This is a genomic window from Sagittula stellata E-37 (assembly GCF_039724765.1).
In the GTDB taxonomy this organism is placed as follows: Bacteria; Pseudomonadota; Alphaproteobacteria; order Rhodobacterales; family Rhodobacteraceae; genus Sagittula; species Sagittula stellata.
Genome location: NZ_CP155729.1, coordinates 1807501 through 2718226, shown reverse-complemented (window position 1 = coordinate 2718226; position 910726 = coordinate 1807501). Strand labels below are relative to the sequence as shown.

The window sequence follows — 910726 nt, the reverse complement described above, 5'->3', positions numbered from 1 at the left end:
CGGGGGCACACCGGCGCGGATTGCAGCCTCGGCCATCAGCCTGCCGGGTCGTGTGCCGGGATGCGTGTTGCCGCAGGTCATGTGGAGCCGGTTCACCCGTCCATTTCTGTAGAGCTCCACGCCGGCAGCGACCCTCATGGTCGTGTCGGGCGTCAGCCGGTCGGGTGCGCTACCGCCGCCCAGAACGATCGCGACATCGCGCGGCGTGGTCATTGTCGAGCAGGCAGGGAGGGCGAGTTGAGAGATCGCCGTCAGCAAAACGCATAGCGCGACATAAGCCACGGCAAGGCGCAGCGCGGTCCGCACGACGCGTTACCTGTCCTGCTGCAGCGTCAGCACCTGCAGCCGGCCACTTTCGCTGTCGTACCAGATGTGCGCACGCTCCGGTGCCTGGATCACGCGCCACCATGCGGTCTGCCGGGCAATCGCCTGTTTCCAGCGCAACTGTTCTTCAAGCTCGATGCAAGCGGACAGCTTTGCGTCGAACAGGCGCCCCAGACGTGTCCAGTCTTCGGTCGCGCCTGGCGGGGCACTGGCGATGAAGGTGGCGCGCTGGCAGTTGAAGCGCTTGGATTCGGACGACAGCGTTTCAGTTACTGTGAAATCCGCGGGAATTAGCGATTGCAGGTGATCCACGTCAACTCGGCAGGCCGCGAGTGCAAATGGGAACAGCAGGACGGACAGCCGGAAAGCGAAACGAGTCATTGAAATATCTTTGGCAAAGGCCGCCGAAGCGGCGTTTGCTGCAAGAGTGTCGGCGTTTCATGTCACATTCAAGCGTGACTTCGGCATTTGGCGCACGATAACGCGCCCCGGGGTCACTCCAGTTCGATTGTGCCCGGCGGCTTCGAGGTCGTGTCATAGAACACGCGGTTGATGCCCTTCACCTCGTTGATGATCCGGGTCGAAGTCTCGCCAAGGAAGTCGTGACTGAAAGGGTAGTAGTCCGCCGTCATGCCATCGACTGACGTCACGGCCCGCAGCGCCAACGCATAATCGTAGGTCCTGCCGTCGCCCATGACGCCCACGGTGCGCATTGGCAGGATCGCGGCGAAGGCTTGCCAGATCTCGTCATAAAGCCCGTGCTTGCGGATCTGGTCGATGTAGACGGCGTCCGCCTTGCGCAGGATTTCGAGCTTGTCTCGGGTGATCTCACCGGGACACCGGATCGCGAGACCAGGGCCGGGGAAGGGGTGGCGTCCGATGAAGGAGGCGGGCAGACCCAGTTCATGACCCAGCGCGCGGACTTCGTCCTTGAAGAGTTCGCGCAGCGGCTCGACCAGTTTCAGACCCATCTTCTCAGGCAGGCCGCCGACATTATGGTGCGACTTGATCGTGACGGACGGCCCGCCGGAGAAGGAAACGGATTCGATCACGTCGGGATAAAGCGTCCCCTGCGCGAGGAACTCGGCCCCCTCGATCTGGTCGGCGTACTTCTGGAAGACATCGATGAACAGTTTGCCGATGGTCTTACGCTTGATTTCCGGATCTGAAACGCCTTCGAGCGCACCAAGAAAAAGGTCGCTTTCGTCGGCATGGATCAGGTTCAGGTTGTAGTTGTCACGGAACATCTGAACGACCTGCTCGGCTTCATTCAGTCGCAACAGACCGTGATCCACGAAAACGCAGGTCAACTGGTCCCCGATGGCCTCATGCAGCAGGATGCCGGTGACAGAGCTGTCGACACCGCCGGACAGGGCGCAGATCACCTGCTTGTCGCCGACCTGTTCGCGGATCTTGGCGATCATTTCCTCGCGGTAGGCGGACATGGTCCAGTCGCCATTAAAGCCCGCGAGCTTCACGAAGTTCTCGTACAGCGTCTTGCCGTTCGGGGTATGGTGAACCTCGGGGTGGAACTGTACGGCATAGAACCGGCGGTCCAGGTCTGCGGTCATCGCGAAGGGCGCCCCGGTCGAGGTCCCGTACACTTCGAAGCCCGGCGCCAGCTCTGCCACGTGGTCGCCGTGCGACATCCAGACCTGTTCGCGGCCCGACCCGTCAAGGAACCAACCGTTGAAAAAATCTGTCGTCCGCTCCGTCGGCATGACGTAGGCGCGCCCGAATTCGGCAGTGTGGCTTTGTCCAGCCTCGACGCGGCCGCCGAGGTCCTGCATCATCACCTGCTGGCCGTAACAGATGCCGAGGATCGGCACGCCCAGGTCGTAGACGGTTTTAGGTGGACGCGGAGAGCCATCTCGGGTCACCGAATCGGGGCCGCCTGAAAAGATGACGGCTTTGGGCGTGAAGTCCGCCAGGAACGCATCGGTGACGTTCTGGTAGGGGTGGATTTCGCAATAGACGTTCAGCTCCCGCAGGCGGCGCGCGATGAGCTGCGTCACCTGGGACCCGAAGTCGATGATGAGGAGGCGGTCATGCTGGGCTTGGGTCATGCGCTCCTGTACGCAGGGGCTGCGAAAGTTTCAATATCGCTCGGGAGGCGTGATGCGGGTTTTGACGGAATACGGGATGGGCACGTCGTTGCGGCGCGGCGACCAGACGGAGGCTGCGGCGCGCGGTTTGCGAGATGCGCTGTGGCGCAATTCCATCCGCGCGGCGGAGGTGTTCGGACGCAACAGGTCAGAGATGCGGCTGGCAGTGAAAGTCGGTGTGCCGGCGCCGGAGGGGGTCGATCTCGCTGCCCTGCGCGCGGTCTTTCCTTATGGCACACCGGACTTCGACGTCGTCGAAGGCGGACTTTCCGTGCCGCATCCGACCGGTGACGGCGAAGCGCTGATCATGGCGGCGGTCTCGATCACCGTTTCCTTCGGGAAGGACACATGATGGAACGGCTGATCATTCGCATGGGGCTCGGGACCGGCGAGACGGCGCAGGATGCATCCGAGGCCGGGCTTCGGGACGCGATGGGACGGGCGGTTGTTCATTCAGTGCCCAAGGGAGGTGTCTTGCGGGTAACCGTCGGTGTGCCGGACGCGACAGAGGTGTCGGAAACGACGTTGGTCGCGATGTTGGGCCGGTCCGCTGAAGTGACCTGCAAAACCGGCGGATTGTCGGCGGGCGGACGTTTCGTGGCGACCGTGGCGCTGGAGCTGTTTGTGGCGGTCACCGCCGATTGAAGCGGTGCAGAGGTGTCGGGCAGACATCGTGTTGCTGTTTTCGGGCCTCAATTGATCGGTGCCAGCAACTCAGGCGCGGTAACGATCTGGCGGACACCGTGGCTGTGATCTTCCTCGAAGACGTTGCCCTCTCGGGCCCATTCGTGAAGCGACGACACATTCAGTCGGGCGCAGTTCGGTCGGACGGACCACGTCACCTGCAAAGGTGAGCAGACGGCTTGCGAGTACTTCGGTCCGGTGGTCGAGCCCAGGAATTCTATTGGGCGGCCAGTTCCGCTGGGGATCGCCTTTGCCCGATGACGGCCATTGACCTCGCCCCCGTATACATAGTCGAGGAAGTTCAAGGCGTTCGGGTCGTTCACCACCAGAAAGACCTGAGTTTCCACGCGCAACTGCGGATTGGCGCAGGCATCGGACAGACACGATCCCAGGCCGGGACCAGGTGCCACGTCGCAGGACGAGTGGACCCAATGCACCTCGATCGTATCGCCGGGCTTCACCCCGTGATAGGCGCCATGGCCGTGAAAGGGATCCTCAAGCTCCGCCCCAGACAAACGCTCGCTTTGGTTGCATTTCCAGCCGCCATGCTCTCCGGGTCCGGCGGAGACGAGGAAACCGGGCCCGCGATGTTCCGCGTTGGTATGCGTGTGGATGTTGCACAGGTTCATCGTGTCGTGCGGCGGAGCAAAGTTGAAGACCCTCGAATTGATACCGATGTGGCTCGTCAGGTCGCGCGGGGTTTGGGGGCCGTAACCCCGGCACAGCGGCTCCTCCGCTAGGACGGGCAGGGCGGCTAACGTCGCCACAAGGCACAGCGCGATCTGCAAGTAATGCCATACCCCTTGCTTGGGGGATCGGAGTGTCGTGCGCATGCCGATTGTATCCCAGGATGTTCCGAATACCTTTCGCCGCCGTATCGGCGCTGTCCTGTCTTGGATAGGGCGGAACACCTTAATCCCCTGCTAAAGCCTGTGGGATAGAACATTCCGCAATCGAACGGTCGGTCATGTCACGGCGGCGGGTCGCCTGCATGGTCTGGTATGTCGTATTTTCGCGTCAAGCGCCGCTAACGCGCCAATCCCGGCGTGCTTCAGCGGCTATGCAGGCGGAAACCGGGACGGGCGCGGAAGGCGTGCCCCGAGAAACGCGAGGATGGATCGATGGCAGAAGCGACGGCACGCAGACGTGCGCGCGGTACGGGCGGCGGGGCCGCACGGCGGGCGGAGCGCACCTCCACCGCCGTGGAGACGGCGAAGTTTATCGAACGCAACATCCCGAACTTCGAGGTCCTCACCACTGAGGCCCTGGAAATCATCGAGCACAACGCCGAAACCGTCCTTGAGGAGATCGGCGTCAACTTCGTCAACAACCCCGGCGCTCTCGCGCGCTGGAAAGAGGCGGGTGCCGACGTGCAGGGCGAACGGGTCCGCCTTCCGCGCGGGCTGGCACGGTCGCTTTGCGCCACCGCGCCGTCGCAGTTTACTCAGCACGCGCGGAACCCCGAACGCAACGTGGAGATCGGTGGGCGCAATCTGGTGCTTGCCCCGGTCTACGGCCCACCCTTCGTGCGTGACCTCGACGGTGGCCGCCGCTACGCCACGATCGAGGACTTCCGCACGTTCGTGAAGCTGGGACAGATGTCGAAATGGCTGCACCACTCCGGTGGCACGGTCTGCGAACCGACCGACATCGCGGTGAACAAGCGGCACCTGGACATGTTGCTGGCTCACATGACGCTGTCGGACAAACCCTTCATGGGATCGGTCACGGAACCGTCGCGCGCCGCCGATTCCGTCGAAATGTGCGAGATTTTATTCGGGAAACAGTTTGTTTCCGAGAACACCGTGCTGACGTCTTTGGTCAACATCAACTCGCCGCTGACCTTCGACGACGTGATGATGGGAGCGCTCGAAACCTATGCAGCCGCCGGTCAGGCGTGCATCGTTTCCCCCTTTATCGTGGGCGGTGCGATGGCGCCGGTATCGGTTGCCGGCACCCTCACTCAGGTGCTGGCAGAGGTGCTGGCGGGCGTGGCTTACAGCCAGTTGATCCGGCCCGGTGCGCCGGTGATTTTCGGCGCGTTCGTGACCTCGATCGACATGAACTCGGGCGCACCCACCTTCGGTACGCCGGAAGCCGCGCATATCACTTACGGCGCCGGTCAGCTTGCGCGGCGGTTGGGCCTACCCTACCGATCGTCGGGGTCGTTCTGTGGCTCGAAACTGCCCGACGCGCAGGCCGCCTACGAGACCGCGAACTCGCTCAACATGGGGCTGTTGTCCGGGGTCAACTTCATGCTCCACGCCTGCGGCTGGCTGGAGGGCGGTCTGGTGTCCTCGTTCGAGAAATTCGTGATGGACGCCGATCAGCTCGGCACGCTGCACCACCTGGCCAAGGGTGTCCAAATCGACGAAAACGCACAGGCGATGGATGCCATCCGCGAGGTGGGTCCGGGCGGTCACTATCTGGGCTGTGCGCATACCCAAGCGAACTTCAAATCGGCCTTCTGGCGCTCGGAAGTGCTTGATTACAAACCATATGAGACCTGGTCGGAAGATGGTGCGCGCGACACCGTGGCGTTGGCGCAGGTCCGGATGCGGAAGCTGCTGGACGCCTACCAGAAGCCGGCGATGGACTTGGCCGTCGAAGAGCAACTGAACGATTATGTCGCCCGCAAGAAGGCGTCCATGACCGACAGCTTCACCTGAGATATAGCGGCCCGCGAACAAGTGTTCTGCGGGCCGTCTTCAGCTTGCCGGCGATTGACGAGCGGCTGTCGCGAGGTCGGTGGCGGCACGCAAGACGCAAGCTTCTCCCATCATAGCGGTCAGCACCTCGACATGGCGGCTCACACTATAGGTGGCATCGCCGCTTCGACGCCTTTCGTCCAGTTCGGCCTCGATCTCCAACAGGCGCATCAATGCGACGCCTGAACGGGGCAGGACCGCGTCCCCAAGAACCCGTCGCAAATGGGGGGATCTGCGGTACTCCTGCGCGCCTATGCGGGCGGCGCGGATCAACAGGCGCGGGCGGCGCAAATCGTTCAGAATTCCCAACACGTCCTTCATCAGTCCAACCTCCTACTGGAAACCGAAATCGCTTCGTCGGTGGAGAAACAGAAGCACACCCATGAAGGGTGTTGCGTGGCACCGAACGGTCCCGCACGAGCGATTTACCCATGATTATCTATTGTTAGGAAAGATCGCCCCGGATGTGCCTGTTAACGAAAGAGTAACCAGCACACGCCAAGGTTGCGACTGTTCGAATTGGGGATAAATCTGTGTACAACCTGTCCCGCCGCATAGGTCACGCATGATCGAAGCGCCGCCCTGCAACGCCGCGGGCACAGTGCCCGTCTGGATGCCCGAACGGGTGCTCATGTATCTGGCGCATGTAGAGGGGGGGCAGTCCATCCGTGCACTTGCGCGAGAGGCGGGATGCCACGCCTCGACCGTCCTGCGCCAGATTCGCAAGATCGAGGCGCTGCGGGACGACCCTTTGATCGACGCAGCCTTATGCACCATGGGACCAGCCGGCACGGGGGCGCCGGCTACATTGACCAGAAAGGACGATGAACCGATGACTGCTGCCATCAACACTCCGGTTCCGCCGGACGAGACGACGCTTGCGCGTGAGGCGCGGCGGGTTTTGCGCCGCCTGTGCGAACCAGGCGCCGTGCTGGCCGTGGCGGCCGAGATGGAAAAGGCCGTGGTGGTGCGCGACACCGGAAGCGGAGGCAGTGCCCGCACCGCCGTCGTCGAAGTCGCCATCGCCCAGGCCATGGCTCTTCGGGAGTGGATCACGTGCGACGCCCCGGCGCGTATCTCGAAGTACCGGATCACCTCAATGGGCCGTGTCGCGCTCAACCGATTGGTCGCGGAACAGGAGAACCGGGTGCGCGGCTTTGCCGAAGCGCAGGCCGGGTTCGACACGGGCCGTGCGGCAAATGCCGCGCTAGAGGAAGTCGAACGCGACCCCAGGCTGCGCAAGGGGCATTTCGCCCTGGCCGAAAGCCCGCTGACGACCCTTGGACGGCGACGGGACAAGGACGGCACACCTTTTCTGACCGATGTCCTGATAGCCGCCGGAGAGCGTCTGCGCGAAGACTTCGAGCTTGCGCAGATGGGGCAGCGCACGACGCAGAACTGGGACCATTTCCTGACCGCCGGCGTTTCGACCCGTGCCGGAAACGCAGGCGCAAGTGCGACCGACGCGCAGGCGAGGCTTCAGGCAGCGCTGCGAGATCTCGGCCCCGGGTTGGGCGACGTCGCGCTGCGGTGCTGCTGTTACCTGGAAGGTCTGGAGAAAGCGGAGAAGCAATTGGGCTGGTCGGCACGCTCGGGGAAGATTGTTCTGCGCATCGCCCTGCAACGTCTGCGCCGCCACTACGAAGAACGCGGCAAGGGTGGGGGCGATCTGATCGCCTGACTGTTCCCGCACGAAAACCGGTGTTTTCTGCACGAAACGGCCCCCGCGACGCAGCGCCGGGGCCGATCCTGTTTCAGCACAAGTGACGCGCTACTCCGCTGCCTTGATCGGTGTATCCGGCGTGACGGGCAGGGCGGGTGCGCTTTCCGCTGCGTCCCTGACACCTTTGGCGTAGTCGGGGTGCACCCGTTCCAGCACCGCGTACCAACGCTCCTTAACGCTGTCGGAGCACGGCGCCATGGCGCCGGCCATGTTCTGGTGGAGGCGTGTCCGCCCCTCGTCCGACAGCACCTCCTTGTAGAGCGCGCGGGGCTGGACGAAGTCGTCGTCGGTGACTTCTTGAGGATGGCGATAGGCCTCGGCGTCGATGCGCATCGGCGGCTCCATGACCGACGGATCGGGGCGCGGTGCGTCTTCGTACTGGTTGGGCTCGTAATAGGCGTTGAAGTTACCGGTGTCGTTCCGGAAAAACCGCATCGCCCCGTCCTTATGGTAGTGCGCCACGGGCGCCTTGGGGGCGTTGGCGGGCAGGGCTTCGTAGTGCGTACCGAGCCGGTAGCGGTGCGCGTCTGCGTAGGAAAAGATCCGGGCCTGCAGCATCTTGTCGGGAGAGAAACCTATGCCCGGTACCACGTTCGACGGCGAATAGGCGGCGTTTTCGACCATCTGGAAGTAGTTCTCGGGGATGGTGTGCATTTCCAGCTCGCCGACCTCGATCAGGGGGTAGTCGGCATGCGGCCAGACCTTCGTCAGGTCGAAGGGATTGAAAGGGAACTTGTCCTCCTCGCCTTCCTTCATGACCTGAATGAACAGCTTCCACTTCGGGTACTTGCCCTCTGATACCATGTTCCAGAGGTCTTCCTGAAAGCTCTCGCGTGTCTCGCCGATGATCTTCTTGGCTTCCTCGTTGGTGTAGTTCTCGATGGGCTGCTGGCAGCGGAAGTGGAACTTTACCCAGTGCCGCTCTCCGGCGTCGTTCCACATCGAGAAGGTGTGCGAGCCGTAGCCGTGCATATGCGCGGGGTTCTTGGGGATGCCCCGGTCGGACATCAGGATCGTCACCTGATGCACCGATTCCGGTTGTCCGGCCCAGAAGTCGAACATCGCCTCGGGCGACCGCATGTTGGTCTTCGGGTGCCGTTTCTGGGTGCGGATGAAGTCCGGGAACTTGTAGGCGTCGCGCACAAAGAAAATGGGGGTGTTGTTGCCCACCATGTCCCAGTTGCCTTCCTCGGTGTAGAACTTCAACGAGAAGCCGCGCACGTCACGTTCGGCATCGGCCGCGCCCAATTCGCCCGCAACGGTGGACCAGCGCGAGAGCACGTCGCAGGTGTTGCCGACCTTCGAAAACAACGCCGCGCGGGTGTATTTAGTGATGTCGTGCGTCACGGTTAACGTGCCCTGAAGCCCCCATCCCTTGGCGTGGACGGCGCGTTCGGGGATGCGCTCGCGGTTCTGGTGGGCCAGTTTCTCGATCAGCTGGTAGTCTTCGAGCAGAAGCGGCCCGCGCGGCCCGGCAGTCCGCGAGGTTTCGTTTGTCGGGACGGGGGCGCCCGCGGATGTTGTCTGACGTTTGGACATGAAGCCTCTCCTTGCTGATCTTCACGATCAATGCGCCGCTCCATCGCTTGGTTGCATTGTTTGATACTCTGTTTTCGATGGCAGGGCTTATCACCGGCCTTTGCGATGACGCCCATGCGCTTTGCCCGGCATGCATGGCAACGGGGTGGATTCGCTGGCCAATCAGGCGTAGGAGAGATGAAAGCCGTTGTTGCAAAAGGTCAGTGACATGCGCGATCTGAAGATCCCCGGGGAACGTCATCCCGAAAAGGCACACCGGGCCGACAATGCCCAGCCGAAGAAACCGTCCTGGATTCGCGTCAAGGCACCGGGCGGGCAGGGATACAACGAAACCAAGCGGATCATGCGCGAGCATAAGCTGGTGACGGTCTGCGAAGAGGCCGGCTGCCCAAATGCGGGCGAGTGCTGGAACCTCGGGCATGCCACCATGATGATCATGGGTGAGATCTGTACCCGCGGTTGTACCTTCTGCAACGTGGCGACCGGGCGCCCCGATGTGCTCGATGTGTTTGAACCGGGGCGCGTGGCGGATGCCGTCCAGAAGCTGGGTCTGAACCACGTGGTCATCACCTCCGTCGACCGGGACGATCTGGAAGATGGCGGGGCAGAGCATTTTGCGCAGACGATCCGAGCGGTGCGGCATCGCTCACCCGGCACCACGATCGAGATCCTGACACCGGACTTCCTGAAGTGCGGGCCGGAAGCGCTGGAGATCGTGGTCGCCGCGAAGCCCGACGTCTTCAACCACAACCTCGAAACCGTGCCGGGGCTTTACCCCGAAGTCCGCCCGGGCGCGCGCTACTTCCACTCCCTGCGCCTGTTGCAACGGGTGAAGGAACTCGACCCGGGCGTCTTCACGAAGTCCGGCATCATGGTCGGTCTGGGCGAAGAGGCACAGGCCGTGCGGCAAGTCATGGACGACATGCGCGCCGCCGATGTGGATTTCCTGACCATCGGTCAATATCTGCAACCGACGCCAAAGCACCACCGGGTGGACCGTTTCGTCGAACCGTCGGAATTCGCGGCTTATGAAAAGGCGGCGTTCGGCAAGGGCTTCCTTATGGTGTCTGCCACGCCGCTGACGCGGTCGTCGTATCATGCGGGCGACGATTTCGCCCGGCTGCGCGATGCCCGTCAGGAGAAGCTTGGCCGGGCCTGACGCCAGGGCCTGACTGGGCACATGCTCAGTCGGCCACCAGCCCGCGGACCAGGCGTCTGCCCAGAGGCTCAAAGGCTCCGGCCATCCTTAGAACGGTTTCTACTGCGCTCCGTGTAAGCGGAGAGGTCGCCTGCAACATCCTGCGGCGCTTCTCGGATTGCTCGATCACATGTTTGCCCACGAGGTGGCGGCTTTCGCCGTACTCGTCCAGATCATTCTCGACGATGCGTTGGGCGGCCTCTGCGGCGTCGGCAATGCCGAGGTTCATGCCACGCCCGCCGACCGGCGAATGGCAGTGGGCCGCATCCCCGGCCAGCAGCACCCGCCCCGCGCGATAGTCTTCCGTTTGGCGTATGGATATCGTGAAGCGTCCGGCGCGGTGCACCTTTGTCACGTCCATGTGCACCGGAAGTGCCTTCAGCGCGTCGGGAAGGGAAGCGATCACCCGAAAGCGCGCCTTCTCCATCGGGACGACCACGGCGACGTTGCCGCCCGACAGCATGTAGCCATGCAGCATTGCCGGATCGGGCCAGTCGCGTGCGTTTACATCGGCGATAGACCATTCCCCCGGCAGGTCGTGGCCATGATACTCCAGACCCAGAGTGTTGCGCACCGTGCTGCGCACACCGTCGGCCGCGATGGCGAAATCGGCTTCGATCGGGCCGTTGGGTGTGGCGACCTTCACACTTTTCGCATCCTGAGACAGGCCGGTGCAGGGGCGATCCATGTGCATCGTGCCGCCAAGCCTGTGGAACGCCTCGGTCAGGTGATGCTCCGTCCGGTCCTGTGCCAGAGCCCAGACTTGCCCCCGGTCACCTTCGGGTATGCTCAGCCGCGCCAGCGGACGGCTGTCCGAGTGGAAGATCACGCCGTCAAGGCGGATGGCCTCGGCCTTCAGGGCGTCCGATACCCCGGACGGCGCGAGGATCTCCATGGAGGCACGCGAAATGCCGACGGCGCGGGAAAAGTTGGACGAGGCGGCGCGTTTCTCGATCAGGGTGACCGTTGCGCCCCTGCGCAAGAGTTCGACAGCCGCGGTCAGACCAGTTGGTCCGGCACCTATAATGCAGACATGAGGCATGAATGTATCTTTCAATTTGCAGGTACCGTACGACAATGCGAGGCAAATTGAAAAGGCGCGGCCTGGAATTGGCGCCGCGCCTTTACGCGTTCTGAACGCGCCGCCCAAAATCAGGGCGCGGGAAGCGCCTTGACGTAGGCGGCCACGGCAGCGCGATCCTCTGCTGGAAGCTTCGAGAAGTTGTCGACCACCTCGGCCATGTGCCCACCGACGCTGTCGAAGTCCGGAGTGAACCCGGTTTCGAGGTAATAGGCCACGTCGGTTGCAGACCACGTCAGCTTGTCGGGGGTCAGTGCCGGTATCGTGCCCTGACCCGAGGGGTTGGGTGCACCGGCCAGCCAGCGCCCCTTGTCCAGACCGCCAAGCGCATTGCGCGGCGTATGACATTCGCCGCAATGGGCAAGGGTCTCGACCAGATAGCGGCCACGTTCATTGTCGCCGGCGGGCATCACGTAGTCGTCTGTGAAGAACAGCAGTTTCCATCCGCCAAGCGACCGCCGGATATTGAACGGAAAGCCGACGTCGTGCGGCTTGGACGCGGCGTCGGATGGCTCAAGCGACATGATGTACGCGTGAAGGTCCGCTACGTCCTGATCCTCCATCTTGGTGTAGGAGGTGTAAGGGAAGGCCGGGTACAGGTGCTCTCCCTCCGGTGACACGCCCTGAGTCACGGCATTTGCGAGATCGACGATGGACCAGCCGCCGATTCCCTCCTCCGACGGCGAGATGTTGGGCGCGTAGAACGTGCCGAAGTCCGACGGGAAAGCCTGTCCGCCCGCCAGCACCAGCTTGTCTTCACTGTCGGGGGCGTGGTGACAGGATGCGCAGCCGGCTGCGGTGAAAACCGTTTCACCACGTGCGGCATCGCCGGTGAGCGCCTCGAATCGTGCGGCATCGACCCGCGTCGGCGCGGTCAGCCACAAACCGATTCCGACCGCGATGACCGCGATCGGGACCAGAACTTTCAGAAGACGGCGCATTTATTCCGGCGCGCGGTACGTGTCGTGGCACGCCTTGCAGGCGCCGCCGACCTTGCCGAGCATCGGGCCAAGCGCCTGTTGGCCGGTGCCCGCGGCAGATGCCATCTCGGTCGCTGCCGCGCCCAGATCTTCCCACTTGGAATGGAAGTCGTCCATTTTTTCCCAGATGACAGGCTGGGCACGGGTGCCGTCGATGGACATGCTATCGGTGCCCTCCGGCCACATCGCCGCCTGGTTCAGACTGGTGATGGCGACAATGTTGTCCGCTGCGGCCTGTGCGGCCTCGGCGTCGTAGGGGACCGCGCCTTTTGCCATTCCGCCCAGCACGCCGAGGTTCAATGCGAGGATGTTGAACTGCCCCTGCCGTGCCTTGACGGGCTGCGGCAGATCCTGCGCGGTTGCGGCTGTGGCGCAAACGGCCAGCGCTGCGAATACGGTAATGGTTTTCTTCATTGGGTATCTCCCTGTTTCAATGCGGACAGCTTAATGGTGCTGCGGGTGGTGACAAACAAATTCTGCGTGTGCGTAAGAGCAGGGGCGTGGTGCGCTTCCGCGCAGGCGGCGGCACTGTCTTTCGATGGAGGTCGGATCGTGCGGCTTTCACGATTCAGTCAGGCGGTCCCTGACGCTTCGCCGGCAAACCGGACTTTGCCGATAAAAGGAAGGTTGCGGTTGCGTTGCGCATAATCGATTCCGTAGCCGACCACGAATTCGTCCGGAATCTCGAACCCGATCCAGTCGGCTTTGAAGTCGACCTCGCGGCGGGCGGGCTTGTCCAGCAGAGCGATGGTCTTCAGCCGCGCCGGATTGCGGCCGCGCAGTAGGTGCATGACATGATGGAGCGTGTGACCGGTGTCGACGATGTCCTCCACCACCAGCACATCGCGCCCTTCGATCCCCGACCTGAGATCCTTCAGGATCCGCACTTCGCGGCTCGATTCCGTGGCGTCGCCGTAAGAGGACGCCTCCAGGAAATCGACCTCCACGGGCAGGCGCAGTTCTCGCACGAGATCGGCGATGAACACGAAACTGCCGCGCAAAAGGCCGACGACAACCAGTTTTTCGGTGTCGCCAAAGGCGCGCGTTATTTCCTGCGCGAGCGCCTCGATCCGTGCGGCAATGGCCTTGGCCGAGATCATCTCGTCTACGACATAAGGACGCTCTGACATCACAACCCCTTGATTTCCTGTGCGCAGCATACGACATCCATCGCCAGTGTCACCTGATACGAGCGACCCTGACGGAGACTCATGCCAACCCATTCCGAGACCCGCAAACTCCCGTACACCGCCCAGCAGATGTACGATCTGGTCGCTGACGTGGCCAATTACCCGAAGTTCCTGCCCTGGACGGCGGCGGCCCGGATTCGGTCGCACGAAAAGGAGGGCGACCACGAGGTGATGCTGGCGGACCTCGTGATTTCTTTCAAGGTGTTCCGCGAACGGTTCGGATCGCGTGTGACGCTTTGGCCGGATGACATGCGGATCGACACGGAATACCTCGACGGCCCGTTTCACCACATGAAATCCAAATGGGGTTTCACTGATGTCGATGGCGGCTGTGAGGTTTCATTCTTCGTGGACTTCGAATTCCGCAACCGCATCCTGCAGGGCGCGGCCGGCATGTTCTTCTACGAGGCGATGCAGCGGATCGTTCGCGCGTTCGAGCGCCGGGCGGCAGAGCTTTACGGCTGACGGGCAAATCTTCTGCCCGTGTGAACCGGCGGTTAACCAGTGCGGGCGAATCCGGGCCGATCCGGGCGGGATTGCCGCCTTTTGGCCCGATTTTCAGGTCATCCCTTTGGAGTAGTTCTTAGAGACTAAGAAGGGACGAACGAAATGCCCTCAATGTTTTCCATATCGGCCTTCGCGCCTGGGGCCTCTGTTGCGCCACGCCCGGTGTCGGAGGTCGATGGCACCCCCGCCTCGCAAAGCCGGACAGCTCCGGGCGGCACGTCCTTCGGCACTGCGCCGCAAGGGGCGGGCGCGCCCGTCGCAACTGGCGCGACGGTCCGGCCCTCCGCCGTCCAACCTGTGCCTGCCACTCCTCCGCCGGTGTCCACGTCGCAGGCCGCGCGCCTTGCGGAGGTCACCATCGAATTGCAGGCCGAACAGAAGGCGGAGGACGCCGCAAGCAAGGCCGCCGAAACAGAATCCGCCGATGCCGAAGCCGTGCGCGAAAGCGCGGTCCCGCGCGGCACGGATCAGACCACGCTTGCACGCCTCGATACGCGCGAGGACCTGCGCGGAAAGGACGAAGTTTCCCGCAGCATCGCCGGCGGCGCAGTGGACACCGATCCGGCCCGCGAAGCGGCGGACAAATACCGCGATGCAAACGAGACGACGTCCGCCGCGGAACCGGCACGTCTGTTGATGGACGCCTGACCGGAAGCCCTTGGCTTCCTGCTCGGAGGATGTTTCCCTCTGCACATCGACGTGCCGGGAGGAGCCATGTCCACAACCGATCAGATCCTGAACGCTGCCATCGCCGCGTTGGATCATCCTGACGCGCGCGAGATCATGCGGCTGTCCACTGCGGATTGGGTCGCTTGCGGCATCGCCGGGCGCGACGAGCCTGTGGCCCGAAGCGTCCGCGCGTTGATCGAGAGCGAGTGCGGACAGGGCCAGGCGACCTTGTTCGGATCGGGCAGGGCACCTGCACGCGGGGCGGCCCTGTTGAACGGCGCGGCCTCACATGCGCTCGACTACGACGACACCCACTTTGCCCATATCGGCCATCCATCGGTCGCCGTGTTGCCCGCCGCCCTCGCCGTCGGGGAACTGCAAGGCGCGCGTCTGTCCGAGGTGATCGACGCCGCGCTCGTCGGTTGTGAAGCATCCATCCGGTTTGGCGTACTTTTTGGCCGATCCCATTACCAGGCCGGTTTTCACCAGACTGCCACGGCGGGCGCTTTCGGCGCGACGGTGGCCGCCACGCGCCTGCTCGGTCTCTCGTCCGAGAGCACCGGGCACGCGCTGTCGCTTGTCACAACCCGGGCGTCCGGCCTGAAGGCGCAGTTCGGCACGATGGGCAAACCTTTCAACGCAGGGATGGCCGCAGCCAACGGGGTGGAGGCCGCCCTGCTGGCCAAAGCAGGCCTCACCTCAGCGCCACAGGCCCTTGACGGCGTGAACGGTTTCCTCGCAACGCACCACTGCGACGGCACTGTGAACCAACAGGCGGCGCCCTGGATGCTTTCGATCAGCCACAAATTCCACGCATGCTGCCACGGGCTGCACGCCACTCTGGAAGCCCTGGCCAGTTTGCCGGTCCCGCACCTTTCCGAAATCGAAGCGATACAGATCTTCACGCACCCGCGCTGGCTGACCGTCTGCAACCTTCCGGAACCGAAGACCGGATTGCAATTGAAGTTCTCCTATAGGGCTATTGTCGCCGCTGCGCTCCTGGGGCACGACACTGCACGGCTGGACACCTACACAGACGCTCTCTGCCACGATGCTGATCTCATCGCATTGCGGGATAAGGTCGAGGTGCGCGCCGATGAATCCCTGGTCGAAACTGAAGCTCTTGTCCGTATCGAGACCGCCGATGGTGTCTTCGAAGCGCACCACGATCTGTATGCGCCCTTGTCAGCCGAAAGCCGCAAGGCACGGATCGCCGGCAAGGTGGCTGCATTGGTCGGGGGCGATGTGGCAAATGCCATCTGGCAAGCCATCGACGACGACGATCTGCCTTCGTTTGTCGCTGTGTTGTAGAAAACGTCCACGCAGTGCCGGTTATCGTGCTTCAAACGCCGCAAGCCAGCCGTCGGTGCCGTTTCAGGTTTGCCTTCGTCAAGCGGCTCCGCTCCGTTGCAGTGCACGCACGTTGCGGTGGCCCCGGTCCACCGTGGGTTTTCCCGAATAGCACAAGATCACCTTCACGGAACGCGCTTTTCGATCTGGGCCACATCCGGCAAAAAATGCTCCGGAGTAAACGGTTAGTAAGCCTGCATCACGCATTCCGGCGGTCAGGACAGCGCCGCCAGAAGCATCGCCAGCGCATGTTCGGTTGCCGCTGTACGGACCTTGTCCCGCCCCAAAGCGCCATGTTCAACTGTCTCCGATCTGGTGCCGGAGGCGTCGGCGAGGGCGTAACAGACCCGGCCTTCCGGCTTGAACTCGGACCCGCCAGGACCGGCGATGCCGCTAATGGCTACGGCAACATCGGCGCGCGCAGCACGGCGTGCGCCCTCGGCCATCTCGCGCGCGACTTCCTCGGACACCGCGCCATATGCGTCTAGGCTTTCGGCACGCACGCCCAGCATCTCCTGCTTGGCGAGGTTGGAATACGTGACGAATCCGCGTTCGAAGATCGCGGAAGAACCCGGCACATCGGTGATCGCCGCAGCCACCTTCCCGCCCGTGCAACTTTCCGCGGCGGTCACGGTCCTCCCGGACGCTTTTGCCTGCTCAAGTATTTCAGATGCGAGGTTCACAGCATCGTTCCATGGTAGAGTGCGGCCAGAAAGACAGACACCAGCGCAGCGAAGACCCCTGCGATCACGTCATCGAGCATGACCCCAAGCGCGTCGCCGCGCCGGTCGGCACGGCCCACCAGCCAGGGTTTCCAAATGTCGAACAGCCGGAATAGCACGAAGCCAGCGACCCAGCCGGGCCACAACCGCCAGACGTCGATGCCCATCATCCCAGCGCCGAAGCTGACCGGCATGATCGCGATCCACTGGCCAACGACCTCGTCGATGACGATCCACGACGGATCGTGGTCGCCCGTGCGGGTCAGCGCCTCTGTCGCTTTCAGGCCAGCGAAAAACACCACCACGCCAAGCGCCAGCAAGAGCCAGAAGCCGCCGACCAGGTGGATGGCGTAGGCCATGGGCAGCGCCGCGAGCGAGCCCCAGGTGCCGGAGGCGGGGCGCAGGAACCCGATGCCGCCGACGGAAGCCAGCCACTTCATGACGACACCAGCGTTGCCGTGGCGATAGCGGCGATACCTTCTTCGCGCCCAGTAAACCCAAGGCGTTCGGACGTTGTCGCCTTGATCGAGATCCGGCCGGGGTCAAGGTTCATGATGCGTGCCATTTCCTTTGTCATTTCAGAGGTATGCGGACCGATCTTTGGACGCTCGCAGATCAGGGTCAAGTCCACGTTGCCGATCCGGAAGCCGCGTGTCCGCGCCAGTTCGACCGCATGTTCCAGAAATATCTCGGATGCGGCGCCTTTCCACTGCGGATCGCTGGGCGGGAAGTGGCGGCCTATGTCGCCCTCTGCCAGCGCCCCGTAGAGCGCGTCGGTCACAGCGTGCATGCCCACATCGGCGTCGGAATGCCCCTTCAGCTTTCGGTTGTGCGGGATGCGCACACCGCAGAGGATGACGTGGTCACCATCCTCAAATGCGTGAACATCGTATCCATTGCCGGTGCGTACATCCATGGTGCCTCTTAACATGTTGCTTGCGCGAGAGAAATCCTCTGGCGTGGTGATCTTGATGTTGCGTTCGGAACCCGGTGTGACGCGCACGTCGATCCCGTAGGCGCGGGCCACCTCTACATCGTCCGCGGCCACGCCAGCGAAGGCGCGATGCGCGGCGAGGATGGTGTCGAAATGGAAGCCTTGGGGGGTCTGCGCGCGGAACAGGCCATCGCGGTCCCGGGTGCCGCTGACGTGGCCACCAGCGGCTATCCACAGTGCATCGGTCACGGCGAGCGCTGGCGCCGCGGCCGGTGCGGTAATCAGCGCGTCCAGAACGGCTTGCACGGTTTCGGGAGGGACGCAGGGGCGCGCGACGTCATGGATCAGCACGGCGTCGAAACCGTCGCCTTCCAGCGCCTCAAGTCCATTCCTGACAGAGACTGAGCGGTCCGCACCGCCATGGACCAGCCTGACGTTCAGCCCGGTGCAAAGCGCCCGGGCCCGGGCCTGGTCGTCGGGGTGGATGACCATGATCAGGTCGCCGAATCCCGCCATGGCCTCAAGCGTCCAGCGCGCCACCGGACGTCCGGCGACGTCTTGCCACTGCTTCGGCAGCGTGCCACCGGCACGAGTCCCGCGACCGGCTGCAACGATGAGGATTGCTGTGCGCATACGTCTGAAATCCTTTGTCTTCCTTGTCATAAGGAGGGGCCGGGGCGGTTGCAATCGTCCGGTCTGAGTGCCGTTTTTTTAGGCAACTTCCGGCAAGCTCCGTCGAAAGGGCGTCGGAAACATTGAAGGAATACAATACAGAGGCTAACTCCGACCGGAGATGTGCTTTACTCGCGTACGTCGCACAAGGACTAGGCATTTGGTGCTTTCCATCGGAAAACGACAAATTCAGCCGCCGGTGCTGCTCGCACCGCTGGCGGGAATCACGGACCTTCCGTTCCGGACATTGGTGTCCCGGTACGGTGCCGGACTCGTGGTTTCGGAGATGATCGCGTCGGGCGAGTTCCTGACGGCGAGACCCGGAACTCGCGAAAAGGCGGAACTGGGCGCTCAGGTCGAAAACACGTCCGTGCAGATCGCCGGACGCGAACCAGAACCGATGGCCGAAGCTGCCCGGATGGTCGCCGACATGGGCGCAAGGGTGATCGACATCAACATGGGATGCCCGGCCAAGAAAGTGACGGGCGGCTGGTCGGGATCGGCGCTCATGCGGGTGCCCGACCATGCCCTGAGGTTGATCGAGGCGGTGGTTGCCGCGGTCGATTTGCCGGTGACGCTGAAGACCCGGCTGGGCTGGGACGACACGGATCTGAACGCGCCGGAGCTTGCAAGGCGGGCCGAGGGGGCGGGTGTGCGGATGATCGTGATCCATGGCCGGACCCGCTGCCAGTTCTACAAGGGGCGCGCAGACTGGGCGGCGATCCGTCCCGTGAAGGATGCGGTCTCGATCCCGGTCGTCGCGAACGGCGATATCACGGACGCGGATACGGCGCGCCGGGCGCTCGACCTTTCGGGCGCCGACGGGGTCATGGTTGGCCGAGGTGCGCAGGGCGCCCCATGGATGCTGGCCGAGATCGCGTCGAAGTTGCACGGCGCCCCAGCGCCGGAGATACCGGAAGGCACGGAGCTTGCCGATCTCGTGGCCGAACACTACGAGGCCATGCTGGATTTTTACGGGCCGACGCTGGGCAACCGCGTCGCCCGGAAGCATCTGGGTTGGTACATGGATCGCGCGGGCACCCCGGCGGCACTGCGCAAGACGGTCCTGACGGAACGCGATCCGGCGCGCGTCCTCTCCCATCTGCGCGAGGCCATAGTACCACAAGACAAGGACGCGGCGTGATGATGGATGACCGCGATATGATGATCTGGTCCTCTCTGCCGGTCCCGGCGGTGCTGATCGACCCGAACGAAAGGATCGGCGACCTGAACCCGGCGGCGGAGGGGTTCCTGAACAATTCGGCCAAGTGGCTGCAGGGCCAGCCGATCTGGGACCGGCTCGCCATAGATGCGCCTCTCGAAGAGAGCCTCATCCGCGCCCGGGAAAACGGCACCGCGCTCTTCGTGAACGACGTGGACGTCGGCACCGGAAGCCGCCCTCCGCTTGTGTGCAACCTGCAGATCGCGCCGCTTCAGGGGCGAGAAGGCTGGATGGTCATGCTGATCTCGCCGCGCGAACTCGCCGGTCGCATGACGCAGAGCCATTCGGTGAAATCCGCGGCGAAATCCGCGATCGGCATGGCCGAGATGCTGGCCCACGAGATCAAGAACCCGCTGGCCGGGATCACCGGGGCCGCGCAGCTCCTCAGCATGAACTTGCCCAAGGAAGATCTTGAATTCACGGATCTAATCGTCGCCGAGACACGGCGGATCGTGAAGCTTCTGGAGCAGGTCGAACAGTTCGGCAACCTTTCCGCACCTGACCGGCGGGAGGTGAACATCCACGACGTGCTGGATCGTGCGCGGCGTTCGGCGCTTCTGGGGTTCGGCGCGCACATGCGTATCCACGAGGAATACGACCCCTCGCTGCCCATGGCCTGGGGCGATCCGGACCAGCTGCTGCAGGTGGTGCTGAACCTGGTGAAGAACGCCTCGGAAGCGGCCGATCCGATCAATGGCGGCCACATCACGCTGCACACCTACTACGAACACAGTTTCCGCCTGCGGCGCGCCGATGGCTCCGGCCAGACGCTGCCCTTGCAGATCGAGATCATCGACGACGGTCCCGGTCTGCCGGAGGCGATCAAGGGCGACATCTTCGATCCCTTCGTTTCGGGCAAGGAGAACGGTACGGGGCTGGGCCTCGCGCTGGTGTCGAAGATCATATCGGACCACGACGGCTGGATCTCGGTGGACTCGGTCCCCGGCCGGACGGTCTTTCGCATTTCGCTGCCCCGGGCCCCCCGGGCGAAGAAGGAGACCAAGTGATGGACGGCACCGTTCTTGTCGCTGACGACGACCGCACGATCCGCACCGTGCTGACCCAGGCGCTCACGCGCGCGGGATGCAAGGTGCACGCAACCTCTTCTCTGACCACGCTCATGCGGTGGGTCGGCGAGGGCAAGGGGGATGTCGTGATCTCCGACGTCATGATGCCCGACGGAAACGGGTTGGAAATGCTTCCGAAAATCTCCGAGGACCGGCCCGGCCTTCCTGTGATTGTCATATCGGCGCAGAACACGATCATGACGGCGATCCAGGCTGCCGAGGCGGAGGCCTACGATTATCTGCCGAAACCCTTCGACCTGCCGGACCTGATGAAGCGCACGGCCAAGGCGCTAGAAAACCGCAACCGTGCGCCCCGGCGGGAAGAAACGGTGGTGGGTGCCGATGAGCCCGATGAGCTGCCACTGGTGGGCAAGACCCCCGCGATGCAGGCGCTTTACCGTCTTGTTGCGAGGGTGATGAACACCGATCTTTCCGTGTTGATCACCGGCGAAAGCGGCACGGGAAAGTCCCTGATTGCCAAGGCCCTGCATGACTTCTCCGACCGGCGCACGCTGCCGTTCGTCACGGTGACGGCGGGCGACCTGCAGGACCTCGACGGTCCGGCGCGTGTGCTGGCGCGTGTGAAGGGTGGGACGCTGCTGATCGACGAGATCGCGGATGTCCCGGACGAGATCCAGGCCCGGATCGTGCGCATGATGGATGTGCCGGGCGATCACGTCCCGCGCTTCCTTGCCTCCAGCCAGATGGATCCGCAATCGCTGATCGAGGGCGGCAAGGTGCGTCAGGATCTGTTCTACCGGCTGGACGGCGCGGCCATCGCGGTGCCTTCGCTTCGGGAACGGGTGGAGGACATCTCGCTCCTGACCGACCACTTCCTCGGACGTGCGGAACGTGAAGGCGCGTCGAAGCGCTGGCTGTCCGAAGGTGCGGCGGATCTGTTCAGGGTCTATTCCTGGCCCGGCAACGTGCGCCAGCTCGAGAATGCCGTGCGGCGCCTGTCGCTGACATCGCGGTCCGAGGAGATCACCCGGGCCGAAGTCGAGGCAGTGTTGGGCAACCAGCCCGAGACCGGTCCGGTCCTGCGCGGCGGTGACAGCGACAAGCTGGGTGAATCCGTGGCGCGTCACCTGCGTCGCTACTTCGACCTGCATGGGGCGATGCTGCCGCCGCCGGGTCTGCACGGGCGCATCATCCGGGAAGTCGAGGCCCCGCTGATCGAAATTGCGCTGGAGGCAACCGGCGGGAATCAGGCAAAATGCGCCGACCTTCTCGGAATAAACCGCAATACTTTGCGCAAGAAGATCACGGATCTGGATATTCGCGTGACACGCCGCCGGAAGTTGATGTAAAAAGACCACATAGGTGTGACCCCGCCGCCATGATCCGCGTTAACGCGGCGTCATGGGGTGAGAAGGTCACCAGATATGGCGGTTTGCGTTGTGATGACCTCAATAATGAGGCGGGCTGCGCTACATTGACGAGGTTTGGCTGTGGCCACGCGGGCACGTATCACGTTCCGATCGCCGACATGGGCGCTGCTCGTTCGGCTCAGGCGGCGTCGATGGTTTTCGAACCTGATGGCCTTCCTGCTCGTGGCGCTTGGGCCGGTCCTCGCGTTGTCCACGTTCCTCGTGCTCGGCCCGCTGGATCAGGGATCGTCGACGTCCAGCCTGCGCATCGTGCTGCTGGCCGACCTGGTTTACGTCCTTCTTCTGGCGGCGCTCGTTTTGATGCGGGTCAGCAGGATGGTGTCGGCGCGGCGGGCGCAATCGGCGGGATCGCGGCTGCACCTGCGGCTGACGACCGCCTTCGTCTTGATGGCGCTGTTGCCGACGATCACGGTTGCCGTCTTTGCGGTACTGACGATCAACATCGGTCTGGAAACGTGGTTCTCCACCCGTGTGCAGAACGTGGTCAGCGCATCGCGGGCAGCGGCTGAAGCCTACGACGAACAAAGCCGCGAAGGTCTTGTCCAGGACGCGGAGGCGCTGGCCGACTTCCTCGATTCCAGCCGCCGTGCGGCCTTCATGATCGACGATGGGGCGCTGCGCCGGCTGCTTGGCCAGGGGCAGGGACGAATTCAACGTGGCCTTCGCGAAGCCTATGTGATCGACGGAACAGGAGAGATCCGGGCGCGCGGCGAACGCTCATATCTCTTCGACTACGAGAAGCCGCTGGTCTCCGATTTCGCCGAAGCGGAAGAAGCCGGCGTCGCGATCATCCCGGACTACGACAACAACGAGTTGCGCGCGCTGGTGCCGCTCGAAGCCTTCGTGGACCGTTACCTCTATGTCAGTCGTGAGGTCGACGGCGCGATCCTGAACCTTTTGGACGAGACGCAGGAAACTGCGCGTTTCTATCAGCAACAGGAAAGCGAGCGGGGCAGGCGGCTGTTCGACTTTGCCGTACTCTATCTCGGCTTTGCGGTGCTTCTGATCCTCGCCGCGACCTGGGCGGGGCTCTGGTTCGCGGAACGGCTGTCGCGTCCGGTCGGACGCCTGGCCGGGGCGGCGCAGCAGGTCGGCAAGGGCGACCTCGACGTGCAGGTGATCGAGGAAGAGACGGACGACGAGATCTCCATGCTCGGACGTCTGTTCAACCAGATGACCCGCCAGTTGAAGGCGCAGCGCGAGACCTTGCTGGAGAACACCCGCCAGATCGAGCGGCGTCAGCGGCTGTTCGATTCCGTGCTGACCTCTGTTACGTCCGGTGTGGTCGGGCTCGACCCCGACGGGACCGTGGCCTTTGTGAACCGCTCTGCGGAACGTCTGTTGGGCTGGCATGAAACCCACCGCGCCGATCCGATCATGGTGGCCGTGCCTGAGTTCGGCGAGGTGTTCGATCGGCTGCGCAACGAAGGCCGCGAGGTCGTGCAGCAAGAGGTCAAGGTCATCCGCGAAGGGCGGCTGGAACATCTGTTGGTGCGCCTGTCCACACGCCGCCGGTCGGACGAGTCGCTCGAAGGATACGTGGTCGCCTTTGACGATGTGACCGACCTTGTCAGTGCGCAGCGCATGGCGGCCTGGGGCGATGTGGCGCGGCGGATTGCGCATGAAATCAAGAACCCGCTCACGCCGATCCAGCTGTCGGCGGAACGGATCAAGCGGAAGTTCGCGCGCCAGCTGGACGAGGCCGACGCCGAGAAACTGGAAGAGATGACCGGCGTGATCGTCCGGCAGACGGATGGATTGCGGAGAATCGTCGACGAGTTCTCCAAGTTCGCCCGCATGCCGGAACCGGAGCGCCGCCCGGAGGATCTGGGCGATCTTCTGCGTGGGGCCATTCTGTTGCAGGACAGCGGCCAACCGAACGTGACCTTCCGCACCGCTCTGCCGAAACAGACGATGCCGTCCGAGCTTGACGCGGGCATGATCGGGCAGGCCTTCACCAACCTGATCAAGAACGCGGGCGAGGCCACCGAAAGCCTTGTCCAGAAAGGCGCCCCCGATGGATACAAGCCGGAGATCCGCATCGAGGGCGAGGTGGATGGCAACGACGCGGTGATCCGCATCATGGACAACGGGGTCGGTTTGCCGGAGGACCGGGCGCGCCTGTTCGAACCCTATGTCACCACCCGCAACGAAGGCACGGGCCTTGGCCTGCCCATCGTCAAGAAGATCATCGAGGAACATGGCGGCACCCTGCATCTCGACGATGCTCCGTCGTTTACAGACGGCGGGCACCGTGGCGCGATGGCAGTCGTCCGGCTGCCGCTGAGACCCGCGGCCGAGCAGCCGCAACCGGAATTCAATAACGAAAACATGGAGAAGACGGCATGAGCGACATTCTGATTGTCGACGACGAGCGTGACATCCGCGAGCTGATCGGCGACATCCTCGAAGACGAGGGATACACCACCCGGCTGGCCGGAAACTCGAACGATGCCATGGCGGAAATCAATTCGGAACCGCCCGCGCTCCTGATCCTCGACATCTGGTTGAAGGACAGCAAGATGGACGGGATCGACATTCTCAAGACCGTCAAGCGCGACAACCCCGATATCCCCGTGGTCATCATTTCAGGCCATGGCAACATCGAGATCGCCGTGGCGGCGATCAAGCAGGGGGCCTACGACTTCATCGAGAAGCCGTTCAACATCGACCAGCTTCTGGTGGTGATCCGGCGCGCGATGGAGGCCTCGATGCTCAGGCGCGAGAACCAGCAGCTGAAGCGCGGCGAAGTCCGGCAGGCAGAGATGATCGGTGAAAGCGCGTCGTTCCGCACGCTGGTTTCGCAGCTTGAAAAGGTGACGAAATCCAACGGCCGCGTGATGCTGACCGGCCCCGCAGGCTGCGGCAAGGAAGTGGCCGCGCGCTACATCCACGCCAATTCCAACCGCGCGCAGGCGCCCTTCGTCACGGTGAATTGCGCGGGTGTCGAACCGGAGATGATGGAGGCCATGCTGTTTGGTCGCGAAAGCGCCAAGCGCGGGATCGAACCTGGTTTGCTGGAACAGGCTCATGGTGGCGTCGTCTATTTCGACGAGGTCGCGGACATGCCCGTCGGCACACAGTCCAAGATCCTGCGCGTGCTGGTTGACCAGCAGTTCCAGCGTGTCGGCGGCAACGACAAGGTGCGCGTGGATTTGCGCGTGATCTCTTCTACCAACCGCGACCTGCAGGAGGAAATAACCCTCGGACGGTTCCGCGAAGAACTGTATCACCGCCTCAACGTTGTGCCGATCGCCGTACCTTCGCTGGCGGAACGTCGCGAGGATATCCCGGTTCTGGCGCGGCATTTCATCGAGGGCTGCAACCTCTCGCAGGGCCTGCCGATGCGGGAACTGACCGAAGACGCCATCGCGCTGATGCAGACCATGACGTGGCCCGGCAATGTGCGCCAGCTCAAGAACCTGGTTGAACGTGTGCTTATTCTCGGTGACGGTCACGGCCCCATCGAGGCGCGCGAACTGCCGCAGGAAAGCGTTCCGGGCGAGGATGGCGAGGGGCGCGTGGTCCTGTCGGGCACGCTGGCGACGCTGCCGCTGCGCGAGGCGCGCGAAGCCTTCGAACGCGAATACTTGCTGACCCAGATCAACCGGTTCGGCGGGAACATCTCGCGCACGGCGTCGTTTGTCGGTATGGAGCGGTCGGCGCTGCACCGGAAGCTGAAGTCTCTCGGTGTGGTGACGTCGGCCAAGTCCGGCGGGCGGGTGGCCCGGGTGGACGAGGACCGCATGTCGGAAGCGTCCTGAGCGGCGCGCGAAAAAGGCAGACGAGGCAGTGATGAAACGGACAGTGGTTGCGGGCCTGTGCCTGCTGAGCATGGGGCTGGCAGGCTGTGGCATGCCCGCCGACCAGCGTGTGCCCGCGGAGGCAATGAATTTTGCCGCGACGCAATCGGCGGAAGCCGCCAAGATCGCTTCCCTGAAGCGGGACATCCTGGCCCTCGGCCCCGGCATCGACCCCGCCGAGGCAGAACGGGTGGCCGAGGTCGCGGTCAGGGAACCGCTGGTCTGGGCTAAGGAATGGGGCGTCGTCGATCCTCCGCTGATCCACAACATGAAGGTAAACCACGGGCTGAAGCCGCGTGGTTTGTGCAAGGACTGGGCGGACGACCTGCAACGCGCCATGTGGCGGCTGGACCTGAAGACCATCGACCTGCACCGCGCCATCGCGAATTCGCGCAATGTCTCGCTGGAGCATTCGGTGCTGATCGTGTCGGCCAAGGGCGCAAGCTTTGAGCAGGGTATCGTCCTGGATCCCTGGCGGCAGGGCTTGGGCCGGCTGTGGTGGAGCAAGACGTTGGAAGACCCGCGCTACCACTGGGATTCGCGTGAGGAGGTGTTCGCCTGGAAACGTGAATGGAAGGCCCGGGTCGCCGAAGGACGGTGACCCCTTGTGCGGCGTTTCCGCACCGATGAGGATGTACAGGATGGGGTGCCGCGCCACGCGCCCAAGACGTTGACGAGGTGTCTTGCGCGTGTCATGCCGGTTGAAAACCTGTGAGGGCGGGCCATGAAGGTCATCATCTGTGGGGCGGGCCAGGTCGGTTGGCAGATCGCGCGACACCTGTCCGGTGAGCGCAACGATGTGACCGTTGTGGACAGCAACCCCGATCTCGTGCGCCGCGCCACCGACTCGCTCGACGTGCAGGGCATTGCCGGTTTCGCCTCCTATCCCGATGTTCTGGATCGCGCGGGGGCCCGCGACGCCGACATGGTTATCGCCGCGACTCATTCGGACGAAGTCAACATGGTCACCTGTCAGGTGGCGCATTCGGTCTTTGCCGTGCCGCGCAAGGTCGCGCGGCTGCGGGCCGAAAGCTACCTGACCGCCATCTATTCCGACCTTTACCGGCGCGACCACATGCCCATCGACGTGGTGATCTCGCCCGAGCGCGAGGTGGCGGAGGCGGCGCTGCAACGGCTTGCCGCGCCTGTCGCCTTCGATACGGAGAAATTCCTGGACGGGCAGGCGCAGCTCATGGGGTTGTCCATCGACCCGGAGTCGCCCGTTATCAACACACCCCTCAGGCAGTTGACCGACCTGTTTTCGACCCTGCGCGCGGTCGTGGTCGGCGTCCGGCGCGAGGGCACACTGTTCGCGCCGGAAAGCGGCGACCAGCTATTTGCCGGGGACAGCGCTTATGTGATGGTGCACGCCGACGACATCGGCCGGACACTGGAGATCTTCGGCAAGACCTACCGCAAGCAGGAGCGCGTGGTGATTGTCGGCGGCGGCAACGTCGGACTGGCGGTGGCGAGGCGCCTTGAAAAAAAGACCGAACGCATCCGCGCCAAGGTCATCGAACGCGACCGCAAGCAGGCCGAACGCGCCGCCGAGGAACTGGAACGTACCATCGTCCTGCACGGCGACGGGCTCGACCGGGCCTTGCTGTCCGAGGCCGGTGTGGAACGCGCCGATGCCGCGCTGTTCGTGACGGACGACGACAAGGTCAACATGCTGGCTGCGGTGCGCGCCAAGGCGGCCGGCTGCCCCATGGTGATCGTTCTGATCAACGACCCGACGCTTGTGCCGCTGATGGAACCGCTCGGCATCGACGCCTACATCAACCCGCGCTCCACCACTGTGTCCTCGATCCTGCGCCATATCCGCCATGGCAAGGTGCGCACGGTCTATTCCATCGGCGATGCCGAGGCCGAGGTGATCGAGGCCGAGGTCCTGTCGACCTCGCCCATCGCCGGGGCGATGATCCGCGACATCGACTTCCCCGAAGGGGTGCTTGTGGGGGCGGTCCGCAAAGGCGACAAGGTCGTGAAGCCCACGGGCGGCCTGCGGATCGAGGACGGCGACCAGATCGTGCTCTTCAGCCTGTCGGGCGACGTGCCGGAGGTGGAACGCCTTCTGCAGGTCTCCATCGACTTCTTCTGATCCCATGACCCGCCGCGCGGCACATCCCTCTGATCGGCGACCGGCAGAGACTGGCGCATGACGGTTCTCCTGCGTCTGCCGCTGTTCCTTCTGCTGATGGGCATGACGTCGGTCTCGATGTTTCTGCCCGCTGCCTATGCACTGGCGATCGAGGAATTCCACGACTCGCGCAGCTTCTTCTACGCCGGGATCATCGGGCTGGTGCTGACGACGCTGATTGCCATCGCCATGGCCAACCGCGAGCACAACAAAAGCGCGATGCGTCAGTTGCTTGCACTGGCCGCCGGCTTCCTGCTTCTGCCGCTGATGATGGCCGTGCCGTTCTATGAAGCGGTGCGCACAACCACCTTCGACAGCGCCTATTTCGAGATGGTTTCGAGCTTCACCACCACCGGAGCCACGCTGTTCGACCCGGCGCGCCTGTCGGGGCCGGAACACCTGTGGCGCGCGCAGGTCGGCTGGCTGGGGGGGATGCTCATGTGGGTGGCGGCCTCTGCCATTCTTGCACCGCTGGCGCTTGGCGGGTTCGAAGTGACGGCGGCGGGCGAGCCCGGTCAGGCCATCCTGCCGGGCGTGGCGCGCAGCACGACGTCGAACCCGGGGTTCCGGCTGATGCGCAGCGCCGAGGCTCTGGTGCCGCTGTATGTCGGGCTGACACTGGCGTTGGCTGTGATGCTGCTGGTGGCGGGCGACACGCCGCTGGTCGCCCTCACACACGCCATGTCGGTCATGTCGACCTCGGGCATCTCGCCCGTCGGAGGCGTCGAAAACGCGCCCAGCGGCATGTGGGGTGAGGCGATCCTTTTCCTGTTCCTCGCCTTCGCCCTGTCGCGGCAGACGTTTTCGTCCGACACCCGCAACGAGCGGGGCCTTTACTACGATGCCGAATTCCGGCTGGGTCTTCTTATCATCATCGTCGTGCCCCTGGTCTTGTTCGCGCGCCACTGGGCGGCAGCGTTCGACATCGGGGACGAGCAGAACGCACTGGCCGGGCTCAAGGCGCTGTGGGGCGGGCTGTTCACCGCCGCCAGCTTCTTGACGACAAACGGTTTTCTCAGCTCCGAGTGGGCCACGGCTCAGGATTGGTCGGGCCTGTCGACGCCGGGGATAATCCTGATGGGGCTGGCGTTGCTGGGCGGCGGCGTGGCGACGACAGCGGGCGGGGTAAAGCTGCTGCGGGTCTACGCGCTGTACCTCAACGGCCAGCGCGAGATCGAGCGGCTGGTGCATCCTTCCTCGGTCGGCGGTGCCGGGCTGTTGGGCCGTAGGATGCGGAGGGAGGGCGCGTTCATCGCCTGGGTCTTCTTCATGCTGTTCGCAGTGACGCTTTCGCTTTTGACAATGGTACTGGGGCTTTACGGGTTGAACTTCGAGCAGGCGACGGTGCTGACCATCGCCACGCTGGCCAACACCGGACCCTTGATTGACGTAGCGCCATCAATCCCCATAGACCTCGGGCTCTATGCGTGGCATGCAAAGGTGATCCTTTGCGGTGCGATGGTGCTCGGTCGGCTTGAGCTGCTGGCCGTGATCGTGATGCTTAGCCCGGAGAGTTGGCGTGGATGACACAGAGGCACCGCGGGTGCGAAAAACCTTGAAATTGCGTCTGGAAACTCCGGAAGTGGCAACGCATACTCCCGAAGACGTGGGCGGCCCCGAGGGACGGGCCAAAGGCAAGAACAAAGGCAAACCAATGGCTTCCGACAGACAGAACCTTCAGGACGCATTCCTCAATCACGTACGCAAGACCAAGGTGCCGGTGACGGTGTTCCTGATCAACGGCGTGAAATTGCAGGGTGTCATCACCTGGTTCGACAACTTCTGCGTTCTGCTGCGTCGTGACGGGCAGTCTCAGCTTGTGTACAAGCACGCGATTTCCACGATCATGCCGGGTCAGCCGATCAACCTGTACGACGGGGAAGACAACTGAGGGAACATGACCCTCATGTGACCCGCGCCTGGGTTCTGCATCCCAACATCCGTACTCCGGACCGGCGCCGCGATCCCGAAATGGCGCTGGAGGAGGCGGTGTCGCTGGCGCGCGCGCTCCCCGACCTGGAGGTTGTGGGCGAAACGGTCGTGCCGTTGCGCGATCCGCATCCCGGCATGTTGTTCGGTTCCGGAAAGATCAGCGAACTCAAGGAGTTGATCCTCGAAAACGAGGTGGAGCTGGTGCTGGTCGACGGCCCGGTGACGCCGGTTCAGCAACGCAACCTGGAACGCGAGTGGAAGGTCAAGCTGCTGGACCGGACGGGGCTGATCCTTGAGATCTTCAGCGACCGGGCGGCGACGCGGGAAGGTGTGCTGCAGGTGGAAATGGCGGCGCTCAGCTATCAGCGGACGCGGCTGGTCAGGGCCTGGACCCACCTTGAGCGCCAGCGCGGCGGATTGGGATTCGTCGGCGGTCCGGGCGAGACGCAGATCGAGGCGGACCGGCGCGCCATCGACGAGCAGCTTGTGCGGTTGCGCAGGCAGCTTGAGAAGGTGGTCAAGACCCGCGAACTGCACCGCAAGGCGCGGGCCAAGGTGCCCTATCCGATCGTTGCCCTCGTTGGTTATACGAACGCCGGAAAATCCACACTTTTCAATCGGTTGACCGGGGCGGAGGTGATGGCGAAGGACATGCTTTTCGCCACGCTCGACCCGACCATGCGGGCGGTGCGCCTGCCGACTGGCGCGGATGTGATCCTGTCGGACACGGTGGGATTCATCAGCGACCTGCCGACCGAACTGGTGGCGGCCTTCCGGGCCACGCTGGAGGAGGTGCTGGCAGCGGACGTCATCGTGCACGTGCGCGACATTTCCCATCCCGAGACCGATGCGCAGGCAGAGGACGTGCGCACGATCCTGGACGGATTGGGTGTCGATGAGGGCACGCCTCAGATCGAATTGTGGAACAAGATCGATAGGTTGTCGGGCGATGTTAAAGTCGCGACTGAGGCCCGCGCGGACCGGGACGCGGGTATCTTCGCGGTCTCTGCCGTGACCGGAGAGGGGCTGGACGGCTTCCTTGACGCGGTGACGGAGGCGCTCGGCGAGGAGCGGCGGACCGAGGCTCTGACACTTGCGTTCGACGAGGGGCGCAAGCGGGCGTGGCTGTTCGAAAAGGGGTTGGTGGAGGACGAGCGCCAGACCGAGGACGGCTATGCGCTGACGGTGACATGGTCGGCGCGGGACCGGGCGCGTTTCGGTCAGCTTTAGGCGTTAACCCTGTCATCCTTAACGGCGCGCGCGGCGGGGTTAAGACGCCGCGCGGGGGCGATGCAACGGGCAGGTCTTGTGCGACAGCCCCGGCAGCTCCACAACGATTTCCGGTTTTTTCAGCAAGGTTTCCGGCCTGTAAGGGGTGAACCGGCCGTTTCGGGGGGCCGAACCGGCCGGTTGGTAACCTTTGGCCCGCGACGCTCGGAAAACGTGGTTAACGCGGCAATCGGGCGCGGTTGGGAGGTGGCTGAGGCACGGTGGCCAACCCGGCCCTGCGGGCCGGAACGCCCACCCTACGCGAACGGCGCGCCGGTCCCCGGCGACTGGGTGAAGACCGGCTGTCCGGTGTCGAGGTGGCTGCGTGCCACCGCAAGCCGGGCGGCATGCCTGCGCGAGGGGACGGACGGCGTGTTGGCCCAGACCCAGTGGCAGAAACAGCGTTGCAGAAAAGCATGGACCGGCGGCGCGGTGTGCGTGTCGGCGTAGGCCGCGACCAATGGGTCGGGGCCGTGCGGACCGGGGAGCGTGGAGAGGTCGAGCGCGAGGGTGAAGAGATCGCGCAGCGGTTCGTCTTCGCGCGTGTTCTCCACGTCGATGCCCCAGGTCACGTGGCCGTCGTGCAGGAGGTTCGACAGCGTCATGTCGCGGTGGGTGACGGCGCGGGTGGCCTTCTGCTTGCGGGCGCCCCCGGCCATGGCCTGCGTGTGGCGCACGGCGTCGATGAAGGCGGGCAGGTCGGGGATGGCCCTGTCACCGGCCTGCGCCTGCTGGATCAGACGGTCGAGCCAGTTGACGTGCCCCGCCGGACGGAAGGGGAAGCGGCGGCGGGTGAGGCCGTGGAAGGCGGCGAGCCAGTGACCGGCCAGCGTGCCCGGATCGTTGCCGGGGTCCGAGGTGTCCGACGCTGCCGCGTGCAGCGTGGCGAGGTCGGCGCCGTCGATCCACGGCATCACGAGGGTGGCATCGGCGCAGGACAGCACCGGTGGCACGCGGTGGCGGCCCTGGCCCATGGCCTCGGCCAGCGCCTGCTGGCGGGTGGCCTGCCGCAGGGCGCGATCGGCGGCATCGGGGCTGTAGACCTTCACCAGAAGCGTGCCGGCGCGGAAGAGCTGAGCCTGTCCCGGCGCGGCGTCGGGGCGCAACGGCTGGGGGCCGGCCCTTGTCCCTAGGGCCCTGAGCGCGGCTGCGGCCCTTGGCTCCGCCTCCGCCGGGGAGATCACGGCTTGACGAGCCGGGTGATGCCGCTGGCCGCCGCGCGGGCGAGGTCGATGTCCAGCGACATGGGGATGTATTCGCCGCGCCGCCAGAGCTGTCCGAGGTCGTCGTAGTGCCGCGACAGCGGGTGGCCCGACTGCCCCGTCGACATGATGAAGACCGAGCTGTCCGGATCGGCGAAGTCGTAGACGCCACGGTAGCCCGCCGCGTGGACGTTGGCGAAGGGTTCCGACCCGGTGCCGGCGGTGCGCCCGCGCAGCAGCGTGAAGTCGCCGCCCGAGGTGTTCTGCCGGATGTTGACGAAGGTGCGCACGATGGGGATGTCGCCCAGCACAGGGTGCCGGTGGATCGCCACGTGGGCGTCGCCCCAGCGCAGCGCCTCGAGCTGGGTGCCGTAGGTCTCGTCGATCCAGACAAGGGCGTCGTCGAGCGCCAGCCGCGCGATGTCGGAACAGCTTTCGATCTTGGCTGAGCGGATCACGTCGCACCACCACGCGGCGCCGTCGATGTTGCGGAAGACCCGTTCGATGAAGAGCGGTTCCACATGGGTGTATTCGTCGGCAAGCGGGCCGAGGTTGTCGCGGATCAGCCGTTCCTGAAGGGCGCGCAGCCACGCCGCGTAGATCAGCGGTTCGGGCATGTGTTCGTTCATCTCGCCGTTCCATTCGGCGAGCAGCGCCAGCGCCTGCTGGCGGCGGCGTTCGGGCGTGCCTTCGGGGGCGGCCTCCGTGGTGTACCACAGGTCGCGCCCGATGAGCGGCAGGAGGGTGCGCGCGGCGGGCGACACGGTGTCGAGCTGCGCCTCGATGAAGCTGTCGCGGGTGTGCACCTTGCGGCCCTGCATCAGCGTCTTCCAGCGCTGGATGCGCTGGCTGTCGCCCCATTCGAAGGAAACGTGCTCGGGAAAGGGCCGGTCGACGATCTTGTTGTTGGTGTTGCCGACGATGCCGCCGCGCGGGGCGAGGAATTCCGGGTTCTGGGAATAGGGCAGGTTGCCCTGCCAGCGGTTCTCCGCGATCCAGCCGGGCGAGGGCAGCCGGCCCTTGCTCTGGTGATTGGGGTCGCGGCGGGGCATCTGGCCCACGAGCTTCATCGCGACGGTCGTGTCGTCGATCACCGTCAGGTTCTGCGAGGGCGCGACATAGGCGCGCGAGACCTCGATCGCCTCGGACACGTCCTGCGCCATCATCAGCCCCACGGCGGCGGAGATCGAGGTGTCCTCGGCCGAGAGCGCGGTCCAGTTGAGCGAGACGACGTGCCCCGGCGGCGTGATGGTTTCGAGGTCGAATTGCGACCCGGGCAGCACGGGGCCGTTTTCGGTGAAGCGCAGGGTGATGGTGATCGGCGCCTCGTCCTTGATGTCGACGATCGACTTGCGCGTGCGGAACGGCTTGTAGCCCTCGGGGGTCAGGACCTCTTCGGGGTTGTCGGGGTTCAGCTTCTCGATGTGCAGGTCCTGGTCGTCGAGGTAGGACGAGGTGAGACCGAAGGCGATGTGTTCCGACCGGCCGACCATGATCGCGGGGATGCCGGGTATGGTGCCGCCGATGACCCCGCCGGACTGGAGCTGCATCCGCGCCAGATACCAGATGGAGGGTGCAGTCAGCCCGAGATGCGGGTCGTTGGCCAGCAGCGTGCCGCGCGCGGCGGAGCGTTCCGGCGCCGCGGCCCAGGCGTTCGACGCTCCCGAAAGGCCGCGCGGCGGGACGGCGGGCAGGAACGGATCGGGCGGCGTGCTTTCGGCGTAACGCGGCAGGGGGCTGTCGGGAAAAAGCGCCGCGTATTCCGGCAGGGCGGCGATCGCCTCTCCGGGAATGTCGGGCAGGATGTCGGAAAGCCGCGTGTCGTCGTCCAGCATCAGGGAGGTGCGGGCGCGCAATACCTCGTCGCCGATGTGACCGGTCAACTGGAGGGCCATCAGCTTGACGATGGCGATGCTGTCGGCGGGCTGCCAGGGCGCCAGGCTGGAGTCGAACAGGAAGAACTCCGGCGCGCCGCGCCCGAGCGCCTCGGCGTTGATCTCGGAAATGCGAGCGTTGACACCTGCGGCATAGGCCTCCAGCGCGTCTAGCGTGCGGGGGTCCTGGTGCGCGACGGAGGCGACGGACAGCGGATAGAGGTCGAGACGGCGCAACAGAGTATCGGTGCGCACGGTCTTCGCCCCGAAGATCTCGGACAGGCGGCCCTGCGCGGTGCGGCGCAATAGCATCATTTGCCACAGGCGGTCCTGAGCGTGGACGTAGCCCAGCCCGAAAAAGGCGTCCCGGTCCGACAGCGCCATGATGTGCGGCACGGCGTTGTTGTCGCGCACGATCTCGATGTCGGCGGTGATCCCGGCGGTGGGGCGGGTCTTGTCGTACTCGGGCAACGACCGCACGGCGAGATGGCGGGCCAGCAGTATCCCGACCAGCGCAAGGATCAGCAGCGCGGTGGTCAGACGGAGGAGCCAGCGGAACAGAGTGGCCATTTCCTTCTCCTGCCGTTTCGGGTTACGTGGACCGGGACGGGACTTAACTTGACCGGCGGCGCTTGCCAAGGGGCGGTGCCGCGACCGGCAAAGGGAGGCTGAGCATGGCGAAAGTTGCATTTCTGGGGTTGGGGGTTATGGGATACCCCATGGCGGGGCACCTGGCGAAGGCCGGGCACGAGGTGACGGTCTACAACCGGACGGCCGCCAAGGCAGAGAAATGGGTGGCGGAACATGGCGGTGCATGGGCGCCGACCCCGCGCGAGGCAGCGAATGGCGCGACCTTCGTGTTGTCCTGCGTCGGCAACGACGACGACCTGCGCTCGGTCTGCCTGGGCGATGACGGCGCCTTTGCCGGAATGGACGCGGGCAGCATCTTCGTCGATCACACCACCGTGTCCGCCCAGGTCACCCGCGAACTGCACGCCGCAGCCGGCGAACGGAACGTGGCCTTCGTCGATGCGCCGATCTCGGGCGGTCAGGCCGGCGCGGAGAATGGCCAGCTTGTCGTCATGTGCGGCGGCGAGGAAGGCGCATACGGCGATGCGGAGACGATCATCGACGCCTATACGAAGCTCTGCAAACGGCTGGGCGAGAGCGGCGCGGGCCAGCTTTGCAAGATGGTGAACCAGATCTGTATCGCGGGGTTGGTGCAGGGCCTGTCCGAGGGGCTGCACTTCGCCGAGAAAGCCGGCCTCGACGGGCGCGACGTGGTCGACGTGATCGGCGGCGGCGCGGCCGGGTCCTGGCAGATGGTGAACCGGTATGAGGCAATGCTCGACGACCATTTCGAGCACGGCTTCGCCACCGACTGGATGCGCAAGGACCTGGCCATCTGCCTGAAGACGGCCGAGGAAAACGGGGCTTCCCTGCCGGTCACGGCACTGGTCGACCAGTTCTACAAGGACGTGCAGAACATGGGCGGCGGCCGATGGGACACCTCTTCGCTCATTGCCCGCCTGCGCAAGCTGGGCTGAGATTCGTCGCCGGGCCTCCGGCCCGCCGACCCACCGGGAGAGGCTCTGCCTCCCCCGGACCCCCTCCGAGGTATTTGGACCAAGATGAAGGGGAGGCTTTCCAAGGCCCGCGATGGCTGGTGGGCGGCTGAAACCGCCCTTCATCTTGGCTGAAATACCTTCGGGGGGTCCGGGGGGCGACGCCCCCCGGCGTGTCGGCGCGCGGCAGCGCGGCGAAACTCAGTCGGGAAGAGCCTTGGCGATAATGTCTTCGAAGTCGGCGGCGGTGCGGACGCCGGACATGTCGGAGGCGTCGACGGTGATACCCCAGTTGGATGCCATGGCTTCGTAGAGCGGTTGGCGGTGGGCCAGGGCCTGTGCGTAGGTCCAGCGGATGAAGGCGTCCGGGTCGATCCCTTCTTCGGACGTCCCGGTTGCGTCGAGGTAGCGCGTCCATGCGGAGGACAGGAAGTCGGGTCGGTATGCCATGGGTTTCGGGGCGCGGTCGAAGCGGCGGATGAGGTCTTCGGTATGCGCCTCCGATCCGCGCACCCAGACCATCAGCGCAACGGAGGAGAGGGCCGTCAGGATCGGGTCTTCGGCGTCCTGCGGGTCCACCCATTCGCAGATCGAGCCGCCGGTGTCGCAGACGAAGTGCGGATAGCCGTAGAGGTCCTGGGCGCGGTCGATGAAGTACTCGGTATCGAGCAGCGCCAGGCGTTCGGCGCGCTCGAACTGTCCCTGGCGGCGGACGTATTCGTGCATCGGCAGGCCGCCGCGGTCCGGGTCGCCCGGTTTGCCGAGGTAAGTGGAGACCGGCGTCAGGTTGTTGAACGAGATGTTGGAGCCGATGTAGATCGAATCCGACAGCAGGAGGTCCCTGAGAAAGGGCACCTGCATCGCCTGCCGCTTGGCATTGTCGACGATGTATTCGCCCATGTAGCGGGTGCCGATGCGGTAATCGATGGAGTAGTGGAACCAGTCGCCGGCCTGCCGCAGGATGTTGGACACATGGGTCTTGCCCAGCCCCGACATGGCGAACAGCACGACACGTTTGTTCGGCGCGTCGCGCCAGGCCTGGGCAGTGGGGTAGAGCATCGTGGGTCCTTCGCGCCGGTGTTCCGGCCCCGAGGCTTACGCGCGGCGCGAACGCGCGTCAAACCCCAAGACCCTCCCGTCCAGCACCACCAGCCCGGCTGCCAGAAGTCCGAGGCCGGCGTAGGCGGTGGGGGCCAGCGTCTCGCCCCGGACCCAGGCGCCGAGCAGGATGGCGACCGGGGGGATCAGCAGGGTCACGAGCAGCAGGTTTCCCGCGCCAGCCATCGCCAGGACGCGGTAGTAGAGCAGGTAGGCCAGCGCCGTGGCCACCAGCGCGTAGTAGAGCACTCCGGTCCAGCCCCGTGTCGAGAGGGCGAGGTCCGGAAGGCCTTCGACCGCCAGCGCAAGCGGCGCCATCACCAGCGTCGCGCCGGTCAGCATGCCGCAGGCGTTGACTAGCGGCGGCAGCGTGCCAAGCCGTGCCCGCACCCAGGCCGAGGCGCAGGCGTAGGACAGCGTGCCCGCAACCACGGCCAGTTGCGCCAGCGAACCGGGGTCGATGTTCATCAGGTCCCGCGGGCCGATGGCCGTCGCCACACCGGCAAAGCCAAGCCCCACGCCGATGCCCTTGCGCGCGGTCAGTCGTTCGTCGGCGAAGACCAGGGCTGCGACGAGGACTCCGAAGATCGCCGTGGTGGCGTTCAGGATCGACGTCAGCCCCGTGGGGATGTGCAACTGGCCCCAAGCCATCAGCGAGAAGGGGATCGCGTTGTTGAGGCAGCCCATGACGAGAAGCGCGCTCCACGTCCGGGCGGTGCGCGGCAGCGGCAGGCGGCGCCAGAGCACCACGGGCCAGAGCACCGCCGCTGCGAGGCCGGTGCGCAGGAGGACGGCTGTGAGCGGTCCGATCTCGTACAGCGCGGTGCGGATGGCGAGGAAGGAGCCGCCCCAGATCAGCGCCAGGAGCAGGAGTTCGGCCCATGCGCGGGTGGAGATCGTGGTCTGCTTCATGCCTTCGGTCATAGCGGCGGGCGCCCGTGGTCGCGATCCGAAGCTTGCTCAAAACCGGTTTGGGGCGTTGTGTCCGTTGCGTGCGGCCTTTGGCACTTGGGACCGGCACTGTGTAGGCAAGCATGGCGGGCCTTGTCGGGTCGGTTTCAAAAGATCGGAAGGGTTGTGGCTATTAGCTATTTGCGCCTGGGTGCGGACGGCGGCGCGTGTTGAGAAAGGAGAGCGATGTGAAGGACCGATTCATCCTGCTGACGGGCTGTTCGGGCGGCGGGAAGTCGACGCTGTTGGAGGCGCTGGCCGCGCGCGGTTTTGCGACCGTGCCGGAACCGGGGCGGCGCATCGTGGCGGAGGAGATGGCCGGGGACGGCCGTGCCTTGCCGTGGGTCGATATGACCGCCTTTGCCGGGCGCGCCGTCGCGATGGCGCGGCAGGATCTGGACGCCGCGCGTCATCTCGAAGGGCCGGTGTTTTTCGACCGGGGATTGATCGACGCGGCGGTCGCCCTGGAGCATGCCGGTGGGCCGCCCTTACGGGAGACGCTGGGCGCGGCGCAGGTCTATGCGCAAGAGGTCCTTGTCGTGCCGCCCTGGCCAGAGATTTTCGCGGGCGATGGCGAACGCAAGCATGGGTTCGACGCAGCGGAACAGGAGCATTGGCGCATCGTCGAGGCCCTTGGCGCGCTTGGCCAGACCGTCAGGGAGGTGCCGCGCGTGTCGGTGGCGGAGCGGGTGGCGTTTGTGCTGGCGACGTGCGGCGCGGGCTAGCGCGGGGACCTGCGTCAGCCTCCGGTCCGGATCGGCCTTGTCACGCAAGGCGGCGGGGCGCGGCTGTCATGGTCGGCGAAACCGGTGTGTCGGCGGTGGGCCGGTCCGCACGTGGTTTCGGAGCAGCGGCCTGACCGCGATGCGGGCGATCCGACGGTTCCGCACTAGGCAACGAAAAGCCCGGAGCGCGGGACGCTCCGGGCCTTTTCATGCGCGCGGTGTGCGGATCAGAAGGTCAGCTTGGCCGAAAACCCGATGCCCAGCGCGTGGTTGTCGGAGAAATCCGTGACCGGGCGGCTGGCGACCTCTGCGGTGGCGTCGCCCAGCCACGAGTAGTTGATCCCGCCGGAAACCTGCAGCGGGCCGTCGGTCCAGCGACCGCCGAGCGAGATGCCCTTCAGCCCGTTGGTCGGTCCGAGCGGCGAGACGAGATCCCCGGTCTCCGGTTCGTAGATGAACGTTGCGGACCCGGCCAGCTTGTCCGAGAAGCGCCGCGCCACGCCCAGCGTGTACCGCTCCTGATCGTCGAGGTTCACGAGGTCGGATTGCAGGAAGTCCGGAACGAGGTCCACGGCGGAGTATTCGACCCAGCGATAGGAGGCCGTCAGCAGCGTGCCCTCGGCGATGCCGGTCTGCGCTTCGAGGTTGAAGCTGCGCGGGGTCACGAATTCGACCGATCCATTGGTGGTCGTGCCGAGGACGTTCTCGACCGTGTCGGCCTTGTGCTTCGTCTCGAACCGGTAGGTTCCGGAAACGCGCAGGCCGATTTCCTCGATCTCGTAGGCGGCGCCGATCAGGTAGTTCGGCTCCGTCGTGGCGTCCATGTCGAAGTTGTAGCCGCCGGTGGCGTTGAAACCGGTCACGGCGTTGGCGAAGTTCGTCACCAGCGCATTGCCGGCGGCGGGATTGCCGGTGGGCGCGTAGCGGGTGTTGAGCGCTGCGATGGGGGCGAAGTTTCCGGCATTGGCCGCGGCTGCGGCGCCACCGACCTCCTGCGCGGTGACGGGCGGCAGGCCGGTCCCGGCGATCATGCCGTTGAAGGTGCGCGCGGTTCCGGCGGCAGAGATCGCCTGCGCGTAGGCCTGGCCATTGAGACCGACGGAGGCGTCGATGCGCTGCACGCCCATTCCGGCGAAGACGCTGATGCGGTCGGAGACCTTGTAACGCCCGACGAAGGTGGCCGCGATGGAGTTCAGGTCCGCCTTGGTGCCGCCCAGCATCGTGGTCAGCGGATCGCTGTCGTAGTTGATGTCGACGCCGTAGGGATGATCGAAGATCACCGAGAAGTTGAACTTCTCGCCCGCGTCCTTGGTGAAGGTGACGCTGCCCTGCGAGTAGGTCACGCCGGCGTCGTAGCTGCCGCCGCCGCTGATGTCCTTGCCGGTCAGTTTCGGTACGACGACGCCGAAGCTGAGCGACGTGGCACCGTCCGCGTCGAAGATCGACGAGATGCCCTGGTTCGAGCGGTCCAGTCCGGCGGCATACGCGGATGTGGTGCCGAGGGCCAGCAAGGCTGCCCCGGTTGCGAGTGTCTTCATTTTTCTCCTCCTCCCAGAGTGCGGGAAGTTCCCCGGGAAGACGGTAGACAGTCGCGGTGTATTCTATCAATCAGTGACGGAACGTCACATAATCCTTGGCCAACGCAGCGTCACGAATATGTAACAGGTCCGTGCGCTGGACAGGGTTCCCGCCGTTGGCGCAAGGGGTTAGCCGGGCGCGCGGCGGGCGGATTCGGCGCGGTTGGCGCGGGTTTCGAAGCGGATGTTCAGGTAGTTTGCGCTGAAGATGACCGCCGCGCCGATCAGTACGAATGGGTCGAGTGGCTCGGCGTAGAGCAGCGCGCCGACCAGCGCGATCACCGGCAGGCGGGCGAAGTCGATCGGCATGACGACGGTCGCGGGGGCAAGCGACAGCGCGGTTGTCAGGCAGAAGTGCGCCACAAGTCCGGCGAAGGCGATGACCACGACCCAGGGCCAGCTTTCGGCCTGCGGCAACGCGATGTCTCCGTCGAAGCCCGCGCAGACAAGCCCGAAAGCGGCCTGCATGACGGTCAGCCAGAACAGGATGCAGGTGATGCTTTCGGTGCGCGTCAGCAGCCGGGTGAAAACAGCGGACCCGGCAAAGCCGATGGCCGCCAGCGCGGCGGTGAGTTGGCCGAATTCCAGCGTCTCGGGCGCGGGGCGGGTGACGATCAGGATACCGATGAAGCCTGCGGCGGCGGCGAGAATGCGGTTCTTCGTGAGCCGCTCGCCAAGGACCAGCGGACTCATGAGCATGACCCAGAACGGCAGGGTGAACTCAAGCGCGAAGACCTGCGCCAGGGGGATCACGGTGATCGAGTAGAACCACAGGTTCTGTCCGGCAAAGTGGCAGATGTTGCGAATGCCGTGCAGGTGCATCGACCGCGTGGTGATCTGCTGGCGGGTGCGGGCGAGGCTGGCGACCGACAACACGATGACGATGCCGATTATGGACCGGAAGAGCATGATTTCGAAGGTGTCGAGATCGAGGCTGACGGCACGCCCGGCAATGGCCATTGTCGTGAAGGAAGCGATTGCCCCTGTCATCCACAGGCAGCCGCGCAGTGTATCGTTCATCGAAGCCTCCCAGCGTTGCCCGCATCTGTGCAGAGCGCGCAGGGATTGTCCATGCCCGGGGCGGATGTATCGCCTGTCCCTGCAGGCGCTTTGCCGGGGGTTGGGCGGGCGTGCTGGCCGGAGGATCGTGCGGATCGGGGCGCCGTGCGGACGCGACGCGGGGGATCAGCGGGGCCGTGGATCAGCCAGCGCGACGGCAGGCGGGCAGCGCGTCGTCCGGCGGCGCATCGACCAGCGCGTCGAGCGACCAAAGATCGTGCGTGCTGCGCCGGAGCGGGGCAGGTGCCAGGATGGCACGGCGGATGTCGGCTGCGGCGAGCGCCAGTTGCAACACGTCCGGCGCCCCGATGTAGAGCGGTCGCCAACGCGGCGCGAAGCTGGCCTTGAAGCGGGTCAGGCCTGCGCAGCCCTTCAGCCGCCCGGGGAGTGCCGGGTGGGGCAGGGCGGCCAGGCAGACCTCGGCGATGCCCTGCTTGCGGGCGTGGCCGATGACCGCCTGCACCAACCCGTGCATGGTGCCTTGTGGCGTCTCCGCCTCGTGCCGGACGAGGTCGAGGCTGAGCGTGCCGCCGGTCTGCAGCCAGCTTGTGAAGGCGATGAGGCGCCCCTTGTGCCAGGCACCGAAGAGCGGCTTGTCCGACATGTAGAGCGGGCAGAAGCGGCCCATGGTCAGCCCGCGCTCTGCCCCGTGACTGTCCTCCCAGGCGCTGTGTATTTCGGTCATGCGCTCCCAGTCGGGTGCGGCGATCGGGCCGAAGGTCAGGCCCGCCTCTTCGGCCTTGCGCAGAAAGCGGCGGAGCTGGCGATAGTCCGGTCCGCACAGGTCGTGTCGGGCGGTGTCGATCACCGCCTCCACCGCGAAGGCGGCCATGTGCCAGCCCGCGCGGCGGGCCGTCACGGCGTCGCGGCCGGTCAGCTTGTAGAGGCAGGGCAGGCGGTTCTCGTCCCTTGCGGCGCGGTGGAGCGCGGGCAGGAGCGGCGCCAGCGGACCCTCGACCGCGCCGAGGAACAGCGTCAGGGTCTGCGGCGTGCGCAGCGCCGTCCCCTCGGACTGGAGGGTGGCGATGGCACGGTGGTCGGCCTGTGCGGCGATGGGCAGTTCGGCCCGGGGGCCAAGCGACAGCCGGGGCCTGAGGGCCGGGGCGGGGGGCTGGCGGTGGGGCGGGGCCAGCAACGCGTAGCTGGCGCCGAGGATGCAGGGCACGGCGTAATACACCATGCGGAAGGCGATCAGCGCGGCAGCCAGTTCCGGCGTGGCGGTGCCGGGCAGGAGCGTGACCAGCGCCAGTTCGAACGGGCCGACACCGCCGGGCGTGCCGCCGATCATGCCCGCGCCAAGCGCGAGGGTGAAGGTGGCGATCAGCACCGGCAGCGCAGGCGCGGTCTCCGGCGGCAGCATCAGGTCCAGGGCCAGCCCGGCAAAGAGCACGTCGCAGCCCGCCAGCGCCACCATCTGCAGGAAGGCGGGAATGCTGGGCAGGTCGCATTGCCGTCCGAGCACGTTCAGGTGCGGAAAGGCGAAAAGCAGGGCGGAAACGGCGGCGAGACCGAGCGGCAGCAGCGCGAGGCCCAGCCAGGCGTGCCCGGCCAGCACCGGCACCGCCAGTGTCAGCGCGATCGTCCCCCAGGCGGCAAAGAATCCCAGCGTGACGAAACCGGTGATCCTGAGGACGGTGCCGCGACCGAGGTCCGGCATCAGCCGCCAGCGCAGCGCCGCCCCGACGGCGGGTCCGAAGCCGGTGGTCTGCCCCACGGCGATGGCGGTGGCCCCGGCCCGCCGCGCGGCAGTGTCGGGCCGCCCGGTGCGGAAGTGCCGGTGCGCGGTCACGTCGTACTGTGCCACGGCCCAGAAGCTGATGGCGGCGGCCATCGCGGCACCGACCCAGCGCCACGGCGCGATTGAGGTGAAGGCGTCGGCGACGGCGGCCCAGTCGAGCGCCTGCGCCTTCTGCCAGAGCAATCCGGCCAGCACCATGCCCAGCACGAGGGGAAGTACGCGGCGCACGGCATCCGGCGCGCGCAAGAAAAGTCGGTTCACTGTGCCTGCTCCACTCGCCCCCGGGTGTCACGCTGGCAGCAGTGCTAGACGCAAATCCTTAACGTAGCCTTCGGACCCACGCCGTTCGGGTCAATTGCCCGGTGCTTTCCAGAGGCGGCCGGTATCGGCTCTGACCGGAGCGTGCACACGTCGAAGGCGCCCTGGCAAAGCGCCGCAGCAAAATACGAAAAGGGCGCGCCGGTCCAGACCGTGCGCGCCCCTTTAAGTCGGCGTGAAGTCGCCCGGAAACCGGGAGGGGCCGTCAGTCGACCTCTTTCATGATCTGGTCCTTGGCGACGGCCACGAGGGCGGCGCGCTTGGCCCGGATCTCGTCCTCGGTCGCCTTGTCGCCCAGATCGGCCACGACCTTGCGGATCACGTCGTCATGTCCCGCTTCCTCGAAATCCGCCTTCACGACCTCGATGGCGTAGCTGTTGGCATCGTCGCCGGTCTTGCCCAGAAGTTCCGCCGCCCAGAGACCCAGAAGCTTGTTGGTGCGCGCTTCGGCCTTGAACTGCATTTCCTGATCGTGGGCGTACTTGTTCTCGAACGCGTTCTCGCGGTCTTCGAAGGTGGTCATGGCTCTCGCTCCCTTGGGGAAAGTTGGTCGGGAACGGGTATGCCGTCCCGCGTGCTCCGGCGCAAGCGGCAGTTGGTCTCCGAAGCCCCGGTTTTGCGCAATCGTCCGCCCGTGCGTACCGGACGACCGACCGGACGTGCCCGATCCGGCGGTGCGCCTCGCGGCGGGCATGCCGTCTCGGCCCCGGCCTCTGGCCGTGTGCCTCGGGCGGTGCGGCGGAGAGTATGGCGGACAGGGGCGCGGCCCGTCTCCTTTGCGGCGAGGCTTGCGGCGATGGCGCGGGCATCGTATGAGGGCGTCAAGCACCGCGCCCCGAGCGCGGTTTTCCCGTTTCTGAAAGGGGCCCCATGGCACGCCGCAAGAAGATCTACGAAGGCAAGGCGAAGATCCTGTATGAAGGCCCGGAACCGGGCACCATCGTCCAGTATTTCAAGGACGACGCCACCGCCTTCAACGCGCAGAAGAAGGACGTGATCGAGGGCAAGGGCGTGCTGAACAACCGCCTGAGCGAGTTCTTCATGACCGGCCTCAACAACGTCGGCGTGCCCACGCATTTCATCAAGCGGCTCAACATGCGCGAACAGCTCGTCCGCGCGGTCGAGATCATCCCGCTGGAAATTATCGTGCGCAACTACGCCGCGGGTTCCCTGTCGAAACGGCTGGGGATCGAGGAGGGCACGGCGCTGCCCCGTCCGATCGTGGAATACTGCTACAAGGACGACAAGCTGGGCGATCCGCTGGTCACCGAAGAGCACATCGCCGCCTTCGGCTGGGCCAGCCAGCAGGACATGGACGACATCCTCGCGCTGGCGCTCCGGGTAAACGACTACCTGTCGGGGCTGATGTACGGCGTCGGCATCAAGCTCGTCGACTTCAAGATCGAGATCGGACGGGTCTACGACGGCGATTACCAGCGGTTGATCGTGGCGGATGAGATCTCGCCCGATTCGTGCCGCCTGTGGGATCTCGAAACCGGCCAGAAGCTCGATAAGGACGTCTTCCGGCAGGATCTCGGCAACCTGGCCGACGCCTACACCGAAGTGGCGCGCAGGCTGGGTGTCATGCCGAAGCAGAGCACCCACATGCCAAAACCGAAGCTGATCAACTGACGCCCCGCTAACAGAAAGGGCACAGGTCGGACGACATCGCTGCAGGGCGGCCCCGAACGGGCCGCCCTTTTCCTTGCCCGCGTCGTCCCCGGAACCCGGCGCGCCTGTTTCTCTGCTTTGAAAAATACTCCGGGGGTCCGGGGGCAGCGCCCCCGGCGGGTCGCTGCCGCAGGCAGCGAAACCGCAAGCCCCACCCGCAAGCTCCGCCCGCAAAATCCCGGTATTCCACCCTTGGCCGCGCCGCACGGGCCGGGCTAGCCTGTCACACGCCATTTGACCGGACCCGTTTTCATGCCGCAGCTCATCCGCCTCGCCGCCGCCCTCTCTCTCTCCCTCGCAGGTATGGCCGCTCCGGCGCAGGAAGGGCCCGCCGCTTTCGATCCGGCGGACTTCGGGCGTATCGTCATCCAGCCGCGGCAAAGCACCGGCGGACCGGTGCTGGAACAGGCCTTCGGCAACTACCAGAACGAACCGGTGATCGGCTATGGCGCGGCCAGCCCGGTCGTGCGGCTCGGGCGGCCCGTGGGTCGGCTCGACATGAAGTTCCGCGACGGGAAGACCGGGTTCTGCACCGCCTTTCTCGTCGGCGGCGGGCATATCCTCACCAACCACCACTGCGTGCCCGGGATGGACGGCGATCCCGGCGGGGCGGACAGCGGGCTGGCGGCGGCGCAGCTCGTGCTGGGCTACGTCGACCCTGGCAACGTCGAGCGGGTGGAGATATTCGAGGTCGCGCCCGAGATCGTGGAGACGAGCCGCGCGCTCGATTATTCCGTCCTCACCGTGCGCGGCGCACCCGAAGACCGCTACGGCATCATGGAACTGGCCGACGCGGACCCGGAAAGCGGGGAGTTCCTGTGGATCATCGGCCATCCGCAGGGGCAGGCGCAGCACATCTCGCGCGAAGGCTGCGCCGCCGCGACGCCTGCAGTGTCTCGGGAAGGCAAGCTCATGCACTCCTGCGACACGCTTGGTGGGAACTCCGGTTCTCCGGTCATGCGGCTGACGGACAAGCGGGTCGTCGGGCTGCACCACGCGGGCGACAGCCGAAGCGGGTACAACATGGCGATCCCGATGCGCGCGATCCTCGCCGCCAGCACCGTTCTGCAGGCGGCCGAGGGCACAAGCGCGCCGCCAGTGTCTGCCACACGGGACGAGGGCGCGCAGTGCAGCACCCTCTGGCGGGAGGCGCGGTCGATGGGCTGCGCGGGATACGAGGCCTATCTGGACGCCTGCAGCAGCCATGTCTTCGCGGGCATGGCGCGGCGGCAGGTGGCGCGAGAGTGCGCCGCCGCCGCCCCGGCGCCCGCTCCGACGGTTTCTGGCGCGCTGGTGGTCGATGCGGCGGGCCGCGGCGGCTACACCGATCTGGCCGAGGCCGTCCATGCCGCCCCCGAAGGCGCGGTGATCGAGGTGTTCCCCGGCACCTATCGCGGCGGGATCGAGGTCCGGCAGGCGGTTTCCATAGTCGGGCGCGGCGCGCCGGGCGAGGTGGTGATCCTCGCCGAAGGCGGACCGGCCGTGCTCTGGTCGGCGGAGGGGGGCGGTCTGGACGGGGTGACGATCCGGCATCGGGACGGCAGGTCGGTCGCGGTGGAGGTGACGCGCGGCGCGCTGACGCTGGAGCGCGTGACGCTCGACAGCGACGGTCTGGCGGCGGTGCGCCTGCGGGACGACCGGGGATCGGTCCTGCGCCGCAACGACGTGTTGCCGGGCGCGGCGCGCGGTTTTCTGGTGGAGGGCGGCGCGCCGGTCCTGGAGGACAACGAAGTCAGGGGCGCGCGTGTCGCGGGGCTGGAAGTGGCCCGCGATGCCCGCCCCGACGTGCGCGGCAACGCCTTTCGTGACGGGCGTGGGTCCGGCATCCTCGTGACCACCGGCGGCGCCGGTCATTTCGAGGACAACCGGATCGAGGACAACGCCCTAGCCGGGATCGAACTGGTGGGCAGCGCCCGGCCCGATCTGCGCGGCAACGTCATCCGTGGCGGCGGGCAGAGCGGCATCACCGCGACCGAGGGCGCCACCGCCCGGATCGAGGGCAACCGCATAACCGGCACCGCCATGGCCGGGGTGGAGATCCGCGAGGGCGCAGCCCCCGAGGTCTTCGGCAACGACATACGCGACGGCGCGCAATCGGGCATCTACGTGCATTCCGGTGGCGGCGGTGTCCTGCAGGACAACCACATCGACGGCAACGCCTTTCACGGGCTCTCGGTGAAGGGGAAGGGACGGCTGATCGTGCGCGGCAACACGTTCCGGGGCAATGTCCACGCCGCGATCCGTATCCGCGAGGGCGGTGGCGGCACCTACGAGGGCAACGACCTTGCGGGCAACACGGGCGGCGGTTTCGTCATCGAACCCGACGCCGGCACGGTCCTGCGGCAGGGCAACCGCGAATGAGCCCCTTTCCTGCTTGCATTTCCGCCCGCGATGTCGTTCCACCCCCGCAAGGTCGGGCGGAGGTCCGGACCAAGGCCACATGAGGGGATGACCGAGATGAAGGTGCGCGTGTTCGTGATGCTCAAGACCGGGGTTCTGGATCCGCAGGGCGAGGCGGTGCGGCACGCGCTTGGCGCGCTCGGCTTCGACGGCGTGCAGGGCGTGCGCCAGGGCAAGGTCATCGAGCTTGAGCTGGCCGACGGCACTTCCGAATCCGTGGTCACGGAGATGTGCGAGAAGCTGCTCGCCAATACCGTGATCGAAAGCTACCGGTTCGAGGTTCTCTGACCGAAAGCGCGGCGTTTCGGCGCCGCCGGGGCGATCTGACACATTTTTTTCGAATTTTGTCGGCGTCCGGAAGGCGCCGGCAACGTCAGCTTAAAGGTTTGCGTGCAATCCAGCCATGGCATCCACCAGGCTGGAGACAGACATGCGCAGGCTTAGCAAATCCTTGAGAATCACTCTGGCCGCGGGCTTTACCGCGTTGCTTCTGATGGTCTGCGGGGGGCTGTTCCTCGCCTTCGAAACCCAGAGCCGGGACAGCGCGGTGGAAGCGGCGCAAACCCGCCAGAGCGCCTCTCTGCGGGTGTTGGTCTACGAATTCGCGGACGAATTCCCCGGCATCGAGGTCGAGCTTGCGGAAGACGGCAGCATCGAGACGGTGCGCTGGGACGGCTTTGCGGCGCCCGAAACGCACCAGCTGATCGACATGGCGGCGCGTATCTCGGGCGAGACGGCGACGCTGTTCGAATGGGTGCCGGAAGAGGGCGACTTCATCCGCCGCACCACCAACATCGTGAAGCCGGACGGGACGCGTGCGGTGGGCACGTGGCTGGGCAAGGACAACCCGGTGCACGCCCGCATGATGGCGCGGCAGACCTACCGGGGCGAAGCGGTGATCCTCGGCAATCCGTACTATACAGTCTACCAGCCGATCCTCGACGCCGATGACAACGTGGTCGGCATCTTCTATGTCGGCGTCCACAGCGGCGCGGTCGCGAAGGAAGTGGCAGAGCGGATGATGCTGGGCATCATCCTGTCCGCGCTGGCCGTCGGCCTCGGCATGGTCGCGATGCTGGGCGTGATCGGCTGGGCCTTGCGCCCCGTGTCGCACATCACCGCGCGGCTCGAAACGATGGCCGAAGGTGAGCTGGAGGAGCCGGTGCCGCATACCGACCGCCCCGACGAACTGGGCACAACGGCGCAGGCGGTCGAGAAATTCCGCCAGCAACTGAAGGACGCCCGCGCCGCCGAAGCCCGTGTCGCGGAGGTGCGCGACATACAGGACCGGGTCGTGGCCGCCATGCGCCAGGGGCTCGAGACGCTGTCGAAGCGCGACCTCACTGCGCGGTTTGCCATGGACGCGATGCCGCCGGAGTATGCGCCGCTGCGCCGCGATTTCGACGACGGGATGAAAAGCCTGGCGGAGGCGCTTCAGCAGGCCGACGCCGTGGCGGCAAACGTGCGATCCGCCGCATCAGAAATCGGCACCACCTCCGATGAACTGGCGCGCCGGGTCGAGTTGCAGGCCGCGACGCTGATGCAGTCTGCCGAGGCGTTGAACAGCCTGACGTCCAGCAGCCGCGAGATCGCCGACAACGTCGAACAGGCGAACGGGCTGGCCGCGCGGTCGCGCGAACTGTCGGACGAAAGCGGGCAGGTGGTGCGCGATGCCATCGCGGCGATCAACCGGATCGAGGACGCCTCGGACAAGATCAACCAGATCATCACGGCGATCGACGATATCGCCTTCCAGACCAACCTTCTGGCACTAAACGCCGGGGTGGAGGCGGCGCGGGCCGGGGAGGCGGGCAAAGGCTTTGCCGTCGTCGCCTCGGAGGTGCGCGGGCTTGCGCAGACGGCCGCCAACTCCGCGCAGGAGATCAAGGCGCTGATCCTCGCCTCCGGTGCTGAGGTGAGCGAAGGCAGTCGGCTGGTTCAGAAGACGGGCGCCTCGCTCAACGAGGTTCAGGAACAGGTCGAAAGCCTGGGCAAGCTGATCGCCAACATCGCCGGGGCGGTGCGCGTGCAGGCGGACGGTCTGGCGGACATCAACGAGGGCGTGCAGCGTCTGGAAGGCGCGACCCAGGAAAACGCCGCCATCGTCGAGGAACTGAACGCCGCCGGGCAGAGCCTGAACATCGAGGCAGAGCAATTGTCCGACAGCATGGGGATGTTCCACCATGGCGGTCCGCGCCACGGCGCCAAGTCCGCGGAAAAGCCCGCAGCGACGGAGCCGACACCGAAGCCAAAGCCGAAACCGGCCGCGGTTGTAGCCGACAGCTCGGGCACATGGGATGACGCGGCCCCGCAGGCCCCGAAACGTCCCGCGCCCGAAGCGCCCAAGGTGGCGGTGAACGAAGGACGGGCACATGGCGGATCGGGTACTCCCGTTGCCACCAGCCAGGGCTGGGAAGAGGAATTCTGACGCCCCATTGGGCCTTGGCGGGGAAACCCTGCGCCCGGGACGTGCGAAGGCCGCGTCCCGGGCATTCCATTGTCCGGCGATTGTGCTAGGAAGCGCGCGAACCAGAGTGGCCGGACCGCCGAGTCGGCGCCGCGCCCTGTCTTTCAGAAGGGTCCGCGCGCCGGACCCGGCCCCGCGTGGAAAGGACTGCCGATGAAAGCCGCCGTGATCGTCTTCCCGGGATCGAACTGCGACCGCGACATGGCCTGCGCCTTCGAGAAGGCGGGCCTCGCGGTGGAGATGGTCTGGCACAAGGACACGGCCCTGCCGCAGGGCGTCGACATCGTCGGCGTTCCGGGGGGCTTTTCCTTTGGCGACTACCTGCGTTGCGGTGCCATCGCGGCCAATGCCCCGATCATCGGTGCGGTGCGCGTCCACGGCGAACGCGGCGGCTATGTGCTTGGGGTCTGCAACGGCTTTCAGGTGCTCACGGAAACCGGCCTGCTGCCCGGCGCGCTGCTGCGCAACGCCGGGCTGAAGTACATCTGCCGCACCATCGGCCTGCAGGTCGAGGGCGAGAGCGTGTACACCGAAGGGTACGGCACGGGAAGCACGCTGGCGCTGCCGATCGCGCACCATGACGGCAACTACTTCGCCGACGACAGCACCCTCGACATGCTGGAGGGCGAGGGCCGCGTGGCCTTCCGCTACACCGACAATCCCAACGGTTCGGCCCGCGACATCGCCGGCGTCCTGTCGGAGAACCGTCGTGTGCTGGGCATGATGCCGCATCCCGAACGCGCGGCGGAAGCCGCCCATGGCAACGAGGACGGTGCGCGCCTTTTCGCCCATCTGACCGGTGCCCTGACGACGGCCTGACTTGAGCGGACTACCGCGTCAGCCTATCCTGCCCTTCATGGCCGACAAGGACACTTCTCCGACGCTGCGCCGCGCCGGTCCGTTTTCGGGCCGGGCGCGCATAGCCCTCGTGCTGCTGCTGATGGGGGCGGTGGGCACGGTTTGGGTGACCAACTGGCTGTTAACCGAACGGTTCACGGAAACCACGCGCAACCGGGCGGAACTGCGGCTGGCGCTGTATTCCGGAAACCTGATCTCGGAACTCAGGCGAAACGCCATCGTGCCGGAGCTTCTGGCGCGCGACAAGGCGCTGATCGACGCGCTGAATGCGCAGGATTATGCCCAATCGTCGCAGCGGCTGATCTCTTTCGTCGACGAAATCGGCGCCGCGTCGCTCATGCTGCTGGACCGCGAAGGGCGCAGCGTGGCCGCGACCGACCGCAACCGGCTGGGCGAAAGCCACCGGACGGCGCCCTATTTCCTTGACGCAGTGCGCACCAACGCGACCGTCTTCACCGAGATCGAGCGTGAAGCCGGTGGCTTCCGGTTCACGTATTCCCGCCGGATGGAATCGGGCGGCGACACGGTGGGCGTGATCGTGGTGGAGGTCGACCTCGCGAAGTTCGAACGTGCCTGGGCCGGGATCTCGGACGCCGTCATGGTGACCAATTCCAGCGGCGTGATCGTCCTGGCGACGGAGCCGCGCTGGCGCGGTATGACCCCCGAAGAGGCGCTGGAACAGCAGAGCGACGACGGCGCCATCGAACGGGCCATCGCCGCCGCAGCCGACTGGACGGCCAGCACGGCCGACGCCTACCTGCGCGGCGATGCCGTGCTCAGGATCGACGGCCGCATTCCGTTCCGGGGCTGGACGCTGTCGACCTTTACCACCTATTCCAGCGTGCGCGAACGGGTGAACGCCGTTTTGGCGTTGGAAATCATGGGCTTCGCGATCCTCGCGGCGCTGGTCTTTTACGCGTTGTCGCGCAAGACCGCGCTGCGGATGGCGCTGTTTCAGCGCGACGCGAACGAGTTGCGCGCCCTGAACGCCCGGCTTCAGCGCGAGATCGCGGAACGCGAGAAAGTGCAGAAGAACCTCGCCGTGGCGGAGCAGTCGCTGGCGCAGTCCTCCAAGCTTGCCGCCCTGGGCGAGATGTCGGCGGCGGTCAGCCACGAGTTGAACCAGCCGCTCGCCGCGATGAAGACCTACCTGGCGGGGGCGCGGCTCTTGTTGCGGCGCAACCGGCCCGACGAGGCGCTGACCGCCTTCCACCGGATCGACGACCTGATCGAGCGCATGGGCGCCATAACCCGGCAGCTCAAGGGGTTCGCCCGCAAGGGGCAGGAGACCTTCAGCCCGGTCGACATGGGAGAGGCGCTGGCCTCTTCGCTGTCGATGATGGAACCGCAGCTCAAATCGCGCCGGGTGAAGATCACGCGGCTTCTGCCGGACACGCCCGTGAAGGTCATGGGCGACCGGATGCGGATCGAGCAGGTCCTGGTGAACCTCTTGCGCAACGCGCTGGACGCCACCAAGTCAGTGGACGATCCGCAGGTCGAGATTATCTTGGCAGCAGGAGAGACCGCGACACTGAGCGTGCGGGACAACGGCGACGGGATCGAGGATCTCGATGCCCTGTTCGAGCCGTTCTATACGACCAAGGCGCCCGGCGACGGTGTCGGACTTGGGCTGGCGATCTCGTCGGGGATCGTGTCGGAACTGGGCGGACGCCTGACCGCGCGCAACGGCGAAGACGGCGGCGCGGTGTTTGAAATGCAATTGCCCGTCCTGAACGCGGCATCGGAAGCAGCCGAATGACGGGCCATCCGTCAGCGGCATTTGAAGTGAGGTGTACATGGCCAACGCGATGAAGATCGCCATCGTCGACGATGAACAGGATATGCGGCAGTCGATCAGCCAGTGGCTGGCGCTATCGGGCTATGACACGGAGACCTTCGCCTCTGCCGAAGAGGCGCTGGGGTCGGTCGGAGCGGATTACCCGGGGATCGTGATCTCGGACATCAAGATGCCGGGGATGGACGGCATTCAGTTTCTCAAGAAGCTGATGGGCACGGATTCCTCCTTGCCGGTCATCATGATCACCGGCCATGGCGACGTGCCGATGGCGGTGGAGGCCATGCGCATCGGCGCTTTCGATTTCCTTGAAAAGCCGTTCAACCCGGACCGCATGTCGGAACTGGCGAAGAAGGCGACAAACGCGCGGCGGCTGACGCTGGACACGCGGCAGTTGCGCCGGGAGCTGGCCGAGGGCGGCCAGATCATGAAGAAGCTGATCGGCGCCAGCCCGGCGATGGAGCGGCTGCGCGAAGACATCCTCGATCTGGGACAGGCCGACGGCCACGTTCTGATCGAGGGCGAAACCGGCACAGGCAAGACGCTTGTGGCCCATGCGCTGCACGCGGTCGGCGCCAAGACCGGGAAGAAGTTCACCCTGATTTCCTGCGGTGCACACGACGAGGATGCGCTGATGAAGCGGCTCTTCGGCCCGATGCAGCCGGACGACGTTCGCCTGCCTGCGATGGAAGAGGCGCGCGGCGGCACGCTGGTTCTGGAAGATATCGAGGTGCTGTCGGACGCGGCGCAGGCACGGCTTCTGTCGGTCATCAACGATCAGGGCACGCCGCCGGAGACGCGGATCGTCGCGATCTCCAACCTGCAGGAAGAGGGTCGCACCTGCGAGCAGGCGCTGCGGCCTGATCTCTATTACCGGCTGGCGGCGCTGAAGATCACCGTGCCGCCGCTGCGCGCCCGCGGGGAGGACATCCTGACGCTGTTCACCCGCCTGTCCGAGCAGTTCGCCGACGAATACGGATGCGACGCGCCCAAGGTCTCGGCTCAGGAGGCCGCGCAACTGTTGCAGGCCCCCTGGCCGGGCAACGTGCGACAGCTCATCAATCTGGCGGAGCGCGCAGTGCTGCAGTCGCGGCGCGGGCAGGGCACGATTGCCTCGCTTCTCATGAGCGACCACGACCAGATGCAGCCGGTCATGACCACCGAGGGCAAGCCGCTGAAGGAATACGTCGAGGCATTCGAACGGATGCTGATCGACAACACCATGCGGCGGCACAAGGGCTCTATCGCGTCGGTGATGGACGAGCTCTGCCTGCCGCGCCGGACCTTGAACGAGAAGATGGCCAAGTACGGTCTGGCAAGGGCCGACTATCTTTGAGCGGCCTTGCCGGCTGTTTCCCGAGCCACGCGCCACGGGCGGCCGAAAGGGGTGATACCCGCGAGGCCCGGATCGACGACAGGCCGTGACAGTCGCGTTCTGATGGCTGGGCTGCGAAAGCCCGGCCTTCAAGGTCGGCGCCGAAGTCACTGGCGCCCCTGACTTTTCCCGCGAAAGACGATGCGCCGCTGTTGCCTTTGCGAACGCGCGGGCGCAGTCTCCGCGCGGGAACGGGGGACGTCTGGCATGGAGTTTGCAGAGGCGCATCTGGCAGGATTGCTGTGGGCGGCGGCGGCGCTGATCCTCGGCGGCATCCTCAAGGGGGCGACGGGCGCGGGGGCACCGATTGTCGCGGTGCCGGTGATCGCGCTGTATTTTGACGTACCGACCGCGGTGTCGGTGATGGTCCTGCCGAACTTCGCCACCAACCTCATCCAGTCGTGGAAATACCGCGCGTCGCTACCGGAAGGCGCCTTCCCGTGGCTGTTTGCCGGCGGCGGTTTTCTCGGGGCCTGGCTGGGCACGATCATGCTGGCTCATGCGGCGCCGAAGCTGCTTCTGGCGATGGTGGCCTGCGTCGTCTTCCTGTACATCGCCTTCCGCCTGATGCGCCCGGACTGGGCGCTGCCGATGGCGGCGGCGCGGCGCGTGGTGCTGCCGGTGTCGACGGTGGCGGGCGTGCTGCAGGGGGCGACCGGGGTCAGCGCGCCGGTGTCGATCACCTTCCTCAACGCGATGAAACCCGAGCGGTCAGTCTTTGTTGCGACGATCTCTTTGTTCTTCCTGTCGATGACGCTGGTGCAGATCCCGGCGATGATCTGGTACGGGTTGCTCACACCCCAGCGCGCGGCGGGCAGCGGGCTGGCGCTTTTGCCGCTGCTGGCGGCGATGCCCCTGGGCGCAGCGCTGGCGCGGCGCCTGCCGAAAGAGGTCTTCGACAAGGCGATCCTTGCCCTTTTGGCAGTCGTTGCGGCCCGGCTGGCGTGGAGCGCGCTGGCCTGAGGCATCACGGGGCTGGCGTCCGGCGATGGCGGCGCTAGGGTCGGGCGCGTGAAGGCAACGAACGGAGGCATCATGACCATTGCTCTCGAACCCGATCTGGAGGACCGTCTGGTCCGCTATTGCGCCGTCGACACGCAGAGCGACCTCGACAGTCTGACGACGCCCAGCACCGCCTGCCAGCTCGACCTGTCGCGCATGCTGGTGGCCGAGCTGGAGGCGATGGCCGCGGAGGACGTGGTGCTGACCGAATACGGCGCGGTTCTGGCGACGGTGCCGGGCAATGCGCCGGGGCCGACCATCGGTTTCCTCGGCCACGTCGACACCGCGCCGCAATTCAACGCCACCGGGGTCAAGCCGCGCGTCATCCGGGGCTACAACGGTGGAGAGATCACATATCCCGACGATCCCGCCTTGGTTTTGTCGCCCGAGGTGGACAGCTACCTGGGCAAGAAGGTGGGCGAGGACATCGTCTGTGCCTCCGGGCTGACGCTGCTGGGGGCGGACGACAAGGCGGGCGTCGCCATCGTCATGTCCGCCGCGCAATACTTGCTGGAGCATCCCGAGGTGCCGCGCCCGACGCTGCGTCTGGCCTTTACCCCGGACGAGGAAATCGGTCGCGGCGTGCACGGCGAACTGCCGACCGATCTGGCCGTGGACTTCGCCTATACCTTCGACGGCGGGGTCGAGGGCGAGATCGTCTACGAGAGTTTTTCGGCCGATCAGGCGGACGTTGTGGTGAAGGGCGTGTCGATCCATCCGGGTTATGCCACCGGGCAGATGGTGAATGCCGCCTACCTGGCCGCGAAGATCCTGCAGGCGCTGCCGCTGTCGACCATGACGCCCGAGACGACCTCGGGGCGGGACGGGTTCCTGCATGTGACCAACATGGACGGCGGATCGTCGGAAATGCACATTCGCCTTATCCTGCGCGATTTCGAGCGCGAAGGGCTGGCGGCGAAAGGCGACCTGCTGCGGCAGGTCTGCGCCGCCGTGCAGGCCGGAGAGCCGCGCGCCAAGATCGAGGTGGAGATCACGCCGACCTACCGCAACATGCGCTATTGGCTGGAGGACGACATGACGCCGGTGGACCTTGCGCGGGAAGCGTGCCGTGGCATCGGGATCGAACCGTTCAGCCAGCCCATCCGCGGCGGCACCGACGGGTCGCGACTGACGGAAATGGGGGTGCCGACGCCGAACCTGTTCACGGGCATGCGGCAGATCCACGGGCCGCTGGAGTGGGTCTCGGTGCAGGACATGGGCAAAGCGGCGCAGCTGATGCTGGGGATCGTCGGGCTGGCGGTTCAGAAGGGGGCCTGAAAAAGGGGGCCCATAAACCGAAAAAGCGCCGTCAGATGACGGCGCTTTCCCCGGTTCGTGCCTTGAACGACCGTTTCAGTGCAGCAGACGACCCATGGCTCCGGCCACGTCGGCCATCCGTGCAGAGAAGCCCCACTCGTTGTCGTACCACGCCATGACGCGGACCATCCGCTTGCCCACGACCTTGGTCTGGTCGGGCGCGAAGATCGAGGAATGGGTGGTGTGGTTGAAGTCGATGGAGACCTTCGGCTCGGGATCGTAGGACAGAACCGCGCCCATACGGCCGGCGGCGGCTTCTGCCACGACCTCGTTCACATCTGCCAGCGTCACGTCGCGCGAGGCATAGAAGGTCAGGTCCACAGCCGAGACGTTTGGCGTGGGAACGCGCACCGAGGACCCGTCGAGCTTGCCCTTCATGTTGGGCAGCACCTCGCCCAGGGCCTTGGCGGCACCGGTCGAGGTCGGGATCATCGCCATGGCGGCGGCCCGTGCACGATAAAGGTCCTTGTGGCGACGATCGAGCGTCGGCTGGTCGCCGGTGTAGCTGTGGATCGTCGTCATGATCCCGCTTTCGATGCCGATGCCCTCGTCCAGCACCTTGACCAGCGGCGCGAGGCAGTTGGTTGTGCAGGAGCCGTTGGAGACCATCACGTCGCCCTTCACCAGGTCGCGGTGGTTGACCCCGTAGACCACGGTGCGCTGCACGTTCTTGGCGGGCGCCGAGATCAGCACCGACCGGGCCCCGCGCGCCAGGTGCGCGTTGGCCTTGTCGCCGTCGTTGAACTGGCCGGTGCATTCCAGCACCACGTCGCAGCCGCCCCAGTCGAGTTCTTCCAGATCGTAGGAGGACATCACGTCGATCGGACCGCGCCCGAGGTCGATGGCGTTTTCCTTGACCTTCACCTCTCCGGCGAAACGTCCGTGCACGCTGTCGTACTTCAGCAGGTGCGCGTGGGTTTCGATCGGGCCGGGGGCGTTGATCTTGACCACCTGGACATCGTTGCGGGCGGATTCGGCGATGTGCGCAAGCGTGCAGCGACCGATGCGGCCGAAGCCGTTGATGCCGACGGTGACGGTCATGGACTACTCCTGAAAAAGCCAGTGTTAAGCGTCGTATACGAAGGGATGCTGACTCGGGAAAGGTTGAAACGCCTTTTTTGTCAGTATGTTAGCGATAAAGTTCCCCGGTGGCGCTAACGCTTGCCGCTTGTTTGCGTTAACGATTTGAAAGCGCTGTGAATGGAGGCTGAAATGGAACGTGCCGATGCCCTGGCGACCCTTGTCGGGCGGCTCTTGATCGCCGCGCTATTCGTTGGCGGCGCGGTTCAGAAAGCCCTGGACCCGGCCCAGGTGGCGGACATGCTGCGCGGCTGGGGGCTGCCGGGAGGGCTGGTCTGGGCCGCACTGGTTTACAACGCGGTGGCAGCGCTTGCGCTGATCATAGGCGTCGGCGCCCGGCTGGCGGCCCTGTCGTTGGCGGGCTACTGCGGGCTGACCTCCTTTTTCCACCTGATCCCGGAGGACCCCTGGCAGATGACTATCTTCGTCAAGAACTGGGCGATTGCCGGGGGCTGCCTGATCCTCGCCGCACATGGCCCGGGCCGCTGGTCCTTGAGGAATCCGTCTGGTGGCTTAGCTTCTCAACGGCGCAGATATGGGACGGATGAATGAGCGGACTTCTTGCACTTCTCGATGACGTAGCGGCCATCGCCAAGGTGGCGGCGGCCTCGATCGACGATATCGGGGCGGCCGCGATGCGCGCCGGTTCAAAGACGGCCGGCGTGGTGATCGACGACGCCGCAGTGACGCCGAAGTACGTGCACGGGTTCGAACCGGCCCGCGAATTGCCGATCATCTGGCGGATCGCGCGCGGTTCGGTGATCAACAAGCTGGTGTTCCTGATGCCGGCGGCCCTGTTGATGGCGGCTTTTGCACCGTGGCTGGTCTGGCCGCTGCTGATCCTCGGGGGGTGTTATCTCAGTTTCGAAGGGGCCGAGAAGATCGTCCATGTGCTGATGCCCCACGACGCACATGCGGGCGGGCCGGACGGCAGCCATGCAGTGAATGACCCCACGCACCTTGAAGAGACCAAGGTCAAGGGCGCGATCAAGACCGACTTCATCCTGTCGGCGGAGATCATGGTGATCCTTCTCTCCAACCTCGACCTGCCGAACTTCTGGATGCAGGCGGGGGCGCTGGCGCTGGCGGCCGTGATCATCACGGCGGCGGTCTATGGCGCGGTGGCGGTGATCGTGAAGATGGACGACGTGGGTCTCTGGCTGTCGCAGAACGCCAATCTCGGCGTGACGCGGGCACTGGGACGCGGCATCGTGCGGTTCATGCCGTGGCTGCTGAAGGCGCTGACCATCGTGGGCACCGCGGCAATGCTGTGGGTCGGCGGGTCCATCATCGTGCATTCGCTGGCAGAGATGGGCTGGCACCTGCCGGAAGAGACGATCCACCATTGGGCAGAGGCCGTGGGCAAGGGCAACGGCGCGCTTGAGTGGAGCGTCACGGCGGCGGTCGACCTTGTGCTGGGCTTCGTTGTCGGCCTGGTGCTGATCCCCATCGGCACGAAGATCGTCGCGCCGATCTACGCCAGCCTCTTTGGCGGGAAGGCGGAGGCGCACTGAGAGGCCAAGGCCTTTCGCGTATCGTTTCGGTCGCTTGATGCAAGAAAGGCGCGCCCGGGGGCGCGCCTTTGGCATCGAAACGGTCGACGCTTCTTACTGGGCGTATTCCTGCGCCGCGTCGAAGGCGGCGGTGAATCCGGCCAGCGACATGTCGACAGTGACCTTCTGATCGGGCGCCAGCGCCGGAACGATGGTCACCTGCGCCTTGGCACCGGCCTTGAAACGGGCGATGTCTTCGGCGGTGAAGCCGACACGCGCGTAGCAACCGATCTGCGCACAGAAGGAGAAGTCGTACTTCCGGGCGGAGCCGCCGTCGACGGTCACGGTCAGCTTCTGTGTCAGCAGGGTTTCAAGCGGCACGATGAACGTGCCGCCGGCCACCGCCTGGCCGCCGTTCTGAAGCCGGAAAATGCTGACTTCTGCCACGCTGGCGCCCTGGCCGTCGTTCAGAAGCTGGTACATCTGGCAGATCTCGTCCTCGCGCTGGGGGACCTTGATGCACTGCAGCGCCCAATCGGAAAAGGTTTCCTTGATGTAGGGCTGCGGCTGTTGCTGCTGGGCGGGCTCATCGCCGGTGCCGAGGTCAAGATCTCCGCCGACCGACGGGGAGGAGGGCTGTTCCTGATCCGTTTCCGCGGCAGGCGCGTCTGCGGGACCGGCGGTGTCGGTGGTCTGCGCGTAGGCAGGCGCGGCCGCAAGCGCCGCGATCAGGGACAGGAGAAGAGCCGGGTTTTTCATGGAATTCCTCTGGAAATCGAACATCGCTGGGCGTTCGCTTAACACGAGGAGGAGACGGTGTCAGGGAGGAATTCCTGTCTTGTGATGACAGATGAGCGATTTGCTGCAAGCCCCGTTCAGGGGCGTTCCGGCCTGTGGATAAAGGAAAGGGGCCAGACGGCCCCTTTCCATTTCACTCCCTGTCGGACCGGCCGACTTTGTCATTGGACAGGACGCTACGAAAAGGGAACGCCGCGGTCAACAGGGTTTTGCGGGTATTTTCATTCTGCCCGTCCGGGGCGGTCAAAGGATACCGTTCGGCAAGGAAAAGCCTGAAAAAACGGCCCGGAAAGGCGCCGCATGTGCCGAAAAAAGCCGCGCCCGAAGGCGCGGCCAGTCTGACAGGGAGGAAGTCTGCCCGGGGCAGGAGAGGACATGACGCCCCGGACCGACAATGACTATGGCATTGATTAGTTAAGGATGTATGGTCACCTGCGCAGAAAAGGGAAGAACACATGGCGACTGATCTGTTTGTTGGCGGCGGCGGTCCGGACTACGGTGAAAAGCAACACCTGACCCTGGGATATGCCAATCGTCACGGCCTGATCGCAGGCGCCACGGGCACCGGCAAGACGGTCACTCTGCAGATCCTCGCGGAGGGCTTCTCGAACGCGGGCGTGCCGGTCTTCATGGCCGACGTGAAGGGGGACCTGTCCGGCCTGGCAAAGGCCGGCAGCGCGGATTTCAAGCTGCACGGCGCCTTCACCGAGCGCGCCGGCAGGATCGGTTTCGATGACTACGCCTACCAGGCCTTCCCCGTGTGTTTCTGGGATCTGTTCGGCGCCCAGGGCCACCCGGTGCGCACCACCGTGGCAGAGATGGGGCCGCTGCTACTGTCGCGGCTCCTGGAACTGTCCGACGCGCAGGAAGGCATCCTCAACATCGCGTTCCGATTGGCGGACGAGGAGGGGATGGGCCTGCTCGACCTTGAGGACCTGCGCTCCATGCTGGTCTGGCTGGGCGAGAACCGGGCCGATCTGTCGCTGCGCTATGGAAATATCTCGACGGCTTCGATCGGTGCGATCCAGCGGCGGCTTCTGGTGCTGGAGAACCAGGGCGGCGCGGCCTTCTTCGGCGAGCCTGCGCTGGACCTGAAGGACATGATGCGCGTGGATGCGGAGGGGCGCGGGCAGGTCAACGTGCTGGCGGCGGATGCGCTGATGGGTGCGCCGCGGCTCTATGCGACGTTCCTTTTGTGGCTCCTGTCGGAACTGTTCGAGGACCTGCCGGAGGTCGGCGATCCGGAGAAGCCGAAGTTCGTCTTCTTTTTCGACGAGGCGCACCTGCTGTTCGACGATGCGCCCAGGGCGCTGGTGGACAAGGTGGAGCAGGTGGCCCGCCTGATCCGGTCGAAGGGCGTGGGCGTCTACTTCGTCACCCAGTCGCCGGACGACATTCCCGAGGACATCCTCGGCCAGTTGGGAAACCGCGTGCAACATGCGCTGAGGGCCTTCACCGCGCGCGACCGGAAGGCGCTGCGCCTGGCGGCGGAGACCTACCGCGAGAACCCCGCCTTCGACATCGAGACGGCGATCCGCGAGGTCGGCGTGGGCGAGGCGGTGACCTCGTTTTTGGAGAAGAAGGGCGTGCCCGGGATTGCAGAGCGGACGCTGATCCGGCCGCCGTCGTCTCAGCTTGGCCCGATCACGGCCGCGGAACGGGGCGGCGTGATTGGCGCGTCCGATCTCAGGGGCAAGTACGAAGCCCGGATCGACCGGCGCTCGGCCCATGAGATGTTGCGGGAACGCGCCGAAGCTGCGGCGAAAGCGGCCGAGGCCGCCGAGCGCGAGGAAGAGGAGATGGCCGCGCAGGAACGGGAGTATCGGTCTGCCCGGCGGTATTCGGGAAAGCGCGTGACACGCTCGACCTCCGGGGCCTCCACCCGACGGGATCGGGAAAGCCCGAGTTTCGGCGAGGCGATGGGCAAGATGATCATGAAGGAACTGAGCGGAACGACGGGCCGGAGGATCGTGCGCGGCGTTCTGGGCGGGTTGTTCAAGGCGCGCTGACGCGGCCCGCCCAGAGGGCGACGATTTTTCCTCGAAAAATCGTCCGGACCCACGGCGGACGGCAGGGCATTCCGGCCCGAACGCGCGTGGAGACGCAGGGTATTGGCGATTTGATCGGGCCGGACGGTGGGGAGATTTTTCGTCGAAAAATCTTGCGCCGCTCAGACCGTGGCGCGGTGGGTCCGGCGGCCCAGGACAGGCGCCAGCGCGGCGATCATCAGGGCGACGCAGCCCACCAGCAGGAACGATGCGCGCAGCGACGTCGCTTCGGCCACGAAACCGATGGTCGGCGGTCCCAGCAGCATGGCTCCGTATCCCAGCGTCGCGACGGAGGCGATGGCCTGTCCCGGCGGCACGTCCGGGTCGGCGGCGGCGCGGCTGAAGGCCAGCGGGATGACCGCCGCATAGCCCAGCCCCATCAGCACGAAACCGGCGAGCGCCGTTGGCAGCGTGGCAAAGGCGGTCGCCAGCAGGTAGCCTGCGGCGGCGGTCAGGCCGCTGAACCGCGCCACCGCAACGGCGCCGAAGCGGGTGATCAGGCGGTCGACGTTCAGGCGCATGACCACCATCGTGACGGAGAACACCGCGTATCCCAGCGCGGCCTGCGACGGGGTCGCCTGGATGACGTCGGCGAGGAAGACCGCGCTCCAGTCTGCGGCGGCGCCTTCGCCAAGGCCCGCGCCCATGGCGATCAGTCCGACCAGCACCAGCGCGCCGCGCGGTAGGGCAAAGACCGGCCCCTTGGCCTGCGGCGTGGTCCGGGTCGAGGTCCACTGGGTGTGCATCAGAGGGCCGAAGATCACCATCGCGACCAGCGCGGTCACGGCAAAATGGGCATCCAGAGGCAGATCCTGCCGGGACGCCAGCCAGCCGCCTCCTGCGCCGAGCCCGGCACCGAGGCTCCACATTGCGTGGAAGGACGACATGATGGAGCGGCCCGCGTGGCGTTCCACTTCGGCGGCCCAGCTGTTCATCGTCACGTCCATGGCGCCGTGGCCCACCCCGAAGAGGAAAAGCGCCAGCGCCAGCACGGTCGTGTCGGGGGCGAGGCCGATGGCCACGATGGAGACGAGGTAGACGCCCGCCAGCACCTTGGTCACCGGAAAGGCGCCGTACCTGTCGGCCAGTCGTCCGGCGAGCGGAAAGGACATCAATGCGCCGATCCCCATGACCAGCAGCAATATGCCCAGCGTGCCTTCGGAAAGGTCGAACCGGTCGACGACGGCGGGCACGCGCGCGGCCCAGGCGCCCAGCAGGACGCCGTTCAGGGCGAAGGCGGCGCTGACGGCCAGGCGGGGCGAGGGGAAGGTCTCAGACATGGCGTATCTCCAGCCCGGATGCCGCAAGCGGGGCGGTCAGGTCGTCTGCGGCATCGGTGATCAGAAGGTCGAGGTCGGTGCAAGGGGCGACGCGGTGGCGCGCGCGCAATCCCAGCTTTGCGGCGCCGGTCAGGGCCACGGTGCGGTGTGCGGAGGCGATCATCGCCCGCTTGACGTGCGCCTCGTCCGGGTCGTCGGCGGAGAGGCCGAAACCCGCGTCCAGCCCGCAGACACCGATGAAGGCCATGTCGGCAGCAATGCCGTCGAGCGCGGTCACCGTCTCATGGCCGACCGCCACGGCGCCGAAGGCCGAGAGGCGCCCGCCGACGAGGTGCGTGGGAATGCCCGCGGCCAGCGTCGCCAGCGCCACGGCGGGCGCGGGTGTCACCACGAGGCAGTCGGGCAGGTGGGGCAGCCCCTGCGCCAGCGCCAGAACCGAGGTGCCGCCGTCCATCATCAGGACCATGTCGTTCCCGATCAGCGGCAGCGCGGCGGCGGCCAGTGCGGCCTGCTCGGCGCCGTCATGTCCCAGCCGGTCGAGGGTGTGGGCGGCGGGGCGGCTCACCGGCAGCGCGCCACCGCGGATGCAACGCGCATGGCCCTGCGCCTCCAGCGCCTTCAGGTCGCGGCGGATACTGTCGGTTGAAACGCCGAACTCCTCGGCCAGTGCGGCCAGGTTCAGCGGCTGGCCCCGGTCGAGGCGGAAGCGCAGCGCGTCCTGGCGCGCTTCGGGACTGTTGGGGGCGAAGGTCATGGCTGCGATTCCGTATTTTGCGGAAACTTGCAGCAAACTGCGACATTTTGCAAACCGGCTTTTTGGCCCTTGGCGGATCGGTGCCGTACGCGGCGTGTCACATGCTGTGCCGTTGCCGGGCACGTGCCGTCAAGCCCACCCCAACACGTAAAACGCCCGGGGTCACGGGGACCCCGGGCGTGTCAGCCTTGAGCAGGGAGGAGGTTACTCGGCCGACGCCAGTTCCTTCGGCAGGCGGAACGTCCAGACCATGCCGCCCTGGTTGAGGTAGTTGACCTTCTTGGCGACCTCGCCGCCCCAGAGCGGAACAGCGCCGCCCCAGCCGGACACGACAGAGACGTACTGTTCGCCGTCCTTTTCCCAGGTGATCGGCTGGCCGACGATGCCGGAACCGGTCTGGAACGACCAGAGCTCTTCGCCGGTCTCATCGTCGAGCGCCATGAACTTGCCTTCGGGGGTCCCGAAGAACACGAGGCCGCCGGCGGTGGTCATCACGCCGCCCCAGAGCGGCGCGTCGTTCTTGTATTCCCACTTCCATTCGCCCGTGGCGGGATCGATCGCCTTGAGCGAGCCGATGTGGTCCTCGTAGTTCGGCTTGATGGTGAAGCCGGAGCCGAGGTAGGCGGCGCCCTTCTTGTAGGTGATCGGCTCGTTCCAGATGTCCATGCCCCATTCGTTGGAGGGCACGTAGAAGTTGCCGGTCTTCTGGCTGAACGCCATGGGCATCCAGTTCTTGCCGCCGAGGAAGCCCGGGGAGGAGAAGACCACATCGCCCTTCTCGCCATCGGCCGAGGCGGTGGGATCGCCGGGGCGGTTGTCCTCGTTGTAGATCGGGCGGCCGTCGTCGCCGATGTCGGAGGCCCAGGTGATGTCCTTCACGAAGGGATAGGCATCGACAAAGGCGCCGTCTTCGCGGTTCAGAACGTAGAAGAAGCCGTTGCGGTCGGCGGTGGCAAAGCGCTTGTTGCCCTCGCGGTCGGTGTAGGCGACCACTTCGTTCACGCCGTCGTAGTCCCAGCCTTCGCGCGGGGTGGTCTGGTAGTGCCACTTGATCTCGCCCGTGGCGGGGTCGATGCCGAGACGGCTGGCGGCATAAAGGTTGTCGCCCTTGTTGCCTTCGGTCGGCGTGCCCGCATTCCGCAGGTGGCTGTTCCAGGGCGCCGGGTTGCCGGTGCCGAAGACCAGCGTGTCGGTCTCTGCGTCGTAGGAACCGCCCAGCCAGGTGGCGCCGCCGCCGGTCTTCCACATGTCGCCCGGCCAGGTCGCGTTCAGCGTGCCGGTCATGGTGGATTCCTTGCCGTTGAGCGTGCCCATGTGGCCTTCGATCACCGGGCGGGTCCAGACCATCTCGCCGGTGTCGACGTCGCGCGCCTGCACTTCGCCCACGATGCCGAATTCACCGCCGGAGTTGCCGGTGATGACCAGCCCGTTCACGATCAGCGGGGCCGCCGTGTAGGAATAGCCTGCCTTGTAATCGGCGATCTTCTTGTTCCAGACGACGTCGCCGGTCTTGGCATCCAGCGCCACGAGCCGTGCGTCGAGCGTCCCGAAGATCACCTTGTCGCCGTACAGGGCCGCGCCGCGGTTGATGACGTCGCAGCAGGGCAGGATGCCTTCCGGCAGGCGGGCGTCGTATTGCCAGAGTTCCTTGCCGGTCTCCAGGTCGATGGCATACATCCGCGAGTACGACCCGGTGATGTACATCACGCCGTCGTAAACCAGCGGCTGGGTTTCCTGCCCGCGCTGCTTTTCACCGCCTAGGCTGAACGCCCACGCGGGGACAAGGTTCTTGACGTTGTCCTTGTTGAGGGTATCCAGCGGCGAATAGCGCTGCAGGTCCCGGCCCATGCCATTGGTGACAACCTGGTTGGTCATCGTCTGGTCGTTGGCCAGCATGTCTTCGGTCACCTCGGCCTGCGCGCTGATCGCGAGCAGGGACAGGGTGACGGCGGCGACGAACTTGTTCATCAGTCTCCTCCCATGAACGGTTTAGATGGTCGTTCCCCCGGCGCCGGGCGGGTGGCCTCTGCGCCGTCTGGATCGAAGTATAGAAATCGGAGTCCGGGCCGATAGACGGCGAAAGTCGTACGACCATCGCCGACTTGACATGTGGATCGCGGCGGCCATCGGCACCGCCGCCCCCCCCGGTTCCGGGTGTTTGGCTGCGCCGACGGCGGGCGCGGTCACTCGCCGTCGACGGCGGTGTTGTCCTGCGGGCTGATCGACGCGAGATAGGCCAGGATGAAGTCCTGAACGGTGCGGTCCTCGATGCCGACGTGGCGCATCTTGGTGCCGGGCATGAAGCCGTCGTTGTCCTCCATCCAGGCACGCAATGCGGCGGGCGTCCAGACGATTCCCGAGGCCTCCAGCGCGATGGAATAGTCGTAATTTCCGACACTTCCGGCGGCCCGGTTCAGGACGTTCTCAAGTGGCGGGCCGTAGGACGGATCGGTGGCGTTGGGGGCGTGGCAACGTCGGCATTCGGCGTCGAACAGCGTCTTGCCGGCCGCGACCTTCACCTCCTCGAAGGTGTCGGCGAAAGCGGGGGCAGCTGCCAGCAGCAGCGCGAGGGTCGGTAGAATGCGGGCCATGTCGGTCTCCTTTGCAAGGTTCGGAGACAGGGTAGGTCCGCGCAATTCGCCCGGACTTGATGCACGTCAACCGGAAGGGGTGCCGCGCCTCGTGCTTTGGTCGTACGACCTTTTGCGCCCGCAGGTGCGGTGTGGGAAACGCGGGGCGGTATTTGCGCGGCAAGCATCCACCGCCATGTCCAATGGCCTCAGGCCGCGCATCGCCACTTGTGCGTCGGCTGTCAGCATTGTCCGGTCATTGAACCTAGGACGGGCGCGTGAACGTCCCGCGCTCCGATCCGGTCACGATTTGCGCCGGATCAGCCCGCGCGCCGGATCGTATCCCCAAAGGGCGAACAGGGTGAAGACGGCCGTTGCCACTAGCGTCCACAAGAGCGCCCACGGCGAAAAGTCGACATGCAGCGCGAACCGGATCAGCTCCACCGCGTGGGTGAACGGGTTCAGGCGACAGATCCAGTACAGCAGTTCCGAGGATTCCTGCATCTTCCAAAGGGGATAGAGCGCGGAGCTCAGGAAGAACATCGGGAAGATGACAAAGTTCATCACGCCGGCGAAGTTCTCCAACTGCTTGATGAAGGACGACAGCGCCAAACCCAGCGACCCCAGCATCAGCCCCGCCAGCACCAGCGCGGGCAGGATGGTGACATAGCCAAGCGGCGGATGGTCGATGCCGAACAGCACGGCGATGACAAGGAACGCGTAGCACTGCAGAATTCCTATGAACGTCGCCCCACAAAGCTTTGAAAACAATAGATACCACCGGGGCAGGGGCGCCGTCAGCAATAGCCGCATTGACCCCATCTCCCGGTCGTAGACAAGGCTCAGCGACGACTGCATCCCGTTGAACAACAGGATCATTCCGCACAGGCCGGGCACGATGTAGGTCTCGTAGGTGATGTAGGTCTGGTACGGCGGGATGATCGACAGCCCGAGTGCTGCGCGGAACCCGGCGGCAAAGACCAGCAGCCAGACGAGCGGGCGCACCAGCGCTGCCAAGAAACGCTCCCGCTGGTGCACGAACCGCAAAAGCTCGCGCGCGGCGATGGCGCGGAAGGCCGGCCAGAGCGGGATGCGGGGCGGCGCGCTCATGTCTCCCCCTCCGTGGCGGCCAGGAACCAGTCCTTCAGCGGCGAACCCTCCGTCAACGTCTCGGCCCGGCCACGTGCCCGGATCCGCCCGCGATGCAGAAGGATCACGTCGTCCAGGGGGCGCACCTCGTCAGTCAGATGCGTGGCCCAAAGCACGGTCAGCCCGTCCGCGGCCAGGTCGTGCACGTGATCGGTGATGGCCGAGCGCGCCTGCGCGTCCAGCCCGACGGTCGGCTCGTCGCAAAGCAGGACGGCAGGGTCATGCACAAGGGCCCGCGCGATTTCGGTCCGCCGCCGATGGCCGCCGTTCAGCGCCCGCACCTTTTCGCCCGCCCGCTCCAGCATCGAAAGCCGGTCGAGCGCCGCCGCGATCCGCGTTTCGGCGTCCTTGCCGGACAACCCGTGCAACGCCGCGAAATAGACGAGGTTCTGCCGCACCGTCAGATCGAGGTCGAGCGTCGGCTGCTGGAATACCACACCCATCTTGGCCAGCGCCGCGCGGGGTGCCGCCGCCATGTCATGGCCCGCGATGGAAATCCGCCCGACCGAAGAGGTGAACAGCCGGGTCATCAGCGCGAACAGCGTGGACTTGCCGGCACCGTTCGGGCCCAGAAGGGCGGTGAACCGCCCCGGCTCCGCCGAAAAGCTCACGGCATCGAGCGCCTGCCTGGCGCCATACGAAAAGGAAAGATCGGAAACGGTCAACATGGTGGGCAGAATGATAGCCTCCCGCACCCGGTTGCAAGCGCGACCCTCGTATCACCCGCGCACGGCCCCGCCTTCATCTTGGCCGAAATACCTCGGGGGAGCGCCGCAGGCGCGGGGGCAGCGCCCCCTCCTTGCCCGCCACCCGCTCCGGGTCCTAAAACCGTCCAGGACGCGGGCAACGCCCGCGCCGGGGCGGCGCTCCCCGTGTCCGGAACGCTCATTGCGTGGGGCGGAAGGCCGCGCCCCAGGGGAAACGGCCGACCTTGATGGTCTTCAGCGCCTTGCGCGCTGCCACGTCGACCACCGTCACGTCGCCCGACACGCCGTTGGTCGTGAACAGGAGCGACTTGTCGGCGTTGAACGCCATGTGCCAGACCCGGCGCCCGACGAGGATGTAGTCCTCGACCTCGTAGGTCTCGGCGTTCACCACGGCGAGGTGGTTCGCCGGCCCCAGCGCCACGAAGGCGTGGCTGTCGTCGGCTGTCAGTTCGAATCCCACGGGCTGGATCTTGTCGGGGTGCACGCCCTTGATCTCGAACCCGAACTTGGCCTTCTCCGTCTGTGTCGCCACGTCGAAGACCGACACGGTGCCGCCGATCTCGGCGCTGACCCAGAGCTCGGTCCCGTCCTTGACGAACTCTGCGTGACGCGGCCGGGAATCGACCAGCGTGTTGGCGAAGAGCATCTGGGTTTCCGTGTCGATCCAATGCGCCATGTTCGTCGTCTCGGATGTGGTGATGGCGATCTTGCCATCGGGCGAGACGGCCATGCCCTCGGGTTCGATGCCGACGTTGATCTGGGCCACGACGGAGCGTGTCTCGGTATCGACGACCGTGGTGATCGCGTCGTCCTCGTTGGCGATGTAGAGGTGGCGGTTGTCTGGATGCAGCACGAACTGTTCCGGGTCCTCGCCCGAGGGCAGATCGTGCAGGACCTCGCCCGAGACGGGGTCCATCACCTGCACCGAGTCGCTGTCGGAGGCGCAGATGTAGACCACGGAATAGTCGTGGCTGAAGGTGATGCCCCGCGGGCGCTCGCCGGTGGGGAGGGTGCGCGTCACCTCCATGGTCGAGATGTCGATCACGGAGACCGTGTTGTCCTTTTCGTTCGTTACCCAGATCTCGTCCGCCGTGGCGGGATGGGAGAGCAGGAGGGTTGCGAGGAGCGGTGTGTACTTCATGGCGGTATCCTTGCGGGGAATGCGTGAGGCGGGCGCCCCTGCCGGAAAGGTGTCTAGGGCGGCGGCGTGGCGTTTCAGGTATTTCAGCCAAGATGAAGGGCGGGCGCGGCGCCGGGATGGCCTGGGTATGCGCCTTACGGTCACTTCGCGAAGGCGGCGCAGCCGCTTTCGGGAGCGTCGAGGCCCAGCGTGTCGAGTTCCGAGATCGGGTGCAGGAAGCCGTCGAGCGGGGCATCGGCGACCAGCGCACCGCGGTGGGTGAGCGGGATGGACTGGCGCAGCTGGCCGTTCCACGGGCGGAAGGTCAGCGGGCGGCCCTTGAAGCCGCCGAGTTCGAAAGCGCCGGACAACATATAGGACCTGAGCTCCGGCGCGGTCGTGGCGCCCGAGCGGGTGACCGCCTCGCCGATGGCGCGCACCGCGGCCCAGGCAGCGTAGTCTCGCGGTAGCATCGCGCGCCCGGTGGCCCTGGTGAAGCGGGACTGGAGCTGGGCCGCGCCCCACTGTTCCACCGCCGGGGACCATGCGGCGGGCCTCAACCCCTCGCTGCCAGCGACCGGGCGCGGCATCCAGGTGTTGTAGGGGATGTAGCGGGCGAAGTCGTTGGCTTCGTCGGCGGCGATCAGCACGTCGTACTTGCCGAACTGCTGGGTCAGGAGCGGTACTTCGGCGGCGGCGCTGCGGCGCAGGTCGGCGTCGAAGGTCCACTCGGCGGTGCGCCGGATCGACAGGCCGAATTTTGCAGCCGAGGCCCGATAGCTTTCGGCCAGCGCCCTGTCGCCGGGTTTCGGCCCTTCGATCATCACCAGCGCGGTCCAGCGGCGCATCACGAAGAACTGCATGAGCGCATCGGTCAGCATGGCGCGCGAGGGCAGGGTGTGCAGCACGTTGGCGCGGCAGTCGGTGCCTCTCAGCGGCGTTTCCGGCGCGGCGGTGTTGAAGAGCAGCGCGCGCGCGGTGCCCGGCATGTCGGCGGCCCGGAGGAGCGCGTCGGCGGAGGCGTCGATCACCAGGAGATCGGTCTCGGCCAGCGCCGCCTCCACCGCGCCGGCGAAGTCGCCGTCTGGCGCCACCGCGTGTTCCGTCAGCGTCCAGGACTGGCCCATGAAGGTGCCCGTGGTGGCGTTGTCGGCGATCCCCAGGCGTGCGCCCGCGACGCCGAGATCGTCGGGCATGGGGTCGAGGTTCGACAGGGTCGGGGGCAGGGCGATCTCCTGCCGGACCCATGCCACGCGGATCTCGTCTGCCCGGATGGGCCCCGCCGCCGCCAGCAGGATTGCGGTCATCGCTGCCAGGATCGTGCGCATCCCGTCCTCCCTCAGTCGCTCACGTGGGAAGGATCGGAGGTGCGGGCCGCGCACTCAATACGACCAAGGTCTCGCGGGGCCGTCCGCCGCGCCACGAAAGTCCAATGGTGCGGCGGCGCAGCGCTGGCTTATCACCTTTGCCAGACGCGATGCGATCACCCCGAACGGGAGGAGGAAACGATGAAGACCTTTGCGATGACGGCTCTTGTGAGTGTTTTGCCGGTGCTGGCCCTGGCCCATGGCGACGTGGCGCCGCAGGCCGTGGACACCACCGGGCTGCCGAATGTGGGCGAGGAGTGGCTGACCGAGAACCCCTACCGTGCGGAGGCCGCGGGCGAGGAGGTCTGGTCTAAGGCGGTGAAGATCGGCGCTTCGGGCTACAACCAGAACTGCGCGCGGTGCCATGGGCTCGAGGTGATCTCGGGCGGGCTGGCCCCCGACCTGCGCTTTCTCGAGGCGGAGGAATACGGCGACGAGTGGTTCGTCGAGCGGTTCCGCCATGGCTATACCCAGAACGGCACCACCAAGATGCCCGCCTTCGGCGAGCTTCTGGGACAGGAGGCGGCCTGGGCGATCCGCACCTATATCGAAACCCGCCCCGACGACGAGTCGATGGCCGAGGTGGCCGATGAGCTGAAGGGCCTGCGCGATCAGCTGGATGCGCTCTCGACCGGGTCGGGCGATGCGGACGGTGAGCTGATCAAGGCGGAGCTGACGGAGATCGCCGCCGGTATCGAGACCGTGTCCGGTGCGCCGGTGGCGGACAGCGCCGCGAGCCGGGCAGCCGCCTTCATCGACGGCAGTGAAGAGGGCTATCGCCATGCGGCAGAGGCCTTGACCATCGGGCTGTCGGCTGCACACTGAGCGCGAACGGCCTTCGGGGAGGAGTGGCATGGTTCGACACGCGGGTTTTCTGAACGCCGCCGGCCGGGGTCTGCGTGCCCTTCTGCCAGCCCTGCTGACCGGCGCGCTGCTGGCCGTCGGGGCCGGCGGGGTACGGGCCGCCGATCCCTGTGCCGACTACGTGCCGCAGCCCAAGCCGCAGAACGCGGGCCGCGACATCGTCGGGCAGGATCTCGACACGATCCGCGCCCGTGGGTCGATGACCTTCGCGGTCTACGAAGATTACGCGCCCTATTCCTGGGAAGAGGACGGCGAAGCGAAGGGCATCGACGTCGACGTGGCGAAGCTGGTGGCGGAATTCATCGGCGTGACGCCAGTAATCCGCTTCGTTGCCGCCGGAGAGAACCTCGACGCCGATCTCCGGCATAACGTCTGGAAGGGCGGGATCGTGGGCGGCGCGGTGTCGAACGTGATGATGCGCGTGCCCTACGACACGGCCTTTCGCTGCCGGGTGGAGCAGGTGGTCTTCCCCGGCCAGTACCAGGAGGAACACATCGCCATCGCCTATCGGGTGGCGGAGTATCCCGACGGCGGTCCGGTTCCGGCCTACTTCCGCTTCGACACCGTGGCGGTGGAGAACGATTCGATCTCGGACTTCTATCTGACGAGTTTCGCGGGTGGCCAGACCGCGGCAGGCGTGCGACGGTATCCGACGATGGAGGCGGCCATGGCGGCGCTGAACGCGGGGGAGACGATGGCGGCGATGGGGCCGCTGGCCCAGCTCGAATTCTACCGGGGCGAGGGCGTGGCGATCCACGAACCGCCGCTGGCCGGACTCGCAAAGGCGCATTGGCCGATCGGAACGGCGGTGCATTTCGCCTGGCGGCCCTTGGGATATGAAGTGGAGGATGCGATTTCCGCGGCGATGGCCGATGGCCGGATCGCGGGGATCTTCGAGAGATACGGACTGACGCACAATCCACCGGAATGGTGATGTTATCAATTGGTCTAATATGCCCGACGGGCGCTGCGCGCCTAGGCTGGCGTCGGAGAGAGAGGACAAACCCATGCAAATGAGCGATTCCCGCACGATCAAGGCCCCCCGCGAGGTGGTCTGGGAAGCGATCCTGAACCCGGAGGTGCTGAAGGCCTGCGTGCCCGGCTGCACCGAGATGTCCGGCTCTGCCGAAGAAGGGTTCGAAGCGACCGTCGTTCAGAAGGTCGGCCCTGTGAAGGCGACCTTCAAGGGCAAGGTCAACCTTGAAAACATGGACGCCCCGAACACCGTGAAGCTGGTGGGCGAGGGCAAGGGCGGCGCGGCCGGCTTTGCCAAGGGCAGCGCGGTGGTCAAGCTGGAGGACGCCGAGGACGGCACTCTGCTCACCTACGACGTGGATGCCAGCGTCGGCGGCAAACTTGCCCAGCTCGGCAGCCGCATCATCGACGGTTTCGCCAAGAAGATGGCCGACCAGTTCTTCTCCAACTTCCAGGAGGCGGTCGAAGGTCCCTCCGATCCGGAAGAGGCGCCGGAGACGGAGGCCGACGACGGCAAGAAGAAGGGCTGGTTCAAGCGGATGGTGTCCAACTGATCCGCCGATTTGATCTGCACTCCGGGGTGGGTGCATTCTGTGACAAACGATTTTCCAGGGAGGGAAACGATGGTTGAAGTGACGATGAAGGTGAACGGCAAGTCCGTCACCAAGTCGGTCAAGGGCAACACGCTCATGACGGAGTTCCTGCGTGAGGAGCTGCGCCTGACCGGGACCCACGTGGGCTGCGACACCTCGCAATGCGGCGCCTGCACGATCCATGTGAACGGTTTGCAGGTGAAGGCCTGCACCATGTTCGCCGCCGAAGCCGATGGCGCCGAGGTCGGCACGATCGAGGGTCAGGCAGACGCGGACGGTTCGCTGAACGCGATCCAGCAGGCGTTTCAGGACTATCACGGTCTGCAGTGCGGTTTCTGCACGCCGGGCATGGTGATGGCGGCGGCCGCGCTCCTGAAGAACAACCCCAAGCCGACGGAGGCCGAGGTGCGCCACCACCTCGAAGGCAACATCTGCCGCTGCACCGGCTACCACAACATCGTCCGCGCCATCCTGGCGGCGTCCGGACAGGACGTGCCCGCCGTCGCGGCCGAGTAAGCCATATCAGTCGGGGCGGAGACCGTCCGCCCTTCACACAGTCCGACAGTTTGTAGGGCGGAGATTCTCCGCCCCCCCTTCAGGGAGGAAGAAATGCCGAAGGATCATGGCATCGGCGCAAGCCAGAAGCGGCGTGAGGACGTCCGCTTCCTGACCGGAGCCGGTCAGTACACCGACGATATCAACGTCTATAACCAGGCGTATGTCTATTTCCTGCGCTCCGACGTGGCGCACGGGAAGATCTCCTCGATCAACACCGAAGCGGCTGCCGCCATGCCCGGCGTCGTCCGCATCTTCACCGGTGCCGACTTCGAGGGCGTCGGCGGTCTGCCCTGCGGCTGGCAGGTGACCGACAAGAACGGCGACCCGATGAAGGAGCCGGCGCACCCGGTTCTGGCTCAGGGCAAGGTCCGTCACGTGGGCGATCCGATTGCCGCGGTCGTGGCGGACTCGCTGGAAGAGGCGCGCACCGCCGCCGAAGCCATCGAGGTCGATATCGAGGAGCTGCCCGCCGTGGTGAACATGGCGGCCGCGCTTGAAGGCGGGTCCGCCAAGGTGCACGACGACCTGTCGGACAACCTCTGCTACGACTGGCAGTTCGGCTCCGACCCGGCAGAGACACAGGCGGCCTTCGACAGCGCCGCGCATGTGACGACGCTGGAGCTGACCAACAACCGTCTTGTCGCGAACCCGATGGAACCGCGCGTGGCCGTGGGCGAGTACAACCGCGCCAACGACGAAAGCACGCTCTACACCACGTCGCAGAACCCGCACGTGATCCGTCTGCTGATGGGCGCCTTCGTCCTCGGCATCCCGGAGCACAAGCTGCGCGTCGTGGCGCCGGATGTGGGCGGCGGTTTCGGCACGAAGATTTTCCACTACGCCGAAGAGGCCTTCGTCACCTTCGCCTCGCGCCAGATCAACCGGGCAGTGAAGTGGACGTCCTCGCGCTCCGAGGCGTTCATGTCAGACGCCCATGGTCGCGACCACGTCACGACCATCGAACTGGCGCTGGATGCGGACAACAACTTTACCGCCGTGCGGACCAATACGCTGGCCAACATGGGCGCCTACCTGTCGACCTTCTCGTCGTCGGTGCCGACCTGGCTGCACGGCACGCTGATGGCGGGCAACTACAAGACGCCGAACGTGCTGGTGAACGTGAAGGCGGTCTTCACCAACACCGTGCCGGTGGACGCCTACCGTGGCGCGGGCCGTCCCGAGGCGACCTACCAGCTTGAACGGATCATCGACAAGGCCGCGCGCGAGCTGGGCGTCGATCCGATCGCGCTGCGCCGTCAGAACTTCATCACCGAGTTCCCGTACCAGACACCGGTGGCCGTGGTCTACGACACCGGCGACTACGTCGCGACGATGGACAAGATGGAAGAGCTGATGGACCTCGGCAACTTCGACGCCCGTCGCAAGGAGTCGGAAGCCAAGGGCAAGCTGCGCGGTCTGGGCGTCAACTGCTTCATCGAGGCCTGCGGCATCGCGCCGTCGAACCTCGTGGGTCAGCTTGGCGCGCGTGCCGGGCTTTACGACGCGGCCACCGTGCGGGTGAACGCCACGGGCACCATTTCGGTGCTGGTCGGCGCGCACAGCCACGGGCAGGGGCACGAGACCGCCTTCCCGCAGGTCGTGGCGGAGATGCTGGGTATCGACGAAAGCATGATCGACATCGTGCACGGCGACAGCGCGAAGATCCCGTTCGGCATGGGCACCTACGGGTCGCGCTCCATCGCGGTCTGCGGGTCGGCGATGGTCCGGGCGACCGAGAAGATCATCAACAAGGCCAAGAAGATCGCCGCCCACCTGCTGGAGGCCGCCGAGGCGGACATCGAGCTGAAGGACGGCCAGTTCTCGGTCGCGGGCACCGACAAGTCGGTCGCCTGGGGGGATGTGACGCTTGCAGCCTACGTGCCGCACAACTATCCGCTGGAGGAGATCGAACCGGGGCTGGAAGAGACGGCCTTCTACGATCCGTCGAACTTCACCTATCCGGCGGGCGCCTATGCCTGCGAGGTGGAGGTAGATCCGGAAACCGGCGAAGTCACCATCGAGAAATTCGTGTCCGCGGACGACTTCGGCAACGTCATCAACCCGATGATCGTCGAAGGCCAGGTGCACGGCGGGATCGCGCAGGGCATCGGGCAGGCGCTGCTGGAGAACTGCGCCTACGACGAGAACGGCCAGCTGCTGAGCGCGTCCTACATGGACTACGCGATGCCGCGCGCCGACAACCTGCCGATGCTCGACAGCTACCTTGTCGACCACTCGTGCCAGACGCCCTGCACGCACAACCCGCTGGGTGTGAAGGGCTGCGGCGAGGCCGGGGCCATCGGCTCTCCGCCGACGGTGGTGAACGCGGTGATCGACGCACTGCAGTCGGGTGGCCACAAGGTGGAGCACATCGACATGCCGGTGTCGCCCGGCCGCGTCTGGGCCGCGATCAACGGCTGAATGGAGAGCGCCGGGGGGCTGTCTGCCCCCCGGACCCCCCGAAGGTATTTTTGCCAAGATGAAGGTGGATGGCCTTCATGAGCGGCAGAGGAGGAAACAAGATGTATTCATTCGATATCGTCCGGCCGACGTCCGTGGCCGATGCCGTGTCGGCGCTGGGGCAGGAAGACGCGCAGCCTTTGTCCGGCGGCCAGACCCTGATCCCGACCCTGAAGCAGCGCCTGGCGATGCCGTCCGTACTGGTGAGCCTGTCGGCCATCGAGGACCTGAAGGGCGTGTCGTCCGACGGCGGCGTTCTGACCGTCGGCGGCGGCACCACCCATGCGACGGTGGCGGCGGAGGCCGGGGCCTATCCCGCGTTGGCGGCGCTGGCCAGCCAGATCGGCGACCCGGCGGTGCGCAACCGCGGCACCATCGGCGGATCGCTTGCCAACAACGATCCCTCGGCCTGCTATCCGGCGGCAGCGCTGGGAACGGGCGCGACGATTGTCACCAACACGCGCGAGATCGCTGCGGACGATTATTTTCAGGGCATGTTCACAACTGCGCTGGACGAGAACGAGATTGTCACCGCCGTCAAGTTCCCGATCCCCGAAAAGGCCGCCTACATCAAGTTCCAGCAGCCGGCGTCCCGGTTCGCGCTGGTGGGTGTGTTCGTTTCCAAGGGTGCGGACGGGGTGCGGGTTGCCGTGACCGGTGCGTCGGAAGACGGCGTGTTCCGCTGGAGCGAGGCGGAAGAAGCGCTGTCGGGCGACTTTTCGGCCAGCGCGGTTGACGGGCTGTCGGCGCCATCGGGGGACGGGATGATCTCCGACCTGCACGGCAGCGGCGCCTATCGTGCGAGCCTTGTGAAGACCCTGACCAAGCGGGCGGTGGCCAAGGCCAACGGCTGAGGGTGCACGTCTTTGAGTTATGGAAGCTCCCGGTCGTCTGGCCGGGAGTTTTCTTTTGAAGGCCTGTCAGAGAGTCCGAAGGTTGCCGTCGTGGTCCACCAGTGTGATGCGATGGAGGTCGGCATCGGTCTTGAGGCGTTCGAGCCGTGCGGTGTCCATGAAGACCGCCGCCGTTGACAGCGCGTCGGCGGTCGTGGCGTCGCGCGCTTCGATGCTGACTGTCGACCAGAGGGGACGTTCGCCCGCGGGTCCGAGGATGTGCGCTTGTGTTCCCAGGTGGAGAGCGCCGGGACTTGAGGTGGCGCGGGCGGCGTTTTCCAGCGTGAGATGCCCGAGAGAACCGTGCCCGGGATCTTCGAGGGCGAGGCGGAAGGGACCGCCGATGGCCGCCTGTTCGCCTATGTCGACCAGCGCACGGGTAAAGCCGCGCGCGGTGAGGGAAGCACGGATCAGGTCGGTGGCAAAACCTTGAGCGATGCCATTCAGCGTGAGTTTCTGATCACGATCCAGGTACATGCCCCGCGTGGTGCGGCGGATCCGCTGCCAGCCGATAAGCGCGCGGGCCGGTGCAGGGTCGCGCGCTTCGGCCAAAGCGCGCCAGAGCGGTTGGACAGTCGGGTCGAAAAGGCCGCCGGTCACGCTGTGGGCCTTGGTGCAGGCGTCGATCAGCGCATCGAAACGGGCATCTGGTGCAAGAAAGCCGGTATCGTTGAGGCGCGAGAGGGTCGAATTTGGGCGGTACAGGCTGAACAGGTCTTCGATGGCATCGAGCTGCGCCGGCAGATCGGCCAGAGCGGGCTCCGTTTCCGATCGCGGGCCGGTCAGGGTGACGGAAACCTCGGCCCCGAGCGCGCGCCCCTGCCAGCTTGACGCAAAGGCGTGACGGGGCGCGCAGGCGAAGGCGGCGGCGAGGGTCAGGAAACGGCGGCGCTTGAGGCGGGGCAAGGTCATTCGGCGGGCACCTGGTTGGGATGGCCAGTAACGCGCGGCGGGCGTTTCGTGGAGCGGGCCTTCAGGATCAACGGCACACATTGCCCGGCGTCGTCGTGTATCTTGACGCAATCAAGACACTGGAAACACTCGTCGTACTGGACCGTACCGGTCTTGCGGATGGCACCGTAATTGCACTTCACCGCGCAGAGCTGACAGGGTGAGCCGCACTCCACGCGACGGGGGATCCATTGGCGCAGACGCAAGGCACCCCCGATCGCCATGAGCGCTCCAAGCGGGCAGAGATATCGGCAGAATCCCTTGAAGGTGAAGAGCGCAAGGATCAGCCAGAAGGCGGCGTAGGCGACATAATACCATTCGCGCAGGAAGATGGTGGTGATGGCGGTCTTGAAGGGTTCGATCTCGGCCGCCTTGTCCATGTGGGCGGGCGAAATGACGGTTACAGCGACCAGTCCGGCCAGCGCCAGGTATTTCAGTCTTTTCAGGCGCTGGTCCCATGTGCGGGACGGTTCCCACCGGGGAAGATGCAGCAAACGACCGATATGATGCGCAAATTCCTGCAAGGCACCAAAGGGACAGAGCCAGCCGCAGAAAAGGCCACGGCCCCAGAGGACGAAGCCCAGGATGACGGCCGCCCAGATCAGGAGCGAGAAAGGATCGTAGAGAAGGTAGGCGAAATGCCGGGTCGATAGTGCCGCCTGAAGTGTGGCGAGGGGCGTCACGATGGACAGTTGCCCCTGGCCCCACCAGCCGATGAAACCGGTGACGAAGGCAAGGATTGTCAGCCGCACCGGGGTGAAAAAACGGAACCCGGCCAGACGGCTTTGCGCGAAGAACAGGACGGGCAGGAGGACGGCGAGGAAGACCGCGAGCACAACAAGGTCGTCTGCACGGTTGCGGATGGCCTCTTCGAATGGGGACAAGCGGCGTGCCTGACCCGGCCGGGTGAAGAAACGTTCGTCGGTCGCGACCTGCGCTTCGATGGTGACGGAACCGACCTGCGGTTGAAAGACGCCGTGCTCGCGGATCGCCTTCACCGCAAAGGTCCAGGGTGCGGCGGGATCGAACCCAAGGCGCCGGTCGGTGCGAAGGATCATCGCGGTGCCGTCGTGCAGCGCCTCCGGCACTTGGTCGGAGAGCCGGACAAAGAGATCTGCGTCGCGCAGGGCGACCGGAAACCCGTTCTGTTCGGCGCCAAGCCAGTCCGGCGCGGTGTTGCGTATGAAGTCGGGGGAGACGAGTCCGTGGCGCGCCGTCTCGATCACGAGGATAGGTTCATCGAAGGTGGAAATCTCGCGGAAGCGGTCGAGTTCGCGCAGTGTATCTTCGGACAGCAATGCGCGGGCGATGGACCTTGGGCCGATGTCGGCAACCCATAGATCGAGGTAGGGCGCATCGGGATCGGCGCTGGCCTCCGGATCGTCATGCGCCCAACGCGTCCCTTCGAACAATGCGTCGATTTCCCCGTTTGTGAGGGTCTTGTGCGTCAAAAGCCCGTTTTCGTTCAGCGACGCCCACGTCAGGTCTTCGTCGATATCGGGGTTCGGGAACGCGGGCGGACCGGCACTGATGCCGCCCATCTTTTCACGTGCGACCTGCAGCGCGGCGGCAAGGATCGATTCATGCGCGATACGGACCGAGGCCGTCGCTTTCGTCACGCCGTCGAGATAGACCAGACCGCTGCCGTCGGAGGCGCCGCCGTAGGGCGTTCCGACCACGAGGCTGTCGGAAATGGAATGGCCGCGGTATTGCTCCATGAAGGCGTGGAACGGAGCCTCGCCCAGGCCCGAGACGAAGATCGGTTCGTTGTGGCTGAGAAGTTGCACGTCGAGAAACCGGCCGTCCAGGTCGAGCACCACGAGCGCATTTATCGGCGCGCCGGAAAAGCCGGGCAGGGGCGCCATCGGTTCGGTCTGAAAGACATACCCCGTCTGCGCGCCGCCGGAATTCAGCAGTTCATAGACGCCGTTTTCCGAGATCCGTGCGCCCATGGACATCGGCGCACGGATATGCGTGGCCATTTCCTCGGGCGAGAGCACCTCTGCCAAGGCGATGACCGCACTGGCCAGCCAGAGCGCGGCGGCGATGATGAAACGTTCTCCCATGCGCGGCACGTTAGGCGCCGTGCGGGCCATGCGGAATGCGACCTTCGTGGGGGATCGGATGGATGACTGGTAGGCCCGGCAGGACTTGAACCCGCAACCAAGGCGTTATGAGCGCCCTGCTCTAACCAATTGAGCTACAGGCCCACCGTGGCAGTCTGAGTAAGCGCGGGGCGCGGGGGCGTCAAGCACGGGAACGCGCTGAGGGAGATAAGCATTGAACGGCATGGGCAGATGGAGCGCGCGATGAAGAACTATGGCGAAGGCGAAAGGGTCGAGTGGGACTGGGGCAGCGGGACGGCGTCGGGCAAGGTGGTGCAGAAATACACCCGCAAGATCACGCTGAAGATCAAGGGCACCGAGGTGACGCGCGACGCGGACGAGGACAATCCGGCCTACCGTATCGAACAGGAAGACGGGGGCGAGGTCCTGAAGAAGGGCTCGGAACTGCGGAAGGCGTGACGCAAGACCTGCCCCTGCGGGCCGCTATTTCAGCAGGGAAATCAGCGTGCAGACATCGCCGAGCGCGCCGTTGGCGTAGCGCGGACGATAGACGATCTCGACACGTTTGGCGCTGGCTGCGATGCGCCAGGTATGCAGCACGAAATCGCCCGACGGGTCGATTTCCGCGGCGGTTGTGAGGTTGTTCCAGAGAATCTGACCGACCATCGCGGCACCGTTCAGGGACAATGCGCCAAAATCCACGTCGTCGAGGTCGGTGGCATCCACCAAGGGCTCGATCGGGTGGTGGTCGGCGGTGACCTTCTCGATCATGACGCCCCATGTCGGATCGCGGAAAACGTCGAGCCCGTCTTCGGCGGGGATCACGAAGGGAATCGTCTGGTGTCCGTTCCAGTCGGTATGGGTGGAAACGAAGCTGCGGGTCATGGGTCTTCGGTCCTTGTCAGGCGTTGAGTGGTCGGCCGGGGCAGAGGCCGGATGTGTCGCTTACGGCGTGTACTGCGGAATGTCCCACGCACCGTATTTCTGTCGCTGCGGCAGGCCCTTGGCTTCGCGGTGTTCGTTCTCGGCGGCCGCCGCGGCCACTTCGCGCTTTTCCCGCGTGTCACCGGACGCGCCCTGCGTGTATTCGTAGGTGTGATAGGCTTCGTGCGCCAGCGAAGACTCAGGGTCGCGGTCGACCCCGTCGCCGTATGTTCCCTTCTTGTTGGGATTGAACTTGATCGTGCCTTCCGAACCGGTGCCGTCCTGCGAATCCGACCGGCTGTCCGGGCTGGCGCTGTTGCCGGCGGGGCCGACCTTGATCGTGGTGGTCTTGTCGCTGTTCTCAAGCGCCTCCATCGCCTCGACGGTCTTGGGTTTCGAGCCGTCGGGCAGGCGGCGCTTCTTGGCGTCTTCCCATTGCTGCTTGGCTTTGGCGAGATCCTCGTCGCTGGCGCCGGGCTGCTTTTCCCAGACGACACCGCCGCCCTCGGCAGCCGCGCAGCCCTTGGTGGCGCCGGGCTTGTTCTCTGTCTTCTTGCAGGCGTCGTCGTTGGCCTCTCCGCATTGGCACATCTCAGGCAGCCTCCCCGACGCTTTCGCCCAGGGCGGTGATCATCGTCAGTGCCGCCTTGCGCAGCGCTTGCGTTTTCGGTGCGGGTGCAGGCCCCTTGTCATAAAGCGTTGCGTGGATCAGCGGCAGTTGCGGTTCGGCGTAGTAGTAAGGGCCGTACATCAGCGCGAGCGCGGCGCAGATGTAGCCGCCCAGCGGTTGGTCCAGGCCGAAGGCCTCCGATTGCGACATCGCATCGCCCAGTACATGTCCGGTCTGGTCCGAGGCTGCGGCGCGCTGCGGAAAGGCCGCGCAGAGGGCACCCACCGGATCGGCCGGCGCATCGCCCGTCTCAAGAACTTGATGCACCTGACGGAGGCCGCGCACCGCCGCCCGGCCATCGCGGCCGTTGGTCTTGCGCAGGTGAAGGAGGGTGCGGTCGTTCAGCTGGTTGATGCGGTGAATCGGTTCCCGGATAGTCGGATCGGCCAGTTTGTCCGACGCCCAGGGCAGCAGGGGATTCTCGTCGTATCGGCTGCCCAGAACCGGCATGAAGGTCGCGAACATGTAGATGCTGCGTTCGGTCACGAAGCCGTAGTGCCGGGCGCGTGTGTGGGCGAAGGTGGCAAGCGTCATCGCGCTGCCGTCCGGCCAGAATGCCTTGCCCCACGGAAAATGGGTTTCGAGATGCTCAGCCAGACCGGTTTCGAAAGATCGAAACTCCATGGCATCGAATGCATCCATCTGTGCATTTGATATCGAAAGCATGGGTTAAGAACGCCGTAAATGAAATATGCAGCGAACATAGACCAGAAATGGATTTGTTCACAGTGATGATTTCCCTACCGGGCGGGCTGCGCGTTGCAGGCGCGAAGCCTTTGCGGTAAGCGCCTCTGCAATCAAGCGGCCAACCTCTCGGAGAGCGACATGAGCGACGGCAAGAACGGGCTGACCTACGCGGCGGCGGGCGTGGACATCGACGCGGGCAACGCGCTGGTCGAACGGATCAAGCCGGCGGCGAAACGCACCAGCCGCCCCGGCGTCATGTCCGGGCTGGGCGGTTTCGGCGCGCTGTTCGACCTGAAGGGCGCGGGCTACGAGGACCCGATTCTCGTCGGCGCGACGGACGGCGTGGGCACCAAGCTGCGCATCGCCATCGACACCGGGCTGGTGGACGGCGTGGGCATCGACCTTGTCGCCATGTGTGTGAACGATCTGGTGTGTCAGGGCGCGGAACCCTTGTTCTTCCTCGACTACTTTGCCACCGGCAAGCTGGACACCGACACCGCGGCCCGCGTGATCGAGGGCATCGCGGAGGGCTGCGTGCGCTCCGGCTGCGCGCTGATCGGTGGCGAGACGGCGGAAATGCCGGGCATGTACCCGGCGGGCGACTTCGACCTTGCGGGGTTCGCGGTGGGCGCGATGGAACGGGGCGGCGAGCTGCCCTCGGGCGTGGCCGAAGGCGACGTTCTGCTGGGTGTGGCGTCGAACGGCGTGCATTCCAACGGCTACAGCCTGGTGCGGAAACTGGTCGAGCTTTCGGGGCTGGACTGGGACGCGCCGTGTCCCTGGGGCGAAGGGACACTGGGCGAGGCGCTGCTGGCGCCGACCACGCTTTACGTCAAGGGCGCCATCGCGGCGGTCAAGGACGACTGCATCCACGCGCTGGCCCATATCACCGGCGGCGGCCTGACCGAGAACCTGCCGCGCGTCCTGCCGGACGGCCTCGGCGCCGAGATCGACCTTGGGGCCTGGGACCTGCCGGGCATCTTCAAGTGGCTGTCCGATCAGGGCAACATCGAAGAACGCGAGATGCTGAAGACCTTCAACTGCGGTATCGGCATGATCGCTGTCGTGGCGCCGGACAAGGCGCAGGCGGCGCGCGCGCATCTGACCGACGCCGGACACGAGGTGCATCAGATCGGCACGATCGTGGCGGGCGAGGGCGTCTCTTACCGGGGCACCCTGTGAAGCGCATTGCCATCCTCGTTTCGGGCGGCGGCTCCAACATGGTCAAGCTGGTCGACAGCATGACCGGCGACCATCCGGGCCGCCCGGTGCTGGTGGCGTCGAACGATCCACATGCCTCGGGCCTGACGCGCGCGGCAGAGCGGGGCGTGCCGGTCGCGGCGGTAGATCACAAACCGTTCCGCGGCGACCGCGCGGCCTTCGAATCCGAACTGCGCCGCCACATCGACGCGGCGGAGCCGGACGTGCTGTGTCTTGCGGGCTTCATGCGCATCCTGACGCCGTCCTTCATCGCGGCCTACGAGGGCCGGATGCTGAATATCCATCCCTCGCTTCTGCCGAAGTACCGTGGCCTGCACACCCACGCCCGCGCGCTGGAGGCCGGCGATACCGAAGCGGGCTGCACCGTCCACGAGGTCACGGCGGAACTGGACGAGGGGCCGATCCTCGGGCAGGCGCATGTTCCGGTCGAGCCCGGCGACACGCCCGACACGCTGGCGGCACGGGTTCTGGGCATGGAACACAAACTTTATCCGGCGGTGCTGCGCCGCTTTCTCGAAGGCCGCCGCACACCGCTGATCCTGACCTGATGCAGGCCGTTTCCCATTTGCGCAAAATGGGTTATGACGGGGAAACGCGCCGCAGGGTCAACACCAACAACAGAAAAGACTGCGCATGCAGACATTGACGACGACCGAAGAGCTTTCCGATTTCTGTGCCCGTGCAAAGGGCCAGCCATACATCACCGTCGACACGGAGTTTCTCCGCGAACGGACCTATTACTCCAAACTGTGTCTGATCCAGCTCGCGCTGCCCGGCAAGGGTGACGAAGACGCCGTGCTGGTCGATCCCATGGTCGACGGCCTGTCGCTGGACCCGCTGCTGGAGCTTTTCCGGGACGAGAGCATCGTGAAGGTGTTCCACGCCGCCCGGCAGGATCTGGAGATCTTCTTCATCGACCACGGGGTGATCCCGCAACCGCTGTTCGACACGCAGGTGGCGGCGATGGTTTGCGGCTTCGGCGAACAGGTCGGCTACGAGACGCTGGTCAAACGCATCGCCAAGCAGCAACTGGACAAGTCCTCGCGCTTTACCGACTGGTCGCGGCGCCCGCTGACCGATGCGCAGAAGTCCTACGCGCTGGCCGACGTGACGCATTTGCGGGAAATCTACGAATTCCTTGCCGCGAAGCTTGAGGAAAGCGGACGCTCGCGCTGGGTGGCGGAGGAACTGGGCGTCCTGACCGATCCCGAAACCTACATCACGCGCCCGCGCGAGGCCTGGAAGCGGGTGAAGACACGGTCGAACGCGCCGCGTTTTCTGGCCATCGTCCGCGAACTGGCCGCCTTCCGTGAGACCTACGCGCAGGAGCGCAACATCCCGCGCAACCGGGTGTTCAAGGACGACGCGCTGGTCGAGCTCGCCTCGACCAAGCCGGCCTCTCCGAACGACCTGTCCCGCTCGCGCCTGCTGCTGCGCGAGGCCCGCAAAGGGCCCATCGCGGACGGCATCCTGGAGGCGGTGAAAGCTGGCGTGGACTGCCCCAAGGGCGATCTGCCCGAATCGGACACGGTGCGCGACAAGCTGCAGGTGAACCCGGCGCTGGCCGATCTGCTGCGCGTGTTGCTGAAGGCCAAGACGGAGCGCTTCGGCGTGGCGTCGAAGCTGATCGCTCCGGCAACCGACCTCGATGCGATCGCGGCGGGAATGCGGGACGTGCCAGCATTGTCCGGCTGGCGGCGTGAGGTCTTCGGAGAGGATGCGCTGCGTCTGTGCTCTGGCAAGATCGCCCTGGCGGCGCGCGGCAAGAACGTCGACGTCATCGAACTCTGACGGGTTCACCGTCGGACGGGTCTATCCGACAAGCGGGTCGCGGGACAGGCCAATCGGCCCGTGCGACCTGTCGCTCAGGACCGTCAGCGGCCGGTTGTACGGGTGTTGTTGCGCGCCTTGACCACGATGCTGCGCACCTGAGCAAGTTCATTGTCGGTCAGCCACGTGGCAGCGGTCACCGTCCGGGCAGAGGCGGGGCCGGTCTGGCCGACGTACTGTTGCGCCCGCAGCGCGTAGACCAGAGTTTCGGCGGTCGTCTCGTTCTCTACCTCGACCAGCTTGACGTTGTAGGCGCCCTGGTAGCGGGTGACGCCGGTGGCGCGGACCAGTGCTCCGCCGGGGCGGCGTTCGACGTAAAGCCCCGTGACGTCGTCCACCGCGATGCCGCGGTAGCTCTCGTCCTTCTTACGGCGGAAGATCGACTCTTCGCGCACCGGGATCAGCGGATTGAAGGCCGGATCGTCGGCACGGACATCTGTGCGGACCGAGGTGCTGCCGCCGAACCAGTTGAACGGATTGAGGCGGGACTCCCGCACACCGCCGCAACCGGACAGAACGAGGCCTGCAAGGACCAGAACGGAGATCTGTTTGTGCATCTTGTGCCTCTTGCCTGAGTGTTCCCCGGTTAACCCATCCGGAGGCGCTTGAAAAGCCTGCGAGGCGCTGGACCTTTGCGGCGCGGGCGCTTACCTGCGGGGGAAAAGGAGTGGTGTCATGGCCCAGGAGGCATTCGAAGAGGTGGTTGAGGATTTCGAGTTCCTCGAGGATTGGGAAGATCGCTACCGCATGGTGATCGAGATGGGCAAGGCGATGGAGCCGATGTCCGACGCGCTGAAGGTGCCCGCGACGAAGGTGGACGGTTGCGCCAGTCAGGTCTGGCTGCATATCGCGCCGGAGGACGGTCGGTTCCGGTTCCAGGGCGACAGCGACGCCATGATCGTCAAGGGGCTGATCGCCCTGTTGCACAAGCTATACGATGGGCTGCCGGAGGGCGAGGTCGCGGGCGTCGATGCGCGGGCGGAACTCGGTCGCCTCGGCCTGCACGACCATCTGTCGGCGCAGCGGTCCAATGGCCTGCGGTCGATGATCGAACGTATCCGCGAGTCCGCGGCCTGACCGGGGAATGGACGTCGGGCTGAACCGGGACAGGAGGGCCGCACGGCACGCGCCGTAACGCCCCGACCGTCCTCGTGTTCAGCTGTTGCCGTTGCCGGTAAAGCGTGCCGCGTCCGCCGCCGCGCGCCGGATGGCGTTCGACTTGTGCACGGTCTCCATGTACTCGGCCTCTGGGTCGCTGTCGTAGACCACGCCGCCACCCGCCTGGATGTACAGTTTCTGGTCCTTCACAATGGCGGTCCGCAGGGCGATGCACATGTCCATGTCGCCACCGGCGCTGAAATACCCTACGCCGCCGCCATAGACACCGCGCTTTTCCGGCTCCAGTTCGTCGATGATCTCCATCGCGCGGACCTTCGGCGCGCCGCTGACCGTGCCCGCAGGCAGGCCCGCCAGAAGGGCGGAGAGGGCGTCGTGCTCCTCCGACAACTCGCCTACCACGTTCGAGACGATGTGCATCACGTGGCTGTAGCGTTCGATGATGAACTGTTCGGTCGGGCGGACGGTGCCGATCTTCGACACGCGGCCAGTGTCGTTGCGCCCGAGGTCGAGCAGCATGAGGTGTTCGGCCAGCTCCTTCTTGTCCGCCAGCAGGTCGGCCTCCAGCGCGTTGTCCTCTTCAGGCGTGGCGCCGCGTGGACGGGTGCCCGCGATGGGGCGGATCGTCACCTCGCTGCCAAACACACGGACGAGGATCTCGGGCGATGCGCCGATCACCTGGAAGCCACCGAAGTTGAAGTAGAACATGAAAGGCGACGGGTTGGTGCGCCGCAGCGAGCGATACAGGGTGAACGGCGGCAGTGGGAAGTCCTGTGTCCAGCGCTGGGACGGCACCACCTGGAAGATGTCGCCCGCCTTGATGTACTCCTTGGCCTTGTCGACTGCGCCCTTGTATTCCTCTCGCGTGAAGTTCGAGACAGGCTCACCCAGATCGGCGGCTTCGCCAAGGTCACGGCTGGCCTGCGGCATGGCGCGTTCGAGGTCGCGCACCGCATCCATCACACGTTCCGCCGCCTGCGCATAGGCGGCGCGGGCAGGGACACCGTCCTGCACCCATGCGGGCGAGACCACGGTGACTTCGCCCTTCACACCGTCCAGCACCGCCACGACGGAGGGGCGCATCAGAACCGCATCGGGCAGGCCCAGCGGGTCGGGGTTCACGTCCGGCAGACGCTCGACCAGTCGGATCATGTCATAGCCGAGATAGCCGAACAGACCGGCGGCGGCCTGCGGCAGGTCCTCCGGCAATTCGATCCTCGATTCCGCCAGCACGGCGCGCAGGGCGGTCAGAGGGTCGGCCTCCATCGGTTCGAACGCGTCGGGGTCGAACCGGGCATGACGGTTGATCCGCGCCTTGTCGCCATGACACTGCCAGACGAGATCCGGTTTCATGCCGATCATCGAGTAGCGCCCGCGCACCTCTCCGCCAGTGACGGATTCGAGGACGAAAGTGTCCTTGGCCGCGCCGGTCAGCTTCAGCATCAGCGACACGGGCGTGTCGAGGTCGGCGGCCAGCCGGGTGTAGACGATCTGGTTCTCCCCCGCCGCGTAACGGGTTGCGAAGTCGTCGAAGGCGGGGGTGAGCGTTGGCATGGGTTCGGGCGCCTTACTGGAAGTTGGCGAGGACGGCGTTGACCGCCGCCTGGTCGATCTCGACACCGGCGCGGGCCTGGATGTCCTGCGCAAGCGCCCGGAACAGGTCCTGGCTCACATCCTGATCGGCCTGTTGCGCGAAAAGCTGGCGGAACTGGCGGACGGTCTCGTCTTCGGGGTCGACCTCGATGATGTCGTCGAGGCGCACCACATAGGCCGTGCCCGCGCCCTTGACGGCGGCGGCATCGCCTTCGGACATGGTGAAGACCTGTGCCAGCACCGCTGGCGGCACGTTGTCGTCGTTTGCGTTGCGGGTCAGGCCTTCGGCAACGGTCCTCGAACGAAGGTTCAGATCGTCGAACCCGGTGTCGCCGGACAACTGGTTGGCCAGTGCCTCGGCCTGATCGGCCAGCGCGGTGGCGCGGGCGTCGGCCTCCCAATCCTGTTCGACACGGGCACGGACGTCGGCGAACGGGTAGGGGGCGGCCTCCTGTATCTCGTCCAGGCGCAGCGCAAACAGTCCGCCGTCGCCCAGTTCGGCGATGGCCGGGTAATCGCCGGTCTCCGCCTCCGCCGCAGCCGTATTGAAGGCTTCGTAGCCCGCGATGCCGTCGCTGCTGGCCGAGGTCCAGTCGATCTGCCCCAGCTCCATCTCGGTATCGCCGGCAAGGTCTTCGAGCGTCGCGCCCGCGGCCAGTTCGTCGTCGAGTTGGTTGGCAAGCCCCTCGATCACCCGGCGGGCCTGCGCCAGCGCCAGCGTGTCGCGCATCTGCGGAATGGCCTCTTCGAAACTGGTATCTTGCGCCGCCAGAACGGCGTTCACCCGGTACAGCGCCGGCCCGAGGTCGGACGGCGCCTGCACGACGTCCCCCACCTCGGCGGCAAAGACGGTTTCACCCGCCGCGCCCAGCGAGGCCTCGGTCACGTCGCCCATGTCGGTGTCGGCAATGTCCAGCCCGCGCTCCCTCACCAGCGTCTCGAACGGCACGTCGCCATTGGCGACGCGCGCGGCGGCGTCCTGCGCGGCCTCTTCGGACGAATAGACCAGCCGTTCCACGAGACGCCGCTCCGGCAGGTTGAACTCGGACGAGCGCTCGTCGTAGGTCGCGCGCAGCATGTCCTCGGGCACCTCGACGGTGTCCACGATCATCGCCGGCGTCAGCCACGCATAGGTGATCTTGCGCGTCGTCGGACGGGTGTAGCGGTCGATGTTCTCGTCGTAGAACGTCTGCAGTTCTTCGTCGGTCGGGATCGGAAGGCCGGTCGACAGCTGCTCGGACCCGAGCTCGGCCCAGGTGAAAGCGCGGCGCTCGCCCGTGTAGGACACCAGCGTCTGCGCATAGACCGGCGGCAGGGCAACCCCTGCCTGGATCGCGTTTTGCAGCAAGGTCGAGGCACTCTCGGCACGAAGCTGTTCCTCGAATTCGCGCTCCGAGAAGCCGGCACCCTGCAGGGCCAGCCGGTAGGACTCGCGGTCGAAGCTGCCGTCGATCCCCTGGAAGGCGGGGATTTCTCGCAGGTCCTGTGCCAACCGTTCGTCGCCGACCGAAATGCCAAGCTGCGCGGCTTCGTTCTCAAGCGCGGCCGTGGTGACCACGCGGCTCAGAACCATGTCGGGAATGCCCATGGCGCGCGCCTGCTGCATGCTCAGCGCCTGACCGGTCTGGGTCTGCACGGCGCGTATCTCCTGCTGCATGGCGCGGAAATAGTCGGAGGCCGGGATCTCCGCCTCGCCGACCTTGCCGATGCTGGACACGCTGCCGCCGAAATTGGTGGCCCCGAAACCGCCCAGACCGAGGAGCAGCAGACCCAGCAGGATGTACCCGCCTGTCCTGCCGACGCCGCCTTTTTTCTTGCTCATGGCCTAACCCCTCCGCGCTGGTTCGGGAGTGTCTAAACCGGGGTCACAGGGGCTGCAAGGGGGGCAGGTCCAGTGCGGCCAGCCGCGTGCAGAGGGCGCGCAGGCTGTCGGCTCCGGCATTGGCGAAAGCGATGCGGAAATGCCGGTCGCCAGAGGGGTCCTCCGGCGGCGTGAACATGGTCGCGGGCAGGATCAGCACACCCGCCTCTCGGACCAGAAGCGGCGCCAGTTCGGCGGCGCCCATGGCAAAGGGATGCTCGACATAGGCAAAGTACGCGCCCAAGCCCTTCAGCCGCCAGCCCTTCGCCTCCAGCGGGCCGAACGCCTCGGCCAGAGCGGCGCGGCGGGCGAGGATCTCGTCGCGCTGTTCGGCCTTCCATTGCGCCAGCGTCTGCAACCCGTGCAGCGCCGCCATCTGGCCCAGCGAAGGCGCGCAGATTGCCACGGTGTCCTGGAACTTCTCGATCTGGTGCAGCAGGTCCGCATCGCCGATCACCGCGCCGACGCGATGGCCGGTCAGCCGGTAGGCCTTTGAAAAACTGTAGAGCTGGATCAGCGTATCGGACCAGTCGGGGCGGGACAGCAGGTCGTGCGGCGCGCCGGTCCGTGTCGCGAAATCCCGGTAGGTCTCGTCCACGATCAGCCTAATCCCGGCCTCGCGGCACAGGTCGAACAGCGCCGAGAGCGTCTCCGCCGGATACTCAACCCCGGCCGGGTTGTTCGGCGTCACGATGGAAATGGCCCTCGTGCGTGGCGTGATAAGCGCGCGGGCGGCCTCCGGATCGGGAAGAAGCGTGTCGTCGGTGGGCAGCGGAACAGCCACCACGCCCGACATGTCCAGCCACATTTTATGATTGAAATACCAAGGGGTTGGGACGATGACTTCATCGCCTTCCGTGGTCAGTGCCGACAGGGTCGCGGCGAAGGCCTGGTTGCAGCCTGCGGTGATGCCCACCTGGGCTGCCTCGACCGTGCCGCCGTAATGGCGCGCCCAGTCCTCTGCCAGCGCGGCGCGCAGGTCCGGGTGTCCCAGAACTGGCCCGTAAAGATGGCTCGACGGCACTTCGATGAACTCCGCCATGGCGCGCCGCAACGCGGACGGCGGCGGATCGGCGGGCGCGGCCTGTGCGAGGTTCAGCAAGGGCCGGTCGGCGGGAAACTCCACGCCCCGCAGCCAGCGCTGCGCCTCCGGGATCGGCGGAAAGAATGTGGCTTCGGTACGGGTGGTCATGGTGCGCCTGCGATTGTTCGCGGCAAGGCTAACAGGCCGGACCGGAGGCGCAAGCGCGGCCGTGGCGCGGAACCCGACCGAGACCGTCACAGCCCGTTTCGACAGCGCCCGCCGCCCGTGTCAGTCGTCGCCGCGATAGGGTTTGACGTATTGCAGGGCCATGTCCCACGGGAAGAAGATCCAGGTGTCCTGGCTGACTTCGGTGATGAAGGTATCCACCTGCGGGCGGCCCTGCGGCTTGGCATAGACCGTGGCGACATGCGCCTTGGGCATATGGCTGCGCACCACTTCCAGCGTCCGGCCGGTGTCCACCAGATCGTCGACCACCAACACCCCGGTGCCGTCTCCGATCACGTCCATGTCGGGCGACTTGATGACGCGCGGCTCGGCCTGGGTCTGGTGGTTGTAGCTTTTCACGCTGATCGTATCGACCATGCGGATGTCGAGTTCGCGGGCCACGATCATCGCCGGGGCCATGCCGCCACGCGTGATCGCCACGACCGCGCGCCATGCGCCTTCGTCCGGGCCTTGCCCCTGCAGGCGCCATGCCAGTGCGCGCGCATCGCGGTGCAACTGGTCCCAGCTGACGTGAAAGCCTTTCTCATGGGGCAGACGGTCGTTCATGGCGGACTCCTCGGGATGCGGTCTGGGCCGCGTCATAGGGCAGGGCGGGGCCAAAGGGCAAGCCTGCTATCGCCTGTGACAGCGTGGCACGACCGCCAAACGCGAACGGGCGCCCTTGCGGACGCCCGGCCAACATCGGAAACCCTGCGGACCTCAGCCCTTCTGGATGTCGGGTGCGTCCACCGCCTTCATACCCACGACGTGGTAGCCGCTGTCCACATGGTGCGTCTCGCCGGTCACGCCGTTCGACAGGTCGGACAGCAGGTACAGCGCCGATCCGCCCACGTCGTCGATGCTGACATTGCGGCGCAGCGGCGAGTTGTACTCGTTCCACTTCATGATGTAGCGGAAGTCGCCGATGCCGGACGCGGCCAGCGTCTTGATCGGCCCGGCTGAAATCGCGTTGACCCGGATGCCGTCCTTGCCAAGGTCCTCGGCGAGATACCGCACGGACGCTTCCAGCGCCGCCTTCGCCACACCCATCACGTTATAGTGTGGCATGATCCGTTCGGCGCCGTAGTAGGTCAGCGTCACGGCAGCACCACCGTTTTTCATCAGCTTCTCGGCGCGCTGCATCACGGCGGTAAAGCTGTAGACGGAGATATCCATCGTCATGGTGAAGTTGCCGCGCGTGGTGTCCACATAGCGACCGCGCAATTCGTTCTTGTCCGAGAAACCGATGGCATGAACGACAAAGTCGAGCCCGCCCCATTCTTCTTCCAGGGCGTTGAACAGAAGGTCGATGGAGCCTTCGTCGCCCACGTCGCAGGGCAGGACGATCTGGCTGCCGAGTTGCGCGGCCAGCGGATCGACCCGCTTCTTCAGTGCTTCGCCCTGGTAGGAGAAAGCCAGCTCCGCACCGGCTTCGCTCAGCGCCTTGGCAATGCCCCAGGCAATAGACTTGTCGTTCGCCAGACCCATGATGAGACCGCGTTTCCCAGCCATCAACCCGTTTGACATGACAGTCCCTTCCACCAGATCGACAATGGATGGTCGTGTAGGCGATACAAATCGCGCCATCAAGGGCGCATGAACGGGAAATCCCGACTTGTGGCGACCTCCGGGCTGCGCCAGAGCGGATCGGATACGGTCCGGAGTGCGCCCTCACGGGCCTTTGGGCGTTGGCGCATCGAAAGACAACAGAAGTAAAAAGGGGAACTTCGGATGAGCGACAGAGACGGTATTTTCAAGGGCGACGATCCCTTCGAGCTGACGCGGCGCTGGCTGGCCGAAGCGGAGAAGACCGAGGTCAACGATCCAAACGCCATCGCCATGGCGACGGTCGATGCCGACGGTCTGCCCAACGTTCGGATGGTGCTGCTCAAGGAGATCGAGGACGACGCCTTCGTCTTCTATACGAACTATGAAAGCGTGAAGGCGTCCGAGATCGAAGGGGCGGGCAAGGCCGCCTTCGTGATGCACTGGAAATCGCTGCGTCGCCAGGTCCGCGTGCGCGGCACGGTCACCCGCGTAGAGGGGCCCCAGGCCGACGCCTATTACGCCTCACGCTCGCTAAAAAGTCGCCTCGGGGCGTGGGCCTCGCACCAGAGTCAGCCCCTGGCGAGTCGCGCCGCACTGGTCGCCGAAGTCGCCAAAGTCACCGCCCGGCACGGCACGGACCCCAAGAGACCACCCTTTTGGGGGGGATATCGTATACGTCCGAGCGAGATAGAATTCTGGGCAGATGGTGCATTTAGGCTGCATGATAGATTTCGCTGGATAAAGAAACCCGGGCAACGTGAATGGGAGACAACGCGGTTGAATCCATGACAAATGTCTGACAGTGAAGGGGCATTTCACGTGACGTCAAATGCTCTGACGGTCAACTTAACGTGGAAATCAGGGGGAACTGACACAAATCAGCCTTCTGCGTGCCTTGAATGTGACTCAGTGTTTGCTCCAAGAATCTGGCTGTTGCCGTGAGATGCGTTTGGGAAGAAGAGTTGGAAAACAAGCCAAGTGACGACGGGCATGTCGTCGGGAAAGTGAAGTGGTTCGACCCGGTGAAGGGGTTCGGTTTCGTCGTGTCGGACGCCGGCGGCCCCGACATACTGCTGCATGCCAACGTTCTGCGGAACTTCGGACAAAGCTCTGTCGCCGATGGCGCCCTGATCGAGATCTTCGTTCAGCGGACCGACCGCGGCGTTCAGGCCACTCAGGTACTGTCGATCGAACCTCCGGAAACGACCGAAGGTGCCCCGCTTGCCGATTTCGAACATCTCGATCCCGAGATGATGAAAGCCGCCGAACTCGAACCCGCGCGCGTGAAATGGTTCGACAAGGCCAAGGGATTTGGCTTTGCAAACGTGTTCGGAAAACCCGATGATGTGTTCATTCATATTGAAGTTCTCCGCCGTTCCGGTTTGTCGGATCTGCAACCGGGCGAAGCTCTTGCGATCCGGGTGATCGACGGACGGCGTGGACGCATGGCCATGGAAGTGAACGCATGGGAAGCTGCTCTGACCCAATGAACCGGGCGTCGTCGCCCCGATGCATCCTGCGCCGTGCCCGGTCCGTTCTGGCCGCCGTGTTTGTGGCGCTGGCCGCTCTGGTCGCCATCCTTCCGGGAAGTGTGCGCGCCGATGGCGCCCCCGCCTGCAGCGACGGGACGCTCTATCTCAGGGGCGACTTTGGACAGGCGCGCTTTTCAATCGATCTCGCCGCAACCCCGAAAGAGCGCAACCGGGGTCTGATGTTCGTCAAGAAGATGCCCGCCAGCTACGGCATGCTCTTCGTCTACGACCGCCCGCAGCGCGTGGCCTTCTGGATGAAGAACACGCTCATCCCTCTGGACATGATCTTTGCCGACGCGCGCGGTGTGGTGCAGAACGTGCACGCGAATGCCGTCCCGGGCGACCTGACTTCGATCCCGGGCAAGGGACAGATCCAGTACGTGCTGGAAATCAACGGCGGCATGGCCAGGATGCTGGGGATCGGTCCCGGTACCGAACTGCGTCATCCCGCCATCGCGGACGCCGCCTGGCCCTGTAACTGATACAATCTGCGAACGGTCCAGATAGGGGCTTTTCTTTGCTGCGGGGGATCGCTATTCCCCTCGCTGTCGGGGCGTGGCGCAGCCTGGTAGCGCGTCTGTTTTGGGTACAGAAGGTCGTGAGTTCGAATCTCGCCGCCCCGACCATTTCGCCCCGCTGCGTCGCTGCGCACAGGGCGCCAGCCCCCCTAGATATGCTTTACCACAAATCGCCGCGCGCCCGCGAATTGGCGGCGTACGCGGCCCTGTGCATGAGTCGCTGTCCATTCCCCCGCGTCACGCGCTTGCACGTCACATAGGTGCCACACCAAAACACGTTAACTTAGGTTAAAAGAGCGTAAACTTGGGATTCCAAGTATGTCGGCCGGGTTATCCCCCGCTCTGTGGATAACTTTGTGCAAACAAACACGGAATCGCTGATTTCGGAGTTAAGCCAAGATTAACGCGTTGTGAGTGAATCGGGGGATGCCCTTGTACAGATAACTGCCAGTAGTAGGTGCCCGCATCGTCAACACAAAATATATGACGCTTTGGCGAAAAATGGCGTTGACGACTCTGTCCAGTATTGGTCATTTTGTGCAGGCCGGACGGTAGCGCCACTACATGTAGTGGTCGGGGCGGCTCAGGGACAGAACAGCCATACAGCCTGATGGGGGGGACACCCCGGAACGTGCGATCTGCACGCGGCGGCTTTTTTTCCCTGATGCCCCGTCTTTCCGGCATGGGACCAAGAACTTTGCGACGGGGCAGAACGCGATGAAGATCGAAAGAAAATACACAAAGGCAGGACAAGACGCTTACGCCGAGGTGCCCTTCGTCACCACGAGCTCGGAAATCCGCAATCCGGACGGCACCATCGTGTTCCGGCACGACAGCCTCGAAGTTCCCGCCAAGTGGAGCCAGGTTGCGTCCGACGTCATCGCGCAGAAGTATTTCCGCAAGGCAGGCGTGCCCGTCGAACTGAAGAAGGTCGCCGAAGAGGGCGTGCCCGAGTTCCTGTGGCGCTCCGAACCGGCCGCAAAGGACACCAAGCGCACCGGCGAAACCTCGGCCCGTCAGGTCTTTGACCGCCTTGCAGGCGCGTGGGCCTACTGGGGCTGGAAGGGCGGCTACTTCACCACCGAAGAAGACGCGCGCGCCTATTACGACGAAATGCGCTACATGCTGGCGACTCAGGTCGCCGCGCCGAACAGCCCGCAGTGGTTCAACACCGGCTTGCATTGGGCCTATGGCATCGACGGTCCCGGCCAGGGCCATTACTACGTCGATTACAAAACCGGCAAACTCGTCAAATCGAAGTCGGCTTATGAGCATCCGCAGCCGCACGCCTGCTTCATCCAGTCGGTTTCCGATGACCTGGTGAGCGATGGCGGCATCATGGATCTGTGGGTCCGTGAGGCGCGGCTTTTCAAATACGGATCCGGTACAGGCACGAACTTCTCCTCCCTGCGTGCCCAAGGCGAGGCCCTGTCAGGCGGAGGCAAGTCCTCCGGCCTGATGGGGTTCCTCAAGATCGGGGATCGCGCAGCCGGTGCCATCAAATCCGGCGGCACCACGCGCCGCGCCGCCAAGATGGTGATCTGCGACGCCGACCACCCGGACATCGAGGAATTCATCAACTGGAAGGTCAAGGAAGAGCAGAAGGTCGCGTCCATCGTCGCCGGGTCCAAGATGCACGAGAAGATGCTCAACGGCATCTTCGACGCGATCCGCGCGTGGGACGGGACCGAGGCCGACGCTTATGAGCCCACCGCCAACACCGCGCTGAAGAAGGCCGTCCGCACCGCCAAGCAGGCGATGATCCCGGAGACCTACATCAAGCGCGTGCTGGACTACGCGCGTCAGGGCTATGCCTCCATCGAGTTTCCGACCTACGACACCGACTGGGACAGCGAAGCCTACGCCTCCGTTTCGGGTCAGAACTCCAACAACTCCATCCGCGTGACCGATGCCTTCCTGAAGGCCGTCCGCGAGGACAAGCCGTGGGAGCTGATCCGCCGCACCGACGGCTCGGTCGCGAAGACCATCGATGCCAAGGAACTGTGGGAACAGATCGGCCACGCCGCATGGGCCTGCGCCGACCCGGGCATCCAGTTCCACGACACCGTCAACGCCTGGCACACCTGCCCGGAAGACGGCGCGATCCGTGGTTCCAACCCGTGCTCCGAGTACATGTTCCTCGACGACACGGCCTGCAACCTCGCGTCGATGAACCTGCTGACCTTCCTCAAGGACGGCGTGTTCCAGTCCGACGACTACATGCACGCCACCCGTCTGTGGACGCTGACGCTGGAAATCTCCGTGACCATGGCGCAGTTCCCGTCGAAGGAAATCGCGCAGCTCTCGTACGACTTCCGGACGCTGGGCCTTGGCTATGCCAACATCGGCGGCCTGCTGATGAACATGGGCTACGGCTACGACTCCGAGGAAGGCCGCGCGCTGTGTGGTGCGCTGACCGCCATCATGACCGGTGTGTCCTACGCCACCTCCGCCGAAATGGCGGGCGAGCTGGGCGCGTTCTCGGGGTACGAGCGCAACGCCAAGCACATGCTGAAGGTCATCCGCAATCACCGCAACGCGGCATGGGGCAAGACCACCGGCTACGAAAAGCTGGAAGTGAAGCCGGTCGCGCTCGATCACAGGAACTGCCCGGACGCCACGCTGGTGGAGCTGGCCATGGCGTCCTGGGACGAGGCTCTGAAGCTGGGCGAGCGTCACGGCTACCGCAACGCGCAGGTCTCCGTGATCGCACCGACCGGCACCATCGGCCTGGTCATGGATTGCGACACCACCGGGATCGAGCCGGACTTCGCACTGGTGAAGTTCAAGAAGCTCGCGGGCGGCGGCTACTTCAAGATCATCAACCGCTCCGTTCCGGCGGCGCTGGCGAAGCTGGGCTACGGGTCCGCGGAGATCGAAGAGATCATCGGCTACGCCGTGGGCCATCAGACGCTGGGCAACGCTCCGGGCGTGAACCACACTGCACTGATCGGCCACGGCTTCGGCCCGGCACAGATCGAGAAGGTCGAGGCAGCGCTTGCCACCGCCTTCGACATCCGGTTCGTGTTCAACCAGTGGACGCTGGGCGAGGCCTTCTGCACCGACGTGCTGGGCATCCCGCAGGCCAAGCTGAACGACCCGACCTTCGACATGCTCCGTCACCTGGGCTTCAAGAAGGCCGAGATCGACGCGGCCAACGACCACGTCTGCGGGACGATGACGCTGGAAGGCGCACCGCACCTGAAGGAAGAGCACTACTCGGTCTTCGATTGCGCCAACGCCTGCGGCAAGAAGGGCAAGCGTTACCTGTCGGTCGAGGCGCACATCCGCATGATGGCGGCGGCGCAATCGTTCATCTCGGGCGCGATCTCCAAGACGATCAACATGCCGAACACGGCGACGATCGAGGACTGCCAGAAGGCCTACGAACTGTCGTGGTCGCTGGGCACGAAGGCCAACGCGCTTTACCGTGATGGCTCCAAACTCTCGCAACCTCTGGCCTCCGCTCTGGTGGAAGACGACGAGGACGCCGCCGAGATCCTGGAAACCGGCAACGCACAGGAAAAGGCGCAGGTGCTGGCCGAGAAGATCGTCGAGAAGATCGTGGTGAAGGAGATCATCAAGTCCGAACGGACCAAGATGCCCGAGCGCCGCAAGGGTTACACCCAGAAGGCCATCGTCGGCGGTCACAAGGTCTACCTGCGCACCGGCGAATATCAGGACGGTTCCCTGGGCGAGATCTTCATCGACATGCACAAGGAAGGCGCGGGCTTCCGTGCGATGATGAACAACTTTGCCATCGCCGTGTCCGTGGGTCTGCAGTACGGCGTGCCGCTGGAGGAATTCGTCGACGCCTTCACCTTCACCAAGTTCGAACCGGCGGGCATGGTGCAGGGCAACGACTCGATCAAGAACGCGACGTCGATCCTCGACTATATCTTCCGCGAACTGGCCGTGTCCTACCTCGACCGCACCGACCTTGCCCATGTGAAGCCCGAAGGCGCGGCCTTCGACGATCTGGGCCGGGGCGCCGAGGAAGGCGTGGCCAACGTCAAGGAACTGTCGGAAACCGCCGCGTCGCGCAGCCTAGAAGTGCTCAAGCAGATCAGCTCCACCGGCTACCTGCGCAAGCGTCTTCCGCAGGAACTCGTCGTGCTGCAGGGGGGCGTGACCCAGGCGACCGGCACCGATCCCGTGGCCACGCTCAGCACGATGGCGCCCGATGCGGGCAAGGCATCGGCGGCGGCAACGTCGACCATCGCGGTGGCTTCGGGCGCCATGTCGATGGATCAGCGTACGAAGGCCAAAATGCAGGGCTACGAAGGCGAAGCCTGCGGCGAATGCGGCAACTACACCCTTGTCCGCAACGGCACCTGCATGAAGTGCAACACCTGCGGCTCCACCAGCGGCTGCAGCTGATCGGACGGCCCGGGCGGCTCTGCCGCCGCCCGGGCCCGACGTTACCCCGGTGGGGGGTGGCGCGTCGCATGTCCCTGTGGCGCGCCGGTTGTGGATGGGACTGAAGCCATCCGTTTCTGGGGCCGGTGCGCTGGCCCTGAGCGTGAACAAGGACGCAGGCAGAAAAACACTCGGGCGGTGAATCATCGAGCCTTGTTCGCGAAACTCAAAAGGGCCCCGGTGGGGGCCCTTTTTCTTTGGTCTCGACAGGCGGGATCAGTCGCCCGCGCCGACGAGGTCGCGCACCCGGATGGGAAAATTCCGGACCCGCCGCCCGGTGGCATGCCGTATGGCGTTGGCGATCGCGCCCACTGTCCCGGAGATGCCGATTTCGCCCACGCCCTTGATGCCGAGCGGGTTCACGAAGGGGTCGTCCTCATGCACCGTGATGACCTCAAGGCCCTGAACGTCGGCGTTCACCGGCACGTGGTAGCCCGCGAGGTCCCCGTTGACGATATGCCCGCGCCGGGGGTCCTGTTTCGCCGCTTCGTGCAGCGCAAAGGACAGCCCCCAGATCATGCCGCCCATCAACTGGCTCTCGGCCAGCTTCGGGTTGATGATCCGGCCCGCGGCAAAGGCGCCGACCATGCGCGTGACCCGCACCTGACCCAGAGACGGATCGACCTTCACCTCGGCAAAGACCGCGCCGTGGGAGTACATCGCGAACCTTTGCGCATGTTCCGCGGCGCGCGCGGCGCTGCCTTCGCCCGTGACCTCGACGCAGCCGTTGCGGGCGAAGATATCGGCAAAGCTGTCGCTGCGGCTGTCGTCGCCCTCCACAAACAGCCTGCCGTCCCGCGCCACGAACCCGGCGTTGCCCGCCCCGAACAGCGGAGAGCCCGGGTCGGCGCTGGCGATTTCGCCCAACTGCCGCAGCACGTCGCCACCTGCCGCATGAAGCGCACCGCCCGCCGTCGCCGTGTGGCCGGAGCCGCCCGCAACCCCGCCATTTGGCAGGGAGGAATGCCCGGCCCGGAACTCCACTCTGTCGAGCGGCAGGCCAAGGCTGTCCGCCGCGATCTGCGCCAGCGCGGTCCAGGCGCCTTGCCCCATGTCGGCGGCAGAGGTCTCGACCAGCGCGCTGCCATCCGCGCGCAGTGTGGCGCGGGCGTCGGCGGCGAACATCGGGCAGCCGAACAGCGCGGTGCCCATGCCCCAGCCGGTCAGCATCCCGTCGCTGTCCCGCATCGTGCGCGGTTGAAGCGGCCTGTCGGCCCAGCCGAAGCGCGCCGCACCCTGTTCATAGCACTCGCGCAGCGCCTTCGACGAATAGGGGCGCCCGGTGCCTGGCTCGGCCTCTGCGTAGTTCTTCAGGCGGAAGGCCAACGGGTCCATGCCAAGCGCCTCCGCCATCTCGTCCATCGCGCCTTCCAACGCGGCAGAGCCCGATGCCTCGCCCGGCGCCCGCATCGGGCCCGGCGTGCCCACGTCGAGCCGCGCCATCCGGTGCCGCGACCGCAACGCCCCGGCGGCATAGAGCCCTTGCGTGGCGTTCGGTGCCGGTTCGACAAACTCGTCGAAGCTCGACACTGCCGAGATGCCCTCGTGGTCGATGACCTTCAGCGCACCTTCGGCATCCGTGCCAAGACGCAAACGCTGCAGCGTGGCGCCACGGTGGCCGACCGGCCCGAACATCTGGTTTCGAGTCAGCATCAGTTTGACCGGCCGCCCCGTGTCCCGCGCCGCGAGGATCGCCAGAAGCTGCGGCCCGGTGGTGAAGGCCTTCGACCCGAAACCGCCGCCAAGGTAGGGGCTGCGGAGGGTCACGTTCTCCGTCGGAATGCCCAGGAAATACGCGTAGGCCTCGCAGGTCAGCATCAGTGCCTGGCTCGGTATATCGAGGGTCAGGCGGTCACCGTCCCACTGGGCCACGACGGCATGCATCTCCATCGCGTTGTGATACTGCGCGGGCGTGGTGTAGGTGACGTCCACGGCGGTGTTGGCGGCGGCATGACCCGCGCCGGGATCGCCATGCGTGGTGTCCGACGGCTTGCCGAAACCCGCCCCCTCGATCTTCAGTGCCGGCTCGTCCGCCAGCGATACGCGCGGCACCTCCGTCTCGTAGCGCGGTGCCAGCAGGCGCGCGCCTTCTGTTGCCGCCTCCAGCGTCTCGGCCACCACCAGCGCGATGGGCTGACCGGCATAGCGCACGGTGTCGTCCTGCAACGCCTCGATCCGCATGGAGAACATGTTCGGCTTGTCGTCCGGGCTGCCTTGCAGCGGGGGGCGGTTGGCCGGAGTGTAGACCTTTGTCACGCCAGTGTGCGCCTCTGCCGCCGCAACATCCAGCGACGCGACACGACCCCGCGCGACGGTGGCGGGGACGTAGACCGCATGCAGCAAACCGTCGGGCAGGTTGTCGGCGGCAAAGGTCGCGGCGCCGGTGACCTTGGCTATGCCGTCCCGCCGCGTGACGGGCTGGCCGGCGTTCGATCCGAAACGGACCTGGGGGGAAAGGGTGTCAGGCATGTTGGGCCTCCTTGGTCGGTCCGAAGGGTGATGCGGGCAGGGCGGGCATGCGGTCCGGCGTACCTTTGGCCGCAAGTGTCAGCGCGCGCGCGGCGGTGCGGATGGCCAGGTCGATCTTCCAGCCGTTGTCGCCCGACGGCGCAGCCCCAGCCATCGCCGCGCCCGCCGCCCTGTCGAACAGCGCGGCATCCGGCGCCTGACCGGCCAGCATCGCCTCGGCCTCTGCCACGCGCCACGGGCGCGCCGCCACGGCGCCAAGCGTCAGCCGGGCCTCGGCGATCACGCCACCCTCCATCCGCAGCGCGGCGGCGGCAGAGGTCAGGGCAAAGGCAAAGGACGTCCGGTCGCGCACCTTGAGATAGCGGGCATGGGCTGCAAACGCCTCGGCACCGGCGGGCAGCCTCAGGCCGGTGACAAGCTCATCGGCATTCAGCGCTGTGGTGCGTTCCGGCGTGTCGCCCGGGAGGCGTAGGAAATCCGCAAGCGCCACGTCGCGTGTGCCTTTCGGGCCCTCGATCTCCACCACGGCGCCAAGCGCCACCAGCGGCACGCAGAAGTCGGACGGGTGGGTCGCGATGCAGCCTTCCGACCAGCCCAACACCGCGTGGCCCTCGTTCAGTCCTTCCCGGGCATCGCAGCCCGATCCGGCATGACGGCGGTTGCAGGCCGCGTTCGGGTCCTGGAAATAGGCGCAGCGGGTGTGCTGCAACAGGTTCCCCGCCACCGTCGCCGCGTTGCGCAACTGCCCCGACGCACCGGACAGCAGCGCCTCCGCCACCATGGGGAAACGCCTGGCAAAGCCTTCGTCGCGGGCGAGGTCGGCGTTGGAGACCAGCGCACCGATCCGCGTGGCGCCGTCCTGCAATACGTCGATGCCGCGCAGGCCGGGCAGGCGGGTGATGTCGATGACCGTGTCGGGTGTGGCCGCACCGGTCTTCATCAGGTCGACAAGGCTGGTGCCGCCGCCCAGCCAGACCGCGCCGGGATGCCAGGCGCCAAGCGCCTCGGACAGCGACGCAGGTTGAATGAAATCGAACCGTTTCATGCCGCACCCTCCGTCTTGTCCGCCATCCGGCGTGTCGCGTCCTGCACCGCCAGCGCGATGCCGTGGTAGGCCGCGCACCGGCAGATGTTGCCGCTCATGCCTTCGCGGATGCGGTCGGGATCGTCGCCCGCCGCGCCCTCGGCGATCAGACCCACGGCGCTCATGATCTGGCCCGGCGTGCAATATCCGCACTGGAACCCGTCATGCTCGACAAACGCCGCCTGTACCGGATGCAAGGCGCCGTCCTGCGCCAGTCCTTCGATCGTCGTGACCTCGGCGCCGTCCAGTGTGACGGCCAGCGTCAGGCAGGCATTCATCCGTTTTCCGTTCACCAGCACCGTGCAGGCACCGCATTGCCCGCGGTCGCAGCCTTTCTTGGTGCCGGGCATCGCCAGCCGTTCGCGCAACAGATCGAGAAGCGTGACGCGCGGATCGTCCAGCGCGACATCGCGTGCGACCCCGTTCAGGGTCAGCGAGATGGAGTAAGACATCCGTCCCTCCTTTGTGATGATTTTATGAAAGCCGGTCCCTCGCACCCGGGCGAGGAAGTCCTTAAGGTCCGTATTGGGAAGGCACCGCGCCCATCCCGTGCTACAGTTATACGGAGGATGCCTCCGTTTATCAAGAGGAGAGCGTGCGTTTGTGTGAAACGCGCAAGAGAAAGCCGCGTGCGGATGCCGCCCGCAACCGCGATCTGCTGATCGAGGCGGCCAAGGGCGTGCTGGGGCAGGGTGGTCCGAACGCCAGCCTGGAGGCTGTGGCGCGCCGCGCGGGCGTGGGAATCGGCACGCTTTACCGCCACTTTCCGAATCGCGAGGAACTGTTCCACGCGGTCTTCCGCCGCGAGATGGAGCAACTGGCCGACCTGGCCGAAGGGCTGGATGGCACCAACGACCCGGTGGCCGCGCTGCGCGGCTGGCTGCATGCCAACGTGGCGATGGTGGAAACCAAGCGCGGGATGCTGGGCGCCCTGTCGATGGTGATGACCGAGGACGCCAAGCAGACATACGCAGAGCTTTCGGCCCGCATCACCGGATCGGTCAACGCCCTGATCGCCAAGGGTCAGCAGGCGGGCCTTCTTCGGGACGGCGTCACCGCCGAAGATCTGCTACAGGCGATGTACGCGCTCTGCTATGCGCGCGAACCCGGGCCGGACTGGCGCGCGCAGGTGTTGCGGCTGCTCGATATATTCGTCGACGGACTCAGGGCATGATCGGGGTCTGAACTGGTCCCGATCTGGACCCTGATCTGAGCCTGAGACCTACCAGCCGCGTCGCTCCAGCCGCGCAAGCTGCTCCTGCAACGGCGCGAAAAGGGTCAGCGGGTCGTCCGCCTCGCCGGCAAGATAGGCGTTGACGGCCGCCGACCAGCGGTCCGACACAAAGGTGTAGCTGCCCCGCAGTTCGGCGTTGGGCCGGTTGATCGCGGTTTGCAGCGCCGCGAAGATCTCTCCGAAGAAGTCCGACATGTTGCGGATGTCGGGGTTGGAATACAGCTCTGGCCGCGTCGGGTTCACGCTGCTGAACAGCGCGCGCTGAAGTTGTTCGTTCTTCGAGGTCATGTGCATCACGAGATCGGCAGCGATTTCGGGATGCGCGCTGTCCTGCGACACGCCCAGATACCAGCCGCCGCTGGTGCCCGCGCCAGAGCCTGCTTCGCCGCCGGGCAGGGTGGTCACGCCGACCTTGCCTTTGACCTTGCTCCAGTCCTCTTGCGCCAGCGCCCAGACATAGGGCCAGTTGCGCATGAAGACCGCGCCGCCGTTCTGGAACATCTCGCGCGCGCTCTCGTTGTTGAGCGTCGTCACTTCGGGCGGGGCGATGTCGCCGATCCAGCCCTTGACCCGGCGCAGCGTGTCCATGGCGGCGGGATCGTCCACCGCGACGCGGCCCTCGCCATCCAGGATCTGCGCCCCGCCCATGGTCGCCAGCCATTCCATCGCGTTGCAGGTCAGCCCCTCACCGGCGGCGCCGTCAAAGATGTAGCCCCAGATCCGGTTGCCCTCAGCCCGCTCCGCCGCCTGGATCTGGCGCGCGACGGCCTCCATTTCGTCCCAGGTGCGGGGCACAGTGGCGCCGTGTTTCTCCAGCAGGTCCTTGCGGTAGAAGAACAGCCCCACCCCGGACCAGAGCGGCATCGCCTTCAGCTCGCCCTCGAAACTGGCATTCTCTACCAGGGCCGAAAAATGCTGAGTCTCGGCGCCGTCGGAATAGGGGCGCAGGTCCAGCAGGTATTGTTCGACGAAGTTGACCCAGATCGTGTCGATCTTCACCACGTCGATCACCTCGCCGCTTTCCGGTCGGGCCAGGCGTTCTCGGAAGAAGGTCAACTGGTCGTTGGTCTGCTGCGGCGTCGGCACGATGCGCACGGTATGGCCTGTGCGGCGCTCCCACCGGTCCACCGAATCCTGGCAGACGTTGTACTGCGCACCGATCACCCCGCAGGACAGCGAAATCTCGACGGCGCGCGCGGGAGCGGCCAGCACGAGCAGGGCAAGGCAGGTCTGGATCAGTCGGGTCATGTCGGTCGTCCTTTGTCCTGTGGTCCGGCCTCACATCTCGCGCAATACGCGGAATCCGATGGTGTCGGACCGGAAATCGGGATGTTCCCAGTTGCGGTTAGACGTGCTGAGCGAGGTCAGCGGATCGCTCCACCCGCCACCCCGGACCGAGCGCCGCTCGCATTCCTCGGCGCCCTCGATCAGGATCAGCGACCGTGGCAGCATCGCCTGCGGATGGTCGGTGTAGCAGTTTTCGGCCCACTCCCAGACGTTGCCCAGAAGGTGATACAGACCGAAGCCGTCCGGTTTCAGCGACCGCACCGGAAAGGCGCCGCGGCCAAGCGCATCCTCGCAGCCGAAGTTGCGCCAGCTGAACGGCGCGCCGTAATCGGCGATGTTCACAATGTCGCAGACACCCCGTCCGTCCAGCCGCTCTTCGAGCGAGACGTTGAAATAGAGCGCCTCGGCCAGGTACTCGTGCTCGATCTCGTTGGGCAGGCGATAACGTTCGCCGGTCTTCGCGCTCAGCCAGTCGGCATAGGCCTTGGCGTCGGTCCAGCTGACGCAGGTGACGGGAAGGTCCGGGTCCTGCGGCACATCCTTGCGCGATCCCATGGAAGGCAAAGCATCGTCGCCGGCGGTGATCAGGCAGGCCTCGGGCCAGTCGTGGCCCGTGTCCCGCACGAAAGCGTCGAACTGCCCCTGCGATGTCTCCGTCACCGCGACGGCAATCGGTCTCTGGCCCACCGACAGACGCAGGGCAGGGCGCTCGTCATACTGCGCCCGCACCACCGTGTCGGGCGTGCCGTAGATCAGTTCGGAGCCTTCGATCTCCACCATTTCGGGACAGCTGTCGCAGTCCCAGAACCGTTGCAGGATCACCGGCGGCACGGGTTCGGCGTAGAAGGCACGCAGCTCCGCCTCCGTCGGTTCGGCCTGCGCGGTCTCACGGGCGGCACGGGCGCGTCGCAGCCGGGCCTCTGCCTCCGGCGCGAAGCTGCTGTCGGGGAACCGTTCCAGGAACCGCTCCAGCAGATCGACACTGCCGCTTTCGCCGATCAGGTCCCAGAACTCCGCATCGAGCGCGCCCGTCTCCGCGGGCGGCGCGGTGGGGTCCTTGGTCAGCACAAGTTCCTCCACCAGCGAGGAATTCTCCCACGGGACCTGTCGCCCGCCGGTCAGGTCCAGCACGTCGCGCCGCACCTTGATCATCGTACGGCTGATCGGATCGCCCGGCGTACCGAGATGCCGGGCCAGCGCCGTGGTAAACGGGCTGTTCTGAAAGTCGCTGCCCGCAACCCGGTCCAGTGCCACCTCGCCCGGCGCCGCGGCGAAGGAGATCAGCGTGTTGCGCTGCGCCGCCACACGCGCCAGCCCGCGCGTGTCCGGGTCGCTGCCGCGCGTTGCCTCGAACGGGTTGTTGCGGCAAGCGTCCAGAAAGACCATCGACACCTGCGCGCCCTCGTTCAGGATGCGCGTCACCGTGTCGAGGTCGATCGCCTCGGCGTTGAGGAAATCGGTGTTGCCCGGTTCCACGTCGGTGGGCAGCAGATAATTGGTGCCGCGCAACTGGACGCCGTGCCCGGCAAAGAAGAACAGCCCCATGTCTGCGCCGTCCACCGTCTCGCGGAACTCGGTCATGGTGTCCAGAAAGCCGCGGCGCGTCAGGTCGGTGCGGAACATGACCTCGAAGCCGAGGCCCTCCAGCCGGTCGGCAATCAACCGCGCATCGTTCACCGCATTGCCCAGTGCGGGCACCTGGACGTAGCGCGCGTTGCCGATCACCAGCGCGACACGGCGCGGCTCGGCCCCCTGTGCGAGAAGCCCGCCGGCCACCCCCAGCCACAGCAGGAGAGCCACCCCGATCGTCCCGAGGAATCGTGCCGTCAAAATCATAGTTCAACCACTTCGAATTGAAATTCGGACAGGGATACCAGTGACTTGTTCAAACCAGCCGCACCCCTCGAAAATCCGGGGTCCGACTGTCCGGAGTGGACCCCATGCACGCAAAGCGGGTCACCCAGCGTCTGCGTGCTTGAGATTCCGGACAAAATTAAGTATGCGTCAAATATTGGTTTTCGAAAAGGGTTTGCACCATGAAGTCGCGTCTTGGCAGATTGATGGCCTTCGCAGTCACCGGCTTCGGCCTGATCGGCTGCCTCCCCGCCGATACCCACAAACCCCGGCTTTGCGAACCCGGCAGCACGACGCGTGGACGCGCCATCGACTGCGGTCCCCGCGTCTACACACCGGCAACCGTGCCTCATCGTGTCGCGGTGCCCACGGCGACACCCGTCACCACGACGGCACCCCGGTCGACGAGAACCGTCAACGACCGCGCCCGCTTCAATTACTGAGGGACGCAGGTCAGGCAGATGCTCGGTTTCGGGCAGAAGACCGGCGCTGCGGTCCCGGACCCCTCCGACGAACTGGCGCTGTTGCCGGACGACGTGTCGGTCATCATGGTCTTCACGCTCGACATCGAGGCCGCCTCTCTGCCGCCGGTGATCGCCCAGCTTGGCCGACGATTTGCCCGCCACAAGCTTGTATTCGTGCATTCCGCGCTCGACTTCCGCCCCTTCATGGAGTCGAAGACCGCCTTCGAGGTGCTGCCCTCCTTCGACCAGATGGCCGCATTCCCGGATCTGGTGAACTGGCCGCGCTACCTTGAGGATCGGCGCGCGTTGCTGCTTTCGAAATGGCGGCCACGCCGGGCCATCGCCTACGGATACGACCTGCAGGGCTACGCGGACGAGGCGGCGCGCCGCTTCGGGGGGCGGGCCTGACGGTGGAGGATCTCGATCTCGTCTACGTGCTCGACCCGCGGTTCGAAGGGGGGGCCTCCACCGCCGTCGCCGCCGAGCTCGACGGGCTGGCACAGGCGCCCAACCCGCCGCGCACCGGCATCATGATGGTCAAGGCGCACCTGCTGGGTCTGCCGTGGCCGTCGCATCCGGGCATCCGTCGGCATATCGAAAGCGGTTTCCTGCGCGTTGTCTGGCCATGGGAACGGCTGACCGCGCAGATCGCCTTGGTCCACCACCCGGTGGTCTTCGCCAACCTGCCGCGCGCACGGCTGCCATTGCGTGCGGCGCGGGCGGTGCTGGTCCTGCACCACCCGATGGTCGATGCCAAGGGCACACGCCAATATGACCTCGACACGGTGTGCGAGGTCATCGCCGCGACGCTGTCGCCCGAGGTGCTCGTCACCCCGGTCAGCCCGGTCGTGCGCCGGTCGTTGCGGGCGCGCAAGGGCAAGACCGGCGTGCTGGTCGAGGAGGACTGGATCAACCTCATCTCGCCGGAGGACTGGCCGTTTGATCCAGACCGCATCGCACCCGATCCGAAGACCATCGTGCTGGGACGTCACGCGCGGCCCGACCCCTCGAAATGGCCGGACACGCTGGAAGATGCCGCGCTGATCTACGGCGCGGGCGAGGACGACATAGAGGTGCGCGTACTGGGCGGCGGAGACTTCCTGCAGGCCAAGTACCAAAAGCCCGTACCGGGCAACTGGCTCATGCTGCCGTTCGACTTCGACGGCGTGCAGGACTTCCTCGCCGGTCTCGACTTCTACGTCTACTACCACGACAGCGCCTGGAGCGAGGCCTTCGGCAGGACTGTCCTCGAAGCGCTTGCCATGGGCTGCGTCGCCATACTGCCGCCGCACTTCAGGGAGCTTTTCGGCGAGGCCGCGCTTTACGCCGAACCGAAAGAGGTGCTGCCGCTAGTGCGCGCCATCGCCGCCGATCCCGACCGCTGGCGGTCGTTGCGCCGAGCCGCCCGCCGCTGGGTGCTGGAAAACCACGCCGTGACGTGGCGCGCCGCGGAACGGGCCAAGCTCTTCGGCCTGACCGACAGTTCTGTATCGAAAGACCCTGCGCCGCAACGCCCGGTGCCCAAAATCGTGCAGGAAACGCCCGCGATCGACCGCCGATCGCGCGCGCCGGTCCTGTTTGTATCCACGAACGGCATCGGTGTCGGACACCTGACACAGCAGATGGCCATTGCCGACCGGCTGCCCCGCGACGCGCTCCAGCCGGTCTTTGCCTCCATGAGCTTCTCGCTCAAGGTGGCCTCCGATGCGGGTTACCCGGTGTTCTACCTGCCGCACCACCGCCATCTGGGCGCGGGGCACGAGACATGGAACACCGTGTTTGCCGAGGAACTGTACGACCTGATCTGCCACCTGCAGCCCGCGCTTCTGGCCTATGACGGGACGGCGGCCTTCGGCGGGCTGATCGATGCGCTCGACGCCTTCCCGGATCTCGTCTCGCTCTGGGTGCGGCGGGCCATGTGGCGCGAGATCCACCGGGATTTCCTGAACGTCTCCGACGCGTTCACCGGCGTCATCGAACCCGGCGAACTGCCCGGCGACCTCGACTTCGGGCCGACCCGTGACCAGCGTGGCAATACGCACGTCACGGAACCCGTGCTCCACATCGACCCCGCCGCGCGCCACGACCGCGCCGCCGCGCGCCGTCACTACGGTTTCGACGACGACGACCTTGTCGTGGCGCTGCAGATGGGCTCGGGTGCGAACTTCGCGACGGAGGACCTGCGCGCCGAAGTGATCCGCCACCTTCTCCGCCACGCGAAGGTCCGGGTGCTGGACATCGTCTCGCCGCTCGCCAAACGGCCGCCCTTGCCCGAAGGGACGGAGGGGCGCGTCCACCAGCTCCGCGAATTTCCCAGTTACCTCAACAGCCGTGCCGTCGACGCCGCCGTGGGGGTCGCGGGGTACAACGCCTTCCATGAACAGCTTTACGGCGGCATCCCCACGCTCTTCATCCCCAACGAGTCGCCCGAGATGGACAGCCAGCTTACGCGCGCGCAATGGGCCGAGATCATGGGCCACGGCCTCTGCCTGCGCGCCCGCGACGCCGCGGCCCGGCTCGACACGAAGATTGCCGAACTGCTCGACCCCGGCGCCCGCGCCGCGATGCGCTCCAGGATGGCCACGCTGAAACCCAGCAAGGGCGCCGCCGAACTGGCCGGGCTCGTCGCCGACCATGCGGGCATGGTGCGCACCGACCGTTTCCCATGGGACGCCTACCCGCGATGACCGGGGACCTGACCCAACCCGCGCGCGACAAGCGGATGCTGGTGGTCTTTTCCGGGCCGCGCGCCGGATCGAACCTGCTGGTCGACATCCTTGGTCAACTGCCGGACGTGCTGGCCCTGTCGGAGGTCTTCAACCCAGCAGGCATCTACGGGCTGAGCCTGCATCCCGAGCTCGAAGCGGAACTTGCGGACCGGGCCGGCGGTCCGCAGGTTCTGGCCCGGCTGTTCCGGATGAACCCTCCCGAGGCGCTGGCGCTGCTGGACGCGGCAGTGCCGCAGGACAAGGCCATCGTGCTGAAGATCCTGCCGCACCAGGTGCACCTCGCCGCGCTCCGCGAGTGTCTGAAGACGCAAGCCCTGGGCGCGCTTATCCTGACGAGGCGAAGGCTGGACCAATATGCCTCCTACCTGAAAGCGCGGGAGACCGGCGTCTGGTTCGGCGCCAACACCTCTGCTCTGGGTCCGGAGGGCCGGGCAGAGCAGGCGCTGGCCTTCGCGGGCATGCTCGATGCCTGGCTGGCGGACGTGGCGCGGCTTTGCGACGGGGCAGGGGTGGCGCGCGCGACGGTGGACTACGACCGCGACCTCCTGCCGGGCACGTCGGACGACCGGGCACGGCACCTGTCGCGGCACCTCACCACGCTGGGCTTCGACGTGCCGGCGTGGGAATTTCCTTCCGCCTCCTACTTCCAACGGCAGGACGGAACAGAGGACGCGCTGGACAAGTTCTGCAACGGGCTTGAACTGGGGAAGGCGCTGCGCGGCCTGGATGCGCTGGACCACCTCATGTCCGCCTACCGCCCCTGGCCCGCGCCGGGCAGCGCGCCCGACGACGACTGAGACCCGTCAACCGCGCGTTTCGAGCACCGCGGACTGCAATCCCAGGAATATCTCCGGCGCAGCCTCGCGCCGCCTGACAAGGTCCTGCAGGAAAACGTCGAGCGTCTCTGTCACCTTGCGCACCCCGTCGAACAGCGGCGCGCGCGTGTGGAAGACCACCACCCGCGACCGGCCGATCACGCTGTCGTCGACGCGGAAGGCGACGCGGGTTTCCGCCCGCGCCACGGCCTCCGAGAACGCCACCCGGACACGCCCGTCCTCTGCCGTCTGACGCAGGGCGGCCACGGCGTGCTCCGGCGCAAGGCGGTTTGGCAGCAGGTTGTAGACGACGCCCTGCACGTCCACGAGGATCACGTGCAGGTAACCCTCGGTCCCCTCCGGCAGAGCGACGTCGATGGTCGGGTTGTCGCCGGGGCGGAACAAGCCGTCGGGCCGCGACGCGCCGTCATCGCCGGACCCGAAGACGACCTCCATCCCCTCGGCAGGCAAAGCGGGCAGCGCCTCGTCGATGCGGCAATGCATGTCGTTCAGCACACCGGCGTCGATCTGCAAGGAGCGGCTGCCGATGCGTTCCGTCAGGGATTTCTCAAGCTCCGCGCGACTGGCGTCGGCGGCGAAGGTGCCGCTGATCCGCAGCGTGTCGCCAAGCGCAAAGCTGTCGCCCTGTGGCGGCTGAAGAGTCAGCGCCCCGCAATCGGCCCAGAAGTCGATCACGTCGGCCAGATCGTCGGGCGTCAGGTCGCGCGGCCCCAGCAGCAGGTCGGCCTTCACGTCCAGCCCGGGATAGAGCGCGCCGTCCAGCCCCTTCGTCGCGGCATCGAGCGTGGCGCGGTCCTCTGCCAGACCCGTGACCTCTGCCCGGTTGTCGCTGAGCGCGATCTCGAATTCTTCCAGCGTGGCGGCAGCATCCAGCATCGATATCACACCCTGGGGCCAGGTCTCGGCCAACGCGCCGCTGCCCAGCGACAATTCCGCCGTGCCGCCCAGGGACTCCACCCGTTGGGTCAAATTCGCCAGAGCCGCGGGCGAGGGGACAAATCCCGTCGCGGCCACCGCGCCGTCTGCCCCGCGCGAGACGGTCAGTTCGAACGGCGACTGTTCCGGAAAGCGTGCCCCGCCCGGCCCCTGCAACACGTACCAGGCGCCGCCCGCCACGACAGCCGCAACCAACAGCCCCGCACCGATCAGCGCGCCCTTGCCGCGTTTCACGGGTGGCTCCGGCACCGCCGTCCCGCCATGCGCGGTGCCGTCGGGCGCCACCGTCCATGTCCCGCCAGACGGCGGCACAGTCCCCGGCGGCATGGTGCCCGGTGGCATGGTGCCCGGAGGGACCGTACCTGGGGGAATTGTCCCCGGCGGCATGGTTCCGGGTGGAATCGTGCCTGGCGGTACGGTGCCCGGCGCCGTCGTGTCCCACCCGTTGCTCAGCGGCGGAACGGCCCGCACGGTTGGCGACTCGGTCACCGTCAGCTCCGGCGGGCCGTCCAGTATGTACTGCAGCGGTGTCCCGTTCTGCGCCCGCTTGAACGCCTCCACCGCCTCGTCCGCCGTCTGGAACCGCTTCTTGGCGTCGGGCTCCGTCATCCGCCGGATCAGCATGCACAACGGCTCCGGCACGCCCTCGGTGTCGAGCGGCTGCATCTTCTTGGGCAGCACCTCCATCGGCTGCTTGCCCATGTTCGGCTTCTTGCCGAGGTAGGTCGCCAGCAGCGCGGCCCCCAGCGCGTAGATGTCGGAGCGGGGATCGGTGTGGCCGCCGAACTGTTCGGGCGCGGCATAGCCCAGCTTGCCCGCAAAACCCTCGCCGACAATGGTCACCGCGTCGGGCGTCGTGTCCTTGGCGATGCCGAAGTCGATGATGACCGCCTGCCGGGGATCGCCCGCGCGCAGGATGATATTGTCCGGTGCTATATCGCGATGCACGATGTTGTTGCGGTGCGCGTCCGCAAGCCCGGCCAGCACACGTTCGCCCACGGCCAGCACGTCCTCCACCGACATGCCGCCCTCGCGCAGGAACATGTCGAGCGCCTTGCCCTCGATGTAATCCATCACGAGGTAGACGATGCCCTCCGGCGTGCGCTGGGTGTCGAAGTAGCGCACCACGGCGTCGTGCCGGATCTCGCGCACGCCTTCCTCGCGGGTGATGAGCGAGGTGTAGCTGTCGTTGTCGGAAAACTCGGCCCTGAGCGCCTTGATCGCCACCACACGCCCCGAGATCGTGGAGCGTGCGAGGTAGACCTCCGACAGGCCGCCACGGCCAAGGACCGCCTCCACCCGGTAGGTGTTGTTGAGGAGCTGGCCGAGCTGGAAGATGTCTTTCGCCCGGGGGTCCTTCATGCACGCATCCGATGTGGTCTCTGGTCAGACCCGACCTTAGCACCGCCAAGTCTGGGCGTCGATTGCAAGCCGCGCGTGTTCCGCTTTTCGGCACAGGGGCGTGCCGGGTGTGGCAGGCTTGCCCGAATGGCCGGGCAGGGGCCTCGTACGCGCCTTTCCCGCCCGATCCGACGGCCCCCCGCATCCGCACCACAAGGACGGGTTCCCGTTGACCCGACGGCCGCGCGCTTCCAGCGGCGGCGCGGCGCCTCTTGCCCCGCCCCGAACCGGCGGAAGACGGCCAACCCATTGGGATCAGGCCTTGAATGGCGATCCGCCGCGCAACCGAAATGGCCGTTTGGGCGGCGTTCCGCGCTGACATGCGGCTTGCGTCCGGCGGCCCTCGAAAGCGCCGCGGACCGCCCCCAGATCCCTGTCATCTTCGAACCAACCCGAAGGAGGAAAGAAGATGAAAACCGCAGCCCTGACCGCCGCCGCCCTCGCGGCCCTCACGCTTCCGGCCTTTGCGCAGTCCACCACGATGGACAGCGACATGGGCGCCGAAAGCCCCATGCCGGGCGCCGATGTCGCCGTCATGGAACAGATGGACGCCGACGCCGACGGTTTCGTCACGCTGGCCGAGGTCCAGGCAGTCTTCCCCGACGTGCAGGCCGAAGTCTTCGACGAGGCCGACGTCGACGCGGACGGTCTCCTGAACGCCGACGAGGTGGTGATCGCACAGGCCGACGGTCTCCTGCCCGAAGAGCCGGTTGACGACGGTTCCATCAAGGGCTGACACGCCCCACCCACAGGCCGCGCCCCGTCTTCTCCCCCGGACAGGGCGCGCGCCGGCCGCCACCGATGGGCGGCCCCGGCCAGCGCGCGGCTGACCTCCCGTGCCCCGCGCTGGCCGGCCGACTGTGGGTCAGGAACTGTGGGTCAGGATGTGCCGTTTCTGTCGGCCATGTCCGGGCCATGCCGGGCGGCACCCGACAGACGCGCGCAGAAACTACTGCGACCGCGCGATGTACCTGTCGCCGCGATGATTCACCGTGATCATCAGGTTGAGGATCACCGCGCCCAGCAACGACGTGGCCGCGACGTCCCAAGGGAACAGCGCGAAGGCCAGCGCAAAGACGCACAGATCGAAGGCCAGTTGCACGTTGCCAGCAGGAATGCCCCGCGTGTCCTGCAGCCACAGCGCCACGATGCCGACGCCGCCCAGCGTCGCCCCGTGCCGGAACAGCACGATCAACGCAACGCCACCCAGGACACCGAACACCACCGCAGCCACCCAGGGCTGCAATGCGGTCAGCGTCAGCCCCAGCGGCAGCAACTCGGTAAAGAGCGACAGCAACGCGACCGCCACAAAACTCTTCACCGTGAACTTCAGCCCCATGCGCCTCAGCGCCAGCAGGAAGAACGGCAGGTTCAGGACAAAGAACACCGCCCCAAAGGACCATCCGGCGGCATAGGACAGGATCAGCGACAGCCCCGCGATCTGCCCGGTGATCAGCCCGCCCGCGCGCAGCACGTGTACCGCAAGCGCCATCAGCAGCGTTCCGACAAGCAGGCCGACGATATCTTCGGAAAGCGTGTGACGGTCGGCGGGGGGAAGGTGCAACAAGGTGGGCATGCTCAGCCGATGCCCCATTACGCGGGCGCGAACAAGGGGCAGGGTGCGCAGGCGCAAGGCTCCCGGTGCACAATGATGAAACTCGGGGCGCTACGCGGTTGAAAGTCCCGCCGCGCCGCGAAACAGTGGCGCAAATGCAGATGCACGGCGTCGAAAGGGCCTCCATGCGCATAGCCTGCCTGACCATGGTCCACCGCGATCACTGGGCGCTCTCGCGCTGGTACGCCCACCATGCCCGCCAGCTGGGCGCCGCGAACCTCTTCGTCGTGGCGCATGGTCCCGACCCCGAGATCGCCCGCATCTGTCCCGGCGCCTCGGTCCTGACCATCCCGCGCGACCGCTTCGACAACTTCGACAAGGCCCGGGCCGAGATGCTCGACGGCTTCCACGCAGGTCTGGCAAAGGTCTACGACTGGGTGATCCGCACCGATGCCGACGAACTGGTGGTGATCGATCCGGCGCGATGGGACAGTATCGCCGACGCGCTGGCCGCCTGCGACGTCCCGGTCGTCACGGCCCTGGGGTTCGACCTTGCCGAACGTCCCGGAGAGGCGCCGCTCACCGATGCGGCGGTCTTCGGTCCCCGCCGCGCGCTGGCCTTCTCCGGCCACTATTCCAAAGCCGTCGCCGCCCGCCGTGCCGTAAGCTTCCAGCTTCACGGCACGAAGGTCGCCCCCCGCAGGCTCGACGGATTCCCGTTCCAAATGCCGCAGGGGCTCTACCTCGCGCATCTGAAATACGCCAACCGCGCCGTGCTGGCCGAAGGCAACGCTATCCGCATGGCGGTCGCCAGCGCCCCGGGCAAGGGCCTGCCCGGCGGCGGCTGGAAAGAGGCCGAAGACGACGCCCTGAAGTTCTACGACACTTTCGAGGCGCGGCCGCACCTGCCGTGGGATCAGGCCGAACCCAGGGCCCATGCCACGCTCTCGGTCAAACCCGCCCGGCTCGAACGTTTCAGCGTGGTAAAGACCCGGGCCCTGAAACTGCCGTTCAGGACCGACCTGCCAGACCGCTTCTTCGGACAGGGCTGATCCCGCGCGCATTGGCGGCCAGACCCGCCAAAGCCGCGCCCAAACCGCAAACGACGCCGGGCAAAACGCTCCCCTTCATCTTGGCACAAATACCTGCCGGGGGTCCGGGGGGCGGCGGCCCCCGGCGGGCAGGGGTCCGGGGGGCGGCAGCCCCCCGGCGGATCGCCGCGCGCCAGCGCGGCGAAACCGTCAAGCCGGAAGGCCGCAACCGACGGTTGGCCGGCCCACGCCCCGGCCTCAGCCCGCCAGCGCCTTGTTCAGCCGCTCGTCGATCTTCTCCAGAAATCCCATCGTGGTCAGCCAGCCCTGATCGGGACCCACCAGCAGCGCCAGGTCCTTGGTCATGTAGCCGGCCTCCACGGTCTCGACGATCACCCGCTCCAGCGTCTCGGCAAAGTCCTGCAGCGCCGCGTTGCCGTCCAGCTTCGCGCGGTGCTTCAGCCCGCCGGTCCAGGCATAGATCGACGCGATGGAGTTGGTGGAGGTCGCCTCGCCCTTCTGGTGCTGACGGTAATGGCGCGTCACCGTGCCGTGCGCCGCCTCCGCCTCCACGATCCGGCCATCCGGCGTCATCAGTTGCGAGGTCATCATCCCCAGCGACCCGAAGCCCTGCGCCACCGTGTCCGACTGCACGTCGCCGTCATAGTTCTTGCAGGCCCAGACGAACTTGCCGTTCCACTTGAGCGCGCAGGCCACCATGTCGTCGATCAGCCGGTGCTCGTACCAGATGCCCTCCGCCTTGAACTTCTCGGCAAACTCCGCCTCGTAGATCTCCTGGAACAGGTCCTTGAACCGCCCGTCGTAGGCCTTGAGAATGGTGTTCTTGGTCGACAGGTACACCGGCCAGCCCAGCGTCAGACCGTAGTTCAGCGAGGCGCGGGCAAAGTCGCGGATCGACTCGTCCTGGTTGTACATGCCCATGTAGACCCCGGCATCGGGCGCGTCGTAGACCTCGCGCTCGATCACCTCGCCGTTGGCGCCTTCCCATTTCATCGTCAGCTTGCCCGCCGAGGGGAAGTGGAAATCCGTGGCCTTGTACTGGTCGCCGAAGGCGTGCCGGCCCACCACGATGGGCGAGGTCCAGCCCGGCACGAGGCGCGGCACGTTGCGGCAGATGATCGGCTGGCGGAAGACGACGCCGCCCAGGATGTTGCGGATCGTGCCGTTGGGCGACTTCCACATCTTCTTGAGACCGAATTCCTCGACACGCTGCTCGTCCGGGGTGATCGTCGCGCATTTGACCGCGACGCCAACCTCCTTCGTCTTTTCGGCGGCGTCGATGGTGATCTGGTCCCCGGTCCTGTCCCGCTCCTCGATCCCGAGATCGTAGTAAAGCAGGTCCAGGTCGAGGTACGGCAGGATCAGCTTTTCCTTGATGAAAGCCCACATGATGCGGGTCATCTCGTCGCCGTCCATCTCCACGATCGGATTGTCGACCTTGATACGGGTCATCGGCTTTCCCCTCTGCGATGAGTCGTTTGTCCGCTGTCTAACGCATGCGACCTTGCACGGAAATAAAGTATACAGTCGCATACCGAAAAATTGTCGCCAAGACGGGCGTCCGCAGGCCATTTCCCGCAGGCTCTGCCCGCATTTGCGGCACTTTTTAAATAACTGAAATTTAGGAAGAAATTCCGAAGCGTTAAACGCCCGGTAATCTCCGTGGCCCTAGGCATGCTTCATGAAAACCCTCGTTCGACATTTCGCCGGAATGGCGGTGCTGGTGGCGACGCTCCTGCTGGTGACCGGGGTGACCCTCGTGATGACGGTGTCGGCCCTGCCGCCGCGGGACGGGGCACCGGTGGTGGTGATCGCCGCGCCATGGTCGCCGGGGGCCAGCGCCATGGTGCGCGCCTCGGGCGGGCGCACGATCACGCCGTGGCCGCAACAAGGGCTCGCCGCCATGGCAGTGTTCGACGGACGTGCATCCGCCGACCGCCTGCACGGGCTCGGGGCCTGGGCGCTGGTCGACGGCGCAGGCATCGCCGCTTTCTGCGGGGTGTCGTGACATGTTTGCCCTTCCGTCCTGGGCCCGGCGGCCCGGATTCCCGGCTCGCCGCCTTGCCTTCAGCGTGCTGTTCCTGCCACTGATCCCGCTGGCCAGCCTGTACGCCGGGACGCCATTCGTGCCCGCGCTCATGGGGGCGATGGCGCTTGCCCTTGCCATGGCCCTGGGTTCCGCCATGTCCTCTGGCCTGCGCGACTACGTGATGGCCACGGCGATCATGGGGCAGGCGATGATGATGACCGCCGTCTTCGCCGGGCACCCGTTCCAGATCGACACGCACATGCTGTTCTTCGTGCTGCTGGCCGTGGTCGCCATACCGGGGCGGATCGACGTTCTGATCTACGCCTGCATCATCACGGCTGTGCATCATTTCGCGTTCACCGTCGCCCTTCCTGCATTGGTCTATCCGACAGGCGACCTGATGACGAACGTCGCGCGCACCGCCCTGCATGCGGCCATCGTCGCGCTCGAAGGGGTGGTGCTGGGCCTTGCGGTCCACGACCGCAGTGCCACCCTTGCCCGCGTGCACAACAAGTCGCGCGCACTGGAGGTCGGCACCCGGATGGCGGAGGATGCCAGGCTTGACGTTCAGGCCGCGCACCAAAGCGCCAGCCGCGTGATCGAGGAAATGCGCATCGGCCTCAGCCGGCTGGCCGGACGCGACCTCTGCTTCGGCATCCGCGATCCCTTTCCCGCGCAGTACGAAATCCTGAGGTCAGAGTTCAACGTCACGGTCAGCATCCTGCGCGACGCCTTCGCCAACGCCAGCGCGGTGGTCGATGGCTTCTCGACCGACTCGCAAGGCCTGTCGCAAACCATGAACGAACTGGCCGCCCTGGCGGAGGTGCAGTCACGCGCGCTGTCGGAGATGACCGCAGCCACCGAAACGCTGGTCGACGCGCTCTCGAAGACCGCCGAACAGGCCAGGGATGCCGCCCAGAGTTCGGGGGAAGCGCGTGACAGCGCCGTCGACGGCACCGAGGTCACCGCCGCCGCCATCGCCGCGATGCGCGCGATCGAGGAAAGCTCCCGCCAGATCGGCACCATCGTCGATCTTATCGACGACGTGTCCTTCCAGACCAACCTGCTGGCGCTCAATGCCGGGGTGGAGGCGGCGCGCGCCGGGGAGGCGGGCAAGGGCTTTGCCGTCGTCGCCGCAGAGGTGCGGCAACTGGCCAAGAGCACGTCCGAGGCGGCCAGCGGCATCCGTCAGCTGATCCACGACAGCACACGGCAGGTCAGCGAGGGCGCAACCCTGGTGGACGCCGTGGGGCGGCGCCTGCAGGATATCGAGGACAAGATATCCCGCGCCAGCGACCTGACCGCCGCGATCTCCAACCGCAACGTGGAACAGGTCGGCGCGGTCTCTCAACTCCACGAAAGGGCGCGCAGCACCGAAGACAAGACCCGGCAGACCGCCGCCATGGGCGAACGGCTTGCCGGAATGAGCCGCCGCATGTCCCTGTCCTCGAAACGGCTGTCCTGCGACATGGAGGCGTTCACCCTTTCGGAGGATGATCTCAAGGGCGCGGCCGGGCGCGACCGGACCGACACCGCGTCCTAGACCGGCAACTTTCGGGGGTCATCCGCCGGGTCAGGCATCCTCGATGTGGCGCAACCTGCGCATGACGAACAGGGCGAGCGAGGCATAGATCAGCACCCCGGCGACCAGCGGCAACGGCGTGCCGTTGAACAGCAGCCCGATGGGAATGGCCAGCACGACCGAGGCCACGGTCGCCAACGCGCTGATGACCGAGGCGGCGGTGCCCGCGATATGCCCCATCGGCGCCATGGCGATGGCGTTGAGGTTGCCGAAGGTCAGACCGGCCTGGAAGAACTGCACCTGTTGCCACACGAGGAAGGCCACAAACAGCGTAAGCCCACCGGGGTTGAGCAGGATCACAACCAGCATGCCGGTGCTGACAAAGATCTGCACCACCAGGATGGAGGTGATCAGCCGCCGCATCCCCAGCCGCATCACGAGCCGCGCGTTCACGTAACTCGATGACGCCGCCAGGATCGCGGTCAGGCAGAACCACATCGGGAAGGTCTCGGCCCGGCCCAGCCAGTCCTCGTAGATCGGCTGGATAGACGAGATGACCGAGAACAGGCAGGCGAAGGCCAGCGTCATCACCACGATCGGCAGACGCACGTCGGGCAGGGCCATCATTTCGGTCAGGGCGGCGCGGATCTGGCGCGGATGGAACTTGCGGCGTCTCGCCTTCGGCAGCGTTTCCGGCAGGCGGATCGTCACCCAGGTCGCGGCGACCACACCGAAGACCGCGAAGGCGAGGAAGATCATGTGCCATTCCGAGATCCGTATGATTTGCTGGCCCAGCAGCGGCGCCATTGCGGGCACCAGCGCGAAGACCATCATCACGAAGGACATGATCTGCGCCATGCCGCGCCCCTCGTACAGATCGCGCGTCACCGCCATGACCACCACGCGCGGCCCCGCGGCCCCCAGCCCCTGGATCAGCCGCGTCAGCAGCAACCACCACAAGCTGTCCGACAGCACCGAGGTCAGAGCCCCCAGAACGTAGACCGCCACGCCCGCCACGATCACCGGCTTGCGCCCGAAACGGTCGGAAAGCGGGCCGGTGAACAGCGTGCCGACCCCAAGACCCAGCACGAAGCTGGTCAGCACCAGTTGCGCGGCATTGGGCGCGTCGGGGCTGAGATCGCTGGCGATATCGGGCAGGGCGGGCATCATCCCGTCTATGGAAAATGCCACCATCGCGGTCAGCATCGCCATCATGGTGATGAACTCGAACCGCCCCGGCAGGACGTAGTCGGGTGTGGAAGGCACTTCGGTCGTGTCGGTACGGGAGGTCATACCGTCGCCTCGCAGGCGTCAGCGGCGGTCCGGCGGGTCATCATCATTGGCGGGTTTCTCATCACTGGTGTCGAGCCGCGCGATCAACCACTCCGTGTGCTCTTCGCGCTTGCGCATGGCGTATTGCCCGAATTGCTGGACCGCAACCGCGAAAACGCCCAGACCGACGAGGATAAAGACCGTGGTCCCGATCTTGCCGACCGCCGTGGCGGGGACGAGCTCTCCGTAACCCACGGTCGACAGCGTCACCACCGTGAAGAAGTAGCTGTCCAGCCAGTTCCAACCCTCGACATGGTGGAAGAAGACCGTGCCCGTGGCGATGATCACCACGAGCGTCACGATCAGGGTCAGCCAGCGCAGCTTCTGCATCACGCGCTCGGGTCGGCCCCGCTGCGCAGTTCCTCGATCACCTTGGCCCACAACTCTGGCGGCTGTGCGCCCGGCACCGCATGTTTCTGGGCCACCACGAAGGTCGGGACGGATGTCACGCCCATGCCGCGCGCCGTGGCGTCCTGCTCGACGATCTCCTTGCGGTCGGCTTCGGAGTTCATCAGGCGCATGACCATCGCGGCATCCATGCCCATGCTGTCGGCGATATCGGCCAGCACCTCGCGGTCGCCGATGTCGCGGCCGTCGACGAAATAGGCCCGGAACAGCGCCGAAACCACCGGCGTCTGACGCCCTTCGATCCCGGCCCAGTGGATCAGGCGCTGCGCGTCGATGGTGGACGGGGTGCGCGCGATCCGGTCCAGGTTGATCGTCAGCCCGGCCTTCTTGGCATGCTCTTCCACCGGCAGGTAGGCCTTCACCGCGCCCTCCTGTCCGCCGAACTTGTCTTCGAGGTAAGCGCGCCGGTCCATGCCGCCCTCGGGCATCGCCGGGTTCAGCATGAACGGCAGCCAGCGGACGTTGAACGGGTGATCGGGATGCGCCTCCATCGCCCGGTCGAGATAGGCTTTGCCGATGTAGCACCACGGGCAGATCGGGTCGGAAAAGATGTCGAGTTGTACCATGAGACCTCCAGTCCCGGTCTCTTAGCAGGCGCGCGCTGCGGTGGCGAGACCGTGATTCCCGCCATATGGACGCGCCGCTTTCCGGTCCGTCCAAGGCCGGGTGCCGTCGACACGCCCGCCCGGACCGGGCCCTTTCAGGCGGGATCGGGCCGTTTCAGCGCCTTGCGGATCAGCTTGCCGTTGGGATTGCGGGGCAAGGCGTCCAGCCGGATGAACGCGCGGGGGCACTTATAGCGCGCCAGCCGCTCCGCCGCCGCGGCTTTCAGGCTCTCTTCGTCCAGCTCTTCGGCGGCGGTGTAGAAAGCGGCGATCACCCGCACGTCGTCCTTCACCTGAAGGTCGGTGACCGCCAGTTCCGTCACCCCCGGCAGACCGGCCAGCGCCGCCTCCACCTCCAGCGGCGAGACACGGTAGCCGCCCGCGTTCATCATGTCGTCCGAGCGCCCGAGGTACGAGATCTGGTCGTCATCGTCCATCGCGCCAAGATCGCCGGTCAGAAACCAGTCGCCGGCGAACTTCTCTGCCGTGGCGTCTTCGGCACCGACATACCGCAGCATCAGCCCGGGGTCGTCGCGATGGATGGCGATGGTGCCGGGCATGCCCCGCGCCACCGGCGCGCCGTCTTCATCGACGATGGCAAGGTGACGGCCCAACTGCGGACGGCCCAGCGTGCCCGGCGCCGAAGGCCGCGCAGGCGCGTTGGAAATGAAGGTCGAACACTCCGACATGCCGTAGGCCTCGAAGATTTCGGTCCCCGTCGCCGCGCGCCAGCCGTCGCGGATCGTTTCCGACAGTTTCTCGCCCGCGGCCAGCCCGTGCCGCAAACGCGGCATCGGCGCGACCGGGAACTTCAGGATCTGCCTGTAAACACCCGGCGCAGCGGCGAAAATCGTCACGTCATTGCGCTTCATCAGAAGCGGCAACTGCGCCGCATCTGTGCCCGCCGCCGGGATCAGCGCCGTCGCCCCCACGGTCCAGGGGTCCATCAGCCCGGTGCCCAGCGTGAAGGTCCAGTTGAACGCGCCCGCGTGCAGCAGCCGGTCCTCCGCGCCCAGCCCGTACCAGCCGTCCATCATCATCTGCCGCGCCCAGATCGCCCGGTGCGCATGGCCCACAGCACGCGGTGTCCCGGATGTACCCGATGTGTAGACGATGTAGGCCAGCCGCTCCGGGTCGCCCATGGCGTAATCGGCGGGCGGCAGATCGTGCCACCTCTCGTAGACCTCCGGTCCGAAGACCGGCACGGCGGTGTCGGGGCAGGGCACGCCGTCTGCCCTGAGGATCGCCGCCGGCGACAGGTGGTCGAGGATCTTCTGCACCTCCGGCGCCGTCAGTTGCGACGAGGACGGCACCGGCACCACACCGGCAGCAATTGCGCCAAGGTAGGCGATCGGGAAATCGACCGTGTTCCCCAGCCGCATAAGCAGCACGTCGCCCGGGCGCAGGCCGGCCTCCAGCAGCCCTGTGGCCGTGCCACGCACCGCCGTGATCAGCCGCCCGTAGGACCAGCGTTGCGCGCCGGTGGGCCTGACCACCGACAGCGCGATCTTGTCCGGGGTCGATGCGCCCGACGCCAGCACATGTGCCGCAAGGTTGAACGGCGCGGGGCAGGGCGCAAAGGCCCCTTCATCGAAGATCGAAGCTCTCATGCCCGATGGAGTAAGTCCGCCGCCCGCCGCTTGCAAGGGTGGCCCCACACGCATATAGAAGAGCGCCACGAGAGAGGGCGCCAGCACAGCCATGTCCAACGACCCGAAATCCCTGATCCGCATCGCGCGTGAAACCGGCCCCGACACGGTGGCGGAACCGCTCGACCTCGGGCTTCGGGTGCGCGAACTCAGGAAGGAAAAGGACTGGACCCTCGAACAGGCGGCGAAGAAGGCCGGGCTGGCCCGGTCCACGCTGTCGAAGATCGAGAACGGGCAGATGTCGCCCACCTACGACGCCTTGAAGAAGCTGGCCACGGGTCTGGAAATCTCTGTCCCGCAGCTCTTCACGCCCCCCGTGCAGGCGCAGGCCAACGGCCGCATGGCGGTGACCCGTGTCGAGGAAGGCCGGCACCTCGCCACGGCCACCTACGAACACGACCTCCTGGCGGAATCGCTCAGCCGCAAGAAGATGCTGCCCTACCGTGCCCGCGTCCGTGCCCGCACGCTCGAAGAGTTCGACGGCTGGGTGCGCCACGACGGCGAGGAATTCCTCTACGTGCTGACCGGTGTGATCCGCCTTTATACCGAGTTCTACGAACCGGTGGAGATGAAGCGCGGCGACACCGCCTATTACGATGCGACCATGGGGCACAACGTGGTCTCCGTCTCGCCGGAGGATGCGACGATCCTTTGGGTCACGTCGCTGGGCTGAGCGCGGATAGACGTCGATGCAGCTTGTCTTTCCGCCGCCTCGTGCCACCTCCTGCGCACAACCGGAGACAAGATGACCCCGCTTTTGACAGCCCTTCTCGGTGGCGCCGTCGCCGCGTTTGCCACCACCGCCGGCGCCATCCCTGCGGTGATCGGCAAGCGGATGAGCCGCGCGACATCCGACCTGATGCTGGGCTTTGCGGCCGGTGTGATGCTGTCGGCGGCCTATTTCTCGCTGATCCTGCCGGGGATCGAGCGGGCGGAAGAACAGACCGGCTCCGTCTGGCTGGCCGCGGCCATCGCGGCGGCGGGCGTATCGCTGGGCGCGGGTTTCGTCTGGCTTCTGAACGCCAAGATCCCGCACGAACACTTCAAGTCCGGCCCCGAGGGCGGCGCGGATCAGGCGACGATCGCGCGCATCTGGCTGTTCATCCTCGCCATCACCATCCACAATTTCCCCGAGGGCCTGTCCATCGGCGTGGCCTTCGGCGTCGATCAGGCGAAGGGCCTGTCGGTGATGACCGGCATCTCGCTTCAGGACATCCCCGAGGGGCTGGCCGTCGCCGTCGCCCTGACCGGCCTCGGCTATTCCCGCTGGAAGGCGCTTGCCGTCACGGCGATGACCGGCGCGGTCGAGATCGTAGGCGCGGGCATCGGCGCTGCCGCCGTCAGCGTCTCAGCCTCGCTCCTGCCATGGGGGCTGACGTTCGCGGCGGGGGCGATGCTGTTCATCATCAGCCACGAAATCGTCCCCGAAACCCATCGCCACGGCCATCAGGACAAGGCCACGCTGGGTTTCATCGTCGGACTGGTGCTGATGATGTTCCTCGACGTGACACTCGGATAGCGCCGGAGCGGGGCGGCAGCCTCAGCCCGCCGGCTAGGGCACCTCAGCCCGGCGCCGGTGCGGCCTCGGCGTCCGCTTCTGCCTCCCGTTCCGCCTCCGCCTGTTCGGCGGCCCAGACGCCAGCAGCTTCGACCGCCACCGGAGAGGCGGTGGGCAGGACGCCGAGGTAGCTGTCGGTATCCGCGACCGGCGTCACCGCGCGCTGCGCCATGCGGTAAAGCGCGTACAGCGCGACCGCCCCGAAGGTCACCGCCAGCACCAGCCAGAAGGCATAAGGCCCGAAGACCTGCATTGCGTAACCCGTGATCAGCGGCCCGGCGATGGCACCCAGTCCGAAGGTGAACACCAGGCCGCCCGACGCCGCCGGCATCTCCTCGGTCGAGAGGTAGTCGTTGGTGTAGGCCAGAAACAGTGCATAGAGCGGCGTCGTGACGCCTCCGGCAAGGAAGGCCGCGACCATCAGCGCCCGGCGGTCGGCACCGTAGAGCCAGCCCAACAGGCAGGCCGCGCCGCCCAGCACCGCCGCCCCGAAAATCAGCTTGCGGCGGTCCATGCGATCCGACAGCCAGCCGAACGGATATTGCAATACCAGCACCCCGCCGAACAGCATGGCGATGAACAGCGAAATCAGGTTGGCCGACATGCCGACCTGCGTGCCAAAGACCGCGCCCATCCCCGACTGCGTGGCGTAAAGCCCGCCCAGCAGGAAGGTGCCCACCACTCCCAGCGGCGAGCTGATGAACAACTGTTTCAGCGACATGGGTTTTGCCACCTCGATCACCGGCGCGGGCGAGATGCTCAGCAGGATCGGCGCGAAAGAGATCGACACGAGGATCGACGCCCCGATGAACAGCGTCGCCGTGCCCGCGTCGCCCAACGTCAACAGGCCCTGCGCGCCGATGATCCCCAGCGTCTGCGCGATCATGTAGGCCGACAGCACTTTGCCGCGCGTCTCGTTGGTGGCGGCGTTGTTCAGCCAGCTTTCGGCGGTGACGTAGATGCCGGACATGCAGAAGCCGAGGATCACCCGCAGGATCGTCCAGGCCCAGGGTTCCGCCAGCAGGGTCAGGGCGATCAGCCCGGCGGACATGAAGCTGCCAAGCGCGGCGAACACCCGCACGTGACCGACCCGCCGGATCAGTACCGGCGCGAACCGGGCGCCCGACAGGAACCCGACGAAGTAGCTTGAGGTGACGACCGCCAGTTCGCCGGCCGTAAAACCCTCGATTCCGCCGCGCAGGCCGATCAGGGTAAAGTGCATGCCGTTGCCCAGCATGATGAGGACGATGCCGATCAGGAGTGCCCAGATCGTTGCCAGCACTTGAAACATGAATGGACCTTTCGTCCGTCGGAATTTAGATTTTCCGGCAGACTACAGATCGAAACTGGCCGACGCGAAGAATTCATCGTCGCGACGGCCTCTGTTTACGACAAAAGCGTTCGCTTGCTGACTAAGGCGTCACCGTTACCGTTCGGGCAGAAGCCCCCTCGGGCTGAATCGCAACACCAGCAGCAGGATCACCCCCATGGTCAGCAGGCGCATGTGCTGCACCGAATCCAGAAGGTGCCCTTTCAGCCAGGACCCGTCCGACATGCCCGCGGTTAGGAGCGTCATGAACGCCTGTCCCAGCGGCTCGACCTGCACCCAGAAGAACCAGATCAGCATGCCACCCAGCACGGCGCCCAGGTTGTTGCCCGAACCCCCGACGATCACCATCACCCAGATCAGGAAGGTATAGCGCAGCGGCTGGTAGGTGGTGGGCGTCAGCTGCCCGTCGAGCGTGGTCATCATCGCCCCGGCGATCCCGCAGATGGCAGAGCCCAGCACGAAGACCTGCAAATGGCGGTAGGTCACGTCCTTGCCCATCGCGCGGGCCGAGACCTCGTTGTCGCGGATCGCGCGCATCATCCGGCCCCAGGGCGAATTCAGCGCCAGTTGCGCCAGCACCAGCAGCACGATCAGCACGGCGGCGAACATCAGCGAATAGCCGAGCTTGACGTAGATCGTCGATGCCGTCGCCGGGTCGAGCCCAAGGCCCACCGCGCGCTCCACGAAGGTGGGGTCGGCCTGCAGCGCGGTCTCGTAAGGGACGGGCCGGGGCAGGCCGTTGACGTTCTTCACGCCGCGCGACAGCCACTCCTCGTTCTTCATGATCGCGATGATGATCTCGGAGATGCCCAGCGTCGCGATGGCCAGGTAGTCGGACCGCAGCCCCAGTGCCGTCTTGCCGATCACCCAGGCCGCGCCCGCCGCCAGCAGGCCGCCCATCGGCCAGGCCAGCACCACCGGCAGGCCCAGCCCGCCGAGGAAACCGGTGCCCGCCGGGTTCACCGCCTCGATGGCGTTGACCGCGTCGTCCCGCACCCAGCGGTACAGGAAGAAGCCCGCGATCAGCACCAGCACCACCAGCCAGCCCTTGCGCGAACGCTTCCACAGCATGGCCGAGACGGCGATGACCGCGGTGCCCACGACCAGCGCCAGCAATGCGCGCGGCCCGCCCGCGGCCCAGGCCTCCGGCACCGGCGAGACGGAGGTCAGAACCACCGCCAGTCCGCCCAGTGCGACGAAGCCCATGACACCGACGTTGAACAGCCCGGCGATGCCCCATTGCAGGTTCACCCCCAGAGACATGATCGCGCTGACCAGCCCCATGTTCAGGATGACGAGCGCGGTGTTCCAGCTCTGGTAGAAGCCGGTGAACAGGATCAGCGCAGCCACCAGCGCGAAGAGAAGGACGGTTTTCAGCGACTGGTTCATACCGATTTCCCCTTGAACAGGCCCGTGGGGCGGAACAGCAGGACGATCACGAGGATCATGAAACTGACCGCGAACTTGTATTCGGTGGCCAGAAGCTGCACGAGCCCGGACGGCTCAAGCGCCTCGGGCATCATGTAGCCCAGCACCTTCTTCCACGCGTAGGTAATGCCCACCTCGCTGAACGCGATGACAAAGCCGCCCGCGATGGCCCCCAGCGGCGATCCCAGACCGCCGACGATGGCCGATGCGAAGATCGGAAGCAGAAGCTGGAAGTAGGTGAAGGGCTTGTACGACTTGTCGAGACCGTACAGCACGCCCGCCACGGTGATCAGCCCGGCGACGATCAGCCATGTCACCATCACCACCCGCTCGGGGTTGATGCCGGACAGGAGTGCCAGGTCCTCGTTGTCGGAATAGGCGCGCATCGACTTGCCGGTGCGCGTGCGGTTCAGGAACCAGAACAGCACCGCCACCACGAGGATCGCCACGATCACCGTGATCGCCTGCGTGGTCTTCAGGCCCAGCCCCTCGGCCAACCCGGTGGCGCGCTTGAAGTCGCCGGCCGAGATGATGAACCGCTCGCCGTCGGAAAAGATCTGGTCGTCCGCCCCCAGCACGAAGCGCGTCAGCCCGTTGTAGATGAACATCACCCCGATGGAGACCATCACGAAGATGATCGGCTTGGCCTTCTGCGCCCGGTAGAAGCGATAGACCACCCGGTCGGTCAGCAGCACCAGAACCGCCGTCCCGGCGATCCCGAAGGGAATGGCCAGCAGCGCCGTGGGCAGCGGACCCAGCCCGATCCCCCAGCTCTGGAACAGCCAGGTGACAAGGATCGTCACCATCGTACCGAAGGCCATCGTGTCGCCGTGCGCGAAGTTCGAAAACCGAAGGATGCCATAGATCAGCGTCACCCCCAGCGCGCCCAAGGCAAGCTGGCTGCCGTAGGCGATGGCCGGGATCAGCACGAAGTTCGACAGCGCCACCAGCGCGTTCACAAAATCCATCTAGCTCTCCTCGCAGCGCAGGCGGTCCACCGTGACGGTGCCGTCCTGCCTGTCGGTCTCGGCCAGGATCAGGACATCCCCGACCGTGGCGATCAATACATGGTCGCGCGCCGCGTCCCGCCAGAACCACGACCCGCGCGCCGAATTGGCCCGTGCCACGGCGCTTGTCCCGTCCAGCGTGATCTCGGTCCGCAGCTCACCCTCCGCGCCGCGCGACAGGGGCGCCAGCACCAGCGGCACCTGCCGCGTGACCCGGTCCGGGCCGCAGCCGTCTTCCGGGCATTCCGGCGTCAGCTCGCAACTCAGCGCAAGGCGCGCGCCCTCTGCCGCGACGGGGGCCGGGATCAGCGCAAAGGCCGCCAGCCCGGCCAGCGTCAGGCAGGGCAGGGAGGTGTCGCGCAAGGTCTTCGCAATCTCCCGCATCTCACCCCCCGAGAAAGCTTTTGCGCACTTCGGGGTCGGACAGCAGTTCGCGCCCCGTGCCGGTATAGGCGTTCGCGCCCTGCACCAGCACATACCCCTTGTCGGCGATCTCAAGCGCCTGCCGGGCGTTCTGTTCCACCATGAGGATGGAGATACCGGTGCGCGCCACCTCGATGATCCGGTCGAAAAGCTCGTCCATCACGATGGGCGACACGCCCGCCGTCGGCTCGTCCAGCATCAGCACCGTGGGCTTCGTCATCAGCGCGCGGCCCACCGCCACCTGCTGACGCTGACCGCCCGACAGCTCGCCCGCCGGCTGGCGGCGCTTCTCGTGCAGGATCGGGAACAGTTCATAGACCTGCTCCATCGTGCCCCGGTAATCGTCGGTGCGGATGAAGGCGCCCATCTCGAGGTTCTCCTCCACCGTCATCGATGTGAAGATGTTCGACGTCTGCGGCACGAACCCCATGCCCCGCGCCACCCGGTCCTGCGGCGTAAGCTGCGTGATGTCGTGCCCGTCCAGCCGCACCGCGCCAGACCGCACGTCCAGCATCCCGAAGACCGCCTTCATCGCGGTCGACTTGCCCGCGCCGTTGGGGCCGACGATCACCGCGATCTCGCCCTTGTCGACGGCGATGGTGCAGTCGTGCAGGATGTCCGGCCCCTTGCCGTATCCGCCCGTCATGCTGTCGCCGATCAGGAACGGCCCGCCGGGCGCATCGCTCACCGCGCCGGAGCGCCGGGTCGGATCGACCGTGCCCTCACCGCCGCGCCGGGTGATCGACGCATCGTGGTTGCCCCGGTCGTCGTGGTAGAACCCGTCCTCGCCGCTCATGCGCGCACCCCGTCTCTTGCTTTGTCCGTCCGGCCCGCGCCGGGCGTCCTCCCGTCAGCGGCCCTCATTCCTGCGCCACCTTGTCCTTGTTCTTCAGGCCGGTGCCGAGATAGGCCTCGATCACCGCTTCGTTGGCCTTGATCTCGTCCAGCGTGCCTTCCGCCAGCTTCTTGCCCTCGGCCATGACGATCACCGGCTCGCAGATACGGCCGATGAAATCCATGTCGTGCTCGATCACGCAGAAGGTATAGCCGCGCTCCCGGTTCAGCCGCACGATGGTGTCGGCGATGGTGTTCAGAAGCGTGCGGTTCACGCCTGCGCCCACCTCGTCGAGGAAGACGATCTTGGCGTCGACCATCATCGTCCGCCCGAGTTCCAGAAGCTTTTTCTGGCCACCGGATATCGCCCCGGCGGGATGATCCGCCAGATGGGAAATGGTCAGGAAATCAAGAACTTCGTCGGCCATCTTGCGCAACGCCCGCTCTTCTTCGGCGATGCGCTTGCGGCCGATCCAGGTGTTCCACAGTGTCTCGCCCGACTGACCGCCCGGAACCATCATCAGGTTCTCCCGGCAAGTCATGGAGCTGAACTCATGCGCGATCTGGAAGGTCCGCAGCAGCCCCTTGTGGAACAGCGCGTGCGGCGGCAGCCCGGTGATGTCCTCGCCGTCCATCGTCACCTTGCCCGACGTCGGCGGCAGCGCGCCCGCGATCACGTTGAACAGCGTGGTCTTGCCCGCGCCGTTCGGCCCCACGAGGCCGGTGATCGACCCCTTGGCAATTTCCAGCGAAGCGCCGTCCACGGCGCGGAAGGCACCGAAATGACGGTGCAGGTTCTCCACCTTTATCAATGAACGTCCCCCGTGGCGCGCACATGAAGTGCGCCCCATAAAGCATTGAAGCCGCCCGGAAAATCCCGGACGGCCCCAAATTGCGTGCTGGCTTACTTGAACTCGACGGTCTCTGCCGCGCCATCGGTGACGGTGTAGTAGCGGTACGAACCCGCCGCTTCGCCTTCGCCGATCAGCTCGACGCCCGATGCGCCGACGTAGTCGATGTCGCCACCGTCCTTCAGGATCTCCAGCGCCTTGCCCAGTTCACCCGGCAGGATCGGCTCGCCCGGGGCGTTGGCCACGTCCATCAGGTTCGCGGCGACGGCTTCGGAGGTCGCCTCGCCACCCTTCGCCATCGCCAGCGCGATCAGCGCCGCCGCGTCGTAGGATTCGCGGGTGTAGGAGGACGCCGCGTCGATGCCCGCATCTCCGGCCACCTTGTCGAACATCTCGGCGCCTTCACCCTGTGCCCACGGCGAGGTGCCGATGGAGCCTTCCAGCGCGTCCGACTGCTCGGAGAACAGCGTGTCGCCGTACATGCCGTCACCCATGATGTACATGTCGAAGGCGCCGGTGTCGTAAGACGCCTGGATCATGCCCTTGCCGCCCTGGTCGGTGTAGCCGAACACGGCCAGCGCGTCGCCGCCGGCAGAGGCCAGCGCGCCGATCTCGGCCGAGTAGTCCGCCTTGCCGTCGTCATGCGGTGCCGACAGCGTCACTTCGCCGTCGAAGTTTTCCGCGAAGGCATCGGCCAGACCCTTGCCGTAGTCGTTGTTGGTGTAGGTCACCGCGACCGAGGAGATGCCTTTTTCCTTCAGGATCTCGGCGATCACCGCACCCTGGCGCGCGTCGGACGGCGCGGTGCGGAAGAACAGGCCGTTGTCCTCGGCGGTGGACAGTGCCGGAGAGGTCGCCGACGGGGACACCATCGGGATACCGTTCGGCACGGCCACGTTCGACAGCACGGCGCCGGTCACGCCCGAGCAGTCCGCGCCCATGATCGCCACGACACCCTCGGAGGTCACGAGACGTTCGGCGGCGGCCGTCGCGGCGGCGGCGTCGACACAGGTCGAGTCCGCGCGCACCGGCACAAGTTTTATGCCGTCGAGGAACATGCCGCTGTCGTTCACTTCGGTCAGCGCCAGTTCGGCGCTGTCGGCCATGGCGGGTGTGATGGATTCGATCGGACCGGTGAAGCCCAGGATGATGCCGATTTTGACTTCGGACATGTGGCTCTCGGCGTGGGCGGCCCCAGAAGCAAGGGCGGCGGCCGACGCGGCAAGAAGCAGTTTTTTCATTATTCAACTCCCGTATTGGATCTGTTGTCCATCGCTGAGGCTATGCGGCGGATTGGCAAATGAAAAGCCCCGCCGGAGGGTCACGTATCGGAAATCGCTGCAGGGACGGCCTTGTCCGGACCCGGAAACGCCCCGCTTCGAACCCGAGGCCCAAGCCGGGGCTGCCGCCCATGTGTGCGTCGACCCAAACCGGCGGTCTGAACCTGATTCTCTGCCGTCCCGCGCCGGCCCGGGCGGACACCACCGCCGGTCCCTTGACCGTGCAGCCCGTGGGGCAGGGGCCGGACGTCCTTCTGTGGTCCCCCTCGGAACACGAGGGCGGTCTTTACAGGCTGTTGGCCGAAGGTCGATCCGGACGATCCGGACGGTCGAGGCGGTAATATGCCGTATCCGTCCATTCGACCCCGCCATAGAGGAAGTTCTTTTCCACCACGCCGGTGCACACGAACCCCAACTTTTCCAGCAACCGGGCAGAAGCCGCGTTGCGCGGGTCCAGCTCCGCGGTCAGATGTGCCTGATCCGGCCACCGACCGAAGGCGCGCGGCAGGATCGCCGACAGCGCTTCGAAGGCGAAGCCGCGCCCCCAGAAGGCGGGCACAACCATGTAGCCGACCTCCGGCTTGTCCCAGACCCCGGCCTTCCCGATGCAGCGGCCCCGATAATCGAGGACGTATTCTTCCTGCTTGCCGGGGTCCGGATGGATCAGCGTCCGCAGGATGCGTTCGGTCTGCGCGATGTCGTGATGCGCCGGACCGCTCCAGTACCGCATGGCGCGCGGGTCGGAAAACGCCTCGTGCAGCGCTTCGAGGTCGTCGGGCCGCGCAAGGCGCAGGGTAAGGCGGTCTGTCCGGATCATGGCGATTTCGAGCTACATTTCAAATTTTGAAAATAAGACGGTCGCACCGGTTTTCAATTTCTGGAAACTGGATGGGCTGTAACATCTTCAAAAGCAAGAGGTCAGCCTCCCCTTGACACAAAATGTTGTTGTAAATCTTGTAAATTTGGCTGTCCTGCAACAACTTATCACACAAATTTGAGGCCGGACTTATAGATTTGGGTGATGCGGTAGAATCACGGTTCCCTTGACGTGTCTACGTCAAACGTCAGCAGCCTGGGGGGGCTACTCAATGAGGACTGAAAGGGAAAGACCGCATGGCAACGCATTGGAGCTGTCATACGGAAAGAAATTCCAGCTGAAAGTTCGTGATAATTGGATTGTGTTGGCCTTTTTTGCGGCTGTGATCATTTGGCTGATTGCCTTCGAAGGCGAAGGTGGTGACTTGGCACCGTCAACGAAGGCGGCTGGGCAGAACGAACCTTCTGAATGACTCAGAACGACAACCGTGCGGCGTGGGTGCCACGCTCGCGGTAGGGGGTCGTCTCGTAATGCGCGCGGTAGCACTTCGAGAAATGCGAGGGGCTGGCAAAGCCGCAGGCCAGCGCCACGTTGATCACGCTCATGTCGGTCTGCATCAGCAGGTTGCGCGCCTTCTGCAGCCTCAGCTCCATGTAATAGCGCTTGGGCGAGCGATTCAGGTAGCGCCGGAACAGCCGCTCCAGCTGGCGGGTCGACATGCCCACGTCCTTGGCCAGAAGCGCCGGGGAAATCGGCTCTTCTATGTTGGCCTCCATCATCTGGATGACCTCGCTCAGCTTCGGGTGGCGCACCCCGATGCGCGTCGGCACCGAAAGCCGCTGCGTGTCCTGGTCGGTCCGGATCGAGGAATAGATCTGCTGGTCCGCCACCGCGCTTGCCAGTTCCTCGCCGTGATCGTTGGCGATGATCTGCAGGAACAGGTCGATGGAAGACGTCCCGCCGGCGGTCGTCATCCGCGTTCCGTCGATGGCGAACACCGACTTGGTCAGGAAGACATCCTCGAATTCCTCCGAGAAGCTGTCCTGGTTCTCCCAGTGTATGGTGGCCTTCTTGCCGTCCAGAAGTCCAGCCTTTGCAAGGGGATAGGCGGCGGTGCACAGGCCGCCCACGTTCAGCCCGCGCCGCGCCTCGCGCCTGAGCCACGAAATCAGCCGCTTGGTGGTGGCCTTCTGCACATTGGCGCCGCCGCACAGAACGATCGTGTCGTCGCGGTGCATCTCGTCGAGGTCGCCGTCAAGCTGGAACACCGTCCCGGTGGAGCAGGAGACGGTTGTCCCGCCTTCGCCGATCACCCGCCAGTCATACAGCTTTTTCGCCGACATCCGGTTCGCCAGACGCAGGCAGTCCATGGCCGCGGCAAAGGACAGCAGCGTGAAGTCCTCCAGCAGCACGAACACGAACCTGCGCGGCTTGGCAGGCGCGTTTTCGATTTCGACGATCTGTCGCTGGGTGGGCGGCAGCATGGAGAGCCTCTTGAGCATGGGGCCGGACCGCGTGCCCGGCTTGGCCCGGGTCCCGCGGAAACGGTGCGGATCAGATGGGCAGAAGGGATCGGCAGCGTCAAGACATGTCGCAAAAAACACGGCTGGCCAGAGGCGGATGGCTCGCCTATAACGCGGAACCGTCAAATGCAGACCGTTCAGGGAACGAAAAAAACCGGAGTAAGACACATGACCGAGTGGCAGAAATCGAACTGGCGCGCACTCCCGCGGGTTCAGATGCCCGAGTATACGGACGCCGAGGCGCTGCATGCCGTCGAGGCACAGCTGGCAAAGTATCCTCCGCTGGTCTTTGCCGGTGAAGCCCGACGCCTGAAGTCCCTCTTGGGGGCCGCGGGCCGTGGCGAGGCGTTCCTGCTTCAGGGCGGCGACTGCGCCGAGTCCTTCGAACAGTTCAGCGCGAACGCCATCCGCGACACCTTCAAGGTGATGTTGCAGATGGCCATGGTGCTGACCTTCGGCGCCAAGGTGCCGGTGGTGAAGGTGGGCCGCATGGCCGGCCAGTTCGCCAAGCCGCGCTCCGCCCCGACCGAGGTGGTGGATGGCGTCGAGCTGCCGAGCTACCGTGGCGATATCATCAACGATCTGCCCTTCACCCCGGATGCGCGCATCCCCAACCCGCAGAAGATGCTGCAGGCCTACACGCAGGCCGCCGCCACGCTGAACCTGCTGCGCGCGTTCTCCACCGGCGGTTACGCCGACGTGCACCAGGTGCACCAGTGGACACTGGGTTTCACCGAGGGCGAGAAGGCCGCGAAGTACCGCGACATGGCCGCGCGCATCACCGACACGCTGGACTTCATCCGCGCGGCGGGCGTCTCGAACGAGCAGGCGCACACCCTGCAAACGGTCGAATTCTACACCTCGCACGAGGGCCTGCTGCTGGAATACGAAGAGGCGCTGACCCGGATGGATTCGACCTCCGGCAAGTGGCTCGCGGGTTCCGGCCACATGGTCTGGATCGGCGACCGCACCCGTCAGCCCGACGGCGCGCATGTCGAATTCTGCCGAGGCATCATGAACCCGGTCGGCCTGAAGTGCGGCCCGACCACCACCGCCGACGACCTCAAGGTCCTGATGTCGAAGCTCAACCCGCAGAACGAAGAGGGCAAGCTGACGCTGATCGCGCGCTTCGGCGCCGGCAAGGTGGCCGAGAACCTGCCGCGCCTCGTCAAGGCCGTGCAGGAAGAGGGTGCCAAGGTGACATGGGTCTGCGATCCGATGCACGGCAACACGATCAAGTCGGCCACCGGCTACAAGACGCGCCCCTTCGACAACGTCCTGCGCGAGGTCCGCGAATTCTTTGGCGTGCACGAGGCAGAGGGCACCGTGCCCGGTGGCGTGCATTTCGAGATGACGGGCCTCGACGTGACCGAATGCACCGGCGGCGTGCGTGAAGTGACCGAAGAGAATCTCAGCGACCGCTACCACACCGCCTGCGACCCGCGTCTAAATGCGTCCCAGTCGCTGGAGCTGGCATTCCTCGTGGCCGAGGAACTGACCGCCCGTCGCGAAAACGCCGCCGCTGCCGCGCACGGCTGATCGCGCCAGACGTCTGGCCGAGCATCTGGCCAGACGCTTGAAACAACGAAGGCCGGTCCACCGGGGCCGGCCTTTTCATGTGTGGTATCCGCCTCGGACCGGCGCGCAGGGATGCGGTGTGTCCGGTCCCTTGGCACTTGCCCGTCAGTCGTTGTCCACGATCAGGCGCAGGTGCCCGCGCTGAACGACGGGCTGCGCCTCGTCAGACGTCCCGACCGGGGCAGGGGCCGGGGTGAACGTCCGCTGCTCTTCGCGAACCTCGAATGCCGGGCGCGCCGGCTTCGGTGCCTCCGCGGCGGCCAGGCCGGGCGTGGCCGGTGTTCCGCTGACCGCAGCCGAAATGTGCATCCGCACGACCTGGAACCGGCGCGGCGTCCGGCCGACCCGACCATGGCTGATCAGCGCACCCAGTCCGCGGGTCATGTCGCCGAAGTCCGACCGCAGCGGCAGAAGGATAAGGCTCGCTTCCAGTTCGGGCTTGCCGAAGCCGCCTTCGGCCCGCAGGTCGATGCGCACGATCGCCGGATCGGCGAACAGCGCCGTGACGCCCTGGCCGAACCGTTCGCGGTCGCCCGGCGCGATCAGGCTCGACAGCGGCATGCCGGCCACCTGCATGCCCATCAGGTCATTGAGATGCGAGCCCGCCACCCGGATCTTCGCCATCGACGGTGCGATCCGTTCCAGCAGGAACGCGTTTTCCAGCGCGCTCTCCATGCCTCTCGGATCGACCTGGCTGCGAAGCGGGACAGAGGTCCCGTCGCACAACCCGCGCCAATAGGTTTCCACCTGGCGCAAGGGCGCTTCGCGCCGTGCCTTTTCCCGCTCCGTCATCGAAACGATCCCTTGTCCGTTTCCGCCCTTGCCAAACATGTGTCCGCTCCTTTTGGTTCCGGATGCGATCTGGCAGAGCCCCCTGCCACCATGTTCGCGTGTCAACAATCCTTATAGAATGATTACTACCAGAACGCCGCCCGAATTTCGCCCCATTTCTGGCTCAACGGTTAACGTCTTGCTAAGAATTGTAGCGAACTGCCCACTGGAGGGGCGCAGCGCGGCCCGCCCTCGGCGCTTGCCATGGGCCGCTCCGGGCTTTACCCGGAACCCATGACAGGAGAGACAGACATGCGCCAGTCCATGACCGGCTTCGCGAATGTGCAGGGCGCGGCCTTCGGCCTGTCCTGGGCGTGGGAACTGAGGGGCGTCAACGGCAAGGGGCTGGACCTTCGCCTGCGCCTGCCCGACTGGGTCGAGGGGCTCGAAGCCCAGGTGCGGGCCCTTGCGGCCAAGGCAATTGTGCGGGGCAACGTGCAGATCGGGTTGCGCCTGACCGCCCAGGCGGGCGAGGGCGCGCTGCGGCTCGACGAAACGCAACTGACCGCCGTGCTCGACGCGATGTCGCGGATCGAGGCGGAGGCGATGGAGCGCGGCCTGTCGCTGGCACCGTCCACCGCCGCGGAAGTGGTGGGCCTGCGCGGCGTGCTGACCTCGGAGGCCGCAGAAGTCGACCAGGAGGCGCTCCGCAACCTGCTGGTTGCCGACTTCTCCCGGGCGCTCGATGCCTTTGTCGGAATGCGGCAAAGTGAGGGCGCGGCTTTGACAGAGATCGTGATGCGCCAGCTGGCGGAGATCGAGTCTCTGGTGACAGAGGCCGAGGCCGCCATTGCCGCCCGGGCCGAGGCACAGGTCCAGCGCTTCCGCGCCCAGCTTGCGCGCGTCACCGACAACGTGGACGGCATCGACGAGGCACGCATCGCGCAGGAACTGGCGCTGATCGCGGTGAAATCCGACGTCACCGAGGAAATCGACCGCCTGCGCGCCCACATCGGCGCCGCCCGTGACCTCATGGCCACCAAGGGCGCAATCGGCCGCAAGCTCGACTTCCTGTGCCAGGAGTTCAACCGCGAGGCCAACACCCTGTGTTCGAAGTCGGGCGATGCCGAACTGACCCGCATCGGCCTGAGCCTCAAGACCGCCATCGACCAGATGCGCGAGCAGATCCAGAACGTGGAATGACCGCAATGACCGACACACTGCCGAACCGCCGCGGTCTGCTGATCATCCTGTCCTCGCCCTCAGGCGCGGGGAAATCCACGCTGTCGCGGCGCCTGCTGGACTGGGACCCGTCGCTCAGGTTTTCGGTCTCGGCCACGACCCGCGCGCCGCGCCCCGGCGAGGTGGACGGCCAGCACTATCACTTTCTCGCCGAAGAAGAATTCAAGCGCACGGTCAACGATCAGGGGATGCTGGAGCACGCCCATGTCTTCGGCCACTTCTACGGCTCGCCCCGCGCGCCGGTGGAGGCCGCGATCGGGCAGGGGCGCGACGTGCTCTTCGACATCGACTGGCAGGGCGCGCAGCAGATCGTGAACTCCGCACTCGGGCCGCACACGCTGTCGGTCTTCATCCTGCCGCCCTCCATCGCCGAACTGCGCCGCCGCCTTGTCGGGCGCGGACAGGACTCGCCCGACGTGATCGCCAAGCGGATGCAGAAAAGCTGGGACGAGATCTCCCACTGGGGCAGCTACGACTACGTGCTGGTGAACGACGATCTCGACGCCGCGTTCGACCGGCTGAAGACCATCGTCTCCGCCACCCGTCTGCGCCGCCTGCAACAACCCTGGCTGGTGGACCACGTCCGCAGCCTGCAATCCGAATTCGAGGAACTCGCATGACCATCTACGCCCTGGACGACATCGAACCGCAACTGCACGCCACCGCATGGGTCGCGCCCGGCGCGCATGTCATCGGCCGCATCGTGATGGAAGAGGACAGCTCCGTCTGGTTCGGCAGCACCCTGCGTGGCGACAACGAGGAAATCCGCATCGGCCGTGGCTCCAACCTGCAGGAGAACGTCGTCTGCCACACCGACATGGGCTTTCCGCTGGTGATCGGCGCGGGCTGCACCATCGGCCACAAGGTCATGCTGCACGGCTGCACCATCGGCGACAACACCCTGATCGGCATGGGCGCGACGATCCTGAACGGGGCGAAGATCGGCAACAACTGCCTGATCGGCGCCGGCGCTCTGGTGACCGAGGGCAAGGAGATCCCCGACGGCAGCCTCGTCATGGGCATGCCGGGCAAGGTCGTGCGCGAGCTCACCCCGGAGGCCATCGAGGAGCTCAAGCTGTCCGCGCTTGGCTATCAGGCCAACGCACGGCGCTTTGCCAAGGGTCTGCGCGCGCTCTGAGCGCACCCTGACGTCACACGGAAAATCGCGCCTGCCCGAGGGTTTGCGCGATTGACAGCCCCTGCGCGTGGTGATCCCTCTGTCGCCATCAGAAGACCCGCTAGGAAAGACGCCATGAAACCCACGCTGCAACGCCCCGTCACCGTCCCGCCAAGCCTGTCGACACCGGTCATCACGCCGCTGATGCCGTCGGTCGTCTACGCTTCGACCACGCCGGACGAACTCGATTCGCAGTACGAGGGCAGGGCGCAGGGCTACACCTACGCGCGTGAAGGCCACCCCAACGCGGACGTCCTGGCCCGCCGCATCGACGCTCTGGAAGGCTGCGAAGGCGGCATGGTGCTGGGGTCCGGCATGGCGGCGGTGGCGGCTGTGCTGCTCGGCCTGACGAAAGCCGGGGACCACGTTGTCGGGGGCGACCAGCTTTATGGGCGTTCGCTGCGGATGCTGACCGAGGACCTGCCGCGCCTCGGCATCGCGACCACCATGGCGCAGGTGACCGACGCCGCCTCGGTCGCCGCCGCGCTGCGTCCCGAGACGAAGATGGTGCTGATCGAGGTCGTCTCCAACCCGACGCTCCGGCTGGCCGATCTCGACGGGATCGCCGCGCTTTGCCGCGAGAAGGGCGTGCTGCTGGTGGTCGACAACACCTTCACCACCCCCGCCACGGTCAAGCCGTTCGAACACGGCGCCGACATCGTGCTGCACTCGGTGACCAAGCTGCTGGCGGGCCATTCCGACGTGACGCTGGGCTGGATCGGCGCGACGGACCCCGACCTGATGGCCAGAATGCGGATCTTTGCGGTGACCACCGGCATGACGCCCAGCCCGTTCGACTGCTGGCTGGCGGAACGCGGGCTGCACACCTTCGCCCTGCGCCAGACGCGCGCGCAGGACACCGCGCGGCGGCTGGCCGATCACCTCGCCGGGCAGGCCGGCATCGCGAAGGTTCTTTACCCGACGCGGCCCGACCATCCCGACATGGCGCGCGCGCAGGGGCTGCTGCAGGGGCAGGGCGGCAACATGGTCAGCTTCGTGCTGGACGGCGGCCGGGCCGAGGCCAACGCCTTCGCCGAAGCCGCCAACGGCGTGGCCTTCGCGCCGACGCTGGGCGACGTGGGCACCACGCTGTCGCACCCGGCCTCCTCCTCGCACCGGGCCCTGACGCCCGAGGGACGCGCGGCACTCGGCATCACCGAAGGGTTCTTCCGCGTGTCCGTGGGCCTCGAAGACCCCGATGCGCTGATCGCCTGTTTCGATGCGGGTTTTGCCGCCGCGGGGAGCGCCTGAGATGACGGAGGCCGAGGCGGGCTTCGTCGAGGCGATCCCGCTGCCTGCCGTGATGATCCGCCGGGACGAGCGGATCGAAGCGGCCAACGGTCCGGCCCTGGACCTGCTGGGACAGGCGATCCGCGGCCGTCACTTCATCACCGCGCTGCGCCAGCCCGGTCTGCTGGACGCGATCGAGACCTGCCTGCGCGACGGCTCGCCCCGTGCCGCCGACTACCTGACCAACGACGGGCGGCAGGACACCACCTACCGCGTGACCGTGCGCGCCGTGACGCTGGAAAGCGGACGCGGCGTGCTGGTCTGTTTCGAGGACGTCACCCCGATGGAGCAGATCGGCCAGATGCGCCGGGACTTCGTCGCGAACGTCAGCCACGAACTGCGCACGCCTCTGACGGCGCTGATCGGCTTCATCGAGACGCTGAAGGGACCGGCGCGCGACGATCCGGTGGGGCAGGCGCGGTTCCTGTCGATCATGGAGTCCGAGGCCGCGCGCATGAACCGCCTGATCGGCGACCTGCTGTCGCTCAGCCGGGTGGAGGCGGACGAACGGGTCAGGCCCACGACCCGGATCGATCCGGCGGAGATCGCCCGCTCGACGCTGCACGGCCTGCGCCCCATCGCCGAGGAGGCGGGCGTGAAGCTCGACCTCTCGGTGCCCGCCACGCCCGTGACCATCCCGGGCGACGAAGACCAGTTGCGCCAGGTGCTGACCAATCTTCTGGAGAACGCCATCAAGTACTCCGGGCGGGGCGCGACGGTCACCGTGGCGCTGAACGCGGTCGAATACGAACCGCGCGTGCGCGGGCGTGGTGTGCGGCTGACCGTCAGCGACACCGGCCCGGGCATCGACCAGATTCACCTGCCGCGCCTCACCGAGCGTTTCTACCGCGTCGACAGCCACCGCTCGCGTGAGATGGGAGGCACGGGTCTGGGGCTGGCCATCGTCAAGCACATCGTGAACCGGCATCGCGGGCGGCTGCGCGTGGACAGCGAACTGGGGAAGGGGACGACCTTCACAGTGATCCTGCCCGCCACCTGAGCCGAACAGCATGAACAAAGCCGTCACAAACCGGCGAATCCGGTAAACGCCGCGTCACGATTCGACACGGTCGGCGCGCCGTCCGGGAATCTGGCTTGAGTGACCAAGGGGCACCCGTCATTTCAGTCGCTCGACGGCGGGGACTGGCATGACACCCCGTAAGCATCTGTAATAAATTACAAAACCGAGATTACTTCACGACTGAAGTACGCTCATCGGCGACGTCTGCCCACGCACGCCCCGCTCTCATTGCGTGAAAATTCGCGAAATCGCCCATCGTCATGAAACTGTTACGTCGCCGTCACAAAAGCATTGCGCGCTGGCCTTAGCGAAGGGCCCGACGGTCATCACTGGGGATGATCGATTCCTGACCTAGGGAGCAAACCTGATGAAATTCGTGAAACTGACCGCCTCTGCTCTGGCGCTCGCTTCCGCAGCCTCCGCAGCCTACGCACGTGACAACGTGCAGGTTGCAGGCTCCTCCACAGTTCTGCCTTACGCCTCCATCGTGGCCGAAGCGTTCGGCGAAAACTTCGACTTCCCGACCCCGGTCGTGGAATCCGGTGGTTCCTCCGCCGGCCTCAAGCGCTTCTGCGAAGGCGTGGGCGAGAACACCATCGACATCGCGAACGCGTCCCGCGCGATCCGCGAAAAGGAAATCGCCGCCTGTGCAGACGCCGGCGTGACCGACATCATCGAAGTCCGCATCGGCTATGACGGCATCGTCTTCGCCTCCCAGATCGACGGCCCGGCCTTCACTGCCTTCGAACCGGCGGACATCTACAACGCCCTCGCGCCGAAAGTGGTCAAGGACGGCGAGCTGGTCGACAACCCGTACACCATGTGGTCCGAGTTCAACGGCGACCTGCCGGAAGCCGAGATCATGGCCTTCATCCCCGGAACCAAGCACGGCACCCGTGAAGTCTTCGAAGAGAAGGTCCTGGCGGCTGGCTGCGAAGCGACCGGCGCCCTGCAGGCGATGCTCGACAGCGGCATGTCCGAAGACGACGCCGAAGACGCCTGCATCGCGGTTCGCACCGACGGCCGTTCGGTCGACATCGACGGCGACTACACCGAGACGCTGGCCTCCATCGACTCCAACTCCAACGGCATCGGCGTGTTCGGCCTGGCGTTCTACGAGAACAACACCGACAAGCTGAAGGTCGCGACCGTTTCCGGCATCGAGCCGAAGACCGAGACCATCGCATCCGGCGAATACCCGGTGTCGCGCCCGCTGTACTTCTACATCAAGAAGGCACACCTCGGCGTCATCCCGGGCCTGAAGGAATACGCGGAATTCTTCGTCGCGGACGAGATCGCAGGCCCCGACGGCCCGCTCTCGGCATACGGCCTCGTGGCTGACCCGGAACTGGCACAGACCCAGGAAAAGGTCGCGAACGAGACCACCATGGCCGACGAAGGCATGTAATCGGACCCTCACGGGACCGGATACCTCTCCGACGGGGCGGCCCTTCCCGCCGCCCCGTCGTTCATTCAGCCAAAGACCAACAGAAACAGGGACTTCGGGGGGCACATGCCATTACTCTGGCTCATCGTGATCGTGCTTGCGCTGGCCGCCATCGGCTACGTCGCAGCGCGCGGCCGCGCAATGAAGAGCGCGGGCGGCGACAGCCGTCACCTTCACTCGCTGCCGTCCTATTACGGCTCGAACGCGGCGATCAAGGTCGTCGTACCCGCCTTCCTGCTGCTGATCGTCTGGCTTCTGGCGCAGCCGCTTTACGTGAACGCGGTGGTTTCCGGGATGATCCCCGACACCGAGGTCGCCGAGGGCAGCAACCTGTCGCTGGTGATGGCCGAGGTCCGCCGCGCCGCCGACGGCATCGACAACGCCATAGCGGCTGGTCTGATGCGGCCCGACGCCGTGGCCGACCTCGGCGCGTCCGACGTCACGCAGACGCTGAAGGACGCCGGCCAGATCGTCACGTCCGAGCTGACCCCCGCCGTTTTGGACGCCGCGCGCAAATTCCGCGTGCTCAACAACAGCGGCACCCTCTACATGACCGTGGCCGTGATCGTCCTGGCGCTGGCCGGGCTGGGAATCGCCCTGCGCGAGACCAACAAGGACTTCCGTGCCCGTAACGTGGTCGAGACCTCCATCCGCTACCTGCTGATCGCGGCCGCCTCCATCGCGATCCTGACGACCGTGGGCATCGTGTTCTCGCTGATCGGCAACACCATCCGGTTCTTCAGCCTCTACCCGGCGGGCGACTTCTTCGGCTCGCTCACCTGGTCGCCCTCCTTCGGCGGCGGGTCCGAGCTGGGCATCTGGCCGCTGCTCTGGGGTACGCTCTACATTTCCTTCGTGGCGCTGCTGGTCGCCGTGCCGATCGGGCTGTTCGCCGCCGTCTACCTGTCGGAATACGCCGGCCCGAAGATGCGCGCCTTTGCCAAGCCCGCGCTCGAAGTTCTGGCCGGTATCCCGACCATCGTCTACGGCCTCTTCGCGCTGCTGACGGTCGGCCCGCTGCTGCTGTCGGTCTTCGGCAGCGACGGTCTGGGCTGGATGCAGGGCACCCGCGCCGTCATCACCGCCGGCATCGCGATGGGCATCATGCTGATCCCCTTCGTCTCCTCGCTGTCCGACGACATCATCAACGCCGTACCGCAGGCGATGCGTGACGGATCCTACGGGCTGGGGGCGACGAAGTCCGAGACCATCAAGCAGGTGATCCTGCCCGCAGCCCTGCCGGGCATCGTCGGCGCCATCCTCCTGGCGACCTCACGCGCCATCGGCGAGACGATGATCGTGGTGCTGGGGGCAGGGGCCGCGGCCAAGCTGTCGCTCAACCCCTTCGAGGCGATGACCACCGTGACCACGCGGATCGTCTCGCAGCTGACCGGCGACGCCGACTTTGCATCCCCCGAGGCTCTGGTGGCCTTCGCCCTCGGCATGACCCTCTTCATCCTGACGCTGGGGCTGAACGTCTTCGCCCTCTACATCGTGCGCAAGTACCGGGAGCAGTACGAATGACTGACGCATCCATGGACACCGCCGATGCACCGCGCGGCAAGATTTCCCTGACCGCCGCCGACGCCCGCACGAAGCACCGCAACGCCGCCGAAAAACGGTTCCAGATGTACGGCCTTGCCGCCATCGGCACCGGCATCTTCTTCCTTGTGGTGCTGCTCTGGGCGATCCTGGCGAACGGCCTGACCGCCTTCCAGCAGACCTTCATCGAGGTGCCCGTCTACCTGGACGAGGCGAAGCTGGACAAGAACGGCAACCGCGACATCGAGGACATCAAGAAGGTCTCGACCTTCGGCTACCAGCCGCTGATCCAGCAGGCGATCCTCGCACAGGTGCAGGACGAGGGCTTCGACACCCCGCTTGAGGACGCGAAGGACATGAAGGCGCTGATCTCCGCCTCCGCCGCGGCACAACTGCGTGACTACGTGATCGCCAACCCCGACCGGATCGGCCAGACCATCGACTTTCGCATCCTCGCCTCCTCGCGCGTGGACGGCTACTTCAAGGGCCGGGTCAAACGCGACGACCTGGCGCGGGACAAGAACATCGACGCCGAGCATCTCGACCTCGTGGACCAGATGCGCAGGGCCGGCCTGATCCAGAAGTCCTTTAACACCGAGTTCATCTTCGGGGCCGACGCCTCCGAATCCCGCCCCGAACAGGCCGGGCTGGGCGTGTCGATGCTGGGTTCGTTCTTCATGATGCTGGTGGTGCTGGCGCTGTCGCTGCCCATCGGGGTCGCCGCCTCCATCTACCTTGAGGAATTCGCGCCTCAGAACCGCTGGACCGACCTGATCGAGGTGAACATCTCTAATCTCGCTGCCGTGCCGTCCATCGTCTTTGGTATCCTGGGTCTTGCGGTCTTCATCCAGTTCATGCACCTGCCGCAGTCGGCGCCGCTGGTCGGTGGCCTGGTGCTGACGCTGATGACCCTGCCGACGATCATCATCTCGACCCGCGCCTCGCTGAAGTCGGTGCCGCCGTCGATCCGTGACGCGGCGCTCGGGGTGGGCGCGTCGAAGATGCAGGCGGTCTTTCACCACGTGCTGCCGCTGGCCATGCCGGGGATCCTGACCGGCACCATCATCGGTCTGGCGCAGGCACTCGGCGAAACCGCGCCACTCCTGCTGATCGGCATGGTGGGCTACATCGCCACCAACTATCCCGACGGCATCGCCGAAGGCTTCATGTCGCCGAACTCCGCCATGCCCGCGCAGATCTACGAATGGGCCAAGCGCGCCGACCCGGCTTATTACGAACGCGCCTGGGGCGGGATCATCATCCTCCTGGTCTTCCTGCTGACCATGAACATCATCGCCATCATCCTGCGACGCCGCTTCGAGCGCCGCTGGTAAGCCGGAGACATCCGGCCCCACCGCCAAGGCCCGGCATTCCCGACGGGCGGCCAAAACGCTAGGATAGGACCCATGAACATGTACGACGCATCGCATACGGAACGAGACGTGACCCAGACCGAGAACAAGATCAGCGCCCGTGGCGTTCAGGTATTCTACGGCGACACCCATGCCATCAAGGACGTGGACGTTGACATCGAGGACAAGACCGTGACCGCCTTCATCGGTCCCTCGGGCTGCGGCAAGTCCACCTTCCTGCGCACGCTCAACCGCATGAACGACACCATCGACATCTGCCGCGTCGAGGGCAAGATCGAGATCGACGGCGAGGACATCTACGACAAGCGCGTCGACCCGGTGCAACTGCGCGCCAAGGTCGGCATGGTCTTCCAGAAACCGAACCCGTTCCCCAAGTCGATCTACGACAACATCGCCTACGGCCCGCGCATCCACGGTCTGGCCAAGAACAAGGCCGACCTCGACGAAATCGTCGAGAAGTCGCTCCGCCGCGGCGCCATCTGGAACGAGGTGAAGGACCGCCTGAACGCCCCCGGCACCGGTCTTTCGGGCGGCCAGCAGCAGCGCCTCTGCATCGCCCGCGCCATCGCCACGGAACCCGAAGTCCTGCTGATGGACGAACCCTGTTCCGCGCTCGACCCGATCGCCACCTCGCAGGTCGAGGAACTGATCGACGAGTTGCGTCAGGACTACTCGGTGGTGATCGTGACCCACTCCATGCAGCAGGCCGCGCGCGTCAGCCAGAAAACGGCCTTCTTCCACCTTGGCAACCTCGTGGAATACGGCGAAACCGGCCAGATCTTCACCAACCCCGAAGATCCCCGCACCGAAAGCTACATCACCGGACGGATCGGATAATTCAATGACCGAACTGAACCAGCACATCGCCTCGGCCTTCGACCGCGACCTCGAAGGCATCCAGGCCCGGATCATGAAGATGGGCGGCCTCGTCGAAGAGGCGATCATCTCCGCCGCCATCGCGCTCGAAAAGCGGGACGAGGAACTGGCCCAGAAAGTCCGCGAGGGCGACAAGGCCATCGACGCCATGGACGAAAGCCTCAACGAGGAAGCCGCCCGGGTCATCGCGCTCCGCGCGCCCATCGCCTCCGACCTGCGGGTCGTGCTGTCGGTGATGCGCATGTCCGCAAACCTCGAACGCATCGGCGATTTGTCGAAGAACATGGCCAAGCGGACCTCCGTCCTGTCGCAGATGCAGCAGATCGGCGGAACCGCCGCCTCGCTCCGCCGCATGGCCCGCGAGGTCGAGCTGATGCTCAAGGACGCGCTTGATGCCTATATCCAGCGCGACGAGGCGCTGGCGCTCGACGTGATCGAACGCGACCGCGACGTCGATCAGATGTACAACACGCTGTTCCGCGAGTTCCTGACCTTCATGCTGGAGGACCCGCGCAACATCACCGCCTGCATGCACTTGCATTTCATCGCCAAGAACATCGAACGCATGGGCGACCATGTGACCTCGATTTCCGAACAGGTGGTGTTCCTCGTCACCGGCCAGATGCCGACGGAGGCGCGGGTGAAGCACGACCGCACGTCGACGGACTTCCGGCTGTCGTCGGAATTCACCCAATCGGACAAGGACTGAGCGCGATGGCGGCGGATCAGCCCACGGTATTGCTTGTCGAGGACGAGCCGGCACAACGCGAAGTCCTGTCCTACAACCTGGAGGCCGAAGGCTTCCGGGTGGCCAGCGCCGGCAACGGCGAAGAGGCGCTGCTGATGATGGCGGAGGAAAACCCCGACATCGTGGTGCTCGACTGGATGCTGCCCAACGTGTCCGGGATCGAGGTGTGCCGCCAGATCAAGACCAAGCCGGAAACCCGCAACGTGCCGATCATCATGCTGTCGGCGCGCTCGGAAGAGGTGGACCGGGTGCGCGGTCTGGAAACCGGCGCCGACGACTACGTGGTCAAACCCTATTCGGTCGTCGAACTGATGGCGCGGGTGCGGGCGCAACTCCGGCGCGCGCGTCCCTCTGCCGCCGGTCTGCGGCTGGAGTACGAGGACATCGTGCTCGATTCCGAAACCCACCGCGTCACCCGCAACGGCAAGCCGCTGAAGCTGGGCCCGACAGAGTTCCGCCTGCTGACCACCTTCATGGAAAAGCCGGGCCGCGTGTGGTCGCGCGAACAGCTTCTGGACCGGGTCTGGGGCCGGGACATCTATGTCGACACCCGCACCGTCGACGTCCACATCGGACGCCTGCGCAAGGCGCTGAGCCAGCACGGCGGCCAGGATCTCCTCCGCACCGTCCGCGGCGCGGGGTATGCACTGGGGTGAGGCGCGGTTCCGGCGCAGCCGGATGAAGTGTCCTGCGGACCTTTCAAGCGACGAGCGGGCGAATCCCCAAGGCGGCCATGCCGCGTCCTGAGCGTGGCGAACCGTCAGCGGGACGGTTCGTGCCAATCACGGGCGAAGCCCCGGGGCAAGGGAACGGTTCCGGCGCATCGTCCGGACCGTTGCAGAGCGCAGGTGAGGCGCGACGTCCGACCGGCGGCAGCACAAGGGGCAGGGCGCCCGCGCTTGAATTGTGCCTGCCCGGCCCCAACCTCCATTTCACAAGGGAGGACACACCATGCTCATCAGATCCATCGTCGCGGGCGCGTTGCTCAGCACGCCGCTGCTGGCCGAAGAGGTCAACATCACCCCCGACACGCCCTCGGTCACGGTCGAGACGGCGGGAGGAACGGCCACCATCAGCCGCATCCAGGACCAGACCAACGAGCTTGACGGCGAATGGGCGCAGACCTCGCGCGCTTGCCCGCCGTTCTGCATACAGCCGATGACGCCGGCACCGGGCGTGACGACCATCGGCGAGCTTGAGCTTCTGGACATGCTGCAAGACCCCGACGCCATGGTGATCGACAGCCGCACCGAAGACTGGTTCCGCACCGGCTCCATCCCCGGCGCGGTCAACATCCCCTACGCCTACGTCATCGACGAACTGGCGCAGCTTGGCTGCGAGCCGGACTTCGACGGGTGGGATTGCGCAAACGCGCGGCCGGTCGCGCTGTTCTGCAATGGCATGTGGTGCGGGCAGTCGCCCACCGCGATCCACAACATGATCGAGGCAGGCTATCCGGCAGACCGCATCTTCTACTATCGGGGCGGCATTCAAAGCTGGCGGATGCTCGGGCTGACGGTGACCGACAAGACCGGCTGACCGTTCCCCGCATCTGTCAGAGCATCAGGCGGGCAGGGCACGTGACGCGACGTTTCCGGGCGGATTAACGAAAAATATTCCTGCGCAACGGTTTAGCGGCACAGATTCGTGGAAAAGATTAACAACCGGCCGGGAATCGGGGGCGAACCGGCCGGTTCGCACCTTAACGCGCGGATCGAATTATTAAGATCTGTTAACCCGTTGTGGTGTCGTCTTTTTCGAACCGCTGCATGTTGTATGTCCTTGGGCCGCACGCTCCGTTACCCTTCCGCGCGTGCCATTTATTCGTCCGGGGCATGCTATGGCAGGTTACCGGCGTACGGTTGGGCCGCATCAGCCCTTGATCCCATCGGACATTGCGTCATCATGGTTCGAAAATGCCGCCACGGAGACCTCCATGATCCGCGCCCTTGCCGCCCTTCTTGCCAGCCTCCTGTGGCTCACAACCGCCGCCGCCCACGAGGTCCGCCCAGCCATCGGCGACCTGACGACCGATGGGTCCGACCTGTCGCTGGTGCTGCGCCTGTCGGCGGAGCCGCTGCTGGCCGATGTCGATCTCGAAGGGCTGGAGGACACCAACGCCTCCGACAAGGCAGCCGAGGTCGATACCCTGCGCGCGCTGTCTCCCGATGACCTTCGGACGCGCATCCAGACCGAGTCTCAGGCCATCCTCGCACCGGTCACGATAACGACGCAGGACGGCACCGACGTGCCGCTGTCGCTGGGCAACGTCGAGGTCGAAGACGTGCCCAACATCGAACTTCCGCGCGAAAGCCGCTTGTTTTTGAACGGAAATCTGCCGTCCGGCACGCAGTCGTTGACCGTGTCCTGGCCGTCGGAATACGGCACGCTGATCCTGCGGCAGATGGACGTCGAGGACGGATATACCGGCTACCTGACCGGTGGCCCGTCCGATACGATCACCCTTTCGGGCGGAGACGCCCAAGGCTGGTTCGCCACCTTCGCCAGTTACATCCCCGTAGGCTTCGAGCACATCCTGCCCATGGGCCTCGACCACATCCTCTTCGTGCTGGGGCTGTTCTTCCTGTCCACCCGGCTCGGCCCGCTGCTTTGGCAGATCTCCGCCTTCACGCTGGCCCACACCGTGACGCTGGCACTTGGCGCGCTCGGCTATGTGTCGATCCCCGGCAGCATCGTGGAGCCGATCATCGCCGCCTCCATCGTCTACGTCGCGGTCGAAAACATCGTCTCCGACAAGCTCCACCGCTGGCGGCCACTGGTCGTATTCGTCTTCGGCCTGCTGCACGGTCTCGGTTTCGCCTCGGTCCTGCAGGAGTTCGGATTGCCGAAAGGCCAGTTCATTCCGGCACTTATCGGCTTCAACGTGGGTGTGGAATTCGGCCAGCTCACGGTCATCGCCCTGGCCTTCCTGCTGGTTGCCCTGGCCCAGCGGACCGACCGCATGAAAGCCGATCAGCGCATGGCGCAGGTGGTCTACGGTGTGCTGGCCATCGTCTTCGTGGCCGCGGGATACCTGCTGAATGGGCCTGGCTTCACTGCCGCCATGGGCGCAGAGGCACCGATCTTCCTCTGGCCGCTGGCGGCCCTGTCGGTGGCCTGCCTGTTGTCGGCGCATTTCGTGGACCACCTCCACGCCTACCGCCGCTACGTGGCCATGCCGGCCTCTGTCGCGATTGCCTGCGTCGGCGCCTACTGGTTCGTGGAGCGGGTTTTTCTCTGACAGGGCCATCTTTTGAACGTCAGCGTTTTCAAAAGGTTCAGCGGCGCACTTGAGGGGCGCCGCACCGGTCGATCCCGGAACGCGCCCACCCGAACCAGACACGGGCGTTTGTCCAGACGCCTTGCGTGATCGACCGGTGCGACATGCGCAAACCGCTTTGGGTCTTGCCATGGTGGTGAAACCTCTGTAATGGCCCCTCACGAACCCGCAGGCGGGGGCGGGCCTTATGGGGGAGACATCCCCATGGGTCCACCGGTTGGCCCGGAATGATCCGGACAAATCCCCCGCCGAGGCTAAACCGGAAAGGATAGAAGGCATGGCTCTTCCCGAGTTCACCATGCGTCAGCTGCTTGAAGCTGGCGTTCACTTCGGCCACCAGACGCAGCGCTGGAACCCCCGCATGGGCGAGTTCATCTACGGCGCGCGCAACGGCATCCACATCATGGACCTGACGCAGACCGTCCCGCTGCTGGACCAGGCACTGCAGGCGATCCGTGATTGCGTTGCCAAGAACGGTCGCGTGCTGTTCGTCGGCACCAAGCGTCAGGCTGCCCAGCCGATCGCAGAAGCCGCTGAAAAATGCGCTCAGTACTACATGAACCACCGCTGGCTCGGCGGCACGCTGACCAACTGGCAGACCGTTTCGCAGTCGATCAACCGCCTGCGTTCCATCGACGAGCAGATGGAAAACGGTGCAGAAGGCCTCACTAAGAAAGAGCGCCTGAACATGGAACGCGACCAGCAGAAGCTGCAGGCGTCCCTGGGCGGCATCCGTGAGATGGGCGGCGTGCCGGACATGCTGTTCGTCATCGACGTCAAGAAAGAGGCGCTGGCCGTCGCTGAAGCCAACAAGCTGGGCATACCGGTCGTCGCGATTGTCGACACCAACTGCTCGCCCGATGGCATCGACTACATCATCCCCGGCAACGACGACGCGGCCCGCGCCATCGCGCTTTACTGCGATCTGGTGTCCCGCGCGGCCCTGGACGGCATGACCGGCCAGATGGAAGCGGCAGGCGTCGACCTCGGCGCGCTCGAAGAAGCCCCGGCAGAAGAGCTGCTGGCTGGCGGCGAAGCCAGCTGAGCCACGTCCGGGCAGGCCTGTCGCAAAAGCGATACCTGCCCGTGACATGAGGTTCGCGATCCGGCGCGGGGCAGGGGACTGCAATGCGCCGGTTTGAAGGGGCCCAGGCGCCCCACCAAGATGACATGAGGAGAGCCAAGCGATGGCGATCACTGCTGCACAGGTGAAAGAACTGCGCGAAATGAGCGGCGCAGGCATGATGGATGCGAAGAAGGCTCTGGTCGAGAACGACGGCAACATGGAAGCCGCCATCGACTGGCTGCGCACCAAGGGTCTGGCGAAAGCCGCCAAGAAATCCGGCCGCACTGCGGCTGAAGGTCTCGTCGCGGTGAAGGTCGAAGGCGGCCAGGGTGTCGCGGTCGAGGTCAACTCGGAAACCGACTTTGTCGCCAAGAACGCCGAATTCCAGAACATGGTGTCGGGCATTGCAGGTGCCGCGCTGACCGTCGACTCCGTCGAGGCGCTGGCCGACGCACAGCTGAATGGCAAGCCGGTATCGGAGAACATCACCGACGCGGTTGCCAAGATCGGCGAGAACATGACCCTGCGCCGGATGGAGAAGATCTCGGGCGAAACCGTGTCCACCTACGTGCACAACGCTGCCGCCGACGGCATGGGCCAGATCGGTGTGCTGGTTGCGCTGACCGGCGGTTCGGAAGAGTTCGGCAAGCAGGTCGCGATGCACATCGCTGCCACCAACCCGGCCGCCCTGAACGAGACGGACCTCGATCCGGCTGTTGTCGAGAAAGAGCGCCAGGTGCAGATCGACATCGCCCGCGAGTCCGGCAAGCCGGAGCAGGTGATCGAGAAGATGATCGAAGGCCGCATGAAGAAGTTCCTCGCCGAGATCACTCTGGTCGGTCAGCCGTTTGCGCTGAACCCGGATGTGACCGTCGCGCAGGCCGCGAAGGAAGCAGGTGCAGAGATCACCGGCTTCGTCCGCATGCAGGTCGGCGAAGGCATCGAGAAGAAGGAAGAGGATTTCGCAGCCGAGGTGGCGAAGGCCGCTCAGGGCTAAGATCCCTCACGCACGGCGCTGTCGTTACAGGCGGCGCCCTCACGCGACAGTTCAAGTTTGCGCCGGTTCTGAAAGGGACTGGCGCTTTCGTTTCCTGAATATGGGAAATGGTGGGGTCCCCGGTGAGACATTGGGGATGAGACCGGGGACCCCTATTGGGATGCCGGCCAACGGGGCGGAAATTACCCCGCTGGACCAGCGCCGGTTTGCACCGGAAGATCGACAGGGCCCGGAAATACACGGGGTGCCGCTCCTTCGCTCCATGGCCAAAGCCACCACTCACGGAACGACGACACAGTCGCAATTTACCCATGGTAAAGAAAGTCGGGATTTCCTGACCAACAGGTAAAAACGGAAAATTAACGATCTTGCGTCGGCAGATTTCGAAATCTGAAATCTTGGCATAACATAAATGGAAGAAACCGCGCTCAGTCGAAAGCCGATTGCCCGTTTCCGCATCATTTTGACGCCACAACGAAGGTGCGGCGCAAGAGGCGCGTGGAATCAGGCCTCGATAATGTACATCTGGTTGTGGAATGCCGCCTTTGCGACCGCCTGTGCCGTGGTTTCCACGTTGAGGGTCTCGCGTGCGAGGCGCAGGTGCTTTTCGATGGTGGCCTGTGTCAAACCCATGATCTGCGCAATGTCCTGCATGGTCTTGCCGTCACCGACCCACTCCAAAGCCTCGCGCTGGCGTGGTGTCAGTGTCTGGTTGTGCAGCGGAACGGGCAGGGTGAGGATCTTCAGGTGCACAAGGTTGTTCAGCAGGACGATGTCCGGCCCGTGCTCTGCCCAGACCGCATCCGCGTCGTCTTGTGTCATCTCGGCCCGCGCCGTCAGGGAAATCGCGCCCTTGGCGCGGCTCGACACAGACTTGAAGCTGATCGTGTAACCGGCCTGAACCTTGTGCGCGACGTTGAAAGCCACGACTTTCTGGGCCTTTTCCGAAAGCGCGCCGGTGGTGATCTGTTCCGCCAGAACGCGCCATGAACAATGGCCCTCATTCTCCAACGCCCAGCGAACCATCGGTGCATCGCGGTACAGCCCACCTTCGACAAAACCTTTACGATAGGCCGGTAAGTGGTTGCTGAGAATGACGAAATCGTTCGGGTCGCCCATCGAGTTCGGCGTCAGGAACCGGGTGAACCCATAGATCAGACGGTCGAACCCGTAGGCGTCCATCAGGTTGCAATGTTCCGCCCACAGGACTTCGACACGGTCGACGTTGGTCAGTTCGATCAGCTTGTTTCGTAAGTCCGGCGTCACGGATCAGCCCTCCAGATGGCCCAACAGGGCGTCGATAGCCAAAGTATAGCCTTTGGCGCCGAATCCCGCCATGACCCCGATTGCGACAGGGCTGATGTAGGAATGATGGCGAAAGGCTTCGCGCGCGTGCACATTCGTTATGTGAAGCTCGATCGTGGGCATCTGCGTGCCCTTGATCGCATCCATCAAAGCCACCGAAGTATGTGTGTATGCGCCGGCGTTCAGGATAATGCCGTCATGCACACCGCGCGCTTCGTGGATCCATGTCACGAGCTGGCCTTCGAAGTTGGACTGCAGGCACGTCACCTCGACACCCTTGGTCGTACCGTGTGCGCGGCACATTTCTTCGACATCGGCGAGCGTGGTTGATCCGTAGATCTCGGGTTGACGTGTGCCAAGCAGGTTCAGGTTCGGACCATTCAGCACGAGAATAGAAGGCATGTTGGGACTCCGGTAGTGAGGTCCGCGAGTTAACGACTGGTCAACCTGCTTGTCCAGCCTCATGCGTGTGTCGGTTGTGAACTGTGTGGTTAGCTGCGCGCAGTAGTGGAAGCGCAAACACCTGGGAGCACGCATTGATCAGCCGCATTGGCTACGGCTGTTTTAAACATAATACCGATTATAAGATGGATGACCGCACTAGGCGATCTCACAAACGAAGTGCAAGTTTGTATCAAACCAGATGCTTGCACGGAGACCATGAATGGCCCGTTGCCAATGCTGTCCTCACCTGCGCAGTACGACCAGTCCGACAACCCTGATCCCAAAGCGGTTGAGGGCCACGTGACGCAAAGCGCCAATCAAAGCAAAACCTTTCTGTGAAATCAGTGCCCTGCGCGCCACTTTTCATGTTTTCACTGGGATCTTTCACGCATCGACCGTAACTGGCCACTGCGTGCACGTTGAGGTGTGCCCGGCAGCCGCAGCGCCGGGCACCGCGTATCAGAAGAACGCCTGAAGCCCGGTCTGCGCCCGCCCGAGGATCAGCGCGTGCACATCATGGGTGCCCTCGTAGGTGTTCACCGTTTCAAGGTTCATCATGTGCCGGATCACCTGGAACTCGGCCGAAATGCCGTTGCCACCATGCATGTCGCGGGCCATTCGCGCGATCTCAAGCGCCTTGCCGCAGTTGTTGCGCTTGAGGATGGAAATCATCTCGGGCGCCCCGCGGGCCTCATCCATCAGGCGTCCGACACGCAGGCAGCCTTGCAGGCCGAAAGCGATTTCGGTCTGCATGTCCGCCAGCTTCTTCTGGAAAAGCTGGGTGCCGGCGATGGGTTTGTCGAATTGCTTGCGGTCGAGGCCGTAGGCACGCGCCGCGTGCCAGCACGCCTCGGCGGCGCCCAGAACGCCCCAGCTGATGCCGTAGCGTGCGCGGTTGAGGCAGCCGAACGGCCCCTTCAGCCCTTGAACGTGCGGCAGAAGCGCGTCTTCTCCAACCTCAACGTTGTCCAGCACGACCTCGCCGGTCACCGAGGCGCGCAGGCTAAGCTTGTTTTCGATCTTCGGCGCGGTCAGGCCTTTGGCGCCCTTTTCAAGGACGAAACCGCGGATCTTGCCGTCATGCGCCTCGGATTTCGCCCAAACCACGAAGACGTCCGCGATGGGGCTGTTCGAAATCCACATCTTCGAGCCGTTCAGCCGGTAGCCGCCTTCGGTCTTCACTGCCCGTGTCTTCATGCCGGCAGGGTCGGAACCTGCGTCCGGCTCCGTCAGGCCGAAGCACCCAATCCACTCGCCCGTGGCGAGTTTGGGCAGGTATTTGCGGCGCTGCTCTTCCGAGCCATAGGCGTAGATCGGGTACATCACCAGAGACGACTGCACCGACATCATCGACCGGTAACCGGAATCGACGCGCTCGATCTCGCGGGCGATCAGGCCGTAAGACACGTAGGACGACCCCAGGCCGCCGTATTCTTCCGGGACCGTGACACCCAAAAGGCCCATGCCGCCCATCTCTGCGAAGATGTCCGGCGCGACGGTTTCTTCCAGGAAGGCCTGGGTCACGCGGGGCGCCAGCTTTTCGGCGGCGAAGGCACGCGCACCCTCTACCAGCATACGCTCTTCTTCCGACAACTGGTCCGTCAGCCGGAAGGGATCTTCCCAGTCGAAGGCCCCGAGATCGGGGGCGTCCTTGGCCTTCAGCGCCGGTTTCACATCCTTCATTTCGTTCATGGTTCCCTCCGGAGTTTGGCCAAATCATACGCTTTCCGGCGCGGGCCGAAACCCCTCACCGTACGGATTTGATCAAACGATGCCACGATTGAGCCGCGCCGGCGGAATTTGGTTGCCGCGTGGTGCGCCATGGCTCCTCTTGCGCCGCGCGGATGAACCCGCCAAAAGGCACGCATGACACGGGCCCCGGATATTCTATGCATCGGTTCCGTCCTCTGGGACGTGATCGGGCGCGCCAACCTGCACATGACGGTCGGGTCCGACGTGCCGGGGCGGATCACACGCATTCCCGGCGGAGTTGCCCTGAACATCGCCATGACACTTGCGCGGTTCGGGCTGCGCCCGGCGCTGCTGTCCTCGGTTGGCCGTGACAGCCAGGGCGACGAGCTGCTGGCCGAATGCCGGGCCCTCGGGCTCGACACCGACCATGTCTACCTGTCCGAGGACCTGCCGACCGACCGGTACATGGCGATCGAAGGTGTCAACGGGCTGATCGCCGCCATTGCGGATGCGCATTCGCTGGAAGCTGCCGGCAAGAAGATTCTGCGGCCGCTCATCGACGGGCCGCTCGGGACCGCCGACGCGCCCTACCCCGGCGCCGTCGCGCTGGACGGCAACCTGACCGAGTCGCTCCTGTCGGAGATCGCGGACGCCCCGGCCTTCGCCGCTGCCGACCTGCGTATCGCCCCCGCCAGTCCGGGAAAGGCATTGCGGCTGATGCCCTTCCTGCGCGCAGGCCGGGGCACGCTTTACGTGAACCTCGAAGAGGCCGGCCTGCTGTGCCAGCAGACCTTTGCCGATGCACCGGAGGCCGCAGCGGCTCTGCTGGCGCGCGGCGCCTCGCGCGCTATCGTGACCCACGGCGGCGAAACCTGCGCCGACGGCACCTCTGAAGGCGTGATCCGGGCCTGCCCGCCAAAGGTCCTCGTGACTCGCATTACCGGTGCGGGCGACACGTTCATGGCGGCTCATATCGCGGCAGAGCGCGCCGGCAAAGACCGACCGTCTGCCCTGTCCCATGCTTTGAAGGCGGCCGCCGCCTACGTTTCCGGAGACATGCCATCATGATTACGCTTTCGCCCGAAGTTCAGGCCGCAATGGACGCCAAAAAACCGGTCGTCGCGCTTGAATCGACCATTATCACACATGGAATGCCCTATCCGCAGAACCTCGAAACCGCCCGCCGGGTGGAGGAAGAGTTGCGCACTGCCGGTGCCGTGCCCGCCACCATCGCGGTTCTCGAAGGGCGCATCCATGTCGGTCTGACCGACGAGCAGCTTGAGCGCCTCGCCCAGGCGAAGAACGTGGCGAAGCTGTCGCGTGCCGACCTTGCGGCGTGCCTTGCCAGCGGCGGCACCGGGGCAACCACGGTCGCGGCCACCATGATCGCGGCGCACCGCGCCGGCATCGACGTGTTCGCGACCGGCGGTATCGGCGGCGTGCACAAGGGCGCGGAAGAGAGCTTCGACATCTCCGCCGACCTACAGGAACTGGCGCAGACCCCCGTGACGGTGGTGGCGGCGGGTGCGAAGGCGATCCTCGACCTGCCCAAGACGCTGGAAGTTCTGGAAACGCTCGGCGTGCCGGTCATCGCGGTCGGACAGGACCAGTTGCCGGCCTTCTGGTCGCGCAATTCCGGCATGAAGGCGCCGCTGCGCATCGACACCGCAAAGGGCATCGCCCTTGCCCACAAGATGCGCCGCGACCTGGACCTCCCCGGCGGACAACTCGTGACGAATCCGATCCCCGAAGCAGACGAGATCGCCGCAGAAACGCTTGCGCCGATCATTGCCCGCGCGACAGAAGATGCGACGAAACATGGAATCACAGGCAAGGCGGTGACACCCTACCTGCTGCAGCGGATTTTCGAATTGACAGAAGGCCGCTCGCTGCGAGCCAATATCGCACTTGTCCTCAACAATGCCCGTCTTGCGGCTGGCATTGCTCAGGAACTCGGCAGATTGTCCTGACTTTTCGCTTGAACGTGTGGCGCCCCATTGTGGCGCCGCATCCGAGTGCATACTTTCGTCGGAAACCTTTTCAGACGGATCATCGATGAACGCGCCTTTCGAACCAGAGCCGAAGAAACGTGGACGCCTGTTGGCGAACCTTCGGAACTCTTTCCTGACGGGCATCGTCGTGATCGCGCCCGTCGGTCTGACCGTCTGGCTGATCTGGACCGTGGTTGGTTGGGTCGATGGTTTCGTCTGGCCCTTCGTGCCCGAACGTCTGCAGCCCACCGCGCTTCTCAACAGCTGGATGGTGAACGCCGCCGGTGACCCGCGTATCCCGTGGCTTTTCGACTTCCTCGACCGCAACAACGACGGACTCCTCGAGGTCAACGTCCGCGGGCTGGGCGTGGTCGTCTTCTTGTTGTTCACGATCGTCGTCGGCTGGATCGCCAAGGGTCTGATCGGCCGCTCGATGATCAGTTTCGCGGAAAGCCTCGTGGACCGCACGCCCGTCGTCCGGTCGATCTATTCGGGGATCAAGCAGTTGGCCGAGACGGTCTTTGCACAGTCCGAGCGCAGCTTCGAAAAAGCCTGCCTGATCGAATATCCGCGCAAGGGTATCTGGGCCATCGGCTTCATCTCGACCGACGCCAAGGGCGAGATCGCGCGCCGTACCCCAACTTCTGCCGGGCTGACCTCGGTCTTCCTGCCGACAACGCCGAACCCGACCTCGGGATTCCTGCTGTTCTTTCCGGTCGAAGACGTGATCGAACTGGACATGACCATCGAGGATGCCGCCAAGCTGGTGATCTCGGCGGGGCTCGTCTACCCCAACGGACAGGACGCCAAGCAGGCGGTGGAGGAATGGGCGAAGGCGTCCTGACGCAGTCTCACTCGAACATCGCCCGCAGGTCCGCGGTCTGGCATGTGCCGACATCGTCGATGTGATCCGCGAGGAAGGCACCCGCCGCACGGCGTCCGGCCTCCTTCAGCTGCGCCAACACCGACGGCACGGCAACAGTCTTTGTCGCGACGGATAGCGCGTTCATCAGCGTATCGTCCGAGATCATATGCACCCGCACGTCCTTCATCGTGCCCGGCGCCAGCACGCCCGAGCCAAGCAGCCGCTGGACGAAGTCGATGGCCCTGAGTTCCCTCAGCAGCGACGAGTTGAAGCTGATCTCGTTGATCCGGTTCTGGATCTCGGGTGGCGTCACCGGCACCTTCTCCCGCACCAGAGGGTTGATGTTGATAACCACGATATCGTCCGGCAATTCGGCCTTGAAGAACGGATAAAGCGCGGGGTTGCCGGTGTAACCGCCATCCCAGAACGCCTCCGACACACCGGTTTCAGGATCGTCCATCTCCACCGCCTGGTACATCGTCGGCAGACAGGCAGAGGCGAGGATGGCGTTTGTGTCGATCCGGTCGCCCTCGAAGATGCGGATTTTTCCCGTCCGGACCAGCGTGGCGCACACGAAGAATTCCGGCGAAGCGTCGGCACAGACCGAGTCGTAGTCCAACCGCGAGACGATGGCCGCCAGCGGATTGCGGTAGAGCGGGCCCCAGGCGTAAGGCGACATCATCCGGCTGACGGTGTCTCCCACCATGTACGGCAAGGAATACTCTATGCTCTTGGACACATGCCCGGGGTCCGGAAACCAGGCCGAGAACCAGTCGGGCAGCATCGAGGTGTCCAGCGCGCCGATTTCGCCCCAGACCCAGTCGAGGTTGGCCCGCGCCATTTCCGGGCCGCCGACGACCAGCCCAGCTTTCAGTGCAGCGCCGTTCAAGGCCCCGGCGGACGTGCCGGATACGCCCGCAATCTCCAGCTCCGGCTCTTCCAGCAACCGGTCGAGCGCGCCCCAAGTGAAGGCACCATGGGCACCGCCGCCCTGCAGGGCAACATTGATCCGTTTCTTCATGAAAAGCCGTTCTCCCTTACCTGTGCCGTCGCGTCGAAAGCATGCGTTCGGGCCGGAAGTGTAACGCCCGGCCCGAGGCAACCTCTTGGTCAGAGCGCCGTCCAACCGCCGTCGACCGAGATCGTCGTGCCGGTGATCTGGCTTGCCGCGTCCGAGCACAGGAACACCGCCGTGCCGCCAAGCTGCTCGACCGTGGCGAACTCCTTCGACGGCTGGCGTTCCAGCATGACCTTCTCGATCACTTCTTCCCGGCCCATGCCGTATTTCTCCATCGTGTCGGGGATCTGCGCCTCGACCAGGGGTGTCAGCACGTAGCCCGGACAGATCGCGTTTGCGGTGATCGGTTCTTTCGCGGTCTCCAGCGCCACGACCTTGGTCATGCCCACGATGCCATGCTTGGCGGCGACATAGGCGCTCTTGTACGGCGAAGCGGTCAGGCCGTGGGCAGAGGCGATGTTGACCACCCTGCCCCAGCCAGCCTTGCGCATCAGCGGCAGCGCGGCGGCCGTCGTGTGGTAAGCCGAGGACAGGTTGATCGCGATGATCGCGTCCCACTTCTCGACCGGGAATTCGTCGATTGGGGCCACGTGCTGGATGCCCGCGTTGTTCACAAGGATGTCGCAGGCGCCGGCCTTCTCGATCAGGGCACGGCACTCATCGCCCTTGGACATGTCAGCCTTGATGTAGCGGACCGTGACGCCGTGCTGTTCGGCGATCTCTTTCGCGAGGGCGTGGTCCTCGTCGCGGTCCGTGAAGGAATTGATGACCACGTCTGCGCCGGCCTTCGCCATTTCGTGCGCGATACCGAGGCCGATGCCGGAATTGGAACCGGTGATCACCGCCGTCTTACCCTTGAGGGTCATGTCTCTGTCTCCCTGCGAGTTCATGCTGTCCTGCAGCATCCTAGTCCTTGGCGAATGACGCAACAGGGGCAATCCGTCTCGGACCAGAGGATTTTCAGTGGCAGGTCTCGCACCTTGCCGGACGGACCGGCTGGAAAGCGCCGCCGGGCCCGGACCCCGGCGCCTTCGAATTGACCGGCAGCCGCGAGCGCTCTACGTCACGCCATGGCGCGTTCCTCACGTCGGCACCGCCCTTCCGGTTTCCGCAACTTCAGTCAGGCCAGAGCCACTCGATCAACGGGCAGAAAAAAACCCCGGCCGAAGCCGGGGTTCAGTCATTGAGGCAGGTTTCATACAGGCAAGAAACCTATCGAGCAGTGCACTCTGTATAAGCAATTCGCCGCGCGAGTCCAAGCTAAAAGTTTGAAAAGGCGTAAAAGCGACGGTACGGTCAGAGCCAAGAAAACAAGGGCAGACAGGGATTGTAGCCGAAATGAACATAAAATCTTTCCGGATTTCGGGGCGGTTTCGGGACCGGATCGGAGTGACCGCGAGCGCGATTCTTTGCGCCTCTGCGCTGATGGCGGAGCCGCAGCACGGCATAGCTATGTATGGGGAGCCCGCGCTTCCACCTGATTTTGTGTCCCTGCCCTACGCCAATCCCGACGCGCCCAAAGGCGGCAAGATTGTCCTGGGCGAGGTCGGCAGCTTCGACAGCCTCAATCCCCATATCCTGAAAGGCACGCCGCCCTGGCAGTTGCGTTTTCTTGCGTACGAAAGCCTGATGGGCCGCAGTTACGACGAGCCCTTCACGCTTTACGGCGTCCTGGCCGAATCAATCGAGGTCGGACCGAATCGCGAATGGGTCGAATTCACCCTCAGACCGGAGGCAAAATTCTCTGACGGCAGCCCGGTGACGGTCGAAGACGTGATGTGGTCCTACGAAACGCTCGGCACAAAGGGGCACGGGCGATACCGCGGTTTCTGGGCCAAGGTCGACAGCATGGAGCAGACCGGCGAACGTTCTGTCCGTTTCATCTTCAACGAGGATAACCGCGAACTGGCCCTGTTGGCGGGGATGCGTCCTATCCTGAAGAAAGCGCAATGGGACGGCGTGGACTTCGAAAACTCCGGCCTCGACGTGGTTCCGATCACATCGGCGCCGTATCAAATCACCGATTACGAACCTGGCCGTTTCGTCGAACTGACTCGCGATCCAGATTACTGGGGCAAGGACGTGCCATTCAAGGTCGGCACCGACAATCTCGACACGATCCGGATGGAGTTCTTTGCCGACGCTACCGCGCATTTCGAGGCATTCAAGGCCGGTGTTATAACGTCGCTGCGCGAGACCAATGTCGAAACGTGGAACTCGCAATACGATTTCCCCGCCGTTCGGAATGGCGATATCGTCAAATCGGAAATCGGCCACCAGCGGCCTACCGGGATATACGGTTTCGTCATGAACACCCGGCGCGAGCTGTTCGCCGATTGGCGCGTGCGGGATGCCATGCTCCATGTGTTCAACTTCGAGTACATCAACGACGTCCAGACCGGCGGCGTGCAACCGCGGATCACCTCCTACTATTCGAACTCCGAACTTGGGATGCGCGACGGCCCAGCAGAGGGCAAGGTGCGCGAGCTGCTGGAACCCTTCGCCGACGCGCTTTTGCCCGGCGCACTGGAGGGCTACAGCCTGCCGGTCGCCGACGGCACGGTGCGCAACCGGGCGAACACGGCACAGGCGCTCGACCTGATGGCAGAGGCCGGTTACACGATCGAGGACGGTGTCATGACCTCGCCCGAGGGCGAGCCCGTCACCTTCGAGATCCTGATCCGTCAAGGCCAGACCGACAACGTTTCCATCGCCGAGATCTTCTCCACCTCGCTCAAGCGGCTTGGCATAGATGCGACGGTGGTCATGGTGGATTCCGCCCAGTTCGAAGACCGCACGAAGTCCTACGACTTCGACATGGCGTATTACGAACGTGGCCTGTCGCTGAGCCCTGGCAACGAGCAGTACCTCTACTGGGGCGCGGCAGGCGTCGACACGCCCGGGACCGGCAACTGGATGGGGATGAACAGCCCGGCCGCCGATGCGATGATCGGCGAGATGCTGACCGCCGACAGCCACGACGACTTCGTCTCGGCTGTGCGTGCTCTGGACAGGGTGCTCACGACCGGCCGCTACGTGATCCCAATAATGTACCGCTACGATCTCAGCCGCATCGCCCATGCAAAGCAACTGAAGTATCCGGAAAAGCTGCCGGTTTACGGCGATTGGCTGGGCTTCCAGCCTGATGTATGGTGGTGGGAAGAGTGATCGGATCGGGCCTCTCGGGGCCCGACCCTGCCCCTCAAACCGGCGACATGACCGGCGGGGCCGACGAGGCAATGAAACAGGCAAGAAAGAAGAGCGAGGTTTCCATGAGAACGTTCCTGATACTGGCGCTGGCCGCGGGGCTGGCGGGCTGCGGCACAGTCGAGGGGCTGGGCCGCGACATTTCGGGCGGCGCCCGCACGGTCCAGAGCTGGTTCTGAAAACCGCTCGGCCTTTGATCCCCTGACCTGATACGGGGCACCCGATGCCCCTGCCCGGCCGCTTCCGGCAGCCGGGTCATTGCGTTTGGCAGCGAAACGTCTTGATCCTCGGCCGACCAAACTTGGACAAGCGTTCCGGCGCCAATGGGTCTGGTCTCGTATCCTGCGGCGGGCATGGCGGGCTATGAGACTTTTCGGCAAGAGACCCGAGACGCGGCAACGCCTATTCTGGTAGCGTCATCAAGAAGGCACGGACGAAATGAGTATGCCCGCTGAAGTACAGTTGCGCGATCCGGAAAAGGCGCTGGTGGTCGACGATCACCCGCTCTTTTGTGACGCGCTGACGCTGACCCTCCAGTCCATCGCCGACTTCCAGGAGATCCGGACCGCCGGCACGCTGGAACAGGCGCTTGAGGTCATGGCGCAGGACTCGGCTATCGGGCTGATTGTGCTGGACCTCAACCTGCCGGACGTGAACGGGCTGGACGGCCTTGTTAGACTGAGGAACGCGGCGCCTCGCGCGGCGATCCTTGTCGCCTCCTCCATGGCCGACAACGGCATGATAAGCCACGCGCTGAAGGCAGGGGCGGACGGTTTTGTGCCAAAGCACTCGCAGCGATCGGTTTTCCGGCGCGCTTTCGAGGCTGTGACCTCGGGCCGCTCCTTCGTGCCGGACGGATTCATCGACCCGACCGGCGGGCAGTCGTCGGAGCCGGACGATGCGCTCGCGCGGCTGGCGTCTCTGACCAACCAGCAGGCGCGTATCCTCCACCTGATCTGCGAAGGCAAACTGAACAAGCAGATCGCGTTTGACCTGTCCATCGCCGAGACCACGGTGAAAGCCCATGTGACCGCGATCATGCGCAAGCTGGGGGTGCACAGCCGCACGCAGGCCGTGCTGGTCGCGCAGGAAGCGCGGTTCTCCAATGCGGCGGACAACGGTTTCCGGAAGGACTTGCCAACCGGAATGTGAATACATAATCCTCGGGTGTCGCACAAAGAGGCGACCATAAGGAACACCTGGAGTGGACGGAGCGCAAGAACGTTCCGCGCGGGAGGAAAAGACCGGGTCAACGGCTCTGCGCACCGCACAGGTGCACTGCCTGAACGACGATCCGGTCACTGAACTGGCAAAGGCCCTGGGGAACTCTCCCCTTGAGCTGGTTTGTCTTTTCGCTTCACCCGACGCGGATTTCGCCGCCTTGACGCGGGACGCCGCCGACGCCTTCGGCGGGGCCGACGTGTTGGCCTGCACCACGGCCGGGGAACTGGGCAGCGCGGGCTACGAGGACGGCCAGATCGTCGCCATCGGGTTTCCCAAGTCTCATTTCGAAGTCATCACCTGCGCCGTTGAAACGCTCGACCGGTTCGACGAACAGGGGTTGATCGACCGCCTTATCAACGACCGGCTGGAACTGACCCGGCGCGCGCCCGAGATGGGTTCGGAGTTTGCCTTCACGCTGGTCGACGGCTTGTCCCTGCGCGAAGAACAGCTGACCGCCGTTCTGGCCACCGGGCTGGGTCCGGTCCCGCTGTTCGGCGGTTCGTCCGGCGACGGCACCAATTTCGGCGCCACCTTCCTGTCGCGAAACGGGGTCGTCCTTCAGAACGCCGCTCTTGTTGCCATGGTGCGCACGCGCTGCCCGATCAAGGTGTTCAGCCTCGATCACCTCGTGCCGACTGGAATACGAATGGTCGTTACCTCTGCCACGCCAGAGATCCGCGTCGTCCATGAAATCAACGCAGAACCGGCCGCGCAGGAATACGCGCGGCTCCTCGCCAAGGACCCGAACCAGCTTGGCCCGTTTACGTTCGCGGCGCACCCGGTCGTGGTTCGACTGGGCGACAGCCACCATGTCCGCGCCATCCAGCGGGTCAACGATAACGGCGACCTCGTATTTTTCTCGGCGATCAACGAAGGGATGGTGCTGACGCTGGCCAGCGACCAGGACATCGCCCAACACCTCGAAGCAGGGCTGAAGGCCATGGCAGAGGATTGCGCGCCCGATCACATTCTGGGCTTCGACTGTCTTCTGCGTCGCATTGCGGCGGGACAGGTTCAGAAAACGCGGGAAATCTCTTCCCTTCTGCGGCAACACCGGGTGGTGGGATTTTCCACGTATGGTGAACAGATCGGAGGCCTGCACGTGAACCAGACCCTGACCGGCGTGGCCATCTACCCGCCGGACGACGAACCGGCATAACGCACATGTCGCTAGTCAATCCGAACGACAGCCTCGAACGACAGAACGAGAAGCTGCTGCAGATCGCACAAGCGCTGATGAAGCGTGTCGAATACGGCGCCGAGCAATCCGGCGCGGCCTATGCGCAGTTCGAACGCGCCGCACTCCTGGAAAAGCGGGTGCGCGAACGGACGCTGGAACTGCAACGCACGCTCAACCTGCTGCACGAATCGAACGCACAGTTGTCTGAGGCGAACGCGCAGGCCGAGGCGGCCCGCCGCAACCTCGCCGACGCGATCGAGGCAGTTTCGGAGGGGTTCGCCCTCTTCGATGCCGACGAGCGGCTGGTGATGTGCAACACGCGATTTTGCATGGATTTTCGCGACACCACGCGCGACCTGTCGCCGGGACTGTCTTTCGATGGCTACGTGGCGCGGATCAGCCGCTCGGCCTATCTGGTCCTGCCCGACGGAGAGACCCCGGAAAGCTGGTCCGCGCGACGCATCCGCAGGCATCAGAACCGGCACGTCATGTTCAACGTGCAGGTTCGGCCGGGCCGTTGGCTTCAGGTGTCGGAACATCGTACCGCCAACGGCGGCACAGTGGTGCTGCAGACCGACGTTACCGACCTTGTTCGGATCGAACGGGCTGAACGCGATCGGCTGCGCGACAAGCAGGCGGTCATGGTCCGCGCGACGCTGGACCACCTCAACCAGGGTGTCGGAATCTTCGACGATCAGGGCCGGCTTGTGGGCTGGAACGGCAAGCTCGGGTCTTTGCTGACACTCGATGCGCGGCGGTTGCAGATCGGGGCCTCATTCATCGGATTGATCGAGCGGCTGGCACTCGACGTGGAGTTCACGCAGGGCATAGACCGGGAAGGGTTCCAGCGTTGGGCCATGAGCCGCGATTACCGTGCACCGATCTCGTTCGAGGTTACGCGCGGTGCGCGGACGGTGCTGCAGGTCTTTGGCCGCGGCATGCCGGACGGGGGCTTCGTGGTCTCTGTGACGGATGTGACGTCCGAACGCGAAGCGGCGCGCAGACTGTTCGAGATGAACGAGGTCCTCGAACAGCGCGTTATGGAGCGGACCCTGGAGCTGGAAGATGCATTGTCGGCGGCAGAGAGGGCCAATGCGTCAAAATCGCGCTTCGTGGCAGCGGCCTCTCATGACCTCTTGCAGCCCTTGTCGGCGGCAAAGCTCTATATCTCTTCGCTTGCGGATCGTTGCCAGGGCACCGCCGAACACAGCGTTCTGGAGAAAGCGGAATCGGCCCTGAACTCAGCGGAACAGATCATCGACGCGCTGCTGGACATTTCGAAGCTCGACTCGGATGGCACCCACTTCAACGTGCGTTCGGTCATGATGTCCGAGATTCTGCGCCCCCTGAGCGACGAGATGAGCGTGCTGGCCGAGCGCAAGGGGCTTGAGCTGACCATCGTCGATTGCAATCTGATCGTCGAAAGCGACCCGACCTATCTGCGCCGCATCGTTCAGAACCTTCTGGGCAATGCCATCCGCTACACCGTGCAGGGCAAGGTGCTGGTCGGCGTACGCCGCAACGGAGGCTCCGCCCGGATCGAGGTCTGGGACACCGGCCCCGGCATTGCCGAAGAGGACCAGAATGCCATCTACGAGGAGTTCCGCCGCCTCGACACCAAGGCGTCCAGCAACGAGGGCCTCGGGCTGGGTCTGGCCATCGTAGAGCGGGCCTGTGCGCGACTGGGGCATCCGCTGGGGCTCTGGTCCGAAGTCGGGCGCGGCAGTTGCTTCATGGTCAATGTGCCAATTGCCGGCCACGCTCCGGGAACGGCCGATGCCCGTCCGCGCAGCGCCCGCCCGGTAAAGCTGTCCCACGCCGGTTTGATCGCGCTTATGGTTGAGAACGACCCGACGCTCCGGCGCGCGCTGTCGATCATGCTGGAAAGCTGGGGCGTCAACGTGATCGAAGCGGCAGACGCGGCGTCTGCCCTCTCCTTGCTGGACGATCTGCAACTTCGTCCCGACGTGCTTCTGCTGGATTACCAGCTTGGACCGGGGGCGAACGGGATCGGCCTGTATCATGCCATCAACGACGGGGCCGCGCGGCCCCTGCCCTGCGCAGTGATCTCGGCCGACCGCTCGCCGCAGTTGCGGCAGGACTGCAAGTCGCTGGGGATCGAGTTGCTGGCCAAGCCGCTGGACAGGCACAAGCTTGGCCGGTTCCTTGAAGAGGTGGCGCGCGAGATGAACTGACACGCCAGGGCGCGCGGCGAACGTTTCCCTTCACCACCGTTGGACACGCCCCGGCCCCTCTCGGGCCGGGAAAAACGCCCCGGTATGCACCGACGCTTGCGGACGTATTCGCGTAGGCGATCGACACACGCCCGACCGCGCGGGTAGGACAAACTGTCAGCGCATCCCGCTACACTTGCCGCGCGCAACGCCCTTGCCCACATGGTGCGGGTTAAGCACGAGGATCCAGCGCGGCGGATATCCAGGCGCCTGTGTCCGTCGGTAAGTGCACCCTTCGGGCGTGGTCATGTAGTCGCCACCCTGCGGCGCGACATAATTCTGCGCGAGGTACGGCTGCGCCTGCGCGAGGATCATCTGCTTGGGCGTCTCCGCCTCTGATGCGGTCAGCGATGCCAGTCCCAGCGTTGCTGCGGCGAATGCGGTGAAGGCCATTTGGCAATATCTCCCTCGGGGTTGATCTGCGGCGCATGAAGCGCATGGCCGGACAGTCCCCCCGATACCCGACCGCCACGTGAACAGAACGCGGCAAATTCGTGTCCCGAGCCTCGCATTTGAATATTAGTGATTTCTTTACAAAGACCTGCGCGCCACCGTTAAAGCGCGATCACGATCTCGGCGCGGAGGCCACCCAGGTCGTCGCTTTCGCCAAGCCTCAGCACACCGCCGTGCGACCGGGTGATGTCGGCGGCAATCGCCAGGCCAAGACCCACACCGGACCCCTTGTTCTGGTTGCGGGCCGGATCGAGCCTGACGAAGGGCTTCAGCGCGCTCTCCCGGTCTTCCGGCGGGATGCCTGGTCCGTCGTCTTCGACCCTGATGCGCAGGGACCGTTCCGTCATGTTGGCCGAAACCCGGCACTGCGTGCCGTAGCGCGTTGCGTTGCCGATCAGGTTCTCGATTGCGCGGCGCATCGATCTCGGCCTCAGCGCGGCCTCGCCCTGCCCGTCCAGCGCACCGAGACTGACATTCTGTCCCGCCCGCTGCGCATCCTCGACGATGGATGTGATCAGGGCCATAGGATCGACCGGCTCAGGTGGACCAGCCTGCGCATCGCCCCGCGCGAAATCGAGGAAGGTGTCGATCAGGCGCTGCATCTCCTCCACGTCGCGCTCCAGCGGTTCGCGATCCTCGTCATCCAGGAGCGACAGCCCCAACCGCAGCCGGGTGATCGGGGTCCGCAGGTCGTGGCTGACCCCGGACAACATCATGGTGCGCTGTTCGATGTGCCGCTCGATGCGGCTTCGCATATCCAGAAAAGCCCGCCCCGCGGCGCGTACCTCGGTCGCACCCGCAGGCGAATACCGCACGATCCGCCCTTTCCCGAAGGCTTCGGCCGCTTCGGCCATGCGCGTGATCGGCCGCAACTGGTTGCGCAGGTAAAGAAAGGCGATCAACGTCATCAGAATACCGAAGAACATCATGTTGACGAACAATTGGTGCGCATTGGCCGCCGAGCTTCGGGTCCGGTCCACCGACACCAGCCAGAGTTGCCCGTTGCGCCGGATGTAGAGACGCACGATCTTGTCGTCCGGCAGTTCGACCTTCTCCAGCCCGCGCACCCGCGCGTCCAGTGTACGTATCACGATAATTCCGGTGAAGTCGTACCATCGGCGCAGGTTCTCCGCCGGCTCTGCCGCGTCGTCGACGGCCCGCGGAAAAACTCCCAGCACGCCGTCGATGCCGGTGGCCACGGCCTCGTCCACCGCAAGGTTGACCGCCCGCGACAGTTCCCGGCTCAGCTGTTCGGTGACGTCCTCGAAATGTCTCTGAACGAAGACAATCGACACCACCAGTTGAAGCGTCACCACCGGCAGCACCAGGATCAGTGCCGCGCGCCCAAAAAGACTGCGCGGCATATAGCGTTTGAGCCATTGGAATGACATTGTGCCCTCCGGACAAGCCGCATGCGCGGCGTCGATGGAGAGGCATGATGCAGGACCCACAGCCGGACTTCCAGCCGGTTCCAGGCAAGCCGGAGGAATTGCTGCCGGGCGTCCGCCGTCTGGTGGCCCCGAACCCATCGGCCATGACGTTCCGTGGCACCAACAGTTATCTTGTCGGCACAAGAGGTCTCGCACTGATCGACCCAGGGCCGGAGATGGGCAAGCACCTCGACGCGCTTCTTGCGGCAGTCGGCCCCGGTCAGCACATCAGCCACATCCTGGTGACGCACGCGCACCTCGACCATTCTCCGCTGGCTCGGAAGCTGTCCGACGTGACCGGTGCACCGGTGTTTGCCTTCGGAGACGCACTTGCCGGCCGCAGCGCCGTCATGACCCGATTGGCCGAAGGCGGTCTTGTCGGCGGCGGCGAAGGCGTCGACACGGCCTTTGCGCCCGACCACCGCCTTGCAGACAGAGAAACCGTGGAAGGCGACGGATGGTGCCTGGAGGCGTTGCACACGCCGGGCCACATGGCCAATCACCTGTCCTTCGCTCTCGACGACGTTCTGTTTTCCGGCGACCTCGTCATGGGCTGGGCCACCTCTCTGGTCTCACCTCCGGATGGCGACCTTACGGCCTTCATGGCATCGCTCCGCAGGCTGGCCGAACGGCCCTGGGCTTGTTTCCTGCCGGGACACGGAGACGTGGTGTCGCAACCCGCCGCACGCATCGCCAAGCTGCTGTCCCACCGTGAAAGCCGCGAAACCTCGATCCTCGCGGCACTGTCGGATGGCCCGGCTACCGCCTCGGAGCTTGCGGCCCGCATCTACATCGACACCCCCCCGGCTCTCCTGCCCGCCGCCACGCGCAACGTCCTGGCCCATCTCATTGATCTCGTTGAAAGAAGCGCCGTCGCCCCAATCGAGGAAATGGGCTCCGAAGCCCGATTTTCCCTGTCCTGATACCGGACTGTCAGGTTTTCCGAAAAAAGTGCCGAAACCCTCTGGACGACCCAAATCGCCATTGCTATACGGCCCACGTGTTCCGGCGTAGCTCAGCGGTAGAGCAGTTGACTGTTAATCAATTGGTCGTAGGTTCGATCCCTACCGCCGGAGCCAAAATCCCCTAAGTGGTTGATTTCATTGGTTGAGCCCCGACCGGAGTCGGAGCCACGCGTGCACGTGCACAAATAGGTGCAGAAACGCGTGCCCGAACCGGTGCACGGATCCCGACTCCCGGATGCCCTGGAACCGTTTTCGGAGCACCTGCCATGGCCGGAGTCGAACACACCCCCCATCTCGAAAAACGCCCCTCGGGCTACTTTTTCCGGCGCCGTCTGCCGAAGGCCTGGGTCGAGATATCGAACCCTGGTCAAAGTTCGGCCATCTGCCTCTCGCTACGGACCGACGTCCTCTCCGAAGCGACATGCCGCGTCCGCGCCCTTACGGCACTCACGGACCTGGCCGTCGCGCTGACGACGGAGAGACCGGTGGACCACCTGAGCGCCGAGCACGTGACATTGCTGACTGAACTGGCCCGCTGCCAGATCGCTGCCCACGAGGCCCTGCGGGCCTGCACCGAGCCGCGTTCGGAGGCGGCGGCGAATTTCGCGGCGCAAACGGAGCGCGCGACTCAGGACATGCTGCGCCGGGCCCTGGCGCTCGGCGACCGAACGCCGGTTACAGAGCCCTTGCGCGAGATGGCGCGGCAGTTCGGCGTGACCCTCGACGAGACCAGCTCGGACTGGCGTGCCCTCGCCTTCGAGGCTCTGCGGGTCATGCTCGACGTGTCCCGCGAACGGGAACGGCGCGAGGTCGGGACCTACGAGGAAGCGACCCCGATCTTCCGGTCGGTCATGGCAAGCCGGTTGGCTTCCCCTGCCACCGCCCTGCCCGTGGCTGCCTCGGATTCGTCCGCCCCGCCCTGGCCATCCCGGCAGCAGCCGCGCCAATCGCGATTTCCGTGCCGGTGTCAACGATGCCGGCGGCCACCACACCGGCCGAACCAAAGATGGCCTGTCCCGTTCAGAACCAAGTCGAGACGCTCGGCGTCGAGCCCGAAACCGCAGCGCTCAATTTCGAGAACAATAGCTCCCGTGCGCCATCTTCCCAGGAACGCGCCCTCGTTCCCGCCGCCCAGGCGCAGGAGACGGCGCCGATGCGCTCCGTAACGTCACGGGAGGAGCCCCAGATCCTGATCGATCAATCGCTCCTCTCGGACGAGGCGCGCACCGCCCTGGCGAAAGGGCCCAACATTGAGCTTCGCGAGGCCTTCGATCTCTATTTCGAACTCAAGGAGCTCGGATATGGAGATCTCTTCGGGACCCGCCAAAAGCGCTTCCCGGATAAAGGCAAGGACTGGAAACGGACGTCCGGTGGAAACGCCAGAAAGGGCCGTGATATCTGGGTTGATGTCCTGGGCAACCAGCCGTTCCACCAGATCGAGTGGACCGAGGTCGACGGCGTCCTGAACGTCATTCGCCGGATCCCCAAATACCACGGCAAGAAGAAGAATCTTCTCAATACGAAAGGTTTCCGCGACCTTGTCGAGCGTGCCGACGAGCAGGAACTCGCGGCGGCGACAGCCGCAAAGGAGTTGCTTGCCGCTCGTGGGAAGGCGACGCCGGCCGAGCTCGAACGCGCGGACCTCGATGCGAAGATCCCCAGGCTTCGTGTCGCCACCTTCCTCCGCCATGGCCGCATGGCGAACCGAGTCGGCAAGATGCTGAAATCCATGAAGCTGATCGAGAGGAACCCGTTCGAGATCTGTTCCTGGACCAACGACGAGGCGAAGGACATGAAGGCGAACGAGGAAGACCGGTCGCGCATGCTCTGGGACGACAGGATTCAGAAGCTCTTCGCGTCTCCGGTCTATCAGGGGCAATGCGAGGGAAAGGATTACCCGCTGTTCTGGGGCCCTCTTATCGCGCGCCTTGCCGGCTGTCGCGCCGAGGAAATGCTGCAACTCGCACCAGAGGATTTCGGGTCGGAGAACGGCGTCGCTTATTTCACGGTCCGCAATGTGACCGGCAACCACGTGAAATCCACCGCCGGGGAGCGCCGCATCGCCGTGCACCCGAAGCTCGTCGAGCTCGGACTTCTCCACTTCGTGGAGATGCGGCGGGGGCAGAAGCAGTCGCGCCTGTTCCCGAACCTCAACCGCGGCCAGACGAAGGAGACGTTTTCCGAACTCTACAGCAAGACCTTCGGCTATTACCGCAAGACGAACGACTGCTACTGGCCGGGCCTCGACTTCCATGCCTTGCGCACGACCTTCCACAACGACCTCGGCAACCTGCTCTGCCCCGATATGGTGCGCCGGCGCCTCATGTGGCACGAGAAGCCGGTCGACGAGGGTGACGGGTCCTACACGCGCGAGATCTGGGTGAAGACGCTTCACGAGGTCATCAGCCGGATCGATCTGGATATCTCGAGGATCAAGAGCCCGTTCGCCGCGTCCGAGGCCGCAGCTCCCGAGACCGTGCCGACCCAGGTTCAGGGCGATCACGGTAATGTCGTCGGGTTTCGTCGCCGGCCGGCCTGAAATTCCGAGTCGGCACTGCCCACCGCGGAGACATTCGACCTCACGAAGGCGTGATGCATCATGGGAGATAACGATCCGAAATTTTGACTTGGATCAACTGTTTCTCGCGTATCCGGGGCATAGGGGCGGCATTCCACCACTCACGGAGATACAGGAAATGCGCGATAACCTCGCCACCCGAATTGACACGGAAATGCCTCAGGAAACCACCACCTGGCAGACACCTCGATCCCTTCTCGAGGCCGCCAATATCACTGAACAATCACGCGCCGTCCTCGACGGGGAAATGCAAATCTGCCTCGAGACGGCCTTCGAGCTCTTCATCAACGCACGGTCGCTGGGATATCGGCCTGGTGCCCTGCGGCTCGATGCCGCTCGTGGTGAACACTGGCACCGGATCAGCGGTGCGAATACGCAGAGTGCGAAGCGTGTATGGACGCGGGCCCTCGGGAATCCGTTCTTTTCCGATATCGAGCGGGAAGATATCGTCGTTGCGTTGGAAAAGATCCGGAATCTGCCGAAATGCCACGGGAAACGCAGCAGCAGTGGCACCGATCATGAAAGTGGGTTGGGAAAAGAAACTTCCGCTCGCGACCGCATCGGGATTTCGACATTCCTGAAGTTCGGGCGGACGGCACGGCAGGTTGGCGATCTACTGGTCGAATTGAACCTCGAAGACGCGAACCCGTTCGACATCTGTTCCTGGTCGACGGCCGAGGAGGCCTGTCTACGGCAGCAGGAGCGCCCATCCGAGACCCGTGAATGGTCTGAGGCAGTAGAGAGCTACCTGTCCTCGCCGATATTCAAGGGAGACATGAGGGATGCCGGGGACCCGTTGTTCTGGATCCCGCTCTTGATGTGTCTCGGGGGTCTGCGGCTCGACGAAGCCGTCCACCTCACGACCGAGGATCTGCAGTTTCGTCACGGTATGCCGGTCATCTGCATTGATCGTGACGGGAAGACACCAGCGGCTTGCCGGGAGATCCCTGTCACTCGGAGGCTGCAGGACCTTGGCCTCGTCGAATTGTTCGAATTGCGGCGGGACCAGAATGAAGCATTGCTCTTTCCGCAACTCGCGGCGGATCGGCCCGGAACTGCCACAGCGCGGTTTCGAAAGGATTTTATTCGCTACTGCGAGACGCACGGGATCGATGCTTCGACGCTCCACGCTCAGGATTTCCGGAGAGCCTTGCATCATGCGCTGCTCGACCAGGAATGCCCGGATCACGTGGTCAGAAACGCCATGGGTCAGATGTCTCGGGATACGTGGGGCAGGTTTCTCGACGACAGCCTGCTTCAAACCGTCCAGCAGGCACTAACCGAGGCAGGCGCGGGTCTTACGGATATCGTCGGCCCGAACCGCTGAACCATAACAAAGAGAAGGCCCGGGCATATGCTCCGGGCCTTCTGCATGATTTCGTATTATTTCCGTCTACGGCAACTCCTTGGCGCGACGAGCCCCCTTCTCCGAAGCCAGGCCAACGCACGTAGGGTCTCATGTGCGGAAAGCCGCCGGGCGAATATGAACGCGGTTGGATAGTGCGCATACCACCTTGTCGGGGCTTCGAGATAGCCGAGCGTGCCGAGTGCCTCGAGGGACGTCTCCCGTATGACACCACACTCGAAATACCACTCGGTTTCCTCGATTCCCGGTTCGACCCCGAAGCGACCATCCCCGAGATCGAAAACCCCTCCGACAAGGGTGAATGGCCGGAGATCAGGATGAACATATTCGCACCATGCCCAGGCCATGCCCATGTGGTCGGCAATCCTGCGGCGGTCTCCGGTGAACGGGTCATTCCTACTCACCATGGGAGCTTGCGCCGAACCCCGAGGCGGTAGGCACGCCGAAACGCGCTTTCGTGCTGTCACCGGTATGCATCAGCCCGCGAACCTGCGATTGACCATCCGCTCGCCACGGAGACGCGCGTCGAGGATCCGCACCATGCGCGCGAGGTAAAGAAGCTTGTTGGACCAGACCTCGATCGCTTCGCCACGGTCCGAGAGAACCCTGTGCCTGTAGACCGCGCCAGTCGCTCCGTATTCGGGATCATTCTCCCCCTCGAACACGTCCTCGTAGCCCAGCGTCTCCGTCTCGCGTTCCGCTCGGAGAATGTCCGCGAGCAGACCGACGGACTGCAGCGCACGCGGACCAGCTGGATCATCTCCAGAGATGTCGTTCAGCAGGCCGCGGATATGACGGTGCTGATGTGCATCTGAGCACAGTAGGTTCACGGGCAGGTCCTCGGCAAGAGCCCTGCAGGCCACGATTGTCCGCGCGGCAAGCTCTTCGATTGGCATCACATAGAGTCGTATGTCGTTCATCCAGTCTCTCCAGAAATCGGTCACTGGCACCGCACAGCGCAGTGCCTTCAAGAACCGGCCCATAGGGCCGGGGAGAGAGATCAGGCGGCGACGCGGGCACCTTTCGCGGGCAACGGCGTGGCCGCAGGCACCGACGCATCCGGCAGAGCACACAGAACCTCGGTCATTGCGTCCCCAAGGCGGCAAATTCCGGTGACCACGAGATCCTCGGGATGGATGTCGCAGAAGTGGCCAGGATCGGTCGCATCCGGATCGCCGACCAGCTCGAGGGTCAGCACCCCATGGAGCCAGCGGATCTCGCGCCGCAGGTGGGGCCCGAGTCCGGACGCGTGTCGAAGCCGCGAAACCAGGCGCAGAAATCGGCGCTGCGCCGCCGGCCCGCCGAGCAGCAGTGATGCCTCCCAGAGATCTGCGCGATGATCGGCGACAAACCTCCGTATTGACCATAGGGCAATTGCACCTGCAGACCGGGCGGGGGTGATGTTGGGCATGGGTGAGTTCCTTCTGTCACGGACAGTCCGTGTCCGCTTCAAGCGCCCTGATTTCTCCTTTCTTCGGGGCGGGATGCGGGGCTCGACTCTCTTCGGTAGCAGCCAGGAGAGTGACAGTAGTATCGAACCCGTTCCTTCTGTGTTGGCGCGCGAGGCGCAGGCGGCGCGCCCTCACGCAGAGGGGCGCGCAGTCCGACGGCTCGTGCACGAATATCTTGCTGCGTCTTGTCGCTCGCGGATCCTGCGGGACTGCCAACCGACACCATTCGTATCGCGTCTCGTGCGGCAGCTTTCATGCCGATCAGCTCGGCCTCGTCGATCGCGGCCTCACCCGGATGGCCGCGATCGATCGGGGACGATCCGCTCTTCCAATTCTTGCGCGCTTGCCGCCAGGCAGACACCGTCGCGAAGCTACAGATGCGTCGCGCGGGCCCGAGTCTTGCGCTTGCCGATTGAATTTTTCGACTGCGCCGCAATGGTCTTTCGCGCCACTTGCCAGATCGCCTCCCCCGCCGCCCCTTCGCACTCGGCCCGATAAGCCTTGCCGGCTTTTCGCGTGCCATGCCCCAGTTGGGTCGCAATGACATCGGCGGCACGTGCCGGGTCGTGACGACGCATGTAGTCCGCGGCAAGGGTCCTCAGATCGTGTGAGGGGACACCAATCGCAGCCTTTGTAAGTTCGGTCGGCAGATTCCGGTAGGGCTGGCTGTGATCGAGCGATAACCAGTTGCTGCCGACAAGCTCCTGGTAGCGGATATGGATAAGGCGATCGGGCCGTCCGTCGAGGATCCACTCGTCGAGGATTTCGCAGATCTCGGGCCAGATCGCCCCCGTTTCCGCCTCGGCCCGGGTCTTCTCCTGCGCCCACTCGGCGCGCCAGGTTCCGTCGATCTCACGGACGATCTGATGACCGAAGCGCCAGGATACGAGATCGCCCTTGCGCGGCGGCTTGTTCATGATGACCGCGCAGACGACCGCCTGCTGCATGCAGCGGCGTCGCGCTGCGCTATGTGCCGGCAGGTCATGCGCGCGTTCCCTGAGTTCGCGGATCCGGTCGGCGACATGAGCATAGCCTCCGCGTTCCATGAGTCGCGACAGCCGTTCATACTTGTTCTGCTCAGCCAGTTCGGCCTGGTCCCGGAGGTCGCGCGAGATGACCCGCATGGCGGTCAGGCTTTCGTTTGCAACCCCACCTTTCGCGCCCAAGGCAATCAGGCCGTCGAGGTAGTTCGCGGCCGAGACCGGCTTCACGCGCCGTTCCGGGTCGGGGTGGAACAGGAACGCTTCCGACAGTTCGCACGCCGCGACGAAGCCGTGCACGTCGGATGCGAGACCTTCCGCGACGATCGTGGCGCATCGATCAATGCTGGCGATGTAGCGCTGCCTGGTGCTGGCCTTGATACGTGCGTCGTCGAGGTCTGACTTCATCCGCCGCCACGTTTCGGGCCAAGCCGCGCCGATGATCGTCTCAAAGGTCGGCGCGACCTTCAAGGCGGGCTTCGGTCGCCGGGCATACCATTCCGCGCTGACGACCTTGGCCAAGGCGGTCGAAACATGCGGCGCGTATCGCGCGAGTGCGCGCAGCAGGCATCTAAATGTCGATTCCGAAGCGGCCGCGTGCCGGTATGCCTCCGTGGGCGGCATGGCGAGACTGCCCTTGCCTGCCCTGACCGCCGACCAGAAACGACCCATCACCTGCGCCGCACCCGGCTCGAGTTGCGGCGCGTCTTCCAGCATGGCACGGCGGATCGCGGCCGGCACATCTTTCAGTTTCGCGTCGAGCTTGGCTTTCATATCATGTTCTCCTTTGCATGCGCGCAAAAATGTCCGGGTGCCGCTCAGATGGGCTCAGACTTGGTCATCGATGCCGGGATCGAAAACGCCGCCTTGGACAGCGCCGTCACCGACACTCTTTTCGAGGAAGCCGTCTCGCCGCTCGGTGCACTCTCCCTGTTCCGGCTCCTGATCGGGTTGCCATTTTAGTCGCCCTCCGGACAGGCATAAAGGGACCCGATCAGACGTCACACGGCGGCCCAAAGTGCTGCATCGCAGCGGTCAGCTGCCCCCTTCGCATCGCTGCTCGAAATGCTGGTCCGGGACGCGGTGCCCGCGTGGAGCCGCGACCATCTCGGCATGCTCCGGCAAGGCGACCTTCGCCGCCCGTTCCACGGCTTGCCGCGCGAGGCTGCTGATAGTGCTTGATCTGGTGCCCGATGTACGACACGACTCCGGGCACATCTTGGAGTCCATCCGGAGCCGGTGCACGGTCGCGTCGGAAATTCCTTTGAAATCAAAGGGACTTGGCTGCGCGGAGAGGCCCCTACCGCCGGAGCCAAAATCTAATAGAGATTACAATACGATAAAGGCCGCCCTTCGTCGTTTTCGGTAGGCTATGCAACAACTATACAACCTTAGGCGGTTGCGCAACGGAAAGGCCGCGCCCGAAGGCGCGGCGAGGGTTTCAAAAGAGTGCGTTGCGGCAGGTTAGGCTCAGGATTCATAACCAGTAGATGACGAGGGCGGCGAGGGCGCTGGCCGAAAGGAAGACCTTCGGGCACCGGTCATATCGGGTGGCCACACGCCTCCAGTCTTTGAGTCTTCCGAACATGATCTCGATGCGATTGCGCCGCTTGTATCGGCGCTGGTCCACTGCCCGGCAGGGCATCACGCAGTGATGGCCCGAGAGGGGTATTTGACCGGCGTCTTGCGTTTCTTTCGGCCTGGGATACAGGCGCGTATCCCCTTGTCCTGCAAAGCTTCTCTGAACCAGTCAGCGTCGTAGCCCCGATCCCCGAGCAGCCATTTGACGTTTGGTAGGCCGCTGAGCAGCGCCCGTGCTCCGATGTAGTCGCTGACCTGTCCCGCGGTGACGAACAGGTCGATCGGTCGTCCCTGACTGTCGCAGATGGCGTGCAGTTTGGTGTTCATGCCGCCCTTGATGCGACCGATCAGGTGACCGCGCCCCCCCTTTTTTGCGGCCATGCTGGTCGCCGGTCTATGTGCTTTCAGATATGTCGCGTCCACTGCCCGGCAGGGCATCACGAAGTGATGTCCCGAGAGGGGATCATCACGGTCTTCTCTTCGCCGTGCTCAGCGGCCAGACCTGCCATCATCCGGGCGAAGATGCCCTTCTCGCTCCACCGCTTCCACCGGCTGTAGAGCGTCTTATGCGGACCATACTCCTTCGGCGCATCCCGCCAACGCAAGCCATTGCGATTGATGAAGATAATCCCGCTCAAAACACGCCGGTCATCAACACGAGGCTTGCCGTGGGACTTCGGGAAGAAAGGGGCCAGGCGCGCCATCTGCACGTCGGTCAGCCAGAAGAGATCGCTCATGTCATCGCTCCGTTTTCGAAGCCGTGAATCATGCTGTTCGCGCGAAATCAATGCAGCCTGACCCTAGGGTCAGGACTCGTTCTCTCTCAAAGCCAGAAGATCACGGTCGCAGCGAGTGCGATCGCTGAGAAGAAGGTCTTTGGGCATCGGTCATAACGGGTCGCCACCCGTCTCCAATCCTTGAGCCTGCCGAACATGATCTCGATCCGGTTGCGACGCTTGTACCTGCGCTTGTCGTACGGGACGGGCGTCTTCCGTTTCGTCCGGCCCGGGATGCAAGGGCGTATCTTCTTGTCTTGCAAGGCTTCTCTGAACCAGTCGGCATCGTAGCCGCGATCTCCGAGCAGCCATTTCACGTCTGGCAGCCCGCCGACCAGCGCACGCGCCCCGATGTAGTCGCTGACGGGGCCGGCAGTCAGGAACAGGTCGATGGGCCGGCCATGGCTGTCGCAGACGGCGTGCAACTTCGTGTTCATGCCTCCCTTCGTCCGGCCAATCAGCCGTCCACGCCCCCCTTTTTCACGCCCAGGCTGGACGCCGTGCGATGGGCCTTCAGATGAGTTGCGTCGATCATCACGGTCGTCTCCTCACCATGCTCGCCCGCCAGCCCGGCCATGATCCGGGCGAAGACGCCTCTATCGCTCCACCGCTTCCAGCGGTTGTAGAGTGTCTTGTGCGGGCCGTATTCCCTTGGCGCATCTCGCCACCGCAATCCATTGCGATTGATAAAGATAATACCGCTCAGAACGCGCCGGTCATCAACCCGGGGCTTGCCGTGCGACTTGGGGAAGTAAGGCTCCAGACGCGCCATCTGCGCATCGCTCAACCAGTAGAGATCAGACATGTTCACCGCTCGTTTTCGAACGGTGAATCACGCTCGCTCAACCAAATCAATGGGTCCTGAACCTAGGCACTAAACCATGACCGCCCGAGCGCCCGTCTAATGTGCGTGTGGCCGGTTCTGGCACAAACGGTATTGGCGAAACGAAAACACCACACGAGATCGACGCACTGCCCGGGCGCTTTACCAGTAGCCCTTGAGCGGCACTTGCCCGATGTGTGCGCCGACGCTGCGGTGATCGGATAGCCACAGCGCCAGCGCGGCGGAAACGGCAAGGTCCGCGTGGCCGAACTTCGTGCCCCCTTCGATCCTCACGCGCCCGCTCGATCCCACATCGGCCTCAAAGCTCTCAAGCTCTTGGCGCATGAGGCCAAGGTCCGCGAAGTTGCCGATGGAAAGGTCGCCCGTGTGGATTGCCCAGTTTAGCGCCGACAAGATCCGGGTTCGCCCCACGTTGTTGAAGGTGCGCCCGCGTTCGGTGGTTTCCGTCTCGTTCTCCCGGGCCACCATCTGAACGCGGGTGTGCTGGACCGGCTTCGTGTCGAGCAGGTCGCAGAATGCCCGCCTGACGCCAGAGGAATCCACGACGAGATAGGCTCGGCCCGCGATGGACGGGTCCACCATCAGGTTCCGGGTCACGATGGCGAGGTCGGCGTATGACATTGCGGGCAGATGGTCCGCCTGCACGATCTCGCGGCGGCGTTTAGTCAGTTCTTGCCGTCCGTTCGCATCGTAGTTTGGCATCCGCTCGTCGATCCGAACCAGCTGCCGCAAGTGATCGGGGACGGCCACCCGGAACCGGCAAACCTGTCGTGTCTCGAATGGATGCGAGGCAACCAGACCACGGTGTCCGAGGACCGCGGAATCTTCCTGCCGATGTCGCGCCAGATGCATCCCGACCTTTGTGCCTATGTCTCGGATCAATTCTATGCAGGCCGCCTGAGCGCCCATGACACCGCCGCCGCCCCTTCGGTTCAGGTCGAAGGTATGCCCGAAACCGGCGCGTGGTGGATCGATGTCGCGCATGAGGGCAACACCCAGATTGAATACGAGGAAATCTCCGCGATCCGGGACTGCATTGCCCGGTTGATCCGTGGAACTTGGCGAGACGGCCCGACCCGGCGCCCTTTGCGAGGATCGGATACCATCGTCGTCGCGCCCTTCAACGCCAAGGTCAATGCACTGCGCGACGCCTTGCTCGCTGAGGTGCGCGGCGGCACGGTAGACAAGTTCCAAGGTCAGGAGGCGCCTGTCTGTCTCGTCTCGATGACCGCCGCCAGTGCAGAAGAGCCTTCACGCGGCATGGATTTTCTTTTCTCCCGCAACCGGATGAACGTTGCCGTCTCCCGCGCCAAGGCGCTGGCCTTGGTCTTTGGCACGTCTCGTCTGCGCGACAGCCGTTGCGAAACGGTCGAACAGATGCGTCTTGTGAATGCACTCGCCGCGCTGCCTTGCAAGATCGCGGCAGGACAACACGCCCCTGACGCATACCGAACGGCACGCGATCCTGCACCGCACCGGGAAAAAAGCCCCGTGCGGTAAAACGCATTTTCCCGGTAGTCTCAAGCTACCCGAGATCTTCAACCGAAGCTGCCCCAATCGCCATGCACCGAGCACTGCCAACAAGGGTTAAATCAACCGAACTCCGGTAGTGGGCCTTGCCTTGTCCCCAAGCCGGTGAGCCTCCAAGCGGGACAGGCGAGCAAGCATGCGGCTGAGTACGGTAGGCTCGAAACCGGGCATTTTGGATTCCCCCGGACCTTGGACGCTTCAGCAAACCCACCGTTGTATCCAAGCAGCGTGCGAACCAATACGCTTTTCGGACACCACCCGCACGGTCAAAAGGCCCGCCCCAACTCGGCGGGCCTTGATGATTGGCATACAAGGCGATTTGGCCTAGGCTGCGGTCGGGTCGCCCTTCAACGGCCTGAACGGATTTCAGAATGACTTTTAAACTGGCCTTTTATCGCCCAGAACCATGCGGGAGAACTCGATTGAAACACACATTTTCCGTATTGAGCGGCGTGCTCCTTCTGGCGCAGGCAGCCCCAGCTCAGGATCTGCTGATGTTCGACGCCAGCACCTTTGGAAATGCCGTTCTGTCGCGCAACCAGTCCGCCCTTGCCGGAGCCGAACTGGAGGCGCAGATCGGTGACTACAACAACGAGTTCATCTCGAACTATGGTGCGACCTCTGTCTTTGCCCGCACGGGGAGGCCGGTCGGGCGGCTGGATATCCTGACCGACAAGGGCCACGCGCCCTGCACCGCCTTCCTGGTCGACGGCAACCGATTGGTGACCAACCACCACTGTGTGCCCGGAATCCTTGACAATGACCGGCTGGGGGCCAGCGCGATTATCGCCGTCCAGATCCGCCTTGGCTATGTGCGCGACGGGATCGAGGACGGCACCCGCATGTTCCACGTCAATCCAATCCCTCTGGAGACGAACAAGGATCTCGACTACTCGGTGCTGCAAGTGGTCGGGGGCGATGCCAATGCCGAATTCGGCGCGCTCGATCTGTCGGCCGCGCTGCCCGGTGACCGCGACCCGCTATGGGTGATCGGCCATCCCATGGGCGAGGCGCAGCGCATCAGCCGCGAGAAATGCCAGACCGACAGTCCCGCCGTCGCCTCGGGTCGGTTGCGGCACACCTGCGATACCTTGCCGGGCAACTCCGGCTCTCCGGTGATCGATGCCGACCTCAAGCAGGTGGTGGCGCTGCACCATGCCGGATCGCGCGCCGGGGCGGTGAACTTTGCCGTGCCCATGGCCGACATCCTCGCCACGTCCAACTTGCTCAAAGCGTCGGTGCAGACAGACGTTGTGCGCGACGACATCGAGGCAGAGCGCGCGCGCCTCGCGGCGGAAAAAGCGGCGCTGGCCGATGAAAAGGCCCGCATCCTCGCCGAAGCCGAGGCCGAGCGCCAACGACTGGCCGCCGAGGCAGAGGCCGCAAGGGCCGCGGCCGCCCGTGCAACCGCCGAGCAGGCCGACAGTGCCGCCGCCCGCGCCACCGTCGCGCGTGAGAGCCGCGCCAACACCGCGCTGCTCGCCGCCTTGGGTGTGGCTGACAGCACCGCCCGCTCCGCCGCCTTGCAACAGGTCATCCAGGACCACCCCGCCACCATGGCCGCACAAGCTGCGCAACTGGCCCTGACCCAGCTCGACAGTCCTGCACCCGCGCCGCGGGCCACCAAGCCCGAGCCCGCCTCCCGAGGGTCGGACAACCGCTTTGCCGCATTGCTGAACACACCGGTGCCCTCTCCCGACACGGCCCCCGAACTGTCGCCCGAAGAGGCTGAGGCCGCGCTGGCTTTTTCCCGCGAAGAATACCGCGACATCCAGCACACGCTGGACGCGCTTGGCTATGGGCTTGGGGAACCGGACGGGCTGTTCGGCCCGGCCTCACGTAGTGCCGTCCGCGCCTTTCAAAAGGAAAACCTGATCGAGGAAAGCGGCTATCTGTCCGCCAGCCTGCTGGACCGCATCGCCGACGAATACAACGGCGCGCCCGCCACACTGGATGGCACTTATCGCATCTTCATCCGCCGCCGCTGGGACGACGCTTATCACCGGCGCAAGCCCGACCCCGCCTATCGGCCCGGCAAGATCGAGACGATCGGGTCCGTTGCAATCCGGGTGGAAAATGGCCGCACCGACGTGCTGGGCTTTCAGGATCTGGCGCGCGTCGAGAGCGATGCCTACAAAGACCTGCGCGTGTCGCTCTCGCCCGACGGTAGGCTGAAGCTGCGTTCGACCATCAACTTTCTGTTCGGCAAACCACGCCCCAAAGTGCTGGACCTGAACGAACAGCTGGCGAAACGCTGGACAACCGGCCGCGCGATCACTTTCGAGGATGGCGAATGGGACGAAAGTTTTCACATCAATATCCGGGTGATGCGTCAAGAATAGGTGTTTGCTCCCCGCGAACTGTTCGACGTTCTGGGTGATGCGACCTGATCAGCCGACGCGATTTTCGGCTTAGCTGACGGCGACATCGTCGGAAACAATGACGCATTCACTAGATGATCTCGACGTCCTCTTTACCCGGGATATAATGCTGACCCATGGCCGCACACACCCGGAGCACCTTCGGCACAAACGCGGCACACAAATCCAGCCTTCCGGCGTGAGAATTTCGGCGGGGCACAGAACCAAATCAATGGCTTAAGAGGTATCGGCGAAAATGGCTCCGCACCCCACCGTCGGATCCAAAATCTCATATAGATTACAAAACGATACAGGCCGACCGCGGAGCGGCCTTCGTCGTTTTCGGTAGGCTCTGCAACAACTCAACAACATTGGGCGGTTCACAGTGAGCTGCCCCCCGAAATTCGGACACTGACATAAGCTACGATTTGCAGTCTGCTGATCTTCGACGAGAAGGAGATCAGAGATGTCGAAACGCAAGCAGCACGCGCCTGAGTTCAAGGCAAAGGTCGCGCTGGAAGCCCTGAAGGGTGAAGAGACAGCGGCCGAGCTGGCGAGCCGGTTCGGGGTGCATCCAACGATGATTCATCAATGGAAGCGTGCCCTGCTCGAAGGCGCGTCGGGCGTTTTCGAGCGCGGGAGCCGCAAGAAGGCCGAGATTGACGAGGAGCAGGTGAAGGAGCTCCACGCCAAGATCGGGGAGCTGGCGGTGGCCAACTCTTTTTTGGAACGAAAGCTGAAGCCTTGGGGCGGGAAGTGAGGCGCGGCATGATCGAGCCTGACCACCCGGACCTATCGATCGGCCAGCAGTGCAAGCTGCTGTCGATCGCGCGCTCGTCTTTCTACTACACCCCCAAGGGCGAGACCGAACAGAACCTCTGCCTGATGCGGGGGATCGACGAGCAGTTCTTGGAGACCCCGTTCTTCGGCGTCCGGCAAATGACTTGGCACCTGCGTAACGACGGACACCCGGTGAACGAGAAGCGGATACGGCGGCTGATGCGCCTGATGGGGCTCATGCCGATTTACCAGAAACCCAACACCAGCAGGCCAGCAAAGGGCCACAAGACCTATCCATATCTGCTGAGAGGGCTGCGGGTGGAGCGTCCGAACCAGGTCTGGTGCTCGGATATCACCTACCTACCCATGCGGCGCGGGTTCCTCTACCTCGTGGCGATCATGGACTGGCACACCCGCAAGGTTCTGTCTTGGCGGATCTCGAACACGCTGGAGGCCGACTTCTGTGTCGAGGCGCTGAACGAGGCCATCCACAAGTTCGGCCCGCCCGAGATAATGAATACGGATCAGGGTTCTCAGTTCACGCCCTTCGCTTGGACGGATCGGCTCCGCCGGTCGGGCGTGAAGATCTCGATGGATGGGAAAGGCCGGTTTCTCGACAACATCTTCATCGAGAGGCTGTGGCGCACCCTGAAATACGAGTGCGTCTACCTGCATGCCTGGGAGACAGGATCGGAAACGAAGGCGGTGATCCGGAAATGGATGACCTTCTACAACCACCAGCGCCCTCACTCAGCCCTCGGCGGCAAGCCACCGGCGCTGGTCTATTGGCAGAGAAATGATATCAACCAACCCGGTCAGCAGGTGCAACGAGTAGCTTAATTTACGCCAGATACTGTCCAAGAGATGGGGAGTAGCTCACACCTTCGCTGCGGCAAGGCCGCTGCGCAGAACGTCGATTTGCTCGATGGTATGGCAGAGCGCCCACGGCGACTGCCGCTCTTGGTCGATCAACTGCGCTGCGGTCCGAGAGCAAGCCGTTGGGTCGGCCTGCCATGGAACGCATCTCGGTCACGCAGCGTCTCTTGCAGTTGCTCGCGCAGTTTCGCCGTCGCGCGGGTCTGATCGTGGTTCATGCCGACACCTCGCTATTCTGGACGGCTTCGGTCAAGTAGGGTCAGGACCAATTGGTTTGGTTTGGTTTGGCGTGGATGATTCACCGTTCGAAAATGGGTGGTTACCATGTCTGATCTTATCTGTTTGAGCGACGCACAGATGGCACGTCTAGAGCCTTGCTTTCTGATGTCCGATGGCGAGCCCCTAGTTGATGATCGATGTGTTCTGAATGGCATAACCTTCATTAATCGCAACGGTTTGCGTTGGCGCGACACCCCAAGGGAGTATGGCCCCCACAAGACGCTCTAAAACCGTTGGAAACGTTGGAGCGAGAACGGCGTCTTCGCCCAGATCATGGCGGGTCTGGCCCTAAGCCGGGAACTGGGCATCAACCCGAAGACGGTGGCCAAATGGCGGAAACGGGCGACGGTCGGGGACCTGAAGACCAACCTCGACTTTGGCGAATGGCCTTCCGTCTTTGGCCCCTCTCGTGACAATGCTTCGCAATGCACTGCCGGGCAGTGCATGCCAAGATGACCACGGCTCTCCTCGACCGCCTGACACAGCACTGTGACATCGTCGAAACTGGCAACGAGAGCTGGGGCTTCAAGACCCGCGAATGACCACGCCCCCGCTGGCCCGATACGGCTGCGCTGCATATGGGCTACACCGCATCGGGCCAGCTTCCGTGGTACCACAAGGGGAAATTTTTGGGCACCGATAGGAGGGCCAGTTTTCTGAACCTTTTGAAGGTCCCGACATGGCACCCAGCGCGCCTTCGGAAATCCACGAACGCCTTCACTGCCGCGTCGATCAGGACAAAGTGAAGCGCGGGATGGCGGTCTGAGGTTTAGTCCGGAGCATGTATGAGGCGCGTGGCAAGCCGGTTCCAACTGTCAGCACCGGCCGCAGCTTTCAGCCCTAGCAAGGGCGTACTGGACATTCAGACGGCTTCGAATTCTACGCTTGAGACCTGTCAGGCCGATCTGCGTCATCCGGCACACAAGAGCCTGCCGTTCTCACTCTCGATCACACCCTGGTCTCACCCGCGGTGCGCGCCCAGATGGCCGTCGACCAGGGCACGGCTGTACACGTCCTCTGTCCTGCGAATGTGAATATTCAGTGCGGCGTCGAAGGCTTCCAGATCGCCATCGGCCAGCAGCCGGGTCATTGTCACGTGTTCAGCCATGGATTCCGCACGTCGTTCCGCATAGGGCGCCGTGATGTTGGCACGCAGCGCGGCGATGCGCCCCGCCACAAGCGTGTTGGCATCGCGCAGATAGGAATTGCCGCAATGGGTGAAGGCGGCGTTGTGAAACTGCGTGTCCAGCCGCCCGTAGGTGTCGGCGTCGTCCCTGGCCAGGGCGTCTTCCATGGCCGTGACCACCGAGGCCAACTCGTCGAGATAGGGGTGTCGCGCGACCCGCAACGCAACCCGCACGCCTTGGGTTTCCAGAAGTTCGCGGTAATCGCAGATCGCCTTGATATCCTCCGGCGAGGTCTGGAACACGAAGGACCCACGCTTGGGGCGCACCACCACCAGACCTTCACGCGCCAAGAGCGCCATGGCGTCGCGGACCGGCGTGCGCGAGACGCCGAGCCGTTCCACCAGCCGATCCTCGGAAATGTTTTCCCCCAGCCGAAACGCACCCGACAGGATGGCGTCCCGGATTTGCGCAGCGGCGGTTTCGGCCAGCGACTTGGCCGGTCTTATCCGTTCGAGCGTCACTTCGCGGCCCTGCGCCGGAACAGCCACATCACCACCGGAGTGACCCAGACAAGCAGGACAAGAAGGGCAAGTCCTGCCGCGATGGGACGTTCCACGAAACCCGGTGCCATGCCGTCGGCCTTGATCAGCGATGTGACGAAGTTGCGTTCCACCAGCAGCCCCATGACGATCCCCAGGATGGCGGGCGCGACCGGAAAGCCGTTTTCCTCCATCACATAGGCAACGATACCTAGAACCAGCATGATCACAATCCCCGAGGCCGAGGAGTCGATGGAATAGGAGCCGACGATGCAGAAGATCAGGATCAGCGGTGCAAGTGTCAGTTTCGGCACCCGCAGTACCTGCGAGGCCAGCGCGACGGCCAAAAGACCCAGCGGCACGATCAGCAGGTTCGCGATGAGAAAGACCAGGAAGATCGCCATGATCTTGTCCCCCGACGTCAGGAAGACCATCGGGCCGGGGTTCAGTCCCTTGACGTAGAGCACACCGATCACGATTGCCGTGATGCTGTCCCCGGGGATCCCGAACACCATCGCGGGCACGTAGGCGCCGGATAGAGCGGAATTGTTGGCTGCGCAGGCTTCGGTCAGGCCGGTCTCGGTGCCCCTGCCGTACTTCTCCGGTGTTTTTGAAAAGCGTTTCGATACCGCGTAGGAAATCCACGAGCCGATGTCGGACCCGGCTCCGGGCAGAATGCCGATCACGGTCCCGATGGTCGATCCGCGCAGCAGGCCTGTCTTGGTCTTCCACAACAGGCTGCCGATGCCTTTGAACATGGCCAAAGGGTTGCCGATGGGCGCCACCGGGGGCACCTCATCGCGGTTGACGAAGGTGCGGATCAGCTCGGGGATGGCGAACATGCCGATCAGTGCGGGCACGAAGGCCACGCCGCCCAGCAAGGCGTCGATGCCGAACGTGAAGCGCGGAAAGCCCGATGTCGTGTCCATGCCGACGCTGGCGATCAGCAGCCCGAACAGCAGCGACAAGAGCGATTTCAGGATCGACCCGGTGCCCAGCATGACTGCCGCCGACAGGCCCAGGAGCGCCAGCCAGAAGTATTCGAAGGATGTGAAGTTGAGCGACACCAGCGCCAGTTTCGGGGCTGCGAGCATCAGTACGAGCGAACCGAAAACGCCGCCGATTGCCGACGCCGTGACCGAGATTCCCAGTGCCCGGCCGACGCGGCCTTCTCGGGTCAGGGCATTCAGGTCGTCGATATAAGCGGCAGAGGCGGCTGTGCCGGGGATGCGCAGCAAGGCCGCAGGAATATCCGACGCAAAGATCGCCATCGCGGCGGTGGTGACGATGGCGGCAATAGCGGGAACCGGGTCCATGTAGAACGTGATCGGCACAAGCATCGCTGTGGCCATGGTTGCCGAAAGCCCGGGCACCGCCCCGACGAACAAGCCGAATGCCGCACAGGCCAGCATGACAAACGCCATGTGCCAGTTCAGCACCAGCGGAAGGGCCTCGGACAAATGGGAGAGCATTAGAACACCCCTTTCAGAACGCCCGGTGGCAGGGGCACCTGCAGGAACCGCGTCAGAAGTACATGCACGAGGCAGACGAAGACCACCGCCACCGCGATCCAGACCGGGTGGCGTTTGCCGGAAACCAGGAAGAGCACGGCCAGCAGCAGACTGCCACCGAGGGGAAAGCCGACGGTTTCAAACTGGGCGGCCAGCACACCGGTGCCTACGATCATGACGAGTGCGGTGAGAAGCCGGTCGTGTCGTCGCCAGCCGGGATGAAGCGCTGCGATCGCCGCGCCGCTCCGCAGCCCCGCCACGACCATGACGGCTCCGCCGAGCGCACAAAGGGTGCCGAGAACGACCGGGAATGTGCCCGGCCCGATGGGCTGGCCGGTCAGTCGCGGAAAGCCCGAAGCCGTCAGCGCGACCCAGGCGCCGAACATCACCAGCACGGCGCCGATGACGCTGTCATGAATTTTCATGCGTATTCCTCCCCCCTGTTCCTCCCATGGTACAGAGTGTGTCTGGCGCCCGAATATTTCCGGCGCCAGACGGATTGCCAATGCGCGGTCAGATCAGTTGGACAGGCCAACCGCCTTGAGCGTGTCGCTCAGCGCCGCGTCGGAAGACTTCATGAAAGCCTCGAAATCAGCGCCGGTGGTCCATTGCATCGCGTAACCGCGATCCTGCATAAACTTGGTGTATTCCGGATCCTGCAGGACATTGCCCAGAGCAGCGGTCAGCTTGTCGGCGACCTCGGGTTCCAGACCGGCCGGAGCGACCAGCCCACGCCACGACCCGAGCGCGAACTCATGTCCTGTCGCCTCGGTGAACGTCGGCACGTCGGGTGCGATGTCCAGCCGCGCGTCCGAAAAGACCGCCAGCGGACGGATCAGCCCGGCCTGCATCAGCGCGGCCGCTTCGGGCAGCGAGGCAGTGGCCATCTCGACCCCGCCCGCCGCCAGGTCCTGAAGTCCCGGCGCCGCTCCTTCGGAAGGCACCCAGGCGACGCGCTCGGCGGGCATTCCGGCGGCCATCAGCATGCCGGCAAGGGCAAGGTGATTGACGCCGCCCTGAGCGGAACCGGAGGCCTTGAACTCGCGGTTCTCGGAGCCTTCGAGAGCGGTCAGCAGCGCCTCGATATCGTCGTAACCGCTGTTGGCGTTCACGAAGATCGCGGCTGGGTCGGAGTTGTAGAGGCCAAGCGGCGTATAGCCGGTGTAGTCCAGTTCGGTCAGGCCCAGGTTGTGCATGGTGCCGATCTCCAGCGTTGCCACGCCGATGGTCTGGCCGTCGGGGGCTGCGTCCGCAATGGCGCTGTGGCCGATCACGCCGGAACCGCCGGTGCGGTTTTCAACCGGCACGGGCACGCCGATTTCCTTTTCCAGCAAGGATGCGATCATCCGCGCGGTCGCATCGGTGCCGCCGCCCGCACCCCAAGGCACGATCATGGTCACCGGCCCGTCGGGCCAGTCCTGTGCTGCGGCGGGCAGCGCGCTTGTCGTCATCAGGGCTGCCATCGCGGCCAGCAAATGCCGTTTTGTCAGGGTCATAATAAGTCTCCTCCTCTGCAGTGAACGCCTGCCCGGAAGTGTCACCGGCGTCAGGCGGTGGTCTTTGCGATCAATCGAAGATCTTCGTGGGGTTCATCAGGCCCTTCGGATCCAGCGACGTCTTGATCTGCCGCATCAGGTCCAGTTCCGCGGGGCTACGGCTGAGCGGCAGATAAGGTTTCTTGAGCGCTCCGATACCGTGTTCGGCCGACACGGTGCCCTTCATTTCGCCCACGATGCCGTAGACGACTTCGCTGGCCGCGCTCAACGGCTGTGGATCGGCGCCCGGCACCCAGGCGACGACGTGCAGGTTACCGTCGCCAACATGGCCATAGTAAACCGAGTGGCAGCCAAGCCTCTCCATCAACGCGGCCTTGGCACGGTTGGCGAACTCGTCCATGCGCGCCACGGCCAGACCGACGTCGAAGCTGATGTGCGGGCCGATGATTGCGGGGTTGGCGAATTCCGCGGCGGCGTCCCGGGTTGCCCAGAACGCCGCGATGTCGCTCAGGCTTTGGGCCACCGCGCCATCCTGAACCAAACCCTCGTTCATCAGGTGTTCCAGCAAAGCCTCGAAGCGCGGGCCGTCGATGTCTTCGTCCAGCCCCTGCATTTCGATCAGGATCGCGTGGCTCCCCTGCCCCATCGCCACGGGCGCACGAAGCCCTGTACGCTCGGTCGCCTGGTGCCAGTAGTCCGCCCACATCACCTCGAAGGCCGACAAGAGCGGGCCAAGCCGTTTGCGGCTGGCGGATAGCACCGAGAGCACGGTGTCGTAATCGGGCACGATGCAAAGCGCCGCACTGGTGCAACCCGGCTGCGGGTAAAGGCGCAGGACGACGCGTGTGATGACCCCAAGCGTCCCTTCCGTCCCCAGGAACAGTTGCTTGAGGTCATAGCCCGCGTTGTTCTTGATCATCCGGTTCAGCATCGGCAGCAGGGTGCCGTCAGGCAGAACGGCCTCGACCCCCAGAACCAGATCGCGGGTCATTCCGTAGCGGATTACCCGGTTTCCACCCGCGTTGGTAGAGAGGTTGCCGCCGATGGCACAGGAGCCGCGCGCACCGAGGTCGAGGGGAAAGAAGAGCCCCGCTTCGGCTGCGGCTTTCTGGATGGTTTCCAGGGGCGTGCCCGCGCGGACCGTCATCGTCATGCCGTCCGGGTCCAGATCCTCGATCCCCGCCATACGTTCCAGAGACAATGCGATCCCACCGTCCAGCGGGCGTGCGCCGCCGCATAGGCCGGTCAGCCCGCCCTGAGGCGTGACGACAATATCGTGTGCGTGGCAGTGTTGCAGGATCGCGACCACTTCATCCGTAGTCGTCGGGCGCAGAACGGCGACGGGGTTTGCAGGAGGAAGAAAGCTCCAGTCGGTGCGGTTGCGCGCTGGCAGATCCGCCCCGGCAAGGTAGCCTGCAGGCCCCAGCAGATTGCGCAGCGCCGACAGGGTGTCGGTTCCGGTGCTCTCGTCTGACATCTGCTCCTCCCCGAACTGATGTATGTTACGTATAACGAGCGGTGAGAACTGGCAATTGATTTCTTGCAAGGCGCATTGCCATGAATCGGTGGGACATGGTTGTCCGGGGAAGAGACGGATCGGAACGTCTGTTGTCCTTCAGCGGCGGCCTGCATGCGCAACCCGCAGACTATGACCGATGCCAGTAGATGAAGACGGGTGGCGCTGCGCTTCTGGGCAGCACCATGAGCGGTGCCGCAATCACCCCGACAACGGTGTCATCGACCAATCGATGATCCAGATTTTGCCGCACGGGAATTGTTTGGAGCGAGCCAGGCTATCTTCCGTAATCTGGGCCGCGATACCCCCGATCAACAGAGATGCCAGCGGACACCAGCCAAATTCCGGCGCCGTGGTGCGAATGCCCGGCAGGATCAGCAGTTCTGTGAGTTGTCCCGCCCGATCCATACGGCTGGCGGATCACGGGCGCGATGGCGCCGCCCTCACGACGGGAACTGCACGGGCTTCGTATCGCGCGACTGCTGTCACTCGCCTCCTTCTTCCTGAGCAGCAAGAACGGGGCGTCGAGCATGGCGACCGGCGTCATCGCCAGCAAGAAGAAGCCGGGGCACAAATTCAGGTCTGTCACCCGATGCAAGACGCGGCATCTTGAACAGTGAGCCCTTGCGAAAAGCCGCCATTACCAGGCTCACCGGCGTCATCATAAGCGGCTTGGAGACATAGCACGCACCGATCTGCGCGGTATGCTCCAGCGGATGGAAAAAGGGCACCACGGACGACAGGTCCGTGGCAATAACCACCCGCATGTTTCGCTCCGCCTGTGCGCGGGCTTCAAGGAACCGGCTGGTTTTTTCCCCGGAACTGAAGGATGCTGAATCAGGGAGGATTGTTTGCCGATATGCGTCTGCTTCTGGTCGAAGACACAGCGGATGTTGCGGATGCCATCGTTGCGAGCTTCGGGCATCGCGGCGATGCAGTGGATCATGTGAATTCGGTCGAGGACGCTTTGGGCGCACTGGCTGTTCAGGACTACGACGTGATCATCCTCGATATCGGCCTGCCCGACGGACTGGGAACCGACATTCTGTCCAGCCTCCGCAGCCGCGGCACACCCACGCCCGTGATGATGCTGACCGCACGTTCCAACATCGAGGACCGCGTCGCGGCGCTCGACAAGGGGGCCGACGACTACCTGATCAAGCCCTTCGATCTGCGCGAATTGCACGCCCGCGTCCGCGCGATGTTGCGCAGGCAGGACGTGGACCGCTCGGGCGTCATCGAGTTCGGCGACATCACCTTCGACCCGGCCGGCCTCACGGTGGAGGTCAAGGGTCGCCCGGTGGCGCTGGTCCGCCGTGAGTTCAACGTACTGGAGATCCTGCTCGCCAACCGCGAACGGGTGGTTCCGAAGGACAAGTTGCTCGAACGTATGTATGCCTTCAACGACGAAGACGTCAGCCCGAATGCTGTCGAGCTCTATGTCGGCCGCTTGCGCAAGAAGCTCTGCAATAGCCAGATCACGATCAAGACACTGCGTGGGCTCGGCTATCAGCTGGTCGATGGGGACTGAGCCGCTGAACGGAACACGGCTGCACGGATCTCTGAGTTTCCGGCTCGGCGCGGCACTGGTTCTGGTTCTCGCCATAGGCGGTGTGGCCGTGTCGCTGGCGGCCTATGCCTACGGGCGCAGCGCGGCGCAGCAATCGTTTGACAGGCTGCTGATCGGCGCGGCCAACCAGATTGCCGGATCGCTGGGGCTCAGGGACGGAGAGGTGATCGTCGATATCCCGGTATCCGCTTTCGAACTTCTGTCGCTGGCCCCGAGGGATCGAGTGGTCTATGCGGTCTTCGACAATGCCGGACGGCTGGTCACCGGCTACGACAGCGTGGTGCTGCCCGAGCGCGCCGGAGGTTTTTTCAACGGCAGTTTCGCGGGCGAACCAGCGCGATACGTACATGTCAGACGGCAGATCGCCGAGCGCTCCTTCCTGGGCGCCGTGGACGTTGTCGTCGGCCAGACCACCGAGGCACGCCGCGAGCTGGCGCAACAGATCACGCGCAACGCACTGCTGGCGGTGGCCGTTGTCGGACTGGTGATTTCAGCGCTGGCCGTTCTGGCGGTAAACTCCGCCCTGCGTCCCCTGCGCCGGATCGAGCGCGACTTCGCTGCCCGCTCGAGCCGTGACCTGACACCCGTCGATGTCGAGGTGCCGCAGGAGATTGCCAGCCTGGTCGCGGCACTGAACCGGTTTATCGGACGGATCGACCGCCAGCTTAGGGTCATGCGCACTCTGATCGCCGATGCGTCGCACCAGCTTCGCACGCCGATTGCGGCGCTCAGGGCACAGGCCGAGCTGGCCCGCGAGGAGACCGATCCCCAGGATCAGCTTCAGATCGTCGAGAAGATATACGAAAGGTCGCGGAACCTCAGCCGATTGACGGACCAGCTCCTGAACCACGCGATGATCATTCACCGTGCCGACAGTGTCGACATGGCGCCCGTGGATCTGCGGGTGGTTGCCAGCGACGCCGTCGACCAGTTCGACCAGACCATGCCAGGCGCGGAGGCCGTCGTGCGTATCGACCTGCCCGAGGCACCGACGGTCTGCGACGGAGACGCGCTATCGCTGGTCGAGGCCTGCAAGAACCTGATCAACAATGCTAATGCCTATGGCAAGCCGCCGATCACCGTCTTCGTGCGCGACGACGGCGCAACGCTTTGCCTCGGCGTGCGCGACAGGGGCTATGGAATGGCGGAAGAGATGTGGAAAGATGCGGGTAAACGCTTTGCGAAACGCTCGGGCGTGTCCTCCACCAGCGCCGGGTTGGGACTGTCCATTGTCAGCGCGGTGGCCCAGGCGCACGGCGGACGGATGACGATCCAGCGCCCCGCCGCAGACCGGTTCGAGGTATACTTGGAGCTGCCGAGTGTGAGGGGCACAGAGGCATGAGGCTGCTAGGTCTGGCGTTTACCATGTTGCTCGCTGGCGGGGCGACCGCCCAGCCGGTGCCCGAAGCCGTCAAGTCGTATGGCCCCATCGAAGCGACGCGCGATCTTCTGGTGCGTGGCACAACCGATATCGCCCGCTTCGAGGCGGTGTTGAACCTTTTCGCGTCGCGCCCGGGCAGCCCGCGGATACTTTATGAGCAATGGGGCTCCAACGATTTGTACGAGATAACCCGGGCGGAATGCCAAAAGGGCGCACAAGCCGCCGACATGGTGATCAGCTCTGCCGTCGATCTCCAGGTCAAGCTTGCCAATGACGGCTGTGCCACGGCGCACCGCTCGACCGCGACGGCCCGCCTTCCCCAGGTCGCCAACTGGCGTGACGAGGTCTTCGGCATCACCCGAGAACTTGCCGTGATCGTCTACAACAAGCGTCTGCTCAGCGGGTCCGAGGTGCCGCGTTCGCGGTTCGACCTGATCGACCTCTTGCGGCCGGAAGACAGCAGGTTTCGTGGACGGGTCGCCACCTACGACATCGAGGCCTCGGGGTTGGGGTATCTTTTCGCCTTCGCCGACGCGCAGCAGGCGACGACGTTCGGCAGCCTGATCGAGGCCTTCGGACGCAGTGGGGCCATAGCGACCTGCTGCTCGGCCGAGCTGATCGACGGTGTGGCAAACGGCACCTACTTGATCGCCTATAATGTCCTTGGCTCGTACGCGATGGCCCGGGCGGAGGAAAACCCGGACATCGTCGCTGTTGCGCCAGACGACTACACGCTGGTCCTGTCCCGTGCCGCATTGATCCCCCGGCGCGCCAACGAGCCGGAGTTGGCCGGGGCGTTCCTGGATTTCCTGCTGTCCGCTTCCGGTCGCGCGTCCTTGCGTTCGGAACATCTGATTGCGCAGACCGACCAGGAAGACCCCGAGGCGCTGCGCCTGCTGGAAACGCCGGAAACCAGCCTCCGGCCCATCGCGCTTACGCCATCGTTGCTGGTCGGTCTCGACCAGCACAAGCGGCGGGAATTCGTCGCCCTCTGGCGGTCGACCTTCCCGAATGAGAACGGCGCCGCCGAAGTCCCGCCGGAATGACCGCGACCGCAGCCATGGGGCGCGTATCGGTCGCGCGACGATCATCCCGATGCAAGGTCGGGACTGCAAGCCTGTCCACATTCGGGGTGACATTGCATCGGGCCACAGCCTAACAGATGTCCGACACGACCGCGCCGCGCCATGCGGGACACGCCACCGGAGGCACGATGAGGTTCACCTTCCGTCAGATCGAGTATTTCATCGCCGCCGCCGAATCCGGGTCGATAAAACTGGCGTCCGAACGGATAAACATTTCGCAGCCGTCGATCTCCACCGCCATTTCCCAACTCGAACGTGAACTGGGCGCGCAGCTTTTCCTGCGCAGGCACGCGCAGGGACTGTCTCTCACGCCGGTCGGGCGGCAGGTGCTGGCGGAAGCAAAGCTCCTTCTGGACAAGGCGAACCGGCTTTACGAGACCGCATCGGAAGCCACCGAAACCGTGCGCGGGACGCTGGCGCTCGGATGCCTCGTGACGCTGGCGCCGATGATCCTGCCAGAGGTGTCGCAGAAATTCACCGCTCGCTATCCGGGCACCCAGGTGCTGCCAGGCGTGGCAGACCAGGAAACCCTGTTGAACAGGCTGGAGAGCGCGGAACTGGACGTGGCCCTCGGCTATGACCTGATGGTCCCTGACGAGTTCGAATTCGAGCCGTTGGCCGAACTGCCCCCCTACGCCATGGTGGCGCAGAGCCATGCCTTGGCAGATCGGCCGTCGGTCAGTCTGGAGGACCTCTCCGGTCACGGGCTCATCCTTTTGGACCTGCCACTGTCGCGCGATTATTTCATGGGACTGTTTGCGCGCGAGGGTTTGACCCCGCGCATCGTGGCGCGCATTCCGCATGCCGACGTGATCCGGACGCTGGTGGCCAACGACTTCGGCTATGCCATTGCAAACGTGCGCCCGCGATCCACACGGGCAATGGACGGGCACGACGTCTCTCTGCTGCGCATCGAGGGGGACCCGCAGCCGATGCGGATCGGCTTGCTGCGGATCGCCCGGCGCCAGCCGACCCGGCTGGTCTCGACATTCCGTGCGCATTGCCGTGCGTTGTTCGCAGACGACCATGTACCGGGCATGGACGCGCCGCCGCCAATGGCTTGAAAAACAGACGTCCTTGCCGAGACCCAAATGCACGCGCCGTCCGTCGCCTAGGGTCAGGACTCGTTCTCTCTCAAAGCCAGAAGATCACGGTCGCAGCGAGTGCGATCGCTGAGAAGAAGGTCTTTGGGCATCGGTCATAACGGGTCGCCACCCGTCTCCAATCCTTGAGCCTGCCGAACATGATCTCGATCCGGTTGCGACGCTTGTACCTGCGCTTGTCGTACGGGACGGGCGTCTTCCGTTTCGTCCGGCCCGGGATGCAAGGGCGTATCTTCTTGTCTTGCAAGGCTTCTCTGAACCAGTCGGCATCGTAGCCGCGATCTCCGAGCAGCCATTTCACGTCTGGCAGCCCGCCGACCAGCGCACGCGCCCCGATGTAGTCGCTGACGGGGCCGGCAGTCAGGAACAGGTCGATGGGCCGGCCATGGCTGTCGCAGACGGCGTGCAACTTCGTGTTCATGCCTCCCTTCGTCCGGCCAATCAGCCGTCCACGCCCCCCTTTTTCACGCCCAGGCTGGACGCCGTGCGATGGGCCTTCAGATGAGTTGCGTCGATCATCACGGTCGTCTCCTCACCATGCTCGCCCGCCAGCCCGGCCATGATCCGGGCGAAGACGCCTCTATCGCTCCACCGCTTCCAGCGGTTGTAGAGTGTCTTGTGCGGGCCGTATTCCCTTGGCGCATCTCGCCACCGCAATCCATTGCGATTGATAAAGATAATACCGCTCAGAACGCGCCGGTCATCAACCCGGGGCTTGCCGTGCGACTTGGGGAAGTAAGGCTCCAGACGCGCCATCTGCGCATCGCTCAACCAGTAGAGATCAGACATGTTCACCGCTCGTTTTCGAACGGTGAATCACGCTCGCTCAACCAAATCAATGGGTCCTGAACCTAAGCGACGACATCTCGGACAGTCCACTTTCTGCTGCGAGAGAAACCCTCAACGCCAACAGGCGCCGCGCACCTGTCGGCATAAATACCGGTCTTCTGAACGGCAAGCCAGCCGATCAAACCGACTGACCGGCCCAACCCACAAGTTTCCCTGATCGATGACACGTCCAAACCAAAGCTCTCCGGTCGCGCCGTCAAAGGTCACTGATCGCCGGGCACTCCGTAAGATGGCGCTTCGCGCGGGTCGAGCGCTCTTTGCACGTAGGCGTCTAGCTGCGGTTTGTAGACGTCCCACGCGGCAGCGACGGCTTCGATCGGGCAGTCTTCCGTCCAGTCGCAACGCAAATCGGCTACAGGCCAGGACACCGTGTCGACGATCTTCAGCCCGGAGGAATGCACGGGGCCAGCCTCGCCGCCCGCGGCCAGTCCGGCGCGCACGCGGTGATCAGCCTGTCGCCGATGTGGCCAGTCGCATTGGCGTAGGCTTCTACCATCGCGCGCGGTATGCCGTCGTTCGCCAGAAGGTTGCCGCATGCCGCCGCGTCTTGCGCCTGAGCCTCCGTCCAGATTCCCAGCGCCCGGGACCCCGAATGGATCGCGGTTCCGCCCTTGGCGTCCACGGCCAGAACTTGCCGGTAATCCATGAAAGATCCGTCCCGTCGTACGGTCCGGACGGCCTCTGCCGCGCTGCTGCCAGAGGCCACCGCTCCAACGCCCGCCCGGGCATAGGAACACCGCGCCGCAACGGCCGGTGAAGACGAAGAGATCACGATACCGAACATGCCGGTTTCGGCGCAGCGGCCCACCAGGGAAAACGTCATGACCTCAGCCCTCTTCGTCGGGAATGACTGCGATGCCGTCGATCTCGACCAGCCACTCGGGCCGGGCAAGCGTCTGTACCACGAGGCCGGTCGACACCGGGTGGACACCCCTCAGGCATTCGCCCATCGTTCGATAGACGGCTTCGCGATGCCGAACATCGGTGATGTAGACGACCACCTTCACCAGATGCGCCATCTCACCGCCCGCCTCTTCGATCAACTGGCGGATGTTCTGCATGACCTTGTGCGTCTGCTCGACCGGGTCGTGGCTGTCGATGTTCTGCGCCGTGTCGAGGTCCTGCGGACACTGGCCGCGCAGCCAGACGGTCCGGCCGCCGCGTGTCACGACAGCCTGACACAGATCGTTGTCCAAAGACTGCTCCGGGTAGGTTTCGCGCGTGTTGAACTTGCGTATGCGGGTATGGGCCACCTTGCGGGTCCTTCTCATTCTTCCGCCGCGCCAAGGCCGCCGGCCTGCGCGTCATAGGTTTCGTAGGCGCTCTGAATGGCGATCTGGTCGGCCACATGCGTCACGTCGTGCCAGACACCCCAAATGAAGCTCGATCCGCGCCGGGACAACCACGGCAATCCGACATAATACAAGCCGCGCACCGACGAAACACCGCGCTGATGGCGGGGTTTCCCGGTGTCGTCCAGAACATCCACGTCCAGCCAATTGTAGTCGAGCGCATAGCCCGTCGCCCAGATCACCGTGCCGACGCCCGCCTGTGACAGGTTCAGCTCGGTCAGCGGATTGGTCATGCAGTCCGGGTCATTCGGAAAGACACGCGCCTCGGGCTCTTCCGGCAGATCGAGACCGTTTGCGGTCACGTATGCGTCGGCCTCGTCAAGGAGCGAGAGCAGGTTGGCATCGCCGCGCGCGATGTTCGGGATCAGATCGGGCGCGAACCGCAGGACGCCGTCCTCACAGCTTTCGGTGCGCCCGACGAGGGTCAGCCCGTCATGCGCCAGCCTGCGGAAATCGGCGGTCTCGCCACCGCGCGCACCGCTGACTGCGATGGTCACATGATCGGTGCCCGGCGCTGGCGCCGCCATGTCCCACTTGCCCAGCACGCCAAGCCACCAGACGAAGTCGCGACCACGGTAGCGGCGCGGCGGCCGGTCGTGCGGGCCGACCGAGAGATAGACTTTGCGCCCTGCAATGTTGAGCTCATCCGCGATCTGTACACCCGACGATCCGGCGCCGACCACCAGCACTGCACCTTGTGGAAGGGCGTCAGGACTTCGGTAATCGGCGGAGTGGATCTGCTGCACAGCCGTCTGTTTGGGGATCACGGGCGGGATCACAGGCACTTGGAACGGTCCCGTCACGCTGACGACGGACTGCGCTTCGTAGACGCCATGTGTGGTCTCGAACCGAAATCCCGTGCGGCCCTCCAGACGCGAGACTCGCCTCACCTCGACCCCGCATGGGACGGGCGCCTGAATGCGTGTCGTATAACGTTCGAAATAGTCGGCCACGCTGTCCTTGTGGACGAAGGCCTCTCCACCCTCGTCGAGGGCCATACCGGGAAAGCGATCATGCCGGGCCGGACCATTCGCAACGAGCGAATCCCAGCGGCCTGTCCGCTAGCGCTCGGCGATCCGGTCCATTTCGAGAACGACATGCGCGATATCGTGACATGACAGGTGTTTGCTCATGGCGACGCCGGCCTGTCCCGCGCCGATGACGAGCGTGTCGATGCTCTCAACAGTCGTCCAGTGTCCTTCTGTCCGGGTGCGTGCCTGCGTCGGGGCACATGGCTTCGCGTCACAATACGTTCGAAATGGGTTCGAATAATTATTCAATCCGTTTCCGTTGCTTTGGCTTTTCCGACGCAACGCATGTGACTGCAAACCCGGCGTCACAAAGGCGGCATCGCCACTCGTGAGACATCGCAACGCGGATTGTACGGCATGAGACGCCGGAATTGCGCAGCGAAGAGACCGCGTTTCTTAAGATTACAGGTTCGAACCGGATGTTTCTGGGCATGTACCAGTCCGCTTTGCTGTGCCCAGCAAGCACGAACGGAATTGGACCATTCAGGTCCACGAATGCACCCCAATTACCCAGTCGATTTCATGGCATGCACAATGCGGGGATGCCGGGATGGCAACAGACATGCCGCCACAGGCGATGTGCGCCATCCAAGACGACCACTCCAGAAGAATCCGGACACCAGCCGCCGGCATCCGGGCGAGCGAAGTCAGCCGCCTTTCAGTCTTTGCATCAGGTAGATCTCGTTGTCCGGCGTGATCTGCTGGTGGCGTGACGTGGTCATCTCGCCGTCGATGACAACGGAGACGCCGGCATCCAGTACAGGTTTGACGCCCGGATGCGCCGTCGCCAGCGCATCCAGTGCCTCGCCCACGGTCGAGGCCTCGACCTCGACCGTTTCGGCGCCGTCCGTCAGGCGCCGCAGGCCGGACCACAGGTGGACCGTCACCTGCGCCATCAGCGCGACTTCAGCGCAGCAAGGAGCTTTGGCGGGCTGATCGGGAGATGCGTCATCCGCACCCCCACGGCGTCCGCGATGGCGTTGGCGATGGCTGGCAGCGGCGGGGTGATACCCGTCTCGCCAACACCGCGCACACCGAACGGATGGCCGGGGTTCGGCACCTCGACAATCACCGTGTCGATCATCGGCAGGTCAGATGCGACCGGCACCCGGTAGTCGAGGAAAATGGGGTTCGCCAGACGGCCCTTGTCGTCGTAGACGTATTCCTCGTTCAATGCCCAGCCGATACCCTGCGCAGCGCCGCCTTGGTACTGGCCCTCGACGTAGGACGGGTGAATCGCCCGACCCGCGTCCTGCACCACGAGGTATCGCAGGATGGTCACGCGCCCGGTTTCGGGATCGACCTCCAGATCGACGGCATGGGCCCCGAAGGATGCGCCGACACCGTCAGGCACCGATTCATGGTGACCAGAGATCGGGCCGCCCGTGCTGCCCATGTTGCCCGCGATTTCCTTGATGGTCATCGGGGGGAACTTGCCGGCATTGGGTCCGGCGGGCTGAGCGGCACCGTCCACCCACTCCACAGCGTCCTCGTCGATACCCCATTCGGCGGCGGCGCGGCGGCACATTTCCTTGATGGCGTGGCCCGTAGCCTCGACCGCGGCCTTGCCCGTGGCAAAGGTGGCGCGGCTGCCGTGGGTCGGTTCGTTCACGCCAAGCGCGCCGGTTTCCACAACGTTGACGCGCACGTCCTCGTAGGGGATGCCGAGCGTCTCGGCGACCATGAGCGACACAGAGGCCCGGCTGCCGCCGATGTCCGGCGTACCGATAGAGACCTGCGCGGTGCCATCCTCGCCGATCGCCATGGAGACCGAGGTTTCGCCGTTGTGATTGAACCAATAGCCCACGGCAAAGCCACGGCCCTGATTCTCGCCTAGTTCGGCCTGCAGGTTCGGATGGTCCTTCAGCGCGTCGAGGACCTCGACAAGGCCGATGGAGCCGAACTTCGGACCGTAGGAGGCCTTGTCACCGGACCGGACCGCGTTTTTCTGACGGACGGCGATGGGGTCAAGCTCAAGCTCGGCGGCCATCTCGTCGACAAGGCTTTCCACGGCGAACGCACCCATGGGCGAGCCGGGCGCACGGTAGGCCGCACACTTCGGGCGGTTGGCCAGCACGTCGTAGCCGATGTGTTGCACGTTCTCCAGCTTGTAACCGGCAAAAGCGCAGTACAGCGCCATGTCCACCGGGGCGCCCGGAAAGGCGCCGCCCTGCATCCGGAACTCGGCCCGGGCGCCAGTGATGGTGCCGTCCTTCTTCATGCCGATCTTGACGTCCATGCTTGCCGACGCTGTCGGACCCGTGGCGCGCAGCACCTCGGACCGGCTCATGACGATCTTGACCGGACGCCCGCCCGCCTTGCGCGACAGTGCCAGCGACAGCGGTTCCATGAAGATCGTGGTCTTGCCGCCGAAGCCGCCGCCGATCTCGGACGGTGTCACCCGCAATTGCGACGCTTCGACGCCCAGAACCGCGGTGCACATCTTGCGGATGAACCATTGGCCCTGGGTGCAGACCCACATCTCGCCTTTGTCGTCGCGCCCCATCTGCCCGACGCAGGCGTGCGGTTCGATGTAGCCCTGGTGAGTCGCCTCTGTCTTGTAGGACTTCTCGCGGACGATGTCGGCCTCGGCAAAGCCCTTCTCCACGTCGCCGTGCCCGAACTCCATGTACTTCACCACGTTGGGGTGGAGCCCTTCGGGTACGGTCGGATCGGCCGCGCCTTCACGGATCACCGGCGCGCCCTCGGCCATGGCATCGTCAACGTCGATGACATGCGGCAGGACTTCGTACTCGACTTCGATCAGCCGCGCCGCGTCTTCGGCGATCAGCTTCGACGTGGCGGCGACGGCGGCGACGGCATGGCCATCGTAAAGCGCCTTCTCGCCTGCGATGGTGTTCTCCTGAAGGTCCCAGTCCTCGCCGCTCAGTCCTTCGGGGAAGTCGGCGCGCGTTACCACGGCCTTCACACCTTCCATCGCCAGCGCCTTCGTGGCGTCGATCTTCACGATCTTCGCATGCGCATGCGGCGAGCGCACGACAGCGCCCCACAGCATTCCCGGCAGCGAGAAATCCGCACCGTAGCGCGCCCGGCCCGTCACCTTGTCGAGACCGTCGGGACGGTCAGGACGCGTGCCGACCAGCTTGAATTCGTTCAATCCGTCTTTCGCCATCACGCCACCTCCTGACGCATTTCAGCCGCCGCATCCATCACGGCGCGCACGATCTTGTCGTAACCGGTGCAGCGGCACAGGTTGCCCGCCAGCCAATAGCGGGTCTCTTCCTCGGTCGGGTCAGGGTTCACCTCCAGCAGCTTCTTCGCCGCAACAAGGATGCCCGGAGTGCAGAACCCGCACTGCAGCGCCGCGTGTTCGATGAACTTGCGCTGGAGCGGATGCAGATCGTTGTCCGATGCCATGCCCTCGATGGTGGAAACCGACTTGCCGTCGGCCTCAACGCCCAGCACCAGGCAGGAGCACACCAGCGTCCCGTCCAGTTCGACGCTGCAGGCGCCGCAGTCGCCGGTGCCACAGCCCTCCTTGGAGCCGGTCAGCCCGACCTTGTCGCGCAGACAGTCCAGCAGCGTCTCGCGCGGGTCGGCGAGGAATTCGACCGGATCGCCGTTGATCGTCGTTGTCACATGGATCTTGCTCATGCCTGTTCTCCTTTCGCGCGGGCGTAGGCGATGCGCGCGGCACGTTTCGCCAGAACACCCGCGATCTCCACGCGGAACTCCGAGGTGCCGCGCTTGTCACTGATCGGTTTGGCAGCGCTTTTGGCCACGGATTCTAGCTTCGCTATGGCGGCGTCGTCGAGCGTGGTGCCGATGATGGCCTCTGCAGCCTCCGGGACGAGGATCACAGTGGGCGCCACGGCCCCCAGGGCGACGCGCGCGGATTTGATCGTGTCGCCGTCGAGGGTCAGGTTGACCGCACAGCCGACCACGGCGATGTCCATCTCGGTCCGTGGAATGAAACGCAGGTAAGCGTCGCCACCGTGCTGTCCGCGCGGCGGAAGCAGGATCGCGCTGACCATTTCGCCTTTTGCGAGGTGCGTCTTGCCGGGGCCCGCGGGCAACTCTTCCACCGGGAGGGTCCGCGTGCCTTCCGGGCCGGTGATCTCGACCGTTGCACCGGCCGCCACGAGACCCGGCACGGAATCCGCAGCGGGCGAGCCGTTGCACAGGTTCCCGGCCAGCGTCGCACGGCCCTGGATCTGGGTGGAGCCCACCAGTTCCATGCCCTCGACCACACCGGGCCAGTCTGTCTTAAGCCCCGCGTTGGCCCCGAGGGCAATACCCGGCACCGCGACGCCGATTCGCCAGCCGCCGTCATCGGTGCGGGTGATGTCGCCAACCCCGGGGATCTTCTTGAGGTCGATCAGGTCGTCGGGTTGCACCATGCCCGCCCGCATCTGCACAAGGACATCCGTACCGCCGGCCAGAAACCGCGTCAGCCCGGACGCCCCCGCAGCAATGCCTGCGGCGTCCGTGAAACTCGTGGGACTGTGATATCGCATGTGACCTCCTTGCGTATGGCGGCGGCGTCCGATCCGCCCGGGCTCTTTCTGCCCTGAGACCGGGTGTTTGCGCCACCCCCTCTGGCCCATCTTGTCGCGGTTCATTTTCTGATCCGAGAGCCGGCCCCAGGGGTGTCGAGCGCGTACGGAACCGGTCGCGCAACCCGCCACACATTGAGCACCGATCCCGTCCGCCTGCAAACGCATAATGGCAGGGGCCGCCGTACGCCCCTGTCCCGCCGTCGCGAAAATGACGGGAGCCGACGGTTTCGCGCTGGCATCTCCCGACACAGCCGCTAGGCTGGCCGCGTTCTCAGGGCGGGGTGAAACTCCCCACCGGCGGTAAAAGCCCGCGAGCGCCCCTCCACAAGGAGGGGGTCAAGCAGATCCGGTGGAACTCCGGAGCCGACGGTCAAAGTCCGGATGGAAGAGACGCGACGGACGGGACCGCACGGTTCCGTGCGGCCGTAAGCCTTGGGACCTTTTGTATCAAACGGAGGGTTCCGACATGACCGATTTCACAGACAAACGCATCGCCTTCATCCGCGCGCGCTGGCACGCCGACATCGTCGACCGGGCGCACGAGGGTTTCCTGGCCGAGGCGAAGACGCAATTGCCCGGCGCGCAGGTGGACGCCTACGATGTGCCCGGCGCTTTCGAGATGCCGCTGCTGGCCAAGCGGCTGGCCCATACCCGGCGCTACGACGCGGTGGTCGCCGCGGCCTTCGTCGTCGATGGCGGCATCTACCGGCACGACTTCGTCGCGGACGCTGTGGTCAAGGGGCTGATGGACGCGCAGATGCAGACCGACGTGCCGGTGTTCAGCGTATCGTTGACACCCCACAACTATCAGGAAACAGAACTGCTGACTGCGTTCTACCGTGAGCATTTCGTCACCAAGGGCGCGGAAGCGGCGCGCGCCGTCCGAGGCGTGTTCGACATCGCCCTGCCCCGTCCCGAGCTGGCTGTGGTGAACGGCTGAACCAAGGTCGTCCCCGGCGTCTCGTCGGGGACATCTCGCCGACTTCTTCGGCGGTGGCGCCATTTCGATGACGCGGCTGGCTGGCATCGCGACCGACGTCGACTCGATCCCAGAAAAATCCCCCGCTACGCGGCGCGCGTGATATGCGGCGGTTTGACGGGTAACCCCTGCCCGTTTCGACAAGAACGGAGCGCCCATGCTGACCCTGCCCCACGACACGCTTTCGAAGGCGCCGATCCTGCCTGCCTGCCTGCCGGGGGACGGCGTCGGGCGCATCGTCAACGCGCTTGCCCACGCCCTGCCCGCCATCGCCGCGCGCCTTGCGGCGGGCCGGCTTCCGGGCGACCCTGCGGCGCTTGTCGGCACCAATGACAGTGGCGATGCGCAGAAGGCTCTCGATGTCGGCGCCCACGACCACATCCTTGCGGAGCTGCGCGGGTGCGACGTCCGCCACATGCTATCGGAAGAGGCGGAGGCGGTCGAAACGCTCGATCCCGAGGGCTGCTACGACATCGCCATCGACCCCATCGACGGATCCGGGTCCATCGGGATCGGCGCGCCTCTGGGGATGTTGTTCGTCATCTACCCCACCGGCCCCAAGACCTTCGCGCGTCCCGGTTCCGAGGCGGTCGCGTCCGGGTACGCGTCCTTCGGGCACTCGCTCGACTTTGGATACACGCTCGGAAAAGGGATACAGGTTTTCACATATGACGGGCAGGACTTCCGGGAAGCGGCGCGCGATCTGATGCTCAGGCCCACGGCGTCGACCATCGCTTACAACGCCTCGAACGAGCGGCACTGGCCGGACAGTCTGCAGGCCTGGGCGCGAGATCTGCGGCTTGGCAAGGACGGCCCGCGCGGACGGGATTTCAACATGCGCTGGCTGGCAGCCGCAGTCGGCGACCTGCACCGCATCGTCCTGAAGGGCGGCGCGTTCCTGTATCCGGCAGACCGGCGCAAGGGATACGAGAATGGCCGCTTGCGCCTTGCCTACGAAGCGGTGCCCATCGCCTTTCTCATGGAGGCCGCAGGTGGCAAGGCGACTGACGGCACGCGCCGCATTCTGGACCTGGTCCCCTCCCACCCGCATAAGAATGTGCCGCTCGTTTTCGGAGCGGCGGAAGAGGTGGACATCATCGCGCGCTACCTGAACGGTTGACGCCACCGACCGTCCCAGGCCGATGGCCCGCACAGAGCAAGTGCACCGCACGCCATTTACCCACCCGCAACGCGCGCGTCGGGAATGGCATTCCAGTAGCCATCGTGGATCACCCGGCCCATGGCCTCCCGCGCAGCCTCCGGCGTCCCGGAGGCGATGGCCGCCGCGATGGCCCGGTGACGCTCGGCCACGCCTTCCCGCCGGTCGGCATAGTCCCGGTTCGATTCGGACATGAACAGCGAATAGAGCGCCGTCTGCACCAGATCCCCCAGCGACTGCAGGAAACGGTTGCCCGACATCTTCAGGACCTGCTTGTGAAAGGCATAGTCCGCCAGCGCGAAATCCGCGCGGCTGGTGGCTGCCGCGATCTGGTCGCATAGGCGGTAAAGCTCTTCGCATCCAAGCTGGTTCACCCGTCCCGCAGCCTGCGCCGCCGCGGCCGGTTCAAAGATCATGCGGATCTCGAAAAGCTCTTCGTAGAACCGGGTCGGGTTCTTGACCGCCGCATGCCAGCGCATCACGTCCTGGTCGAACATGTTCCATTCGTCGGCGGGCCGCACATGCGTGCCGACCTTGGCCTTGGACTGGATCAGGCCTTTGGCGATCAGGGTCTTCTTGGCCTCGCGCACGACGGTCCGCGAGACGCCGAACATCTCGCACAGGTCGGGGTCGAGCGGGATCATGGTGTCCGCCGGGTATTCCCCGGCAACGATGGCCCGCCCCAACTGTTCCACCACGAAGGCCGTGTGGTTCGACGCGCGCTCCGCCCCGCCGCCGGCCTGCATCAGGGTCATGAGAGAGCGGCGGAGCCAGTCGCTGTTCGTCGTCTTGCCCGGGTCGCCTTTGCCTGCGTTGCCCACGTCAGTCCTTTCTGCAGGAGGATGAATGCGAACAGCAGCCCTCCGATCACGATCTTGGTCCACCAGCTCGACAGGGTGCCGTCGAACACGATGTAGGTCTGGATCAGACCCATGATGAGGATGCCGAAGAACGTGCCCCCGACAAAGCCGTATCCTCCGGTCAGCAAGGTGCCCCCGATCACCACCGCCGCGATGGCGTCGAGCTCGACGCCGACCGTCGCCAGAGAATACCCCGCAGAGGTATAGAGCGAGAACACAATACCAGACAGCCCCGCGAGGCAACCGGATGTCGCATAGATGCCCACTGTGGTCATCGCCTGCGGAACCCCCATCAGCCGCGCCGCCTGCTCTCCGCCGCCAAGGGCATAGACATTCTGTCCGAACCGGGTGCGGTGAGCCACGACAATGCCGACGATGAATGTCAACACCATGATGCCGCCAATCAGCCGGAACCGCCCGCCTCCCGGCGCCTTCCAGTAAAGGCCCTGCAGCGTGTCGTAGAACTCATGCGTGATCGGCACGCTTTCCGTCGACAGCACGTAGGCTGCGCCACGGGCAAGAAACATACCCGCCAGCGTGACGATGAACGGCGGCATCTCCAGGTAGTGGATCGTGGCCCCCATCGCCGCGCCGAACCCGGTGGTGATACACAGCACGAGTACGAAGGCCAGAAGCGGGTGCATCGACGTTTCGCGCAGCACCACGGCGAGGAAGACGCCGGTGAAGGCGATCACCGATCCGATCGACAGGTCGATCCCGCCGGACAGGATGACGAAGGTCATGCCCACCGCCGCGATCCCGAGGAAGGCGTTGTCGGTCAGCAGGTTGGACATCACCCGCGTCGAGAGCATCGCCGGATAGGCTGCGGCGCACAGGGCGTAGGCCAGGACCAAGGTCGCCAGTGTCACCAGTAGGGGCAGATGTGTCGAGCGGATCATCGTGCCGCCTCCTTTTTAGGTAAGGGCGGCCGGTCGGGCTGAGGTTGCGGCCCGGACGCGCGCAGGATGTAGATCAGGTTCCCGATCCGTGGCGACTGGATCACCAGGATACAGAGGATCAGCACAGCCTTGATGACCAGGTTGAACTCCGGCGGCATACCCGACAGCAGGATGACGGAGTTGACCGACTGGATGATCAGCGCACCGATCAGCGAGGCGAGGATAGAGAACCGCCCGCCCAGAAGGGAATTGCCGCCGATAACCACGGCCAGGATCGCGTCGAGTTCCAGCCAGAGCCCCGCGTTATTGGCGTCGGCCCCCTTGATGTCGGCGGCGACGATGACACCGGCCAGCGCGGCACACAGACCCGAAACGGTGTAGACGCAGATCAGCAGGACGCGGCTGTTGATCCCGGCCAGCCGCGAGGATCGTTCATTGATCCCGATGGCCTCGATCAGCATCCCCAGCGCCGTCTTGCGCACGGCCCAGGCCACCAGCAGGCCCAGCGTCACCCAGATCAGGATCGGCGTGGGGATTCCGGCCACCACGCCTGCGCCGAGGTGGATCAGCCCCGGGTCGGAGAACGTCAGGATCTTGCCCTCCGTCACAAGCTGCGCGATGCCACGCCCGGCCACCATCAGGACCAGCGTCGCGACGATGGGCTGAATGCGCAGGACCGCAACGAGGAACCCGTTCCACAGCCCGCAGACACCACCCGCCGCAAGCGCGGCCAAAAGGGCCGTGACCCAGCCGTGCCCGTCGACGACAACCGACGCCGCGACAGCACCCGCGATGGCCATGACCGCGCCCACCGACAGGTCGATGCCCCGCGTCGCGATGACCAGCGTCATCCCGATGCACAGCAAGGCCACCGGCGCGCCGCGGTTCAGCACGTCCACGACGTTGCCGAACAACCGTCCATTGCGGAAGTCGATGTGGAAGAACTCCGGGAACACCAGTACGTTCAGCGCAAGCGCCGCAGCGAGGATCAGCAACTGAGGCATCACCCGTTTCAGTGTCGAAGGTTTCGGTCCCATCACGCTGCCTCTCCTTCATCCGCAATGGCCCGAACGATGTTTTCGGGCGTGATCGCGTCTCCCGTCAGCTCCGACACCTGTTGCCGGTCGCGCAGGACGACCACGCGGGTGCTGTAGGCCACCAGCTCCTCCATCTCCGACGAGGCGACCAGAAGGGCCATCCCGTCCGCACGCAATTGTTCGATCAGGGCGATGATCTCGGCATGGGCCCCCACGTCGATGCCCCGGGTCGGTTCGTCGAGGATCAGGAAATCCGGGTTGGTCGCCAGCCAGCGTGCCAGGAGCGCCTTCTGCTGGTTGCCCCCCGACAACAGCCGGATCGGCATGTCGAGAGAGGCCAGCCGGATGTCCAGCGCGCGCACATAGCTTTCGGCGATCTCGTTGACCTTGGCGCGCGGAATGGGCCGCATCCAGCCTTGCCGCGCCTGCAGGGCCAGGATGATGTTGTCGCGCACCGAAAGGTCGCCGACGATGCCATCCACCTTTCGATCTTCCGGGCACAGGGCAAAGCGATGCGCGATGGCGTCTCGCGGACGGGACACGGAGATTTCCTTTTCCCGCAACAAGATGCGCCCCTGATCGGCTTGCACTGCGCCGAAAATGAGATTGCAGGTCTCCGTCCGGCCCGAACCAAGTAGCCCGGCAAGCCCGACCACTTCGCCTTCGCGAATGTTCAGCGAGAACGGCTCGATCATGCCGCGCTTCGCCAGCCCCTCGATGGCGACCAGTCCCTTGCCTGCCGGACCGACCTCGTGGCGCTGGACCCGGGCCTCCAGCTGGCGGCCCAGCATCATCGTGATGACGTCCCGCTGGGACACTTCGGACATATTGACCGTGCCCACGACCCGGCCATTCCTCAGCACGGTCGCACGGTCCGATATATCGAAGACCTGGTCGAGGAAGTGCGTGATGAAGACAACCGCCAGCCCGCGCGCGGTGAGTTGCCGGATCACGCCGAACAGCAGTTGCACCTCGTCCCGGTCTAGGCTGGCCGTCGGCTCGTCGAGGATCAGAACCTTGCCCGACATCTCGACTGCGCGGGCAATGGCTATGACCTGCTGGATGGCGACCGAATAAGCAGTCAGCGGCTCGCCCGGATCGACGTCCAGTCCGTAGCCCGCCAGAACATCCCGCGCCTCGCGGTTCATCCGCCTCCGCGCAACGAACCCCGCGCGCATCGGCTGTCGGCCAAGGAACAGGTTCTCTGCAACGGTCAGGTTCGGCAGCAGATTGACCTCCTGGTAGACCGTGCCAATCCCCAGCTTCTGGCTGTCGGCGGTGGATTGCGGCTCAACCTCCTGCCCGTCCAGTTCGATCAAGCCTGCGTCACGGCGGTAGGCACCGGTCAGACACTTGATCAGCGTCGACTTTCCCGCGCCGTTCTCGCCCAGAAGCGCATGCACCTCGCCGGGCCGAAGCGCGAGGTCCACATCGTCCAGCGCGATGGTGCCGGGGAAGAATTTCGATACCCCGCGCGCCCGCAGCACCGGGCGGTCATCGGGTGTCAGCGTGTCTTTCATTGGAAAACCTTACCGGCGGCGCCGGGATATGCCTAAGGAAATGCCGCCGGACCCTGAAACGGCCCGGCGGACAAGGGAGAGCATCGCGGCTCTCTGCAGCACTCAGTAGCCCAGGTCTTTCTTCATATCGTAGATCGCCTGGTTATCGTCTTCACTGGTGAACAGCTTGGATTCGGTCTGAATCCACTTCTCGGGCTCGGTGCCGCTGGCGAGGTAGGCCTCCAGTGCATCGAGCGCGGGCCCGGCCATGTTCGGCGTCAATTCGATGGTGGCGTTCATCTCGCCCTCGGCAATCGCCTTGTGCGCGTCCGGCACGGCGTCGATGGCGACGATCTTGATGTCCTCGCCCGGTTTCAGGCCCGCTTCCTTGATTGCCTGGATCGCGCCGACCGCCATGTCATCGTTATGGGCATACAGCGCGCAGATGTTCTCGCCACCTTCCGCTTTCAGGAAGCTCTCCATGACGACTTTGCCCTGCGCACGGGTGAAATCACCCGTCTGGCTGCGCACGATCTGAAGGTTGTCGTGTCCGGCGATGCCTTCTTCGAAGCCCTTCTTGCGATCGATTGCCGGCGACGACCCCGTGGTGCCCTGCAGCTCGACGATGCGGCAATCCTGATCGCCCATCTCGCTCACCAGCCATTCACCGGCCACCCGGCCCTCGTGCACGAGATCGGAGGTCACAGCGGTCAGGTAAAGCGACTTGTCCGCATCGACGGTGCGGTCGAGCAGCACGACCGGGATGTCGGCGTCCTTGGCCTCTTCCAGAACCTCGTCCCAACCGGTTGCGACCACGGGTGCCACGAGGATCGCGTCGACGCCCTGTGCGATGAAGCTCCGGATCGCCTTGATCTGGTTCTCCTGCTTCTGCTGCGCATCCGCGAACTTGAGGTCGATCCCGCGCTTTTCGGCTTCTTGCTTGGTCACGGTTGTCTCTGCCGCGCGCCAACCGGATTCCGATCCGATCTGGCTGAACCCGATGGTGAGATCGGCGGCCATTGCGGCGATCGGGGCAATAGCGAGCGTGGACGCCAGTAGCGTTGTCTTGAATGTCATGATGTCCTCCCTGTCGGAGCCTTCTGACGCTCCGCGATTCAATTAAGTATTATTTTATCACTTTTGTAAACCGGCGAGTTTCGCAGATGCCGGAGATCAATTTTTGTAAATAGTATCAGTATACTCCGTGATGTTTCTCATCTCGAAACGCGCCAGTCGCGGTCAAAAACCGAGCTCCGGGATCTGGACATGTCGCAGCTCCCTTGTTTGCCAAGGGCTGGCCTTGCACCCTCCCGCATGTTTATCGGACAGGTCGAAAACGCGGGAAGACCGTCGGGAACGATTGAACAAATCGGTCGCCACCGCACGTGAACGACGCTTCTCGCTAATTTGGAGACGCAGGTCTGCGGATGCATTGGAATCGGTGCGCTTTAAGCTGCCACAGAGACGCGCATCGCCGGTAAAGGCCTAGGCTGGCTCCGATACCTCGTCCAGAGACAGCAGCCGTGACGCCGTGAACCGGTCCGTCACCAGAAGATCCAGAACCCCCGCCCGCAACGCACCGCGAATGGCCTCGGTCTTGGATTGACCGCCGGCAAGGCCGATCACACGCTCGACCTTGGACAGCTCATCCAGCGACATGCCGATCACACGCTCGTCCAATGGCGTGCGGACCGGCTGTCCATCCTTGTCGAAGAAGCGCAGGGACATGTCGCCGACGCCTCCTGCCTCCGTCACCTCGGCCAGTTCGCGGGACGAGAACACGTTGCCTGACCGCGCGAGCATGGACGACGGTTCGACGGCACCGATGCCGACAATGGCAAGGGTGATCTTGCTGAACAGGTTCATGGTCTCTCGGACATAAGGGTCACCCAGCAGCACCAGTTTCGCCTCGCGCGACTGTGCGACCCCGGGGGCGGACAACAGACGGGCCTCGGCGCCGGTCAGCCGCGCCAGCCGCGTCGTCAGTTGATTGGCATGGGTCTGCACTGCCGGGTCACCCATCCCGCCAAGCGTCTGCACGACGGCACGTGCCTTGCCGGACTTCATCGGATGGATGTTGTCGACCATGCGCAGGATGGTTTCCGACCAGCTCGACACGCCGATGATCTCGCCGGGCTGCAACGTCGCTTCGAGGAAATGCGCCGCCGCTTCGCCGATGCGCGCCATGATCGCGCCATCGCGATCCTCCGAGCATTCGACTACGATGGCCTCTGACAGGCCAAACTGTTCGCGCAGGCCGGCTTCGAGGTCGGCATAGACCCCGGACGGCGCGACGACCGTGGTGCGCACGATGTCCTCTTCCTGGGCCTTCTTCAGCATCCGCGAGACCGTTGCCTGCGAAATCCGCAGGTGTCGGGCTATATCCGCCTGCCGCTGGCGTTCGACGTAGTACATCTGAGCCACGCGCGCGATCATGCGCAGCTCGTTCAGGCGGGACATGTCCGGACCCTCCAGGCCATTCCTCGGAGTGAATTTTTATTCACTACACGGCGCAGACTGTGCGGGCAATTGCCTTGTGCCAGGCCGCCTTGCGCGCCTCGCGTGTCCCGGGCGGCATCTGCGGCGCAATATCGGCGTCGCGGTCGGCCAGTTGCGTCAGCGCGGCGAGGTCGGGCCAGATGCCTGTGGCAAGCCCGGCCAGATGCGCCGCGCCGAGGGCCGAGGCCTCCGTGCTGCGGGCGGGCGTGACGGCGTGGTTCAGGATGTCCGCCACCAGCCCCATGAGAAACCGGTTGCGACTGGGGCCGCCATCGACAGAAACACGGCCGATCCCGCCCGCCGCGTCGGCCATGATCGCGAAGACGTCGCCGACCTGGAAAGGGATACTTTCAACCGCCGCCCGGGCGATCTGCGCAGGACCCACCCCGAAGGTCAGACCGGAAATCAGACCCCGCGCCTCCGTGTTCCAATGAGGAGCGCCGAGGCCGACGTGCGCGGGCACCAACGTGACGCCCATGCTGTCGTCCGTCGACTGCGCCAGTTCCATGAGCGCATCCACATCCGGCAGGCCCAGCATCGTTGCCGTCCACGGCAGGATAGAGGCGGACACCAGGATGTTGCCCTCGAAGGCGAAGGTGCTTTGGCCATTCATCGACCAGGCGATGGTCGTCGTGATGCCCTTGGGCGGCACGATGAACTCGGGGATCGTGGTCATGACGGACGACCCGGTGCCGAAGGTGATCTTGCCGTCGCCGGGATGGAACGCGCCGTGACCGAAGAGGGCCGCGTGCGAATCCCCGATGGCCGAGGCGATGGGGATGCCATCCGGCAAGACGCCCGCGCCTTTCGTCCGGCCGAAGACATGCGCGCTGTCGTGCACGTCCGGCAGCAGTGCCTTGTCGACACCGAAGAGCGCACAGAGGTCGTCGTCCCACACGCCGCCCGCAAGGTTGAAAAGCTGGGTGCGGGCGGCGTTCGACCGATCCGTGGCGTGGACAGCGCCGCCCGACAGGTTCCAGATCAGCCAGCTGTCCACGGTGCCGATACAGATGTCGCCCGCCGTGGCGTGATGCTGCAGCAACCAGGCGGCCTTTGTCGGTGGAAACATCGGATCGATGGGCAGGCCGGTTCGGGCGATGACCCCTGGTTCATGCCCCGCCGCCTTGAGCGCCTCGCAGGCGTCGGACGTGCGGTGGCACTGCCACGTCACCACCGGCCCTAGCGGCGCACCCGTCGCACGGTCCCACATCAGGATCGATTCGCGCTGGTTCGAGATGCCGATGGCCACGACCTCGACATCCTGTGTCTGCGCGAGGCAGGCGGCGATTGCCTCCTGCGTCGCCGTCCAGATGGCGGACGCATCCTGCTGCACCCACCCCGGTTGTGGGTATTGCGTCGGAACAGGGCACGAGCCGCTGGCCACGATTTTCCCGGAAAGGGAGACCAACACAGCCTTCGAATTCGTGGTGCCTTCGTCGATTGCCAGGACGGCCCGTTCCATGCCCTTACCCCTTCCGCTTCAGCAGGGTCACTGCGCTGTCGACGATGGCCGAGGGCGCCATACCGAAATCGTCGAGCAGCTGTTCCGCCGAACCGGTGTGCGCGAAGACACCCGGCACACCCAGCCGAGCCATCGGCACGGGCGACTTGTCCACCACGACTTCGGCCACGGCAGAGCCCAGCCCGCCGAACGTGGTGTGTTCTTCCAGCGTCATGATCGCACCGGTCTCATTGGCCGCGGCGACGATGGCGTCTTCGTCGATGGGGCGCACGGTGGCCATGTTCAACACACGCGCCTTGATGCCCTTGTCCGCGAGCATGGCGGCGGCAGTCATGGCGCGATGCGTGAGGGTGCCGTTGGCGATGATTGTCAGATCGGACCCGTCCTGCAGCAGGTTGGCCTTGCCCAGTTCGAAGACATGGCCTTCGGGCAGCAAGTCCGGCACACCGACTCGGGAAAGGCGCAGGAAGCAGCCACCTTCATAGTCAGCAGCCCAGCGGATCACGGCGTCCGTCTCGATCCGGTCTGCCGGCGCGATGACCGGGACGTTGGGCAAGGCACGGACCCAGGCAAAATCCTCGATGGAATGGTGGGTCGGCCCCAGATCGCCGTAGGCCATGCCCGACGATATCCCGACCAGTTTCACGTTGGTCTGGCTATAGGCGACGTCTGCCTTGATCTGCTCCAACGCGCGGCCCGTCAGGAAGGGCGAAGCAGCACAGACAAACGGGATCTTGCCGCCGTTTGCCAGCCCCGCGCCCACGCCGACCATGTTCTGCTCGGCGATGCCCACGTTGATCAGGCGTTCGGGATACTTCTCCTTGAAGCCGCCCAACTTGGAAGAGCCAACGGAGTCGTTGCAGACGGCGACGATGTCGGTGTTGGCTCCGGCGAGATCTTCGAGTGCGGCAACGAAAGCGTTGCGGCAGTCGTGCAGCTTTGCGTCCTTGAACGGCATGTTCATTGGATGGCCTCCTGAAGTTCTGCCATGGCCTGCTTGTACTGTTCCTCGTTCGGCACCTTGTGGTGCCACGCGACGTCATCGGACATGAAGCTGACGCCCTGCCCCTTGTTGGTGTGCGCCACGATACACTTGGGCTTGCCAGCGGTGACCGTGTCGGCCGAGAGCGCCCTAGTGATCTGCTCCATATCGTGACCGTCGATTTCCTCGACTGCCCAGCCGAAAGCCTCGACCTTGGGCGCGATGGGCGCGAGGTTGTTCGTATCCGCGAGCCGCGCGCCCTGCTGGAGCCGGTTGTGGTCGACGATAAGCGTCAGATTGTCGAGCTTGAACTGTGCGGCGGCCATGATCGCCTCCCAGTTCGAACCTTCCTGCATCTCGCCGTCGCCCGTGATGACGAAGGTGCGCCAGGACGCTCCGTCGAGCTTTGCGGCCTTGGCCATGCCGACACCCACAGGCAGGCCGTGGCCAAGCGGACCTGTGTTGGTCTCGACCCCCGGCACTTTTACCCGGTTCGGGTGACCGTTGAGGCGCGAGTTGTGCTTCAGGAAGGTCTCGATCTCCTCTTCGGCGATGAAACCCTTCTTCGACAGCGTGATGTAGAGCGCCAGAGCCGTGTGGCCCTTGCTCAGCACGAGGCGGTCGCGATTCGGGGCAAACGGGTTCGCCGGGTCGACGTTCATCGTATCGAAGTAGAGCGCGGTCAGCAGGTCGGTGACGGACAACTCGCCACCGATGTGACCGGCCCCTGCCTCGTACACGGCGCGGACATCGCGCTGGCGGATCTGGTTCGCCATGCGGCGTAGATCTTGCGGTTCCATGTTACCTCTGCATAATTATTCGCAGCCATATAAACATGCGGTCAAAGTTTATGTCAAGCGGATGTGCGTTGATCTGGAGGCAACTAATGCAGCTAAGGTGTATAGCGCTAGACGCAAATCCGATCCTTGACAGCCCCGAACAGGTCAATTAGGCATTTTGCATCAAACGTGAATATTTATGCATTAGAGCGTGAAATATGAACGTTAGGAATGACCGGGAGGAGGATCGGATGACCATGACCCATTCCACAACAGCGGAGAGGCCCCGTCTTGCCGACCTGTTCTCGCTCAGCGGCGCGACCGGCCCGCTGATCGGCCTGGTGCTGCTTTGCATCTTCCTGTCATTCGCGACAGACTCCTTTTTCACGATGCGTAACCTGCTGAACGTGCTCGACCAGATCACGGTGCTGGGAATCATGGCAGTGGGCATGACGCTGGTCATTTTGATCGGCGGTATCGACCTTGCGGTGGGATCGGTTCTGGCGCTGGCCATGATGGTGATGGGGTACGTCGCCAACGTCGCGGGCTTCCCCCTCGGGCTGGCGATCATTGTGGCCCTTGCCTGTGCCGCCGCCAGCGGCGCGGTGTCGGGTCTGCTCATCACACTCTTCAACGTCCCTGCCTTCATCTCGACATTGGCGATGATGTCCATCGCACGCGGACTGGCCAACATGATCACCGACGGTCAGCAGATCGTGGGCTTTCCGGCGTGGTTCTCGATGCTGGCCTTCATCCGCCACTGGGGCTTCCTGACCACCACCGTCGCCGTGATGCTGATCGTCTTCGCGCTGGGGTGGTTCTTCCTGCGCTACACCTCGGCGGGCCGCAGCCTTTATGCCATCGGCGGCAACCCCGAAGTCGCACGCCTTGCCGGGATCAACGTCAGCCTGATGACCGTCGGCGTCTACGTCGTCTCCAGCCTGCTGGCCGGTCTCGGCGGCGTGGTGCTGGCGATGCGGCTGGACTCCGTGCAACCGACCGCCGGTTTCACCTATGAGCTCGACACCATCGCGGCGGTCGTCATCGGCGGCACCAGCCTCAGCGGCGGACAGGGCGGAATCGTCGGCACCATCATCGGCGTGCTCATCATCGGCGTGTTGCGCAACGGTCTGAACCTGCTGGGCGTCTCGCCCTTCACCCAAGCGGTCGTCATCGGTGTCGTCATCGCGTTGGCCGTGGCCGCCGAGGCCTTCAAGAAACGCTGACTTTCCGGCGGTTCGCCCGGCGGCGGACCGCCTCAAACCTGTCCGGGGCGACCCGGACACCCAAGGGGCCAATGCATGGACCCCAGCCCAACCGGAGGAGAAAGACATATGAAACTCAAGGCAACCCTGCTGGCAGCCACCGCGCTCGCCGTGACCGCGCTGTCCGGCGCACAGGCCGAAGAGGTCAAGCGCCTCGGTCTTGCTGTCACCAACCTGCAGGCCGACTACTTCAACCAAATCAAGATCGGCGTCGAGGAATATGCCAAGGAACTTGGTATCGAGGTCATCACCGTGGACGCCAAGAACGATGGCGCAACTCAGGTGAGCCAGGTGCAGGACCTGCTGACGCAGGACATCGACGCGCTGATCTACCTGCCCGCAGGTGCCGCCGCCGCGACCGTTCCGGCGCGTCTGGCGAAGGCGCAGGGCATCCCCGTCGTCAACGTCGACCGCAACGCCGAAGGCGAGCCGGGCGACACCTTCATCGCCACGGACAATGCCGCCTCCGCCTACGAGGTCTGCAACCACATCATCGGTCTCGCCGGTGGCGAGGGCAAGATGATCATGATCCACGGCCAGAAGGGCACCACCCCCGAAGTGGAGCGCACCAAGGGCTGCATGAAGGCCATCGACGAGAACCCCGGCGTCGAGCTGGTGGCCCAGCAGTGGTCGAACCAGTGGTCGCAGGCCGAAGGTCTCGACATCTCGCAGAACCTGCTGCAGGCGAACCCCGACGTGAACCTGATCTTCGGTCAGGCCGACGGTCTGGCAATGGGCGCCATGCAGGGTGTGAAGGTCTCGGGCGTCGAGCAGCGCGTCTACATCGGCGGTTTTGACGGCGACACCACCGCCCTGCCCGTTCTGGCCGAAGGCGGCTACGACGCCACCGCCACCCAGCAGGTGCGCGGGATCGGTCGACTGGCCGTGGACAGCGCAATCAAGCTGGCGGCGGGCGAAGAGCTTCCCGCCGAGCAGCTGCTGCCGGGCTTCCTGACGACCCCGGAGAACGCTCAGCAGTACGTTGAAGAGCATCCCTGATCCCTGAGGGGATCAGAGCAGGCCGACACCGATCCTCCCCGGTGTCGGCCACCCCTGACCGGACGTACCGAAAGGCCCCGCCATGACCAATGCCGCCGCTCCCATCCTGTCCTTGCGCAACATCCGCAAGTCCTACGGCCCCATCGAGGTGCTGCACGGGATCGACCTGGACGTCCGCCCGGGCGAGGTGGTGGCGCTTCTGGGCGAAAACGGCGCGGGCAAGTCGACCATATCGAAGATCATATCGGGCACCACGCCGCAGTCCTCGGGTGAAATGACGTGGCAGGGCAAGCCTTACGCGCCCTCCTCGCCGCGCGAAGCGATCGACGCCGGTGTCGGCATGATCCACCAGGAGCTGATGCTTCTGCCGCATCTGACCATTGCCGAGAACGTCTTTGTCGGTCGTTATCCGCGCCGCGCAGGCCTTGTCGACCGGCAAGCGATGAACGATCAGGCGCGCAGCGGACTTGAACGTCTGGGGCTCAACATCTCGCCCGCGCGCAGGGTCGACGGTCTGTCCACCGCCAACCAGCAGCTCGTCGAGATCGCAAAGGCCCTGACGCTGAATGCGCGCCTGTTGATACTGGACGAACCGACCGCCGCACTTGGCGGCGAGGAGACCCAGAAGCTCTTCGAACAGATCGCGCGCCTGAAGGCGGACGGCGTCGGTATCATCTACATTTCCCACCGTCTCGAAGAGATCCGCAAGGTGGCCGACCGCATCGTCGTCATGCGCGACGGCTCCAAGGTCGAGGAGTTCGACAGCGCCGACATTCCCGTGCGCCAGATCGTCGAGGCCATGGTGGGTCGCCAGCTCGAACGCATGTTCCCTGCCCTGCCCACCCCCTCGGATGAACCGGTGCTGGAAGTGCGCAATCTCACCTCTGCGCGCGGCGATTTCGAGGACATCAACTTCACCGTCCGCCGGGGCGAGATCCTCGGCATCGCGGGGTTGGTCGGCGCAGGCCGGACGGAACTGGTGCGCGCTATCGCGGGGGCCGATCCCATCGCCAGCGGAACGGTTCTGCTGAAGGGCCGCGACATAACTCCGAAGTCCCCGCGTGACGCCATCCGCAACGGGATCGTGCTGGTCCCGGAGGACCGCAAGTTGCAGGGCCTCGTGCTTGACCACACCATCGCCGAGAACATCGGCTATGCGAACCTGACAAAGGTTTCGACCGGTGGGATCGTCACCACCGGCAAGGTCAATGCCTTCGCTGACAACAATATCCACCGCTTCGGCGTAAAGGGGCGCGGTCCACAGAAGGCCAACGAATTGTCGGGCGGCAACCAGCAGAAGGTCGTCATCGCCAAATGGCTGGCGCGCGAACCAAGCGTCGTCGTCCTGGACGAACCGACCCGTGGCATCGACGTCGGCGCCCGGTCGTCGATCTACGACATCATCGTCGGGCTGGCGCAGGAAGGCGTGGCCGTGATCGTGGTCAGCTCGGACCTCGAAGAGGTGCTCGGCGTGTCAAACCGCATCATGGTCATGGCTGCCGGTCGGCAGTCGGGCATCCTGGATCACGCCGACGCGAATGATGTGTCGGTCATGGAACTGGCGACCGCCTGAGGCGCGCCACAATGGGGAACGCAATGCAACGCTTTGAAAACAAAACGGTCGTAGTAACCGGCGGCAACAAGGGCATCGGCCTTGCCATCGCGCAACGGTTTTCGGACGAGGGCGCGAACGTCGTGCTGGCTTCGGTCGAAGAGCAGGTGATGGAGGCGGCCAAGTCCCTGCCCCGGGCCATCGGCGTGGTCTGCGACGTGACCGACAAGGCGGCGGTGGTCGCGCTCTACGACAAGGCCCAGGCGGCGTTCGGCGCGGTCGACATCTCCGTCCAGAACGCCGGGATCATCACCATCGCCAAGGTCGAGGACCTAACCGAAAGCGAATGGGACGCCACCATGGCTGTGAACACAAAGGGCGCCTTCCTTTGCTGCCAGGAGGCCATCCGCCGGATGCGTAGGAACGGCGGCGGTCGGCTGATCAACCTCGCCTCAGGTCAGGCGCGCGACGGCTTCATCTACACACCGCATTACGCCGCTTCGAAGTTCGGCGTCATGGGTATGACGCAGAGCCTTGCCAAGGAAGTCGCGCTGGACAACATCACCGTCAACGCGATCTGCCCTGGGATCATCAAGACCGATATGTGGGACTACAACGACCGCGTGTGGGGCAAGATGCTGGGCGACTATGGCCCGGGCGAGCTCATGACCTCGTGGGTCGAGGGCGTCCCGATGAAGCGCGCGGGCGAAGGCAAGGATGTCGCCGGGCTGATCGCCTTTCTCGCCAGCGCCGACGCGGATTACATCACGGGCCAGACCATCAACGTCGATGGCGGCCTGATCATGTCCTGATCGCAGGGCATCAAGGAAGGAGAGCCTATATGGCCGAGATCACCCTCAACGCGCCGCAGATGTTCGATCTGTCCGGGCGCACGGCATTCGTCACCGGTGCGGGCAGCGGCATTGGCCAGCGCATCGCCATGGGCCTTGCCCAATGCGGCGCGGACGTGGCGTTGGTGGACCGGCGCACCGACGACGGGCTGGCGCAGACCGCGGACTTCATCGCAAAGGCGGGGCGTAAATCGTTGCAGATCGCCGCGGACGTGACTTCCGCCGACGCCATGGCCGATGCGGTGGCCAGGACCGAAGCCGACCTGGGCCCCCTGACGCTCTGTCTGAACGCGGCAGGCATCGCCAACGCCAACAAGATCGAGGAGATGGAGGAAGACCAGTACCAGACCCTCATGGACATCAACATGAAGGGCATCTGGCTGACTTGCCGCGCGCAGGGCCGCGCGATGATCGCCCACGGCAAGGGCGGCTCCATCGTCAATATCGCCTCCATGTCCGGTGTGATCGTGAACCGTGGACTGAACCAGGCGCACTACAACGCGTCGAAGGCCGGTGTGATCCACATGTCCAAGAGCATCGCCATGGAGTGGGTCGGTCACGGCATCCGGGTCAATACGATCTCTCCGGGCTACACGGCAACGCCGATGAACACCCGCCCCGAGATGGTGCACCAGACCCGCGAATTCGAGAGCCAGACACCGATGCAGCGCATGGCATCGGTCGACGAGATGGTCGGCCCGGCGGTCTTCCTGCTGTCGGACGCATCCACCTTCGTCACCGGCGTGGACCTGCTCGTGGACGGCGGTTTCTGCTGCTGGTGATGGTTCTCTTGGCCGGTGAGCGTACGACCAAGGCGCCCTCCGGCCAATGCTTCGCGGGCGTGTCGACCGTTTAGACGACGGAGCATGGCCTGTTCGCGGGCGCATACCCCTTTGACCGCGCGCGTGTACCGTCGGACGACATACACATCCGCATGAATGCTCAGGGCGTCAGGATGGCCTCGGTTCCTGCTCGGCGCGCCCTTGAAGCAGAACGAGGTCCGCTTCGCGGCTCTCCGACCTGACTGTCCGCCCGTTCGGCAGATCGTTGTCCTCCAGCTTCGCGCGGATCTCGTCCTCCGTCAGCTTGTAGTGCACCCAGCGGCGCCGCAACCGGCGGGCCAGTTCCTGTTCGGGCACGTCGATCATCACTTCCAGATCGAAGCGCCCCGCCAGCCGATCCCAAGGCGCGCGGTTCAACAGCAGGTAGTTGCCCTCGCAGAGGATCAGCCGCGCGTCCATCCCAATGAGCCGCGCCGACCCGCGCGAGATTTCGAGCTCACGGTCGAATACCGGCACCGCCACCGTGTCGTCCGCGGGTTTCAGGCGGTCCAGAACCGACGCAAGCCCGCCCACGTCGAAGGTGTCCGGCGCGCCTTTCCAAGGGCGACGGTTCATCGCGTGGAGTACCGCGTCGTCGTAATGGAACCCGTCCATCGGCAGGATCGCCGCGACACCGGGATGCGTAGCCTCCAGCGCATCGAAGAGCCGTTCGACCGTTGTGCTCTTGCCCGACCCGGGCGCGCCCGCGATTGCCACGAACCGCCGACCGGGGCGGTCGAGCAGCGCAAGGGCCTCCGTCCGGAGGCCCTCCATATCGACGGTGCGCCCCATCAGATCAGCCGGTATTGCTTGGCCTTGTTGCGAAGGAAAGGCAGGCCCTTCGACATCACCTCGTCGTGGTCCTTTGCCACGGGCCGCCAGACGGCCAGGCCAAAGCCCACCTCGGGCGGCATGTTGATGAAGCTCTCCATTGCGAGTCCCCCCTTGAAGTCAATGGCCTTCAAGGTTGCAAAGATCTCGTCCCAGTCGCAAGTGCCTTCGCCCGGCGTACCGCGGTCGCTTTCGCTCAGGTGGATATACTTCAGGTAGTCGCGCGCATCGAGGATACCGTTGCCAGCGCCCTTCTCCTCGATGTTCATGTGGTAGGTGTCGAGGTGAATGAAGATATTGTCCGACCCCACGCGCTCGATCATGTCGCGCGCCTGCCAGCCCGTGTTGATCAGGTGGTTCTCGTAGCGGTTGACCGGTTCGATTCCGAACAGCAGACCGACCTGTTTCGCATATCTGGACGCGGCATCGAGCACCGTGGCGATGTTGTCGTATTCGCCCTGCGTCGGCCATGTGCCGGTGCGCTGGCCGATGCCGCCGAAGGTCACACCAGACAGCGCCTCGGCGCCACAGGCCTTCGTCTTGTCGATCGACAACTTCAGGTAGTCAATGGCCCCCTCGGGGTTCACGGAGGCCCAGTACTGCTCGGGCAGACCAAGCGAGCAGATCGCCCGCAGGCCGTTCTTCTCGATCAGGTCGGCGGTGTGGGCCGTGTCCACCTCCGACGGGCGCAGCATCGGGATCTCGATGAAATCGACACCGTATTCCTTGGCCCCGGCAACGGCGCGCTCGGCGCCCTCCCGGTCCCAGTTCATCGTCCACATGCTTGTGTGTACGCCAAAGCCTTCCATTTACGTGTCCTTTCGGGAAAATCGGAATGTCCGTTTCAGCCGGTCGGATCGCATCACCATGACGGCGATCAAGAACAGGCCCCAAACGGCGGTTGCAAGATGCTGGTTGGCACCGATCAGGTTCAGCCCGGAGGACAGCACCTGGAGGATGACCAGCGAAAGGATGACGGGGGCCACGCGGCCATGCCCGCCGAACGGATCGATGCCGCCAAGGAAACAGGCCAGCACCGTGATCAGCAGCATCGCCTCTCCGTGGCCCACGCGAACGGAGTTGAAGCGCGCCGCCATGAGGATCCCCGCGATGGCGCAGAGGATGCCCGAGAGCGTGTAGATCAGCACCAGAGTACGGCGCGCATTCAACCCTGCGTATTCAGCCGCGCGCATGTTCGACCCGGTCATATACACCGAGAACCCATGCGGCGTGCGACGCAGCAGGATGTGCCAGGCCAACGCAGTCACCGCGAAAAGGATCAGGGGCACCGGTATGCCCGCCAGGCTGCCGTGCCCGAGAACGTTCATGTAGCCCGGGAAGCCCGAGATGTCGCCGCCGCGTGTCAGGAACTCTCCCAGGCCGCGCAGGAAGATCATCATCGCGAGCGAGACCAGGATCGGGTGTGCCCCGATGTAGGCGATCACCGCACCCATCGTGGCCCCCGCGATGGCGCCGACGATCAGCGCCAATGCACAGCCGAGGATGAAAGCGGGGATCCCCGCTTCCGGACCGCCGAACTGCATCAGTGTCCAGGCTAGCGTCAGCCCGCTGATATTTGCGGTATAGACGATGGCCAGATTCAATCCGCCGGACACGATGGGGGCCAGCATGGCCAGCGTCAGCAGGCCCAGAAGCGGCATCTGGAACCCCATCGAGCCGAGGTTTGCCCCAGTCAGGAACCTATCCGAGGTCAGCGAAAAGGCCACCACCAGCACGGCAAGCATCGCCAGAAGCCCAAGGTTTTCCTTTCCGATCAGAGCCTTGCGGGGCTCCTTCGGGACAGCGGTCGAGGTACGGGCCATCATGCGCGGGCCTCCCTTTGACCAAGGCGCAGGATGCGGCTCAGGTCGATGTTCGATGTCGAGATCGCGATCAGGATCGCCGCACCGATGATCATCTGGAACGCGAAGGGCGAGACACCCAGCAGGTTCAGCCCGTTCTGGGTGACAGCCACGAACATCACGCCGAGGATACAGCCGAGGATCGTGCCCTTGCCGCCCCCCAGTCGCGCGCCGCCCAGCACCACCGCCGCCAGCACGTCCAGTTCACGTCCGTAAAGCGCGTTCGGCACGACCTCCTTCACGATGTTGACCTGACACAGGCCCGCGATCCCGGCCATCAGCCCCATCCAGCCAAAGGCGATACCCTGCATGACAGCGATGTTGACGCCGGCGCGGCGCGCGCCCTCCGGGTTGTCGCCGAAGGCGAACAACTGCCGCCCGATGTTGGTCCGGCGCAAAAGGATCCACGTGGCCACGACGCAGCCGATCATGATGCCGACGGGCAACGTCAGCTCCGACCAGATCCCGTCCGCGCCCTCATGCTCGAAGATGAAGATGCGTGCCGTCCACCAGTCCGGAAGGTTGTAAATGTTGCGCCCGCCGGTGAAGAACATCAACAGGCCGAAGAAGGCGTTGAAGGTGGCGATGGTCACGACAATGGAGATGATCCGGAAACCGTGGATCAGCCATGCATTGAGCAGCCCCAGCAGGATGCCGATCGACCCACAGAACAGGAAACCCAGCACCCAGTTGCCACCCCCCATGGAGATCAGCAACTTGGCCGCGATGTACTGGACGACCGAAGACGCGACGGCGAAAGAGATGTCGATGCCCCCCGCGACCAGCACGACAAGCAGTCCCACGGCCCAGATCAGGTTGACCGCGCTGTTGTTCAGCAGCGATGTCAGGTTTGGCAGCGTGGCGAATTGCGGCGCGGCAATGGACAGGCCCGCGCAGATCAGCGCAAGCACCACCGCAAGGCGGAGTTCGACCGTGTGGTTATGCATAGATACGCTCCTCCAGTTCGGGGACGGTGATGCGGCGCGGGTCGACCTCCGAAACGATACGCCCATCCGCCATGTGCAGGATGCGGTCCGCGTTCTGCATGACTTCCGTCACCTCGTCCGAGATCAGCAGGATCGCCAGTCCTTCGTCGGCCAGAGCCCGCACGATGCGGAAAATCCCCGCCCGTGCGCCCACGTCAACGCCCACCGTGGGGCTGTCGAGGATCAGGAGGCGCGGCTCTGTCGCAAGCCATTTCGCCAACACAACCTTCTGCTGGTTGCCACCCGACAACGTGGAGATGGCATCTTCGGGAGCACCGATCTTTACGCCCAGCTCCTTGATCCAGTGACGCACCAGTTCGGCCTTGCGCCTGTCCGAGATCAGCCCCGTCGCCGTGGTCAGCCGCTTCAGCACGGAAATCACGGTGTTGTCGGCGATGCTCTGCTTTTGCAGCAGGCCCAGCGACAGGCGGTCCTCAGAGACATAGGCCATGCCGCGGGCGATGGCCTCGCGGATGGAGCGGGGATTGTATGGGCGGCCCTCCAGCATCATCTCGCCAGCGTCGGCTCCGGTCATGCCCATCATGACATGCGCCAACTCCGTCCGCCCCGCGCCGATCAGCCCTGTCAGGCCCAGCACCTCACCCGCGCGCACCTTGAGCGACACGTCCCGGAAGTCGCCCCGCCGCGTCAGCCCCTCGCAGGCAAAGACCTCTGCCGCGTCCGGCGATACGTCGCGGGCCGAGACCGTATCGTCGATCAGATGGCCGGTCATCAGCTCACCCAACCGCGCCTGCGTCATGCCCTCCGTCGGGTACACACCGACGAGATTGCCGTCGCGCACGACGGTCACCCGCTCTGCGATCTCCAGCACCTCCGCCAGCCGGTGCGAGACGAAGACAACCGCCACGCCATCCGCCGACAACTTGCGAACGATATCGAGCAGGCGGTCGGTTTCGGCTTGCGTCAGAGAGGCCGTCGGCTCGTCCATGAAGATCAGTCGCGCGTCGTTCATCAGGGCGCGGGCGATGGCCACCACCTGCCGCTGCGCGATGGGCAGCGCCCCCAGAGGGGACCGCAGATCCAGCGTCACGCCCAGACGGTCCAGCACGGCACCCGCGCGCGCCGCCATGTCGCGGTATTTCACCGGGCGGGGTGTCAGGCCCACCAAGTCGTCGAAAGCGATGTTCTCGGCCACGCTCATGTAGGGAAACAGCGCGAGGTCCTGCCAGATCACCGATACGCCGCGCGCCCGCGCCTGCACCGGGTTTATCTTCGACACCCGTTCACCGAACAGCTCGATCAGGTCGGCGCTCTCGGGTGTATGCACACCGGTCACCACCTTGATCAGCGTGGACTTGCCGCAACCGTTCTCTCCGGCGAGGCAATGCACCTCTCCGGCGCGCACTTCGAAATCGACGGCCTTGAGCGCCTGCACCCCGCCGAAGGCCTTTGAGACCCGGTGAAGGCGCAGGGCGAACCGATCTGCCTCGGCAGTCATTGCTCACCTCTTGTCAGGAATGCGCGGGCGGGGACACGCTGGCCACCCGCCCGCAGGGAGGAGCCCTTACAGACCCTTGTCCGCCAAGTCGTCAACGGTATCCGCGTTGATCTCCAACAGGTTGTCGGTGATGATGTCCTTGTTCTCGACATCCGGATGCACAACCCCGAGGCCGGGAATATCCATGCCGTCCGTGATCTCTTCACCCTTGGCCAGCATGACGCCCAGCGTGACGAAGACCTCGCCCGCCTGCGCGGGGTTCCACATGTAACCTCCTGCCAGGACGCCCGAGTGGATCATCTTGCGCCCCTGACCGGGGGAGAACGGCCCCATGACCTGGATCTCGCCGATCTTGCGACGCTCTTCCACGGCACGGCCTGCGCCGATCGGCCCCTGCGATCCGAAGGCGAGGAAGCCTTTCAGATCCGGGTTCGCCGCAATCAGGTCGAGCGCGGTCGAGCGCGAGTCGTCCACGTTCTCGGCCACGCCGTAACGCTCGCCGACGATCTCGATATCGGGGCGGTTCTCCTTCATCCAGGCGATTGCAGCATCGGCCCATGCGTTGTGCAGCGGCACAGTGAGGGAGCCGACGTAAACCGCGTACTTGCCGCCCTCGGGGGTCATGTCAGAAAGCAGCTTGGCGTGAGCTTCGCCGAAGCCCTCGGCGGAGGCGAGCTCAAAGTTCCAATCGACGTTTTCGAGCCCCGGTCCCTCGTGGCTGATGACAACGATGCCGGCGTCGCGCGCCTTCTTCAGCACCGGCTCAAGCGCGGCCTCGTCGTTCGGAACCACGCCGATGACGTCGACGCCCTTGGCGATCAGATCTTCGATGGCCTGCACCTGCAGCGCGGGGTCGGCGGAAACCGGGCCGATCATCTCGGCGGTGACGCCCAGTTCCTCGGCGCGGCGCTTGATGCCATCTTCCATCGCGTTGAACCACGGAATGCCGCCGATCTTCACGACGACGCCCATGGTGGTCTCTGCGGCCGCGCCGGTAGCAAGGCCAACCGTCAGCGCCAGCGCGCTGACAAGTCCTGTCAGTTTCTTCATGTCATCCTCCCGAATGGCGCTTCGCGCGCCAGCTCCTCAAAATTGCGCAATCGTTTGTGCAACATGTCCGAAAAAATCCACGACCTCTTTCGTCAGGGTCATGGCCTACGGGTTAACGGGGTGCACAATCGATGTTGCAAACAAATAACGACTCCGTGCATCCTGTCAACACTTCCTTGCGTCCGTTTGCATGGGTAGATGCAACCATATGTCCGAGAACCAGAAAAAGACGATCTATGACATCGCGCAACGGGCGGGCGCTTCGGCCTCCACCGTGTCCGCCGCCTTGAACGGCACCTGGAAGAAACGCCGCATTTCGGAGGCGACCGCGCAGCGCATCATCGAGATCGCCCGCGACCATGGGTATTCCGCCAACCTTCAGGCACGGGCTCTGCGCACGTCGCGCTCCGGCCTCGTGGCGCTGCTCCTGCCGGAGTACAACCGCTTCTTCTCGCAGATCGCACAGACCTTCTCGCGCGAGGTGCGGGCCCGAAATCTCTGCCCGGTCATCATCGCCACCGAGCGTGACCCGGAGGAAGAGCGCAGCACGGTCGCCGACCTCACCTCATGGGCCATAGACGCGCTTTTCTTTGTCGGCACCGTCGCACCGGAAGACCTGAGCCGCCAATGTGAGGCGGCCCGGATTCCCCATGTCTTCGTCGACCAGCCCTGCGCGCGCGCGCCCTCTGTCGTAACCGACAACCGCACCGGGGCGCAGGTCCTCACACGCGAAATCCTGGCCTCGATGACGGCGCTCGGCGGGGTCGGCACCGGTCCGCGCGAAACCGTCTACTTCATCGGAGGCGACCGACGTTTGCCGTCCACGGCCAATCGGGTCGAAGGTTTCTCGGAAGCGCTTTATTCCCACGTCGGCCGCGTCGCCCCTTCTCAGATCATCGCCGAGACCTACGACATCGATGCGGCGACAGAGACGATCGCCGCGCTCTACGCACGCCTCGGGGGTTTGCCGCGCGGCCTGTTCATCAATTCCGATTCGGTATTCGAGGGCGTGCTGCGCTTCCTCGCCACCCTGCCCGAACACGAACTGGACGCCTGCGCCTTCGGGTGCTTCGACTACGAACCCTTAGGGCAGTTGCTGCGGTTTCCGGTGCACATGATGCGCCAACGGCACAAGATGCTTGTGCGGCGCGCATTTGCCTTGCTGGGCGAGGATGGAAAGCCGGTCATCGAGCAGGTGCAGCCGGAACTCTACCGCGCGCCGGTACGGAACCGACTGACCTAGACCCTGTCACGCAGTTTGTTCAGCGGTCCCCGCAAGCTTTGCACACCGAAACCGATCAGCGCGGCGGCCGGGATACGCCCAGGCGCATCATGCGGCCAGAGCCGGGCGCCCTCGGCCCGATCCACAAGCGTCGCGGCCAGTGCGCGCCCAAGCGCCATCGTCGTCGGTACACCCCTGCCCGAATACCCGGCCAACGCCCAAAGGCCCTCATTGATCTCGAAGATCGCCGGCCGCTGTCTGGCCGAGATACCCACCATGCCCGACCAGTGATGGGTGAACCCCAGCCCTTCGAGTTCCGGGTAGAGCCGCGCCAGCCGCCTGCCCGCCTGCGCCACGGTTGGTCCACCAAGCCGCCCGCGCCGCAGTTCGACCAGCCCACCGGTTATGATGCGGCCACTCTCGTCGACGCGGAAGAACATGGGATCGCGCCGGGTGTCGCTGAAATTCACGCCGCCGGGCAGCACGGCACGGCGCTGGTCGGGCTTTAGGGGGGCCGACGCAATGGCGTAGGAGCGCATGGGCACGAGGCTCCGCCTCAGGCGCGGCGGGATCGCAGCGTCCCCGTATGCGTTGACCGTCAGGCCCACCGCGCGGGCCGAGATGTCGCCACGAGGCGTCTTCAGCAGCCACCGGCCGCCCTGCCGCGAGATAGCCGTCAGAGGTGTGCGCACGTGCAGCGCCGCGCCTGCCGCCTGTGCGGCCCCGGCAAGGCCACGCACGTAAGCCAGAGGGTTCAGATGACCGCCGTCACGATGTACCCAGCCGCCGAGATAGCCGCGGACGCCGCTCAACGCCTCCACCTCGTCCGGTCCGAGGAACGCCCCCGCCTTTCCGAGGCCTGCGTATTTCGCGTGGGCTGCACGGGCACGCTCCAACCCAGCGGCATCGTGGGCGGCGTTCAGCCATCCCTTCTGCACCGGTTCGCACGCGATCCCCAGTTCTTCGATGGTCTTGAAGACCTTGCGCCCGGAATCGCGCAGCAGCACAAAGCCTTCGGGTGGCAAGGTTTTTTCGTCCAGGTAGCCGAAAACAGGAATGCACTGCCCGTGGTTGCGCCCGGATCCGCCGTGGCCGACCTCCGCCGCCTCTATCAAGGCCACTGAAACACCGCGCCGCGCCAGCATGAGCGCCGCTATCGCGCCACTGAACCCGGCGCCGACCAGGGCGATGTCCACCTTCAGACTGCCCTCCAAAGGTTCCGACAAGGAGGCTGGCGGCGCGCTCAGGGCATAGGGTGTGTCGGTTGTCAGGGTCATGTGCGGGCGCTCGTCGGGACTGTCCGTTGCAAGGCACGGGCAAGGTGATCGGCCCATGCCGCCTGCCCCGCGCGGGTCTCGACCAGGTCGTTGGACACTTCCAGTCCGCACGCCCGAAACCCCGTGCCCCAAGTATGTCGGTCGACGGAATAGATGCCACCACGGCCGGAGTAAGGCTGGTTGTCGCCCAGCACGCCACAGCCGTCCAGGCCGGACAGCAAAGCCTGAGAGAGCGCGGGGGATTCATTCCAGATCGTACCGGCATCCCAGGGCCTGCGCTGCCCGTCCATGTGCCGCGTGCAGGTGTGCAGGGCGAGAAAGACCGGATCCGCATGACGCGCCTGCACCTTCTGCCACAGCAGGTCCAAAGCGATATGATACGGCCAGAAGATGCCATCCTGCCGTGAGGCGCGCCCCTCGTCCGACAGAACGTTCCCGGGGATCGGCACGTCCTCGACCGCCCGCAAGATCGAGCGCGGATCGGCAATCCAGCGGTTGAGGTCCAGCACAAGCCGGCTGACCGTGCCGAGGATGACCGGCGCCTCCAGCCGGTCGGCAAGCATCCGGGCCATCGGCTCGACCCCGATATCGTAGAAGTGATGCGTCTCGTGCCATTCGGGTGCCAGTCCCAGTGCATGCCCTTCTGGCTCCTCGGTCCCAGCGTGGTCCACGACGATCAGACCGGGAAAACCGCCCTCGCGGTTCAGGATCTCGAACGGCTCACGCATCGCCTTGTCCATCCCTGCGCAGCGCTTCGATCCGTTCCAGCCGCCGGCGCGCCGCATCCCGGTCGCGCGCCACGACTGCGGCAACCAGCGCCTCCACCTGCGCCGTCGCCACCACCCTCGAAGCGAATGGCGAGGGGGACTCATCCGGCGAGATAAGTACCGCCTCAGCCAGTTCTGCCACGGGCGAGCGTGACAGATCGGTCAGCAACACAATCCGCGCCCCCTGCCCCCACGCAGCCTTTGCGAAGGCCATCAAGTCCTGCTGGTATCGGCGATAATCGAAGACAACCAACAGATCCCTCGGTCCGATGTCGACCAGCGGGTCGAAGGCGAACCCAAGCGGTCGCTCAATCAGTGAGACCTGCGTGCGCACCTGCCCCAGGTGCAACACCAGTCGCTGCGCGAGGTTGCGGCTGTAGCGGCCGCCGAGCGCGCGGATTGTCAGCTTCGGGTCGGTCAGCAGATCGACGATGCGGTCGAACTCCGCCGGGACGGCACGGTCCGCAACACGGCGCAACGCCTCGGCCTGCATCAGAAGCGTCCTGCGATAGAGGTGCTCGCCGCCGTCCTGCGGTTCCGAAGGGGTCGCCATCTGCACCGCCGGAGACCCCAGTTGCCGGTCGAGTTCCTGCATCACGGCCGCCTGGAAATCGGCGAAGCGCGAAAAGCCCAGCTTGTTGACATAGCGCAGAACGGTCGGCCCACTGACGCCTGCGCGGTTGGCCAGCACCTCCACCGTTCCGAGCGCGCCGGTCGGGAACGTTTCTGACAGAGCGGCTGCGACCTTGCGTTCCGCGCCCGACTGGGCACCGTTGCGCAAACGCGCCAGGAGGTCCTGTGAAGAAGTCATCGTCGCGTTCCGGATTCTGTCATCTACTGGCATGTACTGTTTATTACATCTTGACTGAAGATTCACGCTCTCGCAACATATAATACATGACATGAGGGGCACCCCCGCCACTGGGTTCAAACGTCCCGACACCGACAGGAGAGCTTGATGAAGACCCTTTCGACCCTATTGGGAACCGCGCTTGCGCTGTTGCCAATCACCGCCAGCGCCGAACGCGGCAGCGACGGAGAGCTGCGCATCCTTTATTGGCAGGCTGCGTCTTCAATGAACCCCTACCTTTCGGGCATTGCCAAGGAAGTGGAGGCCGCCTCGCTGGTATTGGAACCGCTGGCTCGATTCTCGGAAACCGGTGAATTGGTGCCGATCCTCGCCAGCGAGATCCCGACGGTCGAGAACGGTGGCGTGTCCGAGGATCTGACCTCGATCACGTGGACGCTGCGCGATGGTCTGAAGTGGTCCGACGGCACACCGGTGACCTCTGCCGATGCGGTGTTCACGTGGCAATACTGCGTCGACGAAGAGAGCGGTTGCGCCGCCCTTCAACAGTTCGACGGCGTGGCAGAGGTCGTCGCGATCGACGACAGCACCATCGAGGTCCGCTTCACCGAACCGAAACCCTACCCCTATTCCGCCTTCGTCAGTTCCGAGTCTCCCATCCTTCAGCGCGCACAGTTCGAAAACTGCACAGGGGTGCGCGTCTCGCAATGCACCGAGGAGAACACCCATCCCATCGGCACTGGCCCCTATGTGGTCGAGGATTTCCGCGCCAACGACATCATCACCTACTCGATGAACCCTGAATACCGCGACGCCGACAAGCCCGCCTTCTCGCATGTCACGATCAAGGGCGGCGGCGATCCGAACGCCTCTGCGCGCGCGGTGCTTCAGACCGGCGAAGTCGACTACGCCTGGAACCTTCAGCTTGCACCCGACGTGCTCGCCTCCATGAGCGGCGGTCCCGGAGAGGTGATCACCAGCAACGGCTCGGCAGTCGAATTCCTGTTCCTCAATCAGACCGACCCGAGCCCGGATCTCGAGGATGCCCGCTCTACCGTCGCAGGCGGCCCGCACCCCTTCCTGACAGACCCGCGCGTCGGTCAGGCCCTTTCGATGGCCATCGACCGTCCGTTGATCGCAGAGAACCTGTACGGCGATTCCGGTATTCCCGGCTGCGCAGTCGTGCCCGCGCCCGACCTCTACAAGTCCGACGCGCATGACGATTGCGTCACACAGGACATCGAGGCTGCAAAAGCTCTTTTGGACGAAGCCGGCTGGACAGACACGGACGGCGACGGCGTGCGCGACAAGGACGGTCAGAAGCTGTCGATCCTCTACCAGACGTCGACCAACGGCGTGCGCCAGGACAGCCAGTCGCTCATCAAGTCGTGGTGGGGCGAGCTCGGCGTCGAGACCGAACTGCGCAACATCGACGCGTCCGTCTTTTTCGGCGGCGACCCGGGTTCCCCCGACACCCGGCAGAAGTTTTACGCCGACGTGCAGATGTACACCGACAACTCCAAGGGCCAAGACCCGGAGGCGTTCCTGGGCAACTGGAGCTGCGCCAACATCCCCAGCCCCGAAACCCAGTGGCAGGGCAACAACATCCAGCGCTTCTGCTCCGATGATTACGAGGCTCTGATCGCGGAGTTCCGCACCGCCGCTTCGCTGGAGGACCGCGGACGCATCGCGCGTGAGATGAACGACATGCTGATCGAGTCCTACACGATCATTCCCCTGATCCACCGCAGTATCATCTCAGGCAAGGCCAAGACACTGGAAGGTGTTCGGATGAACAGCTGGGACAGCCAGATCTGGAACATCGCGGACTGGCACCGCGCCGACTGATACGGCTGAGCCCAACGAAGCCCCGGGTCAACGCCCGGGGCTTTTTTCATGCCTGCTGGTCAATGGTGGCGCTTCCTCAGCTCCGGTCGAGGCGTGACCCGTCCACGGCAATCTCGGACGGCGGGATCAATCCGTCTTCCGTGGCCACGTAGGAGAAGTCCCCGAGTCCGGCGAACCGAGCCGGGCGGACCGTCCCGAACTTCGACCGGTCGGTGACCAGCACACTACGCGCCGCGCGCCGCATAGCCTGCCGCTTCAGCGCCGACTCGCGGAAGGTGGTGCAGGTCACGCCAAGGGTCGTATCCACCCCCGCCGCCGACATGAACGCAAGATTGAGAGCATAGGCGTCGAACGTCCCGTCCTCCTCCACCGGATAGAACGAGGCCGTTGCCGGATGGTAGACGCCGCCCAGCAGGACCAGCTTGATGTTCGGCTTGCGCACCACCAGATCCGCGATGTTCAAGGCGTAACAGATTACTGTCATTTCCCAATCTGGCGGGATGGCATGGATCAAGTGCGGCAGGGTTGTGCCGCAGTCTACGAAGATCGTGGCCTCAGGCTCCAGAAGCGACAGGCAGGCATCGGAGGCGGCGCGCTTGGCGTCCTGGTGCACCTCTGCCGCGTCCGAGAGGTCATAGGGCGCGCGCCGCACCGCGTCCTGCGACAGGACGATGTGCCCCCCAAGAAACTGCAGCATTTCCGGGTTTTCGCGCACGTCGCGGCGCACCGTCATCTCGGAGACATCCAGGCTTTCCGCTGCATCGCGGACGTGCAGAGGCCCATGATTCATGACCGCTTCCCGAAGCCACGATGCACGGGCCTCCTTGCGGCTTGCGGGCAACCCGCGGGAGTCGGTTTGGGTCATTGTCAGAACCTGCATATTCACAATGTTAAGATCGTAACAAAATGGGGTTGCGGAAACAACAGTATCCACGCATCCTGATCGAAAGTCGCCATCGAGATTCGCGGAAAGCGGACACGTGGAGACATCGGAGGGAAGATCGTGAAGACAGAGGTGACCACCCTGCCGGCATCGACGCCGGTGGCGCATCCACGCAACGACGGCATGGCGCTCGACCTGGCCGCCGTGCAGGCGGTGCAGGTCAACACCGAAGCCAGCATCCGCCGCGCCGCCAGTCTGCCGGGCCGCCGGGCCGTCAAGGGAGATGCCCAAAGCGCGTGGCTCTTGAAGGCGGTGACATGCATCGACCTGACCACGCTCAATGGCGACGACACCGAGGGCCGCGTGCGGCGGCTCTGTGGCAAGGCCGCGCAGCCGATCCGCGCCGACCTGCTCGACGCGCTCGGCATGGCGGATCGCGGCATCACCACCGGCGCGGTCTGCGTCTACCACCGCTTCGTCGCGACCGCCGTCGAGGCGCTGAAGGGCACCGGCATCCCGGTCGCCGCCGTCTCGACCGGCTTTCCGGCGGGTCTGGCGCCGCATCACACCAAGCTGGCCGAGATCGAGGCCTCTGTCGCCGATGGCGCGCAGGAGATCGACATCGTCATCACGCGAGAGCATGTGCTGACCGGCAACTGGCAGGCGCTGTACGACGAGATGCGCGACTACCGCGCCGCCTGCGGCGACGCGCACGTCAAGGCGATCCTCGCCACCGGCGACCTCAAGACCCTGCGCAACGTCGCCCGCGCCAGCCTTGTCTGCATGATGGCGGGCGCCGATTTCATCAAGACCTCGACCGGCAAGGAGGGCGTGAACGCCACGCTGCCGGTGTCGCTGACCATGGTCCGGGCGATCCGCCAGTACCGCGAGATGACCGGCGTCAAGGTCGGCTACAAGCCCGCCGGTGGCGTGTCCAAAGCCAAGGATGCCCTTGTCTACCTTGCGCTGATGAAAGAGGAGTTGGGCCTCGACTGGGTGCAGCCGGACCTTTTCCGCTTCGGCGCCTCGTCGCTTCTGGGCGACATCGAGCGCCAACTCGAACACCGCGTGACCGGCGCCTACAGCGCCGCGCAACGCCACCCGATCGGATGACCCAATGACAGTCGCGAGCTTCTTCGACAGCATGGATTACGCCCCCAGCACAGAGGACGACAGCGCCGCGCGCGCATGGCTTGCCTCGCATGACGCGCGCTTCGGCCATTTCATCGACGGCGCCTTCACCAAGCCAGCCGAGGGTTTCGACACCCTTGAGCCCGCGACCGGCAACCCATTGGCGCAGGTCTCTCAGGGGGTGACGGCGGATGTGGACGCGGCCTTCAAGGCGGCGCGCCGCGCGCAAAAGGGCTGGGCCGCCCTGCCCGGTCACGAACGGGCGTTGAAGCTCTATGCGCTGGCGCGGATCATCCAGCGCAATTCCCGCCTGATCGCGGTGGTCGAGGCGCTGGACAACGGCAAGTCGATCCGCGAGACGCGCGACATCGACATTCCGCTCGCCGCGCGACACTTCTACCACCACGCGGGCTGGGCGCAGCTGCAGGACAGCCAGTTCGCGGGCTACGATCCGGTGGGCGTCGTGGGTCAGGTGATCCCGTGGAACTTCCCCTTCCTGATGCTGGCGTGGAAACTGGCGCCCGCCCTGGCGCTGGGGAACGCGGTGGTTCTGAAGCCCGCCGAGGCGACGCCGCTGACCGCGCTGCTGTTCGCCGAACTGGCGCAGGCGGCGGGGCTGCCCGCGGGCGTGCTGAACATCGTCACCGGCGACGGAGAGACCGGCGCGCTGATCGCGGCCCACGAGGGCGCGGACAAGGTGGCCTTCACCGGCTCGACCGAGGTCGGGCGCCGCATCCGCGAGGCGACAGCAGGCCAGGGCAAAAGCCTGACGCTGGAGCTGGGCGGCAAGTCGCCCTTCATCGTCTGCGAGGATGCGGACATCGATGCGGCGGTCGAGGGCGTCGTGGACGCCATCTGGTTCAACCAGGGGCAGGTCTGCTGCGCGGGCTCTCGGCTGCTGGTGCAGGAGGGCGTTTCGGACGTCTTCCACGCGCGACTGGCCGAGCGGATGAAGACGCTGCGCATCGGCGGATCGCTCGACAAGACCATCGACCTGAGCGCGGTGATCGACGGCGCGCAGCGCGACCGCATCGCCGGTATGGTGGACCGCGCCGTCGCGGCGGGCGCCACGCTGGTGCAATCGGGGGACGTGCCCACGACGGGCAGCTTTTATCCGCCGACCCTCCTGCGCGACGTGCCCGCCACCTGCGAGGCCGCGACCGAAGAAATCTTTGGCCCCGTCGCCGTGTCGATGACCTTCCGCACGCCGGAAGAGGCAGTGCAACTTGCCAACCATACCCGCTACGGCCTTGCCGCGAGCATCTGGAGCGAGAACATCAACCTTGCGCTCGATCTTGCCGCGAAGGTTCAGGCGGGCATCGTCTGGGTCAACTGCACAAACGTCATGGATGCGGGCGTCGGTTTCGGCGGCGTCAAGGAAAGCGGCTTTGGCCGCGAGGGCGGACGCGAGGGCTGTTACGACTACCTCAAACCACGCGCCTTCGCCAAGGTGTCCGAGCGCAAGGCCGCCTCGCCCATGGCGGCGAAGGGCTTCAGCCTCGACCCCGTCGACCGGACGGCCAAGTTCTACATCGGCGGCAAGCAGGCCCGTCCAGATGGTGGCAACGCGCGGGCCGTCGTCGGAGCCAAGGGCGCGGTGCTGGGTGAGGTCGGCGAAGGCAACCGCAAGGACATCCGCAACGCCGTCGAGGCGGCGCGCGGTGCGAAAAGCTGGGGCGGCAAGACCCAGCACAACCGCGCGCAGGTCCTGTATTACATGGGCGAGAACCTCTCGGCCCGGGCCGAGGAATTCGCCGAACGCATCAGCGCGCAGACAGGGGCCAAGACCGACAAGGCACGCGCCGAAGTGGCGGCCAGCGTATCACGGCTCTTCAGCTACGGCGCATGGGCCGACAAGGTCGAGGGCACCGTCCACATGCCGCCGATGAAGGGCCTCGCGCTGGCGGTGCCCGAGCCTATCGGCGTCGCGGGCGTGATCTGCCCCGAGGAAAGCCCGCTTCTGGGTTTCGTCTCGGCGGTGGCGCCGCTGATCGCGACCGGCAACCGCGTGGTCGCAGTGGCGTCCGAAGCGCATCCGCTGTCCGCGACCGACTTCTATCAGGTTCTAGAAACCTCGGACCTGCCCGGCGGCGTGTTGAACATCGTCACCGGCAGCACCGAGACGCTGGGCCGCGAACTGGCGAAGCACAACGACGTCGACGTGCTTTGGGCCTTCACCACGCCCGCGCTCTCGGCAGAGATCGAACGGCTGTCGGTTGGCAACCTCAAGCGGGTCTTCACAGACCACGGACGGGCCTGGGACTGGACCAGCCCCGAGGCCGAGGGCGAGCACTTCATCCGGCAGGCGACGCAGGTCAAGAACATCTGGGTGCCCTACGGGGAATGACGATCGCGCCGCCCGGGGAGGGGTTGGCGCAAGGGGGAGGACATCATGGCAGAGCAGACGGGCATCGCGATCCTTGGGATCTATGTCGCCGACACGGCCTATCTTGCGGCGCGGATGCCGGTGAGTGGCGAGACGATCATGGGCTCGGGGTTTTCGCTGGGACCGGGCGGCAAGGGGTCCAACCAGGCGGTGGCGGCGGGTCGCGCCGGGGCGCAGGTCAGCTTTATCTCGAAGATCGGCGACGATCCCTTCGGCAAGATGGCACTTCAGATTTACGAAGAAACGGGTGTGACGCCGAAGGTCGAGGTCATGCCCGACATGCCCTCCGGCGCGGCCTTCATCTTTGTCAACGACCAGACAGGTGAGAACGCGATCATCGTCTACCCCGGCGCGGCGGGCACCATTTCCGCCGCCGACGTGGAGGCACAGCGCGACGTGATCGAAGGCGCCAAGGTCTTTGTCACGCAGCTTGAACAGCCCGCCAAGGCGGCGCTGGCCGCTTTGCGGATGGCAAGAGCGGCGGGCGTGATCACGGTGTTCAACCCTGCCCCGGCCAATTCCTTCGACGACGCCTGTTATGCGCAAACCGACTACTTCGTTCCGAACGAGAGCGAAGCCGCGGCCCTCGTCGGTTTCGAGATCAAGACAGAGGAAGACGCGCGTCGCGCCGCCGAGATCTTTGTAGAACGTGGCGTCGGCACGGCGCTGATCACGCTGGGCGACAAGGGCGTCTACATCCACGGACAGGGCATCAGCACCCGCATTCCCGCCATGACCAACGCCGCTGTCATCGACACGGCAGGCGCGGGCGACGCATTCATCGGCGGGTTCGCCACCTCGCTGTCCGAAGGAAAGGGTGTCGAGGATGCGGTGCGCATGGGCTGCGCCACGGCAGGCATCGCAGTGACCCGGCGCGGCACCGCCCCCGCCATGCCATCCCGGGCGGAAATCGACGCCCTGCTGGGAGAGACCGCATGACGCGCGACGATCCGGTCAAGCACCTGTTCCTCTGGCCGGCGTTCCTCGTGGTACTGGCCATCGCGATCTTTCCACTGATCTACTCGCTTGCGAACAGCTTCATGTCTCTGCGACTTGTCCCGCCGATGCCTTCGCGGTTCGTGGGCGTCGACAACTACACCGACCTGTTGGGCAATCCGCGCTTCTGGCAAACGGTCAAGACCACCTCCATCATCGCCTTCACCTCGGTCGCGCTGCAGTTCGTGATTGGCTTCGGCATCGCGCTGGCACTGGCCAAGCGGGTGAAGGGGGTGGAGTTCTTCCGCGTCACCTTCCTGATGCCGATGCTGGTGGCCCCGGTCGCCGTGGCATTGATCGCGCGCCAGATCCTCAATCCCACCATGGGTCCGCTCAATCAGGTGGCCACGTTCTTCGGCTTCCCGAACCTGCCCTACCTGACCGAGTCGCACTGGGCGCTCGGATCGCTGATCGCCGTCGAGATCTGGCAGTGGACGCCCTTCGTTATCCTGCTGCTGCTCGCCGGTCTGCAGGGCCTGCCCGACGACGTCTACGAGGCGGCAGAGCTTGAGAACGCCTCACCTTGGCAGCAGTTCTGGGGCATCACCTTCCCGATGATGCTGCCCATTTCGGCGGCGGTGATCTTCATTCGTATCGTGGAGAGCTTCAAGATCATCGACACGGTCTTCGTGATGACCGGCGGCGGCCCCGGCGTGGCCACCGAGACACTGACCCTTTTCGCCTATCAGGAGGGCTTCAAGAAGTTCAACCTTGGCTACACCTCGGCGCTGTCCTTCCTGTTCCTCGCGGTGGTGCTGATCCTAAGCCTCGTCTATCTCGCCCTGCTGAAACCCTGGCTGGAGAAATACAAATGAGCGTGCGCGACCTGCACGGCCCGCGCCGCTGGGTGGCCTTCGCCCTGTGCTGCGCGTGGTTCGCCTTTACCGTCTTTCCGCTGTACTGGGTCGCGATCACCTCGCTGAAGACGCCGCCCGATGTCGTGGGCGGGCCGACCTACCTGCCCTTCGTCGACTTCCAACCGACATTGAAGGCGTGGAGAGAGCTGTTCTCCGGCATCCGGGGCGAGTTCTATTCGAACTTCTGGTCCTCGACCATCGTCGCCGTTTCGTCCTCGGTGCTGGCCACTCTGCTGGGGGCCATGGCGGCCTATGCGCTAGTGCGCTTTCCCTTCCGGGTGAAGCTGTTGTCTGGCGTGCTGTTCTTCGTCGTGGCCATGGGGGGCTTTCTGCTGGGCCGTGACGTTCTGGGGCTGCCCCCGGCAACCGCCTCCATCATCGCCTTCACCGTGGCACTAGCCCTTTCGGTCTTCGCCAACCGCTTCCGGCTGCCGGGCAAGGTGATGAAGAACGACGACATCGTTTTCTGGTTCGTCAGCCAGCGGCTGTTTCCGCCCATCGTCGTGGCCTTCGCGCTGTTCCTGCTCTACTCGGAAATGGGCAAGCTGGGGTTCAAGCTGACCGACACCTACCTCGGGCTGACGCTGGCCTATATCGCCTTCTCGCTGCCCATTGTGGTCTGGCTGATGCGCGACTTCATCTCGGCCCTGCCGCTGGAGGTCGAGGAAGCCGCGCTGGTCGACAACGTGCCGCAGTGGCGGATCTTCTTCGGGATCGTGCTGCCGATGTGCCGCCCCGGCCTGATTGCCACCTTCGTCATCACGCTGGCCTTTACCTGGAACGAATTTCTCTTCGCGCTCTTCCTGACCAACTCGGAGTGGCAGACCCTGCCCGTCCTGATTGCCGGTCAGAACAGCCAGAGGGGCGACGAATGGTGGGCCATATCTGCCGCCGCGCTGGTTGCCATCATCCCGATGGTGGTGGCCGCCGGGCTCTTGGGGCGCCTGATGCGCTCGGGACTGCTGAGCGGAGCGGTCAAGTAGACTTAACAAAGGCCCCGGAGGAGGGGCAGATTTCCAAGGGAGGAAACATCATGCTGAAATCGTTGAAACTCTCGGTCGGGGCGCTGGCCCTGTCCACGGGTGCGGCGCTGGCCTGCTCGCCCGACTACACGGGTGTCGAGATCACCGCGACCACCCAGACCGGCCCATACATCGCCTCGGCCCTGACACAGGCCGCCGAAGCCTGGTCCGAGAAGACCTGCGGCACCGTGAAGGTGGTCGAGTTCCCATGGTCGGAGCTTTACCCCAAGATCGTCACCACGCTGGCGGCGGGCGACGACTCCTTCGACGTGATCGCCTTCGCTCCGGCTTGGGCTCCCGACTTCACGCCCTTCCTGACCGAGATGCCGGCCAAGTTCCAGGAAGGCGAGGCATGGGAAGACATCGCGCCGGTCTATCGTGAACAGTTGATGGTCTGGAACGACAAGGTCCTGTCACAGACCATGGACGGCGACGTTCACACCTACACCTACCGCATCGACCTGTTCGAGGACGAGGCGAACAAGACCGCGTTTAAGGAGAAGTACGGCTACGACCTCGCCCCGCCGAAGACGTGGACCGAGTACCTCGACATCGCCGAGTACTTCCAGGACAACGTGGACGGTGTCTACGGCACCGCCGAAGCCTTCCGCCGCGGCGGTCAGCAGTTCTGGTTCCTGTTCTCTCACGTGGCGGCCTACGCCAGCCACCCGGACCTGCCCGGTGCCATGTTCTTCGACCCGGACACCATGGACGCCCAGGTGAACAACCCGGCGTGGGTGCGTGGCCTCGAAGAGTACATCCGCGCTTCCAAGCTGGCGCCGCCGTCGGCGCTCAACTTCTCCTTCGGTGAGGTCAACGCGGCTTTCGCAGGCGGTCAGGTGGCACAGTCCATCGGATGGGGCGACACCGGCGTGATCGCCGCCGACCCGGAGCAGTCCACCGTCGCGGGCAATGTCGGCTCTGCCGTGTTGCCGTCCTCGACGGAGGTCTACAACTACAAGACCGGCGAATGGGACACCTTCGACGAACCCGTGGACACCTCCTTCATGGCGTTCGGCGGCTGGCAGGCTGCGGTTCCTCAGTTCTCCAAGAACCAGGAAGCGGCGTGGGACTTCATCTCGACCCTCTCCAGCCCCGAAGTCTCGGGCGAGGCCACCGTCACCGGCGGCACGGGCGTGAACCCCTACCGGATCTCGCACACCACCGACATGGAGCGCTGGTCCAAGCTGTTCTCCGAGCGTGAGGCGACCGAGTACCTGGGCGCGCAGCGCGACGCCGTGACCGCGGACAACGTCGCTCTGGACATGCGTCTGCCCGGCTACTTCTCCTACACCGAGATCCTTGAGATCGAGCTCAGCCGCGCGCTGGCTGGAGAAGTCACCCCGCAAGAGGCACTGGACACCGTGGCCGAAGGCTGGAACGAGCTGACCGACCAGTTCGGCCGCGACGCACAGCTTGCCGCCTACCGGGCCTCCATGGGCCTGCCGCAGAAGTAACCCGACGGGGCGGCCCCACGGCGGGCCGCCCCTATCGCGACATTCGGAAAGACCCCCACATGGCAACCATTTCGCTGAACGGCGTGACGAAATCCTACGGCGACCTTCAGGTCATCCCGCCGATGGACCTGGAGATCCGCGACGGAGAGTTCGTCGTGCTCGTCGGGCCTTCGGGCTGCGGCAAGTCCACCACGCTGCGGATGATCGCGGGCCTCGAAACGGTGACCGGCGGCGCCATGCACATCGGCGACCGCGAGGTCACGCACCTGCGTCCCGGCCTGCGCAACTGTGCCATGGTGTTCCAGAGTTACGCCCTTTATCCTCACATGTCGGTGCGCGAGAACATCGGTTACGGCATGAAGGTCCGTGGTACGCCGAAGGCCGAGGCCGCCGAGGCCATCGACAACGCCGCACGCATCCTGAACCTGACCGACTACCTCGACCGCAAGCCCGCAGCCCTGTCCGGGGGGCAGCGCCAGCGCGTCGCCATCGGGCGGGCCATCGTGCGCGATCCCGACGTCTTTCTCTTCGACGAACCGCTATCCAACCTCGACGCCAAGCTGCGTGTCGAGATGCGGGTGGAAATCAAGCAGCTTCACCGACGGCTGAAGACAACCATGGTCTACGTCACCCACGATCAGGTCGAAGCCATGACCATGGCCGACCGCGTGGTGGTGCTGAAGGACGGCATCATCGAACAGGCCGCCGACCCGATTACGCTGTACGAACGGCCCGCCAATGCCTTCGTCGCCGAGTTCATCGGCGCGCCCAGCATGAACATGCTCGAAGGACGGATCGAGGGCACGGGCGACACTCTGCGCTTCGTCGGGACGGAGGGGCTTTCCTTCGACATTCCCGCCGACCGCACCGCCACGCTTGCCCCGCTTGCCGGAGAGGACTGTCTGCTGGGCATCCGGCCAGAACACACCGCCGAGGGCGAAGGCGGTATCGGCGTGACGGTCGAGGTCGTGGACATCGAACCGCTCGGGCCGCATACGCTGGTGATCGGACAGGTTGGCGCGCGCAAGTTCACCGGGCAGGCCCGCGCTGATACGCCCACCCGTCCCGGCGACCGTGTACCGATCCGGTTCGATCCCGCCAAACTCCACTTCTTCCGCGCCAGCGACGGCGCAGCCATCCGCGAGGACACAGCATGACCGCTTCCATCGACAGGTTCATCGCGCTTGAGGCTTTCGAGCACGTGCACCCCGACCGCGTCGCCGACTACGAGACCGCAAGCCAGGCCATCGACGACAAGGTAAAGGAGACCGAGCCGGGGATGCTGGTCCACGCCCTGACTGTCGCCGCCCGCGCCGACGACCGCGTGACCTATCGCTGGCTGGAGGTCTTCACCGATTTGGCTGCGCTTGAGGCGCATTTCGCCAGCCCCCACGTCAAGGCCCACGGCGCGCATCTGACCGGCGACGGTATCCTGCTTTCGCCGGTCGAGATCGTCCTCTATGTCGACTGGTCGGAGGACGAGAAGGCCGAGATCAACCAGCGGCTTGGCGGCGCGCTCACCTTCGCCGAGGTACGGTCGGGCTTCTACCGCCCCGACTGAGGGTCACGCCTCAGACCAACCCATCCATGTCCGCCAGGATCTCCTGCGCGCTGTCGTAGAGCCGCGCGTAGACCGGCATCATGCGGTCGTAGACTTCGGCCCAGGCGGGATCGGGCTGCACCTCGTCGGCAAAGCGCACCATCTGCGCCGCCGCCGCGTTCAGGTCCGGGGAATCCCCCGTCGCGACTGCCATTAGCGTCGCCGCTCCCACGACGCCGCATTCCAGCTCTTCGGGGACAAGATAGGGCACGCCGTACATGCTTGCCTTGATCTTTAGCCAGAGCGCGTTCTTCGCGCCTCCGCTCGCTGCCACGATCCGCTCTGGCCGCCCCTGCCCGCCTTGCAGTCCGTCGAGCCGTTGTCGCACGGAAAACGCCACGCCTTCCAGCACGGCGCGGTGCAGTTCCGGCAGACCGTGGCTGGCCGTGAGACCGAAGAACTGCGCGCGGCTGCGCGGGTTGAAACGTTCGCCTGACAGATATGGCAGGAAGAACAGCGCATCCGATCCGACCGCCGCCTGCGCCGCGTCTTCAGCGATCCGGGCATAGCTGCGGTCGTTGTCGTGAAACGCGCGCCGCGCCCACCGAACCGCATCGCCCCCGGCATCCAGCAGCGTCATGGCCCCCCAGTCGCCGCCCGCGGACAGAACGTTCGAGATTTCCGGATCGATGACCGGCGCGTCGTGCGTCAGGGTGATGATCGTCGAGGTGCCCGTCACGTCCGAACCCATGCCGGGCCCGATCACGCCGGACCCGAGCAACGCCATCGGATAATCGCCCGCGCCCACCAGCACCGGAATGCCTGCGTCGAGCCCAAGCGACTGACCAACTTTCGGCAAGAGCGGGCCGAGGATGTCTCCGGCGTCGTGCAGCGGCGGCAGGAGCGCGGGATCGATCCCGGTCAGCCGGCACAAGTCGTCCGACCAGTCGCGGCTGCGCCAGTCCATCAGGAAAGAAAGCGAGGCCTCCGTCCTGTCCTGCGCAAGTATGCCCGTGAGGCACAGGTTGATCCAGTCCTTCGGCATCAGAACCGCCGCCGTGCGGGCCATGGCCTGCGGGTCGTTTTCGGCGATCCAGGCAAGCTTGAACGCGGGCCAGGCCGTCGCCGGCATGTTGGCGGCAATGTCGAGGTATGCGCCCTGCCCGTTGCGGTCAGCGAACGCTGTCACCTGCGGTGCGGTGCGCTTGTCGTTCCAAAGCGGCGTGGTCTGTCGGGTCAGGCGACCGTCCCCGTCCACCAGAACCGTACCGTGCATCTGGCCACAGGTGCAGATCGCCGCAACCCGCTCGGCAGATCCCTTCACATCGGCCAGCACCGCGCGGATGGTCTCCTGCGTGCCCCGCCACCAGTCGGCGGGACGCTGTTCCGACCAGCCGAACTGCGGGACGATCTGTTCGTGCTCGCGGTGCGCGAAGGCAAGGATGCGGCCATCCCGCCCCACGAGGGCCGAGCGCAACCCGCCGGTGCCGACATCGATGGCCAGATACAGGTCGCGCATGGTCTCTCCTCCGAATGGTTCGCTTGCCGGGCAGAGTGCCGACAGGACGTCCAACGCACAAGCCCTACGTAATAAAACTACACCGCCACACTTGCCTCCGTTGCTGCAGGGAATATTTTTTTGGATACCCCCCCTACAAAGCTCGAAAAAGTGACCAAAGGGCGCCGCCCAATCGAGCCGTGCCGACAAGCCACCTTGCCAAAAGCACCTCAGGCCCTTAACACAATGTAGTTAAACTACCAAAAACGCGAAGGCCCGACGATGTACCAGCCCCCCACCGCCCATGTCATCGACCCGTCGACCGGTCACCTGAGCGCCGCGACCGGGCGGTATGAAAAACGCTTGTCCGATCTCGCGGGCCTGTATGCAGACACCGGCGCTTTCGAAACTCTGACAGCAGAGAACCCTGACCGCATCGTCTACGTCGTCCACGAGGTCCGCCCGCAGCAGGAAACCGGTGACTTGATCTTTGGCACGACCTGGATGGAACCGGGGCGCGTCGGACAGGAGTTCTTCATGACCCGCGGCCATATCCACGCCACCGGCAACCGCCCCGAGACCTACTACGGCGAAAGCGGTGAAGGCGTCATGCTGCTGGAAAGCCCCGAGGGCGAGACACGGGCCCTCGAAATCCGTCCGCGCGTCATGGTCTACGTGCCGCCGATGTGGATTCACCGGTCGGTCAACACCGGCCCTGAGCCGCTGGTGATGAGCTTCTGCTATCCCAGCGACAGCGGCCAGGACTACGGCATCATCGAACGCTCGGGCGGCATGGCAAAGCGTATCGTCGCCGGTCCCGAGGGATGGGAAGCGATCGGGAACGCGGCCTACCGCCCGCGCACCCGCGCCGAAATCGACGCCGTGCTGGCAACAGCGGCCTGACACTGCACAACTCCCCAAGAGCGAGACACCATGACCCCGGCCGATAAACCGACCTTTTACTTCATCGGCGTCACCACCGGCGCATCGTCCATCATGCGGGTTTTCCCGAAATGGGCCGCCCACCTGCGTCTGGGGGATGTCGCGATCAAGGGCATCGACCTGAAGCCGCACGACACGGTGGACAACTACCGGGCCGTGACACGTTTCATCAAGGAGGACCCACTCAGCCTCGGCGCGCTGGTGACCACGCACAAGCTGGACCTCTACGCCGCCTGCGCCGACCTCTTCGACGAAATCGACCCGCACGCACGGCTGATGGCGGAAACCTCCTGCCTGTCGAAGCGTGACGGGCGGTTGATCTGTCATGCCAAGGACCCGATTTCCTCGGGCCTGGCGCTTGACGGGTTCCTGCCCGCCCACCATTTCGCTGAAACCGGCGCGGAGCTGTTGTCGATGGGGGCCGGCGGCTCGACCATCGCGCTCACATGGCATCTTGCCCAGCCGTCGCGGGGCGCAAACCGGCCCGCGCGGATCGTCGTCACCGACCGGACTCGATCCCGGCTCGACCACATCCGCGCGATCCACGAGTCTTTCGGCTGCGACATTCCCTGCGACTACGTTCTGGCAGACCGGCCCGAGGTCAACGACGCACAGATGGCGTCGCTGAAACCCGGCTCGCTCGTCGTCAACGCCACCGGGCTGGGCAAGGATGCCCCCGGCTCTCCGTTGACCTTCGACGGCGCCTTTCCCCAAGACGGCATCGTGTGGGAGCTGAACTATCGCGGCGACCTCGTCTTCCTCGATCAGGCGCGGGCGCAGCAGGACGCCCGCGACTTGCAGATCGAAGACGGCTGGACCTACTTCATCCACGGCTGGACGCAGGTCATAGCCGAGGTCTTCGACGTCGCCATCCCGACCTCCGGCCCGGATTTCGATGCCATCTCGGACATCGCGGCAGAGGCGACGGGGCGCGTGCAGGCGAAATCCTGACAGCCGCCAGCACGTTTGACCACAGCGACCGGGGAAGGAAGGCCACGATGCACAACGCGCAGACGCCGAACGACAATCTGCTGGAAGAGATCGTCCGGCATCGCGACGAGCTGCGCAAGTCCGACCGACGGGTGGCCGACGTCATCCTCGACCGCCCCGAAGAGGCGGTCGCCATGACGCTCGCCCGGCTGGCCCGGGCGTCAGACGTCTCCGAACCCACGGTCATCCGCTTTTGCAACGCGATCGGCTGCGAGGGTTTCCGCGATCTGAGGGTCCGACTGGCACGCAGCCTGGCCTTTGCGCGCACGACTTCTCACACCGCGATCAGCGACGCCGACGACCTTGCCGGCATCGTGACCAAGATCTTCGATTTCAACCTCTCGAACCTCAACTGGGCGCAGTCCCGGCTGGACACCGCACGGATCGGGGACGCGGTGGATCTGCTGGCCACGGCAACGCGCATCGAGTTCTTCGGCTTCGGCGCTTCCGGTATCGTGGCCCGTGACGCCCAGCAGAAGTTTCCGCTGTTCGGGGTCCCCTGCGGCGCGCCATCCGACGCCCACCAGATGTTCATGACCGCCGGGATGCTCCGGCCGGGCGACGCGGCAGTGGCGATTTCCAATACCGGCCAGACACGCGAAGTCGTGGCGGCGATGGCCACCGCACAGGAGCGCGGCGCGGCGACAGTGGGCATCACCGGACAGGCGGACAGCCCGCTTTGCCGTCATTGCGACGTCACGCTGATGGTCGAGACGCTGGAGAACACGGATATTTACACGCCCACCGTCTCGCGGCTGTCGCACCTCGTCGTCATCGACATCCTGTCAACCGCCGTCAGCCTGCGCCGTGGCGAGGCCCATCACGACAGGGTGGCCCGGATGAAGACCGAGTTGGCCCGGCTGCGCGGCACACGCTGAAGCGGGCTCATGCGAGGCGACATTGCCGGGACGTGGCATCTGCCGTCTTCCGACGGGCCAGAAGACAGGGTTCCAAACGCATTTGCGGCGGTAAGAAACCGGCCTGCCGGTTTTTCATGCGTTTTCATCGACATCACCTGAACGCCGATGAAGCTCTGACAGCCGCCATAGACCGCGGCGGGGCCTGCGGCACTCCGGCAGATGGCGCGCTCATGAAACCGATGCCGGTTCTTGGCGACCGAAAAGCCGGCGATGCACTTGTGTCTCCGGCGGCCGGCCCTGTTCATACGGAGACCGAACAAGGCTTCACCCACTTGGAACGCCGCCACGAATATGGTTCTCTGCACCCTCCGTGCCGTACCGGGAGGGCGGGCAGTGTCGCATGGGCCGCAACAGGTTCTGCCCCCTGCCCAAAGCTGGGATCCGTTCCCGCAACGGCAAGGGGCACCTAACAGGAGCAGGCGATGGCATTCCGTTTCATCCACACATCCGACCTGCACATCGGACGGAAGTTCGCCAACATCCCGCAGCCCGGCGACGGCAACATACGGGGCCGCCTGATGGAAGCCCGCCACGCGGCGATTGCCAGGCTGGCTGAGGCCGCGCGCGCACGCGGCGCCGGCCATGTCCTTCTGGCCGGCGACACGTTCGACACGGCCACGCCCTCGGCCCCGGTGATCCGTCAGGCGCTGGCCGCCATGGCCGAGGCGGAGGGCGTGATCTGGTGGCTCCTGCCCGGCAACCACGACAACATGCGCGACGCCGAACCGCTGTGGGACACGATCCGCAAGGACGGCCCCGCGAACGTCATCCCCGTCACCGAAACCGCGCCACGACACATGAGCGATGAGGCGGTCCTTCTGCCCTGCCCCGTCGCCTACCGCGCCCCGGGCAGCGACCCGACGGCGGCGCTGCCTTCCATGGCCAGCGAAGAAGGACTGTTGCGCATCGGTCTGGCGCATGGCGGCGTCACGGATTTCACCAACTCCGGGGACACCATCGCGCCCGACCGGGACCGCAGTGCCCGTCTGGACTATCTTGCGCTCGGCGACTGGCATGGCAGGCTCAGAGTGTCGGACCGGGTGCACTACAGCGGCACGCCGGAACAGGACCGGTTCAAGCACGGTCAGCGCGGGGTCTGCCTCTCTGTCACTCTTGACAGACCGGGCGCAGTTCCGGACATCGAAGAGGTCGCGACGGGATCGTTCCTCTGGCAGGAGACACCCTTGCCCCTCACCGCTCGGCAGGACGCCGCCGCGGCATTGACCGAGGTTCTGCCTGCGACGGGACGTCGAGACATCCTCCTGCGGGTCGCCGTCTCCGGCTGGGCGAATCTGCCGCAGCAGGTCGCTCTCCGCAATGCCGCAAGCGACGCCGCCCCCGACTTCGCCCATTTCGAGTTGCGGACCGACGCGCTCGGCGCGCTGTTCGAGGCCACCGACCTCGATGCCATCGACCGGGCGGGCGCGCTGCGGCTGGCGGCGGACGGGCTGATGGCGGAGGCCAACGCGGACGACCTGTCGCAATCGGAACGGGACGTGGCGGCCGATGCTCTGGCCCGGCTGTACGCCTATGTGCGCGAGGATATGGAATGAAACTGCGCAGCATCACCCTGAACAATGTCCGCCGGTTTACCGAACCGGCGCGGGTCGACGGGCTTGGCGACGGGCTGAACGTGCTCTGCGAACCAAACGAGCACGGTAAGTCGACCCTCTTCGATGCCATTCAGGCCCTGTTCTTCAAGCCACACGGCTCCCGCGACAAAGAGGTGTCATCGCTCCGCCCCCACGCGGGCGGCGCGCCCGAAGTCACGGTCGAGCTGGAGACCGCCGATGGCCGTTTCACCCTGACAAAACGCTGGTTCCAGAAGGCGACGGCGACGGTGCATCAGGGCGACCGGCTGATCGCGCAGGCAGATGCCGCCGAGGCCTGGATCGCGGACCTGCTGGGCGGTGACGCCGGCGGTCCGTCCGGGCTGATTTGGGTGCGTCAAGGGGTCACCGACCTGACGGCCGGCACCACGAAGGAACGGCAGGCCGCGCTCGAGGCCCGCCGCGATCTGATGACTTCCGTCGGGGACGAAGTGGAGGCAATGACCGGCGGACGGCGCATGGACAGGGCGCTGGCGCGATGCCGCGACGAGTTGGCGGCACTCGCCACCGGCACCGGCAAGCCGAAGACCGGCGGCGCATGGAAGGCGGCCATCGACACGGTGGAGGCGCTGACTGCGCAGGAGCAGGACCTTGCGGCAACGGCGCGCGACCTTCATGACGCGCTGGCGGAACGCAAACGTGCACGGCGCGACCTTGCCGAGTGGGAAGCCCCGGACGCGGTGGCCGAGCGCAGCGCAAAGCTGGACGCCGCCCGCGCGGCCCACACCGCCGCCGTGCGCCATGCAGAGGAACTCGACGCGGCGGCCCGCAAGGTCGAAATGGCCCGCCTGACGGCAGAGGCGGCACGCGGGAAGCTTGCGTCCCTGCGCGAGGCAACCGCTGAACGGACAGAGGCCGCGCGCCTCGTCGATGCAACCGGCGCGGAGAAGGAGGCGGCGGGCGCGGCGCGGGACAAGGCGCAGGCCGCCCGCGATGCGGCACAGAAGACATTCGACGCGGCAGAGGTCGCGCTATCGAAGGCCGAAGGCACCCGAACTGCCGCGCAACGGGCGGAGGCCGCGCGCGAAGGTTCCGAACGTCGCAAGGAGCTTGAGACCCGCATCGCGCAGGCCGAAGAGATGCGCCGCAGGATGGAGACCGCCGCAGCCGCCCGCTCCGGTCCCGACGCCACGGCCCTTCGCCGGATCGAGACACTGTCCAATACCCATGCCGCCGCCGTTGCCGCGCACGACGCCACGGCCACGCAGGTTGTGGCCCACTACGCGGCAGGATCCCAAGGTGCGATCCGTTTCGGTGACGCCCCGCTGCCGGACGGTCAGGCGGTCCCCGTCGCCCGGACCACCCGCTTCGACATAGCCGGTGTCGGGCAGTTGGAGATCCGCCCCGGCGACACCGGGCGCGACGCCGACACTGTGGACGCTGCGGCCCGCGCCTTGCGTTCGGCGCTTGAGGCCATCGGAGCCGCGACCCTGGAAGAGGCCCGTGACGCCGCCGCCGCCCGGACCGAGGCGGAGCGGCAGCATGCCGAAGCGAAGGCCGTGCTGCAAAGCCTCGCCCCGGATGGCATTGAACAGCTTCGCGCGACGCACGCCCGCATCCCTGTCCCGGTTGAGGATGCGGACATGCCCGACCTTGCGCAGGCAGAGGCGGAACTGGTCAGCGCGCGCGAAGAACGGGACCTTGCCCGCGGCGCGCTCGACGCCGCCAACGAACGGCTGGCCGATACCCGGGCTGAGGTGCTGCGCGCCGAAACCGCCCTGACTTCGCTCAAGGACCGTCTGAAGCGCGCCGAAGACGCGGTGGCGCGGGCTGGCGGCGCGACAGAGGACGATCTGGCCGCGACCCTGTCAAGGATGGAGGCTGCTCTTGCCGAGGAGCAGGCCAAACATGCGGCCAAGGCCAAGGACGCCCCCGACACCGCCAATACGCGCGCAACGCTGACTCGGGCGGAATCCGTGGAAACCCGCGCACGCGACGAAAGCGCCCGTCTGAAGCTTCTGCTCGCCCGGCTCGAAGAACGCATCAGCCGCTCTGCCGGTGACGCGGTCGAGGAAAGGCTGGCCGAGACGGTGGAAAAGCTGACATCGGCCCGCGAGACCCTGACGCGGATCGAGCACGAGGTGGCTGTGCTTCGCAAGCTCGAACAGGCGCTTGAAAAAGCCCGCAACGAAGCCCGCGAACGCTATTTCGCGCCGATCGCCCGGGAACTGAAACCGCTCCTGCACCTGCTCTGGCCGGACGCCGAGCTGACATGGGGAGAAGAATCCCTGCTGCCCGATGCGCTTTTGCGCGACGGCCAGAGCGAGCCGGTCGACATCCTCTCCGGCGGCACGCAGGAACAGGTGGCATTGCTGGTCCGGCTGGCCTTTGCGCGCATGTTGTCCCACGCGGGGCGCACTGCGCCGGTGATCCTCGACGACGCGCTGGTCTTCACCGACGACGATCGGATCGAGCGGATGTTCGACGCGTTGCACCGCCAGGCGGGCGACCTTCAGATCATCGTGCTGACCTGCCGCCAGCGCGCCTTCCGCGACCTGGGCGGCCATGCGCTGAGCATCGCGACAGTGGCTCCGGAAGACGCCTGACGAGCCCTCGCTCGGAGGGCCCAACAGTGGACCACACATCTGTCCGGTCCCTGCTCCGCGCTTCACAAATTAGCAATTGACCGGGCGCGCGCTTTTCTGGCAAGGAAATCGCATGTCCGGTTCCGGAGTTTTCACGCTTCGGAGGAAAGAGGGAATGCAGTGCGGCACGCGAGTGCCTACCCTGCAGCTGCCCCCGCAACTGTAAGCGGCAAGCAGGGCTGATATGCCACTGGAGAAATCCGGGAAGGCCAGTCCAGATGCGATGACCCGCGAGCCAGGAGACCTGCCGGACTGGCGCCTCAGGAAGAGGCGCTTTCAACCGGACGCCGGGGTGCGCGTCTGGCCTCGTGCGCAGGCGGGTCATTCCGCCGCGCGGATGGGGTCGAGTGTTCCCCGCGTCCAGAAACGACGCGCGCCGGGTGTGGCGCAGTGGACAAGGACGGCTTCATGAAACTCACTTTTGGTGCACTTGCGGCGTGCATCGCGTTTCCGGCGATGACACAGGCGCATTTCCTTCTCGAATATACGACGGACACGATCATCGACCGACCGGGCGACGTGCCGGTCAAGCTGATCTTCTGGCACCCCTTCTCAAACGGCCACGTGATGGAGATGGAAACACCCGAGGAATTCTTCATGGTGCATCACGGCAAGCGCACCGATCTTCTGGACACCCTCGAACCGACGGCCTTCACGGGGTCCGCGAACGAGGCGGCGGCCTTTCTGGGCAACGTCCCGGTCAAGCGGTCGGGCGATTATGTCCTCGTGACGGTCCCGCAGCCCTACTTCGAGGAATCCGAGGACACGTACATCCAGCAGTACACCAAGGCCTTTCTGAACCGCAGCGAATTGCCCACCGACTGGATGAACCCTGTTGGCCTGCCCGCAGAGATCCTGCCGCTGAACAAGCCCTACAACGTGTTGGCGGGCTCCACGTTCACCGGACGCGTCCTGTCCGACGGCCAACCCGTCGCCGGTGCCGAGATCGAGGTCGAGTTCATGGCGGCAGAGCCGGACATGGAACGTGCGCGCGCCACCGACCCGGTGGTCAGCCCCCCGCCCGGTGGCGCGGTCGTCGTCATGTCCGACGACAACGGGTACTTCACCTTCGGCATTCCCAGGGCCGGACACTGGGGCTTTGCCGCGCTCGGTGTCGGTCCCGCAACCGAACACAAAGGCAAGGAACTCAGCCAGGATGCCGTGATCTGGATCCGCGCCTGGGAGCTGGAGTAACGCCATGCACATCGTGGACGGAGCCCTTTCCAACCCGGTCGTGATCGGCGGGGCGGTGCTGGCGGCCGGCGGCATCGCCTATGGCCTGCGGTCGCTGACGATGGAACGCATCCCCGCAGCCGGTGTCCTGTCGGCCAGCTTCTTCGTGGCCTCGCTGGTGCATGTGCCGATCGGCCCGTCCTCGGTGCATCTCATCATGAACGGTCTTGCCGGGCTCGTGCTCGGCTGGGCCGCCTTTCCGGCCCTCTTCGTGGGCCTGCTGCTTCAGGCCGTGTTCTTCGGCTTCGGCGGACTGACCGTGCTCGGGGTGAACACACTCAATATCGCTTTGCCAGCGGTGCTGGCGGGACTGCTGTTCGGGCGTCTCATCTCGCGCGGGACGCCGCTGACCGGAGCCGTCTGGGGCGCGGTCGGCGGCACCTTCAGCATCGCCGCGACAACCGGCTTGGTGGCCTTGTCGCTGGCCTTGTCGGGCGATGCCTTCATCCCGGCGGCCAAACTGGTGTTCATCGCCCATATCCCGGTGATGATCATCGAAGGGCTGCTGACCGGGTTCGCCGTCCTCCTGGCTCGCAAGGTCAAGCCGGACCTCTTCCACGCCCTGCAACGGAGTGCCGCATGAAACGCCTTGCCCTGATTGCGGCGCTTCTGGCGTTGCCCCTGCCCGCTCAGGCCCACAAGGTCATCGCCGCCGTCTTTCCGTCCGGGTCCTCCATCGAGGGCGAGATCGGCTTCTCCAACGGCGACATGGCTGTCGGGGAAGAAGTGATCGTCACCGCCCCCGACGGCACCGAACTGGGGCGCACGGTCACCGATGCGGACGGCTTCTTTGTCTTCACGCCGGAAAAGCCGGTCGAACATCGTTTCCGCGCCGATCTGGGCGCCGGACACGTGGCGGAGGCCACGCTGCCCGCCGAAGAGGTGGCTGCCATCCTCGGCAAACCGGTCATCGAAGCCGCGCCGCCCGCCGTGGCCACCGACGCCTCCGAGCCGGTCGCCGTCGCCGGACTGACGGCAGAAGAGCGTGACTTTATCGCCGAAACGGTTCGGGACGAGATCCGCCCCCTGCGCCGCGAGATTGCTGCCTACAAGGAGAAGAACGACTTCCAGACGATCCTCGGCGGACTGGGCTACATCCTCGGGCTGTTCGGGCTGGCGTTCTACATCGCGGCCCGCCGCAAGATGGCGGCCTGAGCCATGGGCCACGTTCTGACACAGGCACAAAAGACGCTGGCTGGGACCGGGACACCGGCCCTGACCGCAGTGAACCGTCTGGACCCACGCACCCGCATACTCGGCGTCTGTGTCTTTGGCGTGGTGGTTGTGGCGCTGTCCTCGCTGGGTGCTCTGACGGCGGCCCTTGCGGTGTCCGTCGCGTTCCTGCTGGTCTCGCGCCTGCCGATCCTGCCCACGGTGAAGCGCATGGCGGCGATGGACGGTTTCATCATCTTCATGCTGGTTCTCTTTCCCTTCACGGTGCCCGGCGACACTATGTTCACCATCTGGGGCTTCGATGCGACCTGGCAGGGCCTCGGGCAGGCCGTCGAAATCGCGCTGACCGCCAACGCGGTGATCCTCGCGCTCATGACGCTGGTCGGGTCGATGGAGCCGGTCACCATGGGGCATGCGCTTTACCGGCTGCGGTGCCCGGAAAAACTCGTGCACCTGATGATGTTCACCATCCGCTACATCGAGGTGCTGCGCGAGGAATACCTTCGCCTGCGCGCCGCGATGAAGGTCAGAGCCTTCCGTCCCTCCACCTCGTGGCACACCTACCGCACCTTCGGCTACCTCGTGGGCATGATTCTGGTGCGGGCGATTGAACGGTCCGAGCGTATCCTCGCCGCGATGAAATGCCGGGGTTTCTCGGGACGTATCATGCTCTTGCAGGACTTCGCCTACACCCGTCGCGACGCGGTATTCGGCGTGGTCCTGATCATCGTGTGCGCCGCGCTCTTCCGGCTGGATGCCACATGGCCCTGATCGACATTGAAGACGTCCACTTCGGCTATCCTGGCCAGGACCCGGTTCTGAAAGGCGCGAACCTGCGACTGGAGCCGGGCCAGCGCCTGTCGCTGACCGGAGCGAATGGCGCGGGCAAGTCGACGCTGCTGCGGCTGATCCTCGGGCTGCAACGCCCCGACAGCGGCACCATCCGCATCTTCGGCATCCCGCGCGTGAGCGAGGCGGATTTCCACGAGGTGCGTCGCCGGGTCGGTCTGGTGTTCCAGGACCCCGACGATCAGCTTTTCTGCCCAACCGTGACGGAGGACGTCGCTTTCGGCCCCCTGAACCTCGGCCGCAGCCGTGAAGAGGCGCTGGAGATGGTCGACCGCGTCTTGCGCGACCTCGGCCTGACCCACCTTCGCGACCGGATCACCCACAAGCTGTCCGGGGGCGAAAAGCGGCTGGTCACGCTGGCGACAGTGCTGGTGATGGAGCCCGAGGCGCTGCTTCTGGACGAGCCTACGAACGCGCTCGACCCACGCAACGAGGCACGTCTGCTGGAAATCCTCGACGCCCTGCCCCAGGCCATCCTTCTGGTCAGCCACGATCCCCGCTTCCGCGACAGGCTGGCCCCCGATTCCGTGGAGTTGAGCGAGGGCAAATTGATACCCGCCTGACGAGGCGGTCTTCCTACCTTCAGGATCTTCTCAAAAAAAATGCAGAGCGTTAAGAATTCTGCGGAACAATTGCAGTGTTTCTGCGTTGTACGATTCTGGAATTCCAAGGAAGGTAGACTGACGTTGATTTTATTAGCAGATGTATCGCTGTCCGGGGGACAGGATACGCTGTCTCTCCGGCACAGGATTCGCAACGACACCCGGTTGGACCACGCCCGTGTCGAACAAAGTTTTGACCACGTTCTCCAAGATCCCCATGCCAATCTCAACGAGTTCCTCCGCGCACAACAAGCGGCCGTTCTGGCGCTGTGCAATCGCACCATAGACAACAGGGCGCTTCTCAGCCGGGACATCATCGTGGACCTGCTAAGGCGGCTGTTCAGCGATGTCGGCCCCGGGTCGACGCAAGGTCAAGCTGGCCAGCCTCTGCATCCTGTGGCAATCGACTACATTGTGCTGGGATCGCGGTTGGGAACTGAGGTGATCCGGCGCAGGCTGGTCAAGGCGGAACCGAACATCGCCGTGCCACGCTATTTCCTTGCCGCTCCGGTCGGACCGGTCTGGCAGCGCCATTGCGCTGTCCTGGACCAGATGGCCGCGCGCAGTCCGGAGGCGGACCGCATCGTCGCGGACGCTATGGAAGCGTTTAGGATTTTCGAACGCGCAGCCGCAGCGCATGCCTCTTGAACCAACCGGACTGAAAGGGTCGCCTATATGAAAATCGCAAGGGCTTCGGGCCCCGGCAGCGACAGCGTGGATCTCACCAATTGCGACCGCGAACCTATCCATCAATTGGGCCGGGTACAATCCTACGGCGCACTGCTGGCGGTAACGACGGACTGGATCGTCCAGCACGCCTCCGAAAACCTCGGCGATATCCTCGGAATTGACCACGGCGACGCCATCGGTCGCCGGCTGCAGGAACTGATCGTCCACGACGCGTTCGAACGGATGCGGAAAAGCATGCATCTCACCGACACGCCGGATGGAGTCGTGAGGCTGTTCGGCGTGACCGTGCTGAACGACAACCGCAGCTTCGACGTGTCCCTGCACGGCAGCGGACGCCACATGATCGTCGAGTTCGAGCCGCGCTCCGTCTTGCGTGGCAGCGACGTCATGTCTGAGGTCTATCCGCATATCCTTCAGCTTCGCGGCTGCGTTGACCTCGAAACCCTCGCCCGCCGGGCGACCGTCGCGCTTCACAAGCTCTCCGGTTTCGACAGCGTCATGCTCTACCAGTTCCAGGCCGACAAGTCCGGCAAGGTGTTGGCCGAGACCCGGAGCGACGGCGGTCAGAAGTATCTGGGCCTGATGTTCCCGGCATCCGACATCCCGGCACAGGCCCGGGCGCTCTACAAGCGCTCGCTCCTGCGGTTGATCTCCGATGTCGACGATCCGGGCAGCGCGATCTGTCCGCCCCAGACCGTGGACGGCACACCGGTGGACTTGTCGCTGTCCGTGACGCGCGCGGTCTCTCCCATCCATATCGAGTACCTGAAGAACATGGGTGTCAGCGCCTCCATGTCGGTGTCGATCATGAAGGACGGTGAGCTTTGGGGACTGTTTGCCTGCCACCACCACAGCCCGTGTTACATCGACTACGAACGGCGCACGGCGTTTGAGATGTTCGCGCACATGTTCTCTTACGAACTCACGCGGTTCGAAGACGGGCAGCGCAAGATCGCCGAGGTGAACACCAACCGGCTTCAAAGCCGGCTGATGACCCACATGGTTGACGGTCAGGAGCTGGCCGAAAGCCTGCTGGCGGTCAGCGACGACATCCAGTCGGTCCTGCCGCACGACGGCCTCTGCCTCTACGACGGAGAGTCCCCGACTTGCATCGGCGCGACGACTTCGGCCGAGGAATTCCGGAGCATCGCGCGTTTCCTCGACCGCTCCATCGGTTCGCAGAACTATCACACCGATTGCCTCGGCAACGTCCATGAACCCGCGCGCGACTACGAAGACCGCATTGCCGGCCTTCTGGCCATTCCGATTTCCAAGCGTCCGCGCGACTATCTGGTGCTCTTCCGTCGCCCGATCAACGATACCGTGTCCTGGGCGGGCGACCCGAACAAGCCTGTCACAGTCGGCCCGAACGGCGTGCGCCTGACGCCGCGCAAGTCGTTCGACGTCTGGAAAGAAGCCGCGACCGGCCGTTCCGCACCGTGGACCACCCAGGAAGTGCACGCCGCCAACCTGCTGCGCACCGTCCTGCTTGAAGTCTTCCTGAAAGTGACGGATGCGGCGAACCTCGAACGGCAACGTGCGCAGGAACAGCAAGAGCTGCTGATCTCCGAACTCAACCACCGGGTCCGCAACATCCTGAACCTGATGCGCGGACTCCTGTCGCAGTCGCGCGCATCCGCGGCCACTCTGGAAGAGTTCACCGCCAACCTCGACGGGCGCATCCATGCGCTCGCACGCGCGCACGACCAATTGACGGCGGATCACTGGGAACCAGCCTCGCTTCGGGAGCTGATCCTCTGCGAATTCGCGGCCTACGCCAACGGCAAGTCGGAGCGTGTCAACGTAACCGGTCCGGATGCTCTGGTGAAACCGCAGGCTTACACGACCTTGGCACTGGTCCTGCACGAGATGGCCACCAACTCCGTCAAGTACGGCGCGCTTTGCGACAGCGGCGGACGCGTGGATATCCACATCTCGCGGGACAATGCGGGCGGCCTGCTGATCGACTGGCTGGAACGGGGTGGCCCGCCGGTGTCGCCGCCGGAACGCCGCGGTTTCGGAACGGTCATCATCGAGACGTCTATCCCGCATGAACTGAAGGGCGATTCCCGGATCCACTACAAGATGACCGGGGTCGAGGCGCACTTCCGGTTGCCGCCACACATTCTGGCCGGATTGATCGAAACCGTGGCCGCCGCGCCGCAGACCCCCGCACCGGTCAAGCAGGAGGCCACCGCAACCGATTTCGGCGGACCGGCCCTGGTGCTGGAAGATTCGCTGATCATCGCGATGGATGCGGCTGCCATGCTCGAAGACATGGGCGCTTCCCCTGTCGAGATCGCCTCGTCCGTCGCCGATGCGATGGCCTGGCTGGAGACGGTGACGCCCAATCATGCCGTTCTGGACGTGAACCTCGGTGACGAGCAATCGCTGCCCGTCGCCGAAAGGCTCCACGCCCTCGGGGTGCCCTTCGTGCTGGCGACCGGCTACGGCGACAATCAGGCGCTTGTGGAAACCTACCCCCCTTGCGAGATCGTCCAGAAGCCGTTCACCGACGCGGCCCTGCAATCCGCGTTCGAGCGCCTGGCGGACAGCAAGCCGAAGGGCTGAAAGAGTGCGTCACGGTGGGCAGATCCTGTCGTGACGACACATCGCGCAGGCCGTGGACCCTGAACAAGTTTCCGGGTTGGCCAAGAATCGACCAAGCCCGGCCCGGCGCAAAAACGTGCCGAATTCGTGTCGGTTTCCCCCTTTGCAAGCGGCCCGACGGCGCCTATATCAGAGATGTTCCTCAGGGAACTATGGGCATAAACGCGCATGTAATAAACGGATCGGACCCGGGGGCGGTACCCGGCGGCTCCACCAAACATCCCTTCGTTGGGGGAAAATGGGGCCGAAACAGGATCGACGAACGCGTAAAGATGTAGCTTTGTCCCGGTGAGATACCACCGTTATCGGTTCACAAAGTACAATTGCCAACGACAATCGTGCTCCGGTTGCAGTTGCTGCGTAAGCAGTGACGAGACCGAAATCTAAGTCCTTGCGCCTAGCAGCGTAAGGCGGGGTTCGCAGGCACCTGGCAACAGAAGCCTGCACTTCACCTTTCGAGACATATCCATATTGCATCTGGTGTTTCGCGCCTCTCCCGGACGCAGGACCGGCGACGCCGAAACGCAGACCGTCCGGAGTTCCGCCATGCGCCCGCTGCTTTCGCTGATCGTGATGTCGCTCATCGCCGCCTGTGGCGCGCCTGTGCATCAGAACGACAAGCCCACACAGACGACCCAAACGCGGTTCGACGTGATGGAAAAAGCGCGCGAGCTTTCCCTGGGCGGCCAACACCATAGAGAGCCGCCGATCTATGGCACACCGGGTGACACGCCGCACACGACACCCGGTCCAGCACCCTGCAACGAACGTGGCCTGGGCGATCAACGCTGCCCCTGAAGCGCCTGACCGCGCTCCGCCGGTCGCAAGACAGCGTCATCGCGCCGCGCACTCTTGCCGCAAAGCACTTGTCCGCTACGTCCGTTCGCACCAGCAAGGCGGACCCGGATGACAGACCTGCTCAACATTCTCATTGCGCTGATGACCATCGCCTTCGGTGGCATGGCCTTCGTCAGCCCGCGCTTCGCCGCGAAGGCCCTGGACCTGAAGACCGCCGACAGCACGATGGGTCTAAGCGAGTTGCGCGCCTCTGCTGGCGGCCTGTTCGTCGCCGTGGGGCTCTGCTGCCTCGTCGCCGGCGCGGATTTCGCCTATGCCATGCTGGGCATCGCCTATGCCGGCGCGGCTTCCGGTCGCCTCGTTTCCATGGTCATGGACAAACCGCCGCAGCCCAAGGCCTTTGTCTGGTTCCTGCTGGAGGCGCTGCCCGCCGCATGGCTGATCGCGATGAACTGGCCAGCGCCCACTGCCTGAACGCCTGCGCGCCTCATCCGTCTTGTGCCCATCCGTCTTGTGAACGTCACGAAGCCCGCCTAAGCGTTTGGGCATCATGACGCCCTACCCTCTCCTGACCCGTGTCTTTGCGCGTATCGGCCTGCTGTCGTTCGGCGGACCGGCAGCACAGATCGCCGTCATGCATCGGGAACTGGTTGAACAACGCCCCTGGCTGACCGAGGCGCAATTCCTCCGGGCGCTCTCTTTCTGCATGCTGCTGCCCGGTCCCGAAGCGATGCAACTTGCCACCTATGCCGGCTGGCGCCTGCGCGGCATAACCGGCGGCCTGATCGCGGGGGCGCTCTTCGTGCTGCCCGGCGCGGCGGTCATCGCGGTCCTCGCGTTGCTGTACGCCCAATACGGCGCCCGGCCCGAGACGGAGGCCCTGATGCTCGGCGTCAAGGCGAGCGTCATCGTGATCGTCGTGCAGGCGCTCCACCGGCTGTCGTCTAAGGCGTTGAAAGGGTCTCCGGACTTCATGGTTGCGGTGGCGGCCTTCCTTGCCCTTTTCGCGTTCAGCCTGCCGTTCCCGCTTGTCATCGCGCTGGCCGCGGCCTGGGGCGCACTGCGTGGCGGAGGCGCGGCGGACGGGCCGTCCGACGCCCCGGCGGAACCGCCCCGAAACAGCACCGCCCCGGCCACGATCCTCTTGTGGCTGGTCCTCTGGCTGCTGCCGCTCCCGGTCCTGTACCTCTCGGGACAGACGCTTCTGTTCGATCTCGCGGCCTTCTTCGCGAAACTGGCCGTCGTGACCTTCGGCGGCGCCTATGCGGTCCTTGCCTACATGGCGCAGGATGTCGTGGAAATGCGTGGCTGGCTGACCGCGCCGCAGATGGTCGATGCCCTCGGGCTGGCCGAGACGACCCCCGGCCCGCTGATCCTGGTCACCCAGTTCGTCGGGCAGCTTGCCGGACACAGCGCGGGCGGCGTCCGCATGGCGCTGGCTGCGGGCGCGCTGACGCTCTGGATGACCTTCGTGCCGTGCTTCCTGTGGATCTTCGCCTTTGCCCCGCATGTGGAGACGCTGCGCGCCCGCCCGCGCCTGCAAGCCGCCCTCAGCGGTATCACCGCCGCAGTGGTGGGCGTCATTGCCAACCTGTCGCTTTGGTTTGCGCTTCACACGCTCTTTGCCCAGACGGTCACGATCGACAAAGGCCCCTTGTCGCTGTCGCTGCCGGTGCTCTCGACCCTGCGTCCGGAGGCCCTGCCGCTGATCGCGCTGGCCGCGCTGATGTTCGCGCGGAAGGCACCGGTGCCGCTTGTGCTGGCCGTCTGTGCGCTGTCCGGCTGGGGGCTGGCGCAGGTCTGACTCCCCCCTTCCATTCTCCGTCCAGAGCAATATGGTGGGCGCAACGAAAAGAAAGCCGCGATATGTCCGATACTATTGATTACGGAAAACTCATGCACCGCGCGATGCGCGGCCTCATCCAGGAGGTTCTGACCGGCGTGTCGGAGCATGGGCTTCCCGGCGATCATCATTTCTTCATCACCTTCGACACCCGCCACCCGGAGGTCGAACTCGCCGACTGGCTGAAACAGCGCTACCCCGGCGAAATGACCGTGGTGGTACAGAACTGGTACGAGGATCTCGAAGTCGGCGATGAGGGTTTTGCCATCACGCTGAACTTCGGCGATGCGCCGGAACGGCTGTCGATCCCCTACGACGCGATCCGCACCTTCGTCGATCCGTCCGTCGAATTCGGGCTGCGCTTCGAAAGCCAGGACAGCGAGGAAGACGAGGGCGACGACGATCCGACCCCCGACGGCGACGGTCCCGGCAAGCCCGAGGCACAGCACCACGACGCAGAGGTCGTCAGCCTGGACCGCTTCCGGAAGTGAACCTTTCCTAAAGGGTGATTGCCGTAACGTCCGAGGACTGTCCTGTCTTGGTATCGGGCGACATTGGGATGAACCCTCTGAACTTCGCCATTCTCGATTTTGTCGCTGTGCCGATATTCGTTCTCCGCCCCGATGCGGAGGGAGCGCCCGTCTATGCCTTCTGGAACCGCGCGGCGGAGCGTCTGGGCGCCCGCCCGCGGCATGAGGTTCTGGGCCGCACCGCGGTCGAAGTCTACGATGACACCTTGGGCAACGCCGCCTATCAGCGCCACATGGAGGTCATGGCTTCGCGCACGGCACAGACCTACGATCTGGTGCTCGACATCGACGGGGCGGAAACCGAAGTGCAGACCACCCTTTCGCCGATCCTTGGACATGACGGACAGGTCATCGCCATCGTCGGAACATCGGTGATCCTGACGCCGATCCGGGCCGCTCAGAAGAAAGACATTGAAACGCTGGCAAGGGTCGAACGCGCCCGCTGCGAGATGGAGCAATATCTTGCGTTCGCCGCCCACGACCTGCGCGCGCCCATGCGCCGGATCCTCGGACTGTCGGAACTGATCCGCGATGAGCTGCCTGAAGACGCAACCGAAGCGCGTGAAATCGCCAATCTGATGTCCGAAGTCAGCGAAAAGGCGCAGGACCTGATCGGCGAGGTGCTCGACTTCAGCGAGGCCAGCAATGCCGAGGCAAGGATCGAGAGCTTCGAACTTCACCTGCTCTGCCGTGACATTTTCACCGTTCTCGACCCGCGCGGGCTGCACGACCTCCACGCCGAAGAGATCCGCCTGACGGCCGACCGGACCGCGCTCCAGATCATCCTGCGCAATCTCGTCGACAATGCTCTGAAACACGCCGGCAAGGACCGGGTGCATGTCCGCGTCTGCGCCGGCGCCACCCCCGACGGTCTGGACGTCCTGGTGGAGGACGACGGCAAGGGCCTGCCCGGCGGAACGCTCGACTTTCTCGACGGCAAGCCTTTCGAATACGGCCATGGCTTCGGGCTGCTCGGGCTTCGCCGGCTTCTGGGGATGCGCAAGGGCCGGTTGTCTGCCACGCAGGCCAAGGGCGGTGGCAGCCTCGTACGTGTGCATCTGCCCGGAACGCGGCGGGCCGACGAATAGGCCGTTCCGCTGGGTCAATTCGTCTCTAGGCGCGCGGCACTGGCCTTAGTAAACCTTGGCGCGATTGCACGATTGCCCAGCATCCCGCTTTCCTTTATCCGGCATGCAATCGCATACAAATGCAGGAGTCACCGATGACCGCCACCCGTACCGAGACCGACAGCTTCGGCCCGCTTGAAGTGCCCGCCGAAAAGTACTGGGGCGCGCAGACCCAGCGGTCGATCATGAACTTCCCCATCGGCTGGGAAAAACAGCCCGTGCCGATCGTACGCGCCCTTGGCGTCATCAAGAAGGCCTGTGCAGAGGCGAACAAGACGCTCGGCACAATGGCGCCCGAAGTCGCCGACGCGATCATGGCCGCCGCTCAGGAGGTCATCGAAGGAAAGTTCGACGACAACTTCCCGCTGGTCGTCTGGCAGACCGGCTCTGGCACACAGTCGAACATGAACGCGAACGAGGTCATCTCCAACCGCGCGATCGAGATGCTGGGCGGCGAAATGGGGTCCAAGTCCCCCGTCCACCCCAACGATCACTGCAACATGGGCCAGTCGTCGAACGACACCTTCCCGACCGCGATGCACGTCGCAATCGGCATGCAGGCGCGTGACGTCCTGCTGCCCGGCCTGAAGAAGCTGCACGCCGCCTTGGAGGCGAAGTCCAACGAATTCAAGGACATCATCAAGATCGGCCGGACCCACACCCAGGACGCCACGCCGCTGACGCTGGGCCAGGAATTTGGCGGCTACGCGCACCAGGTCAAGAAGGGCATCGAACGGGTCGAATCCTGCCTGCCCGACATCTACGAGCTGGCGCAGGGCGGCACCGCCGTTGGCACCGGACTCAACACCAAAAAGGGCTGGGCCGAGATGGTCGCCGGCAACATCGCCACGATCACCGACCTGCCCTTCGTCACCGCCCCCAACAAGTTCGAGGCGCTGGCCGCGCATGACGCCATGGTCATGTTCTCCGGTGCGTTGAAGACCGTCGCGGCGAGCCTGTTCAAGATCGCCAACGACATCCGTCTGCTGGGCTCTGGCCCCCGTTCCGGCCTTGGCGAACTGATCCTGCCGGAGAACGAGCCCGGCTCCTCCATCATGCCGGGCAAGGTGAACCCGACTCAGGCCGAGGCGCTGACCATGGTCTGCGCCCATGTCATGGGCAACGACGCCGCCGTCGGCATCGCGGGGTCTCAGGGCCACTTCGAGCTCAACGTCTACAACCCGATGATGTCCTACAACGTCCTGCAATCCATGCAGCTTCTGGGCGACTCGGCGTCTGCCTTCACCGACAACATGGTGGTGGGGATCGAGGCGAACGAGGCGCGGATCGAGAAGCTGATGAAGGAATCGCTGATGCTGGTGACGGCGCTGGCACCGACCATCGGCTACGACAACGCCACCAAGGTTGCCAAGACCGCCCACAAGAACGGCACGACCCTCAAGGAAGAGGCCATCGCGCTCGGTTTCGTGGACGAGGAGACCTTCGACCGTGTCGTCCGTCCCGAGGACATGATCGGCCCGAAGGACTGATCCTGCGCCAACGCTGAACGACACCGACGCGCGCCCCACCCGGGCGCGCGTTTTTTGTCCGCCCACGGTCTGACCCGCGCAAACGTGAGAGCTCCGACCGTTGACCTCGGGCGATTCCCTCCGATTTCAGGAGGATGCAACGCCGAACACTCCTCGCCTCTGCCCTGTCCCTGCCATTCGTCTCCCGCGCGTGGGCCGAGGACGATCCGTTCGCGGCCTTCGCAGGGGCGCACGACCAGTTCCACGCGATCCTTGTCCAGAAGGGCGATACGCTGATCCACGCACGCGCCTATGGCGGCCCCGGCCTCAACGCGCTGGCCAACATCAAGAGCTGCTCGAAAAGCATGGTCTCGTTGCTGTTGGGCTGCGCCATCGACCGCGAAGAGGTCACGCTGGACGCGACCCTCGGCGACGTGGCGCCCCGGCTGATCCCGACCGACGCCGATCCGAAGGTGGCCGATATCACGCTGGGCGACCTCGCCAGCCTGCGCGCCGGGCTGGAGCGGACCTCCGGCCCGAACTACGGCGCATGGGTCGCCTCCTCCAACTGGGTGCGCAACGCCCTCTCGCGTCCCATGGTGGCCGAACCGGGCGGACGGATGCTCTATTCCACCGGCTCGACCCATGTGCTCGGCGCGGCGCTGGCAGAGGCGACCGGCCTCACCCTGTTGGAACAGGCGCGCACACGGCTGGGCCGCCCGTTGGGAATCGAGATCCCCCCGTGGATCCGCGATCCGCAGGGCTTCTACCTCGGTGGCAACCAGATGGCGCTGACGCCCCGCGCGATGCTGCGCGTTGCGCTGACGATGCGGGACGGCGGCCGGTGGGAGGGCACACAAGTCATCCCCTCCGACTGGGTCGACATCTCTGTCCAACCCCTGACCCGTTCGCCCTACTCGGGCCTCTCCTACGGTTACGGCTGGTTCCTGAATGCCACCGGCTGGGCGCTGGCGCGCGGCTACGGCGGACAGATCATCGCCTTCCACACGAACCGGGACATTGCGGCCGCCATCACCTCCGACCCGACCCGGCCAGCCCGCTCCCAGGGGTACTTCGGGGCGCTGATGGACCTGCTCGACGGCCCTGTCATGTCCGCCTGAAACCCATGGAACGTCACACCGAAGCCAGCTAGGATCCCGTCATGAGCAAGGTCGTCAACCTGAACCGTTTCCGCAAGCAGAAGTCCCGCGACGACAAACGCCGCGAAGGCGACGCGAATGCCGCGCAGCATGGCCTGACGAAGGCGCAAAAGGCATTGGCCAAGGCCCGCACCGACAAGGAGCGGCGCGACCATGAAGGGCACGAACGGGAATGACAGGCCGCCCGGTCAAGCGGTCGCTGACCCTGAAAGGCCACCGCACGTCCGTCTCGCTCGAAGATGCCTTCTGGTCGGAGTTCCGGCGCATCGCCGCCGAGATGGACAAGCCGCTCAACGCCCTCGCCTCCGAGATCGACGAGGCCCGAGACCCCGAGGTTGGACTGGCATCGTCCATACGGGTCTACATTCTTCACAAACTGATTGAAGAACGGACTCCAACGCAATGAAATCAAATTAGTTTTTCCCGATCACTGGAAAAACGAAACAGCGGTCGCGCCGCAGGCTCAGCCACATGGGCGTGCCCGGCTTCGGCAGGAAAACGTTGGGCACCGTCGCGATCAGCTTCTGCCCGTCGTGATCCATCACGAACTCGACAAGGCTTTCCGACCCCATGAAGCGCGCGCGCTGCACCACGCCGCGGGCCGGGGTGCCGGCGATCTCCGTAGGGTTCGGCCCCTTGCCGGCGCGGTCGAAGTCGATCGACACGTGCTGCGGGCGGAAAACGATCTCTACCGCGCCGCCATCCGCGACGCCCGGCGCAAGGAACCGGCCAAAGGGCGTGTCCACCAACGCCCCTTGAACTTTGCCCTCCAAGACATTGACGTCGCTAAAGAATGCCACCGCGTCGCGGTCAGCCGGCGCATTGTAGATGTTGTACGGCGCGCCTTGTTGTACGATCCGTCCGTCCCGCATCAGCGCAATCTCATCGGCCATGCGCATCGCCTCTTCGGGTTCGTGCGTGACCAGCAGGACCGCCGCGCCTTCTTCCTTCAAAAGGTCCAGTGTCTCGTCCCGGATACCGTCGCGCAACCGGTTGTCGAGGCCCGAGAAAGGCTCGTCCATCAGCATGATCTTCGGCTGCGGCGCCAGCGCCCGGGCAAGGGCCACGCGCTGTTGTTCGCCGCCCGACAGATGGTGCGGATAGTGGTCGATGTAATGCCGCAGACCGACTCGATCCAGCAGCCGTTCCACCGTGGCGCGTTTTTCGGACCGTCCGCCCTTCAACCCGAAGGACACGTTCTCTCCGACGCTCAGATGCGGGAAAAGCGCGAAATCCTGGAACATCAGCCCGATGGAACGCCGCTCTGGCGGCACGCGAAAGACCGTGTCGCAGACCAGCTTGCCGTCGACGTGGATCGTGCCTTCGTCCTGCATGTCGACACCCGCGATCATCCGCAACGTCGTCGACTTGCCACAGCCAGAGGGCCCAAGCAGGCAGGTCACCTGCCCCGGCGCAATCTGCAGCGACACATGATCGACCACGGTCTGCCCGTCGAAGCGGCGCACGAGGTCGCGTATCTCTAGCCTTGGCGGTGTCGTCACGTCTGCCCCAAAACGTCCGAGGGATTTTATCGGGTTTCAGGCACGTCTAGACCGAGCCGCCCGGTTCTGCAAGGGCGCGCGGCCCGCCGCGACAGCCAATCTCAGGCCAAGGCTTTGGCAAGACGCGGCAAACGGGCCTTTTTCAGGAGCGCCCGCATCTCCCAGTCGTCGCCGGACAACCGCCGCGCTTCGGCCAGCACCTGCTCGGCCACACCTCCGACAATCTCGGGCGAACCCTGCCAGAACCCCAGAAGAAAGGCGTCGGGATCGGTGCGGCTCAGCCCCTCCTCGGACAGCACGTTGCGCGGGAAATCGGAGGCGTTCATCGTCACGATCACGTCGGCGCTGCCCGAGACCGCCGCCGCCAGCACATGCACGTCCGCCGGATCGGGCAGCCACAAGCGGCCCTCAAGCGACGGCGGCCATGTCACCTCTGCCCGGGGCCATGCGGCGCGGACCAGCGCGATCTCGCCGCGTGCCTGCGTCTCTCCGCCCGGGCCCAGCTTGCGTGCCGCGCGAGCCCATTCCTCAAGGATCCGTTCAGACCAGAGAGGCGTGTAAAGACCGGCGCGGGCGACGCCCAGCAGGACCTCGCGCATCACTGTCGGGAACAGGACGCAGGTGTCGAGGACAACCTTCACAGCCGGAAGAACAGCGCCTTCAGGTAGCCCGACTCCGCCAGTTGCGGCAGAAATGGATGGTCCGCCCCTGCCTGCCCGGTGTGGATCAGGACCGCCCGCCGCCCGGCGCGCCCGATGCCACGCAGGCAGGCGCCGGTAAAGGCCGTCATGTCCGCCGCGTGCGAACACGAGCAAAGCACGAGATAGCCGTCTTCCGCCACCAGCGCCGCCGCCAGCCGCGCGATCCGCTCGTAGGCGCGCAGGCCCTTGTCCAGTGCCTGTTTCGACGGTGCAAAGGCGGGCGGATCGCAGACCACCACGTCATAGCGCGCATCGTCCTCCTGCAACGCCGTCAGCGTGTCGAAGGCGTCGCCCTGCCGGGTGGCAAAACGGTCGGCCACGCCCATCGCATCGGCCCCCGCCCGTGCCAGGTCGAGCGCCGGAGCAGAGCCGTCGACGCACAGAACCTCTCGCGCGCCGCCCGCCAGAGCCGCCAGCCCGAAGCCGCCGACATGGCTGAAGACGTCGATCACCGAAGCATCGGCCGACAGCTTCGCGGCAAAGGCATGGTTGTCGCGCTGATCGTAGAACAGGCCGGTCTTCTGACCGCCAGTCAGGTCGGCCATGTAGGTCGCGCCGTTCATCACCACCGGCACCGGCGCCTCGGGCGCGGCCCCCATGAGAACGACGTCGGCATCGTCCAGACCTTCCAGAACGCGTCCTCGCCCCGAGGCGTTCTTGAGGACATTGGCACAGCCCGTCACCTCGGCCAGCACCTCGGTCAGCACCGGCAGCAGCGCATCGGCCCAGGCCGCGTTCGGCTGCACCACCAGCGTGTCGCCGAAGCGGTCCACGATCACGCCCGGAAAGCCGTCCGCCTCCGCGTGGATGAGCCGGTAGAACGGTGCATCGTACAGCCGTTCGCGCAGCGACAGCGCCTTGGCAACCTTGGCCCGCAGCCATTCCGTGCCGATCTCGACGATCTCGCGATCCAGCACCCGGGCCACGATTTTCGAGCCGGGATTGACCGCCACCGTGGCCAGCGGCGTGCGCTCGTGGTCCTCCAGCGTGGCGATGGTGCCCGGCGCGATGCCCCGGGTGCGGCGATCCATCACCAGTTCGTTTTCAAAGACCCATGGTGCACCGCGGCGGATGGCGCGGGCGTTGGCCTTCGGCAGAAGGCGCAGGACGGGACGGTGGGATGCGGAGCCGGAATCAGGCGAGGCGGAGGTCGTCATGACCCCCGCCTTACCCCGCTTTCTCCCAAGAATGAAGCGGTTGAAACTCAGATCTGATTAAGCGCCCGGGTCAGTTTCCGGCCCTTGTCGCGCCACCCTCCCGCGGTCGACACCTCGGCCGCCATCACCCGGTCCAGATGAGCCATCAGGCGAACCTTCATGCCCAGGCCCTGACGCTCTGCCAGCATGGCACGGCGGCCGCCATAGCCTTTGAGGTCGGCACGCGTCTTGCGGCCATCGACCAGCACCGCACCGGTTTCGGCGTCGACGATGGTCGTGTCGAACACCACAGTGTGGATGCCGCCGGTGGTGTAACGAGCCTTCTCCGTCAGGGAATGGAACTTGTGCAGCGTGATGATCGCTTTGACGGGGCGCCCGTTTGCAGGCGCATTGGCGCGGGCTTTCTCAAGGCTCGACCGGAACATCGCGGCGACCTGCTGCTTGCGGTTGCCGTATGCGTCGCCACGCCAGACGATGTCGGCGATCGGCAGATACAGGTTGGCCTCGGACACGCTCAGCGCTTCGGGCACGCGGAATTCGTAGGCCACAAGCTTCATGCTGCCCTGCCGGACCGGAGCCTGCATTCCGGGCAACGGCGTCACCGGACGGTCCAGGGCCGAGGCCGCCGCGCGGCTCACCTCTCCGCCCGGCATCGCTTCGAAAGGTGCCTTTCCGGGCATCTCGCCGCAGGCCGCAAGCGCCGCCACCAGGCCGATCCCAAGAACAAACCGTGCAATCCGCATCTTTTTCGTCCTCCTGTCGCGCTTCGCTGCTCTCAAAGCGCCGTTCTGCCCTGTCGCAGCCCGACGGCTGCTGTTAACCTTGTCTTGCTCCGGAACGTGGCGCCATTGGGGCGACAGATGGACCTTTCGTCGACGCGTCAACCTGATGGGCAGCCGGGATGACGGGGTTTACCGTTAGCGCTAACTGGTCTATGTATCGCGAAGGACCGGAAACCGGAGCCGGAAAGGACTCGTTCCATGACCCTCAATCAGACCATCGCCGACGTCACAGCCCGTATCGAGGAACGCTCCTCGGGGATGCGGGCCACCTACCTCGACCGCATGGCCCGCGCCGCCGAAGAAGGCCCGCGCCGCGCCCACCTGACCTGCGGCAACCAGGCCCACGCCTATGCCGCCATGGGCCAGGACCAGGATCGGCTGGCCACCGAGCGCGCGCCGAACATCGGTATCGTCAGCGCCTACAACGACATGCTCTCGTCCCATCAGCCGTTCGAACGCTTCCCCGACCTGATCCGCCAGGCGGCGCGCGCGCAGGGCGCCACGGCGCAGGTTGCGGGCGGCGTTCCGGCGATGTGCGACGGTGTCACCCAGGGCCAGGTCGGCATGGAACTCTCTCTTTTCTCCCGCGACGTGATCGCGCTGGCGGCGGGCATCGCGCTCTCGCACAACACCTTCGACGCGGCGGTCTACCTCGGCGTCTGCGACAAGATCGTGCCGGGGCTGATCATCGCCGCCGCCACCTTCGGCTACATCCCCTCGGTCTTCCTGCCCGCGGGCCCGATGCCCACCGGCCTGCCCAACGACGAGAAGGCCAAGGTCCGCCAGATGTTCGCCACCGGCGAGGTCGGCCGCGAGGAACTGATGAAGGCCGAGATGGCCTCCTACCACGGACCGGGCACCTGCACCTTTTACGGCACCGCCAACACCAACCAGATGCTGATGGAGGTCATGGGCCTGCACCTGCCCGGCGCCTCATTCGTGAACCCCAACACGCCGCTGCGGGATGCGCTGACCGTCGCCGGCACCGAACGCGCGCTTGAAATAACCGCGCTCGGCAACGACTACCGCCCGGTGTCCGAGATCCTCGACGCCAAGGCCTTCGTCAACGGCATCGTCGGGCTGATGGCCACGGGCGGCTCCACCAACCTCGTGCTGCACCTGCCGGCCATGGCCCGCGCCGCGGGCATCGCGCTCGAGGTGCAGGACTTCGACGACATCTCGTCGGTGACGCCGCTGATGGCCAAGGTATACCCCAACGGCCTGGCGGACGTGAACCACTTCCACGCCGCGGGCGGCCTGCAGTTCATGATCGGCGAACTGCTGGACGCGGGCCTGCTGCACGAGGAAGTCAAGACGGTGATCGGCGACGGCCTGCGCCCCTACACCCGTGAACCCGAGCTGAAGGACGACAAGGTGACCTGGCGCGACGGGCCGACGCAGACCCACAACGACAAGGTCCTGCGCCCGGCAACCGACCCGTTCCAAACGTCCGGCGGCCTGAAACAGCTCAAGGGGAACCTCGGCCATGGCATGATCAAGGTCTCCGCCGTCGCCCCCGAACGCCATGTGATCGAAGCCAGGGCCCGCGTCTTCCAGGACCAGGAAGCGGTCAAGCAGGCGTTCAAGGCCGGCGAGTTCACCGAGGACACCATCGTCGTCGTCCGCTTTCAGGGCCCGAAATCCAACGGCATGCCGGAACTGCACGGTCTGACACCGACGCTTGCGGTCTTGCAGGACCGCGGCCTGAAGGTTGCGCTGGTGACCGACGGCCGCATGTCCGGCGCCTCGGGCAAGGTGCCCGCCGCGATCCATGTCTCGCCCGAAGCGGCGGACGGCGGCCCGCTGGCCCGCGTCCGCGACGGCGACATCCTCCGCCTGGACGCCACACAGGGCACGCTGGAAAACCTCGCCTCCGATTTCGACGGCCGCGAACCGGTAACCGCCGACCTGACGGGCAACGGCCACGGCGTCGGACGCGAGCTTTTCGCGGCCTTCCGGGCCAACGTGGGCCTTGCCTCGAACGGCGCGGCCGTGGTCGTCTGACACCGGCGCGCCCGCATCCCTTCCGGGCGCGCGCGCCTGTTTCTCTGCTTCAAAAATACTCAAAAGGACACCGCCCATGACACCAGCCGCCGCAAGCCGCGAAAGCGAGCGCCTCTGCCGCCTCGCCCCGGTGATCCCCGTCCTCGTGATCGACGACGCCGCGCAGGCGCGCGGCCTTGCGGAGGCGCTGGTCAAGGGCGGGCTCCCGGTTCTCGAAGTTACGCTGCGCACGCCCGCGGCACTCGACGCGATATCGGAGATGGCCAAGGTGGAGGGCGGCGTGGTGGGCGCCGGCACGCTCCTGACGCCCGAGGACGTCGAGAAGGCCGTGGCCGCGGGAGCGAAGTTCGGTGTGTCTCCCGGCGCGACCGACCGCATCCTCGACGCCTGCGAGGCCGCAGACCTGCCGCTTCTGCCCGGTGCCGCCACCGCCTCCGAGGCGATGAAACTGCTGGAGCGTGGCTATACCGTGCAGAAGTTCTTTCCCGCCGAGGCCAACGGCGGCGTGCCCGCCCTGAAGGCCATCGGCGCGCCGATCCCGCAGGTCCGCTTCTGCCCCACCGGCGGGGTATCGATGAAGAACGTCGGCGACTACCTAGGCCTGTCCAACGTGCTGTGCTGTGGCGGCAGCTGGGTGGCGCCGAAGGACATGGTGTCATCCGGCGACTGGGCCGGGATCGAAGCTCTGGCCCGCGAGGCCGCTGCCCTGCCGCGCCGGTCGTGAAGACAGGGGTTTCGGATCGGCTGACGCCGATCCGATCCGCCGGGGCTCTGCCCCGGACCCCGAGGTATTGTTGCCAAGATGAAGATGAGGCCTGCGCTCAGCTGCGGGGGCGTGCGCGCCAGCCCCCCCGGCGTTTCGGGGCGGCCACGCCGTGCCGTCCTTCGCGCAGGACCTCCGTCATCGGGTGGCCCTCCTGGCCGTACCGGTCCAGCAGAGCGGCGATCAGAACGCCGGTGTCGGCATCGACCGGCAATGTCAGCGCCCAGTCGAAGAAGATCGAGCGGCATTCCTCGATCGTGATGCCGTCGATCCGGTAGGCTTCCCGGATCAGTCCTTTCGGGTCCGCGTCGTTCATGTCTCGTCTCCTTCGGGCAGAAGCGCCCGGATGATGTCTGCCGCGCGCGTCGTGCGTGCGTCCAGGTCCTCGCGCAGGGCGTCAAGGGTATCGTATCCGGTCAGCCGCAGCAGGAAGGCACAGCCACCGGTGCCCAGCGTGTCAGGGTCGAGCGGCTTGTCGCTGACCAGCCGCGCACCGATCTGCAGCGCCCACGCCAGTTCGTAGGCCGCCACCAGCGGGCCGCTGTCGAGCCAGTCCGCCGCTCTCAGCGCCCGGGGCGTCTGTCGCACGGGCTTGCCCGAGATCAGCGCCGCCGCCTGCCCCATCAACTCGATTTCCTGCATGCGGCCCGGCCCGATCTTGGCGTCCCACGGACCCGCGCCGCCTTTTGCCGCCCCGATCCGGCGCAGCATGCCGGCCACCTCCGACAAGACCTTTGCGCGGTCGCGGGGCACGGACAGCAGCTCCTGCCGGAAGGCCTCCACGTCCTCGGCAAAACCGCGCGGACCGGCCATGACGCGGGCCCGGGTCAGGGCGAGATGCTCCCAGGTCCAGGCCTCTTCCTGCTGGTAGCGCTGGAACGACGTCCAGGAGGTCGCCACCGGTCCCTGGTTGCCGGACGGCCTGAGACGCATGTCGACCTCGTAGAGCCGTCCCTCCGACATGCGCGCGCTCATCGCCGTCACCAAGGCCTGCGTCAGCCTTGCGTAATAGGTGCGGGACGGCAGCGGTTTTCGCCCGTCCGACGTCTCCACGTCCTGCGGATCGTAGATCACGATGAGATCGAGGTCCGAGCGCGCGTGCAGCCGCCCGGCCCCGAGCGATCCCATGCCCAGCACCACGGCGCCCCGCCCCGGCGGCGGCCCGTGTTTCAGCGCGAACTCTGCCTGGACCACCGGCCAGATCGCCGCCAGAACAGCTTCGGCAAGGTCGGCATAGGCCCGGCCCGCCTCTTCCGGCGCCATCAGCCCGCGCAACAGGTGAACGCCTGCGCGGAAGTGCCATTCCTTGGCCCAGCGGCGCGCGAGGTCCAGCCGCCGCTCGTAGTCCGGTTCGGCCTCCAGCACGCGCGACAGATCCTCCGCCAGGCTGGTGCGACCGGGCCATGGGCTCCAGAAATCCCCGGCGATCACTGCATCCAGCACCGAGGCGTTGCGCGCGAGGTAGACGGCCAGATCGGGCGAGGTGCCGACGATGTCCACCAGAAGGTCGGCCAGCTGCGGGTTGGCCTCGAAAAGCGCGAAAAGCTGGACGCCCGCCGGCAACCCCTTGAGGAAGCCGTCGAAGGCGGCCAGCGCCTCTTCGGGGCGGGCGGTGGCGGCGAGGCGACGCAGGATTTCCGGCCGCACGCGCTGCCACAGTTGCTGGGCGCGTTCGGAGCGCAGGCAGGGATAGGTCGTCCAGCGGCGCGGCAGGTCGCTGTCCTCGAAGACCTCCGGTTCCGAACAGGGCGCGGAGGCGTCGGGGGCAAAGAACCCCTCCGTCAGGGCATGCACTTCGGTCAGGCGGTCGACGACCTCGGTCTCCAGCTTGGCCAGGTCGCGACCCATGAGGCAGGCGATGCGGTTCAGGCCCTCCTCGCTTGTCGGCATGTCGTGGGTCTGGGTGTCGTTGACCATCTGGATGCGGTGTTCGACCTCTCGGTGGGCGCGGTAGTGGCGGGCCAGCTTCTCCGAGACGTCCTCCGGCACCCAGCCCTTCGCGGTCAGCGCGCGCAGCCCCTCCACCGTGCCGCGCAGCCGCAGATCCGGGTCGCGCCCGCCGGCGATCAGCTGGCGGGTCTGGGTGAAGAACTCGATCTCGCGGATGCCGCCGCGCCCCAGCTTCATGTTGTGCCCGGCCAGCGTCACCGGCCCGTGCAGCCGCTTGTGCGACCGGATCCGGAGCCGCATGTCGTGCGCGTCCTGGATCGCCGCAAAGTCGAGATGTTTGCGCCAGACGAAGGGCTTCAGCGCTTCGAGGAACCGTTCTGCCGCCGGAATGTCCCCCGCCGAAGGCCGGGCCTTGATGTAGGCCGCGCGCTCCCATGTGCGCCCGAAGCTCTCGTAATACCGCTCCGCCGCCTCCATCGCCATGATGACCGGCGTCACCGAAGGATCGGGCCTCAGCCGCAGATCGGTGCGGAAGACATAGCCCTCGCCCGTTGGATCGTTCAGCATCGACGACATCTTGCGCGTCGCCCGGACCAGGGCCGAGCGGGCCTCGAAATAGTCGTCGGGGTCGTAGCGGGTTTCGTCGAAAAGGCAGATCAGGTCGATGTCGGAGGAATAGTTCAGCTCGCCCGCGCCCATCTTGCCCATGGCCAGCACTGCCGCGCCACCCGCCGTCCGGACGTCGTCGGCGCCCATGCCGGGCAGCTTGCCGCGCCGGATCTCATGGCCCACGGCGGCCTGCAGCGCCAAAGTCACCGAGAGGTCGGCGAAATCGGTCAGCGCACCCGTCACCGCCTCCAGCTCCCACGCGCCGGCCAGATCGCAAAGCGCGGTCAGCAGCGCGACACGTCGCTTGGCTTGCCGCAGCGCGCTGCCTAGCGCATCCGGCGCCACCTCTCGCAGACCGGCGTGGACCGCGTCCAGCGCCGCCTCCATGTCGCCCGCGGCCTCTTCCAGCCAATCGCACTCACGCGCGATCAGGCCTTTGAGATAGGGCGACGAGCCGCCGGTGCCGCGCAACAGGTCGGCAACGGCGCCGGTGGCCCAGGGGGCGCTCGACAGGGCTTCCTCTCCCTGCTCGGGATCGAAGGGGCGTGGCAGGCGGGTGATGCGGCTTTCCAGCGTCATGTCTGGCAGATGCTCATGACATCAGCGGCTTGGCAAGCCCCGCGCGCTCTGAGAGAAGACCGCCATGCGTCTGCTCATGGTCATAGCCCACCCGCTGAAGGACAGCCTCAGCCACCGGTTCGCGGATCGCCTGTCGCGCGACCTGACACGGCGCGGGCATGACGTCTCGGTGCGCGATCTGTATGCCGAAGGCTTCGCGCCTGCGCTGACCGCGGACGAGCGGCGCGCCTATTACCGGACGCCGTTCGGCGACGACGCCGGGCTGAAGACCTTCGACGGGATGGTCCTGCTCTTCCCGACATGGTGGTTCGGCCTGCCCGCGATCCTCAAGGGCTGGATCGACCGCAGCTTTCTGCCCGGTGTGGCCTATGACCACGATCCCGCGCTCGGGACGTTGCGCCCCGGCCTGCCAAACCTGAAAGCCGTGCTGACCGTCACCACCATGGGCGCCCCCGCCTGGTACGACCGGCTGGTGGCCCGCCGACCGGTATATCGCGCGCTGAAATACGGCGTGTTCAAGCCCTGCGCGCCTAAGGCCCGTTTCCGCTTCCTCGCCCTCAACGGGGCCGAGAAGATCACAAAGCCGCGCCTGGACGGGTTCGAGAACCGCCTCGCCCGCGTGGCCACACACCTCTTTCCGAAGGAGCCCTGAATGAGCAAGAGCCTCAAACGTGTCCACGCCGCCATCGAAGCGGCAGGCCTAACGCCCGACATCCGCGAAGTCGGACAGGCCCGCACCGCGCAGGAGGCCGCCGACAGCGTCGGCGTGCACGTCGACCAGATCGCCAAGTCGATCATCTTCCGGGCCGAAACCTCGGGCGAGGCGGTGCTGTTCCTGACCGCCGGCGGCAACCGCGTGTGCGCCGACAAGGCAACGGCGCTGGCGGGTGAACCGCTGGGCAAGGCAGACGCTGGCCTGATCCGTGCGCAGACCGGCTTCGCCATCGGCGGTGTCGCCCCCGTCGGCCACCTGAACCCGATCCGCGCCTGGCTGGACCCGCGTCTGCTGGAGTTCGACGAGGTCTGGGCAGCGGCGGGCACACCTCGGCACGTCTTTCCCATCGACCCAAAGCGCCTGCCCGAACTGACCGGTGCGGAGCCCGCCGACTTCACGCTTTGACACACCTCGTTTGCCGGCCGGCACCCGCCGGGCGGCCCGTTCCCGGAGATATTGCCGGGCTTTTCGACCCCTGAGTTACCGCCCGAAAACCGCGACCGGCGATGCAAAAGGCGTGCCGTGTGGCCCTGCTCTCCATGAGGCCAGCGCGCGCAGGACACCCTCAAACACCTGATTTAAATTACAAAAGCGCCCTGCCCTGCATCCCTCCGCCCGAAAATGTAAAAAACATTCACATCGCCCCTTGATAAGCCAACCGGCAATCACGATCTCTTGTCATGTGAAAAGCATTCACATTAACTTCCAAACGGAGAGAGACATGACCACCGCCGCTTATCAAACGACCCATCTGCCCGCCAACGCAGGCTGGCTGACCCGGGCCGAGGCGTGGCTCGATCACAAGGGCAAAGGCGCCTGGATCGCGGCCATGGTCCTCGGATTTATCTTCTTCTGGCCCGTCGGCCTCGGTCTTCTGGCCTACATGATCTGGAGCAAACGTATGTTCGGCAAAGGATGCGCACAGCGCAAGCAGCACTTCCAATCGCACCGCCACACCGCCTGGGCGGCAATGAAACCCTCGGGCAACATGGCCTTCGACTCCTACAAGCAGGAAACCCTGCGCCGTCTGGAGCAGGAGCAGGAAGCCTTCGAATCCTTCCTGGAGCGTCTGCGCGAAGCCAAGGACAAGTCGGAGTTCGACGAGTTCATGAACGAGCGTGAGAAGCGCGCCGCCGCATCCGCGAAATCGGTCGACGAAGACGCCTGAACGTCCCCCACGGCCATCCGGAAGCGCCCCCTCGGGCGCTTCCCTTTTGTCCCCATTCCATCGCTGGTAATATGATGACCGATCTCACCCTGCAGGAGCCCCGCATGTACACCGAACCGATGTCCCACCTCCCCGACCCGGAGCGTCAGGCCGGTTTCTACGACGGGGTTCTGGTAAAACGCTTCCTCGCCTGGATCGTCGATGTGGTGCTGATCGCGCTCGTGACGCTGGTGATCTCCACAGTGACCATCGTCGGCCTCTTCATGATGCCGCTGATCTTCCTCACGGTGGGTTTCCTCTACCGCTGGATGACGCTGGCAAGCGGATCTGCGACCTGGGGCATGCGCCTGATGGCGATCGAGTTCCGCAATGCGTGGGGCGAACGGCTCGACGGCGGACAGGCCTTCCTGCATGTCTTGGGCTACACGATCAGCATGTCGACCTTCATCATCCAGATGGTTTCCGTGGTGCTGATGGCGACATCCGAACGCGGCCAGGGTCTGACCGACATGGTTCTGGGCACCGTTGCCCTCAACCGCCGGGCGTAACGGACCCGCTTCCGGGCCTCCTTCGCGGGGTCCGGAAGAATCACTCCGACACCACCGTACCGGGCGCGGAACCAATTAACCTTCGATTAACCAATTGATCGGTAAAGATTGTCCTAAACCCTTTCCCGCAATAAGTGGGGGTTGGCTGACAGCTTTATCGTTGTTACCGTTTCGCTAAACATCCCGGAGTAATGGCACCACCATGCGCCACTCGCTGCCGCTTGCACCGCAATTCTATGTCACCGCTCCGCAGCCCTGCCCTTATCTGGAGGGCCGGATGGAGCGGAAACTCTTTACCGCCCTTCAGGGCGAAGGGTCGCAGAAACTGAACGACTCGCTGTCGAAACAAGGTTTCCGGCGGTCGCAGAACGTGCTGTACCGACCGTCCTGCTCCGAGTGCGCAGCCTGCCTATCGGCGCGCATCGACGTGCAGAAGTTCACGCCGTCGCGGTCGCAGAAGCGCACGCTGAAGCGCAACAGCCACCTCGAACGCCGCGCGACCAGCCCCTGGGCCACGGAGGATCAATATGACCTGTTCCGCCGCTACCTGGACGATCGGCACGCGCAGGGCGGCATGGCCGACATGGATGTTTTCGAATTCGCCGCGATGATCGAAGAGACGCCGATCCGGTCGCGGGTGATCGAATATGTCGACCACAAGACCGGCGATCTGATCGCCACCTGCCTCACCGACATGCTCGATGACGGGCTGAGCATGGTGTACTCGTTCTACGACCCGACGCAGTCGAAAAACTCTCTCGGGACGTGGATGATCCTCGACCATATCGAGATCGCGCGCGAGGCGGGCCTGCCTTACGTCTATCTGGGCTACTGGGTGCCGGGATCGGACAAGATGGGCTACAAGGCGCAGTTCAACGCGCTGGAGATCTATCGCAAGGGCCGGTGGGAAGACCTGATCGACCCCACCGCCTATGAGGCGGAGACGCATCCCCTGTCCACCGATCCCATCGCCGAACAGGTCGCCAACATCTCCTTCCCGGACGGGCGCGGCTGACCCTTCAGCCCAGCAACACCGGGATCGCCGGTGCCATGAGGATGCCCACCGCCAGCAGGATGACACCGCGCGCCGCCAGTCTGGCTGCGGCGTTGAACCCCGTAGAGGGTGCCATCAGCCATGCGGCAGGGTCGTCCATGTCCATCAGGTGGCTGTCGTGACGCGCGGTGCCGCGGCGGTGTACAGGACCGGTCAGGTCGCCTGCGCGAACCGGCCCCTTCCCGTGGCGCGGCGCCTGCGGCGTCAGGACTGTCCGCCGGGCCGGACCTGCGATGCGCGATGCGTACATGGGCGTTTCCTTCGTTTGTGACGTCGGCCCGGGTCTGCGCCCGGATCGATGCCAGCGTGGCACCCGATTGGGAAAACAAGACGCTCACATTCATACAATTTCATGGCGAAGACGGACCCGCGCCGGCGGAATGTGTCCGACATGGCGCGGCGCCCGACATGCGCCGTAACAAAAAACGCCCCCGCGGTGATCCACGGGGGCGCCTGTTTCAAAGGCCCTGTTTCAAAGGCATGGCCAGTGGCGTCAGCCACCCAGCAGCGTCGGGATAATCGTGACCACCCCCGGGAAGGCGGCCAGCAGCAGCAGGCCCACCACCTGGATCAGCACGAAGGGGATCACACCGCGATAGATGTGACCGGTGGTGACTTCCTTGGGTGCCACGCCGCGCAGGTAGAACAGCGCAAAGCCGAAGGGTGGCGTCAGGAACGAGGTCTGCAGGTTGACCGCGATCATGATCGTCACCCATTTCGGATCGAAGTGCGCGCCGTAGATCACCGGGCCGACGATCGGCACCACGATGTAGATGATTTCGAGGAAGTCGAGCACGAAGCCCAGCACGAACAGCACCAGCATCACGATGATGAAGACCGTGCGCACGTCGTCGAAGCTCTTGAGGAACTCCTGGATGTAATGCTCCCCTCCGAAGGAGATCACCACGAGGTTCAGAAGCTGCGAGGCGATGAGGATGGTAAAGACCATCGACGTCACCTTGGCCGTCTCCCGCACCGCCGGCGTCAGCACGCCCGAGGTGAACAGCACCCAGCACGAAAACAGCAGGCCGAACAGCGCGTACAGCCACAGCGCGTAGGTGAAGACGAAGGCGATCCACGACTCGATGCTGACGCTTTCGGTGTTGATGCGCAGGTCGAAGTTGATCCCCATCAGGATCATCCCGATCACGGCCAGCGTGGTCCAGATGATGACCTTCGGGCTGCGGCCTTGGTCGCCCAGCTTGCGGTAGGCCGCCAGCATGATGGCCCCCGCAGCCCCCAGCGCCGCGGCGGGCGTCGGGTTGGTGATGCCGCCAAGGATCGAGCCCAGCACCGCCACGATCAGCACCAGCGGCGGGAAGACCACGCGCAGCAGATCGTTCTTCGACAGCAGCTTGAAGGCATAGGCGACGCCGAACAGGGTGATCGCCCAGGGGATCGCCATCAGCAGCACCGTCACCCCGGCCGAGGTGGTGGGCCGCAGCAGCAGCCAATCCACCAGAAGGCCCAGCACGATACCCGCCGCACCGATCTGCAGCGGACGCGGGCTGGAGGACGGCGACACGCCACGCGCGACCGCCAGGATCAGCCCGAAGATCACCGCCAGTGTGGCGATGCCGGTTCCGATGGGCGCCGCGTTGGAGATCATCCCGGCCCGGATCGCCTCGATTTCCTCCGGGGTACGCCGGGTGCTTTCCTGGACGCCGCCCGCCTCGTCGATGGCTTTCTGTTCGGCCACCGCGCGGTCCCATGCCTCCTGCCCGTGCAGCTCGATCATCGAGGCCTTGCAGGCATCGCCGACGTTTGTGCGCAGGGACGCGGTCGCCGCGGTGTCGGAGAAGCTGTTGACCGTGAAGGACTGGCTGCCGACAATGTTGAGTTGGCCCAGCACCATAGTGCCCGCGATCAGCAGGATCGGAACCCCGAGATACCAGGTGAATGCCTCGCCGCGTGTCACCGGCTCGCCGTGGCTGTCCTCCGAAACGACCGCCGGGGCCTTGTGCGGGTTCAGCATCGCGTAGCCGAAGGCAAAGGCGGCATAGAGACCGGCCAGCAGGATGCCCGGCAGCAGCGCCGCCTGGAACAACGTGCCCACGGAAACCACCGCCGGTTTGCCGAGGAAGGTCAATGCGTCGGTGCAACCCGCCGCCTGCGCCCGGGCGTCCTGTGCGGTGGCGTAAAGGTCGCCCGCCAGTGTGCCCAGAAGGACGATGACGATGGACGGCGGGATGATCTGCCCCAGCGTGCCGGACGCCGCGATGACCCCCGTCGCCAGTTCCGGCGAATAGTTGTTGCGCAGCATGGTCGGCAGGGCCAGCAGCCCCATCGTCACCACCGTCGCGCCGACGATGCCGGTCGATGCGGCAAGGAACGCGCCGACCACGACGATCGACACCGCGAGGCCACCCGGCAGCGGGCCGAATACGCGCGCCATCGTGGTCAGCAGGTCGTTGGCGATCTTCGAGCGTTCCAGCACGATCCCCATCAGCACGAACATCAACACGGCCAGCAGCGTCTCGATGGACTGGCCCGCGATGACCCGTTCGTTGATGCGGTTGGTGATGCCCGCGACGGTGCGCCTCAGGCCCTGTTCCCAGCCGCCGGCGGGAAAGATCGAATCCGTCGCCACCCGTGGCAGGTCGGGGTATCGGAAGATGGATATGTTGGATGGATTGACGCCCGAGGCGACAAGATCCCGGTATTGCTGCGAGGACGTGTCCATCGCCTGGTGGATCAGGATCCCGGCGCTGTCGAGCGCGGCGATGATCCCGAAGGAAATGACCCCCGCGCCGCCGATGGCAAACGCCACCGGAAAGCCCGAAAGGATCGCGGCAAAGAGCGTCAGAAAGACGATGATCAGTCCGATCTCGACGCCATCAAGTCCGAATAGCATGGTGTTCGATCCTTCAGAATTCGGCGTGGTCGTAGGCTTCTTCGCCCGTTTCCACCTGGTCCCTGTCGAGGTACTTGCCCTCCGACTCCTCTCCTTCGACGAACTCGAGGTACGAGCGGAAGAAGAAGGTCCATGCCTGGATGAAGATCATGCCGACCATGATCACCATCAGGATCTTGAACAGGAAGTAAGCGGTGAAGCCGTTGGGGCTGAACCCGATGGTCTCCACGTTCCAGCGCAGCGCCCGGGCCTTCATCTCCATCCGGTCCAGCGGATCGGTGGGATTGACCGGCGGCACGATCAGCGACCGCCACTGGAAGTACCAGGTGTACAGCCAGATCAGCGTCGCCATCGGGATCATGAAGAACAGCGACCCCAGCATGTCGATGATCCGCTTGGTCCGGAAGCTGACGGCGGAATAGACGAGGTCGACCCGCACGTGGCCGCCCTGAATGAACGTGTAGGCCAGGCAAAGCGCCACGACCATCGCGTTGAAAAGCTTCAGCTCTTCCGCCCACCACGAGATGTCGAAGCCCACCGGGATACCGAATCCCAGCACGATGTCCGGACGTGCGAAGATGCGCTGGATGAAGACGATGACCACCTGTTGCAGCACCATCAGAAGGCCCGCCCAGGCGAAGAAACGTCCGACCCAGTTGCCGAAGAACTCCAGCCCGATCACCACGCCCCACAGGAACGACCGCTTCCACAGGCCGATGGCGAAAAGCACGAGGAAGAAGGTGACGACGATGAACCACAGCTCTACGGAGGCGCCGTAGTAGATGAAGCGCATGACGGCCGTCGGATCGCTCCAGTCCAGCCAGCTGGCCGGATGGGTGATCGCGTATCCAAGGTTGTAGAAAGACATGGCGATGTTCTGCAGGACCCAACCGATCCCGCTGAGAATCCCGCCGCCTGCCGCGGTCTCGTCCATGATGACCCCCAATTGTCCCGGTGGCCGCCGGCCCTTTCAGGGTCCGTGCGGCACGTCGGGCGCAGCGCGCAAGGCGCAACGCCCGGATTCGGAAACGGAGCCCCCCGTGGAGGACCCCGTCACCCGTTCGGTATCGCTTACTGACCCAGCACGCGGACGCGCTGCTGGACGTAGAAGCCGTCCGACTTGTTGATCCAGCTTGCGGAGGTCGCGAGGCTTTCCTCGAACGAGATGCGGATCTTGGCGAACAGCTCGTCGTTCATGTTCTCGTCCATCACCTCTGCGGACGCCTTGCCGAAGGCATCCCACACGTCGTCGGAGAACTGCAGCGTCTTCACGCCCTGCGCCTGCAGACGGGCCAGCGCCGCACCGTTGTTGGCCAGAGTCTCGGCCAGCTGGTAGTGCGTCGTCGCCATGGAACCGTAGTTCAGGATCGCCTTCTGCTTGTCGGTGAGGTCGTTCCAGACGTCGAGGTTGACGTTCGCAGACAGCGCGGAGCCCGGCTCGTGGAAACCGGCGGTGTAGTAGATCTTCGCCACTTCCTGGAAGCCCGCGCGCTCGTCGGCGAGCGGTCCGACCCACTCCAGACCGTCGAGGGCACCGGAGGACAGCGCCTGGTACAGTTCGCCGCCCGGGATGTTCTGGACGGATGCGCCCAGCTTGCCCAGCACCTGGCCGCCAAGGCCTGGCATGCGGAACTTCAGGCCGTTGAAGTCGTCCGCCGACTTGATCTCGTTGCGGAACCAGCCGCCGGACTGCGAACCGGAGTTGCCCGCCATCAGGCCCTTCAGGTTGAAGATGGAGCCGAGTTCGTCATGCAGGTCCTGGCCGCCGCCATGGTAGTACCAGTTCACCATTTCCTGCGCGGTGCCGCCGAAGGGCACGGCGGTGAAATAGGCAAAACCCGGGTGCTGACCGATGAAGTAGTAATCCGCCGCGTGGTACATGTCGGCCTGGCCCGAGGACACCGCGTCGAACACTTCGAACGCGCCGACCAGCTCGCCCGGGGCCTTCAGGTCGATGGTCAGATCGCCGCCGGACAATTCGCCGACGAATTTCACCAGGTATTGTGCCGCGTCATCGAGAACCGCGAAACCGCGCGGCCACGAGGTCACCATGGTCAGCGTGCGCTGGCCCTGAGCATAGGCCGGAGCGGCAAGCGTGGACGCAGCCGCGGCGCCCGCGCCGACAGTGGACGCACGAAGGAAAGAACGACGATCCATTGAAATCCTCCCAGATTGTTCTTGATGCGCAAAGCTCCCCACCTTGCACGGATCGTTGAAAGTGCAGGCACCGTAGGTACGAATCTCAGGGTTGGAAATACCCACTACTGCGCAGATCGGCGGGATAAATGCCCGAAGCGTGGGCGCCCCAACGTCAAACTGACCCCGAAATACAACCTATGGTTAATTCGACCCGGCAGTCACCTTCCCTCATACGGGAAACCGTGCTAGGTCTCGATGTATTGGAGTGATACATTTGCGGCGCATGAACTCTCGGACGAGACCGTTGATCCGCTAAGACTTTTTTGCTTGCCCCGCCGCACACGCCGCCGCGGCGTGCTTCCGGTCCAGCCTCCGCTTCCCCTTCGACGTCTGGACCGGGGTATGCCGCAACGCCCACCACTCACAGGGCGGCGCGTGCCTGTGGGCACTTCCAGCCGTCGCACGACGCGCGGCGGGAACGACCGGCCGCCATTGCTCATCTCCCCGGTGGCGGCCGGCCACCTTTCCGGCAGCGCGGCCATATAAGCGTCGGCGCCAACCGCCCCCCCGACCGCCCCCTCCGCGCCATCGTAAATTGGCTCGTCATACACGGCGGCATCATGGCGATCCGGCACGGGTTGGCCATGCGCCACCTGCCGGAGGACTGCGGTTACGATATAACCTCTCACGGCGATGGCGCGCCCGGCACAATCACCCTCTCGCTGCCGCTGGCACCGTGGCGGTCAGTCGAACCGCAGCCGTGCCAGCGCGTAGACCAGCAGCCCCGCGCTGACCGACGCGCCCAGCAGATAGGGCGCATGCAGCGCCGCCGTCCGGCCAAGGGTCGGCTCAAGCACCGACACCAGCGCCCCGGCCCCCATCGCCCCCAGCGGCATCGCGCCCCAGCCAAGGAAACGGTAGACCGAATTCACCCGTCCCAGCAGCGTGTCCGGGATCAGCCGCTGACGATAGCTCACCGTGACCACATTCCACAACATGCCGCCGAGCGCCTCGGTGAACAGCGCTAGCCCCGCCACCACGGGCGAGGCGAAGAGTCCCAGCATCAGGTGCACCGTCACGAAGAGGACGAGCGCCACCAGCAGCGCCGCGCGCATGCCCAGCCACGCCGCGACGCGTGGCGCCGCCAAACCGCCCAGCACTCCGCCGCAGGCGCCCAGTGTCAGAAGGATGCCGTAACCCGCCGAGGACAGGCCAAGCACCTCCTGCGCGTAAAGGACCAGCACCGTCATGCCGCCGATGAAGACCGCATTGATGATGCCCAGCATGACCGCCAGACGCAGCACGGTCGGTTTCGCGCGCATCCACGACAGCCCCTCCACCAGCGCGGGCCAAAAGCGGGCCATCTCGCCGCCGCCGCGCTTGGGTGGCAGGGCGATCAGCCAGACCAGCGCCGCCGACAGCGCATAAAACGACGCGTCCGCCCCGAAGGGCAGCGCGATGGACGAGGCGATCAGCACCCCGGCCAGCGGCGGTCCGATGAACTGCCCGGTGACCTGCTCGGCGCTCCACATCTGGCCGTTGGCGCGCTCAAGCGCCTCGTGTGGGACGATCGAAGGCAGCATCGTCTGCGCCGCGTTGTCACGGATGACCTCCGCCGTGCCGAAAAGGAACGCGATGAGCGCCAGCGCCCAGATGCCGCCCGCCTGCACCGGCGCCAGCACCATGCCGAGCGTCAGCGCCATCAGCACCACCCGCACCAGATCGGCGCGGACCATCAAGAGCCGCCGGTCGGCCCGGTCCGTCCAGACGCCGGCGGGCAGCGCGAACAACGTCCACGGCAAACGCTGCGCCGTGGCCACGGCGGCGATCAGCACCGCGTCCTGTGTCAGAAGCGTCGCGAGCCACGGCAGCGCCACCATGCCGATTCCGTCGCCGAGGTTCGACACAGCGCTGGCCGAAAACAGCAGCCGGTAGTTGCGGTTTTCCCGGATCAATGCGCCCGCCATGTCATGTACCTCCTGCCGATCTGCCCGAAGGCTAGTCCGCGGCGCCCCCGACCGGAAGCCGTAAACGCCGCCGCCCTGCCCCGCGCTTCACCGATGGCCCTTTTCCCCGGCCCGATGCTCTGCTTTCATTGCGCCATGGGCCCGATGCAACGCCTCCGCCTCTCTTACGGTCAGAAACTCTTCCTGCTGGCCTCCCTGCCGCTGATTCTGGCGGTGTCCGCCATCGCGTTGCTGGTGGCGGGACAGTCGAGCATACTGGCCGACCGGGAGATCCGCGGCCTCGAAACCCAGTTGATCGAGGCGAAGAAGCGCGAACTCAGGAACTATGTCACGCAGGCCCGGAACGGCTTCTATTTCATCTACGGCTCCGCCCCGCCCGACGACGAGGACGCCAAGCGGCAGGTCATGCAGATCCTCGCGGCGATGATCTACGGCGACGACGGCTTTTTCTTCGTCTACGACTACGACGGAACGAACCTCGTCTCGCCCCGCCAGACCGAGATCATCAACACCAACCAGTGGGAGATGCGCGACGGCGAAGGCACGGCGGTGGTGCAGGAGTTCATCAACACCGCGCGCGCCGGCGCGGGGTACGTCGAACACCTCTGGCCCAAGCCCTCCACGGGCGAGGACGCGCGGATGATCACCTATGTCACCTCCTTCCCCTCGTGGCGTTGGGCGGTGGGCACCGGCGTCTTCATCGACGACGTACGGCAGACCGTCGCCGCCGCCCGGGCCGAGGTGGAGGCGCGCGTCCAACGCACCTTTTTATGGATCGGCGCCATCACCCTTTCGGCGCTGCTGCTGGTCTTCATTTCCGGGCTGCTCATCAACATCCGCGAACGCCGCCTTGCCGACACCAAGCTCAAGCATCTGACCCAGCGCGTGCTCGACGCGCAGGAGGATGAGCGTGGCCGTGTCGCCCGCGAACTGCACGACGGCATCAGCCAGATCCTCGTGGGGGTGAAATACGCACTCGACGTCGCCCGCCGCCGGGTGTCCTCCGGCGACCCGCGCGCCGAGGAATCGCTGGCCAAGGGCGCAGACAACCTGTCACGCGCGATCACCGAGGTGCGGCGCATCTCGCGCGATCTGCGGCCCGGCGTGCTGGACGACCTCGGCCTCGGTCCGGCGATCAAGGCACTCACCGACGATTTCCGCACCCGCACCGGCATCGACACGCAGTTCGAAACGGTGGTCTTCCGCAACCGCCTGTCGCAGGACGCCAAGATCGCGCTCTACCGTATCGCGCAGGAGGCGCTGACCAACGCCGAACGCCACTCCGGCGCGACCGAAGTGTCCATCGACCTGCGCGGCCACCGCTCCGGTGCCACGTTGCGTGTTTCCGACAACGGATGCGGGCTCGGCGACCGCGGCCGCCCGACCACCGGAATCGGCCTGAGAAACATGCAGGAGCGGATGGATCAGCTCGGCGGCACGCTCAGGGTGCTTTCCTCGCGCACCGGGACCGTGGTAGAGGCACAGGTCCCCCTCTCGCACCTGCTGCCGCCGGAAGAAGGCGCGCCCAAACGGAAGACCAAAGGATGACGACGCGCGTGACCATCGTCGACGACCACCCGCTGGTGGCCGAAGGCATCGAAGCCATCCTGGACAGCTACGACGACATCTCGGTCGTGGCGACGCTGTCGGACGGGCAGTCGATGATCGACCGGCTGGACGAGCTGAACCCCGACGTCATCCTCATGGACCTGAACATGCCGGGCCTCGGCGGACTGTCGGCGACCGAGATGATCCTCGAACGCGCACCGGACACGCGCATCCTGGTCCTGTCGATGCACGACACGCCGGAATACATCTCGACCGCGTTGACCCACGGGGCGCGGGGCTATGTGCTGAAGGACGTGCCCACCGACGAGATCAAGCATGCCATCGACGCCGTGATGCGGGGCGAGCGATATCTTTGCACCGGCGCGTCGGGGGCGCTGACCCCGATCAACACCGGCGGCCGCGACCCGCTGACCAACCGCGAACAGACCATCCTGCTGCAACTGGCGCAGGGCAAGTCCAACAAGGAAGTGGCCGTCGCGCTCGACATCTCCGTGCGCACGGTGGAAACCCATCGCAAGAACATCAAGCGCAAGCTGGGCATCGCGACCACGGCCGGTCTGACCCGCTACGCGCTGGAACACGGCGTCCTTCAGGGCACGGGCGTCAACTTCTGACGCCGCCGACCGGACCCTCGCGGCCTGCACCGCACCCGCCTGCACCACACCTGCCAAAAAAAACCGGCTCCCGAAGGAGCCGGTTGAGGTAACGTGCCTTGGGTAGTTCTTGCGTCAGAGGTTGACGCCAGTCTCATGCGGATCGCAACCGAGGTCTGGAGCGGACAGAACCGCCGGGATCAACAGCACCGTTTGAATGTCCGCCGCTTCGGCCATGTCGGGCTCCGCCTTGGGTACGCCGCCCAACACCAGTGCCGCCCCGATCAACCCAACCAGGGCCGCCGCCTTGCAAAGGGTGAAATCGCGGTAGAAGACATTACGAGTCATCGCTGAAAATCCCTCGGATCTGCTCGGCGCTCTTCGATGCCGCCTGACCCGACAGTGCGGCAAAGCGTTCTTCCGATCAACTCACGAATTTGAGCAGAAATGTTGCAGAATCGGCACTGCACCCCATGACGCACCGAAAATTCATCCGGCAAACCATTGAAACCCTTGGCCGCAGTCACATTGCAAGCGCCTTGATGCCGACACCTCTGCGAAGATGCACATCTGCTCCGCAAGACAGGATATCGGCGCATCTCCGCTCAAATAGCGCGCAACACCGGTGATGAAAGTTCCAAGAACGCCCTCCGTGGCGCAACAAATGGAAAATTACCTGTCCGAAATCCCCCTTCCCAAGGCTTTCTGCGGTTGACGGCCCGGCGCACGGCTCATACAACTGCCGGCGCAAGAAGGAGCCTCTGGCATGATCACTCTAGTAGTCATCGTAGGAGAAAGGCGCATGGGCCGCTAACGCGGACACCCTACCAGGTCCCCATGCGCCCCCGTCAGCCGAACGGGGGCTTTTTTTTGCCCGCTGCCCACGTGGCGCGACCAAGACCGAACCCGGGCAATCCCGCCCAAGTGTCAAGATCGGAGACAGTTATGACACGTCAGATGACCGGAGCGAAAATGGTGGTCCAGGCCCTCAAGGATCAGGGCGTGGAAGTCGTATTCGGCTACCCGGGCGGTGCGGTTCTACCGATTTATGACGAGATCTTCCAGCAGAACGACATCCGTCACGTTCTGGTGCGTCACGAACAGGGCGCGGTGCACATGGCCGAGGGCTACGCACGCTCGACCGGCAAGCCCGGTGTCGTGCTCGTGACCTCTGGCCCCGGCGCCACGAACGCCGTGACCGGCCTGACCGACGCGCTCATGGACTCGATCCCGCTCGTTGTGCTCACCGGCCAGGTGCCCACGTTCATGATCGGCTCCGACGCCTTCCAGGAGGCCGACACCGTCGGCATCACCCGCCCCTGCACGAAACACAACTGGCTGGTGAAAGAGACAGAGCGCCTGTCCGCCACCATCCACGAGGCCTTCCACGTCGCCACCGCCGGCCGCCCCGGCCCGGTGCTGATCGACATTCCGAAGGACGTTCAGTTCGCCTCCGCCGCCTACCAGCCGAAACCCTCGGTCTCGACCCGGCATTACCAGCCGCAGGTCAAGGGCGACATGGAGATGATCGAGGATCTGGTCGAGGCCATCGAAACCGCCGAGAAGCCGGTGTTCTACACCGGCGGCGGCGTGATCAACTCCGGCCCGGCAGCTTCGCAACTGCTGCGCGAACTGGTGGAGGCCACCGGCTTCCCGATCACCTCCACGCTGATGGGTCTCGGCGCGTACCCCGCGTCGGGCAAGGCGTGGCTCGGGATGCTGGGGATGCACGGGCTTTACGAGGCCAACCTCGCGATGCACGGCTGCGACCTGATGATCAACCTCGGCGCGCGCTTCGACGACCGGATCACCGGCCGCATCGACGCGTTCAGCCCGGACAGCCGCAAGGTGCACGTCGACATCGACCCGTCCTCGATCAACAAGGTCATCAAGACCGACATCCCGATCGTCGGCGACATCGCCCATGTCCTTGAGGACGTGCTGGCGCTGTGGAAGTCGCGCGGCCGCAAGATCAACCGCGAGGCACTGGCCAAGTGGTGGAAGCGCATCGACGAGTGGAAGAAGGTCAACTGCCTGTCCTACAAGAACTCCGACAAGACGATCAAACCGCAGTACGCGCTGCAGCGTCTCGAAGAGCTCACCAAGGGCATGGACCGCTACATCTGCACCGAGGTGGGCCAGCACCAGATGTGGGCCGCGCAGTTCCTCGGCTTCGAGGACCCGAACCGCTGGATGACCTCCGGTGGCCTCGGCACGATGGGCTACGGCTTCCCGGCCTCCATCGGTGTGCAGATGGCGCATCCCGAAAGCCTCGTGGTCAACGTGGCGGGCGAAGCCTCGTGGCTGATGAACATGCAGGAACTCGGCACCGCGTCGCAGTACCGCCTGCCGGTCAAGCAGTTCATCCTCAACAACGAGCGCCTCGGCATGGTCCGCCAGTGGCAGCAGCTCCTCCACGGAGAGCGATACTCCCACTCGTGGTCGGAATCGCTGCCCGACTTCGTGAAGCTGGCGGAGGCCTTCGGCTGCAAGGGCATCTCGATCTCCGATCCCGCCGATCTCGACGACGCGATCATGGAGATGATCAACTACGACGGACCGGTGGTCTTCGACTGCCTGGTGGAGAAGCACGAGAACTGCTTCCCGATGATCCCCTCGGGCGAGCCGCACAACAAGATGCTGCTCGGCGACGCCAAGGCCACCAACGCCATCGCCGGCAAAGGCGCGGTGATGGTGTGATCCATCGAAGGGGCCGGTCGCCAGCGCGGCCGGCCCCTGACACACGGCCCCCCGCGTTTGCGTCGGGCCTTCCCTTTCCGTCAACCGTCCCAGAGCCCTCCATGACGCCCGCGTCCATCCCTTCAGGCCGCAAAGGTCCCTCCGCCGTCCGCCCGGTTCCGGTGCTGGCCGAGGCGCGGGCACTGGTGGCGTCCGGGACGCGCGACCGGGCCGGGGCGCTCCTCAGGGCGCACCTGCTGCGCAACAGCCGCGACGCCGAGGCGCGTCGGATGCTGTCCAGCCTCGGCCCTGACGCCCGTCCGCCCCTGCGCCTGACGCCCGACCAGCGCACCGCGCTGAAGCAGATGCACAAGAGCTTTGCCGCCGCCGACTGGGCCCGGGTTCTGGCGACCGGCGGCCCGCTCCTGAAGGCGCAGCCACTGCTGGGCGAAGCCGCCAACGCCGTGGGCGTCGCGCTGAAGGCGCTGGGACGCGAGAACGACGCCCTCAAGGCCTTCGACCACGGCATCCGGCACGACCCGGCCCTGCCCGACTCTTACGTGAACATGTCCGTCCTGCTGACGGAAAGCGGTCAGCCCGACGCCGGTGAAGAGGCCGCGCGCGCTGCCCTCGACGCCGCGCCGGATGGCGCGGGCGGCCACTTCGCCCTGGGCCGCGCGCTCATGGCGCTGGACCGCACCGAGGAGGGGCTGGACCACCTGCGCACCGCCACAAAGGCCGAACCGGCGGATGCCGCCGCCCATGCCGAACTGTGCGTCGCGCTGGAACGGCTGGGCCGTCTCGACGCGCTCGACTCAGCACTTGCCGCCGCCGATGATGCGGGGACCGACAGCCCTGCCCTCGCGCTTCTCAGGGGTATGGCTCAGGTCCGGCGCGGCGCAATGGCCGATGCGCTCACCACGCTCGACACCATCGACGAGGCCCGGCTGGACCCGCGCAGCCGTGCCCAGCTTGCCGCCACGCGCGGCCGGGCGCTGGACGTGCTGAACCGTCCCGACGAGGCATTCGCCGCCTTCACCCGGATGAACGAGGTGCAGGCCCGCCTGCGCAAGCTGACCGGCACGCCGCCATACCTCGACATGCTCGCCGCCAGGCTGGCCGCCCCCGCACCGGGACCCTGGCCCGCCGCTGCGGAGGACGACGACGGCTGGACGCCCGCCTTCCTTCTGGGGTTCCCACGTTCCGGCACCACGCTGGCCGACGCCTTCCTGCGCGGCCACCCGCAGGTTGCCATCACCGAAGAGCAGGGCTTTTCCCTGATCTTGCGCCGCGACATCCCCCCGCACGCAGAGGCCGAAGCCCTCGACGCGCTCGACGCACAGGCCCGGGCGACACGCCGTGCCGCCTACCGCACCGCCTTCGAGACCCGAATCGGTGGCCCGCTTGGACACCGCACCGCCATCGACCGGATGCCGCTCGACCTGATCGAGGCAGCGGTGATCGCCCGCCATTTCCCCAATGCCCGCCACATATTTGTGCAGCGCCATCCGTGCGACGTGGTACTCAGCGCCTTCATGCAGAACTTCGGCGCCAATCCGGCGACCAACAGCTTCCTGACACTGGAAAGCACCGCCATCGCCTACGACCGGGCGATGACGCTTTGGCACGATGCGGCGGACCGGCTGGCGCTTTCCCGCGTCACGCTACGCTACGAAACGCTGATCGCCGATCCGCGCGAGGCGCTTGGCCCCGTGCTGGACCTTCTCGGTCTCGACTGGCACGAGGCCATGACCGATCACCGCCAGAACCTGCGCACCCACGTGCGCACCGCCAGTTACCGGCAGGTCGGCGCGGCGCTCAACCGCAATGCCGAAGGGCGGTGGCACCGCTATGCCGACCGTCTCGAACCGGTCATGCCGCTTCTGACCCCCTGGATACACCGGCTGGGCTATGATGCCCCGGCCCCAGCCCCTGAACACCTCTGAGAAAGGCCTGCACCATGTCTGCCCTGAAGATCAAAAAAGGCTCCTCGAAGCACTCCGCCTACAACCTGCGCCCGAACTTTTCGGACGTGACAGAGACGCACACGCTCGCCGTCCTCGTGGAAAACGAGCCCGGCGTGCTGGCGCGTGTCATCGGCCTGTTCTCGGGCCGCGGCTACAACATCGAAAGCCTCACGGTTGCGGAAGTCGACCATCAGGGCCACCTGTCGCGCATCACCATCGTCACCAAGGGCACGCCCCAGGTAATCGAACAGATCAAGGCGCAACTGGGCCGTATCGTGCCGGTCCACGAGGTGCACGACCTGACGGTCGAAGGCTCCTCGGTGGAGCGTGAACTGGCGCTTTTCAAGGTCAAAAGCACCGGCGACAAGCGCGTCGAGGCACTGCGCCTTGCCGACATCTTCCGCGCCCAGGTGGTGGATTCGACGCTGGAAAGCTTCGTCTTCCAGCTGACCGGCGCGCCGGACAAGATCGACGCCTTCGCCGACCTCATGCGCCCGCTGGGCCTGATCGAGATCGCCCGCACCGGTGTCGCCGCCCTGGCACGCGGCGCCGGCGCCTGAGCCGGTCGCCCCTTCCTGAAACACCAAAGGCGCGCCTCATCGGGCGCGCCTTTTGCGTCAGGTGGTCAGTGCGGAAAGATCAGATCAGGACGCCGGGGAACGGCACGACGTTGTCGCCTCCCGTGGCCCGTCGCGGCTCGGGACGCGGCGACACGACATCCGACGCCCGTCCGCGCAGGTTCCGTGCCAGTTCGGGCGCATAGCCCTGCCCTACGCGTTTGGGGTTGTCCGCTCGCCGGAAATCCGCGCACTCGCACAGTTCGAATTGAATCAGGTCGCCCGCATCGAGCGTGGGGCCTTCGTGGATGTGTTCCTCGGCTGCAGTATAATACGCCAGATTGCCGTGATCCTCACACCAGATCACTGCCTTCGTATCGCTGGCATCCGCCCAAAGAACGACTCCGTACATACTTTCTTGCATCACGCCACACCTGCTGATGGTTTCGTTATCACCGTGCCGGAAACCATTCGGACAGAACACGTCTTTTTCGGCGTCGGCTTCTTGATTTTTGTGCCGTGAACCGGCAGTTATGCCTCTAGTAAGCATCACATGTGACGCCAACTAGAGTCAGATCAAGCAACAGCTTGTGGTCATATCTTCCAATAGGTAGTAATTCAATGCTACCACTCAACGATAACGAGAATATCTATGAATAAGGATGGCGGCAAGATGCGTCCACGCAGCCCCTCTCCGGCAGAATTGCGCAATATGCTGGGTGACAACCTGCGTCAGTTGTCGCAACAGGCCTCGTCAATCTCTGCTTTGTGTCGGGAGCTCGGCATAAACCGGACACAGTACAACAGGTATCTCGCCGGAGAGAGCTTCCCCCGGCCCGATGTGCTGCATCGCATCTGCTCGTACTTCGGCGTGGATGCACGCATCCTTCTGGAACCGGTGGAACGAGTCGTGGCGACGGACAACAGCGTGCTGCTGAACCCGGCCGTGGCGGAATACCTCGGCGGCACCGCGCGCCCCGTCCCGGAAGAGGATTTCCCCTCCGGCTTCTACCGCTTCACCCGTCGCAGCTTCATGGATGACAAGGCGTTCGTACAGGGCGTGATCTACGTCTTCCGCAACCGGGGCGGCACCTTCCTCAAGGGGTTCGAGGCCAAGGACGCCATGCGCGCGCAGGGCCTCTCGGTCGAGCCGCGCAACCGCGAATTCCGCGGCACGGTGATCCCGCAGGAAGACGGCATCGCGGCGCTGGTCAGCCGCAAGGGGGCGACCACCACCTCCTTCAACTACCTTGCCCGCGTTCCGACGTTCGAGAACAACTTCTGGGTCGGCTACGTCACCCGCACCGTGCGCGAGAACATCGCCGGCCGGCGCGTCGAACGTCTTGTCTACGAACACCTCGGCAGCAACCTGAAAGAGGTCCTGCCCGCCGCGCGCAACGCCGGGTTCTGCAAGGCCGAGGATCTCGTGCCCTATCACCGCAACCTGCTGAAAGTGGGCGAGACCTTTTTCTGACCGGCAGGACCACGCTCCGCCGGTCCAACCACCAGTTCCAATTACCGCCCGCCAGCCATAGCGCGCCAGCCAGCGGTCCTGACCTTCCGAATTGCGCAGGCTCAGCGCATTCCCACCGCCTCGGCAGTGGACACGAGGCCGCGCCGGGTGCCGTAGGCCAGCATGTCGTACAGGTGCCACGTGGCGTGGCCCAGCACCGGCAGAACGATCAACAGACCCAGAAACGCCGGCAGCATGGCCACGAATGTGGTGGCCGCGATGAATGCCGCCCAGCCGAACATGGCCACCGGCTCGCGCTGGACATAGCCGAACGAAGCGATCATCGCCGTCACGAAGTCGATCTCGCGGTCAAGCAGCATCGGCAGCGCCAGCACGGTGATCATGAATAGAAGCGCTGCGAATCCCGCCCCGATGCCAGTGCCCACCGCCAGCATGGTCAGCCCGTTGGGCGTCAGGAAGATGTCGTAGGACGAGGACACGTTGGTCATCGGCGCCAGCCCCAGAAACAGGGCAAAGATCATGTGGGCGAGGAAGAACCAGAACAGGAAGATCACGAGGATCACCGCGCTGATCGACGGCAGCTGCCGTTTCGACTGCCGCACGATCACGCTGGAAATCTGCATCCAGTCCAGCGGCCGGCCCTCCTCCAGCCGCCGGCTCACGTCGTAGAACCCGACCGCTGCGAAGGGGGCGATCAGCGGAAAGCCGATGGCGGCGAAGACCAGCCAGTAGCTCTGCCCGGTGATCCAAGTGACCCAGGCCATCAGCCAGCCCGCCATCACGTAAGGCCCGGCAAAGACCAGCGCGAAACCGGGGGCACGGCACAGGTCGCGCCAGCCGCGCCGCAGCGCCTCGCGCAGCATGTCGGCGGATACGGGCCCCAGTTCGGGAACGCCGGGTTTCGGTGTGTCGGGCATGGCCTCTCCTCCTTGGGGTCAATCCCGTTGCGCGCGGTGGCATTCACTAAAGGCGATATGTTGCCGACGGACAAGATTCGTCTCTTATTAACGTTTTACTTCTACGCCTGTGATCTACCATTGGCTGTGGGAGGACCCTTCATGACACACGCACCCGACCCGATCCGGCGTGGCGACGACGGCAGGATTCGCAACATCGACGTTCCCGCGCTGGTCCGGCGCCCGGACGGTTTCGCCCGGCTGCGCGCCGCACTGACGGAGCTGTCGGACAGGATGCCGGCTCCGCGCCAAGTCTACGACGAACCGCCCTGGAAAATATGCCCCGATGTGCCGAGGGGCAGCATCGCGTGGCACACCTCCGGCGGGGAAACCGCGATGTCGGGCTTCATGTCGTGGTACAGGGCGCAGAGCGTGGACCACCAGGCCCGTGTCCGGGCCGACCATCCCGAACCGCCTGCATGGCGCGGCTTCTATGAAACGCTGATCTGACGGAACGGGCCGTCTCGCGCGCCATCCGCCGCCGGACGCCGTGATTATTTCGTCGCGGGGACATGCCCGCCCGCGCGCGGTGCCGTAGGGCGGAGATTCTCCGCCCCTCCGCCCGGTCACATCGCGATCCGTCCGGACGTCAGTCCTCGCCGCGCGCGTCGGCCCGGCTCTTGCCCGACACCTGTAGCGCCAGCGTCGCTTCCATGAACGGATCGAGGTCGCCGTCCAGAACGCCCTGCGTGTCCGCCGTCTCGTACTGGGTGCGCAGGTCCTTCACCATCTGGTACGGCTGCAGCACGTAGGACCGGATCTGGTTGCCCCAGCCGGCATCGCCCTTGGCCTCGTGCAGCGCGTTCACCTCGGCGTTCCGACGGTCGAGTTCAAGCTGGTAGAGACGCGACTTCAGCGCCTTCATGGCGATGTCACGGTTCTGGTGCTGCGATTTCTCCGACGACGTCACGACGATACCCGTGGGATGGTGGGTGATCCGCACGGCAGAGTCGGTGGTGTTCACGTGCTGACCGCCCGCGCCCGACGACCGGAAGGTGTCGATCCGGATATCGGCGGGGTTCACCGTCACCTCGATGTTGTCGTCGATCACCGGATAGGCACCGACGGCCGCAAATGACGTTTCGCGCGTGCCCTTCCCGAAGGGCGAGATCCGGACCAGCCGGTGCGTGCCGCTCTCGGACTTCAGCCAGCCGTAGGCGTTCTTTCCCTTGATCTGGTAGGTCGCCGACTTGATGCCCGCCTCGGCGCCCGCCTGCTCTTCCTGCAGGTCGACCTCAAAGCCGCGCTTCTCCGCCCAGCGGACGTACATCCGCGCCAGCATGTTGGCCCAGTCGCAGGCCTCCGTGCCGCCCGCGCCCGCCTTGATTTCGAGAAACGCGTCGTTGCCGTCGGTCTCTCCGTCCAGAAGCGCCTCCAGCTCTTTCTTGGCAGAGGTCTCGACCAGCGCCTTCAGCGCCGCCTCGGCGTCAGCGACGACCTCCGCGTCCTCCTCCATCTCGCCCAGTTCGATCAGCTCGACCTGGTCCTCAAGCTCCTGCTTGAGCGACGTGTAGGACTCGAGCGCATCGACCAGCGACTGCCGGTCGCGCATCAGCTTCTGCGCCGCTTCGGGGTTGTCCCAGAGGTTCGGGTCCTCGACCCGCGCGTTGAACTCTTCCAGCCGGTGCTGCGCCGTCTCCCAGCCAAGCCGTTGCTTGAGCAGATCAAGCGACTTCTCGATCTTCTCCACGTGGTTCTGGGCTTCGGCGCGCATGGGGGACTCCTCGTACTCTCAGGCCCCGCGTGATACCAAGGGGCCGGAGGACGGGCAAGGTGGGGAATGGGGTGGAACGACGTCTGGAAACGCCCCTCGCGGACGACGGCGTTCGGCCCTACGAGATCCGCACAGCCCACGCCCGCGCCATCCCGAAGCTCTGGCCCGCCGGTCACGCCGGGAACGCGGCAGCGAGCGCCCGGCCGATGCTGGCGTGTGACAGCCCGCACATGGTCCGCATCCCCGGCGCCCGCGCCGCAGGCGCGCCGGGTGGGCGACAAAATGCGCCCATTGCATCGCAACGCGCTCGGCCCGAAGCCGACCCGGAGCCCGGCCTTCTCACTGCGCTGCTGGCGGAAACCTAAAGCGTCGCAAGGATCGTGTTGCGCACCACCGGGTAGATCTCCTTTTCCCAGCGGCGGCCATTGAAGACGCCGTAATGGCCCACGTTGGCCTGCAAGTGATGGCGCTTCAGATGCGGACGCAAGGACGCACACAGGTCATGCGCTGCACTCGTCTGGCCCAGCCCGCAGATGTCGTCGCGCCCCCCCTCGACGGTCAGAAGCGCCGTGTGCCGGATCGCCGCCGGGTTCACCCTTCGGCCCCTGTAGGTCATCTCGCCCCGGGCAAGCTGCGCCTGCTGGAACACCCGGTCGATCGTCTCGATGTAGAACTCTTCGGTCAGATCCAGCACGGCGAAGTACTCGTCATAGAAATCCTTGATCTTCGCCGCCTCCTCCGTGTCGCCATCGGCCAGCAACTGGTACATGCGCTTGTGCTGTGCCATGTGCCTGTCCATGTTCATCGTCATGAAGGCGGTAAGCTGAAGGAACCCCGGATAGACCCGCCGCCCCGCCCCGGGATACCTGAACGGCACCGAGGCGATCACGTTATTCCGGAACCACGACAGCGGCTTGCCGAAGGCCAGTTCGTTCACTCCGGTGGGACTTTCGCGCACATCCACCGGCCCCGCCATCAGTGTCATCGACAGCGGCGTCGCTGGGTTGCGGTCCTCCGACATGATCGCCACCGCCGCCAGCGCCTGTACACAGGGCTGGCACACCGCAAGGACATGCCCGCCCGGCCCGATCTCTTCCATGAAGCGGATCACGTACTCCACATAATCCTCGACACCGAACTTGCCCGCGCTGCGGGGCACGTCGCGGGCGTTCTTCCAGTCGGTGATATAGACGTCGTGGTCGCGCAGCATGACCTTCACCGTCCCGGCCAGCAGGGTCGCGAAATGCCCCGACAGCGGCGCCACCACCAGCACCTTCGGCTGCGGCGTGTCGACCTCGCGCTTGAAGTGCAGAAGCTGCCCGTAAGGCAGATCGCAGACCACCTCCTCCGTCACCGGCACCGTGCGGTTGTCGATGGTCACCGACCGGATCCCGTAGGGCGGCCGTTCATGGCTCAGCTTGAACCGCGACAGCATTTCGAGGGAGGCCATGTTGCGTCGCAGCATCGGTGCAAAGGCCCCGGCCCTTTCCCCTCCAAATGACAGGCCCATCAGGGCGGACGTTCGCAAAGGGGCGAAAAAATCATCGAAACCTTGGTAGATGGCATACTGCATGGCGTTCCCTGCCTCTGTCTGCTCACAAAACGCTAGTCAGCCCCCCGCCGCAGTGCGACAACAAAATGCGAATTCGCTGCACTGCCGCGACAGGGGGGAGACCATGGCCGACGCCACGCTTACGATTTCATCGAAAAACTATTCCTCCTGGTCGCTGCGTGGCTGGCTGCTCTGCAAGATGTCGGGAATCGACTTTGCGGAAGCGCCGGTCGACCCTGACGATGCCGACAACCGGCAGGAACTGCTGCTGCTGTCGCCATCGGTCCGCGTTCCACGGCTGGAACACGGCAAGATCGCGGTCTGGGACACGCTCGCCATCGCCGAGTACCTGAACGAGACTTTCCCGAAAGCCGGCCTTTTCCCCGAAGATCCGGTGCATCGCGCGCATTGCCGGGCCATCTCGGGCGAGATGCACTCCGGTTTCCACAACCTGCGCTCCGCGCTGCCGATGAACCTGAAGTCGCGGCACGCCGCGTTCAAGGTCTTCTCGGGCGCGCGTCCCGACATCGAGCGGGTCAAGACGATCTGGCAAGAATGCCTGGATACCGGCAGCGGGCCGTTCCTGTTCGGGGAAAGGCCGACCGTGGCCGATGCAATGTACGCGCCGGTCTGCACCCGGTTCCGCACCTACTCCGTCGCGCTCGACACGACGCTTCAGACCTATGCCGATCATGTCCTCGGCTGGGACCTGATGCGCGAATGGACCGATGCCGCGCTGGCCGAACCCGAAGCCATCGTCGAGCTCGAAGTTGAATTCTGACGGATTAATCCTTTCTGACGCTGCGTCACGCGCGGGCCTCGGCAAAAGGTTACCAACCGGCCGGTTGGAGGGGTCGAACCGGCCGGTTCACCGGTAACGGCGCGGTCATCGTCGTAAAGATCGGATGAATCCCCCTGTAGTGCGGGTTTCGACACCCCCAGATAGGCGAAGCGCGCGCCGGGTTAACCCCAACGCGCGCTCCGTTTACCCGGATGCCCAACCCGAAGGGTTAAGCGTGTCGCCTGCGATCCCTCAGTACAGGCCGCCCGACGACAGCGTGCCGAACCCGGCCTTCGGACCCACCACGGCCTTGCGGCCGGTCGATGTCGTAACCTCCCGCGCGACCGACCCGCCTTCGGGGCGGATCAGGTCGAAACTGCCGGAAATCGCAAAGCCGCCGTCCAGCTGAATGCCCCAGACACCGTTCAGCAGATCGTCCTCACGGAAACACTCGGCCACGACGTTCGGACCCGATGCGCCCGCGCCAAGACGCGCGCCCGAGAAACGGTCGATGTTCACAAAGTTGCATGTTTCCGGGACCTTGAAGGGTCCGCCGCCGTATTTCTTGACGGCCTTCTGCATGAACTGGGTGAACACCGGGCCACAGAACCCGCCGCCCGACGCGCCACGGCCCAGGCTGCGCGGCTGGTCGTAGCCGATGTAGCAGCCCGCCACGATGTTCGAGGTGAAGCCGATGAACCAGACGTCCTTCGCATCGTTGGTCGTGCCGGTCTTGCCCGCCGTGGGCACCGGCAGGTTTACCGTGCGCGACGCCGTCCCGCGCTCGACCACGCCCTGCATCATCGAGGTCAGCTGGTAGGCGGTGATCGCGTCCATGATCCGCTCCCGGTCATTGACGATCCGCGGGCTCCGCCCCGGCGGAATGTTCGGGTCGGCACAGTCCACACAGACCCGCCGGTTCCCCTGCGCGGCATCATGGCTGTAGACCGTGTTGCCGTAGCGATCCTGCACCCGGTCGACCAGCGTGGGTTCCACCCGTTCGCCGCCGTTGGCGAACATCGCATAGGCCGAGATCATCCGCATCAACGTCGTCTCATCGGCGCCGAGCGCGTTGGCCAGAACCCGGCCCATGTTGTCGTAAACCCCGAACTTTTCGGCATAATTCGCAACGACGTCCATACCGACCTCCTGCGCGAGGCGGATGGTCATCAGGTTCCGCGACCGTTCGATCCCGGTGCGCAAAGGGGTCGGACCGTAGAACTGGTTCGACGCGTTCTTCGGACGCCAGACGCCCTGCGGCGTGTCGATCTCGATCGGCGCGTCGACCACGATGGTCGCCGGCGTATAGCCGCTGTCCAGCGCCGCCGCGTAGACGAACGGCTTGAACGAGGACCCCGGCTGACGTTTCGCCTGTGTCGCGCGGTTGAAGACGGAGTTCTGATAGCTGAACCCGCCCTGCATCGCGATCACGCGCCCGGTGTTCACGTCCATCGCCATGAACCCGCCCTGCACCTTCGGCACCTGCCGCAGCGTCCAGCGGATGAAGTTGCCGGAAGCGTCCTCCGTCATCTCGCGCACGTGGATCACATCGCCCGGCTCGAAGTTCTCGAACAGGTTGCCGGTGAACCAATCGGTGTCCGAACGCGGCACTTCCATGCCCCGCGGGTCGTCCAGCGGCACATCCTCGATCCCGATCAGCAGAGAGTTCTCGCGCACCTCGCGGACAACGGCCACGCGCCATTTGCTTTCCAGCGTGACATCGCGCGTCACGCGCACCCCGGCCAGCGCCTCGCGCCAGGCCGCCTCATCCCCCAGCAGACCCGCATCGATTTTCTTGCCGGTGCCGCGCCAGCGGCCCAGCCCCCGGTCATACTGCTCCAGCGCACGCTGGAGCGCATGGGCCGCCTCGGTCTGCATCTCAGGGTCGAGCGTCGCGCGGACGGAATAACCGCCGGAAAAGAACTGATCTTCGCCGAAGTCGCGGCTCAACTGGCGGCGGATTTCATCGGTGAAGTAATCCCGCGGCGGCAGCGCCTGGTTGTAGGGTTCGAAGTCGCCGTTCTGAACGGAGCGCAGCGGTTGCTTGACCTCGTGCTCGTACGTCGCCTTGTCGATGTAGCCGTTCTCGTACATCTCCTTCAGAACGAAGTCGCGGCGCTGGGTCAGCCGCTCCTTCCGGCGCACCGGATGATAGTCGGAAGGCGCCTTCGGCATGGAGGCGAGCATGGCGGCCTCATGCGGCTCAAGCTCGGACAGGGTCTTGTTGAAATAGGTCTGGGCCGCGGCGGTCACACCGAAGGAGTTCTGCCCGAGGAAGATCTCGTTCAGGTACAGCTCAAGGATCTTGTCCTTGTCGAGCGCCCCCTCCACGCGTGAAGCGAGGATGATCTCCTTGATCTTCCGCTCTGCCCGGCGGTCACCGGACAGGAGGAAGTTCTTCATCACCTGCTGCGTGATCGTCGAGGCGCCGCGCACATCGCGCCCGCCGGACTGCACAGCCTGTACGCCCGCCGCAACGATGCCGCGCACGTCATAGCCCTGGTGCGTGTAGAAGTTCTTGTCCTCGGCCGAGATGAACGCGTTCTTCACGAGGTCTGGGATCTCGTTCGCAGGCGTAAAAAGCCGACGTTCCTGCGCGAACTCGTCGATCACGCGGCCCTCTTGCGAGTAGATCCGGCTGATCGTCGGCGGCGTGTATTGCGCCAGGTGTTCGTGGCTGGGCAGGTCCCGCCCATACATCCAGAAGATCGCGCCGATGGTCAGCGCGATCATCATGGTGCCCATGGTCACCACTGCGAAAATGCCGCCGAAGAAAGAGAAGATGAACCGCGTCACGCGTGGCCCCTTGTGGCAAGTGCTCGATTTCAAACCGTCGCATATACTGTAACGCAGCGCCGGTCAAAACACATCCCTGTTGCGAACAGCGCCGCTCCGCCCAAGCTTTTGAATGCGCGTGTTATTGCCGGCGCAGGCGCGACAGGGCCTTGTCCTCGATCAGCCATTGGGCCAGCCCGTCGCGGATACCCGCCGCCATGCCCGCGCGCCACGCCGGATCCTGCAGGTTCATCAGATCCTGCTGGGAGGACAGGAACCCGAGTTCCACCAGTACCGAAGGGATGTCCGCGGATTTCAGAACCGAAAAGGCCGCTTGCCGCAATGGGTCCTTGTGGACCTTGCCATCGTTGTTGCGGATCCCCGCGACGAGGTTCTTCGCCAGTGCCTGGCTGCGCGGGGTGTTGTCCTGGCGTGCGAGGTCCAGCAGCACCTGCGCCACGCGGTCGTCGGACCCGGACAGGTCGATGCCGGACAGGAGATCGTCCCTGTCGTGCCGTTCTGCCAGCGCGGCGGAGGCCGCGTCCGAGGCGTCTTCCGCCAGTGTGTAGACCGCCGCCCCCTTCGCGCCGCCGCCCTCCAGCGCATCGGCGTGGAGCGAGATGAAAACGTCGGCGCCCGCGTCATGCGCCGCCGCGACACGGCCTTCGAGCGATACGAAAACGTCTGAATTCCGCGTCAGCCGCACATCGTAATTCCCGGAGCGCAGCAACACGTCCCTGAGTTCACGTCCGAACTGCAGGACGAGGTCGGCTTCCTTAACCCCTGCCCGTTCCGCGCCCGGGTCGATGCCGCCATGCCCCGGGTCCAGCACGATGATCAGCGGCGCACCGGGCGCTTGCGGCGCCGGGCGGCGCGCCTTGGGTCGCAGCTGATCCCAGCCCGGATCGCGCGGCACGCCAGCCTTCGCCGCGAAGGAGGCCGCATCCGTTGGCGACAGGATGACCGTGAGCTGCGCGCTGCCACCGTCCTTTGACACCGTGAGGCTTGCCGTGTCGACCGACAGCGGCTCTGCCAGGTCGGCGACCATGCGCGACCAGCCGGGTCGGAAACTGCCCACGCGCACCGCGCCGATCCGCCTGGAGGCGTCCAGACCGCCCGGTGTGGCACCCTCCCAGTCGACCTCGCGGAAGTCGATGACCAGCCGCAGCGGATCGGCGACAGTGAACAGCCGCCAGGGCACGCCCTGGCTCAGGTCCAATGACAGTTCCGTCGTGCCGCCGAACCGCCGGTCGGTGAACCCGCCCCCCTCATAGCGCGCAAGGCCGGAGCTTTCCTCCTGCTGCTGCGCCGCTGCGGGCGCGACGCAGAGCATGGCGATGAGAAACGCGAAGATCCTGTGCATGGCTGCTCTTTCCCGATTGGCGGGCCCGCTTTGCGGGTTCTCGTTGCGGCCAAATCTAGCAGGTGCGCGGCCTTTCGCCCAGCCCCGTGCGATCACGATGCGCGCCGTGCCATGAACGCCTTGAGCCGCGCCAGCCCTTCCTCGATGTCAGCCGTGCTGCCCGCATAGGAAAAGCGTAGCGTGCCGCTGCCGCGCTGCGGGTCGAAGTCCAGCCCCGGCGTTACCGCGACACCCGCACCGTCGAGGATCTCCTGCGCAAAGGCGCGGCTGTCATCGGTCAGGTCGCTGACGTCGGCGTAGACATAGAACGCGCCGTCCGGCGGCGCGATCCGGTCAAATCCTGCGTCCGGCAGGCCGGTCATCATCAGCGCCCGGTTCCGGGTGTAGACGGCGAGGTTGGCTTCGGTTTCGTCCTGCGCATCCATGGCAGCCAGCGCCGCGACCTGCGCCGCATGGGGCGCACAGATGAAAAGGTTCTGCGCCAGCCGCTCCACCTGCCGCACATTGTCTTCGGGCACGACCAGCCAGCCAACCCGCCACCCAGTCATTGAAAAGAACTTCGAGAACGAGTTGATGACCACAACGTCGTCGCTAATCTCCAGCGCGCTGACCGCCTTTCGGTCGTATTCGATGCCGTGGTAGATCTCGTCCGACAGGAAAGCCGCGCCTTTCTCTGCCGTCACATCGATCAGCTCCGACAGCGCCTGCCGGTCCAGCATGGTCCCGGTGGGATTGGCCGGTGAGGCGACCATCAGCCCTTCGAACTCCTGCCCGCGCAGGTCCGAGGGCACAGGTTGATACCGGTTGGCCGGGGCGGTCTGCACCTCCAGCGGCACAAGGTCAAGCGACTTCAGGATCTGGCGGTAGGACGGGTAACCCGGCGCGCCGAGCGCCACCCGTTCGCCCGCGTCGAACAGCGCGGTAAAGGCGAGGATGAAGCCGCCGGACGAACCGGACGTCACCACCACGCGCCCCGGATCGAGGTCGAGGTCGTACCATTCGCCGTAAAGCCGCGCGATGCGGGCGCGAAGTTCCGGAAGGCCAAGCGCCACGGTATATCCCAGGGAATGGCTTTCCAGCGCACGCCCCAGGGCCTCGCGTGCATGGCGTGGCGCCGGAGTGCCGGGCTGGCCGACCTCCAAGTGGATCACCCGTTTTCCCTCCGCTTCGCGGGCGCGCGCCGCCTCCATGACGTCCATCACGATAAAGGGATCGACGTCACCGCGTCTTGAACTCCGCATGCCTGCCTCTCTAGTCTGCCGTTCGAACCCGAGGCTTACGGCTGCGACCTGCGAGACGTCAATGATCCTAACCCGAGCGATGGCCGTGCTGCTTGCGGCGACCCTTTTCCTGGCGCAGCCGGTGCGCGCAGCGACTTTCCTGCGCGACGCGGATATGGAGTACGCGTTGGGACAACTGGCTGCGCCGATCCTGACAGCCGCCGGTCTTAGCCCGAGCCAGGTGCAGATCGTCGTGCTCGATGACAATTCGCTCAACGCTTTCGTGGCCGACGCCCGCCATATCTTCCTGCATTCGGGCCTTATCATGAAGGTCGAGAGCGCCGCCGCGCTGCAGGCAGTGATCGCGCATGAGGCCGCGCATATCGCCAACGGACACATCACGCGCCGTCTGGGCAACATGCGCAGCGCGCGCAGCGCCGCCGGGATGGGCATGCTGCTGGCCCTGGCCACGGGATTGGCGGGCGCCGATCCCAGTCTGGCCGCGGGCATCGCCTTCGGATCCCAAAGCTCCGCTCAACGCCGCCTTTTCAGCCACACGAGGGCCGAGGAAAGCTCCGCCGACATTGCTTCCATCAGATACCTCAAGCGCGCGGGCCTCGACCCGCAAGGCGCGGTGGAGGTCATCAGGATCTTCGCCAATCAGGTCTCGCTCGCCGAATCCCGGCTCGACCCCTACGCAGTCACCCATCCGCTGTCCCGCGACCGCCTGCGCGCTTTGGAGGCGCTGGCCGTCGCCGCCGGTCCCGGCAAACGTTCGCCCGAAGGCGAATACTGGTTCGCCCGCGCCAGGGGCAAGCTGAGCGCCTTCAAGCGCGCGCCGTCCTGGACCCTGCGGCGCAGCGGGTCTGTGCCCTACAAGGACGTGCGGCTGATGCAGGAAGCCGTGGCCTGGCACCGTCAGTCGAACCTGAAGAAGGCGCTGGCCGCCATCGATGGCGCCATTGCGACCCGGCCCGGGGACCCGTTCCTGCTGGACCTCAAGGGCCAGATCCTGCTCGAATCCCGCCGGTTCGGTCCCGCCGTTCAGGTCTACGAGGCGGCCGCCAGCCGCGCCCCGCGCGAACCGCTGATCCTTGGCGGGCTGGGGCGCGCCCGGTTGGCCGCGGGCGATCCGCGTGGCGCGCTCAAGGCGCTGGAGGCTGCGCGAGGACGCGACTTCTCGGACCCCGGCGTGCTGCGCGACCTCGGCGTGACCTACGCGAAACTCGGCAACAACGCGATGGCCTCGCTGGCGACCGCGGAACGGTATGCCTTGCTTGGACGGCTGGAGGATGCCGAATTGCACGCGCGCCGCGCCGCCGATCAACTGCCGCGCGGTTCCGCCCCGTGGCAGCGCGCGCAGGATGTGCTAAGTGCCGCCAAGCAGGCAAAGCGCCGGTAAGTGCATAACGAGACAACACCATAACGGAGAGCCCCATGACACGAACCCTTCTCAAAGCCGGCGCCGCCGTGATGTGCCTTGCCGCGGCCCCCGCCTCGGCACAGGACACGCTCGACTTCGGTGCCATGAGCGACGACCAGAAGACCGCGTTCGGTCAGGCCGTGCGCGACTACCTGATGGACAACCCGCAGGTCATCATGGATGCGGTTGCGGTGCTGGAACAGCAGGAAGCCGCGGCGCAGGATCAGAACGACAAGACCCTCGTCGAGACGCACCGCGATGCGCTGATCGACGACGGCTATTCGTGGGTCGGCGGCAATCCCGACGGCGACTTCACCATCGTCGAGTTCATGGACTACCGCTGCGGATATTGCCGCAAGGCACAGCCGGAAGTCACCGAACTGGTGGAGAACGACGGCAACATCCGTCTGATCGTCAAGGAGTTCCCGATCCTCGGCGACGCCTCCACGATCTCCTCGCGCTTTGCCATCGCCACGAAGATCGTCGCGGGCGACGAGGCATACGGGCAGGTGCACGACGCCCTGATCGCCCTCGAAGGCAACCCGACCGAAGCCGCTCTGAAGCGCGTAGCCGATACGCTCGGACTGGACGGAGACGCGATCATGGCCGAGATGGGCAGCGAAGAGATCACCCGCCGCATCAACGAAACCCGCGCCCTGGCGCAGGCCATGCAGATCAACGGCACACCCTCTTTCGTGTTCGGAGACGAGATGGTGCGCGGATACGCGCCGCTGGCAGCCATGGAGCAGATCGTCGCCATGGGCCGCGCCGAGTGAAACACCTGCTGATCCCGGCGCTGCTTCTGGCGGCGCCGGTCCATGCCCAGTTCGCCCCCACCGCCGAGGAACGTCTGCGCGCGCTGGTGGCACCGCCCCCCGTCGACATCTATCGCGAGGAAAAGGACGCCGACCTTCTGCTGATCGAGGAAAGGGCGGCACAGCTCTTTGGCACCGGCGAGGCCGCCGCCATCGCCCTGTTCACCGGCCCGGGCTGCGAAACATGTATGACCGCCGAGACCGAGCTGCAGGCCGTCGTCGAACGCCTTGGCTTGCGCATGCATGTCTTGGACACGTCCGAACCCGGCGCGCAGGCGCTATTCGAGGAGCTGGATTTCGACACCCTGCCCGCCTACGTCATGCCCGACAGGCTGATCCGGGGCCACATGCCGGATTTCGTCCTGGAGGATTACCTGGCGCCTTGAGGCGCCGGGACAAAGATCACTCTGCCGCCTGCGCCTCGGTTGCGCCGCTCTCGATGGCTTCGGCGCGCTTCTCGACCTCTTCGACGATGTGGTCGATCATCTGGTCGTTGGACATCTTGTGGCTGGCCTTGCCTGCCAGATACACCATGCCGGACCCGGCGCCGCCGCCGGTGAAACCCACGTCGGTCATCAACGCCTCACCTGGACCGTTCACCACGCAGCCGATGATCGACAGCGACATCGGGGTCTTGATGTGCTCCAGCCGCTTTTCCAGCGTTTCCACCGTCTTGATGACGTCGAAACCCTGTCGCGCGCAGGAAGGGCAGGAGATGATGTTGACGCCCCGGTGGCGCAGGCCGAGCGACTTGAGGATCTCGTACCCGATCTTCACTTCTTCAACCGGGTCCGCCGAGAGCGAAACCCGGATCGTGTCGCCGATCCCCATCCACAGAAGATTGCCGAGGCCGATGGCACTTTTGACGGTGCCCGAAACCAGCCCGCCCGCCTCGGTGATACCGAGATGTATCGGGGCGTCCGTCTGCTCGGCCAGTTGCTGGTAGGCCGCAGCCGCCATGAACACGTCGGACGCCTTCACGCTGATCTTGAACTCGTGGAAGTCATTGTCCTGAAGGATGCGGATATGATCCAGCCCGCTTTCCACCATCGCGTCGGGGCATGGCTCGCCGTATTTCTCCAGCAGGTGCCGTTCCAGCGACCCGGCGTTCACGCCGATGCGGATCGAGCAGTTGTGGTCCCGTGCCGCCTTGATCACCTCGCGGACCCGCTCCGGGCTGCCGATGTTGCCGGGGTTGATACGCAGGCAGGCCGCGCCCGCTTCTGCCGCTTCGATCCCCCGACGGTAGTGGAAGTGGATGTCCGCGACGATGGGCACAGGGCTTTCGCGCACGATCTCTTTCAGCGCCTTGGCCGACGCCTCGTCAGGAACAGAGACACGCACGATATCGGCCCCTGCGTCTGCCGCTTTCTGGACCTGTGCGATTGTGCCGGGAATATCGGTCGTGACCGTGTTGGTCATCGTCTGCACGCTGATCGGCGCGCCGCCGCCCACCGGCACCGATCCGACCATGATCTGACGTGATGTGCGGCGGTAGATGTTCCGCCAGGGGCGGACGTGGTTGATGCTCATGACAGCTATCCCGTTAAGATGACACGCGGTCGAGCGACCTGCTTGCTGACCATGACCTGTGCGCGTGACAGCCGGATTGCAACCCGCAAACCGATATCAGCGCCCGGGTCCGTCCGCCGATTGGAGACGCAGTTCTGCAACGACCCGAGCCAGAGTCTGGTTGGCACTCAGGTCCGCCACCTGCAACTGCTGCTGGATGGAGTCCGCCGACAGGGCCAAATTGCGCCCGAACTGGCCGGTGGTGCCATAGGGCCCGAATGTCTGGCCGTTGACCGCAAAGAACACGCCACCGGCATTGCCCGAGAAGATGGTCGGCGGCTGATCGGTCTGCGGCACCTCGTAGGTCTGCCCTGCCTGCAAGGTCTGCGCGAACAGCTTCTTGCCGGAGGGCGACGTGACCTCGACCCAGGTTTCCTGTGTCGCGACCACCGTGATGCCCGGGGGCGTATCGGCCAGCACCCGCGGCGAATTCGGAACGGCGTCCTGCCGCGCGGCTGGCGCTTCGGCCAAGCGTTGAGTTTGCTGAGCCGGTTCCCGGGTGGCCGGTGCACCGTAAAGACGCGGCACAGACGCGACGCGCGATGCCACGGGGGCGGAAGGCGACCGGGAAGAAGCGACATTCACCGGCTCGGCCGCGCGCTTCATGTCGAGTTCGACCAACACCGCCAGAAGATCGTCGTCGGCGCCAGGCTGCGCGGGGTTGAAACGGTCGACGAGATCCGCCGCCGCCAGCGACACATCCTCGGTCACAGCGCCACGGCTTCCGGCGGGACCGTAAGTCTCACCCTCAATGTTGAAGTAGATCGCTCCGGATTCACCGATCTGGATCTTCGGCGTGCCCGCGTCGCGGGGCACCGGGTAGGCGTCGCCTGCATTCATCACACGCGAATAAAGGACAGTGCCTGCCTCATCCTTGATCTGAACCCAGGCCGGACGCACCGCCACGACCGTCACGCCGGAGCCTGCCGTCACGGGCACAGCCCCGGTAGACGCCTGATCGATCAGCCCCTGTGCAAGAGCCGCCGCCGCAAGGGAACTGTCGTCCACGCGCGGCAGGGACGGACCTCGGCCCGAATACAGGCCGCCGCTGTCCGGATCGAGCGTCGATATGGGTTCATCCCGGGCCACCAGAACCGGCACGTCCAGCGCCTGTGGACGGTAAAGGCGGTCGAACGCCTCGGTCGACGGAGGCGTGAAGACACCTGCCATCTGCTCGGTCCCGGCGCTGTCCGGCTGCGCCTTCCCGGCCTTGGCAGCGTCGAGCGGGTCAAGTTCGCTCAGCACGACCGGGGTCTGGTCGACCGGCGTGACCTGAACGCGCTGAATTTCCTGCAAAACCGTCCAGCCACCGTATCCGATGCCGCCGATCAGAGCGATCAGTACCAGCGACGAGCCGATGGCGCGCGGTTCGATCTGGCTGAAAAGGCTATCGGACGCCGGCGCGAAGGGCATCTTCGGTTCGGCCAGCGGATTGCGCGCACGTGGCTTGGGCGCCTCCTCGTCATGCGCCTTGCGGATGACAGAGGCTTCCTGCGACATACCATGCGCGACGGAGAAACCGCTCTCCTTGCAGAACCCGGCGAATGCCTCGTCGGGGTCCATACCAAGGTATCGAGCGTAAGAGCGGACGTAACCGGCTATAAACCCGGGTGTGTCAAAAGCAGAGGGGTCGCAGTTTTCGATCGCGGAGATATAGCTCGCCTTGATCCGCAATTCACGTTGTACGTCCAGCAGCGATTTGCCGAGCGTCGCGCGTTCTCCGCGCATGACGTCGCCCAATCGCAGTGCGTAGTCGTCGAACCCCTGCACCGAGGGGTCCGTTACACCGTTATTGCTATGGGTTTTGCGCCCGATCATACGAGACTGCCCCACTTCACTGTCTGTCCGCAACCTGCCCGCCCGGACAATCACGATTCGTGCAGCCCGGTTATTGCGACAACGTTACCATATCGCAAGACAATTGACAGACGTCCCGTGGTTTACCCCGCCAATTCAGCACGATTCAGCGCACAGTGGCTCCAGAGTTCATCCATCGCGCGAACAAGATGGTCCATCTCGCCGGGTCCGTGGACGGGCGACGGAGTGAAGCGCAGCCGCTCGGTTCCGCGCGGCACCGTGGGGAAGTTGATGGGCTGCACGTAGATGCCGTACCCCTCGAGCAGCATGTCCGACAACATCTTCGTGTGCACCGGATCTCCGACGATCACCGGCACGATGTGCGACCCATGATCCACGATTGGCAGACCCATTCCCTTCAGGCGCGTCTTGAGGATCTTTGCCTGTGTCTGGTGCTTGTCCCGCAAGGCCTGGTCACGCTTCAGATGTGCCACGGACGCGGCGGCACCGGCAGCCACGGCCGGCGGCAGCGAGGTGGTGAAGATGAAGCCCGGCGCATAAGAGCGCACGGCATCGCACATTTTCGCCGTCGCGGCGATGTAGCCACCCATCACACCATAGGCCTTTGCAAGCGTGCCGTTGATGATGTCGATGCGGTGCATCAGGCGGTCACGTTCCGCGACACCGGCGCCGCGCGGGCCGTACATGCCGACAGCGTGCACTTCGTCGATGTAGGTCAAGGCGCCAAATTCGTCGGCGAGATCGCAGATCGCCTCGATCGGGCCGAAATCGCCGTCCATCGAATAGATGGATTCAAAGGCGATCAGCTTCGGTGCCGCCGGATCGTCCGCTTCCAGTTTGGCCCGGAGATCGTCCAGATCGTTGTGCTTGAAGATCCGTTTCGCGCCACCGTTGCGACGCACACCTTCGATCATCGAGGCGTGGTTCAGCTCGTCGGAGTAGATGATGAGACCCGGGAAGAGCTTCGGCAGGGTCGAAAGGGTCGCGTCGTTCGCGATATAGGCAGAGGTGAACAGCAGCGCCGCTTCCTTGCCGTGCAGGTCGGCCAGCTCGGCCTCCAGCCGCTTGTGGTAAACCGTGGTCCCGGAGATGTTGCGCGTTCCGCCGGAGCCTGCGCCGGTGGCATCGATCGCCTCGTGCATCGCTGCGAGCACGACAGGATGCTGACCCATTCCAAGGTAGTCGTTGCCGCACCAGACCGTGATCGGCTTTTCGGAGCCGTCCGACTTCCGCCAAGTGGCATGAGGGAACTGGCCCTTCTTGCGCTCGATATCGATGAAGGTCCGGTAACGGCCTTCCTCATGCAGACGGTTCAGTGCGTCGTCGAGTTTCGCGGTGTAGTCCACCGGGCTCCTCCTTGGTCATTGTGGGGACGCCGAAGTTTGCGTCCCTTGTGCGGCTCCGGGCTGCATTCAAGTTCGTGAATGAATAATGCGCGCGGCTTCATGTGTCTACCGTTTAGGTTCGGACCTTCCGTCGCATCTTTGACAAAGATCAAAGGCCTCAAAGAAATATCTCCGTTCCACCTTTCCCACTCGGAACCTTTGTAGTGGATCGGAAACCTCTTTGACCACCTTCCCGCCTACCGACGTTAGGCTGAGGTCAGGAATTCCATACTTCGCCGGAAATGGTTAATCGCCTACCCTTCAAGCCATTATTTTCCATGACATTTTCAAAAACTAACAACTTAAAGGCTTGCCAGTGCTCACAATTCAAAACGTGTTCAACAGCACCCTGCCGCTCATCCTCATTACGGCTTTCGGCTACGTCGTGGCGACCGTCGGGATGAAAGGCGCCGCCAGCGGGATGCTCCTGCCGGGAATCGCACTTGCCGTCTTCGGGTTCCTCATGGCCTTCGCCGCCGAGGTCGCGCTGATGCGCCAGACGCACCTTTCGGTCATCTACATTCTCGTCTTGGGCGTGGAAACCGTGATCGTCCTGGGATTCGCCTTCGGTATCGGCGAAGGCTTTACCCTCAGACAGGCGCTGGGGGCACTGGTCGTGCTTGGCGGATTGGCCATCGTCGCGGTCTGAGCCGTCTGGACACCGACCGCTTTGCCGCTAGGCTCCGCCAAAAGGCCGATGCCGGCCCATGGCAAAGGAGCACACATGTCCCTCAAACCCGTTCTCGACCAAATCGATTCCGATCTCGACGCCGCGATGGAGCGTCTCTTCGACCTCCTCCGCATTCCGTCGATCTCCACTGATCCGGCATTCAAAGGGGACGTGGACCGCGCCGCCGACTGGCTGGTCAGCGACCTCGACAGCATAGGGATCACGGCGACGAAACGCCCGACCACCGGTCATCCGATGGTTGTCGGCCACGTTGAAGGCAACGGTCCGCACGTTCTTTTCTACGGCCATTACGACGTGCAGCCGGTCGATCCGCTGGAACTGTGGGACCGCGACCCCTTCGATCCCGCCATCGAAGAGACGCCGAAAGGCCGCGTGATCCGGGCGCGTGGAGCATCGGACGACAAGGGCCAGCTCATGACTTTCGTCGAAGCTTGCCGCGCGTGGAAAGCCGTGCACGGCGAGATGCCCTGCCGCATCACCTTCTTCTTCGAGGGCGAGGAGGAAAGCGGTTCGCCCTCACTGATTCCCTTCCTGAAAGAGAACGCGGACGAGTTGAAGGCCGACATCGCGCTGATCTGCGACACCGGCCTTTTCGAAAGCCGCGCGCCGGCCATCATGACACAGTTGCGCGGCCTCCTGGGTGAAGAGATCGTCCTGACGGGCCCGTCGAAGGACCTGCACTCCGGCATGTATGGCGGCGCCGCGATGAACCCGATCCGCGTGATGTCGCGGGTCCTCGCCAACCTGCACGACGACACGGGCCGCATCCAGGTGCCGCATTTCTACGACGGCGTTCCCGACCTGCCGCCTGAGATCAAGGCGCAATGGGATGGGCTGGGCTTCGACTACGCCGGGTTCCTCGGCGACGTGGGCCTTTCGAAACCGGCCGGCGAACAGGACCACACGGCCCTGGAAATGATATGGTCCCGCCCCACCGCAGAGATCAACGGCATCAAGGGCGGCTACACCGGCGACGGTTTCAAGACGGTGCTGCCCTCGAAGGTCTCGGCCAAGGTCAGCTTCCGCCTCGTCGGCCAGCAGGACCCCCACGCACTGCGCGAGCACTTCCGCGAATGGGTCAAGACGCAGCTTCCCGAGGATGTCACCGCCGAGTTCCACGCGCATGGCGCCTCTCCCGCCAGCCAGATGTCGACCGATCATCCGGCATTCGAACAGACCCGTGCTGTGCTGGGAGAGGAATGGGGCGAAGAGGCTGCCTTCACCGGTTGCGGCGGATCGATTCCGGTCGCGGGCTATTTCAAAACGTATCTGGGCCTCGACACGATGCTTGTCGGCTGGGGTAAGGACGACGACCAGATCCATTCGCCGAACGAAAAATACGACGTCGAAAGCTTCCACAAGGGCATCCGAAGCTGGGCCCGGATTCTGGACGCGATCCGTTGACGGATTTACCTGAGTGGGCCGGTCCTTCCGGGATCGGCCCACAGATGGTTGAGTTTGCACCCGAAGACTTGGACTGACGCAAGGTCGATTCGTACTCTTACATTTGCAACCCAGACGGTACGCCGCCCAATGGCGCGTCTGTGTCTTCAACTCATGGCCAAAAAACTAAAACACTATTCATCTGAGGGTTCGATTGTGACGGTTTCGCCCGAATTCACCGTGATTTCGCCCAACTCCACGCTTAGACAAGTGGCATGAGCACAGCGATCCGAAACCTGACCCATGCAGATTTTCGTCAACGCATCTCACGCGTTGACAAACGCTTTCATCGCCTTGGCGAAGCCGCCTACGCCAAGGACGCCACGGTCCCCCGCCCCTTTGGATCGACTCTTACGGGATTCGCCTGGATCTATGTCGTCGTCGCCGTTTCGACCAACCGTGAGTTGATCGCGTCCTCGCTTCGGCAGGGGTCTCTGCCCGCCGAATACCACGACTGGATCTTCAACGGCCTCGCCGCGATGATCGTCGCGTCATTCGTCATGCTGGCCCTCCATGTCTTCCGCTACTTCGTCAAATCCGGTGGCAAGAGGACGAATTCAGGCGGCGTGCTGGTCGGCGCGATTGGCGCGCTGGTCCTGTTTTACGCCCCGTCGGATGTGTGGAGCACCGGGTTCGGGATGCTCGACGGCCACAGCCAGAACGCCCTGATGACCGCAGGCGCCGCAATCGAAGGCACCTTCCCCGGCCTTGCCGTTCAGGACCTGGCCTTTGTCTCCTCCGCCGGGAACTGACGCCCGGCGCCAACGTCAGATCACACCGAGGAAACGATCCGGAACCACGTACTGCTGTTCGTACTCCGGGCGGGCGAAAGACCAAAAACCCGTCTCGCCTCTCGGACCCCAGCTGCGGTGCATCCGTTTTCGCACCCAGCCCAAGTCGAACCCGGCCTTCATCTCCAGATCCGAGAATGCCTCGAAGACTGCGCGATCCTCGCCGCGTGCCTCAGCAAACCAGTGACGCCCGATGGACGATGTCTGTACATCGGCGCCGACGCTCTCCGTCACCGCATTCCGGGCATTCATCACTTCGGTGTAGTTGCGAAAATCGCAGAACTTCAAGTGAAACAGATACAACTCGTCCGGCGCGTGTATCTTGTCGTATTGGCTGAAATGGCCACCCCTTGCGATCTTGGCACCATGGCTGACGATGCAGGGTTTCGAGTAATGCGGGGCAAGGCGCACATGCCGGCGGGGACCAAGGATGCGGTCGGATATCTCCTCTTTCTCCAGGTCGATACGGTGGATCACCTCCAGCCCGAGGGGCGTCAGGAACCGGCGCGGTCTGGCCTCTCTCAGATACTCCAGCAGGGTGCGCCCATCGCCCGGATCCACGACAACCAGTTCGTCGACGTCGCCAACGACCACATGCGTGTAGTAGCAGCGCAGTCCCTGCACGAGGTTGTTCAGCAGCCGCCAGCGCTTCATGTCAAAGTTCGGATGGGGATCGCCGGGGATGCCGATCACATTGCACCCGTCGGCCAGCGCGGCCACCTCATCGCCCCGGCCGTGGTTGACGATATAGCAGTTCTCGCGCCCGAAAATCCCACCGTAGTATCGCAACCAGGCTTTCAGGAAAAAGGCATCGTCCCGCACCATGGTCAGTGCCGCAGCAACCGATTGCATCCGCTCGTACCCCTCGTAACGCCAGCTTCCGTGGCCTTTGCGCTGCAGGATATCGCAGGACCTCCAACATGAGAATCGCATTCTGCCACCCGCCTCACTAGGGTTGCGGAAAAGAGACCCGCGAGGCGAGAGCATGATCTCAGACGAGTTTTCCCGGACAGGATGGCAGATCGTTCCCGGCCCTGCCCCCGTGCGCCGCTTCCAGGTGTTCGGCGAGCGGTCTTCAGGCACCAACTTCGTCAAGCGGCTGATCGGGCGTAATTCCGTCCTGCAACCGACCGAAGCGCTCGGCTGGAAACACGGGTTCCCGCACATGACTGCGATACCGGCCGACACGGCGGTGGTCTGCTGTGTCCGGGATGCACGCACGTGGAGCCTGTCGATGCATGCCAAACCTTGGCATACGCCACCAGCGATGCAGGCCATGGCGTATTCCGATTTCGTCCGCGCCGAATGGGCCACCATAGCCGACCGAAAGCGTTACTTCCCGCAGGTACAGGAAATCGGCGGTGAAGGCATGCCGCTCCAGCACGACCGCCACCCTGTGACCGGTGCAACCTTTGCCAACCTGTTTGCCCTGCGCCGGGCGAAGCTGGAGGGTCTGTTGTCCTTTCTCGTGCGCGGTTCAGCCGTGGTTCTTTGCCGTATGGAAACCGTGCAAGCGGACCCTGAGGCCTTCTTGCATGGGATACACGATGGCCTTGGCCTGCCCAGGCAGGACGGCGACTACCGACCCGTCATGAAGCGACTTGGGTCGAAGTTCGCGCCCGCCATCGCCGATCGCCCCGACACGCCCCGCGACGTACCGCAAACCGACCTGGCCCTACTGCGCGAAACCCTGGACCTGACGATCGAGGCGCGGCTGGGGTATATCTACTGACCCAGCTTCACCTCACCCCTGAGATTCGACGAATATCGCCCTGAAATCGTTGACGTTTGTGCCAGTCGGGCCAGGCGCATAGATATCGCCGATAGCATCGAATGCGCCGTAGGGGTCCTGCCTGCGGACGAACTCACGCGGGTCGTGTCCCGCCTCGCGCAGACGCGCCATGCTCTGGCCATCGCAAAAGGCCCCGGCGTTGTCTTCGGTTCCGTCGATGCCGTCGGTGTCCGCCGCCAGCGCGCTGATCGGCATGCCCTCCGTTCCGAGCGCGAACCCCAGAAGGAACGCCGTGTTCCGCCCACCGCGGCCGGGGGCCTCTCCCAGAGTCACCGTAGTTTCCCCACCAGACAGCATGACCACCGGCGGCTTGAACGGACGGCCGCGGCGGGCGACTTCGCGGGCGATGGCCGCGTGCACCGAACCGACGTCCACTGCCTCACCCTCGATCGCATCCGACAGGATAACAGGGGTAATACCGGCGGCCTCTGCCTTTGCTGCCGCCGCTTCGAGCGAAAGGCGGGCCGAGGCCACAACCCGCACGACGTTGCGCTCAAAGGCGGGATCCAGCGGCGACGGTGCCGCTGCGGCCTCGGTCGCGATGTGGGCCATGACCTTCTCGGGCAAGGTGATGTTGCGTGCCCGGATCATTGCCAAAGCATCCTCGCGCGTGACCCAATCGGGCACCGTCGGACCAGAGGCCACCTGCGCCGGATCGTCCCCGGGAACGTCGGAGACGACCAGAGACACCACCTGCGCGGGGGCTGCGGCGGCGGCAAGACGACCGCCCTTGACCCGGCTCACGTGCTTGCGGATCGCGTTCATCACACCGATTGGCGCACCGGAGGCCAGAAGCGCCCGGTTCAGCGCCTGTTCGTCCTCAAGCGTCAGCCCCTCCGGCGGAGCGGGCAGCAGTGCCGACCCGCCGCCGCAGACCAGCGCCACCACAAGGTCCCCGGGTGTCAGGCCGGACACGGCCCTGAACACCTCTTCGGTCGCGGCGAGGCCAGCGGCATCCGGCACAGGGTGGGCGGCTTCGATCACCTTCAGATGCTTGCAGGGCGCGGCATAGCCGTAGCGCGTGACAACGACGCCCTCCACCGGATCGCCCCAGAGGTCCTCGAAAGCGGCGGCGAGTTGCGCGGCCCCTTTGCCAAGCGCGACGACCACAGTGCGGCCCGGCGGTTTCGGCGGCAGCACGTCGCGCAGCGCCTGCAGGGGATCGGCGGCGGCCACGGCGGCCTCGAACAGGTCGGTCAGAAAGGCCTTCTTATCCATCTGCCATCTCCTCTTGTCCGGCATGCGCGGCAGCGAGCCGTTCGACTGCCTTCAGGACATGCGGCTGAGGCGGACAGGACCGGCGCGTATCAAGGGAGACGTGCAAAAGGAACTGATTGCAGGTCGACAGCATTGCATTATCCGAAGACCGCTTCATCTCGTGCCAGAGCCGCAGTTTCTTGCCCTCCCCCTGCATGACGCGAGTTTCCACGTAAAACTCTTCTCCAGCAAGGGTTTCGGCCAGATACTTGATGTTGTTTTCGGCGGTAAAGTAACTGTGTCCGGCCTCGATGTACGCACGGTCGGCACCGACGTGGGTCATCAGTTCCTCCGACGCGTCGGAGAACACCTGACCATAGCGGCCCTCGTTCATGTGGCCGTTCACGTCGGTCCAGTCCACCGGCACGGTCCGGCGGACGGTCACCAGCGGCACGCCGTCGCCAAGGGCGCAGCGCAGAGTCGCATCGTGTTCGAGGATCAGCTTGCCCGCCGCTGCTTCCCGCCCCTTGAGCGCCCGCAGGATCGCCACAAGATTGTCGTCCCTCTGACGTTCCAATTCGCGGATGGAATACTTGCCCGACTGCGCGTCCGACTGGTCGGCGATCAGGTCGATCAGGTCTTCGGTGAACTCGGGCACATCCATCAGCTTGGTCCAGGGCCACGACAGGCACGGGCCGAACTGCGCCATGAAGTGCCGCATCCCCGCTTCGCCGCCCGCCACGCGATAGGTCTCGAACAATCCCATTTGTGCCCAGCGAAGACCGAAACCGTAGCGAATGGCGTTGTCGATCTCCTCGGTGGTGGCGATCCCGTCTTTGACCAGCCACAGCGCCTCGCGCCAGACGGCTTCGAGGAAACGGTCCGCGATATGGGCGTCGATCTCGGCCCGTACGTGCAGGGGGAACATGCCGATCTCGGTCAGGATGGTACGCGCACGGACCACCGTGGCCTCGTCCGCCCCGCCCGGCACCAGCTCCACCAGCGGCAGGAGGTAGACCGGGTTGAACGGGTGGGCGACGACGATCTGGCCGGGCCGCATGGCCCCTTCCTGCAACTCCGAGGGCTTGAACCCGCTGGTGGAGGACCCCAGAACCGCGCCTTCCGACGCATGGGCCTGGATCTCGCGGATGACTTTGTGCTTGAGATCGAGCCGCTCGGGCACGCTTTCCTGGATGTAGTCGGCGCCCGAAACCGCTTCGCCCAGATCGGCGTGGAAGGTGATCGTGCCGCGCTTCGGCATCGGCGCCTCGTAAAGCATCGGCAGGGCGCGGGCGGCGCCGGCGACGACCTCCGCAATCTTGCGCTCGGCCTCGGGATCGGGATCGAAGATGCGCACATCCCAGCCCATCAGTGCAAAGCGCGCGGCCCAACCGCCGCCGATCACCCCACCGCCGACGATGGTGGCTATCTTCGTCATGTGACGCTCTCCCTCATTTCATCACCCGGCTCAGGTCGTATCCGTACCACCCAAGGATGTCGCGTGCTGCGTTCAGGCGCTCTCCCGGGCGGCCCGTGCGGTCGAGGATGGCGAACCACGCGCCATCCGGCGTGCCCATGGCCACCGTCCGGTCGTCGTCGTCGAGCCAGTGCACCCAGACCTCCGTGTCGCCCGAGGCGAAACGGCCCTGCCCCCTGGCGACAAACGCCTGTGCATCCGACCCGATCTGCAACGCGCCGTTGCCGATCCGGACCGGCGTTCCGGCCACAGCCTTGCTGCTTTGCACTACGACCCACTGACCTTGCACTCGCGCGGGATCAGCGTTGACCTGCGACGCCACCGCTGTTGTCGGGTTGCGGACCGGGACTGGCGACAGCGGTGCCTTGGGCGCAACCGAACAGGCCGCCAGCATAAGGATCAAGGGGAGACCACGGATCAAGACAGACGCGCCCGGACTGCGGGGGCCAGCGCCTGTCCCAGCGCGATGTGCGACTCCGGCTCCCAATGGACACCATCCTTTGGCGACACGGTTGCATAGTGCCCCGCATCGAAGAACCCTATGCCCTGACGCTCCGCCATTTCTTCCAGCCGCTCGGACAACCCTGTCTGACGGGCCTCCGCCCCGAGGTACGGCGCTTCCAGAGACCCGCATTCGCGCACCGGCGCCGGCGCGATGACCATGAAATCCGAAACCACGGCCTCTGCCCGGCTCATGATGACAAGCCGCTCGACCGAGCGCGCGATTTCCCATGCCGTGACCGAGAACCGGTTCTTGAGGTCGTTGGTCCCGAGCATGATGAGCATCAGGTCGATGGGCCGGTGGGTGTGCAGGATTGCGGTCAGGACCGCCTGTCCGTTCCGGCATCCGCCTTCGACCGGATCGTCATGCACTGTGGTTCGCCCGGGCAGGCCCTCTTGGATGACTTCGTGAGCGTTGCCCAGTTCGGATGCCAGCACGTCGGGCCAGCGCTGGCCCTTGGGATGGCGCGCCTGACCGCCCGGCCGGTCCAGCGGAGCCGTGCCGTGCGTGTTGCTGTCGCCGAAGCATAAAATGACTGCCATGGTGCCCCCTTTCGAAGCAGTGAGACCCGCCGCGCGGGCTTGGTCAATCCCCATGCCACCAAATCGCACCGCGACCGTCTTGGAATCGCCCCGGTCCCATGCAATTGAACCTGAGGGGAACCCTTCTGCCGGGGTATTTACGTGACCTTCTCGACCGCCACTCACGAACCGGATCAGCGCTCGGCCCGCCACGCGCGCCTGTTCGACCTGTACCGCCAGACGCAGCCCCCGAAGGAGGCGAGGTCCGATCTGCTTTGCGCGGAAGACAGCCTGCGTATTCAGAAAAGCGCCGCTCAGTCCCTCAGCGCCGGACCGCGGCGAGGGCCGAAACTCCTGCTTGTTTTGTTGCGCCGGTTCTCAGCCTCTAAAGCCGGTGGCTACGACGAACTTTTCCGATGAATCGGACCGGCTTGCGGGCGGCTTGAAGTTTGCCACCTTGGCGAACCGCCTCTTCAAGGTTGCCTGGAGCGTGCCCTCGGCACCGCCTGCCAGCACCTTGGCCACGAACGTTCCGCCCTCTTCCAGCACGTCGAAGGCCAGTTCCGCCGCCGCCTCGCACAGGGTGATGATGCGCAGGTGGTCGGTCTGCTTGTGGCCGGAGGACGCCGCAGCCATGTCCGACATCACCACATGCGCGCTGCCGCCCAGCCAGCCCTTAACCTTGTCGTCCGCCCCGTCTTCCAGGAAGTCGAGCTGGTGCAGTTCCACGCCGGCGATCGCGTCAACCTCCTGCAAATCGATGCCCAGAACGAAGCCCTGCGCCTTTCCGGGCTTTTCACCCAGCGAGTTGACGCGCCGGGCCGCGACCTGACACCAGCCGCCGGGCGCACAGCCAAGATCCACCACCCGCGCCCCGGGCACGAGAAAGCGATATTTCTCGTCGATCTCGAGGATCTTGAAGGCCGCGCGGCCACGGTAGCCTTCTTCCTTCGCCCGTTTCACGTAGGGATCGTTCAACTGCCGTTGCAGCCAGAGGGTCGATGACAGCTTGCGTCCCCGCGCGGTCTTGACCTTGACCTTCAGATCGCGCTGCCCGCGTCCGGATGAGTTCTTCGGCCCCTTCGCCATCGTGTTGCGATCCTGTCCTTTGCGTGCTGTGAAACCGGCCCGGGCCTCTGGTCAGGCCCCGGCGCACTGTTTCCGAGAAACCGTCTATAGCGGACCGTCTTCCAGAACGCCATCCGCCGACATCTGCGCGTACAACAGCCCCTCTCTCAGGCCGCGGTCCGCCACGCTCAGCCGGTCCGTCGGCCAGAGCCGCAGAAGCGCCTGAAGGATCGCCGACCCCGACATGATGAGCGCATGCCGATCTGGACCGATGCGAGGATCGCGACGACGTCCTGTCGGCCCCATTTCAAGGTAGTTCTGGATTACCGCCTCGATCTGGTCGGAGGACATGCGCAGCCCGTCTACCTTTGTGCGGTCGTACCGCCGCAGCCCGAGGTGCGAGGCGGCCACCGTGGTCACGGTCCCGGACGTGCCGACGATCTGGAACCCCTCGCGCGCCTGTTCGTCCTGGTAAGGTGCGAATTCGGCGAGGTTTTCCTCGAAGTACCAGCTCATGAGTGCGTAGCGCGCGGCGTCGTCCTGCACGTCCGAGAACTGGTCGCGCAATGTCGCCACGCCAAGCGGCACGGAAATCCAGTCGACCACCTTGGCGGAGGGAAACGGCGAGGACGGCGGATGAAACCCCGCGTGCAACCGCATGATTGCGCGCGGCCGCTCGCGCGGCTCGACCGCGCTGAGGTCGATCCACACAAGTTCCGTTGAGCCCCCGCCGATGTCCACAACCAAAAGCTGCTCCGTCTTGGTGGAGACGAGCGGCGCGCAGGAGATCACCGCAAGGCGGGCTTCTTCCTCCGGCTGGATGATCTCCAGCGTCAGGCCGGTGTCGCGGCGCACCTGTCGGATGAATTCCCTCGCGTTCTTGGCGCGCCGGCACGCCTCTGTCGCGACAAGACGCATGCGCTGCACATTGTGGCGTTCGATCTTCTGCTTGCAGACGCGCAAAGCAGATACCGTGCGCCCCATGGACGCACGGCTTAGCCTTCCGGACATCTCCAGCCCCTGCCCCAACTGGACAGACTTGGAGAAGCTGTCGACCACATGAAACTGGCTGCCCTTCGGCTGGGCAATCAGCATGCGGCAACTGTTCGTTCCCAGATCCAGAGCCGCGTAGAGGGCATTCGGATCCGGGTCTGTCGGCGCGGGACTCTCAACCGGTCTAGGGAAAGCGCCCGCAGCCTTGGGACGCTTGGGCGCCATGATGATGCGCCTCTTCCGATCTTAACTTGTTTTCAGGATACGCCTCAGTTCCGTATCGCGCAAGCCGCATGTATCTTCGATCCGAAGGGGTTCCGGAAGTAGCCCTTCAGCAGCGCGTACTCCTGTTCGAGGAACGGCCGGATCGCATCCACCGTTTCATCCAGAAGATCGTCGAGCACCAGCTTGCGCTTCGTCGCGTTGGCGTGCGGCACGGCCAGGACCCGGCCGGTGCGCACCGAGAGGTCGTTGCCCAGTTCGTCGATTTCAGACGTCCTGTAGACGCGGTCGAAGTCCTTTTCAGGCTGCGTGCCGATGAAAAATGCCGCGCTCATGCAATGATGTTTCACAAGCGAGGAATGCGTCTTGTAGGCGTCGAGGTTGAGGAAGAAATAATCCGGGTCGGGATCGACGGGATAGCGCTTCGACTTACGCAGGCGCGGGCTGTTGGACATCTCTTCGCGATTGGCCACGATATCCGTGTAACACGACATCAGCCGCTTGACCGGATCGCGGACGACGCAGAAGCGGAAGTAGTCGGCGTATCGGACCCAGCGGTCGCTGCGGAACCGGCGCGTCGGGTACACTTCATGCCAGACCTGCACCTCCGGTGTGTCGTCCTTGGCCACGTCGGGATCGACCTGCGCCAGTGTCCGTTTGACCGATGTGCAGGCCGATTTCGGCAAAGGCATGAATGCCAGCCTGTATGCGTCCACCGTGATTGCCATCGCCCCGTCCTTCCCTCTGCAGCTTCCGCTTGAATGGTTAAGCAACGGTTTGACCGGACATTGTGACGTCAGTGGGTCAAAACTCCTCAATCATTTCATCATTTTCCTGAAAACTTTGGGGCAAACGTGCCGTTCACCTTCCGGTCTGTTTCCCGTAGGCTGTCGCTCATGGTGCGCCACGGGTCGAAAACCGACGCCGTGCGGCGCATCCCTGCGGGTAGAGAGACCTTCAGGCGAACAGGGGAATCGACGTTGATGAGCACGGAACTGACCATTGTCTACTGGCGGGACATCCCGGCGCAGGTGATCGTCGGCAAGGGCCGTCGCGGAGCCAAGGCACAGTTGCCGGAGCGGTTCGAGCAGGCGATCGACCGTGCCGCGATGAAATCCGGCGCGGCGGAAACCGACGCATACCTGGCCGAGTGGCGCAAGGCCCCCTCTGGCGAGGTAGCGGGCGATCCGCAGGAAGCGGCGGCTGACGCGGCCGCGCGTCTGGATGCGGAATACGACACCGAGCGCCTCAAGACCCTGATCGCAAATGGTGGCTGGGCCGATGTTTCTGCGCAGGCGGAAAACCAGGCCTGAACTTGATGACCCTGAAGGAGGCTCTCATGGCATTGTTCCAATTTCGTAAACGCGAAGACCGCCCTTTCACCGAGACCCCGGGCAATGCCGCCGTGGAGGCCTTCCTGAAGGGCTATTCCATCGAGGTCATGCCGCGCACGGCCGCCAAGGTGGACAACTTCCGGGACCTGCTGCCGGACGGCACCCGGGTCTACATCGCCCACATCGACGGCACCCCCATCGAAGAGATGGTAGCCACCGCAAAGCGTTTGTCCTCCGAGGGTTACAACGTGATGCCGCACTTCCCCGCGCGCATCATCAAAGACGCCGCGACGCTGGAAAACTGGATCGCCATGTACCAGGGCGAGGCGGGCGTGGAACAGGCGCTGCTTCTGGCCGGTGGCGTGGCAGAGCCTCAGGGCGACTTCCATTGCTCCATGCAACTGATGGAGACCGGCCTCTTCGACAAGGCGGGCTTCAAGCGGCTGCACGTCGCGGGCCATCCCGAAGGCAACAAGGACATCGACCCCGACGGTTCTGACCGCGCGGTGATGGAGGCGCTGCGCTGGAAGCAGTCGTTCTCGGAGCGGACGGATGCGCAGATGGCGCTCGCCACACAGTTCGCGTTCGAGGCAAAGCCGATCATCGCATGGGTCAACCGCCTGAACGCAGAAGGAATTTCCCTGCCGGTCCACATCGGGATCGCAGGCCCCGCCAAGCTGCAGACGCTGATCAAGTTCGCCATCGCCTGCGGCGTCGGCCCCTCGCTCAAGGTGCTGCAGAAGCGCGCTATGGACGTGACAAAGCTGCTGTTGCCCTACGAGCCGACCGAGGTGCTGACCGAACTGGCCGCCTACAAGGCGGCCAACCCGGACTTCGGCATCGCGCAGGTGCATTTCTTCCCGCTGGGCGGTATCAAGACCAACGCACAATGGGCCATCGACAACGGCGGCGACGCGGCGCGCCCGGCAAACGGATGACCAAACCCGCGCTGCTCTTCGACCTCGACGGCACCATGCTGGACACGGACGCGATCCACGCCCGTGTCTTCGCCGACATGATGGCCCCCTACGGCATCGAGGTGACGCACGAGTTCTACATAGCCAAGGTGCATGGCCGCCTGAACGTTGATATCTTTGCGGAAATCCTGCCCGACCTGGACGATCCACAGGGCCTGTCGGAGGCGAAGGAGGCGGAGTTCCGCAACCGGCTGCCGCGTCCCTATCCGGGGATGCCGGGGGTGCAGGCTCTGGTGCGCGCGGCAGAGGCGGATGGCTGGCGGCTGGCGGTGGTGACCAACGCCATGCGCGCCAACGCGGAAGCGATGCTGCAGGCAATCGAGTTGAGGAACGCCTTCGAAGTCATTGTAATCGGGGAAGAATGCGAGCGCGGGAAGCCCGATCCGATGCCCTACCTTGAGGCGATGCGCCAGCTTGGCGTCACGCCCAGCCACTGCATCGCGTTCGAAGACAGCCCCTCGGGGATGCGGGCGGCGGCGGGGTCCGGCGCCTATGCCATCGGCATCCGCTCCAGCCTCGACGATGCCACGCTGCGGGCCGCCGGCGCCCGAGAAACACTACAGGATTTCAAGGACATATCGCTCGACGCTTTGTGCGCGCGATTGAAGGGAGAGACCACAACATGACCCGTACCGTCGTCGAGTCGAAGACCAGAACCGCGATCATCGGATTCGACCAGCCGTTCTGTGTGATTGGCGAACGCATCAACCCGACCGGGCGCAAGATCCTCAACGAGGAGCTGGAGCGCGGCGATTTCTCGCGCGTGGAGGCGGACGCCATCGCGCAGGTCGCGGCGGGTGCGACGGTGCTCGACATCAACTCTGGCGCGGTGTTCTCCAACAAGATGGCCGAGGACCCGCGTTATGCCGACAACAACTTTGTCGAGCCGGAGCTGATGCGCCAACTTGTCGAGTGTGTTCAAAAGGTTGTGGACGTTCCTTTGTGCATCGACTCCTCCGTTCCCGGCGCGCTGGAGAACGGCCTGGCGGCGGCAGAGGGGCGCCCGCTCCTGAACTCCGTCACTGGCGAGGAAGAGCGGATGGAACTGGTTCTGCCGCTGGTGAAGAAATACAACGTGCCGGTCGTGGCGATTTCCAACGACGACACGGGCATCAGCGAAGATCCGGAGGTCCGGTTCGCGGTCGCCAAGAAGATCGTGGAACGCGCCGCCGATTTCGGCATCCCGGCACACGATATTGTGGTCGACCCGCTGGTGATGCCTATCGGTGCGATGGCCACGGCTGGTCACCAGGTGTTTACCTTGGTTAGGCGCCTGCGCGAGGAACTGGGGGTGAACACCACCTGCGGCGCGTCCAACATCAGCTTTGGCCTGCCCAACCGGCACGGCATCAACAACGCCTTCCTGCCGATGGCTATGGGCGCGGGCATGACCTCCGCGATCATGAACCCGGTGGCCTTGCCGATCAACGCGGCGAAGATTGCCGAGAAGAAACAACAGGTTGAGGCCGCAGGCATCATCCTGCGGGAGGATATGGACGACGAAACCTTCGTCACGCTGTTCGGGATGGGCTCGACCAAACCGCGCGCCGGCAAGGAGATGGAAGCCATCCGCGCCGCCAACCTTCTGACCAACCACGACGACGGTGGCGCGGCCTGGATCGCCTTTAACAAACCCGCCGGTGAGGCCGGTGGCGGTGCCGGTGGGCGCCGTGGCGGGCGTCGTCGCCGGGCCTGAGCGTCCACGAAACGCCCCCGAAACCGTCAAGACATACGGCGCGCGGTCCCTTAACCGCGCGCCGTTTACGTTTTCTAAAGGTGAGTCCCGGCCGGTTTGGCCCCCTGAACCGGCCGGTTGTTAACCCTCCCGCCGCCTCCAAACAGGCCGAAACGCCGGAAGGCGCCTTCAGCCAGCCGGATATCGGGCGCGGAGCAGGAAAACGGCTATATTGCCCTTCACGACCGCGTGAACATCGGGGCCAGGATGCCGGTTTTCTTCAGCAACGGGACCGGCAGAGGTTTTCACAGGGGATGCCGTCATGGTCGCCGTCGCGTTTCGACTGCCCGCATTGGATCAGCTTGAAGCAGGCCTCTTCGCAGGACCGCAGCCGTTTGCAGCTCACGTCGCGACAATCGTACGCCTGGGCGGTCTGATACGGCGTCAGCCGCGCACGCAAGTCGGCGGCGGAAAGCGGCTCTGCCGTGGCAGAGGACGCGGCGGCGATGAGAAGGACAATGGAAAGGACTCGCATGACATACACCCGTTAACGTTTCGTTCAGGCACGTTAACGAAACCGGCGCATCCGCCAAACGGGAAACGTCACGGCGCCACCTAAATTCCGGCGCGGGGGTCTGTCCCTGTCAGGCCTTCTCGGTGCGTTTTTTCAGTGCGCCTGCGTGCTCGGCCAGATCGCGGGCGATGGCGAAGGCGCCCTGGATCTTGTCGCGGTCCTTCTTCCAGTCGCGGCGGACGACGATCTTGTTGTCCTTGATCTTCGCCAGCCCGTTCTGGGCGTTGATGAAGGCCACCAGCCCCTCGGGCGAGGCGAACTTGTCGTTGTGAAACTGGATCGTCGCGCCCTTCGGCCCGCCGTCCAGCTTGGCAATGCCCGCCCGCTTGCACATCGCCTTGATGCGCACGACCAGCAGAAGCGTGTTCACCTCACGCGGGAGCTTGCCGAAGCGGTCGATCAACTCGGCGGCGAAACCTTCCAGCTCGACCTTGGTGGTCAGCGACGACAGGCGACGGTAGAGACCCAGCCGCACGTCGAGGTCGGGCACGTAGTCTTCGGGGATCAGGACTGGAACGCCGAGGTTGATCTGCGGCGCCCATTGGCCGTCTTCCTCGGTCAGGCCCTCCATCTCGCCGGAGCGGATCTTGGAAATCGCCTCTTCCAGCATCGACTGGTAAAGTTCGTACCCCACGTCGCGCATCTGGCCGGACTGTTCCTCGCCCAGCAAGTTGCCCGCGCCACGGATGTCGAGGTCCTGCGAGGCGAGGCTGAAGCCCGCGCCCAGCATGTCGATGGCCCCCAGCACGCGCAGGCGTTTTTCGGCGGTGGCGGTCAGTTTGGCGCGCGGCTTGGTCGTCAGGTAGCAGTAGGCGCGGGTTTTCGAGCGGCCCACCCTGCCCCGGATCTGGTAAAGCTGGCTGAGCCCGAACATGTCCGCGCGGTGCACGATCATGGTGTTGGCGGTCGGGATGTCGAGGCCGGATTCGACGATGGTGGTGGCCACCAGCACGTCGTACTTGCCGTCGTAGAACGCGTTCATCCGCTCGTCGAGGTCGCCTGCCGCCATCTGGCCGTGGGCCACCACGTAGGTGCATTCGGGGACCTGCTCCTTCAGGAACTCCTCGATCTCCGGCAGGTCGGTGATCTTCGGCACGACGATGAAGGACTGCCCGCCGCGATAGTGTTCGCGCAGCAGCGCCTCGCGCACGGTGACCGGGTCGAATTCCGAGACGTAGGTTCGGATCGACAGGCGGTCGACGGGGGGCGTGCCGATGATCGACAGGTCGCGCACGCCGGTCAGCGAGAGTTGCAGGGTGCGCGGGATCGGCGTGGCGGTCAGGGTCAGCACGTGAATGTCGGAGCGGAGCTGTTTCAGCCGTTCCTTGTGCTGCACGCCAAAGCGCTGTTCCTCGTCGATGATGAGCAGGCCGAGGTTCTGGAAGCGGATGGTCTTCGCCAGAAGCGCATGGGTGCCGATGGCGATGTCGACGGTGCCCTTGGCGATGCCCTCGCGGGTCTTGGCGGCCTGCTTCGCCGGGACGAAGCGCGACAGGGCCGCGACCTCCAGCGGGAAGCCGCGAAAACGTTCGGCGAAGGACTTGTAGTGCTGGCGGGCCAGCAGCGTGGTGGGCGCGATCACCGCCACCTGCACGCCCGACATGGCGGCGACGAAGGCCGCGCGCATGGCGACTTCGGTCTTGCCGAAGCCCACGTCGCCGCAGATCAGACGGTCCATCGGCTGGCCGGACTGGAGGTCGTCCATCACGTCTTCGATGGCGGCAAGCTGGTCGTCGGTTTCCGAGTACGGGAAGCGCGCGGCGAAGCTTTCGTAGGCGCCCGGCGGCGGGTCCAGCATCGGCGCCTTGCGCAGGGCGCGTTCGGCGGCGATCCGGATCAGCCGGTCGGCCATCTCGCGGATGCGTTCCTTGAGCTTCGCCTTCTTCGCCTGCCACGCGCCGCCGCCCAGCCGGTCGAGCAGACCTTCGTCATGCCCGTACTTGGACAGCAGTTCGATGTTCTCGACCGGCAGGTAGAGCTTCGCGTCCTCGGCATATTGCAGCAGCAGGCATTCGTGCGGGCTGCCCGCGGCGGTGATGACCTCCATCCCCATGTAGCGGCCGATGCCGTGGTCGACGTGCACCACGAGGTCGCCCGGAGACAGCGACTGATGCTCGGTCAGGAAGTTCTCGGCCTTGCGGCGCTTCGCCGGTTTACGGATCAGCCGGTCGCCCAGCACGTCCTGTTCCGAGACAACGGTGATCCGGCCCTTGTCGCCGGCGGCCTCCCACGGGGCCTCGAACCCTGTGTCGAGCGCCCAGACCGCAAGGTGCAGCCCGCGTTTGCCCACGCGGGTGGCGTTCGGGATCGGGATGACCTCGGCCAGGCCCTCGTCCTCGATCAGGCCGGTCAGGCGTTCGCGCGCCCCTTCGGACCACGACGCGATGACCACCGGCCCCTGATCCAGCTTCTTCTTCACGTGGTCGGCGAGGGCGGCAAACAGGCTGATGTTCTCCTGTTGGCGCTCGGGGGCGAAGTTGCGCCCGATGCGCCCGCCCGCATCCACCACGCCCGGCCCGGTGGCCTGCGGCAAGGGATGGAACTGCACGCGGCGGCGGTCGCCAAGCGCCTCTTCCCATGCGCCGTCGTCGAGGTACAGAAGGTCCGGCGGGACGGGCTTGTAAACCGTGCTGCCCAGCGTCTTCTTCTGCGAAAGCGCGTGTTTGCGGGTGTCGTACTGATCGGCGATGCTGTCCCAGCGCGACAGCCGCGCGGGCGTCAACTGGTCGTCCATCAGCACCGGCGCGCCGGGCAGGTAATCGAAGAGCGTTTCCAGCCGGTCGTGGAAGAACGGCAGCCAGTGTTCGATCCCGGCGTGTTTGCGGCCCGCGCTCACCGCCTCGTACAGCGGGTCGTCGGTACCCGCCGCGCCGAACTCGATCCGGTAGTTCTGGCGGAAGCGCAGGATCGCCGCCTCGTCGAGGATGACCTCGGACACCGGCGCCAGTTCCACTACGTCGAGCTTTTCCGTCGTGCGCTGGGACGCGGCGTCGAAACGGCGCGCGCCCTCCAGCGTGTCGCCGAAGAAGTCGAGCCTGACCGGGCCGCCCTCGCCCGGCGGGTAGATGTCGATGATGCCGCCCCGGATGGCGTAGTCGCCCGGCTCCGTCACCGTGGGCGCCTGGCTGAAGCCCATACGCACGAGGAAGGCGCGCAGGGCCTCCTCGTCGACGCGGTCGCCAACGCGGGCGGTGAAGGCCGCCTCGCGCAGCACCTCGCGCGCGGGCAGACGCTGCATGGCCGCGCCCAGCGTGGTCAGCAGGACGAAGCGCTCCGGCATGCCGTGCGCCAGCCCCGCCAGCGTCGCCATGCGCGCCGCCGAGATGTCGGCATTGGGCGAAACACGGTCGTAGGGCACGCAGTCCCAGGCCGGGAAGACCACGACCGGCATGTCGGGGGCAAAGAAGGCCAGCGCATCGCGCATCGCCGCCAGCCGCTTGTCGTCCCGGGCGATGTGCACCACCGGCCCGCCCACCTTCGCCACCTCGCCCAGCACGAGCCGCGCGTCAAAGCCCTCGGGGGCGCCGCCGATGATCACCTGTCCAGCCATGCCGCCTCAGATGGCCCGACCGTGCGGCGCCGTCAAGCACGACCTCTCGCCGCATCCGATCCCGCGCCGCCCTCCGGCAAGAGCGCCCGAAGCACCCCATCCCCCGCGGGCTTTCTTCCGGAGCCGTCCGTCGCCTGGCGACGCCACGACGGGGACGGCGCACCGGGACAAGCCAAATCGCCGAGGGGCCCCCGCAAGGGGGATGCGGCTATTTTGCTTGGCGCGGGGCTGCGGCCCTGTCAGGCAAGGCGCGGGCGAGGGACGGAACCGGAGGAAAGCGGGCTTTCTTCTGGTGAGTCCCGGAGCCGCCGCCAAGGATCGTCGCCCGCAGCGGGGCCACAAGCGACACCATCCCGTAGGGCGGGGCTTTGCGCCGCCCTGCCCGCCGGTCAGCCTCCCAGAACGCCGACAGAGAGGTTCTGGAACATTCCCCAAAGGGCGGTGACGAAGATCGACACCAGCCCGATCATCTGGGTGACAACGCGGTGCAGGCGAAGCCGCCGCCACAGCCGTTCTCCGGCTTGTTCGCCCGCCCGGATACGTCGCGCGGAATAGACGCTCAGCAATCCCACCAGCGTCATCGGGAAGCCCAGCAGGAACAGCGCCTGCGCCAGTTCCACCCCGTACCAGAACCCCAGGATCGCGGCGCCCGACAGGAAGGCGGAGGTCAGCGCCGACAGGAACAGTCCGGATTCGTCGACGATGTAGAGAAACCGGTTGGTGTTGATGCGCACCAGGTCTTCCAGGTCCTGCTCCGCCTGACCGCCGCTGCGGCGCGCGCGGGCGACCATGTCGAAGGGCACGCCCAGCACCCAATGGCTGGTCGACGACCAAAGGACAGCGAGCACGATCCAGAACCAGAGGTTGGAGAAGGACCGCATGTCGATCACTTCGAAAACCGTGCCGTACCAGTCCATGCCTGCCATTTCCCTGCTGCCGTTCGGACTTACTAGCGCGCGTGCACGGAAATGCCCAGCGTCAAACAGTCGGGTTCCGCAGGCCGGGGGGCCGTCGCGGCCGGTCCCAATTCGTCGCGGGCGGGCCACTGGACAAGCGGGGACGGCGGGTGCATCCCTTGGCGCGACGCCAAAGGAGATGCCCGATGCACAGCCCCGCCCCCTTCCCCGCCCTGCGACTCCGCCGTCTGCGCCGCACGCCCGCGCTTCGCGCGCTGGTGGCCGAGACGGTGCTGAGCCCGGCGGACTTCATCTGGCCGGTCTTCGTGCGCGACGGCGAGGGCGTGTCGGAGCCGATCCATTCCATGCCCGGGGTGAACCGGCTGTCGGTCGACAAGGTGGTGGAGGCCGCGCGCGAGGCACATGCGCTGGGTATCCCCGCGATCTGCCTCTTTCCCTACACCGACCCCGCGCTGAAGACCGAGGACTGCGCCGAGGCGTGGAACCCGGACAACCTGTCCAACCGCGCGACCCGCGCGATCAAGGCGGCGGTGCCGGGCATCGCGGTGATGACCGACGTGGCGCTCGACCCCTACAACATCAACGGCCATGACGGCTTTGTCGAAGACGGTGTGATCGTCAACGACCGCACGGTCGAGGCGCTGGTCAAACAGGCGCTCAGCCAGGCCGAGGCGGGTGCCGACATCATCGGGCCGTCCGACATGATGGACGGGCGCATCGGCGCGATCCGCTCGGCCCTGGAAAGCGCGGGCCATCAGGACGTCCTGCTGCTGAGCTACGCCGCGAAGTATGCCTCGGCCTTCTACGGGCCGTTCCGCGACGCGGTCGGCGCCTCGGGCGCGCTGCAGGGCGACAAGAAGACCTACCAACAGGACCCCGGCAATTCCGACGAGGCGATGCGGCTGGTCGCCCGCGACCTGGACGAAGGCGCCGACATGATCATGGTGAAACCGGGGATGCCGTATCTCGACATCTGCCGCCGTGCCAAGGACACCTTCGGCGCGCCGACCTTCGCCTACCAGGTGTCGGGCGAATACGCGATGCTGGCCGGTGCCGGCGAACGCGGCTGGGTCGACGGCGAGAAGGTCATGATCGAAAGCCTGACCGCCTTCAAGCGCGCGGGCTGCGATGGGGTGCTGACCTATTTCGCCCCCGCCGCCGCGCGCCTGCTGAACGGCTGAGGCGCTGTACACTCACCCGGGGCGGGTCAACGATTTCAACGCCTTGCAGAGGGCCGCGGGCTGACGTTGCGTCGGCGGCCCCACGCGGGGCGCAGGCGATCGTGCCCGGCCGCAAGGCACCTGCCCCAATCAATAGCGGGTCTTTGCCCATCGACCACAAGTTGAGGTGACAATCCCCGCACGCGCGCGTATAAGCGGGGCAACCGGCGGCAAAGCCGGACGAACGAGGCATCGGCAGAAAAGAGCACACCATGACACATACGCGACGCGACGTATTTCTCGGCCTTGGGGCCGTCGGGCTTCTGGGCGCCTGCGCCAATGGCGTCGGCGGCAGAGGCGGAGCGACCATCGACGCGAGGGTCGACGCCACGCTTGCACAACTTTACCGCGACTACCCTGCGACCCGGCAACTGGCGGACAAATCCGCGGGTCTGCTTGTCATGCCGCTGGTGACGGAGGCGGGCCTGGGCTTTGGCGGCGGCGGCGGCAACGGCGCGCTGCGGATCGGTGGCGCGACGGTCGATTACTACAACATGGTCAAGGCCTCCGGCGGTCTGCAGATCGGTGTCCAGCAGTACAGCCATGTCCTGTTCTTCATGACCGACGACGCGCTGCAGACCTTCCGCCGTTCGGGCGGTTTCGCCGCGGGCGCGGGTATCGCCTATGCCACCCCGCAAAAGGGCGAGGCGCTGGCAGCCGAGACCACCACCTCGCTTGCGCCGGTGATCGCGGTGATCTTCGGCCAATCCGGTCTGCGGGTCGGCGCGACGCTGGAAGGCGTGAAGTACACGCGCATTATCCCCTGATAGACCCGATCTGAGCGCATGACGGACGGCGCGGCCCATTCGGCCGCGCCTTTGGCATTTTTTGCACCTGCGGGGAACGGGACAGGGATTTGGGCATTGGTCCTCCGACAGGAGAGACCAGAATGACCACCGAGCAGACGTCACGGGACCGCGCGTCCACCTCCCGCAACGCCATCCGGCATCACGGCAAGCAGCTTTTGGGCGGCGCGCACAGGTTTGCGTCCGGCGCCGGGCGCAGGCTGCGCCGGTCCGGGTGGAAGACCCGAACGGCGCTGGCACTGGGCACGGTCGCCCTGCTGGGGGCCGCAAGCGTCTCGGTGGCCGTGGCCTCGCTGGACGATCTCGACGCGCTCGAAGCGCGGCGCGACCGGCCTCTGCGGCTGGAGGACGCCACCGGCGGGCCGCTGTTCATGCGCGGCGAAAGTCCCACCGACTATGCCACCATCGACCGCATTCCCGACACGCTGGAAAACGCCGTCATCGCCATCGAGGACCAGCGGTTTCGCGACCACGGCGGGCTGGACTACCGCTCCATCGGGCGGGCGTTCTGGACCAACGCCGCCGCCGGAGAGATCGTCCAGGGCGGCAGCACCATCTCTCAGCAGCTCGTGAAGATCAGCTACCTGGAGCCGGAGCGCACCTATAAGCGCAAGCTGCACGAGGCGCTTCTGACCCGCGAACTGGAATCGGCGCACAGCAAGGACGAGATTCTCGAGATGTATCTCAACCGGATCTACCTGGGTAGCGGGGCCTACGGGATGCCGTCCGCCGCGCAGGTCTATTTCGGCAAGCGGATCGAGGATCTGAGCCTCGCGGAAAGCGCGCTTCTGGCGGCCTCGATACAGGCACCTTCGGTCGTCAACCCGCGCAACGACATGGACGCGGCGCGCGACCGGGCACAGGTGGTGATCCGCGCGATGGTGTCGAGCGGCAGCATCGACGAGAACGCCGCCAACGCCGCCCTGGCCGAGCTGACCGTGATGGCACCCTCCTCGGGCGAGCGGCCCTATGGCGGCTGGTTCGCGGACATCGCGGCGCGCGAGGGCGCGTCCCTTGCGGCGCGTTTCTCGGGCGCGTCGGCGCTGCGCACGACGCTCGACCCGGAGCTTCAACGGCTGGCAGAGCGCGCGGTGCAGGACCGGATGGCGGGCCTCCCGATGGAGGCGGCGCTGGTGGCGCTGCGCCCCGACGGCAGTGTCGCGGCGCTGGTTGGCGGCAAGGACTACCAGGTGAGCCAGTTCAACAGGGCCACGCAGGCGCAGAGGCAGCCGGGATCGACCTTCAAGACCTTCGTGTACCTGACCGCGCTGGCCGACGGCTACCGCCCGGGCACGAAGATTTCCGACCGTCCCATCGACATCGACGGCTATGCGCCCGAAAACTTCGGCGGCCGGTTCCACGGCGACGTTCCGATGGCCACGTCGTTTGCGAAGTCGATGAACGCGGCGGCGGTTCGGCTGGCCATGGACGTGGGCATCGGCAATGTGGTGAAGACCGCGCGGCTTCTGGGCATCGACGCCGAATTGTCCGAGACCCCCTCTGTCGCGCTTGGCGCTTCGGGTGTGTCGTTGCTGGAGCTGACGGCAGCCTATGGCGCCATAGCGACCGGGCGCGCGCCGTTCGAGACGCATTTCGTCAGCGGGATCACGGCGGGCACCGACCGGACCTACTATCCGCTGAAATGGAAGATACCGGAGACGACCGGGCGCACCGCAGAGTTGATGAACGCACGCGCGGACATGGCGGGTTTGCTGCGGGCCGTTGTCACGGACGGCACCGGCAAGGCGGTGGCGGACGTGCCCGGCGCAGTGGGCAAGACCGGCACCAGCCAGAACTTCCGCGACGCGCTGTTCGTCGGCTGGAACGATGCGCTGATCGTCGGCGTCTGGGTCGGCAACGACGACAATTCGCCCATGGACGAAGTCACCGGGGGGTCGCTACCGGCGGAGATCTGGTCGGACTTCCTGACGGCGGCGCAGGGCATGGACGTCCGCCTTCCGCAAGTGGCAGAGCCCCCGGCGACCTCGGGCTCGGACGAAACGGGCGCGCCGGCGGTTGCCGCAGCCGTGCGGCCCGTGCCGCGCGATACCGAAGACGCGTCGCGTTCCGAACTGGAAACTGTGTTGGGGGCCGCCCTGTCGCGGATCGAGGCCGACGGACAGGTGCGGGGCAAGGACATCGACGACCTGCGCCGCACGATGGAGCGGGAACTGCGGACCGGCGACGTCAGCGGGTTGCGCGACCTCATGATCCGGTCGTTGGCGGATACCGCCGGGCAGACCACCGCGCAGCAGCAGTGCGACGTCCGAGCCTGTAAACGCGCCTACCGGTCGTTCCGGGAAGCCGACTGCACGTTCCAGCCCTATGGCGGCGGACCGCGGGAAATCTGCACGCAGTAAAGGTTGAAGCGTTATGGGGGTTGGGCGGTCGCGTGCCGCCCGTCTGCCGGTCCTAGTGGTAACGGAACTCGCCGACCACGTTGCGCCATTCCCCGGGCGAGATCATCTTGCGGTGGGTGAAACGGATGGAATGCAGCGGACCCTCTATGCTGTCCTGCCAGAACTCGATGAAGCCGAACAGTCTGGGATGGTCCGGCGCCAGATCGTAGTCCTGCCAGACGAAGGTGTTCAGCACATTGCGGTAGTCCGGCATGCGATAGAAGATCTCTGCCGTGGTCAGCCCGTAGCCTTTCAACATCATTTCGGTTTCGGTCATCTGCATCTTGTTTGCCCTTGGAGTTTGCCGTAAGAGCATGGTGCCGAGGGCGTTATTACTTTTCAATGAAAACAGTGTGTTAGCAGTCATATCCAGTGGCTGCCAAAACCACCGCCCCCGGCGGCATTGCACCCCATATCCTGCATCTGATATAGATGCGCCAACAAGATATGGCAGAACGACGGACAGGCCCCAGACGTGACCGATACGCCCGAACCACCTGAAAACGAAGAAGAAAATCGTCCGAGCCACAGCGGCCCCTCGATCTCCATCGAAAACGAGATGAAGTCGAGCTATCTCGATTACGCGATGAGCGTGATCGTGAGCCGGGCGATTCCGGATCTGCGCGACGGTCTAAAACCTGTGCACCGGCGCATCCTCTTTGCCATGCACGAAGGCGGTTACACGCCCGACAAGTCGTATCGGAAGTCGGCGAAATCCGTTGGCGAGGTGATGGGCAACTACCACCCGCACGGCGATTCCGCGATCTACGACGCGCTGGTCCGCATGGCGCAGGACTTTTCCATGTCGCTGCCGCTGATCGACGGCCAGGGCAACTTCGGCTCCATGGACGGCGATCCGCCGGCGGCCATGCGTTACACCGAAAGCCGTCTGGCCAAGTCGGCGCTGCAACTGCTGAGCGACATCGACAAGGACACCGTCGATTTCCAGGACAACTACGACGGCAAGGAACGCGAACCGACGGTCCTGCCCGCGCGCTTTCCCAACGTGCTGGTCAACGGCGCCGAGGGTATCGCCGTCGGTATGGCGACGCGCATCCCGCCGCACAACCTTGGCGAGGTCATCGACGCGACGCTGGCGCTGATGGACAACCCCGACCTCAGTTCCGAAGATCTGATGGAGTGGGTCAAGGGTCCGGACTTCCCCACCGGGGGCCTCATGCTGGGCCGGTCCGGTGCGCGGAAGGCCTACCTCGAAGGGCGCGGGTCGGTCATCATCCGGGCCGCAACCACGGTCGAGGAGATCCGCAAGGACCGCTATGCCATCGTCATCAGCGCCATCCCCTATCAGGTGAACAAGGCCACGATGATCGAGCGCATCGCCGAGGCGGCGCGTGACAAGAAGATCGAGGGCATCGCGCACGTTCAGGACGAATCCGACCGCGACGGCGTGCGGGTTGTGGTGGAGCTGAAGCGCGACGCCACCGCCGAGGTGGTACTGAACCAGCTTTACCGCTTTACGCCGATGCAGACGTCCTTTGGCTGCAACATGCTGGCGCTGAACGGCGGCAAGCCGGAGCAGTTGACGCTGCGCGGGTTCCTTTCGGCCTTCCTCGACTTCCGCGAAGACGTGATCGCCCGCCGCACCGCCTACCTGCTCCGCAAGGCGCGGGAGCGGTCGCACGTGCTGTGCGGTCTGGCGGTGGCCGTCTCCAACGTCGACGAGGTCGTCGCGACGATCCGGTCGTCCGCCGACGCGCCGGAGGCCCGGCAGCGGCTGATGGAGCGGCGCTGGCCCGCGCAGGACATCCTACCCTACATCGCGCTGATCGACGATCCGACCCACAAGGCCAACGAGGACGGCACCTACAACCTGTCCGAAACCCAGGCGCGCGCGATTCTCGACCTGCGGCTGCAGCGCCTGACCCAGATCGGTGTCAAGGAAGTCACGGACGAGCTGGAAGACCTGGCCGCCAAGATCAAGGACTACCTCGAAATCCTGTCCAGCCGCGAGCGGATCATGGGCATCATCCGCGAGGAGATGACCGCCATCCGTGAAGAGTTCGCCGTGCCGCGCCGCACGGAGATCGTCGACTGGGCCGGCGACATGGACGACGAGGACCTGATCGAGCGTGAGGACATGGTCGTGACCGTCACCGCGGGCGGCTACATCAAGCGCACGGCGCTGGCCGACTTCCGCGCGCAGAAGCGCGGCGGAAAGGGGCTGTCCGGCGGCGGGCTGAAGGAGGACGACGTCGTCACGACGCTGTTCGTCGCCAACACGCACACGCAGCTTCTGTTCTTCACCACGGACGGCATGGTCTACAAGCTGAAGACCTGGCGCCTGCCGCTGGGCGGGCGCACGTCGAAGGGCAAGGCGATCGTCAACATCCTGCCGATCCCGACAGGCGTGTCGATCGCCGCGATCATGCCCGTCGACCGGGACGAGGACGAATGGGACGATTTGCAGATCGTGTTCGCGACCTCCAAGGGTTCTGTCCGGCGCAACCGGTTGTCGGATTTCACCAACGTCATGCGCAACGGCAAGATCGCGATGAAGTTCGAGGGCGAGGACGAGAACACCCGCCTGATCAACGCGCGCATCTGTTCGGAGGAGGACGACGTGATGCTGGTCACGAACTCCGGCCGGGCGATCCGCTTCCCGGTGCCGGAGGTGCGGGTCTTCAATTCGCGCAATTCCACCGGGGTCCGGGGCATCCGTCTGAAAAACGGCGACGAGGTCGTGTCGATGTCGGTGATCCGCCACTTCGAGGCGGAGTCGGACGAACGGGCCAGCTATCTGAAGATGCGCCGCCTGATGGCCGGCGTGACGGAGGACGAGGGCAGCGACGAGGACGGCAATGCGGATGCGCCTCTGGAGCAGGAGCGCTACGCCGAGATGTCGGCGGCGGAGAACCTGATCCTGACGATCACCGCGCGGGGCCTGGGCAAGCTGTCGTCGTCGCACGACTACCCTGTGCGCGGACGTGGTGGCCAGGGTGTCACGGCGTGGGAGAAATCCATGCGCGGCGGCGACATCGTGGCCTCTTTCCCGGTGGAACAGGGCGACCAGATCATGCTGGCGACCTCGACCGGCCAATCGATCCGGGTGCCGGTGGACGGCATCTCGTTCCGGTCGCGCAGTGCGGGCGGCGTGCGGGTGTTCAACACGGGTGCAGAGGAAACGGTGGTTTCGGTGGCGTGGATTGCCGATCAGGCCGACGAAGAGCCCGAGGCCTCCGGCGACGACTGACGCCCCGTCCTTCCACCCCTTCCTGACTCTGCGAAAACAGATCGCGGCCCGGCCCTGCGCCGGGCCGATTTTCGTTCAGGTGCCAGCCGTTTAAGGAGCAGATTCAACCTATGGGCGTAGTTAACACTACGTTAACCTTTGGAGTGCAGGTGGTTTGGATAATGAAATCAGCCACATGAACCTATACTTTCGAGACTGATCTCGCCCCCTCTTTTCGCAAGCTCGTCATTGCGTAACTGGCATGATCTACCTAAAGGTTAATAGGCGCCCGCCGTCTTGGCTGGAGTGTTTCCTGCACCCGGGTCGATATCCCGCATCTTGTCAGGCTTACCTTCGGGGAACTGCTATGGAAAATTGGGACGACCTCAGGTTTCTGGTGGCGCTGGCCCGCACCGGCACCATGAAGGCGGCGGCAATGATGCTGGGCACCAACACCGCGACGGTGTCGCGCCGCATCGACAGGCTGTCCGAGGCGCTCGGTGAAGCGGCCTTCGTCAAGACGCCCGGGGGTTGGCAGCCGTCCGAAGCGGTGAAGGACCTGATCCAGGTCGCCCAGACGTTCGACGGCCAGATCCAGACCGCGTTGCATGCCAAGGTCGGCAAAGACACCGCGCCGGTCCGTGTGAAGCTGGGTGCCGTGCCCTTCATCGCGCGCCACATCCTGATCCCCGGCATGGGCCGCTACAACGACCTGCTCGACGGCATCGAGCTGCACCTGACCGACCGTTTCTTCAAGGACGGTCTCGGCGATCATGACATCGTCGTCCAGCTGAACCGTCCCGCCGACGGCCGCGTCGTGACGCGGCGGATCGGGCGGCTGGCGGCCCGTCTCTACCGGCCGGTCGACGTGCCGGAGCCGCAGCATTGGGCGGGCTACAGCGCGCGGCTCGACAATGTGTCGTTCCAGCGCTTCGGTTTCGACGCCTTCGACAAGCCGCCGAAGGTCCGGTTGAGCGGCGCGGACGCCGTCGCGGGGGTTATCAAGTCCGCGGGTTACGCCGGCCCCCTGCCCGACGTGATCGGACTGCACGATCCGGAGCTGGTCGTCTTCGATCCCGACAGCCCGCCGCACATCATCGAAGTGTGGATGTTCTACCACGAGACCCGCCGCGACGATCCTGTGATCCGCAACACCGTGGATTACGTGCTGGGCTGTTTCCAGGACAACGAGACAACGCTCTCCGAACGCGCCGCCGCAGAGTAATTTCATTTCTGCAACGTCGGGTTTACTCATCCTGCAGTTGAAAACACGCTAAAGATGATTCAGTGTTTTTAACAAAGCAATAAATGCGAGCAGGCAGAATTCATGGCAAAGAGCCTCGACGGTTTGATGTGCGGTTTGCGCATCTCACTGGCAGGTGCCTTGGCGTATACCGCGTCCGAGCACTTCATCCTTCCCCCGCAATCGCCTGACGCCCTTTTGCTGCAGGGCGCCCATGCCCCTCTGGTCGCGACGATCCTGTCCGGCCTGCTTTGGCTGATCGCCGCCTCGCTGATGTTCGGCGTGCGGACGCGCATGGTGGCGGCCTTGGGGCTGACGACCTATGCCGCAATGGCGCTGCTGCTGCCCGGTCTCGACCGGATGACGGCGCAACCCTATCTGAGCGCCGCCATCGTGGCGTGCCTCGCCCTTCCCGTTATTCTTGCCGGTGGCGGCGACCACAGCCTTGTGCGTGGTGGCTGGCGCGCGGCGCTCTAGGAGATTTCAGAAAGCATTTCACTGTACTACTACTGCACTACTCTGACTGAAGGTGGCTTTTCGGAGCCACCTCTTTTTTTGTCTTAACCCGACTGAAAGGCAAACGGGTGCACTCCTGCACGGTCGGAGGAGATGCGATGAACCTGTACACATGTGCAATCGACCTGAAGAACGATGCCAAGGCGCTTGTCTTTGCCAAGGCGGTGGACGACTGGATGTCCCACTTGCGCGGCATCGGCGCGATCGAGGACTGGAGGCTGCTGCGCCGCAAGCTGAACCTCTCGTCAGGCGCGCACCGCGATTTCCTGTTGGAGATCGAGGTGAAGGACATGACGCAGCTCGACACGGCGTTCCGGGCGCTTGGCGCACATGACGACACCGTCGAGGGGTTGTATCGCACCGTGCATGAACTGATCGCGGTGGCCGACACGGGACTTTACCGCCCCTTCCCCGATCCGGAGCGGGCGGAGCGCATGGCGCTGATCTGAAGCGTGGCGCTTTTGGCCGGGCACGGGCGCGCCGGTTGCGGCACGCCCGGATGCCCGGCCGGATCTCTGACCGGATCTCTGGCCGGATCTCTGGCCGGAAGGATCGGCAGACCCGGCCCGGCGCCTATAGGTCGTAGAGCGCGGTGAACTTCGTTTCGAGATACCGCAGAAGCGGCTCTTCGGAGGGCGCGCTGCCGGTGGCGTTCTCGATCAGGGCGCGCGGCTGGTAGAGACTTCCGTGCTGCTGCAGGTTGTCCCGAAGCCACGCCGTCGCGGCAGACGTATCGCCCTGCGCCAGTTGCGCGTCGAGGTCCGGCACCGCGGCGGTCAGCGACTTGTGCAGGCAGCCGGCGTAGACATTGCCAAGCGTGTAAGTCGGGAAATAACCGAACAGGCCCGCCGACCAGTGCACGTCCTGAAGCACCCCGTTCGAGGGCTTGTCCACCTCGAACCCGAAGTCGGCCAGGAAACGGTCGTTCCAAGCCGCCTCCAGGTCGATGGCCTCCAGATCGCCCGCGACCAGCGCGCGTTCCAGATCGAAACGCAAGAGAACGTGCAGGTTGTATTGCAGTTCGTCCGCCTCGGTCCGGATGTAGCCGTTCCGCACCTGGTTCACCGCACCGTAGAAGGTGTCCTCGTCGGGGATGCCGAAGTCCCCGAAAGTGTCCCGCATCTGGCGGTACAGCCAGCCGCAGAACGCACGCGAGCGGCCAAGCTGGTTCTCGTAGATGCGGCTTTGCGATTCATGCACGCCCATCGACACACCCTGGCCAAGCGGCGACAGGCGATAGGACGGATCGACATTCTGTTCGTAGGCGGCGTGGCCGACCTCGTGAATCGTCGAGTAGAGGCAGTTGAACGGATCGAGCGGCACGGTGCGGGTGGTGATCCGCACGTCATCGCCCGAGCCGGAGGAAAACGGGTGCACGGCCTTGTCGACGCGTCCCCTGTGGAAGTCGTAGCCGAACGTCTTGGCCAGCAGGCGGGCCAGCTTCATCTGGCCCCGCTCGTTGAAGGATTGCGTCAGCCCGGGCAACGCGGGCTTCGACAAGACCGCCTCGCGCAGCGCCACCAGCCTCGGGCGGAGCGCACCGAACATCGCGACAAGATCTTCGCCGCGTGCGCCGGGTTCGTATTTGTCCAGCAGCGCATCGTAGAGATTGCCACCGCAGGCCAGGGCCGCAGCCTCTTCCTTGCGCAGGGCGAGGATCTCGGACAGCACCGGCGCGAAGGCGGCAAAGTCGTCGTCTGCACGTGCTTCCGCCCATGTGACATGGCCCCGGCTGACGGTGCGGGCGATCTCTGTCGCCAGCCGTTCGGGCACCTTGGCCGCGCGGTCGTGGTCGCGGCGGATCAGCCGAAGCTTGGCACGGTCGTGTTCGGACAGGTCGTCGCCGGGGATCGCCTCCAGCCAGTCGCGCACGCGGGGGTCGATGCGGCGCTGGTGGAGCACCGCCTCCATCGCCGCGCGTTCGTCGCTGCGCTGGTCGGCGGCGCCGCGCGGCATCATGGTTTCCTGGTCCCAGGACAGGCGTCCGGCGATCTGGGCCAGCGCTTCGGTGTCGCGCTGGAAGGCCATCAATTCGTCGAATGCTTGCATGGTCACACCTTTCCCCTGACAGACTGCGGCATCGGGTAACGCGCCGCAAAGCGGGCGCGCAGGATCAGAGCCCAGACAAGCACCGCACCGAACTGGTGCAGGATCGCGATGTGCAGCGGTGCCATATACACAACCGTAACGATACCGATGACAACCTGGAGGAGCAACATCGCGAACATCGCATTGTAGCGGAATCGGGTGTCGGCGTTGGCCGAGCGGCGACCGCGCAGCCAGACCACGACCCCGAACGCAAAGAGCAGGTAGCCCGCCATGCGGTGCATGAACTGCACCAGACCCGGGTTCTCGAAGAAGTTCCGCCAGACCGGGGTTTCCACGAACATGTCCGACGGCCAGAGCCCGCCTTCCATCAGCGGCCAGCTTGGAAAGTTGCGTCCCGCGTCGATGCCCGCCACCAGCGCGCCCAGCAGGATCTGCAGGAAGGCGAAGTGCAGCAGGCCGGTTGTCATGCCGAAAAGCTTCGCCTCGCCCAGCCTGCGGGCCTGTATCAGGTCCCGCTCCGGACGGGCGAGCGCATAGGTGTACCATGCGATATAGCCCAGGATGACGAAGGCCACGCCAAGGTGGGTCGCCAGCCGGTAGGACGCCACGTCGAGCCGCTCTCCGGACAGGCCGGAATGCACCATCCACCAGCCGACCGCGCCCTGCAGCGCGCCGAGCAGGCCGATGAACAGCAGGCGCGGGATCCAGTCGGGCGCCTCCTCGCGCATGAAGCCCAGTAGGAACACCACCAGCGCCGCGATCATCGCCGCGACAAGGCCGTTGGCGTCCAGCGGCAGCAGGCCCGCGATGCTGCCGGCGATTGCCAGCGCACCGATGCCGAGCGCGGCAATGCCACCATACAGGGGTCCGATGCCCGACGTGCCGCGCGGCATCCGCCCGGCCAGCAAGAAGCCGAAGAAACCAAGCGCCCAAACGAGGCCGATGACCCGGCCAAGCTGCCGGTGCCCCCATTCCCACCAGTAGATCGCCTTGAACTCGGACATCGACATGCCCTTGTTCTGCAACTGGTATTCCGGGATCTGGCGATACTTGTCGAACTCGGCCGTCCAGGCGGTCTCGGACATCGGCGGCAGCGCCCCGGTGACCGGCTTCCACTCGGTGATCGACAGGCCGCTGTCGGTCAGCCGGGTCAGCCCGCCCACCGCGATCATCACCACGACCAGCGCAAACAGCACCATCAGCCAGATCCGGATCGCGCCGCGCGCGCCGCGGCTTGCCTTGTCGATCATTCCGCCGGTGGGGGCCTGTTTCGGCGTCTCGGCGCCAACCTCCTCGAAGAGCTTGCGTTTCTCGGCCATTCCGGTCTCCTTTTTCGCTTCGCCAACATAGCCGCGTTCGGGCGGGCTTCAAGCGCTGCAGCCGCGCCCGATTGCCCCGCCGACGCCGCTGGGACAAGGCGCCGCAACGTCAAGGCCCGGGTCGGGTATTCCACCAGTCAGGACTTCCGGACTACGCGATCCGCGGCGGGGGGCCTACCTTAACGTCAAGCGGCCAGGCGCCGAGAGTTCATGACCAGCACATGAGGTTGCCACGATGAAGACGATCCTGCTTTCCGCCGCCTTGGCCATCGCCAGCCTCGCGGGTGCGGCGGCTTCTGCCGACCAGGTCTGGGTGGGCGGCAGCGCGCTCAACGCCCGCAGCGGACCGGGCACGCACTACGCCAGGGTCACGACCTTCCCCGCCTGCACCGAGCTCAACGCCGTGGCCTATTCCAACGGCTGGGCCAAGGTGTCGTGGCACAACGCCTATTACTGGGTGTCCGCGAAGTACCTGCGCGGACAGGCCTGCGCGCCGCAGTCCACCTACCCGAGAAACACCTACCGTCAGCCCAGCTACCGGCCCAACGGCTACAGCTACTGACAGGTTACGACGTCCCCAGCAGGCCGGTTTCCTCCCTGTCCGGCCCGGCTGACTGGCCGGCTGATCCCCCCCAAGGATCAGCCGGCCTTTTTGTTGGCCCACCGCACCATCTGGCGCATCATGCCATGCAGCATCTGCACGTCGGCACGGGTCAGCGGCATCCGCGACCACATGTTGCGCAGGTTGACCTTCATGCCTTCCGCCTTGGTCTCCGGAAAGAAGAACCCCGCCTCGTCGAGCTGCTGCTCGTAATGGCGGGCCAGATGTTCGACCTCGTGCGCCTCGGCAAACTCAGTCCCCGCCAGCGCTTCGGCCTTCGGCGCGATGTCCGCCGTGGCACGCTGCCATTCGTAGGACATCAAGAGCACGCATTGCGCGAGGTTCAGGGAATAGAACTCCGGGTTGACGGGCACGGTGACGATGGCGTTCGCCTGCGCCACGTCCTCGTTTTCCAGTCCGGCGCGTTCGGGGCCGAACATCACGGCGACGCGCTGGCCCGCGGCGATCCGGCGGGCGGCCTCGGCCATCGCCTCGCGCGGCTCGTAGACGGTTTTCGTCAGGTCGCGCGACCGCGCCGTGGTGGCCAGCACGAAGTGGCAGTCCGACAGCGCGTCGGCCAGCGTGTCGGTGTGCTGCGCCTCGTCCAGCAGACGCCCCGCGCCCGAGGCCATGGCCACCGCCTTGGGGTTCGGCCAGCCGTCGCGCGGCCCCACCACCCGCATCCGGTCCAGCCCGAAATTCCACATCGCCCGCGCCGCGGCGCCGATGTTCTCGCCCATCTGCGGGCGGACCAGCACGATGGCCGGCTGCTCTGTCCCTCGGGTCATGGCCCCTCCGTGTCAACCGCCCCCGCCTAGAACGCCCCGCACCGCAGCACAAGCCCCCGCCGCGGGCACGCCGCGCCCCGCTCCGGCACATTCGCGGGAAACCCCGCCACAAATCCCCATGGCCAACGGGAAAATCCCGCGCTAAGAGGGCCTCCGTCAGGAGAGGACCCGATGACCCAGCCCGAGACCCCGCAGATCTACCTCGTCACCCCGCCGGAAATCGAGCTTTCGCGCTTTCCGGACGCGCTGAGCCGCGTGTTGAACGGGGCCGGGATCGCCTGCCTGCGCCTGTCGCTGGCCACCCGCGACGAGGACCGGCTGATGCGCGCAGCCGACGCAGTACGCGAAATCGCCCATGCCGCCGACGTGGCGCTGGTGATCGACACCCACGTGGTGCTGGCGGAACGGCTGGGCCTCGACGGCGTGCACCTGCCCGACGGCGCGCGCGGCGTCCGCGCCGCCCGCAAGACGCTGGGGCCGGATGCCATCGTCGGCTGCCACTGCGGCCAGTCCCGGCACGAGGGCATGACCGCGGGCGAAGCCGGCGCGGACTACGTGGCCTTCGGCCCGGTGGGCGGCGCGCTCGGCGACGGCGCCCACGCCGAAACCGAGCTCTTCCAGTGGTGGTCCGAGGTGATCGAAGTCCCGGTCGTCGCCGAAGGCGGTCTCGACACCGACCGCATAGCGACACTTGCGCCCTTCACCGATTTCTTCGCCGTGGGCGAGGAGATCTGGAACGACGAGGATCCGCTCGCCGCTCTGAAACGCCTGCAATCCGCGATGACCCCCGCCTGAGGCGACGCCTCTCCTTCATCTTGGCCCAAATACCTCGGGGGTCCGGGGGCAGCGCCCCCGGCGTGTCGCCGGGCCGAAGGCGCGGCGACACGCCTGCCAGCCCGCCCCCGAACCGCCCGTCACCTCCTCTTCGCCAGTGCAGCGGCATGGCCTGCACGCACCTGCGCCTCCAGCGCATGGGCCAGACTCTTGCGGTTGGCGAAGCCGTCGACCCGCAGTGCCGGGTGGCACACCACCTCCACCGTTCCCTGCTGCCGTTGTGCCAGCACCCGCGCCAGCGACGGCGCGAAATCCATGTCACCCCACCAGCCGTAGAAGCGCGGGTCGGCGCCGTCGGGCGCGCGGTAGGCCAGGCTGACCGCCTGCACGGACGTCTCGTGCACCAGCGCGTCGTCGAAAAAGGCGGCGAACAGCGGCGTGCGGAAGGTCAGCACCCGCCGTCCGTCGGTCGATGTGCCTTCGGGAAAGAACAGCAACCTGTGGCCGTGGATCAGACGTTCGCGAAACAGCGCGGTCTGCGCCGCGGCATCGCGGCGGTCGCGGGTGATGAACACGGTGCCGGTGGCCCGCGCCAGAAGGCCGATGCCCGGCCAGCCCGCAACCTCCGCCTTCGAGACGAAATAGACGGTCTGACGACTGTTCAGCACGAAGATGTCGAGCCAGGAGGAATGGTTCGCCACCAGCGCGCCGCGCGTGGCGGGCGGGCTGCCGCTGGCGCGCACCTTCAACCCCATGATCCGCAGCACGATGCGGCAGACCGCGCGAGTGATGTGCGGCGTCCACGGGCGGTCCATGCCGTGCATCGGACGCTCGACCAGCCGCAGCAGCATCATCAACAGCAGGCCTATGACCAGCACCAGCGCGATCAGCGTGCCACGCCACGCCACACGCAGCCGCTCACACAGGGTGAAGGGCGGGTGCGACGGCGGCTCGTCCCCTGCCCAAGTGTAGCTCATGTCGCCCGTTCCCGCGTGTAAAGCGCGCGCTGGCGCTCGGTCATGCGGGCGGTGTCCATCACGAGGCACACGTCGGTGGTGTTGAAGGCGTGGTCGACATAGGCACCCTCGCCCACGCAGCCGCCGAGCCGCAGGTAGGCCTTGATCAGCGCCGGCACGTCCAGCATGGCGCTCACCCGGTCGATCCGCGCTTCGGGCACGAGGTTCATGTCCTGGAAGTTGCGCGCGCGCACGCGCAGTTCCGGCGGCGCGAGGTGGCGGTGGTGCAACAGCGACAACGGCTGCGCCAAACGCGCAATGTCGGTGCCGTGGAAGCTGGCCGTGCCGAACAGCACTTCGATGCCGTGGTCGGTCACATAACCCGCCAGCCCTTGCCAGAGGTGGAACATCGCGGCCCCCCCGCGATAGTCGGGGTGCAGGCACGACCGCCCCAGCTCCAGCAGCCGCCGGCCCGAGCGGCGCAGCGGCCCGAGGTCGTATTCGTCCTCGGAATAGAACTGCCCGGCCTCCGCCGCGCGGTCGTCGCGCAGAAGCCGGTAAACCCCCACCACCATGTCGCCCCGCGCGGGGTCGCAGACCAGCAGGTGATCGAAGAACGGATCGAAGCGGTCGCGTTCCAGCCGGTTTTCGTGATCCACCAGCGGGCCGTCGCCGCCCAGTTCGGCCACGAAGACGTCGTAGCGCAGCCGCTGCGCCGCTGCCACGTCCGCCGCGTCCCGGGCCAGCCGCACTGTAAAGCTGTCGCTCATGTCTACCGTTCCGCCGGCCGCCCGGCGCCCTGTGCCACCCCGCGTTCGGGCGCCTTCTAGAGCATGTCGCCCCGGTTTGGAAACGCCCAATCGCCCGGCTGGCGCAAAGGCGGCAGGGTTTGCGGACGCCGGGAAACGGTTAACGACCGGCTCTCCGCCACCGAACATTGGTTAACCATTTGTCAACCGCTGACGCCCTAGTTTAGGTTTCGAAAACGGGAACGAGCGCGACGACCGAGCCGTCGAGCACGACCTTGCCTTGTTCCCGGAAATTGACGGTGATGCGCCCGTCGATGTTGGACTGGACCTGACCCAGGCCCCAATCCGGCTGATCCGGATGGCGAACGATCTGGCCGGGCTCCAGCAAGGCATTGATGTCGTTCATGTCCGTTCGTCCTTGTGGAGATAGAAATGCAGAATGTCAGCGCCACGCTCGCAGCACTTGTGGGGTCGCGTCTGTGCCACGACCTTATCAGCCCGATCGGTGCGATCCAGAACGGACTTGAACTGATTGCCCTGTCGGGGGCCGACCAGTCCAGCCCGGAAATGGCGCTGATCCAGGAGAGTTGCGACAGCGCGGCGGCGCGGATCCGGTTCTTCCGGGTGGCCTTCGGCGCGCCTGGCGAGACGCAGATGATGTCGCGGCGCGAGGTCTCCGCCATCCTGTCGGGCGTGACCAAGGGCGGACGCCTGAAAGCGGAGTGGGTGGCCGGCGAGGACCAGTCGCGCCCCGAGGTACAACTGTGCTTCCTGGCCTTCCAGTGCTGCGAAAGTGCGCTGCCCATGGGCGGCACGGTGCGGATCGAGAACGACGCGGCAGGCTGGACGGTGCGCGCCTCGGGGACACGGATCAACGGCGACCGGGTGTATTGGGATCACATCAACGGAGCGGCCCCGTTGGAAACGCCGCCCGCCGACAAGGTGCATTTCGCGCTGTTGCCGATCCTGGCCGCGGCGCGCGGGCGGCAATTGCTGGCCACGCTCACCGGCGATTCGATCACCTTGAAGATCGCCTGACACCGGTACTGACACTGCTACAGACCCTGGCAATGCCACAGGCATTGGCCGCGACCATGACCCCGATACGGGCCGGCGGGCCGCCCGGCCCGTCCGGGGGAAGGCGGCGCAAAGCCCCGCCCTACGTCATGTCGCGCAGGGCGGGCGATGTCACTTGCGGAGGATGCCGTCGCCTTCGACCAGGTACTTGAACGAGGTCAGCTGCTCGACGCCCACCGGGCCGCGCGCGTGCATCTTGCCGGTGGCGATGCCGATCTCTGCGCCCATGCCGAACTCTCCGCCATCGGCGAACTGCGTGGACACGTTGCGCATCAGGATCGCCGAATCGAGCCGCTGGAAGAAGCGCGCGGCGGCGGCATCGTCCTCGGTGATGATGCAGTCGGTGTGGTTCGACCCGTGGCGGCGGATGTGCGCGATGGCCGCGTCGATGTCGTCCACCACCTTCGCGGCGATCACCATGTCGAGGTATTCCTTGCCCCAGTCGGACTCGGTCGCCTCTTCGGTGCCGGCGATGGCGCGCAGCGTTTCGTCGGCGCGCACCTCCACCCCGGCGTCGATCAGAGCCCGGATGACGCCCTGGCCGATGTCGTCGACCACGTCGCGATGGATCAGCAGGCATTCGGCGGCGCCGCAGATGCCGGTGCGCCGGGTCTTGGCGTTCTTGACGACCGAGAGCGCCTTCACCGGATCGGCGTCCTTGTCGATGTAGATGTGCACGATGCCTTCGAGATGGGCGAAGACCGGCACGCGGGCCTCGCGCTGGACCAGACCGACCAGCCCCTTGCCGCCGCGCGGGATGATGACGTCGATATAGTCGGTCATGGTCAGCATCTCGGAGACGGCGGCGCGGTCGCGCGTCGGCACCATCTGGATCGAATCCTCGGGCAGGCCCGCCTCTTGCAGGCCATGCACAAGGCTGGCGTGGATCGCGGCGCTGGAATGCAGCGATTCAGAGCCGCCGCGCAGGATCACCGCGTTGCCGGATTTCAGGCAAAGCGCGCCCGCGTCCGCGGTCACGTTGGGCCGGGATTCGTAGATCACGCCGATCACGCCGAGCGGTGTGCGCACGCGCCGGATATGCAGGCCGGAGGGCTGGTCCCATTCGGTGATGACGCGGCCCACGGGATCGTCCTGCCCGGCCACGGCGATCAGGCTGTCGCGGATGGCGGCGATGCGGTCCTCCGTCAGGGTGAGGCGGTCCGTCATGGCGTCGGACAGGCCCTTCTCGCGCCCGTAGTCGAGATCCTTGGCGTTCGCCTCGACGATCGCGGCGCGGTTCTCCCAAAGGTGGGCGGCGGCGGTTTCCAGCGCCTTCTGCTTGGCGGCGGCTGGTGCGAAGGCGAGATCCGCTGCGGCGGCACGCGCGCGCGTGCCGATGTCCTGCATCAGGGCGGGGATGTCGGTGAGATCCTTCATGGGCCTTGCCTTCGTGGTTGGGGTTCGAGGGGTATTTTTACAGGGGATACGTGCGGGGCGCCAGTTCTTCGGACGCCCGCGTGCCGGGTCAGAGCGCCATGTCGTCGCGATGGACAAGCACGGCGCGGCCCGGGTAGCCGAGAATCTGCTCGATCTCGGCGCTGTGGTGACCGGCGATCTGGCGCGCTTCGGCGGCGGTATACCGTGCCAGCCCCTGCCCCAGCGTCGTGCCGTCAGGGGCGCGCAGCGTCACCGGGTCGCCCCGGCCGAACGTGCCCTCGACACGGGTCAGACCGGCGGGCAGCAGGCTTTTGCCGCGGGCCAGCGCCTGCGTGGCGCCCGCGTCGATGACCAGCGTGCCTTGCGATTTCATCGCGGCGATCCAGCGCTTGCGCGCGGCATGCGGGTCCATGTCGGCGGTAAAGAGCGTGTGCGCCGCGCCGCCCAGCAGACGCTTCAGCGGATGGTCGTCGGCACCGTGCATGATGACCATCGCGCAGCCCGAGGCCATGGCGGTCTTGGCGGCCATCACCTTGGTCTTCATCCCGCCCTTCGAGAGGCCAGAGCCCGCGTCGCCGGCCATCGCCTCGATCTGCGGTGTTATATCATCCACGGTGTCCAGGCGCTCCGCCTGCGGATCGCTGGCGGGGTTGCCGGTATAGAGCCCGTCCACGTCCGACAGCAGGATCAGCAGGTCGGCGCCGGTGGTGACGGCGATCTGCGCCGCGAGGCGGTCGTTGTCGCCATAGCGGATTTCGTCGGTGGCGACGGTGTCGTTCTCGTTCACGATGGGCACCGCGCCGTGGCTGAGCAGCGTCGCCAACGTGGCACGGGTGTTCAGGTAGCGGCGGCGGTCGGCTGAATCCTCCAGCGTCACCAGCACCTGCGCGGTGGTCAGGCCATGGCGGGCCAGCGCCTCCGCCCAGGCGTGGGCGAGGCGGATCTGTCCGCAGGCGGCGGCGGCCTGCGCCTGTTCCAGCGGCAGCGTCGTCTGCGGCAGGCCCAGCAGCCCGCGCCCCAGCGCGATGGAGCCGGAGGAGACAAGGATCACGTCCTTTCCGGCGGCCTTCTGTTCGGCAATGTCTTCGGCTATGGCCGCAAGCCAGTCCCGGCGCAGGTCGCCGGTTTCCCGGTCGACCAGAAGCGCCGAGCCGATCTTGACCACCAGCCTGCGCGCGGCGGTCAGGGTGTCCAAGGCGTGTCCTCCTCGTCCTCCGGATCGGCGGGACGGTCGGCGGCGCGGCGGGCGTCGACATGTGGCCTGAGGGCGCGCAGCACCTCGGTCACGCCCTCCTTGGTGGCGCCGGACATCAGCATCACGTCCTCGGCGCCGGCGGCTTCGAGTTCGTCCTTGAGGAAGGCGCGTTCCTCTGCGTCCATGGCGTCGATCTTGTTCAGGACGGTGACGCGGGGCTTGTCGCTCAGGCCCTCGCCGTAGGCATCCAGTTCGTCGCAGATGGTCTGCCAGTCCTCGATCAGCGTCCCGGAGGTGCCGTCGATCAGGTGCAGGAGAACCGCGCTGCGCTCGATATGGCCGAGGAAGATGTCGCCGAGGCCACGGCCTTCGTGCGCGCCTTCGATCAGGCCCGGAATGTCGGCGACCACGAATTCGGTGTTGTCGACCTTCACCACCCCGAGGTTCGGGTGCAGCGTGGTGAACGGATAATCCGCGATCTTCGGCCGGGCGTTGGAGGTCGCGGCGAGGAAGGTGGATTTGCCCGCGTTGGGCAGACCCACGAGGCCCACGTCCGCGATCAGCTTCAGCCGCAGCCAGAGCGTGCGTTCAATGCCCTCCTGCCCGGAGTTGGCGCGGCGCGGTGCCTGGTTGGTCGAAGTCTTGAACCGCAGGTTGCCCCAGCCGCCGTTGCCCCCCTTGGCCAGGAGCACGCGGTCGCCCAGCGTGGAGAGGTCGGCGATGACGGTTTCCTCGTCCTCGTCGATGATCTCGGTGCCCACGGGCACACGCAGCACGATGTCATCGCCATTCTTGCCGGTGCGGCCACGACCCATGCCGCCCTGCCCGTTCTGGGCGAACCAGTGCTGCTGATAGCGGAAGTCGATCAGAGTGTTGAGGCCGTCCACGGCTTCGGCCCAGACGGAACCGCCGGTCCCGCCGTCGCCGCCATCGGGGCCGCCGAACTCGATGAACTTCTCCCGGCGGAACGAGACCGAGCCGTTGCCGCCCGAGCCGGAGCGGACATAGACCTTGCAGAGATCGAGGAATTTCATCGGAACGTGCTTTCGAACTGGGTGGCCGGGATGTAGCGGGATTTGGCTACGGGAACAAGCGATCCCGGCGTTTGGAAAGGGCAGAGCGCGCGCGGGCCGTACCTTTGCGCAGACGGGGCATCACGGGCGCGCCGGGTTGGCGTCTGCTGTACCATGCAGCGGCTGAAATGGTGCATCGGCGGGCAGGATGACCCGCTCTACCGTCACCGGGCGGCCGTGGAAGAAGGCGTGCCTTTCTTCGGTATGTGTCGGGCCCCGGAACCCAAGCTTCGCCAGCACCGCAGCAGAGCCTGCGTTGCCGGTGATCCAGCCGCTGTGGATGGTCGCGGCGTGTTCGGCGCGATGCTGACCAACGGCGGCCATGGCGGCTTCGGTCATCAGCCCCCTGCCCCAATGGTCCCGGCGCAGCCAGTAGCCCAGTTCCCAGTCGTCGGGGCGGTCGTCGGCGAAGCGGTTGGAGGGTTCGATGGTCAGGACGCCGCAGGGCACGTCGTCCGCGACCAGCGCAAGTGTGCCGGGCCGTCCGGCGAACCGCGCGACGAATTCCGCCCCGTCCGCTTCCGTGTAGGGGTGCGGCACGGAGGTGAGCCAGCGGTGCACCTCCGGGTCGGTGATGTGGGGGATGATCCAGTCCTCGTCGCCGGCGCGAAGAGGCCGGAGGACCAGCCGCTTCGTGCGCAACATGGAAAGGCTCCTCAGCTCAGTTTTTTCAGGTATGTCCAGGTCGGGACCTTGGACTGGCGCGCGACACAATAGGATTCCGCGTCGCCGATGTACTCGAAGCCGCAGTTCACCAGGACCTTGGCCGAAGCCGGGTTGTCCTGAAAGACAGAGGCGAACATCGTCTTGTTGTTCAGTGGGTTGGCGTCCACGAGGGCGCGCACGGCCTCGGACGCGAGGCCGGTGTTCCAGAAGGCGGGCGCCACCCAGTAACGGATCTCGGACTGGTGGCGGTCCAGCCGCATGAGCTTTATCACGCCCATGAACTCGGATCCGCCGGCGCGGGTGCCGTCCATCGCCCAGATGTCCCATTCGCGGTCCGGCGCTGCGGCACGGGTCACGAAGGCCTCTGCGGCGCCGGGGGGAACCGGATGCGGGATCGTGGGTGTCATCGTGGCCACGCGCTTGTCGGAAGCGTAAAGCTCCCACAGGCCCATGTCGGACCGGCGCACCGGGCGCAAGTCGAACCGTTCCGTCTCCACCACAGGAAGGTCGTTCGTCAAATCAAGGCCCATCTGCACTCTCCTCTCGTGCATCCCTCGCAATCACGAAGGTCTGGGATAGCGGACATACATGTCCGATATAAGGCCGGGCCCGGTCGCTCAAAAGGCGAAGGGGACCGGCCGGTTGGCCGATCCCCCGTCTGAAAATCGCAGACCTGAAAACCGGCTTACTCGGCAGCCTCCGCTGCCGGCATTACGGAAATGAAGGTGCGTCCTTTCAGTCCCTTGTGGAACTGAACGGCGCCTTCGACCGTGGCAAAGATCGTGTGGTCACGGCCCATGCCGACGCCTTCGCCCGGCCAGAATTTCGTGCCGCGCTGACGCACGATGATGTTCCCCGGGATAACGGCCTGACCGCCATAAAGTTTCACGCCGAGGCGACGCCCTGCGGAGTCGCGACCGTTGCGGGAGGAACCGCCTGCCTTTTTATGTGCCATGTGTCTCTCTCCTTACTATCGGTTACGCGAGGGTCTTCGCCTGCTCGACCCACTCCGGCTTCACCTTGGTGGCCTCGAAGGTTTCCGGGTCGACGGCGGCGAGCTGTGCGTAGGACGTGATGCCTGCTTCGTTCAGTTTCTTGGCGGCGGCGGGGCCGACACCGGTGATCTGGGTCAGGTCGTCGCCTGCGGCAGCCGGTGCGGCTGCTGCGGGCGCGGCTGCGTCGTTGGACGCGGCCTTCGGAGCGGAACCTGCGCCGATTGCGGCCTTCACGCCGGTCTTGTCCGCGCCTTCCGACAGGATCTCGGTGATCCGCAGGACGGTCAGCTGCTGACGGTGGCCCTTGGTCCGCTGCGAGCTGTGCTTGCGGCGGCGCTTCACGAAGTGGATCAGCTTCTCGCCTTTGACCTGGTCGACGACCTCGGCCTGCACGGCCGCACCCGACACGAAGGGCGCACCGACGACGACGGAGTCACCGCCGAGCATCAGGATGTCGTTGAACTGAACGGTCTCGCCAGCGTCTGCGGCCAGCTTTTCCACCCGGAGGGTGTCGCCGGCTGCGACCTTGTACTGCTTGCCGCCGGTTTTCATCACCGCGAACATGCGCGTCTTCCTTTTCTCTGCCGCGTCCTTCGGCCCCCGATCCGGGCGTTGGCGGGGCGCCTGCCCCGGCCTCGAACTGCGCGTCTTTCCCAAGACGTTGGTTGATGTGCCCTGCATCGGGCGGGTATCTCAAAAACGAAAGGCGGGGCCTGAGCCCCGTCCTTTGGTCCGGTGCCTATACGCGCGGGCGAGAGGCCTGTCAAGCGTTGCGCGCCCGGCCATTGCTCACCCGGCGCGGCCTGCGCCTAGAGTTCCTGAGTCTGCATCTGCTCCGCCGCCGCAAGTCCCAGCGCGTATGACACCTCGTCGTACATCGCATTGAACCCGGCAAAGAGCGCGCGGTTCAGGAGCCGCCCTTCCGGCGTGGCGGACACCTCGATGTAGCGGTCGAGTTCCGCATCCGAAAGCGGCTCGTAGGCCAGCATCAGGAAGGCGTAAAGCCACTCGCGCGTGTCGTTGCGGGTCTCTTCCTCCTGCCCCCAGACGTCGGCAAGGATGTCACCCTCCGTCATCGACAGACCGCCACCGTCGACCAGCCCGCGGTAAAACTGGAAGGACGCGTTGAGCGCGCCGGCCACGTTGGCCTCGAGCAAGTCGTTCACTTCGATGAAACGCGTGAGCTGCTGCATCCGCGGCGCGTCGAGATCGGCGGCAAGGAAGGCCTGGCGCGCGGTGTCCTCGACCTCGTCGTCGATCATCGCCCGGCGTGCCGACAATTCGAGCTGCACAATGCGCGTGCCCGTGTCGGACGAGAAGAACGCGACCAGCGGCCCGGTGTCGGTGCCGTCCAGAAGCTCGGCGAAGTGGTTGCGCATGACCACGTGCATCTTCGGCACGTCGTAGATCTGCGACAGGAGCGTCTGCCAGCGGGCGTTGTGTCCGCCCTGGAACATGTCGTCGCCAAGGTCGGCCCCGTAGGCCAGCCCTTCGACGCGCATGATCTCGAGCATGGAATCGATCTGCAACGCGTCCAGCAGGTCGTCCATGCTGTCGCTGGCCGGATCGGCGCGCAGCGGCAGCGCGGCCACGAGGCACAGCATCAATGCGGCGGCGATGCGCAAGACCCCCGCCCCCGCGGGAAGCTGCGCGAATCTAGAGGCGATGGCCATGGGGTTGTCCGGGTCCTCGTGCGTGTTTGGTGCACTACAGGTAGCCCGGCGTGCGGGCGGCAACAACCGTGTTGCGCGGCTTGCGCGGCGCTCCGGCGAAATTCCGTTGTTTTGGCTGTTGCGCCCGCCTTTTGAATTGTCTAAACGCCCCTCTACCCAGACCCCCGCGGAGAGGTGCCGGAGTGGTCGAACGGGGCGGTCTCGAAAACCGTTGACCCTTCACGGGGTCCCAGGGTTCGAATCCCTGTCTCTCCGCCACTTGCCTTCGATTTCGTCCAGAAATCCGGCAAATGTCCCAAGCTGTTTGTTCAGTATGTCGCTGTCTTGGTGCAGGTCTGTCGGTGGACGTTTTTCGCTCGCGGCAGGCTTCGTTCGGCACGTGGGAGAGCGCAAGAGTTTGCATCGGATGCTGGCCCGCGATGCGAGGGGACACTCTGACGCAAGAAGGTTGCCTGCCTATTTTGGTCAAATCATCGTCATGGGTGCATGGAATTCGCGGACCGGCGAGATGGCTTGTCAAAGGCGTCTGGACGAAGCCGTGGCGGTTGGGCGGAAGCCCCGCAGGGTCTCCCGTCAGGACCGACACGGCGGCATGGTCGAGGTCTCAGTCCGCCACCGTTCAGAACTTCGTTGCCATCCTGGATGCTTGCGCGACGGGGAACCGGCTCCATATCTCATCCATTCCCCACGGACGGGTTACGGAGGCTAGGATGGGCTATGTAAAGACAGCGATGCTCATGGCGGCGATGACGGCGCTGTTCATGAGCGTGGGCTACCTGATCGGCGGCTCGGGCGGTGCGTTGATCGCGTTGTTGGTCGCGGCGGCGATGAACGTCTTCACCTGGTGGAACTCGGATCGGATGGTCCTGCGGATGCACAACGCGCAGCCGGTTGTGCGCGGCGACCGGTTGGGCCTGCACGAGCTGTCGACGGAGCTTGCGCGCAACGCCGGTCTGCCGGAGCCCAAGGTCTACCTGATCGACACGCCCCAGCCCAATGCCTTCGCCACCGGGCGCAATCCTCAGAATGCCGCCGTGGCGGTGACCTCGGGCCTGGTGCGCAGCCTCAGCCGCGAGGAACTGGCGGGGGTGATCGCGCACGAACTGGCACATATCCGCAACCACGACACGGCGATCATGACCGTGACGGCGACCTTCGCCGGGGCGATATCCATGCTGGCGAACTTCGCGCTGTTCTTCGGCGGCTCGCGCGAGAGGCTGGGCCTGATCGGCACGCTTCTGATGATGTTCCTCGCACCTATGGCCGCGGCCCTTGTGCAGATGGCGATCAGCCGGACGCGGGAATACGCCGCCGACAAGGCCGGCGCCGAGATCTGCGGACACCCGCTGTGGCTGGCTTCGGCGCTGGAGAAGATCGCCGTGGGCGCGGCGCGCATCGACAACGACGCGGCCGAGCGGAACCCGGCGACGGCGCACATGTTCATCATCAACCCGCTTCACGCCCACAAGCGCGACAACCTGTTCGCCACCCACCCGGCAACGGAGAACCGCATCGCCGCCCTGCGCGCGATGGCCGGGCACACAGGTGGCGGACGGGTGCGGCAGGCGGCGCCTGTCTCGACCAGCCGCGTGCCGAAGACCGGCCCACGCCACCGGTCAGGCCCGTGGTCGTGAGGTCGGCGGGCGCTAGGTGAGGCGCACACGGGCGGGCGCGGCGCCTGCTGGCCGCGCAGTCCCATGAGACAGGACAGTCCGGCCGCAGTCCGGGAAAGGCAGGTATCGCTCCGCCTCGGCCTTCGATAAGGTGCCGGAAAACAGAGAGGTTCAGATGGAGCTTATTGCAAAAGCCACCGCCCTGGTGGGCGGCACCGTCGCGTTTGTCCGCCGCATGGGGTCTCCGGGTCATCAGGCGTTCGGCGCGCAGCCCGAGATTCCGGAGGCCCGCGCGCAGGGCATCATGACGCTGAAGATGCCGGTTGCCGAAGGCTGGAATAACGGCCGCCTGCCGACATGTGCACCCGGCCTCAAGGTCAATGCGTTCGCCACCGGGCTCGACCATCCGCGCTGGATCGAGGTGCTGCCGAACGGCGATGTCCTCGTGGCGGAGTCGAAGGAACAGGCGGGGCCGCCGAAGACGCTGATGGACCACGCGGCACAGGCGACGATGCGGCGCGTAAAGGCGATCGGCAAGAGCGCCAACCGTGTCACTTTGTGGCGCGACACTGATGGCGACGGCGTGGCGGAGATCCGCAAGGTCTTTGTCGAGAACCAGAACCAGCCCTTCGGCATGGCGCTGGTGGGGAACCGCTTCTACCTCGGCAACACCGACGGGATAAAGATCTTCGACTATGCCGACGGCGACGACGCGCTTGTGGGCGACGGAGAAAAGCTGGTCGACTTCAAGCCGCACGGCCACTGGACGCGCAGCCTGCTGGTTTCGCCCGACGGCACAAAGATCTATGCGGGGGTCGGGTCGCTGTCGAACATCGGCGACCAGGGCATGGCGGCAGAAGAAGGCCGGGCGGCGATCTGGGAAATGGACGTGGCCACCGGCTCGGCGCGCATCTTTGCATCGGGCCTGCGCAACGCCGTCGGCATGGCGTGGGAGCCGGTGCAGGGCAAGCTCTGGACCGTGGTGAACGAACGCGACGGACTGGGCGACGAGACACCGCCCGACTATCTAACTTCCGTCGAGGATGGCGGGTTCTATGGCTGGCCCTACTGTTATTGGGGCAAGACGGTGGACGACCGCGTCCCGCAGGATCCGCAGATGGTCGCGAAGGCGATCACGCCCGATTACGCGCTTGGCGGCCACACGGCGTCGCTGGGCCTCTGCTGGATGCCCGATGGCACCCTGCCCGGCTTCGGCGCTGGCATGGTCATCGGCCAGCATGGATCTTGGAACCGGTCGAAGCTGAGCGGCTACCGGCTGATCTTTGTCCCCTTCGAGGCCGGCAAGCCGAGCGGCCCGGCGCGCGACATCCTGTCGGGCTTCCTGTCGGAGGACGAGAAGCTGGCCTACGGGCGTCCCGTTGGCGTCACGCTCGGACCCGATCGCAAGTCGCTGCTGATGGCGGATGACGTGGGCGACGTCATCTGGCGGGTGACGGCGGCGGACTGAGGATCGTCTCGCGGACAGTCGCGATGGCTGTCGTCACCGTCCCTTTTCCGGGGCGGTGACTGCCGCGGGCATCAATGCGCCGGGCAGGCACCGCGTCAACCCGATGCGACGCTCTCTTTGTCCCGCCACTTGGACACCGGGCGGGCCGTGCAGCCCGACTTTCGGCAATCAGACAGGCACCTGTCGCGTGTGCTTGATCCGCCGGAGGGCGAAGATCGTCGATGTGCCCGCCACGCAGTCGAGCTCCAGCAGGCGGCGCATCAGGATGTCCTCGAAATCGGCGATGTCGCGGACGACCATGTGCAGCATGTAGTCCCATTCGCCGGTGACCGAATAGACCTCCATGATCGCGGGTTCGTCGTCGACCGCCTGCTGGAAGGCCGCCCGGGCCTGTGCGTCCTGAGACTTCATCCGCACCTGGCAATAGACATCCATGCCGCGCCCGACCTTCGCCGGGTCCACCAGCCGCACCGGCGGGCCGATCACGCCGCGCTCCTCCAGGCTGCGGATGCGGCGCCAGACCGTCGCGGCGGAGCTGTTCGCCGCCTCGGCCAGATCCGCCACAGAGAGCGACGCATCGCGTTGAAGCATCGAAACCAACTTGGCCTCGACAGCGGACAGGAGATCGGTTTCGTTCATCATCGCGCCCCTCGTGAAATGAATCGCTCATATTGGACCCGCATCGCCGGTGCGTTGAAAGCCCTTTTCAGCCGAAACCGCGTATCATCTCCCCCAAGCGACACATGTCCGCACCGGGAGGAGACCGATGACAGACCAGACGCCGATCCTGAAGGATTACGCCCTGAGCGACCGTTACACGCGGACCGAGGGCCGGGTGTTCATGACAGGCACGCAGGCCATCGTGCGTATCGCGCTGGACCAGGCGCGCCGCGACCGGGCGCGCGGGCTCGACACACGGGGATACATCTCTGGCTATCGCGGCTCTCCGGTGGGGGGGATCGACCTGGAGATCGGGCGCAACGCCGACATCGTGCGCGACGCGGGCGTGACCTTCCTGCCCGCCGTGAACGAGGAATTCGGCGCGACGCAGATGATCGGCACCCAGCAGGTGGAAACCGATCCCGACAAGGAATGTCTCGCCGTCTTCGGCCTGTGGTACGGCAAGGGGCCGGGCGTCGACCGCGCGGGTGACGCGCTGAAGCACGGCAACGCCTACGGGTCCTCGCCAAACGGTGGCGTGCTGGTTGTGGCGGGCGACGATCATGGCTGTGTGTCCTCGTCGATGTCGCACCAGTCGGATGTCGCCTTCATGAATTTCTTCATGCCGACGCTGAACCCCGCCAACGTGGCAGAATTCCTGCCGTTCGCCGAATGGGGCTACGCGCTGTCGCGGTTCTCCGGCATGTGGGTGGGCTTCAAGGCCATCTCCGAGACGGTTGAATCCGGCATGTCCTTCGAACTGACGCCGGACCGCACCTTTGTCACGCCGGACTTCACGCCCCCCGCCGACGGCCTGCACTACCGGTGGCCCGACCTGCCCGGACCGCAGATCGAGGCGCGGCTGGAGCACAAGAAGAACGCCGTGATGGCCTTTGCCCGCGCCAATCCGATAGACCGCTCCGAATGGGGCCACCCTGCCCGCTTCGGCATCGTCACCACCGGGAAATCCCATCTCGACGTGCTGGAGGCGCTGCGCCTTCTGGGCATCGACCGGGCGCGCGCCACAGAGCTGGGCATCGACCTCTACAAGGTCGGCATGGTCTGGCCGCTGGAGCACGATGGCGCGCTGGAGTTTGCCCACGAAAAGGACGAGCTTCTGGTGGTCGAGGAAAAGCGCGGCATCATCGAGAGCCAGCTCAAGGAGTACTTCTACGACTTCCCCGGTCGCAAACCGCGCCGCATGGTGGGCAAACGCGACGAGACCGGGCAGCGGCTGATCCCCTGGACGCAAGAGCTTGGCCCGGTGATGCTGGCGCGGCACATCGCCGACCGGCTGGAACGCAACGGCATCGCCGACCTGCGGGACCGCGCGGCTCATGCGACCGACACGCCGCATCCGATCCATGTCGAGGGCGCGACCCGCACGCCCTACTTCTGTTCGGGTTGTCCGCACAACACCTCCACCAAGGTGCCCGAAGGCTCTCAGGCCTTTGCCGGGATCGGGTGCCACTTCATGGCCTCCTGGATGGGCCGCAACACCACTTCGCTGATCCAGATGGGCGGCGAAGGGGTGAACTGGGTGGCGCGGTCGAAATTCAACGGCAACCGGCACGTGTTCCAGAACCTCGGCGAAGGGACCTATTATCACTCCGGGTCGCTGGCCGTGCGGCAGGCGATTGCGGCGGGCACCAACATCACCTTCAAGATCCTGTTCAACGACGCGGTTGCGATGACCGGCGGGCAACAGGTGGACGGGCCGATCTCGGTCGAGGCGATAGCCCGGTCGGTGCTGGCCGAGGGGGCGAAAAAGGTCGTCCTGGTCAGCGATGAGCCGGACGGTCTGCCGCGCATTTCCGGTGTGAGCGCCTTCCACCGGCGCGACCTGGACCGCGTCCAGCGTGAGCTGCGCGAGATCCCCGGCACCACCGTGCTGATCTACCAGCAGACCTGCGCGACCGAGAAACGCCGTCTGCGCAAACGCGGCCTCATGGACGATCCCAAACGCTTCGCCGTCATCAACCCGCTGGTATGCGAGGGCTGCGGCGACTGTTCGGTGGAAAGCAACTGCCTGAGCGTCGAGCCGCTGGAGACGGAATTCGGCCGCAAACGCAAGATCAACCTCAACACCTGCAACAAGGACTTCACCTGCCTGAACGGCTTTTGCCCCAGCTTCGTGACCGTCGAAGGCGCGACGCTGAAGCGCGGCAAGGGCGCGGGGGATGCGGCCTTCGACCGATTGTCGGAAAAATTGACGGACCCGGAGGCGCCCGCGCTGGACCGGCCCTGGGACATCGTCGTCACCGGCGTGGGCGGCACGGGCGTGGTGACGGTGGGCCAGGTGATCGCCATGGCCGCCAATCTCGAAGGCAAGGGCGCGTCGGTGCTGGACTTCATGGGATTCGCGCAGAAATTCGGCCCCGTCATCAGCTACATCCGCATGGCAAAGACGACAGAGGCCGTGAACCAGGTGCGGGTAGAGCCCGCCTCTGCCGACGCGCTGATCGGATGCGACATGGTGGTCAGTTCCTCCCCCAAGGCGTCGCATACCTTCCACGCCGGCACCCGTGCCGTGGTGAACACGGCCGTGATGCCGACCGGCGACCTCGTACAGAACCGCGACGCGGACCTGAACGCGGGGCAGCGGTTGTCGGCGATTGCCCAGGCCGTCGACGCGCGCCGCCTGAAGACACTCGATGCCAACGCACTGTCAGAGGCGCTTCTGGGGGACACGGTCTTTGCCAACGTGATGATGCTGGGCGCGGCATGGCAGGCAGGCCTCGTACCGCTGTCCCACGAGGCGCTGATGCGCGCCATCGAACTGAACGGCGTCAAGCCCGACCTCAACAAGCGCGCCTTTGCCTGGGGGCGGATCGTGGCGACCGACCGGTCCGGAGCGGAGTCCGCCGCCGGGTTGACCGCCGCGCCGGTGATGACGCTGGACGAGATGATCGACCGCCGTGCGGCCTTCCTGACGGACTATCAGAATGCCGCCTGGGCCAATCGGTATCGCGGCGTGATCGACCGGGTGCGCGCCGCAGAGACCGCCGCCTGCGGCGCGCCCGGCCCGTTGACGGAGGCCGCGCTGAAGGGGCTTTTCAAGCTCATGTCCTACAAGGACGAATATGAAGTCGCCCGCCTGCACAGCCAGACGGGATTTGCCGAGGGGCTGAAGGACCGTTTCGACGGCGACCTTGTCGTAAAGCACCACCTCGCGCCGCCCATGCTGCCGGGCAAGGATGCCCGGGGACGCCCGCTCAAGCGCAGTTTCGGACCGTGGATCGGGCCCGTGTTCCGCCAGTTGGCGCGCATGAAACGCTTGCGTGGCACGGCGCTCGACCCCTTCGGCCATACGCGCGAACGGCGCATGGAGCGCGCCCTGATCGGCGAATACACGGCGCTTCTGGACCGGCTGATCGCCGGGCTCGGCCCCGATACAGTCGAAGACGCGGCGGAGATTGCAGCCATGGTCATGGAGATCCGTGGCTTTGGGCCGGTGAAGGAGGCGGCGGTGGACCGCGTCCGTGCGGATGTCGCCGAAGCCCTCGACAAACGGGGTCTGTGACCGCAGGCGATCGGATAACCTCCCGCCACGGCGCCCGTCACGGCGGTTGCGCGCGTTGATCCCCTGCCCTGCGGCAAGAACGCAGCCCTCTTTTTTAAGTGCTGGCGGCACGGCCCCGTCAGGCGGCCTTGCCGGTTTTCGTCTCGACGGGCTCCTCCGGCCGGGTCGCGAACCGCGAGACGAGGTCGTTAAGGCTGTCGGCGTCGCTGTTCAGCATCCGCGCGGCGGCAGTCGACTGCTCGACCATCGCGGCGTTCTGCTGGGTCACGCGATCAAGATTGGCGATGCCGGTGTTGATCTCGTTCAGGCCCTGCGCCTGATCGTCGGCGCTGGAGGCGATCCCCTCCACCATGCGGGACATGTCGGCCACCTTGTCGAGGACGTCCTGCAGGGCGGTGCCCGCCGCCTCCACCAGCCGCACGCCGTCGCGGACACGTTCGCCGGATCCCTGGATCAGGTCCTTGATCTGCTGGGCGGCTTCCGCGCTTCGCTGAGCAAGGCCCTGCACCTCTGAGGCCACCACGGCAAAGCCCTTGCCCGCTTCCCCGGCCCGCGCGGCCTCCACTCCCGCGTTCAGGGCAAGGAGGTTGGTCTGGAAGGCAATGTCGTCGATGACGGTGGTGATCTCCGAAATCTTGCCGGAACTCTTCTCGATCTCGCCCATGGCGCCGACCGCGGATTTCATCACTTCGCCATTGCGTTCGGCGATCTCGCGGGTGCTGTGCGCGGTCGCATTGGCGTCCGAGGCGTTCTTCGCCGCGGATCGCACGCTGTTCAGCATCTCCTCCATCGCGGCGGCGCTTTGCTCGAGGGTCGCGGCCTGTGTCTCTGTCCGGCGCGACAGTTCGCCCGAGGCGGAGGCGATCCGGTCAGAGCTTCCCAGAATGCTTTGGGCGCCCTCCTTCACCTCTTCCACAACCTCGCGCAGCCGGTCGACCGCGCGATTGTAATTGTCGCGCAGAGACGTGTATTCTTTGGGGAATTCCATCTCTATCCGGCGGTGCAGCATCCCGTGGGCGAGGCTGTCCAGCGCCTGCCCCAGTTCTTCCACGACCCGGATCTGCGACGCCATCTTTTCCGCGCGGCTTTCCTCTGCGGCACGTCCGGCGCGCAACACCTCCAGCAGACTGTCAAGGTTACGGGCAATGCCGCCGATCTCGTCCTTGCGTCCGCTCATGCCGTGCTGCGTGTCGTAGATACCCTCAGCCACATCCGAGACCGCCGAGGAGAGCGCTTTCAGCGGTCGGCCCAGAGCGCGGGACAGCAGGTAGAGCGTCAAGGACATCATCACTACGAAAGTGACCGCAGCCAGAACGAACATCCAGCGCGCCAGGGTCCAGACTTCTTGCATCTTCGCGTCGTAGGAGACCGTTAACCCGAAGACACCGATCACCGGGCCATCGGCACCGGCCATGATCGGGACCGCCCGCACGCGTCCGCCGTCCGCCGTCGAAACCGTCCCGGACTCGAGGACATCCGCAACGAGCTCCGACAGAGCGGCCTGATCGTCCTGAATGCCAATTTCCACCACCATGTCCCCTTCGGCGCCGAACACCACGGCGGCACCGGCGCTGTCGCCGACGCTCTCGAAAGCTTGGGTCGCAAGTTCGCCGATCTTGTCCGCCACATTGAACCGCAACGGCTTGGCCAGGTCTTCGGCTGCCTTGACGGCGGCGCGTTCCCCCTGAACGTTCACTTCGGCGACAGCCATCCGTTCGAGAAGGCGCATGGCATTGACGGACAGAACACCCGCGACGACGACGGTGGTCAACGCCATGATCGCGGCACAGCGGACGAAGATGGAGTGGCGGGCACCGGCCTGTCGGCCGTCTGAAGCTTGTTGCTCGGACATCGCATTTCTCTCAGGTTTTTCCCGATTTTTCCGCGCGGCGGGTGGGCCCACCGCGCGTCGATTTGGCTGGCGGAGGCTTACATCAGCGCTTCGGCGTCGATTCCGATGGTCATGGCGCCGATCGGGGCGCCGGTGTCCGGGTCGCTGAGGGTGATGGAGACCTGCACCTGGTAGGTCTGGCTGGATTCGTCGAACTCGATCTCCGAGACATGCACCGCGCCAGAACCCACGCTGTAGGTCTGCTGGTACTTGTCCTCGTCCCCCTGCCAGTAGTCGGAGGTGGCCTGCGAGGCGGCGACGTTCAGTCCTTGGGCATCCATCACGAACACTTCGGTCATCATGCCGCCCGATTCCGCCACCCGGGCGCGCAGGAGGTCGGACGCCGGGTTCATCAGGACCCCGTCCACCAGTTCGGACGCACCGGTGCCGACCTCGGCCCGCCATGTCTGGTCCATGGCCTCGATCATGGCGGCGTCGTAGTCCGCCGTATGCGCATTTTGTGCCGCCACCGCCGAAAGGATCGCCGGGTCCTGCGCCCACGGCGCGATTTGCGTGTCAATGAAGGCCTGCACGTTGGCCTCCGGCTCTGCCGCGAAGGCCAGTGTGGCCGACAGGCCGAACATGGCTGTGATGAGTGCTGAGCGCATCGGGTCTCTCCGGTATCTGTGTCTGGTGGCGCGCAGCCTACGACCGTGAAAGCAACCAGTCCGTAAAGGCACGCACCCGTTTTCCGGTCAATTTTCGCGACCCTTGCCCGGCCCTCGCCGAAAACGACGCGATGTCGCATTCGGCGCAGACGGCACGGCGCCAAAGCGGCCAGCATCGCGGCATGTCCGTAGCAGACCAGCCAGACGGAGACCTTTCGAGATGAACGCGCCTCTTACCCGGCGGGGCGGTGGTCGCCGTGCCCGTGTCGCTGCCAGATCCGCCGCCCTGGCGCACGACTTGCGGCCGGTGCGCGCCGGGCTGACCGGCGGGCGCTACAACCCGTTGAGCGACGCGGAGGTGCTGCGCATTCACCGCGCGGCACTGACGGCTCTGGAAGATATCGGCCTTTCCGGCGCGCCCGAGAGCGGGGTGAAAACGATGGTTGCGGCGGGGGCCCGGCTTGGGGATGACGGCCGTCTGCGCTTTTCGACCGCGCTTGTCGAGGACATGCTGGCCAGGGCAGCCCGGAACATCACGCTTCACGGACGCGACGCGGATCACGACCTCGACCTCTCGGGCAGCCGCGTGCACTACGGCACCGCGGGCGCCGCCGTGCACATGGTCGATCCGGCGGGCCGGTCATACCGAGAGAGCACGGTTCAGGACCTGCACGATGCGGCGCATATCGTCGACGCGCTGGACAACCTGCACTTCCTGCAGCGCCCCATGGTGGCCCGGGACATCCCAGATGCGCTGGAGATGGACCTGAACACGCTGTACGCCTGCTGTTCGGGCACGACGAAACACGTCGGGACTTCCTTCTCCGACCCGTCGCATGTCGACACGGCGTTTGAGCTGCTGCACCTGATCGCGGGTGGAGAGGCGGCGTGGCGCGCGCGGCCCTTCGTGTCGAACTCCAACTGTTTCGTCGTCCCGCCGATGCGCTTCGCCACGGAAAGCTGCCAGACGATGGAGGCCTGCATCCGCGGCGGCATGCCGGTGCTCCTGCTCAGCGCGGGCATGGCCGGAGCGACGGCGCCCTCGACCATCGCCGGGGCCATCGTGCAGTCGGTGGCCGAGTGTCTCGCGGGCGTGGTCTATGTCAACGCGCTGGCACCGGGGCATCCGGCGATCTTCGGAACCTGGCCTTTCGGGCTGGACCTCAGGACGGGTGCGATGAGCGTGGGCTCCGGAGAGCAGGCCTTGCTGACGGCGGGCTGCGGTCAGATGGCACGGTTCTATGGTCTGCCCGGGGGCTCGGCGGGCGGCGCGTCGGATTCAAAGCTGCCCGACATGCAGGCCGGGTGGGAGCAAATGTGCTCCAACGTCATGGCCGGGCTTGCGGGCGTGAACATGATCTACGAGGCGGCGGGCATGCACGCCTCCCTTCTGGGGTTCTGCCACGAGAGCCTGATCCTCGGCGACGACCTTGTCGGACAGGCGCTGCGCTGCGTGCGCGGGATCGAGGTCGATGACGACACCCTTGCGCTGGCCGAGATGCGGGACTTCTGCCTGAACGGTCCGGGGCACTACCTTGGCACCGACCAGACGCTGGGACGGATGCAGAAGGACCACGTCTACCCGTCGCTCGGCAACCGCATGTCGCCCAAGGAGTGGGAAGAACGCGACAAGCCGGACCTGCAAGACGCCGCGACACGCCGCAAGGAGATGATCCTGTCCATACCCTCCGCCGCCCGCTTCCGCGTCGATCTGGATCGCGATATCCGGGCGCGGTTCCCGATCCACCTACCGGCGTATTGACCCCACGGCCCCGGCACGTAGACCGGGCCGGAGCCAAGCGGGAGTCGCCTCATGCCCTATCTCATCCTCATCCTCGCCGTGGTGGCCGAAACCATCGGCACCACCGCGCTGCAGGCCAGCCAGCAATTCACGCGTCCCATGCCTTCGGTCGTGGTGGCCGTGGCCTACGCCGCGGCGTTCTACCTGCTGAGCATGGTGCTGAAGGTCATGCCCGTGGGTGTCACCTACGCGATCTGGTCCGGGCTGGGCATCGTGTTGATCGCGGTCATCGGCCGGGTGGTCTTTGGCCAGAAGCTCGACCTCGCGGCCGTGCTGGGCATGGGCATGATCCTGGCCGGGATCGTGGTGATCCACCTGTTCTCGCGCGCGTCGCCGCACTGAACGCCCCTGTCCCACCGTGCAAACGAAAACGCCCCGGACCATTCGGCCCGGGGCGCATCGTCAACAGACGGGACCGCGATCAGAAACGGAAGTTGCCGCGCAGCGAGAGGCTGTCCTGCTGCAGGTCGGTGTTGGTGGAGCCGAGGTCTTGGAAGTCCTCGTTCAGGTATTCCGCGCCGACGCTGAACTTGTCGGTCACTTTGTACTCCATGCCGAGGCCGTAGACCGGCGAGGTCGCCTCGCCGATGCTGGTGTTCACCTTGGACACACCGGCGGTGCCGTACACCAGCGCCTGGCCGAGATCGTAACCCATGCGGGCCTTGGCGCGGGACACGTTGTCCACGTCGAAACCGTTGACGCTCAGGTCGTTGTTGCCCTGGAACTCGGCTTCACCGCCCAGCACGATGCCGTTGCCGAACTGGTAGTCGTAGCCGCCGTGCAGGCCGTAGATCATGCCGCTCTCTTCGGAACCGCCGGAAGACGCCTGTGCGCCGCCGAGGCTGAGACCGGTATAGCCACCTGTCCAGTTGCCGACCGGAGCGGCCGGAACGACTTCGACCGGCGTCATTGGGGCCGGCTCGACCGGAGTGACATCGAGGCTGCCTGCGGAAGCGGCGGTGCCCAGTGCTGCGATCGCGACGGTCATGGTCAGGATGTGCTTTTTCATTTCCTTCGTCCTTTCTTTTGTTTTCACGCCTCGTTCCGGTTTTTCGGCCGGTCTGCTCGGGCGCTCGACAGCCATGTGGCCATCTCGTGTGCCCTTTCAACGGCTCTACCCCCCGTTTCCGTTCCCGATTTCGTGTGCGATTTCCGTCGTCTGGCCATTCTTGGCCAATCGGTGCCGATGACGTGAATGCACCCGGCCAATCCCCGCCTGTTCCGCGCGCGAAAACGTGAGGTGTGATCCGTCACATCCATGCAACAGGGGGGTTTGCGACCGATTGGCACTGGTGTTTTGGCCCGACTGTCGCTACGCGGGCGGCAATCCGGACAAGAGGAAACAGACATGCAATTGCGCAACGTCGCGATCATCGCGCACGTCGACCACGGCAAGACGACCCTCGTCGACGAACTGCTGAAGCAATCCGGCGCCTTCCGCGCCAACCAGGCCGTGGCCGAGAGGGCCATGGACTCGAACGACCTCGAACGCGAACGAGGGATCACCATCCTTGCCAAGGCGACGTCCGTCGAATGGAAGGGCACGCGGATCAATATCGTGGACACCCCCGGCCACGCCGACTTCGGCGCCGAGGTGGAACGCATCCTGTCGATGGTCGACGGCGTGGTGCTGCTGGTGGACGCGGCCGAAGGCCCGATGCCGCAGACCAAGTTCGTGACCTCCAAGGCGCTGGCCCTGGGCCTTCGGCCCATCGTGGTTCTGAACAAGGTCGACAAGCCCGACGCGGAGCCGGATCGCGCACTGGACGAAGTCTTCGACCTGTTCTCGGCCCTCGACGCCGATGAGGACCAGCTCGACTTCCCACACCTTTATGCCTCCGGCCGCTCGGGCTGGTGCGACACGGAACTGGACGGCCCGCGCAAGAACCTCGACGCGCTGTTCCGCCTGATCGTCGACCACGTCCCTGCCCCGAAGCAGGTCAAGCTGGTGGACGACGATTTCCGTATGCTGGCCGTCACGCTGGGCGCCGACCCTTTCGTCGGCCGCCTGCTGACCGGGCGGATCGAATCCGGCCACGTCAAGGTCGGCCAGACGATCCAGTCGATCAGCCGCATTGGCCAGAAGATCGAGCAGTTCCGTGTCACCAAGATCCAGGCATTCCGCGGGTTGCAGTTGCAGGACATCGACGAGGCCTTTGCCGGTGACATCGTGTCGGTCGCAGGCATGACCAAGACCACCGTGGCGGATACGCTGTGCGCGCTTGCGGTGGACCAACCGCTGGAAGCCCAACCCATCGACCCGCCGACGATCACCGTGACCTTCGGGATCAACGACAGCCCGCTCGCCGGTCGTGACGGCAAGAAGGTGCAGTCCCGCGTGATCCGCGACCGCCTGTACAAGGAGGCGGAGACCAACGTCGCCATCCGGATCAAGGACACCCCCGGCGGCGAGGCCTTCGAGGTGTCCGGCCGCGGCGAACTGCAGATGGGCGTGCTGATCGAGAACATGCGCCGCGAAGGATTCGAACTGTCGATCTCGCGCCCGCAGGTGATCATGAAAGAGGTCGACGGCGAGCTCATGGAGCCCGTCGAGGAAGCGACAATCGACGTGGACGACGAGTACTCGGGCGCGGTGATCGAGAAGATCACCGGCGTGCGGAAGGGCGAGTTGGTGGAGATGCGTCCCGCCGGTGCGGGCAAGACCCGGATCATCGCGCATGTCCCCTCGCGCGGCCTGATCGGCTACCACGGCGAGTTCCTGACCGACACCCGCGGCACCGGCGTGCTGAACCGCGTGTTCCACGGCTGGACGCCGCACAAGGGCGCCATCCCGGGCCGCCGCCAGGGCGTGCTGATCTCGATGGAGAGCGGCGAGGCCGTGGCCTACGCGCTGTGGAACCTGGAAGATCGCGGCAAGATGATGATCGGCGCACAGTCCCCGGTCTACACCGGCATGATCATCGGCGAGCATTCCCGCGACAACGACCTGGAAGTGAACCCGCTGAAGGGCAAGAAGCTGACCAACGTGCGGGCGTCGGGCACCGACGAGGCCGTGCGCCTGACGACGCCCATGTCCCTGTCGCTGGAAGAGGCCATCGCCTACATCAACGACGACGAGCTGGTTGAGGTCACACCGAATGCCGTACGGCTGCGCAAGCGCTTCCTCGACCCGCATGAGCGCAAGCGGGCGTCGCGCTCTGCCTGAACGGGTTTCGCCCTCTTGCGAGGGCGACCCGCCGGGGGTTTCACCCCCGGACCCCCGAAGGTATTTTCGCCAAGATGAAGGAAAGGGCCGGGACGCACCGGCCTTTTTCGTTTTGGGACGGTGGCGCGGCTTCAGTCGGCGGACACGGGTTCCAGCTCTTCGCAGCCGCGTGTCTGAACGCATTCTCCCGATGGCAGCGGCTCTGCCCTGCGCAGGACGCGCTTCGTGCAGTTGACTTCCCTGAGCAGCACATAGGCCGGTGCGATGAGGGTCTTTTCCTCGATGTAGATCGCCGGGTAATGCGTCATGGTGATCTGCCCCTTGTCGTTCTCGTCATGCACGAGACGTGCCTTGCGAACGAGACGCCGGGAATAGTCGTATTTCGCCTCGACGCTGATTTTCTTGTAGCAGCGCGGACCGGGCAGCCCGTCGATATCCGCCGCCGCTGCGGAGGAATTGGCAAGACACGCCAATGCCATTGTCCACGCCAAGACGCGTCCCATGTTGCCCCCTGTTTCAGCCCTGCCCGGGACTCTTCAATATTTCCGGCGCGTTGGCAAGTTTTCCACAGGCCGTGTCCGGAGAATTTCCGGGCCAGAAACACAAAGGCCACGGCAAGCAAAAAGGGCGCGGGTTGGCAGCACCCCACGCCCTTCGATTTCTTACCTCAGAGGAGGATTACTTGCAGGCGGTCTTCACGGCCACGTAGTGACCGGGGGCTGCCAGCGTCTTGTTCTCCTTGTAGACCGCCGGGTAGTGCATCTGCACCATCTGACCGTTGGCTGCGTGCTCCCACTCGGTGTGAGCTGCCATGATCAGGGTCTTGGAGGTGTTGTACTTGGCGGGGACCCAGACTTTGTCGTAGCACGCCACGACCTGACCTTCCCAAGCGAAGGCCGGAGCTGCGAGAGCTGCAAGAACAGCGGCGCCAGCAAGAACTTTTTTCATGATCTTTCTCCCAAGAAAAATTGTAGGTGAGAGAACCTTAGCCAAAGAAATTCAGGTGGCGCGACAGGAATTCCGTACTTGCCGCAGCAAATTTGACCTAGACCCCCGGATTCCCCCGGAAAATCGGGAATCTGTGGCCTGAGTGCCATATTTTTGCAACGGTTTCGCGATGTTGGCACGCCTTGGGCGCTTTCATTAGCGGAAACAATTCCAGATTCAGAAAAGGTTACTGTGGATAACTGCGCAATAATCTCAGTTTCCCTCGAATCAGCCACGTCTCAAAGACGGGCCAAAGGCCGGAATCCGCCTATGGCAAACCATCGCTCACACTGCGGTAAATTTCGGGCGGGAAGGCGCCGAACAGGGATCAAGAGCTGTGGATAACCCTGTGACCAACTTCAATTTCGCCGGATACGAGCACTTTGGCGCACCACCCGCCGTGGCCACGCATCGCGGTGTAGCCGCCCTGCCCCAGAACGGTTTCCATCCGCGAGCACGGGGCGCAGGGTGCGGTGATCTCCAGCACGACCTCGCCGATCTTCAGTCCGAATTCCCGCGCGGCCGTCAGGTTGAGCCCGGAGACGACAAGGTTGCGACGCAGCATGGCCGCCGTGACCTCCTGCCCGCAGAGGGCCGCGATGACAGGGATGTGTTCGGCCTGGATCAGCGTGACGGCGCGTTTGCCGCCGCGCCCATGGTCGCCGTCCAGACCGTTCTCCGAAACGGTACAGCGCGAAACGGACAGCGACGGCGCAAGGCGCGCAGGGCGGAGACCGATCCAGTCGATCCGCCCCGGCCCGGCAAAGCTGCGGCGAAGCTCCGCCAGCGGGATCACTCGGTGATCTCGACCACCATGAGGTCGCGTTCGGAGGCGCCACGTGCGTGTTCCAGCGCCGCCTGGTAGGCGTCCGAGTTGTAGCACTCCACCGCTGCCTCGACGCTGGCAAAGCGCGCGACCACATTGCGCGGTCGGTCGCGGCCTTCGAGCTGCACGTAACGCCCTCCGCGCGCGATGAATTCTCCGCCGTGGGCGGCGATGGCGGGTCCCGCCAGTTCGGCGTATTTTCCGTAGGCCTCGGCGTCGGTCACCGAGACATGCGCGATCCAGAGTGCTGGCATCTCATTTCCTCCAAAAAGAACTGGCCCCGGCGGGTGTCCGGGGCCATCTGGTTTGAAACGGTCTGCCGCCCCGGGGTCAACCCCGGGCCGTGCGTCATCCTGCAATCACGGCCCGTGCCGCCGCAATCGCGGCCTCGGCATTCGCGACCGAGGCGCCGCCGCCCTGGGCCATGTCGGGACGTCCGCCGCCCCCCTTGCCGCCCAGCTCCGGCACCGCGGCTTTTACCAGATCGACAGCCGAGAGCGTGCCCTTCAGGTCATCGGTGACGCCTGCGGCCACGGCAGCCTTGCCCCCGGCGTCGGCGATCAGCAGCACCGCACCGGAGCCGAGCCGGGACTTGTGCTCGTCGATCAGCGGCGGCAGGTCCTTGCCGGTCACGCCGGTCAGCACCTGGGCCAGGAACTTCACGCCGCCGATCTCTTCGGCTTCGGGACCCGCGCCTTGCCCGCCACCGGACATGGCCAGTTCGCGACGCAGGCTCGCCACCTCGCTTTCGAGCTTGCGGCGTTCCTCCAGCAGGGTGCGGACGCGGGCCGGGACTTCCGAGGCCGGTGCTTTCATCTCGGCCGCGACGGCGGCCAGCGTCTGGCCCTGCTGTGCCAGGTGGTCGAGCGCGAGCTGCCCGGTGAGCGCCTCGATACGGCGCACGCCGGCCGAAGACGCGCTGTCACCTAGGCAGACGAAGGCGCCGATGTCGCCGGTCTGACGGACGTGCGTGCCGCCGCACAATTCCAGCGAATAGGTGGCGCCGTCGGCCCCCTTGCCGGAACCGGGCTTTGCGCCCATCGAGACCACGCGAACCTCGTCGCCGTACTTCTCGCCGAACAGCGCCTGCGCCCCGATGGCGCGCGCGTCGTCCGGTGTCATGAGGCGCGTCGACACCGGCGTGTTCTGCCGGATGTACGCGTTCACGTCGCGTTCCACATTCTTGATTTCGGACGCGGAAAGCGCCTTGCCGTGGCTGAAGTCGAACCGCAGGCGATCCGGCGCGTTGAGTGACCCGCGCTGTGCGACGTGATCGCCAAGCGCTTCGCGCAGCGCCTCGTGCAGGAGGTGAGTGGCAGAGTGGTTCGCCCGGATAGAGGAGCGGCGGCCATGATCGACCTCCAACGCCAGCGCGTCGCCCTTGGCGAACGTCCCCTTGTTCACCTTAACGAGGTGGGCGAAGACCTTGCCACCGCCCATTTTCTGGGTGTCCTCGACGGTCGCGATCTCGTGCTCGTCTTCGAGGCGCCGCAGCCAGCCGGTGTCGCCCACCTGACCGCCGCTTTCGCCGTAGAAAGGAGTCTGGTTAAGGACGATCCAGCCCTTTTCGCCTTCAGCCAGTGACGTGACCAGCGCGCCATCCTTGACCAGCGCCAGGACCTGGCCCTCTGCCTGCTCCGTGTCATAGCCGAGGAAGTCGGTCGCGCCATGGGTCTCGGCGATGTCGTACCAGACAGCCGTGTCCGCCGCATCGCCCGAACCGGACCACGCTGCCCGGGCGCGCGCCTTCTGTTCGGCCATGGCGGCGTCGAAGCCTTCGATATCGACCGACCGGCCCTTTTCGCGCAGCGCGTCCTGCGTCAGGTCGAGAGGGAAACCGAAGGTGTCATACAGTTTGAACGCGGTCTCGCCGGGCAAAGCCGCGTCATCGCCAAGGCCCGACAGTTCCTCGTCCAGCAGTTTCAGCCCGCGATCGAGCGTCTGCTTGAAGCGGGTCTCTTCGCTCAGCAGAGTCTCTTCGATCATTGCCTGGCCGCGCGACAATTCCGGGTAGGCAGTGCCCATCTGGCGGACAAGCGCGGGGACCAGTCGGTGCATCAGCGGATCCTGCGCGCCCAGCAGGTGGGCGTGGCGCATGGCGCGGCGCATGATCCGGCGCAGCACATAACCGCGCCCGTCGTTGGACGGCATCACCCCGTCCGCGATCAGGAAGGAGGTCGAGCGCAGGTGGTCGGCGATCACCCGGTGGTGCATCTTGCCCGGCCCGTCCGGATCGACAGAGGTGGCCTGGGCGGATGCCTCAATCAGCGAGCGCATCAGGTCGGTATCGTAGTTGTCGTGTTTGCCCTGCAACAGCGCGCCGATCCGCTCCAGCCCCATGCCGGTGTCGATCGACTGCATGTCCAGCGCCTTCATCGAGCCGTCCTCGAACTGCTCGTTCTGCATGAAGACGACGTTCCAGATCTCGATGAAGCGGTCGCCGTCCTCTTCCGGCGATCCCGGAGGGCCGCCCCAGACCTCAGGCCCGTGGTCGTAGAAGATCTCCGTGCAGGGACCGCAAGGCCCGGTGGGGCCCATTTGCCAGAAGTTGTCCGACGTCGCGATCCGGATGATCCGGTCCTCCGGCACGCCGACTTTCTTCCAGATCTCGAAAGCTTCGTCGTCGGTGTGATAGACGGTGGTGTAGATCCGGTTCTTGTCGATCCCGAATTCGCGCGTGATCAGCTCGTAGGCAAAGGGGATCGCCTCGGACTTGAAATAGTCGCCGAACGAGAAATTCCCGAGCATTTCAAAGAACGTATGGTGCCGCGCGGTGTAACCGACGTTGTCCAGATCGTTGTGCTTGCCACCCGCGCGGACGCATTTCTGCGCGGTCGTCGCGCGGTCGTAGTCGCCCTTCTCGACGCCGGTGAAGCGGTTCTTGAACTGCACCATCCCCGAGTTGACGAACATAAGCGTCGGATCGTTGCGCGGCACGAGCGGGCTGGACGGGACGATCTGGTGCCCCTGCTTCTCGAAGTAGTTCAGAAATGTGGAACGGATGTCGTTCAGGCTTGCCATGTCTCGGGGCCTCTTTGCGGGCTATCAGGTCTAGTGGCCTGATGTATCTGCCGTGTGCGCATCTGTCCATGGCAACAAAGGGTTCGGTCCTGCCTTTGAGATATGCCGTCGCTTCGCCATGACATGGTATTCGCGGCTGGTGCGCACGATCCCGTCGATGGCAAAGCTGCCGACCCATCCAGTGGCCGCGTCGGGGCGGTTCCATCGGCCGCTCGGGCGACGACATATCACGTGGTTTGTGCCGCCAAGGCCGCCGAAGGAAGACGCGCTAGCGAAAAGCGGCCGCGAGGATCATGCTGAAAAGGGTTTCCACCTCTTTCTCCGCTTCCAATCCGGATGGCCGTGGTCGCGTCTCTTTCGGGCTGTTCCAGATGTGCGACGCGGCGGGCCGCGCCTTTCCTGGCGGGAGGAGCTCTTGTCCGGTCCCGACACCCACATGTCAATCGGTCGGACCGGGGCGGCCATCGGGGCCCCTTCGGGTAAAGGTGCAGGCGTTCGGCACGACAAAGGGCGCCCCGCAGGACGCCCTCGATTGACTTTCAGAGACGAACCTAACCCCTTGGTCTGGAGTAACTATTCGTCGTCATCGACCATGTCCGGATCATCTTCCGGCATGTGGAACTCCAGCCCGTGCGCTGCGCGGATCTTGTCCTCGATCTCCAGCGCGACACGGCTGTTTTCACGTAGGTAGTTCTTGGCGTTCTCGCGGCCCTGCCCGATGCGTTCATCCCCGTAGGAGAACCAGGCCCCGGACTTGTCCACGACACCGGCCTTCACGCCGAGGTCCAGAAGCTCACCCATCTTGGAGATGCCCTCGCCGTACATGATGTCGAATTCGACCTGCTTGAACGGCGGTGCGACCTTGTTCTTCACCACCTTCACGCGGGTCTGGTTGCCGACCACCTCGTCCCGGTCCTTGATCGCACCGATACGGCGGATGTCGAGCCGCACGGAGGAATAGAATTTCAGCGCATTGCCGCCGGTCGTGGTTTCGGGCGAGCCGAACATGACGCCGATCTTCATGCGGATCTGGTTGATGAAGATCACCATGCAGTTCGACCGGCTGATCGACGCGGTCAGCTTGCGCATCGCCTGGCTCATCAGGCGGGCGTGCACGCCGACAGAGCTGTCGCCCATGTCGCCCTCAAGCTCGGACTTCGGCGTCAGCGCCGCGACCGAGTCGACGACCACGAGGCTGACCGCCCCGGACCGCACCAGCGTGTCGGTGATCTCAAGCGCCTGTTCGCCGGTGTCGGGCTGCGAAATCAGCAGCTCGTCCAGATCGACGCCCAGCTTGCGCGCATACTGCGGATCGAGCGCGTGTTCCGCGTCCACAAAGGCGCAGACGCCGCCCTTCTTCTGTTCCTCGGCCACGACGTGCAGCGTCAGGGTTGTCTTGCCCGACGATTCCGGGCCGTAGATCTCGATGATCCGGCCCTTGGGCAGACCGCCGATCCCCAGCGCGATGTCGAGACCAAGGGAACCGGTCGAGGTCGCCTCGATATCCTTGATCGCGTTCTCGCCGCCCAGCTTCATGATCGAACCCTTGCCGAACTGCCGTTCGATCTGGGCCAGGGCGCTGTCCAGCGCCTTCTGCTTGTCCGCGTTGCGCTTGCTGTCCATACTGAGAAGATCTGCCGTTGCCATTCTTTGGCTCCTTATTCCACACGCACTGCGGCGCGGCAATCGCTGCTTTCGTTCGCCTCTTGTTCTCGTGAACATGAGCACAAAGGCAGAACATTACAAGTCATTTCTTTCCTTCCGCAGCTTGCGTTCTCAGGGTTAAAAGAACGTTGAGCAAACTGAGAGACTTACGCGAATGCTGGTGTTCTGGAAGCAACGACTGGTGATGCTGGCGGTGCCGAAGACCGGGACGTCGGCCTATGCGACGGCGCTTGGGCCGCTGGCGTCGATGGTCGTGTCCGACCCGCCAGAACTGAAACACGCCCCTGTCTACCGCTACAACCGCTTCTTCCGCCCGATGTTCGAGAAGGTCGGCGGCGCGGACATGGAGCTTCTGGCGGTCATCCGGGAACCGATTTCATGGCTCGGGTCGTGGTATCGCTATCGGCAGCGCGGGTTCCTAGACGGCAGGCCCACCTCGACCCGCGACATGACCTTCGACGATTTCTGCCAGGCCTACGCGCAGGGCGACCGCCCGCCCTTCGCCAATGTCGGCAGCCAGGCCAAGTTCGTGGAGCCGCGCCCGAACGGCGTGTCGGTCACGCATCTTTTCAAGTACGAGAATCAGTCCGGTCTGATCGGCTTTCTGGAGGACCGTCTGGGCGTCACGCTGGATCTTCCGCGCGAAAACGTGTCGCCGCGGCGCGACACCGATCTCTCCGCCGCGACCGAGGAAAAGCTGCGCCGCAAATGCGCCGAGGATTTCGATGTCTGGGAACGCGCGATCTGACGGCAAGGGTTTGTCCGGCCGATCAGCGACTTGCCGACGTCAGTTCAACTGCTCGTGCACCGTCTCTGTCAGTTCCGACAGCGAAAATGGCTTGGGCAGGAAGACGGAGTTCGGGATCGCCTCAGACCCTTCACCAAAGGCATCCTCCGCATAGCCCGAGACGAATACGACCCGCGTGTCGGGGCGGCTTTCGCGCGCCTTGCGCACCCATGTCGGCCCGTCCATGCCCGGCATCACCACGTCGGTCACGAAGATGTCGACGGCCAGCTTGTCGTCGTCCAGCGTCCGCAGCGCATCTTCCGCCGTCTCGGCCTCGATCACCGTGTAGCCGCGCAGACGGAGGGCGCGGGCCGCGAAGGCGCGCACCGGCGCTTCGTCCTCGACCAGCAACACCACGCCCGACCCCTTCTGCGGCAGGCGCGATTCGTCTTTGACCGCCGCCGGCAGCGCCTTTTCCGCAACGACGTCATGGGCGGGCAGCATCAGGGTAAAGCAGGTGCCCTGCCCGACCACACTGTCCACGAAGATGAAGCCGCCGGTCTGCTTGACGATGCCGTAAACCGTGGACAGGCCCAGCCCCGTGCCTTCACCCGTCCGCTTCGTGGTAAAGAACGGCTCGAACACTTTCTGCAGCTTGTCGGCGGGGATACCCACGCCCTCGTCGATCACCCGGACAGACACATAGGTGCCCGGAGCCACCACCGCGCGGTCGCGCTTCAACGGTTCACGCAGCAGGCGGCGCTCTGTCTCGACCAGGATCTCTCCGCCTTCGGGCATCGCGTCGCGAGCGTTCACCACGAGGTTCATCATCACCTGCTCAAGCTGCCTGCGGTCGCCCCGGACCGGCGGCAGCGCCGGATCGTGGCGCAGCGTCAGGCGCACCTTCTCGCCCACCAGCCGGTTCAGAAGATGCGCGAGGTCCGACAGCGTGTCCCGCAGGTCCAGCACTTCGGGCTGCATCGTCTGCTTGCGCGAGAATGCAAGCAACTGCCCCACCAGCGCCGCCGCGCGGTTGGCGTTCTGGTTGATCTGCACGAGGTCGCCATAATCCGGATCGCCCTGGTCATGGCGCAAGAGCAACAGGTCGCAATGCCCTGAAATCGCTGTCAGAAGGTTGTTGAAGTCATGCGCAACACCGCCCGCAAGCTGGCCGATGGCCTGCATCTTCTGGCTTTGCACGAATTGCGCTTCGAGCGTCTTGAGCTCTGTCGCGTCGTTCAGGACCGCGACCAGCCGCTTCTCGCCGTCCTCGGTCACGCGGTTGAGCGTCACCTGGACAAAGACCTCGCGGTCCGCGCGGGTCAGGCGCAGAAACTCCGACCGGTGCAGGCCGCGTCCGTCCGCCGCCTCCTGCAACCAGTCCTTGATGGCGCGGCCCAGCCCTTCCATGTGTTCGGCAAGCTGGCCGGGCGCCGTCGTGCTGCCCAGATCGAGCATCCGCCGCGCTTCCGGGTTGGCCCGCAGGATGGCCCCGTCGGGAGACACCTTCAGGAGGGGCACGGGCAAGCCGTCGAAGGTGCCGACGCTGTCTTCCGGCTCAGCCTCTGCCGCGATGGGAGAGAGCACCAGTTCGATCCGCCCCGCCCCGATATCGGTGGACTGCACCAGCACCCGTTGTTCACCGTCCGCATTGCTGAGGTGGTGCACGCCGCCTGACCGCAATGGCAGATCGACGAACACATCTTCAAGCCGCTTCGCCCGTCCGCCGACAAGACTGCGCGCGGCGGCGTTCATGTAAAGCACGGCACCGTTCCGGCCCAGCGACATCAGGGCCAGATCGCTGCGCATCGTTCCGGCGCTGCGCTGCGCCTCCGATTCCAGCCGCCAAAGCACCGCCTCGCGAGAGAACCGTTTGACGTATATGCGAAATCCTTCGGAGTGACTGGTCACATCTTCCATGGCGAAGCCGTTTGTCAGGCTCTTCTGCCAAAGCCGGTAGAGGATGCCCTCGCTGCTCGCGAAGACGTCGCGAAGCAGTTGTGACAGCGCCTCTCCCTTCGCGGGCTGGAAACGGCTGCGGGCGGCGGCGTTGGCGTGCCGCAGTTCGCCGCTGTCGTCGCAAATGAAGCAGAAGCCCGGCTCCGTCTCCGTGAATTCGGCAAGACGCGCCAGCATGCGGCGGTTCCGGCCGGACTGGTAGAGGTCCAGGGTCAGCCAGATCAGCGCCACACCGGACAGGGCACATGTCACGGCAAGGGCGGCCACTTGCACCTCTTGCGCGCTTGCCCATTGCGAAACCCAAAGCGCAAGGGCCGCAATGGCGATAAGGATCACCGCCCCGATAATCGGGCTCAGCCTATGCAACTTGTTGCCGGAACGGGCGATGACGTCCTCCACAACTGGCTTTCGCCTCGAATCGCTTTCATACATTCGACTGCGGAGAAGTTAATGCCGAATTAACCGCGACAGGAAGCGAGGCGAAATTCAGCTTCAGATTGCGGAATTCAGGCGCGACCGGAGATCAGGCAGCAGACGAAGAACCCGTCGCCACCGTCCGAAGGCAAGAACTGGCGCGACGGTCCTCGGCGCCAGCCCGGTCGTTCCGCGAGGAACCGGGCCACCTGAGCCTCGTTTTCGGCGGCCAGCACCGAACAGGTGGCATAGGCCAGGCAACCGCCGGGCGCGACAAACGATGCACAGGTGGCAAGGATGTCAGCCTGGATGCTCTGCAAATCCGTCAGGCGATCTTCGGTGAGGCGCCATTTGCCCTCGGGCGCGCGGCGCCACGCGCCGCTGCCCGAACAGGGCACATCGGCAATCACGAGATCGAAGGCCCCTTCGGGCTGTCGGGTCACCGTGACCTTCGCTCCGGCCCGCGCCGCCCGCTGCGGCAGGTCGGACATCCGGCCCGGATCGGCGTCATGGGCAAAGAGAGCGGCCCCGGGGAGCCGTGCGGCCAGAGCCAGCGTCTTGCCCCCGCCCCCGGCGCAAAAGTCGAGCACGCGGCCCGCCCCCTCTGGGGGAATCAGGTCGACGACCGCCTGACTGGCGGCGTCCTGAAGCTCCACCCAGCCGTCGGTGAAGGCCCCGGTGCGCACCAGTCCCCGCGCACAGGACAGGACCTCCAGCGCGGTGGGCGACAGTGTGTGTGGCGCGGTCTCTACCCCTTCGGCCGCAAGACGATCCCGCGCCGCCGCCAGAGCGCATTTCAGGGTGTTCACGCGCAGGAAGACCGGCGCCCGTTCGCGCAGGGCCAGCGCGGTGGGACCGGCGGCTTCGCCCAGATCCGACCGGAACCGGTCCGCCAGCCAGTCCGGCAAGTCCCAGGCATCGGCGCCGTCCGGCATGCGACCGGCGGCGCGCTCCGCCTCGGTCAGCGGGGCCGGTGCATGGCCCTTGCCGTCGAACAGTGTGTCGGGATCGATGCCGCGCAGGCGCAACAGCCCGAGCATCCGGGCGCGCCCATGTTCTCCGCCGCCCTTGACCGCCGTCGATCGCCACATCCGCAGCACGTCGAAGACATGGTCGCGTACGGCGGCACGGTCCTTCGACCCGGCAAAACGCGACGTCCGGCCCCATGTCGTGAGCGCCTTCTCGGCGGCCTCGCCCGCGACGATCCGGTCGATCAGCTCTGCGGCGGCCTGTATGCGGGCCGCCGGCGTCACAGGGGCACCCGCGCGAAGCCGCCCCTGTCCCGCGTGAGCCGCGCGAATTTCCGCGGGCCCAGCATGTGGCAGCCGGACCAGACCGATCCCTCTGCGGCGACGCGGGACAGCGCCTCCCGCCGCGTTGCGGCCGCCTGCACCGGGTCAACGTCATAACTCGGTGCCAGATCCGGGTCGGGCAGTTGCAGCGCCTCGGAATGCACGATGTCCGCCACGATCACCAGCCCGCCGATGCGCAGGCCGCTGTGGCCAGGCGTGTGCCCCGGCAGGTGCCAGAGCCGTATCCCGTGGCCAAGATCGGCACCGTCGTCCAGCGGCACGAGCCGCTTCGCCTCTGCCACGAGGCGGCCGCCGGGCGCATCCTTGCCGCGCCAGTGGTCCGCCTCGGCGCCGTGCATGAGGATCTCCGCCTGCGGAAAGATCAGCCCGCCTTCCCCGAAGGCGCCGCCGACATGGTCGCCATGCAGGTGCGTGAAGATGATCCTGTCGACGTCGTCCGGCGCAATCCCGAGCTCGGCCATGATGCGGACCGTATGGCCCGCGTCCGCGCCCACCAGCGAACCGCACCCCGTATCCACCAGGTCGATCCCGCCCGGGTGGCGCAGCAGATATGTGTTGAAGGCGATGTCGATGTCCCCAAGACCCCACGCCTGAAGGCGCGCACCGCGCGTCTCCGCGTCGAGCGTCGGGAAGATCTCCGGCGGCAGAACCTTGCCGCCGTCGGTCAGGCAAAGGACTTCGACATCGCCGGAGACGAAGCGATCCACCGACGGGTTCAGCGCGTCGTCCATCAGCCGATCCGGTAGTTGGGCGACTCGCGGGTGATCTGCACGTCGTGCACGTGGCTTTCCTTCAGGCCGGCGCCTGTGATCTTCACGAAGGTGCAGTTGCGCCGCATGTCCTCGACCGTCGCGTTGCCGGTATAGCCCATCGCCGCGCGCAGGCCGCCCACAAGCTGGTGGATCACCGTGCCCGCCGGGCCCTTGTACGGCACCTGCCCCTCGATGCCCTCGGGCACCAGCTTGTCGGAGGCCGCGTCCTTCTGGAAATACCGGTCCGCCGAACCGCGTGCCATGGCGCCAAGCGACCCCATGCCGCGATAGGCCTTGAACGACCGGCCCTGGTACAGAATGACCTCGCCCGGGCTTTCGTCGGTGCCCGCGATCATCGAGCCGACCATGGCGCAGGAGGCCCCGGCGGCGATGGCCTTGGCGAAGTCGCCGGAGAACTTGATGCCACCGTCGGCGATCACCGGGACGTCGCCCGCCGCCTTGGCGCAGTCCATGATGGCCGTCAGCTGCGGCATGCCGACACCCGCCACCATCCGCGTCGTGCAGATCGAGCCCGGTCCGATGCCCACCTTCACCGCGTCGGCGCCCGCGTCGATCAGCGCCATGGTGGCCTCTGCCGTCGCCACGTTGCCCGCAATGACCTGCACTTCGTTCGACAACCGCTTGGCCCGCGACACGGCCTCCAGAACCCCACGGGAGTGGCCGTGCGCGGTGTCCACGACGATGATGTCGACACCGGCGTCGACCAGTGCCTCCGACCGCTCGTAGCCCGCATCGCCGACGCCCGAAGCCGCCGCGACCCGCAGCCGCCCCAGCGCATCCTTGCAGGCGGTCGGGTTCAGCACGGCCTTCTCGGTGTCCTTCAGGGTCAGAAGCCCGGTCAGCTTGCCGTTCTTGTCGGTGACAAGCAGCTTTTCGATCCGGCGTGCACGCATCAGGCTGATCGCCTCCTCGCGGTCGGCAGGCTCGGTCAGGATCGCCAGCCGCTCCGTCGTCATCATCGCCCGGACCGGGGTCTCGTCTTTCTGGGCAAAGCGCATGTCGCGGTTGGTCACGATCCCCACGACGCGATGCTTCTCGTCCACCACCGGGAAGCCGGAAAAGCCGTAACGCTCCGTCAGCGCCTTGGCGTCCGCCAGCGTCTGTTCCGGGGTCAGGGTGACGGGATTGTAGACGATCCCGGATTCGAAGCGCTTCACCCTGCGGACCTCGCGGGCCTGCGTCTCCACATCGAGGTTCTTGTGGATCACGCCGATGCCGCCAGCCTGCGCCATGGTGATCGCCATCCGGCTTTCGGTCACGGTGTCCATGGCCGAGCTGAGCAGCGGAATGTTCATCTTGATCGACTTCGTCACCCGGGTACGCGTGTCCGCCGTGGACGGCAGCACCACGGATGCGGCGGGAACAAGAAGAACGTCATCGAAGGTGAGCGCCTCGCGAATCTCCATTGGAAGTCTCCTTTGGGAGGGGATCGGTTGGCACGTCCCTATTGCATGGCCCGTGAGGGAGGGAAACCCCCAAACCGCCGCCACGTCATGAGGCCAAGGCGAGGCGCGGTGCGGGCATGTAGCGCCCAGCGCCCCGACCAACCTGGCCTGTCTTCGGCCGCGCCCGGACCATGGGAGGGCGCGGGATGCGGAAGCCGAAGGCACCTGCGCCCAAGGACAGACCCGCCGCCCGATCCCGCTTGCCCGGTCTCGTTCACCGTTGCAGGGTCGCGCAGAGAGGAGATCCCCATGACACATGGCTACGATTCCGGCCGCCTGAACCTGCCCTTTACCGGCATCTGCACCTTTGCCCGCAGCCCGTACCAGCCGGACTGGAGCGCGCTCGACGCCGATGTCGCGATCCTCGGGGCGCCCTACGATGCGGGCACGCAATGGCGCGCGGGTGCCCGCTTCGGTCCGCGTGGCGTGCGCGAAGCGTCGACCCTGTTCAGCTTCGGCCATGCCGGCGCCTACGACCACGAGGACGACGTCACCTACCTCGAAGGGGTGCGGATCGTCGACATGGGCGACGCCGACATCGTGCACACCGACACGGAGACCAGCCACGCCAACATCCGCAAGGGCGTGGAGGCTGCGCTGAAGGCAGGCACCCTGCCCGTCACCATCGGCGGCGACCATTCAATCAACATTCCCTGCATCGAGGCCTACGAGGGCCAAGCGCCTTTCCACGTCCTGCAGATCGACGCGCATCTCGATTTCGTCGATGTCCGGCACGGCGTGACGCGCGGCCACGGCAACCCGATGCGCCGCGCCTCGGAAAAGCCATGGGTCAGCGGGTTGACGCAGCTCGGCATCCGCAACGTGTCCTCAACCGCGCGCGAGGGATACGAGGACGCGCGCGCAAGGGGGTCGGACATTCTGTCCGTGCGGCAGGTGCGCAAGCTCGGGCCGGAGGCGACCGCCGCCCGCATTCCTGAAGGCGTGCCGGTCTACATCACCATCGACATCGACGCCTTCTGCCCGTCGATCGCGCCGGGGACGGGCACGCCCAGCCACGGCGGTTTCCTCTACTATGACGTGTTGGAGGTCCTCCAGCAGGTCGCGCGGTCCCACAAGGTCGTGGGCATCGACCTGGTGGAGGTCGCCCCGGACTACGACCCCACCGGCTCCACCTCCATCCTCGCGGCGCAGGTGCTGCTGAACCTCCTCGGGTTCATCTTCGCCAAGGGCTGAGCGACACAGGAACCCGCGCCGGGACAAATGCGCGCGCCCCGTCTAGCGCGCGGCCCGTCCGCAGCGGAAAGATCAGCCATCCTCCGCCGCGTCGCAGCGTCCTTGCGGCAAAAGCCCTTGCCGTCACGGCCCCGTCGCGGTTTGCTGGCATCCGAGCAGCAGACATCCGGAGGCACGACAATGACCGCCCCACTCAAAGGCTACACCATCCTCGACCTGAGCCATGTCCTCGCGGGGCCCTTCTGCACCGTGACCCTGGCCGACATGGGCGCCACCGTCATCAAGGTGGAGCCACCCGAAGCCGGCGACGACACCCGCGCCTTCCCGCCCTTCAAGGACGGCAAGTCGGCGTATTTCGCCGCGATCAACCATGGCAAGAAATCCATCGCGCTCAACCTCAAGGAAGACAACGACCGCGCGATCTTTGAAAAGCTGCTGCCGCGTGCCGACGTGATCGTCGAGAACTACCGCCCCGGAGTGATGGAACGGCTGGGCTACGGGTGGGAGACCCTGCACGCCACATACCCCCGGCTGATCTATGGCGCTGTCTCCGGCTTCGGCCACACCGGTCCGGACGCCAAGCGCCCGGCCTACGACATGGTCGTTCAGGCGCGTGGCGGTGTCATGTCGATCACCGGCGAGAAGGACCGCGACCCAGTGCGCGTCGGGGCATCCATCGGCGACATCGTGGCGGGCATGTTCCTGACGCAGGGCATCCTCGCCGCCCTTCTGGACCGCGACCGCACCGGAAAGGGCCGCAAGGTCGACGTCGCCATGCTCGACAGCCAACTCGCGATCCTGGAACACGCCGTGGCGCTGACGACCGTCACCGGCAAGGCGCCCGGCCCGTCCGGTGCACGCCACCCCTCGATCACCCCCTTCGAAACCTTCCACGCCTCCGACGGGCTGTTCGTGATCGCCGCCGGAAACGACCGGCTGTTCGAACGGCTCTGCATCGCGCTGAACCTGCCGATTTCCGACGACGACCGCTTTGCCACCAACCCGGCACGCTGCAAGAACGCCCGCCTGCTGAAACGACTGATCGAGGCGGTGACGCTGGAAAACACGCGGGCACACTGGATCGCCAAGCTGACAGCGGCGGGCATTCCGACCGGCCCCATCCAGTCCATCGACCAGGTGCTGAAGGACCCGCAGATCCTTGCGCGGAACATGGTTGTCGATGTGCTCGACAAGAATGGGCGGCAGGCGTTCAAGGCCGCAGGCAATCCGATCAAGATGACCGACGCGCCCGATCCGACCTCACGCGGTCCGGCCCCGGACCTCGACGGGAACCGTGGCGAAATCCTGCGCTGGCTGGAGCAATCCTGACCCGCCCCCCTCCTGTCGGGCCGGCGCAGTGCGAAACCGTTGACTTATTCATATATTCGTAAATGATATTTCGAGAGTCCGTATGGGCTCGTGAACGGCTGCGGGGGCAGGAGGACACCCCCCGCACCAAGGGAGGACAACCAATGAGACTAATCGCAAAGGCGCTTTTCGCGCTGACGTTCGGTATTTTCGTTTTGGCCCAGCCCGCGCTGGCGAACGAGCGCTACGGCACGCAAAAGGTCGTCTACCACATCAATGGCAACGGCGGCAAAGACAGCAAGGCCTACATGGGTGCGATGCGCAACATCCAGAACCACATCAACGCGGTGGGCGCCGAAAACCTCGACGTCGTCGTGGTGATGCACGGCAATGGCGTGGGCCTCGTGATGAACGCGAAGGACGACGACCGGCTGCAGACCTCCATCGGTTCGCTCAAGAGCCAGAACGTCGCCTTCCACGTCTGCAACAACACGCTCGAAGGCCGCAACATCAACTACAGCGACGACCTCTACGACGTCTGGGAGGAAGACATCGTGCCGTCCGGCGTGGCAGAGCTGTCGCGACTTCAGGCCATGGGCTACACCTACATCAAGCCCTGAGACGCACCGTTTCGGTTGACGGCAGACGGCGGGGCCCACGGGGCGCCGCCGTTCGCATTTCAGGCCCTCTCCGCCGCAATCCCGCCGCCCCATGCCGCGATCCGGCCTTTCGCTCGCCCGCGCAGCCGCTATGTTCCGCGACGACGGACCCAGACTGTACGCGGAGCGACCATGGCCCAGGACCCCCTCGTGATCTTCACCCCTTCGGGCAAACGCGGTCGTTTCCCGGTGGGTACGCCCGTGCTGACCGCGGCACGGCAACTGGGGGTCGATCTCGATTCGGTCTGCGGCGGGCGCGGCATCTGCTCCAAGTGCCAGATCACACCGTCCTATGGCGATTTTTCCAAGCACGGGGTGCACGTCGCGCAGGACGCGCTGTCCGAATGTAACAGCGTCGAGGAACGCTACGACCGCGTGCGCGGGCTAAAGACCGGGCGTCGCCTCGGTTGTCAGGCCACCGTGCAGTCCGACGTGGTGATCGACGTGCCGCCCGAAAGTCAGGTGCACCGCCAGGTGGTCCGCAAGGCCGCCGCCGACCGCGTGATCGAGATGGACCCGGCCACCCGCCTCTTCTACGTCGAGGTGGCAGAGCCCGACATGCACGATCCGACCGGCGACCAGCAACGGCTGGCAAAGGCGCTCTCCGAACAGTGGGAGGTCGACGACCTGGAGGTCGATCCGAAGATTCTGCCCGTCCTGCAGAAGGTCCTGCGCAAAGGCGACTGGAAGGTGACGGTCGCGCTGCACCGTTCTCATGCCGAAGCCCGCCCCCGCCTGATCGCCCTCTGGCCCGGCTTGCACGAGGCCGGGATCTTCGGGCTGGCCATCGACCTCGGCTCCACCACCATCGCCGCGCACCTGACGAACCTCGACACCGGGGCTGTCGTCACCTCGGCGGGCATCATGAACCCGCAGATCCGCTTCGGCGAGGACCTCATGTCCCGCGTGTCCTACGCGATGATGAACCCCGGCGGCGAACGCGAGATGACCGCCGCCGTGCGCGAGGCCATCGACACTCTGACCGCCGACATCGCGAAGGAGGCCGGGATCGACGCCGGGCTGATCCTGGAGACGGTGTTTGTCTGCAATCCCGTGATGCACCACCTGCTGCTGGGCATCGACCCGGTGGAACTGGGACAGGCGCCCTTTGCGCTCGCGACCTCCGATGCATTGCACTTTTCGGCGGTGGAACTGGGCCTGACCGCCCTGCCCGCACCGGCGCGGATCTACATCCTGCCCTGCATCGCCGGGCACGTTGGCGCCGACGCCGCCGCCGTGGCACTGGCCGAACAGCCCGGCAAGTCCGAAGACCTCGCCCTGATCGTCGATGTGGGCACCAACGCCGAGATCCTGCTGGGCGATACCTCGCGGACGCTGGCCTGTTCCTCGCCCACGGGTCCCGCCTTCGAAGGCGCGCAGATTTCTTCCGGCCAACGCGCCGCCCCCGGCGCGATCGAGGCGATCCGCATCGACCCGGCGACCAGGGAACCGCGCTTCCGTGTCATCGGCTGCGATCTCTGGTCCGACGAAGACGGCTTTGCCGACGCCACCGCGCAGACCGGCATCACCGGTATCTGCGGTTCCGGCATCATCGAGGCGGTGGCCGAGATGCGCATGGCCGGGCTGCTCGACCCCTCGGGCCTTATCGGCTCGGCGGAGGCGACGGGCTCCGAACGCTGCCTGCCCGCGGGCCGGACGCACGAATACCTGATCCATGACGGCACCGCCGGCGGCGGCCCGAAGATCACCGTGACCCAGGGCGATATCCGCGCCATCCAGCTTGCCAAATCCGCACTCTACGCCGGGGCGCGGCTTCTGATGGACACGCGCGGCGTCGACAAGGTCGACCGCGTGGTGCTGGCCGGGGCCTTCGGCGCGCATATTTCTCCGAAACACGCCATGGTGCTGGGGATGATCCCGGACGTGCCGCTGGACAAGGTGACATCGGCAGGCAACGCCGCCGGAACCGGTGCGCGCATCGCGCTATGTTCGCTCAAGGCACGGCGCGAGATCGAGGCGACAGTACGCCGGATCACCAAGGTCGAAACCGCCATCGAACCGAAATTTCAGGAACACTTCGTCGCCGCGAACGCGATCCCGCACGCCACCGATCCCTTCCCGGAACTGAAGAAGGTGGTGCCCCTGCCCCAGGTGTGCTTCAACGCGGGCGGAGACGGATCTGGCGGCGGGCGCAGGCGGCGCCGCGGCTGAACTCCGGCGCGCCGACGCCACCGCGATCGAGGCCCTGTCCGGCAGTGCGGCGGCCTCCGAATTTGGCTTGATCCCTCCAGGGAGTTGAGATAGCCAATCCGTCGCGGCGGGTATGATGTAATGGTAGCCTGTCAGCTTCCCAAGCTGAACGCGCGGGTTCGATTCCCGCTACCCGCTCCAGTCGAAACCCCTCGCAAAACGTTGATTTAATTCGGAAATACCGCTTATTTCTGCGGCATGATGCGCGGCAAATTGCAGGCCCGCAGGGAATAATTCGGAAGAACAGGCGACGAACATCCCGAAGAGTCCCGAAGAAAGTCCCGAAGGATGTTCACGATTCGAGCGCGACGGAACCGGACCGCGTTACAGGTCCACATCAGTCCGCCGCTTGTCATCCTTATCAAGATCGGCCGACGGCATAAGCGCAGGTTACAGAATGGGCGGAGAGCCGGCTTTCGCTGCGACTATGTTGAATGGCTGCTGTGCGCAGAAAGCCGGCAGAAATAATCCTCAACTCCTCAACTGCATAAGGAGATAATATTAAAGCGGCCGCGCTACTGATTTAGTCAAGCCGCAAGCATATTTCGTCTGGCAAGAAAATATACGCAGCGACTCAAAAGAACATGCCCGATAGAAGTTCATATAAAGCGCTGCCACCTGCACCTTGAATGACGCTAATTCCATTGCTGGATGCGAAATCCATTACGCGAGCCGCCCTGCTTGAACTTGCTGGCCTTCCATTTGGTCGAAGAATCCTTTCCAGTTCAATCAGCCTGGCTTCATTGAGTCTGGAAACCTCCCCAATTAGCTTGCTATAATCTTCAAAGTCAACCCCGAGTCGAGAAAGCTTTCTTTTATCAACCGAAATGCTGAGGAGGATCTCCCCAATTCGAATCGTGTCTGGTATGCTGCCTCCATAATTTTGATTGTAGTCGATTAAATTATTCCTCTTTATCCCCTCCAATATGTGGTCGATTTCCACGTCCTCTAGGCTATGCTTGCACTCGACGCGAAATTTTCTTTTCTCTCTAGCCCTCTTCAAATAGTCAAAGCTATGGTAGTAGCCGGCGTCACTTTTACGGCATGCGAAGCAAGGGCAGGGTAGCATTTCTACAACCCGCGGATTGTTGAGGGAATTGTGAATTGCAGCCAGTTCGCGGCGAATAATTGCCAGAAGGTGCGACTTATTACCTTCCGAAATGGTGATAATAAGCTTCCGCTGCAGTGGCTCGCTTACGACACTTGCAATAGCCCCCTCCCTTTGCAGCACAACCCCCGTACGCCAAAAAAAATCACCCTTTATGATATCATTACACCTTACAATAAACCTTGAGATGATTCCGGCCGGCATGAAATCATAATGATACTCAAATCTAAGAGGGCTGTCCACTTCAGCTATGAACGGCTTCCGATGACTTAAAAGCTCAGGGATAATGAATCTACCAGTATCGCCCACCTCAAAGCAGAGCTCAAAGCGCTTCATCAGCTCAACAAGATAAAGGTGGTTGCGATCCCCGAACCCGCGCCAATGTCGCTTAAGGTCGTCAAATGAAAATTTTCCGAAATTCTCTTGAACCTCCCTTACGTCAACAAGGTGATAGACTGCACCAGTAGCCCACTCCGGATCTAGGAATACGATCTGCTCAAGGATTTTATTGTCGGAAAAATGAAGAAAAACCCCCAAATCATGGTAATATTGACCCAAGTATTCAGCCGACTTTTTGTCAATGCCCTCCCTGAGACATATTTCCAGGTATTGTTCTTTGTAAATAAATTTTTCGCCCAGAGCCTCCAGTTCGGCGCGCACCCTATTCCAGCTTTCCGGCAAGACATCGCCAATGTGATCAAGCTTTCCTACTTCGCCAAGAATCCTTCCTCTGAGATCAATGATGCCTTGCCCCGTTGCAGCACTCACATTCTCAAATGAACGAACATTAGGAAATTTTTTGACAATCGAGTCTTCATCAATTGTCGTCATACGTTCATCAATCTTATTTTGCACACAAATTATAGGAGATCGCTCACTAAGCAGAGAAACCACATTCATCCAGTAGTCGAAATTCAGGATATTGTCCTCTTTCCGCGCGTCCCAGATAAATAGATAAAGGGACCTCTTGGTAAGGAAAAATTGATGAGTGCTGTGATAAATCTCCTGACCGCCAAAATCCCAAACGTTCAAGGTTAGAGGTTTCTCACTCTCGCCCTTAATGGGCCAAGAAACTATTTCAATACCCTCCGTGGTCTCCGTGTCCTCATCAAAAACATCTCTAACCAGCCTCTGCATTAAGGCGGTTTTACCTACCGCCCCCTCCCCCACGATTATTAACTTCGCTTCTCTCAGCTCTATCGTATTGCCTCTCTCTCCAAATGCATGCAGGTAGTTTATTATTGCGCCAGGGCCTCTATTGAGTATCTCTATTGGAACGTTTTTTATTTCGAGATTGTTTACCACCAATCTCTTTAATGATGTCATTCTTACAAAGCTGTCCGGAATTTCGGCAAATAAATTTCCTGAAAGATTCAGCGTTTGCAGAGACTTAATGTCCACTACGCATTCAGGGAACTCACAAAGGTCCAGATTGTCAGCAATAAGGGTCTTCAAGCTGCGCAATGCGGCCAAAGAGGAGGGAAGGCCATTAAATTCGTTGCTGCCCAACCTCAGGTAACTTAGGTTCGTCAATGACCCGAGCTGATCTGGAATATAGTTGAGTTTGTTCATCCCAACGTCTAAGTTTTCCAGATGGTGGAGGTGGCAAATTTCATCCGGCAAGTGCAGCAGTGCATTGTTGGCCACTGATAGGGAGCGAAGATTAATCAGCCCCTCCACGAGCCTCGGAATTTCACTTATGCCATTATTATTTAGGTTCAATTCCCGTAAGTGTGTCAGGCCGAAAACTGCAGGGGGAATCTCCTTGAGATCAAGCCCGCTCAGTCTAAGAGATCCAGTCAAAACGTTTCGCTCAAGATCAATGAGCTCATCGACGGTTAAGTTTTCGGAGTTTTTCATTCTTACCCTTTACGTTCAAACCAGTCAACTCAACCCAAGCTGATTCCTTGACGTCAATATGGTCACCATTGGGGTCGCTCCTGTCAATTTCTGTTTCCCTTCCAAGCAATTCGTCGCTCAACTCTTGTTTGAGGTATCATGCCTTTTTGATGAATTGGTTGCGTGGGATCGATTAGCGACTATTTGGTGGGTGGGCGCACATCTTTTCGCCGGTAAGGGCTGACACCGGTCATCCGCTGCACCTGGCTTCAAGGTCGGCTTTGGGCCGGGAGCGTCGGCGGCGTTCTCATCTACACGAGGGGCGGGAAGCGGTCCTCCGCTGCACTTGGCGCGCATGACCGCTCTGCGCGGAGAGCGGAATTCATCAACGTTTCTTACCTCATGACAAATTCAAATCACCGCAAAATGAACTGAGTTGAAACGGTTCGGATTCGGGTTTTCGCAAAGAAGATATTGGCACGCGAAGACAGTCCGCACGCGCGTCTCCTCCCCTTGCCCAGAGATTCGCTGCGCGTGCATCTTTCGCTGCGCGGCTTGGCGTGAACGCGCCCGGAGCGGGGAGAACGCAACGCACACAACTCAGGGGTTAGTCACGCTGTTCACCTCAGGGTATACGTGAATTTTGCAAAGAAAATTCGTGAGTTTCCATTTAATGTTTCTCGAAACGCTTGCCTCGAAAGGATAGTCTGACGCATTTTCGCCTGAATATATCTTTCGATTTTTCGGCGCACCCCGGTTGTGTTTCCGCGCCTCCCCTAGAAGGGCTTCATTTTGACGACGATTACCCAGGCTCAGATCGACGAGCTCCGCAGCAGCGCATCCTCCGCACTCAACGCATTCAGCAGCGCCTATGCCACGCAGGCCCTGGCCGAGACGCTGCCTCTGATCGGCACCAGCCTTGGCGGATCCGCCAATGACGCGACGCAGGTGGTGGGCGACGTGCGCACGGCGCTGCTGGCGGCGCTCGATACGCTGTCCGGGGCGGCGGATTACACCGCCGCGCAGCTGGAGATCGCCGTCACCAACCAGCTGTCGTCGCTGGGACTGTCGGGCGTCGTGGTCTCGGCCAACGTCAACGGCGATACCGTCACGCTGACGCTGGGCGCGTCGGGCGAGGAAACCGCGTCGATGGCCATTGCCGGCGATCTGGCGATGCCGGGGATCGACATCTCTGTCTCCGGCACGACCGAGGTCGCCGCCGCAGCAGCGCTGGCCCTGACGCTGGGCGTCGACACCTCCGGTTTCTTCATCGAAACCGCGACCTCGGGCCTCGACCTGTCGTTGGGGACGACCTCGGTCAGCTACGGGGCGACCGCCTCGCTGGGCATCCTGAACTATAGCGTGGCGGACGCCGGGACCGACCTTTCGCTGGACTTCGACGTCAACCTGATCGACCCGAACAAAGACGGCAAGCTGCGCCTGTCCGAGCTGGGGCAGGACTTCCTAGACGTGTCGCTGACCGGCGACGCCGATATCGTCATGGACCTGACCGCCGATTTCGGCACGGGCGCCCTGCCCTCGGTCTCGGCCACCTTGGACGTGGACTGGCAGTTCATCTCGGCCGAGGTGAATCCGACCGACCAGAACATCACCTTTGGCGAGCTGCCGACGGTCGTCATGCGCGACGTGACGCTGGACCTTGGTACTTTCCTCGAAAACGTGATCCTGCCGATCTTCGACGCGATCGACCCGCTGATCGAGCCGGTCAAGAAGGCGCTCGACGTGCTGACGGCCGAGATCACCTTCCTCAAGTACTTCCCCGACTGGCAGACTTGGCTGGATTTCAACGACGACGGCACGGTCAACCTGCTGGACCTGGTCGAGCTGGCCGCGCCGAATATCGACCTGCAACCGCTGTATGAATTCATCGACCTGGCGCAGGACGTGGTGGACTGGGCCGCCTTCCTGTCGGAGGCCAACCTCGGCGAGGCCGGTCTGAATTTTGGCGACCACGAGCTGTCCACCGGGCAGGACATGCGCGCGCTGGCGTTCAAGCTGGCCGATGCCGGGTTCGACCTGCAAGGCACGGCAGACAACCTCGTCGAGGTGGTGGATTCCGTGTCCGGCAACGGCTGGGGCGTCGCGGGGGCGGACGGCACCACCCCGCAGGAGATGCTGCAAGAGATGGTCAACGGCGCGACCTTCTCGCTGCCGATCCTGCAAGACCCGACGCAGGCCCTGTCGCTGCTGCTGGGCGGCGACGCCGACCTGGTCGAGATCTACTTTCCCAAGGTCGGGTTCGGCATCAGCAACGACAGCATCATCAACCTGCCGATCTTTCCCTTCGTCACCGTCAACATCGGCGGCGAGATCGGAGCGGATTTCGACCTGGCCTTTGGCTACGGCACGCGCGGCCTGACGCAGCCGGGCGCGACGCTGCTGGATGCGCTGAACGGTCTCTACATCATCGACGGCACCGGGCCGGAAGCGTCGGTCCGCGCCTCCGTGGATCTTGGCGTGTCGCTCGACGCCTATTTCGCCAGCCTCTATGGCGGCGGGCATATCACCGGGACGATCAACCTCGATATCGCCGATGACATCCAGTCGGAACAGGGACGCCTGTACTACGACGAATTCCTGGTGGCGGTGACCTCGAACCCGTTCAGCGTCTTCGACGCCTCTGGGTCGATCACGGCGGGGTTCAAGGTGGCGGCGAAGATCCTCGGCGGCGACGTGGGCCGTCTGGAGACGCCGGAATTCACCTTGTCGAACTTCAACTTCTCTGGCCGGTCGGAACTGTCCTCGACCGCGGCGCCGCTGGGTTTGGCGGTGCTGTCGGGCAGCACCCTGACGCTGAACGTGGGCGCGCTAGCGGGCAACCGTCTGGTGGGCACGGCCACGGACGGCGCCGAGATCGTGCTGGTCACCGATGCCGGCGGCGGCATGATCTCTGTCACCGTGGACGGCTACACCGAACTCTTTGCAGCCCCGGCGCTGGTCGTGGCCGATGGCGGGGCCGAGGCCGACCAGATCATCTGGAGCGACACCCTGACGCTGGCGGCCTCTATCGCGGGCGGTGACGGCGACGACATGCTGGCGGGTGGCGCGGCGGCGGACACGCTGGACGGCGGCGACGGGGTCGATACGCTGTTCGGACGCGACGGCGATGACGTGCTGCTGGGCGGTCTGGGCGACGACCTGTTCTACGGCGGCGCGGGCGGCGACACCATCGACGGCGGCGGTGGCGAGGACATGGTGACCTATGTCCTGTCCGGGGCGGCGGTGAACGTCGACCTGACTGCGGGCACCGGCACGGGAGGCGAGGCCGAGGGCGACGACCTGACCTCCATCGAGGTGCTTCAAGGGTCGAACCATGACGACACGCTCTCGGGCAGCTCGGCGAACGAGATGTTCATCGGCCTCGTGGGCAACGACGAGGTGTTCGGCGCGGGCGGCGACGACGTTCTGCTGGGCTCGGAAGGCGACGATACGCTCGACGGCGGCGAAGGCGCCGACATCATGGTCGGCGCCACGGGCAACGACATCTACTATGTGGACGACACCGGCGACGTGGTGGACGAGGACCGCTATGGCGAGATCGGCACCGGCGGCGACGGCGGCGTGGACGAGGTCCGCGCGGCGATCAGCTGGTCCATCGCCGCGGGCACCCAAGCCAGCCAGATCGAGAACCTGACGCTGATCGGCGCTGCCATTTCCGGCACAGGCAACGACAAGGCCAACGTGCTAACTGCGAACCAGCTGGGGCTGGAAGGCGGCTCGCTGTTCGGCGGTGGCGGGAACGACACGCTGATCGGGTCCGAGGCCGGGGAATACATGGACGGTCAGGCCGGGGCGGACAGCATGACCGGCTTTGGCGGCGACGACCAGTATGTCGTGGACCATGTGGACGACGAGGTGATCGAGGTCGCAGGCGGCGGCAACGATGTGCTCCATTCAAAGCTGCAAAACTTTGCGCTGGACGCTTTTCAGGACATCGAGGTCCTGCTGGTCGATCTGTCGGTGACGGACGGCGACCTGACCGGCAACCAGCTGGACCAGACGCTGTTCGGCGCGCTGGGCGATGACACGCTCGAAGGCAAAGGCGGGGCCGATGCCTTTATCGGCGGTCAGGGCCGCGACCGGGTGACCTATCGCAGTTCGGCGGCCGCCGTGGCCATCGACCTGACGCTTGCCACGCAAGCGGGCGGCGAGTCCGAGGGCGACAGCTACAACAGCATCGAGGAAATCGAAGGTTCTGGTTTCGACGACACCCTGACGGGCGACGCGAACGACAACGAGTTCTTTGGCCTTGTGGGCAACGACACGCTGTTCGGCGCAGAGGGCAGCGACACGCTGTGGGGCGGCACCGGCGCGGACAGCCTCGACGGTGGCGCGGGCGTGGACACGCTGGTGGGTGGCGACGGCGACGACACCTATGTGGTCGATAACGCCTTGGAACAGGTGACGGAACTTGGCACCGGCACCGATCTGGTCGAGGCCTGGGTGGACTGGACGCTGGACACGCCCAGCCAGCAGCAGGTCGAGAACATGAGCCTGTTCGGCGATGCGCGCGTCGGCACGGGCAACGCGCTGGACAACGTGCTGACCGGGACAGACGGCAATGACCGCCTGAACGGTCTGGCGGGCGCGGACACCCTGAACGGCGGCAACGGCGACGACACCTATGTCGTCGACAACGCGCTGGACCTGGTGCAGGACAGCGACGGCCATGACCTGATCGAGCTCCTGTCGGCGGGCACCAACACGTTTGACATGGCGGCGCAGGCCCCCGGCGTCGAGGACCTGACCGTCACCGACAACGCCCGCGCCGTGACGATCACCGGCAATGCGCTGGACAACGTGATCACCGGCAACGGCTACGGCGACACCATCAGCGGCGGGCTTGGCAACGATACGATCATCGCGGGCGCGGGCGGGTCCGAGCACCTCAGCGGCGACGAGGGCGACGACGACCTGCGCATGACGCTGGCCTCGCGCGGGACGCATTACATCCACGGCGGCGACGGGGCCGCTGACATCATGCGCATGGACTGGTCCACCGCCACCAGCGCCATCACCTACAACGAGACGTCAACCTCCACCTATTACCGCGTCTACCAGAACAACGCCTATACCTACGCCTATTTCGACGGGATCGAGTCCTTTGACCTGCGCGGCGGCACGGGCGGGGATTCCCTGTACGGCGCGGCGCTGGACGACACGCTGCACGGCGGCGCGGGCCATGACCGGCTGTACGCCTATGCCGGGGCGGTGGATGCCTCGGGCGGCAGCGGGCATGACCTTGTCGTCAGCACGTTGCTGACCGCCGCAGGAGCGGACCTCGGCCTCGATTTCGAACTGCGCCTGATCGACACGCAGGCGGGCACCGTGACCACCAACGCAGGCACCGCCATCGAAAGCCACTGGGAAGGGATCGAGCAGATCCGCCTGACCACAGGCGCGGGCAATGACCTGCTGGATACGCGCGGAGTCGCGTCTTACAGCACCTATTTCAGCACCTCGAACCGGTTCGACGCGGGTGCAGGCGACGACACATATGCCACCGACTTCCTCGCGCTGGGCAGCGCGAATTTCATCGCGGGCGAAGGCTATGACACGCTGATCCTCGACTGGGGCGATGCCACGGGGGCGGTGGATTACAACGCCACCAACGGCTACTACCGGACCTACAAGAACGGCTACAACTGGATCTACCAGAGCTTCTCGGACATCGAGGAAATCGACATCACCACCGGCGCGGGGGCCGACCTCGTCTATGCCGTCGGCGGGCGCGACCGTTTTGTCACCCAAGGTGGCAACGACCAGATATTTGGCACCGACAAGGGCGACACGATCCTCGCGGGCGACGGCCACGACTGGGCCGACGTCGACCTGCGCTTTGACGCCACCGCGGGCGAGACCGACCCGGTCGAGGACATCACGCTGGTGCTGGCCGCTACCCAGTCCGACGCGGCGGTGTTTTTTGCGGGCACCGAGAACGAGACCCACGTGCAGGGGCTGGAGCAGATGACCCTGCGCACCGGCGCGGGCAACGACACCTTCGACACGCGCGGCGTATGGTCGTACAGCAGCTACTGGGGGCGCTCGAACCTGTTCGACGCGGGCGCGGGTGACGACACCTACGCCACCGACCGCCGCGCGCTGGGCAGCGCGAACTTTGTCGCGGGCGAAGGGTACGACAAGCTGATCCTCGACTGGTCCACCGCCACGGGAACCGTGGATTACAACAGCGCCAATTCCTACTACCGGACCTATTACGAAGGCTACAACTGGATCTACCAGAGCTTCTCAGACATCGAGGAAATCGACATCGAGACCGGCTCGGGCGCCGACAGTGTCGAAGCGGTCGGTGGGCGCGACCGGTTCGTGACGCAGGGCGGTCACGACCGCATCTTTGGTGCCGACAAGGGCGACACCATCCTCGCGGGCGACGGCCACGACTGGGTGAACCTCGATTTGTCCTTCGACGCCGCCGCCGGCGAGGTCGAGATCGTCGAGGATATCGTGGTCAACGTGCTGGCCCTACAGACCGAGACGGCGGTCTACTTCGAAGGCACCGCGTACGAGACCCACCTGCAAGGCATCGAGCAGATCAACCTGACCACCGGCGCGGGCAACGATACCTTTGACGCGCGGGGCGTGGCCTCCAGCAGGGCCTATTGGAACTACTCCAACCGCTTTGACGCGGGCGACGGCGACGACCGCTACCTGACCGACCACCGTGCGCGCGGGGCGGCGAACTTCCTCGCCGGGGCGGGCTATGACCGCCTGACCATCGACTGGAGCGGCACCGACCACAGCACGGAACTGCTGGGCAGCGGCGCCTACTACCGCACCTACATCAGCGGTTACGATTACATCTACCAGTACTTCTCGGACATCGAAGAGCTGGACATCACCACCGGCAACGGCGCGGATGACGTCTGGGCCGTGGGCGGGCGTGATCGGTTCGTGACCAATGGCGGCGACGACCGCATCCACGATGCGGACAAGGGCGACACCATCCTCGCGGGCGAGGGCCACGACTGGGTGCGCCTCGACCTGCGCTTTGATCCTGCGACCGAAACCGAGGTGGTCGAGGACATCATCGTCGACCTGTCCGACCTGCAAACCAACACGGCGACCTTCTTTGCCGGGACCGACTACGAGACCCAGCTGCAAGGGATCGAACAGGCGCACCTGTGGACCGGGTCGGGCAATGACGTCTACGACACGCGGGGCGTCTATTCGACCGTGTCGCGCTTCAACTACTCGCAATATTTCGACGCGGCCGACGGCGACGACCAGTACCTGACCGACCACCTGTCGCGCGGCAACGCGTTCTTTGCGGCGGGCGACGGCTACGACAAGCTGACCATCGACTGGAGCGGCACGGACCACGCGACCGAACTGTTCACCCCCTCGGGCGGCGCGCAATATTACCGCACCCACATCAGCGGCTACGATTACATCTACGTCCGCTTCACCGATATCGAGGAACTGGACATCAAGACCGGCAACGGCGGCGATGACGTCTGGGCCGTGGGCGGGCGCGATCGGTTCGAGACGCAGGGCGGCAACGACCGCATCCATGGCGCGGACAAGGGCGACACCATCCTCGCTGGCGACGGCCACGACTGGGTGAGCCTGGACCTGACCTTCGACGCGGCGGCGGGCGAGGTCGAGATCGTCGAGGACATCGTGGTCGACCTCTCGGCGCTGCAATCGACCACCGCGACCTTCTTTGCCGGGACAGAGTTCGAAACCCAGTTGCAGGGCATCGAGCAGGCGCATCTGTACACCGGGTCGGGCAATGACGTGTACGACGCGCAGGGCGTCTATTCGACCGTTTCGCTGTTCGGCTATTCCAACTACTTCGACGCGGGCGATGGCGACGACGCATACCTTGGCGACCACCTGTCGCGCGGGACCTCGTGGTTCGTGGCGGGCGACGGCTATGACAAGCTGACCCTGGACTGGAGCGCCACGGGCAGCAGTACGGAGTTCTTCAGCAACGCCACCAACACCTGGTATCGCACGCATATCAGCGGCTACAACTACATCTACCAGTACTTCTCGGATATCGAGGAGCTGGACCTCACCACTTCGGACGCGGGCGACGATGTCTGGGCCGTGGGCGGGCGCGACCGCTTTGTCACCAACGGCGGCAATGACCGCATCCACGGCGTCGACAAGGGCGACACGATCCTCGCGGGCGACGGCCACGACTGGGTGCAGCTGGACCTGACCTTCGACACGGCGGCGGGCGAGGTCGACCCCGTCGAGGATATCGTGGTCAATCTCGGCTTCCTTCAGGGCGCGACGGCCACCTTCTACGCCGGGACCGAGTTTGAGACCCAATTGCAGGGCATCGAGCAGGCGCATCTGTACACCGGCGCGGGCAACGACACCTACGACACGCGCGGCGTCTATTCGACGGTGGGGTACTTTGGCTATTCCCACTATTTCGACGCGGGCGACGGCGACGACCGTTACCTGTCGGACCACCTGTCGCGCGGGACTTCGTGGTTCGTGGCAGGCGACGGCTACGACCGTCTGACGCTGGACTGGAGCGGCTCGGGCAGCAGCACGACCCTGCACACCAGCGGGTCCAGCACCGGCTACCGCACGCATATCAGCGGTTACGATTACATCTACACCTACTTCTCGGATATCGAGGAACTGGACCTCACCACTTCGGACGCGGGCGATGACGTCTGGGCCGTCGGCGGGCGCGACCGCTTTGTCACCAACGGCGGCCACGACAAGATCCACAGCGTCGACAAGGGCGACACCATCCACGGCGGCGACGGGCGCGACTGGGTGCAGCTGGACCTCACCTTCGGGGCCGGGGAAACCGAGGTGGTCGAGGATATCCTCGTCGACCTCTCGGCCTTGCAGTCCACCACTTCGACCTATTTCGCGGGCACCGATTACGAAACCGAGCTGTCCGGCATCGAGCAGATCCACCTGTACACCGGGTCGGGCGACGACACGCTGGACGTGCGCGGCGTCTATTCGCACCAGACGACGCTGGGCTATGCCAACTACTTCTCGGCCGGGGACGGCGACGACGCCTACCTGACCGACCTGAACGCCATCGGCAACGCGACCTTCGCCGCCGGTGCGGGCTATGACCGGCTGACCATCGACTGGTCCGGGGCCTATTCGGCGGTCACCAACATGAGCGCGACCAGCTACCGGACGCACATCAGCGGCTACGACTACATCTACCAGTATTTCTCGGATGTCGAGGAACTGGACATCCGTTCGGGCGCGGGCAACGACAACCTCGTGGCTCTGGGTGGCCGCGACCGCTTCGAGACCGGCGCGGGCCATGACCGCGTCGAAGGCGCGGACAAGGGCGACACCGTGCTGCTGGGCACCGGGCAGGACTGGGCCTCGCTTGACCTGCGGTTCGACCCGGCGACCGAGACCGACCCGGTGGAGGACATCACCATCGTCCTCGCCGACCTTCAGGGCACCGAGGCCGTATTCTTTGCCGGAACTGCGGACGAGACCCGGCTGGAAGGCGCGGAACAGCTGTGGCTGTATACCGGAGCGGGCAACGACACCTTCGATGCGCGCGGCGTCTATTCGCACACCAACACGACGGGCAAGTACAACTACTTCCTCTCGGACGCGGGCGACGACAGCTTTGCCACCGACCTGAACTACGTCGGCTCCGCCTATTTCTACGCGGGCGAAGGCACCGATACGCTGACGATGGACTGGAGCGCCGCGACCAACGGGATCTCGCGGGGAACCACCTCGGGCGGCACCCCCTACTACCGCGTCGTCCATGCCAGCGACTACCGCTACATGTATTACACCGATGTGGAACGCTTTGACCTGACGGGCGGCAACAGCAGCGACGATCTCGTTGGCGCAGCTCTGAACGACACGCTGTCAGGCGGCGCGGGCCACGACACGCTGACCGCGGGCGACGGCGACGACCTCGCACTGGGCGGCGCGGGCAACGACCGAATCCAGCTGGGGCTGGGCAACGACACGGCGACCGGCGGCGCAGGCAACGACTCGATCTACGGCTCTACCGGAGGCGATCTGAACGTCGCCACCTATGCCGACGATGCCTCGGGCATCTACGTTTTTGACCTTGGCGGCGGCGTCTTCGAGGTGCGCACGGCGACCGAAGGCACCGACCGGCTGGAGAACATCCAGGTCCTGCGGATAGGAACCAATGGCACAGCCACCGACCACCTGATCGCCGACTTGGTCAACGCCGCGCCGGTTCTGGGGGACGACACAACCGTCCAGATCCAGCAGGACGGCGGCGGCGCGATCTTCACCGCCATGGCCACCGACCCGAACGGCCATGCGCCCAGCTACAGCCTCTCCGGTCCCGACGCCGCATTGTTCACCATCGACCCGGCCACCGGGGCGATCACTTATGCCGGGGACCTGTCGCAGCCTCTGCCCGCCAGCGCCGCCGGCACGCTGGAGTACAGCCTGCTGATCACCGCTACGGACGGATACCTGTCCGACACCCAGACGCTGACCGTGACAAGCGTTCCGAATACGGCGCCGGACGCAATGGACGACACGGCCACGACCTCTCAGGGCTATGCAATTAGTATCGACGTCCTGGCCAATGACACAGACCCAGAGAACGAAATACTGGTGTTCCGCACCATCGAGAATGCAGCGCATGGCAGCGTCGTGGAAGTCGGAGGGGCACTCGTCTACACCCCGGATGTCGGGTTCTACGGTTGGGACAGTTTCGTCTACGAAGTTGCGGACAGCGGCGGCAACACCGACGCCGCGACCGTCAATATAACTGTCAATCGGATGGAGCTCGTCACGGACATCGGTGACGACCATGGCTGGCAGAGCATCACGCGCATCTATTCGCCCGCCGGACACATACTATCGAGCGTGCTCGTGTTCGACGACGGGCGCATGGCAACCACCTTCTTCACCGGTGGAGTCCGGTCCTCGATGATCCAGACCGACCCGCTGAACGCCCAGACCTGGGTCGATCAGGCGAAGACCTACGACGCCGAGGGCAAGTTGGTCTCGCGCGTGGTGACCTATGATGACGGGCGTCTCAAGACGATGGATTACATCGGCGGTACCCGCTCGGCCTATGCCATGGACGATCTCGGCGACGCCTTTGACTGGACCCGGATGGAGCGCGACTACGACGAGACCGGCGCGCCGGTGGAATACCGCAAGGCCTTCGACGACGGGCGCATGGCAACCACCTTCTTCACCGATGGTGTCCGGTCCTCGATAATCCAGACCGACCCGCTGAACGCCCAGACCTGGGCCGATCAGGCAAAGACCTACGACGCCGAGGGCAAGTTGGTCTCGCGCGTGGTGACCTATGATGACGGGCGTCTCAAGACGACGGATTACATCGGCGGTACCCGCTCGGCCTATGCCATGGACGATCTCGGCGACGCCTTTGACTGGACCCGGATGGAGCGCGACTACGACGAGACCGGCGCGCCGGTGGAATACCGAAAGGCCTTCGACGACGGGCGCATGGCAACCACCTTCTTCACCGATGGCGTCCGGTCCTCGATGATCCAGACCGACCCGCTGAACGCCCAGACCTGGGCCGATCAGGTGAAGACCTACGACGCCGAGGGCAAGTTGGTCTCGCGCGTGGTGACCTATGATGACGGGCGTCTCGAGACGACGGATTACATCGGCGGTACCCGCTCGGCCTATGCCATGGACGATCTCGGCGACGCCTTTGACTGGACCCGGATGGAGCGCGACTACGACGAGACCGGCGCGCCGGTGGAATACCGAAAGGCCTTCGACGACGGGCGCATGGCAACCACCTTCTTCACCGATGGCGTCCGGTCCTCGATGATCCAGACCGACCCGCTGAACGCCCAGACCTGGGCCGATCAGGTGAAGACCTACGACGCCGAGGGCAAGTTGGTCTCGCGCGTGGTGACCTATGATGACGGGCGTCTCGAGACGACGGATTACATCGGCGGTACCCGCTCGGCCTATGCCATGGACGATCTCGGCGACGCCTTTGACTGGACCCGGATGGAGCGCGATTACGACGAGACCGGCGCGCCGGTGGAATACCGCAAGGCCTTCGACGACGGACGCATGGCAACCACCTTCTTCACCGATGGCATCCGGTCCTCGATGATCCAGACCGACCCGCTGAACGCCCAGACCTGGGTCGATCAGGCGAAGACCTACGACGCCGAGGGCAAGTTGGTCTCGCACGTGGTAACCTATGATGACGGTTCGGTTTCGTATTGGGCAGACATTGGAGATAGCATTTTGTGAACGATGTATTTGGGGGGCATACAAGACCCGCTGCGTTTCACGCAATGCAACCCGGAATTCGGAAAGCCCACTCCACTGCGGAAAGTGACGGGCGGCAAATTTTGCTTTGCAGAAAATGTAAAGATGGGCTGGGACCGGTCATACGCTGCACCTGGCTTCAAAGTCGGCTTTGGGCCGTGAGCGACGATGGCTGCGGCGCGCCAGGTGCTCGGCTCGCGGCGCCGCCGCAAGTCGGGTTCGAGCCCTTTACGGACGGTAGCCCAAGTCCTTAGCATCAGCAAAGCCTGAAAAAGGAGATGGCGATGCCCGAAATTACTGTGCTTTTGACTTACCTTGCAGTTCTGGTCGGCTTCGTCTTCTTCCCGGGGCCGTCGATCCTGCTGACTTTGGCACGTGCCTCAACCTCGGGGACACGGGCAGGAGTAGCGACGAGCCTCGGTATTGGCCTGGGAGATGTAATACACACCGTTCTGGCCGTCATAGGGGTGTCAACCATCGTCATGGCGTCAGCCAATGCTTTTCTGGCAGTGAAATTGCTGGGCGCTGGATATTTGATCTACATCGGCCTCCGTAGCATTTTTGATCGGACGTCTCTCCAGGGCCAGCCTGATTTGCCACTGATCACTCCGCGCCAAGCATTTCGTCAGGCATGTCTCGCTGAAGTGCTGAACCCGAAATCGGCCATGTTCTTCTTGGCGTTCCTGCCGCAGTTCGTTGTTCCCGAACAAGGAAATGTCGCCCTGCAGCTCTTGGTGCTTGGCCTGCTGTTCGTAGTGGTAGGGACCGCCGCCACGCTTTCGGTGGCGGTCGGCGCAGGCGCTATCGGAGCAACCTTGCGCAGCAACCCCGGGGTACAGCGTTGGCAAGGAAAAGTAGTCGGCACCCTGTACTGCGCTCTGGGTATCCGACTTGCATTTCAGCCGCGCTGATCACTGTCTGCTTTGTCCGCTCAGCCGACCTTACGATCCCGCCAGGGTTCGCACGCGCGGCGAACGGCAGCTTTGACGGGCTGCGCCGCGGCATTCTGATCCAGGGCATGCGGCCCACCAACCTAAACCGCCGTGCCTCCCCTCTTGCTGATCATGTGTATCGCTGGCTGGGTGATCGTCGCAGCGCCGCTTCTTCTCGTGTCCTGGCGACGCGTATTAACTCGGCCTTAACCTCCAAACGGCTACTGTCTTCTTGATGCCAGTCTGATGCAAAAGGGCATCCCCTAAAGTTATCAACCCATTGAAGCTTTACGCGAGGCCTCCGATCCCATGGGTCGGAGGCCTAACCCCGTCCCCAAACGCAACAAGCCCCGCCCGGCTGTCACACCGGGCGGGGCTTTGTCGTATCTGATGCCTGATGGCGGGTTCTACTGGGGACACCCTCAGTGATCGCAGGCGCGGTGCAGTCCCCCGCTGTTAACTATTTGTTAAACACTCATTGTTACGTCGCTGCCATGACCCCCGCCAACCTGAACCGCCGCCCCTACCCGCTTAAAGGCCGCGCAGTCGATGCGATCATGTTCATACTGGGTTGGGCGCTCATGATTTTGCCTGTCTTCTTGCTGATTGGATAGGCTGCGGCAACGTCCGAAGGCTCAAGCATTGTCGCCACGAACCCGATCGCGGCTAACGCAAGAAGCACAATGCACATGGCGACGAGCACGTAATTGAACCAAGAGTGATTGTAGAAGGGGGTGGGCGCGTAGCAGCGGCCACAGCGCATGGATCCGAATCGCAATGAGTGATTGCATACGCGGCACGAGAACAACCTCAGGACTTTCACCTTTTCACCTCTTAAACTGCGGCACTGAGACGGAACCAAACTGCTTTAAGTTGAGTGACGCACCAAGGGCTGCAACGACGGTCTAGAAGCAACGAGTAACGATTTTGCGCCAGCTTCCGGCGCTGCCGCATCGCTGTGCGACGTAAAGACAAATCTCGCCTTGGCACCATGCGACCTGCGATCTGGTCGCGCTGTTTGGCGTTGCCCTACGGCGCCGGCCACCCCGGACACGCGGCCCTGTAGTCTCCGATCTGCGCGATCAGCCTCTGGGCCGTGTCGGCAGTGTCGGTCCTGGACGGCAGGAACAGCCCCTGCCCCCAGATTTGGCAGAGCGTCTTCTCAGTCTCGGTACCGGATGTCGGGCGGTCGAGCCAGGCGGCGCATCCGCTCACGGTCAACACGAGTGCGCAGGTCAGAGCTGCGGCGGAGATCCCTTGCATCGGCCTTGTCCTTTGCGGTCCGGCGGCCGCGACGGGCGCCCAGGTGGAAGAGCAGCAGGCCCGCGATCAGCAGGCCCAGGGTGTGGGTGAAGGCTTGGCCCAGGGCGGTGCCGGCAAGCCCGCGCATCACCGGCCCAGGTGCGCGCCGGTGCGCGCGTCTTCGAGGCGGGCGGCCTTCATCTGCCGGATCAGGATGTAGCCCAGCCCGAGCGCGCCGAGCGCCAGCAGGACCGGCCAGTTCTCCTGCAGGGTCGGCAGCAGGCCTTGGGTTTCCGCGAGGAGATCCCGCAGGACCGGCACCGCAGCCAGCAGCCCGCCCCCGGTCAGCGCAACCTCGGCCGCATCGCCGCCCTTCATCGTGCTGGAACCTTCCGCCCGGAGATCCGCGGGCGCGATGTCGCGCAGCGGACGGGGCTGGGCCCGGGCCAGCGCCGCCCAGGTCAAAGCGCCTGCCACAGCATCGGTGGCAAGGCCGTTGTCCGCCTGGAACGCCAGCAGCGCCGCGCGCGTCAGCGTGTCGAACCTGCCGTCACGCCGGCCGGCGAAGTAGCGCAGCCCGGCCAGGTCCTCCTGCAACACGCGCACGTCCGCGCCCCGGTCGCCGAAGCGCAGCACAGGCCGGTTGCTGGCAGGGGCTGCCTCGCCCAGGAGCGCCTTGATCTTCGCGCGCAGGTAGTCGCCCACGGGATAGGCGCCCACCACGTCGGGCTTGTAGGGCAACCGGGTGATGTCCCACTTGCCCAGCTGGCGCACGCCCAGCGTCGGCTGCACCTCGGCGTGGGTCAGCACCGTCTCGCGGGTGACCGGGATGCCGTGCGCCCGGCAGAGTTCTGCGACCAGGGCGCAGGCCGCATCCACCTGCACTTCCGTCAGCGGCGACGGACCCGCGCTGAACGGGACCTCGATCGCGTCCCGCATCCCGCACAGGGCGACGCCGATCGAGCCTGTATTGAGGTTGCGGGTATGCGCGGCATAATCGCCGTCGCTGGTCACGATGTTGTCGGCCAGCGCCTCGGTGCCGGGAACGATCCGGCCGTCGTGTTCCACCAGCCGGTGATAGTGCTGGCGGTCGACGGCGCTGGCCCGGCCGCCGCCGGCCGTCCAGTGGAGGATGATGCGATTCAGTCCGGTCATGGGACAGTCCTTCTTGCTAGGGTCGGCGAACGAATACCCGCCAGGCGGCCGACCAGATCAGGCCGTGCATCCCGAGGGAGACGGCGATCCAGCTCAGCGCGCGGGGTGGGCGGTAATCGCGGATGAACTGGACGTGCTCGGCCGCCTGCAGCAGCAGCGACACGGACATCAGCGCGGCGAACAGGCGCATCATGAACGTGATCCGCAGCGGGCGGCACAGCCGCATCACGAGAACCGCCAAAAGCATGGCGGAGACCACGTTGACCGGCACCAAGACATAGCTGACGGCGATCATTTGCGTGGCTCCTGATTGCTGCGCATCCGGGCCATTTCGCGCAGCAGAGCCACCAGCCAGTCGTTGGACGATAGCAGCCGCGCGATCACTTCTAGCACCCACCAGATCACGAAGCCGGTAAGCGCGCTGCGCGCCAAGACAGCATCGAGGTCTTCGCCTGCCATCCAGCCCATGAATGGCAGGCTGTCCGCCAGAGGCGAGAAGATCACCCCCATCGTCACGCCGACGAGGGCGCGATACAGGGCAGCCCGCGTGCCCTCCGGTGCGACCATGATCAGCGACGCCAAGACGCCGACGAGTGCGCCGATCACACGGACGGCTGCGCCATAAACCCACTCGTTATCAGGTGGCATGGTCAAACCTCCGGTGCACAAAAAAAGCGCGCAGAGCGCGCGGCAAGTCGTCGGTGGTCATTCGACCCCCGTATTTTCGGTCCCTGACACCCGGTGCTAGAGCCAGCCACGCAGCGCCGACTGCCACGCGGTGAAATACCGCGAACCAAATGTGCGCTGGGACGCAGCATTGAAGTGGGCGAAGTCTTGTCTCACCAAGCCGCTGGATGACGCACACGCCGTGTGGATCAGACGGCCAGGCAGTCCAGCGAGCGCCGCGTTGATGGTGTCGCGCAGCGGGAATGTGCCAGTGTCGAGGTCTTGGGCAATCTCCCCGACCACGAAAGGCGTCTGGGCCGACGCTCCGACGATCGACGTGCGATAGCCGCCAATCGCTTCGTCCAGCAGATCGGCGAAGTTGGCGGTCGAGTTCTCTGCGTCATCTTCACCGTCGTGGTGCAGGATGCCACCAAGCACGCATTGCGGGTATCGCCGCATCACCTCATCGGTGCGTCTCACCGCAGCCAGATAGAGGTCATCTCCGATACCCCAGCGCCCCAGTTCGACGCCACCCTGCAAGTTGCCAAAGCCGTAGCCCGTTCCGCTTACAGCGCAGGGGACAAAGATCAGTTGCGCATTCGGGAATTCGGCAGCGAAGTCGATTGCGAACTGTACCGACAGACCCATTTCTCCGGCATCGCTGCTCAGATGGTCCAGATGTGCCGTACACGCTGCCAAGCTTCCGGCCTGTAGCCACTGCTTGTAGGTGGCGGGATGACCTGCGCCGCCGTCAAAAACGCCCTGACCGACCATGTTCGACTGGCCAATAAGCGGAAGCACAATAGGCGATGCGCCAAGCATCAGCGCGCCGTAAAGCCGTCCCTGCTCGGTGTAGCGTCCGCGCAAGGCCAGCGACGGCAGGCCAAGCCGCGCCTCCTTAACCTCTTCTGCAAGATTGGTCGTGCCGGTTGCGCTCTCCTGCCAGACAGCCATTGCCTCAAGGTTGGCGGACAGCGCGTCCGCGTCGGACAACGCGCTCTCGATCACAGAGACGGCGCCGATTTTGCCGTTAAAGAAATTGGCCGGACTGCCACCGTTCCGGAAAGCGCCGATCATGGCGACCGCCGCCGCACCGGTCACACTCCGCGCGCCGCCCTTCACGACACGCTGTCCGTTCAGCCACGCGGAGAATGTGCCGCCAGACCACGTGACAGTGATCGAGGCCGGTTCATCCGTGACAGGGCCAAGAATGTTGCCACCAGGCCCGACAATGTAGTTTCCAGAGGTGGTGCCAATGTAGATTTTCAGCGCGTTGCTGCCATCTACCAGCGACAGCAGCCCGGCGGCGGCGGTCAGCAGCCAGGGCGTCGGTTGAACGGTCACAGTAGCCGTGAAGCCCGCGGAAAAGTCCCCGACCATTGCACCCAAGGCTGCGCTGTCGAGATAGTCATCGGACCCATCGAATTGCAGTGCGGGTCCGTGTCCAATCCACGACAGGCGCGGGCGCGCGGCATCTGCGGGCGCGGCCATGTCGTAGCTGTTGGCGCTGTCAGCAAGCGTCCCGACCAACTGCCCGACTTCCGAAGCTGTCGCTGGCGCCGTGCGCTCCACATATACTTCCGCCAGATCGTAGTACGCACCGTCTGCTGCCGTGATCGCATCTGTCACAACGTTGGCGGTGTAGTCAGGCCCCTGCACGGCGCCCCGAAGATCTTGCAGCTCCGACACCGCCGGGAACAGGCCGGTGCCGGAAACCTCGACGGCGGGCTGATAGGTGTTTGCGGTGCGCGCAAGTATGTCTCCCACGTCGGGCAGTGTAGCTGGGCTGATGGAAAAGCTGTCGGGGTCCGTCCCCAGCGCTCCGCGCCGCACCGATCCACCGGACGCACGGCGCCAGCCGTAACATGCCCCTGCGGGAAGCACGAAGGCCGCCGGCGCAAGGGCCGTCTCGCCAGCACCCGCGACCGTGAGCAGTTCGGAGACATAGCGGATTTCACCGACGGGGGTTGCCACGATAAGGTTGCCCGTCCCCGCCCCGGTAAGATTGACCGAGACGCTCGTTACATAGATGTCGCGCGCGGTGTCGGGCACCACAAAATATGTCGTGATGTTGGCGCCGAAGTTGCTGTCAGCCAGAGAGGCGTCGCCGTCCGTGATGGCCTCTCCGCCGTCGAACACCTGGCTGATCTGGTCAGAAGTGACGGTGCCGGCAACCGCCGCGCCAACAAAGGCCGTTGTCGCAATTTGCGTCGTCGAAGTACCCGCGGGCGCAGTCGGTGCCGTGGGCGTGCCAGTAAAGGCCGGGTCTGCCAGCGGTGCCTTTGCGTCCAGCGCGGCCTGCTGAGCTGTCGATACCGGCTTGTCCGCGTCCGGAGTATTGTCGACATTGCCCAAGCCGACATCCGACTTGGTCAAGACCACCGCACCGGTCCTGCCTGCGACGGACGTGACGGCGCCCCCCTCCCGCTTGAACCAGTCCCCGGCGTACGTCGAGGTGCTGGCATTGTCGATCAGCGCGATGATCTGGTCACCGGCGACAAACGACACGCTGTCGATTGTTCCGGTATCCGTGGCTTCCCAGTAGTCACCGGTCTGCGCAGTCCCGCCGCCGGGAAAAGAGCCTCCCGAGGGTGCCCAGGCGCCCTGCGGAGTCTCGGCGCCGGACGTCGCTTCCAGCGTGGCGATCCGCCCGCGCTCGACTTCGAGCGCGGTGGCCCTCGCATAGTCAGATTCGATGTCCGAGACGCGGTCGCTGATGGCGGTGACACCCGCAACGCCCTCCTCGATCTCCTCCATCCAGTCGCCAAGGTCTGTCTGATCGACCTGATGATCGGACGCGGGCGGATTGCCCTGCGCGATCGTTCGCCCAGGTAGAGCCATGGGTGACACCTCTCGTGTGAGTGTTAGACGATTGTTTCGGTCTCGGGACCGGACGCAGGGCCCGCGACACCCGAGGCGTTCACAGGAACGGCCCAGAAGTAGTAGGTGCCAGCCGCCAGCCCCGCGTCCTCGTAGGTGCTGGACTGGTTCGGACCGATGTAGTCGGTCGCAATGAGCATGGCCGTCCCGAAATCGGAGACTGTGTTGCGATAAATCCGGGTGGCATAGTGGTTCGGATCGTTGGCCGTGGTGAAGTCTATGGTCACATCGCCTGCGGCTTCGGTTACGGAGAAGGCCGCGAGAGACGCAGGCGCCGTGCTACTGCCAACCGTGACAACTTCCGCCGCAGGCTCAGGCGTCCAATCGCTCGGGTTGCTAAGAAGACCTGCGTATGCGTTCCGGCCCTGCACCTGATAGGTGGTGCCATCCAGAAGGCCGGTGATGATGAGCTCCGTAGCTCCATCGGTGATGGTCTGGCTCTGCCACTGTGTCGCCGCCACCGCCTTCCACCTGACCTGCTGCCAAAGGTAATCCTCCTGCACCCCCCACTCGGTGACAATGCTGCCACCGTCCCCTGCCGTCGCAGTGAATCCGGTCAGATGCTCACTTGCAAACGCGCTGTCGATGGCCTCGAACTCGGGGCGATCAGGCTCCTCCGTAGAGGCGTCAAAATCGAAGTCCTCCGGCTCCACCGAAATTGCCGTCAACTCGAAGAGACCCGAACTGGCGCGAACAAGGGTTCCGACCTCGAAATATTGAGCGATGCCCATCCCGGTGTGCGTCAGGGTAAAGAACCGCTGCCCAATCAACTCGTATCCCATCAGGCCGATGGTGCCGGAAAGGTGATATTGCGGGCGCCGCGCCTTGGCGATCCGCTTTGCCAGTCGGGAGGCTTGATTGTGGTTACTGACGAGGTAAAGCTCGGGCTCGTCCTTCACTACGTTGACGCCGGCATCTTCCACCCACGTCCCAGAGGGACTTTCCCTCCATGCATTGTCTGGCTCGACAAATTTTACCGACACCTCTGTCGGAGCATCGGCGCCCCATTGGCCTTCCGTCACTTCAAGATCGAGAAAGTCAGAACCGCTCAGGGTGACGGTTGGCGCGATCCACCGGCCAACCTTGAAGCCCACCTTCCCGTCCGTACGTTCGTAGACGAAGGCGTCACATGCCCCGGCCATCTGCGCGCGCTGTGTCTCGAACTCCTGGTCGTCCGAGATCGTGCCGTTGATCTCCCACCGCGCCAGCTGTTCGCCCTCCGCGTTCAGGACAACCTCGTCGCAGACGTCGGCCTCCTCCGCGACCTCGTCCCAGTCCACCTGCCCGCCCAGCACCTGCGTGATCCAGTACGCCATGCAGAGCGCCGCGTTGGCGGTATACTTGTAGGTGTCGTCGCGCGGATCGTAGATTTGATTGAGCCCGTCGATCACCGGCGCGTAGACCCACTGCCGCCCGTTCGGATAGACGCTGCTGAAGTTCTGCGGCGAGCTCCGCGCCGCCCAGACCACGGCGCCCGCCAGCCCCGCGAAGTCGAAGTCCTCGGTGATCTCGGTAAAGGTCGAGACCAGGCCGGCGTTGGCGGTCTGCCCGGCCTCCCCCCGGAACACCTCGATCCGCCCATAGGTCTTGAGGATGTCCGGCGCGGTATGCCCGCCGCCATCCCCATTGGTCAGGAAGTTGGACGACCCGAAGTCCGTCACGGCACCGTCGAGCCCGACGGTGTATTCGTCGATCCAGTGTTCGGCGATGCCCTCGATCTCATGCGCCGCCAGGATCACCACGTAGTGGCGACGGCTGCCCGATGCCTGCGTGAAGCCGAGCGGCCCGCCCTTCCGCGTGCGCCCGAAGACCCATTGCGCATAAGACACCGGCTGGGCGAAGTTGCCCATCTGCGCCGAGGGTTCCGGCACGTTGAACCTCGGCACGTCGAACTTCGGCGTGAAGGACCCGGCCAGGGCCGAGAGCCCGACCCCCAAGAGGGCGCGGCCCAGAACCGATCCCCCGATCGCGCTGCCGATGGCAAAGCCCGTCGAGTAGCCCACCGCGCCAAGCTGGCCGAGGATCCCCGCCACCGGGAAGAGCGCCCCGCCGGTCAGACCCGCCACCAGCGCCGCCACGGGCGGCATGGCCCGCGCTTCGGTCGGTGTCAGCCAGGTCGACGCCAGGAGCGCCACCGCCAGCGATCTACGCCGCATGGTCCATCCCCCAACAGGCCAAGGGCCGCACCAGGGTCGGTGACAGCGTCGTCGCCCCCTCCGGCCCCTTGCAGCCCCAGCAGTCCCCCAGCCAGAGCGCCCCGGCCGGCAGGGGCCGCTCCTTGCGCGGGATGACGATCACCGCCACGTCGCCGACCTCCGGTGCCACGACCCGCGGCAGCCCCCCGACACGGGCCAGGCAATCCTCGATGACCTCGACGGGACGGGTGAACCAGCCGCAGAGCTGCTGGCAGGACACCGCGTCGCAATACGCCCCGCGCAGCGCCGCCGCGGGATCCTCGCCGCCCTTCACCAGCATGTGCCAGTCCGCCAGCCCGAGGCAGCAGTCGCTCTGCCCCCAGACAAAGGGCGTGGCCATCCAGGTATGCATGATCCGGTAGACAAGTCTCATGGGGGCGGGCCTCATCCGAAGAGCTTCTCGGTTTCGAAGTCGACCGTCGGCATGTACTTGAGCGACGGGTTTTCGGACCCGGTCAGCGCCTTGTGGCCTTCGGTGTTGAGCGCCGTGCGCCGCGCCGCGCGGCGCCCCTCGGACCACGCCTCGAACGACAGCGTGATGCGGCGGTCCTGCGCCCCGGAGAACGTGTAGCTCAGCTGCCGGCTGATCCGCGTCATGTAGCGCACCGGCGCAAACCGCGGCGCCTGGAACTCCGCCACATCGCCGATCGGCTGCAGGTAGAAGCGGACCTCGCGGCCCTTGACGTAGTCGACCCCCAGCGCCTTCATCTGCCGGACCACGTCGTCCATCACCGGATCCTGGAAGTAGGACATCGACAACGAACCTGACGGGGCGATGCCGCCGATGGCGCTTTCCAGCGCCGTCACCGACCCGAGCGCCGAGCCCAGCCAAACGGTCCCGTTCACGTCGGTGAACCGGCCGTCCTGCCCCAGCAGGAAGCGGCAGGGGCCGTCCGCCGTGTCGATCTCCACGAGGCTCAGGAAGCCCAGGACGCCCGCACGCGGATCGAAGCCCGCCGGGAAGAAGCTCATCGGCCAGGCACCTCCATGAACCGCAGCTCCGGCATCGCCCGATGGCTGCGGTCGTAATCGATGCGCCCCATCCCGCTCTCGGCCGCCTCGAAGACCCCGACACCGCGCAGCTGGAGGATGTCGCCCTGCGCGATCGCGGCCCGCAGCGGCATCTGCACACCGAGCTCGAACACGGCGCCGCCCCGGGCGCGCACGTAAGTCACCTGGAACGGCCAGGACGCATGGCTCATGATCTGGCCCACCACCGGCACAAAGCCGTTGCACGACGTGACATCGACGCGGATCGCCTCGGCGCCCGCGGCATGGTCCCCGGCCGCCAGCGCAAAAGGCGCATACTCCCAGCCCCTGCCGTTCGTGAACAGGTTCCCCGCGGCAGACGGCTTGCCCTGCGCGATCACCGTGCCGCCGGCGCCTGTCGCCGAGATCGGGAAGACCGCAGGGTCGTCCATGCGGATCCGGTAGATCCCCCGGCGCCCCTGCGCCATAGCCCGGATGGCACGCCATTGGCCCAGCTGGGCGCGGCCCAGCTTGACCTTCGGCGCCCCGATCCAGCGCGGGAAGCCGCTGAACTGCGTGCGCGTCGTGCCTTCGTTGAAGTCACCCAACGACGTCTCCCGCCAGTCGATGTCCCAGTCGACGTTCAACACCCGCAGGAACGCCGGCGGCAGGGTCACGATGGGGCGCTGCATCACGACGTCCCCCGCGCCTGCACCGCGTCGAGCTGCCCGCTGAAGCCGCGCTGCAGGCTCTGCATGCCCGCCCCCAGCATGCGCGCCGTGACATTGCCGGACACGCGCTCGATCACCGGAACAAGCGCCCCGCTCCCATCCATGCGCACCGCGACCTCGACCCGGCCGCCCCCGCCCTGCCCGGCCCCCGGTCTGGTCAGGTCGTCGACCCGCTCGTTCGGGTGCATGACCGCCATGAACCCGCCCTTGCCGTCGAGGCCTCCCGAGCGCGGCCCGGGCGGCGTGTAGCCGCCGCCGTCGAAGCTGAAGACGCTGGAGACCACGTTGCCCAGCAGGCCCTTGAAGCCGCTCCCCTTGCGGGCGAAGCCGCCGGTGCCGAACAGCGCATATTCGATGGCCGCGCGCTTCAGCGCCACGCGCAGCTGGTCGGCGGCGTTCTTCTGCCCCATCAACGCGTTCACCAGCGCATCCTTCACCGGCTGGGCAATGCCCATCAGCTGGCGCTGCGCCTCCGTCGCCTTGTCGAGGTTCACTTTCAGCCGGGCCAGTTCCCGGTTGTGCGTCACGGAGCCGATCAGGCCTTTCTCGCGCAGCATGTTGGCGCGCGCGACCTCGGCATTGTAGCGCTCCAGTGCCGTCTGGTTCGCCTCCGTCATCCGGGCGGCCTCCTGCATCAGGCGGTTCTGTTCCTTCAGCGCCGCGCTCTGGCCGCGCCCGCCACGCGCCGCCCGCGCGGCTTTCGGCGGTGTCCAGTTCTCGAGGAACTGCGCCGCGTCCCGGGTTTGCCAGTCGTAGAAGCTGCCGCCCATGGCACGCGGATCGCCGCCACGGCCGCCTTGCGGCGGCGCGGTCCCGGGCATGCCCTGAGGCCCCCAGGAGGCAATCCCGCGCGCGAGATCGAGCCCCATCCCGAGGTTGCGCACAAGTGCGATGGACTCGTCCACCGCCGAGCGGATACCGGCCCCCACGTCGGTCTTGCCCAGCGTCTCGCCGTTCTTCGAGGCCTCCAGCAGCGCATCCACGAGGTCCACCGCCTCGTCGCCACCGCGGCTCAGTTGTGCATTGACCAGGTCGAGCTGCGCCTGCTGCTCGCGGATGGACAGCACCAGGTCCTCGTTGGCGCCAAGCACCTGCCGAACAACCGCCAGGCGGTCCCGTTCCAGGGCCGTGTAGGTCGCCTGCGATCCCAGGTCGCCGGCGGGTTGGTTCATCGCCTCGGCGCGCAGCTCCGCAATCCGTTCGACCTGCAGGAGCGCGTCCGCGAGTTGTGTGTCCAGCGCCGCCCGGTCAGCGGCAAGAGACGCCTCGACATCGCGCCTCTGCCGCTCGAGCTTGGCCTCTTCCAGTCTGGCCAAGGCCTCCCGTGCCCGGGCCTCGAGGCTCAGGCTCCGCAGGATCGACGGCGTGACAATGTCCTGGTTGGTCTTGGACAGCAGGATCGCGGCGTTGTAGCGCCGCTGCGCCTCTGCGGCCTCTTCCAGCGCAGTGCGCGCGGCCCCATAGGCCTCCTGCAGCCTGATCTTCAGGTCCTTCGCCGCATCGCCCGATTTCATCAGGTTCGGCAGGAACGCCGTCGCAAGACCCGCAGCCGCACCGATAACCAGCGGTGCAATGCCGCCAAACCCCGCCAGGATGTCCGGCAGCTGGATGGCCACCGCCCCCATCAGGTTGCCCGTCGCCGTCGCCTGCTGGCCGATCTGGTTCACCTGCAACAGCGCGTTGCGCAGCCCGTGGTGCGACCGCACCGTCGCGCTGTCCATCAGTTCCATGGCGCTGGCAGTGGCCCGGGTCCGCACCTCCATCTGTTTCAGCACCTGCGCCGCCTCGCGCTTCGACACCACCCCGAGCGCGACCGCGCGCGCCACCTGCGCCTCCGCGCCGGCGTAGCGAATCTGCGCGGCATAGGCCGGATCGACGCTGGCCTTCAGCGCGCGGAAGCTGCGCTCCTCCGCCCGGATCCGCCGCTCGAAGACCTCCGCCGACCGGGCCGCGGACTTCGACGACGTGTCGATCCTCTCGTGGGCCTCCTTGCCCGCCTGGCCGATACCCCGGAACTCGGACTTGACGCGCGCGCCGCCCTCGAGCTCCGCGCGATAGGTCACCTTGCGCTGCGTCACGCCTCCCCTCCTTCAGACGATCGGTCGTTCAGCGCAGCCGTCATGGCACGCTCGATATGCGGCATCAGCACGGCCGTCGCCATCGGCGGCACACCCATCGCCCGCCCCATGGCCATGACCGCCGTCATGTCGTAGCCGACCACCTGGCCCGGCACCGCGCGCACCTGGCCGCCGCAATGCATCGCCAGGTCCCAGACCTGCTGCCCCTCCACGGTTTGCGGCGCCTCGACCACCATCGGACAGGTCTCGCAGCGCTCTAGGCAGCTGTCGCAGTAGCCGGCGCTGCCGAAGTGCCACTCGGCGCGCCGGAAGAGCCGTTTCCCTCCGCGTCCGCCAGCAGCGCGGGCATCAGCACACGGTCGCGGAACGCCGTGTAACACAGGTCGTCGTCCAGCATGGCAGAGAGCCACTCCGCGTCCGGCGGGACCGGATCGCCGCTCTCGTCGGCCACCCCCTCCCAGTCGAGCACGACCCGCGGCGCAAGCGCCTTGCACCAGTCGACGAAGGTGATGACACGGGTCTCCTCTGCCTCGGTCTCTTCCGCTTCGGCCTCCGCGTCGCCGGTCTTGCCGAACAGGTCCTCGCGGACCGCTTCCATCTGCGACGAGGTGACCGGGCAGCAGAGCACACGCACGCCACGCGCCAGGTCGTGCCAGGCCGGATCGGGGTTCAGCTTCAGGCGCAGCATCAGTAGGTCTCCACTTCGTTCACAAGGGTTGCGGTCAGCATCGGGTCGCCGTCGGCCTCCCGCCCGGCCATCCACTGGAACTCGGCCTCGATGCCACCCGGCCCTTCGATCGGGCGGCCCGGCACCGACAGCTTGACCCGGCCAAGCGCCAGCACCAGCGAGGCTCTCGCGCTCTTCGTCCACTCCAGCGAGATCGCCTGCGCCGTCCCGGCCTTCGCCGCGGCAAAAAGCGTCTCCGAGAAGAAGCGCAGCCGCATCGTGCCGCTGCAGGCGGACCGCATCGGGTCGAGCCCGCCGATGAACCCGTCACCGGTGATCGTCTCCACCGGATCGAGATTGTTGTTGTACTCGAACGACAGGCCGACAACATTCGCGGCCGCCGCGCCGTCGATCTTGGCCACGCCCTCGCGCTGCATGAAGCGCGACGGCACCTCGCCGAAGCTGCCGGGCGTCCCCGCCGCGGTCGCCGGTGTCGGCGTGGCCGCACCCTGCGCAATGACGCCGACGGTGCCGTTCAAGCGCCCGCCGCGCTGCATCTCGATCTGCAGCCGGTTCGCCCGCGCCCCCGAGAACATCTCGAACGACGGCACATCCGGCACCTGCCGCTCCAGCGACATGCTGGGCAGGCTCCAGGCCCCGGACCGGAACACATGGCTGTAGACGCCCGTGGCCTCGCTGGTGGTCGGATCGCCCAGCAACGCCTTCAGCCAGAAGCCGGTGGCGTCGACATCGATCGGGATCGCGATGTCGCCGTCACAGACCGGGTTGTCGAGATCCGGATCGCCGGGATCGCGGCTGCCGACGATGTCGTCTTCCAGCAGGCCCTCGCGCCGCGCCAGCCCGTTGGTCATGTACGGCAGGTAGACGAACCCGCTCGCAGGCGTCGTCTTCTCGACGCTCTCGAACACGCCCGCCATGGCCGAGCGCTCACCTCTTCCTCGCGCCATGGCGCACCTCCTGTCAGGTCAACGGATCGGCCACGCCGTAACTCAGCGTGGCCACGATGGTATCGACGCGGAGCGTCTCGCCGCCCTCGACGCGAATGTCGTCGCTGCCGGTGGGCTGCGCCTCGACCCAGTCGCAGAGACCGTCCAGGCCACGATCCGCGTGGATCGCGGCGCCCAGCTCCTGGCGGATCACATCCGCCAGCGTCTCGCGGTCCTCCGACGCCTGCGTGTAGATCTCGAACGCGACCCGGTGGTCGTAGTGGTACGTGAGCGGCAGCGTGACCTCGGCGAGGTCCGGCACGCCGTCGCGCATGATCACCAGGCCCGCGCCCGGGATCGCCTGCGGCAGGACCGCGTTGCGCAGCACGCCCGGCGTCACGGCAGCCGCAACCGCCCTGTGCAGCGCCGCGAGGCGCGTCTCTATTGCGCCCCTCACAGCACCCAAAGGCATGCTCAGCCCTCCAGCCAGCCGGCCAGCAGGCCGGGAATGCGGTCGGTGACGGCCTCCGCCGCCGGCACCAGGTCGGTGCGCTTGCGCAGCGTCACCTGCGGCACCAGCAGGAACACCGGCACGGTCTGCGCACCCGTCAGCACGCCATCCTTGCGCCGGCGCCCGCCCTTGCGGCGCGCCTGGCCACGCTTCGTCAGCCGGGCATCGTCCACCACCAGAAGCGCCGAGCGGCGGTTCTGCCGGTAGACAAACCGCAGCCGCTGGCCCGTCCGGCGCTCGAAGTCGAGCGGCGTCATCCGCCGGCCAAACCGACCCCGTCCCGCCGCCTCCAGCGGAATGGCCAGCCAGAACCCATCCCGCGACCCGATCGTCGCGCCCTCGTCATGCGCCGCGACGATCTCCGGCGCCTTCGTCCAGACCAGCGCCGCCGCGTTGAGGCTGTTGGTGCCTTGCGGATAGCTCTCCGACCGCACGGTGTTGCCCAGCCGGTTGCCCAATCCGCCCGCGGCGATGTCCTGCCGCCAGGCGGACTTGAGGTCCCGTGCGACAGACCGCATCGCCCCCATGTGCGCGCGTTCCATCCGCTCCAGGTCCCGCGCCATCATCTCACCCACGTCGACGTCCGGGCGAACGGTCAGTCTCATGCCGGACGGGTGTCCAGTGACCACGACAGTCTCTCGACGTCCTGGTCCGGCTCACCCTGAACGATACGCGTCTCCCCCCGCCACAGGATCACGTCCCCGGGCCGGGGATTCTCCACCGCCGAGACCGCAACCTCGAGCACGACCGTGGACGCATGGACCTTTGCCAAGCCGAACCCCACCTCCACGTCCGGTGCCGTGGCGATCGCCCGCACCGTTTGCGCCAGCCCGGTGGCCAGCGGCGTATAGGTCACGTCCTCGGCCATGTTCGCATCGGCATGGAGCACACCGAGACCCGCTTCGAAGGCGTTCATCGCCTCAGAACGACCCGTTCAGCCGCACCTGGCCGGTGGTGTCGCCGGCACCGGACCCGACAGCCGCCATGGCAACCCCGATCAGGGTGTTGCTGCTCACGACAGTGGTGGTCCGGAAGTTGGTGTTGTCCCAGTAGACCTTAGCACCCACGGTCCAGGCCTGCGACCCGACCTTGGCGATGTCGACCACGCCCGTCGTCACCAGGACGACATCCGCGCCGCTCTCCGCATCACCTTCCGCCACGCCGAACATCGATCCGACCAGCGCGCCTTCGCCCGAGGTCAGCGCCCGCGGGGCCGCCACGACGACCTTGTCGCCATCCTGCACATAAGATTTCATGGTGTTTCTCCGAACACATGGGATTGCCATGACCGGGCGGACCCGCCCGGCCTCCGACGGCCGTCAGGCCGCAATCGCGTCACCGCCCGGGATCAGGCCCCGGCGTTCTTGTACATCGTCCGGAAGTCGAGCGGCGCGACGCCCGCATCGATGCGCACCTTCAGCTCGACACCGTCCGAGGTCCAACCCGTCTTCTGCTCGATGTACGGCGACTGGACGCCATCGAGATAGGCAACCTCGATCGTGTCGAAGGCCGCGGGGTTCGCCGCCAGGTACCACGCGGTCGCGCTGGCATCGTCGAGCCGCGCATCCGAGATCACCTCCGCCATGCCCGCCACCGGGTTCTTCGCATGCCCCTTCGTCGCCGTCGGATCGACCGTCGAATTGATCAGCTGATCGAAGTCGGTCTCCAGCGCCGCTGGCGAGAGAATATAGGCCGGCCGGATGTTCAGCGACGGACCGCCCTCCCGTTCCTTCTGGGTCTTCATCGCCGTGCGCCCCGCCGACAGCGTGGCGATGGACGGCGCAGCACCGGACCCTGCAAGGTTGTTGTGGTCGGCGTGGAACAGCGCGGTCCCGTCCGACATGTTCGGGTTGCCGGTCAGCACGCCGTACACGAGGTTGCCGATGGTGCGGCGTGCCGCACGGCCCCCCTTCATCGGGATCGAGCTCAGCATCGACAGGTCGTCGTTGATGATCGCCTGGCGGGTGATGCGGAACAGCCGGCCATAGGTGGCCAGGGTGATCGGCTCCCCCCGGTCGCCCACGGTGCCGTACGTGTAGTTGGCGCCCTCGACAACTTCCGGCAGCGCGTCGAGCAGCCCCAGGCCAACCCGCGTGGTCGGCTTGAAGTCGGTAAGCGTGCCGACAGAGGTCCAGAGTTGGAAGGTCTCCTCCGCCTCCTCCCAGCCCTTCAGCGCAGCCTTGCCCGCGATCGAGGACAGGATATGGGCAAAGTCGCTGGTCGTGTGGCTGCCCGCCTGGGTGAACGCCATCCCCACCATGTCAAGACGGCTAGCCGGGGACCGGATCCCCAGCAAGTCCAGCGACTGCCGCGCCAGTTCCGACAGCGTCAGGCCGGTGAACTCGTTGCGCTCGCCACCAAGGCCCGCACGCGCCATCACGCCGAGCTCCGCACCCTGCACGAACTTCTCGCGCGCATCGGCCTGCACCGTGGCGGTCTGGCGAGCGCCGCCAATGCCCCGGGTGTCCGCCTGGGCCTTCGCCGCAAAGGCATCCACCGCGGCCGTGCGGAAGGCGTCCACGCTCATGCCATCCTCCTTCGCCTGCGTCACAAGCGCCTCGTCGGCACCGAGCTGCTGCGCCACGGTGTCGATCCCGGCAATCCGGGCCCGCTCATCCTGCGCCGCCTGCTGACGGATCGCCGCCGCGTCGACGGGGGTCGGGGTGGGCGCCACGGGGGCGGCGCTCTGCGTCTTGTCAGCCATGTCGGTCTCTCCTTTGATGGCATCCTCTGCGGCGTCCGCCGCCTGCACCTGCGCCGCAACCGGTGCAGGCGTCTCCTGCGCGGACGGATCCGCGGTTTCCCCGGGGCGATACACCTGGCCGAAGGACAGCGGCGGACCCGCGTCCGACTGCACGCGCGACCCGCGGTCCGCCGGCACCGCACACATCGAGATCTCGACCACGCGGATCTTCGAGAAGTGGATCACCTCGATCTCGCCACCGCCGTCCAGATCTTCCGTCCTGGCCTCCTGTTCCAGCACCTCGAAGCCCGCACTGACGTTGCGGAGGATGCCTTGGGAGACGCGCTGCCAGATCGGCTCCACGTCCTCGGTGTCGGCGAACCGGATCACGGCACGGCCCTCTCCGTTCTTCACCCAGGCATCCTCCACCACGCCGATCACGGCGCGGCTGTCCCAGCTCTGGTGGCTGTCGAGCACCGGCCCCGATGCCTTCAAAAACGCCAGGTCGATGGCCTCGGGCGTGACATCGATGCGCGTCGGCATGCGCCTCACGTCCCCCTTGTGCCAGACCCAATGATTGACCAGCGCGCCGGTGGTGAACACCACCTCGACGGTGCGGGCTTCAAGGTCGAGCGTCTGCAGCGCCGCCGCCTGGATCATCCGCGCAGGCACGCCCGCCTCTCCGCCACGTGTCGGTGTCGTCATGCCTCGTCTCCTGTGCCTGTCGGGGTTTCCCCCGCGATCCCGGCGCGCATCCCGCGCCAGCGCTTCTGACCCGCCATCACCTCTTCCGGCGTCTTGCCGGTCGCCTCGATCACCGCCTCGGGGTCCGCGATGAAGTTCTCGATCTCCAGAACCGCCGCAGAGACGTCCTTCTGCGGATCGACCCATGGCCGCTTCGGCGCGATGTACTTCGCCCGCGGCGTCAGGCGCGTTGTCAGCTCACCATTGATCGATGCCGCCTGCATCACGCGCCGCCAGGCCGGACGGCCGCTCTGCTGGACCATCAGGTCGGCCTGCCAGCTGTCGACCAGCCGGTTGAACTCGATCCGGCCCTCGCGCATCGAGCTGTAGTTCGCCCGCGACATGTCGCCGGTCATCTGCATGTACGTCACGCCGATGCCCGCCGCGACAGCGTGCAGCCGCTCCTTCATGTGCTCCACGAGCCCGGGGCTGGCCGGCGGTGCGTTGAACTCGACACCCCAGCCCGGCCGCGCCTCCAGCACCATGCCGGGCTGCATGCGCTCGATCGGCGATCCCGATGCACTGCGCAATGGCACCGCCGCATCCCCCGTCGCAGGCGCGATCGCCGCACCATCGGGCGCCGCGTCCTCATGCGCGTTGTGCACGACCATCGAGATGCAGGCCTCGAGCTTTTTCCGGACAACCTCCGCCTCGGCCAGGTCGTCGAGATCCCGCAGCACCGTGGCAACGGGCGCAAACCACGACACCCCCCGCACCTGGCCCGGCCGCAAGACCTCGAAGATGTGGTCGACGTACTCCGCGGACACGCGCCGTGTCGTCTGTTTCCAGCCCGTGGCGGCATAGCTGTCGCCGGGGTGCCCCTCGAACAGGTGATAGGCCACCCGCCGACCCAGCGCGTCGAACTCCACGCCCTGCACCACCCGCCCGCCACCGGGCAGATCCTCGTTGCGCTGATGATCCAGCAGATCCCCCTCGACGATCCGGCACCGCCAGAACAGCCGCCCGCGATCCGAGACCGGGAACCACAGACGCAGCGCCTCTCCCCCCTCGGCCACCGTGCGCATCACCAGGCGCTGCTGGCCGTAGAAGTCCATCTGACCCTCCGGGTCGCAGTTCTCCTGGAACCGCTCCCACTGGTCCCGGGTGATCCGCTGCAGCGCTTCGCGCGCCTCAAGACCCGCGATCTCGTCGGCCAGGCGCGGGCGCACCCCCGAGCCCGCCACATGCGAGGCCACCACCCGCACCGCGCGGCTGGCGAAGGGGGAATTGCGCACCAAGTCGCGTGCCCCGGCCCGCAGGAACGGCAAGGCCCCCTGCAGTTCCGTGGCCGCCGAGGTGTGCGGCCGCGACCAGCCCGCCATCCGCCCGCCGACACGCGCCGCGTCATAGGCCTGGATGACCTCGGCCCGTTTCTCCGCACTCACCCGCCGCAGGTCAGCCTCCGCCCGGCTCGCCTGCAGCCACGCGCGAACGGTCCCGATCCCCAACATCCGCTCAGTCCCTGTAAAACGCGCCGATGCTGACGCCGACAGCCCCCCGCCCCGCCGCAGCACGTTTCCGGGCGCGCCAGTACGACAACGCGCGCTCCATCTCCGCCTGGCTCTGGTAGGTCACCTTGCGCCCGTCGCTGTAGGTGACATCGCGCACCCCCTGCGCCATGGCCGTCTCCAGCGTGTCGATGGCACTGTCCGGTGTTACAGCCATTCGCTTCCCCTGCCGTTCAGCCAGTCATCCTCCGGGGCCGCACTCTCGCGCGCCTCGGGTTTGGGTTTCTCGGGCGTGCTCCGCGGTGTGTCTGACGGCGCCACAGGCGCGACCACCGGGACGGTTCCGTCGAACAGGTCCGCCTGCACCTCCTGGGGCTGCGCGCTGCGCTCCGCCTCAAGCGCCGCCCACTGGTCCGCCGTCAGCGACAGCCAGCCCTTCCGCCGTGCCGCCGCTTCGGCGTAGAGCATCGTGTCGAGCCCCTCGTTCCGGCGTGTCGGCTCGACGAGCTCCCAGCGGGCATTCACCACGCCGGACGCGCTGCGCCGGAGCACCCGGACCTCCGAGGTCACCATGCGGTAGTATTCGTCGCCCAGCCCCCGGGCGAAGTGCACGTAGCCGCGCGACAGCGGATCGTCCTTGTCCAGCCAGCCGTAGAAGTCGCCCTTCAGCTGGCTCACGTTCAGCATGAACGCGCGCTTCTGCCGGCGCCGGGCCTTCCCGTCCGCCCGGCGCTCGAACTTCTGCGGCACCATCGTCGGCCCGTTGGCACTGTTCGACCCCTTGACGATGATCACCCGATCCCAGGGCCAGCGCCGGGCCCAGGACCAGACCGCATCCGTGTAGGTGCCACCGTCGATGGCCAGCATGTCGAGAGGCAGGCGCAGGCCGCGCTCCGTCCGCCACGTCGCCTTCAGGTGGCCGTCCAGCGCCGACCAGCACGCCTCGTCCGCGATGTGATGCGGCACCACGATGTAATCCACCGGCCACCGCTGGTGGTTCGGCCCGTGCGCCACGATGTGGATCTCGGTGCGGTCGCCCTGGCAATCGACACCGGCGGTCAAAATCACGCCCCGGGCCGGCACGATGCTGCGCGGCAGGCCCTCGCCCTCCGGCCGGTTCTCCACCCGGTCGCGCAGCTTCTCCCAGTCCGGGCCCTTGCTCGCGACCGCATAGGGCAGGCCCAGAACGTCGTTCCAGAAGGTCTGTTCCGTCTCCGCCTCGACGGTGTGGGCCATCGCCTCCTCCGTCTCGCCCGTCAAAGACAGCTGCGTCCAGCCCATCACCCGCGCATATTCCACCGCGATCGACGCCCAGTCCCGCTGCGGCACGTAGGCCCGCCACAAATGGAACCCCGGGTGATCGCCACCCGGGTTCGTGGCCACCCACCGTCCCTGCCCGACGATCCGTTCCTTCTCCGCGTGCCCGATCACCCCACCGCAGTCGTCGCAGGTGAAGCATGCGGCGTGCAGGCGCTCGGGATCGAGGTTGCGCCGGAAGTTCTCCCAGGTCAGCGGCGCCATGTGGCCGCAATGCGGGCACGGCACATGGAACAGCCGCTTGTCGCTCCGCTCATACCGCCGGGTGATCCTGCAGGTGCCGACCAGCTGCGCCGTCGAGATCGCGAGGATCTTCGCATCCTCGAACCCGCTTGCCCGGCTCTCCGCCAGTTTCTCCGGATCCCCCTTCGGCGTCATCTCGAACTTCGACAGGTCGTCCAGCGCCACCAGCCGCCGCGACGTGCCGGCAAGGTCGTCCGGAGAACCCGCCGAGGTCACTTTCAGCGACCCGTTCCGCGTCAGGGTCTCCTGGTTGAACTTCGCGTCCTTGTTGTCGCCGCCCCGCCCGTCCCCGAAGAGCCGCCTCAGGCTCGGCGCCTGCCGGCGCATCGGCAACCACTTGTTGTCGACCCACTCGGTGGCCGCACTGTGCGTCGGATGCACCACCAGGCTGTCGAGCGGTCCGTACTCGTGCCACGCTCCGATCACCGGGTTCAGCACCGACACCGTCTTGCCCCATTGCGCCGATCCCCGCACGCTCACCTCGCGGCACGGATGCTCCGGGCTCAACACCTCGTGGATCTCGCGCAGGAACGGGAACCGCCCGATCCGGAACGGCCCCGGCATCGGCGAACGCTCGTCGAAGACGATGTTCTCCTCGCACCACCGCGTGATGTCCGGCGGCGGCGGCGGTGCCATCGCCTCCGCCAGCGCCGCGGCGATCACCGCCTCCGCAGAGGTCAGGAAGCCCATGTCAGAAGTCCGCTTCCCGCTCTTCGTCGCTGGCCCCGGCCGCCGCCGCCACGCCCGTCAGCGCCTCGGACCTCTCGCCACGGTGCGCCCGCCACTGGTCGATCAGGATCGACCGCACCTCGCGGTAATCCACACCCATCACGTCCGCCACCCGCCGGGCCGCGTCGCGCAGCATCGTCTCGACCTGCGCGATCTCCTGCGCCAGCTGGCGCTTGGCCTGCCGCGCGGCCTCCTCGGCCAGGACCATCGTCCCCTCGTCGAGGACGTTCTGACGCCGCAGGCGGCGCGCCTCTTCCTCGACCTTCTGCGTCCGCGCCAGCTCGTAGCGGTCCGGATCCCGCGCGGGAAGGACATCGCCGCCCGGCTTGCGCGCCGGCGCTTCGGGGGGCGCTTCGGGGAGCGCTTCGGGGGGCGCCTCGCCCGCCTCGATCCCGCGCAGGGACCGCCGCGTCGCCGCGCCGTTCCCCATCATCTGCCCCTTGTCCAGCCGCCGCCCCAGCGCCTCGGCCGCCTTCACCAGGTCGAACCGGCGCGCCCGCCCGTCCCCCTGGTAACACCCCTCAAGCTTGCCCTCGCTGACGTACTGGCTGACCCGGCCCTTCGTGACCCCGAGCTCCTTGGCGAGCTCCGTCGTCGTCAGTCCGGCCATGCGCCGCTCCCCCTGAACATGGTCCCCGTTGTTTAGGCGCGCCCCGAGTTTAGGCTTCCCAACTCGTTTACCCGCGCGACCCCTCTGCGCTTCGCCCGCCCGTATACATTCAGCCGCCGGAAGGACCCGCCCGGTTGCCACCCGTCGCCCTTTGACGGCAGGTGGCCGCGAGCAGCGCCCCAACCGGAGAGCCCAAAATGTTTGCAGCACTCAGCGGCTTCGCAGCCATGATGCTGTCGGCCTACGCGGCAACGATATTCGCCAGGGGCGGTCTCTACCTGCACGCCTCGGCCTGCGTCGTCGCTGGCCTCTGCACGTTCGCCCTGCTCAAGACCCTCGCCGACATCGCCGGCCATCTCGAAGCCCTCGGGCGCGATCTCAAATAGAAACGCCCGGCGCCATCTCTGGCCCGGGCGTACTTGGTGATGATGACATAGTGCTACGTCCCGGGTGACTCGGCTGTCAAGACGTTTCGCGAGGCACGGCCAGCCCGAAGCCCCGCATCCGCTCCAGTGCACCCGCCAGCTCCCGCTTCAGGATCTCCACGATCCGGCCGTTCTTCGCCCAGCCATGACGCCGGGCAACCTCGGCAAGCGTCATCTCCTCCACGCACACCGAGCGGACCAGGTCAGCCACCCGGATCGTCGACCGCATGCCCCCCTTGCTGGGCCGCATGCAATCCTTCACCACTCCGGCGCCCACCCGCCGCTCCAGCACGCGCAGCCGGGCCATGTCGCGCGAGACCGCCTCCGACACCGACAGACCGGTGCCCGGTCCACCCCGGCCGGTCCTCTCCAGGCTGCAGCACCTGACCCCGGACGCCGCAAGACGCTCCACCAGCGCCGCGTAGTCCCGGCCCATCTCCACCTGCCCGACCGTGAAGGGCGGCACAAACACCGGGCGTCGGACACCGCGACCCTCGACCGGCAATCCCTTCGCCCGGCGCTCCGCCTCCCAGCGCCCCAGCCGCGCCGGAAACGACCGGCGCGCAGCGCTGTGCATCCGATCCCACGCGTCGAGGCGATGCACCCGCAACCCGCTCGACCTGTCCGCGTAAACCCGCGGCCCGCTCGGGGTCATCACCGCCTCCGTCGGAACGGCCGTCCGGCAGGCGCCACGCGCCGGCGCGATCGGGATCTCCGGGCTGGCGCCCTCCTGCGGCGTGGCCCGTTCGAGAACCGCCGCGCAGGACCGGCGCTCATCCTCCAACCGCCACCGGTACGGATACCGCGTGAACGCCGTCCCGATGGAGTTCACCCAGATCACGCTCATGCCACCTGCCCCACTGCGATCTGCTGGCAGAGCACTTCCTTCTCCTCCCGGCGATAGAGCCAGGCCGCGTCCGCATCGCTCAGGCACCCGCCGGTCTCCTGCCGGCGCCGCAGCGTCGCCGCCCGCTCGACGTCACCGCGCGCCTGCGACCGCACGAACGCGCACACGTCGTCGTTCGGGAACCGCCGCGTCTTGCGGACCTGGTCGAGCAGCTCCGGCGCCCAGCCCTCCGCAAGCGCGCTGCGCCCGGTGCGATGCGCAAAGACCGACCGGATCAGCGGCGACGCCCCCGGCTGCGGCGGGCTGATCTCGCGCGCCCGGTCGAGGATCCACGGACCACCCGGCCAACGGTCCTTCCCCGCCCCCGCCGGGTTCGTCTCCACCACCTCGCGCAGCGCCTCAAGGTCCACCGCCGACATGTAGGCCAGCCGCTGGCACAGGCTCCGCTGCATGTCCCCGAACGCATCCACCTTCAGACCCGAAGGCCGCATCAGCCCGATCCGCATCAAGGGCTCGATCAGATGCTCCCTCACCCGCGCCTCTCCCGCCCTTTGCTCCGCCTCGTCCATGTCCATGCCTTTCTCTGCAAGATCCCGAGTTATCCACAGGTGCGACCGGTCTGGTGTCCGGCGCCGGTAATTATCATTTTCGTGTCCTTATCCTTATCGATGTGGACACTAACTTAGTGTCGCGGACTGTCCGCTAATGTCTGCCGGACACTAACGGACAGTCGCTTCGCCTACTGAGGGAACCCTCCCGATCGCGCTTTCTGCATGCAGGCCTGGATCGCGAGGTGCAGATCCTCGACGTTCCGCCGCTGGCCGCCGCGCTGCGACACGCGATTGTCTATCTCGTTCGAGATCCACCGGATTTTCCGGGGATCCTTCGCCACCTCCGGCGCAACCTGGCCCACATCCTCGGTCAGCCGCTTCAGCTTCCGCGCATGTGACGCCGCCTCGGTACGCGCCGCGCTGTTCGCACGCGACGCCAGGGCCGAGAGCACGATCCGGGTCACCACAGGATGCATCAGCCGGACGTCATCCCCGCAGCGGCACCGGTGCCACCCGTGCAGGGGACCAAACGGCATGCTGCACAGGCGTTCGAAGTGGCCTGGATCCACGCAGGGCTGCACCATACGCGCCAGCCGCGCGAGATCGTCCGGCAACGTGCCGACCGGCGTCTCGCCATGCGCCACGTTCACCAGTTCGAAGAAGATTGACTTGGATTCATGACTGCCGTGCCACCGCATGTCCGATGACAGCCATCGGCGGAACTCCCACATCAGAAAGCCATGCGAATCCAGACGCTCGCTCGGATCGACCGGGTAGTCTTCGAGCGTGCCAACGTCGACCGGACGCAAGTGCCGCGCGCTCATCCAGGCCTCCTGGTCCAATCCGGGCAGTGAGGCCTGAGCCGGCGGCCCGGCGCGTGCAGCGAGGTGCCGGGGCCGGACGAAACGGCGGCCAGCGTCAAAGCAATGTCCCTTCCGAAAGATGCCCGGTGGCGGGCGTGAGACCCACGCACCGGGCAAGGTTCAACAGGGAGGTGGCAGGCGTGACCCGGCCTGCCAGCGGGAGGGAAAGGACCGCCGGGGCGCGCCCGTGCGAGGGGACAGTCGCGCGTCCCCGGCGGTCAAGATGGCCGGGTCGCAACGGACCCGGCTCAGGCTTCGCCACAGGCACGGCGAAACGATTGGCGCCCGGTCTGCACCCACCTCCGCACCGGGCAGGGAGGGTGCACATCGCGGCGGCCCGAGGATCGACCAGCCGCAACGGGGTTGTCTGGCGGGCGCATGCCATGACGGCAACGCCCGCCACCGGCCCCGTGAGTGTGGAGCGGCCGGAACTCATATCTGCACCCCGTCGGAGGCGTACTGCGTCTCGAGCGATTGGACGAGCTGCGCCATCGCCTCCGCCGCCTCGCGCGCCTCCTGCAGCGCACGGACCTGCCCCCCGGCATCGCCGGACTGGGCAGCGACAACCGCCGCGGAAATCGCCTCGCCCGCCTCGCGCGATGCCGCGCTGGCGGCATCCAGCACCCGCAGGCCCGCGCGGGCGGCCTCCGAAGGCGCACCGGACCCGCGCAGCCGCGACACCGGGTAGCGCCCCGCCGCATCCTCCAGCGCCCAGATGTAGACCGCCGGCCACTGGTGCTGCCCGGACAGGATCTTCGACAGCGTCCCCTTGGACACCGACGTGCCCAGCCGGGCGTTGATCGTTTCCGCCGCCGCGTCCAGGCACCCGAAGGTCCCGTCGATCAGCGCCGACATCGCCGCGTTCACCTGACGCGCATCAAGCATCCTCAACCTCGTTTCCTTGGAAGGACGACCAACTGGGCGCAGTCTCTAGGGATGACCAACCCTGCAGCATATCAGTGCCCCTCCCCGGCCATTTGCGGATCACGCGAACGCGCGGTTCCGGGTACAGCCAGGCTCGGGGCGGACAACGCCATACGCGCGGGGAAGTCGTCGTCCTGGATGATGCTGAAGCCCCCCTCGTCCCTCGCGTCGAGGTGGTCCGCCAGGCGGCGCAGCAGCCTAGCCAACGTATGCGCAGAATGAACCGTGGCTGAGGCGCCGGGATATGCTTCGCGCGGCGGATCATGCTGCCTTGCACCGCCGGCGTCCGTCATGAGCGCCCGCCAGTTCCTCAGGAGTGACCTTGAAGCCGCGTTTTGCCGCTCCCTCTACCAAAGCCAGCCAGAATTTGCTCGGAATGCTGTTCCGAGAAAACCAACGGTGAACAGCGACCATCTGAATCTTTTGATCAACCGTCAGCACATCAGCGTGGATGGACGCTCTATCCGGCCAGCGACTTAGGATGTTTATCGGAGACAAGTCACGCATGGCCGACAGGGATATGACCGAAACGGTCATTCGTCAATCCGCCAAATTGGAAATTGAGACCAAATCGGTCACAGCGCACATTTGCGCCATGGCAAACGCTGCACCGCAACAACTACCCGATGAGGTTGTAAAGGAGATGCGCCCAGAGCGGATCGGCTATCGCCTACGCCTATTGCGGGAAGCTTTAGGGCTGTCGCCATCCGAGATGGCCGACATGCTCGGCATCGAACGAACCTACTGGTCTCGGTTTGAAAACGGACGCCGGGCCATTAATGACACAACAGCCGCACTACTGGTCACCACTTTCGGCGTCACACTCGACTTCCTAATTCTCGGCCGAGCCGACAAATTGCCCGTCGATCTCGCCATGCGCATCCGCCAGGTTTCCGAAAAGTAAACCTCATCCACAGTACACCCCAAGTCGCACGCAAGGATTGCCGCCTCGCGCAAAAGTTGATTCGTCGTCCAGTACATTCACCCCACCACAAGCACTCTACGTGACCCGCTGACCGACAGGCAGCAGACGGCCATAAGGTTAGTTTTGACCATTTTGGTCACTATCCAGATTGACAGTGACCGATTTGGTCACAATATTGACCCTCGTCAAACCCGATGGAGGTCCCTCCCGTGTTCACCGAGTCTCTGGAATTTTGCCCCACCCGATACCGTCGGATACTGGCATGACACGATCAATCATGCACATACCCAGTGGCCGCCCTGCGACATCCCTAGCGCCGCATGAGGCCGCCGCGCTGATCGTTGGCGATGCTCGTCCCAACCCGATCATCGCGGTGCACACTTGGGCCACGCTGAAAGCAAGACAGCGGCTCGAGGACGACACCTCCGCCCGCATCGATGATGCCCGCGCCCATCGCCTAAGCGTCCTGCGCGCCCGTCATCCCGAATGCTGGGCGCCGATCCCAGCAGCGCGGGACCATCGCACGGTGGCTGAGGCGGTTACCGCCGCCCTGCCCGCCATCCGCGCCGCCGTCGCCCGTCACTCCGCGCAAGGCAATGCAACATGAGCCGCGCCCGCGACCGACTGGTGATCGACCTGCACATCGCCGGGTTCCGGGTCGAGCCGCGCGGCTTTGCCAAGAGCTTCGGCGCGCCCGAGCCGGATCTGCACACCTACGACATCCGCCGCCAGGACGGCGCGCTGGTGACACGGATCATCGTGCACGAACTCGGCGAACAGGGCATCGACACCTTCTACCTGTCGACCGCCGAGACGGTGACCGAGGATGTCACCCGCATCATCGACATGGCCGCCCGCCAGATGGCGGCAGAACGGGCGGTGGTCGCATGAGAGCTCCACGCCAACTCGCACGGCTGCTTACCAGTGATGAAGCCGCGGAGTATCTGAGGGTCTCGACGAAGACGCTTCGCAAGCTGCGCCGTAGCGGTCTACCCTTCGCCGAGATTTCTCCCGGTTGCCACCGCTATCGAGAGGACGATCTGGCCGCCTACGTCGCAGCGAAAGTGATCTCGGAGACACCGCCATGCCGTACCGCCCCAAAGGCTCGCGCTTCTGGCACTACGACTTCCAGATCCGGGGTCGTCGATTTCACGGAAGTTGTGGCACTGAAGACTTCGAAGAGGCGAAAGCCGTAGAGGCAGCGGCACGCGTCAAGGCGAAGCACGCTCCACAGATCACCGGACGTTTCACCCTGTCGGAAGCCTTCGGCACCTACTACAGCGACGTCTGCGCCCACCAGCCAAGCGCGCGCACCGCAATGAGCCACTTTCGCTCCGTTCTGGGCGTCATCGACGGCAAGACCCACCTAGACGCACTCAAGCAATCCGATCTGACCCGGTTCCGGTCCGTTCGCCGCTGGCATGTCTCTGGCGCGACGATAAACCGAACATTGCAGGCGATGGGGCGAGCGCTGCGCTACATGGAAAAGCACCATGGCGCGAAGTTGGCCGAGCTCGACTTCAAGGCGGTGAAACTGGCCGAGCCGAAAGAGCGCGTCAGGTCCTTGACGCTTGCCGAGCAAGGGCGTCTGTTCGAAAAGCTGCGGCCGGATCTTCTGCCACTCGTGAAATTCGCTCTGATGACCGGAGCGAGACAAGCGTCAATCTGCAATCTACGCTGGCGGGACATCGACCACGACGCCGCACGGATGACGCTTCAGATGAAGACGGACAGCAAAACCGAGGCCAAAACCATGGCCTTTCCGATGAGCCGGGAGATAAAAGCACTGATCGGCGCCCTACCCCGCGCCGAGCATCCTCCGCACCGAGATTATGTCTTCACCTTCGAAGTGCAGAACAGGAAAAAGCCTGAGCGCCGTCGCATCATCCAGAACTCGACGGCGTTCGAGCACTTCGCTGCGGCGGTCAACGCCGCGGGGATTGAGGACTTTCGCTTCCACGATCTGCGCCACACCTTCGCGACGCGCATGCTTCGGCAGACCCAGAACCTCAAACTGGTGAGCCGTCTCCTGGGACACTCAGAGATCACGACGACAAGCCGGTACGCACATGTTCTGGACGACGATCTGGCTTCTGCGCTGGATGGGTTCTCGGCCCTCCAGAATGACGAGTCCCGAAGATTCTCCCGAAGACAAAAGAAAAGTGCAGATAATTCATAACGTTGCTAAGGATGCGCTTGGCTTCCCAAGCTGAACGCGCGGGTCCGATTCCCGCTACCCGCTCCAATCTTCCTGACAAGACCGAACCGATGCGCCTCAGGTCACAGATCCGTGACCGCGCGAAACCGTCCGGACCGATCCTCCGTGGCTTTGACATCGCGGCGCACTGGTTGCCGCTGTCCAAAGAGGAGGACCTTCATGAAACGCCTTTCCACATCCGTCGCAGCCACCGCACTTGCCCTCGTGCTGGCCGGACCCGCCCTTGCCGAAAGCCACGCGATGGAGAACCCGATGGTCGGGGGCGCCGCCATGTTCGCCGACAAGACCATCGTCGAGAACGCCGTGAACTCGGCCGATCACACCACGCTGGTCGCGGCCGTGCAGGCGGCGGGTCTTGCCGAGACACTGAGCGGCGAAGGTCCGTTCACCGTTTTCGCCCCCACCAACGCGGCGTTCGACAAACTGCCCGACGGCACCGTCGACACACTGCTGATGCCCGAAAACAAGGATCAGCTTACCAAGGTCCTGACCTGTCACGTGGTCGGCGCCAATGCCATGTCCGACGCGATCGCAGGAATGATCGCCGACGACGGCGGCACCCACCCTGTCCCCACGCTTGGCGGCTGCACCCTGCAGGCGAAGATGGACGGCGACATGATCACCCTGACCGACGAACAGGGCAACGTCGCCACCGTGACCATCGCCGACGTCAAGCAGTCGAACGGCGTGATCCACGTCATCGACACGGTCATGCTGCCTGCCGCCGAAGAGAGCATGGACCAGGGCATGGCCGGACAGGACACGACCCAGACCGCGATGGCGGACGCCCCCATGGCCTCCGAGACCGATGTGCCGATGGTGGGCGGTGCGCCGATGTACCCGTCGAAGACCATCGTCGAAAACGCGGTCAACTCCGCCGATCACACCACACTGGTTGCCGCTGTGAAGGCGGCCGACCTTGTCGACACGCTCAGTGGCGAAGGTCCCTTCACCGTCTTCGCCCCCACCAACGCGGCGTTCGACAAACTGCCCGCCGGCACCGTCGACACGCTGCTGAAGCCGGAGAACAAGGACCAGCTCACCAAGATCCTGACCGCCCACGTGGTGGCGGGCAACTGGTCGGCCCAGTCGATCCGCGAAGCGGCCCGCAGCCAGAGCGACGGATTCTATCACTTCAATGCCGTTTCGGGTGACGCCCTGTCGGCCAAGGTGACGGCCTCCGGCAATATCTTCATCTTCGACGAGAACGGCGAAGCCTACGAGATCACGCAGGCCGACGTGAACCAGTCGAACGGCGTGATCCACGTCATCGAAGGGGTGCTGCTGCCGCGGTAACCCCGCTTCCTCGGCAGAACCGCACGGCCCGCGCCCCCCCGGCGCGGGCCGTGTCACATGCAGGCGCCCTCAGAGCACGGCCCTCAGCCGCGCCTTCAGCACCGCCACGTCCGACCGAAGATCGTCCCGCACCGGCCCCTCGCGCGGCGCATCGGCGAGCGTGGTCAGCAGCGTCTCGTCCGGGATGCCCTTGCGGTGCCAGTGCAGGGCGCGCAGAACCGCCTCTGCCGCGTCCGGCAGCCGGTCTGGCGCCACCTCCCCCGCCAGCGCGCCCCATACGGCGGCCCAGCAGCGCGCCGTGCTCCACGGGTTGTAGCCGCCCCCGCCCGAGACGATCAGGCGCGGCGCAAGCGCCCGCAGCGCCAGCGCCGTCGCCACATGCGCGCGGTTCGACAGGGCCAGGCGCGCCAGCGGATCCTCGGCCAGCGCATCCGCCCCGCATTGCAGAAAGATCGCGTCGGGCCGGAAATCCGCCACGGCGGGCAGGATCACCTCCTCCAGCACCAGCGCGAACTCCGTATCGTTGAATCCGCGCCCCACGGGCAGGTTGAAGGCCGCGCCCCCCGCGTTGTCCCCCAGCGCGCCGGTGAAGGGCCAGCGCCGCGCTTCGTGAACAGAGATCGTGCGCACCCGCTCGGACCCCGGAAAGGCGGCCTCCACCCCGTCGCCGTGATGCGCGTCGATGTCCACGTAGGCCACGCGCTTGAGCCCCATCGCCAGCAGCCTGCGGATGGTCAGCACCGGCTCGTTCAGAAAGCAGAACCCCTCCGCCCGATCCGGCATGGCATGATGCTGGCCGCCGCCCGGATTGTGGACCACGCCGCCGTCGGCCACCAGTTCCGCCGCCAGCATGCCGCCGCCCACCGCTGTCGCCGGGCGGCGGTACATCTCGGCGAAGACCGGGTTCGACAGCGTGCCCAGCCCGTGCCGGTCGCGCACCTCGGGCGACACGTGCTGCGCCGCCTCCGCCGCCATCAGCGCCGCGACGTAGCGGGACGTGTGGAATCCGGTCAGCGCTGCGGGCTTCGCACGGGGCGAGGTCAGCATCCGTCCGGGCCCCAGCCACCCCAACGTCACCGCGAGATCGGTCACCGCCGGCACCCGCTGAATCGAAAGCGGATGCCGCGCGCCATAGACAGATCCCCGGTAGATCCGCGAGGTGATGAAACGTGCCCCTGTCATGCGTCCGTTCTAGCCTCCTGTGTTGCAACGGAAAAACCCGGCAACCGATTGCCCCGCCGTCAGCGCGGGTGTATCGGATGCGCCATGTACTTGCCCAAGATAACGCTCCGAGTCGTCCTGCAAACCGCGATGATGCTGGCCATAGGAACCATCGGCGGTCTTCTGGCCTACTGGGTGCACTGGCCGATGCCCTGGATGTTCGGCGGGCTGTTGGCGGCGGGCGTGACCGTGCGGCTGGTGCAACCGAAGGTGATTTCCGACTACGCCTTCCCGATGAACTTCCGGACCTTCTTTGTCGCGCTGATCGGCGTGATGATCGGGACGCAGGTGACGCCGGACCTGCTGTCGCTGGCGGGCGAGCTGCCGATCACGCTCTCTGCGCTGGTCTTCTTCGTCGTGGCGGCCCACCTGGGCAACATGACGATCTTCCATCGCATCGGCGGATACGACAAGGCGACGGCCTTGTTCTCCGGCACTCCCGGAGGGCTGATGGAGAGCATCTTCATGGGCGAATCCGCAGGCGCCGACACGCGCGTCCTGACGGTACAGCAGTTCCTGCGGATCATCCTTGTCATCACGCTTCTGCCGGTCGGGCTGTCGCTGTGGATCGGCCACCCGGTCGGCAGTGCCGCCGGGTTGACCATCGGCGGGGACAAGCCGCCGGTCACGCCGCTGGCACTGGGGATGATCGCGATCACGGCGGTGCTGGGCCTGTGGATCGGACGGCGTATCCGCCTGCCCGCCCCGCAACTGACCGGGCCGCTCTTGCTGGCGGCCACAGCCACCATCACGGGCATACTGGACCTGCACCTGCCCTTCTGGCTGATCGCCACGGCGCAGCTCGTGATCGGGGTCAGCCTCGGGATGCGGTTCAAGGGCGTGGATGCGGGCCTCCTGCGCCGCTCGCTCTGGCTGGCGGCGCTGTCGGTGTCCTACATGCTGGTGCTGGGGATGACCTTTGCCATCGTCCTGCAGCACCTGACCGGCATCGCCTTCCTGCACCTCTTCATCTCCTTCGCGCCGGGCGGCGTGGCCGAGATGTCGGTGGTCGCGCTCTCGCTCGCCGCGAACCCGGCGCTGGTCAGCCTGCACCACGTGGTGCGTATCCTCATCACCGTGGTCGAGATGCCGCTGGCCGCGAAGGTCATGGGACTGCGCACAAAGCCGTATTGACCCCCGAGCCAGACGACGCCTCGCGATAACATACCGGCCGTCTCAGCCCTCTGCCTTCTCCATCAGCTCCAGCCACTCCTCCTCGGACGCGGCCAGCACCTGCTGACGTTCGACCAGGGCTTCCGTCGCCTTCCTGAACTTCAGCGGCTCCTTCGTGAAAAGGTCCGGCGCGGCAAGGAACGCCTCCAGCTTGGCGATCTCCGCGCCCAGCCGGTCGATGACCCCGGGCAGTTCCTCCAGCCGGTGCTTCTCGGTGAAGCTCAGCGCCGGTTTCTCTGCCGGTTTCGACGACTGTACGGGCTGCGCGGACTGTGACGCCTCTCCGCCGCCCTTCTTCTTCGCCTTCTCGCGCCCGCCCCCTTCGGCCTCGCGCTTCTGCGTCCGGTAGTCCGACCAGCCGCCGGCATAGACCACGGCGCGCCCGCCGCCTTCCATCGCCACCGTCGTCGTCGCCACCCGGTCGAGGAAATCCCGATCGTGCGAGATCAGGATCACCGTGCCGTCGTAGTCGTCGAGGATCTCCTGCAAAAGGTCCAGCGTCTCCACATCCAGATCGTTGGTCGGTTCGTCCAGCACCAAAAGGTTCGATTCCCGCGCCATCAGCTTCGCCAGAAGCAGCCGCGCCTTTTCGCCCCCCGACAACGAGGCGACCTTCGCCCGCACCTGCCGTTCGTCGAAAAGGAAGTCCTTCAGATACCCCACCACGTGCTTCGGCACACCCCGCACCATCACCTGATCCGACGAACCGGAGACCCGCATGTCCTTGTCGGTGGTCAGCGAATCCCACAGCGACTTTTCGGGGTCGAGTTGCGAGCGGGTTTGGTCGAACACCGCCGGCACAAGGTTCGTGCCCAGCGTCACCGTGCCTGCATCCGGCGCGATCTCTCCCATCAGGATACGGATCAGGGTCGTCTTGCCAACGCCGTTCGGCCCGACAAAGGCCACACGGTCGCCGCGCTGCACCTTCAGGTCGAAGCCCTTCACGATGGACTTGTCGCCAAAGGCATGACTGACGCCCGTCGCCTCGATCACCTTCTTGCCCGACTTGGGGCCAGAAGCGAGGTCCATCGCCGCCGTCCCCTGCCGCCGGATCTGGCCCGACCGGTCCGCGCGCATGTCCTGCAGGCGCCGCACCCGGCCCATGTTCCGCGTCCGCCGGGCGCTGATGCCTTCGACCGCCCACCGCGCTTCGGACTTGATCTTGCGATCCAGCTTGTGGCGGGCGATGTCTTCTTCTTCCCAGGTCTTGTCGCGCCAGGCCTCGAAAGCGGCAAAGCCCTGCTCTTGCCGCCGAACGGCGCCCCGGTCGATCCACAGCGTCGCGCGCGTCAGCTCGGTCAGGAACCGCCGGTCGTGCGAGATCAGCACGAACGCCCGGCGCGTGGCCTTCAGCTCGTCCTCCAGCCATTGGATCGCCTCGATGTCGAGGTGGTTGGTCGGCTCGTCCAGCAGCATCAGCTCCGGCTCCTCGGCCATCAGCTTGGCCAGCGCCGCGCGCCGCCGCTCCCCGCCCGAGGCGGTGGCGACCGGACGGTCGGGATCGAACTTCAGCCCTTCGGAGGCGCGCTCCACCCGGTACATCTCCGACGCCTGGAGCGTGGAGGCCGCAAAATCGCCCAGCGTCTCGAAGCCCGACAGGTCCGGTTCCTGCTCCATGTAGCCGACGGAGGTGCCGACGGGCACGACCCGGTCGCCCCGGTCCGGCTCTACAGTCCCGGCCATGACTTTCAAAAGGGTGGATTTGCCCGACCCGTTCCGCCCCACGAGCGCGACCCGGTCGCCGGGCTGGACGTTGAGGGACAGGGCGTCGAAGACCGGCTCACCACCGAAGGTGAGCGACACGTCTGAAAGCTGAAGAAGCGGTGCAACCATGCGCGCGAGCTATGCCTGCCCGTCCGCCCCGTCAAGCGTCGTCAGGCGTCCTCCGGTCCGCCCGCCACGATCAAGGACCCGGCGATGGTCCCGGTCATCCCGCGCTGCGCTTCGGCCATGAAAGGCGACAACGGCCGTCTGGCCTCCGTCCCCCGGTCATACCGCCACGCCTGAACGCCGCACCACCCGACGTAGGGCGGGGCTGGGCGCCGCCCTGCTACCCGGCCACAGCGCGCAGCAGGCGTTTGCGCGCCTCGGGAATGCGGGCGATCTCCACCCCGGTAAAGACGTGCAGCGTGTTCATGTCGCGGTCCACCACCGCGTGATCCGACACCCAGCCGCCCATCAGCAGATATGTCCGCAGCAGCGGTGGCATCCGCATGAGCGCGCTGCGCGGATCGGGCTTGCGCCGCAGCAACCTGGCAAACGGATAGACGTCCTCCGCCTTGACCCGTGGCAGCCAGCGGGCGGGCGCCAGATGCCGCGCCTTCAGCATGGCGAACGCATCGGAATAGGCGCGCGCCTCCGTCCCGGCGAAGGAAGCGCATCCAAACAGCATCTCCACCCCCTGCCCGTCGACATAAGCCGCCATGGCGCCCCAGGCCACGCGCAGCACGTCCGGATCGTGCACCTCGGGATCGACGCAAAAGCGGCCCATCTCGACCATCGGCCCCTCGAATGCCTCCAGCCGCGAAAGATCGTAGAACTGAGCGGCGTAGCTGCGCCCAATCTCCCGCCCGCTGTCCAGACGCAGAAAGCGGAAGCAGCACACAAGCCGCCCGCTCCTGAGGTCCTCGACCAATACGTGATCGCAGATGGCGTCGAAACCGTCGGCATCCGGCCCGGCACCCTCGCCAAGGAACGCCCGTCCCCGCAACGCCTGCGCGGCGGCCACGTCACCGGGCGCGGCGGCCAGCCGGGCGGCATATCGCCCCCGGGCCAGAAGGATAACAGGAAGGGTCATCGCGCCGGCGTCGGCATGGGCCTCCGCCGCCAAGCCCTCCCCGGGCACCGCGACGTCATGACAAGGATGCGTCGCGCCGGGCTGCGCTGCCCGGCGGTCAGGATCACCCGCCCAGCATGTCACCCAGGTTGATCCCGCCGATGTTGCCAAAGAGCTTGCGGATGAAGCTGATGTCGCCGTCGGATGTCTGTGTCACGCGCTTGGTCAGCGGCACCACGCGGCCGTCTTCCAGCCCGTAGGTGACGATATTGTCGACCACACCCGCCTGGTCGAAGGTGATCGCGACGATCTCGCGCTCCGTCACCGTCGGCCGCTGCCAGGCGAAATGCTTCACCTCGGACTGGATGTAATAGAAGCCGGAGTCGTTCAGCACGCCCGAGGCATTGGGCACGCCGACCACGTCCTCGACCGTCGCGCGGGTGTCCACGCCGGGCACGATCTGCTGAAGCACCTCTTCCGAGGGCACGTATCCGTGGTTGCGGTAGCGTGTCTCACAGCCCGCCACGCCGACCAGCGCAATCGCCAGAACGGCCCACTTCAGCGATGTCCCGATGCCGTGCATGTTCCGGCCCCTCTTGTATTGGTGTCCGCAGACTCTTATCCCGATTAGAGAAGTTTACCCATCCAAGCAAGGTCAGGAAAGCCTGCAGTCATGACGCAACCCGCCCCCCGCCGCCCCACCGACCGGCCGCGCCTCCGGGTGACGGAACTGCGCCAATCCGGTGAAACGCCTTTCCTCATGGAACCCGACGCAACGGCCCGCGCCGAACTGGCCACCGCGCTGGGGATCGTCGCCGTGCGCAAGCTGCGCTTCGAAGGCACGCTGGCGCCGCGCGGCAAGGACGGCTGGCAGCTCGAGGCAAAGCTGGGCGCCACCGTCGTGCAGTCCTGCATCGTCACGCTCGATCCGGTGACCACGCGCATCGACACCACCGTGCTGCGCCGCTTCGTCCCGGCCCGCTGGCTGGAGGATCCGGAGGCCGGGTCCGAAACAGAGGTGCCCGAGGACGACAGCCTCGAACCTTTGGGCGAGGTGATCGACCTCGCCTCCGTCATGGAAGAGGAACTGGCCCTTGCCCTGCCGCCTTATCCGCGCAAGGAAGGGGTGGAGCTGGGCGCGGCCCAGTTCGCCGAGCCCGGCGTCACACCGATCACCGACGAAGATGTGCGGCCTTTCGCCGGTCTGGCCGACCTGAAGAAAAAAATGGACGATACGGACGGGAACAACTGAGAATCTGCTTGCCATTCGGGCGATCCTGCGTATTTTCGCGCGCTCATGAGCATGGCAGGCACCCAGTTGACCAGGGCCATATCAGGACCAGGAACCGGGGCCGTACCGGGGGTTCAAGACACCCCCTTGCGACGCCACCAAAAGAGACACACGGCAGGCAGATCCCTGCCCTTCGAGAAAGGTTGAGACATGGCTGTCCAACAGAACAAAGTTTCGAAGTCGCGCCGCAACAACCGCCGCGCGCACGATGCACTGTCCGCCGCAAACCCGAACGAGTGCGACAACTGCGGCGAGCTGAAGCGCCCGCACCACGTGTGCCCGTCCTGCGGCCACTACGCGGAACGGGAAGTGATCGCGCAGGCAGACGAGATCGACCTGGACGAAGACGCAGCTTGATTGCTGCACGGCGGGACACCGCGGCATGACCTCTCGTGACGACAGGAAGGCCACGGACGCGGACCGCGTCGTGATTTCAGTGGACGCCATGGGCGGAGACCGGGGACCGGCGGCAGTTGTCGCCGGTATTGCCGCGTCTGCGACCAAGAATCCGCAAATCCACTTCATCCTGCACGGCCCCGAGGCAGAGCTTGAAAAGCTCGTCGCCAAGAAGAAGGGCCTGCCCGAACGCGTGACGCTGAAGAACGCCGAGGGCGTGGTCAGCATGGACGACAAGCCCAGCCAGGTCATGCGCCGCGGCAAGGGCACGTCGATGTGGTCCGCGCTCGAATCGGTGCGCGACGGCGATGCCACCGTGGCGGTCTCCTGCGGGAACACCGGCGCGCTGATGGCATTGTCGATGATTCGCCTGCGCAAGCTTCCGGGCGTGAACCGCCCCGCCATCGCCATCCTCTGGCCCTCGCGCAATCCGCAGGGGTTCAACGTGATGCTCGACGTGGGCGCCGACATCCGCGCGGACGCACAGGATCTTCTGCAATACGCGCACATGGGCGCGTCCTACGCCCGCAACGGGCTGCACCTCGACCGGCCCCGCGTTGGCCTGCTGAACGTCGGCACCGAAGAGCACAAGGGCCGGGCCGAGCTGAAGGAAGCCCACGACCTGATCCGGGCCAGCGCCGACAGCGGCAGCTACGACTTCGTCGGCTTCGTCGAAGGCGGCGACATCCCCGGGCGGCGCTGCGACGTGATCGTGACCGACGGCTTCACCGGCAACGTCGCGCTGAAGACCGGCGAAGGCACCGCCTCGCTGATCGGCGACCTCCTGAAGGAGGCCTTCGCCTATTCCCCCCTCTCCCGCATCGCCTCGCTTCTGGCACTGACCTCGCTCAGCCGCCTGAAAAAGCGCATCGACCCGCGCCGGGTGAACGGCGGCGTCTTCCTCGGGCTGAACGGCACGGTGGTCAAATCGCACGGCTCCGCGGATGCCACCGGCATCTCCGCCGCGGTCAAGCTTGCGTTCCAGCTGGCCGAAACCGGTTTCGGAGAGCGGCTGGCCGCCCGCGTGGCCACAGTGCTCGACGAAACCGACCCGCCGGGTGTTGCGTCTGGCGACGCTGCGGCGCAGGATGCGGCCGGGCAGAAGGACATCAACTGAAATGACACGACGCGCGACCGTTATCGGGGTCGGACACTACCTTCCCGATAGAATCGTGGAGAACGCCGAATTCGAGACCGGGCTGACCGGACTGACCCCCGAACCGATCGTTCTCGAAACTTCCGACGAATGGATCCGGGCGCGCTCCGGCATCGAACGGCGACACATCGCGGCCCCGGGCCAGACGACGTCGGACCTTGCCACGCGCGCCGCCCGCGTTGCGCTGTCCGATGCGGGCATCTCCGCCGACGACATCGACGCCATCGTCCTCGCGACCTCCACCGCCGACCTGACCTTCCCCTCCGCCGCAACCATGGTGCAGGCGGAACTCGGCATGACGAAGGGCTTTGCCTTCGACGTGCAGGCGGTCTGCGCCGGGTTCATCTATGCGCTGGCCAACGCCAACGCGCTCATCACCTCGGGCCAGGCCGAACGCGTGCTTGTCATCGGGGCGGAGACGTTCAGCCGGATCATGGACTGGACCGACCGCTCGACCTGCGTGCTCTTCGGCGACGGCGCGGGCGCGCTGATTCTCGAAGCGCGCGAGGGCGAAGGCACCAACGCCGACCGGGGCATCCTGTCCTGCGACCTGAATTCCGACGGGCGGTTCCGCGACATCCTCTACGTCGACGGCGGCGTCGCGACGAACACCACCGGTCACCTGCGCATGGCGGGCAAGGAAGTCTTCCGGCACGCGGTCGAAAAGCTGGCCTCCACCGCGAACACCGCGATGGACAAGATCGGCATGCCCTCGTCCGAGGTCGACTGGGTCGTGCCCCACCAGGCCAACATCCGCATCATCGCCGGCACCGCCAAGAAGCTGGGCCTGCCGATGGAGCGGGTGGTCGTCACCGTGCAGGACCACGGCAACACCTCTGCGGCGTCGATCCCGCTGGCGCTGTCCGTGGGGCGGGCGCGCGGCCAGATCTCCGAAGGCGACGTGGTCGTCACCGAAGCCATCGGCGGCGGCCTCGCCTGGGGCGCGGTCGTGCTGCGCTGGTAACCCACCCGGACGATTACATCGCCAGAAGACCATGGCTTCATTGCCGTGGCGGCATCCGTTTGCTATCCGGCTAGGGAAGACCTTGCCGGAGCCTGTTTCCATGTCCGCTATTAAATCGTTGATTTTGTCGTATTGTTTTGAAGGCGTGCAAGACGGCCCGGCGGACCGGGTCACCCGATGCTGAAGATCTCCTCATCGCAGTTCGACGGTCTTGCACAGAATGCCGTGCACGCCTTCTACACCGGTCTCGGAGCCGAGCTCATGACCTTCATCGAGCACGACATGCCCGAAGAGATCGCCCCCGACCAGCGCGTGCCGCGCATCAACCACGCCTTCGAACTGTGCCAGTTCTACGGGATCGAGACGGAGGCCGACATCGCCCGTCTCAGCCATATACTGCTGGCCTTCCCGCCGGATTTCTTCCAGCAGCCCGATTATCAATGGGCGCATGACATCCTGTCCTCGGGCGAACCCGCCAGCGACCGCGTCGACCGGCTTGAACACATCCTTCTGACCTGACGCGCAAGTCCCGACGATGCCACCGAAACCCGAACGGAAACCGGCCGTCCACACGGTCAAGCGCGGCGAAACGCTGTCCCGCGTGGCGCGCGAGAACGGCACGACTCCGTCCGCCATCGCCCGTGCCAACGGCCTGAACCGCAAGAAGCCGCTGAAACAAGGGCAGAATCTGGTGCTGCCGCCGCCCGCAGGCGCGCCGCCGGCCCCGCCGAAGAAACCGCCGAAAGGCAAGACCGCCGCCGCCGCCGGTCAGGCGTCCGGCGCAAAGAAGAAGAAGGCCGCGCCCGGCCAGGTCGTCCTTCCCTGCGGCGCGCTGAAACCGGTCAAACCCGAGATCCACGCCGCCTGGAAAAACGACAAGGCCGAAGCGCTTTACGTGGAGGTCTCGCAGGACAAGTCCTCCAAGGCCACGTTCGAAGGCAAGGTCGGCGCCGGGCTGTTCCGCGTCAAAGCGGGCAACATGGACGAGTCCGACAAACGGCCCGTCACCGCCGATTTCGGACTCAATGTCGCCACGGCCGAGGTCTCTGCCCATCACGGTCCGGGCGGGCTGAAGGCGGATGCGTCCGCCAGCGGCATGAAAACGGCCTTCGCGGTACAGGCCAACATGCCCCACAACGCCAAGGCCAAGCTGGGCACAGAGCTGGAACTCGGCTCCGCCGAAGCCAAGATCGACATGCTGAACGGCAACGACGGCAAGCGCTCCGGCTTTTCGGCAGGCATCGGCGCCAGCGCCGCGGCGGCCAAGGCCGATGTGGAGGGCGAGATCACAATCCCGATCCACTGGCTCTCCCCCGTCACGGAATTCTTCGGTCTCGGCAAGCTGACGGACTGGACGGTCACCGCGAATCTCAAGGCCGGGGTTTCGGGCGGGGCCATCGGGGCCGGCGGGCGCATGCACGCCTACAAGGACCTCGAAACCGGCCGCTACACCATGGGCAGCGGCGGCGAACTTGCCGTCCTCTTCGGGGGCGAGGCAGACTTCGACCTCAGTATCGGACCAAAGCTGAAACCCGGCGGGCCCTGACCGGGCCCCGCCCCACCCGCACAAACGCCCGCACCAACGTCCGCCGACAGAAAGGACCCGACCCATCATGGCAGACGACGCCATCACCCTGCTGGAACGCCCAATCTCGCCGCAGTCCGACCTCGAACGGATCTACGTCGACACCATCGTGCGACAGGGCATCTTTCCCGCCGGGCACTTCTCAATCGCCCTGCCACGGAACTGGCTGGCGGAACCCGCGGGCGAAAACGCCGTGCCCGGCCCCGACAACCCGGTCGTGATGCTGGTCCGTTTCACCCCCGATGCACCCGACATCTACGGGGCAGAGATCGGCGCCAAGGTCATCGTCGTTGCCGCCTTCCTGCCGCGCGTCATCAACGGGTCCGACTGGCTGCGCACATGGCTGACCGCCCAGGGCCACGACGTCCACGCGCTTGAGGAGCTGCCCACCGCCTACGGCCTGATGGGCGAGGCACTGACCACCGATCCGGCCACCGGCCGCCTGCACCGGATGATGACCGTCAAGGACGGCGACCTGATGTACCTGATCGACGGTTCGGTCGACCATCGCGGCCGCCCGGATTGGCCGCATTTTCAGGAAATCCCGCTGATGGCGCTGATCCGCTTCCAGCTTCTCGACCCCTCCGACGAACCCTACGCCGAACCCATGGCCGACCTGGAAATGACGGCGTCCGAGGCCAGGGCCAGCTTTTCCCTGCCCGTCAGCTGGCTGGAGGTCGCGCCGGGCGACACGATTCCCGACGGCGACGTCCGCCAGATGATCCTGCCCCATGGCGACACCGTCGCGGGCACGCTCGTTGCCATGCTGGGCGCTAAATACGACCGCGCGCAGGATTTCGAGGACAATCTCACCGCCAAGCTGACCAATCAGGGCATGAGTTTCGAGGCACCGCAACAGATCCTCAGCGCCACGAACGCCGGCACCTTCATGGAGGCGTTCTTTCGCCGCGGCACGTCGCAGGGAACGGCGGTCACACTGCTTTGCCTGCGCGCCGTCACGGCCTCCGGCCCGCTGTCGCTGTGTCTGCTCGGACCTGCCGCCGATGCGGATTTCGAGAAATGGGCGGTCAATCGCCGAGTGTTCGAAATCGCGATGGAGACGCTGTCCATCACCCCGACCTGACACCGGCGCCGCTTTGGCGCCGGATCGGACTTCGCGGGCCTCTTTTTCAATATGCGACAAAAGGCAACTTGCCGTCTTGGCATGCCATCTAAAATCCCCTCTCCAAGCCATTGATATTGACTTGGGATTTGGCACGCGCATAAGCTGCACCAGGACAGCGGAGGGAATGAGTATGGGGGAAAAAACCCTGACGCGTATGGACTTGAGCGAAGCGGTATTTCGCGAGGTTGGTCTGTCGCGGAACGAGAGCGCGGAACTGGTCGAGGCAGTGCTTCAGCACATGTCGGACGCGCTTGTCGAAGGAGAACAGGTCAAGATTTCGTCCTTCGGCACGTTTTCCGTGCGCGAGAAGGCCGCGCGTGTGGGGCGCAACCCCAAGACAGGTGAAGAGGTTCCGATCCAGCCGCGCCGCGTGCTGACCTTCCGGCCCTCGCACTTGATGAAAGACCGCGTGGCCGCGGGCAACAAGCGCTGAGGCGCGTAACGCATGTCGAAGTCGCCTGACGCCTTCCGCACCATCTCGGAAGTTTCCGAGTGGCTAGAGACCCCTGCGCATGTTCTGCGGTTCTGGGAAAGCAAGTTCACCCAGGTCAAACCGGTGAAACGCGCGGGCGGGCGTCGGTACTATCGCCCTGCCGACATGGAATTGCTCGGCGGAATCAAGAAGTTGCTGCATGAGGACGGGCTGACCATCAAGGGCGTCCAGAAGGTGCTCCGCGAACAGGGCGTGCGGTATGTTTCCGGTCTGTCGCCACAGGTCGGCGACGAAGACGAGGACGCCGCCCTGATCGAGGATGCGCCCTACATCGAGGTCGAGCAGACCGACGACGGCGTCGTGGCCTTCCCCGGCAGGTCTGCAGAACCTCCGCAGGACACGCCGGAGACCGGTCAGGAGGGCGCTGTCGAACCGGCGGCTTCCGCCCCCGAAGACACACACGAAGCGGCAGCCGAAGCGGCGGAAACGGACGAAGATCTGCCCTCCCTGCCACCGCTCGACCCGTTCGACACCCCCGACGAACCCCTCGCCCCGCCCGCGCTGAAGCCCGCGCCCGTCGCACAGGACGACGCCGTCTCCCTCGCGCCACAGCCTGCGCCCATGCCCGCCGACGTTCCCTTGTCAAATGACGCTACGGCAGAGCACACCGCCGTGGCCGCAACGGATGCGGGAGAATCGGTGACGGAGGACGACGACATGGCCCGCCTTGCAGAGGACACGCTGCAGACCGCTTTCGCTTTCGATCTTCCGGACGCCGCTGGCATTCCCTCGCCCGGGGAAACGCCCGACGACACGGCATCCGACCCCGACCCCGACTTGGCCGCACCCGCCGAAGACCCCATCGTCGACGCCCCCGAAGCGGCGGACGTGATGGACGACGCGCAGGACAGCGATCCGGACGGCGATCCGGAACCGGTCGAGGCGGAAGCAGACGCGGAAGCAGACGTTGCCCTGCCCGCCGAACCGGATGCAGAGCACGACCCGGCGCACGTCCCGGACATCTCGGTGCAGGACGCGCCGGTGCGCGCGACCAACGCCCTGAACCTGCCCGACTTCGCACAGCCGGAAGATTCCGGACCTCCGCACGCCGGCCCCGGTCTCCTCGCCCGGGCGGCATCGCTCACACTGCTCTCGCCAGAGCAGGCAAGGGCCATCGCCGCGCAAATGCCGGTCCTGCAGCAGCGGCTCGATCGCCTGAATGGCGCGGGTCAGGACGACGTCTGATCGGCCTCTCTGAAATCCCCCGAAAATTGCTGCGGCGGGGGGTTGCCCTTGCCGCAGAAAACGGTAATTAGGCCGGACAAGTCGGGCTATGGCGCAGCCTGGTAGCGCGTCCGTCTGGGGGACGGAAGGTCGCAGGTTCGAGTCCTGCTAGCCCGACCAATTCACACCCCGCCAAGCATCCCCATGCCGTCGCGCACCGCGCGTCCGGTGGCTTGGCGCACCGTGTCTGCCGCTCCCGGAACATCCGCAATCGCCGCACCGGGGCACACGTGCCCCCGCGTCGCTTTTCGTCTCCCCCTTCGCGCCGGGGCTTGTTAAGACGACTCCCGACAAGACGGAGACCCCCATGACCGGCGTACTGGCCAGCCAGCAGATCCAGACCCTGATCTCCACCGGCGCGCTTGCGGCGGACGACCCGTTCGCCCCCGGCCAGTTGCAGCCCGCCAGCCTCGACCTGCGGCTGGGGACGCGCGCCTACCGGGTCCGCGCCTCCTTCCTCGCGGGCAAGGGCCGGACCGTCGCGTCGCGCATCTCCGAGTTCGAAATGCACGAGATCGACCTCGGCCCCGGCGCCGTGCTGGAAAAGGGCTGCGTCTACCTCGTGCCGCTGATGGAACGCCTCAGCCTGCCGGACGACATCACCGCCATCGCCAACGCCAAAAGCTCCACCGGGCGGCTCGACCTGCTGACCCGCGTCATCACCGACGGCGGGACGGAGTTCGACCGCGTGGCTCCGGGCTACGACGGCCCCCTCTGGGCCGAGATCTGCCCGCGCAGCTTTTCCGTCCTCGTGCGCCCCGGCATGACACTGAACCAGATCCGCTTCCGGCGCGGTCAATCCGTGCTCTCCGACGCGCAGCTCACGGCGCTGCACGAAGAGGTCGGACTGGTGGCGGGCGGTCCGGCGGTGATCGACGCAGGGCTTGGCTTTTCCGTCGACCTCGAACCCGGGCCGCAGGGCATCGTGGGCTACCGCGCCCGCCCGCACACCGGGGTGATCGACCTCGCCAAGCTCAACCACTACGACCCCGCCGACTACTGGGACCGCCTGCGCTCCGACCGCAACCGGCTGATCCTCGATCCCGGCGCCTTCTACATCCTCGTGAGCCGCGAGGCCGTGCACATACCGCCGGGCTACGCCGCCGAGATGGCCCCCTTCCTCGCCATGGTGGGCGAGTTCCGCGTGCATTACGCAGGTTTCTTCGACCCCGGCTTCGGCCATGCGGCGGCCGGCGGCGCGGGCGCGCGCGGTGTGCTCGAAGTGCGCTGCCACGAGGCGCCCTTCGTGCTCGAACACGGGCAGACCGTGGGCCGCCTCGTCTATGAACGCATGTCCGAAGTCCCCGCCCAGGTTTACGGTCAGGGGATCGCCTCGAACTATCAGGGACAGGGCCTGAAACTTTCGAAACATTTCATGACCGCCTGACGCGGGAACCTGCGCCTTTCCGCGCATTCCCTGCGGGCCTTGGCGGCGCCTTGCCGGATGGCGCCACGTCAACCGACGGATTTTCCGTTTCACCGGAACCGGTTGGCCCATTCTCCTGTTGTCGCTCCAAGGATCGGGCACGCCGTCCGATACCGGAAACCACGACAATGGAGCATATCAATGTTCAAGAAAATCGCAGCCTCCGCCATTGCCCTCACCGCCGTGACCGCAGCGCCGCTGTTCGCGCTCGACGCCGCCACCACGACCGAGCTGAACCTGCGCGAAGGCCCCGGACCGCAGTACGGAGTGGTCAGCGTGATGCCGCAGGACGCGATGGTCTCCGTCGACGGCTGCACGGCCTCCGACTGGTGCAAGGTGTCCTTTGACGGCGCCGAAGGCTGGGCCTACAGCCCCTACCTGCTGAACACCACCATGCCGGAACCGACGGTGATCTACCAGAACACCGATGCCATGGACGTGAAGATCATCGAACAGGAGAAGGACGGCACCGAAACCGCCGTGAACGCGACCGCGGGCGCAGGCTTTGGCGCCGCGACCGCCGCGCTTCTGGTCGGTGGCCCCGCTGCCGTCGCCGCAGGCGTTGTGCTGGGGGCCGCAGGGGGCGCCGCAGCCACCCCGGCAGAGACCACCGTCACCTACGTGTCGCAGAACCCGGTCGAGCCGGTCTATCTGAACGGCGAAGTCGTCGTCGGCGCCGGTATCCCGGACGGCGTGACGCTCTACGACGTGCCGGAAGCGGACTACACCTACGCCTACGTCAACGACGCGCCGGTCATCGTGAACCCGGAGAACCGCCGCATCGTCTACATCGTGCGCTGACGCTGATACGGCCAGACACAGGAAGGCCCTGCCACACGGCGGGGCCTTTTTTGGTGCGGTCAGCCTGAGGGCGTGGCGCAGACGCGTACCGGATCGCGCTCAGGACTGTCCGTCGCGCCGCGCCTGTCGAGCCGCGCGGCGGGCCTGCCGCGCCTCGCGCTGCGCCTGCCGGTCCGGCTGCTCCGCACCCCGCCCGTCGTCAAAGCTCTGCGCCATACCGTCGCCGCGCATCCGGTCGCCGCGTTGCCCGCCACGGCCCTGCCCGAAGGCGCGGTTCATACCGGCGTTGACACCCCGGCTCACGAATTGCCGCACCACCTGATTGACGATCATCCGAATGATCTGGTCCATGCTCCTGCCTGCCTCCTCTCGGACGCGGCACGCTGGTCCGCATCCCTTGGATTATGTAGCTGCCCGGGCAGCGGCCTGCACCGCGCCCCGTTTCACCAAGAACTTACCAGACCGTAACGCGCAATTGCGTCCAATCTTGGGCGCACACGGGGAATTGTCCCTAGTCCTCGAACAGTTCCGACTGGCCTTCGCCGGCCTCCATCTCGTCCGGGTCTCGCTCGTCGCCCATAGGCCCGATCGGCGACGGGCGGCTCTCCAAAAGCCCCGCCGACCGCAGTTCCGCCAGCCCGGGAAGATCGCGCGCCGATTCCAGCCCGAAGTGATCGAGAAAGCCCTGCGTCACCACAAAGGTCACCGGTCGTCCCGGTGTCATCCGGCGTCGTCCGAAACGGATCCAATCCATCTCGATCAACTGGTCGACCGTGCCGCGCGACACGGCAACCCCCCGGATTTCCTCGATTTCCGCGCGCGTCACCGGCTGGTGGTAGGCGATGATCGCCAAGGTCTCCACCGCCGCGCGCGACAGCTTGCGGGTCTCCACCATCTCGCGCTGCATCAGGTAGCCCAGGTCGGGGGCGGTGCGCATCGCCCAGGCGTCGCCCACGCGCACCACGCGCACGCCGCGCCCCTCGTAACGCTTGCGCAGATGCACCAGCGCCTCCGCCGGATCGCAGCCGTGGGGCATCCGGTCGCCCAGGTCCTTCACCGTCACGGCCTCGGCGCTGGCGAACAGGATCGCCTCCACCATGCGCTCCTGCTCGCCCATGGGCGGCGCCTCGAACAACGACTCGCGTATCGGTTCGGCGACGTCTTCGGCCCCCTCCTGTCCGGTCTCCGGCAGATCGTTCATTCCCGGCCCTCCCGGCGGCGCAGCTGGATCGGCTCGAATGTGCCGCTCTGCCGAAGCTCCACCTTGCCCTCCTTCACCAGTTCCAGCGAGGCCGCGAAAGTCGCCGCCGTGGCCGAGCGCCACATCACAGGGTCTTCGTTCCAACCGTCCGGCAGATAGCCCTGAATGTCCGTCCACTGGCCCGCAAAGCCGATCATGCCGCGCATCCGGTCCAGCGCCTGTTCCATGGTAAACACCTTGTCCCGGTCCATCACGAAGGGCCGGAATTCGTCCTTGGTGCGGATGCGCGCGTAGCCCTGCATCAGGTCCAGCAGCGAGGCGGTGTAGACCACCTTCCGCACGCGCTCCATCTCTTCCGGCACGCCGCGGGCAAAGAAATCGCGGCCCAGCCGGTCGCGCGCCATCAGCTTGGCCGCCACCTCGCGCATCGCCTGCAACCGCTCAAGCTGAAAAGCCAGATGCGCCGCCAGATCCTCGCCCGAGGGGCCTTCCTCCGTCGGGTCGGGCGGCAGCAGGAGGCGCGATTTCAGGAACGCGAGCCAAGCCGCCATCACGAGGTAGTCCGCCGCCAGTTCGATCCGCAGCGCCTTGGCCTTCTCGACAAAGACGAGGTACTGCCGCGCCAGGTCCAGAACGCTGATCTGGCGCAGGTCCACCTTCTGCGTGCGCGCCATGTTCAGAAGCAGGTCGAGCGGTCCCTCGAAGCCCTCGACGTCCACGACCAAAGCTTCCGCCGCCATGCGATCGGCGACGGAAAGCGGCAGTTCCGGCTCTGTGTCGGTATCGTCCATCGGACACTCTTCACGCGGTCAAGGCGTCAAACTCAGCCTCCAGCGCCGCGATGTCAACATCGTCGGGCGCGCGGCGGGCGGCCAGCGCCGCCTCTGCGCGGGTCTGTGCCGCCGGGGTCATCTCTCCGCAGCGGTCCCAGATCGACACCATCTCATCGAAGGCGCCGTTGCAGTGCAGGACAAGGTCGCAACCCGCCGCCAACGCCGCGGCACAGCGTTCGTCCACCGTGCCGCTCAACGCCTCCATCGAGATGTCGTCGGTCATCAAAAGCCCGTCAAATCCGATCTCTTTACGGATCACCTTGACCATGATGTTCGATACCGTGGCCGGTTGCGGGTCGATCTCTTCGAACACCAAATGTGCCGTCATGGCCAACGGCAGGTCGTTCAATGCACGAAACGCGGCAAAATCGGTATGGTCGAGCACATCTCGCGGCGCGCCGACGCGCGGCAGGTCCTTGTGACTGTCCAGTGTGCCAAGCCCGTGGCCGGGCATGTGCTTCATCACCGGCAGAACACCGCCCGCGAACAGCCCATCCGCCACGGCGCGGCCATGGCGGACCACGGTCGCCACGTCGGTGCCGTAACAGCGGTTGCGCAGGATCGGGTGCGTCTCGTCCCGCGCGACGTCCAGCGTCGGGATGCAGTTTCCGTCGATCCCCATGGACCGCAGTTCGTGCGCGATCAGACGGGCGCGCAGCCAGAAGGCCCGCGGCCCCAGCGCCACGTCGTCAAGCGGCGGCCGGAATTCCTTTGCCAGCGGCGCGCGCAGGCGCTGCACGCGCCCGCCTTCCTGGTCGATGAACACCGGCGCGTCGAAACCGGCGGCTGCGCGCATCTGGTCACACAGCGTCCGGACCTGGTCGGCGCTTTCGATGTTGCGGGCAAAGAGGATGAAGCCGAAAGGGCGCACGTCCCGGAACAGCGCCCTCTCGTCCGCCGTCAGCGCCTGCCCCGCGCAGCCAAGGATGGCCGCGCCGAAGCGGTTCATCGCGTGACCACCGGGATGCAGTCCACCTTCTCGGCGACAAACGCCGCGCAGAACCGCCGCGCATCCGACAGGTCGACGAAGCCCTCGGCCCGCAGGCGGTAGAACGTCCGCCCGCCCGATGTCGCCTGCTGGATCACCCGGCCCTTGCCGTCCATGAAGTCGCCAAAGCGGGTCTCCAGACGTGTCCATTCGGACCGCGCCGTCTCGGCGCTGTCGAACGCGCCGATCTGCACCAGCCGTGTGCCGGCGGGCAGAGTCGCGGGGTCGATCTCCTTGGTGACGCTGGCCACGGCGGCGGCGATCACGTCGGCATCGACCGGCCCGACCGACGCCACCTGCAAGCCGGAGGGCCGCAGCCTGGGCCTGAGCGACCGGCCAAGTCCGGGACCGGGCTTGGGCATCTCGGCCTCTTCCTCGTATTCGTCTTCCGGGAAAAGATCGCGCGCGCCCGAAGACGACACGTCCTGCACCTCTGTCACCACGGGGTTGTCTGCGCCGGGCGCCAAAGGCGTCAACGGCTCGCTTTCGGCCGCGATCTGGGCCGCCAGTGCAAGAATAGGGTCGTTTTCTGCATTGTCGCCGGATTGCGTCGACAACACCGCCGGCGTCGCGCCATCCTCCGCCGCGGTGGCCATCGCTTCTGCGTCCTGCTGCAACGCCAGGGACAGTGCCCCCGTGGCCACGTCTTCGGAGGCAAGCCCAGCCGGGCGCGGTGCCAGGACAAGCTGTTGCGCAGGCCCTTCGGCAGACCCCTGCCCCGCCACGGCGTTGACCGCCAGCCCCTGGTGATCGGCCAGCGTACCGCCCGGATCTTCGGGCGCCACCCGCATCGGACCGGAGGCCGCGCGCACGACCGGCACGCCGCTGACGTCCCGCGCCATCACGCCGTAGCCCCAGATGCCGACACCAACGACCAACGCCAGAGACGCCGCAGCGCCCAGCAGGTTGGTCATCGAAACCGTCCGGACCTGCGCCGCCGCGCCATAGTCCTGAGCGCCGTAATCGGCAGCGCGTTCGCCGTCGTACCGTTGGCCACCGTGCTGAAAATGCCCGGAAACAGGCGCAATGCGCCCCGCGTCATAGGAATAGTCCGCCATGTCTGCCTCGTGTTCCCCCGCCAGTACATTGCCGGCAAGGTGATGCTGCTCGTCCTTCATGAAGACGCCGCCGGCCCGTAGGACCAGCCCAATCGGATTGGATAAGCGCCTGTCGGACCCGGCGGCGCGCGCCTTATGTCAGCGCATTTCTTCCACCGGGGTCACGCCCAAGATACCAAGGCCAGCGGAAATCACAACTGCCGTGGCGCGTGCCAGCGCGATTTTCGACTGTGTTGCAACAGGGTCATCCTGGAGGAACCGCAACGCCGGTTCGTCGTTGCCCCGGTTCCACAGCCCATGCAGGTCCGCCGCCAGTTCGCCGAGGTACGTCGCCACCCGGTGCGGTTCGTGTGTGCGCGCGGCGATCTCCACCAGACGCGGCCATTCCGCCAGCTTCGCGGCGAGGTGCAGCTCGGCCGGATGCGTCATGCCGGACAGGTCCTGCGCCGCCAGCGTCGCATCGGACACGTCGATGCCCTCGGCCCCCGCCTTGCGCAGCACCGAACAGATCCGCGCGTGGGCGTACTGCACGTAGAACACCGGGTTTTCCTTCGACTGCTCGACCACCTTGTCGAAGTCGAAGTCCAGCGTCGCGTCGGATTTCCGCGTCAGCATGTGGAACCGCGCCACGTCGGCGCCCACCTCGTCCACGAGATCGCGCAGCGTGATGAAGGTCCCTGCCCGCTTCGACATCTTGAACGGCGCGCCGTTCTTGAACAGCTTCACCAGCTGGATCAGCTTGATGTCCAGCGGCACGCGATCCTGGCTCAGCGCCTTGACCACCGCTTTCAGCCGCTTGACGTAACCGCCGTGATCCGCGCCGAAGATGTTGATCAGCAGATCGAACCCGCGCTGCACCTTGTCGTAGTGATACGCGATATCCGGCGCGAAATACGCCCAGGACCCATCCGCCTTCATCACCGGGCGATCCTCGTCGTCACCGAAATCGGTCGACTTGAACAGCCACTGCTCGCGTTCTTCCCAATCTTCTTCCGCCTTGCCCTTGGGCTTCGGCAGGACGCCCCAGTAGATCAGCCCCATCTCTTTCAGCGCGTCGATCGCCGCCTCGATCCGGCCGGTGCCGTACAGCGACTTCTCGGAGAAGAAGACATCCATGTGCACGCCAAGCGCGGCCAGGTCGTCGCGGATCAGGGCCATCATCGCCGCGGTCGCGAACTCACGGACCTCCGGCAGCCAGACCTTCTCGGGGGCTTCCAGCCAGACGTCGCCCACCTTGTCCTTCAGCGCCTCGCCGACCGGGATCAGATAATCGCCGGGATAGCTGCCTTCGGGCCAGTCGACCGACAGATCGTGCGCCTCCTGGTAACGCAGGTACACGGACCGCGCCAGCACGTCGACCTGCGCGCCGCCGTCGTTGATGTAGTATTCGCGGGTCACGTCGTAGCCGGCATAGGCCAGCAGCGAGGCCATGGCATCGCCCACGATCGCGCCGCGCGCGTGGCCCACGTGCATCGGCCCGGTGGGGTTGGCCGAGACGTACTCGATGTTGACCTTCTCCCCCTTGCCCATGTCGGACCGGCCATATGCCGTGCCGCCGCCCAGGATCGCCTTAGGAAGGGCTTGCCAGACCGACGGCTCCAGCCGCAGGTTCAGAAAGCCCGGGCCCGCCACCTCGGCACTGGCGACACGCGGGTCGTCTGCCAGCTTGACCGCCAATGCCTCCGCGATGTCGCGCGGCTTCTTGCCCGCCGGTTTGGCCAGCACCATTGCCGCGTTCGTCGCCATGTCGCCATGCGCCGGATCTCGCGGAGGTTCCGTCGTCACGGCATCGGTGTTCAGACCGTCAGGCAGCACACCCTCGGTCACGAGGGTCGTGATGGCATCGAGGACAAGCGCGCGGATATCGGCAAAGAGGTTCATGTTCAGGCTCCAAGGATTGGCGCCTCCTCTATCACTTTGGCCGCGCGCGTCAAACGTGTCGCTTTGCCCCTCAGGCCTCCCGCCGTTCCTCCCGCTTCTCGGTGAAGGACAGGATGCGCGTGCCGGGCCGGTCCTGCGGGTCTTCGTCGGGCGCAAGGAAGCGCAGCCGCCCGCCCGGCGTCAGCTCTGCCACCGCCACGGCGCCGTTCAGCATCTCGCGCCAGTTCTCCAGCTTCCATTCCTCCGACAGGGTGCTGACGCGGAACTCGTAGCCCTCGGCAATCGCGGCGTTGGCCTCGAAGTAGGTTTGTTGCGGCGCCAGCGGCCGACCGCCCAGCGTGGCCGGCAGCGCGTGGCGCGAACTCGTCTCCTTCACCCGCTTAAGCTGAAAGACGTTGTCGCGCCCGAACTCCGGCGCGAGGTCGGTGGCGACCAGCGTGTTGTAGGCATCGTTCTCGGCGGCGCAGATCAGCTTCTCGTAGGCGATCAATTCCACCCGTTCTTCCGCCGCCTCCGACAGGATGTCGCCAAAGAACACGTCGATCCCGGCCTCGCGCGCACCGCGCAGCCGCGCATGATTGGGATCGGCGATCATCACCGGCAGGCCGGTGGATTTCTTCACCTCGCCCTTCTCGCCCTTCTTTTCCACCTGCCCCATCTTGCGCAGCGCCAGCGCCAGCTCCACCGACCAGCGCGATCCGCCGAGGATCAGCACACCCGGCTTCTCTCCGGCGCTGAGGCCAAGGAACCGCGCCACCGGAGACAGGGTGAAACCGTGCAGCACCACGGTCGCCGCCACCAGCGCGAAGGCCAGCGGCGCCACGCGGTCGCCGTCCGGGATGCCAAGCTCCACCAGCCGCTCGCCGAACAGCCCGGCGACGGCGACCAGCACCACACCGCGCGGACCGGTCAGGGCCACGAGGATGCGCTCCTTCGCGGGCACGTTGGTAAAGGCCAGGGCGATCAGCACCGGCAGCGGGCGCGCGATCAGGATCACCACCGCGACGAAGACCACCGCCCGCCAGTCCAGAACCATCAGCCGGTCGAAACTCATGCCCGCCGCCAGCAGGATGAACACCCCCGAGACCAGCAACACGGTCGCGTGTTCCTTGAAACGGTAAAGCTCGGTGAAGGACGGCAGCCCGGCATTGGCGATCCACAGCCCCATCAGGGTCACAGCCAAGAGGCCGCTTTCGTGCAGCACCGAATCCGCAACGGCGAAAACCGCAAGCAGAACAACGAACAACACGGGGACCTTCATGTATTCCGGCACATAGGCGCGGCGGAAGGCGGCCGCCAGACCCGCGCCCCCGGCCAGCCCAAGGGCGCTTGCCACGCCGATCCCCATGGCAAGCTGCCAAACGGCATGGCCCGCCCCGGTGGCGGTCTGCAGCACGACGACGACCTCGAAGGCCAGGACCGCCGCCAGCGCGCCCACCGGGTCGTTGACGATCGCTTCCCACTGGAGCAGCGCCGCCGGACGTTTCGCCAGCTTCGCCTGCCGCAGAAGGGGCGCGATCACCGTCGGGCCGGTGACGATCATGATCCCGCCGAAGACCGCGGAGGTCTCCCACGACAGGCCGGCCACGTAGTGCAGCGCGCAGGCCGACATCAGCCACCCCAGCGGCGCGCCGATGATCACCAGCCGGCGCACGCCGGTCGCCGCGTCGCTCAGATGATCGACGTCCAGCGTCAGCCCGCCCTCGAACAGGATGATGGCCACCGCGATGGCGATCATCGGCGACAGCATGGTGCCGAACTGGGCGGCCGGGTCCAGAAGCCCCAGCACAGGGCCGACGATCAGCCCCGCCGCCAGCATCAGCACGATGGCCGGAAGCCGCATTCGCCAGGCCAGCCACTGACTGCCCACGCCAAGCGCGCCCACCAGCGCAAAAGCCAGAACGGGGTCCAGTGCCCCCGCCGATTCAGCTACCGCCATTCGTCCCTCTCCGTATCGTCCCGGTCAGACCTAGGACGGTTCCGGTGTCCAGTCGACTTTTCTTGCATCGCCGTTCACGGCATCGCCCGTGCCGAATGGCTTCAGCACCACGTCCCCGGCGGACACACACTGCGCATCGGACCAAGCCTCCGGCTCCTTCCGCACCCGCACCGCCATGCGCCTCACGGGACTTGGCAGGCTCAGAAAACGGTTGAGGATCGCCTCATAACTGATTGCTTCATATGATTTATCATCGGATGAAACACCCTCCGGAACGACCAATGTCGCGCAGCCTTGCGCGGCAGTCAGGCCACGCTCCAGCGCATCCGTCAGCGCCAAGCTCAGCGCAAAGACCTCGCGCGATGCGCCGGCGTTTCCGGCCACGTTCAACAGCATGCAGTCGATGAAACAATCCAGCGGCTCGCCGTTCCAGCTTCCCCTGAGCAGATCGACCACGTTGTGGGGCATCCCGCCCAGCGTCAGCGTCTGGATCAGCGCGGGCCGGAACCCGGCGACCTCCAAAAGGGCGTCATGTTCGCGGCCAAGCGCCACCACGCGACCGCCCCCACCGGCGATGCGCCGGCACAGGGACGCCGCAAGGGGATGCTCCGCACCCGCCACCACGGCGACCCTGCCCTCGAACTGACCTGACATTTCCAATGGACCGCACACCCTTCGACGAAAGATGTGACACAGAGATCACTGCCGCGAAAGCCCGGTTTCCCAATGTCCGTCCAGAATGTCGGTGCCGGTCAGCTTGGCGTGCTGCTGCAAGGCAAAACGGTCGGTCATGCCCGCAATGTAATCGGCCACCAGACGCGCCCGCGTGGTTTCGTCCTGCGCCGCTTCCACATCCTTGTGCCACCGCCGCGGCAGCAGGGTGGGATCGTCCATGAAGATCGGAAACAGGTCGTCGACCGCCTGCGTCACCCGCCGCCGCTGGTCCATGACCGTCGGCGCACGATAAACCCGGGTGAACAGGAACTTGCGGAACTCCGAGATGTCCGCCGTCATCCGGTCGGAAAAGGCGATCACCGGATACCCCAGCTCGCGGATGTCCTGCGCCGACCGCGCGCCGCTGTCCGAAAGGATCTGCCGCGACACGTCCAGAAGGTCGGTGACCATGACGCCGAACACCCTCCGCAGCGCCTCGTGGCGGCGGCGATACCAGTCGGTGCCGGGATACAGCCGGTCCACTTCGGCATAGGCCTCGCCCACCATCGGCAGCTCGGCCACGGCCTCCTCGGTGAACAGCCCGGCGCGCAGCCCGTCGTGCAGGTCGTGGTTGTTGTAGGCGATGTCGTCCGACAACGCCGCGACCTGCGCCTCGGCGCTGGCATGGGTGTGCAGCTCCAGGTCGTGCAGATCGTTGTAGGCCTTCAGCGCATAGGGCAGATCGTCGCCCGGATCGTCCGGCCCCGAGGTCAGCGGCCCGTTGTGCTTGGCGATGCCCTCCAGCGTGTCCCAGGTCAGGTTCAGCCCGTCGAACTCCGCATAATGGCGTTCGAGCGAGGTCACGATGCGGATGGTCTGGGCGTTGTGGTCGAACCCGCCGTAGGGCTTCATCAGCGCGTCGAGCGCATCCTCCCCGGTGTGGCCGAAGGGCGTATGGCCCAGATCGTGGGCCAGTGCGACCGCCTCCGACAGATCGATGTTCAACCCAAGCGTGTTCGATATGGTCCGCGCCACCTGCGCCACCTCGATCGAATGCGTCAGACGCGTCCGGTAGAAATCGCTCTCGTGCTCGATAAAGACCTGCGTCTTGTGCTTCAGCCGGCGGAACGCCGACGCATGGATGATCCGGTCGCGGTCGCGCTGGAAAGAGGACCGGTGCGCGCTCTCCTCTTCCGCGAAAAGCCGCCCGCGTGCGGTTTCCGGATCGCTTGCGTAAACTGCGCCCATCCGGCCTGTCTCCCATAAAATCTGACGCTGGTCTCTTAGCGCCTCGGGCCAGCGATAACAACAAGTTGTCTCGACAGCTGCCCGGCCGCCGCGACAGGGCCGCAGACCGCACCAAAACGTAACACAGATGCACAAGCCGCGGACCAGAAAGCCAAGCCCCGTCTTGCCCCCGCGCCCGCCCGCACTTAAGTCTGTAAGGACCGCAACCGAGGACCGATCCATGCAGCTCCCGCCGAAAGTCACAGAACGCGCCTTCGAACGCTTGTCCGAAATCGGTGCCGCCGACCAGGGCAAGGCCCTGCGCGTGGCGGTCGAGGGCGGCGGCTGTTCCGGCTTCCAGTACGACATCAGCCTCGACGCGCCCGCCACGGACGACCTCGTGATCGCCGAAGGCCCGGAAAAGGTGGTGGTCGATCCGGTCTCCCTGCCCTTCCTGTCCGGCGCCACGATCGACTTCACCGACGAACTCATCGGCGCGCGCTTCACCATCGACAACCCGAACGCCACCAGTTCCTGCGGCTGCGGCACGTCCTTCTCGATCTGAGCGCGCACCGCCACGCCACGCGGTGCCGAACGACAAAAGGGGCCGACCGGCCCCTTTTGTCGTCATCTCTTCATTTCCGTCATGTCTTCATCTTGGCGAAAATACCTCGGGAGGGGTCCGGGGAGGGCAGCGCCCGCCCCGGCCTGTCGGCGGCCCAGCCGCCGACCCGCATGTTTCACCCTGTCGGCGGCGCAGCCGCCGACCCGCTTGTCTCACCCTATCGGCGGCGCAGCCGCCACCCCTCAGGCCTTACTCCGCCGGAACAATCCGCGCGGCCCGGGCCCGTCCGATATGCTCTTCCAGCACCAGCCAGGCGCCAGAGCCCACAACCAGCATGACACCCAGCACCGTCGCCGCCGTCGGCACTTCTCCGAAGCCGACAAATCCGATGACCACCATCCAGACGAACTGCAGGTTCATCAGCGGCGTGGCGACATAGGCCGGCAGCAGGCGCAGCGCCTCGGCCACGACGTAGCGTGCTCCGAACAGCGCGCCGGCATAGGCCGCGACCCAGATGAAATCGTTCAGACCCATCGGCTGCCAGACGAAAGGCAGCGCCACCGCCATGGACACCATCAGGGCAAGGTTCGGCCAGAACACCTGCGCCAGCGGCGCGCGTTCGACCTTGGCGATCACCCGTGCGGCCAGCATGGAGCCGGTGCCGGAGACGGCGGCCAGCAGCGCCCAGGCATGGCCCGCCTGCATCCCGGACACGCCGCCCGGCATCAGGAACAGCACGCCGCAGGCACCGACGCTCAGCGCCGCCCAGGCCAGCGGACGCGGCGTCTCGCCCAGGATCGGGCCGGACAGCACCGCCGCGATCAGCGGGATCAGACCGATGAACAGGAAGACGTCGGCAAAGGGCAGATGACGGAACGCCATGAAGAACGCGACCGAGGCGACCACCGTCAGAACCGCGCGGATCAGCATCGCCGCGCGCGACCGCACGCGCAGCCCCGCGACGACACCCTGTCCGCCGATGCGCGCGCCCCCGACCGAAAAGGCCACCACCAGGAACGACGACAGCACGAAAAGTTGCGGCGCGGCGTAGGACCCGGCGATGAACTTGGTGATCCCGTCGGCCGCCGCCATCATGCCGGTGTAGACCACCACCAGCAGCGCCCCCACACCGGCGCCACCCAGCGCCATCCACATCTTCGACATCCGGTTCATGCGGCACCTGCCCGGGCGAAGCCCGCAAAGTAGTCGGGAAAAAGCGCGCAGCTTTCGCTGGCCACGGTCAGGACCTCAAGCGTGGTTTCCGACAGCGCCGGCAGGATCATGGTGCGCATCCGCTCCCAGTCACCGCTCCGCCGCTCCATGCCCAGCATGGCCTGGCTGATCTCGCGCAGCGCGGTCGACCGGCGCCCGTTCTTGGAATAGGTCATCCGCTCGGTCTCCAGCGGCTTGCGGAACACCGGCGCGCCGATCACCGCCTGATGCCAGTTGCAGACCAGGAATTCGTGGTAATCGTCGTTCAGCGGCAGCCCCTCGCCGTGGTCGACGGTGTAGGCGGCGGTTTCCTCTTCCAGCCAGGCGCTCCAGGCGATCGGAGGTTCCTGACCGGCATAGACCAGCGCGATGCAGACCTCGGCAAGCAGGTCGGCGTTCTGGTCCAGAAAGGCGGTCAGCCCGGCAAAATGCAGACTGATCAGGGCGTCGTCACCGAGCCGGGGATCCCGGCGGCCGTATTCGGACAGATAGTAGACGATATGCGTCAGCTCGTAGGCCGCCTTCTTGTTCGGCAGCGCAAAGGTGGCGGTCCGTCCGCAGAAGGCGCGCAGCCTGTCGTCAAGCCCTGCGTCCCGCACCGGATCGACCCCGCGGCGCATCATCAGGCGCCGGGCCTCGGCCCTCTGGAGGTCGGACAATTCTGCCTCCGGGAGGCGCTCTGACGCGGCAAACTCAACCATGCGCTGACCAGAGTTCCCCGAAAAGCCGAGATCCTCAAGATCCAATGCAATTGAGAGTAGAAATCTGTAGTACTGTGGGAAGAATGTCAGCCTGTCTTCGGCCTGCGCATAGAACGCTTCGTGCACGCTCAGCGCCTCCGGTGCGACCGGCTGCCCGGTGCATTCGAGGATATTCAGCAGTTCGGCGTTTTCCTTCAGCCAGAACACGTCGTCACCGGTACGGCGATGATCGGCGAAGGAGCCCAGAAGCGCGGTGATCCGCGCTTCCAGAGGCGCAATCCGGGACGGGACGGTCAGTTGGATGACATTTGGCATTTGGTCTTCTCCTCTGTCATTGGCAGAGCGTCACGCCCCGCCCGGGTTCGCAGGTTGTCAGTCGCGGTCAGGCTCAGGCCTTGACCGACCAGCTGGTGAAGGCCTCGACCGCATCGCCGGCTTCGCGTTCGCCCGCCGCCGGACCGGACCACGAGGTGAACGCTTCGACATTGTCGCCGGAGATCTTGTCGCCTGCCGCCGGACCGGACCACGAGGTGAACGCCTCGACACTGTCGCCGGAGATCTTGTCGCCCGCCGCCGGACCGGACCACGAGGTGAACGCTTCGACATTGTCGCCGGAGATCTTGTCGCCTGCCGCCGGACCGGACCACGAGGTGAACGCCTCGACACTGTCGCCGGAGATCTTGTCGCCCGCCGCCGGGCCGGACCACGAGGTGAACGCTTCGACATTGTCGCCGGAGATCTTGTCGCCTGCCGCCGGACCGGACCACGAGGTGAACGCCTCGACACTGTCGCCGGAAATCTTGTCGCCTGCCGCCGGACCGGACCAGGAGGTGAACGCCTCGACATTGCCGCCCTGGGCTGCGGAACCGGTCACCGGGCCGGACCAGGAGGTGAACATCTCGACAGCGGACCCGTCACGCAGGTCGCCGCGGGTCGGGCCGGACCAGGACGTGAACATTTCAACCGAATCACCGGCGATTGCGCTTGTTTCGCTGCCGGAAACGATTTCTTCAGAGAGATTGGTTTTGATGAGTGCGGACATTGTCGTTCTCCGTTGAGGAAGTGCGTTGTTGACCCCCTAACGCTGCCCGCAAAAAGCGTTTGCAAGAAAGTTAATTCCTGTTAAGGTTGTTTAATCAATTATTTTTCCACAGGGACCGGTGGATACATCTGTCTCTGAATGCGAAACAATAGGACTTATCCCCAGACCGATAAAACTTGTGGAAAAGTGGAATCGAAGCCACGCAACACAACTTTGCAGGGTTGCAAAGTCTGGAAAGGCGATTCGAGTCACTGAAAATTTCGGTTGAGCGGCGGAGTTTCGCTCAACCTAAAGGCGATCAAACGCCTCGGGATTCGACACAAAAAATGCAAAAAATGACGTTGCCTGACGTCACTTAGCACTGTTTGGCGTCACCCCCTGTCCAACATGCCAAACCCCCGCGCTTGACCTCCGACACGATCCACGATCCACCTGAACCAAAATCGGGGGATCGAATGAAAATCGCGACGTTCAACATCAACGGCATCAAGGCGCGGATCGGCGCCCTTTCCGATTGGCTCCAGTCTGCAAACCCCGACGTTGTCCTGGCGCAGGAAATCAAGTCGGTGGACGAGAATTTCCCCAGGGAGCATTTCGAGGATATGGGTTACGCCGTCGAGACCCACGGACAGAAAGGCTTCAACGGTGTTGCCATCCTGTCGAAACTGCCGCTCGAAGACGTCTCGCGCGGCCTGCCCGGCGACCCGGACGACGAACAGGCCCGCTGGATCGAGGCGACGGTGATGGGCGACACCACCGCCGTGCGCCTCTGCGGTCTCTACCTGCCCAACGGCAACCCCGCCCCCGGCCCGAAATACGACTACAAGCTCGCCTGGATGGAGCGCCTCCACACCCGCGCCGAACAGCTCCTCGCCTCCGAGATGCCCGCGGTCATGGCCGGCGACTACAACGTCATCCCGCAGGCCGAGGACGCCGCGAAACCCGACGCCTGGACCGACGACGCATTGTTCCTCCCCCAGACCCGGCAGGCCTTCCGCCGGATCGTCAACCTCGGGTTCACCGAAGCCTTCCGCGCCCGCACGCAAGGTCCGGGCCATTACTCCTTCTGGGACTACCAGGCCAATTCCTGGCAACGGAACAACGGCATCCGCATCGACCACCTGCTGCTGACACCGCAGGCCGCCGACCTCCTCAACGACTGCTGGATCGAAAAGGACGTCCGCGCCGCCGAAAAGCCCTCCGACCACGTCCCCGTCTGGTGCGACCTCGCCGCCTGAGCGCCGCCGCCCCCCTCTTCACCTGGACGAAAATACCTCGGAGAGCACGAGAGGCAGCGCCTCTCGTCGGCCGCAGGCCGCACCGCACGCCCTTGCACAGCCCCACCGGGCGGTCTAGATTCCTGACAAAAGCCCCCGGAAACAGCCGGACCACCAGAGACACGAGAGCGGAGCCCCATATGCCAATCCATGCCCAGGACCTCGAGGACCTTCTGCGCCAATCCTTCCCGGACGCCAAGATCGTCGTCGAAGGGGACGACGGCGTGCACATGTCCGCGATGGTCGTCGACGAAAGTTTCAGGGGCATGAACCGCGTCCAGCAACAACGCGCCGTCTACGCCGCGCTCAAGGGCAAGATGGACGGCCCGTCCGGCGAACTGCACGCCCTCGCCCTGACCACCCGGGCCCCCGACTGACCCGACCCGGCCCCGTCCCTGCCGGGCCATGCACCCCCGGCGCGCCCGCCCGGCGCGCGCCCCCCGACAACGGAGACAGACATGACCGAAACGACCGACGCAAAGACCCGTATCGCGGACACCGTGAATGCACACGACGTGGTGCTCTACATGAAGGGGACCAAGGCGATGCCGCAGTGTGGCTTCTCCTCCCGCGTGGCCGGGGTGCTGAACTACATGGGCGTGGACTTCGAAGACGTGAACGTCCTCGCCGACGACGCCATCCGCCAGGGCATCAAGGACTACTCGGACTGGCCGACCATCCCGCAACTCTACGTGAAGGGCGAATTCGTCGGCGGCTGCGACATCATCACCGAGATGACGCTGTCCGGCGAACTCGACGGCCTCTTCGAACAGAACGGCATCTCCTTCAACAAGGACGCCGCCGACAAGATCCGCGAAGCCAACGCCTGAACCGCCGGGCACCGGCGCGGGCCAGAGGCCCTGACAGCGCCTGAGGCATGTGCGAGACATCACGGGGCGGCCGCCAACCAGGCCGCCCCACTTCATTTCGGACAACACATTTTTCAAACAGGACTTTCAGCATGGGCACCATGACTGTCGCCGCATTCCTCGTCATCGCCGCCCTGGCAGGCTCCGGGATCGTCTTCGCGGCCTTCCGCAACAACCGTAAATGGCGGGCCGACCTTCGGGAACTCGCCTCCCGCGAAGGCTGGCGGATCGAGGAGACCGCCGCCTCCGGCCAAGACGGCATGCGGATCGACATCTCCGATCCGGCGAGGGGCTGGACCCTCACGCTCTACAGCCTCGGCCATTCCACGTCCGGCGGCAGGTCGGGCACCACCCGCTGGACCCGGTTCACCGCGCCGGATCTCGCGCTCGGCGACGGTCTGGCCGTACTTGGACCCGACATGCCCGACGGCGCCCGCATCCGGTTGGAAAGCGCGCTCGGCAGCACCGGCGGGATCGGCCACATGATCCTCACGAAACTCCTCGGCGCGCTGGGCCCGGACATGTCCCGCCTGCAGGCCGTGCCGGACGAAGGCGCAGGCACCCTGCTGGCGACACCCGGTGCCGAAACCGCTCTCATGCCGATCCGCGATGCGCCGGATCTGGCCTCCGCCCGCCGGGGCCGCAACCCCGCGCAACAGCCCGTGGCGATCCGCGACGGCCAGGGCTTTGCCCTGCGCCACAGCGGACTCATGCGCAAACCGGACGACCTGCGCGCCTTCGTGGCCCTCGGGCACAGCCTCGCGGAACGTCTCAGGGCCGCCGCCTGAGGCGCGGCATCCCGTAGGGTGGGCGTTCCGGCGCAGCCGGGTTGGCCACCTGCCCTGACCGACGCGCCGACCGCGACCCGGAAAGACCGCGCCCCTGCGCCTTCAGGCGCTCGGATTCTCCCCTGCCTTCAGGCGCCCGGTTCTCGTCTGCCGTCAGGCGCCCGGCATCTCGCCTGCCGACAGGCGCCCGGCATCTCGTCTGCCGTCAGGCGCCCAGCTTCTCGTCCGCCGTCTCGGCCAGCGATTCCGCCCGCGCCGCGAGTTCCGCCAGCGCATCGGTCACGTCCGAGGGGATCACCGCCACCTCGACCTTCTCCGGCGCCGGTGCGGGCTTCGCCTTCAGCTCGGCGATCTCCGCCTTCATCGCGCCCAACTGCTCCTCGGCATCGCGCAGCTTCTCTTCCAGCCCCGCGGTCTTGTCGGCCAGCATCAGCCCGGCCATCAGCAGCATCCGCGTCTCTGGGATACGGCCGATCTGCTGCACCAGCACCTGCGCCTCCGCGTCCAGAAGCGACGCGGCGGACAGCAGGAACTGCTGTTCGCCCTCCTGGCAGGCGACCTCGAAGGTGCGTCCGCCGATCCCGATCTCCACTTCGATCTGGCTCATGAGTTGGCCTCCTGTCCGTCAGGTCCTGCGGCGTCGAGCAGCGGCGTCAGGGTCGCGATCAGCGCCTCCGTTTCTGCCGCGTCCACCGCGCGCGCGGCGCGCAGCCCGTCAAGCTCCACCTGCATCGCCTCGTTGATAAGCGACGCATCGCCCACGCCCTGCGCGTTGGCGGCCCTGAGCGCGGCGTTGCTTTCCGACAGCGCGGCGTTGGCCGCACGCAGCCGTTGCACCTCCGCGTCCAGCCCCTCGATCATCTCCGCCGGGACACCGCCCGCCTCGCCCGCGCCACCGGCCCCGGCTTCCGCCTCGGCCAGCCGCGCCTTCAGGTGGCGCATCCGTTCCTCAAGCTGGGCATTGGCGACCTTCTCGTCCTCCAGCGCCTCGCGCAGGGCCGTCAGTTCGGCCTCGATCTCGCCCCGGTCGGCGCCGTCGTCCGCTGCCGCTTCGGCCGGACCGTCACCCGCGCCCGCCGCGGCAACCGCCGCTTCCGCCTCGGCGCGCACGGCGGCGATGACCGCGTCACGTTCCTCCGCCGCCTTTTCAAGCGCCTGCGACACTGCCAGTTCCTGCTCGGCCGCAGCCTCGCCCCGCAGGGTGGCCAGCGCCGAGGCGTGTTCTTCCGCCAGTTCCAGCCGTGCCGCCTCGATGGCGGCCGCGCGCTCGGTCTCCGTCGCCTCCGCCGCTGCGGCAGCCCGGGTTTCGGCCTCCGCCAGCGCGGTCTCGGCCTCCGTCAGCCTGGCCGTCAGCGCCTCCAGCTCCGCGCCGTCCGGCCCGGCTGTGTGGGCTTCCAGCCGCTGGCCAATGCGATCCAGCGCACGCGACAGGCGCGTCTGCAACTCGTCGATCTGGGTCATCTGCCCTCTCGCCCCCGTATTCTCGCCCGTATGCCGGGCCGTCCCGTCTTTCGGGTCTTGTGCCGGCACGACCGCAACGCGAATCGCCCCTGGACCCTTTCGTGAAACTCTAGCAAGCGAAAAGGGAAAATGCGCCCCCCTGTTTACCAGCGCCTTCCCAAGCACTTGGACGGCGGTTTTCATCCGCGTTTCCGCGCCCCGCAGGTCCGCGACCTTGCCATTTGCCCAGCGACTGCTATTCAGCGCGAAACGCTGCAACGCAAGGAACCTCACGGTGGACATTTCAGAGCTTCGCAACGCCAATCCCGACCACTGGATGCGCGCAACCGCGATCCGCGCGCTGGCCCTCGACGGTGTGGCCCAGGCCAATTCCGGCCACTCCGGCATGCCGATCGGCATGGCCGACGTCGCCACCGTCCTGTTCGGCAATCACCTGAAGTTCGACGCCGCCAACCCCGAGTGGCCCGACCGCGACCGTTTCATCCTGTCTGCCGGCCACGGCTCCATGCTGATCTACTCGCTGCTCTACCTCTGCGGCGATCCGGAGGTCACGCTCGACCAGCTCAAGAACTTCCGCCAGTGGGGCTCCAAGACCGCCGGCCACCCGGAGAACTTCCTGCTGAAGGCGGTCGAGACCACCACCGGCCCGCTCGGCCAGGGCATCGCCAACTCCGTCGGTTTCGCCATGGCCGAAGAGATGCTGCGCGCCCGCTTCGGCAAGAAGCTCGTCGACCATAACACCTACGTCATCGCCGGTGACGGCTGCCTGATGGAGGGCGTCAGCCAGGAGGCGATCACCCTCGCCGGCCGCTACGCGCTCTCGAAGCTGGTCGTCTTCTGGGACAACAACGACATCACCATCGACGGCAAGGTCTCGCTCTCGGACCGCACCGACCAGGTGGCACGCTTCAAATCCGCCGGCTGGCACGTGCAGGAGATCGACGGCCACGACCCGGCAGCCATCGACGCCGCGATCACTGCCGCCAAGGCCTCCGACCAGCCCTCGATGATCGCCTGCAAGACGCACATCGCCCTCGGCCATGCCGCGCAGGACACCTCCAAGGGCCACGGCGCGCTGACCAACGCCGACCAGAACATCGCCGCCAAGGAAGCCTGGGACTGGCACACCGGCCCGTTCGAAGTGCCTGCCGAAGTGAAATCCTGGTGGGAATCCACCGGGTCCCGCGGCGCCGCCGACCGGACCGAATGGGAAGCGCGCCTCGCCGACGCCTCCGACGCGCGTCAGAAGGAATTCGCCCGCGTGATCGCCGGCGACGCGCCGAAGAAACTCTCCGCCACCATCAAGGCGCTGAAAAAGCAGATCTCCGAAACCCAGCCCAAGGTCGCGACCCGCAAGGCGTCCGAAATGGCGCTTGAGGTCATCAACCCGATCATGCCGGAAACCGTCGGCGGCTCGGCAGACCTGACCGGCTCCAACAATACGCTGACCGGCGATCTCGGCACCTTCGACATCGACAACCGCAAGGGCCGTTACGTCTACTGGGGCATCCGCGAACACGGCATGTCCTCGGCGATGAACGGCATCGGTCTGCACGGCGGCCTGCGTCCCTACGGCGGCACCTTCATGGCCTTCACCGACTACGCCCGGCCGGCCATGCGCCTCGCCGCGCTGATGAAGACGCCGACCGTGTTCGTGATGACCCACGACTCCATCGGCCTCGGCGAAGACGGCCCGACCCACCAGCCGGTCGAGCATCTGGCCATTTCCCGCGCCACGCCGAACACGCTGGTCTTCCGCCCCGCCGACGCGGTGGAAACCGCCGAAGCCTGGGAAATCGCGCTGTCCCAGAAGGCGTCGCCCTCCGTGCTGTCGCTGACCCGCCAGAACCTGCCGACCGTCCGGACCGAGCACAAGACCGCCAACCTGTCGGAAAAAGGCGCCTACGTGCTGGCCGACGCCGAAGGCAAGCGTCAGGTCATCCTGATGGCGACCGGCTCCGAGGTGGAAATCGCGCTGAAAGCCCGCGAGGCGCTTCAGGCCGAGGGCATCGGCACCCGCGTCGTCTCCATGCCCTGCTGGGAACTGTTCGAGGCACAGGACGAAGCCTACCGCCGCAAGGTCCTGCCCGCAGGCCCGGTGCGCGTCGCGGTCGAGGCCGCCGTGGGCTTCGGCTGGGACAAGTGGCTGTTCTCCGAGCGCGGCAAGCGTGACAAGGGCGCCTTTGTCGGCATGACCAGCTTCGGCGCCTCCGCCCCCTACGAGACGCTCTACGAGAAGTTCGGCATCACCGCCGAGGCCGTGGCCGAAGCCGCCAAGGGCCTTCTCTGACACCCTGGCCATCGTGCCGGCAGACCGAACCGAAAGGCCCCCGCCATACCCGGCGGGGGCCTTTTCACATGCGCACGGCCACCGTCGCGGATGCCCACCCTTGCCCTCCGGCCCGTCGGGTTGCATGTGTCGTCCCCGACAAGACCCGACCAAGACCCGACACCACGGGATCACAGCCCCGGAGATGACCATGCCCGAACAGACACCACCCACGCTGCACATGATCTGCGGCAAGATCGCCTCCGGCAAATCGACGCTGACCGCCAGCCTCGGGCGCGAAGCAGGCACCGTCGTCATCGCAGAAGACGACTGGCTGAATGCCCTGTTCGGGGATGAGATGACCTCGGTCGCCGATTACGTCCGCTGCACGGCGAAACTCCACAAGATCATGGCGCCGCACGTGGCTGCGGTGTTGCAGGCGGGCGTGTCGGTCGTTCTGGATTTTCAGGCGAACACCGTCAAGGGGCGCAACTGGATGCGCGGCATCTTCGAACAGGCGGGCGCCTCGCACGTGCTCCATGTCCTCGATGTCCCCGACGAGGTCTGTCTGGAACGTCTGCACGCGCGCAACGCGCAGGGCGACCATCCCTTCACGGTCTCGGATGAGCAGTTCCGCCAGATTTCGAACCACTTCGTACCGCCCTCTCCGAACGAGGGTTTCAATATCGTCCTGCACCGTTGAGGTCCGAAGGCCGCCTCCGTCATCGAGACGAGGGAGCATTCCAACCGACGTGTCTTGGCCGCACGATCGGACGTCCGATCCGCCTTGCCCGCGGTCACGACACGGCACGACAGACAGGGCGTCCGCCAAAGCGTTAACCTTAACAAAGCGTTGAATTCGCAAGTGTTAACAACCGACCGGTTGGAGGGGTCAAACCGGCCGGTTCACCCCTTTCAAAACCGTTAATCCGGCACGGAAAGCGGGTTAACCATTTTCCGGTCTATGCAACGGGCACGTCCGCGCCCCCATATCCTGTATGCGAGCGGTGCATTAACCAACGTACGACCGTTAACAAACGGCCCGATCCTGTTAATTCACAGACCTTTAAGAACTGCGCGCGCCGCTCTTAACCCTGGCTCCTCGCCGTCGCGACCAAGCCGCTCCATGGTCAGATCCATCGCCCGAAGTTGCCTTTCCGGCGAATCCAGCACGTCGAGCACGGCTTGGGAAATCGCCTCTGGCTTGCAATTTTTCCCAATGAATTCAGGTATATCTCGTGTCTCGCTGACAAGGTTCACCAGCGTCACGGTATCCACAAGCAGCATCCGCCCGATGACCTGACGGCTGAGCCAGGACATGTCATAGGCGATCACCATGGGCGTCGCATTGGCCGCCAGCTCCAGCGACACCGTGCCAGAGGCCGCAAGCGCCACGTCCGCCGCCCGGAATGCCGCCAGCTTATCTCCATTTTTTCCTTCCGGATCAATGACTTCCACCGGAACCTTCCATCCGGAGACGGCTTCTTTCACCGGCCCCACCACCTGCCGACCGGCAGGCAGCACGAAACGCAGGCCCGGTCGGGCGATACGCTCCACGACCTCTTGAAAAACAGGCAACAATCGCGCTACCTCGGACCGCCGCGACCCCGGCAGCACCAGCACCATCTTGTCGCAGCTGTCCCCCTTCCACGCCGTCGCCTCCTCCGCCGTGGCAACAGGCTCCATGACCACCGGGTGCCCGACAAAATCACAAGCGATTCCAACGGCTTCCATGTACGGCGGTTCGAACGGCAGCAGCGCCAGCACCTGGTCGACGACGCCGACCATCTTCTTCGCTCGGCCCGGTCGCCACGCCCAGACAGTCGGCGCGACATAGTGCACAACCCTTTGATCCGGCGCAGCTTTTTTCACCAGCCGGTTCACGCGCAGCGAAAATTCCGGCAGGTCGATGGTCACCAGCACGTCGGGGCGCCAGTCCAGGACCGCCTCGGCGGTTTCCCGAATGCGCGCCTTCAAGTGCCTGTATTCCTTGAGAATCTCCGAGATCCCCATGATCGAGATCTCGTCCATCGGGAACAGGCTCTTCAGCCCTTCGGCCTCCATCAGCGGCCCGCCGATGCCGCGAAACTCCACTTCGGGGCACAACTGCTTGAAACCCCTCATGAAAGCGGCGCCCAGCTTGTCGCCCGAAGCCTCACCGGCAGTGACGAACACCCGCATCACGCGCCCCTTTCCCGAACCCAGAGAAACAGCCCCGTCTCCGCGATCAAAGTCCGCACTAAGGGCTGCTCCAGCACCATGACCCCCTGCGCCTCGATCACGATACCCGCCAGCCCCGCCGCGGCGGCGCGCCGCAGCGTCTCCGGCCCGATCACCGGCAAGTCGGCCCGCCGGTCCTGCCCAGGCTTGGGCGCCTTGTACAGCACGCCACCCTCGGCATCGCCCAGCTTCGCCAACATGGCATCCGTCCCCTCAACCCCTTCACGTTGCAGGACATTTCCATCGCGCAGGACGCAGGCCTGGCCCAAGTCTTCTGCCGCCTGACGGTCGCTCACGGTGTCGCCCAGCCGGGCCAATTCGACGACGCCCGCCGGAACATCGCCCCACGCGCCGACAGGCGGCAACAACGCCGGCGCTGCCTCATGCGCGGCCACGACGCGAAAACCCGACTCCTCGAAGAGTGCGATGAAGATCCGCAATGCGCCGTCATCCCCCCGCCGCAGCGCCCGCAAGACGCGCGGCACCAAGGGCCATGTCCACAGGTCCACCCGCGCCAGCGACACAGGCGGTCGGGTCACCGATCCGCAAAGGCAGACCTCCGTCACGCCCTGCCGCCGTAGCCAGCGCAGCAAGGTCCCCAAGGTCTCCAGTCGAAAGGTCCGGTCCACCGGCAGGTCTGGCGGGCAGTGCTCCAGCGCGCAGACAACAACCGTCCCGCCGTGCGCCGCGGCAACGGCCCCGGGCAAAGCGCCTGTCCCGGCGATCAGCGCCAGCACGGCCTCACCCCGGGGTCAGGAACGACCGGTCGCTGTCGCCCAGGATAAACGCAACGATTTCCTTGACATACTGGCTTGACGTCTCATCCCCGAGCCGCCGCGCCCGGTCCTGAAAGGCGCCCTCGCCCTGTGCCAGCATCTGGAACGCGGCGCGCAAAGCGGTGATGTCGTCGCGCTTCACGCCCCGGCGTTTCAGCCCCACAAGGTTCAGACCGTCCAGCTTGCCTCTGGGCGCCTGGACGAGGCCGTAGGGGATCACGTCGTTGGTCACCATGGTTACCGCGCCGATGATGGCTCCGCGCCCGATGCGCACCCATTGGTGCACACCCGACAGACCACCGATGATGACGTCGTCCTCGATGATGCAGTGTCCTGCGAGCGCCGCGTTGTTGACGATGATGACCCTGTCGCCCACCTGCGCGTCATGTGCAACGTGGCAGCCTGCCATGAACAACCCGTCGTCCCCGACCCGTGTCACGCCGCCCCCGCCTTCGGTGCCGGTGTTCATCGTGACATGTTCACGGATGCGGTTGCGCTTGCCGATCACCAGCCGCGTCTTCTCGCCCTTGAACTTCAGATCCTGCGGGATTTCACCGATCGCCGCAAAAGAGAAGACCACCGTTTCTTCGCCGATCTCCGTGGCGCCGGTCACGACCACATGGCTCTTCAGCTCGACCCGGTCATGCAGGACCACTTCGGGCCCGATGTGGCAAAACGGGCCGATGACGACGCCGTCGCCGATGCGCGCGCCCTCTTCGACAACGGCTGAGGGGTGGATGGAGGCGCTCACGACGGCAGATCCATCATCGCCGTGAACTCCGCTTCGGCCGCCATCTCGCCATCGACCTCAGCCACACCGCCGAACTTCCAGACCTTTCCGCCGGGCTTGCCGCGCAACGTCGTCAGGTTCATCCGGAGCTGATCTCCGGGCACCACCTTCCGGCGGAACTTGCACTTGTCGATGGACATGAAATAGACCTTCATCTCCTTGTCGGCCATCTCCAGCGTCGTGCCCACCATGACAGCCGCCGTCTGTGCCATGGCCTCCACGATGGTCACACCGGGCATGATCGGCATACCGGGAAAGTGGCCCTGAAAATGCGGTTCGTTCATCGTCACGTTCTTGATGCCCGTGGCGCTTTGCGTGCCGTCGATGTCGACCACGCGATCCACCAGCAGGAACGGGTAGCGGTGGGGAATGATGCGCTGGATAAGCTGGATATCTGCGGATTTCAGGTCGCTCATCTGGTCTGGCCTTCACGTTGATCTCGTGACCGCGTCCCTAGCAAGCCGTGCACCTCTGGGCAAGCTCGGGCCTGGGACGCAGGTCAGGGTTGGGTGGGCGCGACAAGCGCATCCGGTGTGACATCGTCCTGCGGCGCGACGTCCTGGGCAGGCTCAGCAGGGCCCCGTGCGGGGTCCGGGTCAACCTGGGCATCAATCCGCTCAATCGCCCGGTCGGTGATGTCCACGGCATCCACGGCCACGAGCACCGACCGCCGTTCGAGGATAACGGCCGCCCCGGTTTCGCGCATCAGCCTTTCGAGCACGGGACGTGCGGCCTGAAGAAACTCGATCCGGCTTTCCTCGCCGCGCGACCCCAACGCCTCAGCCTTGGCGTCCTGCTCGGCGCGGAGACGCTGGACCTTCTGGTCGAAAGCATCGGCAAGGGCGCGGAACTGGTCCGGCGGCATGTCGGCGCGCTGATCCGTGAGACGCTGTTCCTCGGCGGACAGCTCTGCTTCGATCCGGCGGTTTTCTGCGACGATGGCATTGCCCTCGCGCTCCACCTCTTCGTTCAATCGCCGACCGAACGCGCTCTCGGCGAAGGCGCGTTCGAAGTCGATCACCAGCACCGGGCTTTGCACCCCGTCTTGCGCCCGGCTCTCGAACGCGACCCCGACGCAGAGCGTCAGGACCAGCAGCCATTGAACCAGCCGGAACACGGGATCAGAATTTGGTCGAGATGGTCAGGTTGAAGTTCTTCTCCTCATCGTACTTCGATTTCTGAAGCGGTTCGGAGAAGTCGAGCCTGAGCGGACCGAGTGCGGAGTCCCAGAAGATCGAAAAGCCGACCACGTGCCGGGCATCGAAGTCCGCCGACACGATGCTGCCACCGGCGACGTTGCTGGTTTCGCTGTTCACGCCCCAGACAGAGCCGATATCGTAGAACAGGCCACCGGAGATGCCGTATTCCTCGGGCAGACCGACGGGGAACTCCGCTTCGAACTTGGCCACGGCGTAGAAGTTGCCGCCCAGTGCGTCGCTGTTGCCACGCCCGTCCACTTCACGAGGACCGATGCCGCCGTACTCGAACCCGCGCATCAGGTTCGGGCTGAGAAGGAACCGGTCGGTGACCCGGCTTTCGCCCTTGGAATAGTGGAGCGCGCCGCCTTCGATTGTGGCCCTCAGGGTGACTTCCTCAGACAGGACCTTGGTTTGGGCAATCGCCTTCACGCCGGTCTTGATGAAGGTGGTATCGCCGCCGACACCGCCAAAGTCCTGGCTGAATTCAAACAGGTACGTGTTCTTCGGGTCGAGCCCGGCACGCCGGGTGTCCCAGCTGTAGGTATATCCCAGCGAGCTGTCGATGCGTTCGCCTTCTTGGGACTCCGCGTCGATCACGCCCCCCGCAATCGCGCCGGAGCTGCTGACGTCCGTCAGTTTGGCGGTGTAGCGCAGCGACAAACGGCCGTTGTCGGAGACCGGGAAGGACAGCGACGGCTGGAAGATGCCCGACGTCGTGTCATAGTCGCCGCCCAGTTTGTTGGTCTGGGCGTAATTCAGGTTGAGCCCGAAGGCGAGATCCTGACCGAACACCGCCGGTTCGATGAAGTTGAAGCCATAGCTCTTGGACGCCGACGCGGTGTTGATGGTGAAGCCCAGCGTCTGGCCCCGTCCGAGGAAGTTACGCTCCGAGAAGGAGATCGCCGCGCCGAAGCCGTTGGTGGACGAATAGTTCGCACCGAAGGAGAGCGAGCCGGTTGGCTGTTCCTCGACGTCGACGTCGATGATGACCTGCTGCGGAGTCGACCCTTCACGGGCATCCACGTCCACGTTCGAAAAGAAGCCGAGTGCCCGGATGCGTTCCGCGCTTTCACGAATGGCGCGCGGGTTGAACGGATCGCCCTCGACAGTGTCGAACTGGCGGCGCACGACCCGGTCCATCGTGGTGGTGTTGCCTTCGATGTCGATACGCTCGACGAAGATGCGATCGCCCCGGACGAGGTTGAAGCTCACGTCCAGCGTCAGGTCCCGGTCGTTGCGGCTGATCTGAGGATCGACGCGTACGAAGTTCAGGCCCTCACGGATCGCAAGACGCTCCAGCCGGGCGATCTCGTTCTCGACGCGCATCGGCGAATAGACCACGCCCGAGCGCAGCTTCACCGCGCGCTGGAACAGTTCGGTGTCGACGTCCGGCAGATCCGAATTCACGGTGACGGCCCCGACCCTGAACTGCTGACCTTCCTCGACATTGAATGTCACGAAGAAGCCGTCACGCTCGCGCGCCAGTTCAGCGTTGGTGCCAGTGATGCGGAAGTCGACGTAGCCGCGCGCCATGTAGAAGTCGCGCAGGAGCTGCTGGTCGAACTGAACGCGGTCCTCGATGAAGGTGTCCTTCCGGATGAGGGCGCGCAGCAGGCCGGCCTGCTTTGTTTCGACCACGCGGCGGAGACGACGGTCGGAATAGACCTGGTTGCCGACAAAGCCGATGCGCTCGACCTCGGACACGCCACCTTCGAAAATCTCGAACACGAGATCGACGCGGTTCTCGTTGCGGCGGATCACCTTGGGCGACACGCGGGCGGCGATCCGCCCCTGCACCACGTAAGCCTCGGAAATCGCCTGCGCATCCTGCTCGGCCACGCGGGGGTTGAAGACCCGGCGCGCTTGGCTCTGGATGATGGGTGCGAGATCCTCGTCCTTGATCCGCCGGTTGCCTTCGAAGGCGATACGGTTGACCGTCGGGAACTCGACCACGCGGATCACGAGGGTGTTGCCCTGCGGTATCAGATCGACACTTTCGAAAAGGCCGGAGCCGAGGATGCGTTGGTAGGCATCGTTAAGCTGGCCCGCGGAAACCTGCTGGCCCCGTGCAATCCCGGCATAGGACAGGATGGTCCCTGCCTCCACACGCTGGTTGCCCTGAATGTCAACGCTGCTGAAGGCATAGTTCTGTGCGTAGGCGGCCTGCGGAATGACCGCGACCGTCCCGGCGCCAGCTCCGAGTGCCATAGACAGGCAAACGGCTTGAACAACCTCGCTCAGGCGTTGAATTTTCTTATCATTTTGCGCGCCTTGCGCGGAAATGACCTTTGCCATTCTCGCAATCCACTTCGACATCCCACGGATTGTCACTAGCTGGATTGCCCTGGCTTGTCAAAACCATGACGCGGATTTCCTGAAGGTGTCGCCAGCACGCCGCGACGGGCATGCCTAGGCGACCCGCTCAGTACATGAAGGTCCCGAGGTACGCGCCGAAAAAGAGAGCTGTGATGATCGTGAAGATGTACAGTAATCTGTCGAAGTTGATGCTGACGAGCAGGCTCATGCTGCGGTAGCCGTGCTGGATGTGCTGCATGGAATCGGTCCTTGGGTCGATCATGGGGGATCGGATACGTTTACCCAGCCTTATACCCCTAGAATCGGGCGGGATTTGGGCGGCCGCTGAAAATTCTATTGCCGCTCCGTAAACAGAAAGATCCCCGAGGCGGGGATCTTTCGCTTTCAGTTTACGGAGCGACGTCTGCGATCAGGGACAGAACAAGTCGTTTGTCAGACCGAAGACCATGAGCCCCAGTACCAGCGTCAGGCCTATGGACATCAGCACCTTCAGGGCCTTGTCACTCGGCGGACGGCCGGAGACCGCCTCGTAGGCGTAGAACACCAGGTGTCCGCCATCCAGCACCGGGATCGGAAAGAGGTTCAGCAGGCCGATGGCGGTCGACAGGACTGCAATCAACCAGATGAAGTTCGTGGTTCCCTGGCTTGCCATGTCGCCCGCCGTCTCGGCGATGCCGATGGGGCCAGAGAGGTTGCACGTGCTGATCGCGCCGGTCGCCATGTGCCAAAGGCCGGAAACGGACCCGCGCATGATTTCCCAGACCTGGGCGACGCTGCCGACGACCGCGGTGCCGAAGCCGGGGGTCTCGGTGGCGGGTTCAAAGGCCACCCCTCCAACGATGCCGATGCGGTAATAGGTCTTGAAACCGCCCTCTGCCTGCGGTTCGTCCACGCGCTTGGGCGTCAGGTCGAGGTCCAGCGTCTCTCCGTTTCGCCAGACAGTCAGGGCGAGGGTCGCGCCGTCGGACCCTTCGACCTTTTCCTTCAACTGATCGAAGGCAAAAATGTCTTCGCCGTCAACGGCGATGATGACATCGCCCGGCTCCATCCCTGCGTCGCCTGCGGCCGACCGCGGGGCGATCTGTGTGGCCAGCGGCGGATATACGTACGGGCCGGTCACGTCGATGTCGCGTCCGTCGCGTTTCACCGTGTAATCCAGCGTCGGCTCGTGCGGGAGCGCCTTCATGAAGGCCTCATAAGCCAGCGCCTCGTCCGATCCCGGAGGCGCTTGCCCCTCGATCGCAACCAGAACGTCACCCTCCATCAGCTCCTGCTGAACCGGCAGCGAACGCAGCTCGCCCACGGTCAAGGGTTGGGTGATCTCGCCCCGGAAAAGAAAGATACACGTGAAGATCAGGATCGACAGGGCGAAGTTGAAGAACGGCCCAGCTGCCACCGTGGCCGCCCTTGCCCACAAGGGTGCGCCTATCATGGTCGACCGCTTTTCCGCGTCGTCCAGACCCTCCATCGCCCCCTCTTCGGCGATGGCGCCGGAGGCATTGCCGTCGCCCCGAAACTTCACGTAACCGCCGAAGGGGATCGCGGCCAACTGCCACTTCGTCCCGTCGCGGTCCGTCCGGGACCAAATCACCGGGCCGAAACCGAGACTGAACACCTCCGGGAAGATCCCGGACTTTTTGCCGACGATGTAGTGGCCGTATTCATGGATCGCGATGATGACCGACAGGGCCACGATGAAGAACAGGGCCGTCCAGAGGAAACCGCCGAAAGTCGAGGTCAGTGTGGTCAGGTCCAAAATGCGCCCCTTCTAGGTACTGCTGTCAATTATGTCACCCGCCGCTACCCGTGCGACATGGTCGGCCTCGACCACCATATCAAGGTCAAACTCGTCATCAATAAGGCCCGGCTGGGACGAAACCCGGGTGAGCACGTCCTCCACAACGCCCGCCATGCGCGTGAACTTTATGCGTCCGTCAATGAAGGCGTCGAGCGCCACCTCCTTTGCGGCGTTGAAAACGGCGCCTGAAAGCCCGCCCGCATCCATGACCTCGCGCGCCAGTCGCAGCGCGGGCCAGCGGACCTCACAGGCGGGGCGGAAGGTCAGCTGACCAAGCTTCACAAGATCGAGACGTTCGACCGGAAGCGTCCGCCGTTCGGGCCAGTGCAGGGCGAAACCGATGGCATGGCGCATGTCGGGGGGACCCACGTGGGCCATCAGCGCACCGTCGTTGAAACCCACCATCGCGTGGATCATGCTTTCGGGATGCACCACGGTCTCGATCATGGCCGGGTCGAGGCCGAAGAACTCCCGCGTCTCGATAAGTTCGAGCGCCTTGTTGAACATCGAGGCGCTGTCGATGGTGATCCGTTGCCCCATTGCCCAGTTGGGATGGGTCGCGGCCTGCTCGGGTGTGGCCTCGTCCAGCCGGTCCAGCGGCCAGTCGCGGAAGGCGCCACCCGAGGCCGTGATGATGACCCGCTCGACCGCGGCGATGTCTTCGCCGATGAGGGCCTGGAACACCGCCGAATGCTCGGAATCGACCGGCAGCAGCCGCCCGCCGTGGGCCGCCGCCTCGCGCAGCATCAGGCGCCCGGCACAGACCATGCTTTCCTTGTTGGCCAGCGCCAGCGTGGCCCCCTGCCTCAGCGCGCGCAGCCCCGGCTCCAGCCCGGCGGCGCCCACGATGGCGGACATCACCCAGTCAGCCGGGCGGTCCGCAGCCTCCAGCAGCGCATTGCGCCCTGCCCCGGCCTCGACCCCGGAACCGGCCAAGGCAGCCCGTAGATCGGGCAGCAGCGCCTCGTCGGCGACCACAGCGACCTCGGCCCCGAGGCGCACAGCGTCGGCAGCCAACTGCGCGACATTGCGACCGCCGGTCAAAGCCACCACCCGATAGGTCGCGGGATCGCGACCGATCAGGTCAAGCGTATTCTGTCCGATGGACCCCGTGGCCCCGAACACGGATACACGCCGCATGAAACCTCCTCCGCCTGCCCGGTCAGCCAATGCCGGGCGGGAATGCCACCAACTGGTCGGCGAACACAAGGAAGACCGCAGCCCCCAGCATCCCGTCGAACCGGTCCAGCAGACCGCCGTGCCCCGGGATCAGCGAGGAGGAATCCTTCACCCCCGCTTTCCGCTTCAGCGCGCTTTCCGCGATGTCACCGATCTGGCTGGCCATACTGAGTGCGATGGAAATCCCCATCAAGCCGATCCCCGCCCCGGCGAACCAGGCAAAGAAGGCGCCCACGGCGGCGGCGGCGATCCAGCCCGCAACGGTCCCGGACCATGTCTTCTTCGGCGACACCTTCGGCCAGAACTTCGGCCCACCTATGGCACGGCCCGCAAAATAGCCGAAGACGTCCGTGACCACGACCACGGTGATCAGCCAGAGCATCCAGACCAGGCCCAGATCGTCCCGAAGGTCCATCATGCCGTAGCCGGCGAACAGGATCAGCGTCGTGAAAACGGCGTAGCGGGTGCCCCCCTGTTCCATCCGAGTAAAGCCCAGCATCGCGGGCGCCATCAACAGCGGAAGGGCAAAGGACGGGGGTATCATGTTGGCGGCCAGCGCCACGAAGAAGGTGGCCGCCCCAAGAACGTATTGCGATTTCGTCCGACCGGTATCCAGAAGGCAGACCAGTTCCCAGACCATCACCCCGGATGCCACCGCAATCAGCATGTGGAACACCCAGCCACCGGCCCAGACCCCGATCACCCCGACGGCGATCATCACGACGGCCGAAGCCAGCCGCACTTTCAGGTCGTCCCAGCGGTGTGCACTCATGCCTTCACGGCCCCATACCTCCGGTCGCGCCGACCGTAGGCGCCGCACAGGCGCGCGAACTCCTCGGGCGTGAAGTCGGGCCACAGCGTGTCGACGAATTCATATTCCGCGTAGGCCGACTGCCAGAGCAGAAAATTGGAGATCCGCGCCTCTCCGCTGGTGCGGATCACGAGGTCCGGGTCCGGCAGCACACGGGTGTCGAGGTAACGCGGCAGGGTCTCCTCCGTCACGTCGTCGGAACGCAGTTTCCCGGCAGCCACGTCCTGCGCCAGCCGCTTGACGGCGCGCGCAACCTCGTCCCTGCCGCCGTAGTTCAGAGCGATGGTCAGGTTGGTGCCGGTACAGTGGCCTGTGATGGCCTCCGCTTCGTCCATCAGGCCGCGCAGCTTTGCGTCCAGCCGCGGCCGGTCGCCAATGAATCTGACACGGACGTTTTCCTTCACGAAGGCCTGCATCTCTTTCATGATGTAGCGGCGGAAAAGGCTCATGAGCCCGGCCACCTCGACCTGCGTGCGGCGCCAGTTCTCCGTCGAGAAGGCAAAGATCGTCAGGTAGTCGACCCCCGCGGCCGGACAGGCCTCAACAATCTCGCGCACCCGTCGGGCGCCGGCATGGTGACCGAACAGCCGCGGTCTGCCACGCATGGTCGCCCAACGGCCGTTGCCGTCCATGATGATCGCCACGTGTCGCGGACCATGGGACTGGCTTTCGTCACGGCTCATTCGAGGCTCCTTCTCCGGCATCGGCCACGTCTGCGGGTTTCATAGCCGATCCCCCCGCCCTTGCCAAAGAGATAGTCGTGCAGGTTTTCGGCAGGAACCGCTCGCGTTGCGTGTCAGTATCGCCCGCCCCTCGTGCCGCCGGTTTCAAAGGCATTTCAAATACGTGAAAGACCAATGTACCGCGTCCCGCCGGATTCCGGTGCGATGTTCGGGTGAAATGAAAAGGGGCGGTCACCCGCCCCTGAAATCCCCGGTCGCCGCACAGCGATCAGACCTGCATGATCTCTTCCTGCTTGGTCTCAAGCGCGGCGTCGACCTTCTTGATATAGCTGTCGGTCAGATCCTGCACTTCGCTTTCCCAAAGCTTGGCATCGTCCTCGGACATGTCGTCCTTGTGCTTCTTGATCTGGTCCATACCGTCGCGGCGGATGTTGCGGATCGAGACGCGGGCGTGTTCGGCGTATTGACCGGCCACCTTGCTCAGTTCGCGGCGGCGTTCCTCGTTCAGTTCCGGGATCGGCAGCATGATGATGGTGCCGTTGAGCTGCGGGTTGATCCCAAGCCCCGACTCGCGGATCGCCTTTTCGACCTTGCCGACCAGCGACTTGTCCCAGACGTTGATGGTGACCATGCGCGGCTCCGGCACGTTCACGGTGCCAACCTGGTTGATCGGGGTCATCGCGCCGTAGGCATCGACCATGATCGGCTCAAGCATCGAACCGGACGCACGCCCGGTGCGGAGCGAGGCGAATTCCGTCCTCAGAGAGCCCATGGCCCCCTCCATGCGCCGGGTGAGATCATCGGTGTCGAGTTCGAATTCGTCGGACATGCGCGTCTTGCCTCGCTTCGCTGAGCCTTTGTCGGTGCGCAGGCTTATTACGTCGCCGCGCTCAGATCAATCGCTGTTGCCCGGTCCGCTTGCCTGAAACCGGCCTCAGGGGCGTCCACACATTTCCTTAAGACCCTGCATGCAAGACATGTCTGAGCGCCATCATCCGCCCCGCACCGACCGAATCCACGCAGGAAACGCCCTGCCGTCCCCCCGACCCGAACCACACTTTTGCGAACCGCCATGCATGTCTGCCTGATCCTCTTCCCGCACTTTCCCATTCTGGGTTTCGTCCTGATCCGCGAAGTGCTGGACATGGCCAACCGGATCGCGGGGCAGCCGCTCTTTTCCTGCCGCATCCGGACGGTGACCGGACAGACCGTTGCTGCCTCCGACGGGACAAACATAGCGGCGGAAGCGCAGGACTGGGAAGGTGCGCAGGGCTTCGACCTTGTCGTGCTCTGTGCGGGGCCGCACCCGCTGGATCACCTGCCCATGGGCTTGCGCGGTTTCCTCGCGCGGGCAGAGGCCGCGGGCGCGACACTGGCCGGACTGGACCAGGGCGCGCTGATCCTCGCCCGTTTGGGACTGCTCGACGGGCGGGAGGCGGTGCTGCCGCCCGATCCCGACCGGACCTACCCGGAGGTCGCCCAGTCGGAACGGCGTCACACGTTCGACCGACAGCGTCTGACCTCTACCGGTGGCCTTGCCACGGCCGAGGCGATGCTGGACTGGATTGCCCGCAGCCACGGACCGGCCCTGGCCGCACGCACGGGCGAGGCGCTGGCGCACGGCCGGGTCGCACAGGCAAGCCGGTCCCTGGCACTGGCCGCCCGTGCGGGTCATGGCGATCCGCTGATGACACGCATGACGGCGCTGATGGCGGCGCATCTTGATGCGCCCTTGCCTCTTCCGCAAATCGCCGACGAACTGGACATGAGACTGAAACGCCTGCGCCTGCGGTGCCGCAAGGCTCTGCACAGAACCCCGGCAGAAGTCTACCTCGACCTGCGCCTGAGGCGCGCGGCACAGCTTGTCGAAGAGACCACCCTGTCCGTGGCAGAGATCGCGGCGGCCACCGGTTTTGCCTCTCCGTCCGCCTTCACACGGAGCTACGGGAAACACTTCGGCAAAGCGCCACGGGCACAAAGGACACTGCGGACGCAGCGCGAAAAAACCACGGACGCGACCGGCTGGGCGCGGGCAACAGAGGCCGCCCGCCCGTCAGGGCAGCGTCAACCGAATCATCAGGATCAGGGAATGACGCGCGTGTAGGTCCCTTCGCCTGCCATGATGCCTCGGAAGCCGCCCGGCTCGTTGAGGGAAAACACCAGAAGCGGCATCATGTTGTCCCGCGTCAGGGCGATGGCCGACGCATCCATCACCTTCAGATTGTTGCGCAGCACGTCGTCGTAGGTGATCTCGTCATAGCGCTTGGCATCCGGGTTGGTCTTCGGATCGCAGTCGTAGATGCCGTCGACGTTCTTGCCCATCAGGATCGCCTCGCAGGCCATCTCGTTCGCCCGCAACGCCGCGGCGGTGTCGGTGGTGAAATAGGGGTTGCCCGTCCCGGCGGCAAAGATACAGATCCGCTTCTTTTCCAGGTGCCGCACGGCGCGGCGGCGGATATAGGGCTCGGCGACCTCGTCCATCCGGATGGCCGAAATCACCCGGCAGTAGGCGCCCAGCCCTTCCAGCGCAGACTGCATGGCCAGCGCGTTCATCACCGTGGCCAGCATCCCCATGTAGTCCGCCGTGGTGCGCTCCATACCCTGCGCGGAACCGGCCAGCCCGCGGAAGATGTTGCCGCCACCGATCACCATGCAGATCTCGACGCCCATGTCGTGCACGGCCTTGATTTCGCGCGCGACGCGTTCGACGGTTGGCGGATGCAGGCCATAGCCCTGATCGCCCATCAGTGCCTCCCCCGAAATCTTTAGCATGACGCGTTTGTAGGTTGTGGCGGGCTTGCCGCTCTCGCTCTCGCTCATGTTGCGCTCCGTGTTTGCCGGGGGGTAATGTCGGGCACCTTCTGGCGGAAAAGACCGCCCTCCGCAATGCGGCAGCGCAGGAACAGGCGCGACGAGGACCCCGAACCGGATGCCCATGACCAAAAATATGGCCGAGCGCCTCGATGCTCTCGATCCGGTTGCACCGGTGCTGATCGCTGGGCCGACGGCCTCCGGCAAGTCGGCCCTGGCACTGGAGATCGCCGCGCGTCAGGGTGGCGTCATCGTAAACGCCGACGCCATACAGGTGTTTTCCGACTGGCGCGTGCTGACTGCACGACCTTCCGCGGGGGAAGAAGCCCGCGCGCCGCACCTGCTATATGGACATGTGCCCGGCACGCGCGCGTACTCCGTGGGCGATTGGTTGCGCGATCTCGCGCCCCTGCTGGACGGCGAAAGGCCGATAATCACCGGCGGTACGGGCCTCTATTTCACCGCCCTGACGGAAGGTCTGGCCGAGATACCCGATGTGCCTGCCGCCGTCCGGGCCGAGGCGGACCAGATCAGGACCACGCGCGGCCTTTCCGCGCTTGTCGAACAGCTCGACGCGCCCACCGCTGCCGCCATCGACCTGAGAAACCCCATGCGTGTCCAGCGTGCTTGGGAGGTCCTGCACACCACCGGGAAGGGAATCACCGCATGGCAGGCCGAAACTCCGCCCCCCCTTCTGGCGCGCGCCGAAGCGCAGCCCTTCCTTTTCGACGCGCCGAAAGAGTGGCTGACCCCGCGGATCGAGCGGCGCTTCCGGCAAATGCTTCGTGACGGAGCGCTGGACGAAGCGCGCGAGAATATGGGCACATGGTCGCCCGACCTGCCTTCTGCGAAGGCCATCGGTGCGGCCGAGCTGATCGCTCACCTGCGGGGGCAGATGACGCTCGACGCAGCGATCGAACGGGCGACGATCCTCACACGGCGATTTGCCAAGCGGCAGCGCACGTGGTTCAAATCGCGCATGTCCGATTGGCCACGTGTCACTCCGGAGGACCTGACCGCATGAACCGCCCCGGTTTCCTAAAAAACCCGATGCCGCCTGCGCCCGAACGAACACGCGGTCCGGTCCGGTGCGGATCGTTCATGCTGGAGCTTCAGGGCGCGCCGTGGCGTTACCAGCTTGCCCACGACCGCGAAGACAACACGCTGTTGTGGATCACCAAGGGCCAGGGCCGCGTGATGGTCGCGGGCGTGCTGCGCGGCGTGTCGATGCACCACGCACTATGGCTGCCCGCGGGCACGCTCTTTGCCATCGACTTGCCGCCCGGCACGCAGGCGCTTTTTGTACATGCCCCCACCGGCCTTGCCCCGAAGGAGCCGGACACGCCGATGCTGCTTCGGATCCGCGACAGCTTTGCCCAGGCCGAACTGACCGGCGAGATCGACGCCATGCACCGCGAACTGACGCAGAAACGTGCACTGATGCAGGACAGCCTCGAAGCGCGTGTGCGCCTGCTGGGCATATGGCTGCACCGCCAGATCGAAAAGGGTGCCGCCGAAACACCTGCGGACACCGCCGCACAACGTCTGGCACGCAGGTATGCGCAGGCACTGGTCCGCGACTACCGGACGGCACAACCCATGGCCGCCTACGCCGACGCGCTGGACGTGACGCCCACGCATCTCAGCCGCATCTGCCGCCAGTGCTGCGGCAAGACGGCGGCAGACCTTCTGACCGAACGCAAGCTGCACGCCGCACGTGTCGCTCTCGAAAGCCCGCGTCCACCGGTGCAGGATGTCGCGAAGGGACTGGGGTTTTCCTCGGCCGCCTACTTCACGCGTTTCATCCAGACACACACGGGCAAGTCCCCATCGCGCCTGCGCAGCGACGCCCGGAAGACACTGACGGCCCGGTCCTGATAGCAGGCCCGCCCTTTCCGACGTGCCTCGAACGCAACGCTTGCAGCGCCGCCAACGTCGCATTTGAATATTTCGCTGTTCGACACAGATACGCGGATACCGAGCGTTGACCGTTCAGTCGCGATGATGCGCTATGGTGTGGAAACAATGGGTGCACCGGACAGACCGGGACAGCACGAAGACGTCTGGGACGCCACCTCCAGCATCATGGCCAACACAACGAGTCACAGGGAGATGAGGATGACATCGAAGGAAACCCTGCAACAGGTCCACCCGGCTGCGCAGATGTATGCGCGCGAATTCAAGGCCGGCCAGCTGGACCGTCGCGAATTCCTGACCCGCGCCACGGCGCTCGGTGTTTCCACGGCGACGGCATATGCGATTGGCGGCCTCGGGAGTCCGGCGCAGGCGGCGGCCCATGCCCAGTCGGGCGGCACGCTGCGAATCCAGCAGGAGGTGCGCCCGCTGAAGGATCCGCGCACTTACGACTGGCCGCAGATCGCCAACGTCTCGCGCGGGTGGCTGGAGTACATGGTGGAATACAACCGGGACGGCACAGTGCGTGGCATGTTGCTGGAAAGCTGGGAAACCAACGACGACGCGACCGAGTACACGCTGCACGTCCGGCCCGGAGTGACCTGGAACAACGGCGACGGCTTCACCTCGGCCGACGTGGTACGGATGTTCGAATACTGGTGCGACAAGACGGTCGAGGGCAACTCCATGGCGGGCCGCATGGCCACACTGATCGACCCGGGCACCTCGAAGATGATCGAAGGCGCGGTGACCGCCACGGACGACTTGACGGTCTCGGTCAAGCTGCCGGCGCCCGACATCGCCATCATCGTCGGTATGGCCGACTATCCGGCGGCGGTCGTGCACAAGAGCCATGACCCCGACACCATGCTGTCCAACCCGATCGGCACCGGCCCCTACCTGCCCGAAAGTCTGGAACTCGGCGAAAATGCGAAGGCCGTGCTGGTCAAGAACACCGATCACGCCTGGTGGGGCGCGGAGGCCGAGGGCTTCGGCGGCGCCTACCTCGACCGGATCGAATTCATCGACTACGGCACCGACCCGGCGTCGTGGATCGCGGCGGCCGAAGCCGAAGAAGTCGACATGCTCTATCAGAACGTGAACGAGTTCATCGAGATCGCCGACGCCATCGGCTGGGAGAAGTCCGAGGTGGTCACGGGCGCGACGGTGGTCCTTCGCTTCAACCAACAGACCCTGGTCGGCGATACCCCTGTCTATGAAAATGCCAAGTTGCGTGAGGCGCTGGTCAAGGCCGTCGACAATTCGATTTGCCTTGAATTGGGCTATGACGATATGGGCATCGTCGCCGCGGACTTCCACGTCGCGCCGGTGCACCCGGAATACGCCGACATCGGTCCAGCCGCATATGCGCCGGACGAGGTGGCCGCGCTGCTGGAAGAAGCCGGGATGGCGGATTTCGAGCACGAGCTGATCTCGCTCGACGACGGGTACACGAAGAATACCGCCGACGCGGCCGCCGCTCAGATGCGGGATGCGGGCATCAACGTGCGCCGAACGGTCCTGCCGGGTTCGACATTCTGGAACGACTGGGCGACGTACCCGTTCTCGACCACCGAGTGGATCCACCGGCCGCTGGGAGTTCAGGTGCTGGCGCTGGCCTACCGCTCCGGCGAGGCATGGAACGAGTCGGGCTATTCCAACCCGGAATTCGACGCCAAGCTGGCCGAAGCCATGTCGATCTCCGATGCGGACACGCGCCGCGAGGTGATGAAGGATGTGGAGACCATCCTGCGCAACGACCACGTCATCATCCAGCCCTATTGGCGGTCGCTCTACCGGCATTTCCGGCCAGGCCTCGTGGGCGCAGAGATGCACCCGTCGTTCGAGATCCACGTCTACAAGCTGGGTCTCGCCGCCTGACGCGACGCCCGATCGGCGATACCCTGCCGAGAGGATGGCCTCTTAGGTCCGCTCGGGCCCCCCCGCGCGGTGCCGGACACCCCCGAAAAAAGGGGCCCGGTACGCCCCTCGGCACCGAAGGCGAGCATCCCTAACACCTTCTGTGCGGCGACAACCTGGCCACGACGTGTTCAGCCGGGTCGTGGCCGGGTCGACTTTCGTCATAGCCATAGCTCTGGCGGCGCTGTTCGCCTTCGCCGCGGCGATCAGGTAATCCCCCCATTTATGCGGGGGCTTAGGCGTAGAATTTACGCGGCCATTCTCAGTTTCTGGGCGGGCGTCATGCCGCCGTTGCCCATGTTGGGGCGCTCGTTGTTGTAGGACCAGAGCCACTCGGTGGCAATCTGCTGCACCTCGTCGATGGTTTCGAAAATGTGGCGGTCCAGCCATTCGTGCCGGACCGTCCGATTGTAGCGCTCGACATAAGCGTTCTGCTGCGGTTTCCCGGGCTGGATATGGGCCAGGGCGATGCCCTTGTGTTCTGCCCATTCCATCAAGGTTCCATTGACGTACTCAGGGCCGTTGTCGACCCTGATCCTCTTCGGAACGCCACGCCATTCGATGATCTGGTTCAGGGCCCGGACAACGCGTTCGGCGGGCAACGAGAAGTCGACCTCAATGCCCAAACCCTCACGGTTGAAATCGTCCAAGACGTTCAGCAGCCGGAACTGGCGCCCATCTCCAAGGCGATCCGCCATGAAGTCCATGGACCAGACCTCATTCGCAGCCTCCGGAACCGCCAGCGCGTCAGGCTTCTCCCGTTTCAGCCGCTTGCGCGGTTTGATCCTGAGGTTCAGCTCCAGTTCGCGGTAGATGCGGTGGACGCGTTTGTGGTTCCAGCCATGACCTTGGACATTCCTCATGTACAGGAAGCATAGGTCGAAGCCCCAGGTCTTCTTCGCCTTCGTCAGCCCAAGCAGCAGGTCGGCGATCTGCTCGTTTTCATCGTCCAGCTTCGGGCTGTACCGATAGCAGGTCTCGCTGACCTCGAAGGCTCGACACGCCAGCGCGATGCTGACGCCCCTTGTTGCCACCGCTTTCTCGGCCAGCGCGCGGCGGTTCGCTGGCCGTGTCACTTTTTTCCCAAGGCCTCCTTGAGCAAGTCGTTCTGCATGCGGACGTCGGCATACATGCGCTTAAGGCGCCGGTTCTCCTCAGCCATGGCCTTCATCTCGCTGATGAGGCTGGCGTCCATCCCGCCATACTTAGCCCGCCATTTGTACAGCGTCGCACTGCTCATCCCGTGCTCGCGGCACAGCTCGGCAGCGGGCACTCCGCCTTCCATCTGGCGCAGCACACCCATGATCTGGGCCTCGGTAAATCGTGTCTTCTTCATCGGAATCTCCTCGTTCATCCTGCCGAGAAAATTCTACTTCCGCATCCCCCTAAGATCGGGGGGGATTACCCCATCGGATAGTCCGGGTTGGCGCATCACGATCAACGAGGGGCGGCGCGAGGAAGCTGTGCGTGACTGAAGCCGGGGAACCGGGGGCCAGCCCCCGGACCCCCGAGGTATTTTTCGCCAAGATGAAGGCCTGATCCGGAGAGGGACGAGGTGACTGTCAGCCACGTATCGATCCCGCGGCCTTTCTATTTCGTTTTTTGTCCGACTTGGAGAGGTCCCGACCGTGATGGATTTCTCGGTCAGGGTGATGCCGGTGGAGGCGGTGGGGCGTGTCGGCGACGCGGGGGGCGGCAAGTCGGCGGTGGCGCCGTTCCATAGTGCGACATCCGATCTATGATGAAAGCGCCGCCGGGCTGCCCGTTCCAGACATGCAGCAGTTGGGACTCCAAGGTCCATGGGGGGCTTGTGCCAGCAGGAAGTGCCACCGTTCAGACTATTGGCCAAGGGATACCAAGTGTGATGCCATCTCTCCGATGCGGAGCTCGCAGGCATGGAGTCGGACGTCACCGTCACCGCGGTGTAAACGGGCTGGCGGTTGCCTTCCGGGCCGCGGATCGAGAAGCGCCGCCACTCCGCGACGGATAGCGCTTTGCGGGCTTCCGGGGTCGGCCACCGGCGAAGTGCGGTCTGCCAGCTCGATGTATCCTTGCCGGCAGCGGTTTCAGGTTTCCTTCGGCTTGGCGTTCGGCAACGGGGGATCCTGTTCCTGTCGTGCGAGGTGAAGAGTGCTCTCCTCCCCGCCATCGTGCGACCTGCGGACATAATACGGGGAAATCGACGAGAGCGCGAGGATCTCGGCCTGCAGGCGCAAGGTGAGGGGCGCGTCGAACCGGCAGTCGACGACGTGATCGCGGACCATACTCATCCGGCCGTCGAAAGGGGCGCATTGTCCGACCTGCAGTCGGAACGGCACACCAGTATCGGCGCCCCCGACCAGCAACGCCTCCATATCACGGGGATGAAAACGGAAACCGCCACGGCCGAGGGTCAGGATCAGGCCGTGCACCTCCGCCTCGCCGAAGGTCAGGATGGCCCCGACACGGCAGGCGCGCCGATTGTGGACCAGCGCAAAGATCCAGCGGATGGCAAGATCGACCCCGAACAAAAGGCCAATGAAGACCACCATGATTGCGAGCACGACGCCTCCGCTGACGACCTTGTTCTCCTCCAGCATCTTCTCGACCTCTTCCCAGTCGATCCGGCCTTCGGTGACGGCGTCGCGGAAAGTTCCGGGACCGTCGGCGTCGCTTTCTTCGCTGATACTGTTGCAGGCAAGGGTCGACTGATGCTCGAACTCCGCCAGCATCGCGCGCAGGTGCCGGGGATCGTAGGGCGCCGCCGCGTAGGAGAGCCGCTCCCCTTCCGCCATCAGTTCCAATGCGATGCCGCTCAATCCGTCAAGACTGTTGCGTTGCAGATCGGTCAGAATGCCGAACTCCGAAAGGTCCGCCATCTGTGTGCTGATACGCTCCGCCAGGAGAGTATCGACCGCTTGCTGTTTCTGCGGCAGGGCGGAGAGCGTGCGGGCCAGTGTGACGAGACCGGCGGGCAAGTTGCATGCTTCGGCCCTGACCGCGCCGGGGGCGAGGCCGATCACGATCATTGCGGCCACGACGAACAGTCGCGCGCAATGCGCGGCGATAACCGTCCGCTTGCCGACCTTCGCGCGGCCCATAGCTTTCTATCCCTTGCCACGGTTGTTCGCATGACAAGGTGACAGCAAAGAAATAACCCGGGATTAAAGTGCGAGCGCGGCGTCGCGCGGAAGGTCCGGGGTCAGCTGCCCCAGATCACCTTCACGTAGTTTTTCGTCTCGCGGTAGGGCGGTACACCCTTGTGCTTTTCGACCGCTCCGGGGCCCGCGTTATAGGCCGCGAGCGCCAACCGCCACGATCCGAACTTGCGGTACTGGATCTTCAGATAGCGCGCCCCACCATCGAGGTTCTCGGCCGGATTGTGCGGGTCCACGCCTAGCGCCTTGGCCGTCGCGGGCATCAGTTGCGCGAGCCCGATGGCCCCCTTGTGGGACAGGGCCTTCGGGTTGAACCGCGATTCCTGCATCACCAGCCGCAGGAACAGGTCCTCTGGGACACCGTGCTTCTGGGCCGCGACCCGCGCGAGAACGGCGTATTCGCCGTTGTAACGGCCCCGGTACTTCGGGACGGTGCCGTTGTCGGCACCTTCGACACCCCACTTAGTGGGCGTCACCACCTTGGGCGGCTGAAGCCGCACGGAACTTTTGTATTGTTGTGCTGCGCGATTGTCCAAGACCCCCGTCTGCGAGGAGAAAAGGTTCGCGCGGTTCTTGGTCGAAAGAATTTCGGCCCCTGCACTTCCGGCTGTGATCGCCAGGAAAATGCCCAGGCCGACTCCCAAGCGTGCCCCCGCCATAGTTCGTCCCTTGTTCGTTGCCGCCGTGTTGTTCTGTTGGTCTTTGCGCGCGACTATACCCAAAAATCGCTCAATCGGAACCCCTGTGGTCCGGTCTGTTTGCCCCCTCTTTGCACCGCGTGTAGAAACGGCAGACATTCGCCGATGCGATTCTAGGTTTCGAGAGGGAGAAACATGGCCGGTTCCGTCAACAAGGTGATCCTCGTGGGCAATCTCGGGCGCGACCCGGAGGTGCGTACCTTCCAGAACGGGGGCAAGGTCTGCAACCTGCGGATCGCCACGTCCGAGAACTGGAAAGACCGCAACACGGGCGAGCGCCGCGAACGCACGGAGTGGCATTCGGTCGCCATCTTCTCCGAACCGCTGGCCCGGATCGCCGAGCAATACCTGCGCAAGGGATCGAAGGTCTACATCGAAGGCCAGTTGGAGACGCGCAAGTGGCAGGACCAGTCCGGTCAGGACCGCTATTCGACCGAGGTCGTCCTGCGCCCCTACCGTGGGGAACTGACCCTTCTCGACGGCCGTGGAGATGGCGGCGGTAGCGGTGGCGGCGGCTCCTACGGCGGTGGCGGCGACAGCTATGGCGGCGGTGGCGACAGCTACGGTGGCGGCGGCGGTGGCTACGACGACCGCGGCGGCTCGGGTCCTTCGCGGGCGCCGTCCCGCGATCTCGACGACGAGATCCCGTTCTGAGGCAAGCCAACGTTCTGCAAACGAAAACCGCCGCACATCCTGCGGCGGTTTCTTTTTTCGGCCCGGTCTATGGCCGCCTGTCAGTCCTGCCGTTCCCCTGCCCCCAGCGGGCGTTCGTCCGGCGCCATGAATCCGCAGCCGACCAGAGCGCCCTCCAGCGCCTCTTCGGCATTGATCAGCGGAAGGCCCATGACCATGCCGCCGCGCTGGCTTTCGATCACCACGCCCTTGCCGCCGCGCATCGCGCGGATCAGCGGTTCCTCCGGGACGACCGTCGCCGTGACGCCGTTGGTGATCGTGCGGAACGTCTTTTCGAACGTCTGGCCGTCCACGGTCAGGTAGAAGGTCTGCTGACCCGGCGGCGTCCCGGGGATCAGGAGGTCGCTGATCCCGCCCTGCTGGCAGAAGTAGTACAGCCCCGACTGCCCGTTCTGCGTGTCGATCCCCGCCCAGAGGATCGCACCATCCTGGATCGCCCCGCCGTTCCACGTCGGGATATGCGTCGAGGGCTGGACGTGGTTGGCATTGCACAGGCGCCGGATGCAGGCGTGGTAGCTGGGGGTGTCCCCCTCGCTTGCAAGGCAGTTGCCCATGCAGGAATTGGTCTGTGCCACCGCCCCGCCGGACAGTATCGCCAGCGCCACGGATAACGCCGCTGCAAAAGACTTCATTCAAATGCCCTCCAGAAAAACGCCTTAGGAATTACGGCCACAGCCCCCGAGTCGGCGCAACCCTTGTTCGGCGGCAAGGCTTGGCCTATGTCTGCCCCTCGCAATCACCCTCAGGAACCAGACCCATGCCCATCCGCCTGCCCTCGGACCTTCCCGCCTTCGACGTGCTCACGCGCGAGGGCGTCATGGTCATGTCCGAGGAACAGGCGGCGCGGCAGGACATCCGCCCGCTGCGGATCGGGCTTCTGAACCTGATGCCGAAGAAGATCCAGACGGAGAACCAGTTCGCCCGCCTGATCGGCGCGACGCCTCTGCAGATCGACTTCCAGCTCATCCGCATGACGGAGCACCAGACCAAGAACACCGCGGCCGAGCACATGGAGGCGTTCTATCGCCCCTTCGCCGAGGTGGCCGACTCGGGCGAAAAGCTGGACGGTCTGATCATCACCGGCGCCCCAATCGAACACCTCCCGTTCGAAGAGGTCACCTACTGGGAGGAGCTGACCCAGGTCTTCGACTGGACCCAGACCCATGTGCATTCCACCTTTGGCGTGTGCTGGGGCGGGATGGCGATGATCTACCATTTTCACGGCGTGCCCAAGCACATGCTGGATGCCAAGGCCTTCGGTGCGGTTCGTCACATCAACCAGGCCCCGACGTCGCCCTACCTGAACGGGTTTTCCGACGACATGGTCATCCCCGTCTCCCGGTGGACAGAGATGAACCGCGGCGAAATCGCTGCCGCCGGCCTGCCCATCCTGATCGACAGCGAGACGACCGGTCCCTGCCTTGTCGAGGACCCGGCGCATCGCGCGATCTACATCTTCAACCACCTGGAATACGATTCCGGCACCCTGAAGGAAGAGTACGACCGCGACGTCGCCGCCGGGAAGCCGATCAATGTGCCTGCGAATTACTATCCCGGCGACGATCCCACAAAGCCACCGCAGAACCGCTGGCGCAGCCACGCGCATCTCCTTTACGGCAACTGGATCAACCAGATCTACCAGTCCACACCTTACGAGCTGACCTCCATCGGGTCATGAGCGACACGACGGAGGGAAGGTGAAACCGCTGATGTGGGCTGCTTACGTTCTGGCTTTCGCTGCGGCGGCGTGGGGGCTGAGCCATCTGCGCGCCGGTCTGCGCGAGCGCGCGGCAGGAGCCGCCTTTCCGCCGTCCGGCCGATTCGTCGAGGTCGGCACCACGCGTGTGCACTACGTGACAAGGGGCGAAGGCCCCGACGTGGTCCTGATCCACGGCATGTCGGGCAACCTGCGCGACATGACCTTTTCGCTGGTCGACCGGCTGGCGAAGGACTTCCGCGTCACAGCCTTCGACCGGCCCGGCATGGGCTACACCGACCGGCTGCATGACGGCGGTGAAACCATCGTCGAGCAGGCCGCGCTGCTCTCTGCCGCGAGCCGGGCGCTGGGACTGGAGAAGCCGGTGCTGATGGGGCAGAGCTATGGTGGATCCGTCGCGCTGGCATGGGCCGTGGAATTCCCCGAGACGATCTCTGCCCTCGTGCTGACGGCCAGCCCGTCCCACCCGTGGGACGGCGGCATGTCGTGGCTCTACAAGGTGAACTCCCATCCGATCCTTGGGCCGCTCGCCATCCCGTTCGAGGCAGCTTGGGTTCCGTCCGGCTACGTACAGGGCGCGGTGGAATCCGTCTTCGACCCGCAGGACATGCCCCCCGGCTACGACAGCCACATTGGCGCCCCCTTGACTATCCGCCGCGCGGCGCTCAGGACAAATGCCCTGCACCGCGCAGGTCTGCTCGATCAGATCGCCGAGCTGGAACCGCGCTATGATGTTCTATCGTCCATGCCGGTGGAGCTGGTCCATGGGACCGCCGATAAGACGGTCGGCCTGCACATCCACTCCGAACCGCTGGCGGAGCGGTTGCCCCATGCACGGCTCACTGTGCTGGATGGCATCGGACACATGCCGCATCACGTCCGTGAAGGAGCCGTGGTCGAAGCGATCCGGCGCGCGCTTGAACGCGCCGGGAAGCGAGACTAGGGCTGACCTCAGCCCGCGTTGATCGCATCCTCGGCCAGTTGCACCACATCCGACGGCGCTCGAAGGTATTTGCCCGTCTCGCTCTCGTTCAACACGATCACCCGCGCGCCGTTCTTCACCTGCTCTGCAAGATGGATGATGTCCTGGTTGAACAGCCGGATGCAGCCCGACGAAACCGCGTGCCCGATGGACGCGGGGCTGCGCGTGCCATGAATACGGTAGAGCGTATCCTTGCCGTTCCGGTAGAGGTACAGGGCGCGGGCGCCGAGCGGATTGTCCAGCCCGCCCTCCATGCCGTCCTTGAACTGGTTGTAGACCTCGGGCTCGCGCCGGATCATGTTCTGCGTCGGCGTCCATGTCGGCCAGTCGCGCTGATAGGCCACTTTCGCCTCGCCCTGGAAAGCGCGCCCCGCGGCGCCGACCGCCACCGTATACTGCATCGCCCGATCGTTGCCCTGAATGTGATACAGTTTGGTGGCCACCGGATCGACGATGATCGTGCCGGCCGGATACGGCGCGTAGTAGTCGACAAGCTGGCGCTTCTTTTCCTCGCTAAGGTACTTCTCCGGTACGGCAGGTATCGTCATGCCGTTGTCCTGCGTCGACATGTACATCGAGCGCGTCGCGGGCCGAAGCGGACGCTTGCGCGGCGGCTCCGGCGGCAGAACCTCGACTTCGGCCAGATACCCGTTCTCTGTCATCGCCACGTTGGGTGTCGGCTGTGGCTGGACCTGCGAACCGTCCGAAACCGGCGGAAGCGGACGTGCACAGGCCGCGACAAGCGAGAGAAGTACCAGTCCGGCGACCGGTTTGGGGACGTATGTCATCAGGGGATGCCTTTCCAGTAGTCTTCGCAAGGCAAACGGTTGTTCTGGCTGGATTGTTCCGACGGGCAGGCGCAGTTTGCCATCCTCGACCCGGAAAGCCATAATCACGGCAGCGAAACGGATGGAAATCATGCCTCAAGACCTGCCTTTCGACGGTGCCATATCACGATACGCCGAAAACGATGCACCAAAGGACGTGCAGGCGTCCATTTCATCGGCGGACAAGAAAGATATTCTGGATGCGGGCTATCCCTACGCCGAGCAGATGTCCGGCAAGGATTACGACAAAGAGCTTGAGGCGCTGCAGATCGAACTGGTCAAGATGCAGGCATGGGCCAAGCAGGAAGGCCATCGCATCGCCATGGTCTTCGAAGGCCGCGATGCTGCTGGCAAGGGCGGCACCATCGCTCGGTTCCGCATGAACCTGAATCCGCGCGGCGCCCGTGTCGTTGCTCTGCCCAAACCGACCGACCGGGAGGCGACGCAATGGTACTTCCAACGCTACGTCGACCACCTGCCCGCCGCCGGCGAGATCGTGTTCTTCGACCGTTCCTGGTACAATCGCGGCGTCGTGGAACATGTCTTCGGGTTCTGTACCGCCCAACAGAGGGAGCATTTCTTTTCACAGGTGCCGGACTTCGAGAAGATGCTGGTCGACGAAGGCATCCACCTCTTCAAGATCTGGTTGAACGTAGGCCGCGCCGAACAGCTCCGCCGGTTTCTGAAACGCGAATCCGATCCGTTGAAGCAATGGAAACTGAGCCGGATCGACGTCGAAGGCCTCAGCCGGTGGGATGCCTATTCCGCCGCAATCCAAGAGACGCTGCATCGAACGCATACCGCCAGCGCGCCTTGGACGATCATCAGGTCCGACGATAAGAAACGCGCTCGCCTGTCCGCCATCCGTCATGTGCTGACGCATCTCGACTATTCCAGGAAGGACCAGCAGGCGCTTGGCCATCCGGACCCGGCGATTTGCGGTGGACCCGACCTCTGGGACGCCTGAACCCTTTCCCTGCCGCCCTGCGCAGGCTAAGTCCCTGAGAAACGGAGGTGTCCCCGGAACATGGGCAAACGCGGCTACCATCATGGCAACCTGCGGCAGGCGCTGGTCGAAGCGGCCCTGCAACTGATCGAAGAAAAGGGCCCGACCGGCTTCACCCTTTCGGAGGCGGCCAAGCAGGCCGGGGTCACACCCGCGGCCGTCTACCGCCATTTCGCGGGCCGCGAAGACCTGATCGCCGAGGCCGCGCGCCAGGGCTACGAGATATTCGCCGACGTGATGCAATACGCCTACGACAAGGGTCAGCCGTCCGCGCTGTCGGCGTTCGAGGCGACGGGCCGCGCCTACCTTGCGTTCGCTAGGCGGTATCCGGGACACTACATCGCGATGTTCGAAAGCGGCGTGTCCGTGAACCACTCTCCGGAACTGGCGCAGATCTCGGCCCGCGCGCGGGGCGTCCTGGAACGCGCCGCCGCCGAACTGTCACAACATATCCCGCCGGAAAAACGCCCGCCGCCGCAGATGTTCTCTGCCCATATCTGGGCCTTGTCACACGGTGTCGTCGAACTGTTCGCCCGAAACTCGCCGGGCACACAGTCCCCCTTCCCCCCCGAGGACCTTCTGGAAAGCGGCATCGGCGTGTATCTTCGTGGCCTGGGCCTCTTGCCGCCGGACAACTGACCTGAAACCCCTGATCGCCCGACACTGCCGGAGGACGCCATGACCCCGATATTCTACCTCGGCCTCGGTGGCCAGAAATGCGGCTCTACCTGGATACAGGCCTATCTGGCGCGGCAATCAGGTTCGGATTTCGGGCGTTTGGGGGAATATCAGATCTGGGAGCACACCTTGGGCGGCGTCTTTGCCCGCTACAAGGTTGCGGCGCGTTCCCCTGTTGAACGACTGCGCGCCAAGGCCAAGACAGGCGTCGGCGCATCGGAGCCGGCCCAACATCTGCGCTGGCGTCTGCAATCGGACCCAGACGCGTATTTCGACTACTTCGCCCGGCTGCTCGACCGTCCCGGCACCGTGCGGACCGGCGACATCAGCCCGTCTTACGCAGCCCTGCCGCCCGAGACTCTGACCCGGATCAGGGACGGTTTCGATCGGCGTGGAATCGCAGTCAAGGTTCTATTTTCAATGCGCGATCCCGTGGATCGCATCCGGTCGCACATGCGCATGGAAATGGCCAAGGGCCGCCTGCCATCCTCCGAAGACAACACCGAGCCGCTTCTTGCCTTCTACGCCGGCGCAGAGGCGGAGGCACGCACACGTTACGACCGGACAATGGCCGCCATCTCGCAGGTTTTCGAATCGCGGGACAGCCATCTCTGCCTGTTCGAAGAGCTGTTCACGCCGAAGGGAATCGCCGCACTGGCCGAGTTTGCCCACGTGCCGGTCGACGCGGATGCCGGCGGTCAGGCGGTCAATGCGCGGGCCAAGGGCAGCGGCGTGCCGGAGGAGGTGCTGGCCGAGATCGCGGCGCACTATCGCCCGGTCTACGAAACCGTGGCCGTCCGTTTTCCGCAAATCGCGACGCTGTGGCCGTCGGCGAAATACGCGCTTACCACCGCATGAGGCCCGCCGCGACGAGTTGCTCTGGCCCCTCGTAGGCCACTGAATTCCCGTCGAGAAACCCATCGTCCACACCGGCCATCTTATCGAGAAGTTCCGCGTAGTACCGGTACTTGGCAGCCCCGTTGGCATGCGCCCCCCACGCCGTCGCCCGGGCGATCTTTTCGGCGAATTGCGCGGTGAAAACGAAATGCGCCACGCACAGCAGGACATCCGATGACGGCGGCTGATTGGCGTAGTGCGAACCGGTCAGTCTTGTCTGTGCATCCCGCCGCACCAGCGGCGTCTTGTGCCGAGCGGACTTCTGGAACCGCTGCGCTTTCTTGGCCCTGGACGACATCCAGACCCGTTGCCAGCCGCTTCGAACCACTTTGGGTTCGACAGAGAAGGCATTGAAAAGGCGCGTTGTCTTCGCCTTCCCGACAAGCCTTGGCTGGGCGCCGGGAATGAGATCGACCAGCTTTTCCGCCTCGAAGTACGGATAGGCCGCGAACAATCCGTTCAGGGTCTGAGGAACGGCGCCGCTGAGGCCGGAGACGGAGGCCGGGAAGTACTCGACCACCGAGGCCACGACTGATGGCGCGCCTTCGCGGTTCAGCCGTGCCACGACCTCCGAGATGGCAGTCACACCGGGCGGCAGCAGCAGAAACTCGTCCGCGTCGACATAACCCACGTATGCTCCGTCAAAGAACAGGTGCGGCAGCGCGATCTTGAAATAGGTGCCGACGCGGTCTTCCCTCTCGACGCCATCCGGGTCCCGGTACAGCACGGCATCCCCGAACCCCAGTTCGGATTGCATGACGACCACGTCGTCCTGCGCCGACAGGTATTCGAACGACCCATCGTCCGAGGCGTCGTCCCAGATCAGGAACTGATCGAATCCGATGGACCGGTGATGGGCCAGCCACGCGGGCAGGAAGGCCATCTCGTTCTTCATCGTGGAAAACAATGTGAGACGGGACGGATCGACCGTCCCGTGTACGACACGCGCAAGATCCCCGGCGTCTTCTATCGTCACCTTCAACATGCGCCGAGGCTTACCCCACCCCGCGCGACGCGGGAAGCAGCAAAAAGGGCGACCCAAGGGGCCGCCCTTTGCATTGTCCACAAGGTGCGTGACGCACCCGGCAAGAAACTTAACGCTTCGAGAACTGGAACGAGCGGCGCGCCTTGCGCTTACCGAACTTCTTACGTTCCACCACACGGCTGTCACGGGTCAGGAAGCCGGCGGCCTTCAGTGCGGACCGCAGTTCCGGGTTGTAGAGCTGCAGCGCCTTGGAGATGCCGTGCTTGACCGCACCGGCCTGACCGGTTAGGCCGCCGCCCTTCACGGTGGCCATCACATCGAATTCGCCTTCGACGCCGGCAACCTGGAACGGCTGGCGGAGGATCAGCTGAAGCACAGGGCGCGCGAAGTACACGTCCTGGTCCTTGCCGTTCACAATAACCTTGCCGGAACCGGGCTTGATCCAGACGCGTGCGACAGCGTCCTTCCGCTTGCCGGTGGCGTAGGAGCGGCCGAGTTCATCGCGAACCGGCTCACGCGGGGCTTCTTCGACGCCCTGGACTGCACCGATATCGTCGGTCACGGCCTTGGCGAGGTCATCAAGAGAGTTGATCTGTTCAGCCATGATTACACCCGGGTGTTCTTGGAGTTCTTGGTCTTGACGTCCAGAACTTCGGGGTTCTGGGCATCGTGCGGGTGCTCCGCGCCTGCATAAACACGCAGGTTGGTCATCAGCTGGCGCGACAGGCGGTTGCCCGGAAGCATGCGCTTGACGGCCTGAAACACGACGCGCTCGGGGTGTGCGCCCTCAAGGATCTGTGCCTTCGTGCGGGACTTGATGCCGCCCGGGTGGCCGGTGTGCCAGTAGAAGTTCTCTTCGCGCTTCTTGCCGGTCAGCTGGACCTTGTCGGCGTTCACGATGATGACGTTGTCACCCATGTCCATGTGGGGGGTGAAGGACGGCTTGTGCTTGCCGCGCAGCCGTGTGGCGACGATCGCAGCGAGGCGACCGAGAACGATGCCTTCGGCGTCGATCACGATCCACTTCTTGTCGATGTCTGCCGGAGTTGCAGAGAAGGTTTTCATGTGTGTCGTCCGTTTCGATAGAGAAGGGCCGAGGTGACCCCCGGCCCGAAATTCGATGGAAGGTTCATAAAGCCGCCCCCGAGTCACGTCAAGCGCGCTTTGTCCTATTTTTCAATTATAAATCAATGTCTTAGAATTACGGTATCTATTTACCCCATAAAATCGCGACGATCTAGCCGCCAGCATTGCCGCAGCCCCCTTTTGCCCGCCAAAACAAGCTCTGCCGTTGTCACCAGCCGTGCGCCCAGCTTGGCCGTGGCGCGTTGGGATCGCACGTTGTCCGGGTCGATGTGCAGCCACACGTGGTCCTGCCGTTCGAAAGCCCATCCCAGCATCAGCGCCTTCAGTTCCCGGTTGGCCGCACCGCCCCAAGCCTCGCACACGAGGAAGGTGGAGCCGATGGCGATGCCACCCGGCGTCTCCGGCGGTTCATAGAAGCGTGAACAGCCAATGACCTGCCCGCCGTCTCGTTTGCGCACGACGAACGCCCCGCCGGAGGCCAGGAGGTGGTCGAAATAGCTGGTGAAGGCCGCATGTTCATGGCGGTTGCTGGCCGGGTGCCCCGCCCAGATCCCCGGATCGGAGGCTGCCTTGAACAGCTCGTCACGATCCGCCTCGGTCAGCGACCGCAGTTCCAGCGTTGCGCCGACGATACGGGTCGGCAGGTCCGCGACCCAGGTCATACGGTCATCCGTTCGGGCGGGTTATCCAGCATGTCCCGCAGACGCGAGATTGCCGTTTCGAAGGTCTTGAGCGACAGTTGGGCGTTCACGCCGATCCGCACGGCGTGGGGCACAAATCCGTCGCGTGGGACAAATTCCTCTGCCGCGCGGATGCGCACGCCCTGCGCCTCGGCTGCCTGCGCAAAGGATCCCGCGCGCCAGCCCTGCGGAAGTCTCAACCAGAGGAATGGCACCTGTTCGTTCCAGGTCAGGTCATATCGCCCGAGCACGTTGACGGCGACACGGACGTAACGGGCGATCTCTTCGCGGGCGCGGATCGTTACCTCGTAGGTCTCGTCCCGCTGCAACAGATCCTCTACCAGCATGGCCAAGGGTTCTGACAGCCCGAAGAACCCGTGTTCCGCCGTCTGTCGCAACCGCCGCGCCTGCGACGGCGGGGCGACGACGAACCCGATCCTCAGGCTGGGCGCCAGCGTCTTCGACAGCGAGTTCACGTACCAGCCGAGATCCGGCAGCAGCGCGCGGTAGGTCGGCGCGCGCGACGGGCCCAGCCGGTAGCAGTCATCTTCCAGCACGTTCAACCCGTGGCGCGCGGCAACCTTCGCGATTTCGGCCCTGCGCTCGGGCGGCGTGAACAATCCCGTCGGATTGTGCACTTCGGCACTGGTACAAAGCACCTGCGCATCGTGCTTCTTGCACAGTTCATCGAGCGCAGAGGGGATCAATCCGTACGAGTCCATCGGCACCGGCACAACCTCCGCCCGCGCCAATTGTGCCGCGCGGCGGAAGCCGGGGTAAAAGACCTCCTCTACCAGCACCACCGGTGACGGTCCGCGCAACACGGCCTGCATCACCAGCGACACGCCGGACTGACCGCCATGCGACAGGACGATCTGGTCCTCGTCCGCAGGCCCCAGAACCGCATCGGACAACCAGCGCAACACAGCCCTGCGGGCCGGCGCGTAGGCTTCGGCAGAGGGATAGTCCATCAGCGAATGGCGCGGTTTGTCGGCGAGCCGGCGCATGCCGTCGCTGATCAGGGCCACCTGCCCCACGTCCGGCGGCCGCGAATAAAAAAGGTTGATGTTGTCAGGCGTCGTCTCGTCGAAGCTCAGCAGCGGACCGGGCGGTTGCGGCCGTGTCCGGTCGGCGACAAAGGTGCCACGACCGACCTCGGCCACGAGAAGGCCCTCGTCCGTCAGGATGGTGTAGGCACGCGCGACCGTACCGGGGGTGATCTTCAGTTGCCAGGCGAGTTCGCGGACAGGGGGCAGCCGGTCACCGACACCGAGATCGCCCTGCGCAATCGCGTCTTTCAGTGCGCCCGCTACGGCCCGATACTTGGGACCTGCATCCTGCAACCCATAGAGATCTGAAATTGTATCCATCACAATAATTGTCTCGACCCTCATGAAAGCGCATTGTATCAATAAAAATACCAAATACAGGTACTTTGTGTCAATACAATTGAAAGGGATACCCATGACACAGATCGTCACGCGTGAAGCACTGACCTACCTCGACAAGAGCCGCCCGCTCCCGCTGGTGGCAAGCGTGGCGCTGCGTGTTGCGGTCGTCTCGGCGAAATGGGCTGAGCAACGGCGCACGCGACAGGCGCTGGCCGATCTCGACCCGCATATGCTGAAAGACGTGGGTATCGACGCGCTCACCGCGCGGCAGGAAGCCAACCGCAAGTTCTGGCAGTAACCCCGCCAGACAAAGCCCCGGACCCCTCGCTCCGGGGCCGCCGGCGGGCATCACTCCCGTCCGCCGGCATAATCTTTCGCACCCGCAGAATTGCCACTTGATCGACGCGTCCCCACCCTTTAGGTGAGATGGACTTTCGGGACCGATCCCAACCCTGCCGGTCAGGGGGGCGCTAAGGAACCGACTGGAACGCACTACTGGCTTGAGGAGGCGAATGTCATGAAGGACATCAACCTCTTCCAACTGGGGTACGGTCTGGAGACTGGCGCCCACGAGGAAGACACGACCGGGACATGTCCCGAAACCACCGCGCGCGACGTGTTCGACGAAAGCCGCGATGACCACTTTATCCGCCGCGATGGCGCCGTCTTTGCCGGCACCCACCTCATCATCGAGGTGGTGAACGGTGTCGGACTCGACGACGAGTCGCGCATCCAGCAGGCTTTCCGCGACTGTGTGGACACCTGTGGCGCCACGTTGCTGCACATCCACACGCACAAGTTCAGCCCCCAGGGCGTGAGCGGCGTGGCCGTGCTGGCGGAAAGCCACATCTCGGTCCACACGTGGCCTGAAATCGGCTACGGCGCATTCGACGTCTTCATGTGCGGTGACGCGAAGCCATGGCTGGCCGTCGACGTTCTGGCGAAGGCCTTCGCAACCGGCGATGTCCGTGTCCGCGAACTCAAGCGCGGCGAAGGTGTCGTCGCCGAGGCCGGTATCGCAGCCTGACGCAACCGGGTGTCCCCGACAGAATACCCGACACGCCACCCCTGTCGGCGTGTCGGCCCGGGCCGACGCGCCCCTTTACGTGCGCTCACATTCGTATTCCCCGGGGCAGCCTACGGCGTCGGCGCCATTGTGGAATCATGTGGTTGCGCTAATTGTGGGCCAAGGGGAGGGAGGAGACCATGGACGACACACCGCTTTGGATGCGAGAACAGTTGCACGGCGATTACGCTCAGGCGATGCGGGTCGACGATGTTCTGTACGACAGCCAGACCGACCATCAGCGCCTGCGTGTAATACAGAATGAAACCTTCGGTCGGGTGCTGACGCTCGATGATGTCGTTCAGGTTACCGAAAGGGACAACTTCATCTACCACGAGATGCTGACGCATGTGCCGATCTTCGCCCATGGCGCGGCAACCCGGATCTGCATCGTGGGCGGCGGCGACGGTGGCATGGCTCGCGAAGCACTGCGCCACAAGACGGTCAAGCACGTCACGATGGTCGAAATCGACCCCGGCGTGGTGGAGTTCTCCAAACGCTACCTTCCCACGATCAGCAACGGTGCCTTCGACGACCCCCGGCTGGATCTGGTGATCGCGGACGGTGCGGACTTCATGAAGACCACGACGGGCGATTACGATGTCATCATCGTCGACTCCACCGATCCGATCGGTCCCGGCGAAGCGTTGTATGCCAACACCTTCTATGCCGATGCCCGCAAGGCTTTGAAGGACGGCGGGATCATCGTCACGCAGAACGGTGTGCCCTTCATGCAAGGGGATGAGCTGACCCGGACGATGCGCGCCTTCCAGGCGCTGTTTGCCGACGCCACATGTTACCTTGCGACAGTGCCCAGCTACGCAGGCGGACCCATGGCATTCGGTTGGGGAACCGACAGCGGTGCCCGCCACACCGACGTGAACACCCTTCAGACCCGCTTTTGCGCCAGCGGCATCCGTCCGCAATACTACACCGCAGAGGTCCACAAGGCGGCCTTCGCCCTGCCCGGCTACATCCGGAAACTCATCCCTTGACGATAAAGCCCCGCTTTTGCCCCGGGCCCAGACCAACCGGGCAGCAAAAGGGCGCGCCTGACCAGACGCGCCCGGATCGCCTCACTGCGAGATGAATCAGAGCTTTTTCTTCGCCATGCGCTCCAGCCCGCGGGCGACCTGAGCCTCGGCGCTGCGGTGATGACCATGAGTGCTGTGGCCACGGTAGGTGTCATGCGTGCGCGACCGTGCGAAGGCGCCAACGGCGCGGCGAATAAGTCCTCCAATATTCATCTCGTGTCTCCTTTCAACAGTGCGACGGTTTGCGGCGTCGCTTGTGGAGGGTAAACGCGAAACCAAGCGCGGCGTTCCCGCAACACGGCACTTGGCGTCACCCGTGGCGTGCGCGCCACAGAGCGGTCAAGCCGACGGACGGGGTGGAATCGAATAGGTCAGGCTGGCGTGGGCGACGGGTTTGTCGCTTCCTTCGCTGAAAAGAAGCACGTCGATCACAGCCAGAACCTTTCCCATCTTCAACACCCTTGCCTCGGCCAGGAGGTCCACGCCCGACGCTGGCTTGCGCATGAAGTCGATGGAGCAATGCGTCGTCACGGCCAGAGCCTGCCGGCCCACGTTGGCCAGAACCGCGACATAGGCGGCCACGTCCGCCAGGCTGAACATGGCCGGGCCGGACACCGTACCACCGGGCCGCAGGTGCTTTTCGTCGTTCACCAGACGCATGGCGATCCGGCTGTCGCTCAGCTCGTCGATGCCGAACATGCCCCTGACCTGCGGAAACACCTCGTCCAGGAATTCCGTCATCTCTTCGGCGGTCATCACAGGCATTCGCTTTCCTCCATCTTTCACCGCAGCTAACCTTGCCGCAAAAGGGAGGACAAGATGCCCATTCTGGAACGCCACGACACCGGTCACATCGCCCATCTGCGTCTGAACACACCGCAGAACCTCAACGCCCTGTCGGACGAGATGCTCGCCGCCCTGCAGGAACAGATCGACGCTCTGGCCGAGGACCACGAGACGCGCGTGGTGATCCTCTCCGGCGAGGGCCGGGCCTTTTGCGCGGGCCACGACCTCAAGCAAATGCAGGCGGCGCGACAGGCCGACGACGACGGGCGCGCCTATTTCGCCGACCTGTTCCAGCGTTGCGCCTCTGTGATGACCGGCCTGACCCGCCTGCCCCAGCCCGTCATCGCACAGGTCCACGGGATCGCCACTGCCGCCGGCTGCCAGATGGTCGCCTCGTGCGACATGGCCGTGGCGGCGCAGGGCACGCGGTTCGGCGTCAACGGCGTCAACATCGGGCTGTTCTGTTCGACCCCGATGGTCGCCTTGTCACGCAATATCGCGCGCAAGAAGGCCTTCGAGATGCTGAGCACCGGCCGCTTCATGACCACGCAAGAGGCCGAGGCCGCAGGCCTGATCAACGCCGCCGTACCCGAAGCAGAGCTGGCCGACGCGACAAGGACCCTTGCTGAAACCGTCGCCTCGAAACTCTCTGCGGCGGTCAAGATCGGCAAGTCCGCCTTCTACGACCAGTTGGACATGCCCCTGGACGAGGCCTACGCATTCACCGGCAACGTCATGGTCGAGAACATGCTTTGGCGCGACACCGACGAGGGGATCAACGCGTTCCTCGAAAAACGTGCGCCGGACTGGGCCGAATAACAGGCGGATTTCCGTAAAGCCCACTTGGAAATGCCGGAGACTTCGCCTACCTCCCGCGCATGGCAAAGACAGATACACTCCACATCGTTGGCGGCGGCATGGCCGGGTCGGAAGCGGCCTGGCAAGCGGCGAACATGGGCGTCTCCGTGGTCCTCCACGAGATGCGTCCCCAAGTCAAGACTTTCGCGCATCGCACTGGCAACATGGGAGAAATGGTCTGTTCCAACTCCTTCAGATCGGACGATGACGAACAGAACGCCGTGGGTCTCCTGCATTGGGAAATGCGGACCGCCGAGGGGTTGATCATCTCGACAGCCCACCGGCACCGGCTGCCCGCCGGCGGGGCGCTCGCCGTAGACCGCGATCCGTTTTCCGAAGCGGTGACGAAGGCGCTGACCGACCACCCAAATATCGCGATCAGCCACGAGGAGGTGTCGGAACTGCCGTCAGAGGGGCATTGGATCTTTGCCACCGGCCCGCTGACCTCCGAGAAACTCGGCGCTGCCATCCAGACAGAGACCGGGGCGGACCGGCTCGCCTTCTTCGACGCCATCGCGCCCATCGTCTATGCCGAGAGCATCGACATGGACGTCGCCTGGCGCCAGTCGCGTTATGACAAGGGCGAAACGGAGGAAGAGCAGAAGGCCTACATCAACTGCCCGATGACCAAGCCACAGTACGAGGCTTTCATAGACGCGCTTCTGGCCGCCGACAAGACCGAGTTCCACGAGGGCGAAACAGCGACATATTTCGACGGCTGCTTGCCGATAGAGGTGATGGCGGAACGTGGCCGCGAGACTCTGCGCCACGGCCCGATGAAGCCGGTTGGCCTGACCAATCCGCACAAGCCCGAGGAAAAGGCGTACGCGGTGGTTCAGCTTCGACGGGACAACGCGCTTGGTACACTCTACAACATCGTCGGCTTTCAGACGAAGATGAAGTACGGCGCGCAAGCCTCTGTTTTCAAAATGATCCCCGGGCTTGAGGAGGCGAGCTTTGCCCGCCTTGGCGGCATTCATCGCAATACCTTCCTGAACTCACCAACCCTGCTGGACGCGCAGATGCGCCTGCGGTCGAAGCCGAATATCCGTTTTGCCGGTCAGGTGACCGGGGTCGAGGGTTACGTCGAATCCGCCGCGATGGGACTTCTGGCCGGTCGCATGGCCGCCGCCGAGATCCTGGGCCGGTCGCTGCCTGTCGTGCCCCAGGACACCGCCCATGGCGCGTTGGTTCACCACATCACCGGCGGCGCCGAAGCCAAGACCTTCCAGCCGATGAATGTCAATTTCGGCCTGTTCCGCCCCCTCGACGGGCTGCGCGGCGGTCGCAAGGGGCGCCGCGAGCGCTACAAGGGTTACACAGACCGCGCCAAGGACGAATGGAGCCGCTGGCTCGCCACTCAAAAGGAGCCCGCATGAACTACGTCCTCGCCCTCTTCCTGCCCCCGCTGTCGATCCTCCTGCTCGGTCGGATCATACTGTCGATTGTGGTCTTTATCATCTGGGTTCCCGCCATCATCTTTTCCGGCGGTCTCACTCACCCGATGTTCATCCTCCTTGCGTGGATCCTGATTTACCAGGCCGGGGAAGAACGCCGTGCGCGCCGGTATGGACGTCGCGACGACTGACAGGACTTGACGCGACCCGTCCTCTACGCGCACGCTGGCAGTACGCTTGCGCGTTTCCCCCGCGGTCACGGGCAATCGTAACACCACTAGCGCGCTGCCTATATGTCACCCAAGGACGACAAGCACGCCCTATAATGACTTGAAGTAAGACATTTAACCATCTGAAATGACGTGACATTCAGAACACGATTTGCGCCCAGTCCGACCGGTCCCCTTCATCTCGGGCACGCCTATTCCGCACTGCTTGCTTTCGACAAGGCCCGCGCCGACAATGGCGCGTTTCTTCTGCGCATCGAGGACATCGATACCACCCGGTCGCGCCCCGAATGGGAGGACCGGATCTATGCCAACCTCAAGTGGCTGGGGATCGCGTGGGACGAACCCGTCATGCGGCAAAGCGATCGGCTGCCCAACTACATGAAGGCTCTCAGGGCCCTGTGGGACAACGGGGTGCTCTATCCCTGCACGTGTACACGCCGTGATATTGCCGAAGCCGCCAGCGCCCCGCAGGAAGGCGCGGAGCCAAAGATCGGACCGGATGGCCCGGTCTATCCCGGAACGTGCCGCCCCGCCACACCGCCGACGGGGCCGATGCCCAAGGGCGTGGCGCTACGGCTCGACATGGCGCGTGCCCTGGCTGGCCGACCGGTGTTCGGCTATCTGGAGACCGGCGTGAACCCCGGTCCGAAACATGTCTCTGCCGGGCACCTGATCTCAGGTGTGGGAGATATCGTCCTGTCCAGAAAGGATTTTCCCGGATCTTACCATCTGTCGGTCGTGCTCGACGATGCGGCACAGGACATCACCCACGTGGTTCGCGGAGAAGACCTTGCCGATGCCACACAAATACACTTGCTGCTGCAATCACTGATGGACCTGCCGACGCCCGTCTACCACCACCACCGGCTCATTCGCGACGAGGCGGGCAAGCGGCTGGCCAAACGCGACGACGCCCGCGCCATCGCCACCTACCGCGACGAAGGCAAAACGCCCCAGGATATTCGCAGACTCGTCGGGCTCTAGACCATCGGCGACATCAACTCGGTCTCCGTCTCGCCCGTGACGGAGGTGTAAAAGCACGACCGGCGATTCGTGTGGCAGGCGGGGCCCTCCTGACGGACCACGGCCAGCAAACAGTCCCGGTCGCAGTCCACACGCAAATCGACCAGCGCCTGCGTGTGACCGGATGTCTCCCCCTTCACCCAGAACGCTTGACGGGAACGCGACCAGTACGTCACGCGCCCGGTCTCAAGCGTGCGGGCGACGGCATCGGCGTTCATCCAAGCCATCATCAGCACTTCGCCGGTGCCCTCCTGCTGGGCGATGCAGGGGATCAGGCCGTTTGCGTCATAGACCAAGGTCGCAGGATCGAAGGACATGGAGGAAAAACCTTTTGCTTGCCACGCTCGGCCCCCTATGTATTGGGAACCCTAGGCAAGCGAAAGCCAAAGGCATGACTGCAGAAACCGACCTGATCAAACTGTACTCCGGGCGCATCCTCGAACTGGCGGCCGACATCCCTCACCTGGGGCGTCTCGACGCGCCGGGGGCGACGGTAAAGAAACGCTCTCCGCTGTGCGGGTCGACGGTCACCGTCGATCTGACGATGGAGGACGGGCGCGTGGCGGATTTCGCGCAGGATGTGAAGGCCTGCGCGCTCGGTCAGGCTGCGGCGTCTGTCGTCGGCGGTGCCATAGTCGGGCGCACGGCCGACGAGATCGACACCGCACGCGATGCCCTGCGCGAGATGCTGAAACATGACGGACCGACGCCGCCCGCGCCTTTCGATGGCCTTGAGGTTCTGCGTCCCGCCGCCAGCTACAAGAACCGGCATGCCTCGATCATGCTGACGCTCGACGCGGCCAGCGAAGCCGCGCATCAGGCAGAGGCAGCCCGCACCGCTTAAACTTCTGTTCGTATTCCGCTGATAGGGCTGGTCCGTGCAGGAGGCCCCTGATGCAACACGATCCCGATTTGAAAACACCGGACGCCGCGGACGAGCTGACCAGGCTCACTGCAGCCGCAACCGGTCTGGGCCGGGAAACGGTCGATGTGGCCGGTTTCCTGTCGGACCTCGATGAGCGCTGCCAAGGACAATTGTCCGACCTTAGCGCCATCGGCGCGCGTACGGCGGATCTGGCGACCTCCAGCGCACGAATGTTGGCGGCGGTCCGGCGCATGGCAGAACTCTCTGACGTTGCGCTCGAAAAAACGCAGGAGGCCAGCACCTTCATTCATGAGACCGGTCAAAGCTCTCAGACGCTGGCGGAGTGGGTACGGTCCGTGGACGCCGACGGCCAAGTGGTGGAAGACATGCTCGGTGCGGTCAAAACTTCGAACTCGGTGATCTCCGACATTGCGTGGCAGGTGCATATCCTCGCGATCAATGCCAAGATCGAGGCTGCCCGCGCGGGACAGGCCGGCAAGCGGTTCTCCATCGTCGCCGAAGCGGTACAGGACCTCAGCCAAAAGACCGCAAGCGCCGCCGAAACCATCAACGGGACCGTGGCGCGCCTGTCGGACTGGATGTCGAACCTGCAGACCACCGCCCGCGATACGGCGGACAAGGCGGAGCAGGTGCTGAAACGGAACGCGGAAAACGACAGGGCCCTGGGCGATATCCAGAACGGCATCGAACAGATCCGGCAGGAATCGCGGTCCCTTTCGGAAGACGCGCGCACCACGAGCTCTGCCGTTTCCATGACGGAACGGGCGGCAGATGACATCGCCGCATCGATCGCGTCCGTGGCGGAGGGCGTGGACGAAGCGAACAAGCGCTGCCTGACCCTGATCGACACGTCAGAGGCGATCCTCCAGCACGCGGCGGCCCTTGGCGGCAATGGCGAGGACAGCGCCATGATCACGCTGGTGCAGGACATCGCCGGGCGCATCTCCGCGGCGATGGAGCGGGCCTTGGCCGACGAAAGGATCACGCTCGACGACCTGTTCTCCGAACATTATCGGCCCGTGCCGGGAAGCGATCCCGAACAGGTGATCACGCCGTTCACCGCGCTCACTGAGGAATTGCTCCCCCCGATTCAGGAACCCGTGCTGAAACACGACGACCGCATCGTGTTCTGCGCGGCGGTGGACAGGAACGGATACCTTCCGGCGCACAACCAAAAATTCTCGAAACCTCAGGGCGACGATCCCGTATGGAACGCCGCGAACTGTCGCAACCGCCGCATCTTCGCAGACCGGGTCGGGCTCAAGGCGGGTCGGAACGAACATCCGTTTCTGCTGCAGGTCTACCGTCGGGATATGGGTGGCGGCACGTTTGTGCTGATGAAAGACCTCTCCGCTCCGATCTGCGTCGCGGGCCGCCACTGGGGCGGTCTGCGCCTGGCCTACAAGATATAAAAAAAGCCGCCGCACTCCGGGACGGGAGGCGGCGGTCAGGAGCGTGTCAGGGCCGGTCGGGCGAATTCGGTCACAGGCAGGAAACCGAAGGGGACAGGCAGTGTGCGTCGGGACAGAGACGCAACAACCCGCACCGGCACACGCGGGCAGAAACTCAGATCAGGGACGGAAGGTGAAGCGCCCCGAGAAGGATCACCGCAAGGCTGATCGCACCCAGGGTGTCCTGCCAAAGCGTTCCATCCTGTCGGTCGAGCGCGGTCTTGACGATGTCGAACATTGGGTCACTCCGTGTTCCGTTGTTGACCCTTTGTTCTCATATTCTTAACCGTGAGTAAAGAACTAAATGAGAACAAAGTGTGAATTAACTGGAACGCGCTCCGTGGAGGTCGTCAGCCGACCTCGATCAACCGTATCGCCTCGTCCTGACGCATCAGCCAGAGCAATGACCGGGCGGCCTGTCCGCGCGGGCTTTCCAGGGTCGGATCGTCCGCCAGAAGACGCCGCGCATCCGACTGCGCAACCTCCATCAGGGCCGCCTGCCGTTCCAGGTCCGCGACCCTGAATTTCGGAAGTCCCGACTGCGCCGTTCCGATCAGGTCCCCGGCGCCGCGCATTTCCAGATCCACTTCCGCGATGCGAAACCCGTCCTCGGTTTCGCGCAGGGTCGTCAGCCGCTTCATCCCCGTTTCTGACAAGGGCGGCTGGTACATCAACAGGCAGGTGGAGGCCGCGGTGCCACGCCCCACCCTGCCCCGCAACTGGTGCAACTGCGCGATGCCGAAGATCTCGGCCCGTTCGATCACCATGATGGAGGCATTCGGCACATTGACCCCGACCTCGATCACCGTCGTCGCCACCAGCACGCTGGTCTCTCCCGAAACGAAGCGCGCCATGGCTGCGTCCTTCTCGGCCGGTGGCATCTGCCCGTGCACCAGCCCGACAACGCCCTCCCCCAGGGCCGCACGCAAACGCTGGAACCGCGCTTCGGCGGCGATCAGGTCAGAGCTTTCGCTTTCTTCGACCAGCGGGCACACCCAGTACGCCTGCCGTCCCTCCGCCACCGCCTTGCGCAGATGGTCGACCACCTCCGCCATCTTCTCGGTCGACAGAAGCGCCGTCTTCACCGGCGTGCGTCCCGGGGGCTTCTCGTCCAGGATAGAGACGTCCATGTCGCCGTATTGTGACAGCGCCAGAGAGCGCGGGATCGGTGTCGCGGTCATCACCAGCACGTCGGCGCCAGCCCCTTTCTTGCCCAGTTCAAGCCGCTGACGCACACCGAAGCGGTGCTGTTCGTCCACGATGGCCAGACGAAGATCGGCAAAGACCACGTCCGCCTGAAACACGGCGTGAGTACCGACGAGGATCTGGATGTCCCCCTGCGCCAGTGCGGCCAGCTTCGCCGCCCGCTCCGCGCCCTTGTCACGCCCGGTCAGGATCTCCAGCACGACGCCCGCGCTTTCGGCCAAGGGCCGCAGACTGTCGAGATGCTGGCGGGCGAGGATCTCCGTCGGAGCCATCATGACACCCTGTCCGCCCGCCTCGACGGCGTTCAGCAAGGCCATCAGTGCCACCAGCGTCTTGCCCGCACCCACGTCGCCCTGCAGCAACCGGTTCATCCGCTCGGGGTGCGCCATGTCTGCAAGGATCTCGCCGATCGCCCGGGTCTGTGCTCCGGTCGGCTGGTACGGAAGAGCGGCCAGCACCCGGGCCTGCAAACGCCCATCGCCCTTTGTCTCGATCCCGCGCCGCTTTCGCCGCGCCGCCCGCGCCAGCGCCAGCGTCAACTGGTGCGCCATCAACTCGTCATAGGCGAGCCGTGCCCGTGCCGGAGCGGTGGGCGACATGTCCTCCGGGCCGTCCGGCGCATGCACGCGCGCCAACGCCTCGGCCCAACCCGGCCAGCCTTCCTTTTTCATTTGCGCGGCGTCGATCCATTCCTCCAGATCCGGCACCCGGGTCAGCCCGTCGGCAATCGCCCGCACCATCAGCTTTTGCGTGACGTTGCCGGTCAGATGGTAGACCGGTTCGAACGACGGCAGGCTGTCCGCCTCGTCGACGGGAAGGACGTGATCGGGGTGGACCATCTGCGGCACGCCGTCGAACAGTTCGACCCGACCGGACACCAGCCTGCGCTGACCGGTCGGAAACAGCTTCTGCTGGTATTCCGAGTTGCCGCGGAAAAATACCAGCTGGAACCGCACCTTGGCATCGTCGACCTCGATCCGGTAGGCGCCGCCGCGCGTGCGGGGCGGCCAGTGGCGGCCGATCAGCACCTCCACGGTCAGTGTCGCCGGCAGGTCGGCGCCCTGCACGGTGTCGCGCGCGCGCCGGTCCGTCACGCTGTAGGGCAAGGTGTACAGCAGGTCGCGCGGGGCCTCGACCCCGGCACCCGCCAGCGTCTGCGCCGTCTTCGGCCCGATCCCGTCGAGGCCCTTCAGATCGGCGAACAGCGGCCAGAGAGGTTCCGGCCGCCCGCTCATCCGCCGATCAACTCCAGCCAGGCGTCTTCATCCAGCACGGTCAAGCCAAGTTCACGCGCCTTCTTTTCCTTCGAGCCGGCGCCCGGGCCGATCACCACGATGTCGGTTTTCTTCGACACGCTGCCGGACACCTTGGCGCCCATCGCTTCTGCGCGCGCCTTCGCCTCTGCCCGCGTCATGCGTTCGAGCGAGCCGGTGAACACCACGATCTTGCCCGCAACGGGGGATCCATCGGTGTCGGGACGCACCGCCTCCTCAACGTCCAGATGTGCGACGAGCCGGTCCATGGACGCGCGCTCTGCCTCCTGGTTCATCGCGGAGACCAGCGATTGCGCCAGCACCGTGCCCACCCCGTTGATCGACAGGAGGTCGTCCCAGGCTTCACCCTCCATCGTCGCGGCATCCTTCATCGCCGCCTCGAAGATCGCCCAGGTCCCGTAATGCCGCGCGAGAAGATTCGACGCGCTTTCGCCGACATGCCGTATGCCGAGGCCAAAGATCAGCCGTCCCAAAGGGATGTGCCGCCGCTCGTCGATTGCACTGAACAGATTCAGGGCGGATTTCTCGCCCCAGCCCTCGCGATTCTTCAACTGCTGTATGCCCGACCCGTAGCGGTCGCGCAGCGTGAAGATGTCCACCGGTTCCCTGATCCAGCCGTCGGCGTAGAACTGTTCCACCTGTTTCGCGCCCAGCCCCTCGATATCGAAGGCAGACCGCCCGACAAAGTGCTTCAGCTTCTCGACCGCCTGCGCCGGGCAGATGAGCCCGCCCGAACACCGTCGCACCGCGTCGCCTTCCTCGCGGATCGCATCGGACCCGCATTCCGGGCATTTGGTCGGGAAAACATAGGGTTGAGCGTCTTCTGGACGCTGCGACAGATCCACGTCGGCGACCTTCGGGATCACATCGCCCGCGCGGTAGACCTGCACCCAATCGCCGATCCGGATGTCCTTGCCGCCGCGGATCTCGTTGCCCGAACTGTCACGCCCGGCGATGTAGTCCTCGTTGTGCAGCGTGGCGTTGGACACCACGACACCGCCAACCGTCACGGGGGTCAGACGCGCAACGGGCGATAACGCGCCGGTCCGCCCGACCTGAATGTCGATGGATTCCAACCGCGTCCAGGCCAGCTCGGCAGGGAACTTGTGCGCAATGGCCCAGCGGGGTGTCGTTGATCGGAACCCCAACCGTTCCTGCAGCGCCAGATCGTTGACCTTGTAGACCACGCCGTCGATGTCATACCCCAGCGTGGCGCGCTGTGCCTCCACCTTGCGGTAGTGGTTGAGCATTTCCTCCGGCCCATCGCACAAGGCTGTCAGCGGATTGGTCTGGAATCCCAACGCATTGAGGCGGTCGATGGCGCCTTTCTGCGTCTCGGCCAAGGGATCCGACAAGACCCCCCAGGCATAAGCGAAAAACTTCAGCGGCCGTTCGGCAGTGATCTTGGCGTCGAGCTGGCGCAAGGACCCGGCGGCGGCGTTGCGCGGGTTGGCGAAGGTCTTGCCACCGCGCGCCGTCTGCCGTTCGTTCAGCGCCTCGAAATCCGCGTGGCTCATGTAGACCTCGCCACGCACTTCCAGCACCTCAGGCGCGCCGGTCAGATCTGTCGGGATGTCGTCGATGGTCCGGGCGTTGGCAGTGACATCTTCCCCTTCGGACCCGTCACCACGGGTTGCTGCGCGCACCAGCTTGCCATTCTCGTAACGCAGCGCCAGCGACAGGCCGTCGATCTTGGGTTCCGCGGTGAAGGCCAGCGGAGCGTCCGTCCCAAGGCCAAGGTAACGCCGGATACTGTCGTCGAAATCGCGGATGTCGTCGTCGTCGAAGGCGTTGGCCAGCGACAACATTCGCACCTCGTGCCGCACCTTGGAAAACCCGTCCACCGGCGCCGCGCCCACCTGTTCCGACGGGCTGTCGGCCAGCTTGAGTTGAGGAAACCGCGCTTCGATCTCCGCATTGCGGCGTTTCAGGCGGTCATATTCGGCGTCCGTCAGTTCCGGCGCATCCTCGGCATGATACGCACGGTTTGCCTGCCCCAGAATGTCGGAAAGCGCGCGAAGCTCTTCGCGCGCCTGGTCTTCGGTCATCTGACCGACCTCTGTATCGTTCATGCCCAGTTCCTCGGACGCCCTGTCGTCCATGGAGTGATAGGGCCGGTCAGACCCGAGGTCCAGCCGATCAGCCGTTTGCGGCGATGGCCTTCGCTTCGTCCTGGGACGGCTCGGGATCGCGCAGCACATAGCCGCGGCCCCACACCGTCTCGATATAGTTGTCGTCGCCGGTGGCCTCCGACAATTTCTTCCGCAGCTTGCAAATGAAGACGTCGATGATCTTCAACTCCGGCTCGTCCATGCCGCCATAGAGGTGGTTAAGGAACATTTCTTTCGTCAGTGTTGTGCCTTTCCTGAGCGAAAGGAGTTCCAGCATCTGGTATTCCTTGCCGGTCAGATGGACGGGTTTGCCGGTCACCTCCACCGTCTTCGCATCAAGGTTGACCGATACCTTGCCGGTCCGGATCACCGATTGCGAATGCCCTTTCGAGCGGCGAATGATCGCATGAATCCGCGCCACCAATTCATCCCGGTGGAAAGGTTTCGTCATGTAATCGTCGGCCCCGAAGCCGAATCCCTTGATCTTCGACTGCGTGTCGTCCTCGCCGGTCAGGATCAGGATCGGCGTATCGATGCGGGCCACGCGCAGCTGTCGCAAAACCTCGTGGCCATTCATGTCCGGAAGGTTCAGGTCAAGAAGAATAAGGTCGTAATCGTATAGCTTTGCAAGATCGATGCCTTCCTCGCCCATGTCGGTGGAATAGACATTCAGGTTCGCATGACTAAGCATTAACTCGATGCTCTTCGAAGTGGTCGGATCGTCTTCCACCAACAAAATGCGCATGTGCAGTCTCCAGGGTGTACTTGGGCTGCGGATAACCTGAGCCAAAAAGGTTAACGCCTTGTTACCATACTCCGGCCCCAGAACAATTCGTACTTTCCGCTAGCGATACTTTTGGACGCGCGTGACCTTCAGCGCGTCTTCCCCGAACTGGGTTGCGGCCTTCACCCATTCCAGCAGTTCCTCATCGCTCAGCGCGTAACGGTCTTTTGCCTGGTCCTGCGTCAGAAGCCCGTATTGAACGGCCTTGACGACCGCGGCCTTCCGCGACGCCACCCAGCGGCGCGTCGACGCAGGCGGCAGGTCGGCACGTGTCATGGTCGAGCCATCGGGCAGCTTCACGGCACGCGGGCCATCGATCTTCTTGAGATACATCCCGTTACCTCCGTACCAGGGCTTCAGGACTTAAACCCTTCAGGACTTAACGACGGCTGAAACGATCCCTTGAGAGTATTTCGATTTTTCCTATATTCCGGCCAATCACCGGAGATCGTCCAATGCCCAAAGACGCCCCCCTCAACAGCCTGGGGCTGCCCAAACCGCCGTCCGAGACGCGAGTCGTCGTTGCCATGTCTGGCGGCGTCGACAGTTCCGTCGTGGCAGCAATGCTGAAGGAAGAGGGCTACGACGTGGTCGGCGTCACTCTTCAGTTGTACGACCATGGCGCCGCGCTCGCCAAGAAGGGCGCCTGCTGCGCCGGGATCGACATTCACGACGCACGCCGCGTGGCCGAGGACATGGGCTTTCCGCACTATGTCCTCGACTACGAGAACATCTTCCAGGAAGCCGTGATCGAGGAATTCGCGGACAGCTACCTCGGCGGCGCCACGCCCGTGCCCTGCATCCGCTGCAACGAACGGGTGAAGTTCAAGGACCTGCTGGAAACCGCGAAAGACCTGGAGGCCGACTGCATGGCGACCGGCCATTACATCCAGCGCAAGACAGGCGCGCGCGGGCCCGAGTTGCACTCCGCCGCCGACGCCGCCCGCGACCAGAGCTATTTCCTCTTCTCCACGACGCCGGAGCAACTCGATTTCCTGCGTTTCCCGCTGGGACACCTGCCGTCCAAAGCCGCGACGCGCGAACTTGCCGCGCGCTACGGGCTGGCGGTAGCGGACAAGCCCGACAGCCAGGACATCTGCTTCGTTCCGGACGGCAACTACGCGAAAGTCATCGAGAAACTCCGCCCCGGCGCGGCGGAGCCCGGCGAGATCGTGCACATAGACGGCCGCGTCCTGGGCCAACATCGCGGTGTCATCCACTACACCATCGGCCAGCGGCGCGGCCTCGGCATCGGCGGCCTGAGCGAACCGCTCTACGTGGTCCGGCTGGACGTGGAAACGCGGCAGGTCGTCGTCGGCCCGAAAGACCTGCTCGCCACGCGGACCATCCCCGTGCGCGAGATCAACTGGCTGGGCGACGCGCCCTTCACCTCGCAGGCGGAATGGCAGCTCGACGTGAAGGTCCGCTCCACCCGCCCGCCGAGAGAAGCGATCATCCGCCCCCTGTCGGAAACCACGGGAGAAGTCGAACTGGTGGTGGCGGAAGAAGGGGTAAGCCCGGGACAAGCCTGTGTGTTCTATGCACCGGACAACAGCCGGATCTTTGGTGGCGGCTGGATCTGGCGCGGCCACTGAGCCTGCCATCGCCTAGGTGCGATCACGCCGGTCGCCGCCGTCAAACCGGCCGCTCCATGACCATGGCGTGAGCCTGTCGCCTTCCGGCTGTGTCCGCGCCAAGGGTGCAATCCGCGCCCCGGACCCGCCTGTTCCCCAGGACCCGTGGCGACAAAAAGGCCGGCTGCATCGACAGCCGGCCTTTCGCTTGTCTTCAACGAATTCTCCACACTCCGGAAACGGTTCGGGCCGCCTGAAAAGGCAGCATCACCTCCGGAAGCAGAGAGAACGCTTCATTCCGCTGCGGCGCGATTCACGTCGCCCATCGCGATGCCAGAGAAGTGACGGTCGCCGGAGTAGGCCGCATCCAGCATGCCGCCCAGCGTCTTCGCGTCGTCGAGATGCTCCAGCCGGTTGGCAAACGCCGCGCAGCAGCCGTAGCCCGCAATCGCATAGTGTGTCATCCGCTGGTACTGCGTGATGATCATCGCGTCGCGCACCGCACCGTCGCCGAACTCCGCGTCAAGCGCATGTGCCCGCGCCTCGGCGACAAGCCCTTGCATGCCCTTGCAATGCTCGCCTTTCGGATCGGCACCATGGGCCTTGATCATGCCGGCCAGTTGCGCACGACCGTCCGAGATCCCGCTCTTGCCGTGCTCCAGCGCGGCCCGCAGCTCCTCGCTCTCGGCCTTCGCGGTCAGATCGTCCATCACCTTCTGCGCCTGCTCGCAGGCACTGTACAGGTCCTGCAGCTGATCGACGTAGACGTCCTGCAATGTGTCGAGAGACATGTCGTTCTCCTTCAAAAACGTTTCGATTGAAGGAAAAACGCAAGGCCAGGCACATACGTTCCTGAACCTGCTTCATCTTGGCCCGAAATACCTCCGCCGGAGGCGAACACCCGAGGAGAAGGCCGAAGGCCGCCGACGAGACATCCTGCGCGCGCGCCAGCGCGCTCCGTCCGTCAGCCGCTCACGCCCGGCCCAGCACCAGCACCGCGTTCAGCCCGCCGAAGGCGAAGGCGTTCGACAGGACCACGTCCACCCGGGCCTCGCGCGCCTCGTTCGGCACCACTTCCAGCGCACACTCCGGATCGGGCTCTTCATAGCCGATGGTCGGCGCGATCACGCCGTCGTTCAGGGCCATGAGACAGGCCAGCAGCTCGACCGCGCCCGTGCCGCCGATCAGGTGCCCGTGCATGGACTTGGTCGAGGACATCATCAGGGCGTCCGCGTGGGTGCCGAAGACATCGGCCACCGCGGCGCATTCGGTCTTGTCGTTGGCGGCCGTGCCCGTGCCATGCGCGTTGATGTAGCCCACCCGTGTCATGTCGACCCGGGCATCGCGCAGCGCGCCGGAAATCGCCCGGGCCGCGCCCTGTTTCGACGGCATCACGATGTCCGCAGCGTCAGAGGTCATCGCGAACCCCAACACCTCGCCGAGGATCTGCGCCCCGCGCGCCCGCGCATGTTCGTATTCCTCGAAGACGAAGATGCCCGCACCCTCGCCCTGCACCATGCCCGAGCGGTTTGCGCTGAACGGTCGGCAGGCGTCCTTCGACATCACCCGCAGCCCTTCCCAAGCCTTCACACCGCCGAAACACAGCATGGATTCCGACCCGCCGGTGATCATCGCGTGGCACATGCCAGACCGGATCATCTGAAACGCCTGCCCCATGGCGTGGTTCGACGACGCGCAGGCGGTCGAGACGGTGAAGCTGGGGCCGCGCAGGTTGAATTCCATCGACACGTGGCTGGCGGCGGCGTTGTTCATCAGCTTCGGCACGACGAAAGGGTGAACGCGGTTCTTCCCTTCTTCGTAAACCGCGCGGTAGTTCTCGTCCTGGGTCAGCAGCCCGCCGCCGGAATTGCCCAGCACCACGCCGGAACGGTCGGCCATCTCGCCGGAGAACTCCAGCCCCGACTGCCGCACCGCCTCGCGCGCGGCCAGCAGGGTGAACTGGGTGAACCGATCGTAGAGCGACAACTGCTGGCGGTTGAAGACAGCCTCCGCCTCGAACCCCTTCACCTGCCCGCCGATCCGTATGGCCAGCCGGTCGACGTCACGGAACTCCAGCGGACCGATGCCGCACCGGCCTTCGCGCATGGCCTCATAGGTTGCGGCCACGTCCTGCCCCAGCGCGTTGACCGTTCCCGCCCCGGTAATGACGACCCGTTTCACGCGGTCTTCTCGGCCACCAGCCGCTCGATCCCGGCGACAATGCTGCCAACCGAGGAAATGTCGAAGTCGGAGGCTTCCGGCTCATTTGCATTGAAGGGGATGGAAATGTCGAAGGTCTCCTCGATGGCGAAAATCGCTTCGACGAGGCCGAGGCTGTCGATTCCGATGCTTTCCGGCGTGCTGTCCAGTGTAATGTCCGAAGGTTCCAGCATCGCCTGTTCGGCGATGATCGCGATCACCTTGTCCTTGACGTCCATAGTACCGGTCCCGTTTCCTCAGGTTGGCGGAGATTTAGTCATTCCCCGTCAACTTTGAAACCGCTTTCTTGAGGTCCGCGACATCCCGGAACAGCCGTGGCAGGCGTCTCAGGCCCTTGTAGCTTTCGACATGGCTGTCCATCTTCATCGCCGGATAGCCCAGCATTACCCGCCCCTCGGGCACATTCGACAGGACCATCGTGCCGCCGCCCAGGATCACCCGGTCGCCGATCTTCAGATTGTCGGAAACCCCCGCGCAGCCGCCCACGACGACATTCCTGCCCAGCACCGTCGATCCCGCGACGGCAGCCCCGGCGCAGATCATGCTGTCACGTCCCACGCGCACGTTGTGGCCAATCTGCACGAGGTTGTCGATCTTCACGCCCGACCCGACCTCGGTATCGCGGACCGACCCCCGGTCGATACAGCTGTTGCAGCCGATCTCCACATCGTCGCCCACCGTCACCGCACCAAGCGAGGCGATGCGTGCCCAGGATTGCGCGCTGTCCGTGCCCTCGACGCCCAAGCTAGCGCGGGCCTTCTCGACGCCGGATGGTTCCGGCGTCACGAAAGAGAACCCGTCGCCGCCGATCACCACACCGGGGTGCGCGATCAACCGGGCCCCGATGTTCACGCGCGCCATCAGCCGGACGCCTGTGTGCAGAAGCCCGCCCTCGCCCAGGGTCACGTCTTCACCGATATAACATTGCGGCCCAAGGGTACTGCCCGCGCCGACCCGCGCCCCTGCCCCGATCACGCAGAACGGGCCGATGGATACGTCCTCGCCGATTTCAGCGGAGGGATCGACCACTGCCGACGGGTGCACGCCGGTCGCGTAACCCTGCCCCGGGTCCATCATGCCAGCCAGCCCCGAGAGCGAGAACCGTGGCCGGGGAGAGGTCAGCGCGGCCTTCAGGCCCAGCCCCTGCCAGTCCGCCCCGTCCCAGAGCACCGCCACTTGTGCCCGGCCCTCGCCGATCAGCGCGGCATACTCGGGTCGCATGGCCAAAGCGATGTCGCCCGGGCCGGCGGACTGGGGTTCCGCCACGCCGCCGACTTTCAGCGACACGTCGCCATGTGCCGCCATGCCGACCGCCGCCGCTATCTCCTGGATGGTATAGGCCATGCCCGCTCCTGCCGTTCCATGCGGCCAGCGCCGCCGCCGCAGGTGTAGAGGCTGCGCGCCCCCGGGTTCAACCCTGCTTCGCCCTGCCCGTGTCGCGCCCGTCCCGCGCGCGGCACCAGCCCTTTCCCCATGACCTGCTCCGGCGCACCCGCAAACGCAAAAGGCGCGTCCGGACGGGCGCGCCTTCTGTCGTCACTCCATGGCGGGCACGAGTGCCGCTCAGCTGTCCCAATGGGTCATCAGCGACACACCTTCGTTCTGCAGCGCGCGCCACAGGATCTCGTCGCGGCCGTAGACGTCATTGCGATAGTTCACGTTGCCTTTCGCCTGGGTAAAGGCCGTGCGGTAGATCAGGTGCACCGGGATCGGCTCTGCCAGAGGCACCTTGGTGTTCTGACCGGATCGCAGGATCGACTGGAAAAAGTTCACCGGATCGCGTTCCTGCCGGGACAGCAGCGCGTAGGCAAAGTCATGCGGGTCGTTCAACCGGACGCACCCATGAGAAAAGGTCCGCACCTCGCGCGAGAACAGGCTCTGCGACGGCGTGTCGTGCAGGTAGATGTTGTACTTGTTCGGGAACATGAACTTGACCGTCCCCAGCGCGTTGCGCGGCCCTGGACGCTGGCGCATCGAATACGGGAAGCTGCGGCCGGAATACTGCGCAAAGCTCTGCCCCCGGCTGACCACCCGGCCGCGACCGTCGATGATTTCCAGATGGCCCGCCGCGCCCGGGTTGGAGCGCAAAAGCGGCAGGTATTCGTTCACGATGATCGAGCGCGGCACATACCAGTACGGGTTGATGACCATATGCTCCATCGTGTCGGAGAATTCCGGCGTACGATGCGTCGACTGGTTCTGACCGATCACGGAACGGGTCTCGAAGGTGACCTTGTCGTCGTCGATGATCTGGGCGTGGAAGTCCACGAGGTTCACGAGAACATGCCGCTTGCCCCGGCCTTCCGGGCTGTTGAGCCAGCGCTCACGCTCCATGGCGACCATGATCGACTTCAGCCGCTCTTCGGGAGCGGCGTTGATCGCCCTGAGCGTCGATGCACCGGCGACCCCGTCGACATTCAGGCCGTGATCCTCCTGCACCGCGCGCACCGCGGCGGTCATGTCCTCGTCGTAGCGGGTGGTGAGCGACGGCTTGAGATAGTTCATCGCGACAAGCCGGTTGCGCAGCGCGACCACGGCCTGGCCGCTCTCCCCGGGTTCCAGGCTCGACGCCTGCACGACCGGCCCCCAGCCGCCATGGCGGATACGATGCTCCAGCATCAGCTTGGCGCGCATCAGACGAGAGTATTCGGCGGTCGGCGGCACGAGGCTGCGGAACACCGCGTCGGGACGCTCGGTGGTCAGGCGCGACAGGAGTTCCTCGGGTGCGCGGCGCGGGACCTCCCGCTTGATATCGGAAATCACGGCGCCCGGGTCGTCCAGCACGCCGGTCTGCAGATCGTTGGCGAAACTTATGAACAGCTTCGAAAGCTCGACCTCCAGCAGGCCACGGTCGCGGCCGGACGTGGCGGCGGCAAGCTGCGCGCGCAGGGTATGTTCATTGTAAAGCCGGGTCGGCAGGCCGTGCACATCCGCCATCGCGAACGCTTCCAGCAATGCGACGCGACGGGCGCGGTCCTCATCGGACGGGCCGGTCCAGATCGGTTCGAACCCGCGTGCACGGTAGAAGGCCGCGATGCTTTCGTTCTGCCCCACATGCTCGGCCACAGCCTGTTTGAAAGCCGTCACCTTGAAGGAAAATTCCTCCGCCGAGCCGACGGTGGGCATGGTCGCAGCCATAGCACCGGCCAGCAAAAGGGCACGCAGCCCGACCTTCGCAACTTTCATTCCGCGTCCCTCATTTCTTTTGTCCGTCCCTGAATTAAACTTGTCTAACAATGTCATAACCCTGTAAACTCACAAACGCGGCAGACAGGCTCCGATGTGTTCCGGGAGCCCGATACGCGCATTTGCGCCACAGTTTTCCGACCCTGCGCGAGATTCTGCCACTTGCCTCTTGAAGGATAAAATTCATCACAAATCGCACTTTCTCCATTGTGCGATTCGTGCAATACAGATTCCGACATCTGGGGATAGATGGCAGAGCACACCCAACGAGGTGTGCACACACAGGTAACAGCGACCAGGGACAGGCGCTCATCATGGCAGATTCGACAACGGGCAGCTTCACGCGCCGGGGTATCCTCGGCGCCTTCGCAGCAACGACACTCGCAGCTGCGCCCACCTACTCTAACGCAGCGGGCTTCCTGCGCGGCGCGGGCGACATCAGACGCCTCCGTATGTACTCCGGCCGGACCGGGGAACGCATCGACATGATCTACTGGATCGAAGGCCAGTACCTTGCCGACGCAATCAAGGAAATCAACTACTTCATGCGCGACTGGCGCACGAACGACATCAAGAACATCGACGCCCGCACAATCGACATCTGTACGGCTGCGCATCGGCTTCTCGACTGTTCCGAACCCTACATGCTCATTTCCGGCTACCGTTCGCCGAAGACCAACGCGATGCTGCGGTCCAGGTCGTCCGGTGTCGCCAAGAACTCCCGCCACCTGCGCGGCGAGGCGGCTGACCTTCGGCTCTCCAGCCGGTCCGTCAACCAGATGGCGAAAGCTGCGATGGCCTGCCACGGCGGTGGTGTCGGTCGTTACTCCGGCTCCAACTTCGTACATATGGACTGCGGCCCCGTGCGCTCTTGGGGCGCCTGAGGCTTACCCCTATACTACTCCACCAAGAAGGCGCCCTTTGCGGCGCCTTTTTTGTTTCTGGCACAGATCGCGGGGGATTGGCAGTCAGGTATTCCCGACATGTCGCGATCTGCATCCTCGGTGAAGACCACAGCGACGAGGCCTTCATGCGGGGTAAACGACGCGGCTGCCGGTTCGGTTCCGACGGGAGTCAGATTTTTTGGAAAAAAGCGCAGGAGCGCGGCCCCTGTCCTCAGGCACAATCAAAGGTTTCACTGAGAGAGGAAAATGGCGCGGTTGACGGGGCTCGAACCCGCGACCCCCGGCGTGACAGGCCGGTACTCTAACCAACTGAGCTACAACCGCGCTTTGTGGGGGCAGATAGTCCGCCGTGCACCGGGTGGTCAAGCGGAAAAGCGAAGGACGCTGGCGGAAAATCACGGGCGATCCGTTCTGCTCGCAAGACCGCCGCACTTTGGCGAAGCCTTTGAAAACACATGTCCGAAAAGCAAAAGCCCCCGCCAAAGCGGGGGCTGTTCTGACGCCGTTTGATCGGGCAGCGGTGGCGCGGTTGACGGGGCTCGAACCCGCGACCCCCGGCGTGACAGGCCGGTACTCTAACCAACTGAGCTACAACCGCTCACTGCCCGCCCGAAGCTGTCTGCCTCGTGGCGTGAGAGGCCTTCTATGGGCTGCACCCACTGCCGTCAAGCGGTTTCCCACCAGCTTTTTCGCAAAAAAACGGATGACGTTTCGGAGGCCGCTGGCGTCCATAATAATGTGCCTGTCCGTTCTGCCTGGATCACCCCCGCGCACGTCGCCGGTCGGGCCACAACACCTGCCACGCCATCGCACGGGTTCCAGCCGGATACGATCCAAACGGCGTGTCCCGAAGATCGAAGCCGAACCGGCGATCGGCATCGCCCCTACCTGCTCCAAGTTGCCCAAGTGCCGCATACGTGAAGCGAAGACATCCCGCCCTGCCATCAAAAGGGGCCGCAGTGCCTTGGCTGCGCTATCAACCTGAGCGCAGACAAACCTCGAATCATCCCTCGCTTGCCCTGTTCGACCGGCTCTGACAGCTGCCGGTCCGGCGCGGTTCGCGACAGGAGACTGCTGCCGCCATTCAGTTCCGACACCAGCGCCCCGAACGCTTCTGACAGATTTCCACTTGAAAACACTGTGTCATTTCAACACCTTTCCAAGACATGGCGATTTGGGCCATCCTTTGACAATAGATACTGATAGTTGCCTAGTAACCAATACCCAAGGGAAGTCGCCCCGTGGATCAGATCCTCAGACAGACAGTCGCCTTCTTCGATCCCTTCGGTGAGCGCTATGAGATAAGCGCAGCCGAATACATCTCGCTGTTGCAGGGTTCGGGAACTCAAATCTACCTGCTCTGCGCCTACGGGCTTCTGGTGGCGACGGACGCTCCGGGCGTGATTGGCAAGATGAGTCTCGCCGCGACGCTCGGGCTTTGGGCCATCGTCGTGGCGATCTTCCTCATCAGCCACGGTCTGGTGATCTTCGGTGTGGCCGCCCTGCAGACGAAGACGGGCCGCTTCACCACGCCCGGCTTCATCGTTGTCCTGCTGGCGCTGACGCCCACAGTGCTCATCGGCGAATGGCTGGCCGACACTGCCAGCCGGGGGCTCGTGCCCTTTTCGCTCTGGCCGAGAGTCCTGTTCTATTTCGTGATCGCCGAGATGTTCATCCTCATCTACATGCGATACGTGCGCCCGGTCGTCAGCCAGCCGCAGATGACGGAGCCGCAGGTCACCGAAGTGGCGGAGCCGCCCGAGGACGCAGAGGAAGACGACAGTCGTCGCATCCTGATCGGGGCGGAGCCTGTCCCCCTCGCCCGTCTTCGTCACATCCAGGCGCGTGAACACCACGTTCATGTCGTGCTCGACCGCACGACCATCACCCAGCGCGCCCGTCTTTCGGACATCGTCGCACAGACCGAACCCGATGACGGAATCCAGCCGCACCGGTCGTGGTGGGTGGCGGCACGGGTGGCGCGCGGGCTGTCACGCGACGGTCAGAAACATGTGCTTCAACTTGACGACGGGACCTTTGTTCCAGTGGCTCGTTCAAGGTTGACGGAAGTCCGCGAATGGCTGGCCAAGCGGGCCTGAACCGGAACCGCCCGGCCCTTTCCTGACGCAATCGTGAGTGCTGGACGCCGTCCCGCTGCCTTGGTAGGCCGGAACGGTACATGCCGCCCAAGCGACGAGAAGGAGCCACGCCAGCATGACCGACACGCCCGAAACGCCGACGGACATGATCCGCTTCGGCTGGGAGGAATGGGTCTCGCTGCCCGATCTCGGCCTTCCGGCGCTGCGCGCCAAGGTCGACACCGGCGCCCGGACGTCCGCCTTGCATGCCTTCGATATCGAGACCTTCGGATCGAACAACGCCCCGAAGGTGCGTTTTACCGTCCATCCCGTGCCGGGGCGCGAGGATCTGGTGATTCCCTGCTCTGCCCGCATCGTCGACCGGCGACAGGTAACCTCGTCGAACGGCGAGTCGGAAATGCGCTATGTCATCGCCTCCACCTTGCGGGTGGGGGACGAAAGCTGGCGGATCGAGCTGACGCTGACCGACCGGTCCTCCATGGCGTCGCGGATGCTGTTGGGCCGCGAGGCGCTGAAGGACCACATCACGATCGTGGCCACAGACCGCTTCCAGCAGCCGCGCATGTCCTACGACGTCTATACCACGGCCCGCGTGCGCAGCGCTGCGCCCAACCGCTCCCTGCGCGTCGCGGTGCTGAGCCGCGAGGACAACTATTCCACCCGCCGGCTGGTGGAAGAAGGCGAAAAGCGCGGACATACTGTCGAGGTCATCGACACCACCCGCTGCTACATGGCGATCAACGCCATGGCGCCCGAAGTCCATTATGACGGCAAGCGCTTGCCGCGCTACGACGCCGTGATCCCGCGCATCGGCGCCTCCATCACCTCCTACGGCACGGCTGTCATCCGCCAGTTCGAGACCATCGGCACCTTCTGCCTGAACGGCTCCGACGGGATCGCCGCGTCGCGCGACAAGCTGTACGCCCACCAGCTCATGGCGCGGCACAAGATCGGAATGCCGAACACCGCTTTTGCCGCCTCGCCCAAGGACACGCAGTCGCTGATGCGGCTTGTGGGGACGGCCCCGCTGATCGTGAAACTCCTGGAGTCGACGCAGGGCAAGGGCGTTGTGCTGGCCGAAACCAAGAAGGCGGCGGAATCGGTGATCGACGCCTTCCGCGGGCTCAAGGCGAACTTCCTGGTGCAGGACTTCGTGAAGGAAGCCGCAGGAGAAGACATCCGCTGCCTCGTCGTCGGCGGCAAGGTCGTGGCCGCGATGAAACGCACCGGGGCAGAGGGCGATTTCCGCTCCAACCTGCACCGGGGCGGCCAGGCTTCGGTTGTGCGCATCTCGAAAGAGGAACGCGACACCGCGCTGCGCGCCGCCCGCGCCTTCCGCCTGAACCTTGCCGGTGTCGACCTCCTGCGTTCGGAGAACGGCCCCAAGGTGCTGGAGGTGAACTCCAGCCCCGGCCTCGAAGGCATCGAGACAGCGACCCGAAAGAACGTGGCCGAGAAGGTCTATGACCATCTTGAGGCGAAGGTGCGCCCTGCCCCCGTCCGCCGCCGCATCGAACCCGAGGACTGAGACCCGACCTGCCTAGGGCTGCCCGAACAGCCGCAGGAGCAGTCGGATCATCCAGACCCAGAACAGCACGCCTGAAACCGCGAACGGCAGGATCCACCAGCCGGCAAACCGGCGTCCACTGGGGACGTGGGCCCGCAGATACCGAATTGTGGTGACGATGGTTCCCGTCATTGCACTTCCTTGCCGCATGCCGAAACGACGCACGCCCCCATGAACGGGTAACGTGACCAGTGTTAATATGGCGTTTGCGAATTGTTTCGGCGCCGCAGCACGCCATCGCCCGGCCCTTTACCCTGACCGCCATATTTCCTATATGTTCGGTCAGGTTTGAAAGAGGATCCCCATGAGCGAGCAGAACCCCCCGCTTGAAGGCGCGCCGCTGGTCGCCCCCTCCAGCACCGACCACCCGCTCTACGACACCGTGGTGGAGGCCTGTCGCACGGTCTACGATCCGGAAATCCCGGTGAACATTTACGATCTGGGCCTGGTCTACACCGTGGACATCAACCCCGAGAACGAGGTGAAGATCATCATGACCCTCACCGCACCCGGATGCCCCGTCGCGGGCGAGATGCCCGGCTGGGTCGCCGAGGCGGTGGAACCGTTGCCCGGCGTGAAACAGGTCGATGTCGATCTGACGTGGGAGCCGCCCTGGGGCATGGACATGATGTCCGACGAGGCCCGGCTGGAACTGGGCTTCATGTAAGACGCGGGGGCCCTGCGCCCTGCCCTGTCGCAATTGCCTGACGCCGCCCGGAACGCCTTTTGTCCGGGCGGCGTTGTCTTGCCGATGCGACAGTTTTTCGACCTCGGCCTCATGGCCCTCGCCGCGCTCTGGCTTCTCCTGATCGGGGGGATCGCACATGCGCAGACGCCCTCGCCATGGTTCGAGGTCGAATCCCTGAACGACGGGCTTGGCCCCGCGCCCGACTGGATGGACCGATCCACCCCTCGCGCGACGATGGAGTTGCTGATGCGGGCCGGGCAACGGCGCGATACCCTGCCCGAACCTCCGGGTCAGCTTGGCCATCTTTTGAACCTCAACGACCTTGAGCCGAGCGTTCAGCGCGCGGCGGGCGACCGGTTGGCGCGCGACCTCAGCACAGTGATCGCCCGGCGCGTCATCGTCGACTGGGGACAGATCATCGACCGTCCGGACGGGCTCGACGCGCTTGAGACGTCGAACGCCGCCACCGCCGGAATGCCGCGCCGCTCGCTTTTGTTATGGGAAATCGACCTCGACGGCGTGCCCTCCGCCATTCGCCTCGAACGGGTGAAGCCCGAAGGCGGCGATCCCGTCTGGGTGATTTCGGGCCGCACCGTGCAGAACATCGCCCCGCTCTACGCCGCCTACGGCCCGACCGGGTTCGAGAAATGGCTGCCAGACTCGCTGCGCGAACCCGCCTTCTGGCGCCTGATGTGGTGGGAGGTGATCGGCGTCCCGCTGCTTATCCTGCTTGCCCTCCTGTCGGGCTGGGCCATGTCGCGGTTGCTGAACCGCGTCGGACGCCTGGCCAGCCACCGCGTCACCTCGGCCGTCTTCCGGTCAGCGCGTATTCCGTTGCTGATCGCCACCGTCGCGCTCGTGTTGTCCGTGGGGATGCAGACCATCTTCGTCTTCTCGGGCCGGCTGAACAGCGTGCTTTCGCCGCTCGTCGCCGCGGGTTTCGTCACAGCCGCGCTGATGCTGATCGTCAATGTGATCGAGGTCATCCTCGACGAGATCACCGGGTTCGAGCAGATGGACCTGACCCGGCAGCAGTTCGACGAAACCCGCACCCGCGCCACGCGGATCGCCGCCGTGCGCCGCCTGCTTGTCATCGTCGTGTTTCTTTTCGGCTTCGGCATCGTGCTGTCGTCGGCCAACCTGTTCCGGACGTACGGCTTTTCGCTTCTCGCCTCGGCCGGGGTTCTGACGCTGATCTTTGGCTTCGCGGCACGTACGATCCTGTCCAACATCCTGTCGTCGCTGCAAATCGCCCTGAACCAGTCCGCCCGCATAGGGGACCGCGTGGTCTACAAGGGCGCGCTTTGCCATGTGGAGCGAATCAACTTCACGTACGTCCAGCTGCACAGCTGGGACGGCACCCGGCTGGTGGTCCCGGTCAACGAGTTCACCTCCACCACCTTCGAGAACTGGACGCTGAAAGAGCCCGAGATGCTGCGCGTGCTGAAGTTCAAACTGGTTCCCTCCGTCGATGTGGACCGGCTGCGAAAGTGCCTGGACGAGGTGCTCGACGAGCTGGATCAGGAAGAACTCGACGACCGCGACAAGGCTTCTGTCAGCGTCACCGGACAGGACGCCTTCGGCATCGACGTTTGGTTCATGGTGCCCTGCCGCGACCCGAACACCTCATGGGACGTGGCCTGCAACGCCCGTGAACGCCTGTTGGCCCGCCTCGCCCGGATCGAGGAAGAGGGCACGGCGGTTTTCCCGGACGTGCCCGCGAGAGAGGCGGCCTGAAAGGGCGCGCCCGGTCAGGCCGGGCGGCAACCTCCGACGCCGCCGGGGTGGACGGGTTCCTCGATGTCTGGAGGTAGGCGAAGCATCGGCCGTGGACGCCGGCGCAGGATGTAACCTGAGCGCTGGCGCACAGTGGTCCGATGCGCCCGACCTTGAGATCGGGGCGCCGAAGCATTAGGTTGAGTGCACGCGAAAAGGACCCCTGCAAAGGAACCCCGATGTTCGGCATACCCGGCAAATCCCCCGTGACGATCACGCCCAAGGCGGTCAGCCAGATCCGCAGGTTGATGGAGCGCGACAACCGCTTCGGCCTGAAGATCGGCGTCAAGAAGGGCGGCTGCGCAGGAATGGAATACACCATGGACTACGTCGACGAAGCGGAAGGCGCGGACGAGATCGTGGAACAGGACGGCGCCCGCGTGCTGATCGCGCCCATGGCCCAGATGTTCCTCTTCGGCACCGAAATCGACTACGAGACTTCGCTGCTGGAAAGCGGCTTCAAGTTCCGCAATCCCAACGTGGTCGACGCCTGCGGTTGCGGCGAGTCGATCAAGTTCAAGGACGTCGAGGAGATGGCCGCGGAACGCGGAACCCAGGGCTGATGGCGCTTTCGGAAGAGGACCGCGCCTACGCCCGCGACCTCTTCTCCGGCCTGGGAGACGTCACCACCCGCCGCATGTTCGGCGGCATGGGCATTTATTCCGGCGGCACGATCTTTGCCCTGCTGATGTCCGACGGCACGCTGATGATAAAGGGCGCCGGGGCGTTTGCCGACCGTCTGGAAGAGATGGGATGCGAACGCTGGCGCTACACCCGAAAGGACGGCGGCGGGGCAGCCATGCCCTACTGGACCTTGCCCGGCGAGGCCCTCGACGACCCCGATGAAGCGGTCGACCTGGCCCGCGAGGCCCTTCGATATCTCTGAGCCGGCATGTGCCCCTGTCTGGGCGCCGCCGCCCCGCATAGGCCTTTCCCGCCAATGGTGTGGCGCGCGACTGTCCCGTGTTTTCGGCGTGGTGCCACTGTCTCACGCCTTCGGCGTGACGGTACTAACTCAAGCCTTCGGCTTGACGGGGGCTCTGCCCCCGCGCCCCCGAGGTATTTTGGCCAAGATGAAGGAGGCGGGTCTGTCTTCAGGGAATGGCGGCCGGCCCTGGGTCGGTGGACCGCTTGAGGTTTTTGCAGTTGATGATACGTTTCATTGAAGCGCCGCGCCAGATGATCCCCGGCGAGGATCGACTTGCCAGAGCCCAAAGGCACGACGTTCGTGTCGGGGTTGGGGTTGAAGAACAGCGGGACAGCAATGTGCCCTTCACCCGATTTGCCGTGGCCTTCACCCGGCCTTCAGTCCACATTTCAAACATTTCATTCACCGAAGTTGATGACAAAGATACCTGGTCCGGCCTGTACGGGGTGCCACACGTCGTCACGGCCCAAGACTCCCGTCCGATCCCAGTAGCGTCACGCAGCCTTGATCGGTGTGGCCGGCGATACCGAAGTCCTTTTTGCCCGCGCAATCCGGGCGCGGCGGATCGTAGTTGCCCCGCATGAGCGCCATCGGCCGGACGAGCCGCGTGTCGAAGCAGTGCCGGTCAGCGCCGATCGCCTCCGCGATGCCGCGCAACAGGTCCAGAGCGCCCGCCATGGCGTTGCGCTAGTAGGCCCCGATCACCTCTCCCCCTTCCGGACGGTCCGGCCAGAGGTTCCCAGTATAGACCGGCAGGCCGGTCTCAGGCGCCCCGCGGCGCAGCGCCGCAAACGTATCGGGATCGCGTCCGGCGATCTTTCGGGCATCGAGAACCGGGAATATGGGCACTTCGAAAGGGGGGGCTGAAACGGTCGGTGCGACTGTTTCCACGCACCCGCTTGGCGCGCAACCGCCCTTGACCTCGCCGCCCCACTCGCGAAACTGCGCGCAAGCAGCAAAAGGATGACACCATGCGCACGAAACTGGCCGCCGGCAACTGGAAGATGAACGGCACGATTGCCAGCCTGGACGAACTCGACGCCATGGCTGAGGCCGCGAAAGGCGCTGCCGAAGTGCTGATCTGTCCGCCAGCGACGCTGATTTCAGCCGCCAGCGCCCGTGCGGAGAACGTCGCAGTCGGCGGGCAGGACTGCCACGGCAAGCCCTCCGGCGCGCATACCGGCGATATCGCCGCCGAAATGCTGAAGGATGCCGGCGCGAGCTACGTCATTCTCGGCCATTCCGAGCGACGCACCGACCATGACGAGCGCAACGACACTGTGCGCGACAAATGCGATGCGGCCTGGGCCGCCGGGCTGACCGCCGTGGTCTGCGTCGGCGAGACACTGGATCAGCGCGAGTCCTCCAACACGCTCGACATCATCGGCGGCCAGCTGGCCGGGTCGATCCCGGATGCGGCCACGGGGCACAACCTCGTCGTCGCTTACGAGCCGGTCTGGGCCATCGGCACCGGCAAGGTTCCCACCACCGATCAGATCGGCGAGGTGCACGACTTCATCCGCGCCCGTCTGGAACGCCGGTTCGGCGAGGGCGTGGGCCGCTCCGTCCGTATTCTGTACGGCGGCTCGGTCAAGGCCGCGAATGCCGAAGAGATCTTTGCCACCTCTAACGTCGACGGGGCGCTGGTCGGCGGCGCGTCGCTGAAGGCCTCCGACTTCGTGCCGATCATCGAGGCGCTGAACGCCAGCGCGGACTGAGCGCGCGCTGAAGCCCGAGCGACATTCCACGGGGCATTGCGCGCCAGGAACACGGGCAGGAAACATGGTAGGGAGGGGTTTTGCGCCACCCTGCCCTTGGGTCTGAACCTTGGCGGGCGGGCGGTTTCGGCCCGGGGCACGCGCCCGGCCGTCCTCCGCCGAAGGTTGGGTATTCCGGAATACACGCCAATCGTCCGCGATGTTATCGGTTAACACACCGTTGATATCGATTTGCGACGGCGATTGCGGCGATTGTCCGCACAGGCGATTCTCCCGGCTGCTCGGGGGTCAGCCGTGGCACCGCCACGCCCATTCCAGAAAGGAAATTTGAAATGTCTGCCCAGAAGTCTGCCAAGATCCTCACCTCCGCCATCGCAGCTGCCGCCATGGTGCTGTCCCTCTCGGCCGCTACCCCGGCCGCCGCGCTGAACCAGCACGAACGCAACGTCGTCGGCGGCGTCGTCCTCGGCGTGATCGGAACGCTCGCCGTGCAGGGCGCGCGCAAGAACCAGAAGCAGCGCACCTACACCACCCGCGTCTGCCACGACCCCTACCAGACCTACCGCAACGGTCACCTGGTCACCGTCTGCCGCTGACCCTGACCCGGCCCGAACCGTTGCAACGCCCCGCCACAGCCGGCGGGGCGCATGTCGTCCGGCCTCAGGGGCGCAGCGCCAGCACGCTGTAGGCCGCCATGAAGACGAGCCCCAAGGCCCCCTTGTCCCACAGGTGCGCCTCCGCCCCCGCATAGGCCGCCGCCATCACGCCGTACATCGCGTGGTGACAGGTCATCCGCTCGGCCGCCGCTTGCAGCCATTCCATCACGATCCTCATGTCATTTCCTTTCGAGGCTTGATGGCTGGCCAGCCGGGTTCAATGATGCCTCCGAAGACATCCCCAAGGTGCAGCATCGCGGCAGATGAGTGTGAGGACGGCTCAGGACGGGAGCGGACTTTCCCGGCGTCTTCCGGACGAATGAGGACGATTGGGTGCAAAGTTTCGGTGAATTGCTGGGTGAGGAAATCTGCGAAGAGCGCGAAACGCGCGGCTGGACGCAAGTGCAGCTTGCCTTGAAAGCCTTTGGGGACGAGGACGCGGTCCGGCGGATTCACAACTATGAAAAGGGCAAGGTCGCCAACCCGCAGGCGCGGACCTATCAGCCGATCTGCGAAGCGCTCGGGATCACCCGAGACCGGATCAAGGCGCTCAAGGCACAGGCCTCCAACGCGGCGACATTGAATGACGACGAGGTCGGCAGTCTCCGCGCCTCCAAGGGATCGCTGTAAGAAGCCCTGGATGACAGCAAGAGCCTGACGCGGTCGCAACTGGTCGCACTTGCGGAGATGTTCGACCACGACAATCCCGGTGAGGCGGCGGATGCCGTACTGGCGGAATACCTGAATCGGAAAGCCCAAGACTACCGCGCCCTGCGGGCGGAGATCGAAGGGATCGACGAGGGGCTGAAACGGCTTTCGAACCTGAAGGCCGCCGCCTTCGGTGCGATCGAGGATGGCGATCTGGAGGAGGTGGAGATCCTGCTGGAGCGGGTGCAGGAGGTGGAGCTGGAGGAAGCCGCGAAGACGGCGGAACTGCGCGCCGACAACGCCCTGCTGCGCGGCAAGACGGAGCAGGCCTTTCGAATCCTGTCGGCGGCGGCGGACAGTTTCGGCGCGGTCGATCCCGATTTGCCAGCGGACAAGCGGCACGCCTATATGCAAGTCCTTTACTATCATGGATTGCGCTACGGTGGTGAAGGACTGCCGATGTCTGTCCAGATGACGAAAGATGCACTGGCCCTGACACCGAACAATCCAAGTCTGCTTTCCGCGAAATTGCAAAACGCTTTGGCCAATGCCCTCCTAGAGCAAGGCACCCGCACCGGCGGCGCGGCGAGCGCGGCGCTGCTGGCGGAGGCCGTCACGGCCTATCGCGCGGCGCTGGAAATCCGCACCCGCGATGCGCATCCGGTGGACTGGGCCATGACGCAGAACAACCTCGGCAATGCCCTCCAAGCGCAAGGCACCCGCACAGGCGGGGCGGCGGGCGCGGCGCTGCTGGCGGAGGCTGTCACCACCTTTCGCGCGGCGCTGGAGGTCCGCACCCGCGACGCGCATCCGGTGGACTGGGCCGCGACGCAGAACAACCTCGGCATTGCCCTCCAAGAGCAAGGCAAACGCACCGGCGGCGCGGCGGGCGCGGCGCTGCTGGCGGAGGCCGTCACCGCCTATCGCGCGGCGCTGGAGGTCACCACCCGCGACGCGCATCCGGTGGACTGGGCCGAGACGCAGGAGAACATGGCACTCGCGGAAAAAGCGCGGGCTGATCATGAGACATGCGCCGATTCCCGGCCCCACCTGCGCGCGGCATTGGCGCATGTGGAGGCGGCGCTGGAGGTCTATGACCCGGAGCATATGGCGTTCGACTACGGAACAGCGACCGCGCTGAAGGCGCATTTGGAAGTACGGATCGCCGGGTCGGGGTGAGCGTACCGGGCGCGCGCCGGGCGAAGCCCCCTCTCTACGAAAAACGCCCCGCCAGTCCGGCGGGGCGTTTTGCTGTTTTCCGGGTGTGGCGCGGATTACTCCGTCGCCGCAGCTCCGCCGAAGCCGCGGGCTTCGCAGAAGGCGCGTTCCAGCGGCTCGGACGGCAGCGATGCCCCCTCGCAGCGGACCTGCGGTCCCATCACCCGGTCCGGCACCCAGGTCGAGATCGCCGGGATGTAGGTCACCATGATCAGGAAGACGAAGAGCACGGCGAGGAACGGCAGCGCCGCCCGGACCACGCGCATCATCGGCATCCCCGCCACTCCGGAGGTCACGAAGAGGTTCAGACCCACGGGCGGCGTGATCATCCCGATTTCCATGTTCACCACCATGATGATGCCGAGGTGGATCGGGTCGATGCCCAGTTGCAGCGCGATGGGGAACACCAGCGGCGCGACGATCACCAGCAGGCCCGAGGGCTCCATGAACTGGCCGCCGATCAGCAGGATGATGTTCACGATCACCAGGAACATGATCGGTCCGAAGCCCGCGTCCAGCATGGCCGCCGCGATCTGCTGCGGGATCTGCTCGTCGGTCAGCACGTGCTTCAGGATCAGCGCGTTGGCGATGATGAACATCAGCGTGACTGTCAGCTTGCCCGCCTCAAGGAGCGTGTGCTTCGTGTCGCGGTGGAAGAAGGCGGTCACCAGCGCGATGGGCTTTTCCCACAGCGCCTTGTGGTTGCCATCCGCCATGCGCAACGGGCCCATGTCGCGGTAGACGAAGTTGGCGATCAGGAAGGCGTAAACGGCAGCCACCGCAGCGGCCTCGGTCGGGGTGAAGACACCGCCGTAGATGCCGCCGAGGATGATGACGATCAGGCCAAGACCCCAGATGGCGTCGCCGCCCGATTCCATGACCTCGCCCCAGCCGCGCCATTCGCCCTTGGGCAGCTTGCGCACCACTGCGATGCCGAAGATCGTGGCCATCAGCATGCCGCCGGCGATCAGGCCCGGGATGACGCCTGCAAGGAACATCCGGCCCACCGACACGTCGGTCGCGGAGGCATAGACCACCATCACGATGGACGGCGGGATCAGGATCCCCAGGGTGCCCGCGTTGGCGATGACGCCCGCCGCGAAGTCCTTGGAATAGCCGACCTGGCGCATGCCCGCGATCACGATGGAACCGATGGCGACCACGGTGGCCGGCGACGACCCCGACAGCGCCGCGAAGAGCATGCAGGCGAAGACCCCCGCGATGGCAAGCCCGCCCGGCAGGTGACCGACGATGGCGATGGAGAAGCGGATGATCCGCGCCGCCACCCCGCCGGTCGACATGAAGGACGACGCGAGGATGAAGAACGGGATGGCCAGCAGGGTATAGTGGCCCGCCATCGCCTGGTAGAAGCTTTGCGCAACGGAAGACAGCGAGGTCTCCGACAGCACCAGCAGGAAGACGATCGACGAGAAGCCCAGCGACACCGCGATCGGCACGCCGACCAGCATCAGCCCGATCACCATGAGAAACAGAAGTACGACGTCCATGGGATCAGTCCTTGTTCATATGCGCGACGTCTTCGACCGCGTCTTCGGCTTCGTGGCTGACAATCAGGCTGTCGGAAGAGCCCTTCCAGATCCGTACGGTCGCCTGGATGAAGCGGAACAGCAGCAGCGCGGCGCCGAACGGAAGGATGACGTAGGGAATGAACCGCGGAATCTTCTCGTAGGCATCGCCCTGGTTGATCAGCGGCTCGATCCAGCGCAGCCAGGACGGCATCGGCGTGTCGATCATCTCGTACCAGGACCGGTATGAGGTGCGGGTCATGTCCTCGAAGCCCGTCGGGAACCAGCGCCCGGTGGTCTGCGGCAGGTTGGCGAAGTTCGCCCAGTAATCCCACGCGCCCTTCATCAGAAGACAGGCGTAGGCGATGCAGACCACGCCCGCGAACAGCGCCATGATGCGGCGGCCGGCGGGCGGCACGAGGTTCGTCACCGCGTCCACGCCAAGATTGGCGGTGGTCTTGACCGCGTAGCTCACCCCGAAGAGCACAAGCCACGCAAAGAGGATGGACGTCATCTCCAGCCCCCAGATCAGGCCGGTGTTGAAACCGTAGCGCAGCACGACGTTGATGAATGTGATGATGGTCATCAACCCCAGGATCAGGGCGATGAAACTCTCCTCCAGCTCGTTGACGAAACGTCCGAGCATGGAGTCCGAGACGGTATGGTCGGACATGTCCCCCTCCAAGAAATCTGGCCCTTGCCGCGGCCTCCGCTCCTTATGGTGTCCTGGCCCGGATCGGATGGGTCGGACGGGCCGCAGTTGCCGGAGGGTGCCGCCCCGAGGGCGTGGCGGGGACGCAGGCCACTTCCTGGCCGCGTACCCCGGGTGTGGATCCGGCGGCGATATCGAATGTCGCCGCCGGAAAAACTTGCCTGTATGGTCAGGCGCTTACATCGAGTTGTTGATCGACTGCGCGGCGTCGATGTTTTCCTGGCCCACGTCGTCGGTGAACTGTTCCCAGACCGGCTTCATGGTGTCGAGCCAGGCCTGACGCTGCTCGGCCGTCAGCTCACGGATCTCGCCGCCCGCGTCCAGCACCGCCTGGCGGGCCTCGGCGTCGACTTCACCCACGGCGGCGTTCCGCTCCATGCTCACCTCGTGCAGGATGTTGCCCAGCTGCTCGCGCACGGCCGGATCGAGACCTTCCCACCAGTCGACGTTGGTCACGACCAGGTAGTCGAGCACGCCGTGGTTGGTCTCGGTCGTGCCGTCCTGCACTTCAAAGAACTTCTGGCCGTAGATGTTGGACCAGGTGTTCTCCTGCCCGTCGACGACGCCGGTCTGCAGCGCGCCGTAGACCTCGGAGAAGGCCATCGGCTGCGGGCTGGCATCCAGCGCCTCGAACTGTGCCTTGAGCACTTCGGAGGGCTGCACGCGGAACTTCAGCCCGGCGGCGTCGGACGGCATCACCAGCGGCTTGTTGGCCGAAAGCTGCTTCATGCCGTTGTGCCAGAACTCGAGGCCCAGCAGGCCGCGGCGCGTCATGGATTCCTTCATCGCCTGACCGGCATCGGAGGCCTGGAACGCATCGACCGCGTCGATGTTTTTGAACATGAAGGGCAGGTCGTAGATCCGGAACACCTTGGTGAACTGCTCGAACTTCGACAGCGACGGCGCCGCCATCTGGACGTCGCCCTGCAGCATCGCCTCAAGCACCTGGTCGTCGTTGTACAGGGTGGAGTTCGGGTAGACCTCCATGCAGGCGGTGCCATTCATCTCTTCGTTGACACGCTCTGCCAGCAGGGTGGCCGCGATGCCTTTCGGATGCCGGTCGGTGTTGGTCACGTGGCTGAACTTGATGACCATTTCGCCTTCTTCGCAGGATGCCTGCGCAGAGGTTGCACCGGTCACGGCAAGGGCGGCCGCCGCGGCGGTCATGAGAAGCTTTTTCATCGGTATCCTCCCAGATACGGCTAGGTTTCTCGCCCGGCGCCCTCTCCCCGGGCACCGAATGCACTTACATGACCCCCGCCCGAGAATCGGATCAAGCGCGTTGAACGTTCGCGCCGAAAACAGCGAAAAATCCATTTTTGGCAGATACTTGCTTCTTTCCATGCAGCGACCGCATGGCACCCCTGCACTTTCGCTGTGCGGTTTTCCGCACGACCGTTAGCGCAGGTTGTGCGAAAAACCGCACAGCTGCGGAAGTCGATTCGTCCCCGTGTGTGGCGATTCCCCGCAAATGCGCGCCACACGCCCCCACCCTTCATCTTGGCAAAAATACCTGAAAGACGACCGGCACCCCCGGCGACCGCAACGCGCCCCGGCCCCATGGGCGGGGTCTAGCGCCGGAAGGCCTCGGGCTTCAGCCCGTATTTCGCCAGCTTGTCGTACATCGTCTTGCGCGGCAGCTTCAGCGCCCGGGCGGCCTCGGCGGCCACGCCGTTGTGCCGCCCGAGCGCCGCCGCAAGCAACGAGCGTTCAACCTGCGCCATCTGCTCCGCCAGCCCCAGCTGGCTGGTCTTCGACAGGTCCTCCGGCATCCCCAGCACGAACCGCATCGCCGCCGACATGAGCGAGCGGGTATTGCCCGGCCACTCCTGCGCCATCAGGCCCGCCTCGTGCTCCGGCGTGATCTCTGGCGGCTGGATGCCCGCCTGCTCCGCGGCCTGTGCCACGTAATGCCGGAACAGCACTGGTATGTCCTCCGGCCGTTCGGCAAGTGAGGGGATGCGCACTTGTGCCACGTCCAGCCGATAATAAAGGTCGGCGGACAGCCGCCCCTCCGCCACGACCTGCTTCAGGTCCTGCGTGGTGCCCGCGATCAGCCGCGCCCCGCCGCGCTCCAGCGCGTCGGTCAGCGCAAGCTGCGTGTCCGAGGGCAGCGCGCCGATCTCGTCGAGGAACAGCGCCCCGCCTTGCGCCGCCTCCCAGGCCGCCTCGAACCCGGCGCGGTCGAGCCCGGCGGCGGCCCGCTTCACGAACGGCCCTTTCGACTGGGCGGAACTCAGGTGCACCACCTCGGATACCTTCGAAATGCCCGATCCGGGCGCCCCGCGCACCAAAGCCTCCGTCCCCGCGCGCGCCGCGGTGCGCACCTGCTCCCTGAGCCGCGCCGCCGGCTCCGACAGGCCGAAGATCATCCGCGCCGCCGGATCGCCGGCCTCGAGTTGCGCCTTCATCCGCCGGTTTTCCAGCACCATCTCACGCGTCTTCAGCGCCCGCCGCACAAGGGCTGCCAGTTCCGCCGGGCTGCAGGGTTTTTCGAGAAATCCGAAGGCGCCCTGCGACATCGCCCGGACCGCCATGGGAATGTCGCCCTCGCCGGTCAGCAGGATCACCGGCAGTTCCGTGTCGCGTCCCTGGGCGTAATCCAGCAGGTGGAAGCCGTCCCGCCCCGGCATCCTGATGTCCGACACGATCACGCCCGCAAAGGACGGCCCGATCAGGTCCTTGGCCTCCACGAAAGAGCCCGCCGTCACCGGCTCGAAGTCGTTCAGCTCCAGCGTTTGTCCCAGCGCCTCGCGCACGGCCAGATCGTCGTCGACCAGAAGCACCTTGCAGATCATGCCGTCCCCCCTCCGGCCAATGACGCATCGGCCCGAACCGACATCGGACCTGACACCGCCGGGAAAGAGCACAGGCCACGGGACGGGACGGCGGGCGGGGCGACATGCGCCGCAGGCGCAGGAGCGCCGGACCCCGTCACGCCGCCGCCTCCGCCTGCCAGCGGTCCAGTTCCACGGCGAACTCCGCCCCGCCATCCGTCACGTTGCGGCCCCGGATGTTGCCCCCGAAACTCTGCACCAGACCGTAGGAAATCGACAGCCCAAGCCCCATGCCGCCGCCCACCTCCTTCGTGGAATAGAAGGGCTCGAACACCTTCTCCGGATCGGCGATGCCGGGGCCGGTGTCGCGCACCCGCACGACCAGCCGCTCGCCCGCCTCCACCCGGATGACGATCCGCTTCACCGCCTGACCGGCCATGGCGTCGGCGGCGTTGTTGATCAGGTTGACAAAGACCTGCCCCAGCCGCACCTCGCCGCCGATGGCGTAAAGCGGCCCGGCCGGACGCGCCCATGCGACCTCGACCCCTTCCGTCTCAAGCCGCGTCTCGGTCAGCTCCACCGCCTCGTCGATCACGGCACACAGGTCGACGCGCCCCATCGGCTCGCTCTCGTTGCGCGCGAAGGCGCGCAGGTTGCGGATGATGCGCGCCGCACGTCCGGCCAGCGCCGCGATCCGCGACAGGTTGTCGGCCGCCCGCTCCGGCTGCCCCTTGTCCAGGAAGGCACCGCCGTTCTCCGCGAACTGCCGGATGGCCATCAGCGGCTGGTTCAACTCGTGACTGATCCCCGCCGACATCTGTCCCAGCGCCGACAGTTTGCCCGCCTGCACCAGGTCGGCCTGCGCCCGCCGCAGAGCCGCCTCTGCTTCCTGCCGCTCGCCGACCTCGTGGCGCAGGGCAGTGTTGGCCTCCTCAAGCTGCTGCGTCCGGGCCCGCACCCGCACTTCCAGCGCCGAGTTCGCCTCGGTCAGCACGCGGCGGCGCTCCGCCAGAAGGAACAGCACCGCACCGAATCCGAGGCAGAGGATCGCCACCACCGCCGTCTGCAAGGCCGCCAGCCGCCGCGCCGGCCCCACGTCCACCAGCGCTTCGCCCACCAGCCCCACGACCGGCAAGGCCTGGACCAGATGCAGGCCCCTGGCCGGCACGTAAGGCGACAGCGACTGCCGCCAGATCTCGTACCCGCCGACAAAGCGCCGCGTGACATCCGCCACAGCCCCGTCCGGGTCGATCACCGCCTCCGGTGTCAGCCGCCAGAACAGCAGCTCGGAGCGGTTGGTCACCAGGATGTCCCCCTCGCTGTCCGTGAAGAAGACCGAGGGGCGCGAGCCGCGCCATTCGCCTTCGATCCCTTCCAGATCGACGATCATGACCAGCACGCCCTGCACCCGCCCGTCCGCCCCGAACGACGGCGCCGCGTGCACGTAGATCCGCTCCGAATCGTCCGGACCCACCCGCGCCCCCGCCCCCAGCGCTCCGTCCAGAGCGCGGCGGAACCAGTCCGTCCCGGCAAAATCGCCCGGCACATCGCCCTGCGTCCGGGCCAGCACCCGCCCGTCGGTGTCTGCGTAGAAAGCCAGCGCCGCGCCGGTGCGATCGACACTGCGCTGCAAAGATACCGCGGCGCGCCGCGCCGCCGCAGCCCCCGACACGCCCTCGTCATGCAACGTGTCGAGCACGGGATGATCCGCCAGCAGCACCGCCGCCGCGCGATAGCGCAAGAGCCCGGTGACCAGCCGGTCCGCCGCCAGCGCCAGGTCCGCCTCGCCGCGCGCGCGCACCTGCTCCAGCGCCTGCCCGTAGCCATAGGTCCAGACGCCGTACGACAAAGCCGCCACCCCCGCCAGGAAGGTGATGTTCGTCAGGAACCGGTGATGCTGCCTCGTCATCCGCCCTTCTCCAGCCGCCTCTTGCCAAGCGCGCCACGCCGACCGATTGTCGGGGCATGCTGCGCCTATCGCAATCCCCAACCGACCCGGACTTCGTCCAGAACCCCTACCCGTTCTACGACCGCCTGCGCAACGGCGGCGACCTCGCGTGGTGGGAAGACTACGGCCTGCCCTGCGCCGTTTCGCACCGCGCCGTACAGGCGCTGCTGAAGGATCGTCGCTTCGGCCGCGAGGTCCCCGCCGACCTTGCGCCAGCGGTCCCCGACCATCTCGCGCCGTTCTACGCGATCGAGGCGCACTCCATGCTGGAACTGGAACCGCCCCGCCACACCCGCCTGCGCGGACTGGTGCTGCGCGCCTTCACCTCCGGACGGATCGCGGCGATGCGCGACGACATCGCGGCCCTCGCCCATGACCTGATCGACGCCCTGCCCGACGACGGCGCCGACCTGCTGCCGGCCTTCTGCCAGCCACTGCCGGTCATCGTCATCTGCCGCCTGCTGGGCGTGCCCGAAACCCATGCGCCGCAGCTTCTCGACTGGTCCAACGCCATGGTCGCCATGTATCAGGCCCGCCGCGACCGCGCGGTGGAGGACGCCGCCGCCCGCGCCGCGACCGAGTTCCAGGCCTTCCTGGCCGACCTTGTGGCCCACCGCCGCAGGCACCCGGCGGACGACCTCCTCACCCGCCTGGTCGAGGCAGAGGCCGAAGGCAGCCGCCTCTCGACCGACGAGCTGACCGCCACGGTGATCCTGCTGCTGAACGCGGGCCACGAGGCGACGGTCCACAGCCTCGGCAACGGCATCAAGGCTCTGCTGGACCACCAGACCCCGATCGCACCCGAGACCGCCGACCGCACCGTGGAAGAGATCCTGCGCTTCGACCCGCCGCTGCACATGTTCACCCGCATGGCCTACGAAGAGGTCGAAATCTTCGGCCACACCTTCGCGCGCGGCGACCGCGTAGCGCTCCTGCTCGCGGCGGCGAACCGGGACCCGGCAACCTGGCCGGACCCCGCCAGCTTCGACCCGACGCGCCCGCCCGCGACCCATACCGGCTTCGGCGGCGGGCTGCACTTCTGCGTCGGCGCACCGCTCGCCCGGCTGGAAATGGCGATTGCCCTGCCGATCCTCATGCAGCGCCTGCCCGGTCTGACGCTGTCGGAGCCTCCCCGCTACGCAAACCTTTACCATTTCCACGGGCTGGAGGCGCTCCGCGCCACTTGGTGACCCGCAAACCGCGCAGTCCCGACGCCCCGGACCCCGGACCGCCCCCGGTGTTTCTCCTTTTCAGAAATACTCCGCCGGAGGCACCCGCGCGCACAGCGCGCAAAGAAGGACGGGCGCGCGCAGCGCGCTGAACCTGCATGCGCAGCACACCGCGAGGTCACGCCAGCAGAGCCACGCTTTCGGGGCCAGACTCTCAGGGCAACGGGCGGCAACCGGAGGACCGCCTACAGCGGCAGCGCCACCGTCGCTTTGATCTCCTCCATCGACAGGAGCGCCGTGACGTTGTGCACCTTCACCTCCGAGATCAACGCCTGGTAGAAGGCGTCATAGGCCCGCGCATTCTTCACCCTCACCTTCAGGATGTAGTCGATGTCCCCGGCCAGGCGGTGCGCCTCCTGCACTTCCGGCCGTTCCTGCAAAGCCTTCAGGAACCGGTTCTGCCAGTCCGCTTCGTGCTCAGACGTGCGGATGAGCACGAAGAAACAGGCCTCGAACCCCAGCGCCTCGGCGTCCAGCAGCACGGTCTGCGCGCCGATCACCCCTGCTTCCTTCATCTTGCGAATCCGGTTCCAGACCGGGGTCTTCGAAGACCCCACCGCCTTGGCGATCTCGTCCAGCGACTGGCTTGCGTCCTGCTGCAGCTGCACAAGGATTTTCCGGTCTGTATCGTCGATCTTCATCGTTTTCCCTTTTTGCCGCGAAATCCGAAACACGGCTCCTTTCAGTGAGAGAAGGTAGAACAACCTTCCTTATTCAGACAAGGGCATAGCCCCTTGGCAGGATAATTTCCTATATTGAGGGGGAGTCACAAGAGGTCCGTCATGCGTCACTTCCCGATCTTCCTCGCGCTGCGCGACACGCGCGTCGTCCTCTCCGGCGGCGGCGATGCCGCACTTGCCAAGCTGCGCCTGCTGATGAAGACCGAGGCCGAACTGCATGTCTTCTCTCCCCTCCCCGCGCCCGAAATCGAAGGCTGGGCCGCCGAAAGCCGCCTGACCCTGCACCGCCGGGCGCTGCGCGACGGCGACCTTCCCGGGGCCGCGCTCGCCTATGCCGCCGACGAAGACCCCGAACGCGATGCGCGCACCGCGACACTTGCCCGCGCCACTGGCGTCCTTGTTAACATCGTTGACAACCTTGACGATAGTGCCTTCATCACGCCAGCGATCGTCGACCGCGATCCGGTGACCGTCGCCATCGGCACCGAGGGCACCGCCCCCGTGCTCGCCCGCGCCATCAAGGCCCACCTCGAGGAGCACCTTCCCGCCGCCACCGGCCCGCTCGCCCGCATCGCCAGCGGCTTCCGCAAGGTGGCCGAGAAACTGCCCCATGGCCGCGCCCGCCGCGACTTCTGGCGCGACTGGTTCTTCGCCGCCGGTCCCCGCGCCTATGCGCAGGGCGACACCGCAACCGAAGAGGCGCTGAACCACCTCCTCGACACGCATCTCCACCGCCCGACCCGCGCGGGCTTTGTGTCCTTCGTCGGCTCCGGCCCCGGCGATCCGGACCTCCTGACGCTGAAGGCCCGCCGCCTGCTCGACGAGGCCGACGTGGTGCTCTACGACCGGCTCGCGCCCCAGCCGATCCTCGAACTCGCCCGCCGCGAAGCCACAATGATCGAGGTCGGCAAGACCGGCTTCGGCCCCTCCACCCCGCAGGAGACGATCAACGCGCTCTTGGTGGAACACGCCGCGACCGGCGCCCAGATCGTTCGGTTGAAGGGCGGCGATCCCACCCTCTTCGCGCGCCTCGACGAGGAAATCGACACGCTGGCCGCCCATGACATCGGTTACGAGATCGTACCGGGCATCACCGCCGCCTCCGCCGCCGTCTCCGCCATCGGTCAAAGCCTGACGAAACGCGGCCGCAACGCCTCGGTCCGGCTGATGACCGCACATGACACCGAGGGCTTCGCAGATCACGACTGGCGCACGCTTGCCGCGCCGGACCAGGTCGCCGCGATCTACATGGGCAAGCGCGCCGCGCGCTTCCTGCAAGGCCGCCTGCTGATGCACGGCGCGGCCCCCGACACACCGGTCACCTTGGTCGCCAACGCCTCGCGCGGGGATCAGGCGGTCCTGACCTCGGCACTGGCCACCCTCTCCGCCGATCTGGACGACTGTCCGGACGGCCCCGCGCTGATCCTCTACGGGCTCGCCCCGCGCGACGCCCTGCCCACCCTTCAGTCTTCCGGCCTGACAGCCGTCCCATCCCGCCAGCAGGAGGTCTCCTGATGCCCCGCGAATTCACACCCAAGGTCGTCACCGCCAACGCGCTGCTCTCGGGCGAGGTCGTCTACCTGACCGCGAACGACGACTGGTCGCCCCGCCTGTCGGAAGCCGAGATCCTGACCGACGAGGCGCATGCCCAGCTCCGTCTGATCGAGGCCTCCGCCCGCCAGTCCGAGATCGTCGGCGCCTACCTCGCCGACATGGCTCAGTGCGACGACGGCCCCCGCCCCACCCACTTCCGGGAAGAGTTCCGCCGCACCGGCCCCTCGAACTACGCGCACGGCAAGCAGGCCGACCTCTGACGCCGACTTCTGACGCCGACTTCTGACAAGGGCCCGGTTTCCCTGCGAAATCCGCAGCCCGAAAGGACGACACGATGTACAGCTATTCCGACTTCGACCACGCCTTCGTCACCGAGCGCAACCGCCAGTTCCGCCAGCAGGTTGAGCGCCGCATCGACGGCTCCCTGACCGAGGACGAGTTCAAGCCGCTCCGCCTGATGAACGGCCTCTACCTGCAATTGCACGCCTACATGCTGCGGGTGGCGATCCCCTATGGCACGCTCTCCAGCCGCCAGATGCACCGCCTGGCCGACCTGGCCGAACAGTACGACAAGGGCTACGGTCACTTCACCACGCGGCAGAACATCCAGTACAACTGGCCGGAACTGCGCGACATTCCCGACATGCTCGACGCGCTGGCCGAGGTGCAGATGCACGCCATCCAGACCTCCGGCAACACCATCCGCAACGTGACGGCGGACCACTTCGCCGGTGCCGCCGCCGACGAGGTCATGGACCCGCGCCCGGTGGCCGAGCTGATCCGCCAGTGGTCCACCGATCACCCGGAATTCCAGGCCATGCCGCGCAAGTTCAAGATCGCCGTGACCGGCAGCGCGAACGACCGGGCCGTCATCAAGGCGCACGATATCGGGCTCAGGCTGCACGAAAAGGACGGTGTCGCGGGCGCCGAGGTCGTGGTCGGCGGCGGCATGGGCCGCACCCCGATGATCGGCAAGACCATCGCGGACCACGTGCCTATGGCCGACCTTTTGCCCTATCTGGAGGCCGTGGTCTCGGTCTGGAACCTGCTGGGCCGCCGCGACAACAAGTACAAGGCGCGCATCAAGATCACCGTGCATGAACACGGCATCGAAGACATTCGCGCCCGCGTCGAAGAGGTCTACGCCCTGATCCGCCCGACCTTCACCGGGGTCGACCAGACCCTGTATGACACGATCAAGGCCCAGTTCGCCGCGCCATCGTTCACGAAACGCCCGGTTTCGGCTTTCGACGACCACTACGCCAAGGACCCGGTCTTCCGCGCCTGGGCCGACACGAACCTGCATCCGCATCGCGCCGAGGGCTACGCCATCGCACAGATCAGCCTGAAGGCGCATGGCGAAACCCCGGGCGACGCCACGGCGGAACAGATGCGCGTCATGGCCGACATCGCGCGTGACTTCGGCCATGACGAACTGCGCATCTCGCACGAACAGAACGTCGTCCTGCCCCACGTCCACAAGGCCGATCTGCCCGCGATCCACGCACGGCTCAAGGCGCACGGGCTCGCCACGGCGAACATCGGTCTTGTCTCCGACATCATCGCCTGCCCCGGCATGGACTACTGCGCGCTGGCCACGGCCCGCTCGATCCCGATTGCACAGCAGATCGCCACTCGCTTCGACGAACTGAAGCTCGAACACGAGATCGGTGAGCTGAAGATCAAGATTTCCGGCTGCATCAACGCCTGCGGCCACCACCACGTCGGCCACATCGGCATCCTCGGGCTGGACCGCGCCGGGGTGGAGAACTACCAGATCACCCTCGGCGGCGACCACACGGAGACGCTGGCGCTCGGCGAACGCACCGGCCCCGGCTTCTCCGCCGAAGAGATCGTGCCGGCCATCGAACGCCTCGTCGGTGCCTACCTCGACCACCGCGCGGACAGGGACGAAACCTTCCTCGCCACCTACCGCCGCCTCGGCATGGCGCCTTTCAAGACCGCCCTTTACGGCGAACAGACAGCGAAACGGTCGAAGGCCGCATGAGACACATGCTTCTCCTTGGTGAAAATACCTCCGCCGGAGGCGCGGACGCCGCCACGCGCGACGATCTCGCCGAAAAGCGCGCCCGCGTGGCCACGCTGAACGCGCGCTATCGCCACCATTCGGCGACGGCGGTGCTCGAAGGGGCGCTGAAGGATCCCGAAGCCGGGAAGATCGCCATGGTCTCCTCCTTCGGGGCCGAAAGCGTGGCGCTGCTGCACCTCGTGGCGATGGTCAACCGCAAGACGCCGGTGCTGTTCATCGACACCCGACTGCTTTTCGCGGAAACGCTGGCCTACCAGCAGGAAGTGGCCGAACGGCTGCATCTGCAGAACGTGCGCGTTCTGCGGACCGACGAGGCCGAGGTCGCAAGGCAGGACCCCTATACCGCGCTCAACCTCTCCGACCCGGACCGCTGCTGCGCCCTGCGCAAGACGCTGCCGCTGGAACAGGCGCTCGACGGCTTCGACGGCTGGATCACCGGGCGCAAGCGCTACCAGTCCTCGACCCGCGCCGCGCTCGACTTCTTCGAAGTGGAAGAGGCCACCGGCCGCATCAAGGTCAACCCGCTCGCCCACTGGAGCAGCGCGGATGTGCGCGCCTACATGGACGAAAACCGCCTGCCTCGGCATCCACTGGTGGCGCAGGGTTACCCGTCCATCGGCTGCGCGCCATGCACCTCCAAGGTCGCCCCCGGAGAGGACCCCCGCGCGGGCCGCTGGCGCGGTCAGACCAAGGACGAATGCGGCATCCACTTCGGCGCCGACGGCAAGGCCGTCAGGGCCGGATAACGAAACACCCCCGTAGGGTGGGCTTTCAGGCCACCCTGCGCGCAGACACAAGCGCCGCGGCCCCCGCGCCCGCGCAGACCGACAAAGGAACCCGACCGATGACCATCATCGTGCGCGACGACGGCTTCCACGCCGACGACCGGACCGACTTCCTCGACCTCGCCTCCGACACAGATCCGGCGACGCTCGACCCCGCGACCACGCAGCCCATCCGCATCGCCTTCCCCTCCAGCGCCGACGGCCGGGGATTCTCGCTGGCGCGGCTGCTGCGCCTCAGGGGCTACACCGGCAGGCTTCGGGCGCAGGGCCACGTGCTGGCCGACCAATATGCAATGGCCCGCCGCTGCGGCTTCGACGAGGTGGAGATCGACGACACTCTCGCCGCACGCCAGCCGGAAGATCAGTGGCTGTTCCGCGCCGACTGGAAGGCGCAGAACTACCAGTCGCTGCTGCGGGGCGCCTGAACGGGCCCCGAACACGCCCTCTAAAGCGCCTTCCCGACGGCTGCCTGCGCCGCAAGACCGCAGTCGGGCGCCGCAGCCTTTCACCTGACCCAGATCAAAGCTAGATATGAGAAGCCGGTTTACCCAGACCGGCAATGGACACCATGACCGAGATGACACCCGTGACCGATGCAACCGCCGCAGCCACCGCCCCCGCCAAGAAGGCCGTTCCCGACGCGCAGACCGTGACGGAGGTCCGGCACTGGACCGACCGGCTGTTCTCATTCCGCTGCACGCGCCCGGCCTCGCTGCGCTTCCGTTCCGGCGAGTTCGTGATGATCGGCCTGATGCAGACCGATCCGAAATCCGGCAAGGAAAAGCCGCTGCTGCGCGCCTACTCCATCGCCTCGCCGTCCTGGGACGAAGAGCTTGAGTTCTACTCGATCAAGGTTCAGGACGGCCCGCTGACGTCACGGCTTCAGCACATCCAGCCCGGCGACGAGATCGTCCTGCGGCCCAAGCCCGTGGGCACGCTGGTGCATGACGCGCTGCTGCCCGGCAAGCGGATCTGGTTCTTCGCCACCGGCACCGGCTTTGCGCCCTTCGCCTCGCTCCTGCGCGAACCGCAGACCTACGAGGATTACGACGAGGTCATCATCACCCACACCTGCCGCGAGGCCGCCGAACTGCACTACGGCGCCGAGCTGATCGAGGGTCTGAAGACCGACGAACTGCTCAACGAAGTCATCGGCGAAGGCTTCTGGAAGAAGATCAAGTATTACCCGACCACGACCCGCGAAGAGTCGCCCAAGATGGGCCGCATCACCGACCTGATGCGCTCGGGCGAGGCGTTCCGCGACCTGGGCGTCGATCCGATCAACCCCGACACCGACCGGGCGATGATCTGCGGCAACCTCGCCTTCAACCTGGAACTGAAGGCCATGCTCGAAGAATACGGGCTGGAGGAAGGCGCCAACTCCGACCCCAAGCAGTACGTTGTAGAAAAGGCCTTCCTGGACTGACGTCCCGGACCTGCGCGCGCCTCACGGCACACAGGCTTTCCCGATACCACCCCAAAACGCCGCGCAGCCCCCTGCGCGGCGTTTCGCGTAACGTTACCCTGCGCCAAACCGGCAGCACACCCGGACCCGCAAACGAAAGGCGCCGCGCGGGATCTCCGCACGGCGCCGAACCTGTCGCTTGCCGAAGGGGCCGGATCAGAGACCCAGAAGCTCCTTGACCTTGTCCAGCATGCCTTTCAGCGTCTCCGGATCGGCGTCCTTCGCCTCTTCCAGGACCTTGGCGGAGGCCTGTTTTGCCAGCGCCGTGGCGTCCGAGTTCTCGATGTAGGCCACGACCTTGTCGTAGTCGAACCCCTCGACGGTCAGCAGTTCCTCGATGGTCACGTCGCCTTCCGCATCGGGACCGGAGGCCGCATCGGCGGTTTCCTCGGCCACGGACCCGGCAGAGCCCTCGGCGGCAGCGGCTGCGTCCGCCACGGCCTCGACCGCGGCATCCGCCGCTTCGGTCGCGGCCCGCGCTGCATCGGCTGCGGCATTTGCTGCGGCGTCGGTGGCATCTGTCACCAAGGCCATCGCGTCGCTGGCGGTCTGCCCGGCATCCTCGGCGACCGACTCGCCGGCCTCTTCGGCGGCGATCATCGCGTCTTCGGTCGCGGCCTCGGCGGTCGCCATGGCGTTGTCCGCTGCCGTTGTGGCCGCATCCGCCGCTTCGTTCGCCGCATTTGCCGCTGCTTCGGCCGTGTCGGCGGTTGTCTGCGCCACCTCGTCGGGGGTCGCTTCCGCCGCAGCCGCCGCGTTCTCGGTCGCCGCTGCCGCGACATCCGTGGCTTCTTCCGCCGCCGCACCGGCGGCATCCGCCGTCTGGCGCGCCTCGTCGGTCAGTTCCACGGTGTCGGCGGCGGCGGTCTGCGCGTCCTGTGCCGAGGACTCTGCGATCTCCGCGGCCGTTTCGGCCTCGTTCGCGGCGGCCTGCGCGGTCTCGACCGCCGCATCGGTTGCCTCGCCTGCCGCCTCCGCGGCGTCGCCTGTGACCTCGGCGGCTGCATCCGCTGCCGCGTCCGCCGCTTGCTGCGCCGTCTCGGCGGCACCTTCCGCCGCCTCTGCGGCCTGCGCCGCGACATCCGTACCGGCCTCTTCGGCCATGTCCTGCGCCGCATCGGAGGCATCCGCCGCGGCATTTGCCGCCGCGTCTGCCGAGGAGGCGGCGGTCTTGGCGGCATCCGCCGCGGCTTCGGCGGCGTCGATGGCCGCGTTTGCCGACTCTTCGGCACCTTCGGTCACGGCATCCGCCGCCGACTCGGCGGCTTGCTGGGCCGCCTCGACCGCGGTTTCCGCAGCGCCTTCGGCAGCCTGTGCCGCCTCGTCCGCCGCGTTGGCCGCCGCCGCCGCTGCTCCCGCTGCCGCAAGCGCCGCCGCGCCGACGACCGCCTTGGACGCCTCGCCTGCCTCTTCGGCTGCGTTCTGGGCCGCGATCACCGCGTCGCCCGCTGCTGCCTCTGCCGCCGCCAGCGCATCTTCCGCCACGGTGCCCATGGCCTCCATCGCGGCGGCCACGTCCTCGTCCGCCGCATTGGCAGCCTTTTCCGCTTCTGTCACAACCTCTTCGGTCGCGTCTTCGACAGTCTGCGCCGCGTCGTCCGCAGCCTCTTCCACCGCATCGCCGGCGGCTGCCGCGGTCTCGGAGGCCGTGTCCGCCGCCGCCTCAGTGCTTTGCGAAACAGCCTCTGCCGTCGCTTGCACGTCGTCTTCCGGTCGTCCGGTCGCCCAGATATAAGCCACGACCGCAGCAACTGCGGCCACAACCGCAATGACCTGTTTTCCCATGGCGATGCCCCCTCTTCATCCAACTCGCATTCCGGGCGCCACAGGGCGCCCGTTCCAGAAGTGCCGCCGCGATGCAGCATCCGCAAGCGAAAACGGCGTGGAAACCGCACTTAGGCCTTTATTTGCCGCTTGAAAGGCCGCCCTCCCAGGTTTACCTTGCCGGCCTGACGAGCAAATCCAAAAGGAGCCTTCCCATAGCCCGCAGACCGCACAATGCGCCGCCCACCCGCGACACCGGACCCCGTGTGAACGACCGAATTCGCGCCCCTGAAATCCGACTGATCGGAGCAGAGGGTGAGAATGTCGGCGTCGTGACACCCGCCCGTGCGATGGAGATGGCAGAGCGCGCCGGCCTCGACCTTGTCGAGATTTCGCCGAACGCCACCCCGCCCGTTTGCAAGATCATGGACTTCGGCAAGTTCAAGTACGAACAGCAAAAGCGGGAATCCGAGGCGCGCAAGAAGCAGAAGATCATCGAGGTCAAGGAAGTCAAGTTCCGGCCCGGCACCGACATTCACGACTACCAGGTCAAGATGCGGAACGTGATGAAGTTCCTCGAAAACGGCGACAAGGTGAAGGTCACCCTGCGGTTCCGTGGCCGCGAGATGGCGCACCAGAACCTTGGCCGGGAACTGCTGGAACGCGTGGCCGACGACGTCAAGGAGATCGGCAAGGTCGAGAACATGCCGAAGATGGAAGGCCGCCAGATGGTCATGATGATCGGGCCCGCTCCGGCCAAATAAGCGACCCTGTCGCGACGCTCACGGCCCGCCCTTTCGGCGGGCCTTTTGCGTTCGGGCCCACGGTGCGGCGCCCCGCGCTTCGGGGGGGCATGCCATTCCCCGAACGCCACGCCAGTCGGGAAGCGCAACCCCTGCGGGTATGTTTTTTGGAACATTCCTGAGAAAACCATCGTTCCCCTAGGAAATGCAGCCGCGCAAGGGGGACAAGCCGTGCATGCTCTGGCAGAAAAACTGCGCCTGAAGACCGACCCGACGATCTTCTTCATTTCCGCTTCATTCACCCTGATCTTCGTGCTGGCGCTGGTGGCCTTCCCCGATCCGATCGGAGAGGCCTTCGCAAACGGCCGCGCGTGGATCGTCACCAATCTCGGGTGGTTCTTCATCCTCGGCGTGAACGTCTGGCTCGGATTCCTCATCTGGGTCGCCGCCTCCCGTCATGGCCACATCCGCCTCGGGCGCAAGGGGTCGCGCCCCGAGTATTCCAACCTGAGCTGGTTCACGATGCTTTTTGCTGGGGGCATCGGCACGGTGCTGATGTTCTGGGGCGTGGCCGAGCCGATCTCGCATTTCTCCACCCCACCCCTGCCGGGCGTCGAACCCTACAGCCAGGAAGCCGCGCAGGATGCCATCTCGGTCGCGATCTATCACCTCGGCCTGCACACATGGGCGATCTTCACCCTGCCCGGCCTGGCGTTCGCCTATTTCATCAACCGCTACGAGCTGCCGGTGCGCGTCAGTTCAGTGTTCTATCCCCTTCTGCGCGAAGGCATCCACGGACCCGTAGGCAAGGCCATCGACATCACCGCGATCCTCGGCACGCTGTTCGGGGTGGCGGTCTCGCTCGGGCTGGGGTCCAGCCAGATCGCCGCCGGTCTGAACGCGCTCTACGGCACAGGCGACGGCGCGACCGTGCAGGTGCTGATCCTCGCCGTGCTGACCGCCGTGGCGGTGACCTCCATCGTGGTGGGTCTCGACAAGGGGGTAAAGCTCCTGTCCAACCTCAACATCGGCATGGCCGTGGCGCTGATGTTCTTCGTACTGGTCTTCGGCTCCACGCTGTTCCTGCTGCGCGGCATCGTCGAGACCTTCGGCCTCTACTTCGAGAACCTGCCGCGCCTCGCCTTCTGGAACGACATGCTGGCCAATACCAACCCCGACAGCGGGGACTGGGGCTGGCAGGGCAGCTGGACGGTGTTCTACTGGGCATGGACCGTGACGTGGTCGCCGTTCATCGGCCTCTTCGTGGCGCGCATCTCCCGCGGGCGCACGATCCGCGAATTCGTCTTCGGCGTGCTCATGGCGCCGTCGCTCTTCACCCTGATCTGGTTCGCGATCTTCGGCTGGCAGGCGATGGAGTTCGACGGCATCGGCGCGGCGGCGCGCGCGGCCCTGGGCGACCAGGCGGGGCAGATCTCCGAAGCGGTGGCCGACAGCGTGCCGCTGGCGATGTTCGCCTTCCTCGAACACTTCCCGCTGACCGCCTTTATCCAGGGCTTCGCGGTGGTGATCGTGGCGATCTTCTTCGCCACCTCGTCGGACTCCGCCTCGCTGGTGGTCGACATGCTTTGCACCGGCTCGCCCACCCCCGGTCCGGTGCACCAGCGCGTGTTCTGGGGCGTGGCCGAAGGTCTCGTGGCCGCCATGCTCATCATCCTCGCGGGTGAGGCCGGGCTTTCGGCGCTGCAACAGGTGATCACCGTGGTCGGGCTTCCGATCTTCGTGCTGGTCAGCATGATGATCCCCTCGCTGGTGCGTGGCCTCGCACAGGAGGACATCGACCACATCACCATCGGCACCCGCCCCGCGCTGGAGGACTTCCACCGCGACAAGGCCGAAACCCCGGCGGAATAGGGGAAAGCTCCGGGCGGCGTATCGCAGGCGCCGCCCGGACACACGTCGGGGCTATCCCGCAAAGCCCGGCCCGCAGGCCCGGATCACCCTCTCCGGTCCATGGCCATGAACGCCCCCTTACGCCTCGCGCAGGCGGCCCCTCACCGGGATCTCCTTCAGCAGTCCACCCACGCCCATGCGGGCCACGTCGCCGGGGCGCAGTTCGACTCCGCACAGCAGCCGCTCCAGCACCCAGTCGGCCCCGTTCAGCGCGGGCGAGCGGGCGCAACCGGGCAGGCCGATCACCGGCCTCTCGCCAAGACGTCCGTAGAACAGCAGGTTGCCCGGATCGACCGGCATCCCGAAGTGCGTGACCTCGCCCCCGGCGGCGCGCAGCGCCTCGGGCGCCACGTCGCGCGCATCGGAGGTGGCAGAGCCGGTCAGGATCAGCACCGCCGACGCATCCGTGGCGCGGATCGCCTCTGCCAATGCGTCGATGCGGTGTGGCACAACCTGCTTTTCACCCAGGCTGACCCCCAGCCGCTCCAGCCGATCGGCCGTCACCGCCTGCCCCTTGTCGCCGCTCTCGTCCTCCGTCACGGCGGTCTGGATCAGCTTGGCCGTGTCGTGCACCACCCGCCGCAGGCGCAGCGCGCCTTGACCCGCGTGGCAGGCAGCCTCCAGCGCCGCCGAGGGCACCGCGTAAGAGATGATCTTGACCGTCGCCACCATGCTGCGCGGCCCGACCCGCTGCCATTCCGGCACCGTCGCCACGGTGATCATCGGATCGACCGCGTTCAGCGCGTGGATTCGGTCGGCCAGCACCTCGACAACGCCCGGCGCCTCCGCGTGGATGTTCACACGCCCCGTGGCGGCCCGGCCAAGCCGCAGTCCCGCGCGCTCCGGATCGGGCACAAGCGCCTGCGCCAGCCGCTCTGCCGCCGCGTCCTCCGACATGTCGTCGGGGTCAAGCCGCGCCGCCAGCACCTCGGAAAACCCCTCCGCCTTCAGCGCCGCGATGTCCCGTGCGCCCAGCACCGTGCCCTTCTTCAGCCGCCGTCCCCCGGCGGGCTGGGAGTTGGCAAGCACCGCCCCCTCCGCCTCGTCCAGCGACGTCGGCCCGAACCTCATGCGCCCTTCCTCAGGACCCGAGTCATCTCGGCGATGATCGAGACGGCGATTTCCGCCGGACCCGCCGCGCCGATGTCCAACCCGATGGGGCCGTGGATGCGTCCGATCTGCTCTTCGGTGAAGCCCTGCGCCTCCAGCCGGGTGATCCGCTTGCCGTGGGTGCGCGTCGACCCCAGCGCGCCGATGTAGAAACATCCCGACGCCAGCGCCTTCTCCAGCGCCGGATCGTCCAGCTTCGGATCGTGGGTCAGCAGCACCAGCGCCGTGCGCCCATCGAGGCCAAGCGTCTCCACCGCGTCGTCCGGCCAGTCGTTCAGGATGCGTTCGCCGGGAAAGCGCGCCTCCGACCCGAAGGTTTCGCGCGGGTCGACGATGATCGGGTCATAGCCCGCGATCCGCGCCATCGGCACCAGCGCCTGCGCGATGTGGACCGCGCCCACCACGATCAGCCGCAGGGGCGGGTTGTGGATCGCCACGAAGGTGCGGCCGTCCTCCTCGAAGCCCGAGCGGTCCATGCGGAACCGCGTCTCGTAGCCGGCGCGCACCACCGTGCGCCGCCCGCTGTCCAGATCGACCACGTAGGCCACCGGTTCACGGGCCGCGCGCGCCGCGCACAGCTCGGTCAGCAGGCCCTCGGGCATGACCTTGCCCACCGGTTCGACCAGCACGCGGATCGTGCCGCCGCAGGCCAGACCCACCGCAAAGGCGTCGCCGTCCGACACGCCGAACTCCAGCTCGCGCGCGTCGCCGTCCTCCAGCGCGTCCAGCGCCTCCACGATGACCGCGCCCTCGACACAGCCGCCCGAGACCGATCCCTCGATCAGCCCCTCCCCCGAGATCGCCAGTTGCGACCCCACGCGCCGCGGAGCAGAGCCCCATGTCTCCACCACCGTGGCAAGGACCGCGCCCTTGCCCGCACGGTGCCACGCCAGCGCCTGTTCCGGAATTCCGTCGGTGCGTTCCATTCAGACCCCCTTTTTCCCTGTCGGGACCTTAATCCCCTCGTCGCGGGACGGCCACAGGACAAACGTCGGTCCGGCGGGCGGGAATTTCCAGTCGTCCGGCGCCGGAATTTTCGCGAACCGCTCGAAGGCTCAGGTCAGCTCGGTCACGTCGTAGCCGTAAAGCCAGTCGAACTGGTGCAGCATCCGCCCGGGCGCCAGCCGACCGGCCACCCCCAGCCCCAGATGGGCCACGCCGCGCACCAGCGGGTTGCTCAGGTGGTATTTCCACGCATTGCCATTGGCCGCCGCGATCACACGGGCCACCCGGTCACGCCGCCACTGCTGGTAAAGGTCGAGCCTCGGACCGCCCTCGCGCATTGCCGCCACCGCCAGCGCCCAGGCATCCTCCAGCGCCATGTTCGCGCCCTGCGCCAGAAACGGCAGTGTCGGATGCGCCGCGTCGCCCAAGAGCGCCACCCCCTCCGCGTGCCAGCGCCGCGCCACAGGATGCCGGAACAACCCCCAGAGGCCCGGCGTCTCCACCGTATCAAGCAGTGCGGGAACGATCCCGCCAAAGCCCGCGAAGGCGCGCCGCAGGTTCGCCGGGTCGTCGGTGTGGCTCCAACCCTCGTCGACCCAGCCTCCGCGCTCTTCGACCGCCACGATGTTCACCGCCGATCCGCCGCGCAGCGGATAGCTGACCATGTGCCGCCCCGGCCCCATGTGGACCCGCGCCTCGGCGGGATGATCGACGACGTTCGGCACCACCGCGCGCCACGCCACCTGCCCGGTAAAGAACGGCTCCGCCGCGCCGTTCAGCGCCGGCCGCGCGACGGAGTGCAGGCCGTCCGCCGCCACAACCAGCGGCGCCGTCACCTCGTCTCCGGTGCACATCACCACCCGCGCCATCGGGCCGGGCACAACGTTGTAAACCTTCTGCAGAAGCCGGATGGCCACGCCCCGGTCGCGCACGGCGCGGGCCAGCAGCTCGATCAGGTCGGCGCGGTGCACGAAGCGGTAGGACTGCGCATCGTCCAGCCGCATGAGATCCAGCCGGGTGACCTCGCGCCCGTCGCGGCCGTCGCGCAGGCTGACCGCCTGCCCCCGGACGCTGATGTCGCGGAACGCCTCTCCCAGCCCCAGCGCCTCCAGCACGCGCAGCCCGTTGGGGCTGATTTGAATGCCGGCGCCGACCTCGCGGATCGCTTCCGCCTGTTCCAGCACGGTCACCTCGGCGCCCCGCGCCGCAAGGCAGAGCGCCGCCGCAAGACCGCCGATGCCGCCGCCGACCACAACCACCGACCGCCTGCCCGAAGCCCCCACCGTGCCTGTCCTTTCGTCCGTTCAAAGAAAAGCGCCGGGGACGGGCCCCGGCGCAATCACTCAGGTCACGGTCATCGCCGCGATCCACATGCCCCGTCTGGCGGAAGTCCGACCGCACGGAGGCGAACGCTCCCCGTCCCCCGCCGATCATCGCCAGTCCGGGTTCCGCCGGTGATCGGTCACTTCCGATCCAACGGGGTCAGTCGTTCCGTAACCCGCAGGGATCAGTTGTCGCCGGTCCCGCAGGGATCAATCGTCGCGATGCACCTTCTCGCGACGCTCATGCCGTTCCTGCGCTTCGAGGCTCATCGTCGCGATCGGACGTGCGTCCAGCCGCTTGAGCGAGATCGGCTCGCCGGTCACTTCGCAGTAGCCGTACTCGCCCTCGTCGATCCGCCGCAGCGCCGCGTCGATCTTGTTGACCAGCTTGCGCTGACGATCCCGGGTCCGCAGTTCGATCGCACGGTCGGTTTCCTCGCTCGCGCGGTCGGTGACATCGGGAATGTTGCGCGTCCCTTCCTGCAGCGCCTCGATGGTGTCGCGGCTGTCGGCAAGAAGATCGGCTTTCCAGTTCAGAAGCTTGCGGCGGAAGTACTCCGTCTGCCGCTCGTTCATGAAAGGTTCGTCTTCGGCGGGACGATAGTCCTCGGGTAGAAAGGTTTCAGGTTTCATTTCCGCTCCCTCATCAACGCCAATACCCGTCATTTTGAAATTCCTAAGATATCTGGCACCCCTGCGGGCAGCACTTAAACAAAACGGTTCGCCTTGTCACTACACAATAGCGGGGTGGCGAACGGCTTTTGTTGGCCCGTTTGCAACGAAAAGTGACCATGCCCGGTGCATGTGCAGGCGGTCTCGAAGGGGGCCGCGTGACGTAACGTTATCCACAGATTCCACCTTGACGCGTCATGGGCCGCCCAGTGCGCGCGAGGCGCGAAAAGGCCCCCTTGCAAACGTCGCATGGCCCCGCCCCGACACCTGATGACAGCCCCGCGCGACGGCCCGGAACCCGCGCCCCTTTCCGTTGCGCGACACGTCATCCCGGGGCGGCACGGCACACCGCCGACCGCTGACGCTGCGTCTGCGGCAAGGCCCCGCAGAGCGCCCCTGCCCGCCGGCCGACACGCCCGCGCGAAAGGATCGGGCAGGGATCGCGCAGTTGCACGCCTTGTCCGCCCGCCGCACCCCGAACGGCCCGTCCATCGCTTGCACAGGCTCCGTCCCGCCTGTACCCCTGCACCGACCGATCCGGAGGACACCCATGCGCTTTGACGGCACCGACGCCTACGTCGCCACAGACGACCTCACCATGGCCGTGAACGCTGCCATCACCCTCGAACGTCCGCTGCTGGTGAAGGGCGAGCCGGGCACCGGCAAGACCGAACTGGCCCGCCAGGTGGCCGGGGCGCTGAACCTCCCGATGATCGAGTGGAACATCAAGTCCACCACCCGCGCCCAGCAGGGGCTTTACGAATACGACGCCGTGAGCCGCCTGCGCGACAGCCAGCTTGGCGACGAGCGGGTGCACGACGTGGCGAACTACATCAAGAAGGGCAAGCTCTGGCAGGCCTTCTCCGCCAAGGAAAAGACCGTCCTGCTGATCGACGAGATCGACAAGGCGGATATCGAGTTCCCGAACGACCTGCTGCAGGAACTCGACCGGATGGAGTTCCACGTCTACGAGACCGGAGAGACGGTCCGCGCCGAAACCCGGCCCATCGTCATCATCACTTCGAACAACGAAAAGGAACTGCCCGACGCCTTCCTGCGCCGGTGTTTCTTCCACTACATCCGCTTCCCCGATCCCGAGACCCTGCGCGCCATCGTCCGCGTGCACTTCCCCGACATCAAGGACCAGCTCCTGACCGTGGCGCTGACCCAGTTCTTCGAACTGCGCGACCAGCCCGGCCTGAAAAAGAAGCCCTCCACCTCCGAGGTGCTGGACTGGCTGAAGCTGCTGCTGGCCGAGGACCTCTCGCCCGAGGACCTCAAGCGCGACAGCGCCTCCGCCCTGCCGAAGCTGCACGGTGCCCTGCTGAAGAACGAACAGGACGTGCACCTTTTCGAACGCCTCGCCTTCATGGCGCGACGCGACAGGTAGTCCGACGGTCCGGCACGCCCCTCAGTCCAGGTCCTTGCGCATCGTCGCCATGCCGCCCCGGCGGGACAGTTCCTCGAACCCGGCCGCCTCGTAGACCCGCAGCGCCGCCGGGTTGTCCAGCTCGCATTTCAGCGTGATCGTCAGCGCGCCCAGATCGCGGGCCGCGTCCTCGATCCAGCGGGCCATCAGATGACCGGTGCCGCCACGCATCTCCTCGGCCACGAAGACATAGGTCAGGTGGCGCACCTCCGGGCCGACACCGACCCGGAGCGCGAAGAACCCCACTTCACGCCCTGCCCCGTCCACGAGGTAAAAGCTTTCGTCGTCGAGGTCCTGCAACCACTTCTGGTGCCATTCCTCGGGGTCGAAGGGGTGCCGGGCGCTGGGATTGACCAGCGCGAGATCGTCGGGATCGGCAAGCAGTCCGGCAAGCGGGGCAAGATCGCGCCCGGTGTTGCGGCGCAGGTTGAGGTCGGTCATGGCGTCTCCTTCCGGGGGCGTCTTCCTGTCGGGCGCCCACAGGCGCGGTTCGGGATCCGGGCGGCGCAGACCGCACCCGAATGACTGGCGGGCGCCTCCAAACATGCCATGGCCCGCGGTTCAACCGCCTCGTCGGGAAAAATCATGGCGCTTCGGCGCGGACTGTCCCCGAAACGCTGACAATCGGTCAAAATACTTGGTGAATGCGACGGGCGGCGCTTATCCTTCGCCGGGGGTATTTCGATCATGTCGGCATTTGTCTTCATACTTCTGGGGCTTTTCACTCTCGGCGGCCTGATGTCCGGGGGTGGCGACGACGGCGGGTCCAACGACACGACGGACGACACGACCGACGACTCCCCGCCCGCTCCCACCCCGCCCGCCGTTCCGGGCGGAGACCTCATCACCGGCACCCCGGGGCCGGAGGAACTCACCGACCGGGCGCTCGGCGACACGCTGCAGGGGCTCGGCGGGGACGACACGCTCTATGCCGGAACCGGAAACGACAGCCTCGACGGCGGCGAAGGCGACGACGACCTCATCGCGCTCGGGGGCGACAACACGCTTTCGGGCGGCGACGGCGACGACACCCTTGTCGGCGGCCCGGGCGACGACCTCCTGCAGGGCGACGCCGGCCAGGACGCGCTTTTTGCGCAGGGTGGGCAGGACACCGCGCAGGGTGGCACGGGCGACGACGTGATTTTCGCCGCGACCGGCGGACCGATGACGCTGGACGGAGAGGACGGCGACGACACCCTCGCCTCCCCCGGCGGCGACAGGCTGTTCGGCGGCGACGGCAAAGACGACCTGCTCTCCACCTCCGGCGGCAGCCTGCTGGAGGGCGGCGACGGCGCCGACAAGCTGGCCGCCCGCCCCGGCGAGACCACGCTTCGCGGCGGCGCGGGCAACGATGACATCACCCTCAGCGGGCTCTACGTCGAAAGCGACGCCCCCTGGGCCGGCGACATCGAGGACGGCGAGGACAGCATCGGCGACGCCAGCGCGGGCAACGAGATCGACGGCGGCCCCGGCAACGACCGCATCTTCTACGACCTTCCCGCCACCATCGACGCGGGCGCGGGCAACGACGTCATCGTCGGCGACACCACGGGCACCCTGAACGGAGGCTATGGCCACGACGCGATCCGCGGCGGCAACGGCCAGGGCGACACCATCGACGGCGGCGCAGGCGACGACTCGATCTTCGGCGAAGGCGGCGACGATCTTTTGCGCGGCGGCGATGGCAACGACTGGATCGACGGCGGCAACCCCTTCTCCGGCGGGGACGACGACACCATCTTCGGCGGCGATGGCGACGACACCATCTGGTCGCTGCGCGGCACCGACATCATCGACGGCGGCGCTGGCGACGACGTGCTGCGCGTGAACGAGGACGCCATAGCGACCGGCGGCGCGGGCGGCGACATCTTCGTCGTGCAGGGCGGCCACGCCGCCACGATCACCGACTTCAACCCCGCCGAGGACCGGCTGCGGATCGTCCTGCCCGCAGGCTTCGACGCGACCGACACGCTCAGCGTCGACGCCGCCAACGCGCCCGACGCGCAGGTCTCCATCGACAACGGCACCACGACCGAAGTGCTCGTGACGCTGACCGGTGTGCTGGGCCTCGTCTCGCCCTCCGATATCGAACTCATCGTGCCCGGCGACCTCTCTGGCGACGACGATCTTGCCGGCAGCGACCGGGACGACACGCTGCTGGGTCTGCAGGGCACCGACACCCTGCGCGGCGGCGACGGCGACGACGTGCTCTTCGGCGGCGAAACGGGGGCCGGCGAACGCCTGTTCGGAGAAGACGGCGACGACACGCTGTTCGTGGAAACCTCCGGCACCCTTGCAGACGGCGGCGCAGGCAACGACGTGCTGATCGCCACAAACGTCTGGGACGACCGGCTGGATACGGAGATCTCCGCCGGGGCCACGCCCTCCGCGATCGCCGTCGGCCCGACGCTGATGGGGGGCGACGGCGACGATATCCTGACCTCCGAACTGACGCGCCTGCCGCTGGACCAGAACGGCTACGAGCCGCAGGTGCCCGGCGCGGTGCTCGACGGCGGCGAGGGCAACGACACGCTCAGCTCGGCCGACGGTACGATGACCGGCGGCGCCGGGGCGGACGTGTTCAACGCCTATGTCGATGGGCTGACCGGCCACGTCGACTGGCGGCACAACCCCTTCGACGGGACGCGGACGACGGTCCCGACCGACGATACCTTCCCGACCATCACCGATTTCGACCCGGCCGAGGACAGCCTCGTGGCGCTTCTGCCCTCCGGCGACGACACCGACCTCTCCGCCGCCAGTCTCAGGATCGAAAACGACGGCGGCGACGCGCAGGTCTTCCTCACCGTCGCCGGGACAGAGACTGCGCTGGCCCGCGTCACCGGCGCCGGGACCACGCTGACCGCCGCCGACATCGCCATCCTGCGCGAAGCGTGACCCGGGCGGAGCACGCCCACACCCGGCATCACACGCCCCCAACCTTCAGCAAGCGATCTCGCGCGCCAGAAGCCGCCGGCGTCGGCCAGATGTGATCTGACGCGTCAGGATATCCTCCGACCGGAACCGCAGCGCGCCGTCTTCGCGCGTTATATCGTAGCGCTTGTGCCCGCCCAAAAGCCGGTGGGCCTGTTGCGCGGCCACCACCACGGTGATCTCGACCGAATGGCAGGTTGTCAGGCGAATATCCTCTCCCATGCGTGCCGCGGCCCGGTCGACGATGTTGTGAAAGCTGCCAATGTCCATGGCCTCGCCCCCCGCCAGCGGCCCTTGGTTGGTGCGTGCGCGAAAGTCGCCGCCGAGCGGGCCGTCCTCTTCCAGAATATCGGTGACAAGCGCCTCGCGCGCGTCGCCGTCACAGTCCAGATCGACCTTGACGCCAAGGATATACACCGTGTCCGCCCCCATGTTGGTGACGATGCAGCGGGCGTCCTCGTTCTGGCCTGCCGCCATGTCGATGTGAATCACCGCCCGGTTGGAGCGCCTGAAACTGACCAGGAAAAGTTGCAAGTAGGCCAGCCAGACCACCAGCATGGCAGCGTTCAGCGCCACCGAGAGCGCCGCCGCGTTTTCGAGTATCCAGGTCCACATGCCGCCTTTCTCCCTTGCCGTGCGCCTGTCTTCCCAACACAGGCCCGGGGCCGACGTTCCATCGGCAGAGTCCGGGGCTCTTGCGGCCCTCCGCCGTCCATGCTCTGTCAGCCGCCATGCTGCACGTCCTGACACATGACATCCTGCCGGTCTTTGCGATGCTGGCGCTGGGGTTCCTCCTCGGGCGGATTTCCTTCGTGTCGAAGGCCGAGGCGACGACGGCCAACCGCATCGCCTTCATGGTCATGCAGCCGCCCCTGATCCTGCCGCTGATCGCCGGGCTGGACTGGTCCGCCTTCCGGGCCGACGTGCTGGCGGTCTACGCGCTCTGCCAGGTGGCTCTGTTCACCGCCGCCTACCTCGTGATGCGCCGGATCTTCCGGCGCGAGCCGCTGGAAAGCTGGCTGCTGGCGATGGCGACGATCTTCGTGAACACGCTGCTTTATATCTGGCCGATCTCCTTCCTGATCTACGGCGAGGCCGCCGCCCTACCCGTCACCGCCATCGTCGCCTGGGACAGCGCCGTCTCGTTCTCCTTCTTCATCGTCACCACCGACCTGATCGCGGGCCGTGCGCCCGGCGCGCCGCCCGCATGGAAGCGGCTGGCGACGAACCCGGTGCTGATGGCGATCCTGCTGGGCCTCTTGCTGAACCTCGCCGCGATCCCCCTGCCCGAGCCCGCGCTGACCGCCATGCACTTTGCCGGTCAGGCCGCCGCGCCGCTGACGCTGTTTGCCCTGGGCGTGATCCTCTCCGGTCAGTCGCTGCGCGTGTCGCCGGTCATCGCCACCGCCTCGGGGCTGAAACTGCTCGCGTTTCCGGCGCTGATCTGGGCCGCGCTGTCGCTGCTGCAGCCGCCAGAGACCTGGCACGACCTCTTCACGCTGACCGCCGCCGGGCCGTCCGGCGCCATGGCCTTTGCGCTGGCACTCCTCCATGGCGTGCGCACCGACGCCATCGCCCCGGTCATCGTCTGGACCTCGACCCTGTCGCTGATCTCGCTGGCCTGGCTGGCCTGAGCGCGCGCGCCGCGACAGGAGCGCCCACCGGGAACCACCCGGAACGAACTGCGGCAAGCATCCGGCAACGCCTCAATACCGCCATTGTCCGACCCTCCGTTTACCACCTCTTAACACAGGTTGACGGCCTCCCTGTTGCGCAACTGCACAGAGCAAACCTTTGTAATTAAATGGCTTACAGGCGGCATTCCCGTCATTGGGAAAATTTTGTCCACAGCTTGCCAAACGTCTGGGCACAAATCCCGGTTTTGCCCTATAGTGTCCAAACAGAGGACAGAAAAACCTCGGAAAGTTGAACAATCCGAGCAACCAAAAAGCAGGCAGGCTTACATAGTGTCCCACGAAACGGCTCTGACCGTGCGCCCACTGCGCGCGGAGGATGAACCGGCTTGGCGTGATCTCTGGACGGCGTACCTCGCCTTCTACGAGAGCAGCGTACCCGAGCCGGTCTACGTCTCCACCTTTGCGCGCCTTCTTGGCGACGACCCGCGCGACTTCAACGCGCTGGTCGCCGAGCACGACGGCCGCCTTGTTGGCCTGACGCACTATCTGTTCCACCGCCACGGCTGGAAGATCGAAGACGTCTGCTACCTTCAGGACCTCTATGCCGTGCCGGAGATGCGCGGCAAGGGCGTCGGCCGTGCGCTGATCGAGGCGGTCTATGCCGCTGCCGACACCTGCGGAGCACCCTCCGTATACTGGCTGACTCAGGAGTTCAACGATACCGCGCGCGTCCTCTACGACCGGATCGGCGTCGTCACCCCGTTCATCAAGTACCAGAGGTCGTGATGCGCAAAGCCCGCCGTTACCTGCTCCCGCTGTATCTCCTGCTGGGCGCCTGCATGCCGATCGCGTCGAACGACACCGCGTCGCGTGCTGCCTCCGCCGTCGAATCCAGCGCCTCCCTGCCGCCGATGAAAAGCTTCTCGGTCCCGCGGCCCGCGGCACCCGTGGCGTCGAACACCGACCTCGCCCGCGATTTCCTCGACCTGTCCTTCGCGCTGGAATCCGGCCGTCCGCTGACCACCTTCACCCGGTTCGAGGGGCCGATCACCGTGCGCGTCACCGGACAGGCGCCCGTCTCGCTCGGGCCCGATCTCGGCCGCCTCCTGCACCGCCTGCGCGCAGAGGCCGGGATCGACGTCTCGCAGGTCGGCGCCGCCAACGCCAACATCACCATCCAGGCCGTGACGCGCGACGACATCCGCAAGGCCCTGCCCTCCGCCGCCTGCTTCGTGGTGCCCAACGTCTCGTCGCTGGCGGAATACCGTGGCGCGCGCAACACCCGCCAGACAAGCTGGTCGCAACTCAAGAAACGCGAACGCCTGGCCATCTTCATCCCCGCCGACAGCGCGCCGCAGGAAATCCGCGACTGCCTGCACGAAGAACTGGCCCAGGCGCTTGGCCCGCTCAACGATCTCTACCGCCTGCCCGACAGCGTGTTCAACGACGACAACGTGCACACCGTCCTGACCGGCTACGACATGACGATCCTGCGCGCCTACTACGACCCCGCGCTGCGCACCGGCATGAGCCGCAACGACGTCGCCGACCGCCTGCCCGCCATCTTCGCCCGGATCAACCCGCGCGGTCAGGGCGCCGCCCCGCAGCGCCTGTCCAAGACACCGCGCGTCTGGATCGAGGCGGTGCAGACCGCGCTCGGCCCCGGCGCCAACCCCGCGCAGCGCCGCAATGCCGCCTCCGAGGCGCTGAAGATCGCCACCGCCATGGGCTGGACCGATCACCGCCGCGCCTTCTCGCACTACGCCATGGGCCGCCTGCTGCAATCCATCGACCCGGCCCGGGCGCAGGACCACTTCGTGCTCGCGCAGCGCTATTTCGGCAATCGGCCCGACACTGCCCTGCACCGTGCCTACGTCGCCTCGCAGCTTGCGGCCTACGCGATCAGCTCCGGGCGCGCCGACGATGCGCTGTACCTGCTGACGCCGCATCTCGACACCGCCGCCCGTCATGAAAACGCCGCCCTGCTCGCGACGCTCATGATGCTGCGGGCCGAGGCGCTGGACCTCGCCGGGCGCCCGACGGAGGCACGGTCCGTGCGGCTGGACTCCCTCGGTTGGGCACGATACGGGTTCGGCGCTGATTGGGCCGTCCGTGCGAAACTGCGCGAGGTCGGCTCCCTGAACCCGGCACGACGGAGACCCGGCGCACTATGATCGTACTCATCGCGGCACTGGCCGGCGCAATCATCGGCGGGCTCAATGCGGCCCGCCTCAAGGGCAACAAGCTTGACGTCCTGCAATACGCGACGATCTATGCCATCGCCTTCGCGCTGCTCGGCCTGATCCTGACCATCGTGATCGAGAAGATCGCCGCCTGAGCCGTTAACCCTTTACGACGCAACGTCATGCACCCGCGCCGCGCAAAGGTTACCAACCGGCCGGTTCGGGGGGTCGAACCGGCCGGTTCACCCCTTACAGCGCGTTAACCAAGGTTGCGATCGCCTTCCGCGCTTGTGGGCCGGGCCTGCGTGCCCACCAAATGGGCCGACCGCCCGCCGCCTTAACCCTGCCGCGCGTGCCGTTAACCGGGCCTGTGTTAACGGTCCTTGTTCCGCCTGCGTCGCGGGCCTACACATTGCCCCATGTTCGTTCCCTTCTACGATGCCCTGCGCAAGGCCGGTGTGCCGGTCAGCCTCCGCGAGTACCTGACCTTCCTCGAAGGCATGACCGCGGGTCTTGCCACCTACGACGTCGAGGCGTTCTACTATCTCGCCCGCACCGCCATGGTGAAGGACGAGCGGCACCTTGACCGTTTCGACCGCGCATTCTCCCATGCTTTCAAAGGCTTGGAAGAGATCGGCGTCGAACAGGTCCTGCAGGCCGTGGACCTCCCCGACGACTGGCTGACCAAACTGGCCGAGAAGCATCTGACCGAAGAGCAAAAGGCCGAGATCGAGGCCATGGGCGGCTTCGACAAGCTGATGGAAACGTTGAAGAAACGCCTCGAAGAGCAGAAGGGCCGGCATCAGGGCGGCTCCAAATGGGTCGGCACCGCCGGCACCTCGCCCTTCGGCGCCTATGGCTACAACCCCGAAGGCGTCCGCATCGGGCAAAAGGAATCCCGTCACAAACGCGCCGTAAAAGTCTGGGATAAAAGAGAATTCCGAAACCTTGACGACGGCGTGGAGCTGGGCACGCGCAACATCAAGGTGGCGCTCAAACGCCTCCGCCGCTGGGTCCGCGAAGGCGCCCACGAAGAGCTCGACCTGGACGGCACCATCCGCGCCACCGCGCACAACGGCTACCTTGACGTGAAGACCCGGCCAGAGCGGCACAACGCCGTCAAAGTCCTTTTGTTTCTTGATGTTGGCGGTAGCATGGACCCGCACATCAAGGTGGTGGAAGAACTGTTCTCCGCCGCCCGTGCAGAGTTCAAGCATCTGGAACACTTCTATTTCCACAACTGCCTGTACGAGGGCGTGTGGCGCGACAACCGCCGCCGCTGGGACGGGCAGACCGCCACATGGGATATCCTCAACAGATATGGCCCTGATTACAAATGCATTTTCGTGGGTGACGCCAGCATGTCCCCCTACGAGATCTCGCATCCCGGCGGCGCGAACGAGCATTGGAACCAGGAGGCCGGGCACGTCTGGCTGCGCCGCGCGCGCGATCAGTGGCCGGACCACCTCTGGATCAATCCCGTACCGCCAGGCCATTGGCAATACACGCAAAGTATCCACATGATCCGCGAGATCTTCGAGGATCGCATGGTGCCGATGACGCTCGAAGGGCTGGACCGGGGCATGCGCTTCCTCGGCTGAGCCCATCGCGCCCGCCGTGGCGCGGCAAATCCAATGTCGTCAGAACCTTACGAACCACTCCTGCATGACAGAAGATGTGTGGGTCCAGCCCGTTTGCGGGCTGACACAAGACCTTGGCCCAGCATCCGGACAGCACGGGACCGAAGAGCCGCCACTTGCGGATACATCCACACGCGTTGGACTGGCCATCCGGCTTTTCCCTTGCGTTGCAGATCTTGGCTCAAGGGAAAACTGGCAGCGTTTCCGGCGTGCAAGCAAACCGCAAAAAGCCGCCCCCCGAGTGTCAAAAGCGTCATTTGCGCAAACATCGCGGATGCATCCCGAAGACCGGGGCCTTTGCCCTTGACCTAAAGTCAAGCCATGTGAAGGGTCGGCCCAAATAAGCTGCCGCCCCAATATTTAGATTCTTTTTCCGTTCGGAGAACGCAATGACCTTTGCTAACCGCACCACAGTTCTGTTTGAGCTCATGCAATCACGCCACCAAGTCGGGATTCGCCAGCGTTCGCTCAGAAATCGCTGCCGACTTGGTCGGACGACGGAGCTGGTTTTCGTGCTCGCCTGTGGCGCCACCTTGACGATCGCGGGACAGGCAAAGGCGGACGATCTGATCTGGACGGGCAATCAAAGCCAGGTCTGGGACAAGGCCAACACGACCAACTGGAACAACACCTCCGGTGGCTATCCGAGCTACCCCTTTTTGGACGGGGACGCAGTCACCTTCGATGCGACCGGTGCGGTCGGCACGGTGACAATCGACGAAGGCGGCTTTGTGTTGACTTCCAATGTCACGTTTGATTCCAGCGGTTATACCATTGCAGGGGCGACGCCGAGCGACGCTCTCACCGTGATTGGCTCCATATCCGTCACCAACGCCGGCGACAGCGCAGTGATTTCCGCGGTTCTCGAAAACGGCGCCGAGATCGTCGGTGCGGGCGACCTCACGCTGTCCGGCGGCTACCGCACCAACAGCACCGCTGGCGTCATCACGGTGAACGGCGCGGCGTCCCAGACGGTGTCGCTGACCGGGGGCCACTTCTTTCGTGAGATCGTGCAGAACAGTGCCAACGTCGTCATCGACGGAGCGACCTTCGATTCCTCTAGTGCGGGTCTGTTCGTCAACGGCGGGACCATGGAAATCGCCAGCACGGTGGCCGTGGCCGGTGTAACCCAGACTGCTGGTCAGACCGCTGTTTCGGCGTCCTCGTCGGTGTCCGGCACCGCCTCGGTGTCCGGCGGGTCGCTGACGGTGAACAACGGTGTCAACTTCACGACGACGGGCAGCGTCGACATCTCGGGCACGGGCACGCTGACAATGAACGGCACCGTCACCGGTGACGTGGACATCACCAGCGGACAAACCACCAACACCATCGGCAACGGCACCGGGACGGACCGGATCACCGGGACGTTCACCCAGAACAACGTGAACTCCGTCACCACCGTGACCTCCGATTCCCGGATCGGCACGCTGGAGAACACCGCGGGCGAGATCATCTTCGCGGGCACCGGCACGCACACGCTCGACAATGCGTCGAACAACGCGGGCACGATGAGCGTCGGGTCGGGCGTGACGGTCACGGCGACCAACGGTCTGACCAACACCGGGACGCTGAACCTCGACGGTTCGATCGCGGGTCCGCTGACCCTGAACGGCGGCAACACCATCGTGAACAGCGCCGTGGCCTCGGTCACCGGCCAGACGACGGTGAACGCCAACGGCACGCTGACGGTCAACGCGAACCAGACCTTCGACGCGGCGGGAGGCATGCTGGTCGATGGCGGCTCTGTCGTGGCCAACGGCACGATCACCGGCAACGCGGCCTTCAGCGGCGACACCGACGTCGAGGGCATCTTCGGCAACGGCCTGACCGTGCAGTCGCCCAACACCATGACCGTTACGGGTGGTTTGACGTATGGTTCTTTGACGGTTTCGGACGGAGGGACGTTTACGACGACCGGTGCGGGCGGGGTTGCCATTGTGGGGACGTCGAACACTACGACGATCAACGGCGCGGCGATCTACAACGACGGCGACACGCTGGACGACAACGGGGGGATCGACATCGGCGCGACCGGGTCGGTGACCTTCAACACCGGCGCGACCGGCATCCGGTTCAACGCCGACGACGATGAGAACAACACCGGCACGATCACCAACGACGGTTCGATCACGGTCACTGGTGGCGGCGCGGGTGGCGTCAGCGTGGCCAACGACGACGGCGCGGGCGACGACAACCTGACCAACCAGGGCACCGGCACCATCGACGTGCAGGCGAACAACACGCTGAACGGCATCGACACGCTGACCAACAGCTCGACCTCGGCGACCGCGATCCAGGTCGGCAGCGGCGCGACGCTGGGCTTTGCCACGCTGAACTCCTCGGCGGGGACGGTCACCAGCGCGGGCACGCTCGACGGCAACGTCGCGCTTTCGGGCGCGGGGACGCTGGTGCAGAACGCCGGCGGCTCGGTCGACGGCACCCTGTCGACCGCGGGCAGCGCGACGTTCGACATCAACGGCACCACCGGCGATGCGACGACCGAGGTGACGGGGACGGTGTCGCAGGGCTCGACCGGGTCCTCGACCTTCGCGGGCGACGCGGGCGGGCTGGTGACGGTCAGCGCGGGTACGCTGACCGTTGATGGCGCTTCGGCCTTCAACGACGGTCTGTCCGTGACCGGCGGCGCGGCCGTGGTGGATGCGGATCTGTCCGTAACCGGCAACACGCTGGTCGATACCGGTTCGCTGACCGTGAATGCGGGCGACACGCTGACCTCCCCGGTCAGGGCCGGCAGCCTCGGCGGCGGCGGCAGCGTGACCGTGAACGGCGTCATCGACGGCGCGCTGGACGTCGAAAACACGTCTACCTTCGACATCAATGCGGGCGGCTCCGTCACCGGGACGGCGACCCACGCCAGCACGGGGACCTCGACGCTTGCGGGCACCGTCGGCAACCTCAACATCACGGCTGCGGGCACCGTTCAGGTGGACGGCGCGGCGGTGTCCAACGGTCTGAGCTTCGTCGACGGCGGCGGCACGCTGGCCGTTCAGGCCGGCGCGTCCTACACCGCCACCGGCGGCCCCGTGAACGTGGGCTTCGACGCCGGCAACACCGGCAGCGGCACGCTGAGCGTGGCCGACACCGGCAGCGTGATCGGCAATATCTTTGTCCACAACGCGGGCACCGTCGACATCAACGGCACCTCCGGCGACGCGACGACCGAGGTGACCGGCGCCCTGGTCCTCTTTGCCACGGCCACTGGCAATTCGACCGTGGCCGGCGATATCGGCGGTGCGGTCACGGTGAACGCCGGCACGCTGACGGTGGACGGCGTCTCGGAGTTCCAGTCGAGCCTCGACGTGAACGCCGGCAGCCTCGTCGTAAGCGCCGACCTCGGCGTGACCGGCGCCGCCGAAGCGTCTGGCGGCGATGTCACCGTCGACGCGGGCGCGACGCTGACCACCGCGACCCTGACCATGTCGGGCGACGGCGCGCTGACGCTGAACGGCGATCTCGACGGCGATCTGAACATCACCGACACCAACAACACGGTTGCGGTCACGCATGCGCTGAACACCCCGGGCGGGGTGACGGGCACCGTGACGCAGAACAACGCCAATTCCACGATCACCACGGGCGACGCGGGCAACACCCAGTTCGGCACGCTGGTCAACACGCTGGGCACCGTGACGGTGAACACGGGCACGCTGCAACTGAACAACGCGTCGTCCAACGCCGGCACGATGAACGTGAATTCCGGTACGGCGGTGATCCTGAACACGGCCGACTTCACCAACACCGGCACGTTCGACCTGAACGGACAGATGGGCAACGTCTCGCTGGCCGACACCTTTACCAACGACGGCGGCGTCGTCACCCTGGCCAACAACCTCGCGGCGCAATACGTCCAGACCGGCGCCGGGGCGCAGACCACCATCGACGGCAACACGCTGGTCGGCACCGGCACCACCGGCGCGACCATGGCGATCAACGCTGGCGCGCTGACAATCGATGCAGGGCAAACGCTGACCTACGGTGCGCTGACCCTGGCCGATGGCGCGACGATGACGGTGAACGGCAGCATGGCCGCCTTGACCGACACCACGACCAACATCAACGGTGCGGCGACGTACAACGACGGCTCGGCGCTGAACGACAACGGGTCGATCAACATCGGGGCGACCGGCAGCGTGACGTTCAACACCGGCGGCACGGGCATCGTGTTCGACGCCGACCAGGACAACAACGCGGTCGGCACGATCACCAGCGACGGCGCGATCACGGTGAACGGCACCGGCAACGTCAGCTTCGGCACCGACGGCGACGACAACTTCACCAACCAGGGGTCCGCCACGGTGGCGCTGCTGAACACGTCGTCCGTCTCCGACATCGACGTGCTGACCAACAGCTCGACGGCGAACGGCGCGACGGCGGGCACGGCGGCGATCTTCCTGGCCAGCGGCACCTCGCTGGGCTTCACCACGCTGGATTCCTCGGCGGGGACGATCGTGTCCGCGGGGACGCTGGACGGTGACGTGAACCTGACCGGCACCGCCGGGCTGGACCTGAACGACGGCACGATCACCGGGACGCTGGACAACCAGTCGGGCACGGCGATCACTCTCGACGGCACCATCACCGGCGCCTTCACCCAGCAGGGCGCGGGCACGCAGACCACGGTCGACGGCACCTCCAGCTTCGGCAGCACGGTGGATGTCGACAGCGGCACCCTGACGGTCGACGCCGACACCACGGTGACCGGCGCGACCACCGTCGACGACGCGACGCTGACCGTCAACGCCGGCGACACGCTCACCGCCACCGGCAACGTGCTGGCCGGCGGATCGGGCGGCGCGGGCACGGTGGTCGTGGACGGCACCATCGACGGCGACGTGACGGCGCAGAACACCGCGACCGTGACGGTCAACGGCTCCGTCGACGGCAACCTCCAGACCCAGAACACCGCCTCCTTCGACATCAACGGCACCTCGGGCGCGGCCCCGGCAGAGGTCACCGGCAACGTCACCCAGGCGGGCACCAGCGCGCTCAACACCCTGGCGGGCGACATCGCGGGCTTCCTGCAGCAGACCGGCGCGGGCACGATCACCGTCGACGGAGACGCGATCGTCACCGGCCTGGTGAACATCGACGCGGGCACGCTGACGGTCGCGGGCGGCGCGACGCTGGACGCCACCGGCGCCGGTGTCGACGTGGCCGCGGGCGCCTTCGGCAACGTCAACGCCACCGGCGAGATCGACGGGTCCACCACCAACGCCGGCACCTTCCAGAACGACGGCACGATGGACGGGGTGACCAACTCCGGCGGGTTCACCAACACCGGCACCACCGCAGGCGTGACCAACTCCGGCACCTTCACCAACAACGGCGGCACCGGCACGGTCGGCAACTCCGGCACGTTCGACAACAACGGCTCGACGCTGGCCTTCAGCAACACCGGCACGCTGACGACCTCCGGCACGATCACCGGCGATCTCGACCAGACGGCGGGATCGACCACCGCGGACGGCAACGCCACGGTGACCGGCGAGCTGGACATCGACGGCGGCACGCTGACCGTCGATCCCGGCATCGTCCTGAGCGCGGGCAGCGCCGACATCGAGGACGCCGGCGGCGTCACGGTGGGCGCGGGCTCCACCCTGCAGACCACCACCGGGACCCTCGCCAACGACGACCAGATCGCGGTGGGTGCAGGCGGCAACCTGATCGCGGCCACCACCCTGACCAACGAGTCGAACGGCACCATCACCTTTGCCAACGGCGGCACGCTGAGCGCCGGCGGCGCGGGTCAGGGCACGATCACCAACGAAGGCCAGATCGTCGTCAACGCCGGCACCGTGACGGCCACCGGCAACGACAACTTCGTCGCCAGCGGCATGGGCACGGGCCTGCAGATCCTCGGAGGCCACCTCGACCTCGGCACCGGCACGGTGACCGACACCGGCACCGGCACGCTGACCGCGGTCACGCTCACCGCCGATGCCAGCGGCGGCGCGATGCTGACCACCGGCGGCGTGACCTTCGACGAGGCCGAGATCGAGCTGAACGCCAACGCCTCCGGCGACGCGACGGTGACCGGCCCGGTGACCGTGGGCGGCACCGGCTTCTTCGACCTCAACAGCGCGGGCGGCAGCACCGCGACGATCACCGGAGACGTGATCCAGCAGGCGGGCAGCACCGCGACCTCGACGCTGGCGGGCACCCTCGGCGGCATCCTCGACATCAACGGCGGCACCGTGACGGTGGACGGCACGGGCGGGGGCGGCACATCGGTCGTGACCGGCGCGCTGACCGTGGACGGCGGCACGCTGAACGTGAACGCCAACACCGACGCCGCCGCGGGCACCACCGTGGGCGCGACAGGCACGGTCAGCAACACCGCCACCTTCGCCACCAACGTCACCAACGCCGGCGGCTTTACCAACGACGGCACCGTCAGTGGCGGCGTGGGCAACTCCGGCACCCTCGACAACAACGGCACGGTCACCGGCAACGTCACCAACACCGGCACGCTGACCGACTCCGGCAGCATCGGCGGCAGCCTCACCCAGACGGCGGGGTCGACCACCGTGGACGGCAACGCCACCGTGACGGGCCTGTTCGACATGAACGGCGGCACGCTGGCCATCGACCCCGGCTTCACCTTCGCGGTCGGCAGCGCCGACATCGAGGATGCCGGCGGCGTCACCCTGGGGGCGGGTTCCACCCTGCAAACCACCAGCGGCGCCCTCGACAACGACGACCAGGTGGCAATCGGCAACGGCGGCACGCTGCTCTCCTTCGCGGCGCTGAGCAACGAGACGAACGGCGTGATGGACTTCCTCGGCGCCACCGGCGCGCTGACCGCCGGGGCCGGGTCGGACATCACCAACACCGGGCGGTTCAACATCAACTCCGCCGTGGGCCAGACCGTGACGCTGACCACCAGCGGCGCGGGCACGTTCACCAACACCGGCCTGATCGACATGGTCGACGGCGAGACCGCCGACCGCCTGGTGATCAATGGCGATGCGGTGCTGAACGGCATCATCGGCATGGACGTCAACGTCTCCGGCGCGCTGGTGGGCACCTCGCCCGCCGACACCGCCGACCAGGTCAACGTGACGGGCACCGCCTCGGGCGCGCCGACGCTGGCCTTCTCCAACGTCAACGGCGTGTTCTCCAACGTCGCGGTCCCGATCGACCTGATCACCGCGGCCAACACCGGCGGCGTCTCGGCCACCCAGACCGGCCTGCCGACCAACGGCGCCTTCATCTACAACCTGCAGAACACCGGCACCGCGGTGCAGCTGACCGCCACCCCCAACCTCGCCTTCGGCGGCGTGGCCTCCGGCGTGGCGGCCACCCAGAGCCTGATCTCCACCGTGGTCAACCGGCCGTCCTCGGCGCTGGTGACCCCGCTGGTGGCCCCGGGCGACGACCCCTGCGCCATTGGCTCCTGGAGCCGGATCACCGGCGGGAAGGCCTCGGCCGGCCTGTCGACCTCGGCCGCGAGCCTGCCCGGCTCGCTGTCCAACCAGATCGACCTGCGTTACCGCGGCATTCAGGTGGGCCTCGACCGGTCCTGCTCGGGCGGCTACTACAACGGCTGGGACCTGGCCTACGGCGCGATGCTCGGCACCAACGGCGGCGACACCTCCCTGCCGGTCAACTTCGGCGGCACGGTCACCACGCTCAGCACCGAGTTCGACCAGACCTTCGGCGGCTTCTACCTGAGCGCCGCCAAGGGCCAGTGGTTCGGCGACCTGTCGATCCGCGCCGACAAGACCACCTACTCGATCCAGGAGAGCAACAGCTTCGCCAACGGCGGTCTGGGCATCAACACCCAGGACTTCGACAGCCGCGGCAAGACCGTCTCCGGCTCGCTCAGCTACTCGCATACCCTGAACGAACAGCTCGGCCTGCGCCTCGTGCCCACCGCCGGCTTCTCGTTCAGCCACATCGAGAGCGACAGCATCGCCATCGAGAACGATCCCTCCACCGCCGCCGACAACGCGACCCTGCAGATCGGCGACATCGACCAGAGGATCGGCTACCTCGGCGCAACCCTGGCACGGACCCAGGTCGCGGAAAGCGGCACGGCGGCGACCACCTACTTCGTCACCGGAACCTACTTCAACGACTTCGGAGACGACCTCGAAAGCACCTTCACCGTCGACAGCAACGGATCCTCGCAGGTGCTTACGTCCGAGACCCTCGGCGGCTTCGGAGAACTCAGCTTCGGCTTCAACTACACCGCAATCCTCGACGCAGGATCCGCCGTCCCGGCAAGACAGGTCGACGCTTCCCTGCGCGCAGACACAAGGTTCTCCGACAATCTCGACTCTTGGGGATTGACCGCTCAGGTCAGACTGCAGTTCTGAGGCGATGCGCAGGGGTCCGGTCCGCCGGGCCCCGCCATGTCGCCACATCGACACGACAGAATAAGGCCGGGATGTTCCGCAACATCCCGGCCTTTTCAGTGTGTTCGGTCCGTGCGCCCTGCCCCGTCGTCGCTCAGCCCGCTGGCGCCTTCATCGGGAGCGCCCGGTAGGTCAGCCTGGCCGTGTCCATCCCGGCATCCGCATCGGCAAGCTCACCCTCGGTCTGCGCCTTCAGCCACGCATGATGCGGGGACTTCACGCAGACCGGGTCCGTGGCATTCGGATCGCCCAGGAGGCCCATGGCCTGGCAGCGGCATCCGCCGTGGTCCTTCGTCTTGCGCTCGCACGATGTACAGGGGTCCTGCATCCAGTCGGTGCTACGGTAGGCGTTGAACGCCTGCCCGCCGTACCAGATCTCCGACAAGGGCCTGTCGCGCACGGAATCGAAGCGGAGCCCGGGGATGATCTGCGCGGCGTGGCAGGGCAACACCTGGCCGTCCGGGGCCACGTTCAGACCGGACGAGCCCCAGCCGCCCATGCAGCGCTTGGGGTAGTCCTCGTGGTAGTCCGCCGGGACGTAGTCGATGACCAGCGTGCCTTTCAGCGCCGCGCGCGCCTCTGCCACGATGCGGGTCGCCTCGCGTGCCTGCGCCTTTGTCGGCATCAGTTCGGACCGGTTCTTCAACGCCCAACCGTGGAACTGCACGGTCGCCACCTCGATCCGCCGGGCCCCCATCTCCACCGCCATCTCCAACGCACGCGGCAACTGGTGAAGGTTGTGACGGTGCAGGACCGCGTTCAGGGTCAGCGGAAAGCCGATCCGGCCGATCCACCCCGCCACCTGCATCTTCCGGTCGAAGCCGCCGCGATAGCCGCCCACCGCATCCGCCATTTGCGCCGTCGTCCCCTGCAACGACAACTGGACGTGATCCAGGCCGGCTTCGTCCAGCGCCTGCAACCGCTTCTCCGTCAGACCGATGCCGGAGGTGATGAGGTTGGTGTAAAGGCCCGCGTCCCGCGCTGCGTCCACGAGGTCGGCCAGATCGCGGCGAGAGGCCGGCTCCCCGCCCGACAGGTGCAGTTGCAGGACGCCCATCTCCGCCGCCTCGCGGAACACGCGGGACCAGGTGGCGGTGTCCAACTCTGCCTCCTGCCGCGCCAAGTCGACGGGGTTGGAGCAGTACGGGCAGGACAGCGGACAGCGGTGCGTCAGTTCCGCCAGCATCGCGATGGGGGGTGCGATCTTCATGCCGCCTCCTTCATGTCACCTCCAGGAACCGCCGGTCACGCAAGGCACCGAGAAACCCGGCGCTGTCTTTCGCGATCTCTTCGGGCGGGGCGGCGTATTTCTCGGCCAGGGCGCGGATGATCTGATCCAAGGTACGGATGCCATCGACCTCCGACAGAACCGCGTGGCCGACCATGTCGAGCATGATCGCCCGCTCCGGGGCAAGAAGCACCCAACCGTCCCGGACCTTGTCGAAGTGCAGCCGGACGCCGCGCGGCAGGACGGGAATGTCGCCCGCGCCGATCATGACGCCTGCCGCAAGAGCTGCCCCGTTCCGGGCTGCCACGCGCCGGGCGGAATGCGCCGCGGCTCGACGTAGGCGCCCCACAGCGCGTCGAGTTGGGACCACAGAACATCCGTCTTGAAGATCAGCGCCCTGGCCGCCACGTCCTGCTTCTCGGCGGTGTCGGCATGGTCCAGCACCCAGGCCAGCCCAAAGGCCACATCCTTCGGCGCTTCTTTCAACCGGTTGCGGAAATACGACAGCGAGGAGTCGTCGGCGAAGGCGTAATTCTTCAGCAGTCCCTCGATGCGGTTGGCGTGGATCTTCGGTGCGAAGAGTTCCGTGAGTGATGCCGCCACCGCTTCGAGCAGGGTCTTTTCGCGGACGAAACGGACGTAGGCGTCCACCGCGAACTTCGTTGCGGGCAGGACGCCCTCTGTCGTCGAGACGTAGTCGGGATCCAGACCCACCGCCTCCGCCAGCCGCAGCCAGCGCCTTATGCCGCCTTCGTTGTCGGCGGTTCCGTCGTGATCCTCCATCCGCGACCTCCACGCGCGGCGCAAATCAGGGTCCTCCACCCGGGACATGAAGGCCGCGTCCTTCATCGGGATCGAGTGCTGGTAGTAGTAGCGGTTGATGACCCAGGCCTGCACCTCCTCCATGGTACACTGCCCACCGTGCAGACGGTCGTGGAACGGATGCAGGTCGTGATATCGCTCCGCTCCGATCTGGCGCAGCCGGGCTTCGAACGCGTCGCGCGATTGCGGTGCCTTGGTCATAACACGATCTCCATGCCGTCCTGGCCGATGGTCCAGCCACCGGATTGTGCCTCGGCCCGTTCCGCCGAACCGGGGCGCAGGACCGGGTTGGTGTTGTTCATGTGGACAAAGACCTTGTGGCGCACGTCGATGTCCCGGAATGCCGCGATGGAGCCGTCTTCGCCTGACATGGACATGTGACCCATGCGCTTACCCGTCTTGGCCCCCAGCCCGGCACGCACCATCTCGTCGTCGCGCCAGAGCGTGCCGTCGAACAACACGAGGTCGGCGCCCGCCAGCCGCGTGCGCAGGTCGTCGTTCAGCATGGCGCAGCCGGGGATGTAACAGACCCGTCGACCACCGCCGCTCAGGGCCACACCCACCGTGTTCTCTCCGATCTCGCCGGTCTCCACCCTCTCCCCTTCGAGGTAGAGCGGCACCTTGCCCGGCACCGGGAAGAGCTCCGCCATCAGCCCGGGGGCCAGTTCGAACGGCACCCCCAACGCGATGGAGGAGCGGCTGACCACGTCGCGATGCAACGCGTCGAAGATCGGGTTGCTCTTCAGCACCGCCTGGATCACGGGCGTCGCGAACAGCGTGAAGGGCTGCATTTCCCGCAGGGTCAGCAGCCCGGCCACGTGGTCGATGTCGCCGTTCGTCACCAGCACCGAATGCAGCGGCAGGCTGCGCAGGCCGGTCGGATGCAGCGGCGCCGCATCGGCCATCTGCTGCCGGATGTCCGGCGAGGCGTTGAGGATCGCCCAGTCGGTGCCGTTGCCGGTCACCGCCAGCGAAGACTGCGTCTGTCGTGGAATTTCGCCCGCCCTCGCAAGGGTACAGTTCTCGCATCCGCAGTTCCACTGCGGCAGGCCACCGCCCGCCGCAGCGCCGAGGATGAGTGCGCGAAACGCCATCGACAGCCTCCGCGCGCCGCGCTCAGAACAGCACTTCGCGCTCTTCTTCGCCGTCCGGCCCGTACATGTTGATTTCCATGCCGCACTCGATTTCGCGGATCTTCGGCTTTGTCCATGCCATGTCGGTGTCTCCTTGTCCTGACCGGTTTCAGTGATCCAAGACTGCATGCGTCGCCCCGTCCCAAGCCATTCTTATAATCTAAGAACGGCACAGACGAAGGTCGCGGGTCCCTCCGTTACAGCAGTTCCAGAACCGCCTGCAGCACACGTTCGGACGCCGCGGCCAACGGGCGAAAGCGGTTGCGGATGATGAAGCACGGCGGCACCGAGATCGGCTCTGCCAGATTGAGCGAGGCGATCCCCAGCGCCGCCTGCCCCGTCGTCAGCATCTGTGCCACTTCCATCGCCTGCGGTGCGATCGTGTCGGTGCCTTCAAGCAGCGACAGCACCACGAGAAGCGACGAGGAATTGGTGATCCTTTGTGGCCCGCCCAGCCCCCGCTCATGGAAGGCACTCTCGACGGCCTGCCGGATGGGCGACCCGATCTCCTGCACAACCCACTCGTATTCCTGAAGCTCTTCCAGCGTGACCTTTGTCCGTCCGGCCAGCGGATGACCGGGCCGGACCAGCAGCGACACGATCTCGCTCCGCGCCGGATGCAGGCGGAAGTCGCGGCTGTCGTGTTCCGCGGGCAGACGCGAAATCACGAAGTCGAAGCGCCCCTCGACCAGCCCGCGCACCAACTCGGTCGACGGGCCGACCTCGATCGTCATCTCGATATCGGGGGCCGCGGCTTTTGCCCGGCGCACCGCGGGCACGATCAGTCCGACGGCCGGGCCGGTGACCGCGCCGACGCGCACCTGCCCCATCTCGCCGGTGGTGATGCGCCGCGCTTCACGCTCAAGCGCGTCGTATTCCTCAAGGATGACCTGCGCTCGGCGGGACACGATCTCGCCCAGCGGGGTCGCCTGCATCCCTTTGGGAGTCCGGTGGAAAAGCGCGCCCCCTGCCCGCTGCTCGATTTCGCCTAACAAGCGTGACGCCGCCGGTTGCGACATCCCCGCCATCTGCGCCGCCCGCTGCAACTGGCCGGTCTCGGCGATCCGGAGGATCAGGTTCAGTTGCGACGGTTTCAGACGATGCAGAACGTTCATCCGGACCTCATATCATTTTCGTTATGCAGATCAGCATAAATTGGATTTGAAGGTTATGCACGTAGACTGTTAGCTCTCGCGTGGGCACTCATCAGACCCGGCGCCGAGACAAAGAAGCAGGCGCACACAGTGGAGGAACATCATGAAATTCAAGACAATCCTGGCTTCGGCCAGCGCCATTGCGCTGTTCGCATCCGCCGCCCTGGCCGACGGCACCGTCGGCATTGCAATGCCCACGAAATCGTCCGCGCGCTGGATCTCGGACGGCGAGTCCATGGTCGAACAGTTCAACGAAGCGGGCTACGAGACCGACCTGCAATACGCCGAGGATGACATCCCGAACCAGCTCGCTCAGATCGAAAACATGATCACCAAGGGCGTCGACGTGCTGGTGATCGCCGCCATCGACGGCACCACCCTGTCGAACGCACTGGAAAACGCCGCCGCGTCCGGCATCAAGGTCATCGCCTACGACCGCCTGATCCGCGACAGCGGGAACGTCGACTACTACGCCACCTTCGACAACTTCAAGGTCGGCGTCCAACAGGCCACCACGCTGGTCGACGGCCTGAAGGAACGTTACCCGGACACCAAGCCCTGGAACGTGGAACTCTTCGGCGGCTCTCCGGACGACAACAACGCCTACTTCTTCTACGACGGCGCGATGTCGGTCCTCCAGCCGCTGATCGACGACGGCTCCATCGAGATCGTCTCGGGCCAGATGGGTATGGATACGGTCGGCACGCTGCGCTGGGACGGTGCGGTGGCACAGGCGCGCATGGATAACCTCCTGTCCGCCAACTACACCGACAAGCAGGTGCACGGCGTGCTGTCGCCCTACGACGGCCTTTCCATCGGCATCCTGTCCTCGCTCAAGGGCGTGGGCTACGGCTCCGGCGACATGAAGATGCCGATCGTGACCGGCCAGGACGCGGAGGTCCCCTCCGTCAAGTCGATCCTCGCGGACGAGCAGTACTCCACCATCTTCAAGGACACCCGGTCGCTGGCCGGTGTGACCGTGGGCATGGTCGACGCACTGCTGGCGGGCGGCGAGCCGGAGATCAACGACACCTCGACCTACGACAACGGCGTGAAGGTCGTGCCCTCCTACCTGCTGGAGCCGCTGCCGGTGACCAAGGAGAACTGGGAGGAACGCCTGATCGACTCCGGCTACTACACCATGGACCAGATCAAGTAAGATCGCTCCCCCGGGCCTGTCCGGACGCTTTGTGCGGGCAGGCCATTTTCTCTCATGCAGACCGCACGCCCGGGCGCACCGCCGTCCGCCTGCGGCGCATTGGAAGGCAGCCATGTCCGCACTTCTCGAAATGCGCGGGATCACCAAGACCTTTCCCGGCGTGAAGGCCCTCGACGAGGTGACCCTGACCGTCCGGCAAGGCGAGATCCACGCGCTCGTCGGCGAAAACGGCGCCGGCAAATCGACCCTCATGAAGGTGCTGTCGGGTGTCTACCCCGCAGGCACCTACGACGGCGAAATCCACTACGACGGCGAACTGGCCCAGTTCCGCGACATCTCGGACAGCGAGTCCAGGGGCATCATCATCATCCACCAGGAGCTGGCCCTGGTCCCGCTGCTGTCGATTGCCGAGAACGTCTTTCTCGGCAACGAACGCGCGACGAACGGCGTGATCGACTGGAACGCGACGAACCGCATGACCGGCGAGCTGCTGAAGAAAGTCGGACTGCGTGAGGCGCCGACGACGATGGTCGACAAGCTGGGCGTCGGAAAGCAGCAACTGGTGGAGATCGCCAAGGCGCTGTCCAAGGAAGTCCGGCTGCTGATCCTCGACGAGCCGACCGCCGCCCTGTCGGAATCCGACAGCCAGGCACTTCTGGATCTGATGCTGGAACTCAAGGCGCAGGGCGTCACCTCGATCATCATCAGCCACAAGCTGAACGAAGTCCGCCGCGTGGCCGACAGCGTGACCGTCATACGCGACGGTTCGACCGTTTCGACCATGGACGCCCGTGCGCAGCCGATCACCGAAGCCGCCATCGTGCGCGACATGGTGGGCCGGGACATGGCGCACCGCTATCCGGAACGCACCCGCCGGGCCGGCGACATGCTGATGGAGGTGTCCGACTGGAACGTCTGGCACGCCGAACACGCCGACCGCCAGGTCATCCACAACGCGCAGTTCAACGTGCGCGCGGGCGAAGTCGTGGGCATCGCCGGGCTGATGGGTTCGGGCCGCACCGAGCTCGCCATGAGCATCTTCGGGCACAGCTACGGTCGGAACATCACGGGCAATGTCCGGATCAAGGGCCGCGACGTCGATGTCTCGAAGATCGACCGCGCCATCGACGCGGGCCTCGCATATGTGACCGAGGACCGGAAAAGCCTCGGCCTGATCCTCGAAGAGCCGATCAGCCGCAACGTGACGCTGGCGAACCTGCCGGGCGTGTCGTCGGGCGGCATCCTTAACGAGAACGAGGAGACGCAGGTCTCCGAGAAATATCGCCGCGCGATGAACATCCGCACGCCGTCCGTCTTCCAGAAGGTGATGAACCTGTCGGGCGGCAACCAGCAGAAGGTGGTGCTGTCGAAGTGGCTGTTCGCGGGGCCGGAGGTGCTGATCCTCGACGAACCCACGCGCGGCATCGACGTCGGCGCGAAATTCGAAATCTACGGGATCATCAACGATCTGAGCGCGCAGGGCAAAGGGGTCCTCATGATCTCGTCCGAGATGCCGGAACTCCTGGGCATGTGCGACCGGATCTACGTGATGAACGAAGGCGAACTGGTGGGCGAGCTTGACGCCGCCGAGGCCAGTCAGGAGCGCATCATGTCGCTCATCGTGACGGAATAGGGAGACAGGGCATGGCTCTTGCAGAATCTCAGGACGCGGACGCGCGCAAGGGCGTCGGCGAATACCTCGCCGGGCACCTGCGCGAATACGGGCTGCTGTTCGCGCTGATCGCGATCATGGCGTTCTTCCAGCTTGTCACCGACGGCGTGCTGCTGAAACCGGTGAACATCACCAACCTGCTGTTGCAGAACAGTTATATCATCATCATGGCGCTTGGCATGCTGGTGGTCATCGTGTCGGGCAACATCGACCTGTCGGTCGGCTCGGTCATGGGGTTCATCGGCGCGCTGGCGGCGGTGATGATCGTCAACTGGGAGGTCAACTGGCTGTTGACCATCGTGGTCTGCCTTGCGGTCGGCGGGCTGATCGGCGCGGCGCAGGGGTACTGGGTCGCCTATTGGAAAATCCCCTCCTTCATCGTCACGCTGGCGGGCATGCTGGTGTTCCGCGGATTGTCGCTGTGGCTGCTCGAAGGGCAATCGGTCGGCCCCTTCCCGCGTGAGTTCCAGACCATCGCCAACGGCTTCGTGCCCGACCTCTTTCCGGCGGGCATCGGCGAAACGCTCGCCCCGCTGTTCGACGCCCGCAAGGTCAACGTTCTGGCGCTGCTGACGGGGGTCGCCGCCGCGGCCTTCGTGATCTGGTCCGGAATGCGCAAGCGCGCCCGCAACAAGGCCTACGGGGTGGAGGACGAGCCGCGCAGCTTCTTCGTGGCGCGCACTGTCATCGTCAGCGCCGCGCTGGTCTTCATCATGTACAAGCTCTCGACCTTCCGGGGTCTGCCGAACGTGCTGATCACCATGGGCGTGCTGACGATCATCTACGCATTCCTCACCGAACGCACCGTCATCGGGCGCCGCATCTATGCGCTCGGCGGAAACCAGAAGGCCGCGAAGCTCTCGGGGATCAAGACCGAACGGCTGACCTTCCTCGCCTTCCTCAACATGGGGATCCTTGCCGCCGCCGCAGGGCTGGTGTTCGCCGCCCGCCTGAACACCGCGACGCCGAAGGCCGGGTTCGCGCTGGAACTCGACGTGATCGCGGCGGTCTTCATCGGCGGCGCGTCCATGTCCGGCGGTGTGGGCAAGATCGTCGGCGCGGTCGTCGGCGCCTTCCTGATGGGGGTGCTGAACAACGGCATGTCGATCATGGGCATCGGCATCGACTACCAGCAGATGATCAAGGGGCTGGTGCTTCTGGCCGCCGTCATCTTCGACGTCTACAACAAATCTAGGCAGGGCTGAGTCATGAGTTTCAAACCGGCAGAATGGCCACGCAGGCTGCGGTCGCAGGAATGGTACGGCGGAACCACCAAGGACGTCATCTATCACCGTGGCTGGCTGAAGAACCAGGGCTATCCGGAGGACCTGTTCGACGGTCGCCCGATCATCGGCGTCCTCAACACATGGTCCGACCTCACCCCGTGCAACGGCCACCTGCGCGAACTTGCCGAGAAGGTGAAAGCAGGCATCTGGGAGGCCGGCGGCTTCCCGGTCGAGGTGCCCGTCTTCTCCGCGTCCGAGAACACCTTCCGCCCCACGGCGATGATGTTCCGCAACCTCGCCGCCCTGTCGATCGAGGAACAGATCAGGGGCCAGCCGATCGACGGCTGCGTGCTGATGGTCGGCTGCGACAAGACCACGCCGTCGCTGCTGATGGCCGCTGCCTCCTGCGACCTGCCCTCCATCGTGGTGACCGGCGGGCCGATGCTGAACGGCTGGTTCCAAGGCGAACGGGTCGGCGCGGGTACGCACCTTTGGCGCTTCTCGGAGGCCGTGAAGGCCGGCGAGATGACCCAACAGGAATTCCTCGATGCCGAGGCCGCCGTGACGCGCTCCTCCGGCACCTGCAACACCATGGGCACCGCGTCCTCGATGGCCTCCATGTCCGAGGCGCTCGGCATGGCGCTGTCCGGCAACGCCGCGATCCCCGCCGTGGACTCGCGCCGCCGCGTGATGGCGCAACTGTCGGGCCGCCGCATCGTGCAGATGGTCAAGGACGACCTGAAACCCTCCGACATCCTGACCCGCGAAGCCTTCGAGAACGCGATCCGCTGCAACGGCGCGGTCGGCGGTTCGACCAACACCGTCGTGCACCTGCTCGCCATCGCGGGCCGGACCGGCGTCGATATCACGCTGGACGACTGGGACCGCTGCGGGCGCGACGTGGCCACGATCCTGAACCTGCAACCCTCCGGCAAGTACCTGATGGAAGAGTTCTTCTACGCCGGCGGCCTGCCGGTCGTGCTGAAACGTCTGGGCGAGGCGGACAAGCTGCACAAGGACGCGCTGACCGTCTCGGGCTCCACCATCTGGGACGAGGTCAGGGATGCGAAGAACTGGAACGAGGACGTGATCCTGCCCGCCGACAAACCGCTGACGGCGCAGGGCGGCATCGCCGTGTTGAAGGGCAACCTGGCGCCGAAGGGCGCCGTCCTGAAACCCTCTGCCGCCTCGCCACACCTGATGCAGCACCGGGGGCGCGCCGTGGTCTTCGAGGACATCGACGACTACAAGGCGCAGATCAACGACGACGCGCTCGACATCGACGAGACCTGCATCATGGTCCTGAAGAACTGCGGACCCAAGGGCTATCCCGGCATGGCCGAGGTCGGCAACATGGGCCTGCCGCCCAAGGTGCTGAAGAAGGGGATCAAGGACATGATCCGCATTTCCGACGCGCGCATGTCCGGCACCGCTTATGGCACCGTGATCCTGCACACCTCGCCCGAAGCCGCCGCCAGCGGTCCGCTGGCCGTGGTTCGCACAGGCGACATGATCGAGGTGGACGTGGCTGCCCGCCGCCTGCACCTGGAGATCAGCGACGACGAACTCTCCGCACGTCTGGCCGAGTGGACGCCGATCCACGAACGGCCGGACAGCGGCTATGCCTGGCTGCACCAGCAGCACGTGCAGGGCGCCGACACCGGGGCCGACCTGGACTTTCTCAAGGGCTGCCGCGGTGCGCCGGTCGGAAAGGACTCGCATTGATGGAAATCGCACTCGTCGGCATCGGCAAGATCGCGGTGGACCAGCACATCCCCGCCATCTCGGACAACCCGGACTGGGAACTCGCGGCGACGGTGTCGCGCCATGGCACGGTCAAGGGCGTTCCCGCCTTCACCGACTTCGACACCATGCTGGAGGAGCGGCCCGAGATCCGCGTCGTCTCGCTCTGCCTGCCCCCTGTCCCCCGTTTCGACTACGCGCAGAAGGCGATCCTGGCCGGGCGGCACGTCATGCTGGAGAAACCCCCGGGCGCCACGCTCTCGGAATGCCACACGCTCGAAGCACTCGCCCGCAAGCATCGCGTCTCGCTTTATGCCACCTGGCACTCCCGGCAAGCCGACAAGGTCGCCGCGGCGAAGGACTGGCTCAGCGACAGGCGGCTGCGCAAGCTCGCCATCCGCTGGCGCGAAGACGTCCGGCAATGGCATCCCGGACAGGACTGGGTGTTCGAGGCGGGCGGCCTCGGCGTCTTCGATCCCGGCATCAACGCGCTGTCCATCCTGACGGAAATCCTGCCCGTTCCTGTGCACCTGACCGGGGCCGAACTGCACTTCCCCGAAAACCGCGACACGCCGATCGCCGCGCAATGCGCCTTCCACCACCCCGACGGCGCCGAGGTCACCATGGATCTGGACTGGCTGGAGCCGGGCACTCCCACCTGGACCATCGAGGCAGAGACCGACACAGGCCACATGCTGCTCGAAAACGGCGGCGGCACCCTGACAATCGACGGCCAGACGCACGATGCGCGGCCCGGCCTCAGCGGCGAATACCCCCGGCTCTACGCCCAGATGGCCGAGCTTGTCGCCAGTGGCGGCATCGACATGGACCTCGCCCCGCTGTGCCACGTCGCCGACGCTTTCCTCCTGGGACGCCGCATCGCGGCCCCCCGGTTCGACTGGTGACCCGGATGGAGATGACCCCGGACGGCACGCCGCTGAGACGCATGACCATCGCGAACGGCGGCGCCATGGCCCGCATCATGAGCTGGGGCGCCAGCCTGACAGACTTCCGGCTGGACGGCTTCGCCCATGCGCTTGTGCTCGGGTCCGAAGACTTCGACGCCTACCTCGGCCCGATGCTGTATTACGGCGCCATCGTCGGCCCCGTGGCCAACCGCATCGCCGGCGGGCGTATGACCGTCGCGGGCACGCCCTGCACACTCGACCGCAACGAAAACGGCACCACCACGCTGCACGGCGGCCCAAAGGGCTTCGGACAGCGCAACTGGACCGTCGTCTCGGCCACGGTCACCGACGTCACCCTCTCGCTCAATCACCCGGACGGGCTCGGCGGCTTTCCCGGCAACATCGGCGTCACCGTCTATTACGCACTGGACGACACGGGCGCGCTGACCGTCGAGATCACCGCACAGAGCGACCGCGAAACCGTCTTCAATCCGGCGTTCCACGGCTACTGGACGCTCGACGGAACACCGGACGTCTCCGCCCACCGGATGACCGTCCATGCCGAAAGCTACCTGCCCGTGGACGCCGCGATGATCCCGCTGGGCACGCCTGTCCCGGTCGACGGAACCGCCTTCGACTACCGCACCGCAAGGACGCCCGACTCGGACCTCGACCACAACTTCTGCCTGTCCGACAGACGCGTCGGCATGCGCCCGGTTCTGGCCCTCGAAACCGACCGCCTGCGCCTCGACCTCTCGACCACCGAGCCGGGCCTGCAGGTCTATACCGGCGGCGGAATCGACACCGCCCCGTTCGAAGGCCACGGCGGCGCCCCCTGCACCCGCAATGCCGGGATCGCCATCGAGCCGCAGACCTGGCCCGATGCACCCAACCGCCCGGATTTTCCGTCGGCCGCGCTCGTGCCCGGCCAGACCTACCGACAGGTCTCGCGCTTTGCCGTGACCCGCATATCGTGAAGGACTCATCATGAAAACGCCCCTTACCGGCATCCTGCCCGTCGCCCCCACCCCGTTCCACGCCGATGGCCGCATCGACCCCGAAGGCATGACCCGCGTCCTCGACTGCATGATCGACCAGGGCGTGGACGCGATCTGCATCCTGGCCAACTATTCCGAGCAGTTCCTGCTGTCCGACGCCGAACGCGCCACCCTGACCAAGGTCAGCCTCGACCATGTGGCGGGTCGCGTCCCGGTGATCGTCACCGTCAGTCACTTCTCCACCGACGTGGTCAAGGCCCGCGCGACAGAGGCACAGTCCCAGGGCGCCGCGATGCTGATGATGATGCCGCCCTACCACGGCGTGGGCCTCGTGCCCTCCCCCGACGGCATCTTCGAACATTTCGCCGCCGTCTCGGACGCCATCTCCATCCCGATCATGGTGCAGGACGCGCCGCTCTCCGGTGTCTCGCTGCCCGTGCCGCTTCTCGTCAAGATGGCGCAGGAGATCGAGAACGTCTCCTACTTCAAGATGGAAACCCCCTTCGCCGCCGACAAGCTCGCCGCGCTGATCGAAGCCGGCGGCGACCACATCGCAGGCCCCTTCGACGGTGAGGAAGCGGTGACGCTGCTCGCCGACCTCGACGCGGGCTGCACCGGCACGATGACCTCGGCGCTGCAACCGGAAAAGATCCGCCCCATCGTCACCGAATACCTCGCCGGCAACCACGACGCGGCGCTCGACCGCTGGAAACTCTGCCTGCCGCTCATCAACCACGAAAACCGCCAATGCGGCCTGCGCGCCACCAAGACGGTGATGATGGAAGGCGGCGTGATCGGCTCCGATTTCGTCCGCCACCCGCTGAAACCGCTGTCGCCGCGCACCAGGGACCGCCTCCTGTCGCTGGCCCGCGAACTCGACCTGATCGCGCTGAAATGGGGCAAGTGAGCTGACAGCGCGGCGCGCAGGCCTTCATCTTGGCCCAAATACCTCCGCCGGAGGCCACCCGAGGAGAAGGCCTGAGGCCGCCGACGAGACAACGGGCGCGCGCGTCAGCGCGCCCATTTAAATTGCCGGGCCCGCAGGTCAGAGCCGCGGCATGCCCTTGGGTCCGATGATCCGTTTCTGCGCGGCGATCCGGAACGGCGCGTTCGGCGCGCCGTAGCCTTCGTAGCCGCCCTCGCGCTGAACCACCTCGAAGAACAGCCCGCCCGCGAAGGGGCGGCCGTAGAACTGGTAGAACGCCCCCGACGCGTCCTCGTCATAGAGGATGTGATGCGCCTTCATCTCCGCCAGACGCTCGTCCGACAGCGTGAAGCGCGCCGCGAGGTCGTCGTAGTAGTTGCCCGTCATCGGCAGGGGCCGGAAACCGGCCTCCGCCATGCGCGCCGCCGTGGCAAAGATGTCGTCGGTGGAAAACGCCACGTGCTGCACCGCGCCACCGAAGCTCTCGGCCAGGAAGGACCCGGCCAGGGTCCGGTGCGTCTCGGCCCCGTTCAGCGTGATCCGCATGGCGCCGTCCGGCGTCCGGATCGCCCGGCTGCGGACCAGTCCGTCGGGGTCGATCACATCGACCATCGGCGCGCGGTTCATATCGAAGATCGAGGTGTAGAACAGCGCCCAGCTCAGCATCTCGTCGTAGTTCATCGTCTCGGCGACATGGTCGATCCGGGTCAGCCCCGCCCCGCCCGAAGCCGTCTCGCCTGTGCCGGTGAACTCCACGTCCCAGACATCCGCCAGCCCGCTCGCCGCGTCGATGAAGTGCATCACCGACCCGCCGACACTGCGGATCGCAGGGATCTCCAGCTCGCCCGGTCCCACCGGCTGGGAGAAGGGCGTGGCGGCCAGCGCCTCGGCCCGGGTCACGGTGTCCGCGGCGCTCGACACCTGCAGGCCGACATCGCAGATCGAGGTGCCGTGCAGCGTGTAGGCCGTGTCGGCATAGCCGGTCTCCTCGCCGTTCAGCACCACGCGGATCTCGCCCTGTTGCCAGAGCGCCAGCTTCTTCGAGATGTGATCGCCCACATGCGCGAACCCCATCGCCGCCAGCAGGCCGGCCAGCGCTTCCGCCTCCTTGCCGCGCGTGGCGAACTCGATGAAAGCCACGCCCTCGACCCGCACCGGATCCGGCAGTTTCGGCACACCGATGGCCAGACCCGGTTCGGTCTTGGCCACCTCGTCCATCAGCGCCACGAGCGAACGATACCCGTCCCGCGACAGACCCTCGGCACTGCCGCCCCGGAACTGGTCGTTGAAGATCTCCAGGCTGATCCAGTCGTCATATCCCGTCGCCGCGACCGCGCGCATGAAATCGGCCACCCGCAGGTCGCCCTCGCCCGGCATGTTCCGGAAATGGCGCGACCAGTACAGCAAGTCCATGTCGATCAGCGGCGCGTCCGCAAGCTGCACGAAAAAGATCTTGTCGCCGGGAATGCGCCGGATGGTTTCCGGATCGATCTTGCGGGCCAGCGTGTGGAAACTGTCGAGGATCAGACCGATGTTGGGATGGTCCGCCCGGCGCACCACCTCCCACGCGTCGCGGTGATCGTTGACATGACGGCCCCAGGCCAGCGCCTCGTAACCCACGCGCACGCCGCGCTCGGCCGCGATGGCGCCCAGTTCGGCAAAGTCGTCCGCCGCCCGGTCGATCCCGCCAAGCGCCTCCGGATGGCAGGAGGAACACATCAGGACCAGGTCGGTGCCCAGCTCAACCATCGTGTCGAACTTGTGCTTCGCCCGGTCGAAGGCCTTCTCCCGCAGACCGCCCGGCAGGCCTTCGAAATCGCGGAACGGCTGGAACAGGGTGATCTCCAGCCCGTGGTCGCGGATCATGTTGCCGATCTCGCGCGGCGTTCCTTCGTCGGCGATAAAGTCCTGCTCGAAGATCTCGATGCCGGTAAAGCCCGCCTTTGCGATGGCAGCCAGCTTTTCCCGCAGGTTTCCCGAAATCGACACTGTCGCGATAGAGGTCTTCATCAGCCGCCTTCCCAATGCAAGGCACGCGCGCCTCGCGGTTTGAATTGTCTTCCTGCCCGTCCCCGGTCCCGTTCCCGTTCACCTTGTCGCGGCGGTCCGGGCCGTCCCGTCGTGGCCGCGGGCGTTTCGCGCACTCTGCACTGGTGGCGCAGCCGCCAGCAAGCACCCCCCTCGCCCATCCTGCCGCGCCGTCGGACCGCGCCGCCGTCAGTACGAAATCCGCGCCACGTCCCGCAGTTCCTCGGCCGTCGCGCCCGGAAACCCGAAGAATTCGAGATAGGCGGGGATCTGTTCGAACAGCATGTCGGTGCCCACCTGGAACCGGCACCCCCGATCGCGCACGGCGGCAAGGAACGGCGTGATCTCCTGCGTCATCACCACCTCGCCCACAAAGGTCTCCGGCGCGATGCGCGACACGTCCATCGGCAGTGCATCACCCGGTTTCATCCCGAGCGGCGTGGCGTTCACCACGATGTCGAACCCTTGCGGATCGTCCGACCCCGTCGACACCTTGAGGTCGGGATAGTGCTCTTCCAGCCGGGCCGCGAGGTCATTCATCATCGGCTCGTAGCTGTCCGTGACGGCGATCTCCGAGGCACCGGCCTTTGCCAGCGACGCCGCGATGGCCGAACCGACACCTCCCGCGCCAACGACCAGCACCCGCCGGCCCGCGATCTCCTGGCCCTTGCGCTGTGCGCCGCGCACGAACCCCTCACCGTCGAACATGTCGCCCTGCAGGTAGCCCTCCGCGCTCAGCCGCACCGCATTGCACGCCCCCGCGACCCGCGCCGTGGTCAGCACTTCGTCCAGAAGGGCCACGGTCGTCACCTTGTGCGGCATGGTGACAAGCGCGCCATGGATGTTGGACAGGCGGAAGACATGGCGCAGGAAGGACGGGTAGTCCTCTGCCTTGCACCCCATCGGGACCACCACCGCGTCGATCCCCCGGCTTTCGAAATAGGGGTTGTAGATCAGCGGCGCCTTGAAGGACGTGGTCGGGTAACCGATGTGGGCGATCAGCCGTGTGTGTCCGGAAATCATGGTGTCGGTGTCCCTCCCCCTCCGTCAGCCGTCGTAGCCCATCAGGCGCGGCAGGAAGAGCACGATGCCCGGGAAGAAGATCAGCGCCAGCAGCGCCGCAATGAGCACCGCCAGGAACGGCAGCACCTCTGCGATGATGTCCTTGAGCGAGATGCCCGTGACCGCGTTGATGACGAACAGCAGGATGCCGTATGGCGGCGTGATGAGCCCGATCATGCAGTTCACCACGATCACCACCCCGAAATGCACCAGGTCGATGCCCAGCAGGTTGCAGGTCGGGACGAACAGCGGAACGATGACAAGGATGATCGTCGTGGCGTCCAGCAGGCAGCCCAGCAGGAGGATCAGCACGTTGACCGCCAGCAGGAACATCAGCGGCGACACGTTCACATCGACAAGATAGGCCGCCAGCGCAGAGGGGATGTTTTCCGACGCGACGATGTAGTTCAGGATCAGCGCGCCGCCGATCACGATGCCCACCGCCGCCGAGGACCGCGCGCTTTCCACCAGGATCGTGTAGAGCGTCTTCAGCTTGAGCGAGCGGTAGAAGAACACGCTCAGCAGCAGCGCATAGGCGGCGGCGACCGCTGCGGCCTCCGTCGGCGTCGTGACGCCGCCGTAGATGCCGTAGAGCAGGATCGCCGGCATCAGCAGCGCCGGGAAGGCCCGGCCCGTGACACGCGGCAGGTCGCGCAGCGGTACGGCCTCTTCGGTGGCAAAGCCCCGGCGGTGCGAGATCCAGAAGTTCATCGCCATCAGCACGCCGCCCATCATCAGGCCCGGCAGGATGCCCCCCAGGAACAGCGCCCCGATGGAGGCATTGGACACCAGCGCATAAAGCACCATAGGAATAGACGGCGGGATGATCGGCCCGATGGTGGCGGAGGCGGCGGTGATCGCAGCGGCGTAGCCCGCCGGGAAGCGCCCGTCCTTGCGCATCATGTCGATGATGATCTTGCCGATGCCCGCCGCATCCGCCACCGCCGAGCCGGACATGCCCGAAAAGATCAGCGATGCCATGACGTTGACATGCCCCAGACCGCCCTTGAAGCGGCCCACCGTGGCGATGCAGAAATTCAGCAGCCGGTCCGAGATCGACCCGGCGTTCATGATGTTCGCCGCCACGATGAACAGCGGCACGGCGAGCAGAAGGAAGCTCTGGTAGATGCCGTCGACCAGCGTCTTGCCCACGATCCCGATGGAGGACCCCGCCGCAACCATATAGGCCATGGCGGCCGTGATGATCGCATAGGCGATGGGCATCCCGATGCCCGCCATCAGGAACAGCGTGCCAAGCATGATGACCAGTTCGATGCTCATGTCGCGTCTTCCCGGTGCTCAGGCGTTTCGGTTGACTGGATGTGGTCTTCCCGGTCGGCGCCATGGCGCAGCACATGGATGGCGCGCCAGGCGTAGCGCAGCCCGACGGCGCCGAGGAACAGGAAGTATATCGAATAGATGGGCAGCATCTTCACCGGCAGCGTGGCGGACGACTTGATCCGCAACAGCTTCATCCGGTCATAGGTCGGCCCGATGGAGGACCAAAGCGCCACGACCAGCAACACCGCGCCCAGGACGGCCATCACCGTCCGCGCCCGGCGACCTGCCCCGTTGTAGAGGATGTCGAAGGTCACGTGGTCCCTGTCCCGCACCACGAAGGCGTTGCCCCAGAAGATCGTCCAGAGCCAGAGCACCAGGATGAATTCCACCGTCCAGCCGAAGTAGGCGGCATCGATGAAGCCGCCGGTAAGGGCGGTAAACCACTCGGAGCCCACCGCGTATCGCACGATGATCTGCAGGATGAAGGTGCAGAAGATCGCCGCCATCATCAGCGCGGCGAAGCCTTCCGTCATCCCCCGGAAGATCCTTGTCACGGTCCGCATGGTGCCCCCTCAATGAAAGTGGCGCGGCGGCGTTTCCGACCGCCGCGCCCCGGACGCAGGTCGCCGGACATGATCCGGCGAGCCTCCGGTCGATCCGGTCCGGCGCGGCGGCGGGCACCGCGCCGGGATCTCCGGATCAGTTCCCCAGCGCGTTCACAGCGTCCAGAACGCCGTCCGGCCAGCTCGCGGCCAGATCGCTTTCGAGATAGGCCTTCTGCACCGCCTCGCGGAACGCGGCGACATCGGGCTCGTAAACGTCCAGCCCCTGCTCTTCGAGGAAGGAGACCAGCTCTTCTTCCTTGGCAAGCTGCGCGGCGCGCCCGGAATCCGCCGCGGCCACGGCGGCGTCGGTGATCTGGGTCTGCTGCTCGGGCGTCAAGTTGTTGAACGTCTCGGCCGACAGCGCGATGAAGTTCCAGTCGACGAGGTGCGACGTCAGGGCGATCTGCTTGGTGACCTCGTAGAACTTCGCGTCCACGACGGTCGGCAGCGGGTTGTCCTGACCGTCCACGGCGCCGGTCTGCAGCGCGGTGTAGACCTCGGTGAAGGCCATCGGCGTCGGGTTCGCACCCAGCGCACGGCCCAGGAACTGCCACGCGTCCGACCCGGGCATCCGCAGGTTCACGCCGGACAGGTCCGCCGGGGTCTGCACGTCAAGCTCGTCGCGGCTCTGGCGCAGGTTCACCTGGCGGCGGCCAAGATACATCGGCGCCAGCAGTACGACACCCAGCTCATCCTCCACCTTCTGCTTGAAGGGGTCCATCAGAGGGTCGTTGAACACGGCGACCTGGTGCTCGGCGCTCTGCAGGACGTAGCCTGCGGAGAAGATCGACCATTCCGGGAAGAACGTGGCCAGCTCCTGCGCCGAGGTGATCGACATTTCGAGGTCGCCGGAAGCGATCGCCTCAAGCTCGGTCCCCTGACCGAACAGAGTACCGTTCCAGTGCGGCTCGAAGTTGGCGAAATCGGAAACCGCCGGACCGAAGACTTCCGTGAGCGCGATGGCGCGCTGGTCGGTCTCGGAGTTCACGCCCGACAGGCGAAGCTGCACCTTGTCCTGAGCGAACGCGCCCGTGGCGGTAACGGCAAGTGCGGTGGCCGCAGCCAGAACGGCGCGGCGGCTCATGTTGAACGGCATCGAAGATCCTCCCAAGTTCGACCGGACCGGTATGCGCCTCCTGCGCGTCCGAATCCATCTCTAACGGTGGTAACAAGCAATACCGATCCCGTAAACACAAATCGATTTTCTGGCCGCCAATCGTTTTTCCTTCCCTAACACGTGCCCGCTGATGTAAGGCGAAAGTGACAGGAGGAGAGCATGTCGACAACGGAATGGGCCAGCCGGCCCACGGGCAAGCCGACCATTGCCGGCCGGATCGAAGCGCGGCTGCGCCATGACATCCTGCACGGCACACTCGCCCCCGGCAGTCGCCTCAGTCTCGACAAGCTGCGCGCCGAGCTCGACGTGGGCCTGTCCCCCCTGCGCGAGGCGGTGACCCGGCTCGTCTCCGAAGGGCTGGTCGACGTGGCCCCCCAACGCGGCTATCGCGTCACGCCGATCTCCATCGCCAACTTCACCGAGGTCGGCGCGCTGCGCGCGGAACTGGAACCCTTCGCGCTGCGCCGGTCGATTGCCAATGGCGGGCTCGACTGGGAAACCGGCGTCATGGCCGCGCTGTATCGGGTGAACCATACCCAGCGCGACGCCGCCGATCCCCGCAGCCGTGCCGAATGGGAAGCCGCCAACAACGCCTTCCATCTCGCGCTGATCGCCGGCTGCGACATGCCGCTCCTGCTGCGCACCCATGCCATGCTGGTGGCGTTCAACGACCGTTACCGCAACATCTACTCAGAGGCCGTCACCGTACAGCGCGACGTGGTCGAAGAGCACACCGCCATCGCCGAAGCCGCCGTCGCCCGCCGCGCCGACGAAGCCGCCGACATACTCAAGCTTCATATCGCCCGCTCGGTCGAGATACTGATCGACCTCATCAAGAAGACGCACCCCGACGCCCCGGACACCTGACCGCGCACCCACGGCGTTGCGGACCGCGTGCCATCCCAAAGGAGTACCCGAATGGACCTGCCCAAGAACCGCTTCAAGGCCGCGCTGCGCGCCGGACAGCGCCAGATCGGCCTTTGGCACACCTTCGCAAGCGCCGATGTGGCAGAGTTGATGGCCACCTGCGGCTACGACTGGATCCTGATGGACACCGAGCATTCGCCTGTCGGTCCTGCCGAGGCTCTGGCCTTCCTGCGCGCGGTCGCGCCCTACCCTGTCACCGGCGTGGTCCGTCCCGGCTGGAACGACGCGGTCGAGATCAAGAAGCTGCTCGACGCGGGCGCGCAGACCCTGCTGATCCCCTACGTGCAGACCCCGGACGAGGCCCGCGCCGCCGTCGCCGCCGTGACCTACCCGCCCAGTGGCATCCGGGGCGTCGCGGGTGTGACCCGGGCCACCCGCTACGGCGCCATCGCGAACTACGCGGAGCGCGCCAACGACGAGATCTGTCTGCTGGTGCAGGTCGAGACGCGCGACGCCCTCGCACAGATCGAGGAGATCGCCTCCGTCGACGGCGTCGATGGGGTCTTCATCGGACCCGCCGACCTCGCCGCCAGTTTCGGCTACCCCGGCCAGCCCTCCCATCCGGAGGTCAAGGCCGCGATCCTCGACGGTTTTGCCAAGCTGAAGAAGCTGGGCGTGCCGGGCGGCATCCTTTCGCGCGACGACACGCTGCTGCGCGCTTCGGCCGAAGCCGGCGCCCAGTTCATCGCGGTCGAGATCGACGCCACGATGATCCGCACGGCCGCCCTCGCCCGCCGCGCCGAATGGTCCTGACCCCCGATCCTGTCGCGAAAGCCAGGTCGGCAAAACAGCGGAACAGCCCCGTGCGAACGGGGCTTCGTGATCTCTGGCGGGAGAGGATGGTGGGTGATGAGAGACTCGAACTCCCGACATCTTCGGTGTAAACGAAGCGCTCTACCAACTGAGCTAATCACCCGCGCCGCGTCGAGATAGACAAAGCGGGGCGCCAGCGCAAGAGCTTCTGTCGCTCCTTTTTGCCCGGCCGCCTACACGCGAAAACCGGAGCCGCCCCACCGAACCCGTGCGTTGCGGGTCAGCGGCAAGATGGCCGCGCGCCGAGAACAGGCAAGCCCGCCCTTAGCCCTGCTGCGCAAAAGAAAAAGCGCGCCCGCAAGGGACGCGCCTGGAAATCTGGTGGGTGATAAGAGATTTGAACTCCTGACATCTTCGATGTGAACGAAGCGCTCTACCACTGAGCTAATCACCCGGTAGCGGGGCTTTTAGCGTCACTCCGCAGCCTGTGCAAGAGGGTCCGGCGCGTTAATTTTGTCGTCGTCGGGCTGGCGCACACGGGCGTTTATGATCTGCCCGTTGCCCGCCTTTTTCATCCGTGTGACCTTCATTTTGCCGAACGGCGCAAGGTTCAGTTCGCGGCCTTCCGACAGCGCCTCCCCCAGGACGGCAAGCGCCGCTTCGATCGCCGGCTTGGCGTCGCGTTTCTTGATGCCGGAGCGTTCCACGGCCAGGTCGACCAGCTCCTTCTTGCGCAATTCCGGCTGGGGCACGATAGGGAGATCTTCCACCGCGACCGGCACCGCCTCGGCGGGCGCCTTCGGGACAGAGGCGGAGGACGTCTCTTCCGGCGTATCGGCGTGCAGGACGTCCTCGTCCGTGCTCAGGATGGTCTTGTCGGCAGGCACTTTCTTGCGCGCCTTCGCGGTGGCGGACGCTTTGGATACGGACGTGGATCGACCGGTGGCCGGCGCTGTTGCTCTGCTCATGATACCTGTCTCTGCTCGGTGTGCGGCGCCGCAATCGGGTGCGGCTGCTCGGTTTCTGTCCGGCGACCATATCGCAAAACACCGCAAAAAACCAGCGTTCGCTTGACTCATGCGTCGTCCGGCAGCCAGTTTGACAGGGCAACTTTGTCTGGAGAACGAACATGAAAAGGTATGCTGCCGCCTTCGCCCTTCTCATCGCCGCCAGTGCCGCGCAGGCCGGCAGTTACGATGCTCCCGCCGATCCGCCGCTGATGCCGCCCGTGATCGTCGCGGACGACGCGGCGGCCAGCAGCATGCCCTCCGCGGGGCTGGTCCTCGGGATCGCCGCGCTGGTCGTCTTCGGCGTCGCCGTCGGGAACTGACCGCCGCCTCATCAGCCCATTGTCCGTGTCCGCAGCCGCGCCGGTGCGCCCGGCCCTTGCCACCTGTTGCGCCCGGCGCACGGGTAACACCGCACTGACGCCAAACGCAAAGCCGGACAGCAAAAAGCCCCGACACGCGGTCGGGGCTTTCCTGTTTCAACCGGCTGGACGGACGCTCAGTGCGCCACCGGGCTGGATACGGTGTCCTCGGACTTTGCCTTGGCTGCCGCCGCCGCTTCTTCCGCCGCCTCGTCCCATTCGATGGGCTCCGGCTTCGACACAAGCGCCTGGCTCAGCACCTCGGAGACGTGTTTGACGGGGATGATCTGCAGCCCCTGCTTCACGTTGTCCGGGATTTCCGCCAGATCCTTCTCGTTTTCCTCCGGGATGAACACCGTCTTGATGCCACCGCGCAGGGCCGCGAGCAGTTTCTCCTTCAGGCCGCCGATGGGCATGGCGTTGCCGCGCAGGGAAACCTCGCCCGTCATCGCCACGTCCTTGCGGACCGGGATCTGCGTCAGAACCGACACGATGGATGTCACCATCGCCAGACCGGCAGAGGGACCGTCCTTCGGCGTTGCGCCATCCGGCACGTGCACGTGGATGTCGATCTTGTCGAACTTCGGCGGCTTCACCCCGATCTGCGGCGAAATGGACCGCACGTAGCTCGAAGCCGCATCGATCGACTCCTTCATCACATCGCCCAGCTTGCCGGTGGTCTTCATCCGGCCCTTGCCCGGCAGCTTCAGCGCCTCGATGTGCAGGAGGTCGCCGCCGACAGAGGTCCAGGCCAGCCCGGTGACGACACCGATCTGATTCTCTTCCTCCGCCAGCCCGTAACGGTGCTTCCGGACGCCAAGGAACTCGTCGAGGTTGTCCGCCGAAACGACCACCTTCTCCGCTTCCTTCTTGACGATCTTCGTCACCGCCTTGCGGGCAAGCTTGGCCACCTCGCGTTCAAGGTTCCGGACGCCGGCCTCCCGCGTGTAGTAGCGGATGATGTCGGTCAGCGCGCTGTCCTCGACCACGAACTCGGTCTTCTTCAGACCGTGGTTCTTGGTCACCTTGTCCAGCAGGTGCCGCTTGGCGATCTCAAGCTTCTCGTCCTCGGTGTAGCCCGACAGCGAGATGATCTCCATCCGGTCGAGCAGCGGCCCGGGCATGTTGTAGCTGTTGGCGGTGGTCACGAACATCACGTTCGACAGGTCGTATTCCACTTCGAGATAGTGGTCCACGAAGGTCGCGTTCTGTTCGGGGTCCAGCACCTCCAGCATGGCCGAAGCCGGATCGCCACGGAAGTCCTGCCCCATCTTGTCGATCTCGTCGAGCAGGATGAGCGGGTTCGTGGTCTTCGCCTTCTTCAGCGCCTGGATGATCTTGCCGGGCATGGAGCCGATGTAGGTCCGGCGGTGGCCGCGGATCTCGGATTCATCGCGCACGCCGCCCAGCGAAATGCGGATGAACTCGCGGCCCGTGGCCTTCGCGACCGACTTGCCCAGAGACGTCTTGCCGACACCCGGAGGGCCGACGAGGCAGAGGATCGGGCCTTTCAGCTTCTGGCTGCGCGCCTGCACGGCGAGGTACTCGACGATCCGCTCCTTCACCTTCTCAAGCGAATAGTGGTCTTGGTCGAGGATGTCCTGCGCCTTGTTCAGGTCCTTCTTCACGCGCGACTTCGTGCCCCACGGGATGGACAACATCCAGTCGAGGTAGTTGCGCACGACGGTTGCCTCGGCGGACATGGGCGACATGTTGCGCAGCTTCTTGAGCTCCGCATCGGCCTTTTCCCGGGCTTCCTTCGACAGCTTGGTCTTCTCGATCTTCTCTTCGAGTTCGGCGATTTCGCCCTCGCCATCCTCGCCGTCGCCGAGTTCCTTCTGAATGGCTTTCATTTGCTCGTTCAGATAGTACTCGCGCTGGGTCTTCTCCATCTGGCTCTTGACGCGGGTCTTGATCTTCTTCTCGACCTGCAGGACGGACATCTCCCCCTGCATCAGGCCATAGACCTTCTCCAGCCGCTCGCTGATCGAGAGCGTCTCAAGCAGTTCCTGCTTCTGGCCCACTTCGACGCCGAGGTGACCGGCCACGAGATCGGCCAGTTGCGCCGGCTCGGTCGCTTCGCTGACGGCGGCCAGCGCCTCTTCGGGGATGTTCTTCTTGACCTTGGTGTAGCGCTCGAACTCCTCCGCCACGGTGTGGGTCAGGGCCTCGATCGCGGCGGGGTCGCCGGGCATCTCGGTCAGGTACTCGGCCTTCGCCTCGAAGAAGTTGTCGTTGTCGAGGTACTCGACGATGCGCACGCGGCTCTGGCCCTCGACCAGCACCTTCACGGTGCCGTCGGGCAGCTTGAGCAGTTGCAGGACATTCGCCAGCACGCCCGCCTTGTAGATGCCGGAGGTCTCCGGATCGTCGATCGCGGGATCGACCTGGCTGGCAAGCAGGATCTGCTTGTCGTCGTTCATCACCTCTTCCAGTGCACGCACAGACTTTTCGCGGCCCACGAAGAGGGGCACGATCATGTGCGGGAACACGACGATGTCGCGCAGCGGCAGCACCGGATAGGATGGATTGAGTGGCTGTTTCATGCTCGCGTTTTCCTGGTTCTTGGCAAGACGGCAGAGCCCCGCATCGCGGCAACTTGCGCCGTCTCCGGTCAGAATACACTACATGTGCCGCTTGACCCCGGATTTCAAGCGATCCGGGCCGGCGCAAGGTGTGTGGCGCTCACTGTGACCTTGCCCGCCCGTTTCCGCAAGCCGGGTTTTCCAGCCAAAGTGAACGATGAGACGACATGGCGGCGCCCCGATCATCCTCCCGTCGCATAACGACACCGGATGGATCGGGGAGAGCGACGTTTCACGGATTGCCGCATACGTGCCGGGCGGGCGATACCTTCACGACCTGCCCGCCAGAGGCTTGCCAGAACGTTGCCGCCCCCTGCCCGGCGTCAGCCGTCTTTCTGCGTCTCGGCCTTCTGCGCGGCCTTCATGCGCGCCAGAAGCTCCGCCTTGCTGGGCGCGCCACCGCGCGCATTCTTGCCCTGCGGCGCATCCTTGTGGCCGTCGAAACGCGGCGCGCCCTTGGCCGCCTTGCCCTTGCCGGATTTCCCGTAGTCCATGTCCGTTCTCCTGATCGCCGCCAACGGCCCGAGACCCGACTCGCGCACATGACAATCCAGCCCCCATCTTGCAAGATGGGGGCTGGATGCAAGAACATTCGCCCCGAGACGCGCGGGGGCGACCTGCGGGCCGCCTTACGCCGCCGCGTCCTGCAGGGTCGGATAGTCGGTATAGCCCTCGCGGCCACCGCCATAGTAGGTGGACCGGTCGCCCTCGTTCAGCTCCGCCCCGACGCGCAGACGCTCCGCCAGGTCAGGGTTGGCGATGTAGGGCCGCCCGAAGGCCACGAGGTCGGTCAGCCCCTCGGCCACACGCGTCATGGCCATGTCGCGGTCGTACCCGTTGTTGCCCATCCAGACGCCGTCGAAGCGGTCTTTCAGCGCCTTCAGGTCGACACCCTCCGGCAAATCGCGCGGACCGCCCGTCTGGCCTTCGACCATGTGGAGGTACGCCAGCCCACGGCCCGACACGAAATCGACAAGGAACTCGCCCAGCGCCTTCGGATCGCTGTCCGTGGCGCCGTTTGCGTCCGAGAACGGCGACAGCCGCAGCCCGACATGCGCGGCGTCCCACGCACCGACCACCGCGTCCAGCACCTCGCCCAGAAGGCGCGCGCGGTTCTCGAACGACCCGCCGTAAGCATCGTCGCGCCGGTTCGGCCCGTCCTTCAGGAACGCGTCGATCAGGTAGCCGTTGGCGCCATGCACCTCGACCCCGTCGAATCCGGCGGCCTTCGCGTTGACCGTCGCCTTGCGGAAGTCCTCGACGATGCGCGGGATCTCGTCGATCTCCAGCGCGCGCGGCACCGAAACATCGACCATCTGCGAACCGTCGAAGGTCTGCACGCCCTCGGCCTGCACCGCCGACGGGGCCACCGGCGCCTTACCGCCCTCCTGCAACGACGTATGGCTGATGCGCCCCACGTGCCAAAGCTGCAGGACGATCTTGCCGCCCGCGGCATGCACCGCATCCGTCACCTTCTTCCATTGCGCGACCTGCGTGTCGCTGTAGATGCCCGGCGTCCAGGCATAGCCCTTGCCCTCGGGGGAAATCTGCGTGGCCTCGGTGATGATCAGCCCGGCGCCAGCGCGTTGCGCGTAGTAATCGACGTGCATGTCCATCGGCGCGTCGTCTTCCATCGCGCGGTTCCGCGTCAGCGGCGCCATGACGATACGGTTCTTGAGGTCCATGGCCCCAACCTTGATCGGGTCGAACAAGCTCTTGCTCATGAGATGCTCCTTTCGCTTGCGTCGTTCTGAGTTAGGCACACAATGCTGCACCGCAACGAAACGTTCCCGTGAAGCTCCCGACAGGCCCTGTGCAATATCGCGCACTTGAAGGCACGCGGCCCGGACATTCACCGGGCTTGCCGCAGGACCGAACCGTGATAGGCTCCCGCCCATTACCGAAACACGTTTTCTGTGCGTCCGGAATTGCCCGGTCGTGTCTTTACCGAGGAGGATTGCAAGTGGGATTCAAGATCGCGACAGACGTCAAGCCGATGAAGCACTATCGCAATTGGGGGGAATTTGTCGGCTACAAGGGCGACGGAATTCATCCGACGTGCTGCATCGGACGGTTCAGCTTCTCCAACGCCATCAGCGCGACGGTGTTTTCCTATCTCAACCAGAAAGCCGACGTGCCGCTCGACGGCGCCATCGCGGCGGTTATCAGCATCGAAACCCAGATGAGCAAGACCGGCGCACTGAAAGACAGCGTCAAGATCACCCCGCTGGATGCCTTGGCGGCCGTCGTGCCTGCCGCGAAGGTCGCGCAGGTCGGCCAGAAGATCACGTCCGGCCTCGGGTCCGCAACCATGGCAATGCAGGTGGACGATGAGGCGAAGCACCACGCCAACAGCCCGCTCAACCCGCACACGCCCAAAAACGGCGGTGGCACATGGACCGGCGGCACCATGGCGGACGAATACGCCACCTTCGCCGTGCTTTTCTGGAAAAAGGTGCCGACCTACGGCCCCTGCTACCGGATCGGAACGCACTACAATTCCTGAGACCGGCTGCGCGCCGGCCATGGCCCGCGCGCCCTCCGCCTGTCTCGCCCCGCCGGAAATTGATGCAGCAAAACATGTATCAATTTACCAGTGATTACCGTATTTTCAGCGGATTGATGCCCATTTCCCTGCATCAATCACCACAAAAGTTTCATTTTACTCCCCGGATCCCCATCGTTAACAGGACACGCAAACAACACGGGACCCTCACCATGCGCATAGCGATCCTCGGCGGCGACGGCTTCGTCGGCTGGCCCACCGCCCTCCATCTCTCCAACGCCGGACACGAGGTGCACATCCTCGACAACCTCTCCCGCCGCTGGATCGACACGGAGCTGGGCGTGCAATCGCTGACGCCCATGGACTCCATCCAGGAACGGTGCCGCATCTGGAAACAGACCTCCGGAGAGACCATCCGCTTCCACCTGCTCGACCTCGCAAAGGAATACGAGCGGCTGAAACAGTGGCTGGCCGAGCACAAGCCCGACGCCATCATCCACTTCGCCGAACAGCGCGCCGCGCCCTATTCGATGAAGACCGACCGCCACAAGGTCTACACGGTCAACAACAACACCAACGCGACGCACAACCTGCTGGCCGCGATGGTCGAAGCGGCCCCCGACGCCCACCTCGTCCACCTCGGCACCATGGGCGTCTACGGATATTCCTCCGTCGGTGCGCCGATCCCCGAGGGCTACCTCGACGTGCAGATCGACACGCCCTCCGGCCCGAAAGAGCAGGAGATCCTCTACCCGACGAAGCCCGGCTCGGTCTACCACATGACCAAGTCGCTCGATCAGATCCTCTTCCAGTTCTACGCGCAGAACGACGGGCTGCGCATCACCGACCTGCATCAGGGCATCGTCTGGGGCACCCACACCGACCAGACCCGGCGGCACGAGCAGCTGATCAACCGCTTCGACTACGACGGCGACTACGGCACGGTGCTGAACCGCTTCCTGATCCAGGCCGCCATCGGCTATCCGCTGACCGTGCACGGCACCGGCGGGCAGACGCGCGCCTTCATCCACATCCAGGACAGCGTGCGCTGCGTCGAACTGGCGCTGCAGGATGCCCCCGCGCAGGGCGACCGGGTGAAGATCTTCAACCAGATGACCGAAACCCACCGCGTGCGCGACCTCGCACAACTCGTGGCAAAGCTGACCGGCGCCGAGGTGATGAACCTGCCCAACCCGCGCAAGGAAGCCGCCGAGAACGACCTGATCGTCAAGAACGACCAGTTCCTTGCGCTGGGCCTCGACCCGACGACCCTTGCCGAAGGCCTCCTGTCCGAGGTCGTCGACGTGGCGAAGAAATACGCCCACCGCATCGACCGCTCCCGCGTGCCCGCCGTGTCGGCCTGGACCAAGGACATCGCCCGCACCGTCGACCACGACCCCGAGGGCGCGCGCCTGAAATCGGTGTCCTGAGCATGGTCACGCTCGACCACGTGGTGATCCATGTCACCGACTGGGACCGCTCCACGGCCTTCTACCGCGACGTGATGGGGGCGGAGGTCGTGCCGCGCGGCGCGGGCGTGGCCTTCCGCTTCGGGACCCAGCAACTCAACTGCCACGGCCCGGGAGTGGAGGCAGAGCCGCTCGCCCGCTTGCCGGTCCCCCCGGGCGGCACCGACCTGTGCTTTGTCTGGGACGGCACGGTGGACGCGGCGCAGGCCCACCTCAACGCGCATGGGGTTAAGGTCGAACTGGGCCCGGTCCCCCGCAACGGCGCACGCGGGCCGGGCACCAGCCTGTACTTCCGCGACCCCGACGGCACGCTGCTGGAGTTCATCTGCTACGATGCGTAACGCCTACGTCACCCTCGTCACCAACGCCGACTTCGCGCGGGGGGCCGGGGCGCTGCTCCACTCCCTCGCGCAGACCGGAACACAGGCCGACCGTGTCGTTCTGCACACAGACGGCGTGCCCGACGCGGCGCTCGGCCCGCTGAAGGCGCAGGGCGCCCGCCTGGTCCGCGTCGACCACCTGCCCACCTCGGACGCCTTCAACGCCGCCCACGCCAAGCGCAACATCCACGAAAAGAACCCCTTCACCAAGGGCGAGAAGCCGGCCTTCCACACACCGCTCGACAATTTCTGCAAGCTGCGCCTGTGGCAACTGCCCTACGACCGCACCGTCTTCCTCGACGCCGACACGCTGGTGATCCGCAACATCGACACGCTCTTCGACTATCCGGAATTCTGCGCCGCCCCCAACGTCTACGAGAGCCTCGCCGACTTCCACCGCCTGAACTCCGGCGTCTTCACCGCCCGCCCGTCAGAGGCCACCTTCCAGCGGATGCTCGACACCCTCGACGCCCCTGGCGCCTTCTGGAAGCGCACCGACCAGACCTTTCTGGAAACCGTCTTCCCCGACTGGCACGGCCTGCCCGTGACCTTCAACATGCTGCAATACGCCTGGTTCAACCTGCCCGGCCTCTGGCACTGGCCCTCGGTGAAGGTCATCCACTACCAGTACGAAAAGCCATGGGCCGACCACGCCAAGGTCGACCGCCTCCGCCCGCTGATCGACCTCTGGCACACCTATGCGTGCGGCGAACGTCCGGACCTCGACGCCCTGAAGGACCCGGCATGATCGCGCTGACCGGCGCCACGGGGCTGGTCGGGCGCTGGCTCGTGCCGCTGGCCGACCTGACGCTGGGCCGCACGGCGGGCGCGCTGCCGCACCGCCCCTACGACCTGACCGGCCCGGCGCCCGACCTCCGGGGCGTCACCACATTGATCCACGCCGCCTTTTCCCACGTTCCGGGCAAGTACCGGGGCGGCGAAGGCGACGATCCGCAGGGCTTCCTGACCGCGAACCTCGACGGCACCCGGCGCCTGTTCGACGCCGCCGCGCAGGCGGGCGTCCGGCGCGTCCTCTTCCTGTCGTCCCGCGCGGTCTTCGACGGGATGCCGCCGGGCACACACTTGCCGGAAACCCGCGCGCCCGAACCCAGCTCCCTCTACGGGCAAGTCAAGCTCAGGGCCGAGGAGCACCTCGCCACCCTCCCCCTGACCGGCCTCAGCCTGCGGGCCACCGGCATCTACGGCCCCGGCCCGGATCACAAGTGGCAGGGCCTCTTCGCCGACTACCTCGCTGGAAAGCCCATCGCGCCTCGGCGCGGGACGGAAGTACACGGCGCCGATCTCGCCTCAGCCGTCCGCCTTCTGCGCACGGAAACGACCGGCGGCGCGGTCCACGTCTCCGACCTCCTGCTCGACCGGCACGACCTGCTGGCAGAGGTTCGGCGTCTGACCGGATGCCCGCATCCCCTGCCGCCGCGCAGCGCCGATCCGGTCAGCCCGCTTGTGTGCGACCGCCTGACGGATCTCCGCTGGCAACCGGGCGGGACGGAGCGTCTGCGCCGGGATTTGCCCGCGATGCTTGGGACGTGACCGGCGCGCAAACCGGTCCCTGCCCGAAAAGGTTACCAACCGGCCGGTTCGCCCACCTGAAACGGCCGTTTCACCGGTAATATCGGGTAAATGCGCGGGAAAGCCCGTAAACCCGTGGTGTCCGCCTGAGGGACGACCCCAAGATCTGGCACCATGCCGTGCACAGAATGCGCGTATCCGGGCGTCACGGCGCGCTGAGGCACCGAAATCACCGCCCCGTATCCTGCACTAAGGAAACCTCAACCCGAGATTAAAGCCGCTCGATATCCCCGAGCGCCTCGCCCGCGTGGAACGCCTCTTCGAACGCCGCAAAGCGCGCCTCCGCGATCGCCGCCCGCATTCCGGCCATAAGCTCCTGATAGTAATGCAGATTGTGCCAGGTTAGCAGCATTCCGGCGATCATCTCTTTCGCCCGGACGACGTGGTGCAGGTAGGCCCGCGAATAGTTCTGGCAGCAGGGACAGGTACAGCCCTCGTCCAGCGGTCTCGGGTCGTCGGCGTGGCGCGCATTGCGCAGGTTCACCTGACCCCGCCGTGTCCACGCCTGTCCAGTACGACCGGACCGCGACGGCAGCACGCAATCCATCATGTCGATGCCGCGCGCCACTGCACCCACAATATCTGCCGGTTTACCGACCCCCATCAGGTAGCGCGGCTTGTCCTCGGGCAGCATTCCGGGCGCGAAATCCAGACAGCCGAACATCGCCTCCTGCCCTTCGCCCACGGCCAGACCGCCGATCGCGTAGCCGTCGAAACCGATGTTAACCAAAGCTTGCGCCGATTCTTCGCGCAGGTCGCGCTCAAGCCCGCCCTGCTGGATGCCGAACAGCATATGCCCCGGCCGGTCGCCAAAGGCCTCCCGCGACCGGGCCGCCCACCGCATCGACAGCCGCATCGACTCCTCCAGCCGGGCGCGGTCGGCGGGCAACGCCGGGCACTCGTCGAAGGCCATAACGATGTCCGAGCCCAGAAGCCTTTGGATTTCCATGGAGGTTTCCGGCGACAGCATGTGCTTGGACCCGTCCACATGGCTGCGGAAGGTCACCCCCTCTTCGGTCAGCTTGCGCAGGTCGGACAGGCTCATCACCTGGAACCCGCCCGAGTCCGTGAGGATCGGCCGCTCCCAATTCATGAAGCGATGCAGCCCCCCAAGTCTTGCGACACGTTCGGCACCGGGCCGCAACATAAGGTGGTAGGTGTTGCCCAGCAAGATGTCCGCGCCGGTCTCCCGCACGCTTTCGGGCATCATGCCCTTCACCGTCGCGGCCGTGCCCACGGGCATGAAAGCGGGTGTGCGGATCTCGCCGCGCGGGGTGCGGATCACGCCGGTCCGCGCGCGCCCGTCCCGGGCGTTCAGGTCGAAGGATGTCAGTGCCATACGCGTTCCAATACTGCGCCCGAAGGTCAAACGCCAGCCCGCCCGAAGCGCCGGTTAACGAAGCCCTGGCCATGTGCCGGGACGTTAACCCTTTCGACCGCGCGCCGCCACAAAGCACGCGCGGGGCACGCGCGGGAAAAGCGCCCCAACACGGCCCTGAAACCGCCCGAAATCGTGGTTACAACACCCTTCGAACGACCTTGCCCCGGCCTTAAGGATAGCCCACCCTCGTGTTCATGAAAGACCGCTCCACCCGTGGCATTCCCGCCCTTCTGACCCAGTACGAAGCGCGCCGCGATCCCATCGACTGCGCCCCCGGCGAAGCGCTGCCCGGCCCCGACGCGGACCTTGCCCGCCTGACCCGCACGCGTGTCACGGACCCCGACGAAGATCCCGATTTCGCGCCGCCGTTCCGGTCTGGATTTCATCGCAAGTCTCATGCGATCCGGAAGGAACTTCAGGGCTTTAGTGAGCTTTGTTCACTTCATGGATTACTGGTCGCGCACCTGCGCAAGCGCAGCTTCCCCGACCATGCGCCCTACCTGTTCCACAGGCTCTGGGACGAACACGCCGACCACCTGCTTGAGCACCTGGACGCCCGCTGGCTGGTCTCCGCCATCACGACCTTCGGCGACCACGGGCTGACGCCGGTGCAACGCTCCACCGGTCTGGCGCTTTCGACCCTCTTCGGCGCGATGAAACTGTACGAGACGGAGCGGCTCTATTCCGGCTTTGCCCCTCAACAGCCGTTCCCCTCCGCCAAACGCCGGAAAACGCCCCTGCCGCTGGACATGGACGCCTATGCCCTGGTCGGCGGCGGCCTTGACGTGAACCTCATCGCACGCCTCTGGCAGGAGGCTTCCGAGGATCTCGTCATCGCTCCGTTAGCCCATGGTTTATTGGAGAAATTGCTCAACGACGACCGTGCGCTTCCGGCCCGCCTGACCGCCATGCGGAGCGAAAAGGAATCCCAGCGGGCCGCCCGTCAGCCCGAGATCGGGCAAACACCGCAGGGCAACAACCCGGCCCCCGTGAACGCCGACCGCGTCCCCGCCACGGCGGCGGACCTGCGCTGGGGTCTGGTGACGACGGTGAAGTCACCGCTGGACCAGATCGCCCGCTTTGCCGCGCATCATCTGGACCTCGGCGCAGACTTGCTGCACCTCTACCTCGACGTCCCGGACCCGCAGTCCGCCGCCTTTTTCGGCGGCCACCCGAAGATCCGGGTCACGACCTGCGATGCCACCTATTGGGACAGCCACGGCAAGGCGCGTCCCGACGCTCATCAATTGCGTCAAGCTTTCAATGCAACCCACTGTTATCACAATCATTCCGAAGGACTGCACTGGCTGGGTCATATCGACGTGGACGAGTTCATCCTGACCGACGTGCCCGTGCCCTACGCACTGCACACGGCCCCGCCCGACGCGGCCATCGCACGGATCGCACCGGCCGAAGCGTTGGCGACGGACGGCCTGCCGCAGCATTTCAAGCTTACCCACAAGCAGGCGGGCGTGAAAAAGGCCGACCTGCAGGACGTCTACCCGACCTTCGGTCTCCACCTGTACGCGGGCTTCCTGTCGCACACGTCGGGCAAGGTTTTCGCCCGCACCGGCATCGCCGACACCCGGCTGGGCATACACACGCTGAAATTCAGGGGTCAGGACGCCACCAACAAGGCCAAACCGGCAGGGCTTCTACTAGCCCACCTGCATGCGGCGAGCTGGGAAAAGTTCCGCAATCACCTGGACTTCCGCCTTGCGCGCGGGTCGTACCGAAAACGCTCCACCCGACCGGAACTGGGCCAGGCCGATCTCTTCGCATTCTTGATGGAGGAAGAAGGCGAAAGCGGCCTCCGTGCCTTTTTCGAAGAGGTCTGCGCCGACACGCCGGACCTGCGCGCGCGGCTGGCCGACAAGGGGATGCTGGTCACCCGCGATCTTGATCTGGACGCCAAGGTGACCCGCGTCTTCGGGCCGTTGCCATGACCACCTGGGGCACGGTCAGCACCGTAAAGGCACCTCTCGACGCCATCCAGCGCTTTGCCGCATGGCACCTGGAGCAGGGCGCGCATCGGGTGTACCTCTACCTCGACGAGGACGTTCCGGAGACGCTTGCCGCGCTGAAGGCGCACCCCCGGATCAGGGCGCTGCACACCGATGCGGCCTATTGGGAAAAACGCAAGGGCCGACCGAAGAAACATCAGGTGCGCCAGTCGCTTAACGCGCGACATTGCAACAACCGCAAAGCCGAAGTCGACTGGCTGGCCCATATCGACGTGGATGAGTTCCTGCTGCCGGAGCGTCCCGTGGCGGAGGTTCTGGCCGACCTGCCGGACAGCGCCCTCTGCGCCCGCGTCCGCCCGGTCGAGGCGCTGGCCCAAGGCACCGGCACCGCCGAGGGAGAGACCGCCTTCAAGGCGTTTCACCTCGACCAGCGCGCCCGTCAGCGGGCGGCAGAGGACTGCTTTCCCACCTACGGCCCCCATCTGTCCGGCGGGTTCCTCAGCCACGTCGCCGGCAAGCTTTTCTTTCGCGCCGGAACGAAGGGCCTGCAGATCCGCATACATAACGTCATCCTGAACGACGTCACCAACCCCGGGCAGGCAAATCTGACAGAGGTGGAACTGGGGCATTTTCATGCGGACGGCTGGGAGCATTTCCTGGCCGCCTATCGTTTCCGACTTGCCCAGGGATCCTACCGGGCCGAGCTGAAACCCCAGGTCCGCCGCGATGGCGCGCTGTCCCTGCACGAACTGTTCCAGGCAATCGAAGCAGACGGCGGCGAAGTTGCCCTGCGCGGGTTCTTCGACGAGGTCTGCGTCGCAGACACCGCCCTGTGCGACCGGCTGGACTCGCACGGGTTGCTGCGCCGCCGGACACTCGACCTCGAAAAATTGCGCCGAAAACACTTCCCGAACAGCGCGTGACCCTACGTTCCATGCGGCAATTTCGCGGTAAGATGCCACATCCGTTGACCTTTCCGCATTTTTTCACTAAGGGACGGCCAAGGGTTGAGAGCGCATCGACGTCAGGCCATCCGGGCCGGACCCTTCCTCCATACGCGCGGGCCAAGGTTGAGTGTCCGCAACTACACGGACACGCATGACAAAATTCTCTGATCTCGATCTTAGTCCCAAGGTTCTCAAGGCCATCGAAGAGGCCGGCTACACCACGCCGACGCCGATTCAGGCCGGCGCCATCCCCCACGCCCTCGAAGGCAAGGACGTGTTGGGCATCGCCCAGACGGGCACCGGCAAGACCGCCTCCTTCACCCTTCCCATGATCCACAAGCTCGCCCGGGGCCGCGCACGGGCCCGGATGCCGCGCTCGCTGGTTCTGTGCCCCACTCGTGAACTCGCGGCGCAGGTGGCCGAGAACTTCGACACCTATTCCAAGCACGTCAAACTGACCAAGGCCCTGTTGATCGGCGGTGTCTCGTTCAAGGAACAGGATGTGCTGATCGACAAGGGAGTCGATGTTCTCATCGCGACGCCGGGCCGCCTGCTCGACCACTTCGAGCGCGGCAAGCTGCTGCTGACGGGTATCGAGATCATGGTGGTGGACGAGGCCGACCGGATGCTCGACATGGGGTTCATCCCGGATATCGAGCGGATCTTCTCGCTCACGCCCTTCACCCGCCAGACGCTGTTCTTCTCCGCCACCATGGCGCCGGAGATCGAGCGCATCACCAACACCTTCCTCTCCGCGCCCGCGCGGATCGAGGTTGCCCGCCAGGCAACGGCATCGGAAACGATCACGCAGGGCGCCGTGGTCTTTACCCCGTCCCGCCGCGACCGCGAAAGCAGCGAGAAGCGGGCCGTGCTGCGCGCGCTGATCGATGCGGAGGGCGAGGCCTGCTCCAACGCGATCATCTTCTGCAACCGTAAGGTCGATGTCGATATCGTCGCGAAATCGCTGACGAAATACGGCTACAACGCCGCTCCGATCCATGGTGACCTTGACCAGTCGCAGCGCACGCGCACGCTCGACGGTTTCCGCGACGGCTCGGTCCGCCTGCTGATTGCCTCCGACGTGGCCGCGCGTGGACTGGACATTCCGGCGGTGACCCACGTCTTCAATTTCGACGTGCCGAGCCATGCCGAGGATTACGTGCACCGCATCGGTCGCACGGGCCGCGCAGGACGCTCCGGCAAGGCCTACACGATCTGTACGCCCCGTGACGAGAAGTACTTCGATGCCGTCGAAAAGCTCCTCCAGAAGGAGATCCCGCGCCTGGACAACCCAGTGAAGGCGGCAGCCCCGGCGGCGGAGGCACGCTCTGACAACGGCAAGCCCGCGGAAGAAAAGACTAGCCGCAGCTCATCGAGCCGTTCGCGGTCTTCTTCTTCGTCTTCCCGGTCCTCCTCGTCGAGCCGCTCCGGTTCCGGGTCGAAAGGCAGCCGGTCGTCCTCTTCCTCGCGCTCGGACCGCAAGGACAGCAACGTGATCGGCATGGGCGACCACATGCCCGAGTTCATCGCACTCAGCTTCGACGACCGCCGCGCGAGCTGAGAAACGTTCGACCTGGACAAGCAAAAAGGCCGGCCCCTCGGGACCGGCCTTCTTCTTTGCCAGTGCGTTTATGCCAGCGCTGCCGACATGGTGATTTCGCAGTCCAGCAGTTTGGAGATCGGGCAGTTGGCCTTGGCCGTCTCCGCCGCCTTCATGAAATCCTCCTCGGATGCACCGGGCACCTTCGCCGCGACGGTCAGATGAGATTTCTTGACCGCAAACCCATCGCCTTCCTTGTCCATGTAGATTTTCGCCGTTGTCGAAATCTCGTCGGGGACGAGGTCGCTTTCGCCAAGAATCATCGAAAGAGCCATGGAAAAGCAGCTCGCGTGCGCGGCGCCGATCAGTTCTTCCGGATTGGTGCCGGGCTGGCCTTCGAACCGGGTGTTGAAGCCGTAGGGCTGATCCTTCAGCGCGGTGGATTCGGTGGACACGGTGCCCTTCCCGGACTTGAGGTCACCCATCCATTTTGCGGAACCGGCTTTCTCGATCATGTAAATCTCCTGTCTTCTGTCTGTCGGCGCGCGTTTCCAGCACGCCTCACGGCGCCTGATGGCGCTTCAAAGACCCAACGAGCCGAACGTCTTCCCGGTTCCTTAAACGGAACCTTTACCCCACGCGGCACATGATGCAGCGGTACGAGTTTTTTGATTGGCAGGGCAATGCAAGCGAGTGCGAGCTTTGGGATGAGTGAACGGCGGTCCTCTCGCATTGCGATCAACCTGCGGGTCATCGCCATACAGGACGGGCTGGAGATCCCGGGAACGGTGCGCAACCTCTCCGGCGGCGGGATACAGATGGACCTCGAAGCGATATCCTCCTCGGCCATCCGGAGCAGTCCGCTGGAGCTGGAGATCAGCGGCATCGGGAGGTTCCCCGCCCGGATCGTCTGGCGGGCCGCCAACAGCCTTGGCGCGGAATTCCGGATCAGCGACAGCATGCGCCAACTGGTGAAGCTTCGCATTGCCGCCCTTGTACGGGAACTGGCCAAGGACTCCCCTGGCACGAGCACAGAAACACCCACGCAAACCGAACTGCCGCAGTCGCAAGAAGTGTCGGATCCCGTTGACCCGCCGCCCATCGCCACCGCTGAAGAGCCCGCCTATCTGCGCCGCAGTCAACGGGTGAGTGTCAAAGTCGCTGCCCGCTGCTTGCAGGACGGTTACGTCATCCCTTGTGAGATACTCGACATCTCCGAAGGCGGCGCGCGATTGCGGTTCGACTCCCTGGGGATCGCAGGGATTCGCGACGCCCCCCTGAACTTGCAAATCCCCGGCTACGGTCAGTTTCTCGCCGAATTCCGCTGGCGCCATGGTTTCGCCGCCGGGGCAGAGTTCCAGCTGACCGACAGGCAAAAGGAACTTCTGTCGCGCCGGATCGGCAAGACCCTGCGCGATGGCGCCCTGCCCGCCTGACTCAGGACAGGCGGCTCACCACGACCGTAACCTCGGGCTTTTTGCCGATCTCGTTCTGACAGGTCTGGCGCACCACGCGGCGCAATCCCTCTTCCAGCTTGTCGTCGTCTGTCAGAATCTTGTCACCGGCACGGCCCACAAACTGCCCGAGATCGGCCTCCAGAATGTCCACCAGCGGCACGTGGCTGCGACCGGTCTCTGCCAGCCCCATGAGGTCGCACCACGGATCGCCCAGCGGTTCGTCACCTTCGTCGAGGATCATCGTCACAACCACGTGGCCGTTCAGCGCCATGCGGATACGGTCGCGGACAATTCCGTCCAGCGCGCCGATCTGCACTGTGCCGTCGAGGTAGGTGCGCCCGGTCTCGATGTATTCGGCCACCTTGGGCTCATTCCCGGTCAGGTCGATCATCATTCCGTTGACGGCAAGGACGCCTTGCCGCCGGCGTTCCGCCGCCAGCTTGACGTGCTCCCGCAGGTGCCGATGCTCGCCGTGCATGGGCACCACGATCTGCGGCTGCACGATGTCCTGCACCGTCTCAAGGTCCGGACGGTTGGCGTGGCCCGACACGTGGTAGTCGCCCATCGAGTCGTCGACCACGTCCACCCCCTTCTCCGACAACTGGTTCATGATACGGATCACGTCCCGCTCGTTGCCCGGAATGGTCTTGGAGGAGAACAAAAACAGGTCGCCCTCCTTCAGCTCGATCCCGTTGAACTTGCCGCGCGAAAGCTGGGCAGAGGCGGCGCGCCGCTCACCTTGCGACCCAGTGGCGAGGATCATCAGGTTTTCACGCGGCAACTGCGCCGCATCCTCCGGGCTGACCACGCTGGGAAACCGCGACAGCACGCCCGTTTCCACAGCGGCCTCGATCATGCGGCGCATCGCGCGGCCCATCAGGCAGATCGACCGCCCCGCCCGCTCGCCCGCTTCCGCCAGCGTCTTCACCCGTGCCACGTTGGAGGCGAATGTGGTCGCCACCACCATGCGCTTGGCCTCGCTCACCAGCTTCTCGACCGCCGGGCCGACGATGACTTCCGATCGGCCGGGATGGCGGTTGAACACGTTGGTGCTGTCGCAGACAAGAGCCTTCACCCCACCCTTCGACACCTCGGCCCAAAGGTCGGGATCCCACGGTTCTCCGACCAGCGGCTGGGTGTCCAGCTTGAAGTCGCCGGTGTGCAGCACGCGCCCCGCCGGACAGTCGATCACCAGCCCGCTGCTTTCGGGGATGGAGTGCGAAATCGGCAGGAACCCCACTGTGAACGGTCCGACCGTCACTGTCTCCGGCCAGGCCGAACACGTGCGCACCGACTTTCCCTCCACACCGTATTCCGCCAGCTTCTGGCGGGCGAGGTTGGCGGTGAAGGCCCGCGCGTAGATCGGCACCGACAGATCGCCGAAAGTATGCCCCACCGCGCCCACATGGTCTTCGTGTGCATGGGTGATGAACATCGCCTCGATCCGGTTCTTGTTCTCCTTCAGCCAGGTGATGTCCGGCAGGATCAGATCGACCCCAGGTGTGCCGTCCATGTCAGGGAAGGTCACGCCCATGTCGACGACGATCAGCCGCTCTTCACCCGGCTTGCCGTACCCGTAGACGTAACAGTTCATGCCGATTTCGCCGGCCCCCCCGAGGGGGAGATAGATCAAACGCGCGTCGCTCATGCCTTGGCCTCTTCAATTCGTTTGCCACGGCTACTCAGCATGAGCACGGGCCTTGTTATATGTGTAGATCACGGTAAGCCCGTGCATCGTCAGGAATTCGTCGTAGGCGTCAAATAGCGGCACCGATTGCTGGAACAAGGGCGCCAGCCCACCGGTCGCGACGATGCGCATCGGACGGTCGCGTTCGCCCTTGATGCGGTCGCAGATCTCCCGAACGAGCCCCACATACCCCCAGAACACGCCGGACTGCATGCACGCAACCGTATTCGTCCCGACCACCGATTGCGGGCGGGAAATATCCACATGTGGCAGCGCCGCCGCAGCCTGGTGCAGGGCCTCCAGGCTGAGGTTCACCCCCGGCGCGATCACCCCGCCGATGTAAGCGCCGTCGCTGGCAACGACGTCGAACGTCGTGGCCGTCCCGAAATCCACGATCACAAGATCGCCGCCGAACTTGTCGAAGCCCGCCACTGTGTTGACCAGGCGGTCCGGTCCGACCGCGGTGCCGGGATCCACGCGCACATCTATGGGCAGCAAGCACTCGGGACGTCCGACGACAATGGGGCGCGTCTTGAAATACCGGTCCGACAGCACCCGGAGGTTGAAGACCACCCGCGGCACCGTGGACGAGATGATCACATCGGTGATCTCGGCCTTGATGCCCTGGAACGCCATCAGCGTCGACAGCCAGACATAGTACTGGTCAGCCGTCCGCTGATGCTCGGTCGAGGTGCGCCATGTCGCGATGAACCCCTCGCCATCCCAGATCGAGAACACGGTGTTGGTGTTGCCGCAGTCGATGGCAAGCAGCATGAGGCGTGACCTTTCAGAAGAAGACGTCCGCGGCCGCGATGGCCGTCCGGCCCTGCGGCGTGTCTAGAACGATGTGCCCGCGGGCGTCCACCGTCTCGAAGATGCCGGTGACGCTGCGGGTTCCGGTGCGCGCGACGATCGTCTCACCCACCCGCGCCGCCCGCGCCAGCCAGGCCTCGCGGATCGGCGCGAAACCGTAGGTGACGAAGACATGTTCGCGAACCGCCCAGGCCTCTGCCAGCGCATCGAGCATACGCTCGGGTGTCACCCGGACCCCCGTCTCTGACAAGAGCGACACCGGAGGCACCGCCCCCTCCTCGACCTGCGCCGGACCGGGCGCTGCAATCAGATTGACACCGATCCCCACCGCAAGGCCGCCTCCCGGCAGCCCCTCCAGCAGGATGCCCGCCACCTTGCCGCCGTTCAGAAGCACGTCGTTCGGCCACTTCAGGGTCAACGCGGCCTCGGCACCGGTCAGCATTGCAAAAGCATCGTACAGCGCAAGCGACGCCACGAACGACCGCTGCGCCACCACGTCCTGCGTCTCCTTCGGGCGCATCGCCAGAGTGGCGGCAAAATTGCCCTCCGGGGCAACCCAGGCCCGCCCCCGCCGCCCGCGCGCTGCGGTCTGGCGCAGCGCACAGATCCATTCCGGTCCCGCAAGGTCCGGCATGATCCGCGCCGCCTCGGCGTTGGTGCTGTCGATCTCCGCCAGCACCCGCCGCCCGTAGCCCTCAGGCCAACCCATGCGCCCTGCCCTTCATCTTGGCCAAAATACCTTGGGGTCCGGGGGAAACCCCCGGCGTGCCGCAGGCACAAAACAGTGAAGCGCCCGCAAGGGGCGCGTCACCGCATGAAGACAGCCGGTCAAGATCAGTTGACCAGGGCGACCGCTGCCGCCTGCGCCGAGTCCTGCACATCCACCGTCAGACCCAACGGGTTGAACACCGCCAGAACGATGATCAGCGCCGACAGGGCCAGGAAACCCGACAGCACCGGAGACGAGGACCTGTCCAGCGCGTCCTCCCTGTCGTCGCCGAAATACATGTAGAACACGATCCGCAGGTAGTAATAGGCGCCAATGACCGAGGCGACCACACCCGCGACCGCCAGCCAGACCATGCCGGACTCGACCGCGGCCATCAGCACACCGTACTTGGCGAAGAAACCCAGAAGCGGCGGCACACCGGCCAGCGAGAACAGCAGCACCAGCATGGCAAGCGCGCGGCCCGGCTCCTTCTTGGAGTACATGCCAAGCGACTCGATGTCCGTCACCGGTTGGCCGTCACGCTCCATCGACAGGATGAACGCGAAGGTGCCGACGTTCATCGTCACGTAGATCGCCATGTAGATCAGCATGTTCTGCACACCGATCTCGGTTCCCGCTGCAAGGCCGATCAGGGCATACCCCATGTGGGCGATCGACGAATAGGCCATCAGCCGCTTGATGTCCTTCTGTCCGATGGCCGCGAACGACCCGAGGAACATCGACAGGACCGCCAAGAGCGCAATCACCTGACCCCAGTCTGCCGTCGCATTGCCGAAGGCGTCGAACATCACGCGGGCAAACAGACCCATCGCGGCGACCTTGGGTGCGGTGGCGAAGAAGGCCGTCACCGGGGTCGGAGACCCCTGGTACACATCCGGCGTCCACATGTGGAACGGCACGGCGGACACCTTGAAGGCCAGGCCCGAGATCATCAGCACGAGGCCAAGCAGCAGGCCGATGGAGACATGCCCCTCTTCCGCCGTCTGGATGATACCGGAGAAAAGCGTGGTGCCCGCGTAACCGTAGACCAGCGACGCGCCGTAGAGCAGCAGGCCGGAGGACAGCGCGCCGAGCACGAAGTACTTCAGGCCCGCTTCGGTCGATTTCACGCTGTCCCGCCGCAGCGACGCCACCACGTAAAGTGCCAGCGACTGCAATTCGAGCCCCATGTAAAGCGACATCAGGTCACCGGCCGAAACCATGACCATCATGCCGACCACGGCCAGCGATACCAGCAACGGATACTCGAACCGCAGGAGGCCGCGGCGTGCCATGTAGCCCTCGCTCATGACCAGTACGGCCGCGGCTGAGACGAGGATCAGGATCTTCGCGAAGCGCGAGAACCCGTCCGACTGGAACATGCCGTCGAATGCGCTCTGCGCGCCCTCACCTGTGGCCCCGAGCCAGAAGGCCATGACCACGAACAGCGCCGCAGTCACCCATGTGAGCGCCGGGGCGAGGTCGTCCTTCGCGGTGTAGACCGCACCGACCAGTGCCACCATCGCGTAGACCGACAGGATGATCTCCGGCAGGATGATGTTCAGATCTGCTGACATCTGTCGCCCCCTTAGTGTTCAGCTTCGGCCACTTGGGTGGTTTCGCCACCCCGGCCCGCGCTTTCCAGCGCCATGTCATAGTTCGAGACCAGAGCCTCCACCGACGGTCCGATCCGGTCGAGGATCGGCGCGGGGTAGACCCCCATCCAGATGGTCATGAAGACGAGCGGCGCAAAGATCGCCTTTTCCCGCGCGGTCATGTCCTTGATGGTCTTCAGGCTTTCCTTGATGAGGTCGCCCATCACCACCCGGCGGTACAGCCACAGGGCGTAGGCCGCCGACAGGATCACACCGGTCGCAGCACCGGCCGCCACCCATGTGTTGACCTGGAAGACACCCGCCAGCGTCAGGAATTCGCCGATGAACCCGGAGGTGCCCGGCAGGCCGACGTTGGCCATGGTGAACAGCATGAAGATCAGCGCATAGGCCGGCATCCGGTTCACGAGGCCGCCATAGGCGTCGATCTCGCGGGTGTGCATCCGGTCGTAGATTACACCGACGCAGAGGAAGAGCGCGCCGGAGATGAACCCGTGAGAGATCATCTGGAAGATTGCCCCGTCCACGCCCTGCTGGTTGGCCGCGAAGATCCCCATGGTCACATAGCCCATGTGCGCAACGGACGAATAGGCGATCAGCTTCTTCATGTCCTCCTGAACCAGCGCCACAAGCGAGGTGTAGATGATCGCCACCACCGACAGCGTGAAGACGAAGTTCGCCATCACGTCGGAGCCTACGGGGAACATCGGCAGCGAGAAGCGCAGGAAGCCGTAACCGCCCATCTTCAGCAGGATGGCCGCCAGCACAACCGACCCGGCGGTCGGCGCCTGGACGTGCGCTTCGGGCAGCCAGGTGTGCACCGGCCACATCGGCATCTTCACCGCGAAAGAGGCGAAGAAGGCGAGGAACAGCATGGTCTGCAGGCCGCCCACAACGGTGATGCCCAGTACCGAGAAGTCATCGGACGCGAACTGGTGGGTCAGCAGCGACACATCGCAGGCCCCGATGCAGGTTGTACCCGCGTCGGCGTACATTGCGACCATCGCCACCAGCATCAGGACGGAGCCGAGGAAGGTGTAGAGGAAGAACTTGAACGATGCGTAGATGCGCTCCTTGCCGCCCCAGATCCCGATGATCAGGAACATCGGGATGAGGCCCGCTTCGAAGAAGACGTAGAAGAGCACCAGATCCAGCGCCATGAACACGCCCAGCATCAGCGTTTCCAGCATCAGGAAGGCGATCATGTATTCGGTTACCCGGTGCGTCACGTTCCAGGACGCCCAGATCACAAGCGGCATCATGAAGGTGGTCAGCATGACGAACAGGACAGAAATCCCGTCCACGCCCATCCGGTAGCTGAGCCCCATCAGCCACTCGCCCTCTTCCACCATCTGGAAGCCGGTGTTCGAGGGGTCGAACTGGGCGAGGATGAACAGGGATATGATGAACGTCGCCGTCGTGGCAATCAGCGCCAGGTACTTGGCATTGCGCTGCGCCGCCGCATCGCTGCCGCGCAGGAAGACCGCAAGGATCAGGGCCGCCAGCGCAGGCAGGAAGGTGACGATGGAAAGAAGGTTGGCCATTACTGCGCCCCTCCGGAGATGGTCATCCACGTGATCAGGACAGCGATCCCGATCACCATGGCGAAGGCATAGGTGAAGATGTAACCGGACTGCGCCCGACCGGCGAGACGGGTGACCCAGGGCACGATGCCCATGGCCAGCCCATTGATCCCGCCCTTGATGATGGCCTCGTCACCACCCTTCCAAAGGATGCGTCCCAGCTTTTTCGCCGGCTGCACGAAGAGGAAGTCGTAGATCTCGTCGAAGTACCATTTGTTCAGCAGGAAGAGGTACAGCGGCCGCTGGTTCTCGGCCAGCTGCTTCGGCATCGCCGGATTGACGATGTAGAACCAGTAGGCGACCAGGAAGCCGATCAGCATCGCGATGAACGGGCTGACCCGCACCCACACCGGAGCGTGGTGGGCATCTTCCATGACAGTGTTGTCTGCGGCCATGAAGATGGCCCCCTGCGGCGCCATACCGGCGGAACCGTGGTCCCCTTCGGCAGCGGCGTGGGTGGCGTCGCCCTCGCCTTCCGTGGCGGCGGCGTCTTCGCCGTGTGCCTCGTCGGCCACTGCCTCGCCCGCGTGCTCCGCCTCGTTCACCGCATCTGCGGCGCCCTGAAGTTCGGCCACGTCCTCGGCATGTGCATCGTCACCATGCGCGACCTCTTCGTGGTGCGCCGGGATACCGAAGAAGGCGTTTACCCGCGCGTGGTCGCCGAAGAACGAACCGTACCACACCATCCCCGAGAAGATCGCGCCAAGCGCCAGCACGCCCAGCGGGATCAGCATGACCGTCGGGCTTTCGTGCGCGTGCTCATGCGTATGCTTGTTTCCGCGCGGCTTGCCGAAGAAGGTCATAAAGATCAGGCGCCAGGAATAGAAGGCCGTGAACAGCGCGGCGATGACCAGCATCCAGAAGGCGTAACCGCCAGCGGTTCCGGCCCATGCGCTCTCAATCACCGCATCCTTCGACAGGAACCCGGCAAAGCCGATGTGTGTCAGCGGGATACCGACGCCGGTGATGGCCAGCGTGCCGATCATCATCGCCCAGAACGTGTAGGGCAGCTTCTTACGCAGGCCACCGTAGTTCCGCATGTCCTGCTCGTGGTGCATCCCGTGGATCACGGAACCCGCCCCGAGGAAGAGCATCGCCTTGAAGAAGGCGTGGGTGAACAGGTGGAACATGGCGACGGAGTAGACGCCGACACCCGCCGCGACGAACATGTAGCCAAGCTGCGAACAGGTGGAATAGGCGATCACGCGTTTGATGTCGTTCTGCACCAGGCCCACGGTCGCCGCGAAGAAGGCGGTCGTGGCCCCGAGGAAGGTGACAAACGCCATCGCGTGGGGTGCGTATTCCATCAGCGGCGACATGCGGCAGACAAGGAAGACACCCGCGGTCACCATGGTCGCGGCGTGGATCAGTGCCGACACAGGCGTCGGGCCTTCCATTGCGTCCGGCAACCACGTGTGCAGGAAAAGCTGCGCCGATTTGCCCATCGCGCCGATGAACAGCAGGAAGGCACAGACCTCCGCCGCGTTCCACGAGCCCCAGAGGAAGGTGATCTGCGTTTCCGCCAGCGTCGGAGCAGCGGCGAAGATGTCGTCGAACCGAACGGAGTCGGTCAGGAAGAACAGCGCGAAGATCCCCAGCGCAAAGCCGAAGTCGCCGACCCGGTTGACCACGAAGGCCTTGATGGCGGCGGCGTTGGCCGAGGGCTTACGGTAGTAAAAGCCGATCAGCAGGTAGGATGCGACGCCAACGCCTTCCCAGCCGAAGAACATCTGCACCAGGTTGTCGGAGGTCACCAGCATGAGCATGGCGAAGGTGAAGAACGACAGGTACGCGAAGAAGCGCGGCTTGTAGCTTTCCTCGCCCTCGCGGAAGTTCTCGTCATGCGCCATGTAGCCGAAGGAATACAGGTGCACGAGCGACGACACCGTGGTGACGACGATCAGCATGATCGAGGTCAGGCGATCCAGCCGGATCGACCAGTCGGTCGACAGCGTGCCGCTTTCGATCCAGCGCAGGATCTGCACGTGCTCGGTCTCTGGCCCGTGGGTCAGGAAGGTGATCCACGAGAAGAAGCAGGCCAGGAACAGCAGGCCCGTGGTGATCCACTGGGACCCACGTATGCCGATGAATTTCCAGCCGAAGCCCGCGATGAGCGCGCCCGCGAGGGGCGCAAACAGGATGATGCTCTCCATGGGCTCAGCCTTTCATGACGTTGACGTCTTCCACGGCGATGGTGCCGCGGTTTCGGAAGAAACAGACGAGGATCGCAAGGCCGATGGCCGCTTCGGCGGCGGCGACGGTCAGCACGAACAACGTGAAGACCTGGCCGGCGAGATCGCCGAGGTGGGTCGAGAACGCCACGAGGTTGATGTTCACTGCCAGCAGCATCAGTTCGATGCTCATCAGCAGGATGATCACGTTCTTGCGGTTCAGGAAGAGCCCGAAGATGCCGATCACAAACAGCACTGCGGCCACTGTCAGGTAGTGTTCCAATCCGATCATACGTGTCCCTCCGGGTGGCTTGCCCGATTTGTCGTCTTGTCTGTGGCGCCCCGGGATCAGCCCGGGGGCTCTGGTCTGTCAGGTTCCAGGCGGGCCCGGAACCACGTCCCGGGCCTGACCCGGAACCTCGATCGTCTCGCCGCCCTCGGGCGGCAGCCCCGGCGGTGCGCCGGGCGGGGTCGGGACTGGCCCGGCCCCGGTCAGCCCAAAGGGCCGACCTTCCGTTTCATCAGCCGCAGCCGGACAAGCTTATCCTCGGCCCAGACCTGCATGCGCGCGGGCAGAAGCAGCACGAGCTTGCTCAGCACCCATGCCCCCGCGACGATCTTCAGCGCCCAGAAACCGGCGTAGAGCACCAGTCCCGCGGGCGAGAAGAGAAGATCCCAGAACGCGTTCACAGCCCCTGCCCCGGTCTGACGTCCCGCAACTCCATCGCCTTGGCGGGATCGCGGTACATCTGTGCCAGCACGTCCTGGCGCTTCACGTCCTGACGGTGGCGGAGCGTCAGCACGATGGCCCCGATCATCGCAACCAACAGGATCAGGCCCGACAGTTGGAACAGCAGGAAGTATTTGTCGTAAAGGATCATGCCAAGCGCAGCCGTGTTCTCAATCCCTTCGGGTGCCGGTGCCGAAAGCTGGCCTGCCGCCAGATCGGAGGCTTCCCAGACGCCGAAGGCCATGGCCAGCTGCATCAGGATCACGAGGCCGATCAGCAGCGCCAGCGGCATGTAGCGCGCCATCTCTGCTTTCAATTCGGCAAAGTCGACATCCAGCATCATCACCACGAAGAGGAATAGCACCGCTACGGCACCGACGTAGACGATGACCAGCAGCATGGCGACGAATTCCGCCCCCATCAGCACGAACAGGCCCGCCGAGGAGAGGAAGGCGAGGATCAGCCAAAGCACGGAGTGTACCGGGTTGCGGCTGACGACCGTGAACAGCCCCCCGGCGATCACGCCAAGCGCAAAGAGGTAGAAGGCAAAAGCCATCATGTCTCGTCATCCTTCTTGTCTGCCATGACAGCGCGCGCCAGTTCGAGCGCGCGGTTCATGGCGGGAATACCTGCGAACATCGACATATGCGTGATGGTGTCGACGATTTCTTCCTTGGTGGCGCCCGCCTCCATGGCGTGACGCACTGTCATGCGCAGCGGCGTCTCCGCCTGCGCGCCCTGCATCACCAGCCCCGAGAGCGTCAGCAAGAGCCGCGTCTTGGCGTCCAGCCCCTCTTTCGAGAACCCCTTGCCGAACCACATCTCCATCGCGTCCTTCGGCATCGTCGGCCACATGGCCTCGAACGCCTTCGGGTCGAAGTTCGACAGTGCCGGGTTCATGCTTGTCACCATGTCCTGCGCGAACTTCTGGCTCTGCTCCATCATCAGCTCGAACGGCGTCTTGGTGGTCATGCGCAGCTCCCCTGGCAGGATGTGACGGGACACCGCTGGACGCGGGTCCGGATATGGGCGGCGGGGCGTTTCATCGGTACGGCGCGTCCAACTCCAGGTTCCGGGCGATCTCCGCTTCCCAACGGTCGCCGTTTTCCAGCAGCTTGGCCTTGTCGTAGAACAGTTCTTCGCGGGTCTCCGTCGAGAACTCGAAGTTCGGCCCTTCGACGATGGCATCCACCGGGCAGGCTTCCTGACAGAAACCGCAGTAGATGCACTTCGTCATGTCGATGTCGTATCGGGTCGTCCGGCGCGAGCCATCGTCGCGCGGTTCCGCGTCGATGGTGATCGCCTGCGCCGGGCAGATTGCCTCGCACAGCTTGCAGGCGATGCAGCGTTCCTCACCGTTGGGATACCGGCGCAGGGCGTGCTCGCCGCGGAAACGCGGGCTCAGCGGGCCCTTCTCGTGCGGGTAGTTGACGGTGGCCTTGGGTGCGAAGAAGTACTTCATCCCCAGCTGGAACCCCTTCATGAAGTCCGCGAGCAGAAAGTACTTCGCGGCCCGTCCGTAGTCGATGGCTGCCATGTCTACGCGCTCTCCTCTTTGACGGCTTCGCGGGCTGCTTCCAGCCGCTCGGCCTGCTCGGCATCCATCACGGGATCGCCGAATTCATCGTATTCCCCGACCCGCTCGTCCCGATCGCCGGCGGTGGCCGAAACTTCTTCCGCAACGGCCGCTGCGACGGCGGCGGGCGCGGGCTTTGACTTCACCTCCGCGTCGTCGATGGCCTGCATGTCAGCGGCCCAACGGAAGACGGCGGCGGCGATTTCGTTGGCCTGCGGCAGGAGGTTTCCCTCCGCATCGCTATCCGGCAGGCCACAATCGCGGACGACAAAATCGCCGAGGGCGATCATGTCGATGTACTTGGCGTCGAGGATGGCTTTCTTCAGGTCGGTCATCGGGCTTCTCCCACGTGGACACAGGCGCGCGTCATGCGCGCCCCTGCCGCGAGCCTACCATCGGCGCGCGACACCACGCCCCGAACCCGCGGGAGCATTTCCGAAACAATCTGTTTCGACGCGTTCCGCACCATCAGCCTCCGACTGCCCAGCGGGTGTAGAAGCCCCAGAACCACTCGAACTTCGCCGCGAAGGCCACGAACACGACCCATGCCAGCGACATCGGCAGGAAGACCTTCCAACCAAGGCGCATCAGCTGGTCGTAGCGGTAACGCGGTGTGATCGCCTTCACCAGCGAGAAGATGAAGAAGACGAACAGCATCTTGATGCACATCCAGAAGATGCCATCCGGCAGGAACTCGACCGGGGACAGCCAGCCGCCGAGGAACAGCAGCGAAACCAGCGCACACATCAGCACAACCGCGGTCAGTTCGCCGATCATGAACAGCAGGAACGGCGTGGAGGAGTATTCCACCTGATAGCCCGCCACCAGTTCGGATTCAGCTTCCGGCAGGTCGAACGGCGGGCGGTTGGTTTCCGCCAGTGCCGAGATGAAGAACAGGAACATCATCGGGAAATGCGGGATCCAGTACCACGACAGGATGCCCATGCCGTCCTGCGCCTCGACGATGCTGCCGAAGTTCAGCGAACCCGAAGAGATCACGACGCCGATGATGATTAGACCGATCGACACCTCGTAGGAAATCATCTGCGCCGCCGACCGCAGCGAGCCCAGGAACGGGTACTTCGAGTTTGACGCCCACCCCCCCATGATCACGCCATACACCTCAAGCGAGGAGACGGCGAAGACATAAAGGATGGCGACGTTGATGTCGGACACGACCCAGCCATCGCCGAAGGGAATCACCGCCCAGGCGATGAAGGCCATCACGAGGCTGACCATCGGCGCGAGGAAGAACACAAAGCGGTCGGCGCCCGCGGGCACGACCACCTCTTTCACGATGTACTTCAGGAAGTCTGCGAAGGACTGCAGCAGGCCGAAGATGCCCACGACGTTCGGCCCACGGCGCATCTGCACGGCGGCCCAGATCTTGCGGTCGCCCCACATCAGGAACGCGAGGCTCACCAGAAGCGGCACCAGAAGCGCGAGGATCGTGAAGACGATCCAGATCGCGATACCCCAGGGATTGTCGGAGAAGAATTCAGCCATCAGGTCCTCACACCATCGGTATTCCGTTCTCGGCGCAGGCCAGCGCTGTGACCTCGGCGTCGATCGTTCGTGATCCGCGGGGCAGTGCCGGCGAGATGGTGTAAACCGCATCCCCGCGCCAGAGGCCACCCTCTTCGTCTACATTCGTGCGCAAATGCCGCGCGAACCCGTATCCCCGGATCAACGCGTATTGCGCGGCGGCACATTCGGCGTAGGCCTCCACGTCGATCTGGTTGCGTGCCCCACGCATGGTAACGTGGAAGTTCACCAGATCACCATCCAGAAGACGCGTCTCCACCCCTTCATACGCCGGAGTGTACGGCCCCTTTGCCGCCGCCGGAGTGTCGCATCCGGAAGTGGCAGCGCAGGCGAGCGAGGCTATCACCCAGCCCACCCTCACTTATTCCGCCGCCATCGGCGCCTGTGCGCGCATTTTCGAGTTCTTGGACAGTTCCGCCATGACCTCCGACGCGCGGGCAATCGGGTTGGTCAGCCAGTGGTCCTTCACCGGGTAGCGGAAATCCGCATCGCCCATGTCGGCGGCGTCCAGCGGCGCCCACTCGTTTTCCGGCACCTCGTCGATCCGGGCGAGGTGCGGCACATCCGCAACCAGCGCCTGGCGCAATTGCGCGATGGAATTCCAAGGCTGAGTCGCGCCGATCTCGGCTGACAGCGCACGCAGAATCGCCCAGTTCTCCTTGGCATCGCCCGGTGCGAAACCCGCGCGCAGCGCAAGTTGCGGGCGGCCTTCGGTGTTCACGAACAGGCCCTGCTCTTCGGTGTAGGCGGCAGCGGGCAGAATCACGTCGGCGCGGTGCGCACCCCGGTCGCCGTGCGACCCCTGGTAGATCACGAAGGCACCTTCGCCGATCTCCACCTCGTCCGCGCCAAGGTTGTAGATCACGTCCGCCTCGCTGACCGCATCCATGCCGCGCTCGTTGGTGGCGTCCACGTCCATCGCACCCACGCGGCCCGCAGCCGTGTGCAGCACCATGAACTTCGACGATCCGGCGGCAGCGGTCTGCATGGCGGTGCCCAGAACGGCGGCGCCATCGGCCTCGTTCAGCGCGCCCTGGCCGATGATCATGACACCGGCAACGCCCTCCTTGTCGGAGTGGTCCATCTTCGACAGCTTGGCCAGAGCCTCACGACCGGTGCCGAGTTCTATCACGGGGAATGTCAAGTCGACGGGTGTGCCGATCCGCGCGACTTTGGCACCGGCGGCCCATGCCTTGCGGATTCGGGCATTCAGCACCGGCGCTTCCTCGCGCGGGTTGGTGCCGATCAGCAGGATCATCTCCGCACTGTCGATGTCCTCGATGGAGGCCGTGCCGACATAGCCCGAACGGTTGCCGGCGGGCAGCTTGGCGCCATCGGTGCGGCACTCGACGACACCGCCCTGCCCTTCGACAAGCTGTTTCAGGCTGTAGGCCGCTTCGACCGGGGCCAGATCGCCGACGATCCCTGCCAGCTTGGAGGCACCCTTGATCGCCTCGGACGCCTTGGCCAGCGCCTCTCCCCAGGTTGCGGGCTTCAGCTTGCCGTCCGTGCGCACATAGGGCCGGTCCAGCCGCTGGCGGCGCAGGCCGTCCCAGACAAAGCGCGTCTTGTCGGAAATCCATTCCTCGTTCACGCCGTCGTGGTTACGCGGCAGGATGCGCATCACTTCGCGGCCCTTGGTATCCACGCGGATGCTGGAACCGAGCGCATCCATCACGTCGATGGTCTCCGTCTTGGTCAACTCCCACGGGCGGGCGGTAAAGGCATAGGGCTTCGACACCAGCGCGCCAACCGGGCACAGGTCGATGATGTTGCCCTGCATGTTCGAATCGAGGGTCGAGTTCAGGTACGAGGTGATCTCCGCATCCTCGCCCCGGCCCGTCTGGCCCATCTGCGTGATCCCCGCCACCTCGGTGGTGAAGCGCACGCAGCGGGTGCAGGAAATGCAGCGCGTCATATGCGTTTCGACCAGCGGCCCAAGGTCCAGATCGGTCGACGCGCGCTTCGGCTCGCGGAAGCGCGAGAAATCGACGCCATAGGCCATTGCCTGGTCCTGAAGATCGCATTCGCCGCCCTGATCGCAGATCGGACAGTCGAGCGGGTGGTTGATGAGCAGGAACTCCATCACCCCCTCGCGGGCCTTCTTCACCATGGGCGAGTTGGTCTTGATCTCCGGCGGCTCGCCGTTGCGGCCCGGGCGCATGTCGCGGACCTGCATCGCGCAGGACGCGGCGGGCTTCGGCGGACCGCCCACGACCTCGACAAGACACATCCGGCAGTTCCCGGCAATCGACAGACGCTCGTGGTAACAGAAGCGCGGCACCTCGATGCCGGCCTCCTCACAGGCCTGGATCAGGGTCATTGCCCCGTCGACCTCGATTTCCTGACCGTCGATGATGAGCTTTCGCAAGTCGGACATGCCGGTGCCTCTCCAGATTGCAGATGGCAGCGCCCTGCCCACCGGACTGGCCGACGGACCGGGCGCGACTTGCGACGGGTTCTACCGCGACATGTCCGGCTGCGCCAGATGCAGCGGCGCAGAAATCCCGGAAAAATCGACGCGGCAAAGCAACTTGATTGCAGGAGAGCGGCCCGATGACCGGGATTTCAGCGCCTGTGAAGGTGACCGTTCAAGTCAGGAATTTACCTCAGCGCAACAGCGACCCGATGTAGGTGCCCCCTGCCATCTGCGCCTTCCCGAAGCTGCAAAGCGACGCCTTGTCGTTGGCTTTCACGCCCTGGCTGGCCAGCCACGACTCGGCCTTGGACCTCATGCGCGCTTTCTCCGACTTCGACGTGGCGTATTCGTCGATCTCCGAGGACGAATAGCCAAGCGATTTCGCCTTCGACTTCAAGCCGTTGAGCTCCGCGATTCCGCGCAGGAAACGGGCATCGATTCCCTTGCAAGACTTACGAATCTCGTCCGCGATGGCGATCATCATCAACTGGTCGTCGATTTCACGAACCTCGCGCAGAGGCGGCTTGGCAACCGCTGCCGACGCCAGGAGGGCAAGGATCAGGACGGATGGAATCAGGCGCATGAATGGGTCCTCGGTTACACGGCGATCTCGACACAAGAGGCTTGGAACCGCTTGGATATGCAATAACGCGGGCGGATTCCGCCCGCGATCGGCAAGACACGGCGCGCTAACTGCGCCCGCCCTGCGGTCAGCCGCCTAGATGTCCTTGCAGCGCCCGGTCAGTGTCAGCGAGTCGCCGGTGATCGAAAGCTGGTCCTTCGGCGTTTCCGGGCCGATCTCCCAGTCGATGTCCGAGGTGCCGTACAGGTTGATGCAGTGTTTCACCGCCTGATACTCAGCCGCCTGGATCGCGCCGTCGATGCTCTTTCGCGGATCGCGGACCGACGCCACGAAGTATTGACGATCTTCGCCGGACGCCTTGGCGCTGCCACGGAAGGTCTGGCCGTCGAAGGTCTGGACCTGCCGGCGTTGGCTGGCGCCACATCCGGCAAGCACCGCCATCGCGGCGATCAGCAGCAGGATCGTGCCCCCGCGCAGCAGCGCACCCGAAGCAACCGAAGGTGCGCGCAGGGCCTCTGTCTTGGTGGCGGCGCGGTCCATCCCCGCCTGTCGTGGAGCCAAGTGGTTCAAATTGCTCATTCTCCGGCCTCTTGTTCTTTCCGAAGCACCTTATCCGGCCTTCGCGTCGCAGCGCTTGTCACGCCACATGCGCGCTTCGGTCAGGTGGGACCAGCCGAAGGCGGCGTCACTGTCGCCTTCCCGCCGAAGGAGGTCAAGCTTCGCCAGCCCCTCTTCCAGCGTCGGGCGATGTCCTGCCGGCACCCACCACATGACGAAGTGCATGTCGCCCAAGACGTCGAACCACTCCTGCCGCCGTTCGTAGAACTGACGGTGGATCGTGCCCCAGACGAAGCGTTCGAGGCTGGCCACGTCTTCCCAGACCGTCATGTTGGCAACAAACTGCGGATCGTCGCCGATGTTGTTCTCGGTGTTGCCCGTCCCCGGTTCACCCGAGCCTTCCATCATCCAGACGAAACCCGGCATGCGCTTGCCCAGACCGTTGATCCGGTCGAGCGCGTCCATGAACTCTGCCACGCGAGGATCGTCCGTAGGCGCCACAAGCCGGCCGATGTTCAGTTCCGCGAGATGCATCTGCATTGATGTTTGCCCCCATGTCATTCGCCTTGCGGCGTTCGGCGACACTATAAGGACCCGCGCGCCGGAATGGCCAACGCATTTTCGGCGGGCTTTATTCGATCCGGACAGCATGGCCGGGCAGCATGGACTGCTTTCCCCGCAGAAGGCCGTTGGCCGTTTGGGAACCGCCCCGCCCGCTCGGGGGTTTTGTTTGTAAAGGAGGAGCTGACATGACCGATACACCCAAGACCCGCCCGCTGCCGGAAAAGGATGCCGACGAGAAGGCAAAGACCCGGAAGTTCACCGAACACGACGACGTGGGCCGGGAAAAGAACGCCGAGACCTCTGACGACATGTCCAAGGGAATGCCCGCAGAGGATCGTGAGACGCTGAAGGAAGAAACCGGGACCAAGTGATCCCGGCCCCTCCCAGAAACACAAAAGGGCGCCCTGCGGCGCCCTTTCCGATTCGATGGCAAAAGCTGTTTATTCTGCCGCGACCGCGCTCACCCGGCCGGATTTCTGCGCCTTGATCCGATCCTCGATCTCGTCGCGGAAGTTGCGGATCAGGCCCTGAATCGGCCAGGCCGCGGCGTCGCCAAGGGCGCAGATCGTGTGGCCCTCGACCTGTTTGGTCACGTCCCACAGCATGTCGATCTCTTCTTCATCGGCCTCGCCACGCACAAGGCGGTCCATGACGCGCATCATCCAGCCCGTGCCTTCGCGGCAGGGTGTGCACTGGCCGCAGGACTCGTGCTTGTAGAACTTCGCCAGCCGCCAGATCGCCTTGATGATGTCGGTGTCCTTGTCCATCACGATGACCGCCGCGGTGCCGAGGCCGGAACCCAGCTCCCCCCGCAGGTAATCGAAGTCCATGATGGCGTCCTTCATCTTCTCGCCACGCACGCACGGCACGGAAGAGCCGCCGGGGATCACCGCCTTGAGGTTGTCCCAGCCGCCACGGATGCCGCCGCAGTGCTTTTCGATCAGCTCCTCGAAGGAAATCGACATCGCCTCTTCGACGACGCAGGGCTTGTTGACGTGGCCCGAGACGGCGAACAGCTTCGTGCCTGCGTTGTTCTCGCGTCCGAAGGACGAGAACCACGACGCGCCGCGACGCAGGATCGTCGGCACGACGGCGATGGATTCGACGTTGTTCACGGTGGTCGGGCAACCGTACAGACCCGCGCCGGCAGGGAACGGCGGTTTCATGCGGGGCATGCCCTTCTTGCCTTCGAGGCTTTCCAGCAGCGCGGTTTCTTCGCCACAGATGTAGGCGCCGGCGCCGTGGTGCAGGAAGATCTCGAAATCCCAGCCCGATCCGGCCGCGTTCGGCCCGACCAGTCCGGCATCGTAGGCCTCGTCGATGGCACGCTGCAGCGCCTCACGCTCACGGATGTACTCACCGCGAATGTAGATGTAGCAGGCGTGCGCCTGCATCGCGAAGGACGCGAACAGGCAGCCCTCGATCAGCGTGTGCGGATCGTGGCGCATGATCTCGCGGTCCTTGCAGGTCCCCGGCTCCGATTCGTCGGCGTTCACAACCAGGTAGGCCGGACGACCGTCGCTTTCCTTCGGCATGAAGGACCATTTCAGACCGGTTGGGAAGCCAGCGCCGCCGCGCCCACGCAGCCCGCTGTCCTTCATTTCCTGGATGATCCAGTCGCGCCCCTTCTCGATCAGCCCCGCCGTGCCGTCCCAGTGACCGCGCTTTTTCGCGCCGTCCAACGTCCGGTCATGCATGCCGTAAAGATTGGTGAAGATCCGGTCCTGATCATGAAGCATCGCTTATCCTTCGTGTTCCTGGCGCGCCCGCCAGAGCCCGTATATCATCCAGAACGCCCAGATAAACCCGGCAAGTGCCACAAGGTCGAACAGGGCACGGAGGCGCTGGCTCCAGTCCAGCGCCCCGCCGATGGCGGTGATGGCAATCCAGAACACACCGGTCCCGGCAATCACGAGCGCGATCTTGCGCCCCTGCCGGTTAAGGTCGTCCTTCTTAGCCATCGCCCGCCGTCAATTCACTTCGTGAGGTCGGCGGCCTGCGCCACCCAGCCGTTCTTCGCGGCGCGGCCACGCACGCCGGCGATGTTTGCATCGACCCACGCGACGTTGTCCTCTGTCCATTCCGCGATCTGGCTGAAATGGTAGATACCCGCCTCGTTGAGGGTCACCGCCAGCTTCGGACCGACGCCCATAAGGGTGGTCAGATCGTCCGCCTCGCCCTCGGGCGCGGACAGGAAGGCCGGGGCCACACCGACGATTTCTTCCGCCATGTCGTCTGCCGCTTCGACAGTCTCGGCGGTGGTTTCCGCCGCATCGGCTGCCACGTCTTCGACGCTCTCGGTCGTCGTGTCGACCGTGGCCTCCATTGTTTCGACGGTGGTCTCGGCAACCTCTTCCGCAGCCTCGGCGGAGGCCTCAACAACCTGATCGGCGGCCTTGGCCGTGGTCTCGACAACCTCTTCGGTCACCGCGGCGGCCTTTTCGACCGCTTCAGCGGCAGCCTTGGCCGACGGGGCTTTCTTCGCAACGCCACCCGGCGCGCAGATGCTGCCGAAGCCCGCCTTCATCGAAGGCATGGGCATGCCCTGCCAGGGCAGCATCGCCAGCTTCATCATGTTCTGGCTGGTCTCGACCATCAGCCGGGTCTGCATCGCCATCATCTTGACGACAGGAGAATAGTCCGGGGTGAAAGTCTTCTTGGGAGTCATTTTCATGGTCACGTCCTCGCTCGAGTTCGCGGGGCGCAGGTCTTTCCGCGCCGCCAGTCAAAGCGCCGTTCCTCCCCAACAGTGCCGGGTTCACGCCTGACACATCATGGGTCCATGTGCAAGCCGCCCCGGAGTCGCAGGGCGCGTATCCGCGCCCCGCCCGGCGTCGGTCACTCGTAGACGCCACCCTTTTGGACACGAGTCGAGAACTCCGTCTCGCCGCCCTCAGCAAGCAACCTGGCCTGCGAGACCCAGTTGTCGCGGCTCACGCGCCCCTTGAATCCGACAAGGTTGGCATCCGCCCAGGCGACCTCATCCTCCGTCCAGGCCGCGATCTGGTGAAAATGGTAGACGCCGATCGAATGGCAGACCTGTTCTAGCTTCGGTCCGATGCCCTTGATCTGCTTCAGATCATCCGGCGTGCCGCCCTCAGGCCCGTCAAGCAATGCAGGCTTTGAACCCTCGCCCGCCGTGTCAGCCTTGTCCGCTTCAGCCGCGGCCTCCTTGGCGTCGCCCGCGTCAGGAGCGCTCTGGACCTTGGCGCCGTCGACACTGCCCGCAGCGCCATCCGCGCTGCCGGAGAGGGTCGCGTCTTCCGGTTCCGCTTCGGATTTCCGATAGGTCCACGACCCCTTGCGGCTGGCGAGATCGGCCTCACCGGCCAGCGGCGTGCTGGGCTTCACACGCGATCCGGACTCATCGGCGCTGTCTTCGGCATCCGCCTCCGCGCTCTCGGGCGCAGGCTGGGCACTGGGCGCAGGCTCCGGTTCCTCAGGCGCGTCAGATGTGGCCGCCTCCGCAACCGGCGCCGTTTCCGCAACAGGCTGCGGGTCCGGCTCGGGTTCGGTATCTTCCGCAGGTTTCTCGGCAGTGGAGGCCGAGGCCGCGCTTGCCGCAGCCGCACCGGCCGAGGCCGCCGCAGCGGTGGACGGCGCCTGAGCTTTGGAAGCCGAAGTGTCCGCGCTGTCGCCGCCGGACGGCTCCGCCGTCACACCGGTTTCACCAGCTTTCGGCAGAGGGGCACAGAACAGCCACTGGAACAGCAATCCCAGCAACACGAACGCGACGATCCCGAGAAACAGGGCCGTGCCGAACCCGTTGCTTCCGACGAGCAGCAGAAACGCCAAAACCCCCAGCGCCGCCGCTATTCCCCAGCTCATCATGGTGCAGTTGCCATTCGTTCTCATTCGGCCGTTCTCCCATCTACGTTTCCACCAGCAAGGTGTTTACCAAGCATTCTAAACACTTTTGCCCCCTTCGTCAGTGGAGACAATCTCAGATGCGCCGTATGGGACAAAAGAATACCCCCCGTCAGCGGGGAACCCGGAGGCCCGGACCGGAGAATCGCTATAGCCGCAAAGCGAAACGGCGGCCCCGTGTAAGGGACCGCCGTTCCAACCGTGTCTGTGACATGCAATCAGGCGCCGCGGGTGCCCGCCTGATCGGTCCAGGGCGCCGCGAGCGGCACCTCCGTCCCGTCGATGCGCTTCACCGTGTCGCCGATGTCCTCCGCCAGTTGCGCGCTGGCGTTCATCTTGATCGATGCGTTGGTGTATTCGGTCAGAGTGGTCGCCCCGCCCAGCGGTTCCGACGCGAACCGGCCATTCTGCGGCCCCGGCTGCGGCACCTCACCCTTGTCCAGCGCGTCCAGCAGGGCACCCAGTTTCTCTGCGGTGAGATCCTCGTAGTAGTCCTTGCCGATCTGCGCCATGGGCGCGTTTGTGCAGGCGCCGAGGCACTCGACCTCTTCCCAAGAGAACCTGCCGTCTTCCGACAGCGTGTGCGGTTTCGCCGAGATCTTGTCCCGGCAGACGGCCATCAGATCCTCTGCCCCGCAGATCATGCAGGACGTCGTACCGCAAATCTGGATATGCGCGACCGAACCGGTCGGCTGAAGCTGGAACATGAAGTAGAAGGTCGCCACTTCGAGCCCGCGAATGTAGGCCATGCCCAACATCTCGGACACGTACTCGATGGCGGGACGGGTGAGCCAGCCCTCCTGCTCCTGCGCCCGCCAGAGCAGCGGAATGATGGCCGAAGCCTGACGCCCGGCGGGATACTTCGTGATCTGCTCTTTCGCCCAGGCGAGGTTCGCTTCGGTAAACTCGAAGCTGTCCGGTTGTTCGGGATGCAGCCGTCGCAGCATGTCTCAACTCCTTCTGGCGCGCCTGCGCCGTATCACGTTCCAGCCGGCTCCGCTCAGCCTGCCTGCGCCACCTGCGCTTCGGGCTGCGGCGCACATGCGCCCACGACAGAGCGCACGCCGCCGTTTTCCAGCGACACGGCTTCCTGCTTCTGGATCTTGTATTGCGCGATCTCGATCAGCATCGGGCGCGGAATGCCGGTCTGCAGTTCCACCGGCAGGTAATCGCTTTCAGAGACCAGGTCGCAGCCGATAGAAGCCACGGCCGCGTCCCACTGTGCCAGCATCTCCGGCGTGGTATCCTTGGGCGCCATGCCCAGTTCCACGCACCCGGCGAGCGCCAGAATCGGGACACACAGAAACAGTTTCTTCATTTTCATTTCCCTCGTCCGGCCTCTTCGCGCGGCCTGTCTGTTCTTGCCCGTGACCTGCCGTCCGTTCACCGCAGCGGATCGCCAGACAAGCCGCACCTCAGCGGTCGACCTCGCCGAAAACGATATCCATCGTGCCGATGATCGCCGCCACGTCGGCCAATTGGTGGCCGCTTGCAACGTGGTCCATCGCCTGCAGGTGCAGGTAGCCCGGCGCGCGCAGCTTTGCCCGGTATGGCTTGTTGGTGCCATCCGCCACGAGATATACGCCGAATTCGCCCTTGGGTGCCTCCACCGCGGCATAAACTTCGCCCGCGGGAACATGGAACCCTTCGGTGTAAAGCTTGAAATGGTGGATGAGCGCCTCCATCGAGGTCTTCATCTCGTCGCGCTTCGGCGGCGTGACCTTGCCCCGGGCAAGGACATCGCCCTGACCGTCCGGCGCACGCAGCTTTTCGACCGCCTGCAGGATGATCTTCGTCGATTCGCGCATCTCCGCCATCCGGCACAGGTAACGGTCGTAGCAATCGCCGTTCTTGCCCACCGGGATCTTGAAGTCGAACTCGTCGTAGCACTCGTAGGGCTGGGCACGGCGCAAATCCCACGCGAGGCCGGAGCCGCGCACCATGACACCGGAGAAACCCCAGTCGAGGATCTCCTGCTCGGTCACGACACCGATGTCGGCGTTGCGTTGCTTGAAGATGCGGTTCTCGGTCAGCAGGCCGTCGATATCGTCCAGCTTGGCCGGAAACTCCTTTGCCCACTGCTCGATATCGTCGATCAGTTTCGGCGGCAGGTCCTGGTGCACCCCGCCCGGCCGGAAGTAGGCCGAGTGCAGGCGCGCACCGCAAGCCCGCTCGTAGAAGATCATCAGCTTCTCGCGCTCCTCGAAGCCCCAGAGCGGCGGCGTCAGCGCCCCCACGTCCATGGCTTGCGTGGTCACGTTCAGCAGGTGGTTCAGCACCCGGCCGATTTCCGAATAGAGCACCCGGATCAGCGACGCGCGGCGCGGAACCTCAACGCCGGTCAGACGCTCGATCGCGAGACACCAGGCGTGTTCCTGGTTCATCGGCGCAACATAGTCGAGGCGGTCGAAATACGGCAGGTTCTGAAGGTAGGTCCGGCTCTCCATCAGCTTCTCGGTCCCGCGGTGCAGCAGGCCGATGTGCGGGTCGCAGCGTTCCACGATCTCGCCATCGAGTTCCAGCACGAGGCGCAACACGCCGTGCGCCGCCGGGTGCTGCGGACCGAAGTTGATGTTGAAGTTGCGGATTTTCTGTTCACCCGTCAGGGCGTCTTCGAAACCTTTGGAGCCGTCCATCATCGACCGTCCCTTTCCTCGGGGCGTTTTTCACGTACCCCGTCCATTGTCACCGCGCGCAAGGAACACTCTTCGGACGAAGAGTGTTCACGTCCAAGAGTTTTCGCCCGAAAACTCTTCCGGATCCCGCGCCCGGCCATGTTCACGCCTGGCCTTCGGTCTTCTCGTCGCCCGGGAGCACGTATTTCGCACCCTCCCACGGCGACATGAAATCGAATTGCCGATATTCCTGGACCAGCGTCACCGGTTCGTAGACCACGCGCTTGCGCTCCTCGTCGTAGCGCACCTCCGTGTAGCCGGTCGTCGGGAAGTCCTTGCGCAGCGGATAGCCACGGAACCCGTAGTCGGTCAGGATGCGGCGAAGGTCAGGGTGGCCCGAGAACAGGATACCGTACATGTCGAAAGTCTCGCGCTCGAACCAGTTGGCGCTGGGGTGCACCGGCACGATAGAGGGCACCATCTCGTCCTCGCGCACCGAAACGCGCAGCCGGATACGGTGGTTCTGGTACATCGACAGGAAGTGGTAGACCACGTCGAACCGCTTCGGCCGTTCCGGGTAATCGACCCCGGTGATGTCGACCAGCGTCGAGAACCGGCATGTCGGGTCGGTCTTCAGGAAGTCCACGAAGCCGCGGATGTTCGACGGGGCCACGTCGACGTTCAACTCGCCATGGGTCACATCCCAGGCGACCACGCAATCCGGGCGCTTCGTCGCGATGTGATCGCCCAGTTCCTTGAGTGCCTGCACCATTCGCTTACACCTTTTCCAGAGCGTCGACGGCAACCACCGCGCGGCGCACCTCGCCCAGGACATTGCCCTGCCCGGCTTCGTACCAGACGCATTGTGCCGCCGTCAGGGCGGCGTTCTGATCGCTCTGCCCCACGGTTTCCACAGTCATCACGACGCTGCCCGAAATAAGCTGGACCTTGTCGCCCGGTTTCACGTCTGCCATCTCGTCTTCCCTTCTCGCTCCCGCGGCGGGTCCGCCCGGAAGCCCTGACTCTCTTCGTCCCGGCCGGTCCCCGGGGCCATGCGCCCGGTCAGACCGCCGAAAACACCGCCTTCAGCGCACCAGCGTTCCTGTGCGGCGGATCTTCTTCTGCAGTGCCATGATGCCGTACAGCAGCGCTTCGGCTGTCGGCGGGCACCCGGGCACGTAGACGTCGACCGGCACCACGCGGTCGCAGCCGCGCACCACGGAGTAGGAATAGTGGTAATAGCCGCCGCCGTTCGCGCAGGAACCCATCGAGATCACGTAGCGCGGTTCCGGCATCTGATCGTAGACCTTGCGCAGCGCCGGCGCCATCTTGTTGGTCAGCGTGCCCGCGACGATCATCAGGTCCGACTGGCGCGGGCTGGCGCGCGGTGCCGTGCCGAACCGCTCCAGGTCATAGCGCGGCATCGAGGTGTGCATCATCTCCACCGCGCAGCACGCCAGACCGAAGGTCATCCAGTGGAGCGAGCCGGTGCGCGCCCAGTTTATGATGTCCTCCGTCGAGGTCAGCAGGAAACCCTTGTCCTGCAGTTCGCGGTTCAGATCCTGCGTGGCCACCTCACGGTCGACGCCCGCAGTGTTCGCTCCGGTCATCACTCCCATTCCAGGGCCCCTTTCTTCCATTCGTAGGCGAAACCCGCCGTCAGCACGCCGAGGAACACCATCATTGCCCAGAACGCCGTCATCGAGATGTGCTGGAAGGCCACGGCCCACGGGAACAGCATCGCGATCTCGAGGTCGAAGATGATGAACAGGATCGACACGAGGTAGAACCGCACGTCGAACTTCATCCGCGCGTCATCGAAGGCGTTGAAGCCGCATTCATAGGCCGACACCTTCTCCGGATCCGGGTTCCGCACGGCGACGAGGATCGCGGCGAAAATGAAAACGAGTCCGATGACGATGGCGATGGCCAGGAACACAAGGATGGGAAGATATTCCCGCAGCATCTCTTCCACGAGGCAGCTCCTCATAAACGGGGGGCGCGCCACGCGCGGGAGGCGCGCGCCGCGTGTCATGTCGTGACTTATCCGCACCGACCGGCAGGGTCAACAAGGCCGCGCCATATTCGGTAGAATGGAAACGATCCGCCGCAGGTGCAAAACGGCACGAATTTTCCCGCCTGCGCAATGGCCTAGTGCCGGGTGCACGGCTCGATCCCCGGTTCCCGCCCTGCCCCGCGCGGATGGGTCGCGCCCAATCCTGCGCCAGTCCTGCGCGGGAACAGGCCGGCGGTCGAGCGCGTTGGGCCATCAGTGCGCCCCAGGCAAACCATCCATCCTGCTGACCGGAGGCCCCCTCGCATGCCCCTCGATTCCTCGCCGAACCGCGCCCGCCTCTACCGCATGTCGACGCCGGATCACCTCTGCCCCTTCGGACTGAAAACGAAGGCGCTGCTGGAACGCAAAGGTTACGAGGTCGACGATCATCTCCTGACGACGCGCGAGGAAACCGACCGCTTTCTGGAATCGCACGACGTTGAAACGACACCGCAGGTCTACATCGGCGACCGGCGCATAGGCGGGTACGAAGAGACGCAGCGCGAACTCGGACTCACACCCGCCGCCGACATCGAGAAGAGCTATACCCCGGTCATTGCCATCTTCGGCATGGCCGCTCTGATGGGGATGGCCATTGGCTGGACCGGCGGGCTTGGCTGGTCGGGCACGTTGCGCGCGATGCTGGCCACCGCCATGGCGCTGCTTGCGGTACAGAAACTGCGCGACATCGAGAGCTTTTCGACGATGTTCCTGAACTACGACCTGCTGGCCCGCCGCAAGGTCGAATACGCCTATGTCTACCCCTATGCCGAGGCGCTGGCCGCCATCCTGATGCTCGCCGGTGTCCTGCCCTGGCTCTCCGGTCCGCTGGCCCTGTTGATCGGCACCATAGGCGCGGTGTCGGTGGTCAAGGCCGTCTACATCGACAAGCGCGACTTGAAGTGCGCCTGCATGGGCGGATCGTCCAATGTGCCTTTGGGTTTCGTGTCGCTGACCGAGAACCTTGTGATGGTCGGCATGGGTGTCTGGATGCTCGCGACACTGGTCTGAGACGGCCCCGTCCTAGCCGCCGGGCAGGCACCGCATCATGAGGGCCGAGACCTCTGTCCAGGCCGCGGCGGGATCGAATCCGGGACGCAGGATATCGACACCCGCCTCGCCCCGTCCTTCCATGTAGGTCACGGCGTGCTGCGGTGGGCCCTTCTCTTCGAACAGTTTGCAGACCTCGGCGCTGAAGGCGGCCTTGTCCATGGTGCGCAGAAAGGCGGACTGCGCGGACATCGCCTGTTCGCCCGCCTGATCGCCGAACGCCTTTGCCACCTCGGCGTGCACGCTGCGCGCCGCCGGGTCGCCCACCCGCATCGCATCGAAGAACATCATCGCGGCGGCCACCGCGTGAAAGCGGATCGCCCCGCCGTAGTCTTCCTGCTCAAGGCACCCAAGCGCGATGCCGAACTGGGCCGGGGGCGGCGCGGTCCAGTCCACTTGGGCCATCGGACGGCAGGGCGTGGCGGTCAGTGCCACAGGCTCTTGCGCGATGGCGGGCACAGCGCCCAGAACAAGCAGCGCGGCTGCCAAACCGATGTTTCGACACATACCGATTGTCCCCTTCCTACCCATGCCACGCGCCCTGCGCCGGTTCGGCCAAACGGGCAACCGGGCCCCTGCGTCACTTGCAGCCGGCCCCAGACCCGCAGATCGCCTCCCTGCCGTGTCGCAGGGAAATATGGCCTGACCGTGGCGCTCCGCAGGTGTTCCTGGACAAGCCGTGCCTCGCCCCTTGTCGGACCCGCACCCTTATCCGGCCAGCGTCATCGCCATCACGTAAAACGCCAGCGCCGCCATGACGGCGGTGACCGGAAGCCAGACAGCACGCTCCTCCTCCGATGGCGAGAGGCCGCTGAGCACGGCCACGGCAAAGCTTGTGCCGAAGGCGACCCACCCGGTCCACAACGGCCATGCCAGCCCGGGGAACCCCGCCGCGCTCACGATGGCAAGCCCCTGATACAGGTGCACCGGAACCGAGAGCGCCGCCGTCAGCCGCCCCGGCCAGGGCAAGGCGCCGCGATGCCTCCCACCCTGCGTCCATGCGCCAAGCGGCAGCCCGCCGATCAGCGCCACCTGGAAGAAGACCATGGCGAGGCATCCCATCCCGTAGAGTTGCGCAAGCTGCGCCGTCATCCTCGTGTCCCTTCGGCTTGCCGTGGCGCCCTTCGCGTGCGCGCCGACCCGACGCGCCGCCCGTCACGACACACGGCCAGCTCCCCGCCTATCCTTCCGCCCAGGGCGCGGGGCGCTTGTCGAAGAAGGCCGCAATGCCCTCCTGCGCCTCGGCCGTCTCCCAACGTGCCGCCAGCGCGTCGACAGCCATCTCCACATCGTCCCGGCGCACACCGCCCGACAAACGGCGCAACAGGCGTTTGGCGTCCCGCAACGCCCCCGGCGCGCAGGAGAGGTAGGGCGCCACCTCTGCCTCCACGGCGGCGTCGAGGTCCTCCGCCGGGACCGCGCGGGAGAGCAGGCCCAGCGACACCGCTTCCGCCGCGTCGAACACCTTGCCGTTCATGAAGATGCGCGCGGCAGAGCTCGCACCCATCCGGGCGATGACGTACGGCCCGATGTTGGCCGGGATCAGACCCAGCTTCACCTCGGTCAGTGCCAGTTTCGCCGTCTCCACCCCGATGGCTGCGTCACAGACGGAGATCAGCCCGATCCCGCCCCCGAAGGCATTGCCCTGCACCCGTCCGATCAGCGGTTGCGGCAGATCGTGCAACGCGCCGAGCGCCTCGGCAATCCGTGCGGATTCGCGCCGCCGGGCGTCCGGCGCCATGCCGAACTGTTCGCGCATCCAGGCAAGGTCGCCCCCGGCGCAGAAGGTCGGGCCCTCCGCCTCCAGCACAACGACGCGCACCGCCTCGTCGGCCGCCAGTTCCTGTGCGGCGCGGACGATCTGCGCCATCATCTCCGCCGACATGGCGTTGTGCTTCGCCGCCCGCGCCAGGACCAGCCGCGCCACGCCGCGCATTTCGCGCACCACACGAACCTCTTCCATCACTCCTCCTCCTGTTCCTGCATGTGTCCCGCCACGCACGACGTCCCGGATCGTCGCCCGGCCCATTGTACCGCATCCCGGGGGTTTCATGCCGCCCGCATCGACCGCGCCAGCCGGCCTGCCTCGGCAAGGATCGCCGCGTCCAGCCCGGTCTCGAACCCCTGCGCCGTGACGAAGTCATGCACCGCCTCGGTGGCCACGTTGCCCGCGGCGCCCGGCGCGTAGGGGCAACCGCCAAGCCCGCCCACCGCCGCATCGAACACCCGCAGGCCGCGTTCGATGGCGACGCCGACGTTTTCCAACGCCCGCCCGCTCGTGTCGTGGAAATGGCCCGCAAGCCGGTTTGCCGCCATCTCGTCCAATACCACGGCCAGCATCGCATCCACTGCCTCCGGCGTGCCGCGCCCGATGGTATCGCCCAACGAGACCTCGTAGCAGCCCATGTCGCGCAACGCCGCCACCACCCGCGCCACGTCCTTGGGCGCCACAGCACCGTCGAAGGGGCATTCCACCACGCAGGACACATAGCCCCTGACCGGCACGCCCGCCTCCCGCGCGGCCTCGCAGACCGGCACGAACCGCGCCAGCCCCTCGTCGACGGAGGCATTGATGTTCGCGCGCGAGAACCCTTCCGAGGCCGCGCCAAACACCGCCACCTCGTCGGCCCCTGCCGCCAGCGCCCGCTCCAGCCCCTTCATGTTGGGTGTCAGGGCGGCGTAGGACACGCCCGGCGCGCGCGCGATCCGGTCCAACACGTCGCCGCTGTCCGCCATCTGCGGCACCCATTTAGGCGACACGAACGACGCACACTCGATCCGCCGGAACCCCGCTCCGGAGAGCAGGTCCACCAGCGCCACCTTTGTCTCCGTGGCGATCATCCGTTTTTCATTCTGCAGGCCGTCGCGCGGCCCCACCTCGAAGATCTCGACCCTGTCGGCCATGTGCTCTCCTCCCGTTTCCATCCGCCGCGCCGCAGGCGCCCCGAGGTCACGGCCCGAAGGCCGGGGCCGAGACACCCTGTGCGCCGCAAGGCGCGCCTTTCAACAACTGGCCCGGCCAACGGCATCCCGGCGGCCAACAGGCCTCCGACCGTCTCAGACCTCCGGCACCGGGTAGAAGTCCTGCGTGTAGAACCGCTGTGCCCCTTCCCGGTCCACGGCCCGCCGGTACGCCTCCCGCGCTTCCATCCGCGCCTTGTAGGCCGCGAGCCTGGGGAACTCCTCCAGCTTCACGTAGTAGGGTGCCGCAAACAGGTTGAACCCCATCATGATGTCCGCCGCCGAGAAACCGCCCTCCAGCAGCCAGTCACCGGAAAGCCGCGCCTCCATCCCCTTCAGCGTCTGCCGCAGCCGCGCCACGGTCAGCTTCACCACCACCGGGGACGGCTTCGCGGGCGGGCGCAGGAAGACCATCTGCAGGTTCAGGTTCTCGATCAGGCTAGCCTGGGTCTCCGCAAAGTGGATCCATTGCAGGTAGGCCGCGCGCTCCGCGTCCCCGGGCGCCCGGCCCAGTTCGGGCGCGTAAGTCTCCACGAGGTGCTCGACGATGGCGCCGGATTCGGACATCTCCAGCCCGTCCATCTCGATCGCCGGGATGCGTACGGCGGGCGACACCCGCGCCAGCCCGCTCTCTGCCATCTCGCGCGTGCCGATCCGGTGCTCGACGATCTCCAGCCCGCCAAAGCGCTCCACGCCGATCTCTTCCAGCAGCCACAGCACGCGGAAAGACCGCCCGTACTGTACGTGATGCAACCTGATCAAATCCGTCCCTCCCTCAGGAACCAAAGGCCAAAGCCCGTGTGTTCGTAGTGCTGCCCCATCTCCGGCAGCTCCTGCCGCGCCAGCATCGGCCAGGCGTCCAGCACGTCGCGCAGCCGACCCGTCCGCGCCGTCTCGAACCGGCAGGCGCCGCACCAGACCGCGATGTTGCGGTCCAGTTCCGCCGCCACCGTGTAGGCGGCGTTCGGATCGGCCTGCACTTCGGGACACATCATCACCGGCGTCGCCTCCGGCAGATCGGCAAAGGTCACTCCGCCTCCTCCATGACCACAAGCGCCGCCCCGGCCTCCACCTGGTCGCCCTCGGCCACCAGCACCTCGGCCACCACCCCGTCGGCCGAGGCGGTCAGCGTGTGCTCCATCTTCATCGCCTCAAGCACGGCGAGCCGGTCGCCCGCCGCGACCTCCTGCCCGACGCGCACATGGACCGAAACGACGCGCCCCGGCATCGGCGCCAGAGCCGCGCCCGCCGCCGCGCCCTCCGCCTGCTGTGCCAACGGGTCGATGACCTCGAAGCTCACACCGTAGTCGGCAAAGACCGTCACTTGCGCCCCGTCGACGAACACCCCGCCGCCCGCCGCGCCATCGAAGGTCCAGCCCGATGCGCCTCTGAGGCACTCGACCTCGATCCCCCCGACCGACACCAACGCCGAGCCTGCCGACCGGACCATGACCCCCAGATCCTGCCGGTCTTCGCCGCGCGACAGCACGATCCGCTTCCACGCAGGCGACCAGAGGCAAAAGCCCGTCTCCCACCCCTGCGCATCGAGCAAGCCCATGGCCCCCAGCGCCGCCTCCGCCCAGACCGCAGGCCCCGGTTCCGGCACCGTCACCAGCGCGTCGAGGTCACGCGCGATCAGCCCGGTATCGACCTCTCCGCGCCCAAACCCCTCGTGCTCTGCCAGCGCACCAAGGAAGCCGAGGTTGGTCACTGTCCCCGCGACGCGCGTGGCGCGCAGGGCAGCGGCGAGTTTCCTGAGCGCCACCGCACGGGACGGCCCGTGCACCACCAGCTTGGCGATCATCGGATCGTAATGCGGGCTGATCTCGTCGCCCGCGCGCACACCGGTTTCGGCGCGCACCCCTGCCGGGAACCGCAGCTCCGCCAGCCGACCGGTCGCGGGCAGGAACCCCGCCGGTACGTCCTCCGCGTAAAGCCGCGCTTCGAAGGCATGGCCCCGGATTGCCAGATCCTCCTGCCGGGCGGGCAGGCTCTCTCCGGCGGCGACGCGGATCTGCCACTCGACAAGATCGACGCCGCAGATCTCCTCCGTCACCGGGTGTTCCACCTGAAGGCGCGTGTTCATCTCCATGAACCAGAAGCCGTCGGCGCGCAGACCGTCCGCCCCGTCCACGATGAACTCCACCGTCCCGGCCCCGCTGTAGCCGATCGCCTCGGCGGCGCGCACGGCAGCCTCGCCCATCGCGGCACGCACGTTCTCCGGCATGTCCGGGGCGGGCGCCTCCTCGATCACCTTCTGATGGCGCCGCTGGAGCGAGCAGTCCCGTTCGAACAGATGTACAGCACGGGTGCCGTCGCCGAAGACCTGCACCTCGATATGGCGCGGCTTCTCGATGAACTTCTCGATCAGCACGTCGTCGTTGCCGAACGCACCGCGCGCCTCCGCCTTTGCGCGTTCCAGCGCGTCGATGAAGTCCTCTGCCCGGTCGACGCGGCGCATCCCCTTGCCGCCGCCGCCCGCCACGGCCTTGATAAGCACCGGGTAACCGACCGTCTCCGCCTCCGCTTCCAGGTGGCCGGGGTCCTGGTCGCCGCCCATGTAGCCCGGAACCACGGGTACGCCCGCCTCCTCCATCAGCCGCTTGGCAGCGTCCTTCAAACCCATCTTGCGGATCGCGTCCGCCGAGGGGCCGATGAAAACCAAGCCCGCCGCCTCGACCTCGGCCACGAAATCGGGATTCTCCGACAGGAAGCCATAGCCCGGGTGGATCGCCTGCGCGCCCGTCTCCCGCGCGGCGGCAATGATCCGGTCACCCCGCAGGTAGCTTTGCGACGGCGCCGCCCCGCCGATGCAGACCGCCACATCTGCCATGGCGACATGCAGCGCGTCCGCGTCCGCCTCCGAGTAGACCGCCACACACCGCAGACCCATGGCCTGCGCCGTCCGGATGACCCGACAGGCGATCTCTCCCCGGTTCGCGATCAGGATCGTGTCAAACATCTTCATTCCCCCCGCAGCCCCTGCACGCCCGATTGTTTCCGTTGCGTCACGGCAGCCGATCTGGCAGCGTATCCTAGTATTTCAGTTCTTCGGCCAGTTTGTCCCGGCCAGGATTTCCCGGGCTCCGCGTGGCCCGCAGACCAAGGAATATTGCCATGTCCGGCCAGTACCGTCTCACCGGAACGCTGACAGAAGCCCAGGCGGACCTTTTCTACGAATTCGGTTTCTCCCTGAACATCCTGCTCGACGTTTCGCACGCCATCCGTGTCCGCACGATTCGCGCCGACCGGCCCAAGGACCCGATCATCACAAAGCCGATCGAACTCGACTGCCAGATGGAGAAATTCGGCACCACCCAAAAATACACCCGATTTCTGCGGGCCTGCGCTGCGCTGGGGGCGGCCTCGCCGCTCTACAACTTCGGCCAGCAGCTTCAGGCCGAAGGCGCCAAGGTCGACCTGCCGCCCAACAAGCAACTTGAGGCGGTGATCGGCAAGAGCAAGATCAAGCTGGAGTTCCCCGACTTCGACAACAGCATCGCGGCGCTCGACCAGCTTGTCGCCGGCACCGAAGCGGCCAATGCCGTACTGGCGGCGCGCGCAGCGGACGAGGACGCCTTCGACGCCCTCCAGCCCGCGGTGCGCAGTTCGATGGGCATGTTCGTGCGCAAGAACAACCTTCAGTTCAAACGGCACGGGGCGGCGGAAGGCGCGCCGCGCACCGCCTATCGCGGCTGACGCGGGACCGAAGCGCGGACCGCCGGCATACCGCAGATCGGCACGCCGCCGGTGGCCAACGCCCGCAGGACACTGCCTGTGCACGCGCACCTCCGTCACATGCGGAAGACGCCGAACCGCGTCTCCTCCACCGGGGCGTTCAGCGCGGCGCGCAGCGACAGGGCCAGCACGGCGCGCGTCTTGCGAGGATCCATCACCCCATCGTCCCAGAGCCGGGCCGAGGCGTAGAGCGGATGCGACTGGCGTTCGAACATCTCCAGCGTCGGGCGCTTGAAGTCCGCCTCCTCGTCCTCCGACCACACACCGCCCGAGCGCTCAATGGCATCGCGCTTGACCGTCGCCAGAACGCCTGCCGCCTGCGCGCCGCCCATCACCGAAATGCGGGAGTTCGGCCAGGTCCACAGGAACCGCGGCTGGTAGGCCCGCCCCGCCATGCCATAGTTGCCCGCGCCGAACGACCCGCCGACCAACACGGTCACCTTCGGCACGCTGGTCGTGGCCACCGCCGTCACCATCTTCGCCCCGTGACGCGCGATTCCCTCGTTCTCATATTTCCGGCCCACCATGAAACCGGTGATGTTCTGCAGGAACACCAGCGGGATCTTCCGCTGTGAACAGAGTTCGACGAAATGCGCGCCTTTCTGCGCGCTCTCGGAGAACAGGACCCCGTTGTTGGCGACGATGCCCACGTCCATGCCGTGGATCTGGGCAAAGCCGCAGACCAGCGTCTCGCCGAAGCGCGGCTTGAAAGCGTCGAACCACGACCCGTCGACCACCCGCGCGATCACCTCGTGAATGTCGTAAGGGGTGCGCAGGTCCGCGGGCACGGCGCCCAGGATCTCCTCCGGATCGTAATCCGGCGCGGCGCCCCCCAAAGACTTTTCGACGAAAAGTCTTTCCGTCGCAGAGTTTTCCTCGAAAACTCTGCCCAGCGAACGCACCGCCCGCCGCGCCAGGACCAGCGCATGGGCATCGTCCTCGGCGAGGTAGTCCGCCACCCCCGACAACCTGGTGTGCACATCGCCCCCGCCCAGGTCCTCGGCGCTGACCACCTCCCCGGTCGCGGCTTTCACCAGAGGAGGCCCGGCCAGAAAGATCGTCCCCTGCTCCTTCACGATGATCGACACGTCGGACATGGCCGGGACATAAGCGCCGCCCGCCGTACACGACCCCATGACCGCGGCGATCTGCGGGATTCCCTTGGCCGACATCCGCGCCTGATTGTAGAAGATCCGGCCGAAGTGGTCGCGGTCCGGAAAGACCTCGTCCTGGTTGGGCAGGTTCGCGCCGCCCGAATCCACGAGGTAGATGCACGGCAGGCGGCATTCCTCGGCGATCTCCTGCGCCCGCAGATGCTTCTTCACCGTCATCGGGTAGTAGGTGCCGCCCTTCACCGTGGCGTCGTTGCAGATCACCATGACCTGCCGGCCCTCCACAAGGCCGACCCCCGCGATCACACCGGCGCAGGGCGCTGCGCCATCGTACATGCCATGCGCCGCCAGCGCGCCCACCTCCAGGAACGGAGAGCCCGCGTCGAGCAGTCCCGCCACGCGCTCCCTTGGCAGCATCTTGCCCCGCGACAGATGGCGTTCGCGTGCCTTCGCACCGCCGCCCGCCGCCGCCAGAGATGCAGCCTCCGATATTTCTGCCAGTGCGGCCAGGTGTGCTTCCCTGTTGGCGCGGTACGTCTCCGACCCCGTCAGGACCGCCGATTGCAACCTCATGATGCGTCTTCCTCCCCAAGGGCGCGCCCAGCCACGACCACTGGCCGCCGCCGCGCCTCGAACCCGTTCCAGACCGTCGATACCCCGATCCCCAGCGCCACGATCACCAGGAGCAGTCCGCCGAGCTGCCACGCCCCCAATCCCCAGCCCGTCGCGGCCCTGAGCGCCGCCAGCAAACCGCCGCCGAGGATCGCCACCAACAGCACGCTCGCGACGATGCCCTTCGGATCGCGGGCGTTTTCCTCCAGCCGCAGCGGCACGGCACAGCCCGGACAGGGGATGACCTCCGCCCCGTCGCGCTGCCAGACCCGCCGGCTGCCCGGTTGCGACACAAAGAGCGGCTGCAAGGTGTTGCAGTCCGGACAGCGCCGGTCCGCCAGCCGCGACGTCAGGTCAGTCATCCTCCGCCTCCCGCGCACGCGGGCGGCGGGGCGGCGGCGCTTCGGCCCATCCGGCCGCCACCGCTGTCTCTGCCACCCCCAGGAACCGCGCAAGTTGCCAGGCAAGGATCGCGTCCCGCAGCCGGTTGTTCGCTTCCCATGCCGTACACCACGTGCCACGCTGGGGAATGTCGCCGTCGCAGTCGGGTCCGGCCGAGATCCCTTGCGCCAGAGCGTAGGCGCGCGGATACAGCGCCTGTTCGAAGTCGCCGCCCTTGCCCTCGACCTCCTCGGGCGGGGGCAGCGCGGCGCGGATCTTCTCCGCCAGCGCTTCTTCCTCCGCCGCCAGTTTAAGCTGGCACGCCTGCACCTCTTCCAGCGTCGGCTTCCGATCGCAATGGACAAAGCCCACCGATCCGCAATAGCCGGTTCCACGGGTGTCTCCGATCTCGAACTCCTGCGCGTCGGGCATCTCGTTCAGCCGTTTCAGGGCGCGTTCGTAGCGCGCCGCCTCCTCGTCCATGCACGCCCCGAAGCTCGGTAAAGGCGCGTACTGCGGCGCCTCTTCCCCCGTCTGTGCCAAAGCCGGGCAGGCCATCAGACAAAGACCCAGCACAAGGCGCATCGCTACAGGCCCTCGCGGTGCGGTCCGCGCGGCGTGGCGGGACCGCTCCACACGTGACACGGGATCAGAGTGCGAGACCGTCACGCCCTGCCCCCTTCCGTCTCTGCGGTGGCCTGGCGCTTCAGCTCCTTGCGGATCACCTTGCCGGTCACGGTCATCGGCAGGTCCTCGACCAGTGCCACCTCGCGCGGATAGCTGTGCGCGGCCAGCCGTGCCTTTACCCAGTCCTGCAACTCCTCCGGCGTCACCGAAGCCCCCGGCTTCGGCACCACGTAGGCCTTCACGATCTCGGTGCGCAGCGGGTCGGGCTTGCCGACGACTCCCACCGTGGCCACGCCCGGATGGGTCATCAGGCAGTCCTCGATCTCTGCCGGGCCGATCCTGTAGCCGCCGGATGTTATGACATCGTCCTCACGACCGACGAACCGGATGAAGCCGTCCTCGATCGCGCCCCGGTCCCCGGTCACCAGCCAGTCGCCCCGGAACTTCGCGGCCGTGGCGGCAGGATCGTTCCAGTATTCCAGCATCATGGACCCTGCGCCGCGCCGGATCGCGATGTCGCCCTCGCCGTGCGTCTCCTGCCCGTCCGCGTCGATCACGCCGACATCGAACCCCGGCGCCGCGCGGCCGATGTGGCCGGGCCGCACGTCGAACAGCGCGCTGCAACTCGACGCCACCATGTTGCACTCGGTCTGGCCGTAGAACTCGTTGATCGTGACATCAAACGCCGCGCGGCCCCAGGCCAGCATCTCGGCGCCAAGCGGCTCGCCGCCCGAAGCCACCGACCGCAACCCCCGGACCGAGGCGCCCTCCGCCTTCATCATCCGCAAGGCAGTGGGCGGCAGGAAGACGTTCCGGGCACCGGCCTTCGCCACGCGCGCCAAAATTTTCGGCGAAAATTTTGCCTCCCGCACGGCCACCACCGACACGCCCAGTGCCAGTCCGGGCATCAGCACGTCGAAGAGCCCGCCGATCCACGCCCAGTCCGCCGGGGTCCAGAGCATGTCACCCGCCTGCCCCAGGAAGTCGTGGCTCATCTCGACGCCCGGCAGATGGCCGGTCAGCACGCGATGGCCGTGCAGCGCGCCCTTTGGTTTGCCCGTCGTGCCGGAGGTGTAGATCAGCACTGCCGGCGTCTCCGGCCCGGTTTGGGCCGCATCCGCGCCCCGGCCCTCTTCGGGCAGGTCGGCGCGGGTAACCGGCGCCACACCGAAGGGTGCGAGCATGCCCGATCCTTCCGTGTCCGTCACCACCACCTGCGCGCCGCTGTCCTCCAGCCGCGCACGCAGCGCATCTTCCCGGAACAGCTTGAAGAGCGGCACGCTGATCGCCCCCATCCGCCATGCCGCCACATGCGCCGCTGCGCACAGCGCCGACTGGCTCAGCAGCACGCCCACCCGGTCGCCTTCGGCCACGCCCTTGCGTCGCAGCACATCCTCCACCCGCAGGGACAACGCGTGCAGCCGGGCATAGGACACCCGCTCGGGCCGGTCCTCCGAAAGGTCGAGGATCGCCAGCCGCTCCGGTTCGCGGTTGGCCCATCCGTCGCAGACCTGCTCGGCCATGTTCAGCCGGTCGGGGATCTCCCACCGGAAAGCCGCCCTGAGCGCCGCATATGTCCGGGCCGGCGGCAGCATCAGTTGAGCGTCGCGGTTTCGAGGTAGTGGCTCTGCTCCGCCGTCATCCGCATCAGGCAGGCGTTGAAGGCCGGACCCGCGCCCGTGCCGCCGCCCCACTGGCTGGCCTCGTAGCTGCAGGTCTCGTCACGGTAATCGATCCAGGCCCGCTGCATCCGGCGCAGGGCATCCGCCTGGCTGGGCGCATGTTCGCCGTTCTCCGTGTCCATGTCCCTGGCCTGCGCCATCACGTCTGAGTAGATCGCGTTCAGGCGCGAATCCCACCACTGCGCTTCCTTGTCGTAGCAGGCGCTCATCACCACGGTGGCCGAGCCGTTGCGCTCCATGCAGGTCTCTGCCGCGGCGCCGATGCAGCCTTCGAACGGCTGGCCCGACGCCACGCAATCCGCCGTGTCCTGCGGCGAGAAAACGATGTCCTGCGCCGCCGCCGTGACAGGCAGCGCGACAGGCACGGCAAAGGCCATCCCGAAGACCACCCAGACAGGCGTTGCCAGACGCGCCATGACCATCACCCTGTGCATCATGTTCCTTCTCCCATTCCATCCGGCCGGGTGATCTCCACCAGCCCGCCGAACCGGTTCACCCGGTATTCCCAGCGCGCGCCCTCCGGCCCGCAGCGGACCACCAGCCAGACGCCCTGCCCCGGCACGCCGGTGCAATCCGCCGCCGGCGCGCCCGCCTCGCGCATGTAGCGCCGCCCGTAGGCCTCGATCGCCGTGGTCTCCGTCAGGTTGGCATCTATCCAGCCGTAGCGGAAGGCCAACAACGCCCCGCAGGTCACCAGCACGCCAAGCGGCAGCCACATGACCCAACGCGGCGTCACGGCGCGGGGTTCGCCCGATGCGGCCAACTAGCCGACTTCTGCGGGACAGCCGCCGCGACAAGGCGCGGGAACCGGCCCGCGCCCGGTGTTTCCCCGGCAACGGTCACATGGACCCCATCAGTTCACGTCCGACCAGCATCCGCCGGATCTCGCTCGTGCCCGCACCGATCTCCATCAGCTTGGCATCGCGGAAGATGCGCGCCACCGCCGCGTCGTTCAGGAACCCGGCGCCGCCCATCGCCTGCACCGCCTGATGCGCCTGCTTCATCGCCTCCTCCGAGGCATAGAGACAGCAGGCCGCCGCGTCCGCACGCGTGACCTCGCCCCGGTCGCAGGCCTTGGCTACCTCGTAGACATAGGCACGGGCCGAGTTCATCGCGGTGTACATGTCGGCGATCTTGCCCTGCATCAGCTGGAACGACCCGATGGGCTTGCCGAACTGGTGCCGGTCGCGCAGGTAGGGCATGATCTCGTCCATGCAGGCGGCCATGATCCCAAGGCCGATGCCCGCCAGCACGACGCGCTCGTAGTCGAGGCCGGACATCAGCACGCGCACGCCCTTTCCCTCCTGGCCCAGCACGTTCTCGAAGGGCACTTCCACATCCTCGAAGATCAGCTCGGCCGTGTTCGATCCGCGCATCCCCAGCTTGTCGAAATGCGGGCTCGTGGAAAAGCCCTTCATCGACTTCTCGACCAGGAAGGCGGTGATGCCCTTCGGCCCGGCGTCCGGGTCGGTCTTGGCATAGACCACCAGCGTGTCCGCGTCCGGGCCGTTGGTGATCCAGTACTTGTTGCCGTTCAGCACGTAACGGTCGTTGCGTTTCTCCGCGCGCAGCTTCATCGACACCACGTCCGAACCGGCAGAAGGTTCCGACATCGCCAGGGCGCCCACATGCGCGCCCGATATCAGCCCCGGCAGATACGTCCGCTTCTGCTCTTCCGAGCCGTTCAGCCGGATCTGGTTCACGCAGAGGTTGGCATGCGCCCCATAGGACAGCGAGACCGAGGCAGAGGCCCGCGCGATCTCTTCCACGACGACCGTATGGGCGAGGTATCCCATGCCCGCGCCACCGTACGCCTCCTCGACCGTGACGCCCAGCAGGCCCAGCTCTCCCATCTCGGGCCAGAGTTCCGGCGGAAAGACGTTGTCGCGGTCGATCGCCGCCGCCATGGGCTTTACCCGCTCCTGGGCCCAGCGATGCACCATCTCGCGCAGCGCATGCACATCCTCGCCCAGATCGAACCGCATGCTCGCAAGAAACATCGTCTCTCCTCCCCCTTATTGAACGCTTGTTCATTTAACGCCGCCGAAACCACTGCGTCAAGGCTTCCCTAAGTTCCGCGTCCGGAGCAACGGTTTCTTAACGCCTTGGGACGCATCGTCTGTGTCTCAACTGTCCGCACTCGGACGGCGACGCAGCGCACCGTATACGCCCGCCTGACCCTGCGCTCGCCGAACCCGACAAGACGCAACGTGACCCGATCCGAAGACATGCCGCGCCGCAGACAACATTCCATAATCAGTGCCGTGACACTCGGCGGGGCCGCCATTTCCGGCGCCGCTTTCGTCTGGTTCTGGATTGCCACCGATCAGTTGCGCGCAGACTGGCGCCTCCACATCGAAACCTCTCTCGAACTGGAGCGGGCGACCGGCTACACGGGTTTCATCCACGACTTCAAGAACGCGGTGCTGCGGCCCGAAGAACCGCATTACATCGCCGATGCCCTGGCGGACTACGAAAGGGCGATGGCGGCCGTGGCGACCCTGCAAAGGCTTGCCGCCCAGCGCAACGTCGACGTCGACGCCAACCTGTCGCCGTTCCTGCAGGCGCTTGAAGCCTACCGGCAGAACCTCGACTTTCTGCTGGCCGGACAGCGCAGCGCGACGGACAGAATCCGCGACATCGATGCCATGGTGCGCGTACCGGACCGAGAAGCGCGGCAAAGCCTGGACGACGCGACGCTTGCCATCACCTCCGCCTTCCGGACGGCGTACCAACCCGCGCGCCGCGCCATGCTGGCGTCGCTGTTCGCCAGCCTCATGCTGGCGATGCTGTACGTGCTGGAACTGCGCAACAACGCCCGCGCCCGCGAATCCCACCAGCAGCTGAAGGCGCAGAAGACCGCGCTCGACACCGAGGTGCGCCATCGCCGCGACCTCGCCATGTCCTACCGGCAACTGCAGCAGATCAACCGCGAACAGGCGGAGATGACCTATGCCATCTCACACGATCTGAAGGCGCCGACAAACACCGCGCTGATGCTGCTGGCCGCCGTCCGGCAGGACCTCGAAGAGGCGAACGCCGATCTGCCGGGGGACGCGGCGGAACTGATGAGCGACCTCGGCGGCGTGCTGACCCGCATGAACAGGCTGGTGGAGGACATGCTGACCTATACCCGCTCGCTCGACACCGAATTCACGCGGGAGGACGTGGACCTCGACACCGTTCTCGACACCGTGCTGACCGATCTGCGCGCCGACATCGCCAGCGCCGGGGCCGAGATCCGGCGCAGCCCCCTGCCGCACCTCCCGGCCCACCCTCCGCAGATGCGCCAGCTCTTCCAGAACCTCGTGTCGAACGCGCTGAAATTCCGCCGCCCCGGCGTCGCGCCTGTGGTCTCAATCGCCCCGGCAGAAGCGGCGGAGGGCACGGTGGTCATCACCGTCGGCGACAACGGCATCGGCATCGCGGAGGATCAGCAGGACCGGATCTTCGCGCTGTTTGCCCGCCTGCACAACCGGACCGAATTCGACGGCTCCGGCCTCGGGCTGCCGATCTGCCAGAGGATCGCGCAGACCCACGGCGGCGACATCACGCTGACCTCCATCCCCGGCGAAGGCAGCACATTCACCATCACGATGAAGGCAGCCTGACATGATCGACCACCTGATGACCATCGACGACGAACCCATCGACCAGAAGCTCTACAAACGCCTGATCGAACGCTCGGGGCTGGTGGGCACCCTGCACCAGCACCTCGGCGGCGAAACGGCGCTGGATTTCTTCGCCAACCCCGACCGTCCGGAGATCGACGCCATCCTGCTCGACATCAACATGCCCGGCATGAACGGGTTCGAGTTCCTCCATGCCGCCACCACCCGGTTCGGCACGCATTTCGTGAAATGCGCGGTCATCATGCTCTCCACCTCCGCGCGGGAGGAGGACAAGGCCCGCGCCCATTCATTCGATGTGGTGCACGGCTTCATGACCAAGCCGCTGACGCTCGACGCGTTGCGCCAGGTGGACACTCGCCTCGCGGAGCTCTGCGGCGCTCAGGTCCAGCCACCCGCCGCCTGATCCCGCTGCGTCGCGCCGACCGGCGCGCCAAACCCTGCGCCGACCGGCGCGCCAATCCCGGCGCCAACTGGCGCGCCAAACGCAGCGCCAGCGCGCGCGCCAGCTGTTGCGCCGACCCTCGCGCCCGTCGTTGCGCCGGGCGCGACAAACCCGGACGCTCCCCACGCCTATCACGTGACCCCGACAACCCCACCCTTGTCCTTCGCCCGCCAAGCAGGGAAACTGCCCGCCGTGAACGCAAAGCCCGGACAGGAAGGAAACGGCGGTGTCAGACCTAGACGAGGCAGAGCGGCTGCTGGACGCCGGCGACCGCGACGGCGCACGCGCCCTGCTGGACGCGCTGCCGGACAGCCTTCTTCATGCGCCGCAGGCCTACCGCCTGCGCAACCGTCTGCGACCGCAGGCGCTGCCCGGTCTGGGCGCCGCCCGTCCCACCCCGGCCGAGGCACAGAGACTCGCCGCCCTGCTGAACGGCGGCCAGGCAGAGGCCGCGCTGACCATGGCCCGCGCGCTCGCCGCCCGCTACCCGGACGCCGCAACCCCGCATGAGGCGCTTTACCACGCCTTCACCGCCCTGCGCCGCCCGGCGGAGGCCCGCGATGCCGTGGCCGAAGCACTCTGCCGCACCCCCGACAAACCGACGCTTTACCGCGACCTCGCCCGCACGCTCATGGACCTGGGCGAGATGGCAGCCCTGCGCGCGCCCGCCGAGGCCGCCGCCGACGCCCTGCCCGACGATCCGCACGCCGTGCGGCTGGCCGCCGTGGCCGCCCATGTGAACGGCGCGCGCGAGACGGCGCGGACACGGTTCGCCACGCTCACCCGGCTCCAGCCAACCAACGGCGCCGCGCACCGCGCGCTGGCGGAAACCAGCCGCTACACCTCGCGCAGCGACCCGCACCTCGCGAAGATGAAAAAGCTCGCCGCCTCCGGCAAGCTGTCCGAGGCCGACCTGTACGAACTGGAGTTCGCGCTCGGCAAGGTCTTCGACGACCTCCGCCGCCCGCGCGAGGCCTTTCGCCACTATAGTCTCGGCAATGCCCGGAAGAAGAAGGCGCACGGCCTGTCGCTGGCGCCCTACGCGGCAGAGGTCGCGCGGCTGAAGGACCTGCCCGACCTGCCGCAGCCCGCGCCCAGCGCGCCGATGCCGATCCTCGTCATCGGCCTTCCCCGCTCCGGCACCACGCTGACGGAAACGATCCTCTCCGCCCACCCACAGGTCGGCACGGCGGGGGAATGCACCTACCTGCGCGCCAAACTGTTGCCCGCGATGATGGCCGGCACCCCGGACCCGGACACGCTGGCAAAGCTGCGCGACGGTTACCGCCGCACACTCGCCGGAGGGGGCCGGGAACAGGGGTATGTGGTCGACAAGATGCCGCTCAATTTCCCGCTTCTCGGGCTGGTGCACGCGCTGATCCCCGAGGCGCGGATCGTCGCGCTCGACCGCGACCCGATGGCGCTTGGCTGGTCGCTGTTCCGGCAGTGTTTCGTGAAGACCGGCAACGGCTTCGCCTATGACTTCGACGACATCGCCGGGGCCATGGCGCTCTATCGCGAGACGCTGGACCACTGGCAGGCGCAGGGCGTGCCGATCCACCGCCTCTCCTACAGCGCGCTGACCGAGACCCCGCGCGAGACGGTGGGTGCGCTGCTCGACGCCGTGGGGCTGCCCTGGGACGACGCCTGCCTGGCCTTCGGCACATCCGACCGTGTGGTTGCCACTGCCAGCTCGTTGCAGGTCCGCGACGGCATCTACACCGGCAGCGACGCTGCGTGGCAGGCCTATGCCGACCACCTCACGCCGCTGCGCAGGGCGCTGGAAGCACGCGGGCTGCTGGCTCAGGCGGCCTGATAGACCGCGCCGACCTCTGCCCGGACGATGCGCGCGATCAGGGCGCAGTCCTCTTTCGAGAAGGTGAGCGGCAGGCGCATGTCGACGATGCCCTTCAGGATGCGGTCGGAGGCGGGCATCCTCTCGCTGTCCACGTAGCGCCAGCTGTCGTAGCGCGAGGTGAAGCCCGTGGGCTCGGCCCCGCCGAACCACTTCAGTTCGACCCCGCGCGCGGCGCAGCGGCGGAGCACGTCGCCTATCGCATCGTCGCTCCAGTCGAGCAGCAGGAACTGGAAGGAGGAGCCGACCGGCACCTCCTTCGGATCGCGCGCGACCAGCGTCAGGCCCGGCGTGTCCGCCAGCCCCGCCTCCACCACCGCGTAGCGCGCGTTCCAGCGCGCCACCTGCGCCCCGAGCGCGGCCAGCTGTGGCCTCAGGATCGCCGCCCGCAGGTTGTCCATTCGCCCCGAGACGTTGGGGGTGACGTATTTCAGCTCGGCGAAGGCCTCGGGCGGCGGCGCGGCGAGGTGGCGCTCGAAGAGCATGTAGGAGCCCGAGAGCATCACCGCCCGCGCCGCGATCTGCGCATCGTCGGTGACGAGGAAGCCGCCCTCGCCCGAGTTCATGTGCTTGTAGGTCTGGGTCGAATAGCAACCGACCGCGCCATGGCGCCCCGACGGCACGCCGTTCCACGACGCCCCCATGGTGTGGGCGCAATCCTCGATCACCGTGACGCCCGCCGCATCGCAGATCGCCATGAGCGCGTCCATGTCGCAGATGTGGCCGCGCATGTGACTGAGCATCAGCACCTTCGCGCCGCTCGACTGGACCTTGAGCGCGAGGTCGTCGAGGTCGATCACCAGCCGCTCCGTCACCCCGACGAAGACCGGCACCGCGCCGAGCGCGGCGATGGCCCCTGGCACCGGCGCCAGCGTGAAGGCGTTGGTCAGCACCCTGTCGCCCGGCCCCGTGCCCACGGCGCGCAGCGCGCACCCCAGCGCATAGCCGCCCGAGGCCACCGCCAGCGCATAGGCCGCGCCGGTGAAGCCCGCGAACTCCTGTTCCAGTAGCGCGGTTTCCGACAGCTCGCCCGGGGCGGTGTTGTAGCGGTGCAGGCGCCCGTGGCGCAGCACGGCCAGCGCCGCGGCGATGCCTTCGTCGGGGATCGGTTCCTGCTGGGTGAATGAGCCGGTGAAACGTTCTGTCATGGCGTCATCTGTGCCGAGGCGCCGGGCGGGGTCAATGGGTTTCGCCTGCCTTGCGGCAGCCGATCCACGGGGGAGGCGCTGCCTCCCCCGGACCCCCTCCGAGGTATTTGTGCCAAGATGAAGGGGCTGTCAGCCGATCAGGCGGCGGACCTCTGCCGGGAGTTCGCCGAAATCGGCGATCAAGCCTTCGGGATGGAGGGCGCGGACAGCTTCGCCTTCGGGGGCGAAGGTGACGAGGATGCAGGGCACGCCAGCGGCCTTCGCAGTCTTGCGGTCGGTGTCGCTGTCGCCCACGAGGAGCGAGGACTGGCGCCGGCCGCCGCAGCCGTCGACCGCCGCCCAGTAGGGCGCCACGTCGGGTTTGCGGGTGGGCAGCGTGTCGGCGCCTACGAGCGATCCGAAGAGGTCGCGCACACCCAGCGAGGTCAAGAGCTTCTCGGCCATGGCGGCGGGCTTGTTCGTGCAGATGCCCGTCGCATAGCCGTCGCAGCGCAGCGCCTCGACCTGTTCGGCGGCGCCCGGATACAGCGTGGTGTGGGTGTCGAGGGCGGCGGCATAGGCCTCCAGCAAGGGTTGATACCAGCGGTCCACCGCCTGCGCCGAGTATTGCCCGGCGCGTTCCAGCCCCACGGTGAGCATGCGCTTGCCGCCGCGCAGCGCCACGCCCGCGTCGGCCACTGGGTCGAGCCGCTGGTCGAGGCCCATCAGCCCGAAGCAGGCATTGGCGGCGGCGACGAGGTCGGCGCTGGTGTCGGCCAGCGTTCCATCCAGATCGAAGATCACACAGCGCGTCATGGTCCTGCCTTCCTGTCCGTTGTCCGGTCGTGGCGGCCCGCCGCCCCCGGAGCCGGATGTCACATCCCGCAACCAAGCGTGACCCTGCCCCGGCTTGTCATGGCCCGTGAAGCCTATAAAACGGCGGGCAGAGAAGAACAAACCAGATCGAGCCGTATGCCCCTAGCCCTGATCGTCCTCGCCGCCGGGAAAGGCACCCGGATGGACTCCGACCTGCCGAAGGTCCTGCACCGCATCGCCCAGGCGCCCATGCTGTGGCACGCCCTGCGCGCGGGTTATCGCCTGGCCCCCGACCACACCATCATCGTGGCCGGTCACGGCGCCGACGCGGTGGAGGCGGCGGCGAAGGATTACGATCCCGACGCCCACATCGTCCTGCAGACCGAACAGTTGGGCACCGCCCATGCGGTGGGACAGGCCTTGCCGCTGCTGGAGGTGTTCGACGGCGACGTGCTCGTGCTGTACGGCGACACGCCCTTCATCTCGGAGGAGACGCTGCACGCCATGACCGAGGCGCGGCGCACCCACGACGTTGTCGTGCTGGGCTTCGAGGCCGCCGATCCCGCCCGCTATGGCAGGCTGGTCACCGAAGGCGACGACCTCCTGAAGATCGTCGAGTACAAGGACGCCACCGACGACGAGCGCGCGATCACGCTGTGCAATTCCGGTGTCGTGTCCGCAGACCGGGCGACGCTGGCCGCGCTGGTCGCGGAGGTCGGCAACGGCAATGCCTCGGGCGAGTTCTACCTGACCGACATCGTCGGGCTGGCCCGGGCGCGCGGCCTGACCGCCACCGTCGTCCGCTGTCCGGAGGCGGAGACGCTGGGCGTCAACTCCCGCATGGACCTCGCGCAGGCGGAGGCCGCCTTCCAGGCCTACATGCGCGCCCAGGCGATGGCGGAGGGGGTGACGCTGGCCGCGCCTGAGACCGTCTTTTTCGCCTGGGACACGGTGATCGGGCGCGATGCGGAGGTCGAGCAGAACGTCGTCTTCGGGCCCGGCGTCACGGTGGAAACCGGCGCCCGCATCCGCGCCTTCAGCCACCTTGAGGGCGCGCATGTGTCGCGCGGCGCCATCGTCGGCCCCTATGCCCGCCTGCGCCCCGGCGCGGAACTGGCGGAGGACGTGCACGTCGGCAACTTCGTCGAGGTGAAGAACGCTGTCCTGCACGAGGGGGTGAAGGCCAACCACCTGACCTACATCGGCGACGCGGAGATCGGCGAGAAGACCAACATCGGCGCGGGCACGATCACCTGCAATTACGACGGCGTCTTCAAGCATCGCACGGTGATCGGCAAGAACGCCTTCATCGGGTCGGACACCATGCTGGTGGCCCCGGTGACGGTGGGCGACGGGGCGATGACGGCCTCCGGTTCGACCATCACGAAGGACGTTCCCGCCGGCGCCATGGCCATCGAACGGGCCGAGATGACGATCAAGGAAGGCTTTGCCACCAAGCTGTTCAACATGCTGAAGGCCCGCAAGGCCCGGCAGCAGAACTGAGAGGACTCCCCATGTGCGGAATCGTCGGCGTTCTCGGGACCCATGAGGTCGCCCCCATCCTCGTCGAGGCGCTGAAGCGGCTCGAATACCGCGGCTACGACAGCGCGGGCATCGCCACCGTGAACGGCGGCCATCTGGACCGCCGGCGCGCCGTGGGCAAGCTCATCAACCTGTCGGACGCGCTGGTGCACGATCCGTTGCGCGGCAAGTCCGGCATCGGCCACACCCGATGGGCCACCCACGGCGCCCCCTCGGAGGTCAACGCCCACCCGCACAAGCGTGGCCCGGTGGCGGTGGTCCACAACGGGATCATCGAGAACTACAAGGACCTGCGGGCGAAACTGTCGGACGCCGGCCTGCTGCCCGAGACGGAGACCGACACCGAAACCGTGGCCATGCTGACGCAGCACCACATGGCGCAGGGCAAGTCGCCGGTGGAAGCGGCCATCGCCACCGTCGACGAGCTGGAAGGCGCTTTTGCGCTGGCCTTCCTGTTCGACGGCCATGAAGACCTGATGGTCGCCGCGCGCAAGGGCAGCCCACTGGCGGTGGGCCACGGCGAGGGCGAGAACTACGTGGGCTCCGACGCCATCGCGCTGGCCCCGCTGACCGACCGCATCACCTACCTGGAGGAGGGCGACCTCGCCATCCTGACGCGCGAGACGATCGAGATCCGCGACCGCGAGGGCCGCCGCGTCAACCGCGAGGCGCGGACCATCAACATGGACGCCGCACGCGTCGACAAGGGCGGCTACAAGCACTTCATGGCAAAGGAAATCGCCGAGCAGCCCTCCGTGATTTCGGCCTGCCTGTCCGCATACCTGACCGAAAGCGGCGTCGCCCTGCCCGATCCGGGCATCGACTTCACCACCATCGACCGGCTGACAATCTCCGCCTGCGGCACTGCCTACCTTGCCGGGCTGACCGCCAAATACTGGTTCGAGCAGGTCGCAGGCCTGCCGGTGGACGTGGATATCGCCTCGGAATTCCGCTACCGCGAACCGCCGATCCCGCCGAAGACCGCCGCGCTGTTCATTTCCCAGTCGGGAGAGACCGCCGATACGCTGGCCGCGCTGCGCTATTGCCGGGACAAGGCCTCGGTCGTCTGGTCGGTGGTCAACGTGCCCGAAAGCTCCATCGCGCGGGAAAGCGACCTCGCCCTGCCGATCCACGCCGGGATCGAGATCGGCGTCGCCTCCACCAAGGCCTTCACCTGCCAGTTGACGGTGCTGCTGTTGCTGGCGCTGAAGGCGGCGGAAGATCGCGGCCGCCTGACGCCCGAACGGCGCGACGACATCCTGACCGCGCTGCGCGCGCTGCCGGGCACCTTCAACGCGGCACTCGGCCGCGACGAGGTCATCGCACAGGCCGCCCGCCGCCTATCGGAAGCGCGCGACATCCTGTTCCTGGGGCGTGGCCTGATGTATCCGCTTGCCCATGAAGGCGCTTTGAAACTTAAGGAAATCAGCTACATACACGCCGAAGCTTATGCATCCGGCGAACTGAAGCACGGCCCCATCGCGCTGATCGACAAGAATGTGCCGGTGGTGGTGCTGGCGCCGAAGGACAGCCTATTCGAAAAGACCGTCTCCAACATGCAGGAGGTCATGGCCCGTGGCGGCCAGGTCCTGCTGGTGACCGACAGCGCGGGCGCGGCCATTGCCGGCAACGATGTGTGGAAGGTCATCCAGATGCCCGAGGTGCCGGAGATCCTGACCCCGATCCTTTACGCGCTGCCGGCCCAGCTTCTGGCCTATCACACCGCCATCGCTAAGGGCACGGACGTTGACCAGCCCCGCAATCTCGCGAAATCTGTGACGGTAGAGTGACCCCGGAAGGACCGCCGCCATGGCCAAGCAATTCGATCACCTGACCGACCCGATCCGCCGCTTCATCGCGGCACAGCATATCGTGTTCGTGGCGACAGCGGCCGAGACGGGCCGCGTGAACCTCTCGCCCAAGGGGATGGATTCGCTGCGCATCATGGGGCCGAACCGCATCCTGTGGCGCAACCTGACCGGATCGGGGAACGAAACGGCGGGCCACCTGAAGCGGGTCAACCGGATGACCCTGATGTGGTGCGGATTCGAAAAGCAGCCGATGATCCTGCGCGCCTACGGCTCTGCCCGCACCGCGCAGGAAGGCGACGCCGACTGGTCCGACCTCAACGGCCTCTTTCCCGAGGAAACCAGCGCCCGGCAGGTCTTCGACATGGCGGTGGACATGGTCCAGACCTCCTGCGGCTACGCCGTGCCCTTCTTCGACTACGCGGGCGAACGCGACGTGCTGCACGACTGGGCAGACCGCAGGGGCCGCGACGGCGTCCGTGCCTACTGGGCCGAGAAGAACGCGACCACCATCGACGGCTTCCCCACCGGCACGGACAAGGCCGCCGAAACCGCAGACATCCCCTCCGAATGACCGAGGCCGCCGCGCCCCGCGCCGTGCCGCAGCCGATCGGAGGCTGGCTCGTGCTGTTGGGCGTGGGGATCGTCCTCGGGCCCTTCATCGTTCTCCTGAACCTCGTGACGCTCTGGCAGGATGTCTTTGCCTCGGGCGCGTTCGACGTGATGTCCGCCCCCGCCTCCCAGGGATACGATCCGCTCTGGCCGGTACTGCTGGTGGGGGAACTGGCCTTCCAGGTGGTGATGCTGCTGGCGACGGCCCTGCTGGCGGTGTCGTTCTTCCGGCGGAGCTGGGCCTTCCCGCGGCTCTACCTCGGGGTCAACCTGATGGCGCTGGCGGCAAACGTCGTCGACATCGCTGCGGTGCGCCACCTGATGCCGGAGTACCCGCTGATCGACGGCACCGCCGTGCAGACCTTCGGCAGCCTCGCCATCGGCCTGCTGATCTGGACGCCCTACCTGTTCCTGTCGGACCGCGCGCGAAGGACCTTCATCGCATGAACGCCGAAGACGCCCTCTCTGCCCTGCGCGCCCGGTCCGATTCCGAGCGCGCCCCCGGCATGGCCGCTTATCACAAGACCGCCCGCCCCTGCCTCGGAACGCCCAATCCGGCGATCAACGACCTGGTGAAGGACTGGCGGAAAGCCCTGTCCCTGCCCGAGCGCGTCGCCCTGGCGGACGGCCTCTGGCAGTCCGGCGTGTTCGAGGCGCGCATCGCCGCCGCCAAGCTGCTGACACAGGCGCGGATGCGTCCCTCGGACGCCGCCGCATGGGATCTGATGCTGACATGGGTGCCAGAGTTCGACGGCTGGGCCATCGCCGACCACGCCTGTTCCGCGCTGTCGCGCCGGGTCATGGCGGACCTGTCGCGGCTCGACACGCTCGAAGGGTGGACCGCTTCCGATCACCTGTGGACGAAACGCGCGGCACTTGTCGCCGCGCTGCCGCTGGCGCGCCTCAGCATCCCGAAAGCCCACGAGGTCGCGGCGCGCGAAAGGGTGCTGGACTGGGCCGCAGGCTACACACACGACGCCACGTGGTTCATCCAGAAAGCGGTGGGCTGGTGGCTGCGCGACCTCTCCAAACACGACGCCGACAGGGTCCGGGACTTCCTCGACACCCATGCCGCAGCGATGAAGCCCTTCGCCGTCCGCGAGGCATCGAAGTACCTCTGAGACAGCGCGCCCAGGCCGGAAGGACGCCCGCCGCAACGCACGGCGGGCACCCGACCCGTCAGGAGCCCGCGAAGACCTGAATGGTCGGCAGATCGGTCAGCGGCGCGCCGATCAGTTGCATCGCCGGCAACGACAGCCGGCTGCCACCGGACGACGGCCCGTCGATCGGGATCAGATCGACCTGCGCGCTCTTGCCGTTGTATTCCACCCGGCCCTTCTGCGCCGCCTTGACCAGCGGCGTTTCCAGCCAGAACCCGGACCGCGACGGATCGCCCAGCGAAGCCACGGTCTTGCCCAGCAACGTCTCGCCGCCTGCATCCGCCGGTTTCGCCGCCGCCGCTTTCTTCTCTTCGGCCGAGGTCGTGTCGAACTGCGCCGCCGTGCGCGCGTTGGCCGGAGGTTTGGGCGCCGCCGTCACCGCGCCGTCGCCACGCGCCTGCGGACGCGACCCGGCGGACGTCGCCTCGGCCGTTGCGGATTTCTGGGGCGATTTCGGCTGGAACAGCCCTGCTCCGTCGCCGCACCCCGCCAGTCCAAGCGCCAGTGCGCCTGCCATCGCCACGCGATTCATCATTGGGAAAGTCCTTTTCTGCCCGCGTCCCGTCTTACACGCCTTGGCCTTTGGTACACAATCATGCGCACGCCCTTGCTCAAATTCCCGCCGAGGCCTAGGTTCATTGCCATGACGACACCCTTGATCGACCCGTTCCAGCGCCCGATTTCCTACCTTCGGGTTTCCGTCACCGACCGCTGCGATTTCCGCTGCGTGTACTGCATGTCGGAAAACATGACCTTCCTGCCGAAGAAGGAGCTTCTGACGCTGGAAGAACTGGACCGCATGTGTTCGACCTTCATCCGGCTGGGCGTCGAAAAGCTGCGCATCACGGGCGGCGAACCGCTGGTGCGGCGGGACATCCTGACCTTCTTCCGGGGCATGACGCGCCATCTGGACGCCGGCAGCCTGAAGGAACTGACGCTGACCACCAACGGCTCGCAGCTGGGCAGGTTCGCGCAGGACCTCTACGACGCCGGGATGCGCCGGGTGAACGTGTCGCTCGACACGCTGGACGAGGCCAAGTTCGCCGAGATCACCCGCTGGGGCCGTCTGCCGCAGGTGCTGAAGGGCATCGACGCGGCGCAGGCGGCGGGCCTGAGGGTCAAGATCAACGCCGTCGCGCTCAAGGGTTTCAACGAGGACGAACTCTTCCGCATGACGGAATGGTGCGCCGCGCGTGACATCGACCTGACCTGGATCGAGGTCATGCCGATGGGCGACATCGGCAACGAGGACCGGCTGGACCAGTACTGGAAGCTGACCGATCTGCGTGCACGGCTGGCCGAACAGTATACCCTGACCGACCTGCCCGAAAGCACGGGCGGCCCGGCCCGCTACGTGCGGCTGGAGGAAACCGGCCAGAAAATCGGCTTCATCACGCCGCTCTCCCACAATTTCTGCGAAAGCTGCAACCGCGTGCGCCTGACCTGCACCGGCGAATTGTTCATGTGCCTGGGTCAGGAGGACAACGCCGACCTGCGCTCCGCCCTCCGCAATCACCCGGAAACGGACGCCCCGCTGGAAGAGGCGATCCGCGCCGCGATCCGGCTGAAACCGAAGGGCCACGACTTCGACTATTCGCGCCAGACGGTCGATGGCCGCGTGTCCCGCCACATGAGCCATACCGGCGGCTGACCCACCCCGGGCGCACCAGGGACGCAGCATGGCGGCCTTGCGAGAATGTCGCGCCCCGAGGCGCTGCAATTGCCGGAAGCGCAGGTTATGTGTGAACCGTCACAACAGCGGAGCGCCCATGTCCTGGTCCTTTCCCGTCGGTCGCCTGCTCGGCTCAGAGCTGAGGGTTCACGCCACGTTCTTCCTTTTGCTGGGCTGGATCGGCCTGTCGGCCTACAGCAGCGGTGGCACAGCGGCGGCGCTCGACAGTCTCAGTTTCGTCGTCCTTCTGTTCGCTTGCGTCGTGGCGCATGAGTACGGCCACGCGTTGATGGCGCGCCGCTTCGGCATCCGCACCCCCGACATCACCCTGCTGCCCATCGGCGGGCTCGCCCGGCTCGACCGGATGCCCGAACGCCCGGCGCAGGAGATCGCTGTGGCGCTGGCGGGTCCGGCGGTCAACGTGGTGATCTGGGCGGTGCTGATCGCGCTTGGCGCCAACACCAGCGTCGACGCGTTGTCGGATCCCACCGCCACCGGCAACCTCGCCGGGCGCATCGCGGCGGTGAACCTGGCGCTCGCGCTCTTCAACATGATCCCGGCTTTCCCGATGGACGGCGGCCGTGTGCTGCGCGCCGCGCTGGCGCTTGGCACCGACCGGGTGCGCGCCACCCGCATCGCCGCCCGCGCAGGCCAGGTCTTCGCGCTCTTGCTGGCGGTCTGGGGCCTGACCTCCGGCAACCTGATCCTGCTGCTGATCGCCGCCTTCGTGATCTTCGCCGCCGAGAGCGAGGCGCAGGACGTGTCGTCCCGCGACATCGCCCGGGGCCTCTTCATGCGCGACGCGATGATCACCCAGTTCGAAAGGCTGCGGCCCGAAGACAGCCTCGGCGTTGCCGGACAGACCCTGATCCGCACCACGCAGCACGAATTCCCGGTGCTGGACGACGACGGCGCGCTCTTGGGGTTCCTCACCCGGCAAGCGCTGTTCACCGCCATGGCCGAGGGCAACACCAGCCGCCCCGTGGGCGAGGTGATGACCACATCCATTCCGCAACTGGGACTGGCCGCGCCGCTGGTGCAGGTGCTCGACGCGCTGCAGGGCGCGCCCGCCGTGGCCGCCGTCGACCGCCATGGCCGGGTGCTGGGCTATGTCACGTCCGAGAACCTGGGCGAACTGATGGTGCTGCGCCGCCCGCGCTGACGCGCTGCGCTTACCGCGCCGCCAGCTGCTCCTGCAGAAGCCCCGCCACCGCGTCGCGCGGCACGTCAGAGGTGACGAAGGCCGCGCCGATGCCGCGCGCCAGGATAAAGTTCAACCGCCCGTCCACCACCTTCTTGTCCTGCCCCATCAGGTCGAGGAGCGCATCGGCGTCCGGCAGGTCGCCGGGAATGTCGCGCAGGTCGCGCTTCATGCCCGCCTGCGCCAGCAGCGCGCGGGCCCGGCTCGGGTCCTCCTGCGCGCAGAGGCCAAGCCGCGCGGACAACTCGAACGCCAGCGCGCAGCCGATCGCCACACCCTCGCCGTGCAGCAGCCGGTCGGAATAGCCCGTCGCCGATTCGAACGCATGGCAGAAAGTATGCCCGAGGTTCAGCAGCGCGCGGTCGCCCTGCTCCGTCTCGTCACGCAGCACGATCTCCGCCTTCATCTCGACCGAACGCTTTACTGCGTACTGCCGCGCGGCGCGGTCGCCCCCGATCACCGCGTCGGCGTTCTCCTCCAGCCAGGCAAAGAACGCGGCGTCGCCCAGCAGGCCGTATTTCACCACCTCGCCCATCCCGGCGCGGAAATCGCGCGGCGTCAGCGTGTCGAGCACCCCGATATCCGCCAGCACCAGCGACGGCTGATGGAACGCGCCGATCAGGTTCTTGCCCTGCGGCGCGTTGATGCCGGTCTTGCCGCCGACCGAACTGTCCACCTGCGCCAGCAGAGAGGTCGGGATCTGCACGAAGCGCACGCCCCGCCGCAGCACGGCGGCGGCAAACCCCACGAGGTCACCGATCACGCCGCCGCCAAGCGCCACGACGATGTCGCGCCGCTCCACCTTCTGCTCCAGCAGCCACTCCACGGTGCGCGAGAACTGCGGCCAGCCCTTCGTCGCCTCGCCCGGCGGCAGCGTCAGTGCGACGCTGGAGATGCCCTCTGCCGACAGGGCCTGTTCCAGCGTCGACAGATGCGCCGCGGCCACGGTCTCGTCGCTGACGATGGCCACGCGCGGCCGTTTCAGCAGCGGCGCGATCTCTGCCCCGGCGCGCGCCAGCAGACCTTCGCCGATGCGCACGTCATAGGACCGCCCCGGCAGCGGCACGCTTACGGTTTCGGTCATGTTGGTTCCTCCAGTACGTCCGGGCGCTCTGCCAGCAGGGCATCCGCCACCCGCGCCGCCATCTTGTCCAGAGACATGCCCGGTTCCGAGCGCACGGCCAGATCGGCCAGCGCATAGATCGGCACCCGCCGGTCATACAGCCCGCGCAGCGTCCCCTTCGGGTCCGCCGTCTTCAAAAGCGGCCGTGTGTCCTTGTGGCGCACCCGCTCCCACAAGAGCTCCAGGTCGGCATTCAGCCAGACCGATACGCCCAGTTCCGAGATCATCTTGCGGTTGGCTTCCGACATGAAGGCGCCACCGCCGGTCGACAGGACGCCCGGCGCGCCGTCCAGCAGCCGACCGATGATCTGGCTTTCCTTGCGGCGAAAGAAATCCTCGCCGTCGCGGGCGAAAATCTCGGCGATGTTCATCTGTGCGGCGACCTCGATCTCGTGATCGGAGTCGCGGAATTTCACGCCCAGCCTTGACGCGAGGGTCTTTCCCACAGCGGTTTTGCCGGCGCCCATCATGCCGACGAACACAACCGTCTTGCGCAGGATCAAACCCTTGTGAAAGGTGCCTTCGGCCATTCCTTGCCCATGTCTTGCCTGTTGCGTGAATGACGTGAACGGGACAAAAAGGCTAGGTATAAACGCGAAAAAAGGTGAGGCAGGGGGTGCCCATATGGGGCGACTGATAAAGTGGCTTTTCTATCTACTCGTGCTGGGCGTGATCGCTTTGACGGCGTACGCTTACGTGGGTCCGTATTTCGGAGCGGACTTCAGCCCGCCACAGGCGGAAATCCGGGTGCCGGTCGAACTGGAAGAGAACTGACATGGGCAGAGGGCCGATGAACCCGAACAGGATTCGGCGGGCGGCTCTCGGCGGGACCGTGGCGCTGGTTATGGGCCTGACCTTGGCGCAAAGCGCGCAGGCCCAGACCGAACCCGTGGCACAGGGCGCGCTGCCGCCTTCGGTGGAAACATCGCCCCTGTCCGAGGCCGACCCGAGCGCGGCAGGCCTGTTGTCGCCCGCGACGACCGGGCTGCCGGTGACGTTGTGGAAGGCCTCCGACCCGGCGAACCTGGCCGTGCTGATCGACGCGGTGGAACTGCCCGTGCCCGCCATGCAGCGGCTGATGCGCACGCTGATTCTCGCCGAGGCGGAGCCACCCGCGGGCGATGCCCGGCTGGCCTTCCTCGACGGGCGGCTCGAATGGCTGACGTCGCATGGCGCCGTCGAAGAGGCGCTGGCCCTTCTGGACATCACCGGGGTCGACGACCCCCGGCTCTTTGCCCATTGGGTCGACCTGTCGCTTCTGCTGGGCCGGTCGGAACCGGTCTGCGACAAGCTCGAAGTGCAGCCGAGAATGTCCTCCGACCTGTCTCTCAGGGTGTTTTGCACGGCACGCAAGGGTGACTGGGAACGCGCGGCGCTGATTCTGCAAAGCGCCCGGACGCTGGGCGACATCAGCGGGCGCCGGGCGGAACTCCTGACCCGTTTCCTCGACCCCGAGGCCGGCGACGGGCGCGCGCTCCTGCCGCCGGTCCGACCCTCGCCGCTGGAATTCCGCCTGTTCGAGGCGCTGGGGGAACCGCTGCCCACGGCGCCGCTGCCCCTGCCCTTCGCGGTGCTGGACCTGACCGGCGACAACGGCTGGCGCACACAGATCGAGGCCGCCGAACGGCTGGCCCGCGCGGGCAGCCTGCCGCCGAACCGGCTGTTGGGGATCTACACGCTGCGGCGGCCCGCCGCGTCGGGCGGCATCTGGGACCGGGTGAAGGCGCTTCAGGATTTCGAGGCGGCGCTGAAACGCGGCGTGCCCGAAGGCGCGGCCCGCGCACTGGTGCAGGTCTGGCCGCAAATGGCCCATGCGCGGATGCTTTCGCCCTTCGCCGACCTCTATGCCGAGGCCATCGCAGAGGTCGACGTGAACGGGCGGGCGCAGCAGATGGCCCGCCGCGCGCGGTTCCTGACCGCCAGCTACGAAGACCTGTCGCTGACGCTGGAAGACGACGACGGGCGCGAGGCGCGCTTCCTGTCCGACATTGCCCGCGGTCTCACCCCCGAAGACCTGCCGCCCCTGCCCCACGCCGAAGCCGTCGCCGAAGGTTTTTCGGAAGGCGCGACCATGCCGCCGGTCCTGGCCACGCAACTCGACGGCGGCCGTCTGGGAGAGGTCATCCTGCGGGCCATGGCGCTCTTTGCCTCCGGCGCGGAAGGCAACGGGCAGGACCTGACCGACGCGATCGCCACCTTCCGGGCGCTCGGGCTGGAGGACACGGCCCGGCGGGCCGCGCTTGAACTCATGATCCTCGACGCGGAGCGTGCCCTGCAATGACGCTCGCCCCGTCCCGCTGGCTGCCCCTCTTCCTCGAAGCCATGGCGGCCGAGCGGGGTGCCGCCGCCAACACGCTCGCCGCCTACCAGCGCGACCTCACACATGTCGCCGACTGGCTCACCGACCACGCGCTCGACTTCGCCACGGCCCAGAAGAAGGACGTGGAATCCTACCTGATCGACTGCGACACGCTGGGCCTGTCGCGCGCCACCCGGGCGCGGCGGCTCTCGGCGATCAAGCAGATCTACCGCTTCGCCTTCGAAGAGGGCCTGCGCGAGGACAATCCGGCGGTGCAGATCGCGGGCCCCGGCCGCGAGAAACGCCTGCCCAAGACGCTTTCGGTCGAACAGGTGGACCGGCTGCTCGACGCCGCCGCAAACCATGGCAGAACCGAGGCCGACCGCGCCCGCAACGCCTGCCTGATGCAGGTGCTCTACGCCACCGGCATGCGCGTCACCGAGCTGGTCTCGCTCCCGGTCTCCGCCGCGCGCGGCGACCCGAGGATGCTGTTGATCCGGGGCAAGGGCGGCAAGGAACGCATGGTCCCGCTGTCTCCCCCCGCACGCGAGGCCTTGACCGCCTGGCTTTCGGCCCGCGATGCCGCCGCGTCCGAGGCACAGGCCGCCACCGGCGCCGTCCCCTCGCCCTTCCTCTTCCCGTCGCACGGCAAGGCCGGGCACCTGACGCGCCACGCCTTCTACATGCTCATCAAGGAATTCGCGCTCGAAGCGGGCGTTCCCCCGTCCGAGGTCACGCCCCACACGCTGCGCCACGCCTTTGCCACGCACCTGCTGGCCAACGGCGCCGACCTGCGCGCGATCCAGACCCTGCTGGGCCACGCCGACGTGGCCACGACCGAGATATACACCCACGTCCTCGAAGAGCGGCTGCGCGATCTCGTGCTCGACCATCACCCGCTGGCGAAGGACTGACCGCCCCGACGGCCCCCAACGGCTCTCGTCAAAGCGCGCCTGTCAAAACACCCCTGTCAAAGCGCCCCGATCCACCCGGCACAGGCCCGCGCGGCGTCGCTCAGGTGATCCGCCTGCGTCAGCCCTGTCACCCGTTTGCGCGGCGCGAAATCGTGGTCGCCGTCCGCCAGCCAGTGCAGCGCGATACGCTCGGACAAGGCGTAGCCCGCCACCTCCTGCTCCGTACCGAACGGGTCGCGGGTGCCCTGGCAGATCAGCGCCGGCGTCCGCAGCCCGACAAGGTGTTCGGTGCGCAGCTTCTCCGGCTTGCCCTGCGGGTGGAACGGATAGCCAAAGCACGCAAGCCCCGCGATCCGCCCCGCCGCAAACGCCTCATCGGCGATCAGCGACGCCACGCGCCCGCCCATCGACTTGCCGCCGATGACCACCCGGGCGCCATTCGGCAGATCGGCCAGCGCCGCCGCGTATTCCCCGCACAGCATCTCGACCTTCGGCGGCGGCCGTTTCGGCCCGCCCGTCCGGCGCGCCGCCATGTAGGCGAACTCGAACCGCGCCACGCGCAGCCCGCACCCGGCCAGGGCCGCCGCCAGCCCCGCCATGAACGGCGTGTCCATCGCGGCCCCCGCGCCATGCGCCAGAAGCACCGTCACGGGCGCGCCCGCATCGCCGTCGAACAGAAACCGCGTCACGTCATGCTCCTTCCATGGCCTTGCGCGGCAAGCGCCTCTTGAACCGCCGCGCAAGCACACCCATAACCGGCCAGAGCAAGGAGAACACCCCCCATGGACCCGCAGCCCGGCACCCTCGACGCCGCCTTCTGGATCACGTCTGGCGCGATCCTCGGCCTCATCATGATGTCCGCCTTCTTTTCCGGATCGGAAACCGCGCTGACCGCCGCCTCGCGCGGGAAACTGCGCGCCGCCTCGGACAGGGGATCGAGCGGCGCCGCGCGCGCTCTGCGGATCACCGAGGACAACGAACGGCTGATCGGCTCCGTCCTTCTGGGCAACAACCTGGTCAACATCCTCGCCACCTCTCTGGCGACTGCGCTGTTCACCAACCTCTTCGGGGACAGCGGTGTCGCCTGGGCCACGCTCTTCATGACGCTGCTCGTGCTGATCTTCGCCGAAGTGCTGCCCAAGACCTACGCCATCACCAACCCCGAAACCGCCGCCGCCCGGGTCGCGACGCCCATCGCGCTCGTCATCCGGCTGTTCGCGCCGGTGGTCTCCGCCGTGCGCCTGCTGGTCCGGGGCGTGCTGCGCGTGTTCGGCGTGCAGACAGATCCCGACAGTCAGATCCTCGCCGTCCGCGAAGAGATCGCCGGCGCGCTGCAACTCGGCCACTCCGAAGGCGTGGTGCAGAAGGAAGACCGCGACCGCATCCTTGGCGCGCTGGACCTCGGCGACCGCACGGTCGAAGAGATCATGCTCCACCGCTCCAACATCGAGATGATCGACGCCGACACGCCGCCGCAGGACATCCTCCAGCAGTGCCTCGAATCGAGCCATACCCGTCTGCCCGTCTTCCGTGGCGACCCGGAGAACATCATCGGCATGATCCACGCCAAGGACCTGCTGCGCGCCATGTACAAGCTGACCACCGGCGAAAAGGACATCGCCGAGGCGCTGGCGGGCTTCAAGGTCACCGACGTGATGATGAAGCCCTACTTCGTGCCCGACACAACCGCGCTGGACGACCAGATGCGCCAGTTCCTGCGCCGCCGGACCCACTTCGCGCTGGTGGTGGACGAATATGGCTCGTTGAAGGGTCTCATCACGCTTGAGGACATCCTCGAGGAAATCGTGGGCGAGATCGCGGACGAACACGATCCCAAGGCGGACAGCCAGTTCCTGCTCACAGACGACGGGCAGTATCTGGTCGACGGCAACATGACGATCCGCGATTTCAACCGCGCCACCGATTTCATCCTGCCCGACGACGAGGCCAATACCGTCGCCGGTCTGGTGATCTACGAGTCGCAGGTGATCCCGACGGTCGGCCAGGTGTTCAGCTTCCACGGGTTCCGGTTCGAGGTCCTCGCGCGCGAAAACAACCGCATCACCAAGCTGAAGATCATGCCGCTCTGACAACCGCCGTGCGCGACATTCCGTAGGCCGGAGTTTCACTCCGGCGCGCCGTCCGGCTGCGACAAAACCGCCGTTAACCGCATCGCAAGGGAATTCCGCCGCACTGCGGCGCAAATGGTTAACAACCGGCCGGTTCGAGGGGTCGAAACGGCCGTTTCACCCCTTACAGCGCGATAACCTTCGTGAACGAAGGGTTACCGACCCTCCCGTGTTCACCACATTTCAACAGGTCTTGCCCGCACCGGGCGCCGGGTTAACCGCGCCACCGTCCACGTCCGCATGACGGGCGTTTCGTGGCTTGGTGTTCCGATGATCCAACGCGCCCTCCCGTCGGACCCACCCTCCGGACCGGCAGGAAACGAACCGTCCGGCCAGCTTTCGCTCACTGGCCGGACGATCGTCTTCTCGGTACGTCCTGAGGGTGACGCGGGGGATTAACACGGGAAAGAAAAGGCAACGGCAGCCAAAAAAGCCCACATCGGGAACACTCCCCCGCGACAGCCACAGAATATCATCCGCCTGACGTAAGGTCTTCTGCCCTAGCGTTTATTCACCGTGAAAAATGCCTCAGCCGCCTTCCCTCCGCTCCGCCGCCCGTTCCAGCCGCTGGCGGTCCTGCGCCCAGTCGAGGGCCTGTTTCGCCCGCTCCAGATACTCGTCCGCCCGCGATTGCGCGGCCTCCGAAAGCTCCGGATCCGGATGGCGCATGAGACCGCCCAGCACCTTCTGCAGACGCTCCTGCACCTCGCGCACCGCTGCCCCGTCCCGGGCCACCGAATCGAACGCGTCGCCGATCAGCACCTCGGCATCCAGCGGACGGACATGCAACCGGGGGTGCAGCGCCTCCCCATCACCCTCCGTCTCATCCCGATACGCCGACAGGATCCGCCCACACCGGTTGATCACGTCGATCGCCGTACCCGGATCGTTGATCCCCGGCGACAGCGCCTTCGACCCGATCTGCGCCATGGTCATCAACCCGAAACGAGGGTCCTGATCGTAGGTGCGCTCGTCCCCGATGACGATGTTGGAATGCAGCGCGTTGGACAGCCGTTTGCGCGTGTCCTCATCCAGGTCGGACGCGCCGCAGACCTTGGCAAGCGGAGACCTCAGAAAGACGAAATCTCCAATCTCGGCAAGCAGATAGATGTCGCAGTTCAACTCCTCTGCCAAGGTCTGAAGCGGCTCGGGATGGATCATCTGGACGTAACCGGTTTCAGGGGCGATGACGACGAAACCGTCCTCGGGCACCTCTTCGGTCAACGGCACCGCGCCGAGGCACGGCGTGTCGAGCCGCTGCCGGAACTGGAGCGCGGTCTTGTCTTCGACCTGCCGGGCGGAACTGATGAGGCTGCCCAGCGACTGCAGGTGCTGCATCCAGCGGATCAGCGACCAGACAATCAGCGCCAGCATGAAGACCGTGACGCCGAACATCACCAGCGCCTTTTCGTCCCCGATATAGCTCACCTCGCGCAGCACAATCGCAGTCAACGCGTAGACATAGCTGCCGATGAAGGTGGCCAGCGTGTTCTGCGTGACCGTGTCCTGCCGGATAAGCTGTTGCAACCGTGGCGTAAATTGCGAGGCGGTGGCATGGTTCGTCGAAACCATCACCGTCAGCGAGAACGTCGTGACCGTCAACATGGCCGCCGCGATGATGTCCAGCAGCCGGTCGACGGAGGCCCCCGCGATCAGGCTTTGCCACTCTTCCGGCAGGATCCGTTCCACGAGTTGCGACAAGGGGATCACGGCCACTGCCAGCAAGCCGAAGACAGTCACACGCACCCAGAGGCGCCGAAGGTGGCCACGCAGCACGCGCACCGCCTTTTTTGGGAGAGAGAACAAAGATTTCATCCATGCAGAGGTAACACGTCGGCAGCGGTTGCCCAGCCCTGTTGTCGCGACACCCTGCGGCGCTTTGGTACGGGTCACGGCTGATGTCCCGTTCAAGCTCGGTCGCACCGGTCGGGCAAAGCGCCGCGAGGTCCGCCGGCCGTCTCGTGACGATTAATAGTCGCGTCGTTGGCTCATCCGTCCTCACCACCTTCCAAGGCTCGGTTGGACGGACGCCATGTTGCCTGAACAATCAAGACTCACGTTCGGCGCCACTTGGCATGCGGCCTCAGCACCTCGAACGGCAAAATCAACATGGCGAAGATGCACGGCAGAGTTGCTTCCTGCACCGTTCGTTTCGACGGTTACGGCGCCCGGCTTCGCTGTTGAAACAAGGCCGAATTGCCGTTGCATGGACGCACAGACAATATTCTGCCGGACTTGATTTCTGCAATGCAGCACACAACCGGTGCGGGTGCAGCGACGAATTTTCTGTCTTTTCAAACAGCTCGCCGTTATATCCTTCGTCATGCAAGACATCGCCATCCTGATTCCCGCCGCCGGTACAAGTTCCCGAATGCGCGGCAGAGACAAGCTCACCGAAGTCGTTTCGGGTGAGCCCTTGCTGCGCCGTCAGGCGCAGACAGCCATGGCCACCGGCGCGCACGTCTGCGTGACGTTGCCGGATTACGATCACCCGAGGGCCGAGACGCTGGCCGGTTTGCCTGTTCAACTTGTCGGCGTTCCGGATGCGGAGCTCGGCATGTCGGCCTCGCTTCGCCGTGGCGTCGCGATGCTGCCGCGCGGCATGAAGGCGGTCATCGTGTTGCCCGCAGACATGCCAGAGATCGAGACGGAGGATATCTCGCTCCTGATCGAGGGTTTCCGCGCCACGCCCTACCCGATGCTGCAGCAGGCAACCGCAGCGGACGGAACACCGGGTCACCCGGTGCTGTTTCCAGCCAACTGCTTCTCCGCCATCCTGCAACTTACGGGCGACCAAGGGGCGCGGGACATCCTGACGGCGAATGCGCATCGACTGCGCCGGATCGCGCTGGCTGACGAGCGGGCGCTGATCGACCTGGACACGCCAGAAGCCTGGGACGCATGGCGTGGCGGTCCCCCACAAAAGCTGAGTGTCCCGGCCGAGTAGGTCGGGACGACACGGCCACTCCCTAGATCAGCTCAGCCGCGCATGACGGGTCATCACCCGTTGCACTGATGGCCCGACGAAATCCCGCTTTGCCCAGACTTCGCAGACATTGGCGGCCTTCGCTTTTGCGTACATGAAGGGTGACGGGAAGTCGCTGACGATCACCACCGGCACCCCTTTCAACGCCTTGTCGTTGGCCATTTCCTGAACCAGATCGACGCCCATGCCATCCGGCAGGGCGTTGTCCAGGAAGACGATGGAGATCTGCCCTGCCCGCAGCCGTTCGCGGGCCTCCTTCAGGTCGCGAGCGACGAGCAGCGGCACATTCGGGCACTGCTTGGCAAAGACACGACGCATCATGCGCCTGTCGAATTCCTGATCGTCCACGATAAGGCAGTGTTTGTCTGTTTTCGCCATCGGTTCAGCCATCTTCAGCCCGCGTCCAACTTGAAGAACAGAACTTGCGATCCGGTTAAACTATTGATTTTCAATAAAACCCTCGGAAAGAAAAAGGGCGGCTCAATGGCCGCCCTTCTCCTATCGCCGCTTTCGCAGTGATGGCTGCATATGTCGTTCAGCGTGTCAGCAGCGCGGCCTCGTGCTTTTTCAGCGAGCGGCGGGCAGAGGCGTAGGCCTTGATGCCGTCCGCTTCGGCCAGTTCCGGGAACAGTTCCAGGATTTCCTGACGCTGCGCGTTGCCGATACCGGCAAGGCTGTAGTCGCCGGGCTGGAAGCTCTCGGTCCATGCGCCGTTCGAAAGCACGACCTCATGCTGCTCGAACATGATGTGGATGTAGGAAACAGAGCCCACTTCCACCTCTTCGACGCCATCCAGACCCAGCAGGTGCTTGGCGGCGACAAGGACTTCACGCTCTTCGAAGTAGAGGGCGGTCTTGTCGTTTGCCACCAGCACACGGTGGTTCGGAGACACCAGCGTGTCATGCTCGGGCAGGTTGTTGCCCAGAGCCCCTTGCTTGATCAGCACCGGACTCAGGTGCGGCTTGCGCGCCAGGTCGTGGCCGGTCAGGTCCTTGCGACCGACCCACATGATTTCCTGGATGCCGTTGTCCCGGGTGATGACCCGGTCGCCGACCTTCAGGTCCTCGACCAGCCGTTCGCCGCGCGGGGTGGCGATCAGCGTGCCGGGGGTGAAGCAGGGCACGACTTCCTCGATCTCGAAGAAGTCCATGGTGCCGGTCACGGCGCCGGAACCGTCGAGGAACTCGACCGTACCGTCGATGCCGTTGCCGTTGGAGTCCGTCGTCACATTGGTCAGGCGCCAGTCGATGTCCTGCCGGCCGACACCGGACAGGTTCAGGATATCGTAGTCCTGGTTCGGTGCATCTTCCGGGTCGGCCACATCGACGAAGCCGCCGGAGCCACCGTCCACGGTGTCGCCGATACCATGCGCCGCGCTGTCGACAAAGATCACGTCGCGGTCGGACCCACCCTGGATGTCGTCCATCCCCGCGCCGCCGTTCAGCGTGTCGTTGCCTTGGCCGCCGATCAGCGTGTCGTTGTCCCTGCCGCCGGAGATCTCGTCGTCGTCGATGCCACCGTCGAGGTAATCGTCGCCCGAACCGCCCTGCAGCGTGTCGTCGTCATCGCCACCGTAGATCGTGTCGTTGCCAAGGAAGCCTTGCAGCAGGTCACGGTCGTTCTCGGTGTTGACGTCGATATCATCGGTCAGTTCAAGCGAGGCGATGTTGGAGCCGTCGATGTAATCGTTGCCCTGACCGCCATCGATGGTGTCGGAGCCGTGACCACCAATCAGCGAGTCGTCGCCCTGGTTGCCACGGATCAGGTCATCGTCGATGCCGCCGTCGATGGTGTCGTTGCCGCCGCCGCCCGTGATGGTGTCGCGGTCGTCGCCGGTTTCGATGTAGTCGTCGCCGCCTTCACCGTCGACAGAGTCACGGCCGTCTTCCTGGTTCGGGTCGCTGGTGAAGCCGAACACATCGCGCAGCGGGCTGCCCGGTGCAAAGGCCGGATCGTCGTTCTCGTAATCGGAGAAGGTGTCGATACCTGCGATGATCGTGTCGTTGCCCTGGCCGCCGGAGATCGTGTCGGCGCCCTGCACGTCGAACAAGTAATCGTTGCCGCCGCCGAGATCGACGAGGTCGTCGTCGATGCCCGGAAGCACGGTATCCGCACCGCCGCCCGCAACGATGGTGTCGTCGTCATCCCCGGTCGAGATCAAGTCCGCACCCGAGGTGCCGGTCTCGGAGTCGAGGTCGTCGGACGGATCCGGATCCTGGTCGAAGCCGTTCAGCGGGTCGAAGGGCTGCAGCGCCGGCGGAACCGGGAACACGTCGGTGTCGATGCGGCCTTCGGAAATGTCGATGCCGACACCCACGATCATCTCGGCCGAGTCGGTGCCACCGTTGCCATCGTCGATGGTGTAGGGAATGCGTTCCACACCGATGAACCCGGCATTGGGTGTATAGGTCACTTCACCGGTGGTCGGGTCCAGCGTCGCGGTGCCGTTGGCAGGCGTCCCGACGGAGGTCACGGTCAGCACGTCGCCCACATCTGCATCGGTGTCGTTGGCCAGCGGCTCGATCACGATCGGCGTGGCCGGGTCGGTCGAGACGATGTCGTCCATCGCCACCGGCGGGATGTTGGCCGGCGGTGCGGTGTCGGGGGTGACACCGACGCTAACCGTGGCGGTCGAGGTGTTGCCGGGCGTGCCGTCCGTCACCGTGTAGGTGAAGGTATCGATTCCGAGGAACCCGTCGTTCGGCGTGTAGATGATGCCGCCAGTCGTGGGATCGATGACCGCCGTGCCGTTGGCAGGCGTGCCGACTTCCGTGATCGTGATCGTGTCGTCTTCCGGATCGGTGTCGTTGGAAAGCACGTCGATCGTGACCGGCTGGTCTTCGGCCGTGACGGCATCGTCGTCGGTGGCGACCGGGGGCTGGTTGCCCGGGTTGCCCACGGTCACGGTGATGGTCCCGGTGTCGGTCCCACCGTTGCCGTCGTCCGCGGTGTAGTCGAACGTCACGGTGCCTTCGAAACCCGGTTCGGGCGTGTACGTCACTGTGCCGTCGGGGTTCAGGGTGGCGGTGCCGGTCGGCGGAATGCCGACGGTGGTGCAGACGATCGGGTCGCCATCCGGATCGGTGTCGTTGTCGGTCGGGTCGAAGGTGACCGGTGTGTCGACACCCGTTGTGATGCTGTCATCGACGGCGTCTGGCGGCAGGTTGCCGTCCACGTCCACGGTCGAGAACTCGATGTCGGAGATCAGCACGCGCTGGTCGGACACGCCGCCGTTCGCATACTCGATCACGATCTGGCTGATCGGGCCTTCGATTTCGACGAGCGCGGACGCCTCCGGCGACTCGAAGTCGTCGGAACGTGTTTCACCGTCGACGGTGGAGCCGGAGACCGCCGCCGTGCCCGACGGAGTGATCGTCACCGGAACGGGGTTCCCCGCCATATCGAAGGCGGTGACGGTCACGATGTCCTCGAAGGAGCCAGCCTCGTCAGACTTGTCGCCCATGGTCCCGGCGTCGATGTCGTTCAGGCGGAAGGACACGTTCTGCACGCTGTTGGTATAAAGCGCGGACTCTGTCGAACGGAAATCCAGGGTGGTCGTGGACGTCTCTTGCGGCTGCCCCGCCGCATCCCCGAAGAGCTTCAGGTGCGACTGCGGGTCGAAGTCTTCACCGTCTGCGACATAGGCAGGTGCGTTGAAGGTGAAAGCCTGCGCGCCGGGCACGAGCCCATCGTAAGTGATGTCCACTGCGACACCACCCGTGTCGACGGTCGCGGACACGCCGCCGCCCAAGAAGTCGGTGTCGGTCAGCTCCGTGCCGTAGGCGCCCAGAAGACCCCAATCCAGAACCAAGTCAGCCATAATCAAGACCCTTCATATCTTCGTGGGGGCATGCCCCTGGCGCAAGCGCACCATGACAATGCCCACGGCACTGCCCGTTTCCTCATCTGCTCTGGATGTTCCGACGTGTCGGGTGCTGCCTCTGCCCACGTTTTATTTCGTGGACGAAGAACACCATAAGCGGCACGGGAGAATACTCCTCCCTCGCGTCACGCCGGGTCATCCGAACCCGAGCTGCTCAGCGGCCGCCCCCGTGGCCAATGTCTTCACCCCCCAGTTGGGCTTGAAACGTTAATACGGCGAAGCTGCCCCAGTCGGAAAGGAAAAATGGCGCAAACGGGGCAACCTCTGCCGCATCCACGCCGCAAATCTGGCGAAAAAAGGCAGTCTTCTCGGTCATCTGGGTGAGGTTTGTAGCGAGAAAAGAAACCTGTAAATCAACATATTGACAGAATCAAACATCCGCACACCAAATATAGGTACACCTCTGATTGAGCGACGATACTTATGAGTGAAATGGAAACAATGGTGTAAGGGCCAAAAATCGGCAGAAGAATGCGCGTCAGGCCGCTACACATCCGGTCCGTTTGTCCTTTTTGGCGAACCAATTCCCCAAACGGGGCTCAATTGGCCACAAGAGCGCGTCAAGCAAAGACAAATTCGCCCGAATCATCCAAAGATACCGCGTAGTCCGGTCATATTCAACCTTAAGGAGAGGCGGCTACTCGAAATTCATGCCTTTTTTCGGCCGGATTTCACCTGGACCAAGTCCCGGGACGCCATGAATCCCCGGCCGCGCGCCAGCTTTGCGCAAAATAACGCATTTTTCTGACTGTGTTCGCAGCAAGCCTTTTCTTCTTCATGAACGCACGGTGGCGCAGGATTACGCCCGCCATGGTTGAATGGTGCCCAAAACGGCCCGCTTTCATGGCGCTCATGCCGACGGACCCGGAATGCGCGTAGTTAAGCCCGCACTTGTCCGCCGGTAATCCGCCTTGTCCGTGGAAAGCCTTCTTGCCCCGAACCGCCTCGGACGGCTTGCAGGCGCCGCCGCCGCGAACAGACCGCACGACAGTGGCCACACCGCTTCGAGGCACCCCCCTACCCGCCCAGTGGATGGGCATCGTAGGGGTATCTGCGCGCGCCTTGGGCACCCTCATACCAGCGCCAGATCTGCAGATACGGCCGACCCGTCCAACAAGACGCCAATGACCGCCGGTCCGCAGATGCGCGCGCCCCGACGGCAAAAGACGCGCGGATAACCACGCGCCGTTCGTCAATATCCGTTGATTTTCAGGCTGGTACCCAAGGTCGGACTCGAACCGACATGACCTTTCGGCCGGGGGATTTTGAATCCCCTGCGTCTACCATTCCGCCACTTGGGCCCGGACCCGACATTTAGCGGCCCCAAAGCGCGTCGTAAAGTGTCAAACCGCACAGCTTGACGCCCCGGGTCCGCCATGTTCAATCGCTGCGACAGCGAAAAGGAGTGCGCGATGCGCCGCATCTACGACTGGACCATGGCGCAGGCGGGTGGGCAGCACGCACTGCTCGCGCTTGCCTTTGTCTCCTTCATCGAAGCCTCGATCTTTCCGATCCCGCCGGATGTCCTGATGATCCCGATGATCCTGGCGGCGCCGTCCCGCGCATGGCTGATCGCGCTTGTCGCCACCGGATCGTCGGTGCTGGGCGGTCTCTTCGGTTACGGGATCGGCTTCTTCTTCTTCGAAACGCTGGGTCAGCCAATCCTCGAATTCTTCGGCAAGGCCGACAAGATGGCGGAGTTCAACGCGACCTTCAACGGCGCCGGGTTCTGGGCCGTGCTGATCGCCGGCGTCACCCCCTTTCCGTTCAAGGTCATCACGATCATGTCCGGCTGGACCGCGATGCCACTGGCCACGTTCCTCACGACCGCGCTTGTCGCCCGCGCGATCCGCTTTTTCGTGGTGGCCGGGCTGCTTTACGCTTTCGGCGCACCAATTCGTGATTTCATCGAGAGGTATCTCGGGCTTGTCTTCACCCTGTTCGTCGCGCTTCTTGTCGGTGGCTTCCTTGTGCTGAGATACATATGACCCGCAAGACACTGACCCTGCTCGCCACCCTCGGTTCCGCCGCACTGATCTTCGGGGCGCTCGGCTTTCAGTACATCGGCGGGCTGTATCCCTGCAAACTGTGCTACTGGCAGCGCTACGGCCATTTTGCCGCGATCGTCGCAGGGGTTCTGGCGCTTTTCGTTCCCGCCCGGGCGCTTCTGTGGATCGGTGCTGCCGGGGCCGGGTCGTCCTCGGTCATCGCGATCTATCACACCGGTGTCGAGCGTGGCTGGTGGGAAGGTCCGACGACATGCTCTGGCGGCCCGGTCGGCGACCTCAGCACCGACGAGTTGTTCAACCAGATCATGAACGCGCCCGTGATCCGCTGCGACGAGATCCCATGGGAAATGTTCGGCCTGTCGATGGCGAACCTCAATATCGTCGCCTCGGCGGTGGTTGCCATGCTCTTCGTGCTCGCGGTCCGCGCAAAGGCGTGACAGCGCCCGCGCGCTCTGGCATGACCGGCAGAGGCAAGCGGAGCGCGGCATGACCAACAGACTGGCCCTCATCCTCGGCGGGATCATCGCGATCCTGATCGTCTGGGACCTGACGCTGTTCAACGGGGCCAACCTGCTGTTTCTGGGAAAGAAACTGTACTGGCTGATCGACTACGTGGCCTTCTGGCGCTGACGGCCCGGGCGGCAATCGGCCACGCCCTGCCCCACCCGAGCACGTGCACACCTACGAAGTTCGCCTGCCCCCTCGACCGCAGCAGCACGCCCGCCACCCTTGACTTCGGGGATGCTGGATGCTTGGTAGCGTTAACATCACTTGACCGGGCGCGCCACGCCGCCGACGCTCGCTGCAGAAGACTGCCACAGAGAGGACACTCCCATGACCGTCACAGTCGCCATCAACGGTTTCGGCCGCATCGGCCGCAACGTGCTGCGTGCCATCATCGAGTCCGGCCGCACCGACATCGAAGTGGTCGCGATCAACGACCTCGGCCCGGTCGAGACCAATGCCCACCTGCTGCAGTACGACAGTGTGCACGGCCGTTTCCCGGTCGAGGTAAGTCACACCGAAGACAGCATCGACGTGGGCCGGGGGCCGATCAAGGTGACCGCGATCCGCAACCCGGAAGACCTGCCCTGGGGTGATGTCGACGTCATCATGGAGTGCACCGGGATCTTCACTTCCAAAGAGAAGTGCCAGGCGCATCTGTCTACCGGTGCGAAGCGCGTGCTGATCTCGGCGCCGGGCACCAATGCCGACAAGACCATCGTCTTCGGCGTGAACGACAGCGTTCTGACCAAGGACGACCTGGTCGTCTCCAATGCGTCCTGCACCACGAACTGCCTGTCACCGGTCGCAAAGGTACTGAACGACGAGTTCGGCATCGTGAAGGGTTTCATGACCACGATTCACAGCTACACCGGCGACCAGCCTACTCTGGACACGATGCACAAGGACCTCTATCGCGCCCGCGCCGCAGCGCTGTCGATGATCCCGACCTCCACGGGCGCGGCAAAGGCCGTGGGTCTCGTGCTTCCGGAACTGAACGGCAAGCTGGACGGTGTCGCGATCCGCGTGCCCACACCGAACGTTTCCGTCGTCGACCTGACGTTCGAAGCGGCCCGCTCGACCACCGTGGAAGAGATCAACGACGCGATCCGCGCCGCTGCCAACGGCCCGCTGAAAGGCATCCTCGGCTACACGGACAAGAAGCTGGTGTCGTCGGACTTCAACCACGACCCGCACTCTTCGATCTTCCACACCGACCAGACCAAGGTCATGGAAGGCACCATGTGCCGTATTCTGACCTGGTACGACAACGAGTGGGGCTTCTCCAACCGCATGAGCGACACCGCGGTCGCCATGGGCAAGCTGATCTGAGCCATGCGCTTTGGGGCGGCGCGTCCGCCCCTTCCCGGCGTGAAGCCTCTCGACACAGGCATCAAGGCGCCAAGACATACTGTTGCAAAGAAAAAGGCGCCGTCCTCACAAGAGGCGGCGCCTTTCGAATTCCATGGTGTCCTGTCCGCAGGTCAGGTCTGGTTCAGCCACCGTAGACCGCCTGATGCGCAATGCGCGGCATGTCGGCGCGAGCGATGTTCAGGTCGCGGGCGGTTTCTTCCGGCATGGACGTCAGTTCGAACAGGGTGCGTTTGTACTCGGCGCGTTTCGCCATGCGGCCACGGATGTTGCTAACGAAGCTCATGTCTTTTCCTTTCAGTTTGCGTTTCGTTACCGCCAACATAAGCTTGCTGCGCCGCAGCACAATTGTCGTATAGGCCGGGTCGCCATGCACGAAATGCAAAGCAAACCAAGGGAAATGTTAACGCCGCCGTGCAGCATCGAACGCAGAAAACAGCTCTGTGAACAGCAAAGAGGCAAGAGAGCGTCGCGCAGGATTTTGTCGGGTCCGCCACGACATGTCCGTGTGGCGCGCCATTGAGAAGTCGAGTGCGTCTACAGGTTTGAACAAGCCGCGCAGGATCATCCTGCCCGGGTTGCGCTGGAAAGACGTCAGTCCGAACAGGCAATGAAATCTGGTTTAGCGCGCGATGCCGTCGATGAACGCGTCAATGCTGGACAGGTAACCGGGCTTGCCGAACAAATCGTCGTGCCCCCCCAGTTCGATCGGCACCAGTGTGGTTTCGCTTCCCGCCTCATCCAGCGCCGCTGCCACGCGCTCCCCATGGCTGAAGGGGATCAGACTGTCCTCCGTGCCGTGGATCACCAGCGAAGGGGCCATGACCCTGCGCGCGTCATCCAGGCTTTGCCACTTCTGCACGCCAGGCATCACGCAGGCTGGCAGAAATGAGCGCGCCGACATCAGTTCGCACAGCCGCGCATAGGGCGCCGCCAGGATCATCCCGTCTACCGGGCGCTCGGCCGCGGCATGCAGCGCGAGCCCGGTGCCCAGGGAATAGCCGTGCACGATCACCGGGCCGTCTTTACCGACGAGCTCTGGCAGCGCGTCGAACACAGCCAGGGCATCCGCCTTCAGCCGGTCTTCGGACGGCGTTCCCGGGACGCCACCGCCGCCGCGATACCCCATCGCGACAACGCTGCGCCCGGCCTCCGCATGATGACGCAGCATTGGGGCAAAGGCGCGCAAGGCCCCCACGTTGCCCATGAAGTAGATCACAACCGGCGCGCCGGCCGCCCCCACGTGCTTGTAGACCCGCAAAGGACCAGCGTCGGTGGACACGTCCTGCGGGTCAAAGCCGTATTCTGAAAATTCGACCTGACTGTGAAACGGATAGACCAGCCTCGTGTGCACCGACACAGCCGCCACGCCATAGGCCACGTAGGCCAGCACGCCGAAGATCAAGACCAGCAGGAGTGCGCGGCGCGCTTTCAATCGAAGCGTGCCTCGAGCGCGTCCCGCACTGGCGGCGTCACGAACTTCGAGACATCGCCGCCCAAACGAGCGATTTCTTTCACCAGTTTCGATGCAATCGCCTGGTGCCGGGCCTCCGCCATCAGAAACACTGTCTCGACCGAATCGTCGAGCGTACGATTCATGCCGACCATCTGGTATTCGTATTCGAAATCTGCCACGGCGCGCAGACCGCGCACGATGACCGAGGCACCCACATCGCGGGCGCAGTCGATCAGCAGGTTCTCGAATGGGTGCACGAGGATTTCGCACCCCGTCTCCCGGGCGATGTCGATGCACTCTGCCTCGACCATGGCCACACGCTCTTCCAGCGTGAACAGCGGCCCCTTGTCCCGGTTGATCGCGACACCGATCACCAGCCGGTCGACCAAGGTCGCGCCGCGGCGGATAATGTCGATATGTCCCAGAGTTATGGGATCGAAGGTGCCTGGATAAAGACCGGTGCGCATTGTGAGGCTCCCCCGTTATTCTCGCCGCGCGCAAACGCAACAATATTGCGCCAGCGAATGCAAGGGGCAAACCTCAGAACCACGGACCTTGCGTCAGGTTCGCACATCGTGGCGAGCCGCCGAATGCTACAGTTCGGCAGTCGGCGCCTGTCACAGGAGGCGCGGCAGGCGCACGACGTTTTTCGCTGTGAGTTCAGTGCCCCATGATCATGCCCTCGAGGGCGGTCTTCTCCATCGCCAATTCGCTGAGGCGGGCCTTGACCACGTCACCCAACGTGATGAGCCCGACCATCTTGCCGTCTTCGACCACGGGCATGTGACGGAAGCGGCCCTCCGTCATCGTGGCGAGGATCGCGTCGGCGTTGTCGCCGCGCGCGCAGGTCACAAGTTTCTTGGTCATGTAGTCATCCACTGCGTCCGAAAGGCAACCCGCGCCGTTCGAAGCCAGCACCCGCACGATGTCACGTTCGGACAGGATGCCCTCTGCAACCACGCCGTCCGAAGAAATCACCACTGTCCCGATCCGCTTCTCCGCAAGGATCTTCGCCGCGTCCGCGACTTTGGTGCCCGGTTTGACCGTATACACGCTGTCGATACCCTTACTCTTCAGAATCTGCTGGACCTGCATGGCGATGCTCCTCGTCTGCGATAGCTTTCACCCAGCGTCACCGAGGTGCGACAACCTGTCAAGTCAGCCAATGGGTTGAAAACACGGATCGGGCACCGACTAAAGGTGTATTTACGAGGCCGCCTGTGCTTCGAGCCGGGCCAGCTCGGCGCGCATTCCGGCGACGAGCGCCTCGGCAAACCGGTTCATACGCTCCAGCCGCCGGTCGTCGGCGTGGCGGACAAGGTAAAATGAGCGGACAAGCTCCATCTCTTCCACCAGCAGGCGCTTGACACCTTCGGCCTGTGGCAGGGCAAAATCGTGAACGATCCCGAGCCCTGCCCCGCCCTTGATCCACTGGAACTGCACAGCGACGGAGTTGGACGCGAGCTCCACCCCGTTCATGCCGAGATCGGCGAGATAATCCAGCTCCTTGTCGAAGATCATGTCGGGAATGTAGCCGACGATCCGGTGTCCGCGCAGGTCTTCGAGCGTCTCGATCGGGGCTCTTGAGGCAAGATAAGCGTCGCTTGCCGAAAGATGCAGCCGGTAGTCGGCAATCTTCTGAACGACGAGCCGCCCGGCCGTCGGAGGAGAGACCGCGATAGCCATGTCGGCTTCACGCCGGGACAGGTTCACGACGCGCGGCAGGGCGACGATCTGCACCTCCAACTCCGGGTTCTGATCGGCAATCGTCGCACAGACCTGCGGCAGGAGGTAATTGGCGCAGCCGTCCGGTGCACCGATCCGCACCTGCCCCGACAACCCCTCCGAGCGGCCCTTTACAGCCTCTGTCGCGAGCAGTGCCGCCTGCTCTGCCGATTCCGCATGATCGACCAACCGCGCGCCGGCTTCGGTCAGCGCGTAACCCTGTGGCGATTTCGCGAAGAGCGGAGCGCCCAGCCCCTGCTCAAGCCGTGCCACGCGTCGTCCGACAGTCGCCGGGTCCATGCGCAGCACCCGCCCCGCCGCAGACAAGCTTTCGCCCCGCGCCACAGCGAGGAACACGCGCAGATCGTCCCAGTCCATTTTGCACTCCTGCAAAGCCCCTTTGCCAAACTGCCCCTTCCTTGCGCAAAATTGCAAGAGTAGGGTCCCCGCAACACTGAAACTCTGGAGGACTGCAATGACCGAACTCACCAACTGGATCAACGGCCAGCACGTCAAATCGACGTCGGGCCGCACCTCGGACGTCTACAACCCAGCCACCGGCGAAGTGCAGGCGAAAACTCCGCTGTCCACCGTGGAAGAGCTGAATGACGCCGTGGCCAAAGCCGTGGAAGCTCAGAAGAAATGGGGCGCCACCAACCCGCAGCGCCGCGCCCGCGTCATGATGAAGTTCGGCCAGCTCATCAACGCGCACATGGACGAGCTGGCTGAGCTGGTGTCCCGCGAGCACGGCAAGACCCTCCCCGACGCCCGCGGCGACGTACAGCGCGGTCTTGAGGTGGTCGAGGTCTGCATGGGCGCGCCCAACATGCTGAAGGGCGAGTTCACCGATGACGGCGGCCCGGGCATCGACCTCTACTCCATGCGCCAGCCCCTGGGTGTCGTGGCCGGCATCACGCCGTTCAACTTCCCCGCCATGATCCCGCTGTGGAAGATGGCGCCGGCGCTGGCCTGCGGCAACGCCATGATCCTCAAGCCGTCCGAGCGCGTGCCCTCCACCGCCCTGCGCCTTGCCGAACTCATCAAGGAAGCCGGCCTGCCCGACGGCGTCCTGCAGGTGGTCAACGGCGACAAACAGGTCGTCGACGCGATCCTCGACAACGAGGACATCGCAGCCGTGGGCTTTGTCGGCTCCACGCCGATCGCGCAGTACATCTATGGCCGCGCAGCATCCAACGGCAAGCGCGCACAGTGCTTCGGCGGCGCGAAGAACCACATGATCATCATGCCCGACGCCGACATCGAAAAGGCGGCGGACGCGCTGGTGGGTGCGGGCTACGGCGCGGCCGGCGAACGCTGCATGGCGATCTCCGTCGCCGTTCCGGTGGGTCAGGAGACTGCCGACAAGCTGATCGACGCCCTCGTGCCGCGTGTCGAGAAACTGCGCGTCGGCCCCTACACCTCCGATCAGGAGATGGACTACGGTCCCGTCATCACCGCGCAGGCCAAACAACGCATCGAGGGCCTCATCGACAGCGGTGTGGAGCAAGGCGCGAAACTCGTCATCGACGGGCGCGGCATGGAGCTTCAGGGCTACGAGAATGGCTTCTTCTGCGGCCCGTCGCTGTTCGACAATGTCACGCCTGACATGGACATCTACAAGGAAGAGATCTTTGGCCCGGTCCTTTCCACCGTCCGCACCGACACCTATGAGGACGCGCTCAACCTCGTGATCGACAACCCCTACGGCAACGGCACGGCGATCTACACGGCCGACGGCGACACCGCCCGCGACTTTGCCCACCGGGTGAACGTCGGCATGGTCGGCATCAACTTCCCGATCCCCGTACCGCTGTCCTACCACACCTTCGGCGGCTGGAAGAAATCGGCCTTCGGCGACCTCAACCAGTACGGCCCTGATGCCTTCCGCTTCTACACGAAGACGAAGACGGTCACTGCGCGCTGGTTCTCGGGCATCAAAGAAGGCGGCGAGTTCAACTTCAAGGCCATGGACTGAACCAGAACCGCATTCTGTTCCCATGCAGACAAGGAGTGTCCCACCGGGCACTCCTTTTTCATTCCCGGGCCCCTTCCGAGAAAAAAGAACACCCGACAGCACCAAACCCACTCCGGCAACAGCCGCTCCGCGCGTGCCGCATCATGTCAGACCATGCTTCCATCAATTTTAGGGAATTTGGGAATTTGTTCCAAAGGCCCAAGCACTCCACCTGGTATCGAGTGTTGATAGCCAATGGAATTTGCGCCAGATGGAACGCTGTTCCAAAAGGAGGCCCGCCATGTACGAATCTCTCGGCTTCGAAAACCTCACCGCACCGCAGGCTGCGGTTTATCTTGCGTTGGGCCTCGGTCTCCTGTTCGGTGCGCTCGCCGAACGTACCAGGTTCTGTTTTCGCCGCGCGCTTGTCGGCGAAGACCGCCGCGCCGCATCGGGCGTCTGGTTCATGGCACTGGCGACCGCGCTGATTGGCACGCAGGCAGCCGTTGCGGCGGGCTGGATCTCCTTCGCGGAACATCGGTTCATGGCCCCCGATCTGCCCTGGCTGGCCATCGTCGCCGGCGGTCTGGCCTTCGGCGCCGGCATGGTGCTGACGCGTGGCTGCGTCTCCCGCCTGACCGTGCTGAGCGCCACCGGCAACCTGCGCGCGCTCACCGTTCTGGCGATCTTCGCCATAACCGCCCATGCACTGCTCAAAGGTGTCGCCTCCCCGATCCGCACCGCGCTCGGCAGCGTGACTGTCGATCTCGGCGCGACCGCCGGCTTCGCCAGCCTGCCCGGTGGCGCATGGCTGTGGACCGCGGCCCTTACCGGCCTCGCGCTGCTGGTCGTGGCCCGGTCCAAGGCCAGCCCGTCGATGCTGGTCGGCGCAGCGCTTCTGGGGCTTCTCGTCCCCGCAGCCTGGATCGGCACGGGCTTCATCCTCTACGACGATTTCGACCCGGTGGTCATGCAAAGCCTCGCCTTCACCTCGACCTGGTCCGAGACACTGTTCTGGGTCATCGCGTCCACCGCGGTCCCGGCCGGCTTCGGCGTAGGTCTGATCATCGGTGTGCTCGCGGGCAGTTTTCTCTCGGCTGCCGCCACGCGTCGCCTGCAGTGGCAAAGCTTCTCCAGCCCGCGCGAAACCGGCCGCTACCTGACCGGCGCCGTCCTGATGGGCTTCGGCGGCGTGCTGGCCGGTGGCTGCACGGTCGGCGCGGGTCTCTCCGGCGTACCTACCCTGTCGTTCGCGGCCATGCTCGCCCTCGGCAGCATCGCCGCGGGCGGGCTCGTTACGAATGCACTGCTCAAGGCCACCCCGCGCAGCACCCACGCCCTCGCGCCGGCAGAGTGACGCCAACCTTCATCTTGGAAGAAAAACCTCGGGGGAGCCGAAGGCGGGGGCAGAGCCCCCTGCGGCCCGGGCATCGCCCGGGCTATTCCTGTCTGCGCGCATGCGCAGGCCGCATGACACCCGCCTCAAGCGCCCCGCTCAAAGATCGGGGCCCGCGCGCTCCACGTGATGGCGGATGCGCCGGATCATCAGCCAGACCACCAGCACCACCGGCACCACCGCCGCCGCGGTCATCGTGCCCTTTGACAGCCCCAGCGCCTCGGCCACCGGATACAGCAGGTAAGACACGAGCGAGACCGCGTAATAGCTGATCGCCACCACCGAAAGCCCCTCGACCGTGTGCTGCAGACGGAGCTGCAGTTCCGCCCGCCGGTCCATGCTCTCCAGCAACTGCTGGTTCTGGGCCGAGCGACCGACCTCGACCCGCGTCCGCAGCAGGTCCGCCGCGCGCGTGGCCCTGGCCGTCATGCTTTCCAGCCGCTTCGCCGAGGACTTCACCGTCCGCATTGCCGGATCGTAGCGGCGCATCATGAACTCCGAAAACGTCTGCCGCCCCTGGAACCGCTCTTCGCGCAGCACCGCGATACGCTGTCCGACAATGGCCTCGTAGGCCTCCGTCGCGCCCAGCCGGAACGACACCTGCGCCGAGATCTTCTCAAGCTCAGCCGTAACCGACAGAAGGGTCTTCAGTGTCGCCTCCTCATGCCCTTCGCCTTCCGTCATGACCTGCATCAGCCGCGTCAATTCCCGGTCGATCTCACCCATGCGCGGAGAAATCTCTTTCATGCGGGTGAACCCCAGCATCGACATGCTCTTGTAGGTCTCGATCTCGCACAATCTTTGCACGATCCGCCCGGCCCGCCTGTGGCCTACGCTGGACTTGGTGAAGACCGCAAAGCGCTGATGGCCGCCGGGATCGATACGGAAGTCTCCCGCGATCACCGCCTCGCGGTCGATCACTTCGCTGACCGCGATGCTCTCCGGCACCAGCCAGTCCTCCAGTCGGGCGCGGATGTCATCGTCGTCCATCCGCCGTTCCACGCGGATCATGGCCGACGTCACGCGGACGCCCGGCGCCTTGTCCAGCCAGTCCTGCGGGAAAACGGAGAAGTCCGCCGGGTCGAAAGGCCGCTCGCCCAGCCCGGGCAGAAAGACGGTGTAGGTCACGAATTCCGTGTGCTGTTCCCACTTCACCGTGTTCTGTCCGATCCGCGCACTGAAGTGCGTGGCCCCCGGCGACGGATGCGCCGTGCCGTGGCGGTCCAGCAGGTCGATCAGATGCGCGAAATCCTCGTCTCGGTCGCGGGACGCCGCGTCCTTTGGTCGTTTCACAGCGAGATAAACAGCCCGGCACGGCGTCGTCAGCGAGGGAAACGGTCGTGCGTGAAGTTCGTTGGCAAGCTTGTACCGCAACGGGTGATCGGTGATCGGCGGCATGTCAGGTCTCCATGGCTTGGCCGCGCTGATGCCGCGCCGCAGCATCAATGTAAAGCCATTTTCCCAAACACTTCAACACGTTAGATGGATACAACGACATACAACGGCCAAGCTTTTCCCTCCAAACCGGAAAACCTCTGCAAAACATACCCTTACCCGGTGAATGGGGCATAGCGGCTTGTCATCACGTAGTCCTTGCGTGGCCCCCTGACCTGCCAGCGCGCCGTCCACTCCGGCCAGCAGGTGAAATCGTAGGCAACATCGTACTGGTCCGGATCGCACCAATGCGCAGCATCCCCGCCCTCCGGCGGCACCGCGTGAAAGAAACGACCATCTTCGAAATAGACGTCCAGCCCGGGGCCCCAGCGATATGTGCGTTCCGCCTGGAAGCTGCCTGCGCCCACTTGCAGCACGCCGCGCTCCACGTAGTCCGCGCCCGCCTCGCCCGGGACCCATTCCGCCGTCCCGATGAACCGTCCGCGCGACCCATCGCCGTGGGCAATGTCCCGGTCCACCCGCCAGCGGCCCAAGAAGTCCGCCAAACTCAATGTCATGGTCGCCTCCATCCGCTATGATCCTCATCTTTACCACGGACCTAAGGTCCTGTCCCATTCGGCCGCCACCAAGACGCGCGAAAAACGTCAACTCCCGCCGCCATTCGTCGCGGGGCCGTTCCCCCTCTTGAGACCGGCGTCCACCGCCCCTAAACCGCCTGCGTCCGACATCCGCAGGAGGCCCAGATGATTCCCCGTTATTCCCGCCCCGACATGGTCGCCATCTGGTCGCCCGAAACCAAGTTCCGCATCTGGTACGAAATCGAGGCCCACGCCTGCGATGCCATGGCCGATCTGGGCGTCATCCCACGTGAAAACGCCGAAGCGGTGTGGAAGGCGAAGGACGTGGAATTCGACATCGACCGCATCGACGAGATCGAGCGCGAAACCAAGCACGACGTCATCGCCTTCCTCACCCACCTGGCAGAGCACGTGGGTTCCGAAGAAGCGCGTTTCGTCCACCAGGGCATGACGTCCTCCGACGTGCTCGACACCTGCTTCAACGTGCAGCTCGTCCGCGCGTCCGACATACTGATCGCCGACCTGAAGGCGCTGCTCGCCGCGCTGAAAAAGCGCGCCTACGAACACAAGGAAACCGTCCGCATCGGCCGTAGCCACGGCATCCATGCGGAGCCCACCACGATGGGCCTCACCTTCGCGCGCTTCTACGCCGAAATGGACCGCAACCTCAGCCGGATGCGCGACGCGCGGGCAGAGATCGCCACCGGCGCGATTTCCGGCGCGGTCGGCACCTTCGCCAACATCGAACCGGCCGTCGAGGAACACGTCTGCGACAAGATGGGTCTCGTGCCCGAGCCGATCTCGACCCAGGTGATCCCGCGCGACCGCCACGCCGCATTCTTCGCGACCCTCGGCGTCATCGCCTCGTCGATCGAGAACATCGCAATCGAGATCCGGCACATGCAACGCACCGAAGTGCTGGAAGCGGCGGAGTTCTTCTCGATGGGGCAGAAAGGCTCCTCGGCGATGCCGCACAAGAAGAACCCGGTGCTGACCGAGAACCTGACCGGCCTCGCACGCCTTGTCCGGATGGCGGTGATCCCGGCGATGGAAAACGTGGCCCTCTGGCACGAGCGCGACATCTCGCATTCGTCGGTCGAACGTAACATCGGCCCCGACACCACGATCACGCTGGACTTCGCCCTGCACCGCCTGACCGGCGTCATCGACAAGCTGTTGGTCTACCCGCAGAACATGCTCGACAACATGAACAAGTTCCCCGGTCTGGTCATGTCGCAACGCGTCTTGCTGGCGCTCACGCAGGCCGGTGTCAGCCGCGAGGCTGCCTATCGCCTCGTGCAGCGCAACGCAATGAAAGTTTGGGACAACCGAACCGACTTCCGCGAGGAATTGCTGGCCGACGCCGAAGTGCGCGCCGCCCTGTCCGAAGAAGAGATCAACGAGAAGTTCGACCTCGGCTACCACACGAAGCACGTCGACACGATCTTTGCCCGGGTGTTCAACGAGGACTAGACCTCCATTCACGCCCTGACGCCCCGCGCGGTTTCACCGAAACCCACAGGAAACCGAAACCCGGGGGTATTCCATACCTCCGGTTTTTCCCCTCTCGAAATGGGTCCCGCCCATGCTAATCTTAGCTGCATGATGCAATCGACAGGGACTAACGCCATGCGCTGCCTCGCCCTACTGACGACCCTTCTGCCCGTTGCCGCTTTCGCCGCGGGCACCGACAGCTCCACGCCGCCCAAGTCCGCCTGCAAGGCCGGCTACGTGTACGACGTGATGTCGGACAAGTGCGTCAAGCCCCAAAGCGGGCACGTCGACGACATGATGAGGCTGGACGCGGTGCGCGGCTACGCCTACGAGGGAAATCTCGCGGATGCGCTGATGGTACTGGACGCCATGGACGACCAGCAGGCGGACGGCGTCCTGACCTACCGCGGTTTCATCGCCCGGATGTCCGGCGACATGAATGAAGCGAAACGTTGGTACGATGCCGCGCTGACGCAGAACCCGGACAACCTTCTGGCCCGCAGTTACATGGGTCAGGGCCTTGTGCTCGAAGGTGACTGGGTTGGTGCCAAGCGCCAATACGATGAGATCATCGCACGCGGCGGTCGCGGGACCTGGGCCGAAGCCTCCCTGCGCGATGCCATCACGACCGGCACGACCTACACATACTGAGGTCACACACCGCGACTGTCGGCACCGGAGCTGTGTCGCGGGTCTTGCGCGGCAATTTTGCGTGGCCCATCGCGGGTCACAGCCGTTCGTCTGCGCAGTTACCCCGGATCGAGGTGCGACCGTGCTTTCTCGAGTCCCATGCTATCGCGGGCTGCCGCCATTGGGCAGCTCATTCACGGAATGGTGAGGTACACTCCAGCACGGCTACGTTTTGAGAAGTGACATTTGCGTGTTATCTTTCTCCTTATTCCAACAGGAGGACGACCCGATGAAGATCACGACGATTCTCACTGCCGCCGCGCTCGCCCTTGTCCCCGCGCTTGGCTCTGCCTGCCAGTGGCATGAAAAACAGGCCATGACCTGCGCCGAGGGATCTGCCTACGACTCCGACTCGCACAGCTGCAAGGTCGTCACGGGCTGACACCTTTGCAGTAGCGCGACAGCACTGCGGCTTTTTCCCTACGCCCTAGCGTCGCGCACTAAGGACTTGCCGTTCAATGCATGCGTTGCCGCACGTCGGACAGCGCCAGGATCATGCTTTCCAGCTGGTCCAGATCGTTCATGGCCGCGCGCGGGATTGTCCGACGTGCCCCGCCTTTGGCGCGACGCAATGTACGCAGCATCCGCGCCACGGCGGCATCCAGACTGTCGCTCACATGCGCGCCGAAGTCCGCGACAAGGGCACCGTCAGCGGACGCCCGCGAAAGCCGTCGCCGTGCCAGGAACTCTTCCACCATGCGCGTCAGGCCGACGCGGCTTAGCGCGTCTTTTGGCAAGGTGGCAACACCGGGGTCCAGAAGACTGGGGTCGACGCTGCTGACCACGCAGATCAGAACGTCTGCGAACGCACCGTCCGACATCAATTCCAAGGCGAATTCGGTGCCTTGGCCGTCCGGCAATCGGTGATCGACAAGCACGATATCGGGCCTGACGCGGTGCAGATGGGCGCGCGCGGCCGCGATGGAATCGGCCTCCAGCACCTCTACGTCCGTCACGCCTTTGCCGATGCAGCGTCCCAGCATCGCCCGATCGAAAACGTCGTCATCGACGACGAGACACCGGGTTCGCGGCATCGCGACAGACTGCGGTTCAGGGAAGTCCATTTTTCGGGCGGTCCGTTGCATCTGAAATCCTATGTCGCTTTGTCTGGCGGAACTTGGGTCCAGAACCTCGATGCATGATGAGCGCGGCCTCCCTAACGCCGTGTTAAACGGCACCTGCCGCGCCACATGCCTTTATCTCGAAATCGTCGAAGATGCTGGGAAAGCGGCCTTGTGGCACTTCGCTTTTAACGGGCCGGAAACCTTGAGCCGCTAGCAGTTGTTCCGGACGTAAATCCCGGAGATCGCGAATGACCAACATGCATGCGCTCGCCGCCCTGCCCAGCCCGTCCTTTGGCGGCGGCAGGCTGCCCCTGTCGCGGAAGGCAAAGGCGGCGATCATCGTGCAATTCCTGCTGAACGAGGAAAGCGACGTGCCGCTCGCCTCGTTGCCCGACGACCTGCAGGAGGAACTGACCATGCTCCTCGGGAACATGCGCTACATCGACCGCGAGACGCTGAACCAGGTGGTGACGGAATTCTCCGACGAACTGGAATCGGTGGGCCTTTCGTTTCCCGGCGACATGGCGGGTGCGCTGACCGCGCTGGACGGCCGGATCAATCCGCGCACCGCGACCCGCCTGAGGAAAGAGGCGGGCGTGCGCCAGACCGGCGATCCCTGGGACCGCATCAACGATCTGGCCGTCGAACGGCTGGAGGCGCTGGTCCTCTCCGAAAGCACGGAGGTTGCGGCGGTCATGATGTCGAAGATCGACGTGGGCAAGGCCGCGCAAGTTCTGGCGAAACTGCCGGGCGACAAGGCGCGGCGGATTTCTTACGCGGTGTCCATGACAACGGGGGTCACGCCGGATGCGGTCGACCGGATCGGACTATCGCTGGCCGCCCAGATCGATGCGGAGCCGGAGAAGGCCTTCGCAAAACGCCCCGACGAACGGCTGGGCGCGATCCTCAACTATTCCAATAGCGCCGTCCGGGAGGAACTGCTTCAGCAGCTCGAACAGGAAGACGCGGAATTTGCAGAGGCCGTGCGAAAGGCGATCTTCACCTTCGCCAACATACCCGAGCGGTTGAATGCCATCGATGTCCCGAAAATCACCCGCGACGTGCAGCCCGATACGCTCGCTGTGGCGCTCGCCGCCGCCACGGCGGAGGATGACCAACGCACCGCAGATTTCTTGTTGTCCAACATGTCGAAACGCATGGCAGAGAGCCTGCGGGAAGAGGCGGCCAACAAGGGCAACGTAAAGCCGAAGGTCGGGGAAAAGGCCATGGCCGCCGTGGTCTCGGCCATCCGGGACCTGGTTTCGGTCGGCGAGATCGAGCTGCTCGATCCGGACGCCGAGGAATAGAGGAAAATGGTATCGGGGCGACACGTTGCGGTACATGTGCGTGAACAACATCGCGGTTTACCGCCCGGCTTTTCGAATGCGGACGTGACGGCCTGTCAAAGAACCACCGCACGTGCCGCCTGCAATCACTTCCTCTCTCCGTCGCCCTTTGCCTACCTCCAACGCCGCGGGCCAGCCCATCCCGACCGGAAGTTTGCCCGCTCGCGGACCACCTCGTGACAGGCGGTTGAACCCGCCCCCTTGCCGCTGCCGGGCGCCGGACCTAAAACACCGCCAAACGCGGGAAGGCAGACTTTGGCGACGGGCGAAGACAAATCGAAGGACGCGCCGGAAGGCCGGTTCAGCCAGCGGCTTGCCGACATGGCCTTCAACGCCTTCATCGGCACGATCCGGCTGCTCCCTGCCCGCCAGAGGCTTGGGCTGGCGGGATGGGCGACGCGCAAATGCCTTGCGCCACCGCTGGGGTGGTACAAGCGCGTCTATGCCAACCTCGACCTTGTCTGGCCGGACACGCCGACAGAACGCAAACACGAGATCGCCGAACAGGCCATCGACAACCTCGCCCGCGCGCTGATCGAGAACTACGACCCCAAGGAAATGCTGGCGCGCGGCAGCCGATATCCGCTGACCGGCCCCGGTCTGCCTGCGCTGGAAGAGGCGCGCGCTGCCGGTCGTCCGGTCCTGCTGATCTCCGGCCATTACGGCAGCCCCGTCCTGCCCCGCGCGGCGCTGCTGGCGCGCGGCTACCAGACGGCGGGTTTTCTGAGGGCGATGTCCAACCCCTACATGAACAACAGGTACGTCCAGAACTATCGCGACGTCGGCGGAGAGATGTTCGTGCAGGGCCGGCGCGGTACGCTTGGGCTGATGAAGTACCTGCGCGGGGGCGGCATGGCGGCGATGCTCTTCGACGTCTTCGAATCCTCGGGCGAGCTGATCGACTTTCTTGGACAGCCCGCGCCCACCGCAACCTCACCGGCAGAGATCGCGCTGAGGACAAATGCCTTGTTGCTGCCCTACTTCGGTATCCGGCGCGCAGACCGCTACGGCTTTGACGCGGTGTTCGAGGAACCTGTGCCGCACACCGATCCGGTGACCATGATGGCGGAAGTCACAGCCCGGCTGGAGGCGCGTATCGAAGAGGATCCCGGCCAATGGATGTGGACGCATCGCCGCTGGAAACCCAAGCGCGTGGCCAAGCACCGCCCGGCTGAGGCCACAACTTCCGACTGATGCGAATGCCTCAGCGCAGCCTTTGCGCCGCGAGGATCGCGCCGTTCTTAGGCTCCTGCAGAATGACGACGACCGGCGTGCCCGCGGGCACGGGGACCGCGCCTTCGAATGTACCCAGACCGTCCCAGCGCGCCGCAACGTCCCAGTCGCGCACGATGTGGGTGTAAGTGATGGTCTTGCCAGCATTCTCGCCGCGCCTGATCGCCACTTCTTCGGAGGGCAGGTAGCGCACGACGTGGATGTCACAGGGGCGCGCGGTTCCGTCGCCGGTCGCCCGGATGACGACACGGTCGCCCATCCGCTTCAGCGAAAGGTCCACGTGACTGACGTCGCCGCGATGTTCCTCGATCAGAGCGGCGACCTGTCCGGGACGCGACCCGACCACGTCCTCGCGCCCGTTCACGATGATCTGCGGGGTGTAGATCATCTTCCAGCCGTTGGCGCGCGCGTAACCTTTCTGACGCTTCGTCGCCTTGGGCGTTCCGAACACATCTTTCCAACCGATGTAGTCCCAGTAATCGACGTGCAGCGCCAGCGGGATCACGTCGTCGCGGTCCCCAAGCTCGGCCAGAAGGGCGTCGGCAGGCGGACAGGAGGAACACCCCTGAGACGTGAACAACTCCACGACGACGGGATGCGCTGTCTCTGCGCTGGCCACACCGCCGGCGAGCCCGATCCAGATCGCCATCGCAAATGAGAGATGCCTGCGCATGAGTTTGCCTGCTGTTGTTGTCGGACCAATTCGATGTAACGGCAGCCTGCCTCAAACGCCAATCAAGGATTGGCGAGGAAAGTGACATATGTCGCCCCGACGCATCAGCCCACCAGTTCCGGGGATCGGCCGGCACGCGGGTGTTGGCGTCCACCGGAGCGTTCGGGTGAAGGCAGAGCGGGCCCTTTCGGTGCGGGCGCCGGTCTTCCCGTTGGCGCAATCCCTACCCCTGTCGGCACCGATCATGACCCGCCTCCCAGTCGGGGCGCGGGCCGTGAAGCAGTCGCCGCCTGCCACTTGCCCATGACGCGCGGCATCTTCCACTGCGTCGCGGCGACCCGTGTCTGTTCCGTGGCGCGTGGGACCGGCAGAGCGCACGTCCGGGGCAAGATGGCGCGGGCATGCACCGCTTTGGTGGACGAAACCTCCACGATCGCCCTGGCCTGCATCCTGTCCGCCGGGCCGGATGCAGGCCAGGGCCGGATGTCTAACGGAATTCGGACGGGCCCATGTCATATCCAGCCGCGTCCGGGTCGTCTCTTTCCCGCTCGAACTGAGCCATCTCCGTAAAGGGCGGCAACCAGCTCTCACGGCGCGAAGTCCAGAGCTCGTACTCGGGCTGCAACCGGTCGGGCGCATCCAACGCGCCCAGGTGCAGTTCGATCACGTCGTCACTTTCCGCAAAGACCGAGCCGCCGCAGGTCGGACAAAAATACCTGCCCCTGAAGTTGCGGGACGGTCCGGTCACGGTGACCTGTCCGGGTTCGAACTGCGCCGCCGCATAGAACACCGCGCCATGGTGCTTTCGGCAGTCCAGGCAATGGCAGATGCCGACGCGCAGCGGCGCGCCACGCGCCGAGACCCGCAGAGCACCACAAAGGCAGCCGGCATCGTAGATCTCTTCCTGCATGGGGTTCTCCTTTTGGCCTGACCCAAACCGCACCCGCCCCGTGCGTCAATACTTCGCGACCGGTTCTTTAGTATGTCCAGCTTTACCACTGAACTTCGCCACCGTCCTGCGGAACCTTGGCGCGATGCCGTTCGGTGACCGAGTTGGTCACATGCGTGTCGGACTGGGAAGCGGCGCGGCATGGGGGCTCTGCCCCCGTCCTCTGCGAGGACTCCCCCGAGGTATTTTCGTCCAGGTGAAGACCTGAGCCTGCGCTTTTGGCCTGGTCGTACCAAGGGGTCTTGGCGGTCTTCACACCGATCCTCAACATCCGGTCGGTGCGTCTAACGCGGCGCGTCGGGTATCCCGTGATACAGGCCGGAACACCCGCGATCCGAACCCAAGACGCCGTTGCGACATTTTTCTGTGTACAATGGCATACAAAACACCAAGGACCCCTTGAGTTGTTTGCGGCGTTGCGGCATGACACGGCTATCACATTCCGTCACCCATCGGAGGTTCCCATGACCATTCAAGTCGGCCAAGACAGCGCGAAAACGCGCAAGACGCTCGAAGCGGGCGGCCAGACCGTCGCCTATTACTCCATCCCGGCAGCCGAAGCCGCCGGGCTCGGCGACTTTTCCAAGCTGCCCGCGGCCCTGAAAGTCGTGCTGGAGAACATGCTGCGCTTCGAGGACGGCAAGACCGTCACCCTGGACGACATCAAGGCGTTCTCCGACTGGGCGAAGAGCGGTGGCAAGGGCGACCGCGAGCTGGCCTACCGCCCGGCACGCGTTCTGATGCAGGACTTCACCGGCGTTCCGGCGGTCGTCGACCTGGCCGCGATGCGCGACGGCATCAAGGCTCTGGGCGGCGACGCTCAGAAGATCAACCCGCTCAACCCGGTCGATCTGGTCATCGACCACTCCGTCATGATCGACGAATTCGGCAACCCGCGCGCGTTCCAGATGAACGTCGACCGCGAGTACGAACGCAACCTCGAACGCTACGCCTTTCTCAAGTGGGGCCAGACCGCGTTCAACAACTTCCGCGTCGTGCCCCCGGGCACCGGCATCTGCCACCAGGTGAACCTGGAGTACCTCGCCCAGACCGTCTGGACCGACGTGGACCAGAACGGTGAGCAAGTGGCCTACCCCGACACGCTCGTCGGCACCGACAGCCACACCACCATGGTCAACGGCGCAGCCGTCCTGGGCTGGGGCGTCGGCGGGATCGAGGCCGAGGCCGCCATGCTGGGCCAGCCGATCTCGATGCTGATCCCCGAGGTCGTGGGCTTCAAGCTGACCGGTTCCATGGTCGAAGGCACCACCGGCACCGACCTCGTGCTGAAGGTCGTCGAGATGCTGCGCGCCCATGGCGTGGTGTCCAAGTTCGTCGAATTCTACGGCGACGGGCTGGACAACCTGCCGCTGGCGCAGCGCGCCACCATCGCCAACATGGCCCCCGAATACGGCGCCACCTGCGGTTTCTTCCCGATCGACGGCGAGACCCTGCGTTACATGCGCGTCTCTGGCCGGGACGAGGACCGCATCGCGCTGGTCGAGGCCTACGCCAAGGAAAACGGCATGTGGCGCGACGCCGGTTACGACCCGGTCTACTCCTCGACGCTGGAACTCGACATGGGCACCATCGTGCCCGCGATCTCGGGCCCCAAGCGTCCGCAGGACTACATCGCGCTGGACAAGGCCGCCCCTGCCTTTGCCGAATACATCAAGGGCGTTCGCAACGGTCAGGACGTCCCGGCCAAGGACGAGGTCCGTTGGGAAGGCGAAGGCGGCAAGCCCGAACCCCGCGACATCCCCGGCGACACCGGCAGCCACAAGCGCGGCTTCGTCGCGACCGACGACGGCAACTACCAGCTGCACGACGGCTCCATCGTGATCGCCTCGATCACGTCCTGCACCAACACCTCGAACCCCTACGTCATGATCGGCGCGGGTCTCGTGGCCAAGAAGGCGCATGAGCTGGGCCTGAACCGCAAGCCCTGGGTGAAGACCTCGCTGGCCCCGGGGTCGCAGGTCGTGTCCGAGTACCTCGAGGCCGCCGGCCTTCAGGAACACCTCGACGCCATCGGCTTCAACCTCGTGGGCTATGGCTGCACTACTTGCATCGGCAACTCCGGTCCGCTGGACGCGCCGATCTCCAGGGCGATCAACGAGTACGATCTGGTCGCGACCTCGGTGCTGTCGGGCAACCGCAACTTCGAAGGCCGCATTAGCCCGGACGTCCGCGCCAACTACCTCGCTTCACCGCCGCTGGTGGTGGCCTATGCGCTGGTGGGTGACATGAACGTCAACATCGCCACCGACGTGCTGGGACAGGACAAGGACGGCAACGACGTCTATCTCAAGGACATCTGGCCGTCGGACGCCGAGATCGCGGACCTGGTCGAAAAGACCGTCACCCGTGAAAGCTTCCAGGCCAAGTATGCCGACGTCTTCAAGGGCGACGAGAAGTGGCAGGGCGTCGAAGTCAACGGCGGCGAGACCTACGACTGGCCGGCGACCTCGACCTACGTCCAGAACCCGCCCTACTTCCAGGGCATGGGCAAGGAGCCGGGCACCATCTCGAACATCGAGGGCGCGCGCGTTCTGGCCATCCTGGGCGACATGATCACCACCGACCACATCTCTCCGGCAGGCTCCTTCAAGGAATCGACCCCCGCAGGTCAGTATCTGGTCGAGCGTCAGGTGCCGGTACGCGAGTTCAACTCTTACGGTAGCCGTCGCGGCAACCACGAGGTCATGATGCGCGGCACCTTCGCCAACATCCGCATCAAGAACGAGATGCTGGACGGCGTCGAAGGCGGCTACACCAAGGGCCCCGACGGCGAGCAGACCTCGATCTACGACGCGGCCATGGCCTATCAGGATCAGGACACGCCCCTCGTGATCTTCGGCGGCGAACAGTACGGCGCGGGTTCTTCGCGCGACTGGGCGGCCAAGGGCACGGCGCTTCTGGGCGTCAAGGCGGTCGTGGCCGAATCGTTCGAACGCATCCACCGTTCGAACCTCGTCGGCATGGGCGTCATCCCGTTCGAGTTCACTGGCGGCGACACCCGCAAATCGCTGGGTCTGAAGGGCGACGAGACTGTCGACATCAAGGGTCTTGACGATGTGAAGCCGGGTCAGGAAACGCCCTGCACCATCACCTTCGCGGACGGCTCCACCAAGGAGATCACGCTGAAGTGCCGGATCGATACCGCCATCGAGGTGGAATACATCGAACACGGCGGTGTGCTGCAATACGTGCTGCGCAACCTGGCATTCGGCGACGCCGTGGCCGCCGAGTGAGCCGACGGCCCGAAGCCACCACCATGTGAAATCGAAAGCGCCCCCCCCCAAAGGGGCGCTTTCTGCCTTCAGGCGGGGCGGCGCGCAGCCCCGCCCTACCCTGTGCCGCGCCCGTCAACGCTGGTCGAGCTGGGCCCGAACGGCCGCCAGCCCCGCGCGTGTGACGCGGTAGGCCGCGCCACCCCGCGACCGGATCAGCCGCCGTTTCTTCAACCGCTCCACCACCGCCAGCGTGCAGTCGTTCAGCACGTGGCCGTCGCGCGTGACGCACGTCACGTCCTGCAGTTTGCCATTGTCGCCGCGCTTGAAGGAAATCGCGCCGCCCTGAGCCAGCACGTGCAACACGCGCTGTTCGTATTTCGAGATATTCATTGAGAGTCATGTCCGGATCAGACGTGCAACTTTGACCCTCCGGCCAGCGCGCGGAAGGTCAGGTCTCGTCGGGACCGGCGTTCATCCTGTGAGCCCGGCCCTCAGCGGCCCGCCACATTCTCCAACATGAAAACTCCATCGGCCCGGGATCGGGCGCATCCGGAATCGATAGCAACAGACGCGCCAGCCGACAAGCCCCGGGTCAGGCTTTCCTGACCTCCAGAGTTCCTTGAACAAACGCTAAGACTGGCAGGCCCGCCGCTCCCGCTTCGGCAGGAGCTTGCCGAAATTCGCGGCCACCGGCAGGCCACCGCGCAGATTTTCAACCCCCGCAAAGCGCCCCTGTCTTTGCCGGCCCCCCCCTTTAATTCCCCGCCGACGGGACCATTTCCAAGTCACGGCCCACGCAAGAGACCGAAAAGAGAGGCGCCCAGAGATGAAAGTCATTACCCTTCTGCAGGCAGGTGCATTGCTCCTGCTCGCCGTGATCGGCGCTTACGCAGGCACACAGGACAACAAGGCCCCGTGCGACACCCATCAGCAGGCCACCGTCTGCGAACTCTGACGGCGCTGCCCTTCATCTTGGCAAAAAATACCTCCGCCGGAGGCATCCGACCTGCACGCGCGCACCTGCGCCGGGCAATTGTCAGTCGGCCAACGCCTTCTCCAGCTCCGGCACGAACCGCTGCTCGTAGTCCGATCCGACCAGAGGCCCCACGAACTTGAACAAGACCGTGCCGTCGCCGTCGACGATGAAGGTCTCCGGCGGTGCGGTCACCCCCCAGTCGATCGCCGTGCGGCCGTTCGGGTCGAAGGCGACCGCTTCGAACGGGCTGCCCTCGTCCTCCAGATAAGACACCGCATTCTTGGCCTGATCCTTGAAATTCACGCCAAGGATCGGCAAGCCATCAGCCTGCAGCGCCAGAAGCTGCGGATGCTCGGCGCGGCACGGCGGGCACCAGGAGGCCCAGAAGTTCACCAGCACGACCTCGCCCCGGGCCAGCATCTCCGGCGTGATACCCGGATGGCCCTCCAGCGCAACATCCGTCATTGCCGGGACCGGCTTGCCCTCGAAGACCGATTCCAGGCGGTGCGTTTCGTCGCTGTTCTTCAGCCCGAGGTAGGCCATCACCCCGAAGGCGGCGAAGATCACCGGCGGCAGGATCATCAGCGGCGACACCTTAGACATCCTTGCGGTCCTCCACCTGTTCCAGTTCGCGCTTCACGCGCCGCGACCGCCGGACGGACGCGACGATCAGCAGCGCCAGCAATGCAAGCGACACCCCGTAAGAGGCCAGCACCGGCCCCGCGAACTTACCCAGTTCCGGGATCATGCCACCCTCTCCCGCGCCATGAGCGCCCTTGTCCGCCGGGCCCGGATCTCTGTCTGGGTGCGCAGGAAGACCAGTGCGATGAACAGAAGGACGAACCCCGCCATGCAGACGAACAGCGGCACGGCATAGACGTTGGAGACGCGTTCTTCCGTGTCGCCGGCCAACGCACCTGCCCGCATGACCGACGCGCCCTGATGCAGGCCCTGGTTCCAGAAGTTGACTGCGTAGCGGCTGAGGATCGCAAAGACCGACCCCACGAGGCACAGGATCGACGTCAGGTCCGCCGCCGAGTCATCGTTCTCGATCGCTTCCCAAAGAGCCATGTACCCGAGATAGAAGAGGAACAGGATCAGGAAGGACGTCAGACGCGGATCCCACGCCCACCAAGTCCCCCACATCGGCTGCCCCCAGATCGCGCCGGTGGCCAGTGCGATCACCGTCATCACCGCCCCGACCGGCGCCGCCGCCCGGGCCGCCAGCGCGCTCACGTGGTGGCGGCGTACGATCCAGATCAGCGAGGCGACCAGCATCATGAGCCAGGCATTGATCGCGATCAGAGCGGCGGGAACGTGCAGGTAGATGATCTTGACCGTCGCTCCTTGGCGGTAGTCGTCGGGCGTCAGGAAGAAGCCCCAGAAGAGCCCGACCACCAACGCGATGACAGCCGCCGCCGACAGCCACGGCAACACCCGGTCCGTGGTCCGGATGAACTTGACCGGATTGGCATATTCCCAGATCGACGCCATGGCTCTCCCTACCTTCGCCCCCGAATTCCATACACCCCAAATATCGGCCCGAGGCAATATGTCCCCGGGCGCCCAGCCCCTTGCCTCACCTGAGGTTGATCCGCAGCACGGCGGCGCTGGCAAACGGCAATAGCGCGACGACACCGAAGCTGATCCCGGCCAGCATCGCCAGCGGCGTCGCCACCGGCAGGCCCTCGGCGCCGCGCCGCGCCACTTCTGCGCCGAAGATCAGCGTCGGCACGTACAGCGGCAGAACCAGCAGCGACATCAGCAGCCCGCCCCGCTTCAGCCCGACGGTCAGAGACGCGCCGAATGTCCCGATGACCGACAGCGCCGGCGTCCCCAGCGCGAGGCTGACAAAGACCCACAGATAGCCCCCGGCAGGCAGGCTCAGCAGCACGCCCAGCACGGGCGCAGCAACCACCAGCGGCAAGCCTGTGGTGATCCAGTGCGCCAGCGCTTTCACGCTGACGATGCCCTCCATCGGCAAGGGGGCCGTGGCCAGCAGGTCGAGCGATCCGTCCTCCCAGTCGAGCGCGAGGATGCGGTCCAGCGACAGGAGGCAGGCCAGAAGCGCGCCGATCCAAAGGACACCCGGCGCGATTTTCGACAGGAGGCCCGTCTCCGGCCCCACGCCAAAGGGCACCAGCACCGTGACGATCAGGAAAAACGCGAGGCCGAGGCCAAACCCCCCACCTGCCCGCACCGCCAGCCGCAGGTCCCTGACCAAAAGCGCAATCACAGGAAGGCCTCGTCTTCGGCGGCGACACGCGGCTTCGCCTTGAAGGGCGTCACGTCCAGAACGTCTGTTTTCAGCCCGAGGTCGATATGCGTGGCCATCAGTGCCGAGCCACCGCCCGCGAGGTGCGCGCGCACCGCATCGGCAAACAGCGCGACGGAGGCGGCGTCCAGCGACACCGTCGGCTCGTCCAGCACCCAGACCGGCCGCCCCGTCACCATCAACCGCGCCAGCCCAAGACGGCGTTTTTGCCCGGCGCTCAGACTGCCAGCCAGCCGGTCCCGCAAGGGGATCAGGTCGAAAGCGTTGATCGCGCGGGAAATGTCTTCGGTGCCAAAAACTTGCGCCCAGAACCTCAGGTTCTCGGTGACCGTCAACATGGACTTCAGACCGTCGGAATGGGCGGCGTAAGCGATGCGTTCACCGGCGCCCGCGATCTCCCCCTCCAGCGGCGGCTGCAAACCGGCGATGGTGCGTAGCAACGTCGTCTTGCCGGAGCCGTTCGGGCCGCGCAGGACGAGCGCCTTGCCGGGGCCGACCTCGAAGGTCAGCCCTTCGAGCACCGGTACGCCGCCACGTGCGACCCCCAGCCCGGATACCCGCAACGCCGTCACCGAAGGCCCTGAATTATCATGAGAAAGCGCCCTCCGCCTCAGACCGGCAGCACCGCCAGCGCGACGCGGCGCCCTTCGCTGATCAGCACGTTGTAGGTCCGGCAGGCCGAAGGTGAACTCATCACCTCGACCCCCAGCCCCTCGGCCTCCAACCGTTCGCGCAGCTCTTTCGGCAGGAAGGAGATCTCCGCCCCGGTGCCGACGAGGATCACATCCACCAGATCGACGAAGCTCAGCAGGCTGCCGTCATCCTCGAAACCGCCCCAACCGGCCTTTCCCTTGTCCCACAGCAGCAGCGCACCTTCATGCACCTCGCCGCCGACACGGAAGAAGCCCGGTCCATAACCGTCCACGGGCCGGGCGTCGGTATAGATGATCTCGTTCAGGCGCATATGGCCTCCGTCGTTCAGGCGTCGATGTCACCGAACTGCGTGCCCGGCGTGTCCGCGGGTTTCGACCAGTCGCGCTTCACCCCGAGCCGCAGCAGGAAGGCCGAGGCGACGAAGATCGACGAATAGGTGCCGACGATCACGCCCCACGTCATGGCGAAGACGAAGCCACGGATCACGTCGCCGCCCAGCACCAGAAGCGCGATCAGCGCCAGAAGCGTGGTCAGCGAGGTCATGATCGTACGGCTCATGGTCTCGTTGATGGACATGTTCAGGACCTCCTTGAGGTCCTTGGACTTGTACTTGATCAGGTTCTCGCGCACCCGGTCGAAAACCACGACCGTGTCGTTCAGCGAATAGCCGACGATGGTCAGCAACGCCGCGATGATCGCCAGGTCGAAGCGGATCTGCAATTCGCTGAAAATACCGATGGTCAGTGCCACGTCGTGGATCAGTGCGATCACCGCCCCCAGCGCGAATTGCCACTCGAACCTCAGCCAGATGTAGACCAGCACCGCCGCAATCGCGAGGCCCACCGCCAGAACGGCGGTTTGGATAAGCTCTTGCGAAACCTTCGGACCCACCGATTCAACCGAGGTAAAACGGATGTCCGGGGCGACCTCCTTCAGGGCGGCCTCGGCCGAATCGATGACCTCGGTGCTGACCGCTTCCTCGCCGTCCTGCGCGCCGATGCGCACCATCGCGACGTTCTGGTCGTCCCGGAAGTTCGGGTCGAACACCTCCGAGATCACAATGTCGCCCAGTCCGAGCGACGCGAGCGCATCACGGTAGGCGCCTACGTCGACCGGCTCCGCGCTTTCGGTCCGGATCGTCGTGCCGCCGCGGAAATCGATACCGTAGTTCAGCCCCTGGATGAAAAAGCTTGCCAGCGCGATGACCACCATCAACCCCGAGATGCCGAGCCACAGCTTGGATCTCGAGAAGAAGTCCCAGTTCAGATCGTCCTTGACCAGTCTCAGTCGCATGTAAGGCTCTCTCTCAAACTTCGATGGTCTTGGGGCGGCGGCGTTCGAACCACGTCACGATCAACAGCCGCGTCACGAAGATCGCGGTGAAGACCGAGGTAATGATCCCGAAGCCCAGCGTGACCGCGAAGCCCCGTACCGGGCCGGAGCCCATGACGTAGAGGATCACGGCGGTGATGAAGGTTGTGATGTTGGCGTCGACGATGGCGCTCAGCGCCTTTTCATAGCCCAGTTCGATCGCCCGCGCCGGACCGCGTGCCGTCTTCAGCTCTTCGCGTATGCGCTCGAAGATCAGCACGTTGGCGTCCACCGCCATGCCGACCGTCAGTACGATCCCGGCGATCCCGGGAAGCGTCAGCGTCGCCCCGATCAGGCTCAGCAGGCCGAACATCAGCGCGACGTTCAGGATCAGCGCGATATTGGCAAAGACGCCGAACAGCCCGTAGCTGGCCACCATGAAGCCCAGCACCGCGACAAAGGCCACACCGGTCGCCAGCTTGCCGGCCTCGATGCTGTCCTGCCCCAGTTCCGGCCCGATGGTCCGTTCCTCCAGGAACTCCAGTCCTGCCGGCAGAGCGCCCGCGCGCAGCAGCACGGCAAGGTTGGTCGATTCCTCGACCGTGAAGTTGCCCGTGATGATACCCGCGCCGCCGCCGATGTGGCTCTGGATCACGGGGGCGGAAATCACCTCGTCGTCCAGCACGATGGCGAAGGGCGAGCCGATGTTCGCGGCCGTGTAGTCGCCGAACTTGCGCGCCCCCGACGGGTTGAAGTTGAAGCTCACCGCCGGGCGCCCGTTCTGGTCGAAGGTCGGCTGCGCGTTCGTCAGCTCCTCGCCGGTCACGACCGGGGTCTGTTCCAACACGTAATAAAGGCCCTTCTCGTCCAGTGACGGAAGCAGCTCGTTCCCCGGTCCGGGCGCGTCGTTTTCGTTGGTGGTCCGGCCGACGACGGGCTGGAAAGTCAATTGCGCCGTGGTGCCGATGATCGCCTTCAGCTCTGCGGCCGAGCCGATGCCCGGCACCTGGATCAGGATGCGGTCCGCGCCCTGCCGCTGGATCGTCGGTTCGCGGGTGCCGACCTCGTCGATGCGGCGCCGGATGATTTCGAGCGATTGCTGCAGCGTGCGGTCGTCGGTCGCCTGCTTCTCTGCCTCCGACAGCGTCACGACAAGTTCGTCGCCCTCACCGCGCACCAAGATATCCGACGCGCCCGCGCCGGTCAGCGTGACCACCGGCTGCGCCAGCCCGCGCACCACCTCGATGGCGCGCTGCATGCCTTCGGGTTTCGAAAGCCTGACCCGCAGTTCGCCGCGGTCGACGGCTTCGGAATTCCAGCGGATCGTGCCCACCGTGTCGCGCTCGTCGCGCAGCAGGTCCCGCACTTCCGGCCAGAGCGACTCCATCCGGGCCTTGTAGACGTCCGCGGTCTGCACCCGCGCCAGCAGGTGCGCACCGCCGCGCAGATCGAGCCCGAGGTTCACCAGCCCGGACGGCAGGAAAGACGGCCACTCGGCCTCTGCCGCGCGGTTCTCCGACGTATCGTCACCTGCCTCGATGGCCTTGACCGCGTCGTTGTGGATCTCGACCCGTCCATAGAACAGGTTCGGCAAGGCAAGAAGCAGACCCACCACGACGGTGAGCCAGATCAGCCAACGCTTCCAGGCATCGATCTGCAGCATGTGGGTCTCAGGCCTCTGCGGGTTCGGTCTTGGATTTCACCGCCGCGATGGTGGACCGCATGATCCGCACCTTCACGCCATCGGCGATTTCCACTTCGAGCTCGGCATCGTCCTTCACCTTGACGACCTTGGCGATGATCCCGCCCTGGGTGACGATGATGTCGTTGCGGCGGACCGCCTCGATCATCGCCTTGTGCTCCTTCACCTTCTTCTGCTGCGGACGGATGAGGAGGAAATACATGATCGCGAAGATCAAACCCATCATCACGAAAGAGGAAAGGGCGTTCTGGTCCATTGGATGCTCCCTGCTGGATCTCTGTGTCGGATCGGCGGGGCATCCCCCGCGAAATTGGGCGTTACCTATGCGGACCTGCGCCCGGATGCAAGGTGCGCGGCAGGCTGGCAGATGGTCGCGCAGGCCCGTCACGCGCTATGCTGCGGCCATGTTACGGGTTTTGCTCCTGACTGTCGCCGCCGCCCTGCCACCTGCCACGGCCCTTGCCGAGAATGCGGTCGGTCGCCTGAACCTTGCCGGCTACCGTCACCGCGAGATGTGTACCGCGACGCTCGTGGCCCCCGATGTTGCGCTGACCGCCGCCCATTGCGTCACAACGCCCACCGACGGATATCTCAAGCGGGTCGGGGACATGACCTTCGTCGCGGGCTGGGACGGAAAGCACCACACGGGTGCCGCGCGAATCAAGGCCGTGACCGTGCATCCGAAAGCCTACAGCGAAGGCCGCTTCGACATCGCGCATGACATCGCGCTGGTGACGCTCGATTTGGCGCTGGACCCAAGCCCGCTGCCCGTGGGGCTTGGCGTGCCACCGGGGCCGCTGACCCTGATGGGATACCGCCGTTCGGCACCGCACCAGCTCACGATCACGCCATTGTGTTACGGTGAGGAGAAAGGCCCGCTCTGGCGCATCCGTTGCCGGGTGGAGCCGGGCCAGTCCGGCGGGCCGGTCTTACTCGGCGAAGGGCGCAGCCGACGGCTCGTCGCCGTCATCGCCGCAGTGGTCGAGGAAGAGGCCATCGTCGTTCCGGTGGACGCCTGGCTTCTCGGTCAGCTTGCACGACGCTGACCGCGCCGGGAGGGCGGTGTTCGCTGTGGGCGGGACGCCAGTTGGCCGGGGCCGTCAGGGCAACCGGTGGGGTTGCCGCTCACCCTGCGCAAGCTCTGCCCAAAGGAAAACCGGCCGGGCACCCGTGGCCCAGCCGGTTTCTGTCCTTTGGCTCATCCGTCTGCCTCAGACGCGACTGACCACGCGCACATGCCCGTTCAGGTCCCGTGCAAGCGCATCGGCAAAGACCGCCGCGTCGTGGCCGTTGACCGACAGGACCGCGCCCTCGTCGCTGTCGCGCAGGTCCGCCACCGGTGCGCTGCCGTCCGCCGGGATCAGGGACGGGTGATAAAGCAGCAGTTCCACCTGCTCGCCCCGCTGCCAGTCGCGGATCATCACCGGCTGATCCTCCGGCTCGTCGATGAGGTTGGAGAAGAAGTCCGTCCCCGCCCCGCCGATCATCGTGTCGCCGTCGTCGCCCACCAGCCAGTCGTCGCCGGCGGCGCCGAACAGACGGTCGGGCGCATGGGGCTGATCGGGGTGCAGGTCGATAGTGTTGATCCGGTCGTCCCCCGCCCCGCCGTTCACGTCGTCCTGCCCGCCGGTCGCGGTGATGATGTCGTCGCCCGTGCCGCCGAACAGCGTGTCGTCGCTCCAGTTCGGATTGACCGCGCCCGCGTCGGTCATCACCGCGTCCTCGTCCCAGCGCAGGTCCGAGATCGTGTCGTTCCCGCCCCCGCCGCGCACCAGATCGTTGCCGTCGTCGGGCAACAGCAGTTCGGAAGCGCCGTTTCCCATGATGATGTCGTCGTCGTCGCTGCCGACCACGGTATCGTCTTCGCGAATGACGTCCTCGCCCGGTTCCGGGACGTCTTCCATCACTCCTTGCAGGGCCATCAGCACCATTGCGCCGACGACCGCCATCAGGCCGAACCCCATGCGATTGCTCCGTGATTGCTCCTCGATCCCGGGCGCCTCTGTCCCGTGGTTTCCGGCATCATCACCCTCAAACGGAAAAATCCCGTTAAACGGCAAAGGACTATCCGCAAGCATTGAACAATGGCGATCCAGCGCCAGATGGACCCGCGTCAGGCTGGCCCCTACACTCCCTTCGAAACTTCGGGCATAAGCGCTGCGACTCGAACGCATTCTTCCGTGGAGACCCAAATGCACGACATCCGCGCCATCCGAGAGAACCCGGAAACTCTGGACGCGGCCCTTGGCCGCCGCGGGGCAGAGCCGATGTCGTCCGCCGTTCTCGCCCTCGACGCCGAGCGCCGCGCCGCGATCCTCGCGGCGGAGACCGCGCAGGCGGACCAGAACCGGGCGTCGAAGGAGGTGGGCAAGGCCAAGGCATCGGGCGACGAGGCAGAGTTCGAACGCCTCCGCGCCCTCGTGGCCGAAAAGAAGGCCGAGGTCGCCGAGATGCAGGAGAAGGCCAAGGTTCTGGACACGCAGTTGACCGACCTGCTGATGGGCCTGCCGAACCTGCCGCTGGCCGACGTGCCCGACGGTGCCGACGAAAACGACAACGTGGAAATCCGCCGCTGGGGCGAGCCGCGCAGCTTCGACTTCACTCCGAAGGAGCACTACGAACTCGAAGGCGTGAAGCCCGGCATGGATTTCGAAACCGCCGCCAAGCTCTCCGGCTCGCGCTTCGTGCTGCTGTCGGGCGGCGTCGCCCGCATCCACCGCGCGCTTGCCCAGTTCATGCTCGACACCCATGTCGAGGAACACGACCTGGCCGAGACCTGGACACCGGTCCTTGTACGCCCCGAGATGATGTACGGAACGGGCCAGCTTCCGAAGTTCGGCGAAGACAGCTACGAAACCACCAACGGCTGGTGGCTGATCCCCACGTCGGAGGTGACGCTGACCAACATCGTCAACGGGCTGACCGTGGACGAGGGCTACCTGCCCCGCCGGTATGCCGCCCATTCGCAGTGTTTCCGATCTGAGGCCGGCAGCGCGGGCCGCGACACCTCCGGCATGCTCCGCCAGCACCAGTTCGAGAAGGTGGAGATGGTGACTGTCTGCCATCCGGACAAATCGCTGGAAGAGCACGAGCGCATGACCCGTTGCGCGGAGGCCATCCTGGAAAAGCTGGGCCTGCCCTACCGTACCGTCGTGCTCTGCACCGGCGACATTGGCTTCGGCGCGCAGAAGACCCACGACATCGAGGTCTGGCTGCCCGGCCAGAACACCTACCGCGAGATCAGCTCCGTCTCCACCTGCGGCGATTTTCAGGCGCGGCGGATGAACGCCCGCTACAAGCCGACAGAGGGCGGCAAGCCCGGCTTCCTGCACACGCTGAACGGATCGGGACTTGCCGTGGGCCGGGCGCTGATCGCGGTGCTGGAGAACGGCCAGCAGGCGGACGGCTCCGTCGACCTCCCCGAGGCGCTGCATCCGTGGCTGCGTGGCAAGACTCGCCTCGACGCGTCCGGTAACTTAGTTTGAGACCGGGGGGCGCCATGATGCAACGTCTCTGGGCTTGGGCCTGTCTGCTTGCGACGCTGGCGTTCATCGCCTCCTACTTCGTCGTGCCCGACTTCAACGGTTTCACCGCCGACCAGTTTCCGAAGATCATCGAGGAGCCGCCGGTCCAGCCGTCCGGTTACGCCTTCTCGATCTGGGGGCTGATCTACGTCTGGTTGCTGGTCGCTGCGATCTTCGGCGCGATCCGCCGCTCCGACGACGAGGACTGGGGGCCGATGCGCCCCTGGCTGTCGCTCAGCCTCGCGCTCGGGTCGACGTGGCTGCCCGTGGCCAGCGTCTCGCCGCTGGCATCGACCGTTCTCATCTTCCTGATGCTGGCGGCGGCCCTGCGCGCCCTCTTCCGCGTCGGGGACACGGACCGCTGGCTGCAACAGGCGCCGGTGGCGATCTATTCCGGCTGGCTGACCGCCGCCGCCTTCGTGGCACTCGGCGTGGTCCTGGGCGGTTACGACGTGTTTTCGCCGACGATCTCCGCCCTCATCTCGCTCACGCTGGCGCTGGCGGTGTCCCTCATTGTCCAGTTCCGCCTGCACCGGGCGCCGGAATACGGCATAACGGTGATCTGGGCGCTGATCGGTGTCATCTTCCAGAACTCCCAGCCGTTCAACGCGGCTGTCGCGGGTCTGGCCCTTCTGGGCATCGTCGCGATCTTGTCTCTGCGCGCCACCGATACGGAATGACCTGACGGGCGGGCCGGGTGCCTGCCCGTATCTTGCCCATATCTTGCTGGTATCCTGCCTGTCCCAAAATCGTTCGCATTTTCAGGGAATCGGCCTAGTCTCTCGCCGATTGTTCCAGAGAAAGCCTTTCCGATGCGCCACTTTTCCACCTTTGCCGCCCTTGCCTTCGCGGCGTCGCCCCTCCTTGCCCAGTCCGGCGACATCGCCGGTACATACCGGGTGGAGGGCCTGAACCCCGACGGATCCGCCTATGCCGGCGCGTTGGTCCTGACACCCGAAGGCAGCGGCTATGCGGCCGCGTGGACCACGAAAGATGCCAGCTACAAGGGCACCGGCACGCTTGAGGGCCGCGTCCTCACCATCTCGTATGGCGACCCATTTCCGGCGGTCTACGTGGTCATGGAGGACGGCGAACTGCACGGCACCTGGAACGACGGCACGGCGCTGGAGCGGGCCGAACCCACCGACTGAGACGACGTCCGGGAAACGCAGGCCTCTCCGGCACGCCGGTCCCCCCTGCCTGCGCCAATCCTCAGTCCCCGCCGCGCCGCAGGCGCCTCCGAACCGCGCGCCGGAGGCGCGCGGCGAGGCAAACAGCATGGGCGCCCAACGGGCGCCCATTCATCCGGATCAGTCCTTTTTCTTCTGGAGCGACCCCAGGTGCTTCTTGAGCGCGCCTGCGTTCTTCGTCCGGCGCCCCTTGTAGGGGTTCTTGTCGCCCTGCCCCCGCATATGCAGGCGGATGGGCGTGCCGGGCATGTCGAAGTCCTCCCGCAGCCCGTTGACCAGATAGCGCGAATAGCTTTCCGGCAGCTTGTCAGGATGCGAGCACATCACCACGAAACCCGGCGGCCGCGTCTTCGCCTGCGTCATGTAGCGCAGCTTGATCCGGCGGCCCTGCGGTGCCGGGGGCGGATGGCGCGCGATCATGGCCTCCAACCAGCGGTTGAGCTGCCCTGTGGACACGCGGCGGTTCCAGACCGTGTAGGCCTTCATCACCGCCTCCTGCAGCTTGTCCAGCCCCTTGCCGGTCCGGGCCGAAACCGTCACCAACGGCGCACCGCGCAGCTGCGGCAGGACATGCTCGAACTGCTCGCGCAGCCACTTCAGCTTTTCCTGCTTCTCGCCCTCGATGTCCCACTTGTTGACCGCCACCACCACGGCGCGCCCTTCGCGTTCGGCCAGGTCGGCGATCTTGAGGTCCTGTGTCTCGAAAGGAATGGCCGCGTCCAGCAGCACCACGACCACCTCGGCGAATTTGACCGCCCGGATGCCGTCCGAGACCGACAGCTTCTCCAGCTTTTCCTGAACTTTCGACCGGCGGCGCATGCCCGCGGTGTCGAAGATCCGCATCGGCACACCGCCCCATTCGTGGGTCAGAGAGATCGCGTCGCGCGTGATCCCCGCCTCAGGCCCGGTCAGCAGACGGTCCTCGCCGATGATATGGTTGATAAGCGTCGACTTGCCCGCGTTCGGGCGGCCCACCACTGCGATCTGCAGCGGCCGCGCCAGCGTCGGCATCGGCACGCTGTCGTCGTCCTCATCCTCGTCGGAGACGGCGACATCCGTCTCTGGCGTGTCGCCCGCGCGCGCCGCGTCGAACCCCTCCGCCAGCGGAAGGAGGACCGAGTAGAGATCCGGCATCCCCTCGCCATGCTCGGCCGACAGGCGCAACGGTTCGCCCAGACCCAGTTCGAAAGCCTCGAAGACACCGGCGTCGGCCGCAGAGCCTTCGGCCTTGTTGGCGGCAATGATCACGTGTTTGGCGCGCTTGCGCAGGATCTCGGCAAAGACATGGTCGTCGGGCAGCAGCCCCGCTCGTGCGTCGATGAGGAACAGGCAGACGTCCGCCATGTCCACCGCCCTCTCCGTCAGGCGCCGCATCCGCGCGGGAAGAGAATCGTCGTTGGCGTTCTCAAGTCCCGCCGTGTCGATCACGGTGAACCGCAGGTCGCCCAGCTTCGCCTCGCCCTCCCGCAGGTCGCGGGTCACGCCGGGCTGGTCGTCGACCAGCGCCAGCCTTTTGCCGACGAGACGGTTGAACAGTGTCGACTTGCCCACATTGGGGCGCCCGACGATGGCGAGAGAGAAGGACATGGAACGGCTCCGCGGATCAGATCGCGCATGTAACGCATTTTCCGCACGCGCGAAAGGCCCCGCGGACCGCACCGTCCGGCACAGATCGGCTGCCCCCGGCAGGCCTCTTCGGAATCACCCCCGAAGCAGGCCCCGGGACATCAGCGGTAGGCGTGCAGCACGCCCTTCTTCGAGACGACATAGAGTGTGCCGCCGGCCACCACGGGCCGCGTCGTCGCACCGCCCGGCACGTCGATGGTCTGGACCAGCGTGCCATCCGCAGGGTTGAACGCCCGCAACTGCCCGTCCGACCCGGCCACGATCAGCCGTCCGCCCGCCATGATCGGCCCCATGTTCGCATAGGCGCTGTCGCGCCGCTTGTTCGGCTTGCGGCGCTGCACGTAGCCCGGCAGATCCGCCGTCCAGATTTCCTGCCCCGTCGCCGCGTCCAGACGGACAAGCTGGTTCAGGTCCGACACGAAGAACACCGAATCCCCGGCTGGCCACATCGGACCCTCCGCGCCATAGGGCGCTTCCCAGATCCGCTCGCCGGTGTAGACCGACATCGCCGCCACGCGGCCCGAATGGTTGCCCGCAAAGACCGTGTCGCCCGAGATCACCGGATCGCCGGTCACGTCATCGAAGCCCGCAAGAGTCACGCCCGGTCGCCGCCCCAGCAGCTCGGAACTCCAGAGCCGCAGGCCCCCTTGCCGGAACGCGCCCTGCACCGTGCCCGATCCGTAAGAGAAGATCACATGCTGGTCGCCGATGGCGGGGGCCGGACCGCCCGCAACGTTGCCCACGTCGCCCTGCCCGTCTAGCTGCCAGCGGACTTTGCCGTCCGCCGCCTCCACCGCCCAGCCGGTGGTGTCGCCGGAAACCGCGTAGACCAGCCCGTCGGCGTAGCTCGGGGCGCCCGTCGAGGTGTTGCCGAACTCCTGCGTCCAGAGCTTCGCGCCCGTCGCCGGGTCCAGCGCAACCAGCTCACCGTAGGCAGACGTCACGTACAGGCGGCCACCGCCCACGGCCAGACCGCCGCCCTCGCCAAGCGAGGTCTTCTCGCGCGGAGGGGTCAGGTCGGTGGACCACAGCGCCTCGCCGTTCAGGCCGGTGGCCTTGACCACGCTGCGCGCATCCATCGTGAAGATACGTCCATCGGCCACCACCGGCTCCGCGTCCAGCCGCAGGCGGCGGCTGTCACCGGCTCCGATCGGCGCCGAGAACAACGGCTGCGGCGCGCTCGACAGCGCGGCGTTCGTGGTGCGCACCGAGGGTGAGACCGCGCTTTGCGTCCAGTTGGCGTTGTTGACCATCTGCGGGGCCGAGAACGCGCGGCTCACCGTCTGGGCTTCGCCCTCCGCCGGAGCGCGCGTTTCCAGAACGTCGCGGACGTTGAGGCGTTCACCGGTCAGCACCGGATCCTTCTCCTCGCAGCCAGCCAAAGCCAGCACACCCAGCGTGGTCAGAAGAATAGCCTTGCGCCGCATCGTCTCGTCCTCATTCTGCCCGCCGGACCCGCGTGGCCTTCGAAGTGCCACGGCCCCGGGCCTGTCTTCCCGTCCCAAGTCCGCCGCCGTATCGGTCCGATCCGGCGGCGCGGGCGCATCAGCTCTCCGGCATCTCGCCGCCCAGAGCCACAATCAACTGACTTGCCCTGCGACGCAAGCCCGCGGTGATCTCGGAATCGTCCAGCATCGCCTGAAGCCGCGTGAGGGCGGCTTCCCGCTCACCTACCTCGATCTCGACCAGCGCCAGTTGCTCCTCCGCGAGCAGCCGCAGCGGCTGTCCGGGCACCGCCAGCGCCTCCAGACCTGCGCGACGCTCCTCCACCGGCAGCACGTCGAAGCCCAGCATCATCGCCTTGTAGCTGGCGATCTGCCGGTAGATGTTCGGCACCGCGGTGTCCGCAGCCACGCCTTGCAGCCGTGCGACCGCCGCCGGCGTCTCGCCGCTGGACTGCTCCGCATCGGCGGTCAGCATCTCCAGAACCGCACGAGCCGACGGTGTGTCCGACGACAGATCTTCCAGCGCCGCCGCCTTCGCGGCTGCGTCGTTGACATCCATGGCGTCGAGCACGCTGTCGCCGAACGCCTGCGCCGCCGTTTCCCGGCTCGAAATCTGGTATTCGCGCCACGCGGTGCCGCCGACCAGCAGCAGCACGATGAGCACGGCAATCCAGCCATAGCGCTTCATCATCGCGAACAGCCGGTCGCGTTTGACCTCTTCGGTCACCTCGTCGATGAAACTGTCGGTGTCGCTCACCTGCGTCCCCCCAAATTGCCCCGGGCGCCCCGGGCGACGCCCGGCGCAAAGCCGCGCGCGGACATGATTTCGGCCCCTCTTACAGGCTGCCCCCGCCCTTGCCAACACCCCCCGCCACCGCGTCTTCGACGAGAGAACGACGGAAATGCAGCGCAAAAACGTGTCACTCTTGCCATTGGCTGGCAGGAAATCGTGAATAATGCGCCCATACAGGGGTTGCGGCACGCACTTCATCTTGAAGACGCCGCTGCGGCACCCTAGAAAACTGAACCAAACGGTTCACCATTTGCCCTGGCGAGTGGTCCGCCCCGCGACGGCAGCCGTAACACTGTGACACCGCCGGGATTGCGGCGCCTAGGGACGACGGGAAACGAGCCATGCGAATTGTGTCAATCATCACGGCGATCCTAGTCGCGGCAATCCTGTACGGGGTCGTGCTTCAGCGCGATGCGCTGCTGGAATGGACCGCGCGGCTGTCGCCCTCTGCAGAGGAACGGGCCGAAGCCGCATCCGAACCGGCCCCCGCCCCCGAAGCGCCCGCCGTCGAAAGCGCTGCCGAAACGCAGGACACGCCGGAAAACGCCGTCCGCGTGATGGCCAACCGCTCCGTCGCGCAGGAAGTCGACAGCACCGTGCAGCTGCGGGGCGAGACGCAGGCGCTGCGCGAGGTCGAAGTGCGCGCCGAAACCGCGGGCAAGGTAATCTCTGCCCCGTTGCGCAAAGGCGCCCTCGTCGAAGCGGGGCAGCTTCTCTGCGAACTCGATCCCGGCACCCGCGAGGTCACGCTTTTGGAGGCCCGCGCCCGGCTGGCCGAAGCGAAGGCCATGGTGCCCGAGGCCCGCGCACGTCTGGCGGAGGCCCAGGCCCAGCTTCCCGCCGCCCGCGCCCGCATCACGGAGGCGGAGGCCGCCGTGCCCGCCGCAGAGGCCGCACTGCTCGAAGCGCGCGCCGGCATCCCCGCCTCCCAAGCCTCGCTGAAGGAGGCGGAGGCCCGCGTGCCGGAGGTCGAGGCCCGTCTCGAAGAGGCCAAGGCGCGCGTGCCCGAAGCCGAATCCCGGCTGGCGGAAGCCGAAGCTGCCGTGCCCGCCGCCGAGGCCCGCCTGAAGGAGGCCGAAGCCGCCGTCCCCGCCGCGGAAGCCGCACTGGAAGAGGCCGAATCCCGTGTCCCCGAAGCCGAGGCCCGCGTCCGGCAGGCGGAGGCGCAGGTCCGCGAGGCGGAGATCAACCTGACTGCTGCCAGCTCGCTCGCCAAGGACGGGTTCGCCGCCCAGACACGCCTCGCCTCCGCCGAAGCCGCCTTCGAGACCGCCAAGGCCTCTGTCCAGACCGCGCAGGCCGGGCTGAAGGCCGCCGCCTCCGGCATCCAGGCTGCCCGCTCCGGCCTCGAAGGCGCCCGCGCCGGGGTAGAGACCGCGCGCAGCAACATCGAGGCCGCCCGCGCCTCCGTGCAGGCCGCCCGCTCCGGCATCCGCAACGCCGAGGCCGGGGTGATCGCTGCCCGGACCCAGATCGAGAACGCAAAGGCCGGTGTCCAGACCGCACAGAGCCAGGTCGAGGGCGCCCGCGCCCGTGTCTCCACCGCGCTATCGAACGTCGAGGGCGCGAAGGCCGCCGTGATCTCCGCCAACTCCCAGCTCGAAGGCGCGCAGGCCGGCGTGCAATCCGCCAAGACCGGCGAGGAAAGCGCGCTGTCCGCCATCCAGTCCGCCGAAGCGGCCGTTGCCGCCGCGCAGAAAGACATCGACCGGCTGTCGATCACCGCCCCCTTCGCGGGCCTGCTGGAAACCGACACCGCCGAACTGGGCGCGCTGATGCAGCCCGCATCGGCCTGCGCGACGGTGATCCAGCTCGACCCGGTCAAGATCGTGGCCTACGTGCCCGAAACATCCGTCTCGCGCATCGACCTCGGCGCGCAGGCCGGAGCACGCCTGGCCGACGGACGCGAGATCGCGGGCGACGTTTCCTTCGTCTCCCGCTCTGCCGATCCGGCCACCCGCACCTTCCGCGTCGAACTCGAGGTCCCCAACCCCGAGCTGACCATCCGCGACGGCCAGACGGCCGACATCCTGATCGAGGCCGAGGGCGCGAAAGGCCACCTTGTCGCGCAGTCGACCCTGACCCTCAACGACGAGGGCGCGCTCGGCGTCCGCATCGTGACCGAGGATGAAACGGCGAAATTCGTCCCCGTGACAATCCTGCGTGACACCCGCGAAGGGGTCTGGGTCACCGGCCTGCCCGACACCGTGGACGTGATCGTCCTCGGACAGGAATACGTCACCGACGGCGTCCCCGTGGTGCCCAGCTTCGAGGAAGTGATCCAATGACCGGAATCATCGACTGGGCCGCCGCGCGCGCCCGGATGGTCATCGCCTTCATCGTCCTGTCGCTGGCCGTGGGCGGATACGCCTACGTCAACCTGCCGAAGGAAGGTGAACCGGATATCGAGATCCCGGCGCTTTTCGTCTCCGTCCCCTTCCCCGGCATCTCCGCCTCCGACAGCGAAAAGCTGCTGGTCAAGCCGATGGAGACGGAGCTGTCCGACCTCGACGGGCTGAAGACCATGACCGGCACCGCCTCCGAAGGCTATGCCGGTGTGGCGCTGGAATTCGAATTCGGCTGGGACAAGACCAAGACCCTGGCCGATGTCCGGGACGCCATGAACAACGCCGAAGGCCAGTTCCCCGACGGGGCCGAGGACTACTCGATCAACGAGATCAACTTTTCCGAATTCCCGATCCTCATCGTCAACCTGACCGGCCCGGTGCCGGAACGCACGCTGACTAAGGTCGCCAAGGACCTGCAGGACCGCGTCGAGGGGCTGGACTCCGTGCTTGAGGCCGGCATCGCCGGCAAACGCGACGAGATGGTCGAGGTGGTGATCGACCCGCTCCAGCTCGAAAGTTACAACATCACGGCCGGTGAACTGATCGCGACGGTCCAGAACAACAACCAGCTGATCGCCGCGGGCGAGGTGGAAACCGACCAGGGCACCTTTGCCGTCAAGATCCCCGCCTCCTTCGAGGAAAGCCAGGACATCTTCAATCTGCCGGTCAAGACCAACGGCCAGCGCACCGTGACGCTGGGCGAGCTGACCGATATCCGCCTGACCTTCGAAGACAGGATCGGCACCGCCCGTTTCAACGGCGAGACGACGGTCGCTCTGCAGGTGGTCAAGCGCAAGGGCTTCAACATCATCGACACCGCCAACGAAGTGCGCGCGGTGATCGACGAGGCGCAGAAGGCATGGCCGCCGGAGCTTCAGGCGATCCTCGACATCGGCGCATCGAACGACCAGTCCCGGCAGGTGGCCTCCATGGTCAGCCAGCTTGAAGGGTCCGTCCTGACCGCCATCGCGCTGGTGATGATCGTGGTGCTGGCCTCGCTGGGCCTGCGCCCCGCGCTGCTGGTGGGTTTCGCGATCCCGACCTCCTTCCTCTTGTGCTTCCTACTGCTGGCCCTGATGGGCGTGTCGATCTCCAACATCGTGATGTTCGGCCTGATCCTCGCCGTGGGGATGCTGGTGGACGGGGCCATCGTGGTCGTCGAATACGCCGACAAGCGGATCGAGGAAGGCTCAGGCCCGATGCACGCCTACGTGGAGGCCGCACACCGCATGTTCTGGCCGGTCGTCTCGTCGACCGCGACAACGCTCTGCGCCTTCCTGCCGATGCTGTTCTGGCCCGGCGTCGCGGGCGAGTTCATGGGGATGCTGCCCGTGACGCTGATCTTCGTGCTGTCGGCCTCGCTGGTGGTCGCGCTGGTCTACCTGCCTGTGATGGGCGGCGTTTCGGGCCGCTGGTCGCGCCAGGTTGGCCGCATGGGCACGGCGTTGCGCGGTGCAGCACCCTGGTGGCTGCGCGCGGCGCTGGTGCCGCTGGCGCTCTTCGGGTTGTTCGTCGGCGCGATGCTGGTGCTGAACCCCGACTACCTCGGCCCGACAGACGCGACGGGCTTTGCCGCCCGCCTGCCCGGTGTCGTGATCTTCATGATCTTCTCGGTCATCTCCTCCGTTGTGATGGACGCCGCCGCGCCACACCGCAAACCGAAGCGCGTGGATGGCCGCTACCGCCGGACGCCCTTCGGCCACTTCATCAACTTCATCTCCGGCAATCCGATCATGCCCATCGTCACCGTCGGCGCGGTCGTGGGCTTCGTGATGTTCACCTTCAGCTACTTCGGCACCCACAACAACGGGGTCGAATTCTTCGTCGAGAGCGAGCCCGAGCAGGCCATCGTCTATGTCCGCGCGCGCGGCAACCTCAGCCTCGCCGAGAAGGACGCCATCGTGAAGCGGGCCGAGGACATCGTGCTGAGCCATCCCGGCATCAAGAGCGCCTTCGCCTTCGCCGGGGACGGCGGACTGAACAACAACACCGGCGGCGCCGAGGCCCCCAAGGACACCATCGGGCAGGTCCAGCTTGAAACCATCCCGTGGGAGGACCGCCCCGCCTATGCCGCCGCCCATCCCGAGGACATCACGCTCGATCAACTCGACGGCGACGTCATCATCGAAGAGTTGACCGCCAAGCTGGAACAGATCCCCGGCACGGAGATCGAGATCCTGGCCCAGGCCCGCGGTCCCGCCTCCGGCAAGCCGCTGCACCTGCGGCTCAAGGGCGACAACTGGGACGACCTGCTGGCGGCCGTCGCCACCGCCCGCGCCCGGTTCGAGGACACGCCCGGCCTGACCCTGATCGAGGACACGCGCCCCCTGCCCGGCATCGACTGGCAGATCGACGTCGACGTCGAGAAGGCCGGCCTTTACGGCGCAGACGTCGCCACCGTGGGCGCGATGGTCCAGCTCGTCACGCGCGGTATCCTGCTGGACACCATGCGGGTCGACAGCTCCGACGAAGAGATCGACATCCGCGTGCGCCTGCCCGAGGAATACCGCGTCCTGTCGACCCTCGACACGCTGAAGGTGCGCACCGCCGACGGCCTTGTGCCCCTGTCGAACTTCATCACCCGCACGCCCGTCGAGAAACTGGCCGAGATCAACCGCATCGACCAGAAGCGCTACTTCGACCTGAAGGCCGACGTGACGCCCGGGCTGGTGAATTTCACCGACGCCGACGGTGCGCGCCTTGCGGTCGGCAGCACGGAAAAGGCGGGCGACCAGGTGCCCTTCGACCTCGGCGACAAGACCTACGGCGTTTCCCCCGCCGACCTTGAAACGCTGGAGAGTGCAGGCAAGGTGACGGCCCTGCCGATCACAGCCAACGAGCGCATCGCCCTGATGACCGAGTGGCTCGACACCCGCCCCTTCGGACCCGGCATCGACTGGGAATGGACCGGCGACCAGGAGGATCAGGCCGAGAGCCAGGCCTTCCTGCAGTCTGCCTTTGCCGGCGCGCTGGGGCTGATGTTCATCATCCTGCTCGCCCAGTTCAACAGCTTCTACAACTCCGTTCTGGTGCTGCTGGCCGTCATCATGTCGGTGGCGGGCGTGCTCTGGGGCATGATCGTCATGGGGCAGTACTTCTCCATCATCATGACCGGCACCGGGATCGTGGCACTCGCCGGGATCGTGGTGAACAACAACATCGTGCTGATCGACACCTATCAGGAATACGCGCGCTACATGCCGCGGCTGGAGGCGATCACCCGAACCGCCGAGGACCGCATCCGCCCGGTGCTGCTGACCACGATCACCACCATGGCGGGCCTCGCGCCGATGATGTTCGGTCTCAGCCTCGACTTCTTCGCGGGCGGCTATTCCATCGACAGCCCCACCGCACTCTGGTGGAAGAACCTCGCCACGGCGGTTGTCTTCGGCCTGGGCATCGCGACCGTCCTGACGCTGGTCTTCACCCCCTCGATGCTGGCGATCCGCATCTGGTTCACGACCTACGTGAAATGGTTCGCCCGCCTGCTCGCACGCCTGTCCTTCGGACGCGGCAGCCGCATCGCCCGCGACTGGGCCCTCGCCCGCGAGGCAAAGCGCATAAAGGCCCCCGAGATCCTGTGGGAAGAGATCGACCGCCCTGCCCCGTCCCGGGATCCGGCAACCGACGACCCACAACTCGACTTGCCCCTGCGCGCGGCAGAGTGACCGGACGCACGAAGGGTCACGAACGCGTCGGGACGCGGGCCAAATGGCTGGCGTCCCGACATTCCGACGACACCCGCCGCGCGCGGGGACCTCATATGACGGTGTTCAAAGCACCCGCACAGGCAGGCCCTGAGAAACCTGAATGAAGTGGTTCCGCTGAACGGGGTTTGGCGCAGGACAAACCGCATGGCGACAAGGCAGGCTCAAACCGTCCTCTGCCGCCTGCACCGCTCCGAGCAGTAGCGGACATCGTCCCAGACCTTCGCCCACTTCTTCCGCCACACGAAAGGCAGCCCGCAAGTGGCGCATGTCTTCACCGGCAGATCGCGTTTCTTCACGGCCTTCGCCATCGCTCCCACATACGAAAAATATTCCCGCAAACGAAAAACGCGCCCGGACACCGGACGCGTTCTCCAAACCAAAGCCGAAGGATCAGTCTGCGGCCGGTCCCGGCACTTCCTCGGCACCGACGCCGGGCACGACCTCGATCTGGGTTTCTGCGCCTTGCGGCTCCTGGCCCTGCATGACGACCCAGCCGACCCAAACCACCAGCATGATGCCGACAAGAACCAGAAGGATCTTCATGCCCGCAAGCGGGCCGGCGTGACGTTTCTCTTGCTTGTGAATGTTCGTCTCTGGGGCGGACATATGAACCTCTTTCGTTTTCCCTGCGCGGCGCGGTTGCCGCTCGTCTGTTACCGGAATAACACTCGGACAGCCGCCCGGGTTCCATCGGGCAGGACCAGAAGGAGCACCGCGATGCAGGCCGAGGCCCCCCAGACCATCTATCTCAAGGATTACACGCCGTTCGGCTGGCATGTCGAAAGCGTGCACCTCACCTTCCGCCTGGCGCCGCACAGCACCCGCGTGCTGTCCAAGATCCGCTTTGCCCCCAACCCCGACGCCCCCGCGCAGACCTTCTTCCTGCACGGCGAGATGCTGAAACTGATCGCGGCGAAGATCGACGGCGCGCCTGTCACTCCGGACGTGACCGACGAAGGCCTGACCGTCGCCGTCCCCTCCGGTGCCTTCCTCTGGGAAGCGGAGGTGGAGATCGACCCGAAGGGCAACACCGCGCTCGAAGGGCTGTACATGTCGAACGGCATGTACTGCACCCAATGCGAGGCCGAGGGCTTTCGCAAGATCACCTATTATCCCGACCGCCCCGACGTGATGTCGACCTTCACCGTCCGCATCGAGGGCGACGAGAAGGTGAAGCTGTCGAACGGCAACCCGCAGGCCGAAGGCGATGGCTTTGCCGAATGGCACGATCCCTGGCCGAAGCCCGCCTACCTCTTTGCGCTGGTGGCCGGCGATCTGGTGAATCACCCCGGCGCCTTCACCACCATGTCCGGCAAGGACGTTGAGCTGAACATCTGGGTCCGCCCCGGCGACGAGGACAAATGCGCCTTCGGGATGGAGGCGCTGAAGAAGTCGATGAAGTGGGACGAGGAGGTTTACGGACGTGAATACGACCTTGATATCTTCAACATCGTCGCCGTCGACGACTTCAACATGGGCGCGATGGAGAACAAGGGCCTGAACGTCTTCAACTCTTCTTGCGTGTTGGCCTCGCCCGAGACGTCGACGGATGCCAACTTCGAGCGGGTCGAGGCGATCATCGCGCATGAGTATTTCCACAACTGGACCGGCAACCGCATCACCTGCCGCGACTGGTTCCAGCTTTGCCTGAAGGAGGGCCTGACCGTCTTCCGCGACTCGCAGTTCACCTCCGACATGCGGTCCGCACCGGTCAAGCGGATCTCCGACGTGATCGACCTGCGCGGCCGCCAGTTCCCGGAGGATCAGGGCCCGCTGTCGCACCCCGTGCGCCCGGAAAGCTTTCAGGAGATCAACAACTTCTACACCGCGACGGTCTACGAGAAGGGCGCCGAGGTGATCGGGATGCTCAAGCGTCTCGTCGGGGACGAGGCCTATGCCAAGGCGCTCGATCTCTACTTCGACCGCCACGACGGGCAGGCCTGCACCATCGAGGACTGGCTGAAGGTCTTCGAGGATGCCACGGGCCGCGACCTTTCGCAGTTCAAACGCTGGTACAGTCAGGCGGGAACGCCGCGTGTGTCCGTGTCGGAGTCCTTCGCAGACGGCACCTATTCGCTGACCTTCCGGCAGGAGACGACGCCGACCCCGGGCCAGCCCGAGAAGGCCCCTCAGGTGATCCCCCTGGCCGTTGGTCTTCTGAACCCGAACGGCGACGAGGTGCTCCCGACCACGCTCCTTGAGTTTAACCAGTCTGAACAAACATTTAATTTCAATGGTTTCGCGGCGAAACCTGTCCCCTCCCTGCTGCGCGGCTTCTCCGCCCCGGTTGTGCTTGACCGGGACGCGGGCCGCGAGGAACAGGCGTTCCTCCTGGCGCACGACACCGACACCTTCACCCGCTGGGACGCCGGCCGACAGCTCGCCCGGGAAACGCTGGTGGATATGATCCTGACCGGCGCGACCCCCGACATGGCCTATATCGACGGGCTGGAGGCGGTGCTTCGCGACGAAACCCTCGACCCCGCCTACCGGGCGCTGATGATGGGCACGCCCTCGCAATCGGAGCTGGCGCAGGTGCTGGCGGATCGCGGGCATGTCCCGGACCCCGACGCCATCTGGCAGGCGGCCGAGACGCTGGCGCAGGTCAAGGCGGAGCGCTGGACCGACCTCCTGCCCCGCCTCGCCGCGGAGGCGGAGGTGACCGGCACATACAGTCCCGACGCCGAACAGTCGGCCCGGCGGGCGCTTGGCGCGGCGGTGCTATCGCTTCAGACCCGGCTCGACGGCGGTGCCGCGGCGGAGGCCCAGTTCGCCCGCGCGGACAACATGACGCTGCAACTGTCGGCCCTGTCGAACCTGATCCGCGCGGGCCGGGACGAGGCGGCGCTGAAGGCCTTCGAGGACCAGTGGCGCGGCGACCGGCTGGTGATGGACAAGTGGTTCGGCCTGCAGATCGCGGCCACCACCCCGGAGAAGGTGGTGCCCCGGACCGAGGCCCTGACCGCGCATCCGGCCTTCGACTGGAAGAACCCCAACCGCTTCCGCGCCGTCATGGGAGCGATGATGACGCATCACGCCGGTTTCCACTCAGCCGACGGAGCGGGGTATCGCCTGCTGGCGGACTGGCTGATCCGGCTCGACGACGTGAACCCCCAGACCACGGCGCGCATGTGTCAGGCCTTCCAGACCTGGCGGCGCTACGATGCCGGCCGGCAGGAGACGATCCGGACGGAGCTGGAACGCATCCGTTCGAAGCAGAAGCTGAGCCGAGACGTGGACGAGATGGTGAGCCGTATCCTTGGCACCTGAGCAACTGGCCGCGCCGTTGGGCCGGCTTATGGGGCAGATCGCGGCCTGCGGCAGCGATCCGGTGGGGGCCTTGCCCCCACACCCCCAAGGTATTTCGGCCAAGATGAAGAGCATCGGTCCAGGAACCGGGCAAGGGTCGGTTTTGCCGGGGCGTCTTGCCGCGGATGGTTTTCAGGGGCTGGCCTTGTGCGCCGGCCGAACAGGAGGATGAAGACGATGAAAAGGTGGGACGAAAGCCGGGCGTTCAGGCCGGGGCGTGCCGCGTGAGCGGGGTGCTGATCGTCACCGGCGCATCGGCCGGGATCGGGGCCGCCACGGCGCGCAACGCGGCCTTCAACGGCTGGCCGCGCATCGTCGTGCATTACGGGCAGGACAAGGCAGGCGCCGAGGAGACGGCCGCCGTGGTCGAGAGCATGGGAGCGCAGGCATACCTTTTGCAGGCCGATGTCTCGAAACCCAAGGCGGTGCTGAAGATGTTCGACACCATCGCGGGTCTGAAGCCTGGACGGGTCGGGCTGGTGAACAATGCGGGGATCGTGGCGCAGACCGGAACGATCGCGGACCTGACGCCCGAGCGGGTGGAGAAGGTCTTTGCCGTCAACGTGCTGGGCGCTATTGAGGTGGCGCGGCAGGCCGTGGGCCTTATGCGGGCCTGGGGCAAGGGTGGCGGAATCGTCAACATATCGTCCGCCGCGGCACGTATGGGGTCTGCCAACCAGTACATCGACTACGCCGCGAGCAAGGGCGCCATCGACACCTTCACGCTTGGCCTTGCGGATGAACTGGCGCCCGAGGGCATCCGGGTCAACGCGATCCGGCCCGGGCTGATCGAGACCGGCATCCACGCCAAGGGCGGTGTGCCCGACCGGCTGGAGAAACTGGGAAAGACGCCGCCCATGGGCCGGCCCGGGACGGCTGACGAGGTGGCGGAGGCGATCCTCTGGCTGTTGTCGGAACGGGCGTCCTATGTCACGCGTACGATCCTCGACGTGGCCGGTGGACGGTGAGCGGCCCGCCGTTTGTCCTGAAACACCGCGCCTCGAACCGGACGCTGCAGGCGGCGCTTGTGCCGAGCCTCGTCTGGCTGGCGCCGCTGACGGTCTGACTGACGCTCGACGCCGCCGGGTGGATCCCGGCGCTGTTGACACTGGCAACCCTGACCTTGGCCCGCGACCTGGCACGGGACCGCCGTGCTCGCCCGGGGATGGAGAACCGGAGGTCGGTGTGGCGGTCGGGAGGCGGCACGGGCGGGATCGCACTGGGGCGCATACCTATCGCGCGTTTCTAGACCCGGCTGCACCTGTCTGTGCGCGCCCGTATCGTCACGGACGACGGGCGCCGCATCTCCTGCCTTCCCCGACCTGCCGCACTGGAGGAGGCGCTGACGCAACGCAACGTCACGACCGGGCGCCCCCCTTTCGGTCTGCACCGGGACAGCTGACCGCCCTTTCCCTTTGCGTCCGCTGCGTTATGTATAGAAGGCCGCGTGTCGGAGCGCCGCCCGGACTGCCCCCGGATCGCCCCATTGGCTGCAATTGACGGCCATGACACAGCGGCGCACTGTCGTCTGGACAGCTGCGCCCCTGTCTGTCATGGAAACTTTAACAACTTGTGATCATGGCAGACGAATGAAAGACCGTATCGACCCCCTGATCGAGGAACGCGCGCCATGGTTCTCGCGGAAGAATGCTTTCGTTGCCGCAGCGCGGGCCGTTCTCGAACGGCTTTTGACCTATGACCACACGCTGGAGGTGGCCGGGCAGCTCGACCACATGACCTCGCAGGACGGGTTCCGCCTGCTGGGCAGCCTGATTGCCAAGGACGTGGAGATCTCGGGACTCGACAACATCCCGCGCCACGGACCGGCGCTGATCGTGTCGAACCATCCGACCGGGTTGGCCGACGGGGTGATCCTTTACAACGCCTTGGGGACGATCCGGCCCGACACGTACTTCTTTGCCAACAAGGATGTGGTGCGCGTTCTGCCGCAGCTCGACAACATCGTCTGCCCGGTGGAGTGGCGGCAGGAGAAGCGGTCGCATGCCAAGACGCGCGAGACCATGGCCTATTGCCGCCGCGCGGTCGAGGAAGGCCGTCTCGGGGTGATCTTCCCCTCCGGCCGGCTGGCCAAGCGGCGCGGCCTGTCGCTGCACGAGCGGCCCTGGATGGCCAGCGCCGCGATGATCGCGCGCAAGCTGGACCTGCCGGTGATCCCGGTGAACATCCGCGCGCGCAACTCTGTCATGTTCTACCTGTTCGACGTGCTGCATCCGACGCTGCGCGACATTTCGCTGTTTCACGAGACGCTGAACAAGGCACGCCAGCCGTTCCGCATCACCGTCGGCGAACCGATCTCTCCCTCTGCGCTGCCGGCGAAGAGCGAGGAAGGCATCGAGATCCTGCGCCGGGCGACGCTGTCGCTGGGCGGGCCGAAGGCGCCGGCCGTCAGCCTTGTCGACGCGACCCGGCGGCCGAGCTGGCTGAAGGCCTGAAAGGTTTTTCGCGCCGGACATGAGCCAGACCGGACATGAAAAAGGCCCGCCAATGCGCGGGCCTTATGTCGTTTTGCGGCATGGCGGCGGGTGTCAGCCCTCGGACTGGGTGCTGATGAGCATCCGGACCGGGTTGTCCATCGCCTCCCGCAGGGTTTCCACCGGTGGCAACGCATCTTTCAGGGCGCGTGCGAAGATGGAAATCGGGCGCGCCTCCGGCCGGACGCTCTCGAACGAGGCGAGCAGGGTTCTCATGCGCTCGTTCTCCCACTTATCCTGAAGATCCTCGGGACGGGCGACGGGGCGTAGCGATCGGGCGATGCCCTGACAGTAGCTTTGGCTGCGGGTCCAGTCCATGATGTCGCGGCGCTTGCGCGAGGAGTGGAACGGCCCCCAATCGGCAGCGACCCCGCGCATGCCTGCGCTGACAACCTTGTCGCGATTGACCGTGAAGGCCATGATTCGCAGCGCGCAGGAGAGGTTGTCCTCCGGGTTCTTGAGGGCGGAACCGCTTTGGGCCTTGCAGTGATAGTTGCGCGCGGTGGCGGGCAGGATCTGCGTCAATCCGTACCAGCGTCCGCCGCCGCCGACCGCGGTGGGGCGATGTGTGCTTTCATGCCACGCCAGCGAGGAAATCAGACCTACCCAGAAGGCTTCACGCTGTTCGCGGCTTGCGGTCGGATAGGCCGGGCAGTACGAGGCGATATCCCTCGGCACAATATCGGGGAGTGCATGGGCGTGGCTCCGCAATCCCTTGAGGACTGCGAGTGTCCAGCTCTTGCGGCCGGGTTTTGTGTCCCATCTAGCATCCGGGACGGCGAGGCGACGCTGTTTCGGGCGCACCGAGGCCATGACCGTCTGCGCGTGGGCAGTTACGGTTGGCACGGGCCCGACCTGCGACAGCAACGGATTGGCATCCGCAGCGGTCCAGACCGACGATGTCCCGATGAGCGTGATAAGGGCAGCAGCACGCAACATGACGGCGGCACCCTGCCGGAAAAGGTCCGGATTCGCAAGGCCGCCGGTCGGCATGGTTCCGCGCAGGTCTGTTGCCCCCGGAACGGGTGGCCGAAGATCGCGTAACATTGCGCCGGGATCTGGCGCGAGGCCGAGGACCGTTAGGGACCCGGTAACCGATGTGTCCGACACATGCGGTCTTTCCGAAAATGGTCTGATATAGGTCGACACGGTTCCGCGAAGCCGCCGTCTTTTGGCCCACATGCGCCCGCAGACTGACGTTCTGCTGCTGCCCAATCGGACCCTTCCAACACCATGCGCCCGAACCGCCATGCCGACCAGAGAGCCCTGCGGGTCCGCCGCGTGACGGCCACCGTGCCGCCGCTGCGGCCAAGGGTCGAGATCGCGGTGCGCACGCCCGGACCCGATGCGGCACAGCGGGCGGAGCATTTCGCCAGGGGCCTCCACCTTGCCCGGCAGGAGGCCTGGGAAGAACTGGCCGACCTGATGGTTGCCGCCGACCGCGAAAAGCATCTGACAGAAGGACTGTTCCCGGTGGCGATTATTCTGTCCCGGGGTGCGCGATCGGACGCGGTGCAGGCCGCCCGCGACGCGGTACGCCGCGGGGAACCGAAGACCGCCTGCGCGATCCTCGCCACGTTCCGGGCCGCGCTGGAGGATGAGCAGGAGCGCCCGGCGTTCGATGGCCTGGCTGCGATGGCGCATGTGGACGTGGCGCTTGCCTGGCGCGGCGCTTCCGCCCCGGCGCAGCTTTCGGCACAGCGCCGGATGGCCTATGGCTGGCACATGGCCGAGGCGCGCAAGCTGGTCGATCACTACAATGCCTTCGAGTCGGGCTTGTCCAGCTGGGCGGCCCTGCGCTGCGCCGTGCTGGAGGCCGACCCGGCCCCCACCGCACGCGTCGCGGACGACTACGAGGACCTCATCGAACTGGCGCCGGAGACGCCGGTTCACATGATGGCCATGGGCCAGGATCTGCGCCCGCGCCGTTTCGGGAGCTGGGAAATGCTCGACCGCCAGGCCCGCCGCGTGATCGGACAGACGAGCGACATCTGGGGCATGGCGGGCTACGCCTGGGTCTACATCGGCGCGCTGGAACAGGACGCGGGCGCGCTGCGCAGGGTCGACGCCGAACTGTTCACCGAAGGGCTGCATGACATTCTGGAGCGCCACCCGACCCAGGACATGGCCAACCGGCTTGCCGCCTTCACCGGGCTGACGCTGGGCGGCCCCTCGGAACCGGGCACCGCGCGACGCCGCATTGCCGATGCTTTCGGCTGGATCACACAGGACTATCTGCGTGAACTCCACCCCGAGATCTGGGCCACTGCCCCCTCACCCGGCCGCCCCCTGCCAAAGGAAGACCTGCAGGACACCATCCGCCGTGGCCGCATGCGGGCGATTTCCACCATGGCCGAGTACTACGCACCGGCGCTGGACGTGGGCCGGCGCCTGGTGTTCACACCAGACGGCGTGCGGATGCTGAAGGGCGACTGAGGGTCTTTCTCATCGGAGAGCGTGCCCCTTTCCGGCTGCGGGCCGCGACAGGGCCGCGATCAGACAGCGCACCTGCACAGGATACACCGGTTTCTGTACACATGCGGTTTCTATGCACATACGGCCGGTCGCGCCGCGATCTGGCCGGTTCCGGCTGGCGCAGCGCGCGGCCCCGCGCCATGATGCGCGGGCGGTCCGGCGCCGGGCCTTGCTCCGCCCCGCCCGGTGTTCTAGACCGCAACCCATTCTTGAGCATCGCGAGGCCCCGACATGCTGGATCTGACCTACGAGACCCCGAAACCCAAGGTGATCGCCGGAGCGAAGCACGACTGGGAACTGGTCATCGGGATGGAAGTGCACGCGCAGGTCGCGTCCAAGGCCAAGCTGTTCTCCGGTGCCTCCACCCAGTTCGGGGCCGAGCCGAACTCCAACGTGTCCTTCGTGGACGCCGCGATGCCGGGGATGCTGCCGGTCATCAACGAATACTGCATCGAGCAGGCGGTGCGCACGGGCCTTGGCCTGAAGGCGCAGATCAACCTTGTCTCCGCCTTCGACCGCAAGAATTACTTCTACCCCGACCTGCCGCAGGGCTACCAGATCAGCCAGCTTTACCACCCGCTGGTGGGCGAAGGCGAAATCCTTGTGGACATGGAACCCGGTATCGCCCGCCTCGTCCGGATCGAGCGCATCCACGTCGAACAGGACGCGGGCAAGTCGATCCACGACATGGACCCGAACATGTCCTTCGTCGACCTCAACCGCACGGGCGTCGCGCTGATGGAGATCGTCTCCCGCCCCGATATCCGCGGGCCGGAGGAAGCGGCGGCCTATGTCGCCAAGATGCGCCAGATCCTGCGCTACCTCGGCACCTGCGACGGCAACATGCAGAACGGCAACCTGCGGGCGGACGTGAACGTGTCGATCTGCCGTCCCGGCCAGTACGAAAAGTATCAGGAAACGCAGGACTTCAGCCATCTGGGCACGCGCTGCGAGATCAAGAACATGAACTCCATGCGGTTCATCCAGATGGCCATCGACGTCGAGGCGCGGCGCCAGATCGCCATTGTCGAGGGCGGCGGCACCGTCGATCAGGAAACGCGGCTGTACGATCCCGACAAGAACGAGACGCGCTCCATGCGGTCGAAGGAAGAGGCGCACGATTACCGCTACTTCCCCTGCCCCGACCTGCTGCCGCTGGAGATCGAGCAGGGCTGGGTCGACGACATCGCCGCCTCTTTGCCGGAACTGCCGGACGAGAAGAAAGCCCGCTTCATGGGCGATTTCGGCCTGACGGAGTACGACGCGAACGTGCTGACCGCCGAGACGGTCAACGCCGCCTACTTCGAACAGGTGGTGACGGAGGCGGGCGACGGCAAACTGTCCGCCAACTGGGTCATCAACGAGCTGTTCGGCCGCCTGAAGAAGGACGACCGCGACATCACCGACAGCCCGGTGACACCGGGGCAACTGGCGTCCATCATCAAGCTGATCAAGTCGGATGCGATTTCCGGCAAGATCGCAAAGGACCTGTTCGAGATCGTCTATACCGAAGGCGGCGACCCGGAGAAGATCGTCGAAGAGCGCGGCATGAAGCAGGTCACCGATACCGGCGCCATCGAAACGGCGGTGGACGAGATCATCGCGGCCAACCCCGCACAGGTGGAAAAGGCCAAGGCCAATCCGAAGCTCGCGGGGTGGTTCGTGGGCCAGGTGATGAAGGCGACGGGCGGCAAGGCCAACCCCAAGGCGGTCAACGAGATCGTCGCCCGCAAACTGGCGCAGTGACACGGCTCCGGTGATCCTGTCCGGCGGAGAGGTCCTTGGATGAAACGGCTGCGCGACGAGCTTCTGGTCTACAACGAACGGATCAAGCTTGTCGCGACGTCGCTGAATGCCATTGCGCTGGGTCTGCTGGGGTTCGCCGTACTGCGCCCCGCGACCGACGCGGCGGTGTCGATGGAACTGTCCTCGCTGTGGTGGACAGTCATTGCACTGGCATTTCACGCGCTTTCGCACTATATGTTGGGAAGACTGCACAAGGAGTCTGCCGATGACAGCCTATGAATTCTGGATGCCGCTGGTACTTCTGGGCGTGTGCTCTCTCGGTGTCCTGTGGATGCGGCACGAGGGCAAGGTGCTGGAGCGCCGCCTTGAAGAAGCCCGGGCCGAAAAACGCCCGACGAAGTGATCGCAGCGCCGCACGGCGCCGCACAGTCGGTGTTTGACCGACCGTCCGTCTTTCCTCACACCACGCATCTGATCGCCGCCCGCTCCCGCAGTGAGGCTCAATGAGGCCGTTTTCGCAGTGTCTGGGCCCGGTACTGGGCCCTGTACTGGTAGAGATCATTGCGCGCAGGCGCCCTCCCTCGCATTCAAATTCCGCTACGTAAGGATTCCCTGACTGACGCATACGGCGTGCTCAGGGTATCTTGCCTACACCCAAGGGGAGCGCCCCCAAGGCAGCCTCAGGATTGATCGGGGCGACACGCAAAAGATTGGCAGCGGGGGATTTGATCCGTTTGTTCAGAGCTGACGGGGTCCGGTCGCAAGACCGGCCCCTTTTTCCTTTTGAGCTCCCTTTGACGCACTTCACGGGCGACCACGGCTGCGGCTGGGGGCATGTCCGGCGCCCATACGGGGCAGGAAGGGGCCGGTTTTTTGCTTCACTCGCCCTGTCGTGCTGATACTCTGCCCGCCATGAGGTACGAATACCGGATCGTCCCCGCCCCCGAGAAGGGCGAGAAACTGAAGGGTGCCAGTGCGGAGGCGCGCTTTGCCGCCGCTGTGGAGCGAGTTCTGAACGACATGGGTGCGCGCGGCTGGGAGTATCAGCGCACCGACACTCTACCGGCGACGGAGCGCGCGGGCCTGACCGGTGCGGAGACCGTCTGGCGCAACCTCCTGGTCTTCCGCAGGCCACACGCGGCGGATGCGAGCGTCTTTCAGCCGCGTCTGCTGGAGCCGCCGCAAACCGAAAGTCCGCCGTCCCCCGCCCCGCAGGCTCAGCAGACAGGGGACACATCGCCGGAGACTGCACCCGAGACGGAGGCCCCTGCCCCGCCCGCGCGCCCCCCGCGCACGCCGGTCGGCCCGCGCGATGCGGCGGACGTGGCGCTGCGTGCGGCGCTGACCGGTCCGATCGACGGTGGCCCCTCTGCCGACGGGTCCGTCTGACCTGCGGTTCAGCACTGCAATGCGATTGCGCAGACCCTTCCGGACATGCCGGAGAGAATGGCAAAGGGCACGGGCGGCATCCCGCGAGGCCCGACTTTTTTTGCCGCTGCCCCCTGTTCTCCGGGCGACAAATGTCTAAAATCTGGCGTCCGAGTCGAGATGAGGTGAGAGATGAGCAGACCCGATCCCTTCGGTTTCGACATGTCCGTCAGGTCCGCGAAGAAGAAGAACCCGCGCGGCCGGAAGGGCATGACCGGCGAATCCGAGACGTCGCAGCGTGTCTGCGATCATGACGGCTGCGAGGAACCGGGCAAGTTCCGCGCGCCGAAAGCCCCCGATGTGCTGGACGACTTCTTCTGGTTCTGCAAGGACCACGTCCGCGAATACAACGCCCAATGGTCCTTCTTCGAGGGCAAGACCGAAGCCGAGATGAACGCGCAGGAGTCGTCGGACAAGGTGTGGGAGCGCAAGACGAAGGACTGGCGCGATCCGGAGGCGAAGGCCTGGGCCCGTCTGGGCATCGAGGACCCGCATCAGGTGCTGGGCGACAAGGCGACGCGCAACCCCGGCCGCCAGAAGGCCGGAGGCGGACGCAAGCTGCCGCCGACCGAACGCCGCGCGCTGGAGATCCTGGAGGCCGGCGACACGCTGTCCAAGGCGGAAATCCGCAAGGTCTACAAGAAGCTGATCAAGGTGCTGCACCCGGACATGAACGGCGGCGACCGCTCGCAGGAGGAGCAGTTGCAGGAAGTCGTCTGGGCGTGGGACCAGATCAAGGAATCGCGCAACTTCAAGTAAGGGCGCAGTTTCCCGAAGACGGAAAAGGCCCGGGTCGGTTCACGTATTGAACGTGACATGACCCGGGCCTTTTGCGTTCGGTTGATCGTGGCGCGTCAGGCCGGCTGGAACGTCAGCGACACGCCGTTGATGCAGTGCCGTTTGCCGGTCGGCGGCGGTCCATCGTCGAAGATGTGCCCCAGATGAGAGCCGCACCGGCGGCAGTGGCACTCGGTCCGCACCATGAAGAGCGCGCGGTCGGGCTTTGTCTCCACGGCGTTCGGCATGGCCTCGTAGAAGGATGGCCAGCCGGTGCCGCTGTCGAACTTTGTCGTCGAGGAATAGAGCGGCAGGTCGCAGCCCTTGCACAGGAAGCTCCCGGCGCGCTTCTCGTCGTTCAGCGGCGAGGTGTACGCCCGTTCCGTGCCTTCGCGGCGCATGACCTTGTATTCGATGTCGCTGAGCATGGCGCGCCATTCGGCCTCGCTCCGCGTCACTTCGAAGTTAGCCGCCTCGGCGGCGCGGGTGCCGAAACCGAGCGCTGCGGCGGCGGCGATGAAGGTTCTGCGGTTCATTGGATGCCTCCTCCTGTCTGGTGTCTGTCGGCGTTGGAAAGATCGTCACGGGCAGGATGCGCAACATACCTTTTTCGGGCAAGGTCAGGGCGCGCACGTCTGCGCGAGGCGGGAGCGAAGCCCAGGGTTTGGTGGCCCCGCGCCTGGTGCGCGCCCTTTCCACGGGGCGGGAGGACCCCCACCCCATCCGGCGACGGCTTACTGCTTCGGCAGCAGCACGCGGTCGATCACGTGGATGACGCCGTTGGACTGGCGGACATCGGCAAGGGTCACGGTGGCGTCACGGCCATTCTCGTCGGTCAGGACGATCGTCTTGCCGCTCATCTTCGCCTGGAGCGTGCAGCCCCCCACGGTCGGCACCGGGTGCATGCCGCCGTCGTCCGCGATCATGCCCATGATGGCATCGGACATGGCGTTGGCGGCGACCACGTGACAGCCGAGGATCTGTCCGAGCTGTTCCTTGTGCTCCGGCATCATCAGTTCTTGCAGGCTCTCTTCCGAGACCATGCCGAACGCCTTGTCGGTCGGTGCGAACACGGTGAAGGGCCCTTCGGAGTTCAGCGTGTCGACCAGCCCCGCCTGCTTCACCGCCGCCACCAGCGTGGTGTGGATCGGCGAATTGACAGCGTTTTCGACGATGGTCTTGTCCGGGTACATCGGAGCGCCTCCGACCGTCGGCACATCGGCGGCGAGGGCCGGCGTGGTCATGAGGGCGAGGAGTGCTGTGGTTGCAAAGGTTTTCATCTGTGGTCTCCCTGTGTCTTGCGGCGGCACCGCGTCGTGCCGCGCTCACATCGAGTCACGTTGGTGCGGCGGCGCAGTTTCACACGCAGGGATCACGGATCATCACGGCAGCGTGAGGTGGCACACCGCTTTTCTGGCGCCGGATGACGTTTTTCAGGCGGGCGACCCCGGCCCGGCAGGTTAGGTAGGGCGCATGAGTTACGTGCTGCACCATGCCCCCGACAATGCCTCGCTGATCGTCAGGTTGGCGCTGGAAGAGCTTGGCGTGCCCTACGAAACCCGGCTGGTCGATCGCGCCACGCGCGCGCAGGAAAGCGCGGCCTACAGACGGGTGAACCCGGCGGGCCTGATCCCCGCGCTCGAAACTTCTGATGGCGTGCTGTTCGAGACGGCGGCCATCCTGCTGTGGCTGGCGGACCGGCACGGGCGTCTGGCACCGGCGCCCTGCGATGCCGGGCGCGGCGATGTCCTGAAATGGCTGGTCTTTGTGTCGAACACCGTGCACACCGGGCTGCGGATGACCTTCTACCCGGAGAAATACGTGGGGCCGGATCCGCAAGCGCAGGCCGCGCTTCTTTCCACCCTGCGCGGTCCGGGTGAGACGGCCATGACCCTGCCCCGCGCTCTGGCTCTGCTCGACGGTTTTGTCGCCACACGTGACCCGGACCGCGCACCCGATGTGCTCGACCTCTACGTCACGGTACTGCTGCGCTGGTGCGCGCTTTATCCGCAAGGCGACACCGGCTGGTTCCGGCTCGGGGCTTTGCCCGCGCTCGAAGCCATGGCGCAAAGGCTGGAAACCCGGCCGTCGCTACGGAAGGCCGCATTGGCCGAGGGGTTGGGACCGACCCCGTTCAGCAATCCGCGTCCCGCACAGCCACCGGAAGGGAGTGCGCTCTGATGTTCCTGTCAGTCTTCGACATGTTCAAGGTGGGGGTCGGACCGTCCTCATCGCATACCATGGGGCCGATGGTGGCCGGAGCGCGTTTCCTCGACCGGCTGCGGCGGGCACCGTTCAGTGCACACGGTCTGAAAGCGCACCTCTATGGCTCTCTCGCCTTCACCGGCGTGGGCCACGCCACCGACCGGGCGACGGTTCTGGGGCTCGCCGGCTTTGCGCCGCAGACCTATGACCACGAGGCCGCCGAAGCCGCGCTGGCCCGCATCCGCGACACCGGGACGGTGACCCCCAAGGGATTGCCGGAAATGCGCTTCGACATGACAAGCGACCTGCGGTTCGATTTCGGCCCTGCCCTGCCGGGCCACGCCAATGGCATGGTGCTGGAGGCGCTGGACGCCCAGGGCGACGTGATCCTGCAAGAAACCTACTACTCGGTGGGCGGCGGGTTCGTATTGACCGCCGACGAACTGGCGGCGGGCAAGGACACCGACAAGGGCCCTCCGGTGCCTTACCCCTTCAAGTCGGCCGCCGAGATGCTGGAGATGGCGGACCGCTCGGGCAAGTCCATCGCCGAAATGAAGCGCGCCAACGAGGTGTCGCGCGGCGGGGCGGACAACCTCGACCGCGGCCTCGCCCGGATCTGGGAAGTCATGAACCGCTGCATCGACCTTGGGATGGAGGGCGAAGGCATCCTGCCCGGAGGCTTGGGTGTCAAGCGGCGCGCACGGCGCATCCACGAGCAGCTGGTGGCCGAACGCGGCGTGAACCAGGCCGCGCCACACGTCTGCAACGACTGGATGAGCGTTTACGCCATGGCGGTCAACGAACAGAACGCCGCCGGCGGACAGGTGGTAACGGCGCCGACGAATGGCGCGGCGGGCGTCGTGCCCGCGGTGATCCGCTACTGGCTGGACCACGTGCCGGGCGCGACCTGGGCCCGCATCCCGGACTTCCTGCTGACCGCCGCCGCCATCGGCGGGCTGGTCAAGTACAACGCCTCGATCTCAGGCGCCGAAGCGGGCTGCCAGGCAGAGGTCGGCAGCGCCGCCGCCATGGCCGCCGCGGGCCTCGCCGCCGTGATGGGCGGCACGCCCGCGCAGATCGAGAACGCCGCCGAAATCGCGCTTGAACATCACCTCGGCATGACCTGCGACCCGGTCAAGGGACTTGTGCAGGTGCCCTGCATCGAACGTAATGGACTTGGCGCCATCAAGGCCGTCTCGGCGGCATCCCTTGCCATCCGCGGAGACGGAACACACCTCGTTCCATTGGACGCGGTCATAGAAACCATGCGCCAGACCGGTCAGGACATGCACGAAAAGTACAAGGAAACCTCGCTTGGCGGTCTCGCAGTCAACGTGCCGAACTGCTGAAACGTTTCGCCTTGCTGACGCAAGTCGATCCGCCGGGGAGGCTCTACCTCCCCGGACCCCACCGAGGTATTTTCGCCAAGATGAAGGGAACGAACGGCCTTGCTTCATCTTGGTCCAAATACTCTCGGGGGAGTCTCCCTAAGGGAGACGGGGGCAGAGCCCCCCGTACGCGGGCGCAGCCCGCGCGGATCGGCTTGCGCCAGCAAGCCGAAACCGTTTAGCCGCTGATCCGGCACATCATGAATTTCGCACCCTGGCCTTTGGCGGTGACGAAACGCGTCTCGCCATGCTCCCGGTAACGTAACGTGTCGCCCGGGGCAAGATAGTGAGCTTCGCCGTCGACCACCGCGTGCATGTATCCGGTGAGCATGACGAGGTGGTGTTCCTGGCCCGGGACTTCGGGAGCTTCCTGCACCCAGTGGGTGCCGGGAGTGATCTTGCATTCGATCACCTCGCCTGCGAGCGCGGGTGCTGCGGGCGATACGATCCGGCGGGAGAGACCCGTCTCGCCGTCGCGCCACAGCGCCTGGTCGTCGCGGCGAACCTGTGCAGCAAAGCCATCCTCCATCAGCGACATCAGGCGAGAAAGCGTCATCTCGTGGGCGGCGGAGAGCCGGTAGAGTACGTCGGCGGAGGGGCTGACCTCGGCGTTCTCGAGGCGGGAGAGCGCCGCGCGCGAAACGCCGCTGGCCGCCGCCAACTGGTCAAGTGTCCAGCCGCGCGCCGCGCGCAGGGCAGACAAACGCGCAGCGAGGCGAACTGTCAGTTCGCTCTTCATTCCTATCCCCCCGGGAATCTATCCCGCTTCTGAGACTAGGCAGGATTCGTCCACAAAGGCAACCGTGGCAGGTGTCCGGACACCGTTTCCGAATCCGAAACACTCGTGCCGCAAATTGCGGCGCGGATGCGATGTTTGGATCCGAAGGGCTGCGTTTGGACGCGCAGCACTGCCACACCCAAATTCCATCATAGGGTGAAACGACCGAATTTTCAGAAGCTTGGCGCGACCTGCTCAAGCCGGATCCATGTAAAGATTTGACAGGTCAGACTCGCGGCGATGTCAATAATGAGAGTTTCCAGTGAACGCCGGTGAACGCGACGACACCGGCTAGTATTTTCAGAACGCCGCTTTTCGTACCGATGAGGGACATCATGACGTATTTTCGTCCCGGCCTTGGGAACGGCAACGTGTTCGGCTTTTTTTCAAGAGGATCAACGGCACTTGGGACGACGACACGATCGACATTTCCGATGCGTCTTCGGGCCGGAAGGTCAACGCCAAGAGCAGCGATGACAGCGTCATTGGATCAGACCATAACGATACAATCGACGGCGGCAAGGGCTATGGCACGATCCTCGCGGGGATGGGCGACGACGACGTCAGAGGCGGGTCGGGCGACGACGGCATCGACGCCGGGGCCGGCGACAAAGACGTCCGCGCGGCAACGGGCGACAACACCGTGGTGTCGGGCGACGGCAACGACGAAGTGCGAAGCGGCTGGGGCGACGACAGCATCTCGACAGGGGATGGTGACGACGCGATCCGGTCGGGCGACGGCGGTGCCGGTGACGATTTCATCGAGGTGGGGCATGGCGACAACCCGATCCGGGGCGGCGCGGGCGACGACACCATCGTGGGCAGCACCGGATTCGACACGGCGGTCTACGACGGCTCGGTGCTCGACTTCGACATCTAACTGACGGGCAGCCATCTGGGTGGCGGAGACCGTCACAGGAACGACACGGGCAAGGTACACGACTCGCATGGCAACGGCCACGGCTATGGCCATTTTGCCGGATGGTTCGGCTGTGGCTGGGGGCAGTCTCTGACGGTCACCGACCTGACTGGCACCGAGAGCTCCGACACCCTGCGTATCGGGGATGCTCTGCAGTTCGCGGACTATACGCTTTAACTCTATGGGCGCGACAACGCGCCGGTGATCTCGGCATCGGACCAGGCGGTGTCCGAGAGCGGGACGTTCGCCGTCCCGATCGAGATCGTGGATTTCGACGGCGACGGGATCGCCATCGATTCCGTCTCGGCCACGGGCGGTTTGATCGACGCGACGCTGGTGGAAGGCGCCACGCGCCACTGTGCCACCGGGGTCCTGTATGACCTGACGTTCGACACCGGCGGAGCATTCGAAGGGCTGGCCCTTGGCGAGGATGCCGTGGTGGTGGTGACGGTTTTCGTGGACGATGGCCGTGGTGGCCTGATCGCCCGCGAGGTGAAGATCACGCTCACCGGAGAGAACGACACCCCCACGCTGGACCCGGTGGCCATCGCGGCGGAGGAGACAGGCGGACGGGTGAGCGTCGACCTGGCCGATTACGCAGACGACATCGACAGCGACGACGACGGCACCACTCTGAGCTATGCCATCACCCTGGCCCCCGCCGAAGGCGTCGCCTCGGTCTCGGGAACGGAGGTGACGGCGACCGACCGGCACGGCGCATCGGCGGTGAACACGGTGACCGTGACGGTCACGGGCACCAACGACGCGCCGAGCGCCAAGGCGCTGTCGGGGGCCGTGGACGAAAGCCGACCCGCAGGTGCCGGGCAGCAGCGACCAGATCACCGTCACTGCGGCCTTCACGGATGTGGACGCGCTCGACAGCCATACGTTCAGCGTGGACACCACCGGGCACGCTTGGCCTTGTGACCGACAACCTGGACGGCATGTTCACCTATTCCGCCAACGGTGCGTTCGAGCATCTGGCGATTGGCCAGCAGGCAACCGACACCTTCACCTATGCGGTGGATGACGGCAGTGGCGGCGTCGATACGGAGGTGGTGACAATCACCGTCGAAGGCGCCAACGATGCGCCCCGGAATCTGACCACGCCCGATACCGATGCCGAGACGCTGGCAGAGACCGGCGTGCCGCTGACGGTGTCCTCTTCCCTCACCTTCTCGGACGTGGACATCAGCGACTCCGTAACGGCTGCGGTGACCGGGTTCACCGCTTCCGGCGCGACGGCGGTGCTGGCGGGGATTCCGTCTGGCGACCTCCTCGGGATGCTCACGCTGGACACCCCGAACGTGCTGAGTGGCGTCGAGAACCTCGCGCGGCGCAGATGGACCTTCGACAGCGGCACCACGATTTTCACCGGGCTGTCGCTGGGCGAAAGCCTTGTGCTGACCTATACGGTCACGGCGACGGATGTACGTGGCGCGGAGGCGACGCACGACATCGACATCACCATCGAAGGCCGTAACAACGTGCCGACGATCAGCATAGACCCCGCCCTGCCCTTCCTGGAGCAATCTGACGCCGCCGCGCAGGTGCTGTCACAGTCCGGCACGCTGACCTTCGACAATGTGGATCTGGGCGACACCATAGACGTCACCTACTCGATCAACGGTGCCCCGATCTGGTCCGGGGACACCCTGACCGCCGCGCAGGCAACGGCGCTGGCAGAGGGCTTTTCGACCGGCGCGACCGGGGCCACCACGCCCGGCACGATCCCGTGGACCTACGACGCGACGCTCGACCTCGACTTCCTCGGTGCGGGAGAGACGATCACCTTCTCGTACCGGATCGTGGTGGACGACTTCGGTGGGTCGTTGGCCTCGGACATCGTCACCTTTACCATAACGGGCACGAACGACGCGCCGGTGCTGGTGGCGGACCGGAACGGCAACGATCTGGTGACGGAGGCCGGGACCCTCAACCCCGGCGACCCGAGCGCCACGGGCAAGCTGCTTATCAACGACAGCGACGCGGACGCCCACGACACACTGCCCCTGTCTTCGGTGGATGGATCGGCGGCCAACATCGGCACGGCGGTTGCCGGCACATACGGCAGCCTGCTTGTCGATGCGGCGGGCAACTGGACGTACACACTGGACGACGCCGACGCCGATACGGAGGCGCTGGCCGATCCGTTTGGCGCACCCGGGCAGACGATGACCGTCGCCGGGACCAACGGCGGCGTCTTTACCGTCAGGACCGACGGCGCCTACAGCTTCGACACGAACGGCGCATTCGACGCCCTCGCCGTCGGAGAATTCGTCAACACCAGCATCACCTACACGGTGACGGACAGCAACGGCGGCACCGACACGGCGGAGATCAACGTGGCGGTGCGCGGTAGGAACGATCAGCCGGTGACCGCGGCTGACGAAAATGGCGGCGATGCTGTGGTCGAGGCGGGCGTAGCGACGACAGGCTATGCTTTGGCCAACGGCAACGTGCTGGCCAACGACACCGATCCGGACACCTCGCACGTGCTGCGCGTCCTTCCGGTGAACGCAGACGACACCAACGTCGGCGCGGCGGTCGCGGGGCTGTATGGCTCCGTGGTGATCGAGGCGAACGGCGACTGGACCTACACGCTGGACGACCTCAACCCGGCGACAAACGCGTTGGCCGAGGGTCAGGTCGTCACGGAGACCTTCAACTACGTCGTGAACGACGGTCTGTTCGCTGCCGATATCGGCACGCTGACGAACACCATCACCGGGTCGAACGACGCGCCTGTTGCGGCGGACAGCATCCAGCTTGGCACCGAAGACGGCAGTGTCGTCGACAGGCTGTTGTCTTCGGACCCGGATTCGGCGGGACCTCTGACCCATGTTGTGGAGAGCGGACCGTCTCACGGCAGCGTTTCGATGAATGCGGACGGGAGCTACACCTACACCCCGGATGCGAACTGGTCCGGCACCGGCAGCTTCCAGTACCGGGCGACGGACGGCCTTGGCGCCTTCGATGTCGGAACCGAGATCGTCCAGATCGAGGCGGTCGCAGACGTGCCGACCGTCTCCCTGGCGCCGCCGGGGACGGCCACCTACGGCTTTGCGGGCAGCGGGACCGACCAGCCGGTGTCCACCGCGGCGACCGATGGCGACACGGCAGAGGCGGTGGCGGCACTGGAAGGCGGCGGCTATGTCGTCGCCTGGCAGAGCTTCGGCCAGGACGGCAGCCGGCACCAGCCTGCACGCACAAGGATACGATCTGACAGGCGCACGCGTCGGCGGTGAATTCCAGATCAACACATACAGTTTCGGCGCCCAGTCCTCGCCCACCGTGGTCGGCCTGCCAGACGGCGACTTTGCGATGGGCTGGTCGTCGTTCCTTGAGGACGGCTCCGGCTACGGCATCTTCGAGCAGCGCTACAACGCGGACGGCAGCTCCTTTGGCATCGAAACGCGCGTCAACAACATCACCGCGGGGAAGCAGTATTCGTACCCCTTCGGCAGCGGTGGCCAGATGGCGCTGCTCGACAACGGAGAGCTGGTCAACGTCTGGAGCACGGAGCTTGGCGCGGGCGAGATAGTCTCGACCCTCACGTCCCTGCCCGAAGCCTTAACCTCCGAGGACCAGCCGTTGCCGGTGAACTTGGCCGCCGAGCTGACCGACACGGAAGGGTCGGAGACGCTGACGATCACGCTGTCGGGCTTTCCGGCGGGCGCGACCTTCAGCCTCGGCGCGGCGTCGGGCAGCGACTGGGTGATCGCACATCCCGAAGGGCTCGACCTGTCGACGCTCCAGATGACGCCGCCCGCCGACTGGAACGGCAGCTACACGCTGACCGCCTCGGCGACGGCGGCCGAGGCCTCCAACGGCGACACCGCCTCCACGACCACCTCCGCGACATACCGGATCCTGCCGGTCGAGGACGGGCCGCGCGCCGAAGACCAGGTGATCGAGGTACCGATCATCGACGGGCTGTCGCCCTATGCGCCGGTCGCCGGTGCTCTGGTCGCGGTGGATCTGAACACGGCACCTTCGGACGGCAACCCGGCCGGGGCGATTTCCATCGACCTCACGTCCTACGACGCGCCCAGCGTGAACCTCGTGTTCGCCATGGACGCATCGGGCAGACTCGGAAGCACCGCATGGCTGCAGCAGATCGACGCGGTGTCCAATGCGCTCGAAGACATCGCCACGCGGTTCGACGGGACGGGCATCGACATCGACGTGGAGGTCTTCAGCTACAGCGGCGCGACGGCGCACAACAACCTGCGCATCCAGTTTGTCGACGGCAATCCCTCGACGTCGGCGCAGATCATGTCGGCCCCACGGCTGATCGCGCCGTCCGTCGACCTCGACCTGACGACGCTGGCCGCGCTCTAGGACGACATCGCCAACATGGCTTATGCCGCCGGGTACACGCCATGGGACCCCGCGTTCCGGCAGGCTGAATACTACTTCGACACGCAATACACGGTGGATGGCCCGGATGCGCTGAAACTGATGCTCTTCATCACCGACGGCAACCCGGCGACCACGCAGCAATGGGCGCAACCGCTGGCCAGCCTGCTGAACGACACCTTCACCACGACCATCGAGACTTCGGGCACAACGGCGGGGACATACTGCCCGCAACCGGCCTTTACCCTGCCCCACGCGGTCGACCTGCAGGCGTTCGGCATCGGCAGCAACCTGAACCTCCAACTGTTGAGCCAGACCGACAGCGACGGCGTCGCGACGCAGGTCACCGACTTCGCCGACCTCAGTGCCGCGCTGTCCGGGGCGGGACTGTTCCCGGCGACACTGATCGCGCTCGACGTGACGCTGGGGGCGGACGGCGTCGATCTGGGCACCATCGCGAACGAGACCAACCCGGCGGTGGTCGCAGACACGCTGGAGGTCGATCTGGCGCTGGCCGACGTGGCGGGGATCGAGACCCGGCTGGGCGACCGGAACGAATTCGCGGTGACCGCGTCCTTCGACCTGGACGGCGACACCGGCACGACCTTTGACCAAATCACGCTGTCGTCGTTCGAGCTGATCGGACTGGCGGACGACAGCGTGACGCGGACCGGGACCTCGGGCAACGACCTGCAGATGGGCAGCGCCGGCGACGATTCCATCGACGGGGACGGCGGCCACGACCTGATCCTGACGCGTGCCGGCGCCGACACGGTGATCGGCAGCACCGGCGACGACCGGCTGAGCGGCACCGCGGACGGCGACAGTTTCGTCTTCCGGGCGGGAGACGGTCAGGACACGATCCTCGACTACGACGCTACGGAAGACGAGATCGTCTTTGACGGCCTTGTGTTCGGCGATTTGACCGTCGCGGATATCGGCACGGGTGACGTGACCATCACCTACACAGGCGGTGTCCTCACGGTGGAGAGCGCCTCGGCCACGGACTTCATCGAACCGGAGTGCGTCTTCGTCTGACGGGTGCGCCCAGCCGGAACGGGGCGGCGGCGCAAAGCCCCGCCCTACCCGGTGGCGCGCCCGGTCCGGGCGCGAGTCAAATACCCCTGTCCGCCGGCCCCCGATCCCGCACACGCAGCACGCGCGCCCCGGTGTAGGTAAGCATGCCCGTCAGCGGCACCCACACCAGCGACTTGCATTCATACGAGCAAGGCCCGGCTGTCGGCTTTCACAAGGGAGCGCAGGTCGCAATGCGGATGCGCGGGTCTGTCCGCGTTGGCCGGGATCTTTTGGATGCCGGTGCCAGAAACCTCGCGCAACGGCGCCGACGCCCTCAGGCTTCACGCTGGCGTCTGGACTAAAGCGACCAGATCTCCGCCAAGGCGAAGACGGCCGCGATATCCATGGACGGCATTTAGCGCATCCCCCGTCCCACGACCGCCAGGAGGCCCGCCACTGCCGCAGGAAACCTCACCCGCATTGCAACGTCTCTCACCTTGCCGTGACGCGCGTAGCGCGCCGGTTGCGTCTCTCCCGGCACACCTCCATCCTTAAAGGACCAGAAGTCAGGAACGACCATGCCCAGCGACCGCGTCACCTTCCCCGGCCATTCCGGCCAGCGGCTTGCCGCCCGCCTGGACAGACCCGACGGTCCGCACCTGGCCACGGCGCTCTTCGCCCATTGCTTTACCTGCGGCAAGGACATCCACGCCGCACGCCGCATCTCGCAACGCCTGGCGGCCATGGGCATCGCCGTGCTGCGCTTCGACTTCACCGGCCTCGGCCACAGCCAGGGCGAGTTCGCCAACACCACCTTCTGCACCAACGTCGCCGACCTCCGCTGCGCCGCCGACTGGCTGGCAGGACGCGGCATGGCCCCATCGCTGCTGATCGGCCACTCGCTCGGCGGATCGGCCGTGCTGCGCGCCGCCGCCGACATCGCCCCGGCCAAGGCCATCGTAACCATCGGAGCGCCCTTCGACCCGGCGCATGTGACGGAAACCTTCGCGCATGCCCTCGACCGGATCGAGGCGCAGGGCGCGGCACAGGTCAACCTGGGCGGCAGGCCGTTCACCATAGGGCAGGACTTCGTGAACGACGTCGGCGCGCAGGACCTCGAACCGGCCATCGCGCATCTCAGAAAGGCGCTTCTGGTGCTGCACGCGCCGCGCGATGCGGTGGTCGATATCTCCAATGCCACGCGCATCTTCACGGCGGCGAAACACCCGAAAAGCTTTGTCACGCTGGACGACGCGGACCACCTCGTCTCCGACGCCGACGATGCGGAATACACCGCCGGGGTGATCGCGGCGTGGGCGCGGCGCTACCTCGACCTCGCCCCGCCCGCCCCGCCGCCCGGCGCCCCCGAAGGCGTCACCCGCGTGACAGAGGCCGACCCGAGGGGATTCCTGCAGGACATCCAGAACGGCCCGCACCACCATGCACTCGCGGACGAGCCGCAGGCCTACGGCGGCACCGATCGGGGCATGTCGCCCTACGGCTTCCTGTCGGCCGGGCTCGGTGCCTGCACGTCCATGACAATCCGAATGTACGCCCGCCGCAAGGGCTGGCCGCTGGCCCGGGTCTCTGTCGACGTGACCCACGACAAGGTCCACGCGCAAGACGCCGGCACGCAGGCGGACACCCGGATCGACCGTTTCACCCGCGCCATCACGCTCGAAGGCGACCTGTCGCCGGACCAGCGCAGCCGCCTGCTGGAAATCGCGGACCGCTGCCCCGTGCACCGCTCCCTCGAAGCTGGTGCCAAGATCGAAACCCGGCTCACCTGACCTGCACCTTCATCTTGGCGCAAGTACCTTGGGGGCCGCAGGCGGGGGCAGAGCCCCCTGCTTTGCCGTTGTTTGCTGTTTTCGCTGGGAACTGTTCGGTATGTGCACGCTGGCCCCGTTGGGTCAGTGTTGCAAGGGTTTCAGCAGATGAGGTGCGCGGGTGGGATGCCATCGACCTCAGGTGCGACGCGCGCGGCGAAGTCGGTTTCCAGCTTGACCGAGAGGCCGTGTTCGGCGCCGGCCTCGGGAAAAAAGTACGATGCGCCGGATGATCTGCCGCAGGAACTGTCTGGCCTGGTCGACGAGGTCGGGATCACCAACCGGTTGCTCCATCCGCGCAATCGCGCCCTCGAAGAGAGCGGTCGGGTCCGGCATCGCGCTGGCTGCGTGGGCTTGTTGCACATATCAGTGATGAGGATTCACTGTAGGAATCCAGTGCGTTGGATCGGTGTCATGCCGAGGCCCTCTCCCTCCCGCTATCGCACGACGAACCGGTCCGAATATGACGCTGTGCTGCGCCGGCGGGGTTCGCTCTCGGTCTGGTTCGATGTCGACACGGGCCGGCACGCCGGAAAGACCGGTAAACGGGGGCGGCCCGGGACGTTCCCGGATGCCGCGATCCAAACCTGCCTGACGCTGAAGGGTGAGGGGCGTCTCGGAAACGATCCGGCGGATCGTTTCCGCCCTGAACGGGCGGAGCCCCGGTCGGCCTTCCGCTGCGGCAGACGGTCGGGCCGGTCGGGAGCCCGATCCGGATGGCTGGGCTCGACTGGCCGGCTCCGGACTATTCGACGCCGTGCCGACGGCAAGCGCGGATCGGGGTGCAGATCCCCTATCGCCGCTCGGGCAAGCCCTTGAACCTGCCGATCCCCTCTCGTGACATCACTGCGCGATGCACTGCCGGGCAGCGGACAGCACGGGGGTGACGTTCGGTGGCGATGGCGCATGGCTGGCCCGGAAGCATCGCTCCTCCCGCCGGAGGCAATGGCGCAAGGTTCACATCGCCATGGGCACGGAAACCGGCGACAGACGCGCGGTCGAGTTCACCTCGAGCCGCCAGGGCGACAGCCCGCTGCTGCCAGACCAAGGCGACAGCCCCCTGCTGCCAGACCTGCTGTCGCACATTCCCGAGGGCGAGGAGATCGCCACCGTCACGGCCCCTCTCGGGATCATGCGACGCATGACCCTGCCGGGCAACGGACGGCACGCCGATGCCACACCGCCATCGTCGAGCACGGCGCCGATGCTGTCATACCGATCCGCCGGAGGCCGCGCCTGGAAAGAAGACTGCCCCGCAGCATTGGCGCGAAACGAGATCCTGCGCGCGACGCGACACCTCGGCAGGGCGCTCTGGAAGAAGCGGGCCCGCTACCATGTCCGAAGTCGGGTCGAAGCTCAGCCTCTCGGGACATTGCCGACGCAATGCCCTGTCGGCCAAGGGATGAATTGCCTGAAGCTCTTCGGCGAGCGGATCGTGTCCGTTCGCCATTGTCGCCCGGACCGATGGCGCGTCGATGACTCACCCCCGACCGCCAGACCGCCGAAATCCAGATCCGCATCGTCATCGTGAACCGCTTCCCGGCCCCCGGCAGAGCCGAGATCGAGGCCATCGCCTGAAGCACAACGGGAAAAGGGACCTTCAGCCCGAACCCCGATTTGCCCAACAACGCCTCGCATCTGAGAAAACCCGTGATAGTCTGCCTCAAAAATCACACCATAACGGGCTTTGCTGATGACCCCTGACCAGATCATTGCCGCCATCGCGCTCCTCCTCGCGGAGCCTGTCCCGGCCTTCGACACCTTGCGCAGCGGCGGCTTCGACGACCGCTACCCGGTGACGGTCGAGGCCTGTCCGGAGACGACGGGCGCGCTCGACATCGAGGGTCAGACAGTGATCTGCGGCACCGTCAGCGTGCCCGAGGACTACGAGGACTCCGACGGCCGCCGCGTGCCGCTGGAATTCGCGGTCGGTCTGGCAAGGTCGAGCAACCCGTTCGACGATCCGATCATTTACCTCCATGGCGGCCCGGCGAGCGGCGCACTCGACTCCATCGCGGCGGCGACGGAGGTGATCCTGGGCGACCACCGCCAATTCCGCGACGTGGTGACCTTCGACCAGCGCGCGGCGATGCTGTCGTCCACGACTGTCCGCTGTACCGACACGCTGGCCGAGAACGTGGTCGACCTCGTGTTGGAGTCGGCCGGCGCCGCCCCTGTGCAAGAGGAGGCGGAGGAGCCGATCTTCGCGCCCTGCGTGCGCGAACTCTACGAGAGCGAGGCCGACCTGTCGGACTACAACACCGCCAACAACGCGCGCGATGTCCGGGCGCTGATGTCGGCGCTCGGGTATCCCGAATACAATATCCTCGGCATCTCCTACGGCACACGGTTGGCGCTGGAGGTCCTGCGGACCGCGCCCGAGGGCGTGCGCGCGGTCATCATCGACGGCGTCGCGCCGAGCGACATGCTGCTCTATGACGACTTTTTCGGTCCCCATGGCGACGCGATGGACGCGCTCTTTGCGCAATGCGCGGGGCAACAGGCCTGCGCGGAGGCCTATCCTGACCTGCGCCAGACCTTCGTCGAACTCGGCACGACCCTCGCGGAAAACCCGATCCCGGCGGCCCGCGGCATGCCGGAGATCACGGCGGACATGTTCTACGGCCTCGTCTCGCAGCGCACGAAATTCAGCGCGACGTGGGTGCGCGACCTCACCGCCTACCTGCCGCGCATGATCACCGAACTGGCCGCGGGCGACGCCACGACCTTCGACTGGTATCTGACGACCTATGCGGACGGCGGCAACCTGCCCGGCACGGCGGCGGGTCTGCTCGGGCCGGGCGCCGCGACCCTCGGCAACGACGAACGCGCGCTGGCGCTGTCGGTGCTGGAGGCCGCGCAGGCGATGACCGACCTCCGCGAAGGGGTCACGACGGCGATGGCGCAGCTCAAGCACGATATCGTGGCCGCGCCCGCCGCGCTGTCGGTGGCCGAGGCGTTCGACCTGCGCGCGACCGAGGCTCTGGGGACGCTGACGCAGGAGGAGATCGTCCCGGCCGTGCAAGACTACGCACGGCTGCGCACGGGGCCGGAGACCCGCCAGGCGATCACGGGCTGGGTCGTGGCGCATTTCTCGGGTCCCGACGCCGAGGCGCTGCAGGCGCTCGTTGCCGCCATGTCCGACGACGACGTCGCGCGCACCTTCGAGATCGCCGCGACCGACCTCGCGCCCTTCGAGGCTGCCGTCGAGAGCAACATGGGCCTCATGATCTACGCCTGCCAGGAGGACGTGCCGTATAACTCGCCCGAGGGCTTCCAGACGCTGCTGGAAAAGTTCCCCTATGACGTCATCGCGACACCCGCGCAGGTCCAAGGGATCGAAAACCTTTACGCCATGTGCGCCCTGTTCGAACCCGCACCGAGGGAGGGGTTTCACGAGTCTGTCGTCTCGGACGTGCCCGTCCTGGCGCTCGGCGGGACGAACGACACGCAGACCTCCTGGCGGTGGTCGGCGCACGCGGCCGAGACGCTGTCCAACGCGCGGGTGATCATCTACCCGAATTCAGGCCACGGCGCGTCGCTCTATTCCCGCTGCGGCCTCGACATCAACGCGAAGTTCATCCTCGATCCAGAGGCCCCGCTCGACCTGTCCTGCGTCGACCAGCTCGTTCCGAAGTTCGTCCTCCCAGACGCGCCACTCCCCTAGGATTCCCTCAAGGGACAGTACGGGTCGCCGCCGCGACCGTCCGTCCAAGACGGCAGCTTCGCCGATGACGACGTCAGTCTGCGGTCGCAGTGTCGGCAGGCTGCGGGCGACACTGGACGCTCGGCCCAGACCACGCAGGCAATTGCCGGTCGACCATGCGATCCAGGTGAGCTTTCGCGGCAGACGCTCCGATGGGTTTCATGGCCATGTGGAGGTGAACTCCTTGACGCATGACGCCATACTACCCACTGCAGAGGCCGTCGGCGATCTCGGCCGCCCGGGCGTTGTCGATGCCACGGATTTCCAGGATCCCTCCGTGTGCGGGCCCCCGGAGCACGGACTTCAGCACGAGCCGACCCTCGTTTTCGATCGCCAACGTCTCGCCGACCCGCTCGGTCGTGATTTGCCCGACAATGCGTGCACTCCGCGCGTCGAATGTCAGGGACACGCCCCCGCGGTCGGTTTCGAAGTCCGGCAGGGCCACGACCGAGGTGATCGTCACGGGCCAGCTGGTCTCGTCGATGACAAGGGCCAACGCGGTTTCGGCGCAATCCGCCCAGGTCGGGGCGGGCAGCAGAGTCGCGGTGAGACTGGCCAAGAAAAGTTCTCGCAATCGGATGGTCACTTTCATTCCTCGCGGGTTCGGGGCGGGTTCGGGTTTCTGTTTCTGTCAGAATACCGGCCCTGCATGGGCTGTCGCTGAGGGTAACCCCTCAATCCGCGTCATCCGGCCTCAGAGAAACTGGTCCCCCTCCAGCAGCCCCGACTTGAGGGCATAGGCGACGAGCTGCGCCACGGAATGAACCTGCAACTTGGCCATCAGCCGCGTGCGGTGATTGTCCACTGTCTTGACGCTGATCGACAGGCGCTCGGCAATCGCGGCGTTCGAACAGCCTTCGGCAATCAGATAGAGAACCTGCCGTTCCCGCATTGTCAGCGCCTCGCGCCCGTCGTTGTCTGCGGCTTCGAGGATATCCAGGACGGCGCGCGCCACGTAGGTGTCTCCGGCGAGGATCATGGTCAAGCCGCGCAGCATTTCCTCGGGCGGCGAACTTTTCAGGAACAGCCCGTCGATTCCGACCGCGATCCAGTCGGCCAGCACCTGAGGCGACGTCATCCCGGTGATGACGGCGCAGCGTGTCTCGGGAGACCAGCGGCGCGCCTCGCCAAAGACCTCCATCCCGCGTGCGAGGGGCATTGCGCTGTCCAATAGGAGAAGGTCGGGGCGCATTGTCTTGACCATCGCCAGCGCCTCGATTCCGTTGTCGGCCTCGCCCACGACCGATACGTGGTCGATCTGCGCCAATACCGCTTTGAGACCATCGCGAACGACGGCATGATCGTCGGCAATCACGATTTTCCGAAGGTCCGGGTTTGCCGACGCATCCATTTTTATCCCTCCGCAGGTGGTATCTGTACATAGCATTGACCGCGTTCGCGGTCACGGTCGTGATGTTTGCCCCGTCGGTGATTTCCGCGGCCAAGTTGAATGTCCCGGCCAACCGACTCGTTCCGGCGCTGCCCGCGTCCATAGACGTCACCGATGACCGGAAGATCGAAAACCTGATGGCCCACATGGTGCAGCTCAAAGACCTCTACGATGACGATTGCCCGATCAAGGGGGGGACGCCGTTCCTGGAAGCGGTTGATGGGTCGGGCTACGACCATGCCCTCTTTGGCTGTGTTCAGCTGACAAGCACTGACGATTACCCGGTCGCGTGGCGCGTCGATCTTGGACTGGAACAGACGGCGTCGGTCAAGATCTGGCAAAAACTGGATGACGGCCTGTTCGAGATCCTTGCAAACGACGAAAGCATGACGCTGGACGGCCGACAGGCGGATTATCCACGCCTGTCGTCCTGGCCTATCGCGTTCGGTCCGCTGGAAACCGTCGAACTGCGGGTCCAGTTCAATAAGAGTTTTCTCGCAAGTACGGATTTTGCCGTCACGCTCTTGGCAGAGGTCGACTACGACAAGGTCATCCGCGCGCGCACGCATCTGTTCGGCGGCCTCATTGCCTCGAGCTTGCTGCTGATCGGGTTCTTCCTGACCTTTGCGAGCCTGCTGCGGTCCCGGCCCGCGCGGCGATACGCGGTCTACTTCTCTTGCGTGGCCCTGTCGATCTGGAGCGACCAGTACTACCCGCTGACGCTGTTTCCAACGACCATGCCAGTGGTCACGATCGATCTCCTGACGCATGCACTGCAGGTACTGATGCTGATTGCCCACATTTGGTTTACACAGGCCTTCGTCGCCGAAGCGCAACCTGACCATCCTCTTGCCAGTGCGGGCCGCACGATTTTCTGGGTCGCCGTGGCCGTGACCCTGTTCAGGGTGGTGATGGTCGCTTCCGGCGGGTCCGTGGCGTGGGGACTTAGGAACATGGACGCAGTGCCCAGCCTGTCCGATACGGTGCAGCTGATCCTGATGGTCATCTCCATGTACACTGGCCTGCTGTTGCTGCCCGCCATGGCGGCAACCTATGCCGCTGCGGTTTCGGTCATGCTGGTGGCGCGCCGGATCGATGGCGGCTGGCTGTTCGCGCTGGGGGCACTGGTGCTGTTTTCTGCCGTTCTCTTGACGCTTTGGATGAGGCAGATATCTGGACTGCCGGGCGAAGTTCAGCGGGATACCGTCTGGTACGCAGTGCTCTACGTTATCGACGGGCTGATCTTTGCCGCCGCCATAGCGCGGCAGACCTTTGGCCTGAGGCGCCAAAGGGACATCGCGCTGGAGGCGGAACTGGACGCCTCGCGGGAACAGACGCGCCTGGCGCAAAGCCTGCTGTCGGCGCGCGACGACCTCGACCGGGCGCGTGACCTGGCCGAACGGCACCGGTCGCGGCTGGCCCTGACAAGCCACGACCTGCGGCAACCGCTGCTGTCCCTGCGCCTGTCGTTGCAGGAGGCGGAGCGCGAGGCGCCGTCCCTTGCGGATGCGCTTCGGCCCAGCCTCGACTATCTCGGTGCGGTACTGGAGGAGAGCCTGGAGGATGCGCGTCCGGATGCGCCGCCTCTGGAGACCCACCGCAATACCGCCGAGGTGGTGCCCCTCGACGTGATCCTCGGCAATGCCGTGCGCATGTTCGCAGAGGAGGCGGCGGCAAAGGGTCTTCGGCTGCGCCATGTCCCGTGTTCGCTGTCGGTGCTGGCAGACCCCGTACCGCTGATCCGCATCGTCTCGAACCTGCTGTCGAACGCGATCAAGTACACGGCAGCGGGCTCGGTGCTGATCGGAGTCCGGCGGCGCGGCGACACGGTGGCGCTGGAGATCCACGACACCGGTCCCGGCCTGACCGACGCGGAGATAGCCGAGGTGCGGCAGGCCTACCGACGCGGCAACCAGTCCGACACCGTCGATGGCGAAGGCATAGGGTTGGTCAGCGCCGAGTTGCTGGCAGCGCGGCACGACCTCGCGATCACGATCCGGAGCGCCAAGGGGCACGGCTCCTGTTTCGCCATCGAGGGCCTGCGTCCGTCTCATGCCGAAACGGGTTCGCCGTCGAACCGATCCGCTTGCCAGGAAGGGCCGGGCCTGCTGAGAAAGTCCGGCGGGGCCGAATGAGGGATCGCCCTCATGGGGCCGTGAGGCGCCATGCCGTAATTCTGTGTTCACGGGGCAGGAAATGGTTCCAATGCCCAGCACAGAGGAAAACGACAATGATTTCGAGAACTACAAAATTTGCCCGCACCGCCTTCTTCGCCGTTCTCGCCGTCGCCACCCTGGCCGGTACAGGCTCTGCCCAGGCTCAACAGGCCCGCGAGTACTGCTGGACCAACAGCGACAAGGTCAACGTACTGGCCGGCGACTTCTCGAATGGCTTCTACGCATACCCCCTCGGACGCAGCGGCAACTCGCTCTATTACGAGCGCGTCGGCAACACCAACCGCTATGTCGGCACCACCGGCGCGATCTATACGTTGTTCTCCGACGGCCGCGCCACCTGGAGCGACGGGAGCCAGATGATCAAACTCTACTACTGCCGCTGATACGGGCTGAAACAGGAGTTCATCACCACGCACTGCCCGCGCGCCAAACGGCATGGTCGAGCGCTTCATCGGGACGCTCAAAGGGCAGTGCGCGCATCGCAACCGCTTCGAAAGCAACCAGCACGCGATGCACGTCATCGGTGACCGGATTGCCTTCCACGACAACCGCCAACTTCATTGAGTCCTTGGCAAGCACACGCCTGTCGAGACTGTCAGGCCAGCGGCTTGACCTGAGCGGTTTCCGCTGGATCGATACACTTCCGGCCTATTTCGGACATTCAACGGCTGTCTAGGTAATTGGTCCCGCGCTTTGATGCTGCGATCCATTCGTTGGAATGTGACCTGCCCCCTGCTGGTCCCTCATTCATAGCGAGGCTCGAGAGGTTGGATTGGGGCACTGCAAACAGCGGCAAGTCCGCGCGCCCTTTTCCCGTCCCGCTCGAAGCGCCGTCAGGTTCGCGCGGCAGTGCCGCAAAAGCAAAGGCCAGGCGAGATGCCCGGCCTTCTCAGTTCCAAGTCCGATGTAGGGCGGGGCTTCGCGCCGCCTCCGTCCGCTCAGCCGCGCGCGCGGCCGACCAGCTTCCACGCCGCGGGCAGCAGCAGCGCGGCCAGCGCCAGCTTGATGAAGTCGCCCAGCAGGAAGGGTGTCAGACCCCAAGCAAGGATCGGCTTGTCGAAGCCATACAGCATGCCCAGCCAGATCAGGCCCGGCACGTACAGGATCACGTTGCCCAGCAGCATTGCCGCCGCCATCTTCGGCGCGGACCGGTCCCAGCCGCGACGCGCCAGCACGCCCATGGCGCCGACCGCGATGACATATCCCAGCAGGTAGCCGCCGGTGCCACCCATCATGTACTCGATGCCGTTCAGATCCGCAGTGGAGCTCTGGAAGATGTCGAAGCCCAGCATGCCGATCATCATGTAGCCCATGATCGTCGCGAGCCCGAGGCGCGCGCCGTAGGCGGCGCCGATCGTCAGCACGGCAAAGGTGCCCATACCCATCGCCACCGGCGAGCCCGGCACGGGCACCTTGATCTTGGCCATCACTGCAAGGAAAGCGATCCCCGCGACGACAAGCATCACCTGCTTGGCTCGCAGAGCCAGTCCTTCGTTCGCGCCAAAGGCTTCTGCCAGCACGCTCCGGTCAAACGTCAGGTTCATGAGGTCCCCCTTTATCCTGTCGAAACCACTCCGACCGTATTGCCCGAACCCTTACGGCCAAGCAAGTATATTGCGTGGATGCACATGCAGAAAATATGCAAATCATAGGTTTGCATATGCAAAGTTCGCGCCCCCACATCAGCGCTCCGCCGACCTCGAATTGTCAGAGTCGCGCGTCCAGCCAGACCTGCGCCTGCGTCAGCGCAAAATGCACGCGCGCGGCGGCACCGGCTTTCAGGCGGGAGCGCAGCAGAAACTGGTAGCGCCCGAGATCGACCTCCGACAACGCCTGCAACAGCGCCAGGAGCCAACGTTCGTCGAAGGTCCGCGTCCCGTCTCCCGGTGCGCACAGATCGAGCGGCCGGTCGAATGCCCCCTCCACCGTGGCAAGGAACCGCTCCAGCGGATGGCCATTCCCGACATCCATGCCCCTTACAGAGCGGATCACGTCCAGCCGCGGATCGGCCTCCCGCAGTTGCGGAAACTGGTGGGACCAATGCCCTGCGGCTTCGGCTTTCATGCTCGGTCTGACTGTCATCGCATTGCACCCCTTATTTCTTACTGATTTAATCAGTTAATAGTGCGACGCGCAACTGCCATCTCAACTCCCTACCCTTTCGGCGCCTCCAAATGCTGCAAGACCACGCGGTCGGGCCCTGTCATCGCTGGATGCAGGATACGAAAAAGGGCGACCCCAGCGGGCCGCCCTTCCTGTTCCCAACGCCTCGGGACGATCAGCTGATGCGGTTCAGCAGTTCGCCCACGGAGTGTTTGGCATCGCCGTAGTACATGCGGGTGTTTTCCTTGTAGAACAGCGGGTTCTCGATGCCCGAGTAACCGGTGCCCTGGCCGCGCTTCGACACGAAGACCTGCTTGGCCTTCCACACTTCGAGGACCGGCATCCCCGCGATGGGGGAGTTCGGGTCGTCCTGCGCGGCCGGGTTCACGATGTCGTTCGAGCCGATGACGATGACCACGTCGGTCGAGGAGAAGTCCTCGTTGATCTCTTCCATCTCCAGCACGATATCGTAAGGCACCTTCGCCTCGGCCAGCAGCACGTTCATGTGACCGGGCAGACGGCCCGCCACCGGGTGGATGGCAAAGCGCACGTCCTTGCCCTTTGCACGCAGCTTGCGGGTCAGTTCGGCCACGTTCTGCTGCGCCTGTGCCACGGCCATGCCGTAACCCGGCACGATGATGACGCTGTCGGCCTCGTCGAGTGCGGAGGCCACGCCGTCCGCGTCGATGGCGATCTGCTCGCCCTCGACTTCCATCGCCGGGCCGGACGCCCCACCGAAGCCGCCAAGGATCACCGACACGAAGGACCGGTTCATCGCCTTGCACATGATGTACGACAGGATCGCACCGGACGAGCCGACCAGAGCGCCGACCACGATCAGCAGGTCGTTGCCGAGGCTGAAGCCGATGGCCGCCGCCGCCCAGCCCGAGTACGAGTTGAGCATCGAGACCACGACCGGCATGTCGGCGCCGCCGATGCCCATGATCAGGTGGTAGCCGATGAAGAAGGCCAGCAGCGACATCACCAGAAGCGTCCAGCCACCGCCCGTCGACATGTAGATGACCAGCAGGATCAGCGAGAGGATGGCCGCGCCGGCGTTCAGAATGTGGCCGCCCGGCAGCTTCTTCGCCACGGAGGTCACCTTGCCCGCCAGTTTGCCGTAGGCGATGACAGAGCCGGTGAAGGTCACCGCGCCGATGAACACGCCCAGGAACACCTCGATCTTGAGGATGTTGATCTCGGCCGGGGTCTTGTGCGCCACGGTGGAGGCAAAGCCATTCAACGCCGCCAGCCCGGCTTCGTCACCCGCAGACTGCAACGCGCCCACGGTGTTCATCACCAGTTCGGCGTTGTAGCCCACGAAGACGGCCGCGAGGCCGACCAGCGCGTGCATCCCCGCCACCAGCTCCGGCATCTGGGTCATCTCGACCCGGCTGGCCAGAAGGTAGCCGATGACGCCGCCGCCCACGATCAGGATGATCGACAGGATCCAGAGGCCGGAGCCCGGTCCGATGAGCGTGGCGAAGACCGCCAGCGCCATGCCGACGATGCCGTACCACACCGCCCGTTTCGCGCTTTCCTGCCCCGAAAGGCCGCCCAGCGACAGGATGAAGAGAACGGCTGCGACCACGTAGGCCGCTGTCGTGAATCCGAAGTCCATGTGTAATGTCCCCCCTTACGACTTCTGGAACATGGCGAGCATGCGCCGTGTCACGAGGAAGCCGCCGAAGATGTTGATACCGGCGAAGAAGACCGAGATGGCCGCGAGGATGACAACCAGCCAGTTGCCCGCACCGATCTGCATCAGCGCGCCGAGAATGATGATCGACGAGATCGCGTTGGTGACCGCCATCAGTGGCGTGTGCAGCGAGTGCGACACGTTCCAGATCACCTGGAAGCCGATGAAGACCGACAGCACGAAGACGATGAAGTGCTGCAGGAAACTGGCCGGAGCCACGAGACCCACGAGCAGCATCAGGGCACCGCCCACGGCGAGCAGCGTGACCTGGCTTTTGGTCTGCGCCTTGAAGGCGGCCACTTCGTTGGCGCGCTTCTCTTCGGCGGTCAGCTCCTTCGGCTTCTCCCTCTTCTGCGCGGCAATGGCCTGAACCTTCGGCGGCGGCGGCGGGAAGGTGATCTCGCCCTTGTGGGTGACGGTCGCGCCGCGGATCACGTCGTCGTCCATGTTGTGATTGACCTTGCCGTCCTTCTCGGGCGTCAGGTCGGTCATCATGTGACGGATATTGGTCGCATAAAGCGTCGAGGACTGGGTCGCCATGCGCGACGGGAAGTCAGTGTAGCCGACGATGGTCACGCCGTTTTCGGTCACGACCTTCTCGTCCTTCACCGTGCCCTCGACGTTGCCCCCCTTTTCGGCGGCGAGGTCGATGATCACCGAACCCGGCTTCATCGCGGCGACCATGTCGGCCAGCCACAGCTTCGGCGCCTCGCGGTTGGGGATCAGCGCCGTGGTGATGACGATGTCCATTTCGGGCGCCAGTTCGCGGAACTTGGCAAGCTGGGCCTCACGGAACTCGGGGCTCGAGACCGAGGCATAGCCGCCCGAGCCGCTGCCGTCCGCCTGCTCTTCCTCGAAGTCGAGATAGACGAATTCCGCGCCCATCGATTCGACCTGCTCAGCCACTTCGGGGCGCACGTCGAAGGCGTATGTGATCGCGCCAAGCGAGGTGGATGTACCGATCGCGGCCAGACCCGCCACGCCGGCGCCGACGACCAGCACCTTGGCAGGGGGCACCTTACCGGCGGCGGTCACCTGCCCGGTGAAGAAGCGGCCAAAGTTGTTCCCCGCCTCGATCACGGCACGGTAGCCCGCGATGTTGGCCATCGACGACAGGGCGTCCATCTTCTGCGCGCGCGAGATGCGCGGCACCATTTCCATCGCGAGAACGCTGGCGCCCTTCTCCTTCGCCTTCTCCAGCCCCTCGGCGTTGCCGCCCGGGTTGAAGAAGGTGATCAGCGTCTTCTCCGGCGTCAGCCGATCCAGTTCATCCAACGTTGGAATGCGGACCTTTGCGATGATGTCGGATTGCGACCACAGCGCGTCGGCGTCCTCCACCACGGTCACGCCGGCCTCTTCATACAGCGCGTCGGCAAACCCCGCCTTCAAGCCGGCACCGCTCTGGATCAGGCAGTCATGGCCCAGTTTCTGCAACTGTCGTGCGGAGTCGGGCGTCATCGCCACCCGGTTTTCGCCGGCTTCGACTTCTGTTGGTGTCCCGATTTTCACGTCTCTCGTCCCCCTCTTCAGGAAATCCCGGACCGGATGCCACACGCTGCGACACCGGTATTATGGCCTGGCGATGGGTCTACACGCCTGACCTAATTTTTCCAAACCGTATCTCGCGCTTCTAGACCACAGCGGCAAAGAAAGTTAAAGGCCCCTATTCGTTTGTTGCGCAACCTGTCTGACGAAAGCAACAAACTTGCGCAAGGATTGGCGGCGCGCCGTCCGGTTCGCGGCCGATTTTCGGACCCTCATGTGATGGTGCATAATAGGCGACAAAGCAGTGCTCTTCGCAACACGGACCCTGCCCTGCCGGGCTGACCGCGACTGCCCGCCCGACCTGATGCCCGACAAAAGGCATTTTGCCTCGCAGTGGGCAGGTCGTGCATCGCGCGTGTCCTGACAGCCACTGTACCTTGGTCCGGTCCGGCGGGACGGTCATGGTATCGACACCCCAAGCCACAAACTCGGGAAATGCCGGCCTGTCCCCCAAAGGGCTGCCCTCACCCCTCACGCCAGCCAGACCAGCGGCATCGGGGGGGCCAACCGGCGCGACCGTGACCGCCGCGGTCGCATTTCGCACCGAACACCGACACACTGTTGCCCGTGATCAACCGGACGCACAACCGCCCGGGTTTCACCACCCATGTGATGTCCGGTCAGGGCTCAAAAAGGCACCCCGATGTCAGGTCAGGCACGGACGTCGGACGCCACGACGGCCATTGGGTTGCGCGCCGTCTGCGGTCCTGCGACAGCACGCTAGGGCTTGTCGCCTCCCGCAGGCACCCGCCACACCCGAGACGGCCTTCGGCAGTGCCGAGCAAAGGCTCACACCCAGCGGCGCGTCTCCCGTGCGTACCGCGCGAAAGCAACCGCAAATGCCCGCCTCAGCCGCGCCTCTTCAGGGACGACGAACCGTCTTTCGATCACCCATACGAAGATCGGCACCAGCGGCAGCGCAAGCACCGCGTCCCAATAGAGTATCAGACCGGCGAGGATCATCGTGTCGCCAAGATAGATCGGATTGCGCGTCCGCTTGAAAATCCCGGTGGTCACCAGCCGGTCGGCGTGGCGATGCGGAATGACAGTCGTGCGGTGGCGCCGCATCTCGAAGATCGCCAGCGCCGCAAGGATCACCCCACCCCCGACCAGCATCCCGCCCAGCAGATCCGCCCAGACAGGCCCGAAGGACCCGCGCGGAAACGCGGTCTTCTGCCACCACGCAAGTGCGACAAACCCCGCCAACCAGACGGGCGGCATGTCCAGCCATTTCACCACGCGACCCTCACCTTCATCTTGGTCCAAATACCTCGGGGGGCTTCTCCGCAGGAGAGGCGGGGGCAGAGCCCCCTCCGATACCGGACATCACACGCCCGGTCTGCACCGGCGCGCGCCGGAATTCCAGTGTCCGAATGACGCGTCGATTGCAGCCGGAACGGTCGCCACCCGGATGGCCTGCACCTCAACGACGGCGCCCCAGACCTACACAACCCTAAGCGCACCTTCGGCGCCAAAGGGCGCGCGCCATGTCACTCCCACTCCATCTCCTCGAACACCCGCCCCGCGTTCTTCGTCGCCAGCTCCTCGAAGGTATCGAGATGCGCCCACCGCGACTGGTCGACGTAGTAGGCAGCGGCCAGGTCGCCTCCCTCGTCGATATGCGCGCCGATCTTCTCGCGCAGGTCGCGAAGATATCCGACCGTGCCTTCCGTCACCGTGCCCATGTTCGTGGGGTGGCCGTGGCCCGGGATCACGTATGACGCCTGCAAATCGGTGAACGGCCCTTCGAAGGTCTCGATCCAGCAAGATGTACAGGTGTCGCCGAAGATCGGCGGCATGCGCTCGTGAAAGGCGATGTCCCCGGCGATCACGAGGTCCCATTCGGGGATCCAGACTTGCGCGTCACCGGGCCCGTGCGCCGGGCCGAGGTGCAGCACCTCGAACGTCACACCGCCCAGTTCGAAGGCATACCGGTCGTCGAAGGACAGGTTCGGCACCGCCACCCGCGTCCCCTCCGCCTTGTCGCGGTTGTACGCCTGCATGGCCTGCAGGATGAAGTCGCCGTTCTCTTCGACCTCCTCGATCGCCTCCGCATGGGCGAGGATGTCGACGCCCAGGTCGGCCCAGTAGGCGTTGCCGAGCATGGCATGCCCCTGTCCGTTCTCGTTGATGACCAGCTTCACCGGCAGGTCCGTGACCTTCCGGATCTCGTCGTGCAGCGCCGCCGCCAGCCGCACCGACGCACCGCCATTCACGACCACAACGCCCGCGTCGGTGACCACGAAACTGAGGTTGTTGTTGTGGCCGGCATTCTCATAGGTCGGCGGAGCGGTCGCCCCGATCGCGGTCCAGACGCCGGGTATGAACTCGACGGGCGCATCGTACAGTTCGGATTGCGGATACTTGTCGGCTATCTCTTCGTTGGCCAGCGCCGGCATCCCCACCAGCACCAGCCCGGCAACAATCAACGTTCTCATGAAATCAGTCCTCCCGTCGAAACCGATCACACATTCGCATACGTGAATGGTTTTGCCAAGGCACTCGCCGCCTTGCCCACGCTCCTCACGTGGTTAAGCTGCGACCCACACCGCGCGCATCCGACGCGCGGGACAGGGGAGAACAAGGGGGACATATGTTGCAGGGCAAACACGCTCTCGTCACCGGTGGCGGCACGGGAATCGGCCTCGCCATTGCGCGCGCGCTGGCACGCGAAGGGGCACTTGTGACGATCACCGGCCGCCGCGCCGCTCCGCTGCAGGACGCCGCCACCGACCGGATCTTCGCGCTGCAGATGGATGTCGCGGACGAGGCTTCCGTCACGCGCGGCATCGCCACCGCCGCGGAGGCGCGCGGTCCCATCCAGATCTGCGTGCCGAACGCCGGGATCGCCGAAGGCCGCGCTCTTCTCAAGACCGACATGGACTTCTGGCGGCAGATGATGGCGATCAACGTCGATGGCGCCTTCCTGACGATCCGCGAGTCCCTGAAGACCATGACCGGGACGGACTGGGGCCGGGTCATCGCCGTCTCCTCCGTAGCCGGGTTGAAGGGGTTGAAGGGCGCACCCACCTACACCGCTTCGAAACACGCTCTACTCGGGCTGATCCGGGGGCTGGCGGCGGATTACGCAAAAAAGCCCTACACCTTCAACGCCCTCTGCCCGGCCTATGTCGACACCGACATCGTGACCCGCAACGTCACGTCGATCATGGAACGCACCGGAATGGACGCGCAGAAAGCCCGGGACGTGATGGTCGGCGTGAACCCGCACGGGCGCCTCGTCACGGCGGAAGAGGTCGCGGAGGCGGCCCTGTTCCTTTGCGGCCCTCACTCAGGCAGCATGAACGGCCAGGCCATCCAGATTGCCGGGGGCGAAGTGTGAAACACCTGCGCGGTGTCCCCACGATCCGGCACCGGCCCGCAGCTCTTGACAGCCCCGTCCCTTGCATGGGCCGATGCCCATGCACAGCAGCGGGAAACGTCGACCGATTTCAAGATCGCCACATCCCGCACCGACCCGCTTTCGGATGTGACGGCGGCCTCCACCGGCAACGCCCCGAAACGCCCCCCTACCCCGCCAGGTCCCGCGAACTGGAACCGCCGACCGCTTAACCTCCCATGTCCGAAGCGGCGCGCATCTTCCCTTTTGAGTTTCCGCGCGACCGGCGCAGCGCTCAAGTGTCGCTCTGTCCTTCCCCAGGAGGGAACGCGATCTCCCAAGAGCCCATGAGTGCCACCTAAGGGTCCAACATCCCGAGACCGACCCTCACGCGATGTGACATGGAAAAGACGGGTACACACCGCGTCACTGGCACGCTCACACCTATCCGGGCAACAGGTGAAACGCCCGCGGTCGTCGTCCCTTGGCTTCTTTGCTTTCCAAATACTCCGGGGGAGTCCGCGCAAAGCGCGGACGGGGGCAGAGCCCCCTTTCGTCTCCGCAATTTGCAGTCTTCGCCGGGACCCGTGCAGCCCATGCACGCTGGCCGCGTTGGGCCGATGTTGCACGCGTTTCAACACATCAAGTGCACCGGGATAACGCCTTCGATCTCAGACATCGACAGCGCGGCGAAGCTGGCTTCGATCTCCCCCGAGCGGGCTTAGCAGAGCGCTGAGGGCCGCCGACCTCGATGGCGTTGGGGATGGCCTTGCGGACACCCTTGGCCTAAACGGGCGGAAGGCATCGCGGATCGGTCCGCAGACCCGCGCCTCGATAAGCTTTGCGAGATGCTCAACCTGTTCTCGCAGGCAAGCTTGCGGGTTTCGTTGCAACGGGTTCTGTTGGCGCTGACATTGACGCGGCTCGCACCGCAACAGCCAAAGACCATTGGCCCCGAAGGTAGGCAATGGCTGCGCTGCCACAGATCGCCGGAGAAGATGCCCATGATGGGGATCTCCTGTTCGCGCTTTTCCATGGGGTCGCCCAGGTGCGCTTCGCGCCGGTCTTCGGGTGGCGGTGCCGCCGCATGGTGGCGCAAGTCACCGCTCGCCCGATGCAGGGCCTGTTGTGCGGGATGCCGTGATCTCGTGCGGCGTGGCCACGGATCGTCGAGGCGCCCCAGGGACCTGTCGCGTTTTCGTGTAGCCCCGGTGATCGTTCAAACCACGTTAAGTTCGAAAGCGACTGGGCCTTTCCAGCCCAGTGCTGGATGGCGGCAACACGGATTGTAGAAGCCTTTGGTGTATCCGAAGATGGCCATTCAGGCTTGCCGCGTTCACTCGCGCGAGGGCATGTCCGGGCGGCTCCACGAAGACCTGTACTTCTTCCTGAACATCTTCCCCACCGCGCTGCCCAAGCTGCGCGAACGCACCGAAGAAGCCCCGCTTCTGGCGGCGCACTTCCTGCGCCTCGCCAAACGCGCGGAGCTCACGGCCACCACCGGCGCGGTCCGCAAGTAGGTCGCCTATCCCTGGCCCGGCAACCTGCGCGAGCTGCAGAACGTGGTGGAGTGCGCCCTGATCGTATCCAAAGGCGCCAAGCTGCGGATCGAGGGAATGAACGCCTCGCTTCCCGCCAGCGGCCGGGCCGCCGGAAAGGTCCTCACGCAGCAGAAGTTCCGCGCGGAGGAGACCCAGAACCCCGTCGCCTGCCTGTGGTAGCGCTGCGTCTGTGTCGTGGGGCCCGGCGGCGCTGCCGACATGCTGGGCGTCCGGCAGTCGACGCTCCACGCGCGATTCCGCGCGTTCAGGGTCACGCCCGCGATGTGGGGTTCAGCGGCCAGTCAGGTCGACCACCGTATCGCACTGCAGCCTCGCCGGCCGTCCCTTTGCGCGGCGGCTGGACTTTCCCTGCCGCCAATATTCGGTGTCGGTCCCGCTGATCATCCCATCGCGGGACGGCCAGACGTTACCACCCCCGCGACATGCCGCAGCATCCGGGCGGGAAACCGGGGGCGCCGGGGCGCCACGCCTTGACCTTGGCGCGGGAAGCCGCACAATCGAACCAAAGGGCGCAACATCGGCGCCCGCCAAATCAAAGCTCCCCTGAAGGAGATCCCATGCCATTCACCCTGACCGTCAACGGAACCGCCCACGAGGTCGACCTGCCCGGCAACGTGCCGCTCCTCTGGGTGCTGCGCGATGCGCTGAACCTGACGGGCACGAAATACGGCTGCGGCGTCGCGTCCTGCGGGGCCTGCACGGTGCACATCGACGGCCAGCCGGTGCGTGCCTGCGTCACCCCGCTCGACAGCGTCGAGGGCGACGTGACCACCATCGAGGGGCTGGGCACACCCGACGCGCTGCACCGTCTGCAGAAGGCCTTCATCGACGCGCAGGTGCCGCAATGCGGCTACTGCCAGTCGGGCCAGATCATGCAGGCGGCGGCGCTTCTGGACGAGGTGCCGAACCCCACCGATCAGCAGATCGACGATGCCATGGCCGGCAATCTCTGCCGCTGTGGCACCTACCCGCGCATTCGCGCGGCCATCAAGTCCGCCGCGCAAGGAGCCTGATCCATGTCCAGTATCGGCAAGATCGCCCGACGCACCTTCCTGTTCGGCACGCTCGCCGTGGCCGGCGGCGCCGCCTTTGCCGCGTGGTACGTGGCGAAACCCGCCCCCAACCCGCTGCAACCCGGCGAGGGCGAGACCGCGCTGAACCCTTGGGTCGTGATCGACAATGACGGCATCACCGTCGTCGCGCCACACGCAGAAATGGGCCAGGGCACGATGACCACCTGGGCCGCGCTGATCGCCGAGGAACTCGACGTCACGCTCGACCAGATCCGCATCATCCACGGCCCGCCCGCACAGGCCTACTACAACCACGCGATGCTGGGCATTGCAGTGGAGGGCAAGGGGTATGACGCGACCTCCCTCCAGCGCTCCTTCGGCGATCTGATCGGCCACGTGGGCAAGGTCATGTCGCTGCAGGTGACGGGCGGGTCGACCGCCATGAAGGACGGGTTCGAGCGGATGCGGGTGGTCGGGGCCACCACGCGCGAACTGCTGGTGCAGGCCGCCGCCAACCGTCTGGACGTCTCGCCCGCCGAACTGGTAACCGACAAGGGCAACGTCATCGCGCCTGACGGGACAAAGATCCCCTATACGCGCCTCGCTGCCGAAACCGTCGATCTCGAAGCGCCGCGCATAGAACTGCGTGAAAGGGAGTCGTGGAAGATCCTCGGCACCCGGTTCAACCGCGTGGACATTCCTGCCAAGACCACCGGCACCGCGACCTTCGCCATCGACACCCGTTTGCCGGGCCAGAAGTTCGCGGCCATCCGCCTTGCGCCGACTCGTGCCACAGTGCGCGACTTCGACGCCTTCGAGGTTTCGCGCATGCCCGGGGTCGAGAAGGTCGTGGACCTTGGCGATGGCCTCGCGGTGATTGCCAGCAACACCTGGATCGCGCAGGACGCGGTCAACCGCATTCCTGTCGAATGGACTGCGGCGCGCTATCAGAAGGACGACGCGGCGCTGGCGAAAGCGCTGGAGCAGGCCTTTGACAAGGAGCCGGATTCGATGCTGCGCGACGACGGCGACGTGACCCGCCTGCACCGCGACGCCCAGCAGATCGAGGCGGAGTATCGCGTGCCCTTCCTCGCCCATGCGACGATGGAACCGCAAAGCTGCAACGCATGGTTCGATGGCGGCAAGCTGCGGCTCTGGACCGGCAGCCAGATGCCCACCTTCGCGGTCAGTGTCGCGGCCGAGGAAGCGGGCCTCGACGAGGAGGATGTGGACATGACCGTGACCTACCTCGGCGGCGGCTTCGGTCGGCGCGGCGAGGTCGACGCGGTGCGCTATGCCACGCGGATTGCCAAGGAGGTGCCCGGTTCTCCTGTGCTGCTGACCTATTCGCGCGAAGAGGACATGACCCACGACTTCTACCGCCCCGCCGCCATCGCACGGTTCCGGGGCGCGGTGCGCGAAGGCACGGCCGAGATGCTGGAGGCCCGCATTTCCTCGGCCCCCGTCACCGGCCCTGCCCTGACCCGGGCAGCGGGATTCGCGCCCGGCGGTCCCGATCAGGCCATCGTGGAAGGCGCTTTCAACCAGCCTTACGACATCTTCAATTACCGCGTGCAGGGCTTTGCCGCGTCCGAGATGCCGCCGGTCGGGTTCTGGCGCTCTGTGGGGTCGTCGATCAACGGCTTCTTCATGGAAAGCTTCATGGATGAGATGGCCCATGCCGCCGGGACAGACCCGATCGAGTTCCGCCAGGCGCTTTGCCGGGACGAGTTCCTGCCCGCTTGGGAAGTGCTGAACGCCGTGAAGGAGATGTCCGGCTGGACGGATGAGAAACCGGACGGTGTCGGGCGCGGCGTCGCCATGTGCTACAGCTTCGGCACGCCCGTCGCAGTGGTCGTCGAGGTGAAGAAGCAGGACGATGCGATCCGGGTCACGCGGGCCTGGATGGCTGCCGACCCCGGCGTGGCACTGGCTCCCGACAACATCGAGGCGCAGCTGACAGGTGGGTTGGCCATGGGGCTTTCCGCGGCCATCGGCGAAGAGATCACCTTTGCCGAGGGTGCCGTACAGCAAAAGAACTTCCCCGATTACGAGCCTCTGCGCATCACCCAGATGCCGCAGGTCCGGGTGCGCATCCTTGAAACGCAGGAGCATCTCGGCGGCATCGGGGAACCGGGCACACCGCCTGCCGCCCCCGCTCTGGCCAATGCGATTTTCGATCTGACAGGCGAACGCTATCGTACACTTCCGCTCAGGCACCATGTCGACTTCTACGTCTGAACGACATTTGACATGACCATGGACGTCCGGCCCAGTGCCGGGCGTTTCGCGTTTAGCGGGTAGGGAATCCCGCCGTTGGCCGCGCTCCGGTTTGCCCCCATGTCTGCTTCACGAACTGAACCACGGACATTTCTGCCCGGGTGTTTTTCAGCAAGAGGACCAGACCATGCGCGGCGCAAAGCAACGGCGGTACAACGACCGGATCACCCTCCGGACGGACACGGTTCACGGCACGTGCTGGCTGGATGAAACGGAGGCGCGGCTGAACGCAATTGCACCAGGCTGGCATTTCCTCGCCACGTACCTGATCGCCTACATCGACCGTCCGCTGCTCATCGTGCCGTGCATCTCGGACGACGCATTGTCGCCCAAAGAAGCGCTCCACCGCCGGGGCCGGGGCTTCGTGCTGGCACTCTCCGCGAAAAATGAGGCGGGTACAGGATATCATGGCCCGTGGCAGGGCACCGCCGACGCCTTCCTTGTCCACGCGCTGGCGCAGGTGATGCTGGTCTGTCAGGGCCTCGATGACGAAACACCCTTCACGGGGGCGCGCAGCCACTGGCGCAGCCCGACGGATTTCCTTGCGGTCACGCTTACCAACATCTTCCGTTCGGAAGCCGATCCTGCGGCCATCCTGCGCGGCAGCGCTTCGGACGACGACTTCGTCCCTCTGCCCGGCGATCCTGCCACTTTCCACACCGACCACCGTGACCTCTTCCTGCGTGTGCTCCGGCGGCGGGAGCATGTCTTCTGGCACCTCGCGCAGGCGCATTATGCAGCGTTCAATCCGTTCAAAGACATCGTCATGAACCTCAGCCCGCACGAGCTTTGCCGCTCCAATAAGCAAACCAGATACCCGGGCCCTTTGGCACGCGCGGCCTGATTGTCTGCCCACCCAAGGCCCCCACCAAGTCCGGCCCCCTCCTTTGCGCGGCGTATGACCCGATCCGACACCGTGGTAGGGTTTGCAAACCGTCCTGGCACGTCACGCGCGCGTTTCTCATTTGGCCACATTTGACGCGAATTTGACGCGATTGTTCCCCAAAACCGCCGCCACACTCCCGTAGACCGATCAACGTAAGGCCCGCGAGAGGCCGTCGTTTGAGCAGTTGCCGCCCTCCGAGGCGCCCCTCCTCCGTGCCAATGCCGGGAGGGCACAGGATCGGTTTGTCATGGCCACGTACAGAGTAGAATTCTATTCCTTGAACCCCCAGGGCGTGATCCCGACCTCGGGCAGCTTCACCTGGTCCGGGCCATCCACCTACAACGCCACCGCCACGATCACCGACAACGAGGCCGGCGTCCAAGGCTATACGCTGGACGACGACAGCGCGGGCGACGAAACGGCCTTCGGCACGGCGACCACGACGTCCGGCACCTCGACCAACGTCAACATGGACGCGGAACTCGTGTGGACCGTCACCGACAGCGTGACCGGGCAGACCTTCCAGGTCGCACAGCTCGAGATCGAAGGCGGCGGAGCAGACGGCTACTACACCCTGTCCGAACAGCCGATGGTTGCGGGGCGGACCTACACCGTCTCCGCCTACGACTCGAACCCGAACGTGGCGGCCGGTGACATCGCCTTTTCGTTCCGCGACTACACCAACGGCGTGATCGAGGGCACATCGGGCGACGACTCCATCGACCCGGCATTTCTGGACATCCACGGCGAGAGCCCCGACGACACCACCGGTATCGACGCTGATTCCATCGCGGCGGGCGCCGGGAACGACACGGTCGTCGCGGGTTGGGGAAACGACACGGTTCTGGGCGAGGACGGCGCCGACCTGATCTACGGCGACTACGGCAGCTATACGTCCGACAATATCGCCGGGGATCTGAACTGGAGCCAGCAGGGTCCGAGCGGCACCAACCTGGCAGGCGGCTTCACGCAGGACACCGGCAACATCGACGTGACGCTGGGCTTCACCGGCACCGGCAACAACAACCCCACATTCGAAGTCGACACCAGCCAGTCGCAATATTCACAAGCCGACGAAGGGTTCAGTGGCACCTCTTCACTGTACCTGTTCGGCCAGGGCGATGGAGCGACCTCGCGCACGACTATGACCTTTGGCCGCTCTGCCGGCGCGTCGGTCGAGGACGAGGTTGTCAACGTCTCGTTCCGGATCAACGACATCGACTGGGGCGCGAACAACCACACCGACCAGATCACGATCAACGCCTATGATGCCGACGGCACCCCCGTTGCCGTCACGATCACCGCCGGCAGCACGGACACGGTGTCGGGCAACACGATCACTGCCGGCACCGTGGCGGAGGCCACCGGCGACGCGGGCGGTTCGGCCCTGATCGAGATCGCCGGGCCGGTAACGACGGTCGAGATCATCTACGGCAACCTCCAGAGCAACACGCAGGGCATCTGGGTCACCGATGTCCAGTTCGAGGCCGTGCCCATCGCGCAGGGCGACGACAGCCTGTCCGGCGGGACCGGGAACGACACGATCTACGGTGAAGCCGGGAACGACACGCTCGATGGTGGCGCTGACGACGACAGCCTCACTGGCGGCGAGGGGACGGACAGCCTGTTAGGCGGCAGCGGCAATGACACGCTGGAAGGCGGCGCCGGGGCCGACGTGCTGAGTGGCGGCAGCGGGCTGGACTTCGCGTCCTATGCCTCGTCGGACGCTGGCGTGACGGTGGATCTTGCGACAAACACCTTCTCGGGCGGCGATGCGACCGGCGACACCAACGGCGGCGGACTGGACGGCATCATCGGCTCGGCCTTCGACGACAGCCTGACCGGTTACGACGCGCAAGGGACGGATCCGGAGGGCATCTGGACCAACGTCATCTACGGCGGCGGCGGCAACGACACCATCGACGGTCTCGGCGGTGACGACAGCCTATACGGCGAAGATGGGAACGACAGCGTCGATGGCGGCTATGGCAACGATCACGTCTCGGGCGGGACCGGCAACGACACGTTGTCCGGCGGTGCGGGCGTCGACACGCTGGACGGCGGGTCGGAAGACGATGTCCTGGCTGGTGGCGAGGGCGCCGACAGCATCGCCGGCGGGGCCGGCAACGACCTGATCCATGCCGCACAGGGCGACACCATCGACGCGGGCGGCGGCGACGATACGATCACGCTTGTCGACCTGGCAGAGGCCGGTTCGGCCGCGATCTTCATCGAGGGGTCGACCACAGGGCAGTCGGGCGGCGACACGCTGAACCTGAACGGCGTGGCCGACCGTGGCACGATGCAGATCACCTCTGACGTCGACGGCGAACTGACCGGCACCGTGCGGATGTATGACGGCACGCTGGTCAGCTTTTCGAACATCGACCAGGTGATCTGCTACACGCCCGGCACACGTATCCTGACGACCGCCGGATATCGCGCGGTTGAAACGCTGCGTCCCGGCGACCTGATCGTGACCCGCGACGATGGCCCGCAACCGCTGCGCTGGATCGGTGAAAGCCGCCGCCTTGCGCGCGGCAAGATGGCCCCTGTCAGACTCGCGCCGCACACGCTGCCGACAGATCCCAGCTTGCGCGATCCGCGACCGTTGCTCGTGTCGCCACAGCATCGGCTGCTGATCGAAGGGTTCGAGGCAGAGCTGCTGTTCGGCGAGGACGAAGTCTTTGCCGCCGCCACACACCTCGTGGGAACGCAGGGGGTGACGCGGCAGGAAGGCCAGGAGGTGACCTACATTCATCTCGCACTCGACCGCCATCAGGTGATCTGGGCAGAGGGCGTCGCTTCCGAGAGCTTCTTCATCGGGCCGCAAGCGTTGCTTGGGTTGGCGCCGGACCAGCGCGCCGGCTTGATGGAGGTTTTCCCGCAGTTGACCGCAGGCACCGATTGGTACGGTGCCACCGCCCGCCCCTGCCTGAAACGGCACGAGACGGCGATGCTGCTGAAAGAAATGTCCCAGTCGCTCAGGCAGGCGGCGTGACGCCCAGCGGGCCCGGCGCACAAGCGATGGATGAGGGCCGATAGCGCCTGCAAAACCGCAAGATGCAAGGTGTCGAAGTGGATGCGCGCGCCCCGTGCAAAGGCGGTGCATAACCCGCGCAGAAGCTCGTTCTTCGCTTGCCGCTACGTCAGGGCCACGCCTAGTCTCCATAGCAGGAGCAACGAGATTCTCGGGGACATTGTCATCATGCGTCGTATCGCTCGGGGCCTCGCGGCTCTTTTCCTTTGCCTTGTCCAAAGCGGCATCGCGCAGGCCCAAGTCGTTCTGCCGGGCGACACCGTGACCCCCTATTTCAACGACGTGCGCGGCTGGCGCGTGGATGTCGTGTCGGAACAGCCCGGGCGCGGGTTTGTGGGCTGCCGGGCGTCGCGCGTCATCGACGGCGACGCGGTGGCCATCGACCGGATCGAGGGCGACTGGCGGTTCATCTTCCCGACCGGCGTCTTCGCCGTCTACGAAGGCGGCACGATGGATTACGACAAGTACAGCATCGACGCGCAGTTCGATCTGCGTGATGGCTGGGCGGTGCGGTTCCTGGAAGGCCAGGAGCTGGCTTTGCTTAAGGGCGCCGGGCTGGTCCGCGTCTCGGTGAACGACGACCCCCGGGGCGCACGCGGCTATTCGATGGCCGGCTCCACCGCGGCGTCGCTGAAGGTCGAGGAGTGCGTCCAGCGCGGTGGCCAGATGGCGTCGGCCGTCCCCTCCACGCCCCCCGCCCCGCCTGCCCCGCCGCCGGCCGCCAACGCGTCGGCGATGCCGCTGATCTTCTACCAGGTGCCTGTAGGCGAGTCGCAGATCGGCGACTGCGACATGGGTTTCACAGAACCCTACCGCTGCACCTTCGACGGCCAGCCGCCGCAGCCCGGCTACAGCCATTCGGTGCTGGTGCAGAATGCCTTCGGCGAAGCGCCCTCCCTGACGATCAATGTCATCGACACGGCCAACGCCCATGTCTGGGCGTCGCTGGATGGCGGAAGCTGGATGTACATGGGCAACTGGCACCCGACGGACGGCGGCACCTGCGCCGAACCGGACGCCACACAGACCCCGGACGCAGAGGCCAACATCGGTCAGGATTACTGGAAGTTCTGCGTTCTCCAGTGATCTATGGCGACAGGGCAGACCGTCTGTCCCCTCAGCGCCTCAAGGGATGGGCCTGCAGCGAGACACGTCGGGCCTTCGGGCCCGTCCCTTCGCAGTCAGGCCCCCAGTCCCCGCGTATCAGGCGCTTTTCAGCAGGTCGGTGTGCTTGCCGCGCGCCCAGTCGCGGACGGCGTCCCCGAAGGCCTGGAACAGCGGGCGGGAGACGGGATCGTTCGCGGCATCCCACTCCGGGTGCCACTGCACCGACAGGGTGAAGCCCTTGGCACCTTCGACATAGATCGCCTCCGGCGTGCCGTCGGGGGCATGGCCGTCGATCACGATGCGGCGGCCCGGCGTCTTGATGCCCTGCCCGTGCAGGGTATTGGTCATCACCTCGGTCGCGCCGAACAGCCGGTGGAATACACCCCGCTCCGACAAGGTCACCTTGTGGCGCAGGGCGAACTTCTCCTCGATGGTGCCGTCCGGTGGCATGCGGTGGTTCATCCGTCCCGGCAGGTCGCGGATTTCCGGATAGAGCGTTCCGCCCATCGCCACGTTGACCTCCTGGAACCCGCGGCAGATGCCGAAGAACGGCTGTCCCCGCTCCACGCAGGCGCGCACCAGCGGCAGGGTGATCCCGTCGCGATAGCGGTCATGTGCGCCATGCGCCTCGGTCCATTCCTCGCCGTATTCCTCGGGGTGGACGTTGGGCCGACCGCCGGTCAGCACAAAGCCGTCACAGACCTCCATCAACTCGTCGACCGATACAAGGCGCGGGTCGGGCGGAATAACCAGAGGCATGCATCCGGACACCTGCGCAACAGCCTCGGAGTTCATCGTCCCGCCAGCGTGGGCGGGGTACTGATCGTTGATGAGATGCGAGTTGCCGATGATGCCGACGACGGGGCGCTTCATGCCGTGCTCCTTCTTTGTCACCATAACTTAGATCACATTGCGGTTCAGAAAAAGATCAAGCACGCGCACGGCAAGCCTGTTTCAGCACACATCTGCCAGCCAAGATCATGAATGCGGCAAATCACCGATGCGAAGTGCCGCTGAAGCAAGGCAGTTGATCCTCCAGCGCCGCGCCGACGGGCCCGGCAGCGAATGTCCGGGGCTGCGTCGGTCTCTCAGTAGTCCGTCGAACGCGGCATACCGACGAATTCGCGTTGAACGTGCACGCTTCCAGTGATCCGATGCCTATACTCGTCCGGGCATCGCCGGTCGGGTCCGGGAAGATGTCAGGGAGGACAGGATGAGCGCACCGACAGACACAATGACACCCGAGGCAATCGACCTCTCCACCTGGGACCGGGCCGAGCATTTCCACTTCTTCCGCAGTTATGCCCGCCCCCACTACGCCGTCACCTGCCGCCTTGACGCCTCGCATCTGATGGCGCGAAGGCATGCGGACCGGATTTCGCCGTTCCGCGCTTGCCTCCACGCAATGGGCGCCGGTCTGAACGCCAACGAGGCACTGCGCACGAGGTTCCGCGGCGACGAGGTGGTGCGCCACGACCGCATCGGCTTGTCGATCACCGTCCCCCGTCAACGGGAAGGGTTTGCCTACGCCTACCTGCCATGGCAGCCGGAATTCCACGCCTTCGACCGCGACGTGGCGGACCGGATCGAGGCTGCGGCGGCGGAGACCGGGTTGATGACATCAGACGTCAGCGGCGACGGCGTGGCCTACATGTCCTGCCTGCCCTGGATGGACTTCACCGCGCTGGACCACGCGGTGCCGGGGCCGGACGACTGCATTCCCCGTGTATCCTGGGGCAAGATCGTGGAAGAGAACGGCCGCCACAAGGTCGCCGTCAACATCCAGGTGCATCATTCTGTGGTGCATGGCGCCGACCTCGGCCAGTTCTACCAGGAGACACAGACCGCTCTGAACGCCCTTTAGCCCGCAGGGCTCAGGCCGCTTCCTCGTCCTGTTCCGCCTGTTGACGCTGCCAAAGGGCGGCATAACGGCCCCCCTTGTCCAGAAGCGCCTCGTGCGTTCCCTCCTCGACCACCTCGCCCTGTTCGAGCACCACGATGCGGTCGGAATCGGCGATGGTCGACAGGCGGTGCGCGATGGTCAGTACGGTCCGCCCCTCGCCCGCGCGGCGCAACGCATCCTGGATCGACGCCTCCGTCTCTGTGTCGAGCGCCGAGGTCGCCTCGTCCAGCAGCAGCACGGGCGGGTTCTTCAGAAGGGTCCTGGCAATGCCGACGCGCTGCTTTTCACCGCCAGACAACTTCAGACCGCGTTCGCCCACTTGCGTATCGTAGCCCTCTGGCAGCGCCTCGATGAAGGTGTGGATCTGCGCGGCGCGCGCCGCCTGCACGATCTCTTCCTCGGTGGCCCCGTCGCGTCCGTAAGCGATGTTGTAACGGATCGTGTCATTGAACAGCACGGTATCCTGCGGCACGACCCCGATGGAGGCATGCAGGCTGTCCTGCGTCACGTCGCGCAGGTCCTGCCCGTCGATGCGGATCGCGCCGCCGTTCACGTCGTAGAACCGGAAGAGCAGCCGCCCTATGGTCGACTTGCCGGACCCCGACGGTCCGACCAGCGCGACACGCTCACCCGCGCCGACGTTGATCGACACGCCCTTCAGGATCGGGCGCGCCGGGTCGTAGCCGAAGCGTACGTCTTCCAGCGCCACGGCGCCGCCGGCCACCGCCAGCGCGGGGGCGCCCGGTTTGTCCGAGACTTCCTGCGGTTGCTCCAGAAGGTCGAACATCTCGCCCATATCCACAAGCGCCTGGCGGATTTCGCGGTAGACGGTGCCGAGGAAGTTCAGCGGCATGGTGATCTGGATCATGTAGGCATTGACCATGACGAAGTCGCCCACGGTCAGCGCTCCGTTCTGCACGCCAACCGCCGCCATGACCATCACGATCACGAGACCCGTGGTGATGATGAGCGACTGGCCGAAGTTCAGCATGGCCAGCGACGTCGCGGTCTTCACCGCCGCCGCCTCGTAGCCCTGCATCGCCCGGTCGTAACGCGCCGCTTCTCGCCCTTCGGCGCCAAAGTACTTCACCGTCTCGAAGTTGAGGAGCGAGTCGATGGCCTTCTGGTTGGCGTCGGTATCCTGATCGTTCATCTGGCGGCGCAGCTTCACGCGCCACTCCGTGACCTTGAAGGTGAACCAGACGTACAAACCGATGACGCTTGCCACGACGACCAGATACCAGACGTCGAACAGGTAGAAGAGTACGGCGCCCACCAGCACGAGTTCGAGGACAAGCGGTCCGATGCTGAACAACAGGAAGCGCAGCAGGAATTCCACGCCCTTCACCCCACGCTCGATGATGCGGGACAGCCCCCCGGTCTTTCGGGTGATGTGGTAGCGCAGGCTCAGACGGTGGATGTGTTCGAAGGTTTCGAGCGCCAGCGCCCGCAGGGCCCGCTGCCCGACGCGTGCGAACACGCCGTCGCGCAACTGTTGGAAACCCACCGACATCAAGCGCGCCAGACCGTAGGCGACCGTCAGGCCCACCGCCCCCAGTGCAAGGTCCGAGACCTTGCCGTCGAGCGCGTCCACCGCCTGCTTGTAAAGGATCGGCGTGCCCACCGCGATAAGCTTGGACACCAGCAGGAAAATCATGGAGATCACCACGCGGCGCTTCACCCAGTCCTGACCTTCCGGCCAAAGGTAAGGGCCAACGCGGCGGATCGTGCGCATGCCGGAGCGGCGTTCCTCGCGGGCAATCTCCTTTGCGGTGGTGTCTGCTGCGGTGGTGTCTGCGGCCATGCGGGCGCTCCTGTGCCTAACGCCCGCCCCGAAGGGCGCGCCTGGGTCTGTCATGTCGGCAAGGGCCGCGCCTCAGCCATGCGCGGCATCCGCGCAGCGCCTTACCTAGCCCGCGATGGAGGGAAGAACCAGCCCCGGATCACTCCGTGGCTGCAGGTGTACCGTCCGGCAGGTCGAAGATCTGTCCGGGGTAGATCAGGTCGGGATTGCGGATACGCTCTCGGTTGGCCTGGAAGATCTTGACGTATTCGATGCCGTGGCCGTAGCGGTCCTGGGAAATTCCCCAAAGCGTGTTGCCAGGTTGGACGGTGATTTCCGAAATCGGGCCGTCGCTTCGTTCGAGGCTGGCCAGAAGGCCCGGGTCCTCGCGCAGGAACGGGCTTTCCACGCGGGCGAGGACGGTGCCGTCGCCGTCGATCTGGTCCACCCGCAGCGTGTAGGTGCCTGTATCGACATCCGGCAATTGCACCTTCCAGCGCCCGCTTTCGGCGATCCGCGACGTGGTGACGGGCCGATTGTCGAGGTAGACCCGGACAAAGGCATCGTCCGCCCCACGGCCTGTCAGCAGCACCTCGCCCGCGCTGCCGTAGTTGATCGTGTCGAGCGCGACCTCGTCGGGCTGGAGCGGGCCAGAGGCCAGCACCTCCACCCCCTGCGGTCCCGAGACGAAGACCTTGGGCGCCTGCGGCGCCCCGGTTTCGTCCGGCTGCGGGGCGGGATCGCGCGACGCGATGTCGGTGTCTTGCGCAGACGGCGTGCCCGCCGGTGCCGCCGCGTCTGCCGGCATGGCAGGCGCGCCCGGCTCAGCGGTGGCCACGCTGGGCGGTGCCTCCGGATCGTCGGTTGCCACAGGGGCGCTGCCGGACGTCGAAGCCAGGTCAAGACCGCCGGGTGTCGCCGGTCGCGGCGCGGAGAAGGACGCAAGTTCTCCTGCCGGGACAGACTCGTCCTGCCCGACGTCATCGCCAAGCGCCTGAGGCACGCTGCCCGGCTGCGGCATCGGCGCGGCAGTGGCCACGGCATCCGGGCTGGGGGCCTGGGCAGGATCAGTACGGACGGTATCCGCGCCAAGCGCTGTCGCGTCGGGCTGCGACCCGGACACGGCGGCACGGTCCGGTGACTGCGGCTGACCCAGCGGCCCCGGTGCTGCAGCTGCACGCTGTTCGAAGCGCGGCGGTTGTGTCACGTCGCTCGACAACGCTGCCGGGGCGACAATGACCTCATCCTGCGACATCACCTCTCCGCTATCGGCGCGGCTGCGCAGGCGCAAAACCGACGCCTTGCCTTCGGAAGGCAGGTCGAGGAAGGCCACAAATCTCCCGTCCCTGCCGATCAGGGCGGTTGCAGCGGGATCTCCGTCGACCAGCACGTCGATTTCGGCGCCCGGCTGCCCGGCGCCCGCGACCAGCGTGCTACCACCCGGCTCTGCCCGAACGGTGTCGAAGCTCGGAGCGGAGGGATCGGAGACCATAGGCGCCTCGTTTGCCGACGGCGTTGCGTCGGTTGCGTCGGCGGTTTCCATGTCTTCGGACGGTACCGGGTCAGCGGCGGACGGTCCGTCGCCGACCTCTGCCGGTTCAGACACGGCTGCGCTGTCTGCCGTCTCCGGCAAAGCGGTCGTTTCGGTCTGCTGCGAAGCTGCCTGCCCTGCGTCACCTGTCTCCACCGGCTCTGCGCGCAACCCTTCCGCCCCGTCTTTGGCACCCTCGCTGCGAACCGTAGCGTCTTCTCCAGCGGCCGGGGACAAAGCTTCGATCACGCCCGCGTCCCCCGCCGGCGCCTGCGTCGCATCCGCATCCGGCGAGACGCGCGCCGTGTCGTCAGCCGGCGTGTCGCCCCCGCCCGGCAAGTCGATCAGCCCCAGCGCCAGAGCAACGGCCAGTGCCCCCGCAACGGCCGCCCCTCCAAGTGCGCTGTTCTTCAAGGTATTGGTCATGGCAGTCTTTCAAACGGCTGCCCTGCGGCAGATGGCTCCCCAAAGCCGTCCACAGGGTGGTTGAGCGTGTATATCCCACGGTCTAAGTTGGGTCAAAAGCCGATTTTCCTTCACAATACAGCACAAGGGGCCGAGCATGCTCAGAAAATCCATCTGCGTGTACTGCGGGTCGCGTCCCGGCGACCGCGAAGCCTATACCACCGAGGCCGCCTCGCTGGGCACCGCCATCGCCGACGAAGGCTGGCGGCTGGTCTACGGCGCGGGAGACGTGGGGCTTATGGGCACCGTCGCACGGGCCGCGCAGGCCGCCGGTGGAGAAACCTTCGGTGTGATCCCCCAGCACCTTCAGGCCCGCGAGGTCGGCAAATCCGACCTCACCACCTTCATCGTCACGGAGACGATGCACGAGCGCAAGAAGGTCATGCTGATGAACGCCGATGCGGTGGTTGTGATGCCCGGCGGGCCCGGTTCGCTCGACGAGTTCTTCGAGGTTCTGACGTGGCGCCAGCTTGGCCTGCACCGGAAACCGATCGTGCTGCTGAACGTCGCGGACTACTGGGCGCCGCTTATGGCCCTGATGGACCATGTCGTGGACAACGGCTTTGCCGACCGCTCGCTTCTGGACTACGTTCAGAGCGGCGTTTCCGCCGCCGATACCATGGCGCTCCTGCGCCGTGCCCTCTCCTGAGCCAGCGACTGGAAGGAATAGATCGCCAGCGCCAGCCAGATCAGCCCGAACGCCACAAGCTGGAAAGTGTTCAGCGGCTCGCCGAACAGCACCACCGCACAGAAGAATTGCAACGTCGGGTTCATGTATTGCAGGAGGCCCAGCGTCGCCATGTTCACCCGCTGCGCGGCGGCAGAGAACAGGATCAGGGGCAGTGCTGTCAGCACACCCGAAAAGGCCAATAGCGCGGACAGACCGACATCGTGGCCGAACACGCCGCCTCCGCCCCAGTGGACATGCGCCAGCCATCCGAGCCCAACGGGCGACAGCACGAGAACCTCGGCGGTGACAGAGGTCATGGCCCCCACGGTCAGGCGCTTCTTGACCAGCCCGTAAAGACCGAAGGTCATTGCAATCACGAGCGAGATCCACGGCGCCACGCCAAGCCCCAGCGTCAACTGCGTGACGGCAATGGTCGCCAGCCCGACGGCAAGCCATTGCAATGGCGCCAGCCGCTCCTTGAGCACCAAGGTGCCAAGCAGCACGGCGACGAGCGGGAACATGTAGTAGCCAAGCGCCGACTCGACGACATGACCCGACTGGACAGAGAAGATGAAAAGGAACCAGTTCGAGGAGATCATGAACGCGGCAAAGGCGACGATGGCGACCGACCGCATGTTGCCAAGCGCCACGCGCAACCGCCCGAGACGCTTCTGCATCGCAAGGATCCCCGCAAAGACGACAAGCGACCAGACCGTGCGATGGGCAAGCAATTCCAGCGGCGGGACGTCCACCAGCAACTTGTAATAAAGCGGTGACAGTCCCCAGATCGAACAGGCGCCGATCATCAGCAGGATACCGTGGACTTGTGGGGACATCAGACACGCTCCGGAAATACGCAACCGTGGTAGCAGTCCCGCCCGGCGGAGCAAGGGCATACAACGGGCTGCAAAGACGACGTTGCGCCGGACTTCGGGCGCAAGACGTAGAAAGGGCGCGGATGAACCGCGCCCCCTTTCATGTCGCAATCAGACCCTGAATTACAGGCGGGACGCCACGTTTTCCCAGTTCACCAGGTTGTCCAGGAAGTTCTGCAGGTAAGCCGGGCGCTTGTTGCGGAAGTCGATGTAGTAGGAATGCTCCCACACGTCGCAGCCCAGCAGAGCGGTCTGGCCGAAGCACAGCGGGTTCACGCCGTTCTCGGTCTTGGTGACTTTCAGGCCGCCGTCGGTGTCCTTCACCAGCCACGCCCAGCCGGAACCGAACTGGCCACCGCCTGCGGCGGCGAAGTCTTCCTTGAACTTGTCGACGGTGCCGAAGCTGTCCTTGATGGCCGCCTCAAGCTCGGACGGCATTGCGCCCTTGTTGGCGCCCATCATTTCCCAGAACTGGCAGTGGTTCCAGTGCTGCGAAGCGTTGTTGAAGATACCCGACTGGGCGACGGCACCGGAATTGTAGGTGCCCTTGATGATCTCCTCGACGCTCTTGCCTTCCCACTCGGTGCCGGCAATCAGCTTGTTGCCGTTGTCGACGTAGGCCTTGTGGTGGATGTCGTGATGGTACTCCATCGTCTCCCGGCTCATGCCGCTGGAGGCCAGCGCGTCGTGTGCGTAGGGAAGATCGGGAAGTTCGAAAGCCATTGGGTTACCCTCTCCGTATTGGCAAGTCTCGCTCACTTACCTGTTCCTGTGGACGGCAGAGGTCAAGTGAATGTCGCGAAAAACCGCGTCCCGCTCAACGGGAGAGTGTGTCGACCTGGCACGCCCCACCCTTCGTGAAGTTGTTCGAATACCCCGAAGGTTCGGCGAGAATCGAGAAGTGACCCGAGGATTTGACATAGGTGCCACGATACCTCAGCCTGACCGGGCTGACCTGCAGCGTCACGTCGACCGTCCAGGCGAATGTCGTGCGGCTTGCATTGTCCACGACAAGCCTGCCCTCCACCGGCTGACCGTCGTTGAATGCAAGGATCATGGCATCCGACACCACCACCCGATCACTGACGGTGTCGCGTGCGATGAAGATCAGCGGCTGGATGATGTCCTGCGTTTCCGCGCCCCGGACGGAGCACTTGTAGGCCACGAGATCGGCCTCCGCCGCCGTGGCGACGCTCGCACATATGGCGACGAACGCCGCCGTGAGACATCTCAACATGCGCCGTTCCTCGCTTTCCGCCGCCCGCTCACTATTGGCGAGCGGCGGTGCGAAGACAACCTTCAGCGTGCCGCACTGCGGAAATAGTCCACACGGCTATCGGGATGCGCGGCGGTACTCAGCAACTCGAACATGTAGTCGGCCACGGAGCGGAAACAGAACACCGTCGCCGTCTCCTCGTCCTCAAGCCAGACACCGGTGGCGACCTTGCCGAAGCGGGTGCGCCGCAGCTCGCCCGGCGGAAGCCCGTCCGGAGCCATGTCGAGCGGTGCGAGCTTTGCGATTATTTCGCGCACGGCACGCCCTTTGAGGCGGAACACCGCCCGGGCGTCGGACACGTCCAGCACCAGCGCGTGCTGACCCGACAGCGCCTTTGCCAGTCTGGCGGCGCAACCTGCAGCCTCGGTATGCGGAACCAGCAACATCAGCTCGTCCGGCGACATCCACAGAAGGCCGCGCGCACCGTCCACCGAGGCGCCGCGCTGCTCCGGGAAAGCAACCTTCGCCACGTCGGTCACCGCCTCACGGAAGGCGTCGGAGGCAAAGTCGCCACGGATCGTCACCATGCCCTGCAGACCGATGGCACGGACCTCGACGAAGCCCTCGTACACTCCCAGTTCAGACATTCTGCTTCTCTCCTTCCGGATCGTAGAAGACCGGGCTGACGATGCAGGCGGCCACTTCGGTTTCGCCATCGTCCTTCATGAAACTGATGGTCTCGCCCATCCGCTGCGGACCATTGTGCACCAGGCCCATGGCGATGCCCTTCTTCAGCGTCGGCGACCAGTAGGTCGACGTCACACGACCTTGCGTGTTGCGCTGGCCATTGGCGTTCCGACCGGGCGACGCGGCATAGGCACCGTCCGGCAGGACGGAGCCGTCCACGGTTTCCAGTCCCACCAGCTGCCAACGGTCGGGATTGTCCATGTAGCTGCGTGCCTGTGCCCGCTTGCCGATGTAGTCCTCTTTCTTCTTCGAGATCGCCCAGTGCAGGCCCAGGTCCTGCGGGATCACCGTGCCGTCGGTCTCGTCCCCGATCATGATAAAGCCCTTCTCGGCCCGCATGACGTGCAGCGCCTCAGTGCCGTAAGGTGTCGCGTCGTACTCCTTGCCGGCCTCCAGAAGCTTGTCCCAGAGCGCACGGCCCTGGCTTGCGGGCACCGCGATCTCGTAGCTCAGTTCCCCCGAGAAGGAGATCCGGTAGATGCGCACCGGGAACCCGCCGAGCGTGCCGTCCTTCCACTCCATGAAGGCCATCGCCTCTTTCGACACGTCCATGCCGCCGAGTTTCTCAAGCAGGTTCCGGGCGTTGGGGCCGACGACGGCGATCTGTGCATAGGCTTCGGTGACGTTGGCGGTGTAGACCTTCCAGTCCCACCATTCGGTCTGCAGCCATTCCTCCATGTGGGCGTGGATGCGGTCCGCCCCACCGGTCGTCGTGTGGCAGAGGAAGGTATCCTCATCGATCCGGGCCACCACGCCGTCGTCGGTGAGGAAGCCGTTCTCCGTGCACATCAGGCCGTAGCGGCATTTGCCCGGCTTCAGCGTGCTCATCATGTTGGTGTAGAGCATGTCGAGGAAGCGGCCCGCGTCCGGCCCCTTCACGATGATCTTGCCGAGCGTGGAAGCGTCAAGCATTCCAACGCTTTGGCGGGTGGCGTTGATCTCGCGGATGACAGCATCCTCGACGCTTTCACCTGCCTTGGGGAACGCATAGGGACGGCGCCAGTCGCCGACCGGCTCGAAAGTGGCACCGTTTGCCTCGTGCCAGCCGTGAATCGCTGTCTTGCGCAGCGGATGGAACAGGTCGCCCCGCGCGTCGCCTGCTATCGCACCCATCGAGATCGGTGTGTACGGAGGACGGAAGGTGGTTGTACCGACCTGAGGGATCGGCTCTCCCAACGCATCCGAAAGGATCGCCAGTCCGTTGATGTTGCTCAACTTTCCCTGATCCGTTGCCATGCCAAGCGTGGTGTAGCGCTTGGTGTGTTCGACGGAACGGTAACCTTCGCGCGCCGCAAGCTGCACGTCAGAGACCTTCACGTCGTTCTGATAGTCGAGCCAGGCCTTCATCCGCAGACCGTCATGCGCACGTTCCGGCATCAACCAGACTTGCATCAGAGGTGCTTCAAGCGCGGCTTCACCGTTGGGCGCGGCCTGCTGATCGGCGTCGGACAAACCAAGAGCGGACAGCACCGATTTTGCTGCGTTGTCAGCGTCTTGAAGCGTATATTTGATGTGCATCGCGCCGCTGGCACTGCCAGCGGTTGTGACAAATGGCGCGCCATCCGCACCGGTGGGCGTGCGCGACGGATCGGGCTTGAAATAGGCCGCGGCATCGTCCCACGTCAGCTTGCCACCGCAGTGCGACCAGAGGTGAACAACCGGAGACCAGCCCCCCGACATGGCGACGGCTTCGCAGGCGATCTCTTCGAGGACCGCACCCTCGCCGCGCTGGAGACCGATGGCCACCCCCTCGACCCGCTTGCTGCCGAACACCTTGGTTATCGCGCGGTCGCGTTCGACCCGGATCCCCATGGCCTGCGCTTCCTTGACCAGCGGCCCTTCGTCGCCGTGCGGGCGCGCGTCGACGATGATCGGCACGGCCAGACCGGCCTTCTTCAAGGCGATGGCGGTGCGGTAAGCGTCATCGTTGTTGGTCACGACCACGGTGCGGTCGCCCGGCGACACGCCGTAGTTCACAAGGTAGTCCCGCACGGCAGAAGCCAACATGACACCCGGAACATCGTTGCCGCCGAAGCTGAGCGGGCGTTCGAGCGCACCGGTTGCTGTCACGACCTGCCGGGCCCGGATGCGCCACAGGCGGTGACGCGGACCGGCAAGGTACGGCGCGTGGTCGTTCACCCGCTCGTAGGCCAGAACATACCCATGGTCATAGACGCCCGCGCCCATCGTGCGGGTGCGGAACTCAACGTTTGGCATGGCCTCCAGTTTTTCAACCGCTTGCGAGACCCAGTCTTCGGCGGAAAGCCCGTCGACGGTGCCGCCATCGACCGGCGCACGACCACCCCAGTGGGCGGTCTGCTCCAGAACCATGACACGCTTGCCCGACGCTCCGGCAACCAGAGCGGCCTGCAGACCGGCGATGCCGCCACCGATCACGAGGACATCCACGAAGGCGTAGAAGTGCTCGTAGTGATCGGGGTCGCGCGTTTCAGGATCCGGCGCCTTGCCCAGCCCGGCGGACTGGCGGATGAACGGCTCGTAGATGTGCTTCCAGAAGGGGCGCGGATGGATGAAGGTCTTGTAATAGAACCCGGCGGTCAGGAACTTGCCGAACAGACCGTTCATGGCGCCGATATCGTGCTCCAGCGACGGCCAATGGTTCTGCGACGTCGCGGTCAGGCCGTCGAACAATTCCGTCGTGGTGCAGCGCTGGTTCGGTTCGTGCTTCACGCCTTCGCCGAGGTTCACCAGGGCGTTCGGCTCTTCTGCGCCGGAGGCGACAATGCCGCGGGGACGGTGGTACTTGAAGCTTCGGCCGACCAACATCTGGTCCGTGCCAAGCAGCGCCGAAGCAAGTGTGTCGCCGGCGTAGCCGTCGAGCCGCTTGCCGTTGAAGGTGAAGCCCACCTTGGTCGACCGGTCGATCAGGCGACCCCCATGGGAAAGACGGGTGCTCATGTCAGGCCTCCGCGCAAAGAAGGTTGTTCGATTTGTGCAAGACTGGGTGCGAAAAATGGATCATTCCGCCGCCTCTATGTCGCGCCATTTGAAGTTGGGGTGCTTTTCCACAATACGCCCGAGGATATCTTCGGGCGGTCGCGTCGTCTGCGCGGAATAGGTGCCGAAGACTTCCATGCTCACTGTGCAACGCGCGGCATGGAACCACTTGCCACAGCCATAGGCGTGCCGCCAGCGCTCGAAATGCACACCTTTCGGGTTCTCGCGGACAAAGAGGTAGCCCTCGAAGTCGTCGTCGGAAGACCCGGGCCCGAAGCGTTTCAGATGCGCTTCGCCGCCTGCGGACAGCTCTGTTTCATCGGCGGCGACGCCGCAATACGGACAGGTGAAGATCAGCATGTCGGAGCCTCCATCCGGGGGAAATAGATATGACCCGCGCGGGCCTGATCGGCGTCGCGCAGGCTGACGTGCGGGCACGAAAAAAGGCCGGACTGCTCGCGCAGCCCGACCTTCTCCGGTCCGTGCCATGAACCTGAGGGGGTGGCGTCAGTTGCCGTCTGCAGCGGGCGCAGCTTCGCCGTCCGCGGGAGCGGGCGCTGTCTCGCCTGCAGGGGCCGCGTCGGTGTTGGCTGCAGGCGTGCCCGCGCCTTCGTCGCTTTGGACGGTGATGTTGACGTTGGAACCGCCAGCGTCGGTTGCCGCAGTGTCTGCACCGCCGAAGATGACCCAGGCCAGGAACGCGACAACGACAACGAGAATTCCGACGATGAATGCGATGCCGGAGTTTCCGCCGGTCTCACGGGTCGTGGTCGTGGTCGTTGTGTGGTTGTTGTGCGTTGAGTCCGACATGTTCTTTGTCCTTTCGCTTTCAGCGTCGGAACATGAACGTGGATATTCTCGGAAAGGTTCCGCACGATTTTCGCCAACATCAGTGGGCCACCCCGGCGGCCACGGATTCGTCGATGAAGCGTCCTTCGCGGAAGCGGTTCATCGAGAAATCTTCGCAGAGTGCGGACTTCCCTGTCGCCATCAGCTCGGCAAAGCCCCAGCCGGAACCCGGGATCGCCTTGAAACCGCCGGTGCCCCAGCCGCAGTTGATGAAACAGCCCTCGACCGGGGTCTTCGACAGGATCGGAGACCGGTCGCCGGTCATGTCCACGATGCCGCCCCACTGGCGCAGCATCTTGAGGCGCGACACCATCGGGAAGGTTTCGATCAGCGCGGCTACGGTGTGTTCGATGTGGTGGAACGACCCGCGCTGCGTGAAGGCGTTGTAGCTGTCGGTGCCGCCGCCGATCACCATCTCGCCCTTGTCGGACTGCGACATGTAGCCGTGCACGGTATTCGCCATGACGACACAGTCCATGACCGGCTTGATCGGCTCGGAGACGAGCGCTTGCAGCGGCGCGGAGTCCACCGGCAGGCGGAAGCCCGCCATGCGCGCCAGCTCGCCGGAGTGGCCGGCAACAACGACGCCCAGCTTGTCGCAGGCGATGTGGCCCTTGGTCGTGTCGACACCGGTGACCTTGTCGCCGTCACGTGTGACGCCGGTGACCTCGCAGCGCTGGATGATGTCCATGCCCATGGCCGAGCACGCACGCGCATAACCCCAGGCCACGGCATCGTGGCGCGCGGTCCCTGCCCGTTCCTGCCAGAGCGCGCCCAGCACCGGGTAGCGCGGACCGTCGAGGCGGATGATCGGCACGATCTCCTTCACCCGCTTGGGTGAGATGAACTCCGTCTGAACGCCCTGGAGGGCATTGGCGTGCGCCGTGCGCTGGTAGCCCCGGACCTCGTGTTCGGTCTGCGCCAGCATCATCACGCCGCGCGGACTGAACATGACGTTGTAGTTCAGATCCTGGCTCAGCGTCTCGTAAAGCGAGCGTGCCTTTTCGTAGATCGCCGCGGACGGATCCTGCAGGTAGTTCGACCGGATGATGGTCGTGTTCCGGCCGGTGTTGCCACCGCCGAGCCAGCCCTTCTCGATCACCGCGACATTGGTGATGCCGAAATTCTTGCCGAGGTAGTAGGCGGTGGCGAGGCCATGGCCCCCTGCGCCAACGATCACGACATCGTAACGTTTCTTGGGCTGTGCATCGCGCCACGCCTTTTCCCAGCCTTTATGGCCGGTCATCAGGGCTTCACGGACGATGGCAAAGGCGGAATAGCGTTTCATGGCTCGAATCCCCGTCGTTTCGCCGTTTGATGCACCCAAATAGTGCCCGTTCGCGACATGCAACCGTCATTCCGGTGCGCAGTTGCGACATGGGTTCTCACCGGGTCCTTTTGCCCTTTTGTCGGGCGGCCCGCGCGCTTAGATCAGAGCGAACGAAGAGGAGGCAAGATGGTATTCTGGATCCTGACAGGCGCGGTTGCGCTGGTGGTCGCGGCCGGGCTGGGCTGGTCGGTCCTGCGAGGCACACGGGAAACGGGTCCGGCCGAGGCCTTCGACATGCAGGTCTACCGCGACCAGCTTTCGGAAATCGACAACGATGCGGCCCGCGGGAAGATCGACGCCGAAGAGGCCGAGCGCCTGAGGCTCGAAATCTCGCGCCGCCTTCTTTCCGCCGATGCCAAGGCACAGGTAAACGACGCGTCCGTTGCTCAGCCGAAAGGGGTCAGCCGGGTCACCGCCGGCCTTCTGACTCTGGTGCTGCTGGTCGGCGGGTTCGGTCTGTACCTCGCGCTTGGCGTACCGGGGTATCGCGACCAGCCGCTGCAGATGCGCCTCTCCGCCGCCGCCGACGCATTGAAGAACCGCACCAGCCAGGCCGACGCCGAGGCGCGCCTGCCCGCACCGATGCCGGATGACGCGCCGGACGAATACCTGGACCTCGTGGTGAAGCTGCGTGCCGCTGTCGAGGCACGGCCGAACGAACTGCAGGGCCAGATCCTGCTGGCCCGCTCGGAAGCAGCCTTGGGGAACTACCGCGCGTCCTACCAGGCCCAGCAGAAGATCATCGAGTTGAAGGGCGACCAGGCCACGGCAGAAGACTACGCCAACCTCGCCGACATGATGGTGCTGGCGGCGAACGGGTATGTCTCGCCCGAGGCGCAGAAGGCGCTGGAGCAGGCCCTTGGCCGCGATCCCGAAAACGGCGTTGCGCGGTTCTATGGCGGTTTGATGATGGCGCAGATCGGGCGGCCCGACCGGGGCTTCCGTATGTGGCGCGACCTCCTGTCGGACAGCCAGCCGGACGATCCGTGGGTGGCGCCGCTGCGCGCACAGATCGAGGAAATGGCCATGCGGGCGGGCGAGACGCGTTTCCAGCTGCCGCCGCTTCCGACGGCACGCGGCCCGTCGCAGTCCGACATGGATGCGGCCGCGGACATGACGCCGGAGGCACGGCAGGAGATGATCCGTGGCATGGTGAACCAGCTGTCGGAGCGGCTCGCCAACGAAGGCGGTGCGCCAGAGGAATGGGCACGTCTGATCTCCTCGCTGGCGGTGCTCGGCGATACGGAGCGCGCGGGCGCAATCTGGACGGAGGCAAAGACCGTCTTTGCCGGAAACGAGGCCGCGCTTCAGACCATTCGGGACGCAGCCCGCAGTGCCGGGGTGTCGGAGTGATCCACGAGACGATCGAGGGCTTTGCCGCCGCTCTGCCGCCGATGCAGGCCCTGATGGGGCTGGATCTCGGGACGAAGACCATCGGTGTGGCGGTGTCGGACGGCTTGAGGTCCGTCGCCACGCCGCTGGAGACCGTGAAGCGCAAGAAGTTCGGTGTCGATGCGGAGCGTCTACAGGCCCTGATCGCAGGGCGCCGCATCGGCGGATTGATCCTTGGCCTGCCCCGCAACATGGACGGGACAGAGGGACCCCGGTGCCAGTCCACCCGCGCCTTCGCCCGCAATTTCGCCGCGCTCTGGGACGGTCCGATCGGCTATTGGGACGAACGGCTGTCCACCGTCGCGGCAGAAAAGGCATTGCTTGAGGCGGATACGACACGGAAACGTCGCGCAGAGGTCATAGACCATGTCGCGGCCTCCTATATCCTGCAAGGAGCGTTGGACCGGTTGCGGTTCCTCGGCGCATGACAAGAGAGCAGTAAGGCAAACCGCATGAAGGACGACGTCTGGCGACGCGATGAGATCGAAAGCCCCTGCGTCAAGCTGTGCACCGTGCATCCCGCCGCCCGGCTTTGCGTGGGGTGCCTGCGCACGGTCGACGAGATCGCCAACTGGTCGCGCATGACGTCGGAAGAGCGGCGCGAGATCATGTCCGTCCTTCCCACGCGAAAGTCCAGAATCGCAACGCGCCGCGGCGGTCGCGCGGCGCGTCTGAAGGAGCGTGGATAGCGCCGGTCAGGCCGCTACGGGCGGAACCGGTGCCGGATCGGCGACGGCGATCGGAACATCGCCGTCATAACCCTGGATCGCGACGTCCGACGCCCCGACCGAAGTCGCCGACATCACACTCGCCACGACCGTACCGTTCACCCGCGCCTCGACCAGAGAGGAGCCGTCGGTGTTGTTGGTGATCGAGAGCGTGGTGTCGTCGAGATCGTCTTCGGGGATCTGGAACAGGATCATGTCTTCACCCGGGTTGAAGTCGGTGATCGTGCCCGCAACCGCGCTGCCAAAGAACATGTCCGCCCCCGCGCCGCCGGTCATCATGCCCGACCCGGCCAGTTCGTCGTCACCGTCCCCGCCGACAAGAACGCCGTTGCCGACCAGCGTGTCGTTGCCTGCGCCGCCGTCGACCGTGGCATTGTCGTTGATCCCGCCGTACACATCGTCACCGTCGCCAAGCTCGATGTCGTATAGGCCCGTCTCGGCGGCAGATGTGGCCGTGCCGTCGCCAGTCACCGAAACGCTGTCGTTGCCAAGACCCATGTCGATGGTGCCCGCCCCGCCGTTTGCGACCAAGGCATCGTCGCCCGCGCCCGCCTCGACAGTATTGACACCGTCCTCAAGGCTGATTGCATCGTTGCCGTCGCCCGCCAGCACGGTGTCGTTGCCGGTGCCGTCAAAGATCGTGTCGTTGCCCGCGCCCCCATCCAGCAGGTCGGCGCCTTCCATGCCCTTCATGAGGTCGTTGCCCAGACCGCCGATCAAGGTGTCGTTGCCGTAGCCGCCGACCAGCTTGTCGTCGTTCGGGCCACCGTCCATCTCGTCGTTGCCAGCACCGCCAACCAGCTTGTCCTCGCCGAGGTTGCCGCTGAGTGTATCGTTGCCCGCCTCGCCAAGCAGCGTGTCGTTGCCGCCGTTGCCCGACAGGTCGTCATTGCCGGTGCCACCGAACAAAACGTCGTCTCCCGGGCCCCCGATCAACGTGTCGTTGCCTTCACGCCCGTCGATCCGGTCGTCGCCTGCGCCACCGTTAACGACGTCGTTGCCTTCATAGGCGATGTAGCGGTCGTTAGAGTTGCCAAGCGTTTCCGTATCGTCCCCGGATGTACCAGCATTCACCGTCGGGGGGATAGGGATGCCGGGATTTTCTTGCCCATCGGTGCCGCCGCCACCATCCGTGCCGTTGTCGGTCGGGCCTTCGGTCGGGAAGGACTCATTGTCATCGTCGTCATCGCTGTCGAACAGTCCCCCGAGACTGGCGAGCAGCAGAAAAGGCAGCAAGGAAAGCACCCACATAGCTCAATAACCCCCAATTTTAGCAGCATGAAAATCAGCGTGCGTAATTTTTAACACTTTATCAATTTTTTTCGTAATTCCAGCACCTTTGAGGGAAAGTGGGCATGATTGCGGCCTATTGTTTACAGATCTAGGACAGTCGCACATGCATGCACGGTTCGTTGAACACGTTAACCATAATCGCGCCCAAGCTCTGAATCGCTTGATTCTGTTTGGCGTCAGGTCGGCGCGCGGCTCAGGCGGCCCGGGCGGCAACTTCCGACAGCGCACGCTCGACGACGGCCGGACCGGCACCGTCGCGTGTCGTGTCCGTCGACAGTACCTGTCTCCACCGCCGTGCACCGGGACACCCCGCAAAAAGGCCGAGCATGTGACGCGTCACCTGATGCAGGCGGCCGCCTCTTGTCAGATGGCGCTCGATGTACGGAAGCATGTCGCGGACCACGTCCTCGCGACCGCGCCGGGTCTGGGGGTCGCCCCAGATGCGCGCATCCGCTTCGCCCAGGATATCCCAGGGCTGATGATAGGCGGCCCGCCCCACCATCACCCCGTCCAGCCCAGCATCGAGGAAACCCACCGCCTGATCCAGCGAACCGATGCCGCCGTTCACCGACAGATGCAGGTGCGGAAAGAGACCACGCATCTGCATCACCAGATCATAGTCGAGCGGCGGAATATCCCGGTTCTCCTTCGGCGACAGGCCCTGAAGCCACGCCTTGCGCGCATGGATCGAGATCCGCGAACAGCCCGCGGCACCGAGTCGGGCCAGGAATTCGGGCAGCACAACGCAAGGGTCCTGGTCGTCTACGCCGATCCGGCATTTCACCGTGACGTCCACATCGACCGCGTCCTGCATCGCCTCGACGCAGCGGATCACCGTATCCGGATTCTTCATCAGGACCGCGCCGAAAGTGCCCGACTGCACCCTGTCGGAAGGACAGCCGCAGTTGAGGTTGATCTCGTCATACCCGGCCGCTGCGCCAAGGCGCGCCGCCTCCGCCAATTCCGACGGGTCGGACCCGCCCAGTTGCAAGGCGACGGGGTGCTCCCCGGGATCGTGATCGAGCAGGTGCAAAGCCCCCCCGCGCACAAGAGCAGGCGCCGTCACCATCTCGGTGTACAGCAGCGCATGCCTCGACATGAACCGATGAAACACGCGGCAATGCCGGTCTGTCCAATCCATCATGGGTGCGACGGACAGGCGGGCGGCCGTTCTGACGTCGGCTCCGGCGGTATAATCGGCCTGTGTGCGCATGATCCCTGTAAACTTGCGTATCCGTGTCGCCGGCGTTTGCCTTTGATCGGCGTCGCGGTGCAACCATTTTTTGGCCTGATCGCAAATCGGTGCACCTTTTTGCCTGCGATGCGGGGCGGAGGCAACGTCGGCAGGTGTTCGCCTTACGGCTGGGTTGAAAACCGTGCCGCCGCCGACAGCAGAACGTCTTCTTCCCGGGCGCCCCGCACCAACGCCTCGACCGCGCCGCCGTCCCTGCCCCGCAGGAAAGAGATGCCTTGCATGACTGTCTCGCGGATGGAGGCCGCGTTTTCGCCGATGCCACCGGAGAACACCAGCGCATCGAGACCGCCCATGGCCCCCGCTGCCCGGCAGACCTCGCCGACCACGCGGGCGACGAAGTACGAGACGGCTTCTTGCGCCGCTGGCAGGTCAGAGGCGGTCAGGTCGCGCATGTCGCTCGATACGCCGGACAGCCCCAAAAGCCCGGACCTGTAGTACAGCAGGATTTCGACCTCTTCCGCAGAATGACCGTTGCGCAGCAGGTGGAGGATCACACCCGGGTCCAGCGCGCCGCACCGGGTGCCCATCGTCAGCCCGTCGAGCACCGAAAACCCCATGCTGGTTGCCACGGACCGCCCGTTCACGACCGCAGTGACTGAGCAGCCGTTGCCGAGGTGCGCGATTGCCAGACGCGTGGTGGCGACAGGGAAGCCCTCGGACAGGAGCGCGCTACAGATGGATTGGCAGGCCAGCCCGTGGAAACCGTAGCGGCGGATGCCTTCGTCGTAGAAACGGCGTGGCAAGGCGTATGCGTCGTGTTCGAAGGGTTTCGTCGCGTGAAAGGCGGTGTCGAAACAAGCGACGTGGCGAGCGCCCGGGAACAGATCCTGCGCCGCGCGGATCGCGCCTATCCCGTGCGGCTGATGAAGGGGCGCGAGAGGGACGATGTCTTCGAGCGCGGACAGTACCTCGGGCGTGATCCGCTCCGGCTCCGTGAAGCGGGGCCCGCCGTGCACGATGCGGTGCCCGACGCCGGTGATCCGGAAATCGGGGCGTTCCGTTTGCAAGATCGACAGAAGACGGTGCAGCGCACCGGCGTGTTCCGCCTCGGGGCAAGCCTGCGCCTGCTTGCCGCCGTCTTGCCGGCAAAGCGAGAGCGTGGCCTTGTCCGAACCAAGACGTTCCGCTGCGCCCCATAGCAGCGGCTCCTCAGGTGCGGCGACCGGAGCGACCGCGAATTTCACCGAGGAAGAACCGGTGTTCAGCGCAAGGACGGCATCGGTCATGGTTTCCCCCCACTCGGCGCCCTGCGAAGTCGCGGCCCCGAGTGTCGTCGGCGCCGCCGCAGGGCCGTGTCGCATCCGGATGGGTATCGCCCAAAGCACGCCCTGCCAACCACCGGCGGTCCAGAACCGGAAAGGCGCCGACGTCAGTCAGGCCCGGCACTGCCCCGGGCACCTGTACCGTCTCAGTTGAGATAGTCCTTGAGCGTGGCCACGGTCCCGTCCGACCAGAGCATACGCAACCACTTTTCGAACGCCGCGGCGAACCGCGGATCGTCTGCCAGTGCACCGTAGAAATGACGCTGGCCGAGCCAGGCTGCGGGATCGGTCTTCGCGGCCCGAGCCACGGCCTTCAGGTCGTCCCAGACCGGATCGTTCGCGACGATCTCGGAACCGTCCTCGCGGGTGCCTTCGCACATCCGCGCCCAAAGCGCTTGCGAGAGCGCCAGACCGTCCAGCGGCGTCCCCTTGGCCACGGCATCGCGGATCTGCGGCAGCACCGCCCCGGTATGCCGCGACGATCCGTCGAATGCCACGCGGCGCACGGTGTCGGCGATCTTCGGGTTGGAAAACCGTTCGTCGATGAGGTCGACATAGGCCTCTGGAGTCATGCCCGGCACGGCGTGGATGTGCGGCGCCATTTCCTCCAGCGCGATCTTGCGGAAGAGGCCCTTGATCTCCGGATGATCCATAGTCGCGTGGATCGTCTCGATGCCGAGGATATCTGCCGGGGCGGCGATAACCTGGTGGCCGCCGTTCAGGATGCGCAGTTTCATCGCCTCGTAGTCATGGACGAGGTCGGTGATCGTGGCGCCGACGTTCTCCCACGCAGGGCGACCAGCGCAAAACCTGTCCTCGATCACCCACTGGCGGAAGTTCTCATGCGTCACCGGAACCGCATCGTCGATGCCGAAGTCCTGCACCAACGCCAGTTCCTTCGGTCCGGTGGCGGGCACGATGCAATCGACCATGGAGTTCGGGAAGGCGGAATTCGCCTCGATCCAGTCGGCGAGGTCGGTATCCATCAACCGGGCGAGCGAGACGATGACCATGTGCATGATTTCGCCGTTGCCGGGGAGGTTGTCGCAGCTCTGGCAGGTGAAGGCCGGGACACCCGCATCGCGCCGCCGCCGCAGGGCTGCCACCATGGCGCCGAAAGCGGTCCGGGGCGCGTTGGGATTGGCCACGTCGTACTGGATGTCGGGATGGGACGGGTCGAACTTCTTGGTCGCCGGATCGAGGTAGTAGCCGCCTTCGGTGACGGTCAATGCCACGATGCGGATCGCCGGATCGGCCATCTGCGCGATCAGCGGGCCGTTCCCCTCCTCGATCGGCACGTAGCCGATCATGGAACCCACCACCTCGGCGGAGGTGCCCTTCGGGTCGAGCTCAATCAGCGTGGTCAGGTAGTCCTGCGCCGCCATCTTCTGGCGCTGCGCCTCGTCATAGGCGCGGACACCGGCGCCGATGATGCCCCAGTCGAGCGCTTCGCCCTGCTGCATCAGACGATGGAGATACCAGGCCTGGTGCGCGCGGTGGAAATTGCCCAGCCCGATGTGCACGATCCCGGGCGTCACGGCGCCCCGGTCGTAGGTGGGGCGCGCGATGGCTTCGGGCAAATCGGACAGGTTGGCGTCGCAAAGTCTGGTCGCCATGGGAACCTCTCAGGGATGGGCGGGAAGCAACGCCTCCCGACATGTCAATTAAGGGGCCGCTCGGCGGTCAGCTCATCCACTGCCCGCCGTCGACGTTGTAGGTCTGGGCCACCACGTAGTCGGCGGCGCTCGACGCCAGGAAAACCGCCATGGGGGACAGGTCCCCGGGCAGGGCATAGCGGCCTGCGGGCACGCTCGCCTCGACCTCTCGGCGCTTCTGGCCAAGCGGCTTGCCCTCGAGCTTGGCAAACATGGAATCGACGTGGACCCAGTGTTCGCCGTCCACCACGCCCGGCGCGATGGCGTTCACGTTGATGCCGTGCTTGATCAGGTTCAGCCCGGCGGATTGCGTCATCGAGATCACCGCCGCCTTGGTAGAGCAGTAGACGAGAACGAGGCTTTCCCCCCGCCGACCGGCCTGCGAGGCCATGTTTATGATCTTGCCGCCGTGCCCCTGCGCGATCATCTGTTTCGCCGCGGCCTGCATGGTGAACAGCGTACCCGCCACGTTGATGGCATACAGCCGGTCATAGCTGTCGCGGGTAATGTCCACCGTCTCGGCCGCGTCGAAGACGGCGGCGTTGTTCACAAGGATGTCGAGTTTGCCCGCGCGTTCGACGACACCGGCGATGGCCTCGTCGATGCTATGCTGTTGCGTCACATCGAGGTGAACGGCATAGGCGCCCTCCCCCAGTTCCGCCGCCGTTGCCTCTGCCGCCGCGATGTCGATGTCGCCGATGGCAACAGTCGCGCCTTCGCGCAGGTAGGCATCGGCAAACCCCTTGCCGATGCCCCGTGCCGCGCCGGTGATCAGCGCGGATTTTCCGTCCAGTTTTTTCATGCGATGCGCAGGCCCTTCGCGTCGAAGCGGTGGATCTTGTCGGGTTCGGGCGTCATCCAGACGGTGTCGCCATGGCGCAGGCCGAACTCGCCGCCGACGCGCAGGGTGATCGTCTCGGCCAGCCCGCTGTCGTGAACATGCAGGAACGTGTCAGAGCCGAGGTGTTCGGACACGCCGACAACACCCTTCCAGGTCCCGGCCTCGGTCGAGGCCTGCAGATGCTCTGGCCGGACGCCTATGGTGTGCGCGTCGTACTTGGCCGCCTCCGGCCCTTCGATGAGGTTCATCTTGGGCGAGCCGATGAACCCGGCGACGAAGAGGTTGCGCGGCTCCCGGTACAGCTCCAGCGGAGAGCCGACCTGCTCGATATGGCCCGCGCGCAGCACGACGATCTTGTCGGCCATGGTCATCGCTTCGACCTGATCGTGGGTCACGTAGATCATCGTGGTGGCCAGCTTCTTGTGAAGCTCGCTGATCTCCATCCGCATCCCCACACGCAGCGCCGCGTCGAGGTTCGACAACGGTTCGTCGAAGAGGAAGGCGGCGGGCTCGCGCACGATCGCACGACCGATGGCCACGCGCTGGCGCTGCCCGCCCGACAGTTGCCCCGGACGCCGTTCCAGATAGTCCGCCAGGTTCAGGGCCTTTGCGGCGGCGTCGATGCGCCGCTTCTGTTCGTCTTCCGGCACGCCCGCCATCTTCATGGGAAAGGCGATGTTCTTGCGCACCGTCATGTGCGGGTAAAGCGCGTAGGACTGGAACACCATCGCCAGCCGCCGCTTGGCGGGCGGAAGCGCCGTGGCATCCTGCCCGTCGATCTGGATATGGCCGCCCGTGACGTCCTCCAGTCCGGCGATCAGCCGCAGAAGGGTGGACTTGCCGCAGCCCGACGGTCCGACGAAGACGACGAACTCACCATCTTCGATGTCCAGGTCGAGCGGCGGGATGACGGTCACGTCTCCGAAGGATTTCTTGACCGATTTCAGTTGGATACGTCCCATGTTACTTCTCCCCCCTCGCTTATTTCACCGCGCCGAACGTCAGGCCGCGGACGAGTTGTTTCTGGCTGAACCAGCCCATGATCAGGATCGGGGCGATGGCCATGACGGACGCCGCCGAGAGTTTTGCGTAGAACAGCCCTTCGGGGCTGGAGTAGCTGGCGATGAAAGCCGTCAGCGGCGCCGCCTTGGCGGCGGTCAGGTTCAGGGTCCAGAACGCCTCGTTCCAGGCGAGGATGAAGTTCAGGAGCAACGTGGACGCGATCCCCGGTACTGCCATCGGTGTCAGCACGTAGAGGATCTCTTCCTTCAGGCTGGCACCGTCCATCCGCGCGGCTTCCAGGATCTCGCCCGGAATTTCGCGGAAGTAGGTGTAAAGCATCCAGACGATGATCGGCAGGTTGATGAGCATCATCACGATGACAAGTCCGACACGGGTGTCGAGAAGACCCATTTTGATGAACAACAGGTAGATCGGATAGAGCACGCCGACTGCGGGGAGCATCTTGGTTGAGAGCATCCAGAGCAGGATGTCCTTGGTCCGCCGTGAAGGCACGAAGGCCATCGACCATGCGGCGGGCACCGCGATGATGATCCCGAGGATGGTCGAGCCGCCCGCGATGATGACGGAGTTCCAGAGGAACCGCATGTAGTTCGAGCGCTCCTGCACGACCCCGTAGTTCTCCAGCGTCCAGTCGAAGAACAGGAAGACCGGCGGGTCGGAAATGGCCTGGGCCTCGGTCTTGAAGCTGGTCAGGATGGTCCAGAGGATCGGGAAGAAGATCAGCAGGCCGATCCCCCAGGCGATTGCGGTGTTCAGCGCCTTGCGCTGGCTTGTGACTGCGCGAGCCATGTTCAGTCCTCCCTCACGCGTCCAGGTTCTTGCCGACGATGCGCATCAGGAAGATGGCAACGATGTTGGCAAGGATGATGGCATAGACACCCCCGGCGGACCCGAGCCCGACGTTCTGGCTTTCCAGCACACGCTGGAAGATCAGGTAGGTCAGCGTCCGTGTGCCGAACGAGCCCTGGGTGGTGACGAAGATTTCCGCGAAGATCGACAGCAGGAAGATCGTCTGGATCAGGATCACGATGGTGATCGCCCGGCCGAGGTGCGGCAGGATGATGTATGCAAAGCGGGAGTGCGCCGGCGCCCCGTCCATTTCCGCCGCTTCGAGCTGCTCGCTGTCGAGCGACTGGATCGCGGTCAGCAGGATGAGCGTCGCGAAAGGCAGCCACTGCCACGACACGATCATGATGATCGAGGTCAGCGAGGCGTTGGAGAGCCACTCGACGGGTGCTGCTCCGAAGAACTTCCAGAGGTGGGCGAACAGGCCGTTCACCGGGTCCATGAACATGTTCTTCCAGACCAGCGCCGACACGGTAGGCATCACGAAGAACGGGGCGATGACAAGAAGTCGGACGATGCCCTGCCCCCACATCGGCTGATCCAGCAGAAGTGCCAGGAAGACCCCAAGGACGACGGTGATGACCAGCACGCCGCCGACGATGATCAGCGTCGTCATGACCGAGGGCCAGAAGGCACTGGACGTCACGAAGCGCACATAGTTGTCGAAGCCGGCCCAGCCAAGATCGCCGCCGCGCAGTGGCAGGTACTTCTTGAACGAAAAATACAGCGTCATCAGCAGGGGTACGAGCATCCAGCCCAAAAGCAGCACGACGGCGGGTGCCATCATCAGCCGCGCGGCAGATCGCGAATGTTGCGTTGCCATGTGACGTCCTCCCTCACCGGCGGCACGGCAGCCGCACGGAACGTTCATGAATGAAATGTGAGTTATTCAGATTGGTCCGGGGGCAACCTGCAGCGGTCGCCCCCGGACCGGGGAGGAGGCTTTAGTAGCCTGCGGCTTCCATTTCCTCAGCCGTGATCGACTGCGCCTTTTCCAGCGCTTCTTCTGCCGACTGCTGGCCTGCCAGCGCTGCCGAGAATTCCTGCCCGACCTGGGTTGCGATACCGGCGAACTCGGGGATCGCGACGAACTGCACACCCTGGTACGGAACCGGGTCCACGGTCGGCTCAAGCGGGTTCGCAGAGTTGATGCTGTCCAGGGTCATCTGGGCGAACGGCACCTTCTGGTATTCCGGGTTCTCGTAAAGCGAGGTGCGCGCGCCCGGGGGGACGTTGGCCCAGCCTTCGTTTTCGGCAACCAGTTCGATGTAGTCCTTCGAGGTCGCCCACTCGATGAACTGCTTGGCCGCGTCTTCCTTGGCGGTGCCCGCCGGGATACCCAGCGCCCACGCCCAGAGCCAGTTGCCCCGCTTGCCGTTGCCGGCGTCCGGCGCCAGCGCGAAGCCAACCTTGTCCGCCACGGTCGAGTCATCGGGGTTGGTCACGAAGGACGCCGCCACGGTGGCGTCGATCCACATGCCGCACTTGCCCTGCTGGAACAGCGCCAGGTTCTCGTTGAAACCGTTGGTTGAAGCACCCGGAGGACCGTAGTTGTTCATCAGGTCGAGGTAGAAGTTCAGGGTCGTCGCCCATGCATCGCTGTCGAACTGCGGGGTCCAGTCCTCATCGAACCAGCGCGCGCCGAAGGAGTTGGACATGGCGGTCAGGAAGGCCATGTTCTCGCCCCAGCCGGCCTTGCCGCGCAGACACACGCCGTAGATTTCCGCGTCCTTGTCGGTCATCGCCGCGGCCGCTTCCTTGATGAAATCCCAGGTCGGGGCGTCCGGCATCTCCAGCCCGGCCTTTTCCATCAGGTCGGTGCGGTACATGATCATCGAAGATTCACCGTAGAACGGCGCAGCATAAAGCGTGCCGTCGTAGGAGAGGCCGTCGCGCATGGCCGGAAGGATGTCACCGGCGTCGTAGCTGTCGCTGAGATCGTCCAGCGCCACCAGCCAGCCGTTCTTGGCCCAGATCGGCGTTTCGTACATGCCGATGGTCATGATGTCGAACTGACCGCCCTTGGTGGCGATGTCCTGGGTCACGCGCTGGCGCAGCACGTTTTCCTCAAGTGTGACCCACTCGACTTCGTGACCTGTTTTTTCGGTGAAGTCGCTCGTCAGACCCTGCATCCGGATCATGTCGCCGTTGTTGACGGTCGCGATGGTCAGCGTCTCGGCCGTGGCCGCGGTGGCGGCAACAGAAACGAGCGCGCTCACTGCGAACAGTGCGCTCTTCAGTTTCATCCAATTTCCTCCCTTGGTCTCTTGGATCGAACTGGCAATAGCTAAGACCAAGTGTCGCACTCCGTCAATCCATTTCTTTACTCCCGTAAATTTCTTTCTTGCCGCAGCGCAGAAACTTTACGCAGAGTTTCGCATGACAAGTTTGCCTTCGAAGAGGATTTCCCGGCGGATATCAGTGCGTTCACCGCCCTCGATCAACTTGAACAGCAGGTCGACGCTGCGTTCTGCGATTGCCGTATAGTCCTGGCTGACGGTCGTGAGTGACGGGCAGGTATAACGCGAGTACGGGTGGTCATCGTGCCCGGCGATGCGCAACGAGGTGCCGAATCCACGCCCCACGCGCAAACCCTTTTCGTACGCGGCCGCCAGCAGCCCGATGGCGAGACGGTCGTTTGAGCAAAGGATGGTGTCGGATGGCAGGCCGCGCTCCTCGATGAGCTTCAGCCCGCCTTCGTAGCCGATCCGTTCGAACTCCCAGTCCTCGCCCTCGACCTGCAACAGATGCACGGGCCGCCCCTCCCGTTCCATCGCCTCAGAGTAGGCCTTGCGCCTGCGGTAGGCGTTCGGGTTGGTCGGCGTCCGCATCTCGAAAAAGGCCGGCGAGGTGCCCGTTCGGCACAGATAATCGCAGATCAGCGTGGTGGCCTGAAGGTTATCGTGCCCCACAAATACATCGCCCAACTCACTGATATTGCTGTCGAACAAGACGGACGGCACATCCTTGCAAAAGGCTTCCAACGCAATGCGGTCGGAGGCGCGGCCAAGGGGGGCCATCAACACCCCGGCAGGCTTGATCGACCGGAGGCTGTCGAGGTTCTCGATCTCCTGGCTGGTGCTGCCGTGCGACGACAGGAGTATCGGACGAAAGCCGGCCTCAATCACCATGGTCTCGATGTTTCGGGCGATCTCGGCAAAGAACGGATCGGCCAGATAGGGCACCACGATCCCGACGTTCTTCGTCAGCTTCCGGTTCTGGTTGATCGCGAAGATATTGGGCCGGTAGTCGAACTCTTCCAGCGCGTCCTCGATCTTCTGACGGGTCGACTTTCGCACGCTGGAGGGGTCATGAAAGTACTTCGACAGGGTTGGACGAGAGATGCCGCAGACCGTCGCAAATTGCTCCATGTTCCGAATTCTCTGGTCCGACATTCTTTGCTCCTTGTCCCACGGCACCACCGCCCGCCTTCTCCGCAAACACCGGCCATTTTCTTTACGCGCGAAACATTTTAACAAGATAGTATTGTTCGCCGCAAACGGGGGTCAAGTGTTTGTTCCTGCGCAGCATCCGTGAGTGGCCACGTGCCCCTGCGGTGCCTATCATCATCCCACGGTCAACTGTCGCACAGGAGCCATCGACATGAGCTGGAATCCGAATCTGACCACGGGGCATCCCGACGATGCGGGACCCGACGCCATCGAAACAGTCATCGTGCCACGTGCGCGCGACCTTGGAGATTTCGAGGTGCGGCGCGCCCTGCCCGCCCCGCAACGCCAGATGGTCGGCCCGTTCATCTTCTTCGACCAGGCCGGTCCGGCGGAGTTCCTGACCGGGCAAGGCGTTGACATCCGCCCGCATCCCCACATCGGGCTCGGCACGGTCACCTACCTGTATCGCGGCGACTTCCACCACCGAGACTCCACCGGCGCAGATCAGGTCATCCGACCCGGTGAGCTCAACTGGATGATTGCCGGCAAGGGTGTCACGCACTCCGAACGCACCTCCGCCGAGGGCCGCTCCGGTCCCAACAGTCTGTTCGGCATCCAGACTTGGATCGCGTTGCCCGAGGATCGCGAAGACAGCGATCCGGTGTTCGAGCACCACGGCAAGGCCAGCCTGCCGGAATTCAACGACGGCGGTGTGTCCGCCCGTCTGATCCTTGGCCGCGCCTTCGGTGCGACGGCACCAGCCACGCTCTATTCCGACACGTTCTACCTGGACGTGACGCTGGAAGCCGGCGCGCGGTTCCCCCTGCCCGACGATCATGAGGACCGCGGCATCTATGTCTCCATTGGCTCGGTCCGTGTGGCAGGCCAGACGTTCGAGGCAGGCCGCATGATGGTCTTCCGCCCCGGCGACGCGATCACCGTCGAAGCCGGGCCGGAAGGCGCGCGCCTGATGGCCTTGGGGGGCGAAACACTCAATGGCCCACGTTACATATGGTGGAACTTCGTGGCCTCCTCGCGCGAAAAGATCGAAGCCGCCAAGGAAGAATGGCGCGCAGCGCATTGGGGCAAGGGCATGTTCGATCTGCCGCCCCGCGACCGGGAAGAGCACATTCCCCTGCCCTGACGGCTCGGAGCCAACGGTCGTAGCTTTCACGGCTTCGGCCGTGCGCCCCGCTGTTGGCCGTCCGCTGCCCCAATCAGGTGGTCAAGGCACGCCTTGCAGCCACCGCGCGGGGCCGTCAGGTCTTTGGGCGGCCAAGTGCTCAGGCGTCGTCAGGCCGCCAGCTCATGGGTTCTTCGCGAAACCTCGCGGCGGGCCGGGCATTTACGCGGTCTCCGGGAGCGAAGGAACGGGACACAGGCCGAAGCCCGCCCCTGTCACGCGGTTTTCAGGTAGTCCGCGACAGTGGCGCGCGCGCCGATTTCGGCAAGCGACACATATGCCGCCGTTACCGCCTCGCGGAAAACGGCATTCCCGCTCAGCCCCGCGTCAAAGACGTCGCGGACATCCAGCAACGCCGCAACCTTCCCCTCAGGCGTATCGGCCCCCTCGGAAGCAGACCTCAACCGCGCCGCCAGTGGGTCGCGCACGTCGATGGGCGCGCCCTTCTCATCCACGCCGCCGGCATACCGCATCCAGCCCGCCACGGCGAGGCACAGCCCCCTCGGCACGCGACCGGCCTGAAGGTTGTCGCGGATCGTTCCAAGCAGCCGCTGCGGCAGTTTTTGCGAACCGTCCATCGCGATCTGCCATGTGCGGTGACGGATCGCGGGGTTGCGATACCGCTCCAGCAGCGCGGCGGCATAGGCCGGCAGGTCCTCGCCCTCGGGCTGCGGCACGGTCGGCAGGATCTCTTTCGCCCACAGCCGTTCGCACATTGCGGCAAAGACCGGATCGGCCACCGCGTCAGAGATCGTCTCGTGTCCCGCAAGATAGCCGAGATAGGCCAGCGTCGAATGCGTGCCATTCAGGCAGCGCAGCTTCATCAATTCGTGCGCCTCGACGCTTTCGACGAATTGCGCCCCGGCCTTGTCCCAGTCCGGACGGCCAGAGGCAAAGCGGTCTTCGATCACCCACTGACGGAAAGGTTCGTGCACGACCATGCCGGGGTCGTCATACCCCTCCGCCTCTGCCAGCCGGGCCACGTCGGCCTCGGTCGTGGCGGGCGTGATGCGGTCCACCATGGTCGCCGGGAAAGGCACCTTGGCCCCGATCCAGTCCGCCAGCTCCGGCGAAACACGGCGCGCGAAATCGAGCACCACGCCCTTCGCGAGCGCTCCGTTCGACGGAAGGTTGTCGCAGCTCAGCACGGTGAAGGGCTCATGGCCTTCCGTGCGTCGGCGGTCCAAGGCAGCGCAGATGAAGCCCACGGCGGACTGCGGCGTGCCCGGTTGGTCGAGATCATGGGCGATATCCGGAAGCGCAGGGTCCAGCGCGCCGGTGGAGGGGTTGTGGCCATATCCCTTCTCGGTGATCGTCAGGGAGACAACCTTGACCGCGGGATCGGCCATCGCGTCGACCACGGCCTCTGGGTCCTCCGGAGCCACCAGCACCTCGGCGATTGACCCGATCACGCGGCGCGCTTCGCCATCCGGCCCAAGTTCGACCGCAGTGAAGACGCCGTCCTGTGGCATCAGTTGGTCGCGTGCCGTCGGCGATTTCAGCGAGACGGCGCAGATGCCCCACGGCGCGTCGCCGCGCACCTCGTCCGTGTAGACCGCGTTGAAGGCCCGGAAGAACGCCCCCGGGCCAAGGTGTACGATACCGATCTCGGGCGCTTCGCCCGTCCGTTCCAGCCTATCGGGCAAGCCAGCCTCCATCCACGTTCAGGACCGCACCCGTGACATACTTGGCGGCGGGTGTACAAAGAAAGACCACCGCCCCGGCAATGTCCTCAGGATCGCCCCACCTCCCCGCCGGGATACGGTCGAGGATCGCCTTGCTGCGGTCGGGATCGTTGCGCAGCGCCTCGGTGTTGTTGGTCGCGATGTAGCCCGGGGCCACGGCGTTGACGTTGATGCCCTTCGCCGCCCATTCGTTGGCGAAGATCTTCGTCAGGCCTGCGACACCGTGTTTCGACGCGGTGTAGGACGGCACGCGGATGCCGCCCTGGAAGGACAGGAGCGAGGCGATGTTGACGATCCGCCCGCCCGCGTCGCGCGCAAGGGCGTTCTTCGCGAACCGCTGGCACAGCATGAAGACGGCCTTCAGGTTCACGTCCATCACATCGTCCCAGTCGGCTTCCGAGAAATCGACGGCGTCCTCGCGACGGATGATGCCCGCGTTGTTCACGAGAATGTCCAGGTCGTCCGGCAGGGCTGCCACGCTGGCGTCGATGTCGGCGAGGTCCAGCAGCAACTCCTCGGCCGTGCCGCCCGCCGCTTCGCAGGCCGCGACGGTGCCTGCGCAGGAGCGGCGCCCGGCGGCGATCACATGCGCGCCTGCCCCGGCCAGCCCGACCGCGATGGCCTGCCCGATGCCGGTGTTGGCGCCGGTGACCAGCGCGCGCTTGCCGTCGATCCGGAAACTCAACGCAGGTCCTCCATCGCCACCATGTCCATGTCGGTGAAGTCGACGTTGTCCCCTGCCATCGCCCAGCAGAAGGTGTAGGCCGAGGTGCCCGCGCCCGCGTGGATCGACCAAGGCGGAGAGATGATCGCCTCTTCGTTCGCGATCACCATGTGGCGTGTTTCTTCGGGTTTTCCCATGAAGTGGAAGACACGCTGGCCTTCGGGTATGTCGAAGTAGAGATACGCCTCCATACGGCGGTCGTGCAGGTGACAGGGCATGGTGTTCCAGATCGAACCGCGTTTGAACTGGGTGTAGCCCATGACAAGCTGACAGCTTTCGACCACCTCCGGGTGCACGAACTGGTGGATCGTCCGTTCGTTGCTCGTCTCTTGCGCGCCAAGCTCGACGTGGCGCGCCATCTCGAAGGTTACCAGTTTCGTCGGGCAGGCGCGGTGCGCGGGGGCGGACAGCACGTAATACCGTCCCGGCGCGTTGAACGTCACGGCGCCGGACCCCATGCCGACATACAGCACCTCGCCCTTGCCGACGGTGTGGCTTTCGCCGCCGACCTCGACGGTCCCGGTTTCGCCGATGTTCAGGATGCCCATCTCGCGCCGTTCGAGGATCGTCGCGGTCCCGGTCTCCGGCGTTTGGTCGAGGACCAGCGCAGTCGCCCCCGGCACCGCAGACCCAAGGATGAGCCGGTCGTAGTGCGAATAGACCAACTTGATCTCGCCTTCCGCGAACAGGCCGCCGACGTGGAAATGATCGCGCAAACCTTGTGTATCCAGGCCCTTGGCGGTGGCCGGGTCGATGGCATAGCGGGTTTCGGCGTTTGTCGTCATGTCAGGCTCCTTGCAGGAAGTCGTCGCGTCTGGGTGTGAAGGTGTCGATCAGCTCGCCCTGTTCCAGGCAGACGCAGCCGTGGCGCGCGCCCGACGGGATCACGAAACTGTCTCCGGGTCCGACGTCGAACGTCTCGTCCGCCACCTGGAACCGGAACCGCCCGGCCTTCACGTAGGTGGACTGGATATGTGGATGGTCGTGCAGCTTGCCCTCGGCGCCTTCCTCGAAACTGAACGACACGACCATCAGTTCAGGACGTTCCGACAAGACCTGGCGGGTCACGCCCGGGTCCGGAAAGGCGCGTGGATAGAACTTCAGCATGGGGGTTCTCCTATCGGAAGACGGCGGGCAACCAGAGCGACAACGCCGGAATGTAGGTCACCAGCATCAAGACCGCGAGCGAGGCAAGGTAGAACGGCCAGATCGTGCGGATCACTTCGCCGATGCGGATGCGGCCGACGGCGCAGCCGACGAACAACACCGCGCCCACTGGCGGCGTACAAAGGCCGATGCCCAGGTTGAGGATCAGGATGATGCCGAACTGCACCGGATCGACGCCATAGGCCGTGGCCACCGGCAGGAAGATCGGCGTAGTGATCACGATCAGCGGCGACATGTCCATGAACGTGCCGAGAAACAACAGCACCACGTTCAGCAGCAGCATGATGAGGATCGGGTTGTCGCTCAGCCCCTTCATCCAGGACACGAGGTCGGCGGGCACGCGCAGGTAGGCGAGAAGCCAGCCGAAGGCCGCCGCCGATCCGATGACCAGCAGCACCATCGAAGAGGTCCGCACAGCCGACAGCGTCGCCGCCACGAACTCTCCCCACGGCAGGGAACGATAGACAAACCATGTCACCGCCAGCGCGTAGATCACCGCGATGCAGGAGGATTCCGATGCCGTGAATATGCCCGAACGCACGCCGCCGAAGATGATCGCCACGAGGATCAGACCGGGAACAGCGCTTAGCAGCAGGCCCAGCATCGCACGGGCACCGGGGAACGGTTCGGTCGGATAGCCGCGCTTCTTGGCGACGGCCCAGGCCGCCACCATCAGCGCAAAGGCCAGAAGCAGACCGGGAATGATGCCCGCGGTGAAGAGGTCGGCGATGGACAGCCGCCCGCCCGCCGAGATCGAGTAGATGATCAGGTTGTGAGAGGGCGGCAGCATCAGGGCGATGATCGAGGAGGTCACCGTCACGTTCACCGCGTAATCCTTGCCGTAGCCGCGTTCCTCCATCTGCGGGATCATCAGCCCGCCGATGGCGGAGGCATCCGCCGCCGCCGAGCCGGAGATGCCGCCGAACAGGACGGAGGCCGCGATGTTCACCTGCCCCAGTCCGCCGCGAAGGTGACCGACGGCGGCACCCGCCAGCGCCACCAGCCGCCGCGCGATATCGCCGCGCACCATCAGCTCGCCCGCGTAGATGAAGAACGGGATGGCCAGCAGGGCAAAGACCGAAATGCCGGAGTTCAGCCGCTGGAACACGACCACGGGTGGCAGGCCGATGTAGGCGATGGTCGCAAAGGACGACACCCCCAGACAGAACGCGACCGGCGTGCCGATCAGCAGAAGCACCGTGAAGGTGCCGAAAAGGACGATCAGTTCCATGCAGTTTCCCTCGACGGGGCCTTGGCCCCCTGCCCGCTCAGAGCAGTTTCCAATGCCCGCGCGGGGCCTTTTCGACAGGCCGAAGCCTGCTCATTCCTCGATCGCGTCTTCACCGAACCGCGATGTGGCCAGACCGACCGACCGCCTCAGCAGCCGCTCAAGCGACAAGAGGATCATCAGGATGCCGCCGACGATCAGGCTGATGAACGACGTTGCGCCGGTGATCCCGAGGTTCGGTATCGTCGTGGCCCAGGTCGTCTCGGCCAGTTGCCAGCCGTACCAGACCATACCGCCGCCGAAAGCGATGACCACGAGGTCCGAAATCGTGTGGAACAGCTTCTGCACGCTCTCCGGCAGCACGTAGAGCAGCACGTCGAACGACAGGTGATTGCCTTCGCGCACCCCCACCGCGGCGCCGAGGAAGATGAACCAGCCCATCAGGAGTATGGATGTCGTCTCGGTCCAGGTGGGTGTGTCGTTCAGCACGAAACGGCCCCAGACCTGCCAGCCGATGAGCGCCGTCATGCCAACCAATCCAGCGCCCGCCAGCCACAGGAAGACCCTCGTCGCACGGGCGACAACCGACGACAGTTTCAGCACAGTCTCTTGCATGATGAGCCCCCACGGGTTCGCGCCGGCCCCGGAACCGGCTCCGAAAAAAGACGGGCCCGCGCAATAGCAGGCCCGCCCGACTGTCACTTACTGAACCGCGCGGATCTCATCGACCAGCGACTTGAGCTTCTCGGAGGTCACGTGCTTGTCGTAAACGGCGTTCATGGCGTCCATGAAAGGCTGCTTGTCGATGTCGTCGATGATCTCGACACCCGCCGCGCGGACCTTCTCTTCCGAAGCTTTCTCGCGCTCGGCCCAGAGTTCGCGCATGATCGGCACGCTGTCCTTGGCCGCCTGGCGCACCAGTTCCTGATCTTCCGGCGACAGCTTGTTCCACGACGCCTGGCTCATCACCAGCACTTCCGGCACGATCAGGTGCTGGTCGAGCGTGTAGTAGCCCGCGACTTCGTAGTGGCCCGAGGATTCGAAGGACGGCCAGTTGTTCTCCGCCCCGTCGATGACGCCGGTCTGGATCGAAGAGTAGACCTCGCCGTAGGGCAGCGGCGTGGCGTTCGCACCCAGCGCGTCCACCATGTCGACGAAGACGTCGGACTGCATCACACGGAACTTCAGGCCTTCCATGTCCTCGATCGAGGTGATCGGCTTCTGGCTGTTGTAGAAGGACCGCGATCCGCCGTCGTAGTAGGCCAGGCCCACAAGCTGGTGGTTCTGGAATTCGTTCAGGATCTTCTCGCCCACTTCACCGTCGACCACGGCGTGCATGTGATCCGTGCCGCGGAATATGTAGGGCAGCGAGAAAACCTTGGTTTCCTCGATGATGTTGTTGAACGGCCCGAGCGAGACGCGGTTCAGGTCGATCACACCAAGCTGGGTCTGCTCGATGGTGTCCTTTTCCTCGCCAAGCTGGGCACTGTGGAACACCTCGACGCAGATGCGGCCGTCGGAGCGCTCTTCCAGCATCTCGCCCATCTTCTCGACGGCAACCACGGTCGGGTAGCCTTCGGGGTGCGTGTCGGACGACCGCAGCGTGATCTCGCAGGCGCTGGCCGCGCTCACCATGGCAGCGGATGCCATAAGAGCGGCTAGGGTTGTTTTCATTTTCATGTCAGTCTCCTCCCTGGATGAAACGGCGTCAGAGCCCGTAGGCCTCCTTCGCCAGGTTGTACGTGAGGTCGGCCGCGACCTCGTACGCCTCACTCTCCCGCAGGCGTCCCGTTCCGACGAGCCCGGCGAGGTAGGCGCAGTCGGATCGGCGCGCGACGTCGTGGCGCGCGGGGATCGAACAGAACGCCCGTGTGTCGTCGTTGAAGCCGGCGGTGTTGTAGAAGCCGCAGGTTTCCGTCGTGGCCTCGCGGAATTTCCGGATGCCCTCGTAGCTGTCGAAGAACCACCAAGGCGGGCCGAGGCGCAGGCAGGGATAGGCCCCGGCCAGCGGTGCCAGCTCGCGCCCGTATGTGGTCTCGTCCAGCGTGAACAGGATGACCTTCAGGTCAGGCTCCAACCCCACTGCGTCGAGCAGGGGTTTCAGCGCGCCGACGTAGTCCGTACGTCCGGGGATATCGAAACCCTTGTCGCGGCCGTGCATTGCAAAGACACCCGCCGAATGGTTGCGGCGGCTACCGGCGTGGATTTGCAGCGTCAGCTTGTCGTCCAGCGACATCTTCGCCATCTCGGTCAGCATCTGGCCACGGAACGCGTCGGCCTCTTCGGGTGTGCAATCGCTTTTCAAAGCCTTCTGGAACAGCGCCGAGGCTTCCGCCTTGGACAGGTTCTCCGTCCGGGCGGTGGCATGGCCGTGATCCGACGCGGTGGCGCCATAGGTCTTGAAGAACAGCCGCCGGATGCGATGCGCGTTCAGGTAGCCATCCCATGTCGCGGTGTTCTCGCCGGTGAGGACGCCAAACGCCTCCACGTTGTCGGCGAAGCCCTCGAACTCTGGATCGACAACGGTGTCGGGGCGGTAGGTCGTCACGACACGCCCGCCCCACCCGCTTTCCCGGATCATCTTGTGCCACCCGAGGTCGTCCAGCGCGCCTTCCGTCGTGGCCAGGACCTCGATTCCGAAGCGTTCGAAGAGGGCGCGCGGACGGAAGTCGTCCTGTCCCAGCTTGGCATCAATGGCGTCGTATAATGCATCGGCATTGACCGCCGACAACACCTCGTCCAGGCCAAAGACGTGCTCGAAGGAATGATCGAGCCACGTCGAAGACGGGGTGCCGCGGAACAGGTGGTAGTTCTCGGCAAAGCGGCGCCAGATGGTCCGGGGGTCGCTCTCTGTCGCGCCGCCATCGGAGCGCGGCACACCGAGATCGGACAGCGCAACCCCTTGCGACACCAGCATGCGAAACACGTAGTGGTCGGGAATCACGAACAATTCCGCAGGATTAGGGAATCGCTCGTTTTCGGCGAACCAGCGCGGATCGCAATGCCCGTGCGGGCTGACGATCGGCATGTCCTTGACGCTGTTGTAAAGATCCCGCGCCATCCCACGCAGACCCGGTTCAACCGGAAAAAGGCGATCAGGATCGGTCAGAGGCATCTTCCACTCCAAATTTCCAGCTTGATCTGCTAATATGCTAGTTGACCAATTGTGTCAACGCGGCCCGCCCGCTAATCTGCGCAAACCAATCCGGCGGAGACCAGATGTCAGAGATCACCATTACGCCCCTTGCCCCCCTGACCCAGAAGTCCGCCACGGACATGGTCTTCGACACGCTTTATGAGGCGGTGGTCTCCCTTCAGCTTCCGCCCGGCACCCGGGTGTCCGAGGCCGAAATCGCCCAGCAGCTCGACGTGTCGCGTCAGCCGGTGCGCGACGCGTTCTTCCGCCTGTCTAAACTGGGGTTCCTCCTGATCCGCCCGCAGCGCGCCACGCTGATCTCGAAGATCTCGCCCAAGGCGGTTCTGAACGCGGCCTTCATCCGCACGGCTATCGAATGCGAATGCCTGCGCGAGGCGGCCCGGCACATGACGCCGGAGGGCGAGACCCGCCTGCGCGCCAGCCTCGACCGGCAGGAAGCCGCGCTGGAGCAATCGGACCGCGCCGTCTTCCATGCGCTCGACGACGCCTTCCATCTGCTGATCAGCGAGATCGCCGGGCATCCCCACGCGTGGGAGTTGATACAGGAGCAGAAGGCCCACATGGACCGCGTGCGTTTTCTGACACTGTCCGGCAAGCGGCAGCGTCAGGTCCAAGCAGAGCACCAGGGCATCGTCGACGCGCTGACGCGCGGAGATACCGCAAGCGCCGAAACACAGCTTCGCAACCACCTGGCGGACATCCGTCATGTCCTGGGGCGGGTGCGCGCGGAACACGGCGACTATTTCGAACCGGTCGACTGACCTCTTCCCCACGCGGGTCAAACGTGCTCCCTTGCCCTCGGGGGGAGCAAGACATGCAAATCGACCTGACCGGACAGACTGTCCTGATCACAGGTGCCGCGGGCGGCATCGGGCGGGCCATGACCGACGCCTTTTCCAGCGCGGGCGCCCGACTGGTGCTGTCGGATCTTGATGTCGCGGAACTGCCGTCCGGCGAAACCGCCCTGCCCCTGCCCTGCGACGTGACCGACGCCGCGTCGGTCCGCGCCGTGGTGGCCGAGGCGCAGAAACGGTTCGGCCAGCTCGACATCGCGATCAACAACGCGGGCATCTCCGGCCCCTTCGGCACCCTGTCGCAGCTTTCGGCGGAGGACTGGAGCCGCCTGATCGCCGTCAATCTGACCGGCACCTTCAACGCCCTTCAGGCCGAAATCCCGGCCATGCGCGACGGTGGCCGCATCCTGAACGTGGCCTCTCTGGCGGGGGTCGCCGGGGCACCGGGACTAGCCGCCTACGCCGCGACCAAACACGGCGTCGTGGGGCTGACCCGCTCTCTCGCGCACGAGCTGCGCAAACAGCGCATTCGGGTCAACGCCCTGTGTCCCAGCTTCACCGAGACGCCGATGCTCGACTCGATGGGGCCCGAAAAGACGCGGTTCGAAACACCGCTGAACGCGCTTGGCCGCTTCGGCACCGCGCAGGAGATGGCGGATGCGGCGCTCTGGATCACCTCGCCGCAGAACAGCTTCATGAACGGGCAGGCGATCACGCTCGACGGTGGCATCTCCGCCCTGTGACATTGGCCTAGCGGCAACAAAAAAGGCGGGCCCGAAGGCCCGCCTTGTCCGTCATGTCAGCGCCGTCAGGCCTTTTTTTCGGTCCTGAGCCCCTGGTAGATCGCATAGCACATCGCCAGCAACACAACCGTGAACGGCAGACCGGTTGAGATGACCATCGCCTGCAAGGCCGCAAGACCACCGCCCAGCAGAAGCACGATGGCCACCGCGCCTTCGAACACGCACCAGAAGACCCGCTGCGGGACCGGCGCGTCAACCTTGCCGCCCGCGGTGATCGTGTCGATCACAAGCGAACCGGAGTCGGAGGAGGTCACGAAGAATACGATCACCAACACGATGGCGATGACCGAGGTCAGGTTTGCCAGCGGCAGCCCTTCGAGCATCGCGAACAACGAGATCGGCGGGTTGTAGCTGTCGATCACCTGCGCCTTCACCGGGGAATTCACCGGATCGGCCAGCACCTGCTCGATCGCCGCGCCACCGAAGGTCGCCATCCACAGGATGCAGACCAGCGAGGGGATCAGCAGCACGCAAATGATGAACTCGCGCACAGTACGGCCACGGCTGACGCGGGCGATGAACATGCCCACGAACGGCGACCAGGAGATCCACCACGCCCAGTAGAACGCGGTCCAGCCCTGACGGTAGGCATCGTCTTCGCGGCCGAACGGGTTCGACAGCGGCACCAGGTCCTTGACGTAGGCCACCATGCCCTGACCGAACTCTGTCAGGATCGCCGTGGCGCCCGCCGCGAAGAACACGAAGACCAGCAGCACGGCGGCGATGCCCATGTTGATTTCGGACAAGAGCTTCACGCCGCCGTCCAGACCGCGCAGCACCGACACCAGCGCGATGGCGGTGATGAAGGTGATGAGGATGATCTGCACCGTGGTGTTGTTCGGAATGCCGAAGACGTGTTCGAGACCCGCGTTCGCCTGCTGCGCACCGAAGCCCAGCGACGTGGCAAGACCGAAGAGCGTCGCGAAGACCGCCAGCGTGTCGATGACGTGACCCCACCAGCCCCAGACCTTTTCACCGAAGATCGGGTAGAAGGCAGAGCGGATCGTCAGCGGCAGGCCCTTGTTGTAGCTGAAAAGCGCCAGCGCCAGCGCCACGACCGCGTAGATCGCCCAAGGGTGCAGGCCCCAGTGGTAGATCGTGGCGGCCAGACCCATTTCCCGCGCCGCATCGACGTTGGCTGCGATGATGCTGCCATCTTCCGCGATGGGCGAAGGCGTGCCCAGCGGTTGCGAGATTGCCATGTGGTAGACAGGCTCGAGCACACCGAAGAACATCAGGCCGATGCCCATGCCTGCGGCGAACAGCATCGCGAACCAGCCGACGTATGTGTAATCCGGCGTCGCATCCGCCCCGCCGAGGCGCACGGACCCCACCGGCAGCACGATCAGCGCAAGGCAGAACAGCACGAAGACGTTCGCGGCCAACAGGAAGAACCAGTCAAACGACGAGGTCAGCGCCGGACGGAGCCAGCCGAAGAACTCGCCCGCCTGCTCGGGAAGCGCCAATGCGTAGAACACGAATGCCACGATGCTCAGACCCGAGATCAGGAAAACCGGGTTGTGGATGTCCATCCCGAATGGCCCGACCTGCGTCTGGATATTGTCCTGGCCTATCGTGTATTCCGTGTCGATGAGATTGGCGGCGCCCTCCGGCACCGGTATGCCCGTTTCCGGGTCGACTGAATTTTCTGTCATGTCGCGTTCCCCTATGTCCGTTTCCGTTGCTTTTTTGGTATTTTCAGGCCGCAGGTCCGGGCGCTGAAACACGCGCCCGGAGGCCCGAAGTCAGTTGTCGCGCACCAGCATCACGCTGACGGACGCGTGACTGGCAAGGCTTCCGCCGTGCGATGGCCAGAAGTAGTCCGCCATGTTCGGCGGATGCGACGCCATGACCACGAGGTCGGCACCGATCTCGTCGACCGCGGCCAACAGCTTGTCGTCCACGTCGATGGAAGGATCGTGGGCGACGATGGTATGCGCGTCTGTCTCGATGCCGTGCGCCGCGGCCTGATCCGCGGCGAACTTGGCCAGCTTGCTCTGGAACTCTTCGGGCGAGTGCCCTTGCGGTCCGGGGGTGTTGCCCGTCACCGAGACGTAGGTCACCGGGCAGCCGTGCTGCTTGGCCTCTGCCGCGGCAACGCCCAGTGCGCGCTCCAGTTTTTCCATGTGGCCGAGGTCCACCGGAATCATGATGTGTCGGAACATGTTGTCACCCCTCTCGTCGATCCGATTGTTTTTTGGCGCCGGAGCGCGAGCCCGACGCAACGTAAAGCGCCGGGTATCTGGCCAGTCTGGCCGCCTGTTTGGCAATGCAAGCGCACAGGCGCGCCGTTTCCGGTCGGTTTGCGACACGCAGCCGCATCTGTTTGCGCCAGCATCATGTCGCAAACGGTCCAGACGGACAACCGAACACCGGAAAATCAATGATTTTGGAGGATTTGCGGTGGTGCCAATCGGCCACGGTAGCTCTGGCCGGCAGGTTCTGCGCCGCCGTCCAGAGCTGACCGACACGTCCGTCTGCACGTCACCGCATCGTGCGCTTAGGTCGGTTCACACGTCCCGGGACGTCCCGCACGACGGGATGCCCGGCCCGGTCAAACAGTGCCGAACCGCCGGGCAGGATCGCCAAGGCGCTTGTCAGACCGCCGCGCGGGCCGCCTGCAGGGCTTCGCGCAGGACCGCGCGGTCGCCCACGTGGTTGGCCAAAAGCAGGATCAGCCGGGCGTTCAGCGCCGCGCTGTCCTCGTCGGACAGCCCCTCGTGGATCTGGATCAGTTCGGCGTAGAACTCGTCCGGCGCCTCGATGTTCGGACTGGTGTTCAGCATGTCCTCAATCCTTCCCGCAGGCACGGCGCAGCGCCGAACGCACTTGGTTTTCGTCAAAGGCATCCCAGCGCGCCACGACATGCTGGTCGGGGCGAATCAGATAGACCGCGCTTTTCGCTGCCCCGAGGAACCGGTCAGCAAGGGCACCGCTCGGATCGTCCGACGCAGAGAGGGCCACCCGGGCGGCAGTGACACCATCGTCCGTCAACGTCTCGGGCGCCTCCGCGTCCAGCGTCAGCAGCACAAACGTTCCACCGATGGCGTTGAGGAGATAGTCGTTGCCGATCGGCGCATCCGGGCAAGGGCTGCCCGGGCGCGTCCTTTGAGGCCCGCCCGCCAGTCCGTCTTCAGCCGTCAGCGACAACCCGTCATAGGTGCAGGGCACCGACAGTCGCCCTGAATTGACGAGCGGGCGGGCGAAGGCGTGATGCTCTGCCAGCGACAGCACGGCGTTGCGGAACAGGTGCGACGTCTTGGTCTTCGGCGTGATGAAATCGGTCGCGCGGGTCGAGTTCAGGATGTTCTCGTCCGCCCCGAACCGCCGTTCCTCGTCATAGGTGTCCAGCAGGCGATCCGGCGCCTCGCCACGGATCACCATCCCCAGCTTCCAGCCAAGGTTGTCCGCGTCCTGCATACCGGAATTGGCACCGCGCGCACCGAAGGGCGATACCTGATGCGCCGAGTCGCCGGCGAACAGCACCCGCCCATGGCGGAACTGCTTCATCCGGCGGCACTGGAAGGTGTAGATCGAGGTCCACACGATCTCGTATTGCACGTCGCCGAGGAAGGCATTCAGCCTGCGCCGGACGTTCTCTTCCTTCAGCTCTTCCTTGCGGTCGATGTCCCAGCCGATCTGGAAATCCACGCGCCACACATCGTCGGGCTGCTTGTGCAGCAGCGTCGAGGCCCCCGCGCCATGGGTCGGCTCGAACCAGAACCAGCGTTCGGTCGGGAACGCCTCCCCCAGCATTCGGATGTCGGCGATCAGGAAGCTGTCCTCGAACACGCGCCCGTCGAAATCCAGCCCCATCATGCTCCGCAACGGAGAGCTTGCCCCGTCGCAACCGATCAGCCAGTCCGCCTCGATCGTGTAGGGCCCGTCGGGCGTGGTGATCTGCAGGACCGCGTGATCGTCTTTCACCTCGACACTGTCGACCCGGTTGCGGCCGCGCAGCTCGATGGGCGCACCCGCCGCCTGCGCCTCACGCACCCGTTCTACCAGGAACTTCTCGAAATAGGGTTGCTGGAGGTTGATGAACGCGGGGAAGCGATGGCCTTCCTCCGGCAGGAGGTTGAATTCGAACACCTTGCGGTCCTCGTGGAACACCTTGCCGAGGTTCCAGACCACGCCCTTGTCGAGCATCGGCTGTGCGCAGCCGTAACGGTCGGCGATTTCGAGGCAGCGCTTGGCAAAACAGATGGCGCGCGACCCCTGCCCGATCCCCTCATGGTCGTCCAGCACCACGACCGGGATACCCTGAAGCCCAAGATCGAGCGCCATGGCCACCCCGATGGGTCCACCGCCCATGACGACGACCGGATGGCGCACCGGGGCATCGGCGTCCTGATCGGCCGAGCGCTCGTAGGGATACAGCCTGAACGCAAGCTGATAACGGTCATGTATCATCGTTTCTCCTCCCCTCGGGGACCTCGGCCCCGTCTGTCTCATTCCCCTTGGCCCACCACGCATGTGCCGAGGGCACACGGCCATAGGCCAGATGAAAGTCATCGAGTTGCGGCGGCGCGATGCCTGCCTCCAGTATCATCGTGTGCGCCTGCCCGCGGTGATGCACCTGGTGCTGAAAAAGATGCAGCAGCAACGCGGCGATGGTCTCCTGCACCGGGCCACCGGGGCGCTCCATCGTGATCGTGCGCCGCAGGTCTTCACCGTTCAGGTGCTCGCAGAACGCGAGCAGCCGCAGATCCGCACCCGCCTGTTCCCTAGCCAGCGCCGCGACCGAGGCAGCCTCGGGCCGATTGCGCAGGCTGTAGCCCAGCCCACCCTCCTGCATCGCGTCGAGGTAGAACAGGTCGACAAGCAGAATGTGGTTCAGAGTGGCCTTGAGCGACGGAAAGAAGCCCGGACGCGGCGCGGCGAACGCGGCGTCCGACAGACCGGATACCGAGCCCATCAGCACCTCGTTGGCCCAGGCGTTGTTCAGCGCCATGACCTTCCAGGGGTTCTCTGCCGAAAGGATCCCAGCTGCATCCGACATGTTGCGCGTTCTCCCTTCTCTCTCCCACCGGGCCGATCACGTTAAGGACCGCCACCCGCACCGGTAATCCGCCACTCGTACCACCCGCAGGTTCCCGGCCGCCGATCCCGAGACACCCCTCCGGATCGGCGCCCTGCCTAGGCTACTCCCGTTCGCCCCTTGCACCGTCCACCGGACGGTCCACCGGCTTCGCCGGATCGGCGCTCACCCCTGAAGGGCGTTCCACATCTCCTTGTCACGCTCGGCGGTCCAGACGCGCGGCGTGTCGATGCCCCGTGCTTCGTCGTAGGCACGGCCCACGTTGAACGGCAGGCAATGCTCGTAGATCGCGTAATCCGAGAACTTCGGATCGCAGGCTTCGCGCACCGCGTCCCATGCCTCTTTCAGCGACCCGCCCCGGCCCACGACCTTCTGCACCGGCTTGTAGGTCGAGCGGACGAAGTCGGCAGTGCTCTCGATCGCTTTCGCCACCATCTCTTCGCCCACCAGCGCGTCGCCACGCCCCGGTGCAATGGCCTTGGGCTCATAGGCGGCGATGTTCATCAGCGTGTCTTCCCAGTCGCCGTAATGCCCGTCGCCACAATAGCAGGCCGAGTGGTATTCAACGATGTCGCCGGTGAACATGACTTCCTGGTCAGGCACCCAGATCACCGCGTCACCGGCGGTGTGGGCCCGGCCAAGATGCATGATGTCGACCCGGCGATTGCCGAGGTAAACCGTCATGCTGTCCGAAAATGTTGTCGTCGGCCACGTCAGCCCCGGGATTTCCTCATGCCCCTGAAACAGGCGCGGGAAACGGTCGAATTCGCTGTCCCAGTCTTCCTGACCGCGCTCCGCCACCATGGCCCGCGCGGTGTCCGACATGATGATTTCCCGCGCGCCATACGCCGAAGCGCCCAGCACGCGCACCGCATGGTAATGCGTCAGCACGAGGTGGCTGATCGGTTTGTCGGTCACTTCACGGACATGCTCGATCACTTTGCGGGCAAGACGCGGTGTTGCCTGCGCCTCGACGATCATCACGCTGTCGTCGCCGATGATCACCCCGGTGTTGGGGTCGCCCTCGGCGGTGAAGGCGTAAAGCCCCTCGCCCACCTGCGTGAAGCTCGTCTTCTTTTCCGCCATGTCGCCTGCGGAGGCGAATGCCTTGGCCATGTCTCAGTCCTCTTCCAGAAATTCGACGCGGTTGCCAAAGGGATCTTCGGTAAAGAACCTCCGGCGTCCCGCGATTTTTTCGTCCCATTTTACCGGGTGGCCCGCGTCAGACAGCGCGGCCGCCACAGCGTCTATACCGGACACCCGAAGGCCGGGATGCGCCTTGCGCGCCGGGGCAAAGCCGGGCTCCACGCCAAGGTGCAACTCGGCCCCGTCAAGCGCGAACCAGACCCCGCCCCGCGCCCTCAGCGCCTCAGGCTTCTCCAGTTCGGCCAAACCGATCAGCCCGCCCCAGAAGGCGCGCGCACGGCCTTCCTCGCCTTCCGGCATGGCAAGCTGGATATGATCGAGTGACGCCATGCCCCCCTACCGCGCGTAGGGATCTTCAAGCGCGGGCAGCACCTTGCCGGTGCAGGCGCCGAAACCGACCCGGTAACCGTCGCCCTGCGCGTGGCCGCGCAGCGTCAGCGTGTCGCCGTCCTCGACGAAGCTGCGTGTCTCGCCGGTGTCGAGCGTGACCGGTTCCTTGCCACCCCAGCTCATTTCCAGCAGTGCACCGCGCTGCCCCTTCTCCGGTCCGGAAATCGTACCCGACCCCAGCATGTCGCCGGTGTTCATCGGGCAGCCCGAGGTGGTGTGATGCGCAAGCTGCTGCGCCGCCGAGTAATACATCACGTTGTAGTTCGTCCGCGAGATCACCGTCTCCGCCTTGCCGTCCGGCGCCAGACCCACCTCGAGCGCGATGTCATACAGCATCGGCCCCGGCTCCTCCAGATAGTCGAGAAGCGGACGCTCCCGCTCGGGCGTCGAACAGCGGAACGGCTCGAGCGCGGCCTTGGGCACGATCCACGGCGAGATGGACGTGGCTGTGGCCTTGGACTGGAACGGTCCCAGCGGCTGGTATTCCCAGGCCTGGATGTCGCGCGCGGACCAGTCGTTCATCAACACGTAGCCGAAGATCATCGCGTCCGCCTCTGCCACCGTCACCGGCCCCTCGGACGAGGTGCCGACGATGGCGCCCATCTCAAGCTCGATGTCGAAGCGCTTGCAGGGGGCAAACACCGGCAAATCCGCGTCCGGCGCCTTGAGCTGCCCCCAGGGACGGCGCACGTCGGTCCCCGACACCACGACCGAGGACGCCCGCCCGTTGTAGCCGATAGGAACAGACAGCCAGTTCGCAGGCAGCGCGTTTTCCGGCCCGCGGAACATCGTGCCGACGTTGCTCGCGTGATGTTTGCCCGCGTAGAAATCGGTGTATTCCGCGACGGTGAACGGCATCAGCATCTCGGTCCCGGCCATGGGAACCATGTAGCCGACCAGCTTTTCCGCATCCGGCGCATCCTCGTCCAGCAGCGCCGTGACGCGCGCCCGGAAGGCCGCCCATGCGGCGGGGCCCAGTGTCATGAACTCCGTCCAGTCGCCGTAAAAGAAAATCTCCTCCTCGTCCTCCATCTGGATCAGGCCGTCCCGCTCCATCCGCGTCACGTCGAGGATCATGTCGCCGATGGCGACACCGCAGTGCGGCTCTCCCGACTCGGAGCGGAAACTGCCGTACGGCAGATTGTTCAGGGGGAATTCGCAATCGGGGGCATTCGCCGCCTCGACCCAGCTGCGCATTAGGGGCATGGGATCTCCGTTTATTGCTTCTTTGCTTTCCAAATACCTCCGGGGGGTCCGGGGGGCTGGCCCCCCGGCTCCACCGGGTTCAGGTGCAAAGACCTATTTCTTTCCGGGCGTGCCGTCGAACTTCTTCTCGAGGGTCTCCCAGCAGTCGATGTAATCGTCCTGCAGCGGTGCCTCCTGTCCGGCGAAGGCCGTGAGGTGCTGCGGGAAACGGGTCTCGAACATGAAGGACATGGTGTTGTCCAGCTTTTCGGCCTTCAGATCCGCGTTCGACGCGCCTTCGAAGGCGTTCCGGTCCGGGCCGTGCGGCAGCATCATGTTGTGCAGGCTCATTCCGCCGGGGACAAACCCCTTTGGCTTGGCGTCGTACTGGCCATAGATGTTGCCCATCAGCTCGGACATGATGTTCTTGTGATACCACGGCGGACGGAAGGTGTTCTCGGCCACCATCCAGCGCTCGCGGAACAGCACGAAGTCGATGTTGGCGGTCCCTGGCACGCCCGACGGCGCCGTCAGCACCGTGAAGATCGACGGGTCCGGATGGTCGAAGAGGATCGCGCCCACCGGGCAGTAGGTGCTGAGGTCGTACTTGTAGGGCGCATAGTTGCCATGCCACGCCACCACGTCGAGCGGCGACTGCGCGATCTCGGTTTCGTGGAACTGGCCGCACCACTTGACGGTCAGGGTCGAGGGCACCTCGCGGTCCTCGAAGGCCGCGACCGGCGCCTTGAAATCGCGCGGGTTGGCCAGGCAGTTGGCGCCGATCGGCCCACGGCCCGGCAGTTCGAACTTCTGACCGTAGTTCTCGCAGACGAACCCCCGGCACGGGCCTTCGAGCACCTCGACACGGTACACCAGACCGCGCGGGATGATGGCGATCTCCTGCGGTGCGATATCGATGACGCCGAGTTCGGTGCAGAAACGCAGCCGCCCCTCCTGCGGGACGACCAGCAATTCGCTGTCCGCGCTGAAGAAATACGCATCCTTCATCGACTCGGTCACCAGGTAGATGTGCGCCGCCATGCCCACCTGCGTGTTCACGTCGCCCGCCGTCGTCATCGTCCGCATGCCGGTGAGCCAGGTGAACCCCTCCTGGCTGTAGGGCACCGGATCCCAGCGGTACTGGCCAAGGCTGATCACGTCCTCCAGCACGTTGGGTGCGGACTTCCAGTACGGCAGGTCGATCCTGGTGTAGCGCGTGGAATGCTTGACCGAAGGCCGGATGCGATAGGTCCAGGTCCGCTCCGGCGGATTCGCCGTGAAAGCGGTGCCGGAGAGCTGTTCGCCATAGAGGCCGTAGTTGCACTTCTGCGGGCTGTTCATGCCCTGCGGCAACGCATCGGGCAGCGCCTCCGTCTCGAAATCGTTGCCGAAGCCCGGCATGTAGCCTTCGTGCGTGCCGACACCCTGCGGCGCGCGGACCATTCCCTTTGGCAATTCGAAACGTGTCATGACTCTCCTCCCGGTGACCAGTTGACAGGTTCCGATATATTCGTTGCATATGCAATGAAGTCAACCCAATAGTTGTGATCGAGACCCACCTTTGCGGGAAAGGCCGATGAGGACAGGCACCTGGGCGGGTCTCCGCCCGCCGCCCTGCCGGCCTCGACTGCGCGCAAACGATGGCGTGCGTGTTGGCGATGGAGAACGAGCGCATACCCGAAGAAACGCCCTTGCAGGCTTCGGAGATCCGGAACCGGAAGCGCGCTTGTCTTTGATATTGTCCGGGCTTGGAACGACGCCGATGCGGCGTCTGTGCGCGTTGCGACGGTGCGAGCGGCGATGGACATACCAAGGTCAGCCGAACCACGGCGCGTCTCGATGCCCCCCGGATCGCCCTTGCGCAGGACGGCTGGCACCGTCTGACGGAGCGACCGGGCCTGAGCAGCCCGGTCCGCACGGTGGCGGCCACATTGCCATGGGCGCAGCCGATCCGCCAACGGGCGTTTCGGACGCGGCTGGCGGAGGGCTTTGCGTACGTGGAGGTGCTGTTGAGAGGTTTTTCGGATCGCTGTCGCGATCCGACCGGCGCTCGCTTCGCTCGCGCACGGGGGCTCCGCCCCCGACCCCCGAGGTATTTGGGCCAAGATGAAGGGATGTGGCAGGCTTTGTCTTGCAGGAGTCCCGGTCCGTCGCGGGTGGGCGGGGGATGTTGCAGTCGGGCGCTCAGGGCACGGCAAGCCTCGACGCTCCGAATGCGCTCAGCGCCACCATGACCGCCGCCGTGCCGAGACAGGCGGGCACGCCGCCCCATTGGTAGCAGAGCCCCGACAGAAGCGTCCCCAGCAGGCGACCCGCGGCGTTGGCCATGTAGTAGAAACCCACGTCCATCGTCACCCGCTCGCCCTTCGAGAAGGCGAGGATCAGGTAGCTGTGCAAAGCGGAATTGACTGCGAAGATCGCGCCGAAGGCAAGGAGGCCGGCGATCAGGGATGCCGTCAGCCAGGGGGCGGGTGCCCCGGTCGTCGCCACGAGGACGGCCAGCGAGAGCGGCACGGGCACGAGCGCCAGGGCCCAGCCGCGGGCGGCCGCGACGATCTCTGCCTCCGGTCGCGTGGCGGCGCGCAGAGCTTTGGGTGCCCAGGCCTGTACCGCGCCGTAGAGGATGGTCCAGACCGCCATGAAGCTGCCGATGGTGAAGAAGGCGGCGCGATTGCCCGCCTCCGTTCCGTCGGAAAGCACGGCATAGAAATAGACCGGGATGCCCACAACGAACCACACGTCGCGCGCGCCGAAGAGGAAGACGCGCGCCCCCGAGAGCCAGTTCACGTTGCGATCCTTCGAGAAGACCTCGCGGAATTTCGCGTCTTTCCTGCCTGCCGGCAGGCCCGGTGGCATCCGGAGCGCAACGGCCGCGAGGATCAGGGCCAATACGGTGGCCATGCCCAGGACCGACGTCTTGAAGCCGGCCAGCGCCAGAAGCGCCGCGCCCAGCAGGAAACCAAGCCCCTTGACCGCGTTCTTCGAGCCGGTCAGAACAGCGACCCACCGGAAGAGCCCGCCCTGCCCCTTCGGCGCCAAAACCTTGACCGCCGACTTCGCCGACATCTTCGAGAGGTCCTTCGCCACACCCGAGAGGCCCTGCACCGCCATCACGTAGACCACCGAGACGCCCAGGCTCCAGGCCGGGTCAAGCTGCGCCAGTGCCACCAGCGCCACGACCTGCAGGCCAAGCCCCGCATAGAGCGTCGAGGTCAGGCCGAACCGTGCCGCGATCCAGCCCGCCGAGAGGTTCGTGGCGATGCCCGCCACCTCGTAGAGCAGGAAGAGGTAAGCCAGTTGCACGGCGCTGAAACCCAGCGTGTGAAAATGCAGGAGCACGAGCATCCTGAGCGCCCCATCGGTCAGCATGAAAGCCCAGTAGGCCGCCGTCACGGCGATGTAGGCGGCGAGTCCGCGCGGCGCTTCTGTGGCGATGGTCATGGCTTTGGCTCGGCTCCTCGGGGTGATGGGTTACGGCGCGGCTTCGCCTTTCGGTCGTGTTGCGCAAGGACAACGGGATCTGTGCGACAGCGCCGTCTGCGGTCAAACTGGCGCTCCCTGGCGAGTCCATACGGGCCAAGGGGCGAGAAGCCTTTTGGCGGCAGGCCGGGCCTTCACAGGCTTGCGCCCACCATCATCGCAACATCTGCCAGCCGGTGCGCATAGCCCCATTCGTTGTCGTACCATGCGTAGATCTTCACCTGCGTGCCGTTCACCACCATGGTCGACGGCGCATCCACGATGGAGGACCGCACGTCGTTCACGTAATCGCAGCTCACCAGCGGACGCTCCTCGTATCCCAGGATGCCTTTCAGCGGCCCCTCTGCGGCGGCCTTGAAAAGGGCGTTGACCTCCTCGACCGTGGTGGCGCGCTCCACCTCGAACACGCAATCGGTCAGCGAGGCATTGAGCAGCGGCACACGCACCGCATGTCCGTTCAGCCGGCCCTTCAGCTCCGGGTAGATGAGAGTGATCGCCGTGGCCGAGCCGGTGGTTGTCGGGATCAGCGCGTTCAGGGCCGAGCGTGCGCGGCGCAGATCCTTGGCCGGGCGGTCCACGATGGTCTGGGTGTTGGTCACGTCGTGGATGGTCGTCATGGAGCCATGGCGAATGCCCAGCCCCTCGTGGATCACCTTCACCACCGGAGCAAGGCAGTTGGTCGTGCAGGAGGCCGCGGTGACGATCCGGTGGTTTGCCGGATCGTAGGTTTCGTGGTTCACCCCCATGACAATGTTCGCGGCGTTGCCGTCCTTCACCGGAGCGGAGACCACGACCTTCTTCACCCCGCGTTCGAAATAGGGGGCGATCCGGGCCTCGGTCTTGAAATAGCCGGTGCAATCGATGACCACGTCCACGCCGTCCAGCGGAAGGTCGTCCAGCGACCTGGCCGAATGGACCGGCAGGCGCACCCCGTCGATGGTGATGCTGTCCGCGTCCGACGAAAACTCGGCATCCCAGCGCCCGTGCACGGTGTCGAACTCCAGGAGGTGCGCGTGCATCGCGGGGTCGCCCACCGCATCGTTGATCCAGGCGATCTGCGCGCCCCTGTCCAGCAGCGGCTCAAGCACCAGCTTTCCCATACGGCCAAGACCGTTCACCGCGTATCTGGTCATGCGGCATCTCCCACAGCTCGCCCGATGTTGTCGATCCGCGCCTGCAATGCCGCGCGGTCCAGAGTCTCCACCGGCAGCGCAGCGAAAGCGGCGATCCTGTTCTTCAGAGCGCCATAGACCTGCTGAAAGGCCAGCCTGCGCTCTGCCTTCGTTCCGGTGGCCTTCACCGGGTCGGGCTGCCCCCAGTGACCGGACATCGGCTGACCGGGCCACGGCGGGCATTCCTCGTTCGCCGCCGTATCGCAGACGGTGAAGACGAAATCCATCTTCGGCGCACCCTCGCCCTTGAACTCCGAGATAGTCTTGGAGCGCAGCGGCGATACGTCATGCCCCTTGGACTCCAGCAGCGCCACCGCTTGGGGGTTCAGCTCCGATTGCGGCCTCGTCCCGGCCGAGAAGACCTCGAACCGGTCGCCGGCCATTTCGCGCAGCAGCGTCTCGGCAAAGATCGACCGGGCTGAGTTGCCGGTGCATATGAACAGCACGTTCCACTTGCGCGTCTTATGGACCGTCATGAGCACGTCCTTCTCTGACAGGTTGAAACAGATGTCGCCGCGGCCACGGCAGCAGTCGGCGACGAGAAAATTCACCAGCCGCCCCGATCCTCCGGTGTCCGCGGCATAAAGGAGCGATGTGCCCTGCCGCTCCTGCGTGACGAGCCCGGCCTGCCGAAGCTGCGCCAGTGCCGCCGACAAGGACGAGGGCGGCATCCCCAGCGTCTCTGCCAGATCGCCCGCCGGCACACGGTCCGGGTATCGCCGCATCAGCAGCCGAAACAGCGACAGACGCTTGGGATGGGCCAGCGCGGTGAGTTGCGCGAGGTGGATTTGATCAACTGATTCCATATTTCCGGAATATTGGAAATAATGCGATTCAGCAAGTGCCTTCGTGCCCGCGTCGCCTTTCCATCTGCAACACGCCGGACCCGGAACCTCTGGCCCAAGGGATGTGCGGCGCCTATGGAACCGTAGCGGCAGCCACGCGTTGAGCGGCGCCATGCCCCGGCCATGCAATCAGAGAGCTCTCGATGCGCGTCTTCCACTGCCCCAACTGCGGGACCAACGTCTTCTTCCACAACACCGCCTGCGGCTGTGGGCAGACCGTCACCTTCGACCCTGACACGCAGAGCATGCTGGCCGATGCGCAGTTCTGCGCGAACCGGGACGAGATCGGGTGCAACTGGAAGGCGGAGGACGGTCCGCTTTGCCGGGCCTGCGCGATGACCGAGACGGTGCCCGACCTGCGCGAACCCGACAACCTGCCGCTCTGGGAGCGCAGCGAACAGGCCAAACGCTGGGTGATCGCCAACCTCGTGCGCTGGGGCTGGTTCACGGCGCAGGATACGGGCGCCCGCCCGGTCTTCAAGATGCTGTCCGAGCAGACGGCCACTGGCGAGATGGATGTCGTCATGGGCCATGCGAACGGCGAAATCACCATCAACGTGACCGAGGCTTCGGACGCCGTGCTGGCCGACCGGCAGGAGCGTTTCGGCGAACTCTACCGCACGATGATCGGACACATGCGCCACGAGATCGCGCATTTCCTGTTCCTGCGCCTGTCGGAGAATCAGACCTTCCTTGCAGATTTCCGGGCGCGGTTCGGCGACGAACGGGCGGATTACGCCGCGGCCCTGAAAGAGCATTACGACAACCCCAAAGCGCCCGATGGCACGCATATCACCGCCTATGCCACCGCCCATCCGCACGAGGACTGGGCCGAGACGATCGCGCACCTGCTGCACCTCACCGATCTGCTGGACAGCGCGGCCTCGACCGGTTTGTCCCTGCCCGACGGGCCGCCGCGGGACTACGACGCCTACGTGGAACGGGACACGGAGGTGCTGCTGACCCTCGCCGTCGACCTGACCATCGCCATGAACCACGTGAACCGGGCGCTGGACCTGCCAGACCTCTACCCCTTCGTGCTGACACCGGGCATGCGCGACAAGCTGGCCTTTGCCCATGGAGCGGTGCGGCTGGCCTAGGATTTCCGGCGTGTCCGTGCCGGAGTGGCGCCAGCACGATCGCGCGCCCGCGCCCTGATCTGGGTACGGGCTGCGGGCGTTGGGTTTTCAGGTATTTTGCCAAGATGAAGGAGGGGCGTGGCGCTGGCCTAGGGTCAGGACTCGTTCTCTCTCAAAGCCAGAAGATCACGGTCGCAGCGAGTGCGATCGCTGAGAAGAAGGTCTTTGGGCATCGGTCATAACGGGTCGCCACCCGTCTCCAATCCTTGAGCCTGCCGAACATGATCTCGATCCGGTTGCGACGCTTGTACCTGCGCTTGTCGTACGGGACGGGCGTCTTCCGTTTCGTCCGGCCCGGGATGCAAGGGCGTATCTTCTTGTCTTGCAAGGCTTCTCTGAACCAGTCGGCATCGTAGCCGCGATCTCCGAGCAGCCATTTCACGTCTGGCAGCCCGCCGACCAGCGCACGCGCCCCGATGTAGTCGCTGACGGGGCCGGCAGTCAGGAACAGGTCGATGGGCCGGCCATGGCTGTCGCAGACGGCGTGCAACTTCGTGTTCATGCCTCCCTTCGTCCGGCCAATCAGCCGTCCACGCCCCCCTTTTTCACGCCCAGGCTGGACGCCGTGCGATGGGCCTTCAGATGAGTTGCGTCGATCATCACGGTCGTCTCCTCACCATGCTCGCCCGCCAGCCCGGCCATGATCCGGGCGAAGACGCCTCTATCGCTCCACCGCTTCCAGCGGTTGTAGAGTGTCTTGTGCGGGCCGTATTCCCTTGGCGCATCTCGCCACCGCAATCCATTGCGATTGATAAAGATAATACCGCTCAGAACGCGCCGGTCATCAACCCGGGGCTTGCCGTGCGACTTGGGGAAGTAAGGCTCCAGACGCGCCATCTGCGCATCGCTCAACCAGTAGAGATCAGACATGTTCACCGCTCGTTTTCGAACGGTGAATCACGCTCGCTCAACCAAATCAATGGGTCCTGAACCTAGGGTTGCTCCTTGTGGCCGGCCACCGGTTGCTCAGGCCAGCGACGGGAGCCAGAGCACGATCCACGGGAAGGCCACCAGCAGTGCGATGGTCACGGCATCCGCCACGAAGAATGGCGTGACCCCGCGAAAGACATCCTGCACCGACAGCTCCGGACGCACACCCGCCACGACGAAGCAGTTCAGTCCGATGGGTGGTGTGATAAGGCAGAACTCCGCCATCTTCACCACGAGGATGCCGAACCAGATCGCGCACATCGTGCCGTTCATGCCGAAGGCGCTGTCGGCGGCCGTTACGGCTTCCCCGCCGTTCAGTGCCATGACAGCCGGGTAGACCACCGGCAAGGTCAGCAGCAGCATGCCGATGGCATCCATGAACATGCCGAGCACCGCGTAGGCCAGCAGGATGCACACTAGGATCAGGAGCGGCGGATAGTGCAGCGACGAGATCCAGTCGGCGAAGGCCGAGGGCAGGTCCGCGAAGCCGAGAAACCGCACGTAGATCAGCACGCCCCAGATGATGGTGAAGATCATGATCGACAGCTTCGCCGTCTCGACCAGGGCGTCCATCAGCTCCGGCAGGCGCATGCCGCGCCAGATCGCCATGAGGAAGACGATGAAGGCCCCGATGGCACCGCCTTCGGTGGGCGTGCCCCAGGCGTCGCCGCCGAAGGGGTTGTAGACGAAGAAGATGATGATGACGACCACCGCCACGATGGGCAGTGCCGGCGGCAGGCTGGCGAAGCGCTGGCGCCAGGTGAAACCACCCACCGGCGGCCCGAAACCCTTGATGACCAGCGCCATGCCGACGATCAGCAGCCCGTAGACGATCGCCGAGAACACGCCCGGAATGAAGCCCGCGAGCAGCAGCTTGCCCACGTCCTGTTCGACGATGATGGCGTAGATCACGAGGATCGCCGAGGGCGGGATAAGAGAGGCCAGCGTGCCGCCCGCCGCCACCACGCCTGCCGCGAAGCGCTTGTCGTAGCCGATTTTCAGCATCTCGGGGATGGCGATGCGGGCAAAGACCGCCGCCGTCGCGACGGAGGCGCCCGACACCGCCGCGAAGCCCGCCGTGGCGAAGACTGTGGACACTGCCAATCCGCCCGGCACCCAGGCGATCCAGCGTTTCGCTGCCTCGAAGAGCGCGCGTGTCAGCCCCGCGTAATAGGCCAGATAGCCGATGAGGATGAACGTCGGGATCAGGCTCAGCGCCTGGCTCGCGACCTTGCCGTGCGGCACCTGTCCGGCGGTCTTCACCGCAACACCCAAAGCCCAGCCGAAGTCCTCTGGGTCGTAGCCCTTCTTCGACCAGAAGATCCAGATCAGACCCACAAGCCCGGCCATCGCGGCGGCGAAAGCCACGCGCATGCCCAGAACGACCAGCACCAGCATGCCGCCGGTCACCCACAACCCGATTTCGATAGAGGTCAGTTCCATGCCGTCACGGCCTCGCGGATCGTTGGAAGGTCGCCGTCATGTGTCGTGCCCCTGCATGTGGTCGGCCTCTGCCGCCGCCTGTTCCGCCGCCGACTGCACAAGCGGCACTGCCACCGGCCGGTCGAGCCCGAGCACGAACGCCCGCCCGAAGCCCCAGAGCTGCAGCAGCAACCGCAGGCTGATGACCGAGAAGGCCACCGGCACCACCAGCTTGGCGGGCCAGATCGGCAGTCCGATGTCGATGGAGGAATCCCGGCTCCAGTTCGGCTTGGCGATGTCGAAGGAGCGGTCGAAATGCGCCCAGGTTCCCCAGACCAGCAGCACCATCAGCACCAGCACGAGCAGCGTCGTCAGGAACTCCGCCAGCCAGAGCGCCCGGCCGCCAAGCGCGCCGACGAGGATGTCCATGCGGATGTGCCCGCCCTGCCGCTGCACATAGGATATGCCGAAGATCGCGATCACCGGCATCGCCGCCTGGATCCAGTCGACATAGCCACGGAGCGGTTCGTTGAACAGGTTGCGCCCGCCGACCGACCAGACCGCCAGCAGCATCAGGGCAAAGGCGCCAAGGCCCGAAACGAAGGCCATGCTCCATTCGAGCTTCAGTAAGGTCCGGTCGAGCCTGGACAGGAGACTGCCGTCTTCAAGGACCGATGCGGTGCCGGCCATGCGACCTCCCTCGAAAAGGATTCGGTTGTCGGGAAAACCGGGTCCGGGCAGCCCTGCGCCCGGACCCGCATCGTCAGTTGGTCGCGCGCGCCTCGTCGAGGGTCGTGTTGACGAGGTCGTAAAGCTCCTGCGCCGGAATCCCCTGCGCGGACATCTCCTCGATCCAGGCGTCACGGATCGGCGCGCCGCCGACGTCCCGGAACTTGGCCAGTTCCTCGTCAGAGATCATCACTTTCTCGACCCCCTTCTCTTCCAGCACTTCGTCCCACTGCTTCAGCAGCTTGCCGTAGTTCTCGAGATAATAGGCGATTGCCTCGTCGACGGAACTGTCGAGCGCTTCGCGTTCCGCGTCGCTGAGCGCCTCGTAGGCGTCGATGTTGACGACCACGGGGCAGTTGACGGTGCCCGGGTTCAGGTTGGCCGTCCACCAGTCTGCCTGGTTGATGGTGCCGAAGCTCAGATGCGCGTGCTGCGCGAAGGCCACCGTATCGACCACGCCGGATTCCATCGCCTGGTAAGCCTCGGATGAGGTCACGGAGGTCGGCACCCCGCCCACCGCCGTGAACGCCTTGCCCAGGCCGCCGGTCGCGCGGACCCGCATGCCGTCGAACTCGGCGACCTCGTCACGCGGCTCGCCGGTGCCGACAATGTTGTACTGCGGCATCGGCGAGGTCATCAGCATCTTCGCGTTCCACTGCGCCATTTCCTCCGCGACGGCGGGATGGGCATAGACCGCGTGGCTGACCGCCACCTCCTCGTCGAGGTTCGACACGCCCAGGAAAGGCAGCTCCAGCACGGTGATCGCGCGGTTCTTGTCGGGGTGGTAGCCCGCGCAGAACTGCGCCATTTCGAAGGCGCCGATGGAGATGCCATCCAGATTCTCGGTGTTCTTCGACAGGCCGCCATAACTGATGTTCATGGTAAATTCGCCGCCTGTCTTCTCCTCGACCAGCTCGGCCAGCTTGTGGATGTGTTCCGTGAACGCGCGCCGTTTGCCCCAGACCGAGACGTTCCATTCCGTGGCCGCGGCCTCGCTGGCAATGCTCAGCGCCAGCGCCGAGACGCAGATCTTCGTCATCATGTTGGACATGTCATCCTCCCCTAATGTGATGGCGGTTTGGTCCGCTCTGACCCCGAGCCTAGACAAACGCGGACGCGGCGCAACCCTCTAGCTGGCGCGAAAGTCCCAGCGGGAGAGAATCGCCCGGATGACCCGTTAGCGGTATACATCCGCATACCGCATCGTTTTGTCACACCCTGCTTGGGCGCCGGGACACGCCCATTGAGGGCATGCGCACCTGCGACACCCGCATGACGAAAGCTCGCTGTCCTCCTGAAAAAACAGGGGTGTTAGCGCTGTGTCGGCAAAATTATTTACAGATTGTCACGCTATTTTCCACAGAATTTACACAAAACTCTTTATTTAATCGTGTGTTATGGATTTGTTTTCGGTTGTCGTTATTGTGCCTCCAGTCGCGGTGACCCAAGGGAATGCCGCATCTGAAATGCTTCTTTTGGAGGGGAGGACATCCATGAACGATCACGCTCAACCGACCGCCGCAACCTATCCGCCGTCGTCCGATACGGTGTCCCGAGCGCATGTTGATGCGTCGAAGTACGAGGCGATGTATGCGGCCTCTGTGTCCGATCCGGATGCGTTCTGGGCGGAGCAGGCGGGGCGGCTCGACTGGATGAAGCAGCCGTCGGAGATCCGCAACGTCGATTTCACCCTCGGCCAGGTGTCGATCGAGTGGTTCCGGGACGGCACGCTGAACGTCGCGGCCAACTGCGTCGACCGCCACCTCGAGACCCGCGGCAACCAGACCGCGATCATCTTCGAGCCCGACGACCCCAACGAGCAGGCGCAGTCGATCTCCTACAACGACCTGCACCGCCGCGTCTGCCGCATGGCCAACGTCCTGGAGAGCCTGGGCGTCCGCAAGGGCGACCGCGTGGTCATCTATCTGCCGATGATCCCCGAGGCCGCCTACGCCATGCTCGCCTGCGCCCGCATCGGCGCGATCCACTCCATCGTCTTCGCCGGCTTCTCTCCGGACGCGCTGGCCGCCCGCGTCAACGGCTGCGACGCCAGGCTGGTGATCACCGCCGACGAGGCCCCGCGCGGCGGCCGCAAGACCCCGCTGAAGACCAATGCCGACAAGGCGCTTCTGCACTGCAAGGACAGCGTGAAGTGCCTCGTGGTGAAGCGCACCGGCGGCCAGACCACCTGGGTCGACGGGCGCGATTTCGACTACAACGAGATGGCGCTGGAAGTCTCCGACTACTCCCAACCCGTTGAAATGAATGCCGAAGACCCGCTCTTCATCCTCTACACCTCCGGGTCCACGGGGCAGCCGAAGGGAGTCGTACACACCACAGGTGGATATTTGGTTTACGCCGCCCTCACCCACGAGGTCACCTTCGATTACCACGACGGCGACGTCTACTGGTGCACCGCCGACGTGGGCTGGGTCACCGGGCATTCCTACATTGTCTACGGGCCCTTGGCGAACGGCGCGACCACGCTGATGTTCGAGGGCGTGCCCACCTGGCCCGACGCCAGCCGCTTCTGGCAGGTCTGCGAGAAGCACCGGGTTAACCAGTTCTACACCGCGCCGACCGCGATCCGCGCGCTGATGGGCCAGGGCAACGAATTCGTAACGAAATGCGATCTATCTTCGCTGCGACTCCTGGGGACGGTGGGCGAACCGATCAACCCGGAGGCCTGGAACTGGTACAACGACGTCGTCGGTCAGGGGCGCTGCCCGATCGTCGATACATGGTGGCAGACCGAAACCGGCGGGCACATGATGACCCCGCTGCCGGGCGCGCATGCCACGAAACCCGGCGCCGCGATGCGGCCGTTCTTCGGCGTCCAGCCGGTCGTGCTCGACCCGCAGTCCGGGGCAGAGATCGACGCCGTCCCGACAGAGGGCGTGCTGGCCATCAAGGACAGCTGGCCCGGCCAGATGCGCACCGTCTGGGGCGACCACGAACGGTTCGAGAAGACCTACTTCTCGGACTACAAGGGCTACTACTTCTCCGGCGACGGCTGCCGCCGGGACGCCGACGGCGACTACTGGATCACCGGCCGGGTCGACGACGTGATCAACGTCTCGGGCCACCGCATGGGCACGGCAGAGGTCGAATCGGCCCTCGTCGCGCATGAGAAGGTCGCCGAGGCCGCGGTCGTCGGCTACCCGCACGAGATCAAGGGCCAGGGCATCTACTGCTACGTGACCCTGATGAACGGCGTCGAGCCCACCGAAGAGCTGCGCAAGGAGCTGCGCACCTGGGTCCGCCAGGAGATCGGCCCCATCGCCTCGCCCGACCTCATCCAGTGGGCCCCAGGACTGCCGAAAACCCGCTCCGGCAAGATCATGCGCCGCATCCTGCGCAAGATCGCCGAAAACGACTACGGCGCCCTCGGCGACACTTCAACCCTCGCAGAACCAGCCGTCGTCGACGACCTCATCGAAAACAGAATGAACAGGGGGGCCTGACCGATGGACGGCGCACAGACCCCCAACACCTCCCCCGTTCTGATCCTGCTCGGCCCCCCGGGGGCCGGCAAGGGCACGCAGGCCCGGATGCTCGAAGAGCGGTTCGGCTTCGTCCAGCTCAGCACCGGTGACCTGCTGCGCGCGGCGGTCGCCGCCGGCACGGACGCCGGCCGGCGCGCCAAGGCGGTGATGGAAGCGGGCGAGCTTGTCTCCGACGAAATCGTCATCGCGATCCTGCGCGACCGCATGGCCCAATCCGACTGCGCGCAGGGCGTCATTCTCGACGGCTTCCCGCGCACTGCCGTCCAGGCGGAGGCGCTGGACACGCTGTTGCAGGAGACCGGTCAGAAGATCGACGCGGCCATCAGCCTCGAAGTCGAAGACGCCGCGATGGTGACCCGCATCTCGGGCCGCTTCACCTGCGGCGGTTGCGGCGAGGGCTACCACGACAGCTTCAAGCAACCGCAGGCCATGGGCACCTGCGACAAGTGCGGCGGGACGGAGTTCAAGCGCCGCGCCGACGACAATGCCGAGACGGTGGCCAGCCGACTGGAGGCCTACCACGCCCAGACCGCGCCGCTCATCGCCTATTACAAGGCTCAGGGCGCGCTGATCGGCATCAATGCCATGGGCGAAATCGACGACATCGCGCGCAAGATGACCGCGATCGTGAAGACAGCCACGGCCTGACCGCCGGGGCAAACCCCGTGGCCCGGCAGGCCGCGGGGACGCGCAGACACGCGCATCAAGAGAGGGGCGCCTCGCGGGTCAACTCCCGGCGGGGCGGATAACTGGGAAGGAGGACCCGCGACATGGCGGACCATACCACGAATTCGGCCGCGCAGGCCGAGGCCGGCAAAAGCTACTGGCAAGCCAACCTGCGCCTCATCATCATCTGCCTCGTCATCTGGGCGCTGTGCAGCTTCGGTTTCGGCATCCTGCTGCGCCCGATGCTGTCCGGCATCGCCGTGGGCGGGACCGACCTGGGCTTCTGGTTTGCCCAGCAGGGATCGATCCTGGTCTTCCTGGCGCTGATCTTCTTCTACGCCTGGCGGATGAACAAGCTCGATAAAGAATTCGGCGTGGACGAGGAATAAGAGCCATGGATCAGTTTACCATCAACCTGCTGTTCGTCGGCGCGTCCTTCGCGCTCTACATCGGCATCGCGATCTGGGCCCGTGCGGGCTCCACGTCGGAATTCTACGCCGCGGGCCGCGGCGTGCACCCGGTCACCAACGGCATGGCCACCGCGGCGGACTGGATGTCGGCGGCGTCGTTCCTGTCGATGGCGGGCCTCATCGCCTTCACCGGCTACGACAACTCCGCCTTCCTGATGGGCTGGACCGGCGGCTACGTGTTGCTGGCGCTGCTGCTCGCGCCCTACCTGCGCAAGTTCGGCAAGTTCACCGTGTCCGAGTTCATCGGCGACCGCTTCTATTCGCGGACCGCGCGCCTTGTCGCGGTGCTGTGCCTGATCATCGCGTCCATCACCTACGTGATCGGACAGATGACCGGCGTCGGCGTGGCCTTCGGCCGCTTCCTCGAAGTCGACACCACCACCGGCCTGCTGATCGGCGCGGTGATCGTGTTCGCCTACGCGGTGTTCGGTGGCATGAAGGGCGTGACCTACACGCAGGTCGCGCAGTACGTCGTTCTGATCCTCGCCTACACCATCCCGGCGATCTTCATCTCGCTGCAACTGACCGGCAACCCGATCCCGGCGCTCGGCCTCTTCGGCTCGACCGCGGACGGCACGCCCCTGCTGACCACGCTGGACCAGATCGTGACAGAGCTGGGCTTCAACCAGTACACCGCCCACAACGGCGACACGCTGAACATGGTGCTCTTCACCCTGTCGCTGATGATCGGCACCGCCGGCCTGCCGCACGTCATCATGCGGTTCTTCACCGTGCCGAAGGTGTCCGACGCACGCTGGTCCGCCGGCTGGGCACTGGTCTTCATCGCGCTGCTGTACCTGACGGCCCCGGCCGTGGGCGCCATGGCACGCCTGAACATCACCCAGCAGTTCTGGCCGGAAGGCACCGCCGCGCAGGCCGTGTCCATCGAGCAGATCGAGAACGACCCCGAGTACGACTGGATGTCCACCTGGCAACAGACCGGCATGCTCGGCTGGGAAGACAAGAACGGCGACGGCCGCATCCAGTACTACAACGACAAGTCGCCCGCGATGCAGGAACGCGCCGCCGCCGAAGGCTGGACCGGCAACGAGCTGACCAACTTCAACAACGACATCCTGGTTCTCGCGAACCCGGAGATCGCCAACCTGCCCTCCTGGGTGATCGGCCTCATCGCCGCTGGCGGTCTCGCCGCCGCGCTCTCGACCGCCGCCGGTCTCCTGCTCGCCATCTCCTCGGCCGTCAGCCACGACCTCATGAAGGGCCAGCTGACCCCGAACATCTCGGAGAAGGGCGAACTGATGGCGGCCCGCGTCGCCATGGCCGTGTCCATCGCCGTGGCCACATGGCTGGGCCTCAACCCGCCGGGCTTCGCGGCACAGACGGTGGCGCTTGCCTTCGGTCTCGCCGCGGCGTCGATCTTCCCGGTGCTGATGATGGGCATCTTCTCGAAGGTGAACAACAAGGGCGCCGTGGCCGGCATGCTGGCGGGCCTGATCGTGACGCTGGTCTACATCTTCCTCCACAAGGGCTGGTTCTTCATCCCCGACACCAACAGCTACACCGACGCGGCGCCGCTGCTCCTGGGGATCAAGTCGACCTCCTTCGGTGCGGTGGGTGCGATCATCAACTTCGCGGTGGCGTTCACCGTGTCGTCGATGACCAAACCGATCCCGCGCGAGATCGAGGAACTGGTTGAATCGGTCCGCATCCCGCGCGGTGCAGGCGCGGCGGTCGACGGCCACTGAGGCCAGCGACCAGACCGACACGCAACGGCCGGATCCGCCCCCGCGGGTCCGGCCATTTTTCGGCAACGCCCACCTGCGCGCCTGAACGGTCCCTCCGCAGACAGGCGCGTCAGCGGCCGGAAAAGACGCAAGCTCCCTTCCCTTTCCGCAAGGCCCCGCGCTATGCCGGGCACACGTTCTTGGCAAAGGACCCGTGATGCCGATCGACAACGACGCCCTGCGCAGGTTCCTGACCTCGGTCCATCCCTACGACGCGCTTGCGCCCGAGGTGCTGGAAGACCTGCTGCCCGCCTTCCGTCCGCAGAACATCGCCGCGGACCAGCCGGTCTACGAGCTCGACGCACCGCTCGACGGTCTCTACCTGATCCATTCCGGCGGCGTCGCCGTGCGCGACCGCAACGATGTCCAGATCTCTGCACTGGGGCCGCGCAACTCCTTCGGCGAACGCGGCCTGACCCGCGACGGGCGCGCCGTGACCTCCGCCCGCACGACCGAGGACTCGCTGCTGCTGGTCCTGCCCCGGCCCGATTTCCTGCGCCTCGTCGAAACCCAGCCCGCCGTGGCCAGGTTCTTCGACCGGGGCCGCACCGCGCGGCCGAAGCGCGCCGACCTCTCGACCAGCCGGGCCGAGACGCTGATGGCCACCCGCCCCCTCACCTGCACCCCCGACACCACGGTCCGGGACGCCGCCCGGATGATGGACGAACGGCACGTCTCCTCGATCTGCATCACCGAGGCCGGCATGCTGCGCGGCATCGCCACGATCCGCGACATGTCGGGCAAGGTGGTGGGCGGGGGCCTGCCGCTCGACACGCCGATCGCCCGGATCATGACCGCCGCGCCGGTGACCCTGCCGCCCTCGGCCATCGGCTCCGACGTGCTTCACATGATGATGGAGCGGCGCATCGGCCACGTGCCCATCACCGAAGGCCCCCGCCTCGTCGGCATGGTCACCCAGACCGACCTGACCCGTTTTCAGGCGATGAGCTCCGCCGAACTGGTGGCCGAGATCGCGCAGGCCGCCGACACGCAGGCCATGGCCCGTGTCACCGCCCGCATCCCGCAGCTTCTGGTGCAACTGGTGGCCGCCGGCAACCGGCACGAGGTCACCACCCGGCTCATCACCGACATCGCCGACACCGCGACGCGCCGCCTGCTGACCCTGGCGGAGGAGAGGCTCGGCCCGCCCCCGGTCCCCTACCTCTGGGCCGCCTGCGGCAGTCAGGGCCGGCAGGAACAGACCGGCGTCTCGGATCAGGACAACGTGCTGATCCTGTCGGACGATTTCACCGAGGACATGCGCCCCTACTTCGCCGCCCTCGCGCAGGAGGTCACAACCGGCCTCGACGCCTGCGGCTACGTCTTCTGCCCCGGCGAAATGATGGCCTCTGCCCCGCGCTGGTGCCAGCCGCTCGCCACGTGGCGCGGCTATTTCCGCAACTGGATCAACAGGCCAAACCCCGAGGCGCAGATGCTCGCCTCCGTCATGTTCGACCTGCGCGCCATCGGCGGCGAGTCCTCCCTGCTCGACAACCTGCGGCAACAGACCCTTCAGGACGCCTCGAAGAACTCGATCTTCGTGGCGCACATGGTGTCGAATGCCCTGAAGCACACGCCTCCGCTGGGTCTCTTGCGGGGCTTCGCCACGATCCGTTCGGGCGAATACAAGAACCGCATCGACCTGAAGCATTCGGGCGTCGTGCCCGTGGTCGACCTTGGCCGCGTCCATGCGCTGAAAGGACGGCTGGCCGTGGCCAACACCCGCGCCCGGCTGGAGGCCGCCGTCGCCGCTGGCGTCCTCAGCCAGAGCGGCGGGCAAGACCTGATCGACGCCTACGACCTGATCGCCGAAACCCGGCTGGAGCATCAGGCCCGTCAGGTGAAATCCGGCGATGCCCCGGACAACTACCTGGCGCCTTCCAGCCTTTCCGATTTTGAGCGAAGTCATTTGCGCGACGCCTTCGTCGTGGTGAAGTCGCTGCAATCGGCACTGGGCCACGGCAAGGGCATGCTGGGATGAGCGGCGGTGCGGCGCAGCCAATGAAAGGTCCGGGGGACCTCTCCAGCCGCGACCGGGCGAAGCTCCGGGCAGACGACGGGGCCGCCCAGCCGATGGGCCGTCTAGCCAGGGGAACGGCGTCGCCGAATACCGTCCCCAAGCCGCCTGTGATCGGCCAGGGGACGGCTACGCCGGGCTGAAGTACAAGGGACATGCACCGGACGCACCCGGCGCAGTCCCCGTGAAGGAGGAGAAAGAATGTTCCTGGAATTACTGGCCGTGATCTTCGCGGGCTTCGCCGGGGCCGGTGCCATGCTGCTGCTGACACGTGTCACGCGACTGCCGAAATGGCTGGTTCCGGTGGGCGCGGGCGTCGCGATGCTGGCGGCGACGATCTCTTCCGAATACAGTTGGTACGCCCGCACGTCGGACAATCTGCCCGAAGGTCTGACCGTGGCGCAATCCGTCACCTCCAGCGCGCCTTGGCGACCGTGGACCTATGTCGTGCCGATGACCGACCGCTTCGTCGCGGTCGAGACCGGGCGCCTGAGACCCAACATGGAAACCCCGCAGACCTTCCTGACAAAGCTTTACTTCTTCGGCCGCTGGAAGCCCGTCACCATCGTCGACATCATGATCGACTGCGACGCCGGACGCCGCGCCGACCCGGCACTCGGCGACGACTCGCCCCCGGTCTGGCGCGAGGTGGGCGCCGACGACCCGATCGTGAAGACCGTGTGCGAGGCCGCGTGACATGCTCTCCGGCCTCAGCCTCCGACTGCGGATCTTCCTGTTCTTCTGCCTCATTGCGCTCGGCGGCACGGCACTGGCGGGCACGGCGCTCTGGTTCGGCTACACGCGGGCGGAGGCGACGGACGACGTCAACGGCTTCACCCTCGCCGCGATCCTGATCGCCTTCGGGTTCACCGCCCTCTGCGCCGGGGTCTGGCTGCTGTTCGACGAAAACGTGGCCAAGCCCATCGAACGACTGTCGGCCGACCTCCGCGCCCATGCGCATGCCGGGATCGGCACCCGCGTCGACACCGATGCCGCGCGCTACCTCGGCGACCTCGGCCCCGCCGCCTCGGCGCTCAGCTCGCAGCTCTCCGCCAGCACGCTGGCCAGCGCCGACCGCATCGCCGCGGAAACCGCGCGGCTCGAATCCGAGAAGGCCCGCCTGACCGCGCTCCTGACCGAAATTCCCGTCGCCACCATCCTCGTGGGCAGCGCCGACCAGATCGTGCTCTACGACGGGCAGGCCGCCGAAGTGCTGGCCTCGCAGGGCATTCCCCGTCTGAATGCACCCGTCACCGACTATTTCGACGGTGCCGCGCTCAAGGGGCTGCGCAAGCAGATGAACCGGACCGGGCGCGAGGTCGCCGCGACGCTGCCCGGCCACGACCGCGCCCAAAGCTACGACGCCCGGCTGCGCCCGATGGACGGCGGAGGCTACATCATCCTGGTGGATGCCGCGCATCTCGACCTGCCGCCCGACGCCGCCCGCCCCCTGACCTATGACTTCGCGCTGCTCGACCAGGCCCCCGGCGCACTCGACGCCATGCCGCTCGGGCGGCTGACCTACACGGTGCTCGACACCGAGACGACGGGCCTCCTGCCCCACAAGGACGAGATCGTGCAGATCGGCGCAGTGCGCATCGTCAACGGACGCATCGTGCCGGGCGAGCGCATGGACCAGCTCGTCAACCCAGGCCGCCCGATCCCGCCCGCCTCTTCGAAGGTACACGGCGTGACCGATGCCATGGTGGCCGGCGCACCCGGCATCGCCGAGGCCGGGCGACGCTTCCACACCTTCGCGCGCGACAGCGTGATCGTGGCGCACAATGCGCCCTTCGACATGGCCTTCCTGCACCGCCACAAGACCCGTATGGGCGTGGAATGGACCCACCCGATCCTCGACACGGTGCTTCTCTCGGCGGTCCTCTTCGGCGCGTCGCAGACCCACACACTCGACGCACTCTGCGACCGCCTCGCCGTGACCATCCCGCCGAACCTGCGCCATACCGCGCTCGGCGACGCGCAGGCCACAGCGGAGGTCTTCGGCCGCATGCTTCCCATGCTCGAAGCCCGTGGCATGACAACACTGGAAGACGTACTGGCGGAAACCAAGCGACACGGCCGCCTGATCGAGGACCTCAACTGAACGATCAACGCGCACCGCGCCTGCCATCACGCAGGCAAAGCTGCAAACCGACGCGCAGGCAGGTATTTTTTGCCAAGATGAAGGGCAAGACGCGCGCGCCCTTCATCTTGGTCATAAATACCTGAAAACCGGACATGACCGCCGGCGCACGTATCCCTTTTGGCGATCGCCTTCGGATTGGAACCAGGCAGCGCGCCCGAAGGGCGCGCGGGTCGCCTCGCCCCAGCGAGGCGAAACCCTCAGTTGCGCCGCCACTCCGCCAGCGGCGTTCCCGACGCCGCACAGTCCCGCAGCACCGGAGACAGCTTCCAGGCAACCGGGTCTTCCTCGGCCAGCACCTTCAGCTTCGCCACGATTTCCGGCACGCCCCATTCATCCGCGTACCACATCAGACCGCCGCGCCAGCGCGGGAAGCCGTAGCCGAAGAGGGTCACCAGGTCGATGTCCAGGGCCCGCGCCGCGATCCCTTCTCCGAGGATGTCCGCTGCCTCGTTGATCATCGCCAGGAGCAGCCGCTCCCGGATCTCATCGGGGGCATAGTCGACGCGCACAATCCCGGCGAAATGCGCCTCTTCCAGCGCGAGGTCCGCTACGATGGGATCCTCCACCTTGCCGCCGCCGCCCGGGTAGCGATACCAGCCCGCCCCGGTCTTGCGCCCCAGCTTGCCCAGTTCGACCATTCGGTCGGCAATGGGGATATAGCGCCGCGCGGGATCGCGCGTCGCGTCCTGCCGCCGGCGGTTGGCATGGGCGATGTCCAGACCCGACAGGTCCTGTGCCTCGTAAGGTCCCATGGCGTAACCGAAAGCCACCATCGCCTCGTCGATCTCCCACGGGGTGGAGCCGTCCATCAGCACCGTGTCCGCCGCCTCGCGGTAACGCGCAAGGATACGGTTCCCGATGAACCCGTCGCAGACCCCGGCGAGCACCGGCACTTTCCTCAGCGTCTTCGCCAGCGCAAAGCCGGAGGCCAGCGCCCGGTCCGAGGTCGCCTCTCCCTTCACGATCTCCAGAAGTTTCATGATGTGCGCGGGCGCGAAGAAATGCAGCCCCACCACGCGCGCAGGGTCGTCCACCGACCGCGCGATCTCGTCGATGTCGAGGTAGGATGTGTTCGTCGCAAGCACCGCGTCCGGCGACAGTGCCGCCTGCAACCGCCCGAAGATCTCGCGCTTGACGTCCATCGACTCGAAGGCCGCCTCGATCGCCAGCCCCGCACCTTCCGCCGCCGCATAGTCCGACGCCACCGCCAGCCGCGCCCGGCGTTCCTTTGCACCGGCTTCAGAGATCAGGCCGCGTTTCAACGAGGCATCTACGATCCGGCCGACGTTCTCCTCTGCGCGCGTCACCCCATCGGCACCTGTTTCCAGCAGCGTCACCCGCAACCCGGCGTTCAGGCAGGCATAGGCGATCCCCGCGCCCATCGTACCGCCGCCAACCACCGCGACGTGGCCCGTGTCGCCCGGCGCGTCTTCCAGCCAGCGGGGCGCCTTCGCCCCGCGTTCGGCAAAGAAGACATGCCGCAGCGCCCGCGCCTGGCTGTCCGTCCGAAGCGTCAGGAAGGCCCTGCGCTCCTCCGCCAGCCCCTCGGCCAGTGTCACCGCCGGGGTCGAGGCGATCAGCGCGATGGCTGTCAGTGGCGCCACCTGTTGCGGCATCTTCTTCGCTGCCAGAGCCTGCGCCGCCTCAACCGCCTCCGCGTCCATCTCCGGCACGGGCAGGTCGCAGACCGGCGCGGCCAGCGCCAGCGTCCCCACGTCCAACCCCAGCGCGACCGCCAGCGGATCCACCGCCACCCCGTCGACCAGCCCCAGCGCCTCCGCCCTTTCGGCGTTGACCGGCTTGCCGGTGGGGATCAACTCCAGCGCCGCCGCCATGCCGATCAGCCGCGGCAGGCGTTGCGTCCCGCCCGCCCCCGGCACCACGCCGAGCGTGACCTCCGGCAGGCCGATCTGTACCCCCGGCGCCGCGATCCGGTAGCGGCACGCCAAGGCCAGCTCGCAGCCGCCCCCCAGCGCCACGCCGTTGATCGCCGCCACCCATGGCACCTCGCAGGCCTCGATGCCCGCCACGACGTCGTTCAGGTGCGGTGCCACGGCGGGCGCGTCGAACTCCCGGGCATCGCCGCCCGCGGCAAAGGCCCGGCCCGCACCCGTCAGCACCACGCGGCTCAGCCCCTCTTCCGTCCCGGCCCGCGCCAAAGCCGCCACCAGCCCCTCCCGCACCGCGAGAACGATGGCGTTCACCGGCGGGTTGTCCAATGTCACGATCAGGGCCGTGCCCTCTCTGCGGCAGCTCACAGCCATCCGTCACTCCTTCCGTGGCAGCCCGCGGCCGCCGGTCAATCCAGAAAACCCTCGTCCGCCAGAAGCGCCTTCATCGCCGCCAGGCTCTCGTCCAGCGTGGCCCCGCTGGTGTCGAGCTGCGCGTGCGCCCGCTCGTACAGCACCTCGCGGGCACGCAGGATGGTGCGCAACTGCTGCATCGCCTCCGGCTGTCCCGCCATGGGCCGCAGGTCGCCCTGCGCGCGCACCCGCGCCATGTGCTCCTCCGGCGCCGCCTTGACCCACACGGTGTGGAACCGCTCCAGCACACGCTCGTAGGTGGCGCTTTCCGCCACCAGCCCGCCGCCGACGGCCAGGACGATCCGCTCATGGGCCGAGATCACGCCTTCCAGCGCCTCCGCCTCCAGCTCGCGATAGCCTTCCGCGCCATACAGCGCCATGATCTCCGCCACCGGCATCCCGCCGATCCGCGCAATCTCCGCGTTGAGTTCGAGGAAAGGCACCCCCAGCGCCTCGCCGGCCAGCCGTCCCAGCGTCGACTTGCCCGCGCCGCGCAGCCCGACAAGACACACCCGCTGCGCCCGCGCGCCTTCCGGCGCCTGCGCCTCCAGCAGCGCCAGCACCCGCGCCTGCATGCCGCGGTCGGCCCGGCGGAACAGCTCCGACACGCGCAGCACCTCGGACGACCACGGATCGTCCGCCCCCACCAGCCGCTCCACCGAAAGGTCGAGCGCGCAGGCCACCTTGGTCAGCAACCCGATCGAGATATTGCCCTCGCCGGTTTCAAGCTGCGCCAGGTAGCGCGGCGAAACCCCCGACATCTCCGACAACACGCGGCGCGGGATGTGACGGGCCTCGCGGGCGCGGCGGACACGGTCGCCGACACGGGCCAGCAAGGCCTCCACCGCATGATCCGCCTCCGCCCCGCGTTTCCCCAAGTCCACCGTCAAAGGCCCAGCCTTGCGCATACCATTCGTACCGTTGTGAATTATAGTGCACACACTAGCCGCTTCACCACCCGTGGCAACGGCAAACGGGTGCGGTCCCGCCCCCGTCCGACACACCGCGACGCTGCACCGGCCGCCCCTAGTTCAGATGCGCCTCCACCACCGCCCGGATATCCTCCGGCGGCGGCGCCTTGCGAAAACGCGGCACGGCGATGAACACGCAGGTGAACCGCCCCTCGAAACACAGCACACCGTCCTGCCGTCCCAGCACTTCGAAACTGACCGAGGTCTCGCCCAGCCGCACCGGGCGCACGGCGCAGAGCAGCCGGTGGCGCGGCGTGACCGGACTGCGGAAATCGATGGTCATGTTGACGAACGGCGTGCCGACACCGCGGTCCAGCTCCATCTGGAACCAGCCGCCGCCCAGCTTCTCCTCCCACCAGGCGTTGATCGCATCCAGCGCGAACCAGGGGATGCGCGCCGTATAGGCGATCCGCGCGGGATCGCAGTCCCCCCAGGTCACCCGGATCTCATGCTCGAACGGCTGCCCCACGGCTTCCTCCTGCGACATTGCCCGCTGCCGGCCAAAGCGACGCGCCCCGCCCCTGCTTCTTTGCTTCCGAAATACTCCGGGGGTGTGGGGGCTGGCCCCCACGCAGGGTCCCGCCCGCTCAGTACGTCTCCACGTGATAGCGGCCCTCGTCGCGCATCGCGTCCCGCAGCGCGGTCCATTGCTGGCCGATGCTCTCGGCGATATTGGTCAGCGCCTTCTCGACGCCTTCCTCCATGCCGCGCAGACCGCAGATGTAGACATGGGTCTTCAAGTCCTGCAGCAGCTCCGCCACCCGCTCCTCCTCGGCGCGCATCCGGTCCTGCACGTATTCCTTCGCATCGCCCTGCCGCGAATAGACCAGATGCTGCTCCAGCAACGCCTCCGGCACCTTCTTCAGCGGGCCGAAATAGGGCAGCGCATCCGGCGTGCGCGCGCCGAAGAACATCACCATGCCCCCGGATTTTCCGCCCACCGTGCGCTGACGCCGCATGGTGAAGGCCCGCATCGGCGCCGATCCCGTGCCGGTGCAGATCATCAGAAGCCGCGCCTCCGGGTCGTCGGGCATCAGGAAGGTCGCGCCGAAGGGACCGGTCACCCGCACCTCGTCGCCGACCTTCAGGTCGCACAGGTAGTTCGAGCAAAGCCCCCCCGTCTCCCGCTTCACCGTCAGCGACACGTTGTTGTAGTTCGGCCGCTCGCCGTCGCGCGGGCTCGACACGGAATAAAGCCGCGGCAGATGGGGCTTGCCCTCCGCGTCCGCCCCCGGCGGGATGATCCCGATGGACTGACCTTCGAGCACCGGCATCGGCTGGCCCGCGAAGTCGAGGATGATATGGCGCACGTCGTGTCCCGGGTCCTTCGTCAGCGGCACGATCCCCGTGACCTTCGCGGTCGCGGGCTTGCCCAGCGTATACAGGTTCACCGTCGCCTTGGCCGCCGAGGCCGGTGCCTTGGCCTTGCCGCCCGCCCCCGCGTGCGCCTCCGCCAGAAGCGCGGCCATCGCTTCGTCCAGCGCTTCGAGACCGGTGTCCGCCTCGTCGGCGCCCAGGTCCTCCTGCTCCGGCAACTCCACCCAGCCGAACTGCGCATCCAGCGAATAGGGCTCCCTGACCACGCGCCACTCGTCGATCGAGCCAGTGGGACAGACCGGGATGCAATCCATGCAGAAGTTGCACTTGTCCGGGTCCACCACCACGTTGTCGTCGTTGTGGGTGATCGCCTCGATCGGACAGGTCATCTCGCATGTGTAGCAGCGGATGCAGATTTCCGGGTCGATCAGGTGCTGTTTCAACGGCTTGTTCATCAATCCTCCCACGGGGTCCCACGACGGGGACACGTCTGTGACGGTTTGGCAAGGACCCGGCATGGGTCTGGCAGGGCCCTGGCGCGCGGTCAGTCTCGGCGCAGCACCGCCTCCGGGACCGAGAGCATCTCGATCAGCTGCTCACACAGCCCCCGGCAGCCCGTGCAGCCGATGCAGCCGGGGCATCCGGCCTGTCCGGCGAGGAAGTCCTCGCCCAGTGCCGCCACGCGCGGTGCGTGGCCGATCTTGCGTTCCATCTGCATGACAAGGTCCTCCCCGACCCTTTCGAACGTCTATCAGAACATCCCGTTGCCGTGCGCCGCGGTCTCCGGCAGCAGCTGCAGGACGTCCCAGTGCTCCACGATCCGGCCCTCCGCGTCGAAACGGAAGATGTCGATGCCCGCGTAGTCCTCGTCGGGCCAGATCTGGTGACAGTGCAGGACGACAAGGTCGCCCTCGGCCACGGTCCGAACGAATTCCACCCGCTTGCCGGGGTACTCCCGCGCCATCCGCTCGAAGTAGGCGATGAACCCCTCCTTGCCCGAGGCGACATGCGGGTTGTGCTGGATGTAGTCGTCCCCGACATAGGCCGCCACTGCCTCCCTCGGACGACACTGGTTGAACATCATGTCGTAGAAGGCCCTGGCATTGGCCGTGTTGGTCGCCGGATCGCTCATCGCAGCACGCTCCTTTCCGGGTGGTCCGGGGCCGCGCCGCACGCACAGCCCCGGCTCCCGCACGGGCCTTCAGGCCATGTGCAGCTTGACGTACTCGAAGTCGCCCGGCTTGTTGTCGATCCCGACCTTCGGCGGCGCGATCCAGGACGCGAACTTGCCCGGCTCGAAGCACGGCTTCATCAGCGACTGGATGAAATCGCCGTCGGCCTGCGACGGCAGCCACTCGTCGCGGCGCTTCGCCCAGTCGTCCTCGGACAGGATGTTGCCCTCCGGGTCCGCCTTGATCGCCGAGAAGATGCCGATCTGGCGGTGGAACGCCTCGTGCGGCAGCCTGAGCTGGAAGTCGATCCCCGCCTTCTCGATGGTCTTGTTCCAGCGGCCCACGCCGCCGGCGGCATCGCGCACGTAATCGTCGCGCAGGCGCATGTTGATCGCGGTCAGCGCCGGCACGTCCTCGGCCACGATCAGACCGTCCCTGATCGAGCGTACAACGTAGGTGTCGCCCTTCAACTGGTGGTCGTCGTCGATCCGCGTCTCCATGTAGCGGCCCTTGATGCCCGCGTTGAAGGCATTGGCGGCGTTGGTCGACACCTCCTGCCCGAACAGGTCCAGAGACAGCGTGTAGTGCAGGTTCAGCTTCTTCTGGATCGTCGGCAGGTCGATCACACCCAGCTCACGGATCTTGTTGATATCGTAGGGATCGGTGATCCCTGCCTTGTTCATCGCCTCGCAGGTGGCCTGGATGGTGCGGCCGACGCCCGTCTCGCCCACGAACATGTGGTGCGCTTCCTCGGTCAGCATGAAACGGCAGGTCCGGCTGAGGGGATCGAAGCCCGACTGGGCCAGCGATTCGAGCTGCATCTTGCCGTCGCGGTCGGTGAAGTAGGTGAACATGAAGAACGACAGCCAGTCCGGCGTCTCCTCGTTGAAGGCCCCCAGCATGCGCGGCGCTTCGTCCGACCCGGACGACCGGCGCAAGAGGTCGTCCGCCTCCTCGCGGCCATCCTTGCCGAAATACTTGAACAGCAGGTAGACCATCGCCCAGAGGTGACGCCCCTCTTCCACGTTCACCTGGAAGAGGTTGCGCATGTCGTAAAGCGACGGCGCGGTGAGACCCAGGAACCGCTGCTGCTCGACCGAGCCCGGCTCCGTGTCCCCCTGGATCACGATCAGGCGCTTGAGCATGTTGCGATACTCGCCCGGAACCTCCTGCCACGCAGGCTGCCCCGCATGCTCGCCGCAGGGGATGCGCCGGTCTTCGACCTGAGGGGCCAGCAGGACGCCCCAGCGGTATTCCGGCATCTTCACGTAATCGAACTTCGCCCAGCCTTTCGGATCGACGGAAACGGCGGTCCGCAGGTAGACCATCGACTCCTGGAAATTCTGCGGGATCAGGTCGTTCCACCAGTTGATGTAACCCGGGTGCCAGCGCTCAAGCGCCTTGAGCACCTTCTTGTCACCCGAGAGCCCGACATTGTTCGGAATCTGGGTGTCGTAGCTCACGTTGATCAGGTCAAGCATTCCGTTTCCTCCTCGGTGATCCAGAGTTTTTGACGAAAACTCTGCCCCTCAAAGACTTTTCGGACGAAAAGTCTTCTGCCTCGCGCCGTTACACGCGCTCCATGTTGTAATCGCCCCGGACGCCGGTGCCGTAGCGCTGCAGCGCCCCGTTCTCGCCCACGGCATTCGGACGGATGAAGATCCAGTTCTGCCAGGCGGTCAGTCGGCCGAAGATCCGCGTCTCCATGGTTTCCGGCCCGGCAAAGCGCAGGTTCGCCTCCATCCCCGTCATCGCGTCCGGACTGAAGGAGGCCCGCTCCTCTAGGAAGATGCGGATCTCGTCCTCCCAGTCGATGTCGTCGAGGATCATGGTGACAAGGCCGGCCTCTTCCGCCGCCTCGGCCTCCAGCGCCTCGCCCTTCACCTCCGCGCAGGCGCCCAGCGCGGCATCGTCGTCCAGGAACCGGGTCTGCAGCCGGGTCAGCCCGTTCGCCATGGGCATCGGGCCGAAATTGGCATCCGACAGGGTGACGGTCGCGATGGGCCGGTTGTCGCCCTCGAACTCGTCTTCCATCATGTAGGACCGGTCCACCGCCCAGAGCAGCTCGGCCAGCACACCGGCAAAGCACGACCCGTGCTCCACCAGCGCCACCATCGAGCGCGAAGTCACGTCGACCCGCTTCAGCACACGCTTCCAGTACTCCAGCACCTCGTTGGCCAGCCAATGCGCCCTGTTGGCCATCAGGAGCGCCTCGTGTGCCAGCAGCTTCTCCGGGTCGCCCTGGGTCTTGAAGACCATCAGACCCAGCTCCGGCTCGTTCAGCCGCAGGTGCAGGATCGCGTCGTCGAGTTCGCGCGCCGCTCGCAGCATCCAGGACCGGTCGCCCTCGGCCTCGAAGGCCGCCATGTCGGCGGGCGCCTCGCCCTCCGGCCCCTTGACGAGGATCGTCACCGTCCGGCCGGCGCGGTCGGCCTGCACCTCCACCGTCGAATAGGTGACGGAACCGTCGTCGTGGAACGTCCGGTCCAGCGGCGTCAGCGCGATGCCCTTCTCGACGTCGGCCTTCTTCGACGCCGCAGCGAATTCGCGCGCCCGTTCGTCCACCGTGGCGTCGAACTTCGAGTTGGGGATCACCTCGTCGACCAGTTTCCACTCCTGCGCCCGCTTGCCGCGCACGCCTTCCTCGGTCGAGCAGAACACGTCCGCCCGGTCGCGGCGCACCTTGCGCTTGTCGGTCACCCGGGTCAGCCCGCCCGTCCCCGGCAGCACCGCCAGCAGAGGCACCTCCGGCAGCGACACGGAGGACGACGAATCGTCGGTCAGCATGATGTGATTGCAGGCCAGCGCCAGCTCGTAACCGCCGCCCGCGCAGGCGCCCTTGACCGCCGCGATGTACATCTGGCCGCTGTCCTCTTCCGCCGCCTCGAAGGTGTTGCGCGTCTCGTTGGTGAACTTGCAGAAGTTCACCTTGTGCGAATGTTTGGCCCCGCCCAGCATCCGGATGTTGGCGCCCGCGCAGAAGATCCGGTCCTTGTCGGACTTCATCACCACGACCTTGACCTCCGGATGCTCGAACCGCATCCGCTGGACGATGTCCGCCAGCTCGATGTCGACACCCAGATCGTAGGAGTTCATCTTCAGCTGGTAGCCGTCGAACAGGCCGCCGTTCTCGTCGACATCCATGTGCAGGTTCGCCACCGGTCCGTCGTAATGCACCTTCCAGTGCCTGTAGGCCGTGGGATCGACCTGGAAATCGATTCGCTTCGTCATCGCCGCATTCTCCTCCCGCGCTTGACGGCACTATACCGCAAAAAACTGAGCTCTCAATGCAAATTTCGCACTATATTACCAAATATGCAGCGGCACAGCGCACCATACATGCATTATAATTCACAAATACTACTGTCCGACGGCATCACGCCCATCACGGCCTCACCACCACGCGCCCAGGCTTCCCGCATCAGATCAGCGGCGATCTCCTCCAGCCGGTCCGCCGCCGCATCCCGCCCCATCCGCCGCTTCAGCCGGGCGTTGGCCAACTGGATCACACCCTGCACCATCAGCTTCTCCGCCGATTTCTCGGGCGCGGCCATCCAGACTGCCTCCCAGACCTCGTGCGCCTCCCAGAAGGCCCCGTCGCGGTAGAACCGCAGTCCCGCGTGCCAGGCCCCGCACGCCTGCAACGGGACCGAGACCTCCTTGAGCGCATCGTAGGCGCCGTCCGGCGGCCGGGGCGTCCGGCCCGGCACATAGGGCACGAAACTCACGCCAGCTCGGGCTCCGCCGCCTCGATCCGCGCAAGCCTGGCGCAGAACTCCGCAACCGCCTCCAGCACCGCCTCCGGCGCCTCCGACTGCGGCGCGTGCTTCACGCCCGGCAGGATGACCGTGTCCACCGGCGCATAGGACCGGCTCTCGATCTCGCGGATCTGGTCGAGCGAGCCGTACTGGTCGTCCGCCCCCTGGATCGCGAGGCAGGGCACCCGCCAGTAGTCGATCACCTCGCCCACGTGCCAGTCGCGGAACCCCGGTGCCAGCCATGCATCGTTCCAGCCGCGAAACGTCGCTTCGGGGTCATCGTGATACTTCGCCATCTTCTCTCGCAGACCGCCCGAGGCAAACGCCGCCTTCGCCTCTGCGATGGAGGCCAGCCCTCCGGCTTCGGTGAAGAAATGCGGCGCCATCAGTACCAGCCCGCGCACCCGGAAATCCTCGACCGAGCCCGCGTATTCCGCCGCGATCGTCGCGCCGTCGGAATGCCCCATCAACACGCCGCGCCGGAACCCGATAGCGTCCAGCACCTCCGGCAGCACGTCCACGGCCTCGCGCGTCATGTAGTCCAGCGGGCGCGGCAGTTCCGCCGCCTCGGATCGGCCATAGCCCGCCCGCGACCAGACGAAGACGCCCCAGCCCGTGGCGTCCGCCAGCCGCTGAGGGAAATCCCGCCACAGCGCCAGCGACCCCAGCCCTTCATGCAGCAGCACCAGCGTCGGCGCCTTGTCGGGCGCGGGCCCGAAGCCCGCGCATTCCAGGCGTTTGCCGCCCGCCCTGATCTCTGTCGGCCACGTCATGCCACGCCCTCCATCTTCTCCGGCGCCGCCTGCGCCCTCAGCTTGAACCGCTGGATCTTGCCGGTGGCGGTCTTCGGCAGATCCTCCACCACCTGCACCCAGCGCGGGTATTTCCACGCGCCGACCCGGGCCTTCACGAACTCTTTCAGCGCGCCGATGACCTCGCCCGCATCCGCGCCCTCCTTCAGCACCACGAAGGCCTTCGGTTTCTCAAGATCGTCGTCGTCGCGCCATGGCACGACCGCCGCCTCCAGCACGCCGGGATGCGCCACCAGCGCCTGCTCCACCTCGAAGGGCGACACCCAGATGCCCGACACCTTGAACATGTCGTCGGTCCGCCCGCAGTAGACGAAACGCCCCTCTTCGGTGATCTCGTACTTGTCGCCGGTGCGCGTCCACTCCCCCTCGAAAGTCGCGCGGCTCTTGGAACGCTTGTTCCAGTACCCTTCCGCCGCAGAGGCGCCCCGCACCAGCAGCTCGCCCACCCCGCCCGGGGCGATCTGGTTGCCCTCCTCGTCGACGCAGCGCAGCTCGTAACCGGGGACGGCCATGCCGGACGTGCCGTAGACCACGTCGCCGGGACGGTTCGACAGGAAGATGTGCAGCATCTCGGTCGATCCCACACCGTCGAGGATATCCACGCCCCACAGCCTCAGCCACGCCGTGCCCACCTCGGTCGGCAGCGCCTCACCCGCCGAGATGCAGGCGCGCAGCCGATGCTCCGGCACACCGTTCTTCTCCAGCCAGTGCACCGTGGCGGCATAAAGCGTCGGCACCCCGCAGAAGATCGTCGGCCGCTCGTCCCGGATGATCTGCGCCGCCACCTCCGGCACGGGCCGCCCGTTGAACAGGATCGTCGTGGCCCCCACCGACATCGGAAAGGTCATCGCGTTGCCCAGCCCGTAGGCAAAGAAGATCTTCGCGACGGAAAAAACCACGTCGTCCTCCTCGATGCCCAGCACCTGCGCGCCGTAGGTGTCCGCCGTGGCCCGCAAGGCGCCATGCACATGGCGCACGCCCTTCGGCTGCCCGGTGGAGCCCGAGGAATAGAGCCAGAAGGCGCATTCGTCCTCGCTCACCTGCGCCACCGGCACAGCCTCCGCCCCCTCCAGGCAGCGCTCGTAGTTCAGGCAGCCCTCGGGCGTGTCGTCGCCGATCACCACGACGTGCCGCAGGAAGGGGTTTTCCGCCAGAACCGGCTTCACCGTGTCATAAAGTTCGCGGGACACGAACAGGCACACCGCCCGGCTGTCGCGCAGGATGAAGTCATAGGTCTCCGGCGTCAGCAGCGTGTTCAGCGCGATGGGGATCACATGCGCCTTGAGCGCGCCCCAGAAGATTTCCGGGTATTCGATCTGGTCCAGCACGAGGCAGGCCACCCGCTGTTCCGGCTGGATGCCCGCCGCGCCCAGCGCCCCGGCCACAAGGTCGGACCGCGCCGAAAGCTGTCCGTAGGTCAGGCTGCGTGTTTTCCCGGCTGCCTCGCGAAAGGCGACCTTGTCGGCACGGCCTTCGCTCAGGTGGCGGTCCACGAAATGCAGCGCCGCGTTCTGGTTTTCTGTCATGTTTTCCCTCCCAGCGCCCGGGGTCGCCCCCGGGTCCTCTCCTCAGATGGCCTCCGGGGTCCTCCTCCCAGAGTCGCTTGTGCGCTATAATGCCAATGATTGACCGACAGGCAAACAGATATAGGTATCGCGCGCATCTTTTGGCAATATAGTGCAATAATTGACAGCCAAACCGGGTTTGATCCTCGCGGCCCGGCTCGGAATTGCGCACCAGCGCGTAGGGCGGGGTTTCACGCCGCCCCCGCCCCGCGACGCCCGTCCACCGCCGAAGGTTAAGAAAAGTCCGTCCCGCGCAACGCCGGAAACGCCCCTGGGCGCGGCAAAGGTTACCAACCGGCCGGTTCGACCCCCTGAACCGGCCGGTTCGTCCCATAACGCGCCGGGGAAAGAGGTTAACAATGATTCATCCTTTGTGGCTGCGACCGCGTCACCCCACAACATCCGGCAGGCACAGGCGCGCGCGACGGATTAACCCCTCCGCGCGCGCCGTGAACCAGACAGGTTTCGTCAATATGGGTTAACGCCTCAGAGACGCACCACGTGCCGGTCGGCGTTGTCGTAAAGCCTTGAAACCAAAGCCTCCCTCCGGGTCTGCACCTTGCGGAAGTTGAGATTCCCCTTGGCCGTAATCTCACCGTCGCCCATCGACGGCGGATCGCTCATCACCAGCGCGCGCGTCACCCGCGTGGCCGATCCGTGCTCTCCCCGCGCCCGCAGCTTTTCCACCAGCGCCGCCTCCAGCCGCTCCGACCAGACCAGCGGCCCTTCGCGCACGCCCAGCTCCATCGCCGCTCCCGAAGGGAAGATCAGCACACCGATCTCGTTGCGGTCCGCACCGCAGACCACAAGATCCTGAACCAGAGGACTGAGATCCTTCAACAATTCCAGACGCAGGTTCGCCGCCCTGACCCAGGTCCCGGTCAACAGCTTGAAATCCTCCGAAATCCGCCCGTCGAACTTCATCCCCTTGTTCAAGTCGTTCGGATCGACGAACTTCATAGCGTCGCCTGTCAGGAAAAAACCTTCTTCGTCAAACGCCTCCGCCGTCTTCTTCGGGTCGTTGAGATAACCGGGCATGATATTCGGCCCGCGCACACGGATTTCGCAGCGCATGTCTTCGTCGGGCAGAAGCTTTACCTCAACCCCGGTCATCGGCACGCCCACGATCCCGGACCGTTCGGTCGGTTCATGCTGTATCAGGCAGGCCGGTCCAGTCTCCGTCAGACCCCACGAAGACAGCATCAGCGGCATTTCGCCCCGAACCTCGCGCGCCATGGTCTCCAGATCGTCCCACACGTCCTGAGGCAGCGACGCGCCTGCATAAAACACCATGTCGAGCTGCTCGAAGTACCTCTGCCGAAGCACCGCGTCCGCCTTCATCGCCTCGCACATCTGCGCAAAGCCCACCGGCACGTTGAAGGCCAGCGTTCCGCCGATCAAACGGTTGTTTTCAATGCTTTTTCCGATCAGCGCGGGGGTCGGTTTGCCGCCGTCGATGTAAAGCGAACCGCCATTCGCCAGCATCATGTTGAAGTTGTGCGACCCGCCGAAGACATGGTTCCACGGCAGCCAGTCGACGATCCGCGGCGGCCGCTCTCCCAGAAACGGCAGGGCATCCAGAAGCTGCGCCTGGTTGGCACACATCATCCGCTGGGTCGTCACCACCGCCTTGGGGTGCGAGGTCGAGCCCGAGGTCATCAGGAACTTTGCCACGCTGTCCGGACCGACCGCCTGCGCCGCCGCGTCCACGCCGACGTCCGAGCCGCCCGTCATCGTCTCCAGCGCGGTCATGCCGGCGCGCGCATTGCGCGACACAACCTTCTCTGTTCCCTCGAAAATCTCCAGCGCCAGCGCATCGCCGAAACGCTCTCCGTCGTCGGCGAACACCATCGTCGGGCGGACGACTTCGACACAGTGGCGCAGATGCCCCCGGGCCTCCGGGATCAGCGCATACTGCTCGGCCAAAGGCACGGTGGGCACGCCGACGTACTGCGCCGCAAGCGTCAGCAACCCATGGTCGACACCGTTCCCCGAGATCACCACGATCGGCGTGTCCGGCCCCATGCCCCGCGCCAGCAGCGCCGCCGCCAGGGCACGCACCGTCTCCCGCGTTTCGGCATAGCTGACCTCTCGCCAGCCCGCGCCGGACCGCTCGGCGATGAACACCCGCTCCGGCGCCTCGCGGGCCCACCGGTCGACCCAGTCGCCGGTCCTGTCCGCAACCGAGCTCATCTCGTAACCCGAGGTCAGCAGGATCGCCCCGTCGGCCCGGTCCTGCCTTGCAACGCTGTGCGCGCGATACTTCAAGCTCATGGCTTATCCCCCTGGAAAGATTACCGCTGGGGCAACCGCACCGCCCCATCCAGACGGATGACGGAGCCGTTCAGGTAAGGGCTGTCGAGGATCTGGCAGACAAGCTGCGCATATTCCGCCGGATCGCCCAGCCGATGCGGGAACGGGACGTTGGCCACGATCCCGTCCACCGTCTCCTGCGGCAGCCCTTCCATCATCGGTGTGTTGAACAGGCCCGGCGCGATGGCCATGACCCGCACGCCCTGCTTCGCCATCTCGCGCGCCGCCGGCAGGCACATCGACGCGATGGCCCCCTTCGATGCCGAATAGGCCACTTGCCCGATCTGCCCGTCCTCGTAGGCGACCGATGCGGTGTTCACCACCACGCCACGCTCGCCGCTCTCCAGAGGTTCCAGCGCCATCATCTCGCGCGCCGCGTGGCTCATCACGTAGTAGGTGCCCATCAGGTTCACCCGGATGGTCTTCTCGAACAGGTCCGTCGACAATGCCCCGTCGCGCCCCACGACCCGGCCCGCCAATCCGATCCCGGCGCAGGACACCGCGATCCGCGGCGCGCCCAGCCGCTGTTTGACCTCCGCCACGGCATCCGCGACCGAAGCTTCAAGCCCCACGTCGGTCTTCACCGCCATGCCGCCGATCTCGCGTGCCATGGCCGCGGCGCCGTCGCCGTCGAAATCCAGGATCCCGACCTTGGCACCTTCCGCCGCCAGCCGCCGCGCCGTGGCAGCGCCCAATCCGCTCGCGCCCCCCGTGACGATCGCCACCTGTCCTGCAATCTTCATAACATCCTCTCCCGCAGCCCCGCTGCTTCACCTTGTCCAAATACCTCGGGGGGCGAGGGCCGCCCGCGCAGCGGTGAAGCGTCCGAAGGGCGCTTCAAGGGCCGAGCGGGGCAGAGCCCCTTCCCCGATGACCATCGGCGCGCCCGGCAGGCCCGACGCACCCGAAACCGTCCTGTCGTATCTCCCGGCCAGCCACGCGGAACGACAGTCCGTAGGGCGGAGTTTCACTCCGCCCGCCCCCACCCGGTCAGCCTGGCAGCAGGAACAGCGTGATCGCCGGGAAGGCCACCAGCAGCACCACCCGCAACAGGTCCGAGATCACGTAGTACAGCACCGCCGAATAGGTCTTCACCATGGGCGTTTCCGGGTCCATCGCATTGATGACGAACAGATTCATCCCCACCGGCGGGGTGATCAGCCCGACCTCCACGACGATCAGGACCAGGATACCGAACCAGATCGCCGTGTTCTCCGGCGACAGGCCGAAATCCAGCGCCGAGATCACCGGGAAGAAGATCGGGATGGTCAACAGGATCATCGAGAGGCTGTCCATGAAACAACCAAGGATCAGGTAGACGATCAGGATCACCGCCAGAACCGCGACGGGCGACAGGCCCAGGTCCACGACCCAGGACGACAACTCTTGCGGCAGGCGTGTCCGGGCGAGAAACGCGTTGTAGAAGGCCGCCCCCAGAACGATGAAGAAGATCATCGCCGAGGACCGCGCTGTGTCGGTGAAGCTCTCCAGCAGCGTGCGCCACGTCAGGCCCCTGTTAACCAGCGCGATGATACCTGTCCCAAGCGCACCGACAGCCGCACCTTCGGTCGGGGTGAAGATGCCGCCATAGATCCCGCCGACCACCGCGACGAAGACCAACAGCACCGGCCAGACGTCGATCATCGCCCGAATGCGGTCGGACATGGGCTGCGGTTCACGGACACCGGCGCTCTTGGGGTTCACCCGCACGTAGATCGACACGGCGATCATGTAGCCGATGGCGGCCAGGACACCTGGCACGAAAGCGGCAAGAAACAGCTTGGCGATGTTCTGCTCGGTCAGAATGGCATAGATCACCAGCACGACCGAGGGCGGGATCAGGATGCCCAGGGTGCCCCCCGCCGCCAGCGTCGCCGTCGAGAACCCGCCGTCGTAGCCGTAGCGCTTAAGCTCCGGCAGGGCGACGCGGCTCATGGTGGCGGCGGTGGCCAGCGACGATCCGCAGATCGCGCCAAAGCCCGCGCAGGCCCCGATGGCCGCCATGGCCACCCCGCCGCGCCTGTGCCCCAGCCACGATTCCGCCGCCTTGAACAGCGCCTGGCTCATCCCGCCGAGCGTCGCGAAGTAGCCCATCAGCAGGAACATCGGCACGATGGACAGCGAGTAGTTGGAGAAGGTCGAATAGGCCAGGTCCTTGAGCTGCGCCATCGGCAGCCGGGTGTTGCCCATCACCAGCCACATGCCCGTGAAACCCGCCGAGAACATGGCAAGCCCGATGGGCACGCGCAGGAAAATCAGAAGCAGCAGCGCCGGGAAGGACCAGATGCCGATCTCGAGATTGCTCAATGGTCTGCCCCCACAGCGTTCGGGGCGATCACGCGCCCGGTCATAAGTTCGTAGATCCGCACGATCGCCATGTAGACGCCGACGACGGCAGCCACCGCCGCCCCGGTAAGGCTGAGGGCATAGGCCCACCACACCGGGAACTGCAGCAACAGCGTGGTCTGCCCGGACGAGACCTTGCGCGCCATGCCCTCTTCGAGCTGCAAGGCGATCACGACCAGCACCACAGCGAACAGAATTGAAATCGCAACCTCAAGAACCCGGTTGGCCATACGCGGCAGGAAGTTGGTAAAGACGTCCACGGCGGCGTGCCCCCCGGTGACGGTGCAGAACGGGAGGAAGGCGAAGATGCAGAACGCCATGCCCGCCTCGACAAGTTCGAAGTCGCCGGGGATCGCGCCGATGCCCCAGTCGATCAGCCCTTGCGCCAGCCCAGGCAGGAACCCCGCGCCGACCATCCCGTGCAGCAGGGAATTCCCGGCCCGTCCAATGATCGACAGGCAGGTGATCAGGATCAGGAACGTCAGCACGGCCCCGCCAAGAAGCGCCATCAGGCGTGCAAGGCCAAGGACGATGCGGTGCAGACCGGCCATCGCAGCTTTCCCCCAACTCTCGGATTAATAAGGGTGAAACCGGGGCCGCGCCGATCCGCGCGGCCCCGGACCCGGCTCACTTGCCGTAGGTGTCCATGGAGGGGTCGTATTCCTCCATCAGGCTCTTGGCCTCGTCGATCAGCGCCTGGCCGTCGATGCCCTTGTCGTTCATCTCCGCAACCCACGTCTCGTAGATCGGGTTGACGAGGGCATCCCACGCCTTGGCATCTTCCTGGGACACGGTGACGATATTGTTGCCCCGGTCGACGGCGATCTGGCGCGCCGGACCGTCCGCATCCGCCTGCGTACCGCCGGCGAAGATCGAGAACGCGAGGCCCGACTGGCTATCGATCACCTCCTGCAGATCCTCTGGCAGGCTCTCGTAGGCGTCCTTGTTCATCGCCAGCACGAAGGTCAGGTTATAGAGTGCGGGACCGTCGAATTCGGTGTGGTTCCCGACCAGCTCCGGCACCTTCAGCGCACTGGTGACTTCCCAGGGGATGGTCGTGCCGTCGATCACGCCCTTCGACAGGGCCTCGGAAATCGCCGGAACCGGCATCCCGATGGGCTCTGCGCCGACGCGGGTCAGGAGATCGTTCACCAGGCGTGAACCGCCGCGGATCTTCATGCCTTCCAGATCGGACGGCACCGCGACCGGCTTGTTGGTGTGGAACATGCCCGGGCCATGCACCCAGGTGCCGAGGATCTTCACATCGGCGAACTCGCCGTCCTTCATGTGCTCTTCGAACATCTTCCAGTATGCATAGGAAGCCGCGCGGGCGTCGGACACCATGAACGGCAGTTCGAAAACCTCGGTCGACGGATAGCGGCCCGGCGTGTAGCCGACCACGGTCCAGACGATGTCCGCGATGCCGTCAATGGCCTGGTCCATCAGTTCCGGCGGGGTCCCGCCAAGCTGCATGGAGGGATAGCGCTCGATCTCGATGCGGCCATCGGAGGCCTCCTCGACGTTGTCCGCCCAGACATCCAGAACGTCTTTCGGCACGTTCGCTTGCGCCGGCAGGAACTGGTGCAGGGTCAGCGTGACCTCCTGCGCCATGGCCGAGGTCGTGGTCAAGAGTGCCGTGGTCAAGGCCGCGGCTGCGCCAATGAAAGTTCTCCGAGTGGTCATCGTGTTCCTCCCTGAATGACCGGTAGCCCTTTTCCGGGCTGCGTTTATTTCCGAGCGCCCGGCCGGCGGACGAAGGCAGCGCCTGTCTTCCGCGGCAAGGCATCGGTCGGTGTGTGCATGTTGTTGCGGGTCAGCGCCCCGGCGGCGGCACGCGATGCGTTGCCGGCGCCGCAGCCATTTCGCACGGTGTCCCATTCCCCGTAAGGGTGCCGTCCGGCGCCACGCACAAGGACAGCACGGAACGTTTTGCAACGCGCCGCCCTACCCTGCACCGGCGATGAACATGAGACTGCCATGATGTCCTCCCCTACATCCCGACCAATGTGCAAAATCTTGCAGACCTCGCACTATCTTGCAACACAGAAGCGTCTCCTGCATGGGACCAGAGTCGATGTCGTTTGTCCAGTATCTTCCACTAGGAAACAAAATTTTGATCCCGGGCCACAGGCGTGAACCGACGAGACACCACTGTGACACGGAGCGTCAAGTGCGTTGATCCATCAAACAAAAAACCGCCGCGTGACGATCCACGCAGCGGCTACGCTTTGGACGCGATGCGCGCAAGGTCAACGACCGCCGCGCGCGCAAGGCGACGGTTCAGGCGAGGGTGACGGCCTTTCCGGTCTTGGCGGATTCGTAGGCCGCGTCGGCCAGTTCCAGTGCCTTCAGGCCATCCTGCCCGGTCGTCGGGGTCGGCGCCCCCTCGACCACGGCCTTCACGAAGGCGGCGATCTCGTTTGCATAGGCCACGGCGTAACGGTCCATGAAGAAGTTCAGCAAGGGCGGCCGAGCATAGCCGCCCGCGCCCGCGACCTCCACGGTGGATTCGTGGCGGTTTGCGGCAGAAGCCATACCTTTGGAACCATGCACCTCGATCCGCTGGTCGTAACCGTAGGTTGCACGGCGCGAGTTGCTGATGACGGCCTGCCTGCCGCTTGCGGTCTTGAGGATGACGTTGACGCTGTCCCAGTCGCCCGCCGCCCCGATCTCCGGATCGACAAGGTTGGAGCCCTGGGCCATGACGGTCACCGGCTCTTCCCCCAGCAGCCAGCGGGCCATGTCGAAGTCATGGATGGTCATGTCGCGGAAGATGCCGCCCGAGACCTTGATATAGGAGACCGGCGGCGCCCCCGGATCGCGGGAAATGATGTTGACCATCTCGACGTCACCTACGGTGCCCGCGTCGATTGCCGCTTTCACCGCCATGAAATCCGGATCGAAGCGGCGGTTGAAACCGACCATGAGGGTGGCGTTGGTCTCTTCGACCGTTTTCAGCGCCTCGCGAACACGGGTTGCCGACAAATCGACGGGCTTTTCGCAGAAGATCGCCTTGCCCGCCTTGGCGAATGTTTCGATCAGGTCGGCATGCGTGTCCGTGGGGGTGCAGATCGCGACGGCGTCGATGTCGTCGGACGCGGCGATCTCTTCGGTGCTGCGCAGGTCGCAACCGTACCGCTGCGCCATGGAGGCCGCCGCCTCTTCCAGCGGTTCGTACAATGCGACAAAGGCGGCGCCGGGTGTGGCCGAGATCGCGCGGGCATGGGCCTGCCCGATGCGGCCGGCACCCAGAATGGCAAAGCGAAGGGTCATTCGAGAGGCTCCTTGCAAGGAACTGTGTCAGGGGATGGCCGAGGCGGGCGCGGCCATGCGGTCAGGAAAGGCGCCCGGTACCGGCAGGGACGATGGACAGCCTTGGCGTCCCTTCGTGTGACCGGCGCGCAAATCGGCGCCCCTTTTCACGCGAGACGTCCAAGCAACGGCGGTCCTGTCCGGATGTCGCTCCTCCTGCGGCCAAGCTCTCCACCGCGATGAGAACCAATGCAAGCCATCCCTCCAGCTTCGCCTCATATCGCATCATGCAAGGCGGCCCGGGATGACGTTAAACCATCACGCATGCCGCGCACGGCGACCGGACCGGGTACTCGTCTTGCCCCGATGCGGGAAATCCCGTGTCTCGCGTCGTCCGGCCGGGTCGACCCGGTCGCGTCCCTACCCGCTTGCAACGGCGTCTTGGGCGTTGATCTGAAAGCCCGGGTCTGGTTAGACACGCGCATGGATTTCAATTGCCCGAATTGTGGACATCCGATTCCGGACAAGGTGAAGACGGCGGTCATGCTGACCTGCCCGTCCTGCGACACCACGTTGTACGTGCAATCCGACAAGTTGCTGAACGCCGGAACCTCCGGCGAAATGCACGACGGGCCGCAACTGTTTTCCATCGGCGACATCGTGAAGCTTGGCCGCAAGGCCTGGGAAGTGCTTGGCCACGCGCGTTTTTCCTACGGACGCGGCTGGTGGGACGAATACTGGTGCGAAGATCCGAAGGGCAACGGCGTCTGGATTTCCGTCGACGAGGGCGACATAGTCGTTCAGGTGCCAGTGGACGAGAACGACGAACGCCCGGCCCTGCGCACCAACAGCCGCATCGGCATGCCGTTCGAGTGGCGCCGGGAGCACTTTCGCGTCGTGGAAACGGGCAGCGGGGAATGCGAGGCGATCCGCGGCGTTTTCGGTGAACGGCTCGTGGTGGGCGACACATTCAGCTATGCCAACGCGCAGGGCGACGAGGGCACGCTGCTCTCTGCCGAAACCGACGGCACCGGCACCGCGTGGTTCACCGGCGAATGGCATGATCCCTTCGAAGTGTCCGGCACGCTGAAGGTGGTGTCGTGACGCGCGCGGGCCTTACCTCCATCAACTGCACCTCCTGCGGTGCAGGGCTCAACGTGCTGGGTGGCGGGCGCGTCGTGGTGCATGTCTGCTCCTACTGCGGGGCAGAGCTGGACGCGCAGGAAGACTACAAGGTCCTGCGCAAGTTCGACGACCTGCAGCGCCCCGACACGCCGTTCCGACTGGGCATGGAAGGCACCCTGTTCGGGGTCGACTGGATCGTCGTCGGCACCATCGGCATGCGGGATGGCCCGTGGAAATGGGTCGAGCACCAGCTTTACTCGCCAACACATGGTTATGCCTGGCTGAACGTCGAAGAGGGCAACTTCACCTTCTCACGCCGCGTCCGGAAGGTCAGTCACCCCGCGTGGATGGACAGCCGGTGGGTCGAATCCGCCGATAACCGTCCTCAGGTCCTGTTGAACGGCGAACGCTTCCGCTATTACGAGACATCCGACGCCCGCATCACCTTCCTCGAAGGCGAATTCACCTGGGCGCCGCAGATCGGCGACACGACGCAGACGATCACGGCTCTGTCCGAAGAGGCGATGCTGGACTTCTCGCAGAGCGGGGTGGAGCGGGAAATGTACCGCACGATCTGGCTGGACCCGGCAGAGCTGGCGGGCGCCTTCAAACTGACGGACCCGCCCGGGCCGGCGCTGTCGCGTCACCCGCTCAAGCCCTTCAAGGGCGGCGCCAACGACCGGTTCATGACGCTAGCCGCCGCCTTTTTTGCGGTCGTGTGCATCGTGCTGTCGGTCTTTGTCGCCGCGACCGCGAACACCCGCGAGGTTCTGGCCGAGACGGCCGTGTCGCTTGCCGCCCTGCCCCAGACCCTCGAATTCCCGGTGACGCAGACCGACCGGCTGGTGCAGATCGACCTCGGCTCCCATCCCTCCAACGCCTGGCTCTGGGTCGGCATGGAGGTGCTGGACCCGGAGGGCGAGACACTCTTCGAATCCGGCCGGGCGATGGAATTCTATTCGGGCCGGGACGCGGACGGCACGTGGACGGAAGGCAACCGTACCGCAGACCTGCGCTTCCGCCCGCCCCAGGCCGGCACCTACCAGATCATCTTCAACGAGAAGGAAACGGAGCTTTGGATCGCCGGGTCGGAACCCAGGAGCTTTACCGTTTCCGCCCGCGAAGGCGTGCGGTCCGCCGGATGGCTGGGCTTGTTGGGCATCCTTTTCGGCATTGTCGCGGTGATCCCGCTGGGCCGCCGGTTCCTGCACCGCTCTGTCCGATTCTCGGGCTCCGACTGGACGGACGAGGATTGACATGAACCTTTTTCGCATCGTCTTTCTCATTGTCTCGCTCGCGGCGGTCGCGGGTACGACCTACGTGTCGTGGTACGGATACGGCAGGGCAAGCTCGGATGTTTCGAAATCGATCCGGCAGGGCTCTGCCGGGCCCGGCGGCCTTGCCGGCCGGGTGAAATAGCGCGCAGAACAGGATTTGAGGGAGTCTCACATGGAACCGGTCATCACCATTCAGCTGTCGGAAGTCATCAGCACCATATTCTACACCTTTCTCGGCGTGGCGCTGATGGGGGCCTGCTGGTGGGCGATCAACCGCTTCACCCATTTCTCCGTCATCAAGGAGATCGAGGAAGACCAGAACACCGCGCTGGCGGTGCTGATCGGATCGGTCTTCCTTGCGTTGTCGATCATCATCTCGGCAGTCATCCTGTCTTGAACGCGCCCGTCGCCGCCCCGGACGACCGGCGGCTGAAAGAGGTCTGGCTGCTTCTGGCCACATTCCTCGTCGCGGTCGCGGGCCTGATCTACGAACTGATCGCGGGCACGGTGTCGAGTTACCTTCTGGGCGACTCGATCCGCCAGTTCAGCTTTGTCATCGGCGTCTTCCTCAGCGCCATGGGACTGGGCGCCTGGGTATCCCGTTTTGTCGGAGAGGCCGCGCACGGATTCATCTGGGCGCAGATCGCACTCGGGGTGATCGGTGGTTTCCTCGCGCCGCTGCTGTTCTTCACCTACGCCGCCACCGGCGAGGTGGGGCTGGCGCTTTACGGTGCCCTGATCGCCATCGGCGTTCTGTCCGGCATGGAAATCCCGTTGATCGCCCGCGTACTGGAATCGATCGGCGCGACCTCCTTCCGGTTCGAGAACGTGCTTTCCGCCGATTACGTGGGCGCACTGGCGGCCTCCCTCGCCTTTCCGCTCTTCGTGATCCCCAACCTCGGGCTGATGTCGGCCTCTCTCGCCTTCGGCACGCTGAACTTGGCCGTAGCTGCACTGTCGCTGGTGATCTTCCGGGATCTCGCCAGCCGCGCACAATGGATCGGCTGCGGCGTGGCGCTTCTGGCGTCGGTCGTCGCGCTGATCCAGTCGGAGCGGCTGGTGTCCGTCGCCGATGCCGCGCTGTTCGAGGATGACGTCATCATATCCGAGACGACGCCTTACCAGCAGATCTCGGTCACGCGGTTCCGCGACCGGGTGCGGCTGTACCTCGACCACTCCATCCAGTTCGACAGCCTCGACGAGTACCGCTACCACGAAAGCCTGATCCATCCCGCCATGGCCCGGGCCGAGCGGGTCAACAACGTTCTGATCCTTGGCGGCGGCGATGGCATGGCAACGCGCGAGGTTCTGCGCCACGACGGCGTCGAAAGCGTCACGCTCGTGGATCTCGACCCGCGCATGACCGAACTGTTTCGCGACACCGACGAACTGGCCGCGCTGAACGGCGGCGCCCTGCGTGACCCGCGCGTGCATGTGGTCAACGCCGACGCATGGCGCTTTGCCGAAGACACGGACGCGGTTTTCGACGTCGTGGTGCTCGACCTGCCGGACCCGAAGAACATCGCGCTGTCAAAGCTCTACAGCCGGGAGTTCTACAGCCTCCTGATGGAGCGCGTCTCGACCACCGGCGTGCTGGTCACTCAGGCCGGATCGCCCGTCTACGCGAGAGAGGCCTTCTGGTCCGTGGTCAGGACCTGGGAAGAGGTCCGTAACCCCGCCGCCCCGGACACCGACCTGACCATCCTGCCCTACCACGCCTATGTGCCCAGCTTCGGCGAATGGGGCTTCGTCATGGTCGAACCGCTCGCGCGGCGGGATCGCCCTCTCGACCTGCCCGACGGCCTCAAATTCCTTACGCCCGAGGTCTGGCAGGGCGCGCAGGTCTTCGCCGCCGACACCGACCGGGTGGAGGTGGAGCCGAACACCCTACAGACCCACCGGTTGGTCGATTATTACCTGGGCGGCTGGGACCACTGGTTCCGTTAGCCCCGCCTGCACGACCCCTGCACATCTCCTGACACGCCCTTGCACGCGCGACATGCCAGTCTGCGCCAAAGGCTCAAAGAAGGAGACCCCCGATGGGACAGGAGATCGCACGCGACGTGCCGCAGGTATTGGCGATGGACGGATGGTGGCTGGACGGCGACGGAAGCGATCGCACCGATAGCCCCCCGGGCACGCGCAGGGTCGCGATACGGTTCGGTGGCCTGGCGTTCCTGGTGCTGCTGGCGGACCTGCTGTTTTGGCACCGCACCCCAGGCATTTCGCTGGCGCTGTTTGCCGCGGCGATCTTTGCCGTTGCCACCTGGGACAGGATGCCGACGGCGCGATTGGTGCGGCCTGCCCTCCTGCTGGCCCTGGGCACCCTGCCGGTGGTCGAATACGTGCAGGTCCTGTCCGTGGGCTTCCTGATCGCCAGCCTCGCCGCAAGTCTCGTCTGGGCGCGCGTCCGGCCAGAGGACCCGTGGCTGGCCACCGGCCTCGCCTGGTTTGCGCGGCTGCCCGGCGCATGGACCGCCCCCTTCAACCCGGACCGCTGGAGCCACGCCTTCCGGACGCTTCGCCGCGCGCCGGAGACCGGCGTGTTGCGGCGCCTCGCCGCCGACTGGGCGTTTCCGCTGGGGGGCGCGCTGGTCTTCGCCGGACTGCTCGTCGGGGCGAACCCGGTGCTGGGTCTGGCCCTCGATACCCGCCCCGACCTCTTCCCGCTGCTGCAACGCGCCCTTTTCTGGGCCGGTGTTGCCCTGATGGTCTGGCCCCTGCTCGACCGGAGCCTGGCGGTCCCAATGACCCTGCCGCAACCACTTGCCATGTCCGGTGCGCGTCTCGGCCTGACCCGCACAGCGGTTTTGCGGGCACTTGTGATCTTCAACGCGCTGATCGCCGTGCAGACGGTGATGGATGCGGCGATCCTGCTGGGGGGCGCAGCGCTGCCAGAGGGGATGACCTACGCCGAATACGCGCATCGCGGCGCCTACCCGCTTCTGGCGACGGCGCTGCTCGCCGGGGCCTTCGGTCTCGCCGCGCGCCCCTTCCTCCATGAACACCGCGCAGTCCGCCCACTCCTTCTGCTGTGGCTGCTGCAGAATGTGGTGCTCTGCGGAGCAGCCATGCTGCGGCTGGACCTCTATGTCGAGGTGTACGGGCTGACCTACCTGCGCGTGCATGCGATGGTCTGGATGGCGCTTGTCGCCATGACGCTGACCCTCGCCCTCTGGCAGGTCATGCGTGGCCACGGCAACCGCTGGCTCCTGGTGCGCGGTGCATTGCTGGGACTTGCCACGCTCTACGCCTCCTGCTTCGTGAACGTCGCCGAGAAGATCGCCGCCACCAACCTGAGCGCCCCGGCCAACAGCGAGGTCGACTACACCTACATATGCGGCCTCGGCCCGATGGCACAGAACGCCTACAACCGCGCCATTTCGGACAGGCCGTACCGGGTGGGGGTCCTGTCCCGGTCGGGCTGCACGCTTGAAGAACCCCGGATTGCCCACTGGCAGGAATGGGGGTTCCGCAAGGCGCGCGTCGGCGGATATGGTCCCGTCGAAGCGGAGCCCAAGACCCGATGAAGATCCTGATTGTCGACGACGACCCCAGCCTGCGCGACCTCCTGCGCCTTGCGCTCGAACGCGCCGGGCACAGCGTGATCTGCGCCGCCGACGGCGCCATGGCCCTCACCCACGCCATGCGCGAGACACCGGACCTGATCGTGCTGGATATCGGTCTGCCGGAAATGGACGGCTTCGAGGTCTGCCGTCGCCTGCGTGCCCGCTCCGACGTGCCGGTTCTGTTTCTCACCGCCCGCGACGACGAGGTCGACCGCATCGTGGGTCTGGAGATGGGCGCCGACGACTATGTCACCAAACCCTTCAGCCCGCGCGAAGTGGTGGCCCGCGTCGCCGCGATCCTCAGGCGGTCCGGCACACCCGCGCGCGACGACACCCGCGGCCATGGCGCGCTGACGCTCGACCGGGAGGCCCGCCTCTGTCGCGCGGCCGGACAGCCGGTGGCGCTGACCGGTACGGAATTCCAGATGCTCGACACGCTGATCGGCGCGCCGGGGCGCCTTTTCACCCGCGCGGAACTTGCCGCCGCGGTCTGGGGCGCAGGCGCCCAGCAATCCGACCGCACCATGGACAGCCACCTGCGCAACCTGCGCCGGAAGCTGGCAGATGCTGGCATCCCGGACGCCATCGAAACGGTGCATGCGCAGGGCATGCGCCTTGGACCCTGCACCGCGGAGCCGGAATGACCCGCCGCTGGCGCCCGTCCCTGGGGCTGGTGCTGGGCGGCGCGCTGGCCGGGACCCTCGCGCTCTCCCTGGGCGGCCTCGTGGTTTTCCGCTACCTCGGCCCCGAGATCGGCTACCGCGAGGCGGCAGTGCTGCTCGGCTCCCTGATCGCGGCGGTGACTGCGGTCGTGGGCTGGCTGCTCGTCCGCCTGCTGCTGCGCCCGATCCGCGCGCTGGAAACCTACGCCATGGCGGAAGGCACGGCTGAGGTCCCCCGGCACTACGGCACTCGCGAAACCCACGCCACCGCCCAACGCGTGATCGCCATGGCAGAGGCGTTGCGCGACCGTGAAACGACGGTCCGCGCCTACACCGACCACGTGACGCACGAGATGAAGACCCCGGTCTCCGCGATCCGCGCGGCCGTTGAGCTGATGCAAGACACTGCGGCGCTTTCGGACGAAGAGCATCGCCTGCTCGCAAGGATCGACACCGCGCGCCTGCAGATAGAGACACGGCTCGCCGCCCTGCGCCGCGCGGCGCAGGCGCGCGAGGTCCGCTACCTCGGCAGCACCACTCTGGACCGGCTGGCACCCGATCTCACCGCTGCCCATCCGGCCCTGAGGCTCGACCTCGACGGGCGCCACACTGCACTGCCCATGGGCCGCGAAGGCGTTGCGGTGGTCCTCGACCAACTGCTCAACAACGCCGTGGAACATGGCGCCACACGCGTCACCGTCACCGCCACGCAGGCTGCCGGGAAAACCACGCTCGACGTGCAGGACAACGGTTCCGGCATTTCCGAAGGCAACGCCGCGCGCATCTTCGATCCCTTCTTCACGACACGCCGCGACCGCGGCGGCACCGGTATGGGCCTCGCCGTCGCCGCCAACATCCTTGCAGCGCACCGCGGCAGTATCGTTTACATCCCGTCCCCGACCGGCGCCCGTTTCCGTGTCGCCTGGACCACCCACTGAACCGCACGCGCTTGCCCCTTCGTCTTGGCGAAAAAACCTCGGGGGTGCGGGGGTGGAACCCCCGCGGGTCGGCGCGCCTCGGGCGGGCCGACCCGCCCGTTACATGAACATGCCTCCCCGATACATATTCCAAGTTAATCAGTCAGGATTGACATTTCCGACTCAAAACCTCAGGAAGCTCTGGCAACAGGAGATATGGAGGGACACCATGAAGACCTTGACGACCACCGCCGCCGCGATGTCGCTTTGTGCAGCACCGCTCTTCGCAGCGGACAGCGCTGAGGTGCTGGACACCTACGCCGACATTGCGCAAGCCGGTTACGAGGACAGCCTGACCACTGCCAAGGCGCTGCAAAAGGCCGTCGACGCGCTGATTGCCAACCCTTCGGAAGACACGCTCGCCGCCGCCCGAGACGCGTGGCTTGCCGCCCGTGTCCCCTATCAGCAGACCGAGGTCTTCCGCTTCGGCAATGCCATCGTGGACGACTGGGAAGGCAAGGTGAACGCCTGGCCGCTGGACGAAGGCCTGATCGACTATGTCGACGCCTCCTACGGCGGACCGTCCGACGAGAACCAGTTCGCCGGCCTGAACGTCATCGCGACCCCGTCCTTCACGCTGTCAGGCGAAGAGATCGACGCCTCCGAGATCACGCCCGAGCTGATCGCGGAAACCCTGCACGAGGCGGACGGCGTGGAGGCGAACGTCGCCTCCGGCTATCACGCCATCGAGTTCCTGCTCTGGGGCCAGGACCTGAACGGCACGGACGCCGGAGCCGGCGACCGGTCCTTCGCCGACTACGCGTCGGGTGACGCCTGCACCAACGGCAATTGCGACCGCCGCGCCGAGTATCTCCAGGCCGCGACCGAACTTCTGGTGAGCGACCTCGAATGGATGGCCGCCCAGTGGCAAGAGGGCGGAGCCGCCCGTGACGCGCTCATGGAAGACGAAGATGCCGGGATCGTCGCGATGCTGACCGGCATGGGGTCGCTCTCCTACGGCGAACAGGCCGGTGAGCGGATGCGTCTGGGCCTCATGCTGAACGATCCCGAGGAAGAGCACGACTGCTTCTCCGACAACACGCACAACTCCCATTTCTATGATGGCAAGGGTGTGCAGAACGTCTACCTCGGCAGCTACACGCGGGTCGATGGCACAGAAGTGACTGGCGCTTCGCTCAGCGACCTGGTGGCAGAGGCCGATCCCGCCCTCGACGAGGAAATGAAGGCGAAGCTGCATACCACGATGGAAAACCTGGGCGCCATCGTCGCGGCGGCCGAGGACGGGTTCTCCTACGACATGATGCTGGAACGCGGCAACGCGGAAGGCGAGGCGCTGATCATGGGCGGCGTCGATGCGCTGGTCGACCAGACCCGCAGCATCGAGCGCGTGGTCTCCGCCCTCTCGGTGGACAGCATCGACTTCGAAGGCTCCGACAGCCTCGACAATCCTTCGGCTGTCTTCCAGTAAGACGCCGAAGCCTTTGCCGGTCCGGAATGGGTGCCGGACCGGCACGGGATATCCCCGGCCTGCCCGTGTCGCGGGCCGGGAACCAACGCCAGGGCCCGGTTTCGCGGCCCAGCCAGCGGAGAAGACGGGCATGAGCACAAGCAGGTCGAAATCAGTTTGGGTGGCCACCGCCGCCCTCGTGGCACTGGGCGGCGTCGCGGCGGCGCAGGATCTTTCGGACGTCCATCTGAATGTCGTGCCGCGAACGGACGCAGAGCGCGAGCGCATTGCAGCGGCGACGGCAGCTCCGGACCAGTTCGAGACGCCGCAAGGCTTCGAAGCCAACCCGGGTGGTGCGGCGACGGTCCGCGTCATTCCCACTGCGGATGCCTTCTCCCAGCCCTCTGGCAACATTTCCTTCGAACGCGAGCTCGACTTCAAGGTTGGCAACGGGCTGTTCAAGAAGGTCTGGGTCTCCGCGCCGTCGTCCACGCTTGCCTCCGACGGTCTTGGCCCGCTCTACAACGCCCGCTCCTGCCAGCGCTGCCACCTGAAGGACGGGCGCGGGCATCCGCCGGAAGGTTCGGATGACACCGCCGTGTCGATGTTCCTGCGCGTCTCTGTGCCCGGCACCGCCGACGACGTCTTCGACGAGATCGCCGAATACCTGCCGACGAAGGCCGATCCGGTCTATGGTCTGCAACTTCAGGACTTCGCCCTCCCCGGTCACGCCGCCGAATACCGCCTCGACATCAGCTACGAGGAAGAGGAGGTTCAGCTATCCGGCGGAGAGGTCGCGTCCCTGCGTGTGCCGACCTATCGCGCCGCGGATCTCGGCTATGGCCCGCTGGCAGAGGGCGCGATGCTGTCGCCCCGCGTGGCGCCTCAGATGATCGGCCTTGGCCTGCTGGAAGCGATCCCGGCGGAGGATATACTTGCAAACGCCGACCCGGACGACAGCGATGGCGACGGCGTTTCCGGCCGGGCGCAGATTGTCTGGTCGGCCGAGTACAACCAGCCCATGCTGGGCCGCTTCGGGCTGAAGGCTGGGGCGCCCACCATACGTCAACAGTCGGCCGCAGCCTTCGCCGGGGACATCGGCATTTCCAACCCTCTGTTCGATGCAGGGGCCGGAGAGTGCACTGAGGCTCAGGTCGATTGCCTGGCCGCCGCCCACGGCGACACCGACGAACGCGGGTTCGAGATCGACGCAGAAGGCCTGGACCTCGTGGCCTTCTACAGCCGCAACCTGGCCGTGCCCGCCCGCCGCAACGCAGGCGACCCCGAGGTGTTGCGCGGCAAGCAGGTGTTCTTCGAGACGGGCTGCAATGCCTGCCACACGCCGTCCTTCGTGACACACCGGCTGGAAGATCGGCCCGAACAGTCCTTCCAGTTGATCTGGCCGTTCACCGACCTTCTTCTGCACGACATGGGACCGGGATTGGCGGACAACCGGCCCGAGGCGCGCGCGAGCGGACAGGAATGGCGCACCGCGCCGCTTTGGGGGATCGGTTTGACCGAACAGGTTTCCGGGCATACCTATTTCCTGCATGACGGGCGGGCACGCTCCGTCCTTGAGGCGGTGCTTTGGCATGATGGCGAGGCACAGGCCCAGCGGGACTCGGTCGTGAACATGCCGCCGCCGGACCGTGCCGCCCTGCTGAAATACCTGGAGAGCCTTTGATGCCCTGTCGCCCTGCCCTGTCTGCCCTGCTCTGCCTTTGCGCCGGCGCGGCGCTGGCCAACCCCACCCCGTCGGAGATCGTCGCAACGGAGGTCATTCCCGGCTTCGAACGTCTGGCCGAAAAGGCCGACGCGCTCGAAACCGTTGCGCAGACTGACTGCACACCGGACAGCGCGGCGCTCAGAAGCGCATGGTCCGAAGCCTTCGATGCGTGGGTCCGGGTCAGCCACCTGCGTCTTGGGCCGACCGAAACCGGCGACCGGGCGTTTGCGCTGGCGTTCTGGCCCGACACCCGCGGCTTCACCCCGAAGACACTGGCCACGCTGATCGCCGACGAGGACGCCGCCGTCGAAACGGCGGACGCCTTCACGCATGTGTCGATCGCAGCGCGCGGTTTCTACGCGATGGAGTTCCTGCTGTTCGATCCGCAGTTCACGGATGCCGGCGACTACGGCTGCGCACTGGTTCAGGCGGTAACACGCGACATCTCGGACATTTCCGACGCCATTCTCGACGACTGGCGAACAGACTTCTCAGACGCTTTCACCGAGGCAGAGATCGGACCGGACGGGCGCTATCGCACCGAGGAAGAGGCGTTGCAGGCGCTCTACACCACCTTGACCAGCGGATTGCAGTTCACCTCCGACACGCGGTTGGGACGCCCGCTCGGAACCTTCGAGCGACCGCGCCCCAAACGGGCCGAGGCATATCGGTCGGAGCGGTCGCTGCGGCATGTCCGCCTGTCGCTGGAAGCGACGGAAGAACTGGCGCTGGCACTGGCACAGGACGCGCCCGAAAAGGTACGCACCGAAATCTCTGACGCTTACGACGCGGCCTTCGCCGAAGTGGAGGCACAGGACAGCCCGGTCTTCGCGGGCGTCGACACGCCGATGGGCCGTTTCAGGGTCGAGATCCTCCAGCAAAAGATCGACACGATCCGCAACGTTATCGCGTCGGAGCTTGGCCCGGAACTGGGTCTTTCCGCCGGTTTCAATTCCCAGGACGGAGACTGAGCCATGCTTTCACGCAGGGGCATGATCGGAGGGCTGGCCGCCGCCGGTCTCTGGCCGATGCGCGGCTGGGCCGATGTGGGCGGGCCTGCCTTCCTCGCCGCGGCCCGGACGCCCACAGGGTCCTATGCGCTGCATGGCGTGTCGGCCACAGGCGCCAGCCTGTTCGACTTGCCTTTGCCGGCACGCGGGCACGCTGCCGCCGCCCATCCCGAACGGGCCGAAGCTGTGGCCTTTGCAAGACGCCCCGGCACATACGCCGTCGTGCTGGACTGCCTCACCGGCAAGGTGAAGGCCGAACTGACGGCCCCAGCCGGACGCCATTTCTATGGCCACGGAGCGTTCTCGGCGGACGGTGCTTTGCTGTTTACCACCGAGAACGATTTCGAACACGCAGCAGGCATGATCGGCATCTGGGATGTGTCCGGCGGTTACCGGCGTCTTGGCGAGTTCCCTTCCGGCGGGACCGGACCGCATGAGCTTCGCCTGATGCCCGACGGTCGGTCACTGGTCATTGCCAATGGCGGGATCGAAACGCACCCGGACGCGGGGCGCGCCAAGCTGAACATCCCCTTCATGGCGCCGAACCTGACCTACACTACGCTCGACGGCACCGTTCTGGACACGGTCGAGCCGCCTGCGGTCGAGCACAAGAATTCCATGCGCCATCTCGCGGTGCATGGAACGCGACAGGTTGCGCTGGCCCTGCAGTGGCAGGGCGAACTGTCCGCCGCGCCGGCCCTCTTGATGCTGCACCGTCGCGGCGCGGCGCCGGTCTGGGCAAAGGCCCCGGAGCCATCACATACCGTAATGCAGGGCTATGCGGGCAGCGTGTCCTTCAGCGGCGACGGAACCGCCGTGGCAATCACCTCTCCCAGAGGGGGCCGCGTTCAGGTTTTCGACGCGCAGGACGGCGCATTCCGGACAGAGATCGCGCTGGCGGATGTCTGCGGGCTGGCCCCCCTTGGAGACGGCTTTGTCGCGTCGACAGGCACCGGCGGCTTCCATGCCATCGGAACCGACGCGTCGACGCTGCAGATGCACAAGGTCGCCTGGGACAACCATATCGTCCCCGTGGGACCATCCGGCGCGGCCTGATGCCCAATTTGCAGGCACCTGCCGCGCAACGAGGCAGCGCGTCTTGACATCCACCTTGTGCCCCGCCGCGCATCGGGCACAAAGGAACCATGAGTGATCGTCTGACCATCGTCGTCGTCGAGGCCGACCGGGATCGCGCCATCGCCATTGTCGATGCGCTTCAGGGCTCGGGTGACTTCGACGTCCATGTCATCGGGAACGTGGCGTCTCTGGCACGCCGCATCGCCGCACTTGCGCCGGACGTGGTCCTGATCGACGTCGACAACCCGACCCGCGACATGCTGGAGGAACTCACGCTGGCGTCCGGCCCACTGGAACGCCCCGTCGCGATGTTCGTTTCGGGCGCCGCGGGCGGACTGGCGCGGACCGCGATCGAAGCGGGGCTGTCCGCCTACGTGGTGGACGGGTTGCAGCCAGAGCGCCTCAAACCCGTGCTCGACGCCGCCATAGCCCGGTTCCAGATGGTCCAGCGGATGCGCCGGGAACTGGTCGAGACGCGCCGCGCGTTGGAGGAACGCAAGGTCATCGACCGCGCCAAGGGCCTGCTGATGAAGGCGCGTGGCGTGGGCGAGGAAGAGGCCTACGCGCTTCTGCGGAAAGCGGCGATGGACCAGGGGCGCCGTGTGGCGGAGGTGGCCGAGGCCATCGTGACGACGGCGGGGCTCTTGGGATGAAGATCGTGAACGTTCCGGTCGCCTATGTGCCGCTGGTGGACGCGGCACCGCTGATCCTTGCCAACGAGATGGGCTTTGCCGATGCGGAGGGTATCGCTCTCGACCTCGTGCGCGCGCCGTCGTGGTCCTCCGTCCGGGACATGCTGGCCTTTGGCCGGGTCGATGCGGCACAGCTTCTGTCGCCGGTGCCGGTCGCCATGGCGCTGGGGTTGGGGGGCGTCCGGCAGGACATCTCGGCGGTTTCAATCCTGTCGGTCAACGGCAACGTGATCGGTGTCAGCCGCGCGCTCGAAGAGCGAATGCGCGCGAAAGGCTACATCTTCGATTTCCGCGATCCGTCCGCCGCCGCCGAGGCCTTGGCGGGTGCGGTCGATGGCAAGCTGGTGTTCGGCGTGCCGTTCCCCTTCTCGATGCACCGCTCGTTGCTCGACTACTGGATCGAGGCGACGGCGCTGGCGCCCATAGACTACGAGGTGCGCACGGTCCCGCCGCCGCTCATGGCGCAGGCCCTCGCCGATGGCGACGTGGACGCCTTTTGCGTGGGCGAGCCATGGGGCTCGCTGGCGGTCGAGGAAGGCGCGGGCGCGCTGCTCCTCCCGGGCAACGCGATCTGGGCCTTTGCGCCGGAAAAGGTGCTGGCCGTCCGCACGGACTGGGCAGAGACCGAACCGCATCTGCTGGGACGTCTCATGCGGGCTGTCTGGCAGGCAGGCCGGTGGCTGAAGGATCCGGAACACCGGATGTCCGCTTCGGAAATCCTGTCGCGCCCGGCCTATCTGGACCTCCCGTCCGAATTGATCGACCGTGCACTGTCCGGGCGGCTGACGATCTCGGGACACGGCGAACAGCGAGAGGTTCCGCATTTCGTCGAGTTCCACGAAGGCGCCGCAACCTTCCCATGGCGGAGCCAGGCGAGGTGGATCGGCCGCGGCCTCGCGCTGCGCAGCGGGCTTGAAGTCGCCGCGGCCACAGCAGCCTCGGCGAAGGTCTTCCGCAGCGATATCTACCGTGCTCAGCTCAAGGACTGCGGCGCAGATATGCCGGGCGCGTCGGAAAAGCTCGAAGGATCGATTCGTCACCAGACGGCCGTTGCGGCACAGTCGGGCCGCGTCACTCTGCTGCCGGACACGTTCTTCGACGGGCGCATTTTTGATCCTCTGGCCGAGTAGCGCCGCCAAATTCGGCAAAAACATGCGCCGGAAGTGAACAATAAGACCCGCAACCGCCGCATCGCAGCAAAAAGACTTGATTGCTGAATCCCAAATCGGACAACTGAAAGAGCAAGGCCGCAATGGAGCGGGCTTGCACGAAATTATCTCCCGATGATCGGGATACCACCGAGCACCGCAGCTCACTTTCGGCTTCTCCTCCTCCCGAGGCCGGACGTGTCTGCGGTGTTTTTTTGTTTTTGCCCCGTGCTTCGGCGCGGATGACCCAACACGAAAGGGACGATGCACCATGAAGACATTCCTCGCAGCGCTCGCCGCCTCGACCGCACTGGTCAGCCCGGCATTGGCCGAACTGGACCTTGAGAAGGACGAACTGACCTTCGGGTTCATCAAGCTCACCGACATGGCGCCGCTGGCCGTCGCCTACGAGCAGGGATACTTCCTAGATGAAGGGTTGTTTGTCACGCTCGAAGCGCAAGCGAACTGGAAGGTCCTGCTGGACGGCGTCATCGGTGGACAACTTGACGGCGCACACATGCTGGCCGGTCAGCCGCTCGCCGCGACCATCGGCTACGGCACCGAGGCGCACATCATCACGCCCTTCTCCATGGACCTCAACGGCAACGGCATCACCGTGTCGAATGCCGTATGGGAAGAGATGAAGCCCAACATCCCGACCAATGCCGACGGACTGCCACAGCACCCGATCTCGGCCTCGGCGCTGGCCCCGGTGGTCGAGAAGTACAAGTCCGAGGGCAAGCCCTTCAACATGGGCATGGTGTTCCCGGTCTCCACGCACAACTACGAACTGCGCTACTGGCTGGCCGCAGGCGGTCTGCACCCGGGGTACTACTCCCCCGAGAACATCACCGGCCAGATCGGTGCGGACGTGCTGCTGTCAGTGACCCCGCCGCCGCAGATGCCTGCCACGCTCGAAGCCGGCACGATCTACGGCTACTGCGTGGGCGAGCCGTGGAACCAGGCTGCCGTGTTCAAGGGCATCGGCGTACCGGTCATCACCGACTACGAGCTGTGGAAGAACAACCCGGAGAAGGTCTTTGGCATCACCGCCGAATTCGCCGAGGAAAACCCGAACACCACGCTCGCTGTGGTGAAGGCACTGATCCGCGCGGCCATGTGGCTGGACGAGAACGACAACGCCAACCGCATGGAAGCGGTCGAGATCCTGTCGCAGCCGGAATACGTGGGTGCCGACGCCGAGGTGATCGCGAACTCCATGACCGGCACCTTCGAGTACGAGAAGGGCGACAAGCGCGAGGTTCCCGACTTCAACGTGTTCTTCCGCTACAACGCCACCTACCCTTACTACTCGGACGCGGTCTGGTATCTGACCCAGATGCGCCGCTGGGGTCAGATCGCCGAGGCGCAGCCCGACAGCTGGTACGACGAGGTGGCCAAGTCGGTCTACAAGCCGGAGATCTACCTCGAAGCCGCGCGTCTGCTCGTCGACGAGGGCCTCGCCAACGAAGCCGATTTCCCCTGGGACACCGACGGCTACAAAGAGCCGACCCCGGCCGAGGATATCATCGACGGTATCGCCTACGATGGCAAAGCGCCCAACGCGTATCTCGAAAGCCTGCCGATCGGTCTAAAGGGCGAGCAGACCGTCGTCGGGACCGAGGTCAAGGGATGATCTGTCCCCCCTGCGCCCGGTCGATGTACGGGCGCAAACCACGTTCCGCACCGGATGAGCCCACCCGTGGCTTCGCCGGTGCGCCCCCCCTGAATGCCGCCTTTCCCATGATCCGCGGACACGGCGTCCCTGCCCTCTTCCGCAGCCACTCCAAGCACCGCGCGGCCTTTTGCCTGCGCGCAACGAGGACCCGAAGACATGACGACCGTCGATCCGAACTTCACCGATGACGCCACCCGGGAAGCCCGGCGCGCCCGTCTGTTTACCCGCATCAACAAGGCCGACAAGTGGTTTCAAGTGCTGGGCCTGTCGTGGGTGACCCCCGTGATCAAGGCTGCCGCCGGCGACAACCCGCGGACCCAGATGAAAGAGATCTGGCGGCTGCTGGTCGTGCCGATCCTTGCCATCGCCGCCTTCCTCGCACTCTGGGCCGTGCTGGCGCCGCAGGTACAGACATCGCTGGGCGCAGTGCCGGGACCGGGACAGGTCTGGGAAGAGGCCGTGAACCTGCACGAAGACGCCATCGCCAAGGCGGAGAAGCAGGCAAAGTTCGAGGCGATGGTCGAAAAGCGCAACCAGAAGTTCATCGACGCCGGTGAACCCGAAAAGGTCAAGGACGTGGCCTATACCGGCGCGCCGTCCTATTACCAGCAGATCTGGACCTCCATCCAGACGGTGTTCTTCGGCTTCGTTCTGGCGACGCTGGTCGCCGTACCGCTGGGCATCCTTGCCGGTCTGTCGCCCACCGCCAATGCCGCGATCAACCCGCTGGTGCAGATTTTCAAGCCGGTCTCACCACTGGCCTGGCTGCCCATCGTCACGATGATCGTATCTGCCGCCGCCGCGAACGATGGCGGGCTGTTCGCCAAGTCGTTCATCATCTCTGCCGTGACCGTGACGCTGTGCTCGCTCTGGCCCACGCTCATCAACACTTCGCTGGGCGTCGCGTCGATCGACAAGGACCTGGTGAACGTCTCCAAGGTGCTGAAGATGAACACCTGGACCAAGATCACCAAGCTGGTCCTGCCGTCTGCCCTGCCGCTGATCTTCACGGGCCTGCGCCTGTCGCTCGGTGTGGGCTGGATGGTGCTGATCGCCGCCGAGATGCTGGCGCAGAACCCAGGCCTCGGCAAGTTCGTCTGGGACGAGTTCCAGAACGGGTCTTCCTCCTCGCTCGCCAAGATCATGGTCGCGGTCTTCACCATCGGGATCATCGGCTTCCTGCTGGATCGCGTGATGTACGCCCTGCAGTCCCTCTTTACCTTCACGAACCAGCGGTGATCGGCATGGGTATCCTAGAGTTCAAGAATGTCTCCAAGAGCTACGGCCAGGGCGCGACGGCCACGCATGTCCTGAACGGCATCGACCTGAAGGTGGAAGAAGGCGAATTCCTGGTCCTGCTGGGCTTCTCCGGATCCGGCAAGACCACGCTGATCAACCTGATGGCCGGGCTGGAGAAACCCACGAAGGGCGAAGTCGCCTTCAAGGGAAAACCGATCGACGGCCCCGGCCCCGAACGCGGCGTGATCTTCCAGAGTTACTCGCTGATGCCGTGGCTCACGGTGGAGGGCAACGTGCGTCTGGCGCTCGACAGCGTGTTCCCGTCGATGCCCAAGGCCGAGAAGGCGAAGAAGGTCGCGCACTACATCAAGATGGTCGGCCTGTCCCACGCTGTCAGCCGCCGCCCGGCAGAGTTGTCCGGCGGGATGCGGCAACGGGTGAACGTGGCGCGTGCGCTGGCGATGAACCCGGAAGTGCTGCTGCTGGACGAGCCGCTTTCGGCGCTCGACGCCCTGACCCGCGCCAACCTCGCCGACGAGATCGAAGCGATCTGGCAGGAGGAAAAGCAGACTTGCGTGCTTATCACCAACGATGTGGACGAGGCGATCCTGCTGGCCGACCGGATCATCGCGCTGAACCCCGATGGCACGCTGGGCGAAGAGTTCAAGGTCGATATCCCGCGTCCGCGCGACCGGGGCGAGATGAACCACCACGAAGGTTTCAAGGCGCTGCGCCTTGCCGTCACCAACTACCTGATGGACGTGGGCATCGAGGCGAAGACCGAAGGCACGCGCATCCTGCCGAACGTCACGCCGATCCACTCCGTCCCGGCGGCGGTCAAGGAGGCAGCGGCCTCCGGGATCGAGGAGCGTTACCTGGACTTCTCGCAGCTTCACAAGATCTATCCCACGCCCAAGGGTCCGCTGACCGTGGTCGAGGACTTCAACCTGAAGCTCAACAAGGGCGAGTTCGTCTCTCTCATCGGGCATTCGGGCTGTGGCAAATCGACGGTGCTGACCATGGCGGCCGGGCTGAACCCGATCTCGAAAGGGGTCATCAAGCTCGACGGCTACGAGGTACGCGGCGCCGATCCCGAACGCGCCGTGGTGTTCCAGTCGCCAAACCTCTTCCCCTGGCTGACCGCGCGAGAGAATTGCGCCATCGGCGTGGACAAGGTCTATCCCAAGGCGTCGCAGGCCGAACGGCAGGACGTGGTGGAATACTACCTCGAACGCGTGGGTCTTGGCGACGCGATGGACCGGTCCACCGCCGACATGTCGAACGGCATGAAGCAGCGGGTCGGCATCGCACGCGCCTTTGCGCTCTCGCCCAAACTCCTGCTGCTGGACGAACCCTTCGGGATGCTCGACAGCCTCACCCGCTGGGAATTGCAGGAAGTGCTGATGGAGGTCTGGGACCGCACGAAGGTCACCGCCGTCTGCGTGACGCACGACGTGGACGAGGCGATCCTGCTGGCCGACCGCGTGGTCATGATGACCAACGGGCCACAGGCGACCATCGGCAAGATCGTCGACGTGGACCTTCCCCGTCCGCGCACGCGCAAGGCGCTGCTGGAGCACCCGGATTACTACCTTTACCGCGAACAGGTGCTGAATTTCCTGGAGGAATACGAGCACGGCAAGCAGGGCAAGACCGAAGCGAAATCCGAGGGGAAGCCGGAAAAGAACCGGGAGGCCGCCTGAAAGGGCAGCCCTTTCCGGGCCGGACGTGACGGCCCGGGGAGATCCTGAACCGACAGAACAGCACGGCCCAGCGCGGGCCGGAACCGGAAAGGAGCCGGTCACATGGACACCATCGTGGAAGCAGACGTCAAACCGTTCATACAGGTCACCGAAGTATGGGTGCCGAAGGACGGCATTCTGGAACTGGCGGCGGGCAGCTACGGCGACCTGGCCGAGTTCGAGGAAGCCTCGCGCCGGACCAGTTTTGCCAAGGGAGAAGGTCTCCCCGGCAAGGCATGGGCCGAGCAACGCCCCGTCGTGCTGAAAGGCTTCGACGGATCGTATTTCAAGCGCACCGAGGCCGCGGCCGAAGCGGGCCTGACCGCCGCCGTGGCGATCCCGGTCTTTGCCAGAAAAGAGCTGAAGGCCGTTCTGGTCGTGCTGTGCGGCGACGACGAGAACCGCACCGGCGCCATCGAGATCTGGGCGGAACAGGACGGCTTGCTCATGCTGGACGACGGCTACTACGGCGCCGCCCGGCATTTCGAGTGGGTATCCCAGCACACGCACTTTCCAAAGGGACAGGGCCTGCCGGGCGGCGTCTGGTCGGCCCAGGCGCCGATGCTGTTCCGTGACCTGGGCTCCGGCTACCGGTTCATCCGCGCCGACAGCGCGGGCAAGGCCGGTCTGACGACAGGTCTCGGGCTGCCGATCTCCGTCCCCGGGGGCGTCACCTATGTTCTGACCCTGCTGTCCGCCCGCGGCACGCCCATCGCTCATCGTTTCGAGATGTGGGACGCCCGCGCCGAGCGTGTGGGCGCCGAACCATCGGCGGTGTTGGCCGACGGCATCTGTGCCCGCGAAGGCGCGCTCTGGACCGGAGAGGCCGAGCCCGAGAAACGGATCAAGGCGTGGCACGGGCTGATCGGACGTGCGCTGGGTACGGGTGTGCCGGTCGTCGAAAGCGGAATGCCTGCCCTGACTGCGGGCTACGACACCATGGTTGCCCTGCCGATCCACAAGGACGGCACGGTCAGCCACGTCGTCGCTTGGTACGTGTGAGAGAGGAAAGCGAGATGACACGGAAACTGGTCGTCATCGGGGCCGGCATGGCCTCGGGCCGGGCGCTGGAACACCTGCTGGAGACAGCCCCCGGCGCCTTCGAGATCACTCTGTTCAACGCAGAACCGCGTGGCAACTACAACCGCATCATGCTGTCGCCCGTGCTGTCGGGCGAGAAGAGCTTTGAAGAGATCGTCACCCACGACGACGACTGGTACGCCACGAACAACGTGCGCTGCCGGTTCGGCGAGAAGGTCCTGAAGGTCGACCGCGACCGCAAGGTCGTCGTCGGCGAGAAGGGCGAAGTGCCCTATGACACGCTGATCTTCGGAACCGGATCGGCGCCGTTCATCATTCCCCTGCCCGGGCACGATCTGCCGGGCGTGGTCGCCTATCGCGACCTCGAAGACACCAACGCGATGATCGACGTCTCGGCCACGCCGGGCGCAAAGGCCGTGGTGATCGGCGGCGGACTGCTGGGTCTGGAAGCGGCGGCTGGCCTGCGCCTGCGCGGGATGGATGTGACCGTCCTCCACATCGCCTCTCACCTGATGGAGCGGCAGCTCGACGCCGCCGCGGGCTACCTGCTGAAGAAAGACCTGGAGAAGCGCGGCATCAACGTGATCCTCGAAGCCTCCACGGAGGAGATCGTGGGCGACGGCAAGGTCGAGCGCGTCAACCTCGCCGACGGAACCGTTCTGGACGCCGACATCGTCGTCATGGCGGTGGGCATCCGCCCGGCGGTGACGCTGGCCAGGGACTCAGGCCTGGACTGCGGGCGGGCGATCAAGGTCGATGCGCAGATGCGCACCTCGGACCCGGACGTCTATGCCTTGGGCGAATGCGTGGAATTCGAAGGCAACCTCTTCGGTTTGGTCGCGCCGCTTTACGATCAGGCGAAGGTGCTGGCGGCCACGCTGACCGGCACGGACGCCGCCTTCGTCATGAAAGAGCTGTCCACCAAGCTGAAAGTGACCGGCTGCGACCTGTTCAGCGCCGGCGACTTCGCCGAGGGCGACGGCCGCGAGGACATCGTTTATCGCGACCCGGCCCGGGGTATCTACAAGCGGCTGGTGATCGAGGACGACAGGCTGATCGGCGCGGTGATGTACGGCGACACCGGCGATGCGAACTGGTTCTTCGGGCTGATCAAGGACGGCACCGACGTGTCCGACATGCGCGACACGCTGATCTTCGGACCCGCCTACCAGGGAGGCGGCTCCGCGGACCCTCTCTCAGCCGTTGCAGCCTTGCCGCTTGATGCGGAAATCTGCGGCTGCAACGGCGTTTGCAAAGGCACCATCGTCGACGCCATCGAAGGCGGCGCAACCGATCTGGGCGCCCTGCGCGCCGTGACGAAGGCCTCGGCCTCCTGCGGGACATGCACCGGCCTGGTGGAGCAACTGCTGGAGGTTTCGCTGGGCGACGCCTTCGAGAAACCCGCCGCGCAACCGATCTGCACCTGTTGCGAGCTCAGCCACGAAGACGTGCGCCGACTGATAAAGAGCCAGGAACTCAAGTCGCAGGAGGCGGTCTGGCAGGAACTCGGCTGGAAAACGGTCAACGGCTGTCACGTCTGCCGTCCGGCGGTGAACTTCTACCTGCTGGCGGACTGGCCGCTGGACTACCACGACGATCCGCAGTCGCGCTTCGTCAACGAACGCAACCACGCCAACATCCAGAAGGACGGCACCTATTCCGTCATGCCACGGATGTGGGGCGGGATGACCACGCCGGAGGAACTGATCGCCATCGCCGAGGCCGCCAAGAAGTATGACGCGACGGTCAAGGTGACGGGTGGCCAGCGGATCGACCTGCTGGGCGTCAAGAAAGAAGACCTGCCCGCGATCTGGGCCGACCTGAACGGCGCGGGCATGGTTTCGGGACACGCCTACACCAAGGGCCTTCGCACCGTGAAGACCTGTGTCGGCTCGGACTGGTGCCGGTTCGGCACGCAGGATTCCACAGGGCTGGGCATCCAGCTGGAGAAACGGCTCTGGGGGTCGTGGACACCGCACAAGGTCAAGCTGGGGGTGTCCGGCTGTCCCCGCAACTGCGCCGAGGCGACCTGCAAGGACGTGGGCATCATTTGCGTGGACAGCGGATACCAGGTCGGCGTCGCGGGCGCTGCGGGCATGGACGTGAAAGAGACCGAACGCCTGGTCGATGTGACCTCCGAAGAAGCGGCGATCGAGTGGACCGTGGCCTTCGTCCAGCTCTATCGGGAAAACGCCAAGTACCTCGACCGGCCCTACAAGTGGGTGGCGAAGGTCGGGCTCGAATGGGTCAAGGACGTCCTCTCTGACGAGGCCGAACGCAAGGCACTTGTCGAACGCTTCGATGTCTCGCAATCGGTCTACCAGACCGATCCTTGGGCGGAACGCGCCGACCCTGAAGCGGCCCGCATGTTCCAGCCTCTGGCGGACCTTTCGCTGAAAGCGGCGGAATGACGTGCGCGCTCCGGTCCCGGGCCGGGGCGCCAGTTTGGAATGACCCGGCCTGGCCGGGCGTGATGTGCCCGAGGGCACGGTGATCGAAAGGGGTCTGAACATGAGCTGGATCGATATAGGAGCGCTCGCGGACGTGCCGGTGCGTGGCGCGCGGCTGGTCAGGACCGCCAAGGGTTGCGTCGCGGTGTTCCGCACCGACGAGGCAACGGTCTTCGCCACCGCGGATGCCTGCCCGCACAAGGGCGGCCCGCTGTCCGAGGGCATCGTGCACGGCCAGAAGGTGACCTGCCCGCTGCACAACCGGGTCTTCGACCTGAACACCGGGCGGGCACAGGGAGGCGATTCCGAACAGGTGGCGACCTACCGGTTGCGTGTCGAGGAGGGCCGCATCCTGCTGGACACCACCGCCCTCTCCCGGAGGACAGCCGCATGACGCATGCCGCGCCAGTCCCGCAGGCCGAAGGCGCTGTCGCCGGACCGGTGCGTTCCACCTGCCCCTACTGCGGTGTCGGGTGCGGCGTCCTGCTGTCTCCGGACGGCGCGGGCGGCGTCACCGTCAAGGGCGATCCGGACCACCCGGCCAACATGGGTCGGTTGTGCTCCAAGGGATCGGCCCTTGGCGAAACCGTAGGCCTCGGCCATCGGCTGATGAAGCCACGCGTGGGTGGCGTCGACACTGATTGGGATGAGACACTGCAACTCGTCGCCGACAGATTTCGCGAAACCGTCGAGGCGCACGGTCCGGACAGCGTGGCCTTCTACGTCTCCGGCCAGCTGCTGTCCGAGGACTATTACGTCGCCAACAAGCTGATGAAAGGCTTCATCGGCTCGGCGAACATCGACACGAATTCAAGGTTGTGCATGGCGTCGACCGTGGCCGGGCACAAACGCGCATTCGGCACCGACACCGTGCCGCAAACCTACGAGGATATCGAGGAGGCCGACCTTGTCGTTCTGGTTGGCTCAAACCTCGCATGGTGCCATCCCGTGCTTTACCAGCGCCTGATCGCGGCGCGAAAGGCAAAGGGCACCCGGCTGATCGTCATCGATCCGCGCCGCACGGCCAGTTGCGACGGCGCCGACCTGCACCTGATGCTTGAGCCGGGCAGCGACGTGGCGCTGTTCAACCACCTCTTCGCCGCGCTTTACGAAAACGGGATGCTGGACGCCGCCTACCTTCCCAACACCTCGGGTTTCAACGCAACCCTTGCCTCTGCCACGTCGGACGACGTGTCGGTGACCGGGCTGGACCCGCGCGACATCGACCGGTTCTGCCGCATGTGGATGGGGACCGAGAAGGTCGTCACCATCTTCAGCCAGGGCGTGAACCAGTCGTCGTCGGGCACCGACAAGGTCAACGCCATCCTGAACTGCCATCTCGCCACGGGCCGGATCGGCAAGCCCGGCTGCGGGCCGCTGTCGGTGACCGGTCAGCCCAACGCTATGGGCGGCCGCGAGGTTGGGGGGCTTGCCAACATGCTGGCCTGCCACCTGGACCTGGAAAACTGCGACCACCGCTCTGCCGTGCGCAATTTCTGGGAGGCGCCACATGCCCCGGACAAAGCCGGGCTCAAGGCCGTCGACATGTTCAGCGCCGTGGGCGACGGCCGGATCAAGGCACTGTGGATCATCCACACCAACCCCGCCGTCTCCATGCCAGACGCCGACCGCGTGCGCGACGCCATTCGCGACTGCCCCTTCACCGTAGTCAGCGACATCACCGACAGGACGGATACCGCGCGACTGGCGGACGTGATCCTGCCCGCCACCGCATGGGCAGAGAAGGACGGCACAGTCACCAACTCCGACCGCACGATCTCTCGTCAGCGGGCGGTTCTGCCCGCCCCGGGTGAGGCACGCCCTGACTGGGCCATTGTTGCGGAAGTCGGGCAGCGGATGGGCTGGGAGGCGGCCTTCGACTACGATAGCGCGCTGGAGATTTTCCGCGAGTATGCCACGCTGTCCGGGATCGCGGGCAGGTTCGGCAAGGACTTCGACATCTCCGGGCTCTCGCAACTGGATGCCGAAGGATACGACCGGATGCGCCCGGTGCGCTGGCCGGTCACCGCCACCCGCGAGGGTGGGCGCTTCTTTGCGGACGGCCAGTTCTTCCACCCCGATGGCCGGGCGCGGCTGGTTCCTGTCACGTGGCGCGCGCCCGCCACACGGACAGAACCCCGGTATCCCTTCCGGTTGAACACAGGGCGGGTGCGGGACCAGTGGCACACGATGACGCGCACGGCGCTGTCGCCACGCCTTGCCGCGCATCTGGCCGAACCGTTTCTGGAAATCCACCCGGAGGACGCCCGTGTCCTTGGGATCGGAGCGGCGGATCTTGTCGAAGCCGAAAGCCCGCACGGCCAGGCCATACTGCGGGCCCGGATCACCGACGCAGTTCAACCCGGCCAGGTCTTCGCACCGATGCATTGGACCGGAGAGACCGCCCCTGCCGCACGCATCGACGCCGTGGTGGCGCCGGTGGTGGATCCGGTTTCGGGCCAGCCGGAAAGCAAGGCGTCGGTGGTAAAACTCACCAGGATGGGTGCCGCGTGGTACGCCTTTGCCGTCTCGGCAGGGCCCTTCAACCCAACGTCGGCCTACTGGGCGCGCTCCGTCACGCGGGCCGGTCACCGTGCGGAACTGGCGGGCTACACCGCGCCAGATGACTGGGAGGCAGAGGCACGCCGTCTGTTCGGCCTGCCCGACGCCGAGGTGGCCGTGATGGCCGATCCGGGCCGGGGCACCGCGCGCCTGGCTTTTCGCGAAGCTGGTCGGCTGGTGGCGGCGATCTTCGTCTCGCCAGAGCCGGTCGCCGTGATGCGCGACTACCTGGCCACCATGCCCGAGGTTCCGGACCTGAGCCTTCTCAGCGGTCGCGCCCCGGCGGACCGGCCCGACCCCGGCCCGATCCTGTGCTCCTGTTTCGATGTCGGTGTGAACACGATCCTGCGCGGGATCGAGGAACAGGGCCTGATGACCGTCGATGCCATCGGCGCGGCCTTGCAGGCAGGCACCAACTGTGGCTCCTGTCGTCCGGAACTGGCCGCACTGCTCGCGGCTGCACGGTCGAAGGAAGCCGCCGAGTGAGCTTGTCCGAGCATGTCAGGACATTGGGGCGCGGCCCCGGACGGTCCCGGTCGCTGACCGAGGCAGAGGCGTTCGACGCTATGTCGCTCATGTTGCGTGGCGCGGAACCGCAGGCCGTGGGCGCCTGCCTGATGCTGATGCGGATGAAGGGCGAGACGGCGGAGGAAATCGCAGGCTTTGCCCGCGCCGCGCAGGAAGCGCTGCCGCCCCTGCCCTGCACCGATCTCGACTGGCCGTCCTACGCTGCGGGCCGGACACGCGGATTGCCATGGTTCCTGCTCTCGGCCAGGCTGATCGCGTCCTCTGGCCGCCGGGTGATGCTGCATGGCTGGAACGGTTCGGACAGCGCCGTGCGCGATGGACTGGATACTCTCGGGATCTCCGTGGTGCGCAAACCGGGGGACGCCGCGGCTGCGCTGGACAGGGACGGCATCGTTTACCTGCCGCTGGAAGACCTCCACCCCGCGCTCTTCGCCTTGCTCGACCTGCGCAAGGTGTTCGGGTTGCGGTCCTGCGTGAACACGGTCTGCCGGATGCTCAACCCTGGCCGGGCCGGTGCCAGCGTCCAGGGCGTCTTCCATCCGCCATATCGCCTGTTGCAGCAGGATGCCGCCGCACTGATGGGCTGGCGGCAAATGACCGTCATCAAGGGCGGCGGCGGTGAGTTCGAACGCCACCCCGGTAAAATCATCGAAGGCTTCGGGCTGCGCTACGGCAGCCGCTGGGAGGAAAACCTGCCTGCCCTCGTCCATGACAGCCGCCGTCTCGCAGACCTGCACCTGCCCTCAAGCGCGCTTCTGGACCTCTGGGAGCGGGACGAGGGGCCGGACTTCGCGCGGCAGATGGTTCTGGGAACCGCAGCTTTGGCGCTCCGAACACTTGGGAAAGACGACACCGTTGACACGCTCTGGGCCAACCGTCATGCGCCACGCGCATCGCTTGCCCATGCTGCACACGGCATACGCAATTAAGAACGACACGACCTTACCTTGGGCGGTATGCAAAGCGCTCGGGCGCAGATATGCTGACCGGGCTTGCCGTGGGATCGTGGAGCCGTGATGACCGACGCAAAGACCGAGGATGGCCAGAATCCGGCACGCAATCTCGGACAGGTGGACGATTCATTCTACCTGATCGGAATAGGTGCGTCTGCCGGTGGCCTCGACGCCATCAAGCAAGTAATTTCGCAAGTCCCCGAGAACTTTCCGCACAGCTTCGTCATCGTCCAGCACATCTCGCCGGACTACAAATCGCTGATGGCCGAGATCCTCGGTCGTTCGACGACCCTGCCATTGTGCGAGGTCACTGACAACATGCCCGTCGAACGCGGCTGCATCTACCTGATCCCACCAAGGTCGAACATCGTCATCCAGGGCACGCGGGGCGACAGCAGCCCCCGGCTGGAAGACGGCGTCGAGGAGATGCAGGGCAACAAGGGGCTGCGCTTTTCGCTCGTGGAGCCGTCTCCCCGTCCGGCACTCAATCTGCCCATCGACATCTTCTTCATCTCGCTGGCCGAGGCGGTGGGCGGACGCGGTATCTCCATCGTGCTGTCGGGCACAGGTTCTGACGGCAGCCGCGGCATCAGGGCAGTCAAGAGCAACGACGGCTTCGTGCTCGTGCAGGAGCCGAAGACCGCCGGCTTCGACGGCATGCCCCGCACCGCCATCGCCACCGGGATGGTAGACATGGTTCTGTCGCCCGACGACATGATCGAGGAAATAACGCGCTACATCGAGATGCGCGACAAGGGGATCATCGACGTCGGCGAGATGTTCTCGAAGGACACAGCGACCTACAAGAAGATCGTCGCGCTGGTGAGCGAGCAATCGGAGATCGACTTTACCCGCTACAAGGAACCGACCCTGAAGCGCCGCATCGCCCGGCGGCTGGCGTTGAAGGGCCACGACAGCCCCGAAGCCTATCTGGCCGAACTCAGGGACGACACCGCGGAGGTGAATGTGCTTTCCCGGGAATTCCTGGTCGGGGTCACCAACTTCTTCCGCGACCTCCCGGTGTGGCAAGCGTTCCAGGAAAAGATCCTCGAAGATATGTTCGCCAGCGGCAACACCGATCAGCCGCTGCGGATCTGGTCCGTCGGCTGTTCGACCGGGGAAGAAGCCTATTCCGCAGCGATGATGCTGGAAGACTACCGTGCGGCCAACGGCATCTCGCGCGACTTCCGCGTCTACGCCACAGACGTCAACGAAGCGGCCATCGCCGTGGCAAAACAAGGTGTCTATCCAGAAGAGACCAGCGAGGAAATACCCGACGACCTCTTGCAGAAGGGATACGTCGAGTTCCGGTCAGGCGTATTCCGTATCGTGCCAGCGATCCGAAACCGCGTGGTGTTCGCTGTTCACAACGTGGCGGAAGATCCCCCCTACACGCAGACGGACCTCATCATCTGCCGCAACCTGCTGATTTACCTGAGCCCGGATGTACAGGCGAAAGTCATAACGCATTTCTCCTTCTCGCTCCGCAAGGACGCCATCCTCATGCTGGGCGCGGCCGAGTCTCCGGGTCAGCATGGGGCGATGTTCCAGCCGCTGATCGGCAAGCTGCGCATCTTCCGCAACCGACGCGTGGCCGAGAACCGGCGCGGCAAGGAACAGGCGAACTACGCGCTGACGACCTCGGTGCCGATGCCGCGCGTGAGGCGGCTGAGTTACCGCGACCAGACGCCGGAGGACGACTTGCAGCGGTTGCTGACCGGCATGCTGGAGAGCAACGGCGCGGTAATCTGCGTCGTGGACGAGAACGCCCGGATGATAAAGACCTTCGGCGACGTCTCTCCGGTTTTGCATTTCCCGACGGGCGGCTTCTCTGCCCACCTGCTTGACCTGATCGACGAACGGCTGCGCAGCCCGGTCATGCTGGCGATCCGACGCGCGGAGGCAGAGGGCGTCTCGGAGCGGCGTGACCTGCGCATGACGTTGTCCGACCAGCAGTCGCAGACCGTGAATCTCGTGGCACGCAAGATCACTTGGCAGGCCCACACGGTCGCCTATGCCGTCCAGTTCAACATCCGGACCGAAGAACTGCCGAAACACCCCTTGGCCGGTGTCGACAGCAGCGGGATGCCGCGCGACGCCTATGTCGCCCATCTCGAAAGCGAAGTGCGCTCCCTTCAGGACATGCTGAGCGCGACGGCGGAGGATCTTGGTGCCTCGAACGAAGAACTGCAGACCACCAACGAAGAACTGACCGCCGCCAACGAGGAACTGCAGGCGAACAACGAGGAAACGCAGTCCATCAACGAGGAACTGCACACGGTCAACGCCGAACATGCCGAACGGATTTCCGATCTGGAGGCAGCGACGGCGGACATCGAGAACCTTCTTGCCACTGCGGATGTGGGGATCGTGGTGTTGTCGAACAGCCTGCGGGTCCGCCGGTACAGTGCCGGCCTAGCACCGTTCATGGATCTCGGCCCGCGGGACGTCGACCGGCCGCTGGACAATGTCACGACCACGCTGACACCGGACTCCATGACATTGCTGGCCGACGACGCACGTATCGCCCTCGAAACCAAGGAGGAAAGCGGACGCGAACTGCGCCGCAAAGACGGAGGATGGGTCCGCGTGCGGACGCGTCCGTTCTATGGCCCCGACGAAACGCCGCGCGGTGTCGTCTGTTCGATGCAGGACGTCACCAGCCTGAAGCTTCTTGAACTTGAGGTCACCGACCAGCGCGAGCGCATCGAGACCATGCTGGAAAGCGAGGTAGAAGGTGTCTTCGACTGGCAGAGCGCGCCCGGCCCCAGCTACCTCAGTCCGCGGTTCCGTGCGATGCTGGGCTATGGCGAGACGGAAGTGCCCGACCGACTGGACGCCTGGCTCGACCTGGTGCACCCGGACGATCTTGCCGCAGCCCGCGCCGCGCTGGAAACGCACCTCATGTCGCGCAACCGCGAAACGCCGCTGAACATCGACTTGCGCTGCCGCCGAAGGGACGGGTCCTATGCCGACGTTCAGGTCAGGGGCCGTGGCATGGAGTGGTCGGATCGTGCGCGCCCGGCAAGGGTGGTGGGTGTGATCGCGGACATCTCGCAGCTCCGCGCGCGGGAGGAAAGCGTCAAGCGGCAGGACGAGGCCGCCCGTCGCTTCGTCCGTGTGGCGACGCTGGAATGGAACGCCCTTCTGGGCGCGCTGCGGCAGGTCACGGACACACTGGACGAAACGAAGCAGGACGTGGCGTTCCAGCGCCTGAACCGCCTGTCCGGCCTCATGCAACGCCGCATGCAGTCGACGCTCGACTTCTGGGACGTGGAGCCCGGGGACCTGACCATCGAAAGTCAGGATCTTACTGCACTGGCACATGCCGCAGCGGGCGCGCTAAGGACAGAGATCATGGGCACGGAGCTGAAATTCGAGATCGGGGACCTACCCGCCATCAAAGGCAGCCGCGCCCTGCTCACCGAGATGTTCGAGACGCTGCTTCGCATCGCGTTGGAAGTCCGCAAGACCGCCAAGCCGTCGACGATCAGGCTGTCACAAATTGAGGATACCGCCAACGAAGGTGCCGTGGTGATCCAGATGCTTTGTCCTGCCCCCGATGTCACGCCGGAAAGTGTCGGCGCGCCAGGACTGGCCACCGGTTCTGCCAGCGACAGCTCTGCCTCAGACTACGGGCTGGAGTTCTGCAAGCGTGTCGCCGCGTTACACGGCGGGGTTCTATCGGTCAGTTATCCGGACCCGGCCGACATGGTAGTCACGATTTCACTGAACGCGGATCATGCACCCTGACCGGGTGGCCGGCAAAGAGCGGGACATGATGACGGAGGAGGTTTGAACAATGCCAAATTCATTCGCATCCGTGCGCCTCTTGGTCGTGGATGACTTCCCCGAGGATCGCGAACAGATCGCCGATCTGGCGCAGAGCATCGGCATCGAGACTGTGCTTGAGGCCGAGCGATCCGAGAGCGCGCTCGAAGAGATCCGCAAGGGCACGGTCGATTGCGTGATGGTCGATCACCGGCTGGATGGCGAGGACGGCCTTGACCTCGTGGACGAGATCCACAAGCACTGGCCGAGGCTGCCAATCATCGTATTGTCGGGACAGGGCAACGAAAAAGTTGCCGCTGCGGCGCTCAGGGGCGGAGCACTGCGCTATATGCCAAAACGGGGCATGGACGCGGGCGCCCTTCGGTCCGCAATAGACAACGCGATGCGATGGGCACGCCACTTCGCAGCCCGTCCGTCTCCCTGAGGGCGTCACACGGACAATATGCGGCACGCAAACTGGATAGGCGCCTGGAAGATGACAGGAACATGACGGCAGGCCGCACAGACCCGGACAAAGACTGTCCGGTCGTCAGCCCCGCCGGTCCGAGGAAGGGCGGCCCATTCTTCCTGATTGCCGTTGGTGCCTCTGGCCAACACACGGATGCCCTGATCCGCCTTCTCGACTCCGCACCCGCCAGTTTCACACCCAGCTTCATCATCGCGACGACCGATGACGGCATCGATGCCGTAGCTCTCACGGAAAAGCTGGATGCCAACTGCAAGCTGACTGTCCAGCAGGTTGCGACGGGCACAGAGGTGGTGCCCGGACGCGTCTTCGTATGCCCCCCCGGCGCAACGGTACGCGTGGTGACGGATACCTCCAGTGTCGACGGTCCACCGGATTTCCGGTTCGAGATCCAGAACGACACGATGACACCGGGTCCGAACAGTGCGCTCGACACACTTCTGAGCAGCGTCGCCGCCACATTCGGCGAATTCGCCGTCGGTATCTTGCTGTCCGGTTTGGGAAACGACGGCGGCCTGGGCCTGCGCGAGATCAAGCGCCGGGACGGTTTTGTGATGCTGGAGGAAGACACGGGATCGAAGGAATTCACGCCCCGGTCGTTGATGTTAAGCGGATTGGTCGACCGGATCGGCCGGCCAGAAAAGATGCTGGACGCGCTGGCGCAAGTGATGGCCCTCCGCCGCACCTTTGTCGACGAGGCAAGCGTCCTGCTGCATCCCTACCGCGAGTCGTTCGAGAGGCTCCTGCAGGTTGTTACGGGCACGTCCCAGATTGACTTCACGCGGTTCAAACGCCCTGCCCTGCAGCGGCGCATCCTGCGTCGCATGGCACTGTGCAAGTGCGAGACATTGCCGGAATATATTTCCTACATCTCGCGCAGCTGGGAAGAGGTCGGCATTCTTCAGAACGAGTTCCTCGTTGGTGTCACGAGTTTCTTCCGAGACCCCGACACTTGGGAAGCACTGGTGGACGTCCTGCTGCCAAGACTGTTCCGCGACGATGCAGGCAGCGGACGGCAGGTGAAAATCTGGTGCGCGGCCTGTTCGACGGGCGAAGAGGCCTATAGCCTCGCCCTTGTCTGCCACGACTACCGGATGCGCCACGGGCTGGAACGCGATTTCCGCATCTATGCGACCGACCTCAAGGTCTCGTCTCTGGACGAGGCGAAGCGGGGCATCTACCCCCACGCGGCACTGGCGGAGATCCCGTCGCGGTACGTGCGCCCCGAACTGCTGACCATCAAGGGCAACACCTTCGAGTTCGACCCGCTGCTGCAGCGGCAGGTGGTGTTTTCGCGCCATGACATGATCAAGGACCAGCCGTTCACACAATGCGACCTGATCGTCTGCCGAAACGCGCTGATCTACTACAACCAAGAGACGCAGAAACTTCTGCTGGACCGCTTCTCGGGCGCGCTTCGTCCGGGCGGCGCCCTGTTTCTTGGCGCACCCGAGATCAGCACCGCGCATGGTTCGGCGTTTCGCCCCATGCGCGGGACGAACCGCTTTCTCGAAAACACGCGTGAGGAACGGATAGACGAAGCCGAAAGGGCGTTGCCCCCTCGTGCCGAACGGAACGAGGCCGAGCAGGGGCGCCGCCTGTCCCATCTGCGTCAGGACAGTGTGGCATCGGAGGTGATCGCGGAGATGCCGGACATCCTGCGCCACCTCGGCGCGGCGGTCTTTGTCCTGAACGAGGATGGCGAGATACAGCGAACCTTCGGCAACTATGACCGCTTCGTCAAAATGCCGCGCGCCCGCACGTTTTCCTCGAACCTGCTCGACCTTATGCCCGAGGCGTTGTCGGTCAACGTGGCGCTCCTGATGCGCAAGGCGGCAGCGGCGGGCAAGGCCAAGATGCCGCCCATGGAGATCGGCGAGGATGTACCGCCCCGGCAGGTCGAGGGCCTGTGCCAAATCACCAGCTCTTCCGACGACCAGACAACATACATCGTGACGCTCAACGAGCGCGCCGATACGGCAGCGGCAGACCAAGGCACCGGCACAGACGACGCCACGCAGACCAACGGTCCCGACGCCACGGATCAAGCACTCCTGAAGGCCGAGATCGCCTCTTTGCACGACAAGCTTGCAGCGACGTTCCAGGACCTGCAGGATATCTACGCCGAACGGCAGGTGATGGAGGCCCGTCTGAGGCAGGCAGAGGACGAACTCGCGGATTCCCAACAGGAGATCGGCAACCTGACCCGCGAGCTGCACTCCGTGCGGTCCGGATCCGGCGCTCCGGACGACTTTGCGGATTTCCTCTTCGGAGAGGTCGCCGACGTCCTGACTCAGCTCGATCTCGGCGTGGCTTTCGTGACCCGCCAGTTGCGTCTGACGCAGTTCAATGAAACCTTCGGGCAACTCCTTTCGCTGGGAGCGAAGCACCTAGGGCGGCAAATCGACGAGCTGACCCACCATTTGCCGCAGGCGGACCGGCAGGCGTTCAACAAAGCGTTGCTGCAATCGGCACTTCATGAAAAGCCCGCCGTGTTCGATGTCGAAGGGCGAGACGGGCTGCGTTACAAGGTCCACGCCCGCCCTCTTTCGGACCTGACAACCATGGGTGACGGCGTCGTACTGCTGACAAGCCCGCTTCCGTCCTGACACTCGGCGCAGGCACCAGGGACGCCACGTAGATCAGCCCAGGACCGGAAGCTCTGCGCAGCCTGTCCAAAACATTCGGAAACTGGCGACCATCTTCAGGTAACCGTCGAAGTTACGGGGCTTGCGGATGTAGGCGTTGGCGCCGGTTACATAGCTCTCGATGACATCGCTCTGGTTCGACGAACTCGACAGGACGATGACCGGTATTCGCCGCAAATGCGGATCCTGCCGCATGGTCTTCAACAACTCGAAACCCGACAACCCGGGAAGCCGCAGGTCGAGAATGATGAGAACCCTGTCCTCCCGTGCGATATCGGTCCTGTTGCGCAGTCGGACCAGTGAGTTCTCCGCCTCCTGTGCCGTGGTGCAGCGTTCGATATCCAGCCCCGCAGCGCCGTCTTGCTCGAAGGCGAAGGTCAACGCCTCGTAGTCGTCGTCATTGTCCTCGATCACGATAACATTCGGTGTACGTTTCATGATCTCCTCGCATTCGTCTCGGCAGGTTCAACCGTGTCCGCGTCAGACAAACTCTCCCAAAGAGGCAGAGTGAACGTGAACACGGTGCCGTGCCCTACCGTGCTGTCAAAGTCTATCTCTCCGCCGTAGCCTTCGACAATACGCTTGACGAAGGTCAACCCTACTCCTGTTCCGGGGCCATGATCCTGCCCAGTCTGGATCCGCCGAAAGGCCACCCAGACGGCGTCCCTGTCGCTTTCCGCAACGCCGATACCATTGTCAGCGACGCGAAACCTGCCATAACGACCGTCCGCTGCAGGACCGAGAAAGCGCAACCGGACCTCAGGCTGTTCTGCCTCGTTGTACTTCAGGCCATTTGCCAAAAGGTTCATGAAGAGGCTCCGCACGCGGCCATAATCCATGGCGACCGGCGGCAGGTCCGTCTCCAGCACGATGTGCGCCCGCCTTTCCGTATCTGCCGCCATGAGGTCATGCTCGATCTGCTTCACCACGGCAACGGGATCGGTGACGACGTCCTGCTCTTCGGACGTGCGGCCAAGCCGTGCGAATTCCAGAAGCGAATCCATCAACATCTGCTCGCGTTCGCACATCTCGACGATACGCAGTACCCGGGCGCGCGCCGCTTCGGGCAGTTCGTTTCGCAAGAGAAAGCCTGCGTTTATGGCGATTCCCCGCAACGGTTCGCGAAGATCGTGTGAGGCGATGTCGGCGAAGTTGTCCAATTCGACGTTCGACCGTTTCAGGTCCACGATAAGTCGGTCTCGCTCCGCGTTGAATTCCGCCTCGCGCCTGTGCTGCTCGGTCACGTCACGGCGCAGGATCACGTGGCGTCCGTCGCCCAGATTGTAAAGGGCGCGCCGGACGACAAGGCCGCCCATGAAAGTCACATCGCGAATGTCCGGCTCTCCGGCCTCAATCGCTTCGGTCGGTGTCACCAATTCCTCTCGCGTTATGAAGGGCATGATGCGTCGGGTGACGTCGTCCAGCGTGTCGCCTTTCGAAATCGTCAGACCGAATTGGCTGAACAGGTCACCGAATGCGGAATTGAAGAAGGTGAACCGACCGTCCGGGCCGACGATGCCAAGGTGCAGCCCGATCGTATCCAACATGGTGCTGAGCCTCTGTTGCTCGGCGCGCTCGCGTGATCTGTACAACTGCGCAATTGCAAAGCTCGCAATCACAAACATGGCGGCTGAGACAAGCAATTGGAGGCGAAGGCGCAGAAAGGCGGTCCTCTGCTCCTCGAACTCGCGGTCGACCTGCTCTGTAAACGCAAGTATGTCTTTAGCCGCCTTGTCGTCGGGCACACGAATGCGGTCGTCCAGTTCTCGTGCAGACAAGCCCTGCCCCGCCAAGGAACGCGCGCGTTCCAGCATCTCGGTATAGGTATCGAGTGTCGCGTGCAGATCGCTGAGGTTGGCGTCGAGTTCGTTCTCCTCGATCAGGGTCTCCAGCTCGTCGAGCGCCGCCAGGGCCCGCAGCATATCGTCCTGCGCAGCGGTGAAGTAACGTGTCTCGTCCGAACGGAGTACGTAGTTCTTGAAGTTGTGGATAAAGCCCACATAGCCGATCGCCCGTTCAAGACGCAACGTGGCGCTCACGACGTCGCGCGCCCTTGTCTCGATCAACGAAGCTTCCCGCCCCGACCACAGGCTGACACCCAGCAAAGCGATGAGGGCAATGCCGGATAGCAGATAGCTTTGACGCCAGGGCAACAATTGGCACTCTCCGGTTGTCGGCTTGTCCAACCCTACCACCGACGCCGCGCGTTGCTAACAGCTTCGGAAGCCGAGTTGGCAGGTTATCCAATCGGTGTGCGAATTCTGGCCGAGACCACAAGATGTACTCAGGAAGCTTGCGAATTTGTTAGTACATATTTAACGTTAGTGTGTATGACTATCGCTCCCGGGGGTGAAATGGGCGGTCTGACGCTAGAAATCGAACGCGCCCGGAACACTGGACCCAAGGAGTTCCCAGTTTCGCTCGCAATCCACCTCGACACCGATGGCGCGATCCGTTGGGTCGAACCCGATGCGCTGGACCAACTTGGCATGGGTGCAGACGCCGATCCTGCCGGAGAGTCCTTTCTTTCCTGGTGGGCCGAACCGGATGTACGCTGCGTAGCCGAGGCCCTCGACAAGGTCCGCCACGATGGCAAGGCCACGTTCGAGGCGCGGATGAACCCGGACTTCATGTCCGGTCGGCGCATCTGGAGTGTTCAGATGGGCGCTCTCCATGCCGACGGCGGCACCACGCACATCCTTGCCGTGCTGGTCGACGTCACCCGTAAAGTGGCCCGCATCGCGGAGCTGGAAGAAGAGCTGAAGCACGCACATGCCAGCAACGCCCAGCTTGTGCGTCGGCTGGAAACCAAGCGCGAACGTATCCGCATCCTGGAAAACCGCAACAGCCAGAGCGACAAGCTGCAGACCATGGGGGCTTTCGTCGCCTCGGTGGTGCACGACATGAACAATGTCCTTTCGGTGATGAAGTCAGCGCAGCGGATCGTGACCCGCAAATTGAAGGGCAGCGTCGAAACGGACCTGTTCGCCGAAGTGGACGCGTCCATCGACCGAGGCCAGTCGCTGCTGCGGCAATTGCTCGACTTTTCCCGAACCGACGACCTGCATGCGGAACTGGCGGACCCGGCGGCAATGCTGGACCGGGACAAAGGCCTGATCCAGCAGTTGATCGGCAGATCCGGCCTTCAGCTTGAGCTACCGGACGAACGCTGGCAGATCTTCTGCGAACCCGGTCGCTTTGCCGCGGTGGTCTTCAACATCGTGTCGAACGCGCACGACGCCATCGTGGACAGCGGACGTCCCGGCACTGTGACGGTCGCGGTGCGCAATGTCCCCCGCGCAGACTGCCCCACGGGTGTATTCCCCCGCGATTACGTCTGCGTGTCGATACGGGACACCGGTAAGGGCATGGTGCCCGAGGTCCTGAGCCGCATGGGTGAGCCGTTCTTCACCACGAAACCGAAGGGTAAAGGCACCGGCATCGGCATCCGGTCGGCCTATGACCTTGCCCGACGTTGCGGTGGCAAACTGGACATCGACAGCGCGCCTGACACGGGCACGGAGATCCGCATCTACCTGGCCCGCGCCGAGCTGCGGGGCGAGGTGATCGGTTCCGAAGGTGGCATTGCGGACCGGACGCTGCATGGCGACGCCCGCGTTCTCATCCTTGCCAATCCCGAAAATCTGGGTCCCGGGCTGCAGGACCTGATGACCGGACTGGGCTACGACACAGCGTTGGCCACCGACATTCTCGAAGCGCGCGAACTGGTGGTCGACGAACTGATCTACGACCTGCTCATCGTCGATCTGGATCACGTGGCAGATGTGGCGCCGTCCGTGCTCGACGCCCTTTGCGAGTACATACCCGGCTCCAAATGCATCCGTATTTCCTCGTTCCCGTCGACACCGGATGTGCCGGTGCACCTGAACAAACCGATCTCCGAGTACGCACTGTCGACTACGATGCTGGACCACCTAGACCGGCTCCCCGGAGCGTCGCTGACCGGGCATTCGCTAAGGCAGTCCGCACTGGTGCGCGAGCGTCTGCCCTCCCCCGAATTCCAGCGCGTTTTCGACATATGGCACAAGAAGGCCCAGCATGAACGCCACCTTCCGGACGGCTCACTGGTTCACGACTTGCAGATACAGATGCCCGGTAACGCCTGCCTCATTTCCTGCGACCCCAGTCCGGAGGAAGACGGCCAGCACCAGTTCCGTTTTGTCTGGGCAGGTTCCGCGCTGGAGGCAAGACTTGGGTACGGCGCCACCGGCGCCCGCCTGACGGATGCGCATGAGCGCCTGATCGGCCCGATAGCACAGCTCTATCGTCGCTGTCAGCGCGGTACTGCACTCTATTCAAGTGCGCGCGTCCTGAGCCTTTCGGACCAGCATCCAGTCAACGTCCACCGCCTGCTGCTCCCCTTGGCTGAAGGGGGCGAGCGTGTCACACATCTGTTCGGACTGGTGCATTTCCACGACGTCTCTGGTTGAGATACATAATGGAATGATAATGACCTGCCGTACGCTAGGTTTTCGACACCTGCAATAGGGCCGACGACCCAGCATAATGACCTGGCGCTAGGTTCAGGACCCATTGATTTGGTTGAGCGAGCGTGATTCACCGTTCGAAAACGAGCGGTGAACATGTCTGATCTCTACTGGTTGAGCGATGCGCAGATGGCGCGTCTGGAGCCTTACTTCCCCAAGTCGCACGGCAAGCCCCGGGTTGATGACCGGCGCGTTCTGAGCGGTATTATCTTTATCAATCGCAATGGATTGCGGTGGCGAGATGCGCCAAGGGAATACGGCCCGCACAAGACACTCTACAACCGCTGGAAGCGGTGGAGCGATAGAGGCGTCTTCGCCCGGATCATGGCCGGGCTGGCGGGCGAGCATGGTGAGGAGACGACCGTGATGATCGACGCAACTCATCTGAAGGCCCATCGCACGGCGTCCAGCCTGGGCGTGAAAAAGGGGGGCGTGGACGGCTGATTGGCCGGACGAAGGGAGGCATGAACACGAAGTTGCACGCCGTCTGCGACAGCCATGGCCGGCCCATCGACCTGTTCCTGACTGCCGGCCCCGTCAGCGACTACATCGGGGCGCGTGCGCTGGTCGGCGGGCTGCCAGACGTGAAATGGCTGCTCGGAGATCGCGGCTACGATGCCGACTGGTTCAGAGAAGCCTTGCAAGACAAGAAGATACGCCCTTGCATCCCGGGCCGGACGAAACGGAAGACGCCCGTCCCGTACGACAAGCGCAGGTACAAGCGTCGCAACCGGATCGAGATCATGTTCGGCAGGCTCAAGGATTGGAGACGGGTGGCGACCCGTTATGACCGATGCCCAAAGACCTTCTTCTCAGCGATCGCACTCGCTGCGACCGTGATCTTCTGGCTTTGAGAGAGAACGAGTCCTGACCCTAGGCGTTATTGAATTTCGACGAGTTCAGTAGCGTCCACTCCTCGCTCTGGACAGTATACCGACCGGCGCGTTCCAATTCGAAGTAGGTAAGTCATCGGGGATATCACATCAGTTAGAAACGAAAAAAGCCGCCTTTCGGCGGCTTTCTCATTTCTCTGTATCGTTTATATAGATGTTTTGGTTTTTGCTAGGTTTGGCGGTGACCTACTCTCCCACGTCTTGAGACGCAGTACCATTGGCGCGGTGGCACTTAACGGCCGGGTTCGGAATGGATCCGGGTGTTTTGCTCACGCTATGACCACCAAACCGAGTAAAAACCAAAACCCGTTGCACTTTTGGGCATGGTGGCTTTTGGAGTATTGGCTATGCCGATCCCCTGTTTCCACGCTCCCCAATTCGGGTGCAACGGTACAATCAACATCGTTTTCCAAGTCAGTACACTTTGGAAGTGTATGCTTGTGTTCCGTAACCGGTTTGAAGTTTCACCGCGACGCTGTTTGCGCCGTGTGATTTCGAACCTTGCTGTTACTGGATCAAATCAAGCCTATCGGACCATTAGTACCGGTCAACTGAATGCATTGCTGCACTTACATCTCCGGCCTATCGACGTGGTGGTCTTCCACGGTCCTCAGGGATACCTTGTTTTGAGGGGGGCTTCCCGCTTAGATGCCTTCAGCGGTTATCCTTTCCGATCATAGCTACCCAGCACTGCCGTTGGCACGACAACTGGTCCACCAGTGGATCGTTCACCCCGGTCCTCTCGTACTAGGGGCAACTCCTCTCAAGTATCCTACACCCACGGCAGATAGGGACCGAACTGTCTCACGACGTTCTAAACCCAGCTCACGTACCTCTTTAAATGGCGAACAGCCATACCCTTGGGACCTGCTCCAGCCCCAGGATGAGATGAGCCGACATCGAGGTGCCAAACACTGCCGTCGATATGGACTCTTGGGCAGTATCAGCCTGTTATCCCCGGCGTACCTTTTATCCGTTGAGCGATGGCCCTCCCACTTGGGACCACCGGATCACTATGGCCGTCTTTCGACTCTGCTCGACTTGTCAGTCTTGCAGTCAGGCTGGCTTCTGCCATTGCACTCAACGAGCGATTTCCGACCGCTCTGAGCCAACCTTCGCGCGCCTCCGTTACGCTTTAGGAGGCGACCGCCCCAGTCAAACTACCCACCACGCAGGGTCCCGGACCCGGATAACGGGTCGCGGTTAGACATCAAGCAGAACAAGGGTGGTATCTCAAGGATGACTCCACCAGGACTGGCGTCCTGGTTTCAAAGTCTACCACCTATCCTGCACATGTTGTGCCTGATGCCAGTGCGAAGCTGTAGTGAAGGTGCACGGGGTCTTTCCGTCTAACCGCGGGAAGCCTGCATCTTGACAGGCAATTCAATTTCGCTGAGTCGATGTTGGAGACAGCGGGGAAGTCGTTACGCCATTCGTGCAGGTCGGAACTTACCCGACAAGGAATTTCGCTACCTTAGGACCGTTATAGTTACGGCCGCCGTTTACCTGGGCTTCAATTCAGAGCTTGCACCCCTCCTTTTAACCTTCAGGCACCGGGCAGGCGTCAGACCCTATACGTCGTCTTGCGACTTCGCAGAGCCCTGTGTTTTTAATAAACAGTCGCCACCCCCTGGTTTGTGCCCCCGGCACTCATGTACCGGGCCTCCTTCTCGCGAACTTACGGAGGTATTTTGCCGAGTTCCTTCAACATCGTTCTCTCAAGCGCCTTGGTATTCTCTACCAGTCCACCTGTGTCGGTTTAGGGTACGGTCTCATGAAGGGCTATTTCCAGGAACTGTCTTGGATACGCCCCAATCCGATAAGGGACGCACGCCGCCACAATCCGTCACATCCTTCTGGCCCAGGAATATTAACCTGGTTCCCATCGACTACGCCTTTCGGCCTCGCCTTAGGGGCCGGCTTACCCTGCTCAGATTAGCTTTAAGCAGGAACCCTTGGACTTTCGGCGAGAGTGTCTCTCACACTCTTTGTCGCTACTCATGTCATCATTCTCGCTAGTGATCTCTCCACCGGATCGCTCACGCGCCGGCTTCACAGAAAGCACTTATGTCTGCGCTACCGCTTCGCTACTTGAGCGCGGTTGCCCGCACCGTTCATAACGACGCGATAGAAGAGACAAAGTGCTATATCACACTACGCTCCGCTACCATGCTCTCGCATCCTCAGCTTCGGCTCGTGGCTTGAGCCCCGTTACATCTTCGCCGCAGGACAACTTGATTAGACCAGTGAGCTGTTACGCTATCTTTAAAGGATGGCTGCTTCTAAGCCAACCTCCTGGTTGTTTTGGTCGTCCCACCTGCTTTCCCACTTAGCCACGAATTGGGGGCCTTAGCTGGAGGTCAGGGTTGTTTCCCTCTTCACTACGGACGTTAGCATCCGCAGTGTGTCTGCCATCTAGTACTCCCGGGTATTCGGAGTTTGGTTAGGATCAGTAAGCCTGTGGGGCCCCATTACCCATCCAGTGCTCTACCCCCCGGGGTATTCGGATGACGCTCTACCTAAATAGATTTCGCGGAGAACCAGCTATCTCCGAGTTTGATTGGCCTTTCACCCCTAGGCACAACTCATCCCGACCTTTTTCAACAGGTGTGGGTTCGGACCTCCAGTACGTGTTACCGTACCTTCATCCTGGTCATGCCTAGATCACTCGGTTTCGGGTCTGATCCATCTAACTCGACGCCCTATTAAGACTCGCTTTCGCTGCGCCTACACCTAACGGCTTAAGCTTGCTAGATAGACCAAGTCGATGACCCATTATACAAAAGGTACGCCGTCACAAGACTGGACACTGATGACAACCGCTATCTGGTTGGAATGCTCACGTGGAACGCAACTGTCTCGATCCCGGGGTTGTTGTCGTAGATCCCCGCATTCGAGCGGTGATCGTAGCTGAGGCCGAAGCGCCAGCCCTTCCGGTTTTCGTATCCCAGCTCGATCCCGGAACGGAACTCTATCGGTCCGCCGAGGTCGTATCCGCCGTTATCGAAGTAGAGACCAGGCATCGCGTGCAGTTCGGCAAACAGCGGAGAGTTTCCGAAGTTCACCGTGTAGGTCTGGCCAAACCCGATCCAGGTTTCGCCTTCTTCGCCAACCGAGAGACCGATGGCCTCTCCGAACGGCCCGCGTTTGTGGGGCAGATCGTAGCGAAGGTAGACCTCCGACGCAGGCTGTGCCTGTCGTTCCAAAACCTCGCCGGCCGAGATCATCAGCCGCGGCGTCGCAGGCGACGTCCCGAGGCATCCGTTGGCCGTACCGCAGTGGTTCATGCCCATGTCGGTCAGACCGAGCACCAGCATCAATACTGCGAAGGTTCCGTCAGCCATGTTCGTATCTCCCTGATCTTCAAGGAGGTCATGGCCCAGATTGTCATTAGAGTCCAGTCAAGCTCCGACTGATTGTAGGCGTTCGGTTTCAGGTACTGTTTCACTCCCCTCGTCGGGGTGCTTTTCACCTTTCCCTCACGG

At 65.3% G+C, this 910726-nt stretch carries 823 protein-coding genes, 11 tRNA genes, 2 rRNA genes, 1 other RNA gene, 9 pseudogenes and 2 riboswitches (2 of these 848 running past the window's edge); of the genes and pseudogenes, 395 read left to right on the top strand and 451 right to left on the bottom strand.

What is annotated here, in order from left to right; translation table 11 throughout:
• From ABFK29_RS12870 to guaA, 3 genes are all read right to left on the bottom strand, one after another.
• Window positions 1-306: the beginning of a YdcF family protein gene (locus ABFK29_RS12870; RefSeq protein WP_050772447.1), read on the bottom strand. Its footprint begins 321 nt before the window's first position; 306 of the gene's 627 nt are visible here — the first part of the coding sequence; it begins with the start codon at window positions 304-306; the stop codon falls past the left edge of the window.
• A 6-nt stretch (window positions 307-312) separates the two neighbouring features.
• Window positions 313-705, bottom strand: coding sequence for a hypothetical protein (locus tag ABFK29_RS12865; RefSeq protein ID WP_005860951.1), 393 nt, complete (start codon window positions 703-705; stop codon window positions 313-315).
• 113 nt (window positions 706-818) lie between these two features.
• Complete coding sequence (gene guaA, locus ABFK29_RS12860) at window positions 819-2390, bottom strand: glutamine-hydrolyzing GMP synthase (RefSeq protein WP_005860949.1); 1572 nt, start codon at window positions 2388-2390, stop codon at window positions 819-821.
• A gap of 52 nt (window positions 2391-2442) precedes the next feature.
• Here guaA and ABFK29_RS12855 point away from each other — a divergent pair, with 52 nt between their 5' ends.
• Together ABFK29_RS12855 and ABFK29_RS12850 are read left to right on the top strand one after the other, a co-directional pair.
• A complete protein-coding gene (locus ABFK29_RS12855; protein WP_005860947.1) occupies window positions 2443-2781 on the top strand; it encodes a Lin0512 family protein in 339 nt (112 codons plus the stop codon).
• The gene (locus ABFK29_RS12850; protein ID WP_005860944.1) at window positions 2778-3074 is read left to right on the top strand and encodes a Lin0512 family protein; all 297 of its coding nucleotides are present in this window, start codon (window positions 2778-2780) and stop codon (window positions 3072-3074) included. Before ABFK29_RS12855 ends, ABFK29_RS12850 begins: the two co-directional genes overlap by 4 nt.
• 47 nt (window positions 3075-3121) lie before the next feature.
• Here the strand turns inward: ABFK29_RS12850 and ABFK29_RS12845 are convergent, their stop codons facing one another.
• Entirely contained in the window at window positions 3122-3946 is an 825-nt protein-coding gene (locus ABFK29_RS12845; protein WP_040604799.1) for a delta-class carbonic anhydrase, read from the bottom strand.
• 288 nt (window positions 3947-4234) lie between these two features.
• Here ABFK29_RS12845 and ABFK29_RS12840 point away from each other — a divergent pair, with 288 nt between their 5' ends.
• Window positions 4235-5782, top strand: coding sequence for a trimethylamine methyltransferase family protein (locus ABFK29_RS12840; RefSeq protein WP_005860940.1), 1548 nt, complete (start codon window positions 4235-4237; stop codon window positions 5780-5782).
• Window positions 5783-5821: 39 nt separating this feature from the next.
• On the opposite strand, the gene ABFK29_RS12835 is transcribed toward ABFK29_RS12840, so the two are convergent.
• Window positions 5822-6142, bottom strand: a complete 321-nt coding sequence (locus tag ABFK29_RS12835; protein ID WP_005860938.1) for a DUF6477 family protein — start codon at window positions 6140-6142, stop codon at window positions 5822-5824.
• A 244-nt stretch (window positions 6143-6386) separates the two neighbouring features.
• Here ABFK29_RS12835 and ABFK29_RS12830 point away from each other — a divergent pair, with 244 nt between their 5' ends.
• Window positions 6387-7502, top strand: a complete 1116-nt coding sequence (locus ABFK29_RS12830) for a DUF6456 domain-containing protein (RefSeq protein WP_005860936.1) — start codon at window positions 6387-6389, stop codon at window positions 7500-7502.
• A 90-nt stretch (window positions 7503-7592) separates the two neighbouring features.
• Here the strand turns inward: ABFK29_RS12830 and ABFK29_RS12825 are convergent, their stop codons facing one another.
• Window positions 7593-9083, bottom strand: a complete 1491-nt coding sequence (locus tag ABFK29_RS12825; RefSeq protein ID WP_005860934.1) for a catalase — start codon at window positions 9081-9083, stop codon at window positions 7593-7595.
• A 208-nt stretch (window positions 9084-9291) separates the two neighbouring features.
• Between ABFK29_RS12825 and lipA the strand changes: the two genes are divergently transcribed.
• Entirely contained in the window at window positions 9292-10242 is a 951-nt protein-coding gene (lipA, locus tag ABFK29_RS12820; protein ID WP_005860933.1) for a lipoyl synthase, read from the top strand.
• 25 nt (window positions 10243-10267) lie between these two features.
• Here lipA and ABFK29_RS12815 read toward each other — a convergent pair whose 3' ends face one another.
• From ABFK29_RS12815 to hpt, 4 genes are all read right to left on the bottom strand, one after another.
• Complete coding sequence (locus ABFK29_RS12815; RefSeq protein WP_083803478.1) at window positions 10268-11323, bottom strand: FAD-dependent oxidoreductase; 1056 nt, start codon at window positions 11321-11323, stop codon at window positions 10268-10270.
• 110 nt (window positions 11324-11433) lie between these two features.
• A complete protein-coding gene (locus ABFK29_RS12810; protein WP_005860929.1) occupies window positions 11434-12303 on the bottom strand; it encodes a cytochrome c in 870 nt (289 codons plus the stop codon).
• On the bottom strand, window positions 12304-12756 hold the full coding sequence (locus tag ABFK29_RS12805) for a c-type cytochrome (protein ID WP_005860927.1): 453 nt from the start codon (window positions 12754-12756) through the stop codon (window positions 12304-12306). It lies immediately after the preceding gene.
• A 158-nt stretch (window positions 12757-12914) separates the two neighbouring features.
• Window positions 12915-13472: a hypoxanthine phosphoribosyltransferase gene (gene hpt / locus ABFK29_RS12800; RefSeq protein ID WP_040604798.1), complete on the bottom strand. Its 558-nt coding sequence runs from the start codon at window positions 13470-13472 to the stop codon at window positions 12915-12917.
• A gap of 81 nt (window positions 13473-13553) precedes the next feature.
• Between hpt and ABFK29_RS12795 the strand changes: the two genes are divergently transcribed.
• From ABFK29_RS12795 to ABFK29_RS12785, 3 genes are all read left to right on the top strand, one after another.
• The gene (locus tag ABFK29_RS12795; RefSeq protein WP_040604797.1) at window positions 13554-13997 is read left to right on the top strand and encodes a type II toxin-antitoxin system RatA family toxin; all 444 of its coding nucleotides are present in this window, start codon (window positions 13554-13556) and stop codon (window positions 13995-13997) included.
• 144 nt (window positions 13998-14141) lie between these two features.
• Entirely contained in the window at window positions 14142-14687 is a 546-nt protein-coding gene (locus ABFK29_RS12790; RefSeq protein ID WP_157136543.1) for a hypothetical protein, read from the top strand.
• A 135-nt stretch (window positions 14688-14822) separates the two neighbouring features.
• Complete coding sequence (locus ABFK29_RS12785; protein WP_232281582.1) at window positions 14823-16019, top strand: MmgE/PrpD family protein; 1197 nt, start codon at window positions 14823-14825, stop codon at window positions 16017-16019.
• A 254-nt stretch (window positions 16020-16273) separates the two neighbouring features.
• Here the strand turns inward: ABFK29_RS12785 and ABFK29_RS12780 are convergent, their stop codons facing one another.
• The 3 genes from ABFK29_RS12780 to ABFK29_RS12770 are packed head-to-tail and all read right to left on the bottom strand — an operon-like array spanning window position 16274 to window position 18347.
• The gene (locus ABFK29_RS12780; RefSeq protein WP_005860916.1) at window positions 16274-16690 is read right to left on the bottom strand and encodes a CinA family protein; all 417 of its coding nucleotides are present in this window, start codon (window positions 16688-16690) and stop codon (window positions 16274-16276) included.
• A 47-nt stretch (window positions 16691-16737) separates the two neighbouring features.
• Window positions 16738-17220 (bottom strand): phosphatidylglycerophosphatase A family protein, encoded by a 483-nt coding sequence (locus ABFK29_RS12775; protein WP_005860913.1) that lies wholly within the window; start codon window positions 17218-17220, stop codon window positions 16738-16740.
• Window positions 17217-18347: a bifunctional 2-C-methyl-D-erythritol 4-phosphate cytidylyltransferase/2-C-methyl-D-erythritol 2,4-cyclodiphosphate synthase gene (locus ABFK29_RS12770; RefSeq protein ID WP_005860911.1), complete on the bottom strand. Its 1131-nt coding sequence runs from the start codon at window positions 18345-18347 to the stop codon at window positions 17217-17219. Before ABFK29_RS12770 ends, ABFK29_RS12775 begins: the two co-directional genes overlap by 4 nt.
• A gap of 199 nt (window positions 18348-18546) precedes the next feature.
• Between ABFK29_RS12770 and dusB the strand changes: the two genes are divergently transcribed.
• The 10 genes from dusB (at window position 18547) to hflX (ending at window position 31171) form a co-directional block, all read left to right on the top strand.
• On the top strand, window positions 18547-19530 hold the full coding sequence (dusB, locus tag ABFK29_RS12765) for a tRNA dihydrouridine synthase DusB (protein ID WP_040604794.1): 984 nt from the start codon (window positions 18547-18549) through the stop codon (window positions 19528-19530).
• Window positions 19530-20615, top strand: coding sequence for a two-component system sensor histidine kinase NtrB (locus ABFK29_RS12760; RefSeq protein ID WP_005860907.1), 1086 nt, complete (start codon window positions 19530-19532; stop codon window positions 20613-20615). Before dusB ends, ABFK29_RS12760 begins: the two co-directional genes overlap by 1 nt.
• Complete coding sequence (locus ABFK29_RS12755; protein ID WP_005860905.1) at window positions 20615-21985, top strand: response regulator; 1371 nt, start codon at window positions 20615-20617, stop codon at window positions 21983-21985. The genes ABFK29_RS12760 and ABFK29_RS12755 overlap by 1 nt, the downstream gene beginning before the upstream one ends.
• A gap of 228 nt (window positions 21986-22213) precedes the next feature.
• Entirely contained in the window at window positions 22214-24415 is a 2202-nt protein-coding gene (locus tag ABFK29_RS12750; RefSeq protein ID WP_005860904.1) for a sensor histidine kinase NtrY-like, read from the top strand.
• A complete protein-coding gene (locus tag ABFK29_RS12745) occupies window positions 24412-25830 on the top strand; it encodes a sigma-54-dependent transcriptional regulator (protein WP_005860903.1) in 1419 nt (472 codons plus the stop codon). The genes ABFK29_RS12750 and ABFK29_RS12745 overlap by 4 nt, the downstream gene beginning before the upstream one ends.
• Before the next feature lie 31 nt (window positions 25831-25861).
• Window positions 25862-26470 (top strand): hypothetical protein, encoded by a 609-nt coding sequence (locus tag ABFK29_RS12740; protein ID WP_005860902.1) that lies wholly within the window; start codon window positions 25862-25864, stop codon window positions 26468-26470.
• A 123-nt stretch (window positions 26471-26593) separates the two neighbouring features.
• Complete coding sequence (gene trkA, locus ABFK29_RS12735; RefSeq protein ID WP_005860901.1) at window positions 26594-27970, top strand: Trk system potassium transporter TrkA; 1377 nt, start codon at window positions 26594-26596, stop codon at window positions 27968-27970.
• Window positions 27971-28027: 57 nt separating this feature from the next.
• Entirely contained in the window at window positions 28028-29536 is a 1509-nt protein-coding gene (locus ABFK29_RS12730) for a TrkH family potassium uptake protein (protein ID WP_005860900.1), read from the top strand.
• Window positions 29537-29663: 127 nt separating this feature from the next.
• Complete coding sequence (gene hfq, locus ABFK29_RS12725) at window positions 29664-29900, top strand: RNA chaperone Hfq (protein WP_005860899.1); 237 nt, start codon at window positions 29664-29666, stop codon at window positions 29898-29900.
• 17 nt (window positions 29901-29917) lie between these two features.
• A complete protein-coding gene (gene hflX / locus ABFK29_RS12720) occupies window positions 29918-31171 on the top strand; it encodes a GTPase HflX (RefSeq protein ID WP_198135733.1) in 1254 nt (417 codons plus the stop codon).
• Window positions 31172-31467: 296 nt separating this feature from the next.
• On the opposite strand, the gene ABFK29_RS12715 is transcribed toward hflX, so the two are convergent.
• Both ABFK29_RS12715 and ABFK29_RS12710 read right to left on the bottom strand, forming a co-directional pair.
• Window positions 31468-32316, bottom strand: a complete 849-nt coding sequence (locus ABFK29_RS12715; RefSeq protein ID WP_005860897.1) for a phosphotransferase — start codon at window positions 32314-32316, stop codon at window positions 31468-31470.
• Between the two features lie 74 nt (window positions 32317-32390).
• Entirely contained in the window at window positions 32391-34856 is a 2466-nt protein-coding gene (locus ABFK29_RS12710) for a penicillin acylase family protein (RefSeq protein WP_005860896.1), read from the bottom strand.
• A gap of 104 nt (window positions 34857-34960) precedes the next feature.
• On the opposite strand from ABFK29_RS12710, the gene ABFK29_RS12705 reads away from it, so the two are divergent.
• The gene (locus ABFK29_RS12705; RefSeq protein WP_040604792.1) at window positions 34961-35833 is read left to right on the top strand and encodes an NAD(P)-dependent oxidoreductase; all 873 of its coding nucleotides are present in this window, start codon (window positions 34961-34963) and stop codon (window positions 35831-35833) included.
• Between the two features lie 219 nt (window positions 35834-36052).
• Here the strand turns inward: ABFK29_RS12705 and ABFK29_RS12700 are convergent, their stop codons facing one another.
• A complete protein-coding gene (locus ABFK29_RS12700) occupies window positions 36053-36910 on the bottom strand; it encodes a hypothetical protein (RefSeq protein ID WP_005860894.1) in 858 nt (285 codons plus the stop codon).
• Window positions 36911-36946: 36 nt separating this feature from the next.
• Window positions 36947-37861, bottom strand: a complete 915-nt coding sequence (locus tag ABFK29_RS12695) for a DMT family transporter (protein WP_157136542.1) — start codon at window positions 37859-37861, stop codon at window positions 36947-36949.
• A gap of 227 nt (window positions 37862-38088) precedes the next feature.
• On the opposite strand from ABFK29_RS12695, the gene ABFK29_RS12690 reads away from it, so the two are divergent.
• On the top strand, window positions 38089-38625 hold the full coding sequence (locus ABFK29_RS12690; protein WP_005860892.1) for an AAA family ATPase: 537 nt from the start codon (window positions 38089-38091) through the stop codon (window positions 38623-38625).
• A 227-nt stretch (window positions 38626-38852) separates the two neighbouring features.
• Here the strand turns inward: ABFK29_RS12690 and ABFK29_RS12685 are convergent, their stop codons facing one another.
• The 4 genes from ABFK29_RS12685 to ABFK29_RS12670 all read right to left on the bottom strand — a co-directional run bounded on the left by ABFK29_RS12685 (window position 38853) and on the right by ABFK29_RS12670 (window position 43840).
• A complete protein-coding gene (locus ABFK29_RS12685) occupies window positions 38853-40163 on the bottom strand; it encodes an outer membrane protein transport protein (protein ID WP_005860891.1) in 1311 nt (436 codons plus the stop codon).
• Window positions 40164-40331: 168 nt separating this feature from the next.
• On the bottom strand, window positions 40332-41222 hold the full coding sequence (locus tag ABFK29_RS12680) for a DMT family transporter (RefSeq protein WP_005860890.1): 891 nt from the start codon (window positions 41220-41222) through the stop codon (window positions 40332-40334).
• A 181-nt stretch (window positions 41223-41403) separates the two neighbouring features.
• Window positions 41404-43260: a phosphatidylglycerol lysyltransferase domain-containing protein gene (locus ABFK29_RS12675; RefSeq protein WP_040604791.1), complete on the bottom strand. Its 1857-nt coding sequence runs from the start codon at window positions 43258-43260 to the stop codon at window positions 41404-41406.
• A 262-nt stretch (window positions 43261-43522) separates the two neighbouring features.
• Window positions 43523-43840 carry a DUF1476 domain-containing protein gene (locus ABFK29_RS12670; protein WP_005860888.1) on the bottom strand — a complete coding sequence of 106 codons (318 nt, stop codon included), beginning with the start codon at window positions 43838-43840 and terminating at the stop codon, window positions 43523-43525.
• 347 nt (window positions 43841-44187) lie between these two features.
• On the opposite strand from ABFK29_RS12670, the gene purC reads away from it, so the two are divergent.
• From purC to pepT, 9 genes are all read left to right on the top strand, one after another.
• Complete coding sequence (gene purC / locus ABFK29_RS12665) at window positions 44188-44949, top strand: phosphoribosylaminoimidazolesuccinocarboxamide synthase (RefSeq protein ID WP_005860887.1); 762 nt, start codon at window positions 44188-44190, stop codon at window positions 44947-44949.
• A gap of 291 nt (window positions 44950-45240) precedes the next feature.
• Window positions 45241-47349, top strand: coding sequence for a right-handed parallel beta-helix repeat-containing protein (locus tag ABFK29_RS12660; RefSeq protein ID WP_005860886.1), 2109 nt, complete (start codon window positions 45241-45243; stop codon window positions 47347-47349).
• A gap of 96 nt (window positions 47350-47445) precedes the next feature.
• Window positions 47446-47676, top strand: coding sequence for a phosphoribosylformylglycinamidine synthase subunit PurS (gene purS / locus ABFK29_RS12655; protein WP_040604821.1), 231 nt, complete (start codon window positions 47446-47448; stop codon window positions 47674-47676).
• Between the two features lie 142 nt (window positions 47677-47818).
• Window positions 47819-49816, top strand: a complete 1998-nt coding sequence (locus ABFK29_RS12650; protein WP_198135732.1) for a methyl-accepting chemotaxis protein — start codon at window positions 47819-47821, stop codon at window positions 49814-49816.
• A 192-nt stretch (window positions 49817-50008) separates the two neighbouring features.
• The gene (gene purQ / locus ABFK29_RS12645; RefSeq protein WP_005860883.1) at window positions 50009-50674 is read left to right on the top strand and encodes a phosphoribosylformylglycinamidine synthase subunit PurQ; all 666 of its coding nucleotides are present in this window, start codon (window positions 50009-50011) and stop codon (window positions 50672-50674) included.
• A 37-nt stretch (window positions 50675-50711) separates the two neighbouring features.
• Window positions 50712-52472 (top strand): sensor histidine kinase, encoded by a 1761-nt coding sequence (locus ABFK29_RS12640; RefSeq protein ID WP_005860882.1) that lies wholly within the window; start codon window positions 50712-50714, stop codon window positions 52470-52472.
• A 37-nt stretch (window positions 52473-52509) separates the two neighbouring features.
• Entirely contained in the window at window positions 52510-53844 is a 1335-nt protein-coding gene (locus ABFK29_RS12635; RefSeq protein WP_005860881.1) for a sigma-54-dependent transcriptional regulator, read from the top strand.
• A 246-nt stretch (window positions 53845-54090) separates the two neighbouring features.
• Window positions 54091-54846 (top strand): sulfite exporter TauE/SafE family protein, encoded by a 756-nt coding sequence (locus tag ABFK29_RS12630; RefSeq protein ID WP_005860880.1) that lies wholly within the window; start codon window positions 54091-54093, stop codon window positions 54844-54846.
• A gap of 72 nt (window positions 54847-54918) precedes the next feature.
• Window positions 54919-56163 carry a peptidase T gene (pepT, locus tag ABFK29_RS12625; RefSeq protein ID WP_040604790.1) on the top strand — a complete coding sequence of 415 codons (1245 nt, stop codon included), beginning with the start codon at window positions 54919-54921 and terminating at the stop codon, window positions 56161-56163.
• Between the two features lie 75 nt (window positions 56164-56238).
• Here the strand turns inward: pepT and gap (ABFK29_RS12620) are convergent, their stop codons facing one another.
• Complete coding sequence (gene gap, locus ABFK29_RS12620; RefSeq protein ID WP_005860878.1) at window positions 56239-57243, bottom strand: type I glyceraldehyde-3-phosphate dehydrogenase; 1005 nt, start codon at window positions 57241-57243, stop codon at window positions 56239-56241.
• Between the two features lie 171 nt (window positions 57244-57414).
• Here gap (ABFK29_RS12620) and ABFK29_RS12615 point away from each other — a divergent pair, with 171 nt between their 5' ends.
• Together ABFK29_RS12615 and ABFK29_RS12610 are read left to right on the top strand one after the other, a co-directional pair.
• Complete coding sequence (locus ABFK29_RS12615) at window positions 57415-57834, top strand: DoxX family protein (protein ID WP_050772446.1); 420 nt, start codon at window positions 57415-57417, stop codon at window positions 57832-57834.
• A complete protein-coding gene (locus tag ABFK29_RS12610) occupies window positions 57831-58796 on the top strand; it encodes a DUF808 domain-containing protein (protein WP_005860876.1) in 966 nt (321 codons plus the stop codon). Before ABFK29_RS12615 ends, ABFK29_RS12610 begins: the two co-directional genes overlap by 4 nt.
• 93 nt (window positions 58797-58889) lie before the next feature.
• Here the strand turns inward: ABFK29_RS12610 and ABFK29_RS12605 are convergent, their stop codons facing one another.
• Entirely contained in the window at window positions 58890-59534 is a 645-nt protein-coding gene (locus tag ABFK29_RS12605; RefSeq protein WP_040604789.1) for an invasion associated locus B family protein, read from the bottom strand.
• Between the two features lie 494 nt (window positions 59535-60028).
• Here ABFK29_RS12605 and ABFK29_RS12600 point away from each other — a divergent pair, with 494 nt between their 5' ends.
• A complete protein-coding gene (locus ABFK29_RS12600; RefSeq protein ID WP_005860874.1) occupies window positions 60029-61582 on the top strand; it encodes a helicase HerA-like domain-containing protein in 1554 nt (517 codons plus the stop codon).
• Window positions 61583-61743: 161 nt separating this feature from the next.
• Here ABFK29_RS12600 and ABFK29_RS12595 read toward each other — a convergent pair whose 3' ends face one another.
• The 8 genes from ABFK29_RS12595 to ABFK29_RS12560 all read right to left on the bottom strand — a co-directional run bounded on the left by ABFK29_RS12595 (window position 61744) and on the right by ABFK29_RS12560 (window position 70529).
• Window positions 61744-62901: an MFS transporter gene (locus ABFK29_RS12595; protein WP_005860873.1), complete on the bottom strand. Its 1158-nt coding sequence runs from the start codon at window positions 62899-62901 to the stop codon at window positions 61744-61746.
• A complete protein-coding gene (locus ABFK29_RS12590; RefSeq protein ID WP_005860872.1) occupies window positions 62894-63655 on the bottom strand; it encodes a DeoR/GlpR family DNA-binding transcription regulator in 762 nt (253 codons plus the stop codon). Before ABFK29_RS12590 ends, ABFK29_RS12595 begins: the two co-directional genes overlap by 8 nt.
• 204 nt (window positions 63656-63859) lie before the next feature.
• Entirely contained in the window at window positions 63860-65623 is a 1764-nt protein-coding gene (locus tag ABFK29_RS12585; protein ID WP_005860871.1) for a PQQ-dependent methanol/ethanol family dehydrogenase, read from the bottom strand.
• A gap of 215 nt (window positions 65624-65838) precedes the next feature.
• Window positions 65839-66246 (bottom strand): c-type cytochrome, encoded by a 408-nt coding sequence (locus ABFK29_RS12580; RefSeq protein ID WP_005860870.1) that lies wholly within the window; start codon window positions 66244-66246, stop codon window positions 65839-65841.
• A 282-nt stretch (window positions 66247-66528) separates the two neighbouring features.
• A complete protein-coding gene (locus ABFK29_RS12575; protein WP_005860869.1) occupies window positions 66529-67335 on the bottom strand; it encodes an ABC transporter permease in 807 nt (268 codons plus the stop codon).
• Window positions 67332-68042, bottom strand: coding sequence for an ABC transporter ATP-binding protein (locus ABFK29_RS12570; RefSeq protein ID WP_005860868.1), 711 nt, complete (start codon window positions 68040-68042; stop codon window positions 67332-67334). The genes ABFK29_RS12575 and ABFK29_RS12570 overlap by 4 nt, the downstream gene beginning before the upstream one ends.
• A gap of 217 nt (window positions 68043-68259) precedes the next feature.
• On the bottom strand, window positions 68260-69222 hold the full coding sequence (locus ABFK29_RS12565) for a YVTN family beta-propeller repeat protein (protein ID WP_005860867.1): 963 nt from the start codon (window positions 69220-69222) through the stop codon (window positions 68260-68262).
• A 140-nt stretch (window positions 69223-69362) separates the two neighbouring features.
• Entirely contained in the window at window positions 69363-70529 is a 1167-nt protein-coding gene (locus tag ABFK29_RS12560; RefSeq protein WP_005860866.1) for an ABC transporter substrate-binding protein, read from the bottom strand.
• A 180-nt stretch (window positions 70530-70709) separates the two neighbouring features.
• On the opposite strand from ABFK29_RS12560, the gene pedF reads away from it, so the two are divergent.
• The 6 genes from pedF (at window position 70710) to ABFK29_RS12530 (ending at window position 76872) form a co-directional block, all read left to right on the top strand.
• A complete protein-coding gene (gene pedF / locus ABFK29_RS12555) occupies window positions 70710-71393 on the top strand; it encodes a cytochrome c-550 PedF (RefSeq protein ID WP_005860865.1) in 684 nt (227 codons plus the stop codon).
• Window positions 71394-71421: 28 nt separating this feature from the next.
• Entirely contained in the window at window positions 71422-72366 is a 945-nt protein-coding gene (locus tag ABFK29_RS12550; RefSeq protein ID WP_005860864.1) for a transporter substrate-binding domain-containing protein, read from the top strand.
• 73 nt (window positions 72367-72439) lie between these two features.
• Window positions 72440-72961 (top strand): CoxG family protein, encoded by a 522-nt coding sequence (locus ABFK29_RS12545; RefSeq protein ID WP_040604788.1) that lies wholly within the window; start codon window positions 72440-72442, stop codon window positions 72959-72961.
• A gap of 69 nt (window positions 72962-73030) precedes the next feature.
• On the top strand, window positions 73031-73516 hold the full coding sequence (locus tag ABFK29_RS12540) for a (2Fe-2S)-binding protein (protein ID WP_005860862.1): 486 nt from the start codon (window positions 73031-73033) through the stop codon (window positions 73514-73516).
• 93 nt (window positions 73517-73609) lie between these two features.
• Window positions 73610-75979: a xanthine dehydrogenase family protein molybdopterin-binding subunit gene (locus ABFK29_RS12535; RefSeq protein ID WP_005860861.1), complete on the top strand. Its 2370-nt coding sequence runs from the start codon at window positions 73610-73612 to the stop codon at window positions 75977-75979.
• A gap of 101 nt (window positions 75980-76080) precedes the next feature.
• Window positions 76081-76872: an FAD binding domain-containing protein gene (locus tag ABFK29_RS12530; RefSeq protein WP_040604787.1), complete on the top strand. Its 792-nt coding sequence runs from the start codon at window positions 76081-76083 to the stop codon at window positions 76870-76872.
• 66 nt (window positions 76873-76938) lie between these two features.
• On the opposite strand, the gene ABFK29_RS12525 is transcribed toward ABFK29_RS12530, so the two are convergent.
• The 3 genes from ABFK29_RS12525 to ABFK29_RS12515 all read right to left on the bottom strand — a co-directional run bounded on the left by ABFK29_RS12525 (window position 76939) and on the right by ABFK29_RS12515 (window position 80072).
• Window positions 76939-77823, bottom strand: a complete 885-nt coding sequence (locus ABFK29_RS12525; RefSeq protein WP_005860859.1) for an FAD:protein FMN transferase — start codon at window positions 77821-77823, stop codon at window positions 76939-76941.
• The gene (locus ABFK29_RS12520) at window positions 77820-79928 is read right to left on the bottom strand and encodes a 4Fe-4S binding protein (RefSeq protein ID WP_005860857.1); all 2109 of its coding nucleotides are present in this window, start codon (window positions 79926-79928) and stop codon (window positions 77820-77822) included. The genes ABFK29_RS12525 and ABFK29_RS12520 overlap by 4 nt, the downstream gene beginning before the upstream one ends.
• A gap of 67 nt (window positions 79929-79995) precedes the next feature.
• Window positions 79996-80072, bottom strand: a tRNA-Ile gene (locus ABFK29_RS12515).
• 99 nt (window positions 80073-80171) lie between these two features.
• On the opposite strand from ABFK29_RS12515, the gene ABFK29_RS12510 reads away from it, so the two are divergent.
• Window positions 80172-80387 (top strand): HVA1 family protein, encoded by a 216-nt coding sequence (locus tag ABFK29_RS12510; RefSeq protein ID WP_040604815.1) that lies wholly within the window; start codon window positions 80172-80174, stop codon window positions 80385-80387.
• A gap of 24 nt (window positions 80388-80411) precedes the next feature.
• On the opposite strand, the gene ABFK29_RS12505 is transcribed toward ABFK29_RS12510, so the two are convergent.
• Genes ABFK29_RS12505 through ABFK29_RS12495 form a run of 3 tightly spaced genes read right to left on the bottom strand, consistent with a single transcriptional unit; the run spans window position 80412 to window position 82164 of the window.
• Window positions 80412-80813, bottom strand: a complete 402-nt coding sequence (locus ABFK29_RS12505) for a hypothetical protein (RefSeq protein ID WP_005860853.1) — start codon at window positions 80811-80813, stop codon at window positions 80412-80414.
• Window positions 80814-80873: 60 nt separating this feature from the next.
• Window positions 80874-81443, bottom strand: a complete 570-nt coding sequence (locus tag ABFK29_RS12500) for a M91 family zinc metallopeptidase (protein WP_005860852.1) — start codon at window positions 81441-81443, stop codon at window positions 80874-80876.
• Window position 81444: 1 nt separating this feature from the next.
• The gene (locus ABFK29_RS12495; protein WP_005860850.1) at window positions 81445-82164 is read right to left on the bottom strand and encodes a hypothetical protein; all 720 of its coding nucleotides are present in this window, start codon (window positions 82162-82164) and stop codon (window positions 81445-81447) included.
• A 183-nt stretch (window positions 82165-82347) separates the two neighbouring features.
• On the opposite strand from ABFK29_RS12495, the gene purM reads away from it, so the two are divergent.
• The 3 genes from purM (at window position 82348) to rnd (ending at window position 85221) form a co-directional block, all read left to right on the top strand.
• Window positions 82348-83391 (top strand): phosphoribosylformylglycinamidine cyclo-ligase, encoded by a 1044-nt coding sequence (purM, locus tag ABFK29_RS12490; protein ID WP_005860848.1) that lies wholly within the window; start codon window positions 82348-82350, stop codon window positions 83389-83391.
• On the top strand, window positions 83388-83978 hold the full coding sequence (gene purN / locus ABFK29_RS12485; RefSeq protein ID WP_005860846.1) for a phosphoribosylglycinamide formyltransferase: 591 nt from the start codon (window positions 83388-83390) through the stop codon (window positions 83976-83978). The genes purM and purN overlap by 4 nt, the downstream gene beginning before the upstream one ends.
• A gap of 85 nt (window positions 83979-84063) precedes the next feature.
• The gene (rnd, locus tag ABFK29_RS12480; RefSeq protein WP_005860844.1) at window positions 84064-85221 is read left to right on the top strand and encodes a ribonuclease D; all 1158 of its coding nucleotides are present in this window, start codon (window positions 84064-84066) and stop codon (window positions 85219-85221) included.
• 83 nt (window positions 85222-85304) lie between these two features.
• On the opposite strand, the gene ABFK29_RS12475 is transcribed toward rnd, so the two are convergent.
• Window positions 85305-85817: a hypothetical protein gene (locus tag ABFK29_RS12475; RefSeq protein ID WP_005860842.1), complete on the bottom strand. Its 513-nt coding sequence runs from the start codon at window positions 85815-85817 to the stop codon at window positions 85305-85307.
• A gap of 118 nt (window positions 85818-85935) precedes the next feature.
• Here ABFK29_RS12475 and ABFK29_RS12470 point away from each other — a divergent pair, with 118 nt between their 5' ends.
• The gene (locus tag ABFK29_RS12470) at window positions 85936-86337 is read left to right on the top strand and encodes a SufE family protein (RefSeq protein WP_005860840.1); all 402 of its coding nucleotides are present in this window, start codon (window positions 85936-85938) and stop codon (window positions 86335-86337) included.
• Window positions 86338-86415: 78 nt separating this feature from the next.
• On the opposite strand, the gene trpE is transcribed toward ABFK29_RS12470, so the two are convergent.
• The 5 genes from trpE to fabI all read right to left on the bottom strand — a co-directional run bounded on the left by trpE (window position 86416) and on the right by fabI (window position 92606).
• Window positions 86416-87930 (bottom strand): anthranilate synthase component I, encoded by a 1515-nt coding sequence (gene trpE, locus ABFK29_RS12465; protein ID WP_005860838.1) that lies wholly within the window; start codon window positions 87928-87930, stop codon window positions 86416-86418.
• A 13-nt stretch (window positions 87931-87943) separates the two neighbouring features.
• A complete protein-coding gene (locus ABFK29_RS12460; protein ID WP_005860836.1) occupies window positions 87944-89791 on the bottom strand; it encodes a peptidyl-prolyl cis-trans isomerase in 1848 nt (615 codons plus the stop codon).
• A 43-nt stretch (window positions 89792-89834) separates the two neighbouring features.
• Window positions 89835-91022, bottom strand: coding sequence for an aminotransferase (locus ABFK29_RS12455; protein WP_005860834.1), 1188 nt, complete (start codon window positions 91020-91022; stop codon window positions 89835-89837).
• A gap of 120 nt (window positions 91023-91142) precedes the next feature.
• A complete protein-coding gene (gpt, locus tag ABFK29_RS12450; RefSeq protein ID WP_040604786.1) occupies window positions 91143-91646 on the bottom strand; it encodes a xanthine phosphoribosyltransferase in 504 nt (167 codons plus the stop codon).
• A gap of 153 nt (window positions 91647-91799) precedes the next feature.
• A complete protein-coding gene (fabI, locus tag ABFK29_RS12445) occupies window positions 91800-92606 on the bottom strand; it encodes an enoyl-ACP reductase FabI (protein WP_005860831.1) in 807 nt (268 codons plus the stop codon).
• Between the two features lie 204 nt (window positions 92607-92810).
• Here fabI and pdxH point away from each other — a divergent pair, with 204 nt between their 5' ends.
• The 5 genes from pdxH (at window position 92811) to ABFK29_RS12420 (ending at window position 99057) form a co-directional block, all read left to right on the top strand.
• Window positions 92811-93416: a pyridoxamine 5'-phosphate oxidase gene (pdxH, locus tag ABFK29_RS12440; RefSeq protein ID WP_005860829.1), complete on the top strand. Its 606-nt coding sequence runs from the start codon at window positions 92811-92813 to the stop codon at window positions 93414-93416.
• A gap of 173 nt (window positions 93417-93589) precedes the next feature.
• Window positions 93590-94117, top strand: coding sequence for a cold-shock protein (locus ABFK29_RS12435; protein WP_005860827.1), 528 nt, complete (start codon window positions 93590-93592; stop codon window positions 94115-94117).
• Window positions 94114-94641 carry a DUF192 domain-containing protein gene (locus tag ABFK29_RS12430; protein ID WP_005860825.1) on the top strand — a complete coding sequence of 176 codons (528 nt, stop codon included), beginning with the start codon at window positions 94114-94116 and terminating at the stop codon, window positions 94639-94641. Before ABFK29_RS12435 ends, ABFK29_RS12430 begins: the two co-directional genes overlap by 4 nt.
• Window positions 94642-94708: 67 nt before the next feature.
• Window positions 94709-94785, top strand: a tRNA-Pro gene (locus ABFK29_RS12425).
• Between the two features lie 609 nt (window positions 94786-95394).
• Entirely contained in the window at window positions 95395-99057 is a 3663-nt protein-coding gene (locus tag ABFK29_RS12420) for a vitamin B12-dependent ribonucleotide reductase (protein ID WP_005860823.1), read from the top strand.
• Window positions 99058-99312: 255 nt separating this feature from the next.
• Here the strand turns inward: ABFK29_RS12420 and ABFK29_RS12415 are convergent, their stop codons facing one another.
• Genes ABFK29_RS12415 through ABFK29_RS12405 form a run of 3 tightly spaced genes read right to left on the bottom strand, consistent with a single transcriptional unit; the run spans window position 99313 to window position 103101 of the window.
• Window positions 99313-101565, bottom strand: coding sequence for a xanthine dehydrogenase family protein molybdopterin-binding subunit (locus ABFK29_RS12415; protein ID WP_005860821.1), 2253 nt, complete (start codon window positions 101563-101565; stop codon window positions 99313-99315).
• The gene (locus ABFK29_RS12410; RefSeq protein ID WP_005860819.1) at window positions 101558-102610 is read right to left on the bottom strand and encodes an FAD binding domain-containing protein; all 1053 of its coding nucleotides are present in this window, start codon (window positions 102608-102610) and stop codon (window positions 101558-101560) included. Before ABFK29_RS12410 ends, ABFK29_RS12415 begins: the two co-directional genes overlap by 8 nt.
• The gene (locus ABFK29_RS12405; protein ID WP_005860817.1) at window positions 102607-103101 is read right to left on the bottom strand and encodes a (2Fe-2S)-binding protein; all 495 of its coding nucleotides are present in this window, start codon (window positions 103099-103101) and stop codon (window positions 102607-102609) included. The genes ABFK29_RS12410 and ABFK29_RS12405 overlap by 4 nt, the downstream gene beginning before the upstream one ends.
• Before the next feature lie 143 nt (window positions 103102-103244).
• Here ABFK29_RS12405 and ABFK29_RS12400 point away from each other — a divergent pair, with 143 nt between their 5' ends.
• A complete protein-coding gene (locus tag ABFK29_RS12400; protein WP_040604785.1) occupies window positions 103245-103823 on the top strand; it encodes a TetR/AcrR family transcriptional regulator in 579 nt (192 codons plus the stop codon).
• Window positions 103824-103871: 48 nt separating this feature from the next.
• Here ABFK29_RS12400 and ABFK29_RS12395 read toward each other — a convergent pair whose 3' ends face one another.
• Together ABFK29_RS12395 and ABFK29_RS12390 are read right to left on the bottom strand one after the other, a co-directional pair.
• Window positions 103872-105131, bottom strand: a complete 1260-nt coding sequence (locus ABFK29_RS12395; protein WP_005860813.1) for an ABC transporter substrate-binding protein — start codon at window positions 105129-105131, stop codon at window positions 103872-103874.
• A 30-nt stretch (window positions 105132-105161) separates the two neighbouring features.
• Window positions 105162-106970 carry an SUMF1/EgtB/PvdO family nonheme iron enzyme gene (locus tag ABFK29_RS12390; RefSeq protein ID WP_347099608.1) on the bottom strand — a complete coding sequence of 603 codons (1809 nt, stop codon included), beginning with the start codon at window positions 106968-106970 and terminating at the stop codon, window positions 105162-105164.
• Window positions 106971-107206: 236 nt separating this feature from the next.
• Between ABFK29_RS12390 and ABFK29_RS12385 the strand changes: the two genes are divergently transcribed.
• From ABFK29_RS12385 to ABFK29_RS12370, 4 genes are read left to right on the top strand one after another with little or no spacing between them, the layout of a single operon-like run.
• Window positions 107207-107467 (top strand): hypothetical protein, encoded by a 261-nt coding sequence (locus ABFK29_RS12385; RefSeq protein WP_040604784.1) that lies wholly within the window; start codon window positions 107207-107209, stop codon window positions 107465-107467.
• A gap of 18 nt (window positions 107468-107485) precedes the next feature.
• The gene (locus tag ABFK29_RS12380) at window positions 107486-107896 is read left to right on the top strand and encodes a hypothetical protein (RefSeq protein WP_005860805.1); all 411 of its coding nucleotides are present in this window, start codon (window positions 107486-107488) and stop codon (window positions 107894-107896) included.
• A gap of 2 nt (window positions 107897-107898) precedes the next feature.
• Window positions 107899-110175 carry a glycosyltransferase family protein gene (locus tag ABFK29_RS12375; protein WP_005860803.1) on the top strand — a complete coding sequence of 759 codons (2277 nt, stop codon included), beginning with the start codon at window positions 107899-107901 and terminating at the stop codon, window positions 110173-110175.
• On the top strand, window positions 110154-111014 hold the full coding sequence (locus tag ABFK29_RS12370; protein WP_157136539.1) for a hypothetical protein: 861 nt from the start codon (window positions 110154-110156) through the stop codon (window positions 111012-111014). Before ABFK29_RS12375 ends, ABFK29_RS12370 begins: the two co-directional genes overlap by 22 nt.
• A 6-nt stretch (window positions 111015-111020) precedes the next feature.
• Here ABFK29_RS12370 and ABFK29_RS12365 read toward each other — a convergent pair whose 3' ends face one another.
• Window positions 111021-113351, bottom strand: coding sequence for a serine/threonine protein kinase (locus ABFK29_RS12365; RefSeq protein ID WP_005860799.1), 2331 nt, complete (start codon window positions 113349-113351; stop codon window positions 111021-111023).
• A 448-nt stretch (window positions 113352-113799) separates the two neighbouring features.
• Here ABFK29_RS12365 and ABFK29_RS12360 point away from each other — a divergent pair, with 448 nt between their 5' ends.
• A complete protein-coding gene (locus tag ABFK29_RS12360) occupies window positions 113800-114126 on the top strand; it encodes a hypothetical protein (protein WP_005860797.1) in 327 nt (108 codons plus the stop codon).
• 213 nt (window positions 114127-114339) lie between these two features.
• Here ABFK29_RS12360 and ABFK29_RS12355 read toward each other — a convergent pair whose 3' ends face one another.
• Window positions 114340-114966 (bottom strand): YitT family protein, encoded by a 627-nt coding sequence (locus tag ABFK29_RS12355; protein ID WP_040604783.1) that lies wholly within the window; start codon window positions 114964-114966, stop codon window positions 114340-114342.
• Between the two features lie 164 nt (window positions 114967-115130).
• Between ABFK29_RS12355 and ABFK29_RS12350 the strand changes: the two genes are divergently transcribed.
• Entirely contained in the window at window positions 115131-115997 is an 867-nt protein-coding gene (locus tag ABFK29_RS12350; protein ID WP_040604811.1) for a glycosyltransferase family 2 protein, read from the top strand.
• Between the two features lie 237 nt (window positions 115998-116234).
• Here the strand turns inward: ABFK29_RS12350 and ABFK29_RS12345 are convergent, their stop codons facing one another.
• Entirely contained in the window at window positions 116235-117449 is a 1215-nt protein-coding gene (locus ABFK29_RS12345) for an NADP-dependent isocitrate dehydrogenase (RefSeq protein WP_005860791.1), read from the bottom strand.
• A gap of 229 nt (window positions 117450-117678) precedes the next feature.
• On the opposite strand from ABFK29_RS12345, the gene ABFK29_RS12340 reads away from it, so the two are divergent.
• Together ABFK29_RS12340 and ABFK29_RS12335 are read left to right on the top strand one after the other, a co-directional pair.
• On the top strand, window positions 117679-118005 hold the full coding sequence (locus ABFK29_RS12340) for a hypothetical protein (protein WP_040604782.1): 327 nt from the start codon (window positions 117679-117681) through the stop codon (window positions 118003-118005).
• Between the two features lies 1 nt (window position 118006).
• Complete coding sequence (locus tag ABFK29_RS12335; protein ID WP_005860785.1) at window positions 118007-119569, top strand: methyl-accepting chemotaxis protein; 1563 nt, start codon at window positions 118007-118009, stop codon at window positions 119567-119569.
• A gap of 30 nt (window positions 119570-119599) precedes the next feature.
• Here ABFK29_RS12335 and ABFK29_RS12330 read toward each other — a convergent pair whose 3' ends face one another.
• From ABFK29_RS12330 to ABFK29_RS12315, 4 genes are all read right to left on the bottom strand, one after another.
• Window positions 119600-120841 (bottom strand): multidrug effflux MFS transporter, encoded by a 1242-nt coding sequence (locus ABFK29_RS12330; RefSeq protein ID WP_005860783.1) that lies wholly within the window; start codon window positions 120839-120841, stop codon window positions 119600-119602.
• 18 nt (window positions 120842-120859) lie between these two features.
• Window positions 120860-121210, bottom strand: coding sequence for a potassium channel family protein (locus ABFK29_RS12325; RefSeq protein ID WP_005860781.1), 351 nt, complete (start codon window positions 121208-121210; stop codon window positions 120860-120862).
• A complete protein-coding gene (locus tag ABFK29_RS12320; RefSeq protein WP_005860779.1) occupies window positions 121210-121854 on the bottom strand; it encodes a DsbA family oxidoreductase in 645 nt (214 codons plus the stop codon). The genes ABFK29_RS12325 and ABFK29_RS12320 overlap by 1 nt, the downstream gene beginning before the upstream one ends.
• Window positions 121855-121988: 134 nt before the next feature.
• The gene (locus ABFK29_RS12315) at window positions 121989-123503 is read right to left on the bottom strand and encodes a class I adenylate-forming enzyme family protein (RefSeq protein ID WP_005860777.1); all 1515 of its coding nucleotides are present in this window, start codon (window positions 123501-123503) and stop codon (window positions 121989-121991) included.
• A 91-nt stretch (window positions 123504-123594) separates the two neighbouring features.
• On the opposite strand from ABFK29_RS12315, the gene ABFK29_RS12310 reads away from it, so the two are divergent.
• A complete protein-coding gene (locus ABFK29_RS12310) occupies window positions 123595-124215 on the top strand; it encodes a helix-turn-helix domain-containing protein (protein WP_005860775.1) in 621 nt (206 codons plus the stop codon).
• 72 nt (window positions 124216-124287) lie between these two features.
• On the top strand, window positions 124288-125061 hold the full coding sequence (locus ABFK29_RS12305) for a ZIP family metal transporter (protein ID WP_005860773.1): 774 nt from the start codon (window positions 124288-124290) through the stop codon (window positions 125059-125061).
• A 43-nt stretch (window positions 125062-125104) separates the two neighbouring features.
• Here the strand turns inward: ABFK29_RS12305 and ABFK29_RS12300 are convergent, their stop codons facing one another.
• The 8 genes from ABFK29_RS12300 to ABFK29_RS12265 all read right to left on the bottom strand — a co-directional run bounded on the left by ABFK29_RS12300 (window position 125105) and on the right by ABFK29_RS12265 (window position 133070).
• Window positions 125105-126391 (bottom strand): MFS transporter, encoded by a 1287-nt coding sequence (locus ABFK29_RS12300; protein WP_347099599.1) that lies wholly within the window; start codon window positions 126389-126391, stop codon window positions 125105-125107.
• Between the two features lie 135 nt (window positions 126392-126526).
• Window positions 126527-127819 carry a branched-chain amino acid ABC transporter permease gene (locus ABFK29_RS12295; protein ID WP_005860766.1) on the bottom strand — a complete coding sequence of 431 codons (1293 nt, stop codon included), beginning with the start codon at window positions 127817-127819 and terminating at the stop codon, window positions 126527-126529.
• Window positions 127816-128826: a branched-chain amino acid ABC transporter permease gene (locus ABFK29_RS12290; protein ID WP_005860764.1), complete on the bottom strand. Its 1011-nt coding sequence runs from the start codon at window positions 128824-128826 to the stop codon at window positions 127816-127818. Before ABFK29_RS12290 ends, ABFK29_RS12295 begins: the two co-directional genes overlap by 4 nt.
• Complete coding sequence (locus ABFK29_RS12285) at window positions 128827-129249, bottom strand: hypothetical protein (RefSeq protein WP_005860762.1); 423 nt, start codon at window positions 129247-129249, stop codon at window positions 128827-128829.
• Between the two features lies 1 nt (window position 129250).
• Entirely contained in the window at window positions 129251-130084 is an 834-nt protein-coding gene (locus tag ABFK29_RS12280; RefSeq protein WP_005860760.1) for an ABC transporter ATP-binding protein, read from the bottom strand.
• A gap of 64 nt (window positions 130085-130148) precedes the next feature.
• Window positions 130149-130934: an ABC transporter ATP-binding protein gene (locus tag ABFK29_RS12275; RefSeq protein ID WP_040604781.1), complete on the bottom strand. Its 786-nt coding sequence runs from the start codon at window positions 130932-130934 to the stop codon at window positions 130149-130151.
• A gap of 92 nt (window positions 130935-131026) precedes the next feature.
• Complete coding sequence (locus tag ABFK29_RS12270) at window positions 131027-132214, bottom strand: ABC transporter substrate-binding protein (protein WP_005860756.1); 1188 nt, start codon at window positions 132212-132214, stop codon at window positions 131027-131029.
• Window positions 132215-132539: 325 nt separating this feature from the next.
• Complete coding sequence (locus ABFK29_RS12265; protein WP_005860754.1) at window positions 132540-133070, bottom strand: GNAT family N-acetyltransferase; 531 nt, start codon at window positions 133068-133070, stop codon at window positions 132540-132542.
• A 271-nt stretch (window positions 133071-133341) separates the two neighbouring features.
• On the opposite strand from ABFK29_RS12265, the gene ABFK29_RS12260 reads away from it, so the two are divergent.
• Window positions 133342-133542, top strand: coding sequence for a hypothetical protein (locus ABFK29_RS12260; protein ID WP_157136538.1), 201 nt, complete (start codon window positions 133342-133344; stop codon window positions 133540-133542).
• A 1-nt stretch (window position 133543) separates the two neighbouring features.
• Here the strand turns inward: ABFK29_RS12260 and ABFK29_RS12255 are convergent, their stop codons facing one another.
• The gene (locus ABFK29_RS12255) at window positions 133544-134554 is read right to left on the bottom strand and encodes a GlxA family transcriptional regulator (RefSeq protein WP_040604780.1); all 1011 of its coding nucleotides are present in this window, start codon (window positions 134552-134554) and stop codon (window positions 133544-133546) included.
• A 207-nt stretch (window positions 134555-134761) separates the two neighbouring features.
• On the opposite strand from ABFK29_RS12255, the gene ABFK29_RS12250 reads away from it, so the two are divergent.
• Window positions 134762-136132, top strand: a complete 1371-nt coding sequence (locus tag ABFK29_RS12250; protein ID WP_005860748.1) for a class II 3-deoxy-7-phosphoheptulonate synthase — start codon at window positions 134762-134764, stop codon at window positions 136130-136132.
• Window positions 136133-136276: 144 nt separating this feature from the next.
• Here the strand turns inward: ABFK29_RS12250 and ABFK29_RS12245 are convergent, their stop codons facing one another.
• Window positions 136277-137002, bottom strand: a complete 726-nt coding sequence (locus ABFK29_RS12245) for a PAS domain-containing protein (protein WP_005860746.1) — start codon at window positions 137000-137002, stop codon at window positions 136277-136279.
• A gap of 252 nt (window positions 137003-137254) precedes the next feature.
• On the opposite strand from ABFK29_RS12245, the gene ABFK29_RS12240 reads away from it, so the two are divergent.
• The 15 genes from ABFK29_RS12240 (at window position 137255) to tsf (ending at window position 153001) form a co-directional block, all read left to right on the top strand.
• Window positions 137255-138145, top strand: a complete 891-nt coding sequence (locus ABFK29_RS12240) for a YicC/YloC family endoribonuclease (RefSeq protein ID WP_157136537.1) — start codon at window positions 137255-137257, stop codon at window positions 138143-138145.
• A 17-nt stretch (window positions 138146-138162) separates the two neighbouring features.
• The gene (gene gmk, locus ABFK29_RS12235) at window positions 138163-138804 is read left to right on the top strand and encodes a guanylate kinase (RefSeq protein WP_040604807.1); all 642 of its coding nucleotides are present in this window, start codon (window positions 138163-138165) and stop codon (window positions 138802-138804) included.
• Window positions 138801-139322 (top strand): gamma carbonic anhydrase family protein, encoded by a 522-nt coding sequence (locus tag ABFK29_RS12230; protein ID WP_005860740.1) that lies wholly within the window; start codon window positions 138801-138803, stop codon window positions 139320-139322. Before gmk ends, ABFK29_RS12230 begins: the two co-directional genes overlap by 4 nt.
• A gap of 114 nt (window positions 139323-139436) precedes the next feature.
• A complete protein-coding gene (locus ABFK29_RS12225; protein WP_005860738.1) occupies window positions 139437-140612 on the top strand; it encodes a trans-sulfuration enzyme family protein in 1176 nt (391 codons plus the stop codon).
• Between the two features lies 1 nt (window position 140613).
• Entirely contained in the window at window positions 140614-141651 is a 1038-nt protein-coding gene (locus tag ABFK29_RS12220) for an ATP-binding protein (protein ID WP_005860736.1), read from the top strand.
• 388 nt (window positions 141652-142039) lie between these two features.
• Window positions 142040-143080, top strand: a complete 1041-nt coding sequence (locus ABFK29_RS12215; protein WP_005860734.1) for a substrate-binding domain-containing protein — start codon at window positions 142040-142042, stop codon at window positions 143078-143080.
• Window positions 143081-143185: 105 nt separating this feature from the next.
• Window positions 143186-144643 carry a phosphate ABC transporter permease subunit PstC gene (gene pstC / locus ABFK29_RS12210; RefSeq protein ID WP_005860733.1) on the top strand — a complete coding sequence of 486 codons (1458 nt, stop codon included), beginning with the start codon at window positions 143186-143188 and terminating at the stop codon, window positions 144641-144643.
• Window positions 144640-145995: a phosphate ABC transporter permease PstA gene (gene pstA, locus ABFK29_RS12205; protein WP_005860731.1), complete on the top strand. Its 1356-nt coding sequence runs from the start codon at window positions 144640-144642 to the stop codon at window positions 145993-145995. Before pstC ends, pstA begins: the two co-directional genes overlap by 4 nt.
• A 78-nt stretch (window positions 145996-146073) precedes the next feature.
• A complete protein-coding gene (gene pstB, locus ABFK29_RS12200; protein WP_040604806.1) occupies window positions 146074-146871 on the top strand; it encodes a phosphate ABC transporter ATP-binding protein PstB in 798 nt (265 codons plus the stop codon).
• 4 nt (window positions 146872-146875) lie between these two features.
• Window positions 146876-147619 (top strand): phosphate signaling complex protein PhoU, encoded by a 744-nt coding sequence (gene phoU, locus ABFK29_RS12195; protein ID WP_005860727.1) that lies wholly within the window; start codon window positions 146876-146878, stop codon window positions 147617-147619.
• Between the two features lie 5 nt (window positions 147620-147624).
• Window positions 147625-148314: a phosphate regulon transcriptional regulator PhoB gene (phoB, locus tag ABFK29_RS12190; RefSeq protein WP_005860725.1), complete on the top strand. Its 690-nt coding sequence runs from the start codon at window positions 147625-147627 to the stop codon at window positions 148312-148314.
• A gap of 295 nt (window positions 148315-148609) precedes the next feature.
• Window positions 148610-149197, top strand: a complete 588-nt coding sequence (locus tag ABFK29_RS12185) for a rhodanese-like domain-containing protein (protein WP_005860723.1) — start codon at window positions 148610-148612, stop codon at window positions 149195-149197.
• A gap of 397 nt (window positions 149198-149594) precedes the next feature.
• Window positions 149595-150899: a HupE/UreJ family protein gene (locus ABFK29_RS12180; protein WP_040604779.1), complete on the top strand. Its 1305-nt coding sequence runs from the start codon at window positions 149595-149597 to the stop codon at window positions 150897-150899.
• A gap of 316 nt (window positions 150900-151215) precedes the next feature.
• Complete coding sequence (gene rpsB, locus ABFK29_RS12175) at window positions 151216-151983, top strand: 30S ribosomal protein S2 (RefSeq protein WP_005860719.1); 768 nt, start codon at window positions 151216-151218, stop codon at window positions 151981-151983.
• Between the two features lie 142 nt (window positions 151984-152125).
• Window positions 152126-153001, top strand: coding sequence for a translation elongation factor Ts (tsf, locus tag ABFK29_RS12170; RefSeq protein WP_347099596.1), 876 nt, complete (start codon window positions 152126-152128; stop codon window positions 152999-153001).
• Between the two features lie 504 nt (window positions 153002-153505).
• Here tsf and ABFK29_RS12165 read toward each other — a convergent pair.
• From ABFK29_RS12165 to ABFK29_RS12155, 3 genes are all read right to left on the bottom strand, one after another.
• Entirely contained in the window at window positions 153506-154267 is a 762-nt protein-coding gene (locus tag ABFK29_RS12165) for a helix-turn-helix transcriptional regulator (RefSeq protein WP_005863174.1), read from the bottom strand.
• Between the two features lie 3 nt (window positions 154268-154270).
• The gene (gene aroQ / locus ABFK29_RS12160; protein WP_040605101.1) at window positions 154271-154708 is read right to left on the bottom strand and encodes a type II 3-dehydroquinate dehydratase; all 438 of its coding nucleotides are present in this window, start codon (window positions 154706-154708) and stop codon (window positions 154271-154273) included.
• A gap of 501 nt (window positions 154709-155209) precedes the next feature.
• Window positions 155210-156433 (bottom strand): acyl-CoA dehydrogenase, encoded by a 1224-nt coding sequence (locus ABFK29_RS12155; RefSeq protein WP_040605119.1) that lies wholly within the window; start codon window positions 156431-156433, stop codon window positions 155210-155212.
• Window positions 156434-156616: 183 nt separating this feature from the next.
• On the opposite strand from ABFK29_RS12155, the gene ABFK29_RS12150 reads away from it, so the two are divergent.
• From ABFK29_RS12150 to ABFK29_RS12140, 3 genes are all read left to right on the top strand, one after another.
• A complete protein-coding gene (locus tag ABFK29_RS12150) occupies window positions 156617-157510 on the top strand; it encodes a PfkB family carbohydrate kinase (protein ID WP_005863171.1) in 894 nt (297 codons plus the stop codon).
• A complete protein-coding gene (locus ABFK29_RS12145; RefSeq protein ID WP_005863170.1) occupies window positions 157507-158412 on the top strand; it encodes a pseudouridine-5'-phosphate glycosidase in 906 nt (301 codons plus the stop codon). The genes ABFK29_RS12150 and ABFK29_RS12145 overlap by 4 nt, the downstream gene beginning before the upstream one ends.
• An 85-nt stretch (window positions 158413-158497) precedes the next feature.
• Window positions 158498-159277 carry a DUF502 domain-containing protein gene (locus ABFK29_RS12140; protein ID WP_005863169.1) on the top strand — a complete coding sequence of 260 codons (780 nt, stop codon included), beginning with the start codon at window positions 158498-158500 and terminating at the stop codon, window positions 159275-159277.
• Between the two features lie 7 nt (window positions 159278-159284).
• On the opposite strand, the gene ABFK29_RS12135 is transcribed toward ABFK29_RS12140, so the two are convergent.
• Window positions 159285-160319, bottom strand: a complete 1035-nt coding sequence (locus tag ABFK29_RS12135; RefSeq protein WP_005863168.1) for a patatin-like phospholipase family protein — start codon at window positions 160317-160319, stop codon at window positions 159285-159287.
• Between the two features lie 89 nt (window positions 160320-160408).
• The gene (locus ABFK29_RS12130; protein ID WP_040605118.1) at window positions 160409-161182 is read right to left on the bottom strand and encodes a 3-hydroxybutyrate dehydrogenase; all 774 of its coding nucleotides are present in this window, start codon (window positions 161180-161182) and stop codon (window positions 160409-160411) included.
• Window positions 161183-161654: 472 nt separating this feature from the next.
• On the opposite strand from ABFK29_RS12130, the gene ABFK29_RS12125 reads away from it, so the two are divergent.
• The 5 genes from ABFK29_RS12125 (at window position 161655) to ABFK29_RS12105 (ending at window position 168122) form a co-directional block, all read left to right on the top strand.
• Window positions 161655-163484, top strand: coding sequence for an extracellular solute-binding protein (locus tag ABFK29_RS12125; protein ID WP_083803524.1), 1830 nt, complete (start codon window positions 161655-161657; stop codon window positions 163482-163484).
• A 104-nt stretch (window positions 163485-163588) separates the two neighbouring features.
• Window positions 163589-163702 (top strand): hypothetical protein, encoded by a 114-nt coding sequence (locus ABFK29_RS12120; protein ID WP_040605116.1) that lies wholly within the window; start codon window positions 163589-163591, stop codon window positions 163700-163702.
• Window positions 163703-163967: 265 nt separating this feature from the next.
• Window positions 163968-164675: a response regulator gene (locus tag ABFK29_RS12115; RefSeq protein WP_005863157.1), complete on the top strand. Its 708-nt coding sequence runs from the start codon at window positions 163968-163970 to the stop codon at window positions 164673-164675.
• Between the two features lie 52 nt (window positions 164676-164727).
• Window positions 164728-165906 (top strand): FIST N-terminal domain-containing protein, encoded by a 1179-nt coding sequence (locus ABFK29_RS12110; protein WP_005863155.1) that lies wholly within the window; start codon window positions 164728-164730, stop codon window positions 165904-165906.
• 5 nt (window positions 165907-165911) lie between these two features.
• A complete protein-coding gene (locus ABFK29_RS12105) occupies window positions 165912-168122 on the top strand; it encodes a hybrid sensor histidine kinase/response regulator (RefSeq protein ID WP_005863153.1) in 2211 nt (736 codons plus the stop codon).
• Between the two features lie 156 nt (window positions 168123-168278).
• Here ABFK29_RS12105 and ABFK29_RS12100 read toward each other — a convergent pair whose 3' ends face one another.
• Window positions 168279-168554, bottom strand: coding sequence for a hypothetical protein (locus ABFK29_RS12100; RefSeq protein ID WP_005863151.1), 276 nt, complete (start codon window positions 168552-168554; stop codon window positions 168279-168281).
• Between the two features lie 161 nt (window positions 168555-168715).
• On the bottom strand, window positions 168716-170005 hold the full coding sequence (locus tag ABFK29_RS12095; RefSeq protein ID WP_040605100.1) for an ATP-binding protein: 1290 nt from the start codon (window positions 170003-170005) through the stop codon (window positions 168716-168718).
• A gap of 47 nt (window positions 170006-170052) precedes the next feature.
• On the opposite strand from ABFK29_RS12095, the gene ABFK29_RS12090 reads away from it, so the two are divergent.
• From ABFK29_RS12090 to ABFK29_RS12075, 4 genes are all read left to right on the top strand, one after another.
• Window positions 170053-170967 (top strand): MBL fold metallo-hydrolase, encoded by a 915-nt coding sequence (locus tag ABFK29_RS12090; RefSeq protein WP_040605115.1) that lies wholly within the window; start codon window positions 170053-170055, stop codon window positions 170965-170967.
• A gap of 81 nt (window positions 170968-171048) precedes the next feature.
• Window positions 171049-171123, top strand: a tRNA-Asn gene (locus tag ABFK29_RS12085).
• Window positions 171124-171982: 859 nt separating this feature from the next.
• On the top strand, window positions 171983-173548 hold the full coding sequence (locus ABFK29_RS12080; RefSeq protein ID WP_005863145.1) for a hypothetical protein: 1566 nt from the start codon (window positions 171983-171985) through the stop codon (window positions 173546-173548).
• A 157-nt stretch (window positions 173549-173705) separates the two neighbouring features.
• Window positions 173706-174914, top strand: coding sequence for a tyrosine-type recombinase/integrase (locus tag ABFK29_RS12075; protein ID WP_005863143.1), 1209 nt, complete (start codon window positions 173706-173708; stop codon window positions 174912-174914).
• A 515-nt stretch (window positions 174915-175429) separates the two neighbouring features.
• Here the strand turns inward: ABFK29_RS12075 and ABFK29_RS12070 are convergent.
• The 3 genes from ABFK29_RS12070 to ABFK29_RS12060 all read right to left on the bottom strand — a co-directional run bounded on the left by ABFK29_RS12070 (window position 175430) and on the right by ABFK29_RS12060 (window position 178158).
• Complete coding sequence (locus ABFK29_RS12070; protein WP_157136610.1) at window positions 175430-175873, bottom strand: hypothetical protein; 444 nt, start codon at window positions 175871-175873, stop codon at window positions 175430-175432.
• Window positions 175874-175953: 80 nt separating this feature from the next.
• Window positions 175954-176364 (bottom strand): hypothetical protein, encoded by a 411-nt coding sequence (locus tag ABFK29_RS12065; protein WP_040605098.1) that lies wholly within the window; start codon window positions 176362-176364, stop codon window positions 175954-175956.
• 411 nt (window positions 176365-176775) lie between these two features.
• Window positions 176776-178158, bottom strand: coding sequence for a hypothetical protein (locus tag ABFK29_RS12060; RefSeq protein WP_005863137.1), 1383 nt, complete (start codon window positions 178156-178158; stop codon window positions 176776-176778).
• 48 nt (window positions 178159-178206) lie between these two features.
• On the opposite strand from ABFK29_RS12060, the gene ABFK29_RS12055 reads away from it, so the two are divergent.
• Complete coding sequence (locus tag ABFK29_RS12055; protein ID WP_005863135.1) at window positions 178207-178347, top strand: hypothetical protein; 141 nt, start codon at window positions 178207-178209, stop codon at window positions 178345-178347.
• A 514-nt stretch (window positions 178348-178861) separates the two neighbouring features.
• Here the strand turns inward: ABFK29_RS12055 and ABFK29_RS12050 are convergent.
• From ABFK29_RS12050 to ABFK29_RS12040, 3 genes and pseudogenes are all read right to left on the bottom strand, one after another.
• Window positions 178862-179702 (bottom strand): annotated as a pseudogene (locus tag ABFK29_RS12050) (IS5 family transposase).
• 86 nt (window positions 179703-179788) lie between these two features.
• Window positions 179789-180546, bottom strand: a protein-coding gene (locus tag ABFK29_RS12045; RefSeq protein WP_085983406.1) for an IS5 family transposase whose coding sequence is annotated in 2 segments (ribosomal slippage) — window positions 179789-180225 and window positions 180225-180546 — 759 coding nt in all. Because the reading frame shifts where the segments join, the coding sequence is not laid out codon by codon here.
• A 180-nt stretch (window positions 180547-180726) separates the two neighbouring features.
• A complete protein-coding gene (locus tag ABFK29_RS12040) occupies window positions 180727-181287 on the bottom strand; it encodes a hypothetical protein (RefSeq protein WP_198135760.1) in 561 nt (186 codons plus the stop codon).
• Between the two features lie 81 nt (window positions 181288-181368).
• Here ABFK29_RS12040 and ABFK29_RS12035 point away from each other — a divergent pair, with 81 nt between their 5' ends.
• From ABFK29_RS12035 to ABFK29_RS12015, 5 genes and pseudogenes are all read left to right on the top strand, one after another.
• Window positions 181369-182085 carry a C-terminal helicase domain-containing protein gene (locus tag ABFK29_RS12035; RefSeq protein WP_198135759.1) on the top strand — a complete coding sequence of 239 codons (717 nt, stop codon included), beginning with the start codon at window positions 181369-181371 and terminating at the stop codon, window positions 182083-182085.
• 452 nt (window positions 182086-182537) lie between these two features.
• Window positions 182538-184457 carry a trypsin-like peptidase domain-containing protein gene (locus ABFK29_RS12030; protein WP_198135758.1) on the top strand — a complete coding sequence of 640 codons (1920 nt, stop codon included), beginning with the start codon at window positions 182538-182540 and terminating at the stop codon, window positions 184455-184457.
• 484 nt (window positions 184458-184941) lie between these two features.
• A protein-coding gene (locus tag ABFK29_RS12025; RefSeq protein WP_232281494.1) for an IS3 family transposase occupies window positions 184942-186095 on the top strand; the annotation gives its coding sequence in 2 pieces (ribosomal slippage) (window positions 184942-185194 and window positions 185194-186095; 1155 coding nt in all).
• A gap of 360 nt (window positions 186096-186455) precedes the next feature.
• Window positions 186456-186698: pseudogene (locus ABFK29_RS12020) on the top strand (transposase); the annotation flags it as partial.
• 75 nt (window positions 186699-186773) lie between these two features.
• Window positions 186774-186952: pseudogene (locus ABFK29_RS12015) on the top strand (ATP-binding protein); the annotation flags it as partial.
• A 419-nt stretch (window positions 186953-187371) separates the two neighbouring features.
• Here ABFK29_RS12015 and ABFK29_RS12010 read toward each other — a convergent pair.
• The 6 genes from ABFK29_RS12010 to ABFK29_RS11985 form a co-directional block, all read right to left on the bottom strand.
• Entirely contained in the window at window positions 187372-188085 is a 714-nt protein-coding gene (locus ABFK29_RS12010) for a GntR family transcriptional regulator (RefSeq protein WP_005863112.1), read from the bottom strand.
• The gene (locus ABFK29_RS12005; RefSeq protein WP_005863110.1) at window positions 188055-189548 is read right to left on the bottom strand and encodes a tripartite tricarboxylate transporter permease; all 1494 of its coding nucleotides are present in this window, start codon (window positions 189546-189548) and stop codon (window positions 188055-188057) included. The genes ABFK29_RS12010 and ABFK29_RS12005 overlap by 31 nt, the downstream gene beginning before the upstream one ends.
• The gene (locus ABFK29_RS12000; protein WP_005863108.1) at window positions 189548-190012 is read right to left on the bottom strand and encodes a tripartite tricarboxylate transporter TctB family protein; all 465 of its coding nucleotides are present in this window, start codon (window positions 190010-190012) and stop codon (window positions 189548-189550) included. Before ABFK29_RS12000 ends, ABFK29_RS12005 begins: the two co-directional genes overlap by 1 nt.
• Window positions 190013-190105: 93 nt before the next feature.
• The gene (locus ABFK29_RS11995) at window positions 190106-191083 is read right to left on the bottom strand and encodes a Bug family tripartite tricarboxylate transporter substrate binding protein (RefSeq protein ID WP_005863106.1); all 978 of its coding nucleotides are present in this window, start codon (window positions 191081-191083) and stop codon (window positions 190106-190108) included.
• A 70-nt stretch (window positions 191084-191153) separates the two neighbouring features.
• Window positions 191154-192560: an FAD-binding oxidoreductase gene (locus ABFK29_RS11990; RefSeq protein WP_005863104.1), complete on the bottom strand. Its 1407-nt coding sequence runs from the start codon at window positions 192558-192560 to the stop codon at window positions 191154-191156.
• Window positions 192561-193084: 524 nt separating this feature from the next.
• The gene (locus ABFK29_RS11985; protein ID WP_157136607.1) at window positions 193085-193366 is read right to left on the bottom strand and encodes a hypothetical protein; all 282 of its coding nucleotides are present in this window, start codon (window positions 193364-193366) and stop codon (window positions 193085-193087) included.
• Between the two features lie 62 nt (window positions 193367-193428).
• Here ABFK29_RS11985 and ABFK29_RS11980 point away from each other — a divergent pair, with 62 nt between their 5' ends.
• The 4 genes from ABFK29_RS11980 to ABFK29_RS11965 all read left to right on the top strand — a co-directional run bounded on the left by ABFK29_RS11980 (window position 193429) and on the right by ABFK29_RS11965 (window position 197699).
• Entirely contained in the window at window positions 193429-194130 is a 702-nt protein-coding gene (locus ABFK29_RS11980) for a response regulator transcription factor (RefSeq protein WP_005863098.1), read from the top strand.
• On the top strand, window positions 194120-195511 hold the full coding sequence (locus ABFK29_RS11975) for a sensor histidine kinase (RefSeq protein WP_005863096.1): 1392 nt from the start codon (window positions 194120-194122) through the stop codon (window positions 195509-195511). The genes ABFK29_RS11980 and ABFK29_RS11975 overlap by 11 nt, the downstream gene beginning before the upstream one ends.
• Entirely contained in the window at window positions 195508-196596 is a 1089-nt protein-coding gene (locus ABFK29_RS11970; protein WP_040605094.1) for an ABC transporter substrate-binding protein, read from the top strand. Before ABFK29_RS11975 ends, ABFK29_RS11970 begins: the two co-directional genes overlap by 4 nt.
• Window positions 196597-196763: 167 nt before the next feature.
• Entirely contained in the window at window positions 196764-197699 is a 936-nt protein-coding gene (locus tag ABFK29_RS11965) for a LysR family transcriptional regulator (RefSeq protein WP_040605093.1), read from the top strand.
• A gap of 70 nt (window positions 197700-197769) precedes the next feature.
• On the opposite strand, the gene ABFK29_RS11960 is transcribed toward ABFK29_RS11965, so the two are convergent.
• The 8 genes and pseudogenes from ABFK29_RS11960 to ABFK29_RS11925 all read right to left on the bottom strand — a co-directional run bounded on the left by ABFK29_RS11960 (window position 197770) and on the right by ABFK29_RS11925 (window position 205448).
• A protein-coding gene (locus ABFK29_RS11960; RefSeq protein ID WP_085983406.1) for an IS5 family transposase occupies window positions 197770-198527 on the bottom strand; the annotation gives its coding sequence in 2 pieces (ribosomal slippage) (window positions 197770-198206 and window positions 198206-198527; 759 coding nt in all).
• Between the two features lie 263 nt (window positions 198528-198790).
• Window positions 198791-199410: pseudogene (locus tag ABFK29_RS11955) on the bottom strand (DUF1028 domain-containing protein).
• Between the two features lie 4 nt (window positions 199411-199414).
• Entirely contained in the window at window positions 199415-199840 is a 426-nt protein-coding gene (locus tag ABFK29_RS11950; RefSeq protein WP_040605092.1) for a RidA family protein, read from the bottom strand.
• Window positions 199841-199854: 14 nt separating this feature from the next.
• Window positions 199855-201072, bottom strand: a pseudogene (locus ABFK29_RS11945) (flavin-containing monooxygenase).
• A 545-nt stretch (window positions 201073-201617) separates the two neighbouring features.
• On the bottom strand, window positions 201618-201866 hold the full coding sequence (locus ABFK29_RS11940) for a MoaD/ThiS family protein (protein ID WP_005863082.1): 249 nt from the start codon (window positions 201864-201866) through the stop codon (window positions 201618-201620).
• Window positions 201866-204103 (bottom strand): xanthine dehydrogenase family protein molybdopterin-binding subunit, encoded by a 2238-nt coding sequence (locus tag ABFK29_RS11935; protein WP_005863080.1) that lies wholly within the window; start codon window positions 204101-204103, stop codon window positions 201866-201868. Before ABFK29_RS11935 ends, ABFK29_RS11940 begins: the two co-directional genes overlap by 1 nt.
• Window positions 204103-204585, bottom strand: coding sequence for a (2Fe-2S)-binding protein (locus tag ABFK29_RS11930; RefSeq protein ID WP_005863078.1), 483 nt, complete (start codon window positions 204583-204585; stop codon window positions 204103-204105). Before ABFK29_RS11930 ends, ABFK29_RS11935 begins: the two co-directional genes overlap by 1 nt.
• Complete coding sequence (locus ABFK29_RS11925) at window positions 204582-205448, bottom strand: FAD binding domain-containing protein (RefSeq protein WP_005863077.1); 867 nt, start codon at window positions 205446-205448, stop codon at window positions 204582-204584. Before ABFK29_RS11925 ends, ABFK29_RS11930 begins: the two co-directional genes overlap by 4 nt.
• A gap of 305 nt (window positions 205449-205753) precedes the next feature.
• Window positions 205754-205886, top strand: a riboswitch (FMN riboswitch).
• Window positions 205887-205956: 70 nt separating this feature from the next.
• Here ABFK29_RS11925 and ABFK29_RS11920 point away from each other — a divergent pair.
• Together ABFK29_RS11920 and ABFK29_RS11915 are read left to right on the top strand one after the other, a co-directional pair.
• Entirely contained in the window at window positions 205957-206430 is a 474-nt protein-coding gene (locus ABFK29_RS11920; protein WP_005863075.1) for a 6,7-dimethyl-8-ribityllumazine synthase, read from the top strand.
• 196 nt (window positions 206431-206626) lie between these two features.
• Window positions 206627-207589, top strand: a complete 963-nt coding sequence (locus ABFK29_RS11915) for a class 1 fructose-bisphosphatase (RefSeq protein ID WP_005863073.1) — start codon at window positions 206627-206629, stop codon at window positions 207587-207589.
• Between the two features lie 56 nt (window positions 207590-207645).
• Here ABFK29_RS11915 and ABFK29_RS11910 read toward each other — a convergent pair whose 3' ends face one another.
• From ABFK29_RS11910 to ABFK29_RS11870, 9 genes are all read right to left on the bottom strand, one after another.
• On the bottom strand, window positions 207646-208383 hold the full coding sequence (locus tag ABFK29_RS11910) for a FadR/GntR family transcriptional regulator (RefSeq protein WP_005863071.1): 738 nt from the start codon (window positions 208381-208383) through the stop codon (window positions 207646-207648).
• A complete protein-coding gene (gene yjfF, locus ABFK29_RS11905; protein WP_005863069.1) occupies window positions 208380-209387 on the bottom strand; it encodes a galactofuranose ABC transporter, permease protein YjfF in 1008 nt (335 codons plus the stop codon). The genes ABFK29_RS11910 and yjfF overlap by 4 nt, the downstream gene beginning before the upstream one ends.
• Entirely contained in the window at window positions 209384-210424 is a 1041-nt protein-coding gene (locus ABFK29_RS11900; RefSeq protein ID WP_005863067.1) for an ABC transporter permease, read from the bottom strand. Before ABFK29_RS11900 ends, yjfF begins: the two co-directional genes overlap by 4 nt.
• Window positions 210424-211944, bottom strand: coding sequence for a sugar ABC transporter ATP-binding protein (locus ABFK29_RS11895; RefSeq protein WP_005863065.1), 1521 nt, complete (start codon window positions 211942-211944; stop codon window positions 210424-210426). The genes ABFK29_RS11900 and ABFK29_RS11895 overlap by 1 nt, the downstream gene beginning before the upstream one ends.
• A 102-nt stretch (window positions 211945-212046) precedes the next feature.
• On the bottom strand, window positions 212047-213000 hold the full coding sequence (gene ytfQ, locus ABFK29_RS11890; RefSeq protein ID WP_005863063.1) for a galactofuranose ABC transporter, galactofuranose-binding protein YtfQ: 954 nt from the start codon (window positions 212998-213000) through the stop codon (window positions 212047-212049).
• A gap of 408 nt (window positions 213001-213408) precedes the next feature.
• Window positions 213409-214383: a sugar-binding transcriptional regulator gene (locus ABFK29_RS11885; protein ID WP_005863061.1), complete on the bottom strand. Its 975-nt coding sequence runs from the start codon at window positions 214381-214383 to the stop codon at window positions 213409-213411.
• 43 nt (window positions 214384-214426) lie between these two features.
• Entirely contained in the window at window positions 214427-215884 is a 1458-nt protein-coding gene (locus tag ABFK29_RS11880) for an FGGY family carbohydrate kinase (RefSeq protein WP_005863059.1), read from the bottom strand.
• 4 nt (window positions 215885-215888) lie between these two features.
• A complete protein-coding gene (locus ABFK29_RS11875) occupies window positions 215889-216848 on the bottom strand; it encodes a transketolase family protein (protein ID WP_005863057.1) in 960 nt (319 codons plus the stop codon).
• A complete protein-coding gene (locus tag ABFK29_RS11870; RefSeq protein WP_005863055.1) occupies window positions 216845-217666 on the bottom strand; it encodes a transketolase in 822 nt (273 codons plus the stop codon). Before ABFK29_RS11870 ends, ABFK29_RS11875 begins: the two co-directional genes overlap by 4 nt.
• 230 nt (window positions 217667-217896) lie before the next feature.
• Here ABFK29_RS11870 and ABFK29_RS11865 point away from each other — a divergent pair, with 230 nt between their 5' ends.
• The 5 genes from ABFK29_RS11865 to ABFK29_RS11845 all read left to right on the top strand — a co-directional run bounded on the left by ABFK29_RS11865 (window position 217897) and on the right by ABFK29_RS11845 (window position 223094).
• Window positions 217897-218871, top strand: a complete 975-nt coding sequence (locus tag ABFK29_RS11865; protein WP_050772485.1) for an ABC transporter permease subunit — start codon at window positions 217897-217899, stop codon at window positions 218869-218871.
• A 108-nt stretch (window positions 218872-218979) separates the two neighbouring features.
• Entirely contained in the window at window positions 218980-219909 is a 930-nt protein-coding gene (locus ABFK29_RS11860; RefSeq protein WP_005863051.1) for a substrate-binding domain-containing protein, read from the top strand.
• Window positions 219910-219991: 82 nt separating this feature from the next.
• Entirely contained in the window at window positions 219992-221482 is a 1491-nt protein-coding gene (locus ABFK29_RS11855) for a sugar ABC transporter ATP-binding protein (RefSeq protein WP_005863049.1), read from the top strand.
• Window positions 221483-221505: 23 nt separating this feature from the next.
• The gene (locus ABFK29_RS11850) at window positions 221506-222273 is read left to right on the top strand and encodes an SDR family NAD(P)-dependent oxidoreductase (protein ID WP_040605108.1); all 768 of its coding nucleotides are present in this window, start codon (window positions 221506-221508) and stop codon (window positions 222271-222273) included.
• Between the two features lie 29 nt (window positions 222274-222302).
• Window positions 222303-223094: an SDR family oxidoreductase gene (locus ABFK29_RS11845; protein ID WP_005863045.1), complete on the top strand. Its 792-nt coding sequence runs from the start codon at window positions 222303-222305 to the stop codon at window positions 223092-223094.
• A 168-nt stretch (window positions 223095-223262) separates the two neighbouring features.
• On the opposite strand, the gene ABFK29_RS11840 is transcribed toward ABFK29_RS11845, so the two are convergent.
• From ABFK29_RS11840 to ABFK29_RS11815, 6 genes are all read right to left on the bottom strand, one after another.
• Window positions 223263-223925, bottom strand: coding sequence for a nucleoside/nucleotide kinase family protein (locus tag ABFK29_RS11840; RefSeq protein WP_005863043.1), 663 nt, complete (start codon window positions 223923-223925; stop codon window positions 223263-223265).
• Entirely contained in the window at window positions 223925-224773 is an 849-nt protein-coding gene (locus tag ABFK29_RS11835; protein WP_005863042.1) for a sugar phosphate isomerase/epimerase family protein, read from the bottom strand. The genes ABFK29_RS11840 and ABFK29_RS11835 overlap by 1 nt, the downstream gene beginning before the upstream one ends.
• A complete protein-coding gene (locus tag ABFK29_RS11830) occupies window positions 224774-225790 on the bottom strand; it encodes an ABC transporter permease (protein ID WP_005863040.1) in 1017 nt (338 codons plus the stop codon).
• Window positions 225787-226773: an ABC transporter permease gene (locus tag ABFK29_RS11825; protein WP_005863038.1), complete on the bottom strand. Its 987-nt coding sequence runs from the start codon at window positions 226771-226773 to the stop codon at window positions 225787-225789. The genes ABFK29_RS11830 and ABFK29_RS11825 overlap by 4 nt, the downstream gene beginning before the upstream one ends.
• Complete coding sequence (locus tag ABFK29_RS11820; protein ID WP_005863036.1) at window positions 226766-228271, bottom strand: sugar ABC transporter ATP-binding protein; 1506 nt, start codon at window positions 228269-228271, stop codon at window positions 226766-226768. The genes ABFK29_RS11825 and ABFK29_RS11820 overlap by 8 nt, the downstream gene beginning before the upstream one ends.
• A 66-nt stretch (window positions 228272-228337) precedes the next feature.
• Window positions 228338-229321: a substrate-binding domain-containing protein gene (locus ABFK29_RS11815; protein WP_005863035.1), complete on the bottom strand. Its 984-nt coding sequence runs from the start codon at window positions 229319-229321 to the stop codon at window positions 228338-228340.
• Window positions 229322-229529: 208 nt separating this feature from the next.
• Here ABFK29_RS11815 and ABFK29_RS11810 point away from each other — a divergent pair, with 208 nt between their 5' ends.
• Window positions 229530-230564, top strand: a complete 1035-nt coding sequence (locus tag ABFK29_RS11810) for a LacI family DNA-binding transcriptional regulator (protein ID WP_005863033.1) — start codon at window positions 229530-229532, stop codon at window positions 230562-230564.
• Here ABFK29_RS11810 and ABFK29_RS11805 read toward each other — a convergent pair.
• The 3 genes from ABFK29_RS11805 to ABFK29_RS11795 are packed head-to-tail and all read right to left on the bottom strand — an operon-like array spanning window position 230561 to window position 233398.
• A complete protein-coding gene (locus ABFK29_RS11805; RefSeq protein WP_005863032.1) occupies window positions 230561-231820 on the bottom strand; it encodes an NAD(P)/FAD-dependent oxidoreductase in 1260 nt (419 codons plus the stop codon). The two genes, ABFK29_RS11810 and ABFK29_RS11805, sit on opposite strands and share 4 nt — an antisense overlap.
• Entirely contained in the window at window positions 231817-232548 is a 732-nt protein-coding gene (locus tag ABFK29_RS11800) for an N-formylglutamate amidohydrolase (RefSeq protein ID WP_040605107.1), read from the bottom strand. The genes ABFK29_RS11805 and ABFK29_RS11800 overlap by 4 nt, the downstream gene beginning before the upstream one ends.
• On the bottom strand, window positions 232541-233398 hold the full coding sequence (locus tag ABFK29_RS11795) for a MurR/RpiR family transcriptional regulator (RefSeq protein ID WP_040605091.1): 858 nt from the start codon (window positions 233396-233398) through the stop codon (window positions 232541-232543). Before ABFK29_RS11795 ends, ABFK29_RS11800 begins: the two co-directional genes overlap by 8 nt.
• 147 nt (window positions 233399-233545) lie before the next feature.
• On the opposite strand from ABFK29_RS11795, the gene ABFK29_RS11790 reads away from it, so the two are divergent.
• A complete protein-coding gene (locus tag ABFK29_RS11790) occupies window positions 233546-235243 on the top strand; it encodes a peptide ABC transporter substrate-binding protein (protein WP_005863026.1) in 1698 nt (565 codons plus the stop codon).
• 76 nt (window positions 235244-235319) lie between these two features.
• Here the strand turns inward: ABFK29_RS11790 and ABFK29_RS11785 are convergent, their stop codons facing one another.
• A complete protein-coding gene (locus ABFK29_RS11785) occupies window positions 235320-236033 on the bottom strand; it encodes a DeoR family transcriptional regulator (protein ID WP_050772484.1) in 714 nt (237 codons plus the stop codon).
• Window positions 236034-236246: 213 nt separating this feature from the next.
• Between ABFK29_RS11785 and deoC the strand changes: the two genes are divergently transcribed.
• The 8 genes from deoC to ABFK29_RS11745 are packed head-to-tail and all read left to right on the top strand — an operon-like array spanning window position 236247 to window position 245536.
• The gene (gene deoC / locus ABFK29_RS11780) at window positions 236247-237239 is read left to right on the top strand and encodes a deoxyribose-phosphate aldolase (protein ID WP_005863021.1); all 993 of its coding nucleotides are present in this window, start codon (window positions 236247-236249) and stop codon (window positions 237237-237239) included.
• Between the two features lie 4 nt (window positions 237240-237243).
• Entirely contained in the window at window positions 237244-239604 is a 2361-nt protein-coding gene (locus ABFK29_RS11775) for an aldehyde dehydrogenase family protein (RefSeq protein ID WP_005863019.1), read from the top strand.
• Between the two features lie 45 nt (window positions 239605-239649).
• A complete protein-coding gene (gene rbsK, locus ABFK29_RS11770; RefSeq protein WP_005863018.1) occupies window positions 239650-240582 on the top strand; it encodes a ribokinase in 933 nt (310 codons plus the stop codon).
• Entirely contained in the window at window positions 240579-241454 is an 876-nt protein-coding gene (locus tag ABFK29_RS11765; protein ID WP_005863016.1) for a carbohydrate ABC transporter permease, read from the top strand. The genes rbsK and ABFK29_RS11765 overlap by 4 nt, the downstream gene beginning before the upstream one ends.
• Window positions 241451-242479, top strand: coding sequence for a carbohydrate ABC transporter permease (locus ABFK29_RS11760; RefSeq protein ID WP_005863013.1), 1029 nt, complete (start codon window positions 241451-241453; stop codon window positions 242477-242479). The genes ABFK29_RS11765 and ABFK29_RS11760 overlap by 4 nt, the downstream gene beginning before the upstream one ends.
• Window positions 242480-242529: 50 nt before the next feature.
• Complete coding sequence (locus ABFK29_RS11755) at window positions 242530-243975, top strand: extracellular solute-binding protein (RefSeq protein ID WP_005863011.1); 1446 nt, start codon at window positions 242530-242532, stop codon at window positions 243973-243975.
• 59 nt (window positions 243976-244034) lie between these two features.
• Window positions 244035-245132 carry an ABC transporter ATP-binding protein gene (locus tag ABFK29_RS11750; RefSeq protein ID WP_005863010.1) on the top strand — a complete coding sequence of 366 codons (1098 nt, stop codon included), beginning with the start codon at window positions 244035-244037 and terminating at the stop codon, window positions 245130-245132.
• Window positions 245129-245536: a putative quinol monooxygenase gene (locus ABFK29_RS11745; protein ID WP_005863008.1), complete on the top strand. Its 408-nt coding sequence runs from the start codon at window positions 245129-245131 to the stop codon at window positions 245534-245536. The genes ABFK29_RS11750 and ABFK29_RS11745 overlap by 4 nt, the downstream gene beginning before the upstream one ends.
• A gap of 10 nt (window positions 245537-245546) precedes the next feature.
• On the opposite strand, the gene ABFK29_RS11740 is transcribed toward ABFK29_RS11745, so the two are convergent.
• Window positions 245547-247034 carry a xylulokinase gene (locus tag ABFK29_RS11740; RefSeq protein WP_005863006.1) on the bottom strand — a complete coding sequence of 496 codons (1488 nt, stop codon included), beginning with the start codon at window positions 247032-247034 and terminating at the stop codon, window positions 245547-245549.
• A gap of 261 nt (window positions 247035-247295) precedes the next feature.
• Between ABFK29_RS11740 and ABFK29_RS11735 the strand changes: the two genes are divergently transcribed.
• From ABFK29_RS11735 to ABFK29_RS11630, 22 genes are all read left to right on the top strand, one after another.
• Window positions 247296-247916, top strand: coding sequence for a glucose-6-phosphate isomerase family protein (locus ABFK29_RS11735; protein ID WP_005863004.1), 621 nt, complete (start codon window positions 247296-247298; stop codon window positions 247914-247916).
• 30 nt (window positions 247917-247946) lie between these two features.
• Entirely contained in the window at window positions 247947-248906 is a 960-nt protein-coding gene (locus tag ABFK29_RS11730; protein WP_005863001.1) for a shikimate dehydrogenase family protein, read from the top strand.
• A gap of 47 nt (window positions 248907-248953) precedes the next feature.
• Window positions 248954-249823 carry a MurR/RpiR family transcriptional regulator gene (locus ABFK29_RS11725; protein ID WP_005862999.1) on the top strand — a complete coding sequence of 290 codons (870 nt, stop codon included), beginning with the start codon at window positions 248954-248956 and terminating at the stop codon, window positions 249821-249823.
• A gap of 464 nt (window positions 249824-250287) precedes the next feature.
• Window positions 250288-251418 (top strand): metallophosphoesterase family protein, encoded by a 1131-nt coding sequence (locus ABFK29_RS11720; protein ID WP_005862997.1) that lies wholly within the window; start codon window positions 250288-250290, stop codon window positions 251416-251418.
• Window positions 251415-254021 (top strand): AAA family ATPase, encoded by a 2607-nt coding sequence (locus ABFK29_RS11715; protein WP_005862996.1) that lies wholly within the window; start codon window positions 251415-251417, stop codon window positions 254019-254021. Before ABFK29_RS11720 ends, ABFK29_RS11715 begins: the two co-directional genes overlap by 4 nt.
• Before the next feature lie 100 nt (window positions 254022-254121).
• Window positions 254122-254326, top strand: a riboswitch (cobalamin riboswitch).
• 142 nt (window positions 254327-254468) lie between these two features.
• Window positions 254469-255254, top strand: a complete 786-nt coding sequence (locus ABFK29_RS11710) for a DUF4198 domain-containing protein (RefSeq protein WP_040605089.1) — start codon at window positions 254469-254471, stop codon at window positions 255252-255254.
• Window positions 255255-255258: 4 nt separating this feature from the next.
• Complete coding sequence (gene cbiM / locus ABFK29_RS11705) at window positions 255259-255876, top strand: cobalt transporter CbiM (RefSeq protein ID WP_005862992.1); 618 nt, start codon at window positions 255259-255261, stop codon at window positions 255874-255876.
• The gene (locus ABFK29_RS11700; protein WP_005862990.1) at window positions 255873-256448 is read left to right on the top strand and encodes a hypothetical protein; all 576 of its coding nucleotides are present in this window, start codon (window positions 255873-255875) and stop codon (window positions 256446-256448) included. The genes cbiM and ABFK29_RS11700 overlap by 4 nt, the downstream gene beginning before the upstream one ends.
• 3 nt (window positions 256449-256451) lie before the next feature.
• Entirely contained in the window at window positions 256452-257237 is a 786-nt protein-coding gene (gene cbiQ / locus ABFK29_RS11695; RefSeq protein ID WP_005862988.1) for a cobalt ECF transporter T component CbiQ, read from the top strand.
• Window positions 257228-257878: an energy-coupling factor ABC transporter ATP-binding protein gene (locus ABFK29_RS11690; protein ID WP_005862986.1), complete on the top strand. Its 651-nt coding sequence runs from the start codon at window positions 257228-257230 to the stop codon at window positions 257876-257878. The genes cbiQ and ABFK29_RS11690 overlap by 10 nt, the downstream gene beginning before the upstream one ends.
• Before the next feature lie 39 nt (window positions 257879-257917).
• A complete protein-coding gene (locus tag ABFK29_RS11685) occupies window positions 257918-258565 on the top strand; it encodes a hypothetical protein (RefSeq protein ID WP_005862984.1) in 648 nt (215 codons plus the stop codon).
• A gap of 27 nt (window positions 258566-258592) precedes the next feature.
• A complete protein-coding gene (locus tag ABFK29_RS11680) occupies window positions 258593-261178 on the top strand; it encodes an HWE histidine kinase domain-containing protein (protein WP_005862982.1) in 2586 nt (861 codons plus the stop codon).
• Between the two features lie 137 nt (window positions 261179-261315).
• Window positions 261316-261665, top strand: a transfer-messenger RNA (tmRNA) gene (ssrA, locus tag ABFK29_RS11675).
• A gap of 98 nt (window positions 261666-261763) precedes the next feature.
• On the top strand, window positions 261764-262015 hold the full coding sequence (locus tag ABFK29_RS11670) for a hypothetical protein (protein WP_083803518.1): 252 nt from the start codon (window positions 261764-261766) through the stop codon (window positions 262013-262015).
• A gap of 108 nt (window positions 262016-262123) precedes the next feature.
• Window positions 262124-262489: a DUF4345 family protein gene (locus ABFK29_RS11665; protein ID WP_005862978.1), complete on the top strand. Its 366-nt coding sequence runs from the start codon at window positions 262124-262126 to the stop codon at window positions 262487-262489.
• Window positions 262490-262565: 76 nt separating this feature from the next.
• On the top strand, window positions 262566-263819 hold the full coding sequence (gene chrA / locus ABFK29_RS11660; protein ID WP_040605102.1) for a chromate efflux transporter: 1254 nt from the start codon (window positions 262566-262568) through the stop codon (window positions 263817-263819).
• Window positions 263820-263881: 62 nt separating this feature from the next.
• Window positions 263882-264349 (top strand): SspB family protein, encoded by a 468-nt coding sequence (locus ABFK29_RS11655; protein WP_040605088.1) that lies wholly within the window; start codon window positions 263882-263884, stop codon window positions 264347-264349.
• A 68-nt stretch (window positions 264350-264417) separates the two neighbouring features.
• Window positions 264418-265476 carry an ATP-binding protein gene (locus ABFK29_RS11650; protein WP_347099578.1) on the top strand — a complete coding sequence of 353 codons (1059 nt, stop codon included), beginning with the start codon at window positions 264418-264420 and terminating at the stop codon, window positions 265474-265476.
• 134 nt (window positions 265477-265610) lie between these two features.
• Window positions 265611-267005 (top strand): class II fumarate hydratase, encoded by a 1395-nt coding sequence (gene fumC / locus ABFK29_RS11645; RefSeq protein ID WP_005858153.1) that lies wholly within the window; start codon window positions 265611-265613, stop codon window positions 267003-267005.
• 134 nt (window positions 267006-267139) lie between these two features.
• On the top strand, window positions 267140-268105 hold the full coding sequence (locus ABFK29_RS11640) for a serine hydrolase domain-containing protein (RefSeq protein ID WP_005858150.1): 966 nt from the start codon (window positions 267140-267142) through the stop codon (window positions 268103-268105).
• A 41-nt stretch (window positions 268106-268146) separates the two neighbouring features.
• On the top strand, window positions 268147-268320 hold the full coding sequence (locus tag ABFK29_RS11635) for a DUF4169 family protein (RefSeq protein ID WP_005858148.1): 174 nt from the start codon (window positions 268147-268149) through the stop codon (window positions 268318-268320).
• Window positions 268317-268550, top strand: coding sequence for a ribbon-helix-helix domain-containing protein (locus ABFK29_RS11630; RefSeq protein WP_005858146.1), 234 nt, complete (start codon window positions 268317-268319; stop codon window positions 268548-268550). The genes ABFK29_RS11635 and ABFK29_RS11630 overlap by 4 nt, the downstream gene beginning before the upstream one ends.
• A 7-nt stretch (window positions 268551-268557) precedes the next feature.
• On the opposite strand, the gene ABFK29_RS11625 is transcribed toward ABFK29_RS11630, so the two are convergent.
• The 4 genes from ABFK29_RS11625 to ABFK29_RS11610 form a co-directional block, all read right to left on the bottom strand.
• Window positions 268558-269646 (bottom strand): ABC transporter ATP-binding protein, encoded by a 1089-nt coding sequence (locus tag ABFK29_RS11625; RefSeq protein ID WP_040604403.1) that lies wholly within the window; start codon window positions 269644-269646, stop codon window positions 268558-268560.
• Between the two features lie 101 nt (window positions 269647-269747).
• Entirely contained in the window at window positions 269748-270287 is a 540-nt protein-coding gene (locus ABFK29_RS11620) for an RSP_2648 family PIN domain-containing protein (protein WP_005858142.1), read from the bottom strand.
• Complete coding sequence (locus ABFK29_RS11615; RefSeq protein ID WP_005858140.1) at window positions 270284-271504, bottom strand: RSP_2647 family RNA methyltransferase; 1221 nt, start codon at window positions 271502-271504, stop codon at window positions 270284-270286. The genes ABFK29_RS11620 and ABFK29_RS11615 overlap by 4 nt, the downstream gene beginning before the upstream one ends.
• 47 nt (window positions 271505-271551) lie before the next feature.
• Window positions 271552-272247, bottom strand: coding sequence for a DUF6778 family protein (locus ABFK29_RS11610; RefSeq protein WP_005858138.1), 696 nt, complete (start codon window positions 272245-272247; stop codon window positions 271552-271554).
• 237 nt (window positions 272248-272484) lie between these two features.
• Between ABFK29_RS11610 and edd the strand changes: the two genes are divergently transcribed.
• Window positions 272485-274290, top strand: a complete 1806-nt coding sequence (gene edd, locus ABFK29_RS11605) for a phosphogluconate dehydratase (RefSeq protein WP_005858136.1) — start codon at window positions 272485-272487, stop codon at window positions 274288-274290.
• A gap of 76 nt (window positions 274291-274366) precedes the next feature.
• Window positions 274367-275014 carry a bifunctional 4-hydroxy-2-oxoglutarate aldolase/2-dehydro-3-deoxy-phosphogluconate aldolase gene (gene eda / locus ABFK29_RS11600; RefSeq protein WP_005858134.1) on the top strand — a complete coding sequence of 216 codons (648 nt, stop codon included), beginning with the start codon at window positions 274367-274369 and terminating at the stop codon, window positions 275012-275014.
• 97 nt (window positions 275015-275111) lie between these two features.
• Here the strand turns inward: eda and ABFK29_RS11595 are convergent, their stop codons facing one another.
• Together ABFK29_RS11595 and ABFK29_RS11590 are read right to left on the bottom strand one after the other, a co-directional pair.
• Window positions 275112-275369 (bottom strand): hypothetical protein, encoded by a 258-nt coding sequence (locus tag ABFK29_RS11595; protein WP_005858132.1) that lies wholly within the window; start codon window positions 275367-275369, stop codon window positions 275112-275114.
• The gene (locus ABFK29_RS11590; RefSeq protein WP_005858130.1) at window positions 275366-278131 is read right to left on the bottom strand and encodes a [glutamate--ammonia-ligase] adenylyltransferase; all 2766 of its coding nucleotides are present in this window, start codon (window positions 278129-278131) and stop codon (window positions 275366-275368) included. Before ABFK29_RS11590 ends, ABFK29_RS11595 begins: the two co-directional genes overlap by 4 nt.
• Window positions 278132-278195: 64 nt before the next feature.
• On the opposite strand from ABFK29_RS11590, the gene ABFK29_RS11585 reads away from it, so the two are divergent.
• From ABFK29_RS11585 to ABFK29_RS11565, 5 genes are all read left to right on the top strand, one after another.
• Complete coding sequence (locus tag ABFK29_RS11585; protein WP_005858128.1) at window positions 278196-278783, top strand: NAD(P)H-dependent oxidoreductase; 588 nt, start codon at window positions 278196-278198, stop codon at window positions 278781-278783.
• Window positions 278784-279251 (top strand): YbaK/EbsC family protein, encoded by a 468-nt coding sequence (locus ABFK29_RS11580; protein WP_005858126.1) that lies wholly within the window; start codon window positions 278784-278786, stop codon window positions 279249-279251.
• A gap of 316 nt (window positions 279252-279567) precedes the next feature.
• Complete coding sequence (locus ABFK29_RS11575; protein WP_005858124.1) at window positions 279568-280014, top strand: DUF2852 domain-containing protein; 447 nt, start codon at window positions 279568-279570, stop codon at window positions 280012-280014.
• 104 nt (window positions 280015-280118) lie between these two features.
• Entirely contained in the window at window positions 280119-280562 is a 444-nt protein-coding gene (locus ABFK29_RS11570; protein WP_040604402.1) for an RDD family protein, read from the top strand.
• Between the two features lie 202 nt (window positions 280563-280764).
• Complete coding sequence (locus ABFK29_RS11565) at window positions 280765-281577, top strand: arginyltransferase (protein ID WP_005858120.1); 813 nt, start codon at window positions 280765-280767, stop codon at window positions 281575-281577.
• Between the two features lie 4 nt (window positions 281578-281581).
• Here ABFK29_RS11565 and ABFK29_RS11560 read toward each other — a convergent pair whose 3' ends face one another.
• The 5 genes from ABFK29_RS11560 to ABFK29_RS11540 all read right to left on the bottom strand — a co-directional run bounded on the left by ABFK29_RS11560 (window position 281582) and on the right by ABFK29_RS11540 (window position 288576).
• The gene (locus ABFK29_RS11560) at window positions 281582-281866 is read right to left on the bottom strand and encodes a hypothetical protein (protein ID WP_005858118.1); all 285 of its coding nucleotides are present in this window, start codon (window positions 281864-281866) and stop codon (window positions 281582-281584) included.
• A gap of 243 nt (window positions 281867-282109) precedes the next feature.
• Entirely contained in the window at window positions 282110-284470 is a 2361-nt protein-coding gene (locus tag ABFK29_RS11555) for a TRAP transporter large permease (protein ID WP_005858116.1), read from the bottom strand.
• Window positions 284471-284483: 13 nt separating this feature from the next.
• Window positions 284484-285404: a TRAP transporter small permease subunit gene (locus tag ABFK29_RS11550; RefSeq protein ID WP_005858114.1), complete on the bottom strand. Its 921-nt coding sequence runs from the start codon at window positions 285402-285404 to the stop codon at window positions 284484-284486.
• Window positions 285405-285541: 137 nt separating this feature from the next.
• Entirely contained in the window at window positions 285542-286627 is a 1086-nt protein-coding gene (locus ABFK29_RS11545) for a TRAP transporter substrate-binding protein (RefSeq protein ID WP_005858112.1), read from the bottom strand.
• Window positions 286628-287352: 725 nt separating this feature from the next.
• Window positions 287353-288576 carry an MFS transporter gene (locus ABFK29_RS11540; protein WP_005858108.1) on the bottom strand — a complete coding sequence of 408 codons (1224 nt, stop codon included), beginning with the start codon at window positions 288574-288576 and terminating at the stop codon, window positions 287353-287355.
• A 135-nt stretch (window positions 288577-288711) separates the two neighbouring features.
• Between ABFK29_RS11540 and ABFK29_RS11535 the strand changes: the two genes are divergently transcribed.
• Window positions 288712-290124 (top strand): cache domain-containing protein, encoded by a 1413-nt coding sequence (locus tag ABFK29_RS11535; RefSeq protein WP_005858106.1) that lies wholly within the window; start codon window positions 288712-288714, stop codon window positions 290122-290124.
• Window positions 290121-290759, top strand: a complete 639-nt coding sequence (locus ABFK29_RS11530) for a response regulator transcription factor (protein ID WP_005858104.1) — start codon at window positions 290121-290123, stop codon at window positions 290757-290759. The genes ABFK29_RS11535 and ABFK29_RS11530 overlap by 4 nt, the downstream gene beginning before the upstream one ends.
• Before the next feature lie 114 nt (window positions 290760-290873).
• On the opposite strand, the gene ABFK29_RS11525 is transcribed toward ABFK29_RS11530, so the two are convergent.
• Window positions 290874-291086: a hypothetical protein gene (locus ABFK29_RS11525; protein WP_005858102.1), complete on the bottom strand. Its 213-nt coding sequence runs from the start codon at window positions 291084-291086 to the stop codon at window positions 290874-290876.
• A gap of 597 nt (window positions 291087-291683) precedes the next feature.
• Here ABFK29_RS11525 and ABFK29_RS11520 point away from each other — a divergent pair.
• The 3 genes from ABFK29_RS11520 to ilvN all read left to right on the top strand — a co-directional run bounded on the left by ABFK29_RS11520 (window position 291684) and on the right by ilvN (window position 295944).
• Window positions 291684-293438: an acetolactate synthase 3 large subunit gene (locus ABFK29_RS11520; RefSeq protein WP_005858100.1), complete on the top strand. Its 1755-nt coding sequence runs from the start codon at window positions 291684-291686 to the stop codon at window positions 293436-293438.
• Between the two features lie 101 nt (window positions 293439-293539).
• Window positions 293540-295363, top strand: coding sequence for a tetratricopeptide repeat-containing sulfotransferase family protein (locus ABFK29_RS11515; protein WP_005858098.1), 1824 nt, complete (start codon window positions 293540-293542; stop codon window positions 295361-295363).
• A 14-nt stretch (window positions 295364-295377) separates the two neighbouring features.
• On the top strand, window positions 295378-295944 hold the full coding sequence (gene ilvN / locus ABFK29_RS11510) for an acetolactate synthase small subunit (RefSeq protein WP_005858096.1): 567 nt from the start codon (window positions 295378-295380) through the stop codon (window positions 295942-295944).
• 79 nt (window positions 295945-296023) lie between these two features.
• On the opposite strand, the gene ABFK29_RS11505 is transcribed toward ilvN, so the two are convergent.
• Window positions 296024-296365: a hypothetical protein gene (locus ABFK29_RS11505; protein WP_005858094.1), complete on the bottom strand. Its 342-nt coding sequence runs from the start codon at window positions 296363-296365 to the stop codon at window positions 296024-296026.
• A gap of 228 nt (window positions 296366-296593) precedes the next feature.
• On the opposite strand from ABFK29_RS11505, the gene ABFK29_RS11500 reads away from it, so the two are divergent.
• Window positions 296594-297415: a helix-turn-helix domain-containing protein gene (locus ABFK29_RS11500; RefSeq protein ID WP_232281540.1), complete on the top strand. Its 822-nt coding sequence runs from the start codon at window positions 296594-296596 to the stop codon at window positions 297413-297415.
• Between the two features lie 101 nt (window positions 297416-297516).
• On the opposite strand, the gene ABFK29_RS11495 is transcribed toward ABFK29_RS11500, so the two are convergent.
• Window positions 297517-298332 carry a DUF2189 domain-containing protein gene (locus tag ABFK29_RS11495; RefSeq protein ID WP_005858090.1) on the bottom strand — a complete coding sequence of 272 codons (816 nt, stop codon included), beginning with the start codon at window positions 298330-298332 and terminating at the stop codon, window positions 297517-297519.
• A gap of 141 nt (window positions 298333-298473) precedes the next feature.
• Here ABFK29_RS11495 and ABFK29_RS11490 point away from each other — a divergent pair, with 141 nt between their 5' ends.
• Window positions 298474-298821, top strand: coding sequence for a hypothetical protein (locus ABFK29_RS11490; RefSeq protein WP_005858088.1), 348 nt, complete (start codon window positions 298474-298476; stop codon window positions 298819-298821).
• A gap of 139 nt (window positions 298822-298960) precedes the next feature.
• Here ABFK29_RS11490 and prfB read toward each other — a convergent pair whose 3' ends face one another.
• A complete protein-coding gene (gene prfB / locus ABFK29_RS11485) occupies window positions 298961-300085 on the bottom strand; it encodes a peptide chain release factor 2 (protein WP_005858086.1) in 1125 nt (374 codons plus the stop codon).
• Window positions 300086-300156: 71 nt separating this feature from the next.
• On the opposite strand from prfB, the gene ABFK29_RS11480 reads away from it, so the two are divergent.
• Window positions 300157-300450 carry a hypothetical protein gene (locus tag ABFK29_RS11480; protein ID WP_157136442.1) on the top strand — a complete coding sequence of 98 codons (294 nt, stop codon included), beginning with the start codon at window positions 300157-300159 and terminating at the stop codon, window positions 300448-300450.
• On the opposite strand, the gene ABFK29_RS11475 is transcribed toward ABFK29_RS11480, so the two are convergent.
• On the bottom strand, window positions 300447-301595 hold the full coding sequence (locus ABFK29_RS11475; RefSeq protein ID WP_430459345.1) for a polyhydroxyalkanoate depolymerase: 1149 nt from the start codon (window positions 301593-301595) through the stop codon (window positions 300447-300449). The two genes, ABFK29_RS11480 and ABFK29_RS11475, sit on opposite strands and share 4 nt — an antisense overlap.
• Window positions 301596-301761: 166 nt before the next feature.
• Here ABFK29_RS11475 and ABFK29_RS11470 point away from each other — a divergent pair, with 166 nt between their 5' ends.
• Window positions 301762-302418 carry a glutathione S-transferase family protein gene (locus tag ABFK29_RS11470; protein WP_005858082.1) on the top strand — a complete coding sequence of 219 codons (657 nt, stop codon included), beginning with the start codon at window positions 301762-301764 and terminating at the stop codon, window positions 302416-302418.
• A 252-nt stretch (window positions 302419-302670) separates the two neighbouring features.
• Here ABFK29_RS11470 and ABFK29_RS11465 read toward each other — a convergent pair whose 3' ends face one another.
• The 3 genes from ABFK29_RS11465 to ABFK29_RS11455 all read right to left on the bottom strand — a co-directional run bounded on the left by ABFK29_RS11465 (window position 302671) and on the right by ABFK29_RS11455 (window position 307797).
• Complete coding sequence (locus ABFK29_RS11465) at window positions 302671-305214, bottom strand: penicillin-binding protein 1A (RefSeq protein WP_005858080.1); 2544 nt, start codon at window positions 305212-305214, stop codon at window positions 302671-302673.
• A 121-nt stretch (window positions 305215-305335) separates the two neighbouring features.
• Window positions 305336-306556: an N-acetylmuramoyl-L-alanine amidase gene (locus tag ABFK29_RS11460; RefSeq protein ID WP_005858078.1), complete on the bottom strand. Its 1221-nt coding sequence runs from the start codon at window positions 306554-306556 to the stop codon at window positions 305336-305338.
• Window positions 306557-306648: 92 nt separating this feature from the next.
• On the bottom strand, window positions 306649-307797 hold the full coding sequence (locus tag ABFK29_RS11455) for a pyridoxal phosphate-dependent aminotransferase (protein WP_040604399.1): 1149 nt from the start codon (window positions 307795-307797) through the stop codon (window positions 306649-306651).
• A gap of 61 nt (window positions 307798-307858) precedes the next feature.
• Here ABFK29_RS11455 and ABFK29_RS11450 point away from each other — a divergent pair, with 61 nt between their 5' ends.
• Genes ABFK29_RS11450 through ABFK29_RS11440 form a run of 3 tightly spaced genes read left to right on the top strand, consistent with a single transcriptional unit; the run spans window position 307859 to window position 310400 of the window.
• On the top strand, window positions 307859-309178 hold the full coding sequence (locus tag ABFK29_RS11450) for a M48 family metalloprotease (protein ID WP_040604398.1): 1320 nt from the start codon (window positions 307859-307861) through the stop codon (window positions 309176-309178).
• Between the two features lie 35 nt (window positions 309179-309213).
• On the top strand, window positions 309214-309975 hold the full coding sequence (locus ABFK29_RS11445; protein ID WP_040604397.1) for a DsbA family protein: 762 nt from the start codon (window positions 309214-309216) through the stop codon (window positions 309973-309975).
• Window positions 309972-310400 carry a hypothetical protein gene (locus tag ABFK29_RS11440; RefSeq protein ID WP_005858070.1) on the top strand — a complete coding sequence of 143 codons (429 nt, stop codon included), beginning with the start codon at window positions 309972-309974 and terminating at the stop codon, window positions 310398-310400. Before ABFK29_RS11445 ends, ABFK29_RS11440 begins: the two co-directional genes overlap by 4 nt.
• 16 nt (window positions 310401-310416) lie before the next feature.
• Here ABFK29_RS11440 and ispG read toward each other — a convergent pair whose 3' ends face one another.
• From ispG to hemA, 3 genes are all read right to left on the bottom strand, one after another.
• Complete coding sequence (gene ispG / locus ABFK29_RS11435; protein WP_005858068.1) at window positions 310417-311547, bottom strand: flavodoxin-dependent (E)-4-hydroxy-3-methylbut-2-enyl-diphosphate synthase; 1131 nt, start codon at window positions 311545-311547, stop codon at window positions 310417-310419.
• A 96-nt stretch (window positions 311548-311643) separates the two neighbouring features.
• Window positions 311644-313404, bottom strand: a complete 1761-nt coding sequence (locus tag ABFK29_RS11430; RefSeq protein ID WP_005858066.1) for a helix-turn-helix domain-containing protein — start codon at window positions 313402-313404, stop codon at window positions 311644-311646.
• Between the two features lie 122 nt (window positions 313405-313526).
• The gene (hemA, locus tag ABFK29_RS11425; RefSeq protein ID WP_005858062.1) at window positions 313527-314750 is read right to left on the bottom strand and encodes a 5-aminolevulinate synthase; all 1224 of its coding nucleotides are present in this window, start codon (window positions 314748-314750) and stop codon (window positions 313527-313529) included.
• Window positions 314751-315105: 355 nt separating this feature from the next.
• Between hemA and ABFK29_RS11420 the strand changes: the two genes are divergently transcribed.
• The 3 genes from ABFK29_RS11420 (at window position 315106) to ABFK29_RS11410 (ending at window position 317675) form a co-directional block, all read left to right on the top strand.
• The gene (locus tag ABFK29_RS11420; RefSeq protein ID WP_347099565.1) at window positions 315106-315438 is read left to right on the top strand and encodes a 5-aminolevulinate synthase; all 333 of its coding nucleotides are present in this window, start codon (window positions 315106-315108) and stop codon (window positions 315436-315438) included.
• Between the two features lie 75 nt (window positions 315439-315513).
• The gene (locus ABFK29_RS11415; protein ID WP_040604396.1) at window positions 315514-316884 is read left to right on the top strand and encodes a M20/M25/M40 family metallo-hydrolase; all 1371 of its coding nucleotides are present in this window, start codon (window positions 315514-315516) and stop codon (window positions 316882-316884) included.
• Between the two features lie 254 nt (window positions 316885-317138).
• Complete coding sequence (locus ABFK29_RS11410) at window positions 317139-317675, top strand: hypothetical protein (RefSeq protein WP_005858056.1); 537 nt, start codon at window positions 317139-317141, stop codon at window positions 317673-317675.
• Window positions 317676-317690: 15 nt separating this feature from the next.
• On the opposite strand, the gene ABFK29_RS11405 is transcribed toward ABFK29_RS11410, so the two are convergent.
• Window positions 317691-318647 (bottom strand): glycosyltransferase family 2 protein, encoded by a 957-nt coding sequence (locus tag ABFK29_RS11405; RefSeq protein WP_347099564.1) that lies wholly within the window; start codon window positions 318645-318647, stop codon window positions 317691-317693.
• 52 nt (window positions 318648-318699) lie between these two features.
• On the opposite strand from ABFK29_RS11405, the gene ABFK29_RS11400 reads away from it, so the two are divergent.
• Window positions 318700-319446 carry a hypothetical protein gene (locus ABFK29_RS11400; protein WP_040604395.1) on the top strand — a complete coding sequence of 249 codons (747 nt, stop codon included), beginning with the start codon at window positions 318700-318702 and terminating at the stop codon, window positions 319444-319446.
• A gap of 12 nt (window positions 319447-319458) precedes the next feature.
• On the opposite strand, the gene ABFK29_RS11395 is transcribed toward ABFK29_RS11400, so the two are convergent.
• The 7 genes from ABFK29_RS11395 to ABFK29_RS11365 form a co-directional block, all read right to left on the bottom strand.
• Window positions 319459-320724: a glycerate kinase type-2 family protein gene (locus ABFK29_RS11395; RefSeq protein WP_005858050.1), complete on the bottom strand. Its 1266-nt coding sequence runs from the start codon at window positions 320722-320724 to the stop codon at window positions 319459-319461.
• Window positions 320717-322141, bottom strand: a complete 1425-nt coding sequence (locus ABFK29_RS11390) for a carnitine 3-dehydrogenase (RefSeq protein ID WP_005858048.1) — start codon at window positions 322139-322141, stop codon at window positions 320717-320719. Before ABFK29_RS11390 ends, ABFK29_RS11395 begins: the two co-directional genes overlap by 8 nt.
• A gap of 13 nt (window positions 322142-322154) precedes the next feature.
• On the bottom strand, window positions 322155-322430 hold the full coding sequence (locus ABFK29_RS11385; protein ID WP_232281539.1) for a hypothetical protein: 276 nt from the start codon (window positions 322428-322430) through the stop codon (window positions 322155-322157).
• A 167-nt stretch (window positions 322431-322597) separates the two neighbouring features.
• On the bottom strand, window positions 322598-323224 hold the full coding sequence (locus ABFK29_RS11380; protein WP_040604394.1) for an SGNH/GDSL hydrolase family protein: 627 nt from the start codon (window positions 323222-323224) through the stop codon (window positions 322598-322600).
• Between the two features lie 357 nt (window positions 323225-323581).
• The gene (locus ABFK29_RS11375; protein WP_005858042.1) at window positions 323582-324292 is read right to left on the bottom strand and encodes an RlmE family RNA methyltransferase; all 711 of its coding nucleotides are present in this window, start codon (window positions 324290-324292) and stop codon (window positions 323582-323584) included.
• An 84-nt stretch (window positions 324293-324376) separates the two neighbouring features.
• Window positions 324377-325489 (bottom strand): Ppx/GppA phosphatase family protein, encoded by a 1113-nt coding sequence (locus tag ABFK29_RS11370; RefSeq protein WP_040604393.1) that lies wholly within the window; start codon window positions 325487-325489, stop codon window positions 324377-324379.
• Between the two features lie 44 nt (window positions 325490-325533).
• A complete protein-coding gene (locus ABFK29_RS11365) occupies window positions 325534-326214 on the bottom strand; it encodes a sulfotransferase family 2 domain-containing protein (protein WP_005858038.1) in 681 nt (226 codons plus the stop codon).
• 255 nt (window positions 326215-326469) lie between these two features.
• Between ABFK29_RS11365 and ABFK29_RS11360 the strand changes: the two genes are divergently transcribed.
• Genes ABFK29_RS11360 through ABFK29_RS11345 form a run of 4 tightly spaced genes read left to right on the top strand, consistent with a single transcriptional unit; the run spans window position 326470 to window position 329493 of the window.
• The gene (locus ABFK29_RS11360) at window positions 326470-326799 is read left to right on the top strand and encodes a virulence factor (protein WP_005858036.1); all 330 of its coding nucleotides are present in this window, start codon (window positions 326470-326472) and stop codon (window positions 326797-326799) included.
• 26 nt (window positions 326800-326825) lie between these two features.
• Entirely contained in the window at window positions 326826-327758 is a 933-nt protein-coding gene (locus tag ABFK29_RS11355) for a methylenetetrahydrofolate reductase (protein ID WP_040604392.1), read from the top strand.
• A complete protein-coding gene (locus ABFK29_RS11350) occupies window positions 327755-328423 on the top strand; it encodes an HAD family hydrolase (protein ID WP_040604391.1) in 669 nt (222 codons plus the stop codon). Before ABFK29_RS11355 ends, ABFK29_RS11350 begins: the two co-directional genes overlap by 4 nt.
• Window positions 328420-329493 carry a methyltetrahydrofolate cobalamin methyltransferase gene (locus ABFK29_RS11345; RefSeq protein WP_005858030.1) on the top strand — a complete coding sequence of 358 codons (1074 nt, stop codon included), beginning with the start codon at window positions 328420-328422 and terminating at the stop codon, window positions 329491-329493. The genes ABFK29_RS11350 and ABFK29_RS11345 overlap by 4 nt, the downstream gene beginning before the upstream one ends.
• Before the next feature lie 259 nt (window positions 329494-329752).
• Here the strand turns inward: ABFK29_RS11345 and ABFK29_RS11340 are convergent, their stop codons facing one another.
• The 3 genes from ABFK29_RS11340 to ABFK29_RS11330 all read right to left on the bottom strand — a co-directional run bounded on the left by ABFK29_RS11340 (window position 329753) and on the right by ABFK29_RS11330 (window position 334513).
• Complete coding sequence (locus ABFK29_RS11340; RefSeq protein WP_005858028.1) at window positions 329753-330007, bottom strand: excalibur calcium-binding domain-containing protein; 255 nt, start codon at window positions 330005-330007, stop codon at window positions 329753-329755.
• A 109-nt stretch (window positions 330008-330116) separates the two neighbouring features.
• On the bottom strand, window positions 330117-333596 hold the full coding sequence (gene mfd / locus ABFK29_RS11335; protein ID WP_005858026.1) for a transcription-repair coupling factor: 3480 nt from the start codon (window positions 333594-333596) through the stop codon (window positions 330117-330119).
• Window positions 333597-333985: 389 nt separating this feature from the next.
• Window positions 333986-334513 (bottom strand): hypothetical protein, encoded by a 528-nt coding sequence (locus ABFK29_RS11330; RefSeq protein WP_040604455.1) that lies wholly within the window; start codon window positions 334511-334513, stop codon window positions 333986-333988.
• A gap of 185 nt (window positions 334514-334698) precedes the next feature.
• Here ABFK29_RS11330 and hemB point away from each other — a divergent pair, with 185 nt between their 5' ends.
• From hemB to ABFK29_RS11315, 3 genes are all read left to right on the top strand, one after another.
• The gene (gene hemB, locus ABFK29_RS11325; RefSeq protein ID WP_005858023.1) at window positions 334699-335694 is read left to right on the top strand and encodes a porphobilinogen synthase; all 996 of its coding nucleotides are present in this window, start codon (window positions 334699-334701) and stop codon (window positions 335692-335694) included.
• Between the two features lie 251 nt (window positions 335695-335945).
• Window positions 335946-336500, top strand: a complete 555-nt coding sequence (locus ABFK29_RS11320) for a YSC84-related protein (RefSeq protein ID WP_005858021.1) — start codon at window positions 335946-335948, stop codon at window positions 336498-336500.
• A 122-nt stretch (window positions 336501-336622) separates the two neighbouring features.
• Entirely contained in the window at window positions 336623-338899 is a 2277-nt protein-coding gene (locus ABFK29_RS11315; RefSeq protein ID WP_005858019.1) for a transglycosylase domain-containing protein, read from the top strand.
• A gap of 52 nt (window positions 338900-338951) precedes the next feature.
• Here the strand turns inward: ABFK29_RS11315 and ABFK29_RS11310 are convergent, their stop codons facing one another.
• A complete protein-coding gene (locus ABFK29_RS11310) occupies window positions 338952-339221 on the bottom strand; it encodes an usg protein (RefSeq protein WP_005858017.1) in 270 nt (89 codons plus the stop codon).
• Window positions 339222-339413: 192 nt separating this feature from the next.
• Here ABFK29_RS11310 and gyrA point away from each other — a divergent pair, with 192 nt between their 5' ends.
• From gyrA to ABFK29_RS11290, 4 genes are all read left to right on the top strand, one after another.
• Entirely contained in the window at window positions 339414-342149 is a 2736-nt protein-coding gene (gene gyrA / locus ABFK29_RS11305) for a DNA gyrase subunit A (protein ID WP_005858015.1), read from the top strand.
• Window positions 342150-342495: 346 nt separating this feature from the next.
• Window positions 342496-343353: a LysR family transcriptional regulator gene (locus tag ABFK29_RS11300; RefSeq protein WP_005858013.1), complete on the top strand. Its 858-nt coding sequence runs from the start codon at window positions 342496-342498 to the stop codon at window positions 343351-343353.
• Window positions 343354-343455: 102 nt separating this feature from the next.
• Window positions 343456-343848: a hypothetical protein gene (locus ABFK29_RS11295; protein WP_005858012.1), complete on the top strand. Its 393-nt coding sequence runs from the start codon at window positions 343456-343458 to the stop codon at window positions 343846-343848.
• Window positions 343849-343985: 137 nt separating this feature from the next.
• Window positions 343986-344336, top strand: a complete 351-nt coding sequence (locus tag ABFK29_RS11290; protein ID WP_040604389.1) for a DUF6614 family protein — start codon at window positions 343986-343988, stop codon at window positions 344334-344336.
• Between the two features lie 124 nt (window positions 344337-344460).
• On the opposite strand, the gene ABFK29_RS11285 is transcribed toward ABFK29_RS11290, so the two are convergent.
• Together ABFK29_RS11285 and ABFK29_RS11280 are read right to left on the bottom strand one after the other, a co-directional pair.
• Window positions 344461-345936, bottom strand: a complete 1476-nt coding sequence (locus ABFK29_RS11285; RefSeq protein ID WP_040604388.1) for a carboxypeptidase M32 — start codon at window positions 345934-345936, stop codon at window positions 344461-344463.
• Window positions 345937-345938: 2 nt separating this feature from the next.
• On the bottom strand, window positions 345939-347255 hold the full coding sequence (locus ABFK29_RS11280; protein ID WP_005858006.1) for a COX15/CtaA family protein: 1317 nt from the start codon (window positions 347253-347255) through the stop codon (window positions 345939-345941).
• A gap of 235 nt (window positions 347256-347490) precedes the next feature.
• Here ABFK29_RS11280 and ABFK29_RS11275 point away from each other — a divergent pair, with 235 nt between their 5' ends.
• Window positions 347491-347817 carry an SH3 domain-containing protein gene (locus tag ABFK29_RS11275; protein WP_005858005.1) on the top strand — a complete coding sequence of 109 codons (327 nt, stop codon included), beginning with the start codon at window positions 347491-347493 and terminating at the stop codon, window positions 347815-347817.
• Window positions 347818-347894: 77 nt separating this feature from the next.
• On the opposite strand, the gene ABFK29_RS11270 is transcribed toward ABFK29_RS11275, so the two are convergent.
• Entirely contained in the window at window positions 347895-348644 is a 750-nt protein-coding gene (locus tag ABFK29_RS11270) for an RNA methyltransferase (RefSeq protein ID WP_005858003.1), read from the bottom strand.
• A gap of 171 nt (window positions 348645-348815) precedes the next feature.
• Between ABFK29_RS11270 and ABFK29_RS11265 the strand changes: the two genes are divergently transcribed.
• Complete coding sequence (locus tag ABFK29_RS11265; RefSeq protein ID WP_005858002.1) at window positions 348816-349439, top strand: thiamine phosphate synthase; 624 nt, start codon at window positions 348816-348818, stop codon at window positions 349437-349439.
• Between the two features lie 119 nt (window positions 349440-349558).
• Here the strand turns inward: ABFK29_RS11265 and ABFK29_RS11260 are convergent, their stop codons facing one another.
• From ABFK29_RS11260 to ABFK29_RS11250, 3 genes are all read right to left on the bottom strand, one after another.
• A complete protein-coding gene (locus ABFK29_RS11260) occupies window positions 349559-350395 on the bottom strand; it encodes a lysophospholipid acyltransferase family protein (RefSeq protein ID WP_005858001.1) in 837 nt (278 codons plus the stop codon).
• Entirely contained in the window at window positions 350392-351144 is a 753-nt protein-coding gene (locus ABFK29_RS11255; RefSeq protein ID WP_040604387.1) for a GNAT family N-acetyltransferase, read from the bottom strand. Before ABFK29_RS11255 ends, ABFK29_RS11260 begins: the two co-directional genes overlap by 4 nt.
• A 202-nt stretch (window positions 351145-351346) precedes the next feature.
• Entirely contained in the window at window positions 351347-351529 is a 183-nt protein-coding gene (locus ABFK29_RS11250; protein WP_005857999.1) for a DUF3553 domain-containing protein, read from the bottom strand.
• Between the two features lie 26 nt (window positions 351530-351555).
• Between ABFK29_RS11250 and ABFK29_RS11245 the strand changes: the two genes are divergently transcribed.
• A complete protein-coding gene (locus ABFK29_RS11245) occupies window positions 351556-352161 on the top strand; it encodes a histidine phosphotransferase family protein (protein WP_005857998.1) in 606 nt (201 codons plus the stop codon).
• Between the two features lie 150 nt (window positions 352162-352311).
• Here the strand turns inward: ABFK29_RS11245 and ABFK29_RS11240 are convergent, their stop codons facing one another.
• The 8 genes from ABFK29_RS11240 to ABFK29_RS11205 form a co-directional block, all read right to left on the bottom strand.
• Window positions 352312-353577: a glutamate-5-semialdehyde dehydrogenase gene (locus ABFK29_RS11240; protein ID WP_005857997.1), complete on the bottom strand. Its 1266-nt coding sequence runs from the start codon at window positions 353575-353577 to the stop codon at window positions 352312-352314.
• Between the two features lie 88 nt (window positions 353578-353665).
• Window positions 353666-354772, bottom strand: a complete 1107-nt coding sequence (proB, locus tag ABFK29_RS11235) for a glutamate 5-kinase (RefSeq protein WP_005857996.1) — start codon at window positions 354770-354772, stop codon at window positions 353666-353668.
• Entirely contained in the window at window positions 354760-355806 is a 1047-nt protein-coding gene (obgE, locus tag ABFK29_RS11230) for a GTPase ObgE (RefSeq protein ID WP_005857995.1), read from the bottom strand. The genes proB and obgE overlap by 13 nt, the downstream gene beginning before the upstream one ends.
• Before the next feature lie 120 nt (window positions 355807-355926).
• Complete coding sequence (locus ABFK29_RS11225; RefSeq protein WP_005857994.1) at window positions 355927-356490, bottom strand: GNAT family N-acetyltransferase; 564 nt, start codon at window positions 356488-356490, stop codon at window positions 355927-355929.
• A gap of 11 nt (window positions 356491-356501) precedes the next feature.
• Complete coding sequence (locus tag ABFK29_RS11220; protein WP_005857993.1) at window positions 356502-357041, bottom strand: GNAT family N-acetyltransferase; 540 nt, start codon at window positions 357039-357041, stop codon at window positions 356502-356504.
• 155 nt (window positions 357042-357196) lie between these two features.
• Window positions 357197-357466, bottom strand: a complete 270-nt coding sequence (rpmA, locus tag ABFK29_RS11215) for a 50S ribosomal protein L27 (protein WP_005857992.1) — start codon at window positions 357464-357466, stop codon at window positions 357197-357199.
• 22 nt (window positions 357467-357488) lie between these two features.
• Window positions 357489-358070 (bottom strand): 50S ribosomal protein L21, encoded by a 582-nt coding sequence (locus tag ABFK29_RS11210; RefSeq protein ID WP_040604386.1) that lies wholly within the window; start codon window positions 358068-358070, stop codon window positions 357489-357491.
• Window positions 358071-358315: 245 nt separating this feature from the next.
• The gene (locus tag ABFK29_RS11205) at window positions 358316-359179 is read right to left on the bottom strand and encodes a DUF2059 domain-containing protein (protein WP_050772389.1); all 864 of its coding nucleotides are present in this window, start codon (window positions 359177-359179) and stop codon (window positions 358316-358318) included.
• Between the two features lie 168 nt (window positions 359180-359347).
• Here ABFK29_RS11205 and ABFK29_RS11200 point away from each other — a divergent pair.
• The 3 genes from ABFK29_RS11200 (at window position 359348) to ABFK29_RS11190 (ending at window position 362260) form a co-directional block, all read left to right on the top strand.
• Window positions 359348-359437: transfer RNA gene (locus tag ABFK29_RS11200), tRNA-Ser, on the top strand.
• 452 nt (window positions 359438-359889) lie between these two features.
• A complete protein-coding gene (gene htpX, locus ABFK29_RS11195; RefSeq protein WP_005857989.1) occupies window positions 359890-360813 on the top strand; it encodes a zinc metalloprotease HtpX in 924 nt (307 codons plus the stop codon).
• A gap of 154 nt (window positions 360814-360967) precedes the next feature.
• Window positions 360968-362260, top strand: a complete 1293-nt coding sequence (locus ABFK29_RS11190) for a PQQ-dependent sugar dehydrogenase (protein ID WP_005857988.1) — start codon at window positions 360968-360970, stop codon at window positions 362258-362260.
• A gap of 168 nt (window positions 362261-362428) precedes the next feature.
• On the opposite strand, the gene ABFK29_RS11185 is transcribed toward ABFK29_RS11190, so the two are convergent.
• Window positions 362429-362902 (bottom strand): Lrp/AsnC family transcriptional regulator, encoded by a 474-nt coding sequence (locus ABFK29_RS11185; RefSeq protein ID WP_005857987.1) that lies wholly within the window; start codon window positions 362900-362902, stop codon window positions 362429-362431.
• A 124-nt stretch (window positions 362903-363026) separates the two neighbouring features.
• Between ABFK29_RS11185 and ABFK29_RS11180 the strand changes: the two genes are divergently transcribed.
• The gene (locus ABFK29_RS11180; RefSeq protein WP_005857986.1) at window positions 363027-366443 is read left to right on the top strand and encodes an indolepyruvate ferredoxin oxidoreductase family protein; all 3417 of its coding nucleotides are present in this window, start codon (window positions 363027-363029) and stop codon (window positions 366441-366443) included.
• Between the two features lie 118 nt (window positions 366444-366561).
• Here ABFK29_RS11180 and ABFK29_RS11175 read toward each other — a convergent pair whose 3' ends face one another.
• Together ABFK29_RS11175 and ABFK29_RS11170 are read right to left on the bottom strand one after the other, a co-directional pair.
• Window positions 366562-368295: a methyl-accepting chemotaxis protein gene (locus ABFK29_RS11175; protein ID WP_050772388.1), complete on the bottom strand. Its 1734-nt coding sequence runs from the start codon at window positions 368293-368295 to the stop codon at window positions 366562-366564.
• A 77-nt stretch (window positions 368296-368372) separates the two neighbouring features.
• The gene (locus tag ABFK29_RS11170) at window positions 368373-368942 is read right to left on the bottom strand and encodes a PDC sensor domain-containing protein (protein WP_005857982.1); all 570 of its coding nucleotides are present in this window, start codon (window positions 368940-368942) and stop codon (window positions 368373-368375) included.
• Between the two features lie 220 nt (window positions 368943-369162).
• On the opposite strand from ABFK29_RS11170, the gene ABFK29_RS11165 reads away from it, so the two are divergent.
• Window positions 369163-370704 (top strand): trimethylamine methyltransferase family protein, encoded by a 1542-nt coding sequence (locus ABFK29_RS11165; protein ID WP_005857980.1) that lies wholly within the window; start codon window positions 369163-369165, stop codon window positions 370702-370704.
• 51 nt (window positions 370705-370755) lie between these two features.
• Window positions 370756-371085: a DMT family transporter gene (locus ABFK29_RS11160; protein WP_005857978.1), complete on the top strand. Its 330-nt coding sequence runs from the start codon at window positions 370756-370758 to the stop codon at window positions 371083-371085.
• 79 nt (window positions 371086-371164) lie between these two features.
• Here ABFK29_RS11160 and ABFK29_RS11155 read toward each other — a convergent pair whose 3' ends face one another.
• Window positions 371165-371752 (bottom strand): outer membrane protein, encoded by a 588-nt coding sequence (locus tag ABFK29_RS11155; RefSeq protein ID WP_040604385.1) that lies wholly within the window; start codon window positions 371750-371752, stop codon window positions 371165-371167.
• Window positions 371753-372091: 339 nt separating this feature from the next.
• Between ABFK29_RS11155 and typA the strand changes: the two genes are divergently transcribed.
• Window positions 372092-373909: a translational GTPase TypA gene (gene typA / locus ABFK29_RS11150; protein ID WP_005857975.1), complete on the top strand. Its 1818-nt coding sequence runs from the start codon at window positions 372092-372094 to the stop codon at window positions 373907-373909.
• 131 nt (window positions 373910-374040) lie between these two features.
• On the opposite strand, the gene ABFK29_RS11145 is transcribed toward typA, so the two are convergent.
• The 6 genes from ABFK29_RS11145 to recA all read right to left on the bottom strand — a co-directional run bounded on the left by ABFK29_RS11145 (window position 374041) and on the right by recA (window position 380390).
• Window positions 374041-374412, bottom strand: a complete 372-nt coding sequence (locus ABFK29_RS11145) for a hypothetical protein (protein WP_347099558.1) — start codon at window positions 374410-374412, stop codon at window positions 374041-374043.
• Between the two features lie 175 nt (window positions 374413-374587).
• Window positions 374588-374857 carry a hypothetical protein gene (locus ABFK29_RS11140; protein ID WP_005857973.1) on the bottom strand — a complete coding sequence of 90 codons (270 nt, stop codon included), beginning with the start codon at window positions 374855-374857 and terminating at the stop codon, window positions 374588-374590.
• A 367-nt stretch (window positions 374858-375224) separates the two neighbouring features.
• Window positions 375225-375692, bottom strand: coding sequence for an MOSC domain-containing protein (locus ABFK29_RS11135; RefSeq protein WP_005857971.1), 468 nt, complete (start codon window positions 375690-375692; stop codon window positions 375225-375227).
• Entirely contained in the window at window positions 375689-375976 is a 288-nt protein-coding gene (locus ABFK29_RS11130) for a DUF1330 domain-containing protein (protein WP_005857969.1), read from the bottom strand. Before ABFK29_RS11130 ends, ABFK29_RS11135 begins: the two co-directional genes overlap by 4 nt.
• A 94-nt stretch (window positions 375977-376070) precedes the next feature.
• On the bottom strand, window positions 376071-378743 hold the full coding sequence (gene alaS / locus ABFK29_RS11125; RefSeq protein ID WP_005857967.1) for an alanine--tRNA ligase: 2673 nt from the start codon (window positions 378741-378743) through the stop codon (window positions 376071-376073).
• 573 nt (window positions 378744-379316) lie between these two features.
• A complete protein-coding gene (recA, locus tag ABFK29_RS11120) occupies window positions 379317-380390 on the bottom strand; it encodes a recombinase RecA (protein ID WP_040604384.1) in 1074 nt (357 codons plus the stop codon).
• Between the two features lie 172 nt (window positions 380391-380562).
• Here recA and ABFK29_RS11115 point away from each other — a divergent pair, with 172 nt between their 5' ends.
• A complete protein-coding gene (locus ABFK29_RS11115; protein WP_005857960.1) occupies window positions 380563-381156 on the top strand; it encodes a hypothetical protein in 594 nt (197 codons plus the stop codon).
• A 39-nt stretch (window positions 381157-381195) separates the two neighbouring features.
• Here ABFK29_RS11115 and ABFK29_RS11110 read toward each other — a convergent pair whose 3' ends face one another.
• From ABFK29_RS11110 to guaB, 4 genes are all read right to left on the bottom strand, one after another.
• The gene (locus ABFK29_RS11110) at window positions 381196-383493 is read right to left on the bottom strand and encodes a hybrid sensor histidine kinase/response regulator (RefSeq protein ID WP_005857958.1); all 2298 of its coding nucleotides are present in this window, start codon (window positions 383491-383493) and stop codon (window positions 381196-381198) included.
• A gap of 107 nt (window positions 383494-383600) precedes the next feature.
• Window positions 383601-384761 carry an RsmB/NOP family class I SAM-dependent RNA methyltransferase gene (locus tag ABFK29_RS11105; RefSeq protein ID WP_005857956.1) on the bottom strand — a complete coding sequence of 387 codons (1161 nt, stop codon included), beginning with the start codon at window positions 384759-384761 and terminating at the stop codon, window positions 383601-383603.
• On the bottom strand, window positions 384758-385552 hold the full coding sequence (locus ABFK29_RS11100; RefSeq protein WP_005857954.1) for an MBL fold metallo-hydrolase: 795 nt from the start codon (window positions 385550-385552) through the stop codon (window positions 384758-384760). Before ABFK29_RS11100 ends, ABFK29_RS11105 begins: the two co-directional genes overlap by 4 nt.
• The gene (guaB, locus tag ABFK29_RS11095) at window positions 385552-387000 is read right to left on the bottom strand and encodes an IMP dehydrogenase (RefSeq protein ID WP_005857952.1); all 1449 of its coding nucleotides are present in this window, start codon (window positions 386998-387000) and stop codon (window positions 385552-385554) included. The genes ABFK29_RS11100 and guaB overlap by 1 nt, the downstream gene beginning before the upstream one ends.
• 288 nt (window positions 387001-387288) lie before the next feature.
• On the opposite strand from guaB, the gene speB reads away from it, so the two are divergent.
• The 5 genes from speB to ABFK29_RS11070 all read left to right on the top strand — a co-directional run bounded on the left by speB (window position 387289) and on the right by ABFK29_RS11070 (window position 392552).
• A complete protein-coding gene (speB, locus tag ABFK29_RS11090) occupies window positions 387289-388233 on the top strand; it encodes an agmatinase (protein WP_005857950.1) in 945 nt (314 codons plus the stop codon).
• A 180-nt stretch (window positions 388234-388413) separates the two neighbouring features.
• Window positions 388414-389562: a CaiB/BaiF CoA transferase family protein gene (locus tag ABFK29_RS11085; RefSeq protein ID WP_005857948.1), complete on the top strand. Its 1149-nt coding sequence runs from the start codon at window positions 388414-388416 to the stop codon at window positions 389560-389562.
• 143 nt (window positions 389563-389705) lie between these two features.
• On the top strand, window positions 389706-390161 hold the full coding sequence (locus ABFK29_RS11080) for a DsrE family protein (RefSeq protein ID WP_005857947.1): 456 nt from the start codon (window positions 389706-389708) through the stop codon (window positions 390159-390161).
• Window positions 390162-390332: 171 nt separating this feature from the next.
• Window positions 390333-392372 carry an ASKHA domain-containing protein gene (locus ABFK29_RS11075; RefSeq protein WP_005857945.1) on the top strand — a complete coding sequence of 680 codons (2040 nt, stop codon included), beginning with the start codon at window positions 390333-390335 and terminating at the stop codon, window positions 392370-392372.
• 106 nt (window positions 392373-392478) lie between these two features.
• Window positions 392479-392552, top strand: a tRNA-Gly gene (locus ABFK29_RS11070).
• Between the two features lie 433 nt (window positions 392553-392985).
• On the opposite strand, the gene ABFK29_RS11065 is transcribed toward ABFK29_RS11070, so the two are convergent.
• On the bottom strand, window positions 392986-395379 hold the full coding sequence (locus ABFK29_RS11065) for a COR domain-containing protein (RefSeq protein WP_005857943.1): 2394 nt from the start codon (window positions 395377-395379) through the stop codon (window positions 392986-392988).
• 771 nt (window positions 395380-396150) lie between these two features.
• On the opposite strand from ABFK29_RS11065, the gene ABFK29_RS11060 reads away from it, so the two are divergent.
• Window positions 396151-407601, top strand: a complete 11451-nt coding sequence (locus ABFK29_RS11060) for an Ig-like domain-containing protein (protein ID WP_005857941.1) — start codon at window positions 396151-396153, stop codon at window positions 407599-407601.
• Between the two features lie 302 nt (window positions 407602-407903).
• Window positions 407904-408530: a LysE family transporter gene (locus tag ABFK29_RS11055; RefSeq protein WP_040604383.1), complete on the top strand. Its 627-nt coding sequence runs from the start codon at window positions 407904-407906 to the stop codon at window positions 408528-408530.
• A gap of 1183 nt (window positions 408531-409713) precedes the next feature.
• Here the strand turns inward: ABFK29_RS11055 and ABFK29_RS11050 are convergent.
• From ABFK29_RS11050 to ABFK29_RS10945, 22 genes are all read right to left on the bottom strand, one after another.
• On the bottom strand, window positions 409714-409941 hold the full coding sequence (locus ABFK29_RS11050) for a hypothetical protein (RefSeq protein WP_157136440.1): 228 nt from the start codon (window positions 409939-409941) through the stop codon (window positions 409714-409716).
• Window positions 409941-410948 (bottom strand): peptidoglycan recognition protein family protein, encoded by a 1008-nt coding sequence (locus ABFK29_RS11045; protein ID WP_005857934.1) that lies wholly within the window; start codon window positions 410946-410948, stop codon window positions 409941-409943. The genes ABFK29_RS11050 and ABFK29_RS11045 overlap by 1 nt, the downstream gene beginning before the upstream one ends.
• 16 nt (window positions 410949-410964) lie before the next feature.
• Entirely contained in the window at window positions 410965-411243 is a 279-nt protein-coding gene (locus ABFK29_RS11040) for a hypothetical protein (RefSeq protein ID WP_005857357.1), read from the bottom strand.
• A complete protein-coding gene (locus tag ABFK29_RS11035; protein WP_040604382.1) occupies window positions 411240-411596 on the bottom strand; it encodes a DUF6107 family protein in 357 nt (118 codons plus the stop codon). Before ABFK29_RS11035 ends, ABFK29_RS11040 begins: the two co-directional genes overlap by 4 nt.
• A 96-nt stretch (window positions 411597-411692) precedes the next feature.
• Window positions 411693-414455: a sialate O-acetylesterase gene (locus ABFK29_RS11030; protein ID WP_005857353.1), complete on the bottom strand. Its 2763-nt coding sequence runs from the start codon at window positions 414453-414455 to the stop codon at window positions 411693-411695.
• Window positions 414456-414478: 23 nt separating this feature from the next.
• Window positions 414479-416650 carry a hypothetical protein gene (locus ABFK29_RS11025; protein ID WP_005857928.1) on the bottom strand — a complete coding sequence of 724 codons (2172 nt, stop codon included), beginning with the start codon at window positions 416648-416650 and terminating at the stop codon, window positions 414479-414481.
• A complete protein-coding gene (locus ABFK29_RS11020) occupies window positions 416640-417062 on the bottom strand; it encodes a DUF6950 family protein (RefSeq protein WP_005857926.1) in 423 nt (140 codons plus the stop codon). Before ABFK29_RS11020 ends, ABFK29_RS11025 begins: the two co-directional genes overlap by 11 nt.
• A gap of 11 nt (window positions 417063-417073) precedes the next feature.
• Window positions 417074-417661, bottom strand: coding sequence for a hypothetical protein (locus tag ABFK29_RS11015; RefSeq protein ID WP_005857925.1), 588 nt, complete (start codon window positions 417659-417661; stop codon window positions 417074-417076).
• Complete coding sequence (locus tag ABFK29_RS11010) at window positions 417658-418350, bottom strand: hypothetical protein (protein ID WP_005857923.1); 693 nt, start codon at window positions 418348-418350, stop codon at window positions 417658-417660. The genes ABFK29_RS11015 and ABFK29_RS11010 overlap by 4 nt, the downstream gene beginning before the upstream one ends.
• Window positions 418350-420467, bottom strand: a complete 2118-nt coding sequence (locus ABFK29_RS11005; RefSeq protein WP_005857921.1) for a hypothetical protein — start codon at window positions 420465-420467, stop codon at window positions 418350-418352. Before ABFK29_RS11005 ends, ABFK29_RS11010 begins: the two co-directional genes overlap by 1 nt.
• Window positions 420464-420703 carry a DUF7697 family protein gene (locus tag ABFK29_RS11000; RefSeq protein ID WP_005857919.1) on the bottom strand — a complete coding sequence of 80 codons (240 nt, stop codon included), beginning with the start codon at window positions 420701-420703 and terminating at the stop codon, window positions 420464-420466. Before ABFK29_RS11000 ends, ABFK29_RS11005 begins: the two co-directional genes overlap by 4 nt.
• A gap of 20 nt (window positions 420704-420723) precedes the next feature.
• Complete coding sequence (locus ABFK29_RS10995; protein ID WP_005857918.1) at window positions 420724-421155, bottom strand: hypothetical protein; 432 nt, start codon at window positions 421153-421155, stop codon at window positions 420724-420726.
• Window positions 421155-422102, bottom strand: a complete 948-nt coding sequence (locus ABFK29_RS10990) for a phage tail tube protein (protein ID WP_040604381.1) — start codon at window positions 422100-422102, stop codon at window positions 421155-421157. The genes ABFK29_RS10995 and ABFK29_RS10990 overlap by 1 nt, the downstream gene beginning before the upstream one ends.
• A gap of 13 nt (window positions 422103-422115) precedes the next feature.
• On the bottom strand, window positions 422116-422553 hold the full coding sequence (locus ABFK29_RS10985; RefSeq protein WP_005857914.1) for a hypothetical protein: 438 nt from the start codon (window positions 422551-422553) through the stop codon (window positions 422116-422118).
• A gap of 2 nt (window positions 422554-422555) precedes the next feature.
• A complete protein-coding gene (locus ABFK29_RS10980; RefSeq protein WP_005857912.1) occupies window positions 422556-423197 on the bottom strand; it encodes a DUF6441 family protein in 642 nt (213 codons plus the stop codon).
• The gene (locus tag ABFK29_RS10975; protein ID WP_005857910.1) at window positions 423194-423508 is read right to left on the bottom strand and encodes a head-tail joining protein; all 315 of its coding nucleotides are present in this window, start codon (window positions 423506-423508) and stop codon (window positions 423194-423196) included. Before ABFK29_RS10975 ends, ABFK29_RS10980 begins: the two co-directional genes overlap by 4 nt.
• A gap of 4 nt (window positions 423509-423512) precedes the next feature.
• A complete protein-coding gene (locus tag ABFK29_RS10970) occupies window positions 423513-423848 on the bottom strand; it encodes a DUF2190 family protein (RefSeq protein ID WP_005857908.1) in 336 nt (111 codons plus the stop codon).
• A gap of 92 nt (window positions 423849-423940) precedes the next feature.
• Window positions 423941-425980: a prohead protease/major capsid protein fusion protein gene (locus tag ABFK29_RS10965; RefSeq protein ID WP_050772386.1), complete on the bottom strand. Its 2040-nt coding sequence runs from the start codon at window positions 425978-425980 to the stop codon at window positions 423941-423943.
• Window positions 425977-427470: a phage portal protein gene (locus ABFK29_RS10960; protein WP_005857904.1), complete on the bottom strand. Its 1494-nt coding sequence runs from the start codon at window positions 427468-427470 to the stop codon at window positions 425977-425979. Before ABFK29_RS10960 ends, ABFK29_RS10965 begins: the two co-directional genes overlap by 4 nt.
• A gap of 4 nt (window positions 427471-427474) precedes the next feature.
• Window positions 427475-427684, bottom strand: coding sequence for a phage head-tail joining protein (locus ABFK29_RS10955; RefSeq protein WP_005857902.1), 210 nt, complete (start codon window positions 427682-427684; stop codon window positions 427475-427477).
• Complete coding sequence (locus tag ABFK29_RS10950; protein ID WP_005857900.1) at window positions 427675-429717, bottom strand: phage terminase large subunit family protein; 2043 nt, start codon at window positions 429715-429717, stop codon at window positions 427675-427677. Before ABFK29_RS10950 ends, ABFK29_RS10955 begins: the two co-directional genes overlap by 10 nt.
• A 1-nt stretch (window position 429718) precedes the next feature.
• Complete coding sequence (locus ABFK29_RS10945; protein ID WP_005857899.1) at window positions 429719-430366, bottom strand: hypothetical protein; 648 nt, start codon at window positions 430364-430366, stop codon at window positions 429719-429721.
• 197 nt (window positions 430367-430563) lie between these two features.
• On the opposite strand from ABFK29_RS10945, the gene ABFK29_RS10940 reads away from it, so the two are divergent.
• Complete coding sequence (locus ABFK29_RS10940; protein ID WP_005857897.1) at window positions 430564-430752, top strand: hypothetical protein; 189 nt, start codon at window positions 430564-430566, stop codon at window positions 430750-430752.
• A gap of 76 nt (window positions 430753-430828) precedes the next feature.
• Here the strand turns inward: ABFK29_RS10940 and ABFK29_RS10935 are convergent, their stop codons facing one another.
• The 4 genes from ABFK29_RS10935 to ABFK29_RS10920 form a co-directional block, all read right to left on the bottom strand.
• A complete protein-coding gene (locus tag ABFK29_RS10935) occupies window positions 430829-431638 on the bottom strand; it encodes a hypothetical protein (RefSeq protein WP_005857895.1) in 810 nt (269 codons plus the stop codon).
• The gene (locus tag ABFK29_RS10930) at window positions 431635-432213 is read right to left on the bottom strand and encodes a hypothetical protein (RefSeq protein ID WP_005857893.1); all 579 of its coding nucleotides are present in this window, start codon (window positions 432211-432213) and stop codon (window positions 431635-431637) included. Before ABFK29_RS10930 ends, ABFK29_RS10935 begins: the two co-directional genes overlap by 4 nt.
• 164 nt (window positions 432214-432377) lie before the next feature.
• Window positions 432378-433013, bottom strand: a complete 636-nt coding sequence (locus tag ABFK29_RS10925) for a hypothetical protein (protein WP_040604379.1) — start codon at window positions 433011-433013, stop codon at window positions 432378-432380.
• A gap of 471 nt (window positions 433014-433484) precedes the next feature.
• Entirely contained in the window at window positions 433485-433937 is a 453-nt protein-coding gene (locus tag ABFK29_RS10920; protein ID WP_005857889.1) for a hypothetical protein, read from the bottom strand.
• A gap of 544 nt (window positions 433938-434481) precedes the next feature.
• Here ABFK29_RS10920 and ABFK29_RS10915 point away from each other — a divergent pair.
• The 7 genes and pseudogenes from ABFK29_RS10915 to ABFK29_RS10885 all read left to right on the top strand — a co-directional run bounded on the left by ABFK29_RS10915 (window position 434482) and on the right by ABFK29_RS10885 (window position 438415).
• On the top strand, window positions 434482-434880 hold the full coding sequence (locus ABFK29_RS10915; protein WP_157136439.1) for a helix-turn-helix domain-containing protein: 399 nt from the start codon (window positions 434482-434484) through the stop codon (window positions 434878-434880).
• A gap of 283 nt (window positions 434881-435163) precedes the next feature.
• Window positions 435164-435508 carry a hypothetical protein gene (locus ABFK29_RS10910; protein ID WP_083803431.1) on the top strand — a complete coding sequence of 115 codons (345 nt, stop codon included), beginning with the start codon at window positions 435164-435166 and terminating at the stop codon, window positions 435506-435508.
• Window positions 435505-435792, top strand: a complete 288-nt coding sequence (locus ABFK29_RS10905) for a hypothetical protein (RefSeq protein ID WP_005857882.1) — start codon at window positions 435505-435507, stop codon at window positions 435790-435792. Before ABFK29_RS10910 ends, ABFK29_RS10905 begins: the two co-directional genes overlap by 4 nt.
• Window positions 435789-436097, top strand: a complete 309-nt coding sequence (locus ABFK29_RS10900) for a helix-turn-helix domain-containing protein (protein ID WP_083803430.1) — start codon at window positions 435789-435791, stop codon at window positions 436095-436097. Before ABFK29_RS10905 ends, ABFK29_RS10900 begins: the two co-directional genes overlap by 4 nt.
• Window positions 435986-437080: a tyrosine-type recombinase/integrase gene (locus ABFK29_RS10895; RefSeq protein ID WP_005857881.1), complete on the top strand. Its 1095-nt coding sequence runs from the start codon at window positions 435986-435988 to the stop codon at window positions 437078-437080. The genes ABFK29_RS10900 and ABFK29_RS10895 overlap by 112 nt, the downstream gene beginning before the upstream one ends.
• Window positions 437081-437278: 198 nt before the next feature.
• Window positions 437279-437842, top strand: a pseudogene (locus ABFK29_RS10890) (fasciclin domain-containing protein); the annotation flags it as partial.
• Between the two features lie 54 nt (window positions 437843-437896).
• Entirely contained in the window at window positions 437897-438415 is a 519-nt protein-coding gene (locus ABFK29_RS10885) for a fasciclin domain-containing protein (protein ID WP_232281543.1), read from the top strand.
• A 69-nt stretch (window positions 438416-438484) separates the two neighbouring features.
• Here the strand turns inward: ABFK29_RS10885 and ABFK29_RS10880 are convergent, their stop codons facing one another.
• Window positions 438485-439597, bottom strand: coding sequence for an acetoin utilization protein (locus tag ABFK29_RS10880; protein ID WP_005857877.1), 1113 nt, complete (start codon window positions 439595-439597; stop codon window positions 438485-438487).
• 84 nt (window positions 439598-439681) lie between these two features.
• Here ABFK29_RS10880 and ABFK29_RS10875 point away from each other — a divergent pair, with 84 nt between their 5' ends.
• A complete protein-coding gene (locus ABFK29_RS10875) occupies window positions 439682-440770 on the top strand; it encodes an AbrB family transcriptional regulator (protein ID WP_005857875.1) in 1089 nt (362 codons plus the stop codon).
• A gap of 42 nt (window positions 440771-440812) precedes the next feature.
• Here the strand turns inward: ABFK29_RS10875 and ABFK29_RS10870 are convergent, their stop codons facing one another.
• From ABFK29_RS10870 to ABFK29_RS10860, 3 genes are all read right to left on the bottom strand, one after another.
• Window positions 440813-442642: an ABC-F family ATP-binding cassette domain-containing protein gene (locus ABFK29_RS10870; protein ID WP_005857873.1), complete on the bottom strand. Its 1830-nt coding sequence runs from the start codon at window positions 442640-442642 to the stop codon at window positions 440813-440815.
• A 217-nt stretch (window positions 442643-442859) separates the two neighbouring features.
• Complete coding sequence (locus tag ABFK29_RS10865) at window positions 442860-443606, bottom strand: GNAT family N-acetyltransferase (RefSeq protein ID WP_040604443.1); 747 nt, start codon at window positions 443604-443606, stop codon at window positions 442860-442862.
• 103 nt (window positions 443607-443709) lie between these two features.
• Window positions 443710-444168, bottom strand: coding sequence for an outer membrane protein assembly factor BamE (locus ABFK29_RS10860; RefSeq protein ID WP_005857866.1), 459 nt, complete (start codon window positions 444166-444168; stop codon window positions 443710-443712).
• A gap of 90 nt (window positions 444169-444258) precedes the next feature.
• Here ABFK29_RS10860 and ABFK29_RS10855 point away from each other — a divergent pair, with 90 nt between their 5' ends.
• From ABFK29_RS10855 to ABFK29_RS10800, 12 genes are all read left to right on the top strand, one after another.
• Complete coding sequence (locus tag ABFK29_RS10855) at window positions 444259-444837, top strand: YceD family protein (protein ID WP_040604376.1); 579 nt, start codon at window positions 444259-444261, stop codon at window positions 444835-444837.
• A gap of 189 nt (window positions 444838-445026) precedes the next feature.
• Window positions 445027-445233: a 50S ribosomal protein L32 gene (gene rpmF / locus ABFK29_RS10850; protein WP_005857862.1), complete on the top strand. Its 207-nt coding sequence runs from the start codon at window positions 445027-445029 to the stop codon at window positions 445231-445233.
• Between the two features lie 25 nt (window positions 445234-445258).
• Window positions 445259-446389: a phosphate acyltransferase PlsX gene (gene plsX, locus ABFK29_RS10845; protein WP_005857860.1), complete on the top strand. Its 1131-nt coding sequence runs from the start codon at window positions 445259-445261 to the stop codon at window positions 446387-446389.
• Between the two features lies 1 nt (window position 446390).
• A complete protein-coding gene (locus tag ABFK29_RS10840; RefSeq protein ID WP_040604375.1) occupies window positions 446391-447392 on the top strand; it encodes a beta-ketoacyl-ACP synthase III in 1002 nt (333 codons plus the stop codon).
• 177 nt (window positions 447393-447569) lie between these two features.
• Window positions 447570-447911 carry a hypothetical protein gene (locus ABFK29_RS10835; protein ID WP_005857856.1) on the top strand — a complete coding sequence of 114 codons (342 nt, stop codon included), beginning with the start codon at window positions 447570-447572 and terminating at the stop codon, window positions 447909-447911.
• A gap of 16 nt (window positions 447912-447927) precedes the next feature.
• The gene (locus ABFK29_RS10830; protein ID WP_005857854.1) at window positions 447928-448938 is read left to right on the top strand and encodes a LysM peptidoglycan-binding domain-containing protein; all 1011 of its coding nucleotides are present in this window, start codon (window positions 447928-447930) and stop codon (window positions 448936-448938) included.
• A 67-nt stretch (window positions 448939-449005) separates the two neighbouring features.
• Entirely contained in the window at window positions 449006-450061 is a 1056-nt protein-coding gene (locus tag ABFK29_RS10825; protein WP_005857852.1) for a hypothetical protein, read from the top strand.
• A 172-nt stretch (window positions 450062-450233) separates the two neighbouring features.
• Window positions 450234-450536 (top strand): integration host factor subunit alpha, encoded by a 303-nt coding sequence (ihfA, locus tag ABFK29_RS10820; RefSeq protein ID WP_005857850.1) that lies wholly within the window; start codon window positions 450234-450236, stop codon window positions 450534-450536.
• A gap of 12 nt (window positions 450537-450548) precedes the next feature.
• Entirely contained in the window at window positions 450549-451781 is a 1233-nt protein-coding gene (locus ABFK29_RS10815) for a MerR family transcriptional regulator (protein ID WP_005857848.1), read from the top strand.
• 82 nt (window positions 451782-451863) lie between these two features.
• Window positions 451864-451940: transfer RNA gene (locus tag ABFK29_RS10810), tRNA-Pro, on the top strand.
• Window positions 451941-452127: 187 nt separating this feature from the next.
• Window positions 452128-453207: a 2'-deoxycytidine 5'-triphosphate deaminase gene (locus ABFK29_RS10805; protein WP_005857846.1), complete on the top strand. Its 1080-nt coding sequence runs from the start codon at window positions 452128-452130 to the stop codon at window positions 453205-453207.
• A gap of 180 nt (window positions 453208-453387) precedes the next feature.
• Entirely contained in the window at window positions 453388-454047 is a 660-nt protein-coding gene (locus tag ABFK29_RS10800) for a DUF1236 domain-containing protein (protein ID WP_005857845.1), read from the top strand.
• Window positions 454048-454146: 99 nt separating this feature from the next.
• Here the strand turns inward: ABFK29_RS10800 and ABFK29_RS10795 are convergent, their stop codons facing one another.
• From ABFK29_RS10795 to ABFK29_RS10755, 9 genes are all read right to left on the bottom strand, one after another.
• The gene (locus ABFK29_RS10795; RefSeq protein ID WP_005857843.1) at window positions 454147-454398 is read right to left on the bottom strand and encodes a hypothetical protein; all 252 of its coding nucleotides are present in this window, start codon (window positions 454396-454398) and stop codon (window positions 454147-454149) included.
• 160 nt (window positions 454399-454558) lie between these two features.
• Window positions 454559-455248, bottom strand: coding sequence for an SMC-Scp complex subunit ScpB (gene scpB, locus ABFK29_RS10790; protein ID WP_005857842.1), 690 nt, complete (start codon window positions 455246-455248; stop codon window positions 454559-454561).
• Window positions 455245-456039: a segregation and condensation protein A gene (locus ABFK29_RS10785; RefSeq protein WP_005857840.1), complete on the bottom strand. Its 795-nt coding sequence runs from the start codon at window positions 456037-456039 to the stop codon at window positions 455245-455247. Before ABFK29_RS10785 ends, scpB begins: the two co-directional genes overlap by 4 nt.
• Window positions 456040-456049: 10 nt before the next feature.
• A complete protein-coding gene (gene nagZ, locus ABFK29_RS10780; protein WP_005857837.1) occupies window positions 456050-457030 on the bottom strand; it encodes a beta-N-acetylhexosaminidase in 981 nt (326 codons plus the stop codon).
• Window positions 457027-458187 (bottom strand): SPOR domain-containing protein, encoded by a 1161-nt coding sequence (locus tag ABFK29_RS10775; RefSeq protein WP_005857835.1) that lies wholly within the window; start codon window positions 458185-458187, stop codon window positions 457027-457029. The genes nagZ and ABFK29_RS10775 overlap by 4 nt, the downstream gene beginning before the upstream one ends.
• A 78-nt stretch (window positions 458188-458265) precedes the next feature.
• The gene (argS, locus tag ABFK29_RS10770) at window positions 458266-460008 is read right to left on the bottom strand and encodes an arginine--tRNA ligase (protein ID WP_005857833.1); all 1743 of its coding nucleotides are present in this window, start codon (window positions 460006-460008) and stop codon (window positions 458266-458268) included.
• A gap of 70 nt (window positions 460009-460078) precedes the next feature.
• Window positions 460079-461947 carry a cation:proton antiporter gene (locus tag ABFK29_RS10765; protein ID WP_040604374.1) on the bottom strand — a complete coding sequence of 623 codons (1869 nt, stop codon included), beginning with the start codon at window positions 461945-461947 and terminating at the stop codon, window positions 460079-460081.
• Between the two features lie 30 nt (window positions 461948-461977).
• Complete coding sequence (locus tag ABFK29_RS10760; protein WP_005857829.1) at window positions 461978-462601, bottom strand: hypothetical protein; 624 nt, start codon at window positions 462599-462601, stop codon at window positions 461978-461980.
• 45 nt (window positions 462602-462646) lie between these two features.
• A complete protein-coding gene (locus tag ABFK29_RS10755; RefSeq protein WP_005857827.1) occupies window positions 462647-463849 on the bottom strand; it encodes a deoxyguanosinetriphosphate triphosphohydrolase in 1203 nt (400 codons plus the stop codon).
• Window positions 463850-464069: 220 nt separating this feature from the next.
• On the opposite strand from ABFK29_RS10755, the gene ABFK29_RS10750 reads away from it, so the two are divergent.
• Window positions 464070-464393, top strand: a complete 324-nt coding sequence (locus tag ABFK29_RS10750) for a HesB/IscA family protein (RefSeq protein ID WP_005857825.1) — start codon at window positions 464070-464072, stop codon at window positions 464391-464393.
• Window positions 464394-464642: 249 nt separating this feature from the next.
• Here ABFK29_RS10750 and ABFK29_RS10745 read toward each other — a convergent pair whose 3' ends face one another.
• From ABFK29_RS10745 to ABFK29_RS10735, 3 genes are all read right to left on the bottom strand, one after another.
• Window positions 464643-465566, bottom strand: coding sequence for a DMT family transporter (locus tag ABFK29_RS10745; RefSeq protein ID WP_005857824.1), 924 nt, complete (start codon window positions 465564-465566; stop codon window positions 464643-464645).
• Window positions 465563-466621 carry a DUF6902 family protein gene (locus tag ABFK29_RS10740; protein WP_005857822.1) on the bottom strand — a complete coding sequence of 353 codons (1059 nt, stop codon included), beginning with the start codon at window positions 466619-466621 and terminating at the stop codon, window positions 465563-465565. Before ABFK29_RS10740 ends, ABFK29_RS10745 begins: the two co-directional genes overlap by 4 nt.
• A 73-nt stretch (window positions 466622-466694) precedes the next feature.
• Window positions 466695-467348: a DUF6749 family protein gene (locus tag ABFK29_RS10735; protein ID WP_005857820.1), complete on the bottom strand. Its 654-nt coding sequence runs from the start codon at window positions 467346-467348 to the stop codon at window positions 466695-466697.
• A 455-nt stretch (window positions 467349-467803) separates the two neighbouring features.
• Here ABFK29_RS10735 and xth point away from each other — a divergent pair, with 455 nt between their 5' ends.
• The 4 genes from xth to ABFK29_RS10715 all read left to right on the top strand — a co-directional run bounded on the left by xth (window position 467804) and on the right by ABFK29_RS10715 (window position 470282).
• Window positions 467804-468586: an exodeoxyribonuclease III gene (gene xth / locus ABFK29_RS10730; RefSeq protein WP_005857818.1), complete on the top strand. Its 783-nt coding sequence runs from the start codon at window positions 467804-467806 to the stop codon at window positions 468584-468586.
• Window positions 468587-468765: 179 nt separating this feature from the next.
• Window positions 468766-469002 (top strand): BolA/IbaG family iron-sulfur metabolism protein, encoded by a 237-nt coding sequence (locus tag ABFK29_RS10725; protein WP_005857816.1) that lies wholly within the window; start codon window positions 468766-468768, stop codon window positions 469000-469002.
• 81 nt (window positions 469003-469083) lie between these two features.
• Complete coding sequence (gene grxD, locus ABFK29_RS10720; protein WP_005857814.1) at window positions 469084-469455, top strand: Grx4 family monothiol glutaredoxin; 372 nt, start codon at window positions 469084-469086, stop codon at window positions 469453-469455.
• A 131-nt stretch (window positions 469456-469586) separates the two neighbouring features.
• Complete coding sequence (locus tag ABFK29_RS10715) at window positions 469587-470282, top strand: hypothetical protein (RefSeq protein ID WP_005857812.1); 696 nt, start codon at window positions 469587-469589, stop codon at window positions 470280-470282.
• Between the two features lie 205 nt (window positions 470283-470487).
• On the opposite strand, the gene ABFK29_RS10710 is transcribed toward ABFK29_RS10715, so the two are convergent.
• Together ABFK29_RS10710 and ABFK29_RS10705 are read right to left on the bottom strand one after the other, a co-directional pair.
• Window positions 470488-470889, bottom strand: a complete 402-nt coding sequence (locus ABFK29_RS10710; RefSeq protein ID WP_005857810.1) for a cell division protein ZapA — start codon at window positions 470887-470889, stop codon at window positions 470488-470490.
• Complete coding sequence (locus ABFK29_RS10705) at window positions 470886-471743, bottom strand: hypothetical protein (RefSeq protein WP_005857808.1); 858 nt, start codon at window positions 471741-471743, stop codon at window positions 470886-470888. Before ABFK29_RS10705 ends, ABFK29_RS10710 begins: the two co-directional genes overlap by 4 nt.
• A 274-nt stretch (window positions 471744-472017) precedes the next feature.
• Between ABFK29_RS10705 and tkt the strand changes: the two genes are divergently transcribed.
• Window positions 472018-474033 (top strand): transketolase, encoded by a 2016-nt coding sequence (gene tkt / locus ABFK29_RS10700; protein WP_040604373.1) that lies wholly within the window; start codon window positions 472018-472020, stop codon window positions 474031-474033.
• 184 nt (window positions 474034-474217) lie between these two features.
• Window positions 474218-474715 carry an AAA family ATPase gene (locus tag ABFK29_RS10695; RefSeq protein WP_005857804.1) on the top strand — a complete coding sequence of 166 codons (498 nt, stop codon included), beginning with the start codon at window positions 474218-474220 and terminating at the stop codon, window positions 474713-474715.
• Between the two features lie 353 nt (window positions 474716-475068).
• Here ABFK29_RS10695 and lpxB read toward each other — a convergent pair whose 3' ends face one another.
• The 12 genes from lpxB to frr form a co-directional block, all read right to left on the bottom strand.
• Window positions 475069-476193, bottom strand: coding sequence for a lipid-A-disaccharide synthase (gene lpxB / locus ABFK29_RS10690; RefSeq protein WP_005857802.1), 1125 nt, complete (start codon window positions 476191-476193; stop codon window positions 475069-475071).
• Window positions 476193-476969: an LpxI family protein gene (locus tag ABFK29_RS10685; RefSeq protein WP_005857800.1), complete on the bottom strand. Its 777-nt coding sequence runs from the start codon at window positions 476967-476969 to the stop codon at window positions 476193-476195. Before ABFK29_RS10685 ends, lpxB begins: the two co-directional genes overlap by 1 nt.
• A gap of 4 nt (window positions 476970-476973) precedes the next feature.
• Entirely contained in the window at window positions 476974-477759 is a 786-nt protein-coding gene (gene lpxA, locus ABFK29_RS10680; protein ID WP_005857798.1) for an acyl-ACP--UDP-N-acetylglucosamine O-acyltransferase, read from the bottom strand.
• On the bottom strand, window positions 477756-478214 hold the full coding sequence (gene fabZ / locus ABFK29_RS10675; RefSeq protein ID WP_005857796.1) for a 3-hydroxyacyl-ACP dehydratase FabZ: 459 nt from the start codon (window positions 478212-478214) through the stop codon (window positions 477756-477758). Before fabZ ends, lpxA begins: the two co-directional genes overlap by 4 nt.
• Before the next feature lie 83 nt (window positions 478215-478297).
• Entirely contained in the window at window positions 478298-478915 is a 618-nt protein-coding gene (locus tag ABFK29_RS10670) for an OmpH family outer membrane protein (RefSeq protein WP_005857794.1), read from the bottom strand.
• Between the two features lie 4 nt (window positions 478916-478919).
• Window positions 478920-481205, bottom strand: coding sequence for an outer membrane protein assembly factor BamA (gene bamA / locus ABFK29_RS10665; protein WP_005857792.1), 2286 nt, complete (start codon window positions 481203-481205; stop codon window positions 478920-478922).
• Window positions 481206-481419: 214 nt separating this feature from the next.
• Complete coding sequence (locus tag ABFK29_RS10660) at window positions 481420-481551, bottom strand: hypothetical protein (RefSeq protein WP_269725278.1); 132 nt, start codon at window positions 481549-481551, stop codon at window positions 481420-481422.
• Between the two features lie 171 nt (window positions 481552-481722).
• The gene (rseP, locus tag ABFK29_RS10655) at window positions 481723-483069 is read right to left on the bottom strand and encodes an RIP metalloprotease RseP (protein ID WP_005857788.1); all 1347 of its coding nucleotides are present in this window, start codon (window positions 483067-483069) and stop codon (window positions 481723-481725) included.
• A gap of 12 nt (window positions 483070-483081) precedes the next feature.
• Window positions 483082-484251, bottom strand: a complete 1170-nt coding sequence (gene dxr, locus ABFK29_RS10650; RefSeq protein WP_005857786.1) for a 1-deoxy-D-xylulose-5-phosphate reductoisomerase — start codon at window positions 484249-484251, stop codon at window positions 483082-483084.
• Window positions 484252-484273: 22 nt separating this feature from the next.
• The gene (locus ABFK29_RS10645) at window positions 484274-485062 is read right to left on the bottom strand and encodes a phosphatidate cytidylyltransferase (protein WP_005857784.1); all 789 of its coding nucleotides are present in this window, start codon (window positions 485060-485062) and stop codon (window positions 484274-484276) included.
• A complete protein-coding gene (locus ABFK29_RS10640) occupies window positions 485059-485784 on the bottom strand; it encodes an isoprenyl transferase (RefSeq protein WP_005857782.1) in 726 nt (241 codons plus the stop codon). The genes ABFK29_RS10645 and ABFK29_RS10640 overlap by 4 nt, the downstream gene beginning before the upstream one ends.
• A 268-nt stretch (window positions 485785-486052) precedes the next feature.
• Window positions 486053-486613: a ribosome recycling factor gene (gene frr, locus ABFK29_RS10635; protein WP_005857780.1), complete on the bottom strand. Its 561-nt coding sequence runs from the start codon at window positions 486611-486613 to the stop codon at window positions 486053-486055.
• A gap of 243 nt (window positions 486614-486856) precedes the next feature.
• On the opposite strand from frr, the gene ABFK29_RS10630 reads away from it, so the two are divergent.
• Window positions 486857-487888 (top strand): GlxA family transcriptional regulator, encoded by a 1032-nt coding sequence (locus ABFK29_RS10630; RefSeq protein ID WP_005857778.1) that lies wholly within the window; start codon window positions 486857-486859, stop codon window positions 487886-487888.
• On the opposite strand, the gene pyrH is transcribed toward ABFK29_RS10630, so the two are convergent.
• On the bottom strand, window positions 487867-488604 hold the full coding sequence (gene pyrH / locus ABFK29_RS10625) for a UMP kinase (protein WP_005857776.1): 738 nt from the start codon (window positions 488602-488604) through the stop codon (window positions 487867-487869). The genes ABFK29_RS10630 and pyrH overlap by 22 nt on opposite strands.
• A 109-nt stretch (window positions 488605-488713) precedes the next feature.
• Between pyrH and miaA the strand changes: the two genes are divergently transcribed.
• The 3 genes from miaA (at window position 488714) to ABFK29_RS10610 (ending at window position 492390) form a co-directional block, all read left to right on the top strand.
• The gene (miaA, locus tag ABFK29_RS10620; protein WP_005857774.1) at window positions 488714-489619 is read left to right on the top strand and encodes a tRNA (adenosine(37)-N6)-dimethylallyltransferase MiaA; all 906 of its coding nucleotides are present in this window, start codon (window positions 488714-488716) and stop codon (window positions 489617-489619) included.
• 77 nt (window positions 489620-489696) lie between these two features.
• Window positions 489697-490473: a helix-turn-helix domain-containing protein gene (locus ABFK29_RS10615; protein ID WP_005857772.1), complete on the top strand. Its 777-nt coding sequence runs from the start codon at window positions 489697-489699 to the stop codon at window positions 490471-490473.
• 240 nt (window positions 490474-490713) lie between these two features.
• Window positions 490714-492390 (top strand): ABC transporter substrate-binding protein, encoded by a 1677-nt coding sequence (locus ABFK29_RS10610; protein WP_040604372.1) that lies wholly within the window; start codon window positions 490714-490716, stop codon window positions 492388-492390.
• A gap of 287 nt (window positions 492391-492677) precedes the next feature.
• Here the strand turns inward: ABFK29_RS10610 and ABFK29_RS10605 are convergent.
• From ABFK29_RS10605 to ABFK29_RS10595, 3 genes are all read right to left on the bottom strand, one after another.
• A protein-coding gene (locus ABFK29_RS10605; RefSeq protein ID WP_085983416.1) for an IS3 family transposase occupies window positions 492678-493765 on the bottom strand; the annotation gives its coding sequence in 2 pieces (ribosomal slippage) (window positions 492678-493519 and window positions 493519-493765; 1089 coding nt in all).
• Window positions 493766-494495: 730 nt separating this feature from the next.
• On the bottom strand, window positions 494496-495509 hold the full coding sequence (locus ABFK29_RS10600; protein ID WP_005857762.1) for a preprotein translocase subunit SecE: 1014 nt from the start codon (window positions 495507-495509) through the stop codon (window positions 494496-494498).
• 101 nt (window positions 495510-495610) lie between these two features.
• The gene (locus ABFK29_RS10595; RefSeq protein WP_040604371.1) at window positions 495611-496225 is read right to left on the bottom strand and encodes a lytic transglycosylase domain-containing protein; all 615 of its coding nucleotides are present in this window, start codon (window positions 496223-496225) and stop codon (window positions 495611-495613) included.
• A gap of 174 nt (window positions 496226-496399) precedes the next feature.
• Here ABFK29_RS10595 and ssb point away from each other — a divergent pair, with 174 nt between their 5' ends.
• The gene (ssb, locus tag ABFK29_RS10590; RefSeq protein ID WP_005857758.1) at window positions 496400-496918 is read left to right on the top strand and encodes a single-stranded DNA-binding protein; all 519 of its coding nucleotides are present in this window, start codon (window positions 496400-496402) and stop codon (window positions 496916-496918) included.
• Between the two features lie 80 nt (window positions 496919-496998).
• Here ssb and ABFK29_RS10585 read toward each other — a convergent pair whose 3' ends face one another.
• A complete protein-coding gene (locus ABFK29_RS10585) occupies window positions 496999-497589 on the bottom strand; it encodes a hypothetical protein (protein WP_005857756.1) in 591 nt (196 codons plus the stop codon).
• 125 nt (window positions 497590-497714) lie between these two features.
• On the opposite strand from ABFK29_RS10585, the gene ABFK29_RS10580 reads away from it, so the two are divergent.
• Both ABFK29_RS10580 and ABFK29_RS10575 read left to right on the top strand, forming a co-directional pair.
• Window positions 497715-498635, top strand: coding sequence for a homoserine O-succinyltransferase (locus tag ABFK29_RS10580; RefSeq protein ID WP_005857751.1), 921 nt, complete (start codon window positions 497715-497717; stop codon window positions 498633-498635).
• A 19-nt stretch (window positions 498636-498654) separates the two neighbouring features.
• A complete protein-coding gene (locus ABFK29_RS10575; protein WP_005857749.1) occupies window positions 498655-499617 on the top strand; it encodes an alpha/beta fold hydrolase in 963 nt (320 codons plus the stop codon).
• 8 nt (window positions 499618-499625) lie between these two features.
• Here the strand turns inward: ABFK29_RS10575 and ABFK29_RS10570 are convergent, their stop codons facing one another.
• Window positions 499626-500444 carry a L,D-transpeptidase gene (locus ABFK29_RS10570; RefSeq protein WP_005857747.1) on the bottom strand — a complete coding sequence of 273 codons (819 nt, stop codon included), beginning with the start codon at window positions 500442-500444 and terminating at the stop codon, window positions 499626-499628.
• 121 nt (window positions 500445-500565) lie between these two features.
• On the opposite strand from ABFK29_RS10570, the gene ppk2 reads away from it, so the two are divergent.
• From ppk2 to ABFK29_RS10555, 3 genes are read left to right on the top strand one after another with little or no spacing between them, the layout of a single operon-like run.
• On the top strand, window positions 500566-501450 hold the full coding sequence (gene ppk2, locus ABFK29_RS10565) for a polyphosphate kinase 2 (RefSeq protein ID WP_005857745.1): 885 nt from the start codon (window positions 500566-500568) through the stop codon (window positions 501448-501450).
• A 60-nt stretch (window positions 501451-501510) separates the two neighbouring features.
• Entirely contained in the window at window positions 501511-502128 is a 618-nt protein-coding gene (locus ABFK29_RS10560; RefSeq protein ID WP_005857743.1) for a TetR/AcrR family transcriptional regulator, read from the top strand.
• A gap of 39 nt (window positions 502129-502167) precedes the next feature.
• Window positions 502168-503025 (top strand): sulfotransferase family protein, encoded by an 858-nt coding sequence (locus ABFK29_RS10555; protein ID WP_005857741.1) that lies wholly within the window; start codon window positions 502168-502170, stop codon window positions 503023-503025.
• On the opposite strand, the gene ABFK29_RS10550 is transcribed toward ABFK29_RS10555, so the two are convergent.
• The 5 genes from ABFK29_RS10550 to ABFK29_RS10530 form a co-directional block, all read right to left on the bottom strand.
• Window positions 503012-504049 carry a glycosyltransferase family 2 protein gene (locus tag ABFK29_RS10550; protein WP_005857739.1) on the bottom strand — a complete coding sequence of 346 codons (1038 nt, stop codon included), beginning with the start codon at window positions 504047-504049 and terminating at the stop codon, window positions 503012-503014. The two genes, ABFK29_RS10555 and ABFK29_RS10550, sit on opposite strands and share 14 nt — an antisense overlap.
• Window positions 504050-504158: 109 nt before the next feature.
• A complete protein-coding gene (gene rpsI, locus ABFK29_RS10545) occupies window positions 504159-504653 on the bottom strand; it encodes a 30S ribosomal protein S9 (RefSeq protein WP_005857737.1) in 495 nt (164 codons plus the stop codon).
• Between the two features lie 2 nt (window positions 504654-504655).
• Window positions 504656-505114 (bottom strand): 50S ribosomal protein L13, encoded by a 459-nt coding sequence (gene rplM / locus ABFK29_RS10540; RefSeq protein WP_005857735.1) that lies wholly within the window; start codon window positions 505112-505114, stop codon window positions 504656-504658.
• A 149-nt stretch (window positions 505115-505263) separates the two neighbouring features.
• Window positions 505264-505797, bottom strand: a complete 534-nt coding sequence (locus tag ABFK29_RS10535; RefSeq protein WP_005857732.1) for a GNAT family N-acetyltransferase — start codon at window positions 505795-505797, stop codon at window positions 505264-505266.
• Window positions 505794-507185: a PLP-dependent aminotransferase family protein gene (locus ABFK29_RS10530; RefSeq protein ID WP_005857730.1), complete on the bottom strand. Its 1392-nt coding sequence runs from the start codon at window positions 507183-507185 to the stop codon at window positions 505794-505796. The genes ABFK29_RS10535 and ABFK29_RS10530 overlap by 4 nt, the downstream gene beginning before the upstream one ends.
• A 94-nt stretch (window positions 507186-507279) precedes the next feature.
• On the opposite strand from ABFK29_RS10530, the gene ABFK29_RS10525 reads away from it, so the two are divergent.
• The 3 genes from ABFK29_RS10525 (at window position 507280) to speE (ending at window position 509267) form a co-directional block, all read left to right on the top strand.
• The gene (locus tag ABFK29_RS10525; protein WP_005857728.1) at window positions 507280-507504 is read left to right on the top strand and encodes a DUF1127 domain-containing protein; all 225 of its coding nucleotides are present in this window, start codon (window positions 507280-507282) and stop codon (window positions 507502-507504) included.
• A gap of 219 nt (window positions 507505-507723) precedes the next feature.
• Complete coding sequence (speD, locus tag ABFK29_RS10520) at window positions 507724-508233, top strand: adenosylmethionine decarboxylase (protein WP_005857726.1); 510 nt, start codon at window positions 507724-507726, stop codon at window positions 508231-508233.
• Window positions 508234-508412: 179 nt separating this feature from the next.
• Window positions 508413-509267: a polyamine aminopropyltransferase gene (gene speE / locus ABFK29_RS10515; RefSeq protein ID WP_005857724.1), complete on the top strand. Its 855-nt coding sequence runs from the start codon at window positions 508413-508415 to the stop codon at window positions 509265-509267.
• Between the two features lie 96 nt (window positions 509268-509363).
• Here the strand turns inward: speE and ABFK29_RS10510 are convergent, their stop codons facing one another.
• Together ABFK29_RS10510 and ABFK29_RS10505 are read right to left on the bottom strand one after the other, a co-directional pair.
• On the bottom strand, window positions 509364-509519 hold the full coding sequence (locus ABFK29_RS10510; RefSeq protein ID WP_157136434.1) for a hypothetical protein: 156 nt from the start codon (window positions 509517-509519) through the stop codon (window positions 509364-509366).
• A gap of 126 nt (window positions 509520-509645) precedes the next feature.
• The gene (locus tag ABFK29_RS10505; RefSeq protein ID WP_005857721.1) at window positions 509646-510071 is read right to left on the bottom strand and encodes a PaaI family thioesterase; all 426 of its coding nucleotides are present in this window, start codon (window positions 510069-510071) and stop codon (window positions 509646-509648) included.
• A 54-nt stretch (window positions 510072-510125) separates the two neighbouring features.
• On the opposite strand from ABFK29_RS10505, the gene ABFK29_RS10500 reads away from it, so the two are divergent.
• From ABFK29_RS10500 to gluQRS, 4 genes are all read left to right on the top strand, one after another.
• A complete protein-coding gene (locus ABFK29_RS10500) occupies window positions 510126-510911 on the top strand; it encodes an enoyl-CoA hydratase (protein ID WP_005857719.1) in 786 nt (261 codons plus the stop codon).
• A 59-nt stretch (window positions 510912-510970) separates the two neighbouring features.
• Entirely contained in the window at window positions 510971-512329 is a 1359-nt protein-coding gene (gene trmFO, locus ABFK29_RS10495) for a methylenetetrahydrofolate--tRNA-(uracil(54)-C(5))-methyltransferase (FADH(2)-oxidizing) TrmFO (protein WP_005857717.1), read from the top strand.
• Window positions 512326-512538, top strand: a complete 213-nt coding sequence (locus tag ABFK29_RS10490; RefSeq protein ID WP_005857715.1) for a hypothetical protein — start codon at window positions 512326-512328, stop codon at window positions 512536-512538. Before trmFO ends, ABFK29_RS10490 begins: the two co-directional genes overlap by 4 nt.
• Before the next feature lie 171 nt (window positions 512539-512709).
• Complete coding sequence (gene gluQRS / locus ABFK29_RS10485) at window positions 512710-513561, top strand: tRNA glutamyl-Q(34) synthetase GluQRS (protein ID WP_005857713.1); 852 nt, start codon at window positions 512710-512712, stop codon at window positions 513559-513561.
• On the opposite strand, the gene hisI is transcribed toward gluQRS, so the two are convergent.
• The gene (hisI, locus tag ABFK29_RS10480) at window positions 513558-513917 is read right to left on the bottom strand and encodes a phosphoribosyl-AMP cyclohydrolase (RefSeq protein WP_005857711.1); all 360 of its coding nucleotides are present in this window, start codon (window positions 513915-513917) and stop codon (window positions 513558-513560) included. The genes gluQRS and hisI overlap by 4 nt on opposite strands.
• Window positions 513918-513991: 74 nt before the next feature.
• Between hisI and ABFK29_RS10475 the strand changes: the two genes are divergently transcribed.
• Entirely contained in the window at window positions 513992-514444 is a 453-nt protein-coding gene (locus ABFK29_RS10475) for an iron-sulfur cluster assembly scaffold protein (protein ID WP_005857709.1), read from the top strand.
• A 50-nt stretch (window positions 514445-514494) separates the two neighbouring features.
• Window positions 514495-515898, top strand: a complete 1404-nt coding sequence (locus ABFK29_RS10470) for a methyl-accepting chemotaxis protein (RefSeq protein WP_005857707.1) — start codon at window positions 514495-514497, stop codon at window positions 515896-515898.
• Between the two features lie 154 nt (window positions 515899-516052).
• Here the strand turns inward: ABFK29_RS10470 and ABFK29_RS10465 are convergent, their stop codons facing one another.
• From ABFK29_RS10465 to ABFK29_RS10445, 5 genes are all read right to left on the bottom strand, one after another.
• On the bottom strand, window positions 516053-516175 hold the full coding sequence (locus ABFK29_RS10465; protein ID WP_005857706.1) for a hypothetical protein: 123 nt from the start codon (window positions 516173-516175) through the stop codon (window positions 516053-516055).
• 112 nt (window positions 516176-516287) lie between these two features.
• Window positions 516288-518378: an ATP-dependent DNA helicase RecG gene (gene recG, locus ABFK29_RS10460; protein WP_005857704.1), complete on the bottom strand. Its 2091-nt coding sequence runs from the start codon at window positions 518376-518378 to the stop codon at window positions 516288-516290.
• Window positions 518375-520489 (bottom strand): NAD-dependent DNA ligase LigA, encoded by a 2115-nt coding sequence (ligA, locus tag ABFK29_RS10455; protein ID WP_040604431.1) that lies wholly within the window; start codon window positions 520487-520489, stop codon window positions 518375-518377. The genes recG and ligA overlap by 4 nt, the downstream gene beginning before the upstream one ends.
• A 67-nt stretch (window positions 520490-520556) precedes the next feature.
• A complete protein-coding gene (gene ctrA, locus ABFK29_RS10450; protein WP_005857700.1) occupies window positions 520557-521273 on the bottom strand; it encodes a response regulator transcription factor CtrA in 717 nt (238 codons plus the stop codon).
• 99 nt (window positions 521274-521372) lie between these two features.
• Entirely contained in the window at window positions 521373-521645 is a 273-nt protein-coding gene (locus ABFK29_RS10445; protein ID WP_005857698.1) for a DUF1153 domain-containing protein, read from the bottom strand.
• Between the two features lie 122 nt (window positions 521646-521767).
• On the opposite strand from ABFK29_RS10445, the gene mnmA reads away from it, so the two are divergent.
• The gene (gene mnmA, locus ABFK29_RS10440; RefSeq protein ID WP_005857696.1) at window positions 521768-522907 is read left to right on the top strand and encodes a tRNA 2-thiouridine(34) synthase MnmA; all 1140 of its coding nucleotides are present in this window, start codon (window positions 521768-521770) and stop codon (window positions 522905-522907) included.
• A gap of 272 nt (window positions 522908-523179) precedes the next feature.
• On the opposite strand, the gene ABFK29_RS10435 is transcribed toward mnmA, so the two are convergent.
• From ABFK29_RS10435 to ABFK29_RS10415, 5 genes are all read right to left on the bottom strand, one after another.
• Window positions 523180-523677, bottom strand: a complete 498-nt coding sequence (locus tag ABFK29_RS10435; protein WP_040604370.1) for a ferritin-like domain-containing protein — start codon at window positions 523675-523677, stop codon at window positions 523180-523182.
• 181 nt (window positions 523678-523858) lie between these two features.
• A complete protein-coding gene (locus ABFK29_RS10430; RefSeq protein ID WP_005857692.1) occupies window positions 523859-525067 on the bottom strand; it encodes a beta-ketoacyl-[acyl-carrier-protein] synthase family protein in 1209 nt (402 codons plus the stop codon).
• On the bottom strand, window positions 525064-525324 hold the full coding sequence (locus ABFK29_RS10425; RefSeq protein WP_005857689.1) for an acyl carrier protein: 261 nt from the start codon (window positions 525322-525324) through the stop codon (window positions 525064-525066). Before ABFK29_RS10425 ends, ABFK29_RS10430 begins: the two co-directional genes overlap by 4 nt.
• Window positions 525325-525358: 34 nt before the next feature.
• Window positions 525359-526450, bottom strand: a complete 1092-nt coding sequence (lpxD, locus tag ABFK29_RS10420) for a UDP-3-O-(3-hydroxymyristoyl)glucosamine N-acyltransferase (RefSeq protein ID WP_005857687.1) — start codon at window positions 526448-526450, stop codon at window positions 525359-525361.
• Between the two features lie 219 nt (window positions 526451-526669).
• Window positions 526670-528292, bottom strand: coding sequence for a L,D-transpeptidase family protein (locus ABFK29_RS10415; RefSeq protein WP_005857685.1), 1623 nt, complete (start codon window positions 528290-528292; stop codon window positions 526670-526672).
• Window positions 528293-528606: 314 nt separating this feature from the next.
• Between ABFK29_RS10415 and ABFK29_RS10410 the strand changes: the two genes are divergently transcribed.
• On the top strand, window positions 528607-529176 hold the full coding sequence (locus ABFK29_RS10410) for a YcbK family protein (protein WP_040604369.1): 570 nt from the start codon (window positions 528607-528609) through the stop codon (window positions 529174-529176).
• 268 nt (window positions 529177-529444) lie between these two features.
• Here ABFK29_RS10410 and ABFK29_RS10405 read toward each other — a convergent pair.
• A tRNA-Asp gene (locus ABFK29_RS10405) sits at window positions 529445-529521 on the bottom strand.
• A 197-nt stretch (window positions 529522-529718) separates the two neighbouring features.
• A tRNA-Asp gene (locus ABFK29_RS10400) sits at window positions 529719-529795 on the bottom strand.
• 643 nt (window positions 529796-530438) lie between these two features.
• On the opposite strand from ABFK29_RS10400, the gene ABFK29_RS10395 reads away from it, so the two are divergent.
• Entirely contained in the window at window positions 530439-531296 is an 858-nt protein-coding gene (locus tag ABFK29_RS10395; RefSeq protein ID WP_005857681.1) for a LytTR family DNA-binding domain-containing protein, read from the top strand.
• Window positions 531297-531411: 115 nt separating this feature from the next.
• Complete coding sequence (rimK, locus tag ABFK29_RS10390; RefSeq protein ID WP_005857679.1) at window positions 531412-532824, top strand: 30S ribosomal protein S6--L-glutamate ligase; 1413 nt, start codon at window positions 531412-531414, stop codon at window positions 532822-532824.
• A 12-nt stretch (window positions 532825-532836) separates the two neighbouring features.
• Here rimK and ABFK29_RS10385 read toward each other — a convergent pair whose 3' ends face one another.
• Window positions 532837-532995 carry a hypothetical protein gene (locus ABFK29_RS10385; protein ID WP_005857677.1) on the bottom strand — a complete coding sequence of 53 codons (159 nt, stop codon included), beginning with the start codon at window positions 532993-532995 and terminating at the stop codon, window positions 532837-532839.
• 172 nt (window positions 532996-533167) lie between these two features.
• On the opposite strand from ABFK29_RS10385, the gene ABFK29_RS10380 reads away from it, so the two are divergent.
• The 4 genes from ABFK29_RS10380 to ABFK29_RS10365 all read left to right on the top strand — a co-directional run bounded on the left by ABFK29_RS10380 (window position 533168) and on the right by ABFK29_RS10365 (window position 536213).
• Window positions 533168-533530 carry an SUF system Fe-S cluster assembly protein gene (locus ABFK29_RS10380; protein WP_005857675.1) on the top strand — a complete coding sequence of 121 codons (363 nt, stop codon included), beginning with the start codon at window positions 533168-533170 and terminating at the stop codon, window positions 533528-533530.
• 84 nt (window positions 533531-533614) lie between these two features.
• Window positions 533615-535288 (top strand): mechanosensitive ion channel family protein, encoded by a 1674-nt coding sequence (locus ABFK29_RS10375; protein WP_005857673.1) that lies wholly within the window; start codon window positions 533615-533617, stop codon window positions 535286-535288.
• Window positions 535289-535506: 218 nt separating this feature from the next.
• Entirely contained in the window at window positions 535507-535890 is a 384-nt protein-coding gene (locus ABFK29_RS10370; RefSeq protein WP_005857672.1) for a HesB/IscA family protein, read from the top strand.
• Window positions 535890-536213, top strand: coding sequence for a TfoX/Sxy family protein (locus tag ABFK29_RS10365; RefSeq protein WP_005857670.1), 324 nt, complete (start codon window positions 535890-535892; stop codon window positions 536211-536213). The genes ABFK29_RS10370 and ABFK29_RS10365 overlap by 1 nt, the downstream gene beginning before the upstream one ends.
• A gap of 501 nt (window positions 536214-536714) precedes the next feature.
• Here ABFK29_RS10365 and ABFK29_RS10360 read toward each other — a convergent pair.
• Window positions 536715-536933, bottom strand: a complete 219-nt coding sequence (locus tag ABFK29_RS10360) for a hypothetical protein (protein WP_005857668.1) — start codon at window positions 536931-536933, stop codon at window positions 536715-536717.
• Between the two features lie 293 nt (window positions 536934-537226).
• Here ABFK29_RS10360 and tpiA point away from each other — a divergent pair, with 293 nt between their 5' ends.
• Both tpiA and ABFK29_RS10350 read left to right on the top strand, forming a co-directional pair.
• Window positions 537227-537973 carry a triose-phosphate isomerase gene (gene tpiA, locus ABFK29_RS10355; protein ID WP_005857664.1) on the top strand — a complete coding sequence of 249 codons (747 nt, stop codon included), beginning with the start codon at window positions 537227-537229 and terminating at the stop codon, window positions 537971-537973.
• Between the two features lie 332 nt (window positions 537974-538305).
• On the top strand, window positions 538306-538569 hold the full coding sequence (locus ABFK29_RS10350) for a hypothetical protein (protein WP_005857663.1): 264 nt from the start codon (window positions 538306-538308) through the stop codon (window positions 538567-538569).
• Between the two features lie 64 nt (window positions 538570-538633).
• Here the strand turns inward: ABFK29_RS10350 and ABFK29_RS10345 are convergent, their stop codons facing one another.
• Window positions 538634-538807, bottom strand: coding sequence for a hypothetical protein (locus ABFK29_RS10345; protein ID WP_005857661.1), 174 nt, complete (start codon window positions 538805-538807; stop codon window positions 538634-538636).
• A gap of 155 nt (window positions 538808-538962) precedes the next feature.
• Between ABFK29_RS10345 and ABFK29_RS10340 the strand changes: the two genes are divergently transcribed.
• A complete protein-coding gene (locus tag ABFK29_RS10340; protein WP_005857659.1) occupies window positions 538963-539259 on the top strand; it encodes a helix-turn-helix domain-containing protein in 297 nt (98 codons plus the stop codon).
• A gap of 57 nt (window positions 539260-539316) precedes the next feature.
• On the top strand, window positions 539317-540456 hold the full coding sequence (locus ABFK29_RS10335; protein WP_347100425.1) for a hypothetical protein: 1140 nt from the start codon (window positions 539317-539319) through the stop codon (window positions 540454-540456).
• A gap of 95 nt (window positions 540457-540551) precedes the next feature.
• Here the strand turns inward: ABFK29_RS10335 and ABFK29_RS10330 are convergent, their stop codons facing one another.
• The 5 genes from ABFK29_RS10330 to ABFK29_RS10310 form a co-directional block, all read right to left on the bottom strand.
• Complete coding sequence (locus tag ABFK29_RS10330) at window positions 540552-542003, bottom strand: TRAP transporter large permease (protein WP_005857655.1); 1452 nt, start codon at window positions 542001-542003, stop codon at window positions 540552-540554.
• Window positions 542004-542007: 4 nt separating this feature from the next.
• Window positions 542008-542694, bottom strand: coding sequence for a TRAP transporter small permease (locus ABFK29_RS10325; protein ID WP_005857653.1), 687 nt, complete (start codon window positions 542692-542694; stop codon window positions 542008-542010).
• 216 nt (window positions 542695-542910) lie between these two features.
• Entirely contained in the window at window positions 542911-543915 is a 1005-nt protein-coding gene (locus tag ABFK29_RS10320; RefSeq protein WP_005857651.1) for a DctP family TRAP transporter solute-binding subunit, read from the bottom strand.
• A gap of 389 nt (window positions 543916-544304) precedes the next feature.
• Window positions 544305-545531, bottom strand: a complete 1227-nt coding sequence (locus tag ABFK29_RS10315) for a sigma-54-dependent transcriptional regulator (RefSeq protein WP_005857649.1) — start codon at window positions 545529-545531, stop codon at window positions 544305-544307.
• Between the two features lie 136 nt (window positions 545532-545667).
• Entirely contained in the window at window positions 545668-547419 is a 1752-nt protein-coding gene (locus tag ABFK29_RS10310; protein ID WP_005857647.1) for a sensor histidine kinase, read from the bottom strand.
• 56 nt (window positions 547420-547475) lie between these two features.
• Between ABFK29_RS10310 and ABFK29_RS10305 the strand changes: the two genes are divergently transcribed.
• Entirely contained in the window at window positions 547476-548648 is a 1173-nt protein-coding gene (locus tag ABFK29_RS10305) for a cytochrome P450 (RefSeq protein WP_005857645.1), read from the top strand.
• A gap of 224 nt (window positions 548649-548872) precedes the next feature.
• On the opposite strand, the gene ABFK29_RS10300 is transcribed toward ABFK29_RS10305, so the two are convergent.
• A complete protein-coding gene (locus ABFK29_RS10300) occupies window positions 548873-549328 on the bottom strand; it encodes an Lrp/AsnC family transcriptional regulator (RefSeq protein ID WP_005857643.1) in 456 nt (151 codons plus the stop codon).
• A gap of 141 nt (window positions 549329-549469) precedes the next feature.
• Here ABFK29_RS10300 and cysG point away from each other — a divergent pair, with 141 nt between their 5' ends.
• The 6 genes from cysG (at window position 549470) to ABFK29_RS10270 (ending at window position 555182) form a co-directional block, all read left to right on the top strand.
• Window positions 549470-550882, top strand: coding sequence for a siroheme synthase CysG (gene cysG / locus ABFK29_RS10295; RefSeq protein WP_005857642.1), 1413 nt, complete (start codon window positions 549470-549472; stop codon window positions 550880-550882).
• Window positions 550882-551181, top strand: coding sequence for a DUF2849 domain-containing protein (locus ABFK29_RS10290; protein ID WP_005857639.1), 300 nt, complete (start codon window positions 550882-550884; stop codon window positions 551179-551181). Before cysG ends, ABFK29_RS10290 begins: the two co-directional genes overlap by 1 nt.
• Window positions 551182-551255: 74 nt before the next feature.
• The gene (locus ABFK29_RS10285; RefSeq protein WP_005857637.1) at window positions 551256-552929 is read left to right on the top strand and encodes a nitrite/sulfite reductase; all 1674 of its coding nucleotides are present in this window, start codon (window positions 551256-551258) and stop codon (window positions 552927-552929) included.
• A 5-nt stretch (window positions 552930-552934) separates the two neighbouring features.
• Window positions 552935-553717, top strand: coding sequence for a phosphoadenylyl-sulfate reductase (locus tag ABFK29_RS10280; protein ID WP_005857635.1), 783 nt, complete (start codon window positions 552935-552937; stop codon window positions 553715-553717).
• 98 nt (window positions 553718-553815) lie between these two features.
• On the top strand, window positions 553816-554181 hold the full coding sequence (locus ABFK29_RS10275) for a DUF934 domain-containing protein (protein WP_040604368.1): 366 nt from the start codon (window positions 553816-553818) through the stop codon (window positions 554179-554181).
• A 143-nt stretch (window positions 554182-554324) separates the two neighbouring features.
• Window positions 554325-555182 carry a ferredoxin--NADP reductase gene (locus tag ABFK29_RS10270; protein WP_040604424.1) on the top strand — a complete coding sequence of 286 codons (858 nt, stop codon included), beginning with the start codon at window positions 554325-554327 and terminating at the stop codon, window positions 555180-555182.
• 195 nt (window positions 555183-555377) lie between these two features.
• Here ABFK29_RS10270 and ABFK29_RS10265 read toward each other — a convergent pair whose 3' ends face one another.
• Window positions 555378-557006 carry a hypothetical protein gene (locus ABFK29_RS10265; protein ID WP_005857629.1) on the bottom strand — a complete coding sequence of 543 codons (1629 nt, stop codon included), beginning with the start codon at window positions 557004-557006 and terminating at the stop codon, window positions 555378-555380.
• A 245-nt stretch (window positions 557007-557251) separates the two neighbouring features.
• Between ABFK29_RS10265 and infC the strand changes: the two genes are divergently transcribed.
• The gene (gene infC / locus ABFK29_RS10260) at window positions 557252-557749 is read left to right on the top strand and encodes a translation initiation factor IF-3 (RefSeq protein ID WP_232281537.1); all 498 of its coding nucleotides are present in this window, start codon (window positions 557252-557254) and stop codon (window positions 557747-557749) included.
• Window positions 557750-557959: 210 nt separating this feature from the next.
• Window positions 557960-559600: a BCCT family transporter gene (locus ABFK29_RS10255; RefSeq protein WP_005857625.1), complete on the top strand. Its 1641-nt coding sequence runs from the start codon at window positions 557960-557962 to the stop codon at window positions 559598-559600.
• Between the two features lie 117 nt (window positions 559601-559717).
• Here ABFK29_RS10255 and ABFK29_RS10250 read toward each other — a convergent pair whose 3' ends face one another.
• The 4 genes from ABFK29_RS10250 to dksA form a co-directional block, all read right to left on the bottom strand.
• Window positions 559718-560710 carry a molybdopterin-binding protein gene (locus tag ABFK29_RS10250; protein ID WP_005857623.1) on the bottom strand — a complete coding sequence of 331 codons (993 nt, stop codon included), beginning with the start codon at window positions 560708-560710 and terminating at the stop codon, window positions 559718-559720.
• Window positions 560707-561675, bottom strand: a complete 969-nt coding sequence (locus ABFK29_RS10245) for an XdhC family protein (protein WP_005857621.1) — start codon at window positions 561673-561675, stop codon at window positions 560707-560709. The genes ABFK29_RS10250 and ABFK29_RS10245 overlap by 4 nt, the downstream gene beginning before the upstream one ends.
• Before the next feature lie 129 nt (window positions 561676-561804).
• Window positions 561805-562977: an FAD-dependent monooxygenase gene (locus tag ABFK29_RS10240; protein WP_040604367.1), complete on the bottom strand. Its 1173-nt coding sequence runs from the start codon at window positions 562975-562977 to the stop codon at window positions 561805-561807.
• A gap of 249 nt (window positions 562978-563226) precedes the next feature.
• On the bottom strand, window positions 563227-563649 hold the full coding sequence (gene dksA / locus ABFK29_RS10235) for an RNA polymerase-binding protein DksA (RefSeq protein WP_005857616.1): 423 nt from the start codon (window positions 563647-563649) through the stop codon (window positions 563227-563229).
• Between the two features lie 589 nt (window positions 563650-564238).
• Here dksA and ABFK29_RS10230 point away from each other — a divergent pair.
• The gene (locus tag ABFK29_RS10230; RefSeq protein WP_005857614.1) at window positions 564239-565078 is read left to right on the top strand and encodes an AAA family ATPase; all 840 of its coding nucleotides are present in this window, start codon (window positions 564239-564241) and stop codon (window positions 565076-565078) included.
• Between the two features lie 21 nt (window positions 565079-565099).
• Here the strand turns inward: ABFK29_RS10230 and ABFK29_RS10225 are convergent, their stop codons facing one another.
• Entirely contained in the window at window positions 565100-565558 is a 459-nt protein-coding gene (locus tag ABFK29_RS10225; protein WP_040604365.1) for a GNAT family N-acetyltransferase, read from the bottom strand.
• A gap of 246 nt (window positions 565559-565804) precedes the next feature.
• Between ABFK29_RS10225 and ABFK29_RS10220 the strand changes: the two genes are divergently transcribed.
• Window positions 565805-568015 (top strand): calcium-binding protein, encoded by a 2211-nt coding sequence (locus tag ABFK29_RS10220; RefSeq protein ID WP_005857610.1) that lies wholly within the window; start codon window positions 565805-565807, stop codon window positions 568013-568015.
• Between the two features lie 45 nt (window positions 568016-568060).
• On the opposite strand, the gene ABFK29_RS10215 is transcribed toward ABFK29_RS10220, so the two are convergent.
• Window positions 568061-568666, bottom strand: coding sequence for a hypothetical protein (locus ABFK29_RS10215; RefSeq protein WP_005857608.1), 606 nt, complete (start codon window positions 568664-568666; stop codon window positions 568061-568063).
• 116 nt (window positions 568667-568782) lie between these two features.
• Here ABFK29_RS10215 and ABFK29_RS10210 point away from each other — a divergent pair, with 116 nt between their 5' ends.
• The 6 genes from ABFK29_RS10210 to ABFK29_RS10185 all read left to right on the top strand — a co-directional run bounded on the left by ABFK29_RS10210 (window position 568783) and on the right by ABFK29_RS10185 (window position 581856).
• The gene (locus ABFK29_RS10210) at window positions 568783-569685 is read left to right on the top strand and encodes an AEC family transporter (RefSeq protein ID WP_005857606.1); all 903 of its coding nucleotides are present in this window, start codon (window positions 568783-568785) and stop codon (window positions 569683-569685) included.
• A gap of 333 nt (window positions 569686-570018) precedes the next feature.
• Window positions 570019-570474, top strand: a complete 456-nt coding sequence (locus tag ABFK29_RS10205; RefSeq protein ID WP_005857605.1) for a GNAT family N-acetyltransferase — start codon at window positions 570019-570021, stop codon at window positions 570472-570474.
• Window positions 570474-571862 (top strand): DUF2927 domain-containing protein, encoded by a 1389-nt coding sequence (locus tag ABFK29_RS10200; RefSeq protein WP_005857602.1) that lies wholly within the window; start codon window positions 570474-570476, stop codon window positions 571860-571862. Before ABFK29_RS10205 ends, ABFK29_RS10200 begins: the two co-directional genes overlap by 1 nt.
• A complete protein-coding gene (locus ABFK29_RS10195) occupies window positions 571859-572026 on the top strand; it encodes a hypothetical protein (RefSeq protein WP_005857600.1) in 168 nt (55 codons plus the stop codon). Before ABFK29_RS10200 ends, ABFK29_RS10195 begins: the two co-directional genes overlap by 4 nt.
• Window positions 572027-572290: 264 nt before the next feature.
• Window positions 572291-573472 (top strand): vWA domain-containing protein, encoded by a 1182-nt coding sequence (locus tag ABFK29_RS10190; RefSeq protein ID WP_005857598.1) that lies wholly within the window; start codon window positions 572291-572293, stop codon window positions 573470-573472.
• 551 nt (window positions 573473-574023) lie between these two features.
• Window positions 574024-581856: a beta strand repeat-containing protein gene (locus ABFK29_RS10185; RefSeq protein WP_347100416.1), complete on the top strand. Its 7833-nt coding sequence runs from the start codon at window positions 574024-574026 to the stop codon at window positions 581854-581856.
• A 133-nt stretch (window positions 581857-581989) separates the two neighbouring features.
• On the opposite strand, the gene pqqE is transcribed toward ABFK29_RS10185, so the two are convergent.
• From pqqE to ABFK29_RS10155, 6 genes are all read right to left on the bottom strand, one after another.
• Window positions 581990-583105, bottom strand: a complete 1116-nt coding sequence (pqqE, locus tag ABFK29_RS10180) for a pyrroloquinoline quinone biosynthesis protein PqqE (protein WP_005857593.1) — start codon at window positions 583103-583105, stop codon at window positions 581990-581992.
• A 10-nt stretch (window positions 583106-583115) separates the two neighbouring features.
• Entirely contained in the window at window positions 583116-583391 is a 276-nt protein-coding gene (gene pqqD, locus ABFK29_RS10175) for a pyrroloquinoline quinone biosynthesis peptide chaperone PqqD (RefSeq protein ID WP_005857591.1), read from the bottom strand.
• Entirely contained in the window at window positions 583388-584146 is a 759-nt protein-coding gene (gene pqqC / locus ABFK29_RS10170; protein ID WP_005857589.1) for a pyrroloquinoline-quinone synthase PqqC, read from the bottom strand. Before pqqC ends, pqqD begins: the two co-directional genes overlap by 4 nt.
• The gene (gene pqqB / locus ABFK29_RS10165; RefSeq protein WP_005857588.1) at window positions 584143-585039 is read right to left on the bottom strand and encodes a pyrroloquinoline quinone biosynthesis protein PqqB; all 897 of its coding nucleotides are present in this window, start codon (window positions 585037-585039) and stop codon (window positions 584143-584145) included. The genes pqqC and pqqB overlap by 4 nt, the downstream gene beginning before the upstream one ends.
• Before the next feature lie 22 nt (window positions 585040-585061).
• Entirely contained in the window at window positions 585062-585160 is a 99-nt protein-coding gene (gene pqqA, locus ABFK29_RS10160; protein ID WP_005857586.1) for a pyrroloquinoline quinone precursor peptide PqqA, read from the bottom strand.
• A gap of 115 nt (window positions 585161-585275) precedes the next feature.
• Window positions 585276-586193, bottom strand: coding sequence for a LysR family transcriptional regulator (locus ABFK29_RS10155; protein ID WP_005857584.1), 918 nt, complete (start codon window positions 586191-586193; stop codon window positions 585276-585278).
• 142 nt (window positions 586194-586335) lie between these two features.
• Here ABFK29_RS10155 and chvE point away from each other — a divergent pair, with 142 nt between their 5' ends.
• The 7 genes from chvE (at window position 586336) to ABFK29_RS10120 (ending at window position 594845) form a co-directional block, all read left to right on the top strand.
• Window positions 586336-587391 (top strand): multiple monosaccharide ABC transporter substrate-binding protein, encoded by a 1056-nt coding sequence (gene chvE / locus ABFK29_RS10150; protein WP_005857582.1) that lies wholly within the window; start codon window positions 586336-586338, stop codon window positions 587389-587391.
• Window positions 587392-587503: 112 nt separating this feature from the next.
• A complete protein-coding gene (mmsA, locus tag ABFK29_RS10145) occupies window positions 587504-589024 on the top strand; it encodes a multiple monosaccharide ABC transporter ATP-binding protein (protein ID WP_005857581.1) in 1521 nt (506 codons plus the stop codon).
• 11 nt (window positions 589025-589035) lie between these two features.
• Window positions 589036-590268 (top strand): multiple monosaccharide ABC transporter permease, encoded by a 1233-nt coding sequence (mmsB, locus tag ABFK29_RS10140; protein ID WP_005857579.1) that lies wholly within the window; start codon window positions 589036-589038, stop codon window positions 590266-590268.
• Window positions 590269-590271: 3 nt separating this feature from the next.
• Complete coding sequence (araD, locus tag ABFK29_RS10135; RefSeq protein ID WP_005857577.1) at window positions 590272-592014, top strand: L-arabinonate dehydratase; 1743 nt, start codon at window positions 590272-590274, stop codon at window positions 592012-592014.
• Window positions 592014-592937, top strand: a complete 924-nt coding sequence (locus ABFK29_RS10130; protein ID WP_005857575.1) for a Gfo/Idh/MocA family protein — start codon at window positions 592014-592016, stop codon at window positions 592935-592937. The genes araD and ABFK29_RS10130 overlap by 1 nt, the downstream gene beginning before the upstream one ends.
• 5 nt (window positions 592938-592942) lie before the next feature.
• Window positions 592943-593917 carry an aldose epimerase family protein gene (locus tag ABFK29_RS10125; protein WP_040604363.1) on the top strand — a complete coding sequence of 325 codons (975 nt, stop codon included), beginning with the start codon at window positions 592943-592945 and terminating at the stop codon, window positions 593915-593917.
• A 10-nt stretch (window positions 593918-593927) separates the two neighbouring features.
• Window positions 593928-594845 carry a dihydrodipicolinate synthase family protein gene (locus ABFK29_RS10120; RefSeq protein WP_005857571.1) on the top strand — a complete coding sequence of 306 codons (918 nt, stop codon included), beginning with the start codon at window positions 593928-593930 and terminating at the stop codon, window positions 594843-594845.
• A gap of 138 nt (window positions 594846-594983) precedes the next feature.
• On the opposite strand, the gene ABFK29_RS10115 is transcribed toward ABFK29_RS10120, so the two are convergent.
• The 5 genes from ABFK29_RS10115 to dctP all read right to left on the bottom strand — a co-directional run bounded on the left by ABFK29_RS10115 (window position 594984) and on the right by dctP (window position 600935).
• Window positions 594984-596873: a bifunctional sugar phosphate isomerase/epimerase/4-hydroxyphenylpyruvate dioxygenase family protein gene (locus tag ABFK29_RS10115; RefSeq protein WP_005857569.1), complete on the bottom strand. Its 1890-nt coding sequence runs from the start codon at window positions 596871-596873 to the stop codon at window positions 594984-594986.
• Window positions 596874-597080: 207 nt separating this feature from the next.
• Entirely contained in the window at window positions 597081-597914 is an 834-nt protein-coding gene (locus tag ABFK29_RS10110) for a shikimate dehydrogenase family protein (RefSeq protein ID WP_005857567.1), read from the bottom strand.
• Between the two features lie 24 nt (window positions 597915-597938).
• On the bottom strand, window positions 597939-599234 hold the full coding sequence (locus ABFK29_RS10105; RefSeq protein WP_005857565.1) for a TRAP transporter large permease: 1296 nt from the start codon (window positions 599232-599234) through the stop codon (window positions 597939-597941).
• Window positions 599231-599797, bottom strand: coding sequence for a TRAP transporter small permease (locus ABFK29_RS10100; RefSeq protein ID WP_005857564.1), 567 nt, complete (start codon window positions 599795-599797; stop codon window positions 599231-599233). Before ABFK29_RS10100 ends, ABFK29_RS10105 begins: the two co-directional genes overlap by 4 nt.
• Window positions 599798-599933: 136 nt before the next feature.
• Window positions 599934-600935, bottom strand: coding sequence for a TRAP transporter substrate-binding protein DctP (dctP, locus tag ABFK29_RS10095; RefSeq protein ID WP_005857562.1), 1002 nt, complete (start codon window positions 600933-600935; stop codon window positions 599934-599936).
• A 180-nt stretch (window positions 600936-601115) separates the two neighbouring features.
• Between dctP and ABFK29_RS10090 the strand changes: the two genes are divergently transcribed.
• Complete coding sequence (locus ABFK29_RS10090; RefSeq protein WP_005857561.1) at window positions 601116-601823, top strand: GntR family transcriptional regulator; 708 nt, start codon at window positions 601116-601118, stop codon at window positions 601821-601823.
• 51 nt (window positions 601824-601874) lie between these two features.
• The gene (locus ABFK29_RS10085) at window positions 601875-602636 is read left to right on the top strand and encodes an HpcH/HpaI aldolase family protein (protein ID WP_005857559.1); all 762 of its coding nucleotides are present in this window, start codon (window positions 601875-601877) and stop codon (window positions 602634-602636) included.
• Window positions 602637-602723: 87 nt separating this feature from the next.
• Here the strand turns inward: ABFK29_RS10085 and ABFK29_RS10080 are convergent.
• The 3 genes from ABFK29_RS10080 to ABFK29_RS10070 all read right to left on the bottom strand — a co-directional run bounded on the left by ABFK29_RS10080 (window position 602724) and on the right by ABFK29_RS10070 (window position 603604).
• Window positions 602724-602799: transfer RNA gene (locus ABFK29_RS10080), tRNA-Val, on the bottom strand.
• Between the two features lie 216 nt (window positions 602800-603015).
• Window positions 603016-603090, bottom strand: a tRNA-Val gene (locus ABFK29_RS10075).
• A 19-nt stretch (window positions 603091-603109) separates the two neighbouring features.
• Window positions 603110-603604: an HU family DNA-binding protein gene (locus ABFK29_RS10070; RefSeq protein WP_005857557.1), complete on the bottom strand. Its 495-nt coding sequence runs from the start codon at window positions 603602-603604 to the stop codon at window positions 603110-603112.
• A 161-nt stretch (window positions 603605-603765) separates the two neighbouring features.
• On the opposite strand from ABFK29_RS10070, the gene ABFK29_RS10065 reads away from it, so the two are divergent.
• The gene (locus ABFK29_RS10065; protein WP_005857555.1) at window positions 603766-603966 is read left to right on the top strand and encodes a hypothetical protein; all 201 of its coding nucleotides are present in this window, start codon (window positions 603766-603768) and stop codon (window positions 603964-603966) included.
• A gap of 176 nt (window positions 603967-604142) precedes the next feature.
• Here ABFK29_RS10065 and lon read toward each other — a convergent pair whose 3' ends face one another.
• The 3 genes from lon to ABFK29_RS10050 form a co-directional block, all read right to left on the bottom strand.
• Complete coding sequence (gene lon / locus ABFK29_RS10060) at window positions 604143-606551, bottom strand: endopeptidase La (protein ID WP_005857553.1); 2409 nt, start codon at window positions 606549-606551, stop codon at window positions 604143-604145.
• Between the two features lie 362 nt (window positions 606552-606913).
• Complete coding sequence (locus tag ABFK29_RS10055) at window positions 606914-607084, bottom strand: hypothetical protein (RefSeq protein WP_005857548.1); 171 nt, start codon at window positions 607082-607084, stop codon at window positions 606914-606916.
• Window positions 607085-607219: 135 nt separating this feature from the next.
• Window positions 607220-608314 (bottom strand): alkene reductase, encoded by a 1095-nt coding sequence (locus ABFK29_RS10050; protein WP_005857546.1) that lies wholly within the window; start codon window positions 608312-608314, stop codon window positions 607220-607222.
• 239 nt (window positions 608315-608553) lie between these two features.
• On the opposite strand from ABFK29_RS10050, the gene ABFK29_RS10045 reads away from it, so the two are divergent.
• The 5 genes from ABFK29_RS10045 to ABFK29_RS10025 all read left to right on the top strand — a co-directional run bounded on the left by ABFK29_RS10045 (window position 608554) and on the right by ABFK29_RS10025 (window position 612496).
• Complete coding sequence (locus ABFK29_RS10045; RefSeq protein ID WP_040604361.1) at window positions 608554-609096, top strand: hypothetical protein; 543 nt, start codon at window positions 608554-608556, stop codon at window positions 609094-609096.
• 212 nt (window positions 609097-609308) lie between these two features.
• Window positions 609309-610526: an NAD-dependent epimerase/dehydratase family protein gene (locus tag ABFK29_RS10040; RefSeq protein ID WP_005857542.1), complete on the top strand. Its 1218-nt coding sequence runs from the start codon at window positions 609309-609311 to the stop codon at window positions 610524-610526.
• Window positions 610527-610528: 2 nt separating this feature from the next.
• A complete protein-coding gene (locus ABFK29_RS10035; RefSeq protein ID WP_005857540.1) occupies window positions 610529-610906 on the top strand; it encodes a VOC family protein in 378 nt (125 codons plus the stop codon).
• On the top strand, window positions 610899-611693 hold the full coding sequence (locus ABFK29_RS10030; protein ID WP_005857538.1) for a glycosyltransferase: 795 nt from the start codon (window positions 610899-610901) through the stop codon (window positions 611691-611693). Before ABFK29_RS10035 ends, ABFK29_RS10030 begins: the two co-directional genes overlap by 8 nt.
• On the top strand, window positions 611690-612496 hold the full coding sequence (locus ABFK29_RS10025) for an NAD-dependent epimerase/dehydratase family protein (protein WP_005857536.1): 807 nt from the start codon (window positions 611690-611692) through the stop codon (window positions 612494-612496). The genes ABFK29_RS10030 and ABFK29_RS10025 overlap by 4 nt, the downstream gene beginning before the upstream one ends.
• Window positions 612497-612746: 250 nt before the next feature.
• On the opposite strand, the gene tgt is transcribed toward ABFK29_RS10025, so the two are convergent.
• Entirely contained in the window at window positions 612747-613874 is a 1128-nt protein-coding gene (gene tgt / locus ABFK29_RS10020; protein WP_005857534.1) for a tRNA guanosine(34) transglycosylase Tgt, read from the bottom strand.
• A 236-nt stretch (window positions 613875-614110) separates the two neighbouring features.
• Between tgt and ABFK29_RS10015 the strand changes: the two genes are divergently transcribed.
• The 3 genes from ABFK29_RS10015 (at window position 614111) to ABFK29_RS10005 (ending at window position 618388) form a co-directional block, all read left to right on the top strand.
• Window positions 614111-615862 (top strand): glycosyltransferase family 2 protein, encoded by a 1752-nt coding sequence (locus tag ABFK29_RS10015; RefSeq protein WP_005857532.1) that lies wholly within the window; start codon window positions 614111-614113, stop codon window positions 615860-615862.
• Window positions 615859-616803, top strand: coding sequence for a glycosyltransferase family 2 protein (locus tag ABFK29_RS10010; protein WP_005857530.1), 945 nt, complete (start codon window positions 615859-615861; stop codon window positions 616801-616803). The genes ABFK29_RS10015 and ABFK29_RS10010 overlap by 4 nt, the downstream gene beginning before the upstream one ends.
• Window positions 616804-616978: 175 nt before the next feature.
• A complete protein-coding gene (locus ABFK29_RS10005; RefSeq protein WP_005857528.1) occupies window positions 616979-618388 on the top strand; it encodes a DEAD/DEAH box helicase in 1410 nt (469 codons plus the stop codon).
• A 68-nt stretch (window positions 618389-618456) separates the two neighbouring features.
• Here ABFK29_RS10005 and ABFK29_RS10000 read toward each other — a convergent pair whose 3' ends face one another.
• On the bottom strand, window positions 618457-618882 hold the full coding sequence (locus tag ABFK29_RS10000) for an OsmC family protein (RefSeq protein ID WP_005857526.1): 426 nt from the start codon (window positions 618880-618882) through the stop codon (window positions 618457-618459).
• A gap of 168 nt (window positions 618883-619050) precedes the next feature.
• Here ABFK29_RS10000 and ABFK29_RS09995 point away from each other — a divergent pair, with 168 nt between their 5' ends.
• On the top strand, window positions 619051-619803 hold the full coding sequence (locus ABFK29_RS09995) for a PilZ domain-containing protein (RefSeq protein ID WP_083803429.1): 753 nt from the start codon (window positions 619051-619053) through the stop codon (window positions 619801-619803).
• 1 nt (window position 619804) lies between these two features.
• Here the strand turns inward: ABFK29_RS09995 and ABFK29_RS09990 are convergent, their stop codons facing one another.
• The 18 genes from ABFK29_RS09990 to ABFK29_RS09905 form a co-directional block, all read right to left on the bottom strand.
• Window positions 619805-621472, bottom strand: a complete 1668-nt coding sequence (locus ABFK29_RS09990) for a ribonuclease J (RefSeq protein WP_005857522.1) — start codon at window positions 621470-621472, stop codon at window positions 619805-619807.
• Window positions 621473-621502: 30 nt separating this feature from the next.
• On the bottom strand, window positions 621503-622285 hold the full coding sequence (locus tag ABFK29_RS09985; protein WP_005857520.1) for a type III pantothenate kinase: 783 nt from the start codon (window positions 622283-622285) through the stop codon (window positions 621503-621505).
• Between the two features lie 13 nt (window positions 622286-622298).
• The gene (locus ABFK29_RS09980) at window positions 622299-623033 is read right to left on the bottom strand and encodes a biotin--[acetyl-CoA-carboxylase] ligase (RefSeq protein ID WP_005857519.1); all 735 of its coding nucleotides are present in this window, start codon (window positions 623031-623033) and stop codon (window positions 622299-622301) included.
• Between the two features lie 125 nt (window positions 623034-623158).
• Window positions 623159-624610, bottom strand: coding sequence for an NADH-quinone oxidoreductase subunit NuoN (gene nuoN, locus ABFK29_RS09975; RefSeq protein WP_005857517.1), 1452 nt, complete (start codon window positions 624608-624610; stop codon window positions 623159-623161).
• Window positions 624611-624621: 11 nt separating this feature from the next.
• Window positions 624622-626190: an NADH-quinone oxidoreductase subunit M gene (locus ABFK29_RS09970; RefSeq protein ID WP_005857514.1), complete on the bottom strand. Its 1569-nt coding sequence runs from the start codon at window positions 626188-626190 to the stop codon at window positions 624622-624624.
• Complete coding sequence (gene nuoL / locus ABFK29_RS09965; RefSeq protein WP_005857512.1) at window positions 626190-628382, bottom strand: NADH-quinone oxidoreductase subunit L; 2193 nt, start codon at window positions 628380-628382, stop codon at window positions 626190-626192. Before nuoL ends, ABFK29_RS09970 begins: the two co-directional genes overlap by 1 nt.
• Before the next feature lie 4 nt (window positions 628383-628386).
• The gene (gene nuoK / locus ABFK29_RS09960) at window positions 628387-628692 is read right to left on the bottom strand and encodes an NADH-quinone oxidoreductase subunit NuoK (RefSeq protein ID WP_005857510.1); all 306 of its coding nucleotides are present in this window, start codon (window positions 628690-628692) and stop codon (window positions 628387-628389) included.
• 200 nt (window positions 628693-628892) lie between these two features.
• Window positions 628893-629090, bottom strand: coding sequence for a hypothetical protein (locus ABFK29_RS09955; protein ID WP_005857508.1), 198 nt, complete (start codon window positions 629088-629090; stop codon window positions 628893-628895).
• Entirely contained in the window at window positions 629087-629689 is a 603-nt protein-coding gene (locus ABFK29_RS09950) for an NADH-quinone oxidoreductase subunit J (protein WP_005857506.1), read from the bottom strand. Before ABFK29_RS09950 ends, ABFK29_RS09955 begins: the two co-directional genes overlap by 4 nt.
• On the bottom strand, window positions 629686-630102 hold the full coding sequence (locus ABFK29_RS09945; RefSeq protein WP_005857505.1) for a carboxymuconolactone decarboxylase family protein: 417 nt from the start codon (window positions 630100-630102) through the stop codon (window positions 629686-629688). The genes ABFK29_RS09950 and ABFK29_RS09945 overlap by 4 nt, the downstream gene beginning before the upstream one ends.
• A gap of 70 nt (window positions 630103-630172) precedes the next feature.
• Window positions 630173-630667 carry an NADH-quinone oxidoreductase subunit NuoI gene (nuoI, locus tag ABFK29_RS09940; protein ID WP_005857502.1) on the bottom strand — a complete coding sequence of 165 codons (495 nt, stop codon included), beginning with the start codon at window positions 630665-630667 and terminating at the stop codon, window positions 630173-630175.
• A 2-nt stretch (window positions 630668-630669) separates the two neighbouring features.
• A complete protein-coding gene (locus tag ABFK29_RS09935; RefSeq protein ID WP_005857501.1) occupies window positions 630670-631041 on the bottom strand; it encodes a hypothetical protein in 372 nt (123 codons plus the stop codon).
• 133 nt (window positions 631042-631174) lie between these two features.
• Window positions 631175-632212, bottom strand: coding sequence for an NADH-quinone oxidoreductase subunit NuoH (gene nuoH, locus ABFK29_RS09930; RefSeq protein WP_005857499.1), 1038 nt, complete (start codon window positions 632210-632212; stop codon window positions 631175-631177).
• Window positions 632213-632219: 7 nt separating this feature from the next.
• The gene (locus ABFK29_RS09925; RefSeq protein ID WP_050772385.1) at window positions 632220-632606 is read right to left on the bottom strand and encodes a hypothetical protein; all 387 of its coding nucleotides are present in this window, start codon (window positions 632604-632606) and stop codon (window positions 632220-632222) included.
• Between the two features lie 6 nt (window positions 632607-632612).
• Window positions 632613-634631, bottom strand: a complete 2019-nt coding sequence (gene nuoG, locus ABFK29_RS09920) for an NADH-quinone oxidoreductase subunit NuoG (RefSeq protein ID WP_005857495.1) — start codon at window positions 634629-634631, stop codon at window positions 632613-632615.
• Between the two features lie 229 nt (window positions 634632-634860).
• Entirely contained in the window at window positions 634861-635253 is a 393-nt protein-coding gene (locus tag ABFK29_RS09915) for a DUF5333 domain-containing protein (RefSeq protein ID WP_005857493.1), read from the bottom strand.
• Between the two features lie 135 nt (window positions 635254-635388).
• Entirely contained in the window at window positions 635389-635832 is a 444-nt protein-coding gene (locus ABFK29_RS09910) for a hypothetical protein (protein ID WP_157136433.1), read from the bottom strand.
• Between the two features lie 30 nt (window positions 635833-635862).
• Complete coding sequence (locus ABFK29_RS09905) at window positions 635863-636351, bottom strand: DUF3291 domain-containing protein (protein WP_005857487.1); 489 nt, start codon at window positions 636349-636351, stop codon at window positions 635863-635865.
• 209 nt (window positions 636352-636560) lie between these two features.
• Between ABFK29_RS09905 and ABFK29_RS09900 the strand changes: the two genes are divergently transcribed.
• The gene (locus ABFK29_RS09900; protein WP_005857486.1) at window positions 636561-636746 is read left to right on the top strand and encodes a hypothetical protein; all 186 of its coding nucleotides are present in this window, start codon (window positions 636561-636563) and stop codon (window positions 636744-636746) included.
• Between the two features lie 69 nt (window positions 636747-636815).
• Here the strand turns inward: ABFK29_RS09900 and nuoF are convergent, their stop codons facing one another.
• The 11 genes and pseudogenes from nuoF to ABFK29_RS09845 all read right to left on the bottom strand — a co-directional run bounded on the left by nuoF (window position 636816) and on the right by ABFK29_RS09845 (window position 644832).
• Complete coding sequence (gene nuoF / locus ABFK29_RS09895; RefSeq protein WP_005857483.1) at window positions 636816-638114, bottom strand: NADH-quinone oxidoreductase subunit NuoF; 1299 nt, start codon at window positions 638112-638114, stop codon at window positions 636816-636818.
• 3 nt (window positions 638115-638117) lie between these two features.
• Window positions 638118-638336: a DUF5337 domain-containing protein gene (locus ABFK29_RS09890; protein ID WP_005857481.1), complete on the bottom strand. Its 219-nt coding sequence runs from the start codon at window positions 638334-638336 to the stop codon at window positions 638118-638120.
• 14 nt (window positions 638337-638350) lie between these two features.
• Entirely contained in the window at window positions 638351-639049 is a 699-nt protein-coding gene (locus ABFK29_RS09885; protein ID WP_050772384.1) for a hypothetical protein, read from the bottom strand.
• A 164-nt stretch (window positions 639050-639213) separates the two neighbouring features.
• A complete protein-coding gene (locus ABFK29_RS09880) occupies window positions 639214-640230 on the bottom strand; it encodes a hypothetical protein (protein WP_005857476.1) in 1017 nt (338 codons plus the stop codon).
• Window positions 640231-640475: 245 nt separating this feature from the next.
• Window positions 640476-641189, bottom strand: a pseudogene (nuoE, locus tag ABFK29_RS09875) (NADH-quinone oxidoreductase subunit NuoE); the annotation flags it as partial.
• A gap of 53 nt (window positions 641190-641242) precedes the next feature.
• Window positions 641243-641560, bottom strand: a complete 318-nt coding sequence (locus ABFK29_RS09870) for a hypothetical protein (protein WP_232281536.1) — start codon at window positions 641558-641560, stop codon at window positions 641243-641245.
• Between the two features lie 97 nt (window positions 641561-641657).
• Window positions 641658-642881, bottom strand: a complete 1224-nt coding sequence (locus tag ABFK29_RS09865; protein WP_005857470.1) for an NADH-quinone oxidoreductase subunit D — start codon at window positions 642879-642881, stop codon at window positions 641658-641660.
• Between the two features lie 139 nt (window positions 642882-643020).
• Complete coding sequence (locus ABFK29_RS09860) at window positions 643021-643629, bottom strand: NADH-quinone oxidoreductase subunit C (RefSeq protein ID WP_005857468.1); 609 nt, start codon at window positions 643627-643629, stop codon at window positions 643021-643023.
• A 4-nt stretch (window positions 643630-643633) separates the two neighbouring features.
• Window positions 643634-643831, bottom strand: a complete 198-nt coding sequence (locus tag ABFK29_RS09855) for a hypothetical protein (protein ID WP_005857466.1) — start codon at window positions 643829-643831, stop codon at window positions 643634-643636.
• A gap of 111 nt (window positions 643832-643942) precedes the next feature.
• Window positions 643943-644467: a NuoB/complex I 20 kDa subunit family protein gene (locus tag ABFK29_RS09850; RefSeq protein ID WP_005857464.1), complete on the bottom strand. Its 525-nt coding sequence runs from the start codon at window positions 644465-644467 to the stop codon at window positions 643943-643945.
• Window positions 644467-644832, bottom strand: a complete 366-nt coding sequence (locus ABFK29_RS09845; RefSeq protein WP_005857462.1) for an NADH-quinone oxidoreductase subunit A — start codon at window positions 644830-644832, stop codon at window positions 644467-644469. Before ABFK29_RS09845 ends, ABFK29_RS09850 begins: the two co-directional genes overlap by 1 nt.
• A gap of 345 nt (window positions 644833-645177) precedes the next feature.
• Between ABFK29_RS09845 and ABFK29_RS09840 the strand changes: the two genes are divergently transcribed.
• Window positions 645178-645924 carry a MauE/DoxX family redox-associated membrane protein gene (locus ABFK29_RS09840; protein WP_005857460.1) on the top strand — a complete coding sequence of 249 codons (747 nt, stop codon included), beginning with the start codon at window positions 645178-645180 and terminating at the stop codon, window positions 645922-645924.
• A 12-nt stretch (window positions 645925-645936) separates the two neighbouring features.
• Here the strand turns inward: ABFK29_RS09840 and ABFK29_RS09835 are convergent, their stop codons facing one another.
• The 7 genes from ABFK29_RS09835 to ABFK29_RS09805 form a co-directional block, all read right to left on the bottom strand.
• On the bottom strand, window positions 645937-646470 hold the full coding sequence (locus ABFK29_RS09835) for a hypothetical protein (RefSeq protein WP_005857459.1): 534 nt from the start codon (window positions 646468-646470) through the stop codon (window positions 645937-645939).
• Window positions 646471-646671: 201 nt separating this feature from the next.
• Window positions 646672-647055 (bottom strand): hypothetical protein, encoded by a 384-nt coding sequence (locus tag ABFK29_RS09830; protein ID WP_005857457.1) that lies wholly within the window; start codon window positions 647053-647055, stop codon window positions 646672-646674.
• 88 nt (window positions 647056-647143) lie between these two features.
• Window positions 647144-647926, bottom strand: coding sequence for a crotonase/enoyl-CoA hydratase family protein (locus ABFK29_RS09825; RefSeq protein WP_005857455.1), 783 nt, complete (start codon window positions 647924-647926; stop codon window positions 647144-647146).
• A gap of 86 nt (window positions 647927-648012) precedes the next feature.
• On the bottom strand, window positions 648013-648867 hold the full coding sequence (locus ABFK29_RS09820) for a hydroxymethylglutaryl-CoA lyase (protein ID WP_040604358.1): 855 nt from the start codon (window positions 648865-648867) through the stop codon (window positions 648013-648015).
• Window positions 648868-649020: 153 nt separating this feature from the next.
• Entirely contained in the window at window positions 649021-649686 is a 666-nt protein-coding gene (locus ABFK29_RS09815; RefSeq protein WP_040604357.1) for a glutathione S-transferase family protein, read from the bottom strand.
• On the bottom strand, window positions 649683-649955 hold the full coding sequence (locus ABFK29_RS09810; protein WP_005857449.1) for a hypothetical protein: 273 nt from the start codon (window positions 649953-649955) through the stop codon (window positions 649683-649685). Before ABFK29_RS09810 ends, ABFK29_RS09815 begins: the two co-directional genes overlap by 4 nt.
• Window positions 649952-651886 (bottom strand): acetyl/propionyl/methylcrotonyl-CoA carboxylase subunit alpha, encoded by a 1935-nt coding sequence (locus ABFK29_RS09805; protein ID WP_040604412.1) that lies wholly within the window; start codon window positions 651884-651886, stop codon window positions 649952-649954. The genes ABFK29_RS09810 and ABFK29_RS09805 overlap by 4 nt, the downstream gene beginning before the upstream one ends.
• 155 nt (window positions 651887-652041) lie before the next feature.
• On the opposite strand from ABFK29_RS09805, the gene ABFK29_RS09800 reads away from it, so the two are divergent.
• Entirely contained in the window at window positions 652042-652623 is a 582-nt protein-coding gene (locus tag ABFK29_RS09800) for a hypothetical protein (protein ID WP_005857444.1), read from the top strand.
• Between the two features lie 95 nt (window positions 652624-652718).
• Here ABFK29_RS09800 and ABFK29_RS09795 read toward each other — a convergent pair whose 3' ends face one another.
• From ABFK29_RS09795 to ABFK29_RS09765, 7 genes are all read right to left on the bottom strand, one after another.
• Window positions 652719-654347: a carboxyl transferase domain-containing protein gene (locus tag ABFK29_RS09795; RefSeq protein WP_005857442.1), complete on the bottom strand. Its 1629-nt coding sequence runs from the start codon at window positions 654345-654347 to the stop codon at window positions 652719-652721.
• On the bottom strand, window positions 654344-654748 hold the full coding sequence (locus tag ABFK29_RS09790) for a hypothetical protein (RefSeq protein WP_005857440.1): 405 nt from the start codon (window positions 654746-654748) through the stop codon (window positions 654344-654346). Before ABFK29_RS09790 ends, ABFK29_RS09795 begins: the two co-directional genes overlap by 4 nt.
• On the bottom strand, window positions 654741-655250 hold the full coding sequence (locus ABFK29_RS09785) for a hypothetical protein (protein ID WP_005857437.1): 510 nt from the start codon (window positions 655248-655250) through the stop codon (window positions 654741-654743). Before ABFK29_RS09785 ends, ABFK29_RS09790 begins: the two co-directional genes overlap by 8 nt.
• A gap of 182 nt (window positions 655251-655432) precedes the next feature.
• Window positions 655433-656989 (bottom strand): AMP-binding protein, encoded by a 1557-nt coding sequence (locus tag ABFK29_RS09780; protein ID WP_005857435.1) that lies wholly within the window; start codon window positions 656987-656989, stop codon window positions 655433-655435.
• Entirely contained in the window at window positions 656989-657513 is a 525-nt protein-coding gene (locus tag ABFK29_RS09775) for a lysozyme inhibitor LprI family protein (RefSeq protein WP_005857433.1), read from the bottom strand. The genes ABFK29_RS09780 and ABFK29_RS09775 overlap by 1 nt, the downstream gene beginning before the upstream one ends.
• The gene (locus ABFK29_RS09770; protein WP_050772382.1) at window positions 657510-657839 is read right to left on the bottom strand and encodes a hypothetical protein; all 330 of its coding nucleotides are present in this window, start codon (window positions 657837-657839) and stop codon (window positions 657510-657512) included. The genes ABFK29_RS09775 and ABFK29_RS09770 overlap by 4 nt, the downstream gene beginning before the upstream one ends.
• A 76-nt stretch (window positions 657840-657915) precedes the next feature.
• On the bottom strand, window positions 657916-659076 hold the full coding sequence (locus tag ABFK29_RS09765) for an isovaleryl-CoA dehydrogenase (protein WP_005857429.1): 1161 nt from the start codon (window positions 659074-659076) through the stop codon (window positions 657916-657918).
• Window positions 659077-659286: 210 nt separating this feature from the next.
• Between ABFK29_RS09765 and ABFK29_RS09760 the strand changes: the two genes are divergently transcribed.
• The 3 genes from ABFK29_RS09760 to ABFK29_RS09750 all read left to right on the top strand — a co-directional run bounded on the left by ABFK29_RS09760 (window position 659287) and on the right by ABFK29_RS09750 (window position 662966).
• Window positions 659287-660687: an ATP-binding protein gene (locus ABFK29_RS09760; protein WP_050772380.1), complete on the top strand. Its 1401-nt coding sequence runs from the start codon at window positions 659287-659289 to the stop codon at window positions 660685-660687.
• A gap of 1 nt (window position 660688) precedes the next feature.
• On the top strand, window positions 660689-661111 hold the full coding sequence (locus ABFK29_RS09755) for a response regulator (protein ID WP_005857425.1): 423 nt from the start codon (window positions 660689-660691) through the stop codon (window positions 661109-661111).
• Window positions 661112-661376: 265 nt separating this feature from the next.
• The gene (locus tag ABFK29_RS09750; protein ID WP_005857424.1) at window positions 661377-662966 is read left to right on the top strand and encodes a tetratricopeptide repeat-containing sulfotransferase family protein; all 1590 of its coding nucleotides are present in this window, start codon (window positions 661377-661379) and stop codon (window positions 662964-662966) included.
• Here the strand turns inward: ABFK29_RS09750 and ABFK29_RS09745 are convergent.
• Together ABFK29_RS09745 and ABFK29_RS09740 are read right to left on the bottom strand one after the other, a co-directional pair.
• On the bottom strand, window positions 662954-664153 hold the full coding sequence (locus ABFK29_RS09745; protein ID WP_005857422.1) for a DegT/DnrJ/EryC1/StrS family aminotransferase: 1200 nt from the start codon (window positions 664151-664153) through the stop codon (window positions 662954-662956). The genes ABFK29_RS09750 and ABFK29_RS09745 overlap by 13 nt on opposite strands.
• A gap of 129 nt (window positions 664154-664282) precedes the next feature.
• Window positions 664283-664948, bottom strand: a complete 666-nt coding sequence (locus tag ABFK29_RS09740; RefSeq protein ID WP_040604355.1) for an HAD hydrolase-like protein — start codon at window positions 664946-664948, stop codon at window positions 664283-664285.
• A 156-nt stretch (window positions 664949-665104) separates the two neighbouring features.
• Here ABFK29_RS09740 and glmU point away from each other — a divergent pair, with 156 nt between their 5' ends.
• From glmU to ABFK29_RS09715, 5 genes are read left to right on the top strand one after another with little or no spacing between them, the layout of a single operon-like run.
• Entirely contained in the window at window positions 665105-666451 is a 1347-nt protein-coding gene (gene glmU, locus ABFK29_RS09735) for a bifunctional UDP-N-acetylglucosamine diphosphorylase/glucosamine-1-phosphate N-acetyltransferase GlmU (protein ID WP_040604354.1), read from the top strand.
• Between the two features lie 11 nt (window positions 666452-666462).
• Complete coding sequence (gene glmS, locus ABFK29_RS09730) at window positions 666463-668280, top strand: glutamine--fructose-6-phosphate transaminase (isomerizing) (protein WP_005857411.1); 1818 nt, start codon at window positions 666463-666465, stop codon at window positions 668278-668280.
• Window positions 668281-668299: 19 nt separating this feature from the next.
• On the top strand, window positions 668300-668872 hold the full coding sequence (locus ABFK29_RS09725) for a pyridoxamine 5'-phosphate oxidase family protein (RefSeq protein ID WP_005857409.1): 573 nt from the start codon (window positions 668300-668302) through the stop codon (window positions 668870-668872).
• Window positions 668869-669357 carry a DUF2569 domain-containing protein gene (locus ABFK29_RS09720; RefSeq protein ID WP_005857407.1) on the top strand — a complete coding sequence of 163 codons (489 nt, stop codon included), beginning with the start codon at window positions 668869-668871 and terminating at the stop codon, window positions 669355-669357. Before ABFK29_RS09725 ends, ABFK29_RS09720 begins: the two co-directional genes overlap by 4 nt.
• On the top strand, window positions 669354-670031 hold the full coding sequence (locus ABFK29_RS09715) for a DNA alkylation repair protein (RefSeq protein ID WP_005857405.1): 678 nt from the start codon (window positions 669354-669356) through the stop codon (window positions 670029-670031). Before ABFK29_RS09720 ends, ABFK29_RS09715 begins: the two co-directional genes overlap by 4 nt.
• A 58-nt stretch (window positions 670032-670089) precedes the next feature.
• Here the strand turns inward: ABFK29_RS09715 and ABFK29_RS09710 are convergent, their stop codons facing one another.
• The gene (locus ABFK29_RS09710; protein ID WP_005857404.1) at window positions 670090-670605 is read right to left on the bottom strand and encodes a hypothetical protein; all 516 of its coding nucleotides are present in this window, start codon (window positions 670603-670605) and stop codon (window positions 670090-670092) included.
• A 108-nt stretch (window positions 670606-670713) separates the two neighbouring features.
• On the opposite strand from ABFK29_RS09710, the gene moaA reads away from it, so the two are divergent.
• Window positions 670714-671721, top strand: coding sequence for a GTP 3',8-cyclase MoaA (gene moaA, locus ABFK29_RS09705; protein ID WP_005857402.1), 1008 nt, complete (start codon window positions 670714-670716; stop codon window positions 671719-671721).
• A 118-nt stretch (window positions 671722-671839) separates the two neighbouring features.
• The gene (locus ABFK29_RS09700; protein ID WP_005857400.1) at window positions 671840-672904 is read left to right on the top strand and encodes a site-2 protease family protein; all 1065 of its coding nucleotides are present in this window, start codon (window positions 671840-671842) and stop codon (window positions 672902-672904) included.
• Between the two features lie 10 nt (window positions 672905-672914).
• Here ABFK29_RS09700 and aroB read toward each other — a convergent pair whose 3' ends face one another.
• Both aroB and ABFK29_RS09690 read right to left on the bottom strand, forming a co-directional pair.
• Window positions 672915-674027, bottom strand: coding sequence for a 3-dehydroquinate synthase (aroB, locus tag ABFK29_RS09695; protein ID WP_005857398.1), 1113 nt, complete (start codon window positions 674025-674027; stop codon window positions 672915-672917).
• Window positions 674024-674596 carry a shikimate kinase gene (locus ABFK29_RS09690; RefSeq protein WP_005857396.1) on the bottom strand — a complete coding sequence of 191 codons (573 nt, stop codon included), beginning with the start codon at window positions 674594-674596 and terminating at the stop codon, window positions 674024-674026. The genes aroB and ABFK29_RS09690 overlap by 4 nt, the downstream gene beginning before the upstream one ends.
• A 94-nt stretch (window positions 674597-674690) precedes the next feature.
• Here ABFK29_RS09690 and ABFK29_RS09685 point away from each other — a divergent pair, with 94 nt between their 5' ends.
• The 3 genes from ABFK29_RS09685 to ABFK29_RS09675 are packed head-to-tail and all read left to right on the top strand — an operon-like array spanning window position 674691 to window position 677279.
• Entirely contained in the window at window positions 674691-674840 is a 150-nt protein-coding gene (locus ABFK29_RS09685; protein WP_198135699.1) for a hypothetical protein, read from the top strand.
• A 1-nt stretch (window position 674841) separates the two neighbouring features.
• Window positions 674842-676347, top strand: coding sequence for a hypothetical protein (locus ABFK29_RS09680; RefSeq protein ID WP_050772379.1), 1506 nt, complete (start codon window positions 674842-674844; stop codon window positions 676345-676347).
• Window positions 676344-677279, top strand: a complete 936-nt coding sequence (locus ABFK29_RS09675) for a tyrosine recombinase (RefSeq protein WP_005857390.1) — start codon at window positions 676344-676346, stop codon at window positions 677277-677279. Before ABFK29_RS09680 ends, ABFK29_RS09675 begins: the two co-directional genes overlap by 4 nt.
• Window positions 677280-677335: 56 nt before the next feature.
• Here ABFK29_RS09675 and ABFK29_RS09670 read toward each other — a convergent pair whose 3' ends face one another.
• Window positions 677336-677968, bottom strand: coding sequence for an alpha/beta family hydrolase (locus tag ABFK29_RS09670; RefSeq protein WP_005857388.1), 633 nt, complete (start codon window positions 677966-677968; stop codon window positions 677336-677338).
• A 93-nt stretch (window positions 677969-678061) separates the two neighbouring features.
• Between ABFK29_RS09670 and ABFK29_RS09665 the strand changes: the two genes are divergently transcribed.
• The gene (locus ABFK29_RS09665) at window positions 678062-679369 is read left to right on the top strand and encodes an HlyC/CorC family transporter (RefSeq protein WP_005857386.1); all 1308 of its coding nucleotides are present in this window, start codon (window positions 678062-678064) and stop codon (window positions 679367-679369) included.
• A gap of 567 nt (window positions 679370-679936) precedes the next feature.
• Here the strand turns inward: ABFK29_RS09665 and ABFK29_RS09660 are convergent.
• Window positions 679937-681301 carry a DUF2254 domain-containing protein gene (locus ABFK29_RS09660; RefSeq protein WP_347100389.1) on the bottom strand — a complete coding sequence of 455 codons (1365 nt, stop codon included), beginning with the start codon at window positions 681299-681301 and terminating at the stop codon, window positions 679937-679939.
• 478 nt (window positions 681302-681779) lie between these two features.
• Between ABFK29_RS09660 and ABFK29_RS09655 the strand changes: the two genes are divergently transcribed.
• Window positions 681780-682355, top strand: coding sequence for a nucleotidyltransferase family protein (locus ABFK29_RS09655; protein ID WP_232281535.1), 576 nt, complete (start codon window positions 681780-681782; stop codon window positions 682353-682355).
• A 27-nt stretch (window positions 682356-682382) separates the two neighbouring features.
• Here the strand turns inward: ABFK29_RS09655 and ABFK29_RS09650 are convergent, their stop codons facing one another.
• From ABFK29_RS09650 to ABFK29_RS09635, 4 genes are all read right to left on the bottom strand, one after another.
• A complete protein-coding gene (locus ABFK29_RS09650; RefSeq protein WP_005857380.1) occupies window positions 682383-682772 on the bottom strand; it encodes a response regulator in 390 nt (129 codons plus the stop codon).
• 157 nt (window positions 682773-682929) lie between these two features.
• Window positions 682930-686214 (bottom strand): Ig-like domain-containing protein, encoded by a 3285-nt coding sequence (locus ABFK29_RS09645; RefSeq protein WP_005857378.1) that lies wholly within the window; start codon window positions 686212-686214, stop codon window positions 682930-682932.
• Window positions 686215-686431: 217 nt separating this feature from the next.
• A complete protein-coding gene (locus ABFK29_RS09640; RefSeq protein ID WP_005857376.1) occupies window positions 686432-686593 on the bottom strand; it encodes a hypothetical protein in 162 nt (53 codons plus the stop codon).
• Window positions 686594-687492: 899 nt separating this feature from the next.
• A tRNA-Leu gene (locus ABFK29_RS09635) sits at window positions 687493-687578 on the bottom strand.
• 111 nt (window positions 687579-687689) lie between these two features.
• Here ABFK29_RS09635 and ABFK29_RS09630 point away from each other — a divergent pair.
• From ABFK29_RS09630 to gap (ABFK29_RS09615), 4 genes are all read left to right on the top strand, one after another.
• Complete coding sequence (locus tag ABFK29_RS09630) at window positions 687690-688265, top strand: VTT domain-containing protein (RefSeq protein WP_040605139.1); 576 nt, start codon at window positions 687690-687692, stop codon at window positions 688263-688265.
• Window positions 688262-688723, top strand: a complete 462-nt coding sequence (locus ABFK29_RS09625; protein WP_005863406.1) for a disulfide bond formation protein B — start codon at window positions 688262-688264, stop codon at window positions 688721-688723. The genes ABFK29_RS09630 and ABFK29_RS09625 overlap by 4 nt, the downstream gene beginning before the upstream one ends.
• Before the next feature lie 49 nt (window positions 688724-688772).
• Window positions 688773-688916, top strand: a complete 144-nt coding sequence (locus tag ABFK29_RS09620; RefSeq protein ID WP_005863404.1) for a hypothetical protein — start codon at window positions 688773-688775, stop codon at window positions 688914-688916.
• Between the two features lie 204 nt (window positions 688917-689120).
• On the top strand, window positions 689121-690122 hold the full coding sequence (gene gap, locus ABFK29_RS09615; protein WP_005863402.1) for a type I glyceraldehyde-3-phosphate dehydrogenase: 1002 nt from the start codon (window positions 689121-689123) through the stop codon (window positions 690120-690122).
• A gap of 163 nt (window positions 690123-690285) precedes the next feature.
• Here the strand turns inward: gap (ABFK29_RS09615) and ABFK29_RS09610 are convergent, their stop codons facing one another.
• From ABFK29_RS09610 to ABFK29_RS09590, 5 genes are all read right to left on the bottom strand, one after another.
• Complete coding sequence (locus tag ABFK29_RS09610; protein WP_198135767.1) at window positions 690286-690447, bottom strand: hypothetical protein; 162 nt, start codon at window positions 690445-690447, stop codon at window positions 690286-690288.
• Window positions 690448-690783: 336 nt separating this feature from the next.
• Window positions 690784-691596: an alpha/beta hydrolase gene (locus tag ABFK29_RS09605; protein ID WP_005863398.1), complete on the bottom strand. Its 813-nt coding sequence runs from the start codon at window positions 691594-691596 to the stop codon at window positions 690784-690786.
• Window positions 691593-692084 (bottom strand): pantetheine-phosphate adenylyltransferase, encoded by a 492-nt coding sequence (gene coaD / locus ABFK29_RS09600; RefSeq protein ID WP_005863397.1) that lies wholly within the window; start codon window positions 692082-692084, stop codon window positions 691593-691595. The genes ABFK29_RS09605 and coaD overlap by 4 nt, the downstream gene beginning before the upstream one ends.
• A gap of 193 nt (window positions 692085-692277) precedes the next feature.
• Window positions 692278-692712, bottom strand: coding sequence for a CBS domain-containing protein (locus tag ABFK29_RS09595; RefSeq protein ID WP_005863394.1), 435 nt, complete (start codon window positions 692710-692712; stop codon window positions 692278-692280).
• A 111-nt stretch (window positions 692713-692823) separates the two neighbouring features.
• Window positions 692824-693720: a LysR family transcriptional regulator gene (locus ABFK29_RS09590; RefSeq protein WP_005863392.1), complete on the bottom strand. Its 897-nt coding sequence runs from the start codon at window positions 693718-693720 to the stop codon at window positions 692824-692826.
• Window positions 693721-693817: 97 nt separating this feature from the next.
• Between ABFK29_RS09590 and ABFK29_RS09585 the strand changes: the two genes are divergently transcribed.
• A complete protein-coding gene (locus tag ABFK29_RS09585) occupies window positions 693818-695317 on the top strand; it encodes a CoA-acylating methylmalonate-semialdehyde dehydrogenase (protein WP_005863390.1) in 1500 nt (499 codons plus the stop codon).
• A gap of 280 nt (window positions 695318-695597) precedes the next feature.
• Window positions 695598-696653, top strand: coding sequence for a YeeE/YedE family protein (locus ABFK29_RS09580; protein WP_005863388.1), 1056 nt, complete (start codon window positions 695598-695600; stop codon window positions 696651-696653).
• A gap of 138 nt (window positions 696654-696791) precedes the next feature.
• On the opposite strand, the gene ABFK29_RS09575 is transcribed toward ABFK29_RS09580, so the two are convergent.
• Together ABFK29_RS09575 and ABFK29_RS09570 are read right to left on the bottom strand one after the other, a co-directional pair.
• Window positions 696792-698090, bottom strand: a complete 1299-nt coding sequence (locus ABFK29_RS09575; protein ID WP_040605138.1) for a DUF3422 family protein — start codon at window positions 698088-698090, stop codon at window positions 696792-696794.
• A 152-nt stretch (window positions 698091-698242) separates the two neighbouring features.
• Window positions 698243-698644, bottom strand: coding sequence for a DUF6314 family protein (locus ABFK29_RS09570; protein ID WP_157136621.1), 402 nt, complete (start codon window positions 698642-698644; stop codon window positions 698243-698245).
• Between the two features lie 186 nt (window positions 698645-698830).
• Between ABFK29_RS09570 and purB the strand changes: the two genes are divergently transcribed.
• The 3 genes from purB (at window position 698831) to ABFK29_RS09555 (ending at window position 701231) form a co-directional block, all read left to right on the top strand.
• Entirely contained in the window at window positions 698831-700138 is a 1308-nt protein-coding gene (purB, locus tag ABFK29_RS09565) for an adenylosuccinate lyase (protein ID WP_005863381.1), read from the top strand.
• 156 nt (window positions 700139-700294) lie between these two features.
• On the top strand, window positions 700295-700810 hold the full coding sequence (locus tag ABFK29_RS09560) for a tetratricopeptide repeat protein (protein WP_040605137.1): 516 nt from the start codon (window positions 700295-700297) through the stop codon (window positions 700808-700810).
• 268 nt (window positions 700811-701078) lie between these two features.
• Window positions 701079-701231 carry a hypothetical protein gene (locus tag ABFK29_RS09555; RefSeq protein WP_005863377.1) on the top strand — a complete coding sequence of 51 codons (153 nt, stop codon included), beginning with the start codon at window positions 701079-701081 and terminating at the stop codon, window positions 701229-701231.
• Window positions 701232-701304: 73 nt separating this feature from the next.
• On the opposite strand, the gene ABFK29_RS09550 is transcribed toward ABFK29_RS09555, so the two are convergent.
• Complete coding sequence (locus ABFK29_RS09550; protein ID WP_157136620.1) at window positions 701305-702039, bottom strand: response regulator; 735 nt, start codon at window positions 702037-702039, stop codon at window positions 701305-701307.
• 122 nt (window positions 702040-702161) lie between these two features.
• Between ABFK29_RS09550 and ABFK29_RS09545 the strand changes: the two genes are divergently transcribed.
• Both ABFK29_RS09545 and ABFK29_RS09540 read left to right on the top strand, forming a co-directional pair.
• Window positions 702162-703220 (top strand): FliG C-terminal domain-containing protein, encoded by a 1059-nt coding sequence (locus ABFK29_RS09545; RefSeq protein WP_005863374.1) that lies wholly within the window; start codon window positions 702162-702164, stop codon window positions 703218-703220.
• A gap of 294 nt (window positions 703221-703514) precedes the next feature.
• Window positions 703515-704453 (top strand): lysophospholipid acyltransferase family protein, encoded by a 939-nt coding sequence (locus tag ABFK29_RS09540; RefSeq protein WP_005863372.1) that lies wholly within the window; start codon window positions 703515-703517, stop codon window positions 704451-704453.
• 10 nt (window positions 704454-704463) lie between these two features.
• Here ABFK29_RS09540 and ABFK29_RS09535 read toward each other — a convergent pair whose 3' ends face one another.
• Entirely contained in the window at window positions 704464-705165 is a 702-nt protein-coding gene (locus ABFK29_RS09535) for a DUF1223 domain-containing protein (protein WP_157136619.1), read from the bottom strand.
• Between the two features lie 487 nt (window positions 705166-705652).
• Window positions 705653-706075 (bottom strand): GFA family protein, encoded by a 423-nt coding sequence (locus ABFK29_RS09530; protein ID WP_005863368.1) that lies wholly within the window; start codon window positions 706073-706075, stop codon window positions 705653-705655.
• Between the two features lie 503 nt (window positions 706076-706578).
• On the opposite strand from ABFK29_RS09530, the gene acnA reads away from it, so the two are divergent.
• Window positions 706579-709368 (top strand): aconitate hydratase AcnA, encoded by a 2790-nt coding sequence (acnA, locus tag ABFK29_RS09525; RefSeq protein WP_005863366.1) that lies wholly within the window; start codon window positions 706579-706581, stop codon window positions 709366-709368.
• A gap of 114 nt (window positions 709369-709482) precedes the next feature.
• On the opposite strand, the gene ABFK29_RS09520 is transcribed toward acnA, so the two are convergent.
• Entirely contained in the window at window positions 709483-709740 is a 258-nt protein-coding gene (locus ABFK29_RS09520; protein WP_005863364.1) for a YjhX family toxin, read from the bottom strand.
• Between the two features lie 436 nt (window positions 709741-710176).
• On the opposite strand from ABFK29_RS09520, the gene ABFK29_RS09515 reads away from it, so the two are divergent.
• Window positions 710177-710305 (top strand): hypothetical protein, encoded by a 129-nt coding sequence (locus ABFK29_RS09515; RefSeq protein ID WP_005863362.1) that lies wholly within the window; start codon window positions 710177-710179, stop codon window positions 710303-710305.
• 81 nt (window positions 710306-710386) lie between these two features.
• Here the strand turns inward: ABFK29_RS09515 and ABFK29_RS09510 are convergent, their stop codons facing one another.
• The 9 genes from ABFK29_RS09510 to yajC all read right to left on the bottom strand — a co-directional run bounded on the left by ABFK29_RS09510 (window position 710387) and on the right by yajC (window position 716524).
• Entirely contained in the window at window positions 710387-710929 is a 543-nt protein-coding gene (locus ABFK29_RS09510; RefSeq protein WP_005863360.1) for a DsbE family thiol:disulfide interchange protein, read from the bottom strand.
• The gene (gene ccmD / locus ABFK29_RS09505; protein ID WP_005863358.1) at window positions 710922-711074 is read right to left on the bottom strand and encodes a heme exporter protein CcmD; all 153 of its coding nucleotides are present in this window, start codon (window positions 711072-711074) and stop codon (window positions 710922-710924) included. The genes ABFK29_RS09510 and ccmD overlap by 8 nt, the downstream gene beginning before the upstream one ends.
• Window positions 711071-711820: a heme ABC transporter permease gene (locus ABFK29_RS09500; RefSeq protein ID WP_005863356.1), complete on the bottom strand. Its 750-nt coding sequence runs from the start codon at window positions 711818-711820 to the stop codon at window positions 711071-711073. The genes ccmD and ABFK29_RS09500 overlap by 4 nt, the downstream gene beginning before the upstream one ends.
• An 85-nt stretch (window positions 711821-711905) precedes the next feature.
• Window positions 711906-712562 carry a heme exporter protein CcmB gene (gene ccmB / locus ABFK29_RS09495; protein ID WP_005863354.1) on the bottom strand — a complete coding sequence of 219 codons (657 nt, stop codon included), beginning with the start codon at window positions 712560-712562 and terminating at the stop codon, window positions 711906-711908.
• Window positions 712559-713164, bottom strand: coding sequence for a heme ABC exporter ATP-binding protein CcmA (gene ccmA, locus ABFK29_RS09490; RefSeq protein WP_040605135.1), 606 nt, complete (start codon window positions 713162-713164; stop codon window positions 712559-712561). Before ccmA ends, ccmB begins: the two co-directional genes overlap by 4 nt.
• Before the next feature lie 47 nt (window positions 713165-713211).
• Window positions 713212-713565 carry an Mth938-like domain-containing protein gene (locus ABFK29_RS09485; protein ID WP_005863350.1) on the bottom strand — a complete coding sequence of 118 codons (354 nt, stop codon included), beginning with the start codon at window positions 713563-713565 and terminating at the stop codon, window positions 713212-713214.
• A 14-nt stretch (window positions 713566-713579) separates the two neighbouring features.
• Entirely contained in the window at window positions 713580-714548 is a 969-nt protein-coding gene (secF, locus tag ABFK29_RS09480) for a protein translocase subunit SecF (RefSeq protein ID WP_005863348.1), read from the bottom strand.
• A gap of 13 nt (window positions 714549-714561) precedes the next feature.
• Complete coding sequence (gene secD / locus ABFK29_RS09475; RefSeq protein WP_005863346.1) at window positions 714562-716229, bottom strand: protein translocase subunit SecD; 1668 nt, start codon at window positions 716227-716229, stop codon at window positions 714562-714564.
• Between the two features lie 7 nt (window positions 716230-716236).
• Complete coding sequence (gene yajC, locus ABFK29_RS09470; RefSeq protein ID WP_005863344.1) at window positions 716237-716524, bottom strand: preprotein translocase subunit YajC; 288 nt, start codon at window positions 716522-716524, stop codon at window positions 716237-716239.
• A 148-nt stretch (window positions 716525-716672) separates the two neighbouring features.
• On the opposite strand from yajC, the gene ABFK29_RS09465 reads away from it, so the two are divergent.
• Window positions 716673-717314 (top strand): trypsin-like serine peptidase, encoded by a 642-nt coding sequence (locus tag ABFK29_RS09465; protein ID WP_157136618.1) that lies wholly within the window; start codon window positions 716673-716675, stop codon window positions 717312-717314.
• 165 nt (window positions 717315-717479) lie between these two features.
• Here the strand turns inward: ABFK29_RS09465 and ABFK29_RS09460 are convergent, their stop codons facing one another.
• The gene (locus tag ABFK29_RS09460; RefSeq protein ID WP_005863340.1) at window positions 717480-718232 is read right to left on the bottom strand and encodes a calcium-binding protein; all 753 of its coding nucleotides are present in this window, start codon (window positions 718230-718232) and stop codon (window positions 717480-717482) included.
• Window positions 718233-718460: 228 nt separating this feature from the next.
• On the opposite strand from ABFK29_RS09460, the gene serS reads away from it, so the two are divergent.
• The 3 genes from serS to lfb1 all read left to right on the top strand — a co-directional run bounded on the left by serS (window position 718461) and on the right by lfb1 (window position 720943).
• Window positions 718461-719753 carry a serine--tRNA ligase gene (gene serS / locus ABFK29_RS09455; protein WP_005863338.1) on the top strand — a complete coding sequence of 431 codons (1293 nt, stop codon included), beginning with the start codon at window positions 718461-718463 and terminating at the stop codon, window positions 719751-719753.
• A gap of 17 nt (window positions 719754-719770) precedes the next feature.
• Window positions 719771-720472, top strand: a complete 702-nt coding sequence (locus ABFK29_RS09450; protein WP_040605151.1) for a tryptophan-rich sensory protein — start codon at window positions 719771-719773, stop codon at window positions 720470-720472.
• Between the two features lie 132 nt (window positions 720473-720604).
• Window positions 720605-720943: an LIC10280 family protein gene (gene lfb1 / locus ABFK29_RS09445; RefSeq protein WP_005863334.1), complete on the top strand. Its 339-nt coding sequence runs from the start codon at window positions 720605-720607 to the stop codon at window positions 720941-720943.
• 159 nt (window positions 720944-721102) lie between these two features.
• On the opposite strand, the gene der is transcribed toward lfb1, so the two are convergent.
• The 3 genes from der to ABFK29_RS09430 form a co-directional block, all read right to left on the bottom strand.
• Entirely contained in the window at window positions 721103-722569 is a 1467-nt protein-coding gene (gene der, locus ABFK29_RS09440; protein WP_005863333.1) for a ribosome biogenesis GTPase Der, read from the bottom strand.
• 140 nt (window positions 722570-722709) lie between these two features.
• A complete protein-coding gene (locus ABFK29_RS09435) occupies window positions 722710-724035 on the bottom strand; it encodes a PQQ-like beta-propeller repeat protein (protein ID WP_005863331.1) in 1326 nt (441 codons plus the stop codon).
• A 118-nt stretch (window positions 724036-724153) separates the two neighbouring features.
• Window positions 724154-724810, bottom strand: coding sequence for a tetratricopeptide repeat protein (locus tag ABFK29_RS09430; RefSeq protein WP_005863329.1), 657 nt, complete (start codon window positions 724808-724810; stop codon window positions 724154-724156).
• 377 nt (window positions 724811-725187) lie between these two features.
• Here ABFK29_RS09430 and ABFK29_RS09425 point away from each other — a divergent pair, with 377 nt between their 5' ends.
• Entirely contained in the window at window positions 725188-727134 is a 1947-nt protein-coding gene (locus ABFK29_RS09425) for an efflux RND transporter periplasmic adaptor subunit (protein WP_005863327.1), read from the top strand.
• On the top strand, window positions 727131-730862 hold the full coding sequence (locus ABFK29_RS09420) for an efflux RND transporter permease subunit (RefSeq protein WP_005863325.1): 3732 nt from the start codon (window positions 727131-727133) through the stop codon (window positions 730860-730862). Before ABFK29_RS09425 ends, ABFK29_RS09420 begins: the two co-directional genes overlap by 4 nt.
• 203 nt (window positions 730863-731065) lie before the next feature.
• On the opposite strand, the gene ABFK29_RS09415 is transcribed toward ABFK29_RS09420, so the two are convergent.
• The gene (locus tag ABFK29_RS09415; RefSeq protein WP_005863323.1) at window positions 731066-731212 is read right to left on the bottom strand and encodes a DUF2256 domain-containing protein; all 147 of its coding nucleotides are present in this window, start codon (window positions 731210-731212) and stop codon (window positions 731066-731068) included.
• An 82-nt stretch (window positions 731213-731294) separates the two neighbouring features.
• On the bottom strand, window positions 731295-731510 hold the full coding sequence (locus tag ABFK29_RS09410; RefSeq protein WP_005863321.1) for a hypothetical protein: 216 nt from the start codon (window positions 731508-731510) through the stop codon (window positions 731295-731297).
• A 111-nt stretch (window positions 731511-731621) separates the two neighbouring features.
• Here ABFK29_RS09410 and pepN point away from each other — a divergent pair, with 111 nt between their 5' ends.
• From pepN to ABFK29_RS09395, 3 genes are all read left to right on the top strand, one after another.
• Window positions 731622-734174: an aminopeptidase N gene (gene pepN / locus ABFK29_RS09405; protein ID WP_005863320.1), complete on the top strand. Its 2553-nt coding sequence runs from the start codon at window positions 731622-731624 to the stop codon at window positions 734172-734174.
• Between the two features lie 224 nt (window positions 734175-734398).
• A complete protein-coding gene (locus ABFK29_RS09400; RefSeq protein ID WP_430459348.1) occupies window positions 734399-735181 on the top strand; it encodes an SDR family oxidoreductase in 783 nt (260 codons plus the stop codon).
• Between the two features lie 621 nt (window positions 735182-735802).
• Window positions 735803-736666, top strand: coding sequence for a lysophospholipid acyltransferase family protein (locus ABFK29_RS09395; protein ID WP_005864348.1), 864 nt, complete (start codon window positions 735803-735805; stop codon window positions 736664-736666).
• A gap of 93 nt (window positions 736667-736759) precedes the next feature.
• Here ABFK29_RS09395 and ABFK29_RS09390 read toward each other — a convergent pair whose 3' ends face one another.
• Window positions 736760-737644, bottom strand: coding sequence for a transglycosylase SLT domain-containing protein (locus tag ABFK29_RS09390; protein ID WP_083803570.1), 885 nt, complete (start codon window positions 737642-737644; stop codon window positions 736760-736762).
• Between the two features lie 294 nt (window positions 737645-737938).
• Here ABFK29_RS09390 and ABFK29_RS09385 point away from each other — a divergent pair, with 294 nt between their 5' ends.
• From ABFK29_RS09385 to ABFK29_RS09360, 6 genes are all read left to right on the top strand, one after another.
• Window positions 737939-739141: a hypothetical protein gene (locus tag ABFK29_RS09385; protein ID WP_005864343.1), complete on the top strand. Its 1203-nt coding sequence runs from the start codon at window positions 737939-737941 to the stop codon at window positions 739139-739141.
• Window positions 739142-739411: 270 nt separating this feature from the next.
• Window positions 739412-740926 (top strand): Asp-tRNA(Asn)/Glu-tRNA(Gln) amidotransferase subunit GatB, encoded by a 1515-nt coding sequence (gene gatB / locus ABFK29_RS09380; RefSeq protein ID WP_005864340.1) that lies wholly within the window; start codon window positions 739412-739414, stop codon window positions 740924-740926.
• A gap of 39 nt (window positions 740927-740965) precedes the next feature.
• Window positions 740966-741205, top strand: coding sequence for a hypothetical protein (locus tag ABFK29_RS09375; RefSeq protein ID WP_005864336.1), 240 nt, complete (start codon window positions 740966-740968; stop codon window positions 741203-741205).
• The gene (locus tag ABFK29_RS09370; RefSeq protein ID WP_005864334.1) at window positions 741192-741329 is read left to right on the top strand and encodes a hypothetical protein; all 138 of its coding nucleotides are present in this window, start codon (window positions 741192-741194) and stop codon (window positions 741327-741329) included. The genes ABFK29_RS09375 and ABFK29_RS09370 overlap by 14 nt, the downstream gene beginning before the upstream one ends.
• A 509-nt stretch (window positions 741330-741838) precedes the next feature.
• The gene (locus ABFK29_RS09365) at window positions 741839-742315 is read left to right on the top strand and encodes a DUF4177 domain-containing protein (protein ID WP_005864327.1); all 477 of its coding nucleotides are present in this window, start codon (window positions 741839-741841) and stop codon (window positions 742313-742315) included.
• A gap of 171 nt (window positions 742316-742486) precedes the next feature.
• On the top strand, window positions 742487-743113 hold the full coding sequence (locus tag ABFK29_RS09360; protein WP_005864325.1) for a J domain-containing protein: 627 nt from the start codon (window positions 742487-742489) through the stop codon (window positions 743111-743113).
• 95 nt (window positions 743114-743208) lie between these two features.
• On the opposite strand, the gene msrB is transcribed toward ABFK29_RS09360, so the two are convergent.
• Window positions 743209-743667, bottom strand: coding sequence for a peptide-methionine (R)-S-oxide reductase MsrB (gene msrB / locus ABFK29_RS09355; protein ID WP_005864316.1), 459 nt, complete (start codon window positions 743665-743667; stop codon window positions 743209-743211).
• Window positions 743668-743865: 198 nt separating this feature from the next.
• Window positions 743866-744411, bottom strand: coding sequence for a fasciclin domain-containing protein (locus ABFK29_RS09350; RefSeq protein WP_040605273.1), 546 nt, complete (start codon window positions 744409-744411; stop codon window positions 743866-743868).
• A 193-nt stretch (window positions 744412-744604) separates the two neighbouring features.
• Here ABFK29_RS09350 and ABFK29_RS09345 point away from each other — a divergent pair, with 193 nt between their 5' ends.
• Together ABFK29_RS09345 and ABFK29_RS09340 are read left to right on the top strand one after the other, a co-directional pair.
• Window positions 744605-745312: a glutathione S-transferase family protein gene (locus ABFK29_RS09345; protein ID WP_005864314.1), complete on the top strand. Its 708-nt coding sequence runs from the start codon at window positions 744605-744607 to the stop codon at window positions 745310-745312.
• The gene (locus ABFK29_RS09340; protein WP_005864313.1) at window positions 745312-746685 is read left to right on the top strand and encodes an L-serine ammonia-lyase; all 1374 of its coding nucleotides are present in this window, start codon (window positions 745312-745314) and stop codon (window positions 746683-746685) included. Before ABFK29_RS09345 ends, ABFK29_RS09340 begins: the two co-directional genes overlap by 1 nt.
• 217 nt (window positions 746686-746902) lie before the next feature.
• Here the strand turns inward: ABFK29_RS09340 and ABFK29_RS09335 are convergent, their stop codons facing one another.
• Window positions 746903-747463 (bottom strand): helix-turn-helix domain-containing protein, encoded by a 561-nt coding sequence (locus tag ABFK29_RS09335; protein ID WP_005864304.1) that lies wholly within the window; start codon window positions 747461-747463, stop codon window positions 746903-746905.
• Window positions 747464-747896: 433 nt separating this feature from the next.
• On the opposite strand from ABFK29_RS09335, the pseudogene ABFK29_RS25155 reads away from it, so the two are divergent.
• From ABFK29_RS25155 to ABFK29_RS09295, 9 genes and pseudogenes are all read left to right on the top strand, one after another.
• Window positions 747897-748004: pseudogene (locus ABFK29_RS25155) on the top strand (hypothetical protein); the annotation flags it as partial.
• Between the two features lie 45 nt (window positions 748005-748049).
• On the top strand, window positions 748050-748382 hold the full coding sequence (locus ABFK29_RS09330) for a calcium-binding protein (protein ID WP_005864302.1): 333 nt from the start codon (window positions 748050-748052) through the stop codon (window positions 748380-748382).
• Between the two features lie 240 nt (window positions 748383-748622).
• The gene (locus tag ABFK29_RS09325) at window positions 748623-749348 is read left to right on the top strand and encodes a VCBS domain-containing protein (protein ID WP_005864301.1); all 726 of its coding nucleotides are present in this window, start codon (window positions 748623-748625) and stop codon (window positions 749346-749348) included.
• The gene (locus tag ABFK29_RS09320; protein WP_005864299.1) at window positions 749345-751669 is read left to right on the top strand and encodes a VCBS domain-containing protein; all 2325 of its coding nucleotides are present in this window, start codon (window positions 749345-749347) and stop codon (window positions 751667-751669) included. The genes ABFK29_RS09325 and ABFK29_RS09320 overlap by 4 nt, the downstream gene beginning before the upstream one ends.
• Complete coding sequence (locus tag ABFK29_RS09315; protein WP_040605270.1) at window positions 751575-752765, top strand: hypothetical protein; 1191 nt, start codon at window positions 751575-751577, stop codon at window positions 752763-752765. Before ABFK29_RS09320 ends, ABFK29_RS09315 begins: the two co-directional genes overlap by 95 nt.
• A 15-nt stretch (window positions 752766-752780) precedes the next feature.
• A complete protein-coding gene (locus ABFK29_RS09310) occupies window positions 752781-753821 on the top strand; it encodes a calcium-binding protein (RefSeq protein WP_005864293.1) in 1041 nt (346 codons plus the stop codon).
• 557 nt (window positions 753822-754378) lie between these two features.
• Window positions 754379-755590, top strand: coding sequence for a bifunctional alpha/beta hydrolase/OsmC family protein (locus ABFK29_RS09305; protein WP_005864291.1), 1212 nt, complete (start codon window positions 754379-754381; stop codon window positions 755588-755590).
• Window positions 755591-756043: 453 nt separating this feature from the next.
• Window positions 756044-757207, top strand: a pseudogene (locus ABFK29_RS09300) (IS5 family transposase).
• 115 nt (window positions 757208-757322) lie between these two features.
• Window positions 757323-759296: an alpha/beta fold hydrolase gene (locus ABFK29_RS09295; protein WP_005864287.1), complete on the top strand. Its 1974-nt coding sequence runs from the start codon at window positions 757323-757325 to the stop codon at window positions 759294-759296.
• Between the two features lie 241 nt (window positions 759297-759537).
• Here ABFK29_RS09295 and ABFK29_RS09290 read toward each other — a convergent pair whose 3' ends face one another.
• Both ABFK29_RS09290 and ABFK29_RS09285 read right to left on the bottom strand, forming a co-directional pair.
• Window positions 759538-759894, bottom strand: coding sequence for a SecDF P1 head subdomain-containing protein (locus ABFK29_RS09290; protein WP_347100373.1), 357 nt, complete (start codon window positions 759892-759894; stop codon window positions 759538-759540).
• A 135-nt stretch (window positions 759895-760029) separates the two neighbouring features.
• Complete coding sequence (locus ABFK29_RS09285; protein WP_005857325.1) at window positions 760030-760686, bottom strand: response regulator; 657 nt, start codon at window positions 760684-760686, stop codon at window positions 760030-760032.
• Window positions 760687-760721: 35 nt separating this feature from the next.
• Here ABFK29_RS09285 and ABFK29_RS09280 point away from each other — a divergent pair, with 35 nt between their 5' ends.
• On the top strand, window positions 760722-762860 hold the full coding sequence (locus tag ABFK29_RS09280; protein WP_005857323.1) for a sensor histidine kinase: 2139 nt from the start codon (window positions 760722-760724) through the stop codon (window positions 762858-762860).
• A 95-nt stretch (window positions 762861-762955) separates the two neighbouring features.
• Window positions 762956-763285 carry a hypothetical protein gene (locus tag ABFK29_RS09275; RefSeq protein WP_005857321.1) on the top strand — a complete coding sequence of 110 codons (330 nt, stop codon included), beginning with the start codon at window positions 762956-762958 and terminating at the stop codon, window positions 763283-763285.
• Window positions 763286-763307: 22 nt separating this feature from the next.
• Here the strand turns inward: ABFK29_RS09275 and ABFK29_RS09270 are convergent, their stop codons facing one another.
• The 7 genes from ABFK29_RS09270 to ABFK29_RS09240 all read right to left on the bottom strand — a co-directional run bounded on the left by ABFK29_RS09270 (window position 763308) and on the right by ABFK29_RS09240 (window position 770687).
• Window positions 763308-763463, bottom strand: a complete 156-nt coding sequence (locus ABFK29_RS09270; RefSeq protein ID WP_347100370.1) for a hypothetical protein — start codon at window positions 763461-763463, stop codon at window positions 763308-763310.
• A gap of 377 nt (window positions 763464-763840) precedes the next feature.
• Entirely contained in the window at window positions 763841-764446 is a 606-nt protein-coding gene (locus ABFK29_RS09265; protein ID WP_005857317.1) for a biotin transporter BioY, read from the bottom strand.
• A gap of 163 nt (window positions 764447-764609) precedes the next feature.
• Window positions 764610-764984, bottom strand: a complete 375-nt coding sequence (locus ABFK29_RS09260) for a hypothetical protein (protein WP_157136421.1) — start codon at window positions 764982-764984, stop codon at window positions 764610-764612.
• Between the two features lie 196 nt (window positions 764985-765180).
• On the bottom strand, window positions 765181-766626 hold the full coding sequence (locus ABFK29_RS09255; protein WP_005857313.1) for an NAD(P)(+) transhydrogenase (Re/Si-specific) subunit beta: 1446 nt from the start codon (window positions 766624-766626) through the stop codon (window positions 765181-765183).
• Window positions 766627-766641: 15 nt separating this feature from the next.
• The gene (locus ABFK29_RS09250) at window positions 766642-768213 is read right to left on the bottom strand and encodes a Re/Si-specific NAD(P)(+) transhydrogenase subunit alpha (protein WP_005857311.1); all 1572 of its coding nucleotides are present in this window, start codon (window positions 768211-768213) and stop codon (window positions 766642-766644) included.
• Between the two features lie 825 nt (window positions 768214-769038).
• On the bottom strand, window positions 769039-769470 hold the full coding sequence (locus ABFK29_RS09245; protein WP_040604347.1) for a methyltransferase family protein: 432 nt from the start codon (window positions 769468-769470) through the stop codon (window positions 769039-769041).
• 269 nt (window positions 769471-769739) lie between these two features.
• Window positions 769740-770687: an MBL fold metallo-hydrolase gene (locus tag ABFK29_RS09240; protein WP_040604294.1), complete on the bottom strand. Its 948-nt coding sequence runs from the start codon at window positions 770685-770687 to the stop codon at window positions 769740-769742.
• 155 nt (window positions 770688-770842) lie between these two features.
• Between ABFK29_RS09240 and ABFK29_RS09235 the strand changes: the two genes are divergently transcribed.
• The 9 genes from ABFK29_RS09235 to ABFK29_RS09195 all read left to right on the top strand — a co-directional run bounded on the left by ABFK29_RS09235 (window position 770843) and on the right by ABFK29_RS09195 (window position 781456).
• Window positions 770843-771592: an SDR family NAD(P)-dependent oxidoreductase gene (locus tag ABFK29_RS09235; protein WP_347100367.1), complete on the top strand. Its 750-nt coding sequence runs from the start codon at window positions 770843-770845 to the stop codon at window positions 771590-771592.
• Window positions 771593-772556: 964 nt separating this feature from the next.
• Window positions 772557-772733 (top strand): hypothetical protein, encoded by a 177-nt coding sequence (locus tag ABFK29_RS09230; RefSeq protein WP_005857301.1) that lies wholly within the window; start codon window positions 772557-772559, stop codon window positions 772731-772733.
• A gap of 157 nt (window positions 772734-772890) precedes the next feature.
• A complete protein-coding gene (locus tag ABFK29_RS09225) occupies window positions 772891-773109 on the top strand; it encodes a hypothetical protein (RefSeq protein ID WP_005857299.1) in 219 nt (72 codons plus the stop codon).
• Between the two features lie 45 nt (window positions 773110-773154).
• Complete coding sequence (locus ABFK29_RS09220; RefSeq protein ID WP_347100365.1) at window positions 773155-773310, top strand: hypothetical protein; 156 nt, start codon at window positions 773155-773157, stop codon at window positions 773308-773310.
• A 398-nt stretch (window positions 773311-773708) separates the two neighbouring features.
• A complete protein-coding gene (locus ABFK29_RS09215; RefSeq protein ID WP_005857295.1) occupies window positions 773709-774164 on the top strand; it encodes a (2Fe-2S)-binding protein in 456 nt (151 codons plus the stop codon).
• A gap of 3 nt (window positions 774165-774167) precedes the next feature.
• Window positions 774168-776405 carry a xanthine dehydrogenase family protein molybdopterin-binding subunit gene (locus tag ABFK29_RS09210; RefSeq protein ID WP_005857293.1) on the top strand — a complete coding sequence of 746 codons (2238 nt, stop codon included), beginning with the start codon at window positions 774168-774170 and terminating at the stop codon, window positions 776403-776405.
• A 166-nt stretch (window positions 776406-776571) separates the two neighbouring features.
• Window positions 776572-777288 (top strand): hypothetical protein, encoded by a 717-nt coding sequence (locus tag ABFK29_RS09205; RefSeq protein ID WP_005857291.1) that lies wholly within the window; start codon window positions 776572-776574, stop codon window positions 777286-777288.
• A gap of 289 nt (window positions 777289-777577) precedes the next feature.
• On the top strand, window positions 777578-780331 hold the full coding sequence (locus ABFK29_RS09200) for a Hint domain-containing protein (protein WP_040604292.1): 2754 nt from the start codon (window positions 777578-777580) through the stop codon (window positions 780329-780331).
• 207 nt (window positions 780332-780538) lie between these two features.
• Window positions 780539-781456, top strand: coding sequence for a hypothetical protein (locus ABFK29_RS09195; RefSeq protein WP_005857288.1), 918 nt, complete (start codon window positions 780539-780541; stop codon window positions 781454-781456).
• 117 nt (window positions 781457-781573) lie between these two features.
• On the opposite strand, the gene ABFK29_RS09190 is transcribed toward ABFK29_RS09195, so the two are convergent.
• Complete coding sequence (locus ABFK29_RS09190; protein WP_040604291.1) at window positions 781574-782350, bottom strand: gamma-glutamyl-gamma-aminobutyrate hydrolase family protein; 777 nt, start codon at window positions 782348-782350, stop codon at window positions 781574-781576.
• 340 nt (window positions 782351-782690) lie between these two features.
• Between ABFK29_RS09190 and ABFK29_RS09185 the strand changes: the two genes are divergently transcribed.
• Window positions 782691-783341, top strand: coding sequence for a CatA-like O-acetyltransferase (locus ABFK29_RS09185; RefSeq protein ID WP_232281527.1), 651 nt, complete (start codon window positions 782691-782693; stop codon window positions 783339-783341).
• 10 nt (window positions 783342-783351) lie between these two features.
• On the opposite strand, the gene ABFK29_RS09180 is transcribed toward ABFK29_RS09185, so the two are convergent.
• Together ABFK29_RS09180 and ABFK29_RS09175 are read right to left on the bottom strand one after the other, a co-directional pair.
• Window positions 783352-785184, bottom strand: coding sequence for an ABCB family ABC transporter ATP-binding protein/permease (locus tag ABFK29_RS09180; protein ID WP_005857280.1), 1833 nt, complete (start codon window positions 785182-785184; stop codon window positions 783352-783354).
• A 139-nt stretch (window positions 785185-785323) separates the two neighbouring features.
• Complete coding sequence (locus ABFK29_RS09175) at window positions 785324-787120, bottom strand: LysM peptidoglycan-binding domain-containing protein (protein ID WP_005857278.1); 1797 nt, start codon at window positions 787118-787120, stop codon at window positions 785324-785326.
• Between the two features lie 136 nt (window positions 787121-787256).
• On the opposite strand from ABFK29_RS09175, the gene ABFK29_RS09170 reads away from it, so the two are divergent.
• On the top strand, window positions 787257-787808 hold the full coding sequence (locus ABFK29_RS09170; RefSeq protein WP_005857276.1) for a TIGR00730 family Rossman fold protein: 552 nt from the start codon (window positions 787257-787259) through the stop codon (window positions 787806-787808).
• Here ABFK29_RS09170 and rarD read toward each other — a convergent pair.
• From rarD to ABFK29_RS09130, 8 genes are all read right to left on the bottom strand, one after another.
• Window positions 787751-788665 (bottom strand): EamA family transporter RarD, encoded by a 915-nt coding sequence (rarD, locus tag ABFK29_RS09165; RefSeq protein ID WP_040604290.1) that lies wholly within the window; start codon window positions 788663-788665, stop codon window positions 787751-787753. The two genes, ABFK29_RS09170 and rarD, sit on opposite strands and share 58 nt — an antisense overlap.
• Before the next feature lie 162 nt (window positions 788666-788827).
• Window positions 788828-789427, bottom strand: coding sequence for a superoxide dismutase (locus ABFK29_RS09160; RefSeq protein WP_005857272.1), 600 nt, complete (start codon window positions 789425-789427; stop codon window positions 788828-788830).
• A gap of 94 nt (window positions 789428-789521) precedes the next feature.
• Complete coding sequence (locus ABFK29_RS09155; RefSeq protein WP_005857270.1) at window positions 789522-789941, bottom strand: hypothetical protein; 420 nt, start codon at window positions 789939-789941, stop codon at window positions 789522-789524.
• Between the two features lie 62 nt (window positions 789942-790003).
• A complete protein-coding gene (locus tag ABFK29_RS09150) occupies window positions 790004-790567 on the bottom strand; it encodes a sarcosine oxidase subunit gamma (protein ID WP_005857268.1) in 564 nt (187 codons plus the stop codon).
• Complete coding sequence (locus ABFK29_RS09145; protein WP_005857264.1) at window positions 790560-793586, bottom strand: sarcosine oxidase subunit alpha family protein; 3027 nt, start codon at window positions 793584-793586, stop codon at window positions 790560-790562. Before ABFK29_RS09145 ends, ABFK29_RS09150 begins: the two co-directional genes overlap by 8 nt.
• A 60-nt stretch (window positions 793587-793646) precedes the next feature.
• A complete protein-coding gene (locus ABFK29_RS09140; protein ID WP_005857262.1) occupies window positions 793647-793985 on the bottom strand; it encodes a sarcosine oxidase subunit delta in 339 nt (112 codons plus the stop codon).
• A gap of 147 nt (window positions 793986-794132) precedes the next feature.
• A complete protein-coding gene (locus ABFK29_RS09135; RefSeq protein WP_005857261.1) occupies window positions 794133-794435 on the bottom strand; it encodes a hypothetical protein in 303 nt (100 codons plus the stop codon).
• Between the two features lie 79 nt (window positions 794436-794514).
• Window positions 794515-795762: a sarcosine oxidase subunit beta family protein gene (locus ABFK29_RS09130; protein ID WP_005857259.1), complete on the bottom strand. Its 1248-nt coding sequence runs from the start codon at window positions 795760-795762 to the stop codon at window positions 794515-794517.
• Between the two features lie 168 nt (window positions 795763-795930).
• Between ABFK29_RS09130 and ccmI the strand changes: the two genes are divergently transcribed.
• The 3 genes from ccmI to ABFK29_RS09115 are packed head-to-tail and all read left to right on the top strand — an operon-like array spanning window position 795931 to window position 797885.
• Window positions 795931-797157: a c-type cytochrome biogenesis protein CcmI gene (gene ccmI, locus ABFK29_RS09125; RefSeq protein ID WP_005857257.1), complete on the top strand. Its 1227-nt coding sequence runs from the start codon at window positions 795931-795933 to the stop codon at window positions 797155-797157.
• Window positions 797154-797624, top strand: coding sequence for a Holliday junction resolvase RuvX (ruvX, locus tag ABFK29_RS09120; RefSeq protein ID WP_005857255.1), 471 nt, complete (start codon window positions 797154-797156; stop codon window positions 797622-797624). The genes ccmI and ruvX overlap by 4 nt, the downstream gene beginning before the upstream one ends.
• A 24-nt stretch (window positions 797625-797648) precedes the next feature.
• Window positions 797649-797885 (top strand): DUF1289 domain-containing protein, encoded by a 237-nt coding sequence (locus ABFK29_RS09115; RefSeq protein WP_005857253.1) that lies wholly within the window; start codon window positions 797649-797651, stop codon window positions 797883-797885.
• A 6-nt stretch (window positions 797886-797891) separates the two neighbouring features.
• Here ABFK29_RS09115 and ABFK29_RS09110 read toward each other — a convergent pair whose 3' ends face one another.
• From ABFK29_RS09110 to ABFK29_RS09065, 10 genes are all read right to left on the bottom strand, one after another.
• Window positions 797892-799160 (bottom strand): calcium-binding protein, encoded by a 1269-nt coding sequence (locus ABFK29_RS09110; protein WP_198135696.1) that lies wholly within the window; start codon window positions 799158-799160, stop codon window positions 797892-797894.
• Between the two features lie 250 nt (window positions 799161-799410).
• Entirely contained in the window at window positions 799411-800430 is a 1020-nt protein-coding gene (dusA, locus tag ABFK29_RS09105) for a tRNA dihydrouridine(20/20a) synthase DusA (RefSeq protein WP_005857249.1), read from the bottom strand.
• Between the two features lie 143 nt (window positions 800431-800573).
• Window positions 800574-801698, bottom strand: coding sequence for an acetate/propionate family kinase (locus ABFK29_RS09100; RefSeq protein WP_040604289.1), 1125 nt, complete (start codon window positions 801696-801698; stop codon window positions 800574-800576).
• 182 nt (window positions 801699-801880) lie between these two features.
• Window positions 801881-803350, bottom strand: coding sequence for a mannitol dehydrogenase family protein (locus tag ABFK29_RS09095; RefSeq protein WP_005857246.1), 1470 nt, complete (start codon window positions 803348-803350; stop codon window positions 801881-801883).
• 67 nt (window positions 803351-803417) lie between these two features.
• Window positions 803418-804191, bottom strand: coding sequence for an L-iditol 2-dehydrogenase (locus tag ABFK29_RS09090; RefSeq protein ID WP_005857244.1), 774 nt, complete (start codon window positions 804189-804191; stop codon window positions 803418-803420).
• Window positions 804188-805192, bottom strand: a complete 1005-nt coding sequence (locus ABFK29_RS09085) for an ABC transporter ATP-binding protein (RefSeq protein ID WP_005857242.1) — start codon at window positions 805190-805192, stop codon at window positions 804188-804190. The genes ABFK29_RS09090 and ABFK29_RS09085 overlap by 4 nt, the downstream gene beginning before the upstream one ends.
• 19 nt (window positions 805193-805211) lie before the next feature.
• Window positions 805212-806042, bottom strand: a complete 831-nt coding sequence (locus ABFK29_RS09080; protein WP_005857240.1) for a carbohydrate ABC transporter permease — start codon at window positions 806040-806042, stop codon at window positions 805212-805214.
• A gap of 13 nt (window positions 806043-806055) precedes the next feature.
• Window positions 806056-806922, bottom strand: a complete 867-nt coding sequence (locus ABFK29_RS09075; RefSeq protein WP_005857238.1) for a carbohydrate ABC transporter permease — start codon at window positions 806920-806922, stop codon at window positions 806056-806058.
• A 121-nt stretch (window positions 806923-807043) separates the two neighbouring features.
• The gene (locus ABFK29_RS09070) at window positions 807044-808345 is read right to left on the bottom strand and encodes an ABC transporter substrate-binding protein (RefSeq protein WP_005857236.1); all 1302 of its coding nucleotides are present in this window, start codon (window positions 808343-808345) and stop codon (window positions 807044-807046) included.
• A 117-nt stretch (window positions 808346-808462) separates the two neighbouring features.
• Entirely contained in the window at window positions 808463-809494 is a 1032-nt protein-coding gene (locus ABFK29_RS09065) for a LacI family DNA-binding transcriptional regulator (RefSeq protein ID WP_040604288.1), read from the bottom strand.
• A 208-nt stretch (window positions 809495-809702) separates the two neighbouring features.
• Between ABFK29_RS09065 and ABFK29_RS09060 the strand changes: the two genes are divergently transcribed.
• On the top strand, window positions 809703-810635 hold the full coding sequence (locus tag ABFK29_RS09060) for a pirin family protein (protein WP_005857232.1): 933 nt from the start codon (window positions 809703-809705) through the stop codon (window positions 810633-810635).
• A 254-nt stretch (window positions 810636-810889) separates the two neighbouring features.
• On the opposite strand, the gene ABFK29_RS09055 is transcribed toward ABFK29_RS09060, so the two are convergent.
• The 8 genes from ABFK29_RS09055 to uxaC form a co-directional block, all read right to left on the bottom strand.
• Window positions 810890-812332, bottom strand: coding sequence for a mannitol dehydrogenase family protein (locus ABFK29_RS09055; RefSeq protein WP_005857230.1), 1443 nt, complete (start codon window positions 812330-812332; stop codon window positions 810890-810892).
• Window positions 812310-813044: a 2-dehydro-3-deoxy-D-gluconate 5-dehydrogenase KduD gene (gene kduD, locus ABFK29_RS09050; protein WP_005857228.1), complete on the bottom strand. Its 735-nt coding sequence runs from the start codon at window positions 813042-813044 to the stop codon at window positions 812310-812312. Before kduD ends, ABFK29_RS09055 begins: the two co-directional genes overlap by 23 nt.
• Window positions 813041-813868, bottom strand: coding sequence for a 5-dehydro-4-deoxy-D-glucuronate isomerase (gene kduI, locus ABFK29_RS09045; RefSeq protein ID WP_005857226.1), 828 nt, complete (start codon window positions 813866-813868; stop codon window positions 813041-813043). Before kduI ends, kduD begins: the two co-directional genes overlap by 4 nt.
• A 1-nt stretch (window position 813869) precedes the next feature.
• Window positions 813870-814190, bottom strand: coding sequence for a cupin domain-containing protein (locus ABFK29_RS09040; RefSeq protein ID WP_005857224.1), 321 nt, complete (start codon window positions 814188-814190; stop codon window positions 813870-813872).
• A 10-nt stretch (window positions 814191-814200) separates the two neighbouring features.
• Complete coding sequence (locus tag ABFK29_RS09035) at window positions 814201-815481, bottom strand: TRAP transporter large permease (protein WP_005857222.1); 1281 nt, start codon at window positions 815479-815481, stop codon at window positions 814201-814203.
• A 90-nt stretch (window positions 815482-815571) separates the two neighbouring features.
• Window positions 815572-816093 carry a TRAP transporter small permease gene (locus ABFK29_RS09030; RefSeq protein WP_005857220.1) on the bottom strand — a complete coding sequence of 174 codons (522 nt, stop codon included), beginning with the start codon at window positions 816091-816093 and terminating at the stop codon, window positions 815572-815574.
• A gap of 87 nt (window positions 816094-816180) precedes the next feature.
• Window positions 816181-817158 (bottom strand): TRAP transporter substrate-binding protein, encoded by a 978-nt coding sequence (locus ABFK29_RS09025; RefSeq protein WP_040604287.1) that lies wholly within the window; start codon window positions 817156-817158, stop codon window positions 816181-816183.
• A gap of 28 nt (window positions 817159-817186) precedes the next feature.
• Window positions 817187-818593 (bottom strand): glucuronate isomerase, encoded by a 1407-nt coding sequence (gene uxaC, locus ABFK29_RS09020; protein ID WP_040604286.1) that lies wholly within the window; start codon window positions 818591-818593, stop codon window positions 817187-817189.
• 104 nt (window positions 818594-818697) lie between these two features.
• Here uxaC and ABFK29_RS09015 point away from each other — a divergent pair, with 104 nt between their 5' ends.
• On the top strand, window positions 818698-819396 hold the full coding sequence (locus ABFK29_RS09015; RefSeq protein ID WP_005857214.1) for a GntR family transcriptional regulator: 699 nt from the start codon (window positions 818698-818700) through the stop codon (window positions 819394-819396).
• 53 nt (window positions 819397-819449) lie between these two features.
• Window positions 819450-820172: an SDR family NAD(P)-dependent oxidoreductase gene (locus ABFK29_RS09010; RefSeq protein ID WP_005857212.1), complete on the top strand. Its 723-nt coding sequence runs from the start codon at window positions 819450-819452 to the stop codon at window positions 820170-820172.
• A gap of 65 nt (window positions 820173-820237) precedes the next feature.
• On the opposite strand, the gene ABFK29_RS09005 is transcribed toward ABFK29_RS09010, so the two are convergent.
• The 12 genes from ABFK29_RS09005 to ABFK29_RS08950 all read right to left on the bottom strand — a co-directional run bounded on the left by ABFK29_RS09005 (window position 820238) and on the right by ABFK29_RS08950 (window position 833452).
• Window positions 820238-821887 carry a BCCT family transporter gene (locus ABFK29_RS09005; protein WP_040604285.1) on the bottom strand — a complete coding sequence of 550 codons (1650 nt, stop codon included), beginning with the start codon at window positions 821885-821887 and terminating at the stop codon, window positions 820238-820240.
• 90 nt (window positions 821888-821977) lie between these two features.
• The gene (locus tag ABFK29_RS09000; protein ID WP_005857208.1) at window positions 821978-822397 is read right to left on the bottom strand and encodes a universal stress protein; all 420 of its coding nucleotides are present in this window, start codon (window positions 822395-822397) and stop codon (window positions 821978-821980) included.
• A gap of 432 nt (window positions 822398-822829) precedes the next feature.
• Window positions 822830-823018 (bottom strand): DUF2783 domain-containing protein, encoded by a 189-nt coding sequence (locus ABFK29_RS08995; protein ID WP_005857206.1) that lies wholly within the window; start codon window positions 823016-823018, stop codon window positions 822830-822832.
• A 4-nt stretch (window positions 823019-823022) separates the two neighbouring features.
• Window positions 823023-824645: an FAD-dependent oxidoreductase gene (locus ABFK29_RS08990; protein WP_005857204.1), complete on the bottom strand. Its 1623-nt coding sequence runs from the start codon at window positions 824643-824645 to the stop codon at window positions 823023-823025.
• Window positions 824635-825234, bottom strand: coding sequence for a DinB family protein (locus ABFK29_RS08985; protein ID WP_083803426.1), 600 nt, complete (start codon window positions 825232-825234; stop codon window positions 824635-824637). The genes ABFK29_RS08990 and ABFK29_RS08985 overlap by 11 nt, the downstream gene beginning before the upstream one ends.
• Before the next feature lie 204 nt (window positions 825235-825438).
• Window positions 825439-826389 carry an MBL fold metallo-hydrolase gene (locus ABFK29_RS08980; protein ID WP_005857201.1) on the bottom strand — a complete coding sequence of 317 codons (951 nt, stop codon included), beginning with the start codon at window positions 826387-826389 and terminating at the stop codon, window positions 825439-825441.
• Between the two features lie 3 nt (window positions 826390-826392).
• Complete coding sequence (locus ABFK29_RS08975; protein WP_005857199.1) at window positions 826393-826749, bottom strand: hypothetical protein; 357 nt, start codon at window positions 826747-826749, stop codon at window positions 826393-826395.
• Window positions 826750-826755: 6 nt separating this feature from the next.
• The gene (fahA, locus tag ABFK29_RS08970; RefSeq protein WP_040604284.1) at window positions 826756-828015 is read right to left on the bottom strand and encodes a fumarylacetoacetase; all 1260 of its coding nucleotides are present in this window, start codon (window positions 828013-828015) and stop codon (window positions 826756-826758) included.
• A gap of 93 nt (window positions 828016-828108) precedes the next feature.
• Window positions 828109-829464, bottom strand: a complete 1356-nt coding sequence (gene hmgA, locus ABFK29_RS08965) for a homogentisate 1,2-dioxygenase (RefSeq protein WP_040604283.1) — start codon at window positions 829462-829464, stop codon at window positions 828109-828111.
• Window positions 829465-830178: 714 nt separating this feature from the next.
• The gene (gene arsJ / locus ABFK29_RS08960) at window positions 830179-831435 is read right to left on the bottom strand and encodes an organoarsenical effux MFS transporter ArsJ (RefSeq protein ID WP_005857192.1); all 1257 of its coding nucleotides are present in this window, start codon (window positions 831433-831435) and stop codon (window positions 830179-830181) included.
• 173 nt (window positions 831436-831608) lie between these two features.
• Window positions 831609-832607, bottom strand: coding sequence for an ArsJ-associated glyceraldehyde-3-phosphate dehydrogenase (locus ABFK29_RS08955; RefSeq protein ID WP_005857190.1), 999 nt, complete (start codon window positions 832605-832607; stop codon window positions 831609-831611).
• Complete coding sequence (locus tag ABFK29_RS08950) at window positions 832604-833452, bottom strand: metalloregulator ArsR/SmtB family transcription factor (protein ID WP_005857188.1); 849 nt, start codon at window positions 833450-833452, stop codon at window positions 832604-832606. The genes ABFK29_RS08955 and ABFK29_RS08950 overlap by 4 nt, the downstream gene beginning before the upstream one ends.
• A 182-nt stretch (window positions 833453-833634) precedes the next feature.
• Between ABFK29_RS08950 and ABFK29_RS08945 the strand changes: the two genes are divergently transcribed.
• The gene (locus ABFK29_RS08945; protein WP_005857186.1) at window positions 833635-834591 is read left to right on the top strand and encodes a zinc-binding metallopeptidase family protein; all 957 of its coding nucleotides are present in this window, start codon (window positions 833635-833637) and stop codon (window positions 834589-834591) included.
• A gap of 151 nt (window positions 834592-834742) precedes the next feature.
• On the opposite strand, the gene ABFK29_RS08940 is transcribed toward ABFK29_RS08945, so the two are convergent.
• From ABFK29_RS08940 to ABFK29_RS08925, 4 genes are all read right to left on the bottom strand, one after another.
• Window positions 834743-835500, bottom strand: a protein-coding gene (locus ABFK29_RS08940) for an IS5 family transposase (protein WP_085983406.1) whose coding sequence is annotated in 2 segments (ribosomal slippage) — window positions 834743-835179 and window positions 835179-835500 — 759 coding nt in all. Because the reading frame shifts where the segments join, the coding sequence is not laid out codon by codon here.
• Window positions 835501-835596: 96 nt separating this feature from the next.
• Window positions 835597-836997, bottom strand: a complete 1401-nt coding sequence (locus ABFK29_RS08935) for a TRAP transporter large permease (protein WP_085983415.1) — start codon at window positions 836995-836997, stop codon at window positions 835597-835599.
• Between the two features lie 42 nt (window positions 836998-837039).
• The gene (locus tag ABFK29_RS08930) at window positions 837040-837672 is read right to left on the bottom strand and encodes a TRAP transporter small permease subunit (protein WP_005857182.1); all 633 of its coding nucleotides are present in this window, start codon (window positions 837670-837672) and stop codon (window positions 837040-837042) included.
• 73 nt (window positions 837673-837745) lie between these two features.
• On the bottom strand, window positions 837746-838762 hold the full coding sequence (locus tag ABFK29_RS08925; RefSeq protein ID WP_005857180.1) for a C4-dicarboxylate TRAP transporter substrate-binding protein: 1017 nt from the start codon (window positions 838760-838762) through the stop codon (window positions 837746-837748).
• Between the two features lie 442 nt (window positions 838763-839204).
• Here ABFK29_RS08925 and acs point away from each other — a divergent pair, with 442 nt between their 5' ends.
• The 7 genes from acs (at window position 839205) to ABFK29_RS08890 (ending at window position 848219) form a co-directional block, all read left to right on the top strand.
• Window positions 839205-841175 (top strand): acetate--CoA ligase, encoded by a 1971-nt coding sequence (gene acs, locus ABFK29_RS08920; RefSeq protein ID WP_005857179.1) that lies wholly within the window; start codon window positions 839205-839207, stop codon window positions 841173-841175.
• Window positions 841176-841178: 3 nt separating this feature from the next.
• Window positions 841179-841865 (top strand): adenylate kinase, encoded by a 687-nt coding sequence (locus ABFK29_RS08915; protein WP_005857178.1) that lies wholly within the window; start codon window positions 841179-841181, stop codon window positions 841863-841865.
• A 122-nt stretch (window positions 841866-841987) separates the two neighbouring features.
• Complete coding sequence (locus tag ABFK29_RS08910) at window positions 841988-842272, top strand: DUF4212 domain-containing protein (RefSeq protein ID WP_005857176.1); 285 nt, start codon at window positions 841988-841990, stop codon at window positions 842270-842272.
• 5 nt (window positions 842273-842277) lie between these two features.
• Window positions 842278-844059 carry a sodium:solute symporter family protein gene (locus ABFK29_RS08905; RefSeq protein ID WP_005857174.1) on the top strand — a complete coding sequence of 594 codons (1782 nt, stop codon included), beginning with the start codon at window positions 842278-842280 and terminating at the stop codon, window positions 844057-844059.
• 196 nt (window positions 844060-844255) lie between these two features.
• Window positions 844256-846079, top strand: a complete 1824-nt coding sequence (locus tag ABFK29_RS08900; protein WP_005857172.1) for a DUF294 nucleotidyltransferase-like domain-containing protein — start codon at window positions 844256-844258, stop codon at window positions 846077-846079.
• A 237-nt stretch (window positions 846080-846316) separates the two neighbouring features.
• The gene (locus ABFK29_RS08895; protein WP_005857171.1) at window positions 846317-846811 is read left to right on the top strand and encodes a hypothetical protein; all 495 of its coding nucleotides are present in this window, start codon (window positions 846317-846319) and stop codon (window positions 846809-846811) included.
• A gap of 1 nt (window position 846812) precedes the next feature.
• Window positions 846813-848219: a 3'-5' exonuclease gene (locus ABFK29_RS08890; RefSeq protein WP_005857169.1), complete on the top strand. Its 1407-nt coding sequence runs from the start codon at window positions 846813-846815 to the stop codon at window positions 848217-848219.
• 239 nt (window positions 848220-848458) lie between these two features.
• Here ABFK29_RS08890 and ABFK29_RS08885 read toward each other — a convergent pair whose 3' ends face one another.
• From ABFK29_RS08885 to iolG, 17 genes are all read right to left on the bottom strand, one after another.
• Window positions 848459-850525 carry a 3-hydroxyacyl-CoA dehydrogenase NAD-binding domain-containing protein gene (locus ABFK29_RS08885; RefSeq protein ID WP_005857165.1) on the bottom strand — a complete coding sequence of 689 codons (2067 nt, stop codon included), beginning with the start codon at window positions 850523-850525 and terminating at the stop codon, window positions 848459-848461.
• Between the two features lie 35 nt (window positions 850526-850560).
• Window positions 850561-851448: a shikimate kinase gene (locus ABFK29_RS08880; RefSeq protein ID WP_040604343.1), complete on the bottom strand. Its 888-nt coding sequence runs from the start codon at window positions 851446-851448 to the stop codon at window positions 850561-850563.
• Between the two features lie 142 nt (window positions 851449-851590).
• Window positions 851591-852022, bottom strand: a complete 432-nt coding sequence (locus ABFK29_RS08875) for an acyl-CoA thioesterase (protein WP_005857160.1) — start codon at window positions 852020-852022, stop codon at window positions 851591-851593.
• A gap of 100 nt (window positions 852023-852122) precedes the next feature.
• A complete protein-coding gene (boxA, locus tag ABFK29_RS08870) occupies window positions 852123-853307 on the bottom strand; it encodes a benzoyl-CoA 2,3-epoxidase subunit BoxA (RefSeq protein WP_040604282.1) in 1185 nt (394 codons plus the stop codon).
• Window positions 853308-853396: 89 nt separating this feature from the next.
• On the bottom strand, window positions 853397-853570 hold the full coding sequence (locus ABFK29_RS08865) for a hypothetical protein (RefSeq protein ID WP_005857156.1): 174 nt from the start codon (window positions 853568-853570) through the stop codon (window positions 853397-853399).
• Window positions 853571-853603: 33 nt separating this feature from the next.
• A complete protein-coding gene (locus ABFK29_RS08860) occupies window positions 853604-853984 on the bottom strand; it encodes a nuclear transport factor 2 family protein (protein WP_005857154.1) in 381 nt (126 codons plus the stop codon).
• A 69-nt stretch (window positions 853985-854053) separates the two neighbouring features.
• Window positions 854054-855505: a benzoyl-CoA 2,3-epoxidase subunit BoxB gene (gene boxB, locus ABFK29_RS08855; RefSeq protein WP_005857152.1), complete on the bottom strand. Its 1452-nt coding sequence runs from the start codon at window positions 855503-855505 to the stop codon at window positions 854054-854056.
• 88 nt (window positions 855506-855593) lie between these two features.
• Window positions 855594-857255 (bottom strand): 2,3-epoxybenzoyl-CoA dihydrolase, encoded by a 1662-nt coding sequence (gene boxC, locus ABFK29_RS08850; protein WP_005857150.1) that lies wholly within the window; start codon window positions 857253-857255, stop codon window positions 855594-855596.
• Window positions 857256-857368: 113 nt separating this feature from the next.
• Complete coding sequence (locus tag ABFK29_RS08845; RefSeq protein ID WP_005857148.1) at window positions 857369-857752, bottom strand: DUF309 domain-containing protein; 384 nt, start codon at window positions 857750-857752, stop codon at window positions 857369-857371.
• Window positions 857749-858555 carry an alpha/beta fold hydrolase gene (locus tag ABFK29_RS08840; RefSeq protein ID WP_005857146.1) on the bottom strand — a complete coding sequence of 269 codons (807 nt, stop codon included), beginning with the start codon at window positions 858553-858555 and terminating at the stop codon, window positions 857749-857751. The genes ABFK29_RS08845 and ABFK29_RS08840 overlap by 4 nt, the downstream gene beginning before the upstream one ends.
• The gene (locus ABFK29_RS08835; protein WP_005857144.1) at window positions 858552-860120 is read right to left on the bottom strand and encodes a benzoate-CoA ligase family protein; all 1569 of its coding nucleotides are present in this window, start codon (window positions 860118-860120) and stop codon (window positions 858552-858554) included. Before ABFK29_RS08835 ends, ABFK29_RS08840 begins: the two co-directional genes overlap by 4 nt.
• Window positions 860121-860645: 525 nt before the next feature.
• A complete protein-coding gene (locus ABFK29_RS08830) occupies window positions 860646-862433 on the bottom strand; it encodes a feruloyl-CoA synthase (RefSeq protein WP_005857142.1) in 1788 nt (595 codons plus the stop codon).
• 20 nt (window positions 862434-862453) lie between these two features.
• Complete coding sequence (locus ABFK29_RS08825) at window positions 862454-863215, bottom strand: SDR family NAD(P)-dependent oxidoreductase (protein ID WP_005857140.1); 762 nt, start codon at window positions 863213-863215, stop codon at window positions 862454-862456.
• A gap of 247 nt (window positions 863216-863462) precedes the next feature.
• On the bottom strand, window positions 863463-864779 hold the full coding sequence (locus ABFK29_RS08820; RefSeq protein ID WP_005857138.1) for a TRAP transporter large permease: 1317 nt from the start codon (window positions 864777-864779) through the stop codon (window positions 863463-863465).
• A complete protein-coding gene (locus ABFK29_RS08815) occupies window positions 864776-865369 on the bottom strand; it encodes a TRAP transporter small permease (RefSeq protein ID WP_005857136.1) in 594 nt (197 codons plus the stop codon). Before ABFK29_RS08815 ends, ABFK29_RS08820 begins: the two co-directional genes overlap by 4 nt.
• A 76-nt stretch (window positions 865370-865445) precedes the next feature.
• Window positions 865446-866501 carry a TRAP transporter substrate-binding protein gene (locus ABFK29_RS08810; RefSeq protein WP_040604281.1) on the bottom strand — a complete coding sequence of 352 codons (1056 nt, stop codon included), beginning with the start codon at window positions 866499-866501 and terminating at the stop codon, window positions 865446-865448.
• A 597-nt stretch (window positions 866502-867098) separates the two neighbouring features.
• Window positions 867099-868091: an inositol 2-dehydrogenase gene (gene iolG / locus ABFK29_RS08805; protein ID WP_005857130.1), complete on the bottom strand. Its 993-nt coding sequence runs from the start codon at window positions 868089-868091 to the stop codon at window positions 867099-867101.
• A gap of 522 nt (window positions 868092-868613) precedes the next feature.
• On the opposite strand from iolG, the gene ABFK29_RS08800 reads away from it, so the two are divergent.
• The 25 genes from ABFK29_RS08800 to ABFK29_RS08680 all read left to right on the top strand — a co-directional run bounded on the left by ABFK29_RS08800 (window position 868614) and on the right by ABFK29_RS08680 (window position 901801).
• Entirely contained in the window at window positions 868614-869174 is a 561-nt protein-coding gene (locus tag ABFK29_RS08800) for a DUF4178 domain-containing protein (RefSeq protein WP_157136420.1), read from the top strand.
• Window positions 869171-870451, top strand: a complete 1281-nt coding sequence (locus ABFK29_RS08795) for a DUF4178 domain-containing protein (RefSeq protein WP_005857126.1) — start codon at window positions 869171-869173, stop codon at window positions 870449-870451. Before ABFK29_RS08800 ends, ABFK29_RS08795 begins: the two co-directional genes overlap by 4 nt.
• A 1-nt stretch (window position 870452) precedes the next feature.
• Window positions 870453-870614, top strand: a complete 162-nt coding sequence (locus ABFK29_RS08790) for a hypothetical protein (RefSeq protein ID WP_005857124.1) — start codon at window positions 870453-870455, stop codon at window positions 870612-870614.
• 30 nt (window positions 870615-870644) lie between these two features.
• Complete coding sequence (locus tag ABFK29_RS08785; protein ID WP_005857123.1) at window positions 870645-870869, top strand: DUF350 domain-containing protein; 225 nt, start codon at window positions 870645-870647, stop codon at window positions 870867-870869.
• Window positions 870866-872419, top strand: a complete 1554-nt coding sequence (locus ABFK29_RS08780; RefSeq protein ID WP_005857121.1) for a polyamine aminopropyltransferase — start codon at window positions 870866-870868, stop codon at window positions 872417-872419. The genes ABFK29_RS08785 and ABFK29_RS08780 overlap by 4 nt, the downstream gene beginning before the upstream one ends.
• A gap of 92 nt (window positions 872420-872511) precedes the next feature.
• Entirely contained in the window at window positions 872512-874002 is a 1491-nt protein-coding gene (locus tag ABFK29_RS08775; protein WP_005857119.1) for a DUF4153 domain-containing protein, read from the top strand.
• A complete protein-coding gene (locus ABFK29_RS08770; RefSeq protein WP_005857117.1) occupies window positions 873999-874685 on the top strand; it encodes a response regulator transcription factor in 687 nt (228 codons plus the stop codon). The genes ABFK29_RS08775 and ABFK29_RS08770 overlap by 4 nt, the downstream gene beginning before the upstream one ends.
• Window positions 874682-875641 carry a sensor histidine kinase gene (locus tag ABFK29_RS08765; RefSeq protein WP_005857115.1) on the top strand — a complete coding sequence of 320 codons (960 nt, stop codon included), beginning with the start codon at window positions 874682-874684 and terminating at the stop codon, window positions 875639-875641. Before ABFK29_RS08770 ends, ABFK29_RS08765 begins: the two co-directional genes overlap by 4 nt.
• Before the next feature lie 208 nt (window positions 875642-875849).
• Window positions 875850-877109, top strand: a complete 1260-nt coding sequence (locus ABFK29_RS08760; RefSeq protein WP_005857113.1) for an imelysin family protein — start codon at window positions 875850-875852, stop codon at window positions 877107-877109.
• 130 nt (window positions 877110-877239) lie between these two features.
• The gene (locus ABFK29_RS08755; RefSeq protein WP_083803424.1) at window positions 877240-878772 is read left to right on the top strand and encodes a di-heme oxidoredictase family protein; all 1533 of its coding nucleotides are present in this window, start codon (window positions 877240-877242) and stop codon (window positions 878770-878772) included.
• Window positions 878772-879785 carry an imelysin family protein gene (locus ABFK29_RS08750; protein WP_005857109.1) on the top strand — a complete coding sequence of 338 codons (1014 nt, stop codon included), beginning with the start codon at window positions 878772-878774 and terminating at the stop codon, window positions 879783-879785. The genes ABFK29_RS08755 and ABFK29_RS08750 overlap by 1 nt, the downstream gene beginning before the upstream one ends.
• A gap of 3 nt (window positions 879786-879788) precedes the next feature.
• Window positions 879789-880880 carry a DUF1513 domain-containing protein gene (locus tag ABFK29_RS08745; protein WP_005857107.1) on the top strand — a complete coding sequence of 364 codons (1092 nt, stop codon included), beginning with the start codon at window positions 879789-879791 and terminating at the stop codon, window positions 880878-880880.
• 89 nt (window positions 880881-880969) lie between these two features.
• A complete protein-coding gene (locus tag ABFK29_RS08740; protein WP_005857105.1) occupies window positions 880970-881554 on the top strand; it encodes an ANTAR domain-containing response regulator in 585 nt (194 codons plus the stop codon).
• Window positions 881551-882723 carry an ABC transporter substrate-binding protein gene (locus tag ABFK29_RS08735; RefSeq protein WP_005857103.1) on the top strand — a complete coding sequence of 391 codons (1173 nt, stop codon included), beginning with the start codon at window positions 881551-881553 and terminating at the stop codon, window positions 882721-882723. Before ABFK29_RS08740 ends, ABFK29_RS08735 begins: the two co-directional genes overlap by 4 nt.
• A gap of 289 nt (window positions 882724-883012) precedes the next feature.
• Entirely contained in the window at window positions 883013-884377 is a 1365-nt protein-coding gene (locus tag ABFK29_RS08730; protein WP_005857101.1) for a CmpA/NrtA family ABC transporter substrate-binding protein, read from the top strand.
• A gap of 198 nt (window positions 884378-884575) precedes the next feature.
• On the top strand, window positions 884576-885658 hold the full coding sequence (locus tag ABFK29_RS08725; RefSeq protein ID WP_005857100.1) for an ABC transporter permease: 1083 nt from the start codon (window positions 884576-884578) through the stop codon (window positions 885656-885658).
• Window positions 885659-885663: 5 nt separating this feature from the next.
• Window positions 885664-887361, top strand: coding sequence for an ABC transporter ATP-binding protein (locus ABFK29_RS08720; RefSeq protein WP_040604337.1), 1698 nt, complete (start codon window positions 885664-885666; stop codon window positions 887359-887361).
• 102 nt (window positions 887362-887463) lie between these two features.
• Window positions 887464-888402, top strand: a complete 939-nt coding sequence (locus ABFK29_RS08715) for a GAF domain-containing protein (RefSeq protein ID WP_005857095.1) — start codon at window positions 887464-887466, stop codon at window positions 888400-888402.
• Between the two features lie 14 nt (window positions 888403-888416).
• Complete coding sequence (gene nirB, locus ABFK29_RS08710; RefSeq protein WP_040604280.1) at window positions 888417-890852, top strand: nitrite reductase large subunit NirB; 2436 nt, start codon at window positions 888417-888419, stop codon at window positions 890850-890852.
• A gap of 100 nt (window positions 890853-890952) precedes the next feature.
• Window positions 890953-891285: a nitrite reductase small subunit NirD gene (gene nirD, locus ABFK29_RS08705; RefSeq protein ID WP_040604336.1), complete on the top strand. Its 333-nt coding sequence runs from the start codon at window positions 890953-890955 to the stop codon at window positions 891283-891285.
• The gene (locus ABFK29_RS08700) at window positions 891282-893939 is read left to right on the top strand and encodes a nitrate reductase (RefSeq protein ID WP_005857089.1); all 2658 of its coding nucleotides are present in this window, start codon (window positions 891282-891284) and stop codon (window positions 893937-893939) included. Before nirD ends, ABFK29_RS08700 begins: the two co-directional genes overlap by 4 nt.
• On the top strand, window positions 893936-894910 hold the full coding sequence (locus tag ABFK29_RS08695) for a glycosyl transferase family protein (RefSeq protein WP_040604279.1): 975 nt from the start codon (window positions 893936-893938) through the stop codon (window positions 894908-894910). Before ABFK29_RS08700 ends, ABFK29_RS08695 begins: the two co-directional genes overlap by 4 nt.
• Window positions 894911-894997: 87 nt before the next feature.
• On the top strand, window positions 894998-898687 hold the full coding sequence (locus ABFK29_RS08690; RefSeq protein ID WP_005857085.1) for a chemotaxis protein CheB: 3690 nt from the start codon (window positions 894998-895000) through the stop codon (window positions 898685-898687).
• 49 nt (window positions 898688-898736) lie between these two features.
• Window positions 898737-899150 carry a response regulator gene (locus ABFK29_RS08685; protein WP_050772373.1) on the top strand — a complete coding sequence of 138 codons (414 nt, stop codon included), beginning with the start codon at window positions 898737-898739 and terminating at the stop codon, window positions 899148-899150.
• A 62-nt stretch (window positions 899151-899212) separates the two neighbouring features.
• Window positions 899213-901801, top strand: a complete 2589-nt coding sequence (locus tag ABFK29_RS08680; RefSeq protein WP_005857082.1) for a CheR family methyltransferase — start codon at window positions 899213-899215, stop codon at window positions 901799-901801.
• Window positions 901802-901834: 33 nt separating this feature from the next.
• Here ABFK29_RS08680 and ABFK29_RS08675 read toward each other — a convergent pair whose 3' ends face one another.
• Together ABFK29_RS08675 and ABFK29_RS08670 are read right to left on the bottom strand one after the other, a co-directional pair.
• On the bottom strand, window positions 901835-902278 hold the full coding sequence (locus ABFK29_RS08675; protein ID WP_005857080.1) for a response regulator: 444 nt from the start codon (window positions 902276-902278) through the stop codon (window positions 901835-901837).
• Entirely contained in the window at window positions 902275-904026 is a 1752-nt protein-coding gene (locus ABFK29_RS08670) for a sensor histidine kinase (protein ID WP_005857078.1), read from the bottom strand. The genes ABFK29_RS08675 and ABFK29_RS08670 overlap by 4 nt, the downstream gene beginning before the upstream one ends.
• Before the next feature lie 144 nt (window positions 904027-904170).
• Here ABFK29_RS08670 and ABFK29_RS08665 point away from each other — a divergent pair, with 144 nt between their 5' ends.
• Both ABFK29_RS08665 and ABFK29_RS08660 read left to right on the top strand, forming a co-directional pair.
• The gene (locus ABFK29_RS08665; RefSeq protein ID WP_083803422.1) at window positions 904171-906291 is read left to right on the top strand and encodes an ATP-binding protein; all 2121 of its coding nucleotides are present in this window, start codon (window positions 904171-904173) and stop codon (window positions 906289-906291) included.
• Window positions 906292-906444: 153 nt separating this feature from the next.
• A protein-coding gene (locus ABFK29_RS08660; protein ID WP_085983406.1) for an IS5 family transposase occupies window positions 906445-907202 on the top strand; the annotation gives its coding sequence in 2 pieces (ribosomal slippage) (window positions 906445-906766 and window positions 906766-907202; 759 coding nt in all).
• A 212-nt stretch (window positions 907203-907414) separates the two neighbouring features.
• On the opposite strand, the gene rrf is transcribed toward ABFK29_RS08660, so the two are convergent.
• Window positions 907415-907529, bottom strand: a 5S ribosomal RNA gene (gene rrf / locus ABFK29_RS08655).
• 228 nt (window positions 907530-907757) lie between these two features.
• Window positions 907758-910726: ribosomal RNA gene (locus ABFK29_RS08650) — 23S ribosomal RNA — on the bottom strand (it continues 479 nt past the right edge of the window).

What these genes read in the sequence shown, in the direction of transcription:
- tgt (WP_005857534.1), bottom strand. Translation starts at nt 613,874, where the DNA reads ATGGCACTGACATCCTTCGACCTGAACGCCCGGGACGGGCGCGCGCGG.
- ABFK29_RS10570 (WP_005857747.1), bottom strand. Translation starts at nt 500,444, where the DNA reads ATGACATACGTCCCCAAACCGGTCGCCGGACTGGTACTTCTCTCGCTT.
- ABFK29_RS12290 (WP_005860764.1), bottom strand. Translation starts at nt 128,826, where the DNA reads ATGGATTTTGTGAACGCGCTGGTGGCGCTGTCGAACTTCGTGCTGATC.
- ABFK29_RS12505 (WP_005860853.1), bottom strand. Translation starts at nt 80,813, where the DNA reads ATGACCCGCAGCTTCGTTTCCACCCATACCGACTGGAACGGACACCAG.
- araD (WP_005857577.1), top strand. Translation starts at nt 590,272, where the DNA reads ATGAGTTTCAAACCGGCAGAATGGCCACGCAGGCTGCGGTCGCAGGAA.
- ABFK29_RS11165 (WP_005857980.1), top strand. Translation starts at nt 369,163, where the DNA reads ATGAACGCGCCTCTTACCCGGCGGGGCGGTGGTCGCCGTGCCCGTGTC.
- ABFK29_RS12520 (WP_005860857.1), bottom strand. Translation starts at nt 79,928, where the DNA reads ATGGGAGAACGTTTCATCATCGCCGCCGCGCTCTGGCTGGCCAGTGCG.
- ABFK29_RS09890 (WP_005857481.1), bottom strand. Translation starts at nt 638,336, where the DNA reads ATGGCTAAGAAGGACGACCTTAACCGGCAGGGGCGCAAGATCGCGCTC.
- guaA (WP_005860949.1), bottom strand. Translation starts at nt 2,390, where the DNA reads ATGACCCAAGCCCAGCATGACCGCCTCCTCATCATCGACTTCGGGTCC.
- ABFK29_RS12585 (WP_005860871.1), bottom strand. Translation starts at nt 65,623, where the DNA reads ATGAACAAGTTCGTCGCCGCCGTCACCCTGTCCCTGCTCGCGATCAGC.
- ABFK29_RS10695 (WP_005857804.1), top strand. Translation starts at nt 474,218, where the DNA reads ATGACCATGCCCGAACAGACACCACCCACGCTGCACATGATCTGCGGC.
- ABFK29_RS12420 (WP_005860823.1), top strand. Translation starts at nt 95,395, where the DNA reads ATGAAGATCGAAAGAAAATACACAAAGGCAGGACAAGACGCTTACGCC.
- ABFK29_RS09835 (WP_005857459.1), bottom strand. Translation starts at nt 646,470, where the DNA reads ATGTGTCGAAACATCGGTTTGGCAGCCGCGCTGCTTGTTCTGGGCGCT.
- nuoK (WP_005857510.1), bottom strand. Translation starts at nt 628,692, where the DNA reads ATGATCGGATTGGAACACTACCTGACAGTGGCCGCAGTGCTGTTTGTG.
- ABFK29_RS12185 (WP_005860723.1), top strand. Translation starts at nt 148,610, where the DNA reads ATGCTCATCAGATCCATCGTCGCGGGCGCGTTGCTCAGCACGCCGCTG.
- mmsB (WP_005857579.1), top strand. Translation starts at nt 589,036, where the DNA reads ATGGCTCTTGCAGAATCTCAGGACGCGGACGCGCGCAAGGGCGTCGGC.
- ABFK29_RS12810 (WP_005860929.1), bottom strand. Translation starts at nt 12,303, where the DNA reads ATGCGCCGTCTTCTGAAAGTTCTGGTCCCGATCGCGGTCATCGCGGTC.
- ABFK29_RS11140 (WP_005857973.1), bottom strand. Translation starts at nt 374,857, where the DNA reads ATGAAAAAAGTTCTTGCTGGCGCCGCTGTTCTTGCAGCTCTCGCAGCT.
- ABFK29_RS10950 (WP_005857900.1), bottom strand. Translation starts at nt 429,717, where the DNA reads ATGGGCTTCCTGACCTCTGCGGAGGCGGTGATCGCCGCGGCGCTGGCG.
- ABFK29_RS11840 (WP_005863043.1), bottom strand. Translation starts at nt 223,925, where the DNA reads ATGGGGCGCACCGTCGATATGGAGGGCCTCCGGACGGAGGCCCTTGCG.
- ABFK29_RS09710 (WP_005857404.1), bottom strand. Translation starts at nt 670,605, where the DNA reads ATGATGAATCGCGTGGCGATGGCAGGCGCACTGGCGCTTGGACTGGCG.
- ABFK29_RS12265 (WP_005860754.1), bottom strand. Translation starts at nt 133,070, where the DNA reads ATGATCCGGACAGACCGCCTTACCCTGCGCCTTGCGCGGCCCGACGAC.
- dxr (WP_005857786.1), bottom strand. Translation starts at nt 484,251, where the DNA reads ATGCGGCGTGTATCCGTGTTCGGGGCCACGGGGTCCATCGGACAGAAT.
- ABFK29_RS11000 (WP_005857919.1), bottom strand. Translation starts at nt 420,703, where the DNA reads ATGGTGGTCGAGGCGCCGCAAACCGTGGAGGGGCAGCAGGTCTGGGAC.
- ABFK29_RS09155 (WP_005857270.1), bottom strand. Translation starts at nt 789,941, where the DNA reads ATGTTGAGATGTCTCACGGCGGCGTTCGTCGCCATATGTGCGAGCGTC.
- ABFK29_RS11610 (WP_005858138.1), bottom strand. Translation starts at nt 272,247, where the DNA reads ATGCGGATTGCACGGTTTGTTCTTGGGATCGGCCTGGTGGCGGCGCTT.
- ABFK29_RS12315 (WP_005860777.1), bottom strand. Translation starts at nt 123,503, where the DNA reads ATGAGAGCTTCGATCTTCGATGAAGGGGCCTTTGCGCCCTGCCCCGCG.
- ABFK29_RS09345 (WP_005864314.1), top strand. Translation starts at nt 744,605, where the DNA reads ATGAGTTACGTGCTGCACCATGCCCCCGACAATGCCTCGCTGATCGTC.
- ABFK29_RS11940 (WP_005863082.1), bottom strand. Translation starts at nt 201,866, where the DNA reads ATGGCGCAGGTGACGGTCCACCTGTGGTCCGGCCTGCGGCGCCTGACG.
- ABFK29_RS10465 (WP_005857706.1), bottom strand. Translation starts at nt 516,175, where the DNA reads ATGTTCGACATCGTCAAGACCGCGCTCGACCGACAGGATGGAACGCTT.
- ABFK29_RS12635 (WP_005860881.1), top strand. Translation starts at nt 52,510, where the DNA reads ATGGCCAACGCGATGAAGATCGCCATCGTCGACGATGAACAGGATATG.
- ABFK29_RS12670 (WP_005860888.1), bottom strand. Translation starts at nt 43,840, where the DNA reads ATGACCACCTTCGAAGACCGCGAGAACGCGTTCGAGAACAAGTACGCC.
- ABFK29_RS11035 (WP_040604382.1), bottom strand. Translation starts at nt 411,596, where the DNA reads ATGCCACCTGATAACGAGTGGGTTTATGGCGCAGCCGTCCGTGTGATC.
- ABFK29_RS11395 (WP_005858050.1), bottom strand. Translation starts at nt 320,724, where the DNA reads ATGGATAAGAAGGCCTTTCTGACCGACCTGTTCGAGGCCGCCGTGGCC.
- ABFK29_RS10005 (WP_005857528.1), top strand. Translation starts at nt 616,979, where the DNA reads ATGACAAAATTCTCTGATCTCGATCTTAGTCCCAAGGTTCTCAAGGCC.
- frr (WP_005857780.1), bottom strand. Translation starts at nt 486,613, where the DNA reads ATGTCCGACGAATTCGAACTCGACACCGATGATCTCACCCGGCGCATG.
- ABFK29_RS11350 (WP_040604391.1), top strand. Translation starts at nt 327,755, where the DNA reads ATGACCAAACCCGCGCTGCTCTTCGACCTCGACGGCACCATGCTGGAC.
- ABFK29_RS11865 (WP_050772485.1), top strand. Translation starts at nt 217,897, where the DNA reads ATGACCATGACCCATTCCACAACAGCGGAGAGGCCCCGTCTTGCCGAC.
- ABFK29_RS12395 (WP_005860813.1), bottom strand. Translation starts at nt 105,131, where the DNA reads ATGACCCGACTGATCCAGACCTGCCTTGCCCTGCTCGTGCTGGCCGCT.
- ABFK29_RS11185 (WP_005857987.1), bottom strand. Translation starts at nt 362,902, where the DNA reads ATGATGAACGAAACCGATCTCCTGTCCGCTGTCGAGGCCAAGTTGGTT.
- ABFK29_RS10985 (WP_005857914.1), bottom strand. Translation starts at nt 422,553, where the DNA reads ATGCCTTTGGGTGCTGTGAGGGGCGCAATAGAGACGCGCCTCGCGGCG.
- ABFK29_RS10065 (WP_005857555.1), top strand. Translation starts at nt 603,766, where the DNA reads ATGAAAAGGTATGCTGCCGCCTTCGCCCTTCTCATCGCCGCCAGTGCC.
- gpt (WP_040604786.1), bottom strand. Translation starts at nt 91,646, where the DNA reads ATGAACGACCGTCTGCCCCATGAGAAAGGCTTTCACGTCAGCTGGGAC.
- ABFK29_RS12495 (WP_005860850.1), bottom strand. Translation starts at nt 82,164, where the DNA reads ATGGATGCATTCGATGCCATGGAGTTTCGATCTTTCGAAACCGGTCTG.
- ABFK29_RS11915 (WP_005863073.1), top strand. Translation starts at nt 206,627, where the DNA reads ATGCTGACCCTGCCCCACGACACGCTTTCGAAGGCGCCGATCCTGCCT.
- ABFK29_RS10085 (WP_005857559.1), top strand. Translation starts at nt 601,875, where the DNA reads ATGGACCTGCCCAAGAACCGCTTCAAGGCCGCGCTGCGCGCCGGACAG.
- dctP (WP_005857562.1), bottom strand. Translation starts at nt 600,935, where the DNA reads ATGCCGTTCAACATGAGCCGCCGCGCCGTTCTGGCTGCGGCCACCGCA.
- ABFK29_RS09555 (WP_005863377.1), top strand. Translation starts at nt 701,079, where the DNA reads ATGAAGATCACGACGATTCTCACTGCCGCCGCGCTCGCCCTTGTCCCC.
- ABFK29_RS12550 (WP_005860864.1), top strand. Translation starts at nt 71,422, where the DNA reads ATGGTTCGACACGCGGGTTTTCTGAACGCCGCCGGCCGGGGTCTGCGT.
- ABFK29_RS08995 (WP_005857206.1), bottom strand. Translation starts at nt 823,018, where the DNA reads ATGCTGAACACCAGTCCGAACATCGAGGCGCCGGACGAGTTCTACGCC.
- nuoG (WP_005857495.1), bottom strand. Translation starts at nt 634,631, where the DNA reads ATGTCCGACTTGCGAAAGCTCATCATCGACGGTCAGGAAATCGAGGTC.
- ABFK29_RS09690 (WP_005857396.1), bottom strand. Translation starts at nt 674,596, where the DNA reads ATGGCCGAAGGCACCTTTCACAAGGGTTTGATCCTGCGCAAGACGGTT.
- ABFK29_RS12055 (WP_005863135.1), top strand. Translation starts at nt 178,207, where the DNA reads ATGGGCTCAGACTTGGTCATCGATGCCGGGATCGAAAACGCCGCCTTG.
- ABFK29_RS10360 (WP_005857668.1), bottom strand. Translation starts at nt 536,933, where the DNA reads ATGGCGGGCGCTCTGGACCTGTTGCGCGGCATCGCGGAGGCGATCGGC.
- prfB (WP_005858086.1), bottom strand. Translation starts at nt 300,085, where the DNA reads ATGCGCGCCGAAGCCCAGAACCACGTGGAGAAGATCGAGAAGTCGCTT.
- pepN (WP_005863320.1), top strand. Translation starts at nt 731,622, where the DNA reads ATGCAGGCCGAGGCCCCCCAGACCATCTATCTCAAGGATTACACGCCG.
- nuoH (WP_005857499.1), bottom strand. Translation starts at nt 632,212, where the DNA reads ATGGCTGAATTCTTCTCCGACAATCCCTGGGGTATCGCGATCTGGATC.
- ABFK29_RS09900 (WP_005857486.1), top strand. Translation starts at nt 636,561, where the DNA reads ATGACCGATACACCCAAGACCCGCCCGCTGCCGGAAAAGGATGCCGAC.
- ABFK29_RS11740 (WP_005863006.1), bottom strand. Translation starts at nt 247,034, where the DNA reads ATGCGCGACCTGTATCTGGCCATCGATGTCGGCACCGGCGGGTTGCGC.
- ABFK29_RS09140 (WP_005857262.1), bottom strand. Translation starts at nt 793,985, where the DNA reads ATGCTGATCTTCACCTGTCCGTATTGCGGCGTCGCCGCCGATGAAACA.
- ABFK29_RS11295 (WP_005858012.1), top strand. Translation starts at nt 343,456, where the DNA reads ATGGCAAAGAGCCTCGACGGTTTGATGTGCGGTTTGCGCATCTCACTG.
- ABFK29_RS08685 (WP_050772373.1), top strand. Translation starts at nt 898,737, where the DNA reads ATGCCAAATTCATTCGCATCCGTGCGCCTCTTGGTCGTGGATGACTTC.
- ABFK29_RS09090 (WP_005857244.1), bottom strand. Translation starts at nt 804,191, where the DNA reads ATGAAAAAACTGGACGGAAAATCCGCGCTGATCACCGGCGCGGCACGG.
- pyrH (WP_005857776.1), bottom strand. Translation starts at nt 488,604, where the DNA reads ATGAGCGAGAGCGAGAGCGGCAAGCCCGCCACAACCTACAAACGCGTC.
- ABFK29_RS09585 (WP_005863390.1), top strand. Translation starts at nt 693,818, where the DNA reads ATGACCGAACTCACCAACTGGATCAACGGCCAGCACGTCAAATCGACG.
- ABFK29_RS12795 (WP_040604797.1), top strand. Translation starts at nt 13,554, where the DNA reads ATGCCAACCCATTCCGAGACCCGCAAACTCCCGTACACCGCCCAGCAG.
- ABFK29_RS10555 (WP_005857741.1), top strand. Translation starts at nt 502,168, where the DNA reads ATGACCCCGATATTCTACCTCGGCCTCGGTGGCCAGAAATGCGGCTCT.
- ABFK29_RS09420 (WP_005863325.1), top strand. Translation starts at nt 727,131, where the DNA reads ATGACCGGAATCATCGACTGGGCCGCCGCGCGCGCCCGGATGGTCATC.
- ABFK29_RS11030 (WP_005857353.1), bottom strand. Translation starts at nt 414,455, where the DNA reads ATGGCTCTACCTGGGCGAACGATCGCGCAGGGCAATCCGCCCGCGTCC.
- pqqA (WP_005857586.1), bottom strand. Translation starts at nt 585,160, where the DNA reads ATGGCATGGACAAAGCCGAAGATCCGCGAAATCGAGTGCGGCATGGAA.
- ABFK29_RS11885 (WP_005863061.1), bottom strand. Translation starts at nt 214,383, where the DNA reads ATGTCCCGCCTGAACGAGCTGCGCATGATCGCGCGCGTGGCTCAGATG.
- trmFO (WP_005857717.1), top strand. Translation starts at nt 510,971, where the DNA reads ATGGCAAAGACAGATACACTCCACATCGTTGGCGGCGGCATGGCCGGG.
- ABFK29_RS11075 (WP_005857945.1), top strand. Translation starts at nt 390,333, where the DNA reads ATGGCCCAGGACCCCCTCGTGATCTTCACCCCTTCGGGCAAACGCGGT.
- ABFK29_RS11795 (WP_040605091.1), bottom strand. Translation starts at nt 233,398, where the DNA reads ATGACTTCTTCACAGGACCTCCTGGCGCGTTTGCGCAACGGTGCCCAG.
- ABFK29_RS11065 (WP_005857943.1), bottom strand. Translation starts at nt 395,379, where the DNA reads ATGAAAAACTCCGAAAACTTAACCGTCGATGAGCTCATTGATCTTGAG.
- pstC (WP_005860733.1), top strand. Translation starts at nt 143,186, where the DNA reads ATGCCATTACTCTGGCTCATCGTGATCGTGCTTGCGCTGGCCGCCATC.
- ABFK29_RS09535 (WP_157136619.1), bottom strand. Translation starts at nt 705,165, where the DNA reads ATGCGCAGGCATCTCTCATTTGCGATGGCGATCTGGATCGGGCTCGCC.
- ABFK29_RS11315 (WP_005858019.1), top strand. Translation starts at nt 336,623, where the DNA reads ATGACCACCGAGCAGACGTCACGGGACCGCGCGTCCACCTCCCGCAAC.
- ABFK29_RS08745 (WP_005857107.1), top strand. Translation starts at nt 879,789, where the DNA reads ATGCTTTCACGCAGGGGCATGATCGGAGGGCTGGCCGCCGCCGGTCTC.
- ABFK29_RS11225 (WP_005857994.1), bottom strand. Translation starts at nt 356,490, where the DNA reads ATGTTGCGCACGAAGCGGCTGGTCCTCCGGCCTCTTCGCGCCGGCGAC.
- ABFK29_RS12285 (WP_005860762.1), bottom strand. Translation starts at nt 129,249, where the DNA reads ATGCGGGAGATTGCGAAGACCTTGCGCGACACCTCCCTGCCCTGCCTG.
- gap (WP_005860878.1), bottom strand. Translation starts at nt 57,243, where the DNA reads ATGACCGTCACCGTCGGCATCAACGGCTTCGGCCGCATCGGTCGCTGC.
- gatB (WP_005864340.1), top strand. Translation starts at nt 739,412, where the DNA reads ATGCTGGATCTGACCTACGAGACCCCGAAACCCAAGGTGATCGCCGGA.
- ABFK29_RS11055 (WP_040604383.1), top strand. Translation starts at nt 407,904, where the DNA reads ATGCCCGAAATTACTGTGCTTTTGACTTACCTTGCAGTTCTGGTCGGC.
- ABFK29_RS11580 (WP_005858126.1), top strand. Translation starts at nt 278,784, where the DNA reads ATGAGCAAGAGCCTCAAACGTGTCCACGCCGCCATCGAAGCGGCAGGC.
- tsf (WP_347099596.1), top strand. Translation starts at nt 152,126, where the DNA reads ATGGCGATCACTGCTGCACAGGTGAAAGAACTGCGCGAAATGAGCGGC.
- ABFK29_RS11585 (WP_005858128.1), top strand. Translation starts at nt 278,196, where the DNA reads ATGCGTCTGCTCATGGTCATAGCCCACCCGCTGAAGGACAGCCTCAGC.
- ABFK29_RS10345 (WP_005857661.1), bottom strand. Translation starts at nt 538,807, where the DNA reads ATGAGGATCGTGATGGAATGGCTGCAAGCGGCGGCCGAGCGGATGACC.
- ABFK29_RS11375 (WP_005858042.1), bottom strand. Translation starts at nt 324,292, where the DNA reads ATGGCGAAGGGGCCGAAGAACTCATCCGGACGCGGGCAGCGCGATCTG.
- ABFK29_RS09150 (WP_005857268.1), bottom strand. Translation starts at nt 790,567, where the DNA reads ATGTCTGAACTGGGAGTGTACGAGGGCTTCGTCGAGGTCCGTGCCATC.
- phoB (WP_005860725.1), top strand. Translation starts at nt 147,625, where the DNA reads ATGGCGGCGGATCAGCCCACGGTATTGCTTGTCGAGGACGAGCCGGCA.
- ABFK29_RS12845 (WP_040604799.1), bottom strand. Translation starts at nt 3,946, where the DNA reads ATGCGCACGACACTCCGATCCCCCAAGCAAGGGGTATGGCATTACTTG.
- ABFK29_RS09260 (WP_157136421.1), bottom strand. Translation starts at nt 764,984, where the DNA reads ATGACAGTCAGACCGAGCATGAAAGCCGAAGCCGCAGGGCATTGGTCC.
- ABFK29_RS12605 (WP_040604789.1), bottom strand. Translation starts at nt 59,534, where the DNA reads ATGAAAAACCCGGCTCTTCTCCTGTCCCTGATCGCGGCGCTTGCGGCC.
- ABFK29_RS09515 (WP_005863362.1), top strand. Translation starts at nt 710,177, where the DNA reads ATGAAAGTCATTACCCTTCTGCAGGCAGGTGCATTGCTCCTGCTCGCC.
- ABFK29_RS11405 (WP_347099564.1), bottom strand. Translation starts at nt 318,647, where the DNA reads ATGCGATTCTCATGTTGGAGGTCCTGCGATATCCTGCAGCGCAAAGGC.
- ABFK29_RS10775 (WP_005857835.1), bottom strand. Translation starts at nt 458,187, where the DNA reads ATGAAGGACGAGCAGCATCACCTTGCCGGCAATGTACTGGCGGGGGAA.
- ABFK29_RS11520 (WP_005858100.1), top strand. Translation starts at nt 291,684, where the DNA reads ATGACACGTCAGATGACCGGAGCGAAAATGGTGGTCCAGGCCCTCAAG.
- ABFK29_RS12360 (WP_005860797.1), top strand. Translation starts at nt 113,800, where the DNA reads ATGAAAACCGCAGCCCTGACCGCCGCCGCCCTCGCGGCCCTCACGCTT.
- ABFK29_RS10000 (WP_005857526.1), bottom strand. Translation starts at nt 618,882, where the DNA reads ATGATCGAGAAAGCCGGTTCCGCAAAATGGATGGGTGACCTCAAGTCC.
- ABFK29_RS12120 (WP_040605116.1), top strand. Translation starts at nt 163,589, where the DNA reads ATGAGAACGTTCCTGATACTGGCGCTGGCCGCGGGGCTGGCGGGCTGC.
- ABFK29_RS12065 (WP_040605098.1), bottom strand. Translation starts at nt 176,364, where the DNA reads ATGCCCAACATCACCCCCGCCCGGTCTGCAGGTGCAATTGCCCTATGG.
- ABFK29_RS09775 (WP_005857433.1), bottom strand. Translation starts at nt 657,513, where the DNA reads ATGATGCACAGGGTGATGGTCATGGCGCGTCTGGCAACGCCTGTCTGG.
- ABFK29_RS09185 (WP_232281527.1), top strand. Translation starts at nt 782,691, where the DNA reads ATGAGCGCACCGACAGACACAATGACACCCGAGGCAATCGACCTCTCC.
- ABFK29_RS10435 (WP_040604370.1), bottom strand. Translation starts at nt 523,677, where the DNA reads ATGTCTCTCGACACATTGCAGGACGTCTACGTCGATCAGCTGCAGGAC.
- ABFK29_RS09375 (WP_005864336.1), top strand. Translation starts at nt 740,966, where the DNA reads ATGAAACGGCTGCGCGACGAGCTTCTGGTCTACAACGAACGGATCAAG.
- ABFK29_RS09765 (WP_005857429.1), bottom strand. Translation starts at nt 659,076, where the DNA reads ATGTTTCTTGCGAGCATGCGGTTCGATCTGGGCGAGGATGTGCATGCG.
- ABFK29_RS10070 (WP_005857557.1), bottom strand. Translation starts at nt 603,604, where the DNA reads ATGAGCAGAGCAACAGCGCCGGCCACCGGTCGATCCACGTCCGTATCC.
- ABFK29_RS09800 (WP_005857444.1), top strand. Translation starts at nt 652,042, where the DNA reads ATGTCCGGCCAGTACCGTCTCACCGGAACGCTGACAGAAGCCCAGGCG.
- ABFK29_RS09425 (WP_005863327.1), top strand. Translation starts at nt 725,188, where the DNA reads ATGCGAATTGTGTCAATCATCACGGCGATCCTAGTCGCGGCAATCCTG.
- pqqD (WP_005857591.1), bottom strand. Translation starts at nt 583,391, where the DNA reads ATGATCGGCGCGGGCGACATTCCCGTCCTGCCGCGCGGCGTCCGGCTG.
- ABFK29_RS11735 (WP_005863004.1), top strand. Translation starts at nt 247,296, where the DNA reads ATGTACCAGCCCCCCACCGCCCATGTCATCGACCCGTCGACCGGTCAC.
- ABFK29_RS09040 (WP_005857224.1), bottom strand. Translation starts at nt 814,190, where the DNA reads ATGCTGAAGTTCTATCCACGCGCCTTTCCGGACCCGGGCGTGACCCGC.
- ABFK29_RS09235 (WP_347100367.1), top strand. Translation starts at nt 770,843, where the DNA reads ATGTTGCAGGGCAAACACGCTCTCGTCACCGGTGGCGGCACGGGAATC.
- tpiA (WP_005857664.1), top strand. Translation starts at nt 537,227, where the DNA reads ATGCGCACGAAACTGGCCGCCGGCAACTGGAAGATGAACGGCACGATT.
- ABFK29_RS09830 (WP_005857457.1), bottom strand. Translation starts at nt 647,055, where the DNA reads ATGACGGCGCAGCTTGCGCAACTCTACGGGATGGGATGCCTCGCCATG.
- ABFK29_RS10130 (WP_005857575.1), top strand. Translation starts at nt 592,014, where the DNA reads ATGGAAATCGCACTCGTCGGCATCGGCAAGATCGCGGTGGACCAGCAC.
- ABFK29_RS11265 (WP_005858002.1), top strand. Translation starts at nt 348,816, where the DNA reads ATGACCCAGCCCGAGACCCCGCAGATCTACCTCGTCACCCCGCCGGAA.
- ABFK29_RS10840 (WP_040604375.1), top strand. Translation starts at nt 446,391, where the DNA reads ATGACACGACGCGCGACCGTTATCGGGGTCGGACACTACCTTCCCGAT.
- ABFK29_RS09145 (WP_005857264.1), bottom strand. Translation starts at nt 793,586, where the DNA reads ATGAGCACCCGTCTTTCCCATGGGGGTCGCCTGATCGACCGGTCGACC.
- ABFK29_RS12525 (WP_005860859.1), bottom strand. Translation starts at nt 77,823, where the DNA reads ATGACCTTGCCCCGCCTCAAGCGCCGCCGTTTCCTGACCCTCGCCGCC.
- ABFK29_RS10965 (WP_050772386.1), bottom strand. Translation starts at nt 425,980, where the DNA reads ATGACGACACCGACACGTGGCGGAGAGGCGGGCGTGCCTGCGCGGATG.
- ABFK29_RS09580 (WP_005863388.1), top strand. Translation starts at nt 695,598, where the DNA reads ATGTACGAATCTCTCGGCTTCGAAAACCTCACCGCACCGCAGGCTGCG.
- ppk2 (WP_005857745.1), top strand. Translation starts at nt 500,566, where the DNA reads ATGGAAATCATGCCTCAAGACCTGCCTTTCGACGGTGCCATATCACGA.
- ABFK29_RS11010 (WP_005857923.1), bottom strand. Translation starts at nt 418,350, where the DNA reads ATGCAGCGCCCCATCGTGACCCTGCCGCCGGCGTTCCTGCGGGTGTTG.
- pqqE (WP_005857593.1), bottom strand. Translation starts at nt 583,105, where the DNA reads ATGAAGATCGCACCCCCCATCGCGATGCTGGCGGAACTGACGCACCGC.
- ABFK29_RS09935 (WP_005857501.1), bottom strand. Translation starts at nt 631,041, where the DNA reads ATGACCGACCTGAAGAAAGCCATCCTCGACGCCAAGTACATCGACATG.
- ABFK29_RS08720 (WP_040604337.1), top strand. Translation starts at nt 885,664, where the DNA reads ATGGGTATCCTAGAGTTCAAGAATGTCTCCAAGAGCTACGGCCAGGGC.
- der (WP_005863333.1), bottom strand. Translation starts at nt 722,569, where the DNA reads ATGTCCTTCTCTCTCGCCATCGTCGGGCGCCCCAATGTGGGCAAGTCG.
- ABFK29_RS11565 (WP_005858120.1), top strand. Translation starts at nt 280,765, where the DNA reads ATGCGCCACTCGCTGCCGCTTGCACCGCAATTCTATGTCACCGCTCCG.
- plsX (WP_005857860.1), top strand. Translation starts at nt 445,259, where the DNA reads ATGACCTCTCGTGACGACAGGAAGGCCACGGACGCGGACCGCGTCGTG.
- ABFK29_RS09795 (WP_005857442.1), bottom strand. Translation starts at nt 654,347, where the DNA reads ATGAGGTTGCAATCGGCGGTCCTGACGGGGTCGGAGACGTACCGCGCC.
- ABFK29_RS09065 (WP_040604288.1), bottom strand. Translation starts at nt 809,494, where the DNA reads ATGTCGGACCAGAGAATTCGGAACATGGAGCAATTTGCGACGGTCTGC.
- gap (WP_005863402.1), top strand. Translation starts at nt 689,121, where the DNA reads ATGACCGTCACAGTCGCCATCAACGGTTTCGGCCGCATCGGCCGCAAC.
- speE (WP_005857724.1), top strand. Translation starts at nt 508,413, where the DNA reads ATGGACGACACACCGCTTTGGATGCGAGAACAGTTGCACGGCGATTAC.
- ABFK29_RS09385 (WP_005864343.1), top strand. Translation starts at nt 737,939, where the DNA reads ATGCGCCCGAACCGCCATGCCGACCAGAGAGCCCTGCGGGTCCGCCGC.
- ABFK29_RS12325 (WP_005860781.1), bottom strand. Translation starts at nt 121,210, where the DNA reads ATGCAGAAGCTGCGCTGGCTGACCCTGATCGTGACGCTCGTGGTGATC.
- ABFK29_RS12570 (WP_005860868.1), bottom strand. Translation starts at nt 68,042, where the DNA reads ATGTTGACCGTTTCCGATCTTTCCTTTTCGTATGGCGCCAGGCAGGCG.
- ABFK29_RS10470 (WP_005857707.1), top strand. Translation starts at nt 514,495, where the DNA reads ATGCAACACGATCCCGATTTGAAAACACCGGACGCCGCGGACGAGCTG.
- ABFK29_RS10830 (WP_005857854.1), top strand. Translation starts at nt 447,928, where the DNA reads ATGCCACCGAAACCCGAACGGAAACCGGCCGTCCACACGGTCAAGCGC.
- ilvN (WP_005858096.1), top strand. Translation starts at nt 295,378, where the DNA reads ATGTCTGCCCTGAAGATCAAAAAAGGCTCCTCGAAGCACTCCGCCTAC.
- ABFK29_RS09790 (WP_005857440.1), bottom strand. Translation starts at nt 654,748, where the DNA reads ATGACTGACCTGACGTCGCGGCTGGCGGACCGGCGCTGTCCGGACTGC.
- ABFK29_RS08815 (WP_005857136.1), bottom strand. Translation starts at nt 865,369, where the DNA reads ATGGCCGGTCTGCACCGCATCGTCCTTGGCCTTGCACGCCTGATGGCG.
- ABFK29_RS09805 (WP_040604412.1), bottom strand. Translation starts at nt 651,886, where the DNA reads ATGTTTGACACGATCCTGATCGCGAACCGGGGAGAGATCGCCTGTCGG.
- chvE (WP_005857582.1), top strand. Translation starts at nt 586,336, where the DNA reads ATGAAATTCAAGACAATCCTGGCTTCGGCCAGCGCCATTGCGCTGTTC.
- pedF (WP_005860865.1), top strand. Translation starts at nt 70,710, where the DNA reads ATGAAGACCTTTGCGATGACGGCTCTTGTGAGTGTTTTGCCGGTGCTG.
- hmgA (WP_040604283.1), bottom strand. Translation starts at nt 829,464, where the DNA reads ATGACACGTTTCGAATTGCCAAAGGGAATGGTCCGCGCGCCGCAGGGT.
- ABFK29_RS12310 (WP_005860775.1), top strand. Translation starts at nt 123,595, where the DNA reads ATGTCCAACGACCCGAAATCCCTGATCCGCATCGCGCGTGAAACCGGC.
- ABFK29_RS08835 (WP_005857144.1), bottom strand. Translation starts at nt 860,120, where the DNA reads ATGACAGAAAACCAGAACGCGGCGCTGCATTTCGTGGACCGCCACCTG.
- ABFK29_RS09840 (WP_005857460.1), top strand. Translation starts at nt 645,178, where the DNA reads ATGCCCCTCGATTCCTCGCCGAACCGCGCCCGCCTCTACCGCATGTCG.
- ABFK29_RS08990 (WP_005857204.1), bottom strand. Translation starts at nt 824,645, where the DNA reads ATGATACATGACCGTTATCAGCTTGCGTTCAGGCTGTATCCCTACGAG.
- ABFK29_RS11115 (WP_005857960.1), top strand. Translation starts at nt 380,563, where the DNA reads ATGCTGGTGTTCTGGAAGCAACGACTGGTGATGCTGGCGGTGCCGAAG.
- ABFK29_RS12415 (WP_005860821.1), bottom strand. Translation starts at nt 101,565, where the DNA reads ATGCCTGACACCCTTTCCCCCCAGGTCCGTTTCGGATCGAACGCCGGC.
- dksA (WP_005857616.1), bottom strand. Translation starts at nt 563,649, where the DNA reads ATGAAACCTGAAACCTTTCTACCCGAGGACTATCGTCCCGCCGAAGAC.
- ABFK29_RS11275 (WP_005858005.1), top strand. Translation starts at nt 347,491, where the DNA reads ATGAAGACGATCCTGCTTTCCGCCGCCTTGGCCATCGCCAGCCTCGCG.
- ABFK29_RS12215 (WP_005860734.1), top strand. Translation starts at nt 142,040, where the DNA reads ATGAAATTCGTGAAACTGACCGCCTCTGCTCTGGCGCTCGCTTCCGCA.
- ABFK29_RS11970 (WP_040605094.1), top strand. Translation starts at nt 195,508, where the DNA reads ATGAGGCTGCTAGGTCTGGCGTTTACCATGTTGCTCGCTGGCGGGGCG.
- ABFK29_RS09575 (WP_040605138.1), bottom strand. Translation starts at nt 698,090, where the DNA reads ATGCCGCCGATCACCGATCACCCGTTGCGGTACAAGCTTGCCAACGAA.
- ABFK29_RS12070 (WP_157136610.1), bottom strand. Translation starts at nt 175,873, where the DNA reads ATGAACGACATACGACTCTATGTGATGCCAATCGAAGAGCTTGCCGCG.
- ABFK29_RS11015 (WP_005857925.1), bottom strand. Translation starts at nt 417,661, where the DNA reads ATGAGCTTCTTCCCGGCGGGCTTCGATCCGCGTGCGGGCGTCCTGGGC.
- ABFK29_RS11985 (WP_157136607.1), bottom strand. Translation starts at nt 193,366, where the DNA reads ATGCGGGTGGTTATTGCCACGGACCTGTCGTCCGTGGTGCCCTTTTTC.
- xth (WP_005857818.1), top strand. Translation starts at nt 467,804, where the DNA reads ATGAAAATCGCGACGTTCAACATCAACGGCATCAAGGCGCGGATCGGC.
- ABFK29_RS09620 (WP_005863404.1), top strand. Translation starts at nt 688,773, where the DNA reads ATGACCAACAGACTGGCCCTCATCCTCGGCGGGATCATCGCGATCCTG.
- ABFK29_RS12560 (WP_005860866.1), bottom strand. Translation starts at nt 70,529, where the DNA reads ATGCGCACGATCCTGGCAGCGATGACCGCAATCCTGCTGGCGGCGGCG.
- rbsK (WP_005863018.1), top strand. Translation starts at nt 239,650, where the DNA reads ATGGCAGAGCAGACGGGCATCGCGATCCTTGGGATCTATGTCGCCGAC.
- ABFK29_RS09780 (WP_005857435.1), bottom strand. Translation starts at nt 656,989, where the DNA reads ATGCTGCCGCCGGCCCGGACATATGCGGCGCTCAGGGCGGCTTTCCGG.
- ABFK29_RS11100 (WP_005857954.1), bottom strand. Translation starts at nt 385,552, where the DNA reads ATGGACGACGCGCTGAACCCGTCGGTGGATCGCTTCGTCTCCGGCGAT.
- ABFK29_RS09025 (WP_040604287.1), bottom strand. Translation starts at nt 817,158, where the DNA reads ATGAAAATGAAAACAACCCTAGCCGCTCTTATGGCATCCGCTGCCATG.
- ABFK29_RS11965 (WP_040605093.1), top strand. Translation starts at nt 196,764, where the DNA reads ATGAGGTTCACCTTCCGTCAGATCGAGTATTTCATCGCCGCCGCCGAA.
- ABFK29_RS12355 (WP_040604783.1), bottom strand. Translation starts at nt 114,966, where the DNA reads ATGCCCACCTTGTTGCACCTTCCCCCCGCCGACCGTCACACGCTTTCC.
- ABFK29_RS11515 (WP_005858098.1), top strand. Translation starts at nt 293,540, where the DNA reads ATGACGCCCGCGTCCATCCCTTCAGGCCGCAAAGGTCCCTCCGCCGTC.
- ABFK29_RS11910 (WP_005863071.1), bottom strand. Translation starts at nt 208,383, where the DNA reads ATGACCCTGATGCAGGCCGGCGGCGGGGCGGAGCGCGCGTCGAACCAC.
- ABFK29_RS10490 (WP_005857715.1), top strand. Translation starts at nt 512,326, where the DNA reads ATGAACTACGTCCTCGCCCTCTTCCTGCCCCCGCTGTCGATCCTCCTG.
- fahA (WP_040604284.1), bottom strand. Translation starts at nt 828,015, where the DNA reads ATGCCCCTAATGCGCAGCTGGGTCGAGGCGGCGAATGCCCCCGATTGC.
- ABFK29_RS10280 (WP_005857635.1), top strand. Translation starts at nt 552,935, where the DNA reads ATGCTTCTCCTTGGTGAAAATACCTCCGCCGGAGGCGCGGACGCCGCC.
- ABFK29_RS11805 (WP_005863032.1), bottom strand. Translation starts at nt 231,820, where the DNA reads ATGACCCTGACAACCGACACACCCTATGCCCTGAGCGCGCCGCCAGCC.
- ABFK29_RS10285 (WP_005857637.1), top strand. Translation starts at nt 551,256, where the DNA reads ATGTACAGCTATTCCGACTTCGACCACGCCTTCGTCACCGAGCGCAAC.
- ABFK29_RS12230 (WP_005860740.1), top strand. Translation starts at nt 138,801, where the DNA reads ATGACCATCTACGCCCTGGACGACATCGAACCGCAACTGCACGCCACC.
- ABFK29_RS08900 (WP_005857172.1), top strand. Translation starts at nt 844,256, where the DNA reads ATGCCGATCGACAACGACGCCCTGCGCAGGTTCCTGACCTCGGTCCAT.
- ABFK29_RS10475 (WP_005857709.1), top strand. Translation starts at nt 513,992, where the DNA reads ATGACTGCAGAAACCGACCTGATCAAACTGTACTCCGGGCGCATCCTC.
- ABFK29_RS11210 (WP_040604386.1), bottom strand. Translation starts at nt 358,070, where the DNA reads ATGTTCGCGGTGATGAAAACCGGCGGCAAGCAGTACAAGGTCGCAGCC.
- ABFK29_RS08770 (WP_005857117.1), top strand. Translation starts at nt 873,999, where the DNA reads ATGAAGATCCTGATTGTCGACGACGACCCCAGCCTGCGCGACCTCCTG.
- ABFK29_RS12155 (WP_040605119.1), bottom strand. Translation starts at nt 156,433, where the DNA reads ATGAAGGATGTGAAACCGGCGCTGAAGGCCAAGGACGCCCCCGATCTC.
- ABFK29_RS10765 (WP_040604374.1), bottom strand. Translation starts at nt 461,947, where the DNA reads ATGGCGGTAGCTGAATCGGCGGGGGCACTGGACCCCGTTCTGGCTTTT.
- ABFK29_RS11190 (WP_005857988.1), top strand. Translation starts at nt 360,968, where the DNA reads ATGGAGCTTATTGCAAAAGCCACCGCCCTGGTGGGCGGCACCGTCGCG.
- glmU (WP_040604354.1), top strand. Translation starts at nt 665,105, where the DNA reads ATGCCCCTAGCCCTGATCGTCCTCGCCGCCGGGAAAGGCACCCGGATG.
- ABFK29_RS10210 (WP_005857606.1), top strand. Translation starts at nt 568,783, where the DNA reads ATGCTGCACGTCCTGACACATGACATCCTGCCGGTCTTTGCGATGCTG.
- ABFK29_RS08825 (WP_005857140.1), bottom strand. Translation starts at nt 863,215, where the DNA reads ATGAAGATTGCAGGACAGGTGGCGATCGTCACGGGGGGCGCGAGCGGA.
- ABFK29_RS11085 (WP_005857948.1), top strand. Translation starts at nt 388,414, where the DNA reads ATGACCGCCCCACTCAAAGGCTACACCATCCTCGACCTGAGCCATGTC.
- ABFK29_RS11505 (WP_005858094.1), bottom strand. Translation starts at nt 296,365, where the DNA reads ATGCAAGAAAGTATGTACGGAGTCGTTCTTTGGGCGGATGCCAGCGAT.
- ABFK29_RS11595 (WP_005858132.1), bottom strand. Translation starts at nt 275,369, where the DNA reads ATGAACGACGCGGACCCGAAAGGACTGATCCGGGAAGCCTACCGGATC.
- ABFK29_RS12835 (WP_005860938.1), bottom strand. Translation starts at nt 6,142, where the DNA reads ATGAAGGACGTGTTGGGAATTCTGAACGATTTGCGCCGCCCGCGCCTG.
- ABFK29_RS09205 (WP_005857291.1), top strand. Translation starts at nt 776,572, where the DNA reads ATGCGCGGCGCAAAGCAACGGCGGTACAACGACCGGATCACCCTCCGG.
- ABFK29_RS12630 (WP_005860880.1), top strand. Translation starts at nt 54,091, where the DNA reads ATGGAGTTTGCAGAGGCGCATCTGGCAGGATTGCTGTGGGCGGCGGCG.
- ABFK29_RS08690 (WP_005857085.1), top strand. Translation starts at nt 894,998, where the DNA reads ATGACCGACGCAAAGACCGAGGATGGCCAGAATCCGGCACGCAATCTC.
- ABFK29_RS11045 (WP_005857934.1), bottom strand. Translation starts at nt 410,948, where the DNA reads ATGACCGGACTGAATCGCATCATCCTCCACTGGACGGCCGGCGGCGGC.
- ABFK29_RS12040 (WP_198135760.1), bottom strand. Translation starts at nt 181,287, where the DNA reads ATGCCAAACTACGATGCGAACGGACGGCAAGAACTGACTAAACGCCGC.
- ABFK29_RS10115 (WP_005857569.1), bottom strand. Translation starts at nt 596,873, where the DNA reads ATGAAGACCTCTATCGCGACAGTGTCGATTTCGGGAAACCTGCGGGAA.
- ABFK29_RS11685 (WP_005862984.1), top strand. Translation starts at nt 257,918, where the DNA reads ATGCAGAGCGTTAAGAATTCTGCGGAACAATTGCAGTGTTTCTGCGTT.
- ABFK29_RS10940 (WP_005857897.1), top strand. Translation starts at nt 430,564, where the DNA reads ATGTTTGCAGCACTCAGCGGCTTCGCAGCCATGATGCTGTCGGCCTAC.
- ABFK29_RS11360 (WP_005858036.1), top strand. Translation starts at nt 326,470, where the DNA reads ATGAGCACGGAACTGACCATTGTCTACTGGCGGGACATCCCGGCGCAG.
- ABFK29_RS10755 (WP_005857827.1), bottom strand. Translation starts at nt 463,849, where the DNA reads ATGGGCGCAGTTTACGCAAGCGATCCGGAAACCGCACGCGGGCGGCTT.
- ABFK29_RS09340 (WP_005864313.1), top strand. Translation starts at nt 745,312, where the DNA reads ATGTTCCTGTCAGTCTTCGACATGTTCAAGGTGGGGGTCGGACCGTCC.
- ABFK29_RS11720 (WP_005862997.1), top strand. Translation starts at nt 250,288, where the DNA reads ATGGCATTCCGTTTCATCCACACATCCGACCTGCACATCGGACGGAAG.
- ABFK29_RS10895 (WP_005857881.1), top strand. Translation starts at nt 435,986, where the DNA reads ATGCCGTACCGCCCCAAAGGCTCGCGCTTCTGGCACTACGACTTCCAG.
- hfq (WP_005860899.1), top strand. Translation starts at nt 29,664, where the DNA reads ATGGCTTCCGACAGACAGAACCTTCAGGACGCATTCCTCAATCACGTA.
- ABFK29_RS09035 (WP_005857222.1), bottom strand. Translation starts at nt 815,481, where the DNA reads ATGGAACTGATCGTCCTTTTCGGCACCTTCACGGTGCTTCTGCTGATC.
- lon (WP_005857553.1), bottom strand. Translation starts at nt 606,551, where the DNA reads ATGAAACAGCCACTCAATCCATCCTATCCGGTGCTGCCGCTGCGCGAC.
- rnd (WP_005860844.1), top strand. Translation starts at nt 84,064, where the DNA reads ATGCAGACATTGACGACGACCGAAGAGCTTTCCGATTTCTGTGCCCGT.
- ABFK29_RS10290 (WP_005857639.1), top strand. Translation starts at nt 550,882, where the DNA reads ATGCCCCGCGAATTCACACCCAAGGTCGTCACCGCCAACGCGCTGCTC.
- boxA (WP_040604282.1), bottom strand. Translation starts at nt 853,307, where the DNA reads ATGAACAAGCCGTTGAAACAGCACCTGATCGACCCGGAAATCTGCATC.
- ABFK29_RS09265 (WP_005857317.1), bottom strand. Translation starts at nt 764,446, where the DNA reads ATGAACCTGACGTTTGACCGGAGCGTGCTGGCAGAAGCCTTTGGCGCG.
- pqqB (WP_005857588.1), bottom strand. Translation starts at nt 585,039, where the DNA reads ATGGCGTTTCGCGCACTCATCCTCGGCGCTGCGGCGGGCGGTGGCCTG.
- ABFK29_RS12295 (WP_005860766.1), bottom strand. Translation starts at nt 127,819, where the DNA reads ATGAACCAGTCGCTGAAAACCGTCCTTCTCTTCGCGCTGGTGGCTGCG.
- ABFK29_RS09985 (WP_005857520.1), bottom strand. Translation starts at nt 622,285, where the DNA reads ATGCTGCTTGCCATCGACTGCGGCAACACCAACACCGTGTTCTCGATC.
- coaD (WP_005863397.1), bottom strand. Translation starts at nt 692,084, where the DNA reads ATGCGCACCGGTCTTTATCCAGGCACCTTCGATCCCATAACTCTGGGA.
- ABFK29_RS11590 (WP_005858130.1), bottom strand. Translation starts at nt 278,131, where the DNA reads ATGACGCTGGAAAGCCGCATCACCCGCCTGCCACGCCCCTTCGATCCC.
- ABFK29_RS11130 (WP_005857969.1), bottom strand. Translation starts at nt 375,976, where the DNA reads ATGCCAGCACTCTGGATCGCGCATGTCTCGGTGACCGACGCCGAGGCC.
- ABFK29_RS09700 (WP_005857400.1), top strand. Translation starts at nt 671,840, where the DNA reads ATGTCCTGGTCCTTTCCCGTCGGTCGCCTGCTCGGCTCAGAGCTGAGG.
- ABFK29_RS09970 (WP_005857514.1), bottom strand. Translation starts at nt 626,190, where the DNA reads ATGGCCAACCTTCTTTCCATCGTCACCTTCCTGCCTGCGCTGGCGGCC.
- kduI (WP_005857226.1), bottom strand. Translation starts at nt 813,868, where the DNA reads ATGACGACAAACGCCGAAACCCGCTATGCCATCGACCCGGCCACCGCC.
- ABFK29_RS09195 (WP_005857288.1), top strand. Translation starts at nt 780,539, where the DNA reads ATGCGTCGTATCGCTCGGGGCCTCGCGGCTCTTTTCCTTTGCCTTGTC.
- ABFK29_RS08950 (WP_005857188.1), bottom strand. Translation starts at nt 833,452, where the DNA reads ATGGAATCAGTTGATCAAATCCACCTCGCGCAACTCACCGCGCTGGCC.
- ABFK29_RS10300 (WP_005857643.1), bottom strand. Translation starts at nt 549,328, where the DNA reads ATGAAGATCGACGATACAGACCGGAAAATCCTTGTGCAGCTGCAGCAG.
- ABFK29_RS12640 (WP_005860882.1), top strand. Translation starts at nt 50,712, where the DNA reads ATGGCCGACAAGGACACTTCTCCGACGCTGCGCCGCGCCGGTCCGTTT.
- ABFK29_RS11550 (WP_005858114.1), bottom strand. Translation starts at nt 285,404, where the DNA reads ATGGACGAGACCGCGGCAGGCGGCGGGATTCTCAGCGGGATCGGTTGG.
- ABFK29_RS09230 (WP_005857301.1), top strand. Translation starts at nt 772,557, where the DNA reads ATGGCTGCGCTGCCACAGATCGCCGGAGAAGATGCCCATGATGGGGAT.
- ABFK29_RS11745 (WP_005863008.1), top strand. Translation starts at nt 245,129, where the DNA reads ATGACCGCTTCCATCGACAGGTTCATCGCGCTTGAGGCTTTCGAGCAC.
- ABFK29_RS12135 (WP_005863168.1), bottom strand. Translation starts at nt 160,319, where the DNA reads ATGAAGAAACGGATCAATGTTGCCCTGCAGGGCGGCGGTGCCCATGGT.
- ABFK29_RS11790 (WP_005863026.1), top strand. Translation starts at nt 233,546, where the DNA reads ATGAAGACCCTTTCGACCCTATTGGGAACCGCGCTTGCGCTGTTGCCA.
- chrA (WP_040605102.1), top strand. Translation starts at nt 262,566, where the DNA reads ATGACGCCCTACCCTCTCCTGACCCGTGTCTTTGCGCGTATCGGCCTG.
- ABFK29_RS10015 (WP_005857532.1), top strand. Translation starts at nt 614,111, where the DNA reads ATGAAAGACCGCTCCACCCGTGGCATTCCCGCCCTTCTGACCCAGTAC.
- ABFK29_RS09240 (WP_040604294.1), bottom strand. Translation starts at nt 770,687, where the DNA reads ATGAGAACGTTGATTGTTGCCGGGCTGGTGCTGGTGGGGATGCCGGCG.
- ABFK29_RS10750 (WP_005857825.1), top strand. Translation starts at nt 464,070, where the DNA reads ATGCAGCTCCCGCCGAAAGTCACAGAACGCGCCTTCGAACGCTTGTCC.
- ABFK29_RS09745 (WP_005857422.1), bottom strand. Translation starts at nt 664,153, where the DNA reads ATGACAGAACGTTTCACCGGCTCATTCACCCAGCAGGAACCGATCCCC.
- ABFK29_RS09015 (WP_005857214.1), top strand. Translation starts at nt 818,698, where the DNA reads ATGTCAGAGATCACCATTACGCCCCTTGCCCCCCTGACCCAGAAGTCC.
- ABFK29_RS11680 (WP_005862982.1), top strand. Translation starts at nt 258,593, where the DNA reads ATGAAAATCGCAAGGGCTTCGGGCCCCGGCAGCGACAGCGTGGATCTC.
- ABFK29_RS08800 (WP_157136420.1), top strand. Translation starts at nt 868,614, where the DNA reads ATGCTGACCTGCCCGTCCTGCGACACCACGTTGTACGTGCAATCCGAC.
- ABFK29_RS12115 (WP_005863157.1), top strand. Translation starts at nt 163,968, where the DNA reads ATGCCCGCTGAAGTACAGTTGCGCGATCCGGAAAAGGCGCTGGTGGTC.
- ABFK29_RS08730 (WP_005857101.1), top strand. Translation starts at nt 883,013, where the DNA reads ATGAAGACATTCCTCGCAGCGCTCGCCGCCTCGACCGCACTGGTCAGC.
- ABFK29_RS12745 (WP_005860903.1), top strand. Translation starts at nt 24,412, where the DNA reads ATGAGCGACATTCTGATTGTCGACGACGAGCGTGACATCCGCGAGCTG.
- ABFK29_RS12770 (WP_005860911.1), bottom strand. Translation starts at nt 18,347, where the DNA reads ATGCGCACAGCAATCCTCATCGTTGCAGCCGGTCGCGGGACTCGTGCC.
- ABFK29_RS12410 (WP_005860819.1), bottom strand. Translation starts at nt 102,610, where the DNA reads ATGAAACGGTTCGATTTCATTCAACCTGCGTCGCTGTCCGAGGCGCTT.
- aroB (WP_005857398.1), bottom strand. Translation starts at nt 674,027, where the DNA reads ATGACCGAAACCGTAAGCGTGCCGCTGCCGGGGCGGTCCTATGACGTG.
- mmsA (WP_005857581.1), top strand. Translation starts at nt 587,504, where the DNA reads ATGTCCGCACTTCTCGAAATGCGCGGGATCACCAAGACCTTTCCCGGC.
- ABFK29_RS12000 (WP_005863108.1), bottom strand. Translation starts at nt 190,012, where the DNA reads ATGAAAATTCATGACAGCGTCATCGGCGCCGTGCTGGTGATGTTCGGC.
- ABFK29_RS09990 (WP_005857522.1), bottom strand. Translation starts at nt 621,472, where the DNA reads ATGAGCGACGCGCGTTTGATCTATCTCCCCCTCGGGGGGGCCGGCGAA.
- ABFK29_RS12700 (WP_005860894.1), bottom strand. Translation starts at nt 36,910, where the DNA reads ATGCTCTACCCCACTGCCCAGGCCTGGCGCGACGCGCCGAACAAACGT.
- ABFK29_RS12695 (WP_157136542.1), bottom strand. Translation starts at nt 37,861, where the DNA reads ATGAAGCAGACCACGATCTCCACCCGCGCATGGGCCGAACTCCTGCTC.
- trkA (WP_005860901.1), top strand. Translation starts at nt 26,594, where the DNA reads ATGAAGGTCATCATCTGTGGGGCGGGCCAGGTCGGTTGGCAGATCGCG.
- ABFK29_RS10740 (WP_005857822.1), bottom strand. Translation starts at nt 466,621, where the DNA reads ATGCCAAATGTCATCCAACTGACCGTCCCGTCCCGGATTGCGCCTCTG.
- ABFK29_RS09715 (WP_005857405.1), top strand. Translation starts at nt 669,354, where the DNA reads ATGAACGCCGAAGACGCCCTCTCTGCCCTGCGCGCCCGGTCCGATTCC.
- ABFK29_RS12105 (WP_005863153.1), top strand. Translation starts at nt 165,912, where the DNA reads ATGTCGCTAGTCAATCCGAACGACAGCCTCGAACGACAGAACGAGAAG.
- ABFK29_RS11880 (WP_005863059.1), bottom strand. Translation starts at nt 215,884, where the DNA reads ATGGAACGGGCCGTCCTGGCAATCGACGAAGGCACCACGAATTCGAAG.
- cbiM (WP_005862992.1), top strand. Translation starts at nt 255,259, where the DNA reads ATGCACATCGTGGACGGAGCCCTTTCCAACCCGGTCGTGATCGGCGGG.
- ABFK29_RS11475 (WP_430459345.1), bottom strand. Translation starts at nt 301,595, where the DNA reads ATGGGCCTGTCATTTGGAGGGGAAAGGGCCGGGGCCTTTGCACCGATG.
- ytfQ (WP_005863063.1), bottom strand. Translation starts at nt 213,000, where the DNA reads ATGACATTCAAGACAACGCTACTGGCGTCCACGCTCGCTATTGCCCCG.
- ABFK29_RS10225 (WP_040604365.1), bottom strand. Translation starts at nt 565,558, where the DNA reads ATGACCGACCTCAACCTGCGCCGCAACACCGGGCGCGATCTTGCCCCG.
- ABFK29_RS10880 (WP_005857877.1), bottom strand. Translation starts at nt 439,597, where the DNA reads ATGACAGGGGCACGTTTCATCACCTCGCGGATCTACCGGGGATCTGTC.
- ABFK29_RS10560 (WP_005857743.1), top strand. Translation starts at nt 501,511, where the DNA reads ATGGGCAAACGCGGCTACCATCATGGCAACCTGCGGCAGGCGCTGGTC.
- ABFK29_RS10725 (WP_005857816.1), top strand. Translation starts at nt 468,766, where the DNA reads ATGCCAATCCATGCCCAGGACCTCGAGGACCTTCTGCGCCAATCCTTC.
- ABFK29_RS09190 (WP_040604291.1), bottom strand. Translation starts at nt 782,350, where the DNA reads ATGAAGCGCCCCGTCGTCGGCATCATCGGCAACTCGCATCTCATCAAC.
- ABFK29_RS12270 (WP_005860756.1), bottom strand. Translation starts at nt 132,214, where the DNA reads ATGAAAAAACTGCTTCTTGCCGCGTCGGCCGCCGCCCTTGCTTCTGGG.
- ABFK29_RS12855 (WP_005860947.1), top strand. Translation starts at nt 2,443, where the DNA reads ATGCGGGTTTTGACGGAATACGGGATGGGCACGTCGTTGCGGCGCGGC.
- ABFK29_RS08765 (WP_005857115.1), top strand. Translation starts at nt 874,682, where the DNA reads ATGACCCGCCGCTGGCGCCCGTCCCTGGGGCTGGTGCTGGGCGGCGCG.
- ABFK29_RS12350 (WP_040604811.1), top strand. Translation starts at nt 115,131, where the DNA reads ATGCGCATAGCCTGCCTGACCATGGTCCACCGCGATCACTGGGCGCTC.
- ABFK29_RS10885 (WP_232281543.1), top strand. Translation starts at nt 437,897, where the DNA reads ATGGCGGACGCCCCCATGGCCTCCGAGACCGATGTGCCGATGGTGGGC.
- ABFK29_RS12775 (WP_005860913.1), bottom strand. Translation starts at nt 17,220, where the DNA reads ATGAAGTGGCTGGCTTCCGTCGGCGGCATCGGGTTCCTGCGCCCCGCC.
- ABFK29_RS09095 (WP_005857246.1), bottom strand. Translation starts at nt 803,350, where the DNA reads ATGGCGACCAGACTTTGCGACGCCAACCTGTCCGATTTGCCCGAAGCC.
- ABFK29_RS11380 (WP_040604394.1), bottom strand. Translation starts at nt 323,224, where the DNA reads ATGGCAGTCATTTTATGCTTCGGCGACAGCAACACGCACGGCACGGCT.
- guaB (WP_005857952.1), bottom strand. Translation starts at nt 387,000, where the DNA reads ATGGAGATTCGCGAGGCGCTCACCTTCGATGACGTTCTTCTTGTTCCC.
- ABFK29_RS10100 (WP_005857564.1), bottom strand. Translation starts at nt 599,797, where the DNA reads ATGCGGACCGTGACAAGGATCTTCCGGGGGATGACGGAAGGCTTCGCC.
- ABFK29_RS11935 (WP_005863080.1), bottom strand. Translation starts at nt 204,103, where the DNA reads ATGGCGAAAGACGGATTGAACGAATTCAAGCTGGTCGGCACGCGTCCT.
- ABFK29_RS12580 (WP_005860870.1), bottom strand. Translation starts at nt 66,246, where the DNA reads ATGGCCCGCATTCTACCGACCCTCGCGCTGCTGCTGGCAGCTGCCCCC.
- ABFK29_RS08735 (WP_005857103.1), top strand. Translation starts at nt 881,551, where the DNA reads ATGAAGATCGTGAACGTTCCGGTCGCCTATGTGCCGCTGGTGGACGCG.
- ABFK29_RS12250 (WP_005860748.1), top strand. Translation starts at nt 134,762, where the DNA reads ATGACCGAGTGGCAGAAATCGAACTGGCGCGCACTCCCGCGGGTTCAG.
- ABFK29_RS09465 (WP_157136618.1), top strand. Translation starts at nt 716,673, where the DNA reads ATGTTACGGGTTTTGCTCCTGACTGTCGCCGCCGCCCTGCCACCTGCC.
- ABFK29_RS10500 (WP_005857719.1), top strand. Translation starts at nt 510,126, where the DNA reads ATGCCCATTCTGGAACGCCACGACACCGGTCACATCGCCCATCTGCGT.
- grxD (WP_005857814.1), top strand. Translation starts at nt 469,084, where the DNA reads ATGACCGAAACGACCGACGCAAAGACCCGTATCGCGGACACCGTGAAT.
- ABFK29_RS10425 (WP_005857689.1), bottom strand. Translation starts at nt 525,324, where the DNA reads ATGGACGTCAAGGACAAGGTGATCGCGATCATCGCCGAACAGGCGATG.
- ABFK29_RS12345 (WP_005860791.1), bottom strand. Translation starts at nt 117,449, where the DNA reads ATGACCCGTATCAAGGTCGACAATCCGATCGTGGAGATGGACGGCGAC.
- ABFK29_RS11170 (WP_005857982.1), bottom strand. Translation starts at nt 368,942, where the DNA reads ATGCGCTCAGCACTCATCACAGCCATGTTCGGCCTGTCGGCCACACTG.
- ABFK29_RS08945 (WP_005857186.1), top strand. Translation starts at nt 833,635, where the DNA reads ATGCGCGTCTTCCACTGCCCCAACTGCGGGACCAACGTCTTCTTCCAC.
- ABFK29_RS12260 (WP_157136538.1), top strand. Translation starts at nt 133,342, where the DNA reads ATGAGGACTGAAAGGGAAAGACCGCATGGCAACGCATTGGAGCTGTCA.
- ABFK29_RS09610 (WP_198135767.1), bottom strand. Translation starts at nt 690,447, where the DNA reads ATGAGCTTCGTTAGCAACATCCGTGGCCGCATGGCGAAACGCGCCGAG.
- acnA (WP_005863366.1), top strand. Translation starts at nt 706,579, where the DNA reads ATGACCATTCAAGTCGGCCAAGACAGCGCGAAAACGCGCAAGACGCTC.
- ABFK29_RS12565 (WP_005860867.1), bottom strand. Translation starts at nt 69,222, where the DNA reads ATGAAGTACACACCGCTCCTCGCAACCCTCCTGCTCTCCCATCCCGCC.
- ABFK29_RS11445 (WP_040604397.1), top strand. Translation starts at nt 309,214, where the DNA reads ATGACACGAACCCTTCTCAAAGCCGGCGCCGCCGTGATGTGCCTTGCC.
- nuoN (WP_005857517.1), bottom strand. Translation starts at nt 624,610, where the DNA reads ATGTCAGCAGATCTGAACATCATCCTGCCGGAGATCATCCTGTCGGTC.
- scpB (WP_005857842.1), bottom strand. Translation starts at nt 455,248, where the DNA reads ATGAACGATCTGCCGGAGACCGGACAGGAGGGGGCCGAAGACGTCGCC.
- ABFK29_RS11800 (WP_040605107.1), bottom strand. Translation starts at nt 232,548, where the DNA reads ATGCGTGAGCCGTTCGAGATCCTGAACCGCGAGGGCGGTTTTCCCGGT.
- ABFK29_RS10815 (WP_005857848.1), top strand. Translation starts at nt 450,549, where the DNA reads ATGTCGAAGTCGCCTGACGCCTTCCGCACCATCTCGGAAGTTTCCGAG.
- ABFK29_RS09135 (WP_005857261.1), bottom strand. Translation starts at nt 794,435, where the DNA reads ATGTCGGACTCAACGCACAACAACCACACAACGACCACGACCACGACC.
- ABFK29_RS11160 (WP_005857978.1), top strand. Translation starts at nt 370,756, where the DNA reads ATGCCCTATCTCATCCTCATCCTCGCCGTGGTGGCCGAAACCATCGGC.
- ABFK29_RS10610 (WP_040604372.1), top strand. Translation starts at nt 490,714, where the DNA reads ATGACATCGAAGGAAACCCTGCAACAGGTCCACCCGGCTGCGCAGATG.
- ABFK29_RS11345 (WP_005858030.1), top strand. Translation starts at nt 328,420, where the DNA reads ATGACCCGTACCGTCGTCGAGTCGAAGACCAGAACCGCGATCATCGGA.
- ABFK29_RS12075 (WP_005863143.1), top strand. Translation starts at nt 173,706, where the DNA reads ATGCGCGATAACCTCGCCACCCGAATTGACACGGAAATGCCTCAGGAA.
- purC (WP_005860887.1), top strand. Translation starts at nt 44,188, where the DNA reads ATGGCACGCCGCAAGAAGATCTACGAAGGCAAGGCGAAGATCCTGTAT.
- ABFK29_RS09100 (WP_040604289.1), bottom strand. Translation starts at nt 801,698, where the DNA reads ATGACCGATGCCGTCCTTGCGCTGAACACCGGTTCTTCCTCGGTGAAA.
- ABFK29_RS10860 (WP_005857866.1), bottom strand. Translation starts at nt 444,168, where the DNA reads ATGCACGGCATCGGGACATCGCTGAAGTGGGCCGTTCTGGCGATTGCG.
- ABFK29_RS09520 (WP_005863364.1), bottom strand. Translation starts at nt 709,740, where the DNA reads ATGAATATCTCGAAATACGAACAGCGCGTGTTGCACGTGCTGGCTCAG.
- ABFK29_RS09825 (WP_005857455.1), bottom strand. Translation starts at nt 647,926, where the DNA reads ATGGAAGAGGTTCGTGTGGTGCGCGAAATGCGCGGCGTGGCGCGGCTG.
- ABFK29_RS09910 (WP_157136433.1), bottom strand. Translation starts at nt 635,832, where the DNA reads ATGAGCAATTTGAACCACTTGGCTCCACGACAGGCGGGGATGGACCGC.
- ABFK29_RS09980 (WP_005857519.1), bottom strand. Translation starts at nt 623,033, where the DNA reads ATGGGTTGGCCTGAGGGCTACGGGCGGCGGGTGCTGGCGGAGATCGAC.
- ABFK29_RS10615 (WP_005857772.1), top strand. Translation starts at nt 489,697, where the DNA reads ATGCTGGAGCTTCAGGGCGCGCCGTGGCGTTACCAGCTTGCCCACGAC.
- rpsB (WP_005860719.1), top strand. Translation starts at nt 151,216, where the DNA reads ATGGCTCTTCCCGAGTTCACCATGCGTCAGCTGCTTGAAGCTGGCGTT.
- ABFK29_RS09785 (WP_005857437.1), bottom strand. Translation starts at nt 655,250, where the DNA reads ATGGACGAGGAGGCGGCGCGCTACGAACGCGCCCTGAAACGGCTGAAC.
- ABFK29_RS11635 (WP_005858148.1), top strand. Translation starts at nt 268,147, where the DNA reads ATGAGCAAGGTCGTCAACCTGAACCGTTTCCGCAAGCAGAAGTCCCGC.
- ABFK29_RS10025 (WP_005857536.1), top strand. Translation starts at nt 611,690, where the DNA reads ATGATCGCGCTGACCGGCGCCACGGGGCTGGTCGGGCGCTGGCTCGTG.
- ABFK29_RS12760 (WP_005860907.1), top strand. Translation starts at nt 19,530, where the DNA reads ATGATGGATGACCGCGATATGATGATCTGGTCCTCTCTGCCGGTCCCG.
- ABFK29_RS11495 (WP_005858090.1), bottom strand. Translation starts at nt 298,332, where the DNA reads ATGCCCGACACACCGAAACCCGGCGTTCCCGAACTGGGGCCCGTATCC.
- ABFK29_RS09030 (WP_005857220.1), bottom strand. Translation starts at nt 816,093, where the DNA reads ATGCAAGAGACTGTGCTGAAACTGTCGTCGGTTGTCGCCCGTGCGACG.
- ABFK29_RS11245 (WP_005857998.1), top strand. Translation starts at nt 351,556, where the DNA reads ATGCAGAATGTCAGCGCCACGCTCGCAGCACTTGTGGGGTCGCGTCTG.
- ABFK29_RS10715 (WP_005857812.1), top strand. Translation starts at nt 469,587, where the DNA reads ATGGGCACCATGACTGTCGCCGCATTCCTCGTCATCGCCGCCCTGGCA.
- ABFK29_RS11040 (WP_005857357.1), bottom strand. Translation starts at nt 411,243, where the DNA reads ATGATCGCCGTCAGCTATGTCTTGGTGCCGGTCAACGTGGTCTCCGCC.
- hisI (WP_005857711.1), bottom strand. Translation starts at nt 513,917, where the DNA reads ATGTCCTTCGATCCTGCGACCTTGGTCTATGACGCAAACGGCCTGATC.
- ABFK29_RS11670 (WP_083803518.1), top strand. Translation starts at nt 261,764, where the DNA reads ATGCGCCCGCTGCTTTCGCTGATCGTGATGTCGCTCATCGCCGCCTGT.
- nagZ (WP_005857837.1), bottom strand. Translation starts at nt 457,030, where the DNA reads ATGAACCGCTTCGGCGCGGCCATCCTTGGCTGCGCGGGGCAGGCGCTG.
- ABFK29_RS10310 (WP_005857647.1), bottom strand. Translation starts at nt 547,419, where the DNA reads ATGACGAGGCAGCATCACCGGTTCCTGACGAACATCACCTTCCTGGCG.
- ABFK29_RS11470 (WP_005858082.1), top strand. Translation starts at nt 301,762, where the DNA reads ATGGCCGACGCCACGCTTACGATTTCATCGAAAAACTATTCCTCCTGG.
- ABFK29_RS11535 (WP_005858106.1), top strand. Translation starts at nt 288,712, where the DNA reads ATGGGCCCGATGCAACGCCTCCGCCTCTCTTACGGTCAGAAACTCTTC.
- ABFK29_RS12245 (WP_005860746.1), bottom strand. Translation starts at nt 137,002, where the DNA reads ATGTTTGGCAAGGGCGGAAACGGACAAGGGATCGTTTCGATGACGGAG.
- ABFK29_RS08790 (WP_005857124.1), top strand. Translation starts at nt 870,453, where the DNA reads ATGAACCTTTTTCGCATCGTCTTTCTCATTGTCTCGCTCGCGGCGGTC.
- ABFK29_RS11825 (WP_005863038.1), bottom strand. Translation starts at nt 226,773, where the DNA reads ATGCATAACCACACGGTCGAACTCCGCCTTGCGGTGGTGCTTGCGCTG.
- ABFK29_RS11785 (WP_050772484.1), bottom strand. Translation starts at nt 236,033, where the DNA reads ATGAATCATGGGCCTCTGCACGTCCGCGATGCAGCGGAAAGCCTGGAT.
- ABFK29_RS11220 (WP_005857993.1), bottom strand. Translation starts at nt 357,041, where the DNA reads ATGGGCCTTGATTTGACGAACGACCTTCCTGTGGTGGAGACGGAACGG.
- ABFK29_RS09130 (WP_005857259.1), bottom strand. Translation starts at nt 795,762, where the DNA reads ATGAAACGCTATTCCGCCTTTGCCATCGTCCGTGAAGCCCTGATGACC.
- nirD (WP_040604336.1), top strand. Translation starts at nt 890,953, where the DNA reads ATGAGCTGGATCGATATAGGAGCGCTCGCGGACGTGCCGGTGCGTGGC.
- ABFK29_RS12730 (WP_005860900.1), top strand. Translation starts at nt 28,028, where the DNA reads ATGACGGTTCTCCTGCGTCTGCCGCTGTTCCTTCTGCTGATGGGCATG.
- ABFK29_RS10055 (WP_005857548.1), bottom strand. Translation starts at nt 607,084, where the DNA reads ATGGACTACGGGAAATCCGGCAAGGGCAAGGCGGCCAAGGGCGCGCCG.
- ccmI (WP_005857257.1), top strand. Translation starts at nt 795,931, where the DNA reads ATGGTATTCTGGATCCTGACAGGCGCGGTTGCGCTGGTGGTCGCGGCC.
- ABFK29_RS11775 (WP_005863019.1), top strand. Translation starts at nt 237,244, where the DNA reads ATGACAGTCGCGAGCTTCTTCGACAGCATGGATTACGCCCCCAGCACA.
- moaA (WP_005857402.1), top strand. Translation starts at nt 670,714, where the DNA reads ATGACGACACCCTTGATCGACCCGTTCCAGCGCCCGATTTCCTACCTT.
- ABFK29_RS12225 (WP_005860738.1), top strand. Translation starts at nt 139,437, where the DNA reads ATGAAACCCACGCTGCAACGCCCCGTCACCGTCCCGCCAAGCCTGTCG.
- rimK (WP_005857679.1), top strand. Translation starts at nt 531,412, where the DNA reads ATGACCGACACGCCCGAAACGCCGACGGACATGATCCGCTTCGGCTGG.
- ABFK29_RS09680 (WP_050772379.1), top strand. Translation starts at nt 674,842, where the DNA reads ATGGGCAGAGGGCCGATGAACCCGAACAGGATTCGGCGGGCGGCTCTC.
- ABFK29_RS11530 (WP_005858104.1), top strand. Translation starts at nt 290,121, where the DNA reads ATGACGACGCGCGTGACCATCGTCGACGACCACCCGCTGGTGGCCGAA.
- ABFK29_RS09450 (WP_040605151.1), top strand. Translation starts at nt 719,771, where the DNA reads ATGCAACGTCTCTGGGCTTGGGCCTGTCTGCTTGCGACGCTGGCGTTC.
- ABFK29_RS09295 (WP_005864287.1), top strand. Translation starts at nt 757,323, where the DNA reads ATGACCCCTGACCAGATCATTGCCGCCATCGCGCTCCTCCTCGCGGAG.
- ABFK29_RS09310 (WP_005864293.1), top strand. Translation starts at nt 752,781, where the DNA reads ATGGCTTATGCCGCCGGGTACACGCCATGGGACCCCGCGTTCCGGCAG.
- ABFK29_RS12475 (WP_005860842.1), bottom strand. Translation starts at nt 85,817, where the DNA reads ATGCACAAACAGATCTCCGTTCTGGTCCTTGCAGGCCTCGTTCTGTCC.
- ABFK29_RS11490 (WP_005858088.1), top strand. Translation starts at nt 298,474, where the DNA reads ATGACACACGCACCCGACCCGATCCGGCGTGGCGACGACGGCAGGATT.
- purB (WP_005863381.1), top strand. Translation starts at nt 698,831, where the DNA reads ATGATTCCCCGTTATTCCCGCCCCGACATGGTCGCCATCTGGTCGCCC.
- ABFK29_RS11370 (WP_040604393.1), bottom strand. Translation starts at nt 325,489, where the DNA reads ATGGCGCCCAAGCGTCCCAAGGCTGCGGGCGCTTTCCCTAGACCGGTT.
- yjfF (WP_005863069.1), bottom strand. Translation starts at nt 209,387, where the DNA reads ATGATCCGCTCGACACATCTGCCCCTACTGGTGACACTGGCGACCTTG.
- ABFK29_RS12280 (WP_005860760.1), bottom strand. Translation starts at nt 130,084, where the DNA reads ATGAGCGGCGAGGACGGGTTCTACCACGACGACCGGGGCAACCACGAT.
- ABFK29_RS12035 (WP_198135759.1), top strand. Translation starts at nt 181,369, where the DNA reads ATGCGAGGCAACCAGACCACGGTGTCCGAGGACCGCGGAATCTTCCTG.
- ABFK29_RS11020 (WP_005857926.1), bottom strand. Translation starts at nt 417,062, where the DNA reads ATGAGACTTGTCTACCGGATCATGCATACCTGGATGGCCACGCCCTTT.
- ABFK29_RS12125 (WP_083803524.1), top strand. Translation starts at nt 161,655, where the DNA reads ATGAACATAAAATCTTTCCGGATTTCGGGGCGGTTTCGGGACCGGATC.
- ABFK29_RS11240 (WP_005857997.1), bottom strand. Translation starts at nt 353,577, where the DNA reads ATGAAGGATCTCACCGACATCCCCGCCCTGATGCAGGACATCGGCACG.
- ABFK29_RS09945 (WP_005857505.1), bottom strand. Translation starts at nt 630,102, where the DNA reads ATGACCACCAAGACGCCGTTCGAGCTGATGATGGAGCAGAGCCAGAAG.
- pqqC (WP_005857589.1), bottom strand. Translation starts at nt 584,146, where the DNA reads ATGACCAAGGCACCGCAATCGCGCGACGCGTTCGAAGCCCGGCTGCGC.
- ABFK29_RS10120 (WP_005857571.1), top strand. Translation starts at nt 593,928, where the DNA reads ATGAAAACGCCCCTTACCGGCATCCTGCCCGTCGCCCCCACCCCGTTC.
- ABFK29_RS12540 (WP_005860862.1), top strand. Translation starts at nt 73,031, where the DNA reads ATGGTTGAAGTGACGATGAAGGTGAACGGCAAGTCCGTCACCAAGTCG.
- ABFK29_RS11815 (WP_005863035.1), bottom strand. Translation starts at nt 229,321, where the DNA reads ATGAAGAAACTGACAGGACTTGTCAGCGCGCTGGCGCTGACGGTTGGC.
- fumC (WP_005858153.1), top strand. Translation starts at nt 265,611, where the DNA reads ATGACCGCCACCCGTACCGAGACCGACAGCTTCGGCCCGCTTGAAGTG.
- ABFK29_RS12850 (WP_005860944.1), top strand. Translation starts at nt 2,778, where the DNA reads ATGATGGAACGGCTGATCATTCGCATGGGGCTCGGGACCGGCGAGACG.
- ABFK29_RS09755 (WP_005857425.1), top strand. Translation starts at nt 660,689, where the DNA reads ATGATCGACCACCTGATGACCATCGACGACGAACCCATCGACCAGAAG.
- htpX (WP_005857989.1), top strand. Translation starts at nt 359,890, where the DNA reads ATGGGCTATGTAAAGACAGCGATGCTCATGGCGGCGATGACGGCGCTG.
- purM (WP_005860848.1), top strand. Translation starts at nt 82,348, where the DNA reads ATGAGCGACGGCAAGAACGGGCTGACCTACGCGGCGGCGGGCGTGGAC.
- ABFK29_RS12305 (WP_005860773.1), top strand. Translation starts at nt 124,288, where the DNA reads ATGACCCCGCTTTTGACAGCCCTTCTCGGTGGCGCCGTCGCCGCGTTT.
- ABFK29_RS11900 (WP_005863067.1), bottom strand. Translation starts at nt 210,424, where the DNA reads ATGGGACCGAAACCTTCGACACTGAAACGGGTGATGCCTCAGTTGCTG.
- ABFK29_RS11330 (WP_040604455.1), bottom strand. Translation starts at nt 334,513, where the DNA reads ATGGACTGGTACGGCACGGTTTTCGAAGTGATCGACATGCGGTCCTTC.
- ssb (WP_005857758.1), top strand. Translation starts at nt 496,400, where the DNA reads ATGGCCGGTTCCGTCAACAAGGTGATCCTCGTGGGCAATCTCGGGCGC.
- ABFK29_RS12650 (WP_198135732.1), top strand. Translation starts at nt 47,819, where the DNA reads ATGCGCAGGCTTAGCAAATCCTTGAGAATCACTCTGGCCGCGGGCTTT.
- nuoI (WP_005857502.1), bottom strand. Translation starts at nt 630,667, where the DNA reads ATGGCAGCCATCGACTACGGACGGGCCGCGAAGTACTTTCTGCTCGCG.
- ABFK29_RS11920 (WP_005863075.1), top strand. Translation starts at nt 205,957, where the DNA reads ATGACCGATTTCACAGACAAACGCATCGCCTTCATCCGCGCGCGCTGG.
- nirB (WP_040604280.1), top strand. Translation starts at nt 888,417, where the DNA reads ATGACACGGAAACTGGTCGTCATCGGGGCCGGCATGGCCTCGGGCCGG.
- miaA (WP_005857774.1), top strand. Translation starts at nt 488,714, where the DNA reads ATGCCCATGACCAAAAATATGGCCGAGCGCCTCGATGCTCTCGATCCG.
- ABFK29_RS11310 (WP_005858017.1), bottom strand. Translation starts at nt 339,221, where the DNA reads ATGCAGATGACCGAAACCGAAATGATGTTGAAAGGCTACGGGCTGACC.
- ABFK29_RS10600 (WP_005857762.1), bottom strand. Translation starts at nt 495,509, where the DNA reads ATGGGCCGCGCGAAGGTCGGCAAGCGGACGGTTATCGCCGCGCATTGC.
- ABFK29_RS10835 (WP_005857856.1), top strand. Translation starts at nt 447,570, where the DNA reads ATGCTGAAGATCTCCTCATCGCAGTTCGACGGTCTTGCACAGAATGCC.
- ABFK29_RS09860 (WP_005857468.1), bottom strand. Translation starts at nt 643,629, where the DNA reads ATGGTGCAGGCACTCAAGGAACTGGGCGATCACATCGCGACGAAGCGC.
- ABFK29_RS10910 (WP_083803431.1), top strand. Translation starts at nt 435,164, where the DNA reads ATGACACGATCAATCATGCACATACCCAGTGGCCGCCCTGCGACATCC.
- ABFK29_RS11560 (WP_005858118.1), bottom strand. Translation starts at nt 281,866, where the DNA reads ATGTACGCATCGCGCATCGCAGGTCCGGCCCGGCGGACAGTCCTGACG.
- ABFK29_RS08910 (WP_005857176.1), top strand. Translation starts at nt 841,988, where the DNA reads ATGGCGGACCATACCACGAATTCGGCCGCGCAGGCCGAGGCCGGCAAA.
- ABFK29_RS08760 (WP_005857113.1), top strand. Translation starts at nt 875,850, where the DNA reads ATGAAGACCTTGACGACCACCGCCGCCGCGATGTCGCTTTGTGCAGCA.
- ABFK29_RS10580 (WP_005857751.1), top strand. Translation starts at nt 497,715, where the DNA reads ATGCCCATCCGCCTGCCCTCGGACCTTCCCGCCTTCGACGTGCTCACG.
- ABFK29_RS11860 (WP_005863051.1), top strand. Translation starts at nt 218,980, where the DNA reads ATGAAACTCAAGGCAACCCTGCTGGCAGCCACCGCGCTCGCCGTGACC.
- ABFK29_RS12595 (WP_005860873.1), bottom strand. Translation starts at nt 62,901, where the DNA reads ATGTCTGAGACCTTCCCCTCGCCCCGCCTGGCCGTCAGCGCCGCCTTC.
- ABFK29_RS11390 (WP_005858048.1), bottom strand. Translation starts at nt 322,141, where the DNA reads ATGACGAAGATAGCCACCATCGTCGGCGGTGGGGTGATCGGCGGCGGT.
- ABFK29_RS08810 (WP_040604281.1), bottom strand. Translation starts at nt 866,501, where the DNA reads ATGACCACTCGGAGAACTTTCATTGGCGCAGCCGCGGCCTTGACCACG.
- ABFK29_RS12830 (WP_005860936.1), top strand. Translation starts at nt 6,387, where the DNA reads ATGATCGAAGCGCCGCCCTGCAACGCCGCGGGCACAGTGCCCGTCTGG.
- ABFK29_RS12825 (WP_005860934.1), bottom strand. Translation starts at nt 9,083, where the DNA reads ATGTCCAAACGTCAGACAACATCCGCGGGCGCCCCCGTCCCGACAAAC.
- ABFK29_RS12455 (WP_005860834.1), bottom strand. Translation starts at nt 91,022, where the DNA reads ATGACCACCCGTACCGAAGCCACATTCTTTCCGCCGATCCCGGAGGCG.
- ABFK29_RS10105 (WP_005857565.1), bottom strand. Translation starts at nt 599,234, where the DNA reads ATGAGCATCGAACTGGTCATCATGCTTGGCACGCTGTTCCTGATGGCG.
- ABFK29_RS12330 (WP_005860783.1), bottom strand. Translation starts at nt 120,841, where the DNA reads ATGACCTCCCGTACCGACACGACCGAAGTGCCTTCCACACCCGACTAC.
- ABFK29_RS11250 (WP_005857999.1), bottom strand. Translation starts at nt 351,529, where the DNA reads ATGAACGACATCAATGCCTTGCTGGAGCCCGGCCAGATCGTTCGCCAT.
- ABFK29_RS12865 (WP_005860951.1), bottom strand. Translation starts at nt 705, where the DNA reads ATGACTCGTTTCGCTTTCCGGCTGTCCGTCCTGCTGTTCCCATTTGCA.
- ABFK29_RS10660 (WP_269725278.1), bottom strand. Translation starts at nt 481,551, where the DNA reads ATGCAGCACATCCAGCACGGCTACCGCAGCATGAGCCTGCTCGTCAGC.
- iolG (WP_005857130.1), bottom strand. Translation starts at nt 868,091, where the DNA reads ATGACCCTTCGCTTTGCCATTCTGGGTGCCGGCCGCATCGGGCAGGCC.
- ABFK29_RS09545 (WP_005863374.1), top strand. Translation starts at nt 702,162, where the DNA reads ATGACCAACATGCATGCGCTCGCCGCCCTGCCCAGCCCGTCCTTTGGC.
- rplM (WP_005857735.1), bottom strand. Translation starts at nt 505,114, where the DNA reads ATGAAAACCTTCTCTGCAACTCCGGCAGACATCGACAAGAAGTGGATC.
- ABFK29_RS10380 (WP_005857675.1), top strand. Translation starts at nt 533,168, where the DNA reads ATGAGCGAGCAGAACCCCCCGCTTGAAGGCGCGCCGCTGGTCGCCCCC.
- ABFK29_RS12320 (WP_005860779.1), bottom strand. Translation starts at nt 121,854, where the DNA reads ATGGTACAACTCGACATCTTTTCCGACCCGATCTGCCCGTGGTGCTAC.
- ABFK29_RS09595 (WP_005863394.1), bottom strand. Translation starts at nt 692,712, where the DNA reads ATGCAGGTCCAGCAGATTCTGAAGAGTAAGGGTATCGACAGCGTGTAT.
- ABFK29_RS09360 (WP_005864325.1), top strand. Translation starts at nt 742,487, where the DNA reads ATGAGCAGACCCGATCCCTTCGGTTTCGACATGTCCGTCAGGTCCGCG.
- recA (WP_040604384.1), bottom strand. Translation starts at nt 380,390, where the DNA reads ATGGCAACGGCAGATCTTCTCAGTATGGACAGCAAGCGCAACGCGGAC.
- ABFK29_RS09675 (WP_005857390.1), top strand. Translation starts at nt 676,344, where the DNA reads ATGACGCTCGCCCCGTCCCGCTGGCTGCCCCTCTTCCTCGAAGCCATG.
- ABFK29_RS10305 (WP_005857645.1), top strand. Translation starts at nt 547,476, where the DNA reads ATGCTGCGCCTATCGCAATCCCCAACCGACCCGGACTTCGTCCAGAAC.
- ABFK29_RS09180 (WP_005857280.1), bottom strand. Translation starts at nt 785,184, where the DNA reads ATGGCCGCAGACACCACCGCAGCAGACACCACCGCAAAGGAGATTGCC.
- nuoL (WP_005857512.1), bottom strand. Translation starts at nt 628,382, where the DNA reads ATGGAGAGCATCATCCTGTTTGCGCCCCTCGCGGGCGCGCTCATCGCG.
- ABFK29_RS11655 (WP_040605088.1), top strand. Translation starts at nt 263,882, where the DNA reads ATGTCCGATACTATTGATTACGGAAAACTCATGCACCGCGCGATGCGC.
- ABFK29_RS10630 (WP_005857778.1), top strand. Translation starts at nt 486,857, where the DNA reads ATGCATGTCTGCCTGATCCTCTTCCCGCACTTTCCCATTCTGGGTTTC.
- ABFK29_RS09880 (WP_005857476.1), bottom strand. Translation starts at nt 640,230, where the DNA reads ATGAGAACGAATGGCAACTGCACCATGATGAGCTGGGGAATAGCGGCG.
- ABFK29_RS09395 (WP_005864348.1), top strand. Translation starts at nt 735,803, where the DNA reads ATGAAAGACCGTATCGACCCCCTGATCGAGGAACGCGCGCCATGGTTC.
- ABFK29_RS11145 (WP_347099558.1), bottom strand. Translation starts at nt 374,412, where the DNA reads ATGGGACGCGTCTTGGCGTGGACAATGGCATTGGCGTGTCTTGCCAAT.
- ABFK29_RS11690 (WP_005862986.1), top strand. Translation starts at nt 257,228, where the DNA reads ATGGCCCTGATCGACATTGAAGACGTCCACTTCGGCTATCCTGGCCAG.
- ABFK29_RS10995 (WP_005857918.1), bottom strand. Translation starts at nt 421,155, where the DNA reads ATGCTGCGCCTGAAGCTGAACCCCGATCCGGCCTGGCACGACCTGGCG.
- aroQ (WP_040605101.1), bottom strand. Translation starts at nt 154,708, where the DNA reads ATGCCTTCTATTCTCGTGCTGAATGGTCCGAACCTGAACCTGCTTGGC.
- ABFK29_RS10960 (WP_005857904.1), bottom strand. Translation starts at nt 427,470, where the DNA reads ATGTTGGGGATCGGGACCGTTCGCGCGTGGCTGCAGGCGAGCCGGGCG.
- ispG (WP_005858068.1), bottom strand. Translation starts at nt 311,547, where the DNA reads ATGAGCATCAACCACGTCCGCCCCTGGCGGAACATCTACCGCCGCACA.
- ABFK29_RS10325 (WP_005857653.1), bottom strand. Translation starts at nt 542,694, where the DNA reads ATGTCCGACCATACCGTCTCGGACTCCATGCTCGGACGTTTCGTCAAC.
- lfb1 (WP_005863334.1), top strand. Translation starts at nt 720,605, where the DNA reads ATGCGCCACTTTTCCACCTTTGCCGCCCTTGCCTTCGCGGCGTCGCCC.
- ABFK29_RS09270 (WP_347100370.1), bottom strand. Translation starts at nt 763,463, where the DNA reads ATGAAGTTGGCGGTTGTCGTGGAAGGCAATCCGGTCACCGATGACGTG.
- ABFK29_RS11930 (WP_005863078.1), bottom strand. Translation starts at nt 204,585, where the DNA reads ATGAGCAAGATCCATGTGACAACGACGATCAACGGCGATCCGGTCGAA.
- ligA (WP_040604431.1), bottom strand. Translation starts at nt 520,489, where the DNA reads ATGAACGATACAGAGGTCGGTCAGATGACCGAAGACCAGGCGCGCGAA.
- ABFK29_RS12335 (WP_005860785.1), top strand. Translation starts at nt 118,007, where the DNA reads ATGTTTGCCCTTCCGTCCTGGGCCCGGCGGCCCGGATTCCCGGCTCGC.
- ABFK29_RS09000 (WP_005857208.1), bottom strand. Translation starts at nt 822,397, where the DNA reads ATGTTCCGACACATCATGATTCCGGTGGACCTCGGCCACATGGAAAAA.
- ABFK29_RS10315 (WP_005857649.1), bottom strand. Translation starts at nt 545,531, where the DNA reads ATGATCTGCAAGGTGCTTCTGGTCGACGACGATCTGGCCGTGCGCGAG.
- ABFK29_RS12705 (WP_040604792.1), top strand. Translation starts at nt 34,961, where the DNA reads ATGGCGAAAGTTGCATTTCTGGGGTTGGGGGTTATGGGATACCCCATG.
- ABFK29_RS10030 (WP_005857538.1), top strand. Translation starts at nt 610,899, where the DNA reads ATGCGTAACGCCTACGTCACCCTCGTCACCAACGCCGACTTCGCGCGG.
- pstB (WP_040604806.1), top strand. Translation starts at nt 146,074, where the DNA reads ATGTACGACGCATCGCATACGGAACGAGACGTGACCCAGACCGAGAAC.
- ABFK29_RS11835 (WP_005863042.1), bottom strand. Translation starts at nt 224,773, where the DNA reads ATGGAAGGCTTTGGCGTACACACAAGCATGTGGACGATGAACTGGGAC.
- ABFK29_RS09530 (WP_005863368.1), bottom strand. Translation starts at nt 706,075, where the DNA reads ATGCAGGAAGAGATCTACGATGCCGGCTGCCTTTGTGGTGCTCTGCGG.
- ABFK29_RS10645 (WP_005857784.1), bottom strand. Translation starts at nt 485,062, where the DNA reads ATGAGTGCACACCGCTGGGACGACCTGAAAGTGCGGCTGGCTTCGGCC.
- ABFK29_RS11080 (WP_005857947.1), top strand. Translation starts at nt 389,706, where the DNA reads ATGAGACTAATCGCAAAGGCGCTTTTCGCGCTGACGTTCGGTATTTTC.
- ABFK29_RS10445 (WP_005857698.1), bottom strand. Translation starts at nt 521,645, where the DNA reads ATGTATCTCAAGAAGATCGATGGCCCGCGTGCCGTGAAGCTGCCCGAT.
- ABFK29_RS08975 (WP_005857199.1), bottom strand. Translation starts at nt 826,749, where the DNA reads ATGGCGTCACTCGATCATATCCAGCTTGCCATGCCGGAAGGCGAGGAA.
- ABFK29_RS09170 (WP_005857276.1), top strand. Translation starts at nt 787,257, where the DNA reads ATGCTCAGAAAATCCATCTGCGTGTACTGCGGGTCGCGTCCCGGCGAC.
- ABFK29_RS11640 (WP_005858150.1), top strand. Translation starts at nt 267,140, where the DNA reads ATGCAACGCCGAACACTCCTCGCCTCTGCCCTGTCCCTGCCATTCGTC.
- ABFK29_RS11415 (WP_040604396.1), top strand. Translation starts at nt 315,514, where the DNA reads ATGTCCCTCAAACCCGTTCTCGACCAAATCGATTCCGATCTCGACGCC.
- ABFK29_RS11430 (WP_005858066.1), bottom strand. Translation starts at nt 313,404, where the DNA reads ATGATCGGGCGCAAAACCCATAGCAATAACGGTGTAACGGACCCCTCG.
- ABFK29_RS11630 (WP_005858146.1), top strand. Translation starts at nt 268,317, where the DNA reads ATGACAGGCCGCCCGGTCAAGCGGTCGCTGACCCTGAAAGGCCACCGC.
- fabI (WP_005860831.1), bottom strand. Translation starts at nt 92,606, where the DNA reads ATGTCAAACGGGTTGATGGCTGGGAAACGCGGTCTCATCATGGGTCTG.
- lpxB (WP_005857802.1), bottom strand. Translation starts at nt 476,193, where the DNA reads ATGCGGGTGTTCGTCACTGCCGGTGAGGCTTCGGGCGACAAGCTGGGC.
- ABFK29_RS08680 (WP_005857082.1), top strand. Translation starts at nt 899,213, where the DNA reads ATGACGGCAGGCCGCACAGACCCGGACAAAGACTGTCCGGTCGTCAGC.
- ABFK29_RS12790 (WP_157136543.1), top strand. Translation starts at nt 14,142, where the DNA reads ATGCCCTCAATGTTTTCCATATCGGCCTTCGCGCCTGGGGCCTCTGTT.
- rpmF (WP_005857862.1), top strand. Translation starts at nt 445,027, where the DNA reads ATGGCTGTCCAACAGAACAAAGTTTCGAAGTCGCGCCGCAACAACCGC.
- ABFK29_RS11260 (WP_005858001.1), bottom strand. Translation starts at nt 350,395, where the DNA reads ATGAGCTACACTTGGGCAGGGGACGAGCCGCCGTCGCACCCGCCCTTC.
- ABFK29_RS12755 (WP_005860905.1), top strand. Translation starts at nt 20,615, where the DNA reads ATGGACGGCACCGTTCTTGTCGCTGACGACGACCGCACGATCCGCACC.
- ABFK29_RS11545 (WP_005858112.1), bottom strand. Translation starts at nt 286,627, where the DNA reads ATGGATCGTCGTTCTTTCCTTCGTGCGTCCACTGTCGGCGCGGGCGCC.
- ABFK29_RS11615 (WP_005858140.1), bottom strand. Translation starts at nt 271,504, where the DNA reads ATGACGACCTCCGCCTCGCCTGATTCCGGCTCCGCATCCCACCGTCCC.
- ABFK29_RS10905 (WP_005857882.1), top strand. Translation starts at nt 435,505, where the DNA reads ATGAGCCGCGCCCGCGACCGACTGGTGATCGACCTGCACATCGCCGGG.
- ABFK29_RS08830 (WP_005857142.1), bottom strand. Translation starts at nt 862,433, where the DNA reads ATGAGCTTGAAGTATCGCGCGCACAGCGTTGCAAGGCAGGACCGGGCC.
- ABFK29_RS08915 (WP_005857178.1), top strand. Translation starts at nt 841,179, where the DNA reads ATGGACGGCGCACAGACCCCCAACACCTCCCCCGTTCTGATCCTGCTC.
- ABFK29_RS09285 (WP_005857325.1), bottom strand. Translation starts at nt 760,686, where the DNA reads ATGGATGCGTCGGCAAACCCGGACCTTCGGAAAATCGTGATTGCCGAC.
- ABFK29_RS09435 (WP_005863331.1), bottom strand. Translation starts at nt 724,035, where the DNA reads ATGCGGCGCAAGGCTATTCTTCTGACCACGCTGGGTGTGCTGGCTTTG.
- ABFK29_RS08895 (WP_005857171.1), top strand. Translation starts at nt 846,317, where the DNA reads ATGTTCCTGGAATTACTGGCCGTGATCTTCGCGGGCTTCGCCGGGGCC.
- pdxH (WP_005860829.1), top strand. Translation starts at nt 92,811, where the DNA reads ATGAGCGACAGAGACGGTATTTTCAAGGGCGACGATCCCTTCGAGCTG.
- ABFK29_RS10525 (WP_005857728.1), top strand. Translation starts at nt 507,280, where the DNA reads ATGACACAGATCGTCACGCGTGAAGCACTGACCTACCTCGACAAGAGC.
- ABFK29_RS12300 (WP_347099599.1), bottom strand. Translation starts at nt 126,391, where the DNA reads ATGTTTCAAGTGCTGGCAACGATCTGGGCACTCCTGATCGGCATCGTC.
- ABFK29_RS12615 (WP_050772446.1), top strand. Translation starts at nt 57,415, where the DNA reads ATGGAACGTGCCGATGCCCTGGCGACCCTTGTCGGGCGGCTCTTGATC.
- msrB (WP_005864316.1), bottom strand. Translation starts at nt 743,667, where the DNA reads ATGAACCGCAGAACCTTCATCGCCGCCGCCGCAGCGCTCGGTTTCGGC.
- ABFK29_RS08665 (WP_083803422.1), top strand. Translation starts at nt 904,171, where the DNA reads ATGACTATCGCTCCCGGGGGTGAAATGGGCGGTCTGACGCTAGAAATC.
- eda (WP_005858134.1), top strand. Translation starts at nt 274,367, where the DNA reads ATGACACCAGCCGCCGCAAGCCGCGAAAGCGAGCGCCTCTGCCGCCTC.
- ABFK29_RS09410 (WP_005863321.1), bottom strand. Translation starts at nt 731,510, where the DNA reads ATGTCCGCCCCAGAGACGAACATTCACAAGCAAGAGAAACGTCACGCC.
- ABFK29_RS12740 (WP_005860902.1), top strand. Translation starts at nt 25,862, where the DNA reads ATGAAACGGACAGTGGTTGCGGGCCTGTGCCTGCTGAGCATGGGGCTG.
- ABFK29_RS12575 (WP_005860869.1), bottom strand. Translation starts at nt 67,335, where the DNA reads ATGAGCGCGCCGCCCCGCATCCCGCTCTGGCCGGCCTTCCGCGCCATC.
- ABFK29_RS12610 (WP_005860876.1), top strand. Translation starts at nt 57,831, where the DNA reads ATGAGCGGACTTCTTGCACTTCTCGATGACGTAGCGGCCATCGCCAAG.
- acs (WP_005857179.1), top strand. Translation starts at nt 839,205, where the DNA reads ATGAACGATCACGCTCAACCGACCGCCGCAACCTATCCGCCGTCGTCC.
- ABFK29_RS10265 (WP_005857629.1), bottom strand. Translation starts at nt 557,006, where the DNA reads ATGGGAAAACAGGTCATTGCGGTTGTGGCCGCAGTTGCTGCGGTCGTG.
- speD (WP_005857726.1), top strand. Translation starts at nt 507,724, where the DNA reads ATGAAGGACATCAACCTCTTCCAACTGGGGTACGGTCTGGAGACTGGC.
- ABFK29_RS10220 (WP_005857610.1), top strand. Translation starts at nt 565,805, where the DNA reads ATGTCGGCATTTGTCTTCATACTTCTGGGGCTTTTCACTCTCGGCGGC.
- ABFK29_RS09850 (WP_005857464.1), bottom strand. Translation starts at nt 644,467, where the DNA reads ATGACCGGAGCGAACACTGCGGGCGTCGACCGTGAGGTGGCCACGCAG.
- ABFK29_RS12785 (WP_232281582.1), top strand. Translation starts at nt 14,823, where the DNA reads ATGCGGCTGTCCACTGCGGATTGGGTCGCTTGCGGCATCGCCGGGCGC.
- boxC (WP_005857150.1), bottom strand. Translation starts at nt 857,255, where the DNA reads ATGACGAAGCGAATCGATTTCCAGGTCGATCCCACGGCCTACAGGCAC.
- ABFK29_RS10535 (WP_005857732.1), bottom strand. Translation starts at nt 505,797, where the DNA reads ATGACCTGGGTCGCGGACCTGCCGACCCGTATCGTCGGCGCAACGCTG.
- hpt (WP_040604798.1), bottom strand. Translation starts at nt 13,472, where the DNA reads ATGTCAGAGCGTCCTTATGTCGTAGACGAGATGATCTCGGCCAAGGCC.
- ABFK29_RS12145 (WP_005863170.1), top strand. Translation starts at nt 157,507, where the DNA reads ATGATTACGCTTTCGCCCGAAGTTCAGGCCGCAATGGACGCCAAAAAA.
- ccmD (WP_005863358.1), bottom strand. Translation starts at nt 711,074, where the DNA reads ATGATCCCGGAACTGGGTAAGTTCGCGGGGCCGGTGCTGGCCTCTTAC.
- pstA (WP_005860731.1), top strand. Translation starts at nt 144,640, where the DNA reads ATGACTGACGCATCCATGGACACCGCCGATGCACCGCGCGGCAAGATT.
- ABFK29_RS10350 (WP_005857663.1), top strand. Translation starts at nt 538,306, where the DNA reads ATGTCTGCCCAGAAGTCTGCCAAGATCCTCACCTCCGCCATCGCAGCT.
- ABFK29_RS09915 (WP_005857493.1), bottom strand. Translation starts at nt 635,253, where the DNA reads ATGCGCCTGATTCCATCCGTCCTGATCCTTGCCCTCCTGGCGTCGGCA.
- ABFK29_RS11765 (WP_005863016.1), top strand. Translation starts at nt 240,579, where the DNA reads ATGACGCGCGACGATCCGGTCAAGCACCTGTTCCTCTGGCCGGCGTTC.
- arsJ (WP_005857192.1), bottom strand. Translation starts at nt 831,435, where the DNA reads ATGACCATCGCCACAGAAGCGCCGCGCGGACTCGCCGCCTACATCGCC.
- ABFK29_RS08930 (WP_005857182.1), bottom strand. Translation starts at nt 837,672, where the DNA reads ATGGCCGGCACCGCATCGGTCCTTGAAGACGGCAGTCTCCTGTCCAGG.
- ABFK29_RS10200 (WP_005857602.1), top strand. Translation starts at nt 570,474, where the DNA reads ATGCGCAAAGCCCGCCGTTACCTGCTCCCGCTGTATCTCCTGCTGGGC.
- ABFK29_RS08905 (WP_005857174.1), top strand. Translation starts at nt 842,278, where the DNA reads ATGGATCAGTTTACCATCAACCTGCTGTTCGTCGGCGCGTCCTTCGCG.
- ABFK29_RS10935 (WP_005857895.1), bottom strand. Translation starts at nt 431,638, where the DNA reads ATGAGCGTGATCTGGGTGAACTCCATCGGGACGGCGTTCACGCGGTAT.
- ABFK29_RS12840 (WP_005860940.1), top strand. Translation starts at nt 4,235, where the DNA reads ATGGCAGAAGCGACGGCACGCAGACGTGCGCGCGGTACGGGCGGCGGG.
- glmS (WP_005857411.1), top strand. Translation starts at nt 666,463, where the DNA reads ATGTGCGGAATCGTCGGCGTTCTCGGGACCCATGAGGTCGCCCCCATC.
- ABFK29_RS11665 (WP_005862978.1), top strand. Translation starts at nt 262,124, where the DNA reads ATGACAGACCTGCTCAACATTCTCATTGCGCTGATGACCATCGCCTTC.
- uxaC (WP_040604286.1), bottom strand. Translation starts at nt 818,593, where the DNA reads ATGCCTCTGACCGATCCTGATCGCCTTTTTCCGGTTGAACCGGGTCTG.
- ABFK29_RS10275 (WP_040604368.1), top strand. Translation starts at nt 553,816, where the DNA reads ATGACCATCATCGTGCGCGACGACGGCTTCCACGCCGACGACCGGACC.
- ABFK29_RS11285 (WP_040604388.1), bottom strand. Translation starts at nt 345,936, where the DNA reads ATGCAAGCATTCGACGAATTGATGGCCTTCCAGCGCGACACCGAAGCG.
- ABFK29_RS11525 (WP_005858102.1), bottom strand. Translation starts at nt 291,086, where the DNA reads ATGACTCGTAATGTCTTCTACCGCGATTTCACCCTTTGCAAGGCGGCG.
- ABFK29_RS12590 (WP_005860872.1), bottom strand. Translation starts at nt 63,655, where the DNA reads ATGACCTTCGCCCCCAACAGTCCCGAAGCGCGCCAGGACGCGCTGCGC.
- ABFK29_RS08980 (WP_005857201.1), bottom strand. Translation starts at nt 826,389, where the DNA reads ATGGCCAAGGCATTCGCCTCCGCAGGCGACATGGCGGAAAAGAAGACG.
- ABFK29_RS09740 (WP_040604355.1), bottom strand. Translation starts at nt 664,948, where the DNA reads ATGACGCGCTGTGTGATCTTCGATCTGGATGGAACGCTGGCCGACACC.
- ABFK29_RS11410 (WP_005858056.1), top strand. Translation starts at nt 317,139, where the DNA reads ATGAGCACAGCGATCCGAAACCTGACCCATGCAGATTTTCGTCAACGC.
- ABFK29_RS09590 (WP_005863392.1), bottom strand. Translation starts at nt 693,720, where the DNA reads ATGGACTGGGACGATCTGCGCGTGTTCCTCGCTGTGGCGCGGGGCGAA.
- ABFK29_RS09645 (WP_005857378.1), bottom strand. Translation starts at nt 686,214, where the DNA reads ATGGCTGACTTGGTTCTGGATTGGGGTCTTCTGGGCGCCTACGGCACG.
- ABFK29_RS12255 (WP_040604780.1), bottom strand. Translation starts at nt 134,554, where the DNA reads ATGCTGCCGCCCACCCAGCGACAGATCGTCGAAATCGAAAACGCGCCT.
- ABFK29_RS12530 (WP_040604787.1), top strand. Translation starts at nt 76,081, where the DNA reads ATGTATTCATTCGATATCGTCCGGCCGACGTCCGTGGCCGATGCCGTG.
- ABFK29_RS12090 (WP_040605115.1), top strand. Translation starts at nt 170,053, where the DNA reads ATGCAGGACCCACAGCCGGACTTCCAGCCGGTTCCAGGCAAGCCGGAG.
- ABFK29_RS09870 (WP_232281536.1), bottom strand. Translation starts at nt 641,560, where the DNA reads ATGAAGAAACTGTTTCTGTGTGTCCCGATTCTGGCGCTCGCCGGGTGC.
- ABFK29_RS10195 (WP_005857600.1), top strand. Translation starts at nt 571,859, where the DNA reads ATGATCGTACTCATCGCGGCACTGGCCGGCGCAATCATCGGCGGGCTC.
- ABFK29_RS12130 (WP_040605118.1), bottom strand. Translation starts at nt 161,182, where the DNA reads ATGACCCTCAAGGGTAAGACGGCGGTGATCACCGGTTCCAATTCCGGC.
- ABFK29_RS10010 (WP_005857530.1), top strand. Translation starts at nt 615,859, where the DNA reads ATGACCACCTGGGGCACGGTCAGCACCGTAAAGGCACCTCTCGACGCC.
- ABFK29_RS09485 (WP_005863350.1), bottom strand. Translation starts at nt 713,565, where the DNA reads ATGCGCCTGAACGAGATCATCTATACCGACGCCCGGCCCGTGGACGGT.
- ABFK29_RS12460 (WP_005860836.1), bottom strand. Translation starts at nt 89,791, where the DNA reads ATGAGCAAGAAAAAAGGCGGCGTCGGCAGGACAGGCGGGTACATCCTG.
- ABFK29_RS11320 (WP_005858021.1), top strand. Translation starts at nt 335,946, where the DNA reads ATGACACATACGCGACGCGACGTATTTCTCGGCCTTGGGGCCGTCGGG.
- ABFK29_RS10785 (WP_005857840.1), bottom strand. Translation starts at nt 456,039, where the DNA reads ATGGACGATACCGACACAGAGCCGGAACTGCCGCTTTCCGTCGCCGAT.
- ABFK29_RS09075 (WP_005857238.1), bottom strand. Translation starts at nt 806,922, where the DNA reads ATGGCAACGCAACATTCGCGATCTGCCGCGCGGCTGATGATGGCACCC.
- ABFK29_RS09885 (WP_050772384.1), bottom strand. Translation starts at nt 639,049, where the DNA reads ATGAAAATGACTCCCAAGAAGACTTTCACCCCGGACTATTCTCCTGTC.
- ABFK29_RS10760 (WP_005857829.1), bottom strand. Translation starts at nt 462,601, where the DNA reads ATGTCAGGTCAGTTCGAGGGCAGGGTCGCCGTGGTGGCGGGTGCGGAG.
- hemB (WP_005858023.1), top strand. Translation starts at nt 334,699, where the DNA reads ATGCACAGCCCCGCCCCCTTCCCCGCCCTGCGACTCCGCCGTCTGCGC.
- ABFK29_RS10090 (WP_005857561.1), top strand. Translation starts at nt 601,116, where the DNA reads ATGTCGACAACGGAATGGGCCAGCCGGCCCACGGGCAAGCCGACCATT.
- ABFK29_RS11180 (WP_005857986.1), top strand. Translation starts at nt 363,027, where the DNA reads ATGACAGACCAGACGCCGATCCTGAAGGATTACGCCCTGAGCGACCGT.
- ABFK29_RS11975 (WP_005863096.1), top strand. Translation starts at nt 194,120, where the DNA reads ATGGGGACTGAGCCGCTGAACGGAACACGGCTGCACGGATCTCTGAGT.
- ABFK29_RS12535 (WP_005860861.1), top strand. Translation starts at nt 73,610, where the DNA reads ATGCCGAAGGATCATGGCATCGGCGCAAGCCAGAAGCGGCGTGAGGAC.
- ABFK29_RS09335 (WP_005864304.1), bottom strand. Translation starts at nt 747,463, where the DNA reads ATGAAGAGCGAACTGACAGTTCGCCTCGCTGCGCGTTTGTCTGCCCTG.
- yajC (WP_005863344.1), bottom strand. Translation starts at nt 716,524, where the DNA reads ATGGACCAGAACGCCCTTTCCTCTTTCGTGATGATGGGTTTGATCTTC.
- ABFK29_RS09210 (WP_005857293.1), top strand. Translation starts at nt 774,168, where the DNA reads ATGTCCAGTATCGGCAAGATCGCCCGACGCACCTTCCTGTTCGGCACG.
- ABFK29_RS10215 (WP_005857608.1), bottom strand. Translation starts at nt 568,666, where the DNA reads ATGTGGACCTGGATACTCGAAAACGCGGCGGCGCTCTCGGTGGCGCTG.
- ABFK29_RS10410 (WP_040604369.1), top strand. Translation starts at nt 528,607, where the DNA reads ATGGCAGATTCGACAACGGGCAGCTTCACGCGCCGGGGTATCCTCGGC.
- ABFK29_RS12545 (WP_040604788.1), top strand. Translation starts at nt 72,440, where the DNA reads ATGCAAATGAGCGATTCCCGCACGATCAAGGCCCCCCGCGAGGTGGTC.
- ABFK29_RS10365 (WP_005857670.1), top strand. Translation starts at nt 535,890, where the DNA reads ATGGCGCTTTCGGAAGAGGACCGCGCCTACGCCCGCGACCTCTTCTCC.
- ABFK29_RS11810 (WP_005863033.1), top strand. Translation starts at nt 229,530, where the DNA reads ATGTCCGAGAACCAGAAAAAGACGATCTATGACATCGCGCAACGGGCG.
- ABFK29_RS08860 (WP_005857154.1), bottom strand. Translation starts at nt 853,984, where the DNA reads ATGAGCGATCCGGCGACCAACACGGCCAATGCCAGGGCCTTCTACGAC.
- ABFK29_RS12660 (WP_005860886.1), top strand. Translation starts at nt 45,241, where the DNA reads ATGCCGCAGCTCATCCGCCTCGCCGCCGCCCTCTCTCTCTCCCTCGCA.
- trpE (WP_005860838.1), bottom strand. Translation starts at nt 87,930, where the DNA reads ATGCCAACGCTCACCCCCGCCTTCGACGACTTCGCAACCCGTTACGCG.
- ABFK29_RS12340 (WP_040604782.1), top strand. Translation starts at nt 117,679, where the DNA reads ATGAAAACCCTCGTTCGACATTTCGCCGGAATGGCGGTGCTGGTGGCG.
- ABFK29_RS12240 (WP_157136537.1), top strand. Translation starts at nt 137,255, where the DNA reads ATGCGCCAGTCCATGACCGGCTTCGCGAATGTGCAGGGCGCGGCCTTC.
- ABFK29_RS12685 (WP_005860891.1), bottom strand. Translation starts at nt 40,163, where the DNA reads ATGAAGACACTCGCAACCGGGGCAGCCTTGCTGGCCCTCGGCACCACA.
- ABFK29_RS12060 (WP_005863137.1), bottom strand. Translation starts at nt 178,158, where the DNA reads ATGAAAGCCAAGCTCGACGCGAAACTGAAAGATGTGCCGGCCGCGATC.
- ABFK29_RS10155 (WP_005857584.1), bottom strand. Translation starts at nt 586,193, where the DNA reads ATGAACGTTCTGCATCGTCTGAAACCGTCGCAACTGAACCTGATCCTC.
- ABFK29_RS10505 (WP_005857721.1), bottom strand. Translation starts at nt 510,071, where the DNA reads ATGCCTGTGATGACCGCCGAAGAGATGACGGAATTCCTGGACGAGGTG.
- ABFK29_RS10550 (WP_005857739.1), bottom strand. Translation starts at nt 504,049, where the DNA reads ATGTTGAAGGTGACGATAGAAGACGCCGGGGATCTTGCGCGTGTCGTA.
- ABFK29_RS10320 (WP_005857651.1), bottom strand. Translation starts at nt 543,915, where the DNA reads ATGAAAAAGCTTCTCATGACCGCCGCGGCGGCCGCCCTTGCCGTGACC.
- mfd (WP_005858026.1), bottom strand. Translation starts at nt 333,596, where the DNA reads ATGGCTGGACAGGTGATCATCGGCGGCGCCCCCGAGGGCTTTGACGCG.
- recG (WP_005857704.1), bottom strand. Translation starts at nt 518,378, where the DNA reads ATGAGCGGGCGGCCGGAACCTCTCTGGCCGCTGTTCGCCGATCTGAAG.
- ABFK29_RS12370 (WP_157136539.1), top strand. Translation starts at nt 110,154, where the DNA reads ATGGGACGCCTACCCGCGATGACCGGGGACCTGACCCAACCCGCGCGC.
- ABFK29_RS09655 (WP_232281535.1), top strand. Translation starts at nt 681,780, where the DNA reads ATGCGCGGCAGAGACAAGCTCACCGAAGTCGTTTCGGGTGAGCCCTTG.
- ABFK29_RS11760 (WP_005863013.1), top strand. Translation starts at nt 241,451, where the DNA reads ATGAGCGTGCGCGACCTGCACGGCCCGCGCCGCTGGGTGGCCTTCGCC.
- ABFK29_RS09995 (WP_083803429.1), top strand. Translation starts at nt 619,051, where the DNA reads ATGCAAGCGAGTGCGAGCTTTGGGATGAGTGAACGGCGGTCCTCTCGC.
- ABFK29_RS10875 (WP_005857875.1), top strand. Translation starts at nt 439,682, where the DNA reads ATGTACTTGCCCAAGATAACGCTCCGAGTCGTCCTGCAAACCGCGATG.
- ABFK29_RS11850 (WP_040605108.1), top strand. Translation starts at nt 221,506, where the DNA reads ATGCAACGCTTTGAAAACAAAACGGTCGTAGTAACCGGCGGCAACAAG.
- ABFK29_RS08840 (WP_005857146.1), bottom strand. Translation starts at nt 858,555, where the DNA reads ATGACGTGGCCGACAGAGATCAGGGCGGGCGGCAAACGCCTGGAATGC.
- ABFK29_RS09650 (WP_005857380.1), bottom strand. Translation starts at nt 682,772, where the DNA reads ATGGCGAAAACAGACAAACACTGCCTTATCGTGGACGATCAGGAATTC.
- ABFK29_RS12100 (WP_005863151.1), bottom strand. Translation starts at nt 168,554, where the DNA reads ATGGCCTTCACCGCATTCGCCGCAGCAACGCTGGGACTGGCATCGCTG.
- ABFK29_RS08725 (WP_005857100.1), top strand. Translation starts at nt 884,576, where the DNA reads ATGACGACCGTCGATCCGAACTTCACCGATGACGCCACCCGGGAAGCC.
- ABFK29_RS11255 (WP_040604387.1), bottom strand. Translation starts at nt 351,144, where the DNA reads ATGAGCGACAGCTTTACAGTGCGGCTGGCCCGGGACGCGGCGGACGTG.
- serS (WP_005863338.1), top strand. Translation starts at nt 718,461, where the DNA reads ATGCACGACATCCGCGCCATCCGAGAGAACCCGGAAACTCTGGACGCG.
- ABFK29_RS10925 (WP_040604379.1), bottom strand. Translation starts at nt 433,013, where the DNA reads ATGAGCGCGCGGCACTTGCGTCCGGTCGACGTTGGCACGCTCGAAGAC.
- ABFK29_RS11340 (WP_005858028.1), bottom strand. Translation starts at nt 330,007, where the DNA reads ATGCGAGTCCTTTCCATTGTCCTTCTCATCGCCGCCGCGTCCTCTGCC.
- ABFK29_RS12095 (WP_040605100.1), bottom strand. Translation starts at nt 170,005, where the DNA reads ATGTCATTCCAATGGCTCAAACGCTATATGCCGCGCAGTCTTTTTGGG.
- ABFK29_RS12150 (WP_005863171.1), top strand. Translation starts at nt 156,617, where the DNA reads ATGACACGGGCCCCGGATATTCTATGCATCGGTTCCGTCCTCTGGGAC.
- ABFK29_RS09255 (WP_005857313.1), bottom strand. Translation starts at nt 766,626, where the DNA reads ATGGACTTCGGATTCACGACAGCGGCCTACGTGGTCGCAGCCGTTCTC.
- ABFK29_RS10800 (WP_005857845.1), top strand. Translation starts at nt 453,388, where the DNA reads ATGTTCAAGAAAATCGCAGCCTCCGCCATTGCCCTCACCGCCGTGACC.
- dusA (WP_005857249.1), bottom strand. Translation starts at nt 800,430, where the DNA reads ATGCGCACACAGGCCGATTATACCGCCGGAGCCGACGTCAGAACGGCC.
- ABFK29_RS12500 (WP_005860852.1), bottom strand. Translation starts at nt 81,443, where the DNA reads ATGTGCCAATGCGGAGAGGCCAACGACGACGCCTGCAAGAAGACAGAG.
- ABFK29_RS12180 (WP_040604779.1), top strand. Translation starts at nt 149,595, where the DNA reads ATGATCCGCGCCCTTGCCGCCCTTCTTGCCAGCCTCCTGTGGCTCACA.
- ABFK29_RS10915 (WP_157136439.1), top strand. Translation starts at nt 434,482, where the DNA reads ATGGCCGACAGGGATATGACCGAAACGGTCATTCGTCAATCCGCCAAA.
- ABFK29_RS09510 (WP_005863360.1), bottom strand. Translation starts at nt 710,929, where the DNA reads ATGTCTAAGGTGTCGCCGCTGATGATCCTGCCGCCGGTGATCTTCGCC.
- ABFK29_RS08750 (WP_005857109.1), top strand. Translation starts at nt 878,772, where the DNA reads ATGCCCTGTCGCCCTGCCCTGTCTGCCCTGCTCTGCCTTTGCGCCGGC.
- ABFK29_RS10970 (WP_005857908.1), bottom strand. Translation starts at nt 423,848, where the DNA reads ATGAAATCTTATGTGCAGGATGGCGACAAGGTCGTCGTGGCGGCCCCG.
- ABFK29_RS11870 (WP_005863055.1), bottom strand. Translation starts at nt 217,666, where the DNA reads ATGGAACCGCAAGATCTACGCCGCATGGCGAACCAGATCCGCCAGCGC.
- ABFK29_RS09865 (WP_005857470.1), bottom strand. Translation starts at nt 642,881, where the DNA reads ATGATGGACGGCTCCAAAGGTTTCGAAGACGCCCTGACGGGTGAACAG.
- argS (WP_005857833.1), bottom strand. Translation starts at nt 460,008, where the DNA reads ATGAACCTCTTTGCCGATATCCGCGCGCTTGTCCTCGATGCCATCACG.
- ABFK29_RS11990 (WP_005863104.1), bottom strand. Translation starts at nt 192,560, where the DNA reads ATGTCAGACGAGAGCACCGGAACCGACACCCTGTCGGCGCTGCGCAAT.
- ABFK29_RS10640 (WP_005857782.1), bottom strand. Translation starts at nt 485,784, where the DNA reads ATGAGCCGTGACGAAAGCCAGTCCCATGGTCCGCGACACGTGGCGATC.
- edd (WP_005858136.1), top strand. Translation starts at nt 272,485, where the DNA reads ATGACCCTCAATCAGACCATCGCCGACGTCACAGCCCGTATCGAGGAA.
- ABFK29_RS09160 (WP_005857272.1), bottom strand. Translation starts at nt 789,427, where the DNA reads ATGGCTTTCGAACTTCCCGATCTTCCCTACGCACACGACGCGCTGGCC.
- ABFK29_RS09330 (WP_005864302.1), top strand. Translation starts at nt 748,050, where the DNA reads ATGGGCGACGACGACGTCAGAGGCGGGTCGGGCGACGACGGCATCGAC.
- ABFK29_RS10870 (WP_005857873.1), bottom strand. Translation starts at nt 442,642, where the DNA reads ATGGTTGCACCGCTTCTTCAGCTTTCAGACGTGTCGCTCACCTTCGGT.
- ABFK29_RS09460 (WP_005863340.1), bottom strand. Translation starts at nt 718,232, where the DNA reads ATGGGGTTCGGCCTGATGGCGGTCGTCGGCGCAATGGTGCTGATGGCC.
- ABFK29_RS09415 (WP_005863323.1), bottom strand. Translation starts at nt 731,212, where the DNA reads ATGGCGAAGGCCGTGAAGAAACGCGATCTGCCGGTGAAGACATGCGCC.
- ABFK29_RS09275 (WP_005857321.1), top strand. Translation starts at nt 762,956, where the DNA reads ATGATTTCGAGAACTACAAAATTTGCCCGCACCGCCTTCTTCGCCGTT.
- ABFK29_RS11895 (WP_005863065.1), bottom strand. Translation starts at nt 211,944, where the DNA reads ATGAAAGACACGCTGACACCCGATGACCGCCCGGTGCTGCGGGCGCGC.
- ABFK29_RS09085 (WP_005857242.1), bottom strand. Translation starts at nt 805,192, where the DNA reads ATGGGACGTATCCAACTGAAATCGGTCAAGAAATCCTTCGGAGACGTG.
- ABFK29_RS11280 (WP_005858006.1), bottom strand. Translation starts at nt 347,255, where the DNA reads ATGGCCGAGAAACGCAAGCTCTTCGAGGAGGTTGGCGCCGAGACGCCG.
- ihfA (WP_005857850.1), top strand. Translation starts at nt 450,234, where the DNA reads ATGGGGGAAAAAACCCTGACGCGTATGGACTTGAGCGAAGCGGTATTT.
- ABFK29_RS10190 (WP_005857598.1), top strand. Translation starts at nt 572,291, where the DNA reads ATGTTCGTTCCCTTCTACGATGCCCTGCGCAAGGCCGGTGTGCCGGTC.
- ABFK29_RS10595 (WP_040604371.1), bottom strand. Translation starts at nt 496,225, where the DNA reads ATGGCGGGGGCACGCTTGGGAGTCGGCCTGGGCATTTTCCTGGCGATC.
- ABFK29_RS11500 (WP_232281540.1), top strand. Translation starts at nt 296,594, where the DNA reads ATGAATAAGGATGGCGGCAAGATGCGTCCACGCAGCCCCTCTCCGGCA.
- ABFK29_RS08885 (WP_005857165.1), bottom strand. Translation starts at nt 850,525, where the DNA reads ATGGCTGTGAGCTGCCGCAGAGAGGGCACGGCCCTGATCGTGACATTG.
- ABFK29_RS11575 (WP_005858124.1), top strand. Translation starts at nt 279,568, where the DNA reads ATGACCACCGCCGCTTATCAAACGACCCATCTGCCCGCCAACGCAGGC.
- ABFK29_RS11725 (WP_005862999.1), top strand. Translation starts at nt 248,954, where the DNA reads ATGCACAACGCGCAGACGCCGAACGACAATCTGCTGGAAGAGATCGTC.
- ABFK29_RS09080 (WP_005857240.1), bottom strand. Translation starts at nt 806,042, where the DNA reads ATGGCTCGCGCAGTCACAAGCCAGCGCAAGGCGCTGAACACCGCAATC.
- ABFK29_RS09390 (WP_083803570.1), bottom strand. Translation starts at nt 737,644, where the DNA reads ATGTTGCGTGCTGCTGCCCTTATCACGCTCATCGGGACATCGTCGGTC.
- ABFK29_RS09560 (WP_040605137.1), top strand. Translation starts at nt 700,295, where the DNA reads ATGCGCTGCCTCGCCCTACTGACGACCCTTCTGCCCGTTGCCGCTTTC.
- ABFK29_RS10125 (WP_040604363.1), top strand. Translation starts at nt 592,943, where the DNA reads ATGGAGATGACCCCGGACGGCACGCCGCTGAGACGCATGACCATCGCG.
- ABFK29_RS09215 (WP_005857295.1), top strand. Translation starts at nt 773,709, where the DNA reads ATGCCATTCACCCTGACCGTCAACGGAACCGCCCACGAGGTCGACCTG.
- ABFK29_RS11650 (WP_347099578.1), top strand. Translation starts at nt 264,418, where the DNA reads ATGAACCCTCTGAACTTCGCCATTCTCGATTTTGTCGCTGTGCCGATA.
- ABFK29_RS10945 (WP_005857899.1), bottom strand. Translation starts at nt 430,366, where the DNA reads ATGGCCGGACTGACGACGACGGAGCTCGCCAAGGAGCTCGGGGTCACG.
- ABFK29_RS10900 (WP_083803430.1), top strand. Translation starts at nt 435,789, where the DNA reads ATGAGAGCTCCACGCCAACTCGCACGGCTGCTTACCAGTGATGAAGCC.
- ABFK29_RS09950 (WP_005857506.1), bottom strand. Translation starts at nt 629,689, where the DNA reads ATGATGGCTTTTGCCTTCTACCTCTTTGCGCTTGGCGTGATCGCCGGG.
- boxB (WP_005857152.1), bottom strand. Translation starts at nt 855,505, where the DNA reads ATGCTTGACCTGATCAACGTGAGCTACGACACCCAGATTCCGAACAAT.
- ABFK29_RS10250 (WP_005857623.1), bottom strand. Translation starts at nt 560,710, where the DNA reads ATGAGGTTCGGGCCGACGTCGCTGGACGAGGCGGAGGGGGCGGTGCTT.
- ABFK29_RS10230 (WP_005857614.1), top strand. Translation starts at nt 564,239, where the DNA reads ATGCGCTTTGACGGCACCGACGCCTACGTCGCCACAGACGACCTCACC.
- phoU (WP_005860727.1), top strand. Translation starts at nt 146,876, where the DNA reads ATGACCGAACTGAACCAGCACATCGCCTCGGCCTTCGACCGCGACCTC.
- ABFK29_RS08775 (WP_005857119.1), top strand. Translation starts at nt 872,512, where the DNA reads ATGGGACAGGAGATCGCACGCGACGTGCCGCAGGTATTGGCGATGGAC.
- ABFK29_RS12430 (WP_005860825.1), top strand. Translation starts at nt 94,114, where the DNA reads ATGAACCGGGCGTCGTCGCCCCGATGCATCCTGCGCCGTGCCCGGTCC.
- ABFK29_RS11290 (WP_040604389.1), top strand. Translation starts at nt 343,986, where the DNA reads ATGAACCTGTACACATGTGCAATCGACCTGAAGAACGATGCCAAGGCG.
- ABFK29_RS09720 (WP_005857407.1), top strand. Translation starts at nt 668,869, where the DNA reads ATGACCGAGGCCGCCGCGCCCCGCGCCGTGCCGCAGCCGATCGGAGGC.
- ABFK29_RS10050 (WP_005857546.1), bottom strand. Translation starts at nt 608,314, where the DNA reads ATGAGCAAGAGCTTGTTCGACCCGATCAAGGTTGGGGCCATGGACCTC.
- ABFK29_RS12750 (WP_005860904.1), top strand. Translation starts at nt 22,214, where the DNA reads ATGGCCTTCCTGCTCGTGGCGCTTGGGCCGGTCCTCGCGTTGTCCACG.
- speB (WP_005857950.1), top strand. Translation starts at nt 387,289, where the DNA reads ATGACACATGGCTACGATTCCGGCCGCCTGAACCTGCCCTTTACCGGC.
- ABFK29_RS10955 (WP_005857902.1), bottom strand. Translation starts at nt 427,684, where the DNA reads ATGGCTGTAACACCGGACAGTGCCATCGACACGCTGGAGACGGCCATG.
- ABFK29_RS11570 (WP_040604402.1), top strand. Translation starts at nt 280,119, where the DNA reads ATGTACACCGAACCGATGTCCCACCTCCCCGACCCGGAGCGTCAGGCC.
- ABFK29_RS12815 (WP_083803478.1), bottom strand. Translation starts at nt 11,323, where the DNA reads ATGCCTCATGTCTGCATTATAGGTGCCGGACCAACTGGTCTGACCGCG.
- ABFK29_RS12365 (WP_005860799.1), bottom strand. Translation starts at nt 113,351, where the DNA reads ATGAAGGACCCCCGGGCGAAAGACATCTTCCAGCTCGGCCAGCTCCTC.
- ABFK29_RS10920 (WP_005857889.1), bottom strand. Translation starts at nt 433,937, where the DNA reads ATGCTTGATGCGCGTCAGGTGAACGCGGCGATGTCGGCGCTGATCGAC.
- ABFK29_RS09905 (WP_005857487.1), bottom strand. Translation starts at nt 636,351, where the DNA reads ATGCAGATGCATCTCGCGGAACTGAACATCGGCCGGCTTGTGGCGCCT.
- ABFK29_RS10805 (WP_005857846.1), top strand. Translation starts at nt 452,128, where the DNA reads ATGACCGGCGTACTGGCCAGCCAGCAGATCCAGACCCTGATCTCCACC.
- ABFK29_RS10370 (WP_005857672.1), top strand. Translation starts at nt 535,507, where the DNA reads ATGTTCGGCATACCCGGCAAATCCCCCGTGACGATCACGCCCAAGGCG.
- ABFK29_RS11710 (WP_040605089.1), top strand. Translation starts at nt 254,469, where the DNA reads ATGAAACTCACTTTTGGTGCACTTGCGGCGTGCATCGCGTTTCCGGCG.
- ABFK29_RS11700 (WP_005862990.1), top strand. Translation starts at nt 255,873, where the DNA reads ATGAAACGCCTTGCCCTGATTGCGGCGCTTCTGGCGTTGCCCCTGCCC.
- ABFK29_RS10385 (WP_005857677.1), bottom strand. Translation starts at nt 532,995, where the DNA reads ATGACGGGAACCATCGTCACCACAATTCGGTATCTGCGGGCCCACGTC.
- ABFK29_RS11845 (WP_005863045.1), top strand. Translation starts at nt 222,303, where the DNA reads ATGGCCGAGATCACCCTCAACGCGCCGCAGATGTTCGATCTGTCCGGG.
- ABFK29_RS08925 (WP_005857180.1), bottom strand. Translation starts at nt 838,762, where the DNA reads ATGTCCAACATGATGACGAAGATCTGCGTCTCGGCGCTGGCGCTGAGC.
- ABFK29_RS11830 (WP_005863040.1), bottom strand. Translation starts at nt 225,790, where the DNA reads ATGATGGCCCGTACCTCGACCGCTGTCCCGAAGGAGCCCCGCAAGGCT.
- ABFK29_RS08890 (WP_005857169.1), top strand. Translation starts at nt 846,813, where the DNA reads ATGCTCTCCGGCCTCAGCCTCCGACTGCGGATCTTCCTGTTCTTCTGC.
- mnmA (WP_005857696.1), top strand. Translation starts at nt 521,768, where the DNA reads ATGCCCAAAGACGCCCCCCTCAACAGCCTGGGGCTGCCCAAACCGCCG.
- ABFK29_RS10415 (WP_005857685.1), bottom strand. Translation starts at nt 528,292, where the DNA reads ATGAAAGTTGCGAAGGTCGGGCTGCGTGCCCTTTTGCTGGCCGGTGCT.
- ABFK29_RS08740 (WP_005857105.1), top strand. Translation starts at nt 880,970, where the DNA reads ATGAGTGATCGTCTGACCATCGTCGTCGTCGAGGCCGACCGGGATCGC.
- ABFK29_RS09570 (WP_157136621.1), bottom strand. Translation starts at nt 698,644, where the DNA reads ATGACATTGAGTTTGGCGGACTTCTTGGGCCGCTGGCGGGTGGACCGG.
- ABFK29_RS10705 (WP_005857808.1), bottom strand. Translation starts at nt 471,743, where the DNA reads ATGACCCAGATCGACGAGTTGCAGACGCGCCTGTCGCGTGCGCTGGAT.
- ABFK29_RS08715 (WP_005857095.1), top strand. Translation starts at nt 887,464, where the DNA reads ATGGACACCATCGTGGAAGCAGACGTCAAACCGTTCATACAGGTCACC.
- ABFK29_RS10375 (WP_005857673.1), top strand. Translation starts at nt 533,615, where the DNA reads ATGCGACAGTTTTTCGACCTCGGCCTCATGGCCCTCGCCGCGCTCTGG.
- ABFK29_RS11400 (WP_040604395.1), top strand. Translation starts at nt 318,700, where the DNA reads ATGATCTCAGACGAGTTTTCCCGGACAGGATGGCAGATCGTTCCCGGC.
- ABFK29_RS11455 (WP_040604399.1), bottom strand. Translation starts at nt 307,797, where the DNA reads ATGCGGAGTTCAAGACGCGGTGACGTCGATCCCTTTATCGTGATGGAC.
- ABFK29_RS12680 (WP_005860890.1), bottom strand. Translation starts at nt 41,222, where the DNA reads ATGAACGATACACTGCGCGGCTGCCTGTGGATGACAGGGGCAATCGCT.
- ABFK29_RS08700 (WP_005857089.1), top strand. Translation starts at nt 891,282, where the DNA reads ATGACGCATGCCGCGCCAGTCCCGCAGGCCGAAGGCGCTGTCGCCGGA.
- ABFK29_RS10745 (WP_005857824.1), bottom strand. Translation starts at nt 465,566, where the DNA reads ATGAACCGGATGTCGAAGATGTGGATGGCGCTGGGTGGCGCCGGTGTG.
- ABFK29_RS09630 (WP_040605139.1), top strand. Translation starts at nt 687,690, where the DNA reads ATGCGCCGCATCTACGACTGGACCATGGCGCAGGCGGGTGGGCAGCAC.
- ABFK29_RS10735 (WP_005857820.1), bottom strand. Translation starts at nt 467,348, where the DNA reads ATGTCCGCACTCATCAAAACCAATCTCTCTGAAGAAATCGTTTCCGGC.
- ABFK29_RS10330 (WP_005857655.1), bottom strand. Translation starts at nt 542,003, where the DNA reads ATGGACGTCGTACTTCTGTTTCTCATGGTGATCGGGCTGATGCTGGTC.
- ABFK29_RS11750 (WP_005863010.1), top strand. Translation starts at nt 244,035, where the DNA reads ATGGCAACCATTTCGCTGAACGGCGTGACGAAATCCTACGGCGACCTT.
- ABFK29_RS10710 (WP_005857810.1), bottom strand. Translation starts at nt 470,889, where the DNA reads ATGAGCCAGATCGAAGTGGAGATCGGGATCGGCGGACGCACCTTCGAG.
- ABFK29_RS12385 (WP_040604784.1), top strand. Translation starts at nt 107,207, where the DNA reads ATGAAGTCGCGTCTTGGCAGATTGATGGCCTTCGCAGTCACCGGCTTC.
- ABFK29_RS09820 (WP_040604358.1), bottom strand. Translation starts at nt 648,867, where the DNA reads ATGGCCGACAGGGTCGAGATCTTCGAGGTGGGGCCGCGCGACGGCCTG.
- rpsI (WP_005857737.1), bottom strand. Translation starts at nt 504,653, where the DNA reads ATGGCTGAACAGATCAACTCTCTTGATGACCTCGCCAAGGCCGTGACC.
- ABFK29_RS09665 (WP_005857386.1), top strand. Translation starts at nt 678,062, where the DNA reads ATGGACCCGCAGCCCGGCACCCTCGACGCCGCCTTCTGGATCACGTCT.
- ABFK29_RS12710 (WP_005860896.1), bottom strand. Translation starts at nt 34,856, where the DNA reads ATGGCCACTCTGTTCCGCTGGCTCCTCCGTCTGACCACCGCGCTGCTG.
- ABFK29_RS10855 (WP_040604376.1), top strand. Translation starts at nt 444,259, where the DNA reads ATGACGCAACCCGCCCCCCGCCGCCCCACCGACCGGCCGCGCCTCCGG.
- ABFK29_RS09005 (WP_040604285.1), bottom strand. Translation starts at nt 821,887, where the DNA reads ATGACAGAAAATTCAGTCGACCCGGAAACGGGCATACCGGTGCCGGAG.
- ABFK29_RS12805 (WP_005860927.1), bottom strand. Translation starts at nt 12,756, where the DNA reads ATGAAGAAAACCATTACCGTATTCGCAGCGCTGGCCGTTTGCGCCACA.
- ABFK29_RS11855 (WP_005863049.1), top strand. Translation starts at nt 219,992, where the DNA reads ATGACCAATGCCGCCGCTCCCATCCTGTCCTTGCGCAACATCCGCAAG.
- ABFK29_RS08955 (WP_005857190.1), bottom strand. Translation starts at nt 832,607, where the DNA reads ATGACCAGATACGCGGTGAACGGTCTTGGCCGTATGGGAAAGCTGGTG.
- ABFK29_RS09685 (WP_198135699.1), top strand. Translation starts at nt 674,691, where the DNA reads ATGGGGCGACTGATAAAGTGGCTTTTCTATCTACTCGTGCTGGGCGTG.
- ABFK29_RS10245 (WP_005857621.1), bottom strand. Translation starts at nt 561,675, where the DNA reads ATGGAACGCACCGACGGAATTCCGGAACAGGCGCTGGCGTGGCACCGT.
- ABFK29_RS12600 (WP_005860874.1), top strand. Translation starts at nt 60,029, where the DNA reads ATGGCGACTGATCTGTTTGTTGGCGGCGGCGGTCCGGACTACGGTGAA.
- cysG (WP_005857642.1), top strand. Translation starts at nt 549,470, where the DNA reads ATGCGTCACTTCCCGATCTTCCTCGCGCTGCGCGACACGCGCGTCGTC.
- ABFK29_RS10980 (WP_005857912.1), bottom strand. Translation starts at nt 423,197, where the DNA reads ATGAGACTGACCGTTCGCCCGGACGTCGACGTGGGTGAGATGATGGCG.
- ABFK29_RS10930 (WP_005857893.1), bottom strand. Translation starts at nt 432,213, where the DNA reads ATGGACATGGACGAGGCGGAGCAAAGGGCGGGAGAGGCGCGGGTGAGG.
- bamA (WP_005857792.1), bottom strand. Translation starts at nt 481,205, where the DNA reads ATGGCACTCGGAGCTGGCGCCGGGACGGTCGCGGTCATTCCGCAGGCC.
- ABFK29_RS10975 (WP_005857910.1), bottom strand. Translation starts at nt 423,508, where the DNA reads ATGAACGCCTTCGAAGCGGGTCTCGGTGTGCTCCATGCCGATGCGAAC.
- rarD (WP_040604290.1), bottom strand. Translation starts at nt 788,665, where the DNA reads ATGTCCCCACAAGTCCACGGTATCCTGCTGATGATCGGCGCCTGTTCG.
- ABFK29_RS08755 (WP_083803424.1), top strand. Translation starts at nt 877,240, where the DNA reads ATGAGCACAAGCAGGTCGAAATCAGTTTGGGTGGCCACCGCCGCCCTC.
- lipA (WP_005860933.1), top strand. Translation starts at nt 9,292, where the DNA reads ATGCGCGATCTGAAGATCCCCGGGGAACGTCATCCCGAAAAGGCACAC.
- alaS (WP_005857967.1), bottom strand. Translation starts at nt 378,743, where the DNA reads ATGGCAAGCCTGAACGACATCCGTTCCACATTTCTGAACTACTTCGAG.
- nuoF (WP_005857483.1), bottom strand. Translation starts at nt 638,114, where the DNA reads ATGCTTCATGATCAGGACCGGATCTTCACCAATCTTTACGGCATGCAT.
- obgE (WP_005857995.1), bottom strand. Translation starts at nt 355,806, where the DNA reads ATGAAATTCCTCGATCTCTGCAAGGTCTATGTCCGCTCCGGCTCGGGC.
- ABFK29_RS11995 (WP_005863106.1), bottom strand. Translation starts at nt 191,083, where the DNA reads ATGACCCTGACAAAACGGCATTTGCTGGCCGCGATGGCAGCCCTGATG.
- ABFK29_RS09315 (WP_040605270.1), top strand. Translation starts at nt 751,575, where the DNA reads ATGTCGTCGCCTGGCAGAGCTTCGGCCAGGACGGCAGCCGGCACCAGC.
- ABFK29_RS10795 (WP_005857843.1), bottom strand. Translation starts at nt 454,398, where the DNA reads ATGGACCAGATCATTCGGATGATCGTCAATCAGGTGGTGCGGCAATTC.
- ABFK29_RS11025 (WP_005857928.1), bottom strand. Translation starts at nt 416,650, where the DNA reads ATGCGGCGTAGATCGCTGGCGGTGGCGCTCCTGGCGTCGACCTGGCTG.
- ABFK29_RS11820 (WP_005863036.1), bottom strand. Translation starts at nt 228,271, where the DNA reads ATGACTGCCGAGGCAGATCGGTTCGCCCTGCGCCTTCACCGGGTCTCA.
- ABFK29_RS10335 (WP_347100425.1), top strand. Translation starts at nt 539,317, where the DNA reads ATGTTCGACCACGACAATCCCGGTGAGGCGGCGGATGCCGTACTGGCG.
- ABFK29_RS11755 (WP_005863011.1), top strand. Translation starts at nt 242,530, where the DNA reads ATGCTGAAATCGTTGAAACTCTCGGTCGGGGCGCTGGCCCTGTCCACG.
- ABFK29_RS09175 (WP_005857278.1), bottom strand. Translation starts at nt 787,120, where the DNA reads ATGACCAATACCTTGAAGAACAGCGCACTTGGAGGGGCGGCCGTTGCG.
- ABFK29_RS11980 (WP_005863098.1), top strand. Translation starts at nt 193,429, where the DNA reads ATGCTGAATCAGGGAGGATTGTTTGCCGATATGCGTCTGCTTCTGGTC.
- ABFK29_RS09060 (WP_005857232.1), top strand. Translation starts at nt 809,703, where the DNA reads ATGAGCTGGAATCCGAATCTGACCACGGGGCATCCCGACGATGCGGGA.
- ABFK29_RS11460 (WP_005858078.1), bottom strand. Translation starts at nt 306,556, where the DNA reads ATGCACAGGATCTTCGCGTTTCTCATCGCCATGCTCTGCGTCGCGCCC.
- ABFK29_RS11540 (WP_005858108.1), bottom strand. Translation starts at nt 288,576, where the DNA reads ATGGCGGGCGCATTGATCCGGGAAAACCGCAACTACCGGCTGCTGTTT.
- ABFK29_RS09855 (WP_005857466.1), bottom strand. Translation starts at nt 643,831, where the DNA reads ATGGCAGACGTGAAACCGGGCGACAAGGTCCAGCTTATTTCGGGCAGC.
- ABFK29_RS10270 (WP_040604424.1), top strand. Translation starts at nt 554,325, where the DNA reads ATGACCGAGATGACACCCGTGACCGATGCAACCGCCGCAGCCACCGCC.
- ABFK29_RS09725 (WP_005857409.1), top strand. Translation starts at nt 668,300, where the DNA reads ATGGCCAAGCAATTCGATCACCTGACCGACCCGATCCGCCGCTTCATC.
- purQ (WP_005860883.1), top strand. Translation starts at nt 50,009, where the DNA reads ATGAAAGCCGCCGTGATCGTCTTCCCGGGATCGAACTGCGACCGCGAC.
- ABFK29_RS11925 (WP_005863077.1), bottom strand. Translation starts at nt 205,448, where the DNA reads ATGCGATATCACAGTCCCACGAGTTTCACGGACGCCGCAGGCATTGCT.
- ABFK29_RS10825 (WP_005857852.1), top strand. Translation starts at nt 449,006, where the DNA reads ATGGCAGACGACGCCATCACCCTGCTGGAACGCCCAATCTCGCCGCAG.
- ABFK29_RS08985 (WP_083803426.1), bottom strand. Translation starts at nt 825,234, where the DNA reads ATGTCGGATGCAGCTGGGATCCTTTCGGCAGAGAACCCCTGGAAGGTC.
- ABFK29_RS09245 (WP_040604347.1), bottom strand. Translation starts at nt 769,470, where the DNA reads ATGCCGCCCGTCTGGTTGGCGGGGTTTGTCGCACTTGCGTGGTGGCAG.
- ABFK29_RS11205 (WP_050772389.1), bottom strand. Translation starts at nt 359,179, where the DNA reads ATGGCCATCGCCTCTAGATTCGCGCAGCTTCCCGCGGGGGCGGGGGTC.
- typA (WP_005857975.1), top strand. Translation starts at nt 372,092, where the DNA reads ATGCAATTGCGCAACGTCGCGATCATCGCGCACGTCGACCACGGCAAG.
- purS (WP_040604821.1), top strand. Translation starts at nt 47,446, where the DNA reads ATGAAGGTGCGCGTGTTCGTGATGCTCAAGACCGGGGTTCTGGATCCG.
- ABFK29_RS09350 (WP_040605273.1), bottom strand. Translation starts at nt 744,411, where the DNA reads ATGAAAACCTTTGCAACCACAGCACTCCTCGCCCTCATGACCACGCCG.
- ABFK29_RS10990 (WP_040604381.1), bottom strand. Translation starts at nt 422,102, where the DNA reads ATGGCGCGAGGAAGAGGTGAGCGCTCGGCCATGGCGGGCGTGTTCGAG.
- ABFK29_RS12140 (WP_005863169.1), top strand. Translation starts at nt 158,498, where the DNA reads ATGAACGCGCCTTTCGAACCAGAGCCGAAGAAACGTGGACGCCTGTTG.
- ABFK29_RS10040 (WP_005857542.1), top strand. Translation starts at nt 609,309, where the DNA reads ATGCGCATAGCGATCCTCGGCGGCGACGGCTTCGTCGGCTGGCCCACC.
- ABFK29_RS10530 (WP_005857730.1), bottom strand. Translation starts at nt 507,185, where the DNA reads ATGGATACAATTTCAGATCTCTATGGGTTGCAGGATGCAGGTCCCAAG.
- cbiQ (WP_005862988.1), top strand. Translation starts at nt 256,452, where the DNA reads ATGGGCCACGTTCTGACACAGGCACAAAAGACGCTGGCTGGGACCGGG.
- secD (WP_005863346.1), bottom strand. Translation starts at nt 716,229, where the DNA reads ATGCTGCAGATCGATGCCTGGAAGCGTTGGCTGATCTGGCTCACCGTC.
- ABFK29_RS12405 (WP_005860817.1), bottom strand. Translation starts at nt 103,101, where the DNA reads ATGTCTTACTCCATCTCGCTGACCCTGAACGGGGTCGCACGCGATGTC.
- ABFK29_RS12080 (WP_005863145.1), top strand. Translation starts at nt 171,983, where the DNA reads ATGCCGGCGGCCACCACACCGGCCGAACCAAAGATGGCCTGTCCCGTT.
- lpxD (WP_005857687.1), bottom strand. Translation starts at nt 526,450, where the DNA reads ATGGCCTATACCATCCAGGAGATAGCGGCGGCGGTCGGCATGGCGGCA.
- ABFK29_RS11155 (WP_040604385.1), bottom strand. Translation starts at nt 371,752, where the DNA reads ATGAAAAAGCACATCCTGACCATGACCGTCGCGATCGCAGCACTGGGC.
- ABFK29_RS12470 (WP_005860840.1), top strand. Translation starts at nt 85,936, where the DNA reads ATGGCCCAGGAGGCATTCGAAGAGGTGGTTGAGGATTTCGAGTTCCTC.
- ABFK29_RS10035 (WP_005857540.1), top strand. Translation starts at nt 610,529, where the DNA reads ATGGTCACGCTCGACCACGTGGTGATCCATGTCACCGACTGGGACCGC.
- ABFK29_RS09305 (WP_005864291.1), top strand. Translation starts at nt 754,379, where the DNA reads ATGCCCAGCGACCGCGTCACCTTCCCCGGCCATTCCGGCCAGCGGCTT.
- ABFK29_RS11715 (WP_005862996.1), top strand. Translation starts at nt 251,415, where the DNA reads ATGAAACTGCGCAGCATCACCCTGAACAATGTCCGCCGGTTTACCGAA.
- ABFK29_RS09640 (WP_005857376.1), bottom strand. Translation starts at nt 686,593, where the DNA reads ATGACCGAGAAGACTGCCTTTTTTCGCCAGATTTGCGGCGTGGATGCG.
- ABFK29_RS11450 (WP_040604398.1), top strand. Translation starts at nt 307,859, where the DNA reads ATGATCCTAACCCGAGCGATGGCCGTGCTGCTTGCGGCGACCCTTTTC.
- ABFK29_RS10110 (WP_005857567.1), bottom strand. Translation starts at nt 597,914, where the DNA reads ATGATTTCCGGACACACACGGCTGATCGCCCACATCGGTTACCCGACC.
- ABFK29_RS11365 (WP_005858038.1), bottom strand. Translation starts at nt 326,214, where the DNA reads ATGGCAATCACGGTGGACGCATACAGGCTGGCATTCATGCCTTTGCCG.
- ABFK29_RS09200 (WP_040604292.1), top strand. Translation starts at nt 777,578, where the DNA reads ATGGCCACGTACAGAGTAGAATTCTATTCCTTGAACCCCCAGGGCGTG.
- ABFK29_RS12380 (WP_005860805.1), top strand. Translation starts at nt 107,486, where the DNA reads ATGCTCGGTTTCGGGCAGAAGACCGGCGCTGCGGTCCCGGACCCCTCC.
- ABFK29_RS09365 (WP_005864327.1), top strand. Translation starts at nt 741,839, where the DNA reads ATGAGGTACGAATACCGGATCGTCCCCGCCCCCGAGAAGGGCGAGAAA.
- ctrA (WP_005857700.1), bottom strand. Translation starts at nt 521,273, where the DNA reads ATGCGCATTTTGTTGGTGGAAGACGATCCGACCACTTCGAAGAGCATC.
- ABFK29_RS12005 (WP_005863110.1), bottom strand. Translation starts at nt 189,548, where the DNA reads ATGCTCTCCCATTTGTCCGAGGCCCTTCCGCTGGTGCTGAACTGGCAC.
- pepT (WP_040604790.1), top strand. Translation starts at nt 54,919, where the DNA reads ATGACCATTGCTCTCGAACCCGATCTGGAGGACCGTCTGGTCCGCTAT.
- ABFK29_RS08675 (WP_005857080.1), bottom strand. Translation starts at nt 902,278, where the DNA reads ATGAAACGTACACCGAATGTTATCGTGATCGAGGACAATGACGACGAC.
- ABFK29_RS11300 (WP_005858013.1), top strand. Translation starts at nt 342,496, where the DNA reads ATGGAAAATTGGGACGACCTCAGGTTTCTGGTGGCGCTGGCCCGCACC.
- rpmA (WP_005857992.1), bottom strand. Translation starts at nt 357,466, where the DNA reads ATGGCACATAAAAAGGCAGGCGGTTCCTCCCGCAACGGTCGCGACTCC.
- ABFK29_RS11050 (WP_157136440.1), bottom strand. Translation starts at nt 409,941, where the DNA reads ATGCGCGGGCTTGCCGGCACCGCCCTGGGCCAAGCCTTCACCCACACC.
- ABFK29_RS09370 (WP_005864334.1), top strand. Translation starts at nt 741,192, where the DNA reads ATGACAGCCTATGAATTCTGGATGCCGCTGGTACTTCTGGGCGTGTGC.
- ABFK29_RS09115 (WP_005857253.1), top strand. Translation starts at nt 797,649, where the DNA reads ATGAAGGACGACGTCTGGCGACGCGATGAGATCGAAAGCCCCTGCGTC.
- ABFK29_RS12220 (WP_005860736.1), top strand. Translation starts at nt 140,614, where the DNA reads ATGACGGAGGCCGAGGCGGGCTTCGTCGAGGCGATCCCGCTGCCTGCC.
- ABFK29_RS11175 (WP_050772388.1), bottom strand. Translation starts at nt 368,295, where the DNA reads ATGTCCGAGCAACAAGCTTCAGACGGCCGACAGGCCGGTGCCCGCCAC.
- ABFK29_RS09500 (WP_005863356.1), bottom strand. Translation starts at nt 711,820, where the DNA reads ATGGCGTCGATCTGGGAATATGCCAATCCGGTCAAGTTCATCCGGACC.
- ABFK29_RS10865 (WP_040604443.1), bottom strand. Translation starts at nt 443,606, where the DNA reads ATGACCCTTCCTGTTATCCTTCTGGCCCGGGGGCGATATGCCGCCCGG.
- ABFK29_RS10585 (WP_005857756.1), bottom strand. Translation starts at nt 497,589, where the DNA reads ATGAAGTCTTTTGCAGCGGCGTTATCCGTGGCGCTGGCGATACTGTCC.
- ABFK29_RS11875 (WP_005863057.1), bottom strand. Translation starts at nt 216,848, where the DNA reads ATGAACATGCCGTTCAAGGACGCAAAGCTGCACGACTGCCGCAACGCT.
- ABFK29_RS11555 (WP_005858116.1), bottom strand. Translation starts at nt 284,470, where the DNA reads ATGCTATTCGGACTTGATGGCGTCGAGATCGGACTGATCATCGTCTTT.
- secF (WP_005863348.1), bottom strand. Translation starts at nt 714,548, where the DNA reads ATGCGACTGAGACTGGTCAAGGACGATCTGAACTGGGACTTCTTCTCG.
- ABFK29_RS09070 (WP_005857236.1), bottom strand. Translation starts at nt 808,345, where the DNA reads ATGAAACTGAAGAGCGCACTGTTCGCAGTGAGCGCGCTCGTTTCTGTT.
- ABFK29_RS11355 (WP_040604392.1), top strand. Translation starts at nt 326,826, where the DNA reads ATGGCATTGTTCCAATTTCGTAAACGCGAAGACCGCCCTTTCACCGAG.
- ABFK29_RS08875 (WP_005857160.1), bottom strand. Translation starts at nt 852,022, where the DNA reads ATGTCGCAGGAGGAAGCCGTGGGGCAGCCGTTCGAGCATGAGATCCGG.
- ABFK29_RS12510 (WP_040604815.1), top strand. Translation starts at nt 80,172, where the DNA reads ATGAAGAACTATGGCGAAGGCGAAAGGGTCGAGTGGGACTGGGGCAGC.
- ABFK29_RS11270 (WP_005858003.1), bottom strand. Translation starts at nt 348,644, where the DNA reads ATGACCCGAGGGACAGAGCAGCCGGCCATCGTGCTGGTCCGCCCGCAG.
- fabZ (WP_005857796.1), bottom strand. Translation starts at nt 478,214, where the DNA reads ATGAGCGACCTGAAATCCGCAGATATCCAGCTTATCCAGCGCATCATT.
- ABFK29_RS11730 (WP_005863001.1), top strand. Translation starts at nt 247,947, where the DNA reads ATGACCCCGGCCGATAAACCGACCTTTTACTTCATCGGCGTCACCACC.
- ABFK29_RS08785 (WP_005857123.1), top strand. Translation starts at nt 870,645, where the DNA reads ATGGAACCGGTCATCACCATTCAGCTGTCGGAAGTCATCAGCACCATA.
- ABFK29_RS09625 (WP_005863406.1), top strand. Translation starts at nt 688,262, where the DNA reads ATGACCCGCAAGACACTGACCCTGCTCGCCACCCTCGGTTCCGCCGCA.
- ABFK29_RS10510 (WP_157136434.1), bottom strand. Translation starts at nt 509,519, where the DNA reads ATGAATATTGGAGGACTTATTCGCCGCGCCGTTGGCGCCTTCGCACGG.
- ABFK29_RS09010 (WP_005857212.1), top strand. Translation starts at nt 819,450, where the DNA reads ATGCAAATCGACCTGACCGGACAGACTGTCCTGATCACAGGTGCCGCG.
- ABFK29_RS08865 (WP_005857156.1), bottom strand. Translation starts at nt 853,570, where the DNA reads ATGCAGATGGAACGCAAGATCGGCCACGCACCGCGCGTGGCGGCACTG.
- ABFK29_RS09055 (WP_005857230.1), bottom strand. Translation starts at nt 812,332, where the DNA reads ATGGAGGCTGGCTTGCCCGATAGGCTGGAACGGACGGGCGAAGCGCCC.